The sequence below is a fragment of the Homoserinibacter gongjuensis genome (assembly GCF_030161875.1).
GTDB lineage: Bacteria > Actinomycetota > Actinomycetes > Actinomycetales > Microbacteriaceae > Homoserinibacter > Homoserinibacter gongjuensis.
Map to the genome: position 1 here is coordinate 2595210 of NZ_BSVA01000001.1, position 695324 is coordinate 3290533.

Below are 695324 nucleotides of genomic sequence, written 5' to 3' on the forward strand. Positions count from 1 at the left end.
CGGGCGACGCCCTCACCTTCGTGAGCGTCATCCGGCTGCTTCCCGGGTGGTTCGAGGGGCGCATCCTGCCGCAGCTCTCGCAGTGGGTCGGGATGACGGGGCAGCTCGGGCAGATCGTCTCGGCCTTCCCCTTCGCCCTCATGCTGCACCTGCAGGGCTGGACACCGGCATTTCTGCTCGCCGCCGCCGCCGGGCTGCTCGCGGCCGGGCTCGGACTCGCCACCTTGCGACGGGGAGCCGACCGGGTGACGACGGCCGAGATCCGCACGATCGAGCCGTCGGAGCTGGGTCTGCGCGCGAGCTTCGGCCGGCCCGGCACGCAGCTGGGCTTCTGGGCGCACCTGCTCGCCGGAACGGTTCCCACGATGCTCGGCATCCTGTGGGGTTACCCCTTTCTCACCGCCGGCCTCGGCTACGACCCGGGCACGGCATCCGGGGTCTTCGTGCTCATGGTGGTCGGCACCTTCGTGTCGGGACCGATCGTGGGGCTGCTCGTCGCACGACATCCGCTGCGCCGCAGCGACCTCGTGCTCGCGATCACGTGGGGCGTCTACGCGATCTGGGCCGTCGTGCTGCTGTGGCAGCCACAGCCGCCCATCTGGCTCGTCGCGCTGCTCTTCCTCGGGGTGGGGGTGTGCGGGCCGGCGTCGCTCGTGGGGCTGGATGTGGCACGCAGCTCGAACCCGCGGCACGCCTACGGCTCCGCCACGGGCATCGCCAACACCGGCGGCTTCGTCGGCGGGTTCATCGGGATGCTGCTCGTGGGCGTCGTGCTCGACATCGTCGACGAGGTGCGCGTGGCGCAGGGGGCGGCGTCCGATCTGTACAGCCTCGACGGCTTCCGCATCGCATTTCTGAGCGCCTACCTCATCGCGATCGTCGGAACGGTCGGTCTGCTGTGGAAGCGAGCGCACACCAGGAGGCGCATGTATGAGGAATCGGGAATAGTCATCGCCCCCTTGTGGGTTGCACTTATCAGCGCCCGCGGCAAGAAGCGTCCGCCGCGTGTGCGAGAATAAATAACCGAGACCCGGTCGAATCCGTATCTCGTGCCCTCGGCAGGACCCGTTCCGGCCGGTGGTCGCGGGGGACTTGACACGGGTCTACGTACTGCCCAGACGCACCTCCCCACCCGCGAAAGGGGTCAGCATGGCCACCCCCGCTCCTCGTCGACAAAGGACACGGTCAAGGACGACCGCACGCCCGCGAAGGCGACGACGACCACATCCACGACGGCGGCGAAGACCGCTGCGAAGTCGACCGCAGCTGCTCCGGCAGCCGCGAAGAAGCCCGCCGCCAAGAAGCCCGCTGCGAAGGCCGCGGCCGCGAAGGCCGCGGCGCCCGCCACCAAGACGGCCGCGAAGAGCACCGCCAAGAAGCCGGCCGCCTCCAAGGCGTCGCCCGCGAAGGCCAAGGCGATCGACGAGGAACTCGACGACGTCGAGGAGGAGCCGGTTCTCGAGGGCGAGCTCGACGCGGGCGAAGACGCCGCCGAAGAGGTCGCCGACGACGACGCCCCCGATGACGACGCCGCCGAGACCCCGGATGCCAAGGAGGGCGACTCCGACGAGGAGGACGCCGACGACGAGGAGGAGAGCACCGGGCGCGACGAGCCGCTTCCGACCGGTGCGCTGCGCCTGTCGATGACCGACGACGAGGACGAGGTCCCCGTCTACTCGGCCGCGATCACGGGTGCCACCGCCGACCCGGTCAAGGACTACCTCAAGCAGATCGGCAAGGTCGCGCTCCTGAACGCCGAGCAGGAGGTCGAGCTCGCGATGCGTATCGAGGCCGGCCTCTTCGCCGAGGAGAAGCTGTCGCAGATGACCGACCAGGAGAAGCGCAGCCAGCTGGGCCGCGAGCTCTCCTGGGTGGCGCGCGACGGCCAGCGCGCCAAGAACCACCTGCTGGGTGCCAACCTGCGCCTCGTGGTGTCGCTCGCCAAGCGCTACACGGGGCGCGGCATGCAATTCCTGGATCTCATCCAGGAAGGCAACCTCGGCCTCATCCGCGCCGTCGAGAAGTTCGACTACACCAAGGGCTTCAAGTTCTCCACCTACGCCACCTGGTGGATCCGCCAGGCGATCACGCGTGCCATGGCCGACCAGGCGCGCACGATCCGCATCCCGGTGCACATGGTCGAGGTCATCAACAAGCTCGCGCGTGTGCAGCGCCAGATGCTGCAGGATCTGGGCCGCGAGCCCACGCCTGAGGAGCTCAGCCGCGAGCTCGACATGACCCCCGAGAAGGTCATCGAGGTGCAGAAGTACGGCCGCGAGCCGATCTCGCTGCACACGCCGCTCGGTGAAGACGGCGACAGCGAGTTCGGCGACCTCATCGAGGACACCGAGGCGGTCGTGCCGGCCGACGCGGTGGGCTTCACGATGCTGCAGAAGCAACTCGAGTCGCTGCTCGACTCGCTCTCCGAGCGCGAGGCGGGAGTCATCCGCATGCGCTTCGGCCTGGGCGACGGGATGCCGAAGACGCTCGACCAGATCGGCGACACCTTCGGCGTGACGCGTGAGCGCATCCGCCAGATCGAGTCGAAGACGATGGCGAAGCTGCGCCACCCGTCCCGTTCGCAGTCGCTGCGCGACTACCTCGAGTAAGCCGGCGCGTGGACGTCCCCTACGACGAGAACCGCACCCGGCCGCGCGAGGTCGAGGTCGACGGGGCGCGCTACGAGCGCATCCCGATCAAGACGCACGTCGTGCTGCCGGGCGAGCCGCTCGATCCGGTGATCGAGAAGTACGCGCTCGGGGAGCTTCGCGACGGCGACTGGCTGTTCATGACCGAGAAGATGGTGGCCGGTTCGCAGGGGCGCGCCTACCCGGTGGCCGAGGTGGATGCGCGGCCGCTCGCCGTGTGGCTCGCCAAGCGCGTCGTACGTACGCCGTGGGGCATCGGGCTCGGCATCCCCGAGACCATGGAGATGGCGATCCGCGAGGTCGGCACGGTGCGGATCCTGTTCGCCGCCGCCGTCTCGGTGGTCTCGAAGAAGCTCTTCCGCCGCTCGGGCGACTTCTACCGCATCGCGGGGCCGAAGGCGCGCGGCATCGATGGGCCGGGCTATCCGACCATCCCGCCCTATGACGAGATGGTCGTGTTGACGGCTGCCAAGCCGCGACAGACCTCGGAACACGTCCGCGACGTCATCGCGAGCCACGGCATCCGTGCCGAGGTGCTGCTCGTCGACATCAACGACATCGGCGGCAACGTGCTGGGCTCGACACTCACGAAGGCCGACCAGGAGCTCGTACGTCGCATCCTCAAAGACAACCCCATCGGCCAGGGTCACGAGTCGACGCCGCTCGGCATCATCCGTCGCGTCGCCTGAGGCCCTCAGCTCGGTCCGGGCGCGGGCGCGTCTCGGGCGCCGGGTCAGCCCTCGATGACGCGCGCCACCCGGCGTGAGGAGCGCGCGAGGATCTCGTCGCCGATCGTGCCGGCCCACGCGGCCCACTGCTCGACGGTCGGCTCGCCGGAGTCGCCGGGCCCGTAGACGAGTGCGGTGTCACCAGGTGCGACGTCTGTCGGCGCGTCGACCGTCATGGTGTCGATGTCGACGGCGAGCACGCGTGCCCGGCGGCCGCCGAGCATGACCTCTGCGCCGGTTCCGGACGCCCCGAGCACCGAGGAGGCAGACCGTCGGCGGCACCGACGTCGAGCACGGCGCGGCCGTCCGCGACGGCGAGCACCTCGGCGCGCAGCGTCATCGTGCCGCGGAGCCCGAGCCCGGGTCCATCGACGTCGTCGAACGGCGAGACACCGTAGGCGGCGATCCCGAATCGAACGAGGTCGTACCGCGCCTCGGGTTCCCGGATGCCGGCGGAGCTCGCCGCGAGGTGCAGCAGTGGTCGATCCGGGCCCTCGAGCGGCACGCCGAGCTCGCCCGCCACCGCGATCGCACGCTCGAACTCGGCGCGCGCGGCGGCATCCGCCTCGGGGGAGGCGTCGGCCAGGTGCGACCAGAGGCCCGCGATGCGGATGCGTCCGGCGTCGCGGGCCGCGAGGGCGTCCGTCACGAGCGCCGGCCACTGTTCGACGCTCGCGCCGTTGCGGTGCAGGCCCGTGTCGATCTTGAGGTGCACCGCGGCGACGCCCTCGTCGGTGGACGCCGTGATCCGGTGGAGCTCCTCGCGCGACGAGACCCCGAGGTCGACCCGCTGCGCGATCGCCGCGCGGAAGTCGGTGTCGGCGCCGTGCAACCAGGCGAAGATCGGCACGCGGATGCCGGCGTCGCGAAGCGCGAGCGCGGCGGGTACCTCGAGTGCGGCGAGCGAGTCGGCTCCGGCCTCGAGGGCCGCGCGGGCGACGGGCAGCATCTCGTGCCCATACGCCTCGGCCTTGACGGCGAGCATCGTGCGAGCGGGAGCGGCGATCGCGGCGAGCGTGGCGACGTTGTGGCGGAATGCCGGCAGATGTACGCGGAGCTCGCTCATCGCGCCTCCCTCCGGATGCGATGGCCGAGTCCGGCGGTCACGGCGAGCGGGGTGCGTTCTGTCCAGGCGGCCCACTCGCGCGCGGTGGGTGCCCCTCGGCCGGGTCGCCGAAGACGACGACCTCTGCACCGGCGTGCACCTCGGCATCACCCAGTTCGATCACGAACTGGTCCATCGCGATGCGGCCGACGAGGGGATACCGCGCGCCGTCGATGGCGAGGTGTGCCCGATTGGAGCCGAGACGGGGGATCCCGTCGGCGTAGCCGAGCCCGACGAGGCCGAGCGTGGTGGGACGCGAGGTGCGGAAGGTGTAGCCGTACGAGACACCCGCTCCCGCGGGGACGTGCTTCGTGGCGATGAGCTCGCCGCTCACGGTCATGACGGGGCGGTGCGTGCCGTCGACGCCGAACGCGATGGCGGCATCCGGAATCTCTGCTGCCGACATCCGTCCGATGACGACCTCGTGGCCGGCGGCTGCCGCCGTCGCGGCGTCACGCTCGGTCGAGACGAGCAGTGTGCCGATGCCGACGTCGCGCGCGAGCGGCGCGACGAGCGCGAGTCCGTGCCCGTAGGCGTCCGCGCGCGCGTCGAGCAGGTCGGCATCCGCATCACGCAGATTCGCGGCGAGCGCCTCGAGATCGATCAGGGCGCGTCGCCGCAATCCGCTCGACGACGCCGGGGCCTCGTCAGCCAGCGACGGACTCCGCGAGGCGGGCCGTCTCGTCGTGCCACTCGAGGGCGGTCTCGATGAGCTTCGGCTTGTAGGCGGTGCCGTGGTGGGCGCAGAACAGCAGCTCACCGGAGGCGAGCGTCACGCGCACATAGGCCTGGGCGCCGCACAGGTCGCAGCGGTCGAGAGCCGTGAGGGCGGGGCGCTCCAGCTCGACGGTGTCGTCGGTCGTGATCTGAGACATGTCCTGCTCCTTCCCTCGGGTCGCGGTTGGTGCGATGACACCCATGTAAGCATGAGCAGCCTGAGCTTTCCGGATGCGGCGGGGCATTTCGCTGTCCGCGTACCGAATCGGCACTCCCGCTCGCCGAGCTTGTGCCATTACCCTGTGCGGATGGGGGATACGGGGGAGTCCTTGCGCGCCCGACTGCGCTCGCGCTGGCCCGCGGGCGGCGCGGGGATCGCGGCCGCCGTCTTCGTTGCAGCTGCGTTGCTCACGGGAGGCACCGGCGGGGTCGTGCACACCACGATCGCCGACACCGTGCGCGCCGATGAGGACCCCATCGTCGATCCGGTCGGGCCGCTGTCGGCGACACCGCTCAGCGTCACCGAGCCGCTCGCCGAGAAGGAGGCCGCGACGTCTCCGGCGGTGGCCGACGCCTGGGTGCCGCCTCCGCCTCCGGCCCGCCGTTCGGGGGCGGAGGAGCCGGTGGAGGCGGCGGCGGTTCCGCGGTGCTCACCCATACCAACGCCGCCCGCGCCGCGAACGGGCTGCCGGGACTCTCGTGGAATGGCACCCTCGCGTCCCGATCCTGCACCTGGGCGGAGCATCTGGCATCGATCAACAGCGACCTGTCCGTGAATCCGCACAGCACGTTTGCCGGCGGCTTCGCACGGTGGGGTGAGAATGTGGCCTATGGCTACGGAACTGCATCAGCCGTGGTCAACGGCTGGATGGGTTCGACGGGCCACCGCGCCAACATCTTGAATGCCCAATACACGATGATGGGTTCCTGCTCCGCGGCCGCAAGCAATGGAACCATCTACTGGGTTCAGCAGTTCGGCGGTTGACTCCTCCGGGCTCCGTGCGCCTCCCGGGCGGTGTGGGCGCCCCGGTTAAGCTCATGAAGTGACCGACTACTCCGCGCGCCATCTCTCCGTTCTCGAGGGTCTCGAGGCGGTTCGCAAGCGGCCAGGCATGTACATCGGGTCCACCGACTCGCGCGGCCTCATGCACTGCCTGTGGGAGATCATCGACAACTCCGTCGACGAGGCGCTCGGTGGCTACGGCAGCCAGATCGATGTGATCCTGCACCCCGACGAGTCGGTCGAGGTGCGCGACCGCGCGCGCGGCATCCCGGTCGACATCGAGCCCAAGACGGGGCTCTCGGGTGTCGAGGTGGTCTTCACGAAGCTGCACGCGGGCGGCAAGTTCGGAAGCGGCTCGTACACGTCGTCGGGAGGCCTGCACGGCGTGGGCGCCTCGGTCGTCAACGCCCTCTCGGAGCGGCTGGATGTGGAAGTCGACCGCGACGGCAAGACGTGGGCGATGTCGTTCCACCGCGGCGAGCCGGGCGTGTTCGCGGACGCGGGTACCCCGAGTCCCGATGCCCCGTTCACCCCCTTCGTGTCGGGGAGCGAACTGCGTGTCGTCGGCAAGGTCGCCAAGGGCGTCACCGGCACGCGCATCCGCTATTGGGCGGACCGCCAGATCTTCACCAAGGGGGCCGGGTTCCAGACCGAGGACCTGTTGGGGCGCGCGCGGCAGACCGCGTTCCTCGTGCCGGGGCTCGGCATCGAGATCCGCGACGAGCGCGGCGAGGAGCCCACGACCGCGATGTTCCGCTTCGAGGGCGGCATCAGCGAGTTCGTCGAACACCTCGCGCCGGATGCGGGAATCACCGATGTGTGGCGCATCCAGGGCACCGGCGCCTACAGCGAGACGGTTCCCGTGCTGCAGGAGAACGGGCACATGGTGCCCACCGAGTTGCACCGCGAGTGCGAGGTCGACCTGGCGTTGCGCTGGGGAACCGGGTACGACACCGTCGTCAAGAGCTTCGTGAACATCATCGCGACACCCAAGGGCGGCACCCATCAGTCGGGCTTCGAGCAGGGTCTCCTCAAGTTCCTGCGCGCCGAGGTGGAGAAGAACGCGCGGCGCCTGAAGGCCGGCTCCGACAAGCTCGAGAAGGACGACGTGTTCGCGGGCCTCACGGCGGTGCTCACGGTGCGTCTGCCCGAGCCGCAGTTCGAGGGGCAGACCAAGGAGGTGCTCGGCACCCCTGCCGTGCGGGCGATCGTCTCGAAGGCGATCACGACGGGCATGCAGGCGCGCTTCGCGAGCAGCAAGCGCGACGACAAGACGCAGTCCGCACTGGTGCTCGACAAGGTCGTTGCCGAGATGAAGTCGCGTATCTCCGCGCGCGCCCACAAGGAGACCCAGCGGCGCAAGAACGCGCTCGAGAGCTCGTCGTTGCCGGCGAAGCTCGTCGACTGCCGCTCGAACGACATCGCCGATACCGAGTTGTTCATCGTCGAGGGCGATTCCGCGCTCGGCACCGCGAAGCTCGCGCGCGACTCCGAGCACCAGGCTCTGTTGCCCATCCGGGGCAAGATCCTCAACGTGCAGAAGGCCTCGGTGGCCGACATGCTCGGCAACGCCGAATGCGCGTCGATCATCCAGGTGATCGGGGCGGGCTCGGGCCGCAGTTTCGACCTCGAGGCGGCGCGCTACGGCAAGGTCATCATCATGAGCGACGCGGATGTCGACGGCGCGCATATCCGCACGCTGCTGCTGACGCTGTTCTTCCGCTACATGCGACCCATGATCGAAGACGGTCGGGTGTTCGCGGCCGTGCCGCCCCTGCACCGGGTCGTGGCGATGAACCCGGGCTCGAAGCCCAACGACGTGATCTACACCTACTCGGAGCAGGAGTTGCAGTCGGTGCTCGCCACGCTCAAGAAGCAGGGCAAGCGCTACCAGGATCCGATCCAGCGCTACAAGGGCCTGGGGGAGATGGATGCCGACCAGCTCGCCGAGACGACGATGAGCCGTGCACACCGCACCTTGCGCCGCGTGCGCGTCGAGGATGCGGATGCGGCCAACCGGGTCTTCGAGCTGCTCATGGGCAACGAGGTGGCGCCGCGCAAGGACTTCATCATCGCGGGGCAGGGACTCGACCGCTCGCGCGTCGACGTCTAGCTGCTAGAGCGCCCGCCCGATCGATCCGACGACCCCGTCGAGCGGGGTGCCGGAGGCGTCGCGCTTGGCGCCGGCGTCCGGCAGCGTGCGCGCGGCACCGTCGCTTGACACGGCGAGAGCGGGCGCCGGGCCGACCCAGGCGAGGGCGAGAGAGTCCTCGCCCTTGAGGAACGCGTGGGCGCGCACGCCACCCGTGGCGCGGCCCTTGCCCGGGAACTCGGCGAACTGCGAGACCTTGGCGCGCCCCGCATCCGTTCCGGGCAGCGTTCCGGTGGGCGTCGAGAGCGTGACGACCACGGCATCCGCCGGCTCCACGGCGCCGAAGAAGATGACTTCTGCACCGCCGGAGAGGTTGATGCCGGCCATGCCGCCCGCTGCGGCGCCCTGCGGCCGCACAGCGGCGGCCGAGAAGTGCAGCAGCTGCGCGTCGGAGGTCACGAAGACGAGTTCGAGCGAGTCCGGGCCCTGGCCCGCGCCCACCACCTCGTCGCCCGCCTTGAGGAGATCACCTCGAAGTCGGGACGGTTGGGGTAGCCACCTGGCGCCACTCGCTTCACGACGCCTTGCCGGGTGCCGAGCGTGATCGGCTCCTCGGAGACCAGCGAGACGAGGCCCAGCACGCGCTCCTTCTTGTCGGCGATGCCGAGGTAGTCGCCGATGCGCGCGCCCGCGGCCAGCTGCACCGAGTTGGCCGGCACCGAGGGCAGATCCACGGGGGTGAAGCGGATGAGTCGCCCACGCGAGGTGATCGCCCCGAGCTCGCCCCGCGTCGTGCCGCGAACCGTCGAGAGGATCGCGTCGTGCTTGGATCGACGGCTGGACGCGACCGGTGTCTCTGCGCCCTCGGGCAGGTCGATGCGCACGGCGCGCCCGGTGGTCGAGAGCACCACGAGCGTGGGGGTATCCGGGATCTCGAGCGAGACTCCCGACGCCGCCTTGCGCGACGACGCCGTCGCGGCGACGTTCGCGCCCGCCTCGGTGAGCAACGTGCGACGGGGCGTGCCGAACCGCTCGGCGACCTCGTCGAGCTCCTCGCTCACCTTCGCGCGGATGCGAGCCGGGTCCGCCAGCAGCGCCTCCAGTTCGGCGATCTCGGCGCGCAGCTTGTCGCGTTCGGTCTCGAGCTCGATCCGGCTGAACTTGGTGAGCCGGCGCAGCTGCAGTTCGAGGATGTACTCGGCCTGCACCTGGGAGAGGTCGAACACCTCCATGAGCCGCGTGCGGGCCTGGGCCGTGTCGTCGCTCGTGCGAATGACCTGGATGACCTCGTCGATGTCGAGGATCGCGATGAGCAGTCCCTCGACGAGGTGCAGGCGCTCCTGGCGTCGAGCGAGCCGGTACTGGGAACGCCGCGTCACGACCTGGATGCGGTGATCCAGGTAGACCCGCAGCAGCTCACGCAGCCCGAGCGTCTGCGGACGCCCCTCGACGAGGGCGACGTTGTTGATCGAGAAACCGTCCTCGAGCGGCGTGAGCCGATAGAGCTGCTCGAGCACGGCCTCCGGCGAGAAACCGGTCTTGATGCCGATGACGAGCCGCAGGCCGTTCTTGCGATCCGTCAGGTCGGTGACATCCGAGATGCCGGTGATCTTCTTGCTGGTGACGCCGTCCTTGATCTTCTCGATGACCTTCTCGGGCCCCACGAGGTACGGAAGCTCGGTCACCACGAGTCCCGAGCGGCGCGCCGACAGCTGCTCGATCGACACCTTCGCGCGGGTCTTGAACGAGCCGCGCCCGGTCGCGTAGGCGTCGCGGATGCCGTCGAGCCCCACGATCGTGCCGCCCGTGGGCAGGTCGGGGCCCGGCACGTACGCCATGAGCTCCTCGAGCGTGGCATCGGGGTTCTCGAGCAGGTGGCGGGCGGCGCCGACGACCTCGATGAGGTTGTGGGGCGCCATGTTGGTGGCCATGCCGACCGCGATGCCGCTCGCGCCGTTCACGAGCAGGTTCGGATACGCCGCGGGCAGCACGGAGGGCTGGGTGAGTTGGTTGTCGTAGTTCGGGACGAAGTCGACGACGTCCTCGTCGAGCGACTCGACAAGCGCGAGGGCGGCGGCCTGCATGCGCGCCTCGGTGTAGCGGGGTGCCGCCGGCCCGTCGTCGAGGGAGCCGAAGTTGCCGTGTCCGTCCACGAGCGGCACGCGCATCGTGAAGTCCTGCGCCAAGCGCACGAGGGCGTCGTAGATCGCGGTGTCACCGTGCGGGTGCAGGCGACCCATGACGTCGCCCACGACACGCGCCGACTTGACGTGGCCGCGGTCGGGGCGCAGGCCCATCTCGTTCATCTGGTACAGGATGCGGCGCTGCACCGGCTTGAGTCCGTCGCGCGCATCGGGCAGCGCGCGCGAGTAGATCACCGAGTACGCGTACTCGAGGAACGACCCCTGCATCTCGGTTGCGACATCGATGTCTTCGATGCGTTCGCCGGGGAAACTGGACGCGTTCGCGCCCGAGGTCGAGGTTCGGGAATCAGAGGGAGATGCGGGCGGAGTCATAGGATCGTCGCCATGCTACCGGCGGCGAAAACGCATCAGCGGAGCCTCGCGGACGTCGTGCCGAATTGTCTCGACGCGATCGCCGGGCGAGCCGGGCGGATGGGGCTGCCACCGGTCGAGAAGGCTGTCGTGTTCGTGGTCGACGGCCTGGGGCACGGCCCGCTCACCACGCATGCGGGCCATGCACGCACCCTGGCTCGGCGCCTGCCGCACGATCCCGCGATCGGCGCCGGCTTCCCGACCACGACCGTCGCCGCTCTCGCGACCCTGACGACGGGGAGCCCGCCGGACGGCACGGGCTCGTCGGCTATCGCGTCTACGATCCGGGCAACGATCGCGTCGTCAATCAGCTGAGCGGCTGGGAGGGGCTTGATCCCGCGGTTTGGCAGCGAATGCCGACGCTGTTCGAGCGCGCCGCGGCCGAGGGGTGCGCTCGGTGGCGATCGCACATCCGCGGTACGCCGAGTCGGAGTTCACACGCGCCGTTCTGCGCGGAGCCCGATTCGCGGGCGCAGCGGATGCCGACAGCCGCACCGCGGCGCTGCGGGGGCGTTCGAGGAGACGGGCCCCGCGCTCATCTACTCCTACGTGCCGGATCTGGATGTCGCGGGCCACGCGAAGGGCATCGCGTCGAGCGAGTGGGTCGAGGCCCTCGAGGCTCTCGATGCAGAGATCGCGGGTGTCATCGCCTTGCTCGGCGCGAGGCACGGGCTCGTGCTGACGGCAGACCACGGCATGGTCGACGTGCCCGAGCACGCGCACCGCATCGTGGCGCCCGCCCTGCTCGACGGCGTGCGTCACATCGCGGGGGAGCCGCGCTGCCTGCAGCTGCACCTGGACCCCGGGGTCGCCGTCGACGCGGTGGCCGAGCGGTGGCGTGCGAGCGAGGGGAAGCGCGCGTGGATCGCGACGCGCGAGGAGGCGATCGCTGCCGGCTGGTTCGGCGACGTCGACGCCGAGGTGCTGCCCCGCATCGGCGAGGTGCTTGTCGCGGCGCGCGCAGATCACGCCTACTACACCGATCCCGACGATCGGGCGCGCGGCATGATCGGCCAGCACGGTTCGCTCACCGCCGCCGAGACCGCGGTCCCCTTGCTGCGTTTCGGAGCCTTCGCCGCGGGATGAGCGGCGGATGAGCTACTCGTCGTCGCTGCGTGCGCCGAAGACGATCTCGTCCCAACTCGGCATCGAGGCACGACCGCGCCGTTTGCCGAGCGGACCGGTGGCGCCGGAGGATCCGGACGCCTTCGCGGTCGGGGCGGAGGTGAAGTTGGCAGGAACCGGCTCGTCGGGCACCCCATCGAGCGGCACGTCGACGAGCTTCACGACACCTGTCGAGGGATGCGACGCGAGCCCGGGATCCACATCGTCGAGCTCGAGCGGCTCGCGCTCGCCCCGTCGGCGCCGCAGCGCTTCGAGCAGATCGGCGGTGTGGTGCGTTCCGCTGGGCTCGTCCGTGGCGGGCGGACGGCCGCCGAACTCGAGCTGGGTGAACTCGACCGGGGTCACCGTGCTTCCGTCGCCCTCGGGTTCGACGGCGAAGGCGCCCGAATCGAAGCGGGCGTCCTCGCGCTCGTCGAGGGGCACGGCGCGCAGGCGCGGGATGAGGCTCGGGGAAGCTCGCCCTGTTGCGAGAGCTGCACGGCCTCCTGGTTGAGGGGCTGCAGCGACTGCTTCTTGGGCTCGAAGCCCCACCGGGCGTCGCGAGCGATCTCAGCGGCGGTGAAGGTGAGCTTGACGATCCAGCCGCCGCCCTGCTCCTTCCAGCTCGCCCAGCGCTCGCCCGTGGCGCCGGCCTCGGCAAGGCGTTCTCGGATCACGGAACCGAACGTGGCTCCCGACGCGAGCGGGTCGGTCTCGACGGCGATGTGCACGGGCACGTTGAGGGCCGACTCGACGACGTACTCGCGCTCGGCGAGCACGGGGCCCTCGAAGCGCTTGATGTACTCGAGCGAGGCGCCCGTCACGCGTGCCACGTCCTCGGCCGTCATCCCCGCCCGGATCTGAGCCTGGATCTCGCGCGGAGCGAGGCGGCGCAGGGGTCCCGGGTCGGGCATCGAGGCGCGCAGCCGGGACTGCACGGTCTCGTCGACCTCGACGCGGTACTGGGCACCGTCGTCCGAGGCGACCAGGAGCGAACCGTTCTCGACTCCGATGACCTTGAGCTCTTGCATGCGGAACGACCTCCAGCCGTCATGATTCGAGGTCAGGATGCCACGGACAGCGCCCGGAACCCGGGAATAACGCGGGCGCGCCGCGAGTTGCACTGGCAGCGGTGATCAGGCTTCCTGAGAGCGGCCTGGGAGGGTTTGCGCTTGCGACCTCGATGATGCAGACTGACGCCGCTTCACACGCACACAGCGATGGAAATGGATGGGAATGGCTACCGATTACGACGCCCCTCGGAAGACCGACGACGACACTGAGTCGATCCAGGCCCTCCAGGAGCGTGTGCCCGACAAGCTGTCGGGCGTGGTCGACGTGGATGACGCCGACAACCCGGGTTTCGAGCTCGCCGGCCAGGATCTGTCCGACCTCGACCTGGATGTGGTCGTGCTGCCTCCGCAGGAGGACGAGTTCACCTGTGTGAGCTGCTTCCTCGTGAAGCATCAGTCGCAGTTCGACCACAAGACCGACCTCGGGCCGATCTGCATCGAGTGCGCGGCCTGAGGCTGATCCTCCGCTGATCGAGTAGCCCGCATAGCGGGCGTGGACATCAGTCGGCCGCACCCGCGATCGCCGCGGCCAGCTCGTCTGCCCGCCGGCTGGAGATGATCCAGTACGGCGTCGGATCCTGCGGATCGTCGAGCTCCACGCGCACGACGTCGGGGATCCAGCCGCGGATCAGCAGCCACGCGTCGGCGTGCAGCCGGACGCCGCGTTCCTGCACGGCATCCGCACCGTGCGCGGCACGCACACCCCCACGACCGCGAGCGGCAGTCGGGCGCGCCCGGCACGCAGCTCGCCGTCGGCGACCTCGACGGTCGGGGTGGTCACGAGGAGCGTCGCGACGATGAGGCCGTACAGCACGACGGCCACGATCCACCCGGCGGTCGTCGAGATCGGCAGGAATACGAGCAGCGACGCGGGGATCACGAGCGCGGTCGCGAGAAAGATCCAGGGGCCGGCCACAGCCGTTCGCGGTAGGTCATCGGGTCCATTCGACCATGGACTACCCTCGTGGAGTGACCGAGTCCGTCGAGGTACTGCTGCGCGCCGATGTGGCGCCCGCCTACGCGCACCCCGGCGACGCCGGTGCCGACCTCGTGTCGACCGACGACATCGTGCTGGCTCCCGGCCAGCGCGCGACAGTCGGCACGGGCGTCGCGATCGCTCTGCCCGATGGATACGTCGCCTTCGTGGTGCCCCGCAGCGGCCTCGCCGCCAAACACGGCATCACGATCGTCAACAGCCCGGGCACCGTCGACGCGGGCTACCGCGGCGAGATACGAGTGACCCTGCTCAACACCGACGCCCGCGAGAGCTACAGCATCTCGGCGGGCGACCGCATCGCACAGCTCATCGTGATGCCGGTGAGCCGAGCCCGCTTCATCCCGGTCGAGCGCCTTCCCGGCTCCGACCGCGGCGAGGGCGGCTTCGGCTCCACCGGCTACTCGACCCGAGGAGGAACCCCATGAGCGACGCGCCTCACGACGACGCTCCCATCGATCACCCCAAGTCGGCCCCCGACGACCGCGAGACCAATGGTCCGCTCGACGTCGCCGAAGCCAACAGCGTGCGCCCGTACGTCGACCTCGGCGGAGTGAAGATCCTGCCGCGACCCGACCTCGCACTCCGGCTGGAGATCGAGGAGGGCAGCAAGCGCGTCGTCGCCGTCGCCCTCGACTACGCGGAGTCGACCCTGCAGGTTCAGCCCTTCGCGGCGCCGCGCACGAGCGGCCTGTGGCACGAGATCCGTGAGCAGATCGTCGAGCAGATCTCCCGCCAGGGCGGGTCGACCCAGGCGGTCGACGGGCCGTTCGGGCCGGAATTGCGCGCCGAGATCCCGGCGCCCGCCGGCAACGCACCCGGCGTGCGGATCGCGCGCTTCATCGGCGTCGACGGCCCCCGTTGGTTCCTGCGCGGCGTCATCAGCGGAAAGGGCGCCGTCGACCCGGGCGCCGCGGCCCAGGTCGAGGACCTCTTCCGCAGCATCGTCGTGGTGCGCGGCACCACTCCGATGCCGCCCCGCGACCTGATCCCGCTCACGGTTCCCGCGAACGTGCAGCCGGGCGCGCAGACCTGATGGGTCGCGAGCCCGACGACCTCGAGCAGCCCATCGAGCCCGAGGAGACCGCGCCGTCGTTCTCGGATGCGGTCGCCGCGGCGGCCCGCCGATCGGGGCTCGGGCATGTGAAGCCGGGGAGGCGCCCTCCGCCGCGGCGCTGCTGGCGGCCGTGGGCGGCATCCGGGGCCTCGTGGAGTCGATCCTGCCCCCGCTGCTCTTCCTCGTGGTCTACACGATCACGCAGCAGCTCGTGCCCTCGGTGCTCGCACCGCTCGCGATCGCCGTCGTCTTCATCGTCGTGCGCATCGCCGCGCGACAGCCCGTCATGACGGCCGTCGTGGGCGCCCTCGGCGTGGGAGTGTCGGCCGGGCTCGCCCTGCTGAGCGGGCGGGCATCCGACAACTTCCTTCCCGGGCTCATCATCAACGTCGTGCTGCTCGTCGCGATGCTCGTGAGCCTTGCCGTGCGTCGACCGCTCATCGGCGTGATGGTGGGGCTGTTGACGGGAGACTCCGCGTGGCGCGCGGACCCGGCGAAGGTGCGCGTCGCCGTGATCGCGACCATGCTCTGGGCGGCGCTCCCCGCGCTCCGCTTGGCCGTCGAGGTGCCGTTGTATCTCGCCGATGACGCGGCCGGCTTGGCCACCGTCAAGCTGCTTCTCGGCATCCCGCCCTACGCGATCGTGCTCTGGGTGACGTGGCTGCTCATCCGTAGCGCCTGGACCGGCGCGTCGGAGGCGGGGCCCGCGGAAACCGCGTAAGGTATCTTGATATCGAGATAAATCGACCGGCCCGCGCAGTCGCGACAGGCTTAGGCTTGCCTTGCTGGAATGCGTCCGTGTCGGCCGTCAGGATGCTGGAGACGCATCCGCATCAACGCCTGAGGAGACGATCGTGTCGAGCATCAACAGCTTTTCCGCCCGAGACACCCTGAAGGTCGGCGGTACCGACTACGAGATCTTCCGCCTCGATGCGGTCGCCGGATACGAGAAGCTCCCATTCAGCCTCAAGGTGCTGCTCGAGAACCTGCTGCGCACCGAGGACGGCGCCAACGTGACGAAGGCGCAGATCGAGGCGCTCGGCTCCTGGAATCCGGATGGCGAGCCCGACACCGAGATCCAGTTCACCCCGGCGCGCGTCATCATGCAGGACTTCACAGGCGTGCCCTGCATCGTCGACCTCGCCACGATGCGCGAGGCCGTCACCGCTCTCGGCGGTGACCCCGACAAGATCAACCCGCTCTCGCCCGCCGAGATGGTCATCGACCACTCCGTGATCGCCGACCTCTTCGGCACCGAGAACGCCCTCGAGCGCAACGTCGAGATCGAGTACCAGCGCAACGGTGAGCGCTACCAGTTCCTGCGTTGGGGCCAGACCGCCTTCGACGACTTCAAGGTCGTGCCCCCGGGCACCGGCATCGTGCACCAGGTCAACATCGAGCACCTGGCCAAGGTCGTCTACGACCGCACCAACGACGGCGTGCTGCAGGCGTACCCCGACACGTGCGTCGGCACCGACTCGCACACGACGATGGTGAACGGTCTCGGCGTGCTCGGCTGGGGCGTCGGCGGAATCGAGGCCGAGGCCGCGATGCTCGGTCAGCCGGTCTCGATGCTCATCCCGCGCGTCGTCGGTTTCAAGCTCACCGGCGACATCCCCGCGGGCGTCACGGCGACGGATGTCGTGCTCACGATCACCGACATGCTGCGCCAGCACGGCGTGGTCGGCAAGTTCGTGGAGTTCTACGGCGCGGGTGTCGCATCCGTGCCCCTGGCCAACCGCGCGACGATCGGCAACATGAGCCCGGAGTTCGGCTCGACCGCCGCCATCTTCCCGATCGACGGCGTCACGCTCGACTACCTGCGCCTCACCGGGCGCGACGAGCAGGCTGTGGCACTCGTCGAGGCGTACGCCAAGCAGCAGGGTCTCTGGCACGACCCCGCGCGGGAGCCCGTGTACAGCGAGTACATGGAGCTCGACCTCGGCACCGTCGTGCCGTCGATCGCCGGCCCCAAGCGCCCCCAGGATCGCATCCTGCTCTCGCAGGCGAAGGAGCAGTTCGAGACCGACATCCTCAACTACGCCGCTCCGACGACGAGCAACGACATCGTCGATCTCGAGTCGAAGCACTCCTTCCCGGCGTCCGATCCCGGATCGGTTCCCGGTGACGAGGAGCAGGACACCCGGGCCGTGCACATCAACAGCGGCGGCCCGAAGAACGCGTCGAAGCCGGTTCCGGTCACGACGCCCGACGGCACGCGCTACATCCTCGACAACGGCGCGGTGACGCTCGCGGCGATCACCTCGTGCACCAACACCTCGAACCCCTCGGTCATGGTCGCCGCCGGCCTGCTCGCCAAGAAGGCGCTCGAGAAGGGCCTGACCCGCAAGCCGTGGGTCAAGACCACGCTCGCACCGGGCTCCAAGGTCGTCACCGACTACTACGAGAAGTCCGGTCTCGACAAGGCACTCGAGGGCCTGGACTTCTACACGGTCGGATACGGCTGCACGGTGTGCATCGGCAACTCCGGTCCGCTCATCGACGAGGTCTCCGCTGCGGTCAACGAGCACGACCTCGCGGTGACGGCTGTGCTCTCGGGCAACCGCAACTTCGAGGGACGCATCAGCCCCGACGTCAAGATGAACTACCTCGCGTCGCCGCCGCTCGTGGTCGCCTACGCCCTGGCCGGATCGATGCACTTCGATTTCGAGACCGACCCGCTCGGCCGCGACCAGGACGGCAACGACATCTTCCTCAAGGACATCTGGCCTTCGTCCGACGAGGTGCAGGAGGTCATCGACTCCTCGATCTCGCGTGAGCAGTTCATCAAGCAGTACGCCACCGTCTTCGACGGCGACGACCGCTGGCGCAATCTGCCCACCCCCACCGGCCCGATCTTCGAGTGGGACGACGAGTCGACCTACGTGCGGAAGCCCCGTACTTCGACGGCATGACGATGGAGCTCACGCCGGTCACCGACATCACCGGTGCCCGCGTGATGGCGGCGCTCGGCGACTCGGTCACGACCGACCACATCAGCCCCGCGGGCAACATCAAGTCGGGCACGCCCGCGGCGCAGTACCTGGAGGCGCACGGCGTCGAGCGCAAGGACTTCAACTCCTTCGGCTCGCGACGCGGCAACCACGAGGTCATGATCCGCGGAACCTTCGCCAACATCCGGCTCAAGAACCAGCTCGTGGCGGCGGTCAACGACGGTCAGGTGGTCGAGGGCGGGTACACCCGCGACTTCACTCAGCCGGGCGGCCCGCAGGCCTTCATCTACGACGCGTGCATGAACTACCAGGCGGCGGGCATCCCGCTCGTCGTGTTCGGTGGCAAGGAGTACGGCTCGGGCTCGTCGCGTGACTGGGCGGCCAAGGGCACCTCGCTGCTGGGCGTCAAGGCGGTCATCACCGAGAGCTTCGAGCGCATCCACCGCTCGAACCTCATCGGGATGGGTGTCGTCCCCCTGCAGTTCCCCGAGGGGAGAGCTGGGAGTCGCTCGGCCTCGACGGAACCGAGATCGTGTCGATCACGGGCCTCGAGGCGCTCAACGACGGTGTCACACCGAAGACGGTGCGCGTCACCGCCGAGCCGAGCGAGTTCTCGCCCGAGGGCAAGCAGACGGTCGAGTTCGACGCGGTCGTGCGCATCGACACCCCCGGTGAGGCGGACTACTACCGCAACGGCGGCATCCTGCAGTACGTGCTGCGCAGTCTTGTCTGAGAGCACGACAGAAGGCCGGCGTAGCGCACGCGAGCGGGCACCGCAGATCGGAACCTGGAGTTCAGGATGTGCGGCGTAGGGTCGTGGGTATGACGTTGCTCGAGTCGATTCACGGTCCGCGCGACCTCGATCGGCTGAGTCGTGACGAGCTGGCGCAGCTCGCGGGGAGATCCGTGAGTTCCTGGTGCGCGAGGTCTCCAAGACCGGCGGGCACCTCGGGCCGAACCTGGGCGTCGTCGAGTTGTCGATCGCGCTGCACCGCGTCTTCGACTCGCCGCGTGACGCGATCGTGTTCGACACCGGTCACCAGAGCTACGTGCACAAGCTGCTCACCGGCCGACAGGACTTCTCGGCCCTGCGTTCGCGGGGCGGGCTCGCCGGTTACCCCCAGCGTGCGGAGTCGGAGCACGACATCGTCGAGAGCTCGCACGCCTCGAGTTCGCTCAGTTGGGCCGACGGCATCTCGCGCGCCTTCGCGATGACGGGACAAGAGGACCGCCACGTCGTGGCGGTGGTCGGTGACGGCGCGCTCACGGGCGGCATGACGTGGGAGGCGCTCAACAACATCTCCGACGACAACTCGCGTCGTCTCGTGCTCATTGTCAACGACAACGGACGCTCCTACGCGCCCACGATCGGCGGCATGGCGCGCTTCCTCAACACGGTGCGCACGCGGCGGGCCTACCGCTCGCTCTACTTCTCGAGTCGTCGCTTCTTCGACCGGCTGGGTTCGCCCGGGCGAGCCTTCTATCGAGGGATGCGCGGCGCCATCCACGGGTTCCTCTCGCGGTTCACCAACAACCAGGGGCTGTACTCCAACCTCGATATCAAGTACCTCGGCCCCGTCGACGGGCACGACCTGCGCTCGCTCGAGGAGGCGCTGCGGCAGGCGAAGGACTACGACGCGCCCGTGATCGTGCACGTCATCACGCAGAAGGGGCGCGGCTATGAGCCGGCCCTCGCCGATGTCGCCGACCAGTTCCACGCCGTCGGGCAGATCGACCCCGAGACCGGCGAAGCGCTCGATCACCCGAGCAAGCCGTCCTGGACCGCGGTGTTCGCCGACGAGATGCTCGAGCTCGCGACGCACAATCCGCGGCTCGTCGGCATCACGGCGGCGATGTTGCGACCGACGGGTCTGCATCGCTTCGCCGAGCGCTTCCCCGAGCGGGTGTTCGACGTGGGTATCGCCGAGCAGCACGCGGTCACAAGTGCCGCCGGGCTGGCGTTCGGCGGTCTGCATCCGGTGGTGGCGATGTACGCGACCTTTGTCAACCGCGCCTTCGACCAGGTGCTCATGGACGTCGCCCTGCACCGCGCGGGTGTGACCTTCGTGCTCGATCGTGCCGGGGTCACCGGCCCCGACGGGCCGAGTCATCACGGCATGTGGGATCTGTCGATCCTGCAGGTCGTGCCGGGCATCCGCATCGCGGCCCCGCGTGACGCGACACGCTTGCGCGAAGAGCTCGGCGAAGCGGTCGCGGTCGATGACGGGCCCACCGTGGTGCGCTTCTCGAAGGGCAGCGTCGGCAACGAGTTCGATGCGGTCCGCCGCACCGACGACGGCGTCGACGTGCTGCGGGAGGCCGCCCACCGCGACGTGCTGCTGGTCGCCGTGGGGCCGATGGCGGCCGTCGCCATGCGCGTCGCCGAGCGACTCGCAGCGCAGGGAATCGGAGCGACGGTCGTGGACCCGCGCTGGGTGATCCCGGTTCCGACGAGCATCATCGAGCTCGCACGCGAGCACCGCCTGCTCGTCTCGATCGAGGACGGCGTGCGGGTCGGCGGCGTCGGCACCCGCATCCGTCAAGACCTGCGCGCCGCGGGCGTCGACACCGCGGTCGAGGAGCTCGGCCTCGCCGACGAGTTCATCGACCACGCCACGCGCGACGAGATCCTCGAGGATGCGGGTCTCACCGACCAGCGGATCGCGCGCGACATCGTTTCCCAGGTGCTCGGCACCCGCATTCCGGTGGCACGACCACTTCCCGAGGACGCACGGGAATACGACATCGAGCGGGGTCGTTAGCGTTACTCGCCGGTGCGGCGATGTCAGTCGCTTCCGCTAATGTTGACGCTGTCCACATGACTGGACATCGGGCTCATCCGCCCACCACCACCCCCAACGGAGGAAACGTGACGAATCACGCCGTCGAGACGCCGCCCACGAGCGCACACCTCGACCCCACGATCGCACGACGCAACCGCGTCGCGATCGTGCTCCTGCTCGCCGCTGTGTTCGTGGTCTTCCTGAACGAGACCACCATGAACGTCGCGATCCCCGAGATCATGGGGGACCTGCGCATCACCCCGAGTCAGGGGCAGTGGCTGACCACCGCCTTCGCGCTGACGATGGCGGTCGTCATCCCGATCACAGGCTTCCTGCTCGAGCGCCTCAACACCCGCCCGGTGTTCATCACCGCGATGTCGCTCTTCACGCTCGGCACCTTGATCGCGGCGACCGCGCCCGTGTTCGGAGTGCTCATCCTGGGGCGCGTCGTGCAGGCGACCGGTACCGCGATCATGATGCCGCTGCTTATGACCACGGTGCTGACGCTCGTGCCGCTCTCGGATCGCGGGCGGATCATGGGGCGCATCTCGATCGTGATGTCCGTGGCGCCGGCGATCGGGCCCGCCGTATCGGGTCTCATCCTGGAACTCGCGCCCTGGCGCGGTCTCTTCTGGGTGATGCTGCCGATCTCGGCGCTCATGCTGCTCATCGGAATCGCCCGGGTGCCCAACGTCTCGGAGCCGCGCAAGGTGCCGCTGGATGTCGCCTCCGTCATCCTGTCGGCGTTCGGGTTCAGCGGCGTCGTCTTCGGCCTCAGCAACCTCGGCCTCTCGGCCGAGGGCAAGGCGATGCTGCCGTCGTGGATCCCGCTCGTGATCGGCGGAATCGCGCTCGCGCTGTTCATCTGGCGTCAGCTCGTGCTGCAGCGCCGTAACCAGGCTCTGCTCGACCTGCGCACGTTCCGCGCGCGCAGCTTCACGGTGTCGATCCTGTTCCTGGTGATCCTCATGGCGGTGCTCTTCGGCGTCGTCATCCTGCTGCCGATCTACCTCGAACAGGGGCTCGGCATCAACACCCTGACGATCGGGCTCACACTGCTGCCGGGTGGTCTGCTCATGGGACTGCTCGGGCCGATCGTCGGGCGCGTGTACGACCGCTTCGGCCCGGCGCCGCTCGTGATCCCCGGCTCGTTCATCATGAGCGCCGCGATCTGGGCGATGACGCTGTTCACCTCGAACACCGAGCTCTGGTACGTGCTGACGACGCACGTCGTGCTGAGCCTCGGGCTCGGATTGCTCTTCACGCCCGTCTTCACGACGGCGACGAACGCGCTGCCGCGGCACCTGTACTCGCATGGGTCGGCGACGATCGGAACGATCCAGCAGGTCGCGGGAGCGGCCGGCACCGCGGCGTTCATCGCGTTGCTCGCCGTCGGCACCGCGGCATCCGGGGCCACGAACGCCGAGGTGGCCACGCCGGACCAGCTGATCGGCGGCCTGCACCTCGCGTTCCTCGGCGGAGCATTCCTCTCGCTGCTGGCCGTGGTCGCGGCGTTCTTCGTGCGGCGGCCGGTGGCTCCCGAGATCAGCGACGAGGAGCTCGAGGCTCCGTCGATGCATTGAGCACGTGGCGTGCGGCCTCCGTCCGGGAGGCCGCACCCAGCTTGCGCAGCACCGCGGACACGTGCACCGAGACCGTCTTGCGGCTGATGTAGAGCTGCTCGGCGATCTGTCCGTTGCTGAGGCCCTCGGCGATGAGATCGAGCACCTGCTGCTCGCGTGGTGTGAGTTCCACCTCGGATCGCGCATGAGCGCTGCGGGGCGCGAGTCCCGCATCCGCTTCGAGTGCATCGCACCAGGCCACGATGAGCTGGGCTCCGATGCCCGCCGCGTCGCCACGCAGTCGTTCGAGAGTCTCTGCGGCGCCGACGCGGTCACCGGTGCGCACCTGCGCGCGCGCGAGCCCGTGGCGGAGCTGGAGGCGCATGAGCGCCATCCCCGCGGGCGATTCGGCCGCCTCGATCGCCCGCCGCCACAACTCCACGTCGTCGCCGGCACCGCTCGGCCCGCCGACCTCTGCCGCGGTGAAGGCCGTCCACATCTCCCGTGTCGGCCACGCATCGCGCTCGATGATGCCGGCGAGTCGTTCGAGATGTTCCGCACCGAGGCCCGGATCCGCTGCTCGTTCGCGACACCGGGCCACGATGCGCGCCACGACAGGTGCGATGGGAAGCTCCCAGGGCGCCGAGGCGAGCCGCTCACGCTCGAGCAGCTGCCCGGCCCACGCCCAGGCGGTGTCGAGGTCGTCGAGCGCAAGGAAGAGCTCGGCGGCGTCGAGGGCGAGACCGGCCGCGACCTGGTCCTCGAAGTCGGCGATCTGCCGCATGGATCCCTGCCAGCGTTCGAAGAGAGCGCGCGCGCCCGCGGGGTCGCCGCGCCAGAGCACCGAGCGCATGCGGGCCCGGCGCAGATAGACACGGAAGACGACGGGCGGATCCAGCTCCAGCGAGTCCTCGATGAGGGCGTCGGCCCTGTCCCACTCGCCGAGTGCGAAGAGCGGGTCGACCGTGTTGAGCGCGAGGATCGCACCCGAGGTGCGCGCGACTCCCGACGCCTCGGCGATCCGGATGCCATCCAGGGCCACCTGCATCGACTCGGCATGCCGCCCCAGCAGGTGCAGCGAGTCGGAGTAGTTCACGTGATACCGCAGCAGGGGATCGCGATCGTCGCCGGCTTCGCGCAGGGCGAGCGCATAGTCGACCATGCCTTCGTCGATGCGGCCGAGGTGCACGAGGGTTCCCGCCCGGATGTTCGCGGCGATCGATCGGGTGCGCGATGCATCCGGGGGAGCCAGGCGGATCGCCTCGGTGGCCGCCTCGATCGCCTGATCCGACATGCCGGAGACCATGAACTTGCTCGCGGCTTCGGCGAGGAGCCCGGCGCGCAGGGCCGGCTCTTCCCCTCGGGCAGCAGCGCGAGCGCCTCCTCGAGCACGGCGAGTGCGTCGGCGTGACCGTCGAAGGCGAGCATGAGCCCCTTGTTGCGCAGCAACCGCGCTCGGCGGATGGGATCGTCGGGGTCGGCTTCGGCGAGGGCTTGGTCAATCGTCGCGAGGGCACGCCCCATCTCGCCGGCTCCCCGCCAGGACCGCGCCACGCTGTCGAGCAACTCCACGTGCGGCATCCCGGCGGTGGCGTCGGGATCTCTGACGCGATGCCAGAGGCCGAGCGCACGTTCGCCGAGTTGCGCCGCGCTCGCGTAGGCGAACGCCGAGCGGCTGAGTCGCATGCCCTCGACCGAGGTGCGGAAGGCCTGCTCGAGGTCGTGCGCCTCGAGCCAGTGCGCAGACACCAGCACCGATCGCGCGGCGAGTCCGCTCGGGTCGGTCGGTCGGCGCTCCAGGGCCTGGGCGTAGCGTGCGTGCACCTCGGCGCTCTCGCCGGGGAGCAGCTCATCTGCGACGGCCTCTCGCACGAGGGCGTGACGGAAGTCGTAGCCGCGACCGGCGACGACGATGACGCCGGCGTCGATGCCTTCCCGGAGTGCGGCATCGAGGTCGTCCGTCGGCTGGACGACCTCGGCGAGGATCGCGTGATCCACACGGCCGCCTCCCGCCGCGAGGGCGCGCACGATGCGTTGCGTCTCGCGGCTGAGGTCTTCGTAGCGCGCGAGCAGCAGTTCCCGCAGGGTCGCGGGCACCGTGCGCTCATCGCTCCAGTCGGCGAGCTCTTCGACGAAGAACGGCACCCCCTCGCTGCGTTCGAACACCGCGCGCGAGCGCTCGGCACTTGCTTCCACGCCGATGAGGCCCGTGAGCTGCGTGCGTACCTGGACGGGATCGAGCCTGTCCAGCAGGACCCGCGAGACCCGCCGATTGCGTTCGAGTTCGGCGAGTACGCCCCGGAGCGGGTGGCCACGCCCGACGTCGTCGCTGCGATAGCTGATGACCACCAGGAGGCGTCCGGTGCGCAGCATCCGGGCGAGGAAGCGCACGACGTCGAGCGTCGCCGGATCTGCCCAGTGCAGATCCTCGACGACGACGACGATGTCGCGGTGCGCCGAGAGGCTCTCCAGGATCGTCGTCACCACCTCGTCCAGCCGCTCGACGCCGAGACGCTCGTCGCGCTCCGCGGGTGTGCGGGCCTCCACGAGTCCGCGCAGGGTGGCCGCGCCCCTGCGGCGGCCGCGAACACGGCCTCGGTGCCCACGGCATCCACGAGATCACGCAACACGCCGATGAGGGGCGCATAGGGCACGCCGACCGTGCCGAATTCCACGCACTGGCCGCGTGCCACGACAGTGGATGCGTCGAGGCCGGCGCACAGTTCGTCGATCAGTCGGGACTTGCCGATACCCGCCTCGCCGCCGACGACCATGACCCGGGGCACCCCCGATGAGGCCTCGGTTGCGGCTGCGGTGAGCTCGCGCAGCTCCGCCTCCCGGCCCACCATCGGTGAGGTCGTCTGGATGCGCACGATCCCATCGTGCCACCCGCGACCGACGGGGCGCGTCGGAGGGGCGAGTTCACTCAGCGGGTCACCGGTTGTGCGCCCAGCGCGCGGCGATGCCGCAGGCGGGACAGGAGGTTCCCGCCCGCGACATCGCCGCGCGCTGGGCTGTCATTCTCGAGCGTCCGACGTTCACGGGCCATGCGTGCGCGCTCGGCAGCACGGGCGAACTCGGCCTCTCGGTCATCGGCGATCCAGCTGCGGTAGCTGCTTCCCAGTTCCATGTCTCCAGCGTCGTGAATGAGGTAGGCCGTCCGGATCGGGAGATCTCCCTATTTCCGGACGGCCCATGCCTCAGACGCGGAGACGGCTACCTCACCCCGCGGATGGGCGGGTGGTGAAAGGTGTCGCCGAAAGCCTTCTCGCTCGCTCCGACGCGGTCGAGGTAGGGCGTCGCGCCACCCATCTGGAAGGGCCAGCCGGCACCGAGGATCATGCAGAGATCGATATCCTCGGGGCCCGCCACGACGCCGTCCTCGAGCATCCGATGGATCTCGTCGGCGAGGCCCACCTGGAGCCGCTCGCGCAACTGCTCCGGGGTGAGCGCCACGGCATCCGCGGGGCGGTGCCTCTTCACGATCTCGATGGCCTTCTTGTCATAGCCCTTGATCTTGCCCTTGGCGTCCTTCTCGAAGATCGCGCCATGCTCGGCGAGTTCGTGCAACGCCGGGCTGTCGAAGAAGCGATCGGGGAACGCCGTGTGGTGGGTATCGAGCACGTGCGCGCCCACCTTGAGCCCCACGAGATCGAGCAGCATGAACGGATCCATCGGCAGCCCGAACGGGCGGGCTGCCTCCACCACATCTTCGAACGAGGCTCCCTGCTCGACGGCGTGCATCGCCTCGCCGAGCACCTTGGCGAGCACGCGATTGACGACGAAGCCAGGCGTGTCGGTTGTGATGACGGCGTTCTTACGCAGCTTCGCGGCCGTGACCATGGCGGTCGACAGGGCCACGTCCGTGGTCTGCGGCGTCTTCACGACCTCGATGAGCGGCATGACCGCGACGGGGTTGAAGAAGTGGAAACCGACGAGTCGCTCGGGGTTCTTCAGTTTCGCGCCGATCTGCTCGACCGAGAGCGAGGAGGTGTTGGTGGCGAGGATCGCCTCCGGCGGGATGTGCTGCTCGACCTCGGCGAACACCGCCTGCTTGACGCCGAGCTCCTCGAAGACCGCCTCGATGACCCAGTCGCAGTCGGCGAAGTCGGCCTTGTCGGTGGTTCCGGTCACGAGCGCCTTGAGGCGATTCGCCTCGTCGGAGACGATGCGGCCCTTGGTGAGCAGCTCATCGATCTCGCCGTGAATGGTCGCAACGCCCTTGTCGACACGCGCCTGGTCGAGGTCGGTGATGACGACGGGCACCTGCAGGCGACGCACGAACAACAGCGCGAACTGGGTGGCCATGAGGCCCGCCCCGATTACGCCGACCTTGGTGACCTTCTGCGCGAGCTCCTTGTCAGGGGCACCCGCGGGCTTCTTCGCGCGCTTCTGCACGAGGTTGAAGGCGTAGATGGATGCGCGGAACTGGTCGCCCGAGATGAGCTCGGCAAGGGCCTGGTCCTCGGCGAGGAACCCCGACTTCTTGTCGGTGTTCTTGGCCGCCTTCAGCAGCTCGAGTGCCTTGTACGGGCTCTTCGCGACCTCGCCGATACGGCTCTTGAGCGTCTTCTCGGCGATCCCGATCGCGACGTCCCACTTGGCGAGCCGCTCGAGTTTCCCCGGCTCGTGGGGACGCTTGACGTTGACCTTGCCGGTGAGCACGCCGTCGGCCCAGCGGAGCGAGTCCTCGAGGAAGTTCGCGGGCCCGAACATGGCGTCCGCGATGCCGAGATCGAAGGCCTGCGGGCCCTTGAGCATCCGGTTGTTCTTGAGCGGGTTCGAGATCACGACCTCGAGTGCGTTCTCGATGCCGATGAGGTTCGGCAGCAGCCACGCACCGCCCCAGCCGGGGATGATGCCGAGGAACACCTCGGGAAGCGCGAGCGCGGGCACCGAGGAGTCGATCGTGCGGTAGTCGGCGTTGAGAGCGATCTCGACGCCGCCGCCGAGAGCGAGCCCGTTGATGAACACGAAGCTCGGAACCCCGAGCTCGCCGAGCTTGCCGAGCGTCCGGTGGCCGAGTTGGGCCATGAGCACACCGGTCTCGTGGTCCTCGATCTCGCCGACCTTCGACAGATCCGCGCCGGCGGCCAGGATGAACTGCTTGCCGGTGACGGCGACGCCGTCGATCTCGCCCGCCTTGCCGCGGGCGGCGAGCTCGTCGAGTCGCTCGCCCAGTTCGAGCAGTGTGGCGGGGCCGAGCGTGTTGGGGCGGGTGTGGTCGCGACCGTTGTCGAGCGTGATGAGCGCGAGCGTCTTGCCGCTCGGGAGGCGCACGTCGCGTACGTAGGAGTGCGTCACGACCTCGTCGGGGTCGAGCGCGACGAGCTTGCCGAAATCGGACGCGCTGTAGTCGGGCAGCTTGCTCATGCCTTACTTCCCTCCCCGGTAGTGCGGGTTCTCCCAGATGACGCTGCCGCCCTGGCCGAGACCGACGCACATCGCGGTGAGTCCGTAGCGCACCTCCGGGTGCTCCTCGAACTGGCGTGCGAGTTGGATCATGAGGCGCACGCCCGAGGATGCGAGCGGGTGGCCGATCGCGATCGCGCCGCCCCACATGTTCACGCGCGGGTCGTCGTCGTCGATGCCGAAGTGGTCGAGGAACGACAGCACCTGCACGGCGAAGGCCTCGTTGAGCTCGAAGAGGCCGATGTCGTCGATCGAGAGGCCGGCCTTGCGCAGCGCCTTCTCGGTGGAGGGGATCGGGCCGATGCCCATGACCTCCGGCTCGACGCCGGCGAACGCGAACGACACCATCCGCATCTTGACGGGCAGTCCGAACTCGCGTGCGGCATCCGCACTCGCGATGAGCGACACCGTGGCGCCGTCGGTGAGCGGCGAGGCGTTGCCCGCTGTCACGCGACCGTGGGGCCGGAACGGGGTCTTGAGCCCCGCGAGCACCTCCATCGTCGTGCCGGGGCGCATGCCCTCGTCTTCGGTTGCGAGGCCCCACCCGGCCTCCGACTTGATCGCCACCGGAACGAGGTCGGGCTGGATCTTGCCCGCCTCGTAGGCGGCTGCCACCTTCTGCTGGCTGCGCATCGCGAAGCGGTCGCTGCGCTCCTTGGTGAGCTGCGGGAAGCGGTCGTGCAGGCGCTCCGCCGTATTGCCCATGTTGAGCGAGTCGGGCGAGACGAGCTTCTCGGCGAGGAACCGCGGGTTCGGGTCGGCGTTGAAGCCCATGGGGTGACGCCCCATGTGCTCGACGCCTCCCGCGATGCCGATGTCGTAGGCGCCGAAGGCGATCGCTCCCGCGATCGTCGTGACGCTCGTCATGGCGCCCGCGCACATCCGATCGATCGCGTAGCCGGGCACCGAGAGCGGCAGGCCCGCGAGGATCGCCGAGGTGCGGCCGAGCGTGAGCCCCTGGTCGCCCTGCTGCGTCGTCGCTGCGATGGCGACATCGTCGATGCGGTCCTTGGGCAGGTCGGGGTTGCGCTCGAGCAGACCGATCATCGCCTTCACGATGAGGTCGTCAGCGCGGGTGTTCCAGTACTGGCCCTTCTCGCCGGCGCGTCCGAACGGGGTGCGAACCCCGTCCACGAACACGACGTCGGAGTGAGCTGCGGGCGTTTGGGCCACGATGCCTCCACATATCCGGGGGACGGATGCGGGCGCGTTCGCGCACATCCGGTGTCTGTCTCGATCCTAGGCAGGGGGTGCCGGGGCGCTCGAATCGTTCGACGGAAGCTACTACGCCTCGGCGGAGTCGCCCGTGGGCGCTTGGCGCGCCTCCACAAACGCCTCGGCGATGAGGTCCGCGAGCTCCTCGATCTGCCAGGGCCGTGCGCCGAGCTCGGCGATGGCGGCGCCGATGGTCGCGGCGTTCACTTCGGCGGGCGGTGCCCAGGCGACGCGACGCAGGGTGTCGGGGGTCAGCACGTTCTCCAGGGGGATGGCGAGTTGCTCGGCGCGAGCGGTGACGGCCGCGCGGGCACGCTTGAGCCGACGGTCGGCCTCGGGGTTCTTGTCGGCCCACAGTCGAGGTGCCGGCACGCCATCCCCCGTTCCCCGCATGTTGGGCGGCTCGGTGTCGGCGAGGCCCGCTTCGACGGCCGCCCACCAGCGATCGAGCTCGCGGCGACTCGCGCGTCCCGTGAAATCCTTGAGCGCGGCGAGCTCGCGCTTGCTCGCCGGCTGCGCTTTGGCTGCGGCGACGAGCGAGAGATCGGGCACGAGCCGGCCCGGCGCGACGTCGAGCTCCTGCGCGAGTTGGTCGCGCGCCGTCCACAGCGCACGCGCGATCGCGAGCTGCCGCGGCGATCGCAGAGCGTGCATGCCCGAGAGTCGGCGCCACGGCTCGTGGCGCACCGCGGTCTCGCGATCGAGCACGGCGGCGAACTCCTGCCGGGCGATGTCGGCTTTGCCGCCGGCCTCGAGCAGCTCGGAGATCCTGTCGCGCAGATCCGGAAGGAGTTCGACGTCGAGAGCGGCGTAGACGAGCCAGCCCTGGGGGAGTGGACGCGTCGACCAGTCGGCCGCAGAGTGCGCCTTGGCGAGGTGGATGCCGAGCAGCTCCTCGACGACCGTTGCGAGCCCGACGCGCGGCAACCCCGCGAGCCGGGCGCCGAGCTCGGTGTCGAAGATGCGTGCCGGATCGAGGCCGACCTCGCGCAGACACGCGAGGTCCTGGCTCGCGGCGTGCAGAATCCACTCCTCGTCTGCCATCACTTCGGCGAGCTCGTGGAAGTCGCCGATCGCGGGAGGGTCGAACAGGAACGCCCCTGATCCGCGCCGGAACACCTGGATGAGGTAGGCGCGCTGCGAGTACCGGAATCCGGAGGCGCGTTCGGCATCGACGGCGAACGGCCCCTCCCCGCGGGAGAGCGCCTGGACCGCCTCGAGGTACTCCGCGCGCGTGTCGATGACGCGCACCTCCGGGTGCTCCGCATCCGCTGTCGCGATCGGTGGTGTCGCTTCAGTCACGCGTGGCCCGTCGGTGAGAGAGCGAGACGGCGTCGGATGACGGCGGCAGTCCCGCAAGCATGCAGAGGAGGTCGCACCAGGCTTCGACCTGCGCCCCGACATCCGGCCCGGCGGGCGACCAGGACGCACGCAACTCGAGTTGCGCGGAGTCGCCCTGCCCGGCGAGTTCGCCGAATCCGGTGGAGAGCACCTTGGTTGCGGTGCCGGAGGGGCGGAGTACTGCGCTCCGCGGGCGTCGAGGGCGTCGATGAGCCATGACCAGGTGACCTCGGCGATGAACGGGTCCACGCCGATCTCGGCCTCGAGCGGTGCCTGGGCGAAAGCGACCACGCGGAAGGGGCCGTCCCAGGCATCGGGCTCCTCCGGGTCGTAGAGCAGCACGAAACGCCCGGTGCCGAGCACCGAATCGATACCGTGCTCCGTCGGCCGCACATCCGCCGCAAGCGCGATCGCGTAGGGCGCGAGGCCCGTGGGAGCGGCGATCTCCACGACCTCCATCTCCGACCGCGGTCGCGCAGCCCGCACCGCGGCAACGGCGCGCGCGAACGGCGCAGGAGCGGGATCGGACTCGGGGGTGGTCACGAGTGAAGCCTAGGATTCTCGCGGAGGGCCGCGGCGGTGCCACGCCGTCGCCGGAACGGAGGTCGTCGTGTCGCGTCGCGAAACCCGGAGGCGTTCACCACTCGCGTCCCTGCTGTGGGGCTCGCCGGCGCGGGAGCCGTCGTGGGCATCGGCCTCGCGGCGATCAGTGCCGTGGTCGCTCGCACGGTCGTGATCCCGCCCTCGCGGCGGGAGGACGACATCCGGATCCTGCGGTACGACGCGCACGCGCGCACCGTGACCCTCGCGGCGACGCCTGACTCCACCCTGCCGGGCGACTACAGCTTCTGGTTCTCGGGCGACAGCGGGCATGCGCGCATCGGGGAGATTATCGAGGCGGATCGCGTCGGTGTCACGCGCGAGGTGCTCGCTGTGGACTTCGGCGACCTGGAACGCGCGCGACGCGGGCGCTTCAGCGGTTGGTTCTGGCTCACGCCGCGTGACCTCGGGGTGCCGTACGAGAACGTCGCGATCACGACGCCATTGGGGGCCGCGCCGGCGTGGTTCGTACCGGCCGAGGCCGACGCCGACCGTTGGGTGATCCAGGTGCACGGCCGCGCCGTGCGTCGCGCCGAGACCCTGCGCGGCGTGGCCCCGTTCCGGGCCGCGGGCTACCACTCGCTGCTGATCTCGTACCGCAACGACGGCGAGGCCCCGCGCAGCGCCGACTACCGATATGCCCTCGGTGATCGCGAATGGGTCGACGTGGATGCGGCGATGGCCTACGCGATCGCGCGGGGCGCGCGCGAGATCGTGCTCATGGGGTGGTCGATGGGCGGTGCGACTGTGCTGCAGGCCCTCACCCGCTCGCCGCGGGCCGCGCTCGTGACGGGCGTCGTACTCGATTCGCCCGTCGTGGACTGGATCGTGACTCTCGACTTCCAGGCCCGGATGCGGCGTCTGCCGGGCATCGTGCGCTGGGGGTCTACGCCCTGATCCGATCGCGGTGGGGTCGCATCGTGACGGGGCTCGCCGAGCCCCTCGATCTCGAGCGGATGGATTTCGTCTCACGGGCGGCGGAGCTCGACCGCCCCATCCTGTTGCTGCACAGCGTCGACGACGGCTTCGTGCCGGCCACCGCGTCGATCGCCCTCGCGGATGCGCGCCCCGACATCGTGACCTTCGAGGAGTTCACCGTGGCGCGCCACACCAAGCTGTGGAACTACGACCGCACGCGCTGGGAGGATGCGATCCGCAACTGGCTTGCCGCGATCGAGACCGCTCCGCGTGTGCCTCAGGAGTCGGCGGGCAGCAGCCAGCGGGCGTAGAGTCCGCCCGCATCGTCGATGAGCAGCCCGGCGAGTTCGGCGGGTACCGCCGGATGCGGCGCGTCACCGAGCACCGGGAGCCCTCCGCCCGTCAGGCGGGGACTCGTGGACAGGCACAACTCGCCGACGAGTCGCTCGGCGATGAGCGCGGCCGCGAGCGAGGGGCCGCCCTCGGCCACGATGCGGGGCGCGCCGTGCTCGGCGAGGGCGGCGACGGCGTCGGCGAGGCCGGCGCGTCCCTCGGCGTCGGCGGTCAGCGGGATGAACCGATGCGGTGCGCCGAGCGTGCTCGCCACCCGGTCACGCGCGGCGGCGGGGCCGAGCACGAGGATCTTGTCGGCATCCGTCACCTCGCCGAGTTCGGTAGAACCCAGCTCGCCGCTCGCCGTGAGCACGGCCAGCCGGGCGGTGCGCGGCACGAGGTAGCCCTCGCGGCGCAGGGTTGCGGCACCGATCAGCACGACGTCGCTTTCGGCCCGGATCGCCCCGAGCACGGCTCGATCGGCCCGGCTGGAGAGGGATTCGGAGGTGCCGTCGTCGCCGCGGGCGCTTCCGTCGATACTCGCCACCAGGTTGAGACGGATGCCGGCGGCGGCCGGGTCGCGCCGGTACAGCTCGCGCAGGCGTTCGCGCGTGCCCGGCTCGCCGACGACGATCGGCGTGCCCGGCTCGGGGTGCACCGGGCGCAGGATCACGCGGCCGACTTCTCGCGTACCTGGCGCTGCGTACGGCCGAGCAACCCCGACATCCCGCGGATGCGTAGCGGGCTGACGGCCTCCGTGAGCCCGATCGTGAGGGGGTAGTCGCTCGGTACTGCGAGCACCTGCTCGACGGTCAACCCGGCAAGCCCCTGCACGAGGATCGAGGCGAACCCGCGTGTCGTGGGAGCCTCAGGAGGCGCCGTGGCATGCAGGTGCACGATGCCCGCGTCGTCGATCTCCACGAAGATGTACACCGGCGACTGGCATTCCTCGACGCGTTCGAGCAGGTCGGGGTGGTCGGCGTAGCGGGCGGGCAGCTCGGGCAGTTCGCGCGAGAACTCGAGCAGGAGCTGCAGGCGGTCCTGTTGCTCCAGCGCGAGGAAGTCGTCGCGGATCTCGGCGAGCTTCTCCGGAAGTGCGGTGCTCACGCCGTCACCTCCTGCGACGGCCGTCGCTCAGCGGGCCGGAACGGCGCCCGGCTCCGCGCCCTTGACGATGGGAACGCGCACGGCGCTGCCCCACTCGGTCCAGGACCCGTCATAGTTCCGCACTCCCTCGAAGCCGAGAAGATGGGTGAGCACGAACCAGGTGTGGCTCGAGCGCTCGCCGATCCGGCAATAGGCGATCACGTTATCACCGTCGTTCAGGCCGGCGCCGTCGCGGTAGATGGCGTCGAGCTCGGCCTTCGACTTGAAGGAGCCGTCCTCGGCGACGGCCTTGCCCCACGGCACGTTCCGGGCGCTCGGGATGTGGCCCGCGCGCAGCGTTCCTCCTCGGGATACGCGGGTGCGGTGGTGCGGTCGCCCACATACTCCTCGGGCGAGCGCACGTCGACGAGAGGGTTGCCGAAGTGGGCCAGCACGTCCTCCTTGAAGGCGCGCACCGCCGCGTCGTCACGCTCGACGACGGGATACTCGACGGGCTCCCGCACGGGAACCTCGGTCGTGTACGGGCGACCCTCGGCCTCCCACTTGGCGCGGCCGCCGTCGAGCAGCCGTACATCCTCGTGGCCGAAGAGCGTGAAGACCCAGAGGGCGTACGCGGCCCACCAGTTGTTCTTGTCGCCGTAGATGACGATCGTGTCGTCGCGAGAGATGCCACGGCCGCCGAGCAGCTTCGCGAAGCCCTCGCCGTCGAGGTAGTCGCGCTCGACCGGGTCGTTGAGGTCGGTGTGCCAATCGATCTTGACGGCGCCCTCGATGTGACCCGTCTCGTACAGCAGCACGTCCTCGTCGGACTCGACCACCACGAGACCCGGCTGCCCGAGGTGTTCCGCGAGCCATTCCGTGCTCACCAGTCGCTCGGGGTGAGCGAAGGCGGAGAAAGCGGGATTCGGGTCGGGCGCGACGGCCATGGGGTTGTCTCCTTGCGGGTAGGATTTCTGTTATCCAGGGTAGGCACTCGCCACCCGGGCCGCAGGCACGTCGTAAGAGTTCGACACAGACCTCCGAGTACTGCAGCGGCCGTATTCCCGCCCGCCGCAGGCAGCCCCGGAAGGCCTTCATGTCGCAGCAGTCCGCCGCGTCGCTCCTCGACCGTGCACCGCAGATGTCGGGCGCCGAGATGGCGGCCTCGCTCGAGCCGCCGCGGCAGTTCGCCGAGGCCAGTCTCGAGAGCTACCGGCCCGATCCGGACTTCCTCGCAGGCGGAGGCGGTCGAGAAGGTACGGGCATTCGCGGATGCCATGCGCGGCGGCGGAGGCGGAGGTCGGGGCCTGTTCGGTCGCCGCAAGGCGCCCGAGGCGAAGCCCGGCATCTATCTCGACGGCGGCTTCGGCGTCGGCAAGACCCATCTCCTCGCGGCCCTGTGGCACGTGGCCCCCGGTCGCAAGTACTTCGGCACCTTCATCGAGTACACCGCACTCGTCGGCGCCCTCGGTTACGCGCAGGCGACCCAACTGCTGCGCGGGGCCTCCTCGTGGCGATCGACGAGTTCGAGCTCGACGACCCCGGCGACACGATGATGATGAGCCGTCTGCTGGGCGAGCTCGCCGCGGGGGTACCCGCATCGCCGCGACCTCGAACACGCCACCCAACGCCCTCGGCGAGGGCGCTTCGCGGCCGCCGATTTCCTGCGCGAGATCCAGGCTCTTGCCGATCGTTTCGACATCGTGCGGATCGACGGACTCGACTATCGCCGGCGCGAGATCGAGGGTCACGCGATCACGACGGACGAGGAGCGGTTGCCCGAGGCCCTCTCGACACTCGCGGGCACGACGACCCTCGACGACTTCGACGCGCTTCTGGCGCACCTCGGGCGCGTGCATCCCTCGCGGTACGTGCGGATGGTGGAGGGGCTCGCGGGCGTCGGCCTGCGGGGCGTGCACACTCTCGTCGACCAGACGGACGCGTTGCGTCTCGTGGCCTTCGTCGACCGGCTGTACGACGAGCAGGTGCGCGTTCTCGCCTCCGGAACACCGCTCGACGAGGTGTTCGGAGCGGAGATGATGGCGGGCGGCTATCGCAAGAAGTATCAGCGGGCCGTGTCGCGCCTCATCGCGCTGACGAACTGAGGCGCGCCCTCCGCGCCACGAGGCCGGTGGTGACGCCGCCGAGCACGAGAGCCACGAGGGAACCGCCGAGCACGCCGAGGGTCGCGGATGCCACGAGTTCGGCATTCCCGCGGAACGCGAGTTCGGCCATGAGGAGCGAAATCGTGAAGCCCACGCCGCCCAGGGTGGCGACGACGAGCACTTCGCGCAGCGGCAGGGACGCCGCTCGTTCGCTTGCGGGCATCATCCCCCGCGCGAGGGTCGCCCCGAGCGTGATCCCCACGAGCTTGCCGACGGGAAGGGCGACCAGCACGCCCCACAGCACGGGTGAGATGCCGCCCTCCTTGATGTGCGGGACGACGACCATCGACGCGCTGAGCGCGAAGAGCGGCAGTACCGCTCCGTTGACCCAGGGCTCGAGGGCGTGGCGCACCCTGCCGGCGGGCCGCGAGGCATAGACGAGGCCGAGGGCGACGCCCGCGATGGTCGCGTGCACGCCGGAACTCAGCACGAGCACCCAGACCGTGACGCCCAGCAGCACGAGGAGCACGCCCCGCGTCGCGGCATTCGGGCGCCGGCGCGCGCTGAGCCACCCGAAGGCGGCGATGAGGGGCACCGCGATGAGCAGCGGCACCGGCTGCAGCTCGCGCGTGAAGAACGCCGCGATGATCGCGATCGCGATGAGGTCGTCGAGCACGGCGAGTGCGAGCAGGAACGCCCGGACCCGCCGGGGAGTCCGCGGCCGAGCAGCGCGAGCACACCGAGCGCGAAGGCGATGTCGGTGGCGGTCGGGATGGGCCAACCGACGTTCTCGGCCGGGTCATGCACGATCGCGAGATAGACGAGCGCGGGCACGACCACGCCGCCGGTCGCGGCGACGGCGGGGGCGAGGGCCTTGCGAGCGGTGTCGAGCTCCCCGTGGGTCAGTTCGTGTCGCAATTCGATCGCAGCGACGAGGAAGAACAGCGCGAGCAGCCCATCCGCGATCCAGTGCCCGGGGAGAGGTCGAACACCGGGACACCCGTATCGCCGTGCCCATCACGGAATGCGATGACCGCCGCTCCGATGGGCGAATTGGCGATGACGAGGCCCGCAGCGGCGGCCCCCGCCAAGAGGATCGCGGCGACACGTTCGGAGCGGAGGAACTGCACCCGTCCACTCTTCCATGCGAGGGCGCAGGCGATTGGCGGTGAAGCGCCAGCCCGCGGAAACGTGATGTTTACCTGTACGGCCCCGCCGTAACAATCGCGAAACCTGAGGCGTGCGGGCACGAAACGTGCCCCTTCCAAACTTGCCGCGTACCCGAGGACCGGGCGGTGCCCCATCCGGCGGTCCGATGCAACGAGAGAGGTAGCACCATGGATAGCGGCAACTTCGCGTGGGCGATCGCGGCGACAGCACTCGTGCTGTTCATGACGCCCGGCGTCGCCTTCTTCTACGGCGGTCTGGTCAAGGCCAAGAGCGTCGTGAGCATGATGATGATGAGCTTCGGCGCCCTCGGGCTCGTGAGCGTGCTGTGGATTCTCTACGGCTTCAACATGTCGGCCATCGGCGACGGCAGCCCGTTCTTGGCGGGCAACCCGTTCTCCGACTTCGGCCTGCAGTCGCTGTCGACCTCCGAGGGCGGCAGTGCGGCGCTCGTCGGAGCGACCTTCGGAGCGACCTTCGCGATCATCACCGTCGCGCTCATCTCGGGCGCCATCGCGGATCGCGCCAAGTTCGGCTCGTGGCTCATCTTCGCGGGTCTCTTCGCGACCCTCGTGTACTTCCCGGTCTCGGCCTGGGTGTGGGGTGGCGGATGGATCATGCAGCTCGGTGAGTGGTGGGGTACACCCGGCGTGATCGACTACGCGGGTGGCACGGCCGTGCACATCAACGCGGGCGCCGCGGCCCTCGCTCTCGCGCTCGTGCTGGGCAAGCGGGTCGGCTTCGCCAAGGGCATCCAGAAGCCGCACAACGTGCCGCTCACGCTGCTCGGCGCCTCGATCCTGTGGTTCGGCTGGTTCGGCTTCAACGCGGGCGCGGAGGGCACCTTCGGACTCCTCGGCCCCGAGAACACCTCGGCCGGCCTCATCGTCGTGAACACGCTCGGGGCGACCGCCGCGGCCATCATCGGCTGGCTCGTGGTCGAGAAGTTCAAGGACGGCAAGCCGACCTCGGTCGGTGCCGCCTCCGGCGCCGTCGCGGGTCTCGTCGCGATCACCCCCTCGTGCGCGAACCTCAGCCCGCTGTGGGCGCTCGTGCTCGGCCTCGTCGCCGGTGCGGTCTGCGCGATCTCGGTCGAGCTCAAGTTCAAGCTCGGCTTCGACGACTCCCTCGACGTCGTCGGCATCCACCTCGTCGGCGGCCTCATCGGCACGATCTACCTCGGCTTCTTCGCCACCGGCACCGGTCTCTTCACCGGCGGTGACGCGGGGCAGCTGCTCGTGCAGGTCGTCGCGGCGCTCGGGGTGCTCGTCTACTCCTTCGTCGTCGCGTACGTCATCGGGTTCGTGATCGAGAAGACGATCGGCTTCCGCATCAAGAACGAGGACGAGCTCGCCGGCGTCGACACCGTCGTGCACGGCGAGGAAGGCTACGTGCTCGCCGACTGACGCACGTGACCGCCTGACGCACGGGGCGCCGTCTCCTCACGGGGGCGGCGCCCCTATCGTTGTGCTGTCGGGCCGATTCGGCTCGCGAGGTCGCCACCCGGAGGCGTCATGCCCGAACTGCTGCTGTTCGCCGCGCTCTGTTGCGCAGTGATGACGGCTGCGCTCATGTGGATGCTGCGGCCGCCAGGACCCGCGGAGGCGATCATCCGCGCGTGCGCGGCCGCGGCGGGTGCGGCCTCCGTGTCGGTCGCGATCGGGGTCGCGACGGACGCGGACACCGCGGCGTTCTTCCTCGCCTCGGCCTTCGCTGCCGCTCCCGTGAGCGTGCTGCTTGGGGCTGCGGCCCAAGAGGCCCGCCCGGGGCGCCGCGGGGTCGCGTGGGCGCTCGTGCTCACCTGGAGCCTCGTGGTGTTCCCGGTGTGCGCCGTCGTGCCGCCCCTCATCTTCGGCATGTGCGCGGAGAGCGAATGCCGCGTGGAGGACTTCGGAGGGGGACTGGCGCTGCTGGTGTCGTCTGCCGCATCCGTCTTGCTCGCCTGGCGGGCGCCGGGCGGTGTGGCCCGTGAGAGTTGGACCCGGTTCGCGCTGCCCGTGCTCCTCGTGTGGATCGCGGGTGCCCTCTGGCTCGCGAGCCTCGAGGGTGTGATCGATGCCTACACCTGGCGGATCCTGCTGGCCGCGTTGGCAGCGCCGCTTGCCGGTGCGGTCGCCTGGACGCTCGTCGACGTGCTGCGGCGATCCGATCGGCATCCGCTGCGCTCGGCCGCGGACGGGCTGCTCGCCGGTCTCGTGGCGATCGTGCCGGGAGCAGCGGGCATCTCGTTCCCGTGGACGCTCGTCGTCGGCGCGCTCGCCGGCGCGGCGGCGGCCCTTGTCTACGGACTGCGACGACTGGCCACCGCGGGTCGTGCGGGGCACTGGGCTCTCGTGGTGCTCACGTCGACCGCGGTCGGGTACCTCGCGCCCGCCGTTGCCGGCGACTCGATCGGGTTTGTGTTCTCGGGACGTATCGCTGCCCTGGCGCCGCCGGTGCTGGCCTTCCTCGCTGTCGGTGCGCTGGGCGTGCTCGCGAGCGTGCCCAGCTGGGTGATCGGCGCGCGGCGAGGCTCATAGTTGCCGGCGCACCGAGGCCCTCAACGAGGCACTCGGAGTACGGCACCCGCTCGCGTGATATCGACAGTCGGCTCTGGGGTAGGACGGCCGACACGGCAACGCGCGAGTGCGACGAGGCACCCCATCCGCTCGATGGGGTGCCTCGTCGGACTCGATGCTGGTTGCATCTAGCGCGATCGTGAGGGGCCGTTCGCGTAGATGACGCTGTTGATGATCGTCACGGTGAGCGTCCGGGCCACCGCGTGCCCTGCGGCCGCCGCACCCCACTCGCCCGCGGTGAGCTCCTCAGCGCGCGTGATCACGCGGGAGGACCACGGGATCACCGGATCGAACTGCGGGAGGGTGCCGCTGGCGTAGAGGAGGGCGGCAAGTGAGGCCACGCGAGGCGACGCCTCGACGCCGTCGACGAGGACGGCGCGCACCTCGGCCAGGAGCTCGTCGCGCCGACCTCTCGCGCCCTCGACGAGCGACGAGGTGGGAATCATGCCGAGCAGCTTGCGGCGCACTCGGCGGATGTCTCCGCGCGCGATGAGGCGTTCGAGCACTGGCTCCCGCAGCGTCGGCCCGACCGCCGCGAGGACGCTCTGCAGACCTCGCGGCTTGCCGTCGACGTAGTCCCAGGCCCGGCGAAGGAGCGCGTCGTTCGGGCGTGTGCCCTCGCGCGCCTCGACGATTGGCGCGCCGATCATCGACCTCGCGGTACTCACGAGATCCTCCAGACCGAGTTCCGCGAGCACGGCGCCCGCGAGCACGTAGTAGAGCGTGCCCTCCCCGGCGATGCTGCCGCTCTCGGGCTGGAAGAGGAGGAGCATGAGATCCTCGGCGACGATCGGCTCGCCGGTGATGGGGTCGTCCGCGGCCTGGCCTGAATGGCGCGGCCCGCCCGTGGCGTCGTTCATACTGCGAAGACGAGCATGAGCGCGAGCCACGCCGAGACCGTGGCGACGGTCGTCCAGGCGAGGATAGAGATCGCGTGCCACAGCAGCACCCAGGTGCGGGGCGAACCGCCCGCGACGAGGATCGCCGACGTGACCTGGCTCGGCAGTGCCAGGGGACCCAGGAGGCTCGCTCCAGGGACTCCGTAGCGCACGAACCACTTCTTGAAGCGCTGGCGTCCTTTGGAGACGGGCTTGGCTGAGGTGGCCGCGTCGAAGGCCGCAGCGCGTTCTTCATCCTCGAAGGCTCCCCGTCCAGCGGCGCCCACTGCCACGACAGCCCGATTTCTGGAGCGATTGACCACGGCGGTGCGTGCCCGCGACGTGAGCACGACAACGAGGAAGACGGAGAGGAAGTTCCCCGCAGCTCCTGCGACGGCGGCGACCATCGGGTTGATGCCGCTGATGATACCGATCACGGCGGCGACATCTCCTTCGACGGTCGGGATGGCGCCGGCGAGAGCGAGGATGAGGGGCTGGATGAAATCGGGCACCTGGGCGACGAGTTCTTGGAGACCGTTGATGAGGTCCTGGACGAGATTCATGATGTGGTGCTTCCTTTCGTGTGGTGCTGCGCCCTCGAGCCGTTCTCGTGGGCGACGCCAGTAGAGACCGTGTTCTCGGAACAGGGTCAAGTCGATGACGTCTCCGTCGTCTCGGACGGAGGGCCACCCGGCCGGGGCGTCGTGTGAGCGATGTCCTGCGCGAGGACAGCGGCGCGCGCCAGCACGTCGAGCTGGGCGGGGGTGTAGAACTCGACCATCGCCTCGACGAAGGTGCGTCGGGTCATCCCGACGCCACCCGCGAGATGCGCAGCGGGGTCGACGAGCCAGGGATACTCGATGAGGTTCCGCGCCAGGGTGGGGGACAGACGTTCGGCGAGTCGGCGGCGGGCGTTCTCGTCGGCATCGGGCGGCAGCTCGGCGAGCTCCGTCCCGAGCGCGTCGGCCTCGGCGTCCGCCTCGACCATGCGCCGGAGGTCTCTCAGTGCGCTCGCGTCGTAGAGGCGCGCGGAGAGGTGGATGAGCGCGCTGTCGGGCTCGGAGAGGTGAGCGGCGACCGACGCGAAGCCTGCTGGAGCGTCGGCGGGAGCGTTGTCATGGAGCAGTTCCGCGATGTCGGCTCGGGCCCGCGTGAGTTGTGCGATCCGGGCGGTGAGGTCGGCATCGAGGTTCCGCAGCGCTTCAGTCGTTCCGTCAGCGCCTGCGCTCACCTTCGAAACGGTGGCAAGCGGCATGCCGAGTTCGACGAGGCGTCGGATGCGCAGCAGCCGCACCAGGTGCCGCACCTCGTACTCCTTGTAACCATTGGTGCGGCGCTGGGGCTGGTCGAGGAGCCCGAGTCGGTGGTAGTGACGGATTGTGTTGACTGTGGTGCCGGCCAGGGCGGCGAGTGCCCGCGTGCTCCAGCTCATGGGACCCGCCTACACGGCCGCGGGGGCGCTCGCCCACGCGAGTTCACGGACCGTGGCATCGGCCGGGGTTCGCGTCCCCGCGAAGGCGAGCAACGCCTCGTTGACCTCCTCGCTGTGAGTCCACAGGAGGCCGTGCGGTGCTCCCTCGATTTCGAGGTAGCGCGCTTCGGGGAGCGCACGATGAAAGCGCCGTGAGGTGGCGTCGATGGGAAGGATCCTGTCGGCCGTGCCATGCACGATGAGCGTCGGCTTGCCGCTCGCACGGACAGCGTCGACATCCGCGCGAAAGTCCTCGATCCATGCGGGGACGACGGCGTACGCGGCGACGGGCGAACTCGATACCGCCAGATTCCAGTTGGCCGTTACGGCCTCCATGCTCACTCGGGTGCCGAGGAACTCGTCGAAGTTATAGAAGTCGGCGAAGAACCGCGAGAACCAGACGAAGCGGTCGAGGCGGGCGTCGGCCGCGATGGTGTCGAACACCTCTTGCGGCACTCCTGCGGGGTTGTCGTCGCGCGCGACGAGGAAGGGCTCGAGGGAGGCGAGGAAGGCGAGCTTGGCGATTCGGTGGTGCCCGTAGCGCGTGACGTACCGGGCGAGCTCGCCCGTTCCCATCGAGAATCCGACGAGGATGACGTCTCGGAGGTCGAGCGTCGTCAGGAGGGTGTCGAGGTCGGCGGCGAAGGTGTCGTAGTCGTACCCACGTGCGACTTTCGACGAGTCGCCGAAACCGCGGCGGTCATAGGTGATCACTCGGTAGTCGGCCGCGAGCAGTGCGCGGGTCTGGCGTTCCCAACTGTGCCCGTCGAGGGGATAGCCGTGGACCAGTACGACCGCTTGGCCGCTTCCTGATCCTCGTAGTAGAGCTCGACGGGAGTGCTGTTCTCGTGTCCGACGACGATGCGTGCCATGATCTGATTCCCTTCCGGATCGGTGCCGTAACGCTCGCAGGGTTGCGACCGAGTGCGCGTCGGTAGAAGGCACGGTGTTCCGAGAACATCCCTTGCGGTTCTCAGGCCGTGATGTCTGCTCGCGTCGGTGACTCCTACTGAGTTAGGGTGCGGATATCCGCGGGAGGGAGCCATCCTGGGCGACTTGATCGGCAGGCACGTCGAGCGTGAGACGATCGACGCACTGCTCGCCCGAGCGCAGGCGGGATCGAGCGGCGCGTTGGTGGTGCGAGGCGAGGCCGGCATGGGCAAGACAGCCCTCCTGGAGCATGCGTCCGGTGTCGCCGCGCAGTCGGGATTTCTCGTGCAGTCCTCATCCGGGTCGGAGTCGGAGAGCCAATTCGCCTTCGCGGGCCTGCATCAGCTGTGTGGTCCACTACTCGACCGGGGCGCGCCGCTTCCGGATCCGCAACGGCTCGCGCTGGCCGTGGCACTCGGCGAACAGGGAGGTGATAGTCCGGATCGCTTCCTCGTCGGTCTCGCGACGCTCAACCTGCTCGCCGAGGTTGCCGAGGCGAGCCCGATCCTGTGCGTCGTGGACGACGTGCAGTGGCTCGACGAGGCATCCGCACAGGTGTTCGCGTTCGTTGCGCGACGGATCTCGGCCGAACGCATCGCTTTCGTCTTCGCCTTGCGCGAGCACGCCCCGGGTGAGCTGGCGCCCGTGGCGTCGGCGCTGGGGGAATGCCCGAGCTGCACCTCCGAGGGTTGTCAGATCACGACGCGCGTAGCCTCCTCGAGTCTGTGCTCGTCACGCCGCTCGATCACCGCGTGCTCGAACGCGTCGTCGCGGAGGCCTGCGGCAACCCCATGGCGTTGTTGGAACTGCCGCTCAGCGCACGGTCGGCGCACTTGGCCGGAGGTTTCGAACTGCCCGCGGTGATCGATGTGCCCCGGCGTGTCGAGGAGAGTTTTCGGCAGCGTTCGACCGAGTTGCCCGCGGATACCCGGTTGCTGATCCTGGTGGCGGCCGCCGAGCCGACCGGCGATGCGGAGCTGTTCTGGCGTGCGGCGTCTCATGCGGGGATCGCTGCCGACGCTGTCGGCCCCGCTGAGGATGCCGGATTGCTCGAGGTCGGCACCTCCGTCAGGTTTCGGCATCCGCTGGTGCGCTCAGCGATCTATCGAAGTGCGAGCCCGCCGGATCGGCGCCGCGCGCACGCCCTGCTCGCAGCGGTGACCGACCCGACGATCGATCCGGACCGTCGTGCGTGGCATCGTGCCCGAGCGGTGCTGGGCAGGGACGAGGACGCCGCGGCGGATCTGGAACGTTCTGCCGGACGCGCGCGGTCACGTGGTGGTCTCGCCGCGTCCGCGGCCTTCATGGGGCATGCGGCGCGGTTGACGCCGGATCCCGCCATGCGAGCGGCTCGGGCGCTGGACGCCGCGTTCGCGGCGAACGAGTCCGGCGCTTCGGAGGCGGCGTCGCAATTGCTGACGCTCGCAAAGAGGGACCGCTCGACGCGCATCAGAGCGCACGCGTGGATCTGTTGCGTGCGCGCATGGCATTCGAGAACGCGCGGGCTGGCGAGGGCCTGGAGAAGCTGCTGAGCGCGGCTCGTGGCCTTGCAGAGTCGAATCCGGCTCTTTCTCGCGAGACCTATCTTGAGGCGCTCGATGCGGCCATCGTGACCGGCGGAGTCGGCACGGGGCCCCGCCTGCGTGATGTCGCCGAAGCGGCGTGCGCGGCACCCCGGGCGGGCGGCGGGCAGGCACCGACGGATCTTCTGCTCGATGGACTGATGACGACGTTCACGGAGGGCTACGGGGTCGGCGCGCCTGTGCTTCGCCGCGCTCTGCAGAGCTTCGTCGCTGAGTCGGGAGCGGATCCCGCTGGTTCTGCGAGCATTCGCCGCTGGGGGTGGCTTGCGAGCCGAACGGCGATGGCGGTGTTCGACGACGAGCTGGTGCACACCCTCACCGACCGACACGTGAGCTCGGCGCGCGGCGCGGGCGACCTGGCCACCTTACCCTCGGCGCTCCTGGTGAAGTCGGTGATGTCGGTGCTCGGCGGTGAGTTCACTGAGGCGGCAGGGCACGCGGAGGTCGCGGCAGCCACCCGCACGGTTCCCATGTTGCACGCGCAACTGATCCTCGCGGCCTGGCGTGGGCAGGCGGAGAGGACCCAGGAGATCCGTTCGACGATGATGCGAGAGTCCGCCGGGCGTGGAAGCAACACGGAGATCGCGCTCACGCAGTACGCCATGGCGGTGCTTTACAACGGGCTGGGGCAGTACGCGGCGGCGCGTGTGGCCGCGACGGCCGCGTTCGAGTCGATCGAGCTGACCCAGAGCAACCTCGCCCACTCAGAGCTGGTGGAGGCCGCGTGCCGTTCCGGTGAGCCACAGCGCGCCGTTCATGCGCTCGACGAACTCATCGCGCGTGCCCACGCGAGCGGTACGGGATGGGGTCTCGGCTTGGCGGCAGTTTCGCAGGCGCTGATGACCGACGGGCCCGAGGCCGAGCGGCACTACCGGGAGTCGATCGAGCAGCTCGGACGGTCGCGCACGGGGGCGCTGCTCGCCCGCAGTCGGCTCCTCTACGGTGAGTGGCTGCGCCGCGAAGGTCGTCGACAGGATGCTCGCGAGCAGTTGCGCACTGCCCACGAGCAGTTCTCTCAGATGGGCGCGGAAGCGTTCGCGGAACGCGCCGCGCGGGAGCTGCGCGCGACAGGAGAGCATCCGCGGGTTCGCGTCTCACCGGCGACAGACGCCCTTACCGCGCACGAGCTTCACATCGCACGGATGGTGGCCGGAGGTGCGACGTCCCGGGAGATCGGCGCTCAACTGTTCCTCAGCCCGCGGACGATCGAGGCACACCTGCGTAACATCTTCCAGAAGCTCGGAATCAACTCGCGTCGACAGCTCCGCGATCTCTCGTTGACGTGACGTACGCCGCGAGCGGGGGCGGTGGATGGTGGGCGATACCAGACTCGAACTGATGACCTCTTCCGTGTGAAGGAAGCGCGCTACCAACTGCGCCAATCGCCCGCGACGACCATCCTGCCACACTCGCGGGGCTGTTCCCGCACGTCGAAAATCGGATGTCACACAGCTGTGTTTCGGTTTTGTGCTCGCGCCCGGATCGGCTACAGTCGAACACGCGCCGCCGAACGGTGGAGCAAATGCGGATGTGGCGCAGTGGTAGCGCATCACCTTGCCAAGGTGAGGGTCGCGAGTTCGAATCTCGTCATCCGCTCGAGTTAGGAGTCTCACGGTCCGCTGTACTAACCAAGTGCAGTGACCGCACACCTGGTGGCGTGGCCGAGAGGCGAGGCAGCGGCCTGCAAAGCCGTCCACACGGGTTCGAATCCCGTCGCCACCTCACTCGGCAAACTGAATAGCCTCACGTAGGCGCGATTGGCGCAGCGGTAGCGCGCTTCCCTGACACGGAAGAGGTCACTGGTTCGATCCCAGTATCGCGCACAGCATCATCCCAACCACGAAAGCCCCCGCCTGACGGGGGCATTTCTTTGCCCTGAAACCGTCGCATCCGGGGCGTGCCCTACGCTCGGAGCCATGACCGACCCCTCGAGTCCCATGGTGCCGGCCGGCTGGTATCCCGATCACGATGTTCCCGGCGGACAGCGCTGGTGGAGCGGCATCGAGTGGACGGAATACCGCACGCCTCCCGCGGCTGCCCCGCAGTACGTCGCTCCGCAATACGCCTACGCGCCGGCTGCGACTCAGATCGCGTTGCCTCCGGATGCGTGGCCCTACGTCGGGCAGGCGGCGCCCGTCGGCACCGCGGTGCCGTTGTGGGCTCCGCTCTACGGAGCCACGATGAGGCAGGCGTGGACGCGGTTCTGGCGCAAGTACGCCGACTTCTCCGGGCGTGCCTCGCGGTCGGAGTTCTGGCTGGCCTACCTGTGGTTCGTCATCATGATCTTCGGTTCGTACTTCGCCTTCGCCCTGCTGTTCGCCGTGCTGGGCGGTATCGGCTCGGCGATCGACGGCTCCAACGGGAGCAGCGCTGCCCTCGGCATCGGCGCGGGCGTCTTCGGCTTGCTCTGGCTCGGCGCCTACATCGCGGCCGTGATCCCGATGATCTCGGTGACGGTGAGACGGCTGCATGACGCCGGCTACGCGGGCTACTACTTCTTCATGGGCTTCATCCCTCTCGTCGGCGGGATCCTGCTGCTCGTGTACCTCGTGACGGAGTCGCGACCGCAGGGTGCCGTGTACGACCTGCCCCGCTGACTTCCGATCGCCGGTCTCCGTCTTCCGGGGGAACCGTGACAGTTCGGATCGACGTAGCCTCGAGCGATGAGTGCGAACGAGCCGCGACCTCCCGCGAACCGTCGTCCGGGCGGGGGTCTCACCGCCTACCTGGCCATCGGCATCGGGGCCGGCGTCGCGATCGGGGTCGCCCTGGAGAACATCGGCCTCGGCATCGGGATCGGCATTGCGCTCGGCATCGCGCTCGGCAGCGCGGCCGAGGCATCGAACAGGCGGGCAAGCGGGGGTCGCGAGCTCAGCGATCACGGAAGCGCCGATGACCGAGGCGCCGATGACGGACGCACCGGCGACGGAGAGCCCCTCGCCCGCCGCTAAAGTAAGCAGAATGAGCGCGCAGACCGGATTCGACCTGTTTCCCGACCGCGCCGTCATCGCGATTCGCGTGAACGGCCAGCTGATGGACAAGGCGGCGACGGTCACGGAGACCGACACGGTCGAGCCTGTCGATGTCGAGTCGCCCGACGGTCTGAACATCCTGCGCCACTCCACGGCTCACGTGCTCGCCCAGGCCGTGCAGCGCATCAACCCCGAGGCGAAGCTCGGTATCGGGCCGCCGGTGCAGGACGGCTTCTACTACGACTTCGACATCGCCGAGCACTTCTCGCCCGACGACCTCGGCGCGATCTCCAAGGAGATGGATCGCATCATCCGTGCGGGCCAGCGTTTCGTACGCCGCGTCGTGAGCGACGACCAGGCACGTGCCGAACTCGCCGCCGAGCCGTACAAGCTCGAGCTCATCGGGCTCAAGGGCGGAGCGGAGTCGGGAACAGACGGAGAGAGCGTCGAGGTCGGGGCCGGCGAGCTCACGATCTACGACAACGTCGACCGCGACGGCAACGTCGTCTGGAAGGACCTCTGCCGTGGCCCGCACGTGCCCAACACGGGCGCACTCGGCCAGTTCAAGCTCATGCGCGTCGCCGCCGCCTACTGGCGGGGCTCGGAGAAGAACCCGCAGCTTCAGCGTATCTACGGCACGGCCTGGCCCAGCAAGGCGGAACTGCGCGCCTACCTCGAACGCCTCGGGGAGGCGGCCAAGCGCGACCACCGCAAGCTCGGCAAGGAGCTCGACCTGTTCTCCTTCCCCGACGAGATCGGCTCGGGGCTGTCGGTGTGGCATCCGCGTGGGGGAGTCGTGCGGATGGAGATGGAGCAGCACGCACGTCGTCGGCACGTCGAGGCGGGCTACACCTACGTGTACACGCCGCACATCGCGAAGGAGGATCTCTTCCTCCAGTCGAACCACCTCGTCACCTACAAGGAGGGCATGTTCCCGCCCATCGTGATGGACGAGGAGCGTGACGAGAACGGCGAGATCACCAAGCAGGGCCACGACTACTACCTCAAGCCCATGAACTGCCCGATGCACATCCTGATCTACAAGGAGCGCGCGCGCAGTTACCGTGACCTGCCCATGCGACTCGCGGAGAACGGCACCGTGTACCGCAACGAGCTCTCCGGGGCGCTGCACGGCCTCACGCGGGTGCGCGGCTTCACCCAGGACGACTCGCATCTGTTCGTGACCCCCGAGCAGCTCGAGCCCGAGGCCACCAAGGTGCTCGAGTTCGTGATCTCGATGCTGCGCGACTTCGGCCTCGATGACTTCGAGCTCGAGCTGTCGATGCGCGACGACGAGAAGTCGAAGTGGATCGGCTCCGACGAGTTCTGGGAGTACTCCACGAACGCCCTGCGCAACGTGGCGAAGGCCTCCGGCCTCAAGCTCACCGAGATGCCGGGCGAGGCGGCCTTCTACGGCCCCAAGATCGACCTGAAGACCCGGGATGCGATCGGCCGCACCTGGCAGCTCTCGACCGTGCAGGTCGACCCCAACCTGCCCGAGCGTTTCGAGCTCGAGTACACCGACCGTGATGGGCAGAAGAAGCAGCCCATCATGATCCATCGCGCCCTCTTCGGTTCGATCGAGCGCTTCTTCGCGATCCTGCTCGAGCACTACGCCGGCGCCTTCCCGGCGTGGCTCTCGCCCGTGCAGGTGGTCGGCGTTCCCGTCGCCGAGGAGTTCGTCGACTACCTGGGCGGCATCATCGACCGGCTGCGCGCCGAGGGGTGCGCGCCGAGCTCGACGTGAGCGACGAGCGGATGCAGAAGAAGATCCGCACGCACACCCTCATGAAGGTGCCCTTCCAGCTGATCGCCGGCGCGCAGGATCGCGACGCCGGAACGGTGAGCTTCCGCTTCCGCGACGGGCGTCAAGACAACGGCATCCCGGTCGACGAGGCCGTGCGCCGCATCCGCGAGGCGATCGACACCCACGCTCAGGTGTAGCGCAGCTTTCTTGCGTCGGCCCGCACGATCCTTGTGCGTGCCCCGCCTGATTCGCAGGAATTGCTGTAGCGCGCGCGTCTGCGGGGCGGCTACGTTACCGACCAGGCGTCGCATAGACCACTAGGTCTACCCGTGAACAGGGGGCGTGGCGCCGGATACCGCACCACCACTCGCGGAAGGGAAGCCATGCGCTCTCGTCGATCTGTGCTCGTGTCCGCTGGCGCCGCTCTGGCGCTCGTCCTGGGGGCGATCGCAGCCCCGCGTACGCGGCCGACCCGCCACAGGACTTCACCGGGGGCGCCGTCAGTCCGGAAGGGCCCCCGCAGGAGGGTGCCCGCACCAAGACGGGGCAGCTCGCCGAGAGCGACGCCGCGCTGCTCGCGCGCGCCGACGGCGAGGTCGTGCCGGTGATGGTGAAGGTCGATGTCGATCCGGTCGCCTCGTACACCGGCGACGTCGACGGCTACCGCGCGACGAGCCCCGAGGTCACGGGCAAGAAGCTCTCGCTCTCCGACGCCGCCGTTACGAGGTACCTCGACTACGTGAAGGGCGTCATCGCCGAGACACAGGCGGCCATCACGGCAGCGGTCCCGTCGGCCCGGCCGATGGAGACCTACGCGGTCGCCTACGGAGGGCTCGCGATGACGGTGAAGGCACGGGATGCCAAGGCCGTTCTCGCGGTCGACGGCGTCGCCGCGGTGCAGGAGAACTCGCTGCGCCACCTGCCGGCGTCGGCGAGCGACGCGCTCACGGCGTCGGCATCCGCGGTCACCGCTCAGGGCGCAGCGCTCACCGGCGACGGCGGCGGCACGCTCGACAACGACGCGAGCACGTTCATCGGCGCGGATGCCGTGTGGCCCTCGCTCGGCGGCCGCGACAAGGCCGGCGCCGGGGTGATCGTCGGTGTCATCGACACCGGGATCTGGCCCGAGCACCCGATGCTCGCCGACAACGGCCTCGCGGCGCCGGCTGGCGGCCCGTGGGCGTGCGAGTTCGGTGAGGGCGGCGACGACGACTTCGCGTGCAACGACAAGCTCGTGGGGGCGTACGCCTTCCTCGACACCTACACGGCCCTCAACGCCGTCGGCGAGGAGGACTTCTGCTCTGCGTCCGGATGCTCGGCTCGTGACTCCGACGGGCACGGCACGCACACCGCGACGACCGCGGCGGGCGACTATGTGACCAACGCGCCGATCTTCGGCGTCGACCGAGGGCCGGTAAGCGGCATCGCCCCCGGGGCTTCGGTGATCGCCTACCGCGCGCTCGGCCCGCAGGGCGGCTACACCTCCGACCTGCTCGCAGCCGTGCAGCAGGCGATCGTCGACGGCGTCGACGTGATCAACTACTCCGTCAGTGGCTCGGCATCGGCCTACACCGACGCCGTCGAGCTCGCCTTCCTCGACGCGTACGCCGCGGGAATCGCGGTCAACGCCTCCGCGGGCAACGACGGCCCGGGAGCGTCCACCGCCAACCACGCGGGCCCGTGGGTCACGACGGTGGCGGCGTCGACCTTCGATCGGCAGTTCGCATCCACCCTCACTCTCACGGCAGCGGATGGCGAGAGCTACTCCAAGGGCGGCGCGACGCTCACGCAGGGCGTCACCGACGTGACCGTCGTGCTCGCGGCGTCGGTTCCCGGCTACACGGGTGGCGCACTCTGCCTCGAGCCCTTCCCGGCGGGATCGGTCGAAGGCCAGGTCGTGGTGTGCGCCCGCGGCGAGAACGGCCGTGTCGAGAAGGGCTACAACGCCCTGCAGGGTGGGGCAGCGGGCATGATCCTCTACAACCCCACGGCGAGCGACGTCGAGACCGACAACCACTTCCTCCCGGCGATCCACCTCGAGGGGCCGAACGACGAACTGCTCGCGTTCCTGACGGCGCATGCCGACGTCACCGCGAGCTGGGAGGCCGGCCAGTCCACGGCCGCCCAGCCGGATGTGATGGCCGGGTTCAGCTCGCGCGGCCCGATCGGGGAGTTCATCAAGCCCGACATCACCGCGCCCGGTGTGCAGATCCTCGCGGGGCACACGCCCGCGTCGACGGATCTCGCGACGGGGCCCCAGGGGAGCTCTTCCAGGCGATCGCGGGAACGTCGATGTCGTCGCCGCACGCGGCGGGCGTCTCCGCCCTCCTTGTGGCGGCGCATCCCGAGTGGACGCCGGGGCAGATCAAGTCGGCGCTCATGACCTCGTCGGTTCAGAGTGTCGTGAACCCGGACGGCACGCCGGCCGGTGTGTTCGATCGGGGTGCGGGCAGCATCCGCGCCGACCGGGCGGTCGCGCCGACCGTCACGATCAGCGAGACGGCGGAGGACTTCGCCGCCGGCGCCGCCGACCCGCTCAGCCGGCTCGACCTCAACATCCCCAGCATCCTCGTGGATCCGCTCCCAGGGGCCGCGATCGTGAAGCGCACCATCACCAACGTGAGCGGCAAGACCCAGAGCTTCTCGGTGTCGTCGTCGTTCGCGGATGGCGTGCGGGCGTTCGTCACGCCCTCGCACTTCACGCTTCCCGCGGGGAAGTCGAAGACGATCACGATCGTGCTGAGCGGGATCAGCGCGGAGAACGGCTGGCACGAGGGGCAGCTGACCATCAGCCCGACCCGCGGGAAGGCGCTGCCTGCGGTAGTCCCGGTCGCGGTCAACGTGGGTGAGGCGTCGATCGCTCTCGCGCAGTCGTGCGCACCGACCGAGATCAAGCGCGGGGCCACCTCGACATGCACCGTGACGGCCTCGAGTTCGCTGCCGGTCGACGTGCAGGCGACGATCGACGTCGTCGCGAGTCCGATCCTCAAGGTCACGAAGGTGACGGCACCCGCCACCAAGCGGGCGCTCGGCGCGAGCTGGAAGGGCACGCTCACGGCGGCGCTTCCGCCGACCGTCGACGCGGTGACCGGAGTGGACCCGTCTGAGGTCGTCAGCGGCTACCTGCCGCTCGCGGACTTCGGCATCGCGCCGGTCGCGGGCATGGGAGACGAGAGCATCGTCAACTTCACGGTGCCGGCCTTCACCTACGGCGGCGAGGTCTACGACCGCATCGGCGTGGTGTCGAACGGCTACGTCGTGGTCGGCGGCGGTGGCGCGGCCGATGTCGAGTACGAGCCGCCGGCATCCTTCCCCGACCCGGCGACGCCGAACAATGTGATCGCGCCGTTCTGGACCGACCTCAACCCGGCAGCGGGCGGGGAGATCCGGGTCGGTTCGCTCAGCGACGGCGTGAGCGACTACCTCGTGGTGGAGTGGACCGACGTGCCCTCGTGGAGCGGGGAGAGAACACCTTCCAGGTCTGGATCCAGCTCGGCGCCACCGAGAACAACTGGATGACCTATGGCGGGGAGCTCACACCCGACGCGGCGGTCGGTTCGCTCGTCGGCGCGGAGAACCGCGACGGCACGAGCGGTGTCACGGTGACCGATGTCGACACCGACCTGGCCTACGTCGTGCAGACGAGCCCGCCGACGGCGGGTGGCGCGGTGACCTTCGACTACACGATCAAGGGTCTGCTGCACGGCACGTGGTCGACCTCGGCGACGCTGAGGTCGGATGCGATCAACACGATCCCGATCGAGGTGACCAAGATCCGGGTTCGTTGAGGGCCGCAGTCACGCGGGGCGCGTCGATCGGCGCGCCCCGCGTGGCATGCGAGATAACCTGGCGGGGATGACACGCGACTACGACGGCACCGAGTATCCCGACGCGGAGTCCTCGAGCGCGTTCGCGGGCGTACCAGACGGATTCGCCCGGCTCTGGACGCCCCACCGGATCGCCTACATCGAGCAGGGCGGCGCCGCCCCGGGCGACGCATGCGTCTTCTGCACCGCCCCGACTCTCCCCGACGAACAGGCGCTCATCGTGCATCGCGGGGTGAAGGCCTACGCGCTGCTCAACCTGTTCCCTTACAACAGCGGTCACCTGCTGGTCGTGCCGTACCGGCACATCGCGCTCTACGACGAAGCGGATGCCGAGGAGGTCGCCGAGATCGGCGCGATCACGCAGACCGCGATGCGCGTCATCCGGCAGACCTCGCACGCGGATGGCTTCAACCTGGGCATGAACCAGGGTGCGATCGCGGGTGCGGGCATCGCCGCGCATCTGCACCAGCACGTCGTGCCTCGCTGGGCGACGGATGCGAACTTCTTCCCCATCGTCGCCCGCACCAAGGCGCTGCCGAAGCTCCTCGGCGAAGCCCGGCAGGAGATCGCCGACGCCTGGCCGCGCCCCTAGGAGGCTGAGGAGCGGCGGCCGCAGGACGACGCGTCTCGAAGCCCGGCTACCGCAGCTGCCGCACCGCGAACTGCATCCGGGGGTGCGCGTAGTACTCCTGCGACTCCACGAGCTGCAGTTCACGCGCCGCTGCCTCGTGCGTCGTGCGCAGCAGGTCCCACACGCTCGAGGTGGTACGCGCGAGCGCCTCGGCGGCGTTCCGCGTCGCGAGGTAGTGCGCGGTGAACAGGGCGGCCGTCACATCGCCCGAGCCGTTGGCCTTGAGGGGAGCAGCGGCGTCTGCACGATCCAGGCGCCCGCGGCGTCGACGACCATCATCTCGATGGTGTCCGGCTCGCGATCGGGGCGCTCGACGCTCGTCACGAGCACGGTGCCGGGTCCCATGGCGCGCGCGGCGTCGGCGGAGGCGAGCGTCGACTCGATCGTGTCGGGCTCGGTCTCGGTGAGGAAACCCAGCTCGAACTGGTTCGGGGTGATGAGGTCGGCCACCGGAACCACGCGCTCACGCAGCAGCACCGGGATCGCGGGCGCGACGAAGCATCCGGATTTCGCATTGCCCATGACGGGGTCGCATGCGTAGACGGCGTGCGGGTTGGCGGCCTTCACGCGCGTCACGGCGTCGATGATGACGTCGCCGATACCCTCCGAGCCCTGATACCCCGAGAGCACCGCGTCGAGCTGGGGGAAGACGCCGCGCTCCTCGACGCCCGTGATGACCTCCCGAACGTCGTCGGGCGAGATGAGCGGCCCGCGCCAGGCGCCGTAGCCGGTGTGGTTGGAGAAGGTGACGGTGTACACCGGCAGCACCTCCACCCCGATGCGCTGGAGCGGGAAGACGGCGGCGGAGTTGCCGACGTGTCCGTAGGCGACGGCCGACTGGATCGAGAGGATCTTCACCCGCTCGATCATGCCACCGCCCGATGGGTGGCTCAGCCCGAAGGGTACGGCGGCCGGAGGCATGCGTCGCGGAATAGAATTCGGTGCATGACCACCCCCGCAGCCGAATCCTCCGCCCCTGCCCTGGGCACCGACCGCGTCAAGCGCGGCCTCGCCGAGATGCTCAAGGGCGGGGTGATCATGGATGTCGTCACCGCCGAGCAGGCGCGCATCGCGGAAGACGCGGGCGCCGTCGCCGTCATGGCGCTCGAGCGCGTTCCCGCCGACATCCGCGCGCAGGGCGGCGTGGCGCGCATGAGCGACCCCGACCTCATCGACGACATCATCTCCTCGGTCTCGATCCCCGTCATGGCGAAGGCGCGCATCGGGCACTTCGTCGAGGCTCAGGTGCTCCAGGCGCTCGGCGTCGACTACATCGACGAGTCGGAGGTGCTCTCGCCGGCCGATTATGTGAACCACATCGACAAGTGGCGTTTCACCACTCCCTTCGTCTGCGGCGCAACCAACCTTGGCGAGGCGCTGCGGCGGATCACCGAGGGCGCCGCGATGATCCGCTCGAAGGGCGAGGCGGGCACGGGCGACGTGTCGGAGGCGACCAAGCACATCCGCACCATCACCGGTGAGATCAACGCGCTGCGCTCCAAGACCAAGGACGAGCTCTACGTGGCCGCCAAGGAACTGCAGGCCCCGTACGAGCTCGTGGCCGAGATCGCCGAGACCGGCAAGCTGCCGGTGGTGCTGTTCACCGCGGGTGGCGTCGCGACGCCCGCGGATGCGGCGCTCATGATGCAGCTCGGGGCGGACGGCGTGTTCGTCGGATCCGGCATCTTCAAGTCGGGGAGCCCGCGAAGCGCGCCGCCGCGATCGTGAAGGCCACGACGTTCTTCGACGACCCGGGCGTGATCGCGGATGCCTCGCGCGGGCTGGGCGAGGCCATGGTCGGCATCAACGTGTCCGACCTTGCGGCGCCGCACCGTCTCGCCGAGCGTGGCTGGTAACGCGCCGAGGGTCGGCGTCCTCGCGCTGCAGGGCGACGTGCGCGAGCACCTCGCGGTGCTGCGTGAGCTGGGCGCGGATGCGGTGACCGTGCGTCGTCCCGAGGAGCTCGAGACCGTTTCCGGGCTCGTGATCCCGGGCGGTGAGTCGAGCGTGATCGACAAGCTGAGCCGCACCTTCGGCGTCGCCGAGCCCCTGCGGAGCCGTATCGCGGGCGGCATGCCGGTGTACGGCACGTGCGCCGGGCTGATCCTGCTCGCCGACGTGGTGCTCGATGCCATCGAGGGGCAGCAGAGCTTGGGCGGGCTCGACGTCGCGGTGCGACGCAACGCCTTCGGCAACCAGAACGACTCGTTCGAGACCGATCTCGACATCCCGCAACTGGGGAGCCCGCGGTGCACGCGGTGTTCATCCGCGCGCCGATCGTCGAGTCGGTCGGGCCGGATGCGACCGTGCTGGCCGCGCTCGACGACGGCCGGGTCGTGGCCGTCGAGCAGGGCAACCTGATGGGCACGTCGTTCCACCCCGAGATGACGCGCGAGCACCGCTTCCACGAGCGCTTCCTCGACCGCGTGCGCGCCGCATCCTGACCCCTCTGTTGTGCAGGAGTTCTCTGTTGTGCAGGAGTTCTCGGCGCGCGGTCGCTCCTGACCCCTGTATTCACGGGCGTCCTGTCACGCATTCCTGCACAACAGACCCGGAGTTCCTGCACAACAGCACACAGCGGCCACCCCTGCGGGGTTGGTAGCGCCCGAAGGGTGCGTGTCGAAACGGCGTCCGTGCGCCATGCTCGATGCATGAGCTGGTATGCCGATTTCGGGCCGCGTCGGGCGCGGCAGGTCGTCGCGGATGTTGTGGCGCTCGTGGTCGTGATCGCGGCGATCCTCACGGGCGTGGTGGTGCGCAACACGATCGCAGCACTGGGGGCGTGTTCGTGAACCTGCAGGACGCGGGAGCGGGGTTCGAGGGCACGATGGGCGAGATCGGCGAGCGTCTCGGCGGCGTCCCCCTCATCGGCGATGGCATCCGGGGACCTTTCGATCAGGCGGCCGGTGCCGGCGTGGCGATCGCGGATGCCGGACGCACGGGTCAGGCGGTCGTGGAGACGATCGCGACGGTTGCCGGACTCGGCTTCGCCCTCGCGCCGATCGCCGTGGTGGTGCTCCTCTGGCTGTGGCCGCGCATCCGCTTCGCACGGCGTTCAGCCGAGACGCGCGCCCTGCTGCGCCTCGACGACGGTGTGCAGTTGCTGGCGTTGCGCGCACTCGACGACGCCCGTGCCGTGGAGCTCGCCCGGATCTCTCCGCGGGTGGTGACCGCCTGGCGCGCTGGCGATGCGGAGGTCACGCGGGCGCTGGCCGCGCTCGAGGCACGCGACTCGGGCGTGCGGCTGCCGAGGCTCGGCTGAGTTCGCCCCGCTAGACTTGCCCGCGGATTTCATTGAGAGGGGCACCGTGAGCGGGCATTCCAAGTGGGCCACGACGAAGCACAAGAAGGCCGTCATCGACGCGCGTCGTGCGAAGTCGTTCGCCAAGCTCATCAAGAACATCGAGGTCGCGGCCAAGATCGGCGGCGCCGACCTGGCCGGAAACCCGACCCTGTACGACGCGGTGCAGAAGGCCAAGAAGACGTCGGTGCCCAACGACAACATCGACCGCGCGATCAAGCGCGGTGCGGGCATCTCGGGCGAGTCGGTCGAGTACCTGAGCATCACCTACGAGGCGTACGGCCCGAACGGCGTGGCGCTCATGGTGGAGTGCCTCACCGACAACAAGAACCGCGCCGCCGCCGAGGTGCGCACGGCGCTCAGCAGGAACGGGGCGACCCTCGCCGATCCCGGCTCGGTGGCCTATAACTTCAGCCGCAAGGGCGTCATCTCGATCACGAAGGCCGACGGTGTCACAGAGGACGCGATCCTCGAGGCCGTCATGGACGCCGGCGTCGAGGACGTCATCGACCAGGGCGGCGGCTTCGAGGTCATCACCGACCCCTCGGAGCTGGTGGCCGCGCGCACGGCCCTGCAGGACGCCGGCCTCGACTACGACTCCGCCGAGGCCGAGTTCGTGCCGAATCTCAAGGTCGAGGTCGACGCCGAGACCGCGAAGAAGGTCTTCCGCATCATCGACGCGCTCGAGGACAGCGACGATGTACAGAATGTCTTCAGCAACTTCGACATCCCGGCCGAGGTACAGGCCGAGCTCGACGCCGAGGACTGACGCATCGCCGGCCAGGCCCTGCGCGTGCTCGGGATCGACCCCGGGCTGACGCGCTGCGGGGTCGGCATCGTCGACGTGCTTCCCGATCGGCGCGTGTCGCTCGTGCACGTCGGGGTCATCCGCACCGCGGCGGACGACGAGCTTCCCGCGCGGCTGCTCGCGGTGTCGGAGGGCATCGCAGCGGCCATCGCGGAGTTCCATCCGGATGCCGTGGCCGTCGAGCGGGTCTTCGCCCAGCAGAACCTGCGCACCGTGATGGGCACGGCGCAGGCGAGCGGCATCGCCGTGGCCAAGGCGGCGGAAGCCGGCCTGCCGGTGGCGCTGCATACGCCGAGCGAGGTCAAGGCGGCCATCACCGGCTACGGCGCGGCCGACAAGGCGCAGGTGGGAGCCATGGTCGCCCGCGTGCTCGGCCTGGCCGAGATCCCGCGCCCGGCCGATGCCGCCGACGCGCTCGCTCTCGCCATCTGCCACGGCTGGCGCGGGGGAGCGACGGCACCGGATGCCGGAAGCACTGGCGGTCTGACTCCCGCGCAACGGGCGTGGCGCGCCGCCGAGAAGTCGTCGGCGAAACGTAGACTCTAGAACATGATTTCGAGTGTCCGCGGCACGGTGCTGCACGTCGCGGGCGGTGGAGCCGTCATCGAGGTGGGTGGCGTCGGCATGTGGGTCGCGCTCACGCCCGACCACGCCTTGGGTCTGCGGGTCGGCTCCGAGGCCTTCGTGCACACCGCTCTCATCGTGCGCGAAGACGACCTGAGCCTCTACGGCTTCGCCTCTCGCGAGCAGCTCGAGCTCTTCGACCTGCTGCGGAGCGTCTCCGGGGTCGGCCCGAAGTCGGCGCTGGGCGTGCTCGCGCAGCTCTCGCCCGACGAGATCGCGCGGGCCGTCGCCGAGGAAGACGACGCCCCTTCCGGCGGGTGTCGGGCATCGGGCCCAAGACCGCGAAGCTCATCACGGTGTCGCTCGCCGGCAAGCTCGTCGCTCCCGCCGCCGTTCGCGCCGGGGCCGCTCTCGTCGCCCCCGATGCGGATGTCGTGGCAGCCCTTGTAGGTCTCGGCTGGCCCGAACGCGCCGCCTCGGCCGCCGTATCCGAGCTGCTCACGGAGCTCGGCGGTTCCGCGCCGACCGAGGTGCCCGCCCTGCTGCGGATGGCCCTCGGCCGCCTCGGACCGCAACGAGCGGGCGTGCGCCCGTGAGCGATCCGATCACGACGCCCGACCCGGAGTCGGAGGCCGAGCTGGCCTTCGAGGGCGCGTTGCGGCCCCGCAGCCTCGCGGAGTTCGTCGGGCAGTCGAAGGCGCGCGGCCAGTTGCAACTGCTCCTGCGGGCAGCCGAGCTGCAGCAGCGCGCCCCCGACCACATCCTGCTCGCGGGCCCCCTGGGCTCGGCAAGACGACCCTCGCGATGATCGTCGCCCAGGAGGGTGCGCGGCCGTTGCGCATGTCGAGTGGTCCGGCGATCCAGCACGCCGGCGATCTCGCGGCGCTGCTGTCGAGTCTCGTACCCGGCGAGGTGCTGTTCATCGACGAGATCCATCGCATGGCGCGCAACGCCGAGGAGATGCTCTACCTCGCGATGGAGGACTTCCGCATCGACATCATGGTCGGCAAGGGGGCGGGAGCCACCAGCATCCCGCTCGATCTCGCGCCGTTCACGCTCGTGGGCGCGACCACGCGATCCGGCCTGCTGCCCAATCCGCTGCGCGACCGCTTCGGCTTCACCGCGCATCTCGAGTTCTACGACGACAGTGAACTCGACGAGGTGCTCGCCCGCGCCGCTCGCCTGCTCGGGCTCGATCTGGCGCCGGATGCGCGGGCCGAGATCGCATCCCGCAGCCGCGGGACACCGCGCATCGCGAACCGCCTGCTGCGCCGTGTGCGCGACTACGCGCTCGTGCACGGCCGGTCCGCCGACCATACCGCGGTGCACGAGGCCCTCGAGCTGTACGACGTCGATCCGCTCGGGCTCGACCGGCTCGACCGCGCTGTGCTCGAGGCGATCCTCGCGCGCTTCGACGGCGGTCCGGTAGGGCTCTCGACGCTCGCGATGTCGGTGGGCGAGGAGCCGGAGACGATCGAGTCGGTCGTCGAGCCCTTCCTGCTGCGCATCGGCATGATCAGTCGCACGCCGCGCGGGCGGGTGGCCACCCCGCGCGCGTGGGAGCATCTCGGTGTGCGCCCCCGAGTGTGGGGCGGGCGGGCGCCCGGACGCTCTTCGACGATGACGTATGATTTTCGGGGACCGCGACGCCTCACTCCGTGGGCTGTGCGCAGTTTCCCCTCATCCCGGAAGGCTCTCCTCTCCTCATGGACTTCACACTGATCCTGCTCGCCGGCCTGCTGGTGGTCATGATCTTCTTCACTTGGCGCAGCTCGCGGAAGCGCAAGGCGGATGCCGAAGAGATGCAGACCAAGCTGCAGCCCGGCGCCGAGATCATGACGCAGCACGGCATCTTCGGCACCCTCATCTCGCTCGACGACGAGAAGAACGAGGCGATCGTCGAGACGACCCCCGGCACGCGCCTGCGGGTGCACCGCCAGGTGATCGTGCGCGTGGTCGACCCGGAAGAGCTCGAGCACGCTGACGACGACGTCGTCGACGAGGCGGATGTCGAGACCTCTGTCGAGGCCGACGACGCCCCCGCCGACACCACGGAGCCGGAGTTCGGCGAGCGCACGGAGAAGCCCAAGCGCGCACCGCGCAAGAAGCCCACCGAGACCGAGTAGCGGTGGCGACGCGTAGCACGCCGGTCCGGAAGGCCTGGCGGTCTCTCGGCTGGCTCGCAGGCATCATCGTTCTGCTCGTCGGCCTCAACACGGCCGGTGCCATCTGGTGGGGCTGGGGGTGGGCCCCAAGCTCGCGCTCGACCTCGAGGGCGGCACCCAGATCATCCTCACGCCGAACCTCGAAGATGGCGAGTCGGTCACCGACGAGCAACTGCAGCAGGCGAAGGAGATCATCCGCAACCGCATCGACGCAGCGGGCGTCGTCGAGCCGGAGATCACCACCGAGGGTGGCGACAAGATCATCATCTCGATTCCGGGCAAGAACCCGGACGAGACGACCCTCCAGCGCATCAAGGCCTCGGCCAAGATGGAGTTCCGCGCCGTGCTGCTCGCCGGTGGACCGGCCAGCTCGAGCGTGTCGCCGACCGACGAGCCGAGTGACGGAGCATCCGACGAACCCGCCGACGGGGCGACCGAGACGCCGGCGCCGACGGCGACACCCACAGCGACGCCCACCGACGGATCGGACCTCGCCTGGGTGACACCCCAGCTGCAGGAGCAGTTCGACGCCTTCAGCTGTGACCAGGTCGAGGATGCGGGAACGAACGCGGCACCCTCGGATGTGCCGCTCATCACGTGCGACCAGGACAGAACCGAGAAGTTCCTGCTCGGCCCCGTCGAGGTCGAGGGTGCCGACATCTCCGACGCCCAGGCGGGTCTCAAGACCACCTCCACGGGTGTGACCACGGGTGAGTGGGTCGTCAACCTGAGCTTCAACGGCGCGGGCACCGAGGCCTTCTCGAAGGTCACGACACGTCTCGTTCCGCTCGAGACACCCCGCAATCGGTTCGCGGTCGTGCTCGACGGTCAGGTGGTCATCGCGCCGAGCGCGAACGACCCGATCAACGATGGTCGCGCGCAGATCTCGGGCGGGTTCACGCAGGAGTCCGCGAAGATTCTCGCCGACCAGCTCAAGTTCGGTGCGCTCCCGGTGGGCTTCACCGTCGAGAGCATCGACTCGATCTCCGCCACGCTCGGCACGACCCAGCTGCAGAGCGGCCTCATCGCCGGACTCATCGGTCTGCTGCTCGTGTTCGTGTACTCGCTGTTCCAGTACCGGCTGCTCGGCACCGTCACGATCGCGTCGCTCATCGTGGCGGGGGTGATCACCTACTTCGTGGTGAACATCATGTCGTGGCGCGAGGGGTATCGACTCTCGCTTGCGGGTGTCGCGGGTCTGATCGTGGCGATCGGATTCACGGCCGACTCGTTCATCGTCTACTTCGAGCGCATCCGTGATGAACTCCGTGACGGCCGCGGGCTCGTCGGGGCCGTCGAGGCGGGCTGGAAGCGCGCGCTGCGCACCGTGCTCGCCGCGAAGAGCGTCAACCTGCTCTCGGCAGTGATCCTGTTCGTGCTCGCCGTGGGCTCGGTGCGCGGCTTCGCCCTCACGCTCGGTGTCACGACGATCATCGACGTCATCATCGTGATCCTGTTCACGCACCCGACACTGCAATTGCTCGCGACCACGAGGTTCTTCTCGAGCGGTCACCCTGCGACGGGCCTCGATCCCACAGCCCTCGGAGCGGTCTATCGGGGGCGCGCGGAGTTCCGGATCTCGAAGGATGCCCGCAGGGCTGGCGCGAGCCGTGAGGCGGAGCGTCGTCAGACCATCGCCGAGCGCAAGGCGGCCGAGCTCGCGGCGGCGAACGCCGGCAAGAGCAGCTCGAAGCCCTCCACGGGGAAGAAGGAGGCACGCTGATGGCCGGACCGTTCCAGCGTCTCGGTAACGACCTCTACACGGGGGCGCGCGGCATCAACTTCGTGGGCAACCGCCGCTGGTGGTTCCTGCTCGCCGGCATCCTCATGATCGCCTCGGTCGCCGTGCCGTTCGTGCGCGGCGGGGAGACTTCCTCTCCGGCTTCAACTTCGGCATCGAGTTCCGCGGGGGATCGCAGTTCCTCGTCTCGGAGATCCCCGCGTCGGATGACGGCATCGACACGAGCCTCGCGGAAGACGCCGTGCACGAGGTCGAGCCGAACGCGGTCGTGCGCGTCAGCACCGTCGGCGACGATGGCGTGCGCGTGCAGACCGACCAGCTCACCGACACCGCGACCCAGCAGGTGACGATCAACCTCCAGGAGGCGTACGACACCGAATCGGTGTCCGCGTCGTTCATCGGCGCCACCTGGGGCGCCGACATCACCGACAGCGCCCTGCGTGCCCTTGGCGTGTTCGTCGTGCTGGCCCTGGTGTTTATGGCGCTCTACTTCCGCACCTGGAAGATGTCGATCGCGGCGATCCTCAAGCTCCTGCACGACCTCATCCTGACCGTGGGAATCTATGCCGCGACGGGCTGGGAGATCACGCCTGCCGCGGTCATCGGCTTCCTCACGATCTTGGGCTACTCGCTCTACGACACCGTCGTGGTGTTCGACAAGATCCGCGAGAACACCGGCGAACTCGGCGACGACTCGACGCGCACCTTCGGCGAGGCGGTCAACCTGGCGGTCAACCAGACACTCGTCCGCTCGATCAACACCGGTGTCGTCGCGGCCCTCCCGGTTGCCGCGATCCTCGTGATCGGTGCGTTCGTGCTGGGGGCCGACACGCTGCGCGACATCTCGCTCGCGCTGCTCGTGGGCACCATCGCGGGCACCTACTCGACGCCGGCCTTCGGGGCGCCGTTGTACTCGGTGTTCCGCGAGGGGGAGGCGGAGATCTCCAAGCGCGACAAGCGGGTGCTGCAGCGCCGCGGAGAGCTCGTCTCGGCGTAGGACGCAGGTGTCGAGATGCGTCGCCCGCGCGGGCGAACGCGCCTCGGAGCCACCGTCCGGTGAGCGCCTCGATTCCCTCCTAGAATCGAGGTTCGGGGAAGGACGCGCGCGATGAGCACCGAGACGCAGAGCACGGCGTCGCGTCGCGCCCTGCTGCCGCGCCTGTTCTCGCGTTCGCAGCCGACCGGGGCCGTCGACCGGCTGCTGAAGACGGTGCGATCGCATCATCCGAAGTCCGACCTCGCCCTCGTCGAACGCGCCTACAGCGCTGCGGAGCGCGCCCACGACGGGCAGAAGCGTCGCAGTGGGGAGCCGTACATCACGCATCCCGTCGCGGTGGCGCAGATCCTCGCCGACCTCGGGATCGGGCCGAAGACGATCGCCGCGGCGCTGCTGCACGACACCGTCGAAGACACCGAGTACACGCTCGACATGCTGCGTTCGGACTTCGGCGACGAGATCGCCATGCTCGTCGACGGCGTCACCAAGCTCGACAAGCTCAAGTACGGCGACTCCGCGCAGGCCGAGACGGTGCGCAAGATGGTCGTCGCGATGTCGAAAGACATCCGAGTGCTCATCATCAAGCTCGCCGACCGTCTGCACAACGCCCGCACCTGGGGTTTCGTGCCGCAGGAGTCCGCTGCACGCAAGGCCCAGGAGACGCTCGAGATCTACGCGCCGCTCGCCCACCGCCTCGGCATTCAGACCATCAAGTGGGAGCTGGAAGACCTCAGCTTCGCGGTGCTGTACCCGAAGCTGTACGTCGAGATCGAGAGCCTCGTGCGGGATCGCACGCCGCAGCGCGAGGAGTTCGTGCAGCAGGTGATCGACGCCGTGAGCGAGGACCTGCGGGCATCCAGGATCAAGGGCCAGGTGGTCGGGCGGCCGAAGCAGTACTACTCGATCTACCAGAAGATGGTGCTGCGCGGCCGCGAGTTCGACGAGATCTACGACCTGGTCGGCATCCGGGTGCTGGTGGGCTCGATCCGCGACTGCTACGCCGTGCTGGGCGCGATCCACGCGCGGTGGAACCCGGTTCCCGGTCGGTTCAAGGACTACATCGCCACCCCCAAGTTCAACCTGTACCAGTCGCTGCACACCACGGTGATCGGGCCGAAGGGGCGCGCGGTCGAGATCCAGATCCGCACCCACGAGATGCACGAGCGGGCCGAGTTCGGCGTCGCCGCCCACTGGGCCTACAAGGAGCGGATCGCGACGGGTCGCGCGGATGCCTCCGCGCAGGCCGGCGCCGAGATGGCGTGGCTCGCGCACATCAGCGACTGGCAGGCGGAGACCTCGGACCCGGGGAGTTCCTCGACAACCTCCGCTTCGAGATCGGCGCGAAGGAGGTCTACGTCTTCACCCCGCAGGGCAAGGTCATCGGACTTCCGGCAGGGGCGACACCAGTCGACTTCGCGTACGCCGTGCACACCGAGATCGGTCACCGCACGATGGGTGCGAAGGTCAATGGGCGCCTCGTGCCGCTGGAGTCGGTGCTCAACTCCGGCGACGTGGTCGAGATCTTCACCTCCAAGAACCCGGATGCCGGCCCCAGCCAGGACTGGCTGAACTTCGTCAAGTCCGCCCGCGCCCGCAACAAGATCCGCGGATGGTTCACCAAGGAACGCCGCGAGGAGGCGGTCGACCAGGGCAAGGATTCGATCGCGCGGGCGATGCGCAAGCAGAACCTGCCCCTGCAGAAGCTCATGAGCCAGGACGTCGTCAACGCCGTCGCGGCGCAGATGCGCTACGACGGTGTCGAAGCGCTCTACGCCGCCGTCGGTGAGGGCCATGTCTCGACGCAGTCGGTCATCGAGAAGGTGCTCGCCTCGCTGCAGACCGAGGCCGACGACGAGTCGCTGACCTTCACCCCGAAGTCCCGGGGCCGCGCGCTGCGCTCGAGCGACTCCGGCGTGCTCGTGCGGGGCGCCCCCGACATCCTCGTCAAGCTCGCGAAGTGCTGCACGCCCGTCCCGGGCGATGAGATCGTCGGCTTCGTCACGCGCGGCTCGGGGGTGTCGGTGCACCGCTCCGACTGCGTCAACGTCAAGACGTTGTTGGCAGAGCCGGACCGCATGATCGACGTGCAGTGGGCTCCCAACTCCTCGAGCGTCTTCCTCGTGCAGATCCAGGTCGAGGCTCTCGACCGTGCGGGGCTGCTCTCCGACATCACGCGCGTGCTCTCGGAGCACCACGTGAACATCCTCTCGGCGAGCGTCTCGACCTCGAGCGACCGCTTGGCGATCAGCCGCTACGTGTTCGAGATGGGTGACACCGTGCACCTGGATCGACTGCTCAACGCCGTGCGCCGCATCGACGCGGTCTACGACGTGTATCGCGTCAACTCGGGCTGAGCGCCGCACGGAGGCGCTCACCCGCCGCCCGTTTGCCCGCGAGGTTGCGCCCGCGGTTCATCGCGTGCAGGGCGGCGTCGACCTCGAAGCCGCCGATCTCGGCGAGCCGTCGCATGACCGCCGCCTCGTGCTCGCCGAAGTGGGTGCGGAATCGCGCGAGATCGACAGCCGTGCGCAGCGGACTCGTGACCGACGCCTCGCCCCACCGCACGACGTCGCCGGAGCGCAGGCGGCTCTCGATCACGAGGGGACCGCCACCGAATGGCGGACGCCACCGCGCGGCGAGGTCCACGAGGAACTCGCCGCGCGCGGGCGGATGCGGCGTCGCACCCCAGATCCAGGCGGCCGTGCCGAGCGCCGCGACGAGGCGCGGCGTGCGCGTGCCCAGCGCCGCGACCGCCCGGGTAGCGGGCACGGGCGCGACGCCGATGGGCACGTAGCCCTCACCCAGCCGGTATGCCTCTCCGTCGAGGAGCACCGCCTGCAGCTCGACCTCGGGAAGGTCGTCAATCAGAGGGAAGGGCGCCACCGCACCAGCCTGCTGCACGACGCAGATCATGCCGGGCGATGTATGCCGATCGGTGGAGAACCGAGGCTGTGGAGAACTGCGCGGGCGGTCAGCCGAGGGCCGAGAGCCAGGCTCGCTTGGCTGCGAGCTCCTCCTCGGCCTCGGTGATGCGCCGCGTGTCTCCCGCCTTCTTCGCCGCCGCGAGGTCGTCCTCGGCCTTGGCGATGGCCTGCTCGAGCTGAGCCGCGAAGCCGCTCGAGCGCGCCTCCTTCTCGGGGTCGGTGCGCTTCCAGTGGTCGTCTTCGAGCTTGCGCACCGCAGCCTCGATCTTGCGCAGTCGATCTTCGATCACGCGCACCTGGTCACGCGGCACCTTGCCGATCTCATCCCAGCGACGCTGGATGCCGGTGAGCGTGGTGCGCGCCGCGCCCCGATCGGTTGCCGTGAGCAGCGGCTCGGCCTCCTCGAGAAGGGCGAGCTTCTTCTCGAGGTTCTCGCCGAACTCCGCGCTCTCGACCGCGTCGGCCTCGGCCTTCGCGCCGTAGAGCACATCACCCGCGGCCTTGAAACGAGCCCACAGTGCGTCGTCGGCCTTCTTGCCGGCGCGACCCGCCGCCTTCCACTCGTCGAGCAGGCGTCGGTAGTCCGGAATCGCCGCGGCGCCCTTGCTCGCGAGGGCCTCGGCCCTCTCGACGAGACCCTGCTTGCGGGTGCGCGCATCGCGGTGCACGGTGTCGAGCTCGGCGAAGAACGACTTGCGCGCCGTCTCGATGGTCGAGCGCGCGGTGCGGAATCGCTTCCACAGCTCGTCGCCGTCCTTCTTCGGGATACGCGGACCGCTGTGCTGCGCGGTCTGCCAGCGGGCGAACAGCGCGTCGAGCTGCGCGGTCACCTGCTTCCACTGAGCCTTGGAGAGATCCTGTGCCGCGAGCGTTTCCGCTTCGGTGACGATGCTCTCGCGTTCGACCACGGCATCCGCGATGGCCTGCTGAGCCTCGGCGCTCTGCTTCTCGGCGGCCTCGCCGAGGGTCTCCTGCAGCTTGGCGAGCCGGTCGCTCAGGCTCTGCAGGTCGCCGACGGCGTTCGCCGCGGGGATGGTGGGGGCGAGCGCCGCGACGGCCTTGGCGACATCCTGAGCGGGAGCGCCGCCTCGCAGACGCTGCTCGAGCAGCGAGACCTGCCCCTCGAGCTCCGCGAACTTGCGCTCGTAGTAGGCGAGCGCCTCCTCGGGCGTCGCATCCGGATACTGGCCCACGGCGCGCTCGCCCGCCGCCTCGCGGACGTACACCGTGCCGTCGTCGTCGACGCGACCCCACGGTGCCTGCTGGTCCGGTGCCTGCTGGTCGCTTGCCTGCTGGTCGGGTGCCTGCTGCTCGGGGGCCGACTGCTCGTCGCTCACTGGTCTCCTGCTTTCGCATCGATCGTGGCCGGCTGCCTCTCGCCGACGCGTGCCAGCCTATTGCAGGGTCACCCGCGTGATGGTGGTGGGCACGAGCGGCTTGCCGGTTCCGTCCTGAGGGTTGACCGTCGCCGGGTCGATGCCCGCCGAGGTGATCTTCTCGATGAGCTGATCCAGTCCGCTCGTGACGGTTCCGACGACCGTGTAGCCGCCCGTCGTCGTCGGGAGCTTGGTCTCGCCCGTGATGATGAAGAACTGATGCCCGTTGCTGTAGACGCTGTCGCCGCGCGCCATCGCGATCGTGCCGGGCGCGTAGCTGCCGTCGGCCGGCGCGTTCTCGACCGGGCCGTAGGAGAACTCGGGGTCCGGCGCGCCCGTGCCGTCGATCGACCCGCACTGGATGAGCTGGAAGTTCTCGGCGTCGCCGAGTCGGTGGCACGTCTTGTCGACGTAGTAGCCGTCCTGCACGTCCTGCACCCACCCGGCGACGGCCTGCGGCGCGGCGGTGCCATCGAGCGAGATGCCGAGGGTGACGTCGTCGTTGAACACGAGTTCGCCCGTCCACACCCGATCCTCGGCGAGCGAGGCGTCGGGGGCACCGACGTTCTGGTCGGCCGCCGCGCTCGGACTCGGGGATGCCGAGGGCGCCGGGGCGGGAGCGCCCGGTCCCTGGGTGAAATACAGCACCTGGGTCGTGATCGCCAGCGCGGCCACGACGATCCCGCCGACGATGCCGACGACGTTGTCGCGGCGGCGACGACGTTCGCGAACCTCGTGCACCTCCTGGCGGGCCTGGTAGGCGCGAAGGCGCTCGCGCGCCTCTCGCTGTTCACGCTGCTGGCGACTCGATGCCACTCGCGGTCCTCTCCGACGACGGGTAGAACCGCGCATGACGGCCCAGCATGACTTTAGCCAGGGCGGTGAGGGGCTCCAAACCGAGCGACGGCGCGCGTCGCACGCCGCGGTTAGCATGAGCGCATGACCGGGCAGCAGGGGCTTCGCACGGGGGCGACGCCGCTCGCCGTGCGCATGCGGCCCAGCTCGCTCGATGAGGTGGCCGGTCAACGGCACCTGCTCGGCGCGGGTTCACCGCTCGTCAATCTCGCCCAGGACGCCTCGGGCGAGACCGGCTCGGTGTCGGTCATCCTGTGGGGCCCGCCGGGCACCGGCAAGACGACCATCGCGCAGGCCATCGCACGCAGTTCCGGCCGCCGTTTCGTCGAGCTCTCCGCTGTCACCGCCGGGGTCAAGGATGTGCGCCAGGTGATGGACGAGGCCCGATCCACTCGTGATCTCTACGGACTCTCGACGGTGCTCTTCCTCGACGAGATCCACCGGTTCAGCAAAGCGCAGCAGGATGCGTTGCTTCCCGGGGTCGAGAACGGCTGGGTCATCCTCGTCGCGGCGACGACCGAGAACCCATCGTTCTCGGTGATCGCGCCGCTGTTGTCACGGTCGCTGCTGCTGACTCTCGAGCCGCTGTCGGAGGATGACCTCGGGGTTCTCGTCGACCGGGCCGTGTCGGACCCGCGCGGACTCGCGGATGCCGTGACGCTCGCCGACGACGCGCGTGCCGCGATCATCCGTCTCGCATCCGGCGATGCGCGCCGAGCTCTCACGGCGCTCGAGGCCGCCGCGACGGTCGCGGCCGCACCGGGCGCGGTTGCCGAGGGTGAGACGCCGGTCGTCACCGCCGAGATCGTCGCCGCAGCGGTGGACCGGGCGCTGCTGCGCTACGACCGGCAGGGCGACGAGCACTACGACGTCATCAGCGCCTTCATCAAGTCGGTGCGCGGTTCCGATGTCGACGCATCGCTCCACTACCTCGCGCGCATGATCGAGGCGGGGGAGGATCCCCGCTTCATCGCGCGACGCATCATGATCTCGGCTGCCGAAGACATCGGCATGGCCGATCCCCATGCGCTCAGCGTCGCGGTGTCGGCCGCGCAGGGCGTGCAGTTGATCGGCATGCCCGAGGGCCGCATCCTGCTCGCCGAGGCGGTCGTCTACCTCGCGACAGCGCCCAAGTCCAATGCCTCGTACAAGGCGCTCGACGCAGCGATCGCAGATGTGCGCGCCGGGCGGATCGGACGCGTTCCCACGCCCCTGCGCGACGCTCACTACCCGGGAGCCAAGCGACTGGGCCACGGCAAGGGCTACAAATACGCGCACGACGCCGCGTACGGTGTGGCCGAGCAGCAGTACCTGCCCGACGAGTTGCGGGGCACGCGCTACTACGAACCGACGACGAACGGCTACGAGCGCGAGGTCGGTCCGCGGCTCGATCGCCTGCGCGCCCTGCTGACCGGCAAGCCGATGCCGAAGCGCGAGCCCGACACGCCGGCCGCTGATTGAGGAGCAGCGCAGCCGCGTATCGAGATCCCCGCCTCCGCCTCTGGTAGGCTGTTCCGGTTCGAGTCCGAACACATCCCACCTTCAGATCCGCCGGTCGCGTCGACGTGCGCCCGGGCCACCGGATGGCGGGATGCACGTCTGTGAGCCGTGAAAGTCTCGGCCACGTGTTGGAAGGACATCCATGCCCGCCTCCAAGGCACAGGACCGCCGCAAGGTCCGCCTCTCTCGCGCCCTCGGCATCCCGCTGACGCCCAAGGCCGCCCGCTACCTCGAGAAGCGCCCCTACGCGCCCGGCGAGCACGGCCGCACCAAGCGCAAGGCCGACAGCGACTACGCCGTGCGTCTGCGTGAGAAGCAGCGTCTGCGCGAGCAGTACGGCATCCGCGAGAAGCAGCTGCGCATCGTCTTCAACGAGGCCCGTCGTCAGCCCGGCCTGACCGGTGAGAACCTCGTCGAGCTGCTCGAGATGCGTCTCGACGCCCTCGTGCTGCGCGCGGGCTTCGCCCGCACCACGGCGCAGGCCCGACAGTTCGTCGTGCACCGTCACATCCTCGTCGACGGCAAGATCGTCGACCGCCCCTCCTTCCGCGTGAAGCCGGGCCAGCTCATCCACGTCAAGGAGCGCTCGGAGTCGACCGAGCCGTTCCAGGTCGCCGCCGCCGGTGGCCACGTGGACGTGCTGCCCAAGACCCCGGGCTACCTCGAGGTCGAACTCGACAAGCTCCACGCGCGCCTCGTGCGTCGCCCCAAGCGCGCCGAGGTCCCCGTGACCTGTGAAGTGCAGCTGGTCGTCGAGTACTACGCAGCCCGCTAAGCGAATGATGAAGGCCCCGCTCCGGCGGGGCCTTCGTCATTCGTGGAATCGGCATAGGCTAGAACAGTTGAGCGGTACCCGCCGCCGACGCCGGACACACGAGAAGTGAGGAACACGATGAAGGGTGCACTGCTTCTGATCGCCGGAGTCGCCATCGGCTTCGTGGTCGCCCACGAGGTGTCCAAGACGGATGCCGGCAAGAAGTTCTTCGACGATGTCGACAGCAAGACCCGCGAGTTCGGTGACGCTGTCGTGCAGGGCTATCGAGCCCGTGAGGCGGAGTTGAAGACCGCTGTCGCGAACGCGCAGGACGCGATCGACGACCTCGCCAAGCGCGCCACGTCCTGAACCACCCCCGCCGTCGGGCCGGCGGCCCACGCCACGTCCCGATGGGACACCTATACGGAGAACCTGTGCAGACCGCTGAGATCCAACGTCGCTGGCTGACCTTCTTCGGCGACCGCGGCCATACCGTTGTGCCGTCGGCGTCGCTCGTGAGCGACGACCCCGCACTGCTGTTCACGGTCGCGGGCATGGTGCCGTTCATCCCGTACTTCACCGGGGTGGTGCCTGCACCGTTCCCGCGCGCCACGAGCGTGCAGAAGTGCATCCGCACCCTCGACATCGAGGAGGTCGGCAAGACCACGCGGCACGGCACGTTCTTCCAGATGAACGGCAACTTCTCCTTCGGCGACTACTTCAAGGAGCAGGCGATCGCCTACGCGTGGGAACTGCTCACCATGTCGGAGGCCGACGGCGGCCTCGGGTTCGCCGAGAAGGACCTCTGGGTCACCGTCTACGAAGACGACGAGGAGGCGATCGGCTTCTGGAAGAAGGTCGCCGGGCTGCCCGACGAGCGGATCCAGCGCCTCGGACGCGCCGACAACTACTGGTCGACGGGGCTTCCGGGCCCGGCAGGTCCGTGTTCGGAGATCTACTTCGATCGCGGCCCGCAGTACGGCCCGGATGGCGGACCCGCGGTCGATGACACGCGCTACATCGAGATCTGGAACCTCGTGTTCATGCAGTATCTGATCACGAACGTGCGCTCGAAGATCGACTTCGACATCGTCGGCGAGCTGCCGAAGAAGAACATCGACACGGGCATGGGGATGGAGCGCGTCGCGTTCCTCAAGCAGGGCGTCGACAACATGTACGAGATCGACCAGGTGCGCCCCGTGCTCGATCTCGCCGCCCGGATGTCGGGCCGTCGCTACGGTGCCGTGCACGACGACGACGTGCGGATGCGGGTCATCGCCGATCACGTACGGTCGAGCCTCATGCTCATGACCGACGGCGTGTCGCCGTCGAACGAGGGTCGCGGCTACATCCTGCGTCGACTGATGCGCCGTGTCGTGCGCGCGATGCGCCTGCTGGGCGTCGACGCGCCGAGCTTCGCCGAGCTCTTCGACGCATCGCGTGTGGCGATGCGCGAGGCGTACCCGGAGGTCGAGGCCGAGTACGAGCGCACCTCCCGCCTGGCGATGGCGGAGGAGGAGGTGTTCCTGCGCACGCTCGCGAGCGGCACGACGATCCTGGACCTCGCGGTGGCCGACACGAAGAAGGCGGGCGCACAGTCGCTCTCGGGCGACACCGCCTTCCTCCTGCACGACACCTTCGGCTTCCCGATCGATCTCACGCTCGAGATCGCCGACGAGGCGGGCCTCGCGGTCGACCGTGCAAGCTTCGACACGCTCATGGCCGAGCAGCGCGCCCGGGCGAAGGCGGATGCGAAGTCCAAGAAGGCGGGACTGGCCGACCTCTCGGTGTACTCCGACTTCCGGGCGCTCGGCGAGACGGTCTTCACCGGCTACGACTACCTCGAGACGGAATCCCGCATCCTGGGCCTCATCGCCGAGGGCGCCTCGGTGCAGAGCGCCCACGCGGGCGAGGTGGTCGAGGTGATCCTCGCCGAGACCGCGCTCTACGCCGAGTCGGGCGGTCAGGCCGCCGACAAGGGCTCGATCGTGGGCGACGGCTTCGATCTCGAGGTGCTCGACGTGCAGCGACCCGTCAAGGGGCTCGTGAGCCACACGGCGCGCGTCCGCAGCGGTGTCGTGTCGGTGGGCGCGACGGCGAACACCGTCGTCGACCGCGAGTACCGCCACTCGGCGGCTCAGGCGCACTCGGCGACGCACCTCGTGCACGCAGCGCTGCGCGACACCCTCGGGCAGCAGGCGCACCAGTCGGGTTCGTTCAACAAGGCCGGCTACATGCGTCTCGACTTCTCGTGGAACCAGGCCCTCACCCCCGAGACCCGCAGCGAGATCGAGGAGATCGCCAACAACGCGGTGCGCGACAACCTCGAGGTCGTCACCCGGATCCTGCCGCTCGACGAGGCGCGCAAGGCGGGCGCCATGGCGCTCTTCGGCGAGAAGTACGGCAAGACGGTGCGCATGGTCGACATCGGCGGCCCGTGGTCGCGTGAGCTGTGCGCAGGCACCCATGTGCGCACCTCGGCCGAGGTGGGCCTCGTGAACCTCGTGTCGGAGTCGAGCGTCGGCTCGACCAACCGCCGCGTCGAGGCGCTCGTCGGCCTCGAGGCCTTCCGTGACCTCGCGGCCGAGCGCGCGATCGTGCACCAGTTGACTTCGGCGCTCAAGACGCCGCGCGATCAGTTGCCCGATCGGATCACCGATCTCGTGACCCAGCTCAAGGCGGCGGAGAAGAAGATCGCCGCGTTCGAGGCGTCGAGGCTCGCGGGGCGCGTTCCCGAGTTGGCGGACAAGGCGACGCGCATCGGTGCGGTGCTCGCGGTCGTGGAGGACCTCGGAGAGCTGCAGTCGGTCGACGAACTGCGCAGCCTTGTGACATCGGTGCGTACGCGGCTGCAGGCGGAGGCGGCGGTCGTGGCTCTCGCGGCACGCATCGCGGGCAAGCCGTCGGTCATCGTCGCGACCACGGCGGGCGCGCGCGAGGTCGGCGTGACCGCGGGCCCCCTCGCCAAGCAGGCGGCTGCCACCCTCGGCGGCGGCGGAGGCGGCAAGGACGACATGGCGCAGGGTGGTGGGTCGGATCTCGGCGCGCTTCCCGCGGCCCTGCAGGGCCTGCGCGACGCGCTCGGCGCCTGACACGGCGGTCGTGATGCGGCGAGGGGTGCGCGTCGGCGTCGACGTCGGCAAGGCCCGGGTGGGGGTCGCGCGCTGCGATCCGGACGGCCTGCTCGCGACGCCCATCGAGACGCTGCCGCGCGACGCGCGTACGGTCGCGGCCGTACTCGCGTACGTGCATGAGCTCGACGCGATCGAGGTGGTCGTCGGCCTTCCCCTCTCGTTGAGCGGAGCGGACACGGCATCGACGACCGACGCGCGACAGTTCGCCGCGCAGTTGGCCGACGCATCCGAAGTGCCGGTCCGGCTCGTCGACGAGCGTCTGAGCACGGTGACGGCCCACCGGCAGCTTCAGGCGGGGGTCGGCGCGAGAAGGGCTCGCGTTCCATCGTCGACCAGGTCGCCGCTGTTATCATCCTGCAGAACGCCCTCGACTCCGAGCGGATGTCGGATCGTCCCCCGGATCCGTCGTCCCCCGCACGAAAGACCCTGAACGTGGCCTCTGAACCGAGCTGGGACGACATCTTCGGACCGGCAGCAGTGCCGACGCCTGCTGTCGCCGCGGCATCCGACGATGCGGCAGCGTCCGCGACCCTCCGCTGTCGCGCCGTGCGATGCGCGAGGCCGACGCGCGGCGCAGCGATACCCGTGGTGCCGACACCCGGCGGCCGAAGAAGAAGCGCCGTCGCGGCGGACGCTGGGGCTGGATCATCGCGATCGTGGTCGTGCTCGGCCTGGTGACCGCCGGTGGCGTGTACGTGTGGAACACCTACGGCGAGAAGATCCAGGACATCCTCGGCATCGCGCCCCCATCGATTACACGGGCGCGGGCAACGGCGAGGAGGTCACGGTCGTGATCGAGTCGGGCGACATCGGCTCCGACGTCGCCCGCAAGCTCGCGGCGGCGGGCGTGACGATGACCTTCGACGCGGTCTACCAACTGCTGCTCGAGGACTCCAGCATCACCTTCGAACCCGGCAACTATCGACTGCAGAAGGAGATGAGCGCGGCATCCGCCGTCGCGGCGCTGCAGGATCCCGCGAACCGCATCATCAACCAGGCGACGATCCCCGAAGGCGTGACCGCGGCGAGCGCCCTCGAGCTCATCTCGGCGGCGACCGAGCTGCCGCTCGAGGAATTGCAGGCCGAGGCCGCGAACTACACGCAGTTCGGCATCCCGGCGAATTCCCCGAGCATCGAGGGCTGGCTCTTCCCGGCCACCTACCAGTTCGATCCGGGCGTCACGGCGCACGACGCGATCAAGCTGCTCGTGGACCAGATGTTCGCGACCCTCGACGAGGCCGGCGTCGCGCCCGACGCGCGATTCCGGGTGCTGACGATGGCGGCGCTCGTGCAGCGCGAGTCGGGGCCGAACGTCGAAGATATGGGCAAGATCGCGCGCGTTTTCGAGAACCGCATCACGCGCGGCATGCTGCTGCAGTCGGATGCGACGGTGCATTACGGAGTCGGCGACACCTCGAGCGTCTGGACGACCCCCGAGCAGCGCGCCGATGCGTCCAACCCGTACAACACCTACGCGAACCCCGGCCTGCCGATCGGACCCATCGGGCTGCCGGGCGCGGATGCGATCAACGCCGCGGTGCATCCCGCCGACGGCACCTGGCTGTACTTCGTGACGGTGAACCTCAAGACCGGCGAGACCGTGTTCTCGAACACGCTCGCGGAGCACGACCGCGCCGCCGAGCGCTTGTACGCCTGGTGCAAGGAGAGCGCCGAGAACGACGCCTACTGTGGCTGAGCGTGCTCGGCTCGCGGTGCTGGGATCGCCCATCGGGCATTCCCGCTCGCCAGAGCTGCATCGCGCTGCGTACCGGGTGCTCGGGCTCGACTGGGACTACGAGCGCGTCGAGGTGGATGACACGGGCCTTGCGCGCTTTCTCGCGAGCCTCGGCTCGGAATGGCGCGGGCTCTCGCTCACGATGCCGCTCAAGCGCCGGGTGGCCGAGCTCGTGCCCGACGTGGACGAGGTCGCGCGTCGAACCCGTCAGGGCAACACGATCCTGCTCGATCGCGGGCGCCCCGTGCGCGCCTTCAACACCGACGTGCACGGCATCGTGGCCGCTCTCGCGGGCGCGGGGATGACCTCGGCGCGTCGAGCTGTCGTGCTCGGCGGGGGAGCGACCGCGGAGAGCGCCGTGGTGGCGCTCGAATCGCTCGGCGCCGAGGTGACCGTCGCCGTGCGCGACGTCGCGAAGGCCGCCGCGTCGGGTGCGTTCGGCGGCGCTGTGCTGGTGCCCCTCGGCGCGGAGGCCGATGCTGCGCTGGTCGCGAGCGACGCCGCCGTCAGCACGATCCCGCCGGGGGCCGCGTTCTCGGTCGACCTTCCGATGCTCGAGGGGCGCCAGACGTTGCTCGATGTCGCCTACGCGCCGTGGCCCACCCCGCTCGCGCGCACCTGGCAGGAGGCCGGCGGCCGGGTCGTGCACGGCCTCGAGATGCTCGTGCACCAGGCGGTGCACCAGATCCGGATCTTCGTGGCCGGGGATGCCGCGGTGCCGCTCGCCGACGAAGCCGTCGTCATCGAGGCCATGCGCGCGGCTGCGCGCTCGAGCGCTGTGGAATGATCGAGAGCATGCTGCGTTGGTTGACGGCCGGTGAGTCGCACGGACCCGAACTGGTGGCCATCCTCGAGGGGATGCCCGCCGACGTGCCGATCCTGCCCGAGCAGATCCAGGCCGACCTGCAACGTCGCAAGCTCGGCTACGGCCGCGGCGCACGCATGAAGTTCGAGCAGGACGAGCTGAGCATCTCGGGCGGCATCCGCTTCGGGCGCACGATCGGCAGCCCGGTCGCCTTGCGGATCGGCAACACCGAGTGGCCGCGCTGGGTCGATGTCATGTCGGCCACTCCCGTCGACCCGGAGACTCTTCCGAAGGGCCGCGGCGCCGCGCTCACCCGCCCGCGTCCGGGCCACGCCGACCTCGTCGGCATGCAGAAGTACGACTTCCCCGAGGCGCGCAACGTGCTCGAACGTGCGAGCGCACGCGAGACGGCGGCACGTGTGGCCCTCGGCGCCGTCGCACGCGCCTTCCTCGGCGAGCTCGGCATCCGCCTCGTCGCGCACACGCTCGCCATCGAGACGGTGCGGGTGCCTGACGGCTCGCCGCTGCCCACCCCCGACGACGTGGCCGCTCTCGACGCCGATCCGCTGCGCTGTTTCGACCAGGCGACCTCGGACGCCATGGTCGCCCGCATCGACCGGGCTCACGACGACGGCGACACCCTCGGCGGCGTCGTCGAGGTGCTCGCCTACGGTGTGCCTCCCGGGCTCGGCAGCTACACCCATTGGGACCGGCGTCTCGACTCGCAGCTCGCGGGCGCCCTCATGGGCATCCAGGCGATCAAGGGCGTCGAGGTCGGCGACGGCTTCGAGACCACGCGTCGCCCGGGCTCGCAGGCCCACGACGAGATGGTGTACGACGGCGAGCTCATCCGCCGCGAGTCGGACAAGGCCGGCGGCACCGAAGGCGGCATGTCGACGGGCACCGTGCTGCGGGTGCGGGCGGGCATGAAGCCCATCGCCACCGTGCCGCACGCGCTGCGCACGGTCGATGTCGCCACCGGGGAGGCGGCGCAGGCCCATCATCAGCGCTCCGACGTCTGCGCGGTACCGGCCGCGGGTGTCGTCGCGGAGGCCATGGTGGCGCTCGTGCTCGCGAATGCCGTGCTGGAGAAGTTCGGCGGCGACTCGGTCGGCGAGACCAAGCGCAACCTGGAGGCCTACCTCGCCGCGATCCCCGACGCCCTGCGTACGGGCGTCATCACGGCATGACCGCCCCCTCGCCGTCTTCATCGGGCCGATGGGCGCGGGCAAGACCCGCATCGGCAAGCGCGTGGCGCGGGCTCTCGAGGTGCCCTTCACCGACACCGACAAGGTCATCGTGGCCGCGCACGGTCCCATCGCCGACATCTTCGACCAGCACGGCGAACCGCACTTCCGCGGCCTCGAGCGTGACGTCGTGCACGACGCGCTCACCGGCGGGGGCGTCGTGTCGCTCGGCGGCGGCGCCGTGCTCGACCCCGGAACCCAGCACGCCCTGGAGGGGCTCCCGGTGATCTACCTGCGCGTCGACGCGGATGCGGTCTCCTCACGCCTCGCCGACGGCAAGCGCCCGCTCGTTCGCGGTGGCATCGAGGACTGGCAGCGCATCTACGACGCGCGCCGCTCGACCTACGAGCGTCTCGCATCCGTGACCTTCGAGACCTCGCGCCTGCCGCGTGATCGCATCGCCCAGGACGTCGTGACATGGATCGAGAGCAGGGGACTGGAGACGCGATGAGCGACACGACCGTCATCCCGGTGCGCGGCACCGACGGCATGAAGGACTACGAGGTACGCGTCGGCCGCGGAATCCTCGGCACCGTCTCGGAGTTGCTGCCTGCCCGCGCCGAGAAGGTGCTCATCGTGCACGCACCCGCGCTGGGCGAGCGCGCCGAGCGGCTGCGTGAGGAGCTGTCCGACCGCTACCAGGTGCTGCTCGCCGAGATCCCGGATGCCGAGGGCGCCAAGCGGGTCGAGGTCGCCGCGTTCTGCTGGCAGATCCTCGGCCAGACCGATTTCACCCGCAGCGACGCCATCATCGGCTTCGGCGGAGGGGCGACGACCGATATCGCGGGTTTCGTGGCGGCGACGTGGCTGCGGGGCATCGCGATCGTGCAGGTGCCGACGACGGTGCTCGCGATGGTGGATGCCGCGATCGGCGGCAAGACCGGCATCAACACGGCCGAGGGGAAGAACCTGGTGGGCGCGTTCTGGGCACCGCACGCCGTGCTGTGCGACCTCGAGCTGCTCGACACTCTGCCGCGCAACGAGATCCTGGCCGGCTTCGCCGAGGTCGTGAAGGCCGGCTTCATCGCGGAGCCGGAGATCCTGGACATCATCGAGGCCGACCCCGCCCGTGCGACCGACCCGACGACCGCCGAATTCCGACGGGCCGTCGAGCTCGCGATCGGCATGAAGGCGCGGGTCGTCGGGGAGGACTTCACCGAGCAAGGCCTGCGCGAGATCCTCAACTACGGCCACACCCTCGGCCACGCGATCGAGCACGCCGAGCGTTACCAATGGCGGCATGGCGCGGCCGTCGCGATCGGCATGGTCTACGCCGCCGAGCTCGCGCGGCTCACGGGGCGACTTCCGGATGCGGTCGTCGATCGCCACCGACGGGTGCTCGACTCACTCGACCTGCCGACGAGCTACCCCGCGGGGCGCTGGCCGACTCTGCTGGCGACCATGCGCCGTGACAAGAAGGCACGAGGTGCGCTGCTGCGGTTCATCGTGCTCGACGACATCGCCCGGCCGAGCGTGCTGCAGGGCCCGGACGAGTCGCTGCTGTTCTCGGCCTACCAGGAGATCGCGAGCTAGATAGGCTCGTTCCCATGTCGCGCGTCATGGTGCTCAACGGACCCAACCTCGGTCGTCTCGGCAGCCGCGAGCCCGACGTCTACGGCGATCAGGACCTCTCCGCCCTGCGCGTGCTGCTCGCGGATGCCGCGGGCGAGACGATCGAGATCGACCTGCGTCAGACCGACGACGAGGCCGAACTCGTGCGCTGGTTGCACGAGGCCGTGGATGCCGCATCCCCCGTCGTCCTGAACCCGGCCGCGTTCACCCACTACAGCTACGCGCTGCGCGACGCCGCTGCCCTCGTGACGAAGGCCGGCATCCCGCTCGTGGAGGTGCATATCTCGAACCCGCACGCGCGCGAGGAGTTCCGGCACACGAGCGTCATCTCGGGAATCGCGACGGGGGTCGTCGCCGGTTTCGGGTTCGACTCCTACCTGCTCGCGCTCGACGCGGTGCGCCGCATCATGACGCGCTAGCTACACTCGTACGGGCGCATCCCGCCTCCGACATCCCACGAACGGAACAGCACACACGCATGGCCACGACGAACGACATCAAGAACGGCTCCGTCCTCAGCATCGACGGACAGCTCTGGAACGTGGTGGAGTTCCAGCACGTGAAGCCCGGCAAGGGCGGCGCCTTCGTGCGCACCAAGCTCAAGAACGTGCGCTCGGGCAAGTCGGTCGACCGCACCTTCAACGCCGGCACGAAGATCGACTTCGCCACCGTCGACCGCCGGGATTTCCAGTACCTCTACCGTGACGGTGACGGCTTCGTGTTCATGGACACCGACGACTACGACCAGATCACGGTTCCCGGCGAGATCGTGGGCGACGCCGCCAACTTCATGCTCGAGAGCCAGGCCGTGCAGATCGCCCTGCACGAGGGCGAGCCGCTCTATGTCGAGCTGCCGGCATCCGTCGTGCTCGAGATCACCTACACCGAGCCGGGCCTCCAGGGCGACCGCTCGAGCGCCGGCACCAAGGCCGCGACGGTCGAGACGGGCTACGAGATCCAGGTGCCGCTGTTCCTCGAGACGGGTACCAAGGTCAAGGTCGACACCCGCACGGGTGACTACCTCGGCCGCGTCTGAGACGTGAGCGCACGAACCAAGGCCCGCAAGCGGGCCATCGACGTGCTGTACGGTGCCGACCTGCGCGAGCGCGCCATCGCGGATGCCGTGGTCGAGGAGCAGCGCCGCGCCGAACAGCAACCCGCGCGTGCGGCATCCTGGCGGTACGCCCGCGAGATCATCGAGGGCGTCGACGACCACCGCGCTGCACTCGACGAAGCGATCGCGACCCACGCGCACGGCTGGAGCATCGAGCGGATGCCGGTGCTCGACCGCGCGATCCTGCGTGTCGGTGCGTGGGAGATCCTGCACAACGACGACGTGCCGGATGCCGTGGCGATCTCCGAGGCCGTGCAGCTCGCCACCGAGCTCAGCACCGACGACTCCGGAAGCTTCGTGAACGGCGTGCTCTCGGCCATCGCGCGCGAGCGCTGAACCGGCCGGCGCCCGTGCGCGGCGCGCGGCGGCCCGCATGTTGCGCCGCGTGACAGCGGCTTTTGCGCTGCGAACCGTGAATTCCGTACGTTCGACCGCGTGACTCTCGCCGACACCCGTACCGCGCCCGCACTTCCCGTGCGGATCTCCGGGGTCGGCCGCCGCTTCCCGGCGCCGGAGGGCGGCACCCGGGTCGTGCTCCGCGACATCGACCTCGACATCCGTGCGGGCGAGATCGTGGCACTGCTCGGCCCATCGGGATGCGGCAAGTCCACGCTGCTCCGGCTCGTCTCGGGGCTGGATCGCGCGGACGCGGGGAGCTGTCGATCGGAGGCTCTCCCGTCGCGCCCGTCGACCAGCGCAGCGCGGTCGCGTTCCAGGAGCCGCGACTGCTGCCCTGGCGCACGATCACCCGCAACGTCGAACTGGGTCTGCCGCGCGGCACGGCGAAGCAGGACGGCCAGGCGCGGGTGGCGGAACTGCTGCGGCTCGTGCAGCTCGACCACGCGACGTCGCTGCGGCCCCGCCAGATCTCGGGCGGTATGGCACAGCGCGCGTCCCTTGCGCGCGCCCTCGCCCGCAATCCCGGCGTGCTGTTGCTCGACGAGCCCTTCGGCGCCCTCGATGCGCTCACGCGGCTCACGATGCAGGATCTGCTGCTCGACGTCCACGCCGCCGAGCCGACCACGATCCTGCTCGTGACGCACGATGTCGATGAGGCACTGCAGCTCGCGGATCGGATCGTGCTGCTCGGATCCGACGACGACACCCCGGGGGCCACGATCCGCCGCGTGCTCGAGGTGGGCAAGAAGCGCCCCCGTGACCGCGGCGACGCCCAGCTCGCGATCCTGCGCGCCGAGTTGCTCTCTCTGCTCGGGGTCGAGAACCACCACCCCGAGGACTACCTCACCCAGGCGATCAAGGCACAGCGGGCACGGCGGGCATCCGCCACCGCGGCCGGCACCTGATCCGCTGCCCACCGCACACACCCACACAGCAAGGACCCCCATGAAGAGAAGCATCCTGGCCGCCGCGGCGGCCGCAACCGTCGCCGTTCTGGCGCTGAGCGGGTGCGCCGGCGAGAACGCCGCGCCCGAGACCGGCGGCGATGCGGGGAGTGGAGCAAGTCCACCCTCAACATCGACTTCGCGACCTACAACCCGCTGAGCCTCATCATCAAGGACCAGGGTTGGCTCGAGAAGACCCTGGGCGACGACGTGACGGTCAACTGGACGCAGTCGCTCGGCTCGAACAAGGCGAACGAGGGTCTGCGCGCAGGCGCGCTCGACGTCGGCACGCCTGCCGGATCCGCATCGCTTCTCGCGCGCTCCAACGGCTCGCCCATCAAGACCATCGACATCTACACGCAGCCCGAATGGTCCGCCCTCGCGACGCGTCCGGGCAGCGGCATCGACTCGGTGGAGGATCTGCGCGGCAAGACCGTCGCCGTCACCGTGGGCACCGACCCGTACTTCTTCCTGCTGCAGGCGCTCGACGAGGCCGGTGTGGATCCGAGCGAGGTCGACATCCAGAATCTCCAGCACGCCGACGGCGGTGCGGCCCTCGTGAACGGCACGGTCGACGCATGGTCGGGCCTCGACCCGATGATGGCCGCCCACGAGATCGATGGAGACATCGAGCTCTTCTACCGCAACGTGGACTTCAACACCTACGGCTTCGTGAACGCCACCGAGGACTTCGTCACGAACCACGCCGATCTCGCGCAGCTCGTCGTGGACGCGTACGAGAAGGCGCGCGCCTGGGCGCTGGAACACCCGGATGAGACCTCGGCGCTGCTCGCGGAGGTCGCCGCGATCGACCCGGCCGTGGCCGACAAGGTCTTGCTTGAGCGCACCACGATCGACCTTGACCCGGTTCCCGGCGACGCGCAGCTCAAGGTGCTCACGGTCGTCGCGCCGATCCAGGTCGCGAATGGCGACATCGCGAGCCAGGACGCGGCCGATTCGGCGCTGTCGACGCTGCTCTATCCGGACTTCGCTCAGAAGGCCGACCCGAGCCGGGTGGGCTGACGCGATGGCGGCCTCTCCTCTCTACCTCACGGGCGAGTCGGTCGGCCGCGGCGGCGTCGCGGGTCCCCCGCCGACCCGCGGGTGACGGGAGAGGCCGTCTCGCTCTCCTCGAGCGACTTCGGCACCGCGGTGGTCGAGCGTCGTCGCGGCGGTTCACGCTGGCGCTGGCTGCTGGGAGTCAGCCTTCCGCTCGCGCTCTTCGGTCTCTGGTGGCTCGCCACGCACCTGGCGTGGGTGCCGGTGTTCAAACTGCCGACGCCGGAGTCGGTCGTCACGGCGGCGTTCGACCTCGCGGCGCGCGACCTGCTCTGGCAGTACATCGGCATCTCGACCCAGCGGGTGTTCCTGGGCTTCGTCATCGGCTCGATCATCGGACTCGCGCTCGGCTCGCTCGTCGGCTTGTCGCGCTTCGCCGACTCGTTCCTCTCGCCGACCATCGGTGCCGCGCGCGCCGTGCCGTCACTCGCGTGGGTGCCCCTGCTCATCCTGTATCTCGGGTTCGGCGAGGACTCGAAGGTCGCGCTCGTCATCATCGGAGCGCTCTTCCCCGTCTACACGACCGTCGCAGGGGCCCTGCGGCACGTCGATCCGCAGCTCGTCGAGTTCGGTCGGGCCTACGGCTATCACGGCGCACGCCTGCTCACGACCGTGCAGTTGCCCGCCGTGGTCCCCGCGATCATCTCCGGCCTGCGGCTTGCGCTCGCCCAGGCCTGGCTCTTCCTCGTGGCCGCCGAGCTCGTCGGGTCGACCATGGGTCTCGGCTTCCTGCTCATCGAGTCGCAGAACAACGGTCGCATCGATCGGCTGTTCCTCGCGATCGTCGTGCTCGCCGTGCTCGGCAAGCTCTCCGACACGCTTGTGGGAGTGCTCGAGCGCTTCCTTCTCAAGCGCTGGGGCTGACACCGAAGAGCCGTGGCGCAGAACGGCCCGCCGCGCACGAGACGCGACGGGCCGGATCGAGCGTGTCGCTCAGCGTGACGAGGGGCGTGTGCGGCTGAAGGCCGCGACGACGAACAGACCCGCGATGAGCACGATGTTCTTCGCGATGAACTCGCCCGTCAGGGTGAGGGCGAGCGGGTTGCCGTCACTGTAGGCGAGGGCCGGGTACACCAGGAACACCGCGAAGGTGCCCAGCAGGTGCACGACCTGCGCCGCGGCGACCCACGGCACGAAGAGCCCGAAGGCGATGAGCAGGCCGGCGACGACCTCGAAGACGCCCATGGCGATCACGGCCTGCGTCTCGGGCAGGAACGGCACCATCGAGGCGACGAGCTCGCCCACCGGGCTCAGCCCGGCGATCTTGAGCGCGCCGAACGCGACGTAGACGAACGCGAGCGAGAGCCGCAGCACGGGGATGCCGAGGCGAGCGAGCACGTCGAGAACGCGCTGCTCGGTTCGCAGCACCCACGCCCAGGCCGCCGCACGAGGCGATCGGGGGCGGGCGGGAACGCTCGCGCGGACGGTCTCGTACTGCTCAGGGTCGGCCGAGCGGATGGGGGTGGTGGTGGTCATGGTGTGCTCCAAGGGGGTTGTCGGAGGTGGAGGTTGGTGGTTCCACGTTCCCGAGCCAACGACCTGGAGGCCCAGAGGCAGCCGTCCTCGATTCGCCCGGGGCCCGCGCAGGACGAGTTCGGGACACGCGCTATGCTCGGAGCTAACAGACGTCCTTTAAGTCCGTCCCGAGAGGCGGGGAAGGAGGTCAGGATGCCGGCACGTGTCGTGCTGCAGCAGGCTGACATTCAGCGCGCCCTCAGGCGCATGTCCCACGAGATCCTGGAAGCCAATCACGGAGGCTCCGATCTCGTCCTCCTCGGCATCCCGACCCGGGGCGTCATGCTCGCCGAGCGCATCGGCGCGCACCTCGATGCTCTCGAGCCCGGCTCGGGACAGGTAGGGGCGCTCGACGTGACGATGTACCGCGACGACCTGGACCGGCATCCGACCCGCACCCCGCAGCCCACACGCGTTCCCGCCGGCGGCGTCGACGGAAAGACCGTCGTGCTCGTCGACGACGTGCTCTACTCGGGGCGCACGATCCGCGCCGCCCTCGACGCGATCGGCGGCCTCGGGCGCCCCGCGCCGTGCGACTCGCCGTTCTGGTGGATCGCGGCCATCGCGAGCTTCCGATCCGGGCCGACTTCGTGGGCAAGAATCTGCCGACCGCCCTCGCCGAGCGCATCTACGTGCGGCTCGCCGAGATCGACGGCGAAGACGCTGTCGCGATCGAGACGGTGGACGGGGGCGGCTCGTGAGGCACCTGTTGAGCACGGTCGATCTCGAGCGCGACGAGGCGATCGGCATCCTCGACGTCGCGGAGGACATGGCGGATGTCGCCACCCGCGCGGTGCCGAAGCTCCCGACTCTGCGCGGGCGCACGGTCGCCAACCTCTTCTTCGAGGACTCGACGCGCACGCGGCTGAGCTTCGAGGCGGCGGCCAAACGGCTCTCCGCCGACGTCATCACCTTCAGTGCGAAGGGGTCGAGCGTCTCCAAGGGCGAGAGTCTCAAAGACACCGCCCAGACGATCGCCGCCATGGGAGTGGATGCGGTGGTGCTGCGCCACGCCGCGTCGGGAGCCGCCGAGGTGCTCGCGGGCTCCGGCTGGATCGATGCCGCCGTCGTCAACGCGGGCGACGGAACTCACCAGCATCCGACGCAGGCCCTGCTGGATGCCTACACCCTGCGCAAGACCCTGCACGGGGACGCCTCGCGCGGGCGGGACCTCGACGGCGTGCGCGTGGCGATCGTGGGAGACGTCCTGCACTCCCGGGTGGCACGCTCGAACGTCTGGCTGCTCACGACGCTCGGCGCGCACGTGCAGCTCGTGGGCCCGCGCACGCTGCTCCCCATCGGCGTCGGCACCTGGCCGGTGACCGTCGAGACCGACCTCGATGCCGCGATCGCGGCGCGGCCCGACGCGATCATGATGCTGCGGGTGCAGCAGGAGCGGATGCACGCTGCCTTCTTCCCGCACGAGCGCGAGTACAGCAATGCCTGGGGTCTCGGTGACGAGCGATTCGCTCGGCTGGGGGCCGATACGATTGTCATGCACCCCGGACCGATGAACCGCGGGCTGGAGATCTCGGCGCACGCCGCCGACTCGCCCCGGTCGGTCATCCTCGACCAGGTCACGAACGGAGTGTCGATACGGATGGCGGTGCTCTACCTCGTGCTCTCTGGTACCGACCCACGCGAGGTCGCGGCATGACGACGATTCTCATCCGGGGCGCCCGGCTGCCCGACGGCACCGCGACCGACCTCCTCGTCGAGGGCGGCGTCGTGACCGAACGCGGCACATCCCTCAGCCGCGACGGCGCGACCGTGATCGACGCCGACGGCCTCGTGGCGCTGCCCGGCCTCGTCGACCTGCACACCCACCTGCGCGAGCCGGGCTTCGAGGCGAGCGAGACGGTGCTCACGGGAACCCGCGCGGCCGCTGCCGGCGGCTTCACGGCTGTGCACGCCATGGCCAACACCTCCCCGGTGGCCGATACCGCGGGCGTCGTCGAGCAGGTCGCCTCGCTCGGTGCGCAGCACGGTTACGCCACGGTGCGCCCGATCGGCGCCGTCACCGTGGGGCTCGCGGGCGAGCGGCTCGCCGAGATCGGCGCCATGTCGCACTCCCGTGCCGCGGTGCGCGTCTTCAGCGACGACGGCAAGTGCGTGCATGACTCGCTGCTCATGCGGCGCGCCCTCGAGTACGTCGCGACCTTCGACGGCGTCATCGCCCAGCACGCGCAGGACCCCCGCCTGACCGAGGACGCCCAGATGAACGAGGGCGCGCTCAGCTCGGAGCTCGGACTGGCGGGCTGGCCCGCGGTCGCCGAGGAGGCGATCATCGCGCGCGACGTGCTGCTCGCGGATGCCGTGGGCGCCCGCCTGCACATCTGCCACCTCTCGACCGCGGGCAGCGTGGAGGTCGTGCGCTGGGCCAAGGCGCGCGGCATCCGGGTGACCGCGGAGGTCACCCGCACCACCTGCTGCTCACCGAGCAGGTGGTGGCGCACGCGCAGGCCCCCTATGCCCGGAGCTACGACGCGCGCTTCAAGGTCAACCCGCCGCTGCGGCGTGACGAAGACGTGCAGGCGCTGCGCGCGGCGCTGGCCGACGGCACGATCGATATCGTCGCGACCGACCACGCACCACATCCGATCGAGACGAAGGAGTGCGCCTGGCAGGAGGCTTCGTTCGGCATGGTGGGGCTGGAAAGCGCCCTTTCGGTCGTTCAGACCGCCATGGTCGACACCGGGCTGCTCGGCTGGGACGACGTCGCGCGCGTGCTCTCGCGGGTACCCGCCGAGATCGGGCGCCTCGCAGGGTACGACGCACCGTTCGAGGTCGGCAGCCCCGCACACCTGACGCTCGTCGATCCCGCCGCCACGCGCACCTTCGGCACGGATGCCCTCCACGGCAAGGGCGTCAACTCCCCGTACCTCGGGCGCACGCTGCCCGGCCGCGTCATGGCGACGATCCACGGCGGCGTACCCACCGTTCTGAACGGCGAACTTCTCTCGCCGGAGGAGGTCTCCCATGGATGAGCGGCTGATCCCCGCCCTCGTGATCCTCTCGATGGTCGTCATCGCCTTCGTGTTCATGGCGCTCGGCTGGCGCAACCGTCGACGCCGCCAGGCGAACCTCGATGTGGTGCCCGTTCCGCCGAGCGAGATCGGCGACGAGATCGCCCGCGAACGCGTGTTGTACGTCGCCACCACCCTCGCCGAGCAGCCGCTCGAGCGCGTCGTCGTGGGCGGACTCGGGTTCCGGGCCAAGGGCGAGGTGCACATCGCGCGCGGCGGGCTCGTGCTCGACCTCGCGGGCGCACCACCCGCGTTCATCCCGGTCGCCGACATCCGCGGCGTGGGGCTGGCGAGCTGGACGATCGACAAGGGCGTGGAGGAGGGCGGCCTCGTCTTCGTGCGCTGGCAGCTCGGTGACACGACGGTCGACAGCTACCTGCGCTCCGAGCACTCCGAGCGGCTCCTCGATGAGCTCACCGAACTCTCGCCGGCGGCCGCCGAGGCCGCGCGCGACGCGGGCGCGACATCGCCGACCGCACCCGTGACATCCGACACCCCCGACGGAGAGGCATCCGCATGATCGACACCGACCCCGCGATCCTCGTACTGGAGGACGGCAGCCGTTACGTGGGCCGCGCCTACGCGCCCGCGGCCGCACCCTCGGCGAGGCGGTGTTCGCCACCGGCATGACCGGATACCAGGAGACCCTCACCGACCCGAGCTACGCAGGGCAGATCGTCGTCATGACGGCCCCGCACATCGGGAACACCGGCGTCAACGACGAGGATCCCGAGTCGCGGCGCATCTGGGTCTCCGGCTACGTCGTGCGCGACCCCTCCCGGGTCGTCTCGAACTTCCGCGCCAACGGATCCCTCGACGACGACCTCACCCGCAACGGTGTGGTCGGCATCAGCGGCATCGACACCCGTGCCGTGACGCGGCGCCTGCGGGATGCCGGCTCGATGCGTGCCGGCGTGTTCTCGGGCGCGGATGCGTCCCTCGCTCCCGAGGAGCAGCTCGCGATCGTCCGCGGTGCGGCCCAGATGGCGGGCCTCAACCTCTCGGCAGCGGTGTCGGTGCAGGCCGCCTCCGTCACGCCCGCCCGCGGCGAGCGCCTCGGCGCCCTCGCGGTGCTCGACCTCGGCGTGAAGCAGGCCACCGTCGAGAACCTCGCCGATCGCGGCTTCGAGGTGCACGTGCTGCCCCAGGACGTCACGCTCGAGCAGCTGCTCGCGATCGAGCCCGTCGCGGTGTTCTACTCGAACGGACCGGGCGACCCGGCGGCATCAGACGATCACGTGCAGCTGCTGCGCGGGGTGCTGGATGAGGGGCTGCCGTTCTTCGGAATCTGCTTCGGCAACCAGCTGCTCGGTCGCGCCCTCGGGCTCGGCACCTACAAGCTGCCCTACGGTCACCGCGGCATCAACCAGCCCGTGCTCGACAAGGCCACGGGACGCGTGGAGATCACCGCCCACAACCACGGGTTCGCGGTCGACGCGCCGCTCGAGGGCGTCATCGAGAGCCCGAACGGCTATGGCCGGCTCGAGGTGAGCCACGTGGGGCTCAACGACAACGTCGTGGAGGGGCTGCGCGCCCTCGACATCCCGGCCTTCTCGGTGCAGTACCACCCCGAGGCGGCGGCGGGTCCGCACGACGCCAACTACCTGTTCGACCGATTTGCGGACCTGGTGCGCGAGCACAGTGCAACCCGCGGGTTGAGTAGCCCGGCGCGGCCGGGCGTATCGAAACCGCGCACCACCGACGAGGAGAGCAACTAGTGCCCAAGAGAGCGGACATCCAGAGCGTCCTCGTCATCGGCTCCGGACCGATCGTCATCGGCCAGGCGGCCGAGTTCGACTACTCCGGCACCCAGGCCTGCCGCGTCTTGCGCGCCGAGGGGTGCGCGTCATCCTCGTGAACCCCAACCCGGCCACGATCATGACCGACCCCGACTTCGCCGACGCCACCTACATCGAGCCGATCGACACCAAGCACCTCGAGGCGATCATCGCCAAGGAGCGCCCCGATGCGGTGCTCCCGACCCTGGGCGGCCAGACCGCGCTCAACGCCGCGATCGCGCTCGACGAGGCCGGCATCCTCGCCAAGTACGACGTCGAGCTCATCGGCGCCAAGGTCGAGGCGATCCAGAAGGGCGAGGACCGTCAGCTCTTCAAGGAGCTCGTGATCGAGGCGGGAGCCGATGTCGCACGCTCCTACATCGTCCACACCCTCGACGAGGCGATCACGGCGGCCGACGACCTCGGCTACCCGCTCGTCGTGCGCCCCTCGTTCACGATGGGCGGCCTGGGATCCGGTTTCGCCCATGACCGCGACGAACTCGTGCGCATGGTCGGCGACGGTCTGCACCAGTCGCCCACGACCGAGGTGCTGCTGGAGGAGTCGATCCTCGGGTGGAAGGAGTACGAGCTCGAGCTCATGCGCGACACGGCCGACAACACGGTCGTCGTCTGCTCGATCGAGAACGTCGACCCGGTCGGGGTGCACACGGGCGATTCCATCACGGTCGCGCCCGCCCTCACCCTCACCGACCGCGAGTACCAGCGGCTGCGCGACATCGGCATCGACATCATCCGTGCGGTGGGCGTCGACACGGGCGGCTGCAACATCCAGTTCGCCATCGAGCCGTCCACCGGACGCGTCATCGTCATCGAGATGAACCCGCGCGTCTCGCGGTCCTCGGCGCTGGCCTCCAAGGCCACGGGCTTCCCGATCGCGAAGATCGCGGCGAAGCTCGCGATCGGCTACCGCCTCGACGAGATCCCGAACGACATCACGAAGGTGACCCCGGCATCCTTCGAGCCCACCCTCGACTACATCGTCGTCAAGGTGCCGCGCTTCGCCTTCGAGAAGTTCCCTTCGGCGGATGCGACCCTCACCACGACCATGAAGTCGGTCGGTGAGGCGATGGCGATCGGACGCAACTACGCGACGGCCCTGCAGAAGGCGTTGCGCTCGCTCGAGAAGCGCGGCTCGAGCTTCCACTGGGGTACGCACGTCGCGCCCAAGAGCGAGCTGCTCGAACTCGCCGCGACGCCGACCGACGGCCGTATCGTGACCGTGCAGCAGGCCTTCCGTGCGGGCGCGACGATCGACGAGGTCTACGCGGCGACCGGCATCGACCCGTGGTTCCTCGACCAGATCGTGCTCATCAACGAGGTCGCCGCCGAGATCGCAAGCCTGCGCCCGCTCGACGAGGCGCTCTTCCGGTACGCGAAAGACCACGGATTCTCGGATGCTCAGATCGCGCAATTGCGCGGCCTCACCGAGGAGGAGGTGCGGAACCTCCGCTGGCAGCTCGGCGTGCGTCCCGTCTACAAGACGGTCGACACCTGCGCGGGCGAGTTCCCGGCGCTCACGCCGTACCACTACTCGAGTTACGACCTCGAGACGGAGGTGGCGCCGAGCCAGAAGCGCAAGATCGTGATCCTGGGCTCCGGCCCGAACCGCATCGGGCAGGGCGTCGAGTTCGACTACTCCTGCGTGCACGCGAGCTTCGCGCTGCACGACGCAGGGTTCGAGACGATCATGATCAACTGCAACCCCGAGACGGTCTCGACCGACTACGACACGAGCGACCGGCTCTACTTCGAGCCGCTCACGCTCGAGGACGTGCTCGAGGTCATCCACGCCGAGGCCACCTCGGGCGAGCTCGTCGGCGTCATCGTGCAGCTCGGCGGGCAGACGGCGCTCGGCCTCGCCAAGGGACTCGAGGCGGCCGGCGTGCCGATCCTCGGCACGAGCCCGTCGGCGATCGACCTCGCCGAAGAGCGCGGGCTGTTCTCGGGCATCCTCGACGCCGCGGGCCTCATCGCTCCGCGCAACGGCACCGCGGTGGATGCCCCGAGCGCGGTCGCCGTGGCCGAGTCGATCGGCTACCCGGTGCTCGTGCGCCCGAGCTACGTGCTCGGCGGTCGCGGCATGGAGATCGTCTACGACACGCCGAGCCTCGAGGACTACTTCGACCGCGTGCGCGAACAGGCCATCATCGGCCCCGGCTCGCCGCTGCTGGTCGACCGCTTCCTCGACGACGCGCTCGAGATCGACGTCGACGCGCTCTACGACGGCGAACAGCTCTACGTCGGCGGCATCATGGAGCACATCGAGGAGGCCGGGGTGCACTCGGGCGACTCCTCGTGCACGCTCCCGCCCGTGACCCTCGGACGCGACGTGCTCGACCGCGTGGTCGAGGCGACCGGGCGCATCGCGCGGGGGATCGGCGTCAACGGCCTGCTGAACGTGCAGTTCGCAATCGGCGCGGGTGTGCTCTACGTGCTCGAGGCGAACCCTCGGGCGAGCCGCACGGTGCCCTTCGTGTCGAAGGCGCTCGGCATCCCGCTCGCCAAGGCGGCGTCGCTTGTCATGAGCGGGCGTACGATCGCCGAGCTCATCGTCGACGGGCTGCTGCCGGCCGAGGACGGATCACGCGTGCCGCTGGATGCGCCGGTGTCGGTCAAGGAGGCGGTGCTGCCGTTCAAGCGCTTCCGCACCCGCGAGGGCGCGTCGTCGACTCCGTGCTGGGGCCGGAGATGCGCTCGACGGGCGAGGTCATGGGTATCGACGCGGACTTCCCGCGGGCCTTCGCGAAGAGCCAGGATGCCGCCTACGGGGGCCTTCCCGACCGCGGCACGGTCTTCGTGTCGGTGGCAGACCGCGACAAGCGCGCCGTCGTGCTGCCCGTGCTGCGGCTGCAGCAACTCGGCTTCGACATCGTCGCGACCGAGGGCACGGCCGAGGTTCTGTGGCGCAACGGCATCCGGGCCACGACCGTGCGGAAGTTCTCGATGGGCCAGGGCGGCGGCGAGGACACGGTCATCGATCTCATCAACACCGACAAGATCGACATCGTGATCAACACGCCCAGCGGCCGCAGTGCGCGCGCCGACGGTGTGGAGATCCGCACCGCGACGGTCGCTGCCGACAAGCCCCTCTTCACGACGATCGCGCAACTCGGCGCCGCGGTCGGCTCCTCGAGGCGCGCAACGGCCCCGTCCGGGTGCGCAGCCTGCAGGACTACGCCGCCGACCGTGCGGCCCGGGTGGCGGCCCGATGACCGAGCCCTTCGCCACGCGGATCCGTGCGGTCGTCGCCCGGCACGGTGCGCTGTGCCTCGGCATCGACCCGCACGCGGCCCTGCTGCGTGACTGGGGTCTCACGGATGATGCGGCGGGCGTGCGCGAGTTCGGCCTGCGCAGCGTCGAGGCCGCGGCCGGTCGAATCGGCATCGTCAAGCCGCAGATCGCGTTCTTCGAGCGTCACGGTGCTGCCGGCTACGCGGTGCTCGAGGAGGTGCTCGCCGCCGCGCGCGCGGCGGGACTGTTCACGATCGCCGACGTGAAGCGAGGCGACGTCGGCTCGACGGTCGACGCCTACGGCGAAGCCTGGCTCACACCCGGTTCGCCGCTCGAGGCCGATGCCATGACGGCCGTCGCCTACCAGGGCTTCGGCTCCCTCGACGGCGTGCTGGCACGCGCTGGGACCCACGACAAGGGAGTCTTCGTGCTCGCGGCCACGTCGAACCCGGAAAGCGCAGAGGTGCAGACTCTTCGTGCTCCGGACGGCGACACGATTCCCCGACGTATCGTGCGCGACGCGACAGAGAGCGGGGGAGTCGCCGGCGTCGTGGTCGGGGCGACGGCCGATCTCGCCTCGGTGGGCGTCGATCCGGCCGTGCTGGCGACGGTGCCCGTCCTCGCACCTGGTTTCGGCGCGCAGGGCGCGGCTCTCGCGGGTGCCCCGGCGACCTTCGGGGTCGCCCTCGGTGCCGTGATCCCCACCGTCTCGCGCGCGATCCTGGCTGCCGGACCAGACGGAATCGCCTCCGCGATCGACGCGACGGCGCGCGAGGTGGCATCGTGGCCCAGGTGAGCATGCCCGAGGTCGACCGCGCCGCGGCCGGTCGGGCGGCTATCGCTGCGCGCCGTGCTCGGGCAGCCGTGAAAGACGCCGTGCACCGCCGCGAACGACGCGCCCTCGAGGTCGCCGAGGCGGCCTGGGCCGAGCCCGCGAGCCCCGAGGGAACGCTCCGGGTGCGCGAGCTGCTCACGAGCATCCCGGGCATCGGTCCCACGCGCGTCGCGCGCATCATGCACGAGCTCGCTATCGCGGATGCCAAGCGCGTCGGCGGTCTCGGCAGCCGCCAGCGCACCAAGTTGCGCGCCTGGCTCGAGCAGCGCGAAGGCGCCGTGCCGCCGCGCAGCCGCCTCGTGGTGCTCGCGGGACCGACCGCGGTGGGCAAAGGCACCGTGTCGAGCTACATCCGTGACAACTATCCCGAGGTGCTGCTGAGCGTCTCCGCGACGACGCGCCCGCCTCGCCCCGGCGAGGTCGATGGCCGTCACTACTACTTCGTCGACGACGACACCTTCGACAAGATGATCGCCCAGGGGAGTTCCTCGAGTGGGCTACGGTGCACAACGCGTCGCGCTACGGCACCCCGCGGTCGCCGATCGACGCGGCCCTGGCATCCGGACGCAGCGTGCTGCTCGAGATCGATCTGCAGGGGGCGCGCGCGGTCAAGGAGGCGATGCCCGACGCGCTGCTCGTGTTCCTGCTGCCGCCCAGCTGGGAGGAGTTGGTGCGTCGTCTGACCGGTCGGGGCACCGAGTCCGCGGCCGAGCAGGCCCGCCGACTCGAGACCGCGAAGGTCGAATTGGCCGCCCAGGACGAGTTCGACGTCAAGGTCATCAACCATGACGTCGGCCGCGCGGCGCAGGAGGTCGTAGAATTGCTGGCAGTGCCCGGAACCCCGTCCGCGCGCACGGAGACCTGAGGAGAGCCGGAATGGCCGACAACAAGGGCATCATCGACCCGCCCATCGACGAACTGCTGTCGAAGGTCGACTCGAAGTACCAGCTCGTCATCTTCGCCGCCAAGCGCGCGCGTCAGATCAACGACTACTACGCCGACCTGCATGAGGGCTCGCTCTTCGACAACGTCGGCCCGCTCGTCGACTCGACCATCGACGACAAGCCGCTCTCGGTCGCGCTGCACGAGATCAACGAGGACAAGCTCGTTCTCACCCCCATCGCCGAGTAGCCCGACGATGTCCCGCTGGCCCCGGAGCCGCGCGGCGGCGTCTCGGAACCGGCGTCGTGCCGATGACTGAGCCGTTGCGGGTCGTCGTCGGCATCTCGGGCGGCATCGCGGCCTACAAGGCCGTCGGTGTCGTGCGCGAGTTCGTGCTGCGCGGTCACGACGTGCACGTCGTGGCGTCGGATGCCGCCCTGCGTTTCGTGGGACGTCCGACCCTCGAGGCCATCAGTCGCAACCCCGTGCAGACGGAGCTCTTCGACGGGGTGGCGGAGGTGCGTCACGTCGCGCTCGGCCAGTCCGCGGATCTCGTGGTGGTGGCCCCCGCGACCGCGAACACGCTCGCCAAGCTCGCGGCGGGGCTCGCCGACGACCTGCTCGGCACGACGATCCTCGCCTCGACCGCGCCGCTCGTGGTGGCGCCCGCGATGCACACCGAGATGTGGCAGAACCCGGCCACCCGCGACAACGTGGCCACTCTCCGGGCGCGCGGCGTGCACGTCGTGGGACCGGCGTCGGGCCAGCTCACCGGCAGCGACAGCGGGCCCGGGCGCATGTCCGAGCCCATCGACATCGTCGACGCCGCGCTTGCCGCGTTGCGGCCCCGTGACCTCACCGGACGGCGCGTCGTCGTGACCGCCGGCGGAACCCGTGAGCCGCTCGACCCGGTGCGGTTCATCGGCAACCGCTCGAGCGGCAGGCAGGGCATCGCCCTGGCCGAGGCCGCGCGCGATCGCGGGGCGGAGGTCGTGCTCGTCGCCGCCCACCTCGAGGTGGCTGCCCCGACGGGGGTGGAACTGCAGGAGGTCGCCACAACGGAGCAGCTCCGCGTTGCGACGCTGGATGCGGCAGCCGGGGCTGACGCCGTGATCATGGCGGCCGCGGTGGCGGACTACCGGCCGGAGACGGTCGCGCCAGGAAAGATCAAGAAGGAGCAGCAGGGCGACGAGCTCACGCTACGGCTCGTGCGCAATCCCGACATCCTGGCGGAGCTCGCCGCCGAGCGGACTCCCGGCCGCACCCTGATCGGATTCGCGGCCGAGACCGAGTCCGACGACGACGCCATGCTCGAACTCGGACGCGCGAAACTGGCGCGAAAGGGCTGCGACCATCTGGTCGTCAACAGGGTCGGCTGGAACGAGGGTTTCGCCGCAGCTGAGAACACCGTCGTCATCGTGTCGCGACCCGGCGATATAGTGACCCGGGCGAGCGGCACCAAGCGCGAGGTCGCGGACGCGATCCTCGATCTGCTGGTTTGACCCGCCGCCGCGATCCTTCGACGACTCGACTGAAACTAGGGTGTCCGTGAGTTCTCCGCTGCGTCTCTTCACCTCCGAATCCGTCACGGAGGGGCATCCCGACAAGCTGTGCGATCAGGTGAGCGACTCGATCCTCGACGCGATCCTCACCGTGGACCCGCACGCGCGGGTCGCCGTGGAGACCCTCGTCACGACGGGGCTCGTGCACGTCGCGGGCGAGGTGTCCACCACGGGGTATGTGGAGATCCCGCAGATCGTGCGCAAGAGGATCACCGACATCGGCTACGACTCCTCGGATGTCTGGTTCGATGGGCGCTCATGCGGCGTGTCCGTCTCGATCGGCGGACAGTCGCCCGACATCGCCCAGGGTGTCGACGATGCCTACGAGACGCGCGAGGGCACGAGCGTCGACGATCTCGATCGGCAGGGCGCCGGCGACCAGGGCATCATGTTCGGCTACGCGACGCGTGAGACCCCGAGCTCATGCCGTTGCCGATCTGGCTCGCGCACCGGCTCGCGGAGCGCCTCTCCGAGGTACGCCACCGCGGCGAGGTGGACTACCTGCGCCCCGACGGCAAGACCCAGGTGACCGTCGGCTATGAGGGTGTCACCCCGCGCACCATCGAGACGATCGTCATGTCGGCGCAGCACTCGCCCACGGTCTCCAACGAGCAGTTGCGCTCGGAGCTGTTCGAGCTCGTCGTGCGTCCGGTCCTCGAGCGCATCGACCTGCCCTGGGAGGATGCCCAGCGCTTCATCAACCCGACCGGACGATTCGAGATCGGCGGGCCCCAGGGCGACGCCGGGCTCACCGGCCGCAAGATCATCGTCGACACCTACGGGGGAGCCGCGCGCCACGGCGGTGGGGCCTTCTCGGGCAAGGATCCGTCGAAGGTCGACCGCTCGGCCGCTTACGCCATGCGCTGGGTGGCCAAGAACGCGGTTGCGGCCGGTCTGGCCGAGCGTCTCGAGGTGCAGGTCGCCTACGCAATCGGCAAGGCCGCGCCGGTGGGACTCTACGTCGAGACCTTCGGAACGGGTGTCGTGGCCGACGAGGTCATCACGCGGGCGATCCGCGAGGTCTTCGATCTGCGTCCGGCGGCCATCATCCGCGACCTCGATCTGCTGCGGCCCATCTACGCCGCAACCGCCGCCTACGGCCACTTCGGTCGCGAGCTGCCCGAGTTCACCTGGGAGCGACTCGACCGCGTCGACGAGCTGCGCGCCGCATCCGGGATCTGACATGCCGCGTGCCCGACGCACATGAGCACCCCGACGATCGCCCGCGTCGTGCTCGACACCCCGCTGCCGCAGCTCGACCGCCTGCTCGACTACCGCATCCCGGAGGGCATGGAGGGCGTCGTGCCCGGCGTGCGCGTGATGGCGCCGCTGCGTTCCGCGAATCGGATGACGCAGGGCTTCGTCGTCGAGCTCACCGATGAGCAGGAGCACCCCGGCCCGCTTTCCGACCTCGACTCGGTCGTGTCGGCCGCCGAGGTGCTCCGGCCGGAGGTCTGGCGCCTCGCCCGCGCCGTCGCGGATCGCGCCGCAGGTTCCGCGATCGACGTGCTGCGGCTCGCGATCCCCAAGCGTCAGGTGCGGGTCGAGAAGTCCTGGCTGACCGCCCGCGCGTCGGGCACGGCCGCCCTCGCGCCGCTCGCCGGCGAGCCGGTCGCGGTCGCCGGCTACCGCGAGTCGGACGTCACTGCCCTGCTCTCGGGCGGGCGCGTCGCGCTGAGCGTGGATCCCGGCGTCGTCGCGGCGGGAGAGAGCTGGGTCGGCCGCTGGGCGATGACGCTCGCTCAGCTCGCCGCGCGCACCGTGATCGCGGGTGCGTCCGCGATCCTCGTCGTGCCCGATCACCGCGATGCGCACCAGCTCGAGGCGGCTCTCGGCACCCTGCTGCCGGCCGAGCGGCTCGTGCGCTTCGACTCCGCACAGCCGGATGCCGACCGCTACCGCGGCATGTTGCGCGCGATGGGTGACGACCCGGTCGTCGTGCTCGGCAACCGCTCGGCCGTGTACGCCCCCGCGGCGAAGCTCGGCCTGCTCGCGGTCTGGAACGACGGCGATCCGCTGCTGAGCGAGCCCCTCACCCCCTATGTGCATGCACGGGATGCGGCCCTCGTGCGGCAGGAGCAGCAGGGCGGTGCCCTGGTCTTCGCCGGGCACACCCGCACAACTGACGTGCAGCGGCTCGTCGAGGTGGGATGGCTCACCGAGCTGGCCCCGAGCGCCCGCGTCGCGTCACGATCGTGCCGACCGCACGCGCCACGGGTTCTTCCGCCGACGACCACGCCCGGATCCCGAGCCTCGCGTGGCGCGAGGCGGCGGCCGCGGCGAAGACGGGACCGGTGCTCGTGCAGGTCGCGCGCCCCGGTTACGCGCCCGGGCTCCGCTGCGCCGAGTGCGGCACCGCGGCCCGTTGTCGCACCTGCGCGGGACCGCTGCAGTTGCAGCGCGCATCCTCGGCACCGACGTGCCTCTGGTGCGGTCGCGAGGAGCGCACCTTCCGCTGCACGGAATGCGGCGCGTCGCGCCTCACGCGCGTGGGCGCCGGCTCCACGCGCACGGCAGAGGAGCTGGGGCGCGCCTTCCCGGGCATCCGCGTCATCGTCGCGGATGGCGAGCGCCGCGTGCTCGAGGTCGACGAACGACCCGCGCTCGTGGTGGCGACCCGCGGGGCCGAGCCGCTCGCGGCGGGCGGCTATCGCGCGGTGCTGCTGCTCGACGGCGAGCGGATGATCGCGCGGGAGACCCTGCGCATCGCCGAGGACTGCCTGCGCTGGTGGGCGGATGCCGCCGCCCTCGCCTCCGATGACGCGCGGGTGTTCCTGGTGGGGGTGGGTGGTCGCCTGGCCACCGCCCTCGCGACCCACAGCATCCCCGCCTTCGCGCGCGGCGAGCTCGCCGATCGCCGAGCGCTCGGCTTTCCCCCGCGGCGCGGGTGGCGACGCTCGACGGCGTTCCGGATGCGGTGACCGCGGCGCTCGAGGCGCTCCCGCCCGAGGCCGACACGATCGCGGAGCGCACCATCGACGGGCGCACGCGCGCCCTCATCCGCTTCGACTACGCCCACGGACCCGCTGTCGCCCGCTCGGTGCGCGGTGAGATCGTGCGCCAGGCCGCGACGCGTCGCAAGCCACTCCCCGGCGCCGCGCGTCCCGGGCGGGCACCCCTCCCGCTGCGCGCCCGCTTCGACGACCCCGAGCCCTTCGACGAGAGCTGAGCACAGCACGCGCGCTCGCCGACCGGGCAGGATGGTGGGGTGCGTCTGATCTTCGCGGGAAGCCCCGCCGCCGCCGTGCCCAGCCTGCGGGCGCTCCTCGACGGGGGCACGAGGTGCTCGCCGTCGTGACGCGCGAAGATGCACCGCTCGGCCGCAAGCGCGTGCTGACCGCCACCCCCGTCGCCGACGCGGCGTCCCAGGCCGGTCTGCCCGTGATCAAGGCCAACCGCCTGTCGACTGTGGAGGATGAGCTGCTCGCCCTCGACGCGGACCTCGGCGTGGTCGTGGCGTATGGCGGCCTCATCCGGGAGCCGATCCTCTCGGCTCCGCGGCACGGGTGGATCAATCTGCACTTCTCGCTGCTGCCGCGTTGGCGAGGCGCCGCACCCGTGCAACACGCACTGATCGCGGGCGACGCCGAGACCGGTGCGGCCGTCTTCCAGCTGGTGCCCGAACTCGACGCGGGGCCAGTATTCGCGACCGAGCGCGTGACGATCGGACGGGTGCAGACCGCGGGTCACCTGCTCGAGTCGCTCAGCGTCTCGGGGCGCGGCTGCTCGCGCGGGTCGTCGACGAGATCGCCGCGGGCGCGGCCGTCGCCACGCCGCAGGAGGGCGAGGTGACACTCGCGCCGAAGCTCGATCTGGGCGATGCGCGGCTCGATTGGACCGAGCCGGCCTCGCGCATCGAGGCGCGGCGGCGCGGCGTCACGCCCGAGCCGGGTGCGACGACGACCCTCGACGGGGAGCGCTTCAAGGTGCTCGACGCCACCATCGCCCATGGCGCGCCCCGACTCGATCCCGGCGTCGTCGCCCTGCGGGGACGTGCCGTGCACGTCGGCACCGCCGACGACCCGATCGAGCTGCTGACCGTGCAGCCCGCGGGCAAGCGGCCGATGCCCGCCGGCGACTGGTGGCGTGGGCGCGCGACCCACGCGCCCACGGTGCTGCGATGAGCCGGATTCAGCCGGCACGGCGGGTCGCCTTCGATGTGCTCGCCGCCGTGCGCGCCTCGGACGCGTACGCGAACCTGCTGCTGCCCACCCGCATCCGCGATGCCCGACTGAACGGCGCAGACGCCGGCCTTGCGACGGAGCTCGTCTACGGCACGCTGCGCATGCAGGGCTACTACGATCGCGTGATCGAGCTCGCGGCGCGGCGGCCGACCGCGAAGATCGACCCGCCGGTGCTCGACGTGCTGCGCCTCGGCGCCCACCAGCTGCTGAGCATGCGCACCGCCCCGCACGCGGTGCTCGACGAGTCGGTGGAGCTCGTGCGGCGCGCCCGCACGGGGTCCGCCGCGGGATTCGTGAACGGCGTGCTGCGCACGCTCTCACGCGAGCAGCCCGAGGTCTGGCGGATGCGGGCGCTCGAGGGGCTGTCGGGCGACGCGCGGCTCGCCGTCGAGTTCTCCCATCCGGAGTGGGTCGTGGCCGCACTCGCTGCGGCGCTCGCGCAGGAGGGCGCGGAGTCGCAGCTGGGCGACCTGCTCGCGGCCGACAACGTCGCACCTCGCGTGTCGCTCGCGGCGCTTCCCGGGCGCGCGGATGCGTCGACGCTCGAGCAGACCGGCCGCTTCCTCCCCGGACGGCTCTCGCCGATCGCCCTTGGGTCGCCGGGCGGCGATCCTGCCGCGCATCCCGAGGTCGCGGAGGGGGTCGTGCGTGTGCAGGACGAGGGCTCCCAACTGGCCGCACTCGCCCTCACGCGTGCACGCGCCGTGGTGCCGGGGGAGCGGTGGCTCGATCTGTGTGCGGGCCCGGGTGGGAAGGCCGCCGTGCTCGCCGCGGAGGCCGCACAGGGCGGCGCGCGCCTCGTCGCGAACGAGGTCGTCCCCGCCCGAGCGGGGCTGGTGCGCACAGCGCTCACACCCTTCGCGGGGCCTGATGCCCCCGAGGTCGTCATCGGCGACGCACGCCGGTTCGCGGATGCCGGGGAGCGTTTCGACCGCATCCTGCTCGATGCGCCCTGCACGGGTCTGGGCGCGCTGCGGCGGCGTCCCGAAGCGCGGTGGCGCAAGAGCGCGGGCGACCTTGCGGCCCTCACAACCTTGCAATCGCAGCTGCTCGATGCCGCGGTCGCCGCCCTCACGCCGGGCGGGCTACTCGCCTATGTGACGTGCTCGCCGCATCCGGACGAGACCCGCGCGCAGGTGCAGCAGGTGCTCGAGCGCCATCCCACGCTGCGCACGCTCGACACTCCCGCCGTGCTCGCTGGGGTCGCGCGCGAGCCCTCGGGCTGCCCGACGCCCCGTCGGCGCAGCTGTGGCCCCATCGGCACGGCACCGACGCCATGTTCATCCAGCTGCTCACTACGCTCGAGGTGTGAGCCCTCGAGACCCGCAGGACGGCGCCGTGCGCATCCAGCCCAGCATCCTGTCGGCGGACTTCGCCAACATGCAGCGCGACGTCGAACGCATCGCGTCGGCCGACGGCGTGCACGTCGACGTCATGGACAACCATTTCGTGCCGAACCTGACCTTCGGACCGCAGATGGTCGAGGCGGTGCAGCGGGTGTCGCCGATTCCGCTCGACGTGCACCTCATGATCGAGGACGCCGACCGCTGGGCACCCGGGTACGCCGAGTTGGGTGTGTTCTCGGTGACCTTCCACGCCGAGGCCAGCACGGATCCCGTGGCCCTCGCCCGCCGCATCCGGCACCTCGGCGCACGTGCCTCGATCGCCCTCAAGCCCGGCACCCCCGTCGAGCCCTACCTCGAACTGCTGCCCGAATTCGACCAGGTGCTCGTGATGACCGTCGAGCCCGGCTTCGGCGGGCAGAGCTTCATGGCCGACATGATGCCGAAGCTCCGCACCCTTCGCGCCGCAGCGGAGCGCCACGGCATCGACCTCTGGCTGCAGGTCGACGGCGGCATCGCCCTCGACACGATCGGCATCGCCGCCGAGGCGGGCGCCGACACCTTCGTGGCGGGCTCCGCGGTGTACGGGGCGGCGGATGTCGAGGCCGCGATCGCGGAGCTCCGCGCCGCCGCGGCCGCGTCGCACGCGCACTGAGCGTGCTTGACTTGTCGACATGACCGACAAGACCAAGCCCGAGATCGACTTCATCGAGGGCCCGGCGCCCACCGAACTCGTCATCACCGACCTCGAGGTCGGCGACGGTGCCGAGGCCACCCCCGGCGCGACCGTCGACGTGCACTACGTGGGCGTCGACTTCGAGACCGGCGAGCAGTTCGACGCGAGCTGGGACCGCGGCTCGAGCATCCAGTTCCCGCTGTCGGGCCTCATCAAGGGCTGGCAGGACGGCATCCCGGGCATGAAGGTCGGCGGACGCCGCCAGCTCGTCTGCCCGCCGAACTACGCCTACGGTCCCGCGGGCTCGGGTCACCGCCTCGGTGGCCGCACGCTCGTCTTCGTGATCGACCTGCTCGGCGTGCGCTGACCCGACCCTCTCCTCGTCAAACGCTGTAGCGCTTGCCCTCGCGCGCCCGTCATCCCTGGCGCCGAACGGTGAGCGCTACAGCGTTTGGCATCCCCACCGACGGTGAGGGCGGCGGCGGCCCGGTAACCTAGCCGGGTGAAGTCGTTCGACGCCCTCTTCGAGGAGCTCTCCGCCAAGGCCGTCGCGCGCCCGGAGGGGTCGCGCACCGTCGCGGAGCTCGACGCGGGCGTGCACGCGATCGGCAAGAAGATCGTCGAGGAGGCCGCCGAGGTCTGGATGGCGGCCGAATACCAGTCCGACGCGGAGACCGCGGAGGAGATCTCGCAGCTGCTGTACCACCTGCAGGTGCTCATGATCGCCAAGGGCCTCACCCTCGAGGACGTGGGCCGACATCTGTGAACACGCATCCTGGCCGATGACCGTTCACGAACAGAAAGCACCCACATGCTGAGAATCGCCGTGCCCAACAAGGGCACGCTGTCGGAGACCGCCACCTCGATGCTGCACGAGGCCGGCTACGCGACCCGCCGTGATCAGAAGGAGCTCATCGTCGCGGACCCCCGCAACGACGTCGAGTTCTTCTATCTGCGCCCGCGTGACATCGCGACCTACGTCGGGTCGGGGGCGCTGGATGTCGGCATCACCGGTCGCGATCTGCTGCTCGACTCGCACTCGGCGGCGCTCGAGGTCGACGTGCTCGACTTCGGCTCGTCGACCTTCCGCTTCGCCGGCCCGATCGGCCGCTTCGAGAACCTGCGCGATCTCGAGGGCGTGCGCGTCGCGACGAGCTACGACACCCTGGTGCGCGACTTCCTCGCCGCCGAGGGCGTCAATGCGACGGTCGTGCGCCTGGACGGCGCCGTCGAGTCCGCGGTGCGGCTCGGAGTCGCGGATGCCGTGGCCGACGTGGTCGAGACCGGTTCCACCCTGCGCAAGCAGGGCCTGGAGATCTTCGGCCCCGTCATCCTCGAGTCGAGCGCCGTGCTCATCGCGGGCCGCGACGACGTGCCGGGGCTCGACACGCTGCGGCGCCGGATCCAGGGCGTCATCGTCGCGCACCAGTACGTGCTCATCGACTACGACCTGCCGGCCGACCTCGTCGACCAGGCCACGGCCGTCACGCCGGGGCTCGAATCGCCGACCGTCTCGCCGTTGCGCGACACGGGCTGGGTCGCCGTGCGGGTCATGGTGCCGCGCAGCGACATGAACCAGGTCATGGACGAGCTCTACGCCGTCGGGGCCCGGGCGATCCTCGTGAGCGCCATCCACGCGGCGAGGATCTGATGGACGTCGTGGTGCGCGTCATCCCGTGCCTCGACGTGGCCGCGGGGCGGGTGGTCAAGGGCGTCAACTTCGAGGGCCTGCGCGACGCGGGTGACCCCGTCGAGCTCGCCGCGAGATACTACGAACAGGGCGCGGACGAGATCACCTTCCTCGACGTGACCGCGACGGTCGAGGATCGCGCGACGACGTACGAGACGGTCACGGCGACCGCCGAGCAGGTGTTCATCCCGCTCACGGTCGGCGGGGGTGCGTTCCGCGGAGGATGTCGCGCGACTGCTCGGGCACGGCGCAGACAAGATCGGCGTGAACTCGGCAGCGATCGCGCGCCCCGAGCTCATCGACGAGATCGCCGACCGTTTCGGCGCCCAGGTGTGCGTGCTCTCACTCGACGTGAAGCGGTCGCCGCGCACGGCATCCGGCTTCGTCGTGACGACCCACGGCGGCCGCACCGAGACCGACCGCGACGCACTCGAGTGGGCGCGCGAGGCCATCGAGCGAGGCGCCGGCGAGTTGCTCGTCAACTCGATCGACGCCGACGGCACGAAGCAGGGGTTCGACCTCGAGCTCGTGCGCGCGATGCGGGAGCTCTCGAGTGTGCCCGTCATCGCCTCGGGGGCGCGGGGGCCGCACGCGACTTCGCGCCCGCGGTCGAGGCAGGAGCGGATGCCGTGCTCGCCGCATCCGTGTTCCACAACGGAGAGCTGACGATCGGCGACGTCAAGCAGGCGCTCACGGGCGCGGGAATCGAGGTGCGATGAACGTCGAGGAGGCCGTCTCGGCCGCGCGGTTCGATGCGGACGGCCTGCTGCCCGCGATCATCCAGCAGCACGACACCGGTGAGGTGCTCATGCTCGGCTACATGGACGCCGAGGCACTGCGTCGCACCCTCGCCGAGGGCCGCGTCACCTTCTGGTCGCGCAGCCGCCAGGAGTACTGGCGCAAGGGCGACACGAGCGGCAACCGGCAGTACGTGAAGGGGCCGCCCTCGACTGCGACGGCGATACGCTGCTCGTCCAGGTCGAGCAGCAGGGCCCCGCCTGCCACACGGGTGCGCACAGCTGCTTCGATGTCACCCCGCTGGATCCCACCATCGGATTCCCCGAGGAGTCGATTCCGTGACCACCACGACGCGCCCCGAGTTCGACGCCGCCCTGGCCGCGGGCCATCGGGTCGTGCCGGTGCTGCGTGAACTCTTCGCCGACGGGGAGACGCCCGTGGGCGTCTACCGCAAGGTCGCCGCAGGGCGCCCCGGCACCTTCCTGCTGGAATCCGCCGAACAGGGCGGCATCTGGTCACGCTGGTCGTTCATCGGCGCCGGATCCCTCGGGGTGCTCACGCAGGAGCGCGACGAGACGGGCGACCGCGCCGTCTGGATCGACTACGGGCTGGATGCCGAGCGCGCCTTCGGGGGAGCACCCACGGCGCCGCTCGCCGCCGTCGATGCGCTCTACGCCCGCTGGCGCACCCCGCAGCGCGCCGGGCACCCTCCGCTCACCGGGGGCTCGTGGGCTTCATCGGCTGGGAGGCGGTGCGTCAGCTCGAGCGGCTGCCCGCCGTGCCACCCGCCGAGGTGCCGATCCCCGGGCAGGCTCTCGCCTTCGTCTCCGAGCTCGTGGCGCTCGATCACCGCACGGGCACCGCGACCCTCATCGCGGCCGTGCTGGGCGACGGCGCCGAGAGCCCGGATGCCGCGTGGGAGAGGGCGCAGGGCCGGCTCGACGCCCTGCAGCGCGATCTCGCACGTCCATCGCCCGCCGCGCTCGCCCGGGTCGACCTCGCGGTCGAGCCTGAGCCGCGTCACCGCATCCCGCAGTCCGCGTTCGAGCAGTCGGTCGTGCGTGCGAAGGAGTTCGTGCGCGACGGCGATGTCTTCCAGGTGGTCATCTCGCAGCGCTTCGACCACGAGCTGCGGGCCTCGCCGCTCGAGGTGTACCGGGTGCTCCGGGCGCTGAACCCGAGCCCGTACATGTACCTGCTCGCGCTCGAGACGCCCGCCGGAGAGCCGTACTCGATCGTCGGCAGCTCACCGGAGGCGCTCGTCAAGGTGCAACGGGGGCGGGTGTTCACCCACCCGATCGCCGGATCGCGCCCGCGCGGCGAGAGCCCGGAGCGTGATCTCGAACTCGCCGAGGAGCTGCTCGCCGACCCCAAGGAGCGTTCCGAGCACCTCATGCTCGTCGATCTGGCCCGCAACGACCTCTCGAAGGTCTGCACGGCCGGCAGCGTCGAGGTCACCGAGTTCATGCAGGTCGAGCGTTTCAGCCACATCATGCACCTGGTCTCGAGCGTCGAGGGCGACCTGAAGCCGGATGCCAGCGCGGTCGACGTCTTCCGGGCGACGTTCCCCGCCGGCACGCTCTCGGGGGCGCCCAAGCCGCGTGCGCTCGAGATCATCGACGAGCTCGAGGTGGCCCAGCGCGGACTCTACGGGGGCGTCGTGGGCTACTTCGACCTGGCAGGCGACGCCGACCTCGCGATCGCGATCCGCACCGCCACGCTCATCGGCGACACCGCCTACGTGCAGGCGGGCGCGGGTCTCGTCGCCGACTCCGACCCGCGGCTCGAGCACGAGGAATCGGTGCACAAGGCAGCAGCCCCGCTGCGTGCCGTCGCGGTCGCCAACGCCATGCGCCGAATCGACGGATCATGACGCCCGCACGCGTGCGCGGTCTGCTGCTCGCGATCACGGCGCTGCTCGCGGCCCTCGTGTTCCTCGCCTGGTCGCAACCCTGGTTCAGCCTCGAACTCACCGCCTCCAGCGGTGACCCCGTGTCGCTCGACGTGCGGGGGGATGTCGCGGCCTCGGCCCTTGCGCCGCTCGCCCTCGCGGTGCTCGCGATCGTGGCCGCGCTGGCGCTCGCCGGCCCCGTGTTCCGGGTCGTCTTCGGCGTGCTCGAGTCGCTCCTCGGCGCGTGCGTGATCGCCGTGACGGCGGTGAGCCTCGGAGACCCGGCCGCGGCATCCGCGCACGCCGTGACCGACGTGACGGGTGTGTCGGGCGCGGACTCGGTTCGCGAGCTGATCTCGTCCGTCGCTGTGTCGGTATGGCCGACCGTCGCGATCGTGGTCGGCGCGCTCATCGTGCTCGCGGGCGCCCTGGTGGCCGTCACCGCCCCGCGCTGGCCCACATCGGGACGCCGCTACTCGCGCAGCCGTGGCGTGCCCGCGGATGCCGTCGAGGCGGAGGCGGCACCGGATCCCGTCTCGGAGTGGGACGCGCTGAGCGACGGCGACGATCCGACGGCGGGCGCCCGCTAGACTGGGGCCGCCCGCTGTCGCGGGCATCCCGGCGGAGTTTCCGCCGCGCGCACTCGAGAAGGAGCTCCTCGTGACCGACACGCACGATCCCGGACACGGCAACTCACCCGCCGCCTGGGTCGCGGTGACCATCATGCTCATCGCCTTCGCGCTGGGCACGGTGTTCTTCTGGTTCGACCTGCCCATGCTCGTGTGGGCATCGGCGGGGCTGCTCGTGGTCGGCGCGATCGTGGGTCTCGTGCTCGCGAAGCTCGGCTACGGTGTGCGCGGCCCGAAGTACGGTGCGAAGGTCCACGACTAGCGTGCTCGACGATCTCCTCGCCGGGGCTCTCGCCGACGCCTCGGAGCGTCGCGCTGTGCGCAGCTTCGCCGAGGTCGAGGCGGATGCGCTGGCCGCTCCCGCCGCACACGACGCCCTCGCCGCCCTCGCCCCGGCCGACCGGGTCAAGATCATCGCCGAGGTGAAGCGCGCGAGCCCCTCGCGGGGTTCCTCGCCGAGATCCGCGACCCCGCGGGACTCGCCGTCTCGTATCAGACCGGGGGAGCCAGCGCGATCAGCGTGCTCACCGAGCAACGCCGCTTCGGCGGCTCGCTCGACGACCTCCGCGACGTGCGGGCAGCGGTCGAGGTGCCGGTGCTGCGCAAGGACTTCATCGCCGACCCCTATCAGGTGCTCGAAGCCCGCGCGGCAGGTGCCGATATCGTGCTCCTCATCGTGGCAGCCCTCGATCAGCCCGTGCTCGCCGAGCTGTACCGGCTCATCGGCGAACTGGGCATGACGGCTCTCGTCGAGGCGCACTCGGCCGCGGAGGTCGACCGCGCACTCGAGATCGGCGCCCAGCTCGTGGGCGTCAACGCGCGCGACCTCACGACGTTCCAGCTCGACCGCGAGCTCTTCGGCACGCTGGCCGGCTCGATCCCGTCCGGCGTCATCCGCGTCGCCGAGTCGGCCGTCACCTCGCCCGCCGACGTCGCGCACTACCGCGAGGCCGGAGCCGACGTCGTGCTCATCGGCGAGGCGCTCGTGACGGGCGACGATCCGGTGACGACCCTCGAGTCCTTCCTGGCGGCCGGATGAGCGCGAGCATCCGCGAGAGTCTGCGCGGCCTCCCCGGTCCCTTCTTCGGCGACTACGGCGGACGCTTCATGCCCGAGTCGCTCATCGCGGCGATCGACGAACTCGCGGCCGCCTACGACGAGGCGAAGGTCGATCCCGCCTTCCAGGCGGAGCTCGCCGAGCTGCACCGCAGCTACACCGGGCGCCCCTCGATCATCACCGAGATTCCTCGGTTCGCCGAGCACGCCGGAGGCGCGCGGGTGTTCCTCAAGCGTGAGGATCTCAACCACACCGGCAGCCACAAGATCAACAACGTGTTGGGCCAGGCGCTGCTCACCCGGCGGATCGGCAAGACGCGTGTCATCGCCGAGACGGGCGCGGGACAGCACGGCGTCGCGACCGCGACGGCAGCGGCCCTGTTCGGCCTCGACTGCACGATCTACATGGGCGAGGTCGACACCCAGCGTCAGGCCCTCAACGTCGCCCGGATGCGCTTGCTCGGTGCCGAGGTCATCTCGGTCACCACGGGCTCCCGCACGCTCAAGGACGCCATCAACGAGGCCTACCGCGAGTGGGTCACGAGCGTCGAGACGACCAACTACATCTTCGGCACCGCGGCGGGCCCGCATCCGTTCCCCGCGATGGTGCGCGACTTCCAGAGCATCATCGGCGAGGAGGCCCGCGCACAACTGCTCGAGCAGCTCGGTCGTCTCCCGGATGCCGTGGTCGCGTGCGTCGGCGGGGGCTCGAATGCGATCGGCATCTTCGACGCGTTCCTCGACGACGAGGGCGTCGCCCTCTACGGCATCGAGGCGGCCGGCGATGGCATCGATACCGAGAAGCACGCGGCCTCGATCGAGCGCGGCCGCCCGGGGATCCTGCACGGTGCCCGCAGCTACCTGCTGCAGGATGAAGACGGGCAGACGATCGAATCGCACTCGATCTCGGCCGGACTCGACTACCCCGGCGTGGGACCGGAGCACGCGTACCTCGCCGACATCGGCCGGGCCAGCTATCAGCCCGCGAGCGACGCCGAGGCGATGGACGCGCTGCGACTGCTGAGCCGCACCGAGGGCATCATCCCCGCGATCGAGTCGGCGCACGCCCTCGCGGGTGCCCTCCGCATCGGACGAGAGCTCGGAACGGACGGCGTCGTGCTCGTGAACCTCTCGGGCCGCGGCGACAAGGACGTCGCGACCGCGGGTCGCTGGTTCGACCTCTTCGACGAAGGGGCGGTGCAGGCATGAGCCTCGACGCGTCACCGGCCGCCCGGTCGGACGCCGGTGTCGGCGCCACCCTCGCGCAGCGCAAGGGGCTCGTCGGCTACCTCCCGGTCGGCTTCCCCGATCTGCAGACGTCGATCGACGCCGCCGTCGCCCTCGTCGAGAACGGCTTCGACGCGATCGAGCTCGGGCTCCCGTACTCCGACCCGGTCATGGACGGCCTGACGATCCAGAAGGCCACCCAACAGGCCCTCGCGAACGGATTCAGGGTTCGCGACGTGTTCACGGCGGTCGAGGCGGTGCGGAGCCGTGTCGACGCGCCCGTGCTCGTGATGACCTACTGGAACCCGGTCGTGCAGTACGGGGTCGGCCGCTTCGCCGACGCGCTGCGGGATGCCGGGGAGCGGGACTCATCACGCCCGACATTACCCCGGATGCCGCGGACGACTGGCTCGCCGAGAGCGAGCGCACGGGGCTCGACCGCGTCTTCCTCGCCGCGCCGTCCTCGTCGGATGCGCGACTGGCCGAGACGGTGCGGGCGAGTCGCGGATTCGTCTACGCCGTGTCGACCATGGGCATCACGGGCGCCCGCGCCGACCTCGACGCGAAGGCACGCGCGCTCATCGCCCGCTTGCGCGAGGCCGGTGCCACCGGTCCCGACACGATCGCCGCGTGCGTCGGCGTCGGCATCTCGACGTCCGAGCAGGTCGGCGAAGTGCTCGGTTACGCGGACGGCGCGATCGTCGGCTCCGCTCTCGTGACCGCTCTCGCCGAGGGCGGTCTGGCGGGCCTCGCCCGCACGTCTCTCGCACTCTCTCAGGGAAAGTAGACTCCCCAACGTGATCGCAGCTCCCCTCAGCATCCCGAGCCCGCCGCCGGACTGGAAGCAGCTCCACTTTCCCGTCGGCGAATGGCTGCACGGCATCCTGCCGTTCGTGCCGGAGGACTGGGCGATCCGCATCACGACCTATGCGCTCGTGATCATCGTCGGCATCTTCGCCGCGGTCATCATCGCGAACATGGGCCTGACGCGTCGCGGCGCCGAGCCGTGGGTGATCGTCGACGTGGGCATCTGGGCCGTCGTGCTCGGCATCGTCGGGGCGCGGCTGTACCACGTGGCGACGCACCTGGGCGACTACTTCGGACCCGACCACGACAACCCGTGGAATCCGCTCAAGCCCGGCAGCATCTGGGCCATCTGGGAGGGCGGCGGCGCGATCTTCGGCGCGCTCCTGGGCGGCGCGATCGGCGTCTGGATCGGGTGCCGTCTCACCGGCCTGCGGTTCTGGAGCGTCGCCGACGCGATCGCCCCCGGGCTGCTCGTCGCGCAGGCCTTCGGCCGGCTCGGGAACTGGTTCAACCAGGAGCTCTTCGGCCTCCCGACCGACCTGCCGTGGGGCCTCGAGATCGACCGCCCGAACTCGGCGATCCCCGAGGGCATCCCGGACGACGTGCTGTTCCACCCCACCTTCCTCTACGAGATCCTGTGGAACCTCGCCGGGTTCGTGCTCATCATCCTGGTCACCGAGAAGATCGTGCGCGTTGCCGGCAAGCCGCTGCCCACCCTCGTGCGCCGGTCCTTCTGGCAGTGGGGCAAGGTGCTCGGCCTCTACCTCATCTGGTACGGCGTCGGCCGCAGCTGGTTCGAGTCGATCCGTCTCGACCCGAGCGACACCTACTTCGGCATCCGCTCGAACGTGTGGGCGGCCCTCGCCGCGATCGTGCTCGGTCTCATCATCCTGGTGGTGCAGACACGCCGACACCCAGGCGTCGAACCGGACGTCTACCAGCCCGGTCGCCGACCCGAGCCCGAGGCTGCTGTACACTCCGAAGACACCTATTCGGATTCGGACGAGGACGAACCGGGCGATGGCGCCGCGGAGGTCGCCGAAGCTGCCGCCACAAGCGGTTCACCCCGATCACGCTGAAGTCCGCGCACCCCGCCGGCGCATCCGGAGCACACCCGACAACCGCTCCGCTTCTCTCATCCCACGCTGGGCCAGTGACGTCCCACCATCCAGTTCCCTCCTGAGGACGGAAGTCATGGCACACACCCCTGTTTCGCCGCCCGGTCACCCGGGTCCCTTCGAGCGCTTCAGCGCGATCCCCGCCGCGCAGGGCATGTACAACCCCCGCTTCGAGAAGGATGCCTGCGGTCTGGCGATGGTCGCGACGCTCCGGGGCACCGCCGGACACGACATCGTGACCAACGCGCTCGACGCTCTTCGGCACCTCGAGCACCGCGGAGCGGTGGGATCGGATGCCGGAACCGGTGACGGCGCGGGCATCATCACCCAGATCCCGGATGCGTTCCTGCGCGCCGTCGCGGGGTTCGAGCTTCCGCCCGTCGGCCAGTACGCGGTCGGCATGGCCTTCCTCCCGCTCGATGAGGCCGCACGCGAGGTGGAGAAGGCGGCGATCGGCCGCATCGCCGTCGACGAGGGCCTGCGCGTGCTCGGCTGGCGCGAGGTGCCCACCGACCCGGAGCACTTGGGGACCCTCGCGCGCGAGGCGGCTCCGGCTTTCGAGCAGCTCTTCGTGGCATCCGAGCACCGCGACGCGTCGGGCACCCCGCTCGCGGGGATCGCTCTCGACCGCCAGACCTTCCGCCTGCGCAAGCGCGCCGAGCGTGAGCTGGGTTCGTACTTCCCCTCGCTCTCGAGCCGCACGCTCGTCTACAAGGGCATGGTCACGACGCTCCAGTTGGAGCCGTTCTACCCCGATCTCTCCGACGAGCGCTTCGCGACGAAGCTCGCGCTCGTGCACTCGCGCTACTCCACCAACACATTCCCGTCGTGGCCCCTCGCGCAGCCGTTCCGCATGATCGCCCACAACGGTGAGATCAACACCGTGCAGGGCAACCGTAACTGGATGCGCGCGCGCCAGAGCCAGCTGAGTTCGGAGGCGCTTGGCGAGTTGCGTCCGCTGTTCCCGATCGTCTCGGAGGGCGCGAGCGACTCGGCCTCGTTCGACGAGGTGGTCGAGCTGCTGACGCTCGCGGGTCGCAGTCTGCCGCACGCCATCATGATGATGGTGCCGGAGGCCTGGGAGAACCAGACCGACATGGACCCGGCCCGGCGCGCCTTCTACGACTACCACTCGGCGCTCATGGAGCCGTGGGACGGCCCCGCCGCGCTCGTCTTCACCGACGGCACGCTCGTGGGCGCGACCCTCGACCGCAACGGCCTGCGGCCCGGTCGCTTCCTCGTGACCGACGACGGGCTCGTGGTGCTCGCGAGCGAGATCGGCGTGCTCGACATCCCGGCCGACAAGGTCGTGCGCAAGGGCCGCCTGCGCCCCGGCCGCATGTTCCTCATCGACACCGCCGAGGGTCGCATCATCGAGGACGACGAGATCAAGACGCAGCTCGCCGCCGCGGAGCCGTACGGCGAGTGGGTCGCGCAGAACCGCCTCGAACTCGAAGACCTGCCGCCGCGCGAGCACGTCGTGCACACCGCGGCATCCGTGACCCGCCGTCAGCGCACCTTCGGCTACACCGAGGAGGAGGTGCGCATCCTCATCACGCCGATGGCGAAGAACGGCGCAGAGCCCCTCGGCGCCATGGGATCCGACACCCCCATCGCCGTGCTCTCGGAGCGGCCGCGCCTCATCTTCGACTACTTCACCCAGGCCTTCGCCCAGGTGACGAACCCGCCGCTGGACTCGATCCGCGAAGAGGTCGTCACATCGATGCGCCTCGGGCTCGGCCCCGAGCGCAACCTGCTCGATGCGACGCCCGAGCACGCGCGCCAGATTGTGCTCGACTTCCCGGTGATCGACAACGACGAGCTCGCGAAGATCGTGCGGCTCGGCGCGGAAGACGGCACACGCCGCACCCACATCCTCAAGGGTCTCTACCGCTTCGACCGCGGCCCGCAGGCCATGGAGGAGCGCCTCGCCGAACTCTGCGGCGAGGCGGATGTCGCCATCGCGGCCGGTGCCCAGTTCCTCGTGCTCTCGGATCGTGACTCCAACAAGGATCTCGCCCCGATTCCGTCGCTGCTCATGCTGTCCGCCGTCCACCACCACCTCATCCGTCAGGAGACACGGATGCAGGTCGGGCTCATCGTCGAGACGGGAGACGCCCGCGAGGTGCACCACGCGGCACTGCTGCTCGGGTACGGCGCCTCGGCGATCAACCCGTACCTCGCGATGGAGACCGCCGAGCAGCTCGTGGCGACCGGCATGATCGCAGGCATCGCGCCCGAGAAGGCCGTCAAGAACCTCATCAAGGCGCTCGGCAAGGGCGTGCTGAAGATCATGTCCAAGATGGGCATCTCGGTGATCGGCTCCTACGCGGGCGCGCAGGCGTTCGAGGCCGTCGGGCTCAGCCAGGAGTTCGTGGACAAGTTCTTCACGGGCACCACGACCCTCCTCGGCGGGGTCGGCATCGACGTCATCCAGGCCGAGAACCTCATCCGGCACACGAGCGCCTACCCCGAGAACGCCGGCGAGAAGGTGCACGAGCGCCTCGAGACGGGCGGTGAGTACCAGTGGCGCCGCGAGGGACCGCCGCACCTGTTCAGCCCCGAGACGGTCTTCAAGCTGCAGCACTCGACGCGGACGCGCCGTTTCGACGTGTTCCGCGAGTACACGCGCTCGGTCGACGAGCAGGCGGAGCGGCTCATGACGCTGCGCGGCCTGTTCCGCCTCAAGACGGGGGAGCGGCCGGCGATCCCGCTTGACGAGGTCGAGCCGATCTCGTCGATCATCGCGCGCTTCAACACGGGGGCCATGAGTTACGGCTCGATCTCGCAGGAGGCGCACGAGACGCTCGCGATCGCGATGAACCGCATCGGCGGGCGATCCAACACCGGCGAGGGTGGCGAAGACGTCGAGCGCCTGCTCGACCCCGCGCGTCGCAGCCGCATCAAGCAGATCGCATCCGGGCGCTTCGGCGTCACGAGCATGTACTTGACGCACGCGACCGACCTGCAGATCAAGATGGCGCAGGGCGCGAAGCCGGGCGAAGGCGGCCAACTCCCGCCGCAGAAGGTCTATCCCTGGATCGCCCGCACGCGTCGCGGCACCCCGGGCGTCGGCCTCATCTCGCCGCCTCCGCACCACGACATCTACTCGATCGAAGACCTCAAGCAGCTCATCTTCGACGCCAAGCGCGCCAATCCTGCCGCGCGCGTGCACGTCAAGCTCGTGAGCCAGTCGGGAATCGGCGCGGTCGCGGCCGGCGTCACGAAGGCCCTCGCGGATGTGGTGCTCGTCTCGGGACACGACGGCGGCACGGGCGCCTCGCCGCTCAACTCGCTCAAGCACGCCGGCACCCCCTGGGAGATCGGCCTCGCCGAGACCCAGCAGACGCTCATGCTCAACGGCATGCGCGATCGGGTGGTCGTGCAGGTGGACGGCCAGATGAAGACCGGGCGCGACGTCATCGTCGCGGCGCTGCTGGGCGCCGAGGAGTACGGCTTCGCGACCGCGCCGCTCGTCGTATCGGGCTGCATCATGATGCGCGCCTGCCACCTCGACACGTGCCCCGTGGGCGTCGCGACCCAGAACCCCGAACTGCGGGCACGGTTCACCGGCAAGCCGGAGTTCGTGGAGACCTTCTTCGAGTACCTGGCCCAGGAGGTGCGTGAATACCTCGCCGAGCTCGGCTTCCGCTCGCTCGACGAAGCGATCGGGCACGCGGAGCTCCTCGACGTCGACCGCGCCGTGCAGCACTGGAAGAGCGACGGGCTCGACCTGACGCCGGTGCTCATCGGCCCGGAGTTGCCCGCCGACGCGCCGCGTCGGAACCGTCGCGGCCAGCAGCACGAGCTCGAGACGCACTTCGATCAGGAACTCATCCGCCTCGCCCAGCCGGCCCTCGAGCACGGCGAGCCGATCGTCATCGAGTTGCCCATCCGCAACACGGAGCGTGCGGTCGGCACGATGCTCGGCCACGAGGTCACCAAGCGTCACGGCGAGCACGGGCTCGCGCCCGAGACGATCGACGTCACCCTCACCGGCACCGCCGGGCAGTCGCTCGGCGCCTTCCTGCCCGCAGGCATCACGCTGCGGCTCGAGGGCGACGCCAACGACTACGTCGGCAAGGGCCTGTCCGGCGGCGACATCGTCGTGCGCCCCTCGCGCTCCGCGCGTTTCCCCGCCGAGTACAACGTGATCGCGGGCAACGTCATCGGCTACGGCGCGACGGGCGGGTCGATGTACATCCGCGGCAAGGTGGGCGAACGGTTCCTGGTGCGCAACTCCGGCGCCGTCGCGGTCGTCGAGGAGTGGGCGACCACGCACTCGAGTACATGACCGGAGGCGTCGCCGTCATCCTCGGCAACACCGGGCGCAACCTCGGTGCGGGGATGTCGGGAGGCGTCGCCTACGTGCATCGGCTGCGGCGCGATGCCGTCAACCGCGACTCGCTCGCGAACGGCGAGCTCGAGCTGCTCCCGCTCGACCGCGCGGACGTGGAACTGCTGCACAGCTACCTGCAGCTCCACGTGGAGAAGACCGACTCTGCGCTCGCCAAGCGACTGCTGGAGAACTGGGAGGCCACGGTCGCCGAGTTCGTCAAGGTGCTGCCACGCGACTACGCAGCCGTCATCCAGACCCGCCAGACGGCGGCCGACGAGGGTCTCGACCCCGATGGTGCTGTCGTGTGGGGCCGTATCCTCGAAGTGACGGGAGGCTGATCATGGCTGACCCCAAGGGATTCCTGAAGACGCGCGAGCGCGAGCTGCCGCAGCGACGTCCGGTGGCCGTGCGCATCATGGACTGGCGCGAGGTCTACGAAGACCAGGACCGCACCCAGCTGCGTCGCCAGGCCAGCCGCTGCATGGATTGCGGTGTGCCGTTCTGCCACGCGGGATGCCCGCTCGGCAACCTCATCCCGGAATGGAACGACCTCACCTGGCGAGGCGAGGACCGGGATGCCATCGAGCGACTGCACGCGACCAACAACTTCCCGGAGTTCACCGGTCGGCTCTGCCCCGCACCGTGCGAGTCGGCGTGCGTGCTCGGCATCAATCAACCGGCGGTCACGATCAAGCAGATCGAGAAGGAGATCGTCGACAACGCCTTCCAGCAGGGCTGGGTGACACCGCATCCGCCGGAGCGCCTCACTGGCAAGACGGTCGCCGTCGTGGGCTCCGGCCCGGCCGGCCTCGCGGCCGCCCAGCAGCTGACGCGCGCCGGGCACACCGTCGCCGTGTACGAGCGCGACGACCGTATCGGCGGACTGCTGCGCTACGGCATCCCCGACTTCAAGATGGAGAAGCGCCAGGTCGAGCAGCGGCTCGCCCAGATGCAGGCCGAGGGCACGCGCTTCCGCGCGGGCGTCGAGATCGGCGTCGACATCTCGTGGGCCGAGCTCAAGCAGCGCTACGACGCCGTGGTCATCGCGACCGGCGCCACCGTGCCGCGTGACCTGCCGATCCCCGGTCGCGACCTCCTGGGCGTGCATTTCGCGATGGACTACCTGGTGCAGCAGAACAAGCTCGTCGCGGGCGACCGCATTCCCGAGCAGGTCTCGGCCCACGGGAAGCACGTCGTCGTGATCGGCGGCGGCGACACCGGCGCGGACTGCATCGGCACGGCGCACCGCCAGGGTGCGCTGAGCGTGACGAACCTCGCCATCGGCTACCAGCCGCCGAGCGAGCGTCCCGACCATCAGCCGTGGCCCATGGACCCGACCCTGTTCGAGATCTCCTCGGCGCACGAGGAGGGCGGCGAGCGGGTGTATCTCGCCTCGACCGTCGAGTTCCTCGGCAACGAGGCGGGCGAGGTGCGCGCATTGCGCGTAGCTGAGACGGAGTACGTCGACGGACGCCGTGTGCCGAAGTCGGGCACCGAGCGCGACATCCCGGCCGACCTCGTGCTCATCGCGATGGGCTTCACCGGCCCCGAGCGCGACCGCATCGACGACCAGCTCCGCGTGCCCTTCGACGACCGCGGCAACGTCGCGCGCGACGACAGCTACGCCACGACCGAGCCGGGCGTCTTCGTCGCCGGCGATGCCGGCCGCGGCCAGTCGCTCATCGTGTGGGCGATCGCCGAGGGACGGGCCGTCGCGGCGGCTGTCGACCGCTTCCTCGAGGGCGAGACCCAGCTTCCGGCGCCCGTGCGCCCGACCGACCGCGGCATCGGCCTCTGAGCGACAGCTCCGGCCGACGCCGACTGACCACCCGCTACACACTGAAGGAATAATGAGACGAGCCAAGATCGTCGCGACGTTGGGGCCCGCCACGTCGAGCTATGAGAACCTGCGAGCCATCATCGATGCCGGCGTCAACGTCGCCCGCATGAACCTGAGCCACGGCAGCTACGCGGTGCACGAGGAGGTCTACGCCAACGTGCGCCGGGCCGCCGCCGACGCCGACCAGCCGGTCGCCGTGCTCGTCGACCTGCAGGGCCCGAAGATCCGCCTCGGCAAGTTCGCCGACGGCCCCCACGAGCTCGCCGTCGGTGACATCTTCACCATCACGACCGAGGACGTCGAGGGCACCAAGGAGCTCGTCGGCACGACCTTCAAGGGCCTGCCCCAGGACGTCAAGCCCGGCGACTTCCTGCTGATCGACGACGGCAAGGTCAAGGTCAAGGTGCTCGACACCGACGGCGTGCGCGTGCGTACCGAGGTCGTCGTCGCGGGCCCGGTGTCCAACAACAAGGGCATCAACCTGCCCGGCGTCGCGGTCAACGTGCCGGCGCTGTCGGAGAAGGACGAGGCCGACCTGCGGTGGGGGCTCGCGCTCGGCGCCGACTACATCGCGCTCTCCTTCGTGCGCGACGCCCGCGACATCACGCGCGTGCACGAGATCATGGCGGAGGAGGGTCGCAAGATCCCCGTGATCGCCAAGATCGAGAAGCCGCAGGCCGTCGACGCCCTCGAGGAGATCATCGACGCCTTCGACGGCATCATGGTCGCTCGTGGCGACCTCGCGGTCGAGCTTCCGCTCGAGCAGGTGCCTGTCGTGCAGAAGCGCGCCGTGGAGCTGTGTCGTCGGGCAGCCAAGCCGGTGATCGTGGCGACGCAGATGCTCGAGTCGATGACGCACTCGCCCGTTCCGACGCGCGCTGAGGCATCCGACGTCGCGAACGCGGTGCTCGACGGCGCGGATGCCGTGATGCTCTCCGGTGAGACCAGCGTCGGCGAGTACCCGGTGATCACCGTGCAGACCATGGCGCGCATCATCGAGTCCACCGAGGAGCACGGTCTCGAGCGCATCGCGCCGCTCGGCACGAAGCCGCGCACCCAGGGCGGTGCGCTCACGCTCGCTGCCGCCGAGGTCGCCGAGTTCGTCGAGGCCAAGTTCCTGTGCGTCTTCACCGAGTCGGGCGACTCGGCGCGGCGCATGTCGCGACTGCGCGAGCGCATCCCGATGGCGGCGTTCACGCCCGACGAGGCCATCCGTCGGCGCATGAACCTCACGTGGGGCATCGAGTCGTTCATCGTCGCGCGGGTGCAGCACACGGATGCCATGTACAAGCAGGTCGACGAGATCCTGCTCGAGAAGAAGCTCGCTTCCGTCGGCGACAAGGTCGTCGTGATCTCGGGTTCGCCTCCCGGCATCCCCGGCTCGACCAACGACCTGCGCGTGCACGTGATCGGCGACGCGATCAACAAGGTCGCCCCGGTGTGGGAGTCAGGCGACCACGCCGACTGAGCCCGGCCTCCCGCTGATCGAGCGGCGCCCGCAGGGCGCGTGTCGAGATCAGCTCCCCGCAGCAGACGTGTGAACGGCGCCCCCAGCGGCGCCGTTCACCTCGTGGCGCCGAACTGACATCCCGTCTATGCCCGAGGGCGCTCCACAGGATGCAGCACGACCTCATCGAGTCCGGATGCGCCGAGCTTCGCGGTGAGAAAGGTCCCGTACGGCTGCCGGCGGCGATCGGTGGGCGATCCAGGGTTCAGCAACCGCAGCCCGCGCGGCGTCGTGGTGTCCCACGGGATGTGGCTATGGCCGAACACGAGCACGTCGACGTCCGGATACGCGGACTCGCAGCGTCGTTCGCGACCCGCGGCGGTGCCGGTCTCGTGAACGACCGCGAACGACATCCCCTCGAGCTCGACCCGGGCCACCTCCGGGAGCCGCGCACGGAGTTCTGTCCCGTCGTTGTTACCCCAGCACGCCACGAGCCGCGTCGCGCGTTCCTCGAGTTCGTCGAGCAGCTCGACCCCGACCCAGTCTCCGGCGTGGAAGACGACGTCGGCGGCCGCAACGGCAGCCCACACCTCATCCGGAAGCTTCTTGGCGCGCACCGGCAGGTGGGTATCCGAGATCATGAGCAACCGCACGCCTTCACTCTGCGCTGAGAGCGCGCTGTCGGCAACCGCAGCAGCCACGACCAGGACCGTCGGATCCTCGCTAGCCTGGCGGTTTACCCGAACGAAGGAGAATGCAATGCGGGCGAGACTGTTGGCGGTTCTGCTGGGAACGGTGGGGGTGATCGCGCTCACCGGGTGCGCGGCATCCGTGCCCGAACCGGCGCCGACCTCAGCCATCGACAACGAGGCAGTCGACCAGCACACGACAGACGAGGAGAGTGCCGACGCGCCGGCGACGACCACGATCCCGGCGGGGGCTCGCGCGGCGAGCGCGGACTTCCCCTTCCCCGTACCGGAGGACTGGGCAGAGCATGAGCCGTTCGCCGAAGAGAAGGTCGGCGGCTCGGCCGGCGTCTACGGCTCTCTGGTGTTCCCGGGGGATGCCGCCTCGGCCGCCGCGAGCTACCAGGCGCTGCTGCGCGACGCCGGGTACGTCGTGCATCCGCATCCGCTCGGGGAAGTCACGCACGACGCGGCCTTCATCGTCGAGGGGCCGATCGACGGGGTCGCGTACTCCGGGCAGATCAGCTTCGACACGATCGCGGATGGCACACCCCGCGTCGCCATCAACCTCACCCAGAAGTGATACCGCGTGCGGGGGCGTCGAGCGGTCGGCGCCCTCGCACTCGCGGGCCCGCGACGTTCTTGGTGGTACCGGTGGTGGGACTCGAACCCACATGTCCTCACGGACAACCGATTTTGAGTCGGTCGCGTCTGCCATTCCGCCACACCGGCTGGTGTCGACGCTCCGCATCCGGAGCCTCGCGGCATCCTGACGTTACCGTAGGATCGAGGGGTGAGTGACACCGAACAGGCCCCAGTCGCGCCCCGCCGAGTCGTCGTCGCCGAGGATGAGTCGCTCATCCGGCTCGACATCGTCGAGATTCTGCGTGACAACGGCTTCGATGTGGTGGGGGAGGCCGGCGACGGCGAGACCGCTGTGGCGCTGGCCACGGAACTCCGCCCCGACCTCGTCGTGATGGACGTCAAGATGCCCCAGCTCGACGGCATCTCCGCGGCGGAGCGCCTCACCAAGAACCACATCGCGCCCGTCGTGCTGCTCACCGCCTTCAGCCAGAAGGAGCTCGTGGAGCGTGCCTCGGAGGCGGGGGCTCTCGCCTACGTCGTGAAGCCCTTCACCCCCAACGACCTTCTGCCCGCGATCGAGATCGCCCTCAGCCGCTACCAGCAGATCGTGACGCTCGAGGCCGAGGTCGCCGACATGGTCGAGCGCTTCGAGACCCGCAAGCTCGTCGATCGCGCCAAGGGGCTGCTCAACGAGAAGATGGGCCTGTCGGAGCCGGATGCGTTCCGCTGGATCCAGAAGGCGTCGATGGACCGGCGCCTCACCATGCACGATGTCGCCCAGGCGATCATCGACCAGCTCGCGCCGAAGAAATAGCGGGCTGCGGGTCGGATTTCGATACGCCCGCTTCGCGGGCTACTCAATCAGCGGCTCTGTCCCGCAGCATGTTCGTCATCCGCACCGTCGACAGGCGCCGCCCGTCGTCGTCGGTCATGACGATCTCGTGCGTACAGAGGGTGCGCCCGAGCACGAGCGCCGTGCAGGTGCCGGTGACCCAGCCCTCGGTGATCGAGCGGCTGTGCGTCGCGTTGATCTCGATGCCGACGGCGTAGCGTCCCGGCCCGGCGTGGATGGCCGAGGAGATCGAGCCGAGCGATTCGCCGAGCACGACGTGCGCGCCGCCGTGCAGCAGACCGACGACCTGCCGGTTGCCCTCGACCGGCATCCGGGCCACCGAGTGGGTGGCCGACAGCTCGAGGAACTCGATGCCCATGCGCCGCGGGAGTTCACCGCCCCCGGATTCGCCCAGACGGGCCACCAGTTCGGGGTCGAGATCGGGCGGAAGGATGACCATGAGCGCTCCATCGGTAGTTCGGGTCGGTGGGGTGTCGGGCCCTCCGGATAGGCTGGCTCCGTGCCGGAAGAAAAGCCTACGCTCCTGCTCATCGACGGCCATTCGCTGGCGTTCCGGGCGTTCTATGCGCTGCCCATCGACAGCTTCGTGACGCGCGACGGTCAGCACACCAACGCCATCCACGGGTTCATCTCGATGCTGCTCAACCTGCTGCAGCAGCAGAAGCCCACCCACCTCGCGGTCGCCTTCGACATCTCGCGCTTCTCGTTCCGCACGCGCGAGTACGCCGAATACAAGGGAACCCGCGGCGAGACGCCTCCCGAGTTCGTGGGCCAGGTGCCCCTGCTCGAGGAGGCCCTGCAGGCCATGAACATCCGCACGATCTCGAAGGAGGACTTCGAGGCGGATGACATCCTCGCCACCCTCGCGACGCGCGGTGCCGCGGAGGGGTACCGGGTGCTCGTCGTCTCGGGCGACCGCGACACGATCCAGCTCGTCGACGACGACATCACCCTGCTCTACCCGAACGTGCGCGGGGTCTCCGAGCTCAAGACCTACGACACGGATGCGGTGATCGAGCGCTACGGCATCCGTCCCGAGCAGTACCCCGAGATCGCCGCCCTCGTGGGCGAGACGAGCGACAACCTGCCGGGCGTCGACAAGGTCGGCGAGAAGACCGCCGTCAAGTGGATCCAGCAGTACGGCACGGTCGAGGAACTGCTCGCGCACGCTGACGACATCAAGGGCGTCGTGGGGCAGAACCTACGCGACCAGCAGGATCGCGTGGTGCGCAATCGCAAGCTCAACCGGCTGGTTCGCGACGTCGAGCTGCCGCTCGCGCCGGCCGACCTCGAGCGTCAGCCCATCGACCCGACCGCCGTGCGCTCGGTCTTCGATCGGCTGCAGTTCCGCACTCTGCTCGACCGGGTGTTCAAGATCGAGGAGCCGCATCCGACGCCGGCCTCGTCGACGCCGATACCGCCGACAACCGCGCGATCGCCGCGCCCGCCGTACGCACGATGATCGACGAGGAGCTCGCGAAGTGGCTGCGCACGCAGTCCCAGGACGGCACCGCCCCGCTCGGCCTGCGCATCGCGACGATCAACGGTCAGGTCGAGGGGTTCGGCATCGCGAGCCTCACCGAGACGGCGTGGGTGCCGTGGGCACCCGGACGCCCCGACTACACGGCCCTCGAGGCGTGGCTGGCATCCGATGCGCCCAAGTACCTGCACGACGCGAAGCGGCAGCTCAAGTCGCTCGCCGGCACGGGTCTCACGCTCGAGGGCGTTGCGGGCGACGCCGCGTTGTCGGCGTGGCTCTTGCGCCCCTCCACCAAGGCCGACAGCCTCGGCGGGCTCACCTACTACTACCTCGGCGAGACGCTGCCCGAGCCCGATCCGAGCCAGCTCGTGCCCGAAACCGAGGCGCTCAACCCGGCCACCGAGGCCTGGTACCTCGTGCGGCTGCAGGCCGAGCTCGACGCCCGGCTCGACCCGGGCTCCCTTACGGTGCAGCGCGACATCGAGGTACCCCTCGTGCCCGTGCTCGCGCGCATGGAGCTGCAGGGCGTCACGGTGTCGGCCGACGTGCTCGGCGAGCTCAACTCGCGGCTCGGCACCCAGGCGGCCGAGATCGCGCAGCAGGCGTACGCCGAGATCGGTCACGAGGTCAACCTCGGCTCCCCGAAGCAGCTGCAGGAGGTGCTCTTCACCGAGCTCGGCATGCCCAAGACCCGGGCCAACAAGACCGGCTACTCGACCGACGCACAGGCGCTGGCCGACCTGCAGGAGGCGCACCCGCATCCGTTCCTGGAGCTGCTGCTGAAGCACCGGGATGCAACCAAGATCCGGCAGATCGTCGAGACGCTGCAGACCGCGATCGGTGCCGACGGCCGCATCCACACGACGTACGAGCAGACGGGCTCGGCAACCGGGCGCATCTCGTCGAACGACCCCAACCTGCAGAACATCCCGATCAAGACCGAGGTCGGCCGCGAGGTGCGCTCGGCGTTCCTCTCGGGTGAGGGTTTCGAGACGCTGCTCACCGCCGACTACTCGCAGATCGAGATGCGCATCATGGCGCACCTCTCGGAAGACGAGGGTCTCATCGAAGCGTTCCGCTCGGGGAGGACCTGCACCGTTTCGTCGGCGCACGCATCTTCGGCGTCGCGCCCGCCGAGGTGACCCCGATCATGCGCACCAAGGTCAAGGCGATGTCCTACGGACTCGCCTACGGGCTCTCCGCCTTCGGGCTCAGCAAGCAGCTGCGCATCGAGGTCTCCGAGGCGAAGGAGCTCATGGCCGACTACTTCGCCCGCTTCGGTGCCGTGCGCGACTACCTGCGCAGCGTCGTCGAGCAGGCGCGCGTCGACGGCTTCACGACCACGATCTTCGGGCGTCGACGCCCGTTCACCGACCTCACCTCGACCAACCGCGTGCTGCGCGAGAACGCCGAACGTCAGGCCTTGAACTCGCCCATCCAGGGCTCGGCCGCCGACATCATCAAACGCGCGATGCTCGAGATCGACGCCGAGATCCGTGTGCAGCAGCTCGACTCGCGCATGCTGCTCCAGGTACACGACGAGCTCGTCTTCGAGGTGGCGCCGGGTGAACTCGAGCGGATGCGCACGATCGTGACCGACGGGATGGCGGGCGCTGCGGAGCTCTCCGTGCCTCTGGATGTGCAACTCGGGACTGGCCCCAACTGGGACGCTGCCGCACACTAGACGGAACACGTCAGGCCCACCTGATGGATGCGGGAGCGGAAAGGAGAGCGCGGATGCCGGAGCGCACGGTCGTCGTCGCGTCGAGCGTCGGGTTGCACGCGCGCCCCGCGGCGCTGTTCTCGCAGGCCGCGGCGCAGGCATCCGTTCCCATCGTGCTCACGTCGGCGGCGGGGCGAAGCGTCAACGCCGCGAGCATCCTCGGCGTGCTCTCGCTCGGGATCGACCACGGTGAGCGCGTCACCCTCTCGAGCGAGGCTCCCGGCGCCGACCCGGCACTCGACGCTCTCGTGGCGCTTCTCGAGCGCGACCTCGACGAGGAATAAGAAGGGGCCGGAGGTCCCTGGCGTCGGTGTCGCCCCCGGTGAATAGGGTGGAGGGATGAGCGAAGAGCGCCCCACCACCCCCATCGACACCATCGCAGAACGCTGGGTCGACACTCTCGTCGACCTCGTCCCCGACGTCGCGATCTATATCGGGGTGCCGGGTCGCACGGGTGAGTACGGCGACCTCTCGCCGGCGGGCCACGAGCGCCTGGCCGACGCGACGCGTGCGCTCGTCACCGAGCTCGAGACGGCGACGCCGCAGGACGCCGTCGACGAGGTGACGAAAGCCGACCTGCTCGCCGAGGCACGCCTCTCGCTCGAGGCCCACGATGCACGCCTCCACCTGCGCGACCTCAACGTGATCGCCTCGCCTGCGCAGGAGATCCGCGAGACCTTCGACCTCATGCCGACGGGCACCGAGGCGGACTGGGCGACGATCGCCGAGCGTCTCGGCAACCTCCCCGGCGCGGTGGCGGGGTATGTCGAGACCCTTCGGGCCGGCATCGCCGAGGGGGTCGTGCCTGCGAAGCGTCAGGTGCGCGAAGTCGTCGAGCAGGCCCGTCGCAACGGCCGCCCCGACGGCTTCTTCACCGAATTCACCGCCGGGGCCGCCCTGGAATCGGGCGAGCTGCCCGAGAGCCTGCGCAGCGATCTCGCCCGCGGTGCCCAGGTCTCGGCCGCCGCGTACCGCGAACTCGCCGACTTCCTCGAGACCGAGCTGCTGCCCGTCGCATCCGAGCAGGATGCCGTGGGCCGCGAGCTCTACGCCCTGCGGTCGCGGCACTTCCTCGGTGCCGAGATCGACCTCGACGAGACCTACGAATGGGGCATCGGCGAGCTCGAGCGCATGATCGAGGAGCAGACCCGGGTCGCCGACGAGGTGCTCGCCGGTGCGAGCGTCGAAGAGGCCGTCGCCCACCTCGAACAGGACGCGAGCCGCAAGCTGCACGGCACCGACGCCCTCAAGGCCTGGATGCAGCAGCTCAGCGACCGCGTCGTCGACGAGCTCGGCCGCAGCCACTTCGACATCCCCGAACCCGTGCGGGCGCTCGAGTGCATGATCGCCCCGACCCAAGACGGCGGCATTTACTACACGGGCCCGTCCGACGACTTCTCGCGTCCGGGGCGGATGTGGTGGAGCGTTCCCGAGGGCGTCACCGAGTTCGACACCTGGCGTGAGAAGACGACCGTGTTCCACGAGGGGGTGCCCGGCCACCATCTGCAGATCGGCCAGGCGGTGTTCAACCGTGCGCAGCTCAACACCTGGCGGCGCCAGCTCGCCGGCACGAGCGGACACGCCGAGGGCTGGGCGCTCTACGCCGAGCGGCTCATGGAAGAGCTCGGCTACCTCGACGACCCCGCCGACCGACTCGGCATGCTCGATGGTCAGCGCATGCGGGCGGCCCGCGTCGTGCTCGACATCGGGGTGCACCTCGGCAAGCCGAAGCCCCGCATCCACGGGCTGGAGGATCTGCCCACCGACGGCGTGTGGGACGCCGACTTCGCGCTCACCTTCATGCGCCGCAACGTCAACATGGACGACGCCTTCGTGCGCTTCGAGGTGAATCGCTACCTCGGCTGGCCCGGGCAGGCGCCGTCGTACAAGGTGGGGCAGCGCATCTGGGAGCAGATCCGCGACGACGCGCAGCGCCGCGAGGGCGACGCGTTCTCGTTCCGCGACTTCCACAAGCACGCGCTCGACCTCGGCGGGGTCGGGCTCGACACCCTGCGTACCGCGCTCGCCCCGTGAGCCGGCCGCGACATCCTGGAGCTCCGTGGGCAGCGGCGCTCGACGGGCGGGTCGATCAGCTCAGTCCGGCGCTGCAGGCGTACTTCGGCGGCGTGCCGTACGGAGCCCATGGCATCGGTGAGGGCGTGTTCACGACCGTCGGATCGCCGCGCCGCTGGCTGTGGCCGCTGCTCGCACTGCTCGGGCGCTGGAACGTCGTGTGGCCCGTGTGGGAGCGGCACGTGCCCTTCACGATCGTCAACGTCCCCACCCCCACGGGCTCGTGAGCGTGCGCCGGTTCCGTTTCCCCGCGGGCGACCGCACGATGACCGACCGCATCCTCTTCACCCCGCACGGGCTGCGCCAGCGCCTCGGCACCGGCGAGCGCGTCGTCGTGGAGCTGCACGTCGAACCCGACGACGCGGGGCTGCGCATCGTCTCCGGTCGCGTCGGCATCCGGATGCTGGGCCTGCGCTGGTCGCTGCCCGCGGCCTGGGCGCCGCGCGTCGTGGTGCACGAGCGCACGCTTCCCGACGGGCGTCAACACGTCGCCCTCACGCTCGACGCCCCCGTCGTCGGGCGCATCTACGAGTACGCGGGCGCGTTCAGCTACCGTGTCGAGCCGGTGTCGCCGGAGTTCGCATGAGCGGCGGACGGGTCGTCGTCGCGGGCGCGAGCGGCTTCATGGGGCGGTCGCTCGTGGCGCACTGGCGCGCAGCCGGTCGTGAGGTGCAGACGATCGGGCGTGGTGCAGCGGATGCGCGCTGGGGCGACGCCGACGGCATCCGGCGCCTGCTCGACGGCAGCGAGCTGCTCGTGAATCTCGCAGGCAAGAGCGTCAACTGCCGCTACGGGCCCGCGAACCGCGCCGAGATCCTGCGCTCTCGCGTCGAGACCACGGCTGAGCTCGGGCGCGCCGTCGCCGGCTGCGCCGAACCGCCGCCCACCTGGATCAACTCCTCGACCGCGACCATCTACCGGCACGCCGAGGACCGCCCGCAGACCGAAGCGGATGGCGAACTCGGTACCGGGTTCTCGGTGTCGGTCGCGAAGGCGTGGGAAGCGGCGTTCTTCGCGGCGGACACTCCCGCGACCCGACGCGTCGCCATCCGCACCGCCATCGTGCTGGGCGATGGCAGCGCCCTCACGCCACTGGTCAGGCTGGCGCGCTTCGGCCTCGGCGGCCCCCAGTGGGACACGCCCTGGTTCGCGACACGCGCCCGACGGTCGGCAGGCATCCAGCACGAGTTCCGGGCCCGCTGGGGTGCGCAGCGCTTCAGCTGGATCCACCTGGCCGATGTCGCGGGCGCGCTCGACCTGCTCGAGAGCCGGGCCGACCTCGACGGCGTCGTGAACCTGTCCTCTCCGGAACCGGTCACCAACGTCGAGCTCATGCGGATCATCCGCCGCGCCCTCCGGATGCCGGTCGGCCTGCCCGCGCCGCGTCCCGTGCTCGAGGTGGGCGCCTGGCTGATCCGCACCGAGACCGAGCTGTTGCTCAAGAGCCGCTGGGTCGTTCCGGAGCGGCTCCTGCAGGCCGGCTACACGTTCCGCCACCCCGGGCTCGAGGGCGCGATCGCCGACATCCTCGCGCAGTCGCGTCGCGCCAGGCGGGGAGTGCGCTAGCCTAGAGAGTCGCCTTGTGCGGCATCCCTATCCGCATGCCCGCGGAGCAACCACAGAAGCATCGCGCCACGGGCCCTACTTTGTCCCCATCCGGAGCATCTACTACATGACTACCGCAACGACCGCCTCGGCTACCAAGCAGGTCGCCATCAACGACATCGGGTCTGCTGAAGACTTCCTGGCCGCGGTCGAACTCACCCTCAAGTTCTTCAACGACGGAGACCTCATCGAGGGCACCGTCGTCAAGATCGACCGCGACGAGGTCCTGCTCGACGTCGGCTACAAGACCGAGGGTGTCATCCCCTCACGCGAACTTTCCATCAAGCACGATGTCGACCCCACCGAGGTCGTCTCGGTCGGCGACAGCGTCGAGGCCCTCGTTCTCCAGAAGGAGGACAAGGAAGGCCGCCTGATCCTCTCCAAGAAGCGTGCGCAGTACGAGCGCGCCTGGGGTGATGTCGAGAAGATCAAGGAGTCCGACGGCGTCGTGACCGGCCAGGTCATCGAGGTCGTCAAGGGCGGTCTCATCGTCGACATCGGCCTGCGTGGCTTCCTCCCGGCGTCGCTCATCGAGCTGCGCCGCGTGCGCGACCTGACGCCGTACCTCGGCCAGGAGATCGAGGCGAAGATCCTCGAGCTCGACAAGAACCGCAACAACGTCGTGCTCAGCCGCCGTGCGCTGCTCGAGCAGACCCAGTCGGAGTCGCGTTCGACCTTCCTCAACAACCTCCAGAAGGGCCAGGTCCGCAAGGGCGTCGTGTCCTCGATCGTCAACTTCGGCGCGTTCGTCGACCTGGGCGGCGTGGACGGCCTCGTGCACGTCTCGGAGCTCTCGTGGAAGCACATCGAGCACGCCTCCGAGGTCGTCGAGGTCGGCCAGGAGGTCACCGTCGAGATCCTCGAGGTCGACCTGGACCGTGAGCGCGTGTCGCTCTCGCTCAAGGCGACCCAGGAGGACCCGTGGCAGGTCTTCGCCCGCACCCACGCGATCGGTCAGATCGCACCGGGCAAGGTCACGAAGCTCGTTCCGTTCGGCGCCTTCGTGCGCGTCGCGGACGGCATCGAGGGCCTCGTGCACATCTCGGAGCTGTCGGGCAAGCACGTCGAGCTCGCGGAGCAGGTCGTCTCGGTCGGCGACGAGGTGTTCGTCAAGGTCATCGACATCGACCTCGACCGTCGCCGCATCTCGCTGAGCCTCAAGCAGGCCAACGAGGGCATCGACCCGAACAACTCCGAGTTCGACTCGGGCCTCGCCGCGCTGTACGGCATGGTCACCGAGTACGACGAGCAGGGCAACTACAAGTACCCGGAGGGCTTCGACCCGACCTCGGGCGAGTGGCTCGAGGGTTTCGAGGCCCAGCGCGACGCATGGGAGGCCGAGTATGCGGCTGCCCAGGCGCGCTGGGAGGCTCACAAGAAGCAGATCCTCGCCGCCGAGGCGACCGAGGCCGAGCTCGAAGCGCGCCCCTCGGGCAACTCGTTCTCGTCGGAGAGCTCGTCGGGCGGCACCCTTGCCGACGACGCGTCGCTCGCGGCGCTGCGCGAGAAGCTCAGCAGCAACTCCTGAGCGCCCGCGCTCATCCGGATGGCCGGTCCCCGGGGGCCGGCCATCCGCCGTTAACACGCGGAGACCGGCATCCGCTCACGCCCGTGCCGTTGTGCAGGAGTTCTTATGCAGGAGCGGCGGGCCTGTTATGCAGGACCGCTCGCCGAGATGCCCGGAACTTCGGGCCCATCCGAGTGCCTCCGCCGCAGTTCTCCTGCGCAACAGCGGGACTCCTGCACAACAGGGCAGCTCAGCTCGGGAACCCGGGCGGGGTCGCGAGAGCGGCTGCCCGTGCCTGGCGACGGCGGCGCATCGCGCGCACGAGCAGTACGAAGCCCAGCACCATGAGCACGAGGCCGATGAGCACCAGGATCGGCGCGACGAGGGCGAACACGACCATGAGCAGGCTCGCTCCGTCCTCGGCCGTGCTCAGCACGGGTGCCGCGACGCCCGCCGTGCCCAGGTTGGCGATCGGACGCACCGCCATCTTCGCGAGGTGCACGACGAGGGCGAGCACGATGCCGATGACGATCGGCACCCAGGCTCCCGTCGAGAAGAAGCTGCCCGGGTCGTCGACCGCCACCGTCTCGGTGCCGATGCCGCCCGCAAAGACGATGCCCCCGGATGCGGGGCGCACGACGGTCTGGATCCAGTCGTTGACGCTGTCGACGGCGGGAACCTTGTCGGCGACGACCTCGACGACGAGCAGCAGCCCGATGATCACGAGTACCCACTCGTTCGAGAGCCAGGTCCACCCGCTCGGCAGCCCGATCCAATCGAACCGCGCCGCGAGCCCCATCACGAGCAACGGGATGTAGGCGTTGAGTCCCGCCGCGGCGGCGAGTCCCGCGCCCGTCAGCACCTCGAGCATGCCGCCATGCTACGGGTGGTGGCGTCAAACGCTGTAGCTCTGCGCCACCCGCGGCAGAGATTGCAGGCGCGCCCCGCACAACGCTGCAGCGTTTGGACGACCCGACCGGAGGGTGTGGCGAGCTGACCGGAGGGAGCGTGACAGCATGGACGCATGCTCGTGGCGCTCACGGGAGGCATCGCCTCCGGCAAATCGACGGTCGCCCGGCGGCTGGCCCGGCTCGGCGCGGTCGTCGTGGACGCCGACGCTCTCGCCCGCGAGGTCGTCGAACCCGGCACGCCCGCACTGGCGCGCATCGCGGAGGAGTTCGGCGCCCACGTGATCGCGGCCGACGGGTCGCTCGATCGCGCTGCTCTCGGCGCGATCGTGTTCGGCGACGACGACGCGCGCCGCGCGCTCAACGCGATCACGCATCCGGCCGTGGGGGAGCGCTCACGGGCGCTCTTCGACGCCGCGCACGCCGCGGATCCGGATGCTGTGGTCGTCTACGACGTGCCTCTGCTGATCGATGGCCACGGCAACGGTCGCGTCGATGAGTTCGACAGGGTGATCGTGGTGTCGGCGGATGAGGAGACCCGCGCGAGGCGGCTCGTCGAGCTGCGCGGGATGGATGAGGCAGAGGCTCGGCGCCGCATCGCCTCCCAGGCGCCCGAGGCGGCCCGCCTCGCGATCGCCGACGACGTCATCGACACAACCGGCACTCTCGAGCAGACACTCGCCCAGGTGGACGCGCTGTGGCAGCGACTGCGCGCCGCCTCGCTCGCCGACGGGTCGTCGAGTTCGCCGCAGGAGTAGCGCGCGCCCAGCGCGCTGTCGGAGGCCGCTTCTAGGCTGGGGGATGCAACCGACGCGTTCCGTGCGTCCGTTCGAGGTCATCTCCGAATACACCCCGAGCGGCGATCAGCCCACTGCGATCGCCGAGCTCGCCCACCGTGTGCAGGCGGGCGAGTCCGACATCGTGCTGCTCGGTGCCACCGGCACGGGCAAATCCGCGACGACCGCGTGGCTCATCGAACAGGTGCAGCGCCCCACCCTCGTGCTCGCGCACAACAAGACCCTCGCGGCGCAGCTCGCCAACGAGTTCCGCGAGCTCATGCCGAACAACGCGGTCGAGTACTTCGTGAGCTACTACGACTACTACCAACCCGAGGCGTACGTTCCGCAGACCGACACCTTCATCGAGAAGGACAGCTCGATCAACGCCGAGGTCGAGCGCCTGCGTCACTCCACGACCAACTCGCTGCTCAGCCGGCGTGACGTCGTCGTGGTCTCGACCGTCTCGTGCATCTACGGGCTCGGCGCCGCCGAGGAGTACCTCGGGGCCATGGTGGCCCTGCAGGTGGGCGACCGCGTCTCGCGCGACAAGCTCATCCGTTCGTTCATCAACATGCAGTACGAGCGCAACGACGTCGACTTCTCGCGCGGCAAGTTCCGGGTGCGCGGCGACACGATCGAGATCATCCCGGTGTACGAGGAACTCGCCGTGCGCATCGAGATGTTCGGCGACGAGATCGAGGCGATCTACGCGTTGCATCCCCTCACGGGCGATGTCATGAAGCGGATGGATGCGGTGTCGATCTTCCCGGCCACCCACTACGCCGCGAGCCCGGAGGCGATGCACCGCGCGATCCGCTCGATCAAGGAGGAGCTCGCGGAGCGTCTGCCCGAGCTCGAGAAGCAGGGCAAGCTGCTCGAGGCGCAGCGTCTGCGCATGCGCACGGGTTTCGACCTCGAGATGATGGAGCAGATCGGCTTCTGCAACGGCATCGAGAACTACTCCCGCCACATCGACGGACGCGCGCCGGGCGAGCCGCCGAACACCCTGCTCGACTACTTCCCCGACGACTTCCTCGTCGTGATCGACGAGTCGCACGTCACGGTGCCGCAGATCGGCGCGATGTACGAGGGCGATGCGAGCCGCAAGCGCACGCTCGTCGAGCACGGCTTCCGGTTGCCGAGCGCGCTCGACAACCGCCCGCTGCGCTGGGAGGAGTTCCTCGACCGCGTGGGGCAGAAGGTCTACCTCTCGGCGACCCCGGGCCGCTACGAGCTGTCGATGGGCGACGGGGTGGTCGAGCAGATCATCCGCCCGACGGGGCTCGTCGATCCGCAGATCGTCATCAAGCCGAGCAAGGGCCAGATCGACGATCTGCTCGAGGAGATCCGCGTGCGCGCCGAGCGTGACGAGCGCGTGCTCGTCACGACCCTCACCAAGAAGATGGCCGAAGAGCTCACCGACTACTTCACCGAGGCGGGCGTGCGGGTGCGCTACCTTCACGCGGATGTCGACACCTTGCGTCGCGTCGAGCTGCTCACCGAGCTGCGGGCGGGGTCTACGACGTGCTCGTCGGCATCAACCTGCTGCGTGAGGGCCTCGACCTGCCCGAGGTGTCGCTCGTGGCGATCCTCGACGCCGACAAGGAGGGCTTCCTGCGCAGCTCCACCTCGCTCATCCAGACGATCGGGCGCGCGGCGCGCAACGTGTCGGGCGAGGTGCACATGTACGCCGACCAGCTGACCGATTCGATGACCTTCGCGATCGAGGAGACGAATCGCCGACGCGAGAAGCAGATCGCTTACAACGTCGAGCACGGCATCGACCCGCAGCCGCTGCGCAAGCGCATCGCCGACATCACCGAGGTGCTCGCCCGCGAGGAGGCCGACACGGCCAAGCTGCTCGCCGGCCGCACGGGGCAAGACGGGTCCCGGCGCAAGAGTCCCACCCCGAACCTGCGGCGCGAGGGCGTCGGCGCCCAGGGCGCCGCCCAGCTCGAGGCGCTCATCGTCGACCTCAACGAGCAGATGCTGCAGGCGGCCGGAGAGCTCAAGTTCGAGCTCGCGGCGCGGCTCCGCGACGAGCTGTCCGACCTCAAGAAGGAACTGCGACAGATGGAGTCGGTGGGACACGTGCGATGAGCCGGGTGCTCGTGGTCGGTGCGACCGGCGTGATCGGGTCGCGCCTGTTGCCCCGCCTGGTGGCGGACGGCCACGAGGTGCACGGCACGACACGGCGCGACGATCGGCTCTCCGCGATCGAGCACGCCGGGGCGGGCCCGCACCTGCTGGACGTGCTCGACGAGCCTGCGGTGACCGCCCTGCTCGCCGACCTCGCCCCCGACGTCGTGCTGCACGTGTTCACCGACCTCTCAGGGCGCGACTTCGCCTCCAACTCGCACCTGCGCATCGCGGGCACGCGCATCCTCGTCGACGCGAGCCTCGCCGCAGGGGCCACGACGATGGTCGCGCAGAGTGTCGCGTGGGCGAGCGTGCCCGGGGTCGGCGAGGCCGACGAGACGACGCCCGAGCTCAGTGCAGGAGTGGGCTCCCGTGTTCGCCGAACGAGTGGGCGGACGCGTCGAGCGGATCGCGGATGCGCCACCCGGCCGCACCGCGTCGCGTCGCACCGCGGCCGCGCGCGGCTGGCGCCCGCAGCACACCGACTGGCGCGAGGGTCTCGGACTCGCCTGACCCCTCGCTCACGCGCTGAATTGCTGGGTGCCGATCACGCCGAGCAACTCGAGTCGCTGCGCGCTCTCCGACCCGGGTTCGGCCGTGTAGATCGTGATGATGAGGCCCGTCTCGCTGACCTCGAGCACGTCGCAGTCGAGCTCGAGTTCGCCGACCATCGGGTGATCGATCGTCTTGTGGCCCGAGCCGTAGCGGCCACTCGCTCCAGCCGCCCAGAGGCTCGCGAAACGGGGGCTCCCGGCACGCAGTTCGGCGATGAGGCGGGCGACCGAGTCATCGGCGGGGAAGCGCTCGCTCGCCTCGCGAAGCCGGCCCACGAGCGCGTTCTCGTGCGCGGCGCGCTGCTCGTCGGTGTACCGCACAGGCGTTCCGGGCCCGAGGAAGTGCCGCCAGGCCGCGCTCCGGGCCGAATCGTCTCGGGCGAGCGGATCGCCGAACAGCGCTGAGAAGAGCGCGTTTGCGCCGAGCAGTCGGTCGGCGGCGTCGATGACCCCGACCGGTGCGTCGAGCCGCTCCACCATGCGCGCCACCCCGGAAGGCAGGTACGAGGGCACGAGCGCCCCGGCCGGCCGCGCGATCCCGGCCAGCAGCATCAGATGGTCTTCATCGCCGCTGTCGAGCCGGAGCGCGCGACTCAGCGCGCCGACGATCTGCGGGGAGGGTGCCCACCCCGGCCTTGTTCGAGCCGCGCCAGGTAGTCCACCGAGATGCCGGCGAGCACGGCGAGCTCCTCGCGGCGAAGGCCCGGGGCGCGACGCGACCGGCCTGTCGACAGCCCCACGGCATCCGGGCTGGTGCGATCACGTAAACGACGCAGCGCGCGCCCGAACTCGGTTTCCGCCACGTGCTTCATTATCCGCGCGTCGCCGCGGTCGAACCTGGCCCTCTGCGTACCAGGATGTTCGCGGCCTGGGCGTCCGGACCCGATCGTTCGAGCATCGACTCATGACAACAACCCTCATCACCGGAGCGAACAAGGGTCTCGGCCGCGAGACCGCTCGAGCCCTCATCGCACAGGGGCATCGCGTCCTCGTCGGGGCGCGCGACGCGGAACGGGGCACGACCGCCGCGCGCGAGCTCGGTGCCGAGTTCATTCAGCTCGATGTCACCTCCGACGACTCGGTCACAGCTGCGGCCGCCCGCGTCGCCGAGCTCGGCGGTCTCGATGTGCTCGTCAACAATGCGGGCGTCGAGGAACGACAGCCAGACGGTGGTTTCATCGCTCTCCCTGACCTCGATGCCGCGACGGCGGCGCACACCTTCGAGACCAACGTGCTCGGACTCATCCGCACCACGCGGGCCTTCCTGCCACTGCTCGAGCGCTCCGCCGCCGGGGTGATCGTCAACGTCGGAAGTGCACTCGGCTCGCTCGAGCTCGCGACCGAGGTCGGGTCCCCTGTGGCGCAGTACCCCGGGATCGCGTACCCGGCATCGAAGGCCGCCGTCACGATGATCACGGTGCGGCTCGCCGCAGCGTACCCGCAGCTGCGCATCAACGTCGTCGAGCCGGGATTCACGAGCACCGACCTCAACCACCACCAGGGCACTCAGACGGTCGAGGAGGGCGCCGAGATCATCGTGCGCATGGCCACGGTGGCCCCGGATGGTCCGACCGGCACGTACACCTCGCTGAACGGACCGTTGCCCTGGTGACGCCCCCGGCGGAATGTCGGAGGCCGCCCGTAGAATGGGTTCAGTGTCGATCACGCCTGTCTCCAGCACCCAGAAGCTCAGCGTTCGGGGTGCCCGCGTCCACAATCTGAAGGACGTCGATCTCGAGATCCCGCGCGACGCGCTCGTCGTGTTCACGGGCCTCTCGGGCTCGGGCAAGTCGAGCCTCGCGTTCGACACGATCTTCGCCGAGGGGCAGCGCCGCTACGTCGAGTCGCTCTCCGCCTACGCCCGGCAGTTCCTCGGCCAGGTGGACCGCCCGGATGTCGACTTCATCGAAGGCCTGAGCCCCGCGGTGTCGATCGACCAGAAGTCGACCAACCGCAACCCGCGTTCGACGGTCGGCACGATCACCGAGATCTACGACTACATGCGCCTGCTGTGGGCGCGGATCGGCGAGCCCCACTGTCCCGTCTGCGGCGAGCGAATCCAGCGCCAGACGGTGCAGCAGATCGCCGACCAGCTCATGGAGCTGGAGACCGGCACGCGCTACCAGGTGCTCGCTCCGGTGATCTCGCAGAAGAAGGGCGAGTTCGTCGACCTCTTCAAGGAGCTGTCGGCATCCGGGTATTCGCGCGCGATCGTCGACGGGGAGGTCGTGCAGCTGTCCGACCCGCCCACGCTCAAGAAGCAGTACAAGCACGACATCGCGGTGGTCGTCGACCGTCTCGTCGCGGCCGACGACCTGCTGACGCGTTTGACGGATTCCGTCGAGACGGCTCTCGGCCTCGCGGGCGGCGTGCTCGAGATCGACTTCGTCGACCAGCCGGAGGGCAGCCCGACGCGTCGGCGCAACTTCAGTGAGAAGCTCGCCTGCCCCAACGGGCATCCGATCCAGCTCACCGAGATCGAGCCGCGCACCTTCTCGTTCAACGCCCCCTTCGGAGCCTGCCCCGAGTGCTCGGGCCTCGGGACCAAGATGGCCGTCGACACCGAACTCGTCATCGGCGACCCGGAGCTCACGCTCAACGAGGGCGTGATCCTGCCGTGGAACCAGGGCGGCAAGGGTCTGTACAGCTATTTCCAGCGGCTGCTGCAGGGGCTCGCCCGGGACCTCGACTTCTCACTCGACACCCCCTGGCAGGAACTTCCCGACGAGATCAAGACCGCGATCCTGAACGGCAATGACTTCGAGGTCACCGTGCAGTGGCGCAACCGCTTCGGGCGCACCATGAAGTACTCCACGGGCTTCGAGGGCGTCATGCCCTACATCGAGCGCAAGTACCACGAGACGGAATCGGAGTACTCCAAGCAGCGCTACGGCGAGTACCTGCGCGAGGTGCCTTGCCCCGTCTGCGAGGGCAAGCGACTCAAGCCCGAGGTGCTCGCGGTGCTCGTCGCCGGACAGAACATCTCGGCCGTCGCCGAGCTGAGTCTCTCGGATGCCTACGGCTTCATGGAGCACCTCGAGCTCACCGATCGCGAGGCGCGGATCGCGGCGCAGGTGCTGCGCGAGATCCGGCTGCGTCTCGAGTTCCTGCTCGAGGTCGGGCTCGGCTACCTCACGATGGCGCGCGCGGCCGGCAGCCTGTCGGGAGGCGAGGCACAGCGCATCCGCCTCGCGACCCAGATCGGATCGGGCCTCACGGGCGTGCTCTACGTGCTCGACGAGCCCTCCATCGGGCTGCACCAGCGCGACAACCGGCGCCTCATCGAGACGCTCGTCAAGCTCAAGAACCTCGGCAATACGCTCATCGTCGTCGAGCACGACGAAGACACCATCCGCACCGCCGACTGGATCGTCGACATCGGTCCCGGCGCGGGCGAGCACGGCGGAAAGGTCGTGCACTCCGGCGGATATGACGCGCTGCTCGCCAACCACGGCTCGGTCACCGGGGACTACCTCGCCGGCCGCCGTGCGATCCCGCTCCCCAGCACACGCCGCAAGATCGACCCCAAGCGCCAGGTGACGGTCGAGGGCGCACAGGCGAACAACCTGCAGAACGTCACCGTGAGCTTCCCGCTCGGCGCGTTCGTCGCCGTCACGGGCGTCTCGGGGTCCGGCAAGTCGAGCCTCGTGAACGACATCCTCTACAAGGTGCTCGCGAACCAGCTCAACGGGGCCCGCCAGGTTCCCGGCCGGCACAAGCGGGTCACGGGCCTCGAGCACCTCGACAAGGTCGTGCACGTCGACCAGGCACCGATCGGGCGCACCCCGCGGTCGAACCCCGCCACCTACACGGGCGTCTTCGACCGCATCCGCACGCTGTTCTCCGAGACCATCGAGGCGAAGGCCCGCGGCTACCAGCCCGGCCGGTTCAGCTTCAACGTCAAGGGCGGCCGCTGCGAGAACTGCTCGGGTGACGGCACGATCAAGATCGAGATGAACTTCCTGCCGGATGTGTACGTGCAGTGCGAGGTGTGTCACGGAGCGCGCTACAACCGCGACACCCTGCAGGTGCACTACAAGGGCAAGAACATCGCCGAGGTGCTCGACATGCCGATCTCGGAGGCCGCGGAGTTCTTCGAGCCCATCACGGCCATCCACCGCTACCTCAAGACGCTCGTCGACGTCGGTCTCGGCTATGTGCGCCTGGGGCAGAGTGCCACGACGCTCTCGGGCGGCGAGGCCCAGCGCGTGAAGCTCGCCACCGAGCTGCAGAAGCGGTCGAACGGTCGCTCCATCTACGTGCTCGACGAGCCCACAACGGGTCTGCACTTCGAGGACGTGCGCAAGTTGCTCGAGGTGTTGAACGGCCTCGTCGAGAAGGGCAACTCGGTCATCGTCATCGAGCACAATCTCGACGTGATCAAGAGCGCGGACTGGATCGTCGACCTCGGCCCCGAGGGCGGATCGGGCGGCGGCACCGTCGTCGCGACCGGAACGCCCGAGCAGGTGGCTCGCAACCCCGAGAGTCACACCGGCGTGTTCCTCGCCGAACTGCTCAATGTGGACGGCGCTGACCGACGGAGCACGGGTCAGGGCCGCCGGAAGGCGGGCTGAGATGGCAGCGCCGCGCGCCGACGTGCTGCCGTGGCGTCCGAAGGCGGGGAGATCCCCGCGGCACCCGGCGTCTACCGATTCTCGGATGCCACCGGGCGCATCTTGTACGTCGGCAAGGCAGTGAATCTGCGGCAGCGTCTCGCGAACTACTTCCAACCGCTACGGAGCCTGCACGAGCGCACCCGGCATATGGTGCTGTCGGCATCAAAGGTCGAGTGGACGGTCGTGGGCAGCGACGTCGAGGCCCTGCAGCTGGAATACACCTGGATCAAGGAGTTCGCTCCGCCCTACAACGTCAAGTTCCGTGACGACAAGAGCTACCCCTACATGGCCGTGACGCTCGCCGATGAGGCGCCGCGCGTCATGGTCACGCGCAACCACCGCATCCCGGGGGCGCGCTACTTCGGGCCGTATCCGAAGGTGTGGGCCGTGCGCGAGACGATCGACCTGATGATCCGCGCGTTCCCGATCCGCACCTGCTCGGACTCGAGCTACAAGCGCGCCATGCAGACCGGGCGTCCCTGCTTCCCCGGCCAGATCGGGCGTTGCGGCGGCCCGTGCTCGCATCAGGTCACGATCGAGGAGCATCGTGAGATCGTCGACCAGTTCGTGGCGTTCATGGCGAGCCACGACCGCAGCGTGATCGGACTGCTGCAGCGCGAGATGAAGGAAGCCGCAGAGGCGTTCGAGTACGAGCGCGCCGCGAAGATCCGCGATCGCATCCAGGCGCTCGAGAACGTGCTCGAGAAGAGTGCCGTCGTGCTGCCCGACGGAGTCGAGGTCGACGTGTTCGGCATCGAGTCCGACGAGCTGGCGGCGGCCGTGCAGCAGTTCGTCGTGCGGGGCGGTCGCGTGCGCGGTGTGCGCAGCTGGGTCGTCGACAAGGAGCTCGACATCAGCGCGGGCGAGCTCGTGGAGTCGGTGATCGAGACCGCCTACGAGACGGAGCCGCCGCCGCGCGAGATCATCGTGCCGGTGCTGCCCGACGACGCTCCCGCCCTCGAGCAGTGGCTCGCCGACCGGCGCGAACGCGGGGAGTGCGCCTGAAGACCGCGCAGCGCGGCGACAAGGCCGCGGTGCTGCAGACCGCGACCCTCAATGCGAAGCAGGCCCTCGCCCTCTACAAGACCCGGCGAACGGCCGACTACGTCGCGCGCAGTCAGGCCCTCACCGAGTTGCAGGAGGCTCTCGGCCTGCCCGAGGCGCCGCTGCGGATGGAGTGCTACGACGTGTCGCACCTCGGCGGAACCAACGTGGTGGCCTCGATGGTCGTCTTCGAAGACGGCCTGCCGAAGAAGAGCGACTACCGCAAGTTCGCGGTGCACGACACGGTCGACGACACCGAGTCGATGGCGCAGGTGCTGCGCCGCCGGCTCTCCCGTCTCGACGAAGACGATGCACCGGATGCCGACGACGGCACGCGCACGAAGCGTCGCTTCGCGTACCGCCCCGGCTTGCTCATCGTCGACGGCGGCCAGCCGCAGGTGCAGGCTGTCGCGGCGGTGCTCGACGAACTCGGCATCACCGACATCCCGCTCGTGGGGATCGCCAAGCGCCTCGAGGAGGTGTGGCTGCCGAACGACGACTTCCCGGTGATCCTGCCCCGCGGAAGCGAAGCGCTCTTCCTGCTCCAACGCATCCGCGACGAAGCGCACCGCTTCGCGATCACCTTCCAGCGCCAGAAGCGGCGCGCCGACATCGGCACCGTGCTCGCCGACATCCCGGGGCTCGGACCTGCGCGATCGAAGGAGCTGCTGCGCCATTTCGGCTCCGTCGCGCGGCTGCGGAGGGCGACCGTCGACGAGCTCGGCGAGGTGCGCGGTATCGGCCCTCAGCTCGCACAGACCATCGTGGCTAGGCTGGGAGGTGCGCCCGCCGCGGAGTCCGGCCAGACGGCGGAGCAGAGAGACGAGGCATGAGCGACGGCATCGACGGGCGCGAGATGCTCATCGTCACGGGTATGTCCGGCGCGGGGCGCTCGACCGTCGCGAACGCGCTCGAAGACCTCGGCTGGTACGTCGTCGACAACCTGCCGCCGCAGATGCTGCGGCCGCTCGTCGATCTCGGCGCGCACACCGGTGAGGCGTTCCCGAAGATCGCCGCGGTGGTCGACGTGCGCGGAGGCAAACTGTTCGCGGATGCCCAGCAGCTCGTCGGGGAGTTGCGGGAGTCGAGCGACGCACGACTCGTGTTCCTCGACGCGACCGACGCCGTGCTCGTGCGCCGCTTCGAGCAGGTGCGGCGTCCACATCCGCTGCAGGGCGACGGCACGCTGCTCGACGGCATCCTCGCCGAGCGCGCGCGCATGGCGGGCCTGCGCGAGCAGAGCGATCTGGTGATCGACACCTCTGACCTCAACATCCACCAGCTCGCGACGCGCGTCGGCGAGCTCTTCGGCGAGGAGTCGGCCCCTCGCTCAAGCTCACCGTGATGAGCTTCGGATTCAAGTACGGGCTGCCCCCGACGCCGACATGGTGGCCGATCTGCGCTTCCTGCCGAACCCCTACTGGGTGCCCGAGCTCTCGCCGCTGACCGGGCAGGACGAGGCGGTGCGCGAGTTCGTGCTGAGCCAGCCGGATGCGCCCGAATTCCTGGAGCACTACGTCGCGGCTCTGGCCGCGGTGGCCGACGGGTACCGGCGCGAGAACAAGCGTCACGCTACGATCGCCATGGGATGCACGGGCGGAAAGCACCGTTCCGTCGCGATGGCCGAAGAGGTCGCGCGGCAGCTCCGTTCCCTCCCCGGGGTCTCCGTCACCGTGCGGCATCGCGACCTCGGGCGCGAGTGAGCTCCCCTCACCGAGACAACGACGAAAGACGAGGATGATCGCGTGGCACTGACGGCGGACGTCAAGGAAGAGCTCGTCGCCGTCGACGTGAGCAAGACGAGCGTGCGGGCTGCTGAGCTCGCGGCGCTCCTCCGGTTCTCGGGCGGCCTGCACATCATCTCGGGACGCATCGCCGTCGAATCGGAGCTCGATTCGCAGAAGGTCGCCCAGCGCGTGCGTCGCGACCTCGCCGAGCTGTACGGCGTGCGCTCCGAGGGCAAGGTCATCGGGGAGCGCCCGGCAAGGGCGCGAGCTACGTCGTGCGTGTCGTCGACGGGGGCGAGACCCTCGCCCGCCAGACCGGGCTGCTCGACGCGCGCCGCCGCCCCATCCGCGGCCTGCCGAACCGGCTCACGACCGGTTCACGCGACGATCTCGCGGCGATCTGGCGCGGGGCCTTCCTCGCGCGGGGCACGCTCACCGATCCGGGTCGCTCGGCCGCGCTCGAGGTCGTGTGCCCCGGCAACGAGGCCGCCATGGCGCTCGTCGGCGCCGCGGGGCGACTGCGCATCCCCGCGAAGGCCCGCGAGGTGCGCGGCGTGCATCGGGTCGTCATCCGCGAAGGCGAGGCCATCGCCGCGATGCTGCGGCTCATGGGCGCAGCGGATGCCGTCGCCGCCTGGGAGGAGCTGCGTCAGCGCCGCGAGGTGCGCGCCACCGCGAACCGGCTCGTGAACTTCGACGACGCGAACCTGCGCCGCTCCGCTCAGGCCGCCGTCGCGGCGTGCGCGCGCGTCGAGCGCGCCCTCGAGATCCTCGGCGACGAGGTGCCCGACCACCTGCGGTACGCGGGCGAGCTGCGCCTCGGGCACCGCGACGCGAGCCTCGACGAGCTCGGCCACTACGCCGACCCGCCCATGACCAAAGACGCGGTCGCCGGCCGCATCCGCCGCCTCCTCGCGATGGCCGACAAGCGCGCGAGCGACCTCGGCATCCCGGGCACCGACGCCAACCTGCCGCCGGAGTTCGACGAATAGACCCCAGAAGGAAGAAGGAGAATCATGGCCGTCTACAGCCTCCCCGACCTGCCGTACGACTACGCGGCACTCGAGCCGAGCATCAGCGCCCGGATCATGGAGCTGCACCACGACAAGCACCATGCGGCCTACGTCGCCGGCGCGAACACCGCCCTCGAGAAGCTCGAGGAGGCGCGTGAGTCCGGAGACTTCACGAACGTGCCGAAGCTGGAGAAGGACCTCGCGTTCCACCTCGGCGGACACGTGAACCACTCGATCTTCTGGAAGAACCTCTCGCCGGACGGCGGCGACAAGCCCGTCGGCGAACTCGCCGCCGCGATCGACGAGTTCTTCGGGTCGTTCGACAAGTTCGTGGGCCACTTCAGCGCCGCCGCGAACAGCCTGCAGGGCTCCGGCTGGGCCGTGCTGGCCTGGGACCCGGTGGGCGCGCGCCTGCTCGTGCACCAGCTCTACGACCAGCAGAACAACACGCCGCTGGGCATCACGCCCATCCTGCAGCTCGACATGTGGGAGCACGCCTTCTACCTCGACTACGTCAATGTGAAGGCGGATTACGTGAAGGCGTTCTGGAACATCGCCAACTGGGCGGATGCGGGTGCTCGCTTCGAGGCTGCACGCTCGGGTGGCGCAGGGCTGCTGCTACTGTCTTAGCTGGCGAGGTGGCCGGGGCCCGCGCCCTGGCCACCTGCCTTCCCACACCACACACCATCAGACACACGCGCCCCCAGCGCTCATTTAGGAGAACTCGTGTCCGTCAAGATCGGCATCAACGGCTTCGGCCGGATCGGTCGCAATTACTTCCGTGCCGCCCTCGCTCAGGGCAGCGACCTTGAGATCGTTGCTGTGAACGACCTCACGGACAACAAGACGCTCGCGCACCTGCTCAAGTACGACTCGGTCACGGGTCGACTCGACGCAACCGTGGAGTACGACGACGACAACATCATCGTGAACGGCAAGGCGATCCGCGTCTTCGAGGAGCGCGACCCTGCCGCCCTTCCGTGGTCGGATTACGGCGTCGACATCGTGATCGAGTCGACGGGTCGCTTCACCAAGGCCGCCGACGCGCGCAAGCACATCGACGGCGGCGGCGCCAAGAAGGTGCTCATCTCCGCACCGGCGTCGGGCGAGGATGCGACGTTCGTCATGGGCGTGAACGAGGACTCGTACGACCCCGAGAACCACCACATCATCTCGAACGCGTCGTGCACCACGAACTGCCTCGCGCCGCTGGCCAAGGTCTTCAACGACGCCTTCGGCATCGAGCGCGGACTCATGACCACGGTCCACGCCTACACGGCCGACCAGAACCTCCAGGACGGCCCGCACAGCGACCTGCGCCGTGCCCGCGCCGCCGCGATCAACATCGTCCCGACCTCGACGGGTGCCGCCAAGGCCATCGGCCTCGTGCTTCCCGAACTCGTCGGCAAGCTCGACGGTTTCGCGCTGCGCGTCCCGGTGCCGACCGGCTCGATCACCGACCTGACGGTCACGGCCTCCCGCGCCGTCACCGCCGACGAGATCAAGGCCGTCTACAAGGAGGCTGCCGAGGGCAAGCTCAAGGGCATCCTCAAGTACACGGAAGACGAGATCGTGTCGAGCGACATCGTCACCGACCCGCACTCGTCGATCTTCGACGCGGGTCTGCTGCGTGTCATCGGCGACCAGGTGAAGCTCTCGGCGTGGTACGACAACGAGTGGGGTTACTCCAACCGCCTCGTCGACCTCACCGAGTACGTCGCCGAGCGCCTCTAAGCGATGGCCCTCCGGACGATCGAGAGCCTGGACGGGCTCTCGGGCAAGGTCGTGCTCCTGCGGTGCGATCTCAACGTGCCCCTCAAGGACGGCACCATCACGGATGACGGGCGCGTGCGCGCATCCGTCCCGACCATCCGCCTTCTCCTCGAGAAGGGCGCGAAGGTCGTCGTGATGAGCCACCTCGGTCGGCCGGAGGGCGCTCCCGACCCGAAGTTCTCGCTCGCGCCCGTCGCCGTGCGGCTCGGCGAGCTGCTCGGCGTCGATGTGGCATTCTCGCCGGACACCGTGGGGGAGTCGGCGGCCGGTGTCATCGAGTCGGCCCCGACCCCCGGGGTCGTGCTGCTCGAGAATCTGCGCTTCAACGCGGGGGAGGCATCGAAGGATGCCGCTGAGCGTGAGGCGTTCGCCGCACAGCTCGCGGCCCTCGGCGATGTCGTCGTCTCGGACGGCTTCGGTGTGGTGCACCGCAAGCAGGCGAGCGTCTACGAGCTCGTGCAGGCGCGTCCCAGCGCGGCCGGGCTGCTCATCGAGACCGAGCTCGACGTGCTCGACAAGCTCACAGAGAACCCCGAGCGGCCCTACACGGTGGTGCTCGGCGGGTCGAAGGTCTCCGACAAGCTCGGCGTCATCGGGCACCTGTTGCCGCGCGTCGACGCCCTGCTGATCGGCGGCGGCATGCTCTTCACCTTCCTCGCGGCCCAGGGCCACCGGGTCGCCTCGAGTCTGCTCGAGGCCGACCAGCTCGAGACGGTGCGCGGTTACCTCGCCGAGGCCGCTGAACGCGGTGTCGAGATCGTGCTGCCCACGGATGTCGTGGTCGCCTCCGGGTTCTCCGCCGACGCCGATCACGTGATCGCGGCGGCGTACGCCATCGAGGACACGCCGTTCGGCGCGTCCGGAATCGGCCTCGACATCGGACCCGACACGGCATCCGCTTTCGCCGAGCGCGTTCGCGGCTCCAAGACGGTGTTCTGGAACGGCCCGATGGGCGTGTTCGAGTTCCCGGCCTTCGCCGCGGGCACCCGCGCGGTGGCCGAAGCGCTCACCCAGGTCGACGGCCTGGGCGTCGTGGGCGGCGGCGACTCCGCTGCCGCCATCCGTCAGCTCGGCTTCTCGGACGAGCAGTTCGGTCATGTCTCCACCGGTGGCGGCGCAAGCCTCGAGTTCCTCGAGGGCAAGCGTCTCCCCGGTCTCGAAGTACTCGGATGGGAAAGCTGATGGCCAAGGCCGCCCGCACGCCGTTCATCGCCGGCAACTGGAAGATGAACCTCGACCACCTGCAGGCGATCGCCTTCGTGCAGAAGCTCGCGTGGACCCTGCAGGACAAGAACCACGACTTCTCCGACGTCGAGGTCGCGGTGTTCCCGCCGTTCACCGATCTGCGTTCGGTGCAGACGCTCATCGCGGGTGACAAGCTCGAGCTGAAGTTCGGCGCGCAGGATCTGTCGCAGCACGACTCGGGCGCCTACACCGGTGAGATCTCCGGAGCGTTCCTCGCGGCACTCGACGCGAGCTATGTGATCATCGGGCACTCCGAGCGTCGCCAGTACCACGGGGAGACCGACGAGGTCGTCGCGACGAAGGTCGCCGCCGCGCATCGCCACGGCATCGTGCCGGTGATCTGCGTCGGAGAGACCGCTGAAGATCTGGAGGAGCACGGCCCGAGTGCCGTGCCCGTCGCGCAGCTGCGCACCGCGCTCGAAGGGGTCGTCGCCGGCAAGGAGATCGTCGTGGCCTACGAGCCCGTGTGGGCGATCGGCTCGGGCCAGGCCGCCACGAGCGCGCAGGCGCAGCAGGTGTGCGAGGCGCTGCGAGCGGTGCTGACGGAGGTGCTCGGCGACGAGGTCGCCGCGGGCACCCGCATCCTGTACGGCGGTTCTGTCAAGGCGTCGAACATCGCGGGCTTCCTCAAGGAGCCCGACATCGACGGCGCTCTGGTGGGCGGTGCGAGCCTCCAGATCGAGGAGTTCGCGAGCATTGCGCGCTTCAAGAGCCACGTCGGCACGCTCTGAGCGTCTGCCTCGCCTATACTGAACCACGGCCCTGTGGGCCGACCCGAAGCCCGAACACAGTCAGGAAAGCACAAAGTCCATGGATGTTCTCTGGTCGATCGTGCAGGTCGCGTTCCAGGTCCTGCTCGGAATCACCAGCCTCCTGCTGACGCTGCTCATCCTGCTGCACAAGGGTCGCGGAGGCGGCCTGTCGGACATGTTCGGTGGCGGCACGACGAGCAACCTCGGCGCCTCGGGCGTCGCGGAGCGCAACCTCAACCGCATCACGGTCGGGCTCGGCATCGCGTGGTTCTTCTCCATCGTGGTGCTGGGGCTTCTCACCAAGTTCGGCGTCGGCGGCTAGCCGACTCAGCCACCACCACACGAGGAGAGAGCTATGGCATCTGGCGGCAGCGCCATCCGCGGATCCCGCGTCGGATCCGGCCCCATGGGGGAGCAGGATCGCGGGTATCACGCGGATCGCATCGCGATCTCGTACTGGGATGCGCTCGGCAACGAGACCGTGCGCTACTTCGCGGCCAACCTCCCCGAGGAGGAGATCCCCGAGGTCATCGACAGCCCCTCGACGGGCCTGCCGGCCGGGCGCGACAAGGACAACCCGCCGCAGCTGCAGCGCACCGAGCCGTACAAGACGCACCTCGCGTATGTGAAGGAGCGCCGTACGGAGCAGGAGGCCGAGCAGATCCTCGACGACGCGCTCCAGCAGCTGCGCGAGCGGCGCGGAACCGCTCAGCCCGCCTGAGCCGTCCGGAAGTGCCGACGTCGTCGGGCGCTACAGCTCCGGCAGTTCGTGTGCGGCCGTCCAGAAGCGCTCGCGCGTGAGCAGTCCCTCCGGCACCTCCGCGGCCGCGTCGCGGTCGATGAAGAACACCGTGCGCTGACGCCCCCGCACGCCCGCGACCGGGACATCCGCCGGGGCGGCATCGGCGAGAGCGAGCCCGAGAGCGCCAGCTTTGTCGGCGCCCGCGAGCACGAGCCAGACCCGCTCGGATGAGTTGATCACCGGAAGCGTGAGCGTCAGGCGCTCCGGCGGTGGCTTGGGGAGTTGGTCTCCGCGAGCACGACGTGGTCGCGGTCCCGCACCGCCTCGTGATCGGGGAACAGCGAGGCGACGTGCCCATCGGGCCCGACGCCGAGGAAGGTGAGATCGAACTCCGGATACGCGGCGCCCTCGGGTGCCGCGGCCGCGAGTTCGGCGGCGTAGGCATCGGCCGCATCCGCGATCGACGGGTGCTCCCCGACGGCAGGGAAGGCCTTGATCCGCTCGGCGGGAAGGCCGAGGAGTCGAGCAACGCGCGGCGCGACTGGGTCTCGTTGCGCTCCGGATCACCGCTCGGCAGGTACCGCTCGTCGCCCCACCAGAAGGTGACGCGCGACCAGTCGACCTTGTCGCGGCTCTTGTCTCCGCCGACCGCGGCGAGCACGGCCTCACCCATCGAACCGCCCGTGAGCACGACATGCGCCTCGGGCTTCTCGGCGAGGGTCTCCCGCATCCGCTTGATGAATCGGGCAGCGACGGCGGAGGCGAGGCTCGCCTTGTCGTCGTAGACCCGGACGCGTCGCTCGCTCACGGTCACTTCCCTTCGGTCCCGGCTCCCTCGGCGGATGCCGTCAGGAGCGCGAGGCCCTTCTGAGCGACCTCGCCGAAGAGGTCGTCGGGGTCGAGCCTACGCAATTCCTCGGCGAGGCAGTCGCGCAGACTGCGGCGCGGCAGCGAGATGTCGTGGGTGGGCTGGTTGGGCTGTTCGAGCGTCGCGATGCTCGGCTGCGAGCGTTCCAGGCGGATCTCACCCGAGCGACGCTGCATCGTCACGCCGTGGATGCCGCCGGTGCCGGTCGAGGGGGACACCTCGAGGTGCACGGACGCGTCGAGCTGCAGACGCAACCAGGCGGCGAGCAACTCGGTCGAGGGGAGTCGGCCGCACCGCTCACCGAGATGCTCTCCACGGGCTCGTACGGCGGCTGGTCGAGCACGGCGGCGAGCTGGGCCCGCCACAGGGTGAGGCGCGTCCAGGCGAAGTCGGTGTCCCCGGGCGCGTAGTTGCGTCCGAGCGCCGTGAGCGCCTCCACCGGGTCGGGATGTTCCGCGGCGTCGGTGATGCGGCGCTGCGCGATCTTGCCGAGGGGCGAGGCGCTCGGCACCTCGGGGGCCTCACCCGGCCACCACACGACGACGGGCGCATCGGGCAGCAGGAGGCTCGTCACGAGCCCCTCCTCATCCGACGCGGCGTCCCCGTGCGCACGCAACACGATCACCTCGCTCGCGCCCGCATCCCCGCCGACCCGGATCTGCCCGTCGATGCGGGCGGCCTCGTCGCTGCGGTCGGCGCGACGCGAGAGCACGATGACGCGCATCGGGTGCTCACGCGAGGCATCGTTGGCGGCCTCGATGGCTTCCTCCTCGTTGCCGAGGGTCGTCGCGATCACAAGGGTCAGCACGCGACCGAGGGCGACGGCGCCGCCCTCTTCACGGATCTTGACGAGAGCTTTCGAGATCGCGCTCGTGGTGGTGTCGGGAAGGTCGACGATCATGATTCTCTCCGGATATGCCGTGTCGGGATGCGACTGCCCGAGGGCCGTGACATCAGGGACGACGCCAGCTGCGGCCGTCGCGGGCGAGCAGCTCGTCGGCGGATGCGGGGCCCCACGTGCCGGGCTTGTACTGCTCCAGCGGCCCTCCGAGGGCCTCCCAGTACTCTTCGACGGGGTCGAGGATCTTCCAGCTCAGTTCGACTTCCTCGTGTCGCGGGAAGAGCGGCGGGTCACCGAGCAGCACGTCGAGGATGAGCCGCTCGTAGGCCTCAGGACTCGCCTCGGTGAAGGCGTGGCCGTAGCCGAAGTCCATCGTCACGTCGCGCACCTGCATGCCGGCTCCCGGCACCTTGGAGCCGAAGCGGATGGTGACCCCCTCATCCGGCTGCACGCGGATGACGAGCGCGTTGGAGCCGAGTGCCGAGGTCTGCGACTCCGCGAAGAGGTACTGCGGCGCGCGCTTGAACACGACGGCGATCTCGGTGACGCGGCGGCCGAGACGCTTGCCGGCGCGCAGGTAGAACGGCACGCCCGCCCAGCGGCGCGTGTTGATGCCGAGCTTGAGCGCCGCGTAGGTCTCGGTGACCGACTCGGGATTCATACCGTCCTCGTCGAGGAAGCCCGGCACCTTCTGGCCGCCCTGCCATCCGCCGGCGTACTGCCCGCGAGCGGTCGCCGTCGCGAGGTCGGCGGGCAGCGTGACGGCCGAGAGCACCTTCTCCTTCTCGGCGCGCAGGTCGGCCGCGTCGAACGACACCGGCTCCTCCATGGCCGTGAGGGCGAGCAGCTGCAACAGGTGGTTCTGGATGACGTCGCGCGCCGCGCCGATGCCGTCGTAGTACCCGGCACGCCCGCCAACGCCGATGTCCTCGGCCATCGTGATCTGCACGTGGTCGACGTAGTTGGCGTTCCAGATGGGCTCGTAGAGCTGATTGGCGAAGCGCAGGGCCAGGATGTTCTGGACCGTCTCCTTGCCGAGGTAATGGTCGATCCGGAAGACGCTGTCGGCCGGGAACACCGACTCCACGACGTCGTTGAGCTCGCGCGCCGAGGCGAGGTCGTGGCCGAACGGCTTCTCGATCACGACGCGACGCCACTGCCCGGGCACCTGCTCCGCGAGCCCCGATCGCCGCAGCTGCTCGGTGACGAGCGGGAACGACCTGGGCGGGATCGAGAGGTAGAAGGCGTGGTTGCCGTTCGTCCCGCGCGTGGCGTCGAGCTCGGCGAGTGTCTCCTTCAGACGGTCGAACGCGTCGTCGTCGTCGAACTCGCCCTGCACGAAGCGGATGCCCTGCTTGAGCTGCCGCCACACGTCCTCGTCGAAGGGCGTACGTGCGTACTGCTGCACGGCGTCGTGCACGACCTTCTCGAAGTCCTGGTCGACCCAGTCGCGCCGCGCGAAACCGACGAGCGCGAATCCCGGCGGCAGCAGCCCCGGTTCGCGAGGTCGTACACCGCCGGCATGAGCTTCTTGCGCGAGAGATCGCCCGTCACGCCGAAGATGACCAGGCTCGACGGGCCCGCGATGCGGTTGAGACGGCGGTCGGAGGCGATGCGCAGCGGGTTGTTGTTCCGCGTGATCTCCACCGGCATGGGTCAGCCGATCCGCGTGCGCAGGGTCGCGACGCCGTCGCTCGGCTGCGGAAGCGTGAGCGTCAGCACCGGACGTCCGTGATCCGCGAGCACGCTCGCATCACCTGCGGCCTGCGCCTGGATGAGCTGCCCGAAGGTGAAGGGACGCTCCGGGATCTCCAGGTCCACATCCCCGGCACCCACGATCTGCAGGAACACGCCGACGGCCGGGCCGCCCTTGTGGAACTGACCGGTCGAGTGCAGGAAGCGCGGACCCCATCCGAAGGTCACCGGACGCCCGGCGCGGCGCGCGAGGGCGTCGCGGATGGCGGGGAGACCCGGAAAAGCAGGTCGGCTGAGGTAGGCCTGCACCGAGAGGTATCCGTCGTCCGGAAGCGCTGCGAGCAGCGCGTCGATGGCTCCGTCGATGCTGTGGTCGGTGATCTCGAGGCCGCCCGCGGTGCGCACCTCGATGCCCTCCGCCGTGAACAGCGCGGGGGTGGGCTCGGGGCGTGCGTCGAGCAGGCCGCGCGCAGCGATCTTGGCGGACTCGACATCCGGCTGGTCGAAGGGGTTGATGCCGAGCAGACGCCCGGCGATCGCGGTGGCGTACTCCCAGACGAGCAGCTGGCCGCCGAGCGATCCGGAGACCTCGATCTCACCCGGGCGCACCTCACGTGTCTCGCGCTCGTTCGCGACGAGGCGCACGATCTGCACGTCGGGCAGGTCCGCCGTCACCTCGTACGAGTCGACGTCGAGCACGACCGGCAGAATTCCGGTGCCCTCCTTACCCGTCGACTCGGCGATGAGCTGCTCGACCCAATCGCCGAACCCGACGATGTGGGTACCGTCGGGCACGATGCCGAGCTTGTCGCGCAGCGGAGAGGTGCCGGCGATCGCGGCGCCCAGGATGAGCCCGGGGTTCTTCACCGAGTCGAGGGCGAGCTCGAGCGAGACAGCCTGGGCCTCGTCCAGCAGCTCGGCGATGTCGACACCGGCGAGTCCGCTCGGCACGAGACCGAAGGCCGTGAGCGCCGAGTAGCGCCCTCCGACGTTGGGATCGGCGTTGAACACGCGGTAGCCGTCGGCGCGAGCCGACTGATCCAACGGCGAACCCGGGTCGGTCACGATGACGATGCGCTCGGTGGGGTCGATACCCGCGTCGCGGAACGCCTGCTCGTAGACACGCTTCTGGCTGTCGGTCTCGACGGTCGAGCCCGACTTCGACGAGATGACGACGGCGGTCTGCGACAAGCGGTCGTCGAGCGCCGCACGCACCTGCGCGGGGTCGGTCGAGTCGAGAACCGTGAGCGCGACGCCGTAGGTGTTGGCGATCACCTCCGGGGCGAGCGAGGAGCCGCCCATGCCGCCGAGCACGACGTGGGTCACGCCCTTCGCGCGCAGCTCGTCACGCAGAGCGAGGATGTCGTCGACGAGGCCCTCGGAGATCGCGACGGCCTCCGTCCAGCCGAGGCGCTTCGCGGCCTCCTCTTCGGCCGCCGGGCCCCACAGGGTGGCGTCGAGGGTCGTGATGCGACCGGCGACGCCATCCGAGACGAGCTGCGGAACGTGACGCGCGACCGCGTCGGCCGCAGCGCCCGTGACCGCGACCGTCACGGTCACTTCGCGGCCTCCAGCGCTGCGGTCACCGTGTCGAGCAGTTCGTTCCACGACACGATGAACTTCTCGACGCCCTCGCGTTCGAGCGTCGCGGTGACGTCGTCGTAGTCGACGCCGACGGCGGCGAGGTCGTCGAGCACCTTCTGCGCCTCGGCGTAGGAGCCGGTGACGGCGTCGCCATGCAGGGGAGCGTGGTCGTAGGTCGCCTCGAGGGTCTTCTCCGGCATGGTGTTCACGACGCCGGCGACGGCGAGCTCGGTCACGTAGAGCGTGTCGGGCAGCGACGGGTCCTTGACGCCGGTCGACGCCCACAGCGGCCGCTGCAGGTTCGCACCCGCGCTCAGGAGCGCCTTCGCGCGGTCGGTCGCGAACTCCTTCTCGAAGAGCTGGTACGCCAGTTGCGCGTTCGCGACGCCCGCCTTGCTCTTGAGCGCGCGCGCCTCATCCGTGCCGACCGCCTCGAGACGCTTGTCGATCTCGGTGTCGACGCGCGAGACGAAGAACGAGGCGACCGAGTGGATCTTCGAGAGGTCGTGACCGGCGGCCTGTGCCTTCTCGAGGCCGGCCAGGTACGCGTCGATGACCTGGCGGTGGCGCTCGAGGCTGAAGATGAGCGTCACGTTGACGCTGATGCCCTTGGCGATCGTCTCGGTGATGGCCTCGAGGCCTTCGACGGTCGCGGGGATCTTGATCATCGCGTTGGGCCGGTCGACGTCGTTCCAGAGCTGCTCGGCCTGCGCGATCGTGCCCGCGGTGTCGTGGGCCAGCCCCGGCTCGACCTCGATCGAGACGCGGCCGTCGACGCCGTTCGTGGCGTCGTAGACGGGACGGAAGACATCGGACGCGGATGCGACGTCGTGCGTGATGATGTCGAACACGGCCTCGGAGACCCCGACGCCGGCCGCGGCGAGCTCGGCCACGTGCGCGTCGTAGTTCTGCCCCTTGGCGAGGGCGGAGGCGAAGATCGTCGGGTTCGTCGTGATGCCGACGACGTTGCGATCGGCGATCAGCTGGGCGAGTCCGCCCGAGACGATGCGCTCACGCGAGAGGTCGTCGAGCCAGATGCTGACGCCGATCTCGGAGAGCTGGGCGGTGCGGGAGGTGCTGTCGGACATGGTGCTGAATCTTCTTCCGTTGAGATGTCGGGTCAGTTGCTCGCGAGAGCGAGCGATTCCTTGGCGGCGGCCACGACGTGCTCCGTCGTGATGCCGAACTCGCGGTACAGCGTCTTGTAGTCGGCCGAGGCGCCGAAGTGCTCGATCGAGACGGCCTTGCCGTGCACACCGAGGTAGGGCGCCCAGGTGAGGGCCAGCCCGGCCTCGACCGAGACGCGCGCCGTCACCGCGGCGGGCAGCACCGACTCGCGGTAGGCGGCATCCTGCTCGGCGAACCACTCCTGGCTCGTCATCGACACGACGCGGGCGTTCACGCCCTCGCCCTTGAGCTGCTCGCGCGCCTCGAGCGCGAACTGCACCTCGGAGCCGGTCGCGATGAGGATCACGTCGGGCGTGCCGCCGGGTGCCTCGGCGAGCACGTAGCCGCCGCGCACGGCGTTCGACGCGGATGCGAGGGTGTCGCCCTCGGCCGCGCCCTCGCCGCGCTCGAACACCGGCAGGTTCTGCCGGCTGAGCGCGATGCCTGCGGGGTTGTGGCGGCGCTCGAGGATCGTCTTCCATGCCCAGCCGACCTCGTTCGCGTCGGCGGGGCGCACGATGTCGAGGCCCGGGATGGCGCGCAGCGCGGTGAGCTGCTCGATCGGCTGGTGGGTGGGGCCGTCTTCGCCGAGCGCGACCGAGTCGTGCGTCCAGACGAAGATCGAGGGCACCTTCATGAGCGCAGCGAGCCGCACAGCGGGCCGCATGTAGTCGCTGAAGATGAGGAAGGTGCCGCCGAAGGCGCGCGTGTTGCCGTGCAGCACGATCCCGTTGAGGATCGCGGCCATGGCGTGCTCGCGGATGCCGAAGTGCAGCACGCGCCCGTAGGGGTTGCCCTGCCACTCGTGGGTCGACCACTGCGTGGGCACGAACGACTGGGCGCCCGCGATGGTCGTGAGGTTCGACTCGGCGAGGTCGGCCGATCCGCCCCACAGCTCCGGGATGACGGCACCGAGGGCGCCGAGCACCTTGCCGCTCGCGGCGCGGGTGGAGACATCCTTGCCGGCCTCGAACACCGGGAGTGCCTCCTCGACCCCGTCGGGCAGCTCGCCCGACTGGATGCGGTCGAACAGCGCCTTCTTCTCGGGGTTGGCCGCGGCCCAGGCGTCGAAGCCCTTCTGCCACTCGGCGCGGACGGCCTTGCCGCGCTCCACGGCCTGCCGGGTGTGAGCGATGACATCGTCGGCCACCACGAAGGTCTCGTTCGGGTCGAAGCCGAGCACCTCCTTGACGGCGGCGAGCTCCTCGGCGCCGAGAGCGGATCCGTGGATCTTGCCGGTGTTCTGCTTCTTGGGGCTCGGCCACCCGATGATCGTCTTGAGGATGATGAGGCTCGGCTGCTCGCGCTCGCCCTGCGCCGCGACGATCGCGTCGTAGAGGGCCTGCGTGTCTTCGACGTACTCGCCGGTCTTCTTCCAGTCGACCGTCTGCACGTGCCAGCCGTAGGCCGCGTAACGGGCCGCTACATCCTCGGTGAAGGCGATGTTCGTGTCGTCTTCGATCGAGATCTGGTTGGAGTCGTAGATCGCGATGAGGTTGCCGAGCTGCTGGTGGCCGGCGAGCGAGGAGGCCTCAGAGCTCACGCCCTCCTGCAGGTCGCCGTCGCCCGCGATGACGTAGGTGAAGTGGTCGAAGGGGCTTTCCCCGTCGGCGGCCTCGGGGTCGAAGAGTCCGCGCTCGAAGCGCTGCGCGTAGGCGAAGCCCACAGCGGACGAGATGCCCTGACCCAGCGGACCGGTCGTGATCTCGACGCCGTCGGTGTGCCCGTACTCCGGGTGGCCGGGGGTCTTGGAGCCCCAGGTGCGCAGCGCCTTCAGGTCGTCGAGCTCGAGGCCGTAGCCGCCGAGGTAGAGCTGCACGTACTGCGTGAGCGAGCTGTGGCCCGCCGAGAGGATGAAGCGGTCACGTCCGACCCAGTGCGTGTCGGACGGGTCCTGCCGCATGACCTTCTGGAAGAGGAGGTAGGCCGCGGGCGCCAGGCTCATCGCCGTTCCCGGGTGTCCGTTTCCGACCTTCTCCACGGCATCCGCCGCGAGAATGCGGGCGGTGTCTACTGCCTTGTCGTCGATGGGGTCCCAGGAGAGTGCTGCCACTGATTGTCGACCTTTCGGAGGCGGGGCAGCCTGACGCGCCCCGGTGTGGTGTCCGCTCGCCGAATCGGACTTCGACGGCGCACCGCACGCGCCACACATTCTCGTTACGGAGGATGGGGAGCACGCGCAGTCGGCGAGCACCTCGATCATAGTCAGATGCCCATTCGCCCGCCGGAACAGCCCACCCGCACGCGCCGCCGCACGCACCCGTCAGGCGGTTGAGGGCCGCGCAGCGGCACCACCCAGGTGATTGAAGAGCCGCGCAGCGGCGTCTCGAAACCGCCGCCGAATCACCCTCCAGATGGATGCGCTGCGACCTGCGCGGGGAGTCGCATGGGCCTGTGGCTTCGAAGCGGACTCGCGCGGTCTCCCTGCTCGCCGTCGTGATGCTGACGTTGGCGCCCGGATATATCGGCGCGTACTGGGCGTGGGTCGCTCTGCCGGATACGGTGGATCCCTCATTGCTCGCGGCGTGGGAACGTATGGGCGGTATGAACCCGCTCCTGCTCGTGTTCACTGCATTTCTCGCCGTCTGCGCACTTGCGCTCTTCGCCGTCGCCGTGATCCGAGTCGTTCGAGATCGCAGTTCGGGGCGGGCGAGCGTGTGGGGTGCATGCACGTGGGGATGCTTTTCGGGCTCTGGAGCCGCGGTTGCATCCACACTCCCCGGCCTGGCCATCATCGTCTACGTCGAGCGCGTCATACCCGGGTTCATGGCCGGAGCCGTTCCCGACGACCTTTCGGTCATCAACGGCATCCGGCTCGCCCTGGCTCCGGCGCTCTTGAGCGCTGCGGCGCTTTGCTGGCTCGCGAGAAGCGCCGCGCGGCGTGGAGCCGGAGTGCCCGCCGCTGTGCCCGCCGAGCGCTGATCGGAACACGCAGCCCATGTGGCGAGTGAGCAGTGTCGGCGGCGGCTGACGATGATCTGTAGACAGCACACGCCGTCTGCGTGCCACGCACCTAGCCGAAAGCCGATTCGCCTCGTGATCGCGCACGGCACACCATTGCTGTAGACAGCGATGCAGACGAGGGGCCACATGACTATCAGCGCAGTCCGCGATGTGTTTTGGGAGTGGGATCCCGCAGGCATCCGCGATGCCAGAGACCACGTGCCGAACGAGTACGACGCGCTGGCGAGCATCACGCTCGCCATGCTCCGGCACGGCGACGAGCCGGCGCGGATCGCCGAGCGCATCGCCCGCGAACTGCGCGAGGGGTGGGGCGTCGCACCGGATGCGCGGGTGCTGGAGATCAGGATCGCATCGATGCGCGCAGGCGGCGATGTCACCTGATCGACCGGCCAGTTCAATGAGTTCGTCAGCATCCAGTGCGTTCAAGTTCGCGGCAGCGGTGCATGGAACTCCTCGTACCGCGCTGGTTTACTGACGTCGTGCTTCGAGGGCATCCGTTCCGCGTGAGGATCACCACGACCACCGCGAAGGTGACCTACATCCTCGCCTGGGTCATCGTGGGCCTCGGGCTGAACGTGTTGCTCCTCCGTCTCGGCGCGACGCGGTGGCCGCAGTACCTCATCACCTCCGCGTACACGGGAGCGACGCTCATCGTCGGCGTCAGAACCTTCCGCGGGCACGACGAGCTCCTCACGCCGCCCCGTGCATGGTGGCGAGCCACCGGCGGGTGGGTGTCGAGCCTGGGCGCCGGCACCCTGTTCGCCGCGCTCGGCGCCACCTGCTGGTGGGCAACCGCCACGGGAGCGCTGCCGAGCACGACACCATTCACGAATCCGCTGGTCGCCGCGTCCTGCCTCGCAGCCGCTGCCTACTACATCCATTCCGGTTGGCGGCTCGCCCGCCATGGCGACGTCGCGATCGGCGCAGGGCACGACCGCGACGGAGCGCACGAGAGGCACCCATGACCTTCGGCCCTGCACCGGCGACATAGACTGAATGGCAGTCGAGTGATCCGAGGAGCCATGCAGCATCCCGCCCGAAGCGCCCCCGCATCGACGTCGCCCGAAGCGGTCGACGTGGTGCCTGAAGCACCGCAGCTCGGTCGGATCGGCTTCCGTCGCAAAACCCTCGCCTACATCGCGCTGACGAAGCCGCGCGTCGTCGAGCTGTTGCTCGTGACGACCGCGCCCGTGATGGTGCTCGCGGCGCAGGGCCACCTCGACCTGCGGTTCCTGGGGCTGCTCATCGCCACGCTCGTCGGCGGCACGCTCTCGGCCGGCAGCGCCAACGCCTTCAACTGCTACATCGACCGCGACATCGATCGGGTGATGAAGCGCACCCGCAAGCGCCCGCTCGTGACGGGCGAGCTGAGCCCGCGCGAGGCCCTCGTCTTCGCGTGGACGCTCGCCGTAGTCTCGACCGTCGTGCTCGCCGTGTTCACGACCTGGCTCGCCGCCGCACTCTCGGTCGCGGCGATCTTCTTCTACGTCGTCATCTACACGCTCATCCTCAAGCGCCGCACCCCGCAGAACATCGTGTGGGGCGGGATCGCGGGCTGCATGCCCGTGCTCATCGGCTGGGCGGCCGTCACGGGTGACCTCAGCTGGGTTCCGATCATCCTGTTCGGCATCGTGTTCCTCTGGACCCCGCCGCACTACTGGCCGCTCTCGATGCGCTACCGCGAGGACTACGCGGCCGCCGAGGTGCCCATGCTCGCCGTCGTGCGCGGGCGTACCGCGGTGGGGCTGCAGGTGGTGCTCTATGCGTGGGCGACCGTCGTGTGTTCGCTGCTCGTCATCCCGCTCGCCCCGATGGGCGTCGTCTACACGGTGCTCGCGGTGCTCTCGGGCGCCTGGTTCCTCATCGAGTCGCACCGGCTGTACGCGGCAGCCATCCGTCCGGGTGAGGTCAAGCCGATGCGGGTGTTCCATGCGAGCATCACCTACCTGACGCTCGTGTTCATCGCCGTCGGCGTCGACCCGCTCGTCTTCGTGCCGATCCCGGCACTGCTGCCGTGAGCATCCGAACACCGCTCGGCTGGGCCGCCGACCGCTGGCAGCTCGGTCCACGCGCGCTGCGCTGGGGCACCACGGCCGCACTCGTCACGGCCATCCTCATCGTGCTCGGCGGAGTCACCGTGCGCGTCACAGGCTCCGGCCTCGGCTGCCCGACCTGGCCGACCTGCACCGACGCCTCGCTCATCGCGACGCCCGAGCTCGGCATCCACGGCGCCATCGAGTTCGGCAACCGCATGATCACCGGCCTGCTCATCGTGGCGGTCGGCTGGGCCATCATCGCCGCGCGCCTGCAGCGCCCGCGGGACCGGATGCTGACGCGGCTTGCGTGGTCGATGTTCTGGCTCGTGGTCGCGAACGCGGTGGCGGGCGGCATGAGCGTCTGGTACGACCTCAACCCCTGGGTGGTGGCGCTGCACTTCGTGCTCGCCATGACGCTGCTCGCATGCGCGACCTTCACGTGGCACCGGGCGCGCTGGCACGGGGAACGGGCGAGCGTCCCTCGGGTGCGTCGCGCGCCGTAGCGTGGGCACTCGTGGCGGCGACCGCAGTACTCATCGTCGCCGGCACCCTCGTGACCGGCTCCGGACCGCACGCGGGCGACTCGAGCGATGTGCCGCGTATGGGCTTCGACTGGACCGTCGTGGTCTGGGTGCATGCCGCCGCCGCGGGGCTCGTTCTCGTGCTCGCCGCCGTGCTGGCGTTCCGGCTCCGCACCGAGGAGGGCGGACGCCTCGCACTCGGACGCGTCGGCATCTTCCTGCTCGTGCTGCTCGTGCAGCTCGCCATCGGTGTCGTGCAATCCCTCATCGGCCTGCCCGAGCTGCTCGTCATCGGTCACGTCGTGTTCGCGGCGCTCGTGTGGGTGGGCGCGCTCCGGGTGCTGCTCGACACCGATCCGCTCCTGTGGGCGGTGCACGCGCACCAGCTCGTCGAGGCGACGCCCGCACCCTCGCGCATCCCCGCCGACCGTGCGGCCTGAGCACGGCCCCTGGCCAGTGGCTAGACTGGGAGCGTTGGATCGCGGGGTCGCGAATGCCGCGTCGATGGGGCCGCGGTGGCAACGGCGATCACGATCCGACCCGAAATGCCGACACGAGCGGAATGGTTCGCTTCGGCGGAAAGAGGTAGCCCCATGTCAGACGTGCTGATCGATCGCCCGGAGCTGGCGAGCCTCGGACAATACGAGTTCGGCTGGGCCGACTCGGATACCGCAGGCGCCTCCGCCCGACGCGGCCTGAACGACGAGGTCGTACGCGACATCTCGGCGCTCAAGAACGAGCCCGAATGGATGCTCAACACGCGCCTCAAGGCCCTCAAGATCTTCGGCATGAAGCCCATGCCGACCTGGGGCGCCGACCTCTCCGAGATCGACTTCGACAACATCAAGTACTTCGTGCGGTCGACCGAGAAGCAGGCGACCAGCTGGGAAGAGCTCCCGGAAGACATCAAGAACACCTACGAGCGCATCGGCATCCCCGAGGCCGAGCGTCAGCGTCTCGTGGCCGGCGTCGCAGCGCAGTACGAGTCCGAGGTCGTCTACCACCAGATCCGTGAAGACCTCGAGGCACAGGGCGTGCTCTTCCTCGACACCGACACGGCGCTCAAGGAGCACCCGGAGATCTTCAAGGAGTACTTCGGCACCGTCATCCCCTCGGGTGACAACAAGTTCGCCGCGCTCAACACCGCGGTGTGGTCGGGTGGCTCCTTCGTGTACGTGCCGAAGGGGTGCACGTCGAGATCCCGCTCCAGGCCTACTTCCGCATCAACACGGAGAACATGGGGCAGTTCGAGCGCACGCTCATCATCGCCGACGAAGACTCCTACGTTCACTACATCGAGGGCTGCACGGCTCCGATCTACAAGTCGGACTCGCTGCACTCGGCGGTGGTCGAGATCATCGTGAAGAAGAACGCCCGCGTGCGCTACACGACGATCCAGAACTGGTCGAACAACGTGTACAACCTCGTCACGAAGCGAGCCCGCGCCGAAGAGGGCGCCACCATGGAGTGGGTCGACGGCAACATCGGCTCCAAGGTGACCATGAAGTACCCGTCGATCTTCCTCGTGGGCGAGCACGCCAAGGGTGAGACCCTCTCGGTGGCCTTCGCGGGCCCCGGCCAGCACCAGGACGCCGGCGCGAAGATGATCCACATGGCTCCGTACACGACGAGCTCGATCGTCTCGAAGTCGATCGCGCGCGGCGGCGGGCGCTCCGGATACCGCGGCGAGGTGCGTGTGGAGGCCAACGCCCACCACTCGGCCAACACGGTGCGATGCGACGCCTTGCTCGTCGACACCATCTCGCGCTCCGACACCTACCCCGCCATCGACATCCGGGTGGATGACGTCCAGCTCGGTCACGAGGCGACCGTCTCGCGCGTCTCCGAGGAGCAGCTGTTCTACCTGCAGTCCCGGGGATGCCCGAAGACGAGGCGATGGCGATGATCGTGCGCGGGTTCATCGAGCCCATCGCGCGCGAGTTGCCGATGGAGTACGCGCTCGAACTCAACAAGCTCATCGAGATGAGCATGGAAGGATCCGTGGGATAGTGTCGACCCCCGTTCAGACTGCACAACACGGCCTGACGGAGCACTCCCACGGAGCAGGGGCACCCGTGCCCGTGCAGACCCGTTCGGAGCGCTTCACCTCACCCGTCCACGCCGAGCACCCCGAGGTCACGGGGCGTGAAGCCGTGTGGAAGCTCTCACCCGTCGAGAAGCTGCGCGAGCTCATCGACGGCCCGCTCGACGGCTCGCCCTACGAGATCACGACGACGGATGCCGCTGGCGCGACCGTGAAATGGGTCGAGCGCGACCATCCTCTCGTCGGTGCCGCGGGCTCGCCCGAAGACCGCGCCGCCGCGAACGCATGGACGAACTTCGAGAAGGCCCTGCACATCCGTCTCGACGGAGATGCCGGCGCTCTCACGGTGACCCGCGACGGGCTCGGATCGACGCCCCGCGCAGCGCACACCGTGATCTCAGCCGCTCAGGGGGCGACGGGGCTCGTCGTGCTCGACAACCGAGGCGACGCCAAGCTCACCGAGAATCTCGAGATCGTGCTCGAGGCGGACGCGAACATCACCGTCGTCTCGGTGCAGGAGTGGGATGACACCGCCCTGCACCTCGCGAGCCAGTTCGCGCGCATCGGACACGGTGCGCGTCTCACGCACATCCTGGTGTCACTGGGAGGCGAGGTCGTCCGGGTGAACCCGTCGACGCATCTCGCCGAGGCGGGGGCCGACGCGGAGCTCTACGGCCTGTACTTCGCGGATGCCGGACAGCACCTCGAGCAGCAGGTGTACGTCAACCACGACGCCCCGCACACCCGCAGCCGCGTCACCTACAAGGGCGCGCTCAACGGCGAGGAGCGCGCACGGTCTGGATCGGCGACGTGCTGATCGGCCGCGACGCGACCGGAACCGACACCTACGAGCAGAACCGCAACCTCGTGCTGTCCGACGGCACGCGCGCCGACAGCATCCCGAACCTCGAGATCGAGACCGGTGACATCCAGGGTGCCGGTCACGCGTCTGCCACCGGGCGCTTCGACGACGAGCAGCTGTTCTACCTGGAGGCGCGCGGCATCCACGAAGACGAGGCGCGACGGCTCGTCGTACTCGGCTTCCTTGGCGAGATCGTGCAGAAGATCGGCGAGCCGACGCTCGAGGCGCACCTGCTGGAGGCGCTCGAGAACGAGCTGGCGGCGGCTCGATGACCGCACAGAAGGTGTGTCCGGTCGAGGAGCTCTCGCCCTCGACCGCCCGCCGCGTCGTGCTCGACGGCATTCCCATCGCGGTCGTGCGCGACTCGGCGGGAGACGTGCACGCGATCGGCGACACCTGCACCCACGGCGACATCTCGCTCTCCGAAGGCTTCGTCGAAGACGACGGTCTCGAGTGCTGGGCCCACGGGTCCAAGTTCTCGCTGACCACCGGCAAGCCCTCAACCTGCCGGCTTTCGAGCCGGTCCCCGTTTTCGCCGTCGAGATCATCGACGGCGACGTGTACATCGACCCGAGCGCTCGGCTCGCGGTCTGAAAGGCAACGACTCATGTCCACTCTGGAAATCCGCGACCTCAAGGTGTCGATCGAGACCGACCAGGGCACCAAGCACATCCTCAAGGGCGTCGACCTGACGATCAACCAGGGCGAGATCCACGCCGTCATGGGACCCAACGGCTCAGGAAAGTCGACCCTCGCCTACACGATCGCCGGCCACCCGCGCTACCACGTCGAGGGCGGCACGATCACCTTCGACGGGCAGAACGTGCTCGACATGAGCGTCGACGAGCGCGCCCGCGCGGGGCTCTTCCTCGCGATGCAGTACCCGGTCGAGATCCCGGGCGTCACGGTCACCAACTTCCTGCGCACTGCCAAGACCGCGATCGACGGCGAGGAGCCCTCGATCCGTCACTGGGGCAAGACGGTGAAGGATGCCATGTCGAACCTGCGCATGGACTCCTCCTTCGCCGCGCGCAACGTCAACGAGGGCTTCTCCGGCGGCGAGAAGAAGCGCCACGAGATCCTGCAGCTCGAACTGCTGAAGCCGAAGTTCGCGATCCTGGACGAGACCGACTCCGGTCTCGACGTCGACGCGCTCAAGATCGTCTCGGAGGGCGTCAACCGCGCCCACCAGGAGACCGGCCTCGGCGTGCTGCTGATCACGCACTACACGCGCATCCTGCGCTACATCAAGCCCGACTTCGTGCACGTCTTCGTCGACGGCAAGGTCGCCGAGGAGGGCGGATCGGAGCTCGCCGAGCGCCTCGAAGACGAGGGTTACGACCGCTACCTCGTCGCTCAGGCGTGACGCCGCGCCGCGGCGTAGGCTGCTAGAGGAAGGAAGACCGATGCCCACCTCACTCGAACCCGCGCTCTTCGACAGCGTCGAAGAGGGTCTGAAGGACGTCATCGACCCCGAACTCGGAGTCAACATCGTCGACCTCGGCCTCGTCTACGACCTGGCATGGGATGACGAGAACGACGCGCTCATCGTCTCGATGACGCTCACCTCAGCCGGCTGCCCGCTCACCGACGTCATCGAGGAGCAGGTCTCGCAGTCGCTCGACGGCATCGTCGAACGCTTCCGCATCAACTGGGTGTGGATGCCGCCGTGGGGTCCCGAGCGCATCACCGACGACGGGCGCGACATGATGCGCGCCATTGGATTCGCCATCTGACGATCCAGCTGGGTGACGAGCGCCCTAGGCGCGTCTCGAACCCGGTGGCCGGTTCTACTCGCGGCGCGCGGTCTGCTCGGCGAGCTCGAGCCCGCTCAGCAGCAGCTCGACCCCGAGCCGGAATACGAGGCCGGGATCGCTGGCATCGGGAGCATCGGGGGAGACGACCCCGAGGCTGTCGGCTTGCAGGCGCTGCTGGGCGAGGGACGCGTCGCCGAGGATGAGGTGCAGCAGCGCCGTGGCGACGAGACGCGACGTCTCGCCGTCGTGGCCGCGGTGCAGGGCAGCCGTGAGGCGCTCGTGCGCGAGGTCGGCCCCGAGCCCGAGTGCACGCGTGCTCAGCACGACCTCGGCGCCGTCACGGTAGGTGAGCAACGCGTCGCGCACGTTGACCGCCTCGGCCAATGTCGCCTCGTACCAGCCGAGTTCGGGGAGGGCACGGGGCGCGCCGTCTCCTGGATGCGGTCGGCCACCGCCGCCAGCAGCGTCTGCTTGTTCTCGAAGTGGTGGTAGAGCGCGCTCGGCTGCACCTCGAGCGCAGCCCCCAACCGCCGCATGGTCAGCTCCGACAGGCCCCACTCGTCAAGGATGCGGAGGGCCGCATCGACGACCGATTCGCGATCGTGACGCACATGCCGTTCGGTCCTCATGCGACTCACTATACTGAACGCCGTTCACCTGAACACTGTTCACCACGACCTGGAGACGCCATGACCGACGCCCCCGCCGCCCGCAGACCCGCCGCTTCGAGACTCGCGACATCGCCCGCATCGCTGTGTTCGCCGCCATCATCGCGGCGCTCGGCCTCGTGGGCCCCATTCCGGTGCCCGGACTCGTGCCCATCACCGCCCAGACGCTCGGCGTGATCCTGGCCGGTATGGTGCTGGGCGCCTGGCGGGGCGCTGCGGCCGTGCTGGTCTTCGAGGTGCTCGTGCTGATCGGCCTGCCGCTGCTGTCGGGCGGACATGGAGGCGCGGGCGTCTTCGTCGGCGTCACCGCCGGCTACCTCATCGGCTGGATCCCCGGAGCCTTCGTCACGGGCCTCATCGCGCACTCCGGGCGCAGCGGGCTCTCGTGGTGGCGCGTCGCGCTCGGCGGCATCGTGGGCGGCGTGCTCGTGGTGTACGCATTCGGCATCCCCGTGCAGGCAGCCGTGACGGGCCTGCCGCTCGGGGCGACCGTGCTCACGAGTCTCGTGTTCCTCCCCGGCGACATCATCAAGGTCGTGCTGGCGACGCTGCTGACGCTGACCCTCTGGAAGGCCTACCCGCCCGTCTTCGGCCGCGTACGTGAGCGCCGAGCCGTCGCGACCGTCGCATGATCGACCTCGAGAGCGTCAGCGTCGAGCTCGACGGACGCCTCGTGCTCGACGAGGTGACGGTGCAGCTCGACCAGCACCGGATCGCCGTGATCGGCGCGAACGGCTCCGGTAAGTCGACCTTCGCGCGCGTGCTCGACGGCCTCGTCGCCCCGACGCGCGGCACCGCGCGCGTGCTGGGCTTCGACGTCGCCCGCGAGGCGAAGCGGATGCGGGCCGAGGTCGGCTTCGTCTTCACGAACCCCGACGCCCAGATCCTCATGCCGACGGTCGCCGAGGACGTGCGCCTGTCGCTCAAGGGCAGCGGGCTCGACCGCTCGACGATCGACGCACGGGTCGCATCCGTGCTCGCGGCGTATGGCTTGGCGGCCCACGCCGATGCCCCCGCCTACAGCCTCTCGGGTGGGCAGAAGCAACTGCTCGCACTGGCATCCGTGCTCGTGCGTGAGCCCAAGCTCGTGATCGCCGATGAGCCGACGACCCTCCTCGATCTCGGCAACGCGAGGCGGATCGGCACGCTGCTCATCGAGGAGCTGCCCGCACAGCTGGTCGTCGTGACGCACGACCTCGAGCTCGCGGCGCGCTGCGACATCGCGCTGCGCTTCCACGAGGGCCGTCTCGTCGAGCTCGGCGATCCCGCAGCCGTCGTCGAGCGCTACCAGCGGGAGTTCGCGTGATCGCCCTCTACCTGCCGGGCACGAGCCTGCTGCACCGGGCGCGTGCAGGTGTCAAGCTGCTCGGACTCGTCGTGCTCGCGCTGCTCATCTCGCTGTGGCCCCACACGGCGATCACGGTCGCATTCACGGGCGCGCTCGTGGTCGGGCTCTACGCGCTCGCGCTCTTCCCACCCGGCATGCTGCTGCGGCAACTCTGGCTCGCGAAATGGATCACCGTGCTCATGGTCGCGACCCAGCTGATCTTCCTCACCCCATGGGATGCGATGGTCAACACGGTGCGCGTCGTCGCGATCGTGCTGCTCGCCGGGCTGCTCACCCTGACGACGCGCAGCGAGGAGCTGCTGTCAGCGCTCGAGGCGGCACTGCGCCCGCTCGCGTTCCTCGGCGTGGACGCGCGACGGGTCGGGCTGACCCTGTCGCTCACCCTCGCCATGTTGCCGGTCGTGGCCGACCTGGCCCGCCGGGTGCGCGAGGCGCAACAGGCCAGAGGGGTGCGGATCGGCTACCGCGCCGTCGTGCCGATTCTCGTGCTCGCGCTGCGGCACGCCGACGATGTCGCCGATGCGCTGTCGGCCCGCGGCGCCGACTGATGCGCGATGCACCGCTCGAGAGCCACGGCGTCCGCATCCACGGGCTGCCGGTGGATGCCGAGACCCGCTGCGTTCACTGGCACGGCCCGACGGATGTCGTGGCCATCCGGTTCCCGTGCTGCGATCGCTTCTACCCGTGTCACGACTGTCACGAGGCGGTCGCCGACCATCCCGCCGCCGTCTGGCCGGTGAGACGTCGCGAGGAGCACGCGATCCTCTGCGGCATGTGCGGCACCACGCACGCCATCGCCACCTACCTTGCCGTCGAGGGCTGCCCCAACTGCCGCGCCCCTTCAACCCGGCGTGCAGCCTCCACCACCCCCTCTACTTCGCCTGACCGGCCAAACGCTGCAGCGTTTCGCCGCGAGCACCCGTGATGACAGGCGCGGTGTGCCCAGGGCTACAGCGTTGGGCAAACCGACCTAGACTGGGAGGCTGGCCCTCGGCCACCATCCCACCCACCCGTACCGAAGGACTTCGCTGTGCTCGCCGTCACCGATCTGGAGATCCGCGTGGGCGCGCGGCAGCTCATGGCGGGCGTCACCTTCCGCGTCGACAAGGGCGACAAGGTCGGTCTCGTGGGGCGCAACGGCGCGGGCAAGACGACACTCACCAAGACGCTCGCGGGGAGACGCTGCCCACCGCGGGACGCATCGACCGCACGGGCGAGATCGGCTACCTGCCGCAGGATCCCCGCTCGGGCGACCCGGAGCAGACCGCCCGCACCCGCATCCTCGACGCGCGGGGGCTTGGTCACGTGGTCGCCGAGCTGCGGCGCGCGACCGACGAGATGGCGAGCCAGGATGCCGCAACCGCCGACGCGGCGATGTCGCGCTACGCGCGCCTCGAGGACCGCTTCCTCGCGCTCGGCGGGTACGCGGCCGAAGCCGAGGCCGCGGCGATCGCCTCGAACCTCGCGCTGCCCGACCGCATCCTCGACCAGCAGCTGAAGACCCTGTCGGGCGGGCAGCGGCGGCGCATCGAACTCGCCCGCATCCTGTTCTCGGGCGCCGACACGATGATCCTCGACGAGCCCACCAACCACCTCGACGCCGACTCGATCGTGTGGTTGCGCGAGTTCCTCAAGGCGTATCAGGGCGGGGTCATCGTGATCTCGCACGACGTCGACCTCGTCGAGGAGGTCGTCAACAAGGTCTTCTACCTCGACGCGAACCGCCAGGCGATCGACATCTACAACATGGGCTGGAAGCACTACCTGCGCCAGCGCGAGGCCGATCAGGAGCGGCGCAAGAAGGAGCGCGCGAACGCGGAGAAGAAGGCCACGGCGCTGCAGCTGCAGGCCGCCAAGTTCGGGGCGAAGGCCACGAAGGCGGCAGCCGCGCATCAGATGGTGGCGCGGGCCGAGAAGCTGCTCGCCGGCCTCGAGGAGGAACGGGCCGTCGACCGCGTCGCGAAGCTGCGCTTCCCCGACCCGGCGCCGTGCGGCCGAACCCCCATCACGGCCACCGATCTCTCCAAGTCGTATGGGTCGCTCGAGATCTTCACGGCCGTCGACCTCGCGATCGACCGCGGGTCCAAGGTGGTCGTGCTCGGACTCAACGGCGCGGGCAAGACCACCCTGCTGCGGATCCTCGCCGGCGTCGACCGGCCGGACACCGGTCACGTGGAGGCGGGCCACGGTCTGCGGATCGGCTACTACGCCCAAGAGCACGAGACGATCGACGTCAACCGCACCGTGCTGCAGAACATGGTCGCGGCATCCCCGAACCTCACCGAGACCGAAGCACGCAAGGTGCTCGGGTCATTCCTGTTCACCGGGGATGACGGGCACAAGCTCGCGGGCGTGCTCTCGGGCGGCGAGAAGACGCGCCTGGCCCTCGCGATGATCGTCGTCTCGGGAGCCAACGTGCTGCTGCTCGACGAGCCCACCAACAACCTCGACCCCGCCTCACGCGAGGAGATCCTCGGTGCACTCGCGGGCTACACGGGTGCCGTCGTGCTGGTCTCGCACGATGAGGGAGCCGTCGAGGCGCTCAATCCCGAGCGTGTGCTGATCCTGCCCGACGGCGTCGAAGACCACTGGAATCCCGACTACGCGGAACTCATCAGTGTGAGCTAGGCGCGGCGGTAATCCGCCGCGCGCGCTCCGGCGGCCGCGCGCGAGCGCCCGCCTGCGCGGCCATGTGAGCTAGGCGCGGCGGTGCTGCGCCATGGCGGCGCACCTGCGGCACGACGCCGCGCGCGCTCCGGCGGCCGCGCGCGAGCGCCGCCTGCGCGGCCATGTGAGCTAGGCGCTAGCCGAGGCGGTCGAGGATGGCATCCTCGGCGTCGGCGTCCTCGTGCGCGCGTTTCGGCGCGCGGGCCGCTGCCTGCTCATCGAGGGGAGCGCGGCGATTCGGCGTTCGCGTCGCCACGCCCAGAACAGGCCGATGAAGGCGAGCACCCCGAACGCGATCCACTGCAGCGCGTACGACAGGTGCGGGCCTTCGTCCTCCTGCGGTCGCGGGGCCGCGAACGGCATGTCGTCCACCGCCGGGTCCTCGCTCGCGAGCAGGCCATAGGCACCCGTGTAGCCCTCATCCGCGAGCCCACCGACGATCGTCGCGACGTCGACCGAGGGAGTTGCCCCTCGGGTGCGCTGCGCCCGGGCAACGCGGGCTCGGCCTGCCGCAGGCGCGCGACCACCGTCACCTCGCCCTCCGGCGGCTGGGGAACGGCGTCGGGAGTGGCGTTCGGGCCGTCACCGAGCGGGAGCCACCCGCGGTCGACGACGAACACCGAGCCGTCGTCGAGCCGCAGCGGAACGAGCTGCTCGAACCCCGGCTGACCGCCCCGCACCCGGTTGCGCACGAGCACCTGCTGGTCGGCGAGGTACTCGCCGTGCAGGGCCACGGGCGTCCACTCGTCGTCGTCGTCCCACGCGGAGAAGCCGTCCAGCACCTCGTCGACCGCGCGCGGGGCCGCATCGTAGTTCTGCTCGATGCGCTGGATCTCGTCGACGGCCTCACCGCGGCGTGCCCATTGCCACCACGACAGCAGGCCGCACGCGACCGCGAAGACCAGCGTCAGGGCAAGGTACGCGCCCCACCGGCGCCAGCCCGTGAGCGAGGCGCGAGAAGTGGCCGCGCTCATGTCGGATCCGGAACGCGGTCGAGCTCGACGTCGAGCGGCGTGACCTGCACCGGGAACGAGCGGGTGCGCAGATAGTCGCTGAGCGAATCCCGGTGCTCGGGGCAGGCGAGCCACACCTTGACGCGGTCAGGCGTGTGGATGCGAGGGTTGCGCCAGTTCACCCGGAACTGCGCGTCGTTCGTGCATCCCGCCGCCGAACAGCGGATGCCGGGCTCACCGAGGCCGATCACGGCAGGTCCTCGGCGCGGTCGTCGCGGCCGCTCTCCGGCTCGAGCGGGTCGGCCCGAGGGGCCTCGGCACGGGGCGGCTCCGGCACGAGCCGGACGACGGCACCGGGACGCTGCACCGTGCCCTGCGAACGGCCGCGCACGTTGTTGGCGATGACGACCGCGAAGTACGGGAGGAACACGGCGCCGGCCGCGGGGATGGCGATCCACCAGCCCGACACGACGAGACACAGGGCGATGCAGACGACGCGCACCGACATCGCGATCGTGTACTTGAGCATGCGCGACCGCCGCTCCTCCTCGGGCGAGAGGGGAGCTCGGTGACGACGTGCGAGCTGTGACTGGCGATGCGTCCAGCCTACGTCTCGCGCCCGCTAGGCTCCTGAACCATGACCTCTCGCACCGTGCTCGTCACCGGCGGTAACCGCGGCATCGGCTACGCCATCGCCGCCGAATTCCTCGCCCAGGGTCACCGCGTGGCCGTCACCGCCCGTTCGGGCGAGGGCCCGGAAGGCGCCCTCACGGTGCGCGCCGACGTCACGGATGCCGCATCCGTGGATGCCGCCTTCACCGAGGTGGAGACGAAGCTCGGCCCCGTCGAGGTCGTCGTGGCGAATGCCGGCATCACGCGCGACACGCTGCTGCTGCGGATGAGCGACGAGGACTTCACCGAGGTGCTCGACACCAACCTCTCGGGCGCGTTCCGCGTGGTCAAGCGGGCCTCCAAGGGCATGCTCAAGGCCCGCTTCGGACGTGTCATCCTCGTCTCGAGTGTCGTGGGGCTGCTCGGCAGCGCCGGCCAGGTCAACTACGCGGCCTCCAAGGCCGGGCTCGTGGGCATCGCCCGTTCGCTCACCCGTGAACTCGGTTCCCGCGGGATCACGGCGAACGTCGTAGCCCCCGGCTTCATCGAGACCGACATGACGGCCGAGCTTCCCGAGGAGCAGCAGAAGCAGTACCTCTCGCAGATCCCCGCCGCGCGCTTCGCCTCGCCCGTCGAGGTCGCGCGCGTGATCACCTGGCTCGCCTCCGACGACGCGGGCTACATCTCGGGCGCCGTCATCCCGGTCGACGGCGGCCTCGGCATGGGGCACTGACGAGGCACACGTGTCACGGGTCACGAGCGCCGATGTCGCCCGCGAGAGCGGGGTCTCGCGCACGACCGTGAGCTACGTGCTCAACGACACGCCGGGCACCTCGATCTCGGAGCTCACCCGCCGTCGCGTGCTCGACACCGCGGAGCGCCTCGGATACACGCCCTCGGCGGCTGCCCGCACCCTGCGGTCGGGGCGCAGCGACGTCGTGCTGTGCGTCGTTCCCGACTGGACCGCGGGTCCGGTGATCGACACGCTCATCGACGACCTCACGACGCTCTTCGCTGCCCAGGGACTCGCGCTGCTGGTCTTCAACGACCGCGGGAATCGCCCGCTGACCGAGTTGTGGCGTGCCGTCACGCCGCGCGCCGTGCTCGCGCTCGGTCCGTTGACGGATGCGGATGCCGCCGCGATGCGCAGCGCGCGGATCCCGGTGGTGGGGTCCACGCTCGACGAGGATCCGCATCCCGAGACCTTCGCCGTGCCTCAGCACGGCATCGCCGAACTGCAGGTGGAGCACCTCGCCGCACGCGGCCACCGGGTGCTCGCCTACGCGGCGCCGAGCGATTCGCGCTTGGCCGCGTTCACCGAACGCCGGATCGCCGGCGCACGGGCCGCGTGCGCGCGCCTCGGCCTGCCGGAACCGCGCCTGCGCACCGTCGAGCTGGAGGTGGAGTCCGGGGCCGCCGCGGTGCGCGAATGGCGCGCGGGAGAGCCCGTCACGGCGGTCGCCGCCTACAACGACGAGGTCGCCCTCGCCGTCCTGGCGGGCCTGCGCGCCGAAGGGCTCCGGGCCCCCGAGGACGTCGCTGTGATCGGCGTCGACGACATCCCGCTCGCGCGCCTCGCCTCGCCCGCCCTCACGACCGTCTGGCAGGCGATCGATGCGCAGGCGGAGCACCTCGCCTCCTCGGTGCTCGCCGCTCTCGGGCATGACGTGCCGCCGCCCCGGCCGACGCACGAGCTGTTCCACGTCGTCGAGCGCGCCTCCACGTGAGAGGTGCCCCCGACGCGTCCGCCGGGGGCACCTGACTCAGCCGAGCGTGCTGCTCACGAGAAGGTGAACCAGTTCACGTTGACGTAGTCGGCCGGCTGCCCCGACTCGAACGTCAGATACACCGTGTGCACGCCCGTGGTGCCATGGACGTTGGCCGGGATGCTCTGCCAGTTCTGCCAGCCGCCCGTGTTGCCGACCGCGAAGCTCCCGATCGGTGCGGCGGTACGGCTGTCGAGGCGCACCGTTACGAGTCCGCTGATCCCGGCACCGGCTCCCGAGGCGACGCGCGCCGTGAACTGCGTGCGCGCTGCGTTGCCGAAGTCCACGCCGTCGTAGCGCAGGTAGTCGCCGTTGCCGATCCAGCCGACGTTCTCGCCGCCGCCCGCATCCGAGGTCGCCTCGGTCTGCACGCCCGACATCCCGCTGTACGACTCCGCTTCGATGCGCGAAGTCGCGTCGACGGATCCGCCACCGGTTCCGCCGGTCGAGCTCGTCGTCACGGACACCGAGGAGCTCGCGCCCGAACGGTTGCCTGCCGCATCCTTCGCCCGCACCGCGAAGGTGTAGCTCGTGGATGCGGCAAGTCCCGTCACGGTCGCGGCGGTTCCGCCGACTGTTCCGATGACGCTGCCGCCCAGCAGGATCTCGTAGCCCGTCACGCCGACGTTGTCGCTCGAGGCCGACCACGAGAGGTTCGTCGAACTCGAGGTCGTTCCGGATGCCGTAAGCCCGGTGGGCGTGGAGGGCGCCGTCGTGTCGCCACCACCGGTCGACCCACCGCTCGACGATGCCACCGAGCGCGCCGGCACGCTCAGGCTCACCCCGTCGGAGAAGTGCACCGTGATGGCGGATCCCGACATGTTGGCGGCCTGGTGGTTGCGCACCCCGTTCGTGGTGAACACGGCGTAGAGCGGTGTGTCGGCCGTGACGGTGCGATCGACCGTGCCGACGGTCGAGAGGTTCTTCAGCCAGTAGAAGGTGTGGGCACGCGACTCGCCCTCTTCCACGCTGTACGAACCCGCCTGCGACCGGAACTGCGCGAGCGCGGTCGGCGCGTCAGCGAGCGCCTGGAACTCCCAGATGATGTCCTGCCAGACCGTGGCCGGCCCGCCGTTGTTGGTCTGCAGTTCGGCGAGGTTCCGCCCGATGTAGCCGGGGTCGTAGCCGAGGTACAGGTGCCCGGCAGTCGAGGGCAGCAGGTTGATGCCCTGGATCATCTCCGGCTCGGCACTGAACCACGTCGAGTACGCCCCGCCGTCGCCCCACACCATGCCGACCGTGGAGTGGCCGAACGCGGCGGGGAAGACCTCGTCATCCGTGTCGAACCAGTAGTTGTGGATCGCGGATGCCTGGGTCGTGTACAGGTAGATGCCCAGATCGCGCACCGTCGTGTTGCCGGTCGCCTGGCCCCACATGATGAGGCCCGCTGCGAAGTTCATGCCCTCGCTCGAGGACTCCTGGTTGTTGCCCGCCCCGAACGAGCCGTGACCGGATGCCCAGTCGTGCCCCGCGTAGATGTCGAAGTCGCGCAGGAACGGGAAGCGCGTGTCGCCGCGATCCCAGTTGGCCGCATCCTTGATGACGGTGTTGACCATGCCACCGTAGGCCGAGTTGGCGGCCCATGAGGGGTCGAACTGAGCCACGGTCGCCGCCGCCACGACGTAGTAGCCGTAGTGGAAGTGGTGGTCGTTGAGCTCGGTGTCCGAGCCGTACGACGCGGGGTAGCCGATGAGCGTGCCCCAGCTCGGGTTGTAGGAGAACAGCCGCTGCGTCTCGCCGGGGGATGCCGTCATCCAGTCGGTGAGCCGCGTGCGCACCGCGCTCACGAGCGAGTCGCGCGCGGCGGTCTTGCCGGTGAGGTTCGCGATCTGGATCACCTGCGTCGCGCGCCCGAGGGCCTTACCTGTCCAATAGGTGTCCTCACCGAAGCCTGCGAACGGGTCGGAGCCCGCCACCTGGTCGACGTACCCCGACAGCTGGGCAAGGTCGGCGGATCCGGATGCGAAGCCCGTATTGGCGAGCTGCGGAAGCACGCCGTTGAAGGTCGACACGGTCTGGAACTGGCTGGCCCCGATCACGACGCGCATCGGTCCGCGCGGCGAGACGTAGGAGTAGGCGCTCGGGGTGACCCCGCTCAGCGCATCGCGCTGGTGCGGGTAGAGGGCGAAGACGGTGCCGTTCGCGCCGCCGCCCTGCTTCGCCACGGTGGTGAACGCGTAGGTGGCGGTGAGCTTCGCCGTCGACTCGTTGTAGGCCCACGACACGCGTGTACCTGTCACGTGGTTGTGCGCGTAGGGCGCATAGGTGTCGAGCGCTGCGGCGCGGGCCGTGTTGGTCGAGCTCGTCGGCAGCACCGCGAGCGAGAAGAAGGCGCCGCCGGCGAGCGAGGAGCTGATCGTGGTGCCCGACACGCTCCAGCTCGACCCGCTCGGACCGAACGCCGCATAGTCGTGCCCGTTGACCGTGAAGCCGATCGCGCCGCCCGCGTTGCGCCAGACGGCCGGGGGAGCGGTCAGGGTGAGGCGCACATCCCCGCCAGTCTTCGTCGCGTACACGAAGGGCAGGCCGTGCCCGATCGTGGCACGCAGGCTCGAGCCGCCGTTGGACCACTGCTCGGTGACGGTCCAATCGCTGTAGCTGTCGACCTTGCCCGGGGCGGTGAGGCCGGCGATGCCGATGCGCAGGTCTTCGGCGTAGTTGTAGTGGTACTCGGAGACGCCCGTCGAGGTGCCCGAGACCGAAGCGTTGGTGGGGTAGCTCACCCCGAGCCCGTTGGTGAAGGAATGGAAGGCCAGCGGATGCGCCATGAGGTTGGCGGACTCATCCGTGCAGTTGATCTTGTTCCACAGAAGTGAGGTCCACCAGTCGTTGGTGGGCACCGCGCCCGCGGGGAAGTTCGCGGTGGTGCGCGAACGCGGGTCCATGACCCCGCCGGCGCAATCCTGGGGCGCGGTGCCGCCCGCGGGCGTGCCTTCCGCGTAGCTCCCCGAGCCGACGGTCACCGCCGAGGCACCGGGTGCGGGAAGCGCGACCGCCTGCAGGGCGGAGGCGAGAAGGGCTGCGAGTGCGGCGAGCGCGAGAACACGCCCCGCGTGCCGTCGGCCGCCGCTGCGTGTCACCCCCGCCGCGAACTGCTCGATCTGACCGGACACTCTGGGGACTCCGTTCTCCATGCGCCCGGCTCACCCTCGACCCGGGCGGGGTGCCGCCTCATCGCGGCGTTGCGGTTGAGGTGACTCGTGTCACCCGACACGCGCACAGTAGCGGAGCCCCCGTTCGGGAGTCAAGGAATCGGATCAGCGGAGCCCCATGAGCGGGAGCAGCATCGAGAGATCGCGCGCGTCGAGCAGCACGTCGGCGAGGTCACGCACCGGCGCCTTCGCGTCGAAACCCACCGAGAGGCCCGCGAGGGCCATCATCGGCAGATCGTTCGCGCCGTCACCGACCGCGAGGGTCTGCGCGATCGGGATGCCCGCCGCATCCGCCCACTCCTGCAGCGCCTCCGCCTTGGCCGCCGCATCGACGATCGGGGGATGACCCGACCCGTGAGCACGCCGTCGGCGACCTCGAGACGGTTGGCGCGCCAGTGATCCAGCCCCAGCCGTTCCGCGAGCGGATCGATGATCTCGTGGAAGCCGCCCGACACCACGGCGACCTTGCCGCCCGCCGCCTGCACGGACGCGATCATCTCCGGCACCCCGCGCGTGACGGTGACGCGCGCGCCGACCTCGGCGAAGACCGACTCGGGCAGGCCCGCGAGGGCGGCAACGCGCTCGCGCAGGCTCTCGGCGAAGTCGAGCTCACCGTTCATCGCACGGAAGGTCACCTCGGCGACGGCCTCGCGGGATCCCGCGGCGTCCGCGAGCAGCTCGATCACCTCGTCCTCGATGAGCGTGGAGTCGACATCGAGCACGACGAGGAAGCGAGCCATGGGGCGTGGGGTCCTTCGGATGCGGTGGTGGCGCGACGCGCCCGGGCGCGACGTTGAGTGCGGTCGTCAGTCGACGCGAACGCCCTTGCCCACGACCGTGATGCCGGATTCGGTCACCGTGAAGCCGCGGTTCCGGTCGGCGTCGTGGTCGACACCTACCGAAGCTCCGGGCGCGACGACGACGTCCTTGTCGAGAATAGCGCGCTGCACCGTGGCGTTCGCGCCGATCTCGACCCGCTCGAAGATCACCGAGTCGGTGATGCGCGCGCCCGACGCGATCGTGACCCACGGGCCGAGCACGACGCGCTCGAGGTGCCCACCCGAGACGACACAGCCGAGCGACACGATCGAGTCGATCGCGGTTCCCACCCGGTTCTCACCGTCGCGCACGAACTTCGCGGGGGCGAGTTGAGCTGCTGGCTGTAGATCGGCCAGTTCTGGTTGTAGAGGTTGAACACCGGGAGCGCCGAGATGAGGTCCTGGTGCGCCTCGAAGAACGAGTCGATCGTTCCCACGTCGCGCCAGTAGAAGCGGTCGCGATCACTCGCGCCCGGCACGTCGTTGCGATTGAGGTCGTAGACCGCCGCCTCACCCCGCGTCACGAAGTCGGGCACGATGTCGCCGCCCATGTCATGGTTCGAGTCGGCACGCGCGCCGTCGCGCTGCACGGCGTCGATGAGCACGTCGGCGTCGAAGACGTAGTTGCCCATGGATGCGAGCACCTCGCCGGGGGAGTCGGCGAGACCTGTGGCATCCTTCGGCTTCTCGCGGAACGCGCCGATGCGGGTCGGGTCCTTCTCGTCGAGCTCGATGATGCCGAACTGGTCGGCGAGCGCGATCGGCTGACGGATCGCCGCGACGGTGACACCCGCGCCCGACTCGATGTGCGCGCGGATCATCTGGCTGAAGTCCATGCGATACACGTGGTCGGCGCCCACCACGACGACGATGTCGGGCTTCTCGTCGCGGATGAGGTTGAGGCTCTGCAGGATCGCATCAGCCGAGCCCGAGAACCAGCGCTTGCCGAGGCGCTGCTGGGCGGGAACCGACGCGACGTAGGCGCCGAGCATGCCCGAGAGCCGCCAGGTCTGCGACACGTGCCGGTCGAGCGAGTGCGACTTGTACTGCGTCAGCACGACGATCTGACGCAGTCCCGAGTTGATGAGGTTCGACAGCGCGAAGTCGATCAGGCGGTAGCCGCCGCCGAACGGCACCGCGGGCTTGGCCCTGTCGGCGGTCAGCGGCATCAACCGCTTTCCTCTCCACCAGCGAGAACGATGCCGAAGATCTTGGGCGGTGCTGCCATAGCCCCACAGTAGGCCAGCCCAGGACGGTGTACTAGCGTCGACAGGCATGCGAGTCGATGTTCTCAGCCGTGAGTATCCACCCGAGGTGTACGGGGGAGCAGGCGTGCACGTCGCCGAGCTCGTCGCCGCCCTGCGACGCGATGTCGACGTCGTCGTGCGCTGCTTCGGACTGCCGCGCGACGAGCCGCACACCTATGCCTACCTCGTGCCCCCGCAGCTCACCTCGGCCAATCCCTCGCTCGCGACGCTCGGCGTCGACCTGCAGATGGCCGAGGACGTCGTCGGCGCCGACCTCGTGCACTCCCACACCTGGTACGCGAACGCCGCCGGGCACCTCGCCAAGCTCCTGCACGGCATCCCGCACGTCGTTACGGCGCACTCGCTCGAGCCGCTCCGGCCGTGGAAAGCCGAGCAGCTCGGCGGCGGCTACCGCATCTCGAGCTGGATCGAGAAGACGGCGTTCGAGGCAGCGGATGCCGTGATCGCCGTGAGCGCCGGCATGCGTGCCGACATCCTGCGGTGCTATCCCGACATCGACCCCGCGCGGGTGCATGTCGTGCACAATGGCATCGACCTGGAGCGGTGGACCCGCGTGCAGGACGACGCCGTGCTCGAGCGCTTCGGCATCGATCCCAGCGCACGCGGCGTCGTCTTCGTGGGCCGCATCACGCGACAGAAGGGGCTGCCCTACCTCCTGGCCGCCGCGCGCGAACTCGACCCCGACGTGCAACTGATCTTGTGCGCCGGCGCACCCGACACCCCCGAGATCATGGCCGAGGTGCAGGCCGGGGTGAAAGTGCTGCAGTCGGAGCGCGAGGGCGTCATCTGGATCGACGAGATGCTGCCGCAGCACGAGCTGGCCGCGGTCTTGAGCGCGGGAACCGTCTTCGTGTGCCCCTCGATCTACGAGCCGCTGGGCATCGTCAACCTCGAGGCCATGGCGTGCGGCCTGCCCGTCGTGGGCACGGCGACGGGCGGTATCCCCGAGGTCGTCGCGGATGGGCTCACGGGTCGTCTCGTGCCGATCCGGCAAAGCGACGACGGTACGGGCACACCGCTCGAGCCGGAGCGCTTCATCGCGGATCTCGCCGCGGCGCTCTCCGAGGTGCTCGCGGATCCGGAGACCGCCCGGCTCATGGGGGAGGCGGGTCGACTGCGTGCCGAGGCCGAGTTCAGCTGGGCGAGCATCGCCGAGCGCACCCGCGCCGTGTACGAGAGTCTCGTGCCCGGCGACGAGACTTCCGGCGACGAGACTGCCGGAGGCGACGTGCCTGCCGAGCGCGAGCCCGACACGGCCGACGACGACTAGGCTGAGGCATCATGGTGCGGGTGCTGGAACTCGACGACGTCTCGGTCGTCCGTAACGGGAACGCGATCCTCGACGGGATCAACTGGACGGTCGAGTCCGACGAGCGATGGGTCGTCCTCGGGCCCAACGGTGCGGGCAAGACGACGATCCTGAACCTCGCCTCGGCCCTGATGCATCCCAGCCGAGGCGTCGTACGCGTGCTCGGCGAACAGCTCGGACGCGTGGATGTGTTCGACCTGCGCCCGCGCATCGGCTTCGCGTCGACGGCGATGGCCCGCCGCATCCCGCGCGACGAGACGGTGTTCGACGTCGTGTTGACGGCCGCCTACTCGGTGACCGGGCGGTGGAACGAGGAGTACGAAGACGTCGATCAGCGCCGCGCGGAGCGCGTCATGCGCGAGTGGCGTCTCGACGCCCTGCGCGACCGACTCTTCGGCACCCTCTCCGACGGTGAGCAGAAGCGCGTGCAGATCGGCCGCGCGGTGATGACCGACCCCGAGGTGCTGCTACTCGACGAGCCCGCGGCGAGCCTCGACCTCGGTGCACGTGAGGAGCTCGTGCAGCTGCTCGGCGAGTACGCGTCGACCGCGGATGCCCCCGCGATGGTCATGGTGACCCATCACGTCGAGGAGATCCCGGCCGGCTTCACGCACGCGCTGCTGCTCGCAGACGGCCGGATCCACGCGGCCGGACCGATCGCCGAGGTGATCACGGGGAGCACCTCTCGGAGGCGTTCGAACTGCCGCTCGTGGTCTCCACGAGCGAGGACGGGCGCTTCGCGGCTCGCGCTCAGTGGTCCTGATCCTCTGCTAAACTCGACAGCTGGCCCTTCGGCCGCCAACTTTCCCATCACTTCCGACTGAGGTACCTCATGAAGACCGACATCCACCCCGACTACCAGGCGATCGTCTTCCGCGACCTGGCGAGCGGCGAGACCTTCCTCACCCGCTCGACCCTCACGAGCGACAAGACCATCGAGCTGGATGGCGAGACCTACCCGGTCGTGGATGTCGAGATCTCCTCCGCCTCGCACCCGTTCTACACGGGCAAGCAGCGCATCCTCGACAGCGCCGGCCGCGTCGAGAAGTTCAACACGCGCTACAAGAACTTCGGCAAGTAAGCTCCGGTTCACCTGCGAAGAACGGCCCCGTCGATCGACGGGGCCGTTCCTCGTGTGCGATGCGGTTCGCGTCCCGAAGCCGCCGTCACGGTCAGAAACCGAAGGCCTGCGCGCGACGGCGTTCCCACAGCGGCAGCAACTCATCGAGGGTGAGCGGAGCCACATCGCGTCCGTCGAGGTCGAGGTCGGGGTCATCCACCCAGAGCAGTTCCTCGATCTCGCCCGATGCCGACAGCTCGCCCTCGACGGCCATGGCGAACACGGCGGCCAGGACCACGGTGTTGCCTTCGTTCGCGGCGACCGCGCGGAACAGTCCGAGGTACTCGGCGGTGGTCACATCGAGCTCGACGCCGATCTCCTCGGCGAGTTCGCGCGTGAGCGTCTCGATCGCGCTCTCGCCCTCCTCGATCTTGCCGCCGGGCTGCATGAAGTGCGAGGTTCCGGTCTTGCGTACCAGCAGAGTGCGCCCGTCGGGATCGGTCACGATCGCGGCGGCGACGCGCAGCACGGCCGGGCGACCCCTGACCGCTCCGGCGCGGGCTCGTCAAGCGCTTCCTCGTCGAGTTCACGGACATCGTCGGGCTCGGGCTCTTCGCCCGGCACCTCGTCCGACTCGGGCGGCTCGACGAGATCCACCTCGGTGTCGGGCTGCTCGAGCACGTCCGGCGTGTCGGCGTTGTCGGCCTCCGCGGGTGCGGGCTCGTTCCAGGAGGCGCCCGCCGGGGAGCTCCCCTCCGTCGCGGACGTCAGGGGCGGCGTGGGCGTGAGGGGCGGCGGGAGGGTCGGCGGCTCCTCGGCGAGCAGCGGCGGCTGCGACAAGGGCACGACCCCCGGGAAGGCGTCCCGCGCATCCGGCGGCGCCGCGTCGATCGCGGCGACGGCGCCCGCCGCATCCGGCGGGGGAGCGAGCTGCAGGGCGAGCGGGCGGCTGAAGTCGATGACGGGCACGCGGCCCAGCCGCGGCTCGAGCGGCGGAATGGGCTGCGTGTCGCGATAGGCGCCGGGGTGCGCCGGGTATTTGATCGGCCACGCGGTGGAGGCCGTGAACCTCTCGTCACCCTTGCGCCTGCGGATGTAGTCCTGGAAGCGCCGCGCCTGCTCGGCATACCAGATCTCCTGGCGACCGTGCAGATCGGCGATGGGCACATCCAGTTCCGCCGGGTAGGCGGCCGCGAGAGCCTGCGCGACGCGCCCGGCGGCAATCGCATCCGCTCCCGCGTCGTGTGCGTCGTCGAGGGGCACGCCGTAATGGGCCGCGGCGACCTCGAGAGTGCGCTTGCCCTTGCGGTAGGTGTCGACCTGCTTGTCGAGCACGAGCGGGTCGATGACAGGCGCGGGATCGTCGAGGGGCTCGAGCTCGTTGCGGCGGCATTCGCGGTCCAACAGCGAGAGGTCGTAGGGGGCGTTGTAGACGACGACGGGAACGCCGAGCCCGAAGAGGGTGCGGAGGGTCTGGGTGATCTCGGCGATCACGAGTTCGCTCGCGCGGCCCTCGGCGCGCGCCCGCTCGGTCGTGATGCCGTGTACAGCGGCGGCGGCCTCCGGGATCTCGATGCCGGGGTCGGCGATCCAGTCCCAACGCTGCACGACGCGGCCCTCGGCATCGAGTACGGCGATGCACGCCGTGACGACGCGGGCCGTCTCGACGTCAACACCTGTCGTCTCCAGGTCGAAGACGCCCAGGCGGTCGGCCCAACTGCTCATGGCGGAAGCCTAGAGGCGGGCTCCGACGACGCTCAGAAGGCGCGCGGAAGCGCTGTGCGCGGCTCTCCGAGGTGCAGCCAGAAGAAGCTCTGAGTGGCGAGAGTGAGCGTGAGAACGCCATCGTCGCCGATCGTCGGGAACGCGCCGCCGCCGAACAGGTCGTAGGGCGTGACTCCTCCTCGCCCTCGATCTCGATGGATACCGAGACGGGGTTGTGCGAGAAGGAGAACACGCACAGCACGCGCTCCGGGGCATCGCCGAACTGGGTTCCGGATCCTTCGTATTCACGCACGAAGGCGAGCACCGACTCGTGGTTGGTGCGGAGCACCTTGATCGAACCGAGCCCGAACACCGGATGCCCCTTCCGCACGTGGATGACGTTGCGCACCCAGTGCAGGAGCGAGCGCGACTGAGCGAGTTGCGACTCGACGTTGACGAGCGAGTAGTTGTAGACGAGCGACTGCACGATCGGCAGGTAGAGCTTGCCGGGGTCGGCCGTGGAGAATCCCGCGTTGCGGTCGGGCGTCCACTGCATCGGCGTGCGGGAGGCGTCGCGGTCGGGGAGCCAGATGTTGTCGCCCATGCCGATCTCGTCGCCGTAATACAGGAACGGCGATCCCGGCAGCGAGAACAGCAGCGCGTGGGCGAGCTCGAGCTCGGCTCGCGAGTTGTCCAGCAGCGGCGCGAGGCGGCGTCGGATGCCCACGTTCACGCGCATCCGCGGGTCGTAGGCGTACCAGCCGTACATCGCCTGCCGATACTCCTCGGAGACCATCTCGAGGGTCAGCTCGTCGTGGTTGCGCAGGAACACACCCCAGCCGGCGCCCGCGGGAGTGTCGGTGGTCTCGGAGAGCACGCGGGTGAGCTCCTGAGCCGACTGCGAACGGAGCGAGTAGAAGATGCGCGGCATCACCGGGAAGTCGAAGGCCATGTGGCACTGCGGCTCCTCGTCGGTGCCCATGAACTCGACGACCTCGGCGGGCCACTGGTTCGCCTCGGCGATCATCACCCGTCCCGGGTACTCCTCGTCCATCATCCGGCGCACAGCCTTGATGAACTCGTGCGTCTCGGGCTCGCCCTCGCCGGATCCCTCCTCCGACTCGTAGAGGTACGGGATCGCATCCAGTCGGAAGCCGTCGACCCCCATGTCCATCCAGAAGCGGATGATGTCGAACACCGCCTCGTGAACGGCGGGATTGCGGAAGTTGAGATCGGGCTGGTGGGAGAAGAAGCGGTGGAAGTAGAACTGGCGCCGCTCGGAGTCGAAGGCCCAGTTCGAGTCCTCGTAGTCGGTGAAGATGATGCGGACGTTGGGGTACCCCTCGTCGGTGTCGCGCCACACGTAGAAGTCACCGTAGGGACCCTCGGGGTCGAGCCGCGACTGCTGGAACCACTCGTGCTGGTCGGAGGTGTGGTTGAGGGGAAGGTCGATGATGACGCGCATGTTGCGCTCGTGCGCCTTGGTCACGAGCTCGCGGAACTCCTCCAGGGTGCCGAACTCCGGCAGGATCTGCGTGTAGTCGGCCACGTCGTAGCCGCCGTCGCGCAGCGGCGACTGGTAGATCGGCGGGATCCACAGCGCATCGACCCCGAGCCACTGCAGGTAGTCGAGCTTCGAGATGAGGCCGGCGAGGTCGCCGGAGCCGTCGCCGTTGGAATCGACGAAGGAACGCACCATCACCTCGTAGAACACCGCGCGGCGGTACCACTGGGGATCGAGGGTGAGGCCGGGCAGCGTGATAGGAGCCGTGAACGTCACACGTCGAGTCTGTCACCTTGCGCGCTGGACGCCAGCCTAGAATCGCTGGGATGGCCGTCCCGACTCCGCACGCCGCCGCGCTCGCCCGGATTCCGGTGCGTGAGCGCGAGTTCACGATCCTCGGATCCCGCACCCGGTTCTGGGATTTCGGCCCGGAGGACGCCCGCGACGTTCTCGTGCTCGCCCACGGCTACCGCGGCGACCACCACGGGCTGGAGGCCGTCATCGCGCAGCTCGACGGCATCCGCGTGATCAGCCCCGATCTGCCCGGCTTCGGCGACTCCACGCCCCTCACCGAGGCACCCCATTCGATCGCCGGTTACGGACGTTGGCTCGGAGCCTTCCTCGAGGCCCTCGAGCTGAGCGCACCGCCTGTCGTGCTCGGGCACTCCTTCGGCTCGATGATCGCCGCGCACGCGATCGCCGACGGCCTGCCGACGCGAGCGCTCGTGCTCGTCAACCCCATCACGACCGACCCGAAGGTCGCGGCCGGCCGCGGCATCACCGCGGCGACGCGCGCGTTCTACGGCGTGACGCGCGCCATGCCGCAGGCCCTCGCGCGCGTGTGGCTCGGCAACTGGCTCATCGTGCGGTTCATGAGCATGAGCCTCGTGAACACGCCCGACCGCATGCTGCGGCGCTGGATTCACGAGGAGCACCACCGCTACTTCAACGGGTTCTCGGATCCTCGCACGGTCGCCGAGGCGTTCCGCGCGTCGGTGAGCACGGATGTTCGCGCCGCGGCGCCGCGGGTCACCGTGCCGACGGTGCTCATCGCGGGGAGCGCGACCGCATCGCGCCGCTCGCGGGACAGCGCGAAGCCGTCGAGCTGTTCCCCGACGCGCGGCTCGTCGTGCTGCCGGGAACCGGCCACCTCGCTCACTACGAGACGCCCGACCTCGTCGCCGACGCCATCCGCTCCTTCCTCGCCGAGCTGCCCGCCGCGTCTCCACCGGCGGGCGGGGCCGCGCGGTGAGGATCCTCGTCGACTGCCGCTACACGCGATACCCGCGGCACGACGGCATCAGCCGCTATACGGCGAACCTCGTGGCCGCACTCGCACCGCTGGCGGCCCAGGCGGGGCACGAGGTCGTGATGGTCATCGACGACGAGCGCCAGCTCGCCCTGCTGCCCGAGCTCCCCTGGCGGCTCGCGACGAGCCCAACGAGTCCGCGCGAGCTCACGATCGCCCGGCGGTTGAACGCCTTGCACCCCGACGTGCTGTTCAGCCCCATGCAGACGATCGGCTCGTGGGGGCGCAGGTACGGGCTCGTGCTGACCCTGCACGACCTGATCTACTACCGCAACCGCACGCCCCCGCGCGATCTGGCCTGGCCGATCCGCATCATGTGGCGGCTGTACCACCTGGCGTGGTGGCCCCAGCGGATGCTGCTCAACCGCGCCGACGAGGTGGTCACGGTGTCGGCGACGACGCGCCAGCTCATGCTCGAGCACCGGCTCACCGACCGGCCGATCACGATCGTGTCGAACGCCGCGGATCCGGTGGAGACGGATGCTGCTCGGGCTCAGCCCGAGACGCGTGACCTCGTGTACATGGGCTCGTTCATGCCCTACAAGAACGTCGAAGCTGTCGCTCGCGCTCTGCACGAGCTGCCGGGGTACCGTCTGCACCTCTTGAGCCGCATCGGCGACGCCGACCGCGAGCGATTGACGGCGCTGGCACCCGAGGGGGCGCTCGTGATCCACGACGGGGTCACCGACGCCGAGTACGAGGCGCTGCTGGACCGCGCGCTCGCACTCGTCACGATGTCGTTCGACGAGGGATTCGGGCTGCCGCTGGTGGAAGCGATGGTGCGAGGCACCCCGATCGTGGTGTCCGACATCCCGATCTTCCGCGAGATCGGGGAGAGGCGGCCGTCTATGCCGACCCGCGCGACGTGCGGTCGGTGGTCGGGGCGATCCGCCAGCTCGATGACGCGGATGCTTGGGTGGCTCGCTCGGTCGCCGCACGTGAGCAGGCGGCCCGGTTCGACTGGAACCGCTCGGCGCGGGCGCTGCTCGAGGTGCTCGAGCGCGTGGGGCGTGCGCGGGACTGATCCTCCTCACTCAGCAGGGGACGCCGTCACCGACAGCACCTCGCCACCCGACAACCCCACGAGGTCGTCGGGCGTGAGCGGGAACACCGCCGTCGCGCTGCCTGCGGCGGCCCAGAGCGTCTCGAGCGCGAGCAGGTCCTCGTCGATCACGGTGCGCAGCGGAGTCGGATGGGCGAGCGGCGGCACGCCGCCGATCGAGTAGCCCGTCGCCTGCTTCACGGTGCGAGCATCAGCCTTGCCCAGTGCACCGCCGAGCCGCGCCCCGAGCACATCCGTGTCGACGCGGTTCGCTCCCGAGACCAACACGAGAATCGGCTCGTCGTCGAGCACGAACACCAAGCTCTTGACGATCGCCGCGACGGGGCAGCCGATCGCGTCCGCCGCATCCTGTGCTGTGTGCGTGCCCTCGGGGAACTCGCGGATGGCGACCTCGAGGCCGAGCTCGCGCAGACGCTCCAGGTACGCGGCGCTCATGCCTCGTCCTCCTGCGCCTCGAGCGCGTTCTGCGCATCGAGATCGGAGCGCTCCGGCAGCAGCGATTCCTCCTCGATCGGGTCGTCGAACGCGATGAGTCGCAGCGCGCCGTCTTCGACGCGGAAGCTGTGCACCGAGGCGTTCGTGATGCGCGGATGCCGGGTGCCGGGCTCCGCGGCCTGCAACACCGAGCGGATCGCGCCGCCGTGGCTCACGATCACGAGACGCTCGCCGGGGTGGCGCTCGGCGAGCTCGAGCAGCGCGGGCACCACGCGCGCGGCGACCTCCTCCCGCGTCTCCTGGCCGGGCGCACGCACCCTCGGGGTAGAGCGCCTCGATCTCGTCGAAGCCCATACCTTCGGCCTCGCCGTAGTCGCGCTCGACGAGGGCGTCGATATCGGTGACACCGGCGAGACCGAGTCGATCGGCGATGATGCGCGCGGTCTCGTGCGCGCGCCCGAGCGGGCTCGTGTACACGCCCTGCCAACGGCGGCGGGCGAGCAGTTCGGCGGCCTGACGGGCCTGCTCCCGCCCGGTGTCGTTGAGCGGGATGTCGGTGCGGCCCTGGATGCGACGCGCCGCATTCCATTCGGTCTCGCCGTGGCGTACGAGATAGAGCTCGGTCATGGATCCTCCGCGGGCGGTTCACGCCCGAAGGATCGAGACTACCGAAGCGGCGCGCCCGCTACAGCCGCGCTGCGAGCGAACTGAGCACCTCGGAGGTTCCCGCGTCGATCTTGAGGCTCGCGCGTCGATCTCCTCGTGTCTCCCCGCGGTTGACGATGACGACCGGCATACGGCGCCTCGTCGCCTGATCGAGCAGTCGGATGCCGGAGTTCACGACGAGCGAGGATCCCGCGATGAGCAGTGCCTCGGCCCCGACGACGAGGGCGCGCGCGGCCGCGAACACGGGCGGGGGACGAACTCGCCGAAGAACACCACGTCAGGCTTGAGCGTGCCGCCGCATACGGTGCAGCGCGGCAGCACCATCCGATCGACCGACTCGATCTCGACGTCGCCGTCCGGACCGGTCTGCACGGCATCCGGATAGCCGAGCCAGGGGTTCTCGCGGGCCATGCGGTCGGCGATGTCTGCGCGCGCGAAGCTCTGCCCGCAGACGAGGCAGGTGACGCGGCGCATGGCGCCGTGCAGCTCGACGACGCGCCGGGAGCCGGCGCGGGCGTGCAGCCCGTCGACGTTCTGCGTGATGACGCCCGTGACGATGCCGCGCGATTCGAGCTCGGCGATCGCGCGGTGGCCAGCGTTGGGCGTGACGGAGGAGAAGTGCTCCCAGCCGAGGTGGGATCCCGCCCAGTAGCGCTTGCGCGCGCGTTCGTCGGCGAGGAAGGTCGCGAACTGCATGGGGGAGCGGCGAGGCGCCCCCTCGCCGCGGTAGTCGGGGATGCCGGAGTCGGTCGATACCCCGGCGCCCGTGAGCACCGCGATCCGCCGCCCGTCGAGCAGGCGCTCCGCGGCATCGAGCGCAGGCGTCAGCGTGCCGTCGGTCTCACCCGCAGGCAGTGTCACGATCGACATCCGCGCCTCCTTCCTTCAGCGTAGGCCCGAAGTTTTTCCGGCATGTTTCGGCGGGCTGGCAGAATCGCAGCATGCAGCTCGTGCCGGTCGACGATCCCCACGATCCCCGGCTCAGTGATTACTTCCGTCTCACGGATGTCGTGCTGCGTCGGCTCTCGGAGCCCGCGGGCGGCTTGTACATCGCCGAATCGACGAAGGTCATCCAGCGGGCGTTCGAGGCCGGTCACCGGCCGCGCTCGGTGCTGCTGCAGGAGAAGTGGATCCCCGATCTCGCGCCCCTGCTCGACGGCGTGGACGTGCCCGTCTACGTGGCGCCCGCCGAGCTGCTCGAAGACATCACCGGTTTCGTGCTGCACCGAGGTGCCCTCGCGTCGATGCACCGTCCCGAACTGCCCGCGGTCGGGGAGCTGCTGCGCGACGCGCGACGGGTCGTCGTGCTCGAGGACATCGTCGACCACACGAACGTCGGGGCCATCTTCCGCGCCGTCGCGGCGCTCGGCGCGGATGCGGTGCTCGTCACCCCGCGCTGCGCCGACCCGCTTTATCGCCGCTCGGTGCGCGTGAGCATGGCGGCGGTGCTGCAGGTGCCCTGGACGCGCCTGCCGGAGTGGCCGCAGGGCGCCGAGGAGCTGCACGCGGCCGGCTTCGAGATCGCGGCGCTTGCCCTCGAGGACGGAGCGATCACGCTCGACGCCTACGCGGTCGGTCCTCCCGAGCGGGTCGCCCTGCTGATGGGCACCGAGGGTGATGGCCTGAGCCGTGCGGCCCTGGCGAACGCCGACCGTGTCGTGACGATCCCCATGCAGCGCGGCATCGACTCGCTCAACGTCGCCGCCGCATCCGCGGTCGCGCTCTGGGCGCTGCGCGTGTGAACGAGACCGCGCATCTGACGCCGAAACAACCCGTGAGAGCGTCCGTTGCGCGGTCTCGCAGCGCGCCCCGGGGATAATGCTCGGGTGCCCCTGACCCGACGCCAGATCTACCGTCGACGCCGGATCGTCGTCTTCGGCGGCCTGTTCGCCGTGCTCGCCGGCATCGCCTACCTGCCGCTCACCCTCTTCGCGCCCGTCACCGAGACGGCCGCCGCGCTCGAGGTGCCGAGCATCCAGACGCCCGCGGCCGCCGAGACAACGCTGCCCTCCTACGGCGCCTCGGCGATCGCCGCCCTCGGCTACGACGGCCTGCTCGCGCAGGCCGGCACCGCGGATGCCGTGCCGATGGCGAGCATCACGAAGGTCGTGACGGCCCTCACCGTGCTCGACGCGCATCCGATCTCCGCCGACGACCCCGGCCCCGCCGTCACGATGAGCGCCGCGGATGTCGCCTCGTATCGCGACTACATCGCCCGCAACGGCTCGGTCGCCCCCGTCTCGGCGGGGTGGACCTTCAGCGAACGCGAACTGCTCGAGATCATGCTCATCGACTCGGCCAACAACTACGCCGCGACCCTCGCCACCTGGGCGTTCGGCTCGACCGATGCCTATCTCGCGGCGGCCCAGGCGTGGCTCGCGAAGAACCAGCTCGACACCATCACGGTCGTCGACACCTCGGGCCTCGACCCGCGCAGCACGGGCACGGTCGGCGACATCGTCCGGCTCGGCGAGCTCGCTCTCGAGCATCCGGTCGTGGCCGAGATCGTCGGCACCAAGAGCGTCGAGATCCACGACATCGGCACCGTCAAGAACACCAACGCGCTCATCGGGCACGACGGCATCGACGGCATCAAGACGGGCACCCTCGACAGCTTCGGGGCGAACCTGCTCTTCTCCTCCTCGATCCAGGTGGGGTCCGAGACGATCGAACTCGTGGGCGTGGTGCTCGGCGGCCCCGACCATCCCACGATCAACGCCGCGATCCGAGATCTCATCGCGCAGGCGCAGGCGGGATTCCACGAGGTGCAGCTCGTCGCGGCGGGCGACGTGTTCGCGAGCTACACGACACCGTGGGGCGCGGAGACGCGCGCCATCGCCGGCGAGAGCGCCTCGGTCGTGGTGTGGGGAGACACACCCATCGCGGTCTCGGCGACGGCCGGCGGCATCCGGCTCGCCGAGCAGGGCGACACGGTCGGCCAGGCCGTCTTCACCGCCGGGCAGCGCACCCTCACCGTGCCGCTCGTGCTGTCAGGCGACGTCGACGATCCGGGACCCTGGTGGCGACTCGGACACCCGGAGATCATCTTCGGCATGGAGTGAGGGGCCGGTTTCGAGACGTCCGCCTCCGGCGGTCGCTCCTCAGCCGGCCGACCCTGTGGAGGGATCCACCCGCTCGGGCCGCGGTCGCTTGGGGGTGATGCCGTCACCGGATGACGTGCGGCGGATGCGGCGCAGGATCCACGGCCCGAAGTACTCGCGCGCCCAGACGATGTCGTCGATGCGCGCCTGCCGCCACGGCTTCGCGGGCAGCGGCTCGGGCTGGTAGGGCTCGAGCTCGTTCTCAACCCCGAGGGCGTCGAGCACCATCCGCGCGATCGTGTGATGACCGGTGGGGGAGAAGTGCAGGCGATCCGGCGCCCACATGCGCGGGTCGGCGAGCTCCCGCAGCGCCCACATGTCGGCGACGATCGCGTCGTGCTTCTTGGCGATGTAGTGCAGGTTCTCGTTGTAGATCGCGACCTTGCCGCGGATGCGCCGCAACACCGGTGTCTCGCCGATGTCGGGCCCGTTGAAGAGCACGACCGTGGCGCCCTCGCTGCGGAGCCGCGCGATGCCGCCCTCGAGCCGCCCGGCCACCTCATCCGGATCGGTACCCGGACGGATGATGTCGTTACCGCCCGCCGAGATCGTGATGAGGTCGGGGCGCAGCTCGAGCGCCGGCTCGACCTGCTCGTCGAGGATCTGCTGCAGCAGGCGCCCACGGATCGCGAGGTTCGCGTAGGCGAAGTCCTCGCTCTGTGCGTCGAGCACCTCGGCCACTCGGTCGGCCCATCCGCGGTGACCGCCCGGCACCCGTGGCTCGGGGTCGCCGATGCCCTCCGTGAACGAGTCGCCGATCGCGACGTATCGATGCCAGGGGTGCTGCTCGGACATCTGACCAGAATGCCTCATCCCGGGCCGCCTGGCGTGCAGGCGATGCCGTCGCTACCGGGACCAAAGACCCTTTTGGGGCCCAGTAGCGTCGAAGTGTGGTCACCCGTGCCCCTGGTGTCCGGCTCGTGCTCATCGCACCTGCCGGAGCGCTGCTGTTGCTCGGGCTCTACGCGGGACTCGTGCTGATCGGGATGCCCCTTCCGGTGTTCGCCGATCGGCTCGCTGAACTGCACGCACCCCTGCTGGTCTTCGGCTTCGTGGGCACGCTGATCTCGCTCGAGCGGGCCGTCGCGCTGCGGCGCGCGTGGGCGTACGCCGCCCCCGTGCTGCTCGCGGTCGGCGCACTCCTGGCGCTCTCTCCGGCGCCCCCGCTGCGGGGCGGACGATGGTGCTGCTCGGGCTGCTGGCCCACCTCGCGCAGTACTTCGCGATCTGGCGCCGCCAACCCATGACGGCCACGGCCGTGCAGGCGATGGGCGTGGTCGCCGGTGCAGCGGCGGCGGCCGTGTGGACCGCGGGCGTGGCAGCGGCACCGCTCGTGCCCCTGCTCGCGGCGTTCCTCGTGCTCACCATCGCGGGGAGCGCCTCGAACTCGCGCGGATCGCCTCGCCCGGGCTTCCCGCCGAACGCATGCTGTTCATCCTCGCGGTGGCCCTCTCACTGACCGCGCTCGTGACGCTCACGGCCCCCGTCGTCGCCGTACCGATCGCGGGAGTCATCCTGCTGTTGCTCGTCTCATGGTTGCTGCGGCACGATGTGGCGCGCGTCACGGTGCACCGCACGGGACTTCCGCGTTTCGTCGCCCTCTGCCTGCTGACCGGATACGTCTGGCTGACGGTCGCCGGTGCCGGGTGGCTGCTCGGCGGCGCCCGCCTCGAGGGCGCCATCTACGACGCGACGACGCACGCGATCTTCCTCGGCTTCGTGATCACCATGATCATGGCGCACGCGCCCTCATCCTGCCCGCGGTGCTGCAGGTCTCGATTCCCTACCACCCGGCGCTCTATGTGCCCGTCGCGCTCCTGCAGGCGGGCCTCCTCCTGCGGATCGTGGCGGGCGACGCGTGGGGCGTCGTGATCGCGCTGCAGGTGGGAGGTGCCGCCTCGGTGGCCGGCATCCTGCTGTTCGCCCTCCTGGCGATCACCCTCACGCTGCGTGCCCGGCGCGCGGCGCGGAAGGAGGCCGCTCGTGTCGCGGCGTAACTGGTACCTGCTGACGAACTCGGTCGTACTGGGCTGGCTCGTGCTCACTCTCGTGGCCGTGACCGTGCACCGCTCGGTCGACCGTCCGCTCTGGCTCATGGTGCACGTGCCGTTGCTGGGCGCCGTCACCGCCGCGATCCTGGTCTGGTCGCAGCATTTCGCCGACACCCTCACGCGGAGACAGGCCCCGATCGGGCGCGCCGGGCTCGGCATCCGGCTCGCGCTGCAGACCGCGGGCGCGCTCACCGTGACCGCAGGCATGCTCGTGGACGCCACGGTGCTCGTGGTGGCCGGCGCGAGCGCCATCGCCCTCGCGGTGCTCGTGCACGCCGTGCTGCTCGCGCTTCAGCTCCGGCGGGCCCTGCCTGCCCGGTTCGCGCCGCTCGTGCGGTACTACGTCGCCGCGGCGCTCGTGTTCCTCGGCGGCATCGTGCTCGGCGTCGCGATGTCGCTGCTCGACTCCTCCGATACGACCGACCGTCTCGTGACGGCGCACATCGTGCTGAACGCCTACGGCTGGATCGGTCTCACGGTACTCGGAACGCTCGTGCTGCTGTGGCCGACGGTCTTGCACGCCCGCGTGCAACAGAGCGCGGATGCCGCCGGCCGACGCGCGCTTCCGCTGCTCGTCGCGGGTCTCGCGGTGTCCGCGCTCGGGCCCCTCCTCGGGGTGCGTCCGCTCGTGGCCGTGGGCATGGTCATCTGGATCGTCGGTGCCGCGCTCGTGGGTGTCGAGGGCTGGCGTCAGGCGCGGGCGATGCCTCCGGGCACCTTCGCGGGCTACAGTCTCGGCGCCGCGTACGGATGGCTGCTCGTCGCCGCCGCGACCCTCGCGGTGCAGGCGCTCACCGCCGACGACTGGGCGTCATTGCGCGATGGATACCTCATCGTGCTCGGGCCGCTCGTGGCCGGGTTCGCGGTGCAGATCGTGACGGGCGCACTGAGCTACCTGCTTCCCGTGGTGGCGATGGGGAGTCCCGCGGCCGCGAAGGCGGGCGCCGAGGAGTTGGACCGCGGCGCGGTGTTCCGCGTCGTCGCGCTCAACGGTGCGATCGCCCTCTACCTGCTTCCCATGCCGTCTCTCGCCCGAGTGCTGCTGTCGTTCGTCGCCGCCGCTGTCGTGCTGGCCTTCCTCGTGCTCGTCGTGCGATCGCTCGTCGTGGGCCGACGTGTGCGCCGCGGCGAGGGGCGGCCCCCGATCGCCGTCCGATCGTCGGCCTCGGGGTGCCGGCCGCCGAACTGCCCGAGGCCCCCGACGTCGCTCCGGCGCGGTCGTGGCGGCCTTCACCGTGCTGGCCCTCTGCATTGCGGGGGCATCGCCGCGGATCCCGCCGCTGTCGGGATCTCGACCACCGCCCAGGGCGAGGTCGTGCCCACCGGGGAGACCACCGAGGTGACCGTTCAGGTGAGCGGCATGCGGTTCACACCGGCCGTCATCGAGGTGCCCTACGGCAACGCTCTCGTCGTCACCTTCGAGAACACGGGCACGGATGTGCACGACCTGACCTTCGCGAACGGCGTGCGCACCGAGCGCCTCGCGCCCGGAAAGAGCGAAGTGATCGAGGTCGGTGTGCTGGGTGCCGATCTGGATGGCTGGTGCTCGATCGCGGGACACCGCCAGATGGGCATGGAGCTGCGGGTCGACGTGACGGGGGCGCCCGAGGCGAGCGCACCATCCGCGAAACCTGACCCTGGAACGCACGAGGGTCACGGGTCGGCGGCGACGGGCCCGAGCGCGGCCGACGACGTCGACCTCGAGCGCGAGCCCGCCGAGGACTTCGAGGCCTGGCCCGCAGAGCTCCCTCCCGCATCCGCGTCGACCGTGCACCGCGTGACCCTGCGCGCCGAGGAGGTCGTGGCCGAGGTGGCGCCCGGGGTCACGCAGACGCGCTGGACCTTCGGCGGCAGCGCTCCCGGACCCGTGCTGCGCGGCAAGATCGGCGACGTCTTCGAGATCACCCTCGTGAACGACGGCAGCATCGGCCATTCGATCGACTTCCACGCCGGCTCGCTCGCGCCGAACGAGCCGATGCGCACGATCCAGCCTGGCGAGACGCTCCGGTACACCTTCACGGCGAGCCAGGCCGGCATCTGGATGTACCACTGCTCGACGATGCCCATGTCGATGCACATCGCGAACGGCATGTATGGAGCCGTCATCATCGATCCGCCCGATCTCACCCCCGTCACGCACGAGTACCTCCTCGTTCAGGGCGAGCTCTACCTCGGACCGCAAGGGGAGCCCGCGGACGCTGCCAAGATCGCCACCGAGACGCCCGATCTGGTCGCGTTCAACGGGTATGCCGATCAGTACGTGCATCGCCCGCTGACGGCCACCGCGGGAGAGCGGGTGCGCGTCTGGGTGCTGGATGCGGGGCCCAACACGCCCTCGGCGTTCCACGTCGTGGGCGGGCAGTTCGACACCGTGTACCTCGAGGGCGGCTATCGGCTCCGCCCGAGTGACCCGGGCGGCTCGCAGGCGCTCGCGCTGCAGCCCGCGCAGGGCGGCTTCGTGGAACTCGTCTTCCCTGAAGCGGGCGATTATCCTTTCGTCACGCATCGCATGAGCGATGCTGAGAAGGGCGCGCGGGGGTGTTCCATGTCGGAGGATGACCCGCACGCCCCCGATGTCGACGACCACGGGCGACTCGTCATCCGCCGGCACGACACCGTCATCGCGGTGGCTGACGACCCGCACACCTTCTCGAACGCGGTCTCACAGCACGTTCACGTGCCGAACGGACTCGACGGTGAGGAGCACGCGGCAGCTCGCCGTCTGCTCGATCCGTTCCTGGCATCCGAGGCGATCGACCCGCTCGAACCGCGGTTCGCGCAGATCGCCCGCACGCTGCTGACCGAGCTGGTCGCCGCGGGGGCACCTTCGACGCCGTGCACGAGGTGGGCGCACGCTACGCCGTCCGGGCGCAATCGGCCTGGCTCGGGTGGCGCGCCGATCTTGAGGACACCCTGCTGGACTGGGTCGCCGAGAACCGCGCCGCGAGTCGCTCCCGCGACACCGAGCGGATGCGACGGGTCGCCGAGGACTTCGACGCGATCGTGGCGTCGTTGGTCGCCGAGCGACGCGCGACACCCCACGACGACGTCACGGCGCGGCTCATGACGGTGCGCGCAGAGGACGGCAGCACGCTGAGCGACGACGAGCTCGTCTCGGTGCTACGCAACTGGACCGGGGAGACCTGTCGTCTCTCGCCCTGTGCGCGGGCATCGTGCTGCACTGGCTCGCGATGCATCCGCGCCATGCCGCGCGGCTCGGGGCGGCATCCGATCACGAGCTCGATGCGGCGATCGACGAGATCCTGCGGCTCGACGACCCCTTCGTCTCGAACCGGCGCGTCGCGACGCGCGACGCGGTCGTCGAGGGCTGCCAGGTGGCGGCGGGCGACATCGTCGTGCTCGATTGGCGCGCCGCGAACCGCGACCCCGCCGCGTTCGCCGACCCCGACGCCTTCGCCCCCACGCCCATGCCGCAGGCAACCTCGTCTACGGCACCGGCCCGCACGTGTGCCCCGGGCGCGGGCTCTCGACGCTCGAGCTACGGGTGCTCGTGCGCGAAGTGCTCGCCGTGGGCTCGCTCGAGCTCGACGTGCGGCATCCGGCGACGCGTGAGGAGGCGCCCGTCGCGGGCTACCGCACCGTGCCGGTGCGGTTGGTCACGCGGAGTTGAGCTCTACAGGCCGCGCAGTCGCTCCGGGTCGGGCTGCTGCACCGGGTCCCATCCGCGGCGCGGGGCGCGGGCTCCCGGTTCGCGTCTCGCGAGCGGTAGACGATGTAGGGCCGGAAGAGGTATCCGATGGGTGCCGAGAACACGTGCACGAGCCGCGTGAACGGCCACAGCGCGAAGAGGGCCCACGCAGAGAGCACGTGCAGTTGGAACAGCAGCGGCACGCCCTCCATGAGGGTCACGTCGGGCTGGAAGATCAGGATGCTGCGGATCCACGGCGAGATCGTCTCGCGGTAGTGGAAACCGCCCCCGAACACCTGGTAGACGACGGTCGCGGCCGTGCCGAAGCCGAGAGCGGCGGCGAGGAACACGTACATGACCTTGTCCATGACGGTCGTGGCCAGGAAGACGGGCCCCACCGTGCGGCGCCGGTAGATCAGGATCGCGAGGCCGGCGAGCGTCAACGCCGCCGCGAAGCTGCCGAGTGTGGTCGCGCCGAAGTGGTAGATCTCCTCGTTCACCCCCACCGCGTACAGCCACTCGCGCGGGATCAGGAGGCCGACGGCGTGGCCGGCGATGACCATCAGGATGCCGAGATGGAACATCGGCGAACCCCACCGCAGCAGCCGGTTCTCATAGGTCTGGCTCGACCGCGTCGTCCAGCCGAACTTGTCGTAGCGGTAGCGCCAGATGTGTCCGACGATAAACACCGAGATCGCCGCGTAGGGAACGGCGACCCAGAGGATAATCTGCAGCGCGGTCACGATTCCTCCTGTGAGACGGCACGGTACGGCGGAAGCTGGCCGAGGAAGCTCAATCCGACCGTCTCGGTCGGCGGGCCCTCGTTGATGAGCTCGAGGAAGCGCTCGCGCGTCTTCGCGTCGATCGACGGCAGAGAGAGGGTCACGGCGCGCACGAGCGCCGCCCACGGGCTGTCGAGGCCCTCGAGCGCGGCGCGCAGCACCTCGATGCCTTCGCGGTGGGAGGCGATGAGCGCGTCGGCGATGTCGGACCCGGAGCGCGCCGAGAACTCGAGCACGGCGGGCAGGAAGTCCGGCAGATCGTCCGCCTCGAACTCCCAGCCTGCGGCGCGGTAGGCCTCGAGGAAGGTCACGAGTGCCACGCCCCGACGGCGCGTGTCGCCCGTCGCGTAATAGCTGAGGTAGAGGCTGCACTTGCGCTTGAGGTCGAAGGTGGTCACGTACAGCCGTTGCCACGCGAGCGGGCCGGCATCCTGGGCCCGATCGATGAACCCGCCCACGGCATCCACGATCGGTTCGGGAAGACCGGCGAGGTGTTCGCGCACCGCGTCGAGTCGCGCGAACCATTCGGCATCCGGATAGTCCAGCAGCAGCGAGGCGAGCATGTGCACGCGGGCGCGCTGCTCGGGTGCGAGTCGTAGCGGGGAGACCGGTTCGGCCATCGCCCGACGCGGCGTGACCCGGGGAGGACGGAGCTCATCCGTCCTCCTTGCGTTTGCCGGGCTTGCCCGGCGTGCGCACCTCGGTCATCCCGGTCGGCGGGAAGAGACCGTCGGCGTCGCCGTTTCCGTCCCAGTTGAGCAGGTTGACGCGCCCGGGTGTCGAGGGTCGGTCGGCGGTCTGCCGGTCGGCGAGGATGTGGAAGTTCTCCACCGCGACGGGAACGCTCGGCCCACTCGAGGACCCGAAGGGACCGGCACCGCCCATGCCCGGTCCGCCCTCGAAATCGAGAGAGCACGCCATCTCCTCGAGCGCGTGCGCCTGCTCCGTATGGGCCGAGGGGATCACGTAGCGCTCCTCGTACTTCGCGATCGCGAGCAGGCGGTACATCTCCTCGATCTCGGTGCCCGTCATGCCGACGGCATTCGCGATGCGCTCGTCGCGCACGTCGTCGATGCTCACCCCGCGCATGTACGACCGCATCGCGGCGAGGCGCCGGAGCGACGCGTCGACGGGCGCGACGTCACCCGCCGTGAAGAGCTCGGCCAGGTAGCCGATCGGGATGCGCAGCTTGTCGATCGCGGCGAAGAGCGTGCGGGCGTCCTCGCCGTCGTTGCCCGAGCCGGTCACGACATCGACCACGGGGGAGAGCGGCGGGATGTACCAGACCATCGGCATCGTGCGGTACTCGGGGTGCAACGGCAGCGCGACCTCGTACTGCATGAGCTTCCAGATGGGGCTGCGCTGGGCCGCCTCGATCCAGTCCTCGGGGATGCCGCCCGCGCGGGCACCCTCGATGACCGCAGGATCGTGCGGGTCGAGGATGATGTCGCGCTGCGCCTGCAGCAGAGCCTTGTCGTCTTCGACGGATGCCGCCTCCGACACCCGGTCGGCGTCGTAGAGCACGAGCCCGAGGTAGCGCAGGCGCCCGACGCAGGTCTCCGAGCACACGGTCGGCAGCCCGACCTCGATGCGCGGATAGCAGAAGGTGCACTTCTCGGCCTTGCCCGTGCGGTGGTTGAAGTAGACCTTCTTGTAGGGGCAGCCCGAGACGCACATGCGCCAGCCACGGCACTGATCCTGGTCGACGAGCACGATGCCGTCCTCCTCGCGCTTGTACATCGCGCCCGAGGGGCAGGATGCGACGCACGAGGGGTTGAGGCAGTGCTCGCAGATGCGGGGCAGGTAGAACATGAAGGCCTTCTCGAACTCGGCCTGCACCTCCTCGCTCATCTTGGTGAGGATGGGGTCGTCCTGCATCGTCTCGAGCGAGCCGCCGAGGTTGTCGTCCCAGTTCGCCGACCACGAGATCTTCATGTCCTCGCCCGTCAGCAGGCTCTTGGGGCGTGCAACGGGCGTGTGCGCCGTGCGCGGCGCGTTGATGAGCATGTCGTAGTCGTAGGTCCACGGCTCGTAGTAGTCGTGGATCCCGGGCAGCTTGGGATTGGAGAAGATCCGCGAGAGCTTCGCGAGACGACCTCCGCTGCGCAGCTTCAGGCGTCCGCGCTTCGTGCGCACCCAGCCGCCGCCCCACTTCTCCTGGTCCTCATAGCCCCGCGGATAGCCCACGCCGGGACGTGTCTCGACGTTGTTGAACCACACGTATTCGACGCCCGTGCGGTTCGTCCACGCCTGCTTGCAGGTGACCGAGCAGGTGTGGCATCCGATGCACTTGTCGAGATTCATGATCATCGACATCTGAGCCATGACGCGCATCAGTACTCCACCTCCTGGCTACGGCGACGGATCGTGGTGATCTCGTCGCGTTGATTCCCCGTCGGTCCCAGATAGTTGAACGCCCACGCGAGCTGCGCGTAACCGCCGATCAGGTGGCTGGGTTTCAACAGGATGCGGGTGAGCGAGTTGTGGATGCCGCCGCGTTGTCCGCTCGTCTCGGCGATCGGCACGTCGACCGTGCGGTCCTTCGCGTGATACATGAACACCGTGCCCTCGGGCATGCGGTGCGAGACGATCGCACGCGCGACCACGACGCCGTTGCGGTTGTACGCCTCGATCCAGTCGTTGTCACGCACGTCGACCTTGCGGGCGTCCTCCGCGCTCATCCAGATCGTGGGGCCGCCGCGGCTGAGCGAGAGCATGAAGAGGTTGTCCTGGTACTCGGAGTGGATCGACCACTTCGAGTGCGGCGTGAGGTAGCGCACCGTGACCTCGGTCTGCTGCGCCGCGTAGGGTCCGCCGATGCGACGCGTCGTGCCGGGGCGCCCGTCGCCGAACAGGCGATGCATGTCTAGCGGTGGCCGGAACGTCGGCAGGTTCTCGCCGAGGTCCTCCATCCAGTCGTGGTCGAGGTAGAAGTGCTGACGCCCGGTGAGCGTGTGCCAGGGCTTCAGGTGCTCGACGTTGATCGCGAAGGCCGTGTAGCGCCGCCCGCCGTGCTCCGAGCCCGACCACTCCGGTGAGGTGATGACGCTGCGCGGCTGCACCTGCACATCCGAGAAGGTGATGTGCGCGCCCTCGTGGTCCTCGGCCAGGTGGGCCAGACGCTGCCCGGTGCGCTTCTCGAGCTCGCGGAAGCCCTGCACGGCGAGGCGGCCGTTGCTCGTGCCCGAGAAGGCGAGGATGAGCTCGCACGCGCGCTTGTCGCTGTCGAGCCGCACCGACCCCGCGAAGGGCCCGGAGGCCACGGTGCCGTTGAGACGCGCGAGGCGCTCGATCTCGACGTCGGGGCGATAGGTGACGGCCTTCGTCGTCATGCCGAGCTTCGCCGTGAGCGGGCCGAGCGCCTTCCACTGCTCGGCCAGGTTCGGGTAGTCGCGTTCCACGACGATGAGCTTCGCCATCGTCTGACCCGGGATGAGCGGCAGGTCATCGCGCGGCACGCCGTGCGGCGTGGCCATGACATCCGCGGTGTCGTGCTGCAGGGGCGCGGCCACGATATCGCGGCGCACCCCGAGGTGGGTGCGCGCGAGCTGGCTGAAGCGCTCGGCGAGGCTGCCGAAGATGTCGAAGTCGGTGCGCGTCTGCCACGGCGGGTTGATCGCGGGCGAGAACGAGTGGATGAAGGGATGCATGTCGGTCGACGACAGGTCGTACTTCTCGTACCAGGTCGCGGCCGGCAGCACGAGGTCGCTGAAGAGCGTCGTGCTCGTCATGCGGAAGTCGGCCGTCATGAGCAGGTCGAGCTTGCCGATCGGCGCGTCATCGCGCCAGCGGATGTCGCGCGGGCGCGCGTCTTCCGGCGTCTCGCTCGCGCGCACGGCGGACTCCGTGCCGAGCAGGTGCTTGAGGAAGTACTCGTTGCCCTTGCCGGAGGAGCCGAGCACGTTGGCGCGCCAGATGTCGATCACGCGGGGGAAGTTCTCCGGGGCGTCGGGGTCTTCGACCGCGTAGCTCAGCGAACCGTCGGTGAGGCTGTCGACGACGTGCTGGGCCGGCTCCTTGCCGGCAGCCTCGGCCTCGTCGCACAGATCCAGCGGATTCCGCGAGAAGGTCGGATGCGCGGGCATCCAGCCGCGTTTGACCGACTCGACGAGGCAATCGGCCGTCGTGCGGTCCTGAAAGACACCGCGCGCGAGCGGGGAGGCGAGCTGGTCCGCGGGCAGCCCGTCGTAGCGCCACTGGTCGGTGGCGAGGTACCAGAACGCGGTGCCGATGTTCTGTCGCGGCGGCCGGATCCAGTCGGCCGCCGTCGCGTACTGCGAGTAGCCGGTGAGCGGCCGCACCTTCTCCTGGCCGACGTAGTGCGCCCATCCGCCGCCGTTCACGCCCTGACAGCCCGTCATCGTCGTGAGCGCGAGGAAGGTGCGGTAGATCGTGTCGGAGTGGAACCAGTGATTGGTGCCCGCTCCCATCAGGATCATCGAGCGGCCGCCGGAGCGTTCGGCGTTGTCGGCGAACTCGCGTCCGAGGCGCGCGGCCTGCTCTGCCGGCACGGACGTGATCTCCTCCTGCCAGGCAGGCGTGCCGGGGGTCGTGGGGTCGTCATAGCCGCTGGGCCACTCGCCGGGGAGTCCCGCTCGGGCCACCCCGTACTGGGCCAGCAGCAGGTCGAAGACCGTCGTCACGAGCTTGCCTGCGACGCGACGCACGGGCACCCCGCGCACGACGACGCCCGATCCGCCCGCATGCTCCGAACCCGCCTCCGGCGGCAGGTCGAACCGAGGCAGCAGCACCTCGACCGATTCGTTCGTGTCGGCGAGGTCGGCGAGCGACAGAGGCGGCGTGACGTCACCGAGATCGAGGTTCCACGAGCCCTCGTCCTCGGGCGTGAAGCGATGGCCGAGGGATCCGTTCGGCACCACGGGCGCACCGGACTGATCGAGCAGCACGGTCTTGAACTCGGCACGCGGCGCGGTCGCCGCCTCGCCGCCGAGATCGCTCGCGGTGAGGAACTTGCCGGGCACGAGGCCCCCGCCGTTCGGCTCGAGCGTCACGAGGTAGGGGAGTCGGTGTAGCGGCGCATGTAGTCCTCGAAACGCGGGGTGCGCTTCTGCACGTAGTGCTCGGTAAGGATGACGTGGCCCATCGCGAGGGCGAGCGCGGCGTCGGTGCCGGGGTGCGGCGAGACCCACTCGTCGGCGAACTTGGTGTTGTCGGTGTAGTCGGGCGAGACCGTCACGACCTTCTGGCCGCGATAGCGCGCCTCGGTCATGAAGTGCGCATCCGGAGTGCGCGTGACCGGCACGTTCGAGCCCCACATGATGAGGTAGCCGGCGTTCCACCAGTCGGCCGACTCAGGCACGTCGGTCTGATCGCCGAACACCTGGGGGCTCGCCACCGGCAAGTCGGCGTACCAGTCGTAGAACGACAGGATCGACCCGCCGAGCAGGTTGAGGAAGCGCGCACCGGCCCCGTGCGACACCATCGACATGGCCGGGATGGGCGAGAACCCCGCGACCCGATCGGGACCGTAGGCCTTGACGGTGTAGACGTGCGCGGCCGCGGCGATCTCCATCGCCTCGTCCCAGGTGGTGCGCACCAGGCCGCCCTTGCCGCGCACGCTCTTGTACGCGCGCGACTTCTCGGGGTCCTCGACGATCGAGGCCCAGGCGTCGACGGGGTCGGGATGCTCCCGCTTGGCGGCGCGGTAGAGCTCCGCGAGCGTGTCGCGGATGTAGGGGTAGCGCACGCGCGTGGGGGAGTAGGTGTACCAGCTGAACGCGGCACCGCGCGGGCACCCGCGGGGCTCGTACTCGGGCGAGTCGGGACCGACCGAGGGGTAGTCGGTCTGCTGGGTCTCCCACGTGATGATGCCGTCCTTGACGTACACCTTCCAGGAGCACGATCCCGTGCAGTTGACACCATGGGTGGAACGCACGACCTTGTCGTGGGCCCAGCGATCGCGGTAGAAGACGTCTCCCGCGCGGCCGCCCTCGAGGAAGACCGACCGGAGGTCTGCCGAGACCTCGCCCCTGCGCAGGAACCTGCCCATTCCCACCAGTGCGTCGGCGAGCGGTCCGTCGGTGGCGGGCTCCGTGTGCTTGTCGGGAGTCATCTGCGTCCCCTCAGTCGCGAATGCCTCCACCCAATCACCGAGGTGAGGGAAGCGCTACTGCATCCGCCGGGTTTATTGCCTGCCGAGCGCGATCCAGGTGCGGGATTAAAACGCCCGAGACCGATCGCATCTCGCAGCACGCCCGGTAATCTCGCCGCAACGACGACGGGAGTCCCACGATGACCAGCCCTTCTTCCGCACCGGATCTGCGCGGCGGACTGCTTCAGGTGCTCCTGGCCACGGTGGCCTCGACCGTGGGGTTCTGGGCGTGGATGGCGATCTCGCCGTTGCAGGCGATCTACGCGTCCGAGATGGGGCTCGACCAGGGACAGATCTCGCTCATGCTCGCGACCCCGGTGCTCGTCGGCGCGCTCGGGCGCATCGTCGTGGGCGCCATGACCGACCGCTTCGGCGGCCGCCGGATGTTCGCCCTCGTGCTGCTCGTCTCGGTGCCCGCCGTGCTGCTCGTGGCCCTCGCCGGCAGCATCCGCAGTTTTCCGCTGCTCTTGCTGGGCGGTCTGCTGCTGGGCGTGGCGGGCACGATCTTCGCCGCCGGGGTGCCGTTCTCCAGCGCCTGGTTCCCGCCGAGTCGACGCGGCTTCGCCAACGGCGTCTTCGGCATGGGCATGATCGGAACGGCCGTGTCGGCGTTCGCGACGCCGCGGCTCGCCGAGGGGATCGGTTACCTCCCGACCCACCTGCTCATCGCGGGTGTCATGGTCGGCATGGCGGTCATCGTGTGGCTCTTCATGCGGGACTCGCCGGTCTGGACCGCGAGCCGTGAACCGCTCGTCCCCAAGGTCATGGGCGCTCTGCGACTGCCCGTGACCTGGCAGATGTCGTTCCTGTACGCGATCGTGTTCGGCGGTTTCGTCGCGTTCGCGACGTTCCTGCCGAAGTACCTCACGACGATCTATCCGAACGAGGTGGACCCCGTGGGCGCGGGCACCCGCACGGCGCTCTTCGCGGCGTCCGCCGTGATCGCCCGGCCGATCGGCGGCGTGCTCGCCGATCGTTTCGGCCCGAAGATCATCTCGCTCATCTCGCTCGCCGGCATCGTCTCGGCGGCCTACGTCGTCGGACAGGAGCCGCCGGAGGGGGTGCTGACGGGTGCCACCTTCCTGCTCATGGCCGCGGCGATGGGGCTCGGCATGGGAGCGGTGTTCGCATGGGTGGGCCCCTCCACTCCTCCCGACAAGGTCGGTGCGGTCACCGGCGTCGTCGCCGCCGCGGGAGGACTCGGCGGCTACTTCCCGCCGCTCGTGATGGGCGCGACCTATCACGCCGAGACCAACTCCTACGCGCTCGGCTTGTGGCTGCTCGTGCTCGTGGGGGCCGGTGCCCTCGTGGTGGCGGGGATGCTGCGCGACGCGCAGAAGCGGTGATCAGCTCTCGGATGCCGCATCGGCATCCGATTCAGAGCTCGCCGCGGTCGCGAGTCCGAGGTGCACGCGACACAGCTCGTGAGTGAGGCGCGGCTCGAGCAGCGTGAGACGCACGGGACCCGGCACCTGGCTCAGGGTGTCGTCGATGAGACGCTCGTGCACCCGGCACACGAGTTCCTGGTCGCCGTCGGCGATCGGCAGGAAGGGGCAGGGGGTCAGGTCGATCTCGAGGGCGACCTCGTCGAGTTCGGGCTCGAAACCGGAGTCGTCGAGGTGCTCGTACAGGGTGTCGACCTGATGGAGCGCGTCGTCGTCGAGGCCGGCGTGCGCTGCGCCGGCGTTCATGCGACGCAACAGGTCACCATGGCGGGTCGCCTGTTCCACCCGACGCGCGGCTTCCGGGTTGGCATCCGCTCGACGCACCGGGAAATAGCTCTCGGGCGGGCGCCCGCGCGTGCCCCCGTGCCGCGTGCGGTGGGTCACCAGCCCCTCGGCTTCGAGCACGACGAGGTGATCCCGCACGGTGTTCTCGTGCAGCCCCGTGCGCTCGGCGAGCTCGCGCAGCAGCAACCCCGGCGCCGCCTGGATCTCGGCCAACAGCCGCAGCCTGCTGGGCTGGGTGAGTCCGCGGAAGTCGTCGGTGCGACGGGCCATGAGGCGATTATCACCGACGTATCCGGCCGGGACCCACGACCTTGGTCCCGTATCGTGATCGAGGTGAGCTCTCGCGCCGTCGTGGTGACCGTCTCGGACCGGTCGGCCCGTGGGGAGCGCGTGGATGCCGCCGGCCCGATCGCGGTCGACGCGCTGTGTTCCGGGGGTTCGACTGCGATGCGGCACGTGTCGTGCCCGACGGCGCGGCATCCGTGTCCGATGCCCTTCGGGCGGCTCTGGCCGACGGCGCCCGGCTCGTCATCACGACGGGCGGCACGGGGGTGGCCCCACGCGATGCGACACCCGAGGGCACGGCACCGATTCTCACGCGAACGCTGCCCGGCATCTCCGAGGAGTTGCGCCGACTGGGGGCTACCGAAGCTCTCGGCGGCCTGTTGTCGCGTGGCGTCGCCGGCATCGTCGACCCGGGCGCGCTGAGCGCCGAAGGTGCCCTCATCGTCAACCTGCCGGGCTCGCCCGCCGCCGTCACGACCGGGATGCCGCTCGTGCTCGCGCTCGCGCAGCACGTGCTCGACCAGCTCGGGGAGGAGACCACCCATGACCGCTCGATTCGTGCAGATCACGGCCGAACCGTTGCGACTGGATGACCACCTCGCGGCCGTCGACGACGCCGCGACGGGCGCCGAGGTGAGTTTCGTGGGGCGCGTGCGCGACCACGACCCCGATGCCGGAGGCCGCGTCGTCGCTCTCGAGTACACGGCGCACCCGGATGCCGAAGCCGCCTTGCGCACGATCGCCGAGCGAGCGATCGGCGGCTCCGACGCGGTGGTCGCGGTCTCCCACCGGATCGGGCGCCTCGAGGTGGGGAAGCCGCCGTCGTGATCGCCGTGGCCGCGGCCCATCGCGGGGAGGCATTCGAGGTGTGCCGCGTGCTCATCGAGCGGATCAAGGCCGAGCTGCCGGTGTGGAAGCGCCAGGTGGAGGCCGACGGCACGACCGCGTGGAAGGGCATCGGCGGCTGAGACGCCTGCCGCGACGCCCGCTATCCGCCGGCGAAGGGCGGCAGCACGTCGACGAGCGTGTCGCTGCCGAGCGCGTGGTCGTCATCGACCCGCGCCCCGTCGACGAGCACGGCGCACCGCGGCAGGATGCCCGTCAACGCGGGGTGCTCCGCGAGCAGTGAGGCACGCAGCTCGCCCAGACTCGTCTCCGCGCGCTCCTGCGCGTCGGTGCCCACCGCCTCTTCGGCGGCCGCGAAGAATCGCACGCGCGCCATCACGCCTCCCAGCTACGCGCACGCCGCACGACGGTGTCGACGGCGGCCTGCACGTCATCCGGGGAGCCGCCTGCGCGTCCGGCGGCGAGCCCGGCCGCGAAGGCGCTGAGCGGTGCCGCCGGGCGGGCGACGCCGGCCGCGACATCGCGGGCGAGGTCGAGGACGAGCCCGATCGGAAGCTCGTCCGGCAGCTCGAGCTCGGTGCGGAGGGTCGCCGCCCAAGCCTCGAGGGCCTCCGGAGGGAGGGTGCGTGGCGATTCGTTCATGAGGTCTCCAGCCTTCCCGCGCGCGATCGCGCCTCGTCCAGATCTTGCCAGGTGTCGATGTCCCGCACCGTGTCGGCCGCCGCCGGGACGTGCTGGAGCGTGAGACCGCCGAGCAGCGCACGCATGGGTGCGTCACGTGCGACATCCGTCTGGGCCGCCGCGGCACGACGCAGGGCGTCGATGCGATAGCGCCCGGCGAGCCACTGCGGGCGGCCGTCATCGTCGACGAGGCAGACACCATCCGTGCTCCGCGGGACCACGGCCTCGCCGAGCGCAGCGACCGCGGCATCCGGATGCGACAGATCGCATGCCAGCAGGAAGGTCCACTCGGGTGCGATTCCGCGGCGATCCCAGGAGGCGAGCACGGCGACGACAGCAGCGGCGGGCCCCGCGAAGGGCGGCTCCTCACGCACCCAATCGACATCCAACTCCGGATCGAGCGCCTCGGCCGCGACCGTCACGGGCGCGCATCCGCGCACCGCGTCGACGGCGCTCCGCAGCAGCGAGCGGCCACCCACCTCCAGCAGCGGCTTCGCGACTCCGCCCATGCGGCTCGCGCGACCCCCGGCGAGCAGGATCGCGCCGGTTCCGTCCGCCAGCTCGCTCATTCCTCGTCGGCGCGCGCCCAGTCGCCGCTCTTGCCGCCGGTCTTGCGCACGAGTCGTACGTTCGCGATCGACGTGGACTTGTCGAGGCCCTTCACCATGTCGACGACGGCGAGCGCGGCGACCGTGACCGCGGTGAGCGCCTCCATCTCGACGCCGGTACGGTCGGCCGTGCGCACGGTCGCCTCGAGCTCGACACCGCCGTCGACGATGGTGAGGTCGACACTCGCCCCGTGCACCCCGATGACGTGCGCAAGCGGCAGCAGCTCCGGGGTGCGCTTGGCCGCCTGGATGCCGGCGATCCGCGCCACCGCGAGCACGTCGCCCTTCGGCACGGTGCCGTCGCGCAGCGCCGCGACCACCTCCGCACTGCACCGGACAAGGCCGCGCGCGGTCGCCGAGCGCACGGTCGGCTGCTTCTCGGTCACGTCGACCATGCGTGCGTGTCCGGCGGCGTCGAGGTGCGTGAAGTTCATGCCATCAGCATGACAGCGACGAGGTCACCGGCGTCGACACGATCCACCTCGGCGGGCACGATCGCGAACGCCTCGGCGCGCGCGAGTCCGCCGGCGAAGTGGGATGCCGAGCCCCCGTGGGTGGCCGGCCGAGCGGTCCAGCGGGCCGGGTCGCTGCGGTCGACGACGACGGGGAGGTACTGGCGGCGTCCGGTGGGCGAGCTCCAGGGAACCGACGCGGGGATCAGGATGACGGGGCGGTCGAGTTCCGTGCGTCCTTGCAGGGCGAGCAGGGCGGGGCGCACGAATACCTCGAACGATACGGCCGCACTCACCGGGTTACCGGGCAGCCCGAAGAGCAGGATGCCGTGCTCGCTCACCCCGAAACCCTGCGGCTTGCCGGGCTGCATCGCGACGCGCGCGAACTCCATCCACGCGCCGAGCGTGTTCTTGACCGGCTCGTAGGCGCCCGCGCTCACGCCGCCCGTGAAGACCACGACGTCGGCACCTGCCGCGTGCGCGTCCGCGACGGCACGCGGCGGCCCGTCGCCGTCGTCCGCAACCGTGGCACGCAGCACGAGCTCGCCCCCGGCCTCGGCCACGAGCCCCGCGAGCAGTTCGCTGTTGGACTCGGGGATCTGCCCACGACGCAGCGCCGACCCCGGGGGCATGAGCTCGGATCCGGTCGAGACGACGGCCACGCGCGGCGCGCGGGTGACCGTGACCTCGGCGACGCCGGCCGCCGCTGCCGCGGCGAGCTGCAGGGCACCCAGCGGCACGCCCGCAGGCAGCAGTTCGGCACCGGCGAGGGCATCCTCGCCACGACGGCGGATGTGCGCGCCCGCAGCGGTGGGCGCGCGCAGCACCCGGATCGTGCCGAGTGAGTCGGCGAGCCCCTGCGGTGTCTTCGAAGGGCACGATCGCATCCGCCGCCGCCGGAACCGGAGCGCCCGTCATGATGCGCGCGGCCTCGCCGGGCCCGAGCGGCGGATCCGCATCGGTGCCCGCCGGCAGATCGGCGACGACGCGGAGCGACACGGGCGCAGCAGATGCGTCCACGACATCCGCGTATCGCACGGCGAAGCCGTCCATCGCGGAGTTGTCGAACACCGGGATGTCGACGCCCGCCCGCACGGGCGCCGCGAGCGTGCGGCCTGCCGCCTCGGCAAGAGGAGGTCGACCGCCTCGAGCGGCGCGACGCGTGCGAGCACCCGCGCCCGCTGATCCTCGACGGTGCGCAGCTCGCTCACGACGCCGAGGCCCCGACCCGCGCGGTGCCCAGCAACTCGGGCCACGCGGCGAGCCCGCCGGAGAGAACGGCGGCGTCGACCCCGATGGCGGCGAGCGCATCGGCTGCGGTGCGCGCGCGTACCCCGTGGGCGCAGATCACGACGACGGGGCCGGGCCCGATCGCGCGCGGATCGGCCAGCACCTCGCCGAGCGGCACGAGCCGCGATCCGGCGACGACACCCTGCGCCGTCTCCCACGGCTCCCGCACGTCGAGAATCGCGGAGCCCGCATCCTGCGCGGCACGCGCCTCGGATGCCGTGAGCTGGCGAGGGGCCCCGACCGCGGGCACCACCGACGGCGCGGCGGGCGCAGCGCTCACCGTCGACGGCCGCAGCGGCACCTCGGTCTGCCGCGCGCGGAGGGCGTCCAGCACGAGCACGCGCCCGAGCAGAGGCTCGCCCGTGCCCGTGAGCAGCTTGATCGCCTCGGTCGCGAGCAGCGAGCCGACCTGCATACAGAACGCGCCGAGCACCCCGACGTCGCTGCAGCTGGGCAGCTCGCCGACGCTGCCCTCGGGGTAGAGGTCGCGCAGACGCACCGCCGGAACCCCGGCGGGTGGGGCCGACCAAAAGACGGTCACTTGCGCGTCGAAGCCCTGCACCGTTCCCCAGACGAGCGGGATGCCGAGCGCCTCGCACGCGGCCGCGACGGCGAGGCGGGTCGCGAAGGTGTCGGTGCCGTCGATCACGAGATCGGCCCCCGCGAGGATGTCTTCGGCGTTGTGCGGTTCGAGGCGCTCTCCGACCGCGCGCACGACGGTCTCGGGAGAGAGCTCGGCGGCGACCCGCACGGCGGACGCGGTCTTCGCCGCCCCCGCGTCGGTCGTGCGGTGGATCACCTGCCGCTGCAGGTTGCTCACCTCGACGACGTCGTCATCGATGACGGTGAGCGTGCCGACCCCCGCCGCCGCGAGGGCGAGCACGACGGGCGAGCCGAGTCCGCCGGCGCCCACCACGGCGACGTGCGCGGCGCGAAGTCGACGTTGCGCGAGTTCACCGAACCCCGCCAGCCGGGCGTGCCGTGCCGTGCGGCGGCGCTCGGCATCCGAGAGAGAGTCGACGGGGTCCACGAGGGGTGGCAGCGGCATGGGGCCAGGCTACGCCGCGCGCTTCCCGTCGCTCGCCGGGATAAACGCAAGTGCGGAGTTTTCACTGCCGGTGCTCCGCACCAGCGGACTATCGTGGACCGCATGCACAGCTACCGGATCACGGATGCCGCCCGCCTGCTCGGGGTGAGCGACGACACCGTGCGCCGATGGATCGACCGCGGCATCCTGCCCACCACGGGTGCCTCGCCCATCGAGGTCCCGGGCGATGCCCTCGCCGCACACGCTCTCGACCTGGCTCGGTCGGGGAACGATCCGAGCGACGTGCTCTCGAGCGCGCGCAACCGTTTCACGGGACTCGTGACGCGCGTGCGGGTCGATGGAGTCATGGCGCAGGTCGACATCCAGGCGGGCCCGCACCGCGTCGTCTCGCTCATGTCGGCGGAGGCCGTGCACGAGCTCGGTCTCGAGGTCGGATCGCTTGCCGTCGCGGTCGTCAAGGCCACGACCGTCATCGTCGAGACGCCGAGGGTCTGACGTGGCGGTTGCTCCGCGCCCGAGAGTCGTCCCGGCCCGAACCGCCAGGGCGCTCGTCGCGATCGTCGCCACCGCTCTGGTGCTCGTCGCGTGCGCGGTCGCGCCCGACGCGAATCCCCGGGACGCGCCCGCCGCCGGTGACGAGCACGGGCTGAGCGGTGAGCTGACGATCTACGCCGCGGCATCCCTCGCCTCCTCCTTCGGCGAGCTCGCCACCTCGTTCGAGGCCGAGAATCCGGGCGTCACGATCCGGCCGATCGTCTTCGACGGGTCGAGCACGCTCGTCACCCAGCTCGCCGAGGGCGCACCCGCCGACGTCTTCGCCGCCGCCGATGAGACGAGCATGGCCAGGGCCGTCGATGCGGGACTCGTCTCGGCCGACGATCCGGTGCTCTTCGCACGCAACACCCTCGTGATCGCCGTGCCTGCAGGCAACCCCGCGGGAGTGCGGTCGCTCGCCGACCTGACGCGCAGCGATCTCACCCTCGTGCTCTGCGCGGTCGAGGTGCCGTGTGGGGCCGCCTCGCAGAAGCTCCTGGCGCGTCACGGGGTGGAGACGGCCCCCGCGAGCTTCGAGCAGAACGTGACGGCCGTGCTCACCAAGGTCGCTGCGGGCGAAGCAGATGCCGGGCTCGTCTATGTCACGGACGTACGCGGACGCGACGACGTCGAGGGCATCGTGCCAGACGGCGCTCAGAACGTCGCCAACCGCTATCCGATCACCGCTCTCCGCGCATCCTCGAACCCGGATGCCGCCGCCGCGTTCGTCGCGTTCGTGACGGGCGAGCGCGGTCGCGCGATCCTCACCGAGCACGGGTTCGGATCCCCGTGACGGGCGGCACCCTGCCTCGCGTGCTCGCCGTCCCGGCGCTCCTCGGACTCGCGCTTCTCGTACTGCCGCTCGTGGCGCTCGTGACCCGCGTCGACTGGTCGACCCTGGGCGCCGACATCACCTCACCCGCCGCGCTCACCGCGCTCGGACTCTCCTCTCCACGGCGCTCGTGGCGACCCTCGTGTGCGTCGTGCTCGGCGTGCCCTTCGCGCTCGTGATCGCCCGCTCGGGTGCGCGCACCTCCGCCGTGCTCCGCGCGCTCGTGACCGTGCCGCTCGTGCTGCCGCCCATGGTGGGCGGGGTCGCGCTGCTCTTCCTGTTCGGTCGGCGGGGGATGCTGGGCATGCTGCTCGAGTCGTGGTGGGGGTGCGCATCCCGTTCACGACGCTCGCCGTGGTGCTCGCCCAGGTGTTCGTGGCGCTGCCCTTCCTCGTGCTCGCCGTGGAGGGCACGGTGCGCGCCCGCGGCGTCGACTACGAGCACACGGCGGCGACCCTCGGGGCGGGGCGCTGGCGCACGCTCACCCGGGTGACGCTGCCGCTCGCAGCCCCGGGACTCGTCGCGGGCGTCGTGCTCTGCTTCGCGCGCGCCGTCGGCGAGTTCGGCGCGACGGCGTTGTTCGCCGGAAACGCCCCCGGGGTCACCCAGACCATGCCGCTCGCGATCTACGCGGCCTTCAACGGCGCGGGGGTGTCGCAGGGTCCCGCCGTCGCCCTCGCGCTGTTGCTCCTCGTGACGGCGGTCGGCGTGCTCCTGCTCGTGCGCGGTTGGCGCACCGATCGCGTACCGACCGCGGAGGGCCGGCGGTGACGGGCGGCGCACTCGACGCGCGTGTCGTGCTCGAACGACGCGGCTTCCGACTCGACGCGCAGCTCGCGCTCGCCCCGGGAGAGGTCGCGGCGCTCATGGGGCCGAGCGGTGCGGGAAAGTCGACCCTGCTGGCGGCCATCGCGGGCCTCGTTCACGGCCCGGAGGCCCACGTGCGGATCGATGGCGCCGAGCTGGGCGGTGCGCGCCCGGTGCCTCCGCAACGCCGCGGCGTCGTGCTGCTCGGGCAGGAACCACGGCTGTTCCCGCACCTCACGGCGCGCGACAACATCGCCTTCGGCATGCGTGCGCACGGTCTACCGCGCCACACGGCGCGCACGGAGGCCCAGCGCTGGTTGGGCCGCGTCGGGCTCGAGGGTTTCGGCGATCGCCGACCCGCTGAGCTGTCCGGCGGCCAGCAGCAGCGTGTGGCGCTCGCGCGCGCCCTCGCGACCGCGCCGCGCATCCTGCTGCTCGACGAGCCGCTCACCTCCCTCGACCCGGAGACCGCGGGCGAGGTGCGTGCCCTGCTGTCGGAGCAGTTGCGCGCCGCGGATGCCACGGCGCTCGTCGTGACGCACGATGCCCTCGATGCGGCGTCGCTCGCATCCCGGCTCCTCATCCTCGAAGAGGGCGTCGTGACGCAGGCCGGTGCCGTGCGCGAGGTGCTGGCGGCGCCGGCGACGCGTTTCGCCGCCGCCGTAGCGGGCACCAATCGCCTGCTCGGGGTCGCCGACGGCGGATGCTGGAGGTCCGGTGGCGGCCCGCACCCGGTCATCCTGCGGGCCGACGACGAGGCCTCACGTCGGGCGGTCTCGCGCGACGGAGCACCGCTCGCGGCCCTCGTGCGGCCGGCCGACGTCGAGCTCGAGACTCTCGGTTCCCCGCAGCGGCACCCGGATGCGGGGGAGTGGGAGGCGCGCATCGTGCGGCTCGATCACACTCCGGGGGCGCGCGCGTGCAGACCGCCGATCCGCCCCTCGCCGTCGACGTATCCGCCGACACGGTGGCGGCCCTCGCGCTCGCGCCCGGGCTCGCGGTGCGACTGCGGGTCGCCCCCGGCGCGGTGCGATTCACGGGCGTCGTGCCGCGGTCGGGCGATGATGGCCCCGAGCGCGCACGATAAACCCGGTGGCGCTCCGGCCGCGCGCGGGTAGCCTCGAGGCATGGGCGCGGTTCCGATCACCCTCGCCGGGCGGCGATCCTCGGAGGCGAGCCCCATCGAGAACGCGGCGCCCGGAACGCCGCTCGTCGACACCCACGGCCGGGTACACCGCGATCTGCGCATCTCGCTCACCGACCGCTGCTCGCTGCGCTGCACCTACTGCATGCCCGAGCAGGGCAATGAGTGGCTGGCCCGCGCGAGCATCCTGACCCTCGACGAGATCGTCCGGGTGGCGCAGGTGGCCGCAGACGCGGGCATCTCGACCTTCCGGCTCACGGGCGGCGAACCGCTGCTGCGCACCGACGTCGTCGAGATCGTGCGCCGACTCGCCGTGCTCACGACGCCCGACGGCGCGCCGGTTCAGGTCGCGATGACGACCAACGGCATCCGGCTCCCCGAGTTCCTTCCCGCGCTCGTGGCCGCGGGGCTCGGACGCCTCAACATCTCGATCGACACGCTGCGTCGCGACCGATTCCGCGACCTCACCCGCCGCGACCGCCTCGACGACGTGCTCGCGGGCATCCGGGCGGCCGCCGCGACGGGGCTGCGGCCCCTCAAGCTCAACGCCGTCGCGATGCGCGGGGTCAACGACGACGAGCTCGTCGACCTGGTGGAGTTCGCGATCGACGCCGACGCGGAACTGCGCTTCATCGAGCAGATGCCACTGGATGCCGGGCACACCTGGTCGCGGGAGAACATGGTCACGCGCGAGGAGATCCTCGACCGGCTCTCCGCCAGGTGGCGGCTCGAGCCCGTGCCGGGGCGTGGCGGAGCGCCCGCGGAACGCTGGCGGATCGACGGCGGGCCGCACACCGTGGGCGTCATCGCGTCGGTCACCGCTCCGTTCTGCGGCAACTGCGACCGGCTGCGGCTCACCGCCGACGGGCAGCTGCGCAACTGCCTGTTCTCCACGAGCGAGTACGACCTCATTCCCGCGCTGCGCTCGGCGGCTCCCGAGGCACAGGTCGACCCCGCGCGGATCGATGCCGTGCTGCGCGCTTGCGTGCGCGGCAAGCTGCCCGGCCACGCCATCAACGATCCGTCGTTCCTGCAGCCGGCGCGCGGCATGAACGCCATCGGCGGCTGAGGCGCCCTACCATTTCGCAGCCCCTCGGCGCCAGGGCCTTGTCGGCGGGGCCCCGGAGGAGTTGACTCAAGGCTGCCGGGTAACCACCCCCGAACGGGTTACATCCCTCAGTCCCGGCAGAAACGGAGAGACCTCATGGGAATCCTCGGTTGGATCGTGCTCGGCCTCATCGCCGGCGCCATCGCCAAGCTCATCCTGCCCGGACGGCAGGGGGCGGCTGGATCGTGACCCTGTTGCTCGGCATCGTGGGCGCACTGCTGGGCGGCTGGCTCGGCTCCGTGCTCTTCAACGTCTCGCTCGACGAGTTCTGGTCGCTCCAGACCTGGTTGCTCGCGATCGGCGGTTCGATCATCGTGCTGCTCATCTGGGGCCTCATCTTCGGCCGCAAGCGCGTCTGAGCGCGAGCACCGCGAGCGCCCGTTCCGGTCCTCCGGGGCGGGCGCTCTCGTGTGCCACGCGGCGGTCGGTGGGAGGTGACAGGATGACCGCGTGAGCAAGCAGGACGGCACGGGCAGGCAGGTGAGCGCCGAGCCCGTCGATGATCCGGCCGCGCACATCATGCACGTCGACATGGACGCGTTCTTCGCCTCCGTCGAACTGCTCGAGCGCCCCGAGCTCGTGGGCAAACCCGTCATCGTCGGGCACCCCTCGGCACGCTCGGTGGTCACGGCCGCCACCTACGAGGCGCGACGCTACGGGGTGAACTCCGCCATGCCGATGGCGCTCGCGCTCCGTCGCTGCCCGCACGCCATCGTGCTCGAGCCGCACTTCGAGCGGTACGCCCACTTCTCGCGGCTCGTCATGCGGATCCTCGGCGAGGTGACCCCGCACGTCGAGCAACTGAGCGTCGACGAGGCCTTCCTCGACGTCGCCGGGGCCAGACGACTGCTCGGCAACTCCTGGCAGATCGGCACAGCACTGCGTGAGCGCGTGTACTCCGAGACGGGTCTGCGCTGCTCCGCCGGGGCCGCGGCCACCAAGTTCGTCGCCAAGCTCGCGTCGAGCCGGGCGAAACCCGATGGGCTGCTCGTCGTGCCGGAGGCTGCGACGCTGGACTTTCTGCATCCACTGCCCGTCTCGGCACTGTGGGGCGTGGGCGGCAAGAGCGAGGAGGTGCTCGCGCGCCTCGGCCTGCGCACGATCGGGGATGTCGCGCATGCTCCCGTCGAGATGCTGCGTCGGGCGATCGGCGACGCCGGTGCCGATCGCCTGCACGAATTGTCGTGGGGCCGCGATCCTCGCCCCGTCACCCCGGGCCGGGACGAGAAGTCGATCGGCCACGAGACGACCTTCGAGACCGATCGCACGGATGCCGCGGAACTGCATCGCGTGCTGCTGCAGCTCGCCGACGGCGTCGGCCAACGTCTCCGGCGTTCCGGCGTGCTCGGTCGCACGATCGCGATCAAGCTGCGTTTCTCGGACTTCACGACGATCAGCCGCTCGCGCACGCTCGGCGAGCCCACCGACGTGAGCCGCCGCATCTATGAGGCGGCGCGCGAGCTCTACGACCAGGCGAACAGCTCGGCGCGCCCGGTGCGCCTCATCGGGGTGCGGGCGGAGCAGCTCGTCGGCGACGGAGGGTCGGCCCTCGGCCTCTGGGACGACGATGAGGACTGGCGCGAGGCCGAACAGACCGTCGACGCGATCACCGAGCGGTTCGGGGCGGGAGCCGTGCGCCCCGCCGCCCTGCTCAAACCCGCGATCCAGCGCCGCTTCGGCCACGGCGACGACTGAGCTTGCGTGTCGCCGGCCGCGACTACCCTTGGGTCAAGTGAACGAGGCAACGGGTGAGCGGGTCTTCCGCGCGACGGCTGCCGCCGACCACCTCCCGCCGAGCTTCCCGGAACGCGCCGCCTGGGGCACCGCAGGCAAGCTGCGCGCGTGGCAGGAGGAGGCGCTCACCGCCTACTTCGACCCGACCGCGAGCGAGGCGAGTCGGCGCGACTTCCTCGTCTCGGCGACGCCCGGCGCCGGCAAGACGACCTTCGCGCTGCGGCTGGCATCCGAGCTCCTCCAGCGCCGCGTCGTCGATCGCATCACGGTCGTCGCCCCGACGGAGCACCTCAAGGTGCAGTGGGCCGATGCCGCGCACCGAGCCGGCATCCGCCTCGACCCGCGCTTCAGCAACCGGCACGGCCGCGAGTCGCGGCAGTTCCACGGCGTCGTCGTGACCTACGCCCAGATCGCCGTGCGGGCGAGCCTGCATCGCGAACTCACCACCTCGGCGCGCACCCTCGTGATCCTCGACGAGGTACACCATGGCGGCGATGCGCTGAGCTGGGGCGACGCCATCCGTGAGGCCTTCGAGGGCGCCACCCGCCGCCTCTCGCTCACCGGCACGCCGTTCCGCTCCGACACTGCGCCCATCCCGTTCGTGAGGTACGCGCGCGACGAGCGCGGCGTGCGGGTCTCGCAGACCGACTACGCCTATGGCTACGGCCGCGCGCTGCGCGACGGCGTCGTGCGACCTGTCGTGTTCCTCAGCTACGCGGGCTCGATGCGCTGGCGCACCCGAGCAGGCGACGAGATGGAGGCGGCCCTCGGCCAGGACGACACCAAGGACGTCACCGCGCAGGCCTGGCGCACCGCCCTCGACCCCGGCGGCGACTGGATGCCCGCCGTGCTCTCGGCGGCCGACCGACGCCTGCGCGAGGTGCGGCAGCACATCCCGGATGCCGGCGGTCTCGTGATCGCGACCGACCAGGCAGCGGCGCGCGCCTACGCCCAGATCCTCACCGATCTCACCGGCACGCCCCCACCGTCGTGCTCTCGGACGACGAGGGGGCCGGTGAGCGCATCACGCGCTTCGCAGAGGGCACGCAGCGCTGGATGGTCGCGGTGCGCATGGTGTCGGAGGGGGTCGATGTGCCGCGGCTCTGCGTCGGGGTGTACGCGACGAGCGCGTCGACGCCGCTCTACTTCGCTCAGGCCATCGGGCGCTTCGTGCGTGCGCGGCGACGCGGTGAGCTCGCGACGGTGTTCCTGCCGAGCGTGCCCGTGCTGCTGCGCCTCGGCGCAGAGCTGGAGCGCGAACGCGACCACGCCCTCGACCGCGAGACGCCCGAGGGCGCCCTGCTCGAGGATGCGCTGCTCGACGAGGCGAACCGCCAGGAGGAGACCTCGGCCGAGCTCGCCGACGAGTTCGAATGGCAGGCGCTGGCCTCGATCGCCACCTTCGAGAAGGCGATGTTCGACGGGGAGGAGTACGGCGCCCTCGCGACACCCGGCAGCCCCGAGGAGTGGGACTTCATCGGCATCCCGGGCCTGCTCGACCCCGAGCAGGTGTCCGACCTTCTCAAGCAACGCCAGCAACGCCAGGCGCGACGCGGCGAGGATCGGCAGGAGCGCGGCGAGGAGGAGACCCAGCCGCAGCCCTTGCATCGCACCCTCGCCGAGCAGCGCCGACTGCTGAACAGCCTCGTGAGCATCCACGCGCGCGGGACGGGACAGACGCACGCCCAGGTACACGCAGAGGTGCGCCGGCTCTGCGGGGGCCCGAAGTCGCCCGCTGCACCGTCGCGCAACTGCAGGCCCGGATCGAGCTGCTCCGCAAGCGCATCGGCTCCGTCAGGTAGTCGATCGGGCATGCCGAGCGGGTAGCGTTGAGGCATGACCTCCCGCCTCGAGAGCCTCCGCGAGGAGTACCAGGCGCTGCGCGCCCAGGACCTCTCGCTCGACCTGACCCGCGGCAAGCCATCCGCCGCCCAGCTCGACCTCTCGAATGCGCTCCTCGACATCGATCTCGGTGCCGACTACCGCGACGCTTCAGGCACCGACCTGCGCAACTACGGGGGCACGGATGGCGTGGTGGAGTTGCGCGAGATCTTCGCGGAACTGCTCGGCATCCCGGTGGCGCAGCTGCTCGCCGCGGGCAACGCGAGCCTGCAGCTCATGCACGACACGATCGTCTTCGCCCTGCTGCACGGCCTGCCAGGTGGCGAGCCGTGGTTCGGGCAGGACGTGGCGTTCCTGTGCCCAGCACCCGGCTATGACCGCCACTTCGCGCTCACCCAGGCGCTCGGCATCCGGATGATCGCGGTGCCGTATCTCGCCGACGGCTCACTCGACCTCGCTGCGATCGAGAAGCACCTCGCCGACCCGGCCGTGCGCGGCATGTGGCTCGTTCCCATGTACGCCAACCCGACCGGATCGACGGTCGACGAAGCCACCGCGCGTGCCCTTGTGGCCATGCCCGCGGCGGCACGCGACTTCCGCATCTTCTGGGACAACGCCTACGCCGTGCACCACCTGAGCGACGACGAGCCCGCGCCGCTGGACATCCTCGGCTTCGCCGAGGAGGCGGGCAACCCCGACCGGGTGTTCGTGTTCGCGTCGACCTCGAAGATCACCCAGGCGGGCTCCGGGGTGTCGTTCTTCGGGTCGAGTCCCGCGAACGTCGCGTGGCACAAGAAGCACACCTCGGTGCAGACGATCGGGCCCGACAAGCTGAGCCACCTGCGCCATGCGCGCTTCTTCGGCGACGCGGAGGGCGTGCGCGCGCACATGCGCAAGCATCGGGAACTGGTGGCCCCCAAGTTCGCGATCGTCGATCGCATCCTCACCGAGCGGCTCAGCGGCCACGCCACCTGGACGAAGCCGAGCGGCGGCTACTTCGTGACCCTCGTGGCCCCCGCACGCACCGCGTCGCGCGCCGTCGAGCTCGCGAAGTCGATCGGTGTCGCGATCACGCCCGCGGGAGCGGCGTTCCCGTACGGCGACGACCCGCACGACAGCGTCATCCGCATCGCGCCCACGATGCCGACCGAGGCCGAGCTCGAGGCGGCGATCGAGGCGCTGTGCGTGTGCGTGCTCTTGGCCGAGGCGGAACTCGAGGCCTCAGGGCGCTGAGCGCACGTCACCGGAAGTCGCGCGAGCGGTGCGCGACGCCCGCACGTAGCGGCTCGATCGCATCCGCGAGCACGTTGACGACCCCCTCGGTCGAGCGCTCCAGGATGCCGCGCACGATCACGGCGGGCTCGTCGCGCGCCACGCGGCGGTGTCTCGCCCAGAACCCGGCCCCGCAGATGACGTTGACGAGGCCCGTCTCGTCTTCGAGGTTCATGAAGGTGATGCCGGATGCCGTGGCCGGTCGCTGCCGGTGCGTCACGAGCCCGGCGACCTCGATGCGGCGCCCCGACTCGGCCGTCCGCAGCTGCTCGGCGCTCAACACCCCGCGCCCGGAGAGGCCCGGACGCAGGTGGCGCACGGGGTGGTCGTCGGGCGAGATGCCGGTGGCCCAGAGGTCGGCCGAGAGGGTCTCGAAGGCGGTCGGGTCGGAGAACAGGGGCGGCTGCACCGCCACGACCGTGCCGGCCAGGTACTCCGCGCGGTCCTCGGCCGCCGCGCCCGCTCGCCACAGCGCCTCGCGCGTGGCGAGCCCGAAGGGCTCGAAGGCTCCCGCGGTGGCGAGCGCCTCGAGCTGAGCGGTCGTGAGGCCCACACGACGCACGAGATCCTCCATGCTGCGGAACGCCCCTCCGTCTCGCGCGCGGCCACGATGCGCTTCGCGAGCGGCATGCCGATGCCCCGCACCGCGGCGAGCCCGAGCCGCACGGCCGAACCGCCGTCGCGGCGGTGCTCGCGCGTGAGGTCGGGGGCGGCCGGGTCGAAGTCACCCGGATGCGGCTGCCGCCGATCGCGGCACGTCTCGCGACCCGTCGGTGCAGGCACCGCACCCTCCTCGAGCGGCTCGAGCCCGGCATCCGCCCCGGAACGCAGGATGTCGGGACGCAGCACGCGCACCCCGTGCCGTCGGGCATCCGCGGCGAGCGAGGCGGGGGAGTAGAACCCCATGGGCTGCGCGCGGAGCAGCCCCGCGAGGAACGCGGCGGGGTAGTGCAGCTTGATCCATGAGCTCGCGTAGACCAGCAGCGCGAAGCTCAGGGAGTGGCTCTCGGCGAACCCGAAGTTGGCGAAGGCCTGGATCTGCGCGTAGATCTGATCGGCGGCCGTCCCCGTGAGCCCGTTCGAGGCCATGCCCTCGTAGAGTTTCTCGCGCAGCCTGTCGATGCGCTCGAGCCCGCGCTTGGACCCCATGGCCCGCCGCAGCAGATCGGCATCCTCGCCCGAGCATTCGCCGACGGCCATCGCCATCTGCATGAGCTGCTCCTGGAACACCGGCACCCCGAGAGTGCGTTCGAGCACGGGCACGAGCTTCGGGTGCGCGTAGACGATCGGCTCCTTGCCGAGCTTGCGGCGCACGAAGGGGTGCACGGCCCCACCCTGGATGGGACCGGGGCGCACGAGCGCGATCTGCACGACGAGGTCGTAGAAGCTTCTCGGCTGCAGGCGCGGCAGCAGCCCCATCTGGGCGCGCGATTCCACCTGGAACACCCCGATCGAATCGGCGCGGCACAGCATGTCGTAGACCGCGGGCTCCTCCTTGGGGATCGTCGCGAGCTCCCAGTGCTCGCCGGTCGACTCCCGGATGAGGTCGAAGCAGTGCTGCAGAGCTGCGAGCATGCCGAGCCCCAGCAGGTCGAACTTGACGAGCCCCATCCAGGCGGCGTCGTCCTTGTCCCACTGGATGACGGTGCGGTTCTCCATGCGCGCGTGCTCGATCGGCACGACCTCGCCGACGGGCCGATCGGTGAGCACCATGCCACCCGAGTGGATGCCGAGATGCCGCGGGGCCTTGAGCAGCTCGCCGGCGAGCTCGAGCACGGGACGCGGGATGTCGGAGTCGGCCACGGCATCCGCCTCGAGGTTCCACGCGTGCGCGTCGACCTGCTTCGACCATGCGTCCTGCTGGCCGGGGCTGTAGCCGAGGGCCTTCGCCATGTCGCGCACGGCGTTCTTCGGCCGGTACTGGATGACGTTGGCCACCTGCGCGGCGTTGCGACGCCCGTAGCGCTCGTAGACCCACTGGATGACCTCCTCGCGGCGGTCGGAGTCGAAGTCGACGTCGATGTCGGGCTCCTCGTCGCGCAGGCTCGAGAGGAAGCGCTCGAACGGCAGGCGGTAGGCGATCGCGTCGACGGCCGTGATGTTCAGCAGGTAGCAGACCGCGGAGTTGGCGGCCGAGCCGCGGCCCTGGCACAGGATGCCGCGGCTGCGGGCGAAGGCCACGATGTCGTGCACGATGAGGAAGTAGCCGGGGAAGTCCTTCTTCTCGATGACCTCGAGCTCGGCCTCGATGCGCCGCCGGTCGGCTTCGGCGAGCTCGGGGTAGCGCGTCGGCACGGCGGCCCACACGAGCTCGCGCAGGTACGACATGGGGGTGTGCCCCGCGGGCACCTCCTGCTTCGGCAGGGCGGGCTTGGCGCGCTTGAGCGGGAAGGCGAGCTGGGCCGCGAGCTCGAGCCCGTGCTCGATCGCGCCGGGGTAGCGCGCGAAGCGCTCACGCATCTCCCGGCCCGAGCGCAGGTGCGCCCCGCCCGTCGCCGGCAGCCAGCCGTCGAGCTCATCGAGGCTGCGGCGTGCCCGCACCGCGGCGACGGCGGCGGCGAGGTGCCGCCGGTCGGGACTCGCGTAGTGCACGTTGCCGGTCGCGAGCACGGGAAGCCCCCGCGCGGATGCCAGAGCCGCGAGGGCGTCGTTGCGATCGGTGTCGAGGGGGTCGCCGTGGTCGATGAGCTCGACATGCACCGCGTCGCGCCCGAACAACGCGACGAGCCCGTCGAGGGCGCGACCCGCGGCATCCGCACCCTCCCGCTCGAGGGCGCGCCGCACGGCCCCTTTGCGGCATCCCGTGAGCACCGCGAGATGCTGCCCCTCGCCGAGCTCCGCAAGCTCGTCGAGGTCGTACACCGGGCGGCCCTTCTCGCCTCCGCGCAGGTTCGCCTCGGTCATCGCGTGCGAGAGCCGGTGGTAGCCCTCGAGGCCACGCGCGAGCACGACGAGGTGCTCGCCCTCGGGGTCGGGCTCACCGTTCTGCGGGCCGGAGAGCCCGAGCGAGAGCTCGGCGCCGAAGACCGTCGCGACGCTCGAGCTCTCGGCCGCCTCGGCGAAGCGCACGAGCCCCGCGAAGGTGTCGTGGTCCACGAGCGCGAGGGCCGAGAGCCCGAGGCGTTCGGCCTCCTCGAGCAGCTCCTCGGGGAGGAGGCGCCGTCGAGGAAGCTGAAGCTCGAGTGGGCGTGCAGTTCGGCGTAGGGGAGAGCCTCCGGGTCGCGCACGAGCTCGACGGGCGGCAGGTACGGGCCGCGCTTGCGTGAGAACGCGGGGCCGTCGCCGCCGTCGCGCGCGTCGTCGGGGCGACGCCCCGACAGGGTGCGCTCGAGTTCGGCCCAGGGGATGGGCGGGTTGTTCCAGCCCATCAGTCGTACCGCCCCTCGGCCCACCAGCCCTCGGCATCCCGCACGAGCAGCCACGCGCATCCGCTCGCATCCACCGCCTGCAGGCGGTGCACCGCGCGCGCCGAGGCCGGGTCCCACCAGCGCTCCTCGAGCGGCCAGGGACCGGCCCACGCCGTGAGGTCGCGCCGAGTGCCGGTCTGCGACACGATGACGGCGGGGGCGGCGCTCACCCGGCCCCGCTCGTCGATCGTGACGGGCCGACCCCGCGCATCCTCGACATGCAGCGGCCGCGGCATCTCGTAGACGGTCGCGGGGGGCGGATCGGGCAGTGCACCCGGCCATGGCCGCGTACGTTCCCGCACCGTCCGGTTCGCTGCGCTGCCCGCGCCGTCCACGCGATCGCCCCACGGCACGAGCGTCTGCCGGTCGGCGGGGCGTCGCCCGCCCGCGAGTTGCGGGGTGAGCACCCCGCGATGCCCCACCATGCCTTGCACACGCGAGAGCACCGAGTGCACGCGTTCGTCGGGGCCGGTGCCCCACAGCCCCGACTCGTGGACGTGCACGGGGTCGACAGCCTCGGGGCTCACCCGCACCCGCACGACGGGCGAGCGCAACGCCTCGGTGGCCTGCAGCTGCCAGCGCACCCGGTCGACGACCTCCGCCGCGGAGAACGACCGCGGATGCAGCCACACGCGTTCGTCGACCTCGCCGCGTTCCCCCACGAGCTCGACCCGCAACGCCGTGCAGACGAGTCGCTCGCCGAGCAGGGCGCGCACGAAATCGTCGCACGCCGCCCGTACCCCGAAGGCGACCTCGTCGACGCGCTCGACGGCGGGTTCGAAGTCGACGATCGCGTCGATGTCGCGCGGGGGATGCGGGGGTCGCCGGTCGCGGATCGCGCCCACGCGCCAGGGCGTGCAGACGCGCCCCGAGCGGGCCGAAGCGCGCCGCGACGTCTGGCTCGGTGAGCCGCGTGAACTCGCCGAGCGTGCGGATGCCGAGGCGCGGAAGCAGCGACGCGAGCTCGGCATCACCGAGGGATGCCACGGGCAGGGGGCGAGGAAGGCGGGGGTCCCGCCCGGGGGCACGATGCGCACATCCGCGCGGGCACCGTCTCCGCTCACCTCCCCGGCGCGTGCCGCGAGCTCGGCCGCGAAGAGCCCCTCGGCGACTCCCACCCGCGCGCCGGACGCACCGTGCGACGCCGCGAGCCCGACGACCGTGCGGGCCGCCGCGAGTTCGCCGCCGTAGTAGCGGGCCGGCCCGCGCGCGCGGATCGCGGCCGTGCCGGGAGAGAGCGGATGCCACCCCGGCAGCGCCTGCTCGAGGGCGGCGAGCACAGGCTCGAAGCTGCGCGCGGCGATCGCCGGATCCTCCCGCTCGATGCGGAGCCCGGGGCACCGCGCCTGCGCCTCGCGCTGACGCATGTCGAGGCGCACGCCCGCGGCACGGGCCGCCGCGGTGCAGGCCACGACCCGGCCCGCGGCGATGAGCGCGACGGGCGCGCCGTCGGGCACCCGATGCTCACGCGCCTGCGCCCGCACGGCCCAGTCGGGAACGTGCAGCACGAGCAGGCGGGGAGCGGGCGAGGGCATGCCCTATTCTCGAACACCTGTTCGAATGAGTCAACTCGTCAGCCGACGAGTTCGACCTCCGCCTCGACCACGTCGCCGGGCTCGACACCCTCCGCTCGACGCACCCGCGCACCGATCACGAGACTGTAGCGACCCGAGGCCCCGGGGAAGATCGAGGTCGACCAGCTCGTGCCGCCGACGCGCGCCGCGACCTTGACCGCGCCGAATCCGGCCCGGGGAGCGCATCCGCCCACTCGTGGATCTCGGCCGAGGCGTCGTCCGGAAGCTCGACGAAGTACCACTCGTCGTGCACGCGGGCCTGCCAGCGCCGCAGCTCGGAGGCGAAGCGGTACCGCATGGCAGTCAACCCTAGGCGGATCACCCGAGGGCGCGCAGGGCGCCCTCCTCGAGGCGGCCCTCGACGTGCTCCTCGGAGCGCGCGACGACGGGGGAGACCGTGCCCGTCGCATCCGGAAGCCACAGTCGCCGCGAGCGGGTGCGCCCCTGCCACGCGGGCGAACTCGATGCGACCGTCACCTGACGCGCGGCGAGATGCCCGAACCCCGCGCCGATGCCCGCCCAGTCGCTCTCGGTCACTGCGAGACGTGCGTGCGCGTGCGGCCAGCTGCGGGTCGACACGAGCACCCCCTCGCGCTGCCGCAGCCGCGCCGCAAGCCGACTCGCGGCCGCCTCGCCGACCCGGGCGCGCACCGGGGGCTGCACGAGCACGACCGCGACGGCGTCGACGAGTGCCGACACCACGGCGAACCACTGCTCGGCGGGATGCGGAACGAGCACGAGACGTTCGAGATCGATGCCCGCCGCGGCCGCCGCCTCGACCCCGAGATCCGGAACCCCCACGATCGCGCACCATGCACCCGCCCGGCTCGGCTCCCGCAGCAGCTCGAGCGCGAGAGCGGTCGAGCCCTCGACGACGTAGCTGCCGCCTGCCGCGAGCGCGCCACCCGGAAGCACCCCCGCGAGCGCCTGCGAGGTCGGCAGGGTGCGGTCGGCGAGCCGGGTGCGCTGCATGCCGCGGATGCGGTCCTGCAGCTGCCGGATCTCCTCCGCGCGTGCCGTCTCGAACATGCGTTCGATGATACGTCGCCGCACCGACGCCGACCAGGGGCCCCGCATGCCCGCGACCTCAGCCGGCCGAGGTCAGGCCAGGGACAGCGTCGCCACCCAACTGAACACGACGAACGCCACGACGTTCACCACGACCGTGACCCAGAACACCACCTGGAAGCTCATCTTGAGGGTCTTGTGCCGCATCACCTGCTGGGCGACGATCGCCCCCGGCCACCCGCAGGCGAGTCCCATGGCGAGCAGAGATCCCTCGCTGAGTCGCCATCCGGCGGTCTCGGCCGCGTGCTTGTCGAGCGCGTAGGCCACGAAGGTCGCGAACGACATGCCCACATAGAGCACCCACACCCAGGACGGGATCGGACGGATGAGCGCCACCACGAAGGCGATGCCGACGAACCCCACCACCGCGAGATAGCCGAGCCGGCTCGCCCGCGGCGTGGGCGTGAGGCGCGGATGCAGTACGGGCGACGCGGGTTCGGGGAGCCGCCGGCGCAGCGCCGAGGGCGAGGTGAGGTTCGCGTGCGCGGCGCGCGGCTTACCCTCCGCCGAGAACTCGAGCTCGTATCCCACCTCGTCGCCGACGACGGGGCGCGGCGACCCTTCAGGAAACGCCGAGATGTGCGCGAACACGTCGGGGCCACCGACGGCCGGGGCGACGAAGCCGAATCCTCGCTCGTCGTTCCAGGTCGTCAGCACACCCTTCATGCGCACGGGACCGGGTTTCATCGTGTTCGGATGCTACGTCCGCGATCCGCAGAACGTCACCCATGAGCGGCGCGTCGCGTACCCCGTTTCCTGGGGCAGACCTGTCCACCTACCCCCGCGCGTACCCCCGGCGCGTCGGTCAGCCGACGCCGCGCAGCACCGCGTCGACCGCGAACTCCAGCTCGAGCCGCGCGTCGGAGACATCCTGCTGCGCGGCACCGGCCAGGCGGGGAAAGCGCGTCGCCACCGCCGCATCCAGCCAGGGCACCGGCTCGGATGCGCGCAGGCTCCTCTCGAGCGATGCGTAGCTGCGCACGAGGCCGTCGAGCAGCAGCGCGAGCCGCATGGCCTCGATCTGCGGCTCGTCGGAGAGGGTCGCAACGAGCGCGTCGATCCACGCGTACGCCCGCGGTTGCGTGGGCATCCGGGTCGGTCGCACATCAGACAGCCACGGATGCCGTGCGTACCGGTCGGCGAGCGCCGCGATCCACGAACGGCAGCGCGCCCGCCAGTCGTCCCCGTCGAGCGGCGGGGGTCGCCGATCGCGACATCCACCATGAGCTCGACGAGCTCCGCCTTCGAGCCGACGTAGCGGTATGTCCCCGTCGTGGTCATGCCCAGTCGGGTGGCGACCCGCGCGAGGGAGAGCCCGTCGATGCCGTCCTCGTCGGCGAGCTCGACGGCCGCCGCGGCGAGCGCCTCGAGACTCCAGCGGGCCTTTGGTCCGTGCGCCGGGGCGGCGTCGAGGCCCCACAAGCGACGCAGGGCGCGATCGTCTTGACTGTGCATGACGTTCACTGTAGCGTGCCTCTCTGTGAACGGCATTCACAGATCGGAGTCCTCATGACCACCATCCTCATCACTGGCGCGTCGTCGGGTATCGGCGCCCGCACCGCCGCCCTGCTCGCCTCCCGCGGAGCGACCGTCTTCGGCGCAGCGCGCACCACGAGCGCGATCGCCGAGCTCGGGGAGTGCACCCCGTGTCGCTCGACCTCACCGTCGACGCCTCGATCCGCGAGGCCGTGGCCACGGTCACCGACGCCGCGGGCAGCATCGACGTGCTCGTCAACTGCGCCGGCTACGGCGAGTTCGGCAGCGTGGAAGAGACCACGCTCGCCGATGCCCGCCAACAGCTCGAGGTGAACGTGCTCGGCGCGGTCGGACTCATCCAGGCGGTGCTGCCCGGCATGCGCGCCGCCCAGCGGGGGCGCATCGTCAACGTCTCCTCGCTCGCGGGCGAGTTCGCCTCCCCGCTCGGCGGCTGGTATCACGCCTCCAAGTTCGCGCTCGAGGCGCTCTCCGACTCGCTGCGCGGGGAGGTCGGCCAGTTCGGCATCGAGGTCAGCATCGTGCAGCCGAGTTACGTGGCCACCGATTGGCACGACCAGGCGATGCGCCGTCTCGAGCACGCCTCCGCGCGGGGACCTTATGCATCGATGGCCGCCGCACTTCGCCGCTACTTCGCCAACCCGGCCCTTGCCCGGCAGTTCACGAGCCCGGATGCGGTGGCCGCGGTCATCGCGAAGGCCGCGCTGGCACCCCGCCCGCGCACGCGCTACCGGGTCGGACGGGGATCGAACATCGCCGTCGCGCTCGCGACCCTGCTTCCGGACCGCGCCTTCGACGCTCTCACGCGCAAGCAGTTCGGCTACGCCTGATCGCCAGGGTCAGACGCGCCGTCCGCCACGAACACGACAGCCCCTGACCCGGAACTCCCGGTCAGGGGCTGTCACTCACGTGCGCGAGGGGGACTTGAACCCCCACGCCCTATACGGGCACTAGCACCTCAAGCTAGCGCGTCTGCCAATTCCGCCACCCGCGCGAGTGTCGATCCTCACAGGAGGACCGGAGATAGACCCTAGCACGCTTCCCGACCCCCTCACGAACCGATCCGACGGGTAGCGTGAGGGCATGGACGGCGCCCTCGAAGACACCGCCCGCATCGCCCGCGACCTCATCCGTTTCGACACCACGAACTGGGGTGAGGGCCGCGCGAAGGGCGAGGCGGAGGCGGCAGCGTATGTCGAGGCCGAACTGCGCGCCCTCGGTCTCGAACCGCGCCTCTACGACGCCGCGGAGCGCCGCACGAGCGTCGTCGCCCGCGTCGAGGGTGCCGACCCCACGCGCCCCGCGCTTGTCGTGCACGGGCACCTCGATGTCGTGCCCGCCGACCCCGCGAACTGGAGCGTCGACCCCTTCGCGGGCGAGATCCGCGACGGGATGCTGTGGGGGCGCGGAGCCGTCGACATGAAGGACATGGACGCCATGATCCTCACGAGCCTCGGCGACATTCTGCGCTCGGGTCGACGCCCGGCGCGCGACCTCGTCGTGGCGTTCTTCTCCGACGAGGAGAACGGCGGCACCTTCGGCTCGCAGCATCTCGTGCGCGCGCATCCGGAGCTGTTCGCGGGCGCTACGGAGGCCATCAGCGAGGTCGGTGGCTACTCGGTCGAACTCGCCGGCCGACGCGCGTACCTGTTGCAGACGGGCGAGAAGGCGCTGCTCTGGGTGCGCCTCCTCGCACACGGCACTGCCGCCCACGGCTCGCGCGTCATCCGCGACAACGCGATCACGAAGCTCGCCGAGGCCATCGTGCGGATCGGCCGGCACGAGTGGCCCGTGCAGCTCGGCCCGACGACCCGCGCGATGCTCGACGGCATCCGGCGGATCCTCGAGGTCGACGACGATGACCCCGTCGCCCTCATCGAGCGCACCGGCATCGCCGCGGGTTTCCTGCGTGGCACCGTGCGCACGACGTCGAATCCGACCCTGCTCGAGGCGGGCTACAAGCACAATGTGATCCCGGATCGCGCGGAGGCTCTCGTCGACGTGCGTCCCTTCGCGGGGCAGGAGCAGGAGGCACTCGCCACGCTGCGTGAGCTCGCGGGCCCGGATGTCGAGGTCGAGATCGTGCACCTCGACGTCGGTCTCGAGAACCCGTTCTCGGGCGATCTCGTCGAGCGGATGGTCGGCGCGCTGAAGCGGCACGACCCGGATGCCGAGGTACTGCCGTATCTGCTCTCGGGCGGCACCGACAACAAGGCGCTCAGCGAGCTCGGCATCGCCGGCTACGGCTTCGCGCCCCTGCGGCTCGGGCCGGAGCTCGACTTCCCGGCCATGTTCCACGGCGTCGACGAGCGCGTGCCGCTCGAGGCCTTGGCGTTCGGGCGTGCGGTGCTCACCGATTTCCTGCTCGAGGCCTGACAGAATCAGCCGGTGGATTTCCTCGAAGCGATCATCCTGGGTCTCATCCAGGGCCTCACCGAGTTCCTGCCGATCTCGTCGAGCGCGCACCTGCGCATCTTCGGCGACCTCGTGGGCTGGGGCGACCCCGGGGCGACGTTCACGGCGATCACGCAGCTCGGCACCGAGACCGCGGTGCTCATCTACTTCTGGAAGGACATCACCCGCATCATCGGCAAGTGGTTCCGCTCCTTCGGCGGGGGCGGGGGCAAGCGGTCCACGGGCGTGCAGAAGGGCGACCCGGATGTGCGGCTCGGCTGGCTCATCATCATCGGCACCGTGCCGATCGTGCTCGTCGGGTTCTTCCTGCAGGACACCATCCGCACGGCGCTGCGCTCACTCTGGATCGTCGCGATCGTGCTCATCGTCTTCGGCCTGCTGCTCTGGCTCGCCGACTGGCTGGGCCGCCGCACGAAGCCTATCGAGGCCATGAGCTACCGCGACGGCATCCTCATCGGGCTCGCACAGATGCTCGCCCTCATCCCGGGCGTGAGCCGCTCGGGAGCGTCGATCAGCGCGGGCCTCGCGCTCGGGTACACGCGTCCGGCTGCGGCGCGATTCGCGTTCCTGCTCGCGGTCCCCGCCGTGTTCGGCTCCGGGCTCTACGAGACCTACACGGCCTTCACGTGCGAGCCGGGCGTGGACGCTGGATGCGGTGCGGGCTACGGCCTCGGCCCCACGATCGCGGCGACCGTGGTGGCGTTCGTCGTGGGCTACGCCGTCATCGCGTTCCTCATGCGCTACCTGGAGACGCGCACGTTCCTGCCGTTCGTGGTGTACCGAATCCTACTGGGCGGCGTGCTCATCGCTCTGCTGTCGACGGGCGTGCTCACCGCGTAGAGCCGGGGGGTTGAGGGGCCGACCCAGCTAGCACCGCCGGGTGGTTGAGGAGCCCGCGCAGCGGGCGTCTCGAAACCAGCCACCGCACGACGCCGGTTTCGAGACGCGGCTGCGCCGCTCCTCAACCCGCTGAGTGTGCGCAGATGCGGCTGCGCCGCTTCTCAACCCGCTGAGCCGTGTTACGGGGTCGGCGGCTGGTCGTCGTCGCGCTTGCGCAGGTACTTCTCGAACTCCTCGGCGATCGCCTCGCCCGAGGCCTCGGGGGAGTCGACCGTGTCGCGGGCCTGTTCGAGCTGCTCGATGTAGGCCGTCATGTCGTCGTCGTCGCTCGCGAGCTCGTCGATCCCGCGCTCCCAGGCGGCCGCGTCTTCCACGAGCGAGCCGCGGTCGATCCGTGCGTCGATGAAGTCCTCGAGCTTCTGGATGAGGGCGAGCGTGGCCTTCGGGGAGGGCGCGTTGTGCACGTAGTGCGGCACGGAGGCCCAGATCGACACGGTAGGGATCCCGGCGCGCTCAGCGGCATCCCCGAGCACCGAGATGATGCCGACGGGACCCTCGTAGCTCGAGCGCTCGAGATCGAAGCGCTCGCGCACCGCGGAGTTCTCGCTCGAGGCGAAGACGGCGATGGGCCGTGTGTGCGGCACGTCGGCGAGCATGGCGCCGAGGAACACGATGCGCTCGATGCCCGCGACCGAGACGGCGTCGAGCACCTCCTCGGTGAAGGTCTTCCAGCCGCGAGAGGGCTCGGTGCCGAGCAGGACGTGCACGCCGTCGCCGCCGTCGAGCGGCCCCGACAGCACGACGCTCGGCCAGGTGATGACGCGCTCGCCCTTCTCGTCGAGCGCCGAGATCGGGCGGTTGAACTGGTAGTCGAAGTAGTCCTCAGGCTCGACCTCGGCCAGGGGCACGAGGCCGAGCTGGTCGCGGAGGGCGCGCACAGCGGTCGAGGCCGCCTCGCCCGCGTCGTTCCAGCCCTCGAAGGCCACGACGAGCGTCGCGCCGCCTGAGCTCCAGTCGTCCGCTGCCTGCACCAATCCGCCTCTCCGCCCGCCTGGGCGTCAGATCCGAGAATACGACCTCGCCCGTAGACTTGCCGGTCGTGAGCACTTCGGCCCCCGCATCCGTTCCCGCAGCCGTGCTGTGGGACATGGACGGCACCCTCGTCGACACCGAACCGTACTGGCTCGTCGCCGAGCAGGAGCTCGTGGCGGCGTGGGGCGGCCACTGGACGCACGAGGACGGCCTCGAGCTCGTGGGCCAGGGGCTGTGGAGCTCGGCGCTCGTGTTCCGCTCGCGCGGCGTCGACCTCGACCCCCAGCAGATCATCGACACGCTCACAGATCGGGTGCTCGAGCAGATCGACGAGCACGTGCCGTGGCGCCCCGGTGCGCGCGAGCTGCTCGCCGAGGTGCGCGCGGCGGGCATCCCGACGGCGCTCGTGACGATGTCGATCCGGCGCATGGCCGACACGATCATCGGGGCCCTCGAGCACGAGCTCGGGGAGCGGCCTTCGACGTGACCGTCGCGGGTGACGAGGTCGAGCATCCGAAGCCCTACCCGGATGCCTATCTCCGCGCCGCGGAGCTGCTCGACGTCGCGATCGAGGAGTGCGTCGCGATCGAGGACTCCGAGCCGGGCGTCGCCTCGGCGGTCGCCTCGGGGGCGACGACTCTCGCCGTGCCGTTCCACATCCCGCTGCCTGCGAGCCCCGCCTACGCCCTGCTCGACGCCGGGCTGGAGGGCGTCGGGCTCGAGCGGCTCGTGCAGCTCCACACCGTTCGCCGCACCGCGGAGACTGCCCGATGAGCGCCTTCGCCGCGGGCGACCGGGTGCAACTGACCGGCCCCAAGGGTCGGCTGCACACCATCACGCTCGAGGCAGGCAAGCAGTTCCACACCCACCGCGGCACGCTCGCGCACGACACGCTCATCGGACAACCCGACGGATCCGTCGTCACCGCCTCGAACGGAGACGCCTACCTGGCGCTGCGGCCGCTCCTCGCCGATTTCGTGATGTCGATGCCGCGCGGGGCGGCCATCATCTACCCGAAGGATGCCGCGCAGATCCTCGCGATCGCCGACATCTTCCCGGGCGCGCGGGTCGTCGAGGCCGGTGTCGGCTCGGGTGCTCTCTCGCTCTGGCTGCTGCGAGCGATCGGGGATGCGGGGCGCCTCATGTCGTTCGAGCGCCGCCCGGAGTTCGCCGACGTCGCCCGCGCCAACGTGACGGCATTCCTCGGCTCGACGCCGGCGAACTGGTCGATCGGCATCGGCGACCTCGGGGACGAGCTTCCGGATGCCGCCGAGGCGGGCTCGGTCGACCGCGTCGTGCTCGACATGCTCGCGCCCTGGGAGTGCCTCGACGTCGTCTCCGACGCGCTCGCGCCCGGCGGTGTGCTCATCTGCTACGTGGCGACCGCGACCCAGCTCTCGCGCGTCGCAGAAGCCATCCGCGCCACGGGCCTCTACACCGAGCCGAGTTCGACCGAGACGCTCGTGCGCGGCTGGCACGTCGAGGGACTCGCGGTGAGGCCCGATCATCGGATGGTCGCGCACACCGCGTTCCTCATCGCGGCCAGGCGGCTCGCGCCGGGCGCCGTGCTGCCGAAGCCCGCGCGACGCGCCTCCAAGTCCGACTACGACGACGAGGACGTCGAGCTCTGGACCCCGGGGGCGCTCGGCGTGCGTGATAAGACCGACAAGCGCATCCGGCGGGTGGTGCGCGACGCCCAACAGCTCGCCGACCGCTCCACGGGCGGCACGCCCGCCGCGGGGTCGGGACCGGACTCACCGGAACAGTAGACTCGTGGGGCCCTCCCTCCGTCTGTCAGGAAAGTAGGCATCGTGCGCCGTACCTCCGCGCTTGTCAGCTCCGTCGCCACCGTCGCGATGCTCTCCGCGGTGCTCGCGGGATGCGCGGCGTCGCCCGACGACGCGAGCGCGTGCACGCCGCTCATCACCTCGGGCGAGACCTCGGAGCTCGTGTCGGCGACGGGCGCGGTCGGTTCGAAGCCCACCGTCGACGTTCCCGCGCCGCTCGTCGTGGACGACGCGCAGCGCTCGGTGCTCGTGGCGGGCTCGGGCCTCGTCGCTCAGAAAGGCATGACGGTCGACTACGACGCCGTGCTCCTCGACGCCCAGACGGGCGACGTCGTGCAGGCGACGAGCTTCGACGGCACCGCGCACCCGACCCGCGCCGACGAGCGGGGTGCCATGTACGAGGCGATGGTCTGCGCCCAGCCCGGCTCGCGCATCGCCGTCACCGCGAGCCTCGGCGACAGCGGCCTCGCGGGGCCCAACGCGACCGAGAAGGACCTCGAGCGTCCCCTCGTGATCGTGCTCGATGTCCACGGTGTCTACCTCGGCCAGGCGAACGGCATCAACCAGCTGCCGGCCGACGGCATGCCGGTCGTCGTGACTGCGCCGGATGGCACGGTCGGCATCACGATCCCGTCGGGGATCGACATCCCCGACGCCGCGCGCACCTCCACGATCAAGCTCGGCTCGGGCCCGAAGCTCGCCGAGGGCGACGCGGTCGTCGTCCAGCTCGCGAGCTGGACGTGGCCCGCCGACGGCTCCGGCCCGGATCAGCAGTCCTCCACCTGGGACACCAATCCGCAGGTCATCACGCTGACGGCCGAGGGGAGCAGGCGCTATCCCAGGCCCTGCTCGACGACCTCGTCGGCCTTCCGGTTGGCTCGCAGCTGCTCGCGGTGCGTCCGCCGAGCGGCGACAGCTCGGATGCCACGGTCGTCGTGATCGACGTGCTCGGCATCCGGCCTCCCGCCGGTTCCACGAAGTAGGTCGAGCCACGAACGCGAACCCCGTACCCGCGCCGGTTCCCGTCGAGGACCGGCTCTTCAGCCTCGTGCTCGCGCTCCTGGCGACGGAATCGGGGCTCACCAAGACCGAGATCCTCTCAAGCGTTCGCGGCTACGCGCAGCGCTACGTCAGCGGCGGCGACAACGCCAACCTCGAGCGGCAGTTCGAGCGCGACAAAGACGACATCCGTGAACTCGGTGTGCCGCTCGAGACCATCGAGCCCCTCGGCGAACCGGGCGACAACCACAACCTGCGCTACCGCATCCCGAAGGGCGCATACGACCTGCCCGACGACGTGCGCTTCGACTCCGACGAGATCGCGCTGCTGGGTCTGGCCGCGATGGCGTGGCGTGAGGGCTCGCTGAGCGCCGAGTCGCGTCGTGCGCTCGTCAAGCTGCGCGCTCTCGGCATCGCCGCGAACGAACCGGTGCTCGGCTACGCGCCGCGGCTGCGGCTGCGCGACGCCGCCTTCGAGCCGCTCACTCAGGCGATCGACCGCCACCAGATCGTGCGCTTCGACTACCTCAAGCCGGGGGAGGAGCGCGCTCGCACGCGGGAGGTGATCCCGCTCGCCCTCGTGCAGTACGAGGGACGCTGGCATCTCGCGGCCGAGGAGCTCGCCACCGGGGAGGGCAAGACCTTCCTGCTGCGCCGCATCGTGGGCAAGATCTCGGCGGGCAAGCCCGCGCCCGAACGACCCGGCGACCACATGGCCCGGTCGCTCGCCGACCTCGACGCGGTGTGGGAACGCGGCATCGCCGATATCGAGGTGCGTGCGGGCTCGGATGCCGCCCAGCGCCTCGCGCATCGGCGCGGCACCGAGGAGGTCGCCCCGGGCACCCTGCGCATGCACTATGTCGACCTGGCGATCCTCGCCGACGAGCTCGCGAGCTTCGGACCCGAGGTGCTCGTCATCGAGCCGCCCGCGCTGCGCGCGGCCGTCATCGAGCGACTGCAGAGGACGGTGGCCGACCATGGCTGACAAGCGCCACCGCGCACCGGCGCGCTCGGTGCCTGCGCCTCAGGCGCGCGACAAGCTCGCGTTCCTGCTCGCGCTCGTTCCCTGGCTGCTTGAGCACGACCGGGTGACCGTGCAGGAGGCCGCTGCCCACTTCGGGGTCACCGAGGACGAGATCCGCACCTCGGTGTCGCTCGTCGCCATGAGCGGCGTGCCGGGCGCCACCGCGACCTACCAGCACGACGATCTCTTCGACATCGACTGGGACGCCTTCGAGTCCGACGACGAGATCGCCATCACGCAGCACGTCGCGATCGACGACGCGCCCCGCCTCTCGGCACGCGAGGCGGCCGCCCTCATCGCGGGGCTCCAATACCTGCAGGCGCTCCCCGGCAATGCCGATCGCGCCGGCATCCGCACCCTCATCGAGAAGCTCTCGCGCGGCGCGTCCGCGACGCCGAGCCAGCTCGCGGTCTCGGGCGGACCCGACGGCGAGGTGCTCGGCCTCGTGCAGCGCGCCGTCGCCGAGGGGCGCCGCGTGCGCTTCGCCTACCTCAACTCGCGCGGCGAGCGTGAGGAGCGCGACGTCGATCCGCTGCGCGTCGAGTCGATCGACGCCGACTGGTATCTGCGCGGCTGGGACCACCTGCGTCAGGCGCTGCGCACCTTCCGTTTCGACCGCATGAGCGACATGGTCGTGACCGACGACCCGATCGAGCACGACGCATCCGAGATGCACCTGCCCGACACGCTGTTCGAACCGTCAGCCGAAGATCTCGAGGTCACGATCGAGGCGTCCCCGGAAGTGATCGGCCTGCTCGCCGACTACATCCCCGACGGCGCCCTCACGAGCGAGGTGGGCGATCGCATCCGCACCACCCTGCGGGTGTCGCACTATCACGGCCTCAAACGGCTCATCGCGGGGATGCCGGGCACGGTGCGCGTCGTTGCTCCCGAGCAGGCCAGACGAGCCGTCGCGGAGTGGGCAGCGGCAGGCCTCGCGCGCTACGCGTAGACTGGTTCGACCTGCACCTATCCCGGAGGACGTGCTCATGTTCATCCATACCCTGTTCGTCAACCAGTGGCAGACCTGGCTCATCATCCTCCTCGTGGTGCTCGTGCTGTTCGGAGCCACCCGCCTTCCCGCGCTTTCCAAGAGCCTCGGTCAGTCGGTCAAGATCTTCCGTAAGGAGATGACCGACGACGAGAAGAAGGCCTCGGCCGAGTCCGGCACGACGACCTCTGAGGCCGCTGACACCGCCAAGCCCGTCGACAGCTCCGCCCCGACCGACAAGTCCTGAGCCCCATGGCCGGCGATTCGGCCCGGGCGAACCCCCGCAAGAGCAATCCCGAGCGGCGGATGTCGCTCGGCGCCCACCTCATCGAGCTGCGCAAGCGGCTCACGCGTGCCGCGTTCGCGGTGCTCGGCGGCACGATCATCGGCTGGATGATCTACGACGTCAGCTGGCTCGGCGACCTGCTGGATCCGGCGATTCCGGGGGCCGCCGATGTGCTGCACGGCCAGGGCACCTGGTCGGCGATCTCGGGCCCCGTCTTCACGATCGCGGAGCAGCTCGGCGTCGATGCCGAGAAGATCACCCTCAACTTCGGCACGCTCACGGGCGCGCTCGACATCCAGTTCCAGATCTCGCTCGTGGTCGGCATCATCCTGTCGAGCCCGGTGTGGCTGTACCAGATCTTCGCGTTCTTCGTTCCCGGGCTCACTGCGAAAGAGAAGCGCTACACCTTCGGGTTCTTCTTCTCGGCGGTGCCGCTCTTCCTGCTCGGCTGCGCGGCGGGATGGATGGTGCTGCCGCGCATCGTCGAGTTCATGTTCCGGTTCGTGCCGCCCGGCGCCTCGCAGCTCTACGACACGAAGACCTACGTGGACTTCATTCTCAAGCTGCTGCTCGCCACGGGCGTCGCGTTCGTGATGCCGGTGTTCCTCGTGCTGCTGAACTTCGCGAGCGTCCTGCAGGGAAAGACGATCCTCAAGGGCTGGCGCTGGGCCGTGCTCATCATCATCGTCTTCACGGCGATGGCGACGCCCGCCGCCGACCCGATCTCGATGCTGCTGTTGGCGCTGCCGATGGTGCTGCTGTACTTCCTGGCCGTCGGCGTCGCCCTCTGGCACGATCGCGCGGTTGCGCGGCGACGAGCGGCTTTCGAGACCAGCCTCACCAGCGCATGACGGCATCCGACGACGTGGTGCTCTCGCCCGCCGAACGCTACGCGGCGTCGAAGGCACGAGCCCGCACCCCGGAGCTCGAGCGCTTTCGTGCCCGCCTGCCGATCGACCTCGACGACTTCCAACTCGAGGGCTGCCGCTCGCTCGAGGCGGGCCGGAGCGTGCTCGTGGCCGCTCCCACGGGCGCGGGCAAGACGATCGTGGCCGAGTTCGCCGTGCACCTGGCACTGCGACAGGACCGCGCGAAGGCGTTCTATACGACGCCCATGAAGGCGCTCAGCAATCAGAAGTACTCCGAGCTCGCCGCCGAGCACGGGGCCGAGAACGTCGGCCTGCTCACCGGTGACACCAACATCAACTCCGGTGCCCGCATCGTCGTGATGACGACGGAGGTGCTGCGCAACATGCTCTACGCCGACTCGCCGCTGTTGCGCGATCTGGCGTTCGTGGTCATGGATGAGGTGCACTACCTCGCGGATCGCTTCCGGGGACCCGTGTGGGAGGAGGTCATCATCCACCTGCCCCGCGAGGTGCGCATGGTGTCGCTCTCGGCCACTGTCTCGAACGCGGAGGAGTTCGGCGACTGGCTGCAGGCGGTGCGTGGTGACACCGACGTCATCGTGTCCGAGCGTCGCCCCGTGCCGCTCGAACAGCACGTGCTCGTGCGCGGCAAGCTCGCCGACCTGTTCGACGGTGCTCAGTCGCCCGATGCACCCCCGCGGGTCAATCCCGAGCTCGCCCGGCTCGCGATCGCGGGCGGTCGCGGGCCCGGCACCTACCGCGGACCGCATCCGGGTCGCCACCAGCGCAAGGGTGAAGTGCTGCGAGATCGCATCGACCGGCCGGATGTCGTGCGGCTGCTCGACACACGTCACCTGTTGCCCGCGATCTTCTTCGTCTTCAGCCGCAACGGGTGCGATCAGGCCGTTCAGCAGGTGCTGCGGTCGGATGTGCGCCTCACCGAGCGGTGGGAGCGTGACGAGATCCGGCACATCGTCGAGGAGCGCTGCGCCGGGCTGCGCGACGAGGACCTCGGCGTACTCGGCTACTTCTCGTGGTTGGAAGGACTCGAGCGGGGGATCGCGGCGCATCACGCCGGCCTCATCCCCACGTTCAAGGAGGTCGTCGAGGAGCTCTTCCAGCGCAAGCTGCTCAAGGTGGTCTTCGCGACCGAGACGCTCGCGCTCGGCATCAACATGCCCGCCCGCACGGTCGTGCTCGAGAAGCTCGAGAAGTTCAACGGCGAGGCACGCGTGCCGATCACGCCGGGGGAGTATACGCAGCTCACCGGTCGAGCGGGCCGACGCGGCATCGATGTCGAGGGGCACTCCGTCATCCAGTGGGCCGCGGGGCTCGACCCGCAGGCGGTCGCACAGCTCGCCTCCCGTCGCAGCTATCCGCTCAACTCGAGCTTCCGGCCCACCTACAACATGGCGGTCAACCTCATCGAGCAGTTCGGGCGCGAGCGCACGCGCCAGATCCTGGAGAGCTCGTTCGCGCAGTTCCAGGCCGACCGTGCCGTGGTCGACCTCGCGCGCAAGATCCGCGAGCAGGAGAAGTCGCTCGCGGGCTATGCCGAGGCGATGCGCTGCCACCTGGGTGACTTCGCCGAGTACGCCGGCATCCGCCGCGAGGTGAGCGACCTCGAGCGCAAGCAGTCACGCGGCCACGAGGGCTCGCGCTCCGAACGCGACCGACGGGAGCGGCGCATCGCCGAGCTACGCCGCCGGATGCGCCAGCACCCGTGTCACGCGTGCAACGACCGCGAGGCGCACGCCCGCTGGGCGGAACGCTGGTTCCGGCTGAAGCGCGACACCGATCGTCTCGCAAGTCAGGTGCGGGGTCGCACGGGCGCCGTCGCGCAGGTGTTCGACCGCATCACCGACCTGCTGCTCGATCTCGGATACCTCGATCGCGACGAGCACGGCAGGCTCGGCGTCGCGGCGCCCGGTCGTCAGTTGCGCCGGATCTACGGTGAGCGCGACCTGCTCGTGGCCGAGTGCCTGCGCACGGGTGCGTGGGACGGCATCGACGCGCCCACCCTCGCGGCCCTCGCGAGCGCGCTCGTGTACGAGCCGCGGCGCGAGGATGCCGGGATCGTTCGCGAGTACCCCGCGGGCGCTTCCGCGAGGTCTTCGAGGCCACCGAGCAGCGCTGGGCGGAGCTCTCCGTTCTCGAGGAGCAGCGCAAGCTGCCGCAGACCGAGCCGCTCTCCGCGGCCCTCGCCTCCGCCACCTTCCGCTGGGCGCAGGGCGGCCGCCTGGATGCCGTGCTGCGCGACACCGATCTCGCGGCCGGCGACTTCGTGCGCTGGATGAAGCAGGTGATCGATCTGCTCGATCAGCTCTCGCTCGTGGCCGATGGCGAGCTCGGGCGCACCGCGCGCTCGGCGATCGACGCCGTGCGACGCGGCATCGTCGCCTATTCGAGCGTGGGTTGACGGCTGACATCCCGATGCCTATGCCCGATCTCGCCTCCGACCGCACCCGGCCCTTCGTGCCGCTGTGGGGTGCGCTGCTGCTTGCTGCGGCGGCGGGGCCGATCACGGATGCGGCCTTTCCCGCCCTCGGCTGGTGGCCGCTGGCGTACCTCGGCATAGCGATGGTGCTCGTGGCCGCGCAGGGCAGGCGCGCCGGTGCCGGCTTCGCTGTCGGCTTCGTCTTCGGCCTCGTCTTCTACCTCGTGCACATCCCGTGGATGACGGAGTTCCTCGGCCCCGACGAGGCGTGGATCGTGCGAGCGGTGCCCTGGTTCGCACTGAGCTTCCTCATGGCTCTCTGGTGCGGCCTCGGCACGATGCTGATCTCGATCGCGAGCCGCGTGGTTCCGCGAGCCGTTCGAGGACCGCTCGGGCGGATGCTGGCCGTACCGGTCGTCATCGCGGGCATCTGGACGGCGCGCGAGGCCATCGCGAGCGTGTGGCCGTACGGCGGATTCGCCTGGGGGAGGATCTCGGAGTCGCAATCCGCGAGCCCCATCGCGCCGCTCTTCGCCTGGCTCGGGGTGTCGGGCGTCGGGTTCGTGATGGTGTTGCTGGTGGCCGTCGCCGTCGCGACGGTGCGTGAGTCGACGACGCCGGCTCTGCTGCGCGTCATGCTCGTGACCGCTCTCGCGGCGCTCGTGGTCGCCATCCCGGCCTTCCCCATCGCCGTTCACGACACCCTTCGGGTGGGTGCGGTTCAGGGCAACGGCAAGACCGGATACTTCGACCCGCCCGAGAACGTCGGAGACAACCTGTTCGCGCAGTACGACGCGACGCGAGCGGTATACGACCAGGACGTCGACCTCGTGGTGTGGCCGGAGGGCGGCTCCGACCTCGACCCGCTGCGGGTACCGCTCGCGGCGCGCGTGTTCGACTCGGTCGCGACCTCCGCCGACGCTCCGTTCGTCGGATGGTCGGTGACGCACCGCGGCGAGGAGTACTTCAACACCGCGCTGCTGTGGCACGCGGGGGAGGGTGCCGTCGACTTCTACGACAAACGGCATCCGGTGCCCTTCGGCGAATACGTGCCCGACCGCGGCTTCTGGCGCCAGTTCGCCCCCGAGCTCATCGATCTGATCCAGCGTGAGTACACGCCGGGAACCACCGACGCCGTGATGGATGTCGGTTCCGGCGGTCGCAGCGTGCGCGCGAGCTTCGCGATCTGCTTCGACATCGTCGACGACGCCCTCATGCGCGAAGGCGTGGAGGAGGGCGGTCAGTTCGTGATCGCCCCGACCAACAACGCCGACTTCGGGCAGACTGACGAGAGCGTGCAGCAGCTCGCCATCGCGCGCATCCGCGCCATCGAACTCGGCAGGTCGGTCGTCAACATCTCGACCGTCGGCACGAGCGCCGTCATCCTGCCCGATGGCACGATCGCCGCCGAACTGCCCCGCTACACGGCCACGGCGATGGTCGTCGACGTGCCCCTGAGTACGACGACGACCCCCGCGGTCGTGATCGGCCGGGGGTCGAAGGAGGTGTCGCGGCGATCGCTCTGGGCGCGCTCGTCGGCGCGGCCCTCGGCTCTCGTCGAGCGGGCTAGGCGCTCTTCGAGCTCTTGGCGCCCTCGCCGCGTCGTGCACGCAGGTACTCGAGACGCTCCTGCAGGATCTCCTCGAGTTCGGCGCGTGTGCGACGCTCGAGCAGCATGTCCCAGTGGGTGCGCGGCGCCTTCGTCTCGACGGCCTCCTGCTCCACGAGCTCGCCGTCGTCACCGACGAGGCGGCCCTCCTGGCCGGTGCGAGGCGACTCCCAGACGTCCGGCACCTCCGCCTCGGCGGCGAACACGACCTCGAAGGTCGTGCCGTCGTCCGTGCGGTACACGGCTCTCTTCCGGGGCGAGAATTCGACTCCCTCTTCGCTCTGCATGCTCTGAGCTCCGAGTCGCATTCCGCGCAAACTGCGATCCGCCATCGTGTGGCCTCCTGTGCGCCTATGGTTCGAGCGCGCGCCGTGGGCGCGCGAGGACGACGTGATCCGAGTGGGATCCTGCGTCGCCGACTACAACGTCTACGGTGGCGGATCCCATCCCCGCGATCGGCCGTTTACAGTGCATTCCCAGCCTCCTCCGCATGGATTGGGAGGCGCCGTTCCGGGGAGGGCTTCAGCCCGCGCGGCCCCGGCGTCGAGCGACGAGAGGGAGCGCGAGATCGGCTCGGTCGGTGACGATGCCGTCGACCCCCGCGTCGAGCAGCCGGTCCATCTCGGCGGGGTCGTTGACCGTCCAGATGTGCACCTCGACGCCCGCCGCGTGGAAGTTCCGGATGGCACGCGGCGTCGTGATTGGCGCCCCCGCGACCTTGGTGGGCAGCTGCACGGCGTCGACCTCGGCAAGCAGCCGCGACAGCATCCGAACCGCGCCGGCCCGCGCCGCGTGCGCCGCAGGCAGCGCCCCGCCCGCCGAGATGGAGGTCGCGACCCCGGGTAGCTCGCGCACCACGGCGAGGCGGCGCTTCGTCGAGAACGAGCCGATGAGCACGCGCTCGGTCGCGCCGAGGTCGCGGATCGCCTTGATCGCGCCGGGGACGGCATCCGCCGATTTGATGTCGATGTTGAACCGCGTCTCGGGGAACGCATCGAGGGCATCCGCCAACGAGCAGTAGCTCTGCCCCTCGCCGAGCGCGACGCGCCGCAGCTCCGCCGCCGTCAGTTGGGAGACCCGCACCTCGCGTCCCGCGACGCGGGCGAGATCGGGGTCGTGGCTGATCATCGCGACGCCGTCGGCCGAGCCGTGCACGTCGGTCTCGATGTGCGTGACGCCGGCGTTCACGGCGTGCAGAAACGCGAGCAGGGTGTTCTCGGGCGCGTGCAGCGCGAGTCCGCGGTGGGCGAAGACGCGCGGGGAGCGGGAGAGAAGTAGCCCCGATCGGCGTCAGCCGCGCGGCGCCGCATCCGTACCCGTCGGTGGTGCCTCGTGCCGCGGTCCGAAGAAGCCCTGGCCCACGCCCTTGAGCGCCTCGGTGAGCTCGCTCGGGATGACCCACAACGTGTTCGCCTGTCCCTCGGCGAGCTTCGGTAGCGTCAGCAGGTACTGATAGGCCAGCAGCTTGGGATCGGGATCGCCCACATGGATCGCGTGGAACACCGTCTGGATGGCCTCGGCCTCGCCCTGCGCGCGCAGCACTGCGGCCTTCGCGTCGCCCTCGGCGCGCAGGATCGCCGCCTGGCGCTCACCCTCGGCCTCGAGGATCTGCGACTGTTTGGTGCCCTCGGCCGTGAGGATCACGGCGCGCCGGTCGCGCTCGGCGCGCATCTGCTTCTCCATCGAGTCCTGGATCGAAAGCGGCGGATCGATCGCCTTGAGCTCGACGCGGCTGACGCGGATGCCCCACTTGCCGGTCGCCTCGTCGAGCACGATGCGCAACTGCCCGTTGATGTTGTCGCGCGAGGTGAGCGCCTCTTCGAGGTTCAGCCCACCCACCACGTTGCGCAACGTCGTCGTGGTGAGCTGCTCGACGGCCCCGAGGTAGTTGGCGATCTCGTAGGTCGCGGCGCGCGCATCCGTCACCTGGAAGTAGACGACCGTGTCGATCGAGACCACGAGGTTGTCTTCGGTGATCACCGGCTGCGGGGGAACGACACGACCTGCTCGCGCATGTCGACGAACGGGCGCAGTCGGTCGATGATCGGCACGAGCAGGTTGAGGCCGGGGTCGAGGGTCTTGTGGTATCGGCCGAGGCGTTCCACGATCCCCGCGTAGGCCTGCGGCACGATGCGGATCGACTTGGCGAGAATCGTGATCACGAAGATCACGATGATCGCGACGATGACGATCGTCACGATCGTGGGCAGCAGGTCGGTGTCGTTCACTCGGCGGCCTCCTCGGCACGGGTCGGGTCGGATGCGGGAACCACGACGGCGGTGGCGCCCTCGATCGCGGTCACCACGATGGGGGCGCCCTCGACGAGGCCGACGGGCGCGATGCCGTCGGCGACGCGTGCGGTCCAGATGTCGCCGTTGACGAGCTTGACCTGGCCGGCGCCGCCCCGGAAGTCCACCGTGACCGCGCCGGTGAGCCCGAGCAGCGCGTCGACGTTGGACCTCGCCGGATCGGCGCCCTTTCGGAGCGCATGCAACAGTGGCGGCTTCACGAAGAACAGCAGCAGCAGCGCGAGCACGGCCGCGACGATGAGCTGCAACCACCACGGGGCGCCCACGAGCCCCGCGACGAGACCGCCGACCGAGCCGAGAGCGAGCATCAGGAAGGTGAACTCGAGAGTGTTCACCTCGACGATGATGAACAACAGGATGAGGCCGAGCCAGAACACCCATGCCCAGCTCGTGATCACATCGGGTTCCACGGCGGCATCCCTTCGACGTCGTGCCTTGAAACTATCACCGGTGCGCCGGGCGGGGGATGCCGGAACGCGTTCCGGCGATCGCTAGGGTGGGGGATCGTGAACGACGTGCTTCCCCCGACTCGCTGCGCGGTGTCCGCGCGCTCATCACCGGTTCCTCGCGCGGGATCGGCGCCGACACGGCGGGCTATCTCGCCGATGCGGGCGCCCGCGTGGTCATCAACTACCGCAACAAGGAGGCGCGCGCTCTCAAGGTCGTCGCCGGCATCGAGGAGCGCGGGGAGAGGCCATCGCGATCGGCGCCGACCTGACCGATCCCACCTCGCTCGCGACGATGTTCGCTGCCGTGCGCGAGCGCTGGGGCGAGCTGGATCTGCTCGTGCTCAACGCCTCGGGAGGCATGGAATCGGGCCTCGGCGAGGACTACGCCATGCGGCTCAACCGCGACGCGCAGGTGAACGTGCTCGACGCGGCCCTGCCGCTTCTCGGCCCCGGTTCGCGCGTGGTGTTCGTCACGAGCCACCAGGCGCACTTCATCGAGACAGTGGCGACGATGCCGGAGTACGAGCCCGTGGCGCGCAGCAAGCGCGCGGGCGAGGACGCCCTGCGCGCGCGGATCCCGGAGCTCGAGGCCGCCGGCGTCTCGTTCGTGGTCGTCTCGGGCGACATGATCGAGGGCACCATCACGGCGACGCTGCTCGAGCGCGTCAACCCCGGTGCCATTCAGTCGCGCCGTGAGGCGGCCGGCAAGCTCTACAACGTCTCCGAGTTCGCCGCCGAGGTGGCTCGGGCGGCTGTCGAAGAGATCCCCGCCGATCACACACGCTATGTCGGCGACGTGAGCGACTTCCTCGCCGGTAACTGATAGATTCTCATGGCCAACGCACATCGGCACCGTCTCGTGTCGCGTGTGCTGCTGTTCGACCGAGACGATCGTGTGCTGCTGTTCCTCACGACGGCGCCCGACTCATCCGGAGTCGCACGATGGCTCACGCCGGGCGGCGGCGTCGACGAGGGCGAGAGTTTCGCGGATGCGGCACGCCGTGAGCTGTTCGAGGAGACGGGTCTCGTGGTCGATTCTCTGCGCGGGCCCGTCTGGGCGCACGACTACGCCGTCGAGTGGGACTCGGCCGATCACGACACGGGCCACGCCGAGTTCTTCACCCACGTCGTCGACGCGTTCGAGCCGTCAGCCGAGCACTGGACCGAGGATGAACGCATCGACGTGCTCGAGCATCGCTGGTGGCGCCTCGGCGAGCTGCTGGCCGAGCGGCCGCCGTTCGAGCCGCGCGAGCTGATCGAACTCGTCCGGCGCGAGCTGCCGTCCTGCCTGGCCTGACGCCGTCTGGCGTTGTTCTGCTTGCGCTGATAAGCGCGATTATGTCAGATCGCTGGGACTCAACCGAGATCCGTGGCGTCGATGCCGCGTCGTCCCGCTCCCCTGTCACGCGCCCACGGCGGGCCGCGCGTCCGCGAAGACCCCGAGCAGGATGTCGGCAAGGGCATCCGGCGCCTCCTGCGCGACGTAGTGGCCGACGCCGTCGAGCTGCGTCGCGGTCACGGCTTGCGAGGTGACCTGGCCGAACGACGAGCGTGTGAAGTCGCCGCCACGGGAGCCGACGGCTGCGACGGGGACCGTGAGCGGCATGGCCGCCAGGGCGCGCAACTCCTCCCCTCGGTCAGCATGCTGCGGTAGAGGCCGGCAGCGCCCAGGAACCCACCCGGCCTGCCATATGTGCGGCCGAGTTCTGAGATCTGCTCGGCCCCGAGCGTCATCCCGTACATCGGGTAGAGATACTCGCCGATGAACGCACGAGCCTTGCTCTCGAAGAGCAGACCCGCGACGCCGGGGGCCGCAAGAGCGCCGATGTACCAGGCGCCGCCGTGGGCGACATCGGCGAGGCGTTCGGCGCCGAAACCGGCCAGACCGGATTCCACGGCCGTCAGGCTGAGGACGTCTTCGGGGTGCAGCCGCGCCAGGCGGTAGACGAGGCTGCCGCTGAGGTCCTGACCGACGACATGCATCGGCCCCACTGACAACTCCGCGACGAGGGCGTGGAGGTCGTCGGCGGCTCTCGCACTCGAGAAGCGCTCGTCGGCGACGGCGGAGTCGCCGAAGCCGCGAAGGTCCACGGCGTAGACGCGATGGTGCTCGGCGAGGAACGGGATGAGCTTGCGGAAGGCGGTCCACGTCTCAGGAAAGCCGTGCACGAGAAGAACCGGCGTGCCGGACGCTCCGGCTGTGACGTAGTGCAGCATCGTGTCGTTCACCTCCACCGTCGCGTGGTGCAGGTGGGTCGAGGCTGGGGTGCTGGGGGTCATGTCGTCTCCTGGCGGTTCGATTGGACAACCAGGTTGACACAGCTCGTCCTGATAGACAACTTAATTGTCGACTTGATAGCGTTCCGCCATGTCTCGGAATGGTGCTGACCTCGCGCTCCTCCTCCTCGCGGGCTTTCGCCACATGGCCGAGGAGGCGACCGTCAGACTGACCGCACGCGGGCATCCGGGCGTGCGACCGGCTCATGACTTCGCCCTGCGGGCCATTGCAGGCGGCGCCGGGACGGTCTCCGAGGTCGGCCGGCGCACCTCGGTGTCCAAGCAGGCGGCCGCGAAGACGGTCGCGTTCCTCGAGGAGGCCGGCTATGTGCGTCGGACTCCGGATGGCCGCGACCGCCGCCGATCGCAGCTCACGGTGACGGATCGCGGGGTGTCGTTGATGAGCGAGGGCGAAGCGGTGTTCGACGAACTGCGAGCCGAGTGGGAGTCGCTCATCGGACGCGACCGGGTCGCGGAGGTCCAGACCGCCCTGGAGCGCCTTCTCGAGTAGCGCTGGGCAAAGTCGCCACGTCGCCGCGCATCCCTTGCCCGTGTTAGACCACCGGTCTAAACTACCGGTCTAATGCGAAATCGGAGGTATCTGCATGAAGGTCCTCATCGTCGGCGCGGGGATCGCCGGGCCCACTGCGGCGTTCTGGCTCGCGAGGTCGGGCCACGAGGTCACCATCGTCGAGCACTCCCCGCGCTGCGCACCGGTGGGTATCTGATCGATTTCTGGGGTGCCGGCTTCGACGTCGCCGAGCGCATGGGCATCGTTCCCGCGTTGCGCGAGCGTGGCTACGTCTTCACCGAGGCGCGGGCGGTCGACCGGAAAGGGCACCGCATCGCCTCCTTCGATCCGAGCACGGTCGTCGAGTCGAACACGCGCTACCTCTCGATCCTGCGCACCGACCTCGCCGAGGTGATCTACGGCGCCCTCGCGGGCGAGGTGGAACTCATCCTGGACGACACCGTGAGTGCGCTCGACGACGACGATCGCCAGGTGCGAGTCACCTTCGAGAAGGGCGACATCCGCGATTTCGACCTCGTGATCGGCGCCGACGGCCTGCACTCGCGGGTGCGCCGGCTGGCTTTCGGCGCAGACGAGCGGTACGAGGACTACCTCGGCATGGTGGTCGCCGCCGTCGAGCTCGACGCCTACCCGATCCGCGACGAGCTGGTCGCGATGCTGCACGCGGACGTCGGGTTCCAAGCGGTGCGGCTGTCGTTCCGCGACGATGCGACGCTGTGCCTGTTCTCGTTGCGCCACGAGGGCGAGGTGCCGACCGAGCGCGCCGATCAGGAGGCCCTGCTGCGGGCACGGCTCGCCGGCGCGGGCTGGGAGGTGCCGCTCATGCTCGAACTGATGGCGGGAGCGAAGAACTTCTACTTCGACTCCGTCAGCCAGATCCGGATGCCCAGCTGGTCGTCGGGTCGCATCGCGCTCGTCGGGGACGCCGGCGCCTGCCCGTCGTTCCTGGCCGGGCAGGGTTCCGCGCTCGCCATGGTGGAGGCGTACACGCTCGCAGCCGAGCTCGCTGCCACGCACGATCACCGCCAGGCTTTCGCCCGCTCCCACGACCGGCTCGCACGGCTGGTCCTGTCCAAGCAGGACGGCGCCCGGGCACTCGGGGTGGCGTTCGCACCCCGGAACCGATTCCAGCTCCTCGTGCGAAACACCACCATGCGGATGCTGGGGTTGCCGAAGGTCGCCGACCTCGCTCTGGGCAGGAGCTTCCACGACCGCGTCGAGCTGCCGCCGTTCCCCGCGCGGAATCCGGCACACTGAGGGCATGGTCCGACCGCGCTTCGCCAAGCTGCCCGTCCACCAGCAGCAGACGATCGTGCAGGCCGCGCTGGACGAGTTCGCGGCGCACGGATTCCGCGACGCCTCGCTCAATCGGATCATCGAGACCGCGGGTATCTCCAAGGGGTCGCTGTACTACTACTTCGACGACAAGTCGGACCTCTTCGCCTATGTCGCGCAGGCTGGCCTGGGCGGGCTCTTCGAGAAGGTCGGACCGTTGCCCCCGCTGGACGCCGGGGACGCCGACACCTTCTGGTCGGTTGTGGAGGACTACTACCTGCGGCTCACACGGGCGCTGCAGGCATCCCCGCAGGTGGCGGCGCTTCTGCGCGGCTGGTCGGCAGCGGCGAAGGACCCCGAGTTCCAGCGGGCGACCGGCGAGCTCGAGGAGGCATCCCTCCCCTGGATCGCGCAGGCGCTCGCGGCCGGCCAGCGCGTCGGCGCGGTGCGCGCCGACCTCCCCGACTCCTTGCTCATCGCCGTGACGCTCGGCATCGGCGAAGCGATGGATGTCTGGCTGCTCGCCCAGGAGCCCCACGACGACGCGCTGCCCGACGTGATCGCCGCGCTCGTCGACATGCTCCGGCGGGCTGTCGGCCCTGGTGCTGCGAGCGGCGCTCCCGGCTAGGATCGAGCTCTCAACTCTCGAGGAAAGACCACCACCCGTGACCGACGTTCATCCTCCCGTTCCTCCCCTCGATCCGCTCGCATCGGGGATGCCCGCGGCACCGGCGGCGCCCGTCCCGCCTATCGCCCCCGCGCCCGCTGCGCCGGGCGCCACCATGGGCCCCGTCCCCGCTCCCCGGCGCGCCGCCGTCCGGTCGGCCTCATCGTCACGGTGTCTCTTCTCAGCCTGCTGCTGGCCACCGCGATCGCCGCCTTCGTCTGGTACTTCCTGCAGCTGCAGGATGCCAACGCCACCATCCGCGAGCAACAGCGCGAGCTCGAGGAGCAGCGCGACCTCATCGACAAGAAGGAGACCTTCGGCGCCGCCATGGAGGGGCTGCTCGACGAGGTCGGCCGGTACGAGGGCGTGCCCCTCGCGAGTCTCATCCCCTGGGATCGCTACGAGCTTCTCGCGTCGCAGTCCTGGGCGCGCCGCTGGGATGCGACGGCGCTCGACGCGAGCATCGCCTCGGTGGAGAAGGAGCGCGAGCAACTTGTCACCCAACGTGAGAGCGCCGAACAGCAGGCCGCGAGCAACGCATCCGGGTCCGTCTACGAGGCCACGCTCGACAGCCTCGGCGCGGGATACGTCACCTGGGTGCTCGAAGACGCCGACACGTTCTGCAACAGCGACGTGCTCGCCTGCGTCGACAGCGAGAACCCTCGTCGTGCACGTCGACGCCGCCGACGACGGCCTCGAGTACACGAACGACTGGCTGCGCACGGGCATCGCCTATCACGAGTTCGCCCACGTGCTGCAGTTCACCAACCCGGAACCCACCGAGGCGGCGCTGGTCTCGTTCGACGGCGACGTCGAGACGATGGCCGACTGCTTCGCTCTCACCTACCTCGACGGCTGGACGCTCCACCACACGATCTGGGTCAGCAGCTACCAGTACTGGGAGGTCGACGTCGGCTACGGCTACACCTGCACCGACGCGCAGCGCCAGGTGGTGCGCGACTGGTACGGACAGCTCGGCGTCCATGCACGCCAGATCAGCGTCTGACCCGCGCGCGCGGGGATAGCATCGAGGCGATGGATCGCGTGCGCAACTGGGCCGGTAACCTCACGTTCGGCACCGACCGGGTGGTCACGCCGCGCACCGTCGACGAGGTGCAGTCTCTCGTGGCGGATGCCGGACCCGGTTCCCTGCGCCCGCTCGGCACGCGGCATTCCTTCTCGCCCGTCGCCGACACCACAGGCGTGCTCCTGGCGTCGGCCGGATTCGCCGACGCCGGCGACATCCGCATCGCCGACGACCGCGCGAGCGTCTCCACCCCGTCCGGCCTCCGCTACGGCGAACTCGCGCGCGCGCTCGAGGCGAGCGATCTCGCGCTCGCGAACCTCGCATCCCTCCCCCACATCTCGGTCGCGGGCGCCGTCGCCACCGGCACGCACGGCTCGGGCGTTCGCAACGGGTCGCTCGCGACCGCGGTGCGCAGCATCGAGTTCGTCGACGGCACGGGCGAGCTCGTCACGCTGCGGCGCGGCGAACCCGACTTCGCGGGGGCCGTGGTCGCGCTCGGGGCGCTCGGCTTCGTGACACGGCTCGAGCTCGACGTCCAGCCGACCTTCGCCGTCGCACAGACCGTCTACCGCGAGCTGCCGCTCGTCGCTGTGCTCGACTCCTTCGACGAGCTCACCTCGCTCGGCTACAGCGTGAGCCTCTTCACCACTTGGAACGATCCCGACACCATCGACCAGCTGTGGCTCAAGCGACGCGTCGACCGCGACGCGGAGGCTCCCGAGCGGGTGCTCGGCGCGCTCCTCCCCCACCGCGATGCATCCGATCGCCGGCGTGGATCCCGTGCACTGCACCGAGCAGCTCGGCGTGCCCGGGCCGTGGCTCGACCGCCTCCCCCACTTCCGCCTCGAGTTCACCCCGTCCAACGGCGACGAGCTCCAGACCGAGTACCTCGTGCCGCGCGCGATGGCCCTCGACGCCCTGCGCGCCGTGCGGTCGCTCGCCTCACGGATCCGCCCACTGCTCCAGGTGACCGAGGTGCGCGAGGTCGCCGCCGACGAGCTGTGGCTCTCGGGCGCCTACGCGAGCGACGTCGTCGCCCTGCATTTCACGTGGCGCCCCGAGGAGCGCGCCGTCGACGCCCTGCTGCCCGAGCTCGAGCACCGCCTGTTGCCCCTCGGTGCTCGCCCGCACTGGGGCAAGCGCTTCGCCGCGGATGCCGCGGCGCTCGAACCGCTCTACCCGCGGTTGGCCGACTTCCGCGCCCTCGCGCGTCGCCACGACCCGCGCGGTGTCTTCGTCAACGACTACCTGCGCGCCAAGCTCGGACTCTGAGCTGAGCTCCGGATACCGTTGAGGCATGCCCCAGCAGGAGATCGTCGACGCCATCCTCGCGAACGCGCGCACCGCCCACGAACGGGGCGACACGCTGCTGCAGCTCACGATCGAGTCGGGGCGTCTGACGGGAGCCCAGTCGTCGTGGGGTTCGTCCGAGAACCTCACGATGAGCGATCCGGAGGTGGGCTGGTTGCTGGGCCACGTCGAGGCGATCGGGTGGCGGCTCGAGCACGCCTCGCACGTGTTCGTCGAGACCGGATCGTCGAGCTCCGCGCGGCTGCTGTCGACGGGCGAGGGCACGGTGACGCGCGGCGAGATCCTCGGGTACTACGTGCTCCGGCGCACCGCCGACTGAGCATCCGTCCTCAGCCGCGCCACCAGGCGTCCTCGGGCCCGACCGGCACGGTGCGCTTGTGCGCCGTCGCCCGGTACCGCGCCTCGAGCGCAGCGGCCGCCGCGTCGTCGATGTCGCGCCCCTCGAGGTAGTCGTCGATCTGCTCGTAGCTGAGCCCGAGTTCCGCCTCGTCTGTCTGACCGGGCTTGCCGTCGAGCAGATCGGCAGTCGGCGGCTTCTCGTAGAGCCGCGCGGGCGCGCCGAGCTGCATGAGCAACGCCCGCCCCTGCCGCTTCGTCAGCCCGTTGAGCGGCAACACGTCGGCACCCCCGTCGCCGTACTTCGTGAAGAACCCCGTGATGGCCTCGGCCGCGTGATCCGTGCCCACCACGAGCGCGCCCCGCTCCCCCGCGATCGCATACTGCGCCACCATCCGGATGCGGGCCTTGACGTTGCCCTTCGTGTAGTCGAGGAGCGGCTGGCCCGCGGCCCGTTCGTACTCGGCGGCGACGCCGTCGACGCCGGCCGCGATGTCGAAATCGATCACGCGGTCGGGCCGGATGAAGTCGAGAGCGAGTTGGGCATCCGCCTCGTCCGCCTGCCGGTGGTACGGCAAGCGCACAGCCGTGAACTCGGCCTCGCCGCCCTCGGTGCGGATCCGCTCGACGGCGAGTTGCGCGAGTCGCCCGGCGAGCGACGAATCCTGCCCACCGGAGATGCCGAGCACGAGGCCGCGCGCACCCGTCGAGCGCAGGTAGTCGACGAGGAAGCCGACACGTCGTGCGATCTCACCGGCGGGGTCGATCTCCGGCTTCGCACCGAGCGTCTCGATGATCTCCCGTTGCAGTTCCCGCATGGCCGCATCCTCTCGTCCGGTGAGGTGCCAGCCTATGCCGCGGATGTTACAGACGGATGGCGTGCCTCAGTCGGTGCCGAGGTCGAACGCGGCACCCTCCGAGGCGACGTCGATCGCCTCGTCGAGTGCCTCGTCGGCCGCGGTGTGCTGCTCGACCGTGCCGAGGATCTGCCCGGCCACGCCCGACTCGAGCCGACCGACGAGCTCGCCCGTCGGTCCGCCGATGAGTCCCTGCGCCGCGTACTGCTCCAGGCGTGAGCGCGAGTCGGCGATGTCGAGATTGCGCATCGTGAGCTGTCCGATGCGATCGTCAGGTCCGAAGGCGGCGTCGCCCACGCGCTCCATCGAGAGCTTCTCGGCGGCGTAGCTGAGGTGCGGGCCTGTGGTGTCGAGGATCGTGTAGTCGTCGCCGCGACGCAGCCGCAGCGTCACCTCGCCCGTGACGGCCGAGCCGACCCAGCGCTGCAGCGATTCGCGCAGCATGAGCGACTGCGGGTCGAGCCAGCGCCCCTCGTACATGAGACGACCGAGTCGGCGACCCTCGGCGTGGTAGTTCGCGACCGTGTCTTCGTTGTGGATCGCGTTGAGCAGCCGCTCGTAGGTGATGTGCAGCAGCGCCATGCCCGGGGCCTCGTAGATGCCGCGCGACTTCGCCTCGATGATGCGGTTCTCGATCTGGTCGGAGGCCCCGAGTCCGTGCCGCCCGCCGATCGCGTTCGCCTCGAGCACGAGGGCCACCGGGTCGGCGAACTCGACGCCGTTGATCGCGACGGGGCGGCCGGCCTCGAAACGCACCGAGACCTCCTCGGTCGCGATCTCGACATCCTCGCGCCACGAGGCGACACCCATGATCGGCTCGACGATGTCGAGCCCCGTGGAGAGATCCTCGAGGTCTTTGGCCTCGTGGGTGGCGCCCCAGATGTTGGCATCGGTCGAGTACGCCTTCTCGGTGGCGTCCCGGTAGGGGAAGCCGTGCGCGACGAGCCACTCGCTCATCTCCGTGCGGCCCCCGAGCTCGCGCACGAAGTCGACGTCGAGCCACGGCTTGTAGATGCGCAGGCGGGGGTTGGCCATGAGCCCGTAGCGGTAGAACCGCTCGATGTCGTTGCCCTTGTAGGTCGAGCCGTCGCCCCAGATCTCGACGCCGTCCTCCTTCATGGCGCGCACGAGCATGGTGCCCGTCACGGCGCGGCCGAGCGGCGTCGTGTTGAAGTAGGTCTTGCCCCCGGAACGGATGTGGAACGCGCCGCACTGCAGGGCGACGAGACCCTCCTCCACGAGAGCGGTCTTGGCATCCACGATGCGCGCGAGCTCCGCGCCGTACTCCATCGCGCGCCCCGGGACCGCGTCGATGTCGGGCTCGTCGTACTGCCCGAGATCGGCCGTGTAGGTGCAGGGCACGGCGCCCTTGTCACGCATCCAGGCGACCGCGCACGAGGTGTCGAGGCCACCCGAGAACGCGATGCCGACGCGTTCGCCGACAGGAAGAGAGCTCAAGACCTTGGTCACCCCTCCAGCCTAGGGCGCGCGCGACACCGCCCGAGACCTCACGCGCAGCCCGCACTGCCGCGTTTGCGGCGCCCCGCCGCTACCATGAACGCATGGCGGACCAACGGCGCACCCCGGGGTCGCAGACGTCTCTGCGCGAGGCGAATCGCGGCCGCATCGTCGACGCCGTCAAGAAGCACGGGGGCTCACGCAGGTCGAGCTCGCGGGCGCGACGGGCCTCTCCCCCGCCACCGTCTCCAACATCGTCAAGGAGCTCTCCGAATCGGGCGTGCTCAGCACCTCGAAATCGATGCGATCCGGCCGCCGCGCCCAATACGTCACGCTCGCGCACGCCTCGGGGCTGGTGTGCGGCATCCACTTCTCCCAACGGCAGCTGCGCGTGGCGCTCGCCGACGCGAGCCTCACCGTGGTCTCCGAGCACGAGATGCCGCTCGCGCGCGATCACCGCTCCGACAACGAGATCCGTCGCGTCGGCATGCTCCTCGCCGACATGCTCGAGACCGTGTCGGCAGATCGCGACGAGTTGCTCGCCGTGGGTGTCGCCATCTCGGCGCCGATGGATGCCGCAAGCGGCATGGTCGCGCGCCCCGGCATCATGCGGGGGTGGGAGGGCATCCCGATCGGGGAGGCCGTCGAGCGCACCTTGCGGGTGCCCGTGGTGGTCGACAACTCCTCGAACCTGTCCGCCCTCGCGGAGCATCGCCTGGGGGCGCTGCGCGGGCAGAGCGACGCCATGTTCATCGAGGTGAGCGACGGGATCGGCGCCGGCCTCATGGTCGGCGGACGCGGGTACCGCGGCGCGAGCGGCAGCGCGGGCGAGTTCGGCCACACCGTGATCGTCGAGAACGGCCCGCTGTGCCGCTGCGGCAACCTCGGATGCCTCGAGGCGATCGCGGGAGGAGACGCCATCGTCGAGGGGCTCAAGACCCGCTATTCGGGGCTCAAGCTCGGCGACGTCATCGTGCGGGCCATGGCCGGCGACGATGTCTGCATCCGCGCCATCGCCGAGGCCGGCGCGCACATCGGCGTCGCCGCGGCCAATGTCGCAAGCATCTTCGACCCGGCGCGCATCGTCGTCGGCGGACACCTGGCGCGCGCCGGCGAGCTGCTGCTGGGGCCGGTGCGGCAGGTGGTCGACCGCTCCCTCGCCTCGCGACTCGCCCCGGCTCCCGAGATCGTCGCCGGCCAGCTCGGCGCGCGCGCCGCTCTCATGGGGGCCCTCAGCCTCGCCACCGATCACAGCAGTGCCTTCCCCGCGGGCGCCACCTCCGTCGACCTCCGCGTGGCTCTCGGGTGAGGCGATGAACCGCGCACCCCGGGCGGTCGCCATCGCGATCGCCGCCGCCTTCACCGCGCTCGCGCTGACCGCGTGCACGAACGGCGTCGGCGGCAGCGAACCGACGGATCCCTCGACGGCGAAGATCGGGCTGCTGCTGCCGGACTCGGTGACCGCCCGCTACGACGCGGCAGACCGGCCGTACTTCGAAGCACGCATCGCGCAGTTGTGCCCCGACTGCGAGGTGCTCTACGGCAACGCGGATGGCGACACCGCGAAGCAGCAGCAGCAGGCGGAGTCGATGCTCACCCAGGGCGTGAGCGTGCTCGTGCTCGACCCCTACGACGGCAAGGCCGCCGCCTCGATCGTCGGTCTCGCGACGGCGCGCGGTGTGCCCGTCATCTCCTACGACCGCCTCATCGACAGCCCCGACCTGGCCTACTACATCTCCTTCGACAACGAGCTCGTGGGACGCCTTCAGGCACAGGCGCTCGTCGATCGGCTGACGCAACTCGGCGTCGACCCGAGTGACGGCGGCATCCTCATGGTCAACGGCGCCCCCACCGACAACAACGCCTCGCAGTTCAAGGCGGGGGCGCACGCCGTGATCGACGCGAGCGGCTACGAGGTGCTCGCCGAGTTCGACACCCCGGGTTGGGATCCCGCCAAGGCGCAGGACTGGGTCGCGGGGCAGATCACCCGGTTCGGCTCGCGGATCGTCGGCGTGTACGCCGCGAACGATCCCACCGCAGGGGGCGCGATCGCCTCGCTCAAGGCCGCGGGCGTCGATCCCCTTCCGCCCGTGACGGGTCAGGATGCGGAACTCGCGGGCCTGCAGCGCATCCTCACCGGCGACCAGTACATGACCGTCTACAAGGCCCTGCGACCGGAGGCCGAACGGGCCGCCGAACTCGCGATCGATCTCGCCAACGGCCGCACCCCGGATGGCGAGGTGCACACCGAGGTCGACGGCACGAGCATCCCCTCGTTCCTGCTCGAACCCGTCGCGGTCACGCGCGACCGGATCGGCGAGGTCGTGATCGCCGACGGGTTCTTCACGCTCGCGCAGCTCTGCACCTCCGACTATGCGACGGCGTGCGCGGAAGCAGGGCTCACATGAGCGTCGAGGCGGTTCCGCCGCTGCCCGCGAACCCCGGCCCTCCCGACCGGCAGCCCGTGTTGTCGATGCACGGCATCTCGAAGAGCTTCGGGAAGGTGCAGGCGCTCACCGACATCCACCTCGACATCCACCCCGGCGAGGTCGTCGCGATCGTGGGCGACAACGGGGCAGGTAAGTCGACGCTCGTGAAGATCCTCGCGGGCGTGCATCCGGCCGACGACGGCGAGATCGAGTTCGACGGCATGCCGGTGTCGATCCCCGACCCCACCGCATCGCGCTCCTCGGGATCGCGACCGTCTTCCAAGACCTTGCGCTGTGCGACAACCTCGATGTGGTCGCCAACCTGTTCCTCGGGCGCGAGCTCTCCGGTGCTGCGCTCGACGAGGAGGAGATGGAGAAGCGGGCGTGGGAGATCCTGCGACAGCTCTCCGCGCGCATCCCCTCGGTGCGGGTGCCGATCGCCGCGCTGTCGGGCGGCCAGCGGCAGACCGTCGCGATCGCGCGCTCGCTCATCGGCAACCCGCGCGTCGTCATCCTCGACGAGCCCACGGCCGCGCTCGGGGTCGCCCAGGTCGCCGAGGTGCTCAACCTCATCGAACGGCTGCGCGAACGCGGGCACGCGGTCGTGCTCATCAGCCACAACATGGCCGACGTGCAGGCGGTCGCCGATCGCATCGTCGTGCTGCGCCTCGGCCGCAACAACGGCGACTTCCTCGCCTCGGATGTCGGCTACGAAGACATCATCGCCGCGATCACGGGCGCCACCGAGCATGCCCGCCCCATGCCGGAGCCCGTCTACCCGGCACCCCGACGGATCGGACCCGCACCATGACCGAGACGACCCGGCCCACGGCCGTGCGGTCGCGCATGCCCGCCGTCGTGGACGAGATACGCATCCGCCTCGCCGGCAATCTCGGCTCGATCCCCGTCGTCGTCGGCCTCGCGATCATCTGGGGAGTCTTCCAGCTGCTCAACCCGAGCTTCCTCTCGGCCGACAACCTCGTGAACCTCACGCTGCAGTGCGCCGCCGGCGGCACGATCGCGATCGGCGTCGTGCTGACACTTCTGCTCGGGCAGATCGATCTCTCGGTCGGCTCGGTGTCGGGACTCGCGGCCGCGATCCTCGGCGTCGGCCTCACCCAGCTCGGGTGGCCGTTACCTGTCGCGATCGGGCTCGCACTGCTCGCGGGCGCCGCGGTCGGCCTGCTCTACGGCGTGCTCTACACCCGATTCGGGGTGCCGAGCTTCATCATCACGCTCGCGGGCCTGCTCGGTGTGCTGGGTCTGCAGCTCAAGGTGCTCGACCCGAACGGGTCGATCAACATCCCCTACGACTCCCCCATCGTGCTGTTCGCACAGAGCTGGTTCCTGCCGCCGTACGTCGCGTACGCGCTCGCGGCGCTCTGGGCGGGCGGGATGTTCACCTCGGCCGTGCTGCGTCAGCGGCGGCGCGAGCGCGCGGGGCTGCCCACCACCTCGCTGGGCTGGCAGGCCGCGAAGGTCGGCGCCCTGCTCGCCCTGTGCGTCGCGGGCGTCGCCTACCTCGCGACCGACCGCGGCGTCGGCGTGATGTTCGTGTTCTTCATCGTGCTCGTGATCATCGTCGACGTCGTGCTCACCCGCACCCGCTGGGGACGCGAGGTGTACGCGGTCGGCGGGTCGGTCGAGGCGGCGCGCCGGGCCGGCATCCGCGTCAACCGCGTCTACATCTCGGTCTTCGTGCTGTGCTCGAGCTTCGCCGTCGTCGGCGGGCTGCTCGCCGCAGGGCGCCTCGCCTCGGTCACCCTGTCATCCGGTGGCGGCGACACCAACCTCAACGCGATCGCCGCTGCCGTCATCGGCGGCACGAGCCTGTTCGGCGGACGCGGCTCGGCGTGGAGCGCACTGCTCGGCATCGCGGTCATCCAGTCGATCTCCAACGGCCTCACGCTGCTGAACCTCGACTCCTCGATCCGCTACATGATCACGGGCGCGGTGCTGCTGCTCGCGGTCATCATCGACTCGCTCGCCCGCAAATCGCGAGCGGCCCACGGACAGGCCTGACCCCACTCGCGACAGGAGACCACCATGACGGACGACGAGGTCCGCTCCCCGCCCCGGGCCGAGCCCGGCAGTCCGAGATCTTCCGTGCCGGGGCGTCCGGCCGCCGCCCCTCGGTGCCCACGAGCTGGGCCTCGCTCGTCGGCGCCGCGGAACGCGCGATGTCGCCGGATGCTTGGGCCTATGTCGCGGGGTCGGCCGGTCGCGAATCGACGGCGGAGGCCAACTACGAGGCCTTCGACGCCTGGCGGCTCATCCCCCGGATGCTGCGCGACGTCTCCGAACGCGATCTCTCGATCGAGCTGTTCGGGCGGCGCCACCCCACGCCGCTGCTCGCGTCGCCCATCGGCGTGCTCGAGCTCGTCGACCCGGACGCCGACCTCGCGATCGCGCGCGCGGCCGGCTCCTCAGCATCACGAGCATCGTGTCGAGCCAGGCCTCGCAGCCGATGGAGCACATCGCCGCGGCGGGCGCCGGCCCCTGGTGGTTCCAGCTCTACTGGTCGAGCGAGGATGCCCTCGTCGAGAGCTTCGTGGCGCGTGCCGAGGCCTCGGGCGCCGAAGCCATCGTCGTGACGCTCGACACCGGCATGCTCGGCTGGCGTCCGCGCGATCTCGATCGCGGGTTCCTGCCGTTCATCCACGGCATGGGTATCGCCCAGTACACGAGCGATCCCGTCTTCCGGCAGCTCGTGCGGCAGCGGATGGCGCGCCCCACCGCGCGCGAGAAGCCGCGCGTGACCCCCGCTGCGATCCGCACGCTGCTCGACATGACGCAGCGCTACCCCGGTCACTTCCGCGCGAATCTGCGCTCCGGGGAACCGCGGGTGGCGGTCGAGACCTTCCTCGAGATCTTCTCCCGCCCGACCCTCACGTGGCGCGACCTCGCCTTCCTCCGGCAGCGCACGCGGCTGCCCGTCCTGCTCAAGGGGGTGCAGCATCCGGACGACGCCCGGCAGGCGCTCGACGCGGGCGTCGACGGCATCATCGTCTCGACCCATGGCGGGCGCCAGGTGGACGGCGCGATCGGTTCGCTCGACGCCCTGCCGGGCGTCGTCGAGGCGGTCGTGGGGCGCGCTCCGGTGATCCTCGACTCGGGGGTGCGGGGAGGCGCGGATGTCGTGCGTGCGCTCGCGCTCGGTGCGACGGCGGTGGGCGTCGGCCGGGCGTGGGTCTACGGACTCGCGATCGCGGGTGAGGACGGCGCACGCCAGGTGCTGCGCGACATCATCGCCGAGACCGACCTCACCCTCGGGCTCGCGGGACACCGCGCGGTCTCCGAGTTGACGCCCGACGACGTCACGCGCCTCTGAGACCGTCGCCCGGGTGCCGGGTGCGGTCGGCTGTCGTCACGCCCGCGTCGCGGCGACCCACTGATCGAGCTTCGCCGTCGCCGCACCGGAGTCGATGACCGAGGCCGCCAGCGCGATCTTCTCGCGGAAGCGCGTACGGATGTCCTCCTGGCCGCGTGTGTGATCGAGCGCGAGATCCCAGGCCACGAGCCCCGCAGCGGCGTTCAGCAGCACGATGTCGCGCACCGGGCCGGTCTCGCCCGCGAGGGTGCGACGGGCGATCTCGGCGTTGTGCTGCGGATCGCCACCGCGCAGCTGCTCGATCGTGGCACGTGGGATGCCGAGGTCGGCCGGGTCGATGTCGTGCTCGTCGACCGCCCCGCGCGAGACCTCCCAGATGTGGCTGTGGCCCGTGGTCGTGAGCTCGTCGAGCCCGTCGTCGCCGCGGAACACGAGCGCGGTCGCCCCGCGCGTCTGGAAGACCCCCACCACGAGCGGCACCTTGTCGAGACTCGCGACACCCACGGCCGAGGCCTCGGGCCGCGCCGGATTGCACAACGGGCCCAGGAAGTTGAAGACCGTGGGCACGCCGAGCTCAGCACGCACCGGGCCCGCGTTCTTGAAACCCGGGTGGAAGTGCGAGGCGAAGATGAACGTCAGCCCGGTCTCCTCGAGCACCGCGGCGACGCGATCCGGCTCGATGAGGATGTCGGCGCCGAGTGCCGCGAGCGTGTCCGAGGATCCGGATGCCGAACTCGCGGCGCGGTTGCCGTGCTTGGCGACCGGCACCCCGGCGGCCGCACACACGATCGACGACATCGACGAGACGTTGACCGTGCCGAAGCGGTCGCCCCCGGTGCCGACGATGTCGAGCGCCATGGGATCGATCGGCAGCGGCCTCGCGGCGGCGAGGATCGCATCCCGGAACCCGACGATCTCGTCGACCGTCTCGCCCTTGGCCCGCAGCGCGACCAGGAATGCGCCGATCTGGGCGGGGGTGGCCTCCCCCGACATCACCTGCGACATGGTCCACTCGGCTTCCGAGATCGACAGATCACCCCCGCGAGGAGTTCGGTGAGCACGGCGGGCCAGGTGAGTTCGGTCGGCATGGCCACGATCGTAGCGACCCGCCGCGGTGCGGCATCCGACCGGGATGCGCGACAGGCCAGGGTGGTGGATTCGCCGTGGGCGATATCGGCCATAATGGACGAGTGACCACTACCTCCGCCATCGCACCGAGCACTCCGGTCATCAACCGGCCCAACACCGTCGCGGTGGGCACGATCGTCTGGCTGGGCAGCGAGGTCATGTTCTTCGCCGGCCTGTTCGCGGTGTACTTCACGCTCCGTGCGACGTCGCAGCCCCTGTGGGAGGAGCAGACGGCGAAGCTCAACGTCGTCTACGCCCTCGTCAACACGCTCATCCTGGTGTCGTCGTCGTTCACCGCCCAGTTCGGCGTGTTCGCGGCAGAGCGCCTGCAGGCGCGCCGCACGGGCGGGCTCTTCGCCCTGACCAAGTGGGGCGTCGTCGAGTGGTTCTTCCTGAGCTACGCCCTCGGCGCGATCTTCGTGGTCGGCCAGATCTTCGAGTACGGGCAGCTGGTCTCCGAGCACATCGGCATGCAGTCCGACTCCTACGGCTCGGTGTTCTACTTCGCGACCGGCTTCCACGGTCTGCACGTGACGGGCGGTCTCATCGCCTTCCTGCTCGTGATCGGTCGCGTCTACGCCGTCAAGACCTTCACTCACAAGGAGGCGACGAGCTCCATCGTCGTGTCCTACTACTGGCACTTCGTCGATGTCGTCTGGATCGGCCTGTTCCTCGTCATCTACGTCCTCAAATAGCCTGCAGAACGGATCCAGTCCACGATCATGGCGACCTTCGCTCACCGTAACCGCCGCTCCGGGCGGCGCTCCCCGCTCACCTCCGCGGCTCTCCTCCTGATCGGTCTGCTCGCGACCGGCGGCGCCTACGCGGCCTTCACGGCCACCTCCAGCGCCGACGCCGCGAGCCAGACCCAGGTCACCAAGCTCACGGAGGAGGGCGAGAAGCTCTTCGCCGCCAACTGCGCGAGCTGCCACGGCCTCCAGGCCGAGGGCACGGAAGACGCACCCACGCTCATCGGAGTGGGAGCGGCCTCCGTCGACTTCCAGGTCGGCACCGGCCGCATGCCGATGGCCGCCTCCGGCCCGCAGGCCGAACAGAAGCCCGTGCAGTTCACCGAGGAGCAGATCGCGGCCCTCGCGACCTGGGTCGCGTCGCTGGGCCCCGGGCCGGCCATCCCCGACGAGCGCTACCTCCAGGGTGACGGCGACCTCGCTGTAGGTGCCGAGCTGTTCCGCATCAACTGCGCGATGTGCCACAACGTCGCGGGCGCGGGCGGTGCCCTCACCCAGGGCAAGTTCGCTCCCGGTGTCGTCGGTGTCAGTGCCAAGCACGTCTACGAGGCCATGATCACCGGCCCGCAGAACATGCCGGTCTTCAACGACGCGAACATCAGCCCCGAAGACAAGTCGGCCATCATCACCTACCTCCAGTACCTCGAGACCAGCACCTCGCCCGGTGGGCTCGAGCTCGGCAGCCTCGGACCGGTGTCCGAGGGTCTGTTCATCTGGATCTTCGCTCTCGGCGGGATCGTCGCGATCACCGTCTGGCTCACCGCGAAGTCGAACTGACGCGTGAGCACGGAAACACAGGAAGGGACACCCATGGCACAGGCCGACGGGGCCGAGACCGGCACCGCAGTCGAGAGGCACGAGCACGCGCCGCGCGCTGCCGGCGTCGCCGTCGTCTCGGATGACCGCGTCCAGAACCCCGGCTTCCCGCCCTACCGGCCGCGCGTCTCCGACATCGACCCGGTCAAGGAGCGGCAGAACGAGCGTCGTGTCTTCTGGCTGTTCCTCGCCTCGATGATCGGAAGCGTGTTCGCCGTCGTCGCGTACATCGTCTTCCCGATCCACGAAGGCGACATGGACTCGGTGCGCCTCAACAACCTGTTCCTGGGGCTCGGCTTCGCGCTCGGCCTGCTGGGCATCGGGTTCGGCGCCGTGCACTGGTCCAAGTCGCTCATGGACGGCCATGACCTCGTCGAGCAGCGCCACGAGACCCGCGGCAAGCCCGAGACGGTGGCTCGCGCATCCGAGATCTTCACGCTCGGCAACAAGGAGTCCGGCTTCACGCGCCGCAAGCTCATCCGCAACGGTCTGCTCGGTGCGCTCGTGCTGGCTCCGCTCTCGGCCATCGTGATCTTCCGCGACTTCGCCCCGGCCGAAGACCCGGTGAAGCTCCTCAAGCACACCCTGTGGGAGAAGGGCACGCGCCTCGCGCGCGACCCCAACGGCATCCCGATCAAGGCGTCGGATGTCACGATCGGCTCGGTCTTCCACGTGATCCCCGAGAACCTCCACGAGTCGGACCACCCGCTCGAGGAGAAGGCCAAGGCCGCGGTGCTGCTCATGCGCCTCGACCCGGCGGACCTGCACGTGTCCGAGGAGCGCAAGGACTGGAACTTCCGCGGCATCGTCGCGTACTCCAAGATCTGCACGCACGTCGGATGCCCCGTGGCCCTGTACGAGCAGCAGACGCACCACCTGCTGTGCCCGTGCCACCAGTCGCAGTTCGACATCACGCGTGAGGCCGAGGTCATCTTCGGACCGGCCAAGCGCCCGCTGCCGCAGCTGCCCATCACCGTCGACGAGGAGGGCTACCTGGTCGCGCAGAGCGACTTCCACGAGCCCGTCGGCCCGAGCTTCTGGGAGCGTTCGCTGTGACCGTCACCGCCACCACGACCGAGACCACCGCGTCCGAGGCGACGGCCGAGACGCAGGTCGAGCCCGGCAAGGGGATGCGCTTCGTCAACTGGGGCGCCAACTACATCGAGGACCGCACGAGCCTCTCGGGCTTCGTCAAGGAGCTGGGCCGCAAGATCTTCCCCGATCACTGGTCGTTCATGCTCGGTGAGGTCGCGCTCTACAGCTTCGTCGTCATCCTGCTGTCGGGCACCTTCCTGACCTTCTTCTTCCAGGCCTCGATGACGCACGTCGTCTACGACGGCTCCTACGCGCCGCTCAAGGGCGTCGGGATGTCGGCCGCCATGGCCTCGACGCTCGACATCAGCTTCGACGTGCGCGGCGGCCTGCTCATGCGCCAGGTGCACCACTGGGCGGCCCTGCTGTTCGTCGCCTCGGTCGGTCTGCACATGCTGCGGGTGTTCTTCACCGGCGCCTTCCGCAAGCCGCGTGAGCTGAACTGGGTCGTCGGCTTCGTGCTCTTCGTCCTCGCGATGGGCGAGGGCTTCACGGGCTACTCGCTCCCCGACGACCTGCTCTCGGGCAACGGCCTGCGGATCATCGACGGCATGGTCAAGGGCATCCCGATCATCGGCACCTGGATCTCGTACCTGCTCTTCGGCGGGGAGTTCCCCGGCGAGGCGATCGTCGGACGCCTGTACACGCTGCACATCCTGTTGCTGCCCGCGCTCGTGGTCGCGGCGATCGGCGTGCACCTGATCCTCATGATCGTCAACAAGCACACCCAGTTCGCGGGCCCGGGTCGCACCCAGGGCAACGTCGTCGGTGTGCCGATCATGCCGGTGTTCGCCGCCAAGGCCGGCGGGTTCTTCTTCATCGTCTTCGGTGTGATCATGCTCGTGGCCTCGCTCGTGACGATCAACCCGATCTGGAACTACGGTCCCTACGACCCCTCCCCGATCTCGGCAGGCACCCAGCCCGACTGGTACATCGGCTTCGCCGACGGCATGCTGCGCCTGATCCCACCGCATCTGGAAACCGAGCTGTGGGGCTTCACGATCACGTGGTACATCCTGATCCCCATCGCGGTGCTCGGGCTGTTCATCGTGCTCGTCGCGATCTACCCCTTCGTCGAGGCGTGGATCACCGGCGACAAGCGCGAGCACCACATCGCCGACCGCCCGCGCAACGCCCCGACCCGCACCGCGATCGGCGCCGCCGGTGTCACGTTCTACGCGGTCATGTGGGCCGCCGCGAGCTCCGACCTCATCGCCACCCACTTCCGGTTGTCGGTCGAGGGGGTCACGCACTTCCTGCAGGCGGCCCTGATCCTCGGCCCGATCATCGCCTACCTCGTCGCCAAGCGCGTCTGCCTCGCCCTTCAGAAGAAGGACCGCGAGATCGCACTGCACGGCTTCGAGTCGGGACGCATCGTGCGACTCCCCGGCGGCGAGTACATCGAGGTGCACGAGCGCCTGTCGGACTACGACCGCTGGCGTCTCGTGAGCTACGAGGACTACGCACCGCTCATGGTCCGGCCGAACGCGAAGGGCCGGATCACCACGGGTACCAAGATCCGCGGCGTGCTCTCACGCTGGTTCTTCGAGGACCGGATCGCGCCCGTCACGCGCTCGGAGATCGAGGCCGCTCACCACGATCACTGATCCCTAGGGAGAAGGGGCGGAGGCTGTGAGCCTCCGCCCCTTCTTCGTCTCCGCCTCGCCCATCCGGGTTTCTCGCCTCGCGGCTCCGGCCGGGCCATACTGGAGGTATGGAACTCTCCCTGATCCTCGGTATCGGAGTCACGGTCGTACTCCTCGGCGGCTGGGTCGTGGTCAGCGTGCTGCTGCACCGACACCAGCGCAGGATGGGTGACGCCGTTCCACTGGCATCCGCGGACCGCGATGCGGTGCTGCGTGCGCAGAGCCTGCACAACCAGGCCACCGCTGCTCAGATGTCTGCGATGGCGAGCGCACAGCGCCAGTAGCCGGTCGCCCCCTGTGTGAGCGCACGCGAGCGAGCGGTTCCGCGCAAGAAGCGCAAGCTCAGAAGCTCAGAAGAAGCGGCGCATGTACTCGGCCGACTCGTGGAACCCGAGACGGTCGTAGAAGCCGCCGGCACGACGACTGGCGACGGTGAGCTGACGCACGCCCCGGCGCTCGCACTCGGCCTCGACAGCCTTCACGAGCTGCGTGCCGTAGTCCTTACCACGCGCATCCTCGGCCACCACGATCTCCTGTAGCTGCGCCGAGAGCCCGTTGGTCGACAGCAGCGGCACGATCGTCGTGAGCGCGTAGCCACGCACTCCCTCGTCGTCCTCGGCGACGTAGAGCAGCACCGTCGGCTGCTCCCCCGCCAAGTACGAGGACATGGTCGCGTCGAACGCGCAACGCTCCGGCGGGAAGGCGTGACCGAGCTGCTGCACGAGCGCGAAGATCGCGTCCTCGTCGCCCGCTCGGGCCTCGCGCACCGTCATCAGCGCGCGAAGTGGCCGCGGTAGAACTCGTAGTTCCAGCCGACGATCGCGATGAGCACGAGCGGCCCGCCGATGAACGAGATCCAGGTGCCCACGGCGAGGCCGAGGAAGACGAGGGCGAGCGCCCCGCCCAGCACGAGCGGCCACCAGCTCCACGGAGCGAAGTGCCCGACCTCGGGGTCGTCGTCGTCGATGTCGGCCGTCAGGATGTCCTGAGGCAGCTCGCCGCCCTGCGCCTTGTGAACGCGTCCGAGGTAGAACCCGACGAAGAAGCCGAGGATCGACGTCAGCGTGAGCGCCACGGTACCGACCCACTCGAGGTGGTTCGGATCCCAGTTCACCGTGTTGCCGACCCAGATGGTGTAGCCGGCCGCCGAGATCAGGAAGAAGACCCCGATCACGTACATGATGATCGCATTGGTGCGCATGGCTTACTTCACCTCTCCATCGGCGACATCGACAACCGGACGGTCGGGCGCATCCTTCGCCGGCCCCACACCCACCTGTACGGTCTCGGGGTGGTGCAGGTCGAATGCGGGCGACTCCGAACGGATGCGCGGGATCGACGTGAAGTTGTGGCGCGGCGGCGGGCACGAGGTGGCCCACTCGAGCGAGCGCGAGTTGCCCCACGGGTCGTCGACCGTGACCTTCGGCGCCTTGCGGGCCGTGATCCAGACGTTGAGGAAGAACGGCACCATCGAGAGCGCGAGGAGGGCGGATCCGACGGTGGAGAGCTGGTTCTCCCACGTGAAGCCCTCACCGGCGAGATAGCTCGCGTAGCGTCGCGGCATGCCCTCGACGCCGAGCCAGTGCTGCACGAGGAACGTCGTGTGGAACCCGATGAACAGCAGCCAGAAGTGGATCTTGCCGAGCCGCTCGTCGAGCATCTTGCCCGTCCACTTGGGCCACCAGAAGTAGAAGCCCGAGAACATCGCGAACACGACGGTTCCGAACACGACGTAGTGGAAGTGCGCCACGACGAAGTAGGTGTCGGAGACGTGGAAGTCCAACGGCGGCGACGCGAGGATGACGCCCGTCAGGCCGCCGAAGGTGAACGTCACAAGGAAGCCGATCGCCCACACCATGGGCGTTTCGAAGGTGACCGAGCCGCGCCACATGGTGCCGATCCAGTTGAAGATCTTCACGCCCGTCGGGATCGCGATGAGCATCGTCATGAGGGCGAACCAGGGCAGCAGCACCGAACCCGTCACGTACATGTGGTGCGCCCACACGGTGACCGACAGGGCCGCGATCGAGATCGTCGCGAAGACGAGCGTCTTGTACCCGAAGATCGGCTTGCGGCTGAAGACCGGGAACACCTCGGAGACGATGCCGAAGAACGGCAGCGCGATGATGTACACCTCGGGGTGGCCGAAGAACCAGAACAGGTGCTGCCACAGGATCGTGCCGCCGTTGGCGGGATCGAGCAGGTGCGCGCCGAAGACGCGATCGGCGCCGAGCGCGAACAGGCCGCCCGCGAGCACCGGGAACGCCATGAGCACGAGCAGCGAGGTGATCAGCACGTTCCAGGTGAAGATCGGCATGCGCCACATCGTCATGCCCGGCGCGCGCATCGTGATGATGGTCGTGATGAAGTTCACGGCACCGAGGATGGTTCCGAAGCCGGAGAGTGCGAGGCCGAAGACCCAGAGGTTACCGCCGAGGCCCGGCGAGAAGGTCGTGCTCGACAGCGGGGCGTAGGCGGTCCACCCGAAGCCGGCGGCGCCCTGCGGCGTGAAGAAGCCGCCGATCGCGATGAACGATCCGAAGCTGAACAGCCAGAAGGCGAACGCGTTCAGCTTGGGGAAGGCGACATCCGGAGCACCGATCTGCAGCGGCATGATCGCGTTCGCGAAACCCGCGAAGAGCGGCGTCGCGAACATGAGCAGCATGATCGTGCCGTGCATCGTGAACAGCTGGTTGTACGCCTCGTTGGAGGGCACGATGTCGACACCCGGCGTGAAGAGCTCCACGCGGATGACGAGAGCCAGCACGCCGCCGATGCAGAAGAAGATGAACGACGTGATGAGGTACAGGTACCCGATCGTCTTGTGGTCGGTCGTGGTGAGCCATTTGACGACGGTGTCACCCTTGCGGGTGGGCTTCGCCGGCGCGACGGTGCGCGTCTGCGTGTGCGCCTGAGTGTCAGGCTGGCCGGGAGCCGGAGCTGTGGTCGTCATCGGATCATTCCTCGTTCGTGCTGCCGGCGCCCGGCAGGTTCTGGTTCACGTTGTAGGTCGCGTCGAGACGGCCCTCATTGCCCGCCGCGCGCAGTTCCTCGATGTGCGCCTCGTACTCGGCCTCCGAGACGACGTGCACCGTGAAGAGCATGTCGGCGTGGTACTCACCGCAGAGCTCGGCGCACTTGCCTCGGAACTCGCCCTCCTTGAGGGGAACGAAGTACATGTAGTTCGATTTCGCGGGGATCATGTCCTTCTTGTAGAGGAAGTCGATGATCCAGAAGGAGTGCGCGACGTCGCGCGATTCGAGAGCGATCTCGACCTTCTTGCCCACGGGCAGGTAGAGCGCGGGCAGCTCGGACTCGTCGAGGTTGCCCTCGCGGTCGGGCTGCGCCTGCACGCCCTTGGTGTAGACGTTCTCGTTGAGGTAGTTGAAGTCCCACGACCAGCGCTTGCCGAAGGCCTCGATACGCACGTCGGGGTCACCCGGGTCCTGCTCGATGGCGGCCTGGTCGCGCGCCGTGAAGGCGAAGAAGCCGAGGATGAGGATGAACGGCACGACCGTGTAGAAGATCTCGATCGGCATGTTGTACCGCATCTGCACCGGCAGCCCCGTCTGGCCCTTGCGGCGGCGGTAGACGATCGCCGCCCAGAGCATGAGCGCCCAGGTGACGACACCCACGCCCAGCAGCACGGTCCACGACGTGACCCACAGCCCGATCACACGATCGGTGTGGTTCGTCGTGCCGACGCCGCCGGGAAGGAAGCCGTTGAGCTGCTCTTGCGTGCAGCCGGCGAGGATGATGGCGACCGCGAGGCCGATCGGGACGACGGCCCAACGGGCCAGTCGTGAACGCTGTGGGCGGTTGTGACGCACCTGGAACCTCTCCGGACGACGACGTGGTGATTCGCGTCCAGTCTATAGCCGAACGAGCCGCCCTCCAGGCGGAGGACGGCTCGTGTTGGCGAAGCTGATCAGTGGAAGCTGTCTCCGCAGGCGCAGCTGCCCTGCGCGTTGGGGTTGTCGATCGTGAAGCCCTGCTTGTAGATCGTGTCTTCGAAGTCGATCGCCGCGCCATCGAGGTACGGCACGCTCATCTTGTCGACCACGACCTCGACGCCGTCGAAATCGCGGGTCGCATCGCCGTCGAGCAGACGCTCGTCGAAGTAGAGCTGGTAGATCAGGCCCGAGCAGCCGCCGGGCTGAACGGCCACGCGCAGTCGCAAGTCGTCGCGGCCCTCCTGTTCCAGGAGCGACCGCACCTTCTGCGCGGCAGTGTCAGAGAGGGAGACCCCGTGGGTCGTCTCGAGCGTGTCGGTCATGCCGCCATCATACGTCGCGCGATTCGACACGCTGAGCCCCGGCGCGTCGTCGGTCAGCGCGCGCCGAGCCGCGCCAGGAGGAGCGCCTCGCCGAGGATCGCCTTCTCGAGGCTCGGCACGTGCAGCGACTCGTTCGGGCTGTGCGCGCGCGAATCCGGGTCTTCGACGCCCGTCACGAGGATCTGTGCGTTCGGGAAGCGCTCGGCGAGCTCCGCGATGAAGGGAATCGATCCCCCGACGCCCATCTCGACGGTCGGGTTGCCGAACGCCTCCTCGAGAACGGCCTTGGCATCCGCGACCGCCCAGCCGCTCGTGTCGACGAGGAAGGGCTGACCGAGGTCGAGGCCGTCCACCTCGAGCTGCGCGCCGAACGGCGCGTGGGCGCGGAGGTGATCCATGATCGCCTCGTAGGCCTCCTCGGCACGCTGCCCCGGCGCGACCCGTGCGCTCACCCGCACCCGAACGCTCGGGATGAGGGTGTTCGAGGCGTCCTTCACGCTGGGCGCGTCGATGCCCGTGAGCGTGATCGAAGGCTGGTTCCAGATGCGCGAGATGATCGCGCCGGTTCCGATGGGCGATGCCTCGGGCAGCAGTCCGGTCTCCGCGCGCAGTTGCGCCTCGTCGTAGGGCGGCGTGTCGGCCTCGCGCGACGTGAGGCCCTCGACGGCGACGGAGCCGTCGGCGTTCCAGAGCGAATCGAGCATGCGGACCGCGGCGAGCATGGCATCCGGCACCGCTCCCCGAACATCCCCGAATGCGAGGCATGCGCGAGGGTTGTGACGCGCAGGTTGAAGGCGACGGCGCCGCGCAACCCGACCGTGATCGCGGGGACCTCGGTCGACCAGTTGCCCGAGTCGGCCACGACGATGACGTCGGCGTCGAAGGTCTCGCGGTAGTGCTCGAGGAAGGTCAGGATCGAGCGCGACCCGAACTCCTCCTCGCCCTCCGCGTAGAGCACGAGACCGATCTCAGGATCGCCGAGTACCTGCTGGTACGCCCGGATGGCCGCAAGGTGGGCGATGATGCCGGCCTTGTCGTCGGCAGCACCGCGACCGTAGAGGCGGTCGCCGCGCAGGGTCGGCTCGAACGGCTTCGAGTCCCAGTGCGCCTCGTCGCCGGGGGCTGCACATCGTGGTGGGCGTAGAGCAGGATGGTGGGCTTGCCGCCTCGCGCGGCGCGCGTCGCCACCACGGCGGGCTGGCCCAGGGCATCCGAGTCCGGATCGGAGACGGGCAACTGCACCACGTCGACCGTCTCGAAGACGCCGAGCTCGCGTGCCAGCTCGGCGACCCGCTCGGCGCTCGCGTGCACGTGCGCGAAGTCGAACCCGTCCCACGAGACCGAGGGGATGCGCACCAACCCCGACAGATCGGCGATCGCCGCGGGAAGGCCCGCCGCCACCGCCTCACGCAGTTCGTCGGCACGGGGAGTGGATGCGGAAACGGTCGACAGGTCGGACTCAGCCATGCGGGTAATCTTAAAGCTCCCGACCAGCGAGGATGCCCCGTGCCGAAGAACACCCCTTCCGACGACGTCGCCCCGGAGACCCCCGAGACGGATGCGGCATCCGTCGGCAAGGGCCGCGCCACCCCGACGCGCAAGGAGCGCGAGGCGGCCCGCAAGCGCCCGCTCGTGCCCGACGACCGCAGGGCAGCCGCGAAGGCATCGAAGGCCGAGCTCGCGGCGCGGCGGGATCGGGCGCGCGTGGGCATGGAGCGAGGCGAGGAGCGCTACCTGCCCGCTCGCGACAAGGGCCCGCAGAAGCGCTTCGTGCGCGACTACGTCGACGCCCGCTGGAGCGTCGGCGAGATCCTGCTGCCGCTCATGGTGCTCGTGATCCTCACCTACTTCATCCCCAACGAGTTCATCGCCATCTATGCGCTGACCGCGGTCTGGGCCGTGATCCTGCTCGTGGTGATCGACTGCCTCATCCTCGGACGCACGCTGCGCAAGAAGCTCGCGGCGAAGTTCGGCGCCGACAAGGTCGAGAAGGTCACGTGGTACGCGGCCATGCGCGCCGTGCAGCTGCGCGCCCTGCGCCTGCCGAAACCGCAGGTCAAGCGCGGCGAGTTCCCTGCCTAGGTGACGCTCGCGGGCGCGGATTCGCGTCCCACGACGCATGCCCCCGCGTGCCGCCTCGCGGCGGCGCGCTCCCGCCCGACCCGATGCCAGCGTCGTGGGACGCGAATCCGCGCCCGCGCGCTGACATGTGCGTTACCGCCGGGTGAGACCTCGGTTGAGGTGGTGGGCCCAGAGGGGCCCTCGTAGAGGAATGCGGTGTAGCCCTGCACGAGGGTGGCGCCGGCCTCGAGGCGTTCGCGCACCTCGGATGCGGTCGTCACGCCGCCGACGGAGATGAGGCACAGCTCTGGGCCGACGGCGGCGCGCAGCAGGCGGAGCATCGCGAGGGAGCGAGCCGCGAGCGGGGCGCCGGAGAGTCCGCCCTCCCCGCGGCCTCCACGACATCCGGTGCGGTCGTGAGTCCCTCACGCGAGAGCGTGGTGTTGGTGGCGACGATCCCGGCGAGCTCGAGACGCTGCACGAGCTCGGCGATCCGCAGCGCTTGGTCGTCGGTGAGATCGGGGGCGATCTTGACGAGCACGGGCACACCGCCGGCCGCATCCCGCACCGCCGTGAGCAGCGGTTCGAGCCGGTCGAGTTCCTGCAGGCCGCGCAGACCGGGCGTGTTCGGTGAGCTCACGTTGACGACGAGGTAGTCGGCGTGCGGGGCGAGCAGCCGGGTGCTCGCCAGATAGTCGTCGATCGCCTCGTCGACCGGCACGACCTTCGTCTTGCCGATGTTGACGCCGATGACCGGACGGATGCGCGCCCGCCGTGCGCGGGCGATGCGCGGCGCGCAGGCCTCGGCGCCCGCGTTGTTGAAGCCCATGCGATTGATGACGGCACGGTCCGGGATCAGCCGGAACAGTCGCGGACGCGGATTGCCCGGCTGCGGAAGCGCCGTGATCGTGCCCACCTCGACGTGCCCGAACCCCAGGGCGCCGAGCCCCGCGATTCCGCGCGCCTCCTTGTCGAAGCCGGCCGCGAGCCCGAACGGCGTCGGGAACTCCCGCCCGAGCGCGTGCACGGCGAGCGAGGGATGCGGGCGCGTGACCGCGCGCGCCAGCTGCCGCACGAGAGGCCAGCCGAGCATCCGGATGACGACGAAGGCGAGGTGATGGGCGGTCTCGGGGTCGAAGCGCGACAGGACGAGCCGGAAGAGGAGACGGTACATGCCGCCCCCAGGCTAGTGGCTGTGCGGGGGCTCAGGACTCCACGGGCGCGGCCGCGTCGCCCGGCTGCGCCGCGTGCTCGACGCGCAGCTGATCGATCGCCGACTCGAAGTCCTCGAGCGAGTCGAAGGCCTGGTAGACGCTCGCGAATCGCAGGTAGGCGACCTCGTCGAGCTCGCGCAGGGGCGGCAGGATCGCGAGGCCGATGTCGTTCGCGTCGATCTGCGCGACACCCGTGGCGCGGATGGTCTCTTCCACACGCTGCGCGAGCAGCGCCAGGTCGGCATCGCTCACGGGCCGACCCTGGCACGCCTTGCGCACGCCCGACACGATCTTCTCGCGGCTGAACGGCTCGACGATCCCCGAACGCTTGATGACGTTGAGGCTCGCGGTCTCCGTCGTCGAGAAGCGTCGGCCGCATTCGGGGCACTGGCGGCGTCGACGAATCGACAGCCCGTCGTCGCTCGTACGCGAATCGATGACGCGGCTGTCGGGGTGACGGCAGAAGGGGCAGAACATCCCCCTCAGGCTACCCGGAGGCCGCGGGAAATGCCGCCCGCTACGCCTCGAAGCGGGCAGCGACCGCGTCGCCGTGCGCGGGAAGATCCTCGGCGTCGCTGAAGGCCCGGATACGGTCGGCCACCGCCCGCAGCGCCTCCCGGTCGTAGCGCACGATCTGCTGCGGTCGAAGGAAGGTCATGGCGCTCAACGCCGCCGAGAATCGTGCCTGCCCGGCGGTCGGGAGCACGTGATTCGATCCGGCCAGGTAGTCGCCGAGGCTCACGGGCGCCTGCGAGCCGAGGAAGATCGCGCCCGCGTTGTGGATGCGCGCGAGAGTCGCATCCGGATCCGTCGTGTGGATCTCGAGGTGCTCGGGCGCGAAGGCGTCGACGAACGCGGCCGCGGCCTCCGCATCGTCCACGAGCACGAGCGCCGATTGGCGCCCGCCGAGGGCCGCCCGCACGCGATCCGCGTGCTTCGTGCGCGCGACACGCGATTCCAGCTCCGTGGCCACGCGAACCGCGAGCTCGGGCGCGTCGGTCACGAGCACGGCGGCCGAGAGCTCGTCGTGCTCGGCCTGGCTCACGAGGTCGGCCGCGATGAGCCGCGCGTCGGCGTCGGCGTCGGCGAGCACGAGGATGTCGGTGGGGCCCGCTTCGGAGTCGATCCCGACCACACCGCGCACGAGGCGCTTGGCGGCCGCGACGTACACGTTGCCGGGGCCGGTGATGACGTCGACCGGCTCGAGGCCGAGGTCGGCGACCCCGTACGCGAGGGCCCCGATGGCCCCTGCACCGCCCATCGCGTAGACCTCGTCGATCCCCAGCAGCGCCGCCACCGCGAGGATCGTCGGGTGCACCGAGCCGCCGAACGCGGCCTGCGGAGGCGACACGAGGGCGAGCGAGCCGACGCCGGCGGCCTGCGCCGGCACGACGTTCATGATGACGCTCGAGGGATAGACCGCCTTGCCCCCGGCACGTAGAAGCCCGCGCGGCGCACCGGCTGCCACCGCTGCTCGATGCGCGCACCCGCAGCGAGTTCCGTCTCGAGCGCGGGCGGCACCTGCGCGGCGCTCGCTCGGCGCACGCGCGCGATCGACTCCTCGACGGCGTCGCGCACCGCGGGATCGAGCGCATCGACGGCGGCCGCGAGCTCATCCGCCGACACGCGCAGCGCGGCGGGACGCACCCGGTCAAGGCGCTCCGCCTGGTCGAGCAGGGCCGCAGAGCCGCGCTCGCGCACCTCCGTGATCAGGTGCGACGCCGTCTCGGTCGCGACCGACACATCGAGAATGGCCCGGGGCACGAGAGCGGCGAGCTCGGCCGAGCTGGGACGGGTGCCGCGGAGGTCAAGAGTCTGGATCATCGCGAGACAATGCTAGAGGGGCGCGGAATGTCCGGATGCCGCGCGAAGTTGAAGAGGACGATGGACGAGCACAGCGAACAGCAGGAACCGCGCATCGTGGACGACGTCACCGCCTTCAAACTCGCCTTCCGCCGCCTCGCCGCCGGTGTGTCCATCGTGACGGCACGCACTCCGGAGGGTCGGCCCGTCGGCTTCACGGCGACCTCGCTCGCATCCCTCGCCGCCCATCCCCCGCTGGCGACCTTCAACATGGCGCGCGTGGCCAGCACCTGGCCCGCCATCGAGCAGACCGACCACGTGCTGATCCATATCGTCGGAGCGCGCAACCGGGCGGTCGCGGCACAACTCGCCGCCGACAACGACAAGCGTTTCGATGGCGACCACTGGGCACCGGGGCCCCTGGGCCTGCCGCTCATCAAGGACGTGCCCGCCTGGATGCTGGGCCGTATCGTCGGCCGCTATCCCGTTCACGAGAACGCGGTCATCGTGGTGCAGATCGAAGACGGCGGGCTCGGCGAGCCCGACGAGGCGATGCTCTACCACGAGCGCGAGTTCCTGCGCCCCGGCGAACCCGCCTGAGGATTCAGACCACGCAGTTCGGACCGAGCAGGCTCTTGAGCTCGCCGTAGAGGTCGGCGGTGACCGAGACCGGGTACGGGATCTCGAAAAGCCGAGCCGAACTGCCGCGCACGAGGCGCAGGCGCACCTCGTTGTCGCCCCGGTGGCGGATGAGCACGTCGCCGAGCGCCGAGACCACGTCCGTCGTCGCGCGATGCTCCGGCACCTGGATGACGAGCGGCCCGGAGCCGAGGCTCTGCCCGGTGTCGGGCGCGAACATGCTCTGCGCGTGCAGGCCGATACCGTCGTCACGCTGGCTCACCCGGGCCCGGATCACCGCGATGGTGTCGCTCTGCAGCCCCGGTGCGAACTCCTGGTAGGTCTTGCCGAGGAACATCACGCTCACCTCGCCGCCGAAGTCCTCGACGGTGACGACGCCGTAGGGGTTGCCCGATTGACGGGCCGTACGGTGTTGCACGCTCGTGAGCAGGCCGGCCACCGTGACGATCTCGCCATCCTGAATCGAGTCCGATGACAGCAGGTCACCGATGCCGACGCTCGCGTGCTTGGCGAGCAGCACCTCGAGCCCGTCGAGCGGATGCTCGGAGACGTAGAGCCCGAGCATCTCGCGCTCGAACGCCAGCTTGTCCTTCTTCGACCACTCGGGGCGTTCGGGCACGTGGTCGACGGCCGCCGGCTCGTCCCACAACGAGTCGAAGTCGAAGCCGACCTGGCCGTTGGCCTCGTTGCGCTTGACCGAGACGGCCGACTCGACCGCCTCCTCGTGGATCTCGATGAGGGCACGCCGCGATGCGCCGAGGGAGTCGAAAGCTCCCGCCTTGATGAGCGACTCGACGGTGCGCTTGTTGAGCGCCGTGAGCGGAACCTTGCGCAGGAAGTCGTGGAAGGAGGTGAAGGTCCCCTTCTCCTCCCGCGCGGCGCGGATCTGGTCGACCACGCCGAAGCCCACGTTGCGCACGGCGCCGAGACCGAAGCGGATGTCCTCGCCGACGGCGGCGAAGAAGCCGATCGAGGAGTTCACATCCGGTGGCAGCACCTGGATGCCCATGCGGCGGCACTCGTTGAGGTACATCGCGAGCTTGTCGCGCGCGTCGCCGACGCTCGTGAGCAGTGCCGCCATGTACTCGGCCGGATAGTGCGCCTTGAGGTAGGCCGTCCAGTAGCTCAGCACACCGTAGGCGGCCGAGTGCGCTTTGTTGAACGCGTAGTCCGAGAACGGCAGCAGGATGTCCCACAGCGTCTTGATGGCCGTCTCGGAGTAGCCGTTGGCCTTCATGCCGTTCGAGAAGCCCTCGTACTGCTTGTCGAGCTCGGACTTCTTCTTCTTGCCCATCGCGCGTCGCAGGATGTCGGCCTGTCCGAGCGAGAAGCCCGCGACGCGCTGCGCGATCGCCATCACCTGCTCCTGGTAGATGATGAGGCCGTAGCTCGTGTCGAGGATGTCTTTGAGGGGCTCGGCGAGCTCCGGATGGATCGGCGTGATCTGCTGCTGGCCGTTCTTGCGCAGCGCGTAGTTGGTGTGCGAGTTCGCGCCCATCGGCCCCGGGCGGTAGAGCGCGATGACGGCCGAGATGTCTTCGAAGTTGTCGGGCTTCATGAGCCGGAGCAGGGCGCGCATCGGGCCCCCGTCGAGCTGGAACACGCCAAGGGTGTCACCGCGCGAGAGCAGTTCGTAGGCCGCCGGGTCGTCGAGCGCGAGGTCTTCCAGAACCGGCCGGAATCCCCGGTTCGCTTCGATGTTGTCGAGCGCGTCGTCGATGATCGTGAGGTTGCGCAGGCCCAGGAAGTCCATCTTGATGAGGCCGAGCGACTCGGCAGCCGGGTAGTCGAACTGCGTGACGATCTGGCCGTCCTGCTCCCGCTTCATGATCGGGATGATGTCGATGAGCGGCTCGCTCGACATGATGACGCCCGCGGCGTGCACACCCCACTGCCGCTTGAGTCCCTCGAGACCGCGTGCCGTCTCGAACACGGTGCGCGCCTCGGGATCCGTATCGAGGATCGCCCGCACGTCGCCGGCCTCCTTGTAGCGCTCGTGCGCGGGGTCGACGATGCCGCCGAGCGGGATGTCCTTGCCCATGATCGCGGGCGGCATGGCCTTGGTGAGCTTCTCACCCATCGAGAACGGGAAGCCGAGCACCCGTCCGGAGTCCTTGAGGGCCTGCTTGGCCTTGATCGTGCCGTAGGTGACGATCTGCGCGACCCGGAAGGCATCCGGCGACTCGCCCGAGTACTTCTTGGTGACGTACTCGATCACCTCGCCGCGCCGACGCTCGTCGAAGTCCACATCGAAGTCGGGCATCGAGACGCGGTCGGGGTTGAGGAAGCGCTCGAAGATGAGGCCGTGCTCGAGCGGGTCGAGGTCGGTGATGCGCATCGCGTAGGCGGCCATCGAGCCCGCGCCCGACCCGCGGCCGGGCCCCACCCGGATGCCGTTGTCCTTGGACCAGTTGATGAAGTCCGCGACCACGAGGAAGTAGCCCGGGAAGCCCATCTGCGTGATGACGCCGACTTCGTAGTCGGCCTGCTTGCGCACCTCGTCGGGGATGCCAGCGGGGTAGCGCGCGTGCAGGCCCCGCTCGACCTCCTTGACGAACCAGGACTCCTCGGTCTCGCCCTCCGGCACCGGGTACCGCGGCATGTAGTTCGCGCTCGTGTCGAACTGCACGTCGCAGCGCTCGGCGATGAGCAGCGTGTTGTCGCACGCCTCCGGGTGGTCGCGGAACAGCTGCCGCATCTCGGCGGGGGTCTTGAGGTAGAACTCCTGGGAGTCGAACTTGAAGCGCTTCGGGTCGGCCATGGTCGAGCCGGACTGCACGCACAGCAGGATCTCGTGGGCGGATGCGTCGTGCGCGTGCGTGTAGTGCAGGTCGTTCGTCGCGACGAGCGGCAGACCGAGATCCTTCGAGAGCCGCAGGAGATCCGTCATCACCCGACGCTCGATGCCGAGACCGTGGTCCATGAGCTCGACGAAGAAGTTGTCTGCGCCGAAGATGTCGCGGAACTCCGCGGCCGCCTCCCGCGCCGCCTCGTACTGGCCGAGCCGCAGCCGCGTCTGCACCTCACCCGAGGGGCAGCCGGTGGTCGCGATGATGCCCTTGCCGTAGGTCTGCAGCAGTTCGCGATCCATGCGGGGCTTGAAGTAGTAGCCCTCGATCGAGGCGAGGCTCGACATCCGGAACAGGTTGTGCATGCCCGGCGTCGTCTCGGCCCACATCGTCATGTGGGTGTAGGCGCCGGCGCCCGAGACGTCGTCCTCTCCCCGTTTCCCCACCGCACGCGTGTCTTGTCGGTGCGATGCGTGCCGGGCGTGAGGTAGGCCTCGGTGCCGATGATGGGCTTGACCCCGTTAGCCTTCGCCTGCGACCAGAAGTCGAAGGAGCCGAAGTTGTTGCCGTGGTCGGTCACCGCGATCGCGGGCATGCCCTGGGCGGCGACCTCCTTCATGAGATCGGTGACCCGCGCCGCGCCGTCGAGCATGCTGTATTCGCTGTGCACGTGCAGGTGCACGAAGGAATCGCTGCTCGTCACGCCATCTCCGTCGGGTGCCGGACCCGAACCGGGCCCTCCTCCAGACTAATCCGCGCGGAGGACGTCGAGGGCGAGCTGGAGGTCGTCGGGATACCGTGTCTCGAACTGCACGTACTCCCCCGTCGCCGGATGCCGGAATCCGAGCTTCACGGCATGCAGCCACTGGCGGGTGAGCCCGAGGCGGGCGCCGAGCGTCGGGTCGGCGCCGTACAGCAGGTCGCCGACGCAGGGATGACGTTGCGCCGCCATGTGCACGCGGATCTGATGGGTGCGCCCGGTCTCGAGGTGGATCTCGAGCAGGGTCGCCGCGCGCATCGCCTCGAGCGTGTCGTAGTGGGTGACCGCGTGTTTGCCCTCCGCGGTGACCGCGAACTTCCAGCTCGAGCCGGGGTGCCGCCCGACCGGCGCGTCGATCGTTCCGGAGAACGGATCGGGGTGCCCCTGCACGACGGCGTGGTAGATCTTGTCGACCTCGCGGTCGTGGAACGCACGCTTGAGCTCCGAGTAGGCGTGCTCGCTCTTGGCGACGACCATGAGGCCGCTCGTGCCCACGTCGAGCCGATGCACGATGCCCTGCCGCTCCGCCGAGCCGGAGGTCGCGATCTGGTACCCCGCGCCCGAGAGGGCCCCGAGCACCGTCGGGCCGTCCCATCCGGAGGCGGGATGCGCCGCGACGCCGACGGGCTTGTCGATCACCACGATGTCGTCGTCGTCGTGCACGATGTGGAAACCGGGAACGACCTGCGCGACGACGGTCGGCTCGAGCTTGGGAGCCCACTCCACCTCGAGCCACCCCGGCCGCACCCGATCCGACTTGCCGAGCACGACGCCGTCGAGGGTCACCCCGCCTGCTTCGAGCACCTCCTGGGCGAAGGTGCGCGAGAAGCCGAGCAGACGCGCAACCGCCGCATCCGCCCGATCTCCGACGAGACCATCGGGGATCGGCATGCCGCGCTGCTCCATCACTCCCCCGTGGACGGGGCGGATGGGGGCGTGATGCGCTCGATGGTCTCGGATGCCTTGGTGCCGTCGAGATGCACCCCACGCAGCGTGAGGAGCAGGAAGAGACCCATCGCCGTGCAGATCGCGACATCCGCGATGTTGAAGATCGCTGGGAAGCCCCAGATCTGCAGGAAGTCGATCACGTGCCCCATGCCGAAGCTCGGCTCGCGGAAGAGCCGGTCCGTCACGTTGCCGAGCGCCCCGCCGAGCAGCAGCCCGAGCATCCAGGCCCAGGCCGTGGACTTGATCCGCCTGGCGAAGACGATGATGGCGACGATCACGCCGACGGCGACGATCGAGAGGATCCAGGTGAAGCCGCTCGCGAGCGAGAAGGCCGCGCCCGAGTTCTTCACGAAGTGGAACTGCAGCAGTTCGCCCAGCACGGGCACGACCTCGCCGAGCTCGAGGTTCGCGACGATGAGGTACTTGGCGAGCTGGTCGAGAGCGAGGATTCCGGCGGCCACGACGCCGAGCAGCACGAGGGCGCGCACGCTCACGCGCGCGCGCCCCTCGTTGCCAGGCGCGGCCTGCGGCTCAGTTGCCGCCAAAACCGGGGAACTCGGTGTTGCGCTGCGAGTACGCGGGGTACTCGGGCTGCTGCGAGGTCTGCGAGGGATCCTGCTGCGCGGGGTACTCCGGCGTCACCTGCGGGGCTGGGAAGCCGGCGTAGGCGGGCGGCGACGACGAGGTCGTGGGCTGCGGTGCCGGCGCCTGGGAGAAGTCGCCGCCGAAGGCGGGCGACCCGAACTCCTGGGCGGGCGGCTGCGAGACGACCGGGGCGTCGTAGGCGGGCGGGGCCTCGACCGGGGCTTCGTAGGCGGGCGGCGCGTCGACGACCGGGGCGTCATAGCTGGGCGCGTCGGTCACCGGTGAACCGTAGACGGGCGCCGCCGACCCGTAGCCGGGTGCGGCGGAACCGAGCGCACTCGGCGCCTCGCCACCCGAGATCGGCGCCGCCGACTCGAGCTCGTGCAGCTGGCCCTCGATGTACCCGCGCAGCTTGTCGCGGTACTCCGACTCGAAGATGCGCAGCTCCTCGATGGTGCGCTCGAGGCCCGACTTCTCGGCCTCGAGGGCCTCGATCGCGGCGCGCTGCTGGTTCTCGGCGTCCGAGACGAGCCGCGCAGCGGTGGCGTGGCCCTCCGCGATGAGCTGATCGCGCTTCTCCATGCCCTCGCGCACGTGCTCCTCGTGAAGGCGACGGGCGAGCTGGAGGAGGTTGTTGGTGTTGCTCTGGTCCATCGAACCGGCGTCCTGTGCCTCGGGTGCGGCGGGCGCAGGTGCGGGAACCGGGGCCGGCACGGGCGCCGCGACCGGCGCGGGCATCGCCGCGGCCGCGGGTGCCGGGGCGGGAGCCTGACTTGCGGAGCGCTGCAGCTCGCTGATGCGCGCATCCGCGGCGACGAGACGCTGACGCAGCTCTTCGTTCTCCTGGTTCAAGCGGCGCAACTCGACGACGACCTCGTCGAGGAAGTCGTCGACCTCGTCCTGGTCGTATCCCTCACGGAATTTCGTGGGGTTGAAACGCTTGTTGACGACATCTTCCGGCGTCAGAGCCATGACCGCACCTTGCTTTCCCTCATCCGGTTCCCGAATCACTCAACCGTAGCAAGCTTCAGGCCCCGGTTGAGAGTCGCAGAGAGAACAGATTACCCACATCGACCTGGGAGGCGGCTGCCCCCGTTCGGTTGCCAGAGTGGAAGGTGTGGCTCGTGTGGTTTCGACACGCGCCTGTCGGCGCTGCTCAACCCGGCGGACTCGGGGCAGGTCAACCGGCGGTGTGCGCGAAGAACCCGGCGTCGACCTCGGACTCCGCCTCCGCCTGGTCGCCGCTGATCGCGACGTGCTCCGGCGAGAGCAGGAAGACCTTGTTCGTGACGCGCTCGATCTTGCCGTAGAGACCCATCGAGAGGCCGCTCGCGAAGTCGATGAGACGACGCGCCTCGGGCTCGCTCATCTGCGAGAGGTTGATGATGACGGGAACGCCCTCGCGGAAGCTCTCGGCGATCGTCTGGGCGTCCTTGTAGTGGCGCGGGTGCACCGTGAGGATCTCGTTCATGCCGGTGGGCGCGGGGCGCGGGGCGCTCGCGCGACGCAGCGGCGTCACGGGCGCGGGCCGTCCGGCGGAGGGAACGGGCGCCGGCGCGGGAGCAGCCGCCTGCTCGGGTGCGACATCGTCGTACTCCTCGTCTGCCAGGCCGAGGTACACCATCGTCTTGCGCAGCGGGTTCGCCATCTCATCCTCCGAGTCGTGCGGTTCCTGATCCCGAGATTAACCGCGCTCGTCGCGCTTTCCCGTGATTGCCGTGCCGATGCGAAGGTGTGTCGCGCCCTCGAGGATCGCCTCGGCATAGTCGCCCGACATGCCCGCGGAGATGCGGTCGGCGTCCGGGGCGAGCGAGCGGATGCGGTCGGAGACCTCGCGCAGTCGGGCGAACGCGGGGCGCGGCTCGGCTCCGAGCGGCGCGACGCCCATGACCCCGACGAGGCGCAATCCCGGGGTCGCGAGCACGTGCTCGGCGAGGCGCTCCGCGTCCGCCGGGTCGGCCCCGCCGCGCCCGGGCTGCCCCGAGAGGTCGATCTGCAGGAAGCTCGCGAGCGGCTCGACGTCATCGCCCGCGTCGGGCTCGAGCGCGAGCGCGCGCACGAGGGACTCGCGGTCGATCGAGTGGACCGCGTGCGCGTAGCGCCGGACGGCGCGGGCCTTGTTGCTCTGCAACTGGCCCACGAAGTGCCATCGCAGATCGAGGTCCTCGGTCTCGGCGGCCTTCGCCTGCGCCTCCTGGTGCCGGTTCTCCCCCATGTCGCGCACGCCGAGCGCCGCGAGCTCGCGCACGAGCGAGGCCGGGTGGAACTTGGTGACGACGATGCGCGTGAGTTCGGCTGGATCGCGTCCCGCCGCTCGCGCCGCATCCGCGATCCCGGCATCGACCACCGCGAGCCGCTCGGCGAGCGGAGCGTCGGCGTTCATCGCTTACTTCAGGAAGTCGGGGATGTCGAGGTCGCTGTCGTCTTCGTAGTCCTCGATCGAGGCGACGACCGGCACCTCCGGCTCGCGTGCCCATCCCTCGGGCTGCGGCGCGTCGCCGGCATCCGCCGACGCGGCGACCGGCACCGGCAGCGGCGCCTCGACGAAGTTGCTGCGCTTGTCGGTCGCGGGACGGATCGTCGGCTCACCGCCGTCGAAGCCCGCCGCGATGACCGTCACCCGCACCTCGTCGCCGAGGGTGTCGTCGATGACGGCACCGAAGATGATGTTCGCCTCGGGGTGCACGGCCTCCTGCACGAGCCGGGCGGCGTCGTTGATCTCGAAGATGCCGAGGTTGGACCCGCCCTGGATCGACAGCAGCACGCCGTGCGCACCGTCGATCGACGCCTCGAGCAGCGGGCTCGCGACGGCGAGCTCGGCGGCCTTGATGGCGCGATCGGCGCCCCGGCTCGCCCCGATTCCCATGAGGGCGGACCCTGCGCCCTGCATGACCGACTTCACGTCGGCGAAGTCGAGGTTGATGAGCCCGGGCGTCGTGATGAGGTCGGTGATGCCCTGCACGCCGGCGAGGAGCACCTGGTCGGCCGTCGAGAACGCCTCGAGCATCGAGATGCCGCGGTCGCTGATCTCGAGCAGGCGGTCGTTCGGCACGACGATGAGGGTGTCGACCTCGTTCTTGAGGGTCGCCACGCCGATCTCGGCCTGCGCCTGGCGGCGCTTGCCCTCGAAGCCGAAGGGCTTCGTGACGACACCGATCGTGAGCGCGCCGATCGACTTGGCGATGCGTGCGACGACGGGCGCGCCACCCGTGCCGGTACCCCCGCCTTCGCCCGCGGTCACGAAGACCATGTCGGCACCCGCGAGGGCCTCCTCGATCTCCTCCGCGTGGTCCTCGGCGGCGCGACGCCCGACCTCGGGGTCGGCCCCTGCCCCGAGTCCTCGGGTGAGCTCGCGCCCCACGTCGAGCTTGACATCGGCGTCGCTCATGAGCAGCGCCTGGGCATCGGTGTTGATGGCGATGAACTCGACGCCACGCAGGCCGAGCTCGATCATCCGGTTCACCGCGTTGACGCCACCGCCGCCGATACCGACGACTTTGATGACGGCGAGGTAGTTCTGGTTCGAAGTCACGTCCGGCCTCCTGGAGAAAACCTTCAACCTCTACTTGAGGTTCAGAGTCTTTCTCAGTACTGTTTCTGTGCCCTCACGGTAAGCGGCGCGGGTCACGCGCTTCGCGCGACACCCCGCGTGTCGCGAAACGGAGCGCGGCTCACGCTGACGTGGCGCGCCGCGGATGATCGCGGCGCCAGACGGTTCAGTCGGCGTGGAAGACGGCGGTGCCGGGAGCCGAGACGTCGTAGCTGCCCGCGCCCGCCCCGCCGTGGATCGCGAGGAGCGCCGCGAGTACGCGCGCCTTGTGCTCCGAGTCGGCTGCGCTCCCCACTCGACGCGCTGCGTGGAGCCGGCGAGCGTCAAGGTCACGTTGTCGCGCGTCGTCGCCGTGATCGCGTCGATCTGCACGCGGAGCGACGCGGGCATCGCCAGCAGCACCTCGGCGATCGACCGCCCTGCGGCGGAGTCGGCATCCGCCTCACCGAGCTGGATGAGCGGCAGACCCTCGGGGCGCTGCGGCACGGTGCCGAGCACGACCCCCGCGGGGTCGACGATGTCGAACGAGGCGCCGTTCACCCGCACACCGATCGGAGTGCGTTCGACGATGTGCACGATGAGCGTGCCGGGCGGCAGGATCTCGGTCGAGTAGCTGCGGATGAGCGTGAAGGCGCTGAGCTCCTCGCGCAAGCGCTCCTCGTCGAGCAGCGCGAGCGGGGTGTCGAGCTGGCCGTCGATCGCGTCGACGATCTGAGCGGGGTCGAGACTCGACGTGCCGTCGACGCGGATCTCGCGCAGGGCGAGCAGGGGCGAATAGACCGCCGCGATGCTCATGCCCACCAGGGCGGCGAGGACGCCGAGTCCCGTGAGCCAGGCGATCCGGCGGCGACGCGTGCGGCGGGTGAAGCGGCGGAGCTCGCGCTTCTCGGCGCGCCTGCGGGCACGTTCGGCCGCCTTCAACTCGGCCGCGGCGAGGCGATCGGCGGAGGGCCGCTGCGGACGGGCCCGTTGCGGGCGCTGAGGTTTCGGGGCCGTCGCGGCTTTCGCGGGCTTCGGCGCGCGAGGTGCCCGCTCGGCGGCCACGCGCTTCGGCGCGCGCGCGGGCGCCGCATCCGCTTCGGCCGGCGGCGCATCGAAGCCCTCCGGCCGCTTCACGCGCGCCGTCCGGTCACGTCGTCTCCGCCTCGAGCGCCGCGAGCACCTGCGGGATGATGCGATACACGTCGCCGCAGCTGAGCGTCATGACGAGGTCGCCCTCACGCGCGATCTCGGCCACCCGTTCGGCCGCCTGCTGCCAGTCGGGAACGAAGTCGACATGCGCGGGATCGGCGAAGCGCTCCGCGACGAGGGCGCCGGTGACGCCGGGCTCCGGATCCTCGCGTGCGCCGAACACGTCGAGCACCACGGTGTGGTCGGCGAGCCGCTCGTAGACCTCCGCGAAATCGCCCGCCATCATGCGCGTGCGGCTGTAGAGGTGCGGCTGGTGGATCGCGATAACGCGCCCTGAGCCGACGACCGAGCGTGCGGTAGCGAGAGCGGCCGCCACCTCGGTCGGATGGTGGGCGTAGTCGTCGAACACGCGCACGCCGCGCACCTCGCCGTGCAGCTCGAAGCGCCGCCCGGTGCCCCCGAAGGCCTCGAGCCCGCGCACGATCGCCTCCGGGTCGTGGCCGAGCGACGCGAGCACGGCGAATGCGCCGGCCGCGTTGACGGCGTTGTGCGCACCCGGGATGGCGAGCCGCACGCTCACCTCGCGGCCCCCGTAGACGATCGTGAAGCTCACCGGCCCCTCGGCGACGACGTCGCGCACCCGCACCTCGGCATCCTCGGCGAAGCCGAAGGTGACGACACGCGTGTCGACGAGCCGGCGGGTCACCGCGAGCGTGCCCGGGTCGTCGCTCGAGGCGACCACGAACTCGCGCGCCTGCTGGGCGAAGCGCACGAAGGCATCCTCGAAGGCCTCCTGCGTGCCGTAGTGGTCGAGGTGATCCGCGTCGACATTCGTGATGAGGGCGACCGCCGTGTCGTAGAGCAGGAAGGACCCGTCAGACTCGTCGGCCTCGACCACGAAGAGGTCGTCGCTGCCGTACCCCGAACTGCGGCCGATACCGGCGATGACGCCGCCGTTCACGAAGCCCGGATCGGCTCCGAGCTCGCGCAGAGCGGTCACGATCAGGCCGGTCGAGGTCGTCTTGCCGTGCGCCCCGGCCACCGAGACCACGCGGTGCCCGCGGATGAGCCAGTTGAGGGCGAGCGAACGGTGCAGCACCGGGATGCCGGATTCGAGAGCACGCTGATACTCGGGGTTGTCCTGCCACAGCGCCCCCGTCACGACGACGGTGTCGGCGTCGCCCACGTTCGCGGCGTCATGGCCGATCGCGATCGTGGCGCCGGCCTCACGCAGGCGCGCCACGGCATCCGACTCCCGCACATCCGAACCGGTCACACGGTGCCCCGCCTCGAGCAGCAGGCGTGCGATGCCGCTCATGCCGGAACCGCCGATGCCGACGAAGTGCACGGAACCCAGGTCGTCGGGCAGTTCCTGGTCGAGGTCGGGCGAGATCATCCCGTCAACGCTACCTTTCCGCCGTCGGCGACGCCGACGCGGCGGCGACCGCCTCCTGCACGAGGTCGACGAGGCGGTCGGCTCCATCACGCCGACCGGTTGCCGCCATGCGGGCCGCCATGTCGGCGATGAGCGCCGGGTCCTCGAGCAGCCGCAGGAGGGGGCCGCGCACCCACTCGGCGTCGAACTCCGCATCCGCGACGAGCAGCGCGCCGCCCGCGTCGACGGACTCGCGCGCGTTGAGGGCCTGCTCACCGTTGCCCACCGCGTAGGGCACGAAGACTGCCGGGATGCCGAGGGCCGCGAGCTCGCTCACGGTTGCGGAGCCGGCGCGCGAGACGGCGAGATCCGCGGCGGCGAGAGCGAGGTCCATGCGGTCGCAGTACTCGAGGATGCGATAGCCCGGCAGCCCGGGGTCGCTCACGGGCGCGCGGTCTCCCGTGATGTGCAGCACCTGCCAGCCGCTGCCGAGCACCGCCTCGATGCCCTGCGAGATGCCCTCGTTGAGCCGCCGGGCACCGAGGGAGCCGCCCGTCACGAGCAACGTGGGTCGGCGGGCATCGAGCTCGAGCAGGGCGAACGCCTCCGGGCGGGCCGCGAAGCGGTCGAGGTGCTCGATCTCGCGCCGCAGCGGCAGACCCACGACGCGACCGTGGCGGATGCGGGTGGCGGGGAAGACCGTGCCGACGTACGGCGTGTAGCGCGCGCCGAGCCGATTGGCGATGCCGGGGCGGGCGTTGGCCTCGTGGATGACGAGCGGCAGCTGCTCGCGGTGCGCCGCGGTGTAGGCGGGAGCGGCCGCGTAGCCGCCGAAGCCCACGACGGCGTCGACCGCGTGCTCGCGCAGGATCTCGCGCGTACGCTCGACGCTCGCCTTCCACCGGCCGGGGAAGCGCACCGCATCCGCGTTCGGACGGCGCGGGAACGGCAGTCGCGGGATCGTCACGAGTTCGTAGCCGCGCGCGGGCACGAGGCGCGCCTCAAGCCCCTCGGCGGTTCCCAGCACGAGCACCTCGGCATCGGGCTCCCGCTCGCGCAGGCGGTCGGCGGTCGCGAGCAGGGGTTCACGTGGCCCGCGGTTCCCCCGCCGGCCATCAGATACACGGTCACTGCGCGAACTCCTGGCGACGGGGATCGTGGCGGGCGAAGGACAGCACGATGCCGACGGCGAGCAGGGTCGTCACGAGCGAGGAACCGCCCGCCGAGATGAAGGGCAGCGGCACCCCGAGCACGGGCAGCAGCCCGAGCACCACCGCGATGTTGACGAGCGCCTGGCCGATGATCCACACCATCGCGATGCTCGTCGCGAGGCGCGCGAAGGGATCGACCTGGCGGCGGATGATGCGCACGAAGCACACCGTGAGCACCGCGAAGAGGGCGACCACGAGCAAGGCGCCCACGAGGCCGAGCTCCTCGCCGATGACGGCGAAGATGAAGTCGGTCTCGGCCTCGGGCAGCCAGTTCCATTTCGCCTCGGAATTGCCGAGGCCCACCCCGAAGACGCCGCCGTTGGCGAGCGCCTGCCAACCGTGCAGCGGCTGGTAGCAGAACTTGCCCAACTGCGGGTCGCTCTCCATTCCGATGCAGCCGGAGAGCCAGGCGTCGATGCGGTTGCTGCGCGACTCGCTGATGCGGATGGCGACGAACGCGCCGAGCGCGAGCACGCCCGTGATGACCGCCATGATCCGCAGGCGGATGCCCGCGAAGAACATCGCGCCGAGCACCATGGCCGTCAGGATGATCGTGGTGCCGAGGTCGTTGCCGAGCATCACGAGGCCGACCGCACCGCCCGCGACGGGCGCGAGCGGAAGCGCGTACTGCGTCCAGTCGCCCGATCGCCAATCGTTGATCACGGTGACCTTGCGCGTCACGATGAGCGCGAGCCACATCACGAAGCCGAGCTTGATGAATTCGGAGGGCTGGAAGGAGAACCCGCCGATCGAGAGCCAGTTGTTGTTGTAGGTGTCACTGCCGAAGCCGACCACGATCAGGATCGCCTGCAGGACGAGCGCGCCGATGATGGCGTGCCACGCCCAGCGCTTCCAGAACACCATCGGCGCCCGAGCGGCGATGAGCATGAGCGGCACGCCGATCGCTGCGAGGATCGCCTGGCGGCTCGTGCGGGCGAAGAAGTCCTGGTCGGACACCCACGATTCGATCGACGACGACGAGAGCACCATGACGAGCCCGAAGACGACGAGGAAGAGCGTCGTGCCGAGCAACAGGAAGTACTCGGGGGTCTCGGCGGCGAAGATGCGCCGCACCGCGACGACGGCGACCGGACCGCGACGCTCGGAGCCGGATGCGCGCGCGGCCCGTGACCCACCCGGCGGCTCAGGCGGGGTCTCGCCCGGGCGCGGGCTCGCCGGGGGCCGTGTCGTGGTCATCCGGTCCCCTCCCAGGTGCGTGCGCACCGCCTCGGCGAACCGCCTGCCGCGGTCCGCGTAATCCGTGAACTGGTCCATCGACGCCGCCGCCGGAGCCAGCAGCACCACGTCCCCCTCGCGGGCGACGGATGCGGCCGCACGCACCGCGGCGGACATCACATCCTCAGTCTCCGATCCGTCCACCTCGAGCACCGGGACGCCGGGCGCGTGTCGTGCGAACGCGGAACGCAGCTCGTCGCGGTCGAGGCCGATGAGAACGGCCGCCCGCAAGCGGCCGGCGTGGCGTTCCACGAGCGGGGCCGGGTCGACGCCCTTGAGCAGTCCACCGGCGATCCAGACGACGCTCGCCGCGGCGCGCAGGGAGGCATCCGCGGCGTGCGCGTTGGTCGCCTTCGAGTCGTCGATCCACACGACACCCGCCGCCGCGGCGACGACCTCCGTGCGGTGGGCGTCCAGACGGAAGCTGCGCAGCGCCTCCCGGATGCGCTCAGGCTCGACACCCGCGGCCCGGGCGAGGGCCGAGGCCGCGAGCACGTTCTGCACCGAGTGCGGGGCCGCGAGACCCGCGGCGTGCAACTCCTCGAGTGTCGTGAGCTCGAGCGCGTGCGTGTGCCGCTCCTCGAGGAAGGCGCGGTCGACGAGGATCCCGTCGACGACACCGAGGTCGCTGCGCCCTGGGGAGCCCAGGCCGAAGCCGATCGCACGCGCGCCCTCCTGCACCTCGGCCTGCTCGACGAGGTGCATCGTGGCCTCGTCGGCGAGGTTGTAGACGCAGGCGATCCGGGTGTTCTCGTAGACCCGACCCTTCGCGGCGACGTAGGCCTCGCGCGAGCCATGCCAGTCCAGGTGATCGTCGGCGATGTTGAGGCACACGCTCGCGAGCGGCGCGAGCTCGCCCCCGACCTGTCGGTGGGTCCAGTGCAGCTGGTAGCTCGAGAGCTCGACGACGAGCACGTCGAATCCACCCGGATCGCGGATCGCGTCGAGCACGGGGATGCCGATGTTGCCCGCGGGCGCAGCCTTCAGCCCGCCCGCCACGAGCATGTGGGCGGTGAGCTGCGTCGTCGTGGTCTTGCCGTTGGTGCCCGTCACGAGGATCCAGTCGGCGGGCGTCCCGTCGGCGCGCAGCACCTTGTCGCGCAGCCGCCAGGCGAGTTCGATGTCGCCCCAGACCGGGATGGCCGCCTCGGCCGCCCAGAGCAGCAGCGGGTGATCGGGGTGGTAGCCGGGCGAGGTCACCACGAGCTCGGGGCCGAAGACGAGCAGCTCCTCGGGAACCCCCGCGTCATCCGGATGCTGCACGAACCGCGCGCCGATGACGTCGAGCAGCCGGCGGTGGTCGTCGCTGCCCCGGGCCCCCACCACGAGCACCTCGGCTCCCAGTTCGGTGAGCGTGTCGGCGACGGCGAAGCCCGTGACGCCCAGGCCCAACACGGCGACACGCAAGCCCGACCAGTCGGAGCGCCAGCTGGTCAGTTCGGAGAGCGGGGTACTCAGCGCACGTACCATTCGAGATAGAACGCGCCGACCCCGGCCGCCACGAACAGCGCGGCGATGATCCAGAAGCGCACCACGACCGTGATCTCGGCCCAGCCCTTGAGCTCGAAGTGGTGGTGCAGGGGACTCATCAGGAAGATGCGTCTGCCGGTTCCATAGCGCCACTTGGTGGCCTTGAAGTACACGCGCTGCAGGATCACCGAGCCGGTCGTGATGATGAACAGGCCGCCGATGAGCACGAGCAGCAGCTCGGTGCGGGTGAGCACCGCGAGGGCGGCGAGCACGCCGCCGAGGGCGAGCGAACCGGTGTCGCCCATGAAGAGCTGCGCGGGCGAGGTGTTCCACCACAGGAAGCCGACGAGCGCACCGGCGACCGCAGCCGCGATGACGGCGAGGTCGAGCGGGTCGCGCACCATGTAGCACTTGTAGGCCACCTCTTCGGCGACCCGGTTGCCGAAGCACCACTGGTTGTTCTGCCAGAAGCCGATGAAGATGTACGCCGAGACGGCGAAGATCGAGGCTCCCGAGGCGAGACCGTCGAGGCCGTCGGCGACGTTGACGCCGTTGGATGCCGACACCGTGATGACGTTGATCCACAACAGGAACAGGATGACGCCGATCACGGGTCCGAAGGCGAAGAGGTTGAGCCAATCGACGTCACGCACACCGGAGATGTACCGCGACGCCGCGGTGAGCCCGTTCTCATCCGTCGAGACGAGGGCGAGCAGCGCGAAGGTCGTCGCGATGATGACCTGCCCGGCGATCTTCGACCAGCCACCGAGCCCCAGGCTGCGCTGCTTGCGGGTCTTGAGGAAGTCGTCGACGAAACCCACGAGGCCGAGCCCGACCATCATGCCGATCACGAGGGTGGCGACGCGGGTCGGCGGCTCCTCGGCCACGAGATGCCCGACGAAGTAGCCGAGCACCGAGCCGACGATGAACACGATGCCGCCCATGGTGGGCGTGCCGCGCTTGGTGTGGTGCGACTGCGGCCCGTCATCCCGGATGAACTGCCCCCAACCGAGGCGCTTGAACAGCCGGATCCACAGCGGGGTCGTGAAGAGCGTGAAGACGAGCGAGAACGCGCCCGCGACGAGAAGGGCGATCACGAGGATCCCCCGCACCGGCCAGCCGGTCTCCGAGGAAGCGCAGTCCCGCTGACTTCGACGACTTCACGAGCAGGATGTCCCCGGGGCGCACTTCGTCACGGAGCACATCGTAGGCCGCCTCGATGTCGGGCACGAACTTCGACTCCCCGTCCCAGGAGCCTTCGAGGCCCGCCGCGGCGTGGATGTGGCGCGCGCCGTCGCCCACGACCACGAGCTGCCCGATGTTGAGCCGCACCGCGAGACGCCCGATGCGGTCGTGCTCCTCCTGGGCGTAGGGCCCCAGCTCGGCCATCTCGCCGAGCACCGCGATCGTGCGACGGTTCTCGTCGCGTCCGAGCTGCGCGAGCGTCTTGAGGGCGGCCGCCATCGAGTCGGGACTCGCGTTGTAGGCGTCGTTGATCACGATCGCGCCGTCGTCACGCGTGAAGAGCTCCATGCGCCAACGCTCGGCCCGCGGCACCTCGCCGAGCGCGGCGACCGCCCGATCGAGATCGACGCCGAGTTCGCGCGCCACGCTGAGGGCGGCGAGGGCGTTCATGACGTGGTGCTCGCCCAGGATGCGCAGCTGCACCTGTCGCCGGGCACCGTCGATCACGAGCGTGAACGCCGTGCCCCGCACGGTCGCGACGACCTGCTCGGCACGCACCTCGGCATCCGCACGGAGACCGAAGCCGACAACGCGCGCCGCGGTGCGCTCGCGCATGCGGGCGACGCGCTCGTCGTCGACGTTGAGCACGGCGACCGCGGATGCGGGAAGGTCGGTCACCATCTCGGACTTGGCCGCTTCGGTGGCCTCGATGCCGCCGAACTCGCCGGCGTGGGCGAGTCCGACCTTGAGCACGACGCCGATATCGGGCTTCGCGATCGACACCAGACGAGCGATCTCGCCCGCTCCGCTCGCACCCATCTCGACGATGAGGAAGCACGTGTGCTCGTCGATGCGCAGCATCGAGATCGGTGCGCCGACCTGGTTGTTGAACGACCCCTCGGGGGCGACGGTCGGGCCCTCGGCCGACAGGATCGCGCGCAGCAGGTTCTTGGTGGTGGTCTTGCCGTTGGAGCCCGTGATGCCCACGACCCGCAGTTCACCGCGCGCGTGCACGCGCGCCACGACCTCGCGGGCCAGTTGTGCGAGGGCCTCCAGCCCGTCGGCGACGATGAGCTGCGGCCCCACGATGTCGAGCCGCTCGCGGCACACCACGAGGGCTGCCCCGGCGGCGACGGCATCCAGCGCGAAATGGTGACCGTCGGTCACCTCACCGGGCAGCGCGAAGAAGATCGAACCCGGGCCGACGAGGCGCGAGTCGGTCTCGACCGAGCCGGAGACGATCGTGTCGCCAGCGGTGCCCTGAGGCAGCACGAGGCGCCCGTCGAGCAGCCCCGCGAGCTCCTCGAGACGGAACGCGATCATGCCCAGCCCGCCTCGCGCAGCGCGGCGCGCGCCTCTTCGCGAGCGGAGTACGGAGTGCGCACCCCGCGGATGTCGCGGTAGTCCTGGTGCCCCGGGCCCGCCCACAGGATCGAATCGCCCTCACGCGCGAGCCCGACGGCGACGCGGATGGCCTGCTCGGGCGGGCTCACCTCGTGGATCTCGGGCTGATGCTCCGCGAGGGCGGCACCCTCCAGCAGGGTCTTGCGAATCGACACCGGGTCCTCGAAGCGCGGGTGATGGTCGGTGATCACGAGGATGTCGCTGCCCTCGGCGGCGACGCGTCCCATGTCGTGGCGCTTGGTGGCGTCGCGATCGCCGTCGGCGCCGAACACCATGATCGTGCGGCCGGTCGTGAACTTGCGCACGGCCGCGAGAGTGTTCTCGAAGGCGTCGGGACTGTGTCCGAAGTCGACGTACACGCTCGGTCCGCGCTCCCCCGAGACGCGTTCGGTGCGCCCGGGCAGGTACGCCCGGATCCCGCCGTCGGCGTCGAGCGCCGCGCCGATCGCCTCGAGCTCGAAGCCGGCCTCGACGAGCATGACGATCGCGAGGGCCGCGTTCGCGGCCATGTGCCAGCCGATGAGCGGCTCCCGCGTGACGAGCTCGCGCCCGTCGGGGCCGGTGAGCTTGAACTCGGTGTAGCCGGCCGTCTCGTCGAGCACCTCGACGGTCCACTCGGCGCTCGCGACGTCGTCGGCGCTCGCGTGCCCGATCGTCGCGATCGTCGTCACCGGGATGCGGGAGGCGTCCACGACGCGACGCCCGTAGGCCGTGTCGAGGCACACGACGCCGCGGCGAGCATGCTCGGGGTCGAAGAGCGGCAGCTTCGCCTGGAAGTAGGTCTCCATGTCGGCGTAGTCGTCGAGATGGTCGTGACTGAGGTTCGTGAAGCCCGCGACGTCGAAGACGAGCCCGTCGACGCGGTGCCGCGAGAGCGCCTGGGCGCTCACCTCGACGGCGACCGCGCGCACGCCCGCCTCCCGCATCCGGGCGAGCAGGGCGTGCATCTCGCTCGCCTCGGGGGTCGTGAGCAGGCTCACGACCGAGAGCTCGCCGATGTGGCGCTCGGCGGTCGTGGAGAGGCCCGTGACGAGCCCGAGCTGACGCAGCACGGCCTCGAGCAGATAGCTCGTCGAGGTCTTGCCGTTCGTACCGGTGACCCCGAACAGCAGCGGCGGGGTGTCGTCGGTGCGGTACACCCACGCGGCGATCTCGCCGAGAGCGGCACGCGGCGAGGGCACGAGCACGATCGGCAGGCCGCTGTCGGCGGCGAGCTCGGCTCCCACCTCGTCGGTCACGATCGCCACGGCGCCGCCCTCGGCGGCCGCGGTCGCGAAACTCGCGCCGTGTGCCTTCGATCCCGGCACGCCGACGAACAGATCACCCGGATGCAGGTCGTTCGTCGAAAGGGTCACGCCGGTGACCTCCACGCCGTCGAGGTCGCCCCGATACTCGAGCCCGAACTCCTGAACCAGCCCGGCCAGAGGGCGTGGGGTGGGGTGCTCGGGGCGGAGGATCGGAGGGATCCGTGAGCTCACGCTGCCTGGCCTCCTGTGTCGTCGCTCGTCCGCCGGCGCTCCCGGTCTGGCGCCTTTACCAGAACAGCGGATTGTCCGGCGCGGGCACCGTCGACGGCGTGACACGGTAGGTCTTGATGACCTGCTTCACGATCGCGTTGAAGGTGGGCGCCGCAGCAGCGGATGTCTTCATCGTAACGGGCTTCGCGAAGGTCACGACAATCGCGTACTGGGGGTCGTCGACCGGGAACGCGCCGGCGATCGACACGATGCGATCCGAGCCGTAGCCGTCGCCGTCCGCGACCTCGGCCGTTCCCGACTTCGCGGCGATCCGGTAGCCCGGCACCGCGAGCACGTTCGCGAGGTGGTACTGCGTGGTGACGCCCTCGAGCATGAGCATCGTCGTGTCGGCCGCGTACTCGGAGACGACCCGGGTGCCCTGCGGATCGGGCACGTCGGTGTAGCTGCCGTCCGGCTTCTCGCAGCCTTCCACGAGCGTCAGGGGCATGCGCACCCCGCCGTTCGCGACGGTCTGGTAGAGACTCGCCACCTGGGCGCTCGTCGCCGTCATTCCCTGCCCGAACTGCTGCGTGACCGAGGTGATGACATCGCTCGGCGCGGGACGCACGTATCCCTCGTCTTCGCCGAGGAAATCGGCACCGCTCGTGCCGCTGCCGAAGCCGAATTTGTGCAGGTAGTCGATGCGCTGCTGCAGCGGCATGAGCTCAGTCATCTGCGCGATGCCGATGTTCGACGACTCGACGAGCACGCCCGCCGTCGTGTAGCGCAGTCCCCCGCCGTGCAGCACCGAATCCCGGATGGTGAAGCCGACGCCGGGGATCGTGTAGCCGGCAGGGATCTCGAACTTGGTGCTCGCCGAGAGCTTGCCCGCGTCCAAGAGCGAGGCGACCGTGGCGGTCTTGATGACCGACCCGGGCTCGTAGGGTGCCGTGAAGCTGCGCGCCCCCGAGTCGTCGGCGCCGGCCGAGTTGAGGTCGTTGGGGTCGACCGTGGGCCAATCGGCCGCGGCCCGGATCTTGCCCGTCTTCACGTCGACCACGAAGGCGGTCCCCCACTGGGCACCGATCGCGCTGCCCTGCTCCGCAAGGGCCTGTTGAGCGAACCACTGCAGATCGGCATCGATCGTGAGGTGCACGGTGCCCCCGTCGACGGCCGCGTCCTCCACGACCTCCGACCCCGGCATCCGCACCCCGTCTTCACTGACGGCGTAGCTCACCTGGCCGTTGTCGGATGCGAGGCAGTCGTTCCACTGGAACTCGGTGCCCGAAAGCGGTCCATCGGTGCCCATGAGGCCGACGAGGTTGCCGGCGATGGCCCCGTTCGGGTAGCTGCGGGCCGGCTGGGGCTCGCTGTACACCCACGGGATCCGCAGATCCACGACGGCCCGGAAGGCGTCGAGCTTGATGCCCTTGACCAGCAGCGCCCATTGCGCATCGGGGTCGGCGGTCAGGGTGGTGTACATCTGCTGCACGTCGGCGCCCGTGATGTCGGCGATCTCCTGGAGCGCCTCCATGACGCTCACGTGCACGGTTCTCTTGCCCTCGCCCGAGACCCGCCGCTCGAAGCCCTCGAGGTCGACGTTGATGGGCGCTGCGGTGATGTTGAAGCGGTCGACGCTCGTGGCGAGCACCGTGCCGTTCTCGTCGACGATGCTGCCCCGCGTGCCCCACAGGGTGTCGGTGCGGTAGTTGGTGCCCGCGACCGACTTGAGATCGTCGGCGCGCACCACCTGGATGTCGATGAGGCGGATCGAGAAGACGACGACGATCGCGAAGACCGCGAGCACCGCCACGGCGAGCCGGCGGCGGTTCCTGCGAGCGTCGATCACGGTTCTCCCCGGTCAGCGTGTCGTGGGCGACGGTAGTGTGCCTGTCGCTCCGCCGACGGGAGCGACACCCTGCTGGCTCGTGGAGCTCGTCGGTGTGGTCGGGAGCGTCTCGCCGTTCTTCGCGGCCGCGATCACGGCGGGGTCGAGCACGGTCGACCCGTCGAGCAGAGCGTTGCCGATGAGGTTGCCGCCCGTGCCGACGACCTGCCCGCGCGGGGCGGCCGGCGTGCCGAGCGCCTGGCCGCTCGCGACGTCGAGGAACACCGGGTTGCCGCTCGAGACCATCCCGAGCGCCGTCGCGTTGTCGATGAGGTTCTGCGTGGAACTGAGCTCGTCGAGCCGTTCCTGAGCCGCGTTCTGCTCACGCGCCAGGTCGCGGTAGTCGCGCTGCAGTCCGGCGATGCGATAGGCGCCATCCGCGAGCACGATGCTCATGAGCAGTTGCGCGAGCAGGATGACGATGATGCCGCCGACCGCCACGAGCGCCGCGTAGACGCGCGGCCGTGCGCGCTTCTGGGCGCGGGTGGGGGCGATGTCGAGGTGCCGGCGAGGCGCCTCCTCAGCCTCGCGGCGAGGAAGCCGGACGGCGGTCGCGGTGCTCATGCGGCCTCCCGGAGGCGCTCCGCGGCGCGGAGCCGCACAGGCGTGGCACGCGGGTTGCGCGCGCGCTCCTCGTCGTCGGCGAGTTCGGCGCCGCGCGTGAGGAGCTTCAGCTCGGGACGGTGCTCGGGAAGCTCAACCGGCAGGCCGCGAGGCGCCGTCGAGATCGACCGGGTCTGGAACTCGCGCTTGACGATGCGGTCCTCGAGCGACTGATACGACATCACGACGATCCGTCCCCCGACCTCGAGCGCGTCGATCGCGGCGGGGATCGCGCGCTCGAGCACGGCGAGCTCCTGGTTGACCTCGATGCGCAGGGCCTGGAAGACGCGCTTGGACTGGTGGCCGGCCCGCCGGGCCGCGGCGGGCGTCGCGGCGTCGATGATTGCCACGAGCCGCGCCGAGGTCTCGATCGGTGCCGTGCGACGCTCCTCCACGATGCGGCGCGCATAACGCGGCGCGAGCTTCTCGTCGCCGTACTCCCAGAAGATCCGGCGCAGGTCCGCTTCGTCGTACTCGGCGAGGATGCGGGCCGCCGTCAGCTCGGCCGTGTCGTCCATGCGCATGTCGAGCGGCGCATCCTGCGAGTAGGAGAAGCCCCGCGCGGCCTCGTCGAGCTGCATCGACGAGACGCCGAGGTCGAAGAGCACGCCGGCGATGCGTGCGATGCCGAGCTCCGCCAGCACCCGCGGTACCTCGTCGTACACGGTGTGCACGAGGTGGGCCCGCTCGCCGAACGGGGCGAGGCGCTCCCGGGTGAGCTCCAGGGCATGGCGATCGCGGTCGAGGCCCACGAGCTGGATGCGGTCGAAGCGCTCGAGCATCGCCTCGGCGTGACCACCGAGGCCGAGCGTGGCGTCGACGACGACCGCGCCCGGTGCGGTGAGTGCGGGCGCGAGCAGCTCGAGGCAGCGCTCGAGGAGGACGGGGATGTGGAGCTCGTTCATGACACATGCAGAGGTCCGGGGCCCCCGGATCCGATCCCCATCCGGCGCCGCCTGACACCGGGGAAGGTGCGTCAGGAAGCGCGGCTGAGGGTCGCATCCGAGGGATCAGAACAGGCCCGCGATCACCTCCTCGTCGGTGTCGGCGAAGGCGGCCTCGGTCGCCTCGTAGTACGCGTTCCACGACGCGGTGTCCCAGATCTCGGCACGGTTGCCCGCCCCGATGACGGTCAGTTCACGGTCCAGGCCCGCGTACTCGCGCAGCATCGGGGGGATCGTCACGCGGTGCTGCTTGTCGGGCATGTCCTCGGCGGCGCCGCTCAGGAACATGCGCAGGAAGTCGCGGCCCTTCTTGCCGGTCACGGGCGCCTGCCGGGCGCGCTCGTGGAGTTCTTCGAACTCGCGCTGGCTGAACAGGTAGATGCAGCGCTCCTGGCCACGGGTCATGACGACGCCGTTCGCGAAGTCGCCCATGAACTTCGCCGGAAGGATGATGCGCCCCTTCTCGTCGAGCTTGGGAACGAACGTGCCGAGCAGCATGCGTCCCCCTTCGCTCCGGCCAGCCCTAGGTTTGCTCCACTTTACTCCACACTGCACCACCAAACAAGCGATTTCCTCCCCAAACGCAGAAATACCGCCCCAACTCCCCCGAGATCATGGGGAAGGAGGCGGTGGAGGAAGGTGGAGGAGAATTCCATCTCGGGGATGGATCTGGCCCATTACCGAGCACGAAAAAGGCCGACCCGAAGGTCGGCCGGTTGACCAGGGCGGAGAAACCCCCGCAGCGTCAGCGCATCAGCGGCGCGTCTGCTGCGGGCGGGAGGGCACCGTGAAACGCAGCGGCGGAGCCACCACGAGCACGACGCCGGCGAACATCGCGGCGAAGCCGAGCACTCCGACGAGCGGCTGGCGGATGATGACGCCCGTCACGAGCAGCGCGAGTCCGATGAGAATGCCCACGGCGGCGATGATGATCGCGGTGCCGTTGGCACGACCCCGTCGAGCGCCGACCGTCGCGACGTCGTCGGCCTCGCTGTGATAGAGGTTGCGCTCCATCTCGTCGAGGAGGCGCTGCTCCTGTTCCGAAAGCGGCATCTCGAGCTCCTTCAGGCATCCGGCGATGCGGGTGTCGCCGGTGAATAGATTGTAGGCACGCCGGGGCTGGCTAGGCTAGGCGCGTGCCTGGGAGTACGCGGTTAGTCGACCTCGTGGCCGCTCGAATCGACGATGCGCTCGACGCCCGAGCGACCACGCTCGGCGAGATCTCGGCGGATCTGTCGCCGCTCGTCGCGCAGGCGCGCGAGTTGCTCTCGGGCGGCAAGCGCTTCCGCGCGCTGTTCTGCTACTGGGGCTGGCGCGCCGTCGCCGCGATCTCGGACGAGGGCCCGCTCGCCGAGCTCGACGCCGCACCCGCCGACCGCGAGCTCGCCGCGATCGTGTCGGTCGCCGCGGCCCTCGAGCTCTTCCACGCCGCTGCCCTCGTGCACGACGACATCATCGACAGCTCGGACCTGCGTCGCGGCAACCCTCGGCGCACCGCGCCTTCGAAGGGATGCACCGCGACCAGGAGTGGGACGGCGACGCTGCCGGCTTCGGCATCTCGACCGCGATCCTGGTCGGCGACCTGCTGCTCGGCTGGGCCGACGAGCTCTTCGAGGAGGGCCTCGCCCTGCTCGGCAGCCGCGAGGCCGCCCAGGCGGCGCGCACCGAGTTCTTCCGGATGCGCACGGAGGTCACCGTCGGGCAGTACCTCGACGTGCTCGAGGAGCACTCCTGGCGCTCCCGTCCCGACAGCGAGGCGCTCCCCGCGCGCACCGCATCATCGTCTACAAGTCGGCCAAGTACAGCGTCGAGGCGCCGCTCGCGATCGGCGGAGCGCTCGCCAACGGCTCCCTCGCGCAGCTCACCGCCCTCCGCGATTTCGGCTTGCCCCTGGGCGTCGCGTTCCAACTGCGCGACGACATGCTCGGCGTGTTCGGAGATCCCAGCGTGACCGGGAAGCCCTCCGGCGACGACCTGCGCGAAGGCAAGCGCACGGTGCTCATCGGTCTCGCCCGGCAGAAGATGCCGCCCACCGCGGTGCGCGTGCTCGACGAGTTGCTGGGCGACTCCTCGCTCGACGACGCCCAGGTGCGGATGCTGCAGAACACCGTGCGCGACAGCGGCGCCGCCGACCAGGTGGAGCGCATCATCGCCCACAACGTGCGGGTGGCCCGCGAAGCGCTCGAGAACGCCCCGCTCAGTGCCTCCGCGCGAGCCGAGCTGTCGGAACTCGCCGACCGGGTGACGCGACGCGAGGCGTAGGCGCGTCACGTTGCCGCCGTGGCCAGGATACTCCCCATTCTGCGCAGGAGCCTGATGATTTCTCGCCAGCGACGTGTGACGATGGCAGGCCGACCCCGCGCCACCCTCACCCCATCCGGAGACCTGCCGTGACCTCCCGCGTTTTCGACCTGCCCGACCGACTCGCCGCCAAGGCCGAGCCCGAACTGATCGCCGACGACGAGCGCCGCTTCGCCGCGATCGCCGCTGCCGTGCGCACCCAGCTCGCCGAGCTCGAGGGGCGCCTCGACGAAGCGCGCCTGCGCACCGGCGAGAACAACCAGGAGGTGCTCGAGCGCGACCTCGAGGTGCACGAGCTGAGCTCGCGCATCCGGCTGCTGCGACGCTTCGGCCTCGACGTGTGCCTCGGGCGCATGGTGGCCGAAGGCGAGGCCGAGCCGATCTACATCGGGCGCGTGAGCCTGGCCGATGCCGACGGCACGCGTCTGCTCGTGGATTGGCGCGCGCCCGCCGCCGAGCCGTTCTTTGCCGCGACCCACGCCGACCCGATGGGGCTCGTGAGCCGCCGCCGGTACCGCTGGAGCCGCGGACGCGTCACCGACTACTGGGACGAGGTGTTCACGGCCGAGGGGCTGGAGCACAGCGCCGCGCTCGACGACCAGTCGGCGTTCATCGCGAGCCTCGGCGCGAGCCGTTCCTCGCAGATGCGCGACGTGCTGGCGACCATCCAGTCCGACCAGGACGCCATCATCCGGGCGTCCTCGCGCGGGCCGCTCATCGTGGACGGCGGCCCCGGCACGGGCAAGACGGTCGTCGCGCTGCACCGCACGGCCTACCTGCTCTACGCCGACCCCCGGCTCGGCCACCGCCGCGGCGGCGTGCTCGTGGTGGGCCCGCACGAGCCCTACCTCTCCTACGTCTCCGACGTGCTGCCGAGCCTCGGGGAAGAAGGGGTGCAGACCTGCACCCTGCGCGACCTCGTGGCGGAAGGCGCCCAGGCCGGCGTGGAATCGGATGCCGAGGTCGCCCGGCTCAAGGCCTCCGGCCGCCTGCTCGACGCGATCGAGAACGCCGTGCGTCGCTACGAGCAGCCACCGAGCGACGAGCTCACGGTTCAGACGCCGTGGGGCACCGCATGGATCGGACCCGCCGAGTGGGCTGAGGCCTTCGACGCGGTCGAGCCAGGCACGACCCACAACGAGGCACGCGGGCAGGTCTGGGAGTCGGTGCTCGAGATCCTCATCGATCAGCACGACGCCGACCAGGCGCCGCCGCAGCTGCTGCGTCGCGCCCTCGCGCAGAACGCGACCCTCACCCGCACCTTCGCGGCGGCATGGCCCCTGCTGGACCCGGCGGGCGTCGTCGCCGACCTGTGGACGGTTCCCGCCTACCTGCGCGCGTGCGCGCCGTGGCTCGACGACGCCGAGGTGCGCGCGCTCACGCGCCAGGACGGACGGGCGTGGACGACCTCCGACCTGCCCTACCTGGATGCCGCCCGGCAGCGCATCGGCGACCCCGAGATCGCGCGGGTGGCCCGGCGGCGTGCCGCCGCGCTCGCGGCCGAGCAGGAGGTGCGGCAACGCGTCATCGACGATCTGCTCGCCGCCGACGACGACCGCGACGGCGAGGTGCAGGCCTTGAGCCAACGGCCGTTCGCGGAGCGGCTCATCGACGAGGACGCGCTCCCTCGCTCGCGCCCGACGACCTCGCGGGCCCCTACGCCCACCTCGTGGTCGACGAGGCGCAGGAGCTGACGGACGCCGAGTGGACGATGTTGCTGCGCCGCGTGCCGTCACGCAGCCTCACCATCGTGGGCGACCGTGCCCAGGCGCGGCACGGTTTCCGGGAGAGCTGGCAGGAGCGACTCGCGCGCGTCGGACTCGGCGACGCCCGGCTCGCGACGCTGACGGTGAACTACCGCACGCCCGAGGAGGTCATGCGCGAGGCCGAGCCCGTCATCCGCGCCGCGATCCCCGACGCGAACGTGCCGGTCGCGATCCGCCGCAGCGGCCACCCCGTGCTGCACGGGTCGCTGAGTCAGCGCGACGCGATCCTCGAGTCGTGGCTCGCCGAGCACGCCGAGGGCGTCGCGTGCGTCATCGGCGATCCGACCTTCGCCGGGATGCCGCGCGTCAGCTCGCTGAGCCCGCAGCTCGCGAAGGGGCTCGAGTTCGACCTCGTGATCCTCGTCGACCCGGATGCGTGGGGCTCGGATGACGAGCGCGGCGGCATCGAGGGCGCTGTCGACCGCTACGTCGCGATGACGCGTGCGACGCAGCAGCTGGCGGTGCTGTCGAGCTGACACAGGTGGTTGAGGAGCGCCGCGCCAGCGGCGCGTCTCGAAACCACCGATCATGAGGACGGCGGTTTCGAGACGCGCATCGCTGCGCGATCCGCTCCTCAACCACCTGAGTACTCAGAAGGCGAGAGCCTGCGCTACCCGGCGCACCTCGGCCTTGCGGCCGGCGCGGAGCGCCTCGATGGGGGCGACGCCGAGGCTGTCGTCTTCGCTCGTGAGCCAGCGCATCGCCTCGTCGTCGCTGTAGCCCGCGTCGGCCAGCAACATGATCGTGCCGCGCAGTTCGTGCAGGGGCTCGCCGTCACGCAGGAACGCCGCCGGCACGCGGAGCACCCCGTCGATGCGGGTCGCCAGCAGTTGGCGGTCCTCGATGAGGCGATGCACCTTGCTCGGGGGCACGCCGAGCAGGTCGACGAGGTCGGGGATGGTGAGCCACTCGGAGACGGGTTCGGTCACCCCTCTAGCGTGCACGACGCCGCGGGCCGACGCCCGCACGGCAAATGTTACGAACAGATGAACTCAAACAACATCAGCCACGCTAATTGACACTGTTAAACATCTGTGACAACTTATCCCCGTACCGGAGATGCCCCCGGGGCCGGAGGGGAAGGCAGGACGGCGATGCAGCACACACAGGAGGTGGGCGACCGCGCACGCTCGGTCTTCGCCGGGCTCACGCCCACTCAGACCCCCGCGGCGAAGCCGCAGCGCCCGGCACGCGAGGCGAACGCCTCGTCGATGCTGGCCAAGAGCATGATGGCGACGATGCCCATCGTGCTCGCCGGCACGCTCACCGTCACGGGTGTCGTCGCGCCCGCGAACGCGCAGTCGAGCACCGAGCGCAAGCCCGCCAAGCCCAAGACCACGCTCGGCAGCACCGTTCGCGCCGCTGTCGCCGCCGCATCCGCCACGACCGCCGCCGCGAAGACCCAGGCCGCGACGCCCTCGACCTACACGGTCAAGGCGGGCGACACCGTCTCGGGCATCGCCGGGCGCTACGGTCTGGCGACCGCGAGCGTGCTCGCGCTCAACGGGCTGGGCTGGAAGTCGCTGATCTTCCCCGGCCAGGTGCTCAAGCTCACGAGCGGCACCACGGCCCCTGCCCCGAGCGCTGCGCCGCCCGCCGCCACCGGCGGTCGGTACACGATCGTCAAGGGCGACACCATCAGCGGCATCGCCGCGCGCTTCGGCGTCTCGACGCAGTCGGTGCTCACCGCCAACGGGCTCAGCTGGTCGAGCATCATCTACCCCGGCCAGACGATCGCGATCCCGGGCACCGTGCTCGCCGCCGAGAACGTCTCGTCGGTCACGCCGGCACCAGCGGCTCCCGCGCCCGCGGTTCCCGAGCCCACGACCCCCGTCGTCTCGACACCGCCGCCCCCGCCACCGCGAGCTACCTCATCGCACGGGGCGACACCATCTCCTCGATCGCGAAGAAGTTCGGCGTCAGCATCCAGTCGATCCTCGACGCCAACGGCCTCACCTGGTCGAGCATCATCTACACGGGTCGCACGCTCAGCATCCCCGGCGTCGCCGTCGCGCAGGACGGCTCGGGCGTCACCCCGCTCACCGCCGAGATGGCCGCGAACGCCGCCATCATCATCCAGGTGGGCCGCGAACTCGGTGTGCCCGACCGCGGCATCGTGATCGCGCTGGCGGCCGCGATGCAGGAGTCGAGCATGCGCAACATCGACTACGGCGACCGCGACTCGCTCGGCCTGTTCCAGCAGCGGCCGAGCACCGGCTGGGGAACGCCCGAGCAGATCCTCAACGCCTCGCATGCCGCCCGGCTGTTCTACGGCGGACCGAGCAACCCCAACAAGGGCAAGACGCGCGGCCTGCTCGACATCCCGGGCTGGCAGTCGATGAGTCTCACGCAGGCGGCGCAGGCCGTGCAGATCTCGGCCTACCCGAACGCCTACGCCAAGTGGGAGACGAGCGCGACCTCATGGCTGGCTCAACTGGGCTGACGGAGCCGCTCGAGACGGTTCCCGGGGCCGCGTGGCGGCCCGACGAGGGCGACGCCGCCTCCTACACTCGAAAGGTGACCGCGAGCACCACCGATCCCTGATCGGCCGCCTGATCGACGGCCGGTACCAGGTGCGCTCCCGCATCGCCCGGGGCGGGATGGCGACGGTCTACCTCGCGACCGACCTCCGACTCGAGCGGCGCGTCGCCGTCAAGGTCATGCACGGGCACCTGGCCGACGACAGCCAGTTCAAGCAGCGCTTCATCCAGGAGGCACGGTCGGCAGCGCGCCTCGCGCACCCGAACGTCGTCAACGTCTTCGACCAGGGCCAGGACGACGACTCCGCCTACCTCGTCATGGAGTACCTGCCCGGCATCACCCTCCGCGACCTCCTGCAGGAGCACGGGGCGCTCACGGCCGAGCAGACGATCGACATCGCCGAAGCCGTGCTGTCGGGCCTCGCCGCCGCACACAAGGCGGGCATCGTGCACCGCGACCTCAAGCCCGAGAACGTGCTGCTGGCCGACGACGGGCGCATCAAGATCGGCGACTTCGGCCTCGCGCGCGCCGCATCCGCCAATACGGCAACGGGCGCGGCCCTGCTCGGTACGATCGCCTACCTCTCCCCGAACTCGTCACCCGCGGCATCGCGGATGCCCGCAGCGACATCTACGCGGTCGGCATCATGATGTTCGAGATGCTCACCGGCGAGCAGCCGTACAAGGGCGAGCAGCCCATGCAGATCGCCTACCAGCACGCCAACGACTCCGTGCCGCCGCCCTCCAACGTCAACCCGCGCGTACCCGCCGAGCTCGACGAGCTCGTGCTGTGGGCCACCGCGCGCGACCCCGAGGAGCGCCCGCGCGACGCCCGCGTCATGCTCGAGCAGTTGCGCGAGACCGAGACGTTGCTGCACACCGCCCTGCCCACGGCCGCCACGGCGGTTCAGAAGACGATGGTGCTGCCCTCGGCGCGACAGCTCACCGCCGAGACCCAGGTGCTCGGCGGTCGTGCCCCGGCCCCCGTGCAGGAGACGGGCCCGGTGAGCCCCAACGCGGCCAAGCTGCGCACGACCTCGGATGCGCGCCGTCGCCGCGGCTGGCTCGCCTTCGTGCTCGTGCTCGTGCTCGCGATCGCCGCCGGCGGCACGGGCTGGTGGTTCGGTGCGGGTCCCGGCGCGCATGCGACCATCCCGACCTCGATCGTGGAGAGCCAGCCGGATGCCGCGCGCGCGACGCTCACCGCGCTCGGCATCGAGGTGGCGGAGGAACTCGAGCACGGCCACTCGGTCGAGGTGGCCGAGGGCCTCATCATGGGATCCGACCCGGAACCGGGGTCGAGCGTGCGCAAGGGCTCGACGGTCACCCTCATCGTCTCCGACGGTCCCGCACCGACGCAGATCGGGGCGCTCGCCGGCCTCACCCTCGCGCAGGCGCAAGCCGTGATCGAGGACGCCGGGCTGCTCATGGACGAGGAACCCACGTACGTGTTCAGCGAGCAAGACGAAGACATGGTGCTCGCGGCATCCGTCGGCGACGTCGACATCCTGCAGGGTGCAGAGGGTCTCTTCGAAGGTCAGCAGGTCGAGCTCACCGCGTCGGCCGGCAAGCTGCCCCCGATTCAAGGCATGAGCTTCGACGAGGCAGCCGCCGCCCTCGCCGGAGTCGAAGTGGATGTCGAGTCGGAACCGCAGCTCGACTACAACGACGAGATCCCCGAGGGCGCCGTCATCAGGATCGTCGGCGACGAGCCCGTCCACCCGGGCGACACCGTGCTGCTGAGTGTCTCACGGGGCCCCGAGCCGGTCGACGTACCCGACATCCTCGGCCTGACCTGGTACGAGGCGCGCCAGAAGCTCACGGATGTCGGCCTCGACTTCGAGTACTGGAACCTCAAGAGCAGCCTTCTCGGCGAGGGCGCACCGAGCGATGCGATCGTCGAGCAGGTCGCGCCCGACGTCGGCACCTCCGTCAAGAAGGGCACCAAGATCAAGGTCAAGCTGGGCTGAGCGGCGCTCCTCACCCACGTGAGTTGCCTACTTGGCGCTAAGCTCCTCGGCCACCAGGAACGCGAGCTCGAGCGACTGCATGTGGTTGAGGCGTGGGTCGCACAGCGACTCGTAGCGCGTCGCGAGGGTCGCCTCGTCGATGTGCTCCGATCCGCCCAGGCACTCCGTCACGTCGTCGCCCGTGAGCTCGACGTGCAGGCCACCGGGGTGGGTGCCCGCGGCGCGGTGGGCCTCGAAGAAGCCCCGCACCTCATCCACGACGTCGTCGAAGCGACGCGTCTTGTAGCCCGTGGGCGTCGTGATGCCGTTGCCGTGCATGGGGTCGGTGACCCACAGCGGCGTCGCATCCATGCCCTTGATGGCCTCGAGCAGCGGCGGCAGCGCGTCGCGGATCTTGCCCGCCCCCATCCGCGTGATGAAGGTGAGCCGGCCGGGCTCGCGCTCGGGGTCGAGCTTGTCGATGAGCTTCTCCATCGTCGACGCGTCGGTCGCCGGCCCGAGCTTCACGCCGATGGGGTTGCGGATGCGTGAGAAGTAGTCGATGTGGGCGCCGTCGAGATCGCGCGTGCGCTCCCCGATCCACAGGAAATGAGCCGAGGTGTTGACCGGCGTGCCGTTGCGCGAGTCGATGCGCGTCATGGGGCGCTCGTAGTCCATGAGCAGGCCCTCGTGCGAGGTGTAGAACTCCACGCGCTTGAGCTCGTCGAAGTCGGCACCGGCGGCCTCCATGAAGCGGATGGCGCGGTCGATCTCCTTCGCGAGGCCCTCGTAGCGCTGGTTGGCCGGGTTCGCGGCGAAGCCCTTGTTCCAGGAGTGCACCTGGCGCAGGTCGGCGAAGCCGCCCTGGGTGAAGGCCCGGATGAGGTTGAGCGTCGAGGCGGCCGTGTGGTACCCCTGCACGAGGCGTGCGGGATCGGCCTGGCGCGACTCCGGCGTGAAGTCGTAGCCGTTCACGATGTCGCCACGGTACGCGGGCAGCGTGACGTCACCGCGCGTCTCGAAATCGCTCGAGCGGGGCTTGGCGAACTGGCCCGCCATGCGGCCCATCTTGACGATCGGCATCGACGCGCCGTAGGTGAGCACGACCGCCATCTGAAGGATCGTCTTCACCCGGTTGCGGATCTGATCGGCCGTCGCGCCGGCGAAGGTCTCCGCGCAGTCGCCCCCTGCAGCAGGAACGAGTCGCCGCGTGCGGCGCGCGCGAGGCGGTCGCGCAGGATGTCGACCTCACCCGCGAACACGAGCGGCGGCAGTGACGCGATCTCGGCGGAGGCCGCGGCCACCGCATCCGCGTCGGACCACTCGGGCTGCTGCTTGATCGGCAGGTCCCGCCAATAGTCGAGACCGGCGATCACTGCGGGATCTGCCTGCACGACGGTCTCGGTGGGGTCTACCACGGGTGGGTCCTCTGATTCGATTTCGGGTGGAGAAACGGGCACCTGGCCCGAGGACGAGCCTATCCGAGGCCCGACTGCCGCGCCGTCCGGTGGGCTATGCGGCGGCGGAGCCTGCCTGCGGGCGTCCCTTGACGCTCGAGGCGTACACGTCGACGTACTCCTGGCCGCCGAGGTGCGAGAGCTCGTACATGATCTCGTCGGTGATCGAGCGCAGCACGAAGCGGTCACCCTCCATGCCGGCGAAGCGCGAGAAGTCCAGCGGTTCGCCGAACACGAGTCCGACCCGGCGCACCTTGGGCAGCTTCGACCCGACCGGCATGACCTTCTCGGTGTCGATCATCGCGACAGGCACCACCGGCACGCCCGCCTCCAGCACCATCCGCGCGATGCCCGTGCGGCCGCGGTAGAGCCGTCCGTCGTGGCTGCGGGTCCCCTCGGGGTAGATGCCGAGCCAGCCGCCGGAGGCGAGATGGTCGAGACCCGTGTTGAGCGAGGCCTCGGATGCCTTGCCACCCGAGCGGTCGATCGGCAGCTGGCCGACGCCGAGGAAGAACCACCGGATGATGCGCCCGCGGATGCCACGGCCCGTGAAGTACTCGCTCTTGGCGAGGAAGCGGATCTGCCGGTCGACGACGAGCGGCAGGAAGATCGAGTCCATGAACGAGAGGTGGTTGCTCGCGAAGATCACCGCACCCTTGTGCGGCACGTTCTCGTAGCCCTTGACCCAGGGTCGGAACACCGAGAGCAGGAAGGGGCCGACGATGACGTTCTTCAGGAACAGGTAGAACACTCAGCTCCCCTCCCGTGGTGCGCCCCCGAGTCTAGGCGTCGCGTATGCCGTGCGGCTCATGCGCTGCGGGACTCCGCGTGGATGCGGGCGAGGTCGGCGGCGCCGACGATGCCGGCGTCGTTGACGAGCTCGGCGGTCGCGAAGTCGGGCTCCGGATGGAAGCCCCGCGCCGGGAGGTGGGCGAGGTAGGCCTCGCGGATGGGCTCGAGCAGGAGGTCTCCCGCGGCGGCGACCCCGCCGCCGAACACGAAGAGCTCGGGATCGAGCACGGCGCTGAGCGAGGCTGCCGCCTGCCCGAGCCATCCCCGAGCTCGCGCAGCGCGAACAGGGCACCCGGGTCCTGGGCGACGATGAGCTCGTAGACGTGGTGCCCGTCGAGCTCGCCGTGCTCGGCGCGGGCGGCGGCGAGAGCCTGGCCGATCCCGCGCTGATCGGCGATCTCGTTGGCGTAGCGCAGCAGGGCGCGCCCCGACCCGTACTGCTCGATGCAGCCGCGCTGGCCGCATCCGCACGGCAGACCGCCCGGAACGACCCGCATGTGGCCGATCTCGGCACCGGCCCCGAACCCGCCGCGGAAGAGGCGTCCCTCGGTCACGATGGCGCCGCCCACGCCGGTGCCGACTGTCAGCAGGGTCATGTCGCGGCGGCCTCGCCCGGCACCGAAGCGGTACTCGGCCCAGCCCGCGGCGTTGGCGTCGTTGTCGATCGTGATGTCGAGGCCCGGCAGCTGGGCCGAGAGGTCGGCGCGCAGGGGTTCGCTGCGCCAGGGGATGTTGGGCGTGTAGTACACCGTCGACTGGGCGGCGTCGATGAAGCCCGGGGCGGCGACCCCGACGCCCGCGATCTCGCCGTCGGCGCGCAGGCTCTGCACGATCTCGACGACCGCGTCGATGATGGCCTCGCCATCGCCCGCCGGCGTGGGTCGACGCTCCTGACGCACGATCGTGCCGTCCTCGGCGACGAGGCCTCCCGCGATCTTCGTTCCGCCGATGTCGATTCCGATGGCATGCACGAGCCACGAGTCTAGCCAGCGGCCCGGAGGCGCGCGCATGCCCGGCGGTCGGTCTGGGGGACGCGCCGGGTTACAGTTGACTCACTGCCCGACCCCTCTCGGTACCGAAGGAGCTGCCGTGAACGAGATCTACGTCCCTGCCGTCGTCCCCGCCGACCCGGAGGCGAACGCCACCGACCTGCTCGTCGATCGGGTCGCCGCGACGCCCGATTCGCCGTTGTTCGCCCTGCCCACCGCGGATGGAGGCTGGGAGGACGTCTCCACGGCCGAGTTCCACCGTCAGGTGGTCGCCCTCGCCAAGGGCTTCATCGCCGCCGGCGTGCAGCCCGGCGACAAGATCGGCTTCATCTGCCGCACGCGCTACGAGTGGACGCTCGTGGACTTCGCGACCTGGTTCGCCGGCGCCGTGCTCGTGCCGATCTACGAGACCTCGGCGCCCGCCCAGATCGCGTACACGCTCAACGACTCGGGCGCATCCGCGATCATCGTCGAGACCGCCGAGCACTTCGCGCGCTTCGACGAGGTGCGCGCCGATCTGCCGCAGATCGAGAAGGTCTGGCAGATGCACCTGGGCGACCTCGAGAAGCTCGTCGACGGGGGCGGCGAGGTGACCGACGCCCAGGTGGAGGAGCGCCGCACTCTCGCTTCGGGCTCCGATCTCGCAACCCTCATCTACACCTCCGGATCCACCGGAACGCCCAAGGGCTGCGTGCTCACCCACTCGAATTTCGTGGAGCTCTCGCGCAACGCGGCCGTCGCCATGAAGGAGGTCGTCGAGCCCGGCTCCTCGACCCTGCTGTTCATCACGACGGCGCACGTCTTCGCCCGCTTCATCTCGATCCTCGGGGTGCACGCGGGTGTCAAGGTGGGGCACCAGGCCGACACCAAGCAGCTGCTGCCCGCGCTCGGAAGCTTCAAGCCCACCTTCCTGCTCGCCGTGCCGCGCGTGTTCGAGAAGGTCTACAACTCGGCCGAGCAGAAGGCTGCGGCCGGCGGCAAGGAGAAGATCTTCCGCAAGGCCGCAGATGTCGCGATCGCGCACTCGAAGGCGCTCGACGCCGGCAAGGTGCCGCTGGGGCTCAAGCTGCAGTTCGCACTCTTCGACAAGCTCGTCTACGGCAAGCTCAAGGCGGCGATGGGCGGACGCGTGCGCTATGCCGTGTCGGGCTCCGCGCCGCTGGGGCTCCGCCTCGGCCACTTCTTCCGCAGCCTCGACGTGAAGATCCTCGAGGGCTACGGCCTCACCGAGACCACCGCCCCCGCGACCGTCAACATCGTGTCGAAGTTCAAGATCGGCACCGTCGGCACGGCGCTGCCGGGCGTCGGCATCAAGATCGCCGACGACGGCGAGGTGCTCGTGAAGGGCATCGACGTGTTCGACGGCTACTGGAACAAGCCGGAGGAGACGGCCGCCGTGTTCTCCGGCGAGTGGTTCCACACGGGCGACATCGGCTCGCTCGACGACGAGGGCTACCTCACGATCACGGGGCGCAAGAAGGAGATCATCGTGACGGCGGGTGGCAAGAACGTCGCTCCGGCCGCCCTCGAGGACCCGATCCGCGCCAACCCGATCGTCGGGCAGGTCGTCGTCGTGGGCGATCAGAAGCCCTTCATCTCGGCGCTCATCACCCTCGACCCCGAGATGCTGCCGGTGTGGCTCAACAACAACGGCGAGGCCGGGGACATGAGCGTGGCGGATGCGGCGCGCAACCCGAAGGTCATCGCCGAGGTGCAGCGCGCGATCGACCTCGCGAACGCGAAGGTGTCGCGTGCCGAGTCGATCCGCAAGTTCAAGATCCTCGACATCGAGTTCACCGAAGCGAGCGGTCACCTCACGCCCAAGATGTCGATCAAGCGGCACGAGATCGTGAAGGACTTCGCACCCCTGATCGAGGAGCTCTACTCGGGCGCCCCGGCCACCGAGGGCATCTCGCTCAGATAGTCCGGCGCCGCGGTAATCCGCGGCACTGCGCCGGATGGCCGGCCGCGCGCGAGCGCCCGGCCATCCGCGTGCGCACCCGCTCGACTCCGGAGTTCCCGACCGAGGATGCTCAGCGCCGGGGGTGGCGTTTGCTTCCCGCGACGCTGGCATCGGGTCGGGCGGGAGCGCATCGCCGCAGGCGATACGCGGGGGCATGCGTCGCGGGAAGCAAACGACTCCCCGGCGCGTCGAGAGCAGACCCCTCACGCCGAGAACCAGTCGGCCTGCCGGATCGCGCGCATCGCCTCGCGCTTCACCTCCGGCTCGAGCCCTTCGATGTAGAGCTTGCCGTCGAGGTGGTCGGTCTCGTGCTGCAGCGCCTGCGCCATGAGGCCGTCGCCTTCGAGCACGACCTCGTTGCCGTCGACGTCGACGCCGGTGACGCGCGCCCAGGGTACCGCATCCGCGGGAAGTAGAAGCCGGGCACCGAGAGGCAGCCCTCGTCGACGGGTTCCGGTTCGCCGTCGACCTCGAGCACGGGGTTGATGACGTAGGAGATGTCACCGTCGATGTTGACGCTGAACGCCCGCAGCCCGACGCCGATCTGGGTCGCGGCGACCCCGGCGCGTCCCGGCGGGCGCACGCTGTCGACGAGGTCCTCGACGAGCGCGCGCACGCGGGGTCGCCGGGGTCGGTGATCGGGTCGGTCTTCGAGCGGAGTACGGGGTCGCCGAAGAGGCGGATCTGTCGTTCGGTCATGCGTTTCTGCTGGTCGGGAGCCCGTCCATGACGAGCGCGGCGAGTTCGCGGGCGGAGGCTCTCGTGAAGGGCTGCAGGTTCTGCCAGCGCACGACGGAGCCGGCGGCGAGCTCGGGGTCGTACGGCATCCGAACGACGGCGCGCACGCGCGAGGAGAAGTGCGCGTCGATCTCGTCGAGCTTGACGAGGTTGGTGCCGTGGGTGGCGGTGTTGATCGCGACGACGGCGTTCCGCACGAGGTCGCCGTAGTTGTTCGCCTCGAGCCAGGTGAGCGTCTCGGAGGCGAGCCGCGCCTCGTCGACGCTGCCGCCCGAGACCACGACGATGCCGTCGGCGCGCTGCAGAGTGGCCCGCATGACCGAGTGCACGATGCCGGTGCCGCAGTCGGTGAGGCAGATCGAGTAGTACCGCGCCACGAGGTCGGCCACGACGTTGTAGTCGTTCTCGTCGAAGGCCTCCGACAGCAGCGGGTCGGTGTCGGATGCGAGCACGTCGAGGCGGGTCTCGTCGCGCGAGACGTGGGTCGAGAACTCGCTGAAGTCCTTGATCGCGGCGGCGTGGGTGACGATGTCGCGCACTGTCGACCGGGTCTGCTTGGCGACGCGTTCGGCGAGGGTGCCCCGGTCGGGATTCGCGTCGACCGCGATGATGCGATCTTCGCGCACATCCGACAACGCCATGCCCAGCAGGGTCGTCACCGTGGTCTTGCCGACGCCGCCCTTGCGGGTGAGCACGGGCACGTAGCGCGTGCCGCCCTCGAAGCGCTTGGCGATGCGTGCGTCGAGCGCCTTGCGTTCGCGCACCTTGGCCGAGTCGCCGAGGTTCACGAGATGCAGGGTGCTCGCGTACACGAACGACGGCCAGGCGCCCTCGGGCGCGTGACGGTTGCGCTTGGGCTCGAGGAGGCGGTCGGCCGTGAGCATCGCGGCCGGCTCGGGCGAGGCGGTCGCACCGCGCTTGCGATCCCGGCGCGAGTAGAGCTCGTCGTCGGCGGGGAGCGGCACGACTGGCGTCTCGAGGGTCGGCTCGGCCTCTTCGTCGGCCACGTGGGTCATGTCGGACACGACCTCGATCGACACGGTCCCCACGGATGCCGGGGTCACCGGAGCCACGGCGGCGGGCGTCGCGACGACCGCGCCGAGCGTCACCTGCTCCTCGTCCTCCGGGGGCTCGTACTGCTCGGCCGGCAGCTCGATCGAGACGGTGAGGCTCTCAGGAAGCGCCGCGGCGAGGGCCGCATCCCCCTCGTCGGAGAGGGCGCCCTCATGCTCGGGGTCCTGCCCCGCCGTGTTCCGCACCATGGTGTGACCTTACTCGACCACGACCAGCAGGTCTCCGGCGTCGACCTGCCGTGTGGAGGGGATCGCGAGGCGCTTCACGGTGCCAGCGACGGGGCTCGTGATGGCCGCCTCCATCTTCATCGCCTCGATGGTCGCGACGGGCGTGCCCGCGTCGACGCGATCGCCCTCCTCGACCTTCAGGGTCACGACCCCCGAGAAGGGCGCCGCGACGTGGCCGGGCTTGCTCGGATCCGCCTTCTCGGCGCTCGCGGTCTCGACGGCGATCGAGCGGTCGCGCACGAACACGGGGCGCAGCTGGCCGTTGAGGGTCGTCATGACGGTGCGCATGCCCTTGTCGTCGGCCTCGCCGATGGCCTCGAGTCCGACGAAGAGACTCACGCCCGGGCCGATCTGCACGGTGTGCTCGGCACCCGACTTGAGGCCGTAGAGGTAGTCGACCGTGTCGAGGGTCGACAGGTCGCCGTACTGCTCGCGCACGTCCTGGAACTGCTGGGTCGGGCCTGCGAAGAGCAGGCGGTTGAGCGTGGCGCGTCGCTCCGCGGTGTCGCCGGCCAGCCCGGCCTTCTCCTCCGCGGTGAGCGACTCAAGGCCGACCTTGACCTCGCGGCCCTTCAGGACCTTGCTGCGGAACGGCTCCGGCCATCCGCCCGGCAGGTCGCCGAGCTCGCCCGCCATGAAGCCGATGACCGAGTCGGGGATGTCGTACGTCTCGGGGTTCTGCTCGAAGTCGGCCGGGTCGGCGTTCGTGGCCGCGAGCTGCAGCGCGAGGTCGCCCACGACCTTCGACGACGGCGTGACCTTGGTGGGGCGGCCCAGGATGCGGTTGGCCGCCGCGTACCAGTCCTCCACCTTCTCGAACTGGTCGCCGAGGCCGAGCGCGATCGCCTGCTGGCGCAGGTTGGAGAGCTGACCGCCCGGGATCTCGTGGTGGTACACGCGACCGGTGGGGCCGGGCAGGCCCGACTCGAACGGCTTGTAGGCGCGGCGCACGGCCTCCCAGTAGGGCTCCAGGTCGCTCACGGCCTCGAGCGAGAGGCCGGTGTGACGCTCGGTGTGGGCGGTCGCCGCCACGAGCGCCGAGAGGCTCGGCTGGCTCGTGGTGCCCGCCATGGGCGCGCTCGCCGCATCGACCGCATCCGCGCCGGCACGGCTGGCCGCGAGCAGGGTCGCGAGCTGGCCGCCCGCGGTGTCGTGGGTGTGCACGTGCACGGGAAGGTCGAACCGCTCGCGCAGGGCCGCGACGAGCTTCTCGGCTGCGCCCGCGCGCAGCAGACCCGCCATGTCCTTGATCGCGAGGATGTGGGCGCCCGCATCGACGATCTGCTCGGCGAGCCGCAGGTAGTAGTCGAGCGTGTAGAGGTCTTCCGCCGGGTCGAGCAGGTCGCCCGTGTAGCAGAGCGCGACCTCGGCGACGGTCGTGTCGGTCGCGAGCACGGCGTCGATCGCGGGGCGCATCTGGTCGACGTCGTTGAGGGCGTCGAAGATGCGGAAGATATCGACACCCGTCGCCGCGGCCTCCTGCACGAAGGCCTCGGTGACCTCGGTCGGGTAGGGCGTATAGCCGACGGTGTTGCGGCCACGCAGCAGCATCTGGATGGCGATGTTGGGCAGCGCTTCGCGCATCTTGGCGAGACGCTCCCAGGGGTCTTCGCCGAGGAAGCGCAGCGCGACGTCGTAGGTGGCGCCGCCCCAGGCCTCGACCGAGAACAGCTCGGGCGTGAGTCGCGCGACGTGCGGCATGACGGCCACCAGGTCCTTGGTGCGCACGCGCGTCGCGAGCAGCGACTGGTGGGCGTCGCGGAACGTCGTCTCGGTCACGGCAAGGGTCGTCTGGGCGCGCAGCGCGGACGCGAACCCGACGGGTCCGAGTTCGAGCAGACGCTGGCGCGACCCGGCGGGCGCCGGATGCGTGAGGTCGACCTCGGGCAGCTTGCGGGCCGGGTCGATCGCTCCCCCGCCGTCGCCGTTGGGCTGGTTGACCGTCACGTCGGCGAGCCAGTTGAGGATCTTGGTGCCGCGGTCACGCGACTCGCGGCCGCGCACGAGCCACGGGCGCTCCTCGATGAACGCCGTCGACACGTCTCCCGCGAGGAAGTCGGGGTCGTCGAACACGGCCTGCAGGAACGGGATGTTGGTGGCCACTCCGCGCAGCCGGAACTCGGCGAGGCCGCGGCGCGCACGACGCACGGCGGACGGGAAGTCCCGCCCGCGGCAGATCATCTTCACGAGCATCGAGTCGAAGTACGGCGAGACCTGCGCGCCTGCCGCGACCGTGCCGCCGTCGAGTCGGATCCCGGCGCCGCCCGGCGAGCGATAGGTCGTGATCTTGCCGGTGTCGGGTCGGAAGCCCGCGGCCGGGTCCTCGGTCGTGATGCGGCATTGGATGGCGTAGCCGCGCGGCTGCAGCTCCTCCTGACGCAGGTCGAGGTCGGCGAGCGTCTCCCCCGCCGCGATCCGCATCTGCGACTGCACGAGGTCGACATCCGTCACCTCCTCCGTGACGGTGTGCTCGACCTGGATGCGGGGGTTCATCTCGATGAAGACGTGCTGTCCGGCGCGCTCCCCCGCGGTGTCGAGCAGGAACTCGACGGTGCCCGCGTTGACGTAGCCGATCGACTTGGCGAAGGCCACGGCATCCCGGTGCATCGCCTGTCGGATCGACTCGTCGAGGTGGGGTGCCGGCGCGATCTCGACGACCTTCTGGTGGCGGCGCTGCACGGAGCAGTCGCGCTCGAACAGGTGGATCGTCGACCCCTCGCCGTCGGCGAGGATCTGCACCTCGATGTGGCGCGGGCGCACCACGGCCTGCTCGATGAACATGGTGGGGTCGCCGAAGGCCGAGTCGGCCTCGCGCATGGCGGCCTCGAGCGCCGGGCGCAGCTCGTCCCGCGTGTCGACGCGTCGCATCCCGCGCCCGCCGCCGCCCGCGACGGCCTTCGCGAACACCGGGAACCCGATCTCGTCGGCGCCGCGCAGCAGCTCGTCGATGTCGGTCGTCGCCGGCGTCGACTTCAGCACGGGCACGCCCGCCGAGATCGCGTGCTCCTTCGCGGTGACCTTGTTGCCGGCCATCTCGAGCACATGCTCACCGGGGCCGATGAAGGTGATGCCGTTGGCGGCGGCGGCCGCTGCGAGCTCCGGGTTCTCGGAGAGGAACCCGTAGCCCGGGTAGATCGCGTCGGCGCCCGACTCCTTGGCCACCCGGATGATCTCGGAGACGTCGAGATAGGCCCGCACGGGGTGCCCCTTCTCGCCGATCTGGTACGCCTCGTCCGCCTTCAGGCGGTGCATCGAGTTGCGATCCTCCCAGGGGTACACGGCAACCGTGCGAGCCCCCAACTCATACGCTGCGCGGAACGCGCGGATCGCGATTTCACCTCGGTTGGCGACCAGGATCTTCGAGAACATGCGGTCCTTCCTGCCGGCGAAGCCGGACGAGAGGGGGTTTGGATTCTTTCAGACTAGTGAAGGTAGGGTGGCTTCTCGTGCACGTTCTGAGCGTCAGCTCCCTCAAGGGGGCGTGGGAAAGACCACGGTGACGCTGGGCCTGGCATCCGCCGCATTCGCCCGCGGAGTCTCGACGCTCGTGGTCGACCTCGACCCGCAATCGGATGTCTCGACCGGCATGGACATCAACGTCGCCGGTCACCTGAACATCGCGGATGTGCTCGCCTCGCCCAAGGAGAAGATCGTGCGTGCCGCGATCGCCCCTCGGGGTGGACACGCGGACGCTCCGGCACGATCGACGTGCTCATCGGCTCGCCGTCGGCGATCAACTTCGACGGACCGCATCCGTCGATCCGCGACATCTGGAAGCTCGAGGAGGCGCTCGCGCACGTCGAGAAGGAGTACGACCTCGTGCTCATCGACTGCGCACCCTCGCTCAACGCGCTCACCCGCACGGCGTGGGCGGCATCCGACCGCGTCGTCGTCGTGACGGAGCCCGGGCTGTTCTCGGTCGCCGCGGCCGACCGTGCCTTGCGGGCCATCGAGGAGATCCGTCGCGGCATCTCGCCGCGGCTGCAGCCGCTCGGCATCATCGTCAACCGCGCACGCGTGCAGTCGCTCGAGCACCAGTTCCGCATCAAGGAGCTGCGCGACATGTTCGGACCGCTCGTGCTGGCCCCGCAGCTGCCCGAGCGCACCTCGCTGCAGCAGGCGCAGGGAGCGGCCAAGCCCCTGCACGTGTGGCCGGGTGAGGGCGCGCAGGAGATGGCTCACAACTTCGACGTGCTGCTCGAGCGCGTGCTGCGCACCGGCCGCCTCGGCGAGCCGGGCGACATCCAGCCGAGCGCCTGAGCGGGGTGCGGGGCGCCGCGCGGGTTTCGAGACGCCGCTTCGCGGCTCCTCAACCCGCTGACAGCTCAGATGGTTGAGGAGCGCCCGCTAAGCGGACGCGTCTCGAAACCACCGCCGTAGCTAGCTCGCGGCGCGCTTGGCGCGACGGGCGGCGAGCTCGTCGGAGGGGTCGACGCTCGCCGAGTCGAGTTCGACGAGGCTCGTCTCGACCTCGCGCAGCACCTTGCCGACCGCGATGCCGAAGACGCCCTGGCCGCGGCTCACGAGGTCGATGACCTCGTCGTCGGACGTGCAGAGGTAGACGCTCGCGCCGTCCGACATGAGCGTCGTCTGGGCGAGGTCGTTGACGCCCGCCTCGCGCAGCTGGTTGACGGCCGTGCGGATCTGCTGCAGCGAGATGCCGGTGTCGAGCAGTCGCTTCACGAGCTTGAGCACGAGGATGTCGCGGAAACCGTAGAGGCGTTGCGTACCGGAGCCCGCGGCTCCGCGGATGGTGGGCTCGACGAGCTCGGTGCGGGCCCAGTAGTCGAGCTGGCGGTAGCTGATGCCTGCCGCGCGTGCCGCGACGGTGCCGCGGTAGCCGGCCGTGTCGTCGAGGTCGGGCAGCCCGTCGGTGAACAGGAGGCCGAGGTCGTAGCGCGGCCCGGTCTCGCGGGCGCTCTGCTCGCCGGTGTCGCTCATGTCGACCGTCCTCCCTCGCGAGCTCTAACCCTCAGGTTGAAGTTGAACTTCAAACTCGCCGTCGTGTCCCACGGTACCCACCCGAGGGTGTGCCTTCAATGACATCCGCACGAGCGCTCGGCGTGTCGTGCGGAAAATCTTTCGCGGAGCCTCAGAGCCGACCGAGCGCCGAGCGGATCAGGCTCGACCGCACGACCTCGAGCTGGCCGGCGATCTCGCGGGCGAGCTCCTGCGCCTTGGCTCGACTCGAGGCGTCCTTGCGGCGCGCGATCGGGATGAGGGCGGACTCGATGAGACCGAGCTCACGCTCCGCGGCGGCGCGGAACCCGCGCAGATGACGCGGCTCGATGCCCGAGCGCTGCAGCTCGACGAGCGACTTGAGCACCGCGAGGGCGTCGTCACCGTAGTGGTCGGCCGGCACGATGAGCGAGGCCGACACCGCGTCCTGCAGCAGCATCGCGTTCCCGCCCGCCTCACGGATGAGCTCGTCGCGCGTGAGGCGCCGCTCGCTCGGCAGCATCGAGGGGGCGGTGACCTTGGCACCCCGGGCAGCACCGGCTCGCGCCCCGCATCCAGTTCGGCGAGGTAGCTGTTGATGACCTTGAGCGGCACGAAGTAATCGCGCTGGATGGAGAGGATGAGGCGCAGCCGCTCGACGTCGGCGCCCGAGAACTTGCGATAGCCCGACTCCGTGCGGGCCGGGTTCACGAGACCCTTCTCCTCGAGGAAGCGCAGCTTCGACGGGCTCAGGTCGGGGAACTCCGGATTCAGGCGCGCGAGCACCTGTCCGATGCTGAGGAGTTGGGGCCCGCTCTGCGAGCGGGCCGCCGAGGTGGCCGCCGCCATCAGCGGGTCGGCACGCGGTCGGCGCGTGAAGCGTAGAACGTGAGTCGGAACTTGCCCACCTGCACCTCGGCACCATCGCTCAGCAGGGCCGAGTCGATGCGCACGCCGTCGAAGTAGGTGCCGTTGAGCGAGCCGAGATCGCGCACCTGGAACGCGGTGCCCGTGCGCACGAACTCGGCATGACGACGCGAGACCGTCACGTCGTCGAGGAAGATGTCGGCATCCGGATGCCGTCCCGCGACGGTGACGTCGCCGTCGAGCAGGAAGCGCGCCCCGACGTTCGGCCCACGCCGCACGACGAGCAACGCGGATCCCGAGGAAGCGCCGCGATGGCGTCCTTCTCCTCGGGGCTGACGCCTGCCTCCATGGCCGCGAGCTGCGACCGGAAGTCCTCGGTGAAGTGGGCGGTGGTGTCGTTCGAAACCGGGCCGGGCGCGGCGGGCGTGTTCACCGCATCCGGCTGCCCCGTGCCTGCGGAACGATCAGTGGCGTCGTCGACCATGGCGCCCTCCTTCAGTTCCCCAGAGTATCTGATCCGGCCCCGCGCGCTACCCGGTCTTCACGCACAAGTCGCACGGTCTCGCGCAGATAGATCGCACCCGCCCACCAGTACAAGAAGGTGCCCCACAGCGCGAGCGCCCACCCCGCCGGATCGCTGTAGGCGGCGATGGCCGGGAAGGCCGCGCCGAGCACGAGGGTGGGCAGTGCGAACAGCAACGCGAAGGTGGCCACCTTGCCCAGGTGGTGCACCGGGAGCGGCCCGTAGCCGTGCGTGGCGAGCACCGGTCCCATCGCGAGCAGGCCGACATCGCGCAGCACGATGAGGATCACGAGCCACCACGGCAGGAAGTGCTGCCAGGCGAGTCCGATGAGCGTCGAGAAGATGAAGAGGCGGTCGACGGCCGGATCCAGCACCTGGCCCAGTCGGGTCACCTGGTTGAAGCGCCGCGCGATGAAGCCGTCGACGAAGTCGGTGAGGCTCGAGATCACGATCACCACGAGCGCCCAGCCGTACTGCGCAGAGCCGAGCAACCAGAGGAACAGCGGGATGAGCGCGAGACGCACGGCGCTGAGCACGTTCGGAACCGTCACGACACGTGAGCTGACCGCCTGCATCCGTCCTCCTCCGGGCGAGTCTAGCCATGCGTAGGATGCCGCCATGTCCCCGCTCACGCTCGTCTTCATCGTCGCCGGCGCCGTCTCGGCGGCGTGCTGGATCGCCTCGCTCATCACGCGCGACACCTCGTGGGTCGACCGCATCTGGTCGGTCGTGCCGGTGGCGTACGTCTGGATCTTCGCGGGCGCGACCGACTTCACCGACATCCGCCTGCTCGTCATGGCCGGGCTTGTGACCCTGTGGGGTGCGCGGCTCACCTTCAACTTCGCGCGCAAGGGCGGCTACACGGGCGTCGAAGACTATCGCTGGGCGGTACTGCGCGCCCGGATGAGTCCCGCGGCGTTCCAGGTGTTCAACCTGCTGTTCATCGTGCTGTTCCAGAACGCGCTGCTCGCCCTCATCACCCTGCCCGCGCTCACCGCGCTCGAGAATCCGGTGCCGTACGGACCGTGGGATGCGGTGCTCACGGCGCTCTTCCTCGCCGCCTTGGTCGGTGAGACGGTCGCCGATCAGCAGCAGTGGAACTTCCACCGGTGGAAGGCGGCCGAGACGGCGGCCGGGCGCGAAGCCCGGCCGCGTTTCCTGCAGACGGGGCTGTGGAGGACGTCGCGGCATCCCAACTTCTTCTTCGAGCAGGCGCAGTGGTGGATCTTCTTCCTCATGGGCGCGGTGGCGGCCGGATCCGTGCTCGTGTGGACGGTCGCCGGCGCGGTGCTGCTGACGTGCCTCTTCATCGGCTCGACGGCGTTCACCGAGTCGATCACGCGCGGCAAGTACCCGGAGTACGCCGAGTACCAGGCGCGCGTCTCCCCGATCGTGCCGTGGTGGCCGCGACGCCGGACGGCGGGCGCGCGCGTCGCCTGAGCTCGGATCGAGCAGCCGGGCGGTACCCCCGAGCGGTACCCCCGAACGGGTACCCCCAGAACGGGGGTATCGGATGAGAAATCATTGCGGCTGCACCCTTGCCTGACTAGATTTTCACCATCCTTCGCCGACCCGAGGCGAAGTCACACCGCAGCACCGCCTCCCCCACCGGCTTCCCGAGCCGGCGAACCAACCCCCACATCGCCCATCACGACAGCTCCCTGCGAGCCTGCCTGTTCCTCCCCCTAGCAGGTACCCGTGCACCCCACCACCTCCCGCGTTCCCGCGTTCCCGCCCACCCCTGACGCGCCCGTTCGGTCGCGCCACGCGAACCCCGTGCTCGAGCGATGAGCAGCGCCGCGCATCCTTGGGTCGGGGCAACCGACCCCCGCCTCGCTCTCGCGGTCGCCCCCGCGCGCTCGCACGCTCAGGCCAGCCCCGGCCGCCGCGCGATGCAGCGCTATCGCGCCGCGCTGGCGTTCCTCGACGGCCTCATCGTCGCCGCCTCGGTCTCGTCGGCACTGCTCGCACGCTTCGGCACGGGTACTCCCGAGATCGACGTCGTGGGCGTCGCGACCGACTACTGGTGGATCGGCACCGGCATCGCGGTCGCCTGGTTCCTCGGCCTCGGCGGCTACCGGTCCCGTGACGTGCGCATCATCGGGTCCGGTCCGGTCGAGTACCGCAAGGTCACGGCGGCCACCACGACAGTGTTCGGTGTGACCGCGATCATCCTGCTCCTGCTCAAGGTCGACGTGGCCCGCGGGTTCTTCCTGCTCGCATTCCCGCTCGGCCTGCTCGGCCTTCTGCTCGGGCGCTGGCTCGCGCGCCGCGTGCTCCGCCAGCTGCGTCGTGCCGGGATCGGCACGAACGCCACCGTCATCGTCGGCCGGCGCGGGGAGGTGCAGCGCGTCCTCGCGACGATCGCCCGCGATCCCGCCTCGGCGTATCGCCCGATCGGCGTCGTGCTGAGTCGCTCCGGAAGCTCGCACGAGGTGCCGATCCCCGGGCAGGGCAGGATCCCCGTGCTCGGCTCACTCGAGGGGATCGGCGAGACGATCCGGCGGCACCGCGTCGACACGGTCATCATCGCGGGGCAGCCTCGCGGAGGCGGCGACTTCATCCGCACCGTGGGGTGGGAGCTCGAGCGCACCGACGCCGAGCTCATGATCGCCTCGCGCCTGACCGACGTCGCGGGCCCGCGCATCCACTTCCGCCCCGCAGAGGGCATGCCCCTCATGCACGTCGAACTGCCCAACTACGAGGGCGGCAAGCATGTCGTGAAGCGGGTGTTCGATTTCGTCGTGGCAGCCGGAGCGCTCGTCGCTCTCGCGCCTGTCTTCGCGGCGATCGCGATCGTCATCAAACGCGACGACGGCGGGCCCGTGTTCTTCCGTCAGGAGCGCGTGGGCCGCAACGGCCGAACCTTCCTGATGTACAAGTTCCGTTCGATGACGCTCGACGCCGAGGCGCGCCTGGCCGAACTCGAGGCCCTCAACGAGGGGAACGGGGTGCTCTTCAAGCTGCGGGATGACCCGCGCGTCACGCGACCCGGCCGCATCCTGCGCCGGTACTCGCTCGACGAACTCCCGCAGCTGTGGAACATCCTCATGGGGCACATGAGCCTCGTCGGGCCGCGGCCTCCGCTGCTGAGCGAGGTCGAGCGCTACGAGGATCACGTGCTGCGCCGGCTGTACATCAAGCCCGGCCTCACCGGCATGTGGCAGATCAACGGCCGGTCCGACCTGAGTTGGCAGGACAGCGTGCGCCTCGACCTCTATTACGTCGAGAACTGGTCGCTCACGGGCGATCTGCTCATCCTGTGGCGCACCCTGCGCATCGTGCTGCGTCCGTCGGGAGCCTACTGATGGCCGCCGCGGGCGTGCTCGAGAACGCGCGTCGTCCCGGGTTCCGCGAGACGCTCGGCCGGATGTCGGCGGCGCAGAAGCCCGGGCGCGGCGCACCACCGTACTCGCGATGGATCAACCGCCGGATGGGGCGCGTCATCGCCGCCGCCGCATTCACGGTGGGGGCGACCCCGAATGCCGTGACCGGGGTGAGCGCGCTGTTCACGGCATCCGCGATCGCGATCATCGCCCTCGTCTCGCCGGTGTGGTGGCTCGGCCTGCTCGTGGCGGCGCTGCTCGTGCTCGGCTACGCCTTCGACGCGGCCGACGGGCAGCTGGCGCGCGTGCGCGGCGGTGGCAGCCGCGCGGGTGAATGGCTCGACCACATGGTGGATGTCACCAAGACCTGCCTGCTGCACATCGCGGTGCTGGTCTCGCTCGCTCGCTTCGGCGGGGCGCCTGGCGAGGCGTTCCTGCTCGTGCCGCTCGGCTACCTCACCGTGTCGGTCGTGCTGTTCTTCGGGATGATGCTCGTCGACCAGCTGCGGCGCTCGGTCGCCGAGTCGGTTGCGGCGCAGCCGCGCTCCGGGTCGGGCCTGCTGCAGACCCTCGTGGCGCTGCCCACCGACTACGGCATCGTGTGCCTCGCCTTCGTGCTGTTCGGCTGGCGCGATGCGTTCCTGGTGGCGTACACCCTGCTGTTCGCGGCGCACACCCTCGTGCTGCTCGCGGTGCTCGCCAAGTGGTGGCGAGAACTGCGCGCACTCGACGCGCGGAGTGCCGCAGCGCGGAAGGCGTGACGGTGGCCGAGCTGCGCGTGCTGCTCGACAGCTACTGGTGGTTCGACGGTCCGACCTCGTGCCGCAACGTCGTGCGCAGCATCGTGCGCACCTGGGCGGAGGACTACCCCGACGATCGGCTCACGCTCACCGCGCGCCCACGTGACGTCGCACGCCTCGAGTCGGTGCTCGACGGCCTCGGCATCCGCGCCGAGGTGCGCGCCGTGCCCCGTTGGGCCCGCATCCACGCCCTCGCCGCGGTGTCGCTCAGTCGCGAGGCGCGAGGGCACGACCTGCTGCTCGCGCAGAACTTCTCGGCCCGCGGGCGGGCGCCCTCTCGTGCACCTTCGTGCACGACGCGATGTTCGTCGAACACCCCGAGTGGTTCCTGCCGATCGAACGGGCCTACCTCGCCGGCATCCGGCCGCTGCTGCGACGCGCGGACGTGGTGTTCACGAGCTCCGCCACCGAGGCGCGACGCATCCAGCGATGCTGGCCCGAGACGGCGGGGCGCGTGAAGGCCGTCGGGCTGCACACCCCGCGAGATCTGCTCGAGGCGGGCGAGCGACGACCCGTGGGCGTCGACGACACTCCCTTCCTGCTCGTCGTGGGCCGGTTGAATGTGCGCAAGAACCTCGCGCGGCTCGTGGAGGCGTTTCTCGCCTCGCCGCAGTCGGCGAGCACACGTCTGCTCGTGGTCGGACAGCCCGACGGGCTCGGCGAGCTCGTGCCCGCCGACGATGCGCGCGTGGCGGTGCTCTCGCACATCGACGACGCCGAGCTCGCGTGGCTGTATCGCCACGCGCGCGCGTTCGTCTTTCCCTCTCTCGACGAGGGCTTCGGGCTTCCGCTCGTCGAGGCGCGCACCATGGGCGCGCACATCATCGCGAGCGACATCCCGGTGTTCCGCGAGCTCGGCCTCGCCGACGGCTACTTCGACCCGCGATCCGTCTCCGACATCCGGCGCGCGCTCGACGAGCTGCCCGTCGTCGCGCCGGCGCACGCTCCCGTCACGACGTCGTGGAGCGACACGGTCGCCGGCATCCGCACTGCCGCACTCGAGCGCCTCGCGGCCCCTGCGCGACGCTGAACGACCCGCCCTGCGCCTCGCTGCTCAGGTGCGGGCGGGGAACAGCTCCTCCACGAGCGCACGCGTCGCCTGGATGTTGGCACGGCTCGAGGCGCCGAACACCATCGACTCGATACCGGGCTGTCGGGCGATCCACTCGATCGCCTCGCGAGGAGGATGGCACCCGAGGCGAACACCGACATCGCGACCGCCCGGAACGGCCGTTCGTCGAGCGCCTGCCGGTAGGCCTGGATGCCGCCCGACATCCGAAAGCCGATCTTGTTGATGTTCGCGCAGACGAGCGGGTTCTCGATCCCGGAGGCGGCGAGCACGGGCAGCAGCATCGGCAGATTCATCGTGATGAAGCCCGGCTCCGCCCCGTAGCGCTGGCGCACGTGGTCGGCGAAGATGCGGAATGCGTCAGTGAACCCGAGGCCGAGCAGCAGGTCGACCACGACGTTCTGGAGCCACACGACGGGCGTGCGGAGCCCGCGGAACATTGCCATCTCGGCGTCGACGAGCAACGTGATGATGCCCTCGACGTCTTTCGTAGCCAGCGACTTGCCGCCGCGCATCACGGCGTTCAGCAGGCCCTCCTCGGGCATGAAGCGACGGAGGGCACCGACCATGCCGCTCTCGGTCACCGCATCCGCGTACTTGTGCGCGTAGGGCATGCAGGGGAAGAAGGTGAAATCCGGATAACGATCGGGCGCCGCGCGCACGTGGTCGGCGATCTCGGCGACGCGGTCGTGGGTCGTGCACATGAAGGTCGTGATGCCCTCGTCGTAGGCCGCATCGAGCACCTCGATGACCGCACCCAGGTGCTGGAAGCGCATCGCCTGGGCGCGCGCCTTCTCCTCCGACATGTGATTGACGCCGAAGAACTGGTTGTCTCCGAACAGCAGACGGTCCATCAGCCCCTCCTCCCCCGCCGGGCGCGGCGCGCATCGGGTGCAGCGACGACCGCCTCATCTGTCGTGACCGGGCCGCGGGCGGCGTCGATCGTCAAGAGCTCGAGCACACGGTCGGTGACCGCCGCGCTCGCGAAGGAGTTGAGGCCCTCGACGTCGTGGCCCCCGACGCGCCGCACGAAGTGATCCAGTTGCGCGCTGTACTCCTCGCCGCGCAGATAGAACCAGACAGGGTCCGTCAACTCGGTCGTGTACTTGACGTTCCAGCCTGCCTGGTAGCCCTCGATCGCGGGCGCGGTGTCGCGCAGATAGACGCGGATCTCCTGACGGTCGGCCTCGATCCGACCGGCCGTGCCGGTCGCCGTGACGCGGGTCGTCATCTTGCGGAACGACTCATCCGACCAGTTCACCGACAGCTGCGCGTGCATTCCGGATGGGTAATACAAGGTCGCGAAGACCTCGTCCTCGGTGTCCTCGGAGAACACCGAGCCGAGGATCGTGCCGCCCACCGCGCTCGGCGCGCCGGCGTACCACGAGAGCAGATCGAGCGGATGCGCGGCATAGTCGTACAGGCACCCGCCGCCTTCGGTGCGTCTGCTGCGCCACGTCGAGCCCTTCGCCCGCAGCACGACCGGCCCGTATGCCTCTGCCTGCATGTGTGTGACGCGGCCGATGGCCCCCGGTCGAGAAGCCGCTTGACCTCGCGGAAGGCCGCGACGAATCGGTTGTGATAGCCCACCTGGGTGACGACGCCCGCCGCGTCGGCGAGGGCGGCAAGCTCTGCCGACTCGGCGGCCGAGAGGGTCAGCGGCTTCTCGCAGAAGACGCTCACCCCGCGCGCGAGGCTGCTGCGCACGAGGGGCGCGTGGAAGCGCGTGGGGGTCGCGATGATGACGGCGTCGACCTCGACCGCATCCAGTGCGGCGTCGAGATCGGGGAAGGTGCGCATCCCGGTGTACTTGCCCAGCACGTCGAGGATGTAGCCGGTCGCGTCGACGATGGCCTCCACCGACACCTGCGGGTGCGCGCGGATCATCGAGAGGTGCGAGAGGCCCATCTTGCCGAGCCCGACCACGGCGACACGGATCATGTGTGTGCTCCCATCTGCGCTGCCCGCGCCATGACATCCAGGAGCAGCTGCTCGTACTGTCCCGCGACGTGCTCCCACGTGAACTCCTCCTCGTGGCGTGCACGAGCCGCGGCGGCGAGCCGCGCGCGAAGCGTCGCGTCGGCGAGGAGGGCGTCGATCGCCGTGGTGGCCTCGGGGATGTCCCGGAAGTACAGGCCCGCCTGACCCGCGACCCAGCGGTTGTAGGGGTTGTCGTGGGCGACGACGGGGTTGCCTGCGGCGAGAGCCTCGACGAGCGAGGGATTCGTGCCACCCACGGTGTGCCCGTGCAGGTAGCCGATGCCGTGGAAGCGCAGCGCTGCGAGCTCGACCGGGTCGTAGATCGAGCCGAGGAACACCACCTCGTCGCTCGCCGCGTCCACGACGGCGCGATGGTAGTCGTCCTGGTCGGGCAGATAGTCGCCCACCATCGCGAGCCGCACGCCCCGCGGCCGCGCGGAGAACGCCGTCACGAGCTCCAGGATCGAGTTCTCGGGAATCGGACGGCACACGAGCGTCACATAGCCGCCCGCGTCGAGCCCGCGGGAACGCACAGGCTCGAGGGCGCCGCCGCCACCCGGTGGGCGCCGTAGGTGATCGTGGTGATCTTCTCGCGGCGCGCCTTGCGCGAGAGGTAGCGCTCGATCTCGGGGTGGTCGGCGATGAGCGCATCCCCGACCCAGCACGCGATGCGCTCGTTGGCGTAGAGGATCGCCTGACGCAGCGGGCCCCATCGCGCACGTGACCACTCGATCCCGTCCATGTTGATGACGTTCGGGATGCCACGACGGCGCTGCGCGAGATTGAAGATCGCCGTGTTGTAGCCGAAGGTCAGACAGGGTTCGCCCGTGGCGACCGCGTGACGGATGGAACGGCGGTCGAACTCCGCGGTGCCGAGCCAGCCCTCGCGGGCCACGGGAATGCGCACCCGCTCGATCCCGCGCCAGACGTCGGTCGTGATCGGCCCCTCGCCCTGCTCCTGGCAGTAGACGATGACGCGCCAACCATGCTCCACGAGGTGCAGGGCGACGTTCTCGGCGGCGGTCTCGAATCCGCCATAGCCCGCGGGCACGCCATGGGTGCCGAGGATGCGCACGGTGGGAGGCGATCCGGCTGCAGGGAGGACGACGTCGGGAGCCATCGGTACCGGTTTTCGGGGACGAGCGGACGCCGGGACGTCCGATCGCGGGGGCGGGAGGGGATGCCAGCTTACTGACGAGCGCCGCTCGCATCCAGAAGTTTTTTCACGGAGCACTCACGACGACGACGGGTTCTGTGCGGAGCGGTGCCCGAGTAGTGTGAGCGCACCCGAACCCCCGCAAGGAGCGACATGACCTCCGATCCGCCCCGCCCGTCGGCGGCAACGTCCCGTCGAAACCTCATCCTCGCGGGCGCCTCCACGGCCCTCGTGATCATCGCCGCGGTCGCGCTCGCGCTCACCCTTCCCGCCGGATCGCCGGGCGCGAGTTCCCCCACGACTCCGTCGGCGACGACACCGGCCTCCGACGCGCCGACCCCGGTGCCGAGCGAGTCGCCGACGCCCGTCACGCAGCCGCCCGCCGGCGACCCCGTGCCGATCGATACGCCGGCCGAGGTCGTCACGGGGCTCACCGCGAGCATCAGCGGGATCGAGGCGGTCGACGGGGTGGCGAAGGGCCCCGGCGAGGTCTCCGGTCCGTCGATCCGCTTCACGGTCACGATCGCGAACGCGACGGGCGCCCCCGTCGACCTCACCGGCACCGTCGTCACCGTCGACTACGGTGCCGACCGCACCCCGCGGGGCAGCTCTACGAGCCGGGCGCCGTCCCCCTGGCCACCTCTGTGGCGACGGGGGCACAGCATCCGGGGTCTTCGTGTTCGCGATTCCGCGCGAGTCGCGGGGCCTCGTGCACATCACCGTCGACTACGCGGTCGATGTGGCGCCGCTCGTGTTCGCGGGCGCCACTCCGTGACGGGTGCTCGGTAGCGGGCTCTCTGACGCGGGGGCTATCGCGAGGGGGCGGTGGCGCCGTACGATTCCGGCAGGCCGTGCCGCCTCCTCCCCCTGTCCCGTCCGCGCGCCTCTCACCGAGAGCGATGTGGCATGCGCAACGACGGCCGGAACCCCTCTGCACCCGCTGCGCCGCGCGCGCGCGCGCGATCGCCGCCGGCATCGCGATCGTTCTCGCCGCGGCGGTCATGGTGGCCACCGAACAGAGCCCGGCGCACGCCGACTCGGCACCCCCGAGCTCCGCGATCCCGGCGACCGTGTCAAGCGATCCGCTGCCGACGCCCCAGATCGACGGCGTGGTCTGGGATCAGGAGATCGTGGGCGACACCGTGTTCGTCGGCGGCAGCTTCTCCACCGCACGTCCTGCGGGTGCCGCTCCCGGCGCCTCGACCGTTCCGCGCACGTTCCTGCTGTCCTACCGCCTGAGCACGGGGGTGCTGACGAACTGGGCACCCGTGCTCAACGGCCAGGTGAACGCGATCGACGCCTCGCCGGATGGGTCGCGCATCTACGTGGGAGGCGCGTTCACCCAGGTGAACGGCTCCACGCGCAACCGGATCGTCGCGTTCGACGCAGCGACGGGAGCCGTCATCCCGACCTTCGCGGCCTCGGCGAACGGCGAGGTCTTCGCGGTCGACTCGACGGCGAGCACGGTGTACTTCGCGGGCAACTTCAGCCAGTCGGCCGGCGTCTCCCGGCCGGGGCGTGCGGCCGCCGCGAGTGCGGCGACGGGTGCCACCACCGCGTGGGCTCCCGTGATCGCGCAGGGTCGAGCGTACGGGCTCGTGGTGTCGCCCGACGGCAGCAAGGTCGTGATCGGGGGCAGCTTCACGACCCTCAACGGATCGGGCAATCCCGGATACGGTCTGGGCGCGGTCACCTCCACGACGGGCACCTCGCTCCCCTTCGCCGCGAACTCCACGGTGCGCAACGCGGGCACCGACTCGGCGATCTTCAGCCTGTCCGCCGACGGCGACAGCATCTACGGAACGGGGTACATCTTCGGCACCGGAGGCAACCTCGAGGGGACGTTCCGGGCGAGCTGGGACGGGTCACTCGTCTGGGCGGAGGACTGCCACGGCGACACCTACTCGGCCGCCGCCGCGAACGGCGTCGTCTACACCGCGGGGCACGCCCACTACTGCGGCAACCTCGGCGGGTTCCCCGAGCGCTCACCCCGGCTGCACCAGCACGCCGTCGCCTTCACCAAGGTGGCCACCGGCGTCGCGACGCGCGACGTCAACGGCTACCCGTCGTGGACCGGGGTCGCGAGCCCGAGCGTGCTCACCTGGTTCCCCGAGTTCTCCATGGGCAGCTACACCGGCATGTACCAGGGCCCGTGGAGCGTGCAAACCGACGGCCGCTACGTCGTGTACGGGGGCGAGTTCCCCCGCGTGAACGGCGCGGGGCAGCAGGGGCTCGTGCGCTTCGCCATCCCCACGATCGCCCCGAACCGGGACGGTCCCCGGCTGTCGGGATCGAGCTGGCCGATCAGTGCGGTCTCCCGCGGATCCGGAGAGGTCGCGATCACCTGGCCGGCCAACTACGACCGCGACAACGGCGCGTTGCGCTACCTCGTGATCCGCGGCGGCGATGTGCAGAACCCCATCGCACAACGCACCTCGGTGTCGAACGGCTGGGACCGTGGAGGCCTCGGCTTCGTGGATCGCGGCCTCACCCCGGGCTCGACGCAGAGCTACCGCATCCGCGCCGTCGACCCGTTCGGCAACGTCGCCGACTCGGCCACCGTGCAGGTGACGGTGTCGGGATCGGGCAGCCTCGGCGAGTACGCCCGCACCATCATCGGCAGCAACCCGACGTGGTACTACCGCCTGGGCGAGTCGAGCGGCAACGCGATCAACGTCGCGGGCCCCGTGGCGAACGTCAATCGCAGCGGCGCGACCGCGGTCGTGAACGCGAGCGTGGGCTCGGGCGCCACCCGCGGTCGCCCCGGCGCCATCGCGGGCGATGCCGATCGCGCGATGGCCTTCGGCGGGTCGTCGTCGTCGCGCATCGTCAGTTCGGCGTCGACCTGGGGGATGACTCGCTCACGGTCGAGGCGTGGTTCCGCAGCAGCTCCTCGAGCGGCAAGATCGTGGGCTTCGGAGACAGTGGTTCGGCCTCGACCTCCGGAACCGTCGATCGCCATCTCTTCCTCGACGGCGGGCGCGTCGCGTGGGGGTCAACGACGGATCGAATCGCATCGTGCGCAGCGGAACGGGGTACGCCAACGGGGCCTGGCACCACGCGGTCGGCACGGTCGGGCCCGACGGGCAGAAGCTCTACGTCGACGGCGCGCTCGTCGCGCAGGACCCGGCCGTCGTGAAGGGCTGGCGCTACTGGGGCTACGTGCACATCGGCGGTGACCGTGCCTGGGCGGGGTCGACTGACTTCACGGGCGACATCGACGAGGTCGCGATCTACTCCGATGTGCTCGCCGCCGACGCCGTGCTGCAGCACTACCGGATCGGCACCGGCGCCGGGGCGTCGAATCTGCCGCCCACGGCCTCGCTCACCACGAGCACCACGGGACTCACCGTGGCGGTCGACGCGCGCGCATCCACCGACTCGGATGGCACGATCGCCTCCTACGCCTGGAACTTCGGTGACGGCGCCACGGCGAGCGGCGCGACCGCGAGTCACAGCTACGCGACGGCCGGCACCTACACGGTGACGCTCCGGGTGACCGACGACGACGGGGCCACAGCCACGACGACACGACAGGTGACGGTCGCCGCGACTCCTCCGCCTCCCCCACCGCCCGGCAGCATCGCCGAGGACGACTTCACGCGCACCGTCGCATCCGGATGGGGGTCCGCGTCGGTGGGCGGGTCGTGGTCGGCCAGCGGCGCGAACTACGCCGTCACAGGGGACGTCGCCACGGCGCTGCACACTCCGGGAGCCACCCGGCGGGCCGTGCTGTCGAACGTCGCCACCACGACGGTCGACGTGCAGCTCGTCGTCGCCGTCGACAAGGCCCCGACGGGCGGTGCGTGCGTGGTCGGCGTCGTCGGACGCCAGGTGGGTTCCGCGTTCTACCAGGCGCGGTTGCGCATCACCCCGGACGGCGTCACCCGCCTCGAGCTCGTGAACGGGAGCACGACGGTGCTCGCCTGGCAGAACCTGACAAACGGGCCGTACACGGCGGGGCGCCAGTACACCATCCGCATGGTCGCGACCGGCACGCAACCCACGACGCTCCGCGCGAAGGCGTGGCCCACCGGCACCACCGAGCCCGCCGCGTGGCAGCTCACGACCACGGATGCCACGGCCGGGCTTCAGACGGCAGGATCGGTCGGCGTCGAGAGCTACCTGTCGGGTTCGGCGAGTAACGCCCCCGTGGCGGTGCGCTTCGACGCATTCCGGGCGGTCACGGCGCAGTAACGGGACCGGTCGACGCGTACCCCCATTTGGGGGGTACGCGGAGGAATCGTCGGATGGGTAGGGTGAGCCCACTCGGCACATGCACTGCCCCCCGACGTGCCGCTACCCCCACCCCGAGGTCATGATGGGTCACCCAGAACCCACGAGGCATTGGCGTACCCGCGCCGCCGCCATCGTCGCCGCTCTCCCGCTCGCACTTTCCGCCCTCGTCGCCTTCCCTGTGCTCGAGGTCGCACCCGCCCTCGCGGCGGAGGATCCGCCTCCCCCGCCCGAGACGGTCAGCAGCGATCCCCTTCCCGCGCCGCAGATCAACGGCGTCGTCTGGGCACAGGTGATCGTCGGCACCACGGTCTACGTGGGCGGCGAGTTCACCACCGCACGCCCGGCAGGATCCGCGCCCGGCGCTAACGAGGTCACCCGCACCCATCTGCTCGCGTTCGACGTGACGACGGGAACCCTGTTGCCGTGGGCGCCGACCCTCAACGCGAAGGTGCGCACGCTCGCGGCCTCGCCCGACGGCACGCGCCTGTACGTGGGTGGAGACTTCACCCAGGTAAACGGCGCCACCCGCAATCGCGTCGTCGCCTTCTCCACCGCGACCGGCGCCGTCGTGAACTCGTTCGCCGCGAACGCGAACAACTACGTCAGCGCACTCGCCGCCACCAACTCGACCGTCTTCCTGGGCGGGGTGTTCAGCCGCATCAGCGGCGTCGACCGGGTGTTCCTCGGTGCGGTCGACGCATCCGACGGTCAGACGACCGCGTGGGCGCCCGTGACCACCGGCGGCCGCCCGTACGCCATCGAGGTGAATCCCGACGGCACGCGCGTCGCGGTCGGGGGCGACTTCCTCACCGCGAACGGCAGCGACAACCCCGGCTACGGTCTCGTGCTCGTCGACTCCACCGTCGGCTCCTCGCTCCTCCCGCTCAACACGGCGGTACGGAACGCCGGCGTGGACGCCGCGATCTTCGACCTGGCGTCCGATGGCGACAGCTTCTACGGCTCCGGCTACGTGTTCGGCTCCGGCGGCAACCTCGAGGGCGCCTTCCGCGCCAGCTGGGCGACCGGCGAGCTCGTCTGGGTGGATGACTGCCACGGCGACACCTACTCGGTCGCCCCGATCGGCGACATCGTGTACTCGGCCTCGCACAAGCACTACTGCGGCAACCTCGAGGGCCCGCCGCAGTACGACCCGTGGCAGTTCAACCGTGCCACCGCCACCACGAAGGCGGCCACGCAGGTGGCCTCGGCCGACCCGCACGGCTACTACAACTGGCAGAACACCCCCGCCCCGTCGATGCTCAACTGGTTCCCGAGCATCAATTCGGGCACCTACACCGGCATGTACCAGGGGCCGTGGTCGGTCACCGGCAACGAGCAGTACGTCGTGTTCGGCGGCGAGTTCACCCGGGTCAACAACCGCGACTTCCAGGGCATCGTGCGCTTCGCGAACCGGTCGATCGCGCCCAACACCGACGGGCCGCGGCTCACCGGCGACGACCTGGCTCCCCAACTCGACTCGCCCGCCGCGGGCGTCATGCGGGTGTCGTGGCTGGCCGACTGGGATCGCGACGACGCCACGCTGCAGTACCAGGTCATCCGTGACGGTCGCACCGCGAGCCCGGTCTATACGACCGAGGTCGAGGCACGCTCGTGGGATCGCCCGACCATCACCTTCCTCGACACCGGGCTCGACCCGGGCTCGACGCACACCTACCGCATCCGGGCGATCGACCCCTCAGGCAACAACGGCTGGGGTTCCACGGTCAGCGGCACCGTCGCCACGACGGGAACCCTGAGCGCGTACGCCGCCGGCGTGCTCACCGACAACCCGAGCTACTACTGGCGTCTCGGTGAGCAGTCGGGCACGGTGCTGAAGGACTCGACGGGCATCAATGACGGAACGACCGGAAGCGGCGTCACCTGGGGTGCCGCGGGCGCCATCATCGGCGACTCCGACACGGCGGCGCGCTTCAGCGGCACGACGAACGGCCGCGCGTCCGGCTCCACGAAGCTCTGGCGCGACAACACCTTCTCGATCGAGGCGTGGGTCAGGACGACCTCGACCCAGGGCGGCAAGATCGTCGGATTCGGATCGTCGGCCAGCGGCAACTCGAGCAACTACGACCGGCACGTGTACATGAACGCCTCGGGCCAGATCCTGTTCGGCGTCTACCCGAACGCCTCCCGCACGATCAGCGGCCCCAAGGCGTACAACGACGGCCAATGGCACCACGTCGTCGCGACGATGGGATCGGCCGGCATGGCGCTGTACGTCGACGGAGTGCGCGTCGCGCGCAATACGACGGTCACCTACGGCCAGAACTACTGGGGTTATTGGCGGATCGGCGGTGACAACACCTGGAGCGGAGCGCCGTACCTCAACGGATGGATCGACGAGGTCGCGATCTACACGCAACCGCTGAGCGCGGCGCAGGTGCAATCGCACTACACGCTGTCGGGACGCACCTCCACGGTGCCGCCCGCCCCCACCGACGTCTACGGCGCGGCCGTGTACGCCAGCGAGCCGTTCCTGTACTGGCGGCTCGGCGAGACCACCGGTACCGTCGCGGCGGATGCGAGCGCGGCCGGCTCGCCCGGTGGCTACCGCGGAACGCCGACACGAGGCGTGCCCGGTGTGCTCGATGAGATCCCCGACACCGCCGTGCGCTTCGGCAGCACCAACGCGATCGTGAGCTCCGCCGGCGCGTGGACGAACCCGACCGTCTACTCGCAGGAGGCGTGGTTCAAGACCACCACGACCTCCGGCGGCAAGATCATGGGGTTCGGCAACCGGCAGACCGGCACCTCGACGAGCTATGACCGCCACGTCTACATGCAGGACGACGGCAAGCTCGTGTTCGGCACCTGGACGGGCCAGACCAACGTGATCACCTCGTCCGTCGCCTACAACGACGGTCTCTGGCACCACGTCGTGGCCAGCCAAGGCGCCGACGGCATGAAGCTCTACCTCGACGGCGCGCTCGTCGGCACCAATCCGCAGACCGGAGCCGAGGACTACACCGGGTACTGGCGCGTGGGCGGAGACACCACGTGGGGCTCCTCGAGCCCCTGGTTCGACGGCGTCATCGACGAGTACGCCGTGTACGACATCGCACTGAGCCCCGCCACGATCTCGCAGCACTACGTGCTGGGCGCGCCGCCGCTGCCGAACCTCACCCCCTCGGCCGCCTTCACCTTCGAGACGCTCGGCAAGCTCGCGAGCTTCGACGCGAGCGGCTCGAGCGATGTCGACGGCACGATCGCGAGCTACGCGTGGGACTTCGGCGACGGCACGAGCGGCACGGGTGCGACGCCCACGCACAGCTACACGGCGAGCGGCACCTACCCGGTCACGCTCACGGTGACGGATGACGACGGCGCGTTCGCGGTGCGCACGCACGATGTCGAGGTCACCGTGGTGGTGATCCCGCCGACCGCGGCGTTCACGAGCTCGGTCGACGGTCTCGACGCGAGCTTCGATGCCAGCGGATCGAGTGACCCGGACGGCGAGGTCGTGAGCTACAGCTGGGACTTCGGCGACGGAACCCCGGCCGCCTCGGGGGCCACGCCCACGCACCACTTCGCGACGGGCGGCGACCACGCGGTCACGCTCACGGTGACGGATGACGACGGCGCGACCGGCACGGTCACCCACACCGTCCAGGCCACGATGCCCAACCAGGCGCCCATCGCGTCGTTCACGCACACGGTGGACGAGCGCACGGTGTCGGTCACCTCGACGTCGAGCGATTCCGACGGAACCCTCGTGTCGTACTCCTGGAATTGGGGTGACGGCACCGCGGCCGGCAGCGGCGCGACGGCGACGCACGCCTACGCGACCGGCGGCGACTACACGGTGACCCTCACGGTCACCGACGACGACGGCGCGACGGCCACCTCGACGGCCACGGTGACGACCGTCAACCCGCCCAGCACGACGCTGGCGTCGGATGTGTTCGCGCGGGCGGTGGCGACGGGTTGGGGTTCTGCTGCGGTCGGTGGTGCCTGGACGGTGTCCTCGACGTCGAACTTCTCGGTCTCGGATGACGCCGGCAAGGTCGTGCACGCCGCGGGAAGCACCCGCCGCGCGACGCTGGGTCAGACCCCGATCACCGACGCCGACCTCACCGTGCAGTTCTCCGCCGACAAGCCCACCACCGTGGGCCACATCGTCGCCGGCATCACGGCCCGACAGGTCTCCAGCAGCGACTACTACCAGGCCCGGGTGCGACTGCTCCCCGGCGGCACCGTCGCCCTGCAGATCACCAGGACCAGCTCCTCCACGGTGCTGGCCAACGCCACCATCGCCGGACTCGACTACACCCCCGGCGACCAGCTCCAGATCCGCTTCCAACTCGAGGGCACCAGCCCCACCACCCTCAAGGCGAAGGTCTGGCGCGTCGGAACCACCGAGCCCACCACCTGGCAGCTCACCACCACCGACACCACCGCATCCCTCCAGACGGCAGGCACCATCGGACTCGAAAGCTACATCTCCGCATCCGCCACCAACGCCCCCGTCACCATCACCTACGACAACCTCAACGCCATGACGCTCGGGGAGCCCGCCGAGAACCAGGCGCCGACAGCCGCCTTCACGGCCTCGGCGACCGACCTCTCGGTCGCGGTCGACGCATCCGGGTCCTCCGACCCCGACGGCGCCATCGTGTCGTACTCGTGGAACTGGGGCGATGGAACGGCCGCGGGCAGCGGTGCCACCGCAAGCCACAGCTACGCCGCGGCCGGTGACTACACCGTGACGCTGACGGTGACCGACGATCGGGGCGCCACCGCGACCACGACGCACTCGGTCACCGCGACGACGCCCGCACCCGCCACCGAGCTGGCGTCGGATGTGTTCGCGCGGGCGGTGGCGACGGGTTGGGGTTCTGCTGCGGTCGGTGGTGCCTGGACGGTGTCCTCGACGTCGAACTTCTCGGTCTCGGATGACGCCGGCAAGGTCGTGCACGCCGCGGGAAGCACCCGCCGCGCGACGCTGGGTCAGACCCCGATCACCGACGCCGACCTCACCGTGCAGTTCTCCGCCGACAAGCCCACCACCGTGGGCCACATCGTCGCCGGCATCACGGCCCGACAGGTCTCCAGCAGCGACTACTACCAGGCCCGGGTGCGACTGCTCCCCGGCGGCACCGTCGCCCTGCAGATCACCAGGACCAGCTCCTCCACGGTGCTGGCCAACGCCACCATCGCCGGACTCGACTACACCCCCGGCGACCAGCTCCAGCTCCGCTTCCAACTCGAGGGCACCAGCCCCACCACCCTCAAGGCGAAGGTCTGGCGCGTCGGAACCACCGAGCCCACCACCTGGCAGCTCACCACCACCGACACCACCGCATCCCTCCAGACGGCAGGCACCATCGGACTCGAAAGCTACATCTCCGCATCCGCCACCAACGCCCCCGTCACCATCACCTACGACAACCTCAACGCCACACAGCTCCCCTGAGCGGCGGGGCCGTCTGGCACGGGAGGCGGAGACGGCTCCGTCTCAGGGGAGAGAGATGAACGACAGGACCACGGCAGGGTGATCTCGCGCGCTCTCGGTGCGCTCCTGGCCCAGGGGGCGCAGGCCGGCGTCAGCTTCGTGCTGCAGGTGCTCGTGGCGCGGCTGCTGGGCATCGAGGAGCTGGGGCGGTTCGCGATCCTCTACGGCGTGATCGTGATCGCCACGGGCATCGTGAGCGGCGTCGTGGGCGACTCGCTCGTGGTGCTCGACCGAGGCGACGGGGTCGTGCGCTGGGCGCTTCAGGCCACCACGCTCACGCTGTCGGCTGCGGCGGGCGGCATGGGCGCCGTCGTCTTCCTCGCGATCGGCCTGATCACGCCGCTCGAGGCGCTGCTGTTCGCGACCGCGACGGCCGCATTCACCTGCGAGGAGGTGCTGCGCCGGCTGCTCATGGCGCATTTCGGGTTCCTCCGGGTCGTCGCCGCCGACCTCGGGGGTTCGCCCTCGGCCTCGCGCTCATCCTCATCGTCACCATCACCGCCTCACCGTCGCTCGCGCTCGTGCTGGGCGGCATCACCCTCGGCCAGCTCGTGGCCCTCGTGCTCGCTGTGCTGCTGCTGCCGCGCGTCGAGCGGAGCCTCGCGCCTCCCCGGCCAGGCGGTCTGGGCACCGTCCTCGCCTACGGCACCTGGCGCGGCCTCCAGCAACTGCTCCGACCGGGTCTGTTGACGGCCATGCGCCTCCTCGTCGGCGTCGCGGCGGGACTCGCTGCGGTCGGCCTGCTCGAGGCGGCGCGCGTCTATGTCGCACCCGCACTGCTCGCGGTGAGCGGGCTCACCTCGTTCCTGTTCGTGCGCTACGCACGGGACCGTGACCATCCCCTCGGTGCGGTGCTGCGCCGTGCGGATCTGACGGTCGGCGCGCTCGTGGCGGGCACCGTCGTGATGGGCGTCATCGGCGTCGCACTGCTGCCCTGGCTGGGGCCGCTGCTGTTCGGCGTGCATCCGGATGCCGGGGTCGTGATCGGATGGCTCGCGTTCACCGTCGCCGTCGCGGCGACGACGCCCTACGGCTCGCTCGCGGCCGTGCACGGGGGCCAGCGCCGGGTGTTCGCGATCCGGCTCGGCGACTCGCTGCTCTCGCTCGCGGGGATCGCGCTCGTGCTGCTGCTCGGCGCCTCGCCAGGCTGGGTGCCCTATGTGCTCGCGGGGGCGCGCTGCTCGGCGGCCTCGCGATCCGCTTCCTCGTGCTCGTGCCGCGTGCGCGCCGCGACCGGGGCGACGGGCTCCCTGAGGGCGCCGGGGCATAGGGCACGAGCGCGCCGGGCGTCGCCACCACGTCGGGGCCCAGTAAAACCGCCACGTCGTCGGGCACGACCGGCGCCGAACGGCTCGCCGAGAGAACCGCCTCGGTCGGTGCGAAGTCCGACGCGACCGGCGAGGCGCCCTCGAGCCCCGCGTTGCCCGAGGCCGAGCGCGCATCCGCCTGCCAGCTCGCGACGTCGTCGTACGAGACCGTCGTGCGGCCCTGCTGCCAGAGCACGAGGGGCGCCCCGGATGCTGCCTGCAGCACGTTGCCCGCGATCCGGTCGACGAGGTCGTCGGCAGAGAACTCCCCGAGTAGTCGTGCACCCAGATGGGGGCGGCCGGCTGCGAGTCGGAGTCGCGGGAGGAACCGCCCACCTCGCCCACGATGCTGTCGGCGATGACCGTGCCCGCGGCGACCCAGCTCATGTCGGGGTCGTCGGGATGACGCTCGTCGTGGCCGGGAACCGTCGCGTCGCTCGCGCGACGGTCGTCCTGCAGCACGGCGATGCCGAGCCCGTTGCCGACGATGGTCGATCTCCACACCTGCACGCGGCTCGCGTCGTTGATCTTCACGCCGATGCGCCCGTTGCCCGCGATCACGAGATCGACGAGCAGCACACTGTCGGAGATCTCGGCGAACACCCCGTGCCCGGCGTTGGAGAGCACATCGCTCGCCGAGACCGTCGCGTGCTTGACCGACTGATCGAGCCAGATGCCGGGCCCTGCATTGCCGCGCACGACGCTCGCAGCGATCGCGACGTCGCGCGAGCGGGTGACCTTGATCCCGCCCGAGACGGGCGCCTGGTTGAAGCCCTCGGCGTTGTTGTGCTCGATGAGCGAGCCGGTCACCGTGAACCCGTCGGCGAAGTTCGCCGCGACCCCGATCATGCCGCTCCGGCGCACGGTGACACGGTCGAGCACCGTACCGTGCCCCGTCACGAAGACCCCCGTCGTGGACGAGTCCTCCACGACCACCTCGCTCAGCCGGGCACGGTCACCCTCGATCACGAGGGCGCCGAGCGTCGGAACCGACGGGGCGAATCGACGGAACCCGATGCCCGTGATCGTGCTGTCGGCGGAGCGGAGGTTCACCGCACGTTGGCGCACGCTCGCCTCCACGACCCGGTCCGCGGGATCCTCGCCCAGAACCAGCTCGTGCGTTGCGGTGTCGACCGCGAAGGAACCCGGGCCGACCTCGTCGACGGCCACCTGTTCGAGCGGCGACCCGTCGAGCCAGAGCTGCTCCGGATGCGCGGCGAACGGATGGTCCTCGTTCAGGAAGCGCCAGGTCGGCTCGGTGCCGTCCTCGCCGCCCGTGTAGCTCGGGGCCGAGGAGAACTCGTGCGACCAGGGCGCGCGCCAGGTCTCCCCGTCGCGCACCCAGCCCTCGATCGCATCCGCACCGTCGAACCACACGACCTCGCCGGGGTAGGCGCGCAGCTCGATGCTCTTGCTCTTGCCGACGAAGAGCTCTTCACGGTAGACGCCCGCGCGCAGCACGATCGTGCCGGTGCCCTGCACACGGTCCAGAGCCTCGCTGACGTGCGCGTACGGACGCTCGAGGGACCCGTTGCCGCCTTCCGCCGCACCGGCCTGCACGATGAACGCTCCCGGAGGCACCGGTCGAGCCTCGCTGCCGAGGTCGGGCGCGCCCGGGTCGATGCGCGCCGTGAGCTCCTGTTCACGCCAGGGGATCTCATCCCGCGTGCTCATCCTCACGACGACCGCGGTGACGCCCACGGCGACCACGAGCGCCCCGGCGGCGAGCGCCACGAACCGTCCGACGCGACGACGCCGTGGGCGCGCTTCGGATGCGACCGACGGCATCGGGTCTCCCCTCGGATGGTGCTCTCATTCTGCCTGCAGATCAGGCCTACCGGTGATCGTTTCTCACGTGGATAATAGAGGCCTCCCCCGTGCTACTGGAGGTTTCCCATGGAGACCCCGCATTACCCTTCCGCATACCGCGAGCGTTGGTACGTCGTGGTGCTCGCGGCGCTGCTCGGACTGCTCGCGGCGGCCGCCATCTCGGCCGTGCTGCCGCGCAGCTACGAGGCGACGTCGACCCTCTTCCTGCGGGTCGACTCCCCGATTCGAGCCTCGTCGAGCGCTCCCAGTTCGCCGTGGCGCGCGTGAAGTCCTACCCGGACCTCGTCGTGAGTCCGCGCGTGCTGCGCGCGACGATCGATCAGCTCGACCTCGACCTCGAGCCCCGCGAGCTCGCTCAGCGCCTGAGCGCAAGCAATCCGCGCGACACCGTGCTCCTCACGGTGACCGCGTCGGCGGGTGACCCCGAGCTCTCCGCACGCATCTCCGACGCCGTCGCGCGTAACGTGTCGGATCTCGTGGGCGAGCTCGAGAGCGACGTCGATCTCGAACTCACCATCCCCGCGATCGCACCGACCTCGCCCGCCTCGCCGCAGACACTCGTGCTCGCCGGCCTCGGGCTCCTCGCGGGTCTCGCCCTCGGCGGCATCGCGGTCGCCGTGCTCGGCCGCCTCGATCCCCGCGCACGCTCGGTCGCCGAGATCCGGCGGCTCACCGGCCTCCCCGTCGTCGGACAGCTGCCCCCTGCCGCCGGGCGTGACGGGCGCGCCCACCACCCCGCGGCCGACACCGCCACACGGGCGTTGCTCGTGAACGAACGGCTCCTCACCGGGGACCGGCCGCGCCGCCTCGTCGTGCTCGTGCCGGCCACCGGGATGCGGGCGCCGCTCGTCACGCACACGGCGCTCACGCTCGGGCATGGCATCCGCGACTCCGGGCACACGGTGGCGCTCATCTGCGCCGAGCCGCCCGCCCCGAGCAGGGCGCACGCCGCGTTGCTGCGCCTACGTGATCGCTTGCCGAACGGCGCCGGCGAACGCGCTCCCCTCGACACGGTGACGATCGCCCCGGCACACAGCCCCGAACGGCAGCACGAGTTGCTCAAGGCCACAGCAACCGCCGTCACGCGCCACGACGTCGTCATCGTGGTGGCCGATGCCCCGAGTGATGTCTTCGCCCTCGGCAGCATGGCGGGTGCCGAGGTGCTCGTGCTCAGCGATGGGCGGCGTACGACTCGCACCCAACTGGTCGAGACGGTCACCTCACTCGATTTCGCGGGCAGCCGCGCGCTGGGCGTGCTCGTGACCAACGTCGGCGGGCACGACCACATGGACCTCCCGGCGACCTGGATGGAGGCGGACCGCGTCGAACTTCCCACGCTCGCGGTCAGCGCGCCACCAGCTCGCCGCGCGCGCTCCACCCGGCACCGTCGTCCCGCAGCGAATCGCACCCAGGCACACGCCACGCCGACGGCCGGCACGGGCGCGGCACGCGAGCCGGGCGACGCGGCGGAGACAGCTGACGACACGGAGCCGGAGCCCGCGGCGACGGCCGAGTCGGGCCCCGAACCGGAGACGCTCCCCGGGCTCGAGCTGGTCTTCGACGAGGCCGACACCCTTTCTCCCGAACCGGAGCCTGAGCCGGTATGACACTCGCCCCGCACACCACCACCACACCGCGGGGCAGCGGGTACGAGCGCACGACCACCCCCGAGGTCAGCGGCACGCACGTGGTCGCCGTCGCGGCGATCGCACTCGTGACGGTTGTGAGCGTGGTGTCGTGGCGCACGGGCGCGATCTTCGACGGCGGAATCGACGGGGTCGTCGTCGCCAAGGCGGCACTCTCGGCGCTCGCTCTGGGCGGAGCGGTCGCGACGCGCCTTCTGAGTCGTGCCCGCTACGCGCTCGGCGTACGGTCGACGTTCCTGCTGCTGCTCGCGCTCGGCGTCTCCTCGTCGGCGCGCTCGCCTCCGGAAACCTGGTGCCGAGCGGCATCGTCGCCGTCCGGATCGCGATGCTCGCCGCGATCGTGCTCGTACTGCTCTCCTGCACGCCCTGGCGTATCGTGCTGACGGCGATGCTCACCGCGATGGGCGTCGTCGCCGTCGTCGCTGCCGCGACCGGCGTGGCCAGCTATCGCGCGACCGGACGACTGGCCGGCGGCATCCCGGAGGTGCAGGAGAACGAACTCGCGGGACTCGCGGTGCTCCCCTGCTCGGACTCTTCGTATTGCTCGTGCGCAAGGGGTGCGATGGTGGATCATCGCGCCCGCGGCCGTGCTCGGCACCATCCTGTGGGCGACCCAATCACGCACGGCCCTGGTCGCCCTCGCCCTCGCCGTCGTGCTCGCCTTCATCGTGGCTCCGCGCGTGCATTGGAGCGCCATCGTGCTCGTGCTGGCGGCCGTGCCCGTCGGCTACGCGGTGCTCGCCTTCACCTCGCTCGTCGAGGACCTGCTCGTGCGCGACCAGACGGCGGCCGAGATCGCATCGCTGAGCGCACGCACGGATGCCTGGAAGGTCGTGCTCGAGTGGGCCCCCGCGAGCTGGGAGCGCTGGATCGGACTCGGGCTCTCGGTCAAGCAGATCGACGTCGATCTGCCGTTCCGTGAGGTGCAGGTCTTCGACAGCAGCTGGGTGTCGCTGCTGGCCCAGGCGGGTCTCATCGGTACCGCGGTCGTCGTCTGCTGGATGCTGCTCACCGTGCGCGACGCCGCCGATCGCGAGGTGCGCTCGCTCGCGATCCCCCTGCTCACGCTGCTGCTTGTGCGCGGCCTCACCGAGAACGGCTTGCTCGACGCGAGTGCCGCGTTCCTCGTCGTGTTCTGCCTCGCGATCGGGGTCGACCCCGCCTCCCGTCGCGGGCCCGTGCCGAGCACGCCACCTCGGGAGGCGGCCTATCTGAGGTCTCCCGAACGCTTCGCCCCCCACCATCCGCCCCTCATCCCCCAGGGAGCCACGCCATGACCCGAGTCGGCTACGCCGCAGGCGCCTACGACCTGTTCCACATCGGTCACCTCAACATCCTCAAGCATGCCCGGAGCGCGTGCGACCACCTCATCGCGGGCGTCGTCTCGGATGAGATGCTCGTGGCCGCGAAGGGCCGCGCGCCCGTGATCCCGCTTGCCGAGCGCCTCGAGATCGTGCGCAGCGTGCGCTACGTCGACGAGGCGGTCGCGGAGGTGCTGCCCGACAAGCTCGACACCTGGCGGGAGCTGCGTTTCGACGTCTTCTTCAAGGGCGACGACTGGCGCGGAACCGAGAAGGGCCTGCGTCTCGAGCGCGAGTTCGCCGAGGTGGGTGTCGAGGTCGTCTACTTCCCCTACACCGTGACCACCTCCAGCACGGCCCTGCGGCGCACGCTCGACATCCTCATGGCAGGCGCCGACGCGGTCGAGGCGGACAGCCCCGTGGGCTAGCCCCCAGTTCGGGGGCGAGTTGCCGAGATCCCGCCCACCGATGCCGGAACGATCTATCCTGGTCTGGAGACACCGGCCGAGGGATGGGGGGAACGGTGAATCGGAACACGGCTCGTCGCGCCCGCGTCATCGCGCTGCGTGTGCTCGCCTACCGCGCATGGTCGGACGACCCCGCTGCCGGCGAGATCCCGTCGATCGACATCCTGAGCGATCCGCGCCTGCATCGCCGTGAGCACGAGCGCGAACTGCGTCGCGCCCAGAACGGCACCTTCGCCGCGCCGGTTCGTCACCACGAGCCGGGGCTCCGCCGCGTCGCCTGACCCGGCGTCCGAGAGGCCTCACGCGTCTTAGCGCCTCGGCACAGCCCACGTCAAGGGGATTTCGGCACGCGGACTCCTGCGGTTGTCTGTTGTCATGCGGAGCACAACTGCCCCGCGTGAAACCGCTCCCGAACCCCGGGCGCGGAGAAGGAGACGCCACCATGAACGCCCTCGGAATCATCCTCGCGATCATCGCCATCATCCTGCTCTTCACGGGCGGGTTCGTGCAGACGCTCAACTTCCTGCTGTGGGTCGGGATCGTCCTGCTCGTGATCGCTGCGATCGTCTTCCTGATGCGCTTCATCAGCGGTCGCCGCGTCTAAGCGACAGCGGCACCGACGCCTGCGCCGGATGCGGACTCGCCGTCACTTTCGACGGCACCGCATCCGGCGCAGGCGTACGTTGGGGGTATGTCGTGCATCCGCTTCAACACCCCGCGCAGCGTGCGCAGATGGCGGCGCTGGCTCCGAGCATGCTGACCCCGGATGAGGTCGCTGCCCAGCACCCGGCTCCTCCTGTCACGGAGTCGAAGATCCGCCGATTGCGGGTCCTCGCGACGAACACGAACCCGAAGATCCGAGAAGCGGCGGCGAGCTCGTACAACACGCCGGAGGATCTGTTCGAGGTTCTGGCTCGCGACCCCGAGGAGAGCGTGCGTGCCTGCGTGGCCCGCAACACCGCCACTCCGTGCGACGTGCTGCGCGAACTCGCCCACGACGAGTCCCCGACCGTGCGCGGTTGGGTCGCCGTGAACTACTTCGTTCCGGCCGACGTCATGACCGAACTCGCGGACGACGATGATCCGGTCGTGCGGGGACTCGTGGAGTGGAAGGCGTCGCTCGCCGCCGAACACGACGACACCCGCGCGCTCCAGTTCGTGCAGACCCGGTAACCCACGGGGCCACCCGGCCGGAGCTTCAGCCGCGGATCGCGCGCGCCAGCTCGCCGTCGAACTCGGCGAGTCGCTCGCGCCACCCCGGCCAACCCGCCTCGACGCCCGGATGCAGGGGCAGCGCCGCGACGTCGGCGAACGGCACCCAGCGCAGCGACACCGACTCGGCATCGCCGATCACGGGCTCGAACACGCGCCGTGCGCGCGCCAAGACGGTCGTGTAGCTCCAGTAGCCGAGGTCGAGCACCGACTCGGTGAGCACGTCCACGAGCTCGGGCGGCACGCCTGCCTCTTCCGCCGCTTCGCGGAGGGCGCCATCCCGTGCCGACTCGTGCTCGTCGTGACGGGCGCCGCCCGGCAGCCCCCAGGTGCCGCCGAGGTGGCTCCACTCCGCACGGAGTTGCAGCAGCACGCCGGCATCCGGGTGCGCGAGCAGCAGACCCGCGGCGCCGAAGCGGCCCCAGTAGCGCCCCTGAGGTCCGTCGACCCACGCGTCGCCCGGGCCGTGCGGCCGTCGGGCTCGAGGATCGTGCGGAGCCCGGGTCATGGTGCCAGCCTACGTCGCGCGGCCGCGTGTCGACCGGGATGAGACGCCACGTGAAGCCGCCCCTGGCGCTCTCGGGGGTGCCGCGTAGGCTCCCCGTCATGGTCTGCAGCATCGTCCCGCCGTACCTGCTCGCCCGGCTCGCTCAGGCCGACCCCGAGCGCTACCCCGTCGCGACGGCGGCGGCGCAGCGCACCATCCGCATGGACGCGCCCCGCAAGTCGGCCAGGCTCACGCTCAGCATCGAGGGCGGCGCGCTCGTCGCCGAGCTCTCGGATGCGCCCGATCGCGAGATCGCGGATGCCGGGGCCGCGAGCAGCTGCCCGGTCGCGTCGTGCGCCGCGAGGGGCAGCCGCCGAGCGGCGATGTCGCAGCCGACGAGGCGTACGAGGGGCTCGGATCGACCTTCGACCTGTACTCCGAGGTCTTCGCGCGCAACTCGATCGACGGTGCCGGCCTGCCGCTGCGTGCGACGGTGCACTACGGCCACCTCTACGACAACGCGTTCTGGGACGGCGAGCGCATGGTGTGCGGCGACGGCGACGGCGAGGTGTTCGGCCGGTTCACGAGGTCGCTCTCGGTGATCGGGCACGAGCTCACGCACGGCGTGACGCAGTTCGCATCCGGCCTCGTCTATCGGGGACAGTCGGGAGCGCTCAACGAGTCGGTCTCCGATGTGTTCGGCGCCCTCGTGGAGCAGTACGCCGCGGGCCAGACGAGCGATCAGGCGACCTGGCTCATCGGCGCAGGCCTGTTCACGCCCGAGGTGCAGGGCGAGGCGCTTCGCTCGATGCGGCATCCGGGCATGGCGTACGACGACGACGTGCTCGGGCGCGACCCCCAACCGGCTCATTTCGACGACTACATCCAAACGGATGAGGACGACGGCGGCGTGCACCTGAACTCGGGGATCCCCAATCGGGCGTTCGTGCTCGTGGCGGACGCCCTCGGCGGGCACGCCTGGGAGCGCGCGGGACGCATCTGGTACGACGCCATGACGACGCGCCTGCCCGCGGATGTCGACTTCGCGGGTTTCGCGCTCGCGACGGCGCACGCGGCATCCGCGCGTTACGGTGAGGTGTCGGCCGAGCTCGACGCGGTGCGCGCCGGCTGGCACGGCGTAGGAGTGACGATCGATGGCAGAGCCGGCTGAGGTGCGAATCCAGGTGACGCGCTCCGGCGGCGTCGCGGGCATCCGGCGCGGATGGTGCGTCGAATCGCAGGAGGCCGACGCCTGGGAGCCGCTCGTCGCGGCGTGCCCGTGGGATGCCGAGCCCGAGTCGGTCGGGGCGGATCGTTTCGTGTGGCTCATCGAGGTCGCTGCTCCCCCGCCCGTCCGCACCGCGCGACTTCCCGAGGGGGCCGTACACGGACCGTGGCGCGAGCTCGTGGAGCGCGTGCGCGAGCAGGGCGAGCCCGTGCGCCCCGCGCGCAGGCACGGACGGCGGTCTGAGCATGGCTGAGGCGGTGCGCATCGACGCCTGGCTGTGGGCGGTGCGTGTGACGAAGTCGCGGTCCGCCGCGACGGCACTGTGCAAGGCCGGCCATGTGAAGGTCGGCAGCGAGACGGCCAAGCCCTCGCAGCTCGTGCGCCCCGGCGTCGAGGTGCGCGTCGTGACGCCGCACGGGGCACGCACGCTCGTCGTGCGGCAGCTGCTCGTCAAGCGCGTGAGCGCGGCCCTCGCGGCCGCCGCCTTCGACGATCTGACGCCGGCTCCCCCGCCTCGCGAGGAGCGCACCGTGTTCGCACAGCGCGACCGCGGCGCGGGGCGCCCCACCAAGCGCGAACGTCGCGAGATCGAGCGACTGCGGGGCTATTGATGTTCACCGATCGCGTGGATGCCGGGCGCCGGCTGGGCGCGCGGGTGCGGGAGGTGCTCGGGCCCTCGCCCGATCGGCTCGTGCTGGGTCTGCCGCGGGGCGGAGTGCCCGTTGCGGCCGAGGTGGCGCGCGAGCTCGGGGCGAGCCTCGACGTGCTCGTCGTGCGCAAGCTCGGCGCCCCGTCCCAGCCCGAGGTCGCGATCGGCGCGATCGGTCCGGATGGTGCGGTGCTGCTGCACGACCACGGTCGCGCGCTCGACCCCGAGACGCTCGACGGCATCCGGCGCCGCGAACTGGCCGAACTCGAACGCCGGGTGCGCACCTACCGCGGCAGTCGCGGTCCCCTCGTGCTCGAGGGGCGCCGTGTCGTGCTCGTCGACGACGGCATCGCGACCGGTGCGACGGCGCTCGTGGCGGTGCAGGCCGCCCGCGCCCACGGAGCCGCCGAGGTCGTCGTGGCCGCACCCGTCGCCGCGCCGGACGCGCGCGATGCGGTGGCGGCGGTCGCGGATCGGGTGATCGTGCTCGCGGCGCCGGAGCGCTTCTGGGCGGTCGGCGAGTGGTACGAGGACTTCCGGCAGACCGACGACGCCGAGGTCATGCGCCTGCTCGGGAGCTGATAGCGGGTCAGGCGGGCAGCGCCTGCTCGATGGCCTCGATGACGGCCGGGTCGTCGGGCTGGGTGCTCGGGCGGAAGCGCGAGACCGTGCCGTCGGGCGCGATGAGGAACTTCTCGAAGTTCCACTTCACCCGACCGGCGTGCCCCTCGGCATCCGGAACCTGCGTGAGCTGCGCGTAGAGCGGGTGCTTGTGCCAGCCGTTCACGTGCGTCTTCTCCATGAGCGGGAAGGTCACCCCGTAGGTCGTCGAGCAGAACTCCTTGATCTCCTCGGCCGTGCCGGGCTCCTGCCCCAGGAACTGGTTGCAGGGAAACCCGAGCACGGTGAACCCGCGGTCCGCGTACTGCTTCTGCAGCTCCTCGAGCTTCTCGTATTGCGGGGTGTTGCCGCAGCGGGAGGCCACGTTCACCACCATCACGGCCTTCTCGCCGAACTCGGCGAGCGTCGTCGTGCTGCCGTCGATCGTGGTCAGGGGGATGTCGCGGATGCTCACGCTCTCAGCGTACGAGCAGGAGTGTGCCTACGCTGGCGGTATGGGTATCGAGCTGGCACATGAACCCGACGCGTATCGCTACACGCTGCGGCGCGACGGCGCGATCGTGAGCGTGCTCGAGTATCGCGACCAGGGGCCGAGCGTCGTGTTCCATCACACGGTGACGGTTCCGAACCAGCGGGGGCACGGCTACGCCGCGCGGCTCGTCGAGTTCGCGGTCGACGACGTGGAGCGCTCCGGCCGCAGCATCACGCCGACCTGCTGGTACGTCGCGGAGTGGTTCGACGAGCACCCCGAGCGCGCAGGAGTGCTCGCGCGCTGAGTCGAGCGGTTCAGCGCGGCACGAGGTGGAAGATGCGCAGCTGTCGACCCGAGCTGCGCTCGTAGCCGCGGTAGCCCGGCCAGTTCTGCTCGAGGATGGCCCACACGCGCTCGCGGTCGTCATCGGGCACCGCTTTCGCGCGCACGGCGCGACGCTCGCCGCGGAACTCGATCTCGGCATCCGGATGCGCCAGCAGGTTCCAGGTCCAGGCCGGATGCTCGGGGCGTGCGAAGTTCGACCCCGTGATGTAGATCGTGCCGTCGTCCTGTGGGCAGCACATGAGCAGCGTCTCGCGCGGCTGCCCCGACCTGGCCCCGATCGTGTGCAGGATGAGGGAGGGCACGACGACGCCGCTGATCGGACCACGGCGACCGCCCGTGAGCCGCGAGGCGAATCGCTCGAGCGGGGGCATCATCCGCGGGCCGTAGCGGCGGAAGAAGCGCGTGCGGCTGCCCCACGCCACGACGGCGCGCACGGGTCGGACGGCAGCCACGTCGGCCACCCTAGCCCGCGCGGAGCCGCCGGGGTGGATATGCCTCCCCGAGGCTCTCGCGCATCCAGACGAGTCCCGTGCGTCGTTTCTCCTCGCGGCTCGTGAAGCGGTAGTGCCACACCGTCGCCCGCACCCAGCGCGGCCGCTCGCCGTGGAACGGGTCGACCCGCAACAGCCGCAGAGTGCGCGGGTCGGCCTCGAGCAGACGGCGCAGGAACGCGTCGAACCAGCCGGTATCGGGCGAGCCGAGGGCGAGGAACCACATGAGCCAGTCGAGTCGCAGGTGGTACGGCGCGAACTGCCGCGGGATGCGGCGCGGATCCCCCGGTTTGCCGGGGAACTCGTACGCGCGCCAGTCGGCCGACTCGTCCGGGAACTCGGCGTCGGTGCCCTCCACGATGATCTCGTAGCGGGTCTGGGTGACCGATCCGAAGGCACCGTACGCGTTCACCAGGTGCCAGCGGTTGAAGCTGGCGTTCATGAGCTGCCGCTTGGCCACGAGGTTACGGGCCGGGAACCAGCTGAGCGCCACGAGCAGCGCCGTGACCGCGAGCACGGGCACGCCGAACCAGATCGGCATCCCCTCCGGCCCGGCGCCTGCAGGCCATGCCGCGATGAGCGCGTGCACCGTCGCATCGTCGATCGCGGCGAAGGCGAGCACGATCGTGAGCCAGTTGAGCCACGCGAAGTTGCCGGTGACCACGAGCCACAGCTGGGTGAGCACGATCACCGCGGCGGCAGCGGATGCGACAGGTTGCGGCGCGAACAGCAGCCACGGCACCACGAGTTGCGCGAAATGGTTGCCGAGCACCTCGAGGCGGTGCAGCGGCTTCGGCAGCAGGTGCGCCTGCCTGCTGAGCGGTCCCGGCATCGGCTGGGTCTCGTGGTGGTAGTAGAGCGCCGTGAGGTCGCGCCACGAGCGGTCGCCGCGCAGCTTGATCATGCCCGCGCCGAACTCGAGACGGAACACGAGCCAGCGCAGGAACCAGATCACGGGGATGGGGGTGGCCGTCTCGCTCGACCCGAGCCACGCGACGATGAAGCCCGCCTCGAGCAGCAGCGACTCCCATCCGAAGCCGTAGAAGGTCTGCCCCATGGTGACGACCGAGAGATAGAGCCCCCACAGCACGAGGAAGCAGAGGGTCGGCACCCACGCGGGGCCGAGCTGCGGCACGCCCACGACGAGCGCGAGACCGACCCCGATGCCACCTGCGCACACCAGCCGCAGCATCCGGTCGGAGTAGTGCCAGCGGAAGATCGTCGGCTGCTTCCGAGCGTATGCGTACTCGAGGAAGCGCGGCACCGGAAGGAGGCCCCGCTCGCCGAGCAGGGCGGGGAACTGCTGCAGGGTCGAGAGGAACGCGACCACGAAGATCGCCGCAACGCCCCGCTGCAGCACCTCGCGGGCGAGGTCGTAGTCGGTCGTGCCGAGCCACTCCATGCCAGCACGCTAACCCCGCGCCCCCGGCTGCGGCGATACCGTTGCGTATGGCCACGCGACGCGCGATCATCGTCGGTTCGGGACCGAACGGTCTCGCCGCTGCGGTGACGCTCGCCCGCGCCGGAATCGAGGTGACGGTGCGCGAGCGCTCCGCCACGATCGGCGGCGGCACGGCCACCCACGAGCTCACACTGCCTGGCTACCGCCACGACGTGTGCTCGGCCGTTCATCCGATGGCGGCGGCGAGCGGGTTCTTCCGGAGCTTCGAGCTCGCCTCGCGCGTCGAGCTGCTGACGCCCGAGATCTCCTACGCGCAGCCGCTCGCACCCGGCCGCTCGGCCCTCGCCTATCGTTCCCTCGGCCGAACCGTCGAAGGGCTCGGGGCGGATGGCGCGGCGTGGCAGCGCCTGTTCGCACCGCTCGTGGAGCGCGCGGCCGAACTCAGCGCGATCGCCGGCTCCCCGTGCTGCCACCCCGCCACCTCGCGACGCTCATCCAGCTGGGGTTGCGCATCCTGCACCAGGGCACTCCCGCCTGGAACCTCGGGTTCCGCGGTGAGGAGGCCCCCGCGCTGCTGACAGGCGTCATGGCCCACGCGATCCAGCGCCTGCCGGGCCTCGGAGCCACCGCGCCCGGGCTCGTGCTCGCCACCCTCGCCCACACGGTCGGCTGGCCCATCGTGCGCGGCGGCAGCGGCGCCATCGCCGATGCCCTCGCCGACGACCTGGCCGCACACGGGGGTCTCATCGAGACGGATGCCGAGGTGCGTGATCTCGCCGAACTGGACGCCGACCTCGTGATGCTCGATGTGACGCCGCGCGCCCTCCTGAAGCTTGCGGGGTCGAAGCTGCCCGGCGGGTACGCACGGATGCTGCGCCGCTTCCGCTACGGAGACGGCGTGGCGAAGATCGACCTCGCGCTCGACGGACCGGTGCCGTGGGCGGATCCCGCCCTCGCCGAGGTCGTCACGCTGCACCTCGGGGGAACGCGCGCCGAGGTCGCGCGGGGCGAGGCGGAAGTCGCCGCGGGACGGCATCCCGAGCGCCCCTACGTGCTCGTGACCCAACCGAGCGTGCTGGATACGACGCGTGCCCCCGATGGACACCAGGTGCTGTGGGCCTACACGCACGTGCCGCGCGGCTCGACCCTCAACCGCTCGGAGGCGGTCATCGCCGAACTCGAGCGGCTCGCGCCGGGAGTGCGCGATCGCATCCTCGCCGTATCGTCACGCAGCGCCGCCGAGGTGGAACGGCACGACGTGAATGACATCGGTGGCGACATCGCGGCGGGTGCCGCGTCGTTCCGGCAACTCGTGGCGCGCCCGCGGCTCTCCCCCACGCCCTGGCGCACGCCGCTGCCGGGCGTCTGGCTGTGCTCGGCCTCCACCGCGCCGGGTCCCGGCGTGCACGGCCAGAGCGGCTGGCTCGCGGCGCGAGCCGCGTTGCGCGAGCTCGGGATTCCCGAGCCGGCGCTCGGCATCCGCTGAGCCCGTCGACGGCGGCCGCGCTCACCCTGCCGGGATCGGCGTCTGCTGGTAGAGCGCGAGTCGCCAGCGCGCGTCACGGCGCACGTAGACACTCGACATGAGCGCCTCGAACGCGGGCTCGCCGTCGCGCCAGGCCCGGCCCGTGTAGACAAGCGCGGTCGCGTCATCGTCCAGCGCGACGAGACGCGGATCGCGGATCTCGTAGCCCACCCACGGCGGAGCATCGCCGAGGGACGCGACCACGGCATCCCGTCCCAACGCGAAGCCGTGAGCGAGCACCATGACCCCGTCGTCGGTCATGAGCCCACCGTAGAACTCGCCGCCGGTGCCGTCACAGAGAGAGTCCCATCCTCGTCGTTCGAGGGTCAGCAGTTCGTCGATCTCCATGCGAGCGAGGGTACGCGGGGCCGCCGATCGCGTGCGGCGATACGCTCGAGGGGTGGACGGCATTCGAGGCATCGCGCGTGGTGACCGCGACCTGGCGACCCTCGCCGTGCTCGCGCTGCTGTCGACGGGACCGCGGCATCCGTACGACATCCACCGGATGCTGATCGAGACCGGCAAGGTCTTCGTGACGGGCCTGCCGCGCAGCCTGTACCACGCGGTCGACAAGCTCGAGCGCGACGGGTTGATCGAAGCGATGGGCACCGAGCGCCAGGCTGGGCGCCCGGAGCGCACCGTGTACGCCCTCACCGATTCGGGTCGTCGCGAGGTGCGGCGCCGCGTCGAGACCCTGCTGGCCACGCCGACCCCCGACGCCGACCTGAGCTACGCCGCGCTGTCGTTCGTCGCGGTGCTCGAGAAGGAGCAGGCGATCGCGGCGGTGCGGGAGCGGTGCGCGGCCCTCGAGGCCACCATCGCGCAGCTCGAGGCGGCGCTCGCCGCCGCATCCGAGGTGGAACCGCTGCTGCTCGTGGAGTCGGAGTTCGAACTGGCGCGCGTGCGCGCGGAGCGAGTCTGGATGACAGAGCTCGTCGATCGGGTCGAGTCAGGTCGCCTCACCTGGCTAGACGCGTTCGCGGCCGCGACAGCTCGTTGAGTCAGCTCGTCGGTGCGAGGAGTGCCGGACGCAGGAGTCCGTACGCCAGCGCAGAGAACAGCGGGATCATCACGAGATTCCGCACGCCGAAGCTCCACGCCGCGGCCACGCGCGGATCGGTGCTGAACTGCCGCACGACAGCCTCGACGACGGGCCCGCCGAGCAGATTGAGCACGAGCCCCGCGATGAGCGCCGCCACGAGCAGTCGCCCGCCATCGTGTCGCACATAGTCGACGAGCGCGCCGAGCACCCGGCCGACCGAGTCGACCTCGGGGCGGCGCAGCGCGGCATCCGCTCGCCAGCCGAGCCAGAAGACGACGACGATCGCGGCGATCCGCAGCAGGCCCACGAGCGCCTCGACGGGCCAGGCGTACACGCGCGGGTCATCGGGGTGCAGCGCGGCGAAGATCCGCTGGGCGGCCGGAAGCGCCGACAGCAGAACGATCACCCATGCAAAGCGCGCGAAGAAGCCGAGCGACCAGAGCACGTCACCCGCGCCGGAGGCGACGGTGGTCACGAGGTGCGTGCTCCCGTGACCTCGATCGCCTCACGGCGCAGGCCGTCATCCTCCACGATGTCGAGCAGGGTCGCGGCGAGATCCGCGCGCGTGAGCTCATGAGCGCCGCCGTCGAAATCGGCGCCGTCCGGCATCCGCACCACCGCGCCGACTGCGGGCTTGTCGACGAGACGGTTCGCGCGCACGATGCGCCAGTCGAGGTCCGACCGCTGCAGCACGGCCTCCATGTTGCGCGCGTCGGCGTACGAGTGGCGAAGAACCATCCGGATGAAGGCGACCGCGAGCCGGGGTCGGGTCGCGACGAGCGCGTGGCTGCTCGTGACCACGATGCGGTGCACCCCGTGCTCCCCATCGACTGCACGAGGTTGCGGATGATCTGCTCCGACACCGTGGTGGCCTTGAGATCGGGCGCCGCCACGATCGACAGCACGGCGTCATGGCCGGCGAGCTGTGCGAGGTCGGCCGGCACGAGCGCGTCACCCTCCGCCACCCGAAGCCGCGGATGCTCGAAGCCCACGGCCTCGGGCCGACGCGTGAAAGCGGTGACCTCGTGCCCGCGCTCGAGTGCCTGACGCACGACGAGACCCCCGGTGCGACCCGTCGAACCGACGACGAACAACTTCATGATGCATTCCTCTCGCTTATGGCGGAATGCACTATAGCATCATGCGACATGACATCGCGAGGCCCTCACTCCTCGATGGGCTCGTAGCAGTCGAAGGTCTCGATCTCGACGATGCGGCCGTCGCGAAAGCGCACGAACTGGGCGATGTGCGCCGTCAGTCGCGCTCCGGCACGGAACGGCCCGACATCCGCCGCGATCACGCCCGACCAGTGCAGGCGTGCCGCCACGACGCCGTCGTCGAGCTCGTCGAGCGAGCGCACCTCGTAGTGCTGGCTCGCCAGCATGCCGGCGCCCGCCGTCGACGCCGCGAGCATCGCGTCGCGATCGCTCACCCGCCCCTGAGGCATGAGCGCGCTGGGACGCTCGATGGTGCACACATCCGGATGCAGGAAGGAGCTGAGCGCGTCGCCGTGGCGCCCGGCCTCAATGGCGGCATAGAAGGAACGGAGGGTCTCGGAGGACATGGACATTCGCGAGTTCGAGGATGAGCTACGCGGCGCCGTCGACGGCGCCGCCCTCGTCACGGCACGCGAGGTGCTCGCGTCGCTGCTCGACATCACGGGCGGCGCACACCCCGTGCGCGAGCGTGCCGTTCCCGCGCCCGAGCAGTAGCCGCGTGCCTCAGGCCGCCTCCGGGGTCTCCGCGAAGAACTCCCCGCAGGAGGGCGTGCTGTCTCACGGCGGAGAACTCCGGCGCGCTCGAGCGGCCCATGGACGCCTCCTCTCCCCTGATCATCACGCACCGCCGCTACTGGCGCGACCCGATTTCGGTGAGGGGCGCACTGCGCATGACACCCCGGGTGGCGAGCGCGAGCGCGATCACGCCGATGATGCTCAACGAGCCGACGATCGCGGCGCTCTCGATCAGCGAGATCTTCGGGAGCGGTTGCCCCGAGATGCCGACGCTGATCCCGACGAGCGGAGCTGCCGCCACGAGCACGCCGAGCACAGCTGCAAGCACGACCGCCACGAGCGATTCGATGCGCATCATCGCCCGCACCTGCCGTCGGGTCGACCCGACGAACTGCATCAGGGCGAACTCACGACGCCGCTCACCCGTGGCCAGCACGAGCGTGTTCACCACCGCGATGGCGATATAGCCGAGGATGACAGCCAGCGCGATCAGATTGACGAGCGAGTTCGCCTCCCGCGCGCCGTCGCCCGCCGCACGCAGCGCCCGATGATCGAGCACCGTGAAGCCGGCCGCCCCCAACGATTCCTGCACGCTCGCCGACATCCCCGACTCCGTGCTCACCAACGCGTAGTCGCTGAGGCCGGACGTCGTGTGCGCCCGCAGGGCCGCGTTCGTCATCGTGACGTCGCCGAAGCCCAGCCCGCGGGTGTAGGTGGCGACCACGGTCGCGGTGATCACCGCGCCGTCGCCGAGATGGCCGGTGACGGAGTCGCCGAGCTGTGCGCCGGTCGCGAGCGCAGCATCCGAACTCAGGGCGATGGTGTGATCGTCGGTCACGTCGTCGAGCGTTCCCGACACGACCCCGAGATCCATGGTGGTGCCGAGGGCAGCCGGATCGATCCCCTGGATCGGATACTGCTCGGATGTCGGATCCCCGAGTTGCACGAAGCTGACGATGATCTGGCTGACCACCACCGGATTCACCGCCTCGACACCCGGCGTCCTCACGATCGTTCCGACTGCCGCATCGGACAGCCCGGACGGGCCGCCCGTCACCATCAGGTCGGCGGTCACGCCCGCGCGGGATTGCGCGGTCGCCTCCGCCGCGACGATCGACTGGGTGCCCACCTGCACGAGCCCGAGACCGATGCCGAGGGCCAGCGGAACGATCGCCGCCGCGAGTCGACGCGAGTTGCTGCGCGCGTTCGTCGCCGCGAGGAACGCCGAGGCCGACCCGAGGTGGCGAAGCGGCGCACCGAGCACGGCGATCGCGATGCGCACCAGACGCGGTCCGAGCAATCCGACGGCCACGATGAGCAGCAGGGCGGCCGCGACGGGCCCCGCGATCGCGATCGTGCCGGGAACGACCAGGGGAACGGCCGAGGCGGCCAGGCCGAGCACGCCCAGAACGACGCCCACGATCGTGCGCGCCCGCCCCACGCGGGCCGGTGTCGTCGATGCCTCCTGCAAGGCTTCGATCGGGCTGATACGCGCAGACCTCCGCGCAGCCACCGCCGCGGCGAGCTGCGACGCCGCCACCATCGCCACGACGGCGATCAGCGGAGGAATCGGCCCGAAGGTGAGCGCGAAGTCCGAGGGGATGACTCCGGCCTGCGCGAAGCCGAAGCGCATGACCGCCGCGAGAAGGAGGCCGGGGATCACTCCGAGGATCGCTCCCACGCCTGCCACGATGAGCACCTCCTGCGCGACGAGCCGATGGATCTGCAGCGGCGTCGCGCCGATGGCCCGCAGGAGGGCGAACTCCCGCCGTCGCCGCTGGATCGACAACGACAGCGTGCTCGTGACGACGAACAGGGCGATGAGGATCGCGGTGCCGGCGAACGAGGAACCGATCGCGACGAGGGTTGCTCGCGCGGCCCCCGCATCCAGGAACTCGCCCGCGCCGCGATCGCGCCCGGTGTAGGTGGCGACCTCAGGCACCTGCGCGTGGATCTCGCGCGCCAGCTCGCTCGGCGAGACGCCGTCGCGTGCGAACACGCCCACCACGGTGGCCCCTCCATGCGGCATCCACGCGGATGCTGTCGCATCGGTCACGAAGACGTGCGCCGCGCGCGAGGGTTGGTCGCCGTCCGCGGCCGCGATGCCGACCACCCGATACTCCGCGTCGATGCCTCCGTGGCCGAGCGTGATGGTGGCACCGAGTTCCGTGCGAGCAGCGAGGATGCCGTCGACGACGACCTCATCCGCCGCCCGTGGGGCGCGTCCCTCCGTGATCGAGTACGGCGTGAGGGTCGCGGCGCTCCAGCCGTGCGCCTCGATCGCCGTGCCACCCCACGACAGAGGCACCGTGGTGTCGGCGACCACGGCCGCCGCATCCGGAAGCACGCGAATCGCGTCAAGCGCGTCGGCGGGCACAGGGACGCGCTCGGGAAGCGCGTAGCTCGCGTCCTCGGGGCTCACGAAGGTCTGGGTACCGCCGACGATCACGTCGGCGGCGGCGTAGCGTTCCGGATCGAGCCCTCCGCGAGCGCCCGATTCGATCAGCACGCCGAGGCCGGTCGCCAGCATGGTCGCCGTGAGCACCGCCACGAGCATGCCGATGAGGGTGCCCCGGTTCTGGCGGATGCCCGCCCGCACGAGCGCGTTCACCATGTCCCCAATCCGGTCATGCGGTCGACGATCTGCTGCGTCGTCGCGCCCTCCAGCGCGCCGACGAGTGCACCGTCGGCGAGGAAGATCACCCGCTCGGCTCGTGCCGCGACCATCGGGTCGTGCGTCACCATGACGACCGTCTGGTTCAGCTCGTGGGTCATCTGCACCAGGAGGTCGAGCACCTGCTTGCCCGCTCGCGAATCCAGAGCGCCGGTCGGCTCATCGGCGAACACCGCATCCGGTCGCGTGATGAGCGCCCGCGCGATGGCCACCCGCTGCTGCTGGCCACCCGAGAGCTCTGCCGGGCGTCGCCCCCGGAGGTCGTCCAGGCCCACGGAGTGGATCATGCGGTCGCGCCAGGGCTTGTCCACGCCGCGGCCCGCCAGGCGAAGCGGCAGCGTCACGTTCTCCTCGACCGACAACGCGGGCAGGAGGTTGTAGGCCTGGAAGACGAAGCCGACATGCTCCCGCCGGAACTTGGCGAGCCGGGTGGCCCGCAGGTGCGAGATCTCGGTGTCGCCGATCCACACCGAGCCGCTCGTGGGCGTGTCGAGGCCGGCTGCCGTGTGCAAGAACGTGCTCTTGCCCGAGCCCGACGGCCCCATGATCGCCGTGAACGACCCGCGCGCGAGGCTCAGATCGATGCCCCGCAACGCCATCACGGCGGATGTGCCGGTGCCGTACTGCTTCACGACACCCTGGAGGCGGATGGCGGATCCCGTCGCCGGGGACCCGGCGGTCGCCCGCGCGGGTCCCCGGTGATCGACGGTGGTCACCGCCGTGTCGAGGCGCGACATGGCTATGCCGCCACCCGGGTGTCGACCGCGAGCGCGATGTTGAACCCGAGGCCCGTGCGGGCCAGACCCATCTCGAGCAGGCTCGCGCTCTCGAGCCAGTGCGCCATGCTCAGATCCCCGCGTCGCGCGGGCGAAGTCCGAGGCTCGTGATGAAGGTGGCCAGGCTCTGCTTGGCCTTCGGGTCATCGCCCGCCAGGAACACGTCCACCGGGTTGCCCGAGGCGAGCACGTGGCTGAAGAGCGTGTTGAACGCCTTGATCACGTGGGTGCTCTCCGGGGCCGCCTCCGCGATCTGCGTCGCGACGGACGTGCCGGCCGGAACGGCCAGCCCGGTGGCGTCGGGTGTGAACGGGTTCGTGATGTCGACCACGATCTTGCCGGCGAGCGCCTCGCCGAAGTCGCGGACGACGGGCACGGCCCCGGCGAACAGCACGGCGAGGATGACGATGTCACCCGTCGGCCGCGTGCCCCAGGTTCCCGTCGTGGTGTCCCCGCCGAGAACTCGGGCGAGGGCTGCGGACTTATCCGGGTTGCGCCCGATGATCTCGACGGTGTTCCCGCCGGCGACTGCCCGACTGCCGATGGCGCGGGCCATGTTGCCCGAGCCGATGATGCTGATGCGTGCCATGAGATGCTCCTTCTTCGGTGTCTTCTGATTCACCGCGGGCGTTCATCTGGCGTCGAGTCGATCGTCAAGGTGAGGCACCCCTCCGGTTGCGGGATATAACCGGAGGGTTGCCTCACCTATTCCGCCCGCCGCGAAGTTTTTCGTCAGTGCTCGACCGAGCGACGAAGAATCGGAGGGCCCCTCCGCTTCGGCGTAGAATCGCGGTGTGACGATCACCGCAACGAGTCGGACGCGTCGACCGCGTCGTCGGGACGCTCAGGAGCGCTACGACAGGATCCTGGCGACGGCGCAGCGCGAGTTCGCCGTGCGCGGTGTGGATGCCTCACTGGAAGGGATCGCTCGCGAGGCGGGCGTCGCGATCGGCACGCTGTATCGCCACTTCCCGACCCGGCTGGATCTGCTGCTCGCGGCCCTCGAGCCGCGCCTCGCCGAGCTCCTCGACGAATCAGAGCGCGTCATGGGGATCGACGACCCGTGGAGGGCATTCGCCTCCTACCTGGAGAACCTCTTCCGGCTCCAGGCGGGCGACCGGGGGTTCAACGACTTCCTCTCCCGGCGCTTCCCCGGCAGCGCCGAGACCGAGCGCCTCCACGACCAGATCTGCGAGCACATCGACGAGGTGCTCATCCGCGCCCAAGACGCGGGCGTCGTGCGCCCCGACATCGCGCGCGGCGACATCGTCACGCTCATCTGGTCGAGCAGCCGCATGATCGACGCCACGAGCGTCACCGCGCCGAACGCCTGGCGTCGGCAGCTCGCGCTCATGCTCGACGCCTATCGGGCACCCCGCGCGCATCCGCTTCCCGAGCCGCCGCTCACCGACGAGCAGCTCTACGACGCCATGGTGCGCCTCAACGCCGCCGACTGAGTCCTCGCGCCCTGTTGCGCGCCGTCAGACGAGCGGGTGCGTCTGGGGCGGCAGCGCGGCCACCAGCGAGTGATCGAAGTCGTAGACGCCGACCTTCGCCGCGCCACCGGGCGAGCCGATCTCTGCGAAGAACTCGGCGTTGGCCACCGTGTAGTCGCGCCACTCGTCGGGCACGTCGTCTTCGTAGTAGATCGCCTCGACCGGGCACACCGGTTCGCACGCACCGCAGTCCACGCACTCGTCCGGGTGGATGTACAGCATCCGCTCGCCCTCGTAGATGCAATCGACGGGGCACTCGTCCACGCAGGCCCGGTCTTTGACATCCACACAGGGCAGAGCGATCACGTAGGTCACGTCGACCACTCCCTCTCGACCACTGTCGATGCGGTCAACCTCACGCTAATATCTAAAGTGAACTTGAGGTCAAGCCGAGAGGAGGCGACATGTCGCCCGTTGAGCCCGACCCGGACGACCTGCTCTCGATCGGCGAGATGAGTCGACGCACGGGCGTGGCCGTCTCCGCGCTGCGCTACTACGAGAGCCTCGGCCTCATCGTCTCGGTGCGCACCGAGGGCAACCAGCGTCGTTTCGCGCGCCACATGCTGCGCCGGGTGTCGCTCATCTCGGTCGCGCGCAACCTCGGCGTCTCGCTCGAGAGCGTGCAGGATGTATTCGACACGGTGCCGCTGGATCGCACGCCGAGCCATGAGGACTGGCAGCGCGCCTCCCGAGCGTGGAAGAAGCAGCTCGAGGAGCGCCGGCATCGACTCGAGCGACTCGAGCACGAGTTGACCGGCTGCATCGGGTGCGGATGCCTCTCGATGAAGGCCTGCCCCGTGCTCAACCCGGGCGACGCGCTTGCCTCCACCGGGGCGGGCGCCCGCCGCTTGGAGGACTACTCCGACGCGTGAGCGCGCATCGCGATCACGCTTTGACCTGAAGTGCAGTTGAGGTTCTACCGTGAAGGTGTTCCTCGCGAAAGGACGCCATGACCCACGACCTCGCTCCCCTGAGAGTCGCCGTGGTGGGCGCCGGTCCCGCGGGAATCTTCACCGCCCAGCTGCTCCGCCACGATGCGCCCGACACCCAGGTCGACATCTTCGAGCGGCTGCCGGTGCCGTTCGGCCTCGTGCGCTACGGGGTGGCACCCGACCACCCCCGCATCAAGGGCGTGGTCGACACCCTGCACGAGGTGCTCGATCGGCGGGATGTGCGGCTCGTGGCCGGCATCGAGGTGGGAACGGATGTGAGCGTGTCGCGGTTGCGCGCAGCCTACGACGCCGTGATCTTCGCGACCGGCGCTGACCGGGACGCGCCGCTCGCCCTCCCCGGAATCGAGCTGCCCAGGTCCTTCGGCGCGGCCGAGTTCGTCTCCTGGTACAACGCGCACCCCGAGGCCCCCACCGCGTGGCCGCTCGACGCTGAGCACGTCGGCGTGATCGGGGCGGGGAATGTGGCCCTGGATGTCGCACGGATGCTGGCGAAGCATCCGCGCGAGCTGACCGCGACCGAGATCCCCGATCACGTCGCCGAGGCGCTTGCGGCCAGTCGGATCACCGACGTGCACGTGTTCGCGCGCCGCGGTCCCGCCGAGGCCCAGTTCACGCCACTCGAGTTGCGCGACCTGGGCGAGCTGTCCGACGTGGATATCGTGGTGGACCCCGCGGATGTGGTGCTCGCGCGTTCCTCGGAGGCGCTCGTACGCAGCTCCCACCAGCGGAGCATCGTGGTGCGCACCATCCAGGAGTGGGCGGGGCGCGATCCCTCGACCTTCACGGCCTCGCGTCGCATCCACCTGCACTTCATGCAGGCCCCCGTGAGCGTCGAGGGTGACGGCCGGGTGGAGGCACTGACGCTCGAGCGCACCCGCCACCTGGTGAACGGCGCGGTGGAGGGCACAGGCGAGCTGCGTCGACATCCGCTCGGCCAGCTGTACCGGGCCATCGGATACGCCTCGCGCCCGATCCCCGGCGTGCCGTTCGATGCGGCGCGGCGCACGATCCCGCACGACACGGGCCGCGTGATCGGCAACGACGGCGCCCCCGTGCCCGGCCTCTACGTGAGCGGCTGGATCAAGCGCGGTCCCACCGGCCTGATCGGCTCGACCAAGATGGACGCGCAGCAGACCGTCACCCAGTTGCTCGACGACCTGGCCCCGGGCCGCGTCCGCCGCGTCGGCAGCGACCCCCTGCCTGCACTGCTCGAGGAGATCGGCCGCCCGGGCATCGACTGGAGCGGATGGCTGCGTGTCGACGAGCACGAGCGCGCCCTCGGCGAGGAGCAGGGCCGCGCACGCGTCAAGGTGCACTCGCTCGCGGACCTGACGGCGATCGCGCTCGAGGCCCACGTGACGAACTGAGGCGCCCGCATTGCGCGCGACTCGACAAGGGCCACGGACGCCGGGTGTCACGAGCGGTCGAGGCGGATGACCCGGCGGCCGCGCCGTTGCCGAGCGCGGTGCGGGTGCACGAGAACCATGTGGTGGGGCGGGCCAGGCTCCGTATGCTGCTGTGCGTGACAACGGCACACGTCGCGCTCTTGCGTGGCATCAACGTCGGCGGCCGAAATGCTGTCCGCATGCCTGAGCTCGTGGAGCTCTTCCGCGAACTCGGGTACCAGAACGTGCGCACCCATCTGCAGAGCGGAAATGTGCTCTTCGAGACTGACCGCACGGAACGCGCGAAGTTGGAGACGACGCTCGACGATCACCTCTCGTCACGCGTTGGATTCGTCGTTCCCGCCATCGTGAGGTCACGGGAGGATCTGGCGGAGACCATTGCCTCCGCTCCGCCGCGGCACGGCTCATCAGAGTTGCGCAGTGATGTGTTCTTCCTCAAGCAGCCGTTGTCCGTTCGCGAGGTGATGGATCAGGTGCCCGAACTGCGGACGGGCGTCGACACGATCACCCCGGGACCGGATGCCGTCTACTTCTCGCGGGATGCCGCGCACGCGCGGAAGACGCGGATCACGAAGTTCATGGGATTACCGATCTTCCAGCAGATCACGGTCCGCTCCTGGAGTACGACGACTCGCCTGCTTGAGCTTCTGGTTAACACCTCGAGCGCATCAGTTCTGGAAATGAAAGCCGAGCTCCTCACTAATCGCGCCTCCGAACGCCGCTACGCCGCGGAGCCCCTCGATGGCGGGCCTACCAGCTCGCAGATCAGTTCTCACCGCTGGAGACAACGAAAAAGAGGGCCGCCTTCGGCGACCCTCTTCTTCGTTCCGGCGGGCTGACAGGATTTGAACTTGCGACCCCTTGGATGGGATCGTCACTTTGGTACTGAATGACCGCGGAAACCGCCGGATCCCTTATGTTTACTGGGGAGTCGTACAGCCGTCCGGTTCCGCGTCCAGCGGGTCGATTCGGGATGTTTCGGGGTCAATGTGATGAGTAGGTGAGGACTCAACCGGAGCACACTTGCAGCATTCACACTGACAACCTGGCACTTCGCCAGCATCAACTGGGACCTGGACTCTACTTCTTCTTGCGCCCGCGGCCAATCAATCGCTTCAGAGGGTTTCGCGACTCCAGGATGCCGGCCGTCTCGAGGGACGAGCGAACGGTGCCGGAGATCCTGACATTCGGCCACATCGCCAGCGCGGTCTTTGCTCGGGTCTTCTGCACGCTGGTGAGCACGCTGGCCACCGTAGCGAGGATCTCGTGCGCAAGGGGTCCGTCGACGCCACGGGCTTTCCCCTGGAGTGTCGCGAGCGCTTCCATCGCGACACGGGCCTTATCAGGGGTGGTCGGCAGCGTCCCGAAGTCGGTGAGGCCCGCGCGCCGGGCGCCGATAGAGGCGCCAACGGTGAGCTGCTTGGCCACCTGATCATAGAGATCGGCGGAGGGACCGTCGGCGATGATCAGAGTGAGGGTAGTGGCCGGAAGGCCAGTGTTGGAGGACAGCCTCCAGGCGACGGCCCGATCGGCCGGGGTGACCAGCTTCGACCAGGCAGACCAGTCCGCATTCGTGATGATCGAGAGCGCGATGACGTCGGCGGCCGCCTCCACTTCGTCGGCGGCGGGTCCGGTGCGCAACCACTCCGGCGCAATTGAATCAAGCGCGGTCGTCGGGATCGTTTCGGCAACGTCGACCCAGGCAAGGTGGTCGATGGCGATGCCGCGGGCGACCTGCCGCAGCTGGAGCCGGATCATGGCACGCACCTCCGGGGCGGTGAGGTTGCGCTCGTTGCGCTCGACGCCCAGGCGGGCGGCGAGCAGGTCAACGCGGCTATCCGCAGCGGAGTCGATCAATTCGATCGCAGGTTGAAGTGCGGCTTCAGGGGTCGCGGTCGCAAGTGCCCACTGGACGAGTCCCGCCCAGTGAGCGGCGGCGTCGACGGCAGGAAGACCGTCGAGGGCGTCGACCAGGGCGATCCTGGCTCCGAGGGCGGCCTCGGTGAAGGTCTTCGCCTCGGTCGGCTCGACGGCGGCGGCGACCTCGGCGGGGGTAGCCTCACCGGTCAGCGGCGACGGGCAGGCGGCGCGAATGGCCATGACGATAGTGACGGCATCGTCCAGGAGTCCGTCGGCCTCCGGCTCCTCCAGGGCCCAGGCGACGGTCGCAGCGATCGCGGCGCCACTGCGCGCCCTGTCGAGGCCGACCCCCGCGGGTAGCAGGTCGAGCCAGCGCACCTCGGCGAGTTCGGGCAGATCGATGATCGCGTCGAGGGCCTCATCGCCGGCGACCTCGGCAGCGACGGTGTCGCGGTCGTGGACGAGTCTCGCGTCGTGGAGGTCGAGCGCCCAGGCACTGTCTGGGTCGACGCGGCGCAGGGCGCTGAGCAGGGCGCCCCGCAATTGCCGGCCGGTCGGCAGCGCGTCCCAGTCGGCGATGAGGTCGGCGAAGTCTTCGGCAGCCTGCTCGTTGTGCGCGTCCCGTGCGGCCTGGAGCTGCGCCTCGCGCTCGGCGGTGACGGCGCGGCTAGGGGTGCCGGAGGCTCCTCGGCGGGTTCATCCGGCGGCGAGTAGGCGAGTGCGAGTCGCTCAATCTGCGCCTCGGTGAGGCTCGCGCGGGTCTCGGTGCCAATCCGGGCGTGTCGGGAATGCCGAGAGCGACCCCGGCCGGGGTTCCCGTGTTGATCACGTCGCCCGGGTAGAGCACCATGAACTGGCTCAGATACCAGACGAGGTGCGCCACCGGGAAGATCATGTCGGCGGTCGTCCCCTCCTGGCGGACCACCCCGTTCACGACGAGCCGCAGGGCGAGAGCCTGCGGATCCTCGATCTCGTCGACGGTAACGAGCGTCGGCCCGAAAGGGTTGAAGGTCTCGCAGCTCTTGCCCTTGCCCCACTGACCGCCGCGCTCGAGCTGGAACTCCCGCTCCGACACGTCGTGCGACACCGCGTATCCGGCAACGTGGCGGATCGCCTCCTCAGGGGAGGCGGCGTACCGCACCTCCGACCCGATCACGACCCCCAGCTCGACCTCCCAGTCGGTCTTCGTCGAACCCCGCGGGATGCGCACCTCGTCGTAGGCACCCACGAGGGTCATCGGATCCTTCAGGAACACGATGGGTTCCGCGGGGAGGTCGGCCCCCGTCTCGGCCGCGTGGTCGCGGTAGTTGAGGCCGATGCAGACGACCTTCCCGGGTCGTGCGATCGGGGCGCCCACCCGGAGGCTCATCGCATCCGGAAGCTCTGCCAGGGCTCCGACCCCATGGGCCTCGCGGACGAGGGCGGTACCCCCGCGGGCGAAGAACGCCCCGTCGAGGTCGTCGGTGATGCTGCGCAGGTCGAAGACCGTGCCTCCGGCGTGCAGCACGGGGATCTCCGTGCCCCGCTCCCCCAGTCGTCCCAGTCTCATCCGTGTTCTCCTTCTGTTTCGAGTACCGCGTTCCACAGTCCCTCGGCATCCCCCTGAGCTTCTGCGGCGCGCACATTGGCCCGCACCTGATCGGCCGACTCGGCACCCAGAACGACAGAGGCGACGGGGGCCGGGTGCCGCGCGAACGCGATCGCCGCCTGCGGCAGGGTGTAGCCGAAGCGTGCGCTCAGCTGAGCGAGTTCGCCCGCCCGCTCGACGACCGCATCCGGCGCGACCGTGTAGTCGAAGCGACCCCCGGCGGCGGGGTGCGGTGTGGCCAAGATCCCGCTGTTGAAGACGCCGACGTTCAGGATCTGCACGCCGCGGTGTTCGCACAACGGCACCAGTTCATCGAGGGCGGAATGGTCGAGCATGGTCAGCCTGCCTGCCACCATCACCACATCGACGTCGGTCTCGCGCACGAATCGCACGAGGCTCGGCAGATGTCTGCTGCCGACCCCGATCGCGTCGACGATGCCCGCGGAACGCATCCGCTCGAGTTCGGGGTAGGCGGCGGTCAGCGCCTCGTCGAGGTGCCCCTCCGGGTCGTGCACGAGTGCCGTGTCGACACTGTCGAGGCCGAGCCGCCGGAGCGAGCTCATGAGAGAGGTGCGCACGCCGTCGGCCGAGAAATCCCAGGTGCGGGTTCTGCCGCCGTCGATGTCGACGATGAGGCGCCCGACTTTCGTGCTGAGCCGGTACTGCTCGCGGGGTCGGTGGCGCAGCGCCGTACCGAGGCGCTCCTCGGCGAGCCCCAGACCGTAGTGGGGCGCCGTGTCGAAGAGGCGGATGTCGCACGCCCAGGCGGCGTCGACTATCGCCGTCGCAGTGTGCTGGTCGAGCGGTTCGAAGAGGTCGCCGAGTTGGGCGGTACCCAGGCCGAGATCGGTGCCCATCATGCGGCGATCCCGTACACGCGTGCGGCGGTGCCCCCGAGCAGGAGCGCGCGCTCGTCGCGGCTCCCGGGCGACGTCGCCTCGACCAGCCGCCGCCACGCCCCACCGCCGTGCAGGGTCGAGACGGGCCAGTCGGATCCGGCCATGAGACGTGACGGGCCGAAGGCGTCGCCGACGGTGGCCAGCATTTCGGGGAGATCGGCCGCGAAGACGGCATCCCCCGACACCTTCAGGTGCGCCCCGTCGACCGCCGCCAGCTCGCGGATACCGGTGCGCCAGCAATCCCGGAGCCCGCCCGGGGTGGGGCCGCCCAAGTGGTCGACGACGACCGTCAACCCCGGAACGGCGCGGCCGACCGCGGCGAGCGCCGGCAGCGCCCCCTCGTCGGCGAGCACCTCGACCACGAGGCCGAGATCGCGCAGCGCGGCGAACGCGGTCGTCACGTCGCGACTCGCCCACCCCTCGGCGTCGGCACCGACCGCCGAGACGCGCACGCCGCGCAGCAGTTCGCCGCCCGGTGCGTTACGCAGCAGGGCGACTCTCTCCTGCGCTCCGGGGGCGAACGGGTCCACACTCCCCACCACCGCACCGATCCGTTCCGACCGCGAAGCCACTTCGAGCAGGCGGCGGTCTCCCGCGGCCGTCTCCTCGGCCGCGACGAGAACCGCCCTGTCGACACCTGCCAGGTCGAGTTCGTGCTCGAGCTGCTGGATGCCGAACGGTCGCCGGATGCCGGCGGCGGCATCTGCCCGCAGCCAGGGCGCGTCGAGCAGTTCGTGGCCCCAGACGTGCGTGTGCGCGTCGACGAGCATGGTCAGGCGAGCGGTAGGCGACCGGCGTCGCGCCACGCCTCGTACTCGGCGCGGCTGTCGGGGCTGAGCGGGTAGTAGTCCGAGAGTCGCGCGCCCTGGTCGAGGCGCATCCGGCTGAACTCCTCCCAGTTCTCGTGATCCTCGGCCGACTGCACCAACTCGAGCGCCTTGCCCGCGGGCACGATCACGGCGCCGTCGTCGTCGGCCACCACCACATCCCCGGGGAGGCACAGCACGCCTCCCGCGGCGACCGGCACGTCGTACGCCCACGGGAACTGGTCGGTCTGCGATGCGTAGTGGGGCGTCGTGCCGGTGCACCAGATCGGCACCCCGAGTTCGCGCACCCGCGCGGCGTCGCGGATGCGGCCGTCGACGACGATGCCCGCGCCTCCGCGACGCTTGAAGTAGCGCACCAGCATGTCTCCGAAGCACCCGGTGAAGGGGCTGCCGTTCGCCTGGACGACGAGAACGTCGCCCTCCTGCACCGTCTCGAGCACGGCCCACAGCGCCGTATGCCGTTCGACGTACTCCTGGCCGAGACCGGTGGCCACGTCTTCCCGCTGCGGCATGAACTGCAGCGTGAGCGCGGAGCCGACGACGCGGCTTCCCCGTTCGAGTGCGACGGGGCCCTCCACGTACGAGCGGCTGATCCCCATCCCCTGCAGCTTGGCGCACGCGGTCGCGGCGCTCACCGCCTCCATCCGCTGCAGGATGTCGGCGTCGGCGCGGTCGAAGCTGCCGCCGCGCACGGGCAGCGGCCACACGGCCGACGGGGATTCGAGGACGGTGTTCATGCTTTCTCCTGTTTCGTGGGGATATAGGTCTGGTGGGCCGCGACGTTCGCGCGGCGGGTGATGGTGAGTTGGAGGGCGATGCGCGTTCGAGGCGGCAGTACGACCTCGAGGCGGGATGAACCGATCCGATGCGTGCTCGAGGACGGAACCGTGGGCGGGATGGCGTAGCTGTGCGGGTCGCCGGGGTATCCGGGTGCCGCGCCGCTGTAGGTGACCTCGTCGATCGTGTCCTCGCCGAAGGCACCGGCCGTCAGCACGACGACACGTTCGGTGTCGCCGGTGTTGACGAGTTCCGCGGTGACGTCGTCTCCCCGGATTCCACTGACGAGCATCGCGACGCCCGGCGGCAGGCCGGGGCGCGACCGGTCGGCGTCGCCGACGGCGAGCCGGGCGAAGGTCAGGCCGCCGTAGTAGACGGCCGGTGGCGCGCCGGTTACGAGTTGCGTGAGCACCTCGGTAACCACCGGGTTGAGGCGCTGCCAGAAGTGGATGTCGCCGTCCTCGGGTGCATCGGGCGCCTCGGCGATGAGGGCTCGCTGCCGCAGCACCTGGCCGATCGCCATCTCGAGCGCGCGCTCGGGGTAGTCGATGTTGCGGCCTTCGAGGTACTCATGCCAGGGCGCCTCATGCCCCTGCTCCTCCTTGTCGCGGAACCACCGCACGGCGCTCCAGTCCGATTCGGACGCCGCGTGCACGCGGGCGACGCGATCGCGATCGGTCTCGGCATCCGACACCCATCCGAGCCAGAGCAGGGGCGACAGCGGCACGGGGTGGAAGTCGAACCAGCCGTCGGGGCCGTGACGGTACGGCACCAGCAGCTCGCGGGTGTCGGGGGTCGCGCCGAGCTTCTCGGCCCATCCGGGGCCGAGGTTGCCGCGTTCCGCGATGCGATCCGACACCTCGGCATGGCCGAGCACGGTGTCGAGCGGATCCCGGGCCAGATCGAGCCGGTCGAGCTCGCCGGTGAGTACCACCGCGTTGAGCGACGCGACAGTCGCCGCGGCGCCGATCGAGTGCAGCCCGTGCGGCCACGTCCAGCCGTAGTGGCCACCCCACCACGCGCCGCCGTGAAGTTCGCCGACGGCACCCGTGGGGCCCACGTTGTCGGGCAGTGCTCCCCTGTTCGCGGCCGCACGCTCGCGCCACGCGTCGATGTACTCGAGCGCCCACTCGGCGAACGCCGGCTCGTGGTCGTACAGCCAGGCGTTCACCGCGAGCGTCGTCGCGGCCAGGTTCACCACGGTGTCTCCACGCCCCATCCGGGTCTGCATCGCGGCACCCATCGCTGAGGCGGCCCCGGGGACGCGGAGGTCATCCCAGCTTCTGATGCCGTCGACATCGTGCAACGGCAACCCGTAGGGCTCCATGCCCGGCTGCTCGGCTGAGTATCGGTCCCAGTCCTCGCCGACACCCCAGCGGGGTCCCTGCGATCCGGTGTGGGGGCCACGATCGTGCGGGTCGCGGCGTCGTAGTTACCGGTCGGCGAACCCGGCAGGTAGTAGCCCGCGAAGCGCCGAGCCCGGTCGCGGAACACCGCATCCGCCGGGTCCGCCGCGCAGATGCCCAGCAGCAGGCCGAGCGACTCCGCCTGATGGAACCAGTCGTAGCCGACCTCGTACTCGTCGGCGACGAACCCGAACTCGGTGAGCTGGAGGGTGACGCCCTCCCAGTGGTGCTTCGCTGCGGCGAGCAGCTCGTCGGAGCCGCCCAGCCGGTAGAGCGCCGGCCAGTTGAAGAACGGTTCGTAGAAGTCGTCGACACCGTCCCGCCCGTGCATCCGGCCGCCGTAGCGCAGCCTGCCATCCAGCTCGCAGAAGCGCCGCTCGAACTCGCGCCACCCCTCCTCGAGCAGGTCGAACAGCGTACGCTCCAGCACCGCCCATCGGGGAAGCTCCCGCAGCGGCTCGGATGCGCGCAGGCGGGTCATCCCTTGACCGCCCCCGAGGTGAGGCCGCCGATGATGCGCTTCTGCAGCAGCACGTAGAAGATGATCACGGGCGCGACCGCGAGCAGCATGTTCGAGTACACGATCGTGAAGTCGGTCGAGTACTTGCTGATCGCCGAGTAGACGCCCGTCGTCACCGTGTAGATGCCGGAGCCGGGGCCCAGGATGATGCGCGGGTTGACAAAGTCCGACCACACGCCCACCGCGTTCAGCACCACCGCGGTGGCGACCGCCGGCCGCATGAGCGGGAAGATCACCCGCCAGAAGGTGCCGAGGCGCGAGGCGCCGTCGATGCGGGCCGCCTCGTCGAGTTCGCGCGGAATGCTCTGCACGAAGGCGGTGAACAGGAACAGCGTCGTTGGGATGGTGAGGGCCGTCTGGAAGAGCACGAGCCCGGGCAGGGTGCCCATCAACCCGAGGGTCTTCAGCACGTAGATGACGGGGATCACGATCGTCTGGCTGGGGATGAACAGGCCCGCCAGCATCACGAGCAGCACGATGCGGTGCCCGCGGCGCACACCCCGCGCGATCGCGTACGAGGCGGGGCCGGCGACCAGCACCGACAGCACATTGACGACGATGACGAGCAGCGCCGTGGTGCCGTAGGCCCCCACCACGTTGAAGTCGGTGGAGGTGGCGGCGCGCCACAGGTTGTCGAGCGTGAAGCCGTCGTCGGGCCAGCCGAACGGCGAGCCCACGATGTCCTGCTGGGTTTTGAAGGCGTTGGTGACCAGCAGGTACAGCGGCGCGAGCATCGCGACGCCGATCAGCACGAAGGCGGCGGTTCGCAGCGTGCGGCGCGCGATCATGCCGACACCGCCAGTTCGCTGCGGCGACGCAACTGGGTGAGCACGACGGTGACCGTGATGATGACGACCATCAGAACGACCGACTGCGCAGCCCCGTAGCCGAGCTGCGAGCGGCTGAACGAGGTGGTCAGGATGTTGAACACGACCGTTTGGGTCGTCCCCGCGGGCCCGCCCGCGGTGAGCGCCAGCACGATTTCGTAGACGCGCAGCAGGCCGATCGCGGCGAGCACCACGTTGAGGGTGACGGTCGGGGCGAGCACCGGCAGCTTCACGCGCCAGAACGTCTGCCAGGGGCTGGCGCCGTCGATGACGGCCGCCTCGATGAGCGAGTCGTCGAGGGTCTGCAGACCCGCCAGGTAGAGCACGACGTTGACGCCGAAGCTCGCCCAGATGATGACGAGGAGGGTGGTGACCATCGCCCACGTCGGGTCGGCGAGGAAGGGCAGACGCTCGGCACCCAGGTTGGTGAGCACCGAGTTGATGGCGCCGTTGCTGCCGAGGATCGACGACCAGAGGAACCCGAGGATGATCGGGCCGATCACGTAGGGAGAGAAGACGAGCACACGCATGACCGTGTTGACCCGCGTGTTGCGGTTCAGCAGCACCGCAATGCCGAGCCCGAGCGCGTTGCAGGCGATCGTACCGACCACCGCGATCACAGCGGTGAACGCTGCAGCCCGCAGCACATCCGGGTCCTGGAACAGGCGCGTGTAGTTGCGCGCGCCGATCCAGTCGGGCGGGATGGTGAAGCCGTCCCAGTCGGTGAAGCTGAGGTACACGGCGATGCCGATGGGGATCAGCACGAACGCCACGACGAGGGCGAAGGCGGGCCCGATCATGACCGCGTCGGTCATGAGGTCGGTGCGCGCGGCGCGACGCCGCCGGGATGAGGTGGCCGGGGCCGGCGGGGCGGCCGAAGCCACCCCGCCGACTCCGACCGGTGCGTTACTGCGCGGCATTCAGATCCCACCACGAGTCGAGCGCAGCCGCGGCGTCCGCGGGGCTCGTTCCGACGTACAGCGCCTGCACCTGCTTGTTGACCTCGTCGCCGAAGCCGCCGGGGATGCCGGGGCCGGACGTGCCGAGCACGAGACCCGGCGACGCGTCGAGGATCGCCGCGACCTCCGTGTTGAGCGCGCTGCCCTCGTACGAGACGCCCTGACGGAAGTTGCCCTCGGATGCGAGAGAGGTGGCGATCGCCTCCGGGTCGGACACGAGGTACTCGACCAGGTCGAGCGCGAGCTCGTGGTGCTTCGAGCCCTGCATGATCGAGTACGGCTGCGCCGGCCCGCTCAGCTGGCCGGTGGGCGAACCGTCGAGCGACGGGGTCGCGAAGACGCCCACCTCGAAGTCGGTCGCCGCCTCGTCGAGTGTCGGCACGATCCAGTTACCGATGATGTAGCTGGCGGCAGCACCGGAGGTGAAGCCGTCGATCGAGTCCTGGTACTTGAATCCCAGGGCGGCCGGGTCGACGAGGCCATCGGCGATCCAGCCCGAGTAGGCCTCGAGGTAGTCGGCGTAGGCGCTGTCGGCGAAGGTCGCGTCCCCTGCCGTGCGCTCGGCGTAGAAGTCGCCGTCGGCGAGCAGTTCGGGGTTGGCGAGCATCGCGAACTGCGCGCCCGTCACCCACTCGCCGGCGGTCTGCAGCGGCAGGTAGCCGGCATCCTTCAGCTTCTGCAGGTCGGCGGTGAAGTCGTCGAGGCTGGTCGGCAGCTCGTCGATGCCCGCGGCGGCGTAGGCGTCCTTGTTGTAGAAGACGAGCGACTGGATCTGGGCGCCCGTGGCGACCTGCCAGATCTTGCCGTCGACGCGGTTCTGCTCGGCGAGCGGGGTGTCGAGCACCCAGTCTTCTTCGGGGAAGGCGAGCAACTGGGGGCCACGACGGGGTCGAGGTTGCTGGCGACGACGTCGGGCACGTCGCCGGATGCGAGCTCCTGCTGCAGGGTCGCCTGCACGTTCTCGGCGCTCGGCACCTCGATCGTGATGGTGACGTTCTCGTGCTCGTCGAGCCAGGGCTGAACGAGCTCCTCGTAGTACTCCTTCGTGAGAACGGGGGTGATGTTGGCGAGGATGCGGAGCTCGGTCGTCTCCGACCCGCCCCCATCCGCCGCGCATCCCGTCAGCAGGCCGGCCGTGAGGGCGGTGCTGGCGAGGACGGCGGCTGCGCCTCGGGTGCTGTGTCGCATGAATCCTCCTTGATCTGGACAATCGCCTATCGATAGGCGATTGGAACACTAACGCGCCGACGCCGAGACGGCAAGTTCAGCGCGCGTCGTCGCTGTCGAGGCCACCGGACGCATGCTCGGCGAACATCGCCGCCGCCGCATCCGGGTCTCCCGCGAGCAGGGCATCGACCAGCTCGATGTGCCACGCGACCACGCGTCGGCGGTCCCCTAGATAGGCGGGGTCGCCGATCGCCCGCTGGCTGACGAGCACCGGCTCGAGCGTGTCCCACATGCGTGCGAGCACCGCCAGTCCGGTCGACGCGATCACCGAGCGGTGGAACTCCACGTCGAGCGTCCGGAAGGTCGCCCAGTCGTCGGCGTCGACCGCCTGCTGCATGCGGGTGGTGATCGAGCGCAGCATCGCGATCTCCGCCGACCCGACCTTGCCGGCCGCGAGGTGGGCGCCCTTCGCCTCGAGGGTTGCCCGCATCTCGCGCGCGATCGCGAACTCCTCGGGCGAGATCTCGGTGACGTAGCTGCCGTGCCGCGCAACCGACACGACGAGCCCGGCATGCACGAGCCGCTTCACCGCCTCGCGCACCGGCGCCTGACTGATGCCCAGCTGCCGGGCGATCTCCGACTCGACCACCCGCGAACCAGGCGCCCTGCTCCCATCGAGGATCGACGCGAGGATCAGGTCGTACACCTGATCCGAGAGCAGCCCCTGCTGATTGACTCGGCCATCGTCGCCCCTTCGCCTGTATATGCTGCGAGCAACACTAGCGATAGTCGATTGGGAGCTTTCGTGGGCACGGTCATCGAGGGGTTCCGCACCCGGCTGAGGCCGGGCGCGGCCGACGACTACAGGCGCGTCCACGCCAGCATCCCCGAGCCGCTCGCCGCCGCCCTCGAAGAGTGTGGGCTCGTGAGCTGGCGCATCTGGATCGACGGCGAGACCCTGTTCCACGCGATCGAGACCCGCGACGGCCGAGAGACGATGGTGGAGCGGATGATGCGGCTGCCGCCGGTCGACCCCGAATGGGACGCACTCATCGACACCCTCGTCGACCCCGCGCCCGAGTCGGCATCCGCTCTGGATTCGGTGTGGGAGTTCGTTGCCCGTTGACGCGACCGCGGTCGGGCCGTAGCGTGTGGTCATTGTTTTCGATAATCGATTAGTGATTGGGTCAATGATGATCTTCACCGCTCGCCGCATCCGAGTCGTCGCCGTGGCTGTCGCCGCCGCCTTGCTGTGCACCCTGCTCCCCCAGACCCCCGCCTACGCGACGGGCGGCGCCACCTACTACGTGAGCACCAGCGGCTCCGACACCAACGCGGGGACCAGCACCGGAGCCGCGTTCCGCAACGTGCAGAAATGCGCCACCGTGATGATCGCCGGCGACACCTGCCAGATCGCTGCCGGCACCTACCGCGAGAAGGTCGCGCCCACCGCGAACGGCACCGCCACCAACCGGATCACCTACGTCGCGGCGCCCGGCGCCCGTGTCGTCATCGACGGCAGCGACGTCGTCACCGGATGGTCGGCGGTGACGGCGGGGCAGCTCGCCACCCTCCAGACCGCCGACTCGACACTCGTCGGCTCTGAGTTCGCAATCGCCGTGGGGGCCGGACGCGTCTACCGCGCATCCGTCTCCCCCACCGCCGGGCTGCCCGGTCTGCAGGTGTTCGTCGACGATGCGATGCAGCCCGAGGCTGCCTGGCCCCACGCCGGAAACAACCCGGCAGAGCCTGTGCTCGCGTCGGCTCAGTCGGGCACCACCACCTCGCTCTCCGACTCCGCGCTCACGCAGCCGGCCGGCTGGTGGGTGGGGGCCCGACTCACGTCGCACAACTGGTTCGTCAGCGAAACCGGCACGGTCACCAGCTCGAGCGTCGGCACCGTCACCGCGAGCAGCCTCCCCGCCTGCGTGGGCCTCAGCCCCAACCAGACCAACCGCTACTCGCTTTCGAACAAGCTCGCCCTGCTCGGCAGGGCCGGCGAATGGCACTACCGCGCAGCCGATGGCTACCTCTACGCGTGGATGCCCGACGGGGCCAGCCCCTCGGGCCACGTTGTCGAGCTTAAGAAGCGCGACATCGCCTTCGACCTCTCGGGGCGCTCGTACACGACAGTGCTCGGCCTGGGCCTGAAAGCCGCCACCATCACCACCTCGTCGACCTCGCACCACCTCGTGCTCGACGGCCTCACCGCCCGCTACGTGTCCGCCTACAGCGACCTCACCATCGACCCGAACAAGGTCACAGGCCCGGACGCGTGCGATGTGCTCACCGCGGGTGAGACCACGAGCGGCATCCAACTGCGCGGGTCGGCGAACACCCTGCGCAACAGCACCATCGACTGGAGCGCCGGCAACGGCGTGATGGTCGCCGGCTCGGGGAACACCGTCACCAATAACCGCATCACCAACGCCAACTACATGGGCAGCTACGCCGCCAGCATCAACCTGCTCGGCGACGGCCACCTCATCAGCCACAACACGGCGTGGGGCAGCGGACGCAGCAACCTCAACATCGACAACAAGGTCGCCGGCACCACCTCGGCCAACCACCTCATCCGCTACAACGACTTCGGCGACTACGGCAAGCTCGTGAACGACGTCGGCGCCATCTACGTCTGCTGCCGCGTCAACATGGCCGGAACGGTCATCGACCACAACGCGCTCCATGACGCCGCACCTGGCGTCGCCGCCGAGGGCCCGCTCCCGGTGTCTACCTCGACCTCGAGACCTACAACGCGACCGTCGCCGACAACGTCGCCTGGAACCGCACCACCTACGGCGTCGTGCTGATCAACCCGAACGGCGGCACCAGCTCGGGCAACAAGATCTACGGCAACACGAGTGGAACCGATTCGAAAGCGGTGAGCCTGTTCGGCGGCACGTACTCGACCTCCGAGATCAAGAACAACATCGGCACCGTCGACACCGCATCCGGGGTGACCGTGAGCAACAACCTGCCCAACACGACGAACCCGCAGTTCACCAACGCCGCTGCCCTCGACTTCACTGTCGGGTCGGGCTCGCCCGCACGCAACGCCGCGGCCGTGCTCAGCCCGTGGACGGATGGCTCCACCGATGCGACGCCGACCATCGGCGCGTACCAGTACGGAGCCCCGAAATGGGTCGCCGGTGCGCGCAGCGTCGGCAGCACGATCCAGGCGGAGTCGTACGCCTCCTCCTCGGGGGTCACCACCCGCTCGGCGGGCACCGGCACCGTGTTCGGCAGTTTCGATGGAGGCGACTGGGTGCGGTACGCGGGCGTGCAGTTCGGCAACGGCCGCACCATGTTCGAGGCCACCCTCGCCACTGAGGTGAACTACGCCGGCCAGCGGTTCCAGATCCGCATCGACTCGGCCACCGGCCCCGTCATCGGCACGGCCACCGTCGACTCGACGGGCAGCTTCAACCGCTTCACCACCCAGTACACGCCGATCGTGCCGACCAGCGGCACCCACGACGTGTACCTGATTGCCCTCGGGAGCGGACCAGGCGTCGGCGACGTCGACACGATCGCCTTCACCCGCACGCCCGCGAAGGTGGATGCGGAACGCGCGGATGCGAGTTCCGGCACGACCACCGCATCCGGCGCCACCGGCGCGTTCGTCGGATCGTTCGACGGGGGCGACAGCCTCACCTTCCGCTCGCTCGACTTCGGCATCGGCCGCACCTCGCTCGCGGTGGCTCTCGCCGTCGACCCCGCCTACGCCGGTCAGACGTTCGCGGTGCGACTCGACAGCGCCTCGGGCACCACAATCGGGACGATGACGGCAGCCTCCACCGGGTCGTGGACCCGCTTCCTGACTCAGACGCTGCCCATCACGTCGACGACCGGCATGCACGACGTGTTCATCGTCGCGACCGGTGGTGCGGGCATCGCCAACATCGACTGGATCTCGCTCGAGTAGCGACGGGCGGGAACCGCTCACACCCCGTTCCCGTGGCGCAGTATCTCGGGATGGAGGCGAATCCACACCACGCTCACCAGTGGCCCGTTGAAATCCACGGTGATCAGTGCGGCGGCTTCGCCGTCGCGGGTGAGAAGGAGACCCGCCTGACTGTTGACCGACCGTGGAGTGATCTTGAGACCCGCACGTTTGCCCATCCCGTGTACAAGCAAAGTTGTCGCGTCCTTCACGCCGTACGTGACCCTCGCGCCGGACGCGCGCACGTCCTGCGACTCCACGACGACAGCGACTTTGGGATCCAGGATCTCTGAGAGCCGGTGCTCGTCGCCACTCTCTGCGGCGAGCCAGAGTTCTCGCACCGCACGAGAGTGAATCGGGCGAGCGAGCCATTCCCATGCGACCGACCACGCTCGATGCACAGTCGGCAACCGGTCCTGGGAAGTCGATCTCGATGCAACTGACATTTGAGTTTCACCTCCACCAATGAAGACCATCCGAAGGCGGCAACTGTGACTAGATCCGCAGCGCAGCTGACAGAATCTCTCGACGCTGCGTCGTGTCCGACGTCGAAGCCACCGGTCGGTGCTCGCGGACTTTCCAAGAGAAGGGGCTGCTGTCTGAGTGGTGCTGATGTCGGGCCGGTGTCGCAGAGCGGTCACTGCCGTTGGTGGCCAGCGGCGGCGTTGCAGTACGCAACGATGTCGGCGGGCAGCTTTCCGTCGGCGTAGCCCTTTCTCAGCCACGAGAGGGTCCGCAGCTCGCGTGACTCGGCGGGGTCGCCGGAGCCGTATCGCGGCTGTCGCTCGTGCGCGAATGGCGCTGGGATCAGAAGGATCCAGCGCAACGATTCGACGGCGACCCGTGCGCGCCGCGTCGGTTGCTGATGGGTTCTGGATCAGGTACCAAGCGCGAAGCCGAGTGGAGTCCCGCATAGTGGTGTAACTGCACGGTGGTCGTCGAGGTCGTTGCCGACGTAGACGCGGTCACCGTGTGATCCTTCGAGAAAGCTCTCTACTTCTCACTCGAAAGGTGTCATCACGATGACCGCTCCCCATATTGTCGACCCCGCGACCGTGCTCGGTGAAGTGCTCGCCGACGCGTCTCCGGATTTGATGCGGCATCTGCTGCAGACGATGATCAACGCCCTGCTGTCCGCCGACGCGGATGCGGTGGTCGGCGCTGAGTGGGGTCAGCCGTCCCCTGCCCGCACGACGCATCGCAACGGCTACCGCCACCGCGAGCTGGACACCCGCGCCGGCACGATCGATGTCGCGATCCCGAAGCTGCGCTCGGGCACCTACTTCCCGGAGTGGCTGCTCGAGCGGCGGAAGCGGTCCGAGGCGGCGTTGATCACGGTGATCGCCGACTGCTACCTCGCCGGCGTCTCCACCCGCCGGATGGACAAGCTCGTCAAGACCCTCGGCATCCATGCGCTGTCGAAGTCGCAGGTGTCGCGGATGGCGACCGAGCTCGACGAGCACATCGCCCAGTTCCGGCACCGGTCGCTCGCGGAAGCTGGCCCGTTCACGTTCGTCGCCGCCGACGCCCTCACGATGAAGGTCCGCGAAGGCGGCCGGGTGGTCAGCACGGTGGTGCTGATCGCCACCGGCGTCAACGGCGACGGCCGCCGCGAGGTCCTCGGCCTCACGGTCGCCACGAGCGAGACCGGCCCGGCCTGGAACGCGTTCTTCGCCGACCTCGTCGCCCGCGGCCTCACCGGCGTCCAACTCGTCACCAGCGACGCACACGCAGGGTTGAAGGACGCGATCACCGCAAACCTCCCCGGCACCACCTGGCAACGCTGCCGCACCCACTATGCCGCGAACCTCATGTCCGTGACACCGAAGAGCATGTGGCCCGCGGTCAAAGCGATGCTGCACTCCGTCTATGACCAGCCCACCGCCGCCGACGTCCACGCCCAGTTCGACCGCACCCTGGACTACGTCACCGACCGGCTGCCCGCGGTCGCCGAGCACCTCGAGACCGCCAGGACCGACATCCTCGCGTTCACCGACTTCCCGAGAGACGTCTGGGCGCAGATCTGGTCCAACAACCCCAACGAGCGGCTCGACCGCGAGATCCGCCGCCGCACCGACTCCGTCGGCATCTTCCCCAACCGCGACGCGATCATCCGCCTCGTCGGCGGCGTCCTCGCCGAGCAAACCGACGAATGGGCAGAAGGCCGCCGCTACCTCGGACTCGACGTCCTCACACGCTCCCGCATGCGCGCACTCCCCAACAACGAAAGCGAGGCGACCACCGACACCATCATCGCGCTCAGCGCCTAACCGAAGGACCAGCCGTTACACCACCCCCAGGGACTTGACCAAGGTCACTCGGTAGTGGCGAACGGTCTCCCACTTTCCACTGTCACGCAGTTGCGCTTCCGGGGCGCCTCGCTTCGCGGCGCCGAGCGTCTTGCTGCCCGGCTCCTGGCTCGGCGTCCATCCCTGCGCGATAAGCACACGTGCGGTATCGCCTCCGATGTCCAGAGCTTGCTTCTGTCAGGTAGTCCCTTCGGTGGGGTGAAGGTGTGAATCCGGTGATGCGGGCGCAGAACGAGTTCGAGAGAGGCACTCGTGTACTCGGTCGGCCGCGTCGGATCGACGGTCGATGCGTAGGCGAGCGTGATCTGGAGTTGCGTGTCGGTGCCGGCCGGTACGCCGCTTAGCGCCGACGGCGCCCTCGCCAGCGGGGGCCCACCTGCTCGCAGGTGCAGTTCTACCGGCTCGAGACAACGAAGAAGAGGGCCGCCTTCGGCGACCCTCTTCTTCGTTACGTTACGTCGGGCTGACAGGATTTGAACCTGCGACCCCTTGACCCCCAGTCAAGTGCGCTACCAAGCTGCGCCACAGCCCGTGGCTTGTGCCGCATCCGAGGATCCGGCACGGCTCCTTACATTACCTTGTCGGCGGCACGGCTCGTGACCAGCGCGCGTCAGGCGAGCTGCGCCTTCACGTACGCGACGATCGCGCTCGCGTGGCCGTGCCCCAGGCCGTGCGCCGACTTCAGCCAGTCGACGACCTGCATGTGCGGATGCTCGGCGAGGCGGTCGGCGGCCAGATCGAGCCAGTGCTGGATCGGGTGACCGTAGGTCTTCTCGATGCTGGGAAAGTACGAGGCCGGGCCGGCGAGCTTCTCCCCGGCTTCACGGATGGTGCGGTCACGCGCGACATGCCGTCAGCGTAACCGAGGCGCACACTGGAGTCATGGCCGAACTCATCGTCGTGCATCGCGACATCACCGAACAGCGTGTCGACGCGATCGTCAACGCCGCGAACAATGCGATGCGCGGCGGCGGCGGGGTCGACGGCGCGATCCACCGGGCGGGCGGCCCCGACATCCTGCGCGACTGCATCGAGCGCTTCCCCGAGGGCCTGGCCACCGGGGATGCCGGATGGACCACCGCCGGACGCCTGCCCGCACAGTGGGTCATCCACACGGTCGGCCCGAATCACGCGGCAGGCCAGCGCGACCGCACACTGCTCGTCTCGTGCTACCGGCGCGCGCTCGAGGTCGCCGACGAGCTGGGGGCTCGCAGCATCGCGTTTCCCCTCATCAGCGCCGGCATCTACGGCTGGCCGCTCGAGGATGCGATCCAGGTCGCCGTCGGCACGATCGCGGACGCGTCCACACGCGTGAGCGAGGCACGGATCGTGGCGCGGGATGCTGAGATCGTCGAGCGGGTGCGGGCGGTCGTCGAGGGGCGCGGGTGACGCCGATTTCGAGACGCGTCGCGCTGCGCGCGCCGCTCCTCAACCAGCTGACAGCAGGAGCGGGGGCTGACGCCGTCGGACCACCGACGTAGGATCGTGCGCGCAGGGGCCGGCCTGCTCTCGACGAGGGAGCACCATGGTCATCAACGCCGACCCGCAAGACGGGCTCGACGCTGCCGAACGCGCGCGGTCCGGCTATCGGGGCGAATGGCATCCGCTGCTCGCCGCCGTCGAGGGGCCCGTCGGCACCTGGACCATGACGGCACCCGACGGCTGGCCGTACGGCATCATCCGGCTGCTCGAGCTCGGCGGCGAGCAGGGCTACCGCGCCGTCACGTGGGCCGAGCGCTCGGCAGACCGCCAGCTCGTCGGCTACTACCGCACGCTCCGTGCCGCTGCCATGGCGGCGCATCGCCGCTACCTCGCGGGCCACGGTCCTCGGCAGCACGGTCGCGAGGCGCAGTCGGCACGCGGGCCGCGTAGCCTGGGCGGGTGACCGACGCCGCCGCGCACCTGCACCGCCTCATCCGCACCATCCCCGACTTTCCCGAGCCCGGCATCCAGTTCCGCGACCTCACCCCCGTGCTCGCGGACGGCGAGGCGTTCGCGACGGTCACGGATGCGCTCGTCGCGCCCTTTGCGGGCCGCTACGACGTCGTGGCGGGCGTGGAGGCACGCGGGTTCGCCCTTGCCGCGGCGGCCGCGGCGCGTTCGCGGCACGGGCTGCTGCTGATCCGCAAGGCGGGCAAGCTGCCCGGCACGACCCTCGGCGAGAGCTACACGCTCGAGTACGGCCAGGCGACGCTCGAGCTGCACGCCGAGCAGCTGCCGGCCGGCACCCGGGTGCTGCTCGTCGACGACGTGCTCGCCACGGGGGCACCCTCGCGGCATCGCAACGCCTCATCGAACGGGCCGGATGGCAGCTCGTCGGCACGACCGTCGTGCTCGAACTCGAGGGCCTCGGCGGGCGCGACAGGCTCGCGCCGCGCGAGGTGCACGCGCTCACCCGGCTCTGACGAGCCCCGGGCCCAGAGATGGTCACAAGTCGGTAACAACCGTCGAGCGGCCGGTGGATGCGACCCGATTCGCCCCCGTTTCGGCCAGCGGATGTCGGTGGCTCGCGATGGTCTCGATTCATGGAAGAACGACTCGATGCCATCGCCCAGGCGGATGCCGCACTGAGCCGTGTCATCGAGGTGCAGGCGCAGATCGACGCGCTCATGGCGGTGCGCACCGAGGCCCTCGTCGCGTTCGATGAAGCCTTCACGGCGGCCTACCCGACCGACCGGTCGGCGCTCAGAGAACGGGCACGCAACGCGGAACTCGCCTGCGGGTTGCGGATGCCGGAGCAGAGCGTGCAACGTCTCTGCGGTGAGGCGCAGATTCTGACGCGCGACCTGCCGGCGACACTCGCCGGACTCGCCGAGGGGCGCTACTCGTACCGGCACGCGCAGGCGCTCGTCGACGAGACCGCGGGCCTCGACGCGGACGACCGCGCGGCCGTCGAACGCGTCGCGCTCGGTACCGCGGCGACGACGACCGCGGCGCAGTTCCGGCGGCGCGTGCGCAAGCTCCGTGAGAAGCGCCGACCCGAGACCATGCCGCAACGTGCCGCGGAGGCGCGCACACGGCGCTCGGTGACCATGGATCCTCTGGCCGACGGCATGGGGTGCCTGATGCTGTACACGGGCGCGGTCGAGGTGGCTGCGATCTATGAGCGCGTCTGCGAGGCCGCAGCGCGCGAAAAGGCCGACGGAGACCCGCGCACGATCACCCAACTGCGCGCCGATCTCATGGTCGACGCGCTGCTCGAGCGTCAGAGTGCGCTCGGCCTCTCCCGCACGCAGCTGCAAGCCCTCGACCTCACCGCTGAGGAAGCGGCGCACATCCAGGAGACCGAGCTGGGCAGCTTCTCCGGCATCGTGCCGACCGTCCTGGTGACGGTGCCCGTCATGACGCTGCTCGGTGGCACCGAGCCCGGCATGCTCGAAGGGGTCGGCCCGATCGACGCGGTCACCGCCCGCCGGCTCACCGCCGAAGCTCCCACCCTCTACCGGGTGCTCACCGATCCCGAGACCGGCATCTCGCTCTCGATGTCGAGAACCAGCTATCGGGTACCCGACCCACTGCGACGATGGTTGCGATTGCGCGACGACACCTGCACCTTCGCGATGTGCGGCATCAGCGCTCGCCGATGCGACATCGACCACACCCGCGATTGGCACGCGCACGACGGGCCTACCGACCACGACAACCTCGCCCACCTCTCGCGCGGCCACCACACCCTCAAGCACCACGGCGGATGGCGCGTGCGACAAGACAAGCCGGGGCACCTTACCTGGACGAGCTACCTCGGCCGGGAGTATGCCGTCGCGCCCGCCAGCGCGTGACCGGGCAGGGCGGTCCGTCGGAATCGATCAGGATTGAGGAAGCCCGCTGTCCGCGTCGGCCGGTAGCGTCTCTCGCATGACGCAGCAGCCTGCCGACCACATCGCCGACAGCCACGACCTCATCCGCGTACGCGGGGCGCGAGAGAACAACCTCAAGAACGTGAGCCTCGACATCCCGAAGCGCCGCCTCACGGTATTCACCGGCGTGTCGGGCTCCGGCAAGAGCTCGCTCGTGTTCGGCACGATCGCGGCCGAATCGCAACGCATGATCAACGAGACCTACCCGGCCTTCGTGCAGGGCTTCATGGCGAGCCTCGCCCGCCCCGACGTCGACCGGCTCGAAGGCCTCACGACCGCGATCATCGTCGACCAGGAGCGCCTCGGCTCCAACTCCCGCTCCACGGTCGGCACGGTCACCGACGCCAACGCGCTGCTGCGCATCCTCTTCAGCCGCCTCGGTCAGCCGCACATCGGCTCACCGCAGGCGTTCTCCTTCAATATCCCCTCGGTGCACGGTTCGGGCGCGATCACGATCGAGAAGGGCGACGGCACCACCAAGGTCGTGCGCGACTTCGCCCAGCTCGGCGGCATGTGCCCGCGCTGCGAGGGCATGGGCACCGTCAACGACATCGATCTCACCCAGCTCTACGACGCATCCAAGTCGCTCAATGGGGGCGCGATCACCATCCCCGGCTTCACCGCCGACGGCTGGGCCACGCGCATGTACTCCGAGTCGGGCTTCTTCGACCCCGACAAGCCCATCCGCGACTTCACCGACACCGAGTTGCACGACCTGCTCTACAAAGAGCTCGTCAAGGTCAAGATCAGCGGCATCAACATCAGCTACGAGGGTCTCGTGCCCAAGATCCAGAAGTCGATGCTCTCCAAAGACCCGGATGCCATGCAGCCGCACATCCGCGCCTTCGTCGAGCGGGCGGTCACCTTCCAACCCTGCCCCGAGTGCCACGGAACACGACTCAACGAGGGGGCGCGGTCGTCGAAGGTGGCCGGCATCTCGATCGCCGACGCGTGTGCGATGCAGATCAGCGACCTCGCCGCCTGGGCGCGCGGCATCGACGAACCGAGCGCCGCTCCCCTGCTCGAGACCCTGCGGCAGCTGCTCGACTCCTTCGTCGACATCGGCCTCGGCTACCTCTCGCTCGACCGCGCATCCGGAACCCTCTCGGGTGGCGAGGCGCAACGCACCAAGATGATCCGGCACCTGCGCTCGGCGCTCACCGACGTCACCTACGTGTTTGACGAGCCCACGGTCGGGCTGCACCCGCACGACATCCAGCGCATGAACGAGCTGCTCGTGCAGTTGCGCGACAAGGGCAACACGGTGCTCGTCGTCGAGCACAAGCCCGAGGCGATCGCGATCGCCGACCACGTCGTCGACCTGGGGCCGCGCGCGGGGTCGGCGGGCGGCGAGATCGTGTTCGAGGGCACGGTCGACGAGCTGCGGCGCGCCGACACCCTCACCGGTCGCCACCTCGACGACCGCGCCCACCTCAAGCAGACGGTGCGCACGCCCACGGGCACGCTCGAGATCCGCGGTGCGTCGACCCACAACCTGCAGAACGTCGACGTCGATCTGCCCCTCGGGGTGCTCGCGGTGATCACGGGCGTCGCCGGTTCCGGCAAGAGTTCGCTCATCCACGGTTCCGTCTCCGGGCGCGACGGAGTCGTCACGGTCGACCAGGGCGCCATCCGCGGGTCGCGACGCAGCAACCCCGCCACCTACACCGGCATGCTCGAGCCGATCCGCAAGGCGTTCGCGAAGGCCAACGGCGTGAAGCCCGCGCTCTTCAGCGCCAACTCCGAGGGCGCGTGCCCGAACTGCAACGGCGCCGGCTTCATCTACGTCGACCTGGGTGTCATGGCGGGCGTCGAGACGCTCTGCGAGGTCTGCGAGGGCCGCCGCTTCGACTCCTCGGTGCTCGAGTACAAGCTTGGCGGTCGTGACATCAGCGAGGTGCTCGCGATGCCGGTCTCCGAGGCCCTCACCTTCTTCGCCGAGGGTGAGTCGCGCATCCCTGCGGCGCACGCCATCCTGCAGCGGTTGAGTGACGTCGGTCTCGGCTACCTCGGCATCGGCCAGCCGCTCTCGACCCTGTCGGGCGGCGAACGGCAGCGGCTCAAGCTCGCCGTCAACATGGCCGAGCAGGGCGGCATCTACGTGCTCGACGAGCCCACGACGGGTCTGCACCTCGCGGATGTCGAAGCGCTGCTCGGCCTGCTCGACCGGCTCGTCGACTCGGGCAAGTCGGTCATCGTGATCGAGCACCATCAGGCCGTCATGGCGCATGCCGACTGGATCGTCGACATCGGTCCGGGCGCGGGACACGACGGCGGACGCGTCGTGTTCGAGGGCACCCCCGCCGAGCTCGTCGCCGACGAGTCGACCCTCACCGGACAGCACCTGGCGCGTTACGTCGGAGGCTGAAAACATGGGGTCATGCCCACCTTGCACCTCACCGGCGAACCGGATGCCGATCGCCTGCTCTCCGAGAGCCCCCTCGCCCTGCTGATCGGGATGCTGCTCGACCAGCAGGTGCCGATGGAGACCGCATTCGCCGGCCCCGAGAAGCTGCGCACCCGGATGGGCGGCACCCTCGACGCGGCGGCGATCGCCGACGCCGATCCGGAGGCCATCGCGGAACTCTTCAAGGAGTCCCCCGCCATCCATCGCTTCCCCGGATCCATGGCTGCCCGCACGCAGACGCTCTGCCGCACCGTCGTCGACGACTGGCACGGGGACGCCGCAGCGGTCTGGCGCGAGGGCGACCCCGACGGTGCCGAGGTGCTGAAACGCCTGAAGACGCTGCCGGGCTTCGGCGACCAGAAGGCCCGCATCTTCCTCGCGCTGCTCGGCAAGCAGTACGGACTCGACGCCGAGGGGTGGCAGCGGGCTGCAGGCGACTACGCCGAGCCCGGCAGCTACCGCTCCGTCGCCGACATCGTGGATGCCGAGTCGCTCGCCAAGGTGCGCGCCACCAAGCAAGCCGCGAAGGCGGCAGCCAAAGCCGCGAAGGCCTGAGCGGCGCACCGTGCGTCGTCTGCTGCGTCTGGCCAGGCGGTACTGGGCCGTCAGCGCGACCCTCGTCGTGGGCGCGCTCGGCATCGTGCTCGCCCTCGCCGGGGCAGGCGCCCTCGTGCCCTGGATCTTCGGCGGCTACGCGCTCGCGATCGCGGCGTGGCAGGCAGTGGGCATGGTGCGACAGCTTCTGCGCCGCGAGTTCGGCCTCGATGTGCTCGCCATCACCGCGATCATCGCGACGGTGCTCGTGGGCGAGTTCATCGCCGCGCTCGTCGTCGTGCTCATGCTCACCGGCGGCGAGGCGCTTGAGGACTACGCCAACCGCCGCGCCAAGCGCGAACTCGATGCTCTGCTCGCGCGCGCTCCGCAGCGGGCCCGCGTGCAGCGCGACGGCGGTTTCGCGGATGTCGCGGTCGACGAGGTGGTGGTCGGCGACGTCGTGCTCATCCGACCGTCCGAGGTCGTTCCCGTCGACGGAGTGCTGCTCTCACCTACGACGACCGTCGACGAGTCCTCGCTCACCGGCGAGAGCATCCCCGTGGAGAAGGTCGCAGGAGACACCCTGCTCTCCGGCTCGGTCAACGGTGTGCAGGCGGTGGAGCTGCGAGCGAGTGCGACGGCATCCGCGAGTCAATACCAGCAGATCGTCGCGCTCGTCGCCGCGGCCTCCGAGAGCCGCGCTCCCGTCGTGCGGCTCGCCGACCGCTACGCCGTTCCCTTCACGGCGTTCTCGCTCGCCCTCGCCGCAGTGGCGTGGCTCGTCTCGGGCGAGCCCAACCGCTTCGCCGAGGTACTCGTGCTGGCCACGCCGTGCCCGCTGCTCATCGCCGCCCCGGTCGCTTTCGTGGGCGGCATGAGCCGGGCCGCCCGCAACGGGCTCATCGTGAAGGGTGGCGCCGTGCTCGAGCAGCTCGCCCGCGCGCGCACCGTCGCCTTCGACAAGACGGGCACCCTCACCCGCGGCACCCCCGAGATCACCGAGATCCGCCCGAGCGGCGGCATCTCCTCCGACGAGCTGCTCACCGCGGTCGCCGAAGCCGAGGAGTACTCCTCGCACGTGCTCGCCGCATCCTTCCTCCGCGCCGCCGACGCCCGCGGACTCGTCAGGCGGGGAGCCGAGAGCGCCCGCGAGGTCGCCACCAACGGCGTCGAAGCCGTCGTCGCGGGCCGCCGCATCGTCGTCGGCAAATTCGCCTTCGTGGCCGAGCACGCGCCGGATGCGGTGCGCACCCCGATCGCACCCGGCGAGCTCGCCGTCTACGCCGCCATCGACGGCCGGTACGCGGGAGCGATCCTCGCGAGCGACGTCGTGCGCCCGGAGGCTCCCGGCATGCTGGCGCGCCTGGACGCCCTCGGCATCCGTCACACCCTCATGCTCACCGGCGACGCGCGCGAGACGGCCGAGCACGTGGCGGCCGCACTCGGCATCAGTGAGGTGCAGGCCGAGTGCCTCCCCGCCGACAAGGTCGCGGCCATCCAGCATCTCGACGAACGCCCCGTGGTCATGGTCGGCGACGGCGTCAACGACGCCCCCGTGCTCGCGGCAGCCGAGGTGGGCGTCGCGATGGGTGCCAAGGGCGCGACCGCGGCGAGCGAATCGGCGGATGTCGTGGTGCTGGTCGACGACATCTCGCGCGTCGCCGATGCGATCACCATCGGCCGCCGCACCGTGCGGGTCGCGCTGCAGAGCATCTGGATCGGCATCGGTGTCTCGGTCGCGCTCATGATCGTCGCGAGCTTCGGCCTCATCCCGGCCACGGTCGGGGCGCTGCTCCAAGAGCTCGTCGACCTCGTGACGATCCTCGCCGCGCTGCGCGCCGTCGGCTCACGCCGCGACGACGCCCCAGGGTCGCGTGCACCGAACGCACCGCAGCAGGTGCCGGTGGGCTGAGCGCCTCAATCGATCCCGAGTGCCTCGAGCGACGCGCGGATGGCGCCCGCCGACGTCCGCAACCGCTCGCGCTCCTCGTCGGCGAGCGGCACCTCGATCACGCGACGCACACCCGAGGCATCCACGACGCTCGGCACCGACAGGGCGACACCGCTGATGCCGTGGTAGCCCTCGAGCACGCTCGAGACGGGCAGCACCGCACCCTCATCCCGCAGCACCGCCTCCACGATGCGCGCCCCCGAGAGCCCGATCGCATAGTTCGTGGCACCTTTGCCCGCGATCACCGTGTAGGCCGCGTTCATGACCTCCTCGGCGATGCTGTCGAGCTCCGCGCGCGCGAGGGGCCGTCGCCGGCATCCCAATGATCCAGCGGCACCGGCCCGATGCGCGCCTGCGACCACAGCGCGAACTCCGAGTCGCCGTGCTCGCCGATGATCATGGCGTGCACGCTCGACGGGGCGATCTCGAGTCGGTCGGCGAGCCGTCGTCGTAGGCGCGCCGAGTCGAGCACCGTGCCCGAGGCGAACACCCGCGAGGTCGGCAGGCCCGAGAAGCGTTGGGCGGCCACGGCGAGTACGTCGCACGGGTTCGAGACGATCACGAACACCGCGTTCGGCGCACGCTCCACGAGCTGCGGCATGAGGTCGCGGATGATGCCCGCATTGACACCCGCAAGCTCCCGACGCGTCTGCCCCGGCTTCTGCTTGGCACCCGCGGTGACGACGACGACGTTCGAGTCGGCCACGACATCCAGCTCCGCCCCACCCGTGATGCGCGAGGCGCCGGTGAACGGCGTGCCGTGCGCGAGGTCGAGTACCTCGGCCTCGACGCGGCGGGCGTCGATGTCGTAGAGCGCGACCTCGCGCGCCGACTCGCGGATGAGCGCCGCGTAGGCGAGAGAGGTGCCCACCGCCCCGGCGCCGATGATGCTGAGCTTCGCGTTCTCGATGCCGGCCATGCTCCGATCCTGGCGGATGCGGTGGCCGCGCGACAGGTCCGAGGTCCCGATCAGTCGTCCGGGCCCGGCACCGGGCGCACGAGGGGCAGGAACACGTCGTCGACGATCGAGACGAGGTCCTCTTCCGGCACCTTCCCGAGGCGCAGGATCGCCTCGGAGCGGAACAGATCGAAGGGCACCCGCAGCACGCGCTCGGGAAGATCGGGGCGCGCCTCGCCGCGTTCCACGGCGCGCTTGATCGCCGCGCGGAAGGGGATGGCGCGTCGCCGATCATGTCGAGGCGCAGTTGCGCCGGGGTGATGCCGGTCTCGGCATAGAAGCCCGCCAGCTGCACGCTCAGCACGACCCACATGCCCAGTCGCGTCTCGTTCGAGTACCGCAGCGTCGTGAGCACGTCCTCACGGAGGCTCCCGGTGTCCGGGCTGATGCGCGGCGCACGCGCCCCCAGATGGCGCACCGCGGCGCGCACGAGAGCCTCGCGCGTGGGCCAGCGGCGGTACAGCACGGCCCGGCTCGTGCGGGCACGGGCGGCCACCGCCTCGTAGGTGAGTCCGCCGTAACCCTGCTCGGTCAGCTGGTCCCAGACTGCCTCCAGGATCGCGTTCTCGAGTTCGGCGCCGCGTCGTCGCGTCGCCTTCGGAGCGGGGTTTTCAAGATCCACTTGCGTATCTTATCGCACAAGCGTATCTTCCCAAGAGTCACTTCTGTCTCTTATCCGACTCCACTCCGAGGACTCCCCCATGACCGGCTCACCCGCATCCGCTCCTGCCGACACCCCGCGCCTGCCACCGGGCGTCATGACCACCGCCTGGGTGCTCATCATCGGCGGGTTCGCCGCCATCCTCGACTCCACGATCGTGGCGATCGCCATCGACACGCTCGCGCGCGAGTTCGACGAGCCGGTCTCGACGATCCAGTGGGTCTCCACCGGCTACCTGCTCGCCCTCGCCGTCGCCATCCCGCTCACCGGCTGGGCGCAGGCTCGCTTCGGCGGCAAACGACTCTGGATCGCAGCCCTCGCGCTCTTCCTGCTCGGCTCGGTGCTGTGCGCCTTCGCGTGGGACGCCACGAGCCTCATCGCCTTCCGCATCGTGCAGGGCCTCGGCGGCGGCATCATGTTCCCGCTCATGCAATCGCTCGCCGTACAGGCCGCGGGCGGGCGCACCAAGGGCCTGGGACGGATGATGGCCGTCGTGACGGTGCCCATCGCACTCGGGCCGATCGTCGGTCCGGTCATCGGCGGCGCCATCCTCGACGGGCTCAGCTGGCAGTGGATGTTCCTCGTGAACGTGCCGGTCGTGCTCGTGGGCATCGCCCTCGCGGCGTGGCGTCTGCCGGACGACTCGGCTCGCCGTCGCCCCGCCAAGCTCGACATCGTGGGGCTCGTGCTGCTCGCCCCCGGGCTCGCGCTCATTCTGCTCGGGCTCTCGAATGTGGAGTCCGGAGGCGGGGTGGTCCGCTCCGAGGTGCTGCTGCCGCTCATCGCAGGCACCGCCCTCACGGTCGGCTTTGTGTTCTGGTCGATCACGCGGCGCGAGCGCGCGCTCGTGCACCTGCGGATGCTGGGGCGTCGCACCCTGGCGAGCGCATCGCTCGTGCTGTGGCTGGCCGGCGCCGCCCTCTACGGCGCCATGCTGCTGCTGCCGCTCTACTGGCAGGCGCTGCGCGGCGAGACAGTGCTCGCGGCCGCGCTGCTGCTCATCCCCCAGGGAGTGGGTTCGCTCGCGGCGCGTCCCCTCGCCGGCATCCTGCTCGACCGGATCGGCGCCCGCGCGCTCACCGTGATCGGCTTCGCCCTCATCGCGATCGGCACCGTGCCCTTCGCCCTCGCCGACGCCGACACCTCGAACGTGTGGCTGTCAGCCGTACTCGTCGTGCGCGGGCTCGGGCTCGGCACCGTGCTCATCCCCCTCATGACCGTGTCGATGACGGGACTCAGCCACGATGAGATCCCGCAGGCCACGATGATCACGCGCATCTCCCAGCAGATCGGCGGAGCGTTCGGCACCGCCGTGCTCGCCGTCGTTCTCACCGAGCTCACGACGGGCGCGGCGAGCCCCGCGGATGCCGTGAACGCCTTCCACGTGACGTTCTGGGTCGCAACCGGGGTCGCGGTGCTGGCACTGCTCGCGAGCCTGCTCCTGCCGGGCCGGGAGCCCGACGAGCCCACCATCGAGGAAGCCGAGGTGGCCGAGGCGGCGGTGTAGGGGGCGCCGGTTTCGAGACGCGTCCGGCTTCGCCGGGCGCTCCTCAACCAGCTGACCGTCGAGGTGGTTGAGGAGCCGCCGCAGGCGGCGTCTCGAAACCCCGACGCCCTAGCGGCGGCGCTTCTCCCGCATCCGCCCGCCTTAACGGCGGCGCTTCTCCCGTACGCGCATATTCACCACGATCGGGGTGCCCTCGAAACCGTAGACCTCGCGCAGCCGCCGCTGGATGAATCGGCGATACTGCGGGTCGAGGAAGCCGGTGGTGAACAGCACGAACGTCGGCGGGCGCGTCGAGGCCTGGGTGCCGAACAGGATGCGCGGCTGCTTGCCGCCGCGCACGGGGTGCGGGTGCTCGGCCGTGAGCTCGGCGAGCAGGGCGTTGAACTTGCCGGTGGGAATGCGCGTGTCCCAACTGTCGAGAGCCGTCTCGAGGGCGGGCACGAGCTTCTCAAGGTGGCGACCGGTGCGCGCTGAGATGTTCACGCGCGGCGCCCACGAGACGTGGCCGAGGTCCTGCTCGATCTCCCGCTCGAGGTAGCGACGGCGGTCGTCGTCGAGCAGGTCCCACTTGTTGTAGGCGAGCACGAGCGCACGCCCTGACTCGAGCACGAGGTCGACGATCCGAAGATCCTGCGTCGAGATGGGCTCCGTGACGTCGATCACGACCACCGCGACCTCGGCCTTCTCGAGCGCCGCTGCGGTGCGCAGCGAGGCGTAGAAGTCGGCGCCCTGCTGGAGGTGCACCCGCTTGCGGATGCCGGCCGTGTCGACGAAGGTCCAGATGCGCCCCGCGAGCTCGATCTGCTCGTCGACCGGGTCGCGCGTGGTGCCGGCGAGCTCGTTGACGACGACGCGCTCCTCGCCCGCGGCCTTGTTGAGCAGCGAGCTCTTGCCGACGTTGGGACGTCCGAGGATGGCGACACGTCGCGGTCCGCCGATCTCCTGCTTGGCGACCGTCGACACCTCCGGCAGCACCGTCATGACGTGGTCGAGCAGGTCGGCGACGCCACGCCCATGCAGCGCCGAGACGGGCCACGGCTCCCCGAGGCCGAGCGCCCAGAGCTCGGCCGCCTGCGGGTCCTTGATGGCGTCGTCGGCCTTGTTCGCCACGAGGATCACGGGCTTCTTCGCCGCGCGCAGCATCCGCACGACGTGCTCGTCGGTCGCGGTCGCGCCCACGTTGATGTCGACGACGAAGAGCACGGCGTCGGCGAGATCGACGGCGACCTCCGCCTGGGCCGCGACCGAGGCGTTGATGCCCGAGGCATCCGGCTCCCAGCCGCCCGTGTCGACGACCGTGAAACGGCGCCCGAGCCACTCCGACTTGTACGAGACGCGGTCGCGCGTGACGCCCGGCACATCCTCGACGACGGCCTCACGGCGGCCCAGGATGCGGTTCACGAGCGCCGACTTGCCCACGTTCGGTCGCCCGACGATCGCGAGCACCGGCAGCGCCGGCAGGTAGGTGATGCCGTCGGGGCCGGCCTCGGAGCCCTCGAGCAGTTCGAGGTCCTCGTCGTCGAGCTCGTAGTCGCCGAGCCCCGCGCGCAGGGATGCCGCACGCTGCTCGGCGAGATCGTCGTCCAGTTCCGCGAGGCGGTCGCTCAGGCCGGGATCGATGTCGCCGAAGGCGTCGGCGTCGTCGGGCGTCTCACCCGAACGGTCGATGTCGGACATGCTCTCCTCCTCGTGCACCGGACGATCTGCCGGCACGGCCTCTTATTCTGTCAGCCGCCGGCCGGGAGGATCATCCGAGCGTTCCCCAGATGAGCAACGCCCCTCCGGCGGCGACCGCCCAGCTCGTGAGGCTGCCCACGAGGAAGGTCTCGGCGTTGGCGCCGGTGCCGCGATCTGCCGAGATCTCGGGGAAGCGCACGACCCCCTTGGCCGCCACGAGTGCTGCGATGACGGCGGCTCCCCGGCCAGCCCGAGGCCGATGAGCAGCAGACGCTCGATGGGCCCGATCACCCGTCCGCCGACCAGCTGCGGTGCGCCCCGCCCCGATGCCGCGACCCGTTCGACATCCGCCACCGGCCGGCGTCCGATCCGCACCCGCCAGCCCTCCGCCCCGGAGGGCAGCGACGGGCGGCCCGCCACCTCGGCAGCACTCGAGGCGCGGGCAGCGGCACGCGAGTTGATGGCCGCGCGCACGAGCAGGTTGGTGCTGCGCAACAGGAACAGCACGACGCCGAGCGTGACGAGGGCTGTGGTCCAGGCGATGCCGGCCTCGCCGGGGGCGGTCGTGGCGTACCAGGCGGTGATGGCCGGATGCGGTGCACCCGTGGGCGGCAACCCCGCGGCCGCGATCGCCGCCGCCACGAGCACGACGAGCGCGGGCCAGATCCGTTCGGGCTCGTCGCCCGGTTCGGGCGTCATCGCCCAGAGCCAGAGTGCGAGCAGCACGACGACGACCACCGCCGCCCAGGTCGCCGCGCCCGCGAGTACGGCACCGAGCACCGCGACGGCGGTACCCACGAGCGCACCCAGCACGATGCTCGGCACTCGTCGCGCGACGAGTGCCCGCACCAGGTCGGCGGCTCCGACCGCGGCGAGCAGGATGGCGGCTTCGATCATCGGGGACTCCCTCCCGTGAGGTCGACGGTCGCGAGCAGAGCGGATCCGCCCGACCGTTCGAGGCGTTGCGAAATGGCGGACTGACTGATGCCGTGTCGGCGCGCGAGTTCAACTTGGGTCTCGCCTGCGAGCTGGCCGAAGGTGAGCTCACGGTCGAGGCGCTTCATGCGCGACACGACGTGGTCGCGCATCACGAGGTAGGCGTTGACGGTCGCGACGGTGTCGTCGGATGCCGGGCCGGCCGCGTCGGCGACGTACCAGGTGCGCACCGTCGTGCGCCCGGCATCCATGCGTCGGTGGGCCGTCTCGATCGCCTCGCGCGCGCGCCACCAGGCCGAACCGTCACGGATGTCGTCGGGGCGGCTGCTGCTGACCTCGCGCGAGTCGCCGAGGCCGAGGCCGAAGCGGCAGTCGACCCCGTCGGGGAACGCGAGGCGCGCCGCGAGAGTGGCGCGCAGAGCCGCCGGGATGTCAGCGGCGACGGCCTGGAACTCATCTCCCACGGTGGGGAGGAAGGGCTCGAGCAGGGGCGCCACCTCGTGCTGCCGGGCGAAGGCGCGCTCGAGTTCGAGCTGCGCCGCGTTTCGATCGTCGAGCTCCCGGGAGCCCACGATGTCGGCGATGATCGCGACGACCTGATCCATGCGGCAATTTTAGCTTATATCGGTGTGATATTAGCTTTTTCTTGAGATCGGACCAGATCGACGACGGCTGCGACCGTCTCGTCGAAGTTCAGATGGGTGGAATCGATCGTCGTCACACCCGGCGCCGCCGCCATGAAGTCCACCACCTGCGCGTCGCGGCGGTCGCGCTCGCGCAGCTGCTCGGCCGTCGACGCCGCTGCGGGAGCGAGCTCAGCCGAGCGGCGCGCGATGCGCACCTTCTCATCCGCGGTCAGCAGGATCCGCACCGGCGCATCCGGGGCCACCACGGTCGTGATGTCGCGCCCCTCCACGACGATGCCGGGCGCAGCGGATGCCGCGATCAGTCGGCGGAACGCGTCGTTCAACGCGGTGCGCACCTCGGGCACCCGCGCGACGTCGCTCACGACAGCCGACACCCGCGGTTCGCGTATCGCGGTCGTGACGTCCGCGTCGCCCACCCGCACGTGCGTACCACGGTCGTCGACCTCCGTGGCATACGCGAAGTCGTCGAGCAGGGCCACGACCGCCGCGGCATCGGCGGTGTCGATGCCGTGCTCGAGCGCGAGCCAGGTGAGCGCGCGATACGCCGCCCCCGTGTCGAGGAACGCGAAGCCCAGCGCGCGCGAGGCCGCCTTGCTCACGCTCGACTTGCCCGAGCCCGCGGGGCCGTCGACGGCGACGACCACGGGGCCGGTGGCGCGACCGGCGTCGGACGTCATCGCTCGGCCTCCATGAGGGTCCAACCGCGCTGCTCGAGCGCCGCCGCGAGCGGCTGCAGGGCCTCAGGCAGCACCGAGATCTCGGCGAAGCCCACGCGCGTGTCGGGCGAGTGCTCGAGCCGCAGATCCTCCATGTTGACGCCCTCCTCGCCGATCTCGGTGAGCAGGCGGGCGAGCTCGCCGGGCTTGTCGTCGATCTTCACCACGAGCGAGGCGAAACGCTTGTCTTGGCCGTGCTTGCCGGGGATGCGGGCGACGCCCTCGTTGCCCGCGACGAGTGCTTCGGCGATCGCCCGGCGCGAGGCGGGGGCCTCCGGATCGTCGAGAGCCGCGATGAGGGAATCGAGCTCGTCGCGCAGCGGCCGCAGCACGGCGGCCACCTCTGCGGCGTTCGCCCCCAGGATCTGCACCCACAGTTCCGGGTTGCTCCCCGCGATCCGCGTGGTGTCGCGAAGCCCCTGGCCCGCGAGTCCGAGCGCCGTCCCCGAGCCATCGCGCAGGCGGCTCGCGAGCAGGCTCGCGACGAGCTGCGGCGCGTGCGAGACGAGCGCGACGCTGCGGTCGTGCACCGCGGCATCCATCTCGACCGGCACGGCGCCCAGGTCGAGTGCCATGTGCTCGATCGCCGCGGCGCGGCGGTAGCTGATGCCCTCGTGGCCCGCGAGAATCCACGGGCGACCCACGAACAGGTCGGCGCGTGCCGAAACGGCTCCCCCGCGCTCGCGTCCCGCCATCGGATGCGAGCCCAGGTAGCGTGACAGGTCGGCTCCGCGAGCGCGCAACTGCTCGAGAGGCGCGAGCTTGACACTCGCGACATCCGTGACGAGCGCCTCCGGGAACCTCTCGAGCTCGGCGGCCACGACATCCGCCACGACGTCCGGCGGCACCGCGACGACGATGAGACCCGGGGTGTCGTCGGCGGCGGGCGCGCGACCCGCGCCGTAGGCGATCGCGAGACTGCGGGTCGAGGGCGAGGCGTCATCGACGATCACCTCGGCACCCTTCGCCGAGAGTCCCAGTCCGATGCTCGCGCCGAGCAGTCCGGAGCCGACGACGCGCACCTGCTCGGTCAGACGGCGGTCTGCAGCGGAGCGGTCAGTCATCGGGGTCCTGTCGTGAGGCGTCGGCGTCGCGCACGAGCGACAGCAGCGCGCCGACCTCCACTTTAGTGAGTTCGCGCATCCGGCCGACGCCGAGCGAACCGAGTCGCAGCGGGCCGAACTGGCGGCGTACGAGCTCGATCACGGGGTGCCCCACGGCCGCGAGCATGCGGCGCACGATGCGGTTGCGCCCGGAGTGCAAGGTGATCTCCACGATCGTGCGGCCGCCTGAGGGCTCGCCCACGATGCGCGCCCGATCGGCGACGATCAGGCCGTCGTCGAGCTCGACGCCCTGCCGCAGACGACGCAGCGTCTCGGCCTTGACGACGCCGCGCACGGTCGCGAGATACGTCTTCTCGACCCCGAACGACGGATGCGCGAGCACGTGCGCGAGTTCGCCATCGTTGGTGAGCACGAGCAGTCCGGTGGTCTCGGCGTCGAGCCGGCCGACGTTGTAGACCCGCTCGCCCGCCTGCTCGGCGTACCGGGCCAGATCGGGCCGGCCACCCTCATCCGACATCGAGCTCACGACGCCGCGCGGCTTGTTGAGCATGAGGTAGCGCTTGGCCGTGTCGAGCTGCACGGGCGTGCCGTCGACCTCCACCCGGTCGGTCTGCGGATGGATGCGGGTGCCGAGCTCGGTCACGACGCGTCCGTTGACGCGCACGCGGCCCGCGACGATGTACTGCTCGCACACGCGACGGGACGCGACCCCGCGGCCGCGAGCACCTTCTGGAGGCGCTCGCCCTGAGCTGACGATGGGCTGACGCCCTGGGCCGACGCGTCGTTCCGGTCGGTCATCGAGCTCCGAGCTCCTCGAAGCCCTCGGCACCGTCGGGCAGCAGGGGCGAGATGGGCGGCAGCTCGTCGAGCGAGTTGATGCCGAGCTGCGTGAGCAGCAGGGGCGTCGTCTCGTAGTGGATCGCGCCGGTCTCGGCGTCGGTGAACGACTCGGTGATGAGGCCGCGTCCGAGCAGCGTGCGCACGACCGAGTCGACGTTGACCGCACGGATGGCGGCGATGGAGCTGCGGGCGATCGGCTGCTTGTAGGCGATCACCGCGAGCGTCTCGAGCGCGGCCTGCGAGAGCTTCGTGGGGCTCTGGGTGAGCACGAAGTCGCGCACGATGTCGTCGTGCTCGGCGCGCACGTAGAGACGCCATCCGCCCCCACCTCGCGCAACTCGAAACCGCGACGCGGGCCGCCCGACGGTGTTCCCTCGGGGGTGAGGCCGTCGTAGTCGGCCACGAGTCGCTCGATCGACTGCCGCACCGCGGGCACGGGCGCGCCGAGTGCCGTCGCGAGCGTCACGAGCGGCAGCGGCTCGTCGGCCACGAGCATGATCGCCTCGAGTCGCCGCTCGAGCTCAGTCTCATCGGTCATAGTCGGCCCCCAGGGTCGCGAGTTGGTCGTCGTTCCAGTGCGCCGCGGTCCAGCGCAGGGTGATCTCGCCGAGCGGTTCGAGCTGCTCGAAGGCGATCGCGGCGTGCCGATAGAGCTCGAGCACGGCCAGGAAGCGCGCGACCACGACTCCGCGCTGCTCGGCGCCCGCCACGAGTTGGCGGAAGGTCGTCGCCTGCCCCGAGCGCAGCAGCGTCACGACGACGGCCGCCTGCTCCCGGATGCTGACGAGCGGCGCGTGCAGATGGTCCAGCCCCACGACGGGGATCTCGCGCGGCGCCATCGCGAGGGCGGCGAGTGCCGCGAAGTCGTGCAGGCTGAGCGTCCAGACGAGCTCGGGGTCTGCCGACGGTACTTCTCCTCGAGCCGCACCGAGCGCGCGTGCCGACCAGACTCCGCGTCGAGGTGCCCCTCGAACCAGCGAGCGGCCTCCTTGAAGGCGCGGTACTGCAGCAGTCGCGCGAACAGCAGGTCGCGCGCCTCGAGCAGCGCGACGTCTTCGGCATCCACGAGCTCGCCCTGGGGCAGCAACCCCGCGACCTTGAGGTCGAGCAGCGTCGCGGCGACCACGAGGAACTCGCTCGCCTGGTCGAGCTCGTCGGCGCTGTCGAGCCCCTTCAGGTAGGAGATGAACTCGTCGGTGACCTTCGAGAGCGAGACCTCGGTGATGTCGAGCTCGTGCTTCGTGATGAGCGAGAGCAGCAGATCGAACGGCCCGTCGAAGTTGCTGAGCGTCAGCCGGAACCCGGGCGTCTCGTCGACCGCCTCGACAGTCTCCGCCGCCTCCCGCATAGCCGCGAGTCTAGTTTGTCGCCAAACGCTGCAGCGTCTGCCCAGGTGACCCAGTCATCCGTGGCGCGCGCGGCCGAACGCTGCAGCGTTTGGCAGAGAACGACCGGGGGTCAGGCCACGGCGTGGCGGTGCACGAGCTCGCGCGCGAGCTGGCGGTACTGCTCGGCCGCGTGGTGATCGGGCGCGAACGCGGTGATCGGGGTCGCGGCGACCGAGGCATCCGGGAACTTGACCGTGCGGTTGATGACCGTCTCGAGCACCTTCTCGCCGAAGGCCTCGACGACGCGCTCGAGCACCTCGCGCGAGTGCAGCGTGCGCGGGTCGTACATCGTGGCCAGGATGCCGTCGAGCTCGATCGCCGGGTTGAGCCGATCGCGCACCTTGTCGATCGTCTCGACGAGCAGCGCCACCCCGCGCAGCGCGAAGAACTCGCACTCGAGCGGGATGAGCACGCCATGGGCCGCGGTGAGCGCGTTGACCGTGAGCAGCCCGAGCGAGGGCTGACAGTCGATGAGCACGACGTCGTAGTCGGCGGTGACCTGACGCAGCACGCGCGCGAGGATCTGCTCGCGCGCGACCTCGTTCACGAGGTGCACCTCGGCGGCCGAGAGGTCGATGTTGGCCGGGATGACGTCGAGGTTCGGCGTGTTGGTGGGACGGATCGCGGCCGCGACATCCTTCGTCGACCCGAGCAGCAGGTCGTAGATCGTCGGCACGTCGTGGGTCTGCACCCCGAGACCCGCCGAGAGCGCGCCCTGCGGGTCGAAGTCGACGGCGAGCACGCGCCGACCGTAGCCCGCGAGCGCGGCGCCGAGGCTGATCGTGGTCGTGGTCTTGCCCACGCCGCCCTTCTGATTGCAGAGCGCGATCACCCGCGCCGGGCCGTGGGTTTTCAGAGCCGGGGGCTCGGGGAACACGGTGAGCGGTCGGCCGGTGGGTCCCAGCTCGACGCCCAGGTCTTCGAGCCCGGCGAGTTCAGTGGCCTCCCGCTGCGCTGTCATGCGGCGAGTCTACGTCCGGCCTCGCGACGCTCCCGGCGGCGACAGGCGGCCCCGCGCGGTTCACCTCACCCTCAACCAGAAGTTGAATTACGGCTCCCGCGCGCGAGGTCTGGGGTCAGCGCGCGCGGGGTGGGACTGCTGGTAAGCGTCGCGCAGGCTGTCGATGCTCACGTGCGTGTACAGCTGCGTCGTGGCGACGGATGCGTGGCCGAGCAGCTCCTGCACGACCCGCACATCCGCTCCCCCGCCAGCAGGTGGGTCGCGAAGGAGTGCCGCAGACTGTGCGGCGACACCTCGACCGTGATGCCGGCGCGCTCGGCGGCGGAACGGATGATGAGCCACGCGTTCTGGCGGCTCAGCCGCGCACCGCGAGCACCCAGGAACAGCGCCGGGGTCGAACGCCGACCCGCGGCGAGCAGCGGCCGCGCCCGCACGAGGTAGGCCTCGACAGCGGCCCGCGCGAACGATCCGACCGGAACGATGCGCTGCTTGTCGCCCTTGCCGATCACGCGGATGAGCTCGGGCGTGCCGTCGGCACCCACGAGGTCGTCGACGTCCAGAGCCACCGCCTCCGACACGCGCGCCCCCGTCGCGTAGAGCAGCTCGAGCAGCGCCTTGTCGCGCATCCGCACGGCGTCGTCGCCATCGGTCGCCGCCAGCAGCGCCTCGACCTGCGCGTGACTCAGCGCCTTCGGCAGACGCTTGGGCTGCTTGGGCGCGGTGAGTGCTTCGGCCGGATCGCGAGCGATCACGTTCTCCTCGACGAGGAATCGCGTCAGCCCGCGGATCGACGAGATGACCCGCGCGGTCGAGCTCGGCGACAACGGGGTCGGCCGGTCGCGCAGGCTCACGACGTACCCGTGCACGACGTCCGCATCGAGCGCGGCGGCATCCGTGATCCCGCGCGCGGCGAGCGCAGCGAGAAAGGCGGTCAGATCGCGCCGGTACGCCGCAACGGTGTTCGCCGAGAGCCCGCGCTCGATCGACAGGTGGCGCAGGTAGCGGTCGAGGTGCCGCTCGAGCTCAACCGCGGGCATGAGCGGCGAGCACCGCGACGAGCAGGATCGAATTGTGGATGCGGCCCGCGAGCGCGGCCTCCACCACCTCGGCGAGCGGCACCCAGCGCAGCACGAGCTCCGCCTCCTCCTCGGTGCGTGCGAACGCCTCGGCGGTCGCCGACACGCCGCGGGCCTCGTAGACGCGGATCGTCTCGTCGCTGCCACCCGGCGACGTCGCGAAGGTCAGCAACTCGCTCCACTCGGCCGCCTCGAGATCGGCCTCCTCGGCGAGCTCGCGCTGGGCCGCGGCGAGCGGATCCTCGTGTTCCACATCCAGCAGCCCCGCGGGCAGTTCCCAGTCACGCGAGCGGATCGGATGCCGGTACTGGTTGATCAGCAGCACCCGGTCGTCCGCGTCGCGCGCGAGCACCGCGACCGCGCCCGTGTGATCGACGTAGTCGCGCTCGATCTCCGCGCCGCCGAAGCGGAAGCGGTCGCGGCGCACATCCCAGACGCGTCCCTCGTAGACGACATCGGACGCCACCACCTCGGCAGCGTCGGCGAGGTCGGCGAGCGGAGCCGTGAGCAGTGCCGCGCGCTCGGCGGGCGTCACCGGCTCAGACCTCGGCGGGCTCGGCCACGACAGCCGTCTCGCCCGCGCCCTCGCCCGCACCCTCGACCTCGAACAGGCGGGTCGCGTTCTGGCGATCGAGGGCGGCGCCCACGAGCCCACGGAACAGCGGATGCGCACGGTTCGGTCGCGAGCGCAGCTCCGGGTGCGCCTGGGTGCCCACGTAGAACGGGTGCACCTCGCGCGGCAGCTCCACGAACTCCACGAGCCCGTGCTCGGGGTTCGTGCCCGAGAACACGAGCCCGGCCTCGGCGATCCGCTCGGTGTAGTGGTTGTTCACCTCGTAGCGGTGGCGGTGGCGCTCGTGCACCACGTCGGTGCCGTAGGCCTCCGCGACGATCGAACCGGGCTCGAGGCGCGCTTCGTAGAGGCCGAGGCGCATCGTGCCGCCCAGATCGCCCTTCTCGAGGATGTCGATCTGCTCGGCCATCGTGGCGATCACGGGGTACTCGGTGTCGGGGTCGAACTCCGACGAGCTCGCGCCGGTGAGCCCCACGACATCCCGCGCGTACTCGATCACCATGCACTGCAGGCCGAGGCACAGGCCGAGCACCGGCACGCCGTTCTCGCGCGCGAAGCGGAGTGCGCCGAGCTTGCCCTCGATGCCACGCACCCCGAAACCACCGGGTACGCAGATGCCGTCGACGTCGGCGAGCATCTTGGCGGCACCCTCGGGTGTCTCGCACTCATCCGAGGGAACCCAGCGCACCGCCACCTTGCTCTGGTGGGCGAACCCGCCCGCGCGCAGCGCCTCGGTGACCGAGAGGTAGGCGTCGGGCAGGTCGATGTACTTGCCGACGAGGGCGATGGTCACCTCGTGGCGGGGTTCGTGCACGGCCGTCAGCAGCTGCGACCAGCCGCTCCAGTCGACCTCGCCTGCCTTCGCCTCGAGCCCGAGCTCCTCGATGATGTAGTCGTCGAGTCCCTGCTCGTTGAGCATCGTCGGGATGTCGTAGATCGAGGGTACGTCGATCGCGTTCACGACGGCGCGCTCGGCGACGTCGCACATGAGCGCGATCTTGCGCTTGTTGGACTCGGAGACGGGCCGGTCGCTGCGCAGCACGAGCGCATCCGGCTGGATGCCGATCGAACGCAGCGCCGCGACCGAGTGCTGCGTGGGCTTGGTCTTCTGCTCGCCTGAGGCGCCCATGTACGGCACGAGCGACACATGCACGAAGAAGACGTTGTGGCGCCCGAGCTCGTGGCGCACCTGGCGCGCGGCCTCGATGAAGGGCTGCGACTCGATGTCGCCGACCGTACCGCCGATCTCGGTGATGATGACGTCGGGCGCCGGCTGCTCGGTGGCCTGGAGACGCATGCGCCGCTTGATCTCGTCGGTGATGTGCGGAATCACCTGCACGGTGTCACCGAGGTACTCGCCGCGACGCTCCTTGGCGATGACGGTCGAGTAGATCTGGCCCGTCGTGACGTTCGCGGCCTGGCTCAACTCGATGTCGAGGAAGCGCTCGTAGTGGCCGATGTCGAGGTCGGTTTCGGCGCCGTCGTCGGTCACGAAGACCTCGCCGTGCTGGAAGGGGTTCATCGTGCCCGGATCGACGTTCAGATACGGGTCGAGCTTCTGCATCACGACGTGCAGACCGCGTGCGGTGAGCAGATTACCGAGACTCGCGGCGGTGAGGCCCTTACCCAACGAGGAGACGACGCCCCCGGTGACGAAGATGTGCTTGGTAACGGCTGATCCGGGATTGTTCACCACGGGGTTTCAGCATATGTCACGAACCCGGGTGCGCGCTGCGACACTCCCATTCACGGGCTCGCGAGGTGGAGCGCTCGGCGTGTCGCGTCAGCTGTGCGCCAACTCGAGCAGCTCGCGGGCGTGCTCGAGGCCCGTCGAGGAATCCGGCAGACCCGACAGCAGACGCGCCATCTCGGCGACCCGCGCGTCGTCGTCGACACGACGCACGCTCGACGCGGTCACGCGTCCGTTGCTGTCCTTCTCGACCACGAGGTGGTTGCCCGCGAACGCCGCCACCTGCGCGAGGTGGGTGACGACGATCACCTGGGCGGTCTCGGCGAGGCGTGCCAGCCGCCGCCCGATCTCGATCGCGGCGGCCCCGCCCACGCCGGCATCCACCTCGTCGAAGACGAAGGTCGGCACGACGCCGCCCGCCGCGAGCACGACCTCGAGCGCGAGCATCACGCGCGAGAGCTCACCGCCCGACGCTCCCTTGGCGAGCGGGCGCGGCTCGGCACCCGGATGCGGGCGCAGCAGGAAGGCGATACGGTCGCGCCCGTGGGCTCCGAGCTCGGTGTCGTCGACCTCGACCACGAGCTGGGCATCGGGCATCGCGAGCGCGGCGAGCTCGGCCGACACGCGGTCGGCGAGCGTCTCTGCCGCGGCGCGACGTCCTGCCGTGACGCGCTCTGCGAGCTGCTCCACACGCTGCAGCGCCTCCTCCACCTCCGTCTCGAGGCTGCGGATGCGGTCGTCGTCGCCGTCGAGCTCGATGAGCCGAAGGCCGGCCTGGTCGAGCGTCGCGATCACCTCGTCGAGCGGGGCGGCGTGCTTGCGCGTGAAGGCGGCGAGGGCGGCACGGCGCTCCTGCACGAGTTCGAGTTCGCGCGCGCCGTCGACATCGAGGCCGCCGAGGTAGCGCGAGAGCTCCCCCGACACCTCCGCGAGCTGGAACGAGACCGCATCGAGCCCGTCGCGTGCCGGCACGAGGGCGGGATCATGGTCGACGACGCGGGCGAGCGCGCGGCGCGCCTCCTCGACGAGCCCCACGGCATCCGGGTGGTCCTCCCCGACTGGGCCGAGACCGCCTCCTGCGCGAGCGTCGCCGCCTGCCGCAGATCCTCCAGGTTGCCGAGGCGCTCGGCGCGCGCCAGGAGCTCCTCGTCTTCGCCCGGCTGAGGGGCGAGTTCCGCGTACTCCTCGAGGTCCTGGCGCAGCTGCTCGGCCTCGCGCGCTCGCGTCTCCCGGTCGAGCGAGAGCACCTCGAGCTCGGAGGCGAGCGCACGCCAGTTCTGGTAAGCCTCGGCGTAGCTCCCGAGCAGCGCTGCATGGTCGGGTCCCGCGGATGCGTCGAGCGCGTCGCGCTGAGCCGTCGCCGATCGCAAGCGCAACTGGTCGGATTGGCCGTGCACCACGACGAGCTGACCGCCCAGTTCGGCGAGCACGCCGACGGGGGTCGAGCGTCCGCCGACCACGCCACGGCTGCGTCCCTCGGCGGAGACGGTGCGGGCGAGGATGAGCTCCGCGCGGCCATCCCCGATCGGGTCCAGCTCGCCGCCGGCCTCGCGCACACGCTCCGCCACGCTGCCGGTGTCGGGAACGAGCCAGCGCCCCTCGACCCCGGCCTGCGCGCTGCCTGCGCGAATCGCGCCGGCATCCGCTCGCTCGCCGAGCAGCAGCGCGAGCGCCGTCACGACCATCGTCTTGCCGGCGCCCGTCTCGCCCGTGACCGCCGTGAACCCGGGCCCGAGCGGCAGGCGGGCCTCGCCGATCACCCCGAGGTCGCGGATGGAGAGCTCCTCGATCACGCGCGGCCCCGCTCCTCCGCGGCGGCCGACTCGGAGGCCGGGCCCCGCCATCCGTCCACCGGAAGTGCGAACTTGTTCACGAGCCGGTCCACGAAGGGACGCGGCGTCAACCGCGCGAGTCGCACGGGCTTGGACGAGCGCCGGATGACGACACGCGCCCCCGGCGGAAGCTCGAAGGTGCGTCGACCGTCGCACCACAGCACCCCGCTGCCCTGCGAGCGGTCGAGCAGCTCGATCGCGACGGGCGAGTCGGGGGCGACGACGAGCGGCCGCGCGAAGAGCGCGTGCGCGGCGAGCGGCACCACGAGGATCGCCTCCAGGCCCGGCCACAACACGGGGCCGCCGCCCGAGAAGGCGTACGCCGTCGAGCCGGTGGGCGTCGACATCACGAGGCCGTCGCAGCCGAACGTCGACAGCGGGCGCTGATCGACCTCGACGACGACCTCGAGCGAGCGTTCACGGCTCGCCTTCTCGACCGTCGCCTCGTTGAGCGCCCAGGTCTCGTAGGCCACCTCGCGGCCGCGCTTGACGCGCACGGAGAGCGCCATGCGCTCCTCGACCACGTAGTCGCCGTCGAGCGCCCGCTGCACGGTCTCATCGAGGTCTTCGCGCTCGGCCTCGGCCAGGAATCCGACATGTCCGAGGTTCACGCCCAGCAGCGGCGCATCGCAGCCCCGCGCGAGCTCCGCGGCGCGCAGGATCGTGCCGTCGCCGCCCAGCACGATCACGAGCTCGAGCGCCGACGGTGGAACGTCCACGCCGAGCAGCGCGAGCGGCTGCAGGTCGGGGGCCGCCTCGCGCAGGTCGGCGAGCTCGTCATCCGAGACCACCGGCGTGATTCCGGCCGCGATGAGGCGGCGGCACACGTGGATGCCCGCCTCGAGCGAGTCGGCGCGGCCGGTATGGGCGACCACCAGCAGGTGTCGCGCGTCGTCGGTCATGCCCCCATTCTGTCGGATACCCCCGTCGTCTCGCCGCGCTCATGCACAACCGGCGGGATGGATGCCGACGGAATGCCGGTGGGGCTCAGGCGAGCGCGGTCACGGCGTCGCGGAGCGTCGAGGGGTCGGGCCCGCCACGGCGAAGGTGCACGAGGTACTCCCGATTGCCGCTGCCGCCGGCGATCGGGCTGTCGATGATGCCGCGAGCACCGAGCCCCAGGTCCCAGGCCGCCCACAACACGGTGGATGCGGCGTCGTGGCGCAGGGCGCGGTCGCGCACGATGCCCTCCCGCACGCCGCCACGGCCCACCTCGAACTGCGGCTTCACGAGCAACAACAGTTCGGCATCCGGGTCCGCCAAGCGCATGAGGGGCTCGAGCACGTGGGTGAGCGAGATGAAGCTCAGGTCGCCCACCACGAGACTCGGCCACCCCGAGGCCTCGAGCTCACCCCGGTATGTCGAAAATGCAGGAGAATCGCGCGTCAGGTGCCGCAGATTCAGGCCCTCCAGGTTCGCCACGCGCGGATTCTCCTGCATTTTCGACACGAGCTGGCCGTGGCCGACGTCGACGGCGAACACGCGAGCCGCGCCGCGCTCGAGCAGCACCTGGGTGAACCCGCCGGTCGAGGCTCCCGCGTCGAGGGCGACGCGGCCCGCCGGATCCACGCCGAAGGCGTCGAGGGCGGCGATGAGCTTGTGGGCACCGCGACTTACGTAGTGATCGGCACCCGCGATCTCGAGCACGGCATCGGGCCCCACCTGCAGGGAGGGCTTGCGCGCGGGTTCGCCGTCGACCGTCACGAGCCCTTCGGTGATCGCGGCGACCGCGACAGCGCGCGACCGCGCGAGACCACGACGCACGAGTTCGGCGTCGAGCCGTGCGCCGGATGCCGTGGTCTCAGGCATGCGCGCGCGGCGCGTCTCCCGATTCGAGCCGCGCCCGCAGCTCGTCGTGCACCTGGGCGAGGGCATCGGCCCGATCGCCGAGCGGCTGGTCTTCGATCACGCGCAGCCGCGACACGAGGGCGCTCGGCTCGTCGTCGGAGCTCGCGGGCGTCGGGTTCTCGGATGCCTGATCGGTCACGTCACGAATATAGTTCGGGCGCCACGTCGAGCGCGTAGATCGGCACGCCCGCGCCCCACACCGCGTGCGCCGCGGCGCGGATGCGGTTGATCGGCGAACCGGGTGTCTCGAGCCGGAGCGCGGAGCCGCGGTGCAGCACGACGGCATCGCCGACCCGCACGCGGCGGTCACCGCGCGCATCCGTCTCGTCGACCAGCTGCGGATAGGGCTCGGCGAGCCCGCGGAGGTCGGCGAGCACGAAGTCGGGGCGCGAGTCGGCGGCCGCCGCCAGCAGCTGCTTCGGGCCGTCGATTCCTGTGAGCACGAGCACGGACGGCATGCCGGCGCGCCGCGCCCCAGGATGTCGGTGTCGAGGCGATCGCCGATGAACAGCGGATGCTGCGCACCGAAGCGCGCGGTCGCCACGTCGAAGAGCGCGCGCTCGGGCTTGCCTGCCACGACCGGCAGGCGCCCGACGGCGGTGTGCACGGCCGAGACGAGGGTGCCGTTGCCGGGGGCGGTGCCGCGGGCCTGCGGGATCGTCCAGTCGGTGTTGGTCGCGACCCACGGGATGCCGGCCTCGCCACCCTTGAGCGCGAAGGCGGCCTCCGCGAGATCCGTCCAGGCGACCTCGGGGGCGAACCCCTGCACGACCGCTGCCGGCGATTCATCCGCCGAGCGGGTGACGCGGAACCCGGCGCCCGCGACCGCCTCGATGAGCCCGGCGCCCCCGACCACGAGCACGGTCGCCCCCTCCGGCACGAGGTCGCGCAACAGCACGACCGCAGCCTGAGGCGACGAGACGACGTCGTCGGGGTCGGCCGCGAGACCGAGTTCGCGCAGCTGGGCGGCGACCGCCTCCGAGGTGCGCGACGCGTTGTTGGTGAGGTAGCCGAGCCGGCGACCGGATGCGGCGGCGGCGTTCAACGCCTCCACGGCGTGCGGGATGGCGGCGTGGCTCGCGTAGACGACGCCGTCGAGATCGGCGAGTACGACGTCGACACCATCGAGCGGGGCCGCGCCGACGGCGCCGCTCACGCCTCGGTGCCTTCGGCTGCGCTCGAAGGCGGGTCAGCGGGATCCGCGGCCGGTTCGTCGGCGGGCTCGGCCACAGCTTCTTCGACGGGCTCGTCGAGAATCTCCTCGATCACCTCGACGGTGTCCTGACCGTCGGGAACCGCCGCTTCGTCGAGCGCCGCCGAGGCACGCTCCGACCGCTCCCACCATTCCTCGGCCTCGGCCGTGCGGCCGAGTTCGTCGAGCACCGTGGCGTAGGCATCGAACAGCGCCGGGCTGTAGGAGAAGGCGACCTCCGGGTCCAGTTGCGGAATCTCGAGCTCGGTGAGCGCGAGCTCCGGCTGCCCCAGGTCGAGGCGCGCACCCGACATGGCAATCGCAAGCGAAGCCTGCACGGCGGGGTCGAGGGTGGCCCGATCCACAGAACGGCCCAGCTCGAGCGCCTGCTGGGGTCGGCCGACGCCTCGCTCGGAATCGACCATGAGCGGCAGCTGATCGTCGCGACCGGTGATGCGCCGGTAGGTGCGCAGCTCGCGGAGGGCGAGCGCGAAGTCACCCGTCGCGTACGCCGTGATCGCCGTGGTCTCACGCACGACGCCGATTCGACCCGCGCGGCGCGCGGCGGCGAGAGCGTGACGGTGCGCGAGGGCCGCGTCGGTGTCGATGAGCCGCCCCGCCATCACGAGATGACGCGCGACCCAGTCGGCGTTGTCTTTACTGAGCGTCTTCAACTCGATGCGTGCGGCGCGATCGAGTTGATTCGCGGCGACGTCGTCGGGGATGACGGGGTCGTCGTGCCGCGGACGCGCGTCGTCGTCGCGGGGTCGATCGGTGCGCGGCGGCCGAGGGCCGCCAGCACGCGCTCCCGGCTTCGCGTCGTCGCGCTTCTTCCACGCCGGCTTCCCGGCCGCGTCGTCGCGCTTCTTCCACTGGGGCTTACCCGGCGCGTCGCCGTCACGCTTCCACGCGGGCTTCCCGGCCTCGTCATCACGCTTCTTCCACGCGGGCTTACCCGGCGCATCGCCGTCACGCTTCTTCCACGCGGGCTTGCCGCCGTCGGACCGAGCCGATCCGGGCTTGCCGTTGACACCGCCGGATCGCGGCTTGCCGCCGCGGGCCTGACCGGAAGACGGCCTCCGAGAGTCACGCGAGGCTCCGCGGTCGCCGCGTGCTCCGTCGCCACCACGCTCGTCGCGCGGCCGCTTGTCATCCTCAGCCATCGTTCTCCCTGATCGGCTCATGCTACGGCCCGCCGGCGATCCGGCCGCCCTCTTCGCTCCGTCAGCATTGCAGCGCCTCGACGCCGCGGTGCTTAAACGACGAAGGCCCACCCGGTGTACGGGTGGGCCTCCTCGAAAGAAGTCCGGCGGTGTCCTACTCTCCCACGAGGTCACCCTCGCAGTACCATCGGCGCTGTAGGTCTTAGCTTCCGGGTTCGGAATGTAACCGGGCGTTTCCCCTACGCTATGGCCGCCGAAACACTATTGATTTCTCAGTCAAAGTGCTTCGAACAGTGTTCGAAGCAGTTCCCGACCGTCAATCGGGAACTACAAAGTGGACGCAAGCAACACGATTCAAAGAACTCATGTGTTGTCAAGTTATCGGCTTATTAGTACCGGTCAGCTCCATGGGTCTTTAGTCCCCACTTCCACATCCGGCCTATCAACGCAGTAGTCTAGCTGCGAGCCTCTCCCCTAAGGGATGGAAATCTCATCTTGAAGCTGGCTTCCCGCTTAGATGCTTTCAGCGGTTATCCATTCCGAACGTAGCTAATCAGCGGTGCTCTTGGCAGAACAACTGACACACCAGAGGTTCGTCCATCCCGGTCCTCTCGTACTAGGGATAGATCTTCTCAAATTTCCTACGCGCGCAGCGGATAGGGACCGAACTGTCTCACGACGTTCTAAACCCAGCTCGCGTACCGCTTTAATGGGCGAACAGCCCAACCCTTGGGACCTACTCCAGCCCCAGGATGCGACGAGCCGACATCGAGGTGCCAAACCATGCCGTCGATATGGACTCTTGGGCAAGATCAGCCTGTTATCCCCGAGGTACCTTTTATCCGTTGAGCGACAGCGCTTCCACAAGCCACTGCCGGATCACTAGTCCCGACTTTCGTCCCTGCTCGAGCCGTCACTCTCACAGTCAAGCTCCCTTGTGCACTTACACTCGACACCTGATTGCCAACCAGGTTGAGGGAACCTTTGGGCGCCTCCGTTACTTTTTGGGAGGCAACCGCCCCAGTTAAACTACCCACCAGGCACTGTCCCAGAACCGGATTACGGTTCGTAGTTAGACATCCAGAGTGACCAGAGTGGTATTTCAACAACGACTCCACCGACACTAGCGTGCCAGCTTCATAGTCTCCCACCTATCCTACACAAGCCACACCGAACACCAATACCAAGCTGTAGTAAAGGTCACGGGGTCTTTCCGTCCTGCTGCGCGTAACGAGCATCTTTACTCGTAGTGCAATTTCGCCGAGTTCGCGGTTGAGACAGCTGGGAAGTCGTTACGCCATTCGTGCAGGTCGGAACTTACCCGACAAGGAATTTCGCTACCTTAGGATGGTTATAGTTACCACCGCCGTTTACTGGGGCTTAAATTCAGAGCTTCGCCGAAGCTAACCCTTCCTCTTAACCTTCCAGCACCGGGCAGGCGTCAGTCCGTATACATCGTCTTGCGACTTCGCACGGACCTGTGTTTTTAGTAAACAGTCGCTTCCCACTGGTCTCTGCGGCCCTGCAGCGCTTCCGGAGCAAGTCCGTACACGCCTTAGGCCCCCTTCTCCCGAAGTTACGGGGGCATTTTGCCGAGTTCCTTAACCACGATTCTCTCGATCTCCTTGGTATTCTCTACCTGACCACCTGAGTCGGTTTGGGGTACGGGCGGCTAGAACCTCGCGTCGATGCTTTTCTCGGCAGCATAGGATCACCGAATTCCCCCGTGAGGGGTATGCGTCAGATCTCAGGCTATGTGAGAGACGGATTTGCCTATCTCTCGCCCTACATCCTTACACCAGGACAACCATCGCCTGGCTCGGCTACCTTCCTGCGTCACACCTGTTAATACGCTAGCCGCACCAGCATGGGGTCGAGCGTTAGGCCGGCCGCTTCACCCCGAAGGGATCCGTCAGCCGGATTAGGACTCTTAGCACCACTGGATTAGCTTGGGCGGTTCTTCGCCGGTACGGGAATATCAACCCGTTGTCCATCGACTACGCCTGTCGGCCTCGCCTTAGGTCCCGACTTACCCAGGGAAGATTAGCTTGACCCTGGAACCCTTGGTCTTTCGGAGGACGTGTTTCTCACACGTCTTTCGCTACTCATGCCTGCATTCTCACTCGTGTGGCGTCCACGGCTGGGTTACCCCGCCGCTTCACTCGCCACACGACGCTCTCCTACCGATCCGCACGGCTGGACCACGAAGGCCTACCTATAATGCGAATCCTACGACTTCGGCGGTGTGCTTGAGCCCCGTTACATTGTCGGCGCGGAATCACTTGACCAGTGAGCTATTACGCACTCTTTCAAGGGTGGCTGCTTCTAAGCCAACCTCCTGGTTGTCTCTGCAACTCCACATCCTTTCCCACTTAGCACACGCTTAGGGGCCTTAGTCGGTAGTCTGGGTTGTTTCCCTCTCGACGATGAAGCTTATCCCCCACCGTCTCACTGCTGCGCTCTCACTTACCGGCATTCGGAGTTTGGCTGACGTCAGTAACCTTGTAGGGCCCATCGGCCATCCAGTAGCTCTACCTCCGGCAAGAAACACGCAACGCTGCACCTAAATGCATTTCGGAGAGAACCAGCTATCACGAAGTTTGATTGGCCTTTCACCCCTATCCACAGCTCATCCCCTCGGTTTTCAACCCAAGTGGGTTCGGTCCTCCACGCGCTCTTACACGCGCTTCAACCTGGCCATGGATAGATCACTTCGCTTCGGGTCTAGGGCATGCGACTGAATCGCTCTATTCGAACTCGCTTTCGCTACGGCTTCCCCTCACGGGTTAACCTCGCCACATACCACTAACTCGCAGGCTCATTCTTCAAAAGGCACGCTGTCAGGGCTACTAGGGCCCCTCCAACGGTTTGTAAGCAGACGGTTTCAGGTACTATTTCACTCCCCTCCCGGGGTACTTTTCACCTTTCCCTCACGGTACTTGTCCGCTATCGGTCATCTGGGAGTATTTAGGCTTACCAGGTGGTCCTGGCGGATTCACACGGGATTTCTCGGGCCCCGTGCTACTTGGGATCCCTTCCGCCTCTGCTCGACATTTCGGTTACGGGACTGGCACCCTCTGTGGTCAGCCTTTCAATGCTGTTCACCTATATCGAGCACGTCGACGTGTACTTCGGCAGAAGTACGTGAAGGTCCCACAACCCCGACCATGCAACGCCTGCCGGCTATCACACATGATCGGTTTGGCCTGTTCCGGTTTCGCTCGCCACTACTAACGGAATCGCGGTTGCTTTCTCTTCCTGTGGGTACTGAGATGTTTCACTTCCCCACGTTCCCTCTACCCGCCCTATATATTCAGGCGGGAGTCATCAGGTCGTGTTGCCACGCCTGACGGGGTTTCCCCATTCGGAAATCCTCGGATCAAAGCTCTGTTATCAGCTCCCCGAGGCTTATCGCAGATTCATACGTCCTTCTTCGGCTCCAGATGCCAAGGCATCCACCGTCTGCTCTTAGAAACTTGACTACATGAGTTTTTAGAATCGATCGGCCGCACCTTCGTGCGGCAGATTGACCAATGATCTATCGGAGACACTCCGAAGAGTGTCCCTATTTGATCATCTTGTAGATCGGAACCCGAAGGTCCCGTTCTAAGATGCTCGCGTCCACTGTGTAGTTCTCAAATGACGGGCGGTACTCGAACCCGTTCGAAACTCTGCCGAACGTGAATCGAGTCCTGAGGTCGTCACGGCGATCCGAAGACCGCCGGCCCGGTCCCTCAGGACCCAACAGCGTGCACGCACCGAGCGTCCGCTTCCGATCCGTTCCTGTCGCAAGCGACGTACTGAGATCTCGAGGTTCTACTCGGTGCCTATGTCAATGTTCCACCCATGAGCTCCGGTCGAGCACATTCGGCTCGAATCCGGCTCTGTCACGACCATGCTCCGAAGAACAGGTGTGCAGTGCTCCTTAGAAAGGAGGTGATCCAGCCGCACCTTCCGGTACGGCTACCTTGTTACGACTTAGTCCTAATCACCGATCCCACCTTCGACGGCTCCCTCCACAAGGGTTGGGCCACCGGCTTCGGGTGTTACCGACTTTCATGACTTGACGGGCGGTGTGTACAAGGCCCGGGAACGTATTCACCGCAGCGTTGCTGATCTGCGATTACTAGCGACTCCGACTTCATGAGGTCGAGTTGCAGACCTCAATCCGAACTGAGACCGGCTTTTTGGGATTCGCTCCACCTTACGGTATTGCAGCCCTTTGTACCGGCCATTGTAGCATGCGTGAAGCCCAAGACATAAGGGGCATGATGATTTGACGTCATCCCCACCTTCCTCCGAGTTGACCCCGGCAGTCTCCTATGAGTTCCCGGCCGAACCGCTGGCAACATAGAACGAGGGTTGCGCTCGTTGCGGGACTTAACCAACATCTCACGACACGAGCTGACGACAACCATGCACCACCTGTATACGAGTGTCCAAAGAGTTCTCTATTTCTAGAGCGTTCTCGTATATGTCAAGCCTTGGTAAGGTTCTTCGCGTTGCATCGAATTAATCCGCATGCTCCGCCGCTTGTGCGGGCCCCCGTCAATTCCTTTGAGTTTTAGCCTTGCGGCCGTACTCCCCAGGCGGGGCGCTTAATGCGTTAGCTGCGACACGGAGACCGTGGAATGGTCCCCACATCTAGCGCCCAACGTTTACGGCATGGACTACCAGGGTATCTAATCCTGTTCGCTCCCCATGCTTTCGCTCCTCAGCGTCAGTTACGGCCCAGAGATCTGCCTTCGCCATCGGTGTTCCTCCTGATATCTGCGCATTCCACCGCTACACCAGGAATTCCAATCTCCCCTACCGCACTCTAGTCTGCCCGTACCCACTGCAGGCCCGAGGTTGAGCCTCGGGTTTTCACAGCAGACGCGACAAACCGCCTACGAGCTCTTTACGCCCAATAATTCCGGATAACGCTTGCACCCTACGTATTACCGCGGCTGCTGGCACGTAGTTAGCCGGTGCTTTTTCTGCAGGTACCGTCACTTTCGCTTCTTCCCTACTAAAAGAGGTTTACAACCCGAAGGCCGTCGTCCCTCACGCGGCGTTGCTGCATCAGGCTTTCGCCCATTGTGCAATATTCCCCACTGCTGCCTCCCGTAGGAGTCTGGGCCGTGTCTCAGTCCCAGTGTGGCCGGTCACCCTCTCAGGCCGGCTACCCGTCGTCGCCTTGGTGAGCCGTTACCTCACCAACAAGCTGATAGGCCGCGAGTCCATCCTTGACCGAAGTTCTTTCCACCCCTGGAGATGCCTCCGAGGGTCGTATCCGGTATTAGACGTCGTTTCCAACGCTTATCCCAGAGTCAAGGGCAGGTTACTCACGTGTTACTCACCCGTTCGCCACTGATCCGGAGGAGCAAGCTCCCTCGTTCACCGTTCGACTTGCATGTGTTAAACACGCCGCCAGCGTTCATCCTGAGCCAGGATCAAACTCTCCGTAAAGGTTTGGTAGCACGAGCGCGAACGCTCGGCAGAACCGTTGCCGGCCATCCGGGGAAAACCGGACGACCAAGCGAGTTGATCTGACTGAAAGGATCGTCTACTGACAATCCGTCAATCCAAAGGAATCTCAGTCTGACCCGAAGGTCAAACGTCGAGGTTTTTGGCATTTGACATAGTGCACGCTGTTGAGTTCTCAAGGATCGGGCGCACCTGATGCTCGCCGTCTCCGGCTTGCCGTCAGGGCAACTTCTCCATCCTAGCCCTCCCGTTCCGTCTGTCAAATCGACGCGCCGGGAGCCTGAGCTCCGGGCTACGATCGACGACCGCGGTCTCCGAGAGGAGGATTCCCATCCTAGACCATGTGGTCACACGGATGCTTGATCCGATTCAGATGGGGTTTGGTTCTCCGCTTGAGGGGGCGGGGCCGGTGGTTGACTCAACCTTCTGGCCGCTTCGCTCTTCCCTTTGGGGCGAACAGGTAAGACATTACGTGGATTCGGCGGCACCGCCAAATTCCGGCCGCATCCCGGGCGTGTCGCGCCTATTGCGGGGTCAGCACGACGCCGGCGAGGGTCTTCTTGCCCCGCCGGAGCACGGCGCGACCCCCGGCAAGAGCGGCACCTTCGAGCGTGGCGCCCTCGTCGTCGATCTTCACGTTGTTGAGGTAGACGCCCCCTGCGCCACGGCACGTCGCGCCTCGGAGAGGCTCGAGGTGAGCTCGGTGTCGACGAGCGCCTGCACGACGAGAGCGCTCGCCGGCAACTGCGCGTTGGGCAGCTCGGCCACCGCCGCCGCAAGTGTCGCGGCGTCGAGATTCGTCAGGTCGCCCTGCCCGAAGAGCGCCTGGGATGCGGCGATCACGGCATCGGTCGCCTGCGGCCCGTGCACGAGGGTCGTGACCTCGCGTGCGAGAGTGCGTTGCGCCTCTCGCCGGAACGGCTCCGCCCGCACCTGCTCGTCGAGCGCCTCGATCTCAGCCCGGGTCAGGAAGGTGAACACCTTCAGCCGGTCGATGACGTCGCCGTCGTCGGTGTTGAGCCAGAACTGGTAGAAGCGGTACGGGCTGCACATCTCGGCGTCGAGCCAGATCGCGTTGCCCTCGCTCTTGCCGAACTTGGTGCCGTCCGAGTTGGTGATGAGCGGTGTGCCGATCGCGTGCACACTCGTGCCCTCGACACGGTGGATGAGATCGGTGCCGCTCGTGAGATTGCCCCACTGGTCCGACCCGCCGGTCTGCAGCACGCATCCGTACGCCCGGTAGAGCTCGAGGAAGTCCATGCCCTGCAGGATCTGGTAGCTGAACTCGGTGTAGCTGATGCCCGCGTCGGAGTTGAGGCGCGCGGCGACGGCGTCCTTCTTGAGCATCGTGCCGACCCGGAAGTGCTTGCCGATCTCGCGGAGGAAGTCGATGGCGGAAAGCGGCGCGGTCCAGTCGAGGTTGTTGACCATGCGCGCGGCGTTATCACCCTCGAACGACAGGAACGGCTCGATCTGGCGCCGGAGGCGGTCGACCCATTCGGCGACCGTGTCGCGTTCGTTGAGCGTGCGCTCGGCGCTCGGACGCGGGTCGCCGATGAGCCCGGTGGAGCCCCCGACAAGGCCGAGCGGCCGATGCCCGGCGAGCTGTAGGCGACGCAGCACGAGGATCTGCACGAGGTTGCCGAGGTGCAGGCTCGGCGCCGTCGGGTCGAAGCCGCAGTAGTACACGATCGGCGGTCCCGCGAGCAGCTTCTTGAGCTCGGCGGCGTCGGTCGACACGTGCACGAGCCCGCGCCAGTTCAGCTCCTCCCAGACATCGGGGAACGTGGGGTCGTTGCGCTGAGCGTTGAGGATCTCGGATGTTGCCGGCACCCGGTCAGGCTACCGTCTTCACCCGCGAGGCTCGGCTCGCGTGCCGCTGCTCGCGCGGTCGGGGCGACTCGCCCGCTGTCGGCTCCTCGACGGCATCCGCCACGTCATCCGCGGCGCTTTCGATCGACAAGCGCGGCGGGTACACCCACGTGACGAGCACGACCGAGACGATCATGAGCAGGAACCACGACCCGACCTTCGCGATCGAGACAGGCTCCCATCCGTGCACCTGATCCGGGTAGCTCCACGCCCCCGCCCAGGTGCTCACGTTCTCGGCGATCCAGATCACGACCGCGACGCCCGCGAAGGGAAGCAGGATCGGCAGGTCGATGCTCGTGCGCAGCACTCGCGCGCGCATCATGGTGGGCCACCACGCGATGAGCACGAGCGCGATGAGCGCCCAGCGCACGTCGGGCAGCACGTGGTGCGCGAAGAAGTTCACGTAGACGCCCGCCGCGATGAGCGCGGTCATCCACCGGCGCGGGTAGCGGTCGAAGCGCAGGTCGAAGAGCCGGTAGACGCGCACCATGTACGAGCCGACCGCCGCGTACATGAAGCCCGAGAACAGCGGCACGGCGCCGATCCGCAGCAGGCCCTCGGGGTCGTACTGCCACGACCCCGCCGCCGTCTTGAAAAGCTCCATGACAGTACCTGCCACATGGAAGAGCAGCACGACCCGCAGTTCGCCGATCGTCTCGAGCCGCGTCGCGAGCATGAGCACCTGGATGGCGACCGCCGCGAGGGTGAGCGCATCGTTGCGGGCCAGCCAGGCATCGTCGGGGTACCAGAGGCGCGCCGCGACGATGACCGCGAGCAGCAGGAACCCGAAGACGCACGCCCAGGCCTGCTTCGCCACGAACACCGCGAACTCGACGAGCCCGGCGCGTGCCCCGCGCAGCTCGGCACGATCGATGAGGGCGTGCGCGGCGCGGTCGATGCGCTGCTCGATCGCCGTGTAGCCCGCCATGACTCCAGTTCAGCGGATGCGGTGCGAGCGCGCGTCCGCCCAGCGGACGATCTCAGCGGTGCTTCTTGGGCGTGTGCGCCCGGTACACCGACACGGTCGGATCGCCGGGGATCCAGAACCGCAGCGGGAACGCATCCGTGCCTCCGTCGCCCGAGACGCCGACCCGCGGACCGGTGGCGAACGGCGTCGGATGCGGTGGTGGTTCGAGCGTGAAGGGGGCACCACCGAGGGCGGCCGTGTCGTCGGCGAGCTCGATGCCGAGCGCCTTCGTGAGGTGCGCCGGGCCGCGAGCGAGCTCGGCATCCGTCTTCGCGGTGGGACGCCGCTCCCGCGCGAGCTCGAGACCGTCGACGACCTCGCCGGCGCGTAACAGCACGGCGCTCGCCGTTCCTTCCGGCGAACAGACGACGTTGGCGCACACGTGCATGCCGTAGCTGAAGTAGACGTAGAGGTGGCCCGGCTCGCCGAACATCGTGCGGGTGCGCGGTGTGAGCCCGCGGAAGGCGTGCGAACCGGGGTCGGCTTCGCCGAGGTACGCCTCGACCTCGGTGAGGCGCACGGTGACGCCGCGGCCCGTGAGGTGGGCGCCGAGGAGCAGGGGCGCCACCTCGTCGGCGGGGCGGGTGAGGAGGTCGAGGAGGGCGGGGGCGGGTTTCGACACGCGACGCGCCTGCGGCACATCGCTGCTCAACCCACGGGGGTCGCGACGCGCCTGCGGCACGTCGCTGCTCAACCCACGGGGGCCGCCGTGAGGGCGGCGACACGGGCGGTGAGGGTCGCGAGCTGCTCGGCGACACGCTCCGGGGCGGTGCCCCCACGCCCGAGCGGCTCGCGAGCGAGCCCTCGACCGTGAGCACGTCGCGCACCTCGGGCGTGAGGCGCGGGTCGATCGCCGCGTACTGCTCATCGCTCGGCTCGTGGAGCTCGAGACCCTCCGCCTCGCAGAACCGCACGAGGGCGCCCGAGATCTCGTGCGCCTCGCGGAACGGCACGCCCTGGCGCACGAGGTGGTCGGCTACATCCGTCGCGAGCGAGAACCCCTGCGGCGCGAGCTCGGCCATCCGCTCGGTGTCGAACTCGAGAGTCGCGACCATGCCCGCGAACGCGGGCAGCAGCACCTCGAGAGTCTGCACCGAGTCGAAGATCGGCTCCTTGTCTTCCTGCAGGTCGCGGTTGTACGCGAGCGGCAGGCCCTTGAGGGTCGCGAGCAGTCCCGTGAGGTTGCCGATGAGGCGCCCCGACTTGCCGCGCGCGAGCTCGGCGATGTCGGGGTTCTTCTTCTGCGGCATGATCGACGACCCCGTCGAGTAGCCGTCGTGCAGGCGCACGAACCCGAACTCGCGGGTGTTCCAGATGATGACGTCCTCGGCGAGGCGCGACAGGTCGACACCCAGCTGCGCGGCGATGTAGGCGAACTCGGCCACGACATCCCGACTGGCCGTCGCGTCGATCGAGTTCGGCATCGGATGAGCGAGCCCGAGCTCGGCCGCGATCGTCCCGGGGTCGAGACCGAGCGCTCCCCGGCGACGGCACCCGCGCCGTACGGCGACTCGGTGGCGCGCGCCCGCCAATCGCGCAGCCGCTCGAGATCACGCACGAGGGCCAGGCGTGCGCCATCAGATGATGGGCCAACAGCACGGGTTGCGCGTGCTGCAGGTGCGTACGGCCCGGCATCACGGCGCCGAGGTGCGCCTCGGCCTGCGCCGCGAGCGCGTCGATGAGCTGCACGACCAGATGCCCGATGCGGGCGGCATGGTCGAGCAGGTACAACCGGATGAGCGTCGCGATCTGGTCGTTGCGGCTGCGGCCCGCACGCAGCTTGCCGCCGAGCTCGGCGCCGACGGTCGCGACGAGCTCGCGCTCGAGGGCGAAGTGCACGTCCTCGTCTTCGGGAAGCGGACGGATGACGCCGTCGCGCACACCGCGATCGATCACCTCGAGCCCCTCGAGCATCCGCTGCAGCTCGTCGTCGTTGAGGAACCCCGCGGCCGCGAGCGCCCGCGCGTGGGCACGTGAGCCCTGCAGGTCGTAGGGGGCCAGCTGCCAGTCGAACTGCGTCGAGCGGCTCAGCGCCTGCAGCTCGGGCGAGGGACCGCTCGCGAAGCGGCCGCCCCAGAGGCTGGCGCCGCCAGCCCGATCCTGCGCGCCGTCGGTCGTGTGGCCAGATGCCATGTTCTTCAGGTCTCCTCGTGTCATGTGCAGTCTAGAAGCGGGGTCGGGCCGATAAAGTGTGCGCATGTCTGACGCCCCGCCGCCGTCCGTTCCGCCCACTCCCGACCCCGGTCAGCAGGCCACCCCGGCCGTGCCGCCCGTCGAGGGGAGTCCGGCCCCGCGATTCGGCGAGTTCGCCCCGGTCGAATCGGCGCAGGCGCCCGCCGCTGCCGCGCCCGGCCAGCCAGTCATGTATTCGGGCACCACGACGCCCGGTGCACCCGCCGCGGGCTACGACGCCCCGAGCGCGCCCGCGCAGCAGAACCCCGGGTATCCGGCCGCCGGCTACCCGCAGGCACAGTCCGGCTATCCGCAGCAGCAGGGCTATCCGCAGCAACGGGGCTATCCGCAGCAGCCCGGCTACTCCCAGCCCGGCTACCCCCAGCAGGGCTACCCTCAGGCCGCGTACCCGCAGGTCGCCCCGGTCTACGGTCAGCCCGGGTTCGGCAGCACGCCCGCGCCCAAGCGGCGCACCTGGGATGTCGTGCTCACGATCATCCTGCTCGTGCTCGGCCTCGGCGGCACCCTGCTCGGTGTGCTCTACGGCATCATCTTCAGCTCGCCCGAACTGATCGACGACGCATTCCGCCAGCAGGGGCTCGGCGGCTTCGACGGTGAGGTCGGCGCCACGCCGCTCGTGCTCATCGTGAGTCATGTCGTGCTCTACCTCGTGGCCGCGGGCCTGTCGATCCTGCTGCTCGTGAAGAAGAAGATCGCGTTCTACATCCCGCTCATCGCGGGCGTCGTCGCGGCCGTCATCTTCTGGGCTGCACTCATCATGCTCATGCTGAGCGATCCGGACTTCGCCGCGACATACGGCCGCTGAGCAGCGCGCCGTCACGCGGCAGCGCGCTCCAGCAACCACACCAACAGCGCCTTCTGGGCATGCAGGCGATTCTCCGCCTCGTCCCAGATGACGCTCTGCGGGCCGTCGATGACACCCGGCGCCACCTCGTAGCCGCGGTCGGCGGGCAGGCAGTGCAGGAAGATCGCGTCGCGCGCGGCGAGCGTCATGAGCTCCTCGGTCACCTGATAGCCGCCGAAGGTCGCGACGCGGTGCGCCTTCTCGTCCTCCTTGCCCATCGACACCCAGGTGTCGGTGACGACGACGTCGGCGCCGGCCACCGCCTCGAGCGGATCGGTGTAGAGCGTGACCGAGCCGCCGGTCTCGACAGCGCGGCGATCGGCATCCGCGACCACGGCATCCGCGGGGCTGAACTCCTCGGGGGATGCGATGCGCACGTGCATGCCTGCCGTCGCGCCCGCGAGCAGGTAGCTCTGGGCCATGTTGCTCGCGCCGTCACCCAGGAAGGTGACGGTGAGGCCGGCGAGGGTGCCCTTGTGCTCGCGGATGGTGAGCAGGTCGGCGAGCAGCTGACACGGGTGGAAGTCGTCGGAGAGCGCATTGACCACCGGAACCCGCGTGCCGGCGGCCATCTCCTCGAGGCCCGACTGGGCGTAGGTGCGCCAGACGATGGCCGACACCATCCGCTCGAGCACGCGCGCCGTGTCCGACGGCGTCTCCTTGCCGCCGAGCTGGCTGTTCGCGGTCGAGATGATGAGCGGGCTGCCCCCGAGGTCGGCGATGCCGACCGCGAAGCTCACGCGCGTGCGCGTGGAGGACTTGTCGAAGATCACGGCGACCGTCTGCGGCCCGGCGAGCGGCGTGCGACCCCAGCGGTCGGCCTTGATGGCCGCGGCCAGGTCGAGAACCTCCGCCTGCTCGGCGGGGCTCAGGTCGTCGTCGCGCAGGAAGTGGCGGGTCATGCGGTGTCTCCCGGATCGGTGTGGAGGTAGTTCGATGGCACAGCCTGGAGCGCCTCGGCGAACAGGCGGGTGAACTCGTGCAGTTCCTCGTCGCCGATGATGAGCGGCGGCGCGAGGCGGATGCGGTACTCGTTGGCCGCGTTGATGATGAGCCCGCGGTCGAGGGCGCGGCTCGCGACGATGCCCGCGACGGGCTCGGCGAGCCCGACCCCGAGCAGCAAGCCGCGGCCCTGGATGTCGGTGACGAGCGGAGAGCCGATGAGCTCGATGCGTGCCCGCAGCTCGGCGCCCCGGGTGCGGGCGTTGCCCACGAGATCCGCCCGCTCGATCTCGCCGAGCACGGCGTTCGCGGCGCTTGCCGCGAGCGGGTTGCCGCCGAACGTCGAGCCGTGGTGACCGGGCCCGAAGAGCTCGGATGCGGCACCGAAGGTCATCAACGCGCCGATCGGGAAACCGCCGCCGATGCCCTTCGCGAGCGCGATGGCATCCGGAACGATTCCCTCATGTTGGAAGGCGAACCAGTCGCCCGTGCGGCCCGCACCCGTCTGGATCTCGTCGAGGATGAGCAGCGCCCCGTGACGTGTGGTGAGCTCGCGAGCCGCGCGCAGGTAGCCCTCGGGCAGTTCGACGACGCCCGCCTCGCCCTTGATCGGCTCGACCACGAGCGCGGCCACGTCACCGGCGACGAGCGCCGCCTCGAGCGCCTCGATGCTCGACGGAAGGTGCTCGACCCCCGGCAGCAGCGGCTGGAAGGGCGTGCGCAGCGCGGGCTTGCCGGTGAGGCTGAGCGAACCCATCGTGCGCCCGTGGAAGCCGTTCTCGAGTGCCAGGATGCGGGGCTTGCCCGTGAGGCGTGCGAGCTTGACGGCCGCCTCGATCGCCTCGGTGCCCGAATTGCACAGGAACACGCGGTCGCCACCGGAGAGCCGCGTGAGCCGATCGGCGAGCTCGAGTTGCGGCTCTGTCGCGAAGTAGTTGGAGACGTGCGCGAGCCGGGCAGCCTGACGGCTCACGGCATCCACGAACACCGGATGCGCGTGGCCGAGAGCGTTGACGGCGATGCCGGCGAGGAAGTCGAGGTATTCGGTGCCGTCGACATCCCACACGCGCGCGCCCTCGCCACGCGCGAGCACGGCGAGCGGGGCCGGGGCCGACTTCATCATCACGCGGGAGAAGAGCTCCTGGTAGTCGGTCATGCGGGCACCACCTCCGTGCCGATACCGGCATCCGTGAAGATCTCGAGCAGGATCGAGTGCGGTCGCCGGCCGTCGATGATGGCGGCCTTGGCCACTCCCCGTCGACGGCCTCGAGGCACGCCGTCATCTTGGGGATCATGCCCGACTCGAGGCTCGGCAGCAGCTCGGCGAGCTCGTCGCGGGTGATCTGCGAGACGAGCGAGTCGCGGTTCGGCCAGTCGCGGTAGAGGCCGGCGACGTCGGTGAGCACGACGAGCTTCTCGGCACCCAGCGCGACGGCGAGCGCCGCGGCGGCCGAGTCGGCGTTGACGTTGAGCGACTGCCCCGGCACATCGGCGTCGGGAGCGATCGAGGAGATGACGGGGATGCGCCCGGCTGCGATCGCGCCCAGCACGGCGGCGGGATCGACCGCGACGACGTCGCCCACGAGCCCGACATCGACGCTCTCGCCGTCGATCACCACCGCGCGGCGACGCCCCGTGAACAGGCCCGCGTCCTCTCCGGAGATCGCCGAGGCGAGCGGACCGTGCTGATTGATGAGGGTCACGAGTTCGCGGCTCACCTGGCCCGTGAGCACCATCCGCACGACGTCCATCGCCTCAGGTGTCGTCACGCGGTAGCCGCCGCGGAACTCGCTCGGGATGCCGAGTCGGTCGAGCATGGCCGAGATCTGCGGACCGCCGCCGTGCACGACGACGGGCTTCAGCCCCACCGTGCGCAGGTAGACCATGTCTTCGGCGAAGGCGCGCTGCAGCTCCTCATCCACCATCGCGTTGCCGCCGAACTTGACCACGACGATGCGGCCCGCGAACTGCCGCAGCCACGGGAGCGACTGGATGAGGGTGTCGGCCTTGACCGCCGCGTCGGCGGTGCGGGCGTCGGCGTCTTCGAGGGTGTCTGGTTCATGAGGCGTATGCGCTGTTCTCGTGCACGTAGTCGTGCGTGAGGTCGTTGGTGAGGATCGTGGCGCTCGCGCCGCCCGCGTGCAGGTCGATGAGCACGTGCACGTCGCGGGGGCGCAGGTCGACCTCGGTGCGCGGCCGATCGGGGCCGCCCGCCGAGCACACCCGCACGCCGTTCATCGCGACGTCGACCTCGTAGGGGTCGAAGGTGGCATCCGTCGTGCCGATCGCCGCGAGCACGCGGCCCCAGTTGGGGTCGTTGCCGAACACCGCGGCCTTGAACAGGTTGCTGCGGGCGACGGCACGGCCCACCGTCACGGCGTCGTCCTCCGACGCAGCGCCGACCACCTCGATCGCGATGTCATGGCTCGCGCCCTCGGCATCCGCCTGGAGCTGTCGCGCGAGATCGTGGCAGAGCTCGACGAGGGCGGCCGTGAACGCGGCCGGCTCGGGCTCGATACCGGATGCGCCGCTCGCGAGCAGCGTCACCTGGTCGTTGGTCGACATGCAGCCGTCGGAGTCGAGCCGGTCGAAGCTCACGCGCGTCGCCGCCCGCAACGCCGCATCGAGCTCCGCGGGCAGCAGCACGGCATCCGTGGTGAGCACGACGAGCATCGTGGCGAGCCCCGGCGCGAGCATGCCCGCCCCTTGGCCATGCCGCCGATGGTCCAGCCGTCACGCCGCACGACGGCGGTCTTGGGCTTCGTATCGGTCGTCATGATGGCCTCGGCGGCGTGTGTGCCCCCGCGCTCGTCACGCGCCACCGCCGCCTCGTGCGCGCCCGCGACGAGCTTCTCGCGATCGAGCTGCTCGCCGATGAGCCCCGTCGAGCACACGAGCACGTCGCCGGCCGAGATCTCGAGCGCCTCGGCGACAGCCTCGGCGGTGGCGTGCGTGGTCTGGAATCCTCCGACCCGGTGAAGCAGTTGGCTCCCCCGGAGTTGAGGATGATGGCGCTCACCGTGCCGTCGCTCATGACCTGCTGCGACCAGAGCACGGGGTTGGCCTTCGCGCGGTTGCTCGTGAAGACCGCGGCGGCACTGCGCAGCGGTCCCTCGTTGACGACGAGCGCGAGGTCGCGCTTGCCGAAGCCTTTGAGACCGGCCGCGACGCCCGCCGCGGTGAATCCGGATGCGGCGGTGACGCTCACGGGGCGACTCCGTTCACGGGAAGGCCCGCATGCTCGGGCAGGCCGAGTGCGAGGTTGGCGGACTGGATGGCGGCACCCGCGGTGCCCTTGACGAGGTTGTCGATCGCCGAGACGACGACCACGCGTCCCGCGTTCTCGTCGACGGCGATCCCCATGAGCGCGGTGTTCGCGCCCGTCGTGTCGTTCGTGCGCGGGAAGTAGCCCTCGGGCAGCACTCGCACGAAGCGCTCGCCCGCGTAGGCGCCCTCCCAGGCCTCGCGCACATCCGCGACCGAGACACCGGGCGCGAGCCGCGCCGTCGAGGTCGCCAGGATGCCGCGCGACATCGGCACGAGCATGGGGGTGAACGAGATGCTGACGCCCTCGCCCCCGCTGCCCGCAGGTTCTGGATGATCTCGGGCGTGTGCCGATGGATGCCGCCCACGGCATAGGCGGATGCCGAGCCCATGATCTCGCTCGCAAGCAGATCGGTGCGCAGCGACTTGCCCGCACCCGAGGTGCCGACCGCGAGCACCGAGACGAGGTCGTGGGCCTCGATGACGCCCGAGGCGATACCGGGCGCGAGGCCGAGCGTGATGGCGGTGACGTTGCAGCCGGGCACGGCGATGCGCGTGGCGCCTGCGAGGTTCGCGCGCTGCTTGGCGGCTCCCCGTCGATCAGCAGTTCCGGCATCCCGTAGCTCCAGGCGCCGTGGTACTCGCCGCCGTAGAAAGCTGCCCAGGCGGCCTCGTCGGTGAGCCGGTGGTCGGCGCCGCAGTCGACCGCGAGCACGTCATCGGGAAGCTCGGCCGCGATCGCACCCGAGGCGCCGTGGGGCAGGGCGAAGAACACGACATCGGCATCGGCGAGCACGCGTGCCTCGGTGGGCTGCAGTTCGAGCTCGGCGTGACTCACAAGATGCGGGTGGACGGCGCCGAGGCGCTGACCGGCGTTGCTGTGAGCGGTGACGACGCGCACGTCGAACTCGGGATGATTCGCGAGCAGCCGCAGCAGCTCGCCTCCCGCGTATCCGCTCGCGCCCGCGACGGCGACGGAGATGGGCATGGGTTCAACCTTATTGACTCGAGGGACGGGGCCGAGGCGGCGACGTCACGCGAGAGGCTGAGAGCGGTCAGCGCTGCGACGTCGCCGAGATTCGGCGCACGCGGCGGACGCGACGGAGCATGGTGCTCTCGAAGGCGATCCGCTGACCCATGGGCACGAGATTAGCAGAGTCATCCGACGCGTCCCGCGCGCTACAGTGAGCCCACCACGCCCCGACGGAGAGGAAGCACCTCATGGCCCAGTACGACGACCTCCTGGCTCAGATCCCCATCGGAGACATCGCGAAGCAGCTCGGCATCGACGAGGACGTCGCCGAGGACGCCGTCAAGCAGGTGCTCCCCGGTCTGGTGGGCGGCCTCAAGGCGAACGCGGATGAGGGCGGGCAGGCCTCGCTCGAGAGGGCCCTGCAGAAGCACCAGGGGGCGAAGCTGCGTGGCGTGTCGGATGTCGACACGGCCGACGGCGAGAAGATCGTGAAGCACGTCTTCGGCGACAAGGAGGACGCGGTCGTCTCGACGCTCGCGGGCTCGTCGGCGAAGTCGGAGGTGACCGACGTCATCATCAAGAAGGTGCTGCCGATCGTCGCCCCCATCGTGCTCGCCTGGCTCGCGAACAAGTTCCTCGGCGGCTCGTCCGAGAGCTCCTCGAAGGGCTCCTCCGGCGGCGGCCTCGGCGACCTCCTGGGTGGACTGCTCGGCGGCGGCGGCTCCTCGAAGTCGTCGAACTCGGGCGGTCCCGACCTCGGCGATCTGCTCGGCGGACTCGGCGGATTGCTCGGCGGCGGCACGAAGTAGCGGCGCCCCGCCTCTTTGCTCGCGCAACGTCGCTCGGCAGCTTCGCCGACGTGCGCCATGTCGGCGAAACGAGGACGCGCCCTCCTAAGCCAAGGGAGCGGGCGGCTGAAACCTGGGAGCCGGCCCCTTGAGGTGCGTCAGGAGCTGGAGGAAGCGGAAGCTCGCGTCGCCGTACTGCTTGGTTCCGCCTGCAGCTAGCGCAGCGAGTTCGTTGACGCGACCTGTGAACCCCTCGTTGACTACGAACTCCACGCCCGGGATCGACAGCTTGTCGAGAAGCCCGCTCGGGACCGTTGGCGCCCAGAACTCAACCGTGGGGTGATCGTTCTGATAGATCTCTCGCGAGTATGCAAGTGCGGTTGCGATCTTCGTCTCGATTTTCTTGGCCGTCTCCGCGTAGCTTCCGTAGTTCAGTCCGTCCAGGTGGATTGCCACCTCGGCAATCCAGACCTGCTGGTCAGAGCCGTTCCCCGAGATACCGATGACATCGATTTCCCCTGCTTGCCGGGAATGAACTGATTGAACGCGATCGTGTGACAGTTGCGCTTGTGACGCATGTATGCGCCAACCAGCGACTCCCCGATATCCATGCCGTCATAGTTGCATGCGCATGTCTACGTCTGGCCTCCGCGCCGATTCCGACGGAGTGTCCGATGCGCGGACTTGTCAGCTCCAGAGCCGCGTCGCGCAGAGGTGCTGGGGGTTTCGATACGCGCACGCCTGACGGCGACGCGCGACTCAACCAGCGGAAAAGCGGGCCGACCGCGGCGGGACGCTCGACCGGAATAGCCGCGCTCTGCCCTGCGGCTACTCCCGGAGGGTCGCGCCGTAGCGTTCGGCGGCACGCTCCACGCCCGCGAGCTTGGCCTCGGTCGCCTCTGCGGCGGTCAGCGTGCGGTCGGATGCGCGGAACCGGAGCGCGAAGGTCAGCGACTTGTGGCCCTCGGGCACGCCCTGACCGCGGTAGTCGTCGACGAGCCGGATGTGCTCGAGCAGCGCGCCCGCACCCTCCGCGACGGCAGCCTGCACCTCGCCTGCGGCAACCGCTGAGGGCACCACGAGCGACAGGTCCTGCGTCGCCGCGGGCAGCGTGCCGATCGGCGTCGCCTGTCGGTCGTACGCGCCGAGCGCGACGAGCGCATCGAGGTCGAGTTCGTACACGGCGACGACACGCGGCAGGTCCGACTCGAGCGCGATGGCGGGCAGCAGTTCACCGGCGACGCCGACGACAGCGTCGCCGACCCGGAGCTCGGCCGTGCGTCCCGGGTGCAGCGCGGGGTTCGATCCCTGCACCGCACGGAGGTCGACCCCGAGCGCGAGCCCGACCTGACGCGCCGCATCGAGTGCGTCGCCGAGGCCGGCGGGCACCGCATCCGCACCCGGCTGCTTGGGCAGCGCCTCGCCGAGGAACAGTCCCGCGACGTGGCGGGACTGCGGCGGGATGCCGGCGCCGAGCCGCGCGAGCGTGTCATCTCCGGGACGCTCAGCGCCGAGCGGGATGAACTCGGTGCCGTAGGCGACACCCGGCTCGGGGAGGAAGACGGTTCCGATCTCGAACAGCGCCAGATCGGTGAGGCCGCGCGAGAGATTGCGATGGGCGATGTCGACGAGCCCGGGCAGCAGCGTGCGGCGCAGCAGCGACACGTGCGGGTCGAGCGCGTTCTGCAGGCGTACCGATGCGGCACCGGGGGTATAGCGTTCGGCCACGGCATCCGCGACGAACGGGTAGGCGAGCACCTCGGTCGAGCCCGCGGCGGCGAGCGTCTGGGCGACGCGGCGGCGGGCGGACTGCTCACGCGTGAGGCCACGCCCGACGGGCGCGATCGGCAGGTGGGCCGGGATGCGGTCGTAGCCCGTGATGCGCGCGATCTCCTCGATGAGCGAGACATCGTCGACGAGATCGGGGCGCCAGCTCGGCGGCGTGACGGTGAGCACATCGCCGTCGGCCTCGACGCGCGCGCCGATGAGTTCGAGCGTGCCCACGATCTCGTCGCGCGTGTACGAGACGCCGACGACGGCGCCCGCGCGCTCGAGCGGCAGGCGGATCGCGGCGAGCGCCACGGATTCGTCGTAGAGCGCGCCGAGCTCGTCGAGCGTCCCGCCCGCGAGTTCGACGAGCAGCTGCGCGACGCGCGCCGTCGCGAGCGGCGCCATCCGCGGGTCGACGCCGCGCTCGTTGCGCTTGGCCGCCTCGCTCGGCAGCTTGTGGCGGCGCACACTGCGCGCGACGGTCACCGGGTCCCAGATCGCGGCCTCGATGAGCACGTCGCGCGTGTCGTCGGAGATCTCCGAGTAGGCCCCGCCCATGACGCCCGCGATGCCGAGGGCGCGCTGAGCGTCGGCCACCACGAGGTCCTCCGCATCGAGGGTGCGCACCTTGCCGTCGAGGGTCTCGAGCTGCTCGCCCGGTGTCGCGCGACGCACGACGAGCCCGTCCGCGTCGACCTTCGCGAGGTCGTAAGCATGGTTGGGTGCGCCGAGCTCGAGCATGACGTAGTTCGAGATGTCGACCGCGAGCGAGATGGAGCGGATGCCGGCGAGCCGCAAGCGGGACGCCATCCACGGCGGGGTGGGACGCGTGGGGTCGATGCCGCGCACGACCCGCACCGAGAACACCGCGCACCCGGCGCGCCCGCGCACGGGAGCGGCATCCGTGATCTGCAGGGGGTATCCGGATGCCGGGGGCGCCTCGACCGCGTCGGCGGGGTCGCGGAAGGTGGCCCCCGTCGAGTGGGAGTACTCGCGCGCGATGCCGCGGATCGAGAAGGCGTAGCCACGGTCGGGTGTGACGTTGACCTCGACGGCCGCGTCGTCGAGCCCGAGCAGCGCGATCGCATCCGTCCCGGGCTCGGGGTCGAGGCCGAGGTCGGCGAGTCGCAGGATGCCGTCGTGCTCCTCGCCCATGCCGAGCTCACGCGCGGAGGCGATCATGCCATCCGACACGTGGCCGTAGGTCTTGCGGGCCGCGATCGGGAAGGGCCCCGGCAGCACGGCACCCGGCAGCGTCACGACGACCTTGTCACCCGGGCCGAAGTTGTGCGCACCGCAGACGATGCCGCGCGGCTCACCGGCGCCGACATCCACCTGGCACCAGTTGATGGTCTTGCCGTTCGACTGCGGTTCCGGCGAGACCTCGAGCACGCGCCCGACGACGATGGGGCCCGTGAGGGCGACACCGTGGGTGTCCTCCTCCTCGAGCCCGACCTTCACGAGCGCCGCATGCAGGTGCTCGAGGGTGACATCCTCCGGAAGATCGACCCACTCGCCCAGCCAGCTGATCGGGACGCGCATCACACCACCATCCCGAACTGCTGCGAGAAGCGCACATCGCCCTCGACCATGTCGCGCATGTCGTTCATGTCGTTGCGGAACTGCAGGGTGCGCTCGATGCCCATGCCGAAGGCGAAGCCCTGGTACTCCTCGGGGTCGATGCCGGCCGACCGCAGCACGTTGGGGTTGACCATGCCGCAGCCGCCCCATTCGACCCAGCGCGCGCCGCCCTTGGCGTTCGGCTGCCAGACGTCCATCTCGGCGCTCGGCTCGGTGAACGGGAAGTAGTTGGGGCGCAGGCGGATCTGCGCACCCTCGCCGAACATCGCCCGCGCGAGGTGCTCGAGCGTGCCGCGCAGGTGCGCCATGGTGAGGCCCTTGTCGATCGCGATGCCCTCGATCTGGTGGAAGACGGGGGTGTGCGTCGCATCCAGTTCGTCCGTGCGGTAGACGCGCCCGACCGCAGCCACGTAGACGGGAAGCGGGCGCGACAGCAGCGAACGGATCTGCACGGGGCTCGTGTGCGTGCGCATCACGAGGTGCCGCTCGGCGGGCTCCACGAAGAAGGTGTCCTGCATCGCGCGGGCGGGGTGGTCCTCGTCGAAGTTGAGGGCGTCGAAATTGAACCACTCGTGCTCGAGCTCGGGACCTTCGCCGATCTCCCAGCCCATCGCGACGAAGAGGTCGCTCATCTCCTCCATGAGCAGGGAGAGCGGATGCCGGGCCCCGCGGTTCCAGCGCGAGGGCACCGCCGTCACGTCCACCGTCTCGGCCTCGAGCCGGGCCTGCTCCTCGGCGACGACGATGCGCTCCTCGGCTGCCGCGAGCGCCTGCGTCACCTGCCCGCGCGCCTGACCGACGAGCTTGCCGGCCGCAGCCTTCTGGTCGCCGGGGAGGTCGCGGATCTGTGCGTTGAGCTGTGCGAGCGGGGAGTTCTCACCGGCGTGCGCGGCGCGCGCGGCCTTGAGGCTCGCGGAATCGCCCGCCTCGCCGATCGCGGCGAGCGCAGCCTCGACGGCAGCGGTGACCGCGGAATCGGTGATGGGGTTCGACACGAGGATCGAGTCTATCCGCGCGGCGGTGTGCGGCCCGCCGGTGCACGGCACAGCAGGTCACGGTTTCGTCAAAGACCGCGCTGGCGCCCCCGCATCCGGGGGTAGACCCGTAAGGTGCTTTTATGGCGACGGATGCCGGCAATGCTGCCGAACACCACTCACGTACTCCTGGGGGCCGCGGCGAGCCGCTCGTGGTGCTCTCCGATGTGCAGAAGCACTACGGCGACTTCCAGGCGCTCAGCGACATCGATCTGACGGTCAACCGCGGCGAGGTCGTCGTCGTGATCGGCCCGTCGGGCTCGGGCAAGTCCACCCTGTGCCGCACGATCAACCGCCTCGAGACGATCACGAGCGGCAGCATCACGATCGACGGCAAGGAGCTGCCCAAGGAGGGGCGCGGACTCGCGAACCTGCGTGCCGACGTGGGCATGGTGTTCCAGTCGTTCAACCTCTTCGCCCACCTGACGGTGCTCGAGAATGTGACGCTCGGGCCGATCAAGGTGCGGAACATGAAGAAGGCCGACGCCGAGCGTGAGGCGCACGTGCTGCTCGAGCGGGTCGGTGTGGCCCAGCAGGCATCCAAGCTGCCCGCGCAGCTCTCGGGTGGCCAGCAGCAACGCGTCGCGATCGCGCGCGCGCTCGCCATGAACCCGAAGGTCATGCTGTTCGACGAGCCGACGAGCGCGCTCGACCCCGAGATGATCAACGAGGTGCTGGATGTCATGGTCGCCCTCGCGCAGGACGGCATGACGATGATCGTCGTCACCCACGAGATGGGCTTCGCCCGCAAGGCGGCCGACCGCGTCGTGTTCATGTCCGACGGCCGCATCGTCGAGGAGGCGACGCCCGAGGAGTTCTTCACGCACCCGAAGAGCGATCGAGCCCGCGACTTCCTGTCGAAGCTCATCACCCACTGACCCGTATCGACCCAACCCGAGGGCCCACGAGGCACGACGGACCACCAAGAAAATGAGGAGGAACCCCATGAGGCGCACGAGAATGTTGGCGGGAGTCAGCATCGCGGCGGCCGCCCTGCTGGCGCTGACCGCGTGCAACAGCGGAACGCCCAGCAACCCCGGCGGCAACGGAGGCGATGACGACACGGGGGACGGCGTCCCCTGGACGGTCGCCACCGACGTCTCGCTCGACGGCTCGCCCACCTTCGACGCGATGACCGAGCGCGGCAAGGTCATCATCGGTGTCAAGGAGGACCAGCCGAACCTGGGCTACCTCGACGCGACGACGAACGAGCGCACCGGCTTCGACGTCGACATCGCGCGGTGGATCGCGGCGTCGCTCGGCTTCGACGAGGGCGACATCGAGTTCAAGGCCATCGCATCCGCGAACCGCGAGCAGTCGATCGTGAACGGCGACATCGACTACTACGTCGGCACCTACTCGATCACCGACAAGCGCAAGGAGCAGATCGACTTCGCGGGGCCGTACTTCATCACGGGCCAGGGCATCCTGGTGCGCGCAGATGACGACACGATCTCGAGCGAGGCCGACCTCAACGCCGACACGACCGTGTGCTCGGCGACCGGTTCGACGCCCATCCAGAACATCCGCGAGAACTACCCGGATGTGCCGACCGTCGAGTTCGACCTCTACTCCGCGTGTGTCGAGGCGCTCATCAACGGTGACGTGGATGCGGTGACGACCGACCAGGCGATCCTGATCGGCTACGCGGCGCTCTACTCGGGCGAGATCAAGGTGGTCGGTGAGCCCTTCACCGAGGAGCGCTACGGCGTCGGCCTCCCGAAGGGTGATGACGCGCTGCGCGCGCACATCAACGACCTCTTCGAGGACGGCGGCGACGTCTGGCAGGCGATCTTCGATCGCAACCTCGGTGACTCCGGCACCAAGGTCGACCAGCCGGAAGTCGACCGCTACTGATCCCCTGACAGTTCCTGGTGGGGTCGGGTGACCGGCCCCACCAGGAAGTCCCCGAGACGGAGGCTCCGTGGGCGTCATCTTCGACAACTTCGACCTGTGGTCGGAGGCGCTCGGCAACACGCTGTTGCTGTTCGTCGCCGGCGGTGGCATCGCACTCGTGCTCGGACTGCTCGTGGGCGCCATGCGGGTCTCCCCGTGCCGATCGCCCGCGGTGTCGGCACGGTCTACGTCAACATGGTGCGCAACACCCCGCTCACCCTCGTCTTCTTCTTCTTCGCCTTCGGCTATCCCCAGCTGCTGCCGAGCCCCGGCTTCACGGTGCTCGCGATCTGGGCGCTCGGGATCTACACCGCGACCTACGTGGCGGAGGTCGTGCGCGCGGGTGTCAACACGGTGCCGGTGGGGCAGGCCGAGGCGGCGCGCGCGATCGGTCTCACCTTCGGACAGGTGATGTCGCTCATCGTTCTGCCGCAAGCCGTTCGCTCGGTCGTGCCGCCCATGATGAGCGTGCTCATCGCCCTGCTCAAGAACACGACAGTCGCCGCCGGCTTCTCGGTGCTCGAGCTCGGCGCCGTGCGCGCCTACCTCAGCGAGCGGGGGAGAACGCCCTCGTCGTCTTGCTCTGGGTTGCCGTGATCTTCGTGGCGCTCGTATTCGTCTTGAGCTTCGTGCAACGCCGACTCGAGACCGTCTGGAGGATCGCACGATGACATCCGTTCTCTACGATGTGCCTGGGCCGCGGGCGATCCTGCGCAACCGCATCCTCGCGGTGCTCACCGTGCTGCTCGTGCTGGGCGGGCTCGCCTTCGTGATCTACCGCTTCGCCGACACGGGGCAGTTCACCGCCGAGAAGTGGTACGTCTTCAGCTTCGGCGCGGTGTGGGTGGGCATCGGTCAGGCCCTCGGTGCGACCCTCGCCGCCTTCGGAGCCGCCGCGGTCGGCAGTCTCATCCTCGGGTTCGTGCTGGCGATCGGGCGGGTGTCCGATCACGCGGGCGTGCGCGTGCCGGTGGCGGGTGTCACCGAGGTCTTCCGCGCGGTGCCGGTGCTCGTCTTCATGATGCTGCTGTTCTACGGTCTGCCCACGATCGGGCTGCGGATGCCGCCGTACTGGGCCGTGGTCATCGCTCTGATCGTCTACAACGGCTCGGTTCTCGCCGAGGTGCTCCGCGCCGGCATCGAGTCCCTCCCGCGCGGGCAGCGCGAGGCGGCATACGCCATCGGACTCCGCAAGAGCGGGGTGCTGCGCCTCGTGCTGCTGCCGCAGGCCGTGCGTGCCATGCTGCCGGTCATCGTCGCCCAGCTCGTCGTCACGCTCAAGGACACGGCGCTCGGCTTCATCATCACCTATCCCGAGTTGCTCTACTACGCGAAGCGACTCATGGTCCAGTCGGGCCGACCGATCCTGCCGTCGATCATCATCATCGGTGCGATCTACATCGCCATGTGCCTCGTGCTCTCGGGCATCGCGAAGTGGCTCGAGATCCGCACCCGCCATTCCCCCGCGGGGGTGTGCCTCCCACGATCACGCGGGCGGACGCCGCCGCACACGACATCACGACGACCCAACTCATCGCGACGCAGAAGACCAGCCCCGGCCGCGACGGCTTCGGCACGATCTTCCGACCGTGAGGCGCTAAGCGTCGGCTGCGGTGAGTTCCTCCGCTCGCGCCGCGGGCGCGTCGAACGCGCCGCGGTAGGCGGCCGCCGGGTGACGCTCGTTGAGCCGCGGGTACCCGAAGAGCTTCTCGCGCAGGGTGCCGGGCGCGTACTCGGTCTGGGCGAGGCCACGCCGCTGCAGCACGGGGGTGACCTTTTCGGCGAACTCGGCGAACGATCCGGGGATCACCCAGTTGATGACGTTGATGCCGTCGACGCCCGCGGCCTGCCACTCCTCGATGCGGTCGGCGATCTGCTCGGGGGTGCCGACGACGCGCGTAGAACCCGATGACATCCGCGCGAGATCCCGCACCGTGGGCTCGCGGTCGGTGATCGCCGCCCGGGTCCACTCGAGGAAGCCCTTCGCGGTGTTCGTCTCGACGTCCTTGAGCAGGGTCTCGGGCGGGTAGACGCGGCCATCTGGATCCACGACGGCGCTGTGGGCGAGGTAGCCGTCGACGCTGATGAAGCGCTCGTACTCGGCGGCCTTGGCCTGCGCCTCCTCCTCGGTGTCGCCGATCACGAAGCTCAGCCCCTGGTAGAAGGTGATGTCGCCGGGCTCACGACCCGCCTCCACGGCGCGCCGACGGGTGTCGGCGATCTGCGCGGCCGCGACGTCCGGGTTCGGCGCGATGATGAAGGTCGCCTCGGCGTGCTGAGCTGCGAAGTCGCGTCCCGAGGTGGAGGAGCCGGCCTGGAAGAGCACCGGCGTGCGCTGCGGCGACGGCGCGGGCAGGTGGGGCCCCTCGACCCGGTAACGCTCGCCGACGTGGTGGATCTTGTGCACCTTCGTGGGGTCCGAGAACCACCCGTCTTTGTCCTGCAGCAGGGCGTCGTCTTCCCACGAGCCCTCCCAGAGCTTGTAGGCGACATCCACGTACTCCGCCGCCCAGCGATAGCGCTCGGCGTGGTCGGTGAGCCGGTCGAGGCCGAAGTTGCGGGCGCCGTTGTCTTGCACGCCCGTCACGATGTTCCACGCGACGCGGCCGCGCGAGAGGTGGTCGAGCGTCGACACCTGCCGCGCGAAGTGGAACGGATGCGATTGCGCCACGTTCGAGGTGAGCGCGAGCCCGATGTCGCTCGTCGACACCGCGAGCGCCCCGAGCAGCACGGTCGGATCGTTGCTCGGGATCTGCAGCCCCTCGCGCACGTACACCGACCAGTCGCCGTCGGCGTCGCCGTAGAGCCCCGTGACATCCGCGAAGAACATCGCGTCGAACTTGGCCGCTTCGAGCAGCTGCGCGAGCTCGATCCAGAGTCGCACGTCGGCGAACTCGTGCTGCCGCGCGTCCGGACGCCGCCATTGCCCGTGGTGGATGTGGGATGCGGTGTTCATGACGAAGGCGTTGAAGCGCAGGGGCGTGGTCATGCGGTCTCTCCTGAGGGGTGGGTGGCGGATTCGGTGGCGGGCACGTCGAGGCGCCCGAGCGCTCCGATCAGCTCGCGGGTGTACGGATGCCGGGGTGCGCGGAAGATCGCCTCCGGGTCGCCGCGCTCGACGATGACGCCGTCTTTCATGACGAGCACCTCGTCGCTCATGTGGTGGATGACCCCGAGGTCGTGCGAGATGAACAGGTAGGCCACCCCGAGCGCGCGTTGCAGGGCGACGAGCAGATCCAGGATCTGCGCCTGCACCGACACGTCGAGGGCCGACACCGCCTCGTCGAGCACGATGAGCGCGGGCTGCCGGGCGAGTGCCCGCGCGATCGCGACGCGCTGACGCTGGCCGCCCGAGAGGGTGAGCGGCAGGCGCCCGAGCACCTCGTCGTCCAGCGCGACGAGCCCCAGCAGGTGCCGGATGCGGGCCGTGCGCGCGGGGCACGCAGCGCGCCGTCGAGGGCGTCGCGCAGGATCTGCTCGACGGTCCACCGCGGGTCGAACGAGCTCAGCGGGTCCTGCGAGACGACGGCGATGCGGTGCCGCTCGGGGCGCCGACGCGACTCCTGAAGGCCCGTCCACGGCCGACCGGCGAGGCGTACCTCGCCTGCGTCGGGGTGTTCCAGTGCCAGCACGAGCCGTGCCGTCGTCGACTTGCCCGAGCCCGACTCCCCCACGATACCGAGGGTGCGACCGCGCGGGAGGGTGAACGAGACGTCGTCGACCGCAACATGGCGAGCGCCCCCGGGGCCGCTGTAGCTCTTCCGCAACCCGGCAGCCTCGACGAGGGCGACCCCGTCATCCGGAACCGCTGCCCGGTCGGGGAAGGCGGGCAGAACGAACTCGGGGGCGAGGCGCGTGTCACGGGTGTGGCCGCCCGGCACCGCGGCGATGAGGGCACGCGTGTAGGTGTGCTGCGGAGCGGCGAGCACGTCGCGCACGGGACCGTACTCCACGACCTCGCCCTGGCGCATCACGAGGATGTCATCGGCGAGATGAGCCACGACGGCGAGGTCGTGCGAGATGAGCACGAGCGAGACGCCCCGCCGCTTCATGTCCGCGAGTTGCGCGAGCACCTGCGCCTGCACGGAGACGTCGAGTGCCGTCGTGGGCTCGTCGGCGATCACGATCTCGGGGTCGAGCGCGATCGCCGAGGCGATGAGCGCGCGCTGCCGCAGGCCCCCGGAGAGCTCGCCCGGGCGCTGCCGCGCGCGACGCTCGGGTTCGGGCACCCCCACCGTCTCGAGCAGTTCGGTCACCCGGCGGCGACGCGCGCGCCGGTCACCCCAGCCGTGCAGCCGCAACGCCTCCTCGATCTCCGCGCCGACGGGCCGCAGCGGGTCGAGGGAGACGAGGGCATCCTGCAGCACGACGCCGATGCGCCGGCCGCGCACCTCACGCCAGCGCCGCTCGGTGAAGCCACGCAGGTCGTCGCCGTCGAGGGAGAGCTCTGTCGCATCGACCCGCGCCCCGCGTCCGGTGAGCCCCACGAGCGTGCGGGCCGTCACCGACTTGCCCGAGCCCGACTCCCCCACGATCGCGAGGCAGCGGCCGCTGGACAGGTCGAACGAGAGGTCGCGCACGATCTCGCGATGGCCCGCCGAGGTCGTGAAGCCGACCGTGAGGTCACGCACCCGGATGCGGGGTTCGGTCTCGCGGGTCGGCGCGTCTGCGGGGCGCTCCGTCGTGAGGGTCATGCCTTCTCTCCCGTCTCGAGAGCCATGCGCAGGCGGCCGCCGAGGCTCGTCGCGGCGAGCGCGAGAGCGACGATCACGAGCCCCGGGATCACCACGAGCCACGGCGCGCGCGTGATGTAGGCGCGGCCCGCATCCAACAGGGCACCCCACTCGGACGACGGCGGCGCGACGCCGAGACCGAGGAACGCGAGGCTCGATGCCCACACGATCGACTGGCCGATCGAGAGCGCGAAGATCGCGACGAGAGGTCGCAGCGCGTTCGGCAGGATCTGCCGCAGCACGATGCGCGTGCGCGGGTGCCCGAGCGCCACGGCGGCCTCGACGAACGCCGAGGATCGCGCCGCGAGCACCTGGGCACGGACGATGCGCGCGTAGCCGGGCGCGGTGCCGATGCCGACCGCGAGCACCTGGGTCCACGCCGACGGCCCGAGGATCGCCACGAACAGCAGCGCGAGCAGGAGCGCCGGGAAGGCGAACGCCACTTCGAGCACGAAGCCGACCGCACCCGAGAGCAGCCGTCCGCCGAGCGCGGCCGCGGTGCCCAGGAGCACGGCGAGGGTCAGACTCACGGTCGCGGCCCCCACTCCGATGAGCAGCGACTCGCGCGTGCCCCACACGACGCGGCTGTACAGGTCGCGGCCCGCCTCATCCGTTCCGAACCAGTGGGCGAACGACGGTGCCTCCAGGGCCGCGGCGAAGTCGTTGGCCGTCGGCGAATGGGTGGCGAGCACGGCCGGCCAGGCGGCGGCGAGCAACAGCAACGCGACGAGCGCGAGGGCGGCCACGAGCCCCGCGGCCGGTCGGCGGCGACGCGGTGCGATCGACGCGGATGGCGTGGGGGCGGGGCGCAGCGCGGTCATGCGATCCTCACTCTCGGGTCGACGACGGTGTAGAGCACGTCGACGAGCAGGTTCGTGACGACGTAGACGGCCGCGATCAGCACGACGATGCCGGTCACCACCGGGATGTCCTGCGAGCCGACCGCCGTCACGAGCACACGGCCGATGCCGGGCCGGTTGAAGATGCTCTCGACCACGACGGCGCCCGAGATCGTCGCCCCGAGGGCCCAGCCGCTCAAGGTCACCGCGGGCAGCACGGCGTGGCGCAGCACATGCCGCAGCCGCAGCGCGGTCTCCCCATGCCCCGCATCCGCGCCGAGACGACGAAGGGCTGCTCGAGCGCGCGCTCGAACTCGGTGCGCGTGGCCTGGCCCATGAATCCGGCGAGCGGAATCGCGAGCGTGAGTGCGGGCAGCAGCAGCCCGTCGGGGCCGCTGCCGCCCATGACGGGCGCCCAGTGCAAGGTGAGGGCGAACACGAGCAGCAGCACGATTCCGAGCCAGTAGTGCGGCAGGCCGGCCGCGACCGTGTCGACGGTCTGGCCGAGGGATCGGATGCGCGGCCCGCGCCCGGCTGTCGCGACGACCCACGCGACCATCAGCAGCCAGGCCAGCGCGATCGCGGTGAGCGAGAGCACGAGGGTCGCTGCCACCTGCTCTCCGATGATGTCCCACACCGGACGGAACTGCTGATACGAGCTGCCGAGGTCACCGCGCACGAGCCCGCCGAGGTAGTCGAGGTACTGCCGCACCACCGGACGATCGAGTCCGAACTGCGCGACGATCGGCGCGAGCTCCTCGGGGGTGCGCGTGACGGCCTGCCCGCTGCGGATGTTGAGGATCGTCGTCGCGCGGTCCCCCGGCAGTGCGAGCTGCGCAAGGAACGCGGCCGTCGCGGCGCCGAGCAGCACGGCGAGCGCCGAGACCAGGCGCCGTAGCGCCTCAGCCGACGAGGTACGCGTCATGGAAGACCGGCCCTCCTGCGAGTGCTCCTGCCAGACGTCGTGGAGGCTGCCGCTCACGGCCAGCGTCGAGAGCCGGTCGTACACGCCGATCGCGAGCGCGTGATCCGCGATGTACTCCTGGGCGCGCTGATAGGCGGCGTTCTGTGCGTCGACGTCGGCGGCCGAGTTGCCCTCGAGGATGTCGGCATCCAGGTGCGGATCGGCGGAGAAGCTGTCGTTCCAGTAGTTGGGGTGCTCCTCGGTGCCACTACGCCAGGTGATGTACAGGATGCCGGCGGTCACCGCGGTCCAGTAGCCCACCGAGATGTCCTTCTCCTCCGGGCTCGAGTAGGCGCCCGCGAAGAGCTCGCTCTGCGGCACCGGGATCAACTGCACGTCGAAGCCGACGGCGGAGGCCTGCTCCTGCAACGCCTGGAGGATCGCCGCACCGTCGGTGTTGATGATCGATCCCGCGCCGTACGGGAGCACCGCGGTGAGCCGCTCGCCGCCCTTGGTGCGCGTGCCGTCGTCATCGCGCCCTGTCCAGCCCGCCTCGTCGAGCAACGCATTCGCCTGCTCGGGGTCGTAGCTGTAGCGAGCTGCGGCGGCCTCGCTGTAGCCCGGCGTCGACTGGCTGACGCTGCCGTTCCCCTCATAGGGGATGAGGCCCTGCCCGATCGTCTCGACCGCCGCCTCACGGTCGAGGCTGTAGGCGAAGGCCTGCCGCACCCGTTCGTCGACGAACACGCCACGAGAGGTGTTGAAGGTCAGCTGCTGGGGACGCCCGGCCGTGACGTACCGCTCGAGCTCATAACCCTCGTCACCGAGGGGGCCCACTCCACGGCGGGCACGTCGTAGATCGCCTGCACCTCGCCGCTGCGCAGCGCCGCGACACGGGTGGTGGCATCCGCGACGAACTTCCATTCGACACGATCCACGATCGCGGGCCCCTGGTGGCGGGCGTTCGCCGGCCACGAGGTGTAGTGCGGGTTGCGCACGAGCACGATCTCGGATCCGCGGCTCCACGACTCCACCGTGAACGCGCCCGTCCCCACCGGCGCCTCGCAGTTCTGCTCGTCGCTCCGCGTTTCGAGCGCCTGCTGCGACTGGATGCCGAAGTAGCCCTGGGTGAGCGTCTCGGCGAGGCGCGGGTACGGTGCGGAGAGGTGCACGACGAGCGTGAGATCGTCGACGGCCTCGGCGGAGGAGTAGTAGCCGTCGAGCCACACCTGGGCCGTCGAGTTGCCGCCCGCGACCCAGTAGTCGAAGTTGTACGCAACGACCGCCGCGGTGAGCGCGGTGCCGTCGGTGAAGGTCACGCCCTCCTTGAGGTGGAAGGTCCAGGCCAGTCGGTCGTCGGAGACCTCATAGCTCTCGGCGAGCCAGGGCACGGCCGCGCCGTCGTCATCGAGCGAGAGCAGGCTGTCGAGCACCTGGTACGAGAGGTACGCCTGCTCGATCCAGCCTCCGAAGACGCACGCCGGCTCCTGCTGGTGCGCGTAGACGATCGTGCCGCCCTCGAGCGGCGCGCTGTCGCCCCCTGAGGCGCTGCTCGGGGCGCACCCCGCGAGCGCGAGCATCGCGCCGACCGCACCGAGGGCGGCGAGGGGACGGAGGGTTCGGGCAGTGGGGGCATCGGCGGTCGGCTCCTGTACGGGACGCGCCTTCGGTCGAAGGCGACCCGGGAACTGTAGAAAGCCGAGAGGCGGTGCGTCGAACCGACGCGTCACACGCGGACCGCTGCCGTCGCGAGCCGTCGCGAGCCGTCGTGACGCGTCACATGGCGTCACGCCGAAGCCGGGAGGATCGCAGTCAGGAGCGCTGGGAGAATGCCGACTGGTACAGGCACACCGATGCCGCTGTCGCGAGGTTCATCGACTCCGCGTGCCCGTAGATCGGCACGCGCACGGCGCGATCGGCGAGGGCGAGCTGCTCGTCTGCCAAGCCATGGGCCTCGTTGCCGAACAGCCACGCGGTCGGCTCCGGCAAGCGCTCCCGCAGCGTCGGCAGCTCCTCGCCGGAGATGTCGGCCGCGAAAACCTGCATCCCCGCCGCCTTCACGAGGTGCAGGGCGTTCTCCAGGGTGCCGCCCTGCGCGAGCGGCAGGTGGAAGATCGAGCCCGTCGTGGAACGCACGACCTTCGGATTGAAGGCGTCGACGCTCTTGCCCGTGAGAATCACGCCATCGGCACCCGCGGCATCCGCGGCTCGGATGATGGTGCCCGCGTTGCCGGGGTCACGCACCTCTTCGAGGATCGCGACGAGCCGCGCGCCCTGCGCCAACAGGTCCCTGATCGTCACCGGGAACTGCCGGGCGACGGCGACGACCCCTTGCGGGGTGACGGTATCGGCCATCGCCTCGAGCACGGCATCCGACACGGGCTCGGGCTCGATCCCGGCGGCGGCGAGGCTGCGGCCGAGTTCCGGATGCCGGTCGAAGACACCCTTGGCGGCGTAGACGTCGACGAGCAGCTCGGGGTGGAAGGTCAGCGCCTCACGCAGCGCCTGCGGTCCCTCGACGAGGAACAACCCGGTCTCTTCACGGGCGGCGCGCTTGGCGAGCTTCGCCACAGCGCGCACACGCGGGGAGCGGGGGTTGTCGATCATGATGCCGATGGTAGGAAGAAGACGGCACGCGCCGGGAGGCGCGCACCGTCTTCTTCGGAAACTGCTGGTGACCGCGAGGTTACGCGGCGCTCTTGGGAGCGTTCACGTCCTTCGGGAGCGCGGCCTTCGCCGCGGCCACGAGGCCGGTGAAGGTCGCCGGCTCGTTCACCGCGAGGTCCGCGAGGATGCGACGGTCGACCTCGATACCCGCGAGCCCGAGGCCCTGGATGAGGCGGTTGTAGGTGATGCCGTTGGCGCGGGCAGCGGCGTTGATGCGCTGGATCCACAGGCGACGGAACTCACCCTTCTTGGCGTGGCGGTCACGGTAGGCGTAGACGAGCGAGTGGGTGACCTGCTCCTTCGCCTTGCGGTAGAGACGCGAACGCTGACCCCGGTAGCCCTGGGCGCGCTCGAGCGTGGTGCGGCGCTTCTTGGCGGCGTTGACCGCCCTCTTGACACGTGCCATTTCTTCAGTCCTTCTGCTGTATCCGGGCCGGGCTTACTTGCCCAGGAGTCCCTTGATGACCTTGGCGTCCTGCGGGGACAGGATGACGTCGCGGTTGAGACGACGCGTCACCTTCGAGGACTTGCCCTCGAGGTTGTGGCGCATACCCGCGCCCTGCTTCTTGACCTTGCCGCTGCCGGTGATCTTGAAGCGCTTCTTCGCACCGGAGTGCGTCTTCTGCTTGGGCATTACTCTTCCTCTGTCTTGTCGGCAGGTGCCGCTTCGGCGGCGGATGCGTTGGCATCCGTCGGGTTCTGGGAGCGCGTCTTGTTCGCCGCGCGCTTGGCGTTCTGCTCGGCCTTGGCATCGACCTTGCTCTTGTGCGGGCCGATGATCATGACCATGTTGCGACCGTCGATGGTCGGGGTGGACTCGACGGTGCCGAACTCGGCGACATCCTCGGCGAAGCGCTGCAGCAGGCGTACGCCCTGCTCGGGGCGGGACTGCTCGCGACCGCGGAACAGGATCATGGCCTTGACCTTGTCTCCGGCGGCGAGGAAGCCCTCGGCGCGCTTGCGCTTGGTCTCGTAGTCGTGCTTGTCGATCTTCAGGCGGAACCGCACCTCCTTGAGGATGGTGTTCGCCTGGTTACGCCGGGCTTCCTTGACCTTCTGAGCCTGTTCGTACTTGAACTTGCCGTAGTCCATGATCTTCACCACGGGAGGCTTGGAGTTGGGCGCCACCTCGACCAGATCCAGGTCGGCCTCCTGCGCGAGACGCAGGGCGTCTTCGATGCGGACGACGCCGACCTGCTCTCCGCCGGGGCCCACGAGGCGGACCTCGGGAACGCGGATGCGGTCGTTGGTTCTGGGATCGCTGATGCGGGTCTCCTTCATTCTGCGGTGTCGATGCGCCGGGGCGCAGCACGCACGTGAAGAGATCCGCACCCGTGCAACCGGTCGACCCGAAGGTGCTGCCGGCGGAGTGCGCCACCGCTCCCGCACCCTTTCGGGCACGATCTCGGTTGCCTACTCGAACCCGATAACCTGAAGAGGCGGTCGGCGGGTGGGATTGCTCCACTTGCGTTTCCGGGGAGATGGCCCCGGAGCCCGCCTAAGAATAGCAGAGGAACCCCGTGAGCACCGAGCCCGAGTCCGCCCCCGTCTCCGACGACATCGCCCCCGTGGGCGCAGAGGATGTCGGCGAGGAGATCCGCGACATCGCGGACGTTCCCGCGGTCGAGGTGATCAACACCGTCGCGGTGCACCTCATGAGCGCCGCCGCGGTCAAGGTGGGCCTCGCCGATGATCCCGACACCCAGCTCGACCTCGACGAGGCGCGCAAGCTCATCGACGCCCTCGCAGGGCTCGTGACGGCGGCCGCTCCCGCGGTCGGCGATCATCACGCGCGCGCGCTGCGCGACGGCCTCCGCACCGTTCAGCTCGCGTTCCGCGAAGCATCCGCGTTCCCCGACGAGCACGGCAAGGGCCCGGGCGAGAAGTGGACGGGGCCCGTCAGCTGACGTCCGCGCGAGGCGCCTCTCGGGGTCGCTCGAGGGCAGGCGCCTGCGAGCTGAACGGACGCCTCAGGATGTGGTGCGCACGGCGATCGAGTCGACGCGGGTCGCGATGAGCTCGTCGGCGGCCCAGCGCTCCTGAAGCCGCGCGAGCAGGGTCCGACGCGCGTCGTCGGTGGCGTCGGATGCGAGGCGCAGCAGCACGATGAGTTCGGGGCCGGCGAGGCGTGCCTCCGGGTCGCCGGCCGCCAGGCCGATCGCCTCGACGACCGGCTCGTCGGCGACCGACGCGCCGAACGCATCCGCGACCTCGGCATCCTCGAAGGCGGGCGTCCACCCTCCCCTGTCGCGAGCGCGCGGAAGGCGGGCGCACGCACGACCGTCTGGGTGTCGGAGCCCGGGTCGACCACGATGAGCGGCGTGCCTTCCGAGGCCGCCGCGAGGGCGATGCGACTCGCCTGGATCGGGATCGGACGCGCGACGGCATCCCAGCTCTGCATGGCCGCGACCGAGGTGAAGGCAGGAAGCACCGCACGACCGTCCGGGGCCGCGACCGTCACGATCGAGAGCTCCTGGGTCTTGTCGACGGTCTGCCCGTACGGACCCGTGCCGTGGTCGCCCGCGACCGCGACGAGCGGCACGAGCAGACGTTCGGGGTGCAGCGCCGCGACCACCTGCTGGATGCCGAGTTCACCGGCACGCAGCCGCCGGATCGCCTCGATCACGCTCTCGGGCGCTGAGCCGTCGTCGGCCGCGAGCGGGTTCTCGTGGAACCGGCGCCCCTCGAACGGGATGCCCGCGCTGTCGGCGTGCCGATCCATTCCGGAGTCGCCGGTCAGTCGCTCGCGACGTCGATGGCCTCGGCGAGCGTGAAGGCGCCCGTGTAGAGGGCCTTGCCGACGATCGCACCCTCGAGCCCCTGCGGCACGAGAGTGCGCAGGGCCGCGATGTCGTCGAGCGAGGCGACACCGCCGGATGCGATGACCGGCTTGGGCGTGCGCGCCATGACCTCGGAGAGCAGCTCGAGGTTCGGGCCCCGCAGGGTGCCGTCCTTGGTGACGTCGGTGACGACGTAGCGCGCGCATCCGGCGTCCTCGAGACGGTCGAGCACGGCCCAGAGGTCGCCGCCCTCCTTGGTCCACCCGCGTGCCGCGAGGGTCGTGCCGCGCACGTCGAGCCCGACGGCGATCGCCTCGCCGTACTCGGCGATCACGTGCGCCGCCCACTCGGGGTTCTCGAGCGCGGCCGTACCGAGATTGATGCGCTTGGCACCCGTCGAGAGTGCCGACTCGAGGCTCGCATCGTCGCGGATGCCGCCCGAGAGCTCGATGTTGATCTTGCGCGGCGTGTTCTTGATGACCTTCTTGATGACAGCGTGGTTGCTGCCGCGGCCGAAGGCCGCATCGAGGTCGACGAGGTGGATCCACTCGGCGCCCTGGTCGGCCCACGTCTGCGCGGCGTCGACCGGGTCTCCGAAGCTGGTCTCGGTGCCTGCCTCACCCTGGGTGAGCCGCACGGCCTTCCCGTCGGCGACGTCGACCGCGGGCAACAGGGTCAGGGCGGGCGAAGTATTGAACTCGGTCATCTCCGGGGGCTTTCCGCGGGACGAATGCCCGCACACAAGGTTCAGATACTAGCCCAGCCGCTCCGTGGCGCCGATTCTCTCGGGACACGCAACGCGATCCGTGACTTTTCCGTGACGTCGGGCGAGCGCTCAGAGCGTCGCGAGCCAGTTGCGGAGCAGGCGGATGCCGGCCTCGCCCGATTTCTCGGGGTGGAACTGGGTGGCAGCGAGCGGGCCGTTCTCGACCGCCGCCACGAAGCGTTCGCCATGCTGCGCCCAGGTGACCCGGGGCTGGGCGAATGCGCCGATGGCTTCGAGCGACCAGTCGCGCGCACCATACGAGTGGAGGAAGTAGAAACGCTCGTCGTGCAGACCCGCGAAGAGCGCCGAATCATCCGGTGCTTCGACGGTGTTCCACCCCATGTGCGGCAGCACGGGGGCGCGCAGCTCGTCGACGACACCGGGCCATTGCCCGAGGCCCTCGGTCTCGACGCCTCGCTCCACACCTCGGTCGAACATGACCTGCATGCCGACGCAGATGCCGAGCACCTTGCGTCCGCCCGCGAGGCGACGCTCGATGAGCTCGGCGCCGCGGGCGCGACCCAGTGCCTCCATGACGGCCGCGAAGGCGCCGACGCCCGGCACGAGCAGCCCGTCCGCTTGCATGACGCGGTCGCGGTCGGCGCTGAGCTCCACGCTCGCGCCGGCTCGCTCGAGCGCCTTGACGGCCGAGTGCACGTTGCCCGAGCCGTAGTCGAGCACGACGACGGATGGGCTCGTCATGCTCAGAGTGCGCCCTTCGTGGACGGCACGCCGCTCACCCGATCGTCCCGGGCGACGGCCTGACGGAAGGCGCGCGCGAAGGCCTTGAACTCCGCCTCGGCGATGTGGTGCGGATCGCGGCCCGCGAGCAGCGTGAGGTGCACGGTGAGACCCGCGTTGAAGGTGATGGCTTCGAAGACGTGCCGCACCATCGATCCCGTGAAGTGGCCGCCGATGAGGTGGAACTCGAACCCCGCGGGCTCCCCGAGTGCACGAGGTACGGGCGCCCCGAGATGTCGACGACCGCCTGCGCCAGCGACTCGTCGAGCGGCACGAGCGCGTCGCCGAAGCGCGCGATGCCGCGCTTGTCGCCGAGTGCCTGCTTGATCGCCGTGCCGAGCACGATGCCGGTGTCCTCGACGGTGTGGTGTACGTCGATCTGGGTGTCACCCTCGGCGCGCACGGTGAGGTCGACGAGCGCGTGCTTGGCGAAGGCGGTGAGCAGGTGGTCGAAGAACGGCACCGTGGTCTGGATGTCGCTCGTGCCGGTGCCGTCGAGGTCGAGCGTCAGCTCGATGCTCGACTCGCTCGTCTGTCGGCTGAGACGCGCGGTGCGGTGGGTGCTCATGGCCCCAGCCTATCGAGCCCCGCCGGGCCCGAGCTCGGCGAGGCTGCGCAGGAAGAACTCGGTCTCAGCCGCCGTGCCCGCGGTCACCCGCAAGGCGTTCGAGATGCCGACGTCGCGGATCAGGATGTCGCGCTCGAGCAGGGCGTTGAAGGTCGCCTGTGGGTCGTCGACCCCGTCGAAGAGCACGAAGTTCGCCTCACTCGCCCACGGGCGATAGCCGAGTTCGGGGAGTTCGGCGATGATCCGGTCGCGCTGGCCGATGATGTCGTCGACCATGGCGAGCATCTCGGGCGTGTGTGCGAGCGCGGCGACCGCCGCCGCCTGCGTGAGAGCCGAGAGGTGGTACGGCAGGCGCACGAGCCTGAGCGCATCCGCGATCACGGGGTCTGCGGCGAGGTAACCCACGCGCACGCCCGCGAAGGCGAACGCCTTGCTCATCGTGCGCGAGACCACCAGCCGTTCACGGCCGGGCAGCAAGGTGAGCGCAGTCGGGCGGTCCTTGGGCATGAACTCCGCGTAGGCCTCGTCGACGAACACGATCCCGTCGGTCGCGTCGTACGCGGCCGCGATGGTCTCGAGGCTCAGGCCCGTTCCCGTGGGGTTGTTGGGCGCGCACAGGAACACGAGATCGGGCGTGTGCCGCTCGATCGCCCGCACCGCGGTCTCGGGGCCGATCTCGAAGTCGGCGTCCCGCTCCGCGGTGACCCAGGTGCTGCCCACCCCCGCGGTGATGATGGGGTGCATCGAGTAGGTGGGCGGAAACCCGAGCACGCGCCGTCCGGGACCGCCGAAGGCCTGCAGGAGCTGCTGGATGATCTCGTTCGAGCCGTTGGCGGCCCACACGTGCTCGCGAGTGAGGCCGTGACCGAGGTAGTCGGCCAACGACTCGCGGAGCGCCGTGAACTCGCGGTCGGGGTAGCGGTTCGCCGTGAGCACGGCGTGCGCGAGCGAGGTGACGATGTCGCGCGCGACGGCCTCGGGGATCGGGTGCGTGTTCTCGTTGACGTTGAGGGCGTAGCGCACGTGCTTCTGCGGCGCCCCGTAGGGGGTCAGCCCCCTCAGGTCGTCACGGATCGGCAGGTCGGAGAGGGAGGCCACCCCGCGATTCTACTGAGCACGGATGCGGCTCCCGCGGGCCGCGAAAACACGGGTGGCGCCCCGCGCCGAGGAGCAGTACGGCGCGCGGCTACTCCGAGTACTGCAGCGGGATGGCCAGGCGCTGACCCGGCTGCACCTCGGTCGTGGACAGCTGATTGAGGGCGACCAGATCCGAGACGACCTGACGCGGATCGGCCTCGGGCGCGATCCATGCCGCGAGCTCCCACAGGGACTCCCCCGCGGCGACCGTGACGTGCTCGAAACTCGCCGTGGATACCGTCGACCCCGCCTCGGCCGGCGGGCTGCCGAGCGTCGAGACGGCGAGGGCGATCGCGAGAGGGGCGGCGAGCAGCACACCCAGCACCGCGCGACCCCGGCGGGTGATGCGCAGCCGCGGCATCGGGCGCACGGCGGCATCCGCAGAACGCGCGGCGAACGTGGTGGGGGTGAAGGCGATGGTGCTCATCTGGATCCTCCTGCTGGTGGACAGCCACCGCATCCGGCCTCGGCCGGGAGGCCGGATGCGAAGCTGTGTTCCGAATGTATCTTCGATCGAACGTATGTTCAAGTCATTTCGCGAGATTCGTGGGAATCCGGTGAATCACGGGGATTCATCTCGCGACACACTCGAACGGATGTTTGCCGGCACCCGCCGAAGCGGATACAGTTTCGATCGACGGGATGCATTCGATCACCAACCACCGACATCGCCTCCCGCACCGGCACCAGGCCGGCGACACCGAGCCCCGCGGGAGATCAGATGAGCGAGATCGAGCAGACCGACGAACGCCCCGCGACGCGCCGTCGCAAGAGCCTCAGCGAGAAGCAGCTCGCGATCCTCGAGGTGATCCAGCGCTCGGTCTCGAGCCGCGGCTACCCGCCGAGCATGCGCGAGATCGGCGACGCCGTGGGCCTCGCCTCCCTCTCGAGCGTGACGCACCAGCTCAACCAGCTCGAGCTCGCCGGGTATCTGCGCCGCGATCCGAACCGGCCGCGCGCGCTCGAGGTGCTCATCGACATCCCCGTGGCCGACGACCCGAACGCGAGCACCCCCGTCGGCGACGCCGCCATGGTGCCGCTCGTGGGACGGATCGCGGCCGGCGTGCCGATCACGGCGGAGCAGCAGGTGGAAGAGATCTTCCCGCTCCCCCGGCAGCTGGTCGGCAAGGGCGAGCTCTTCATGCTCAAGGTCTCGGGCGACTCGATGATCGACGCGGCCATCTGCGACGGCGACTGGGTCGTCGTACGGTCGCAGCACACCGCCGAGAACGGCGAGATCGTCGCCGCGATGCTCGACGGAGAGGCGACCGTCAAGGTGTTCCGTCAGCGCGACGGCCACACGTGGCTACTGCCGCGCAACACGGCATTCGAGCCGATCCTCGGAGATCAGGCCGAGGTGCTCGGCAAGGTCGTAGCGGTGCTGCGCTCGGTCTGAGCGCGCGCGAGCCACTCCTCGATCACGCGCATGAAGCGCGTGTGATCGTCGCGGAACACCGTGTGCCCCGCGCCCGCGACCGTCTCGACGGTCATGCCGAGCCGACGCAGGGCCGCAGCGGCGACATCCGTGATGAGCAGGCTCTTCTCGGCGAGCACGACGAGGCTCGGCGCCACGAGATGCAGCGGCGGCACGATCGGCCGGCTGTCGGCGAAGCCGAGGATGGTGCGCTTGTCCCAGTCGCGCAGGGTCGCGAGCTCGATCTCGACGTCTTCGGTGCTCCAGCGCGGGTTCCAGCGCACGAGAGCAGCGCGACGCGGCCGGGGCGCGAGGGCGAAGGCGAGCTTGAACAGCATCCCCCGGACGCCGCGCGGAAACGCGAACGCTGGGTCGACGTAGATGGCGGCGCGCGGCGCGAGTCGGTCGGCAGCGAGCGAGGCGACGAGGCCGCCCAGCGAGTGGCCCATCACGAGATCCGGCGGCCCCGACAGCAGCGGGGTGACCGTCTCGACGACGTCGTCGGCCCAGCCGCGCGGCGTGTACCGGTGGGAACGGGGCGAGGCGCCATGACCGGCGAGGTCGACGGCGAGCACGCGGAACCCCTTGGCCTGCAGTTCGGCGCTCACGCGATGCCAGGCCCGGTGATCCGACATGATGCCGTGGATGAGGATCGCGGTGCGGGGTCCCGATCCGGACGTGTGAACTGCCAACTGCACGCCACGAGGCTACGACCGGGGCCTGGGCAGAAACCCCGACATGGCTGACGAACGCCCGCGAGTTCGGGGATAGGCTGCGAATGCCGACAGGCAGCGTGGCCCGTACCTCGTGTCGTGGCGCCCGCCCGCCGGAGCACAACATGAGAGAGGTCACACCATGCGCACCAAGTACGCGATGCCCGCCATCGTGGCCGCAGCAGCCCTGCTGCTCGTCGGCTGCGTCGACAACAGCACGACCGATCCGGGCGGCGGAGGCGACTCGCCCGCCGTCGGTGTCGACGAGGCAGCCGTCGCGCTGCTTCCCGACGACATCAAGGAGTCGGGCAAGCTCGTGATCGGCATCGACGCCACCTACCCGCCGAACGAGTACAAGGACGACGCCGGCGAGCCGATCGGATGGTCGGTCGACCTCGGCAACGCGATGGCGGCGAAGCTCGGGCTCGAGCCCGAGTACCAGATCTCGTCGTTCGACAAGATCCTGCCGAGCATCACCGGCGGCACCTACGACATCGGGCTCTCCTCCTTCACCGACAACGAGGAACGCGAGAAGGTCGTCGACTTCGTGAACTACTACGAGGCCGGCATCCAGTGGGCTCAAGCCATCGGCGGCAGCGTCGACCCGGCGAACGCGTGCGGTCTCACCGTCGCGGTTCAGGCGACCACCTACGAGGAGACGGATGAGCTGCCCGCCAAGTCGGATGAGTGCGTGAGCGCCGGCAAGGAGCCGATCAACATCCTCAAGTACGAGAAGCAGGATGAGGCCAGCAACGCGCTCGCCCTCGGCCAGGCGGATGCCATGTCGGCCGATTCGCCGATCACGCAGTACGCGGTCTCGAAGCTCAAGGACAAGATCGAGCTCGCCGGTGACGCCTTCGACGTCGCGCCCTACGGCATCGCCGTCGACAAGGGCTCGCCGCTCGCGCAGGCCATCCAGGCCGCGCTGCAGTCGCTCATCGACGACGGCACCTACCTGGACATCCTGACCGAGTGGGGCGTCGACGCCGGCGCCGTCGACTCGATCACGATCAACGCGGCGACCGCCGGCTGACCTCGTGTCGTCGCCTCAACCGCACCGTCCGGCGGCACGGACCACCGTGCCGCCGGGAGGTGCGGATACCGCCGAGCCCATCCGCGCCATCCGGCTGAAGCATCCGGGCCGCATCGTCTTCGCGGCCGTGCTGCTGCTCATGCTCGCGCTGTTCGTCATCGACGCGGCACAACGCGAGGCCTACGGCTGGGACAACTTAGCGAAGTACATCTTCGACAAGCGCATCTCGCAGGCCGCCCTCAACACCCTGCTGCTGACGATCTACTCGATGGCGATCGCGATCGTGCTCGGTGTCGTGCTGTCGGTCATGCGGCTCTCCGACAACCCCGTCGTGAAGGGCGTCGCGTGGCTGTACCTCTGGGTGTTCCGCGGCACCCCGGTGTACGTGCAGCTCGCGTTCTGGGGACTCATCGCGACCATCTACTCGACGATCGACATCGGCATCCCGTTCATGGAGCCGTGGCTCTCGTTCGAGACAAAGAACGTCATCGACGTGTTCTGGCTCGCCGTGATCGGTCTCGCCCTCAACGAGGCCGCCTACATGGCCGAGATCGTGCGCGCCGGCATCCTCTCGGTCGACAAGGGCCAGGAAGAGGCCGCGACGGCACTCGGCATGGGGTGGCTGCTCACGATGCGGCGCGTCGTGCTGCCGCAGGCGATGCGCATCATCATCCCGCCGACGGGCAACGAGGTCATCTCGATGCTCAAGACGACCTCGCTCGTCGCGGCCGTGCCGTTCAGCTTCGACCTCTACGGTCGGGCGCGTGACATCGCGGTCGAGATCTTCGACCCCGTGCCGCTCCTGCTGGTCGCCTCCGCGTGGTATCTGCTGTTCACCTCGATCCTCATGATCGGGCAGTACTTCCTCGAGCGGCGCTTCTCGCGCGGGGTCGGGCAGGCGCGCGACACCCGCCGGGTGGGCACCGCGACGGATGTCATCCCGACCGTCACCGGCTCGGTCACGACCGCCGACAAGGCCGAAGGAGACGGACGATGACCGGCACGCCGACATCCGAGGTGCCGATGGTGCACGCCGACCGCGTCTCGAAGAGCTTCGGCTCGCTCGAGGTGCTCAAGTCGATCTCGCTCACCGTGAATCGCGGCGAGGTACTCTGCCTCGTAGGTCCCAGCGGCTCGGGCAAGTCCACCTTCCTGCGCTGCATCAACCACCTCGAGCGTGTCGACGCGGGCCGACTCATCGTCGACGGCGAGCTCATCGGCTACGTCGAGCGCGGCGACAGGCTCTATGAGATGCACCCGCGCGAGGCCGCCCGACAGCGACGCGACATCGGCATGGTGTTTCAGCGCTTCAACCTCTTCCCGCATATGACGGCCGTCGAGAACGTCGCCGAGGCACCCATCCGGGTCAAGGGCATGAAGAAGGATGACGCGTATGCACGGGCGCGCGAACTGCTCGCCCGGGTGGGCCTCGCATCCCGTGCCGACGCCTACCCCGCACACCTCTCAGGCGGTCAGCAGCAGCGCGTCGCGATCGCCCGCGCGCTCGCGATGGAGCCCAAGCTCATGCTGTTCGACGAGCCGACCTCGGCCCTCGACCCGGAGCTGGTCGGCGAGGTGCTGCAGGTCATGAAGCAACTCGCCGAATCGGGCATGACGATGATCGTCGTGACGCACGAGATGGGCTTCGCACGCGAGGTGGCCGACTCGCTCGTCTTCATGGACGGCGGCGTCGTCGTGGAGTCGGGTGATCCGCGCGAGGTGCTCAGCAATCCGCAGCACCAGCGCACGCGCTCGTTCCTGTCGAAGGTGCTGTAGCCGCCTCAGCGGGCCGTCGCCGCCGCACTCTCGAGCTGGTGCGCGACGGCCTCGCTCGCCTGCACCCGCATCCGGGTCCCGCCCTCTTCGTAGTGGGTCTCGAGTACGCGGCCGCGGTCGTGCGCGAGCGTCACGAGGTCGCCGCGGTCGTACGGGATGAGCACGTCGAGCTCCACGTCGGGCAGCGGCAGCCGACGCCCGATCTCCTCGAGAAGCTCCTCGAGACCCTCGCCCGTGCGGGCTGAGACGAACACCGAGTCGGGCTCGAGGCCACGCAGGAGGAGGCGACGGTCGGCGTCGACGAGGTCGCCCTTGGTGAACACGATGAGCTCGGGAACATCGCGCGCGCCCGCCTCGCCGAGCACGTCGCGCACCGTCGCGATCTGGGATGCCGGGTCGGGGTGCGAGCCGTCGACGACGTGCAGCACGAGGTCCGAGCTCGCGACCTCCTCGAGCGTCGAGCGGAACGCCTCCACGAGCTGGTGCGGCAGGTTGCGCACGAAGCCCACGGTGTCGGCGATCGTGAAGAGCCGCCCATCCGGCGTGCGGCTGCGGCGCACCGTGGGGTCGAGGGTCGCGAACAGCGTGTTCTCGACGAGCACACCCGCGCGTGTGATGCGGTTCAGCAGGCTCGACTTGCCCGCGTTGGTGTAGCCGGCGATGGCGACGGCCGGCACTTGGAAACGGTCACGATTGGCGCGCTTCGCCTCACGGGCGGGCGCGAAGCCCTTGATCTGCTTACGCAGCTTCGCCATGCGGGAGTGGATGCGGCGACGGTCGAGCTCGATCTTCGTCTCACCGGGGCCACGGGAGCCCATGCCCTGACCGCCCGCCGCCTGACCGCCGGCCTGGCGCGACATCGACTCACCCCACCCACGCAGACGCGGCAGCAGGTATTCGAGCTGCGCGAGCTCGACCTGCGCCTTGCCTTCGCGCGACTTGGCGTGCTGGCTGAAGATGTCGAGGATCACGGCCGTGCGGTCGATCACCTTGACCTTCACCGCGTCCTCGAGGGCACGGCGCTGGCTCGGCGAGAGCTCCGTATCGGCGACGACGGTGTCGGCACCGAGGGCCGCCACGATGTCGGCGAGCTCCTGCACCTTGCCGCGGCCGAGGTATGTCGCGGGATCCGGATGCGGTCGGCGCTGCAGCACGCCGTCGAGCACGACGGCACCCGCCGTCTCGGCGAGGGCCGCGAGCTCACGCAACGAGTTCTCGGCATCCTCGAGCGACTCCGACGGCGTGTACACGCCGATCAGCACGACGTTCTCGAGACGCACCTGCCGGTACTCGACCTCGGTGACATCCGCGAGTTCGGTCGAGAGCCCGCCCACACGGCGCAGCGCCGCACGCTCCTCACGGTCGAACTGCTCGCCGTCTCGCTCGCCGCCGAAGGCAGTGGCGTCGTCTTGGAGCGCGACTGCACGACCACCGAACACGCGCACGCCGGCGTGCGCCTCCTCGGTCGCGAGGATGCGCTCGAGCGCGTCGCGCGCGTCGTCGTCGCGCTGCGCTTCGAAACTCTCGGGGATTGGCTCATGTTCCGGTTAACCCTAGTCACTTGTTTTCGGTAGGTTCTGTGCATGTCGTCCGAGCATTACTTCTCGACATCGCCGTCGAGCGACCCCGTGCTGCGGACCATCTCGGTGCGGCTCGCCGGCCGCACCTTCGAGGTCACGACCGCCAACGGGATCTTCAGCCCCGAGCGCATCGACACCGGCACCCAGGTGCTGCTCAATCACACGCCCGCACCGCCTCCGGGGGTCACTTCCTCGATCTGGGATGCGGATGGGGGCCCATCGCACTCACGCTCGCCCTCGAGTCGCCCCGGGCGACCGTGTGGGCCGTCGATGTCAACGAGCGTTCCCGGGAACTCACCCGCCGCAACGCCGATGCGCTCGGCCTCGAGAATGTGAACGTCTGCCGGCCTGAGGATGTTCCCGACGACGTGGAGTTCCGCACGATCTGGTCGAACCCGCCCATCCGCGTCGGCAAGAACGAGCTGCACGCGATGCTCGCGCACTGGCTGCCGCGGCTCGGCGCGGGATCGGACGGATGGCTCGTCGTTGCTCGCAACCTCGGCTCGGATTCGCTGCACCGCTGGCTGCAGGGTGCGCTGCCGCGTGACTTCGCGGTGCTCCGCGCGGCCACGAGCAAGGGCTATCGCGTGTTGCGCGTGCGCCACCGCTCCGGCACGGGAACGACGGAGTCGATCGACGTCATCGGCTGACGCGGTCCTCGAGCGTCACGCTGCCGTCGAAGACGAGCTCGGCCGGCCCGCTCAGGAACACGTGGAGGCCCTCAGCGGTGTCGGCGACCCGCACGCCCAGCTCGCCGCCCGGCACCTGCACGCGCCACGCATCCGGTGCCCCCGCCCCCGCCCAGGAACGCGTCGCGAGCGCCGCAGCCGCAGCCCCGGTGCCGCAGGAGAGCGTCTCGCCGCTTCCGCGTTCGTGCACCCGCATGCGGATGCGGCCGAGCTCGCCCGAGATCGCGCCCGGCACGACGAACTCGACGTTCGCCCCGTCCGGCGGCGCGGGCGTCACCTCCGGCGCCTCGCCCAGATCGAGCGCATCCAGCTCGGCATCGTCGGCGAGAGCCACCACCACGTGCGGGTTCCCGACGCCGACCGCGAGACCCGGACGGGCGACATCCAAGCGGCGTGCCGACACCATGGCCTCCCCCGCCACCACGAACGGGCCGAGGTCGACCTCGAACCCGTCGCCCGTGCGGCTGAGCTGACGCACGCCGCCGCGCGTGCCGATCGCGACCGTCTCGCCGACGGCGAGGTCGAGCAAGCCTTCGGCGAGCAGGTAGGCGCCGAACACGCGGATGCCGTTGCCGCACATCTCGGCGGCGCTGCCGTCGGCGTTGTGGTAGTCCATGAACCACTCGGCGCTCGCGTCGTCGGCGAGCACGGCCGCGCCCTCCGGCAGCCTCTCCGAACGCACCGCGCGGATCACGCCGTCGCCGCCGACGCCGAAGCGTCGATCCGCGAGGGCGGCGATCTGCGCATCCGCGAGCGTCACCTCACCGTCGGGGTCGGAGAACAGCACGAAGTCGTTGCCGGTTCCGTGTCCCTTGGTGAAGGCGATGTCGATGCTCACCGCTCGATGTTATCCGGCGGTGTCGCCCCTCGCCTTTGCCCCCTGCCGCGTGGGCGGTCACGACGCCCGCCATACCGCCGAGACGAAGCCCCACAGCCCCGCCCCCGGAACTCCCCGCCGATGCCGCTGCCGGCACAGGTGAACCCCAACTGCGCCTCGCCGGCGAGTTCGATCACACCGAAGCCCGTCGTGCCCGACTTCCGGAAGACGGTAAACGTGGGGCCCGACTGGAGGATGTCGAACTCGACCACCGGCATCGAGGCCACACGGGCGAGTGAGGCGAACGCACCTCCCGAGAGCGTCCCGATGTGGCATTCGATGACGTCTGGGGACGGGCCTGCCGGATATTCGGCCTGGATCGAGGTCCACGAGACGGACACGAGGTACCTCCCCGGCCCGAGGGGTGCGTGCAGAGCCGTGCTGGGGGCTCCACCTCCCGCGCTCACAATCGAGAAGCTGACGGCCGAGATCAGTGCATCGTCGCCGGCCGGTCCCGATGGGCCCGTTGCCCCGCTCGCTCCCGGCGCGCCGGCTGCTCCTGGCGGGCCGGTGGCGCCGGTGGCACCCGTGGCGCCGTCGGCCCCGTCGGCGCCGTCCCGGCCGTCGAGTCCGTCTGCGCCGTCACGCCCTGCCGCACCGGTGGGCCCGGGCGACCCCATGGCGCCGGCCGCGCCGGCAGCGCCGTCCGCACCGTCCCGACCGTCGACGCCGTCCCGACCGTCCACGCCGTCCCGTCCGTCCGCGCCCGCGCGTCCGTCGGCGCCCGGGGCGCCTGCGGACGGATGCGAGCCTGCATCCGCGGGGGCGGTGACGGCGACGAGGCCGAGCGACAGCACCACGGCGATGACGACGCCGAGGCCGGCACTCACGAGGGCGGCGGGCCAGGGCGAGGGATGAGAGGACATGGTGGTGCTCCTTGTACGGGTATCTCCACATTGTGCTGGACACAATCGGCCATCACCCTGTCTGATTGAAGTCATGTCATATATCGGCCATCGCGCGGCTCGCTCTCCCGCCGCCCCCTCCCTCGCACTGCTTGAGCTCGCCCTGCGCGCGAGGCCGGCGACCGTCGCCGAGCTCGCGGAGATCTCGCGACAGGATCAGACGAGCCTGCGGGCGCAACTCGCCGAGCTCGCCGAGCTCGAGCTCATCTCGCTGACGGGCGACAGCGTGGGCTACCGGCCGCCGGCGCAGACGATCACTGCGCTCGGCACCCGGATGCTCGACGACGCCGTCCAGGAGCTGCACACGCGCGTGGCGGACGCGGGCGCGCTGCTCGCCGCCCTCCCCTCTCGTGGCGAGCGCTGCGGTGGGGGCCGCCGACGGCTCCGACCTCGGCGGCGAGCTCTTCCACGGCCCCGCCGCGGCGCACGAGCTGTGGCGCAGCATCGCCGTGCACCAGGCAGCGCCCCGCTCGGCGTGCATGTTCCCGGATGCGGCGCCCCTGTTCGTCGCCGACACCCCGCTGAGCGACACCTGGCGCTCCTCACTCGATCAGACCGACGCACAGGTGCGCGCGATCATCTCGACCCCCGACCTGGCGAACCCCGAGTCACGGCCCCTCATCGAGCTCGCCGGGGCATCCGGCGTCGAGTTCCGTGCGATGCAGTGCCCTCCGAGCTGGTTCTGGCTCACGGACGAGGTCGTGGGCCTGCCGCTGCGCTGGGGCGATCCCTGGCCGACGAGTGCGATCGCCCTGCGCAACGAGGCGGTCGTCTCGCTCATGCACGGGCTGTTCGACACCTGGTGGCGGCAGGCGGTGGCGATCCACACCACGGAACATCCCTGGGATGCGATCGTCGCCCTCATGGCCGACGGCGCGACGCTCGAGACCGCGGCTCACGCCGTCGGGGTCTCCGCACGCACGGGCCGCCGCCGGATCGAGGCCGCGATGGACCACTTCGGCGTGGACGGTGCTGTCGCCCTCGGGGCCGCCTGGCAGCGCGAGCGGTCGCTCAGGACGTGACCGCCGCGAATGCGGCGTCCGCGCGGTCCGGATCGTCCGCTTCCAGCCAGACGGTGTCGCGCGCGCGTCCGAACCACGACACCTGGCGCCGCGCATAGCGACGCGTGAGCGCCTGCGTATCGGCGATCGCGTCCGCCTCATCGAGTTCGCCACCGAGCTGGCGAAGCGCCTGCGCGTAGCCGATCGCACGGCCGGCGGTCGTGCCGAATCCGGCGGGGCGGAGTGCCGCGACCTCGTCGACGAGCCCCGCCTCCCACATCCGCTGGACGCGTTCGTCGAGCCGGCGGACGAGCTTCTCACGGTGAAGACGGAGTCCGATCATGACGGTCGGACGCCAGGTGCCGGACTCGTCAGGAAGCCCCGCACCGAACGGCTCCCCCGTGAGTTCGATGACCTCGAGTGCGCGCACGATGCGCCGGCCGTTGTGCGGCCCGATCGCTTCGGCGGCGTGCGGATCGCGCTGCACTAGTCGCTCGAACAGCACCCCCGGCCCGTGGGCGGCGAGCTCGGACTCGAGACGTGAGCGGATGCCGTCGTCCGTTCCTGGAAAACGGAAGTCGTACACGACGCTCGAGACGTACAGTCCGCTGCCGCCGACGAGGATCGGGGTCGCGCCCCGCGAGATCACGTCATCGATCACCCCGCGCGCCGCGGCCTGGTAGCGCGCAACGCTCGCCTCCTGTATCGGATCGAGCACGTCGATGAGGTGATGCGGGATGCCGCGGCGCTCGGCCGGCGTCAGCTTCGCGGTGCCGATGTCCATGCCGCGGTACAGCTGCATGGCATCCGCGTTGACGATCTCGGCGGGGGTGCCGACATCGGCCAGGCGTCCGGCAAGGTCGAGCGACAACTCGCTCTTGCCGGTGCCTGTGGCCCCGACGATCGCGACGAGTCGGCTCACGCCGGGCGCAGGCCCGGCAGGCCGAGGTTGACCGTGCGGGCTCCGACGGACGACGGCTCCGGCACCGCGCACGAGGCGGCTTCGGCGCGATCCCAGGCATCTCCCGCGCGGGTGCGCCGGATCGGCAGCACGTCGGCCGCGGGCGAGGCGATCAGGTAGTGCGGGGTCGCGCGCGTCACCACGACGCTCACGACGTCGCCCGGGCGGGGCGCGGCCCCCCGGCACGTCGAAGTGCACGAGGCGGTTGTCCTCGGCCCGGCCCGACATGCGACGGTTCTGCTCGTCGCGACGGCCCTCCCCGGTGGCGACGAGCACCTCGACGGGCGTGCCGACGAGCTTCTGCGCCTCCTCCTCGGAGATGCGCTCCTGCAGCGCGGTCAGGCGCTCGTAGCGCTCCTGCACGACGTGCTTGGGCAGCTGGTCGGGCATGGTCGCCGCGGGTGTGCCGGGGCGGATCGAGTACTGGAAGGTGAAGGCGGATGCGAAGCGCGCCTGTTCGACCACACGCAGGGTCTGCTCGAAGTCGTCGTCGGTCTCACCCGGGAAGCCGACGATAATGTCGGTCGAGATGGCGGCATTCGGGATGCGGGCGCGCACCCGGTCGAGGATGCCGAGGAAGCGCTCGGAGCGGTACGAGCGGCGCATCGCCTTCAAGACCCGGTCGGATCCCGACTGCAGCGGCATGTGCAACTGCGGCATCACGTTGGGGGTCTCGGCCATCGCCTCGATCACGTCGTCGGTGAAGGCGGCGGGATGCGGGCTCGTGAAGCGGATGCGTTCGAGGCCCGCGATCTCGCCGGCCGCCCGCAGCAGCTTGCTGAACGCCTGCCGGTCGCCGAACTCGACGCCGTAGGAGTTGACGTTCTGGCCGAGCAGGGTGACCTCGATCGCGCCGTCGTCGACGAGCGCCTGGATCTCGGCGAGGATGTCACCGGGCCGGCGATCCTTCTCCTTGCCGCGCAGCGAGGGCACGATGCAGAAGGTGCAGGTGTTGTTGCAGCCGACGGAGATCGAGACCCACCCCGAGTAGGTGTTCTCGCGACGCGTCGGGAGCGTGGAGGGGAATACCTCGAGCGACTCCAGGATCTCGAGCTGCGCCTCGCCGTTGTGGCGTGCGCGTTCGAGCAGGGCCGGGAGAGAGCCCATGTTGTGGGTTCCGAAGACCACATCGACCCATGGCGCCTTCTCGAGGATGACGTTCTTGTCTTTCTGGGCGAGGCATCCGCCCACGGCGATCTGCATGCCCTCGTGGTCGCGCTTGGTGCTCGCCAGGTGGCCGAGCGTGCCATAGAGCTTGTTGTCGGCGTTCTCGCGGACCGCGCAGGTGTTGATCACCACGATGTCGGCTTCGCCGTCGGCCTCGGCCCGCACATAGCCGGCGGCCTCGAGCGAACCGGAGAGGCGCTCCGAGTCGTGCACGTTCATCTGGCAGCCGAAAGTGCGCACCTCGTAGGTGCGCGGAGAGGTCTGCCGGTTCTCCGGGGCGGCGTCGAGCAGCGTCATGGTGCCGACAGTCTACGTCGGGCGCGGCGTGCCGAGGGGCGCTACCGGAAGGCGTCGGGACGCGTCACGTGCGCGACGTTCCTCGCCACTTGGCGTTGCTAGCGGAAGCGGACGGATCCGGTGGACCGCTGCGCGAGCGCCTCGTCGACGGCCGCGCGGACCGTGCTGCCCGAGTAGCCCCGGCGAGCGAGGTAGCCGCTGAGCCGACGTACGGCCGCCTCGCGGTCCACGCCCGTCAGCTGGCTCGCCCGCTTGCGCGCGAGTTCGCGGGCACGGGCCAGCTCGTCACCCGTGTCGACCAGATCGAGGGCGTACTCGATCGCCGACGGCGCCAGCAGCCGCCGGGTGAGCTCGGCAGCGATCGCCGTGCGGCCGAGCGCCTTGCGTTCCTGAAGCGTCGCCACCAGGTTCTGCGCGAGGGCGGTGTCGTCGATGAGCCCGACCCGCGCGAGGCGGTCGCACTCGCGCGCGATACCCGGCTCGTCGATCCCGCCGTCCCGCAGCAGACGCTCGATCTCGCGACGGGAGTGCGCACGACGCCCGAGCGCCTTCATCGAGATGCGCTCCGCGTCGGCGGCGAGGTCGCGCTCCGCGTCGCTCAGGCGCGCGCAGCTGTCATCGACCTCCGAGCCCCACGCGTCATTCCACTCCAGCTCGTGGGCCTCGGCGACATCGGTCGAATCGTCGTTGCCGGAGGCGGACGAGGCCGACGGCCGTGCGCCGAACAGGTAGCTGACAGGCGCGAGCCGACCGTCGGTCTCATCCATGGGGGTCTCCTTCGAGAGTCCTACTCGCCCGAGGCCTTGCGGGCGGCGAGCTTGTCTCCCAGCGACTCGACGTTCGCGGCCGCGGACTCGGCGGCCTTCGCTGCCGCACCGATGCCGAGCTTCATGAGGATCTTCTGCTCGATCTCGTTCGCGATGTCAGGGTTCTGCAACAGGAACGAGCGGGCGTTCTCCTTGCCCTGCCCGAGCTGGTCACCGTCGTAGGTGTACCAGGCGCCCGACTTGCGCACGATCTCGTGCTCGACGCCGTAGTCGATGAGGCTGCCCTCGCGCGAGATGCCGACACCGTAGAGGATGTCGAACTCGGCCTGCTTGAACGGCGGCGCCATCTTGTTCTTGACGACCTTCACGCGCGTGCGGTTGCCCACCGCATCCGTGCCGTCCTTGAGGGTCTCGATGCGGCGGATGTCGAGACGCACCGAGGCGTAGAACTTGAGCGCCTTACCGCCCGCGGTCGTCTCGGGGCTGCCGAAGAAGACACCGATCTTCTCGCGCAGCTGGTTGATGAAGATCATCGTGGTCTGGGTCTGGTTGAGCCCACCCGTGAGCTTGCGGAGCGCCTGCGACATCAGGCGGGCCTGCAGGCCCACGTGGCTGTCACCCATCTCGCCCTCGATCTCGGCCTTGGGCACGAGGGCCGCGACGGAGTCGACGACGATGAGGTCGATCGAGCCCGAACGCACGAGCATGTCGGCGATCTCGAGCGCCTGCTCCCCCGTGTCGGGCTGCGAGACGAGCAGCGCGTCGATGTCGACGCCGAGCTTCTTGGCGTACTCGGGGTCGAGCGCGTGCTCGGCGTCGATGAACGCGGCGATGCCGCCGCCGCGCTGGGCGTTCGCGATCGCGTGGAGCGTGAGCGTCGTCTTACCCGAGGACTCCGGGCCGTAGATCTCGACGATGCGGCCGCGGGGCAGACCCCCGATGCCGAGGGCGACGTCGAGTGCGATGGAACCTGTGGGGATGACGGCGACGGGCGCGCGCTCGTCGCTGCCGAGCCGCATGACGGTTCCCTTACCGAATTGGCGGTCGATCTGAGCGAGGGCGGCCTCGAGGGCCTTCTCGCGGTCTGCGGCTGTAGGCATGTGCCCGGTCTCCTTCAGTGTCGTGTTCCATGCGCCCATCGGCTGTCGGCCCTTCGCTGACCGGTGAAGCAAGGTCCGCGCTCTCGCGACAGGGCTGGTGTCTCCATCGGGGAGACGAGGCCGACGTTACGCCCGCCCTCCGACATCCGGATGGAGCGACGGGCGGAACCGTCGACAACTGCTCTTCGATGGATCCTGTGGAGGACACTACCGATTATCGAACCGATGTTCGATACCTCGGGCGGCGTGTCGAGCGGGATCGGGTCGAACGCTGCAGCCCCTGGCAACAGGCCGCAGTGATCGCTGCCGCGCAGGGGTCAGCGCTACAGCGTTCGGCCCGGATTCAGGAGCGGGGGTCGGGGAGGCCGACGCCGTGCCAGCGTTCGCGGGGCACGTTCTGGACGGCGCAGAGCGCGAGCCAGACCTCGCGCGCGGGCACGCCGGCCTCAAGTGCCGCCTCCGCCGTGCGGTTGCCGAGCGCGACCACGACCGTGTCGCGAACGAGCACGCGCCCGAAGGGCCCGAACTCGTCAGCGACGGCGCGATGGAATTCGCTGACCTTCACGCAGGGCGACTCAGCGCATCGCGAGGTCGGCGTCGAACTCCGCGACCAGCTCGTCGGGCAGCGTGTCGGGCACCGCGGTGACGCCCTCGACGACCGCCAGGCGATCGCCCACTTCGCGCATGATCACCGAGACCGGCGTGTCGAGCGCATCCGCCACCGAGGCGAGGATCTCGGAGCTGGCTTCCTTCTGGCCGCGCTCCACCTCGCTCAGGTAGCCGAGCGCGACACTCGCACGGCTCGCGACCTGGCGCAACGTCATCGCCTTCTGAAGGCGGAAGTCGCGGAGGACATCGCCGAGTTCCTGTCGTACGAGAACCATGGTGTCCCTCCTTGTCACAAGCAGCGGGTGCGGGTCGGGTGGCTCAGGCTACCCGCTGCGTTGCAGAAACTCTAATCGTTGCTCCCGCAGATTCGCCGTGAAGCCACCAGGTGTAACGAGAACGATGCATTGTTATTCCCGGATGCCGAGGCGGCGGGCGAGGAGGGCGAGCGCCGCGTCGACCGTCGCGTGGCGGATCGCGTCGCGACCACCCGCGAGCTGCAGCAGCTCCGCGGTCGCCCCCGCGGCATCCGCGTAGCCGATCCAGACGGTGCCGGGCGCCTGACCATCCTGCGGGTCGGGACCGGCGACTCCCGTCGTGGCGAGCGCGTAGTCGACAACGAAGTCGCGGTGCGGAACCCGCTCGCGCACCCCGCTCGCCATCTGCCGCGCCACCTCCGGATCGACGGCTCCACGCTCGTCGAGCAGTGCCTGGTCGACGCCGAGGAGGTGCGCCTTGAAGACCGTGGAATAGGCCACCACCCCTCCGCCGAACACGGCGGATGCGCCCGGCACATCGACGAACGCCGACGCCAACAGGCCGCCGGTGAGCGACTCCGCCACCGCGACGCGCTCCCCGCGCCGCGTCAGCTCCGCGACGATCCGCTCGGCGAGCGGACTCGGCGTCATCGCGCCGCCTTGGCCGCGCGCGTCACCCGCCACGCGTCCCACAGGTACTGCAGGCCGCTCACGACCGTGAGCACGAGCGCGGCACCCATGAGGGTCCAGTTGACCCACAGCACCCAGTCGCCGAGCACGGTCCACAACGGAACGAGGGCGAACGACACGGCGACCGCCTGGATGACGGTCTTGAGCTTGCCGAGGAAGCCCGCGGGGATCACGTGGTCGCGAAGCATGAAGAAGCGGAAGATCGTGATGCCGAACTCGCGCACCAGGATCACGATCGTGACCCACCACCAGAGCTCGTCGAGCACGGAGAGGGTGACGAGCGCCGCACCCACCAGGATCTTGTCGGCGATCGGGTCGACGAGCTTGCCGAAGTCGGTCACCAGGTTGCGGCTGCGGGCCAGGAAGCCGTCGACCGAGTCGGTCGTGATCGACACGATGAACAGGGCTCCGGCGATCCAGCGCCACAGCCCCAGCTCTCCGCCGTCGAGCACCATGAGCCACACGAAGACGGGCGCGAGCAGGATGCGCACGACGGTGATGATGTTCGCGATGTTGCCCATGCTCGCGGGTGTCTCCCCCGCGCTCACGACGCGACCGCGCATCGGGTTGGAGCGCGTCGGGGTGGGGTCGACGGGGTCCGGAACGGGATCGGTCACGGACACGCGTCACTCCCTGCCGGTCAGCCCCCAGGCGTCCTCGTCCGAGTCGCCCTCTTCCACAGGATAGCCGTCGAATTGAGCCTCGACGGCGTCGACGGGACCGGCGCCCGCGCTCGCGTCGGAGGTTCCGGATGCCGTGGGCGCCGCCGCCGCGTCGCCTCCGGCTGGCGCGGGCGCCGGTTCGCCGCGCAGCTGTGCGAGCACTCCGGGCAACTGGTCCGGGGTCACGAGCACGTCGCGTGCCTTCGACCCCTCCGACGGTCCGACGATGTCGCGCGACTCGAGCAGGTCCATGAGGCGCCCCGCCTTCGCGAAGCCGACGCGCAGCTTGCGCTGCAGCATCGAGGTGGACCCGAACTGCGTGTTGACCACGAGCGCCGCCGCCTCGAGCAGCAGTTCGAGGTCGTCGCCGATGTCGGCATCCACCTCGCGCTTCTCGACGACGGCCGCGACATCCTCGCGGTATTCCGGCCGCGCCTGATCGGTGACGTGCTTGACGACGGCGTGGATCTCGTCTTCCGTCACCCAGGCGCCCTGCACGCGGATCGCCTTCGAGGCGCCCATCGGCAGGAAGAGTCCGTCACCCTGGCCGATGAGCTTGTCGGCACCGGGCTGGTCGAGGATGACACGGCTGTCGGTCATCGATGACACCGCGAACGCGAGACGCGAGGGCACGTTGGCCTTGATGAGCCCCGTCACGACATCCACCGAGGGCCGCTGCGTCGCGAGCACGAGATGGATGCCGGAGGCGCGCGCGAGCTGCGTGATGCGCACGATCGAGTCCTCGACGTCGCGCGGGGCGACCATCATGAGATCGGCGAGCTCGTCGACGACGACGAGCAGGTACGGATACGGCTGCAGCACCCGCTCGGAGCCGGCAGGCAGCTGGATCTCGTTCGCGAGCACGGCGCGGTTGAAGTCGTCGATGTGGCGGAAGCCGAACGACGCGAGGTCGTCGTACCGCATGTCCATCTCCTTCACGACCCACTGCAGCGCCTCGGCGGCCTTCTTGGGGTTCGTGATGATGGGCGTGATGAGGTGCGGCACGCCCTGGTAGGCGGCCAGTTCCACGCGCTTCGGGTCGACCAGCACCATCCGCACCTCGGCGGGCTTCGCGCGCATGAGCACCGAGCTGATCATCGAGTTGATGAAGCTCGACTTACCCGACCCGGTCGAGCCGGCTACCAGGAGATGCGGCATCTTGGCGAGGTTCGCGACGACGAAGCCGCCCTCGACGTCCTTGCCGAGGCCGATCGTGAGGGGGTGGTTGCTCTTGGAGGCCGGGCCCGAGCGCAGCACGTCGCCGAGCGACACGATCTCGCGGTCGCGGTTGGGGATCTCGACGCCGATCGCGCTCTTGCCGGGGATGGGCGAGAGGATGTTGACCTCGTTCGAGGCGACGGCATACGACAGGTTGCGGCTGAGCGCCGTGACGCGCTCGACCTTCACGCCGTGGCCGAGCTCGATCTCGTAGCGCGTGACCGAGGGGCCGCGTGTGAACCCGGTGACCTTCGCGTCGACCTGAAACTGGCTGAGCACGCTCGTGATCGCCGCGATCATCTCGTCGTTGACCGCGGTGCGGGCCTTGGGCGGGGTTCCTGCGGCGAGCAGGGATGCGGCGGGCAGCCGATACGGACGCGCGGCGGGCGTGGCGCGCTTGGCTGCCGCGGGCGCAGCATCCGCGGACGCCGCGAACTCCCCCGCCTCGCCGCGCTCGCTCGCCGACGCCGGGAAGCCCGGCAGCAGACCCGAGTCGTCGCGTAGGCCGGTGGCGCCCGTGTCGACCTCGCCCGTGAAACGCTTGACGGCATCCTCGGCGCGCACGAGCTCCTCGAGCAGCTCGACGTCGAAGTCGGGAGCCGGGTCGACGATCTCGGTCTCGAGCTCCCGCCCGAGCACGGGCGTGTCGAAGGCGGGCGACTCGTCCTTGGGCTTGCTGCGGCGCCACCAGGGCATCGAGTCGGGGTTGTCGGGCTCGAGGCCGAGGTCGGACAGCGTGCCGAACTCGGCGGTGCCGGTGTCGCCCGCGCCCTTCTTCGCCTTCGCCGGCTTGTCGGCGGGCTCGGGCAGCTCGGCGCCGAACAGGTACGCGTAGAGCTCGCGCAGGCGCTGCCCGACGCGGTTCGGCGGGGTCTTGGTGAGGATGAAGAGCGAGAGCGCGAGCACACCGAAGGCGATGAGCCCGGCGAGCCACGTCATACCGATCGTCACGAGCGGCCACGTCACGACCCAGCCGATGACGCCACCCCCGGCGGCCAGGGCGGCCGCTCCGTCGGAGGGCGCGGGCAGGCCGCCGAACACCTGGCACAGGGCGGCGAGGCTCGTGAGCAAAAGCACCAGGCCGACGCCGATGCGCCCGTTGTCGTGCACGCTCGACGGGTGCCGGAAGAGCCACACCGCGAGGATGAGCAAGATGACCGGGAGCGCGAAGGCGAGTCTCCCGAGCAGACCGCCGAAGCCGAAGTTGTCGAGGGCACGCGCGACGTCGCTCGTGGGCGCGAACCATTCCACGATCGCCGTGACGATCGCGAGCAGGAAGAAGAGGAACGGCACGCCGTCACGACGCTCGTGCTTCTGGAGGTCTTCCTTGCCGAAGAGCCGCGCCGCACCGCCCACGACGTGGGCGAGGCCCATCCAGGCGGCCGTCAACAGTCCCGGCTTCTGCTCCGCGACCGGGAGCTTCTTGGTGCCCTGCGGCCCGCGCGATGACGAACGCGACGACGAGCCGCGCGAGCTGCTGCTCGTGCGTGCGCGCGACGACGTCGACCGTGTTGTGGCCATGTGTTCACGGTATCCGCGGCATCCGACCCCGCCCGGCAGCGACACCCGCCGCACGCTACTCAGCCACGTCGGCCGGGCGCCGCGGTGCATCGCGGATGACCGCGACCTCCTGCGACACAGCCGCGGCGCAGGACGTCACAACCTGATCGCGTCGATCACCTTCACGCGCACGGCGATGAGTGCGGGCATGAGGCCGGCGAGCGCCCCCACGACCGTCGAGGCCACGAGTCCGATCACGACCGCCTCCCAGGGGAAGGCGGGAGTGTCCTGTGCACCCTGCAGCAGGTACTCGCGCACGATGTCGAGGCGGCTCAGCAGCACCGCGGCGAGCACGCCGACTCCGCCCGCGACGAGGGTCGCGACGACCGACTCCATCATGACCGAGAAGAACACCCGACCCCCGGTGGCTCCGAAGCTGCGCCGGATGCCGATCTCGCGGATGCGGTAGCGCACGGTCACGAGCGAGATGGTCAGCAGCCCGAGCGCCCCCAAGAGCAGCACGAGCGCGGCGACGCCCCCACCATGAGCTTGAGCGGCAACAGCGGGTCGTAGTCGCCACCCCAGGCGAGGTAGTCGTTGCGATTCACGTCGGTCTGCCAGCCCTCGCCGAGTGAGCCGGCGATGTCGGCACGCAGCAGGTCGCTCAGCTGGTCGGCCAGCTCGGGCGGCACCCACGCCTCATACAGCGGCGGCCCCCACATCTGCAGGTCCTCGGGGGTCATCCGCTCGGCGTAGGCGTTCCAGAGCACGTACATCGTGGGGTAGGTGTCCCACTCGGCCGATGGCGTGACCCCGATGACGACACCCGTGGCGGGGCGGTCTCCCGGCAGGGGGATGGTCGGATGCGTGGCGAGCGGGGGCGAGCCCAGCTGCTTCCACATCGCCTCGTTGATGACGACGGCCGGGGCCAGCCGCAGTTCGTCGCGATCGGTGAACCACGACCCGTGTGCGAGTTGCACGCGGTGCATCGTGCCGTAGTCCGGATCCACGGCCTGGATCTGCACGTCGGTGACCCCACCGGGCAGCTGTACCTGCCAGTTGTTGTACGCCATCCGGCTCGTGTACTCGATCTGGTATCGCTCGGCCGCCGCGGCGAAGGCGCTGTCGAGCACCTGCGGGTCCGGGCTCTGCCCGGTTTCCGGGTTGTATGCCGAGACGCTCAGCATCGCCGGTCGACCTCCCTGGCGCTCGAAGGTCTCGGTCTGCGACTGCTGCACCATGCCGCCGAGCGCGGCGACGAGCGTGAGCGCCGCGATCGCGATGCCGACGCCGACGAGGCTCAGCAACACGCGCGTGCGATGGATGCGCAGCTCGGTCCACGCCTCGACGAGGGCCCCGGCGAATCCGGCGAGAATCCTCACGCGGGCACCCCCTCGGCCTGCGTGGAGGCCGGCGTGGAGACGGGGGTCAGCACTCCGGCGTCGAGACGGTAGTGACGTCGCGCGAGGGCGGCCACGTTCGGATCGTGGGTGATCGTGATGAGTGCGGCGCCGGATTGTTCGGCGATGTCGTCGAGCAGCCCCATCACGCGACCGCCGGTCTCCACGTCGAGAGCACCGGTCGGCTCATCGGCGAGGATCAGACGCGGACCGCGCACGAGCGCCCGGGCGATGGCGACACGCTGCTGCTCGCCGCCGGAGAGCTGGGTGGGAAGCGAGTGCAGGCGATCGCCGAGTCCGACCCGCTGCAGCATCTCGGTGGCGAGCCGCTCGCGACGCCAGAAACTGCCGTCATGTGCGTAGAGCAGCGGCGTGGCGACGTTCTCGAGAGCGGTTCGGCCGGGCAGCAGGTTGAACTGCTGGAAGATGAAGCCGATGTCGCGGCCCCGCCGACGGTCGCGGGCGGCACCGCGGAGCTTCTCGAGCGGCACCTCGTCGAAGAACAGTCGGCCCGCCGTCGGCGCGTCGAGTAGACCGAGCAGATTCAGCAGCGTCGACTTGCCCGATCCCGAGCGACCCACGATCGACACGTGGTCGCCGACCTCCACCTCGAGGTCGATCGAGCGCAGGATCTCGAGGGTCGTGAAGTCCGGCAGCTGGACGCTGCGTGCCACGCCCTCGAGGCGGAGGAGCGTCATCCGGTCACCCCTCGACGCTGAAGCCGGCGTCGGTGCCGGGATCCGCGAGCGCGCCCGGCACGAACTGCAGCACGAGGTCGCCCTCCTCCACTCCCCGGTGATCTCGACGGTGATGCCGTCGCTGAGTCCGAGCGTGACGGGGGTCTCCACGGTCTCGCCATCGGAGCCGATGAGGTACACGACGCCGGTTCCCGCGGCGCCCTCGACAGCCGTCGCGGGCAGGGTGAGCACGTTCTCCGCGAGCCCACCCGCGATGGTGACCTTCGCCGTGAGGCCGGCGAACACCTGCACATCGGTGGGCACGGCGCAGCGCACGACGGTGCCGGATGTCGCCTCGCCTCCGCCTCCGCCGTCACCGTTCGAGCCGGTGGTTCCCGTCGTGATGACGAGACCCGTGCAGGTGAAGGGCGCCGGCCCGCCGTTGATGGTGACCTCCGCCTCGGTGGGCTTCTGCAGGAGGCGGTACTGCTGCTCGGGCGCGAGAGTGGCGGTCACGCTGAAGGTTCCGGGCGACACCTGCGCGAGCGCGTCGCCGAGACCGACCTGCTGGCCCACGAGCAGCTCGAACGAGGTCAGCGTGCCCGAGATGGGGGCGCGCAGGATCGACCAGCGGTTGGTGCCGTCGTCGTTCATGCCCCGGATCTGAGCGAGCTCGGCGCCCTCCTCGACCTGCTGGCCCACCGTGGCCGAGACCTTGCGCACCTCACCGGAGATCGCCGAACGGGCGGCTACCGCGGCATCCGGTCCGATCGTGGCGTCGAGCACGACGTCATTGCGGATCGTGCCGATCGACACGGGCACCTGGGGCTCGACGACCTGGCCCGTCGGCTCGAGGCCGTCGGATCCGGTCGCCGCGGAATCGGGGAAGAACGCGATCTTCACCAGTGCGGCCCCGATGACGGCGAAGATGACCATCCAGATGATGGGGAACACCCATCGGCGCGCGATGCTCACGCTGCCCCTCTCGTCGGCGTGCAGAGGCCGTGTCCGACGACACGGCCTCTCCTAGCGAATCAGCGACACGGGACGACGGCATCCCAACGTTTCGGGTGCTTCGAGCGTCGCTCACGACTGAGGCTACGGGATCGCTCGCCCCGCCGACGTCATCCTCGGGGACGATTCGGGGGCGTGTCAGGGTTACCCCCGACGACCGCGTCAGGCCTCGATGACGACCGGGATGATCATGGGGCGGCGCCGGTGCTGCGTGTTGACCCAGCGTCCCACCGTGCGGCGGACCGCCTGGCTGTAGCCATGCTGATCGGTCACGCCGTTTCGGGACGCCTCCGCGATCGCCGCCACGATCTGCGGGAGCACGTCGTCGAAGACCGATTCGTCCTCGGCGAAGCCGCGCGCCTGGATCTCCGGGCCGACGATGACCTTGCCGCTCTGACGGTCGATCGCGAGGAAGATCGAGATGAACCCCTCCTCGGCGAGGATCCGGCGGTCCTTGAGGTCGGCATCCGTGATCTCGCCCACCGTCGATCCGTCGACGTACACGTAACCCACGTCGAGCTGGCCCGCGACGCGCGCGATGCCGTTCGCCAGATCGATGACGACGCCGTTCTCACCCACGATCGTGCGATCGCGCGGCACCCCGGTCTCCGCCGCCAACTCGGCGGACGCCGTGAGCTGGCGGTACTCGCCGTGCACCGGGAAGACGTTCTTCGGCTTCAGGATGTTGTAGCAGTACAGCAGTTCGCCCGCCGCCGCGTGACCCGAGACGTGCACCTTCGCATTGCCCTTGTGCACGACGTTGGCGCCGAGCTTGGTGAGCCCGTTGATGACGCGGTAGACGGCGTTCTCGTTGCCGGGGATGAGGCTCGAGGCGAGCACGACGGTGTCGCCATGTCCGACCTCGATGCGGTGATCGCCGTTCGCCATGCGCGCGAGCACCGCCATCGGCTCGCCCTGCGAACCGGTGCTCATGAAGACGACCCGGTCATCCGGCAGATCGAGCGCCGTCTTGAGGTCGACGAGCACGCCCTCGGGCACCTTGAGGTAGCCGAGATCGGCCGCGATGCCCATGTTGCGCACCATGGAGCGGCCCACCAACGCCACCACGCGCTCGTTCGCGGCGGCCGCTTCGAGCACCTGCTGCACGCGGTGCACGTGGCTCGAGAAACTCGCCACGATGACGCGCTTGCCCGCCTTCGCGATGACGCGCTCGATGACGGGGCCGATGTCGCGCTCGAGCGGGGTGAAGCCCGGCACGTCGGCGTTGGTCGAGTCGGGCAGGAACAGGTCGACGCCCTCGTCGCCCAAGCGGGCGAAGGCGCGCAGGTCGGTGATGCGCGCGTCCATCGGGAGCTGATCCATCTTGAAGTCGCCCGTGTGCAGCACGAGGCCGGCGCTCGTGCGGATCACGACGGCGAGCGCATCCGGGATGGAGTGGTTGACGGCCACGAACTCGAGCGCGAAGGGGCCGAGGGTCGTGGTTCCGCCCTCCTTCACCACGTTCGTGACCGGCGCGATGCGGTGCTCCTTGAGCTTGGCCTCCACGAGGGCGAGCGTGAGCTTCGAGCCGTACAGCGGGATGTCGCCGCGGAGCTTCAGCAGGTAGGGCACGGCTCCGATGTGGTCCTCGTGGCCGTGCGTGAGCACGACGCCGAGCACGTCATCGAGACGATCCCGGATGGGGTCGAAATCGGGCAGGATCAGGTCGACGCCGGGGTGGTTCTCTTCCGGGAACAGTACCCCGACATCCACGATCAGCAGCTTGCCGTCGAGTTCGTAGACCGTCATGTTGCGGCCGATCTCGCCCACGCCGCCGAGCGGGATGACACGAAGGGTGCCGGGCGCGAGCTCCGGCGGGGCGACGACGTCGATTGCCACGACGGACTCCTCTGGTCTAGCGGGTGGTGCCGGCGACCTTGGGCAGCGCGCCACCGGCGGCTGCGTTGCGGTCGGGGCGGAAATTGCTGAAATCGACGCCGTCGATGTGGTTCACGAGCGCGATCTCGTCCTCGATGAGGGCGGCCTCCGACTCCTCGGGACCCACGAGCGGCAGGCGCACGCGCGGACTCGAGATGCGGCCGAGGCCGTGCAGGATGTACTTGGTCGCGACGGTGCCGGGCACGTGCGTCATGGTGGCGCGCACGAGCGGCTCGAGCGCACGGTGCGCCGCCGTCGCGGTCGCGAGGTCGTTGGCGTTCACCGCGTCGATCATCGTGCGGTACGGGGCGGGCGCGATGTTCGCCGTGACGCCCACGAGGCCGGTGCCTCCGATCGCGAGAGTCGGCAGCACGTTCGCGTCGTCGCCCGAGAAGTAGAGCATGTCGGTCTGGTTCATGACGCGACTGACTTCGCTCAAGTCGCCCTTGGCATCCTTCATCGCGACGATGTTCGGGTGCTTCGCGGCGCGCAGGATCGTCTCGTACTTGATCGGCACCCCCGTGCGGCCCGGGATGTCGTAGAGGATCACCGGCAGATCGGTCGCGTCCGCGATCATGCGGAAGTGCGTGAGGATGCCCGCCTGAGTGGGCTTGTTGTAGTACGGGGTGACGATCATGACGCCGTCGGCTCCCGCCTTCTCGCTCTTCTGGTAGAGCTCGATCGCGTGCGCGGTCTCGTTGGACCCGCCACCGGTGATGATCTTCGCGCGGCCGCCCGCGACATCCTTCGCGACCTCGACCAGGCGCACCTTCTCGGGGTCGGTGAGCGTGCTCGTCTCACCCGTCGTGCCGGTGACGACGATGCCGTCGGCGCCCTGGCTGACCACATGGTCGACGTGCTTCTCGACGTCGGACCAGTCCACCTCACCGTCGGCCGTGAACGGGGTCACGAGCGCGACGAGCACCTGTCCGAAGGGGTTCTCTGGCGTCGACACGATTTACAGGCTAGCGGGTTCACCCCTGTCCCCCGCGTTGGGCGCTGTTGTGCAGGAGTTCCGCTGTTGTGCAGGAGTTCCCATCCGAGGCCGGCGACCGGCCCCCGGATATCCGGCGAAGCCGCGGATAGTTCCTGCACAACAGAACGCGCGTTCCTGCAGAACAGCGCCGATCAGGCAGCGCAGTGGTCTCTGCGCGCGATCGCGGCGCGAATGGCGCGCAGCACCGCAGGCGAGTCATAGACGATCTGCGAGTACATGAAGCGCAGGGTGCGATATCCCTGTTCGCTCGCCGCGGCATCTCGTCGTCGATCACGCGTCGGGTCAGAATGGTGGGCCTTGCTGTCTGCTTCGACGATGAGGCGATCACCGATCACGAAGTCCACGAACCCCACGCCGTGGATGTACACCTGCTGACGGAATGGAATGCCTGCACGCGTCAGAAGCAGGGCCAGCAACGATTCCGAGCCCGTGTCGGAAAGGTTGCCCGCCGACTCCAACACCGCCCGAGCGGCGCGGGGAAGCCGAGGGGCGATGGACTTCACGTCACGAGCGCCCGCTCGCCCCTTGCGGCGCGCGGATTCGAGCACGGCAAAGCCGACGTCACGTCCCAGGCACTTCACGATGCAGCCCACGGCGGCCTCGATGGACGCCACCAACTCGTAGGACGCCGTACGCTCGGCGACCCAATGCACGACCACATCCGGCCCATCGAGGCGGAGGCGTTCATGGTGATCGTGAGGGCTTCGCAGTCGGGATGCGTGGCGAGCGACCGCGACGTGCAGGCGGTCGTCGTCGGGAACCCATAGGCCGTGGTGCCGGGCTGCCGAAACGCACGTCAGCACTCCGCCGACGCGTGATGCGCGGACGACATCCGGTGCGAGCTCGAAGACCGCGTACCAGCCCTTCCGGAATCGGAGAATCGCACGGTCCTCCACCGCCATCCGCAAGCGGTCCGCATCGACTCCGGCGGCCACGAGGTCGCGAGCGGGTGCGAGGCCGCCGAGTGCCGCAAGCACAGAGCGGATATGAGCGTGGTCGGTATCTCGACGCATGCGATCAGATTGGCGCGCTGCGCAACCGCACGGGCGCCTGAGGCTCGGATCCAGGCACGGCTGCTTCGGGTCGCGGTTGTGCAGGAGCGGTCGGCCGCACCGGCGTGCCGCTGTTGTGCAGGAGTTTCCGCCATCGACTCCGCCAGCAAGCCCGAAAAATCAGGCCAGTTCTCGCGTGTTCCTGCACAACAGAACGCGACTTCCTGCACAACAGAAAAACTCCTGCACAACAGCCGGACGGCCTAGGGTGAGCAGCAGCATCCGAGAGGAGCACCGCCATGGAGACCACTCCGCGCCTGCTGCAGGCGGGTCCGTTCCGATTCGGCTTCATCATGGCGACTGGCGTGCTGCTCGCCCTCGCCCTCGGGTTCGCGATCGCCTCGCTGGCCCAGGCGCTCACGCTCATCTTCCTGGCGCTGTTCGTCTCGCTCGGGCTCCGTCCGATCGTGGCCAGGCTCGAGCGTCGTGGGGTCTCGAGGGTCGTCGCGCTGCTCATCGTGATGGTCGGCTTCCTCGCGCTTGTGGCCCTGCTCGTGTGGCTCGTGGTGCCGGTCGTCGTCGATGAGCTCGGCAAGCTCATCGCCTATCTGCCTGCGGGTCTCGACCAGATCGAAGACCAGGACTGGTTCATCTCGCTCAACGAGAGCTTCGGCGGCACCCTCACGGGCTTCGTCGAGCTGCTTCAGGAGACCCTGGCCGATCCGACCTTCTGGCTCACGGTCGGAGGGTGCGTTGCGGGTCGGGCTCGGGATCGTCAACGGCGTGTTCTCGGTGATCTTCGTCGTCGCCTTGACCCTGTACTTCGTCGTCGGGCATGACCAGATGAAGGAGGCGCTCGTGCGCCTCGTGCCCGCGAGCAAGCGCACGGGCTTTCGCGACATCGCGGAGCAGATCATCACCTCGGTGGGCAAGTACCTGAACGGCATGGTGCTGCTCGCGGTGATGAACGCCCTCTTCACCTTCATCGTGCTGACCGCCGCCGGCGTACGCTACGCGGGTCTGCTGGCCGCCCTCGCCCTGCCGATCACCTTCATCCCGCTCGTGGGGTCAGTGATCTCGACGATCCTGTGCACCTCGGTGGCGCTTTTCACCTCACCGACCGCCGGCCTCATCACCCTCACCGCGCTGCTGGCCTACATGCAGGTCGAGGCGTACGTGCTCACCCCGCGCATCGTGGGCAAGGCGATCCAGATCCCCGGTTCGCTCGTGCTCATCGGGGCCCTCATCGGAGGAACGCTGCTCGGGCTGCTCGGCGCGCTCGTCGCGTGCCCCGTGTCGGCATCCCTCGTGCTCATCGTGAAGAAGGTCGTGATGCCCGCGCAGGACGCGCGGTGAGCGGCGAGAGCATCACGCTCCTCGCGATCGCGGCGCATGCACTCGTCGTGCTCGCGGCCGCCGTCTACATCTCGGCCAGGCGGATGCCGTCGGCGGCGATCGCCTGGATCCTCGCGATCGCCTTCGTGCCGTTGCTCGGCATCGCCTGGTTCCTGCTGGTCGGCGCCGGGCGGCTGCCCCGTCGGCGGCGGGATCAGCAGCGCGACGTCAATCGCGCCGTGCTCGAGCGCGCGCCGGGCGAGTGGGAGGTCGGCCACGGCGAGGAATGGCCCGAGGCGCTCGCCTCCGCCGCCCGTCTCAACCGCGAGCTCGGTGCCCTGCCGATCGTCGGCGGCACGCGCGCCTCGCTCGAGGGCGACTACGCCGACACCTTCCGGCGGATGATCGCCGACATCGACACCGCGACCTCGAGCGTGCACGTGGAGTTCTTCATCCTCGTGCTCGACGACACGACCCGGCCGTTCATCGAGGCCCTCGCCCGGGCCCACGCCCGGGGCGTCGCCGTGCGTGTGCTCTCCGACCACCTCTCCGGCTTCCTCTACCCGCATCGCGGCGCCACACGGGCTGCGCTGCGGGATGCGGGGGCCGAGTGGCACGCCATGTTGCCGCTGCGACCCTTTCGCGGCCAGTGGCAGCGCGCCGATCTGCGCAACCACCGAAAGCTCGTGACCGTGGACGGGCGGGTCGGCTGGACGGGCTCGCTCAACCTCATCGACTCCAGCTATCTCAAGCGTGGCAACCTGCGTCGCGGCCTGCGCTGGAAAGAGCTCATGGTGCGCGTCGAGGGACCGGTCGTGCGGGAACTCGATGCCGTGTTCATCACCGATTGGTACGGCGAGACCGACGAGCTGCTGCCGCTCGACGCGAGCGTCGTATCCGTACCGAAGGCCGCCGCCGCCGAGCTGCTCGACGCGCAGGTCGTGCCGAGCGGACCGAGCTTCGAGAACGACAACAATCTCAAGCTCTTCGTCTACCTGCTGCAGAACGCGCGCGATCGGGTGTCGATCACGAGCCCGTATTTCGTGCCGGACGAGTCGACCCAGCTGGCGATCGTGACCGCGGCATCGCGCGGCATCGCGGTGGAACTGTTCGTGTCGGAGATCGGCGACCAGGTCATGGTGCACCACGCGCAGCGCTCGTATTACGAGACGCTGCTCCGGGCCGGGGTGCGCATCCACCTGTACCGTCCGCCGACCGTGCTGCACTCCAAGCACTTCTCGATCGACGACGACATCGCGGTGATCGGGTCGTCGAACATGGACATCCGCTCGTTCAGCCTCAACATGGAGGTGTCGCTGCTCGTGCACGGTCGCGCCTTCGTCGATGAGCTGCGTCGAGTGGAAGACGCCTACCGCGCGGCCTCTCGCGAGCTCCTGCTCGAGGAGTGGCTGCGTCGCCCGGCGCGCACGCGCGTGCTCGACTCGCTCATGCGGCTGACGTCGGCGCTGCAGTAGACGCGCCGACGGCGCAGCGGATGCGGACTACGGCGCCACGCGGCCGCCGGCCTGGAAGGCGGCGTGGGTGAGCGGCATGAGCTCGGCCCAGAACGACTCCATCTGCTCGGCGACCATCTCGATCTCGCGCTGCGGGAACGAGGGGAAGTGCGAGTCGGCGTGCTTGGTGCGCAGCGAGAGGAAGTTCATGAGCGAGCGGGCGTTCATCGTGACGTACATCGACGAGTAGGTCGACACCGGAAGCACACCGCGGGCGACCTCGCGCGCGATCCCTGCCGCCAGCATCCGCTGATAGGCGTCGTAGGCGAACTGCGCGGCCGCCTTCGACTCGGCGACGGCGACCTCGGTTTGCTCGGTCGTGCCCTCGACGAAGTCGTAGGCGCCCGGCTTGCCCACCTGCACGAGGCGTCGCTCGGGACCGGGCACATAGAACACGGGGCGCAGCTCGCGGTAGCGGCCCGACTCCTCGTTGTAGGAGGCGATGCGGTGCCGCATGAACTCGCGGAACACGAAGATCGGCGCCTGCACGTAGAACGTCATCGAGTTGTGCTCGAAGGGCGAGCCGTGGCGGTCGCGCATGAGGAAGTTGATGAGACCGCGGTCGCGGTCCGACGCCTCGGCACCGGATGCCGCCGCCTCGAGCGTCTTCTCGCCCTGCGTCGAGACGCGGGCCGCGAACAAGACGTCGGAGTCATGAGCGCTCGCGCGCACGAGCTCGACCGTCATGTCGGAACGGAACTGGATGGGGATCTGATCGCTCGTGGTCTCCGGCACGGCCTTCACGATATCCGGGGGCGCCGACGCGCGCGCACCGGCACGCCGCATCCGGTGCCGCCTCCCGAACCTCGACCCGCTCGGGGCGGCGACCTAGAGTGGAGAGAATCGGGGCGGCGGTGCCCCGCGAGCTGAGGAGACCCCCATGGCAGTCACGAGCGAAGCGACCACCCTCTGGTTCGGCGACCTGATGAGCGGGTCGGGCACGACCTCGCTCGACTCGAGCGACGCCGCCGAGTTCCCCGTCACTTGGAACGCGCGCGCCGAAGGCGAAGCCGGGCGCACCAACCCCGAGGAGCTGCTGGGGGCTGCGCACTCGGCGTGCTACTCGATGGCGTTCGCGCACGCGCTCGCCGGCGAGGGCCACGCTCCCGAGAGCCTGCAGGTGACGGCCGCGGTGACGTTCGCACCCGGTGAGGGCATCACGGGCAGCCACCTGCTGGTGAGCGCGAAGGTGCCCGGGATCTCGGAGGCGGACTTCGAGCGGATCGCGGAAGACGCGAAAGCGAACTGCCCGGTCTCGAAGGCGCTCGCGGGTGTGCCGATCACGCTGGAGGCGAGTCTGGCGTAAAGGGCGGATTGGGGGGTTTCGAGACGCGTCCGCTGCGCGGGCGCTCCTCAACCAGCTGGGTGCGTCCGCTGCGCGGGCGCTCCTCAACCAGCTGGGTGCAGTCCGCTACGCGGGCGCTCCTCAACCGGCGGAGCCGTGCGTGCGCTCGAGGCGGATCGCCTCGCGCGTGGCCCAGCGCGCCCGCCGGCGATCGCCCGCCGCGTCATAGGCGAGTGCGAGCCGGAACCAGGCACGCCAATCCTCCGGTGCGCTCTCAGCGGCCTCGCGGTAGCGCGGGAACAGCTCGGCGGCGGCCGCGCGATCGACACGTCCACTCGGAAGCGCAGGAAGCACCTCGGTGGGCAGCCCGCCGCCGGTCTCGAGACGGCGGGCGAGGCGCTCGGCCCGCACCCCGAACACGAGTTCGGCCGCGATGAAGGCGGCCCCGAGCAGGGCGAGCAGCAGCAGCCCGATCCCCATCCCGACGGCAACCGGCGAACCGGTGCCGAACAGCACGGTCGCGTAGTAGACGGAGAAGATGAGGTAGAGGGCGAGAAGCAGCGTCATGACGATGGCGCCGATACGGGTGATCACGGGCGGCCGTCGATGCCGAGCAGGGTGTCGAGTCCGACGACGAGTCCCCGGGTGTCGGGCAACGCGCGCAAGGCGAGCAGGATGCCGGCCTCGTAGGAGGCATCCGACACCGTCTGATGACTCACCCGCAGCGTCTCACCCACGCCTCCGAAGATCACCTGCTGCTCGGCGAGCACGCCGTCGAGGCGGAGGCTGTGCACGGGGATGCTGCCCACCTGTTGGCCGCGGGCGCGCTGGTCGGCGTGCGGCGCCGCGACCGGGCCGCGCTCACCCCGTGATTCCGCCATGAGCTCTGCGGTGCGGATCGCGGTGCCCGACGGAGAATCGGACTTGCCGGCGTGATGCGCCTCGATGATCTCGATCGACTCGAACCAGGGCGCGGCGAGGGCGGCCAGGCGGGTGGCGAGCACCGAGCCGAGCGAGAAGTTCGGCACGACGATGACGCCGAGCTGCGGGTCGTCGCCGAGCTGAGTGCGCACGCGTCCGAGTCGCTCGGAGGTCCACCCCGAGGTGCCGACGAGCGCCGGGATGCCCCGCTCGATCGCCGCCGACACGACGTCTGGCGACACCGCGGGCAGGGTGAGGTCGAGCAGGAGGTCGGCGCCCTGCATGGCGTCGAGGGGGTCGCGTGAGCCGATACGGGCGTGGACCGTGAAGTCGCCGCTCGCCTCGATGAGTCGTGTCGCGAGGGTCCCCATCCTGCCCGTCGCACCGACGACGGCGACCGAGTGCACCATGCCCCTCAGCCTATCTAGGCTGGGTGGGTGCTCCCCGCCTTCCGCGTCGCCGCCGTCACCGATCCCGACGCGCACGAGCTGCTCAGCGAGTACTTCGCGATGCGCGCCGCCGGTTTCGACCCCGCAGCCGGCAGCTACCACGCGGTCTTCCCCGACCCGGCCCGGTTCACCGAACCCGCAGGGGTCTTCCTCGTCGTCGACGACGCAGGCTCCCCGATCGGCTGTGGTGGCATCCGGATGCTCGACGCGCACCGCGCGGAGGTGAAGCACCTCTACCTGCGCGACGCCGTGCGCGGCCGCGGGTGGGGACGGATGCTGCTGGCCGAGCTCGAACGACGAGCGCGTGAACTCGGCGCGACGCAGGCCGTGCTCGACACCAACATCGCGCTCGAGGCCGCGGGCTCGCTCTACCGCGCGAGCGGCTACGTCGAGATCGAGCCGTACAACGACAACCCCAACGCGACGTTGTGGTTCTGCAAAGAGTTCGCGCGCGAGAGGTAGTGCAGCGCTCAGTACGGCTGTTCGACCGAGAGGCCGGTGCGGAGTTCCGGCAGCAGGTGGCCGAGGTCGTTGTGGGTCACGAGCACGGGCGGCTTGGCGCTGCGCACCCGGATGATGGTGAGACCGCAGTTGGCCTGATTGATGCCCAGCCAGCGCCAGCTCGCGGCGCCGAACACCTCGCGCACGAACCAGCCGATCACGAAGTTGTGGGTGATGAGCAGATCGTGCCGATCGTCGCGGGTGGAAGCGAGCCATTCGGCCGTCGCGTCGGCCATCTGTGCTTCGCCCGCCTCGATCTCCTCGCGCGTGACCGGGCCGAAGAAGTGCTCCCAGGCGTGCGGTAGGTCGGGCGTCGGCCCTGAGGGGATGCAGTCCATGAGCAGCGCAGAGGGTTCCGGCTCGATCGCCGGCATGCGCTCGGTCATGATGCGGGCCGTCTCCTGGGCGCGCTGCAGGGGAGGTCCAGGCGCCCGTGAAGGGCACGCCGCCGAGCCGCTCTGCGATCGCGTGCGCCTGCCGCACGCCCCGCGCCGAGAGCGGGCCGTCGGGCAGACCGTGTTCAGCATCCTGCTGCTCGCCATGGCGCACGAGATAGAGGAAACGCGACATCAACTACTCCCTACGCGGCCGCGGGCTCGCCATCGAGCCCGGCGAACGCCGACGGTGCGACAGGTCCGACGGCCGCAGCCGACAGCGGACGATCGACGAGTTCGGCGGCGAGTTCGCGCACGTCCTCGGCGGTGACGGCGTCGATGCGCCGCAACGTCTCGTCGAGGTCGGCGAACTCGCCGAGAGTGAGCTCGCTGCGGCCGAGTCGACTCATGCGGGTGTCGGAGTCCTCGAGGGCGAGTGCCGACGCGCCGCCGAGCTGCCCGCGCGCGCGGCCGAGCTCCTCGTCGGTGATGCCGTCGGATGCGACACGGCGGAACTCCGCGACCATGAGTTCGGCGACATCGGATGCGCGCTTCGGCGAGCACCCGGCGTACAGGCCCATGATGCCCGCGTCGGAGTAGCTCGAGGCGAAGGAGTACACCGAGTAGGCAAGGCCCCGCTTCTCGCGCACCTCCTGGAACAGCCGCGAGCTCATGCCGCCGCCCAGCACGGAGTTGAGCACGGTGAGCGCGGGACGCCGAGGGTCCGCAGCAGCGAGGCCCGCGACGCCGAGATAGAGGTTGACCTGCTCGAGCGCACGCTCCACGACCGCGAGGGGCGCACCGCGCTCGATGAGACCCGCGGCGGGGTCGCGGCGCTCGACGGGCCGCGCGACGGTGTCGAGGTCCCAGCCCGCTTCGCGCAGTGCCACGCGAGCGACCTCGACGAGGTGGTCGTGGTCGACGGCCCCCGCGGCCGTGATGACGAGATCGCGCGGCCCGTAATTCGCTCGGTAGTGCTGCCAGACGGCGTCGCGCGTGACCGCACCGATCGACTCCGGGTTGCCGCCGATCGGGCGCCCGAGCGGATGATCACCGAAGACCGTCTCGAAGAAGCGCTCCCCCGCGACGTCACCGGGGTCGTCATCCGCCATCGCGAGTTCCTCGAGGATCACCCCGCGCTCGTTCTCGAAGTCGTCGTCGTCGAGAGTGGACGAAGCGAACATGTCGGCGAGCACCCGCACGGCCATGTCGAGGTCGCGGTCGCGCACCTTGGCGTAGTAGCAGGTGTGCTCCTTGGCCGTGAGCGCGTTGTTCTCGCCGCCGACCGAGTCGAAGGCCACTGCGATGTCGAGCGCGCTCCGGGTCGCGGTGCCCTTGAACAGCAGATGCTCGAGGAAATGGGTCGAACCATAGGTCGCGGGCTGCTCGTCGCGCGACCCCACGGCGACCCAGAATCCGACGGTCGCGCTCTGTGAACCCGGCACCTGCTCGGTCAGCACCCGTACTCCGCTCGGGAGCACCGACCGCCTCACGAGGGTTCCCCCGGATGCGTCGATACGGATGTCCGCCAGGTCGAGAGGGAGCTGCACCGCGCCGTTCATCGGTCCGAGCCTACGCCATACGAACTCTCGACCCCGGGACCGTCACCCCCGGACTGGGGGAAGCCATGAGGACAAACAGACAAGTCTGTCTGTCCTCATCGTGGTACGGTGATCGCGCGGAAATCGAACGGACCCGAACCGATCGGCACTTCCCAGCCGGGAACCCGCCTCCCGGGCCGCCATGGGCGGCAGCTGATAATCGAGACCCGACTCGACCGCGCCGCGACCGCCCCGCCCGGCGGTCGCGGCCCGGGTCCGCATCATCACCCCGACACAAAGGAGCCCGGGTTGCCGATCGACATCGCGAAGCCGCCCAAGCGTCACACCCTCGCACCCGCCAAGCAGCGCATCCTGGATACGGCCGACAAGCTCTTCTACGACGAAGGCATCCGCGCCGTGGGGATCGACCGCCTCATCTCGACCTCCTCGGTGACCAAGGCCACCTTCTATAAGCACTACGGATCGAAGGACCGTCTGATCCTCGATTACATCGCGTACCGGCACCTGCAGGTCGCCGAGGTGATCGACACCGCGGCGCAGGCCACCGACGACCCCGAGGAGCTGCTGCGCGAACTCGCGCGCATCCAGAGCCGATTCATCGGCACCTCTGGCTTCCGGGGCTGCCCGTTCCTCAACGCCGCCACCGAGTTCACCGACCCCGCGCATCCCGTGCGTCGCGCCGTCGAACAGCATCGCGAATGGTTCCACGACATCCTCGAGACGCTCTTGCGCGCCATGGGGCACCCGCTACCCGGCGACGCGGCCGACGACCTCGTGCTGGCGCGCGACGGCGCCATGGCGGGTGGGTACGCGGGGACACGATCGCCGCGGCGGCCTCGATGATGCGCGTCTACGACATCGTCATTCAACGGGCAGCCGAACGCACCGCCGCCTGATCCGGCGCCCGCCGCTCAGGCACTCGCGCGGTCGAGCTCCGCGAGCTGGTGCCGCGTGAGGCGCAGGTCGGGCGCGGCCATGACGTCGAAGAGCTGATCCGCCGTGCGCACCGAGACCACCGGGGCGACGACGCCCTGCCGGGTCAGGAGCCAGGCGAGCGCGACCGTCGCCATCGACGACTCCTGCTCCTCGCCACCCGCTGAACGGCGGCGAGCACGCGACGCCCGCGTCGGCTCAGGTGCGGAGCGATGTAGGCGGCCGCCGGAGTCGTGGCCAGGTCGCCGCGCGCGCGGTAGTTGCCGGCGAGGAAACCGCCGGCCAGTGGGAATCGAGCCATGACGGCGAGGCCCTGCTGCTCGGCGACACGCGCCAGATCACCCTCGTATCCGCCGCGATGCACGAGGCTGTACTCGTTCTGCAGTGCCGCCATGGGGGCGACGCCGAGCAAGGCGCACGCGACGCGCGCCGCCAGCAGGCGGGTGCCCGTGTGATCCGAGAGCCCGAACGCACGCACCTTGCCGCGTCGGATGAGCTCGTCTACCGCGAGCAGCGTCTCCTCGAACGGCACCTCGGTGTCGTCGACGTGAAGGTAGAGCAGGTCGATCCGGTCGGTGCCGAGCCGCCCGAGCGACGCGTCGACCGCGGAGGAGATGGCGGAGGCCGAAAGCCCGGGATGGGCGAGCGACTTGCCGACCTTGGTCGACACGACCATCCGGTCGCGGTTGCCGCGGCGCCGCATCCACTCCCCACGAGCCGCTCGCTGCGCCCCTCGCCGTAGGAGTCGGCCGTGTCGAGGAAGTTGCCGCCGAGCGCGGCGTAGGCGTCGAGGATCTCGCTGACGCCCGTGTCGGAGACCGCGCCTCCGAAGCGCTTGCCGCTCATCGCGAGCGGAAAGACCGCGAGGTCGGTGCCGCCGATCGCCCGGCGCTCGGGGCTCGGTCGGCCGACGATCGCGGCCGTCTCGAGCGTGGTGGGCACGGGCGACGCGGTGGGCTGCGTCATCCGGGTCTCCATGCCCTGCCTCCTCGGGTTTCAGCGAGGCTAACCCCGCCGCGGCCGACAAACCGGCGGCTCGACCGGATCGTTATGGATCGTCACCAATTTGTGACACTCGACGCACGCGTGCCCGCGTGGCAACGTGGGGCGTAGGCGACTCAGGAGGACGACGATGACGAACAATCCGATGTGGCGATTGGCCGACGTGGCACCGCTCGAGGTGCGCAGCCCGGACTTCGATGACGGCGCCGCCCTCCCCGAGTGGGCTCGTGCGCGCGACGCCGGCGGGCACGACCAGTCGCCGGAGTTGCGCTGGATCGGTGCACCGGAGGCCACCCGCAGCTTCGTCGTGCGGGTGTTCGATCCCGACGCGCCCACCATGAGCGGCTTCTGGCACTGGGCGGTCTACGACCTGCCGGCGGCGACCGACCATCTTCCACGCGGCGCGGGAACGCCGGCATCCGGGTTGCTGCCGGCCGGTGCCGTGACGGTCGCGAACGAGGCGCGCGGCGAGGAGTACACCGGTGCCGCCCCGCCCTCGGGTCACGGCGAGCATCGCTACTTCTTCGTGGTGAGCGCTCTCGACGTCGACCACCTCGAGGTGCCGGCCGGTGCGACCCCCGCTGTGCTCGGGTTCCTGCTGCGCGCGCACGAGCTCGCGCGCGGCATGACGGTCGGCACGAGCATCACGCCGTAGGGCGCGAACGGCGGATGCCCGCCCCGCGTGTGCGGGACGGGCATCCGGATGGTGCGTGATGCGAGGCGATCAGCCCTCGGCGGGAGCCTCGGGGTTCTCGGCCGTCGCGGCGGAGCTGTCGGTGTCGGCAGACTCGGTCTCCTCGACCACCGGCGCGAGCGACAGCTTGCCGCGGTCGTCCATCTTGGTGATCTCGACCATGATCTTCTGGCCCACCGAGAGCACGTCCTCGACGTTCTCGACGCGCTTGCCCCCGGCGAGCTTGCGCACCTCGGAGATGTGCAGCAGGCCGTCCTTGCCGGGCAGCAGCGAGACGAACGCGCCGAAGGTCGCGATCTTCACGACCGTGCCGAGGAACCGCTCGCCGACCTCGGGGTTGACCGGGTTGCCGATGGCGAGCACCTGGGCACGCGCCGCCTCAGCCGAGGGGCCGTCGACCGCGCCGATGTAGACGGTGCCGTCTTCCTCGATCGAGATCTCGGCGCCGGTCTCGTCCTGGATCGCGTTGATCGTCTTGCCCTTGGGGCCGATGAGCTCGCCGATCTTGTCGACCGGGATGTTCACGCTGATCACGCGCGGAGCCGTCGGAGCCATCTCGTCGGGCCCGTCGATCGCCTGGTTGATGACCGCGAGGATCGCGGTGCGCGCCTCCTTGGCCTGCGCGAGCGCGCCCGCGAGCACATCCGAGGGGATGCCGTCGAGCTTCGTGTCGAGCTGGATCGCGGTCACGAACTCCGAGGTGCCTGCGACCTTGAAGTCCATGTCGCCCAGCGCGTCCTCGGCGCCCAGGATGTCGGTGAGCGCCGCGTAGCGCGTCTCGCCGTTCACCGTGTCGGACACGAGGCCCATCGCGATGCCCGCGACGGGAGCCTTGAGCGGCACACCGGCGTTGAGCAGCGAGAGCGTCGAGGCGCACACGGACCCCATCGAGGTGGATCCGTTGGAGCCGAGGGCCTCGGAGACCTGGCGGATCGCGTACGGGAACTCCTCGCGGCTCGGCAGCACGGGCACGAGGGCGCGCTCGGCGAGGAAGCCGTGCCCGATCTCGCGACGCTTCGGGCTGCCCACGCGGCCGGTCTCACCGGTCGAGTAGGGCGGGAAGTTGTAGTGGTGCAGGTAGCGCTTCTTCGTCACGGGCGAGAGCGAGTCGATCTGCTGCTCCAGCTTGAGCATGTTGAGCGTCGTGACGCCCAGGATCTGGGTCTCGCCGCGCTGGAAGATCGCGGAGCCGTGCACGCGCGGGATGACCTGCACCTCGGCGTCGAGTGCGCGGATGTCGGTGAGACCACGTCCGTCGATGCGCACGCCCTCGGTCAGGATGCGACCGCGCACGATCTTCTTCGTGACGGCCTTGTACGCGGCCGACACCATCGGCGGCACGTCGCCACCGAGCTCTCCCGCAGCCACCTTCTCGTTGATCGCGAGCTTGACGCGCTCCTTGAGGGCGTCGTCGGCGTTCTGCCGCTCGACCTTGTCCGCGATCTGATAGATGCCGGCGAGCTCGTCATGCGCGAGCGCGTCGACGGCGTCGAAGGCCTCCTGCGAGTAGTCGAGGAAGATCGGGTACTCCTTGATCTCCTTCGCCGACTGGGCCGCGAGCTGCTCCTGCGCCTTCACGAGCTGCGCGATGAACGGCTTGGCCGCCTCGAGCCCCTCGGCCACGACGGCCTCGTTGGGCTTGATCGCGCCGCCCTGAATGAGCTCCCAGCTGTGCTCGGTGGCCTCGGCCTCGACCATCATGATGGCCACGTCTTCGCTGCCATCGGCGTTCTTCACGACGCGACCGGCGACGACGAGGTCGAACACCGCATCCGCGAGCTGCGAGAACTTGGGGAACGCGACCCACTGGCCGCTGCGCATGAGCGCGAGGCGCACACCGGCGATGGGGCCGGAGAACGGCAGACCCGAGATCTGCGTCGACGCGGAGGCCGCGTTGATCGCGAGCGCGTCGTAGAACTCGTCGGGTGCGATCGAGAGCACCGTGATGACGACCTGCACCTCGTTGCGGATGCCGTCGGCGAACGACGGACGCAGCGGGCGGTCGATGAGACGGCAGACGAGGATCGCCTCCGTCGAGGGACGACCCTCGCGACGGAAGAACGAGCCGGGGATCTTGCCGGCGGCGTAGGAACGCTCCTCGACGTCGACCGTCAGGGGAAGAAGTCGAAGCCGTCACGCGGGTTCTTCGACACGCTCGTCGCGGAGAGCAGCATCGTCTCCTCGTCGAGGTAGGCCGCGACGGCGCCCTGCGCCTGCTGAGCCAGACGTCCGGTTTCGAACCGGACGGTGCGGGTGCCGTAAGAACCGTTGTCCAGAACGGCTTCGGCGAACTTGATCTCGGGACCTTCCACGAGGTCTCTCTCCTTGCTGCCGCGATACGCGCGGCGAATGCATCGGAACAGGAGCGGGCAGGAAGGACCTGGGCACGCACAGCGATGCGCACCGACCGTCTGGATCTGGTCAACAGTAGAAGGGCTCCGACTCGACCCCGCACGAACGCGGGTGTTCGGAGAACCACCACCGGTGACCAGCTTCGTGCCGGCCTGCTCCGGATCAGCCCCTCGGCGCTTCGCCTCAGGACAGCCGTCGGAAGACGGCCGGGGTTCATGCTACCAGTAGACCCCCTCTGCGGCGAGGAAGGGCGGCACCGGGTCGCAGCTGAGACGCGCGTCGAGCATCTGCTCGAAGTCGAGATCGTCGTCATCGATCCAGTCGTGGGTGGAGAGCAGGAACCACCAGACCTCGTGGGGATGGAGGAAGTGCTCGACATCCGGGATGTCGAACTCGTACCCGTGCGCGCGGAGGCACGGGGCTTGCCATCTCGCCGTCCATTCGTAGAGCAGAAGTCGCTCCGCGGAGGTGCCCTCGCGGTAGGTGCGCGGCGCGGGGGCCAGCCGATGTGCGCTCAGACAGCTGTTGATCGCCTGGGAGGCCGCGTCGTCGACGACCGCATTGCCGTTCTCATCGGTGAGCGGCGTTCCATAGGGCGCGTCGGGGTCGAGCATGCCGACGGAGATGTCGACGACCCCATCCTCGTTGTAGCCCATGCTGACGAGCGGCCTGCGGATGTCGACCCCGCACGAGGCCACCCACGGCCAGAACAGGTCCTCGGGCACGCGGTCGTCGGCGGATGCGGGCGTCACCGCGTGCGGTGCGTGGCCCGCCAAGCCCACTGCCACCGCGAGTGCGACAGCCGCGACGACCACCGCCCCGGCGACCGCCCTCATCCGTTCGCTGTGTCGCATCCGCTCATCTTGTCGAGAATTCGCCGTGGGGCTGGAGGGGGCCGGTTCCGGGGCCGCACGTGTAACGCACCTCGAGCAGCTCGTCGAAGTCATCACGTGAGGTCGGGCTGTAGTAGTTGCTCCAGGGCGCGCCTTCGGGCTTGGCGAAGTCACTGAAGCTGGGGATGTGCGACGGGAGTCGGTCGTGACCGGCTAGGCACGGAAGCATCCATCGCCACGCGTAGTCGTAGGCGATGAGCCGATCGACGCTCGACGACACGACGTCGCGGTACGCGAAGGGGGCGGACTCGAAGGTGAAGCCCGTCATGCAGGAGTTGATCGCTGCGGTGTACGCGTCGGCCGCCTCGGGGTCGGACCCGCCACCGAGCGCCGAGAACTCGACGTGACCGGTGGCGTCCATGCTGATCGCGAACCCGCCCTCCCCGTTCCACGGCGGCATGCAGGAGTGGAACGCCGCCATCGTGAGGTCAGCCGGCACCACATCAGGGTGCTGAGGACGCGCCACCGCTCGGCTTCCGTGCACGACGAGAACCGTCGTGACCCCGCAGGCGGCCACCGCCAGGAGCACCGCCCCGAGGCAGGCGACCATGCGTTCGCGCCGTCGCATGAACCCATTGTCGCGCGTGCAGCGCCGGATGCGATGGCGCGGTCGCGCCGCCTATGCTGACGGCATGAGTTCCGACGACAAGCCGGGTGCCGCTTCCGAAGAGACCAAGCGCAAGTTCCGCGAGGCGCTCGAGCGCAAGAAGCAGCAAGCCCAGGATCGCCCGGGGCACCTCGACGGCGAAGGCACGGTGCATGAAGCTCACGGCCGGGCCGAGAAGAAGCGCGAGTTCCGCCGCAAGTCCGGCTAGGCCGGCCACCCGTCGGGTCCTGTCGACCCCGCCGGGTACTCCTCGAGCGGCACGTCGCCGCGCCTCCAGGCCTCCTGCACGGGAGCGATGATGCGCCAGCACTGCTCAGCGGCGTCACCGCGCACGGCCAGCGTCGGATCGGTGTCGAGGATGCCGGCGAGCACCTCCGCGTAGGCGCGCTGCGCTCCGAGACCGAGGTCGGCCTCGAGCACGGCGCGGTGCAGGGCGAAGGGATCCGCGCCGCCGTTGACGTTGAGTTCGACGGCGAGCCGGTCGGGCCCGAGCGAGAACCGCAACACGGTGCCCGGCGCGTCGCCGGTCAGCCCCGTGGGCACGTGCCGCACGGGCTTGATCCGCACGACGATCTCCCGCGCGGGATCCCCGAGTGCCTTCCCCGAGCGCAGGGTGATGGGAACGCCCGCCCAGCGGGCCGTGCGCACCTCGCACACGATCTCGGCGAGCGTCTCGGTGCCACGCGAGGCATCCACGCCGGGCTCGTCGACGTACGACGGCATCCGGCGCTCCCCCACCGTGCCCGCCGTGTAGCGTGCGCGACGCGACGAGGCAGCGGGGTCGTCCTTCCAGATATGGGTCGCACGCAGCACTGCGGCCGTCGCGTCGCGCAGGTCGATCTCATCGAGTGTTGCGGGAGGCTCCATCGCCACGATCGCGAGCACCTGCAACAAGTGGCTCTGGATCATGTCGACGAGCGCGCCCGCGCCGTCGTAGTACCCCGCTCGCCCCTCCAGTCCGAGCGACTCGTCGTAGCGGATGCTGATCGACTCGATGTCACGATGCGACCAGATGGGTTCGAAGATGCGGTTCGCCGTGCGCGACCCGATCACGTTGAGCACGGTGGAACGTCCGAGGAAGTGGTCGACCCGGAAGATCTGCGACTCGGGAACGAGCCGGCGCAGCGTGTCGTTGAGCTCGCGCGCGCTCCGCTCGTCGGTGCCGAAGGGCTTCTCGAGCGCGAGCATCGTGCCCGCGGGCAGGTCGGAGGGGTCGATCGCGGCGCACGCCGAGGCCGTCACCGCGGGCGGCAGCGCGAAGTAGAGGACGAGCGGGCCCTCGGATGCCGCATCCACGATCGTGCGGATGCCCTCCGCTTTCGACGCGTCGATGACGAGAAACGGCCCGAGTGTCACCCGATCAAGCGCATCCTCGGCGCCGACCGAACTGAAGGTGTCGGTCACCCGTTGCCGCCAGGCGCCGTCGTCCATCGCCGTGCTCCCGGCCCCGATCAGGTGCACCGTGCGGTCCCGCTCCTCCATGAGGAGCTCGCCGAGGGCGGGCAGCAGCAGACGCCCGGCGAGATCGCCCGACGCACCGAGAATGGCCAGTGTCGTCTCCGCGTTCATGTCGGCGACGCTACTCTCCCGGTTTTCAGCCTCACCTGTGAGAATGGGTCGAATGGCTTCACCGATCGAGGACTACGCCCTTCTCAGCGACTCGCGCACGGCCGCTCTCGTCTCACGTGATGGTTCGATCGACTGGCTCTGCCTGCCCCGATTCGACTCGCCCTCCGCCTTCGGCGCCCTGCTGGGCGACGAGGAGCACGGATGCTGGCAGTTGCGACCCAGCGACCCCCAGGCCCGCGCGACGCGCGCCTACGACGACGGCACCTTCACGCTCGTGACCCGGTGGGAGTGCGCCGACGGCGTGGCCGAGGTGCACGAGCTGCTCACCGTCACCGACGAACGCCGCGCGGGATCGCGAACCTCCGACCTGGTGCGGCACATCGTGGGCATCTCGGGAACCGTGGAGTTCACTCACAGCATCCGCTTCCGCTTCGCCTACGCACGTTCCGTTCCCTGGGTGCGGCAGCGACGCGGGACCGCGGTGCCCGAGATCATCGCGATCGCCGGTCCGGATGCGATATCGGTGCGTGGTGCCGCGCTGAAGGCCGACGACCACGTGCACCGCGGCACCTGCACCGTCGGCGAGGGCGACACGGTCGACCTCGTGCTCAGCTGGCATCCCTCGGCAGAGCCCTCGCCCCCGCCACTCGACGTCGACGACGCGATCGAGCAGACCCGGGTGTGGTGGCAGAGCTGGGCCGATCGCATCGATGCGCCACCCGAGTACCGCGAGCAGGTCATGCGGTCGCTGCTCATCCTGCGGGCCCTCACGCACCGCGACACGGGAGGCATCGTCGCGGCGGCGACGACCTCGCTGCCCGAGCAGTTCGGCGGCGTGCGCAATTGGGACTACCGCTTCGTGTGGCTGCGGGATGCCGCCCTGACGCTCGAGGCGTTCCTCGCGCACGGCTTCCTCGGCATCGCCGAGCACTGGCGGATGTGGCTGCTGCGCGCCGTCGCGGGCGACCCGGGTCAGTTGCAGATCGTCTACGGCATCGCGGGCGAGCGTGACCTGTGGGAGCGGGAGCTCGAGTCGCTTCCCGGCTATCAGGGCGCCTCCCCGGTGCGCATCGGCAATGATGCGGCGCGCCAGTACCAGGCCGACGTGATCGGCGAGGTGCTCGTGGCGCTCGACGTGGCGCGCGAGGCGGGGCTCGAGGAGACCGAATTCTCCTGGCCCCTGCAGCGTTCGCTGCTGCAGAAGGCGCTCGACCGCATCGACGATCCCGACAACGGCATCTGGGAGATCCGCGGCGAACCGCGCATGTTCACCCACTCCCGGGCCATGATGTGGGCCGCGTTCGACCGCGGCGTGCGCGCCGTGCAGCGACACGGCCTCGACGGCCCCGTCGAGCTCTGGGAGAAGACCCGCGACCGCCTGCGCGACGAGATCGATGCGCACGGCGTCTCGGCGGAAGGCTACTTCACGCAGAGCTACGGCTCCGACGAGGTGGATGCGTCGTTGCTCGTGCTGCCCATGGTGGGCTTCTGCGACGCCGAAGACCCTCGGATGCTCGCGACGGTCGCCGAGATCGAACGCACCCTGGTGCGCGACGGGCTGGTGCACCGCTACCGCACGAGTTCGGGAGTCGACGGCCTGCCGGGCGACGAGCATCCGTTCCTCGCCTGCTCGTTCTGGCTCGTCGAGCAGTACGCGGCGAGCGGGCGGCGCGACGATGCGATCGCGCTCATGGACCGCGTGTGCGCACTCGCCAACGACGTCGGGATGCTCTCGGAGGAGTACGACGTGGAGGAGCGTCGCCATGTCGGGAACACGCCGCAGGCGCTCTCCCACCTCGCACTCGTGCAGGCGGCCGACTCGCTCGTGGGCAGCGGCTCCCCCAGCCGCCACGCACCTCGGCTCGCCCGAAGCCGAGCTGATCGTTCTCGCGAAGCCTCGGCTACTCGCCGGCCAGACCGCCCAGCAGGTGGCCGAACGAGCGTCCCTCGCCGAGGAACGCATCCGGGTCGAACGGGTCGACGACCGCACGCGGCTCGCGAGCCGCGATCGCTGCCGCAAACTCCCGCGCACCCCGCTCGACGCGGGCACCGAGCGGCTTCACGTCATCCGCCTGGGCACCCCAGTCGCTCGACGCCGCGAAGACGCCGGTCGCGACGGGCTCGGCGTGCAGGTAGGCGAACAGCGGACGGATCGCGTAGTCGATCGCGAGCGAATGCCGCGCGGTTCCCGCGTTGGCGCCGATCAGCACGGGCATGCCCGTGAGCGCGTCGGGGTCGATCACGTCGATGAACGACTTGAACAGGCCCGAATAGCTCGTCGAGAAGATCGGGGTGACGACGATGAGCCCGTCGGCCGACACGACCCGGTTGATGGCGTCCTCGAGGGCGGGCGGCGCGAAGCCGGCGAGCAGGTTGTTCGTGATGTCGTGCGCGAGATCGCGCAGCTCCACCACGTCGACGGTCGCCTCGATCCCGCGCTCACGCAGTTCGGCCACGGTGGCCGACGACAAGCGGTCGGCGAGCATGCGGGTCGACGAGGGGTTCGAGAGCCCTGCGCTCACCACGGCGATGCGCCGGGTCATGACACGGTCTCCTTCCGAGTTGCGGCGACGCCGAAGGCGGAGCCACGAGGTTCCTGCGTGGCGACGCCCGCGGGAGTGTCCTGGTACGGGCCGCCGACGGTCAGGTTGTTGCCGCCGGCGGAGGTGGGCCGAGCCTGGCGGGTCCGACCGTCACCGTAGACCGCGGCGACGCGCGCGGCATGGGTGGGCGCGTCCGGCACCTCGGCCGGGCGGTTCTCGGCGAGCTCCTTGCGGAGCACCGGCACGACCTCCGAACCCAGCAGGTCGAGCTGCTCGAGCACGGTCTTGAGCGGCAGACCCGCGTGGTCCATGAGGAAGAGCTGGCGCTGGTAGTCGCCGTAGTGCTCGCGCATGGCGGCGTAGCGGTCGATCACCTGCTGAGGCGAGCCGACCGTCAGCGGCGTGAGCTCCTGGAACTCCTCGAGCGAGGGGCCGTGGCCGTACACGGGCGCATTGTCGAAGTACGGACGGAACGCGGTGACCGCATCCTGCGAGTTCTTCGCGATGAACGCCTGCCCGCCCAGGCCCACGATCGCCTGCTCGGGCGTGCCGTGTCCGTAGTGGGCGAAGCGCTGACGGTAGAGCGTGATGAGACGCTGGTAGTGCTCCTTCGGCCAGAAGATGTTGTTGGCGAAGAAGCCGTCACCGTAGAACGCGGCCTGCTCGGCGATCTCGGGCGTGCGGATCGAGCCGTGCCACACGAACGGCGGCACGCCGTCGAGGGGACGCGGGGTCGAGGTGAAGCCGTTGAGCGGGGTGCGGAACTTGCCCTCCCAGTCGACGACGTCCTTCTCCCACAGCTCACGCAGGAGCGCGTAGTTCTCGATGGCGAGCGGCAGGCCCTGCCGGATGTCCTGACCGAACCACGGGTAGACGGGACCCGTGTTGCCGCGGCCCATCACGAGGTCGACGCGACCACCCGTGAGGTGCTGCAGCATCGCGTAGTCCTCGGCGATCTTCACCGGGTCGTTGGTGGTGATGAGCGTCGTGGCCGTCGACAGGATGAGGTTCGTCGTCTGGGCCCCGATGTAGGCCAGCGTCGTGGTCGGCGAGCTCGAGAAGAACGGCGGGTTGTGGTGCTCGCCGATGGCGAAGACATCCATGCCCACCTCCTCGACATGCTTGGCGATCGTGACGATGTCGCGGATGCGCTGGGCCTCGCTCGGTGTCTCGCCGGTCGTCGGATCGCGCGTGATGTCGCTCACGCTGAAGATGCCGAACTGCATCTGGCTCATGGGGTTCCGTCCACTCCTGTTTTTCCATGCGTTTGCATTGATACCCGATGAAACCGGAGAGCGCCCGCGAGTATTCCCGGCATCCAGCGCACGTCCCGCTGCTCCCCTAGCCTGGAATCATGGCGACCGTCGAACTCACCCGCAGCACCTTCGAGAACACCGTCTTGGAGGGCGACATCGTGCTCGTCGACTTCTGGGCGGCCTGGTGCGGACCGTGCCAGGCGTTCGGCCCGGTCTTCGAGGCCTCGAGCGAGAAGCACCCCGACATCACCTTCGCGAAGGTCGACACGGATGCGGAGCAGGAGCTCTCCGGTGCGCTCAACATCCGCTCCATCCCCACGCTCATGGCGTTCCGTGACGGTATCGGCGTGTTCTCGCAGGCCGGGGCGCTGCCGGGTCACGTGCTCGAAGACCTCATCGGGCAGATCCGTGCCCTCGACATGGATGAGGTGCGCGCGCAGATCGCGGCCGCCGAGTCGGAGCTCGCCGAGTAGCTACTTGAGCGCGCCCATCAGCAGCACCACGCGGTAGCCCTCGCGCTTCTGCTCGATCCGCGCCGGGATGCGCGCCTTGAGCCCCTTGTCGTCCAGACGACGCAGGTTCTCGTCGATCACCGACTCGAGGCCGCGTGGCACCATCCCGACGGGGCCGCTCACTCGGCGCCCCGTGAACAACCGCACCTCGATGGGGGCGTCCTGCCCCTCGGCCTGCAGCGTGCGCGGGGAGATCGCGGTCTCGATACTCGTCTCGCCCGACGCTGCGAGTTCGCGCAGCTCGTCCTGGTAGGGGTTCGAGTTCGCCAACACGATGGTGACGCGCTTGTTGCGCGGTGCGAGGTTGTATACGTAGTCGTCGAAGCTGCCGAAGCCGCGGTCCTCGCGTGGAAGGCTCGTGTCGACTCCCCGGCGGCGGAACAATCCCATGACGGGATGCTATCCCGCCGCGGGCGTCGACTCGGCACGCGTGCGGGTCTCCACGACGAGCGAGATGACGACCGTCACCGACAGCCAGAGCAGCCCGAGCACGACAAACTGGCCGTCGTCGTACAGGCTCGGGATCGCGATCGCGGTCAGTGTGATCGCGAGCAGTTGCGCCGCCGAGGCCCCGAGCAGGCCGATGCCGCGCTGGGCCGGATCGGAGCTCGGCGGCGGCAGGAAGAGCAGCAGCGCGGCAAGGATGCCGAGCACGAGCAGCCACCTGCCGACCCCTGACCACGCGACCGGCAGCAGCCACCCCGCGTGCACGGCGATGAGCGGCACGATCGCCAACCGCAGGATGAGCGCGGAGCTCGCGAGACCGGGGCGCACGAAGACCGCGCCGGCGAGGCCGGTGGCGAACACGACGAGCAGGAGCATGATCTGCACGGGCGTCGCCGGGAACCCCGCGATTCCCGGCGGAAGCTCGACCCCGGCGGCCAGCAGCGCCCCCTGACCCGTCGCCGGCAGCAGGTAGACCGCGGTGACGGCCGCGAGCACGCGCGCCGATGTTCCCCGCAGCCACGGAAGCAGCGCCACGAGCGCGAGCACGAGCACGCCGGCCGCCTTGATCGCGGGCACCGCATCGATCCACGCGAGGGGGAACGAGGCGGTTCCGGCCGCGACTGCTACGAGGAACACGCCGAGGATCACCGCGGATCCGATCACGAGTTCGGCGTTTCCGACCGCGGCGAGCCCCGCCGCGATGCGCCGCTCGCCCAAGCGACGCAGCGGTCGTCGACTCGAGGCCGCCCCGACGGCCGCGATGAGGCCGGCCACGATCGCCGCGTGCAACCACGACAGGGGCGACTCCTTCGCGAACGGACTCCACAGTGTCGGATCGGGCTCGGCGAAGAGCTCCCGCAGCACGGTGAGGCGCAGCACCACGACCGCGACGACCACGAGCGTCAGCGCGAGCACGGCGCCGCGCGGCATCCGGGTGTCGAAGAGGAACGAGACGGCCCGCGTGCGCGACTCGGCGGCCCGCTGGATGCCGTAGTAGCTTCCGAAGGCGGCGAACGCCGCGGCGAGCCCGAACAGCACCGTCCACGACCAGTCGTAGGCGACATCCGCGAACTGGGTCACGGCGATCACGAGCCAGCAGACGAAGGCGAGGGCGCCGCTCAGCGCGGCGCGGCGACGGGAAGGGCGCCCGAGGTGTGCCACGAACTCGAGAGCGACGAAGGCGGCGCCCGCGAGCAGGGCCGGCACCACGACACGGTCGGCGGTGAGCGCGAGCGCCGGGAACACCGAGACCGCCAATGCCACCTCGCGACGCACACGCGAGGTGTCGTCCGTGCTCGCCGCCTGACGCAGCAAGGCGAGCACCGCGCTCGAGGCCGCGAACATCCCCGCGGCCACGAGCAGCAGCGCGCGCAGCCAGGCCGGAGCGAGGAATCGGTCGAGGATGCGAGCGGCCTCCCCAGGCTCCACCGCCACCTCGTCCGCGAGGCCGGGCACGAGCAACACGACGGCGACGACGCCCGTCAGCACCCAGCAGCACACGATCCACGGACGCACCGCCACCGGCACGCGAGCCAGGCGAACGCGGTCCACACGCTCGTGCGCGAACTCCGCCACGCGAGCCCTGGCTCGCGACGCATCCGCGCTCATGCGGGTGAGATTAGCGGGGAACGGCTCCGCCCGCGACGGCGAGTTCCGGCCCGGGCGGAGGTGCCTGTTGCGCCGCCGTGGCCTCGAGCTCGAGCTGAGCCACGGCGCGGCAGCACACGGCGCAGACCGCCGCGATGAGGCCGTGCCGACACTCCTCCATGTGATGAGTGTGCGCGGGGGATGGGAACGTGACCATCCCCAAGAGGGTGCCCCGCGCGACGGGGGTAACGCGCGGGGGAACGACGAAGGCCGCCACCTCTCGGTGACGGCCTTCGAAGAAGAAGTTCGCGTTGTCGATCGACGCTTTCGCCGTTGTTACCGGCGAAGCCCCAGTCGCTCGATCAGCGAGCGGTAGCGCGCGATGTCGATGTCCTGGAGGTAGCCGAGCAGCCGGCGACGCTGGCCCACGAGCAGCAGGAGCCCACGACGCGAGTGGTGGTCGTGCTTGTGCTCCTTGAGGTGCTCGGTGAGGTCCTTGATCCGCTTGGTGAGGATCGCGACCTGCACCTCGGGGGATCCGGTGTCTCCGGGGTGGGTGGCGTACTCGTCGATGATCGCCTTCTTGACGTCTGCATCCAGTGCCATAGAGGGATCCCCTTTCTCTCGTTGCGCGGTGCTCCCCACCCGATGCGGGGGCTCTCTCGATCCGCGGCCGTTTGACGGCAACCTGCCAATCCTAGCAGAGCGGATGCGCGCTCAGCGCAGGGCGAGCACGAGCGTCAGCGCGAACGAGAGGGTCACCAGCAGTGCGAAACACGCCGAGATCGCGATGCCGGCAACCGCCCACCCACGCCGCCGCAGCATCCCGTCGGCGGTGTCGCGGATGCCGCGCACGCCGAAGCGGATCGACGCGGTCGCGAGCGCGCCGACCGCGATGAGCTTGATGGCCTCGAGGAAGAGCGCGGCGTCGATCAGCCGAGCCGCGTCCGAGACGACGAACACGGCGGCGAAGGTGAGCCCGCCGACCACGACGTTCGCCGCGATCACCAGGAAGGCGAACTGCAGGCTACGGGTGGCCGCCACATCCGCGGGGCGACGTCCGGCACGCGCACCGATCACGACCCGTGCTCCACAGTGCGCGCAGAACGGCTCGTCGAGACTCGACGGGGCCCGGCATGCCGGGCAGGCGAGGCCGCCGCGCACGCGCTCGACCGTCGTGCCGAAGGGCAGACGGGCCGTGGGGGCAGCAGCCGTCATGCCCCCCATTGTGGGGGCACGAGGTCATGGGAGGCAAGCCGTCTGGGCGAACGCTCAGCGGCCTCCGTCCCGCGCGTCCCGGCGGCGCATCGGAGGTGTTTGTCAGACTGGAGCGCGTGATCGCTGCCCGCCTGCTCGACGTCCTGCTCGTGCTCGTGCTGCTCGTGTACCTCGGCGAGGGATGGCGCAACGGCATCCTGCGCAGCGTGAGCGCGATTCTCGGGGTGGCCGCCGGGGGCATCGCGGCGTTCTTCGCGGTTCCCCTGTTGGCGGCAGCGATCCCCTCCCCGACTGGCGCATCGGGATCTCGATCGCACTCTCGGTGCTGCTGCTCATCGGCGGACACCTGCTCGGCGTCACGATCGGCGCGGCGTTGCGGGGGCGGCATCCCGAGAATCCGCGACGCGACCGAGATCTCTCGACGCCTGAACGGCTTCTCGGGGCGGTGGCCAACCTGCTCGCCGCGGCTCTCGTGGTGACGCTCGTGGCCAGCAGCGTCGCCCAGCTGGGTGTTCCCGTGCTCTCACAGGCCGTCAAGCGCTCGATCGTCATCAGCACGATCGACCGGCTGACGCCGACCCCCATCGCCGAGGGGATCGCGCGCGTGCGTGCGACGATCCTCGAGTACGAGATCCCGACGATCGATGAGAACCTCGGCGGTGTAGCGCAGGGACAGAACCCGCCCCAGGTCGACACCTCCACGAACCCGCTCGCGGATGCCGCGCGTTCGGTGGCGCGCATCAGCGGAACCGCCTACGCCTGCGGCCAGAACCAGTCGGGCAGCGGATTCGTCGTCGCGCCCGAGCGCGTGGTCACCAACGCGCACGTCGTGGCGGGCGTCGACAGCCCGATCGTCGAACTCCCGGACGGACAGGCGCTCGACGCGCGCGTCGTGTGGTTCGATCCGAACGCCGACGTCGCGATCCTCACGGTGCCAGGGCTCGAAGCCGCTCCGCTCGCCCTCGCAGATGTGGGGATCGGCGACGAGGGCGTCGTGGACGGCTATCCGCACGGCGGCCCCTTCATCTCGACGCCCGCCGAGGTGCTCGCGATCTCGAACGAGCGCGTGGCCGATATCTACGGCGAGACCTCGAACGTTCGCGAAGTGGCGACCCTCGCGGCCGATGTGCAGCCGGGCAACTCGGGTGGGCCGCTCATCACGCTCGACGGGCGCGTGGCGGGCCTCGTCTTCGCGCGCAACTCCGAACACGCGAACCTGGGCTATGCCACGACGATCACGCAACTCGAGCCACTGCTCGACGACGCCCGCAGCCTCACCACCCCGGTGAAGCCCGGTCACTGCGTCGTGGGGTGACTTAGGCGGACTCGCGTCGCCGCATGTACCACTCGGTGAAGTGGCGCGCGCGTCCATCAGGCTCCAGCTCGATGAACCAGATGTTGTCGTACAGCCGCCCCTCGGTGTAGTCGACGGTCAGACGGACGATGCCCAGATCGCCGTCGACGGCGACGACGCGACTCGTGTAGCTGGTCTCGCCGGGTTGGTCGGCGTTCTCGATCCACTGCGACACGATCTCGTCGTGGCCGCGCCAGGGCGGCTCCGACGGCGCCGTGTAGTACTCGGCGTCGGGCGTGAAGAGTGCGCGGATGTCGTCGGGGTCGTTCGATTCCCACGCCGTGCGATAGCGGGCGACCCACTGTTCGATGCTCGTGCGATCGGTCATGCGCCCTGTCTAGTCTCATCCGCCGACATCCGCGAGGGTTGACGCCCGGCGCGACCGGGTGCACCCTGGAGGTAGATCAACTCATCGCCCAGAAGAGCCGGAGTCATCGACCCGCCACTGGGCGATGAGTCTGTCGGGCGGCATCCGGTTCAATGGGGTGATGACCGCCACCACGAGCTGGAACCTGACGCCTCTGACCGAGCCGTTGAGCCGCGAGCAGGTGCGTGCCTGGCGCCGGGAGCACCGCGCGGTGCGGTTCTCCGCCTCCCCTGGGCGGCACTCGTCGTGGTGCCGATCGCGCTGATCGCCGGCGGGATCCTCGCGATCACGACGCGTGGGTTCACGGCGCTGCCCGCAGGGTCGTTCTTCTCGATCCTCGCACCGCTGTTCATGCTCGTGGTCGCGGTCGTCGTGATCGCGACGACCGCGCGGAGCGGACGGGGCAGCTCGGAGCGGCTCATGCGGCTGGTCAGGTTCGCCGAGCTCAACGGCTTCACGTTCTCGACGCGCGACGCCGAGCCGAACTACCCGGGCATGATCTTCCGCATCGGACGCGGACGACAGGCTCTCGACCACATCGTGCGCCCGGCGCCGCGCTTCCTCGACATCGGCAACTTCCGCTACACGACAGGTTCGGGCAAGAACAAGAAGACCCGCACCTGGGGCTTCATGGCGCTGCACCTCGACCGCCGGGTGCCGCACATGCTGCTCGACGCGAAGGCCAACAACTTCCTCGGCAGCAACCTGCCCGCGCATTTCTCACGCGACCAGGTGCTGTCGCTCGAGGGCGACTTCGACCGTCACTTCACGCTGTACTGCCCGCGTGAGTACGAACGGGATGCCCTGTACGTCTTCACTCCCGACCTCATGGCGCTGCTCATCGACGAGGCGGGAGCGTTCGATGTCGAGGTGGTCGACGACTGGATGTTCGTCTACGCCTCGGCTCCGTTCCGGATGGGCGATGGGCCGCAGCTGCAACGCATGCTGCGCATCGTCGACACCGTGGGCGCGAAGACCGTCGACCGCACCGACTTCTATGCCGACGAGCGCATCGGCGACCGGCGCATCAACCTCGTGGCGCCTCAGGGAGCGCGCCTGCGTCGAGGCATCCCGTGGGCGACCATCCTCATCACGGCGATCGTCGTGGCGGTGTGGTTCGGGATGTCGTTGGTGCGCTGACGCCGCCCTCGCTCACACTCCGGCCGGGCGTGTGGCCGACATGAGTGCCTGACGCGACGCCGTGAGCTTGGCGAGCAGCTCCCGCTCGTCGGACTGCGCCCCCACCTGGTCACGGCCGGACACGATGCGCTGACGGGTGAACGCGAGCCGCGTGGCGTCACGGATGTAGCTCTTCATGAGGATCGCGTGCCCGTTGCTCTTCGCCCAGGTCATCGCCTGCTTCCGACCCGCGCCGGTGCCGAGAGTGGCCACCTCATCCGGGCTGATCCATCCCGCCGCCGCGTACTCGGCGAGGCGCTCCTGGGTGAGCTGGGCCTCCCGCTTGCGCAGCTTCACGACGAGCACGATCGCCCCCGCGAAGAGCGGCACCTGCACGACGACGTAGAGCAGGAACCAGCCGATGAGGCCGAGGTACGAGGTGCCGTTCCACAGCGCGTGCAGCGCCATGGCGCCGATGAGTCCCACGAAGAAGCCGCCGACGCCTCCCCCGACGCTCTTGCGCCCCCACCAGCCGATGAAGAGGCCCGTGACGGCGGTGAACATCACGTGCGCGAAGGGCGACATGACCCCGCGCACGAAGAAGGTCAGGGCGATGTCGGTCGACACGATCCCGCCCGAGGCCATCGACTGCGCGAAGTAGAGGATGTTCTCGGTGAAGGCGAAGCCGCCCGCGATCGTGGCGGCGTAGACGATGCCGTCGACGGGACCGTCGAAGTACTTGCGTGCGATGAGGAAGATGAGCAGCACGCCGAGACCCTTGGCCAGCTCCTCGACGACAGGTGCCTGCACGACGGTGCCGAGCACATCCCCGACATCCGGGCTGATGCCGAGCATGTAGTCGGTGAACTGCGCCGCGATGTCGACGATGAGCGCGATCGCGACCGACATGATCGCGCCCCAGAGGAATCCGAAGACCAGCAGGCCCCGGGGTTCGGGCTCCCAGCGGTCGATCCACAGCACACCGAAGGCCACGGCGACGAGCGGTAGCAGCGCGAGGAAGCCGCCCGCGATGAGAAGCACCGGGCCGAGCGCGAGGAACAGGTAGCCGAGCAGCGCGATGCCGAAGATGCCGATCACCACGAAGCCCGCGATCGCCCATCCGAACAAGGCGTTGCGTGGCCGGGCCGGCTGCTGGAAGGCGGGCTGCGGCGGCAGCTGCGTCTGCGCCTGCACCTCGGCGGGTGCCGCGGCGGGCTGGGGGCGTACGGGTTCGTGGTGGATGGCAACGACATGCGGACACCCTACCGATCCGCGCGGTCCGATCGAGGCAGGCGGTTACTTCTGCTGTTCGCGCAGAATCGCGAGTGCGCGCGTGACCCGATCGCGCAGCCCCGGCACGTTCTTGCGCTGCGGGATGCGGGCGCGTTCGAGAAGGGCGACCACCTCGGCTCGCTGAGCGGCGCGCACCGCGTCGATGGCCTCCTGACGCACGACCGAGGCCCGCACCGCGACGATGAACGCGGCGATCGCGAGGCCCGCACCGACGATGGCCAGCACGGCGAAGGCGATCTCGCCGTCGGCGAAGGCGGCGATCGACGCGGCGACCCCGATGCCGAGCACCGCGAGCAGTGCCACCAGCCGCAGCGTGGGCGCGGCGGCCGAGCGCCGGGCGAGGGAGCGATCGGCCTCGGCGAGCCGCGTGTCGAACTCGGCGAGCTCCTCCGCCTCGAGCTGCAGGATGGCGCGGTCGCGCAGATCGCGGCGGATGCGGGCGTAGGTGGGCCGGTTCTGACGCACGACCGCGAGCACCGACACCGTACCGATCGCGAAGGCGATGAGCGCGATCACGAAGAGCAGCGCGAACGCGGCCCCCGGGCGCGCGAGGTCGAACAGCGCGCGGGCCGCGGCATCCACTCCGAAAGCGACGAGCACGGCCGAGATCGCCGTGACGGCCATCGTCCAGGTCAGCTCGCGCACGCTCGAGCGCGTGATCGTCTCGGGGTCATCCGTGTCGCGCACGCGACGCGCGTCGATGAAACCGGTGATCGCGTCGCCCACCTGGAGGGCGAGGATGGCGGCCTGGAGGATGAGAGCGACGACGAGCAGCGGAACGAGATCCACCCTGCGACCCTAACGCAGCCGACATTCCGCTCGGCGTTCGCACCGACGCGGCGGGCCGCGTGGCCCTACGCCGTCGGCGCGTCGATCGCGCCGCCGAAGCGACGCGTGCGCTGCCCGTAGACCTCGATCGCCCGCCACAGCTGCTCGCGGCTGAAGTCGGGCCAGAGCGTGTCGAGGAACACCATCTCGGCGTAGGCGCTCTGCCACAGCAGGAAGTTGCTCGTGCGCTGCTCGCCCGAGCTGCGCACGAACAGGTCGACGTCGGGCATATCGGGGATGTACAGGTGCCGCGCGATCGTCTTCTCGCTGATGCGATCGGGGCTGAGCCGCCCGGCGGCGACCTCGCGCGCGATGCCGCGCACGGCATCCTGCAGTTCTGTGCGCCCCCGTAGTTGACGCACATCGTGAGGGTGAGCGTGTTGTTGTGCGCGGTGAGCTGCTCGGCGAAGCGCAGCTCATCGATCACCGAGCGCCAAAGACGCGGAGTGCGGCCCGCCCAGCGCACCCGCACGCCCCACTCGTTGAGCTGGTCGCGGCGTCGGTGCAGCACGTCGCGGTTGAACCCCATGAGGAAGCGCACCTCGTCGGGGCTGCGCTTCCAGTTCTCGGTCGAGAAGGCGTAGACCGAGAGGTGCTTCACGCCGATCTGGATCGCGCCGGCCACGACATCCAGCAGCGCCGCCTCGCCCGCCTTGTGCCCCTCGATGCGCGTGAGGCCCTGGCGGTTGGCCCAGCGGCCATTGCCGTCCATGACGATCGCGACGTGCGCGGGAACCGCGGATGCCGGCATGGCGGGCGGGTGCTTGCCTGTCCAGTCGAGCGGGACGAAGTCGACCGCGTCGCGGTGGGTCTTCTCGACGGGGGCCACACGACGACCCTACGGCGTCTGCGCGGGGTCGGCACTGCCGACTCTGGGCAGTGGGCCATCGGCGGGAGCAGCCGCCCCAGCGGTGGGAGCAGCGGCGGGCTCGGGCGGCGAAGCGATCACGCGGCGGGAGCAGCCGCACCATCGGCGGGAGGAGCCGCGAGCGCGGACGGCGAAGCGATCACGCGGCGGGAGAAGTTGCTCCCGCCGCCTCCCCGGTTCGCCGCCCGGTGATCGCGCGACGGGTGCGACCGTCGGCCGCCGCCTCGTCGCCCCTCACGTGAGGTACCCGGGAATCGTGCAAGTTGGTCGAAATCCGGGCCCGATTCGATCAAGTCGCACGATTCTGCGGCACCTCCTCGAACTCGGTGCTGTTGTGCAGGAGTTCGCCGTTGTGCAGGACATCTCGGTCTGTTCTGCAGGAACGGACGTGGCGAAGCCCGGTATTCCGGCGCACGCGAATCTCTGTCGCGCGGGGTTTCCTGCACAACAGCAGGGTTCCTGCACAACAGCAGGGGGCCCGCGGCGGCGGCTACGCGATGGTGCGGTCGACGTGTTCGAGGGAGCGCAGGCCGCGCTCGAGATGGAACTGCGTGTAGGCGGCTGCGACGCCGGATGCCTGGGCGCGCGTGCGCTCGTCGGCGGCATCCGCGGTGGCCCAGTCGCCCGCGAGGAGCGCCGCGAGCAGTGCCAGGGTGGAGGGATCCAGGCGCGGTGACCCGGGAGGCGCTGCGGCATCCGACACCACTCCCCGAGCTGCACGACGAATGCCGAGTGCGGGCCGGGTTCGCCCGTGACGGCGCAGTCGACGAAGCTCGGCGCCCATCCGGCGATCGACAGGGCACGCAGCAGGTAGGAGTCGAGGGTGAGCCCGGGTGCGTGCTCCCCACGGCTCAACGAGCGCAACGCCCCCACGAGCAGGAGGTAGTGCTGCAGCCCCGCCTCGTGCTCGGTGAGGCGGTCGGCGGTCTCGACCATGGCATTCGCGGCCGTGAAGCGCGCGTAGTCGCCGGCGATGTCGCCGCCGTACGAGCCGAGCATCTCGGCCTGCTGCACGATGTCGAGGCTGCGGCCGATGTAGCACTGCACGTCGACGACCATGAACGGCTCGAGCCGAGCACCGAACCGCGAGCCCGTGCGCCGCACGCCCTTCGCGACGGCGCGCAGCTTGCCGTGCTGCCGGCTCAGCATCGTGACGATACGGTCGGCCTCACCCAGCTTGTGGGTGCGCAGCACGACGGCTTCGTCACGGTAAACAGGCACGCTCCATTGTGCCCCGCAGGTCTGACATCCGGCCGGATGTCAGCGGCGACGCGCGCATTCCGCAGCCACAAGCAACCAGATCCAACCGGCGAACCACGCGACGGCGAGTGCGAAGAACAGGATGGCACTCCACGGAGCGGACGCAGCCGCCGGAATGAGCGGATTGGGGTTGTCGCCTGACCCTGAGGTCGTCACCGTCGCCACGGAGTAGAAGGGCACCAGCATGAGGAACACGCCGCCCGAACCGAGCGCCGTCAGCAGGGTGCCGACCACCTTGTGCCGCAACTGCCAGTTCGCGGCCATCCACAACATGACGAGTCCGATGATCGAGCCGAGCACCGGAATGAGGAAGCCGCCGATCGAACCGAGCACTACCGTCGCCACCGAGTACCACGCGGGGTCGTTTCGGCGGGCGGCCTTCGGTTGCGACAACTCCGCACGAGCGCTCGCAGCCACGAAGGCGGGGGCGCCGATCGCACGCAACCTCTCGGCGGCATCCGCGTCGCTCATTCCGGCGAGTTCCTCGCGGATGCCGTTCACAAGGCCGTCGCGGATCGCGGGGTCGACGTCGAGGAGCAACTCGTCGAGTTCGGTCAGATACTTCTCGATCGCGGTCACGATGTCTCCTCCGGGGTGATGTATCGCTCGACGGAGGTGGTGAACAGGATCCACTCTCCGCGGAAGATCTGCAGAGTGCGCCGGCCGGCATCCGTCAGTTCGTAGTAGCGGCGCGGCGGGCCCGACTCCGACGGGACCTCGTAGCTCGTGACCTCGCCGCGCTCGCGCAGTCGCGCGAGCACGGGATAGAGCGTGCCGATGCTGGCGATGATCGCGCCATCGGTGATGAGGCGGTCTGCGAGCTGCCAGCCGTACATGGGCTCGCGCGCAAGCAGCCCGAGGATGCAGGCCTCGACCACGCCGCGCCGCAGTTGCGTCGCCTGGTCACTTGCCGCTGTCATGCGTCACATGCTACTGGCTGACTAACATGCAGCGCAAGATAGCTAGGTGGGTCGCCCCACTGAGATCCGCCGGATGTCAGCGGCGACGCGCGCATTCGGACAGGATGGACGCATGGTGCCGGACACCGCCCTCGCGACCTTCGAGAGCGTGCGACCGCGCCTGTTCGGGATCGCGTATCGGATGATGGGCACGGTCGCCGAGGCCGAGGACCTCGTGCAGGAGGCCTGGCTGCGCTGGCAGGGCGCCGACCACGAGCGCGTCCGCGAGCCGGCGGCGTTCCTCGCGACCACGGTGACCCGGCTCGCTCTGACCGAACTCGATTCGGCACGCGCCCGCCGCGAGCGCTACGTCGGCTCGTGGCTGCCCGAGCCCGTCGACACCTCCGCGGATCCGGCGCTCGGAGCCGAGCGCGCCGAGGCGCTCTCGTTCGCGGTGCTCCTGCTGCTCGAGCGCCTCACGCCCACCGAGCGCGCGGCGTACGTGCTGCATGAGGCCTTCGACTACCCGTACCGACGCATCGCCGAGGTGCTCGAGACGAGCGAAGCGAACGCGCGGCAGTGGGGCTCGCGGGCGCGCGCCCATCTCGAGCGCGCACGCGCGGCATCCGTCACCGACGCGCAGCGGGAGCGCCTGCTCGCCGCATTCCTCGCGGCCGCTCAGCAGGGCGACCTCGAAGCTCTCGAGGCCGTGCTCGCCGACGACATCGTCGCGGTCTCCGACGGCGGCGGCGTGGTGCAGGCCGCTCGCAGACCTGTCGCAGGGCGGCACAACGTCGCGCGGTACCTGCTCGGCGTGCTCGAGAAGTTCGCGGCCGACCTCGAGAACGTGCCGGCGCTCTACAACGGGGAGCTCGCCTTCGTGAGCCTGCGCGGCGAACAGCCGATCGCCGTGTGGACCCTCGACATCGCGGCCGACGGCATCCGCGGCTTCTACAACGTCATGAATCCGGCGAAGCTGTCACGAATCGAGGTGCCATCCGGTCACAGGGGGTGAAGCCCGAGAAAGGACCCTCATGCTCATCCTCGTCACCGGCGGCACCGGCCGCCTCGGCCGCCCCACCGTCGAAGCGCTCTGCACCCGCGGGCACGACGTGCGCGTGTTCAGCCGCCGACCCGGCGACGGCCACGCGGTCGGCGACCTCACGACGGGCGCGGGACTCGCCGACGCGTTGGTGGGTGTCGACGCGGTCGTGCACCTCGCCACCACGCGCCGAAAGGACATCGGCCAGACGCGGATGCTGCTGGATGCGATGGCCGGCACCGGCGCACACCTCGTGTTCATCTCGATCGTCGGTGTCGACCAGGTGCCCTACGCGTACTACCGCGACAAGCTGGCGAGCGAGCAGGCGATCGAGTCGTCCGGCATCCCGCACACGATCATCCGGGTGACGCAGTTCCACGGGTTCGTCGCGGAGTTCCTCGACGCGCAGCGACGCCTGCCGGTGACGTTCGTCGTGCCCGCCTGGGTGCAGACGGTTCACATGCCCGAGGTGGCCGAGCGCCTCGCCGAGCTCGCCGAGGCAGCCCCGTCGGGGCGCGCAGCCGACTTCGGCGGACCCGAACTGCTGTCGCTGCGGCAGCACGCCGAGCAGTGGCAGCGCGCGCACGGCATCCGGCGCCCCATCTGGTCAGTGCGACTCCCTGGCGCATTCGCCCGCGCGGTGCGCGAGGGCAAGCTCGCGAGCGGCCTGCCGGGCGCTGGTCGCGTCACCTTCCGCGAGTACCTCGCCCTGGAGCACCCCGAGCGTGCTACGAATGGGGCGTGACCGACGCCTTCGTGATCCCGTTGTGGATGGACCTCGTCGCGGTCGCGATCGGCAGTCTGCAGGGGGCGGCGTTCGCAGCCCAGTTCCGTGACCGGCGGCTCGACCTGCTGGGCGTCGCGATCGTAGGCATCGCGACCGGCTTCGGCGGCGGCATCCTGCGCGACCTGCTGTTGAACCAGGTGCCGCTGGCCCTGCAGAGCAACTGGTACCTGCCGGTGGCGACGGTCTCCGCGTTGCTCGGGATGCTGCTGCAGCGGCTCGTGCACCGGCTGAGCGTGACGATCAACGTGCTCGACGCCGTGATGCTCGGCCTGTTCGGCGCGCTCGGCACGACGAAGGCGCTCGCGTTCGGGCTGCCGGTGGTTCCGGCGATCTTCGTGGGCGCCGTGGCGGCCGTCGGCGGCGGCATCCTGCGCGATCTGCTGCTGAACCTGCCCATCTCGATCATGCAGGTGGGCTCGCTCTACGCCGTCGCCGCGATCGTCGGGGCGACGACGCTCGCGGTGCTCGACGGCTTCGGTGTCAATGCACTCGTGGCCGGCATCGTGTGCGTCGTCGTGACCTTCGGGGTGCGCGTGCTCGCGGTGGCGTTCCACTGGACCCTGCCCGAACAACGGCACCTGCCGACGGGCGCCATCCGCATCGTACGCAGGCCACGGAAGGATGCCGACTGAGGTGGCGGATGGGGCCCCTTCCGCGAGCGTGAGGGGGCCGCTGCTGCACCTCAGCTCACGCCCACGCGTGCGTGACTGACCGCGAGAGTACGTGCTTCGGGGCCCTTGTGGGGCCGTCTTCGCGCAGAAGCACGTACCCTCGCGGATTCGGTGCCTTCGGGAGGACGACGCGCCGCCGACGCGCCCTCGTGGGGCGCGGGCACGGCGGGCCGTCCTCCCGAAGGAGCTGGAGGGCCGCTCAGACGGCGGCGAGTTCGCGGTCGCCGGTCTCGGTGCGCACGGCGCGGTTCACGGCAGACACGACGGCCTTGAGCGACGCGGTCGAGATGTCGGCGTCGATTCCCACGCCCCACAGGCGCTTGTCGCCCACCTGCAACTCGACGTAGGCCGCGGCCTGCGCGTCGCCGGATGCGCTGAGGGTGTGCTCGACGTAGTCGTACAGCTTGATGCCGTGCCCCTGCGTCTCGAGGATGCCGAGGAACGCCGCGATCGGACCGTTGCCCTCGCCGTGCGTCTCGGTGACCTCGTCACCGACGCGCCAGCGGATGTCGAGGCTCACGGTGCCGGTCAGCTCGCTCGCCGTGCGGGTCGAGAGCAGTTCATAGCGACCCCACTTGTCGTCGTGGGCGTCCGCCGGCAGGTATTCGTCCTGGAAGACCTCCCAGATCTGCTCGCTCGTGACCTCGCCGCCCTCGGCATCCGTCTTGGCCTGCACGACCTGGCTGAACTCGATCTGCAGCTTGCGCGGCAGGTCGAGGGCGTGGTCGGTCTTCAGCAGGTAGGCGACGCCGCCCTTGCCCGACTGCGAGTTCACGCGCACGACGGCCTCGTAGCCGCGACCCAGATCCTTCGGGTCGACGGGCAGGTACGGCACCGCCCACTCCAGGTCGGCCACCGGCGTTCCGGTCTCGGCCGCGCGGGCATCCATCGCCTCGAAGCCCTTCTTGATGGCGTCCTGATGCGAACCCGAGAACGCCGTGTAGACCAGGTCACCCGCCCACGGGCTGCGCTCGTGCACCTTCAGCTGGTTGCAGTACTCGGCGGTCACGCGGATGCTGTCGAGGTCGGAGAAGTCGATCTGCGGATCGATGCCCTGGGTGAACAGGTTGATGCCGAGCGCGACGAGGTCGACGTTGCCGGTGCGCTCGCCGTTGCCGAAGAGGCAGCCCTCGATGCGGTCGGCGCCGGCCTGGTAGCCGAGTTCGGCCGCCGCGATCGCGGTGCCGCGGTCGTTGTGCGGGTGCAGACTCAGGATGACGTTCTCGCGGTGGTTCAGGTGGCGGCTCATCCACTCGATCGAGTCGGCGTAGACGTTCGGCGTCGCCATCTCGACGGTGGAGGGCAGGTTGATGATGACCTTGCGCTCGGGGGTGGGCTCGAACACCTCGAGCACCTGGTTGCAGACGTCGACGGCGAACTCGAGCTCGGTGCCCGTGTAGCTCTCGGGCGAGTACTCGTAGTAGACGTTCGTGCCGGGAACGGTGCTCTCCAGCTCGCGACACTTACGGGCGCCGGCGAGGGCGATGTCGATGACGCCCTGCTTGTCGGTGCGGAACACGACGTCGCGCTGCAGCACGCTCGTGGAGTTGTACAGGTGCACGATGACGTTCGCAGCGCCGCGGATCGACTCATAGGTGCGCTCGATGAGATGGTCGCGCGCCTGGGTCAGCACCTGGATGGTGACGTCGTCCGGGATGAGCTGCTCCTCGATGAGCTGCCGCACGAAGTCGAAGTCGGTCTGGCTCGCCGAGGGGAAACCCACCTCGATCTGCTTGTAGCCCATGCGCACGAGCAGGTCGAACATGATGCGCTTGCGCTCGGGGCTCATCGGATCGATGAGGGCCTGGTTTCCGTCGCGCAGATCGACCGCGCACCACATGGGTGCCTTCTCGATGTGCGTGTCGGGCCAGGTGCGATCTGGCAGCTCGACGCGGAATTGCTCGTGATACGGGCGATACCGGTGGATCGGCATCGACGAGGGCTTCTGGGTGTTCTTCATGTCTCTGGTTCTTCCGTCTGGGAATGGTCAGCCAACGACAGACTCCGCGACGGGGAAGGCCTGAGAGTTAGGCCCCGTCGCGGCAGCTAAGAAGAAGCAGGCCGAAGCGCACGGAATCAGGGTAGCACCGCGCCCATCCGGCATGCGACGAGACGCCCGAATGAGGGGCACCGCACCTGAGCATTCGGCGCTAATCTGACGCCACCACCACCGGAGGACCTGTGCACCGTCGCCTCACCGCCGCCCTCGCGGGCGTCGCCCTGCTCACCCTGTTGAGCGGATGCGCGCTGCCGCTGCCGATCCCGAAGGGGCCGGTCGAGGTTCCGGAACCGATCCCTGCCGATGCGGCCGTCGAGGTCGGCTCCTGCTATGCCGCCTTGACGGTGCGCGCGCTCGACCAGGACGACCGCGTCTCGTGCGGTGCCGCGCACTATGTCGACATCATCGGGTTCGTGGAGTGGCCCGAGATGGAATCCCTTGTGGCCGAGGGCAACGCGCGCCAGGTGTGGGAGGAGCTCTCGGGCTACTACGGCATCGCGGGCGACGCCCACCGCTACGACCTCTGGACGCGCGACGCCTGCGGCGACGCGATGCGCGAACTGCTCGGGTGGGATGGCATGCAGGTGAGCGGCGTGGCGGCACACGACCTCCGGCTGCTCCCCGGAGGCAACTTCACGGTCGAATCGGTGCTCGCGGACTCCGCGGGCTTTCGCGGCGGGGACCACCGCGTGCGGTGCGTCGTGAGCTGGTTCGACCCGGTCACCTATCCTCGCTCCGACCTCACGATCGCGAGCCTCTTCGATCGCGACTTCCCCGCGCGCGCACGCGACTGCTACACCGCCGATGAGGAGGGCTACCTCGACATCACTCCGTGCGACCGGCCCCACACCGACCAGACCATGCTCACCTTCGACGCCCTCGGCCTGTTCGACGAGGACTTCGTGCTGCGCGCGGCCGATCTGGATGACGACGCGTTCGCCGAGGCGAGCCGCTTCTGCGAGGCGGCGGTTCGCGTGGCCTACGGCTCCTGGAACGCGAACGACTACTTCGCGTGGGGAACGAGCTACGGATCGGAGGACTGGACGGTGCTCCGCGACGACGTCGATCCCGAGGGCTACTACCCCTTCGGCTGCCTGCTCTCGACGACCGCGGGCGTCACGATCGATGACCTCGTGGAAGGCGGGGGCGGCGTCGGCTCCTGACGTCGGCCGACACCCGGCGACAGCGCGCGACAGCGGCGTGACAGCGCCCGCGGCGCATCCTCGGATGCATGACCACTTACGCCATCGAGGCCCACGGCCTCACCAAGAGCTTCGGCTCGACCCAGGCGCTCGCCGGTGTCGACCTCGAGGTGCCACCGGGGCGCGTTCTCGGGGTGCTCGGACCCAACGGGGCCGGCAAGACCACCGCTGTGCGCATCCTCGCGACCCTGCTGCGCCCCGACTCGGGAACCGCGCGGGTCGGCGGCCACGATGTGCTCGCCGACCCCGCCGCGGTGCGCCGCACGATCGGTCTCACCGGTCAGTACGCGAGCGTCGACGAGGATCTCACCGGGGTCGAGAACCTCGTGATGATCGGCCGCCTGCTGCAGTTGAGCTCACGCGACGCGAAGGCCCGCGCCGCCGAGTTGCTCGAGCGCTTCGAGCTCTCGGATGCCGCACGTCGCCTCGCGAAGACCTACTCGGGCGGCATGCGTCGTCGGCTCGATCTCGCCGCGAGCCTCGTCGGGCACCCGAGCGTCGTCTACCTCGACGAGCCCACCACCGGCCTCGACCCCGCCAAGCGCGACGACGTCTGGTCGATGGTGCGGCAGCTCGTGGCCGACGGCACGGCCGTGCTGCTCACGACGCAATACCTCGAGGAGGCCGACGCCCTCGCCCACGAGATCACCGTGATCGACCACGGGCGGGTCATCGCCCACGACACTCCTCTGGGCCTCAAGTCGCAGCTCGGCGGGCAGACCCTCGTGGTGCGCCCCGAGGATGCCGCCCAGCTGCCGCGCGTGACCGCGCTGCTGGCGGAGGTCGGCACCCGCGCACCCGAGCATCCGTCCGACGACCAGGTTTCAGTGCCCGTCGCCGGAGACGACGCCCTCGTGCGCACCGTCGCCCGTCTCGCCGAGGAAGGCATCGCCGTGACCGAGCTCGCGCTGCGGCTGCCGAGCCTCGACGAGGTCTTCTACGCCCTCACCGGCCGCGTCGAGACCACCGACGCGTCCCTCGAAACGGAAGGAGCGGCCGCCTGATGGACGCCGTCATCCTCGCTCGCCGCACCGTCACCAAGATGGTGCGCAACCCGGAGCAGTTCATCGACGTGACGCTGCAGCCGGTGCTCATGACGGTGATCTTCGTGTTCATCTTCGGCGGCGCGATCGCCGGAGGCACCGAGCAGTACCTGCTCTTCACGCTGCCCGCGATCATCGTGCAGACGATCATGTTCACCTCGATGACGATCGGCGTGAATCTCAACACCGACCTCAAGAACGGCGTCTTCGACCGCTTCCGCTCCCTGCCGATCTCGCGTTCCGCACCCTCATCGGTGCGGTGCTCGGCGACATCGTGCGGCATGCGATCGCGGTCGGCGTCAGCCTCGCGTTCGGCGCCCTCATCGGCTTCCGGTTCCACACCTCGGCGCTCGAGGTGCTGCTGGCCATCGCGCTCATGATCGTGTTCGCCGTGAGCCTGTGCTGGATCTCGGTCTTCGTCGGCATGCTCGCCCGCAGCTCGGGTGCCGTGCAGGGCATCTCGTTCCTCGTGGTGTTCCCGCTGACCTTCGGGTCGTCGGCCTTCGTACCCGCTGACACCCTGCCGGACTGGATGCAGGGCTGGATCGCCATCAACCCCGTGAACCACGTGATCGAGGCGATGCGCGGCCTGCTCGTGGGGCCTGAGTTCATGGCGGGCGATACGACCGTCGCCGGCCAGGTGCTGTGGGTGCTCGCGAGCTGCGTCGTGCTGGTGGCGGTGTTCTTCCCCCTCGCGACCTGGGCCTACCGCCGCAAGATCTGACGGATGCGCGCGGTCTCGGCCGCGAACTCCCCGGCGGTGCCCGGCTCGTCCGAGTCGGGTGCCGCCGACAGGCGTTCCCGCAGAGTGTGTTCGAGCGGATCCGACAGATCCGGAGCACCGCGCAGGGTCTCCGCGATCTCGATGGCGTCGCGAGCCCCGGCCGCATCCCCGCTCGCCCAGGCGAGCTCGGCGAGGGCGACGGCGACGGATGCCATGACGGGCTGGTCGGCACTCAGTACGGCGGCGCTCGCGGCACCATCGAGGGCCGCGACGGCATCCGCGAAGCGCCCGGTAGCGATCGCGAGGCGGCCGGATGCGGTCGCGACGAGTGCGGTCATCTGCGGTGGCGCTGACTGCCAGTCGGCGGCCGCCTGCTCGGCAAGTGCGAACTGCTCCTCCGCGACGTCGAGCTCCCCGAGCGTGAGAGCGAGCATCGTGGCGTTCAGGCGGGCGAACAGCAGCGCCCGCGACGAGCCCGTCACGTGCGCCTCGTCGAGCAACTGGGTCGCCCGCTCGCGCGCCTCGTCGATGCGCCCCATCCGCACGAGGAGGGTCACCGCGAGGCCCTGCTGCTGCTGCAGATCCCACGCCGAGGTGATCGCCCGCAGATGCACGGTCGCCTCCTCGGCGGCGTCGAGCGCCTCCTCGAATCGTCCCGCGAGAGCGAGCCACTGCGAGCGCATCTGGCGTGCGAGCGCCAGGCCCCACAGATCGCCCAGCTGCGCGAACAGCTCGACGGCCTCCGCGCTCGAACGTTCGAGCACCGCCGTGTCGCCGACGTTGTGGGCGAGAGCGGCCCGCACGGCGGCGAGCATGGCGCGCGGCCAGGGGCGGAGGGCGCGGCTGTCGTCGGCGGTGAGATCGAGCTTCGTGGGCAACGGATCGCCCGCGAGCGAGGCGGCGAAGGTGCGCATGAGCGGCGGCATCACCTGCAACAGGTCGTTCTCGCTGTGCTGTGCGAGTTCGGCGAGCCGGTCGAGCTCGCTCTGCAGGTCCACCCCGAGGGCGAGGCCGCTCGCATCCTCCACGCCCGCGAGGGCCCCCACCATGAGCGAGACGGCGCGGATGATGAGCGCGTCGTCGCTCTCGCCCTGCGCGGCGAGCGGCGCCACCTGTCGCAGCCAGCCCACGGCGTCTTCGTTGCGGTCGCGGATGATCCAGTACCAGGCCGCCCCCGCGACGATCCGCATCGCCTGCGCGTCGAGGCCCGCGGCGAGTGCGTAGCGCAGCACGCTCGCGAGGTTGTCGTCCTCCTCGTCGAACCAGCGGAGGGCGCCGTGGATCTCGGGGCCGCGCAGCCGCAGATCGTGGCGCGCCACGGCATCCGCGAGGCGCACCGCCTGCTCGCGCCGTCGCGCGTCGAGCCTGCCGCTCTCGCCGAGCCTCTCCAGGCCGTACTCGCGGATCGTCTCGAGCGCCTGATACCGGCCCCGCGAGCGGTACAGCAGCGACTTGTCGACGAGGCCGTCGAAGGTCGCCTCGGGCACACTGTGCGCGGCAGCGACCTCGGCGGCGTCGAGCGTCGCGACGCCCGCCGGGTACAACGCGGATGCCATGACCAGCTCGCGCTCGTCGTCATCGAGCAGCGTCCAGCTCCAGTCGATGAGAGCCCGCAGGGTCTGGTGTCGCGGCAGGGCGGTGCGCAGGCCGCCCGAGAGCAGCGCGAAGCGGTCGTCGAGCCCTGCGGCGAGTTCGTGCAGGGTGAGGGTGCGCGCTTTCGCGGCGGCGAGCTCGAGCGCGAGCGGCAGGCCGTCGAGACGTTCCCGGATCCGGCGGGCGGCGTCGGCCTCGTCGGTCTCGATGGCGCGCCCCCGCGCGGCGCGCACGCGGTCGGCGAAGAGGCGTTCGGCGTCCGCGTCGCCGAGCGGTCCGAGCGGCACGAAGGCCTCGCCGGGAACGCCGAGCGGCTCACGGCTCGTCGTGAGGATGCGCAGCCGAACCTCGGCCGTCAGCAGTTCGGCGGCCAACTCGGCGGCGGTCTCGATGACGTGCTCGCAGTTGTCGAGCACGAGCAGCAGCTCGCGTCCGCGTACGGCATCGACGACACGCTCCCGCACGCTCGCCGCGGCGCCCGCATCCGTGCCCGACGCCGTGCGGATATCGCGACCGAGCGCGCCGAGCACGGCCTGCCACACCTCGTCGGGACCCGCGGGCGCGAGCTCGACGAACACCGCGGGCGGATGCTGGCTCCCGGCCTCGAGAGAGAGCCGCGTCTTGCCCGCCCCGCCTGGGCCGAGGATCGTCACGAGCCGCGAGAGCTCGAGCTGGGCCGCCACGCTCTCCAGCTCCGACGCGCGCCCGATGAGCTCGGTGAGCGGGGCGGGCAGCCGCGCGAACTGCCGGTCATCGCTCGGGCGGCCCGCGCGGGCGGATGCCGCAGCATGATCGCGCGACAGATCGCGTTCGAACCAGTCGTAGCCGGCATCCGGAGTCCACGGCGCGCCCTGCCAGAGCTCCAGCGCCTCGCTCGCCAACCGCGTGGACTCCCCCGCGTCGTCGGATGCGGTGGCCGCCGCCACGAGGTCCTGGAACCGCACGGCGTCGATCGCCTCGCGCGGCAACTCGAGGCGGTAGCCGCCCGGGGTCGAGGCGACGACGTCCACGGGCAGCTGCGCCCGGAGCCGCGAGACGAGCGATTGCAGCGCGGCGCGCGGGTTCTCGGGCGGGTCGTCGGGCCAGACGTCTTCGGCGATCGCGCGATAGCCGAGGTGCGCCTGCGGCTCGAGGGCGAGTCGGAACAGCAGCGCACGCTGCCGGTCCCCCGTGATCTCGACGGGCTCGCCCGCGTGCTCGACGGCCCAGCCGCCCAACATCCGAATCCGCACCGGTCCACCCTAGAACCGCGGCGGGGTGGCTACTCCACCGCGAGCGCCGTGATGGGGCTCACGCGGGTCGCGCGGCGCGACGGGGTCACGGTTGCGACGAGCGTCAGCACCGCGGCGGCGACCACCACGATCGCCACGATCACCCACGGCACGCCCGGCAGTACGATGCCCGGCATCCCCTTCGCGGAACCCAGCAGCGACTGCGCGCCCACCCACCCGTAGAAGGTGCCCAGCACGAGGCCCACGAGTACGGCGGTGCCGGTCAGCTGCACGCTCTCGGCGAGGATCATGCGACGCAGCTGCCCGCGCGAGAACCCGAGAGCCCGCAGCAGACCGAGTTCGCGGGTGCGCTGCAGCACGCTCAGCGAGAGCGCGTTGACGAGTCCGACCGCCGCGATGAGCGCCGAGACGCCGATGAGCACCGAGAACACGGCGGTGATGCTCGTGAGCAGGTCCTGCGTGCCCGCGTACACCTCCGGCTCGTTGGCGCTGGCCTCCTGGATCAGCTGGCGGAAGCTCGCCATCGTGACCCCGAACATCGTCACGAGGGTCACACCGATGACGACGCCGATGGTCGTGCGCGAGGCGCGTTCGGGGTAGCGCACCGCGTTCGCGGCGGCGAGCCGTGCCGACGGGCTGCGGCCCAGCATCCGCCCGACGAGCCGGAGAGCCGGCGGCACGATGAGGTGCGCCGCGAGCACCACGCCCGTGAACGACAGAATGCCGCCGACGACGCCGATGAGCACGGCGAACGGGGTGACCAGGCCCAGCAGCATCGAGAGCACGAGGATGCCGGTGCCGATCACGATGAGGGTGATCGCGAGCGCATTGCGACCGGGGCGTGCGCGCAGTTCCTCGTGCGAAAGCGGCTGCGCTCCCCGATGGCCTGCAGGGGCGTCACGGTGAGCACGCGGCGGGAGCCGACCCAGGCCGCGATCCAGGTGGTGAGCACGACCGTCACGATCGGGGCAGCGAGTCCTGGATCGGCCCAGTCGTGCGGTACCTCGGGAAGCCACCCGACCCACACCGCGATGCGTTCGAGCAGCACGGCCAACCCGGTGCCGACGGCGGCGCCGGCGATCGCCCCGATGATCCCGACGACGAGACCCTCCCGAGCCACCGCGCGGCGCTGCTGCCGGGCGCTCGACCCGATCAAGCGCAGGAGCGCGATCATGCGGGCACGGCCGGCCACGATCGTGGCGAAGGTGTTGACGGTCACGACCGAGCCGACATAGATCGCGATCGCGATGAAGACCCACGCGACGACCATGAGCATGAGGTGCACCGTGGGGCTCCCGCCCGTGACCGGGTCGGCTCCGATCACATCCGCGAGCACCCCGGTGACCTGCAGCAGCGCGACGCCGAACGCGGAGGAGAGCAGCGCGACGAGGATCGACGAGCCGTGCTCGCGCAACCCCGTCGAGGTCGAACCGGCGGCCATCACGCCACCTGCTCGATCGAGAGCATGAACGACGCGATCTCGGACGCATCCATCTGGGTGCGGTCGGCGACCACCCGACCGTCGGCCAGGAACACCACGCGATCCGCGAAGCTCGCCGCGATCGGGTCGTGGGTGACCATGGCGATCGACTGACCGTAGCTGCGCGTCGCCGTCTGCAGCACCTGCAGCACCTCGCGGCCGGTACGGGAGTCGAGGTTGCCGGTGGGTTCGTCGGCGAACACGAGTTCGGGGCGCGTCACAAGGGCTCGCGCGATCGCCACGCGCTGCTGCTGCCCACCGGAGAGTTCGTGCGGGCGGTGCGTGAGGCGCGGGTCGAGCCCGAGCACGGTCTCGAGCTCGTCGATCCACTCGCGTTCGCGCGCGCTCGGCGTGCGTCCGTCGAGCTCGAACGGCAACAGCAGGTTGCCCTCCACATCGAGCGTCGGAACGAGGTTGAAGGCCTGGAACACGAAGCCGATGCGACGACGGCGCAACAGAGTCAGCTGCTCGTCGCCGAGACCCCCGATCTCGGTGTCTCCGAGCCAGACCCGGCCGGAGCTGGACGAATCGAGTCCCGCCATGATGTGCATGAGCGTCGACTTGCCGGAGCCCGAGGGGCCCATGATGGCCGTGAACTCGCCTCGCCGGATGCCGAGGGTCACCTCGCGCAGCGCGTCGACGCGCGCCCCGTGGGCGCCGTAGCTCTTGGTGAGGTTCTCGACGCGAGCGACGAGGCTCGCGCGCGCGGTTTCCGCGCCGACGGTCGGGATGGTCGTGGTGATGTCCATGCCTCGACGCTACGGAGCGCGCGACGGCCTCCGCGTCGGGCGGGAGACGCATCCGTGTACGCCGGAAGGATGATGGTCAAACGCTGTAGCGCTTGGCCGGGCGCACCAGTCAATGCCGGTTCGGTGGGTCAAGTGCTACAGCGTTTGGCCCATCGGCGGGGGCCTATAGCAGGCGGTTCTCGAAGGCGTACACGACGAGTTGCACGCGGTCGCGCAGGCCGAGCTTGGCGAGGATGCGCGAGATGTGAGTCTTCACCGTCGCCTCGGACACGTACTCGCTGCGCGCGATCTCGGAGTTCGACATGCCCCGCCCGGCGAGCAGGAACACCTCCCGTTCGCGCGAGGTGAGGCTCCCGAACTCGGGCGGCTCCTCGGCGCTGCCGTTCCGGGAGTCGAAGTGCTCGAAGAGCTCGCGCGTGGCCGAGGGCGCGATCACCGCGGTTCCGGCGTGAACGGTGCGAATCGCCGCCAGCAGGAACTCGGGGTCGGAGTCCTTCAGCAGGAACCCGCTCGCCCCGGCACGGATGGCCCGCGCCGCCGCCTCGTCGAGGTCGAAGGTCGTGAGCACGATGACCCGCGTCGCGCGACCCGCCGCGTCGGATGCCGCGAGGATCCGCTCCGTCGACTCGATGCCGTCCATGACGGGCATGCGGATGTCCATGAGCACGACGTCAGGCTCGGTGCGCGCCGCGAGCGCCACCCCCTCGAGGCCGTCGCCCGCCTCGCCCACGAACGCGAGGTCGGGCTGGGAGCTCACGAGCATCCGGATGCCCGTGCGGAACAGCGCCTGGTCGTCGACGAGGGCGACGCGGATCGACTCGGTCATCTGGCGGGTTCCTCCTGGCTGGGGGCGACGATGGGCGCATGAGAGCCCGAGGGCTGGTACGGCAACCACGCCGTCACGACGAAGCGCCCCTGGTCGGGGCCGGCACGCAGCCAGCCTCCCCGAGCGCGGCGCGCTCGGTCATGCCGGCTATGCCGTGGCCGGTCGATGCGGTCGCGACCGGGATCATCCCGGTTCGACTCTTCACCTCGGGCAGGAAGCTCACGACAGCGAGTTCGAGGCCGTGCGAGCTCCAGCTGAACCGCACCCGCACCTCGCGGTCGGTGTCGGCGTGCCGCAGGGCGTTGGTGAGCGACTCCTGCACGATCCGGTACACGGCGATCTGCTGCGAGGTGCCGAGCGGCAGCGGATCGCCGCGATCGTCGCGCACGAGCTGCAGCCCGGATGCGCGCAACTGCTCGAGGAGCGGATCGAGGTCGTTGAGCGTCGGCTGGGGCGCGTCCTCCTGCCGGTGACGCAACTGGGCGAGCAGCACCCGCACGTCACCGAGGGCTTCCCGCGCCGTCGCGGCGATCGTGCCGAGGGCCTCCTCGGCCGCGGCCGGATCGGTGCGCGCCGCGTAGCGGGCGCCGTCTGCCTGGGCGACCACGACCGCGAGCGAGTGGGCGACCACGTCGTGCATGTCCCGTGCGATGCGCGTGCGCTCCTGCTCGGCCGCGACCTCCTGCTCGGCCGCAAGCATGGCGGCTCTGCTCTGCCCCGCCCGGATGCGGGTGCGCACGAGCTGGCCCGTCGCCCAGGCCAGCAGATACGCGAACGCGAACGCGACGAACCATCCGGCTCCGCGTTGGGCGAGGTCGGGCACGTAACTCGCGCAGTACGCGTACTGGAACTGCACGCACATGGCGAGCTCGCCGATCCCCTGGGTGAACAGGATGTAACCCGTGATCGCCGCCGGGGCCACGACAGCGGATGCCAGCGACAGCCACCGGGTGAGCGAGGTCCCGTAGGCGGCCGCCGTGTAGACCACCGCGAAGGTGGCGACGTCGGCCGGGTTCGGCACGACCTGCGCGGCCATCTGCACGATCGCGATGACCCACGCCGCCGCGAGCGCTGCGCCGGGCGCGAGACGGCGCACGGTGAGGGCGATCGACATCCCGAGCACCACGACGATCAGCCAGCCCGTGCTGGCCCCGCCACCCCACGCCGCCGCCGAACATGACGAGGCTGCACAGCACGAAGAAGAGCGCTCCGACCACGATGTCGACCGCGAGCTGCGGGGCCGTGAGTGTGCGGAACATGCCCCTCACGGTACGCGGCGCGGGCCGCGGGGCGGGCACCGGTGTGAGGAAATCATCCGGGCGATGTATCCGCCGGCCGCCGTCAGAAGCCGAGGCGCGACAGGTGCTTGGGGTCGCGCTGCCAGTTGGGCGCCACCTTGACGCGCAGCGAGAGGAACACCTGCGAGCCGATGAGCGGCTCGATGCCTGCCCGGGCGCGGGCGCCGACCTCTTGCAGGCGGGCACCGCCCTTGCCGATGATGATGCCCTTCTGGCTGTCGCGCTCGACCCAGAGGTTGGCGTAGACCTCGACGAGCTCCTTGTCGTCGCGCTCCACGATGTCGTCGATCGTCACCGCGAGCGAGTGCGGCAGCTCGTCGGAGACGCCCTCGAGGGCCGCCTCGCGGATGAGCTCGGCGATGCGATGCTCGAGGGTCTCGTCGGTGGTCGCGTCGTCGGGATACAGCGGCGGCGACTCGGGCATGAGGCCGATGAGCTGCGTCGTGAGGGTGTCGAGCTGGATGCTGTCGGTCGCCGACACCGGGATGATCGCCTCCCACTCGCGCAGCTCGCTCACGGCGAGCAGCTGCTGCGCCACCGCGGGGCGCGACACCGCGTCGATCTTGGTGACGATGGCGACCTTCTTGGCGCGCGGGAACGCGTCGAGCTGCTCGTTGATGAACCGGTCGCCGGGCCCGATCCTCTCGTCGGCGGGCACGCAGAACCCGATCACGTCGACGTCGCCGAGGATCGAGGTGACGACCGCGTTGAGCCGTTCGCCCAGCAGGGTGCGCGGGCGGTGGATGCCGGGGGTGTCGACGATCACGAGCTGCCCGGCCTCGATGTGCACGATGCCGCGGATCGCCGAGCGCGTCGTCTGGGGCTTGGGTGAGGTGATCGCCACCTTCTCCCCCACGAGCGCGTTCGTGAGCGTCGACTTGCCGACGTTCGGGCGGCCCACGAAGGTCACGAACCCGGCACGGAACCCGGATGCTGCGTTCACCGCTGCTCCTCGCTGTCGAAAGCCTGCTCCGCGTCGATGAGCGCGGCATCCCGTTCCACCACGACCGTCGAGAGCCGCTTGCGGCGGCCCTCGGTGCGCTCCGCGGTCAGCACGAGACCGGAGACGCTCGCCGAGGAGCCGGGAACCGGTAGGCGGCCGAGCGTCTTGGCGAGCAGGCCGCCCACCGAATCCACGTCGTCGTCGTCGAGCTCGATGCCGAACAGGTCGCCGAGCTCGTCGGTGGGCAGCCGCGCGCTCACGCGGTACATGCCCTCGCCGAGCTGCACGACATCCGGAGTCTCACGGTCGTACTCGTCGGAGATGTCGCCGACGAGCTCCTCGATGAGGTCTTCGAGCGTCACGAGGCCCGCGATACCGCCGTACTCGTCGACGACCATCGCCAGATGCGTGGAGTCACGCTGCATCTGGCGCAGGGTGTCGTCGGCCTTCTTCGACTCGGGCACGAACGCGGCCGGGCGCGCGATGTCGCGCACCGCGATCGAGGCGGCATCGAGCGGCTGCTCGTGACTGATGCGCGCGACGTCACGCAGGTAGAGCACGCCGAGCACCTCGTCGGTGTCGCGGCCGATCACGGGGATACGCGAGACGCCGGTGCGGAAGAACTGGCCGAGCGCGGAGCCGATCGAGGCATCCGCCTCGATCGTGACCATGTCGGTGCGCGGCACCATCACCTCGCGCACGACCGTGTCGCCCCACTCGAAGATCGAGTGGATGAGTTCCCGGTCGTCCTCTTCGAGCACCTCGAGTTCGGTGGCCTCGTCGACCATCGAGAGCAGCTGCTCCTCACTCGAGAAGCTCACGGCCGCCTTGGGGCGGCCAGGGGTCACCCGGTTGCCGAGCGCGACGAGCCCGGAGGCGAGCGGCCCGAGGCCCACCCGGATGGCACGCACGATGAGCGCGGAGAAGATCACGACGCCCTTCGCGTGCGCGCGTCCGACGCTGCGCGGGCTCGAGCCCACGAGCACGAACGAGATACCCGTGACGACGACGACCGAGGCGAGCAGCACCCACCACCAGTCGTCGAAGACGGAGGCGAAGGTGAGTGTCACGAGCACCGCCGCGAGCGCCTCCGAGAAGACGCGCACGAAGTTGACGGCGTTGACGTGCGCGCCGAGGTCGGCGGAGATCGCGAGCAGCGACTTCTTGGCACGGTGATGGGATGCCAGATCTGTCAGGTCGCTGCGCGAGAGCACCGAGAGGGCCGCGTCGACCGCCGCGAGCAGGCCGCCGAAGGCGACGGCGAGAACGGCGACGGCGATGAACAGCGCGAGCATGACCTGACCTGTCAGCGTCGTCGTTCGGAGTGCGCGAACCCGATGAGGATGTCGCGCTGGAGCCCGAACATCTCGCGCTCCTCGTCGGGCTCGGCGTGGTCGAACCCGAGCAGGTGCAGCAGGCCGTGGGCCGTGAGCAGCTGGAGTTCGTCCTGGGTCGAGTGGCCGGCGCCCTTGGCCTGCTCGATCGCCACCTGGGGGCACAGCACGATGTCGCCGAGCAGCCCTGCGGGGTCACCTCGTCTTCGCTGCCGGGACGCAACTCATCCATCGGGAAGCTCAGCACATCGGTGGGGCCCGGCTCGTCCATCCACTGCACGTGGAGCTGCTCCATGGCGGCCTCGTCGACCAGCACGATCGCGAGATCGGCATCCGGGTGCACGTGCAGGAAATCGAGGGCGAACGCCGACAGCCGTACGAGGGCCGCCTCGTCGACCGCGACACCCGACTCGTTGTTGATCTCGATCGACATCCGCTATCTCCTGCCCATACCCTTGCGGCGCTCGGCGCGGTTGGCGAACTCGGCCGCTTCACGCCGCTCGTGGGCACGCGCCTGCTTCTCGGCGTCGTACTTCGTGTAGGCGTCGACGATGCGGCCGACGAGGGTGTGCCGCACGACATCGTCGCTCGTGAGGCGCGAGAAGTGGATGTCGTCGATGCCCTCGAGCACGCGCGTCACGAGCTGCAGGCCCGACGCCGCGGTCGGCAGGTCGATCTGCGTGATGTCGCCCGTGACCACCATCCGCGTTCCGAAGCCGAGCCGGGTGAGGAACATCTTCATCTGCTCGGGCGTCGTGTTCTGCGCCTCGTCGAGCACGACGAAGGAGTTGTTGAGCGTGCGGCCGCGCATGTAGGCGAGGGGGCGACCTCGACCGTGCCGCTCGCGAGCAGCTTCGGCACGAGCTCCGGGTCCATCATCTCGTTGAGCGCGTCGTAGAGCGGCCGCAGGTAGGGTCGATCTTGTCGGTGAGCGTGCCCGGCAGGAAGCCCAGCCGTTCGCCCGCCTCGATGGCCGGGCGGCTCAGGATGATGCGCTCAACCTCCTTGCGCTGCAGCGCCTGCACGGCCTTCGCCATCGCGAGGTAGGTCTTGCCGGTGCCGGCGGGGCCGATGCCGAAGGTGATCGTGTTCTCGTCGATCGCGTCGACGTACGCCTTCTGCCCGAGGGTCTTCGGACGGATGGCCTTGCCGCGTGCCGTGAGGATCGCCTGGCTCAGCACCTCGGCGGGCGCGCCGCCGTTCTCGAGGATGCGGCGCGAGGTCGTGACCTCGGCCGGCCCCAGGTCGACTCCCTTGCGCACGAGCTCGACGAGCTCGGCGACGAGCTTGCTCGCGGCCTGCACCTGATCGGCGGGACCGACGAGGTTCACGCGGTTGCCGCGCACGAGCACCTCGACCTCGGGGTACTGATGCTCGAGGGTCGTCAGCAGGCGATCCTGGGGGCCGAGCAGCCGCACCATGGCGACGCCGTCGACCTCGAGTTCCGCATGCCCCTGCTCTGCACGGGGCGAGGAGCCGTTCGGTTCGAGTCCGTCAGCCAAGAGAGCCTTCCGTGAGTCCTCCGGCGAGCACGTGGGCGTGCACGTGGAAGACGGTCTGTCCGGCGTTCGCGCCGGAGTTGAATACGAGCCGGTAGTCGCCGTCGGCGTGCTCGGCGGCGAGACGCTTCGCGACCTCGACGACGTACGCCAGCAGGCCGGGGTCGGCGGCCGCGAGCGCGGCGACATCCGCGTACTCCGCCGTCTTCGGCACCACGAGCAGGTGCACAGGCGCCTGCGGCGCGATGTCGCGGAACGCGATCACACGCTCATCCTCGTAGACGATGTCGGCGGGGATCTCGCGCGCGATGATCCGCTCGAAGATCGAAGGGGCATCCGGCATGGGGTCCATCCTACGGAACCCTGGCCACGAGCCGCCGGGCGCGATGATGTCAGAGCTCGGGTGCGTTCCAGAGCGCGCGGTAGAAGCGGATGCGGTCCGCATCCGGGCGCACCCCGTACGCCGCGAAGAACTCGGGCTGCCAGCCCTCGCCGAAGTTCCAGTCGAGACTCATGCTCGCCACCGCGAGGTCGGCCCAGCGGTCGGCGAGCCCGAGGGTGCCGAGGTCGACGTGGGCGGTCCAGCGCCCGTCGTCGGCGAGCAGGGTGTTCGGGGCGCACGCGTCGCCGTGGCACACGACCAGCTGCTCGACGGGCGGCGGCGCGCCGAGTTCGGCGCGGGCGTCGGGGGTGCGGCGTGCGAGGCGCTCCTCGGCCGCCCAGCTGAACGGGCAGGTCTCGCGTGGGAGGTGCTCGTGCAGGGCGCGGAGGCCCTCACCGATGGCGCGGGCGGCGGTGCGCGGTTCGGCGCGCCAGCGCTCCGCGACCGCGGACTCCCCGGGGAGGGCGCGGGTGACGAGCAGTTCTCCGGCTTTGTCGGCCGCGTAGTCGAGCACCTCGGGAACCGGATGGCGCGGTCGCGCCCACGCGAGGCGGTCGCGCTCAGCGGCGAGCGAGATCGCGGTGCCGCTCGGGTTCCATTTGGCGATGAGTCCGCGCTCCCGGTCGCGGAAGGTCAGCCCGCCCTCCTCGTTGCGCCAGATCGGCTGCGGGTTGCGGATGCGAGCCCGCACGGCATCCGGAACCGTCACTGGGGCCCGGGGTGGCCCCGCGAGCGGGGTCACCAGCGCCCGATCCGCGCGTTGAGCACCGCGAGCGCCGCGGGGCCCGCGGTCGAGGTACGCAGCACCTCGGTGCCGAGGCGCGCCAGCACGGCGCCGGATTGCCGGAGTCTGTCGAGCTCACGCGGTGCGACGCCGCCCTCGGGCCCGACGACGAGCGTCACCCGCTCCGCGTCGTCGAGCGCGACCGCGGTGAGCGGCACGGATGCCGTCGGCTCGAGCACGATGACGAGGCCCGGGAGCGCGGCGAGTTGCGCGATCGTCGCGAGCGGTGCGACCTCGGGAACCCGAGGACGGATGGCCTGCTTGGATGCCTCGCGCACGATCGTGCGCCAGCGCTGCTCGTTGCGGGCGACCTTGGCACCCTCCCAGCGGGTCACCGAACGTTCGGCGGCCCAGGGGATGACCCCGCGGCACCCAGCTCGGTCGCGGCCTGGACCGCGAGCTCGTCGCGGTCGCCCTTCGCAAGCGCCTGGGCGAGCCACAGGGCGGGGCGGCGCTCCGGCTCGTGCACGACCTCGTCGACCTCGAGTGCGAGCACACCCGGGGCGGCCTCGGCGACCACCCCGTGCACGATCGTTCCGCGCCCGTCGCCCACCGCGATCCGCTCGCCCGGACGCACGCGCGCCACCTGCAGCGCGTGCCGCGCCTCCTCGCCGGTGACCTCGATGCGGCCCCCGGCACCGGTGCGCCGAGTTCGTCGCTCAGGTAGAGGCTCGCCATGGCTCCACTCTCCCACTGATGCTGTTGTGCAGGAGTTCGGCTGTTGTGCAGGAGTTCTGCTGCATCGCTCTTCCCTGCAGCGCGCAGCCGTTCTGCTGTTGTGCAGGAATTCTCGGCCCAAGACTCCGCGCCGCTCGCGAAAATCCCTGGTCAGGGCAATCCGGCGCGAGGGCAGGGCCCGCAAAGTCCTGCATAACAGCAGAACGCGTGCACGACCGGCTGAGGGGCGCAACCGCCGAACTCCTGCACAACAGCGGAACTCCTGCACAACAGGGTGGGGCGGTCGGCTCGGGGGCACCCAGCTGAGGGAGGGGCAGCCACGGAAGCGGCGGGTCAGCCACGGATGCGGCGGTCAGCCACGGAAGCGGGTCAGCCGAGGAACCGGTCGCGCAGCTTCGCGAAGAGGCCCTGTTGGAACTTCGAGAACTGGGGCTTCGCGGGCGGGCGCTTCGAGGCGAACTGCTTGATGAGCTCGAGCTCGCTCGAGTTGAGCCGCACGGGCGTCTGCACGTGCACGCCGACCTTCAGGTCGCCGCGGCCGCCGCCGCGCAGACGCGTGATGCCGCGCTCCTTCACGGTCACGACATCCGCCGACTGCGTGCCCGGCTTGATCTCGATCGACACCGGACCATCGAGCGAGTCGAGCGTGACCGCGGCGCCGAGGATCGCATCCGTCATCTGCACCTCGAGGGTGGCGAGCAGGTCGTCGCCCGACCGGCTGAAGATCTCGTGGTGGCGCACCTTGACCTCGAGGTAGAGGTCGCCGTTGGGGCCGCCCGCGGGACCGGCCTCCCCTCGGCCGGCAGGTGCAGCCGCATCCCCGTGTCGACCCCGGCCGGCACGTCGACCGCGACCTTGCGCTTGGCACGCACGCGGCCCTGGCCGGCGCACGTCGGGCACGGGTTCGGGATGATGGTGCCGTAGCCGCGGCACGTGCCGCACGGGCTCGAGGTCATGACGTTGCCGAGCAGCGAGCGCACGGAGCGCTGGATCTGGCCGGTTCCGCCGCAGATGTCGCAGCGCGCGATCGAGGTGCCGGGCGCGCAGCAGGAGCCCTCGCACGCCTTGCACAGCACGGCCGTGTCGATCTCGAGCTCGTGCTTGGTGCCGAAGACGACCTCGTCGAGGTCGATCTCGATGCGCAGCAGCGCATCCTGTCCGCGCTCGGTGCGCGACCGTGGGCCGGCCGTGCGGCCCTGCGCGGCGCCGAAGAAGCTGTCGAAGATGTCGCCGAACCCGAACCCGCCGCCACCGAACCCGCCGGAGCCGCCCATGTCGTAACGCTCGCGCTGCTCGGCGTCGCTCAGCACATCGTAGGCGTGCGTGACGAGCTTGAAGCGCTCGGCGGCCTCGTCCGAGGGGTTCACATCGGGATGCAGTTCGCGGGCGAGACGGCGGTAGGCCTTCTTGATCTCCTCGGGGGATGCGGTGCGCTCGACCCCGAGGACCTCGTAGTGATCTGTCAACGTTCCTCGAATCAGTTCTCGTCGCCCAGCAGGCGCGACAGGTAGCGGGCGACGGCGCGCACGGCGACCATGTTGCCCGAATAGTCCATGCGTGTCGGCCCCAGCACCCCGAGCCGGGCGACCGAACCGCCCTGCGCCGTGTAGCCGGATGCCAGCACACTCGTCTCGGAGAGCCCGTAGTCGGCGTTCTCGCGGCCGATGCGCGCGCTCACCTCGTCGGCGTCGAGATCCATCTCGCCGAACAGGCGCAGGATCGTCACCTGCTCCTCGATCGCCTCGAGCACCGGGAAGATCGAGCCGGTGAAGTCGCGTTCGGTTCGCGCGAGGTTGGCGGCACCCGCCATCACGAGACGGTCGTGGCGGTTCGCCGCGACCTGCTCGGCCAGGGCCTCCACGAGGGGGCCGCGAGGGCGCGATCATCCGGCTCGATGCGCTCGAGGATGCCGCCGAACGCCGTCGCCGCATCCGCGAGCGCCACCCCGCCGAGTTCGGCGTTGACGCGCTCACGCAAGCGCGCGAGCTGCTCGGGGTCGACACCCCGGGCACCTCCACGATGCGCTGGTCGACACGACCCGTGTCGGTGATGAGCACCGCCATCACGCGATGTGACGCGAGTGCGACGAGCTCGACGTGCCGCACCCGGGCCGAGCCGAACGACGGGTACTGCGCGAGCGCGACCTGGTTGGTGAGCTGCGAGAGCAACCGCACCGTGCGGCCGAGCACCTCGTCGAGATCGGTGCTCTCGCCGAGGAACGTCTCGATCGCGCTGCGTTGCGCCGAACTGAGCGGCCGCAGCTCGCTCAGCTGATCGACGAAGACGCGGTAGCCCTTGTCGGTGGGGATGCGGCCCGACGAGGTGTGCGGCGCCGTGATGAGGCCGTCTTCCTCGAGCTGAGCCATGTCGTTGCGGATGGTCGCACTCGACACCCCGAAGGAGTGTCGTTCGACGATCGACTTGGAGCCGACCGGCTCACTCGACGACACGTAGTCCTGCACGATGACGCGCAGCACGGCGAGGCTTCTCTCCGAGACCATGAGCACCACCTTCCGCGGGAGCCCGGATGTCGGAAGCGTTCCTGTGTGGGCGCACTGGCACTCCGGGTACGTGACTGCCAATACTACCGCCCAGGCAGCGGTCGGACCGGTTGCCGCACGTGCGGATTGCCCCTTTGCGCGGCGGGCGATACCTTGAGTCTGCTCCCCCAAGTCTGCTCAATAGAGAGAAAGGCACCACCACCATGACCGATCCCGCGCAGCCCGCCCAGTCGCAGCCGCAACCGGCCGCCCCGCTCACCGAGGCGGAAGACAAGCAGTGGGCATCGTTCGCCCACCTCGGCGGCATCATCTGGATCCTCCCGGCGCTCATCATCTGGCTCGTCTTCAAGGACCGCGGGCCCCGCACGAACGTCGAGGCGAAGGAAGCCCTGAACTTCCAGATCACCGTCGGCATCGCCCAGGTGGCGGTGTTCATCATCAACACCATCCTCACGACCGTGACCCTCGGGTTCTGGGCTCTCATCGGATGGCTGCTGCCGCTCGGCATCTGGGTCGCCTCGTTGATCTTCTCGATCATGGGCTTCTCCAAGGTCAACGCGGGAGGCAGCTATCGCTACCCGATCAACATCCGTTTCATCAAGTAACTGACGACAAGCACGGTGCGCCGGACCTCTCAGGTCCGGCGCACTTGCTTAATAGCCGACATGACTGCCACTCCTCCGCCCCCGCCGCAGAACCCCGGCTACGCACCCACCACCGAGATGAGCCCTGCCGACCAGCGACTGTGGTCGACGCTCACCCACGTGGGCGGCATCCTCTTCGGCTTCATCGCCCCGCTCATCACCTACCTGGTGCTCAAGGACCGCGGCGCCTTCGTGCGCGCGCACACCGCCACGGCGCTCAACTTCCAGCTGACGCTGCTCATCGCCTACGTCGTGGGCTACATCCTGCTCTTCATCCTCATCGGAGGGCTCGTGCTGCTCGCCGCGTGGGTCGCGTCGATCGTCTTCGGCATCATCGCCGCGATCGCCGCCAACAAGGGCGAGTTCTACACCTACCCGGTGGCCATCAAGTTCGTGAGCTGAGGGTTTCGATACGCCGCTTCGCAGCTACTCAACCCGCGGGGAACGCCGCTTCGCGGCTACTCAACCCGCAGGGGTGGTCAGGGCAGCAGGCGCCTGACCACCGCATCCGCCAACAGCCGGCCGCGTCGTGTGAGCACGATGCGGCCGGCTATCGCGTTCCGCCCCTCGATGAGGTCGTCGGCGATGAGGCCCGCGACGGCGGCACGCGCGTCGGCATCGAGCACCTCGATCGGCAGCCCGTCGACGATGCGGCTGCGCAGCAGCACGTCCTCCACATGGCGCGTCTCGGCGTCGAGCGTCTCGCGACCCACCGCGGGCGAGACACCGCGGGCGAGCCGCTCGGCGTAGGCGGCCGGATGCTTCGCGTTCCACCAGCGCACCCCGCCGACGTGGCTGTGTGCGCCGGGCCCGATGCCCCACCAGTCCTGTCCCGTCCAGTAGGCGAGGTTGTGCCGGGAACGGTGCGCGGCATCCGTGGCCCAGTTGCTCACCTCGTACCAGCCGTAGCCCGCGGCGGCGAGCAGCTCGTCGGCGAGCTCATACTGGTCGGCCTGCAGCTCCTCGTCGGGCTGCGCCACCTCGCCGCGGGAGATCTGGCGCGCGAGCTTCGTGCCCTGCTCGACGATAAGCGCGTAGGCCGAGAGGTGGTCGGGATGCTGCGCGAGCGCGAGCTCGAGCGAGCGGCGCCAGTCGTCGAGGCTCTCGCCCGGCGTTCCGTAGATGAGGTCGAGGCTCACCTGGAGACCCGCGTCGCGCGCCCACCGCACGACGAGCGGGATGCGCGCCGGGTCGTGCGTGCGCTCGAGCGTCGCGAGCACGTGCGGCACGGCCGACTGCATGCCGAAGCTCACGCGCGTGAAGCCCGCCGCCGCGAGCTCGGCGAGGCTCTCGGGCGTGACCGAGTCCGGGTTGGCCTCGGTCGTGACCTCGGCGCCCGGCGCGAGCCCCCACGCGTCGCGCACCGCGTTGAGCATGCGGATGAGGTCGGCGGCCGGAAGCAGGGTCGGGGTGCCGCCACCGAAGAACACGGTCGAGGCCTCGCGGGCCGCGAGCCCCGCATCCGCGAGCACTCCGCGCGCGAAGGCCACCTCGGCGGAGGCCTGCTCGGCATAGTCGCTCTGCTTGACCCCGCGGATCTCGGATGCCGTGTAGGTGTTGAAGTCGCAGTACCCGCAGCGCACGCGACAGAACGGCACGTGCAGATACACACCGAGGTCGCGCTCGGCCGATCCCTCGGCCGCTGATGCCGGAAGCGCACCGTCGGCGGGGGCGGGATCGCCTACGGGGAGCGTGCTCGGCATCCGTCCATTCTCCCCCGCTGCGGCGGGCGCCGCTCGCGCGCTCAGGCGTCGCGCAGCGCGCGCAGGTAGCGGCGGGTGTAGATCGTCTGCATGAGCAGCACGGCGGGATAGGCGATCCCGAACAGCCAGGTCGCGGGCTTCGAGAACGCTCGGATGCGCAGCACGACGGAGTCATCGTCACGGTGCTCCACGAGGAACGCCTCCTCACCGCTCTCGGGATGTCCGGGAAGCGTGCCGTAGGCGAAGCCCGCCCGACGGGGCTCGTCGACGACGTAGACGACACGGCAGGGCACGTCGCGCGGCCACAGCGGCACCCGCATGACGACGGTGTCACCCGCGCGCAGCGGGCGGCCGCGCGCCTCGTCGACGACGCGGACCCGGATGCCGGATCCGGTCTGGATGCCCCACGCGAGAGTCGCGGCGCGGGCACGCGTGAACAGTTCGGGCCCGCGCCCGAGGAGGGCCACCCGCTCCACGCGGCGGTAGCCGGCAGGCAGTTCGCCGCGCGTCGCGGCGTGTTCCTGATAGCTGAGGGCGGCCAGCTCGGCGGACATGGACCCATTCTGTCGCCGACGAAGCGTTCGCGGGGTTTGGTGTTGCACGTCAGGTAGTTGATCAGATACAGTACTCGACATGGTTGAAGACTCCGACGCGTTCGCCGCAGACCTGCTCCGCGGCCATACCGACACGATCGTGCTCGGTGTGCTGCGGCGCGGCGAGAGCTACGGCTTCGAGATCTACAAGACGATCCGCGACGCCACCGGCGGCGCGCACGAGATCAAGGAGGCCACCCTCTACGCCACCTACCGCCGCCTCGAGAAGGACGGGCTCGTCGAGTCGTTCTGGGGCGACGAGACCCAGGGCGGCCGCCGCAAGTACTACCGCATCACCGATGCGGGCCGGAGTGTCTACCGCCGCAACGTCGCCGCCTGGAGGGCGACGCGCGACATCATCGACTCCTCCTCGACGCGCAGGCGTCAGAAAGGCACCACCCATGAACACCCAGCCCTCCCGCCCGGGCGGCACCGCCGTCCACCGCCTGCTCGACGAACTCTTCGCGGAGCTCCCCACCACGCCCGACGCGCTCGACCTGAAAGAGGAGATCCGCGCCAACCTCGTGGCGCGCGCCTCCGAACTCGAGGCGCAGGGCGCGAGCCCCGAGAGCGCCGCGCGCACCGCGGTCGACGAGCTCGGCGACGTGCGCGAGCTGCTCGCTGACGCTCCTGCCGAGCGCACGACCGCCGAAGTCGCCGCCGCGAACCGCGTGCGCCACCGCCCCGGCTTCGTGGTGCGCACCGTGCTCATCGCCATCGCCTCCGGACTCTCCCTCGTCGCGCTGTGGTTCGGCAGTTGGGATGTCTTCCCGCTCTCACTCGGCGGCGCGCTCACGCTCGCGGGTGTCGCATCCGTGGGTCTCGGGTTCATCATCGGCGACGCCCTGCACCAGGAGACCTCGGTGCACCACCCGATGCCCGCTCGACGCTCGTTGCTGTTCGGCCTCGCCGGCGGGCTCGTGATCGCGGGCATCACGCTCGGATTCGCCTTGCTCACCCAGGCGATCGACCCCACCTGGCTCATCGCTCCCGCCGCGGCCGCGATCGCCGGCATCGCGCTGTTCAGCTACCTCGGGGCGACGCAGACCAACCGCACCAAGGCCTGGGCACTCGAGCGCAGTCGCCCGCAGGGCGAGAGCTATCCGGGCGATCGCTTCGAGAAGGACCCGAAGGCCGCTGCCCGCTTCGGCATCTATACGATGATGATCTGGGTCTCGGCGTTCCTCGTCTCGATCGTGGTCTACTCCCTGACCGGATGGCAGTGGGCGTGGGTGCCGTACGTCGTGGGCTTCCTCGGCATGATGCTGCTGCTCACCCGGATGCTGTTCGGCGACCACGAGGAACGCACGGTGCGCGGCCCCGAGGCTCGCAGCGACCGCGAGGGTGGTGCACGATGAGCGCCGCCGCGATCGAGGCCGAGAACATCACCAAGACCTACCGCACGGGTCGTCACCGCAGCATCGAAGCCCTGCGCGGGCTGAGCTTCGAGGTGCCCGCCGGCTCGGTCTTCGGGCTGCTCGGGCCCAACGGCGCCGGCAAGTCGACGACCACCAAGATCCTCACGACGCTCTCGCTTCCGAGCTCGGGCACGGCCCGAGTGACGGGTGCCGACGTCGTGCGGGATGCCGCGACCGTACGCACGCGCATCGGCTACGTCTCGCAGGGGGCGAGCACCGATCCGCTGCTCACCGTGCGCGAGAACCTCGAACTCGCGGCACGCCTGCGCGGCATGCCGCGGAGTGAGGCGGCCCGGCGGGCCACCCGGCTCGTCGACGAGTTCGGACTGCGCGAGAACGTCGACCGCGCGGCGGGCAAGCTCTCCGGCGGCACACGCCGCCGGCTCGACGTGGCCACCGCCCTCGTGCACGCGCCGCGGGTGCTGTTCCTCGACGAGCCCACGACGGGTCTCGACCCCGAGTCGCGCGCGGCGATGTGGGGCGAGATCCGCCGCCTCGCCGGTCAGGAGTCGCTCACCGTCGTGCTCACGACCCACTACCTCGAAGAGGCTGACCGCCTCGCCGACCGCATCATGATCGTCGATCACGGCACGAAGGTCGTCGAGGGCACCCCCGCCAGCTCAAGGCGTCGCTCGCCGGAGACGGGGTGCGCGTCGAGCTCTTCGAACCGGATGCCGAACGCGCGCGCCGTGCTGCCGCATCCGTGCTGGGCCTGCGCGAGGTGCTCGTCGAGGTCTCGGGGCCGACGGCCGTGCTCATCGCACGCGCCGACGACGGCTCGGCCGCGCTCGGCCCGCTCATCCAGGCGCTCGATGCGGCGGGGCTCGCCGTAGGGGCCGCATCCGTGTCGGGTCCGACACTCGACGACGTCTATCTGCACCACGTGGGCCACAGCTTCGGCGGCGCCCACCCGATCGAAGGAGCCGCAGCATGACCACGCTCGCGCCCGCATCCGTTCCCGCTCCCCGCGCCCCGCGCGCGCATCCTGGGCCACCCAGACCGGCCAGGTGTTCCGCCGCTGGATCGTCGCCACCTGGCGGCAGGTCTGGGGTCCCGCCATGTCGCTGCTGCAGCCCGTGATCTGGATCGTGCTGTTCGGCCAGGTGTACACCGCGCTCGGCAGCCTGCCGGTGTTCGCCGACGGCGGCTACATCGCCTACCTCGTGCCCGGCATCCTCATGATGACGGTGCTGTACTCGGGCGCCTGGGCGGGCACCGGCTACATCGACGACATGAACTCGGGCGTCATGGATCAGCTGCTGAGCGCGCCGATCTCGCGCAGCGCGATCATCACGGGGCAGCTGCTGCAGCAGCTCGTCATCAACGTGCTGCAGTCGGCGATCGTGCTCGGCATCGGCGCTCTCGCGGGCGCGCGCTACCCCGGCGGCGTCGTCGGCATCCTGTTCGCACTCGTGGCGGCGACACTGCTCGCCACCGTGTTCTGCTGCGCGTCGACGGCTGTGGCTCTCATCACGCGCAACCAGGTGGCGCTCATCGGGCTCTCGCAGATGATCGTGCTTCCGGCGACCTTCCTCTCGACCACGATGATGCCGGCGGCGCTGCTGCCCGACTGGGTGCAGGCCGTCGCGCGCTGGAACCCGATGACCTGGGCGGTCGAGTTGGCCCGCACGGGGCTCGACGGCACGCTCTTCAACGGATCAGCGGATGCGGGGCTGCTGCTGGCACAGGGCGGCGCCCTGCTGGGGCTCGCCGCGCTCGCCTTCGCCTGGACGCTGCGCGCGATCCGCGGGTATCAGCGCTCGCTCTGAGCCTGGTCAGCGCGGGGTCGGCAGCGGCCCGAGCAGTTCGTGCAGGTAGCGCCGTACGAGCCACGCCTGCACGAGCCGCAGCGCGGGCCGTACGGCGCTCCAGAAGCCGCCGGCCGGCCTCGAGAAGATGCGCACCGTGAGCCACACCGAGTCGTCGTCGCGGCGCTCCACCACGAAGAGCTCCTCGCCCGCGAGCGGATGTCCGGGGAGGGTTCCGAAGGCGGCGCCGCGTCGGTCGGGCTCGTCGAGCACGTAGACGACACGCACCGGGAACGCGCGCGGCCAGAGCGGCGGCTTCAGCATCCCGGTGTCACCGGCGCGCACGAGCGCGTCGCCCTCGGGCGTGTAGAGCACCTCGGACTCGGCGCCCACGGTGGCGGGTTTGACGGGATTGCCCTCGGCGTCGAACGAGACGGGCAGGTAGCTGGCCTCGGTGGCCTCGGCAGGCGCCTCGATCGGGGTGACCCGGAACCCGGCGCCGCGTTGGATGCCCCAGCTCATGACGCGCGTCCACGCGTACTCCCAGCGTTCGGGACCGTGGCCGACGCGGATGCGGCGCTCGAGCGGGCGGTACCCGCGCGGCGGATACTGCAGCAGATCGGCAGCCTGCGTCGCCCCGACGGCGCCGTAGGTGACCGGCACGCGCCACAGCTCGGCGGGGTCACCGGCAGCGGTCGACGCGGGTGCTGTCGACCGTCGAGGGGCGTCGCCGGGGGCGCGGACGCGCTGGTCACCGGTCGATTCTTCCAGAAAACGTCGAATCCGCCCCTCGGCGCCGGCTTACGACGCCGAGGGACGGGGTTCCGGGCGAGGATGCGGCGCCGGGGCTCCTCGGAGCGGCCGGCACCGCTGCCTCAGAATCCGGCGGTGATGCGGGTGAACTCCCAGTCCGCCTGTGCGATGCCGCTGCAGGCGGACTGCACACCGCCACCCGCGCATCCGCGGTCACGGTTGACCGACCAGAAGGTGAAGCGCGCGAGGTCCTTCGACTGCGCCCAGTCGCGGATGCGCGTCCAGGTGTCGGGGGTCGTGAGCTCCTGCTGATCGGAGAGCCCGTTCATGCCCGAGATGCCGATGTGCTGGTAGGCGGTGGCCTCACTCCAGCCGTAGACCGCCCGCAGGTGCGCGTTGAGCCCCTGCGTCGCCCCGACCGTCGCTGCGTACATGTCGCCGCCTCCGAAGTCGAACGGCATCTGCGTGAAGACGTCGATCGGAACGCCCAGGTCCTTGGCGCGCTGCACGAGCCGCTTGCCGTAGTAGTTCGGCCCGGTCGGCGAGGTTCCGAAGGTGACGATCGTCGTGATGCCGGGGTTGTTCTGCTCGATGATCCCCAGCGCCCCCAGGATGCGATCCTGCACGACCTCGTTCTCGAACTCGTCGGAGTTCTCGATGTCGATGTCGATCGCGGTCAGGTCGAACGCGTCGATGACCTTCTGGTAGGCACCGGCGAGCGACGCCGCATCCGGGCAGTTCGGCCCGAGCTTGTTGCCCGACCAGCCGCCGAAGGACGGGATGATGCTGCCGCCGGCCGCGTAGATCTGCTGGATGTACTGCGCGTGCACCCCGCCCGTGATGCCGCTCTCGCCGTCCCAGGCCGGGCTGCAGCCGTTGGCGAGCACGAAGGCGAGGGTGAAGGTGCGGATGCCGGTGGCGTTCATGACGGTCGACGGCGCCGGCGGGTTACCCCAGCCCGGGTAGACGTAGGGTGCCGCGGCCTGTTCGGTATTGACCGGCGGATCGGTGGGATCCGTCGGGTCGGTGGGATCCGTCGGATCTTCCCCGTCGCCGCACACGCCCTCACCGGCCCAGACATCCCATTGACCACTGTGGGTGGCGGGGTTCTCGTTCTGGGTCCACCACTTCGCGCGGTAGTTGTGCCCGTCGTACGAGGCATGATCGTCACCCCAGTACACGGTGCTCGGCGACCACGCGGGGTAGCAGTCGGCGGCGCTCGCCGCACTCGCCGGCACCACGACGCCCGCAAGTGCCACGGCGGCGACCGCGAACACGGCGAACAGGGAGCGACGCCCCCGCTTCCTCTGAGTTGCTGAATTGCGCTTCATCGCGCTCTCTCCTCTCGTGTCACCCTGACCACCGAGAGAGGGACGACTTCGGGCCCCGCCGCCGCTCCGATTAGTTAGTACTCCTTACTAATTGGTGACGAGTGCTAGCTTTCCGCGAATCGAGTGACACGAGTCAGCATTCCCAGGTGATTGCCAGGAATCCACTCGTAGCTGTTGCCGCCTACTCCTCGCGGAGCTCCCACGGCACGTCATCGGCGTCGAGTTCGATCGGTACGGCGGGCGGCTTGTCAAACGGGCCCGGCTCCGGTCCCATCCCGTAACCGAGCTTCGCGATACCTTCGACCCCCGACGGACCGCCGCCGACCATACGGCGACGCAGGCGTCGTAATCCCCCGAGCGGCGCATCCGTCTCGGTCACCAGCCGCACCGCGCTGCGCGCGTAGGCACGCTGGAAATACGGCTGCAGCATCCGGATGCCGGGCCACAACACGAGCCACCACCCGCCCGAGATGCGCGACACGGTGCGCGTGACGAACCAGATCGAGCCGTCGGGGTCGCGTTCGACGAGGAAGCACTCCTCCCCCGTGATTGGATGCCCGGGCCGCGTTCCGTAGCCGAAGCCACGCCGGTCGGGCTCGTCGGCCACCCAGATGACGCGCACCGGCTCGTGCACCCGCATCCAGCCGTAGCGCGTCTCGTAGTCTCGCCCCTCGACGACGACCGGGTCGTCAGGCGTCACCGTGAAGCCGATCGCCTGCTTGATCGCCCACCCCGAGACGACCTCCACGGCGCGTCGCCAGATCCGCTCGCCCTCACCGAGCGGCACGCGCTGCTCGCGCAGACGCAACCCCGGCGGCACCGCCGCGCCCGGCCGCGCGGCGCGGGGTGCGTCGTAGCTCAGGCCGTCGGCCGACATCCGCTACTTCTTCTCTTTCGCCTTCTCGGTGTCGCCTGAGAGCGCGGCGATGAACGCCTCCTGGGGCACCTCCACGCGTCCGACCATCTTCATGCGCTTCTTGCCCTCCTTCTGCTTCTCGAGCAGCTTGCGCTTGCGGGTGATGTCACCGCCGTAGCACTTGGCGAGCACGTCCTTGCGCATCGCGCGGATGTTCTCGCGCGCGATGATGCGAGCCCCGATCGCGGCCTGGATAGGCACCTCGAACTGCTGGCGCGGGATGAGCTCGCGCAGGCGCGTGGCCATCATGGTTCCGTAGGCGTAGGCCTTGTCCTTATGCACGATGGCACTGAAGGCATCCACGGTCTCGCCCTGCAGCAGGATGTCGACCTTCACGAGCTCGCCGGGCGCCTCCCCCGCGGGCTCGTAGTCGAGCGACGCGTAGCCCTGCGTCTTCGACTTCAGCTGGTCGAAGAAGTCGAACACGATCTCGCCGAGCGGCAGGGTGTACTTCAGCTCCACCCGGTCTTCGCCGAGATAGTCCATCGACTTCATCGTGCCGCGCCGCGACTGGCACAGCTCCATGATCGCGCCCACGTAGTCCTTCGGCGCGAGGATCGACGCCGAGACCATCGGCTCGAGCACCTCGGCGATCTTGGTGCCGGTCGGGTACTCGGATGGGTTGGTGACGGTCACGGTCTTGCCGTCGTCGGTCGTCACCTGGTACGGCACACTCGGCGCGGTCGTGATGAGGTCGAGGCCGAACTCGCGGCTGAGGCGCTCGGTGATGATCTCGAGGTGCAGGAGCCCGAGGAACCCGCAGCGGAAGCCGAAGCCGAGCGCGACCGAGGTCTCCGGCTCGTACTGCAGGGCGGCATCCGACAGCTTCAGCTTGTCGAGAGCCTCGCGCAGCTCGGGGTAGTCACTGCCGTCGATCGGGTAGATGCCCGAGAACACCATGGGCAACGGGTCGGTGTAGCCGGGAAGCGGATCGGGTGCGGGCTTCGCCGCGGACGTCACGGTGTCGCCCACCTTCGACTGGCGCACGTCCTTCACGCCCGTGATGAGGTAGCCCACCTCGCCGACCCCGAGGCCCTTCGACGGCACCGGCTCGGGCGAGCTCACGCCGATCTCGAGGATCTCGTGCGTGGCCTTCGTCGACATCATCTGCACGCGCTCGCGCGGGTTCAGCTGCCCGTCGACCATGCGCACGTAGGTGACCACGCCGCGGTAGGAGTCGTAGACGGAGTCGAAGATCATGGCGCGGGCCGGCGCGTCCGCGACGCCGACAGGCGCGGGAATGCGCTCGACGACCCGGTCGAGCAGCTCCTCGACGCCCATGCCGGTCTTGCCCGACACGCGCAGCACGTCATCCGGGTCGCCGCCGATCAGCTGGGCGAGCTCCTTCGCGTACTTCTCAGGGTCGGCCGCCGGCAGGTCGATCTTGTTGAGCACGGGGATGATCTCGAGGTCGTTCTCGAGGGCCAGGTACAGGTTCGCGAGCGTCTGCGCCTCGATGCCCTGTGCCGCATCCACCAGCAGAATGGCTCCTCGCACGCCGCGAGGCTGCGGCTCACCTCGTAGGTGAAGTCGACGTGGCCGGGGGTGTCGATCATGTTGAGGGCGTAGGTGTCGGCGCCCGCCTGCCACGGCATCCGCACCGCCTGGCTCTTGATGGTGATGCCACGCTCGCGCTCGATGTCCATGCGGTCGAGGTACTGCGCGCGCATGTCGCGGTCGGAGACGACTCCGGTGATCTGCAGCATGCGGTCGGCGAGCGTCGACTTGCCGTGGTCGATGTGCGCGATGATGCAGAAATTCCGGATGCGCGACGGATCGGTCGCAGCAGGCGGCAGGGGCTTCAGGGCGCGGGGTGACATATCCGGACGATTCTCCCATGAGCGGGGGCGACGCGTTGCCCGAACGGAGCACGGTCGGCGGGAGCAACCGCATCACCGGGCGGCGAAACGCGGATGCGGCGGGAGCAACTGCCCCCGCCGCATTGCAGCTATGCCGCCCGCGCTTCTCAGAAGACGTCGAAGAAGTCGGGGCCCCAGCCGAAGCCCATGCCCCAGAGGGCGAAGGGCGCGGCGATCGCGAAGCCGAGGATCGCGACGACGAGCCAGCCGAAGGTGCCGACGAAGCCGAGCACGATGCCCCACGTCGACATCGTGCGGCCCTGCGGCTCGCGCGAACGGGCGAGGAAGCCGAACACGATCGCGAGGATGCCGGCGATCGCCCAGCCCGTCGGGATGGAGGCGATGCCGAGCACGAGGCTCGCGATGCTGAATCCGTTGCTGGCGGATGCGGGGGCGCTCGACTCGGTGCGCGGTGCGGCGTACGGGTTCTCGGGCGCGGCGGTGGCGGAGGGCTGCTCCGCGGTGGGGGTGGAGGTTGTATCGGTCATGCATCCAGCGTCGCGTCGCCGCCGTGCACGCGGTATCCGGGCAACCCCGGATGCGCTGGCGGTCACCCGTCGCCGCGGAGGGCGGCTCGCTGCCGCGTTGGCGGGTGCCCATGTGAACTGGTAACGTAGACCTTTGGATTTCGACCTGTGTCGCTTCGCGGCGCTGTTCGATCTATCAGTTTCCGCGTGACCCACAACACGCGATTCGCCGGGATGCGCCCCTCTACCGCAGACGGCACTCACCATCCGTTCCACAACGAAAGAGATCCATGGCGAACATCAAGTCGCAGATCAAGCGCATCGGCACCAACAAGAAGGCCGAGGAGCGCAACAAGGCTGTCAAGAGCGAGCTCAAGACGGCCGTGCGTCGCACGCGCGAGGCCATCGCCGCGGGCGACAAGGCCAAGGCCGAGGCCGCTCTGGCCACCGCCACCAAGAAGCTCGACAAGGCTGTGAGCAAGGGCGTCATCCACAAGAACCAGGCGGCGAACCGCAAGTCGTCGATCGCCTCGCAGGTCTCCGCGCTCTAAGCTGAGTTCTCGCGTCACGGGCCTCGCACCTTCGGGTGCGGGGCCCGTTTCCGTTGCGGCGGGGCGGCATCCGCTTCCCAACTCAAGGAGCTGCGCGGCCCAAATCAAGGAACCGCTGAGGCTGCTGCGACCTGCTGAGGCGGATGTTGGCGTTTCGGCACCGGTGGTCCTTGATTTGGGCTGCCCGGTTCCTTGATTCGGGAGCCTGGCTCCTTGATTTGGGATGCGAGGAATCGCGCGACCGGCCGGCGCGCGCGCGTGGCCAACGGGTCAGGCGCCGCGGGAGGCGATGACGGTGACCATGCGCTCGAGTGCGTAGACGGGGTCGCGGCCGGCCCCCTTCACCTGGGCGTCGGCGGCGGCGAGCGCCTCGATCGCACGGGCGAGGCCCTCATCCGTCCATCCCTGCAGGTCGCGGCGAGCCCGGTCGACCTGCCAGCCCTGCAGCCCGAACTGGCGCGCGAGGTCGTTGGACGAGCCGCGGGCGCCCGCGAGCTTCGCCATGGTGCGCACCTTCATGGCGAAGGCGGCCACCATCGGCACGGGGTCGGATCCGGATGCGAGGGCGTGCCGCAGCAGGCCGAGCGCCTCGCCGGGGCGGCCGGCAATGGCGGCATCTGCAACCGCGAAGGCGGTGACCTCGGCGCGACCCGCGTAGTAGCGGTCGACGGTCTGCTCGGTGATGTCGCCGTCGGTGTCGGAGATCAGTTGACGGCAGGCGGCAGCCAGCTCGGCGAGGTCGTCGGTGAAGGCCGACACGAGCGCGCGCACGGCTCCGGGGTGGCCTTGCGCTTGGCGGCACGGAACTCGGCCGCAGCGAAGTCGATCTTGTCGCCCTCGCGCTTGAGCTCGGCGCACACCACCTCGACGCCGCCTCCGCTACCGCCGCGGATCGCGTCGAGCAGCTTCTTGCCGCGCACCCCTCCCCGTGCCGCAGCACGAGCACGGTGTCGTCGGCCGGGGCGTTGAGGTAGCCGAGGGTCTCTTCGAGGAACGCGTCGGTGGCCTTCTCGACCTGGCTCACCCGGATGAGGCGCGGCTCGGCGAACAGCGACGGGCTCGCGAGGGTGAGTAGCTCACCCGGCGCGTAGGCACCCGCGTCGATGTCGGAGACCTCGAGACTCGGATCGGCATCGCGCATCTTCTCGCGGATCGCGCGGATCGCGCGCTCGGCGAGCAACTGCTCCGGGCCCGTCACCAGCACGACGGGCGCCGGATCCACGCTGTGCCACGCGAGCTGCGGGATGGCGGTCTTCGTGCTCTTCGTGGGAGTGCGTGCCGCCATACGGCCAGCCTAACGAGGGCCGGTGACGCCGGCCGCCACCGCTGCGCGACGCCAGGCGACGAACCAGGCGAGCACGCCGAGGAACGGCACAGCGGTCAGGCCAGAGCGGGAATCCAGGCGACAAGGGGATAGGAGAGCAGGAGACTCACCGCGAGGAGAACGACTCCCACGACCGCGATGCGACCAAAACCCGGAGTGCGTGCGAGGAGCGCGATGATCGTGGTCGCGACGGCAAGCACGACGACGAGAACCGTCACGAGGGTTCCCATCGCTGCGCGATCTGATTCGAAACAATTGCGCGCCGGCGGGTAGATCGCCGTGCAGACCTCTGGGCCGAGGGGAACCGCCACCGCCCAGATGAGCACGAGAGACGCCGCCGCGAGCAGCACAGCGAGGGCCGTGAGCAGCCACGACCGCATCGGCACCGCGACGCGAGGCGAACCCGCTTCCGTCATGGGGCCACCCTAGCGAGCCGTCCAGACCCGCGGCGGGTCGCCCGGCTCGGCGGGCGGGGCCACCAGGATGAGGCCGTCGAGGTCGGTGCGGAACGCGGCGGTGCCGGATGCGGAGAGCGCCTCCAGCGCGCGGTCGGTCGGGTGGCCGTAGTCGTTGTCGGCACCCACGCCGATGAGACCCACGGATGCCGCCGCACGCGCGTAGAGCTGCTCGCTGAAGTCGCGGGAGCCGTGGTGCGCGACCTTCAGCACATCGACCGACGGCGGGTGCGCGAGGCTCGACATGCGCTGCTGCGACTCCTCATCGAGATCGCCCAGCAGGAGCGCGCTGAGGCATGCGTCGCATCCGACGCCGGGGGTCGTCAGCAGCGTGACGCTCGCCGGATTGCCCGGCTCGACACCGCGCGGTGGCGGCCAGAGCGTCTGCCACTCGAGTGCACCGATGCGCCCCGACATGCCCTCCTGCCCCTGCACCAGCTGGGCGCCGCCCGCGCGCAACTCGTCACGCAGCCGCTCGTCGTCGCTCTCCCCCACCGGACCGACGAGGGCGATGTCGACCCGGCCGAGCACGGCATCCGTTCCTCCGACGTGGTCATGGTCGTAGTGGGTGAGCACGAGCAGGTCGATGTGCGCGATGCCGAGGTCGTCGAGACAGGCGGCGAGCAGTGCGGGGTCGGGTCCGGTGTCGACGAGCGCCACGACGCCCTCGGAGCGGACGAGCGTCGCATCGCCCTGACCGACGTCGCACATGGCGTACTGCCAGTCGGCGGGGCGCGAGGCGATGGCCGCGATGCGGATGCCGGCGACCGCCCCGAGGTAGCCCAGCATCCCGACGCACACGACCCCGGCGGCGATCCGGCGCAGCCGTGAGCCGGGCGGGCCCAGCACCGCGGCGAGGGTCGCCACGCTCAACGCGACCAGCACGAGCACCCCGACCAGGTCACCCGGCCACGGCAGGCGCGCGCCCGGCAGCTCGGATGCGACGCTGGCGACCGCGGCGACCCACGACGCGGGAAGCCAGGCGATCGCGGCGAACCCCTGCGCGAGCGGCGGCGAGAGGGGCGCCACGAGACACGCGACGAGCCCCACCACAGTCGCGAGAGGTGCAGCGGGGCCCGCCAGCAGGTTCGCGGGCACTCCCCACAGCGGCAGCGTCGGGCTGAGCAGCAACAACACCGGCTGGCACGCGAGCTGCGCCGCTGTCGGCACGGCGAGGGCGAGCGCGAGCGGCCGCGGCATCCACCGCCCGAGCACGACCGCGAGGGGCCCGGCGAGCAGCAGCAGTCCCGCCGTCGCGAGCACCGAAAGCGCGAAGCCATACGATCGCGCGAGCCAGGGGTCGACCACCAGCAGCACGATCACGGCGAGACACAGAGCCGGCACCCCGCGCGCGCCGCGCCCGAGGGCGAAGGCGAGCAGCACGATGCCGCCCATCACCGCCGCCCGCAGCACGCTCGGCTCGGGTGTCACGAGCACCACGAAGCCGCCGAGCGCGGCGAGCGACACCGCCACGCGCCACGCTCGCGAAAGCCCGATGAGGGCGCACAGTGCGAAAGCCGCCCCCGTCACGAGCACGCAGTTGGCACCGGATACCGCGGTCAGGTGGGTGAGGGATGCCGCCTTCATCGCGGCATCCAAGGGCTCGTCGACCCGGCTCGTGTCACCCACCGCGAGGCCCGGCAGTAGACGCGCGCCGTCGCCCGGCAGCTGCTCACTTACTGCGACGAGGCCGGCTCGCAGCGCCGAGGCCGCGACCAACGCCGGAGGCGCGCGCCCGACCCGCGTCGCATCCCCCTCTGCGAAGGCGAGGAACGCGATCTCGTCGCCGGGCTCGGCCGTGACCACCCGGGCACGCACGCGCCAGGTCTCGCCGAGCTGCGGAGCCGCCGCCGACTCGAGGAACAGCAGCACGGATGCCGCCCCCGCCCCCGGCGCGTCGCTCAGCACCGCGCGCCCCGGCAGGCGACCCTCGCGCAGGCCACCCGTCGCGGTGACCTCGAGTTCGACGGACGCACCGCCCGCCGCGTCGACGAAGGCGGAAGGCGTGCGCGCGGGAGCCTGCGTGGCGACCACGGTTGCGACCAGTGCGGCTGCGGTGAGCGCGATCGAGGCCGCGACGAGGAAGCGGAGCCCGGTCGCGGCCACCACCGAGAGGGCGGCGGCGGCCCAGAGGATGGCTGCCACGACGCCGAGCGGCGCGTCGGGGGCGAGGCCGATGAGCACGCCGCCCGTGGCCCAGGCGGCGAGCGCCGCGGGCAGGAGACGGAGGTCGGAGCGCCGCTCCTCACCCACCCTGCACCACCAGGGGCGCAGGGCCTCGACAGTCTTGGAGCCGATGCCGCTCACGGCCAGCAGATCGTCGACCGAGCTGATCGGACCGTTGGTCTCCCGCCAGTCGATGATGCGCTGCGCCATCGCGGGGCCGATGCGCGGCAGAGTCTCGAGGGTTGCGGCGTCGGCGGTGTTGAGATCGACGCGGCCATCGGCAGCCGTGCCGGGCGCCGACGCCACCGCCTCCCCGATGGCGGGCACCGCGAACTGCTCCCCGTCGCTCAACGGCCGGGCGAGGTTCACTCCGCCCTGATCGGCCGCGTCCGTCATGCCTCCCGCGGCCGCGATCGCATCCACGACCCGATCGCCCTCGCGCAGCTCGTAGAGCCCGGGCCGCGCGACCTCGCCGAGCACGTGCACGAAGATGGGCGAGGTCGCACCGACGACCGGTCCCGCGTCGCTCGGCGGCGAGGACGACACCAGTTCCCGCTCGGCGCCACGAGGCGTCACCACCGTGATGAACACGGCGATTGCCGCCCCCGCGAGCAGCACGATGAGCGCCGCCCCGACCCCACGTCGCACCCGGGCGCGGGAGGTGCCGGGGTCGGGGCGGGCGCTCACCTGGGAAGGCTAGGCGGGCGCGCCCGACCCCGAGGGGGCACGGATGCCGATCGGTGGAGTACTAGCGGCGGGTCGCGATGTTGACGACACGAGGGGCACGCACGATGACGTTCACCACCTCGCGCGCGCCGACCGCACGCTGCACGGCATCCGAGGCACGTGCGAGCGCCTCGAGCTCGTCGGGCGCGATCTGCGGCGACACCTCGAGCCGATCGCGCACCTTGCCGTCGACCTGCACGATCGCGGTCACCGACTCCTCGACGAGCAGTCGCGGGTCGGCCTTCGGCAGGGTCTGCAGCGCCACCGTCGGCTCGTGTCCGAGTGTCGCCCACATGTCCTCGGCCGTGTACGGCGAGAACAGCGACAGCAGGATCGCGAGCACCTCGGCGGCCTCCCGCACCGCGGGGTCAGCCCCGCCGACGCCCGAGTCGATCGCCTTGCGCATCACGTTGACGTGCTCCATGAGCCGCGCCACGAGCACGTTGAACTTGAACGACTCGACCAGCCCCGGCACGTCCGCGAGCAGGTGGTGCGTCGCGCGGCGCAGGGCGACATCCCCCGAGCCGAACGCGACACCGGGCTCCGAGGTCACATCGTTCGCCACGCGCCACGCGCGCGCCAGGAACTTCGCCGACCCGGCGGGCGACACATCCGCCCAGTCGATGTCGTCTTCGGGAGGACCCGCGAACGCCATCGTGAGGCGCACCGCGTCGACACCGAACTCGTCGAGCTGGTCGGAGAGCCGCACGAGATTGCCGCGGCTCTTCGACATGGCCGAGCCGTCCATGAGCACCATGCCCTGGTTGAGCAGTGCCGAGAAGGGCTCCGTGAAGTTCACATAGCCCAGGTCGAACAGCACCTTCGTGATAAAGCGCGCATAGAGCAGGTGCAGGATCGCGTGCGTCACGCCGCCCACGTACTGGTCGACGGGGGCCCACTTCTCGGCCATCGCGGTGTCGAAGGCCTGATCCTCATCGTTCGGCGACAGGAACCGCAGGAAGTACCACGAGCTGTCGACGAAGGTGTCCATCGTGTCGGGATCGCGGCGGGCGACGGTGCCGTCGGGCAGCGTCACGTTCACCCAGTCGGATGCGGCCCCCAGCGGCGAGGTGCCCTTCGGCTGCAGGTCGAGGCCTTCCGACGGCGGCAGGGCCACCGGCAGCTCCGACTCGTCGACCGGGATCTCGCGGCCGTCGTCGGTGTGCAGGATCGGGATCGGGGTGCCCCAGTAGCGCTGGCGGGAGATCAGCCAGTCGCGCAGCCGGTAGGTCTTGGCGGCACGGCCGGTGCCGGCCTCTTCTAGCAGCTCGATCACGCGACGGATGGCGTGCTGCTTGCTGAGCCCGTCGAGCGGACCCGAGTTGATCATGCGCCCGTCGCCCGCAAGCGCCTCGCCCGTGACCGACGGGTCGATCGAGGCCAGGTCGCGCACGGCATCCGGGTTCTCGAGCATCTCGGGGGTGACCACCGGAATCGCGCCCGTGATGGGTGCCGTCACGTCGACGACGACCTTCACCGGCAGCCCGAACGTGCGCGCGAAGTCGAGGTCGCGCTGATCGTGCGCGGGCACGGCCATGACCGCACCGTGCCCGTAGTCGGCCAGCACGTAGTCGGCGGTCCACACCGGGATGCGCTCGCCGTTCACGGGGTTGATCGCGTAACGCTCCAGCGGGATGCCGGTCTTCTCGCGTGCCGCATCCTGGCGCTCGATCTCGGTCGACTTCTGCACCTGGGCGAGGTAGTCGGCGAACGCCACCTGCACCTCGGGCGTCGAGCCGGCAGCCAGCTCGGCGGCCAGCTCCGAGTCCGGGGCGACGACCATGAAGGTCGCGCCGAACAGCGTGTCGGGGCGCGTCGTGAACACCGTGACGGGCTCGTCGCGACCCTCGATCGTGAAGTCGACGTCGGCACCCACCGAGCGCCCGATCCAGTTGCGCTGCATCGCGATGACCTTGCTCGGCCAGCGCCCCTCGAGCTGGTTCAGGTCATCCAGCAGCCGGTCGGCGTAGTCGGTGATCTTGAAGTACCACTGGGTGAGCTTCTTCTTGACCACGACGTTGTCGCACCGCTCACAGCGCCCGTCGACCACCTGCTCGTTCGCGAGCACGGTCTGATCGAAGGGGCACCAGTTCACCCAGCTCGCCTTGCGGTAGGCCAGGCCCTTCTCGTAGAGCTTCAGGAACAGCCACTGGTTCCACCGGTAGTACTCCGGGTCGGAGGTGTGGATGACGCGGTCCCAGTCGAAGCTCGTCGCGTAGCGCCGCATCGAGCTGCGCTGCTGCGCGATGTTGTCGTAGGTCCACTCGCGCGGGTCGATTCCGCGCTTGATCGCGGCGCCCTCGGCGGGCAGGCCGAAGGAGTCCCAACCGATGGGGTGCAGCACGTTGAAGCCCTGCAGGCGCCAGTAGCGCGCGATGATGTCGCCCAAGGCATACGCCTCGGCGTGGCCCATGTGCAGGTCGCCCGAGGGGTACGGGAACATGTCGAGCACGTACTTGCGGGGGCGCGTGTCGTCGGAGGTGTCCGTCGAGAAGGGCTTCATCTGGTCCCAGAGCGGCAGCCAGCGCTCCTGGATGCGGCGGAAGTCGTATCCCGACGTCTCGGACTGCTCGTGCTGGCTCACTGACCCTCTACCTCTCACGCATTACTGCAACCTTTACAGCGTAGTCAACGTTCCCAGGGGCGCTGGTTTCGAGACGCGTCGCCCGCTGCGCGGTCGGCGCTCCTCAACCCGCGGGGCACGCGTCGCCCGCTGCGCGGTCGGCGTCAGCCGGCAGAGAGGGCATCGAGCAGGGCGGCGGCCTTGAGACGGGCCTCGTCGAGCTCGGCCCGCGGGTCGGACCCCGAAGTGATGCCGCCGCCGGTGCCCACGGATGCGCCGTCGGGGTCGAGCACGATCGTGCGGATGGTCATGGCCAGATCGGCGGAGCCGTCGGCCGCGAGGTACCCGAACGCACCCGCGTAGGGTCCCCGGGCGCGCTGCTCGAGCCCGTCGAGCACCTCGATCGCGCGGAGCTTGGGCGCCCCCGTCATGGAGCCCGCCGGGAAGCACGCGGCGATCGCATCCACGACCCCGGCATCCGGCAGCAGCCGCCCCTCGATGGTCGAGACGAGCTGGTGCACGTGCGGGTAGGACTCGACCTCGAGCAGGCCCGTCACCGCGACGGTGCCGAGCTCGCACACGCGCGAGAGATCGTTGCGCATGAGGTCGACGATCATGAGGTTCTCGGCCCGCTCCTTCTCGCTCGCCACGAGCTCCTCGCGCAGCCGGGCGTCGTGCTCGGGCACCGGGTCGCGGCGGCGGGTGCCCTTGATGGGGCTCGTGCGCACGAGGCCATCCGGGGTGACCTGCAGGAAGCGCTCCGGAGAGGCGGCGACGAGCGTCGTCTCGCCGATGCGCAGGATGCCGCCGTGGTGCGTCGCGCTCGAGGCACGCACCGCGTCGAACACCTCGAGGGCGTCGAAAGCGCCTGCGACGCGCGCCTCCGTCGTGAGGCACAGCTGGTAGGCCTCGCCCTCGTGGATCGCGGCACGGCAGGCGTCGATGTGGGCGAGGTAGCGGGCGGGGGTGTCGTGCCAGATGACGGGCGCGGTGACGGGCGCGGTGGCGACGCCGGTTTCGAGACGCGTACCGCCTGCGGCGGTGCGCTCCTCAACCAGCTGAGTGGCGCGATCCCCATTCGGACCCTCAACCAGTTGCCTCGAAACCGCCGTCGCGAGCGTGGAGACGGTGCGATCCCGCCACGCCGCGAGCTCACCCTCCCATTCGGTGCCGAGCGCGAACAGCGTCGCCGAGCCGTCCCCCTCGACCGCCACGAGCCGATCCACCCGCAGGAACGCCGCATCCGGATGCCGCCCCCGCACACGCACCGCCGCGCCCGTCGTCTCGCCGCGCAGCTCGTAGCCGAGCCACCCGACGAGGCCCAGGGGAGGCCCTCGAGCGGTGCATCGAGGTGCAGGTCCGCGAGCTCGCGACGCAGCGTGGACAGCACCTCGCCCGCGGGCAGCGCCACCCGGTTCCCCGTGCCGAGGAAAGCCCGGCCACCGGGCCCCGAGTCGAGCCAGAAGGCGTCGCCGCTCGAGTGGAGAGAGGCGAAGACGGTGCGCGCGTCGAATCCGTCGCCAAGCGGATGCCGCAGGAGCCGGAGACGCATAGCCTGATCCTATGAGCGCGCCTGCCACCGCCCCGGCGGCCACGACCTCGTTGTGGCGCCGCGGCGAACTCGAGCCTCGTGACGACTGCGACGTCGCGCCCGCGATCGTCGAGGTCGCCGACTCCTGGCTCGTCGAGCAGGGCACCGCGCGCGGCCTCGAGCTGCACCGCGAACGCTTCGTGACCTCGATCCCGCGCTCCCGCGTGCGCGAGCTGGGCGCCGACGACCACGGCCTCGATGCGTTCTGGGATGCGGCGATCGCGAGCATCCCGCGTGAGGGCGCGTGGTTCCCGCGCGTCGAACTGCGCGAGCAACTCGGGATGCCGCAACTGCTGTTCCGCCTGCGCGAGGCGCCCGCGCTGCAGCGGTCGGTGATCCTCACGACGCACACCGGGCGCGACCCGCGCACCGCGCCGCTCATCAAGGGACCCGATCTCGGGTCGATGGTGCGCCTGCGCACCGAGGCGCAGCGGCGCGGAGCCGACGAGGCGGTGCTCGTGAGCCCCGACGGTCACATCGTCGAGGGCTCCACCACGAGCATCCTGTGGTGGGAGGGCGGCACGCTCTGCATCGTCGATCGTTCGCTGCCGCGCATCCTCGATCACCGAGCGCACGATCGTGGCCCTGGCCACGGCACTCGGCATCGAGGTCGAGGAGCGCCGCGCGCACCCCGAAGACCTCGACGGGCGCGAGGTGTGGGCGGCCAACGCGCTGCACGGCATCCGCATCGTGACCGCGTGGCACGCCGGGCCCCTCTCGACCGCCGAGGAGCCCGGCCGACTCTCGCGCTGGCGGCTGCGCATGGACGCGTTGCGCCGCCCGCTCCCCGGGCAGGCTCGGGATGCTGCCCCTCCCCGGTGGTCCGGCGGACGGCCCCATCGCGTGAACTGGTTCAACGACGTCCTGACCGCGCTGCTCGACGCCGTGCAAGCGGTCGACCCTGTGCTGCGCACGCTGCTCGCCGGTGTCGGCATCTTCCTCGAGACCTCGGTGCTCATCGGCCTCATCGTGCCGGGCGACACCATCGTGATCGTCGCGGCGACGGCCGTCGACAGCCCGGCGGAGTTCCTCGCCCTCGTGGTGGTCGTGATCGTCGGAGCCCTCGGCGGCGAGTCGGTCGGTTTCGCCCTCGGGCGCTTCTTCGGTCCACGCATCCGGCACTCGAGACTCGGGCGGCGGCTCGGCGAGCACAACTGGCGACGCGCCGAGTACTACGTCGACCGGCGGGGCGGCATCGCCGTCTTCGTCTCACGGTTTCTGCCAGTGCTGCACTCGCTCGTTCCGCTCACGGTCGGCATGAGCACGATGCGCTACCGCCGCTTCATCGCCTGGACGCTGCCGGCGTGCGTGCTCTGGGCGAGCGCCTACGTGTCGGTGGGCGCACTCGCGGCCGGGTCCTACCGCGAGCTCGCGGATCGCCTGCACGGAGCCGGCTACATCTTCGTCGCGATCATCGCGGTGTTCGTCGTGGCGGTCGTCATCGCCAAGAAGCTGCTCGAGCGCTCGCAGGCACGTCACTGGATGCGTGCGGGTGACGGGGACGCCAACACACGCGAGGACGCGGAGGACTGAGAGACCCCGGAACCTCGGGGATGAGGCTCCGGGGTCTCGAGACGCCGCCTTCGGCGGCTCCTCGACCAGCGGGCGAGCGCGCCGGCGACTCCTCGACCAGCGGGCGAGCGCGCGGTTAGATGAGCCCCTGCTCCGTGAGCCACGCCTTCGCGAGGTCAGACGGCGACTTCTGGTCGACCGTCGACTGCACGTTCAGGTCGACGAGGCCCTCGGGGGTGAGCTTCGCGCTCACGGCGTTGATGACATCCGCGATCTCGTCCGCGATGTCGACGTTCACGAGCGGCACGACGTTCGAGGCGAGGAACAGGCCCTCGGGGTCGTCGAGCGTCACGAGGTCATCGGTCTGGATGCGAGGGTCGGCGCTGTAGACGTCGGCGAGGTTGATGGTTCCCGCGACGAGGTCTTCCACGGTCGTGTCGCCGGTGGCCTGGAACTGCACGGTCACGCCGTAGAGGTCCTTCAGCCCGCTCGGACCGTAGGGGCGCTGTTCGAGCTCGGGCGCGCCACCGAGCACGACCGGAACGTCGACCGAGGCGAGGTCGGCGATGCTCGTCAGCCCGTACTGATCGGCGAAGGACTTCGTGACGTTGTACGAGTCCTGGTCGGTCGCGGGCGACTGGTCGAGCACCGTGAGCCCGTCGGGCAGGGCGTCCTTCAGCTCGGCGTAGACATCATCCGGGGTGGTCGCGGTGGTGTCGGGCGCGTAGAACTGCAGCAGGTTGCCCGTGTACTCCGGGAAGAGATCGATCGATCCGTTCTCGATGGCGGGGATGTAGGCGTCGCGCTGGCCGATGTTGAAGTTGCGCTCCACGGTGTAGCCCGCGTTCTCGAGCGCCTGGGCGTAGATCTCGGCGATGATCTCGTTCGAGTAGTAGGCCTGCGAGCCGATCACGATGGTGTCGCTGGAGCCATCCCCGGGATTCGAGCTGCCCGAGTCGAGCGGGTCGCCGGAAGCACACCCTGAAAGGGCCAATGCCGCCCCAACCACGACCGCACCGAGTGCGAGCCGGCCCTTGTTCCGTGCTGTGAACATGCTGTTCTCTCTTCTCTTATTTGGTGACGGCTGCCACCGCCGCGCGGCGCCGGGACGGCGTCTCACGGAGTTCTGATACGCGCCCGACGGCGACACCGCGCGGCACGACGAGGTGTTGCACGATGGCGAAGACGCCGTCGAGCACGAGCGCGAGGGCGAGCACGACGATCGCGCCGCCTAGGATCTGGGTGAAGTCCCGAAGCGGCAGGCCCTGGATGATGTAGTAGCCCACACCGCCGAGGTTCACGTAGGCGGCGATCGTCACGGTCGCGACGACCTGCAGTGTGGCCGAGCGCAGCCCGCCGATGAGCAGCGGCAGCCCGAGCGGCACCTCGATGCGCCAGAGGATCTGCCACTCGGTCATGCCCATCGAGCGCCCCGCGTCGATCACCCGGCGGTCGATCGCCTCGAAGCCCGTATACGCGCCCGCGAGGATCGAGGGGATCGCGAGCAGCACGAACGAGGTGACGGCGGCCTCCGGCTTGTGCAGCACCCCGAAGACGAGCACGAGCAGCACGAGCAGGCCGAAGGAGGGCAGGGCGCGCGCGGCCCCGAGATCGCCACCGCGACCTCGCGCCCGCGGCCGGTGTGACCGATCCACCAGCCGAGTGGTACCGCGATGGCGGCCGCGATGACGACCGAGACGAAGGTGTAGAACAGGTGCTGGCCGATCGCGAGGGGAAGCGGCAGCGAGCCCGTGAGCCGCTCGGGCGAGAAGATCCACGCGAACGCGTCGAGGAAGAGGTTCATCCCGCGCCTCCCACTCGGAGCGGAATCCGCTCGATCGGCGTGCGCGCCGTGCGCCGGGGCGCCCACGGCATGAGGAGCCGCCCCGCGAGCACGAGCAGCAGGTCGATCACGAGCGCGATCACCATCACGGCGACGACGCCCGCGAACACCTCGACGAGGATGCGGCGTTGCAGCCCGTTCGTGAACAGGTACCCGAGGTTGTCGACGCCGATCAGGATGCCGACGGTCGCGAGCGCGATGGTCGATACGGCCGTCACCCGCAGCCCCGCGAGCACGACGGGGCCGGCGAGCGGGAACTCGACGCCCCAGAATCGCCGCCACGGGCCGTAGCCGACCGCCACGGCGGCCCGCCGCACGTCCGGATCGACCGAGCCCAAGGCATCCGCGACCGAACGCGTCATGATCGCGACGGCATAGATCGTGAGCGCGATCACGAGATTCGCCTCGGAGATGTAGAGAACCCCGAACACGCTCGGCAGGATCGCGAAGAGCGCGAGCGACGGGATCGTGTAGAGCAGCCCGGTAACCGTGAGCACGAGCCCGCGGGTGAGCCTGAAGCGGAAGGCGACCCAGCCGAGCGGGATCGAGATGAGCAGGCCGATCGCGATGGGCAGCAGACTCTGCCGCAGGTGGTCGAGGGTGAGACCTGCGATGAGCTCGAGGTTGTCGAGCACCCAGCTCATGCGCCGCCCTCGACGAGCACGCCCTGGGTGCGGCCCACGGCATCCACGAGCACCGTGCCCCGCGCGGTCTGCTTGGCACGCAGCGCGCGGGCCCCCGCTCCACGCCGATGAAGGAGGCGACGAAGTCGTTCGCCGGCGCTTCGATGATCTCGGATGGCGATCCCACCTGGGCGATGCGCGCACCCTCCTCGAGAATCACGACCTGGTCGCCCAGCAGGAAGGCCTCATCGACGTCGTGCGTGACGAAGACGACGGTCTTCTCGAGATCGCGCTGCAGGCGGATCGTCTCCTGCTGCAGTTCGGCACGCACGATGGGGTCGACGGCGCCGAACGGCTCGTCCATGAGCAGGATGTTGGGGTCGGCCGCGAGGGCCCGCGCCACCCCGACGCGCTGCTGCTGGCCGCCCGAGAGCTGACTCGGATAGCGGGCGGCGAGCGAGCGGTCGAGCCCGACGGTGTCGAGCAGCTCGAGGGCCCGCTCGCGGGCGGCCGCGCGCCGCACCCCGTCAACACGGGAACCGTCGCGACGTTGTCGATGACCGTGACGTGCGGCAGCAGACCGCCGTTCTGCATGACATAGCCGATGCTGCGCCGCAACTGCACCGGCTCGCGGTCGCGGATGCTCTCGCCGTCGATCTCGATGTCGCCCGAGCTCGGGTCGACCATGCGGTTGATCATGCGCAGCAGGGTGGTCTTGCCGCTGCCGGAGGAGCCCACCAGCACGGTCGTCTTGCGTGCCGGGATCACAAGACTGAAGTCGTCGACCGCGACGGTGCCGTCGGCAAACTCCTTGGTGACCGAACGGAACTCGATCATGCTCGCCCCTCGCCGGGTCGGCTCAGGGGTGACCGACCCACATCCACCCAAGCGTATGGAGAGCCTCCGACGCTGGCAGATGACGAAAAAAACGGGGTCAGTTCTCCGGGAAGGCCACGTACTCGCTGAGGATGGCGCGCACGGCCGAACGCGCCGCCTCGAGGCGCTCGGCGTCACCGTCGGCATCGCGCGCGAAGGCACGGGCCACGAGGGCGTCGGCCGCCTCGAACGCGACCTCGAAAGCGAGACGCACGCGTGCCTCGTCGGGGAAGTCGAAACGCGCCACCACGGCGTCGACCGCGGCACCCGCGAGCACGCTGTTGCGCGGCGTGGTCTCCCGGGGCGCAGATCCAGCACGTCGCCGAGGCGCAGCGAGGCGAACCCGGTCTCGGTGCGGAAGAAGTCGACGTAGACCTCGAACGCCGCTTCGAGCGCCTGTGCCCAGTTCTCGTGCTTCGCGTCGGAGACGGCGGCGACGAGACGCTCGGTCACGCGCTCCTCGTTGCGGGCCGCGAGACTCTGCAGCACGGCGATCCGGTCGGGAAAGTAACGGTAGACGGTGCCGATCGACGCGCCGGCGCCCTCGGCCACCATCGCGGTCGTCAGACGCTCGTAGCCGATCTCGGCGACGACGGCTGCGGCGGCGTCGAGGAGGGCCGCGAGACGCGCGGTGCTGCGAGCCTGCATCGGTTCGTTGCGGATCAGGCTCGCGTGAATGTCACGGGCTGCGGTCAGGGTGTCGGGCACGGGTCACTCCTCGTTGTTCCGGCGATTGTAACGCGTTCGGCGGCGAGATCGGCCACAAGATCGACGTGACACACTGGTGCGATGGAGCCCCCGCCGAGGCCTCGTCGAGCGAGGCGGAAACGGTCTCTCGGGTCCACTTTGCGGCGCGTCTGGAAGACGCGATTCACCGCTTCCGTGAGCGGCGCGGGAGGCGCCGTGGACTCATCCCCACCATCGTGCCGTTCCCGGGCTACGGAGGCGACGGCTGGCTGCGCGTGCTCGGTCGCGCGGTGCTCGTCAAGCCCGGGCGGCGGGCCCCGGATCGCTACACCAACATCCGCGGCTGGCGCAGTTTCACGAGCATCCCGGTGCGCGATGCCGAGATCCACGTGCGCGTCGGCGATGTCGAGCACGTGATCCACGCCGACCGCGGCGGCGTCATCGACGCGCGGGTCGACGCGCCGCTCCCGCCCGGCTGGGGCAGCGCGCTGCTCACCCTCGAAGGTGCGGATGCGATCGAACAGCCCGTCTTCGTGGTCGCCGACGACGTGGAGTTCGGTCTCGTCTCCGACATCGACGACACCGTCATGGTGACGGCGCTGCCGCATCCGTTCCTCGCCGCCTGGAACACCTTCGTGCTGGGCGAGCACGCGCGCCGCGCCGTGCCCGGCATGGCCGTGCTCTACGACCGGCTCGCGGCCGCGCATCCCGGCAGTCCCGTCATCTACCTCTCGACCGGGGCGTGGAACATCGTGCCGACGTTCAACCGATTCCTCTCGCGGCACCTGTTCCCCCGCGGCACCTTCCTGCTGACCGACTGGGGCCCGACGCCCGAGCGCTGGTTCCGCTCCGGCCAGGAGCACAAGAAGGCGAGCCTCGCGCGGCTCGCCGCCGAGTTCCCGCGCGTGCGCTGGCTGCTCGTGGGCGACGACGGGCAGCACGACGAGGAGCGCTACCGCGAGTTCGTGGAGGCGCACCCGGAGTCGGTGGCGGCCGTGGCCATCCGCAAGCTGACGCCAGGTGAGGCGGTGCTCGCGGGAGGCCGTTCGCAGCGCGAGGTGCACGGCGGAGCCGCCCCTGGGTGTACGGCGTCGACGGGGCGGAGCTGGCCGACGCGCTCAGCGCGCTCGGACTGCTGAACACGCCGCGGGCGTAGCCACCCAGCTGGTTGAGGAGCCGCGCAGCGGCGTCTCGAAACCAGCGTCAGTGCCTCACGGCAGACTGACCGCGTGACGTCCCGTCCCGCGCCCCGCGACCGCCGCCTGCTCACCGCACTGCGCCTCGCCGCGCAGGGCATCGCGCACCCGACGCTCGAGAGTCCCGTCGAGGTGGTGCGCAGCATGCTCGCCATGCAGGCGCAGGACTACCTCGGCACGCTGTGGTCGGTCGGGCTCCGCACGCGCGCGGCGACCGAGGCCGACGTCGAGGCGACCCACGCCTCCGGCACGATCGTGCGCTCGTGGCCGCAGCGCGGCACGCTGCACCTCGTGGCGGCGGAGGATCTCGGATGGATGCTGTCGCTCACGGGCGAGCGCATGCTGCGATCGGCCGCGGCCCGGAACCGGGAGTTGGGGCTCGACGCCGACATCTTCGCTCGAGCCGCCGCGATCGCCCGCGAGCGTCTTGCGGGCGCTGGGCGCGCCGACCGTGCCGAGTTGCTCGCCGCGTTCGCCGCCGGCGGGATCGCGGTCGAGGGGCAGCGCGGGTCGCACCTGCTCGGCAACCTCGCCTTCACGGGCCTCGTCGTGCTGTGCGGGCGCACCGAGTACGCCCTGCTCGACGAGCACGTGCCCGAACCCCGCCGCCTCGACCCCGATGCGGCGGCCGAGGAGCTCGCGCTGCGCTACTTCACCGCGCACGGGCCCGCCACCCTGCGCGACCTCGCGTGGTGGTCGGGGCTGCCACTCACCTTCGTGCGCGACGCGACGGCGCGCGTGCGAGACCGGCTCGACGCGATCGAGCTCGGCGGCGTCGAATACCTCATGCGCCCGGGGCTCGAGCCCGACGGCGACGGCGTGCACGCGCTTCCGGGGTTCGACGAGTATCTGCTCGGCTACGGCGACCGCTCAGCGGCCCTCGCGCCCGAGCACGCCGACACGATCGTGCCGGGCGGCAACGGCATGTTCCTGCCGACGATCGTCGCGCGCGGTGAGGTGGTGGGCACCTGGAAGCGCACGCGGACGACCCGGGTGGTGCGCGTCACGACGGGCCCGTTCGCGCCGCTGTCGGGGGTCGCCGAGCGCGGGTTCGCCTCCGCGATGCGGCGGTACGGGCGGTTCCTCGGGAGCCCCGTCGAGATCGGCTGAGGGCGGTTTCGAGACGCCGCTCCGCGGCTCCTCAACCAGCGGGTCGCTGAGGTGGTCGAGGAGCGCCGCCCGCAGGGCGAGGTGTCTCGAAACCGACGTCGCTCACGACACCGCGTCCGCACACACCCCCACGCACCGCACGTACGACGCATCCGAGTCGGCGACCGAACGACGCAGCTCGAGCACCCGCCGCGCCGCATCCGCGAGCCGCTGCGCCGGGATCTCGCCCGACGCCACGGCATCCGCGATCCGCGCCGCGAGCGCCCCCGTGTCGACGGGCCCCACGTAGAGCAGCAGGTCGGCACCGGCCGCGAGCGCCGCGACTCCGTTCGCGGCCGGATCGGCGAGCGCCGCCTCGCCGCTCGCCTGCAACATGCTCAGGTCGTCGGTGACGGCCACGCCGTCGAAGCCGAGCTCGTCGCGCAGGATGCCGTACCAGGCGGTCGAGAGCGACGCGGGTGCGGAATCGACCGCTGTGTAGCGCAGGTGCCCCATCATCACGAGCTCGGCGCCCGCGTCGACACCCGCCTGGAAAGGCGGCGCCTGCGTCGCGCGCCACTCGTCGAGGCTCATCGCGGTCTCCGGGATGAGGGCGTGCGAGTCGCCGGGCGCTCCCCCGTGACCCGGGAAGTGCTTGAGGGTCGAGAGCACGATGCCGCGCTCCCCCGTGACCGCGGCGGCGACCCGCGGGGCGGCGGATGCGGCATCCGTTCCGAGGATCCGCTGCGCGAGGAAGGAGGCGGGGTCGGGGGTCACATCCGCGACGATGCCGAAGTTGATGTCGATGCCGGCAGACGCCACGAGCTCGGCGCGCGCGGCGAAGGCGGCACGGGCCGCGTCGGCGGGCTCGCTCGCGAGCTGGCGGGCGCTCGGACCCGCATCGGGCAACCGGGCGACGATCCCGCCCTCCTGGTCGACCGCCGTGAGCGGCGGCAGGGCCGGGTCGACCGTGAGGGCCGAGGTGAGCGCGGCCGAGGCCGCGACCGAGTACTGGGTGTCGCCGCCCATCAGGATCACGCCGCCCACCCCCGACGCCGCGACCGCCGCACGGGCGGTCTGCGGATCGGGGCTCGGCACCCGGATCATGAGAACGCTCGCGGCCCGTTCGAGCGTCGACATGTCGGCAAGGCGCGCCTCCACGTACGCGGCATCCGCATCCACCGGCGCCGGGTCGGTGGCGGGCGCCCACGGATGCGGCGGTGCGGCCGACACGGGCGGTGCCGCAGCCGTGCACCCAGCGAGCAGCGCGAGCGCGGTGGCGAGCACAACTGCCGCCCCGGTTCGCACACGCATGCGTCGAGGCTAGTGGGGCTATCCCTTCACCGCTCCGCCGAGCCCCGCACCGCGCAGGAACACCCGCTGGAAGAGCAGGAACAACACGACAGGGATGATCGTCGAGATCGCGAGGGCCGCGAGCGTCACATCGAGCTCGGTCTGCGACTGGATGTTCGGCAGCCGCACCCCGAGCGGTTGCACCGCGGGGTCGGGCAGCACGAGCTTCGGCCACAGGTAGTCCTTGAGCGAGGCGATGATGATGAACACCGAGACGACACCCACGATCGGCTTCGACATGGGCAGCACGAGCGAGACGAACATCCGCACCGGCCCCGCCCCATCCGTGCGCGCCGCCTCGAACACCTCGCGCGGCAGTGAGTCGAAGAAGCGTTTGACGACGATGATGTTGAACGCGTTCGCGGCCGTCGGCAGCCACACCCCGAGGAAGGTGTTGAGCAGGCTCGGCCCGAACGCCGGCCGCGCGACGGTGATGAACAGCGGCACGAGCAGCACGACCGAGGGCACGAAGAGCGTCGCGAGCACGGCCGCCTCAAGCACGCGCGCGTACGCGGGGCGCAGGATCGAGAGCACGTAGGCGCCCGTCGTGGCGACGATGAGGCCGATCACCCACTGGCCCGCGGCGAGCGCGATCGTGTTGAAGAAGTACTTGCCCACCTCGACCTCCACCCAGGCCTGCTCGAGGTTGGCCCAGTCGATGCCGCTCGGCCACAGGGCGAAGGGCTGCTGGATGGTGTCCTGCGTCGTCGAGATCGCCGCCTTGCCCAGCCACAGCAGTGGCCCGAGGCCCACGACCACGAGGCCCACCATGAGGAAGACGTGCGAAGCCACCTGCCCGGCGCGCACCGGGCGACGACGCCGGTCGTGCAGCGAGAGGATGCCGCGCTCGACGTCCGGTTCGCGGCTCTCCGCGGGGCGACGGCCGCGCGGGCGCGGCACCTTCAGTGTCGTGCTCATCAGTCGGTGCTCCACTTCTGGGTGGCCTTGAAGTACAGGAAGGATGCCGCGGCGAGGAACAGGGCGAGCATCACCGAGAGGGCGGTCGCCTCGCCGTACTTGCCGCCGAGGCTGTTCTCGAACGCGTAGCGGTAGATGAGCAGCAGCACGGTGACGGTCGAGTTGTTGGGGCCCCCGCCGGTGAAGAGGAAGGGCTCGAGGAACACCTGCGCCGTCGCGATCACCTGCAGGATCAGCATGATGAAGATCACGCCGCGCAGCTGCGGCAGGGTGACGTGCCAGATCTTGTGCCAGATCGAGGCGCCGTCCACCTCGGCCGCGTCGTAGAGTTCCGGCGGCACCGAAAGCAGGGCTGCCAGGTAGATGATGATCGAGCCTCCGGCGCCGGCCCAGGTCGCTTCGAGTACAAGCGACGGCATCGCCTGCACAGCATCCTGGATCCACGGCTGCGGCGGGATGCCCACCCAGCCGAGCACGGTGTTGAAGACTCCGGTGGGAGACGCCTTGTAGAAGAACTGCCAGAGCAGGATCGCCACGACCGGCGGCACGACGACGGGCAGGTAGGCGAGCGCCGAGTAGAAGCCCTTCAGGCGCTTCACCTCGCTCATGAGCACCGCCATGAAGATCGGCAGCGGGAAGCCGAAGATGAGGGCGAGCAGCGCGAAGTAGAGGGTGTTGACGACCGCGCGACCGAGCACGGGATCGGTCAGCACGTTCACGAAGTTGTCGAGACCGACGAACTGGTAGGTGATCAGGTTCGTCTTCTGAAAGCTCATCCAGAGCGATTGCAGGATGGGCCACCAGCTGTAGACCGTGAACACGAAGATCATCGGCGCGGCGAAGAGCAGTGTGACGAGTCCGCCACGGCGCACCCATCCGCGGAGGGAGCGGTCACGGCGACGCGGCGCCGGCACTGCGGCCGGGCGGGGGCGCGGGCGCTGCGGGCTCGCGCGCCGTTCGTCGAGGGCGGTCATTTTCGGGTTCCTGTCCTGCGAGGTGGCTGAGGAGCGGCGAGTGTGAGAAGTGAGGGGGCCGCCGGATACGCACACCCGGCGGCCCCCGGACGTCAGCCCAGCAGGGCCTGGGCGTCGGTGTCGGCCTGGGCGAGGAGAGCGTCGATGTCGGCGTTCTCGTCGGTCAGCACGGCTTGCACCACGGGGTCGAGCAGGGCGTAGATCTCCTGCGTGTGGCTCTTCGGCTCGCCCACCGGGGTCTGCTCGAAGATGTGGTCGATGAAGCCCTGCATCTGCTCGCGCGGCACGTTCACGTACGGCTCGATCCAGGTGAGCGACTCCTCGTAGGTGGCCTGGTCGAGCACCGGCAGCACGGGCGTTCCGACGGCCTGACCGGAGTCGGCGAGCGCCTTGGCGTCCGCGGCAGCGGCATCCTCGTTCAGCAGCTTCTGCATGTAGTACCAGTCGACCCACTTGACCGCGGCATCCTTCGTCGCGTCGTCGAGCGACGGCGGGAGCACCGCGATGTCGCCTCCGCCGAGCACCTTGCCGCCGTCCTCCATGGGGATGGTGGTGAGGCCGTAGACGGCGGGGTCGAGCGAGAAGTCGCGCACCAGGGCGGTGTACAGGTCGGAACCCGAGGTGTACATGCCGATGTTGCCTGCCGCGAACTCCTGGTTGATCGAACCCCAGTCGAGCAGGAAGTTGTCTCCCATCGAGTGGTCCTCCCAGCGGAGGTCGTGGAAGAACTGCAGGGTCGCCTTCACGCCGTCGTTCGCGATCGTCGAGGTCGTGCCGTCGTCGGACTGCAGGAACCCGCCACGCGAGGCCGCCTGCGCGGTGAGCTGCCATCCGCCTGTGTTGTTCTGGGTCATGGTGGCGTAGCCCGCCTTGCCGGTCTTCTCGGCGATCTGCTTGGCGTACTCGCGCACCTCGTCCCACGTGGTGGGCGGCGAGTTCGGGTCGAGGCCCGCCTGCTCGAACAGGTCGCGGTTGTACTGCAGGCCGAGCGCGTAGGCCTGCCGCGGGAACCCGAAGAGGTGCCCGTCGGCGTCCTTCACGGCGTCCAGGATGATGGGGTTGAACTTGTCGGCGTAGCCCAGCTTCTCGATCTCCTCCGTGACGTCGGCGAGCTGGCCGTTCTCGAGCAAGGTCTTGGCATCCGTGAAGGGAACCGTGAAGACGTCCGGCAGGCTGCCTGCCGCGAGCTGAGCGGTGAAGGTCGGGCCCTCCCACTCGTACTCGACGCCGATGATGTCGATGTTCGGGTACTTCTTCTCGAACTGGGCTTCCTGGGTCGCGAACGCGTCGTACGCGGCCTGGTCGGCGCCGGGCGGGAAGGTGGCGACACGCAGCTCGATCTTGCCGTCGGATGCGCCTCCGCCACTGCAGGCGGCGAGCGACGCGACCGTGGCGAACGCCGCGGCGATCGCGATCACCTTGGTGGGTGACTTCATTGTCTTGCCTTTCATCGTTGGGTGATGGTGTGGGTTTCTCCTGGCTCGTGCTGTGGTCGTAGCCATGCCGTGGAGTTCGTGGGGAGGACGCCGTCGACGACCTCGGTGCTCGCGAGCAGCACCTCGCGATGGGGTGGGAGCTCGACGGGGGCGTCGAAGCTCGTGATGCTCACGACGTCGTCACCGCGGCGGAAGGCGAGCGCATCCGGTCCGAGGTCGAGCCAGGCGAAGTCGCCGTCGACGAGCGCGGGTTCGCTGCGGCGGATGCGGAGGGCCGCCCGGTAGAGGCTGAGCATCGAGCCCGGGTCGGACTCCTGCGCCTCCACCGAGTACAGCGCCCATTGGCGCGGCTGCGGCAGCCAGGGCGTGCCCGTGGCGTGCGGCGAGCTGAAGCCGAACGGCGCACGCGTGCCCGACCAGGGAAGCGGCACGCGGCATCCGTCCCGCCCGGGGTCCACGCCGCCGGAGCGGTAGTGCATGGGGTCCTGGATGAGCTCGCGCGGGATGTCCTCGACCTCGGGCAGACCGAGCTCGTCGCCCTGGTAGATGTAGAGCGAGCCGGGAAGCGCGGCCGTGAGCAGGGCGGCGGCACGGGCGCGACGCGTGCCGAGGGAGAGGTCGGTGGGAGTGCCGAAGCGCTTGGCGAGGAAGGCGAAGGAGCTGTCGGCGCGGCCGTAGCGGGTGACCGGACGCGTGACGTCGTGGTTGGAGAGCACCCACGTCGACGGGGCGCCGACCGGGGCGTGCGCACCGAGCGTCAGGTCGATCGAGGCGCGCAGCTCGCCGGGCTCCCAGGGGCGTGCGAGGAAGTCGAAGTTGAACGCCGTGTGCATCTCGTCGGGGCGCAGGTACTTCACGAAGCGGTCGAGCTCGGGCAGCCAGATCTCGCCGACGAGCACGCGCGTGCCGGGGTAGCTGTCGGCGACGGCGCGCCAGCTGCGATAGACCTCGTGCAGCTCGTCGCGGTCCTGGGTGGGGTGCTCGCCGGGGCCCGGGTTCTCGGGCACCTCGCCGAGCTCGGGGTCTTTGATGAGCAGGGCCGCGGAGTCGATGCGCACGCCGGCGACACCGCGATCGAACCAGAACCGCAGGATCTCTTCGTGCTCGCGGCGCACATCCGGGTGGTTCCAATTGAGGTCGGGCTGCTCGGGCGTGAACAGGTGCAGGTACCACTGGCCGGGGGTGCCGTCGGGGTTCGTGGTGCGCGTCCAGGTGTCGCCGGCGAAAGGCGAGACCCAGTGGGTGGGCAGCTCGTCGGAGTCGACGAACCAGAAGCGCTCGCGCTCGGGGCTTCCCGGGCCGGCGGCCAGGGCGGCTTGGAACCAGGGTGCGCGGCCGAGACATGATTCGGCACGACGTCGATGATCGTGCGGATGCCGAGGGCGAGCGCCTCGCGGATCAGCAGCTCCGCCTCGACGAGCGTGCCGAAGTCGGGGTGGATGGCGCGGTAGTCGCTCACGTCGTAGCCGCCGTCGGCGAGCGGGCTCGCGTACCAGGGGTGAACCAGATCGCGTCGACACCGAGGGCCTTGAGGTAGCCGAGCCGACTGCGCACACCCGCGAGGTCACCCGTGCCGTCGCCGTTGCCGTCGGCGAAGCTGCGCGGGTAGATCTGGTAGATCACGGCGGAGCGCCACCAGTCGGGGTCGTCGGTCGACGGTGCGGGGGCTCCGGATGCGGTGGCGGTCGCGGTGATCGGGAGGACGTCTGCGTCCACGCGGATGGTTCCTTCGGGTCTCGCGGCACCCGAGTCGGCACCGACAGGCCGAATGTACGAAACCCCACAGAATGACGCAAGAACTAAACAACCTGCAAGAAACTTGCGACCTCTTGCACCCGCCCTCCCCGGGCGGCGGCGGTTTCGAGACGCGTCGCGCTTGCGGCGCGGCGCTCCTCAACCCCTGAGCCGAGCGGGGCGCCGCCACCCCTGTCGAGCGAAGCGGGGGCGGCCGGTCGGTCTCGCGACGCTGGCATCGGGACTGGCGGGAGCGCATCGCCGCCAGGCGATCCGCGGGGGCATGCGTCGCGAGACCGATCGGCCGCTCCCGCGTAGCGTCGAGAGAGGGGCTACCGGGCGCGGGCCGTCGACCCCCGCACGACGAGCTCCGGCTCGAACAGGTACTCCTCCGCCGACGCCCGCCCGCCGCCGAGCTGCGCCACGAGCAGCTCGATGACGAGCCGACCCATGGGCTCGATCGGCTGCCGCACCGTGGTGAGCGCCGGATCGGTCGCGTTCATGAGGGCCGAGTCGTCGTAGCCGACGATCGATACGTCATCCGGCACCTGCAGCCCGGCGCGGCGCACGGCTCGCACCGCGCCGAGCGCGAGGGGTCGGACGCGCACAGGATGCCGGTCACACCCGCCTGCAGCAGACGGGTGGCGGCGGCCTGGCCGGCCTCGAGCGTGTAGTGCGAGTGGGCGGTCTCGATCCCGATGCCGGCGGCGGCCGCGAGTCGCTGGGCCGCCTCGAGCTTGCGCTGCGAGGGCACGTGGTCGTCGGGGCCGAGCACGAGGCCGATGCGGTCGTGGCCGAGCTGGCGCAGATGGTTCCAGCCGAGTTCGACGGCCACGGCATCGTCGGTCGAGACGGTGGGGAAGGCGAGTTCGGGCACGCGCGCGTTCACGAGCACGGTCGGGATGCCGAGCTCGGTGAGCCGGTCGTAGTGCGCGTGCGAGGCGGCGGCTTGCGAGTACTGCCCGCCGACGAACACGACGCCCGACACCCGCTGTTCGAGCAGCAGCTCGATGTAGTCGCCTTCGCTGATGCCGCCCGCGGTCTGGGTGCAGAGCACGGGCGTGTAGCCCTGTTGCACGAGGCCGCCGCCGACGAGCTCGCCGAAGGCGGGGAAGATCGGGTTGGTCAGTTCGGGCAGGAACAGCCCCACGAGGCGGGCGCGTTCACCGCGCAGTTTGCTGGGCCGTTCGTAGCCGAGCACGTCGAGGGCGGTGAGCACCGCCTGGCGGGTGGATTCGCTCACGCCGGGCTTGCCGTTCAGCACCCGGCTGACGGTGGCTTCGCTGACTCCGACCTTTTTGGCGACTTCGGCAAGACGACTCGACATGCTCGGAACTCTACGCAATCAACGCAATTTCTTGCATCCTTCGGGCGCGGGTGCGGCATCCGGGTGCCGAATCTGCCCGCCGCCGCGACCGAATCGTTATGCGGCGTCGCCCGAAGTGGGGTCACCCGTGCGCTCGAGGACCACCTTGGCGGGCTCGACGACGCGCCGGATGCCGATCCACGAGACCACGCCGCCCGCTGCCATGAGCGCGGCGATCACCCACAGCGAGCGGTGGAAGCCGCTCAGATCGAGCACTCCCCGGTGATCATGCCGAGCATCGCGACGGCGAGCAGACCCGCGATCCGTGCGACGGCGTTGTTGACGGCCGAGGCGATGCCCGAGTGGGAGGGGTCGATGGCTCCGAGGATCGCGGCGGTGAGCGGCGAGACCGTCACCGTGAGCCCCACGCCGAACAGCAGGATGCCGGGAAGCAGCTGGGTCCAGTAGTTGAACGGCTCGGTGACGAACAGCATGAGCAGCGACGCCGCGCCCATGAGCAGCGGCCCCACCGTCATCGGCACGCGCGGGCCGATGCGCCCCGCGAGCGAACCCGCCCACGACGAGCCGATCGTCATGAGGATCGAGATCGGCAGGCTCGCGAGCCCGGCGAGCGTGGCCGGCAGCCCGGCGCCCTGCTGCAGGTACACGCCGATCACGAAGGAGTTGAGCCCGAGCGCGCCGTAGACGAAGAAGGTGGCGAGGTTGCCCCAGCCGAAGTTGCGGATGCGGTACAGCACGAGCGGCATCATCGGCTGGGCGGCGAGCCGCTGCCGCACGAGGAACCCGGCGAAGGCGAGCACCCCGCACACGGCGGCGAGCACGACGCCGACGTTCCAGCCGAGTCGCGGCTGCTCGATGAGGGCGAAGACGATGCCACCCAGCCCCACCGCGCACAGCAGCGCGCCGGGCAGGTCGATCGTCGCATCCGGCCGCCGCACATCCCGCTGGCCGAGCACGGCGAGCAACCACAGCACGAGCGCGATCGGCACGACGTTGATCACGAAGGCCCAGCGCCACGAGAGCAGGTCGACGAAGATCCCGCCCACGAGGGGCCCAGCGAGCAGCGCCGCTGAGGTGAGGGCTGTCCACATGCCGATCGCCTTGGCCTGCAGCGACCCCGACATGTTCGAGGTGATGAGCGCGAGCGAGCTCGGCACGAGCAGCGCGCCCCCGATGCCTTGCACGCCGCGGGCGAGGATGAGCACCAGCGGGTCGGGGGCGAGTGCGATCGCGAGCGACGCGACGCCGAACAGCACGATGCCCACACGCAGCACGCGGATGCGGCCGTAGACGTCGCTCACGGCACCCGCCACGAGGATGAGCGAGCCGAGCGTGAGCAGGTAGGCGTCGACGATCCACTGCTGCGCGGCGAGACCGCCACCGAGCTCACGCTCGATCGCCGGCAGCGCGACGTTGACGACCGTCGAGTCGAGGAACGCGACCACCGTGGCGAGCACGGCGATCGCGAGCACGAGTCGTTGTTCGCGGGTCATGTGGTGGTCTCCTCCCGTTCGACCTCGTCGACGACGAGCTGGGGCAGGCGCTCATCGAGCAGGATGCGGAAGTGGCCGACGACGGGCAGTGTGACGTTGCGAGCGCCCTCGAGGCGCGAGGTCTCGGGGATGTGCGGATCCCACTCCGGGGCGATCGAGGTGATGCGACTGTTGACGGATCGCTCCACGAGCAGGGACGCGACGACCGGGTCGTCGGGGCGGAAGGCACGTACCGCGCGCGGGATCGCGTAGTACGCCATCCGTGACCCCGAGAACGGCGTCGCGATCGCGACGACGCGCCGCACACGCCCCTCCGTGTCGTCGTGGGCGAGCAGGTGCTTGCCGATGAGCCCGCCCTTGGAGTGCGCGACGATCGTGACCTCGCGGAGGTCGAGCGCGCGCAGGCACTCCCACACCTGCCGTGCCGAGTCGGGGATCGGGCGGTGGTTGAAGCCGAGCGTCGTCACGATGTGCACGGGGTGCCCCGCGACGTTGAGCGCCTCGGCGACGGGCCGCAGGTAGTGCCAGGTCTCGTACACGCCCGGCAGGATCACCACCGGATGCTTGCTGCCGCGGGCGAATCCATCGGGCACCGCCCAGTCGCGCGCGGCCCGGGCGCGGAACCGCATCGCGTTAGGGAAGTCGCGGGCGATCGCGGCGGCCGTTCGCGCGAAGGAACGCTGCGTCTGCCCGGCCATGCCCACCTCCGTGCCTCAGGCTACGCGCGCCCGCCGACGCCGTGCAGGAGGATGGCGTTCGCCACCGCATCCGGAGCCGTGTACATCACGACGTGCGGGCCGGGCACCTCGACGAGCGCGCCCGCCGCCCGGTCGGCGAGCAACCGCGCCCACGGGCTCGACACGATCGGATCCCGCGTGCCGCGCACCACGAGCATGGGGATGTCGACGCCCGCGATGCGCTCGTCCAGGGCATCGTCGAGCACGAGCGGCAGCTGTCGGATGGTGTACGGCGGACCGGCGCGGAACACGTAGTCGGTGAACACGATGAGGTTGACGGCGGGCGGCTCGCGCGTGCCGTCGAGCAGCAGCCGACCGATCGCCTGGAATGCCGTGCGGCGGCCCGGTTCCATCGTGGGGCCGACGAGCACGAGCCGCTCGATGAGGCCCGGATGCCGTTCGGCGAGCGTCACGGCGACCTGCGCACCCATGGAGTGGCCGACGAGCACGACCTCGGATGCCGCGATCGAGCGCACGAAGGATGCCACCGCATCCGCGTGCCCGTCGAGGGTGACCTCGGTGCGGGGATCGGGAGCTGCGCCGTAGCCCGGCAGGTCGACGAGGAAGACGCTGCCGTGTTTCGCGAGCTCGATCGCGAGCGGGCGGAAGTAGCGGGAGGAGACGCCGATGCCGTGGACGAGCACGAACGCGGGACCCGCAACGACCGGGCCCGGCATGCGCGTGATGGCGACCGTCAGACGCTCGTGCTGCTCGCGCGTCGTGGCGAAGAGCGTGCCGCGGAAGCGGCGGCGGCGCGGGAAGCGCATGTGTTGATTCTGGTGCCCCGCCACCCAGGTGGTTGAGGAGCGCCCGCAGGGCGCGTCTCGAAACCCCGCCGCCGCGCGGCAACTCAGGTGGTTGAGGAGCGCCCGCAGGGCGCGTCTCGAAACCGCCGCCGAGGTGCACACGGCGCTGGTTTCGAGACGCCGCTCCGCGGCTCCTCAACCAGCCGGGTGTTGCCGCTCCGCGGCTCCTCAACCGGCGGGCGGCTCCTCAGCCAGCGGTGGGAGCGGCAGGCGCCGACTCGCCGAGCAGCTCCCGCACCCGCGGCACCACGACGCCGCCGTAGAGCTCGATCGCGTGCATGAGGTTCTCGTGCGGCACGGTTCCGGATGCGTACTTGAAGTCGAACCGCTGCACGCCGAGCGTGCGCACGGTCGCCGCGATCTTCTGCGCGACGGTCTCGGGTGAGCCGACGTACTGCGAGCCGTGCTGCACCTCGAGTTCGAAGGAGTCGCGCGTGATCGGGCCCCAGCCCCGCTCGCGCCCGATGCGCTCGGCCATCGTGCGGTAGTGCGGCCAGGCGATGTCGCGCGCCTCGTCATCGGTGTCGGCGATGAAGCCCGGCGAGTGCACGCCGACGGGCAGGTCGTCGACACCGAGCTGGGCGAGCGCCCGGTGGTAGAGCTCGACGTACGGCGCGAATCGCGCCGGGTCGCCGCCGATGATGGCGAGCGCGAGCGGGAATCCGTACCGCGCCGCACGCACCACCGACTCGGGACTGCCGCCCACGCCGACCCAGGTGCGGATGGGGCCGCCCTCGGTCTTGGGGAAGACATCCGCATCGACGAGCGGCGCCCGCGTGGTGCCCTGCCAGGTGACGGGCTGCTCCTTGAGCAGCTCCGCGAGAAGGTCGATCTTCTCCTCGAAGAGCACCTCGTAGTCGTGCAGGTCGAAGCCGAACAGCGGGAACGACTCGGTGAAGGAGCCGCGGCCGATCGTGATCTCGGCGCGGCCGTTCGAGATCGCGTGCAGCGTCGAGAAGCGTTCGAACACGCGCACCGGGTCGTCGGATGACAGCACGGTCACCGCGGTCGAGAGCTTGATGCGCTCGGTGCGCGCGGCGATCGCGGCGAGCAGCATCTCCGGAGACGAGACCGCGAAGTCGTCGCGGTGGTGCTCCCCGATGCCGAACACGTCGACGCCGAGCGAGTCGGCGAGCACACCCTGCTCGACGACGTTGCGGATCACCTGCGCGTACGGGAGGCGGTTGCCCTCGGCGTCGACGGTCACGTCGCCGAAGGTGTCGAGTCCGAGTTCGAGCTGCTGGGTCATGGTCGATGCAACCGCATGGACTCCGGGGTCATTCCCCGGATGCCGACGGGCCGTCGCCGTGCTCGAGGATGTCGATGTACAGCTCGTGCGGCCCTTCGGCGTGGTAGCCCACGTCGAGCTTGCGGCCGCCGAGCGTGACGGCATGGGCATCCGCCCACGCGTAGATGCGGGCGAAGCCGTCGGCGATCCGCGTCAGCTCACCGGCGTGCACGAGCCGCGCGTAGCGACCCGCGGGAACGAGCACCGGCACGTGCCCCGCCGGCACGGCCACGGCATCCACGTCGCGCAACGCGCCCACCACCTCGACGTAGCCGGACTCGGTGGTGAAACTCGCCTCGGCGAGCGCGGCGCCGTGTGCCACGCCGCTCGCAGTGAACCGCCGCCACGCCGCCGGCACTTCCACGTGGAGGCGGTCGAAGGGTGCCGCGACGAGCTCTCCGACCACGACCCGCGTCGGCAGCTCGACGATCTCGACGGACTCGGCAGGCGCGGGGGTGCTCACACTGCGTGAGGGTAGCGCACGGCCGGCGTGGGCACGTCGCCCGTCGACACCGGCAGTTCGCTGCGCAGCTGGTGGCTCGCCACCTGCAGTTCGAGTTCGTCGGTGACGAGTGCCGCGAGGTCGAGGAGCGATGCGAGCTGCTCTTCGGTGAGCGTGCGCGTCGTGAAGTCGACGACCGAGATGACGCCCACGTTGTAGCCCTCGGGCGAGCGGATGGGCACCCCCGCGTAGAAGCGCATGCCGAAGTCCCCCGTGACGAGGTCGTTCTCCGACGAGCGCGGGTCGAGCAGGCAGTTCTCGATCACCCAGGCCTCGTCGTGCGCCACGATCGAGGAGCACAGCCCGTCTTCACGTGCGAGGCCCGTGAGCTCGGTGCCCGGATGTGCGAGGAAGCGGATCTCGTCGTGCTCGATCATGCTCACGATCGCCACCGGGGTGTCGGCCACCCGACGCGCCAGGTTGGCGACCCGCTCGAAGACCTCGTCTCCCGGCCCGACGTAGCTCTCGTAGCGGCGCACGGCGTTCATGCGCGCGGTCTCCTCGATGGGCACCGGAGCGGGACGGTTGCGGTGCCGGCCCGCCTCGTCGACCACGATCTGCCGCAGCGCGAGCAATACGTCGCGCATCGGCGGGCGTTGCGCCGGGTCGCGCTGCAGCATCGCGGTGAGCAGGCTGCGCCAGGCCGAGCTCAGGTCGGCCGGCACGATCGGGTCGGACTTGAGCCGCGACACCGCGGATGCCGACGGGTCACCGGGGAACTCGATGTGGCGCGTGAAGCACTCCAGCAGCACGAGGCCGAGCGCGTAGACATCGGATGCCGGGCCCACGAGGTCGCGCAGCACCTGCTCGGGGCTGAGGTAGGCGGCTGTTCCCGTGGTGTTGGTCTCCTCGGGCCCGAGGGCCGCGGCGGCGTCGAAGGCGATGCCGAAGTCGGTGAGGCGCGCCCGCATCCGCACCTCCGTGGTGCCGTATTGCGCGAGCAGCACGTTCGAGGGCTTGAGGTCGCGGTGCACGATGCCGCGCGCGTGCACGTATTCGAGCGCCTCGGCGAGGTCGTAGCCGATCTCGGCGATCGCGCGCGGGGTGAGGTCGCCGGCGCGGATGGCCTGCTCGAGGTTGGGGCCCGTCACGAGCTCCATGATGAGGAACGGATGCGGCTCGTCGGGCACCGAATCGTCGATGCCGGCGTCGAGCAGGGTGACGATGCCGTGGTGATTGAGCGAGGCGAGCATGCGCAGTTCCGCGGTGAAGACGGGGGTCGCCTCCGACCCCGCGGGGATCGCGCCGAAGAGCTTGAGCGCCACGTCGCGACCGAGCTGCTCGTCGCGTGCGAGGTACACCTTCGCCATGCCGCCGTGCCCGATGACCGAGCCCGGTCGGTAGCGCTGCTTGAGCAGCACATCGGCATATGAGCCGTACGGACGATCCATGCCATCACCCCCTCCGATATGAGAATCGTACCGGTCAGGGGGCGTTTTCAACCTGTTTGTCTACCCCGGACGCGCGGCGACACGTGTTCGATGCAAACGCATGCGATGAACGGTAGGGGTACAGCGCCGAGCGGTGGGGGTACAGGCTGCGTCAGCCCAGGCCGACGGCGAGCTCCGCGAACAGCTCCCCCGCATCCGCGTGACGAGCGAGCGGCGCCGCCTGCCCCGCCCACAGCGAGAGCAGCTCGCCCTCGTCGTGCCGTCCCGCTTCTGCACGGAACGCACCCGTGGCCCAGTTCTGCGCCGGGAACGGCGCGATGCTGCCGCCCTGCTCGATCGTGCGCACGGCGCGGTTCGGGATGCCGCGCGCGAGTCGCCCGCTCAGGGCGCGCGTGAGCACGGTGCCGTCGTCGCTGGCCTCGGCGATCGCGCGGCGATGGGCGGACGTCGCAGCGGACTGCCGGGTGGCGAGGAACGCCGTGCCGACGAGCACGCCCTCGGCGCCGAGCGCGAGCGCCGCTGCGACCCCGCGCCGGTCGGCGATGCCGCCCGCGGCGATCACCGGCACGTCGACCGCATCGACGACCTGCGGCACGAGCGCGAGCGTGCCGACAAGGGAATCCTCGGCGTCGCGCAGGAACGACACGCGGTGGCCCGCCGCCTCCGCCCCGCTCGCGATCACGGCATCCACGCCACCCACGGCGAGCGCACGCGCCTCGGCCACCGTCGTGGCGGTGCCGATCACCCGGATGCCGTGCTCGCGCGCGGCCGCGACGAGCTCGGCTGACGGCACGCCGTACACGACGCTCAGCACGGCGGGGCGCGCCTCGAGCACGGCCTCGAGCTGCTCCTCGAAGGGCGGCAGGAACGCGGCGGGCGCGGCAGGCGCATCCATGCCGACTTCGGCATAGAACGGGGCGAGGGGCGCCGTGACGGCGCCGAGGTCGACGCTCTCGGGCGTCACCTCGTCGCCGGTGGGTAGCCACAGGTTGAGGCCGAATGGGGCATCGGTGACGGTGCGCAGGGCGGCGACCGTGTCGTGGATGCGCGTGGCGCTGTAGCCGTAGAGGCCGTACTGTCCGAGGCCGCCCGCGTCGCTCACCGCGGCCGTGAGCTCGATGCTCGAGAGTCCACCGAAGGCGCCGAGCAGGATCGGGTGCCGGATGCCGAGCAGCCGCTCGATGCGTGCGCTCACCTTTCCGCCTCCGGCATCTCGGCGCCGCAGCGCGGGCATACCTCGGCGGGGTGAGGCGATTCGTCGAGACCGCCGCACTCGGGGCACACGCGGCCCAGCCAGCATGCGGCGTCGCCGACCGGCTCGGGAATGCGGATGATGCCGTCGGTCACGCTTCGACGGTACTCCTGCGGCGCGGCGCCGGGGTCGGTGGTTTCGAGACGTCGCTGCGCGGCTCCTCAACCCCCAGGAGGGGGCGCGGCGCCGAGGTGGTTGAGGAGCGACGCGAAGCGGCGCGTCTCGAAACCACCACCGACCGTGGCACCCCCGTTCGGGGCCGCATGTTGACACCGGGAGCGCTCCCGGTATAGCTTCTCGGCCATCACCGGGAGCGCTCCCGGTCCATAACCCCGAGCGCCCCGGCCAACCCGCACTGACACAAAGGAGTGACCATGAGGACGACCCTGCGCGCACGCACCGCGCTCGGCATCGCCACCATCACGGGCGTCGCGCTCATCGCGAGCGGCTGCGCGTCCGGGGGCGACAACACGGGTGACGAGGGCGGTGAGATCACGCTCACGATCGCGAGCTTCAACGACTTCGGCTACACCGACGAGCTGCTCGCCGAGTACACCGCCGAGAACCCGAACGTGAAGATCGTGCACAACCGCGCCGCCACCAGCAACGACGCGCGCGCGAACTTCTTCCAGAAGCTGGGCGCCGGATCCGGGCTCGCCGACGTCGAGGCCATCGAAGTCGACTGGCTGCCCGAGATGATGCAGTACTCGAACAAGCTCTACGACCTCTCCGACCCCGCGGTCGACGGCCGCTGGCTCGACTGGAAGGCCGCCGCGGCGACCGACGCCGACGGCCGTCTCGTCGGCTACGGCACCGACATCGGCCCCGAGGCCATCTGCTACCGCTCCGACCTGTTCGCCGAGGCGGGCCTGCCCACCGACCGAGCCGAGGTCGCCGCCTACCTCGAGGGCGACTGGGATCGCTACTTCGAGGTCGGACACGAGTACGTCGCCAAGACCGGCAAGGCCTGGTACGACTCGGCCGGGGCCACCTACCAGGGCATGAGCAACCAGTTCTCGAACTTCTACGAGAAGAACGACGGCACGATCATCGCGACCGAGAACGCGGATGTCGAGAAGACGTTCCGCACGGTGCTCGAGGAGTCGGCCGACCTGTCGGCCAAGCTCGGCCAGTGGTCGGACGACTGGTTCGGCGCCCTCTCGACCGGCGGCTACGCCACGATGCTCTGCCCGGGCTGGATGCTCGGCGTGATCTCGGGCAATGCGGCCGACACCACCGGCTGGGACATCGCGGATGTCTTCCCCGGTGGCGGCGGCAACTGGGGCGGTTCGTACCTGACCGTTCCCGCGCAGGGCAAGCACACCGAGGAGGCGAAGAAGTTCGCCGCCTGGCTGACCGCACCCGAGCAGCAGATCAAGGCGTTCCAGAACGCCGGCACCTTCCCGAGCCAGGTCGCGGCCTACGACGACTCGGCGCTCACCGGAGCTGTCAACGAGTACTTCAACAACGCCCCCGTCGGCGAGATCCTGATCAACCGCGCCAACGCGGTCGACCCGACCCCGCCGTTCAAGGGACCGAACTACTTCAAGATCAACGACGCGGCGCAGCAGGCGCTCACCCGTGTCGAAGAGGGACAGCAGTCCATCGACGAGTCGTGGGCGCAGTTCGTGAGTGAGGTCGAGGCGCTCGGCTGAGCTGAGCACCTGACCTCCTGCGGGGGCGGGCCACTGGATGGGACGGCCCGCCCCCGCACACTCGCTCACGCGCACACCAGCCGCCCGCATCCGTCGCCCCAGACCCGTCGCACCAGACCTGTCGCACCGCACCCGTCGCACCCGAGGACCTGACATGACCACGACATCCGCCGCACCGTCGCGGCGACCACGCAGCCGCGCGCCGCTCACCGGCCGCCAGCGGTTCGCCAACTTCAGCTACCGGGCAACGCCCTACGTCTACATCTCGCCGTTCTTCATCCTGTTCGCGGTGGTGGGGCTCTTCCCGCTCGTCTACACCGCCTACGTGTCGCTGCACGAGTGGAGCCTCGTGGGCGGGGATGCCGGCTGGAACGGGCTCGACAACTACGCCTCGGTGCTGGGAGATCGCAAGTTCTGGATCGCGCTGCGCAACTCGGTGAGCATCTTCCTGCTGAGCTCGGTGCCGCAGATCATCTTCGCGCTGCTGATCGCATCCGCTCTCGACACCAACCTGCGGGCCAAGACCTTCTGGCGGATGGGCGTGCTGCTGCCCTACGTCGTGGCGCCCGTGGCGGTGGCCCTCATCTTCGGCCAGCTGTTCGCCGACCAGTTCGGCGCGATCAACAACCTGCTGGGCACCTTCGGGATCCCGCCCGTGCGTTGGCACGTCGACCCGCTCTCCAGCCACGTCGCGATCGCGACCATGGTGAACTTCCGCTGGACCGGCTACAACTCGCTCGTGCTGCTCGCCGCGATGCAAGCGATCCCCCGCGACTACTACGAGGCGGCCGTGATCGACGGGGCCGGGCGCATCCGGCAGTTCCTGTCGGTCACGATCCCCGGCATCCGTCCCACCCTCATCTTCGTGATCATCACCTCGACGATCGGCGGCCTGCAGATCTTCGACGAGCCGCGCCTCTACGACCAGTTCGGTCAGGGCGGGTCGGACTCGCAGTGGCTCACCCTCACGCTCTACCTCTACAACCTCGGGTGGGATCGCTTCGACTTCGGCAAGGCGTCGGCGGTGGCGTGGCTGCTGTTCCTCGTGATCGCCATCTTCGGCCTCATCAACCTGCTGCTCTCGCGCCGCATCTCCACAGAAGGGACGCGCTGATGACCACCGGCCCCGCCCCCATCCCGCTGCTCTCCCCCGCGCAGGCGGCCCGCAACCGTCGGCGTCGGATGCGGCGGCTCACCGTCGCGCAACGCAAGCCCGGCATCCTGGGCTACGCGTTCCTCGGAGTGGTGCTGCTGCTCAGCATCCTGCCGCTGTACTGGTCGCTGCTGGTGGCATCCGGCGACTCGACCTCGGCGCGCGACCCGAACCTGTCGTGGATTCCGGGCGTGCACTTCATCGAGAACGCCTACGCCGCCATGACCAACCCGGCCGTGAACTTCTGGAAGGCGCTCGGCAACTCGCTGCTGGTCTCGACGACCGTGTCGGCATCCGTGGTGTTCTTCTCTACGCTCGCCGGCTACGCCTTCGCGAAGCTCAAGTTCAAGGGCCGCGGACCGCTGCTCGTGTTCATCGTTGCGACGATGGCCGTACCGACGCAGCTCGGCGTCGTGCCGCTGTACCTGCTCATGGCGCAGTACGGCTGGATCGACACCATGCAGGCGATCATCGTGCCCGCGCTCGTGAACGCCTTCGGCGTGTTCTGGATGACGCAGTACGTGCAGCAGGCGATCCCCGACGAGATCATCGAGGCGGCGCGCGTCGACGGGGCGAGCTCCTTCCGCTCGTTCTGGTCGATCGCCCTGCCGATCGCCCGCCCCGCGGCGACGATGCTCGCCCTGTTCACCTTCGTGGCGACCTGGACGAACTTCTTCTGGCCCTTCATCGTGCTCACCCCGCAGAACCCGACGCTGCCGGTGGCGCTGTCGCTCTTGCAGGCGAACTACTTCGTGGACTACTCGGTCGTGCTCGCGGGCACGCTCGTGGCAACGGTTCCGCTCATCATCCTGTTCGTGGTTGCCGGCAAGCAGCTCGTGTCGGGCATCATGCAGGGTGCGGTGAAGGCGTGAGGCAGCTTCCGCCCGGGTTCGTGTTCGGGGCGGCCACCGCCGCCTACCAGATCGAGGGCGCGGCCCTCACAGATGGCCGCCGCGACTCGATCTGGGACGCCTTCTGCCGCGTGCCCGGCGCGGTCGTGGCGGGCGACAACGGTTTGGTCGCGTGCGACCACTACCACCGCTACCCGCAGGATGTCGCGCTCATGGCCTCGCTCGGGCTCGACGCGTACCGCTTCTCGATCTCGTGGGCGCGCGTGGTTCCGGATGACGCGGCCGTGAATCCGGCGGGGCTCGCGTTCTACGACCGGCTGGTCGACGCGCTGCTCGAGGCCGGCATCCGTCCGTGGCCGACGCTGTACCACTGGGACCTGCCGCAGGCACGGGAGGAGCTCGGCGGCTGGCCCGCACGCGAGACCGCGGAGCGCTTCGTGGAGTACGCGTTGGCGGTGCACGGCGCGCTCGGCGACCGGCTCGACACCTGGACGACGTTCAACGAGCCGTGGTGCTCGTCGTTCCTGTCGTACACGGCGGGCGCGCACGCGCCGGGGCGCATGTCGCCCTCCGACGGGGTCGCGGCGGGGCATCACCTGCTGCTCGCGCACGGGCTCGCGGCGCGTGAGCTGAAGGCGGCGGGAGCCGCGCAGGTGGGCATCACGCTCAACCTCGCGCCGGTGCGGGCGTTGCGGCCCGCGGATCCGGGCGATGCCGATGCGGCTCGGCGCATCGACGGGCAGTTCAACCGGTTCTTCCTCGACCCGCTGTTCCGCGGGGAGTACGCGGATGATCTGCGCACCGATCTCGCGCCGTTCGGGCTGGACGAGGTGGTGCTGCCGGGTGACCTGGAGCTCATCCGGGGTTCCGCCGACTTCCTGGGCGTCAACTACTACCACGGTGAGACCGTGTCGGTGCTGCCGCCCGAGGTGCCGCTCAGCCAGGAGGCGCCCACCACGCGCGCGACCCGCTCCCCATACCCGGCGGCGGACGGCATCCACTGGCATCCGACCGGGGCGGCGACCACCGCGATGGGGTGGGAGATCGAGCCCGCGGGGCTCACCGAGCTGCTCGGGCGGCTGCAGCGCGAGTACGCGGGGCCGGCGGGCATCCCGATGTACGTGACCGAGAACGGGGCCGCGTTCGAGGATGCGGTGGCGGATGATGGGTCGGTTGCAGATGCCGAGCGCGCGTCGTTCCTCGTGGCGCACCTGGATGCGGTGGCGGATGCGATCGAGGCCGGGGCCGATGTGCGGGGCTACTTCTATTGGTCGCTGCTCGACAACTTCGAGTGGGCGTGGGGGTACGAGAAGAGGTTCGGGTTGGTGCGGGTGGACTATGCGACGCAGGCACGCACGCTGAAGGATTCGGCGCTCGCGTATCGGGATGCGATCGCGGCGGCCCGGCGTGCAGGCGCGGGCGCGGCACCTGCTGGGTCGATGCCCGACGCGTCGCTACGCTGATCCGGTGGCCAGGCCGACATCCTCCCCCACGCGGCGCCCCACTCTCGAGATGGTGGCGGCCGAGGCGGGGGTGACCCGTTCCACGGTGTCGCGCGCCCTCAACGGCGAGCCGGATGTGTCGCAGGCGACCATCCAGCACGTGCGCGAGGTGGCGTCCCGCATGGGCTACGTGCCGAACCGGGCGGCGCGCTCGCTCGCCTCCGCCCGGTCGATGGCGATCGCGCTCGTGATCCCGGAGCCGGGGCAGCTGGCTCTCGCCGACCCGCACCTCATCTCGATCATGGCGGGGGTGTCGCGCCGCATCGAGGCGTCGGATTACCTGCTGAACCTCATGGTGTCGTCGGATGGCTCGAGCGGTGGCGGGGCGAGTTCGAAGCTGCAGCGCTACCTCGCGAGCGGCGTGGTCGACGGCGTGCTCGTGGCCTCCCAGCACACCCGCGACGAGTGGCTGCTGCACCTGCACGACACCCTGCCGGTGGTGTTCGGCGGTCGCCCGTCGGAGCTCACCGACCCGCCGAACTACTTCATCGACGTCGACAACCGGGGAGCCGCATCCGCTGCCGTGCAGTTCCTGATCGACTCGGGTCGGCGCCGCATCGCCACGATCACCGGTCCCGCCGACATGTCGGCTGCCTGGGACCGCACCGAGGGCTGGCGCGACGCGCTGGTGGAGGCGGGGCTGTCGACGGCCCTCGAGGTGCCGGGCGACTTCACCGCCGACTCGGGCGCCGCGGGCATGCGGCAGCTGCTGGATGCGCACCCGGATGTGGATGCCGTCTTCGCCGCGAACGACGTGATGGCGGCCGCCGCGGTGTCGGTGCTGCTGGATGCGGGGCGCCAGGTGCCGGCGGATGTCGCGGTGGTCGGCTTCGACGACTCGTCCGCCGCGCTGACCGCCCACGTTCCGCTCACCACCGTGAACCAGCCCTCGGAGCGCATGGGTGAGCTCATGGCCGACACGCTGCTGCGCATCCTCGCGGGCGACGACGTGCCCGTCTCGACCGTGGTGGAGTCGCGCCTGGTGCGCCGCGCGTCGGCCTAGGCCCAGCCGAGGTGGTTGAGGAGCGCCGCGCGCAGCGCGACGCGTCTCGAAACCGCCGCCCCACCGCGCAGACTCAGGTGGTTGAGGAGCGCCGCGCGCAGCGCGACGCGTCTCGAAACCGCCGCCCCCACACAACACTCACGCCGTCCGCAACGGCCGTATCCGCTCCAGCTCTCCCGCGATCCGATCACGTTCAACCTCGAGGTCGTAGTGGCTCTGCAGGTTGATCCAGAACTGCGCCGTCGTGCCGAAGTACCGCGCGAGTCGTAGGGCCGTGTCGGCGCTGATGCGCCGCTGTCCGTGCACGATCTCGTTGATGCGCCGCGGCGGCACCCCGATGGCCACGGCCACCTTGTGCTGGCTGACCCCGAGCGGCAAAAGGAAGTCCTCCATGAGCACTTCGCCCGGGTAGACGGGCGACAGTCCATCCGCTGCACGCTCAGTGGTAGTCGACGATTTCGACATGGTCGGGCCCCTTTCGTTCCAGATGAAGCAGATGCGCCACTGGTCATTGATCCGGATGCTGTGCTGTCCCGCGCGATCACCTTTCAACGCCTCGAGGCGGTTGCCCGGCGGCATTCGCAGGTCTTCGAGTGTCACCGCAGCGTCCAGGATTGCGAGCTTCCGCAAAGCCGTCCTCACGATTCGCGGATCGTATTCTCGAGCCGATTCCCGCAACCACAGCCTCTCGGTGCGACGGTCGGCAAACGACCCGATCACGATTCCAGGCTATAACGCGTCGCGTTATTAACGCAATACGTTATGCGCGGCGGGCGTGGGCTCATGGCATGTCTCCAGACCTATCGGCGGCACGACGCGGTCAGGCTATGAGAAGCCGCCGACTCAGCTCCACCCACCGCCACCCCGCTGGTTGAGGAGCGCCGCAGGCGCGTCTCGAAACCAGCCCGTCAGCTACTCGGCACCCGCCCCCGAGCGAACCGCACCACGACCGCCGCGAGCAGCACCACGACCGCGACCACGATCGCCGTGACCCCGATCCCGGTGCTCAGGGGCTCCACCGACAGCCGCCCCACCGCGAGCCAGCTGAGCCCCCACGCGAGTGCGAGCGCCGGCGCGATCCTTCCGCGACTGAACCATGCGATCGCCACCCCGATGAGCCCGACCACGACGAGCACCACGATGCCCACAGGCGTCGCCGCATCACCCCACGACGCGGGCGCCACATCCGTGAGGAACGCTGTCGTGTTGGCCACGGTCGCAAGCGTCACCCACCCCAGGTGCAGCCCGTTGGCCCCGTCGATGAGCAGCGAGTCGAGCACTCCCCGCCGGTCTCGCGGGTGCGCACCGCGATGCGGAAGATCACGCACAGCACGACGAGCAGCGCCACGATGCCGATCACGGTGAGCAGCAGCGTCGCGAGCTGCGCGAGCACGAGCCACAGCCCCCCCCCCATCCGGCATACTGTCCGCATGTCCGCTGGCCTCTCTGTGCGCATCCTGCAGACGCATGACGCTGCGGGCCGCCCGGCCGCGGCGGAGTACCTCGCGCCTATTCCCGACTCGCCGTCGCTCGAGCTCGCGGTGGCGACCGTGCTCGCACCGTTCGAGCTGCATCCGACGGACCGTGCCGGGGTTTACACCTACCGCGACCTCTCCCGCGGCTCGGGCTGGCTGGAGTTGCTCGGGTTCACGCCCGGCGGCCTGCAGCGGGCAGCGGATGCGGTGCTCATGGTGCGCGTGGAGCGCGAGCTCGGTGGGGGCATGGCGCCATTCCGCAACGAAGACGTGCACGTGCCGCGCACCTCCCGGTCGCAGAACCCGTGGCTGCGGATCGTGTTCGGCACCGTCGGCATCCTGCTCGGCGCGTGGGTGGTGCTGACGGGCGTGACCGCGTCGGAGCTGCCGCTCGCGATCACGTGCTGGGTGATGGGGCCGCTGCTGGTCGCCGCGTTCGGGTGGCTGCTCGTGTCGGGCATCCGCCAGGTGCGCTGGTGGCATGCGGCCCGGGCGAATGCGCTGCGCCTGGAGGGCCGGGTTCCGGATCGCTTGACGACGTGAGGGCGGGCGGCGCCGCTCGCGCCGGGCTGCCCGCGCCCGTGACCGAACTGAGACTTGCGCGCATCCCGGGCGTGTCGCTATCGTCGCAACCCTGCCCATCCGGGCGAACCGACACCCAGGAGCCGATCGTGCGCACGAACACTGAGACCTACGCGGGCACCCGCGGGCTCGTCTGCGCACAGCCGACGGCGTTCGCGGATTCGCCCCAGCGCCAGCACTAGACCCGGCGACCCGAGCGGTCGCCACACGAGGTGATCCGAGCGGCCAGAGGCTGTAGCCCACCTGGTTCCGCGCATCCGGATGCCACCAGCGCAGGACTGTATATCCCGCTCCATTGGTAATGCCGTTCGAATCGGCAGGGTGCCTGCCCCGCGAGTTCGGCGACGGTTCGCTTTGCGCGTTCGGTACGCGGTTCGCCGCCTTCCGCATCGCCCGCGACCGCCGCTGCGCGGGGCGGGCGCCCACATCCTGCACCTCCCGCTGGGCGCCTCCCCCGCTGGCCGCCCCTCCCGCTGGTCGAGTGGCCGCGAAGCGGCGTGTCGAGACCCCCACCCCTGCCCACCCCCACACACAGAAAGGAAATCCCCATGTCCACCCGCACCATCTCCATCGGCCGGCGCGCGCTCGTGCAGCCGTGGGAGCGCGCCCTGGTCGTGCGCTCCGGCACGGTCGACCGCGTGGTCGGCCCGGGCCGGCACCGCCGTCGCCTGCGCGAGTCGTGGCGCATCGTCGACACGCGCGCCCGCTGGCTGGCGCTGGCGACCCAGGATGTGCTGACCGCGGACGGCATGCAGGTGCGCGTGACGCCGCTGGTGCGGTTCCGCATCGGCGACGTGCGCGCCTGGCTGACCGAGGCCGACATCCCGGCGGATGCCGTGTACGTGCTCGCCCAGCTGGCCGTGCGCGAGGCGATCGCCGGCCGCACGCTCGACGAGGTGCTCGCCACCCGCGTCGACCTCCTGGCCGGCGTGCGCGACGCGTTCACCTCGGCGGCCGCGACCGTCGGTGCCGAGGTGCTCGAGTTCGCGATGCGTGACGTGACGCTCTCCGCCGAGCTGCGTCACGCCCTCGCCGAGACGGCTCTGGCTCGCGAGCAGGGTCGGGCCAAGCTCGAGCGTGCGCGAGCGGATGCTGCGGCGCTGCGGTCGCTTGCGAACGTCGCGCAGGTGCTCGAGGCGCACCCTGCCCTGCTGCAGCTGCGCACCCTCGAGGCCGCGGCCGCGAGCGGGCAGTTCATCGTGCGCGTCGGCAACCCCGGCACGGGCGAGTGATGTGGTGGGCGGGTTCTTCGGAGCCCGCCCACTGCGGTCGCTCGGGGCGGCGTCTCACCCTCGGTCTCGTCTTGCTTCAGCAGCCGCTTCGACACATCGCCCGCGAACCGACCGATCCCACGGCGCACATTATCGACCGCCTCCCCGCCGACACGCACCGTGACCCGCACGCCTTCAGCACCCTTCGCGATCGCGTCGTCGCGGATGTCGACCGCGGCTTCCGTCCAGCGCTTCGCCTCCAGAGCTTGGCGCTCCACAGGGACGCCCAGCACACCGTGGAAACGTGCGATGTCAGCCCCCGTGCGCTCGACCGACTGTGTGACAGTTCTTGAGCTGAACGGGTTGCGCAGGATCTCACCGTCTGTCAGATCGGCGATCGCGTCGATGCGGGCGAGCAACCGAGTGGTGGTGTTCACGATCAGATCGCGTCGGTTCTCTCGCGCGGTCTTCAACCCGATGCGGTGACGATCGAGCTCGTCGGGCGCCGCGTCGAGCACGCGATCCAGCTCGAGCACCGCGAGCGCGTCGTGCAGCTGGAAGCAACGCGCCAAGACCGCGAGCCACTCGTGCACCGTGCGCGCCGCCTTGCCCGACGTCTTCGCAAGGCCGTCGACGTGCGATTCACCTTCCAGCTTCTCCGCGAGCGCGTCGAGCTGACGCAGCGCATATGCCTGCGTCTTGGCGATCGAGAGCCCCGTCGCCTGCACCTTCGACCAGGTCACCTCGGAGACGCGGCCGACCTGTTGCCGCACGGTCATGGCCTCATCGAGCATCAGGCCGACGCCGATCATCTCGGCGAGCGCGGCATCTTTCTGCGCCCGCAGGATGTCGTCGACCTTCTTGTCGATGACCGCGAGGTACTCCTGAATGTCGTCGATGGCTTTCTGCATGGCCAGCTGCGACATGATGCCGCCGACGCCGGCGAGCACCGCCGGATTGGCGAGTATGGATCCGCCCTTCACGATCTCGAGGATCGCGGTGGTGCGGTTGCCTTTCGCGTTCGTCGCGATCGCCCGAACGAGGTTATCGGCGGACCCCTTCATCATGTGGCTCGTCTTGAGCACCTGTGCCGACTTCTCCGAGAGCTGTACCCAGCGGCCGGCGTTCGCGGCGATATGCGAGCCGACATTGATCGCGGCACCTGCCTTGTTCACCGTGCTTGCGGACGGCAGGAATCGTGCGAGGTCGATGCTGTTCGACTCGAGGTCATGCTCGGCGAAGAAGAGGTCAACCGCCGCGGAGTCACCAATGATGGCGACGCCGTCGCCATCGGTGATGAGTTCGAGTTCGTCGGTCATCAGCGGGTCTCGAGACGCGGAGGGGTGCTCACACTCCCATGGTTGCGGGCACCGGCAACATCGGCATCCCCCAACTCGGGGCGACTTGCCGTCGGCCGAGATCACCATCGCCCGCAGCCGCCCGCAGCGCCGATCAACGATCAGCACGCTCACTTGTCGGACGTCAATTGGTAGCGTCAAAGCGCCCATGCCGCCCGTGGCTATGTGGGCAGCATCCGTCGAAAGGTTGTTACGTGTCGATTCCTACCTGGCATGAGTTCATGGCTCCGATCCTGCGCGTCATGAGCGACGGCACCGTTCGAGACCGGAGCGAGATTACGGAGGCCGCAGCGGATGACGTCCATCTCACAGAGGCCGACCGCACTGTCACGCTGACCACTGGTCAGCCGATGTACGCGAACCGCGTCGGGTGGGCAATCTCGCACCTGACAAAGTCCGGCGCGCTGTCTCGACCCGAGCGTGGCCGTTACGTCGTCAACGACCTGGGACGGTCTCTCCTCCTGGCGCACCCGGCAGTAACGCGGGCGGACGTCGAAGCGGTCACCGGCTACCGCCGGGCCCGAAGCACCCAGACCACCGCACCCGAAGTGATCGAGAATGTCGACTCGCTGAACCCGGCTGAACTCATCGATCAGGGCATCAAGCAGATCCACGCCGACGTGAAGGCCGAGTTGCTCAGTCGTCTTATGACGAAATCACCGGCATTCTTCGAACAGACCGTTGTCGACCTTCTCGTCGCGATGGGTTACGGCGGGGCGGACGGGCAGGCTCGTGTCACCGCCGCGACGAATGATGGTGGTATCGACGGCGTCATCGATCAGGACACCCTGGGGCTGAACCGCGTCTACGTGCAGGCGAAGCGGTACGCAGCGGACAACGCCGTGAATCGACCCGAGGTGCAGGGATTCGTCGGAGCGCTGAGCGGCAAAGCCGATGGCGGAGTATTCATCACAACCGGACGCTTTTCTCCGGGTGCGCGCGACTACGCGGAGGTCGTACCAACCAGAATCATCTTGATCGACGGCGAAAGACTCACCTCGCTCATGATTCGCTTCGGCATCGGAGTGCAGACCAAGCAGACAGTGAGCATCGTCGAGATCGACGAGGACTTCTTCGAGTAAGCGCGCCGCGTAGTTCATCCGTCATACCCCCGTACTCGGCATACCGCCGCCCCCGCGCTTTCGCGACAATCGTTCGAGTACCACCCGAGGGGATCACGCATGACGGCCGGCGGATCTGCTGAGCTCGAAGCCGAGCGGCAGCTGGCGCTCGCGAGCGCACACGAAGCGGAGGCGCTTGCGGCGCGCGAGCGTGCCGAGAACTTCATGGCGGCGAGCAAGAGCGAGCGCCGCACGGTGCAAGCGCTCGCCCCGCTCGTGGCGCACGGCTACCACCTCATCCCCGACCGTCAGTGGCCAGGCAGTCGGCGCGCACAGGTTGACCTCGTGGTGGTCGGCCCGTCGGGCGTGCACATCGTCGACTCGAAGGCGTGGCACGAGGTGACGATCGCCGCCGGTCACATCTACCGCGGGCAGGCGGATGTGACCGACGAGTTCGACGGACTGGCCGAGCTGGCATGGAAGACGGAGGCCGCACTCGCCGAAGTCGGTTTAGCGCCGGGCGAGGTGCGCGCGGTCGCCGTCTTCACCGGCAAGAAGGGCATCAGCGAGTCGGTCAACACGGTCGAACTGGTCGGGGATGCCGACATCGCCCGTCACATCGCCCGACGCGGTCAGCGTCTCACCCCCGCGATGGTCGAGAAGGTGCTCAAGGCGGTGCTCGACTTCTTCCCACACGTGAGCTCGCCGGCCCCCGTGGCTCTCACCATTCCCGAGCCGGTTCTCGAAAGCCGCCCCGTCGAACTCGATATCGCCGAGCTGCCGAGCGCCGATGAGATCCAGGCCCAGCTGCTCGAAACGCTCCTCGCTCCGCCCATCGAGGAGTGGATGGCGTTCCTCCACCCCGACCAGGCGAAGCTCGTGCGCCGCAACTTCAGCGGCCCCGCTCGCATCCGTGGCGCCGCAGGCACCGGCAAGACGGTGGTCGGCCTGCATCGTGCGGCGTACCTGGCTCGTTCGCGCCCGGGCAAGGTGCTCGTCACCACGTACGTGCGAACACTGCCGGTCGTGCTCGGCAATCTGCTGAAGCGGATGGCACCCGAGGTGGCCGACCGCGTGGAGTTCGTCGGTGTGCACGCGCTCGCCAAGCGCATCCTCGATGAGCGCGGCGTGATGGTGCGCCTCGACGGCCGCAAGGCGACCGAGCTGTTCAACGCGGCGTGGGTCGCTGCCGCCCCGCGCCTCTCCCCCATCGAGCCGGAGCGCGACTACTGGAAGGAGGAGGTGGAGAGCGTCATCAAGGGGCGCGGCTTCACCCGCTTCGAGCAGTACGCCGACTGCGCCCGCGTCGGCCGCCGCCGCGCGCTCGGCGTCGACCAGCGGCGGGCTGTGTGGGACCTCTTCGTCGACTACGAGGCGCGCCTGCGGGCGGCCCGCGTGCACGACTTCGCCGACCTCGTGCTGCTGGCCGAGCAGGAGCTCGCCCGCAAGCCGCTCGAGGGCTACAGCGCGGTGGTCGTCGACGAGGCGCAAGATCTGTCGTGCGCGATGGTGCGGATGCTGTGGTCGATCGGCGGCGACGGCACGGATGCGTTCACCCTCATCGGCGACGGCCAGCAGACCATCTACCCCGGCGGCTACACCCTCGCCGAGGCGGGGCTCTCGGTGGCGGGACGCGGCGTGATCCTCGACACCAACTACCGCAACACCGCCGAGATCCTGGAGGCGGCCGCGACGATCGTGGCCTCCGACCAGTACACCGACATCGAGGATGCAGCTGCGCTGCGCTACGAGGCCTCGCGTCCGGTGGAACGCCACGGCAAGCGCCCGATCCGCGCGGCGTTCGCAACGCGCGCAGAGCACGATGCCGCCCTCGTCTCCCACGTGAGGGCGGTGATCACCTCGATCGACACAGGCCTCGGCGATGTGGGCGTGCTGTGCACGAACAACGGCGACGCGAAGCGCGCCGCCATACTGCTCGAGCGCGCCGGCATCCCGACCGTGGACCTGCTCGACTACAACGGCGTGCCCGTTGAGAAGGTAAAGGTCGGCACTATCCAGCGCGCGAAGGGCCTCGAGTTCAAGCAGGTGCTGCTGCCGTGGACGGATGCGACGCTGCTCGCGCCGCGCAGGTCGGCGGATGGAGACGCGGCGTCACGCGACGAGAAGGCCGAGCGAGAGCGACGAGTGCTATACGTCGGGATGACGCGCGCGCGGGATGGGCTGTGGGTCGGGTCAGTCGGGAATGTCGACGCTGGCACCACCCCAAGGCATCAGTAAGTTCATCGGGACTGACAGCGCTGGCACGCCGCGACGACGAAGACGACCCCGCTGGTGACCACAGCGTTGCGGATGGGCTTGTGGCGCCGCGACCGGGCCGGTCACCAGGTCCAGGACGGGCTGATCCATCACAGCGACGCCGGGTCTCAGTTCACGAGCGTGTCATTCGCCGAGACCCTCGCGCTGGAAGGCATCGCCGCCTCAATCGGATCCATCGGCGACGCCTACGACAACGCCCTAGCCGAATCCACAATCGGGCTGTTCAAGAACGAGGCCATCCCCGACGGCTCCCCGTTCCGGCACGGACCGCTGCGCGCCATAGACGACGTCGAGTGGGTCACCACCGGCTGGGTCGACTGGTACAACGCCAGACGGCTCCACTCGACGCTCGGCGACGTCCCGCCCGACGAGTTCGAGGCCGCGTACTACGCTGACCACGAAACGCCATCCCACCCGGTGCTGGCACCCGCATAGGAGCGGCAAAGAACCGGGGACGGTTCACTTCACCGCGGCCGCACCGAACCGCCGATGGGTCGTCGACTTCACCTATGTCAGAACGTGGGCAGGGTTCGCGGGGCGATCTCTCGACCTGTAAGTGGAGAGTTCGTGGCGGGTAGCTCGAGAACGACTCCGCACGGTGAGAATTCTCGGGCAAGGTCGCACCGCTTCATCCGTCGACACGAAGGCGCGTTGCGGGCGCCATCACCTTGTTCACGTATCCAAGCCGATTCACCTCACGCACGCCGGTTGAGTAGATGTCAACATCCGGAGCCAACGCTCGGAACGACACAATTGCAAACACCCGCTGCTCCTGGTGCGCTTCGTCATCGACCCGCTCCGTCATAGAGAGGCGCAATGCCCACGTCCCTCGTCCCGTACCTTGCGGATAGCGCTTCCGATGACTCTTGAGCGGGGACCATTTGCCGTCAGCAACCTGCTGTGACTCCCAATACCCGCCGACTACCTCTTGCGGTGTTATCGAACGGAAGCGGGAACGACCTTCGGGGGTCTGAGTCATATAGCCGAATGCACCGGATACGTCCGTCCTGACTGCCTCGGAACCAAACGCGGGATTGATGGGCGGCGCGTAGGAGAGCGTAAGAAGTACCTCCCCATGGAACTTTCCTTCGGGAGTCAGTAGTTGGGTAGGAACCGGGAACGGCTGCTTGTACCAATCGCTTCCCGGCGTGAGCACAACCTCGTGCACAGTTGTGAAGATGTGCGGGTCGCCACCCAACACCAGCGCGCTCGAAGGCGGGGTTCCCCACCCGAAATAATTGCGATGGTCAGAGTCGATGCCAGTCTGATCGTGGAGCAGCGCGGAATGGACGATGAGACCCTTCACGAGTTCCGGACGCGGCGCTGTCGCGTTGCTCGTAGCCAGCGCGTCCCACACATTGGCCGCGATCGAACTGACGATCGGCGTCGCGAACGAAGTTCCCACAGATTCGGCAGACATTCCCGAGGGCACTATCGACTTGACGCCGTGGCCACCAAGTGAGCCGGACTGGTTCATGTCACCTGCCCAATGAGACACATCGGGCTTGACATGAAGCGCGAAGCTCGGACCGCGCCGCGAATAGGACGACGGCATTTCCTGAGGCACATAACCTCCGTTGTGCGCCCTAGCCCCGACTGCCATGGAGCGGATGGCCTCGGCTGGCGATGCAAGGTCATCTCCGATGGCGACGGCCGGAGTTGGTGGCCATGTACGGAGGTTAGGAAAATTACCTGCGGCTTGGACGAAGAGCACACCTAGATCATCTGAAAGGGCGTCGAGATCCTGGGCCAGGGTGCCATACTCGATATTTCCCAAAGGCGCAGCGCCGAAGGAACAATTCCATACGTGCACTTCCGGATGGGCACGAACGACCTCGGAAATCCGTTCGAAAAGCAAGTGTTCCGGAAGCCCGCCGGCAGGCATGACCTCGGCATCGAACACCAGCGCAACATCAAGCGGGAACCGCTGGTCGTCGTCGTTGAACCAGCGCGCGCTCATCACCAACCCGGAGACGAAGGTGCCATGCCAAGGGTCTCGATCTGCCGGGACATTGAAGGTCTCGCGCCCGATGATCCCCGGCTCCAACATCGCGCTGTCCACGCCCGAGTCGAGAACTCCGACGACAACTGCTTCACCAGCCGGAACAGGGACTTGCTGGCTCTCTAGCGATGCAAGCTCGATGTATGGCTGGGAAGCTGGGTCAACGACCGAGTAAATGGGCTCAAGACTCACCGACCGCACACTCTTGTGATCCCTGAAGTAATCGACGGTGAGCTCCGCAGTTGGCTCGAGGTATGCGACCGGACGATCCGTGGACGCGTTGGCTGTCCGTACCTCCAAGCCGAGCGCTTGTTCAAACGTCGCCAGCAGACTCGGGCGATCGGGGCCTTGGCCGATGGCGCCCTGCGGCGTCGCGAGCCGCTGCACCATTGTCGAGAACCAGGGGAAGAAGGTTACCTTTACGAAAGCACCTCGATCGCGAGCTGCTTGAAGCAAGGCGGCTGCTTCGGCTTCAGTCGAGACTCCGAAAATATCGGACACTCCCCATGCTGAGAACACTGTAAGCGTGGAGATATGGAAGATGTCCTCTTTACTCGTTCCGGTCTGGATCGCCGAGGCCAACGCAGTAAGCCGGTCGCTGGTGCCACCGACAATCAGCTCACCGGGTCGCTCAACAGCAATCACCGGCAACGCAGCGTTCTTCAGGAACTTGTATGGGCGACTCGACTTCGCCAGAGCGCGTTCGTGAAGTACGACCTTGACGGGGAGCGGATTCGAAGCAGAGGCGCGCGTACGGGCGGCCATCTCGGCCAACTGAAGGACCTGAGTGGAGAGTTCCCTGCGGAGGGTGTCGGTGATCGGCACCAGTGGCTCATGCGTCCTTCCTCCGCCCGGTTTGCGGGTCAGCTCGGTTCGCTCATATGGCAGGAGGAGTATGGGTTGGAAGTCCACCATGATGCTCCTTCAGATGGTTCGTCACCTGACGAGTGCTGATACCGAAAAGGTCCGCAAGGTTGCGGTAGGTGAAGATGTCGGGCGCCCAGGTCCGGAGTGCAAGTATTTCCGAGTCACTGTCAAAGCTGCCAGACCTCGAAAGGGTGTCAGGCAGCATGAATCGCGCTAGTCGTCGTGCCGCGGCGGCGAGGTGGAGCGACTCTGATTCGGCGAGCACTTCCGCACGGGCTATGTCGGATGCCGCCGCACGGACGCCAGCGCCCGATAGGCCGTCGGCGAGTTGGGCAAGGCGATGGATGTCCTTGTCATTCGGGGCAAGGAATCCAAGAACATCTCGGAAGATGGCCTCGCGTTGAGATTCGCCCGGCGACTCAGTTTGGATGACATGGTCGAATCGCCGCCATACAGCTGTGTCGAGCAATTGCGGGTGGTTTGTCGCAGCGACAAGTACGCCAGCGCTCTCAAACGCGTCCATATTCTGGAGCAAGGCGATAACCACACGCTGGAGTTCCCCCACCTCACGCGTGTCGGCACGGCTCTTTCCGAGAGCATCGAACTCGTCAAGAAACAGCACACATGGCCACCGCGAGGCGTACTCGAAGACCTCACGAATGTTGCGACTGGTCTGTCCGAGAAGCGAAGACACAAGCGCATCACTTCGCGTGGTCACCAGAGGAAGGCCGAGGCGGGCAGCGATGGCACGTGCGATAGATGACTTGCCCGTTCCGGGCTCACCGTGAAGGAGCAACCGAGGGCGGATGTCGATGCCGCGGTGTTGCAGCACATCGCGCTTCTCGATCGAGGAGGCAAAGTCCTCGATCTGAGCCAACACCCGGGTTGAGAGGTGCAGCCATGGCTCGCCACCATCTGCTGGATAGCTCACATCAACAGTCGCAAGCTTGCTGTCTTCATCCCGCGGGCGTCGCGGGACGACGTCGAGACTGGCTCCGTCGGCGTTCCGGGCCGGCGCCTTGCGGATGACGTTTCGGATAAGTGTCGCCTGTCGAGTGTTCCCGGTCCGCTCTAGCTTGTCGGCGAGCAGGGCTCCATAGCTGATGGCCTGCTCCGGGTCGTGACGAATCGCACCCTCAAGGATCTTCGCCACTTCCGACACATGTTCCACCGACAAGTCCCTCCACGCTGAACGGCCACGATCACCTGTTTCGATCTAACCATAGTCTGTAACGGTTTCTGGCCTTGGTGTTCCGAAAGTTAGCCACTTGGTCCCGATTCGGCACGGTATCAGCAGTTGTAGGCCAGCGGCCGGGCGGGATCGACGTCCTGCTTGGCCGGGTCAGTCCTCTAGCCCCACAACGGTGTCGTAGAGCCCGTAGCGCCGCAGCCCTGCGTGCGACTCGATGCCGGTGTACGAGAGCGAAGCATCTTCGTAGCGCCGGAACGCGAAGACCGCCTGGTTCATATGAGCAGCGTTGAAGACGCCGAGCGAGACGAGCAGGTCGAAATCCTCGACGGTCAGCCCGGTCACCGCGCGAAAGAGGCCAGGCTCGAGCTTGGTGATGACGTCCTTTAGGGTGTTCTCCCGGTAGTCGGTCAGATACATGAACGCGGGGATGCGCGTTGCGAACTTGATCAGCTTTTCCTGGATTTGCTTCCGCTTGGACTTGTACTCTTTCTCCTCGTCAGAGAGCTCCTTCTTCTCTTTCGGAGTGAGCGCGTCGCCCTTCGCCTTCTTGGTGCCTTTGACCAGTTCGGACTTGTTGATGACGGTCTCGAAGACGTCGCTTCCGAGAGCGCGGAAGCCTTCGATGTTCATCACGGCGGCCATCGCGCGCTCGCTACCCATGATCTTCTTGAGCGTGTCGTTGTCGACATTGACGAGGATCGCTGACTCCCACTTGCGGGCGAGGAGAGTGGCAGAGGTACCGGCCATGGCAATGTCGAGGATGCCCCCGGCGTCGACCTGCGTCATGTTTGCACCGTCATAGGCGAGCACCGGCAGGAACGACACCAACTCCTCGACAGCGCGCTCCGGGTTCGGCTCGTCCGACGAGAGGCCGATGCCATATTCGGAGAGCTGCCGTAGTGCCCGCGTCGGCGCAAAGTCGAAGACGAAGCAGACCGGCTTGAGCACCTCCTCCGCGTTCGGGTCGTCACCGTTCGGATTCTTGATGGACCACGGCGACTGCACTCGGAAAGCGGCCTGGAAGTAGGTCTCCGGCGACTTGAGGTTGCGGAGCATGAGGATCGACGCCCACTGAGGGACGGTGACCCCCGTCGTCAGCTTGCCGCAGGACAGGGTGATCGTCTTCGTGTCGACCCCATTGCCGATCGCTTTGCGCACCGGCGGCAGCGCCTCGAGCCCGATCCCCGCGCCGGGACCAGCGACGTTGAGCACCTGGTACTGACCCCAATAGGGCACGTTCTGTTTTTCCGCCAGCAGATTCGCCATCGCGTGGCAGGCGGCGACGTTCGGTAGGAACCAGAACGAGTGCTGGAGGTACGGCAGCAGTCGCACGTCGGAGTACGGGAACGGGGGCCGCGTGCCGCTCTTCAGCGCGTCAACCTGGGTGGGCAGGTGCTGGCCGCGAATGATGTCGAGCCATTTCTGCACATCGTCCTTGTGCTTGAACGCCGCATTCGAGCCGACGCCGGTTGCGGCGAAGAAGGCGTTCAAATCAAACTCGTCGAACTCGCCCGCGCTAGCGACCTTCAGTAGCTCGTCCGGCATCTGGTAGGTCAGCAGCCGCAGCTCCGGAAGCGCCCCGTACGGGTTCAGCTTGTCCGGGTGATTCTTGGCGTACTCGGCCTTCGCGCGCTGCTCGTCGGTATAGGTCCAGTTGAAAATCTGCTCCTCGATGAACTCGCCGGTCGCCAGCGCCTTGAACGGCGTGCCGGAGAGGTAGAGGTAGGCGCGGGTCGTGATCGGCAGGAAGTCCTTCTCGTCGCTGCCGAGCTCGTCGAGCTCCTCGTCGAAGGCTTCCAGCGCCTCGCCATACTCCCCAGCGAGCTCCTTCTTCGCTTCCTTCTCGTCCTCGCCCTCGAAGAGCTCCTTCGCACTGTCGCGCCAGGCGCCATAGTGGTACTCGTCGAAGATCACGAGATCCCAGTTGATCGCGTGGATCCACTCGTTCTTTGGCTTCATGAGTCCGGTCGCCTTGTCGCGACCGAGCAAATCCTGGAACGAGCCGAAGTAGACGAGCGGCTTTTTCTTGTCGACGGTAGACGGATCGATCCCGGAGGACTTGGAGACGTATTGCCATCCGTCGAAGTCCTTGTGAGAAAGCAGGTCAGTCGCCCAGGCGTCCTCGACAGCCGGCTTGAAGGTGAGTACGAGGACGCGAGTCGCGCCGAGGGACTTCGCTAGCTGGTAGCTCGTGAAGGTCTTGCCGAAGCGCATCTTCGCATTCCAGAGAAACCGCGGAACCGCGTGCATGTCCTCTTTCCAGATCGAGTGGAAATAGTCGTGCGTCTTCTCCACCGCGCGCTTCTGCTCCGGACGCATCGAAAACGTCTCGTGATGCGTGCCGCTGACCTCCTGCCCAGTGCGGAGCTCGGTGAACGCTGTCAGCACATCGGCAACTGTGCACTCCATCCATTCCAGCGTCGGATTCGCGAAGCCTTTCGCCTTCAGTCGCTCGCGCATGTCGAAGTCGCGGATGAACGTGCCGTCGTCGCGGAGCGCCGACTCGTCGACCTCGATCGTGTAGTTGGTGACCGCCGCGGTCTTCACCTGCTGCGCGACCCGTGCCTTCACGTCCTGCGTCGTCTGCCCAACCTTCAGCCAGCCCAGGTGCTGCTCGTCGTGAATCGCGTACGCATAGATGCGGAGGTGCCCCTCCGGGCGCTCCGGCATCAGTTCATCGAGCGACTTAGTCATCGGCGCTTTCGTCGATCACATCGTCCGGTGCACCGTTGAGGTCCATCGGGCGGACGATCGACTCGATGAACGCGATCTCATCGTCCGAAAGACCGTACTTCGCATACAGATCCTCATCGGTCCAGAGCTTCGACCAGTCTTGCGTCGGAACGAACGTGTAGACCTTGCGAGTCGTGTCTTGCGACGGCTTGTGAAGAAGAATCAGCAGCCGAGTGAGCTTGCAGGAAAGATATGAGAGGACGCTCTCAGCCTCCGTCTGGGACGCCAAGGGGCCAATGCACAGGTACGTTTCGGAGGAGATGCTGCCCGGTCCACCGATGAACGGCGTGCTGATGATCTTGTGTGGGTAGGTATCTCGGTTTCCAGTCCCCGGTGCCGCCCTGCCCGTATAGACCTTCCAGTAGTCGATGAGGTCTGTGCCGAGGCGAACCTTGTCCCGCGAGACGTAACCTGTCCCACCGTTCTGATAGATCAGGAGGTCTCCAGGGCTGGCGCGCACCTTGCCCTTGAAGGTTGTCTCAAGCCCGAACGGTTTTCGTGCGCTAACAAGACGATCGAATCGCTTTGCGTCAGGGAGTGCGACTGAGCCAGGCTTACCACCCTCAGCCTCAGCCACCTTCTTCAGGATCGACACGCCTTCGTTGAAACGGATGAATGTATCGGCGCCTACTTCGAGGAGCGGACGACGTGCAGTCGTTGTCGGCCAGTCCTTGAAGTGAGTAGTGACCTGGACATCCCCCGGAGAGTCTCTGTCCCATAGGAAGACACAAATACCGCCCTTGAGCCCGACGCCGGGAAACACGTCCGCTGCGCTCAGATAGTCCTCGATCACGCGGAGCCGGCCGTCGCCAAGCATCGACTCGCGGAAGTCGTCGAGTCCCTTGCCTCCGGAAAACCAGCGGGCCGGAATGATCATCGTGAGTAGACGCGGGTCTAGCTTCTTCGCCTGTTCTACGAAGAGCTGGTAGATCGGGGCCGCGCTCGTGCCGAAGCCGCCGTCGCTCAGCTGATACGGCGGGTTCCCGATGATGACGTCGAAGTGCATGTCGGCTCCAAACAGCTGCGCGATCTGCGCCTTGATGTCGGTCGTGTGGATAAAGGCGTAGGCGTGGGACTCGAGCTCTTCGCCGCGCGCGTACTCGGCCTCGTTCGCCCCGCAGAACTCGCAGCGGCCGGTTCCGGCGAGCTCAACCGTGATCTCGCCGCCCTTGGTCGGGTCAACTTGTCGATCGCGCTTCCGATTGGCCCAGGTGTGCTCGGTGCGCCCGAACCAGATGTTGCCGTCCTCGGTGGTGAATGATTTCGCGATCGAGTGCTTGCCATTCGCCCACTTCGAGCAGTAGAGACTCCGGCGGGCGAGCATCGCGGTCAGCTGTGTGATCCCGATACCGAAGACCTGCTTCGTGAGGATGTGGTCGACGCGCTCCCGAAGGTCGGGAATCGTCGTCGCGAGTCCGTCGGTCAGTCGCGATGTAATCTCGCGGAGGAACACCCCCGACTTCGTGAACGGGTCGAGGAAGGTCACTTCCGGGTCGGCCCAGATGCTCGCGCCGCCGTGCGATTCCGCCCACGCGGTTTCCAGTGTGTCGAGCATTCGGTTTGCGAACTCCGGCGGAGTGAACACTTCGTCGTTCGACAGGTTCGCGATGCAAGTGAGCACATCTGGGTTGCGACCCCGGAGCGCAAAGGTCGCCTGGGTCATGCCGCGATCTCCTCGACGGTCATCGCCGGGTACTCCTTCGTCGGTGTGAAGATCTCGTGCTCCTCCAAGTGATCCCAGAGCGTGCCCTGAAAGGAGGCACGCTGGGTGAGGTTGTCGTAGCGGAAATCACGGCGCTGATACTTGCCTTTCCCGAGGTAGCTCCACTCCGGAAAGACGATCGGCTGGCCGTCGGACGCCGTCATGGTCAGGGCGTCGCCCTGGACGATGTTTGCGGCAAGAACCCGCTCTGCCGCTCGATACCAGGCGTCGGCCGGCTTCGCGCCAACGTAGTCGGCGAACACCTCAATAAGGTTCTCACGGCACTCGGCAGCGTTGTCTGCGAGCAATTCGATCCCGTAGATGCACATCAGGGCGAGGAGCGCGTGGTGTCGACGCTCGAAGTCCGACTTGCCGTAGCGGACTTTCACAGTGGCGAGCTTGCGCCGGAGCACCGGAACGAGAAAGTTTCCCGAGCCGCAGGCCGGCTCCAGCACACGCGAGTCGATGCGCTCGGACTCCGCCTTGACGAGATCGAGCATGTCGTCGACCATCCAACCGGGGGTGAACACCTCGCCGTGGTCCGCGACTCGTTGCTTCGACTTGACGAGAGGCGCGGAGGACTGGTCCTGTGACAAGTGTTCCTCCTCTCTGCCCAGCCCTCCAAGCGTAGTGACCGGCTCGGACGCTGCTGGGGCGACGAGCCAGGCGATGCTCAATGCACCTAAGCGGCAGACGGCCCAAACCAGGGGTGCCGTCAAACTCGTGCCGTTCACTCGACATTGACATATGCACCGGACGCGACTCGGGCAGCTCCTCTGGGACAAACTTGTCGTCCTCGGGGTGATGAAAGAGCCACTCGCTCGCGCTCACCACGGTGTTGTAGTTGATGAACTTCTCCAGCTTGGTCGTACCGAGTTGAATCATGTCCGCATTCCCGGCATGGACCTTCTCAACCGGGATCCGCAGGTCGATGAGCGCCTGTGGGTCGCTCATGATCAGGCCGAGTTTCCGGCTTAGCGGAAATGTGATGCCCCAGGCCGTCATGAAGCCGACACCCTGCCAGGGCTCGTCCTCGGGGTCAGGTACCAGCCCTACTGGTGCATCTGAGGTGATGAGCGATCGGCGGTCGAACCTTACGAGTGTCCAGGGCCGGCCGACGATGAACTTCACGATCTCCTCGGCAAGCTCCAGCATCTGCTGAAGGTGCTCCACCTGAGGCCGCGAGAACGGTGCGCCCTCGGGGCGAGTGAACATCTCCCAGACGCGCTCAACGGTCTCGTCGGTCACCTCGCCGCCTTGCCTCTCGAGCTGCTTGCGCAGTCCGGGCTTGCCGCCAGCGCCGATCTGGAGACGCATCATCTGGCGGGCAACATGGTCCATCGTGCGACGCTGCACCGGGACGCGGGTGGCCTGGAGGGCGACGAAATAGCCGAGGGCCATCCGTTCCTCGGTCGCTAGGGGCCAAGCTCCCTGCTCAATCCGCTTCAGCACCTTCGCTGTCGCGCCCTCGACTTCGGAGAGCGCCTTCTCCAGCACATCAGCACCGTCTTCGTGCCCTTCGACCGAGTAGAAGTTCTTCGCGACAGAGGCGTCGTTGACGGACTGTACGAATCGTTGCTCGCCTGGAAGCCGTACCGTCGCCAGACGATCACCGTCGGTGAATCCGCGCAGGTAGAACTGCGGCACGGTGTGATGCCGCTTCGCCACCGGACGGGGTGTTGCCTCCATGCGTCAATTGTCCGCCTCAGCGCTGACATCTTGCTTCGCCGCGCCCGCCGCCAGCGGCGTCAATGGGCGCGCGCTACGCCGGCGTCATCATCGGGACCGACCTGCGGCTCGACACCGCGTCCGGGCGCATCGTCGCCGACCGCGAGAACCACCGCGACAAGAAGGGCAAGGTTGACAACCACATCCTCGGACACAAGTAGACCGACGACGATCTGCTGCGGTACATCGTCAACGTATACGCAGTGTTGCTCACGCGCGGTATTCGCGGCACATGTGCCAATGTCGTGGACGATCGGTTGAGGGAGCACCTGCGAAGGTCTTTCGGCTGACCCGTCTCGAGCCGGCTATACACTACCCCGGACCAGCCGTCAGGCTTGTTGCACGGCCCCCGGCGGCCGCAAATCGATCGTCGGCAGCTCCTCCGCATCCCCACCGGACCGCGCGAGCATCTCGATCATGTCCTCCTGGCGGGGCTGCCCGAGGGTGAGCCGGTAGAGCGTGAGCGCCGAGCGCAGACGCTCATAGCGGTCGATGTCGCGGCTCAGTGGGTAGGTCGCGAGCACGCGGTGAATGCGCGCCGATCCCGGGTACACCCACCAAGGCGAGAACTCGCTCGCCACATTGCGCGACGCCGCGTCGAAGGCCGCCTGCCAGGCGTGCGGGTCGCCCGACGCGAGCACGTCGTTCCAGTGCCGCTCCCCCACGTTCTTGCGCACCGCATGCCCCGCGTAGCGGTTTACCCGCCCCTCGCGCTGCTCGAAGTCGACAGGGTTGCTCGGCAGGTTCCAGTGGATCACCGAATGGCTCCACCAGTGGAAATCGATGCCCTCCTGCCCCACACTCGTCGAGGCGAGCACGAACGGCGCGAACGGGCTGTTGAATGCCGCCCGCACCTCGCTCTGGCGCACGCCGCCCTGCTCATCGGCATCCGTGGCGTGCTTACCGCCGTAGCGCAAGGCGAAACGCGCCATGAGTGGAATCTCCGCGCGATCGGGCGACGTGTCACGGGCTTCGTAACGCGCCGGCCGCAGGCTCATCGCGCCGACCGCACGGTGTGCGAGATCCATCAGGCCGGCGTCGTCGAGCTCCACCCCGCCCGTCTCGCTCCACAGCTGATAGAGGTACTCGTCGAGCACAGCCTGCAGGTTGCCGTCGGCACAGTACGCGAGCACGCTCTGCCAGTAGTGACGCTCGTCGCCATACAGCGTCGTGAGCAGGGCGATGCTCTCGGTGCGGTTGAACAAGGTGCGGATGCCGTCAGCCAGTTCGAAGGCGGCGCGCCAGAGCCCCTCCTCGGTCGCGGAATGCCCAGCGACACTGCGCAAGGCACGCCACGCGATGTTCCCAGGCGCGTGCACGGCGAGGGACGCGAGCTCCGGGTGTGCATGCGGCATCTCGGATGCGGTCTCGAGCGCGAGACGGATGTGCTCGATGAGGCCCGCCGAGCCCTCCCCGTCGCTGGCTGCCAGCTGCTCCGGCGACGCGTCAGCGAGCGACGCCGGCAACGCACCCGGTGTCGCGAAGCTCGCCTCCCACGCCTGCGCGGCATCCGGTGCGGAGAAGAAATGGGCGCCCACCTCAGCCTCCAGGGCACCAGTCGTGACGACTCCGCCTGCCCGACGCGCCGCGGTAAGGGGATCACCGAGCCGGGCGAGCACCGGGTGCGGCCAGAACAGCGCGAGGGTCGACATCGCCGCCGGCCGGCCCTCGTCGAGCGGGTACAGCAGGCGCGCGCGCACCGCCTTGCGCGCATCCGGCGTATTGGCGGTGAGCACCTTGCGTTTCCCGGCCGCAAGGCGATCCGCCTCGTAGCTCAGCAGCGCCGCAACCGCCGTCGGCACCCCCGACCACGCCGAGAAGATCACCTGCTTCGTGACGCGCTGATCGGCGAACTCGCGGAACACCGGGCCGGGCTCGAGATACGGCAGCGTCGGCGGCACCCACAACAGCTTCCACCAGCCGTCGCCGACGGTCTGCGCGGCAAGGGCACGCAGGTGACCATTGCCGAGGTCGATCTCATCGAAGCGCTCGATGGTGGCTCGGTCGAGTGAACGGGCTCCGGCGAGCGCCTCGGCAACGGCCGCATCCCCGTTCGCGAGCGCGGCATCCACACGCCGCGCGAGCTGGTAGCCGTCCATGAAGTTCGCGAAGAACGGGATCGACTTCCAGTACTCGATGTCGACAGGTGATCCGGCAGCGTTGCCTAGCTTGCGCAGCGCCGCCCACCCACGGATGTCGTCGGTCGACGGTGACGCCGTCGGAAGGTGGCGAACCGTCACCAGGTCCTCGCGCTCCGCCACCGGCGGCCGCTCCGAGCGTGACATCAGCGGAGTCAGCTGTTCCTGCACGCGAAGGGCGGCAGCCGCAGCACCCCGCCGGTGACGAGAGCACGCCGGTATTCGTCGAGGGCCCCCGCGACCCTCGACACCGCATCCGCGTCGCCGCCCGCGAGAAACCTCACCGTCGCGAGGAAGTCGCGGTAGTGATCGTCGTCGGCATCGTCGCTGTTGGTGAACGGCTTGTAGGGGTCGCCGACAGCAGCAGCACCTTGGCCGCGGGGTGATCGAACAGCGCGTGCGCGAGTTCTGCCGCCTCGCCCGACTCGGGATCGAGCAGGTTCCGGAAGCGCTGGAACTCGTCGAGGATGATGAGGTCGGGCTCGAGCGTGTCGACACCCGCCTTCGCGAGTGACTGGCGCAGGCGCGCGGTGAGGTTCGCTGCTCGATGCCTCAGCTCATCCGAGAGCTTCGACTTCCCGCGCGCCTCGTCGCGCAACTCGAGGAACGCGCCGAGGGTTCCGTCGGATTCGACCATGCGACGGAAGGCGCCCACGATGCGGGGATCGGGCTCGCCGCGCAGCTCCGACCGCAGTCGATCGACGCTCGCGGTGAACCGGCCGAGGGTAGAGACGGTCGCCTGCATCAAGAGACGCGTCGTGCGGCGATCGGATGGCGTCTCATTCACGAGACCGTCGAGGATTACCGTGAGCATCGCCCGCTCGGGCGCTGAGCCCGTTTGGCGTCCACCTTCTGCGAACGAGGTACCGGGCGTGAACGACACGAGGTTGACTTTCTTGCCCGTCGACGTCGTCGGCTCGGCCAAGCGGTGGCTCTCCTCGCCAGCATCGTGAGGCGCGTGGCCATGCCGATGTGCTTCTCGCCAGTCACGTTGAGGCGAACGAGATTCTGGGTGGCGAGGTCAGCGTTGCTGCAGACGTAGACGACATCGATGCGGTCGACGCCGTCATCTGTCTGCAGCTGCTCGATGGCGCGTGCGATCACTCCTCGCGCGACGATGCTCTTGCCGAGCCCCGTTTCGTCGGCCACCAGGAACCGGCCCGAGCCGTTCTCGGCGCCGGCGCCGTAGAAGCGGTCGACGACGTGATCGACCGTCGCCCGCTGGAAGCCCTTCAGCCCAGCGAGCACTGCCTCCACATCCGCGCCGCTCACGACACACCTCCGAGCTCGAGGTGCGCCGCCCACGCCCGCTGCCAGAGCTCGTCGAAACCGTCGGGCAGCACCTGGTGCTCGTCTCCCTGCTGGCGCACGAAATCGACGATGCGGCGCACGTCAGCGAGCCCCGCATGCCCGTCGCCGACGGCACGCATGAGCGCCTCGAACAAGCCGGCCCCGGTGCCCGGCCCGCTCGCACCGAAGAAGCCTGCTGATGCTCCTGCGCCAGCCTCGAGCGTGACGCCCGCCAACTCGAGCATCAAAGTCAACAACCGGATGAACGCCGCACGATCCGTGAGCTGGCGCGCGACGATCGCATCCCGGCGAGTGTCGACATCATCGAGCAGCTGCGCAAGCTGGATCGCGGACTGCTGACGCCCCTCGGCGTCGCGCACGACGAGCACGACGAACGGGGTCACATCCGTGAGGGGAAGGCCCTGCAGCTCGGTGCCCTGCTGCTCGCCGGCGCCCAGCGCCGCGCCGCCGTGGTCGCGTCGCGTCAGCAGATGCCAGCTGAGCTGGATGCCTCGCTCATCGAGGCTCCGTTGGATGGGGACGATGCGCTCGTCGGCCCAGACGCGCATGCCGTATGGCTCGGCGGGAAGCAGGCGCGCCCAGAGCGGCACGGCAGCCAACCGGCGCAGGAAGCCCTCGAGGGCACGATGGGCCTCCTCATCCGCATCCGCTTGCTCGCCGCCCACGGCCGGATATGGCTCTTTGAGCTCGCCCAGCGCGTTGAGGGTCGCCTCGACTCCGAACTTGTGCAGCGACCCGACGAGCTCGACCATGAACTCGACGTTGCCGTTCCATGCGGCGCCTGTTGCGTTGGCCGAGCCCAGCAGCACATGGCTGCCGTCGTGGCGATCCACGACGATCGCCTTCGCGTGCAAGCCGCTGAGACGCTCGGCCTGGGGCACGGCCGCGTCGGTGTCGGCGTCTGCCAACTGCGTCGCCGCGTCGTCGAGCAGGTAGCCCGTGAGGCGATTGTCGAGCGACGCAGGCGAGAGCCGATCGAAACTCTCCGCGCGCGAGAGCACATGTGTCTCGGTGCGCACGTTCTGGCGCAGCAGAGCGAGTCCGTCATCCGAGAGGAACGGCGACACGATGAGGGCGCGCTTGCCCGAGAGGTCGGGACGCGCGGCGCCCGGCACGCCGAACGGATGGAAGGCGAGCCCGCGCATCTCGTCGGGCGTCTCCCATGCGATCGACAGCGTGCGTTCGGCGAGCGCCCGGATGCGGTCGCGGCGCGCGCTCGAGAGCGGGTGCAGTGCCAACTCGGGCAGCGTCTGCAGGAACGAGCGGAGCGGCGGGTTGGTCGCCGCCGCGTCGTCGCGGTAGCGCTCATCGGCTGGCCACCCGTCGAGCCGCACCACGACATCCCAGCTGCGATCGGCGGTGAGGTTGCGGCTTGCGCAGATGAAGCGGTAGCGCGTCTCGTCGCCCGCGCGGTATTCGAGCAGCCACACCTTCGGGTGGAAGAGGCCGGTCGCGACGCTGACCGGGTGGATCATCGGCTCGAGGAACGCGGCCAGGTCAGACGGCGCGCCCATCGAAATGGCGCCGGCCTGGGCAAAGATGTCGATGCGGTCGGCCGAGCGCCGCACCGCGTCGAGCACGCCGATGGGATCGGTGTGGTCTGCAACGCGGTGCGCGGCGAACGACAGCGGCACCGTCAAGGCCGTGGTGAGGTCGAGGGTGAACGTCGTGCCGACCGCGTGCACGAGCTCGAACCCGCTCGGGGGACTCAGTTGTTCGCTCAGCGCGGCGCGCGTCTGCGGCTCAAGCATCCGTCGTCTCCGCCCGAGCGAGGCCCTCGTGAATGTCGAGCAGGATGCGGCGCACGGTTGGCCAGCGGAACACCAGTTCGCCGGCGCCCGAGCCGCCACCCCATCCGCCGAGCCTGCGCGGATTGCCGAGCCGCTTCTGCGCGCCCTTGTTGAGTTTCTCGCGCTGGCGGATCAGCCCCCGCGCGGCGTCATTGGCGGGCAGGCCGTCGGCGGCACTCCCCCGCAGCAGCTCCAGCCACGCGCCGACGAACCGCCGTGTCGACGGATGCACGGGCGAGCCGCGGTCGACCTCGATGCGCGCCAGCAACTCGTCGAACGACCATGCACGAACGTCGACCTGACCGTCGAGGCGATCCGCCCACTCCGCGAGCTCGTCGCGGTAGTGGGAGACCGGGTCGACCACCGTCTCGAGGCCGGCCGCCTCGTACTCCTCGGCGATCATCAGGTTGTAGAGCAGCTGTGCGCCGTGCATCACGACCGAGAACGACTGGGCGTGCGCGAGGAGGTCGCGCACCTCGGGGCTGGCGTCGAGGGATGCGGGGTCGGCCCACGGCGCGGGGCTGTGGTCATCGGGTGCGTACTGCGCGAGGTGCGCGAGGTAGCTGCCCGGCGCGGTGTCGAGGATGCGGTCGCGCAGCCACGCAGCCTCGTCGGGCCGCAGGCCGAAGCCGCCTTCGACCTCGCGCGGAAAGTCGTCGGGCGGCTCGGGCATCGTCGTCGACCAGACGCTGAGGTTGCGCGGCCCGTCGCCTTCGGCGTCGCTGTCGGCGACCCGCCCGTCGAACATCAGGGCGTCTTCACGTGAGAGCGTCGGGTCGCGCAGGATGCGGTAGTGGCGCAGCATCGTCCAGTACACCGACGAGGGCAGCGTCTTGAGCGTGATGCCGGCCTGCGTACCGAGCAGGCCCGCGTTGTCGACGGATCGCTTGAGCGGTTCGATCAGTTCGCGCTCGAGTCGATCGGCTTTCGCGACCGGCGCACTCGAACGGGCCGCCTGCTGATAGATCCACGGCACGAACAGCAGATACCGCGCACGGGTGAGCAGGGTGGAGGTCCCGGGGAAGAGCGCGTCAGAGATGCCGTCGCGCAACTGCCCGATGCCGAGCTCGTCGCGGCTCTCACGGTCGGAGAACAGTCGGATCACGTCGCGCATCCGTCGCTGCTCCTCGGCCGAAGCGTCCAGCCACGCGATCAGCGAAGGCATGAGTCGTGCACCTCCGGAAACGAGCGCCGCCCGGGCAGCGGGCAAGCCCACGCTAGCCGGGCGGTGCGACATCGGTGAGCCCCACAGCTGGGGGCGAGGAGCGCTGGTCTCTGCAATCAGCAGCCGTGGAGAGTTTCGACCAATGCCTGACGGTCGCTCCGCGGTATCGAGAGCGAATACTTGCCGAGCACCGAGACGAATGCGGCCGCGTAGTGACATTCGAACGCATCACTCGGTGGCAGCCACTCCGCGGGCCCCAAGTCCGACTTGCTCATGTTGGTCGGTCCATCTACCGCGAGCAGGTTGTCTGGGTCATTGGCGAACTCAACACGCCTCTTTTCATCCCATGCGTAGGCGCCGTTCCGCCACGCCCACGCGAGCGGCACGATGTGGTCGATCTGCACGGCCTCCGACGTCACATTCCCGCGCACGAAATGGATCGTCATGCCGGTATAAGGGTCGAGAAGGGTCCCGCTGGTCACCACGCAGTCGTGGGTACCTGGACGGAACATCACGTCGGCGAGATCCCGGGCGAGGATGTCATTTCGGGTGTCGCACCCGTTGCGGTCAGGGTCGCGCCAGCCGGCGCCGAACGCTGACCGCAGGTAGCCGGTCGCCTGATCAGTTGCGTCGGGGAGTTCCTCGAGAACCGCCAGTGCCTCATCGAGCTGAACCGTTGTCGGGGTCGCCTCGATGTCAGCCGGCGCGCTGGGCGTCGGGTCTGACGAATGTCCGCTTGCCTGCTCTGAATATCGCGCCGTCGCAGGCGATGGGCTCACCGTTTCAGCGGTCGCCGAACCGTACCAACCCACAGCTAGCGAGAACACGACCAGAGGTATCCCGAGCGCTCCAACCGGAGCCCTCCATCGCCCCGAAGTCACCGTTATATCCCAGAACGTTCGGGTTCCTCGGGAGCCGCAGCGGTCGCCGTCCGCGGTCCCCCAAGGGCGTAGATCGCGTCGAGAGGTACGGGCCCGACGACATCGATGCGCACGAGCGAGTCAAAGCCCTCCCTGGAATCGAGTCCGGTTGGCCTCATGACGAGCGCTTCGCGCTGAGGTGCTACTTCGAGCACCGCATCGGGCGCCACCACATACGACGACACTCCTTCATGGTGGGCTCTCTGAACCTGGTGGCTCGCGATCCCCAAGGCGCTCAGCGGCGTCGGAGTCGACGGGCTCTTGACCACCGGCTCAAGAAGGAACTCGCTCCAGCCTTGACTGTCGTCTTCGCCACGCTTTCGGCGGAATGTGGAAAGCGCGTCCGTGCGAGCGATCGGGGCTACCCGGATGCGCTCCCCCGACTGCAAGTCGTCCTGCAAGCCGTCGGCGATCGCAGCAAGCTGGCGCTCCGCAACCGACTCGAGCACGTCGGACTCCGACATGTACCGACGGACGAGCGCTCGGGAGTTGTTCGGCGCCTCCGGCAGGTCGGAATCCAGCGCCTCGAGGCCGAGCTTGGTGTCGTCCAGGCCAAGTCGTCCTGCGATCTCCCCCAGCAGATTTCGGAACGCAGCGTCGCGCCAGCCCTTACGAATCAACTCCGCTGCGGCGTCCCGCGTGATGCGGTCAGAGCCCGTGCCACTCCCTCCACAGCCTCACCTATGCCCATTGCGAACGGCATACGCGAGGCGTCAAGGCCTGATGAACTCGCCTCACGCCATTCACGCGGGATCTCCCACGGATCGAACAGCGCGGTCGAGACGAGGTCGACCCACTGCTCTGCCTGCTCGTGCAGCGATTCGAGACGTTGCATTTCGCCGCGCAGAGCCCGCGCCCGTAGAGCGCGTGTGGCCACCGCGAAATCAGCCAACTGGACGCGTCGAGCAAACACGGACCAGCCGCGGTAATAGGCGACCAACAGGAAGATCAGGATAACGAGGAGAAGACCCAACCCCACGAGCACGACCGCCCACCAATCGGGATAGTCCCCCTGCTCGAAAGCCTCACGAACACGACCACTCAGTTCAGGCTTGAGGCGGCCGAGCTCCGACATAGCGATCGACGGTAACGCGATTACGAAACCCATCACGACGCCGATGACAAGGGAAGCGACGAGCACCCCGCGATGGAAAGCCTTTCGAAGGCGAACGAGCTCACGCAGTTCCGGCAGATCGGTTCCAGCTCTCTCCGCGAGCGCGAGTTCGAGAGCCGCCGCCTCACGGGCTGCCCCCATCCGGTTCGACAGCCGTGCCGTGAAAGTCGCGGCCTGCTCGGCGACCCAATCATCGAACGATGCCAGGTGCGCCGTGGCCTGTTCGACTTCGAGAGTTGCGTTGTTGAAGCGAGATGCGGCCGACTCGACCTCTGCGGATGCAGCCTTCATGCGCGCCTGCAATCCCTGCCATTCACGGACCGCAGCGCTGTGCGCGGCGGCTACTTCTGTCGACGCATCCTTGGCTGGCTTGGCCGCGACAACGCGGCCGTCGCTTCGCGCCTTGAGCATTCCCTCGCCGAGCAGATCGGCCTGCACAGTCGCCAGGTCCGACTTGATCGCTTCAGCAGCAGATGCTGCTTGCGCATGTTCGACCCGCGCCGCGTCACGCCTCGCAGCCGCGGCCTGTACCACCGCAAGAAGCCGATTGCGAAGTGAATCATCCCGGCGAATATCTGCCCAGGTCACACGCGCAGGAAATCCACGAGGTGGCGACGGATGCTCCCATCCGCCACGCGGATCCGGAGCTATGGGGTCGAGCGAGTCAAACACGGGCACTCGCCCGTCGATGGGGCTGAACGTTTCATCAAGATTCGCGCTGCCGTCCACGGCAGAGAAAATCAGCTTGCGAAGCCCCGCCCACAGGCGTGGAGCGACATGGTCGGTGGGCGCCATAACCGAGAGAGGGGCACCCGTCGGAGTTGCAGGCGCCTGCAGCCTCTCGATCGACAGCAGAAGTCTCCGGTCCATCGCGTCCGGTTCCTGATCGAGCAACAACGCTACCTGCCGGTAACCGTCCGCGCCTTGGAGTTCCTTCGCGACTCCTCGCGCGAAGAGGTCGTGGAACCACAGCCATGTCCAGTGCGGGATGCGAGCCAACTTCCCGCCCGAGAAGCGCGCGAACATGCCGAGTTGCTGCCAAACACCGACAGACTCGCGATCTGGCTCGCGATCGATCTGCGGAGGCCGGAAGGCCAGAGCGGAATCATCGAGTGAGACGGCCGCCTCAAGCATCTTGTCTATGTAAAGAGGCACACGTTCCGCCGGGATCACTGCGGTGCCTTGAGGAGTGACCGTTACCCCCGCCGCAGCGACCGAACCCCGATGCTCGATGAGCCGTTCGAGCACCTCAGCTGCGGCACGGCGGGCGATGCCCTTGGTGAGTACACCTCTGACGAAGACGCGCTGGATCCAAATACTCTGGGCCGCTGAGCTTTCGCGCTCAAACATCTCCAGCGTGCCGATCGGCGTACCCCGCCAGAGGCCCGCCAGAGTCGCCACGTGCATGAGCACGAAGCCGTCAAATCGCTCGTTCTCACGCACGAACGCGTCACCCGCACTGGGCGTGGCTCGGTCCTCAGGCGAGGCGACCACCACGACGCTCGAGTCGTTCTCTGCACCACGCAGCCGCTCATCGAGCTGCACCTGCGTCGGCGTGCAGATCAGACTCATGCGGATGAGTTCGACAGCGTCGGTCGAGTTCGATGCACTCGGGTGCAACTGCGGAATCGAGTGAGCGACATATCTGCTGACGATGTCAGATGCGTCGTCCTGTTGCTCATCAGCGTGCGAGTCTTGGGCTGGCGAGCGGAGCTTCACCAGTCGCACCCTCGAGATCGACTCTACGGCGAGCATCTCGAAGAGGTCGACCTCGTCCTCCAGCAGCTCGCCATCGTCGTCCACGTCCATCAGGGCGGCGGTCACCCGTGGAGGTCCGTCCCCCGTTCGATCTGATCCGGGTATACCCATGCCGCCGGGCCGAGGAGACCGTGCCGCGTCCATTCCCGCGCGAGGTCGAGAACTTGTTCACCCTGCTCGCGCGTCGAGAACAGCACGATGCTCACTGCATCGTCTCGCCACATCGACATGATCAAATGCCCGTCGAGTCCGGCTTGGTCTCCAGCACGCCGTCACGAAGCTCCCGCAGTCCACCCTGGATCGTGTCGCGGATCTCCCAGCTCACCGGGTATGCGAATACAGAGGTCTCGGTGTTCTGCTTTTCCACCTCGTCGCGGAAGTCGCTGAGTTCCTTGTCGAGGTGCTCCCGTACCGCCGTCTGTCGCTCAGAGAGCGTGCCAGCCGCGGTGCCTGCGCGTTCGGCGGCTGGTGTCGGGCTTCCCTGCGGCATGAAACCATCGCGAAGCCAATCCGTGAGCACTGGCGAGAGCACGTTGCGCTGCCCGCCGAGGCGCATGAGTACCTGATATGCCCGGAGCGGAGCCAGAGACCCCTCAGAATTGCACAGGGCGAGTGCGATGATGAGCGACTCCATGATGACACCCGGGTAGTCGTACGCTGGTGCCGCTCCCGGATAGAGCAACGGATGCGGGAAGCTTGCGAACTCGCGACGCTCCGCGTCCCAGATGGAGAGCTTCGGACCACGATCCAGATCAGAACGGTCGACATCGAGTTGCCCGAGCACCTTCGCGACGTACCAGCCGCGCACCATCGAGTCGAACACTTCCGGGTCAGCGGGTACCGCTTCCCGGAGAAGGCGCGCGCGCTTCCACTTCCAGAAGGCAGCGCGCGCCTCGGTGGTCGTCGAGTCGGTCAGCCATCCACGCGCGATGGGGCCCATCACGGAGTCCATGACGATCGGTTCATACGGATAACCAGACATCGCAAAGACTTCGATCCGGTCGACCTTCGAGTCCTTGAACCATCCCTTTGAGATGTTCTCGTCCCAGACCCCGGCGCTCGTCAAGACGGACTTGGTGACCTCGTACATCTCGGTGCCCTCCGCGAACGGGATGGCGCTGAAGACAAGCCGGTTCTGCTCGCCAACGGCCTTGCCGTGCACCTCGGAGAGAAGCGCCGGGTTCAGCTTGACGAGGGGCTCGCTTGCCCCGAGCGCCGCAGTCAACCCTTCGCGGAAAACGTCGCGACGCTGCTTGAGGCGGTCTGGGTCGATCTCTTCGGCGTTGAAATAGCTGTCGAGATTCTCCGAGATGTAGCCGAAGAAGGGGAACCCCTTACGCAGCATCCAATATCGAGCACGGTCCTGGTACACATCGATGTCGTTGGCGACGAAGAACTTCGGAGATTCGTGATTGGCCGTGCGTTGCGCGGGGTTGCCCGTCGTGGCCGGCTTCCAACCACGGCGAATATCAATGAAGGACCAGCGCTTCCCTGCTTCGATCCCGTCATCCGCCCCGGGTCCGCGAACCATGTCCGAGATCACATCCAGTACCGCCTCCTGGTAGCGGCGGCGCTCGTATGTGTTCTCCACGAGACGCTCGAATTCGGCGGGGTACTCGGTGTGCGGCACCAACAGCCGCTCGTTCGGGGCCGGCTTGTACTTGCGCGGAACCGTCGAGTCGATGCGCTGGGGCCAGCTGTCGTAGGGGTTCTCGCGACCATCCGATTGGACGCGATCGGTTACACGCGATAGCAGCGCCTGGCGCGCCGAGGACAGGTAGTCGGCGAGAGGCTCGATGAAGTCCTTCCGCAGTTCCTCGAGAAGCTTCGAGGCAACTTCGCGCAAATTGGCCTCGGACTCCCAGCCGAAGGAGTCCTCGATGTCGTCGAGTGCTTGCTCCACGACATCCTGTTCGGGGCGGATGGAGTCCGCATTCGCCGCTGCACCCAGCGCCTCGCTCACGCGTCCCGACACGCGCGTCAACCAGCCACGACGTTGATCCGCTTCTTTCGCGAGGTTCTCCGATGCCGCACGCAAGACACGCGAGAGTTCCCGCATGAGTTCCACCACGACGGCAAGCCCGTGACGTGCGATGAAGCGTTCGATTGTGTCGACAATGTGCTCTGGTGCCTCTGCCACCCAGCGCGCCACCAGTTGTTCCACTTCCGCGGTGTCACGCGCGAGGTACCCGCCGACGAGGTCTTCACGAGCGGCGGTCAGGCGATAGTGCCAATCGTTCAGGTCGAGGCCACCCGTCTTGTCGAAGCCGTGGGCGCTCTTGTCGAATACCTGCTGCCGAAACTCCAACGCGAGAGAAGCGCGCGCCTGCTCTGGCCGCAGCTTGTTGATGACGTCGTCCCGCCCGTCGAGTTCCTCGTCGAGCTCGAGGTCCCGGATGAAAGCTTCCAGTGCTTGCGACTTTCGATACTCGATCCACTCGTTCTCAGTGCGCTGCTCGAACCGCGGATCCTCTTCCCCGTGTGCGTAGAGGATGCGGTCGAGCACGGATCGCGCGAGCCGCTCCGAGGCGTAGTCGAGGAACTTCTCGCGCCCGAGGGTGACGCGTCCGAATCCGAGCGATGAGAAAGGCGGGGCTTGGTCCAACGGCCTCATCAGCTTCGTGGCATCGGGAAGAACGGAGGCCGCAACACTTGCGCTCCAGTTTCCCGTGACGTACTCGTCGATGTCCCCTTGCACCTTGTCGTCTGCCATCCATGCCGAGATGCTGGTGGACACTGCGGAGTAGACGTCGCCCTGATTGTCGAAGGCCACGCGTGAGTTCTGGCGACCGATGATGAAGGGATATGCGGCGCCGACACGATCGCGAGCGGACCCATACGAGGGGCTCACGCCCTTGCTGCGGTAGAGCTCGAGGCTCGCCTTCGACGGCGTCTGCGCCCAAAAGCCAGCCATGGTCTCTGCGACGGTCGCCAGTGCGTTGCTCGCGATACCCGCGGAACCCTTGATCTGGTCGAACACATCGGGCGCGTAGAGAAGCGCAAAGAACTGATGAGCCCAAGGTTCGTTGCGCACCACCGACTTCACTGCTTCGATCACGTCCAGGTACTGACCCGCGCCGGAACCTCCCGCGATCGAGGAAACCACGATGACCGTCGGGTTGGCGTTCTTTCCGCCTTCGGTCCGTGCTCCGAGGTGCTCACCCAGAGACTGGAGTTCCCCGAGTGCGGTCGCATCCTGCATGCGGTTGATAGCGTTCGCGGCCGCTCGAGAGATGTCAGCGAGCTTCGACACCGCGACCGCACGCCCGACCGCTCGGAATTGACCCGCACCCTTCGTGACATCGACACTCACACGCGCGGGATCAGGGAGCATCCGGTACACATCGTTCGTGACATCTGCGGGGATGCCCTGCGCCACGATCGACGCGTGCACTCCGTCATACGAGGCTCCGCTCGCGACAAGCCCCTTGTAGTCGGTTGCGGGGATGAACGGCATCACGTAGTCCGTTCCGTCTTGCTTCAGCGGCGTGTCGAAGTGGATCATCTGCCACGCCGCCGGGATCCCTCGCTTCCACCCTGCCTGCTCTAGTCGCAACTCCAGGGCATGGCGCAGCCCACGGATCGTCTTGCCACCGGAGCCGCCAACGCCCACGATCAGGAAGGGTCGCAACATCTCGATACCTCGTCTCTACTCAGTCTCAAATGGTCTGGTGCACTGCCGCTCAGCGCGACCGTCGTGGAGGGTCGTCGTCGCCCGTGCGCGGTTCGCGACGCGGAGGTTCATCGCGGCCTGTACCTGAACGGCGAGGAGGCGCACCCGAGTCGGTGGCAGGACCGGATGAGCGACTGGGGGCTCGACCGTCTTGCTTCCGCTGGGTCGATGCGAATCTGACGGTCGCGAGGAGGCACCGCGCTGCGGCGGTTCGTTCTGCGTATTGCGAGGTTCGTTTCGTCTCGGCGGTTCACCATCGGTTCTCGCCGATGGCGTGTGGTTCTCCGTGACGGTGGGCCTCGACCCCCGAGCTGCGCTCACGCGTGACTCCGTCGAACGTTGACGCGCGGTCCGGGCACTCACCTCGGCGAGCGCGTCGCGAGCGGCTGCCAGTTGCTTGACCAATCCGCCGTAGCCCGCAATCTCCCGCATGCGGTCTTGATACACCGCCGATTCCCCCGTGGGGTTGCGCACGAACACAACAAGTCGGGCTGATATCGGCTCGTCGCGCGATGCGGCCAAACTCGTCTCTCGCACCACAAGCGCCCAAACGCGGCCAAGGTCCCCGTGCACCCCGAGTATTCGACCCTGCACACCAAGAGATCGCTGACGCGGCGGAAGGTAGGCACTCGGCCCGAAGACCACGTGGCCATCGCGCGCCTCGAGCTGATACCACGGCCTCCCGAACGGGTTCAGACCCACCCGAGCCCGGAAGTTGCCGAGATCCGGATCAGCGAACTTGCGTCCGTCGGGACGCTGCGGCTCGAATCGGAATTGATCAAGCCCCCAACGTGCGGATTCCAAAGCAGTGCCGTCGTCGGTAGTGATCCGACCGTCTTGCGCGATGCGCACGGGAACGGAAGCGCGGAGCAATTCACGCCCCCGCGTGATCCGGGTGAACCACCATCCAAACAGCCACAACAGCGCCAGCGGAACGAGCAGCCCGACCGCCAGCAGCACGAAAGCGAGAATGCTGAACGCCGCCGCGTTGACAGGTCGAGTACTCGTGAACGCAATCGGCACCGTGCCCGACAGCGGCTCACCCGATGCGGAACGGTACTCGACGGCGAGGTGGGCTGCGACAACGCTATTGGCGGCCGTCGCATTGGAGGCGCTCAGGTGAACCAGCGCTGTAGCCCCCGGACTGAGGTCAATGCAATCCGACTCGAGATCCGAGGACCACGTCCACCCGTCCTCACGTTGTGCGGCATCCGAGTCGATGACCGGTGCGATTCCGTCCGGGAAGCAGACGATGCCCGCGGTCCCGTCGGCCGGCGCGAGCAGCGTCAGCGCGCCCGCGGCGACTCCTTCGGTTCCCCGTAGTTCAGACAACTGCACGGGCACCGGAGTCACGGTCGGGTAGTTGTCGGGAAGCGTGATCGTGGCATCCTGCCGAGCTGCGACATCCGCTAACGGAATGCCCGAAGGCACGGTGCTGACACTCTCGAGGAAGCCTGCAGCGTGACGACCCCTGACGCATCGGTGGCCAGGTAGTGGAAGGTGAACTCGCCATCCTCCTCGTCAAGGTCGATGCGGTCAGCGTTCACCTCAGACACGCCCGCAGGCGTCACCACGCTCAAGCTCAGCTCATACCGGTAGTCCGTGAGATTCGCACGGTCCGAGCCATCGCGCAGCACCCTCCCGCTGAGTTCGTTGTCGGCACCAGCGAGAAAGGTCTTGGGCTCGTCAAGTTGCATCCGGAGACCGCTTGCGTAGTACAGCGTGTCGGCCTCGCGCGATGCCGATTCCCAACGCCAAGTCCCGACATCTCGGGCTTCGATCAGTGGCGAGATGAGGCGAGCCGCGCCACCCGAACGTTCCAGCCGGAAGCCGGAATCCTCGGCGGTCGACGCATCTATCGCGCGACCCTGAGGTGAGTGCAGGGTCCACTCCGGCGAACTCGTCACAATCGAGAAGGAAGCTATGCCTGCATCGACGGGGAAGGTGCCGTCGGCAGCGAACGGCGACTCGGTTCCGCCTCCCACGAGTGCCCCAAGTCGAAGAAAGACGACCGCGAGGTCGTCGGCACTTGACGCCTCGAGATAGACACCGTGAGCGAACCGTTCCGGGATCGGGTGCTCGCCACAGGTCACCGGCGATCCGGCCACCTCGCCCTCGCCCTCCACAAGCGGGCGCATGTAGGGCACGTACTCGATCTGTGAGTCCTTGACGCCGTTGTCTCGGAGCATCACGCCGAAGACAACCGTGCCCGCCTGTCGCAACTCGTTGAACACGCCACCAGCTCCCGCGACGGGAGGAGCACCGTCGGCACGAATCGGCATTCCACAGAGTTGGTTGAGCGCGGTGGCGTTGGTTTCGGGAGTGTTATTTCCCACACTGATACCGCCATCTGTCAACCAGATGAGCGCCTTGCACCCGTCGCGGCCGGAGCTCTGCAGTTCCGTCTGCGCTCCCGCGATCGCGCTCTGCCAGTCCGTGCCGCCGCTAGCGGGCTGCGCGCGCACAGCATCCGTGACTCGATCCGTCTCCTGAGAGATCGACCCAGCTGTCACAGCCGTCCAAGGAATCGACGCCGTGAACCGAGACGAGAAGAATCCGAGCGAGTATGAAACATTGACGTCCTCACTGAGCGACGCCAACTCGCGAAGGCTATTGGCCAAGAGTTCGGCCCGCAGGATGCCTGGGTCGGTCTTCTTCATACTGCCCGAACTGTCGACGAGGTAATACGCGTCGAGAGTGTCCGACGAAGCAAGACATGCGCGAAGGTCGTCAATGCCCTGTTCTCCGAGGGAGCTCAGGAGATCCCCTTGGCCTAGTCTGACCGCGTTCGCCGGCTGCACTCCCGCTGCCCCGGCCGCCGCGATCATCAGGCCGGCAAGAAGTACGCGAACCCCCGCCTCATGCGCCGCTCAATCCGTAGGCGATGTTGAGCACATGCCAGGCAGCGAGCAGCATGCCTGCACCCGCCAACCACTGAAGCGTCACGGTGTATTGCGGCTTAAGCCCGAAGTTCCGGTCTCGAAGCCCCAAACGTTGAGCGAGCCGATCCCACACGAGCGCTCCGAAGACGACTACGGGGGTCAGCACGTATCCGCCAACACTGAGCCCGAGAGTCGAGATGTCGGCAAACGGCAAGCTCAGTCCCCCCACGAAGGGCTGCGCGCTCGCGGTCGTCGCAGTCCATACCGCCAGGACCAAGCTCAGCGAGATGGCCAAGAGCCCCATGACGAGTGGCCACCTCGACGCCACTGCTGCGGACGTGGTACGTGCGCGGCCCGGGCGCGCCTGACTCATCGAAACTCACCGTCCACGACGACGTCATCTCCGTTCCTTGTGCGCACCCCATGTCGGATCGGGTATCCGCCAGGTCGCACAACGGGCAACGCATTGCACCTGCATTCGAGGTTAGAACTCGAAGCGCGCTCAGTCAGCCGAGATCTCCGCCGCTGACACCCCCACTTCGCGGGCGACGACGACGCGACAACATGGTGCTGCGTCGGCAGGTTCGGGGCAGTGTGCATTCGGGCGCATCCTCCGGCCAGGTGGGATAGAGGAAAGGTAGTGCTCTCCGCCGACACCGCGCACCCTCTGGTCACGATCGTTTCTGATTCAGTTTCCACGTGGGCCGTGCAGGCTGCGTCCGCGTCACTCGCAGCCGACGCCATCCCCGTCCCGATCGAGCTTCCGCGAATACCCGGGATCTCCCACATGAATCGGCGCGGCCACCGGCGATGGCTGTGCAGGCTCGGGAGCGGGCTCCGGCGCTGCAGCGACCGGTGCGGCCGGAGCGAAGGCCGACGTGACGGCTGGCTCATTCGGGCAGCTCGCCAGGATACGCGCGATCGCGTCGTGCTCCGCCTGCGTGACCCACAGGCCGTACGTCGCCTTCACCGACACCTGCCGCGCAACGTAGGCGCAGCGGAAAGACTTCTTCGGCGGCAGCCAGGTCACTGCATCCCCGGCGCCCTTGCGCGAGTTGGTGGGCCCGTCGACCGCCAGCAGACCGAAATCACCGGACTCATCAACGAAGATGCTGAGTTCCCGCACAACTGGAGTGCCTCCAGAAAGGCTTTAGGCGGGGATGTCTCCGCCTAAAGGGTGGACCAGGGCCTTACGGCCAGCCCAGGCCTTCAGCTTACCATGCGCCCGTGTGAGCATATTTGGGTCGTGGTGGCTCTCCACACTATGCCTGACCGGCCGATGATGAACTCCGCGAACTCGCCGCCGCAGATCGCACCGTAGGGATCGATCCCGTGCGCAACCCGCTCAGACCGCTGCCCGCGCCTCAGGCGCCCACCCCCACCAGCCCGATCGGCGCCGTCGGCGGCTCCCGATCCGCCCGCACCGCATCCGCACCCCGCACCACCGCGGCCCGCGCCACCGCCCGCGCCGCCAGCAGCCGCCGGATCCGCCAAGCCGCGAACAACGCCGCCAAGCTGATCGCGATGTGCAGCCAGAGGAACGCATCCACGAGCCCCGCGCCCAGCAACACCCCCGCCACGAGCGGACCAGCCGCCGAGAACGCTGTCTGCAGCGCCGCCACCGTGCCGAGGGTCTGCCCCACCATGCCGCGCGGCGCGAGCGACGCCGTCAGCGGGTTGAGCACCGGGCTGTACATCGTCTCGCCCACCGCGAAGATGCCGTACGTGGTGATGAACACCACCGCCGCGATGCCAGGCGTGAAGTGCGCCACCGACAGCAGCACCCACGAGAACACCCAGATGCTCGCCACCACCATCAGCAGGCTCGCCGCGTTGCGCTTCGCGGTGAGCTTCACCACCAGCACCTGCAGCGCCACGATCACCAGGCAGTTCACGGCCGCCGCCGTGCCGATCACCGACGGGTCAACCGCGAGCACCGTGATCGCATACGCCGGCAACCCCGACTCGAACTGGGCGTAGAAGCCCAGCGCGAGCGTCGTGGTGAGCACCGCGATCCAGCGCAGCGCCGGGTCGGCGAAGATCGTGCGCAGCGCTCCGCGCTGGCGACGTGAAGCGGATGCGGTGTCGATCACCGCGATCGCCCCCGTCTCGGCGTCGAGACCGGCGGATGCCGCCGCGGCCCCGTCGCCGAAGCCACCGTCGTCGACGCCGCGGTCGTCGAGGCGCACGCCGTCCGCGCCGAGCGCGGCAGCATCCGCCACTCCCCGCGCACGCGCCCCGCGAACCCGATGATCACCGACGACAGCACGAACCCGCCCGCCGCCATGAGGAACCCGACGTTGAGTCCGTCGGCGCGCTCGAGGTTCACCACGAGCCCCGCCAGGAACGCACCCGCGGCCATGCCGAGCGACTCTCCCGTGAACTTGTAGGCGAAGATCTTGCGGCGATCCCCGCTGGATGACCACTGCAGCGCGAGCACCTGCTTGGCGGGCACAGCGCCAGCGAGTCCCAGGCCGAAGACGAGCATGCCGACAAGGAACATCGCGGCATCCCCCACGAACACGAGCAGGCCCACGGCCACCGCGCCGATCAGCTGCGACACCACCGCGACCAGCACGGGGTCGAAGCGGTCGGCGAGTCGGCCCGCGATCGGGGCGGCCACGAGGGCACCGAGCGAGAACAGGGATGCCGCGGCCGCCGCCAAGAACAGGCCCCATCCGCGGGTCTCGGCCGCGTAGGCGAACTGGTACGGCAGCACCGCGCCCCAGCCGAGCGAGCCGATCGAGGAGCCGAGCACGAGCAGTTTGGCGCGCATATGTGTCTCCCTCGTCGAATGCCTGAACCCCGGTCTTCGACGTCGAAGACTTTGATGTCGAAATATTAGCAGTCGAAACGCGGCGTGACACAATCAGCGCATGCCCCGCGCCACGCAAAGCACCCAAGAGCAGTACCGCCGCGCCGTCGCCACCTACGTGAAGGCCGGCGGCGAGGAGTCGGTGCAGCGCGTCATCACCGCCGTGCAGAGCCTCAACCGCAAACTCGACCAGTGGTACGCCCGCCAACTCGCCGACCTCGACCTCGCCGCGGGCGAGTGGGGCGTCGTCACGACCCTCGCCAAGGCGGGCGAGCCGCTCACCCCCAGCCAGCTCGCCGACCTTACGAGCGTGGCCCCGTCATCCATGACCCACCGCCTCGACAAGCTCGCCGAGCGCGGCCTCGTCGAGCGAACCCCGGATGCCACCAACCGCACGCGGGTGTTCGTGAGCCTCACCGACGAGGGGTGGCAGCTGTTCTCGCTCGCCATCCGGGGCTCGGATGTCGTGGAGTCAGACGTGCTGCAAGACCTGAGCGACGCCGAACGTGGCGAGCTCGCGCGCATGCTCGAGGTCGTGATCGCCCGCCTCGACGACGTCGACGCGTAGGCGCCCGCCCACCCCGCCGGTTGAGGAGCCCGCGCAGCGGGCCACCCCCGCGGGTTGAGGAGCCCGCGCAGCGGGCGTCTCGAAACCAGCGGCCACAGTCCACTTGCGCCGCACTGAACAAGCGTTTAGCCTACTGAACATGCGTTCAGCATCCGCCTCGCCCGGCCCCGACGACATCACCGCGACCGCCCGCATCCGCGACGCCGCCGTGCGGCTCTTCGGCGAGCGCGGCTACGACCGCACAAGCGTGCGCGACATCGCGACCGCGGCGGGCGTCAGCCCCGCGCTCGTGATCCACCACTTCGGCTCGAAAGACGGCCTGCGCGACGAGTGCGACCGCTGGATGCTCGCGCAGCTCAGCGACAAGCGCGCGGACGCGCTCGGCGCGCAGGCGGGCGCCACGATCCAGCAGTGGCTTGCCGAGCCGGAGCAGTTCCGTCCGCTCGTCGACTACCTCGCGATGATGCTCACCGACGGCGGCGAGCACGGGCGCACGGTCTTCGACCTCCTGCTCGCCGAGACCGGCGCCATGCTCGACGCGAGCGTCGCCGACGGCACGATGCGCGCGAGCTCCGACCCCGAGGCACGCGCCCTGCTCGTGACGCTGCACGGTCTCGCGCCGGTCATCCTGCGCGGCCACCTCGAGCGCGCACTCGGCGGCGATATCCTCTCGAGCGCCGTGCTCGCGCGCCTCACCCTCCCCTCGCTCGAGCTCTACACCGACGGGCTCTACAGCGACAGCACCATGCTCGACGCCGCCCGCGCGGCGATCGACGCCCAGAACGAGCAGCTATGACCAACCCGGCCCTCCGCATCCGCGGCCTCGAGAAGCGCTACGGATCGCACACCGCCCTGCGCGGCATCGACCTCGACGTGCCGCCCGGCGCCGTGTACGGCGTGATCGGCCCGAACGGGGCCGGCAAGACCACCACGATGCGCATCCTGCTCGACCTCGTGCGGCCCACCGCCGGCGAAGTGCGGGTGCTCGGGCAGGAACCGCGGGCAGGCGGCGCCGACCTCAGGGCCCGCGTCGGCTACCTTCCGGGCGAGCTTCGCCTCTCGGCGCGGATGTCGGGCCGCGCCTTCCTCGCCCACCACGCCGCGATCTCGGGCACGGTGGCGCGCGGCACCGCCGACGCCTACGCCGAACGACTCGGCATCGATCTCAGCCGCCCCGTGCGCAGCCTCTCGAAGGGCAACAAGCAGAAGCTCGGGCTCATCCAGGCCTTCCAGCACTCCCCGAACTGCTCGTGCTCGACGAGCCCACGAGCGGTCTCGACCCCTCGTGCAGCGCGAGTTCCACGCCATGCTCGGCGAGGCGCGCGACCGCGGCGCCACCGTGTTCCTCAGCTCGCACGTGCTGAGCGAGGTGCAGCTCACCGCCGACCGCGTCGCGATCCTGCGCGAGGGCCGCATCATGACAGTCGCCACCGTCAGCGCCCTGCGCGAGAGCGCCGTGCGGCAGGCGCGCATCACCGTCAGCACAGCGGATGCCGCCCCGCTCGCCGCGGCGCTCGAACGTGTCGAGGGGGTCACCCTCGACGGCAGCACCGACACCGCCGATCGCACGACCGTCACCGCCACCGTCGACACCCACGTCGACGCGTTCGTGAAGGCGCTCGCGGGGGTGCCGCTGCTCGATCTGACGGTCGAGGAGCCCGACCTGGAGGCCGCCGTGCTGCGGTACTACGACGGCGACGGGCCGGGGGCGACGGGCGCCGCGACCGGGCCGACCGCATCCGCACCCGCCGCATCCGCATCCGCAACCCCCGCACCCGCAACCCCCGCACCCGCCGAGGAGGCCACCCGATGAACGCGCCCCCTCACCCGCCGCCTGCTCGCCGACAGCTGGCGCGGCCTCATCGGCTGGACCGTCGCGATCATCGCCGTGCTCGCGCTCTACCTGCCGCTCTACCCCTCGATCGCCGGGAGCGGGCAGCTCGAAGACCTGCTTGCCTCGATGCCGCCCTCGCTCGTCAACTCGCTCGGGTTCGCGAGCATCGCATCCGGCACCGGCTACGCGCAGGCCACCTACTTCGGCCTGCTCGGCTTCGCCCTGCCCGCAATCGCCGGCATCGGCTGGGGCGCCGCGGCTCTCGCGGGCGACGAGGAAGACGGCCGCCTCGAACTCACCCTCGCCCACGCCGTCACGCGCAGTCGCGTGCTGCTCGAGCGGGCGCTCGCGATCATGCTCAAGTTCGTGCTGATGCTGGGCGTCGGGTTCCTCATGGTGCTCGCGCTCAACGGACCCGGCGAGCTCGAGATCGAGCCCGCCCACCTCGTGGCAACCGTGGTGGCCCAACTCGGGCTCGCCGCGCTCACCTTCGCCACCGCGTTCGCGGTCGGGGCCGCCACGGGTCGCCGCAGCTGGGCGATCCTCGCCGGAGCACTCGTGGCGGTCGGCGCCTACCTGCTGAACGCGGTGGGCGCGCAATCGCCCGACGTGGAGTGGCTGCGGGGTTCTCGCCGCTGTGGTGGGCGTATGGCAGCGACCCGCTCGCCAACGGATGGGATGCCGGAATCGCCTGGCCGTGGGCCGTTGCGGTCGCGCTCTTCGCGGCTGGTTGGGCTGTGTTCACGCGCCGCGATGTGACGGGCTGAGGCGCGCCGGCCACCGTTCGGCGGTTTTCCACAGCGGGCGGATCCGGCAGTTCTCCACAGATCGGCCACCTCGGCCCCCACGGCGCTCGCCGGGCCAGCATCCTGGCCGCATGACGCTCACCGAACCGACCATCCTGCGCACCACCACCGCCGCCGACTTCCTCGCCACGGTGCCGGCGGTCACCGGGTTCACCGCGCGCAACAGCATCGTGGCGGTTCTCTTCCGAGACAAACGCTCGTGCGGGGCGGTCCGCATGGACCTGCCGAGGGACGAACGCACGAGCAGCTACCGCGCCGTCGGCACCTGGCTCGCCGCCAACCTCGGCAAGCTGCCGTCGCGCACCGGCGCGCGCGTCGACGGCGTGGCCATCGTGATCTACACCGACGAGACCTTCGCCGAGCGTCAGGGCACTCCGCACCTCGAACTGTGGCGTGCCGTCGAGCCCAAGCTCCGGCGCGCGGGTGTCACCATCAAGGAGGCCGCGTGCGTGGCGGCCGATGCGTGGGCGAGTTACCTCGATCCGGGGCGCCCGCGCGCAGGTCGCCCCCTGGCGGAGATCACCGAGAGCAGCGCGGCGCTCGAGGCCGCCTTCCACTCCGGCGTGCTTCCGGATGTCAGCGGCTGGTCGGAACTGCCGCCCACCGATCCGGAGCTCGCCGAGCGCGTGCACGCGAAGATCACCGAACTGCTCGCATACGGCAACCGTCTCGACTCGTTCGGCATCGCGCGCGAGGCGAGTTTCGACCCCGTCGCGCTTGCGGAGCGGCTCGTCGCGGCCGGCGAGCGGGGTGAGAACATCGGGCCCGGCGAGCTCGCGGAACTCAACCTGATCGCCCACTCCCCGGCGTCACGCGATGTGCTGCTCATCGCCCTGGCGGCCGGTGCCGAGCACGGCGAACTCGCGTTGCAGCAGCAGCTCGAGTATCTGGATCGGCAGGCCGAGACGGGTGAGACCTTCGACGAGTTGGCCGAGAGATCGCTCGCCGAGCGGCCGCCGAGCGACGACGACCTCTTCCTGCTGGGCCGCTCGCGGGTGCGTCCCGACCACGACCGGCTCGTCACCGCGATCGAGGTGCTGCGCCGCGCCGCGGCCCACGCGCCGGCATCGTGCCGGGCGGGCACCCTGTGCATCCTGACCTGGATGCTGTGGGCGCGCGGGTCGCAGTCGGCTGCAGCGCGGATGCACGAACTCGCGGCGCAATGCGATCCGAACCTCCTCATGGTGGAGACCCTCGGCTGGCTCCTCGACAGCGGCTACCCCGCGTGGGCGTTCGGCCAGCCTGAGCCCGCACAGAAGTGATTCGGCTCGGTGCGGATTCAGGGGTGACGGAGATCGGGGCGGTCACGCTCGACCAGGTGACGTGCGCCATCGGCGAGCTGCGACGGCCTCACCCGATACCGCGGTGGCCGGCCCAACGTTCGGCGGCACGGGTAGCCGCGGCCTCGATGAGGGCGTGCAGCTCAGGCCGGTCGGGCACGGTGAACGACACGTAGCCGCCGCGACCCCCGGCCACCGGGCGGCCGTAGGCCTTCGCGGCGAGGGAGTCGTCGGGCAGCAGGCGCACCGTGATCGACTGCAGCACGAACTCCTCGCCACGGCGGGTGTCGGTCCATTGCAGTTCGGTGGGCACCGGAACGTTAAGGGCGAGCGCGGCGACGTCGACGGAAGACATAGCGCCCAGTCTGGCGCATGAACGCCGTGCTATTTTCAGCAAATGGTGAAAATAGCGACCCTCCGCCGCCCCGGCGCGACCCTGAGCTACCTCGAGGTCGAGGGGCCGAAGCGACCGCTCGTGCTGGTGCACGGCGCGGGCGTCGACCGCGGCATGTACGCCCCCAGGTCGAGGCGCTCGCTGCGGCCGGGCATCACGTCATCGCCGTCGATCTGCGCGGGCACGGGGACTCGACGCTCGACGACGGCATCCGGGTCACCGCATCCGATCTGCTCGACGATCTCGTGGCGCTGCTGGAACACCTCGACCTGCCGAGCGCGGTGCTCGTCGGGCACTCGCTCGGCGGCAACCTTGCGCAAGAGCTCGTGCGGCGGCATCCGCAGCTCGTCGGCGGCCTCGTCGCGATCGACTGCACGTGGAACACCGGGCCGCTCTCGGCCATCGAGCGCTTCGCGCTGCGCCTTGCGGCACCGAGCCTCGCCCTCATCCCGGCGAGACGGCTGCCGCGGCTCATGGCGTCGGCATCCGCCGTCACGCCCGCGGCCGTCGAGGCGCTCGAGGCGGCGTTCGCGCGGATGCCGAAGGCCCGCTTTCTCGACGTCTGGCGGGCGACCACCGCCCTCGTGGCGCCCGATCCCGGCTACCGCACGCCCGTGCCGCTCACGCTCATCCGCGGCGAACGCGACCGCACGGGCAACATCGCCACCGCGATGCCGGACTGGGCGCGCGCCGAAGGTGTCGCCGAGCACGTGATCCCGAATGCCGGGCATGTGCCGAGCCTCGACGCGCCCGAGGCCGTCTCGGCTGTTCTGCTCGAGGCGGCGCGATGAGTGGCGGTGGCGCGGTGAGTCAGGGTGGTGCGGAGAGTCGGGGTGGTGCGACCGGGCGACGCGATCCCGAGCGGCGTGAGGCGGGGCGCGACTCCGACGCGCGCGAAGGTGCGCCGCGCGACACCGAACGGCGCTCCGAGCAGCGCGAGGTGGAGCGCGATCCCGAGCGGCGCGAGGTGGCAGGACGCGATCCCGACGAGCGCGACGCCGACGAGCGCGACGAGCGCCAGCAGTTCATCGATGCCCTCGGCGACGTGCTCGCATCCTGGAATCTGCCCCGTTCCACCGGTCGCGTGTATGGAGCGCTGCTGCTGCACGCCGAACCGGTGACCTTCGACCACCTCCGCGCCGAACTGCAGCTCAGCGCGGGCGCGGTGAGCACCGGGGTGCGGGAACTCGTGAGTTGGGGACTCGCGCGCACCATCCCGCAAGCCGGAAGCCGCCGCCTCCTCGTGGAGGCCGCGGGCGGCTTCGAGCAACTGCTCGCGGCGAGCCACGAGCGCACGCGCACGTTCATCCGGGTGCTGGACGCCGGGGCGGCCCTCGTCGACGGGCCGCGGGCAGGCGAGCGCCTCGCCGACGTCACCGCGCTGTTCGAGGGCTACGTGGATGCGGGCGAGCGGATGCTGCGGGCACGCGCCCGGGCCGCGAGAGGTTCGCGGTGAACGCCCGGCGGAGCCGGCGGAGTCCGACGGGAATCCATGTACGACGATTGTCCCAAGTTCCCTCCGATCTATTCGTATCTCTGTTCGATTTCTGATAGGCTAGCAGCATCCCTAGATCGAAGGTGTGTACGTGTTGTTCTCCGAGCAGACCATGAGGGCCGCGACCCTCATCGAGTCGCTCGTGCCTGCACCCTTCGACAGCGCTGCGGCGATGGACACATCCCAGTTCCTCGACGCGCTGCGCACCCTCGGTGATCTTGCTCGCAGCGTCGACAGGCTCGGTGCGGTGCTCACGGCCGAGTTGACGCGGCGCGTTCAGACGGATGCCGACTTCCGCCGCGAGGCACTCGGCGGCGACGTGGGTGGCCGCTTCGGCGACGAACTGCTGCGCGAGCTGCTGCGCATCGACGAAGGCATCATCCGCGACTGGGATCGCGTGGGCGAGGCGATCGCGCCGCGCGCGTCGCTGCAGGGTGAAGTGCTCCCCTGCCGGCATGAGCCTCTCGCCGCCGCGGTGCTCGACGGTGCCATCGGCGCACGTGCGGCATCCATCGTCGCGCGCGGCATCGACGCGGTCGCCGACCACGCCGACCTTGAGACTCTCAACACCGTCGAGACGACCCTCGTGCAGTGCGCGCCCTCACTGACCACGCGCGAACTCGCTCGCGTCACTCGCACCCTGCCCGACCGCTTCGACCCCGATGGTGCCGAACCCCGCGAAGATCAGCTGCGAGCCCGCGCGAAAGTCACCATGCGCAAACTCCCCAGCGGCATCATCCGGTTCATCGCCGACATGCACCCCGAGGGCGCCGGTTTCGTGTGCGCCGCCCTCGACGCCCACACGGCGCCCCGGCGGCAGGTCGCTTTCACGGCAGACGCCAGCTCGAGCCCTGACGGATGCACGTGCGGCGTCTGCGACAGCCTCGCCGACGGCGAAGGGTCGCGTGCCTACGTCCTCACCGAGTGGGGATTCGTGCTGGTGGAGGCGCCCGGCGAGCTCGCAGGCGATATGGAGGGCGCAGACTGCGACTGCCCGCCCACCTCGAACGACGAAGTCGACACCCGCCCCCTGAGCCAGCGACGCGTCGATGCGCTTATCGCCGTGTGCCGCGAGTCACTCGCGAACGACAAAGGCACCCTGGCCGGCACGAGCGTCACCATGCTCGTGACCGTGCCGCTCGAAGTCCTGCAAACCGGCGTCGGCACCGCCGCCATCGCCGGGGTCGACGAGCCCATCTGCGCCGGCACTGCCCGCCGCCTCGCTGCCGACGCGGAACTCATCCCCGTCGTTCTCGGCACCGACTCCGAAGTTCTCGACCTCGGACGCTCCGCCCGGCTCTTCACCCCCGCCCAGCGGCGCGCACTCGCGGCCCGAGACGGCGGATGCATCTGGCCCGGCTGCACCATGCCACCCGCCTGGTGTGAAGTCGCCCACCTTCTCGCGTGGGCACTCGGAGGCGAAACCGACCTCGAGAACGGGGCACTCATGTGCCCCCACCATCACCGAAGGTTCGACCACGACGGCTGGGCACTCCGACGAGAACACGGAACGCCCTACCTCATCCCGCCCGTCTGGCTCGACCCCCAGCAGACGCCCCGCCGCGCCGGCCGCTACGAACTCATCGCCTGACCCCGGCGCGTCCAGTCCAGCGCGCTCAGGACTCCGGCCAGCCCTCAGGCACCCCCGCAGTCACGCGCTCCAGCACCCGGTCGGTGCGCTCGCTCGTCAGCCGCGTCCTCAGCCGCACCGACAGTCCACCCGCGACGGCCCAGCTCAGAGCAGAGAGCCCAGCCACAGCCCCGCACCCGCGAGCGCCGTCGCCACAACGAGCTGCAGCAAACCGTTCACCAGCCCCGCCGTCCAGCGGCGCTGCTGCAGCATCCGCACCGTCTCAAAGCTCGCCGTCGAGAAGGTCGTGTAGCCGCCGAGGAACCCCGAACCGAGCGCCCACTGCCACTCGTCCCCGAGCGCACCCGCACCCACGGCGCCGACCAACACACCCAGCAGCAGCGAGCCCGACAGGTTGATCGCAAGAGTTCCCCACGGCAGCGCGGTACCCAACCGTCGCCGCGCGGTGGTCGAGTGGATCACCGAATCCAGCGCGAAGCGGGCCGCGGCCCCCACGCCCCCAGCCAGGGCGACCACCAGGAACAGCAACGGGCTCATGCCGCCGCTTCCGCATCCACACGGCGACGATGCACGGCAGCCGCGAGCAGGATCCCCGCCACCGTTGCGAGCGCACCGACCAGCAGGGTGCCGAGCGAGTAGACCGTGGCCAGCCCCGCGGCTCCCGACCCCCAGAGCACGGCGGTGTCGGTGACGAGTGCACTGTAGGTCGTGAAGCCGCCGAGGAAGCCCGTGCCGAGAAGGAGCCGCAGCGTGCGGCGTGCGCCGTGATCGGCGCCACGTCGCACGAGCGCCTCGAGCAGCACCCCGAGCGCGAAAGCACCTAGGAGGTTCGCCGCGAGCACTGCCCACGGCACCCCACCGCTCGGCGGGATGAGCAACGTGAGCGCCTCGCGCCCCGCGGTGCCGAAGGTGCCCCCCACGAACACCAGCGCGAGGGATGCGAGGTGCAGCGGACCGGGAACTGGCGGGCCGACGGGTACGTCGACGACGTCGGTGTCGGGGTCGGAGGGGAGCTCCGCAGCGGGGTCGGATGTGGGAGCGGCCATCGGGACGATGCTAGTGGGACTACCCCTACCGCCGCAGGGTCGGCGTCCAGCACCGCGTCGTCACGCCGATCGCGTTCCATACGTTGATCGTGACGATGAGCGACACGAGCGCCGCGAGTTGCTGCTCGCTGAAGTGGGCGCGGGCCTCGGCGACCACGGCATCCGGAACGTGCGTCTCCGAGAGTCGCGTGATCGACTCGGTCAGCTCGAACGCCGCCCGTTCGGCGGCCGTGAAGAAGGGCGAGTCCCGCCAGATCACGACGGCCTGCACCCGCTGGGCGCTCACGCCGCGCTTCTCGGCGTCGCGGCTGTGCAGGTCGACGCAGTAGGCGCATCCGTTGAGCTGCGAGGCGCGCAGGCGCACGAGCTCACGCAGGCCCGGGTCGATGCCGGCGCGGTCGGTCTCACCGATCGCGGCATCGTCGAGCGCACTCACGGCGCGTGAGAACACGGGGGCGAGCGCGTCGAAGTCGAGACGCTGCGGGATGCCGACGAGGGGCGTGGAGGTTGCGGTGTCTGTCATACCGTTCACGCTAGAAGCCGGATGGCCCGCTGCTATGGTCCATTTCCATGACGGATGACTGGGCCGATTTCGGCATCGACCTGCACCTCGCGCTCGACCCGCGCGACAAGGCCGCGTCGCTGGCCGACGGCATCCGCGACGCCATCCGCGCCGGCCGCCTCCCACCCGGCACGCGGCTACCGGCCTCGCGCGGACTCGCCGCCGACCTCGGCATCGCGCGCAACACGGTCGCCGAGGTCTACGCCCTGCTCGCCGCCGAGGGATGGCTCGCCGCACGCACGGGTGCCGGCACCTGGGTCGCGGCGCGTTCGGCACCCGTTCCCGCGCGCCGTCGCGAGGGCCGACCGACCGCGGGGCGCCTCGACCTGCGCGGCGGCATCCCCGACGCCTCGAACTTCCCGCGTGCCGAGTGGGCGGCATCCGTGCGGCGCGCCACGCAGACCGCACCCGCCGACGCCCTCGGCTACGTTCCGCCGCTCGGACTTCCGCAGCTGCAGACCGTGCTCGCCGACTACCTCGCGCGGGCCCGCGGGGTGATCCTCGACCCCGAGCACGTGGTGGCGGGGCGCGGCTTCGCCGACCTGCTCACGCTCGTGGCCCGGCACCTCGTCGCCCAGGGCGCCCGCACGATCGCCGTCGAGCAGTACGGCCATGCGACCCACCGCGGCGTGCTCGCGGCCGCGGGGCTGCGGCTCGTGCCGATCCCGGTCGACGACGAGGGAGCCGACATCGCCGCCCTCGAGGCATCCCCCGCGGATGCCGTGCTGCTGACACCCGCCCACCAGTTCCCGACCGGAGTGCCGCTCTCCCCGCGCGCCGCGTCGCCGTCACGGCGTGGGCGCGGCGCACGGGCGCCCTCGTACTCGAAGACGACTACGACGGCGAGTTCCGCTACGACCGCCGCGCAATCGGCGCCCTGCAGGCGCTCGACCCCGAGCACGTGATCTACCTCGGCACCGCCAGCAAGTCGCTGGCGCCGGCGGTCGGACTCGCGTGGGCCGTCGCGCCGTCGCGAATGCTGCCGGGCCTGCTCGAGACCCGGCGCACCCTGGGTGCGGGCGCCGACGCGCTCTCACAGCTCGCGCTCGCCGACTTCATCGCGAGCCACCGTTACGACCGCCACCTGCGCCGCCTGCGAGCCGGCTACCGTCGTCGGCGTGAGACGCTCGACGCCTCCGTCGCGGCGTTCGCGGATGCCGAGCTCCGGGTGAGCGGCCTCGCCGCGGGGCTGCATTGCCTGCTCGACCTGCCGCCGGGCGTGACCGAGGAGGCCGTGGTGACATCCGCGGCCGCGCGTGGGGTGGCGGTCGAAGGGCTCGGCGACTATGCCGCCGGCGATGCCGGCGACACGCGCGCGGCGATCGTCGTGGGTTACGGCGCACCGCCCGAACGGCTGGCGGACGAGGCATTGCGCGAGCTGCTCGCGGCGGTAGCGGGCGCCGAGCGCTCATCGTCCGCCGCCACCCCTGCCTGAACTGCCGCGAGCCGCCGTCAGAGGTAACCCGTAGCATCCCCGCATGGGCCGCATCCGCTTCGACACCGCCGTGACCCTCAACGGCTTCCTCGCCGACGAGCATCACTCCCTCTCCTGGCTCTTCGCCGTGCCGGGCTCCGACGACGCCGAGCGCGACATCCCGACGCCCGACGCGGCCGTCGACGTCATGGGCTCGCACACCTACGAGTGGCTGCTGCGCGAACTCGACATGCTCGAGCATCCCGAGAAGTGGACGGAGTTCTTCGGCAGCACGCCCGTCTACGTCTTCACGAGCCGGATGCTCCCCGTACCGGCAGGGGTCGAGATCCGGTTCGTCGACGGCTCGGTGGCGACCGCGCTGCCGGGCATCCGCGAGGCGGCGGGCGACGGCGACATCTGGGTGATGGGCGGCGGAGAGCTCGTCGGACAGTTCCTCGACGCGGGGGCGCTCGACGAGATCGCCGTGACGATCGCGCCCGTCACGCTCGAGGGCGGGGCGCCGCTGCTGCCCCGCCGGCTCGAGTCCGACCGGATGCGGCTGGTCGAGGCCCGCCCGGTCGGCCAGTTCGTGCGCGCGGTGTACGAGGTGCGACCCGCGGCGTCCTAGCCTGAGCGCGAACCCCTCATCGCCAACGACTCAGCGCCTCCCGCGCTCCCGGATGCCGTGAGCACGGTACGAAGGGCGTCGACAACTCGCGTCGCGCGGTGATCGTCGATCGCCTCCATCCGGTTGGTCACGAACGCGAACCCGACCTCGTGCGCACGGTCCGCGAACGCGACCTGCCCGCCCGCCCCGTCGTGACCGAAGCTCGTCGGCCCCAGATACCGCCGTGCCTCCGAGTCGAGCTGGAAGCCCATGCCCCAGCGCGACCATGGCGGCGGCACCGCGAACACCGGCTCCCCCTGCGAGACCACCTCGATGCCCCGAGTGACCGTCTCGTCGTCAAGGAGCCGCACGCCGTCGGTCTCCACGACGGTCGCCGACCACACGGCGGCGAGCCCGCGCGCCGTCGCAATGCCGCCGGCTCCCGGGATCAACGCCGCGCGCACCGCCGGGGCGTTGAACCCTTCTCCCGGCGCGACCAGCTCGGGCGGGAACGCATCGCCGAGGGTCATCGCGCGATTCGGCCAATCGATCGCACCGGGTCGTCGAGCCTCAGCCTGCTCACGCGTCAGCCGGGCCAGGCCGTCGCCGACGATCGAATCGGAGATCTCGATGGCCGCGTCCTGCGGAACCCCCAGGAGCACCTGCGCCCCGAGGGGCTCCGCGAGCTCCCGCGCGAGCATCTCCCCCGGCGGCAGTCCCGTCACGCGGCACAGCAGCTCCCCCACCAACCAGCCGTGCGTCAGCGCGTGATAGGCGTGGCCCGAGCCCGGTTCCCACAAGGGCTCCTGCTCGGCGAGCAGCCGCGTCATCGCATCCCACTCGAGCGCGGTCGCGAGGTCGACGGCCTCGCGCGGGGCCGACAGTCCGGCTCGATGCGCCAGCAGATCCCGCACGCGGGTCGCGGCCTTCCCCGCCTGGGCGAACTCCGGCCAGTAGGCGGCCACCGGGCGTTCGTAGTCGAGCAGCCCCGCTGCCACGGCGCGCGCCGCGAGGATCGACATGAGTCCCTTGGTGCAGGAGAAGACCGTCGTGTGGGTATCGCGGGTCCACGTCGTGCCGCGCACCGGATCCGCCACGCCGCCCCAGAGGTCCACCACCACCGCACCGCGATGCCGCACGGCGAGCGCCGCCCCGGTGTCGGTGACCTCGAAGGCCGCCCGGAACGCGTCGGCCACCGGTTCGAATCCCGGCGCGACGATTCCCTCGATCGTGACCGGGCTCATCCCTTCACCGCGCCCTGGAGCAGCGCGCGGATGAACTGCCGTTGGAAGATCAGGAAGACCACGATGGCGGGCGTGATGATGATGAGCGCGCCCGCGTTCAGTAACGGGATGCTCGAGTAGTACTGCCCCTGGAAGAAGGTCAGCGCGCCGGCCACCGTGCGATCGAGCGGGTTCGCGACGAGCACGACGGGCAGCAGGAACTGGTTCCAGGTCCACAGGAACAGCAGGATCGCGAGCGCCGACAGTGCCGGTGTCGCCAACGGCAACTGGATGCGACGGAACTCCTGCCAGATGTTCGCCCCGTCGACACGGGCCGCCTCCGAGAGCTCCGGTGGGACGTTCACGAAGTGGGCACGCATCCAGAAGACGCTGAAGGGCATGAACAGACCGATGAGCGGGAAGATGATCGCCCACTGGGTGTTGAGGGTGCCCATCGCCTGCGCTTGGTAATAGAGCGGGATGATGAGCGCCTCGAACGGGATCGTCAGCCCGAGCACGAAGAAGATGAGAACGCCACGGCCGCCCCGCACCCGCAGCGCACCGAGCGCGTAGCCGGCGAGTGTCGCGAACAGCAGGCTCACGGGCACGACGCCGAGCACGATGAGCACGCTCGACCCCATGAGCCGCCACACATGGCCGACTTCGAAGGCGGTCACGAAGTTGCCCCACTGCGGATCGGTGGGCCAGCTGAGCCCTGTCGGGTTCCGGTCGGCGGGTTGGAGCGCCGCCGAGAGCATGCTGACCAGCGGTGCGACGGTGAGCACGATCGCCACCACGAGCAGCACGCGCCCGAGCAGCAGTTCGGTGCGACTGGTTCTCATCGGTCGGCCGCCCTCGAGAGTCGTTGGATAGGCAGCACGACGGCGAGCACCAGCAGCATGAGCACGATGCCGAACGCGGATGCCTGACCTACGTCGCTCTGCGTGAACCCGATCCGGTAGATGAGCAGGCCCGGCACCATGGTCGCGCGCCCCGGCCCGCCCTGGGTGGAGGTGTAGATGATGTCGAAGCTCGAGAGCGCCGCGATCACGGTGAGCGTCACGAGCACCGCGATCTCCTGCCGGAGCCCGGGGAGGGTGATCGTGAAGAACTCGCGCCACCATCCGGCGCCGTCGATGCGGATCGCCTCATACAGCGAGGTGTCGATCTTGCCGATCCCGGTGAGGAGCAGCACGGTGCACAAGCCCGTCAGCACCCACGATCCGATGAGTCCGACGGCGGGCAGGGCTGTGCCGTAGTCAGCCAGCCACGGCCGGGCGAGGAAGCCGAGGCCCAGCCAGCCGAACACCTGGTTGACGGTGCCGGTCTGGGCGTACATCCACGCCCACGCGATGCCGGCCGCCGCGAGCGGGATGATCTGCGGCAGGAAGAGCACCGTCTGGGAGAGGTTCGAGAACCACCCGGCACGCAACGAGCGGATGAGCGTGGCGAGCACGAGCCCCACGCCCACCGGGATGATCGTGAAGAACGCGATGAGGATGAACGCGTTGGTGATCGACCCCAGCAGCGCCTGGTCGGCGAACACCTTGAGGTAGTTCTCGACGCCGACCCAGGTGGCGACGCCCACCCCGTTCCAGTCGTAGAACGAGTACTGCACACCGAGCGCCAGCGGCCACACGACGAACCCGAGGTAGGCCGCGAGCGCCGGCACGAGCAGCCCCCAGCCGATCAGGGTGACCCGCCGGGCCGCCGCACGTGCGGTGGCCCGGCGGGCGACGGGGTGGGACATCAGCCGCCGATCTCGCTCTCGTAGAACTTCTGAACGCGCTCCACGAACTCCTTGCCGGTGATCTGGCTGGTCACGAGCAGTTGCGACTCGGGAATGATCGAACCCGCGTAGATGCCCGCCGTCGTGTTCGCCATGAAGTCGACCTGGCCGTTCTCGGCACCGATCGTGGCGCTCATCTCGAGCGCCTGCTCGATGAGCGACCCCGGCTTCACCGACGGCTGCGGCAGCGACGGGTCGCCTCCCGGCGAGGCGCCCGTGACGTCGACGATGATCTGGCGCGCGGCCGGATCGGTGTGGATCCAGTTCAGGAAGTACACGATCTCGTTGAGGTGCTTCGACTTCGCGGCGACCGAGAACGAGTTGGCAGCGCCCATCGCCACGTGACCCGCACCCTCCTTCGCGGGCGGCGCGAGGAAGAACGTCACGTCATCCCCGAGAGCGTCCTGGTAGCTCTGCGCGGCCCAGTTGCCGTTGAAGGTGAACAGGCCCTCCCCTCCGCGAAGCGGCTGACGAAGGTGGCGTAGTCGATGGCGTTGATATCCGACGGGAAGTAGCCCGCATCCGCCCATTTGCGGATGAGTTCGGCACCCTCGACGGTGCCCGGCTGGTCGTAGCGTGCGCCGGGCTCGTTGAACATCCACTTCATGAACTCGCCTGGATCGACGTACTGGTTCATGGCCGCCTGAACGACGAAGTTGACCACGCCGTCCTTGTCGCCCGCCATGATCGGCAGCACGCCGGCGGCCTTCGCCGTGGCGAGGTCGGCCTCGAGCTCAGCGATCGTTGAGGGCGGGGCGTCGATGCCCAGCTCGGCGGCGATCTTCGTGTTCATGAAGATGCCGGTGACCGAGTAGCCGAGACCCAGCTGGTAGAGCGAGCCCGAACCGCGGATGCCGTCGTCGCCCATCCGCAGCGGTGCGAGCTGTGAGGCGGGCCAGGCATCCCATCCGTAGGCGTCGAAGTACGGGTCGAGGTTGGCCAGCAGGCCGTCCTTCACCGTGTCGCCGATGGTGGGGAGCCGGATGAGGTCGGGCGGCGTCGAGCTCGCGAGCAGCTTGGGTGCGTTCGCCGTGAGGTTCTGGAACGTGTCGCGCGTGATCTCGAAAGTGATGTTCGGGTGCTGCTTGGTGAACTCCTCGGTCAGCTTGTCGGTGACCGGGAAGCCGGTCTCGTCGGCGATCACGAGCTTGACGTTCTCGCTCGTGAGCTCGGTGCTGACCTTGGTCGTGTTCGTGTCGGTGGGCGCGCTGCCGCCGGGGGCGCAGCCGGCCAATGCGACCGCCGTGGCCGCGACCAGTGCGGCGGCCGAGAGGCTCGCACCGCGCATCCGGCGCGAACCTCGGTTCGTGATTGCCATGTCGACTCCTTCGTCGTGGGGGTGACCCGCTGAACCGAACTCCATTCGATCATGGGATCGCGTGGCCTCTGATGGTGCTAAATGGGTTCAGCACGGATAAGCTCGCATTTCGAAGCCGAGGTGTCAAGTCCTTGCGGCGGGTCGGCGTCGTCGCCCCCGCTACCATCGGCTCGCGAAAGGAGTCGCGATGGCGCGCAAGAGGGTCACGCTCGCGGATGTGGCGGCCCGCTCGGGTATGTCGATCGCGGCGGCCTCGATGATCCTCAACGGCCGTCCCGACACGCGGCTCTCCCAAGACGCGCACGACCGCGTGCACGCGGCAGCCCGCGAGCTGGGCTACCGGCCCAATGTCGCGGCCCGCGGCCTTCGCACCGCCAAGACGCACACCATCGGCTTCGTCTCGGATGTCGTGGCCACCACCCGCTTCGCGAGCGGTCTCATCCGCGGGGCGCTCGCCGCCGCCGAAGCGGCGGGGCACGTCGTGCTCGTCGCCGAGACGGGCGGGGAGTCCGCGCGCGAGGCCGAAGCGATCGAGGCCCTCCTCGACCGGCAGGTCGACGGCATCATCTTCGCGACGATGCGCGCCCGCGAGGTGTTCCTTCCCGAGCTGCCCGACGGCACGCCCGCCGTGATGCTGAACGCCACCAACACCCGCTACCCGCGTTCGGTCCTCCCCGACGAGGAGGCCGGCGGGCGCGCCGCCATCGAACTGCTCGCGCAGGCGGGCCACCGGCACGACATCGTGCTCGTCGGCCAGAACGACGAGGTCGAACGCGACCTCTTCCGGTCCGCCACGGTGGCCAGGCGCGTCGCCGGCATCCGGGGGCGATGGCTCAGCACGGGCTCAAGTTCGCGCGCGAGGAGTCGATCTGGGAGTGGGAGCCCGAGAACGGCTACGACGCCGTCTGCCGCCTGCTCGACGACGGGGTCATGCCCCGCGCCCTCGTCTGCATGAACGACCGTGTCGCCTTCGGTGCCTACCAGGCGCTCGGCGAGCGTGGCATCCGGATCCCCGAGCAGGTGTCGATCGTCTCGTTCGACAACGACGAGGTCGCGTCGTACCTGCGTCCCGGCCTCTCGACCATCGCGCTGCCGCACGAGGCCATGGGTCGTGCCGCGGTCGAGTTGCTGCTCTCGGGCGACGAGCGGCCACGTGAGATGCTGGTGCCCATGCCGGTGATCTCGCGCGCCTCGATCGGCGCTCCGGCGAGGTCGCTCCCGTGAGGTGGCACGCGTGAGCGCACGCGTGGTGGTGATCGGCGACGCCCTCATCGACGAGCTCGTCGGCGACGAGGGCACCACGCATCAGGTGGGTGGCTCGGCGCTCAACGTGGCGGTGGGCCTCAGCATCCTGGGGGTGCCGGCGAGGCTCGTGGCGATGATCGGCGACGACGTCGACGGTGCGCTCATCCGAGGGCACCTCGCCGACTTCGGAGTCGAGCTGCTCCCCACCATCACACCCCTCGGCACGGGCGTCGCCCGCTCCGAACGGGCCGACGGCGAGGCCCATCCGAGCTTCAGCGATTCCCTCGTGGGCCGCCGCATCGACTTCGACGACACCCAGCGTGCCGCCATCGCGGAGGCCGACGTCGTCGCGGTCAGCGGCTTCCCCTTCGATGCCCCTGCCCAGGTGGAGTTGCTCGAGCGCGCAGTCGCGGGTCGTCCGCACGTGGCTGTCGACCCGAACCCCCGCCTCGGTCTGCTGCGCGATGCCGACGCGTTCCGGCGCGCCCTCGAGGGCTTCGGCGGCCTCGCGCAGCTCATCAAGCTGAGCGACGACGACATCGAGCTGTTGTGGGGCGAACCGGTGGCCGAGGTCGCCCCCGCCTCCTCGCCCGCTATCCCTACGTCTTCACGACCGAGGGCGGGGCGGGCGCGAGCATCCGCATCGGCGATGCACGCTGGCGCCAGCCGAGCCTCGTGACCCCGGATGCGGTCGTCGACACCACGGGCGCGGGAGACGCCGTCTTCGCGGCCGTGCTGTCCGAGATCGCGACGCTCGGCATCCGCGACATCGACTGGTTCGACGCACTCGAGCACGCCATGCGCGTCGCCGCCGCGACCGTCGCGCATCCGGGGGCGCTGCTGCGCCCCGCGTGAGCTGATGCCGCGCGCACCCATGTTGCGGTTTCGGCGCAATGTGCGCGGCGCGCCAGCCACACCGCGCCGAAACCGCAACATCGAGGGGAATGATCCATGCATCCGCATACGTTGGAGCAGACATGAAGAAGATCGGGTTCCTCTCCTTCGGCCACTGGTCGGCCTCGCCGGGATCGAGCGCGCGCAGCGCCTCGGATGTGCTGCTGCAGTCGATCGATCTCGCGGTGGCCGCGGAGGAACTCGGCGCCGATGGCGCGTACTTCCGCGTGCACCACTACGCCACGCAGCTCGGCAGCCCGTTCCCGCTGCTCGCGGCGGCAGGCGCCAAGACGAGCCGCATCGAGCTCGGCACGGGCGTCATCGACATGCGTTACGAGAACCCGCTGTACATGGCTGAGGATGCCGGCGCCGCCGACCTGATCTCCGGCGGCCGCCTGCAGCTCGGCGTGAGCCGCGGCTCACCCGAGTCGGTGATCGACGGCTGGCGCTACTTCGGTTACGACGCCCCCGAGGGGATGACGATGGCCGACGTCGCCCGGTCCAACACCGAGGTGTTCCTCAAGGTGATCGACGGCGCGCGCTTCGCGGAACCGAACCCGCGCCCGATGTTCCCGAACCCGCATCCGGGGCCCCTCGGCATCCAGCCGCAGTCGCCCGGGCTGCGCGACCGCATCTGGTGGGGTGCAGGCTCCGACTCGACCGCCGTGTGGGCCGCCGAGCAGGGCATGAACCTCATGAGCTCGACCCTCAAGGAGGACGAGTCGGGCGAGCCCTTCCACGTGCAGCAGCGCAAGCAGATCGAGAAGTTCCACGAGGCCTGGAAGGCCGCCGGCCACGAGCGCACGCCGCGCACCTCCGTGAGCCGCTCGATCTTCGCTCTCGTCGACGACCGCGATCGTATGTACTTCGGCGGCGGACAGCGCGATGAGGACGACCAGTTCGGTCAGCTCGACGACTACCGCGCCGTCTTCGGCCGCAGCTATGCCGCCGAGCCCGACCGGCTCGTGGAGCAGCTGCGCGGGGATGAGGCGATCGCCGCCGCCGATACCCTGCTGCTCACGATCCCCAACCAGCTGGGCGTCGACTACAACGCGCACGTGCTCGAGTCGATCCTCACCCACGTGGCGCCCGAGCTCGGCTGGCGCTGAGCCGCCGCGGTTCGTGACGCGGCGAGTCGGCGCACGTGAGGAAGATGCGCTAGGGTCGCTGCACCGGAAGTAAAAACACGGCATCGGCCGTGCTCGCAGGCTCCGTCAGGTCGCCACTTCTCCTACCTCAGAGGAGTGGCATGAGCCACGACACGCACCTTCCCACGTCTCCGACGGCTCGGGCGCCGCGCTCAGCCGCACGCCGGCCGCAGACCCTGCGGGCTGCCGGACTCGCGCTCGCGGGGCTGTCGGCCGTGTTCCTGTTCGAGATGCTCGACAACTCGGTGCTGAACGTGGCCCTGCCCACGATCGGCCGTGAGCTCGGCGCATCCACGACCGCGTTGCAGTGGGTGACCAGCTCCTACGCGATCGTGTTCGGCGGGCTCATGATCGCGCTCAGCGCCGTGGCCGATCGCTTCGGCCGTCGCCGGGTGATGATCATCGGGCTCGTGCTGCTCGCCCTGGCGAGTTCGGCGGTTCTGTTCGTCACCACCGTCGACGAGCTCATCGCCCTGCGCGCCGTGATGGGCGTCGCGGCTGCCATGACGACACCCGGCGCCCTCGCGCTCGCGTTCCGGCTCTTCGATGACGAGCAGCTCAGGGTGCGCGCCATCACCCTGATCTCGACCGTCGGCCTCGTCGGCCTTGCGCTCGGCCCCACCGCCGGGGGTGTCGTGCTGAGCTTCGCCCCCTGGCAGGTGCTCCTGCTCGTGAACGTGCCGGTCGCCCTGCTCGCCCTGGTGTTCATCCGTCTCGGTGTACCGGCCGATTCCGGCGGGGACCGGCATCCGCATCCCATCGATGTGCCCGGAGCGCTCTCGGGGACCCTCACGGTCGTGTTCGCACTGGTCGCCCCCACCCTCTTCATCGAGGAGGGCGCCGCGTCGTGGACCGCATGGCTGGCCGCCGCCGGAGCCGCGGCGCTCGCGGTGGTCTTCGTGCTGCGGCAACGCGTGGCGGCGCATCCGCTGCTCGACCTCGCCCTCATCGCCCGACCCCTCGTCTCGAGTGGGCTCGCTTTCAAGGCGGCCGCGGGGCTCGCCATCGCGGGGCTGAGCTATCTGGTCACGCTGCAGCTGCAGCTGGACTGGGGATGGGCGCCCGCGCAGGCGGCGCTCGGCATGCTGCCACAGGTGATCACGCTGATCGCCGGGGGCGCCCTCATCTCGCCGCTCATCCGGCGCACCGGCTTGGCCACAGCGGCCTGGGTGAGCGCCGTCGTCGTGGTGGCGGGCTTGGGCGTCTACGCCGCGTTCGGCCAGTTCGGGTACGGCTGGGTCGCCGTCTCGCTCGTGCTCGTGGCCGCCGGGATGCGGATCGTCGGGGTGGTCGCGGGCAACAACGTGATGCACGGGCTCCCGGAGGATCGCACCACGATCGGCGCGGCACTCATCGACACGGCGAGCCAGCTCACCACCGGCCTCGGCATCGCGGTCTCGGGCACGATCATCGCGGCCGGTTTCACCGGGAGCATCACGGCATCCGCGTGGACCGACGAGCAGACCATCCAGTTCCGCGGCGCGATCACGATCGCCGCGCTCGCCCTGACGCTGCTCGCCGCGCTGCTCGTCGGCGCCGGGATGTGGTGGGCCCGCCGGGGTGTGCACGAGGTGCACGCACAGGAATAGCGTGTGCTCGTGACGCTCGTGCTGATCGGGCTCGTCGGCGGGTTGCTGACGGGGATCTCGCCGTGCATTCTGCCGGTGCTGCCGGTGGTCTTCCTCGGCGGCGCCTCGCGCGGGGTGGGCACCGCTTCCGGTGGGGTCGACTCGGATGCCGTGCCCAGTCGCGCGCGCCCGGTGCTGATCGTGGTGGGCCTCACGATCAGCTTCTCGATCTTCACCCTCGTGGGCACTGCCCTGCTGTCGCTGCTGCACCTGCCGGCCGATCTCATCCGCTGGGCGGGGCTCGTCGTGCTCGTGCTGCTCGGCGTCTCGATGATCGTGCCCGCGATCGGCCACCTCGTCGAGAAGCCGTTCGCCTGGATCCCGCAGCGCCACGTCGACCCCGACCGCGGCGGGCTGCTGCTCGGCCTCGCCCTCGGCGCAGTATTCGTGCCGTGCGCGGGGCCCGTGCTCGCCGCCATCACGGTCGCCGGCGCGACCGGTGATCTCGGCCCCGACACGATCATCCTCACGCTCGCGTTCGCGGTCGGATGCGCGATTCCACTGCTCGTGTTCGCGCTCGCCGGGCGGCAGCTCGTCGCCCGCATCGCAGCCTTCCGCAGGCATCGCCGCGCGGTGCAGATCGTGAGCGGCTCGGTCATGATCGCGCTCGCGATCGGTCTCACCTTCAACGTGACCGACCTCATCCAGCGCACCATCCCGAACTACACGGAGGCTCTCGCGGGCGCCGCCGGGCGCGACGCGTCGCAGATCCTCAGCGGCGGCGCGAACCGCGACGACTATGACGACAAGCTGCTGTACTGCCAGCTGCAGGCCAACTACGACGTGATCGACGGCGACGACTGCGGCCCGGCACCCGAGTTCACCGGCATCGAGCGCTGGCTCAACACCCCCGGCGACGAGCCTCTCAGCCTCCCGCGACTGCGCGGTCAGGTGGTGCTCGTCGACTTCTGGGCGTACTCGTGCATCAACTGCCAGCGGGAGTTGCCGCACGTGGAGGCCTGGGCGAACGCCTACGCCTCGGCGGGCCTCACCGTCGTCGGCGTGCACACTCCCGAGTACGCCTTCGAGCACGTGATCGACAACGTACGAGCGGGCGCCGACCGCATCGGCGTCACCTTCCCGATCGCGATCGACAACGACTACGGCACCTGGAACGCGTACGGCAACACCGTGTGGCCCGCGACCTACCTCATCGACGCGACCGGTCGCGTGCGGTACGTGCTCTACGGCGAGGGCTCGTACACCCACGAGGAGAAACTCATCCGCGGCCTGCTGACCGAGGCGGACCCGGATGTCGTGCTGCCGGCATCCGTGCAGCTCCCGAACACGACACCCACCGACCCGAAGCAGAGCCGCGAGACCTACCTGGGCGCCGATCGGATGCAGTTCTACGCGGGCGACGGCGACTACACAGAGGGCACACACGACTTCACCGACGCGCGAGCGCTGCCCGCCGGCGGGTTCGAGCTGAGCGGCAGCTGGACCATCGGGCACGAGTCGCTTCTCGCCGGCGCCGGCGCCCGCATCCGCCTCGACTACCACGCGTCGAAGGTGTACCTGAACGTGGGCGGCACCGGCACCATCACGGTCACCGCCGACGGGCGTGAGCGCACGATCCGGGTGTCGGGCGCCCCCAACATCTACACGGTCGCTTCGGCGCCCGACCCCGAGCACGACGAGGTCGAGCTGGAGCTCTCGCCGGGGCTGGAGGCGTACTCGTTCACCTTCGGGTGAGGGCCGCGCCGGGCCCGCTCCATCCCGCGTGCCCCGGAACTGGGCGCGTGCCGACCCTTCGCCAAGCGATCCCACCCTGTCATGCTCACAGTCGTGGAACAGACGACGGAGACCGACCGCGAGATGAACCTGCGCTTCGCGGGGGTGTGCACGGTCTGCGGCGAGGAGATCCCGAAGGGTGCCCGAGCCGTCTACAGTCCATCGAGCCGGAGCGTGCACCACACCGCGTGCCCCGGGCTCGAGCTGGGCGCAGCGGGAGCATCGGCGAGGCGCGAATTCGAGCGACGCAAAGCCCGGGATGACGCCCGCATCGAGGCGCGAAAGGCCAATGTGCGCGCCACCTTCGGCGACGGGTTCATCGGCAAGGTCGCGACCTTCCTCGCGGTCGACGACAGCCCGCGGCGGAGCACGAGCGTCTGGGCACAGGGGGCGGTCGGTGAAGAACGCGTGGCGGCGCAACTGGACGCCCTCGCCGAGGTGGGCGTGATCGCGCTCCACGACCGCCGCATCCCGGGCACCAAGGCCAACATCGATCACATCGCGGTGACCCCCTGGGGCGTCTGGGTGATCGACGCCAAGCGCTACCTCAACAAGCGCCCCGATCTGGTGACCGAGGGCGGCTTCTTGGGCATCGGCGGAACCGACCGCCTGACGGTCGGCGGCCGCAAGCAGGACAAGCTCGTCGACGGCATGCTCTGGCAGCTCGAGAAGGTGCAGGCCGTGCTCGGCGAGACGGCATCCGCCCGTGGGATCCTCTGCTTCGTCGATGCGGATTGGCCGCTCATCGGCGGTCACTTCAGCGTGCGCGGCGTGCGGGTGGTGTGGCCGCGGCGGCTGCCGAAGGAGCTGCTGCAGACGGTTCCGCCGACGATCGATCCCGACGCGGTGGGCAGGGTGCTCGCCTCCGCGTTCCCGCCGGCCTAACGCGCGAGTTCGGCGCGGATGCTCGCCGCCATGCGCTCGGCATCGGCGTCGCTCGCGTAGGGTGCCGCGGGCCGAGCCAGAAACGCAGGCCGTCGCCCTTGCTGCGCGGGATCACGTGCAGGTGCAGGTGCGGCACGCTCTGGCTGACGATGTTGTTGATGATCATGAGCGAGCCCTCGCTCGCCGTGGCGCGCTCGACCGCGCGCTGCAGGCGCTGCGAGAGGTCGACCCACGCGGAGGCGAGCTCGAGCGGCAGGGCGTCGTAGGTGACGACGTGGCGGGTCGGCACGAGCAGGGTGTGCCCCGCGAAGAGTGGGCGGATGTCGAGGAACGCCACGAAGTCGTCGGTGCGCAGCACCTCGAACGCGAGCGAGCGCTGCGCGACGACCTCGCAGAACGCGCATGGCTTGCTCGCGGCGGACGGCGGCGTCATGCTCAGGCCTGGCCGTCCCGGTCGCCGGGCACGACGAGCCCCGACTCGTAGGCGAGCACGACGGCGTGCACGCGGTCGCGCAGCCCGAGTTTGGTGAGGATGCGGCTCACATGGCTCTTGGTGGTCTGCTCGGCGATGAAGAGCCGCTCGGCGATCTCGGTGTTGCTGAAGCCTGCCGCCATGAGCAGCAGCACCTCGCGTTCGCGGTCGGTGAGTTCCGCGAACGCCGTCGACGGCGGCGTGCGCCGCGCGGGCGTGCCCACGAACTCCGCGACCAGGGTGCGCGTGACGCGCGGCGAGAGCAGCGCATCCCCGGCGTGCACGGTGCGCACCGCCGCGACCAGCTCCTCGGGCGTGGCGTCTTTGAGCAGGAACCCGCTCGCGCCCGCGCGCAACGCCGCGAAGACGTAGTCGTCGATGTCGAAGGTCGTGAGCATCACGATCCGCGGCCGATGCGCCGAGACCTCGTCGCCGAGGATCGCCGCCGTCGCGTCGATGCCGTTGAGGTTCGGCATGCGCACGTCCATGAGCACGACATCCGGTCTCAGGCTGCGCACCTTCGCAAGGGCCGCTGCGCCGTCATCCGCCTCACCCACGACCTCGATGTCGGGCTGCGCCGCGAGGATCGCCACGAGCCCCACCCGGAACATCTGCTGGTCGTCGACCACCAGAACCCGGATGCTCACGCGGCACCCTCCCTGCCCGCTGTACCGTCACCCGAGGTCAGCGGATGCGGCGCCCGCGCCACGACGCGATAGCCGCCGCCCGGCACGGTGCCGTGATCGAGCGACCCGCCCACCGATGCCATGCGTTCCATCATGCCCCGGATGCCGTGGCCGCCCTGGTCGGATGCGGCGCCCACCTCCGTCTCGCCGTCGCGTGGCGCCCCGTTCTCGACGGTCAGCCACAGTTCGGGCCCGACTCGCTCGAGCCCGACGAACACCTCGGCACCGCGGGCGTGCCGCACGACGTTGCTGAGCGACTCCTGCGCCACCCGGTAGAGCGCGAGCTGCAGCGAGGCGGGCGGCTCGACCTCGGTGACCTCGGGCGGAAGCGACGCCGTGATGGCGACACCGGCATCGCGGGTCGCCTCGAGCAGCGCGGGCAGGTCGGCGAGCCCCGGCTGCGGAGCATCGAGCACACCGTCGCCCTCGCGCAGCACGCCGAGCAGTCCGCGCATCTCGCGCAGCGCCGCACGCGCCTGCTCCGCGATGCCGTCGAACTCGGCCACCGCATCCGTTCCGAGGCCGTCGAGCCGGTATCGCGCCGAGGTGGCGCGCATGTGCACTATCGACATGCTGTGCGCCACCACGTCGTGCATCTCGCGCGCGATGCGGGCACGCTCCTGCTGCCAGAGCACGTGCGCGCGCTCGATCTCGGTCTGCTCGCGCGCCTCGCGCACCTCGACGCGCGCGTCGAGCAGCTGCGCGACGACGGCCGCCGCGAACAGCCCTAGGGCGGTCGTGCTGGCCGTCACGATGAGGTCGGAGAGCGCCTCGTCGGCGACGGGCCGGAACGCCCCCGTGACGAGCGCCGAGAAGATGAGCAGCACGATCGCCGCAAGCCAGGTGACAGCTCCCACACCCCAGTAGCCGTGCAGGCCGAGCGCCACGAGCACGCCGCCGAGCGCGATCATGCCGAGCACCGGCATCGGCCACGGCCCGCCGGTGGCATCCGCCGCGGCCACGAAGCCCACGACGGCCGCGAGCTGCGCCGCAGCCCCCACCACGGACGCAGCGCGGCGAGCAGCACGCTGCCGCCCTGCAGGATGCCGAGCACGAACGCGATCGGCACGAAGACGTCGTAGAGCACCGCGAGCGTCGGCACGCTCACGGCGGTGATGCCGAAGGAGATGAGGCTCCAGGTGACCCAGCCGGGGGTGCTGAGCCGCCCGCTCGTGGCGCGGGCTCCGGCTCCGAAGCCGTCCCGCAGCATCTCGCGCATCCGATCCACGACGCCAAGCTACGCGAGCCGGTCACCCGGTTCATCCCTCGCGCGTGGCGAATGCCGCCGGCGGCGCCCCTACCGCGGTACGGGTGCCGTCGAACCCTCAGCGTGATGTGCCGCCCCCGACCCCGGCACCAAGCTCGTGCTACCCGCGACAGGGCCAGAAGGGATCGAATCATGACGACGCTCATCGAGCCGACGACCGGCGCACGCCTCACGGCCACCAGCGCCCCGGCATCCCCCGCGCCCGCGCCCAGCACCCTGAGCACCCGCACCGCCCGCGACGCCTCGATCGACGTGGCCCGCGCGTGGTGCCTCGTGGTGGTCGTCGCCTTGCACTCCTTCATGGTGGGCGTGAGCATGGCGGGCGGCGCGCCGCTGCTCGAGAACGCCATGGACGGCTGGGGCGGCTTCGCCGCGCTCACCTGGTTCGTGCAGATCATGCCGCTGTTCTTCGTGCTGGGCGGCTTCTCGAGCGTCACGCAGTGGAGTCGCCTGCGCACGCGCGGCGTGTCGGCCTCCGACTATCTGGCGTTGCGGATGCGACGGCTGCTGCCGCCCGCGCTCGGTGCGATGGGCGTCACCGCGGTGGTGCTGCTCGTGCTGAGCCTGAGCGGCGTGCCGGCCGACATGGTGGCCGTCGCCGGTTTCCGCATGAGCCAGCCACTGTGGTTCCTCGGCGTCTACCTGCTGTGCACGGCGCTCGTGCCGCTCATGACCGCGGCGCACCGTGCCGCCCCGCGCGTCGCGGTGGCCGCCCTCGCCGCGCTCGTCGTCGCGGTCGATGCGACACGCATCACCACCGGCATCGAGGCGCTCGGCTTCGCCAACCTGCTGTTCGTGTGGCTGCTGCTGCAGCAGCTCGGCTTCCACCTCGCCGACGGCCGCGTGTCGACGAACCGCCGCACGCTGCTCGCGGTCGCGGCCGTCGCACTCGGAACACTCGCGGCGCTCTGCGTCAACGGCGTGTACTCCTTCGACCTGTTCGACAACCTCAACCCGCCGACCGCGGCCCTCGTGCTGCTCGGCGTCGCGCAGCTGTGCCTGTTCCAGCTCGCGCGTCCCGCCCTGCGGCGGCTGCACGGCATCCGCGGGGTCGCGACGGCGGTGTCCGCCATCGGCGCCCGCGCCATGACGATCTACTCCTGGCACATGCTCGTGCTCATCGGCCTCGCGGGTGTGCTGCTCGTGACGGTCGGCGACGAACTGCCTGCCCCGCTCACCGAGGCCTGGTGGCTCACGCGGCCGGTGTGGATCGCGAGCGTGCTCGTCGTCGTGGCCCTGCTCGTCGCGGTCGTGGGACGCCGCGAGGCCGCCGCCGACCCCGGGCGCCCCACGACGCCTGCGCACCCCGCCACTGCCGTCACCGCGGTGCTGCTCGCAGCCGTCGGCGTGGTGCTCGTCCTCGTGTTCGGCGCGAGCGCGGCGGCGTGGTTCGCCGGTGCGCTGCTGCTGGTCGGGGCGCTCCGGCTCGCCACCCCTTGACGTCGACGCGGTTGCCGGCGCCCCTAGGGTGAACACGTGACCACCGCGCTCGACCAGCTCGCCGCCACCCGTGACCTGCGCTCCTTCGCCGCCGCCAACGGCTGGCGCTATGACGAGACGGCCGCCCCGCCGGCATCCGTAGGCCTGTGGGAGCAGGTGTCGTCGGGAGTGGGACGCGATCGCGTGACGGGCGAAGGCTGGGAGGCCGGTCGTATCACGGGCGGCAACCGCTCGGCATCGAGGACCGAGCGGCGCGGCGGCTGGACGGTCACCACGACGATGAGCGTGTCGACCCCCGAGCGCAGTCTCGAACTCGGCTACCTCGCGATCACCCTGCCCCGCCGGGTCCCCACATGGTGCTCGATGCCCGCAGCAACGACCGCGGGCCCTTCTCGAGCCTGCTGCGCCGCCCGGCGGCGAACCAGCATCTCTCGCTCGAGGGCGACTTCGACAGCCGGTTCCGCCTGTACGCGCCCTCCGGCTACGAACGCGACGCGCTCTACGTCTTCACGCCCGACCTGATGGCGCTGCTCATCGACGAGACGGGCGACCTCGACGTCGAGCTGCGCGACGATCGGCTCATCGTCTACAAGCCCGGCGGCTTCGACCTCACCGACCCTGCGGTCTGGCAGCGCTTCGCACACATCCGCGCCACGGTGGGGGCGAAGACCTGGGACCGCACGGATCTCTACGCCGACGAGCGCGCCGCCCCAGACCTGCAGTTCGACGCCGCGGGAACCGTCGCCCCCGACGGAGCCCGTCTGCGTGGGCGGATGCCGCGGATGGTGTGGGGGCTCATCGCGGGCGCTGTCGCCTTCGTCACGATCTTCGTGGGCATCTTCGTGATCGTGATCGTGAACGTCGCGAACGCCTTCTCGAGCTGATCGGGGGCGGGTCGCCCCGCCCCCGATCAACTGCCGCGGCTACTGCGGGTCGCCGCCGAGCTGGCCGACCGCGGGAATGGGCCCGCCGTCGTCGGCGCCCGTCTTGCGCACCCGCGCGATGAGGTTGCCGAGGTGGTAGATCACGAGCGCGGCGGCCGTGGCGAGCACGATCGCGCCGAGGGTGAAGTCGCCCCAGCTCATCGAGAAGCCGGCGATCGCCATGACCAGGGCCACGGCGCCGGTGTACTGGTTGACGGGCCGCGAGAAGTCCACGCGGTTGTCGACCCAGATCTTGATGCCGATGATGCCGATGAGCCCGTAGAGGGCCGTGGTCACGCCGCCGAGCACGCCCGCAGGGATCGAGTTGAACAGCGCACCGATCTTGGGCGAGAGGCTCAGCAGGATCGCCGTGGCACCGGCCACCCAGTAGGCGGCCGTCGAGTACACACGGGTGGCCGCCATGACGCCGATGTTCTCGCCGTAGGTGGTGGTACCGGATCCGCCGAAGAAACCGGCGAGCGTCGTGGCGACACCGTCGGCGATGAGCGCCTTGCCCGTGGAGGCGTTGACCGACTTGTCGGTCATGGCCGCGACGGCGCGCACGTGGCCGACGTTCTCGGCGATGAGCACGAGCACGACCGGCAGGAACATCGCGATCGCCGACCAGGTGCCCGCGGATGCGAAGTCGGCCAGGTGGAAGGTCGGCAGCCCGATCCAGTCGGCCTTCTCGACGGCCGAGAGGTCGAGCTCACCCAGCAGCGCCGCCGCGATGTAGCCCACGACGACACCCAGGAAGATCGAGATCCGCCCGAGGAAGCCGCGGAACAGCACGCTGAACAGCACGACCGCGGTGAGGGTGATGGCGGCCACGAGCGGGCCCTGCTCGAAGTTCGACCACGCGACGGGCGCGAGGTTGAACCCGATGAGCGCGACGATCGCCCCGGCCACGACGGGCGGCATGAGCTTGTCGATCCAGCCGGTGCCCGTGACGTTCGCGATGACGCCGACGATCGCCAGCAGGATGCCGACCGCCACGATGCCCGCGAGCGCCGACCCCATGCCCGCGCTCGCCGTCGCGGCCGTGACCGGCGCGATGAAGGCGAACGACGATCCGAGGTAGCTCGGCAGCTTGTTGCGCGTGATGATCAGGAACAGCAGGGTTCCGACGCCCGAGAACAAGAGGGTGGTGGGCACCGGGAAGCCGGTGAGCACCGGCACCAGGAATGTGGCTCCGAACATGGCGACGACGTGCTGCACGCCGATCGCGATCGTCGCCGGCCAGTTCAACCGCTCCGAGGGAGCGACGACCTCACCGGGGGCGACCGACTTGCCGTCGCCGTGGAGGGACCAGATCTTCATAGGATTCCTCTCACCGGCCCGCGCGTGTCGGGTACGGGGCCGGATGGTGGTTGAGACGCGTGGCCCGCGTCGGCATGCCGCCGCGCCGTTGCGGTGACATGCCCAGATGCTAGCGGGCGGCGGCGCCCTCGGGGTCGTCCGACTCTCCGGGGCGGCGTCCGCCACCTCGATCGCGTCGGGGCCGTCGGCGTGGGCGAAGGGCGCGTCGCTCCATTCACCCTCGGTCGTGATGCTGAGCTGATCGAGGAAGCGGATGACGATCTCACGCTCCTCGGGAGCGAGGGCCGCCGCGACGCGGAAGCGGCGGGCGTGCTCGCGCCCGACGGTGGCCTCGGCGGCCGCCCGCGTCTCGGGGTCGACCACGACGGCGAGCGCCCGGCGGTCGGTGGGATGCGGCGTGCGCCGGATGTGGCCTCCGGCTTCGAGCCGGTCGAGCAGCTTGGTCGTCGACGCGCTCGAGATGTTCAGGTGACGGGCGATGTCGCGCGCCGTGACGTGCTCGTTCTTGTCGGACATCACGATCGCGAAGCGCAGGGCCTTCATGTCGTTGTCGCCGAGCCGCATGTAGCGGCGCGACGCGGCGCTCACCCGCTGCTCCGCCTCGCGCCACCGGAACATGGCATCCATCACGCGCACGATCTGGCCGAGCTCGTTCTCGTCGATGCCCTGGAGCTGCAGCAGTCGACCCGCACGGTCGATGACGCGGGGATCGTGCAGACGCATCGCGACCTCGGGCGGGGTCTCTTGCGTGCTCATGAACAGTACGCTAGCCTTTCGCGAAGTATTTAGCTACGCTGAATACTTACTTGGCTAGCTAACCTGGGAAAACGCTTGGAGGACGAGATGGACGACGTGGTACTGCTCTCCCCGAGGGGGCCGAGATCGGCCGGGTGGCCAAAGACGCCGTACACGGCGCCGACACTCCGCTCCACCTCGCGTTCTCCTGCTATCTGCTCGACGGCGCGGGCCGTCTGCTCGTCACGCGCCGCGCGCTTTCGAAGCGCAGCTGGCCGGGGGTCTGGACGAACTCGTTCTGCGGCCACCCGCTGCCCGGCGAACCGGTGGCCGACGCCGTGCGGCGCCACGGCATACGCGAACTGGGGGTGCAACTGACCGAGCTGAGGCTCGAACTGCCCCTGTTCCGCTACCGCGCCACCGACCCCGCCGGCGTCGTCGAGCACGAGGTATGCCCCGTCTACACGGCCCGCATCGCCTCCGAACTGCAGCCGTCCCCCGCGGAGGTCATGGACCACGTGTGGGTGCACCCCGACGAACTCGCCGCGTCGGCCCGCGCCACGCCGTGGGCGTTCAGCCCCTGGATGGTGCTGCAGGTCGAGCTGCTCGAGCTCTTCACGAAGGCGCGCGCCGCGTGACCCCCGAGGAACGCACGGTCGCCGCCCTCGGCGAGGTCGAGGTGCGGCTGCACGATTTCGTGAACCGCGGAGCGGCCCGTGCGACACGACACTCGCCGCACTACGCGGAGCTGTGGCGCACCATGCGCACGGCCGTCTCGGGCGGCAAGCGCGTGCGCCCCCAGCTGCTGCTGTCGAGCTACACGCAGCTCACCAACGCGCACGACGAACCCGCCATCCAGCTCGCCGTCGCGATCGAGCTGCTGCACACGGCTCTGCTCGTGCACGACGACATCATCGACGGCGACGACGAGCGCCGGGGCGCCCCGAACCTCGTCGGCGCCTTCCGCAACGGCGGCCTAGCGGCGGGGCTCGGGCCCGTCGCCGCCGAGCGGTGGGGCGAGACCGCCGGCATCCTCGCGGGCGACCTGCTGCTCATGTCGGCGCTGCGCATGGGCGTGCTCCCCGACCTCGACCGTCGACGCGCCGACCGCATCGCCGAGCTGCTCGACGAGAGCATCTTCCGGGCCGCCGCGGGCGAGCTCGCCGACGTGGCCTACGCGGTCGGACTCACGACCCCGAGTGTGGGCGACATCCGCGACATGATGGCCGACAAGACCGCCCACTACTCGCTCGAGCTGCCGCTGCGCGCGGCGGCGGTGCTCGCGGATGCCGGGGTCGAGATCGAGGAGCGCCTCGGCGCGGTCGGGCGCTCACTCGGCATCCTGTTCCAGATGCAAGACGACCTGCTAGGCGTCTTCGGCGACCCCGAGCGCACCGGCAAGAGCGCGAGCGGTGACCTGCGCGAGGGCAAGCAGACCCTGCTCGTCGCGTTCGCGCGCGACACCGAACCGTGGCGCTCGGCGGCCGCCGGCTTCGGGGATCCGGGGCTCGACGAGCGCGGCGCGGACGCCCTGCGGCACGCGCTCGAGACCTCGGGAGCCCGCGCGAGTTTCGAGGCCGAGATCCGCCGCGAGCGCGACCACGCGGTGCGTCTCATCCACACCGCAGGGCTGCCCGCCCAGCTCGAGCACGCGCTGTGCCGCGCCGCCGATCAGGCGATGGAGCGGCACGCATGAAGCGACGGAGCCCGCTCGAGCTCTACACCGACACGGCACGCCGCGCGGCGGCCCCGGTGATCCGCAGCTACTCGACCTCGTTCGGCCTGGCGACCCGCATGTTCCCGGCCCGCTGCCGCACCGACATCGGCACGATCTACGCGCTCGTGCGGGTGGCCGACGAGATCGTGGACGGCACCGCGGGCGAGGCGGGCCTCGACGCGTCCACCCAGCGCCGGGCCCTCGACGAGCTCGAGGCCGAGACCGAGCGCGCGGTCGCGAGCGGCTTCAGCGCCAACCTCGTCGTTCACGCCTTCGCCGAGGTGGCCCGGCGGGCGCGGATCGAGCCCGAGCTCACGCGGGACTTCTTCGCCTCGATGCGGCGCGACCTCGACGAGGTGGCCTTCGACGAGGAGGAGTACCGTCGCTACGTGCACGGATCGGCGGAGGTCGTCGGCCTCATGTGCCTGCGGGTGTTCCTCGCCGGTCGCGCCCCCACCCCGGATGCCGAGGCCGTGCTCGAGGAGGGCGCCGCGCGCCTGGGGGCGGCGTTCCAGAAGGTGAACTTCCTGCGGGACCTCGGTCACGATCGCGCCGAGCTCTCGCGGTCGTACCTGCCCGAGCTGCGCGAGCACGGACTCACCGAGGCGAGCAAGGCGGCCGTCGTGGCCGACATCCGCTCCGACCTCGACGCCGCGCGTGCCGCCGTACGCGTGCTGCCCGGCGACTGCCGGCGCCCGGTGCTGCTCGCCACCGCATTCTTCGCCGAGCTGCTGCGGCGCATCGAACGCACCCCCGCCGAGCAACTCGCCGCGCGGCGCATCTCGGTGCCGAACGCCGTCAAGCTCGCGCTCGCGGCGCGGTGGCGACTGCTGCCGGTGGGCGGACGCCGATGACCGCGCGCGACGCGATCGTGGTGGGCGGCGGCATCTCGGGGCTCGCGAGCGCCGCCCTGCTGGCCGCCGACGGACACCGCGTGACGCTGTTCGAGGCGCGCGACGCGCTCGGCGGTCGTGCCGGGTCGTGGGAGCGCGACGGTTTCCGCTTCGACACCGGGCCCTCATGGTTCCTCATGCCCGAGGTCTTCGAGCACTTCTATCGGCTGCTCGGCACCTCGATGGCCGAGCAGCTCGAGCTGCGCACACTCGACCCCGGCTACCGGGCGTACTTCGAGGGCGACGCCACCCCTTCGATCTGCCCGCGGGGTCCGTGCCCGCGCGCGCCGCCCTCATGGCGCTCGATCCGGCATCCGAGCGCGACCTCGCGCGGTATCTCGACTCCGCGGGCGCCACCTACGACCTCGCGTTGCGGCGCTTCCTCTACAGCTCCTTCGACTCGATGCGCCCCTTCCTCGCCCGTGAGGTGCTCGGCGGCCTGCCACGGCTGGCACGCATGCTGCTGCGCTCGCTCGACGGTGAGATCCGCGCCCACACGCGGGAGTCCCGCCTCCGCCGGCTGCTCGGCTACCCGGCCGTGTTCCTCGGCGGCTCTCCCCTGCGGGTGCCGGGCATGTACCACCTCATGAGCCACCTCGACGTCGACGAGGGCGTGCTGTATCCGATGGGCGGCTTCGCGGCCGTCGTGCAGAGCTTCGTGCGTCTGGCCGAGGCCGCGGGTGCCGAGCTGCACACCGGGGCGCGCGTCGAGAGCATCATGACGGTCGACGGGCGCGCCCGCGGGGTGCGCTATCGGGATGCGGACGGCGCGCTGCGCACCCAGCTCGCCGACCTCGTCGTGACGACGGCCGATCTGCACCACGTCGACACGCAGCTGCTCGACGCACGCCACCGAGAGCGCGACGAGCGCTGGTGGGCGCGGCGGGATCCCGGTCCCGGTGCCGTGCTCGCGATGCTCGGTGTGCGCGGGCGGCTGCCGCAGCTCGCACACCACACGCTGCTGCTCGCCGACGACTGGGAGGGAGCGTTCGTCTCGGTGGCCTCGACCGCCACCGGGTTCCCGACGAACCCGTCGCTCTACATCGGCAAGCCGAGCGAGACGGATCCGGATGTCGCTCCGCCCGATCACGAGAACCTGTTCGTGCTCGTGCCGGTCGCCGCCGACACCACGACGGGCCACGGCGGGATCGACGGAGCGGGCGACCCCCGCGTCGAGCGCTTCGTCGACGGCGTCATCGCCCAGATCGCCTCCTGGACGGGAGCGAACGACCTCGCCGACCGCATCGTGGTGCGCCGCACGGTCACACCCGCCGACTTCGCGGGCGAGCTGAGCTCCTGGCGTGGCAGCGCACTGGGACCCGCCCATACTCTGCGGCAGAGCGCGTTCTTCCGCGCCCCCAACGCATCCCGGCGCACCGCAGGTCTGCTGCACGCCGGCGGCAGCACGATCCCCGGCATCGGCGTTCCGATGTGCCTCATCAGCGCCGAGCTCGTGCTCAAGCGCGTGCGCGGTGACCGCAGTGCCTCCCCCGTCGCCGAGCCGGTCGGGGCGCGCGCATGAGCCCGATCTATCTGCTGTGCCTGCTGGCCGCGAGCGCGTGCATGGTGCTCGTGGATCGACGCTGGAGGCTGTTCTTCTGGCGGGACGCGCGCCGTGCGGCGTGGGTGCTCGTGATCGGCGTCGCCCTGCTGCTCGTGGCCGACGTGGTGGGCATCGCGCTCGGGGTGTTCTCGCGCGCGCCGACCTGGGCCATGACGGGCATCTTGCTGGGGCCGGAGCTCCCGCTCGAGGAGCCGCTGTTCCTCGCGTTCCTGACGTACCTCACGATGAACCTCGTGGCGATCTTCGAACGCCTGCCGCGACGGGAGCGCGCGCGATGAGCTACCTGCTGCTCGTGGCCGGGTTGCTCGCGATCGCGATCGTGCTGCGCGTCGCGGGAGCCGCCGCTGCCCGCCGGCGCGGGGAAGGCATCCCAACTCTCCCGACTGTGCTCGCGGGGGTCGTGCTCGTCGCCCTGACCCTCGTGTTCGACAACATCATGATCGCCGCCGGGTTGTTCGCCTACGCAGACGCGCACATCTCCGGGCTGCGCATCGGGCTCGTGCCGATCGAAGACCTCTCCTACCCGCTCGCCCTCGCCATCGCCCTCCCGGGCGTCTGGCAGCTCATCCCCCGCGGGAGGCGCCGTGACGAGGCGTGACCGGATGCTGCCGCGCTTGCTGCTCGCCTCGCGGCCGCTCAGCTGGGTCAACACCGCCTACCCCTTCGGGGCCGCCTACCTGCTGGCGGGCGGCGGTGTCGATGCGCTGTTCGTGGTGGGGGCGATCTTCTTCCTCGTGCCGTACAACCTCGCGATGTACGGCATCAACGACGTGTTCGACTACGCCTCCGACGCCGTCAACCCGCGCAAAGGCGGCAGCGAAGGGCCCTGCTGCCGCCGCGCACGCATCGTCGGGTGCTGCTCGCCGCGATCCTCGGCTGCGTTCCGTTCGTGGTGGCGCTCGTGGTGCTCGGCCCGCCCGCATCGTGGGCCGTGCTCGCCGTGTCGCTCTTCGCCGTCGCCGCCTACTCGATGCCGGGGCTCCGGTTCAAAGAGGTGCCGGTGCTCGACTCGCTCACCTCGAGCACCCACTTCACGAGCCCCGCCGTCTACGGTCTCGTCGCCGCGGACGCGGCGTGGGATGCCCGCACGGTGATCGTGCTCGTGGCGTTCTTCCTGTGGGGCATGGCGAGCCACGCGTTCGGTGCCGTGCAAGACATCGTGCCGGATCGCGCGGGGGCATCGCCTCGATCGCGACGGTGCTGGGGGCCGCGTCGACCGTGCGCCTCGCGATCGGCCTGTGGACCGCCGCGGGGCTCCTCATGCTGCTCACCCCGTTCCCCGCGACGCTCTCGGCGATCCTCGCCGCCCCGTACATCGCGCTCGCCTGGCCGTTCCGCTCGGTGCCGGATGCCGCATCCGCGTCCGCGAACCGCGGCTGGCGTCGCTTCCTGCTCGTCAACTACCTCGCCGGCTTCGCCGCGACCCTCATCATCATCGCGATCATGCTCGGCGTCCGCTGACCTCGCCCCACCTGAAACGGAGAACCATGTCTCACGCCGCCCCGTCCCGCACTCGACGCACGCTGCGCATCCTCATCCCCGCGCTGCTCGTGCTGGTGTGGCTCACCGTCGCGGCGATCGGCGGACCGTACTTCGGCAAGGTGAGCGAGGTCTCCTCCAACGACCCGACCGCCTACCTGCCGACAACCGCGGAGGCGACCCAGGTGCAGGAGCGCCTGTCGGACTTCCTCGGCACGGATGCGATTCCCGCCGTCGTGCTCGTGCTCGGCAATGGCACGCTCAGCGACGCCCAGCTCCAGGAGCTGGAGGCGTGGCCAGACGAACTCGCCGAGCTCGACGGGGTCGTCGGCGAGGTGAGTCCCGCGATCCCCTCCGAGGATGGCGTGGCCGTGCAGCTCTTCGTACCGATCGACTCGACGGCGAACGTCGGGGAGACGATCGACGGACTGCGCGCCGACCTCGCCGAGCTCGCGCCGGCGGGCACCGAGGTGTATGTGACGGGACCCGCCGGGTTCACGGGCGACCTCGTCTCGGCGTTCGCGGGCATCGACGGGATCCTGCTGCTCGTGGCGCTGCTCGCGGTCTTCGTGATCCTCGTGATCGTCTACCGCTCACCCCTGCTCCCCCTCATCGTGCTCTCGACGAGCCTCTTCGCGTTGTGCGCGGCGCTCCTGACGGTGTGGTGGATCGCCAAGGCGGGCGTCTTCCCACTCAGCGGGCAGACGCAGGGCATCCTGTTCATCCTCGTGATCGGCGCGGCGACCGACTACTCGCTGCTCTACATCGCGCGGTATCGAGAAGCGCTGCGCCATCACGAGACGCGGGCGCAGGCGACGCGCGCCGCGGTCCGGGGATCCCTCGAGCCGATCCTCGCCTCGGGGGGCACCGTGATCGCGGGCCTGCTCATGCTGCTCCTGAGCGAGCTCGAGTCGAACCGGGCACTCGGTCCGATCGCCTCGATCGGCATCGTGTTCGCCATCCTCGCGGCGCTCACGCTGCTTCCGGCCCTGCTCGCCCTCGTCGGCCGTGTGGCGTTCTGGCCGCTCATGCCGCGCTACGACACCGCCGACGTGAACGCCGACCCCACCCCCACCAGGGGCATCTGGGCGCGGGTGCCGCGCTTCGTCGAGCGCCGCGCGCGCCCCATCTGGATCATCTCGGTGCTCGCCCTGCTGCTCGCGAGCCTCGGCGTGCTGCAGCTCAAGGCCGACGGCGTGCCGCAGAGCGAGCTCGTGCTCGGCGGCTCGGAGGCGCGCACCGGTCAGCAGCTGCTGAGCGAGCACTTCCCGGGCGGCTCGGGCAGCCCCGTGTACGTGATCACCGACGAGAGTCGGCTGCAGGAGGTGGCCGACCTCATCCTCGCCGACTCCCGTATCGAGTCGGTCGCCGTCTCGAGCGAGGACTCCCCCAGCGGCAGCGTGCCGGTGACGGATGACGGGGTGCAGCCGCTCTTCCCGGGTGCCCCGGCATCCGATCCGACGGTGAGCGACGGTGAGGTGCTGTTGCAGGGAACCCTCGCGGTGGCACCCGACTCGGCCGAGGCCGAAGACACGGTGCGGGAGCTGCGCACGGCCGTCGGCGACGAGGCGCTCGTCGGCGGCACGACGGCCACCGCGGTCGACACCGAGGCGGCCTCGATCCGGGATCGCACGCTCATCATCCCGCTCGTGCTGCTCGTGATCCTCGTGATCCTCATGCTGCTGCTGCGGGCGATCGTCGCCCCGCTGCTGCTCGTCGGCACCGTCGTGCTGTCGTTCGCGGCGACGATGGGCGTCGCGGCGCTCGTGTTCAACCACGTGTTCCAGATGCCGGGAGCGGACCCCGCGGTGCCCCTCTTCGGATTCGTGTTCCTCGTGGCGCTCGGCATCGACTACAACATCTTCCTCATGACGCGCGTGCGCGAGGAGGCCCTCAAGGTCGGCGCGCGCGCCGGCATGTCGCGCGGTCTCGGCATCACCGGCGGTGTCATCACCTCGGCGGGCGTCGTGCTCGCGACGACCTTCGCGGCGCTCTCGGTGATCCCGATCCTGTTCCTGCTGCAGCTCGCCTTCATCGTGGCGTTCGGGGTGCTGCTCGACACGATCCTCGTGCGTTCGCTGCTCGTGCCGGCGCTCGGCCATGAGCTCGGCCGCGCGATGTGGTGGCCCGCACGCAAGATCCGCTCCTAGGGGGTCGCACATGAGGCTCTGGTCGCTGCACCCGCGGTTCCTCGATCGGCAGGGCCTCACGGCGTGCTGGCGCGAGGCCCTGCTCGCCCAAGCCGTGCTCGCGGGCACGACGCGCGGCTACACGCGGCATCCGCAGCTCGAGCGGTTCCGCGAGCACCCCGATGCGCTCGGGCTGGTGGGTGCGTACCTCTCAGGCGTCGCGGATGAGGCGACCGCGCGCGGCTACCGCTTCGACCGCGACCGCATCCGGATGCCCGCGGATGCTGTGGGGCGCCTCGAGGTGACCGACGGGCAGCTGGCCCTCGAATGGCGCCATCTGCTCGCCAAGCTCGAGATGCGCAGCCCCGGACTCGCGGAACGGGTGCAGCACGCGGAGCCCGCACCGCATCCGCTCTTCCGCGTCGTGCCGGGTCCCGTCGCTGCCTGGGAACGGGCCGGAGACTAGGGCGCCAGGAGGCGGCACAGGGAGTCGACGACCCCCGCCGGAACCGCTCCGTACAGGCGATGGTGCAACTCGACGCCCTCCACATGGGAGAACACGATGCCGGCGAGCTCGTCGACGCTGAGATCGCGGCGCACCATGCCGCGCGCATCGAGCGCGTTCACGAAACTGCGCAGTTCGGCGAGCCACGCGGGGTAGAGCGCGGCGAGTTGCGCGGGGTAGTCCCCTTGCCGTTGAGCGACTGCACGAATTCGACGATGAGCGCGAGCCAGAGCGCGGTGCCCCCGTCGGCGCGCATCGCGAGTACGCGCAGCGCCGCGCCGATGACCTCGGCGAGCGTCACGTGCGCCGGATCCTCGGCGACGGTCCACCAGTCGTCGCGGGCCTCTCGGCGGTGGCGCAGCACGGCGAGGAAGAAGTCCTCCTTGCCGGAGAAATGGAAATAGAACGCGCCGCGCGTCAGCCCGCTGTCGCGGACGATGTCTTCGACGGTCGTGGCCGCGTAGCCCTTGATCGGGAAGCGCTCCACCCCGAGCCGCAGCAGCTCCCGACGTGTCGCCTCCCGACGGAGGTCGAACTTGGTGGGAGCGTCACGGCCCCGCGCTGCGGTCATGCCTCCACTGTAGGCGCGAGCCGCGAGCTTTCGACGGACCCGATACTCGGCAGCCGGATGGGCGTGCGCACCTCTTCGGCGGTGATGCCTCGACTCACGAAATGGTGGATCTGAGGGGACTCGAACCCCTGACCCCCTGCATGCCATGCAGGTGCGCTACCAGCTGCGCCACAGACCCGCGCTGACCTCCGTCGCCGGAGACAACTCGACAAGATTACTACACTTCCGACGGCTCCACAGACGGCTGCGCGGGCGTCAGATCGATCGGGATGACCGGCGCGTCCTTCCAGAGTCGCTCGAGCGAGTAGTACTGACGGTCTTCCTGGTGGAAGACGTGCACGACGAGATCGCCGAAGTCGAGCAGCACCCAGCGGCCCTCGCTGCGCCCCTCGCGACGCAGCGGCTTCGCGCCCGCCTCGAGGAGCGCATCCTCGATGCCGCCCGCGATCGCGAGCACGTTGCGCTCGTTGTCGCCCGTCGCGAGCAGGAATGCGTCGGTCAGCGGCAGCGGCCCGGACACGTCGAGCGCGACGAGATCCTCGGCCTTCTTGTCGTCGGCAGCGCGCGCAGCGATGGCGACGAGTTCACGGGCACGGTCGGATGCGGTCACAGGCTCTTCCGGGTCAGGTTCAGGGGGTCGGCGTCTGGGGTGTCACGGTCACGAGTGTCAGTTCAGCACGCCCTGCGTGAGCGCCACCACGAGCAACGTCACGACGACGACAGCCATTCCGGCGGCCGACACGATGAGCACGGTCAGCGCGCGGTTGCTGCGCTTGGGCTTGATGTTGCCGATGATCTCGCGCGAGGAGGTGTGCGTGCTGACGGCGCGCATCGCTCGGACGGGCTGCGAGTCGGTCGACACGACCTGCTGGTCGCCCGGGTCGAGCAGGTTGTCGAGATCCGACTCGTCCAGCTGGGCGGGCAGCGCACCGGTGGATGCGAGGCTCGCGGGCAGCGAGATCGTTCCGGTCACGATGACCTCGCCCGTGCTGCGCACGGTGCCCATGATGAGGTCCGAGTTGGGCACCTCGGGCAGCACGAGCGCGTTGGCGGTGGCCGAGCCCACACCCACGTCGCGCGTGAGCGACCCCGTGGGGGCTGCGCCTCGTCGTCGAGCTCCGCCTGCCGCGACCAGTGGTTGCGCGGGCGCTCACCGACGGGGGCTGCGACGTGCTCGCGGCCGCCTCGGGTTGCTGCGGGGCGGGCGGCGCCCAGGACGGGTCGGGCGGAAGCGGAACCGAGGCGGGCGCGTCGGTGGCGGTCGGCGGCGCAGCGACGGGCGGAGGGCTCACCGGCTCGGGCGCGATGGGCTCGGGCGCGACGGGCTCGGAGGCGATCGGCTGGGCCGCGATGGGCTCGGCCGCGATCGGCTCAGGCGCGATCGGCTCGGCCGCGATGGGCCACTGCGGTGCCGGAGCATCCTGCGGGGCGTCCACGGGGGCGCCGAGAGCAGCGATGTGAAGTCGGTGGGGGCCGCGGGCTCCGGCGTCGCCACCTCGGGCGCGGGAACGGGTGCGGCCGAGCCGGTCGCCTGTCCGCCGGGGGTCAGGCCGCCCCACGGCGGAAGCACGGGCTCGGACGGCTCGGGCGCCGCCGTGCCCCAGGCGGGCGGCGGGGGCGTCGCGGGAGCGGGAGGCGCGGTATGCGCCGCGTCGTCGGGCGGGGCGGCGGGAGCCGGACGCTCGAACACCGGCGGCTCGGGAGTCGGATCGGAGACGACCGGCACGGCACCGCTCTGCGCACGGAAGAACGCTTCGAGGCTCGCCACGGCATCCGTCTCGGGCGCCTCCGGCTCGACGAGCGGTGGCGGCGTTGCGGGCGTCGCCTGGGCGGCGGGCGGCGCGGATGCGACGGGCGGAGCGGACGCGGCCTGCTGCGGCACGAACGGTGCGAGCCACGAGGGGGCCGCCTCGGGTGCCTGCTCGGCGAGAGGGGGCGCGGCGGCAGGGGGTGCGCCCGTCGGAGGCGCGGCAACTGGAGGTGCGGATGCTTGCGGGGGCACGGGTGTCACGGGAGCCTGCGATGCCTGCTGCTCGCGCTCCTGCTGCTCGCGCAAGGCGCGCAGTTCGCGACGGCTCATCGTGCCCTCGGGGTGCGCCGTCACGGGCGGCGCCGACGCAACGGGCGGCGCCGACGCAACAGGCGGCGCGGACGCAGGGGCCGCGTACGCCGGCGACGCGGAGCCGAGCGGAGGCGAGACCACGGGCGGACGGTACTCGGGAGGCGCCGAGGCAGCGGGCTCGGGGACGGGAGCCGAGGACGGCGTCTGGTCGGGCCTGTTCTGCGTGCGGTAGTCGAGATCGGCCGGCTCTGCGGCGGGGGCCACGGGTGACGCGCGGCGCGCCGACCCTCGGGGCTGAAGTCGCGGTAGCGGAAGCCCGCCTCGGCCTCCTGCGCGGTGGCGGGCGGCGTCGTCGGCTGTGCAACCGGCGTGTCGTAGTGCGGAAGCGGGGCGCGGCCCTGCGTGACGTAGTTCAGCGGCTCGGGGGCGGCATCCGGGGCCACGGGGGCGTTCGAGTCGCCGCTCGCCTGCTGATCGTGCGACGCGGCGGCCTCCGCGGCGCGCGCAGCCTCGGCTTCGCGCTCCCGGATCTCACGCCGGGAAAGCGGCTGATCCTGGTAGGTCGTCATGTCGTAGAACTCCGATAGAGGTGGTGCTTGGAGATGTACTGCACAACACCGTCGGGGACCAAGTACCACACCGGGTAACCCCGGCCGACTCGCTCACGGCATTCCGTGGAGGAGATCGCCAGGGCGGGCACTTCGAGCGAGCTTACGCCAGCCTCCGGCAATCCGCGAACGTCCAGGGCATGTCCTGGGCGAGATACCGCCACAAAATGTGCCAATTCCCAGAGTTCTCCCACGTCCTTCCACTGCACGATCTGCGCCACGGCATCCGCGCCCGTGATGAAGAACAACTCGGCGTCGGGACGTTGAGCCCGCAGGTCGCGCAGCGTGTCGATCGTGTAGGTGGGGCCGTCGCGGTCGATGTCGACCCGGCTGACGGTGAATCGCGGGTTGGATGCGGTGGCCACGACCGTCATCAGGTACCGGTGCTCGGCCTCGGTGACGTCGGCCTTCATCCACGGCTCACCGGTCGGCACGAAGACGACCTCGTCGAGGTCGAAGGTCTGCTGCACCTCGCTCGCGGCCACGAGGTGGCCGTTGTGCACGGGGTCGAAGGTGCCACCCATCACCCCGATACGCGGTCGGCGGGCGGCTCCTTCGCTCACAGGCGTGAGCCTAGTGGGCCGCGCCGCTCGGTCCGTGGCTGACGTGGCCGTGGTCGTTCGGGTCCTGGTTGATGGTCTTGTCGCCGTGGCGGTTGGTGACGTCGCGGTAGCTGTAGGTCACGAAGGCGAGCACGAGGAAGATCGCAGCGGCGATCGCGGCGAACACCCACGGCGGCGCGACGAGGGGCGCGAGTTCTTCGTGGGTCTCAGCGAGGAGCGTGCTCAGCATGCCACCGAGTCTAGCCGGATACGGGGCCTCAGCCCCTCACCTGGCCCTCGCCGCGCACGATCCATTTGGTGCTCGTGAGCTCGGGCAGTCCCATGGGGCCGCGCGCATGCAGCTTCTGCGTCGAGATGCCCACCTCGGCGCCGAAGCCGAACTCGCCGCCGTCGGTGAATCGGGTCGACGCGTTCACCATCACGACCGCCGAATCCACCTCGGCGAGGAACCGGTTGGCGGTCGCCATGTCGTTCGTGACGATCGACTCGGTGTGGTGCGTCGAGTAGCGGCGAATGTGGTCGAGCGCGTCGTCGAGGTCGTCGACGACCTTGACGTTCAGATCGAGGCTCATGTGCTCGAGCGCCCAGTCCTCGTCGCTCGTCGGCAGCGCCTCGGGGTAGAGCTCGCGCGTGCGCTCGTCGCCGTGGATCGTGACGCCGTTCTCGGTGAGCGCCTTCAGCACGGGCGGCAGCAGCCGCTCGGCGGCATCCGTGTCGACCAGGAGCGTCTCGAGGGCGTTGCACACGCTCGGCCGCTGCACCTTCGAGTTGACGGCGATCTCGGCCGCCATCTCGGCATCCGCGGTCCTGTCGAGGAAGACGTGCACGACGCCCGCGCCCGTCTCGATCACCGGCACCTTCGACTCGCGCACGACCGTGTCGATCAGCTGCGCGGAGCCGCGCGGGATGAGCACGTCGACGAAGCCACGCGCCTGCATGAGCTGCGTCGCACCCTCGCGACCGAACTCGTCGATCGTCTGCACGGCATCCGCGGGCAGCCCCACCGAGGCCAGCGCCTCCTGGATGAGCGCCACGAGCACGCGGTTGGTGTTCTCGGCCGCCGACCCGCCGCGCAGCACGACGGCGTTGCCCGACTTGAGGGCGAGCGCGGCGATGTCGATCGTCACGTTGGGGCGGGCCTCGTAGATGGCGCCGACGACACCGAAGGGCACGCGCACCTGGGTGAGCTGCAGACCGTTCGGCAGTGTCGACCCGCGCAGCACGGTGCCCACGGGGTCGGGGAGCGCGATGACCTCGCGCGTCGCGGCTGCGAGTCCGGCGAGCCGGTCGGGGTCGAGACGCAGGCGGTCCTGCAGACCCTGCGACATGCCGCTCTCGCGTCCGTTCGCGAGGTCGAGCTCGTTCGCGGGGAGGATGCGGTCGGCGGCGGTTCCGACCGCCTGGGCGATGGCTTCGAGTCCGGCGTTCTTCTGCGAGGTGGAGGCCTGCGCGAGCGCGATGGATGCCGTGCGCGCGGCGACGAGTTTGTCGTCGAGGCTGAGCTTCTCCGAGGGAGCGGTCGTGGCGGGCATGCGCCGAGTCTACCGAGGTCCCCGACGGGCGTCCGGGACGAGCCCGCCCTCCTCATCTGGGCCAAACGCTGTAGCGTCTGCCGGGGTGCGTCAGCAATAGCTGTCGCCGGGGGCCAAAGGGTGGCGCTCGACGGAACGGGCGCCGACCGCGGCTGCAGCATCCACATCCACCCGCTGCCGCGCACGGCGCCGCCCTGCCAGGCACACGCGCTACACCTTTTGGTCAGGCGCGACCGTAATCACCGGCGCTCGGGGCCAAGCGCTACAGCGTTTGGCACAGGACGCCGAGGCGAGAGGGCGCGCGGCCGACTGGCGGTCAGACCCGCGGGGTCGGCTCGAACCAGGTGCCTGTCGGCTGGCCCGTGAGAGCCGCCGCCACGTTCGACGTCGAGGCGAGCAGCACGGCGGTTCCGGATGCGGCGGCGAGCTTCGCGGCCGCGATCTTGGTGCCCGCTCCCCCGGTGCCGACGCCCGCCGCACCGATGTCGCCGAGTTCGACGCCCGCGAGGTCGTCATCCGCCGCGACGTAGCCGATGGGCTCGGCGCCGGGCTCCTGCGGCGGCTTGGTGTAGAGGGCATCCACATCCGAGAGCAGCACGAGCAGGTCGGCGCCGATGAGTTCCGACACGAGAGCGGCGAGGCGGTCGTTGTCGCCGAAGCGGATCTCGTGCGTCGCCACGGTGTCGTTCTCGTTGACGATCGGCATGATGCGCAGCTTCAGCAGCCGCTCCATGGCGCGCTGCGCGTTGGAGCGATGCGTGGGGTTCTCGAGGTCACCCGCGGTCAGCAGCACCTGCCCCGCGACGATCGCATATCGGCGCAGCGACTCCTGATAGCGGTAGATGAGGATGTTCTGCCCCACCGCCGCGGCCGCCTGCTGCGTCGCGAGGTCGGTGGGCCGGGCGTCGAGCAGCAGGTACGGGATGCCCGTCGCGATGGCCCCCGACGACACGAGCACGACCTCGGTGCCGCGCTCGTGCGCCGCCGCGAGGGCGTCGACGAGCGGCTCGATCTGCCCGACGTTGGGGCCCGAGATGGAACTCGACCCGACCTTCACGACGACGCGTCGCGCATCCGCCACCGCGGCCCGCAGCGACTCAGGACTCACCGCCCCTCCCCCGGGTTGATCACATCGACGTCGCCGTCCTCCGGCGCGCCCTCTTCCTCACCGTCGGCCCACAGGCCGGCCTCGCGCTCGGCGTCGAGCTCGGCACGCGCTGCCGCCTTGGCATCCATGCGGGCGTGGTACTCCTCGCGGCGCTGGTTGCGGGTGGCGCGACGGTTCTCATCGAGACGCGCATCCGTGCCACGCGGCGAGGTGATGAGCTCGGCGGTCGAGGTGAGCGTGGGCTCCCAGTCGAAGACCATCTCGCCGATCTCGACGGTCGAGCCGGGCACCGCACCCTTCTGGAAGAGCTGCTCCTCCACCCCGAGCTTCGCGAGACGGTCGGCGAGGAAGCCGACGGCCTCGTCGTTGGTGAAGTCGGTCTGCTCGACCCACCGCTCGGGCTTGGCACCGACGACCCGGTAGACCGGCTCCGTTCCGCCGAGCACCTGCACCTCGAAGTCCGCCTCGTCGACGGCGCGCGGACGGATGACGATGCGCGCGGGCGGCGGCGTCTCGGCCTTGGCCTTGCGGTCGGCCTCCACGAGCTCGGCGAGGGCGAACGACAACTGACGCAGCCCCTCGTGGCTCACGGCCGACACCTCGAACACGCGGTACCCGCGCTGCTCGAGCTCGGGTCGCACGAAGTCGGCGAGCTCCTTGCCGTCGGGCACGTCGACCTTGTTGAGCGCCACGAGCTGCGGTCGATCGAGCAGGGGCGTCTGACCCTCCGGAACGGGGTAGGCGGCGAGCTCGGTCAGGATGATGTCGAGGTCGGAGAGCGGATCGCGCCCCGGTTCGAGCGTGGCGCAGTCGAGCACGTGCAGCAGCGCCGAGCACCGCTCGACGTGTCGCAGGAACTCGAGACCGAGACCCTTGCCCTCGCTCGCACCCTCGATGAGGCCGGGAACGTCGGCGATCGTGTAGCGGGTCTCGCCCGCCTCGACGACCCCGAGGTTCGGGTGCAGCGTCGTGAAGGGGTAGTCGGCGATCTTCGGCTTGGCCGCCGAGAGCGCGGCGATGAGGCTCGACTTGCCCGCGCTCGGGTAGCCGACGAGGGCGACATCCGCGACCGTTTTGAGCTCGAGCACGACGTCGCCCTCGAAGCCCTGGGTGCCGAGCAGCGCGAAGCCCGGCGCCTTGCGCTTGGTGGTGGCGAGCGCCGCGTTGCCGAGGCCGCCCTGGCCGCCGCCCGCCGCGACGAACCGCATGCCGGGTTCGACGAGGTCGACGAGCTGCTCGCCGTCGGGCGTCGAGACGACCGTGCCGACGGGTACGGGCAGCACGAGCTCCTCGCCCTGGTAGCCCGAGCGGTGATCGCCCATGCCCGGTCCGCCGTTGCCGCTCGAGCGGTGCGGGGCGCGGTGGTAGTTCAGCAGGGTCGTGACCTGCGGGTCGGCGACGAGCACGATGTCGCCCCCGTGCCCGCCGTTGCCGCCGTCGGGGCCCGCGAGCGGCTTGAACTTCTCGCGCCGCACCGACACGCAGCCGTTGCCGCCGTGGCCCGCGCGCAGGTGCAGCGTCACCTGGTCGACGAAGGACGCCATCCGGTGCTCCTCTCCTGCTCCTGCGGACCGGTATATCCCTGAACAAACAGCGAAGGGCGAGCCTCAGCCCGCCCTTCGCAGATGAAAATCTCTGTCGCGCGGCGCCTACGCCGGGACGACGATGTTGACGACCTTACGGCCGCCCTTGGTGCCGAACTCCACGGCGCCCGCCTCGAGGGCGAACAGCGTGTCGTCGCCACCGCGCCCGACGTTGGCGCCGGGGTGGAAGTGGGTGCCGCGCTGGCGGACGATGATCTCGCCGGCCTTGACGACCTGGCCGCCGAAGCGCTTGACGCCGAGGCGCTGCGCGTTCGAGTCGCGACCGTTACGGGTGGACGATGCGCCCTTCTTGTGTGCCATGTCTTCAGCCCCTGCTTACTTGATGCCGGTGATCTTGACGCGGGTGAGCTCGGAGCGGTGGCCCTGACGCTTCTTGTACCCGGTCTTGTTCTTGAACTTCTGGATGACGATCTTCTTGCCCCGCTCGTGGCCGATGACCTCGGCGGTCACCTTGACCTTGGCCAGCGCCTTCTCGTCGTGCGTGATCGTGTCACCGTCGACGTAGAGAACGGGGGTGAGCTCGATCTTGCCGCCCTGCTCGGCCTGGACGCGGTCGAGCACGACGACCGTGCCCACCTCGACCTTCTCCTGCCGACCACCGGCGCGCACAACTGCGTAAACCACGGGATGTCCTTACGTTGGAATGAAGTCTGCCGCTTCATCGGAGCCGCGAAGGCCCGGGAAGCGTGGGGTATCGAATGCGGGCGGGAAACCCACAGACACCAAGGATCAAGAATAGCCGACGCGGAGGCATCCGGCAAACACGGTGAGGGGTGTGCTCACAGGCGCGCGCCGCGGCGGATCACCCACTGCGCGAGCACCACGAGCATCACGAGCGGGGCGAGCATGACCACCGACGACACGATGCCCGCGAAGGGGTGTACGGAAGCGCGCCAGCATCCGAGAAACGCACTCCGTAGACGACCACGGTGTAGACGAACCCGACGAGGGCGGCCAGCACGCACGCCGCTGCCGCTGCCACGAGGGCCTTCACGAGCACCATGACCACCCGATCCTCCACGCGCGCCGGCCACAGCCAGAGCACGACGAGGATGCCGACCGCCTTGGGCACGATATCCACGAGCAACTGCGGTAGGGCGATCCCGAGCAAGAAGTCGCGGGACCCGGACCCGAACGCGAAGGACTCGAGGAAGCTGACGAGCAGGTCGAGCACGAGAACGGCGGCGACGATGAGGGCGACCAGCAGAGCCGACCGGGCATCGCGGTCGACGCTCGTGCTGTGGGTTACCGGGGCGGTCTCAGTCATGCGGGCTCCTATGATCGCGAGAGCGTCTTCATGCGAGCCTACGCCGGAACGGAGGGAATCTCGATGATCCTCATCGACGAGGCGATCTGGCCGAACCACGGCACGGTGTGGGGGCACCTCGTCTCGGATGTCTCACTCGATGAGCTGCACGCCTTCGCGCGCCGCGCCGGAATGCCGGAGCGCGGCTTCGACCACGACCACTACGACTACCCGCTCGAGCGTCGCGAGCAGCTCATCGCGCTCGGTGCCGAGCCCGTGACCGGGCGCGAGCTGCTGCGGCGGCTACAGGCCTCGGGACTGCGCGTGCGTCAGCGCGACAAGCACTAACGGCAGGTCGAGGTGGCTGAGGAGCGCCCGCGCAGCGGACGCGTCTCGAAGCCGCCGTCGGTGACGCAGGTTTCGAGACGCGTCGCGCCTTCGGCGCGGCGCTCCTCAACCAGCTGAGTCGTCAGGCAGCGGCGGCGCGGCGCTCCTCAACCAGCTGAGCTCCCGCGTCAGCCCGCGTCGGGGGAACCCGCGGCCGAGGAGGCGCGGCGCGAGCGACGGCCGCGGCCCTGACCGGGCTTCTTCGGTTCGGGCAGGGCGTCCAGCACCGAGCCGAGCACCGCATCCGGATCGACCACGGGGCGCGCCTTCTCGACCCGAACGGGCTCGATCGGAATGTCGAGGATCTCCACGGGCGCCGCGGCGACCGCATCCGCGATCTGCTCGGGCGCGGCCTCCGACGGGGCGTCAGACGACACCTCCTGGTGAACCGTCTTCGCCGCGATCTTGGCGAGCGCATTGCGCACGTCGTCGGTGATCTCGTGCGTCGTGGTCTTCGGAGCGGATGCGGCCTGGTTGCCACCGCCGTTGCCGCCACCGCCACCGCCGTTGCCCCCGCGCCCGCGACGTCCGCGCGATGAACTCTGCTGGGGCTCGGCCTGCTGGCCGCGGTGCTTGAACACCGGGTCGTGGTGCACGATGAGCCCGCGGCCCGCGCACACGTCGCACGTCTCGCTGAACGACTCGAGAAGCCCCAAGCCGAGCTTCTTACGCGTCATCTGCACGAGGCCGAGCGAGGTGACCTCGGCCACCTGGTGCTTCGTGCGGTCGCGCGAGAGGCACTCGACGAGGCGGCGCAGCACGAGGTCGCGGTTGGACTCGAGCACCATGTCGATGAAGTCCACGACGATGATGCCGCCGATGTCGCGCAGCCGCAGCTGGCGCACGATCTCTTCGGCCGCCTCGAGGTTGTTCTTGGTGACGGTCTCTTCGAGGTTGCCGCCCGAGCCGACGAACTTGCCGGTGTTGACGTCGACGACCGTCATCGCCTCGGTGCGGTCGATGATGAGCGAGCCGCCCGACGGCAGCCACACCTTGCGGTCGAGAGCCTTCTCGATCTGCTCGGTGATGCGGAACTTGTCGAAGCTGTCGACCTCGTCGGCGTAGATCTCGACGCGGTCGAGCAGGTCGGGCGCGACGGCCGTCAGGTACTTCTCGATCGTGGCGCGCGCGTCGTCGCCGGCGATCACGAGCTTCTGGAAGTCCTCGTTGAACACGTCGCGCACGATCTTGAGCAGCAGATCGGGCTCCGAGTGCAGCAGCGCCGGGGCCTGCTGCGTCTCGACAGCGCGCTCGATCTCGGCCCACTGCGCGGTGAGCCGCTGCACGTCGAGCGTCAACTGCTCCTCGGTGGCGCCCTCGGCGGCGGTGCGCACGATGACGCCCGCGTCATCCGGCAGCACCTCCTTGAGGATCTTCTTGAGGCGCGCGCGCTCGGTGTCGGGGAGCTTGCGGCTGATGCCGTTCATCGAGCCGCCGGGCACGTACACGAGGTAGCGGCCGGGCAGGCTGATCTGGCTCGTCAGGCGGGCACCCTTGTGGCCCACCGGGTCCTTGGTGACCTGCACGAGCACGCGGTCGCCCGGCTTGAGCGCGAGCTCGATCTTGCGAGCCTGATTCTTTTCGCGGCCCGCCTCTTCGGCGGCAGCGGCGGCGGCCTCCCAGTCGACCTCGCCCGAGTAGAGCACCGCGTTGCGGCCGCGACCGATGTCGACGAAGGCCGCCTCCATGCTCGGCAGCACGTTCTGCACGCGCCCCAGGTAGACGTTGCCGATGAGGCTCGCGTCCTGCGCACGCGCGACGTAGTGCTCGACGAGCACGCCGTCTTCGAGAACGCCGATCTGGATGCGGCCGAACTTCGAGCGCACGATCATCTGCCGGTCGACGCTCTCGCGGCGGGCCAGGAACTCGGCCTCGGTGATGACCGGGCGGCGGCGACCGGCGTCCCGCCCGTCGCGGCGGCGCTGCTTCTTGGCCTCGAGGCGCGTGGAGCCCTTGACCTTCTGCGGCTCGGTGATGGGTTCCGGCTGCTTGCGCGGCTGGCGAACCTTGACGGTCGTGCCGGGCGCGTCGTCGCCGTCGCGCGGCGCCTCACCCGAACGGCGGCGGCTGCGGCGACGGGACGAGCCGCTGGACTCGGCCTCGTCGTCGTCGGGAAGCGCCGGCGTGCCCGACCCGGGTGGCGGCGGCGGGGGTGCCTGGAACAGCAGCGAGAAGGGCGAGGCGGGCGCGGATGCGATGCTCGCCTCGGCGGTCTCGCTCGCGGGCGGCTGGCCCGGCTCCGCTGAATCGGCCGCTGTCGCTTCGACCGATGCGGCTTCGTTCGCTGCGGCTTCGTTGGCCGCGGCTCCGTCGGATGACCCCGGTGTCTCGACTGATCCCGACGGAGTGTCGGCCGGATCGCTGGAAAGGTCCTGCTTCTTCTTCACCATCGCTGGTGTGCTCCTTGGCGGGGCGGCCGCGCCGGCCTCCGGGTACTCTCGTGCGATCCCGCGGAGCGGGACGCCAATCCTTCATCTGGGTTCGCGGTCTCACCTCGCTCTGCGGCGGTGATCCGCTCGCGCCCTCTCACGGCGCCCGTGCCCTCTCACGGCACGGAACGGAACTGGCTATCCGTCTGGGTGCGGTCCCGACGCGGCGGGAGCATCCACTGGCCCGGTATGCCCGGTCAAGCTTTTGTCGTATCGCCCATCGGGGGCGACTGCCTCGATTATCGCATGAGATACCGTTTGCGGCATTTCCTCATCCGCGGCGTGGCAAGATCGAGCCCATGACCGAGGTCGCCGACGACACCGCCACCGAGCTCGAACCCGGCGACGAGTTCGACGAAACCGCTGACGCACCGGCACGCACCGCATCCCGCCCGTGGGTCTTCGGCATCTGGCTCATCGTCGCGGGCATCCTCGGTGAGATCGCGGCGTTCGCGCTCACGATGGAGAAGTTCCACGTGCTGCAGAACCCGGATGCCGTGCTCAGTTGCGACTTCAGCGTGTTCGTGCAGTGCGGCAAGAACCTCGACTCGTGGCAGGGAGCCGTGTTCGGCTTCCCGAACCCGATCATCGGCCTCATCGGCTGGATGGCGCCCATCATCGTGGGCGTCTCGGTGCTCGCGGGTGCGCGCTTCCCGCGCTGGTATTGGGCGGTCTTCAACGTCGGCGTCGCCGGTGCCATGGTGTTCGTGCTGTGGCTCGCGAGCCAGTCGATCTTCGACCCCTTCATCCGCACGCTGTGCCCCTACTGCGTGCTGACCTGGGCCGTCACCTACCCCGTCTTCTTCGCCGTCACCTTCCGCAACATGGCCGAAGGCGTCTTCGGGGCGGGGGCGCGCCGCGCCGGCCGCGCACTGCTGCCGTGGGTCGCCCCCATCAGCATCGTGCTGCTGCTCATCGTGTTCGGCATCGCGCAGAGCCAGTTCCCGGTGATCCAGAGCCTGTTCTGAAACCCCTCTAGACTGACTCCGAGCTTTTCAGCATCCTCTTATCCCGACCCGTCAGGATCCACCCGTGACCAATGCGCCCCGGCCCACCAAGAACCAGCGCCGTGAGGAGGCCCGCGAGGCCGCCCGCGTCGCCCGTGAGAAGGCCCTGAAGCGTCAGAAGCTGCTCAAGTGGCTCATCCCGACCATCGCATCCGTCGCGATCCTCGCGATCGTCGGTGGCGTGGTGTGGGCCGTCGTCGCGTTCCAGCCGCCGCCCAAGAAGGAGGCCGGCCCCGCGAACATGATCAGCGACGGCATCGTCTTCGAAGCGGATGGCGACGGCGGCGTGCAGTACGTGCCGACCGCCGCGATCAAGAAGGGCGGCGACCCGGTCCCGACCGAGCAGCGCGAGGGCCTGCTGAACATCGTCACCTACGTCGACTTCTCCTGCCCCGCCTGCAAGCAGTTCGAGGAGGCGTACTCGGCTTCGATCCAGTCGATGGTCGCGCAGGGCGCCGCCACGCTCGAGGTGAAGCCCATCGCGATCCTCGACTACCGCGGGTACACGACCGATTACTCGACGCGCTCCAACAACGTCGGCGCGTGCGTCGCCAACTACGCGCCCGAGAGCTTCCTCGACGTCATGGCGGCCATGTACGCCCAGCAGCCGTCGGAAGGCGGCCCGGGTCTCGGCAACAACGCCCTCGTCGACGTGGTGAAGAGCGCGGGGCTCGACAACGACGATGTGAACGAGTGCATCACGGGCGAGAGCTTCCAGCCCTGGGTGAGCGCGGCCACCGCTCGCTCCTCGCAGGCCGGCGTTCGCAGCACACCGACGATCATCATCAACGGCACCCCGTGGGACCGCAACGCCTTCGGCAACTTCGAGGACTTCGTGAACGCCGAGCTCGCGAAGCTGCCGGTCGGCGACAGCGCGCAGAGCGAGTAGTCGCCCGCGGCTGACGCGGGTTTCGAGACGCGTCGGGCCTCCGGCCCGGCGCTCCTCAACCAGCTGAGTTGGCCGGGCTCAGGTGGCTGAGGAGCGCCGCGCAGCGACGCGTCTCGAAGACTCCTCCGTCGTGGCGGCCGCTACTCGAGGAGCCGCTCGCGGAGGTGATCCTGCTCGGCGTGCGAGATGCCGAGCGCGACCGTGAAGTACTGCTCGATCGTGCCGTACTCGGCGCGCATGGTGGCGAACGAGGTGTCGAGGTAGCTGCGGTCGACGCCGAGCACGGGCACGAGCAGCTCGCGCGGGGCCCCGTGCGCCTCGAAGCGCCGGAAGAGCGGCTCGAGCGCCGGCAGCAGTTGCTCGTTCGTGAGCAGGTACTCGCGGTAGACGTCGTCCTCCGACACCCCGAGCAGCGTCAACAGCGCCGCGGTCGCCCAGCCCGTGCGGTCCTTGCCCGTCGTGCAGTGGTAGAGCACCGGCAGGTCGTCGTCGTGAAGCAGCAGGCGGTAGAAGGTCGCCAGTCCCCGACGCGCGCTCGGCAGCGAGATGAACTCGCGGTAGGCCGCGCGCATCGCGTCGTCGCCACGACCGCTTTCGAGGAAGGCGAGCGCCTTCGCCGGCTCCCGGAAGAACGCCGCCATCTGCGCGGGAACCGCGATCTCGGAGTCGGCGAGCACATCCTCGAGCAGGCGACGCACGCCCTCGAGCACGCGATCGGGCTGGCTCTCGCGTTCGAGCGAGGTGCGGAAGTCGACGACGCTGCGGATGCCGAGCGCGACGACGGCATCCGCATCCGCTTCATCCAGCCGATCGAGCGCCGTCGAGCGGAACAGCACCCCGGTGCGCACGCGGCGCCCGTCGGTGGTCGGCCAGCCGCCCGCGTCGCGCAGGTTCGGCAGGGTCGCGAGAACGATGGCCTCGCCCGGCCCCGACAGCTCGGGCATCAGCCGCGCGGGAACCAGAGGCCGAGCTCGCGAGCCGCCGACTCGGGCGAGTCGGAGCCGTGCACGAGGTTCTGCTGCACCTTGAGACCCCAGTCGCGCCCCAGGTCGCCGCGGATGGTGCCGGGCGCCGCGCTTGTCGGATCGGTCGTGCCGGCGAGGGCGCGGAAGCCCTCGATGACCCGGTTGCCCGCGACGCGCATCGCCACGACGGGCCCCGACTGCATGAACTCGACGAGCGGCTCATAGAACGGCTTGCCCTCGTGCTCCTCGTAGTGCGCGGCGAGCAGCTCGCGGTCGGCCTGCAGCAGGCGGATGTCGACGAGCTGGTAGCCCTTCGCCTCGATGCGGCGCAGGATCTCGCCCGTGAGGCCGCGGGCGACACCATCCGGCTTCACGATCACGAGGGTCTCTTCGATGTCGGTCACGGGGTGTCTCCTTCTGGCGAGGTTGCGGGTGAGGGGGTTCCGGATGCCTGAGCGGCCAGCCAGGCCGCCTTCTGGCGGTCGATCTGGCGGCCGCGCACGAAGCAGTACACCCAGAGGGCGAGGAAGGCGGCGCCGACCAGGAACATCATCGGCTCGAGCAGGCCGGTCGCGATGATCGCGAGCTGCAGCACCGCGCCGAACCAGACGCCCCAGGTGTAGCGCTGGAGGGCCGCCGCGATCACGAGCACGACGATGAACATCGCGCCGTAGACGAGCGCGAGCCAGTCGGGATCGAGGCGGTCAAGGCCGAACACCACGAGCGACGCGAAGAACATCATGGCCGCTTCGAGACCGAGGGTGATCGAGAGGAGCGTCTCGGTGAGACTGCGCTCGCGCCGCACGCGGCCGGGTCGTCGGGCGTCGGTCATGGCTTCCACCCCTCGGCGGCGGCGAGCGTGAGCGCCTCCCCCACGAGCGTGATCGAACCCGTCACGACGACCGCGCGGCGCGGCGACTCGGCTGCCCAGGCGCGTGCGGCGTCCATGGCATCCGCGAACTCCTCGTGCACGAGCACGGCGTCGGGCTCGACGTCGTCGCGCACGAGCTCGGCGAGTTCCTCGGCCGGGATCGCGCGCTCCGAGCTCGACCGGGTTACGTCGACACGGGCGGCCACCGAGGCGAGTTCGCGCACGATGCCGTGGGCGTCCTTGTCGGCGAGCACGCCGAGCACGATCACGTACTCGTCGAAGTCGAAGTACTCGCGCAGCGCGGCCGCGAGTGCGGCTGCTCCGTGCGGATTGTGGGCGGCGTCGACGAGCACCGTCGGCTCGATGCCCACGAGCTGCAGGCGACCGGGGGACGTGACCTGCCCGAGTCCCTCGGCCACGACATCCTGATCGAGCGCCACCGTGCCGTCGCCCAGGAACGACTCCACAGCGGCGATCGCGACGGCGGCGTTCTGCGCCTGGTGGTCGCCGTAGAGCGGCAGGAAGACGTCGCGGTAGCGCCCCACCCGCCCGCGGATGTCGACGAGCTGCCCGCCGACGGCGACGGTCGTCGATTCGAGGGCGAAGTCGACGCGCTCGATCGCGAGGCTCGCCTCGTCCATGCGGGCGGCCTCGCGCAGTTCGTCGAGCGCCTCGATCGGCTGGATCGCCGTGACGACCGACGCCGAGGGCTTGATGATGCCGGCCTTGGTGCGCGCGATCTCGGTGATCGTCGACCCGAGTCGTTGCGTGTGATCGAGCGCGATGGGCGTGAACACGGCCACCTGCCCGTCGGCGACGTTCGTGGAATCCCACTCGCCGCCCATGCCCACCTCGAGCACGATGACGTCGACGGGTGCGTCGGCGAAGCACGCGAAGGCGAGCACGGTGAGGGCCTCGAAGAAGGTGAGGGTCTCCTCGCCGTCGGCGGCGAGCTCGGCGTCGACGATGAGCAGGAACGGACGGATGTCGTCCCAGTTGCGCGCGAACGCCTCGTCGCTGATCGGCTCGCCGTCGATCATGATGCGCTCCGTCACGCGCTCGAGGTGCGGGCTCGTGAGCAGTCCCGTGCGCAGCCCGGTGGCACGCAGGAGCGACTCGATCATGCGGCTCGTGGAGGTCTTGCCGTTGGTGCCCGTGATGTGCACGACGGGCGCGGCCCGGTGCACATCGCCCAGCAGCTCGACGGCGCGTCGGGTCGGCTCGAGGCGCGGCTGCGGTGCCGACTCCCCCACGCGCCCGAGCAGCTCCTCGTAGGCGGCATCGGCCGCGCGACGGAACTCCGCCGCCTCGGCCTCCTCGTAGGGGTCCGGCTCGTCGGCACTCATGCGCGCTCCAGCTCGATCGTCACGGTGGAGGCATCGCCGACCGGCGTCGCTCCCCCACCAGCCTCACCCGACACCAGGCTGGTGGCAAGCGTCTCGGCCGCGATCAGCTCGCGGTGCGCCTCGATCGCGGCCACGGCATCCGCGTCGCCCGTGAGCGTGAGCCGGATGCGGTCGCTCACCTCGAGCCCGGCGTCCTTGCGGGCCTGCTGCACGGCGCGCACGACGTCGCGCGCGAGCCCCTCGGCGGCGAGCTCCGGCGTGACCACGGTGTCGAGCACGACGTAACCATCGCCACTCAGGAAATGGATCGCGAGGTTCGCATCGCTCGACGTAAGTTCAAGTTCGTATTCACCGGGCTCGAGAGCAAAGCCCGCCACCACGGGACTCCCGTCACCGGTGATTTCCCAGTCCCCCGCCTTCGAAGCTCGGATGACCGTCTGAACGTCCTTCCCGAGTCGCGGCCCCAAGGCACGGGCGTTCACTACCAGGCGCCGAGAGACGATGTTGTCCTGGTCCTCATCCTCGCCGCGCGCGCTGTCATTGAAGATAACTCGCCTGACATTGAGCTCTTCGCAGAGAACATCCGAGAACGGACGAATGTCGGGCCCGTGCACCCCCGTTAGTGTGATCGAGTCAAGTGGCAGACGTACGCGCAAACCATGCGCCTTGCGCAACGCGAGTCCCGCCGAGGCGACCTCGCGCACGCGATCCATCGTGCGCACGAGCTCGGTGTCGATCGGGAACTCGGCGGGGTCGGGCCAGTCGGTCAGGTGCACGCTCCGCCCGCCGGTGAGGCCGCGCCAGATCTCCTCGGTCACGAGCGGCAGCAGGGGCGCCGCGAGCCGCGTGTAGGTCTCGAGCACCGTGAAGAGGGTGTCGAAGGCGTCGCGGTCGTCTCCCACCCAGAACCGGTCGCGGCTGCGCCGCACGTACCAGTTGGTGAGCACCTCGGCGAAGTCGCGCAGCGCCGCGGCGGCGAGCGGTGTGTCGAAGTCGTCGAGGTGCCGCGTGACCTCCTGGATGAGCTCGCGCGTCTTCGCGAGCAGGTAGCGGTCGAGCGGATGCGAGGAGTCGGTGCGGCGGGCGGCCTCGTAGTCGGCGCTGTTGGCGTAGAGCGTGAAGAAGTAGTAGCTCGACCACAGCGGCAGCATGACCTCGCGCACGCCCTGGCGGATGCCCTCCTCCGTCACGATGAGGTTGCCGCCGCGGATCACCGAGCCCGACAGCAGGAACCAGCGCATGGCATCCGCGCCGTCGCGATCGAAGACCTCCGAGACATCCGGGTAATTGCGCAGCGACTTCGACATCTTCTGCCCGTCGGAGCCGAGCACGATGCCGTGGCTCAGCACGTTCTTGTAGGCCGGGCGGTCGAAGAGCGCTGTCGCGAGCACGTGCATCACGTAGAACCAGCCGCGCGTCTGCCCGATGTACTCGACGATGAAGTCGGCCGGGTTGTGCCCCGGTTCTCCGTCGACACCGTCGAACCACTCGCGGTTCTCGAACGGGTAGTGCACCTGCGCGAACGGCATCGACCCCGAGTCGAACCACACGTCGAGCACGTCCTCGATGCGGCGCATCCTCGAGCGGCCGGTCGGGTCGTCGGGGTTGGGGCGCGTCAGCTCGTCGATGTAGGGGCGGTGCAGGTTCGGCTCGCCCTTCTCGTCGCGCGGCAGCATGCCGAAGTCGCGCTCGAGCTCCGCGAGCGAGCCGTACACGTCGATGCGCGGGTAGGCGTCGTCATCCGACTTCCACACCGGGATGGGGCTGCCCCAGTAGCGGTTGCGGCTGATCGACCAGTCGCGCGCGTTCGCCACCCACTTGCCGAACTGGCCGTCCTTGACGTTCTCGGGAACCCAGTTGATCTGCTGGTTGAGCTCGCCCATCCGCTCCTTGATGTCGGGCACGCGCACGAACCAGCTCGAGACCGCCTTGTAGATGAGCGGGTTGCGGCAACGCCAGCAGTGCGGATAGCTGTGCTCGTAGCTCTTGACCTGCAACAGCCGCTTCTCGGCGCGCAGCTTCTGCACGAGCGGCTTGTTCGCCTCGTCCCAGCGCAGTCCGGCGACATCCGGCACCTGCGGCAGGAAGCGTCCGCCGTCGTCGAGGGAGAGCACCACCGGGATGCCGGCGGCGGCACTCGTGACCTGGTCGTCTTCACCGTAGGCGGGCGCCTGGTGCACGATGCCCGTGCCCTCGCCCGTGGCGACGTAGTCGGCCACGAGCAGCTGGAAGGCCTCCGGGCCGTAAGCGTCGAGATAGTAGTCCCAGAGCTGGTCGTAGCGGATGCCGCCGAGCTCGGCCCCGGTGAAGCGGCGCGGCTCGATCGCGGCGAGCGCGGCAGCGGCATCCGGGTAACCGAGGTCCTTGGCGTAGGAGGCGACCGTGTCGGCCGCGAGCAGGAACCGGGCGGAGTCGCCCTCCAGACCGTTCGCGGCGCCGGCCGGGCCCGCGGGAACCACGACGTACTCGATCGCGGGGCCCACGGCGAGCGCGGCGTTCGTCGGCAGGGTCCACGGGGTCGTCGTCCAGGCGAGCGCGTTCACGGCCGTGAGCCCGAGCGCCTCCGCCTTCTCCCCCACGAGCGGGAAGGTAACGGTGACCGACTGGTCCTGTCGCATCCGGTACACGTCGTCGTCCATGCGCAGCTCGTGGTTCGAGAGCGGGGTCTCGTCGTTCCAGCAGTACGGCAGCACCCGGAAGCCCTCGTAGGCGAGGCCCTTCTTGTACAGCTCGGAGAAGGCCCAGATGACCGACTCCATGAAGGTCACATCGAGCGTCTTGTAGTCGTTCTCGAAGTCGACCCAGCGCGCCTGGCGGGTGACGTAGTCCTGCCACTCCTGCGTGTAGTGCAGCACCGACTCGCGCGCCTTCGCGTTGAAGGCGCCGATGCCCATCGCCTCGATCTGGCCCTTGGTCGTGATGCCGAGCTGGCGCATGGCCTCGAGCTCGGCGGGCAGGCCGTGGGTGTCCCAGCCGAAGCGGCGATGCACCTGCTTGCCGCGCATCGTCTGGTAGCGCGGGAAGACGTCCTTGGCGTAGCCGGTGAGCAGGTGGCCGTAGTGCGGCAGGCCGTTGGCGAACGGCGGGCCGTCGTAGAAGACCCACTCGGGCGCTCCCTCGCGCGCCTCGACGGACGCCGCGAAGGTGTCGTCGGTCTTCCAGTGCTCGAGGATGCGCTTCTCGATCTCGGGGAAGCGTGGGGATGCGGGCACGCCCTCTCCGGCGTTCTCACCGGGGGCCGCGTTGCGGGGGTAGCTCATCCGATCCGTCCGTGTCGTGCGTGGAAATGTCACACGAGGACGACGGATGCCGCGGTACCACCTCGCTTGCCGCATCCGCTCTCCGAGGAGGCGTGTGCGACCGCTCATTCACGCGGTGACGGGCGCACCCGCTCGGGTCTACTGCCTCGCTCCTGGGTTTCGAGACGGCGCTGCGCGCCTCCTCAACCAGCGGAGAGGGGTTTCTTCCGAGGACTCCCCGGTGATGGCCGGATCGATGTCGGTTCGTCGATTCTAGCGGTGAATCGCGAGCGCTACCCGTTTCCGCGAGCGCTACCGGTCTGCGGGCCGCGCTCGCGGATTTCGGTAGCGCTCGCGGTGTACGCCGCGAGCAGGGCGGCGCCCGTCTCGGCGTCGTCGACGGTGACCACGAAGCGCCGTCCGTCGCGGCGTCGCACCTCGATCGCCTCGCCGCCACGCGTCACCACGCCGAAGCCGTTGCCGGGCGCCCAGCGCCACCCCCAGCCGCCGAAATCGGCGAGCGGCTCGATATGGGCCGTCTGCACGCGGTCGATGTCGGCGGAGCGGATGCGCACCCGCGGCCAGCCGAAGGGAAGGGAGCGTACGAGCAGTCCCGTGGCATCCACGCGCACCCGCCACACGGTGGCGATCGAGGCGAGGGCGAGCAGCAGCAGGGGCGCGATCGCGATGGGCCACAGCGCTCCGTCGCTGATGGCGATCGCGAATACGGCAGCGGCGAGCACGACGCCGAGGCCGCCGAGGATCGCGGCGAGCGCACCGGTGGGCACCCGCGTCGTCGCGATCCAGACGCTGCGCTCGCCGGGCACGAGCGTCAACGGCCGGGCGGGGGTCGCATCCGTTCCCGGGCGCACGGCCTTCGGCAGCACGAACCAGGCGGCCACCCCGACCAGCACGGAGCCGATGAGGGCGAGGCCGAGCCAGCCGTCGATGCCGGGGGCGTCACGGGCGTCGTCGAGTCCGCGCTGTACGGCGACGGATGCGGTGACGGTGCCGCCGACGAAGAGCGCGGTCACGAACGAGAGCACCGCGAGCAGCTTGTGGGTGACGGTCGGAGCCGCGCCGCGTGCCGTCGCCAGGAACGCCGCGAACATCGCCGTGAGACCCCCGGCGAGGCCGGCGGTGAGCGCGAGGGACGACCACGGGGCGCCGAATCCGTCGGGGCCGTCCGGCCCCCAGTGGATGGCGATCGGATCGGGCAGCTGCGGCAGCCAGGCGAGCTGGAGCGCGACGGCGACCGCTCCCGCGATGAGCGGAAGTCCGACGGCCACCACCCAGTACGAGAGGGGCAGGCGGGCGCGAGGCGGGCGGTCGGAGGCGGTCATGCGGGGTACTCCTCGCGGATCAGGGTGAGCAGGGTCTGGGGCGGAACCCCGGTGCGTCGTGCGTCGGCCACGAGGGCGCGCACGGCATCCAGCAGTTCCGAGCCGCGAGCGGCGGCGTCGGTGACGACGGCACCGCGGCCACGGCGCAGGTCGATGAGCCCTTCGTCGCGCAGCTGCTGGTAGGCCCGCAGCACGGTGTGCACGTTGACCTCGAGCGCCTCGGCGAGTTCGCGGGCGGCGGGAAGTCGGTCGCCCGGCCGCAGCGTGCCGCGGCTCGCGTCGGCACGCACGGATGCCGCGATCTGGTCGAAGATCGCCACCCCCGAGCCCGGGTCGATACGGATGAGCACGAGGCGATTCTATAGTTCTAGTTCATCTATAACAAGTCGGCTGCCCCGGGCTACCGTTCTCTCAGTGAATCGGCAGCGACGAGGCGAGGCCGCCGCTCTAGGCTGACCTGCAGAACACCGAGCGGGCGGAGCATCCATGAGCGACGACACCCCCACCCAGCGTTACCCCGACGGCTTCCCGCCGCCCGGGGGTCGGCCTCCGGGCGAGTCGGGTCAGCCGGACGCGGCACCCACCGGGCCGACGCAGCCGCTCGTGCCAGCGGAGTCCGGGCCGGAGTCGCTGCCGCCCGAACCGGCGCCGCCCGCCGCGTCACCCCTCGCCGATGCACCCACCGAGCGCTTCGCCTCGCCGGATGCGTTCGCCGCCGCGTCCGTGCCACCCGCCGTCGTGCCTCCCGCGGGCACGCCGCCGCCCGGCGGACGCACGAGCGACGACGAGCGCCGGAGCCGCGGCCTCATCATCGGGCTCGCGATCGCGGGCGGCGTGCTGCTGCTCGCGCTCATCGCGCTGCTCATCTGGCTCGCGACGTCGCAAGCGCCCACCGCCGAACCGACCGAATCGCCGACGCCCTCCGCGAGCTCCTCCGAGACTCCCACCCCGACCCCGACGCCGACCGAGACAGAGGAGCCACCCCCGCCTCCGCCGCCGGCCGACGCGATCGCGACCTTCACCGCATCCGCCGAGCAGGTCGACTGCACGGCCGCGGGAGGCACCTCCGTGCCGGTCACCTTCAGTTGGGCGGCAACGGGCAACCTTCTGTGGTTCGGCATCGGTACCGACGACGCAAGTGTGAATCCGTACGAGAGTGATCTGCCCCTCAATTACACGATGGACGTCGACTACCAGTGCGGCCAGCCCGGCCAACAGCAGCGCTACACGATCACCGTCGAACGCACCGACGGCACCCACGAGTCGAAGACGCTCATCATCCGCGAGATCTGATCCGCGCCGGTAGGATCACAGGGATTGCCACACTCAGGCACCCCGTGACGCGGTGCCGCATATATCGAACCGGAGTACCGCGATGACCGACGTGTCAGCCATCCCTGAGAAGCCCGCACTCGAAGGGCTCGAAGCGAAGTGGCGGGACGTGTGGGACGCGGAGGGCACCTTCCGATTCGATCGGGATGCCGCGCTCGCCGCCGGCAAGACCGCGGTCTTCAGCGTCGACACCCCGCCGCCCACGGCATCCGGCAGCCTGCACATCGGGCACGTGTTCAGCTACACGCACATGGACCTCATGGCCCGGTTCCAGCGCATGCGCGGCAAGCACCTGTTCTTCCCGATGGGCTGGGACGACAACGGCCTGCCCACCGAGCGCCGCGTGCAGAACTACTACGGCGTGCGCTGCGACCCTCCCTCCCCTACGTGCACGATTTCGTGCCGCCGCAGGAAGGCGGCGAGGGCAGCTCCGGCAAGGCTGCCGATCAGCTGCCCATCTCGCGCCGCAACTTCGTGGAGCTGTGCGAGCGCCTCACCGCCGAAGACGAGGTGCAGTTCGAGGAGCTCTGGCGCACCCTCGGCCTCTCGGTCGACTGGTCGCTCACCTACCGCACGATCGGCGACGAGGCGCAGCGCGCCGCCCAGCGCGCGTTCCTGCGCAACCTCGCGCGCGGCGAGGCGTACCAGGCGGATGCGCCGACGCTGTGGGATGTGACGTTCCGCACCGCGGTGGCCCAGGCCGAACTCGAAGACAAGGAGCAGCCGGCCGCCTACCACCGGGTGTCGTTCCACAAGGCAGACGGCGGCACGATCGAGATCGAGACGACCCGCCCCGAGCTGCTGCCGGCCTGTGTGGCTCTCGTGGCGCATCCGGACGACGAGCGCTACCAGCCGCTCTTCGGCACGACCGTCACGACCCCCATCTTCGGCGTCGAGGTGCCCGTGGTCGCCCACCACCTCGCCCAGCAGGACAAGGAAGCGGCATCGCCATGATCTGCACCTTCGGCGACGTGACCGACGTCGTGTGGTGGCGCGAACTCGGGCTGCCGAACCGCACCATCCTGGGCTTCGACGGCCGCATCCTGGCCGAGGCGCCCGCCGAGGAGCTGTTCACGGATGCCGGGCGCGCCGCCTACGCGGAGCTCGCGGGCAAGACCGTGTTCAGTGCCAAGGCCCGCATGGTGGAGCTGCTCGCCGAGTCGGGCGACCTCATCGGCGAACCGCGCAAGATCACCCACCCCGTGAAGTTCTTCGAGAAGGGCGACAAGCCGCTCGAGATCGTCTCGACCCGCCAGTGGTACATCACCAACGGCGCGCGCGACGAGAAGCTGCGCGACGAACTGCTCGCGGCCGGGCAGGAGCTGGCGTTCCACCCCGACTTCATGCGGGTGCGCTACGAGAACTGGGTGGGCGGCTTGACCGGCGACTGGCTCATCTCGCGCCAGCGCTTCTTCGGCGTGCCGATCCCCGTGTGGTACCCGCTCGATGCCGACGGCGAGCCGGTTCGCTCGCAGCCGATCGTGCCGTCCGAGGATCAGCTGCCCGTCGACCCCTCGTCGGATGCCGCCCCCGGCTACGACGAGAGCCGGCGCGGCGTGCCCGGCGGCTTCGTGGGCGAGCACGACATCATGGACACCTGGGCCACCTCGAGCCTCACCCCGCAGATCGCGGGCGGCTGGGAGACCGACCCGGAGCTCTTCGACCTCGTGTTCCCCTACGCACTGCGCTCGCAGGGGCAGGACATCATCCGCACCTGGCTCTTCTCGACCGTGCTGCGCGCCCGTCTCGAGCACGGCCAGACCCCGTGGCGGCACGCGGGTATCTCGGGCTTCATCGTCGACCCCGACCGCAAGAAGATGTCGAAGTCGAAGGGCAACGTCGTGACCCCGCAGGGCCTGCTCGACGAGCACGGTTCGGATGCGGTGCGCTACTGGGCGGCGTCGTCGAAGCTCGGAACGGATGCGGCCTTCGATCCGCAGAACCCGAAGCAGATCAAGATCGGCCGCCGCCTCGCCATCAAGGTGCTCAACGCGGCGAAGTTCGTGTACTCGTTCCCCGGTGCGACGCCCGCCCCGGTGGTTGAGGAGCGTCGCGAAGCGACGCGTCTCGAAACCACCGCCATCACGAACCCTCTCGACCTCGACATGCTCGCCGAGCTCGCGCGTGTCGTTACGGAGTCGACGCGCGCCTACGAGGCCTTCGACCACGCTCGCGCGCTCGAAGTGACCGAGCAGTTCTTCTGGACCTTCTGCGACGACTACCTCGAACTCGTCAAGGAGCGCGCCTACACGGGCGAGGGAGCCGCTCAGGCCTCGGCCGTCGCGGCGCTGCGTCTTGCGATCGACGTCATGCTGCGACTGCTTGCGCCCGTGATCCCCTTCGCCACGGAGGAGGTGTGGAGCTGGACGCACGACGGTTCCGTGCACACCGCCGCCTGGCCGACCGTCGAGGAGCTGCCCGCCACCGAGCCCCGCGGCCTGCTCGCGGCCACGAGCGCGGCGCTCATCGGCATCCGCCGCGCCAAGACGGATGCCAAGGCCTCGCAGAAGACGCCCGTCACGTCGGCTGTGCTGGCGGGGCCCGCGATCCTCGCCGAGGCGGCCGACGACCTCCGGGCCGTGGGACGCATCGCGCGCCTGGACCTGACCGAAGCGGACGAGGTCGCGGTGAGCGACGTCGTGCTCGCCGAGCTGCCGGAGGGATGACCATGCCCACGACCGTCCGTCCGCTCGCCGAGGGCGACGCCGCGCGCTGGCGCGAGCTGTTCCACGCCTACGGCGTCTTCTACGAGACCGAGTTCTCGAACGAACTGCTCGAGCGGGTCTGGGCGCTCATGATCGAGCCGGGCTCGGGCATCGACGCGCTCGTGGCCGAGCATGACGGGCAGGTCGTGGGCATCGCGCACTACCGCTCGCATCCCGACACCTTCTCGGGCGGCCGCGACTGGTACCTCGACGACCTCTTCGTCGACCCCGCCGCGCGCGGTGCCGGCGCCGGGCGCGCGCTCATCGAGCACATCGCCGAGCTGTCGGCGGGCACCGGTGGTTCGTTGCGCTGGATCACGGCCGACACCAACGAGACGGCTCAAGCCCTGTACGACAAGGTCGCGACCCGCACGCGCTGGGTCACCTACGAGATGAGGCGCTGATGCAGCTCGGAACCCGCTGGCCGGTGGGAGGCGCGGTGCCGCCCCGCCTGCCCGAGGAGCTCGTGGCCCGCATCCGCGAGGTCGAGGCGCGTCTCGATCCCGCGGATGCTGCCCGCATGCGCTGGACCCTCACCTGGCTCGAGGGCCGCCCCGTCGCCGAGCTCGACGACGGCACGATCCTGCGCGGCTGAGCTCCCGACGGCGGTTTTCGAGACGCCGCTGCGCGGCTCCTCAACCGCCTCGACACCGCACTACCCCCGCGCGAGGATCTCGCCGTGCGGGAACACCATCCAGGCGTTCGGGTCCTCGGCCCAGTGGGCCCAGGCCGTGCTGATGGCCTGCAGGTCGGCACGCGTCGCGAAGCCCTTGCCGATCGCGTCGTCGGCGAAGGCCGAGGCGAGCACGCGGTCGCGCCACATGCCGCCCCACCAGGTGCGCTCGCCGTCGTCGGAGAAGCACCACACGGATGCCGTCGAGGTCACCTCGGTGAACCCCGCCGCGCGCGCCCACTGCTTGAGCCGCCGCCCCGCATCCGGCTCGCCCCCGTTGCTGCGGTGCACGCGCTGATAGAGCCGCTCCCACGACTCGAGGCCGAGGGTGAGCGGATGCAGCACCACGCCCGCGTAGTCGCACTCGCGCACGGCGACGAGCCCGTCGGGGCCCACCACCCGGCGCCACTCGGCGAGCGCCGCGACGGGGCGCGCCACGTGCTGCAGCACCTGATGCGCGTGCACCACGTCGAACTCGCCGTCGGCATACGGGAGCGCATAGGCGTCGGCCACCACGAACTCGACGTTCGTCACCCCGCGCTCGGCGGCGTGGGCGCGCGCCTGCTCCACGACCTCGGGTGAGGCGTCGACCCCCACCACGCGGCCGGGCGCGACGAGCTCGGCGAGGTCGACCGTGATCGTTCCGGGGCCCGCGCCGACGTCGAGGATCGACATGCCGGGTCGCAGCTGCGGCAGCAGGTAGGCGGCGGAGTTGAGTGCGGTGCGCCAGATGTGCGACCGCAGAACGCTCTCGTGGTGCCCGTGCGTGTAGTGCTCCATGGTGCCAATCTAGGCTGGCGAGGTGACCAATCCCTTCCTCGCCGAGAGCACCCTCCCGTTCCAGTTGCCGGATTTCGCCGCCGTGCGCGAGGAGCACTTCCGGGAGGCGTTCGAGCTCGGCATGACCGAGCAACTCGCCGAGGTCGCCGCGATCACCGCGGATGCGGCATCCCCGACTTCACCAACACGATCGAAGCGCTCGAGCGCTCGGGCCGCGTGCTCGACCGGGTGGCGACCGTGTTCTTCACGCTCGCGTCCTCCGACACGACCGACGGCATCCAGGCACTCGAGGAGGAGCTCGCGCCCCGGCTCGCCGCGCACCACGATGCGATCGTGCTCGACCCCGCGCTCTTCGCACGCGTCGACGCCGTGCACGCCGCTCGCGAGAGCCTCGATGCCGAGCAGCGCTACCTCGTCGAGCGCCGGCACATCGAGATGGTGCTCGCGGGCGCGGCCCTCGACGACGCCGCGAAGGAGCGCCTGCGCGAGCTCAACCAGCAGATCTCGACCCTCATGACGCGCTTCGAGAAGAACCTGCTGAACGACACGAACGAACTCGCGGTGCACGTGACGGATGCGGCCGAACTCGCGGGCCTCGCGCCGTCCGAACTCTCGGCCGCCCTCGAGGCGGCCGCCGCGCGCGGGCTCGAGGGCTGGCTCGTGACCCTCGTGCTGCCGACCGGCCACCCCTGGCTCGCCTCGATCGAGGTGCCCGCGACGCGCGCCCGCATCATGCAGGCGTCGCGCTCTCGCGGTACCCGCGGGGGCGACTTCGACAATCGCGAACTCGTGCTCGAGCTCGTGCGGGCACGGGCCGAGCGGGCCCGGCTGCTGGGCTTCCGCGATCACGCCTCGGCAGTCACCGCGGATGAGACGGCCGGCTCCCCCGCCGCCGTCGCCGAACTGCTCGGTCGCCTGGCGCCCGCCGCCGCCCGCAATGCCACAGCGGAGCGCGAGGAGCTGTCGGCGAGTCTCGGCTCGCCCGTCACCGCATCCGATTGGGCCTTCGCCGCGGATGCCGTGCGCCGTGAGCGCTACGACCTCGACACCGCGGCCCTGCGCGCGTGGTTCGAGGCCGAACGGGTGCTGCACGATGGCGTGTTCTTCGCGGCCGAGCGCCTCTACGGTCTGCGCTTCGTCGAGCGACCCGAGCTGCGCGGGTGGAACGACGAGGTGCGCGTGTTCGAGGTGAGCGACGACGACGGCCCTGTGGGGCTCTACCTGCTCGACCTGTACACGCGCGACTCCAAGCGCGGGGGCGCGTGGATGAACTCGCTCGTGTCGCGCAACGAGCTGCTCGACCAGCCCGCGGTCGTCACCAACAACCTCAACGTGCCGCGTCCCGCCGCGGGCGAGCCGACGCTGCTCACGCTCGACGAGGTCGAGACCTTCTTCCACGAGTTCGGGCACGCGCTGCACGGGCTGTTCGCGCACGCGCGCTATCCGAGCCTGGCCGGCACCAACGTGTTCCGCGATTTCGTCGAGTTCCCGAGCCAGGTGAACGAGATGTGGGCCATGTGGCCCGAGGTGCTCGCGAATTACGCACGGCACCACGAGACCGGCGAGCCGCTGGATCCGGCCATCGCCGAGCGGCTGCGCGAGGCCGAACGGTTCGGCCAGGGCTTCGGCACGAGCGAGTACCTTCAGGCAGCGCTGCTCGATCAGGCGTGGCACACGCTCGACGTCGAGGCGGCGGAGGCCCTGACGGATGCCGCCACCTTCGAGCGGAACGCGCTTGCGGCGGCGGGGCTCGCGGATGACGCCGTGCCGCCGCGCTACGCGACCACGTACTTCGCGCACGTGTTCTCGGGCGGCTACGACGCGGGCTACTACTCCTACATCTGGAGCGAGGTGCTCGACGCCGACACCGTCGAGTGGTTCCGCGAGAACGGCGGTCTCACCCGGGAGAACGGCGAGCGGTTCCGTCGACTGCTGCTGCAGGCCGCGGGCACGCGCGATCCGCTCGAGGCCTTCCGCGACTTCCGCGGGCGCGACGCCGCGCTCGAGCCGCTGCTCGTGCGGCGCGGTCTCGGGTAGCGGTCTCGAATCACCGCCCCACGTTGACAGCGCGGCACCGCACGTGGTTAGGATTGCCTAACCTCACTTCGAGGTCTCCTCCCACTCGAAAGGACCCTCGTTGCGCGCGCTCCGCTGCCTTCCCCTCGTTCTCGCCGCTGCGGTCGCCTTGACGGCATGCGCCGGCCCGACCGCCGACACCGCGGCCGAGGGGCCCCGCGACGACGCGGCGTTTCCGGTGACGATCGAGCACGCCTTCGGCGAGACGACGATCTCGCAGAAGCCCGTGCGGGTCGCGACCGTGTCGTGGTCGAACCAGGAGGTGCCGCTCGCACTCGGAGTCGTGCCTGTCGGCATGGCCGCGGTCAGCTGGGGCGACGACGACGGAGACGGCGTGCTGCCGTGGGTCGAGGACAGGCTCGCCGAGCTCGGCGCCGACACCCCGGTGCTCTTCGACGAGACCGACGGCATCGACTTCGAGGCGGTCAACGACACACGACCGGATGTGATCCTCGCCGGCTACTCCGGTCTCACCCAGGAGGAGTACGACACGCTCTCGAAGATCGCGCCGGTCGTCGCCTATCCCCAGGTCGCCTGGGGCACCTCGCTCGAGGACATGATCCGCATCGACGCGAAGGCGCTCGGGCTGGATGCCGAGGCCGACGCGTTCATCGACGAGCTCCACGGTGAGATCGACGCCGCCCTCGAGGCCAACGCGGTCATCCGTGACAAGAAGATCCTGTTCTCCTTCATCGACCCCTCGGACTTCAGCCAGATCGGCTTCTACACCTCCCTCGACACCCGCCCCGGCTTCCTCGCGGGTCTCGGCCTTCCCGAGCCGAGCATCGTCCAAGAGGAGTCGGCCGGAAGCGACGCCTTCTACACCTCGGTGAGCGCCGAGCAGGCCGAGCGCTTCGCCGACGTCGACATCTTCGTCACCTACGGAGATCCCGACGGCGACCTCGTCGAGCGGATGCAGGCCGACCCGTTGCTCTCGAAGATCCCCGCGATCGCGGCCGGGCACGTCGTGATCCTGCCGGACTCGACCCCGCTCGCCGCCGCCGCGAACCCCTCGCCGCTCTCGATCGGTTACAACATCGGCGACTACCTGGCGCTGTTCGCCGCCCAGGTCGGGTGAGCGTCTTCACCGCGCCCCTCACGCCGCCGGATGTCGCGATCCTGCGGCGCCCGGCGGCGATCCGTGTCACCTGGCTCATCGTCGCGCTCGTCGCGCTGCTCGCCCTCAGCATCGCCTCGCTCGCGATCGGCACCCGCACCGTCTCGGTCGAGGAGGTGCTCGCCGCCCTCACCGGCGACAGCTCGAGCATCGGCGCCGCGGCGGTGACCGCACGCATCCCGCGCACCGTGCTCGCCCTGCTCGTCGGCGCCGCACTCGCGCTCTCGGGAGCGACCCTGCAGGCCGTCACCCGCAATCCGCTCGCCGACCCCGGCATCCTGGGTCTCTCGATGGGCGCCTCGCTCGCGGTCGTGTGCGGCATCGCGTTCTTCGGCATGGCCGACCCGGTGGCGACGCTCGTGGTGGCGATCGTCGGATCGAGCGCCACCGGAGTGCTCGTCTACGCGATCGGCTCGCTCGGCCGCGACGGCGCGACTCCGCTCAAGCTCGCGCTCGCCGGTGCCGCCACCGCGGCAGCGCTCGGCTCGCTCGTGAGCGCCATCATGCTGCCCCGCGCGCAGTCGCTCACGAGCTTCCGGTTCTGGCAGATCGGGGGCGTCGGCGGTGCGGTCTGGGATCGCATCCTGCTCGTGCTGCCCGCGCTCGTGCTCGGCGCCATCCTCGTGCACGTGTGCGCGCGCGGCATGAACTCGCTCGCCCTCGGCGACGACATCGCCGTCGGCCTCGGCGAGAACGTCGCGCGCACCCGCATCGTCTCGGCGGCGGGTGCCCTCATCCTGTGCGGTGCGGCCACCGCGATCGCAGGCCCCATCGGCTTCGTCGGCCTCATCGTGCCGCACCTCTGCCGGCTGCTGGTCGGCACCGACCACCGCTGGCTGCTGCCCGTCACCGCCGTCGTCGGTGCGGGGCTGCTGACCGCAGCGGATGTCGTGGGGCGCGTCATCGCGCGCCCGGACGAGGTCGAGGTGGGGATCGTCACGGCCCTCATCGGCGCACCGGTCTTCATCGCGCTCGTGCGCCGCCGGAAGATGCGTGAGCTGTGAGCACCGCGACCCTGGCTACGGCATCCTCGCCCCGCACACCCCGGGCGAGCTCGCCGCCGGCCGTCGACGCCGTGCCCGGCGCCGCGCCGTGCGGGTCGCAGCCCTCGCGGTGCTCGTCGCGGCGGCCTTCGCCGTCACGCTCATGATCGGCAAGACCTTCTACGGGCCCGAGGACGTGATCCGGGTGATCCTCGGCCAGCAGGTGCCCGGAGCCTCGTTCACGGTGGGCGAGCTGCGTCTGCCGCGTGCCTCGCTCGGGATCCTCGCCGGCTTCGCCTTCGGGGTCGCGGGGGTGACCTTCCAGACCATGCTGCGCAACCCGCTCGCCTCGCCCGACATCATCGGCATCACCTGGGGCGCGAGCGCCGCGGCCGTCGTCGGCATCGTCGTGCTGTCGCTCGGCGATACGGCCGTTTCGGCCCTCGCCCTCGCGGGCGGGCTCGTCACGGCGCTCGCGATCTATCTGCTCGCGTTCCGCCGTGGCTTCTCGGGTGCCCGACTCATCCTGATCGGCATCGGCGTGGCGGCGATGCTGCAGAGCGTCGTGGCGTGGGTGCTCTCGCGCGCCTCCGACTGGGATGTGCCTGCCGCGATGCAGTGGCTCGCGGGCAGCCTCAACGGGGCGGCGTGGGAGCGGGTGGCCCCGCTCGCGCTCGCGAGCCTCGTGCTGCTGCCCGTCATGTTCGGCCTCTCGCGCGACCTCGGTGTGCTCCGCCTCGGCGACGACGCGGCGGCCGCGCTCGGCGTGCGAGTTCCCCTGGCGCGGCTCGTGCTCATCCTGGGTGCCGTCGCCCTGCTCGCGATGGCCACCGCCGCCACCGGCCCCATCGCCTTCGTGGCCTTCATGGCGGGCCCCATCGCGGGGCGCCTGCTCGGGCCGGGTGCGTCGCTGCTGCTGCCCGCGGGTCTCGTGGGCGCGCTGCTCGTGCTCGTCGCGGATGCCGTGGGCCAGTTCGCCTTCGACACCCGCTTTCCGGTGGGGGTCGTCACGGGCGCCCTCGGCGCCCCGTTCCTCATCTCCCTGCTCGCCCGCACCGCCCGCCACGGAGGCACGCTGTGACGCTCGACCACCGCCTCGAGGCACGCGAGGTGACGCTCTCCTACGGCGACCGCACCGTCGTCGAGAACCTCGACCTCGACATCTCGCCCGGCCGCATCACCGCGATCGTCGGGGCCAATGGATGCGGCAAGTCGACGCTGCTGCGCGCACTCGCCCGGCTCATGGCGCCCGCGCAGGGTCGCATCCTGCTCGACGGCGAGCCGATCCGCTCGCGCGCCTCGAAGGAGGTCGCGCGGGTCGTCGGCCTGCTGCCGCAGAGCCCGCTTGCGCCCGACGGCATCACGGTGGCCGACCTCGTGGGCCGCGGGCGGCATCCGCACCAGCGCCTGCTCGCGCGCTGGAACGCCCAGGACTACGAGGCGGTCGCCGACGCACTCACGGCCACCCACGCCACCGACCTGGCCGAGCGCAGCGTCGACGAGCTCTCCGGCGGGCAACGTCAGCGCGTGTGGGTCGCGATGGCGCTCGCGCAGCAGACCGACATCCTGCTGCTCGACGAGCCCACGACCTTCCTCGACGTCGCCCACCAGATCGAGGTGCTCGATCTGCTCGCCGAGCTCGGACGCACGCGCGGCACGACGATCGTCATGGTGCTGCACGACCTCAACCTCGCCGCGCGCTACGCCGACGAGCTCGTCGCCATGTGCGAGGGACGCGTCGTCGCGTGCGGAGCGCCCTCGGAGGTGCTCGACGCCGAGCTCGTGCAGCAGGTGTTCGGCATCCGCAGCCACGTCATCGACGACCCGGTGTCGGGCAGTCCCCTCGTCGTCCCGATCGGAAGGCATCATGTCGCCTGAGTCCCTGACCGCAGCGGTGCTGACCGGCCCCGTGGTGACCCCGCGCCGCCTCGCGAGCGAGCCCTGGGTCTTCGCCCGCGTGGCCGTCGAGCGCATCGTGGATGTCTCCCCCACCTTCCGGCGGTTCGTGTTGCGCCCCGACGAGCCGGGCGTGCTCGCCGACCCGGGCTTCGATCAGCGCATCAAGCTCGTGCCGCCGAGCCCACAGGGCATCGAGCGCATGCCGACGGATCCCGACTGGTATGCCGCGTGGCGCGCGCTCCCGCAGCACGAACGGCCGCCGTTCCGCACCTACACCGTGCGCGGCGTCGACGACGGGGCCCTGCTCGTGGACTTCGCTCTGCACGGCCCGGACGGCCCGGCCGCGCGCTGGGCCACGGACGCGGCCCTCGGTGACGAGCTGCTCGTGCTCGGGCCGCACGCCGCGCACCCGGGTCCGCACGGCGGCGTCGACTTCGTGCCCCCGGCGCGCACGGCTCACCACCTGCTCGCGGGCGACGAGACCGCGGCCCCGGCGATCGCGCGGATCCTCGAGCAGCTGCCGGCGGATGCGCGTGGCACCGCCGTCGTGGAGCTGCCGCGCGCGGGCGACGCCGACTACCTGCCCCGGCATCCGGGCTTCACCGTGCACGCGCTCACCCGCGAGGGAACCGGGCACGGCGAGCTGCTCGTGGAGCACGTCGCGCGCATCGCGACCGAGCTCGTCGAGGCGCATCCGGGGGTCGAGCCCGAGCCGATCGACATCGATCACGAGCTGCTCTGGGAGGTGCCGCGCAGCGCCGCGGCGGGGCGGCGCTCGCGAGTGCGCCGCTGTATGCGTGGCTCGCGGGTGAGGCGGGGGCGATCACCCGCATCCGCCGTCACCTCGTGAAGGAGCTCGGCGTGGATCGGCGAGCCGTCGCCTTCATGGGCTACTGGCGGCACGGACGCGCCGAGAACTCCTGACGCCGGTTCAGCCGGCGCGCGCCGCGCGGTGGGCGATGATCGTCACCCCGGCGGCGGCGAGCAGGAACATCGCGGCGAGCAGGAACCAGCCGAGGAGCCCGAGGCTGATCGCGGTCCACGTGATGATGAGCGGGCCCACCATCGAGGCCAGCGCGAACGCCATCGAGTACATGCCCTGGTAGGCGCCCGGGCGTCGCGCGTCGGCGAGCTCGTAGCTGAGCCCCCACGCCCCGGCCTGCGAGAGCACCTCGGAGAGCGCGTGCAGCACGGAGGCCGCGATGAGCAGCACCACGGCACCCAGCACCGGGATGCCGGCCGAGGCCCCGTAGAGCACGCAGCCGAGGGCCATGAGCACGCCCGCGACCGCCGTCACGTTGCCCGCGCGCCGCAGGTCGTGGGTGCCCCGCGAGAGCGGCACCTGCAGGGCGATCACGAGCACGGTGTTGACGATGAACATGATCGAGACGAGGTACTCGGGTGCCGTGGTGTCGTGGGCGACCCACAGGGGATGCCGATGTTGAGCACCACGAACTGGATGGCGAAGACCGCCGCGAAGATCGAGAAGGCCAGGTAGCGCGGGTCGCGCCACGGGCTGCGGCCGACCTCGGGGGCGGCCTCGGCATCCGCGTCGTCCCCGCGCGCCCGGCGGGGTGCGTCGACGCTCGACGGCAGGCGCAGCAGCAGCACCGCGCTGCTCGCGTAGGCGAGGCCACCCACCACGAGGATCACGCGATACGCCTCGGGGGTTCCGAGGGCGAGCGCGATCGCTCCCACGCCGGTGCCGACGGAGATGCCGATGTTGGTGACGGTGCGCAGCACCGCGCGATTGGTCACGCGGCTCTCGGGGTCGAAGGCGCGCGCGATGATCGCCGAGCGCACCGAGCCGTTGGTGCCGAGGGCGATGGAGATGAGCGCCTCGGCGACGATCGCCGCCCAGAACTCGGTGACGAAGGCGTAGGAGGCCAGCGCGAGCCCGGCGAGCACGACACCGCCCACGAGCAGCGCACGCGCCGAGATCGTGTCGGCCAGGTGCCCGCCGAAGTACGACGCCGCGACACCGACGCCCGAGCCGACGGCGAACACGAGCGCAACCTGCTCGGCCGGCAGCCGCGCGATGAGCGAGAGGTAGAGCACGACGAGCGTGAGCGCGACCCCGCGGCCGACGGTGCTGATGAGCGTCGCGATCGTGAGCGAGCGCAGCACGGGGTCGGCGAAGGTGCCCCGCAGGCGCGCGCCGACCGGCACGCGCATGCGGGGGCGTCGGTCATCGCTCGTCCTCCCGAGGTCAACGTGCGCCGAACCGGCACCGTCGTCCAGGCTAACCCGCACGTGGGACGCCGATGACCGGTCATCGATCGACACATTGCGGTGTCGCGTCGCGCCGCGACCGCGCATGGCGCTACTCTGACGCGAACGCCCCACCGCATCCCGAACCCGGAGGCCGATCTGTTCTCTCTCACCCGGATGCGGCAGCACGCGGGCGTGTTCGGCTCCCTGCTCGTGGTCGCGGCGATCGTCAGCGGTCTTGCGCTCGGTGTGCTCGCCCTCATCGACCGCGCCGCGGCCGCGGGCGTGCGCGGCGAGCTGGCGACGCACACGGGCGAGGACGCGGCACTGCGCCTGTCGCTGCTGCTCACGACCGAGGAGACGGCCGCGGATGCCGCGGTGCGCGGGCTGCTCGCCGACGCGTTCCAGCGCGACGGCGCGCCGATCCCGGTGAGCGTGCAGCACGAGGTGCGCACGACGCTCGGGGTGCCCGTGGAGCGCCTCGACACGACGGGGCTCGAGGGAGAGGATGCGACGGCGAGCATCGTCGCGGCGACCATCCCCGATCTCGCATCCGCGGCGACGCTCGTCGCGGGCGCCTGGGGCGACGGCGCGGACGAGGCCACGCTGCAGGCCGACGCCGCGGCCGCTCTGGGACTCGCGGTCGGCGACCGCCTCGAGCTGGCCGGACGCGAGCTCACGCTCGTGGGCATCTGGCGCGTCACCGACGGCCTCGCGGCGCGCTGGGTCGGCGATGCGCTCACCATCCGCGGCACCGACGACGCACGCCTGCCGTCGTTCGGGCTGCTCATCGTCGACGACGCCGTCTGGCCGAGTCTCGCCGAGGAACGCCGCGACGTCTGGACGATCGTGCCGGGCACCGACCTCGAGGCCGCCGACCTCGCGCCCGTCGTGGTGGCCTGGGAGGGCATCGAGGCCGGCGTCAAGGGGCTCGGAGTCGGTCGGAGCTTCGAGAAGAGCGGCCACTTCGCCCTCACGGCGCGCGAACTCGACCGGAACGTGCGCGCGCTCGACGCGATCGGTCCGGCGTCGCTGCTGCTCGTCGCGATGATCGCACTCGTGACGTTCATCGAGCTCGGCCGCCTGCTCACCGAGGTGCGCACCCGCGAACTCGGTCTGCTGTGGGCCCGGGGGCGACGCCGCGCGAAGTGGCCGTCGCGACTGCCGCCGAGACGGCGTTCACCGCGCTGCTCGGCGTCGGCATCGGGGCCGGCGCCGCGGCGGCCCTGGTGGCTCTCGGCGATCCGAACGGGTTCGCACGGCTGGGTGCGAGTTGGTGGGCGATCCCGGCAGGAGTCGCGGCGGCCGCCGTGCTCGCGGTCGCGGTGCAGTCCTTCCTCGGCACCCGCCGCGCCTCCCGCCCCGACGATCCGGCACGCGCCGGGCGGGGTCAACGGATCGCGGGCGCGGGCGTCGCGGTGCTCGTGGTGCTCGGCGCGGTGCTCGCCACCTGGCAGTTGCGGCTCTACGGCTCTCCCGTCACCCCCGACGCGGCGGGGGGCAGCTCAGTCGACGCGATCGCCGTGAGCGCCCCGGCCCTCGTCGTCGTCTCGCTCGTGCTGGGCGCACTGCTGCTGTTCCCGCGCATCGCGTCGCTCGCCGAGCGTGGGGTCGCCCGCCGTCCGCAGACGGGCGTGCTCGCGGCCCGCAGCGTGGCGCGCCGCCTCGCGCTCGCGGCGACCCCCATCGCGCTCGTCGCCCTCGCGGCATCGCAGCTCATCATCGCGGCCGGCTTCGCCGGGTCGTGGGAGCGCTCCCAAGCCCAGTCTCATGCGCTCCGCTCGGGAAGCGAGCTGCGCGTGGACGCTGGCCCCTCGGGCTTCAGCGAGAGCCAGCTCACCGCGCTCTCGGGGGTCGTGGGCGTGACGCGGCTCGCCGCGGTGGCCTCCGACACGCTCGACATGGGAGATGCCGACGTGCGCCTCCTCGGGGTATCCGCCGAGGCGGTGGGCGACCTCACGCTGGCCGGAGACGGCACGATCGATCCCGCGGCGCTCGCCGACGGCATCCGCGTCGACCCGCTCGGCGCACTGCTGCCCAGCGGCGGGCACGCCCTCACCCTTCGGCTCGTGCCGGACCAGCCGCTCGTGCTGGACGACGTGGCGGTCTGGGTGCAGACCGACGACGGTGTGCTGCGCCGATCCGCGGCCACGGCCGATGCCGGCGACAGCTACACGGCGCCCCTGCCTGCGGCCCCCTCAGGCGCCGCCTGGCGGATCGTCGCCATCGACCTCACCGTGCCGTTCGTGCCCGACAAGGACGACGAGCCCGACGGCATCCAGGTGAGCCTCGCCACGGCAGCGGTCGACGGCACGCCCGTCGAGCTCGTCGGCTGGCGCGGCGTCGAGATCGCCGAGCGCGTGCCGCTCATCGCGGTCGGCACGAGCGGCGCGGTCGTCGACCCCGGCACCTCCGCACGGCTCCTGACGCCGACGGGAGTGGCCGCAGCTCGCGTCGTGGTCTCGCGGGTGCTCGCCGAGACGATGAGCGCCGGGATCGGCTCCGAGCTGAGCCTGCCGCTGCGGAACGTGAACCTGCGCGTGACGATCTCGGCGATCGTCGACGGCATCCCGGGGTCCGACCGCAGCGACGCGGTGCTGATCGATGCCCGCGCTCTCGAACTCGAGCTGTTGCGCAGCGAGGTGCAGCCGGCACCCGCCGAGCTCGCCTGGATCGGGGCGCAGGACCCCGCGGCTGCGGGACGCGCGATCGTCGCGGCCCTCGACGGCTCCGTGCGCGCCGAGGTGGCCTCGCACGATCCGCTGGGCGAGATGCTCGCGACCTCGTCGCTCGTGCTGTGGGTGACGGCGATCGGCTCGGTCGTGCTCGCGCTCGCCGCGCTCGGCGCCGTGGTCGGCGCCCAATTGCGCTCGCGTCGTGACGAGACGGCCGTGCTGCGCGCGCTCGGGTTCTCGGCCCGCCAGCAGGGTGCCCTGCGGCGGCGCGAGCTGCTCGCGGTCGTGGGATTCGGCGCGCTCGCAGGCCTCGTGGCGGGCGCCCTCGTGGTGATCGTCGTGATCGCCGTCTTCGTGCGCGCCGCCGTGCCGGGCTCCTATCTGGGCATCCCCACCGAGGTCGCCCTCGACATCCCGCTGCTCGGGGGCGCCCTCGTCTGCTTCGCGGCCCTCGTGCTCGCCTTCGTCGCCGGCTACGGGGCGCTCGTGACACGGCAGGGCCGCATCGCCCGCGTTCCGGAGGATGCCAGATGAGCGCGCTCTCCACCGCCGGGCTGCTGCGCGCGCACCTCCGTTCCGGACTCGGGGCCGCGGCGCTCACGGCAACGCTCGTCGCCGTCACGGTGTTCGTCGCGGCGGCCGTGCCGAGCGCCCTCGCGGCCCTCACGACGGCGCAGTTGCAGCATGCGGCATCCGAGCTCTCGACGGCGCGCCGTGACCTCACGGCATCGGGGCCCTCGGGCCCCGCTTCGCCGAGCTGGTCACCGCGACCAACACGATCGCCGACATCACCGACCAGGTCGAGATCTTCCCGCGCCAATACGGCGAGCCGCTCGAGAGCGTGCTCGGTGCGGGCGAGTGGGTGGGGGTGACGCGCCTGTTCACCGCGAACCCGGAGGACCCCGCCCCGGGGGCGCCGTCGATCTCGGTGAACCTCGCGATCGACCCTGCGTGGCAGCAGCGCGTGCGCATCGTCGAGGAAGCGCCCCGGAGGCGTGGAGCGGCACGCTCGGCTCCCGCGACGAACCGCGCCCGCCGGTGCCTGTCGCCGTCTCCGCCGGCTTCGTGAAGAACGCGGGAGTCGCCCTGGGCGACCTGCTCGACTACAACGGCGAACGACTCGAGATCGCGGCGGTCTACGAGCCACTCGACGCCGACGCAGGCTACTGGGCCCACGCTCCGCTGCTGGGCGCGCCCATCGTGACGCCCCCACCGGGCTATTCCGTCACGGCGTCGCTGTATGTCGACCCGGGCACCGTGCAGGGTCTCTCCACATGGTTCAACTCGGCGAGCGTCACTGCCTGGTGGCCATCGCGGGTCGGCACCGTGACGGCCGCCAACGCGAGCGAGATCGTCCGGGCATTCCACGACACCCCGTCCTACGGGCGCGTCGTCATCTCCCAGACCGAGCTCACGCTCACGAGCGATCTGCCGCATGCCCTCGAGGTGGCATCCGCACGGATGCAGTTCGTGCTCGCGCTGCTCGCCCTCGTGGCAGCCGGGCCGCTGGGTGTCGTCTTCGCCGTCGACGCGCAGGCGGCGCAAGCGGTGCTCACCCGGCGACGGCCCGCCCTCGCGCTCGCGTCGGCGCGCGGCGCCTCCGGTCGGCAGCTGCGCACGGCGATGGCGATCGAGGGGCTGCTCATCGGCCTGCCCGCCGCCGGGATCGCCTACCTCGCCACGAGGCTGCTCTTCCCGGGGGACTTCACCGCGGCGGGGCTCGCACTCGCGATCGTGTTCGGGCTCGCTCCCGCCGTGCTGCTCGCCGCTCTCACCCCCACGCGCCTGGGCCGCGGCGAGCGCACGGATGTCTCCCTGCGGTCCCGCAGCGGCGTGCGCTGGGTCGTCGAGGTCGCGGCGGTGGGCCTCGCGGCCCTCGCCGTCTTCCTGCTGTTCCGACGCGGGTTCGCCGAGGCATCCGCCGAGGTGGGCATCGACCCGCTGCTGGCCGCCGTGCCCCTGCTGCTGGCGATCGCCGGATGCGTCATCGCGTTGCGCATCTACCCCGCGCTCCTGCTGCTCGTGCACCGCATCGCGCGCACGACCGCGCACGCCGTTCCCCTGCTCGGGGCCGCGCGCGCGGTGCGCACTCCCGCGCTGGGGTTCGCCACCGGCTTCTCCTCCTCGTGGGGGTGTCGATCTCGGTGTTCTCGACGGGCATCGCCACGACGATCCGTGCGGCGATCGCGCAGGCACTGCTGCTGCCCTCCGCCGACAACGAGACGTTCCTCTCGCTCACCCAGCAGCCCGTCATGACGGGACTCACCGTCATGCTGCTGCTCGCCGCGATCGTCGCCACCCTGCTCGGCGCGCTCGCCGTCGTGCTCGGCTCGATCGCGGCATCCGAACCCCGCAACCGCCTGCTGGGAGTCGCGCGCGTGCTCGGCTTCTCGCCGCGTCAGCTCGGGGCGCTCGTCGGATGGGAGCTCGCCCCTCTCGCGATCGTCGCGATCGCGGTGGGCGCGGTCGTCGGCGCCGCCGAGTTGCAGCTCGTTCTCGGTGCGCTCGACCTGCGGCCGTTCCTCGGCACGACCGATGCCGTCGCCCCCGTTCTCGACCCGCTGTGGGTCGCCGGCGTGATCGCCGTCTTCACCGTCGTCGTGCTCGTGGCGGGTTTCGTCACGGCCGCGATCGCTCGCCGGATGAGCCCCGTGAGCAGCATCAAGATGGGAGCCGAATGACCGCGCAGATCCGATGCGCCGACCTGGTGCGCATCTACACCGCCGTCGGCGTCGAGGTGCAGGCCCTTCAGGGCCTCACGCTCGACGTTGAGAAGGGTGAGCTGACCGCCATCGTCGGGGCCTCCGGCTCCGGCAAGTCGACGCTGCTCGGCATCCTCTCGGGGCTCGACACGCCCACCGCAGGCCGCGCCCAGGTGGCCGACCACGACCTGCTCACCATGACGGGTCGCGAGCGCACGCGCTACCGCCGCGAGACCGTCGGCTTCGTGTTCCAGCAGACGGCCCGCAACCTGCTGCCGTACTACACGGCGGCGCAGAACATCGCCCTCGCGCTCGCGCTCGCCCACCGTCCGCGCCGCGGTCGCGCCGAGCGGGTCGACGAACTGCTCGGGCTGCTCGGCATCGCCGAGGTGCGCGACCGCCGGCCCGCCGAGATGTCGGGGGCCAGCAGCAGCGCGTGGCGATCGCCGTCGCGCTCGCCAACGAGCCCGAGGTGCTGCTGGCCGACGAGCCGACGGGCGAGCTCGACGAGGCCAACTCGGTGCTCGTGCTCGAAACCCTGCGCGACATCAACGAGCGCCTCGGCGTGACAGTGCTGATCGTCACCCACGACGACACCGTGTCGCAGCATGTGCGGCGCACGGTGCAGATCCGCGACGGGCGCACCTCGACCGAGGTGCTGCGCCACACCCGCACCGACGAGAGCGGCACCGAGCACCAGATCGAACGCGAGTACGCCGTGCTCGACCGCGTCGGACGGCTGCAGCTGCCGCACGACTACCTCGAACGGCTCGACATGCGCGACCGCGTGCGGCTCGAGCTCGAACACGACCACGTGCAGGTGCACCCGACGACCGAGGAGGATGCGCGATGACCGACCCGACACAGCCCGCGTTGCGCGCCGAGGGGCTGACGCGCACCTACGGGGCGGGCGAGACGGCCGTGCACGCGCTCGTCGACGCCTCGCTCGAGCTGCACTCCGGTGAACTCGTCGTCGTGCGCGGGGCGTCAGGGTCGGGCAAGACGACCCTGCTCAACCTGCTCGGTGGTCTCGACACCCCCACCGCCGGCCGGGTGCAGCTCGGCGAGATCGACCTGACCACCGCATCCGAGGCGCAGCTCGTCGATGTGCGGCGACGCCGCGTCTCGTACGTCTTCCAGTCGTTCGCCCTGCTGCCTGCCCTCTCCGCCGCCGAGAACGTCGAGCTGCCGCTGCGGCTGCTCGCGACGCCGCCCGAGCAGCGTGACGCGCGCGTGGCGGAGCTGCTCGAGCTCGTCGGCCTCGAGGCCCATGCCAACCAACGCCCGGCGGAGCTCTCCGGCGGGCAGCAACAGCGCGTCGCGCTCGCCCGCGCCCTCGCCAACCGCCCCGATGTGCTCATCGCCGACGAGCCGACCGGTCAGCTCGATTCCCGCACGGCCGACGCCATGATGATGCTCATCGCCGAGCTCGTCCACGATCAGAAGGTCGCCGCGATCATGACGACGCACGATCCGAAGATGGTGGCCGCGGCCGACCGCGTGCTCGAGATGCACGACGGGCGGCTCACCCAGACCCTCGCCCGCGGGCGGCACCGGGCCTGAGCGCTACGGCGTGGCGAGCTCGCGGCGCCGTCGGGGTCGCCAGCCGAGCCAGAGCATCGCGATCCCACCCACGACGAGACCCCAGAACGCCGAGCCGATGCCGGCCACCGACACCTGCGAGGCGACCACGAGGAAGGTCACGACCGCGACGACCCGTGTCGCCGGCTCCTCGAGTGCGCCCGTGGTGGCCGTCGCCAACGCGCCGAAGAGGGCGAGCCCGGCGACAGCCGTGATGAGCAGCGGCGGGGTGACGGTGACGAGCGCGGTGGCGGCGCCGGATCCGAGACCGAGCACGAGGTAGCAGACACCGCCCGCGACGCTCGCAACCCAGCGGCGATCGCGATCCGGATGCGCATCCGGCCCCGCCATCATCGCCGCCGTGATCGCCGCGAGATTGAGGGTGTAGGCGCCGAGCACCGACCCGACGACGGTCGCGGCACCGGTGCTCGCGAGGACCACGCGCGCGGGCGGATGCGGATAGCCGAAGGTCTTCAGCACCTCGAAGCCCGGCACGTTCTGCCCCGCCATCGTCACGACGTAGAGCGGCAGCCCGAGGCTCACGAGCACGAGCGGGTCGAACACGGGCCAGGTCACGCTGAGCACGGGCGCGAGCGGGGTCGCCGCGAGCTCAGCCCCCTCACCGGACGCCAGCACCACGACGACCGTCGCGAGCACGGCGGCGGGCACCGCCCAGCGCGGCGCGATCCGGGCGAACAGCAACCACACGATCACGACCGGCAGCCCGAGCGCGGGCAACTGCACGGCGGCGAGAACGGGCGCGATGCAGATCGGGAACAGGATGCCCGCGAGCATCGCGCTCGCGATGGGCTTCGGGATGCGGGTCACGGCACGCGCGAGCGCGGGCCAGAGGCCGGTCACGAGCAGCAGCACACCGCACAGCACGAACGCGCCGACCGCGGCCCGGAAGTCGCCCGTCGTCGCCTCCGCCGCCACGAGCACCGCGGCACCGGGGTCGACCAGGCGAAGCTCAGCGGCATCCGGAACCACAGGCCGAGCCCGATCGCGAGCACGCCCTGCAGCACGCACAGCATGAGCAACCCGGATGCCGTGTCGGCGGGCGAGGCGCCGACGGCCTGCAGACCCGCGACGACGAGCGCGAAGGGCTCGCGAATCCGGTGACGGCGCCGACGAGGCCGGCACCGATCGGCT

571 protein-coding genes, 8 tRNA genes, 3 rRNA genes and 150 pseudogenes (1 of these 732 only partly in view) are annotated in these 695324 nt (G+C 69.8%); 354 read left to right on the forward strand and 378 right to left on the reverse strand.

Going from position 1 to position 695324, the window contains the following annotated elements; genetic code table 11:
- The 3 genes in view from QQK29_RS13930 to QQK29_RS13940 are tightly spaced (at most 30 nt apart) and all read left to right on the forward strand, a layout consistent with a single transcriptional unit that may run on beyond the window.
- Positions 1-1019 carry the 3' portion of an MFS transporter gene (locus tag QQK29_RS13930; RefSeq protein ID WP_284301149.1) on the forward strand. It extends 322 nt beyond the left edge of the window, so the window shows 1019 of its 1341 coding nt (coding positions 323-1341); its start codon lies beyond the left edge, outside the window; it ends in the stop codon at positions 1017-1019.
- 30 nt (positions 1020-1049) lie between these two features.
- Positions 1050-2609 (forward strand): RNA polymerase sigma factor, encoded by a 1560-nt coding sequence (locus tag QQK29_RS13935; RefSeq protein ID WP_284301150.1) that lies wholly within the window; start codon positions 1050-1052, stop codon positions 2607-2609.
- An 8-nt stretch (positions 2610-2617) separates the two neighbouring features.
- Positions 2618-3337: a coenzyme F420-0:L-glutamate ligase gene (locus QQK29_RS13940; protein WP_284301151.1), complete on the forward strand. Its 720-nt coding sequence runs from the start codon at positions 2618-2620 to the stop codon at positions 3335-3337.
- 44 nt (positions 3338-3381) lie between these two features.
- Here QQK29_RS13940 and QQK29_RS13945 read toward each other — a convergent pair whose 3' ends face one another.
- The 5 genes from QQK29_RS13945 to QQK29_RS13965 all read right to left on the reverse strand — a co-directional run bounded on the left by QQK29_RS13945 (position 3382) and on the right by QQK29_RS13965 (position 5856).
- Positions 3382-3576 (reverse strand): alanine racemase C-terminal domain-containing protein, encoded by a 195-nt coding sequence (locus tag QQK29_RS13945; protein ID WP_284301152.1) that lies wholly within the window; start codon positions 3574-3576, stop codon positions 3382-3384.
- Positions 3549-4442 (reverse strand): alanine racemase, encoded by an 894-nt coding sequence (locus QQK29_RS13950; RefSeq protein ID WP_284301153.1) that lies wholly within the window; start codon positions 4440-4442, stop codon positions 3549-3551. The genes QQK29_RS13945 and QQK29_RS13950 overlap by 28 nt, the downstream gene beginning before the upstream one ends.
- 37 nt (positions 4443-4479) lie before the next feature.
- Entirely contained in the window at positions 4480-5103 is a 624-nt protein-coding gene (locus tag QQK29_RS13955; protein ID WP_284301154.1) for an alanine racemase C-terminal domain-containing protein, read from the reverse strand.
- 25 nt (positions 5104-5128) lie between these two features.
- Complete coding sequence (locus QQK29_RS13960; RefSeq protein ID WP_284301155.1) at positions 5129-5356, reverse strand: DUF7455 domain-containing protein; 228 nt, start codon at positions 5354-5356, stop codon at positions 5129-5131.
- A 137-nt stretch (positions 5357-5493) separates the two neighbouring features.
- Positions 5494-5856 carry a hypothetical protein gene (locus QQK29_RS13965; RefSeq protein WP_284301156.1) on the reverse strand — a complete coding sequence of 121 codons (363 nt, stop codon included), beginning with the start codon at positions 5854-5856 and terminating at the stop codon, positions 5494-5496.
- Here QQK29_RS13965 and QQK29_RS13970 point away from each other — a divergent pair.
- Positions 5845-6183: a CAP domain-containing protein gene (locus tag QQK29_RS13970; RefSeq protein ID WP_284301157.1), complete on the forward strand. Its 339-nt coding sequence runs from the start codon at positions 5845-5847 to the stop codon at positions 6181-6183. The two genes, QQK29_RS13965 and QQK29_RS13970, sit on opposite strands and share 12 nt — an antisense overlap.
- Positions 6184-6241: 58 nt before the next feature.
- Complete coding sequence (locus tag QQK29_RS13975) at positions 6242-8314, forward strand: DNA gyrase/topoisomerase IV subunit B (protein ID WP_284301158.1); 2073 nt, start codon at positions 6242-6244, stop codon at positions 8312-8314.
- 3 nt (positions 8315-8317) lie between these two features.
- Here QQK29_RS13975 and QQK29_RS13980 read toward each other — a convergent pair.
- Positions 8318-10809 (reverse strand): annotated as a pseudogene (locus QQK29_RS13980) (DNA gyrase/topoisomerase IV subunit A).
- A 57-nt stretch (positions 10810-10866) separates the two neighbouring features.
- Here QQK29_RS13980 and QQK29_RS13985 point away from each other — a divergent pair.
- Positions 10867-11163: a hypothetical protein gene (locus tag QQK29_RS13985; protein ID WP_284301159.1), complete on the forward strand. Its 297-nt coding sequence runs from the start codon at positions 10867-10869 to the stop codon at positions 11161-11163.
- Between the two features lie 15 nt (positions 11164-11178).
- Positions 11179-11934 carry an alkaline phosphatase family protein gene (locus QQK29_RS13990; RefSeq protein WP_284301160.1) on the forward strand — a complete coding sequence of 252 codons (756 nt, stop codon included), beginning with the start codon at positions 11179-11181 and terminating at the stop codon, positions 11932-11934.
- A 12-nt stretch (positions 11935-11946) separates the two neighbouring features.
- On the opposite strand, the gene QQK29_RS18120 is transcribed toward QQK29_RS13990, so the two are convergent.
- Together QQK29_RS18120 and sepH are read right to left on the reverse strand one after the other, a co-directional pair.
- Positions 11947-12318 carry a hypothetical protein gene (locus QQK29_RS18120; RefSeq protein WP_348533875.1) on the reverse strand — a complete coding sequence of 124 codons (372 nt, stop codon included), beginning with the start codon at positions 12316-12318 and terminating at the stop codon, positions 11947-11949.
- Positions 12315-12983 (reverse strand): septation protein SepH, encoded by a 669-nt coding sequence (sepH, locus tag QQK29_RS18125; protein ID WP_348533876.1) that lies wholly within the window; start codon positions 12981-12983, stop codon positions 12315-12317. Before sepH ends, QQK29_RS18120 begins: the two co-directional genes overlap by 4 nt.
- Positions 12984-13188: 205 nt before the next feature.
- On the opposite strand from sepH, the gene QQK29_RS14000 reads away from it, so the two are divergent.
- Positions 13189-13479, forward strand: a complete 291-nt coding sequence (locus QQK29_RS14000; RefSeq protein ID WP_258797013.1) for a DUF4193 domain-containing protein — start codon at positions 13189-13191, stop codon at positions 13477-13479.
- A gap of 46 nt (positions 13480-13525) precedes the next feature.
- On the opposite strand, the pseudogene QQK29_RS14010 reads toward QQK29_RS14000, so the two are convergent.
- A pseudogene (locus QQK29_RS14010) lies at positions 13526-13941 on the reverse strand (DUF3093 domain-containing protein).
- 35 nt (positions 13942-13976) lie between these two features.
- Between QQK29_RS14010 and dut the strand changes: the two are divergent.
- The 6 genes and pseudogenes from dut to QQK29_RS14040 all read left to right on the forward strand — a co-directional run bounded on the left by dut (position 13977) and on the right by QQK29_RS14040 (position 22396).
- Positions 13977-14447 carry a dUTP diphosphatase gene (gene dut, locus QQK29_RS14015; protein WP_431308704.1) on the forward strand — a complete coding sequence of 157 codons (471 nt, stop codon included), beginning with the start codon at positions 13977-13979 and terminating at the stop codon, positions 14445-14447.
- Positions 14444-15055: a DUF3710 domain-containing protein gene (locus QQK29_RS14020; protein WP_284301165.1), complete on the forward strand. Its 612-nt coding sequence runs from the start codon at positions 14444-14446 to the stop codon at positions 15053-15055. Before dut ends, QQK29_RS14020 begins: the two co-directional genes overlap by 4 nt.
- A 151-nt stretch (positions 15056-15206) precedes the next feature.
- On the forward strand, positions 15207-15797 hold the full coding sequence (locus QQK29_RS14025; RefSeq protein ID WP_284301167.1) for a DUF3159 domain-containing protein: 591 nt from the start codon (positions 15207-15209) through the stop codon (positions 15795-15797).
- A gap of 130 nt (positions 15798-15927) precedes the next feature.
- Positions 15928-18763 (forward strand): annotated as a pseudogene (gene acnA / locus QQK29_RS14030) (aconitate hydratase AcnA).
- Positions 18764-18852: 89 nt separating this feature from the next.
- Positions 18853-20792: pseudogene (dxs, locus tag QQK29_RS14035) on the forward strand (1-deoxy-D-xylulose-5-phosphate synthase).
- 107 nt (positions 20793-20899) lie between these two features.
- A complete protein-coding gene (locus QQK29_RS14040) occupies positions 20900-22396 on the forward strand; it encodes a DHA2 family efflux MFS transporter permease subunit (protein WP_284301169.1) in 1497 nt (498 codons plus the stop codon).
- Here the strand turns inward: QQK29_RS14040 and QQK29_RS14045 are convergent.
- The 7 genes and pseudogenes from QQK29_RS14045 to QQK29_RS14080 all read right to left on the reverse strand — a co-directional run bounded on the left by QQK29_RS14045 (position 22359) and on the right by QQK29_RS14080 (position 30886).
- Positions 22359-23537: a helix-turn-helix transcriptional regulator gene (locus tag QQK29_RS14045; RefSeq protein WP_284301171.1), complete on the reverse strand. Its 1179-nt coding sequence runs from the start codon at positions 23535-23537 to the stop codon at positions 22359-22361. The two genes, QQK29_RS14040 and QQK29_RS14045, sit on opposite strands and share 38 nt — an antisense overlap.
- Positions 23468-25224: pseudogene (locus QQK29_RS14050) on the reverse strand (ATP-binding protein). The gene QQK29_RS14045 and the pseudogene QQK29_RS14050 overlap by 70 nt, the downstream one beginning before the upstream one ends.
- Before the next feature lie 77 nt (positions 25225-25301).
- Positions 25302-25505, reverse strand: coding sequence for a hypothetical protein (locus tag QQK29_RS14060; RefSeq protein ID WP_284301179.1), 204 nt, complete (start codon positions 25503-25505; stop codon positions 25302-25304).
- 86 nt (positions 25506-25591) lie between these two features.
- A complete protein-coding gene (locus QQK29_RS14065; RefSeq protein WP_284301182.1) occupies positions 25592-27748 on the reverse strand; it encodes a 3-hydroxyacyl-CoA dehydrogenase NAD-binding domain-containing protein in 2157 nt (718 codons plus the stop codon).
- Between the two features lie 3 nt (positions 27749-27751).
- Positions 27752-28927: a thiolase family protein gene (locus QQK29_RS14070; RefSeq protein WP_284301981.1), complete on the reverse strand. Its 1176-nt coding sequence runs from the start codon at positions 28925-28927 to the stop codon at positions 27752-27754.
- A gap of 144 nt (positions 28928-29071) precedes the next feature.
- Positions 29072-30406 (reverse strand): HRDC domain-containing protein, encoded by a 1335-nt coding sequence (locus QQK29_RS14075; RefSeq protein WP_284301184.1) that lies wholly within the window; start codon positions 30404-30406, stop codon positions 29072-29074.
- Positions 30297-30886, reverse strand: a pseudogene (locus tag QQK29_RS14080) (DUF3000 domain-containing protein). Before QQK29_RS14080 ends, QQK29_RS14075 begins: the two are co-directional and overlap by 110 nt.
- A 114-nt stretch (positions 30887-31000) precedes the next feature.
- On the opposite strand from QQK29_RS14080, the gene QQK29_RS14085 reads away from it, so the two are divergent.
- A complete protein-coding gene (locus tag QQK29_RS14085; RefSeq protein WP_284301186.1) occupies positions 31001-31840 on the forward strand; it encodes an alpha/beta hydrolase family protein in 840 nt (279 codons plus the stop codon).
- Between the two features lie 23 nt (positions 31841-31863).
- Positions 31864-32172 carry an alpha/beta hydrolase family protein gene (locus QQK29_RS14090; protein ID WP_284301188.1) on the forward strand — a complete coding sequence of 103 codons (309 nt, stop codon included), beginning with the start codon at positions 31864-31866 and terminating at the stop codon, positions 32170-32172.
- Here QQK29_RS14090 and QQK29_RS14095 read toward each other — a convergent pair.
- From QQK29_RS14095 to QQK29_RS14105, 3 genes and pseudogenes are all read right to left on the reverse strand, one after another.
- Positions 32139-32867 (reverse strand): dihydrofolate reductase family protein, encoded by a 729-nt coding sequence (locus tag QQK29_RS14095; protein ID WP_284301190.1) that lies wholly within the window; start codon positions 32865-32867, stop codon positions 32139-32141. The genes QQK29_RS14090 and QQK29_RS14095 overlap by 34 nt on opposite strands.
- On the reverse strand, positions 32864-33301 hold the full coding sequence (locus QQK29_RS14100) for a SufE family protein (RefSeq protein ID WP_284301192.1): 438 nt from the start codon (positions 33299-33301) through the stop codon (positions 32864-32866). Before QQK29_RS14100 ends, QQK29_RS14095 begins: the two co-directional genes overlap by 4 nt.
- A 27-nt stretch (positions 33302-33328) precedes the next feature.
- A pseudogene (locus QQK29_RS14105) lies at positions 33329-34227 on the reverse strand (sulfurtransferase).
- 149 nt (positions 34228-34376) lie between these two features.
- Between QQK29_RS14105 and zapE the strand changes: the two are divergent.
- Positions 34377-35385 (forward strand): annotated as a pseudogene (gene zapE / locus QQK29_RS14110) (cell division protein ZapE).
- Here zapE and QQK29_RS14115 read toward each other — a convergent pair.
- Positions 35366-36303: pseudogene (locus QQK29_RS14115) on the reverse strand (Na+/H+ antiporter NhaA). The pseudogenes zapE and QQK29_RS14115 sit on opposite strands and share 20 nt — an antisense overlap.
- A gap of 419 nt (positions 36304-36722) precedes the next feature.
- Here QQK29_RS14115 and QQK29_RS14125 point away from each other — a divergent pair.
- Both QQK29_RS14125 and QQK29_RS14130 read left to right on the forward strand, forming a co-directional pair.
- Positions 36723-37958 (forward strand): ammonium transporter, encoded by a 1236-nt coding sequence (locus QQK29_RS14125; RefSeq protein WP_284301195.1) that lies wholly within the window; start codon positions 36723-36725, stop codon positions 37956-37958.
- Between the two features lie 108 nt (positions 37959-38066).
- Entirely contained in the window at positions 38067-39071 is a 1005-nt protein-coding gene (locus tag QQK29_RS14130; RefSeq protein WP_284301197.1) for a hypothetical protein, read from the forward strand.
- A gap of 167 nt (positions 39072-39238) precedes the next feature.
- Here the strand turns inward: QQK29_RS14130 and QQK29_RS14135 are convergent, their stop codons facing one another.
- The 4 genes and pseudogenes from QQK29_RS14135 to QQK29_RS14150 form a co-directional block, all read right to left on the reverse strand.
- Positions 39239-39970, reverse strand: coding sequence for a GOLPH3/VPS74 family protein (locus QQK29_RS14135; RefSeq protein ID WP_284301200.1), 732 nt, complete (start codon positions 39968-39970; stop codon positions 39239-39241).
- Positions 39967-40551 carry a small multidrug efflux protein gene (locus tag QQK29_RS14140; protein ID WP_284301202.1) on the reverse strand — a complete coding sequence of 195 codons (585 nt, stop codon included), beginning with the start codon at positions 40549-40551 and terminating at the stop codon, positions 39967-39969. Before QQK29_RS14140 ends, QQK29_RS14135 begins: the two co-directional genes overlap by 4 nt.
- Before the next feature lie 86 nt (positions 40552-40637).
- A complete protein-coding gene (locus QQK29_RS14145; protein ID WP_284301204.1) occupies positions 40638-41420 on the reverse strand; it encodes a MerR family transcriptional regulator in 783 nt (260 codons plus the stop codon).
- Between the two features lie 81 nt (positions 41421-41501).
- A pseudogene (locus QQK29_RS14150) lies at positions 41502-42331 on the reverse strand (alpha/beta fold hydrolase); the annotation flags it as partial.
- Positions 42332-42458: 127 nt separating this feature from the next.
- On the opposite strand from QQK29_RS14150, the pseudogene QQK29_RS14155 reads away from it, so the two are divergent.
- The 3 genes and pseudogenes from QQK29_RS14155 to QQK29_RS14165 form a co-directional block, all read left to right on the forward strand.
- Positions 42459-42932: pseudogene (locus QQK29_RS14155) on the forward strand (ATP-binding protein); the annotation flags it as partial.
- A gap of 182 nt (positions 42933-43114) precedes the next feature.
- Complete coding sequence (locus QQK29_RS14160) at positions 43115-43921, forward strand: hypothetical protein (protein WP_284301207.1); 807 nt, start codon at positions 43115-43117, stop codon at positions 43919-43921.
- A gap of 446 nt (positions 43922-44367) precedes the next feature.
- Positions 44368-45258: a helix-turn-helix domain-containing protein gene (locus QQK29_RS14165; RefSeq protein ID WP_284301209.1), complete on the forward strand. Its 891-nt coding sequence runs from the start codon at positions 44368-44370 to the stop codon at positions 45256-45258.
- Between the two features lie 26 nt (positions 45259-45284).
- Here the strand turns inward: QQK29_RS14165 and QQK29_RS14170 are convergent.
- Positions 45285-45360, reverse strand: a tRNA-Val gene (locus QQK29_RS14170).
- A gap of 136 nt (positions 45361-45496) precedes the next feature.
- Between QQK29_RS14170 and QQK29_RS14175 the strand changes: the two genes are divergently transcribed.
- From QQK29_RS14175 to QQK29_RS14220, 10 genes and pseudogenes are all read left to right on the forward strand, one after another.
- Positions 45497-45568: transfer RNA gene (locus QQK29_RS14175), tRNA-Gly, on the forward strand.
- Between the two features lie 55 nt (positions 45569-45623).
- Positions 45624-45694 (forward strand) — tRNA-Cys (locus QQK29_RS14180).
- Between the two features lie 29 nt (positions 45695-45723).
- Positions 45724-45795, forward strand: a tRNA-Val gene (locus tag QQK29_RS14185).
- 93 nt (positions 45796-45888) lie between these two features.
- A complete protein-coding gene (locus QQK29_RS14190) occupies positions 45889-46569 on the forward strand; it encodes a DUF805 domain-containing protein (protein ID WP_284301211.1) in 681 nt (226 codons plus the stop codon).
- Between the two features lie 66 nt (positions 46570-46635).
- Positions 46636-46923 (forward strand): hypothetical protein, encoded by a 288-nt coding sequence (locus QQK29_RS14195; RefSeq protein ID WP_284301214.1) that lies wholly within the window; start codon positions 46636-46638, stop codon positions 46921-46923.
- Between the two features lie 10 nt (positions 46924-46933).
- Positions 46934-48888: pseudogene (gene thrS, locus QQK29_RS14200) on the forward strand (threonine--tRNA ligase).
- Between the two features lie 410 nt (positions 48889-49298).
- A complete protein-coding gene (locus QQK29_RS14205) occupies positions 49299-51074 on the forward strand; it encodes a S8 family serine peptidase (protein ID WP_284301982.1) in 1776 nt (591 codons plus the stop codon).
- Entirely contained in the window at positions 50984-52210 is a 1227-nt protein-coding gene (locus tag QQK29_RS14210; RefSeq protein ID WP_284301216.1) for a S8 family serine peptidase, read from the forward strand. The genes QQK29_RS14205 and QQK29_RS14210 overlap by 91 nt, the downstream gene beginning before the upstream one ends.
- A complete protein-coding gene (locus tag QQK29_RS14215; RefSeq protein ID WP_284301218.1) occupies positions 52144-52479 on the forward strand; it encodes a hypothetical protein in 336 nt (111 codons plus the stop codon). Before QQK29_RS14210 ends, QQK29_RS14215 begins: the two co-directional genes overlap by 67 nt.
- A 67-nt stretch (positions 52480-52546) precedes the next feature.
- Entirely contained in the window at positions 52547-53110 is a 564-nt protein-coding gene (locus QQK29_RS14220) for an HIT family protein (RefSeq protein WP_284301220.1), read from the forward strand.
- Between the two features lie 46 nt (positions 53111-53156).
- Here the strand turns inward: QQK29_RS14220 and pdxY are convergent.
- Positions 53157-54007 (reverse strand): annotated as a pseudogene (gene pdxY, locus QQK29_RS14225) (pyridoxal kinase PdxY).
- Between the two features lie 87 nt (positions 54008-54094).
- On the opposite strand from pdxY, the pseudogene pdxS reads away from it, so the two are divergent.
- The 12 genes and pseudogenes from pdxS to QQK29_RS14285 all read left to right on the forward strand — a co-directional run bounded on the left by pdxS (position 54095) and on the right by QQK29_RS14285 (position 65079).
- A pseudogene (gene pdxS, locus QQK29_RS14230) lies at positions 54095-55005 on the forward strand (pyridoxal 5'-phosphate synthase lyase subunit PdxS).
- Positions 54917-55593, forward strand: a pseudogene (gene pdxT / locus QQK29_RS14235) (pyridoxal 5'-phosphate synthase glutaminase subunit PdxT). Before pdxS ends, pdxT begins: the two co-directional pseudogenes overlap by 89 nt.
- A 207-nt stretch (positions 55594-55800) precedes the next feature.
- Positions 55801-55941 carry a hypothetical protein gene (locus QQK29_RS14240; RefSeq protein WP_284301222.1) on the forward strand — a complete coding sequence of 47 codons (141 nt, stop codon included), beginning with the start codon at positions 55801-55803 and terminating at the stop codon, positions 55939-55941.
- Positions 55932-56411 carry a hypothetical protein gene (locus QQK29_RS14245; RefSeq protein WP_284301224.1) on the forward strand — a complete coding sequence of 160 codons (480 nt, stop codon included), beginning with the start codon at positions 55932-55934 and terminating at the stop codon, positions 56409-56411. The genes QQK29_RS14240 and QQK29_RS14245 overlap by 10 nt, the downstream gene beginning before the upstream one ends.
- Positions 56412-56457: 46 nt before the next feature.
- A complete protein-coding gene (locus QQK29_RS14250) occupies positions 56458-57219 on the forward strand; it encodes a YebC/PmpR family DNA-binding transcriptional regulator (protein WP_284301226.1) in 762 nt (253 codons plus the stop codon).
- A 24-nt stretch (positions 57220-57243) separates the two neighbouring features.
- Complete coding sequence (gene ruvC, locus QQK29_RS14255) at positions 57244-57804, forward strand: crossover junction endodeoxyribonuclease RuvC (protein ID WP_284301228.1); 561 nt, start codon at positions 57244-57246, stop codon at positions 57802-57804.
- A gap of 3 nt (positions 57805-57807) precedes the next feature.
- Positions 57808-58418, forward strand: a pseudogene (ruvA, locus tag QQK29_RS14260) (Holliday junction branch migration protein RuvA).
- Positions 58415-59544: pseudogene (gene ruvB, locus QQK29_RS14265) on the forward strand (Holliday junction branch migration DNA helicase RuvB). Before ruvA ends, ruvB begins: the two co-directional pseudogenes overlap by 4 nt.
- Positions 59529-59948 (forward strand): preprotein translocase subunit YajC, encoded by a 420-nt coding sequence (gene yajC / locus QQK29_RS14270; RefSeq protein ID WP_284301230.1) that lies wholly within the window; start codon positions 59529-59531, stop codon positions 59946-59948. Before ruvB ends, yajC begins: the two are co-directional and overlap by 16 nt.
- A gap of 118 nt (positions 59949-60066) precedes the next feature.
- Positions 60067-61710 carry a protein translocase subunit SecD gene (gene secD, locus QQK29_RS14275; protein ID WP_348533877.1) on the forward strand — a complete coding sequence of 548 codons (1644 nt, stop codon included), beginning with the start codon at positions 60067-60069 and terminating at the stop codon, positions 61708-61710.
- A gap of 79 nt (positions 61711-61789) precedes the next feature.
- Positions 61790-62725, forward strand: a complete 936-nt coding sequence (secF, locus tag QQK29_RS14280; RefSeq protein WP_431308707.1) for a protein translocase subunit SecF — start codon at positions 61790-61792, stop codon at positions 62723-62725.
- Between the two features lie 111 nt (positions 62726-62836).
- Positions 62837-65079, forward strand: a pseudogene (locus QQK29_RS14285) (RelA/SpoT family protein).
- On the opposite strand, the gene QQK29_RS14290 reads toward QQK29_RS14285, so the two are convergent.
- From QQK29_RS14290 to QQK29_RS14300, 3 genes are all read right to left on the reverse strand, one after another.
- On the reverse strand, positions 65066-65608 hold the full coding sequence (locus tag QQK29_RS14290) for a type IV toxin-antitoxin system AbiEi family antitoxin (protein ID WP_284301232.1): 543 nt from the start codon (positions 65606-65608) through the stop codon (positions 65066-65068). The pseudogene QQK29_RS14285 and the gene QQK29_RS14290 sit on opposite strands and share 14 nt — an antisense overlap.
- A gap of 88 nt (positions 65609-65696) precedes the next feature.
- Positions 65697-66875 (reverse strand): DUF349 domain-containing protein, encoded by a 1179-nt coding sequence (locus tag QQK29_RS14295; RefSeq protein ID WP_284301983.1) that lies wholly within the window; start codon positions 66873-66875, stop codon positions 65697-65699.
- 168 nt (positions 66876-67043) lie between these two features.
- Positions 67044-67841: a peptidylprolyl isomerase gene (locus tag QQK29_RS14300; RefSeq protein WP_284301234.1), complete on the reverse strand. Its 798-nt coding sequence runs from the start codon at positions 67839-67841 to the stop codon at positions 67044-67046.
- A 123-nt stretch (positions 67842-67964) separates the two neighbouring features.
- Here QQK29_RS14300 and QQK29_RS14305 point away from each other — a divergent pair, with 123 nt between their 5' ends.
- From QQK29_RS14305 to QQK29_RS14385, 17 genes and pseudogenes are all read left to right on the forward strand, one after another.
- Entirely contained in the window at positions 67965-69341 is a 1377-nt protein-coding gene (locus tag QQK29_RS14305; RefSeq protein ID WP_284301236.1) for a replication-associated recombination protein A, read from the forward strand.
- Between the two features lie 181 nt (positions 69342-69522).
- The gene (gene rpsD, locus QQK29_RS14310; RefSeq protein ID WP_284301238.1) at positions 69523-70155 is read left to right on the forward strand and encodes a 30S ribosomal protein S4; all 633 of its coding nucleotides are present in this window, start codon (positions 69523-69525) and stop codon (positions 70153-70155) included.
- A gap of 117 nt (positions 70156-70272) precedes the next feature.
- Complete coding sequence (locus QQK29_RS14315; protein WP_284301241.1) at positions 70273-70503, forward strand: hypothetical protein; 231 nt, start codon at positions 70273-70275, stop codon at positions 70501-70503.
- Between the two features lie 65 nt (positions 70504-70568).
- Positions 70569-73226 carry an alanine--tRNA ligase gene (gene alaS / locus QQK29_RS14320; protein ID WP_284301243.1) on the forward strand — a complete coding sequence of 886 codons (2658 nt, stop codon included), beginning with the start codon at positions 70569-70571 and terminating at the stop codon, positions 73224-73226.
- Between the two features lie 13 nt (positions 73227-73239).
- Positions 73240-73667: pseudogene (ruvX, locus tag QQK29_RS14325) on the forward strand (Holliday junction resolvase RuvX); the annotation flags it as partial.
- 152 nt (positions 73668-73819) lie between these two features.
- A complete protein-coding gene (locus QQK29_RS14330; protein WP_284302080.1) occupies positions 73820-74062 on the forward strand; it encodes a hypothetical protein in 243 nt (80 codons plus the stop codon).
- A complete protein-coding gene (gene mltG, locus QQK29_RS14335; protein ID WP_284301245.1) occupies positions 74059-74964 on the forward strand; it encodes an endolytic transglycosylase MltG in 906 nt (301 codons plus the stop codon). The genes QQK29_RS14330 and mltG overlap by 4 nt, the downstream gene beginning before the upstream one ends.
- The gene (locus QQK29_RS14340; RefSeq protein WP_284301246.1) at positions 74957-75790 is read left to right on the forward strand and encodes a shikimate dehydrogenase; all 834 of its coding nucleotides are present in this window, start codon (positions 74957-74959) and stop codon (positions 75788-75790) included. Before mltG ends, QQK29_RS14340 begins: the two co-directional genes overlap by 8 nt.
- An 8-nt stretch (positions 75791-75798) precedes the next feature.
- On the forward strand, positions 75799-76998 hold the full coding sequence (gene aroC / locus QQK29_RS14345) for a chorismate synthase (protein WP_284301248.1): 1200 nt from the start codon (positions 75799-75801) through the stop codon (positions 76996-76998).
- Positions 76999-77026: 28 nt separating this feature from the next.
- Positions 77027-77506, forward strand: coding sequence for a shikimate kinase (locus QQK29_RS14350; RefSeq protein WP_284301250.1), 480 nt, complete (start codon positions 77027-77029; stop codon positions 77504-77506).
- Positions 77503-78588: a 3-dehydroquinate synthase gene (gene aroB, locus QQK29_RS14355; RefSeq protein ID WP_284301253.1), complete on the forward strand. Its 1086-nt coding sequence runs from the start codon at positions 77503-77505 to the stop codon at positions 78586-78588. The genes QQK29_RS14350 and aroB overlap by 4 nt, the downstream gene beginning before the upstream one ends.
- Before the next feature lie 14 nt (positions 78589-78602).
- Positions 78603-79046 carry a type II 3-dehydroquinate dehydratase gene (locus QQK29_RS14360; RefSeq protein ID WP_284301255.1) on the forward strand — a complete coding sequence of 148 codons (444 nt, stop codon included), beginning with the start codon at positions 78603-78605 and terminating at the stop codon, positions 79044-79046.
- 59 nt (positions 79047-79105) lie between these two features.
- On the forward strand, positions 79106-79663 hold the full coding sequence (gene efp / locus QQK29_RS14365; RefSeq protein WP_284301257.1) for an elongation factor P: 558 nt from the start codon (positions 79106-79108) through the stop codon (positions 79661-79663).
- Between the two features lie 3 nt (positions 79664-79666).
- Positions 79667-80077, forward strand: coding sequence for a transcription antitermination factor NusB (gene nusB, locus QQK29_RS14370; protein WP_284301259.1), 411 nt, complete (start codon positions 79667-79669; stop codon positions 80075-80077).
- A gap of 99 nt (positions 80078-80176) precedes the next feature.
- A pseudogene (locus tag QQK29_RS14375) lies at positions 80177-81045 on the forward strand (ABC transporter ATP-binding protein).
- Between the two features lie 102 nt (positions 81046-81147).
- Complete coding sequence (locus QQK29_RS14380; protein WP_348533878.1) at positions 81148-82107, forward strand: aliphatic sulfonate ABC transporter substrate-binding protein; 960 nt, start codon at positions 81148-81150, stop codon at positions 82105-82107.
- An 81-nt stretch (positions 82108-82188) separates the two neighbouring features.
- Positions 82189-83007: an ABC transporter permease gene (locus QQK29_RS14385; RefSeq protein ID WP_431308709.1), complete on the forward strand. Its 819-nt coding sequence runs from the start codon at positions 82189-82191 to the stop codon at positions 83005-83007.
- A 69-nt stretch (positions 83008-83076) separates the two neighbouring features.
- Here the strand turns inward: QQK29_RS14385 and QQK29_RS14390 are convergent, their stop codons facing one another.
- The gene (locus tag QQK29_RS14390) at positions 83077-83619 is read right to left on the reverse strand and encodes a DoxX family protein (RefSeq protein WP_284301261.1); all 543 of its coding nucleotides are present in this window, start codon (positions 83617-83619) and stop codon (positions 83077-83079) included.
- 192 nt (positions 83620-83811) lie between these two features.
- Between QQK29_RS14390 and pyrR the strand changes: the two are divergent.
- From pyrR to pyk, 32 genes and pseudogenes are all read left to right on the forward strand, one after another.
- Positions 83812-84359: pseudogene (pyrR, locus tag QQK29_RS14395) on the forward strand (bifunctional pyr operon transcriptional regulator/uracil phosphoribosyltransferase PyrR).
- Complete coding sequence (locus QQK29_RS14400; protein ID WP_284301263.1) at positions 84356-85315, forward strand: aspartate carbamoyltransferase catalytic subunit; 960 nt, start codon at positions 84356-84358, stop codon at positions 85313-85315. Before pyrR ends, QQK29_RS14400 begins: the two are co-directional and overlap by 4 nt.
- Positions 85312-86645, forward strand: a pseudogene (locus tag QQK29_RS14405) (dihydroorotase). Before QQK29_RS14400 ends, QQK29_RS14405 begins: the two are co-directional and overlap by 4 nt.
- Positions 86638-87204 carry a PH-like domain-containing protein gene (locus QQK29_RS14410; RefSeq protein ID WP_284301265.1) on the forward strand — a complete coding sequence of 189 codons (567 nt, stop codon included), beginning with the start codon at positions 86638-86640 and terminating at the stop codon, positions 87202-87204. Before QQK29_RS14405 ends, QQK29_RS14410 begins: the two are co-directional and overlap by 8 nt.
- Positions 87201-88402: pseudogene (gene carA / locus QQK29_RS14415) on the forward strand (glutamine-hydrolyzing carbamoyl-phosphate synthase small subunit). The gene QQK29_RS14410 and the pseudogene carA overlap by 4 nt, the downstream one beginning before the upstream one ends.
- Positions 88402-91695 (forward strand): annotated as a pseudogene (carB, locus tag QQK29_RS14420) (carbamoyl-phosphate synthase large subunit). Before carA ends, carB begins: the two co-directional pseudogenes overlap by 1 nt.
- Entirely contained in the window at positions 91692-92510 is an 819-nt protein-coding gene (gene pyrF / locus QQK29_RS14425; protein ID WP_284301267.1) for an orotidine-5'-phosphate decarboxylase, read from the forward strand. The pseudogene carB and the gene pyrF overlap by 4 nt, the downstream one beginning before the upstream one ends.
- Positions 92511-92512: 2 nt before the next feature.
- Positions 92513-93414, forward strand: a pseudogene (gene gmk / locus QQK29_RS14430) (guanylate kinase).
- Between the two features lie 11 nt (positions 93415-93425).
- On the forward strand, positions 93426-93680 hold the full coding sequence (gene rpoZ / locus QQK29_RS14435) for a DNA-directed RNA polymerase subunit omega (RefSeq protein WP_284301269.1): 255 nt from the start codon (positions 93426-93428) through the stop codon (positions 93678-93680).
- Between the two features lie 62 nt (positions 93681-93742).
- Complete coding sequence (gene coaBC, locus QQK29_RS14440; protein ID WP_284301271.1) at positions 93743-94933, forward strand: bifunctional phosphopantothenoylcysteine decarboxylase/phosphopantothenate--cysteine ligase CoaBC; 1191 nt, start codon at positions 93743-93745, stop codon at positions 94931-94933.
- Positions 94934-94979: 46 nt separating this feature from the next.
- Positions 94980-96175 (forward strand): annotated as a pseudogene (metK, locus tag QQK29_RS14445) (methionine adenosyltransferase).
- A gap of 21 nt (positions 96176-96196) precedes the next feature.
- Positions 96197-97678: a primosomal protein N' family DNA-binding protein gene (locus tag QQK29_RS14450; protein ID WP_284301273.1), complete on the forward strand. Its 1482-nt coding sequence runs from the start codon at positions 96197-96199 to the stop codon at positions 97676-97678.
- The gene (locus tag QQK29_RS14455; protein WP_284301274.1) at positions 97651-97914 is read left to right on the forward strand and encodes a hypothetical protein; all 264 of its coding nucleotides are present in this window, start codon (positions 97651-97653) and stop codon (positions 97912-97914) included. The genes QQK29_RS14450 and QQK29_RS14455 overlap by 28 nt, the downstream gene beginning before the upstream one ends.
- Positions 97881-98162 (forward strand): hypothetical protein, encoded by a 282-nt coding sequence (locus QQK29_RS14460; RefSeq protein WP_284301276.1) that lies wholly within the window; start codon positions 97881-97883, stop codon positions 98160-98162. The genes QQK29_RS14455 and QQK29_RS14460 overlap by 34 nt, the downstream gene beginning before the upstream one ends.
- A 39-nt stretch (positions 98163-98201) precedes the next feature.
- A pseudogene (gene fmt, locus QQK29_RS14465) lies at positions 98202-99117 on the forward strand (methionyl-tRNA formyltransferase).
- Positions 99114-100489: pseudogene (locus QQK29_RS14470) on the forward strand (RsmB/NOP family class I SAM-dependent RNA methyltransferase). The pseudogenes fmt and QQK29_RS14470 overlap by 4 nt, the downstream one beginning before the upstream one ends.
- Entirely contained in the window at positions 100486-101175 is a 690-nt protein-coding gene (gene rpe, locus QQK29_RS14475) for a ribulose-phosphate 3-epimerase (protein ID WP_284301278.1), read from the forward strand. The pseudogene QQK29_RS14470 and the gene rpe overlap by 4 nt, the downstream one beginning before the upstream one ends.
- Before the next feature lie 19 nt (positions 101176-101194).
- Entirely contained in the window at positions 101195-101563 is a 369-nt protein-coding gene (locus tag QQK29_RS14480) for an FKBP-type peptidyl-prolyl cis-trans isomerase (protein ID WP_284301280.1), read from the forward strand.
- Positions 101564-101698: 135 nt separating this feature from the next.
- Positions 101699-101962: a phosphoribosyl-ATP diphosphatase gene (locus tag QQK29_RS14485; protein WP_284301282.1), complete on the forward strand. Its 264-nt coding sequence runs from the start codon at positions 101699-101701 to the stop codon at positions 101960-101962.
- A 45-nt stretch (positions 101963-102007) separates the two neighbouring features.
- Positions 102008-102847: an ATP phosphoribosyltransferase gene (gene hisG / locus QQK29_RS14490; RefSeq protein WP_284301284.1), complete on the forward strand. Its 840-nt coding sequence runs from the start codon at positions 102008-102010 to the stop codon at positions 102845-102847.
- Positions 102847-103605 (forward strand): annotated as a pseudogene (hisF, locus tag QQK29_RS14495) (imidazole glycerol phosphate synthase subunit HisF). Before hisG ends, hisF begins: the two are co-directional and overlap by 1 nt.
- Positions 103602-103966 (forward strand): annotated as a pseudogene (hisI, locus tag QQK29_RS14500) (phosphoribosyl-AMP cyclohydrolase). Before hisF ends, hisI begins: the two co-directional pseudogenes overlap by 4 nt.
- Positions 103942-105497 (forward strand): annotated as a pseudogene (locus tag QQK29_RS18925) (anthranilate synthase component I). Before hisI ends, QQK29_RS18925 begins: the two co-directional pseudogenes overlap by 25 nt.
- Positions 105494-106105, forward strand: coding sequence for a Trp biosynthesis-associated membrane protein (locus QQK29_RS14515; RefSeq protein WP_284301286.1), 612 nt, complete (start codon positions 105494-105496; stop codon positions 106103-106105). Before QQK29_RS18925 ends, QQK29_RS14515 begins: the two are co-directional and overlap by 4 nt.
- A 70-nt stretch (positions 106106-106175) precedes the next feature.
- Positions 106176-106406 (forward strand): DUF6704 family protein, encoded by a 231-nt coding sequence (locus QQK29_RS14520; RefSeq protein WP_284301288.1) that lies wholly within the window; start codon positions 106176-106178, stop codon positions 106404-106406.
- 1 nt (position 106407) lies between these two features.
- Positions 106408-107183: pseudogene (gene trpC, locus QQK29_RS14525) on the forward strand (indole-3-glycerol phosphate synthase TrpC).
- A complete protein-coding gene (gene trpB / locus QQK29_RS14530; protein WP_284301290.1) occupies positions 107180-108409 on the forward strand; it encodes a tryptophan synthase subunit beta in 1230 nt (409 codons plus the stop codon). The pseudogene trpC and the gene trpB overlap by 4 nt, the downstream one beginning before the upstream one ends.
- A pseudogene (gene trpA, locus QQK29_RS14535) lies at positions 108406-109214 on the forward strand (tryptophan synthase subunit alpha). The gene trpB and the pseudogene trpA overlap by 4 nt, the downstream one beginning before the upstream one ends.
- Before the next feature lie 13 nt (positions 109215-109227).
- A complete protein-coding gene (gene lgt / locus QQK29_RS14540) occupies positions 109228-110313 on the forward strand; it encodes a prolipoprotein diacylglyceryl transferase (RefSeq protein ID WP_431308801.1) in 1086 nt (361 codons plus the stop codon).
- 115 nt (positions 110314-110428) lie between these two features.
- A pseudogene (gltB, locus tag QQK29_RS14545) lies at positions 110429-115029 on the forward strand (glutamate synthase large subunit).
- Between the two features lie 2 nt (positions 115030-115031).
- Positions 115032-116489 (forward strand): glutamate synthase subunit beta, encoded by a 1458-nt coding sequence (locus QQK29_RS14550; RefSeq protein ID WP_284301293.1) that lies wholly within the window; start codon positions 115032-115034, stop codon positions 116487-116489.
- 52 nt (positions 116490-116541) lie between these two features.
- On the forward strand, positions 116542-117999 hold the full coding sequence (pyk, locus tag QQK29_RS14555; RefSeq protein WP_284301295.1) for a pyruvate kinase: 1458 nt from the start codon (positions 116542-116544) through the stop codon (positions 117997-117999).
- 125 nt (positions 118000-118124) lie between these two features.
- On the opposite strand, the gene QQK29_RS14560 is transcribed toward pyk, so the two are convergent.
- Positions 118125-118631 carry a metallophosphoesterase family protein gene (locus QQK29_RS14560; RefSeq protein ID WP_284301297.1) on the reverse strand — a complete coding sequence of 169 codons (507 nt, stop codon included), beginning with the start codon at positions 118629-118631 and terminating at the stop codon, positions 118125-118127.
- Between the two features lie 106 nt (positions 118632-118737).
- On the opposite strand from QQK29_RS14560, the gene QQK29_RS14565 reads away from it, so the two are divergent.
- Entirely contained in the window at positions 118738-119247 is a 510-nt protein-coding gene (locus QQK29_RS14565; protein WP_284301299.1) for a hypothetical protein, read from the forward strand.
- 63 nt (positions 119248-119310) lie between these two features.
- Here QQK29_RS14565 and QQK29_RS14570 read toward each other — a convergent pair.
- Positions 119311-119396, reverse strand: a tRNA-Leu gene (locus tag QQK29_RS14570).
- 61 nt (positions 119397-119457) lie between these two features.
- Here QQK29_RS14570 and QQK29_RS14575 point away from each other — a divergent pair.
- Positions 119458-120063 (forward strand): ANTAR domain-containing response regulator, encoded by a 606-nt coding sequence (locus QQK29_RS14575; protein ID WP_284301300.1) that lies wholly within the window; start codon positions 119458-119460, stop codon positions 120061-120063.
- A 43-nt stretch (positions 120064-120106) separates the two neighbouring features.
- Here the strand turns inward: QQK29_RS14575 and QQK29_RS14580 are convergent, their stop codons facing one another.
- Complete coding sequence (locus tag QQK29_RS14580) at positions 120107-120541, reverse strand: PaaI family thioesterase (protein ID WP_284301302.1); 435 nt, start codon at positions 120539-120541, stop codon at positions 120107-120109.
- Between the two features lie 84 nt (positions 120542-120625).
- Here QQK29_RS14580 and polA point away from each other — a divergent pair.
- The 6 genes and pseudogenes from polA (at position 120626) to rpsA (ending at position 128511) form a co-directional block, all read left to right on the forward strand.
- Positions 120626-123266 (forward strand): annotated as a pseudogene (gene polA, locus QQK29_RS14585) (DNA polymerase I).
- A 53-nt stretch (positions 123267-123319) separates the two neighbouring features.
- A complete protein-coding gene (locus tag QQK29_RS14590; RefSeq protein ID WP_284301304.1) occupies positions 123320-123589 on the forward strand; it encodes an HPr family phosphocarrier protein in 270 nt (89 codons plus the stop codon).
- A 55-nt stretch (positions 123590-123644) separates the two neighbouring features.
- Positions 123645-125339, forward strand: a complete 1695-nt coding sequence (locus QQK29_RS14595) for a DUF885 domain-containing protein (RefSeq protein WP_284301306.1) — start codon at positions 123645-123647, stop codon at positions 125337-125339.
- Between the two features lie 92 nt (positions 125340-125431).
- Positions 125432-125964 (forward strand): annotated as a pseudogene (locus QQK29_RS14600) (DUF4166 domain-containing protein).
- On the forward strand, positions 125961-126944 hold the full coding sequence (locus tag QQK29_RS14605) for an epimerase (protein WP_284301309.1): 984 nt from the start codon (positions 125961-125963) through the stop codon (positions 126942-126944). Before QQK29_RS14600 ends, QQK29_RS14605 begins: the two are co-directional and overlap by 4 nt.
- A 106-nt stretch (positions 126945-127050) precedes the next feature.
- Positions 127051-128511: a 30S ribosomal protein S1 gene (gene rpsA, locus QQK29_RS14610; RefSeq protein ID WP_284301310.1), complete on the forward strand. Its 1461-nt coding sequence runs from the start codon at positions 127051-127053 to the stop codon at positions 128509-128511.
- Positions 128512-128740: 229 nt separating this feature from the next.
- On the opposite strand, the gene QQK29_RS14615 is transcribed toward rpsA, so the two are convergent.
- The gene (locus QQK29_RS14615; protein ID WP_284301312.1) at positions 128741-129361 is read right to left on the reverse strand and encodes a DUF4126 domain-containing protein; all 621 of its coding nucleotides are present in this window, start codon (positions 129359-129361) and stop codon (positions 128741-128743) included.
- A 153-nt stretch (positions 129362-129514) separates the two neighbouring features.
- Here QQK29_RS14615 and coaE point away from each other — a divergent pair, with 153 nt between their 5' ends.
- The 4 genes and pseudogenes from coaE to QQK29_RS14630 all read left to right on the forward strand — a co-directional run bounded on the left by coaE (position 129515) and on the right by QQK29_RS14630 (position 132829).
- On the forward strand, positions 129515-130156 hold the full coding sequence (gene coaE, locus QQK29_RS14620; RefSeq protein WP_284301314.1) for a dephospho-CoA kinase: 642 nt from the start codon (positions 129515-129517) through the stop codon (positions 130154-130156).
- Between the two features lie 43 nt (positions 130157-130199).
- Positions 130200-132277: pseudogene (gene uvrB, locus QQK29_RS14625) on the forward strand (excinuclease ABC subunit UvrB).
- Positions 132274-132615, forward strand: a pseudogene (locus tag QQK29_RS18775) (NAD-dependent epimerase/dehydratase family protein); the annotation flags it as partial. The pseudogenes uvrB and QQK29_RS18775, both read left to right, overlap by 4 nt.
- Positions 132616-132688: 73 nt before the next feature.
- Positions 132689-132829 (forward strand): hypothetical protein, encoded by a 141-nt coding sequence (locus QQK29_RS14630; RefSeq protein ID WP_284301316.1) that lies wholly within the window; start codon positions 132689-132691, stop codon positions 132827-132829.
- Positions 132830-132837: 8 nt separating this feature from the next.
- Here QQK29_RS14630 and QQK29_RS14635 read toward each other — a convergent pair whose 3' ends face one another.
- Both QQK29_RS14635 and QQK29_RS14640 read right to left on the reverse strand, forming a co-directional pair.
- The gene (locus QQK29_RS14635) at positions 132838-133422 is read right to left on the reverse strand and encodes an MmyB family transcriptional regulator (RefSeq protein WP_284301319.1); all 585 of its coding nucleotides are present in this window, start codon (positions 133420-133422) and stop codon (positions 132838-132840) included.
- 41 nt (positions 133423-133463) lie between these two features.
- A complete protein-coding gene (locus QQK29_RS14640) occupies positions 133464-133682 on the reverse strand; it encodes a helix-turn-helix domain-containing protein (RefSeq protein ID WP_284301321.1) in 219 nt (72 codons plus the stop codon).
- Between the two features lie 92 nt (positions 133683-133774).
- Between QQK29_RS14640 and QQK29_RS14645 the strand changes: the two genes are divergently transcribed.
- From QQK29_RS14645 to QQK29_RS14695, 11 genes and pseudogenes are all read left to right on the forward strand, one after another.
- Positions 133775-134482, forward strand: a complete 708-nt coding sequence (locus tag QQK29_RS14645; protein ID WP_284301323.1) for an SDR family NAD(P)-dependent oxidoreductase — start codon at positions 133775-133777, stop codon at positions 134480-134482.
- Between the two features lie 34 nt (positions 134483-134516).
- A complete protein-coding gene (gene uvrA / locus QQK29_RS14650; protein ID WP_284301326.1) occupies positions 134517-137444 on the forward strand; it encodes an excinuclease ABC subunit UvrA in 2928 nt (975 codons plus the stop codon).
- A gap of 1 nt (position 137445) precedes the next feature.
- Positions 137446-139363 (forward strand): annotated as a pseudogene (gene uvrC / locus QQK29_RS14655) (excinuclease ABC subunit UvrC).
- Positions 139360-140233, forward strand: a pseudogene (gene rapZ, locus QQK29_RS14660) (RNase adapter RapZ). The pseudogenes uvrC and rapZ overlap by 4 nt, the downstream one beginning before the upstream one ends.
- Positions 140234-140275: 42 nt before the next feature.
- Positions 140276-141249, forward strand: a pseudogene (gene whiA / locus QQK29_RS14665) (DNA-binding protein WhiA).
- 24 nt (positions 141250-141273) lie between these two features.
- Positions 141274-141900: a superoxide dismutase gene (locus QQK29_RS14670; protein WP_284301328.1), complete on the forward strand. Its 627-nt coding sequence runs from the start codon at positions 141274-141276 to the stop codon at positions 141898-141900.
- A 96-nt stretch (positions 141901-141996) separates the two neighbouring features.
- Complete coding sequence (gene gap, locus QQK29_RS14675) at positions 141997-143004, forward strand: type I glyceraldehyde-3-phosphate dehydrogenase (protein ID WP_284301330.1); 1008 nt, start codon at positions 141997-141999, stop codon at positions 143002-143004.
- 3 nt (positions 143005-143007) lie between these two features.
- The gene (locus QQK29_RS14680) at positions 143008-144225 is read left to right on the forward strand and encodes a phosphoglycerate kinase (RefSeq protein ID WP_284301333.1); all 1218 of its coding nucleotides are present in this window, start codon (positions 143008-143010) and stop codon (positions 144223-144225) included.
- Entirely contained in the window at positions 144225-145019 is a 795-nt protein-coding gene (gene tpiA, locus QQK29_RS14685) for a triose-phosphate isomerase (protein ID WP_284301987.1), read from the forward strand. Before QQK29_RS14680 ends, tpiA begins: the two co-directional genes overlap by 1 nt.
- A 79-nt stretch (positions 145020-145098) precedes the next feature.
- On the forward strand, positions 145099-145362 hold the full coding sequence (gene secG / locus QQK29_RS14690) for a preprotein translocase subunit SecG (RefSeq protein ID WP_284301334.1): 264 nt from the start codon (positions 145099-145101) through the stop codon (positions 145360-145362).
- 33 nt (positions 145363-145395) lie between these two features.
- Entirely contained in the window at positions 145396-145761 is a 366-nt protein-coding gene (locus QQK29_RS14695) for an RNA polymerase-binding protein RbpA (RefSeq protein ID WP_284301336.1), read from the forward strand.
- Positions 145762-145791: 30 nt separating this feature from the next.
- On the opposite strand, the pseudogene pgl reads toward QQK29_RS14695, so the two are convergent.
- The 6 genes and pseudogenes from pgl to tkt all read right to left on the reverse strand — a co-directional run bounded on the left by pgl (position 145792) and on the right by tkt (position 153990).
- Positions 145792-146512: pseudogene (pgl, locus tag QQK29_RS18780) on the reverse strand (6-phosphogluconolactonase).
- An 80-nt stretch (positions 146513-146592) separates the two neighbouring features.
- Positions 146593-147551 (reverse strand): annotated as a pseudogene (locus QQK29_RS14705) (glucose-6-phosphate dehydrogenase assembly protein OpcA).
- A 52-nt stretch (positions 147552-147603) separates the two neighbouring features.
- Positions 147604-149144, reverse strand: a pseudogene (gene zwf, locus QQK29_RS14710) (glucose-6-phosphate dehydrogenase).
- Positions 149145-149147: 3 nt separating this feature from the next.
- Complete coding sequence (locus QQK29_RS14715) at positions 149148-150746, reverse strand: glucose-6-phosphate isomerase (RefSeq protein ID WP_284301338.1); 1599 nt, start codon at positions 150744-150746, stop codon at positions 149148-149150.
- Entirely contained in the window at positions 150743-151858 is a 1116-nt protein-coding gene (tal, locus tag QQK29_RS14720) for a transaldolase (protein ID WP_284301340.1), read from the reverse strand. The genes QQK29_RS14715 and tal overlap by 4 nt, the downstream gene beginning before the upstream one ends.
- A 32-nt stretch (positions 151859-151890) precedes the next feature.
- A complete protein-coding gene (gene tkt / locus QQK29_RS14725) occupies positions 151891-153990 on the reverse strand; it encodes a transketolase (protein ID WP_284301342.1) in 2100 nt (699 codons plus the stop codon).
- A gap of 341 nt (positions 153991-154331) precedes the next feature.
- Between tkt and QQK29_RS14730 the strand changes: the two genes are divergently transcribed.
- From QQK29_RS14730 to QQK29_RS14780, 11 genes and pseudogenes are all read left to right on the forward strand, one after another.
- Positions 154332-154859 carry a hypothetical protein gene (locus tag QQK29_RS14730; protein ID WP_284301344.1) on the forward strand — a complete coding sequence of 176 codons (528 nt, stop codon included), beginning with the start codon at positions 154332-154334 and terminating at the stop codon, positions 154857-154859.
- Positions 154860-155009: 150 nt separating this feature from the next.
- Positions 155010-155282, forward strand: a complete 273-nt coding sequence (locus QQK29_RS14735; protein WP_284301346.1) for a hypothetical protein — start codon at positions 155010-155012, stop codon at positions 155280-155282.
- Positions 155283-155404: 122 nt separating this feature from the next.
- Entirely contained in the window at positions 155405-155866 is a 462-nt protein-coding gene (locus tag QQK29_RS14740; protein ID WP_284301348.1) for a hypothetical protein, read from the forward strand.
- Positions 155867-155923: 57 nt separating this feature from the next.
- A complete protein-coding gene (locus QQK29_RS14745; protein ID WP_284301350.1) occupies positions 155924-156919 on the forward strand; it encodes a heme o synthase in 996 nt (331 codons plus the stop codon).
- Positions 156916-157440 (forward strand): COX15/CtaA family protein, encoded by a 525-nt coding sequence (locus tag QQK29_RS14750; protein WP_284301352.1) that lies wholly within the window; start codon positions 156916-156918, stop codon positions 157438-157440. The genes QQK29_RS14745 and QQK29_RS14750 overlap by 4 nt, the downstream gene beginning before the upstream one ends.
- A gap of 11 nt (positions 157441-157451) precedes the next feature.
- Positions 157452-157898 carry a hypothetical protein gene (locus QQK29_RS14755; protein WP_284301354.1) on the forward strand — a complete coding sequence of 149 codons (447 nt, stop codon included), beginning with the start codon at positions 157452-157454 and terminating at the stop codon, positions 157896-157898.
- Between the two features lie 153 nt (positions 157899-158051).
- Positions 158052-159468, forward strand: a pseudogene (gene sufB / locus QQK29_RS14760) (Fe-S cluster assembly protein SufB).
- A pseudogene (gene sufD / locus QQK29_RS14765) lies at positions 159468-160636 on the forward strand (Fe-S cluster assembly protein SufD). The pseudogenes sufB and sufD overlap by 1 nt, the downstream one beginning before the upstream one ends.
- Positions 160633-160958, forward strand: a pseudogene (locus QQK29_RS14770) (non-heme iron oxygenase ferredoxin subunit). The pseudogenes sufD and QQK29_RS14770 overlap by 4 nt, the downstream one beginning before the upstream one ends.
- Positions 160959-160971: 13 nt before the next feature.
- Positions 160972-161730, forward strand: coding sequence for a Fe-S cluster assembly ATPase SufC (gene sufC / locus QQK29_RS14775; RefSeq protein WP_284301356.1), 759 nt, complete (start codon positions 160972-160974; stop codon positions 161728-161730).
- Between the two features lie 40 nt (positions 161731-161770).
- A complete protein-coding gene (locus QQK29_RS14780) occupies positions 161771-162100 on the forward strand; it encodes a metal-sulfur cluster assembly factor (RefSeq protein ID WP_284301358.1) in 330 nt (109 codons plus the stop codon).
- A 54-nt stretch (positions 162101-162154) separates the two neighbouring features.
- On the opposite strand, the gene QQK29_RS14785 is transcribed toward QQK29_RS14780, so the two are convergent.
- Positions 162155-162487, reverse strand: coding sequence for a hypothetical protein (locus QQK29_RS14785; protein WP_284301360.1), 333 nt, complete (start codon positions 162485-162487; stop codon positions 162155-162157).
- The gene (locus tag QQK29_RS14790) at positions 162439-162750 is read right to left on the reverse strand and encodes a TetR/AcrR family transcriptional regulator (protein WP_284301362.1); all 312 of its coding nucleotides are present in this window, start codon (positions 162748-162750) and stop codon (positions 162439-162441) included. Before QQK29_RS14790 ends, QQK29_RS14785 begins: the two co-directional genes overlap by 49 nt.
- 125 nt (positions 162751-162875) lie before the next feature.
- Between QQK29_RS14790 and QQK29_RS14795 the strand changes: the two genes are divergently transcribed.
- The 5 genes and pseudogenes from QQK29_RS14795 (at position 162876) to abc-f (ending at position 166765) form a co-directional block, all read left to right on the forward strand.
- Positions 162876-163421 carry a biotin transporter BioY gene (locus QQK29_RS14795; RefSeq protein WP_284301364.1) on the forward strand — a complete coding sequence of 182 codons (546 nt, stop codon included), beginning with the start codon at positions 162876-162878 and terminating at the stop codon, positions 163419-163421.
- A complete protein-coding gene (locus QQK29_RS14800; RefSeq protein WP_284301366.1) occupies positions 163418-164095 on the forward strand; it encodes an energy-coupling factor ABC transporter ATP-binding protein in 678 nt (225 codons plus the stop codon). Before QQK29_RS14795 ends, QQK29_RS14800 begins: the two co-directional genes overlap by 4 nt.
- The gene (locus QQK29_RS14805) at positions 164092-164685 is read left to right on the forward strand and encodes a CbiQ family ECF transporter T component (RefSeq protein WP_284301368.1); all 594 of its coding nucleotides are present in this window, start codon (positions 164092-164094) and stop codon (positions 164683-164685) included. Before QQK29_RS14800 ends, QQK29_RS14805 begins: the two co-directional genes overlap by 4 nt.
- Positions 164685-165062: a CHY zinc finger protein gene (locus QQK29_RS14810; protein WP_348533881.1), complete on the forward strand. Its 378-nt coding sequence runs from the start codon at positions 164685-164687 to the stop codon at positions 165060-165062. The genes QQK29_RS14805 and QQK29_RS14810 overlap by 1 nt, the downstream gene beginning before the upstream one ends.
- Positions 165063-165167: 105 nt before the next feature.
- Positions 165168-166765: pseudogene (abc-f, locus tag QQK29_RS14815) on the forward strand (ribosomal protection-like ABC-F family protein).
- Between the two features lie 254 nt (positions 166766-167019).
- Here the strand turns inward: abc-f and QQK29_RS14820 are convergent.
- The 3 genes and pseudogenes from QQK29_RS14820 to QQK29_RS14830 form a co-directional block, all read right to left on the reverse strand.
- Positions 167020-167778 (reverse strand): SURF1 family protein, encoded by a 759-nt coding sequence (locus tag QQK29_RS14820; RefSeq protein ID WP_284301370.1) that lies wholly within the window; start codon positions 167776-167778, stop codon positions 167020-167022.
- Positions 167775-168008, reverse strand: coding sequence for a hypothetical protein (locus tag QQK29_RS14825; RefSeq protein WP_284301372.1), 234 nt, complete (start codon positions 168006-168008; stop codon positions 167775-167777). Before QQK29_RS14825 ends, QQK29_RS14820 begins: the two co-directional genes overlap by 4 nt.
- Positions 168005-168310: pseudogene (locus QQK29_RS14830) on the reverse strand (DUF3099 domain-containing protein); the annotation flags it as partial. The pseudogene QQK29_RS14830 and the gene QQK29_RS14825, both read right to left, overlap by 4 nt.
- 84 nt (positions 168311-168394) lie before the next feature.
- Here QQK29_RS14830 and QQK29_RS14835 point away from each other — a divergent pair.
- Both QQK29_RS14835 and QQK29_RS14840 read left to right on the forward strand, forming a co-directional pair.
- Complete coding sequence (locus QQK29_RS14835) at positions 168395-169102, forward strand: beta-ketoacyl-ACP reductase (RefSeq protein ID WP_284301374.1); 708 nt, start codon at positions 168395-168397, stop codon at positions 169100-169102.
- A 10-nt stretch (positions 169103-169112) separates the two neighbouring features.
- Positions 169113-170096 (forward strand): LacI family DNA-binding transcriptional regulator, encoded by a 984-nt coding sequence (locus tag QQK29_RS14840; protein ID WP_284301376.1) that lies wholly within the window; start codon positions 169113-169115, stop codon positions 170094-170096.
- Between the two features lie 53 nt (positions 170097-170149).
- Here the strand turns inward: QQK29_RS14840 and QQK29_RS14845 are convergent, their stop codons facing one another.
- The 3 genes and pseudogenes from QQK29_RS14845 to glgC all read right to left on the reverse strand — a co-directional run bounded on the left by QQK29_RS14845 (position 170150) and on the right by glgC (position 175333).
- Positions 170150-173248 carry a glycosyl hydrolase gene (locus QQK29_RS14845; protein WP_284301378.1) on the reverse strand — a complete coding sequence of 1033 codons (3099 nt, stop codon included), beginning with the start codon at positions 173246-173248 and terminating at the stop codon, positions 170150-170152.
- 144 nt (positions 173249-173392) lie between these two features.
- Positions 173393-174027 (reverse strand): annotated as a pseudogene (serB, locus tag QQK29_RS14850) (phosphoserine phosphatase SerB).
- 66 nt (positions 174028-174093) lie between these two features.
- Positions 174094-175333, reverse strand: a pseudogene (glgC, locus tag QQK29_RS14855) (glucose-1-phosphate adenylyltransferase).
- Between the two features lie 47 nt (positions 175334-175380).
- Between glgC and glgA the strand changes: the two are divergent.
- The 3 genes and pseudogenes from glgA (at position 175381) to QQK29_RS14870 (ending at position 177763) form a co-directional block, all read left to right on the forward strand.
- Positions 175381-176643 carry a glycogen synthase gene (gene glgA / locus QQK29_RS14860; protein ID WP_284301379.1) on the forward strand — a complete coding sequence of 421 codons (1263 nt, stop codon included), beginning with the start codon at positions 175381-175383 and terminating at the stop codon, positions 176641-176643.
- Between the two features lie 11 nt (positions 176644-176654).
- A pseudogene (locus QQK29_RS14865) lies at positions 176655-177445 on the forward strand (ABC transporter ATP-binding protein).
- Positions 177446-177514: 69 nt separating this feature from the next.
- On the forward strand, positions 177515-177763 hold the full coding sequence (locus QQK29_RS14870) for a type B 50S ribosomal protein L31 (protein ID WP_120763407.1): 249 nt from the start codon (positions 177515-177517) through the stop codon (positions 177761-177763).
- Positions 177764-177854: 91 nt separating this feature from the next.
- Here QQK29_RS14870 and QQK29_RS14875 read toward each other — a convergent pair whose 3' ends face one another.
- The 3 genes and pseudogenes from QQK29_RS14875 to treS all read right to left on the reverse strand — a co-directional run bounded on the left by QQK29_RS14875 (position 177855) and on the right by treS (position 181226).
- The gene (locus tag QQK29_RS14875) at positions 177855-178271 is read right to left on the reverse strand and encodes an NUDIX hydrolase (protein ID WP_284301386.1); all 417 of its coding nucleotides are present in this window, start codon (positions 178269-178271) and stop codon (positions 177855-177857) included.
- Positions 178244-179467, reverse strand: a complete 1224-nt coding sequence (locus tag QQK29_RS18145; protein WP_348533882.1) for an exonuclease domain-containing protein — start codon at positions 179465-179467, stop codon at positions 178244-178246. Before QQK29_RS18145 ends, QQK29_RS14875 begins: the two co-directional genes overlap by 28 nt.
- A gap of 32 nt (positions 179468-179499) precedes the next feature.
- A pseudogene (gene treS / locus QQK29_RS14885) lies at positions 179500-181226 on the reverse strand (maltose alpha-D-glucosyltransferase).
- 50 nt (positions 181227-181276) lie between these two features.
- Between treS and QQK29_RS14890 the strand changes: the two are divergent.
- The 3 genes and pseudogenes from QQK29_RS14890 to QQK29_RS14900 all read left to right on the forward strand — a co-directional run.
- Positions 181277-181954 (forward strand): annotated as a pseudogene (locus QQK29_RS14890) (alpha/beta fold hydrolase); the annotation flags it as partial.
- Between the two features lie 125 nt (positions 181955-182079).
- The gene (locus QQK29_RS14895; protein WP_284301388.1) at positions 182080-182202 is read left to right on the forward strand and encodes a hypothetical protein; all 123 of its coding nucleotides are present in this window, start codon (positions 182080-182082) and stop codon (positions 182200-182202) included.
- Positions 182199-183283: pseudogene (locus QQK29_RS14900) on the forward strand (glycosyltransferase family 4 protein). Before QQK29_RS14895 ends, QQK29_RS14900 begins: the two are co-directional and overlap by 4 nt.
- 6 nt (positions 183284-183289) lie before the next feature.
- Here the strand turns inward: QQK29_RS14900 and QQK29_RS14905 are convergent.
- From QQK29_RS14905 to QQK29_RS14915, 3 genes and pseudogenes are all read right to left on the reverse strand, one after another.
- Positions 183290-183757 carry a YbaK/EbsC family protein gene (locus tag QQK29_RS14905; RefSeq protein ID WP_284301390.1) on the reverse strand — a complete coding sequence of 156 codons (468 nt, stop codon included), beginning with the start codon at positions 183755-183757 and terminating at the stop codon, positions 183290-183292.
- Positions 183754-184384: pseudogene (locus tag QQK29_RS18785) on the reverse strand (histidine phosphatase family protein). Before QQK29_RS18785 ends, QQK29_RS14905 begins: the two are co-directional and overlap by 4 nt.
- A gap of 58 nt (positions 184385-184442) precedes the next feature.
- Positions 184443-185293: pseudogene (locus QQK29_RS14915) on the reverse strand (Sir2 family NAD-dependent protein deacetylase).
- Between the two features lie 71 nt (positions 185294-185364).
- Between QQK29_RS14915 and QQK29_RS14920 the strand changes: the two are divergent.
- Complete coding sequence (locus QQK29_RS14920; protein ID WP_284301392.1) at positions 185365-186165, forward strand: TrmH family RNA methyltransferase; 801 nt, start codon at positions 185365-185367, stop codon at positions 186163-186165.
- An 84-nt stretch (positions 186166-186249) separates the two neighbouring features.
- Positions 186250-187485: a D-alanyl-D-alanine carboxypeptidase family protein gene (locus QQK29_RS14925; RefSeq protein WP_284301394.1), complete on the forward strand. Its 1236-nt coding sequence runs from the start codon at positions 186250-186252 to the stop codon at positions 187483-187485.
- A gap of 39 nt (positions 187486-187524) precedes the next feature.
- Here the strand turns inward: QQK29_RS14925 and QQK29_RS14930 are convergent, their stop codons facing one another.
- Entirely contained in the window at positions 187525-188319 is a 795-nt protein-coding gene (locus tag QQK29_RS14930; protein WP_284301396.1) for an SGNH/GDSL hydrolase family protein, read from the reverse strand.
- Positions 188320-188414: 95 nt separating this feature from the next.
- Here QQK29_RS14930 and QQK29_RS14935 point away from each other — a divergent pair, with 95 nt between their 5' ends.
- From QQK29_RS14935 to QQK29_RS14965, 5 genes and pseudogenes are all read left to right on the forward strand, one after another.
- A complete protein-coding gene (locus QQK29_RS14935; protein WP_284301398.1) occupies positions 188415-188771 on the forward strand; it encodes a DUF8744 domain-containing protein in 357 nt (118 codons plus the stop codon).
- Positions 188705-189521 (forward strand): annotated as a pseudogene (locus QQK29_RS18930) (DUF8744 domain-containing protein). Before QQK29_RS14935 ends, QQK29_RS18930 begins: the two are co-directional and overlap by 67 nt.
- Positions 189508-192642, forward strand: a complete 3135-nt coding sequence (locus tag QQK29_RS14955; protein WP_284301406.1) for a multicopper oxidase domain-containing protein — start codon at positions 189508-189510, stop codon at positions 192640-192642. The pseudogene QQK29_RS18930 and the gene QQK29_RS14955 overlap by 14 nt, the downstream one beginning before the upstream one ends.
- A gap of 124 nt (positions 192643-192766) precedes the next feature.
- Positions 192767-192940 (forward strand): annotated as a pseudogene (locus QQK29_RS18790) (cytochrome P450); the annotation flags it as partial.
- Between the two features lie 140 nt (positions 192941-193080).
- On the forward strand, positions 193081-193206 hold the full coding sequence (locus QQK29_RS14965; protein ID WP_284301410.1) for a hypothetical protein: 126 nt from the start codon (positions 193081-193083) through the stop codon (positions 193204-193206).
- Here QQK29_RS14965 and narI read toward each other — a convergent pair.
- The 4 genes and pseudogenes from narI to QQK29_RS14985 form a co-directional block, all read right to left on the reverse strand.
- Positions 193167-193967 carry a respiratory nitrate reductase subunit gamma gene (gene narI / locus QQK29_RS14970; protein WP_348533883.1) on the reverse strand — a complete coding sequence of 267 codons (801 nt, stop codon included), beginning with the start codon at positions 193965-193967 and terminating at the stop codon, positions 193167-193169. The two genes, QQK29_RS14965 and narI, sit on opposite strands and share 40 nt — an antisense overlap.
- Complete coding sequence (gene narJ, locus QQK29_RS14975) at positions 193964-194626, reverse strand: nitrate reductase molybdenum cofactor assembly chaperone (protein ID WP_284301412.1); 663 nt, start codon at positions 194624-194626, stop codon at positions 193964-193966. The genes narI and narJ overlap by 4 nt, the downstream gene beginning before the upstream one ends.
- 34 nt (positions 194627-194660) lie before the next feature.
- Positions 194661-196340, reverse strand: coding sequence for a nitrate reductase subunit beta (gene narH, locus QQK29_RS14980; RefSeq protein WP_284301414.1), 1680 nt, complete (start codon positions 196338-196340; stop codon positions 194661-194663).
- Positions 196340-200079, reverse strand: a pseudogene (locus QQK29_RS14985) (nitrate reductase subunit alpha). The gene narH and the pseudogene QQK29_RS14985 overlap by 1 nt, the downstream one beginning before the upstream one ends.
- Positions 200080-200258: 179 nt before the next feature.
- Between QQK29_RS14985 and QQK29_RS14990 the strand changes: the two are divergent.
- Positions 200259-201464, forward strand: coding sequence for an MFS transporter (locus QQK29_RS14990; protein ID WP_284301416.1), 1206 nt, complete (start codon positions 200259-200261; stop codon positions 201462-201464).
- On the opposite strand, the gene QQK29_RS14995 is transcribed toward QQK29_RS14990, so the two are convergent.
- Positions 201465-202118 carry a helix-turn-helix domain-containing protein gene (locus QQK29_RS14995; protein WP_284301418.1) on the reverse strand — a complete coding sequence of 218 codons (654 nt, stop codon included), beginning with the start codon at positions 202116-202118 and terminating at the stop codon, positions 201465-201467.
- 212 nt (positions 202119-202330) lie between these two features.
- Between QQK29_RS14995 and QQK29_RS15000 the strand changes: the two genes are divergently transcribed.
- A complete protein-coding gene (locus QQK29_RS15000) occupies positions 202331-202726 on the forward strand; it encodes a MogA/MoaB family molybdenum cofactor biosynthesis protein (RefSeq protein WP_284301420.1) in 396 nt (131 codons plus the stop codon).
- A pseudogene (locus tag QQK29_RS15005) lies at positions 202677-203101 on the forward strand (molybdenum cofactor biosynthesis protein MoaE). The gene QQK29_RS15000 and the pseudogene QQK29_RS15005 overlap by 50 nt, the downstream one beginning before the upstream one ends.
- Before the next feature lie 20 nt (positions 203102-203121).
- Here QQK29_RS15005 and QQK29_RS15010 read toward each other — a convergent pair.
- The 7 genes and pseudogenes from QQK29_RS15010 to QQK29_RS15035 form a co-directional block, all read right to left on the reverse strand.
- Positions 203122-203355 carry a MoaD/ThiS family protein gene (locus tag QQK29_RS15010; protein WP_284301422.1) on the reverse strand — a complete coding sequence of 78 codons (234 nt, stop codon included), beginning with the start codon at positions 203353-203355 and terminating at the stop codon, positions 203122-203124.
- Entirely contained in the window at positions 203355-203621 is a 267-nt protein-coding gene (locus QQK29_RS15015) for a DUF6457 domain-containing protein (protein ID WP_284301424.1), read from the reverse strand. The genes QQK29_RS15010 and QQK29_RS15015 overlap by 1 nt, the downstream gene beginning before the upstream one ends.
- Positions 203618-204229 carry a molybdenum cofactor guanylyltransferase gene (gene mobA / locus QQK29_RS15020; RefSeq protein ID WP_284301426.1) on the reverse strand — a complete coding sequence of 204 codons (612 nt, stop codon included), beginning with the start codon at positions 204227-204229 and terminating at the stop codon, positions 203618-203620. The genes QQK29_RS15015 and mobA overlap by 4 nt, the downstream gene beginning before the upstream one ends.
- A complete protein-coding gene (moaC, locus tag QQK29_RS15025) occupies positions 204226-204702 on the reverse strand; it encodes a cyclic pyranopterin monophosphate synthase MoaC (RefSeq protein WP_284301428.1) in 477 nt (158 codons plus the stop codon). The genes mobA and moaC overlap by 4 nt, the downstream gene beginning before the upstream one ends.
- Entirely contained in the window at positions 204699-205547 is an 849-nt protein-coding gene (locus tag QQK29_RS15030) for a molybdopterin molybdotransferase MoeA (protein WP_348533884.1), read from the reverse strand. Before QQK29_RS15030 ends, moaC begins: the two co-directional genes overlap by 4 nt.
- A gap of 85 nt (positions 205548-205632) precedes the next feature.
- Positions 205633-206031 (reverse strand): annotated as a pseudogene (locus tag QQK29_RS18160) (hypothetical protein); the annotation flags it as partial.
- Positions 205928-207058, reverse strand: a complete 1131-nt coding sequence (locus tag QQK29_RS15035) for a ThiF family adenylyltransferase (RefSeq protein WP_284301430.1) — start codon at positions 207056-207058, stop codon at positions 205928-205930. The gene QQK29_RS15035 and the pseudogene QQK29_RS18160, both read right to left, overlap by 104 nt.
- A gap of 102 nt (positions 207059-207160) precedes the next feature.
- Between QQK29_RS15035 and QQK29_RS15040 the strand changes: the two genes are divergently transcribed.
- The 9 genes and pseudogenes from QQK29_RS15040 to QQK29_RS15080 all read left to right on the forward strand — a co-directional run bounded on the left by QQK29_RS15040 (position 207161) and on the right by QQK29_RS15080 (position 216292).
- Positions 207161-207553, forward strand: coding sequence for a TOBE domain-containing protein (locus QQK29_RS15040; protein ID WP_284301432.1), 393 nt, complete (start codon positions 207161-207163; stop codon positions 207551-207553).
- A 1-nt stretch (position 207554) separates the two neighbouring features.
- Entirely contained in the window at positions 207555-208385 is an 831-nt protein-coding gene (gene modA, locus QQK29_RS15045; protein WP_284301434.1) for a molybdate ABC transporter substrate-binding protein, read from the forward strand.
- Positions 208376-209195, forward strand: a pseudogene (locus tag QQK29_RS15050) (ABC transporter permease). The gene modA and the pseudogene QQK29_RS15050 overlap by 10 nt, the downstream one beginning before the upstream one ends.
- Positions 209192-210349: an ABC transporter ATP-binding protein gene (locus QQK29_RS15055; protein ID WP_284301435.1), complete on the forward strand. Its 1158-nt coding sequence runs from the start codon at positions 209192-209194 to the stop codon at positions 210347-210349. The pseudogene QQK29_RS15050 and the gene QQK29_RS15055 overlap by 4 nt, the downstream one beginning before the upstream one ends.
- Positions 210350-210358: 9 nt before the next feature.
- Entirely contained in the window at positions 210359-211444 is a 1086-nt protein-coding gene (gene moaA / locus QQK29_RS15060) for a GTP 3',8-cyclase MoaA (protein WP_284301437.1), read from the forward strand.
- 135 nt (positions 211445-211579) lie between these two features.
- Positions 211580-211842 (forward strand): annotated as a pseudogene (locus QQK29_RS15065) (GlsB/YeaQ/YmgE family stress response membrane protein).
- A gap of 91 nt (positions 211843-211933) precedes the next feature.
- The gene (gene dinB, locus QQK29_RS15070; protein WP_284301440.1) at positions 211934-213178 is read left to right on the forward strand and encodes a DNA polymerase IV; all 1245 of its coding nucleotides are present in this window, start codon (positions 211934-211936) and stop codon (positions 213176-213178) included.
- A 37-nt stretch (positions 213179-213215) separates the two neighbouring features.
- Positions 213216-215019, forward strand: a pseudogene (locus tag QQK29_RS15075) (DEAD/DEAH box helicase).
- Positions 215020-215053: 34 nt separating this feature from the next.
- Entirely contained in the window at positions 215054-216292 is a 1239-nt protein-coding gene (locus QQK29_RS15080) for an aspartate aminotransferase type Ic (protein ID WP_284301442.1), read from the forward strand.
- A gap of 7 nt (positions 216293-216299) precedes the next feature.
- Here QQK29_RS15080 and QQK29_RS15085 read toward each other — a convergent pair.
- The 7 genes and pseudogenes from QQK29_RS15085 to QQK29_RS18795 form a co-directional block, all read right to left on the reverse strand.
- Positions 216300-219699 (reverse strand): annotated as a pseudogene (locus tag QQK29_RS15085) (error-prone DNA polymerase).
- Entirely contained in the window at positions 219699-221273 is a 1575-nt protein-coding gene (locus QQK29_RS15090) for a Y-family DNA polymerase (protein WP_348533885.1), read from the reverse strand. The pseudogene QQK29_RS15085 and the gene QQK29_RS15090 overlap by 1 nt, the downstream one beginning before the upstream one ends.
- Before the next feature lie 38 nt (positions 221274-221311).
- Positions 221312-221506 (reverse strand): DUF1905 domain-containing protein, encoded by a 195-nt coding sequence (locus QQK29_RS15095; protein WP_284301443.1) that lies wholly within the window; start codon positions 221504-221506, stop codon positions 221312-221314.
- Positions 221507-221630: 124 nt separating this feature from the next.
- Positions 221631-222341, reverse strand: a complete 711-nt coding sequence (locus QQK29_RS15100; protein WP_284301445.1) for a hypothetical protein — start codon at positions 222339-222341, stop codon at positions 221631-221633.
- A 72-nt stretch (positions 222342-222413) separates the two neighbouring features.
- Positions 222414-223067, reverse strand: a complete 654-nt coding sequence (locus QQK29_RS15105; protein WP_284301447.1) for a cold shock and DUF1294 domain-containing protein — start codon at positions 223065-223067, stop codon at positions 222414-222416.
- A 118-nt stretch (positions 223068-223185) separates the two neighbouring features.
- The gene (locus tag QQK29_RS15110; protein WP_284301450.1) at positions 223186-223470 is read right to left on the reverse strand and encodes a hypothetical protein; all 285 of its coding nucleotides are present in this window, start codon (positions 223468-223470) and stop codon (positions 223186-223188) included.
- 149 nt (positions 223471-223619) lie between these two features.
- A pseudogene (locus QQK29_RS18795) lies at positions 223620-223871 on the reverse strand (TetR family transcriptional regulator); the annotation flags it as partial.
- A 128-nt stretch (positions 223872-223999) separates the two neighbouring features.
- Between QQK29_RS18795 and QQK29_RS15115 the strand changes: the two are divergent.
- Positions 224000-224704: pseudogene (locus QQK29_RS15115) on the forward strand (SDR family NAD(P)-dependent oxidoreductase); the annotation flags it as partial.
- Positions 224705-224783: 79 nt separating this feature from the next.
- On the opposite strand, the gene QQK29_RS15120 reads toward QQK29_RS15115, so the two are convergent.
- A tRNA-Leu gene (locus QQK29_RS15120) sits at positions 224784-224869 on the reverse strand.
- A gap of 88 nt (positions 224870-224957) precedes the next feature.
- Here QQK29_RS15120 and QQK29_RS15125 point away from each other — a divergent pair.
- Both QQK29_RS15125 and QQK29_RS15130 read left to right on the forward strand, forming a co-directional pair.
- On the forward strand, positions 224958-226250 hold the full coding sequence (locus tag QQK29_RS15125; RefSeq protein ID WP_284301452.1) for a M20/M25/M40 family metallo-hydrolase: 1293 nt from the start codon (positions 224958-224960) through the stop codon (positions 226248-226250).
- A 12-nt stretch (positions 226251-226262) separates the two neighbouring features.
- Positions 226263-227129 (forward strand): undecaprenyl-diphosphate phosphatase, encoded by an 867-nt coding sequence (locus tag QQK29_RS15130; protein ID WP_284301454.1) that lies wholly within the window; start codon positions 226263-226265, stop codon positions 227127-227129.
- Positions 227130-227308: 179 nt separating this feature from the next.
- On the opposite strand, the gene QQK29_RS15135 is transcribed toward QQK29_RS15130, so the two are convergent.
- Positions 227309-228160, reverse strand: a complete 852-nt coding sequence (locus QQK29_RS15135) for a PAC2 family protein (RefSeq protein WP_284301456.1) — start codon at positions 228158-228160, stop codon at positions 227309-227311.
- 68 nt (positions 228161-228228) lie between these two features.
- Between QQK29_RS15135 and QQK29_RS15140 the strand changes: the two genes are divergently transcribed.
- The 10 genes and pseudogenes from QQK29_RS15140 to lnt all read left to right on the forward strand — a co-directional run.
- A complete protein-coding gene (locus QQK29_RS15140) occupies positions 228229-228648 on the forward strand; it encodes an HAD family hydrolase (protein WP_284301458.1) in 420 nt (139 codons plus the stop codon).
- On the forward strand, positions 228645-228935 hold the full coding sequence (locus QQK29_RS15145) for an HAD family hydrolase (protein ID WP_284301461.1): 291 nt from the start codon (positions 228645-228647) through the stop codon (positions 228933-228935). The genes QQK29_RS15140 and QQK29_RS15145 overlap by 4 nt, the downstream gene beginning before the upstream one ends.
- The gene (locus tag QQK29_RS15150) at positions 228932-229930 is read left to right on the forward strand and encodes a tRNA (adenine-N1)-methyltransferase (protein WP_284301463.1); all 999 of its coding nucleotides are present in this window, start codon (positions 228932-228934) and stop codon (positions 229928-229930) included. Before QQK29_RS15145 ends, QQK29_RS15150 begins: the two co-directional genes overlap by 4 nt.
- 42 nt (positions 229931-229972) lie before the next feature.
- Positions 229973-230887 (forward strand): hypothetical protein, encoded by a 915-nt coding sequence (locus QQK29_RS15155; RefSeq protein ID WP_284301465.1) that lies wholly within the window; start codon positions 229973-229975, stop codon positions 230885-230887.
- A 109-nt stretch (positions 230888-230996) separates the two neighbouring features.
- Positions 230997-231932 carry a helix-turn-helix transcriptional regulator gene (locus tag QQK29_RS15160; RefSeq protein ID WP_284301468.1) on the forward strand — a complete coding sequence of 312 codons (936 nt, stop codon included), beginning with the start codon at positions 230997-230999 and terminating at the stop codon, positions 231930-231932.
- Complete coding sequence (locus tag QQK29_RS15165) at positions 231925-232923, forward strand: helix-turn-helix transcriptional regulator (protein ID WP_284301470.1); 999 nt, start codon at positions 231925-231927, stop codon at positions 232921-232923. The genes QQK29_RS15160 and QQK29_RS15165 overlap by 8 nt, the downstream gene beginning before the upstream one ends.
- A gap of 37 nt (positions 232924-232960) precedes the next feature.
- The gene (gene tatA, locus QQK29_RS15170; protein WP_284301471.1) at positions 232961-233209 is read left to right on the forward strand and encodes a twin-arginine translocase TatA/TatE family subunit; all 249 of its coding nucleotides are present in this window, start codon (positions 232961-232963) and stop codon (positions 233207-233209) included.
- A 5-nt stretch (positions 233210-233214) separates the two neighbouring features.
- Positions 233215-234099: a twin-arginine translocase subunit TatC gene (gene tatC / locus QQK29_RS15175; RefSeq protein WP_348533886.1), complete on the forward strand. Its 885-nt coding sequence runs from the start codon at positions 233215-233217 to the stop codon at positions 234097-234099.
- Positions 234096-236536, forward strand: a pseudogene (locus QQK29_RS15180) (DEAD/DEAH box helicase). The gene tatC and the pseudogene QQK29_RS15180 overlap by 4 nt, the downstream one beginning before the upstream one ends.
- Before the next feature lie 20 nt (positions 236537-236556).
- A pseudogene (lnt, locus tag QQK29_RS15185) lies at positions 236557-237963 on the forward strand (apolipoprotein N-acyltransferase); the annotation flags it as partial.
- 157 nt (positions 237964-238120) lie between these two features.
- Here lnt and QQK29_RS15190 read toward each other — a convergent pair.
- The 4 genes and pseudogenes from QQK29_RS15190 to QQK29_RS15205 all read right to left on the reverse strand — a co-directional run bounded on the left by QQK29_RS15190 (position 238121) and on the right by QQK29_RS15205 (position 240882).
- Positions 238121-238495, reverse strand: coding sequence for an RNA polymerase-binding protein RbpA (locus QQK29_RS15190; RefSeq protein WP_284301989.1), 375 nt, complete (start codon positions 238493-238495; stop codon positions 238121-238123).
- 190 nt (positions 238496-238685) lie between these two features.
- A complete protein-coding gene (locus QQK29_RS15195; protein WP_284301473.1) occupies positions 238686-239351 on the reverse strand; it encodes a glycerophosphodiester phosphodiesterase family protein in 666 nt (221 codons plus the stop codon).
- A 102-nt stretch (positions 239352-239453) separates the two neighbouring features.
- Positions 239454-240364, reverse strand: a pseudogene (locus QQK29_RS15200) (SPFH domain-containing protein).
- Between the two features lie 23 nt (positions 240365-240387).
- Positions 240388-240882: an NfeD family protein gene (locus QQK29_RS15205; RefSeq protein WP_284301476.1), complete on the reverse strand. Its 495-nt coding sequence runs from the start codon at positions 240880-240882 to the stop codon at positions 240388-240390.
- Between the two features lie 56 nt (positions 240883-240938).
- Between QQK29_RS15205 and QQK29_RS15210 the strand changes: the two are divergent.
- Together QQK29_RS15210 and QQK29_RS15215 are read left to right on the forward strand one after the other, a co-directional pair.
- A pseudogene (locus QQK29_RS15210) lies at positions 240939-241744 on the forward strand (SDR family oxidoreductase).
- A gap of 9 nt (positions 241745-241753) precedes the next feature.
- Positions 241754-242218 (forward strand): NUDIX hydrolase, encoded by a 465-nt coding sequence (locus QQK29_RS15215; RefSeq protein ID WP_284301478.1) that lies wholly within the window; start codon positions 241754-241756, stop codon positions 242216-242218.
- Positions 242219-242436: 218 nt separating this feature from the next.
- Here the strand turns inward: QQK29_RS15215 and QQK29_RS15220 are convergent, their stop codons facing one another.
- The gene (locus QQK29_RS15220; RefSeq protein WP_284301480.1) at positions 242437-243201 is read right to left on the reverse strand and encodes an alpha/beta fold hydrolase; all 765 of its coding nucleotides are present in this window, start codon (positions 243199-243201) and stop codon (positions 242437-242439) included.
- Positions 243202-243289: 88 nt separating this feature from the next.
- On the opposite strand from QQK29_RS15220, the gene QQK29_RS15225 reads away from it, so the two are divergent.
- From QQK29_RS15225 to QQK29_RS15235, 4 genes are all read left to right on the forward strand, one after another.
- Positions 243290-243709 carry a MarR family winged helix-turn-helix transcriptional regulator gene (locus QQK29_RS15225; RefSeq protein WP_284301482.1) on the forward strand — a complete coding sequence of 140 codons (420 nt, stop codon included), beginning with the start codon at positions 243290-243292 and terminating at the stop codon, positions 243707-243709.
- 94 nt (positions 243710-243803) lie between these two features.
- Positions 243804-243926 carry an FAD-dependent oxidoreductase gene (locus tag QQK29_RS18165; RefSeq protein WP_348533931.1) on the forward strand — a complete coding sequence of 41 codons (123 nt, stop codon included), beginning with the start codon at positions 243804-243806 and terminating at the stop codon, positions 243924-243926.
- A complete protein-coding gene (locus QQK29_RS15230) occupies positions 243926-244987 on the forward strand; it encodes an FAD-dependent monooxygenase (protein WP_348533932.1) in 1062 nt (353 codons plus the stop codon). Before QQK29_RS18165 ends, QQK29_RS15230 begins: the two co-directional genes overlap by 1 nt.
- Before the next feature lie 4 nt (positions 244988-244991).
- Positions 244992-245633, forward strand: a complete 642-nt coding sequence (locus tag QQK29_RS15235; protein ID WP_284301484.1) for a TetR/AcrR family transcriptional regulator — start codon at positions 244992-244994, stop codon at positions 245631-245633.
- Between the two features lie 48 nt (positions 245634-245681).
- Here the strand turns inward: QQK29_RS15235 and QQK29_RS15240 are convergent, their stop codons facing one another.
- Entirely contained in the window at positions 245682-246395 is a 714-nt protein-coding gene (locus QQK29_RS15240) for a hypothetical protein (protein WP_284301486.1), read from the reverse strand.
- Between QQK29_RS15240 and QQK29_RS15245 the strand changes: the two genes are divergently transcribed.
- The 3 genes and pseudogenes from QQK29_RS15245 to QQK29_RS15255 all read left to right on the forward strand — a co-directional run bounded on the left by QQK29_RS15245 (position 246340) and on the right by QQK29_RS15255 (position 248329).
- Positions 246340-246678, forward strand: coding sequence for a hypothetical protein (locus tag QQK29_RS15245; RefSeq protein ID WP_284301488.1), 339 nt, complete (start codon positions 246340-246342; stop codon positions 246676-246678). The two genes, QQK29_RS15240 and QQK29_RS15245, sit on opposite strands and share 56 nt — an antisense overlap.
- A gap of 29 nt (positions 246679-246707) precedes the next feature.
- Positions 246708-247971: pseudogene (locus QQK29_RS18800) on the forward strand (D-arabinono-1,4-lactone oxidase).
- A gap of 25 nt (positions 247972-247996) precedes the next feature.
- The gene (locus tag QQK29_RS15255; RefSeq protein WP_284301490.1) at positions 247997-248329 is read left to right on the forward strand and encodes a hypothetical protein; all 333 of its coding nucleotides are present in this window, start codon (positions 247997-247999) and stop codon (positions 248327-248329) included.
- Positions 248330-248339: 10 nt separating this feature from the next.
- On the opposite strand, the gene nadE is transcribed toward QQK29_RS15255, so the two are convergent.
- Together nadE and argG are read right to left on the reverse strand one after the other, a co-directional pair.
- Entirely contained in the window at positions 248340-249164 is an 825-nt protein-coding gene (gene nadE, locus QQK29_RS15260) for an NAD(+) synthase (protein ID WP_284301492.1), read from the reverse strand.
- Between the two features lie 66 nt (positions 249165-249230).
- Positions 249231-250673, reverse strand: coding sequence for an argininosuccinate synthase (gene argG, locus QQK29_RS15265; RefSeq protein ID WP_284301494.1), 1443 nt, complete (start codon positions 250671-250673; stop codon positions 249231-249233).
- A gap of 289 nt (positions 250674-250962) precedes the next feature.
- Between argG and QQK29_RS15270 the strand changes: the two genes are divergently transcribed.
- The 6 genes and pseudogenes from QQK29_RS15270 (at position 250963) to QQK29_RS15290 (ending at position 256421) form a co-directional block, all read left to right on the forward strand.
- Positions 250963-251970, forward strand: coding sequence for an ROK family protein (locus tag QQK29_RS15270; protein WP_284301496.1), 1008 nt, complete (start codon positions 250963-250965; stop codon positions 251968-251970).
- A 4-nt stretch (positions 251971-251974) separates the two neighbouring features.
- Positions 251975-253069 (forward strand): ABC transporter substrate-binding protein, encoded by a 1095-nt coding sequence (locus QQK29_RS15275; protein ID WP_284301498.1) that lies wholly within the window; start codon positions 251975-251977, stop codon positions 253067-253069.
- Positions 253066-253901, forward strand: a pseudogene (locus tag QQK29_RS15280) (ATP-binding cassette domain-containing protein). The gene QQK29_RS15275 and the pseudogene QQK29_RS15280 overlap by 4 nt, the downstream one beginning before the upstream one ends.
- A complete protein-coding gene (locus tag QQK29_RS15285) occupies positions 253898-255112 on the forward strand; it encodes a sugar ABC transporter permease (protein WP_284301500.1) in 1215 nt (404 codons plus the stop codon). The pseudogene QQK29_RS15280 and the gene QQK29_RS15285 overlap by 4 nt, the downstream one beginning before the upstream one ends.
- A 206-nt stretch (positions 255113-255318) precedes the next feature.
- A pseudogene (locus QQK29_RS18180) lies at positions 255319-255684 on the forward strand (alpha-hydroxy-acid oxidizing protein); the annotation flags it as partial.
- Positions 255567-256421 carry an alpha-hydroxy-acid oxidizing protein gene (locus tag QQK29_RS15290; RefSeq protein WP_348533933.1) on the forward strand — a complete coding sequence of 285 codons (855 nt, stop codon included), beginning with the start codon at positions 255567-255569 and terminating at the stop codon, positions 256419-256421. The pseudogene QQK29_RS18180 and the gene QQK29_RS15290, both read left to right, overlap by 118 nt.
- A 36-nt stretch (positions 256422-256457) precedes the next feature.
- Here QQK29_RS15290 and trpD read toward each other — a convergent pair.
- Positions 256458-257509: pseudogene (gene trpD / locus QQK29_RS15295) on the reverse strand (anthranilate phosphoribosyltransferase).
- On the opposite strand from trpD, the gene QQK29_RS15300 reads away from it, so the two are divergent.
- The 6 genes from QQK29_RS15300 (at position 257475) to QQK29_RS15325 (ending at position 262136) form a co-directional block, all read left to right on the forward strand.
- Positions 257475-257615: a hypothetical protein gene (locus QQK29_RS15300; protein WP_284302083.1), complete on the forward strand. Its 141-nt coding sequence runs from the start codon at positions 257475-257477 to the stop codon at positions 257613-257615. The pseudogene trpD and the gene QQK29_RS15300 overlap by 35 nt on opposite strands.
- The gene (ctaE, locus tag QQK29_RS15305) at positions 257612-258244 is read left to right on the forward strand and encodes an aa3-type cytochrome oxidase subunit III (RefSeq protein WP_284301502.1); all 633 of its coding nucleotides are present in this window, start codon (positions 257612-257614) and stop codon (positions 258242-258244) included. The genes QQK29_RS15300 and ctaE overlap by 4 nt, the downstream gene beginning before the upstream one ends.
- A gap of 27 nt (positions 258245-258271) precedes the next feature.
- On the forward strand, positions 258272-259075 hold the full coding sequence (gene qcrC / locus QQK29_RS15310; protein WP_284301504.1) for a cytochrome bc1 complex diheme cytochrome c subunit: 804 nt from the start codon (positions 258272-258274) through the stop codon (positions 259073-259075).
- A 33-nt stretch (positions 259076-259108) separates the two neighbouring features.
- Entirely contained in the window at positions 259109-260170 is a 1062-nt protein-coding gene (qcrA, locus tag QQK29_RS15315) for a cytochrome bc1 complex Rieske iron-sulfur subunit (RefSeq protein ID WP_284301506.1), read from the forward strand.
- 74 nt (positions 260171-260244) lie between these two features.
- Positions 260245-261813 carry a cytochrome bc1 complex cytochrome b subunit gene (gene qcrB, locus QQK29_RS15320; protein WP_284301990.1) on the forward strand — a complete coding sequence of 523 codons (1569 nt, stop codon included), beginning with the start codon at positions 260245-260247 and terminating at the stop codon, positions 261811-261813.
- Positions 261814-261920: 107 nt separating this feature from the next.
- On the forward strand, positions 261921-262136 hold the full coding sequence (locus QQK29_RS15325; RefSeq protein WP_284301507.1) for a hypothetical protein: 216 nt from the start codon (positions 261921-261923) through the stop codon (positions 262134-262136).
- Between the two features lie 66 nt (positions 262137-262202).
- Here QQK29_RS15325 and QQK29_RS15330 read toward each other — a convergent pair whose 3' ends face one another.
- From QQK29_RS15330 to QQK29_RS15355, 6 genes and pseudogenes are all read right to left on the reverse strand, one after another.
- A complete protein-coding gene (locus QQK29_RS15330; RefSeq protein WP_284301509.1) occupies positions 262203-262625 on the reverse strand; it encodes a GNAT family N-acetyltransferase in 423 nt (140 codons plus the stop codon).
- Positions 262625-263053, reverse strand: coding sequence for a cytochrome c oxidase subunit 4 (locus QQK29_RS15335; RefSeq protein WP_284301510.1), 429 nt, complete (start codon positions 263051-263053; stop codon positions 262625-262627). Before QQK29_RS15335 ends, QQK29_RS15330 begins: the two co-directional genes overlap by 1 nt.
- Before the next feature lie 3 nt (positions 263054-263056).
- Entirely contained in the window at positions 263057-264805 is a 1749-nt protein-coding gene (gene ctaD, locus QQK29_RS15340; protein WP_284301511.1) for an aa3-type cytochrome oxidase subunit I, read from the reverse strand.
- Between the two features lie 4 nt (positions 264806-264809).
- Positions 264810-265682 carry an aa3-type cytochrome oxidase subunit II gene (gene ctaC, locus QQK29_RS15345; protein ID WP_284301512.1) on the reverse strand — a complete coding sequence of 291 codons (873 nt, stop codon included), beginning with the start codon at positions 265680-265682 and terminating at the stop codon, positions 264810-264812.
- 98 nt (positions 265683-265780) lie between these two features.
- Positions 265781-266128, reverse strand: coding sequence for a HesB/IscA family protein (locus tag QQK29_RS15350; RefSeq protein WP_284301513.1), 348 nt, complete (start codon positions 266126-266128; stop codon positions 265781-265783).
- 53 nt (positions 266129-266181) lie between these two features.
- A pseudogene (locus QQK29_RS15355) lies at positions 266182-267595 on the reverse strand (dipeptidase).
- 39 nt (positions 267596-267634) lie between these two features.
- Between QQK29_RS15355 and QQK29_RS15360 the strand changes: the two are divergent.
- Complete coding sequence (locus QQK29_RS15360) at positions 267635-268210, forward strand: DUF3043 domain-containing protein (protein ID WP_284301514.1); 576 nt, start codon at positions 267635-267637, stop codon at positions 268208-268210.
- A gap of 132 nt (positions 268211-268342) precedes the next feature.
- Here the strand turns inward: QQK29_RS15360 and QQK29_RS15365 are convergent.
- The 3 genes and pseudogenes from QQK29_RS15365 to hisD form a co-directional block, all read right to left on the reverse strand.
- Positions 268343-269363 (reverse strand): annotated as a pseudogene (locus QQK29_RS15365) (quinone-dependent dihydroorotate dehydrogenase).
- A gap of 31 nt (positions 269364-269394) precedes the next feature.
- Positions 269395-269880: a transcriptional regulator NrdR gene (gene nrdR / locus QQK29_RS15370; RefSeq protein ID WP_284301515.1), complete on the reverse strand. Its 486-nt coding sequence runs from the start codon at positions 269878-269880 to the stop codon at positions 269395-269397.
- A 40-nt stretch (positions 269881-269920) separates the two neighbouring features.
- A pseudogene (gene hisD / locus QQK29_RS15375) lies at positions 269921-271227 on the reverse strand (histidinol dehydrogenase).
- A 60-nt stretch (positions 271228-271287) separates the two neighbouring features.
- Here hisD and QQK29_RS15380 point away from each other — a divergent pair.
- Positions 271288-271806 carry a flavin reductase family protein gene (locus QQK29_RS15380; RefSeq protein ID WP_284301516.1) on the forward strand — a complete coding sequence of 173 codons (519 nt, stop codon included), beginning with the start codon at positions 271288-271290 and terminating at the stop codon, positions 271804-271806.
- Positions 271807-271810: 4 nt separating this feature from the next.
- Here QQK29_RS15380 and dnaE read toward each other — a convergent pair.
- The 20 genes and pseudogenes from dnaE to QQK29_RS15480 all read right to left on the reverse strand — a co-directional run bounded on the left by dnaE (position 271811) and on the right by QQK29_RS15480 (position 295434).
- A pseudogene (gene dnaE, locus QQK29_RS15385) lies at positions 271811-275286 on the reverse strand (DNA polymerase III subunit alpha).
- A 96-nt stretch (positions 275287-275382) separates the two neighbouring features.
- Positions 275383-276300, reverse strand: coding sequence for an RluA family pseudouridine synthase (locus QQK29_RS15390; protein ID WP_284301517.1), 918 nt, complete (start codon positions 276298-276300; stop codon positions 275383-275385).
- Positions 276300-276836 carry a signal peptidase II gene (gene lspA, locus QQK29_RS15395; protein WP_284301518.1) on the reverse strand — a complete coding sequence of 179 codons (537 nt, stop codon included), beginning with the start codon at positions 276834-276836 and terminating at the stop codon, positions 276300-276302. Before lspA ends, QQK29_RS15390 begins: the two co-directional genes overlap by 1 nt.
- Positions 276837-276873: 37 nt before the next feature.
- Entirely contained in the window at positions 276874-277899 is a 1026-nt protein-coding gene (locus tag QQK29_RS18805; protein ID WP_431308729.1) for a DivIVA domain-containing protein, read from the reverse strand.
- Between the two features lie 208 nt (positions 277900-278107).
- A complete protein-coding gene (locus QQK29_RS15405) occupies positions 278108-278575 on the reverse strand; it encodes a cell division protein SepF (protein ID WP_284301519.1) in 468 nt (155 codons plus the stop codon).
- A 36-nt stretch (positions 278576-278611) separates the two neighbouring features.
- The gene (locus QQK29_RS15410; RefSeq protein WP_284301520.1) at positions 278612-279310 is read right to left on the reverse strand and encodes a YggS family pyridoxal phosphate-dependent enzyme; all 699 of its coding nucleotides are present in this window, start codon (positions 279308-279310) and stop codon (positions 278612-278614) included.
- Between the two features lie 3 nt (positions 279311-279313).
- Positions 279314-280459, reverse strand: a complete 1146-nt coding sequence (gene ftsZ / locus QQK29_RS15415) for a cell division protein FtsZ (protein ID WP_284301521.1) — start codon at positions 280457-280459, stop codon at positions 279314-279316.
- A gap of 30 nt (positions 280460-280489) precedes the next feature.
- Complete coding sequence (locus tag QQK29_RS15420; protein ID WP_284301522.1) at positions 280490-281593, reverse strand: cell division protein FtsQ/DivIB; 1104 nt, start codon at positions 281591-281593, stop codon at positions 280490-280492.
- A gap of 13 nt (positions 281594-281606) precedes the next feature.
- A complete protein-coding gene (gene murC, locus QQK29_RS15425) occupies positions 281607-283004 on the reverse strand; it encodes a UDP-N-acetylmuramate--L-alanine ligase (protein ID WP_284301524.1) in 1398 nt (465 codons plus the stop codon).
- A gap of 10 nt (positions 283005-283014) precedes the next feature.
- Positions 283015-284114, reverse strand: a pseudogene (locus tag QQK29_RS15430) (UDP-N-acetylglucosamine--N-acetylmuramyl-(pentapeptide) pyrophosphoryl-undecaprenol N-acetylglucosamine transferase).
- A complete protein-coding gene (gene ftsW, locus QQK29_RS15435; RefSeq protein WP_284301991.1) occupies positions 284111-285391 on the reverse strand; it encodes a putative lipid II flippase FtsW in 1281 nt (426 codons plus the stop codon). Before ftsW ends, QQK29_RS15430 begins: the two are co-directional and overlap by 4 nt.
- Positions 285374-286900, reverse strand: a pseudogene (murD, locus tag QQK29_RS15440) (UDP-N-acetylmuramoyl-L-alanine--D-glutamate ligase); the annotation flags it as partial. The gene ftsW and the pseudogene murD, both read right to left, overlap by 18 nt.
- Positions 286885-287997, reverse strand: a complete 1113-nt coding sequence (mraY, locus tag QQK29_RS15445) for a phospho-N-acetylmuramoyl-pentapeptide-transferase (protein ID WP_284301525.1) — start codon at positions 287995-287997, stop codon at positions 286885-286887. The gene mraY and the pseudogene murD, both read right to left, overlap by 16 nt.
- The gene (locus tag QQK29_RS15450; protein WP_284301526.1) at positions 287885-289408 is read right to left on the reverse strand and encodes a UDP-N-acetylmuramoyl-tripeptide--D-alanyl-D-alanine ligase; all 1524 of its coding nucleotides are present in this window, start codon (positions 289406-289408) and stop codon (positions 287885-287887) included. The genes mraY and QQK29_RS15450 overlap by 113 nt, the downstream gene beginning before the upstream one ends.
- On the reverse strand, positions 289405-290967 hold the full coding sequence (locus QQK29_RS15455; protein ID WP_284301527.1) for a Mur ligase family protein: 1563 nt from the start codon (positions 290965-290967) through the stop codon (positions 289405-289407). The genes QQK29_RS15450 and QQK29_RS15455 overlap by 4 nt, the downstream gene beginning before the upstream one ends.
- Positions 290968-291022: 55 nt before the next feature.
- Positions 291023-292795: a peptidoglycan D,D-transpeptidase FtsI family protein gene (locus tag QQK29_RS15460; RefSeq protein ID WP_284301528.1), complete on the reverse strand. Its 1773-nt coding sequence runs from the start codon at positions 292793-292795 to the stop codon at positions 291023-291025.
- A gap of 12 nt (positions 292796-292807) precedes the next feature.
- Complete coding sequence (gene ftsL, locus QQK29_RS15465; RefSeq protein ID WP_284301529.1) at positions 292808-293398, reverse strand: cell division protein FtsL; 591 nt, start codon at positions 293396-293398, stop codon at positions 292808-292810.
- Positions 293395-294342: a 16S rRNA (cytosine(1402)-N(4))-methyltransferase RsmH gene (rsmH, locus tag QQK29_RS15470; RefSeq protein ID WP_284301530.1), complete on the reverse strand. Its 948-nt coding sequence runs from the start codon at positions 294340-294342 to the stop codon at positions 293395-293397. Before rsmH ends, ftsL begins: the two co-directional genes overlap by 4 nt.
- 105 nt (positions 294343-294447) lie before the next feature.
- Positions 294448-294879, reverse strand: coding sequence for a division/cell wall cluster transcriptional repressor MraZ (mraZ, locus tag QQK29_RS15475; protein WP_284301531.1), 432 nt, complete (start codon positions 294877-294879; stop codon positions 294448-294450).
- A 255-nt stretch (positions 294880-295134) separates the two neighbouring features.
- Complete coding sequence (locus tag QQK29_RS15480; RefSeq protein WP_284301532.1) at positions 295135-295434, reverse strand: DUF3040 domain-containing protein; 300 nt, start codon at positions 295432-295434, stop codon at positions 295135-295137.
- Between the two features lie 113 nt (positions 295435-295547).
- Between QQK29_RS15480 and QQK29_RS15485 the strand changes: the two are divergent.
- From QQK29_RS15485 to QQK29_RS18185, 4 genes and pseudogenes are all read left to right on the forward strand, one after another.
- Positions 295548-295808 (forward strand): annotated as a pseudogene (locus tag QQK29_RS15485) (polyprenyl synthetase family protein); the annotation flags it as partial.
- A gap of 100 nt (positions 295809-295908) precedes the next feature.
- Positions 295909-296643: a polyprenyl synthetase family protein gene (locus tag QQK29_RS15490; protein ID WP_284301992.1), complete on the forward strand. Its 735-nt coding sequence runs from the start codon at positions 295909-295911 to the stop codon at positions 296641-296643.
- Positions 296644-296771: 128 nt separating this feature from the next.
- Positions 296772-298376: an RNA polymerase recycling motor ATPase HelR gene (gene helR, locus QQK29_RS15495; protein WP_348533934.1), complete on the forward strand. Its 1605-nt coding sequence runs from the start codon at positions 296772-296774 to the stop codon at positions 298374-298376.
- Complete coding sequence (locus QQK29_RS18185) at positions 298352-298924, forward strand: helicase domain-containing protein (protein WP_348533889.1); 573 nt, start codon at positions 298352-298354, stop codon at positions 298922-298924. The genes helR and QQK29_RS18185 overlap by 25 nt, the downstream gene beginning before the upstream one ends.
- A gap of 114 nt (positions 298925-299038) precedes the next feature.
- Here the strand turns inward: QQK29_RS18185 and QQK29_RS15500 are convergent, their stop codons facing one another.
- Positions 299039-299377: an Rv2175c family DNA-binding protein gene (locus QQK29_RS15500; RefSeq protein WP_284301533.1), complete on the reverse strand. Its 339-nt coding sequence runs from the start codon at positions 299375-299377 to the stop codon at positions 299039-299041.
- Between the two features lie 309 nt (positions 299378-299686).
- Here QQK29_RS15500 and QQK29_RS15505 point away from each other — a divergent pair.
- From QQK29_RS15505 to QQK29_RS18195, 5 genes and pseudogenes are all read left to right on the forward strand, one after another.
- A pseudogene (locus tag QQK29_RS15505) lies at positions 299687-300133 on the forward strand (LysM peptidoglycan-binding domain-containing protein); the annotation flags it as partial.
- Between the two features lie 395 nt (positions 300134-300528).
- Positions 300529-300891: a hypothetical protein gene (locus QQK29_RS15510; protein ID WP_284302087.1), complete on the forward strand. Its 363-nt coding sequence runs from the start codon at positions 300529-300531 to the stop codon at positions 300889-300891.
- On the forward strand, positions 300870-300992 hold the full coding sequence (locus tag QQK29_RS15515) for a hypothetical protein (protein ID WP_284301534.1): 123 nt from the start codon (positions 300870-300872) through the stop codon (positions 300990-300992). The genes QQK29_RS15510 and QQK29_RS15515 overlap by 22 nt, the downstream gene beginning before the upstream one ends.
- 56 nt (positions 300993-301048) lie before the next feature.
- The gene (locus QQK29_RS18190; RefSeq protein WP_348533890.1) at positions 301049-301579 is read left to right on the forward strand and encodes a protein kinase domain-containing protein; all 531 of its coding nucleotides are present in this window, start codon (positions 301049-301051) and stop codon (positions 301577-301579) included.
- Positions 301576-302898 carry a PASTA domain-containing protein gene (locus QQK29_RS18195; RefSeq protein ID WP_348533891.1) on the forward strand — a complete coding sequence of 441 codons (1323 nt, stop codon included), beginning with the start codon at positions 301576-301578 and terminating at the stop codon, positions 302896-302898. Before QQK29_RS18190 ends, QQK29_RS18195 begins: the two co-directional genes overlap by 4 nt.
- A 27-nt stretch (positions 302899-302925) precedes the next feature.
- On the opposite strand, the pseudogene QQK29_RS15530 reads toward QQK29_RS18195, so the two are convergent.
- The 3 genes and pseudogenes from QQK29_RS15530 to QQK29_RS15540 all read right to left on the reverse strand — a co-directional run bounded on the left by QQK29_RS15530 (position 302926) and on the right by QQK29_RS15540 (position 306097).
- Positions 302926-304295, reverse strand: a pseudogene (locus QQK29_RS15530) (class II 3-deoxy-7-phosphoheptulonate synthase).
- A gap of 94 nt (positions 304296-304389) precedes the next feature.
- Positions 304390-305085 (reverse strand): lysophospholipid acyltransferase family protein, encoded by a 696-nt coding sequence (locus QQK29_RS15535; RefSeq protein ID WP_284301535.1) that lies wholly within the window; start codon positions 305083-305085, stop codon positions 304390-304392.
- Positions 305086-305141: 56 nt separating this feature from the next.
- Positions 305142-306097, reverse strand: a pseudogene (locus QQK29_RS15540) (ROK family glucokinase).
- Positions 306098-306215: 118 nt separating this feature from the next.
- Between QQK29_RS15540 and QQK29_RS15545 the strand changes: the two are divergent.
- The gene (locus QQK29_RS15545; RefSeq protein ID WP_284301536.1) at positions 306216-308039 is read left to right on the forward strand and encodes an AMP-dependent synthetase/ligase; all 1824 of its coding nucleotides are present in this window, start codon (positions 306216-306218) and stop codon (positions 308037-308039) included.
- Between the two features lie 242 nt (positions 308040-308281).
- On the opposite strand, the gene QQK29_RS15550 is transcribed toward QQK29_RS15545, so the two are convergent.
- The 4 genes and pseudogenes from QQK29_RS15550 to QQK29_RS15565 all read right to left on the reverse strand — a co-directional run bounded on the left by QQK29_RS15550 (position 308282) and on the right by QQK29_RS15565 (position 313486).
- Positions 308282-308407: a peptide deformylase gene (locus tag QQK29_RS15550; protein ID WP_284301994.1), complete on the reverse strand. Its 126-nt coding sequence runs from the start codon at positions 308405-308407 to the stop codon at positions 308282-308284.
- A gap of 125 nt (positions 308408-308532) precedes the next feature.
- Positions 308533-308703: pseudogene (locus QQK29_RS15555) on the reverse strand (peptide deformylase); the annotation flags it as partial.
- A gap of 70 nt (positions 308704-308773) precedes the next feature.
- Positions 308774-310078 carry a MinD/ParA family ATP-binding protein gene (locus QQK29_RS15560; RefSeq protein ID WP_284301537.1) on the reverse strand — a complete coding sequence of 435 codons (1305 nt, stop codon included), beginning with the start codon at positions 310076-310078 and terminating at the stop codon, positions 308774-308776.
- Positions 310079-310087: 9 nt separating this feature from the next.
- Positions 310088-313486 carry a pyruvate carboxylase gene (locus QQK29_RS15565; protein ID WP_284301538.1) on the reverse strand — a complete coding sequence of 1133 codons (3399 nt, stop codon included), beginning with the start codon at positions 313484-313486 and terminating at the stop codon, positions 310088-310090.
- 77 nt (positions 313487-313563) lie between these two features.
- Between QQK29_RS15565 and QQK29_RS15570 the strand changes: the two are divergent.
- A pseudogene (locus tag QQK29_RS15570) lies at positions 313564-314377 on the forward strand (ParA family protein).
- A gap of 120 nt (positions 314378-314497) precedes the next feature.
- Here QQK29_RS15570 and QQK29_RS15575 read toward each other — a convergent pair.
- The 5 genes and pseudogenes from QQK29_RS15575 to QQK29_RS15590 all read right to left on the reverse strand — a co-directional run bounded on the left by QQK29_RS15575 (position 314498) and on the right by QQK29_RS15590 (position 317020).
- Positions 314498-315058, reverse strand: coding sequence for a MerR family transcriptional regulator (locus QQK29_RS15575; protein ID WP_284301540.1), 561 nt, complete (start codon positions 315056-315058; stop codon positions 314498-314500).
- Positions 315059-315209: 151 nt separating this feature from the next.
- On the reverse strand, positions 315210-315578 hold the full coding sequence (locus QQK29_RS18810; protein ID WP_431308805.1) for a hypothetical protein: 369 nt from the start codon (positions 315576-315578) through the stop codon (positions 315210-315212).
- Between the two features lie 119 nt (positions 315579-315697).
- Positions 315698-315904: pseudogene (locus tag QQK29_RS18815) on the reverse strand (MerR family transcriptional regulator); the annotation flags it as partial.
- A pseudogene (locus QQK29_RS15585) lies at positions 315904-316406 on the reverse strand (FHA domain-containing protein). The pseudogenes QQK29_RS15585 and QQK29_RS18815, both read right to left, overlap by 1 nt.
- An 11-nt stretch (positions 316407-316417) precedes the next feature.
- A complete protein-coding gene (locus tag QQK29_RS15590) occupies positions 316418-317020 on the reverse strand; it encodes a CDP-alcohol phosphatidyltransferase family protein (protein WP_284301542.1) in 603 nt (200 codons plus the stop codon).
- A gap of 43 nt (positions 317021-317063) precedes the next feature.
- Between QQK29_RS15590 and QQK29_RS15595 the strand changes: the two genes are divergently transcribed.
- From QQK29_RS15595 to QQK29_RS15615, 5 genes are all read left to right on the forward strand, one after another.
- Complete coding sequence (locus QQK29_RS15595) at positions 317064-317885, forward strand: DUF1295 domain-containing protein (RefSeq protein WP_284301543.1); 822 nt, start codon at positions 317064-317066, stop codon at positions 317883-317885.
- Between the two features lie 347 nt (positions 317886-318232).
- The gene (locus QQK29_RS15600; protein WP_284301544.1) at positions 318233-319753 is read left to right on the forward strand and encodes a sugar transferase; all 1521 of its coding nucleotides are present in this window, start codon (positions 318233-318235) and stop codon (positions 319751-319753) included.
- Complete coding sequence (locus tag QQK29_RS15605; RefSeq protein WP_284301545.1) at positions 319753-320532, forward strand: CDP-alcohol phosphatidyltransferase family protein; 780 nt, start codon at positions 319753-319755, stop codon at positions 320530-320532. Before QQK29_RS15600 ends, QQK29_RS15605 begins: the two co-directional genes overlap by 1 nt.
- 2 nt (positions 320533-320534) lie before the next feature.
- Positions 320535-321029 carry a hypothetical protein gene (locus QQK29_RS15610; RefSeq protein WP_284301546.1) on the forward strand — a complete coding sequence of 165 codons (495 nt, stop codon included), beginning with the start codon at positions 320535-320537 and terminating at the stop codon, positions 321027-321029.
- On the forward strand, positions 320957-321601 hold the full coding sequence (locus QQK29_RS15615; RefSeq protein ID WP_284301547.1) for a glycosyltransferase: 645 nt from the start codon (positions 320957-320959) through the stop codon (positions 321599-321601). Before QQK29_RS15610 ends, QQK29_RS15615 begins: the two co-directional genes overlap by 73 nt.
- Before the next feature lie 892 nt (positions 321602-322493).
- Here the strand turns inward: QQK29_RS15615 and QQK29_RS15620 are convergent.
- The 4 genes and pseudogenes from QQK29_RS15620 to QQK29_RS15635 all read right to left on the reverse strand — a co-directional run bounded on the left by QQK29_RS15620 (position 322494) and on the right by QQK29_RS15635 (position 324695).
- The gene (locus QQK29_RS15620; protein WP_284301548.1) at positions 322494-323147 is read right to left on the reverse strand and encodes a Gfo/Idh/MocA family protein; all 654 of its coding nucleotides are present in this window, start codon (positions 323145-323147) and stop codon (positions 322494-322496) included.
- A gap of 134 nt (positions 323148-323281) precedes the next feature.
- Positions 323282-323581: pseudogene (locus tag QQK29_RS18820) on the reverse strand (Gfo/Idh/MocA family protein); the annotation flags it as partial.
- Positions 323578-324153 carry a glycosyltransferase family protein gene (locus QQK29_RS15630; RefSeq protein WP_284301550.1) on the reverse strand — a complete coding sequence of 192 codons (576 nt, stop codon included), beginning with the start codon at positions 324151-324153 and terminating at the stop codon, positions 323578-323580. The pseudogene QQK29_RS18820 and the gene QQK29_RS15630, both read right to left, overlap by 4 nt.
- On the reverse strand, positions 324117-324695 hold the full coding sequence (locus QQK29_RS15635; protein WP_284301552.1) for a DUF1972 domain-containing protein: 579 nt from the start codon (positions 324693-324695) through the stop codon (positions 324117-324119). Before QQK29_RS15635 ends, QQK29_RS15630 begins: the two co-directional genes overlap by 37 nt.
- Before the next feature lie 234 nt (positions 324696-324929).
- Here QQK29_RS15635 and QQK29_RS15640 point away from each other — a divergent pair, with 234 nt between their 5' ends.
- The 4 genes and pseudogenes from QQK29_RS15640 (at position 324930) to QQK29_RS15650 (ending at position 334443) form a co-directional block, all read left to right on the forward strand.
- Complete coding sequence (locus QQK29_RS15640) at positions 324930-325565, forward strand: hypothetical protein (RefSeq protein WP_284301553.1); 636 nt, start codon at positions 324930-324932, stop codon at positions 325563-325565.
- A 212-nt stretch (positions 325566-325777) separates the two neighbouring features.
- Positions 325778-326149, forward strand: a pseudogene (locus QQK29_RS18200) (PKD domain-containing protein); the annotation flags it as partial.
- A 1645-nt stretch (positions 326150-327794) separates the two neighbouring features.
- A complete protein-coding gene (locus tag QQK29_RS15645) occupies positions 327795-328973 on the forward strand; it encodes a PKD domain-containing protein (RefSeq protein WP_284301554.1) in 1179 nt (392 codons plus the stop codon).
- A gap of 79 nt (positions 328974-329052) precedes the next feature.
- Complete coding sequence (locus QQK29_RS15650; protein ID WP_284301555.1) at positions 329053-334443, forward strand: PKD domain-containing protein; 5391 nt, start codon at positions 329053-329055, stop codon at positions 334441-334443.
- A 542-nt stretch (positions 334444-334985) separates the two neighbouring features.
- On the opposite strand, the gene QQK29_RS15655 is transcribed toward QQK29_RS15650, so the two are convergent.
- Positions 334986-337523 carry a right-handed parallel beta-helix repeat-containing protein gene (locus QQK29_RS15655; protein WP_284301556.1) on the reverse strand — a complete coding sequence of 846 codons (2538 nt, stop codon included), beginning with the start codon at positions 337521-337523 and terminating at the stop codon, positions 334986-334988.
- Positions 337524-337685: 162 nt separating this feature from the next.
- Between QQK29_RS15655 and QQK29_RS15660 the strand changes: the two genes are divergently transcribed.
- From QQK29_RS15660 to QQK29_RS15695, 8 genes are all read left to right on the forward strand, one after another.
- A complete protein-coding gene (locus tag QQK29_RS15660; RefSeq protein WP_284301557.1) occupies positions 337686-337886 on the forward strand; it encodes a hypothetical protein in 201 nt (66 codons plus the stop codon).
- Positions 337883-339226 (forward strand): hypothetical protein, encoded by a 1344-nt coding sequence (locus QQK29_RS15665; RefSeq protein ID WP_284301558.1) that lies wholly within the window; start codon positions 337883-337885, stop codon positions 339224-339226. Before QQK29_RS15660 ends, QQK29_RS15665 begins: the two co-directional genes overlap by 4 nt.
- Positions 339223-339648 carry a hypothetical protein gene (locus tag QQK29_RS15670; protein WP_284301559.1) on the forward strand — a complete coding sequence of 142 codons (426 nt, stop codon included), beginning with the start codon at positions 339223-339225 and terminating at the stop codon, positions 339646-339648. The genes QQK29_RS15665 and QQK29_RS15670 overlap by 4 nt, the downstream gene beginning before the upstream one ends.
- 204 nt (positions 339649-339852) lie before the next feature.
- Entirely contained in the window at positions 339853-340542 is a 690-nt protein-coding gene (locus QQK29_RS15675; RefSeq protein WP_284301560.1) for an O-antigen ligase family protein, read from the forward strand.
- Entirely contained in the window at positions 340539-340994 is a 456-nt protein-coding gene (locus tag QQK29_RS15680) for an FAD synthase family protein (protein WP_284301562.1), read from the forward strand. The genes QQK29_RS15675 and QQK29_RS15680 overlap by 4 nt, the downstream gene beginning before the upstream one ends.
- Positions 340995-341089: 95 nt before the next feature.
- Positions 341090-341314 carry a hypothetical protein gene (locus QQK29_RS15685; RefSeq protein ID WP_284301564.1) on the forward strand — a complete coding sequence of 75 codons (225 nt, stop codon included), beginning with the start codon at positions 341090-341092 and terminating at the stop codon, positions 341312-341314.
- 161 nt (positions 341315-341475) lie between these two features.
- Positions 341476-341637 carry a hypothetical protein gene (locus QQK29_RS15690; RefSeq protein ID WP_284301566.1) on the forward strand — a complete coding sequence of 54 codons (162 nt, stop codon included), beginning with the start codon at positions 341476-341478 and terminating at the stop codon, positions 341635-341637.
- Positions 341638-341765: 128 nt separating this feature from the next.
- Positions 341766-342206, forward strand: coding sequence for a hypothetical protein (locus QQK29_RS15695; protein ID WP_284301568.1), 441 nt, complete (start codon positions 341766-341768; stop codon positions 342204-342206).
- A gap of 25 nt (positions 342207-342231) precedes the next feature.
- On the opposite strand, the gene QQK29_RS15700 is transcribed toward QQK29_RS15695, so the two are convergent.
- Complete coding sequence (locus QQK29_RS15700; protein ID WP_284301570.1) at positions 342232-342753, reverse strand: NUDIX domain-containing protein; 522 nt, start codon at positions 342751-342753, stop codon at positions 342232-342234.
- A gap of 98 nt (positions 342754-342851) precedes the next feature.
- Between QQK29_RS15700 and QQK29_RS15705 the strand changes: the two are divergent.
- From QQK29_RS15705 to QQK29_RS15720, 4 genes and pseudogenes are all read left to right on the forward strand, one after another.
- Positions 342852-343903, forward strand: a pseudogene (locus tag QQK29_RS15705) (M4 family metallopeptidase).
- The gene (locus QQK29_RS15710; protein ID WP_284301572.1) at positions 343887-344213 is read left to right on the forward strand and encodes a protealysin inhibitor emfourin; all 327 of its coding nucleotides are present in this window, start codon (positions 343887-343889) and stop codon (positions 344211-344213) included. The pseudogene QQK29_RS15705 and the gene QQK29_RS15710 overlap by 17 nt, the downstream one beginning before the upstream one ends.
- A complete protein-coding gene (locus QQK29_RS15715) occupies positions 344206-344571 on the forward strand; it encodes an RNA-binding S4 domain-containing protein (protein ID WP_284301574.1) in 366 nt (121 codons plus the stop codon). Before QQK29_RS15710 ends, QQK29_RS15715 begins: the two co-directional genes overlap by 8 nt.
- Positions 344571-345191 carry a phosphoribosyltransferase gene (locus QQK29_RS15720; RefSeq protein WP_284301575.1) on the forward strand — a complete coding sequence of 207 codons (621 nt, stop codon included), beginning with the start codon at positions 344571-344573 and terminating at the stop codon, positions 345189-345191. Before QQK29_RS15715 ends, QQK29_RS15720 begins: the two co-directional genes overlap by 1 nt.
- A 7-nt stretch (positions 345192-345198) precedes the next feature.
- On the opposite strand, the gene QQK29_RS15725 is transcribed toward QQK29_RS15720, so the two are convergent.
- Positions 345199-345684 carry a glutathione peroxidase gene (locus QQK29_RS15725; protein WP_284301576.1) on the reverse strand — a complete coding sequence of 162 codons (486 nt, stop codon included), beginning with the start codon at positions 345682-345684 and terminating at the stop codon, positions 345199-345201.
- A gap of 40 nt (positions 345685-345724) precedes the next feature.
- On the opposite strand from QQK29_RS15725, the gene QQK29_RS15730 reads away from it, so the two are divergent.
- On the forward strand, positions 345725-346006 hold the full coding sequence (locus QQK29_RS15730) for a GNAT family N-acetyltransferase (protein WP_284301577.1): 282 nt from the start codon (positions 345725-345727) through the stop codon (positions 346004-346006).
- Positions 346007-346016: 10 nt separating this feature from the next.
- Here the strand turns inward: QQK29_RS15730 and QQK29_RS15735 are convergent, their stop codons facing one another.
- Entirely contained in the window at positions 346017-346499 is a 483-nt protein-coding gene (locus QQK29_RS15735) for a nitroreductase family deazaflavin-dependent oxidoreductase (RefSeq protein WP_284301578.1), read from the reverse strand.
- 10 nt (positions 346500-346509) lie between these two features.
- Positions 346510-347940, reverse strand: coding sequence for a lipase maturation factor family protein (locus tag QQK29_RS15740; RefSeq protein ID WP_284301579.1), 1431 nt, complete (start codon positions 347938-347940; stop codon positions 346510-346512).
- A 47-nt stretch (positions 347941-347987) separates the two neighbouring features.
- Here QQK29_RS15740 and QQK29_RS18825 point away from each other — a divergent pair, with 47 nt between their 5' ends.
- Together QQK29_RS18825 and QQK29_RS15745 are read left to right on the forward strand one after the other, a co-directional pair.
- Complete coding sequence (locus tag QQK29_RS18825) at positions 347988-348518, forward strand: phytoene desaturase family protein (RefSeq protein WP_431308735.1); 531 nt, start codon at positions 347988-347990, stop codon at positions 348516-348518.
- Complete coding sequence (locus QQK29_RS15745) at positions 348404-349426, forward strand: phytoene desaturase family protein (protein WP_431308737.1); 1023 nt, start codon at positions 348404-348406, stop codon at positions 349424-349426. The genes QQK29_RS18825 and QQK29_RS15745 overlap by 115 nt, the downstream gene beginning before the upstream one ends.
- 21 nt (positions 349427-349447) lie before the next feature.
- Here QQK29_RS15745 and QQK29_RS15750 read toward each other — a convergent pair whose 3' ends face one another.
- Positions 349448-349813 carry a DUF4440 domain-containing protein gene (locus QQK29_RS15750; RefSeq protein WP_284301580.1) on the reverse strand — a complete coding sequence of 122 codons (366 nt, stop codon included), beginning with the start codon at positions 349811-349813 and terminating at the stop codon, positions 349448-349450.
- A 52-nt stretch (positions 349814-349865) separates the two neighbouring features.
- On the opposite strand from QQK29_RS15750, the gene QQK29_RS15755 reads away from it, so the two are divergent.
- Entirely contained in the window at positions 349866-350465 is a 600-nt protein-coding gene (locus QQK29_RS15755; protein WP_284301581.1) for a PadR family transcriptional regulator, read from the forward strand.
- Position 350466: 1 nt separating this feature from the next.
- Here QQK29_RS15755 and QQK29_RS15760 read toward each other — a convergent pair whose 3' ends face one another.
- The 3 genes and pseudogenes from QQK29_RS15760 to QQK29_RS15775 all read right to left on the reverse strand — a co-directional run bounded on the left by QQK29_RS15760 (position 350467) and on the right by QQK29_RS15775 (position 352071).
- Complete coding sequence (locus QQK29_RS15760) at positions 350467-350982, reverse strand: hypothetical protein (RefSeq protein ID WP_284301582.1); 516 nt, start codon at positions 350980-350982, stop codon at positions 350467-350469.
- A pseudogene (locus QQK29_RS18830) lies at positions 350979-351607 on the reverse strand (NAD(P)-dependent oxidoreductase). The gene QQK29_RS15760 and the pseudogene QQK29_RS18830 overlap by 4 nt, the downstream one beginning before the upstream one ends.
- Before the next feature lie 65 nt (positions 351608-351672).
- Positions 351673-352071, reverse strand: a complete 399-nt coding sequence (locus QQK29_RS15775; protein ID WP_284301584.1) for a nuclear transport factor 2 family protein — start codon at positions 352069-352071, stop codon at positions 351673-351675.
- Between QQK29_RS15775 and QQK29_RS15780 the strand changes: the two genes are divergently transcribed.
- Positions 352070-352219 (forward strand): hypothetical protein, encoded by a 150-nt coding sequence (locus QQK29_RS15780; protein ID WP_284301585.1) that lies wholly within the window; start codon positions 352070-352072, stop codon positions 352217-352219. The two genes, QQK29_RS15775 and QQK29_RS15780, sit on opposite strands and share 2 nt — an antisense overlap.
- 136 nt (positions 352220-352355) lie before the next feature.
- Here the strand turns inward: QQK29_RS15780 and QQK29_RS15785 are convergent, their stop codons facing one another.
- The 3 genes from QQK29_RS15785 to QQK29_RS15795 form a co-directional block, all read right to left on the reverse strand.
- Positions 352356-354854, reverse strand: coding sequence for an FtsX-like permease family protein (locus QQK29_RS15785; protein ID WP_284301586.1), 2499 nt, complete (start codon positions 354852-354854; stop codon positions 352356-352358).
- On the reverse strand, positions 354848-355651 hold the full coding sequence (locus tag QQK29_RS15790) for an ABC transporter ATP-binding protein (RefSeq protein ID WP_284301588.1): 804 nt from the start codon (positions 355649-355651) through the stop codon (positions 354848-354850). Before QQK29_RS15790 ends, QQK29_RS15785 begins: the two co-directional genes overlap by 7 nt.
- Positions 355652-355760: 109 nt before the next feature.
- The gene (locus QQK29_RS15795) at positions 355761-356279 is read right to left on the reverse strand and encodes an NADPH-dependent F420 reductase (protein WP_284301590.1); all 519 of its coding nucleotides are present in this window, start codon (positions 356277-356279) and stop codon (positions 355761-355763) included.
- Positions 356280-356484: 205 nt separating this feature from the next.
- Here QQK29_RS15795 and QQK29_RS15800 point away from each other — a divergent pair, with 205 nt between their 5' ends.
- The gene (locus QQK29_RS15800) at positions 356485-357147 is read left to right on the forward strand and encodes a TetR/AcrR family transcriptional regulator (RefSeq protein WP_284301592.1); all 663 of its coding nucleotides are present in this window, start codon (positions 356485-356487) and stop codon (positions 357145-357147) included.
- A 24-nt stretch (positions 357148-357171) separates the two neighbouring features.
- On the opposite strand, the gene fdxA is transcribed toward QQK29_RS15800, so the two are convergent.
- Positions 357172-357501, reverse strand: coding sequence for a ferredoxin (gene fdxA / locus QQK29_RS15805; RefSeq protein ID WP_284301593.1), 330 nt, complete (start codon positions 357499-357501; stop codon positions 357172-357174).
- Between the two features lie 89 nt (positions 357502-357590).
- Between fdxA and soxR the strand changes: the two genes are divergently transcribed.
- From soxR to QQK29_RS15820, 3 genes are all read left to right on the forward strand, one after another.
- Positions 357591-358058, forward strand: a complete 468-nt coding sequence (gene soxR, locus QQK29_RS15810) for a redox-sensitive transcriptional activator SoxR (protein WP_284301594.1) — start codon at positions 357591-357593, stop codon at positions 358056-358058.
- Between the two features lie 77 nt (positions 358059-358135).
- Complete coding sequence (locus tag QQK29_RS15815) at positions 358136-359506, forward strand: FAD-dependent oxidoreductase (protein WP_284301595.1); 1371 nt, start codon at positions 358136-358138, stop codon at positions 359504-359506.
- Between the two features lie 44 nt (positions 359507-359550).
- Positions 359551-360384, forward strand: a complete 834-nt coding sequence (locus QQK29_RS15820; protein ID WP_284301596.1) for a DUF1697 domain-containing protein — start codon at positions 359551-359553, stop codon at positions 360382-360384.
- A gap of 241 nt (positions 360385-360625) precedes the next feature.
- Here QQK29_RS15820 and QQK29_RS15825 read toward each other — a convergent pair whose 3' ends face one another.
- The 10 genes and pseudogenes from QQK29_RS15825 to QQK29_RS15880 all read right to left on the reverse strand — a co-directional run bounded on the left by QQK29_RS15825 (position 360626) and on the right by QQK29_RS15880 (position 371081).
- Positions 360626-361948, reverse strand: coding sequence for a hypothetical protein (locus tag QQK29_RS15825; RefSeq protein WP_284301597.1), 1323 nt, complete (start codon positions 361946-361948; stop codon positions 360626-360628).
- 124 nt (positions 361949-362072) lie between these two features.
- Positions 362073-362954 carry a fumarylacetoacetate hydrolase family protein gene (locus QQK29_RS15830; RefSeq protein WP_284301598.1) on the reverse strand — a complete coding sequence of 294 codons (882 nt, stop codon included), beginning with the start codon at positions 362952-362954 and terminating at the stop codon, positions 362073-362075.
- Complete coding sequence (locus tag QQK29_RS15835; RefSeq protein WP_284301600.1) at positions 362951-363853, reverse strand: aldo/keto reductase; 903 nt, start codon at positions 363851-363853, stop codon at positions 362951-362953. The genes QQK29_RS15830 and QQK29_RS15835 overlap by 4 nt, the downstream gene beginning before the upstream one ends.
- Complete coding sequence (locus QQK29_RS15840) at positions 363850-364662, reverse strand: amidohydrolase family protein (RefSeq protein WP_284301602.1); 813 nt, start codon at positions 364660-364662, stop codon at positions 363850-363852. The genes QQK29_RS15835 and QQK29_RS15840 overlap by 4 nt, the downstream gene beginning before the upstream one ends.
- A gap of 2 nt (positions 364663-364664) precedes the next feature.
- Entirely contained in the window at positions 364665-365456 is a 792-nt protein-coding gene (locus QQK29_RS15845; protein WP_284301603.1) for an RraA family protein, read from the reverse strand.
- Positions 365453-367383: pseudogene (locus QQK29_RS15850) on the reverse strand (DUF8034 domain-containing protein). Before QQK29_RS15850 ends, QQK29_RS15845 begins: the two are co-directional and overlap by 4 nt.
- Entirely contained in the window at positions 367380-368210 is an 831-nt protein-coding gene (locus QQK29_RS15860) for a carbohydrate ABC transporter permease (protein ID WP_284301607.1), read from the reverse strand. The pseudogene QQK29_RS15850 and the gene QQK29_RS15860 overlap by 4 nt, the downstream one beginning before the upstream one ends.
- Entirely contained in the window at positions 368207-369133 is a 927-nt protein-coding gene (locus tag QQK29_RS15865; protein WP_284301608.1) for a carbohydrate ABC transporter permease, read from the reverse strand. Before QQK29_RS15865 ends, QQK29_RS15860 begins: the two co-directional genes overlap by 4 nt.
- A gap of 22 nt (positions 369134-369155) precedes the next feature.
- Positions 369156-370052 carry an ABC transporter substrate-binding protein gene (locus QQK29_RS15870; protein ID WP_348533892.1) on the reverse strand — a complete coding sequence of 299 codons (897 nt, stop codon included), beginning with the start codon at positions 370050-370052 and terminating at the stop codon, positions 369156-369158.
- A gap of 420 nt (positions 370053-370472) precedes the next feature.
- Complete coding sequence (locus QQK29_RS15880; protein ID WP_284301610.1) at positions 370473-371081, reverse strand: GntR family transcriptional regulator; 609 nt, start codon at positions 371079-371081, stop codon at positions 370473-370475.
- 99 nt (positions 371082-371180) lie between these two features.
- Here QQK29_RS15880 and QQK29_RS15885 point away from each other — a divergent pair, with 99 nt between their 5' ends.
- The 3 genes from QQK29_RS15885 (at position 371181) to QQK29_RS15895 (ending at position 374300) form a co-directional block, all read left to right on the forward strand.
- Complete coding sequence (locus QQK29_RS15885; RefSeq protein ID WP_284301611.1) at positions 371181-371501, forward strand: L-rhamnose mutarotase; 321 nt, start codon at positions 371181-371183, stop codon at positions 371499-371501.
- Between the two features lie 64 nt (positions 371502-371565).
- Positions 371566-373185 carry a right-handed parallel beta-helix repeat-containing protein gene (locus tag QQK29_RS15890; protein ID WP_284301612.1) on the forward strand — a complete coding sequence of 540 codons (1620 nt, stop codon included), beginning with the start codon at positions 371566-371568 and terminating at the stop codon, positions 373183-373185.
- Entirely contained in the window at positions 373179-374300 is a 1122-nt protein-coding gene (locus tag QQK29_RS15895; RefSeq protein WP_284301613.1) for a carbohydrate-binding protein, read from the forward strand. Before QQK29_RS15890 ends, QQK29_RS15895 begins: the two co-directional genes overlap by 7 nt.
- A gap of 17 nt (positions 374301-374317) precedes the next feature.
- Here QQK29_RS15895 and QQK29_RS15900 read toward each other — a convergent pair whose 3' ends face one another.
- The gene (locus tag QQK29_RS15900) at positions 374318-374659 is read right to left on the reverse strand and encodes a hypothetical protein (RefSeq protein WP_284301615.1); all 342 of its coding nucleotides are present in this window, start codon (positions 374657-374659) and stop codon (positions 374318-374320) included.
- Positions 374660-375340: 681 nt separating this feature from the next.
- Between QQK29_RS15900 and QQK29_RS15905 the strand changes: the two genes are divergently transcribed.
- A complete protein-coding gene (locus QQK29_RS15905) occupies positions 375341-376588 on the forward strand; it encodes an IS256 family transposase (RefSeq protein ID WP_284301616.1) in 1248 nt (415 codons plus the stop codon).
- Between the two features lie 497 nt (positions 376589-377085).
- On the opposite strand, the gene QQK29_RS15910 is transcribed toward QQK29_RS15905, so the two are convergent.
- Positions 377086-377159: transfer RNA gene (locus QQK29_RS15910), tRNA-Pro, on the reverse strand.
- A 78-nt stretch (positions 377160-377237) separates the two neighbouring features.
- Positions 377238-377456 (reverse strand): DUF4287 domain-containing protein, encoded by a 219-nt coding sequence (locus QQK29_RS15915; RefSeq protein WP_284301996.1) that lies wholly within the window; start codon positions 377454-377456, stop codon positions 377238-377240.
- 53 nt (positions 377457-377509) lie between these two features.
- Between QQK29_RS15915 and QQK29_RS15920 the strand changes: the two genes are divergently transcribed.
- From QQK29_RS15920 to QQK29_RS15950, 7 genes and pseudogenes are all read left to right on the forward strand, one after another.
- Positions 377510-378016 carry an O-acetyl-ADP-ribose deacetylase gene (locus QQK29_RS15920; RefSeq protein ID WP_284301618.1) on the forward strand — a complete coding sequence of 169 codons (507 nt, stop codon included), beginning with the start codon at positions 377510-377512 and terminating at the stop codon, positions 378014-378016.
- A 136-nt stretch (positions 378017-378152) separates the two neighbouring features.
- A complete protein-coding gene (locus QQK29_RS15925; protein ID WP_284301619.1) occupies positions 378153-378512 on the forward strand; it encodes a hypothetical protein in 360 nt (119 codons plus the stop codon).
- Positions 378509-379032: pseudogene (locus QQK29_RS15930) on the forward strand (adenine phosphoribosyltransferase). Before QQK29_RS15925 ends, QQK29_RS15930 begins: the two are co-directional and overlap by 4 nt.
- Positions 379033-379152: 120 nt before the next feature.
- Entirely contained in the window at positions 379153-380406 is a 1254-nt protein-coding gene (locus QQK29_RS15935; protein ID WP_284301620.1) for an HNH endonuclease signature motif containing protein, read from the forward strand.
- 76 nt (positions 380407-380482) lie between these two features.
- Positions 380483-382852 carry an ATP-binding cassette domain-containing protein gene (locus QQK29_RS15940; RefSeq protein ID WP_284301622.1) on the forward strand — a complete coding sequence of 790 codons (2370 nt, stop codon included), beginning with the start codon at positions 380483-380485 and terminating at the stop codon, positions 382850-382852.
- 12 nt (positions 382853-382864) lie between these two features.
- A complete protein-coding gene (locus QQK29_RS15945; RefSeq protein ID WP_284301623.1) occupies positions 382865-383446 on the forward strand; it encodes an HhH-GPD-type base excision DNA repair protein in 582 nt (193 codons plus the stop codon).
- Positions 383447-383456: 10 nt separating this feature from the next.
- Positions 383457-385337 (forward strand): heavy metal translocating P-type ATPase, encoded by a 1881-nt coding sequence (locus QQK29_RS15950; RefSeq protein WP_284301624.1) that lies wholly within the window; start codon positions 383457-383459, stop codon positions 385335-385337.
- 5 nt (positions 385338-385342) lie between these two features.
- On the opposite strand, the pseudogene QQK29_RS15955 reads toward QQK29_RS15950, so the two are convergent.
- The 3 genes and pseudogenes from QQK29_RS15955 to QQK29_RS15965 all read right to left on the reverse strand — a co-directional run.
- Positions 385343-386295: pseudogene (locus QQK29_RS15955) on the reverse strand (L-lactate dehydrogenase).
- A 50-nt stretch (positions 386296-386345) separates the two neighbouring features.
- The gene (locus QQK29_RS15960; RefSeq protein ID WP_284301625.1) at positions 386346-386645 is read right to left on the reverse strand and encodes a TetR/AcrR family transcriptional regulator C-terminal ligand-binding domain-containing protein; all 300 of its coding nucleotides are present in this window, start codon (positions 386643-386645) and stop codon (positions 386346-386348) included.
- Positions 386646-386812: 167 nt separating this feature from the next.
- Positions 386813-386956, reverse strand: a pseudogene (locus tag QQK29_RS15965) (hypothetical protein); the annotation flags it as partial.
- Between the two features lie 79 nt (positions 386957-387035).
- Here QQK29_RS15965 and QQK29_RS15970 point away from each other — a divergent pair.
- Positions 387036-388502 carry an MDR family MFS transporter gene (locus QQK29_RS15970; protein WP_284301626.1) on the forward strand — a complete coding sequence of 489 codons (1467 nt, stop codon included), beginning with the start codon at positions 387036-387038 and terminating at the stop codon, positions 388500-388502.
- Positions 388503-388643: 141 nt separating this feature from the next.
- On the opposite strand, the gene der is transcribed toward QQK29_RS15970, so the two are convergent.
- From der to argH, 25 genes and pseudogenes are all read right to left on the reverse strand, one after another.
- Entirely contained in the window at positions 388644-390179 is a 1536-nt protein-coding gene (gene der, locus QQK29_RS15975) for a ribosome biogenesis GTPase Der (RefSeq protein WP_284301631.1), read from the reverse strand.
- 42 nt (positions 390180-390221) lie between these two features.
- Positions 390222-391076 (reverse strand): hypothetical protein, encoded by an 855-nt coding sequence (locus QQK29_RS15980; protein WP_284301632.1) that lies wholly within the window; start codon positions 391074-391076, stop codon positions 390222-390224.
- Entirely contained in the window at positions 391073-391720 is a 648-nt protein-coding gene (locus QQK29_RS15985) for a SatD family protein (RefSeq protein WP_284301633.1), read from the reverse strand. Before QQK29_RS15985 ends, QQK29_RS15980 begins: the two co-directional genes overlap by 4 nt.
- A gap of 14 nt (positions 391721-391734) precedes the next feature.
- Positions 391735-392439, reverse strand: a complete 705-nt coding sequence (gene cmk, locus QQK29_RS15990) for a (d)CMP kinase (RefSeq protein WP_284301634.1) — start codon at positions 392437-392439, stop codon at positions 391735-391737.
- Positions 392436-393542, reverse strand: coding sequence for a prephenate dehydrogenase (locus QQK29_RS15995; RefSeq protein WP_284301635.1), 1107 nt, complete (start codon positions 393540-393542; stop codon positions 392436-392438). Before QQK29_RS15995 ends, cmk begins: the two co-directional genes overlap by 4 nt.
- A pseudogene (locus tag QQK29_RS16000) lies at positions 393535-394340 on the reverse strand (pseudouridine synthase). The gene QQK29_RS15995 and the pseudogene QQK29_RS16000 overlap by 8 nt, the downstream one beginning before the upstream one ends.
- Positions 394337-394920, reverse strand: a pseudogene (scpB, locus tag QQK29_RS16005) (SMC-Scp complex subunit ScpB). Before scpB ends, QQK29_RS16000 begins: the two co-directional pseudogenes overlap by 4 nt.
- Positions 394910-395730: pseudogene (locus QQK29_RS16010) on the reverse strand (segregation and condensation protein A). Before QQK29_RS16010 ends, scpB begins: the two co-directional pseudogenes overlap by 11 nt.
- 110 nt (positions 395731-395840) lie before the next feature.
- On the reverse strand, positions 395841-396731 hold the full coding sequence (locus QQK29_RS16015) for a ParA family protein (RefSeq protein ID WP_284301636.1): 891 nt from the start codon (positions 396729-396731) through the stop codon (positions 395841-395843).
- 87 nt (positions 396732-396818) lie between these two features.
- A pseudogene (xerD, locus tag QQK29_RS16020) lies at positions 396819-397768 on the reverse strand (site-specific tyrosine recombinase XerD).
- Positions 397755-398342 (reverse strand): NUDIX domain-containing protein, encoded by a 588-nt coding sequence (locus tag QQK29_RS16025; RefSeq protein ID WP_431308744.1) that lies wholly within the window; start codon positions 398340-398342, stop codon positions 397755-397757. Before QQK29_RS16025 ends, xerD begins: the two are co-directional and overlap by 14 nt.
- A gap of 4 nt (positions 398343-398346) precedes the next feature.
- Positions 398347-400077 (reverse strand): CTP synthase, encoded by a 1731-nt coding sequence (pyrG, locus tag QQK29_RS16030; protein ID WP_284301637.1) that lies wholly within the window; start codon positions 400075-400077, stop codon positions 398347-398349.
- Between the two features lie 87 nt (positions 400078-400164).
- A pseudogene (gene recN / locus QQK29_RS16035) lies at positions 400165-401864 on the reverse strand (DNA repair protein RecN).
- Positions 401861-402805, reverse strand: a complete 945-nt coding sequence (locus tag QQK29_RS16040) for an NAD kinase (protein WP_284301638.1) — start codon at positions 402803-402805, stop codon at positions 401861-401863. Before QQK29_RS16040 ends, recN begins: the two are co-directional and overlap by 4 nt.
- Before the next feature lie 85 nt (positions 402806-402890).
- Positions 402891-403712 (reverse strand): TlyA family RNA methyltransferase, encoded by an 822-nt coding sequence (locus QQK29_RS16045; protein WP_284301639.1) that lies wholly within the window; start codon positions 403710-403712, stop codon positions 402891-402893.
- Positions 403705-403890, reverse strand: a complete 186-nt coding sequence (locus QQK29_RS16050; RefSeq protein ID WP_284301640.1) for a hypothetical protein — start codon at positions 403888-403890, stop codon at positions 403705-403707. The genes QQK29_RS16045 and QQK29_RS16050 overlap by 8 nt, the downstream gene beginning before the upstream one ends.
- A gap of 1 nt (position 403891) precedes the next feature.
- Positions 403892-404907, reverse strand: a pseudogene (locus tag QQK29_RS16055) (HAD-IIA family hydrolase).
- The gene (locus QQK29_RS16060; RefSeq protein WP_284301641.1) at positions 404904-406106 is read right to left on the reverse strand and encodes a hypothetical protein; all 1203 of its coding nucleotides are present in this window, start codon (positions 406104-406106) and stop codon (positions 404904-404906) included. Before QQK29_RS16060 ends, QQK29_RS16055 begins: the two are co-directional and overlap by 4 nt.
- A gap of 141 nt (positions 406107-406247) precedes the next feature.
- Positions 406248-406364 (reverse strand): 5S ribosomal RNA (rrf, locus tag QQK29_RS16065).
- A gap of 111 nt (positions 406365-406475) precedes the next feature.
- Positions 406476-409588 (reverse strand): 23S ribosomal RNA (locus tag QQK29_RS16070).
- A gap of 447 nt (positions 409589-410035) precedes the next feature.
- Positions 410036-411557, reverse strand: a 16S ribosomal RNA gene (locus QQK29_RS16075).
- Together the 16S, 23S and 5S rRNA genes form the textbook arrangement of a ribosomal RNA operon.
- Before the next feature lie 541 nt (positions 411558-412098).
- A pseudogene (gene tyrS / locus QQK29_RS16080) lies at positions 412099-413408 on the reverse strand (tyrosine--tRNA ligase).
- A 4-nt stretch (positions 413409-413412) separates the two neighbouring features.
- Positions 413413-414375, reverse strand: coding sequence for a DUF817 domain-containing protein (locus tag QQK29_RS16085; RefSeq protein ID WP_284301642.1), 963 nt, complete (start codon positions 414373-414375; stop codon positions 413413-413415).
- A 52-nt stretch (positions 414376-414427) separates the two neighbouring features.
- Positions 414428-415036, reverse strand: a complete 609-nt coding sequence (locus tag QQK29_RS16090; RefSeq protein WP_284301643.1) for a DNA-3-methyladenine glycosylase — start codon at positions 415034-415036, stop codon at positions 414428-414430.
- 68 nt (positions 415037-415104) lie between these two features.
- A pseudogene (gene argH / locus QQK29_RS16095) lies at positions 415105-416547 on the reverse strand (argininosuccinate lyase).
- A gap of 64 nt (positions 416548-416611) precedes the next feature.
- Between argH and QQK29_RS16100 the strand changes: the two are divergent.
- A complete protein-coding gene (locus QQK29_RS16100; protein WP_284301644.1) occupies positions 416612-417412 on the forward strand; it encodes a DUF6264 family protein in 801 nt (266 codons plus the stop codon).
- Between the two features lie 11 nt (positions 417413-417423).
- Here QQK29_RS16100 and argF read toward each other — a convergent pair whose 3' ends face one another.
- The 5 genes and pseudogenes from argF to argC form a co-directional block, all read right to left on the reverse strand.
- Positions 417424-418353 (reverse strand): ornithine carbamoyltransferase, encoded by a 930-nt coding sequence (argF, locus tag QQK29_RS16105; protein WP_284301645.1) that lies wholly within the window; start codon positions 418351-418353, stop codon positions 417424-417426.
- Positions 418350-419549 (reverse strand): acetylornithine transaminase, encoded by a 1200-nt coding sequence (locus tag QQK29_RS16110; RefSeq protein ID WP_284301646.1) that lies wholly within the window; start codon positions 419547-419549, stop codon positions 418350-418352. The genes argF and QQK29_RS16110 overlap by 4 nt, the downstream gene beginning before the upstream one ends.
- A pseudogene (gene argB, locus QQK29_RS16115) lies at positions 419546-420387 on the reverse strand (acetylglutamate kinase). Before argB ends, QQK29_RS16110 begins: the two are co-directional and overlap by 4 nt.
- Before the next feature lie 64 nt (positions 420388-420451).
- Positions 420452-421601: pseudogene (argJ, locus tag QQK29_RS16120) on the reverse strand (bifunctional glutamate N-acetyltransferase/amino-acid acetyltransferase ArgJ).
- Positions 421598-422645 (reverse strand): annotated as a pseudogene (argC, locus tag QQK29_RS16125) (N-acetyl-gamma-glutamyl-phosphate reductase). Before argC ends, argJ begins: the two co-directional pseudogenes overlap by 4 nt.
- Before the next feature lie 233 nt (positions 422646-422878).
- Between argC and QQK29_RS16130 the strand changes: the two are divergent.
- On the forward strand, positions 422879-423439 hold the full coding sequence (locus tag QQK29_RS16130) for a DUF937 domain-containing protein (RefSeq protein WP_284301647.1): 561 nt from the start codon (positions 422879-422881) through the stop codon (positions 423437-423439).
- An 84-nt stretch (positions 423440-423523) separates the two neighbouring features.
- Here QQK29_RS16130 and QQK29_RS16135 read toward each other — a convergent pair whose 3' ends face one another.
- From QQK29_RS16135 to pheS, 3 genes are all read right to left on the reverse strand, one after another.
- Positions 423524-423874 (reverse strand): hypothetical protein, encoded by a 351-nt coding sequence (locus QQK29_RS16135; protein WP_284301648.1) that lies wholly within the window; start codon positions 423872-423874, stop codon positions 423524-423526.
- Positions 423875-424246: 372 nt separating this feature from the next.
- Positions 424247-426730, reverse strand: a complete 2484-nt coding sequence (pheT, locus tag QQK29_RS16140) for a phenylalanine--tRNA ligase subunit beta (RefSeq protein ID WP_284301649.1) — start codon at positions 426728-426730, stop codon at positions 424247-424249.
- Positions 426730-427764 (reverse strand): phenylalanine--tRNA ligase subunit alpha, encoded by a 1035-nt coding sequence (gene pheS, locus QQK29_RS16145; RefSeq protein ID WP_284301650.1) that lies wholly within the window; start codon positions 427762-427764, stop codon positions 426730-426732. The genes pheT and pheS overlap by 1 nt, the downstream gene beginning before the upstream one ends.
- 122 nt (positions 427765-427886) lie before the next feature.
- Here pheS and QQK29_RS16150 point away from each other — a divergent pair, with 122 nt between their 5' ends.
- From QQK29_RS16150 to QQK29_RS16165, 4 genes and pseudogenes are all read left to right on the forward strand, one after another.
- Positions 427887-428681: an amino acid ABC transporter ATP-binding protein gene (locus QQK29_RS16150; protein WP_284301652.1), complete on the forward strand. Its 795-nt coding sequence runs from the start codon at positions 427887-427889 to the stop codon at positions 428679-428681.
- Between the two features lie 67 nt (positions 428682-428748).
- Entirely contained in the window at positions 428749-429660 is a 912-nt protein-coding gene (locus QQK29_RS16155) for a glutamate ABC transporter substrate-binding protein (RefSeq protein WP_284301654.1), read from the forward strand.
- Between the two features lie 67 nt (positions 429661-429727).
- Positions 429728-430370 (forward strand): annotated as a pseudogene (locus QQK29_RS16160) (amino acid ABC transporter permease).
- Positions 430367-431095 (forward strand): annotated as a pseudogene (locus QQK29_RS16165) (amino acid ABC transporter permease); the annotation flags it as partial. The pseudogenes QQK29_RS16160 and QQK29_RS16165, both read left to right, overlap by 4 nt.
- A gap of 201 nt (positions 431096-431296) precedes the next feature.
- On the opposite strand, the gene QQK29_RS16170 reads toward QQK29_RS16165, so the two are convergent.
- The 12 genes and pseudogenes from QQK29_RS16170 to infC form a co-directional block, all read right to left on the reverse strand.
- The gene (locus QQK29_RS16170; protein WP_284301655.1) at positions 431297-432688 is read right to left on the reverse strand and encodes an NtaA/DmoA family FMN-dependent monooxygenase; all 1392 of its coding nucleotides are present in this window, start codon (positions 432686-432688) and stop codon (positions 431297-431299) included.
- Positions 432685-432903 carry an ABC transporter ATP-binding protein gene (locus QQK29_RS18205; RefSeq protein ID WP_348533935.1) on the reverse strand — a complete coding sequence of 73 codons (219 nt, stop codon included), beginning with the start codon at positions 432901-432903 and terminating at the stop codon, positions 432685-432687. Before QQK29_RS18205 ends, QQK29_RS16170 begins: the two co-directional genes overlap by 4 nt.
- Positions 432904-433032: 129 nt before the next feature.
- Positions 433033-433278: pseudogene (locus tag QQK29_RS18210) on the reverse strand (glutathione ABC transporter ATP-binding protein); the annotation flags it as partial.
- Positions 433230-434393, reverse strand: a pseudogene (locus QQK29_RS16175) (ATP-binding cassette domain-containing protein); the annotation flags it as partial. The pseudogenes QQK29_RS16175 and QQK29_RS18210, both read right to left, overlap by 49 nt.
- Complete coding sequence (locus tag QQK29_RS16180) at positions 434390-435253, reverse strand: ABC transporter permease (protein ID WP_284301656.1); 864 nt, start codon at positions 435251-435253, stop codon at positions 434390-434392. The gene QQK29_RS16180 and the pseudogene QQK29_RS16175, both read right to left, overlap by 4 nt.
- Positions 435250-435504 carry an ABC transporter permease subunit gene (locus tag QQK29_RS16185; RefSeq protein WP_284301657.1) on the reverse strand — a complete coding sequence of 85 codons (255 nt, stop codon included), beginning with the start codon at positions 435502-435504 and terminating at the stop codon, positions 435250-435252. Before QQK29_RS16185 ends, QQK29_RS16180 begins: the two co-directional genes overlap by 4 nt.
- Positions 435474-437012: an ABC transporter substrate-binding protein gene (locus QQK29_RS16190; protein ID WP_284301658.1), complete on the reverse strand. Its 1539-nt coding sequence runs from the start codon at positions 437010-437012 to the stop codon at positions 435474-435476. Before QQK29_RS16190 ends, QQK29_RS16185 begins: the two co-directional genes overlap by 31 nt.
- The gene (locus QQK29_RS16195) at positions 436943-437755 is read right to left on the reverse strand and encodes an ABC transporter substrate-binding protein (RefSeq protein WP_284301659.1); all 813 of its coding nucleotides are present in this window, start codon (positions 437753-437755) and stop codon (positions 436943-436945) included. Before QQK29_RS16195 ends, QQK29_RS16190 begins: the two co-directional genes overlap by 70 nt.
- Before the next feature lie 232 nt (positions 437756-437987).
- Positions 437988-438782 (reverse strand): TrmH family RNA methyltransferase, encoded by a 795-nt coding sequence (locus tag QQK29_RS16200; protein ID WP_284301660.1) that lies wholly within the window; start codon positions 438780-438782, stop codon positions 437988-437990.
- Positions 438783-438861: 79 nt separating this feature from the next.
- The gene (gene rplT, locus QQK29_RS16205) at positions 438862-439248 is read right to left on the reverse strand and encodes a 50S ribosomal protein L20 (RefSeq protein ID WP_284301661.1); all 387 of its coding nucleotides are present in this window, start codon (positions 439246-439248) and stop codon (positions 438862-438864) included.
- Positions 439249-439281: 33 nt separating this feature from the next.
- Positions 439282-439476 carry a 50S ribosomal protein L35 gene (rpmI, locus tag QQK29_RS16210; RefSeq protein ID WP_284301662.1) on the reverse strand — a complete coding sequence of 65 codons (195 nt, stop codon included), beginning with the start codon at positions 439474-439476 and terminating at the stop codon, positions 439282-439284.
- Entirely contained in the window at positions 439476-440123 is a 648-nt protein-coding gene (infC, locus tag QQK29_RS16215) for a translation initiation factor IF-3 (protein WP_284301663.1), read from the reverse strand. The genes rpmI and infC overlap by 1 nt, the downstream gene beginning before the upstream one ends.
- Positions 440124-440401: 278 nt before the next feature.
- Between infC and QQK29_RS16220 the strand changes: the two genes are divergently transcribed.
- A complete protein-coding gene (locus tag QQK29_RS16220; protein ID WP_284301999.1) occupies positions 440402-440749 on the forward strand; it encodes a DUF1844 domain-containing protein in 348 nt (115 codons plus the stop codon).
- A 63-nt stretch (positions 440750-440812) separates the two neighbouring features.
- Here the strand turns inward: QQK29_RS16220 and QQK29_RS18215 are convergent, their stop codons facing one another.
- A complete protein-coding gene (locus tag QQK29_RS18215; protein WP_348533944.1) occupies positions 440813-440947 on the reverse strand; it encodes a hypothetical protein in 135 nt (44 codons plus the stop codon).
- 218 nt (positions 440948-441165) lie between these two features.
- Positions 441166-441405: pseudogene (locus tag QQK29_RS18220) on the reverse strand (SseB family protein); the annotation flags it as partial.
- Here QQK29_RS18220 and QQK29_RS18225 point away from each other — a divergent pair.
- A complete protein-coding gene (locus tag QQK29_RS18225; RefSeq protein WP_348533945.1) occupies positions 441355-441483 on the forward strand; it encodes a hypothetical protein in 129 nt (42 codons plus the stop codon). The pseudogene QQK29_RS18220 and the gene QQK29_RS18225 overlap by 51 nt on opposite strands.
- 95 nt (positions 441484-441578) lie before the next feature.
- On the opposite strand, the gene priA is transcribed toward QQK29_RS18225, so the two are convergent.
- The 5 genes and pseudogenes from priA to QQK29_RS16250 all read right to left on the reverse strand — a co-directional run bounded on the left by priA (position 441579) and on the right by QQK29_RS16250 (position 445261).
- Positions 441579-442328: a bifunctional 1-(5-phosphoribosyl)-5-((5-phosphoribosylamino)methylideneamino)imidazole-4-carboxamide isomerase/phosphoribosylanthranilate isomerase PriA gene (gene priA, locus QQK29_RS16230; protein ID WP_284301664.1), complete on the reverse strand. Its 750-nt coding sequence runs from the start codon at positions 442326-442328 to the stop codon at positions 441579-441581.
- A gap of 129 nt (positions 442329-442457) precedes the next feature.
- Complete coding sequence (gene hisH / locus QQK29_RS16235; protein WP_284301665.1) at positions 442458-443090, reverse strand: imidazole glycerol phosphate synthase subunit HisH; 633 nt, start codon at positions 443088-443090, stop codon at positions 442458-442460.
- Between the two features lie 2 nt (positions 443091-443092).
- A pseudogene (gene hisB / locus QQK29_RS16240) lies at positions 443093-443697 on the reverse strand (imidazoleglycerol-phosphate dehydratase HisB).
- A 9-nt stretch (positions 443698-443706) separates the two neighbouring features.
- A complete protein-coding gene (locus QQK29_RS16245; protein ID WP_284301666.1) occupies positions 443707-444795 on the reverse strand; it encodes a histidinol-phosphate transaminase in 1089 nt (362 codons plus the stop codon).
- Positions 444796-444883: 88 nt separating this feature from the next.
- Positions 444884-445261 carry a LysM peptidoglycan-binding domain-containing protein gene (locus QQK29_RS16250; protein ID WP_284301667.1) on the reverse strand — a complete coding sequence of 126 codons (378 nt, stop codon included), beginning with the start codon at positions 445259-445261 and terminating at the stop codon, positions 444884-444886.
- Positions 445262-445555: 294 nt separating this feature from the next.
- Here QQK29_RS16250 and lexA point away from each other — a divergent pair, with 294 nt between their 5' ends.
- Complete coding sequence (gene lexA / locus QQK29_RS16255; protein ID WP_284301669.1) at positions 445556-446230, forward strand: transcriptional repressor LexA; 675 nt, start codon at positions 445556-445558, stop codon at positions 446228-446230.
- On the opposite strand, the gene QQK29_RS16260 is transcribed toward lexA, so the two are convergent.
- Positions 446182-446946: an alpha/beta fold hydrolase gene (locus QQK29_RS16260; RefSeq protein WP_284301670.1), complete on the reverse strand. Its 765-nt coding sequence runs from the start codon at positions 446944-446946 to the stop codon at positions 446182-446184. The two genes, lexA and QQK29_RS16260, sit on opposite strands and share 49 nt — an antisense overlap.
- A 157-nt stretch (positions 446947-447103) precedes the next feature.
- Between QQK29_RS16260 and QQK29_RS16265 the strand changes: the two genes are divergently transcribed.
- From QQK29_RS16265 to QQK29_RS16275, 3 genes are read left to right on the forward strand one after another with little or no spacing between them, the layout of a single operon-like run.
- On the forward strand, positions 447104-447994 hold the full coding sequence (locus QQK29_RS16265; protein ID WP_284301671.1) for an ABC transporter substrate-binding protein: 891 nt from the start codon (positions 447104-447106) through the stop codon (positions 447992-447994).
- A 46-nt stretch (positions 447995-448040) separates the two neighbouring features.
- The gene (locus QQK29_RS16270; RefSeq protein ID WP_284301672.1) at positions 448041-448991 is read left to right on the forward strand and encodes an amino acid ABC transporter permease; all 951 of its coding nucleotides are present in this window, start codon (positions 448041-448043) and stop codon (positions 448989-448991) included.
- Entirely contained in the window at positions 448988-449770 is a 783-nt protein-coding gene (locus QQK29_RS16275) for an amino acid ABC transporter ATP-binding protein (protein WP_284301673.1), read from the forward strand. Before QQK29_RS16270 ends, QQK29_RS16275 begins: the two co-directional genes overlap by 4 nt.
- Before the next feature lie 5 nt (positions 449771-449775).
- Here QQK29_RS16275 and hflX read toward each other — a convergent pair whose 3' ends face one another.
- Positions 449776-451302 (reverse strand): GTPase HflX, encoded by a 1527-nt coding sequence (gene hflX, locus QQK29_RS16280; protein ID WP_284302000.1) that lies wholly within the window; start codon positions 451300-451302, stop codon positions 449776-449778.
- A gap of 51 nt (positions 451303-451353) precedes the next feature.
- On the opposite strand from hflX, the pseudogene QQK29_RS16285 reads away from it, so the two are divergent.
- A pseudogene (locus QQK29_RS16285) lies at positions 451354-452000 on the forward strand (class I SAM-dependent methyltransferase).
- Here the strand turns inward: QQK29_RS16285 and dapF are convergent.
- Both dapF and QQK29_RS16295 read right to left on the reverse strand, forming a co-directional pair.
- On the reverse strand, positions 451990-452877 hold the full coding sequence (dapF, locus tag QQK29_RS16290) for a diaminopimelate epimerase (RefSeq protein WP_284301674.1): 888 nt from the start codon (positions 452875-452877) through the stop codon (positions 451990-451992). The pseudogene QQK29_RS16285 and the gene dapF overlap by 11 nt on opposite strands.
- Positions 452874-453782 (reverse strand): hypothetical protein, encoded by a 909-nt coding sequence (locus QQK29_RS16295; protein WP_284301675.1) that lies wholly within the window; start codon positions 453780-453782, stop codon positions 452874-452876. Before QQK29_RS16295 ends, dapF begins: the two co-directional genes overlap by 4 nt.
- A 389-nt stretch (positions 453783-454171) precedes the next feature.
- On the opposite strand from QQK29_RS16295, the gene QQK29_RS16300 reads away from it, so the two are divergent.
- Entirely contained in the window at positions 454172-454843 is a 672-nt protein-coding gene (locus QQK29_RS16300; protein ID WP_284301676.1) for a hypothetical protein, read from the forward strand.
- On the opposite strand, the gene miaA is transcribed toward QQK29_RS16300, so the two are convergent.
- From miaA to QQK29_RS16375, 15 genes and pseudogenes are all read right to left on the reverse strand, one after another.
- Entirely contained in the window at positions 454833-455816 is a 984-nt protein-coding gene (gene miaA / locus QQK29_RS16305; protein ID WP_284301677.1) for a tRNA (adenosine(37)-N6)-dimethylallyltransferase MiaA, read from the reverse strand. The genes QQK29_RS16300 and miaA overlap by 11 nt on opposite strands.
- Positions 455741-457247 (reverse strand): annotated as a pseudogene (gene miaB / locus QQK29_RS16310) (tRNA (N6-isopentenyl adenosine(37)-C2)-methylthiotransferase MiaB). Before miaB ends, miaA begins: the two are co-directional and overlap by 76 nt.
- A gap of 98 nt (positions 457248-457345) precedes the next feature.
- The gene (locus QQK29_RS16315) at positions 457346-458014 is read right to left on the reverse strand and encodes a regulatory protein RecX (RefSeq protein ID WP_284301679.1); all 669 of its coding nucleotides are present in this window, start codon (positions 458012-458014) and stop codon (positions 457346-457348) included.
- Positions 458015-458034: 20 nt separating this feature from the next.
- Positions 458035-459114: a recombinase RecA gene (gene recA / locus QQK29_RS16320; protein ID WP_284301680.1), complete on the reverse strand. Its 1080-nt coding sequence runs from the start codon at positions 459112-459114 to the stop codon at positions 458035-458037.
- 343 nt (positions 459115-459457) lie between these two features.
- Complete coding sequence (locus tag QQK29_RS16325) at positions 459458-459679, reverse strand: DUF3046 domain-containing protein (RefSeq protein WP_284301681.1); 222 nt, start codon at positions 459677-459679, stop codon at positions 459458-459460.
- Positions 459680-459689: 10 nt separating this feature from the next.
- Positions 459690-459998, reverse strand: a complete 309-nt coding sequence (locus QQK29_RS16330; protein WP_284301682.1) for a helix-turn-helix domain-containing protein — start codon at positions 459996-459998, stop codon at positions 459690-459692.
- Positions 459999-460130: 132 nt separating this feature from the next.
- On the reverse strand, positions 460131-460628 hold the full coding sequence (locus QQK29_RS16335) for a CinA family protein (RefSeq protein WP_284301683.1): 498 nt from the start codon (positions 460626-460628) through the stop codon (positions 460131-460133).
- Positions 460625-461230, reverse strand: a complete 606-nt coding sequence (gene pgsA / locus QQK29_RS16340; RefSeq protein ID WP_284302001.1) for a CDP-diacylglycerol--glycerol-3-phosphate 3-phosphatidyltransferase — start codon at positions 461228-461230, stop codon at positions 460625-460627. The genes QQK29_RS16335 and pgsA overlap by 4 nt, the downstream gene beginning before the upstream one ends.
- 63 nt (positions 461231-461293) lie before the next feature.
- The gene (locus QQK29_RS16345; RefSeq protein WP_284301684.1) at positions 461294-464068 is read right to left on the reverse strand and encodes a DNA translocase FtsK; all 2775 of its coding nucleotides are present in this window, start codon (positions 464066-464068) and stop codon (positions 461294-461296) included.
- A gap of 135 nt (positions 464069-464203) precedes the next feature.
- The gene (locus tag QQK29_RS16350; protein WP_284301685.1) at positions 464204-464569 is read right to left on the reverse strand and encodes an ABC transporter permease; all 366 of its coding nucleotides are present in this window, start codon (positions 464567-464569) and stop codon (positions 464204-464206) included.
- A complete protein-coding gene (locus tag QQK29_RS16355) occupies positions 464539-465429 on the reverse strand; it encodes an ABC transporter permease (protein WP_284301686.1) in 891 nt (296 codons plus the stop codon). The genes QQK29_RS16350 and QQK29_RS16355 overlap by 31 nt, the downstream gene beginning before the upstream one ends.
- Entirely contained in the window at positions 465426-466145 is a 720-nt protein-coding gene (locus QQK29_RS16360; RefSeq protein WP_284302003.1) for an ABC transporter ATP-binding protein, read from the reverse strand. The genes QQK29_RS16355 and QQK29_RS16360 overlap by 4 nt, the downstream gene beginning before the upstream one ends.
- A 1155-nt stretch (positions 466146-467300) precedes the next feature.
- Positions 467301-468977, reverse strand: a complete 1677-nt coding sequence (locus tag QQK29_RS16365; protein WP_284301687.1) for a ribonuclease J — start codon at positions 468975-468977, stop codon at positions 467301-467303.
- Between the two features lie 16 nt (positions 468978-468993).
- A complete protein-coding gene (gene dapA / locus QQK29_RS16370; RefSeq protein WP_284301688.1) occupies positions 468994-469971 on the reverse strand; it encodes a 4-hydroxy-tetrahydrodipicolinate synthase in 978 nt (325 codons plus the stop codon).
- A 173-nt stretch (positions 469972-470144) separates the two neighbouring features.
- Entirely contained in the window at positions 470145-470666 is a 522-nt protein-coding gene (locus QQK29_RS16375) for an endonuclease domain-containing protein (RefSeq protein WP_284301689.1), read from the reverse strand.
- Between the two features lie 638 nt (positions 470667-471304).
- Between QQK29_RS16375 and QQK29_RS16380 the strand changes: the two genes are divergently transcribed.
- From QQK29_RS16380 to cls, 3 genes are read left to right on the forward strand one after another with little or no spacing between them, the layout of a single operon-like run.
- The gene (locus QQK29_RS16380; protein WP_284301690.1) at positions 471305-471844 is read left to right on the forward strand and encodes an AI-2E family transporter; all 540 of its coding nucleotides are present in this window, start codon (positions 471305-471307) and stop codon (positions 471842-471844) included.
- Entirely contained in the window at positions 471759-472361 is a 603-nt protein-coding gene (locus QQK29_RS16385) for an AI-2E family transporter (protein ID WP_284301692.1), read from the forward strand. Before QQK29_RS16380 ends, QQK29_RS16385 begins: the two co-directional genes overlap by 86 nt.
- Positions 472358-473815: a cardiolipin synthase gene (gene cls, locus QQK29_RS16390; protein ID WP_284301693.1), complete on the forward strand. Its 1458-nt coding sequence runs from the start codon at positions 472358-472360 to the stop codon at positions 473813-473815. Before QQK29_RS16385 ends, cls begins: the two co-directional genes overlap by 4 nt.
- A gap of 27 nt (positions 473816-473842) precedes the next feature.
- Here cls and thyX read toward each other — a convergent pair whose 3' ends face one another.
- Complete coding sequence (gene thyX, locus QQK29_RS16395) at positions 473843-474541, reverse strand: FAD-dependent thymidylate synthase (protein ID WP_284302004.1); 699 nt, start codon at positions 474539-474541, stop codon at positions 473843-473845.
- A 193-nt stretch (positions 474542-474734) separates the two neighbouring features.
- On the opposite strand from thyX, the gene QQK29_RS16400 reads away from it, so the two are divergent.
- Positions 474735-475160, forward strand: coding sequence for an OsmC family protein (locus tag QQK29_RS16400; protein ID WP_284301694.1), 426 nt, complete (start codon positions 474735-474737; stop codon positions 475158-475160).
- Between the two features lie 120 nt (positions 475161-475280).
- Here the strand turns inward: QQK29_RS16400 and QQK29_RS16405 are convergent, their stop codons facing one another.
- Both QQK29_RS16405 and dapB read right to left on the reverse strand, forming a co-directional pair.
- Positions 475281-475733 (reverse strand): tetratricopeptide repeat protein, encoded by a 453-nt coding sequence (locus tag QQK29_RS16405; protein ID WP_284301695.1) that lies wholly within the window; start codon positions 475731-475733, stop codon positions 475281-475283.
- A complete protein-coding gene (gene dapB / locus QQK29_RS16410; protein ID WP_284301696.1) occupies positions 475730-476470 on the reverse strand; it encodes a 4-hydroxy-tetrahydrodipicolinate reductase in 741 nt (246 codons plus the stop codon). The genes QQK29_RS16405 and dapB overlap by 4 nt, the downstream gene beginning before the upstream one ends.
- 27 nt (positions 476471-476497) lie before the next feature.
- Here dapB and QQK29_RS16415 point away from each other — a divergent pair, with 27 nt between their 5' ends.
- A complete protein-coding gene (locus QQK29_RS16415) occupies positions 476498-476971 on the forward strand; it encodes a GNAT family N-acetyltransferase (protein WP_284301697.1) in 474 nt (157 codons plus the stop codon).
- 8 nt (positions 476972-476979) lie between these two features.
- Here QQK29_RS16415 and QQK29_RS16420 read toward each other — a convergent pair.
- Positions 476980-477580: pseudogene (locus QQK29_RS16420) on the reverse strand (histidine phosphatase family protein).
- A 10-nt stretch (positions 477581-477590) separates the two neighbouring features.
- The gene (locus QQK29_RS16425; protein WP_284301698.1) at positions 477591-478946 is read right to left on the reverse strand and encodes a M16 family metallopeptidase; all 1356 of its coding nucleotides are present in this window, start codon (positions 478944-478946) and stop codon (positions 477591-477593) included.
- A gap of 288 nt (positions 478947-479234) precedes the next feature.
- Between QQK29_RS16425 and QQK29_RS16430 the strand changes: the two genes are divergently transcribed.
- Positions 479235-479789: a TetR/AcrR family transcriptional regulator gene (locus QQK29_RS16430; protein ID WP_284301699.1), complete on the forward strand. Its 555-nt coding sequence runs from the start codon at positions 479235-479237 to the stop codon at positions 479787-479789.
- A 68-nt stretch (positions 479790-479857) separates the two neighbouring features.
- On the opposite strand, the gene QQK29_RS16435 is transcribed toward QQK29_RS16430, so the two are convergent.
- Entirely contained in the window at positions 479858-480016 is a 159-nt protein-coding gene (locus QQK29_RS16435) for an aldo/keto reductase (protein ID WP_284301700.1), read from the reverse strand.
- Positions 479986-480857, reverse strand: a pseudogene (locus tag QQK29_RS18835) (aldo/keto reductase). Before QQK29_RS18835 ends, QQK29_RS16435 begins: the two are co-directional and overlap by 31 nt.
- 154 nt (positions 480858-481011) lie before the next feature.
- On the opposite strand from QQK29_RS18835, the gene QQK29_RS16450 reads away from it, so the two are divergent.
- Positions 481012-481536 carry a YbhB/YbcL family Raf kinase inhibitor-like protein gene (locus tag QQK29_RS16450; RefSeq protein WP_284301702.1) on the forward strand — a complete coding sequence of 175 codons (525 nt, stop codon included), beginning with the start codon at positions 481012-481014 and terminating at the stop codon, positions 481534-481536.
- A gap of 69 nt (positions 481537-481605) precedes the next feature.
- On the opposite strand, the pseudogene QQK29_RS16455 reads toward QQK29_RS16450, so the two are convergent.
- From QQK29_RS16455 to QQK29_RS16465, 3 genes and pseudogenes are all read right to left on the reverse strand, one after another.
- Positions 481606-483887: pseudogene (locus QQK29_RS16455) on the reverse strand (polyribonucleotide nucleotidyltransferase).
- 258 nt (positions 483888-484145) lie between these two features.
- Positions 484146-484781: a hypothetical protein gene (locus QQK29_RS16460; RefSeq protein ID WP_284301703.1), complete on the reverse strand. Its 636-nt coding sequence runs from the start codon at positions 484779-484781 to the stop codon at positions 484146-484148.
- A 4-nt stretch (positions 484782-484785) separates the two neighbouring features.
- The gene (locus QQK29_RS16465; protein WP_284301704.1) at positions 484786-485388 is read right to left on the reverse strand and encodes a hypothetical protein; all 603 of its coding nucleotides are present in this window, start codon (positions 485386-485388) and stop codon (positions 484786-484788) included.
- Between the two features lie 64 nt (positions 485389-485452).
- Here QQK29_RS16465 and QQK29_RS16470 point away from each other — a divergent pair, with 64 nt between their 5' ends.
- Positions 485453-485635 (forward strand): DUF5302 domain-containing protein, encoded by a 183-nt coding sequence (locus QQK29_RS16470; RefSeq protein ID WP_284301705.1) that lies wholly within the window; start codon positions 485453-485455, stop codon positions 485633-485635.
- Here the strand turns inward: QQK29_RS16470 and QQK29_RS16475 are convergent.
- On the reverse strand, positions 485632-486996 hold the full coding sequence (locus QQK29_RS16475; protein WP_284301706.1) for a glucose-6-phosphate dehydrogenase: 1365 nt from the start codon (positions 486994-486996) through the stop codon (positions 485632-485634). The genes QQK29_RS16470 and QQK29_RS16475 overlap by 4 nt on opposite strands.
- 52 nt (positions 486997-487048) lie before the next feature.
- On the opposite strand from QQK29_RS16475, the pseudogene QQK29_RS16480 reads away from it, so the two are divergent.
- Positions 487049-488845, forward strand: a pseudogene (locus QQK29_RS16480) (glycoside hydrolase family 15 protein); the annotation flags it as partial.
- Positions 488846-488897: 52 nt separating this feature from the next.
- Here QQK29_RS16480 and QQK29_RS16485 read toward each other — a convergent pair.
- Both QQK29_RS16485 and QQK29_RS16490 read right to left on the reverse strand, forming a co-directional pair.
- On the reverse strand, positions 488898-489539 hold the full coding sequence (locus QQK29_RS16485; RefSeq protein WP_284301707.1) for an FMN reductase: 642 nt from the start codon (positions 489537-489539) through the stop codon (positions 488898-488900).
- On the reverse strand, positions 489536-490765 hold the full coding sequence (locus tag QQK29_RS16490) for an LLM class flavin-dependent oxidoreductase (protein WP_284302005.1): 1230 nt from the start codon (positions 490763-490765) through the stop codon (positions 489536-489538). Before QQK29_RS16490 ends, QQK29_RS16485 begins: the two co-directional genes overlap by 4 nt.
- Positions 490766-490893: 128 nt before the next feature.
- Here QQK29_RS16490 and trxA point away from each other — a divergent pair, with 128 nt between their 5' ends.
- On the forward strand, positions 490894-491268 hold the full coding sequence (gene trxA, locus QQK29_RS16495; RefSeq protein ID WP_284301708.1) for a thioredoxin: 375 nt from the start codon (positions 490894-490896) through the stop codon (positions 491266-491268).
- On the opposite strand, the gene QQK29_RS16500 is transcribed toward trxA, so the two are convergent.
- From QQK29_RS16500 to QQK29_RS16520, 5 genes are all read right to left on the reverse strand, one after another.
- Positions 491269-491697 carry a hypothetical protein gene (locus tag QQK29_RS16500; protein ID WP_284301709.1) on the reverse strand — a complete coding sequence of 143 codons (429 nt, stop codon included), beginning with the start codon at positions 491695-491697 and terminating at the stop codon, positions 491269-491271. It lies immediately after the preceding gene.
- Positions 491698-491706: 9 nt separating this feature from the next.
- Complete coding sequence (locus tag QQK29_RS16505; RefSeq protein ID WP_284301710.1) at positions 491707-493281, reverse strand: hypothetical protein; 1575 nt, start codon at positions 493279-493281, stop codon at positions 491707-491709.
- Between the two features lie 91 nt (positions 493282-493372).
- On the reverse strand, positions 493373-493522 hold the full coding sequence (locus tag QQK29_RS16510; RefSeq protein ID WP_284301711.1) for a hypothetical protein: 150 nt from the start codon (positions 493520-493522) through the stop codon (positions 493373-493375).
- A 155-nt stretch (positions 493523-493677) separates the two neighbouring features.
- Positions 493678-493947, reverse strand: a complete 270-nt coding sequence (gene rpsO / locus QQK29_RS16515) for a 30S ribosomal protein S15 (protein WP_259477861.1) — start codon at positions 493945-493947, stop codon at positions 493678-493680.
- Positions 493948-494058: 111 nt separating this feature from the next.
- Positions 494059-494559 (reverse strand): zinc ribbon domain-containing protein, encoded by a 501-nt coding sequence (locus tag QQK29_RS16520; RefSeq protein ID WP_284301712.1) that lies wholly within the window; start codon positions 494557-494559, stop codon positions 494059-494061.
- Positions 494560-494740: 181 nt separating this feature from the next.
- Here QQK29_RS16520 and QQK29_RS16525 point away from each other — a divergent pair, with 181 nt between their 5' ends.
- A complete protein-coding gene (locus QQK29_RS16525; protein ID WP_284301713.1) occupies positions 494741-495874 on the forward strand; it encodes a MarP family serine protease in 1134 nt (377 codons plus the stop codon).
- Position 495875: 1 nt separating this feature from the next.
- Here the strand turns inward: QQK29_RS16525 and QQK29_RS16530 are convergent, their stop codons facing one another.
- Positions 495876-496241, reverse strand: a complete 366-nt coding sequence (locus QQK29_RS16530; protein WP_284301714.1) for a nuclear transport factor 2 family protein — start codon at positions 496239-496241, stop codon at positions 495876-495878.
- Positions 496242-496401: 160 nt separating this feature from the next.
- Here QQK29_RS16530 and QQK29_RS16535 point away from each other — a divergent pair, with 160 nt between their 5' ends.
- A complete protein-coding gene (locus QQK29_RS16535; protein ID WP_284301715.1) occupies positions 496402-496545 on the forward strand; it encodes a hypothetical protein in 144 nt (47 codons plus the stop codon).
- Positions 496530-497420 carry a hypothetical protein gene (locus QQK29_RS16540; RefSeq protein WP_284301716.1) on the forward strand — a complete coding sequence of 297 codons (891 nt, stop codon included), beginning with the start codon at positions 496530-496532 and terminating at the stop codon, positions 497418-497420. Before QQK29_RS16535 ends, QQK29_RS16540 begins: the two co-directional genes overlap by 16 nt.
- 12 nt (positions 497421-497432) lie before the next feature.
- On the opposite strand, the gene QQK29_RS16545 is transcribed toward QQK29_RS16540, so the two are convergent.
- The 6 genes and pseudogenes from QQK29_RS16545 to QQK29_RS16575 all read right to left on the reverse strand — a co-directional run bounded on the left by QQK29_RS16545 (position 497433) and on the right by QQK29_RS16575 (position 502568).
- Positions 497433-498593, reverse strand: a complete 1161-nt coding sequence (locus QQK29_RS16545; RefSeq protein WP_284301717.1) for a PrsW family intramembrane metalloprotease — start codon at positions 498591-498593, stop codon at positions 497433-497435.
- A 102-nt stretch (positions 498594-498695) separates the two neighbouring features.
- The gene (locus QQK29_RS16550; RefSeq protein WP_284301718.1) at positions 498696-499481 is read right to left on the reverse strand and encodes a hypothetical protein; all 786 of its coding nucleotides are present in this window, start codon (positions 499479-499481) and stop codon (positions 498696-498698) included.
- Between the two features lie 65 nt (positions 499482-499546).
- Positions 499547-500271: pseudogene (locus QQK29_RS16555) on the reverse strand (isoprenyl transferase).
- A gap of 607 nt (positions 500272-500878) precedes the next feature.
- A pseudogene (gene recO / locus QQK29_RS16565) lies at positions 500879-501609 on the reverse strand (DNA repair protein RecO).
- A 39-nt stretch (positions 501610-501648) separates the two neighbouring features.
- Entirely contained in the window at positions 501649-502227 is a 579-nt protein-coding gene (locus QQK29_RS16570) for a hypothetical protein (protein ID WP_284301719.1), read from the reverse strand.
- Positions 502224-502568 carry a PadR family transcriptional regulator gene (locus QQK29_RS16575; RefSeq protein ID WP_284301720.1) on the reverse strand — a complete coding sequence of 115 codons (345 nt, stop codon included), beginning with the start codon at positions 502566-502568 and terminating at the stop codon, positions 502224-502226. Before QQK29_RS16575 ends, QQK29_RS16570 begins: the two co-directional genes overlap by 4 nt.
- 112 nt (positions 502569-502680) lie before the next feature.
- On the opposite strand from QQK29_RS16575, the gene QQK29_RS16580 reads away from it, so the two are divergent.
- The 3 genes from QQK29_RS16580 to QQK29_RS16590 are packed head-to-tail and all read left to right on the forward strand — an operon-like array spanning position 502681 to position 505008.
- The gene (locus QQK29_RS16580; RefSeq protein WP_284301721.1) at positions 502681-503562 is read left to right on the forward strand and encodes an RNA polymerase sigma-70 factor; all 882 of its coding nucleotides are present in this window, start codon (positions 502681-502683) and stop codon (positions 503560-503562) included.
- 19 nt (positions 503563-503581) lie between these two features.
- On the forward strand, positions 503582-504334 hold the full coding sequence (locus QQK29_RS16585) for an SDR family oxidoreductase (protein WP_284301722.1): 753 nt from the start codon (positions 503582-503584) through the stop codon (positions 504332-504334).
- Positions 504331-505008: a trimeric intracellular cation channel family protein gene (locus QQK29_RS16590; RefSeq protein ID WP_284301723.1), complete on the forward strand. Its 678-nt coding sequence runs from the start codon at positions 504331-504333 to the stop codon at positions 505006-505008. Before QQK29_RS16585 ends, QQK29_RS16590 begins: the two co-directional genes overlap by 4 nt.
- Before the next feature lie 238 nt (positions 505009-505246).
- Here QQK29_RS16590 and leuA read toward each other — a convergent pair whose 3' ends face one another.
- Complete coding sequence (gene leuA, locus QQK29_RS16595; protein WP_284301724.1) at positions 505247-507007, reverse strand: 2-isopropylmalate synthase; 1761 nt, start codon at positions 507005-507007, stop codon at positions 505247-505249.
- A 221-nt stretch (positions 507008-507228) separates the two neighbouring features.
- Here leuA and QQK29_RS16600 point away from each other — a divergent pair, with 221 nt between their 5' ends.
- The 3 genes and pseudogenes from QQK29_RS16600 (at position 507229) to QQK29_RS16610 (ending at position 510015) form a co-directional block, all read left to right on the forward strand.
- The gene (locus QQK29_RS16600) at positions 507229-508209 is read left to right on the forward strand and encodes a septum formation family protein (RefSeq protein WP_284301725.1); all 981 of its coding nucleotides are present in this window, start codon (positions 507229-507231) and stop codon (positions 508207-508209) included.
- 68 nt (positions 508210-508277) lie between these two features.
- On the forward strand, positions 508278-509252 hold the full coding sequence (locus tag QQK29_RS16605; protein ID WP_284301726.1) for an ATP-binding cassette domain-containing protein: 975 nt from the start codon (positions 508278-508280) through the stop codon (positions 509250-509252).
- A gap of 38 nt (positions 509253-509290) precedes the next feature.
- Positions 509291-510015, forward strand: a pseudogene (locus QQK29_RS16610) (ABC transporter permease).
- Here QQK29_RS16610 and QQK29_RS16615 read toward each other — a convergent pair.
- The 16 genes and pseudogenes from QQK29_RS16615 to hrcA form a co-directional block, all read right to left on the reverse strand.
- A complete protein-coding gene (locus QQK29_RS16615) occupies positions 509997-512840 on the reverse strand; it encodes an ATP-binding protein (protein ID WP_284301727.1) in 2844 nt (947 codons plus the stop codon). The pseudogene QQK29_RS16610 and the gene QQK29_RS16615 sit on opposite strands and share 19 nt — an antisense overlap.
- A 29-nt stretch (positions 512841-512869) precedes the next feature.
- On the reverse strand, positions 512870-513646 hold the full coding sequence (locus tag QQK29_RS16620) for an ABC transporter permease (protein ID WP_284301728.1): 777 nt from the start codon (positions 513644-513646) through the stop codon (positions 512870-512872).
- Positions 513643-514281, reverse strand: coding sequence for an FtsX-like permease family protein (locus QQK29_RS16625; protein WP_348533936.1), 639 nt, complete (start codon positions 514279-514281; stop codon positions 513643-513645). The genes QQK29_RS16620 and QQK29_RS16625 overlap by 4 nt, the downstream gene beginning before the upstream one ends.
- Positions 514281-515069, reverse strand: coding sequence for an ABC transporter ATP-binding protein (locus tag QQK29_RS16630; RefSeq protein ID WP_284301730.1), 789 nt, complete (start codon positions 515067-515069; stop codon positions 514281-514283). The genes QQK29_RS16625 and QQK29_RS16630 overlap by 1 nt, the downstream gene beginning before the upstream one ends.
- Before the next feature lie 163 nt (positions 515070-515232).
- Positions 515233-515895, reverse strand: a complete 663-nt coding sequence (locus tag QQK29_RS16635; RefSeq protein ID WP_284301731.1) for a response regulator — start codon at positions 515893-515895, stop codon at positions 515233-515235.
- Positions 515896-515968: 73 nt separating this feature from the next.
- Entirely contained in the window at positions 515969-517021 is a 1053-nt protein-coding gene (locus QQK29_RS16640; RefSeq protein WP_284301732.1) for a sensor histidine kinase, read from the reverse strand.
- A gap of 215 nt (positions 517022-517236) precedes the next feature.
- Positions 517237-518136 carry a GTPase Era gene (era, locus tag QQK29_RS16645; protein WP_284301733.1) on the reverse strand — a complete coding sequence of 300 codons (900 nt, stop codon included), beginning with the start codon at positions 518134-518136 and terminating at the stop codon, positions 517237-517239.
- Positions 518133-519431, reverse strand: coding sequence for a hemolysin family protein (locus QQK29_RS16650; RefSeq protein ID WP_284301734.1), 1299 nt, complete (start codon positions 519429-519431; stop codon positions 518133-518135). Before QQK29_RS16650 ends, era begins: the two co-directional genes overlap by 4 nt.
- 11 nt (positions 519432-519442) lie before the next feature.
- A pseudogene (gene ybeY / locus QQK29_RS16655) lies at positions 519443-519903 on the reverse strand (rRNA maturation RNase YbeY).
- A gap of 3 nt (positions 519904-519906) precedes the next feature.
- A pseudogene (locus QQK29_RS16660) lies at positions 519907-520891 on the reverse strand (PhoH family protein).
- 73 nt (positions 520892-520964) lie between these two features.
- A complete protein-coding gene (locus QQK29_RS16665; protein WP_284301735.1) occupies positions 520965-521312 on the reverse strand; it encodes a histidine triad nucleotide-binding protein in 348 nt (115 codons plus the stop codon).
- Positions 521313-521361: 49 nt separating this feature from the next.
- Entirely contained in the window at positions 521362-522093 is a 732-nt protein-coding gene (locus QQK29_RS16670) for an aminoglycoside 3'-phosphotransferase (RefSeq protein ID WP_284301736.1), read from the reverse strand.
- Positions 522090-522470, reverse strand: a complete 381-nt coding sequence (locus QQK29_RS18235; protein WP_348533893.1) for an RsmE family RNA methyltransferase — start codon at positions 522468-522470, stop codon at positions 522090-522092. The genes QQK29_RS16670 and QQK29_RS18235 overlap by 4 nt, the downstream gene beginning before the upstream one ends.
- Positions 522467-522829 carry an RsmE family RNA methyltransferase gene (locus QQK29_RS18240; RefSeq protein ID WP_348533894.1) on the reverse strand — a complete coding sequence of 121 codons (363 nt, stop codon included), beginning with the start codon at positions 522827-522829 and terminating at the stop codon, positions 522467-522469. Before QQK29_RS18240 ends, QQK29_RS18235 begins: the two co-directional genes overlap by 4 nt.
- A gap of 353 nt (positions 522830-523182) precedes the next feature.
- Positions 523183-524279 (reverse strand): annotated as a pseudogene (gene dnaJ / locus QQK29_RS16680) (molecular chaperone DnaJ).
- A gap of 11 nt (positions 524280-524290) precedes the next feature.
- Positions 524291-525314: pseudogene (gene hrcA, locus QQK29_RS18840) on the reverse strand (heat-inducible transcriptional repressor HrcA).
- Positions 525315-525517: 203 nt separating this feature from the next.
- Between hrcA and QQK29_RS16695 the strand changes: the two are divergent.
- Positions 525518-525919 (forward strand): DUF4870 domain-containing protein, encoded by a 402-nt coding sequence (locus QQK29_RS16695; protein WP_284301737.1) that lies wholly within the window; start codon positions 525518-525520, stop codon positions 525917-525919.
- A 60-nt stretch (positions 525920-525979) separates the two neighbouring features.
- Complete coding sequence (locus QQK29_RS16700; RefSeq protein WP_284301738.1) at positions 525980-526360, forward strand: DUF4870 domain-containing protein; 381 nt, start codon at positions 525980-525982, stop codon at positions 526358-526360.
- A 77-nt stretch (positions 526361-526437) separates the two neighbouring features.
- Here the strand turns inward: QQK29_RS16700 and hemW are convergent, their stop codons facing one another.
- Together hemW and QQK29_RS16710 are read right to left on the reverse strand one after the other, a co-directional pair.
- Positions 526438-527661 carry a radical SAM family heme chaperone HemW gene (gene hemW / locus QQK29_RS16705; RefSeq protein ID WP_284301740.1) on the reverse strand — a complete coding sequence of 408 codons (1224 nt, stop codon included), beginning with the start codon at positions 527659-527661 and terminating at the stop codon, positions 526438-526440.
- A gap of 41 nt (positions 527662-527702) precedes the next feature.
- On the reverse strand, positions 527703-528215 hold the full coding sequence (locus QQK29_RS16710; protein ID WP_284301741.1) for a DUF1990 domain-containing protein: 513 nt from the start codon (positions 528213-528215) through the stop codon (positions 527703-527705).
- 79 nt (positions 528216-528294) lie between these two features.
- Here QQK29_RS16710 and QQK29_RS16715 point away from each other — a divergent pair.
- The 4 genes and pseudogenes from QQK29_RS16715 to QQK29_RS16730 form a co-directional block, all read left to right on the forward strand.
- Positions 528295-528516, forward strand: a pseudogene (locus QQK29_RS16715) (PadR family transcriptional regulator); the annotation flags it as partial.
- A gap of 139 nt (positions 528517-528655) precedes the next feature.
- Entirely contained in the window at positions 528656-529612 is a 957-nt protein-coding gene (locus QQK29_RS16720) for a permease prefix domain 1-containing protein (protein ID WP_284301742.1), read from the forward strand.
- Complete coding sequence (locus QQK29_RS16725; protein WP_284301744.1) at positions 529609-530505, forward strand: ABC transporter ATP-binding protein; 897 nt, start codon at positions 529609-529611, stop codon at positions 530503-530505. The genes QQK29_RS16720 and QQK29_RS16725 overlap by 4 nt, the downstream gene beginning before the upstream one ends.
- A 174-nt stretch (positions 530506-530679) precedes the next feature.
- Positions 530680-531441, forward strand: coding sequence for an ABC transporter permease (locus QQK29_RS16730; protein ID WP_431308750.1), 762 nt, complete (start codon positions 530680-530682; stop codon positions 531439-531441).
- A 6-nt stretch (positions 531442-531447) separates the two neighbouring features.
- Here QQK29_RS16730 and QQK29_RS16735 read toward each other — a convergent pair whose 3' ends face one another.
- From QQK29_RS16735 to QQK29_RS16755, 5 genes and pseudogenes are all read right to left on the reverse strand, one after another.
- Positions 531448-532083, reverse strand: a complete 636-nt coding sequence (locus tag QQK29_RS16735) for a DUF1990 domain-containing protein (protein ID WP_284301745.1) — start codon at positions 532081-532083, stop codon at positions 531448-531450.
- 212 nt (positions 532084-532295) lie between these two features.
- The gene (locus QQK29_RS16740) at positions 532296-533504 is read right to left on the reverse strand and encodes a carbohydrate-binding protein (RefSeq protein ID WP_284301747.1); all 1209 of its coding nucleotides are present in this window, start codon (positions 533502-533504) and stop codon (positions 532296-532298) included.
- A gap of 181 nt (positions 533505-533685) precedes the next feature.
- Positions 533686-534381, reverse strand: coding sequence for a DUF1990 domain-containing protein (locus QQK29_RS16745; RefSeq protein WP_284301748.1), 696 nt, complete (start codon positions 534379-534381; stop codon positions 533686-533688).
- 3 nt (positions 534382-534384) lie between these two features.
- Positions 534385-536240 (reverse strand): annotated as a pseudogene (gene lepA / locus QQK29_RS16750) (translation elongation factor 4).
- Positions 536241-536386: 146 nt separating this feature from the next.
- On the reverse strand, positions 536387-536767 hold the full coding sequence (locus QQK29_RS16755) for a DUF4190 domain-containing protein (protein WP_284301749.1): 381 nt from the start codon (positions 536765-536767) through the stop codon (positions 536387-536389).
- Positions 536768-537036: 269 nt separating this feature from the next.
- Between QQK29_RS16755 and rpsT the strand changes: the two genes are divergently transcribed.
- Positions 537037-537297, forward strand: a complete 261-nt coding sequence (gene rpsT / locus QQK29_RS16760) for a 30S ribosomal protein S20 (RefSeq protein WP_284301750.1) — start codon at positions 537037-537039, stop codon at positions 537295-537297.
- A 270-nt stretch (positions 537298-537567) separates the two neighbouring features.
- On the opposite strand, the pseudogene holA reads toward rpsT, so the two are convergent.
- The 5 genes and pseudogenes from holA to QQK29_RS16790 form a co-directional block, all read right to left on the reverse strand.
- Positions 537568-538582: pseudogene (gene holA / locus QQK29_RS16765) on the reverse strand (DNA polymerase III subunit delta).
- A 95-nt stretch (positions 538583-538677) separates the two neighbouring features.
- Positions 538678-539037, reverse strand: a complete 360-nt coding sequence (locus QQK29_RS16770; RefSeq protein ID WP_284301751.1) for a hypothetical protein — start codon at positions 539035-539037, stop codon at positions 538678-538680.
- Positions 539038-539046: 9 nt separating this feature from the next.
- A complete protein-coding gene (locus QQK29_RS16775; RefSeq protein WP_348533895.1) occupies positions 539047-541929 on the reverse strand; it encodes a ComEC/Rec2 family competence protein in 2883 nt (960 codons plus the stop codon).
- 61 nt (positions 541930-541990) lie between these two features.
- On the reverse strand, positions 541991-544552 hold the full coding sequence (gene leuS, locus QQK29_RS16785) for a leucine--tRNA ligase (RefSeq protein WP_284301752.1): 2562 nt from the start codon (positions 544550-544552) through the stop codon (positions 541991-541993).
- A 143-nt stretch (positions 544553-544695) separates the two neighbouring features.
- Positions 544696-546126 (reverse strand): anthranilate synthase component I family protein, encoded by a 1431-nt coding sequence (locus tag QQK29_RS16790; RefSeq protein ID WP_488803250.1) that lies wholly within the window; start codon positions 546124-546126, stop codon positions 544696-544698.
- On the opposite strand from QQK29_RS16790, the pseudogene QQK29_RS18845 reads away from it, so the two are divergent.
- Positions 546095-546646 (forward strand): annotated as a pseudogene (locus tag QQK29_RS18845) (aminotransferase class IV); the annotation flags it as partial. The gene QQK29_RS16790 and the pseudogene QQK29_RS18845 sit on opposite strands and share 32 nt — an antisense overlap.
- A 319-nt stretch (positions 546647-546965) precedes the next feature.
- The gene (locus QQK29_RS16795; RefSeq protein ID WP_284302028.1) at positions 546966-547655 is read left to right on the forward strand and encodes a DedA family protein; all 690 of its coding nucleotides are present in this window, start codon (positions 546966-546968) and stop codon (positions 547653-547655) included.
- A gap of 115 nt (positions 547656-547770) precedes the next feature.
- Here the strand turns inward: QQK29_RS16795 and QQK29_RS16800 are convergent, their stop codons facing one another.
- The 6 genes and pseudogenes from QQK29_RS16800 to QQK29_RS18850 all read right to left on the reverse strand — a co-directional run.
- The gene (locus QQK29_RS16800) at positions 547771-548688 is read right to left on the reverse strand and encodes an ABC transporter substrate-binding protein (protein WP_284301754.1); all 918 of its coding nucleotides are present in this window, start codon (positions 548686-548688) and stop codon (positions 547771-547773) included.
- Between the two features lie 16 nt (positions 548689-548704).
- A pseudogene (locus QQK29_RS16805) lies at positions 548705-549438 on the reverse strand (ABC transporter permease).
- Positions 549435-550121 carry an ABC transporter permease gene (locus tag QQK29_RS16810; RefSeq protein WP_284301755.1) on the reverse strand — a complete coding sequence of 229 codons (687 nt, stop codon included), beginning with the start codon at positions 550119-550121 and terminating at the stop codon, positions 549435-549437. Before QQK29_RS16810 ends, QQK29_RS16805 begins: the two are co-directional and overlap by 4 nt.
- Positions 550118-550937: pseudogene (locus QQK29_RS16815) on the reverse strand (ABC transporter ATP-binding protein). The gene QQK29_RS16810 and the pseudogene QQK29_RS16815 overlap by 4 nt, the downstream one beginning before the upstream one ends.
- A 97-nt stretch (positions 550938-551034) precedes the next feature.
- The gene (locus QQK29_RS16820; RefSeq protein WP_284301757.1) at positions 551035-551253 is read right to left on the reverse strand and encodes a hypothetical protein; all 219 of its coding nucleotides are present in this window, start codon (positions 551251-551253) and stop codon (positions 551035-551037) included.
- A gap of 266 nt (positions 551254-551519) precedes the next feature.
- Positions 551520-551624 (reverse strand): annotated as a pseudogene (locus QQK29_RS18850) (TetR/AcrR family transcriptional regulator); the annotation flags it as partial.
- 275 nt (positions 551625-551899) lie between these two features.
- Between QQK29_RS18850 and QQK29_RS16825 the strand changes: the two are divergent.
- Together QQK29_RS16825 and QQK29_RS16830 are read left to right on the forward strand one after the other, a co-directional pair.
- Positions 551900-552802: an App1 family protein phosphatidate phosphatase gene (locus QQK29_RS16825; protein ID WP_348533896.1), complete on the forward strand. Its 903-nt coding sequence runs from the start codon at positions 551900-551902 to the stop codon at positions 552800-552802.
- Between the two features lie 90 nt (positions 552803-552892).
- Positions 552893-553969 carry a winged helix DNA-binding domain-containing protein gene (locus QQK29_RS16830; protein WP_284301758.1) on the forward strand — a complete coding sequence of 359 codons (1077 nt, stop codon included), beginning with the start codon at positions 552893-552895 and terminating at the stop codon, positions 553967-553969.
- Positions 553970-554071: 102 nt separating this feature from the next.
- Here the strand turns inward: QQK29_RS16830 and QQK29_RS16835 are convergent, their stop codons facing one another.
- The 16 genes and pseudogenes from QQK29_RS16835 to QQK29_RS16900 form a co-directional block, all read right to left on the reverse strand.
- Positions 554072-555262 carry a glycoside hydrolase family 3 N-terminal domain-containing protein gene (locus tag QQK29_RS16835; protein WP_284301759.1) on the reverse strand — a complete coding sequence of 397 codons (1191 nt, stop codon included), beginning with the start codon at positions 555260-555262 and terminating at the stop codon, positions 554072-554074.
- A gap of 18 nt (positions 555263-555280) precedes the next feature.
- On the reverse strand, positions 555281-556219 hold the full coding sequence (locus QQK29_RS16840) for a carbohydrate ABC transporter permease (RefSeq protein ID WP_284301760.1): 939 nt from the start codon (positions 556217-556219) through the stop codon (positions 555281-555283).
- Positions 556219-557193, reverse strand: coding sequence for a carbohydrate ABC transporter permease (locus QQK29_RS16845; protein WP_284301761.1), 975 nt, complete (start codon positions 557191-557193; stop codon positions 556219-556221). The genes QQK29_RS16840 and QQK29_RS16845 overlap by 1 nt, the downstream gene beginning before the upstream one ends.
- Before the next feature lie 92 nt (positions 557194-557285).
- Positions 557286-558644 carry an ABC transporter substrate-binding protein gene (locus tag QQK29_RS16850; RefSeq protein WP_284301762.1) on the reverse strand — a complete coding sequence of 453 codons (1359 nt, stop codon included), beginning with the start codon at positions 558642-558644 and terminating at the stop codon, positions 557286-557288.
- Positions 558641-560324, reverse strand: a pseudogene (locus QQK29_RS16855) (glycoside hydrolase family 13 protein). Before QQK29_RS16855 ends, QQK29_RS16850 begins: the two are co-directional and overlap by 4 nt.
- A 371-nt stretch (positions 560325-560695) precedes the next feature.
- Positions 560696-561073 (reverse strand): annotated as a pseudogene (locus QQK29_RS18855) (substrate-binding domain-containing protein); the annotation flags it as partial.
- Positions 561049-561690, reverse strand: a pseudogene (locus QQK29_RS18860) (LacI family DNA-binding transcriptional regulator); the annotation flags it as partial. The pseudogenes QQK29_RS18855 and QQK29_RS18860, both read right to left, overlap by 25 nt.
- Positions 561691-561786: 96 nt before the next feature.
- Positions 561787-561945, reverse strand: a complete 159-nt coding sequence (locus QQK29_RS18245; RefSeq protein ID WP_348533897.1) for a hypothetical protein — start codon at positions 561943-561945, stop codon at positions 561787-561789.
- On the reverse strand, positions 561933-563183 hold the full coding sequence (locus QQK29_RS16865) for an MFS transporter (protein WP_348533898.1): 1251 nt from the start codon (positions 563181-563183) through the stop codon (positions 561933-561935). Before QQK29_RS16865 ends, QQK29_RS18245 begins: the two co-directional genes overlap by 13 nt.
- Entirely contained in the window at positions 563180-563881 is a 702-nt protein-coding gene (locus QQK29_RS16870; RefSeq protein WP_284301763.1) for an esterase/lipase family protein, read from the reverse strand. Before QQK29_RS16870 ends, QQK29_RS16865 begins: the two co-directional genes overlap by 4 nt.
- Positions 563882-563901: 20 nt before the next feature.
- A complete protein-coding gene (locus QQK29_RS16875; protein ID WP_284301764.1) occupies positions 563902-564687 on the reverse strand; it encodes an alpha/beta fold hydrolase in 786 nt (261 codons plus the stop codon).
- Between the two features lie 226 nt (positions 564688-564913).
- A complete protein-coding gene (locus QQK29_RS16880; protein ID WP_284301765.1) occupies positions 564914-565975 on the reverse strand; it encodes an LLM class flavin-dependent oxidoreductase in 1062 nt (353 codons plus the stop codon).
- Positions 565976-566003: 28 nt separating this feature from the next.
- Positions 566004-566477, reverse strand: coding sequence for a GyrI-like domain-containing protein (locus QQK29_RS16885; protein WP_284301766.1), 474 nt, complete (start codon positions 566475-566477; stop codon positions 566004-566006).
- Positions 566474-567907: a protein kinase domain-containing protein gene (locus tag QQK29_RS16890; protein ID WP_284301767.1), complete on the reverse strand. Its 1434-nt coding sequence runs from the start codon at positions 567905-567907 to the stop codon at positions 566474-566476. Before QQK29_RS16890 ends, QQK29_RS16885 begins: the two co-directional genes overlap by 4 nt.
- Positions 567908-568058: 151 nt before the next feature.
- Positions 568059-569102, reverse strand: coding sequence for an NAD(P)H-dependent flavin oxidoreductase (locus tag QQK29_RS16895; RefSeq protein ID WP_284301768.1), 1044 nt, complete (start codon positions 569100-569102; stop codon positions 568059-568061).
- Entirely contained in the window at positions 569099-569254 is a 156-nt protein-coding gene (locus QQK29_RS16900) for a hypothetical protein (protein WP_284301769.1), read from the reverse strand. Before QQK29_RS16900 ends, QQK29_RS16895 begins: the two co-directional genes overlap by 4 nt.
- Positions 569255-569533: 279 nt before the next feature.
- On the opposite strand from QQK29_RS16900, the gene QQK29_RS16905 reads away from it, so the two are divergent.
- The 5 genes from QQK29_RS16905 (at position 569534) to QQK29_RS16925 (ending at position 575323) form a co-directional block, all read left to right on the forward strand.
- The gene (locus QQK29_RS16905; RefSeq protein ID WP_284301770.1) at positions 569534-570814 is read left to right on the forward strand and encodes an ABC transporter substrate-binding protein; all 1281 of its coding nucleotides are present in this window, start codon (positions 569534-569536) and stop codon (positions 570812-570814) included.
- Positions 570815-570968: 154 nt separating this feature from the next.
- Positions 570969-571928 carry a carbohydrate ABC transporter permease gene (locus tag QQK29_RS16910; protein ID WP_284301771.1) on the forward strand — a complete coding sequence of 320 codons (960 nt, stop codon included), beginning with the start codon at positions 570969-570971 and terminating at the stop codon, positions 571926-571928.
- Positions 571928-572839, forward strand: coding sequence for a carbohydrate ABC transporter permease (locus QQK29_RS16915; protein ID WP_431308756.1), 912 nt, complete (start codon positions 571928-571930; stop codon positions 572837-572839). The genes QQK29_RS16910 and QQK29_RS16915 overlap by 1 nt, the downstream gene beginning before the upstream one ends.
- Positions 572836-574281, forward strand: coding sequence for a GH1 family beta-glucosidase (locus tag QQK29_RS16920; protein ID WP_284301772.1), 1446 nt, complete (start codon positions 572836-572838; stop codon positions 574279-574281). Before QQK29_RS16915 ends, QQK29_RS16920 begins: the two co-directional genes overlap by 4 nt.
- A 4-nt stretch (positions 574282-574285) precedes the next feature.
- Positions 574286-575323, forward strand: coding sequence for a LacI family DNA-binding transcriptional regulator (locus QQK29_RS16925; RefSeq protein ID WP_284301773.1), 1038 nt, complete (start codon positions 574286-574288; stop codon positions 575321-575323).
- A gap of 138 nt (positions 575324-575461) precedes the next feature.
- Here QQK29_RS16925 and QQK29_RS16930 read toward each other — a convergent pair whose 3' ends face one another.
- The 4 genes and pseudogenes from QQK29_RS16930 to QQK29_RS16945 form a co-directional block, all read right to left on the reverse strand.
- Positions 575462-575788, reverse strand: coding sequence for a HigA family addiction module antitoxin (locus tag QQK29_RS16930; RefSeq protein WP_284302032.1), 327 nt, complete (start codon positions 575786-575788; stop codon positions 575462-575464).
- A 72-nt stretch (positions 575789-575860) separates the two neighbouring features.
- Positions 575861-576043: pseudogene (locus QQK29_RS16935) on the reverse strand (type II toxin-antitoxin system RelE/ParE family toxin); the annotation flags it as partial.
- A 188-nt stretch (positions 576044-576231) separates the two neighbouring features.
- Positions 576232-576603: a hypothetical protein gene (locus QQK29_RS16940; protein WP_284301774.1), complete on the reverse strand. Its 372-nt coding sequence runs from the start codon at positions 576601-576603 to the stop codon at positions 576232-576234.
- Positions 576549-576737 (reverse strand): hypothetical protein, encoded by a 189-nt coding sequence (locus tag QQK29_RS16945; protein WP_284301775.1) that lies wholly within the window; start codon positions 576735-576737, stop codon positions 576549-576551. The genes QQK29_RS16940 and QQK29_RS16945 overlap by 55 nt, the downstream gene beginning before the upstream one ends.
- Before the next feature lie 16 nt (positions 576738-576753).
- On the opposite strand from QQK29_RS16945, the gene QQK29_RS16950 reads away from it, so the two are divergent.
- The 5 genes and pseudogenes from QQK29_RS16950 to QQK29_RS16970 all read left to right on the forward strand — a co-directional run.
- Positions 576754-577341, forward strand: coding sequence for a hypothetical protein (locus QQK29_RS16950; protein WP_284301776.1), 588 nt, complete (start codon positions 576754-576756; stop codon positions 577339-577341).
- Between the two features lie 587 nt (positions 577342-577928).
- A complete protein-coding gene (locus tag QQK29_RS16955; protein WP_284301777.1) occupies positions 577929-578612 on the forward strand; it encodes an SPFH domain-containing protein in 684 nt (227 codons plus the stop codon).
- A 1558-nt stretch (positions 578613-580170) separates the two neighbouring features.
- Positions 580171-581031, forward strand: a complete 861-nt coding sequence (locus QQK29_RS16960; protein WP_284302035.1) for a restriction endonuclease — start codon at positions 580171-580173, stop codon at positions 581029-581031.
- A 99-nt stretch (positions 581032-581130) separates the two neighbouring features.
- On the forward strand, positions 581131-583248 hold the full coding sequence (locus tag QQK29_RS16965; protein WP_284301778.1) for a nuclease-related domain-containing DEAD/DEAH box helicase: 2118 nt from the start codon (positions 581131-581133) through the stop codon (positions 583246-583248).
- A gap of 21 nt (positions 583249-583269) precedes the next feature.
- Positions 583270-583722: pseudogene (locus QQK29_RS16970) on the forward strand (integrase core domain-containing protein); the annotation flags it as partial.
- 193 nt (positions 583723-583915) lie between these two features.
- Here the strand turns inward: QQK29_RS16970 and QQK29_RS16975 are convergent.
- The 6 genes and pseudogenes from QQK29_RS16975 to QQK29_RS18865 form a co-directional block, all read right to left on the reverse strand.
- Positions 583916-586114 carry a S8 family peptidase gene (locus QQK29_RS16975; protein WP_284301780.1) on the reverse strand — a complete coding sequence of 733 codons (2199 nt, stop codon included), beginning with the start codon at positions 586112-586114 and terminating at the stop codon, positions 583916-583918.
- Between the two features lie 52 nt (positions 586115-586166).
- Complete coding sequence (locus QQK29_RS16980) at positions 586167-587327, reverse strand: AAA family ATPase (protein ID WP_284301781.1); 1161 nt, start codon at positions 587325-587327, stop codon at positions 586167-586169.
- Between the two features lie 171 nt (positions 587328-587498).
- Complete coding sequence (locus QQK29_RS16985) at positions 587499-590042, reverse strand: DEAD/DEAH box helicase family protein (RefSeq protein ID WP_284301782.1); 2544 nt, start codon at positions 590040-590042, stop codon at positions 587499-587501.
- The gene (locus tag QQK29_RS16990; RefSeq protein ID WP_284301783.1) at positions 590035-591744 is read right to left on the reverse strand and encodes an Eco57I restriction-modification methylase domain-containing protein; all 1710 of its coding nucleotides are present in this window, start codon (positions 591742-591744) and stop codon (positions 590035-590037) included. The genes QQK29_RS16985 and QQK29_RS16990 overlap by 8 nt, the downstream gene beginning before the upstream one ends.
- Positions 591741-592379 carry an N-6 DNA methylase gene (locus QQK29_RS16995; RefSeq protein ID WP_284301784.1) on the reverse strand — a complete coding sequence of 213 codons (639 nt, stop codon included), beginning with the start codon at positions 592377-592379 and terminating at the stop codon, positions 591741-591743. Before QQK29_RS16995 ends, QQK29_RS16990 begins: the two co-directional genes overlap by 4 nt.
- A gap of 259 nt (positions 592380-592638) precedes the next feature.
- Positions 592639-593472: pseudogene (locus QQK29_RS18865) on the reverse strand (DUF4238 domain-containing protein); the annotation flags it as partial.
- A 62-nt stretch (positions 593473-593534) separates the two neighbouring features.
- On the opposite strand from QQK29_RS18865, the gene QQK29_RS17005 reads away from it, so the two are divergent.
- Positions 593535-593672, forward strand: a complete 138-nt coding sequence (locus tag QQK29_RS17005; protein ID WP_284301786.1) for a hypothetical protein — start codon at positions 593535-593537, stop codon at positions 593670-593672.
- A 168-nt stretch (positions 593673-593840) separates the two neighbouring features.
- Here QQK29_RS17005 and QQK29_RS17010 read toward each other — a convergent pair whose 3' ends face one another.
- From QQK29_RS17010 to QQK29_RS17085, 16 genes are all read right to left on the reverse strand, one after another.
- A complete protein-coding gene (locus QQK29_RS17010) occupies positions 593841-595772 on the reverse strand; it encodes a helicase-related protein (protein WP_284301787.1) in 1932 nt (643 codons plus the stop codon).
- Positions 595773-595929: 157 nt separating this feature from the next.
- A complete protein-coding gene (locus QQK29_RS17015) occupies positions 595930-596463 on the reverse strand; it encodes a hypothetical protein (RefSeq protein WP_284301789.1) in 534 nt (177 codons plus the stop codon).
- On the reverse strand, positions 596451-596921 hold the full coding sequence (locus QQK29_RS17020) for a DEAD/DEAH box helicase family protein (protein WP_284301790.1): 471 nt from the start codon (positions 596919-596921) through the stop codon (positions 596451-596453). The genes QQK29_RS17015 and QQK29_RS17020 overlap by 13 nt, the downstream gene beginning before the upstream one ends.
- The gene (locus tag QQK29_RS17025) at positions 596918-598711 is read right to left on the reverse strand and encodes a phospholipase D family protein (protein ID WP_284301791.1); all 1794 of its coding nucleotides are present in this window, start codon (positions 598709-598711) and stop codon (positions 596918-596920) included. The genes QQK29_RS17020 and QQK29_RS17025 overlap by 4 nt, the downstream gene beginning before the upstream one ends.
- Positions 598704-599915 carry a DUF6361 family protein gene (locus QQK29_RS17030; RefSeq protein ID WP_284301792.1) on the reverse strand — a complete coding sequence of 404 codons (1212 nt, stop codon included), beginning with the start codon at positions 599913-599915 and terminating at the stop codon, positions 598704-598706. Before QQK29_RS17030 ends, QQK29_RS17025 begins: the two co-directional genes overlap by 8 nt.
- Before the next feature lie 116 nt (positions 599916-600031).
- Positions 600032-600742: an HNH endonuclease family protein gene (locus tag QQK29_RS17035; protein ID WP_284301793.1), complete on the reverse strand. Its 711-nt coding sequence runs from the start codon at positions 600740-600742 to the stop codon at positions 600032-600034.
- A 56-nt stretch (positions 600743-600798) separates the two neighbouring features.
- The gene (locus tag QQK29_RS17040) at positions 600799-601455 is read right to left on the reverse strand and encodes a hypothetical protein (protein WP_284301794.1); all 657 of its coding nucleotides are present in this window, start codon (positions 601453-601455) and stop codon (positions 600799-600801) included.
- Complete coding sequence (locus QQK29_RS17045; protein WP_284301795.1) at positions 601452-603773, reverse strand: hypothetical protein; 2322 nt, start codon at positions 603771-603773, stop codon at positions 601452-601454. Before QQK29_RS17045 ends, QQK29_RS17040 begins: the two co-directional genes overlap by 4 nt.
- The gene (locus tag QQK29_RS17050; RefSeq protein WP_284301796.1) at positions 603770-603913 is read right to left on the reverse strand and encodes a hypothetical protein; all 144 of its coding nucleotides are present in this window, start codon (positions 603911-603913) and stop codon (positions 603770-603772) included. Before QQK29_RS17050 ends, QQK29_RS17045 begins: the two co-directional genes overlap by 4 nt.
- A gap of 26 nt (positions 603914-603939) precedes the next feature.
- Positions 603940-607341: a tubulin-like doman-containing protein gene (locus tag QQK29_RS17055; protein WP_284301797.1), complete on the reverse strand. Its 3402-nt coding sequence runs from the start codon at positions 607339-607341 to the stop codon at positions 603940-603942.
- Positions 607342-607356: 15 nt separating this feature from the next.
- Positions 607357-608811, reverse strand: coding sequence for a hypothetical protein (locus tag QQK29_RS17060; protein ID WP_284301798.1), 1455 nt, complete (start codon positions 608809-608811; stop codon positions 607357-607359).
- Entirely contained in the window at positions 608790-610208 is a 1419-nt protein-coding gene (locus tag QQK29_RS17065) for a vWA domain-containing protein (RefSeq protein ID WP_284301799.1), read from the reverse strand. Before QQK29_RS17065 ends, QQK29_RS17060 begins: the two co-directional genes overlap by 22 nt.
- A 31-nt stretch (positions 610209-610239) precedes the next feature.
- A complete protein-coding gene (locus tag QQK29_RS17070; RefSeq protein WP_284301800.1) occupies positions 610240-610557 on the reverse strand; it encodes a hypothetical protein in 318 nt (105 codons plus the stop codon).
- A gap of 429 nt (positions 610558-610986) precedes the next feature.
- The gene (locus tag QQK29_RS17075) at positions 610987-611388 is read right to left on the reverse strand and encodes an excalibur calcium-binding domain-containing protein (RefSeq protein WP_348533899.1); all 402 of its coding nucleotides are present in this window, start codon (positions 611386-611388) and stop codon (positions 610987-610989) included.
- A 238-nt stretch (positions 611389-611626) separates the two neighbouring features.
- Complete coding sequence (locus QQK29_RS17080) at positions 611627-612451, reverse strand: MFS transporter (protein ID WP_284301801.1); 825 nt, start codon at positions 612449-612451, stop codon at positions 611627-611629.
- Positions 612352-613038: an MFS transporter gene (locus QQK29_RS17085; RefSeq protein WP_284301802.1), complete on the reverse strand. Its 687-nt coding sequence runs from the start codon at positions 613036-613038 to the stop codon at positions 612352-612354. Before QQK29_RS17085 ends, QQK29_RS17080 begins: the two co-directional genes overlap by 100 nt.
- A 100-nt stretch (positions 613039-613138) precedes the next feature.
- Here QQK29_RS17085 and QQK29_RS17090 point away from each other — a divergent pair, with 100 nt between their 5' ends.
- From QQK29_RS17090 to QQK29_RS17115, 6 genes and pseudogenes are all read left to right on the forward strand, one after another.
- Positions 613139-613645, forward strand: coding sequence for a MarR family winged helix-turn-helix transcriptional regulator (locus tag QQK29_RS17090; protein WP_284301803.1), 507 nt, complete (start codon positions 613139-613141; stop codon positions 613643-613645).
- Positions 613646-613784: 139 nt separating this feature from the next.
- Positions 613785-614441: a TetR family transcriptional regulator gene (locus QQK29_RS17095; RefSeq protein ID WP_284301804.1), complete on the forward strand. Its 657-nt coding sequence runs from the start codon at positions 613785-613787 to the stop codon at positions 614439-614441.
- Positions 614438-614830: pseudogene (locus QQK29_RS17100) on the forward strand (ATP-binding cassette domain-containing protein); the annotation flags it as partial. The gene QQK29_RS17095 and the pseudogene QQK29_RS17100, both read left to right, overlap by 4 nt.
- Before the next feature lie 100 nt (positions 614831-614930).
- Positions 614931-615458, forward strand: coding sequence for an ATP-binding cassette domain-containing protein (locus QQK29_RS17105; RefSeq protein ID WP_284301805.1), 528 nt, complete (start codon positions 614931-614933; stop codon positions 615456-615458).
- Positions 615459-615533: 75 nt separating this feature from the next.
- Positions 615534-616238, forward strand: a complete 705-nt coding sequence (locus QQK29_RS17110) for an ABC transporter permease subunit (RefSeq protein WP_284301806.1) — start codon at positions 615534-615536, stop codon at positions 616236-616238.
- A gap of 118 nt (positions 616239-616356) precedes the next feature.
- Complete coding sequence (locus QQK29_RS17115; RefSeq protein WP_284301808.1) at positions 616357-617547, forward strand: DUF4192 family protein; 1191 nt, start codon at positions 616357-616359, stop codon at positions 617545-617547.
- An 88-nt stretch (positions 617548-617635) separates the two neighbouring features.
- Here QQK29_RS17115 and QQK29_RS17120 read toward each other — a convergent pair whose 3' ends face one another.
- Positions 617636-617920: a hypothetical protein gene (locus QQK29_RS17120; protein ID WP_284301809.1), complete on the reverse strand. Its 285-nt coding sequence runs from the start codon at positions 617918-617920 to the stop codon at positions 617636-617638.
- 86 nt (positions 617921-618006) lie between these two features.
- Complete coding sequence (locus QQK29_RS17125) at positions 618007-618222, reverse strand: hypothetical protein (protein ID WP_284302089.1); 216 nt, start codon at positions 618220-618222, stop codon at positions 618007-618009.
- On the opposite strand from QQK29_RS17125, the gene QQK29_RS17130 reads away from it, so the two are divergent.
- The 3 genes from QQK29_RS17130 (at position 618133) to QQK29_RS17140 (ending at position 621045) form a co-directional block, all read left to right on the forward strand.
- Positions 618133-618750, forward strand: coding sequence for an alpha/beta fold hydrolase (locus QQK29_RS17130; RefSeq protein ID WP_284302037.1), 618 nt, complete (start codon positions 618133-618135; stop codon positions 618748-618750). The genes QQK29_RS17125 and QQK29_RS17130 overlap by 90 nt on opposite strands.
- Complete coding sequence (locus QQK29_RS17135) at positions 618747-619415, forward strand: GbsR/MarR family transcriptional regulator (protein WP_284301810.1); 669 nt, start codon at positions 618747-618749, stop codon at positions 619413-619415. Before QQK29_RS17130 ends, QQK29_RS17135 begins: the two co-directional genes overlap by 4 nt.
- Positions 619416-619545: 130 nt before the next feature.
- Positions 619546-621045 (forward strand): HNH endonuclease signature motif containing protein, encoded by a 1500-nt coding sequence (locus QQK29_RS17140; RefSeq protein ID WP_284301811.1) that lies wholly within the window; start codon positions 619546-619548, stop codon positions 621043-621045.
- Positions 621046-621189: 144 nt separating this feature from the next.
- On the opposite strand, the gene crcB is transcribed toward QQK29_RS17140, so the two are convergent.
- Genes crcB through QQK29_RS17155 form a run of 3 tightly spaced genes read right to left on the reverse strand, consistent with a single transcriptional unit; the run spans position 621190 to position 622614 of the window.
- Positions 621190-621582: a fluoride efflux transporter CrcB gene (crcB, locus tag QQK29_RS17145; protein WP_284301812.1), complete on the reverse strand. Its 393-nt coding sequence runs from the start codon at positions 621580-621582 to the stop codon at positions 621190-621192.
- Positions 621579-622091: a fluoride efflux transporter FluC gene (locus tag QQK29_RS17150; RefSeq protein ID WP_284301813.1), complete on the reverse strand. Its 513-nt coding sequence runs from the start codon at positions 622089-622091 to the stop codon at positions 621579-621581. The genes crcB and QQK29_RS17150 overlap by 4 nt, the downstream gene beginning before the upstream one ends.
- Before the next feature lie 25 nt (positions 622092-622116).
- The gene (locus tag QQK29_RS17155; protein WP_284301814.1) at positions 622117-622614 is read right to left on the reverse strand and encodes a carboxymuconolactone decarboxylase family protein; all 498 of its coding nucleotides are present in this window, start codon (positions 622612-622614) and stop codon (positions 622117-622119) included.
- A 47-nt stretch (positions 622615-622661) separates the two neighbouring features.
- Between QQK29_RS17155 and QQK29_RS17160 the strand changes: the two genes are divergently transcribed.
- Genes QQK29_RS17160 through QQK29_RS17170 form a run of 3 tightly spaced genes read left to right on the forward strand, consistent with a single transcriptional unit; the run spans position 622662 to position 624695 of the window.
- Positions 622662-623558, forward strand: a complete 897-nt coding sequence (locus QQK29_RS17160) for an aminotransferase-like domain-containing protein (RefSeq protein ID WP_284301815.1) — start codon at positions 622662-622664, stop codon at positions 623556-623558.
- Positions 623555-624088 (forward strand): aminotransferase-like domain-containing protein, encoded by a 534-nt coding sequence (locus QQK29_RS17165; protein WP_284301816.1) that lies wholly within the window; start codon positions 623555-623557, stop codon positions 624086-624088. Before QQK29_RS17160 ends, QQK29_RS17165 begins: the two co-directional genes overlap by 4 nt.
- Positions 624089-624131: 43 nt before the next feature.
- Positions 624132-624695: a dihydrofolate reductase family protein gene (locus QQK29_RS17170; protein ID WP_284301817.1), complete on the forward strand. Its 564-nt coding sequence runs from the start codon at positions 624132-624134 to the stop codon at positions 624693-624695.
- Here the strand turns inward: QQK29_RS17170 and QQK29_RS17175 are convergent.
- Genes QQK29_RS17175 through QQK29_RS17195 form a run of 5 tightly spaced genes read right to left on the reverse strand, consistent with a single transcriptional unit; the run spans position 624692 to position 629004 of the window.
- Positions 624692-625918, reverse strand: a complete 1227-nt coding sequence (locus QQK29_RS17175) for a serine hydrolase domain-containing protein (RefSeq protein ID WP_284301818.1) — start codon at positions 625916-625918, stop codon at positions 624692-624694. The genes QQK29_RS17170 and QQK29_RS17175 overlap by 4 nt on opposite strands.
- Positions 625915-626739 (reverse strand): carbohydrate ABC transporter permease, encoded by an 825-nt coding sequence (locus QQK29_RS17180; protein ID WP_284301819.1) that lies wholly within the window; start codon positions 626737-626739, stop codon positions 625915-625917. The genes QQK29_RS17175 and QQK29_RS17180 overlap by 4 nt, the downstream gene beginning before the upstream one ends.
- Positions 626736-627647, reverse strand: a complete 912-nt coding sequence (locus QQK29_RS17185; protein ID WP_284301820.1) for a carbohydrate ABC transporter permease — start codon at positions 627645-627647, stop codon at positions 626736-626738. The genes QQK29_RS17180 and QQK29_RS17185 overlap by 4 nt, the downstream gene beginning before the upstream one ends.
- Positions 627647-628072 carry a hypothetical protein gene (locus QQK29_RS17190; RefSeq protein WP_284301821.1) on the reverse strand — a complete coding sequence of 142 codons (426 nt, stop codon included), beginning with the start codon at positions 628070-628072 and terminating at the stop codon, positions 627647-627649. Before QQK29_RS17190 ends, QQK29_RS17185 begins: the two co-directional genes overlap by 1 nt.
- Entirely contained in the window at positions 628069-629004 is a 936-nt protein-coding gene (locus QQK29_RS17195) for an ABC transporter substrate-binding protein (protein ID WP_284301823.1), read from the reverse strand. Before QQK29_RS17195 ends, QQK29_RS17190 begins: the two co-directional genes overlap by 4 nt.
- Positions 629005-629191: 187 nt before the next feature.
- Between QQK29_RS17195 and QQK29_RS18250 the strand changes: the two genes are divergently transcribed.
- The 8 genes from QQK29_RS18250 to QQK29_RS17235 all read left to right on the forward strand — a co-directional run bounded on the left by QQK29_RS18250 (position 629192) and on the right by QQK29_RS17235 (position 636538).
- Positions 629192-629959, forward strand: coding sequence for a LacI family DNA-binding transcriptional regulator (locus QQK29_RS18250; protein ID WP_348533900.1), 768 nt, complete (start codon positions 629192-629194; stop codon positions 629957-629959).
- On the forward strand, positions 629872-630228 hold the full coding sequence (locus QQK29_RS17205; RefSeq protein ID WP_348533937.1) for a substrate-binding domain-containing protein: 357 nt from the start codon (positions 629872-629874) through the stop codon (positions 630226-630228). Before QQK29_RS18250 ends, QQK29_RS17205 begins: the two co-directional genes overlap by 88 nt.
- 10 nt (positions 630229-630238) lie before the next feature.
- Complete coding sequence (locus QQK29_RS17210; RefSeq protein WP_284301825.1) at positions 630239-630928, forward strand: carbohydrate kinase family protein; 690 nt, start codon at positions 630239-630241, stop codon at positions 630926-630928.
- Positions 630892-631104, forward strand: a complete 213-nt coding sequence (locus tag QQK29_RS17215; RefSeq protein WP_284302039.1) for a PfkB family carbohydrate kinase — start codon at positions 630892-630894, stop codon at positions 631102-631104. The genes QQK29_RS17210 and QQK29_RS17215 overlap by 37 nt, the downstream gene beginning before the upstream one ends.
- Before the next feature lie 122 nt (positions 631105-631226).
- On the forward strand, positions 631227-632252 hold the full coding sequence (locus QQK29_RS17220; protein ID WP_284301826.1) for an LLM class flavin-dependent oxidoreductase: 1026 nt from the start codon (positions 631227-631229) through the stop codon (positions 632250-632252).
- Between the two features lie 140 nt (positions 632253-632392).
- A complete protein-coding gene (locus QQK29_RS17225) occupies positions 632393-633880 on the forward strand; it encodes an MFS transporter (RefSeq protein ID WP_284301827.1) in 1488 nt (495 codons plus the stop codon).
- Positions 633881-633889: 9 nt separating this feature from the next.
- A complete protein-coding gene (locus tag QQK29_RS17230; protein ID WP_284301828.1) occupies positions 633890-635614 on the forward strand; it encodes a cytochrome c biogenesis protein DipZ in 1725 nt (574 codons plus the stop codon).
- A gap of 93 nt (positions 635615-635707) precedes the next feature.
- Positions 635708-636538 carry a nuclease-related domain-containing protein gene (locus tag QQK29_RS17235; RefSeq protein WP_284301829.1) on the forward strand — a complete coding sequence of 277 codons (831 nt, stop codon included), beginning with the start codon at positions 635708-635710 and terminating at the stop codon, positions 636536-636538.
- Positions 636539-636695: 157 nt separating this feature from the next.
- On the opposite strand, the pseudogene QQK29_RS17240 reads toward QQK29_RS17235, so the two are convergent.
- From QQK29_RS17240 to QQK29_RS17255, 4 genes and pseudogenes are all read right to left on the reverse strand, one after another.
- A pseudogene (locus QQK29_RS17240) lies at positions 636696-636971 on the reverse strand (HIT family protein); the annotation flags it as partial.
- A gap of 2 nt (positions 636972-636973) precedes the next feature.
- Positions 636974-637657, reverse strand: a complete 684-nt coding sequence (locus QQK29_RS17245; RefSeq protein ID WP_284301830.1) for a response regulator — start codon at positions 637655-637657, stop codon at positions 636974-636976.
- On the reverse strand, positions 637654-638700 hold the full coding sequence (locus tag QQK29_RS17250) for a sensor histidine kinase (RefSeq protein ID WP_284301831.1): 1047 nt from the start codon (positions 638698-638700) through the stop codon (positions 637654-637656). The genes QQK29_RS17245 and QQK29_RS17250 overlap by 4 nt, the downstream gene beginning before the upstream one ends.
- The gene (locus QQK29_RS17255) at positions 638604-638924 is read right to left on the reverse strand and encodes a hypothetical protein (protein WP_284301832.1); all 321 of its coding nucleotides are present in this window, start codon (positions 638922-638924) and stop codon (positions 638604-638606) included. Before QQK29_RS17255 ends, QQK29_RS17250 begins: the two co-directional genes overlap by 97 nt.
- A gap of 171 nt (positions 638925-639095) precedes the next feature.
- On the opposite strand from QQK29_RS17255, the gene QQK29_RS17260 reads away from it, so the two are divergent.
- The gene (locus QQK29_RS17260) at positions 639096-640403 is read left to right on the forward strand and encodes an acyltransferase family protein (RefSeq protein WP_284301833.1); all 1308 of its coding nucleotides are present in this window, start codon (positions 639096-639098) and stop codon (positions 640401-640403) included.
- A gap of 353 nt (positions 640404-640756) precedes the next feature.
- Positions 640757-641287 carry a hypothetical protein gene (locus QQK29_RS17265; protein ID WP_284301834.1) on the forward strand — a complete coding sequence of 177 codons (531 nt, stop codon included), beginning with the start codon at positions 640757-640759 and terminating at the stop codon, positions 641285-641287.
- Positions 641288-641326: 39 nt separating this feature from the next.
- On the opposite strand, the gene QQK29_RS17270 is transcribed toward QQK29_RS17265, so the two are convergent.
- Both QQK29_RS17270 and QQK29_RS18255 read right to left on the reverse strand, forming a co-directional pair.
- Positions 641327-642646 (reverse strand): uracil-xanthine permease family protein, encoded by a 1320-nt coding sequence (locus QQK29_RS17270; protein WP_284296744.1) that lies wholly within the window; start codon positions 642644-642646, stop codon positions 641327-641329.
- A 384-nt stretch (positions 642647-643030) separates the two neighbouring features.
- Positions 643031-643402: pseudogene (locus QQK29_RS18255) on the reverse strand (MarR family transcriptional regulator); the annotation flags it as partial.
- A gap of 134 nt (positions 643403-643536) precedes the next feature.
- Here QQK29_RS18255 and idi point away from each other — a divergent pair.
- From idi to QQK29_RS17320, 9 genes and pseudogenes are all read left to right on the forward strand, one after another.
- Positions 643537-644019, forward strand: a complete 483-nt coding sequence (gene idi, locus QQK29_RS17280) for an isopentenyl-diphosphate Delta-isomerase (RefSeq protein ID WP_284301835.1) — start codon at positions 643537-643539, stop codon at positions 644017-644019.
- Positions 644016-645077 (forward strand): polyprenyl synthetase family protein, encoded by a 1062-nt coding sequence (locus QQK29_RS17285; RefSeq protein ID WP_284296750.1) that lies wholly within the window; start codon positions 644016-644018, stop codon positions 645075-645077. Before idi ends, QQK29_RS17285 begins: the two co-directional genes overlap by 4 nt.
- A complete protein-coding gene (locus QQK29_RS17290; protein ID WP_284301836.1) occupies positions 645074-645952 on the forward strand; it encodes a phytoene/squalene synthase family protein in 879 nt (292 codons plus the stop codon). Before QQK29_RS17285 ends, QQK29_RS17290 begins: the two co-directional genes overlap by 4 nt.
- Positions 645949-647513: pseudogene (crtI, locus tag QQK29_RS17295) on the forward strand (phytoene desaturase family protein). The gene QQK29_RS17290 and the pseudogene crtI overlap by 4 nt, the downstream one beginning before the upstream one ends.
- Positions 647510-647833, forward strand: coding sequence for a lycopene cyclase domain-containing protein (locus tag QQK29_RS17300; RefSeq protein ID WP_284301837.1), 324 nt, complete (start codon positions 647510-647512; stop codon positions 647831-647833). Before crtI ends, QQK29_RS17300 begins: the two are co-directional and overlap by 4 nt.
- Positions 647830-648153, forward strand: a complete 324-nt coding sequence (locus QQK29_RS17305) for a lycopene cyclase domain-containing protein (RefSeq protein WP_284296755.1) — start codon at positions 647830-647832, stop codon at positions 648151-648153. The genes QQK29_RS17300 and QQK29_RS17305 overlap by 4 nt, the downstream gene beginning before the upstream one ends.
- A 4-nt stretch (positions 648154-648157) precedes the next feature.
- Positions 648158-649016 (forward strand): annotated as a pseudogene (locus tag QQK29_RS17310) (prenyltransferase).
- A gap of 26 nt (positions 649017-649042) precedes the next feature.
- Positions 649043-651184, forward strand: coding sequence for an MMPL family transporter (locus QQK29_RS17315; RefSeq protein ID WP_284301838.1), 2142 nt, complete (start codon positions 649043-649045; stop codon positions 651182-651184).
- A gap of 10 nt (positions 651185-651194) precedes the next feature.
- Positions 651195-651629, forward strand: coding sequence for a pyrimidine dimer DNA glycosylase/endonuclease V (locus QQK29_RS17320; protein WP_284296759.1), 435 nt, complete (start codon positions 651195-651197; stop codon positions 651627-651629).
- On the opposite strand, the gene QQK29_RS17325 is transcribed toward QQK29_RS17320, so the two are convergent.
- The 15 genes from QQK29_RS17325 to QQK29_RS17395 all read right to left on the reverse strand — a co-directional run bounded on the left by QQK29_RS17325 (position 651626) and on the right by QQK29_RS17395 (position 660983).
- Positions 651626-651790, reverse strand: coding sequence for a hypothetical protein (locus QQK29_RS17325; RefSeq protein WP_284296761.1), 165 nt, complete (start codon positions 651788-651790; stop codon positions 651626-651628). The genes QQK29_RS17320 and QQK29_RS17325 overlap by 4 nt on opposite strands.
- The gene (locus QQK29_RS17330; protein ID WP_284301839.1) at positions 651787-652239 is read right to left on the reverse strand and encodes a TetR/AcrR family transcriptional regulator; all 453 of its coding nucleotides are present in this window, start codon (positions 652237-652239) and stop codon (positions 651787-651789) included. Before QQK29_RS17330 ends, QQK29_RS17325 begins: the two co-directional genes overlap by 4 nt.
- 102 nt (positions 652240-652341) lie before the next feature.
- Positions 652342-652417 (reverse strand) — tRNA-Ala (locus QQK29_RS17335).
- A 39-nt stretch (positions 652418-652456) separates the two neighbouring features.
- Positions 652457-652849, reverse strand: coding sequence for a ribosome silencing factor (gene rsfS, locus QQK29_RS17340; protein ID WP_284296766.1), 393 nt, complete (start codon positions 652847-652849; stop codon positions 652457-652459).
- Positions 652850-652906: 57 nt separating this feature from the next.
- The gene (locus QQK29_RS17345) at positions 652907-653311 is read right to left on the reverse strand and encodes a hypothetical protein (protein ID WP_284301840.1); all 405 of its coding nucleotides are present in this window, start codon (positions 653309-653311) and stop codon (positions 652907-652909) included.
- A gap of 216 nt (positions 653312-653527) precedes the next feature.
- A complete protein-coding gene (locus tag QQK29_RS17350; RefSeq protein ID WP_284296770.1) occupies positions 653528-654343 on the reverse strand; it encodes a hypothetical protein in 816 nt (271 codons plus the stop codon).
- A complete protein-coding gene (locus tag QQK29_RS17355; protein ID WP_284296772.1) occupies positions 654340-654870 on the reverse strand; it encodes a hypothetical protein in 531 nt (176 codons plus the stop codon). Before QQK29_RS17355 ends, QQK29_RS17350 begins: the two co-directional genes overlap by 4 nt.
- Positions 654867-655472: a nicotinate-nucleotide adenylyltransferase gene (gene nadD / locus QQK29_RS17360; protein ID WP_284301841.1), complete on the reverse strand. Its 606-nt coding sequence runs from the start codon at positions 655470-655472 to the stop codon at positions 654867-654869. Before nadD ends, QQK29_RS17355 begins: the two co-directional genes overlap by 4 nt.
- Before the next feature lie 10 nt (positions 655473-655482).
- A complete protein-coding gene (locus QQK29_RS17365; protein WP_284301842.1) occupies positions 655483-655701 on the reverse strand; it encodes a hypothetical protein in 219 nt (72 codons plus the stop codon).
- Positions 655702-655729: 28 nt separating this feature from the next.
- Positions 655730-657004 carry a glutamate-5-semialdehyde dehydrogenase gene (locus tag QQK29_RS17370; RefSeq protein WP_284301843.1) on the reverse strand — a complete coding sequence of 425 codons (1275 nt, stop codon included), beginning with the start codon at positions 657002-657004 and terminating at the stop codon, positions 655730-655732.
- A 316-nt stretch (positions 657005-657320) separates the two neighbouring features.
- On the reverse strand, positions 657321-658112 hold the full coding sequence (proB, locus tag QQK29_RS17375; RefSeq protein ID WP_284296774.1) for a glutamate 5-kinase: 792 nt from the start codon (positions 658110-658112) through the stop codon (positions 657321-657323).
- Positions 658109-659656: a GTPase ObgE gene (gene obgE, locus QQK29_RS17380; RefSeq protein ID WP_284296776.1), complete on the reverse strand. Its 1548-nt coding sequence runs from the start codon at positions 659654-659656 to the stop codon at positions 658109-658111. Before obgE ends, proB begins: the two co-directional genes overlap by 4 nt.
- 105 nt (positions 659657-659761) lie before the next feature.
- Positions 659762-660016 carry a 50S ribosomal protein L27 gene (gene rpmA, locus QQK29_RS17385; RefSeq protein WP_284296778.1) on the reverse strand — a complete coding sequence of 85 codons (255 nt, stop codon included), beginning with the start codon at positions 660014-660016 and terminating at the stop codon, positions 659762-659764.
- A 15-nt stretch (positions 660017-660031) separates the two neighbouring features.
- The gene (gene rplU / locus QQK29_RS17390; protein ID WP_284301844.1) at positions 660032-660340 is read right to left on the reverse strand and encodes a 50S ribosomal protein L21; all 309 of its coding nucleotides are present in this window, start codon (positions 660338-660340) and stop codon (positions 660032-660034) included.
- A 205-nt stretch (positions 660341-660545) separates the two neighbouring features.
- Positions 660546-660983: a hypothetical protein gene (locus tag QQK29_RS17395; RefSeq protein ID WP_284301845.1), complete on the reverse strand. Its 438-nt coding sequence runs from the start codon at positions 660981-660983 to the stop codon at positions 660546-660548.
- Positions 660984-661013: 30 nt separating this feature from the next.
- Between QQK29_RS17395 and QQK29_RS17400 the strand changes: the two genes are divergently transcribed.
- Entirely contained in the window at positions 661014-661310 is a 297-nt protein-coding gene (locus tag QQK29_RS17400; protein WP_284296782.1) for a DUF4031 domain-containing protein, read from the forward strand.
- A gap of 167 nt (positions 661311-661477) precedes the next feature.
- Here QQK29_RS17400 and QQK29_RS17405 read toward each other — a convergent pair whose 3' ends face one another.
- Positions 661478-663739, reverse strand: coding sequence for an Rne/Rng family ribonuclease (locus tag QQK29_RS17405; RefSeq protein ID WP_284296784.1), 2262 nt, complete (start codon positions 663737-663739; stop codon positions 661478-661480).
- A gap of 338 nt (positions 663740-664077) precedes the next feature.
- Between QQK29_RS17405 and QQK29_RS17410 the strand changes: the two genes are divergently transcribed.
- Positions 664078-664746 carry a vitamin K epoxide reductase family protein gene (locus tag QQK29_RS17410; protein WP_284301846.1) on the forward strand — a complete coding sequence of 223 codons (669 nt, stop codon included), beginning with the start codon at positions 664078-664080 and terminating at the stop codon, positions 664744-664746.
- 64 nt (positions 664747-664810) lie between these two features.
- A complete protein-coding gene (locus QQK29_RS17415) occupies positions 664811-665674 on the forward strand; it encodes a DsbA family protein (protein ID WP_284296788.1) in 864 nt (287 codons plus the stop codon).
- 140 nt (positions 665675-665814) lie between these two features.
- Here QQK29_RS17415 and QQK29_RS17420 read toward each other — a convergent pair whose 3' ends face one another.
- From QQK29_RS17420 to QQK29_RS17450, 7 genes are all read right to left on the reverse strand, one after another.
- On the reverse strand, positions 665815-666618 hold the full coding sequence (locus QQK29_RS17420; RefSeq protein ID WP_284296790.1) for a tyrosine-protein phosphatase: 804 nt from the start codon (positions 666616-666618) through the stop codon (positions 665815-665817).
- On the reverse strand, positions 666618-667043 hold the full coding sequence (gene ndk / locus QQK29_RS17425) for a nucleoside-diphosphate kinase (RefSeq protein ID WP_284296792.1): 426 nt from the start codon (positions 667041-667043) through the stop codon (positions 666618-666620). Before ndk ends, QQK29_RS17420 begins: the two co-directional genes overlap by 1 nt.
- Positions 667040-667471: a DUF4233 domain-containing protein gene (locus tag QQK29_RS17430; protein WP_284301847.1), complete on the reverse strand. Its 432-nt coding sequence runs from the start codon at positions 667469-667471 to the stop codon at positions 667040-667042. The genes ndk and QQK29_RS17430 overlap by 4 nt, the downstream gene beginning before the upstream one ends.
- Complete coding sequence (locus QQK29_RS17435; protein ID WP_284301848.1) at positions 667468-668856, reverse strand: bifunctional folylpolyglutamate synthase/dihydrofolate synthase; 1389 nt, start codon at positions 668854-668856, stop codon at positions 667468-667470. Before QQK29_RS17435 ends, QQK29_RS17430 begins: the two co-directional genes overlap by 4 nt.
- Entirely contained in the window at positions 668853-672116 is a 3264-nt protein-coding gene (gene ileS / locus QQK29_RS17440) for an isoleucine--tRNA ligase (protein ID WP_284301849.1), read from the reverse strand. Before ileS ends, QQK29_RS17435 begins: the two co-directional genes overlap by 4 nt.
- 272 nt (positions 672117-672388) lie before the next feature.
- Entirely contained in the window at positions 672389-673438 is a 1050-nt protein-coding gene (locus QQK29_RS17445; RefSeq protein ID WP_284296794.1) for a DUF1648 domain-containing protein, read from the reverse strand.
- A complete protein-coding gene (locus QQK29_RS17450) occupies positions 673435-673788 on the reverse strand; it encodes a GntR family transcriptional regulator (protein ID WP_284296796.1) in 354 nt (117 codons plus the stop codon). The genes QQK29_RS17445 and QQK29_RS17450 overlap by 4 nt, the downstream gene beginning before the upstream one ends.
- Positions 673789-673924: 136 nt before the next feature.
- Between QQK29_RS17450 and QQK29_RS17455 the strand changes: the two genes are divergently transcribed.
- The 4 genes and pseudogenes from QQK29_RS17455 (at position 673925) to QQK29_RS17470 (ending at position 678070) form a co-directional block, all read left to right on the forward strand.
- Complete coding sequence (locus tag QQK29_RS17455) at positions 673925-674731, forward strand: hypothetical protein (protein ID WP_284296799.1); 807 nt, start codon at positions 673925-673927, stop codon at positions 674729-674731.
- Between the two features lie 82 nt (positions 674732-674813).
- Positions 674814-677436: pseudogene (gene valS, locus QQK29_RS17460) on the forward strand (valine--tRNA ligase).
- A gap of 2 nt (positions 677437-677438) precedes the next feature.
- Positions 677439-677879 carry a GNAT family N-acetyltransferase gene (locus tag QQK29_RS17465; protein ID WP_284296801.1) on the forward strand — a complete coding sequence of 147 codons (441 nt, stop codon included), beginning with the start codon at positions 677439-677441 and terminating at the stop codon, positions 677877-677879.
- On the forward strand, positions 677879-678070 hold the full coding sequence (locus QQK29_RS17470; protein ID WP_284296803.1) for a hypothetical protein: 192 nt from the start codon (positions 677879-677881) through the stop codon (positions 678068-678070). The genes QQK29_RS17465 and QQK29_RS17470 overlap by 1 nt, the downstream gene beginning before the upstream one ends.
- A gap of 60 nt (positions 678071-678130) precedes the next feature.
- Here the strand turns inward: QQK29_RS17470 and QQK29_RS17475 are convergent, their stop codons facing one another.
- Positions 678131-678928: a class I SAM-dependent methyltransferase gene (locus QQK29_RS17475; protein WP_284296805.1), complete on the reverse strand. Its 798-nt coding sequence runs from the start codon at positions 678926-678928 to the stop codon at positions 678131-678133.
- Between the two features lie 22 nt (positions 678929-678950).
- On the opposite strand from QQK29_RS17475, the pseudogene QQK29_RS17480 reads away from it, so the two are divergent.
- The 7 genes and pseudogenes from QQK29_RS17480 to QQK29_RS18260 all read left to right on the forward strand — a co-directional run bounded on the left by QQK29_RS17480 (position 678951) and on the right by QQK29_RS18260 (position 685927).
- Positions 678951-680965 (forward strand): annotated as a pseudogene (locus QQK29_RS17480) (M3 family metallopeptidase).
- Positions 680966-681065: 100 nt separating this feature from the next.
- Positions 681066-682082, forward strand: a complete 1017-nt coding sequence (locus QQK29_RS17485; RefSeq protein WP_284296810.1) for an iron-siderophore ABC transporter substrate-binding protein — start codon at positions 681066-681068, stop codon at positions 682080-682082.
- Positions 682079-683125, forward strand: a complete 1047-nt coding sequence (locus tag QQK29_RS17490; RefSeq protein ID WP_284296812.1) for a FecCD family ABC transporter permease — start codon at positions 682079-682081, stop codon at positions 683123-683125. Before QQK29_RS17485 ends, QQK29_RS17490 begins: the two co-directional genes overlap by 4 nt.
- A complete protein-coding gene (locus tag QQK29_RS17495; RefSeq protein WP_284301850.1) occupies positions 683115-684185 on the forward strand; it encodes a FecCD family ABC transporter permease in 1071 nt (356 codons plus the stop codon). Before QQK29_RS17490 ends, QQK29_RS17495 begins: the two co-directional genes overlap by 11 nt.
- A complete protein-coding gene (locus QQK29_RS17500; RefSeq protein WP_284296814.1) occupies positions 684182-684982 on the forward strand; it encodes an ABC transporter ATP-binding protein in 801 nt (266 codons plus the stop codon). Before QQK29_RS17495 ends, QQK29_RS17500 begins: the two co-directional genes overlap by 4 nt.
- Positions 684972-685853 (forward strand): siderophore-interacting protein, encoded by an 882-nt coding sequence (locus QQK29_RS17505; RefSeq protein WP_348533901.1) that lies wholly within the window; start codon positions 684972-684974, stop codon positions 685851-685853. The genes QQK29_RS17500 and QQK29_RS17505 overlap by 11 nt, the downstream gene beginning before the upstream one ends.
- A complete protein-coding gene (locus QQK29_RS18260; protein WP_348533938.1) occupies positions 685826-685927 on the forward strand; it encodes an SIP domain-containing protein in 102 nt (33 codons plus the stop codon). Before QQK29_RS17505 ends, QQK29_RS18260 begins: the two co-directional genes overlap by 28 nt.
- Positions 685928-685934: 7 nt before the next feature.
- On the opposite strand, the gene QQK29_RS17510 is transcribed toward QQK29_RS18260, so the two are convergent.
- Together QQK29_RS17510 and QQK29_RS17515 are read right to left on the reverse strand one after the other, a co-directional pair.
- Entirely contained in the window at positions 685935-686384 is a 450-nt protein-coding gene (locus QQK29_RS17510; protein ID WP_284301851.1) for an MFS transporter, read from the reverse strand.
- Positions 686357-687178, reverse strand: coding sequence for an MFS transporter (locus QQK29_RS17515; protein ID WP_284301852.1), 822 nt, complete (start codon positions 687176-687178; stop codon positions 686357-686359). The genes QQK29_RS17510 and QQK29_RS17515 overlap by 28 nt, the downstream gene beginning before the upstream one ends.
- A gap of 1346 nt (positions 687179-688524) precedes the next feature.
- Between QQK29_RS17515 and QQK29_RS18870 the strand changes: the two genes are divergently transcribed.
- The 6 genes and pseudogenes from QQK29_RS18870 (at position 688525) to QQK29_RS17545 (ending at position 694154) form a co-directional block, all read left to right on the forward strand.
- Positions 688525-690423: an FtsX-like permease family protein gene (locus QQK29_RS18870; protein ID WP_284301853.1), complete on the forward strand. Its 1899-nt coding sequence runs from the start codon at positions 688525-688527 to the stop codon at positions 690421-690423.
- A complete protein-coding gene (locus tag QQK29_RS17525; RefSeq protein ID WP_284296833.1) occupies positions 690420-690761 on the forward strand; it encodes a hypothetical protein in 342 nt (113 codons plus the stop codon). Before QQK29_RS18870 ends, QQK29_RS17525 begins: the two co-directional genes overlap by 4 nt.
- 79 nt (positions 690762-690840) lie before the next feature.
- Positions 690841-692145 carry a hypothetical protein gene (locus tag QQK29_RS17530; protein ID WP_284301854.1) on the forward strand — a complete coding sequence of 435 codons (1305 nt, stop codon included), beginning with the start codon at positions 690841-690843 and terminating at the stop codon, positions 692143-692145.
- The gene (locus QQK29_RS17535; RefSeq protein ID WP_284301861.1) at positions 692028-692570 is read left to right on the forward strand and encodes an FtsX-like permease family protein; all 543 of its coding nucleotides are present in this window, start codon (positions 692028-692030) and stop codon (positions 692568-692570) included. The genes QQK29_RS17530 and QQK29_RS17535 overlap by 118 nt, the downstream gene beginning before the upstream one ends.
- A pseudogene (locus tag QQK29_RS17540) lies at positions 692567-693444 on the forward strand (ABC transporter ATP-binding protein). Before QQK29_RS17535 ends, QQK29_RS17540 begins: the two are co-directional and overlap by 4 nt.
- Entirely contained in the window at positions 693441-694154 is a 714-nt protein-coding gene (locus QQK29_RS17545; RefSeq protein WP_284296837.1) for an ABC transporter ATP-binding protein, read from the forward strand. Before QQK29_RS17540 ends, QQK29_RS17545 begins: the two are co-directional and overlap by 4 nt.
- A 3-nt stretch (positions 694155-694157) precedes the next feature.
- On the opposite strand, the pseudogene QQK29_RS17550 reads toward QQK29_RS17545, so the two are convergent.
- Positions 694158-695287, reverse strand: a pseudogene (locus QQK29_RS17550) (benzoate/H(+) symporter BenE family transporter).
- Between the last annotated feature and the right edge of the window lie 37 nt (positions 695288-695324).

Excerpts from the sequence above, each read along its gene's own strand:
- QQK29_RS16605 (WP_284301726.1), top strand. The coding sequence starts at position 508,278 with ATGACCACTTACGCCATCGAGGCCCACGGCCTCACCAAGAGCTTCGGC.
- QQK29_RS17195 (WP_284301823.1), bottom strand. The coding sequence starts at position 629,004 with ATGGCAATCACGAACCGAGGTTCGCGCCGGATGCGCGGTGCGAGCCTC.
- QQK29_RS16490 (WP_284302005.1), bottom strand. The coding sequence starts at position 490,765 with ATGCAGTTCGGCATCTTCAGCGTGAGCGACATCACGCGCGATCCGACG.
- pyrF (WP_284301267.1), top strand. The coding sequence starts at position 91,692 with ATGACCGAGCCCTTCGCCACGCGGATCCGTGCGGTCGTCGCCCGGCAC.
- QQK29_RS17525 (WP_284296833.1), top strand. The coding sequence starts at position 690,420 with ATGAGCGCGCTCTCCACCGCCGGGCTGCTGCGCGCGCACCTCCGTTCC.
- hisG (WP_284301284.1), top strand. The coding sequence starts at position 102,008 with ATGCTGAGAATCGCCGTGCCCAACAAGGGCACGCTGTCGGAGACCGCC.
- QQK29_RS17400 (WP_284296782.1), top strand. The coding sequence starts at position 661,014 with ATGCGAGCCTACGCCGGAACGGAGGGAATCTCGATGATCCTCATCGAC.
- QQK29_RS18825 (WP_431308735.1), top strand. The coding sequence starts at position 347,988 with ATGGCCACGCGACGCGCGATCATCGTCGGTTCGGGACCGAACGGTCTC.
- QQK29_RS15935 (WP_284301620.1), top strand. The coding sequence starts at position 379,153 with ATGGAAGAACGACTCGATGCCATCGCCCAGGCGGATGCCGCACTGAGC.
- pgsA (WP_284302001.1), bottom strand. The coding sequence starts at position 461,230 with ATGCGCGGTCGCGTCGTGAGCGCGGGGGAGACACCCGCGAGCATGGGC.
- QQK29_RS14810 (WP_348533881.1), top strand. The coding sequence starts at position 164,685 with ATGCGCGATGCACCGCTCGAGAGCCACGGCGTCCGCATCCACGGGCTG.
- tpiA (WP_284301987.1), top strand. The coding sequence starts at position 144,225 with ATGGCCAAGGCCGCCCGCACGCCGTTCATCGCCGGCAACTGGAAGATG.
- QQK29_RS17055 (WP_284301797.1), bottom strand. The coding sequence starts at position 607,341 with ATGTTGCGACCCTTCCTGATCGTGGGCGTTGGCGGCTCCGGTGGCAAG.
- QQK29_RS15105 (WP_284301447.1), bottom strand. The coding sequence starts at position 223,067 with ATGAAACCCGGTCCCGTGCGCATGAAGGGTGTGCTGACGACCTGGAAC.
- QQK29_RS14640 (WP_284301321.1), bottom strand. The coding sequence starts at position 133,682 with ATGAAGCACGTGGCGGAAACCGAGTTCGGGCGCGCGCTGCGTCGTTTA.
- QQK29_RS15565 (WP_284301538.1), bottom strand. The coding sequence starts at position 313,486 with ATGTTCTCGAAGATCCTGGTCGCCAACCGAGGTGAAATCGCGATCCGC.
- QQK29_RS16835 (WP_284301759.1), bottom strand. The coding sequence starts at position 555,262 with ATGCGTGTGCGAACCGGGGCGGCAGTTGTGCTCGCCACCGCGCTCGCG.
- QQK29_RS13965 (WP_284301156.1), bottom strand. The coding sequence starts at position 5,856 with ATGGGTGAGCACCGCGGAACCGCCGCCGCCTCCACCGGCTCCTCCGCC.
- QQK29_RS16530 (WP_284301714.1), bottom strand. The coding sequence starts at position 496,241 with ATGACCGATCGCACGAGCATCGAACAGTGGGTCGCCCGCTATCGCACG.
- QQK29_RS15450 (WP_284301526.1), bottom strand. The coding sequence starts at position 289,408 with ATGATCGCGTTCCGTCTCGAGGAGCTCGCGGGGCTGCTCGACGGGCGC.
- QQK29_RS15550 (WP_284301994.1), bottom strand. The coding sequence starts at position 308,407 with ATGGCGCAGGCGCTGCAGCACGAGACCGACCACCTCGACGGCAAGCTC.
- recA (WP_284301680.1), bottom strand. The coding sequence starts at position 459,114 with ATGCCTACAGCCGCAGACCGCGAGAAGGCCCTCGAGGCCGCCCTCGCT.
- QQK29_RS17090 (WP_284301803.1), top strand. The coding sequence starts at position 613,139 with ATGCCCCGCGCCACGCAAAGCACCCAAGAGCAGTACCGCCGCGCCGTC.
- nadE (WP_284301492.1), bottom strand. The coding sequence starts at position 249,164 with ATGCGGGAACTGCAACGGGAGATCATCGAGACGCTCGGTGCGAAGCCG.
- QQK29_RS14330 (WP_284302080.1), top strand. The coding sequence starts at position 73,820 with ATGCGCGAGGCCGACGCGCGGCGCAGCGATACCCGTGGTGCCGACACC.
- QQK29_RS14635 (WP_284301319.1), bottom strand. The coding sequence starts at position 133,422 with ATGCTGCTGGCCGGGATCGCGCGGCCGGCCGGGGCGCTCGTGCCCTCG.
- QQK29_RS14315 (WP_284301241.1), top strand. The coding sequence starts at position 70,273 with ATGAAGGGTGCACTGCTTCTGATCGCCGGAGTCGCCATCGGCTTCGTG.
- argF (WP_284301645.1), bottom strand. The coding sequence starts at position 418,353 with ATGACCCGCCACTTCCTGCGCGACGACGACCTGAGCCCCGCCGAGCAG.
- rpmI (WP_284301662.1), bottom strand. The coding sequence starts at position 439,476 with ATGCCCAAGCAGAAGACGCACTCCGGTGCGAAGAAGCGCTTCAAGATC.
- QQK29_RS16700 (WP_284301738.1), top strand. The coding sequence starts at position 525,980 with ATGACTGCCACTCCTCCGCCCCCGCCGCAGAACCCCGGCTACGCACCC.
- QQK29_RS17510 (WP_284301851.1), bottom strand. The coding sequence starts at position 686,384 with ATGTTCATCGTCAACACCGTGCTCGTGATCGCCCTGCAGGTGCCGCTC.
- QQK29_RS14390 (WP_284301261.1), bottom strand. The coding sequence starts at position 83,619 with ATGACCACCACCACCCCCATCCGCTCGGCCGACCCTGAGCAGTACGAG.
- QQK29_RS16635 (WP_284301731.1), bottom strand. The coding sequence starts at position 515,895 with ATGACCGAGTCGATCCGCGTCGCCCTCGTCGACGACCAGGCGCTGTTC.
- QQK29_RS17290 (WP_284301836.1), top strand. The coding sequence starts at position 645,074 with ATGAAGCGACGGAGCCCGCTCGAGCTCTACACCGACACGGCACGCCGC.
- tatC (WP_348533886.1), top strand. The coding sequence starts at position 233,215 with ATGGCCGGCGATTCGGCCCGGGCGAACCCCCGCAAGAGCAATCCCGAG.
- efp (WP_284301257.1), top strand. The coding sequence starts at position 79,106 with ATGGCCACGACGAACGACATCAAGAACGGCTCCGTCCTCAGCATCGAC.
- QQK29_RS14045 (WP_284301171.1), bottom strand. The coding sequence starts at position 23,537 with ATGGTCGACTATGCGCTCGCCCTGCGCGAAGCCGGCGACGATCGCGAT.
- cmk (WP_284301634.1), bottom strand. The coding sequence starts at position 392,439 with ATGACGTCCGACGCCGGTCGCGCCACCGGCCCCGTGGTCGTCGCCGTC.
- QQK29_RS14735 (WP_284301346.1), top strand. The coding sequence starts at position 155,010 with ATGCAGACGAGGGGCCACATGACTATCAGCGCAGTCCGCGATGTGTTT.
- QQK29_RS17405 (WP_284296784.1), bottom strand. The coding sequence starts at position 663,739 with ATGGTGAAGAAGAAGCAGGACCTTTCCAGCGATCCGGCCGACACTCCG.
- QQK29_RS15035 (WP_284301430.1), bottom strand. The coding sequence starts at position 207,058 with ATGCCGCTGCCACCCCTCGTGGACCCCGTCGACTCTCTCTCGGATGCC.
- QQK29_RS15100 (WP_284301445.1), bottom strand. The coding sequence starts at position 222,341 with ATGTTCGAGACGGCACGCGCGGAGGAGATCCGGCAGCTGCAGGACCGC.
- tal (WP_284301340.1), bottom strand. The coding sequence starts at position 151,858 with ATGTCCGACAGCACCTCCCGCACCGCCCAGCTCTCCGAGATCGGCGTC.
- qcrB (WP_284301990.1), top strand. The coding sequence starts at position 260,245 with ATGCGCTTCGTCAACTGGGGCGCCAACTACATCGAGGACCGCACGAGC.
- QQK29_RS15860 (WP_284301607.1), bottom strand. The coding sequence starts at position 368,210 with ATGATCGCGCGCCGCACGCTGCGAACCGCCGCCTTCGTGCTGATCGGC.
- QQK29_RS16865 (WP_348533898.1), bottom strand. The coding sequence starts at position 563,183 with ATGACCCGCGAACAACGACTCGTGCTCGCGATCGCCGTGCTCGCCACG.
- QQK29_RS17220 (WP_284301826.1), top strand. The coding sequence starts at position 631,227 with ATGAAGAAGATCGGGTTCCTCTCCTTCGGCCACTGGTCGGCCTCGCCG.
- ctaD (WP_284301511.1), bottom strand. The coding sequence starts at position 264,805 with ATGACGACCACAGCTCCGGCTCCCGGCCAGCCTGACACTCAGGCGCAC.
- QQK29_RS15560 (WP_284301537.1), bottom strand. The coding sequence starts at position 310,078 with ATGGTGCGGAACACGGCGGGGCAGGACCCCGAGCATGAGGGCGCCCTC.
- QQK29_RS16770 (WP_284301751.1), bottom strand. The coding sequence starts at position 539,037 with ATGACGGAAGCGGGTTCGCCTCGCGTCGCGGTGCCGATGCGGTCGTGG.
- mobA (WP_284301426.1), bottom strand. The coding sequence starts at position 204,229 with ATGAGCGAGCTGGCGGACGGAACCGGCGCGATCCTGCTCGCCGGGGGT.
- QQK29_RS15325 (WP_284301507.1), top strand. The coding sequence starts at position 261,921 with ATGGAACTCTCCCTGATCCTCGGTATCGGAGTCACGGTCGTACTCCTC.
- hemW (WP_284301740.1), bottom strand. The coding sequence starts at position 527,661 with ATGCCGAGCACGCTCCCCGTAGGCGATCCCGCCCCCGCCGACGGTGCG.
- QQK29_RS18195 (WP_348533891.1), top strand. The coding sequence starts at position 301,576 with ATGATGTTCGAGATGCTCACCGGCGAGCAGCCGTACAAGGGCGAGCAG.
- QQK29_RS18250 (WP_348533900.1), top strand. The coding sequence starts at position 629,192 with ATGGCGCGCAAGAGGGTCACGCTCGCGGATGTGGCGGCCCGCTCGGGT.
- lexA (WP_284301669.1), top strand. The coding sequence starts at position 445,556 with ATGAGCGAGATCGAGCAGACCGACGAACGCCCCGCGACGCGCCGTCGC.
- QQK29_RS15835 (WP_284301600.1), bottom strand. The coding sequence starts at position 363,853 with ATGATGGGCACCGATCTCGGCCTGGGTACCGCCCAACTCGGCGACCTC.
- QQK29_RS17320 (WP_284296759.1), top strand. The coding sequence starts at position 651,195 with ATGAGGCTCTGGTCGCTGCACCCGCGGTTCCTCGATCGGCAGGGCCTC.
- QQK29_RS15940 (WP_284301622.1), top strand. The coding sequence starts at position 380,483 with ATGACGCAGCAGCCTGCCGACCACATCGCCGACAGCCACGACCTCATC.
- nrdR (WP_284301515.1), bottom strand. The coding sequence starts at position 269,880 with ATGTTCTGCCCCTTCTGCCGTCACCCCGACAGCCGCGTCATCGATTCG.
- QQK29_RS15890 (WP_284301612.1), top strand. The coding sequence starts at position 371,566 with ATGATGATCTTCACCGCTCGCCGCATCCGAGTCGTCGCCGTGGCTGTC.
- coaBC (WP_284301271.1), top strand. The coding sequence starts at position 93,743 with ATGACTGAGCCGTTGCGGGTCGTCGTCGGCATCTCGGGCGGCATCGCG.
- QQK29_RS14835 (WP_284301374.1), top strand. The coding sequence starts at position 168,395 with ATGACCTCTCGCACCGTGCTCGTCACCGGCGGTAACCGCGGCATCGGC.
- QQK29_RS16950 (WP_284301776.1), top strand. The coding sequence starts at position 576,754 with ATGTCCGCTGGCCTCTCTGTGCGCATCCTGCAGACGCATGACGCTGCG.
- QQK29_RS18145 (WP_348533882.1), bottom strand. The coding sequence starts at position 179,467 with ATGAGCAGTTGGGCCGACCGCCTGGGCGTCTTCGACCTGGAGACGACA.
- aroC (WP_284301248.1), top strand. The coding sequence starts at position 75,799 with ATGCTGCGTTGGTTGACGGCCGGTGAGTCGCACGGACCCGAACTGGTG.
- QQK29_RS13960 (WP_284301155.1), bottom strand. The coding sequence starts at position 5,356 with ATGTCTCAGATCACGACCGACGACACCGTCGAGCTGGAGCGCCCCGCC.
- QQK29_RS16275 (WP_284301673.1), top strand. The coding sequence starts at position 448,988 with ATGACCGGCACGCCGACATCCGAGGTGCCGATGGTGCACGCCGACCGC.
- QQK29_RS15830 (WP_284301598.1), bottom strand. The coding sequence starts at position 362,954 with ATGAGACTGGGACGACTGGGGGAGCGGGGCACGGAGATCCCCGTGCTG.
- QQK29_RS14920 (WP_284301392.1), top strand. The coding sequence starts at position 185,365 with ATGCAGCTCGTGCCGGTCGACGATCCCCACGATCCCCGGCTCAGTGAT.
- QQK29_RS17120 (WP_284301809.1), bottom strand. The coding sequence starts at position 617,920 with ATGTCTTCCGTCGACGTCGCCGCGCTCGCCCTTAACGTTCCGGTGCCC.
- leuA (WP_284301724.1), bottom strand. The coding sequence starts at position 507,007 with ATGAAGAACACCCAGAAGCCCTCGTCGATGCCGATCCACCGGTATCGC.
- QQK29_RS14565 (WP_284301299.1), top strand. The coding sequence starts at position 118,738 with ATGCGGGCGAGACTGTTGGCGGTTCTGCTGGGAACGGTGGGGGTGATC.
- QQK29_RS14000 (WP_258797013.1), top strand. The coding sequence starts at position 13,189 with ATGGCTACCGATTACGACGCCCCTCGGAAGACCGACGACGACACTGAG.
- rsmH (WP_284301530.1), bottom strand. The coding sequence starts at position 294,342 with ATGAACGAGCTCCACATCCCCGTCCTCCTCGAGCGCTGCCTCGAGCTG.
- QQK29_RS14075 (WP_284301184.1), bottom strand. The coding sequence starts at position 30,406 with ATGTCGGGGCGCAGGTCGAAGCCTGGTGCGACCTCCTCTGCATGCTTG.
- QQK29_RS16400 (WP_284301694.1), top strand. The coding sequence starts at position 474,735 with ATGGCAGTCACGAGCGAAGCGACCACCCTCTGGTTCGGCGACCTGATG.
- QQK29_RS14580 (WP_284301302.1), bottom strand. The coding sequence starts at position 120,541 with ATGGTCATCCTTCCGCCCGATCTCGACCCCGAACTGGTGGCCCGTCTG.
- QQK29_RS14480 (WP_284301280.1), top strand. The coding sequence starts at position 101,195 with ATGACCGACAAGACCAAGCCCGAGATCGACTTCATCGAGGGCCCGGCG.
- QQK29_RS17030 (WP_284301792.1), bottom strand. The coding sequence starts at position 599,915 with ATGCCTTCGCTGATCGCGTGGCTGGACGCTTCGGCCGAGGAGCAGCGA.
- QQK29_RS17465 (WP_284296801.1), top strand. The coding sequence starts at position 677,439 with ATGCCCACGACCGTCCGTCCGCTCGCCGAGGGCGACGCCGCGCGCTGG.
- QQK29_RS16720 (WP_284301742.1), top strand. The coding sequence starts at position 528,656 with ATGAACACCCAGCCCTCCCGCCCGGGCGGCACCGCCGTCCACCGCCTG.
- QQK29_RS15110 (WP_284301450.1), bottom strand. The coding sequence starts at position 223,470 with ATGCCCACGCAACCGCGGGCGTACGCGTGGATCGACGCGCTCGTTGCG.
- narJ (WP_284301412.1), bottom strand. The coding sequence starts at position 194,626 with ATGGCCGAACCGGTCTCCCCGCTACGACTCGCACCCGAGCAGCGCGCC.
- QQK29_RS16335 (WP_284301683.1), bottom strand. The coding sequence starts at position 460,628 with ATGACGCCGAGTCCGCTCGCCGAGCGGATCGTCGCGGAGCTGACGCGG.
- QQK29_RS16045 (WP_284301639.1), bottom strand. The coding sequence starts at position 403,712 with ATGCCTGAGACCACGGCATCCGGCGCACGGCTCGACGCCGAACTCGTG.
- QQK29_RS16930 (WP_284302032.1), bottom strand. The coding sequence starts at position 575,788 with ATGTCGAAATCGTCGACTACCACTGAGCGTGCAGCGGATGGACTGTCG.
- thyX (WP_284302004.1), bottom strand. The coding sequence starts at position 474,541 with ATGACGGTCGAGCTCGTGCGCGCGAGCGCTCATGACTCCGACGTCTTG.
- QQK29_RS16985 (WP_284301782.1), bottom strand. The coding sequence starts at position 590,042 with ATGACTAAGTCGCTCGATGAACTGATGCCGGAGCGCCCGGAGGGGCAC.
- QQK29_RS17305 (WP_284296755.1), top strand. The coding sequence starts at position 647,830 with ATGAGCTACCTGCTGCTCGTGGCCGGGTTGCTCGCGATCGCGATCGTG.
- QQK29_RS15015 (WP_284301424.1), bottom strand. The coding sequence starts at position 203,621 with ATGAACGAATCGCCACGCACCCTCCCTCCGGAGGCCCTCGAGGCTTGG.
- QQK29_RS15080 (WP_284301442.1), top strand. The coding sequence starts at position 215,054 with ATGACCTCCCGCCTCGAGAGCCTCCGCGAGGAGTACCAGGCGCTGCGC.
- QQK29_RS15680 (WP_284301562.1), top strand. The coding sequence starts at position 340,539 with ATGACCCGAGTCGGCTACGCCGCAGGCGCCTACGACCTGTTCCACATC.
- QQK29_RS16945 (WP_284301775.1), bottom strand. The coding sequence starts at position 576,737 with ATGGGGGGGGGGCTGTGGCTCGTGCTCGCGCAGCTCGCGACGCTGCTG.
- QQK29_RS15220 (WP_284301480.1), bottom strand. The coding sequence starts at position 243,201 with ATGACCCCCAGCACCCCAGCCTCGACCCACCTGCACCACGCGACGGTG.
- QQK29_RS15700 (WP_284301570.1), bottom strand. The coding sequence starts at position 342,753 with ATGACCCGGGCTCCGCACGATCCTCGAGCCCGACGGCCGCACGGCCCG.
- QQK29_RS16085 (WP_284301642.1), bottom strand. The coding sequence starts at position 414,375 with ATGGCGGGCTACACGGCGATCGAGCAGCGCATCGACCGCGCCGCGCAC.
- QQK29_RS17005 (WP_284301786.1), top strand. The coding sequence starts at position 593,535 with ATGGGCGCGCGCTACGCCGGCGTCATCATCGGGACCGACCTGCGGCTC.
- QQK29_RS16500 (WP_284301709.1), bottom strand. The coding sequence starts at position 491,697 with ATGGGATTGTTCCGCCGCCGGGGAGTCGACACGAGCCTTCCACGCGAG.
- QQK29_RS16625 (WP_348533936.1), bottom strand. The coding sequence starts at position 514,281 with ATGGCCGCCGGTTCGACCTCGACGGGGTTGCGCGAGCACGGCTCGTCG.
- QQK29_RS14065 (WP_284301182.1), bottom strand. The coding sequence starts at position 27,748 with ATGAGCAAGCTGCCCGACTACAGCGCGTCCGATTTCGGCAAGCTCGTC.
- priA (WP_284301664.1), bottom strand. The coding sequence starts at position 442,328 with ATGACCGAGTTCAATACTTCGCCCGCCCTGACCCTGTTGCCCGCGGTC.
- QQK29_RS16745 (WP_284301748.1), bottom strand. The coding sequence starts at position 534,381 with ATGTCGGCCGACGGCCTGAGCTACGACGCACCCCGCGCCGCGCGGCCG.
- QQK29_RS15410 (WP_284301520.1), bottom strand. The coding sequence starts at position 279,310 with ATGAACGCCGACGCTCCGCTCGCCGAGCGGCTCGCGGTGGTCGATGCC.
- QQK29_RS17170 (WP_284301817.1), top strand. The coding sequence starts at position 624,132 with ATGGGCCGCATCCGCTTCGACACCGCCGTGACCCTCAACGGCTTCCTC.
- QQK29_RS14695 (WP_284301336.1), top strand. The coding sequence starts at position 145,396 with ATGGCATCTGGCGGCAGCGCCATCCGCGGATCCCGCGTCGGATCCGGC.
- QQK29_RS16740 (WP_284301747.1), bottom strand. The coding sequence starts at position 533,504 with ATGAAGCGCAATTCAGCAACTCAGAGGAAGCGGGGGCGTCGCTCCCTG.
- QQK29_RS15945 (WP_284301623.1), top strand. The coding sequence starts at position 382,865 with ATGCCCACCTTGCACCTCACCGGCGAACCGGATGCCGATCGCCTGCTC.
- QQK29_RS14220 (WP_284301220.1), top strand. The coding sequence starts at position 52,547 with ATGACACGCGACTACGACGGCACCGAGTATCCCGACGCGGAGTCCTCG.
- aroB (WP_284301253.1), top strand. The coding sequence starts at position 77,503 with ATGAGCGACACGACCGTCATCCCGGTGCGCGGCACCGACGGCATGAAG.
- QQK29_RS15330 (WP_284301509.1), bottom strand. The coding sequence starts at position 262,625 with ATGACGGTGCGCGAGGCCCGAGCGGGCGACGAGGACGCGATCTTCGCG.
- QQK29_RS16360 (WP_284302003.1), bottom strand. The coding sequence starts at position 466,145 with ATGACGCTCCTCCGCCTCGAGGGCGTGGCACGCAGCGTCCAGCTGCCG.
- QQK29_RS14410 (WP_284301265.1), top strand. The coding sequence starts at position 86,638 with ATGGATGAGCGGCTGATCCCCGCCCTCGTGATCCTCTCGATGGTCGTC.
- QQK29_RS14210 (WP_284301216.1), top strand. The coding sequence starts at position 50,984 with ATGTCGTCGCCGCACGCGGCGGGCGTCTCCGCCCTCCTTGTGGCGGCG.
- QQK29_RS17410 (WP_284301846.1), top strand. The coding sequence starts at position 664,078 with ATGACCGAGGTCGCCGACGACACCGCCACCGAGCTCGAACCCGGCGAC.
- QQK29_RS17455 (WP_284296799.1), top strand. The coding sequence starts at position 673,925 with ATGAGCGACGACACCCCCACCCAGCGTTACCCCGACGGCTTCCCGCCG.
- crcB (WP_284301812.1), bottom strand. The coding sequence starts at position 621,582 with ATGAGCCCGTTGCTGTTCCTGGTGGTCGCCCTGGCTGGGGGCGTGGGG.
- QQK29_RS14130 (WP_284301197.1), top strand. The coding sequence starts at position 38,067 with ATGCCCGAACTGCTGCTGTTCGCCGCGCTCTGTTGCGCAGTGATGACG.
- QQK29_RS16875 (WP_284301764.1), bottom strand. The coding sequence starts at position 564,687 with ATGCGCTTCCCGCGCCGCCGCCGCTTCCGCGGCACGCTCTTCGCCACG.
- QQK29_RS16345 (WP_284301684.1), bottom strand. The coding sequence starts at position 464,068 with ATGGCCACAACACGGTCGACGTCGTCGCGCGCACGCACGAGCAGCAGC.
- QQK29_RS14360 (WP_284301255.1), top strand. The coding sequence starts at position 78,603 with ATGTCGCGCGTCATGGTGCTCAACGGACCCAACCTCGGTCGTCTCGGC.
- QQK29_RS16435 (WP_284301700.1), bottom strand. The coding sequence starts at position 480,016 with ATGGCGACGGTCGCGCTCGCCTGGCTCCTGACCCGGCAGGGCGTCGTC.
- QQK29_RS17300 (WP_284301837.1), top strand. The coding sequence starts at position 647,510 with ATGAGCCCGATCTATCTGCTGTGCCTGCTGGCCGCGAGCGCGTGCATG.
- QQK29_RS17370 (WP_284301843.1), bottom strand. The coding sequence starts at position 657,004 with ATGCCCGCCACGACCGCTCCCTCGGAGAAGCTCAGCCTCGACGACAAA.
- QQK29_RS14905 (WP_284301390.1), bottom strand. The coding sequence starts at position 183,757 with ATGAGCGCCGCGTACCTGGAGCGTCTGCGCGAGCTCGGCCTCGAGGTC.
- QQK29_RS18810 (WP_431308805.1), bottom strand. The coding sequence starts at position 315,578 with ATGCTGCCGAGCGAGCGGCGCCTCACGCGCGACGAGCTCATCCGTGAG.
- QQK29_RS16330 (WP_284301682.1), bottom strand. The coding sequence starts at position 459,998 with ATGGTTCTCGTACGACAGGAACTCGGCGATGTCCTCCGCGACTTCCGC.
- QQK29_RS16905 (WP_284301770.1), top strand. The coding sequence starts at position 569,534 with ATGAGGACGACCCTGCGCGCACGCACCGCGCTCGGCATCGCCACCATC.
- QQK29_RS16425 (WP_284301698.1), bottom strand. The coding sequence starts at position 478,946 with ATGAACGGCGCGGTGCAGCTCCCTCTCGACCTGGCGGACATCCGTATC.
- QQK29_RS15575 (WP_284301540.1), bottom strand. The coding sequence starts at position 315,058 with ATGAGCGACACCGGCGAGCAGAGCGCCCGCGAGACCGGGCCGCGCTAC.
- QQK29_RS16520 (WP_284301712.1), bottom strand. The coding sequence starts at position 494,559 with ATGACGGCTGCTGCCCCCACGGCCCGTCTGCCCTTCGGCACGACGGTC.
- QQK29_RS16470 (WP_284301705.1), top strand. The coding sequence starts at position 485,453 with ATGAGTTCCGACGACAAGCCGGGTGCCGCTTCCGAAGAGACCAAGCGC.
- QQK29_RS15920 (WP_284301618.1), top strand. The coding sequence starts at position 377,510 with ATGGCCGAACTCATCGTCGTGCATCGCGACATCACCGAACAGCGTGTC.
- glgA (WP_284301379.1), top strand. The coding sequence starts at position 175,381 with ATGCGAGTCGATGTTCTCAGCCGTGAGTATCCACCCGAGGTGTACGGG.
- QQK29_RS15390 (WP_284301517.1), bottom strand. The coding sequence starts at position 276,300 with ATGGAGCAGCGCGGCATGCCGATCCCCGATGGTCTCGTCGGAGATCGG.
- QQK29_RS16630 (WP_284301730.1), bottom strand. The coding sequence starts at position 515,069 with ATGGACATCACCACGACCATCCCGACCGTCGGCGCGGAAACCGCGCGC.
- QQK29_RS16800 (WP_284301754.1), bottom strand. The coding sequence starts at position 548,688 with ATGTTCACAGCACGGAACAAGGGCCGGCTCGCACTCGGTGCGGTCGTG.
- QQK29_RS16155 (WP_284301654.1), top strand. The coding sequence starts at position 428,749 with ATGAGGCGCACGAGAATGTTGGCGGGAGTCAGCATCGCGGCGGCCGCC.
- QQK29_RS16130 (WP_284301647.1), top strand. The coding sequence starts at position 422,879 with ATGGCCCAGTACGACGACCTCCTGGCTCAGATCCCCATCGGAGACATC.
- QQK29_RS14140 (WP_284301202.1), bottom strand. The coding sequence starts at position 40,551 with ATGAATCTCGTCCAGGACCTCATCAACGGTCTCCAAGAACTCGTCGCC.
- QQK29_RS16845 (WP_284301761.1), bottom strand. The coding sequence starts at position 557,193 with ATGACCGCCCTCGACGAACGGCGCGCGAGCCCGCAGCGCCCGCGCCCC.
- QQK29_RS14595 (WP_284301306.1), top strand. The coding sequence starts at position 123,645 with ATGAGCGAAGAGCGCCCCACCACCCCCATCGACACCATCGCAGAACGC.
- QQK29_RS17365 (WP_284301842.1), bottom strand. The coding sequence starts at position 655,701 with ATGCTGAGCACGCTCCTCGCTGAGACCCACGAAGAACTCGCGCCCCTC.
- moaA (WP_284301437.1), top strand. The coding sequence starts at position 210,359 with ATGGGCGCGGTTCCGATCACCCTCGCCGGGCGGCGATCCTCGGAGGCG.
- QQK29_RS14145 (WP_284301204.1), bottom strand. The coding sequence starts at position 41,420 with ATGAGCTGGAGCACGCGGGCACTCGCCGCCCTGGCCGGCACCACAGTC.
- QQK29_RS15350 (WP_284301513.1), bottom strand. The coding sequence starts at position 266,128 with ATGACCGACACGCTCGAGACGACCCACGGGGTCTCCCTCTCTGACACT.
- QQK29_RS15780 (WP_284301585.1), top strand. The coding sequence starts at position 352,070 with ATGGACATTCGCGAGTTCGAGGATGAGCTACGCGGCGCCGTCGACGGC.
- QQK29_RS15815 (WP_284301595.1), top strand. The coding sequence starts at position 358,136 with ATGACCCACGACCTCGCTCCCCTGAGAGTCGCCGTGGTGGGCGCCGGT.
- QQK29_RS17185 (WP_284301820.1), bottom strand. The coding sequence starts at position 627,647 with ATGTCCCACCCCGTCGCCCGCCGGGCCACCGCACGTGCGGCGGCCCGG.
- QQK29_RS16180 (WP_284301656.1), bottom strand. The coding sequence starts at position 435,253 with ATGACCGCGCTGCGCCCCGCCCCCACGCCATCCGCGTCGATCGCACCG.
- pyk (WP_284301295.1), top strand. The coding sequence starts at position 116,542 with ATGAGACGAGCCAAGATCGTCGCGACGTTGGGGCCCGCCACGTCGAGC.
- QQK29_RS16840 (WP_284301760.1), bottom strand. The coding sequence starts at position 556,219 with ATGAGCACGACACTGAAGGTGCCGCGCCCGCGCGGCCGTCGCCCCGCG.
- QQK29_RS16585 (WP_284301722.1), top strand. The coding sequence starts at position 503,582 with ATGCTCATCCTCGTCACCGGCGGCACCGGCCGCCTCGGCCGCCCCACC.
- rpsD (WP_284301238.1), top strand. The coding sequence starts at position 69,523 with ATGCCCGCCTCCAAGGCACAGGACCGCCGCAAGGTCCGCCTCTCTCGC.
- QQK29_RS14870 (WP_120763407.1), top strand. The coding sequence starts at position 177,515 with ATGAAGACCGACATCCACCCCGACTACCAGGCGATCGTCTTCCGCGAC.
- QQK29_RS16870 (WP_284301763.1), bottom strand. The coding sequence starts at position 563,881 with ATGGCCGGGCAGACGCAGCGTTCCTTCGCGCGAACGGCCGCCGCGATC.
- QQK29_RS14930 (WP_284301396.1), bottom strand. The coding sequence starts at position 188,319 with ATGTCCGAGCAGCACCCCTGGCATCGATACGTCGCGATCGGCGACTCG.
- QQK29_RS16040 (WP_284301638.1), bottom strand. The coding sequence starts at position 402,805 with ATGACCGACGACGCGCGACACCTGCTGGTGGTCGCCCATACCGGCCGC.
- QQK29_RS15640 (WP_284301553.1), top strand. The coding sequence starts at position 324,930 with ATGACCTCCGATCCGCCCCGCCCGTCGGCGGCAACGTCCCGTCGAAAC.
- QQK29_RS16195 (WP_284301659.1), bottom strand. The coding sequence starts at position 437,755 with ATGCTCGCGCTCGCGGGGTGCGCCCCGAGCAGCGCCTCAGGGGGCGAC.
- QQK29_RS15690 (WP_284301566.1), top strand. The coding sequence starts at position 341,476 with ATGAACGCCCTCGGAATCATCCTCGCGATCATCGCCATCATCCTGCTC.
- trpB (WP_284301290.1), top strand. The coding sequence starts at position 107,180 with ATGAGCGCGAGCATCCGCGAGAGTCTGCGCGGCCTCCCCGGTCCCTTC.
- QQK29_RS15840 (WP_284301602.1), bottom strand. The coding sequence starts at position 364,662 with ATGCTCGTCGACGCGCACACGCACGTCTGGGGCCACGAACTGCTCGAC.
- soxR (WP_284301594.1), top strand. The coding sequence starts at position 357,591 with ATGTCGCCCGTTGAGCCCGACCCGGACGACCTGCTCTCGATCGGCGAG.
- QQK29_RS15405 (WP_284301519.1), bottom strand. The coding sequence starts at position 278,575 with ATGGCGAACCCGCTGCGCAAGACGATGGTGTACCTCGGCCTGGCAGAC.
- QQK29_RS15795 (WP_284301590.1), bottom strand. The coding sequence starts at position 356,279 with ATGGCACGCATCAGCATCATCGGCTCGGGCAACATGGCCCGCGCCATC.
- moaC (WP_284301428.1), bottom strand. The coding sequence starts at position 204,702 with ATGAACTTCACGCACCTCGACGCCGCCGGACACGCACGCATGGTCGAC.
- QQK29_RS14515 (WP_284301286.1), top strand. The coding sequence starts at position 105,494 with ATGACGCCCGCACGCGTGCGCGGTCTGCTGCTCGCGATCACGGCGCTG.
- QQK29_RS17470 (WP_284296803.1), top strand. The coding sequence starts at position 677,879 with ATGCAGCTCGGAACCCGCTGGCCGGTGGGAGGCGCGGTGCCGCCCCGC.
- QQK29_RS17180 (WP_284301819.1), bottom strand. The coding sequence starts at position 626,739 with ATGAGAACCAGTCGCACCGAACTGCTGCTCGGGCGCGTGCTGCTCGTG.
- QQK29_RS16465 (WP_284301704.1), bottom strand. The coding sequence starts at position 485,388 with ATGCGACGGCGCGAACGCATGGTCGCCTGCCTCGGGGCGGTGCTCCTG.
- QQK29_RS14800 (WP_284301366.1), top strand. The coding sequence starts at position 163,418 with ATGATCGACCTCGAGAGCGTCAGCGTCGAGCTCGACGGACGCCTCGTG.
- QQK29_RS15255 (WP_284301490.1), top strand. The coding sequence starts at position 247,997 with ATGCCCCAGCAGGAGATCGTCGACGCCATCCTCGCGAACGCGCGCACC.
- QQK29_RS15620 (WP_284301548.1), bottom strand. The coding sequence starts at position 323,147 with ATGCAGGCAGAGGCATACGGGCCGGTCGTGCTGCGGGCGAAGGGCTCG.
- QQK29_RS17015 (WP_284301789.1), bottom strand. The coding sequence starts at position 596,463 with ATGCTCACGGTAATCCTCGACGGTCTCGTGAATGAGACGCCATCCGAT.
- QQK29_RS14820 (WP_284301370.1), bottom strand. The coding sequence starts at position 167,778 with ATGAGCGCGGCCACTTCTCGCGCCTCGCTCACGGGCTGGCGCCGGTGG.
- QQK29_RS16890 (WP_284301767.1), bottom strand. The coding sequence starts at position 567,907 with ATGGATCGTCCGTACGGCTCATATGCCGATGTGCTGCTCAAGCAGCGC.
- rpsA (WP_284301310.1), top strand. The coding sequence starts at position 127,051 with ATGACTACCGCAACGACCGCCTCGGCTACCAAGCAGGTCGCCATCAAC.
- QQK29_RS16060 (WP_284301641.1), bottom strand. The coding sequence starts at position 406,106 with ATGGCTGAGGATGACAAGCGGCCGCGCGACGAGCGTGGTGGCGACGGA.
- QQK29_RS15715 (WP_284301574.1), top strand. The coding sequence starts at position 344,206 with ATGGCTGAGGCGGTGCGCATCGACGCCTGGCTGTGGGCGGTGCGTGTG.
- dut (WP_431308704.1), top strand. The coding sequence starts at position 13,977 with ATGGACTACCCTCGTGGAGTGACCGAGTCCGTCGAGGTACTGCTGCGC.
- QQK29_RS16755 (WP_284301749.1), bottom strand. The coding sequence starts at position 536,767 with ATGACCGATACAACCTCCACCCCCACCGCGGAGCAGCCCTCCGCCACC.
- QQK29_RS16510 (WP_284301711.1), bottom strand. The coding sequence starts at position 493,522 with ATGGAGGAGTGTCGGCACGGCCTCATCGCGGCGGTCTGCGCCGTGTGC.
- trxA (WP_284301708.1), top strand. The coding sequence starts at position 490,894 with ATGGCGACCGTCGAACTCACCCGCAGCACCTTCGAGAACACCGTCTTG.
- QQK29_RS18190 (WP_348533890.1), top strand. The coding sequence starts at position 301,049 with ATGGCGACGGTCTACCTCGCGACCGACCTCCGACTCGAGCGGCGCGTC.
- QQK29_RS16810 (WP_284301755.1), bottom strand. The coding sequence starts at position 550,121 with ATGAGCTGGGTGCTCGACAACCTCGAGCTCATCGCAGGTCTCACCCTC.
- QQK29_RS15090 (WP_348533885.1), bottom strand. The coding sequence starts at position 221,273 with ATGCCCTCGCCCGCTCCCCGCCTGCTCGTGCTGCACGTTCCCGACTGG.
- QQK29_RS15845 (WP_284301603.1), bottom strand. The coding sequence starts at position 365,456 with ATGAACACCGTCCTCGAATCCCCGTCGGCCGTGTGGCCGCTGCCCGTG.
- QQK29_RS16295 (WP_284301675.1), bottom strand. The coding sequence starts at position 453,782 with ATGTCCTCTCATCCCTCGCCCTGGCCCGCCGCCCTCGTGAGTGCCGGC.
- QQK29_RS15275 (WP_284301498.1), top strand. The coding sequence starts at position 251,975 with ATGAACCGCGCACCCCGGGCGGTCGCCATCGCGATCGCCGCCGCCTTC.
- QQK29_RS14020 (WP_284301165.1), top strand. The coding sequence starts at position 14,444 with ATGAGCGACGCGCCTCACGACGACGCTCCCATCGATCACCCCAAGTCG.
- QQK29_RS15995 (WP_284301635.1), bottom strand. The coding sequence starts at position 393,542 with ATGACTGACCGCTCCGCTGCAGACCGCCGTCTGACCGAGCAGGTGCGC.
- QQK29_RS14550 (WP_284301293.1), top strand. The coding sequence starts at position 115,032 with ATGGCTGACCCCAAGGGATTCCTGAAGACGCGCGAGCGCGAGCTGCCG.
- secG (WP_284301334.1), top strand. The coding sequence starts at position 145,099 with ATGGATGTTCTCTGGTCGATCGTGCAGGTCGCGTTCCAGGTCCTGCTC.
- QQK29_RS16150 (WP_284301652.1), top strand. The coding sequence starts at position 427,887 with ATGGCGACGGATGCCGGCAATGCTGCCGAACACCACTCACGTACTCCT.
- yajC (WP_284301230.1), top strand. The coding sequence starts at position 59,529 with ATGGACTTCACACTGATCCTGCTCGCCGGCCTGCTGGTGGTCATGATC.
- QQK29_RS17330 (WP_284301839.1), bottom strand. The coding sequence starts at position 652,239 with ATGACCGCAGCGCGGGGCCGTGACGCTCCCACCAAGTTCGACCTCCGT.
- QQK29_RS15590 (WP_284301542.1), bottom strand. The coding sequence starts at position 317,020 with ATGCAGGCGGTCAGCTCACGTGTCGTGACGGTTCCGAACGTGCTCAGC.
- QQK29_RS15790 (WP_284301588.1), bottom strand. The coding sequence starts at position 355,651 with ATGTCGCGCCTCGACACGGCGGTGACCACCGTCGATCACCGGGGACCC.
- QQK29_RS17025 (WP_284301791.1), bottom strand. The coding sequence starts at position 598,711 with ATGCTTGAGCCGCAGACGCGCGCCGCGCTGAGCGAACAACTGAGTCCC.
- QQK29_RS15285 (WP_284301500.1), top strand. The coding sequence starts at position 253,898 with ATGACCGAGACGACCCGGCCCACGGCCGTGCGGTCGCGCATGCCCGCC.
- rpsO (WP_259477861.1), bottom strand. The coding sequence starts at position 493,947 with ATGGCACTGGATGCAGACGTCAAGAAGGCGATCATCGACGAGTACGCC.
- QQK29_RS15785 (WP_284301586.1), bottom strand. The coding sequence starts at position 354,854 with ATGGTGAACGCGCTCGTGCGGGCGGGCATCCGCCAGAACCGGGGCACC.
- QQK29_RS16955 (WP_284301777.1), top strand. The coding sequence starts at position 577,929 with ATGTCCACCCGCACCATCTCCATCGGCCGGCGCGCGCTCGTGCAGCCG.
- QQK29_RS15595 (WP_284301543.1), top strand. The coding sequence starts at position 317,064 with ATGTCCCCGCTCACGCTCGTCTTCATCGTCGCCGGCGCCGTCTCGGCG.
- QQK29_RS14670 (WP_284301328.1), top strand. The coding sequence starts at position 141,274 with ATGGCCGTCTACAGCCTCCCCGACCTGCCGTACGACTACGCGGCACTC.
- QQK29_RS16200 (WP_284301660.1), bottom strand. The coding sequence starts at position 438,782 with ATGATCGACAACCCCCGCTCCCCGCGTGTGCGCGCTGTGGCGAAGCTC.
- QQK29_RS16910 (WP_284301771.1), top strand. The coding sequence starts at position 570,969 with ATGACCACGACATCCGCCGCACCGTCGCGGCGACCACGCAGCCGCGCG.
- narH (WP_284301414.1), bottom strand. The coding sequence starts at position 196,340 with ATGCGCGTCATGGCTCAGATGTCGATGATCATGAATCTCGACAAGTGC.
- ftsW (WP_284301991.1), bottom strand. The coding sequence starts at position 285,391 with ATGACCACGACACGGCCCCCGGCGAGCCCGCGCCCGGGCGAGACCCCG.
- sepH (WP_348533876.1), bottom strand. The coding sequence starts at position 12,983 with ATGCAAGAGCTCAAGGTCATCGGAGTCGAGAACGGTTCGCTCCTGGTC.
- QQK29_RS15985 (WP_284301633.1), bottom strand. The coding sequence starts at position 391,720 with ATGGATCAGGTCGTCGCGATCATCGCCGACATCGTGGGCTCCCGGGAG.
- QQK29_RS14135 (WP_284301200.1), bottom strand. The coding sequence starts at position 39,970 with ATGAACGACGCCACGGGCGGGCCGCGCCATTCAGGCCAGGCCGCGGAC.
- QQK29_RS17225 (WP_284301827.1), top strand. The coding sequence starts at position 632,393 with ATGAGCCACGACACGCACCTTCCCACGTCTCCGACGGCTCGGGCGCCG.
- QQK29_RS16250 (WP_284301667.1), bottom strand. The coding sequence starts at position 445,261 with ATGAGCACCATCGCCTTCACCCCCACCACGTTCGCCGCGCGTTCTGCG.
- QQK29_RS16650 (WP_284301734.1), bottom strand. The coding sequence starts at position 519,431 with ATGCTCGCGCTGTTCATCGCCGTCGCCGTTCTCGCCGTCGCCTTCGGC.
- QQK29_RS16265 (WP_284301671.1), top strand. The coding sequence starts at position 447,104 with ATGCGCACCAAGTACGCGATGCCCGCCATCGTGGCCGCAGCAGCCCTG.
- QQK29_RS16965 (WP_284301778.1), top strand. The coding sequence starts at position 581,131 with ATGACGGCCGGCGGATCTGCTGAGCTCGAAGCCGAGCGGCAGCTGGCG.
- QQK29_RS15150 (WP_284301463.1), top strand. The coding sequence starts at position 228,932 with ATGAGCGCCTTCGCCGCGGGCGACCGGGTGCAACTGACCGGCCCCAAG.
- QQK29_RS14450 (WP_284301273.1), top strand. The coding sequence starts at position 96,197 with ATGAGCACCCCGACGATCGCCCGCGTCGTGCTCGACACCCCGCTGCCG.
- uvrA (WP_284301326.1), top strand. The coding sequence starts at position 134,517 with ATGGGTTCAGTGTCGATCACGCCTGTCTCCAGCACCCAGAAGCTCAGC.
- QQK29_RS14745 (WP_284301350.1), top strand. The coding sequence starts at position 155,924 with ATGCAGCATCCCGCCCGAAGCGCCCCCGCATCGACGTCGCCCGAAGCG.
- QQK29_RS15695 (WP_284301568.1), top strand. The coding sequence starts at position 341,766 with ATGGCGGCGCTGGCTCCGAGCATGCTGACCCCGGATGAGGTCGCTGCC.
- QQK29_RS16665 (WP_284301735.1), bottom strand. The coding sequence starts at position 521,312 with ATGCCGGATGCCCCTTCGATCTTCGAGCGGATCATCGCGCGCGAGATC.
- QQK29_RS17430 (WP_284301847.1), bottom strand. The coding sequence starts at position 667,471 with ATGACCGACGCCCGACGACCCGGCCGCGTGCGGCGCGAGCGCAGTCTC.
- QQK29_RS17155 (WP_284301814.1), bottom strand. The coding sequence starts at position 622,614 with ATGACAGACACCGCAACCTCCACGCCCCTCGTCGGCATCCCGCAGCGT.
- QQK29_RS16990 (WP_284301783.1), bottom strand. The coding sequence starts at position 591,744 with ATGACCCAGGCGACCTTTGCGCTCCGGGGTCGCAACCCAGATGTGCTC.
- QQK29_RS15750 (WP_284301580.1), bottom strand. The coding sequence starts at position 349,813 with ATGGAGATCGACGAACTGCTGACCCTCGAACGACGAGGATGGGACTCT.
- QQK29_RS15380 (WP_284301516.1), top strand. The coding sequence starts at position 271,288 with ATGGACGAGCACAGCGAACAGCAGGAACCGCGCATCGTGGACGACGTC.
- QQK29_RS14195 (WP_284301214.1), top strand. The coding sequence starts at position 46,636 with ATGAGTGCGAACGAGCCGCGACCTCCCGCGAACCGTCGTCCGGGCGGG.
- rpsT (WP_284301750.1), top strand. The coding sequence starts at position 537,037 with ATGGCGAACATCAAGTCGCAGATCAAGCGCATCGGCACCAACAAGAAG.
- QQK29_RS16380 (WP_284301690.1), top strand. The coding sequence starts at position 471,305 with ATGGAGACCACTCCGCGCCTGCTGCAGGCGGGTCCGTTCCGATTCGGC.
- QQK29_RS15670 (WP_284301559.1), top strand. The coding sequence starts at position 339,223 with ATGACACTCGCCCCGCACACCACCACCACACCGCGGGGCAGCGGGTAC.
- QQK29_RS16110 (WP_284301646.1), bottom strand. The coding sequence starts at position 419,549 with ATGACCGACTACCAGGAGCTCTTCTCCCGCGTGATGATGAAGTCGGCC.
- QQK29_RS14605 (WP_284301309.1), top strand. The coding sequence starts at position 125,961 with ATGAGCGGCGGACGGGTCGTCGTCGCGGGCGCGAGCGGCTTCATGGGG.
- rpmA (WP_284296778.1), bottom strand. The coding sequence starts at position 660,016 with ATGGCACACAAGAAGGGCGCATCGTCCACCCGTAACGGTCGCGACTCG.
- QQK29_RS17270 (WP_284296744.1), bottom strand. The coding sequence starts at position 642,646 with ATGAAGATCTGGTCCCTCCACGGCGACGGCAAGTCGGTCGCCCCCGGT.
- QQK29_RS14350 (WP_284301250.1), top strand. The coding sequence starts at position 77,027 with ATGGGCGCGGGCAAGACCCGCATCGGCAAGCGCGTGGCGCGGGCTCTC.
- QQK29_RS16460 (WP_284301703.1), bottom strand. The coding sequence starts at position 484,781 with ATGCGACACAGCGAACGGATGAGGGCGGTCGCCGGGGCGGTGGTCGTC.
- QQK29_RS14165 (WP_284301209.1), top strand. The coding sequence starts at position 44,368 with ATGTCGGTGCTCGGCGGTGAGTTCACTGAGGCGGCAGGGCACGCGGAG.
- tatA (WP_284301471.1), top strand. The coding sequence starts at position 232,961 with ATGTTCATCCATACCCTGTTCGTCAACCAGTGGCAGACCTGGCTCATC.
- QQK29_RS15925 (WP_284301619.1), top strand. The coding sequence starts at position 378,153 with ATGGTCATCAACGCCGACCCGCAAGACGGGCTCGACGCTGCCGAACGC.
- QQK29_RS17355 (WP_284296772.1), bottom strand. The coding sequence starts at position 654,870 with ATGACGACCTACCAGGATCAGCCGCTTTCCCGGCGTGAGATCCGGGAG.
- QQK29_RS14780 (WP_284301358.1), top strand. The coding sequence starts at position 161,771 with ATGCCCACCTCACTCGAACCCGCGCTCTTCGACAGCGTCGAAGAGGGT.
- infC (WP_284301663.1), bottom strand. The coding sequence starts at position 440,123 with ATGAAGGAGACCCGCATCAGCGATCCCAGAACCAACGACCGCATCCGC.
- QQK29_RS14995 (WP_284301418.1), bottom strand. The coding sequence starts at position 202,118 with ATGGCCCGTCGCACCGACGACTTCCGCGGACTCACCCAGCCCAGCAGG.
- QQK29_RS17515 (WP_284301852.1), bottom strand. The coding sequence starts at position 687,178 with ATGCGCGTGCCGGTCGGCGCGCGCCTGCGGGGCACCTTCGCCGACCCC.
- QQK29_RS16725 (WP_284301744.1), top strand. The coding sequence starts at position 529,609 with ATGAGCGCCGCCGCGATCGAGGCCGAGAACATCACCAAGACCTACCGC.
- QQK29_RS16525 (WP_284301713.1), top strand. The coding sequence starts at position 494,741 with ATGGCGCAACGGCATCCTGCGCAGCGTGAGCGCGATTCTCGGGGTGGC.
- QQK29_RS17150 (WP_284301813.1), bottom strand. The coding sequence starts at position 622,091 with ATGGCCGCTCCCACATCCGACCCCGCTGCGGAGCTCCCCTCCGACCCC.
- QQK29_RS14060 (WP_284301179.1), bottom strand. The coding sequence starts at position 25,505 with ATGGAACTGGGAAGCAGCTACCGCAGCTGGATCGCCGATGACCGAGAG.
- QQK29_RS14240 (WP_284301222.1), top strand. The coding sequence starts at position 55,801 with ATGAGCTGGTATGCCGATTTCGGGCCGCGTCGGGCGCGGCAGGTCGTC.
- QQK29_RS15660 (WP_284301557.1), top strand. The coding sequence starts at position 337,686 with ATGGAGACCCCGCATTACCCTTCCGCATACCGCGAGCGTTGGTACGTC.
- QQK29_RS16170 (WP_284301655.1), bottom strand. The coding sequence starts at position 432,688 with ATGACCACGCCCCTGCGCTTCAACGCCTTCGTCATGAACACCGCATCC.
- QQK29_RS15775 (WP_284301584.1), bottom strand. The coding sequence starts at position 352,071 with ATGTCCTCCGAGACCCTCCGTTCCTTCTATGCCGCCATTGAGGCCGGG.
- QQK29_RS14645 (WP_284301323.1), top strand. The coding sequence starts at position 133,775 with ATGACAACAACCCTCATCACCGGAGCGAACAAGGGTCTCGGCCGCGAG.
- QQK29_RS16710 (WP_284301741.1), bottom strand. The coding sequence starts at position 528,215 with ATGTCCGCCGAGCTGGCCGCCCTCAGCTATCAGGAACACGCCGCGACG.
- QQK29_RS16015 (WP_284301636.1), bottom strand. The coding sequence starts at position 396,731 with ATGACAGCGCAGCGGGAGGCCACTGAACTCGCCGGGCTCGAAGACCTG.
- dapB (WP_284301696.1), bottom strand. The coding sequence starts at position 476,470 with ATGGTGCACTCGGTCGCCGTCGTCGGTGCGACGGGCAGGATGGGGACC.
- qcrC (WP_284301504.1), top strand. The coding sequence starts at position 258,272 with ATGGCGACCTTCGCTCACCGTAACCGCCGCTCCGGGCGGCGCTCCCCG.
- QQK29_RS16580 (WP_284301721.1), top strand. The coding sequence starts at position 502,681 with ATGGTGCCGGACACCGCCCTCGCGACCTTCGAGAGCGTGCGACCGCGC.
- QQK29_RS14680 (WP_284301333.1), top strand. The coding sequence starts at position 143,008 with ATGGCCCTCCGGACGATCGAGAGCCTGGACGGGCTCTCGGGCAAGGTC.
- QQK29_RS16575 (WP_284301720.1), bottom strand. The coding sequence starts at position 502,568 with ATGACAGCGGCAAGTGACCAGGCGACGCAACTGCGGCGCGGCGTGGTC.
- QQK29_RS16100 (WP_284301644.1), top strand. The coding sequence starts at position 416,612 with ATGTCTGACGCCCCGCCGCCGTCCGTTCCGCCCACTCCCGACCCCGGT.
- mraZ (WP_284301531.1), bottom strand. The coding sequence starts at position 294,879 with ATGCTGCTCGGCACGTTCGTTCCCAAGCTCGACGAGAAGGGGCGCATC.
- QQK29_RS15040 (WP_284301432.1), top strand. The coding sequence starts at position 207,161 with ATGCACAGCTACCGGATCACGGATGCCGCCCGCCTGCTCGGGGTGAGC.
- QQK29_RS15190 (WP_284301989.1), bottom strand. The coding sequence starts at position 238,495 with ATGGCGGATCGCAGTTTGCGCGGAATGCGACTCGGAGCTCAGAGCATG.
- QQK29_RS18805 (WP_431308729.1), bottom strand. The coding sequence starts at position 277,899 with ATGGCTCTGACGCCGGAAGATGTCGTCAACAAGCGTTTCAACCCCACG.
- QQK29_RS17175 (WP_284301818.1), bottom strand. The coding sequence starts at position 625,918 with ATGAGCCCGGTCACGATCGAGGGAATCGTCGCGCCGGGATTCGAACCG.
- QQK29_RS17160 (WP_284301815.1), top strand. The coding sequence starts at position 622,662 with ATGACGGATGACTGGGCCGATTTCGGCATCGACCTGCACCTCGCGCTC.
- QQK29_RS17085 (WP_284301802.1), bottom strand. The coding sequence starts at position 613,038 with ATGCGCGCCAAACTGCTCGTGCTCGGCTCCTCGATCGGCTCGCTCGGC.
- ftsL (WP_284301529.1), bottom strand. The coding sequence starts at position 293,398 with ATGAGCACCGCGACCGCCGTCCGGCTTCCTCGCCGCGAGGCTGAGGAG.
- hisH (WP_284301665.1), bottom strand. The coding sequence starts at position 443,090 with ATGACGAGCCCATCCGTCGTCGTGCTCGACTACGGCTCGGGCAACGTG.
- qcrA (WP_284301506.1), top strand. The coding sequence starts at position 259,109 with ATGGCACAGGCCGACGGGGCCGAGACCGGCACCGCAGTCGAGAGGCAC.
- obgE (WP_284296776.1), bottom strand. The coding sequence starts at position 659,656 with ATGGCGTCCTTCGTCGACCAGGTGACGCTGCACCTGCGCGCGGGCCAC.
- QQK29_RS15600 (WP_284301544.1), top strand. The coding sequence starts at position 318,233 with ATGAGCAGCGCCGCGCATCCTTGGGTCGGGGCAACCGACCCCCGCCTC.
- QQK29_RS15980 (WP_284301632.1), bottom strand. The coding sequence starts at position 391,076 with ATGATCGAAGCCGCCATCCTGCTCGCCGCGGTCGGAGCCGCCGACCTG.
- QQK29_RS15720 (WP_284301575.1), top strand. The coding sequence starts at position 344,571 with ATGTTCACCGATCGCGTGGATGCCGGGCGCCGGCTGGGCGCGCGGGTG.
- QQK29_RS15225 (WP_284301482.1), top strand. The coding sequence starts at position 243,290 with ATGTCTCGGAATGGTGCTGACCTCGCGCTCCTCCTCCTCGCGGGCTTT.
- QQK29_RS14990 (WP_284301416.1), top strand. The coding sequence starts at position 200,259 with ATGACCAGCCCTTCTTCCGCACCGGATCTGCGCGGCGGACTGCTTCAG.
- QQK29_RS15905 (WP_284301616.1), top strand. The coding sequence starts at position 375,341 with ATGACCGCTCCCCATATTGTCGACCCCGCGACCGTGCTCGGTGAAGTG.
- QQK29_RS15010 (WP_284301422.1), bottom strand. The coding sequence starts at position 203,355 with ATGGCGCGCGTGCGATTCTTCGCGGCCGCCGAAGAGGCGGTGGGCACC.
- coaE (WP_284301314.1), top strand. The coding sequence starts at position 129,515 with ATGCTCGTGGCGCTCACGGGAGGCATCGCCTCCGGCAAATCGACGGTC.
- QQK29_RS17505 (WP_348533901.1), top strand. The coding sequence starts at position 684,972 with ATGTCGCCTGAGTCCCTGACCGCAGCGGTGCTGACCGGCCCCGTGGTG.
- murC (WP_284301524.1), bottom strand. The coding sequence starts at position 283,004 with ATGATCTCGCCCGACCTCGACCAGGAACTGCCCGACGACCTGGGTTCC.
- der (WP_284301631.1), bottom strand. The coding sequence starts at position 390,179 with ATGTCCGACATCGACCGTTCGGGTGAGACGCCCGACGACGCCGACGCC.
- QQK29_RS17395 (WP_284301845.1), bottom strand. The coding sequence starts at position 660,983 with ATGACTGAGACCGCCCCGGTAACCCACAGCACGAGCGTCGACCGCGAT.
- QQK29_RS15480 (WP_284301532.1), bottom strand. The coding sequence starts at position 295,434 with ATGCCGCTTTCGGAACAGGAGCAGCGCCTCCTCGACGAGATGGAGCGC.
- QQK29_RS15650 (WP_284301555.1), top strand. The coding sequence starts at position 329,053 with ATGCACTGCCCCCCGACGTGCCGCTACCCCCACCCCGAGGTCATGATG.
- QQK29_RS15515 (WP_284301534.1), top strand. The coding sequence starts at position 300,870 with ATGGCTGGCTCAACTGGGCTGACGGAGCCGCTCGAGACGGTTCCCGGG.
- QQK29_RS17545 (WP_284296837.1), top strand. The coding sequence starts at position 693,441 with ATGACCGACCCGACACAGCCCGCGTTGCGCGCCGAGGGGCTGACGCGC.
- QQK29_RS16535 (WP_284301715.1), top strand. The coding sequence starts at position 496,402 with ATGACCGCCACCACGAGCTGGAACCTGACGCCTCTGACCGAGCCGTTG.
- QQK29_RS15740 (WP_284301579.1), bottom strand. The coding sequence starts at position 347,940 with ATGGAGTGGCTCGGCACGACCGACTACGACCTCGCCCGCGAGGTGCTG.
- ileS (WP_284301849.1), bottom strand. The coding sequence starts at position 672,116 with ATGAGCTACCCCCGCAACGCGGCCCCCGGTGAGAACGCCGGAGAGGGC.
- QQK29_RS15335 (WP_284301510.1), bottom strand. The coding sequence starts at position 263,053 with ATGCGCACCAATGCGATCATCATGTACGTGATCGGGGTCTTCTTCCTG.
- QQK29_RS16695 (WP_284301737.1), top strand. The coding sequence starts at position 525,518 with ATGACCGATCCCGCGCAGCCCGCCCAGTCGCAGCCGCAACCGGCCGCC.
- QQK29_RS14125 (WP_284301195.1), top strand. The coding sequence starts at position 36,723 with ATGGATAGCGGCAACTTCGCGTGGGCGATCGCGGCGACAGCACTCGTG.
- QQK29_RS16960 (WP_284302035.1), top strand. The coding sequence starts at position 580,171 with ATGGCTCCGATCCTGCGCGTCATGAGCGACGGCACCGTTCGAGACCGG.
- QQK29_RS17265 (WP_284301834.1), top strand. The coding sequence starts at position 640,757 with ATGGTGCTCGATGCCCGCAGCAACGACCGCGGGCCCTTCTCGAGCCTG.
- QQK29_RS18165 (WP_348533931.1), top strand. The coding sequence starts at position 243,804 with ATGAAGGTCCTCATCGTCGGCGCGGGGATCGCCGGGCCCACTGCGGCG.
- QQK29_RS15215 (WP_284301478.1), top strand. The coding sequence starts at position 241,754 with ATGGCCAACGCACATCGGCACCGTCTCGTGTCGCGTGTGCTGCTGTTC.
- QQK29_RS14305 (WP_284301236.1), top strand. The coding sequence starts at position 67,965 with ATGACCGGGCAGCAGGGGCTTCGCACGGGGGCGACGCCGCTCGCCGTG.
- QQK29_RS15165 (WP_284301470.1), top strand. The coding sequence starts at position 231,925 with ATGGCTGACAAGCGCCACCGCGCACCGGCGCGCTCGGTGCCTGCGCCT.
- QQK29_RS15605 (WP_284301545.1), top strand. The coding sequence starts at position 319,753 with ATGGCCGCCGCGGGCGTGCTCGAGAACGCGCGTCGTCCCGGGTTCCGC.
- QQK29_RS16850 (WP_284301762.1), bottom strand. The coding sequence starts at position 558,644 with ATGAAAGGCAAGACAATGAAGTCACCCACCAAGGTGATCGCGATCGCC.
- QQK29_RS17135 (WP_284301810.1), top strand. The coding sequence starts at position 618,747 with ATGAGTGGCGGTGGCGCGGTGAGTCAGGGTGGTGCGGAGAGTCGGGGT.
- QQK29_RS15710 (WP_284301572.1), top strand. The coding sequence starts at position 343,887 with ATGGCAGAGCCGGCTGAGGTGCGAATCCAGGTGACGCGCTCCGGCGGC.
- QQK29_RS16880 (WP_284301765.1), bottom strand. The coding sequence starts at position 565,975 with ATGACCCAGCAGCTCGAACTCGGACTCGACACCTTCGGCGACGTGACC.
- QQK29_RS16450 (WP_284301702.1), top strand. The coding sequence starts at position 481,012 with ATGACGAACAATCCGATGTGGCGATTGGCCGACGTGGCACCGCTCGAG.
- QQK29_RS17115 (WP_284301808.1), top strand. The coding sequence starts at position 616,357 with ATGACGCTCACCGAACCGACCATCCTGCGCACCACCACCGCCGCCGAC.
- QQK29_RS15235 (WP_284301484.1), top strand. The coding sequence starts at position 244,992 with ATGGTCCGACCGCGCTTCGCCAAGCTGCCCGTCCACCAGCAGCAGACG.
- QQK29_RS16485 (WP_284301707.1), bottom strand. The coding sequence starts at position 489,539 with ATGACCCGGCGCATCGCCGTGGTGAGCGCAGGGCTCTCGAACCCCTCG.
- QQK29_RS16475 (WP_284301706.1), bottom strand. The coding sequence starts at position 486,996 with ATGAACGCGGAGACGACACTGGCCATTCTCGGTGCGTCGGGCGATCTC.
- QQK29_RS17095 (WP_284301804.1), top strand. The coding sequence starts at position 613,785 with ATGCGTTCAGCATCCGCCTCGCCCGGCCCCGACGACATCACCGCGACC.
- QQK29_RS17065 (WP_284301799.1), bottom strand. The coding sequence starts at position 610,208 with ATGATCGCGGCGGCCGGGGCAGCGGGAGTGCAGCCGGCGAACGCGGTC.
- QQK29_RS17315 (WP_284301838.1), top strand. The coding sequence starts at position 649,043 with ATGTCTCACGCCGCCCCGTCCCGCACTCGACGCACGCTGCGCATCCTC.
- QQK29_RS15270 (WP_284301496.1), top strand. The coding sequence starts at position 250,963 with ATGCGATCCGGCCGCCGCGCCCAATACGTCACGCTCGCGCACGCCTCG.
- rpoZ (WP_284301269.1), top strand. The coding sequence starts at position 93,426 with ATGGCCGACAACAAGGGCATCATCGACCCGCCCATCGACGAACTGCTG.
- QQK29_RS17435 (WP_284301848.1), bottom strand. The coding sequence starts at position 668,856 with ATGAGTGCCGACGAGCCGGACCCCTACGAGGAGGCCGAGGCGGCGGAG.
- QQK29_RS14615 (WP_284301312.1), bottom strand. The coding sequence starts at position 129,361 with ATGCTCGAGGTGCTGACGGGCGCGGGACTCGCCGCCGCGGCGGGACTC.
- QQK29_RS15125 (WP_284301452.1), top strand. The coding sequence starts at position 224,958 with ATGGACGGCGCCCTCGAAGACACCGCCCGCATCGCCCGCGACCTCATC.
- QQK29_RS16915 (WP_431308756.1), top strand. The coding sequence starts at position 571,928 with ATGACCACCGGCCCCGCCCCCATCCCGCTGCTCTCCCCCGCGCAGGCG.
- QQK29_RS13950 (WP_284301153.1), bottom strand. The coding sequence starts at position 4,442 with ATGAGCGAGCTCCGCGTACATCTGCCGGCATTCCGCCACAACGTCGCC.
- rplT (WP_284301661.1), bottom strand. The coding sequence starts at position 439,248 with ATGGCACGTGTCAAGAGGGCGGTCAACGCCGCCAAGAAGCGCCGCACC.
- QQK29_RS15730 (WP_284301577.1), top strand. The coding sequence starts at position 345,725 with ATGGGTATCGAGCTGGCACATGAACCCGACGCGTATCGCTACACGCTG.
- QQK29_RS14205 (WP_284301982.1), top strand. The coding sequence starts at position 49,299 with ATGGTGAAGGTCGATGTCGATCCGGTCGCCTCGTACACCGGCGACGTC.
- sufC (WP_284301356.1), top strand. The coding sequence starts at position 160,972 with ATGTCCACTCTGGAAATCCGCGACCTCAAGGTGTCGATCGAGACCGAC.
- pheT (WP_284301649.1), bottom strand. The coding sequence starts at position 426,730 with ATGCGCGTCCCGATCAGCTGGCTGGGCGAGTGGGTCGATCTTCCGGAG.
- QQK29_RS17445 (WP_284296794.1), bottom strand. The coding sequence starts at position 673,438 with ATGACCGCCTCCGACCGCCCGCCTCGCGCCCGCCTGCCCCTCTCGTAC.
- QQK29_RS17260 (WP_284301833.1), top strand. The coding sequence starts at position 639,096 with ATGACGACGCTCATCGAGCCGACGACCGGCGCACGCCTCACGGCCACC.
- QQK29_RS15970 (WP_284301626.1), top strand. The coding sequence starts at position 387,036 with ATGACCGGCTCACCCGCATCCGCTCCTGCCGACACCCCGCGCCTGCCA.
- QQK29_RS14790 (WP_284301362.1), bottom strand. The coding sequence starts at position 162,750 with ATGAGGACCGAACGGCATGTGCGTCACGATCGCGAATCGGTCGTCGAT.
- QQK29_RS14190 (WP_284301211.1), top strand. The coding sequence starts at position 45,889 with ATGACCGACCCCTCGAGTCCCATGGTGCCGGCCGGCTGGTATCCCGAT.
- QQK29_RS16315 (WP_284301679.1), bottom strand. The coding sequence starts at position 458,014 with ATGGATGAGACCGACGGTCGGCTCGCGCCTGTCAGCTACCTGTTCGGC.
- QQK29_RS17475 (WP_284296805.1), bottom strand. The coding sequence starts at position 678,928 with ATGGAGCACTACACGCACGGGCACCACGAGAGCGTTCTGCGGTCGCAC.
- QQK29_RS17420 (WP_284296790.1), bottom strand. The coding sequence starts at position 666,618 with ATGCCCGAGCTGTCGGGGCCGGGCGAGGCCATCGTTCTCGCGACCCTG.
- QQK29_RS14590 (WP_284301304.1), top strand. The coding sequence starts at position 123,320 with ATGCCGGAGCGCACGGTCGTCGTCGCGTCGAGCGTCGGGTTGCACGCG.